Genomic DNA, 749,691 nt, shown 5'->3' with positions numbered 1-749,691 from the left:
TTATTGATAAACCTGCTGTATCGGGCTTCGGCGTAGTCCAGCGAAGTTCGGTGCTGGAGTCATGGTGAAATGAAAAAGCCCCCGCTCCAATGGAGCGGGGGCTTTTTCACATCACAACGACCGATGAGAGATCAGGCCATCTCGATGCGCTGAGCCTCGGGGCCCTTGGCGCCCTGGCGGATGGTGACGCGGACCTGCGCACCGTCGTCCAGGCCGCTGATGCCCGACCGCTCCAGTGCACGGATGTGCACGAAGATGTCCTTGCCGCCGGTGGACGGGGCGATGAAGCCGAAGCCCTTCGACACGTTGAACCACTTCACCGTGCCGTCGACCAGCTCGCCGCTGTCCGAATCGCCGTAGCTGTCGGCGCCGTAGCCGCCGCGGCTGCCGCCGCCGTAGCTGTTGCCGCCGCCGTAGCCGCCGTCGTTGCCCCAGCTGTCACGCTCGCGCGGGGCGCGCGGACGGCTCGGAGCGGCGGTCGAGGTGTCGACCGCGTGGATGGTGGCGACCTGCGGGCCCTTCGGGCCGCGCGACAGATCGCAGGTGATGGTCGCGCCTTCGGGAAGGCTGTCGTGTCCGCAGAACTGCAGAACCGTGGAATGCAGGAAGGCATCGGGCGAACCGTCGTCGGGGGTGACGAAGCCGAAGCCCTTGGTGGCGTTGAACCACTTGACGGTGGCGCGGATGTCGCGCTGGGTGATTTCAGGAGCGCGGAAGGAAGAGCGCTGCGGACGGTCGAACATCAGTATCGTCTCATCTGTCGTGTTAAACCCCATCCCGGTAAGGCACCAAAGAGGGAGACCCGGAACAGGGCCATCGAAGGATGATCGGTTCCGACCCATAATTCAATCGTCATTGCGCGATTCGACCCCACGCGCACAACAAAAGCACCGCCGCCGCCCGTCTGGTGGGCGGGGCGGGGTGATTTCGCCGAAATTGTGCAGGTGCAGCGTGCCGATTCAACCGCGACTCAGGGGCCGACCGTCAGGCGTGCAGGCTCAGGCGCCGTGGCACTTCTTGTACTTCTTGCCGCTGCCGCAGGGGCAGGGGTCGTTGCGGCCGACCTTCGGGCCGCTGCGCGGGCGGGCGCCCAGCTGTCCGTCCACATAGAACCAGCGGCCGTCCTGGTGGGTGAAGCGGCTGGTCTCGTGATGGGTCATCGGCTTGCCGTTCATGCTGAAACGGGCGACGAACTCCACGATGCCTTCGCTGTCGCCGGGCTGGCCGGCCTCGGTGGAGCGGATTTCCACGCCGGTCCAGACGCTGTTCTTGGCCCAGGTCTCGATTTCTTCACGGTTGAAGTCGTCGCGGGTGCTGGGCAGCAGCGTGTCGTGCAGATAGTCGATGTTGCCGGTGGCGAAGGCGGAATAGCGCGAGCGCATCAGCGCTTCGGCCGTCGGGGCGGGCATGCCGGCCAGATAGGGACCGCAGCAGGCGTCCAGCGGCTTGCCGGAGCGGCAGGGGCATTCGGCGGCGGTCTGGGTCGTGTCGGTCATGGCCTGCTCTCGGGTGATGGCGTGGTCCGGCGTCGCGAGCCGCCGTCCTGGAGGGGCGGGTGGGCTTCGCGGGGCGCATCCATAGCGCAGCCGTGCGCCGCTTCTCAAGAGCTTGGTTGACGCAAATGGCCGCGGCCTTGCGCCCGGATTCCGCTGCCGCTATCAAGCGGCCCTATCTCCCCTTCCGGAAGGCTGTCCGCCGATGCCTGCCAAAGCGCCCCGCAAAGCCGCCGTTCCCCGCGCACGTCCGGACCTGTCGCTGGAAGCCGGCTTCGGACCCGGCCGCCGCGTCTGCGGCATCGACGAGGTCGGGCGCGGCCCGCTCTGCGGCCCGGTGGTCGCCGCCGCCGTCGTGCTGCCGCCAGAAGGGCTGCCGCCGGAGATCGCCGCCCAGATCGACGACAGCAAGGCCGTCAGCCGCCGCCTGCGCGAGGAGATCGAGCCGGCGATCCGGGCGCATGCGCTTGCCTTCGCCATTGCCGAAGCGTCGGCGGCGGAGATCGACGAACTGAACATCCACAAGGCGACGCTGCTGGCGATGAAGCGGGCCTATCTGGCGCTGCAGGGCCCGGCCCCCGACGGGGCGCTGGTTGATGGAAAATTCACCCCGGATATCGCGTGCGAGAGGGTGGCGGTCGTCAAGGGCGACAGCCGCAGCCAGTCCATCGCCGCCGCCTCTATTCTCGCCAAAGTGGCGCGCGACAGCGAGATGTTGCGGTTGTCGGCCCAGTATCCACACTATGGATGGGATCGAAATGCCGGCTATCCGACGCCCGAGCATCTGGACGCGCTGGCCCGCCATGGTGTCACGCCGCATCACCGAGTCAGTTTTGCACCAGTGAAACGGCAAAAGGCACTAAGCGGCTGAGCCGTCGTCACTTGGCAAAGAAAGCTGTTGACGGCGACTCGGCCGCGACTCATTGTCCGGCCGAGTCCCAGTTCTTTGCCGGTCGTAAAATGCTCCCTGAAAACCGTATCCTGGTCGGCGATTGCATCGCTCTCATGAACGATCTGCCGCCCGCGTCGGTCGATCTCGTCTTCGCCGATCCGCCCTACAACCTGCAGTTGGGCGGCGAGTTGCTGCGGCCGAACCACACCCGCGTCGCCGGGGTGGATGACGAGTGGGACAAGTTCGATGATTTCGAGACCTACGACCGCTTCACCCGCGACTGGATGACGGCCGCCCGCCGCATCCTGAAGCCGGAAGGCTCGCTGTGGGTGATCGGCAGCTATCACAACATCTTCCGCGTCGGCGCCACGCTGCAGAATCTGGGCTTCTGGATTCTGAACGATATCGTCTGGCGCAAGACCAACCCGATGCCGAACTTCCGCGGCACCCGCTTCGCCAACGCCCATGAGACGATGATCTGGGCGGCCCGCGACAAGGATGCGCGCTATCGCTTCAATTACGACGCGATGAAGAACCTCAACGAGGATCTTCAGATGCGCAGCGACTGGCTGCTGCCGATCTGCAGCGGCGGCGAACGTCTGCGCGACGAGGACGGCAAGAAGACCCATCCGACGCAGAAGCCGGAATCGCTGCTGTACCGGGTGATCCTGTCGTCGTCCCGCCCCGGCGACGTGGTGCTGGATCCCTTCTTCGGCACCGGCACCACCGGCGCGGTCGCCAAGCGGCTCGGCCGCAAATGGATCGGGCTGGAGCGCGACGACACCTATGTGAAGGCGGCCCAGGCCCGCATCGACGCGGTGGAGGAGGCGCCGGAGGCGGCGATTCTCGACACGCCGCCGAAGCGCAGCGCGCCGCGCATCCCCTTCGGCTGGGTGGTGGAACGCGGGCTGCTCCGCCCCGGCTCGACCCTGTTCGACCAGCGCCGCCGCGTCGCCGCCCGCGTGCGCGCCGACGGCACGCTGATCGGCTCCGGCCCGCGCGGGGACCATCGCGGTTCGATCCATCAGGTGGGTGCCGCCATGGCCGGGCTGCCGGCTTGCAACGGCTGGACCTTCTGGCATTACGAGGAGGGCGAGGATCTGCGTCCGATCGACGTGCTGCGCGAGCGCATCCGCTCGGAAATGCACTGAGTCCGCCCCAGACCTGTCCGTCCGGCATGGGCGTTGTCCCGGTCGGCTGCTTGGCAGCGGTGGCGCCGCCGTGTTAGGGCTTTCGTCCATGAACAAGCTCTTCGCCACCGTCACCGCCCCGGTGCCGCGCTCGGCCCCGGCGGCGCTGTCCACCCGTTGTTTCGTGCGCGATCTGGTGATGGACGCGCTGATCGGCGTCTATGCCCATGAACGGGCGAAGCCCCAGCGCATCCGCCTGAACCTGGACCTCGAGGTGATCGCCCCCGGCGTCACCGGCGAGGACATGGCGACCATCGTCAAGGGCGTGGTCACCCAGGGTCACGTCACGCTGGTGGAAACGCTGGCGGAGCGCATCGCCGAGCGCTGCCTCGCCGACGCGCGGGTGACGATGGCCAAGGTGCGGGTGGAGAAGCTGGATGTCTTCCCCGACGCCGCCAGCGTCGGCGTGGAGATCGAGCGCGCCCGCGCCTGACCGTTTTCCAACTCATAAGAGAGGAAGCCGCTCCCCGTGTCTTTGCTCGCCGTGCTCACCGCCGACCAGACCGCCGCCCGTCTTCCTTTCCCGTCCCTGTGCGACGCGGTGGCCGCAGCCGCCCGCGATTACGCCGCCGGCCGCATCACCAGCCCGGAACGGCAGGTGCTGCCGCTGCCGGATGGCGGCGTGCTGCTGTCGATGCCGGCCACGGCGGCGGACATCGCCATCCACAAGCTGGTGAACGTCAATCCCGGCAACGGCGCCAAGGGGCTGCCGACCATCCATGGCGTGGTCAGCGCCTTCGATGCCCTGACCGGCGCGCCGCAGTTGATCCTAGACGGCCCGACCGTCACCGCGCGCCGCACCGCCGCCGTGTCGATGCTGGCGATCCGCACGCTGGCTCCGGCCCCGCGCCATGTGGCGCTGCTCGGCGCCGGCACCCAGTCGGCAGGCCATGTCGCGGCGCTCGCTGCGCTGTTTCCCGGCATCCGCGTCGACGTTCACAGCCGCAGCTTGGACAGCGCCGCCGCCTTCTGCGCCAAGCAGGCCGGACAGGGTGTGGACCTGCGGCCGATGAGCGGCGCGGTCGATCCGGCCGCCGAGGTGGTGATCGCGCTGACCACCAGCCTTGCGCCCATCTATGACGAGACGCCGCGTCCGGACCGCCTGCTGGTCGGTGTCGGTGCCTTCAAGCCGGAGATGGCGGAGTTCGGCCCGACCGCCGTCCATGGCAGCGAGCTGTTCGTCGACGATCCGGCCGGCGCCCGCCACGAGGCCGGCGACTTCATCCAAGCCGGCGTGGACTGGACGACGGTGAAGTCGCTGGTCGATGCGCTGGACGGCCGGGCGACGGATGGACGCCCGCGCCTGTTCAAGAGCGTCGGCTGTGCGGCATGGGATTTGGCCGCCGCGCGTTGCGCGCTGGGGCAGGGGTAAGGGTGCAGGAGACGGGCGTCGGCCTGAGCCGCCGCCCCTCTCGATCACTCCAGCGTCGGCTCCGCCCGCTGTCCCACTCGGCGCTGGGAATCGACTGCGGCGCGCAGGCGGTCACGGGCGGCACCGCGGCTGCCGTTGGTCGTGGCCGGACGCAGGCCGTTGAGAGCCGCCAGGAAATTGGAGCCCGCACGCGCTTTCGGTTCGCGTCCCTTCGGTTCCGGCGCCCGGCGGGTGACGGCCGGGATTTCCTGGGTCATCACATCGCGGTCGATGGTCTTGCCCTTCGCTTCCGCACGGGCCTGCTGCGCCTCCACCCGCGCGCGGGCGACGATGCGGTCGCGCAGATCGGTGTCGAGCGTTCGGAAGACGCGCGATGCTTCGGTCAACTCGCGCTCCCGCCCGCTGTCCAGCGTACGCTTCAGGGCGTTCGCCAGCAGGCGGCATTCCAGGACGCCGGGCACCCGCTCGCGCTCCACCGCGCGGGCAAGGACGCCGACGGCTTCGAGGGTTTCGCGGTCGAGGGTGCCGTGAGGCATGATGCGGCCTGATCCGAAAGGGTTAGGGCCGACACTATCGGCGGGCAAGCGTCCGTATTCAACCCGCTTGTTAACCCTTTTGTGCGACGCACCGCCAGTTGCCGGTTTCTCAACGCCCCGCCGTTGCCTCCGGCCGGTCCTGCTCCACCGCGCCGCGCCGCTGCAGCCATTCGGCGATCATCCAGCAGAAGGCCGCCCAGGCGGCGCCGACGCTCCAGCCGGCCAGCACGTCGGTCGGCCAATGGACGCCCAGATAGACGCGGCTCGACCCGATGACGAGCGTCAGCAGCATCGCCCAGGTCAGCAGATAGGCCTTGGTCCGCCGGCCCTCGACGAATTGGGACATCAGCGCGCCCAGCGTCAGGTAGACCACGGCCGACTGCATGGCGTGGCCGCTGGGGAAGCTGGCGGAGATCACCTGATCGCCGTGCGGCACCAGATCGGGGCGGGCGCGGTCGAACAGCATCTTCAGCAGGGCGCTGAGCGTCCCGCCGCCGCCGATCGACACCAGGACCAGCAGCGCCGCCGCCCGCTTGTGCAGCAGAAGCAGAAAGCCCAGCGTGGCGACGGTGACGATGGTGAGGATGGTGGTGCTGCCGAGCGAGGTGATGTCGCGCGCCACCCGCGCCAGCCACCAGGGGCCGCCGGGCTGTTCGGGGTTCAGCGGGTCGCGCAGGGCCAGAAGCAGGCGCTTGTCGAAGGCGCTGGTTTCGCCCTCCATCACCTCGCCGGCCAGTTCGACGAAACCGAACAGCAGGCCGGCGACCACCGACATGCCGACCAGCATGCCCAGCTGGTGCCGGCCCATCCTTGCCCAGAAGCCGCCCCGGACGCCGTCTCCAACCCTGTCCCGCCAGCTCACCGGTGCCCTCCGCCTCTGTTTCCCGTTCAGGCGGGAGAGAGCAGCCGCACCGGTGAACCGGCCGTCCAGGCCAGGATGTCCTCCAGAGCGTCGCGGTAGAACACCGCGTAATTCTCCCGCGTCACGTAGCCCAGATGGGGCGTCAGCACTGTGTTGGGAAGGTCAAGCCAAAGGCTGTCTTTCGGCAGAGGCTCGATGGGGAAGACGTCGATGCCGGCGCCGCCGATATGGCCGTGGCGCAGCGCATGGGCCAGCGCCGCCTCGTCCACCAGCCCGGCGCGCGACGTGTTGACGAGGAAGGCGGTCGGCTTCATCGCGCCGATCTCCGCCGCACCCACCACGCCGCGGGTGCGCTCGCTCAGCACCAGATGGACGCTGACCACGTCGGAGGTGGCGAACAGCTCGCGCTTTTCGACACGGGTCACGCCGGCCGCGGCGGCACGCTCGTCGGTCAGGTTGGAGCTCCAGGCCACCACCTCCATGCCGAAGGCCTGACCGACCTGGGCGACCTTGCTGCCGAGCTTGCCGAGACCGACGAGGCCCAACCGCTTGCCGGCCAGATCGCCGGTCAGCCCGGTCTGCCAGCGGCCCTCGCGCAGCGCCCGCTCCTCCGCCGGGATGCGCTTGGCCAGCGCCAGGATCAGGCCCCAGGTCAGTTCCGCCGTCGGCGCGCCGACCATGCGGGTGCCGCAGACGGGAATGCCGCGGGCGGCGCAGGCCGCGAGGTCGACGGCGTTGTTGCGGGCGCCGGTGGTGACCAGCAGCTTCAGCTTCGGCAGCCGGCCGATCAGGGATGCGGGGAACGGCGTGCGTTCCCGCATGATCACCAGAACGTCGAAGGGCTCCAGCGCCGCCGCCACCGCCGTCTCATCGCCCAACGGCTTGTCGAAGACCGTCAGGTCGCTCCCCGGCGGCAGCTGCGACCAGTCGGCGAGGTCGCGCGCGACCCCCTGGTAGTCATCGAGGATGGCGACGCGCATGGAGCCCGGCCCCTTACTTGGTGAAGTAGGGTGCCAGGTTGGCGCGGATGCGGTCGAGGATCGGAACGGCGGTGGCCGGCACCTCGAACGGGCGGCCGGTGATGGTCTCGCCGGCCTCGATGTAGACGCGGGCGGCTTCCAGAACCACGTCGGCGGGGATCTCCGGAACGTCCTGGGTGTAGGGATCGCAGCGGGCGACGACCCAGTTGCGGACGAAGTCCTTGTCGAAGCTTTCCGGCTTCTCGCCGGCCTCGAACCGCTCCTGATAGCTGCCGGCGAACCAGTAGCGCGAGCTGTCGGGGGTGTGGATCTCGTCGGCCAGCAGGATGTTGCCGTCCTCGTCGAAGCCGAATTCGTACTTGGTGTCGACCAGGATCAGGCCGCGCTCCGCCGCCATCTTCTGGCCGCGGGCGAACAGGGCCAGCGCCTTGTCCGACACCTCGTCCCACTGGGCGCGGGTCAGCAGGTTGCGCTCCACGATCTCGGTCGCGGTCAGCTCCTCGTCATGGCCGGCGTCGAAAGCCTTGGTGGTCGGCGTGATGATGGGAGTGCCCAGCTTCTGGTTCTGGCGCAGACCGTCGGGGAAGATGTGGCCGTACATCTCGCGCCGACCCTGCTTGTACATCGACCAGATCGAGGTGCCGGTGGTGCCCGCCATGTAGTCGCGGACCACGACCTCGACCGGCATGATCGTCAGCCGCTTCGCCACCACGACGTTGGGGTCCGGGTATTCCAGGACGTGGTTGGCGCAGATGTCCTTCGTCGCCTCGAACCAGAAGCGCGCGGTCTGTGTCAGCACCTGCCCCTTGAAAGGGATGGCGGTCAGGGCGCGGTCGAAGGCCGACAGCCGGTCGGTGGTGATGAGGATCCGCCGCCCATCCGGAAGGTCGTAGTTTTCACGCACCTTGCCGCGGTAATGATTGGGCAGCTCCGGGATGAAGGCGTCGCGAAGAACGTTGGTCAGGTGCGGGGCAAGCAGGGCGGTGTCAACCATGGGATCCTGGTCCGGATGCAGGGGCGGATGCGAGAGGCGCGCATGATACCCGAAACCCCTGCCGGAGCCAGGACGCTAATTTAGGAGGGAGGATCGCTGTCCGATGCATGACGTGAGCATCACCGCACCGGCGTGCGGGCGTGCGGGCGACTATGTCCTGAGGCCCGGAGTCGTCCGCGTCTGGTTCGCCGATCTGGCAGAGCTTTCGGCGCAGAAAGGGGCGATGCGCGCCCTGCTGTCCGCCGACGAGGTGGAGCGTGCCGACCGCTTTCTGATGGAACGGCTGACCGACCGCTTCGTGCTGCGCCGCGGGCTGCTGCGGCTGCTGCTGGGGCGCTGCACGGGGCGCGACCCGGCGGCGCTGGTCTTCGATTACGGCACGCACGGCAAGCCGGCGCTGCCCGGCGGTCCGTCCTTCAACCTCAGCGACAGCGAGGACAGTTTGGCCATCGCCGTGGCGGCGGAGGGGCGGATCGGCGTCGACATCGAACGGCTGCGCCCGATCGAAAGCGCCGACGGCATCGCCGACCGCTTCTTCCACGCGACCGAGCGCGCGTCCCTGCAGGCGCTGCCGCCCGACTGCAGGGACGAGGGCTTCCTGCTGGCCTGGACGCGGAAGGAGGCCTTCATCAAGGCGGCCGGCGTCGGGCTGTCGATGCCGCTCGACAAGTTCGCGGTGGAGGTGACGCCGGGTGCGCCGCCGGCCCTGTTGGAGATCGGCGAGGGGCTGCGGCGGGACGTGGGGGTTCCGGCCGACTGGAGCCTGTTCGACCGCCGGGTGCTGCCGGGCACCGTCGCCGCCATCGCGGCGCATGGGACGGGTTGGACGGTGGAAACGCGGGTGATGGACGGCTCCCTCTCCCCCCCGGGGAGAGGGCCGGGGTGAGGGGGATGCAGAGTGTGGGTTTTTCGGGGAGCGGGAGAGTGCTCGGCTTTTGAAGATCCTCGCCGCGCTTCCCCCTCACCCTAACCCTCTCCCCGGGGGGGAGAGGGGATCTCTACTGCCCTCACTCCCCGCCGGCCAGCGTGCCGGTCAGGCGGTTGCGGATGGCGGAGACGGCGCATTCCAGCGGGCGGTCGTCGTCGGGGCGCGGGGCCTTGTCCATCACGTCGGGGCACATGTCCTGCGCCATCCAGACCTGCGGCTTGGGCGGGGTCGGGGCGTTGGCGTCGCAGGTCGCCGGGTCGGGGTGGGTTTCCTCGGTGCTGCCGTGGGTCGGCTTGACCTCCAGGTTCGGGGACACGCCGAAGCAGTCCACCAGCGCCCCCGACGGGCGGTAGTAGCGGGCGGTGGTCAGGCGGATGCCGGTGTCGACGCTGAGCGAGGAGATCGTCTGCACCGACCCCTTGCCGTAGGAGCGGGAGCCGAACAGCAGCGCGCGGTGATGGTCCTGCAGGGCGCCGGCCACGATCTCCGAAGCCGACGCCGAGCCGCTGTTGATCAGCACCACCACCGGCAGCCCGGCCAGCAGGTCGCCCGAGGTGCCGCGGTAGGAGCGGGATTCCTCCGGGTCACGGCCGCGGACGGAGACGATGTCCACCGTCTCCAGGAAACGGTCGGCCACCTGCACCGCCTGCTCCAGCAGGCCGCCGGGATTGTTGCGCAGGTCGATGACGGCGCCGGTGAGCCGGCCCTTCGCCTGCCGGCGCATGTCCTCCACCGCCGCATCCAGCGCCGAGGAGGTCGACTGGTTGAAGGTGGCGATGCGGACATAGGCGACATTGCCCTCCAGCCGGTAGCGGACGGGCTGGATCTTGACGATGGCGCGGGTCAGCGAGACGCGGGTGTTGGCGTCGGTCGCCGGCGGGCGGCGGATCGACAGGGCGACCGAACTGCCGACGGGGCCGCGCATGCGGGCGACGGCGTCGTGCAGGTTCAGCCCCTTGACCGCCACGTCGTCGATGCGGGCGATGAGGTCGCCGCTGCGCAGGCCGGCGCGGGCGGCGGGCGAGCCGTCGATGGGGGACACGACCTTGATCAGGCCGCTTTCCTCGTCCATCGTCACCTCGATGCCGAGGCCGCCGAACTCGCCCTGCGTCTGTTCGCGCAGGTAGCGGTAGCGTTCGCTGTCGAGGAAGCTGGAATAGGGATCGAGCGAGCCCAGCATGCTGTCCAGCGCCGCTTCGGTCAGCATGCGGTCGCTGGCGCGCGGGTTCTCCGCCTTCTTCTTCTTCAGCCCGTCTTCCGCCTTGTCGACCAGCACCTGCGGATCGAAGGGCTTCACATGCTCCGTCAGGACGCGGCGCATGGCGTCGGAGAAGAGGACATAGTTGCGGTCGGCGGCGGACAGCGAACCGTAGCCGCGGATCTTCGCGAAATCGGTGCGGTATCGGTCGAGCGCCGCAACGGTGTCGGCACGGCTGGTCGGCGCCACGGCGCAGGCGGGCCCGATCGCCACCATCATCAGCAGCAAGGCAGCCAGCAGCTTCGCCATCCTAGGCCCCTCTTGACTGGCCGGTCCGGCCGGCGGTCTTACGCTCATCGTTCACTTATACCAGGGTTTCGCCGGTTGGCCCGACCCTAGCACGTCGTTCCGCCATTCTCAAAGTCCACCCCGGATTCGGCAAGAGTGTCATGCAACGGGGACCGCTGCAGGGCTCCCCTACCGGAAATGGTGTGCGCAAACAGCAATGTCGCGCGCCCCGATGGGACGCGCGACCGGTGTGAAGGGATGAGTGCTTTCGGAGGGTGGGAGGAGGATGGTCAGTAGGCGCCGCTGCCCTTCACCACCACCCGCACGGTGCGCAGCATGATGCCGATGTCGGTCCAGAAGCTCCACCCCACCACATAGGCAGTGTCGAGCTGGACCCGGCGCACGTAATCGACGTCGCTGCGGCCGCTGACCTGCCACAGCCCGGTCAGGCCGGGGCGGCAGCGGGTGTAAAAGGGGAAACAGGCGCGGTAATAGGGGACCTCGTCGTCGATGATCGGGCGGGGGCCGACCAGGCTCATATCACCGCGCAGGACATTGATCAGCTGCGGAAGTTCGTCCAGGCTCGACTTGCGCAGGAAGCGGCCGACCCGGGTGATGCGCGGGTCGTTGCGCAGCTTGCGCGTCGCCAGCCATTCGGTGCGCGCCGTCTCGTCGGTGGCGAGCAGCCGCTCCAGCACCTCGGCGGAGTTCACCACCATCGAGCGGAACTTCAGGCAGGTGAAGGAGCGTCCATCGGCGCCGACGCGCCGGTGGCCGAACACCGCCGGACCGCCGTCGCGCGCCACCATCCAGGCCAGTACCAGCATCAGCGGTCCGAACAGCGCGAGCAGCCCCAGCGAGCCGACGATGTCGAAGGCACGCTTCACCCGGTGCCTGTGCAGGGGAGGGCAACCGGGAAGCCGGTCCATCGCCTGCATCGCCGACCGGGTGCCGGCCATGCGGCCGGGGTCCAGGCGGGGTGCGCCCAAAAGAGCGATGTTGGACAACGCCATAATAATCTCTCGTCGCTGAACGTCTCTGGTCAGAGCATAGGACCATCCGAGAGAGGCAACGGCCAGCGCGCGAAAGGGGTCCTGCCGAAGGGACAGGATTTTTGGAAAGGGTGAGTTAGCCCGCCGGTACGGGTCAGCAGATCCGGGGAAGCTGTTCTCCGGTCAGCCAATCCACGATCCGGCGGCCGCCGAAGCGGGTCTCCATTTGAACGAACCGATGGGGGTCCTCCACCACACATCCGATGCAGGCGGCATCCCGTCCCAGCGGGTGGTCGCGCATGGCGGCGAGCATCCGGTCACGCTCCTCCGCCGCGCAGATCGCGATCAGCTTACCTTCGTTGGCGGCGTAGAGCGGATCCAGCCCCAACAATTCGCAGGCCGCGGTGACCTCCGCCCGAACGGGGATTTCGGCCTCGCGCAGCCGCATGCCGACGCCAGACTGGTGGGCGATCTCGTTCAGCGTCGTCGCCAGACCGCCGCGGGTGGGATCGCGCAGCACATGCACGTCGGGCACCGCCGCCACCATCGCCGCCACCAGACCGTTCAGCGCCGCGCTGTCGGACAGGATCGCCGTCTCGAAGCCCAGATTGTCGCGGGTCGACATGATGGCGACGCCATGGTCGCCCATGGTGCCGCTGACCAGGATGACGTCGCCCGGCCGCGCCCGGTCGCCGGAGGGGGCGACGCCCGGCGGCACCATGCCGATGCCGGTGGTGGTGATGAAGATGCCGTCGCCCTTGCCGCGCTCCACCACCTTGGTGTCGCCGGACACGATGGCGACCCCGGCCTCGCGTGCCGCGGCGGCCATGCTGTCGACCACCCGCTTCAGGTCGGCGAGCGGGAAGCCCTCTTCGATGATGAAGCCCGCGGTCAGGTGCAGCGGCACGGCGCCGGCCATGGCGACGTCGTTCACCGTGCCGTGGACGGCCAGCGAGCCGATGTCCCCGCCGGGGAAGAACAGCGGCGAGACGACGAAGCCGTCGGTCGTCATCACCATGCGCCCGCCCGGCACGTCGAAGGCGGCCTGATCGTTGCCCTGGTCGAGATACGGGTTGGCGAAGGCGGCGGCGAACAGCTCGCGCACCAGCTGCGCCATCGCCTTGCCGCCCGACCCGTGGGTCATGTCCACCGCCCCGCGGGCGATGTCGAGCTTGCGGGTGAAGAGGCGGCGGTCGGTCATGGCGGGTGGTCCGGGTGGTCGGCGGGTGTGTGGGAATGACGTGCGCGGGTCAGGCCGCGGCTTCGGCGCCTTTGGCTTCTGCGTCCGCGACCTCGGCCAAGAGAGCGAGCGTTCGCTCGGCCTCCTCGGCATCCAGGCGGGACAGGGCGTAGCCGACATGGACGATCACGTGATCGCCGACGGCGACGCCTTCCACCAGCTCCAGCGAGCAGGTGGAGGTGACGCCGCCCAAGCTGACGGTGGCGCGGTCGTCGGGCAGCAGGGCGGTGACCAGGGCTGGAACGGCAAGGCACATGGCGGCGGTCCTTCGGGTCAGACGGCGGCGGAAGCGGCGTGGGAGGCGCGGGCTTCCGCCAGACCGTCGGCGATCCAGTCGTACCACTCCTCCAGCCCCTGGCCGGTGGTGGCCGACAGCTGGATGACCGCGAGCGACGGGTTCAGGCGCTGGGCGTAGCCGATCATCCGCTCCACATCGAAGGTCAGATGGGGCAGCAGGTCGATCTTGTTGACGACCAGCAGGTCGGCGCGGACGAACATGTCCGGGTATTTCAGGGGCTTGTCCTCCCCCTCCGTCACCGAGAGGACGACGACGCGGTGGGTCTCGCCCAGGTCGAAGCCGGCGGGACAGACCAGATTGCCGACATTCTCGACGAACAGCACGCCGTCCTCGGCGAATCCGCCCTCCGCGGCCAGCTTGTCGGCGGCCTGCGCCACCATGGAGGCGTCGAGGTGGCAGCCCTTGCCGGTGTTGACCTGCACCGCCGGGGTGCCGGTGGCGCGGATGCGGTCGGCGTCGAAGCTGGTCTGCTGGTCGCCCTCGATCACCGCGACCGGGAAGCGGCCCTTCAGGTCGGTCAGGCTGCGGGTCAGCAGGGTGGTCTTGCCCGAACCGGGGCTGGACATCAGGTTCAGCACGAACACCCCGCGCTCCGCGAAACGGCGGCGGTTGACGGCGGCCAGCCCATCGTTCTTCGCCAGGATGTCGCGTTCGATGGTGATCAGCCGCGGCTGGTTCAGCGCGGCGCCGCCGTCGATGGCGTCGGGGCGGTCGGGACGGTGGTGGTGATGCGCGTGGTCATGGCCATGGTCGTGCCCGTGATCATGATCATGATCATGGTGCCCGTGCCCGGTGTGGCTGTGGCGGAACACCGTGCCGTCGGGGGCGACATGCTCGTGGGTGTCGTCGTGATGGTGGTGGGCATGGCCGTGCCCCCCATCATGGCGGTGTCGGTAGACCTTGCCGTCCGGGCCGATATGCTCATGCTCCGCATCGGTGGCCTTGCCGTCGATCCGGGTTTCGCCTTCTCCGCAACCGCAAACCGTGCACATCACGCGCTCTCCCACTCTTCGATCCGCAAAGCGACCGTTTCATCCGTTCGGCAACCCATCATCGGACGGCCCGGCCGCTTCGGCAAGAGATCGTCATTCGTGTACCTCTATGCCGCAGGCGACGCAGGGGTCGAGCATCGCGACCAGCAGCCGCGCCCGCTCCGCCGCATCGTCGCGGCCGCGAACCTCGGCGCCGGCCAGTCCGCGCGCCAGCGGGCCGTCCGCGGCGAAGTTCCAGTCGGTCGGGGCCACCATGCGGGCATCGGCGATCCGCCCCGCTTCGTCCAGCCGCAGCCAATGGGCCAGCCGCCCGCGCGCCGTCTCCGCCACGCCGCAACCCGTGCCCGGCGCCGAACCTGCCGCCGTCGCCGGATCGGCCGGGCGCAGATCGGCGATGGCCGCCTCCATCCGCCGCGGCAGCTCCGCCAGATCGGCGAGCCGCGCCGCGAACAACCGGGCCAGCCCGTCGCCGAAGCGCTCCGTCACCGAAACCACCAGCGGGTGCGCCGCCTGACGTTCCAGCGGCCCGGTCAGCGCCGGACCGCCTTCATGCTGCGGCCGTGTGGCGAAGGCCGGATCGCCGGACAGCGCCGCGGCGAACCAGTCCGGCCCGCTTTCGCTCAGCAGCGGCACGCCGCCGGCTCCCCAGCCGGCCAGATCAGGGTCCAGCAGCCGGGCGGCCAGACGCGCCGCGTCGCCGGCGCCCTGGCCGGCCCAGCGGGCGAGCTCGTCGGCATCCCGTGGCACCGGTCCGGCGAAGACCTCCTCCTCCAGCCAGCCATTCATCCGGTCCAGCGCGCCCCGCAGCGCAGCCTCATCGGGCCGAAGGACGCCGCCGCCCGGCCGCAGCCCGTCCTTGGCCGGATAGAGCGCCGGCATGACCGCGGACACCGCTTGGCGCAGGGTGCGCAGGGCAGCCGGCCGGGGAGGCGCGCCAAGGCGCGCCGGCCATTCGACGACCGCCTGCCAGCCGTGGCTGTCGAGCGCCTCCGCGTCGGTCAGCAGGCGCCTCGCGGTTTCCTGCGCGCCCGCGTCGATGTTCAGCGCCGCTTCGCAGGCGCGGGCGACGGCAAGCCCCTGCGCGGTTCCGCACAGGCTGAACAGCAGGGGGGCCAGCCGCACCGCCTCCTCCGCCCGGCGGCCGACCAGGGCGGCGACGGCGCGCGGGCGGCGGGCGGCGACCTCTGCCCGGACGATGGTATTGCCGCCCGTATTGCCGTCGAGCCACAGCCGGACGGATACCGATCCCTCTGCGGGAAATGTGGCTGCGGTCATGGCGAAGTCCTGGGGCGGCGGCGGATCCATCCTGACGGAACCGGGGTGCAACTCATTGACCTGCGTCAAAATACGTAGATCCGGCCGGGTCGACCCGGTGTCTCGGGCATGGCCGAGATGACGCTTTCTGCTACACTTCGCCCCAACCGCGCCATGCAGCCCGGCTCCCCATGCGTCGGGCGGGAGGGTCGTGGCGGGCGCGACACGACATCAGAGGATGATTGTCCATGAAACGTTTCCCCCTCGCCTCGGCCGTCCTGCTGGCCGGGCTGGTGCTGCCGGCGGTTGCCGACGCCCACACCTTCGGCGCCCATGATGCGGGTTTCGTCCACGGCTTCCTGCATCCGGTCGGCGGCTGGGATCATCTGTTGGCCATGGTGGCGGTCGGGCTGTGGGCGGCGCAGCGCGGCGGTGCGGCGTTGTGGGCGCTGCCGGCGGCATTCGTCACCGCCATGTTCGGCGGCGGCCTGCTGGGCATGGCCGGCATCGGCCTGCCGGCGGTGGAGCTGGGGATCGCCGGTTCGGTCATCGTCCTGGGCGCCTTGATCGCCGCGCAGTCGCGCCTGTCGCTGCCGGTGTCGCTGGCGGCGGTCGCGCTGTTCGCGCTGTTCCACGGCCATGCCCATGGGGCCGAGATGCCGGAGGCGGCGCAGCCGCTGCTCTACGGCCTGGGCTTCGCGCTCGCCACCGCCCTGCTGCATGGGGCCGGCGTCGCCGTGGCCCTGTCGCTGCGCGGTTTCGCCCGCGAAGGCAAGGGCGGGCTCGTCCTGCGCGGCCTGGGCGCGGCCATCGGGCTGGGTGGCGTGGCGCTGGTCACGCTCGCCTGAGTCCGGCTGGCCCGAGTCCGGCTCGCCCGATCGCGGGCGGCGGATTCGTGTGTTGAAGGACGGGGCCGGGAGGAAGACCTTTCGGCCCTTTTCCTGTGCAGGTCAGGCCGGAACAATCGTCTTCCCCTGGTGTTGCAAGCCGGCAGCCCCCACAGGAGACGTCCGGCATGACCAACCACAACGACGCCATTCCGCCCGCCGCTCCGTCCGCGTCGGTTCCCTCCGACCGCGAGGCCGCTGCCGGGGCCACGACAGCGACGCAGAACCGGCGGCCCGAAGATATCGAGCACGAGATCGAGTCGATCCGCGCCCGCATGGACTCGGTGATCGACGAGATCGAATTCCGCCTGTCGCCCGGCCAGATGTCCGGCGGGGTTGTGCAGGTGGTGCGCGACGTTATCCAGGGCGGCGGCGACGGCATGTCCGGCCGGATCGCCCGCGCCGTCCGCGCAAACCCCATTCCCGTGGCGCTGATGGGCGTCGGCGCCCTCTGGCTCGCCTGGGCGGTCGCCCGCACCCCGGAGGCCACCACCGAATTCGACGATTACGATCCCCGCGGCCGACAGTTGGACCCGCGCAGCCGGCATCTGCTGACCGACCTGATCGCCGCCTGCCGCGACGGCTCTGATGCCTTCCGCCGCGCCGACATGACCATCGCCGACCCGGCCTTGTCCTCCCGCCTGGAAACCCTGGCCGACCAGCTCGACCGCAGCGCCATGGAACTGGACGCCGAACTGCGCAACGGCGGCGGCTGGATCGAGACCGCGGGTGACGGCGGCCGGATCTGGTCGCCCCTGCATGGCCTGGCGGAGGCGAGCGCGCGCAGCGTCGTGGCGGGCGTCGGCGGAACGGCCGGGCGGGGCGACCTGCTGGCCCGGCTGGAAAGCGGGCTGGACGGTACGCTGGCCCTGTTCCGCGATGCCCTGCGCGATGCGCCGGACGATCACCTGCAGGTCGTCATCGGCGCCCAGTTCCATGCCGTGGAAACCGCCCGTCATCGCGTCGGCGCGCTGCGCGAAGCCGTGGTCTGAGGAGGGCGGAGCATGCTGGGGTTGAGCCGCCGCCATTATTACGAGCACCGGAACCGTGCGAACGGGCACCATGCGGCCGGGCGCGCCGCCAATGACCGTCGCGGCGGAGGCCGGGACGGGCGCGGGCGGTCGGCGGAAACCCCGTCCGACATTCCCAAGAAGGGATGGAAGGACATCCTGCTGCGGGTATGGGACGAGCAGAGCAAGGACAATGTTTCGATGCTGGCGGCGGGCGTGGCCTATTACGGGCTGCTCGCGATCTTCCCGGCCATCGCGGCACTGGTCTCCATCTACGGCCTCGTCGCCGACCCGGTGATGATCGAGAACCAGCTGAGCCAGATGGGCAGTCTGCTGCCGCCGGAAGCCCTGTCCATCGTCAGCGACCAGGCGCGCAAGGTGGCGACCGCCCCCTCGCAGGGGCTGGGGGTCGGCCTGATCTTCGGCCTGCTGCTGACCCTGTGGAGCGCGTCGCGCGGCACCAACTCGCTGGTGACGGCGCTCAACATCGCCTATGGCGAGCAGGAGACGCGGAGCTTCATCAAGCTGGCGTTGCTGTCGATGGGCCTGACGGTCGCCGGCCTGCTGTTCGTCATCGTCGCCATGGTGATGATCGTCGCGGTGCCGGCCGCGATCAACATCATCGGGCTGCAGGACACGCCGATCGGCTGGATCGCCAGCCTCGCTCGCTGGCCGATCCTGGCGGTGGCGATCATCCTGGGGCTTGCCGTCTTCTACCGCTATGCCCCCGACCGGCGGGAGCCGCAATGGCGCTGGGTCACCTGGGGGTCGGCGGCGGCGACCCTGGTCTGGCTGCTGGGATCGCTGGGCTTTTCCATCTATGTGTCGAATTTCGGCAGCTACAACGAGACCTACGGGTCGGTCGGCGCGGTCGTGGTGCTGCTGCTGTGGTTCAACCTGACCTCCTACGTCGTGCTGCTGGGGGCCGAGCTGAACGCCGAAATCGAACATCAGACCGCCCGCGACACCACCGACCGGGACGGCCGGCCCGCCCGGCCGCTGGGCCAGCGCGATGCCTATGTCGCCGACACGGTGGGCGAGCGCAAGGCAAGCTGATCGGCGAAAATGCCCCTTGGCAGGGCGGCGGCCGCGCGCTATGGTCGCTGTCATGCAACAGGCGCTTTCCATCGCGTCCTCCGGACGCTCCCGATATTTTGGCCGCTGGTTTCGTCCGGCGGCCTAGGAACGCGCATCTGTCGCTTATTCCCGAAGCCGCCCGGACCGACCCGCGGCGGCTTTCGTGTTTGTGACCTCGGCCCTCGACGGGCTGCACATCCTCAGAATCCGAACACGGGCGATCCGGGCGGCCTCATCATCCGCAAGAGAGGTTGTCATGTTCGATTTCGATGTCGTCACCGGCCCCACCCAGCCGCCGCACTGCCCCCCGGCCAACGAACCCGCCGGACCGGCCGGCTCCGAGTCGGCCCCGCAGCCGGCCGGCCTGACCGCCACACGGTCCGCACCGAACCCGGAAATGGAGGGAAAGCCGCGATCCTGAGCCGGGGTCGGGCCGCCGACCGTGGCGTGCAGGCCCCGCATTCCAGCTTTGGACCAAAAAAATCACGAATCCTGCCTATGTTCCGCCGGCTGTTGTCGTATACTCCCTTAGGGCAGACGTGTCCGGGTGGCGGCTGCAGCCGGCCTCACCCTTATGGGTACTACTCGGCGGCGTTCAAATGCGGGCGTTCAAAATTGGGCATCCGGGTTTGGGCGTGTTGGTCGGATCGGAAGAAGGATGACGGATCATGGCGGATGATGCTCTCTCAAGCGTCAGCTCTATGGTGTCCGGCCTCAACGCGTCGATCAAGAACGCGGTCGAGGCCATCAAGAAGTCGCAGAGCAATCAGGCCGTCGGCGATGTCCAGGAATATTCCAAGACGGTCAAGAAATCGGCGCTGACCACCACGGCCGGCGCCACGGACATCGGCGTGCTCGCCAAGAACGCCACCCGCCTGAACGTCGCCAGCACGCTGACAGCGAACGACAAGGTCGATTTCTACAAGTTCAAGGTCACCACCAAGGGTGAGATGACCATGGGTCAGGTCGGCGACGACGGCGTCCGTGTCCAGCTGATGAACCGGCTGGGCCGGGTATTGGCCGACAGCGACCCGAAGTCCGGCGACAATTACGACTCCTTCAAGAAGCTGCAGGCCGGCAATCTGACGGTCGACAAGGGCGACTACACCCTGCGCGTCACCCGCGACAAGGGCCAGTCGGACAAGGACCCCAAGAACTACGCCATGCAGCTGGTGATGGGGAACTACAGCAAGGACTACGACACCGTGGCCAAGGCGCCGGCCAAGGGAGACACCGGCCTTGCGCTGACCACCGGGCAGCAGGCGACGCTGGATGGGCTGAACAGTGCCATCGGCAGCCTGAATTCGATTCCCACCGGCCAGACCGGAACGCAGAAGCTGATGGGCAGCTTCAACCTCTTCGCCTGAGGCATCGGCACCGGCTGTGCTATGACGGTGCGGAGTTCATCCGCGCCGGAGCCTGACCTTGCCCACCGTCACCCTTCTGAGCCCCGCCGATCACCGCCGCGTTCCCTGGAAGAATGGCGGCGGCGTCACCACCGAACTGGCGGTGGAGCCGACCTCCGGCCCGACTTCCGGCCCAAATTCCGATGGGCGCTTCCTCTGGCGGGTCAGCATCGCCGATGTCGTCGAACCCGGTCCATTCTCAGCCTTTCCCGGCTATGACCGCCTGATTGCCGTGGTGGAGGGCGACGGCATGCGCCTTTCCGTCGACGGCGCCCCGCCGGTCGAACGGCGCCGCCTGGACCCCGCCTTCGCCTTTCCCGGCGAGGCGACGGTGTGGTGCGAGCCGACCGCCGGCCCGATCCGCGACGTGAACCTGATGCTCGACCGCGCGTCGGCCACCGGCACCCTGACCCTGCTGGCGGGTCCGGCCGGCCAAGATGCCGGCGGCGATGTGGTTCTGGTCCACGCCCTTGCCGGAACCGTGACCGTCACCCCCGATGGCGGGGACGCTCTGCCGGTTCCCGAAGGACACAGCCTGCTCCTGCGCGACGGCACCGCGCGGGTGGAGGTGCCGGAGGGGGCGGAGGGCGTGTACGCGGAGGTGCGGCGGCGTTAAGACTTCGCCTTCCGGATCAGCTCCGTGTACCAGCGCGCCGAGTCCTTCGGCGTGCGGGCCAGGGTCTGGAAGTCGACATGGACGATGCCGAAGCGTTGGCCATAGCCGCTGCCCCATTCGAAATTGTCCAGCAGCGACCAGACGAAATAGCCGCGCACGTCGGCGCCCTGGGCCATCGCGTCGCGCATCGCGGCGTTGTAGATGGTCAGGTAGTTGATGCGGTGGGGATCGTGGACGGCGCCGTCGGGGCTGACGGTGTCGCTGCCGCCGCAGCCGTTCTCCGTCACCACGATGGGCAGGCGGTAGCGGCGTTGGATGGTCAGCAGTTCGTCCCGGAAAGCGTCGGGGAAGATGGCCCAGCCGACGCCGTGGGTCGGCGAATCGGGCGGCGCGTCGCCCCAGCCGTAACCCCAGGTCCGGGACGGATCGGCTTTGGCGAAGATCGGGCCGTAATGGTTAAGCCCGAACCAGTCCACCGGCCGGGCGATGCGCGCCATGTCGCCGGCCTGCACGTAAGGCTCGATGGCGGCGGCCGTCTGCGGCGGATAATGGCCGAGGATCTGCGGGTCGCAGAAGACGAGGTTCCAATGCTCGTCCAGCAGCGCCGCCGCGGCACGGTTTTCCGGCGTGTCGGTCTCGGGGATCACGACCTGCCGGTTGTGGATCGCACCGATGGAGGCGCCCGGCACCAGATCGCGCAGCACGTCCACCCCGGCGCCATGGGCGAGGTTGACGTGGTGGATGGCGCGCAGATGCTGCGCCCGGTCGACGATTCCCGGCGCCGCCCACGGAATCGCATAGCCGAACAGGGTGAAGACCGAGAATTCGTTGAAGGTGATCCAGCGCGTCACCCGGTCGCCGTAGCGCCGCGCGCAGAGCGCGGCGTAGTCGGCATACCAGCCGGCGCAGTCGCGGGCCGACCAGCCGCCCAGATCCTGCAGGGCCTGCGGCAGGTCCCAGTGATAGAGGCACAGCCAGGGCTCGATCCCCGCCTCCAGCAGCCGGTCGACCAGCCGGTCGTAGAAGTCCAGCCCCGCCTCGTTCACCGCCCCCTTGCCGCGCGGCAGCACCCGCGGCCAGGACACCGAGAAGCGGTAGGCGTCGACGCCCAACCCCTTCATCAGCGCCACATCCTCCGGCATCCGGTGGTAATGGTCGCACGCGACGTCGCCGGTGTCGCCGTTCACCACCCCGCCCTGGGTGCGGCAGCGGACGTCCCAGATGCTGGCGCCGCGCCCGTCCTCGGCCGCAGCCCCTTCGATCTGATAGGCGGAGGTGGAGACGCCCCAGACGAAATTGCGCGGATAGGGGCCGGGCGGATAGGGAAAGGTCGGGTCGGTCATTTCAGGCGGCAATCTCGTTGATGCTGCGGCAGCGGGTCTCGAAATCGTCGGAGATGAATTCGGGGCGCTTGTAATAGCCTTTGATCCAGCTCGCCAGCAGGCAAAGCTCCTCCAGCTTCACCAGCTCGTCCAGCGTCCCTTCGGGGAAGCGGATGCCGAAGCTTTCGGAGATGTATTCCAGAACCTGCTCGACCTGGTCGATCGACAGCTGGATGTCGGTCTCCAGCGTCGCATTCCGGGTCAACAGAGCTTCGTCCACCCCGTATTCGTCGCGGATCAGCTTCACGATCCAACGGAACATGTGCATCCAGTTGGATACACCCTCGATCGACTTGCTCATCGCGACGCTCTGTTCGGGTTGCGCGAAAGGGGTAGGCGACAGCGACTGTACCCATGGATCGTTAAAGAATATCGCAGCCATCATCGCCGCCTCCACCCGGCGCGGCAAAAAACCGCGCGGGATTTGCCATCTGTACGGGCAGTCTCTACCGCAACATGCCCACCTCTTGTGCAGGCTCGTTTGATGTCCGCCACGCTGGACGCAGCCCAGCGACGCGGCACGGCCCATGCATCGCAATGCCGCACAACAGGACAGCGAGGCTTGCGCCATGACACGCGCCACCGAGACACGCGCCACCGACAAGACAGCCGCCCATCCCGTCGACGAGGTGTTGCCGCCCTTGCGGCTGCTGGCGCTGGGGCTGCAGCATGTGCTGGTGATGTATGCCGGGGCCATCGCGGTGCCGCTGATCATCGGCGGGGCGCTGAAGCTGCCCAAGGACCAGATCGCCATGCTGATCAACGCCGACCTGTTCGCCTGCGGCGTGGTCACGCTGATCCAGGCGGTGGGGTTCTGGCGCTTCGGCATCCGGTTGCCGATCATGATGGGCGTCACCTTCGCCGCGGTCGGGCCGATGGTGGCGATGGCGGCCAACCCGTCGCTGGGGCTCTTGGGGATCTATGGCGCGGTGATCGGGTCCGGCATCTTCGCCATGGTGGCGGCACCGCTGGTCGGCCGGCTGCTGCCGCTGTTCCCGCCGGTGGTGACCGGCAGCGTCATCGCCATCATCGGCATCTCGCTGATGCGGGTCGGGGTGGGCTGGGCCGGCGGCGGGGTGGGCAATCCGCGCTTCGGCGATCCGGCCTTCCTGGGGGTTGCCGCCTTCGTGCTGATGACGATCCTGGCGCTGATGAAGCATGGCCGCGGATTCGTCCGCAACGTCGCGGTTCTGCTGGGGCTGGTGGCCGGCATGGTGCTGGCGATGGCGCTGGGCATGGTCAATTTCAACGGCTTGGCCGAAGCACCGTGGGTGGCGCTGGTCCAGCCCTTCCAATTCGGGCTGCCGGTCTTCGACCCCATCGCCATCCTGACCATGTCGCTGGTGATGATCGTGGTGATGATCGAGTCGACCGGCATGTTCCTGGCCGTCGGCGACATGGTCGGCCGCCCGGTCACGCAGGAGGATCTGGTTCGCGGCCTGCGCACCGACGGGCTGGGCACGCTGATCGGCGGCGTCTTCAACACCTTTCCCTACACCTCCTTCTCGCAGAATGTTGGGCTGGTCGGGGTGACGGGCGTGCGCAGCCGTTGGGTCTGCGCGGCGGGCGGGCTGATCCTGCTTCTGCTGGGGCTGCTGCCGAAGCTGGCCCATGTGGTGGCGTCGGTGCCGGCCTTCGTGCTGGGCGGCGCCGGGCTGGTGATGTTCGGCATGGTGGCGGCGACCGGCGTGCGGATCCTGTCGCAGGTCGATTACGCCAACCGGCGCGAGAACCTGATCGTCGTGGCGGTCAGCGTCGGCGTCGGGCTGATTCCGCTGGTGTCGGACAAGTTCTTCTCGCAGATGCCGTCCTTCCTGTCGCCGCTGCTGCACAGCGGCATCCTGCTGGGCACCCTGACGGCGGTGGCGCTGAACTGGTACTTCAACGGCCTGACGACCGGCGACCGCGCCCGCCACGACGTCGCCGCCGCGGCTCAAGGGGTGGAGGCCTAAGAGGGCTGCTGCCGCAGCAGGTCCTTGCTGGCCAGCAGGGAGCCGCCGGCGATCAGGGCGCAGGACACCCAGATGACGCCCGAATTGGGGGCGAGGCCGAACAGGACCAGCAGAAGGGTCGACAGCAGCGGCGCCAGATAGGACAGCGCGCCCAGCGCCCGGATGTCGCCGTGGCGCACGCCATGGTCCCAGACGAAGAAGGCCGCTCCCACCGGTCCCAGCCCCAGCAGCAGCATCGCCCCCCAGCCGGCGGCGGTCTCCGGCCACACCGTCTGCTCCAGCGCCAAATGGCAGAGCAGCGACAGGAGCGCGGTGGCAAGGCAGAAGGCGCTGACGGCATCGGTCGGCGCCTCGCCGAACTGACCCAGCCGGCGGCGCAGCACCGAATAGCCGGCCCAGGTGACGGCGCTGCCCAGGGCCGCGGCATAGCCCGGCAGATGCGCCGGATCGATGGAGAGGCCGCCCTCCAGGCCGCCGCTTCCGCCGCGGGCGATCAGCAGCGCGGTGCCCGCCAGCCCGGCGACGGCGCCGCCGACATGCCACGCCCGCAGCCGCTCCCCCGGCAGCAATGCCGAGAACAGCACGATCAGCAGCGGCCACAGGTAGTTGATCAGGTTGGCCTCGACCGGCGGGGCCGCCTGCAAGGCCATGAAATAGAGGAAGTGGAAGCCGAACAGCCCGCCCACCCCCAGTGCCCAGGCGGCGGGCGGCTGGCGGAAATAGCGCAAGGGGTTGTCGCCGCGCAGCATCGTCCAGCCGCTTCCGACCAGGAAGGCCAGCAGGAAGGAGGTCGCCACCAGCTGGAACGGCGGCACCATCGAGGCCAGCGTCGCCAGCGGGGCCAGTGTCGCCCACATCAGGATGGCGGTGAAGCCGACCAGCGTGGCGCGGTTGACGGCCCGGCGGTCGGGGAGGGTGGGGCGGGCGGCGGCGGACGGAGCGGGCATGATGGGGATCGGTCGGTTGACGTGAATCGGACGACCATAGCCGGTGATCGGCAGGCTGTCTTGACCGTGGCTCCGGCGGGAATTGACCGGTTCTCCGGCGGAAGGACGCGTACGTGTGCCTGTACGCCTGGAAGCCGACGGCGTAGCATGGCTATTCCAACCCGATCCCCAGGAGTCCGACGGCGTGGCGTCCCCGCATCGGCCGAGCGTCAGCACCCGCAGCTACGACGGGTTCGAGCGGCGGCACGCGCATGATCATCACCAGATCGTCCTGCCCATTGCCGGGACCCTCGACATGGAGGTCGGCGGCACTTGCGGGCGGGTGGGCGACGGGTGCGGCGTGCTGGTGGCGGACGGGGTGACGCACAGCTTCCGCAGCGCCGGGACCAATCGTTTCGTCGTGCTGGACGTGCCGGCCGGCGGGCTGGTGCCGGAAGCCGCAGCGCATGCCGGCGACGCCTTCTTCTCCATCGACACGGCGTTGGATGGCTTGGTGCGTTATCTGGCGGCGGAGGCGGCCGACCGGCCGCTCGACCCGGTGCTGGCGCATCATGCGGCCGGGCTGCTGCTGCGCGCCCTGGAATCGCGCCGTCCTGCGCCTGCCGTGCCGGACGATCCGGTGGCGCGCGCCCTGGCCCTGATGGCGGAGCGCTGCGAGGAGCCGCTGACGGTGGCGGAACTGGCCGCCGCGGTCGGGCTGGCGCCCAGCCGCTTCCACGAACGCTTCCGGGCGCAGACCGGCACCACTCCGGCGCGCAGGCTGGCGGAGTTGCGGCTGGACCGGGCGGAGGCGCTGCTGCGCGCCGGAGAACTGCCGTTGGCGGACGTGGCGTTGGCGGTGGGCTTCTCCGACCAGAGCGCCCTGACCCGCAGCCTGCGCCGCCGCCGCGGCACCACGCCGGGGGCGCTGCGGAACAGAGCCTAGACCGCCGCGCGCGCCGCCTCGACGATCACCGCCGCAACGGCGTCCGGGCGCGACAGGTGGGGGGCGTGGCCGCTCTCGACCTCCACCGTGCGGGCGCCGATGCGCGCGGCGGTGGCGCGCAGGAAGTCCGGCGGCAGCATGCGGTCCTGGGTGGCGACGATGTACCAGGCGGGCTTGGCCTTCCAGGCGGCGGTCGTGACCTTGGTCGCGAAGCAGGCTGCTGCCACCGGCCCCTGGGTCGCGGCCAGCAGGGCGGCCTCCCCCGGTGCCAGATCCTGGGCGAAGTTACGGGCCATGCCCTCCGGCGTCAGGGTCAGGAAACGGCCCTTGTCGACCGAGACGCCGGACAGGCCTGCCGATGGCGGGAAGGGCTTCAGCGTGTCGTTCGGCGATTGTCCGGCATCGGGGGCGAAGGCGGCGACATAGACCAGTCCCGTCACCCGCTCCTGATCGCCGATCTGGGTGATGACGGCCCCGCCCCAGGAATGGCCGACCAGCAGCACCGGCCCCTTCGTCCGGTCGATGGCGCGCTGGACATGGGCGACATCGTCGTCGAGCGAGACCAGCGGGTTCTGCACCGCGACCGCCGCCAGCCCTTCCGCTTGCAGGCGGGGTATCACCCGGCTCCAGCTGGAGCCATCGGCGAAGGCGCCGTGGACGAGGATGACGGTCGGGGTGGAGGTCATGGGCTGATGCTCCCGCTGGCGGTCGGACCAATCAGGGAGAACATGCGGCCGGCGGTGCCGTCCAGCCGGGGCGGGGGAGTTTTCCTCTTGGCGGAATTCCTCTGGGCGGAAACGGAGCCCGCTATTCCGCCGGCTGCTTGGACGTCCGCCGGCCGAAGGTGGCGACCCGGTAGACGTACCAGAGGGCGATGCCCACCACGACGATGTTGGACACCGGGTTCAGCCAGCCGGACACCTGCTGATAGCTGTCCTCCAGCAGATAGCCGGCGGTGGCGAGGAAGGTCGTCCAGATCGCGGTGCCCAGGGTGGTGTAGAGCAGGAAGGGCGCCAGCGCCATTTCCGACACGCCGGCGGGGATTGAAATCAGCGTGCGCACCGCCGGGATCATCCGGCCGATCAGCACCGCTCGTCCGCCATGTTCGCGGAAATGGGAAGCGGCCTCGTCCACTTCGTCGGGGCTGATGGTCAGCCAGCGGCCATGGCGTTCGGCCCAGTGCTTCAGCCGGCGGCAGCCGACCCAGCGGCCGATCGCGTACCAGAACAACGCACCCACCAGGGCGCCGGCCGTGCCCGCGACCACCACCAGGGGCAGGCTCATATCCCCGCGTGCGGCGGTGAAGCCGGCAAGCGGCAGGATCAGTTCCGATGGAATGGGCGGAAACAGGTTCTCCGCGAACATCAGCAGAGCCACGCCGAGATAGCCGGTCTGCTCCACCATCCTGACGATCCAGTCGAACACACCCATCCTCCTGCGTCTGCCCAACCGGAGAACACCGGACGGGCCGATTGGTTGCGCCGGGGGGACTCGCAGTCGCCGCAGACCCGGCATATGTTCCCCTAGATGATGGTTTCTGGCGCGGATTGAAGAGAGACGGAATGGCGACGATCAAGCTCGACCGGCATGAGAAGGGGATCCTGGCGGCCCTGCAGGAGAATGCCCGCCTGACCATGCAGGAGTTGGGCGACACCGTCGGCCTGTCGGCCTCCCCCTGCTGGCGCCGAGTGCGGTCGATGGAGGATATCGGCGTCATCCGCCGCTACACGGTCCAGCTCGACCCGCGCAAGCTGGGGCTCGGCGAATGCGTCTTCGCCCATGTCACGCTGGAACGCCACAAGGAGAACGCGGTCGAACAGTTCGAGAGCGCCATCGCCGGCATGCCGCAGGTGCTGGAATGCTTCGCCGTCACCGGCGACGCCGACTATCTGCTGCGCATCGTCGTGCCGACCACCGAGGATTACGGCCGCTTCCTCAGCGAACGCATCTTCTCCATTCCCGCCGTGTCTCACGTCAAATCGAGCGTGACCCTGAAGGAAGTCAAGTTCGAGACCCGGCTGCCGCTGGATCATCTGGAGTGATGCGACAATCGCCCTCTCCCGGGGCGGGAGAGGGATCCGCCTGCTGCAACTCCGCCACCAAATCCGGCGCCAGATCGCCGCCGCCGACCACCGTCACGCGCTCCAGCCCCAGCCAGCCGGCCAGCCGGCGCAGTTCCGCCGCCAGGGGCGGGGCGACGGCCTCGGGGCTGGCGTGGGGTTCGATGTGGGCGGCCTGGACCAGCAGGGTGCAGGCCTTGCGGTCCGACTTCAGGTCGACGCGGGCGGCGATGCGCTCGTCCATCAGGAAGGGCAGCACGTAATAGCCATGCTCCCGCTTGTGGGCGGGGGTGTAGATCTCCAGCCGGATGCGGGCGCCGAACAGGCGCTCGGTGCGCTGCCGTTCCCAGATCAGCGAATCGAAGGGGGAGAGCAGGGCGCGGGCCGGCGCCTTGCGCGGAACCCGCAGGTCGGGGGTGACGTAGGCGATGCTCTCCCAGCCCTCCACCGCCACCGGCAGCAGCTCGCCGGCCTCCACCAGTTCGGCGATGCGCAGGCGGGCGTCGGCGACCTCCAGCCGGTGATAGTCGCGCAGATCACGTTCGGTCGCCACGCCATGGGCACGGGCGGCGATGCGCAGCAGGGCGCGCTGGGCCTCGGCCTCCTCCGGCGTCGGGGTGTCGAGGATGGCGGCGGGCAGCACCCGCTCCGGCAGGTCGTAGAGCCGCTCGAAACCACGCCGCCCGGCGGTGGTGACGAGGCCGGCCCAGAACAGGTACTCCAGCGCCCGCTTGCCGTCGCTCCAGCCCCACCATCCGCCGGCTCCGCGCCCGGCCTCGCTGAGTTCCGAAGCGCCCATCGGTCCGCGCGCCGCGACCTCCGCCAGGACGGAGTCGATGTAGGGGCGGCGCTCGACGGCGAAGCGGGCCAACTCGCCATAGATGCCCTCGCCGCGTTCGGCCCGCGCCATGCGCCAGCGGAACAGCGGCTGCTGCTCCACCGGGATCAGCGACGCCTCGTGGCCCCAATATTCGAACAGCGCCCGCCGCTTGCCGCCATAGGCCAGCCGGTCGAGCAGCGCCGCCTCGTACGGCCCCAGCCGCGAGAAGAGCGGCAGGTAATGGGAGCGCACCAGCACATTGACGGAGTCGATCTGCACCAGCCCCAGCCGGCCGATCATGCGCCGGGCATGGCGGGGCTCCACCGCGGCGGCGGTTGAAGCGTCTTCGGGGACAATGTTGGCGAAGCCCTGCGCCGCGATGGCGACGCGGCGGGCCTCACGCAGGGACAGGCTGTCGGGACGGGGCATGGACCTGCGGGGAAAAAGGAAAGGGGGACGAGCTTGCGAATGCGTTTGATTTTCGTCAAGGCAGGCACGGGGTTCCGGGCTCACGCTGGCGGTCAATCCTGCACCGCAGCACCCGTTTTGGGGAGTCCCCGTTCATGTCCTCACCCAGTCTTGCCGGCCGCGACGACGGCCCCGCGATCCCGATCCTGTTCCAATATGGTTTCCGCTTCTTCTTCCTGTTCAGCGGCGTGGCCGCCGTCGGGCTGCTGGCCGCTTGGTTGGGCGTGCTGGCGACCGGGGAATGGCCGCAGCATGCCGTCGGCGCCAGCGCCTGGCATGCGCACGAGATGCTGTTCGGCATGGTGGTGGCCGCCGTCGCCGGCTTCCTGCTGACCGCCGTGCCGAGCTGGACCGGCACCAAGGCGGTGGCGGGCGCGCCGCTGATGGCGCTCGCAGCAGTGTGGATGGCCGGCCGCGTCGCCGTCTTCCCCTGGGCCGGCGTGCCCGAACCGGTGGCGGCGGTGATCGACATCGCCTTCCTGCCGGGGCTGGGCGTGGCGCTCGCCCGGCCGCTGGTGGCTGCCGGCAAGTGGCGCAACAGCGCCTTCCTGATCCTGATCGGGCTGCTGACCACCGCCAACCTGCTGATCCATCTGGAATGGCTGGGCCTGCTGGACGGCGGCGTGGAGGCCGGATTCGCGCTCGGCCTCGGCATCGTGCTGATGATGGTGACGGTGATCGGCGGGCGCATCCTGCCGGCCTTCACCCGCAATGGGCTCGGCCGGGCCGGCCTTGGCGTGCGGTCCTGGCCGCTGGTGGAGCGGGCAACTCTCGTCCTGACGCTGGCGCTGATCCCGGCGACGGTGGCGGCGCCGGAGTCGGTGGTCACCGGGCTGATCGCGCTTGCCGCCGCCGTGGCCCATACCGCGCGGCTGGCCGGCTGGCAGGGCTGGAAGGCCTGGCGCTCGCCGATCCTGTGGATCCTGCATGTCGGCTATCTGTGGGTGCCGGTGGCGCTGCTGCTGCGCGGGCTGCACGCGCTTGCCGACGTGCCGGCCGCGGCGGGAACGCATGCGCTGACGGTCGGCGCCTTCGCCACGCTGATCCTGGCGGTGATGAGCCGGGCCTCGCTGGGCCACACCGGGCGGCCGCTGGTGGTGACGCGGGTGACGGTCGCCGCCTATGTGCTGCTGACGGCCGCGGCGGTCGCCCGCACCGTCTCGCCGCTGCTGCCGGTGGACTGGGTTTGGTCGGCGCTGCAATGGTCGGGCTACGGCTGGGTCGCCGCCTTTACCCTGTATCTGGTCGCCTATGCCCCGGTCCTGCTGGCGCCGCGCGCTGACGGTCGCCCTGGGTGATGGTCGCCCAGGTTGAGGCTGATGAACTCAGGCGGCGCCGCGGAAATAGCGGTCGATGGCGTCGTTCATCTCGACCTCGCGGAAGGGCTTGGTCAGGACGGGGCGGTCCTGATGGCCCTTCGGCAGGCCGGCGGCGCCATGGCCGGTGGTGAAGACGAAGGGGATGCCCTGCGCGGAGAGCGCGTCGGCGACGCTGTCGACGCGCTCTCCGCGCAGCGAGACGTCGAGCAGGGCCGCGTCGATCCCCCCCTTGGCGATCAGGTCGAGCGCCTCGGCCACCGTGCCGGCCGGGCCGATGACGCCGACATTCTGGACTTCCAGCGAATCCTCGATGGCCATGGCCACCAGCGGCTCGTCTTCGACGAGCAGGATGCGCAAGGGCTTGGACTGGTCGGCTTCCATGGACATGCGGCTCGCAGCTGGTCTGGGCGATGGTCAGGCCGCACATGGGGACCGAAGTCCCATGCGGCAACAGGCGTGAGCTTTTCCGTTCGGCCGTACGCTTGTCCATCCTGACCTTGGTCATCGCCCATTGGGCCATCCGCAAGCTGCATCCGGACTATCACCCCAGATCATCAAGCGCCTGTTGGAGGGACGGATAGAGGGCTTCCACCACGGACCCGTCCGGCCGAACCGGCGACGGCAGGACATCCGCCCCTTCCAATGCGCGGGACAGCGGCAGGCCGCCGACCTCGACGAAGCCGCCGCGCTCGCCGTACTGGCCGACGATCCAGTCCCTGACCGCCGGGTCGCCGTCGAGCGCGTTGTTGTGCGAGATCAGCGCATGGTTGCCGTCGTCAGAACGCCGATACCAGGCATGGCAGCCGTCGCCCAGATCCATGGGCCGGAAGCCGGCTGCCGTCAGGGGGTCCCGCACCGTCGCGCGCACCTTGTCGGTCCGCAGGCCGGTGGGCCGGTCGAGATCGTCCGCAAGCTCGCTCATGTCGCCTCTCTGGTCGTGGTCCTGGATGGACAACGCCGCAGGAAGGCTTTTGTGCCGTGCATACCTGTCCGAACGTGGGGGGCGGGACTGCCTGTTGGTGCAAGTCCGGCTGCCCGGTTACCCGTTCAGACGCCCCTTCAGGCGTTTTGGGGCCGACGGGTGCGCAGTGCGGCCAGGGAACGGTCGAGCAGGTCGTAGAGCCGGTCCTCCTGCGCCAGGACCGCAGCGGACGGAGCGTGTTCCAGCTCCTTGGCCAGCCGGCCGAGCGCCGCCGCGCCGAGGTTCAGCGAGGTGCCCTTCAGCGTGTGGGCCGTGCGGTTGTGCGGCTCCCCGGTACGGGCCTGGGCGATCATGCCGTCGACGGTCTTGCGGCCGTTGTCGGCGAAACCGTCCAGCGAGGCGCTCCAGTCCTCGGCGGTCAACACCTCCAGCAGAAGGGAGACCTGCTCCTCGTCCAGAAGGCCCATGTCCGGGCCGTCGTCCGGGGCATCTTGCGTGTCGGTCATGGCAGCCTCCGGGGCAGCGGGTCGATGGGTGGGTTGGCGGGCGGAGCCGTGCGGTGGGGCGGCGGGCGCCGCCTTGCCCAGCACCGACGCCATCTCGGCGAAGAGGGCGGCCGGGCGCAAGGGCTTGGTCACGAAACCGTTCATTCCCGCCGAAAGGCATTCCGGCCGCGAGCTGCCGGAAGCGTGGGCGGTCAGCGCCAGGATGGGAACCCGTCCCTTGGGGTCGGCAAGCTCGCGCACCCGGCGGGTGGCGGTCAGCCCGTCCATGCCCGGCATCTGGATGTCCATCAGCACGAGGTCGAAAGGCTGTTCGCGCACCATGCGCACCGCCTCCCCGCCGCCGGCGGCCAGCGCCACGCTGTGGCCGGCACGCTCCAGGATGCCGCGGACGATGTCGCGGTTGACCTCGATGTCGTCGACCGCCAGCACGCGCAACGGCGGCAATGCGGCGACGCGCGCGGCCTCGCCGACGCTCGTCGATTGTGAGGGATCGACCCGGCGCAGGGCCGACGGGTCGCCGGGACGGGCGACGATGGTGAAGCGGAAGACGCTGCCCCGGCCGGGCGCGGTGTCGACCTTGATGCTTCCGCCCATCAGCAGGCACAGGTCGCGGCAGATCGCCAGGCCCAGCCCGGTCCCGCCATAGCGCCGGGTGATGGAACTGTCGGCCTGGGTGAAGCGGTCGAACAGCGTGGGCACCGATTCGGGCGCGATGCCGATGCCGGTGTCTTCCACCTCGAACTCCAGCAGGAAGGAGTCCGGATGGCGGCATTCGATCAGGTCGTCGGGATCGCGGTTCAGCCGGCGCACGCGGACGGCGATGTGGCCCTCCTCGGTGAACTTCACGGCGTTGCCGACCAGATTGAACAGGATCTGGCGCAGGCGGGCCGGATCGGTGACGATCACCTCCGGCACCGAGGGCATCAGCCGGGCCGACAGCTCCAGCCCCTTGTCGGCGGCGTTGGGGCGCAGCACCTCCAGCACGCCGTCGATCAGCTGGGGCAGGGCGCAGTCGGCCTCCTCCAGGTCGATGCGGCGGGCCTCCAGCTTCGACAGGTCGAGGATGTCGTCCAGCAGCCGCAGCAGCGTCTCGGCCGACCGGCGGGCGACGTCGGCCAGCCGCTTCTCCTCCGCCGGCAGATGCCCGTCGGCCAGCAGGGTCAGGTTGCCGAGCACGCCGTTCATCGGGGTGCGCAGCTCATGGCTGACGGTCGCCAGGAATTCGGTCTTCGACCGGCTGGCGGCCTCCGCCTTCTCCTTGGCCTGGAGCAGCTGTTCGGCGGCGCGGCGCGGCTCGGTCACATCGATGCACAGCCACAGCTTGCCGATGGCGACCCCGGCGGCGTTGCGCACGGGTACATTGTGCCAGCTGACGATCCGCCCGTCGGTCAGCGTCATCTCGCGCCGCTCGTCGGCAACCACCGCCGACAGCAGGGCGTGGTCGGTGTCCAGCGGGGCGTTGCCGGCAGTGGCCAGCGTCTCGTCCGGTCGGTGGCCGACCGGCGCGCCGGCGACCGCGAACAGGGCGGAGAAGGCCGGATTGGCATAGGCGATGCGCCCGTCGCCGCCAACGAACAGTACGCCGAAATCCATCGCCGACAGCAGCGCGGACAGGCGGGCGCGTTCCTGCTCCACGTCGCGGGCGAGCGCCTCCTGTTCGTCCAGCGCCACGGTCAGCTGGTCGACGCGCTCCTTGATGGCGTGCGACATGGTGTTGAAGGCGGCGCCCAGCCGGCCGATGTCGTCGTCGCCCTCCGCCAGCTCCGGCGGGCTGTAGTCGCCGGCGGCGACCCGTTCGCTGGCCCGCGCCAGCGCCGCCAGATGCCGGGTCAGCCACAGGCCCAGCAGGGCCAGCAGACCGGCCGACAGCAGGATCTCCGACAGGGCGATGGCGATGCCCTGGATCAGCAGGTCGCGGCGCGCCTGGACGATGTGCAGCAGGTCCAGTCCGAATTGCACAGCTCCCAGCCTTTGCCCGGCCAGCGACACCGGCACCGCCACGTCGTAGCGGGTGACGCCGTCCTTGCCGTCCAGCGACAGGGCCGGATCGGGATCGGGCAGCCTGCGGTCCTGCGGCCAGCCGCTGATCGCCACCAGCTTTCCCTTGCTGTCGCTGACGGCGAGATAAAGCACCCCGCCGGTGGATCGGCTTTCATTGAGGACCGCCTGCAGGGTCGCATAGTCGCGCTGGGCCAGCGGCGCCACCAGCGCGGCGTTCAGCACCGGGGCCACCTGATCGGCATGCAGCCGGGCCTGTTCGGCGAGGCTGCCATAGAGCAGGCGCACGCTGTTGGCGACCAGCAGGGTCAGCATGATCGCCTCGACCGCCATGGCGGCGGCGAGCATGCGCCCGCGCAGGGTCTTCCAGGGGGCCAGACGGGTCAGGATCATTTGCCGGCCTTCAGGACGCGCCTCACCTCGTCGGCCAGCGGCTCCATCGCCTCCAACTCCGCGTCGGTGACCGGACGGTAGCCGCCCAGCTGGTTGGTGTCGAAATAGGTCTTTCCCTCATTCGTCGCGCCGAAGGCGAACAAGGCCTTGCGCAGTGGCTCCAGCAGCGCCGCCTGCTTGCCGTTCAGCATGTAGGCGCGCCCGGTCATGGGCGGGCTTTCGGCGATGGTGGCGAGCTGGGCCTGCACCTCCGGCGCCAGCTTGGCGCGGTTGGCGAGCGACATGAAGCCGGCCGAGGCATCGCCGGCCAGGACCAGTTGGGCCACGCTGTCGGCGGCGCTGACATAGCGGAGCTGAATGTTGGGCAGGGTCCGGTCGGCCAGCCAGCGCTGACCCCACAGCGTCACCAGCGAGGACGGGCTGAGCCCCAGCACGGTGGTTCCGGCCAGAGAGTCCGCGGTCCGGTGGGGGCCATTGGCCGCCGTCACCACCACGGCGCGGAAGTCGGACTTGTAGGTCAGCAGCGGCAGATAGCCGGCGTCCTTGCGCAGGAGTTGCGCCTGATGGCCGGTGGTGACGGCGACGTCGTATTCCTGGTCGACCGCGCGACGGGCGAAGGCGGTGAAATCGGGCGCCGTCACGATCTCCACCGACCGGCCGAGCGCCTCCTCCAGCGCCCGGCGCACCGGCTGATACTGTTCGACGATGACACGGGCGCTGGTGTGCGGAGCGATGCCGATACGCAACGCCGGCTCCTCCGCCCGGACCGGCATGGCCGCCGTCAGGCCGCAGAGGAGGGCGGAACAAAGCCCGAGGAGGCCGGCGGACAGGCGCTTGGTCATGGGGATTCTATCCTTGCGAAGTGCAGGCGCGCAAACGGACGGCTGTGATGACGACGGCGGCCAGACACTGGGCCTAGGCAAAAAGATATAACATTGGATAAATGCAACAGATAGGGACAAGAGCGCGCAGGGCGGTGACATGGGCGCTTGTCACGGGCAGGGTTGCGATTGCCGCCATGCTTTTGAAATTTCTGCTAATTCCACTTGCGCTATTGTTTCGGGCCCGCGCAATTCCGAGACCGCCCGGTGCTGCTGGAACCGGTCCGCGGCCAATAAAGATCACGCTTTGGTTGCGGACCGGTCCGCTATGTGTCGGCGACTTCACCGCCCACCAGGAAAGCCGCCGTGCCGGAACGCGCCGCCAATCAACAATCCGCCATCTACCGCGCCATCCGCCTGCTGCGTGAACACAGCCGCGGCTGCAACAGCATCGAGACCCGGCGTCTCCTGATCCATACCGAACGCTGGCTGGTCTGGATGCTCCGCCGCGAAGAGGGGGAGGAGCTTCCGGTGCCGGCGGAACTGGCAGGGTGACGTTCCGCGGACCGGTCCTTCATCTTTCGCCATTTTTTGAAGCTGTTGGGACAGGAGCGAGGTTTTCCGCACCCGCACACTCGCCGTAGACTCCCACCCGGAGAGTCCAGCCCCGGACCCTGAGTGGCCCGGACACTGACCGGAAGGAGCGCGCGCGTGATGGAGCCCATCCTGTGGGAGTGGATCAACGCCCTGGCGCGGTGGCTGCACGTCATCACCGCCATCGCCTGGATCGGATCGTCCTTCTACTTTATCCATCTCGACGCCTCGCTGCGCAGGCGCGCAGGCGCGCCGTCCGGGACGGCGGGCGATGCGTGGCAGATCCACGGCGGCGGCTTCTACCACATGACCAAATACATGGTCGCCCCGCCGCAGCTGCCGGAGGAGCTGACCTGGTTCAAGTGGGAATCCTACGCGACGTGGCTCAGCGGCTTCTTCCTGATGTGTGTGCTGTATTACCGCGGCGCCGACCTGTTCCTGATCGACCAGGACGTGATGGTGCTGGGCCACTGGCAGGCGGTGGCGATCAGCGTCGCGGTGCTGGTGGTAGGCTGGGTCGCTTATGACCTGATGTGCAAGTCGCCGCTGGGCCGCAACGACGGGGCGCTCGCGGTCGCCGGCTTCGTGCTGCTGGTGGCGACCGCCTGGGGTCTGACGAAGATCTTCAGCGGGCGCGGCGCCATGCTGCAGGTCGGTGCGCTGATGGCAACCATGATGGCCTGCAACGTCTTCATGCTGATCATCCCCAACCAGCGCAAGACGGTGGCCGCCATGCTGCGCGGCGAGACGCCGGACCCGTCGCTGGGAAAGCAGGCGAAGCAGCGGTCGCTGCACAACAACTACCTGACGCTGCCGGTCGTTTTCCTGATGCTGTCCAACCATTATCCGCTGGTCAGCTCCACCCGCTACAACTGGGTGATGGTGGCGCTGGTGCTGGTGGCTGGCACGGCGATCCGCCATTTCTTCAACAGCCGCCATGCCGGCAAGCCAACGCCCTGGTGGACCTGGGGGGTGGCCGCCGCCGGCATGCTGGGCTGCATCTGGCTCAGCACCATGGGGCCTGCCAGCGGCGACACGGCCGCGGCAACGCCGGTGAAGGTCGGCTATGCCCAGGTCGAGGAGATTGTCGCCACCCGCTGCAGCATGTGCCACGCCGCCCAGCCGGTGTGGGACGGCATCGCCACCCCGCCGCGTGGCGTCGTGCTGGAAGGCGACGGCATCCGCCGCCATGCCGAGCAGATCCGCCTGCAGGCCGGTTTCAGCAGCGCCATGCCCCCCGCCAACATCACCGGAATCACGCCACAGGAACGCGCGGTGTTGGCGGCATGGTCCGGGGACATTAAGTAACCCGCTCTCATAGCTTTCTTATCGAACCGGAACCCCATGCCCGACCAGTCCATCGTTTCCCCTGTTTCCGCCGCCATCCGCGGACGCCTGCTCAGCTTCCACCGTGCGCCTGCCGGGCCGGGTGATTTCGATGCCGTGCGCCATCACGAGGACGGGCTGCTGCTGGTCGGGGCCGACGGGCGGATTCTGGAGGTCGGGGACTGGGCCGATCTGCGTGGCCGGGTGCCGGAGGGGGTGGCGGTCGACGACCACGGCGGCAAGCTGGTGCTGCCGGGCTTCATCGACACCCACATCCATTTCCCGCAGACCCAGGTCATCGCCTCATACGGCGCGCAGCTGCTCGACTGGCTGGAGAAATACACCTTCATCGAGGAGCAGCGCTTCGCCGATCCGTCCCATGCCGCCGCCAACGCCGCCTTCTTCATGGACGAGCTTCTGCGCAATGGCACGACCACGGCGGTGGTCTATGGCTCTGTTCATCCGCAATCGGTCGACGCGCTGTTCGCGGAGGCCGAATCGCGCGGCGCCGGGCTGATCGCCGGCAAGGTGATGATGGACCGCCACGCCCCGCCTGCCCTGACCGACACGGCGGAGAGCAGCTATCGCGACGGCAAGGATCTCATCGGCCGCTGGCACGGCAAGGGGCGGCAGCGCTATGCCGTCACCCCGCGCTTCGCCATCACCTCGACCGAGGCGCAGCTGGAGGCGGCGGGCGCGCTGCTGCGCGAGCATCCCGGCGTCCACATGCAGACCCACCTGTCCGAGAACACCGACGAGATCGCCGAGGTGCGCCGCCTGTTCCCCGGTGCCCGCGACTACACTGACGTCTACGACCGTTTCGGGCTGCTGGGACCGACCTCGCTGTTCGGCCACTGCATCCATCTGTCGGAGGCGGAGATGAGCCGGCTGTCGGAAAGCGGGTCGGTCGCCGTCTTCTGCCCGACCAGCAACCTGTTCATCGGCAGCGGCCTGTTCGACCTCGACGCCCTGTCGAAGCCGGAGCGGCCGGTGCGCACCGCCATCGCCACCGATGTCGGCGGCGGCACCAGCTATTCCATGCTGCGCACCGCGGCGGAGGCCTACAAGGTTCTGCAGTTGCGGCGCCGAAACCTGCCGGCGCTGTCGGCCCTGCACTGGATGACCCGCGGCAATGCCGAGGCGTTGGGCATGGCCGACGAGATCGGCAGCCTGGAGCCTGGACGCTGGGCCGACCTCGTCGTGCTCGACCCCGCCGCCACGCCGGCTATGCGACATCGCATGAAGGCGGTCGACGGCGATCTGGAGGAGGAGCTGTTCATTCAGGTGACGCTGGGCGACGACCGCTCGGTGGCCGCCACCTACCTGCGCGGCCGCAATTCGCACCTGCGGCAATCGGGCGCTTGACCCAAGCCCCTAGTCCCTGTAGGACTTCCGCCGTCATTGGGGAGTAGCCACCCGCCGGCATTTGGACCGCGCGGGGTTCGCGTCAACAGACTTGGATGGTTCCGGCCTCCGGCCGTTACCGCCATGGCGCGCACGGCGGCCAGCGGGCCGACCCGGCGAGACCAGTGGATCGGACATCTCCGCGGCCAGCCGGAGTCCGTCCGGTTCCACTGCGTTGTCTGGCCCGGGAATAGCCATGATCGCCACGTCCCTCGCGCTCGCCTTCAGCCTGTCCATGGATTCCTTTGCCGCCGCCCTTGGCCGCGGCGCCTGCTCGCGTCGTGCCGGCCTGCCCGAGGCGGTGCGCGTGGGTGCGGCTTTCGGCGCCTGCCAGTTCGCGATGCCACTGGTCGGCTGGGGCGTCGGCATCGCCTTCGCCAGCCTCGTTGAATCGGTCGATCACTGGATCGCTTTCGGCCTGCTGCTGGCGGTCGGCGGCGCGATGCTGCGCAATGCCATCATGGACGGTGAGGATGAGGGCGACGAGGATTGCGGCCCGGTGCGCAGCGTGCGCGCCGAATGGCTGGCCCTGCTGACCACCGCCGTCGCCACCAGCATCGACGCCGCGGCCGTGGGTGCTGGCTTGGCGCTGGTCGATGTGGACATGGTGACGACATCGGCGCTGATCGGTGCCGTGACCTTCGCGGTGGCCTTCGGCGGGGTGCTGATCGGCCGCGCGGCCGGCGCGCATCTGGGGCGCTGGGCCGAAATGGCCGGCGGCGTGGTGCTGATCGGGCTGGGGGCGAAGATCCTGCTTGAGCACACGATGGGGTGAGGGGGCGCTGAGGCACCCTTCCTCAGCCAGCCAGCGTCATCCCCATTTCCCAGAAATCCGCCTCCAGCCGGCAGGCCTGTCGGAACACCGTCAACAGCCGCGGGAAGCGCGCCTCCGTCATGCCGTCGGCTGCCAGCCGGTCCAAATTCTCCCGCGCCGCCCGCGCCACCTCCTGATAAGCCTCGCCGGCATATTCCGAGATCCAGGCGCGGAAGGGATTGGCGTCGTTCAGCGCGCCGGGCAACCCAGCCAGCCGCCGGCCGATCTCGGCATAGCCGATGACGCAGGGGCTGAGCGCGACATGCAGGTCTAGCAGGTCGCCGCGCAGGCCGGTCTCCAGCACATAGCGGGTGTAGGCCATCGTCGCCTTCGCCTCCGCCGCCTGTTCCAACTCGGTCGCCGACAGGCCCCAGTCGGCGCACAGGCCGACATGCAGGTCCATCTCCACGTCTAGGATCGCCTTCAGCCCGCCCAGCGACGCCCGCATCTCGCGCAGGTCGCGGCCCTTGTAGATGGCGAGCGCATAGGCACGGGCGAAATGGATCAGGAACAGGTAATCCTGCACCAGATAATGGCGGAAACACTCCAGCGGCAGCGTGCCGTCGCCCATCCCGCGCACGAAGGCGTGGTCGACATATGCCGACCAGTCCGGCCGTGCCTCGGCGACGAGCCGGTCGAACAGGTCGGGGCGGGGGGCAGAGGCAGTCATGGCGGCGGTCTCCGGGATCGCTGACGACGGTGGGTATATACTCTACCGATCATTCGCCCGTTTGCAGCAACGCGCCGCGCACCCGCGCCTGCCGGAAGGCGTACAGGAACACCCCCACGCCGGCCGCCATGTAGAGCGCGTTCAGCCCGACCGCCCAGGCCAGATGGTCCCAGCGCAGGACGCCCTCGAACACCAGCGCCCGCATGCCCTCGAACACATGGGCCGACGGCAGGGCCAGCGAGACCGGTTGGAGCCACGCCGGCAGGACCGAAACCGGGTAATAGACGGCGCTGACCGGAGCCAGCATGAAGACGACGATCCAGGCCAGCCCCTCCGCCCCCATGCCGTAGCGCAGGATCAGCGCCACGATCAGCAGCCCCAGCGACCAGCCCAGCACGATCAGGTTGGCGAAGAAGGCGGCGAGCGGCAGGCCGAGCGCGAAGACCGAATAGCCGAAGAAGGGAATCGCCAGCGCCGCCGCCGGCAGAACGCCGATCAGGGTGCGCAGCAGGCTCATGGTCATCAGCGCCGTCACCCATTCGCCGGGGCGGAGCGGGCTGACGAACAGATGGCCCAGGTTGCGCGACCACATCTCTTCCAGGAAGGAGATGGAGACGCCGAGCTGGCCGCGGAACAGCACGTCCCACAGCAGCACGGCGCTGACCAGCACGCCGGCCCCCTGCGCCACCCAGCCGCTGCCGCCGCCGCTGGACGAGGCCATGAACTGGTTGATGTAGCCCCACAGGATCATCTGCATGGTCGGCCAGTAGGCCAGTTCCAGGATGCGCGGCCACGACCCGCGCAGCAGATACCAGTAGCGCAGCACCATGGCGCCGACCCGGCGCAGCGAGAAGTCGGCCCGCGGAACGGGATGGGCAGCGATCGCGTCATTCGGCGGCATCGGCGGCCTCCCCGGTCAGGAGCGTCGAGCCGTCGGACGCGCGGGCGATGTCCAGGAACACCTCCTCCAGCGTCTGGCGGCCATAGCGGGCGAGCAGGGCCGACGGCGCGCCGCGGTCGACGATCCGTCCCTGCCGCATCATCAGCACGCTGTCGCACAGCCGCTCCACCTCCAGCATGTTGTGGGAGGCGAGCAGGATGGTGGCGCCGGTGCGGGCGCGGTACCGCTCAAGATATGTCCGGATCCAGTCGGCGGTGTCGGGGTCGAGCGATGCCGTCGGCTCGTCCAGCAGCAGAAGCTCCGGGTCGTTCAGCAGAGCTTTCGCCAGCGCGACGCGGGTTTTCTGCCCCGCCGACAGCCCGCCGGACGGCCGATCGAGAAAACGCGTCAGGTCAAGATGCTCGGACAATTCTCGGACGCGCTTTTTGACGCATGTCAAACCGTAGAGGTGGGCATAGACGGTAAGGTTCTCCCGCACCGTCAGCCGATGGGGCAGCTCGACGTAGGGGGAGGAGAAGTTCATGCGCGGAAGCACGGCATGCCGATGGCGCGCCATGTCGACGCCCAGGATCTCCACCGTCCCGGCCGTCGGCAGCAAAAGCCCCAGCAGCATCGAGATGGTCGTCGTCTTGCCGGCGCCGTTGCCGCCCAGAAGGCCGGTCACGCTGCCGCGCGGCACGGTGAAGTCGATGGCGTCGACAGCCGTCACCTCCCCGCCGCCGGGCGTGGGAAAGCGCTTGGTCAGCCTGGCCACCCGGATGGCGGGCGGATGCTGTGGGATGGTTCGCTCGGTCATGGGCACAGAATATGGCGGCGGGAGCCGCAACCGCCAGGGGCATGCGGGCGAAGGGCTTGCATGCCGGGGGTATGGATCATGGTGACGCTCGCCAGCGTATTGCCCGCCCAGGTTCCGGCCGCGGCACCGCCGCAATGGGCGCAGCCCGACGGCCGCATCACGTTGCGCACGCTGATCCTGATCCGCTGGGTCGCGGTGATCGGGCAGCTGGCAGCGGTCGGGTTCGTCAGCCTGGGCCTGGGCTTTCCGCTGCCGCTGGGGCCGGTGCTGGCCGCGATCAGCGCGTCGGCGCTGCTGAACGTGGTGGCGATGGCCCAGCAGGGCGGCCGGCTGCGGCTGGCCGACCGCGATGCGGCGCTGTATCTCAGCTACGACATGCTGCAGCTGACGCTGCTGCTCTATCTGACCGGCGGATTGAGCAACCCCTTCGCCATCCTGCTGCTGGCGCCGATGACGGTGGGGGCCGCCATCCTGTCGCGCTACAGCACGGTGCTGCTGACCGGGCTGAACCTGATCTGCCTGACCGCGCTCGCCCTCTGGCACTTCCCGCTGCCGTGGGAGGAGCCGGTGCGTTCCATGGCGCCGCTCTATGCCTTCGGCGTGTGGCTGTCGCTGTCGGTGTCATCGGTCTTCATCGCCGGCTATGTCTTCCGCGTCGCCGCCGAGGCGCGGCGCTTCGCCGATGCGCTCGCCGCCTCGCAGGTGGCGCTTGCCCGCGAACAGCGCCTCGGCGCGCTGGGTGCGCTCGCCGCCGCCGCTGCGCACGAGCTGGGCTCGCCGCTCGGCACCATCGCCGTGGTGGCGAAGGAGTTGGCGCGCGACCTGCCGCCCGACAGCCCCTATGGCGAGGATGTCGAGCTTCTGCAGAGCCAGGTGATGCGCTGCCGCGAGATCCTGGCCGATCTGGCGCGCAAGCCCGAGGCCGACGGCGGCGACCCGTTCGAACGGCTGCCGCTGACTACGCTGATCGAGGCTGCCGCCGCCCCACACCGACTCGGCCACATCGACTTCGTCGTGGAACCGCACCCGGTCGGCGAGGCGGAGGAACCCTTCCTGCGCCGCAGCCCGGAGATCATCCACGGCATCGGCAATTTCATCCAGAACGCCCACCAGTTCGCCCGCCACAAGGTGACGGTCGCCGCCGCCTGGGACGGCCGTGGCGTCACCATCACGGTGATGGACGACGGTCCGGGCTTCCCGCCCCATCTGCTGGGCCGGATCGGCGAGCCGTACCTGTCCGTGCGCGGCGAGCGCTCCGGACACAAGGGGCAGACCGGCGGCGGGCATATGGGGCTGGGCATCTTCATCGCGCAGACGCTGCTGGAAAAGACCGGCGCGACAGTGCGCTACACCAACAATCCGCCGGCCGGCACTCCGCCCGCCGATCAGACCGCCGGCGGGTACTCCAATCAGGGCGGAACGGGTGCGCGGATTTCCGTGCGCTGGAAGACCATCAACGCCAAGAAATGAGGTTTCACGGTGGACACCCTCAAAACAACCGATGACCTGCTGTCGGGCGATGCCGTCAAACTGACATTCACTGGCGACGTCACCCGCAGCCTCCTGATCGTCGACGACGACGCCCCCTTCCGCACGCGGCTGGCCCGCGCCATGGAAAAGCGCGGCTTCAACGTCGTCGCGGTCGATTGCGTGCAACTCGGCATCGAGGTGGCGCAGGAATCCGCTCCCGCCTTCGCGGTGGTCGACCTGCGGCTGGGCGACGGCAACGGGCTGGACGTGGTGTCGGCCCTGCGCGACGCCCGCCCCGACGCCCGCGTCGTCATGCTGACCGGCTATGGCAACATCGCCACCGCGGTCGCGGCCGTGAAGGCCGGCGCGGTCGACTATCTGCCCAAGCCCGCCGATGCCGACGCCGTCGAATCGGCTCTGCTGGCCGACGGCCGTCCGCTGCCCCAGCCGCCGGAAAACCCGATGTCGGCCGACCGCGTGCGGTGGGAGCATATCCAGCGCGTCTTCGAACAGTGCGACCGCAACGTCTCGGAGACCGCGCGCCGTCTGAAGATGCACCGCCGCACCCTGCAGCGCATCCTGAACAAGCACGCCCCGCGCGCCTGAGCGCGGGGATTTCCGGAAGAAAATGCGAACGGCCCGCCACGAAAGGCGGGCCGTTCGCATGTCCGGCGGATGCGCCCATCAGGCGGTGCGGTCTTCCGTGCGGCAGGTCTTGACGCCCAGCAGCGTGTAGGCCGGACAGTAGCCGACGAAGGCCGTCAGCAGCGGCACCAGCCCGACCAGCCCCCACAGGGTCTGCGGCCCGACGACGGTCAGCGAAAGCAGGATCAGCCCGACGATGGCGCGCAGCGCGCGATCCACCGGGCCCATGTTGCGGCAATTCATGGCGGCACCTGTCGTGTATTTGCGGTGATGTCCACCGCTCTACGCCTGGGCCATCCTGCCGTCTGTGATGAAATCACACTTGGAAACGCAGTCCCGGTCGGACCGTGGGCCCGACGGCGTAGCCGAGCCTTCTTCAAGAAACTGAATCATCCGCCGTTCGATCCGCAGCAGCACTTCGCGGGCAGGCAGATTGTGGCATTCGCGGCTGTGGTTGCGGATTTGCCGGATCGCGCAGACGGTGGGGGTATCGTGACGGCACGGCATGGCGTAAACCTCCGTCCAGGAAATGACTAAGTCTATCCTATTTCTCATACTCCTTACAGCTGTAAAGTTCGTATGCGTAGCGTTAAATGTAAAACTTATGTCATATGCTAGGTCCTGCCAGCGCCACGAGCGCTACCGGGTCGAGCACCTGGATCCGGCCGCGCGACAGCGCCACGAACCCGCGGCGTTCGAACTCCTTCAACTGGCGGCTCACCACTTCGCGCGCGGTCCCCAGTTCCACGGCCAGCGCCTGATGCGTGATGTCCAGCCCCCCGGCATCGTCGCGCCGGTCCACCAGGAAGCGGGCGATGCGCAGGTCGACGCGGCCGAAGGCGACCTCCTCGATCAGCATCATCATGCCGGTCAGCCGGTTGCCGAAGGACGCGAAGACGAAGTCGCGGAAGGCGGCGGAGCGGGCCACCAGATCGTGAAAGGGGCCGGCCGCCAGCGCCACCGCGTCGATGTCGGTCTCCGCCACCGCTTCGGCGCTGTAGGGGTTGTCGGTCAGCAGGCAGGCGGTGGTGACGATGCAGGTCTCTCCGCGGGAGACGCGGTACAGCACGATCTCGCGCCCGGTCTCCGACGCCATCTGCACCCGCACCGCGCCGTCCAGCACCATCATGAAGGTGTGACAACGGTCGCCGGCACGGAACAGAACGGTTCCGCGGGGAACGTTCACCCGCCTGCCGGCGTTGCCCAAGCAGGCTGCCGAGTCCGGTTCGAGTCTGGCCAGCGTGGGGAAGAGCGTGGGGATCAGCGCAGCCCAGCCAGTCCGTTCGCCCGCTCGTTCGTTCGTCATGGAACCTGTCCTTCCGAGTAACCCCTATTATCCCCCGTCCCGTCCCTGCGGTCCATACTGCACTGCAACAGGGTCAGGAAGGCTACCCACTGCGCGCCCATTGCTCGCCGCATGCACTGGATGGCCGATGCAACGGCTGGACTAACACTGCGTTTCAGCCAATCGGACGAACCGCCGAGCCTGCCCGCCGGACAGCAGCCACTGTCCGAAACGGCGGATCGGGCTAACGGACGGTCCTATGGCCGCGCATTCGGTCGTTACGCGAGGAGGACCCCCTTGGCCACCCAGGAACTTCAGGAACAACCCCGACGCAATACCCCTGAGTCTCGGCGGGGTCCCGGTTCCGTCTCTCCCGGTATCTCCTACGATCTGTCGGCCAGTGCCGCCAGCGCGGTGCGCCGGACCACCGGGCTGTTGCGGCGGCACAAGCTGCTGATCGGCACGGTGATCGTGGTCGGCACCGGATTGGCGGTCCTCGCCGCGTTCCGGATGACGCCGCTCTACACGGCCGAGACCCTGATCATGGTCGAGCATCGCAAGAACACCGTCCTCAATTTCGAGGGCGTGGTCTCCGACATGACGCCCGACATCAGCTCCCTGCAGAGCGAGGTCGCCATCCTGAAGTCGCCCGCCTTCGCCGAGAAGGTGGTGGCGAAGCTGAAGCTGATGAACGATCCGGAATTCAACGCTTCGCTGCGGCCGCCGCCCCCCGGCTGGGTAGCGGCGCTGAACCCGCGCAATTGGATTCCCGACAGCTGGAAGCAGACCAGCGACGTGCCGCTGTCGCCCGAGGAGATCGAGCGAAACCATCTGACATCGGTGGTCAACGAGGTGCTCGACAACACGTCGGTCCGGCCGCAGGGCCGCTCCTACGTCATCGCCGTCAGCTTCGACAGCGAGGATCCGCGCAAGGCCTCCCTGATCGCCAACACCATGGCCGACCTTTATCTGGTCGACCAGCTCGACGAGAAGTTCAAGGCGTCCAAGCGCGCTACCCAATGGCTGGAAGAGCGGCTGGCAGACCTGCGCCGGGAAGCGCAGACCACCGGCGACGCGGTGGAGAAGTACCGGACACAGCATGGCCTGACCACCTCGTCGGTCAATGAGAGCACCGTGGTCGGCCAGCAGCTGAGCCAGCTGAACGCAGACTATATCCTGGCCCGCACCAAGCGGCAGGAGGCGGAGACCAAGCTGCGCGACGTCACCGCGATGGCCAATTCGCCGCGCGGCGCCTCGGCGGTCGGCGACGTGCTGGGATCTCCGCTGATCCAGGCCCTGCGCGAACGCGAGGTCGATTTGCAGCGGCAGATCGCGGACGCCACCAACCGCTACGGTGCCAAGCACCCGATGCTGCAGGCCCTGCAGAGCCAGCTGCGCGACCTGCAAGGCCAGATCAAGGCCGATGTCGGCAAGATCGTCTCCAACCTCAGCAACGAGGTGGAGCTGGCGAAGGGCCGCGAGCAGTCTCTGAAGACCAGCCTCGATCAGGCCGAGGCCAAGCAGAACGAACAGCAGCAGGCGACCGTCGGCCTGCGCACCCTGGAACGCGACGCCACCACCGCGCAGTCGATGTACGAGGCGCTGCTGACCCGGTCGCAGCAGATCGCGGCGCAGACCGACATGCGCCAGCCCGACGCCCGCGTGGTGTCGGAGGCGTCGATCCCGCTCGACCCGTCGCAGCCCAACCGCAAGCTGATCGTGCTTCTGGCGCTGGTGGCGTCGGGCACGCTGGGCGTGCTTCTGGCCATGCTGCGCGAACGGGCCGACGGCGGTTTCCGCAGCCCGCACCAGTTCGAACTGGCGACCGGCGTGCGCAGCCTGGGCATCGTGCCGCGCATCCCGCGCTTCGGCGGCTCGCCCGCCAGCTATGTGGTCGACAAGCCGGTCTCCGCCTTCGCGGAATCGATGCAGAACCTGCGCACCTCGCTGCTGCTTGCCAACCCCGACGGGCGGCACCGGGTGATCCTGTTCAGCTCGTCGGTTCCGGGCGAGGGCAAGAGCTCCGTCGCCGCGGCCTTCGCCCGCACCTGCGCCAATGCCGGCCAGCGGACGATCCTGGTCGACTGCGACCTGCGGCGGAAGAGCCTGCACGAGATGCTGGGCATGGCCAACAATCGTGGCCTGTCGGAGGTGCTGGCCGGCACCGCGGCGCTGGAGGACGTCATCCAGGTCGATCCGCGCACCGGCCTGCACGTCATCCCCGCCGGTCACGGCCCGTCGCTGCCGCAGGATGCCCTGGGCTCGTCCGGCATGCACCAGCTGCTGTCGCGCCTGTCGGTCAACTACGACCGCGTGGTGCTGGATTCGCCGCCGGTCCTGGCGGTGTCGGAAGGCAAGCTGCTGGCTGCGCTCGCCGACCAGACCGTCTTCATCGTCCGCTGGGGACTGACCAAGCGCGGCACCGCCATGGCCGGCCTGAAGGAGGTGGTCGAGGCCGGCGGCGAGGTGGTGGGCGTCCTGTTCAGTCAGGTCGATACCCGGCGACACGCCCAGTACGAGTTCCCGGACAGCGGCCGATACCACGGCTACCGCCGCTACTACGCGAACTGAGGAAGGCTCCCCCCTCTCCCGCCCCACAGGGCGGGAGAGGGCTTTTTGCCCCTTGATTCAAAAGACGTTTCCACCACTGAAGAGCCTGTGAATGTCCGCTGGCCACCGCATCTTCCGGAACATCCGAGCCCTTGCCGCCGCGAAGGCGGCGACGATGGCGAGCGGGCTGGTCACCGCCGCCTGGACCGCGCGGGTGCTGGGCCCGGACAGCTTCGGCGTTCTGGGGTTCGGCACGTCGCTGATGGCCTATGCGGCCCTGTTCGTGAACATGGGCCTGTCCACCTACGCCATCCGCGAGATCGCGCGCGACCGCGACCAGGCGGCGGAATTGTCGGAACATGTGCTGACCCTGCGCACCGTCCTGGCCCTGCTGGTGGGTGCCATCTATGCGGTCTTCATCCTGTCGCTGGACAAGCCGATGGAGGTGAAGGCGGTTCTTCTGGTACAGGCGGTGCAGCTGCTCGGGAACGCCCTGGTGCTCGACTTTGTTTACCAGGCGACCGAGAAGATGGGGGTGATCGCCACGCGCGAGATCGGAACATCCATCGGCTCCATGCTGCTCGTCTTCCTCCTGGTGCGTGGACCTGAGGACGCCATCACCGCAGCCGCCATCACCGGCGGCTCCATCACCGTCAACGCGCTGATCATGATCGGCCGTTTCCGCCGAGATTTCGGCACGCTGCGCCCGAGGATCGATCTGAAGGTGTGGCGCGAGATCCTGACGGCGGCGACGCCGATGGCGGTCGGCGTCTTCGCCTGGGCGATCTTCACCCATCTGGACGTGGTGATGCTGGGCTTCCTGGCTCCGCATACCGAGGTCGGCTGGTACAGCGCGGCGGTGAAGATCCAGACCCTTGCCAATCTGGTCGGCAACATCGTGATGAACGCCTTCCTGCCGCAATTGGCTGCGTCCTATGGCGAGATCGGACCGATGCGCGACCGGATGCGCGCCTATGCCGGCGTCATGCTGGCGGTCGGCGGGCTGGTCATCGCCGGGGGCTTCGCCTTGGCGCCGGTCATCCTGGGCACGCTGTTCGGCGACGCCTACGCCCCGGCGACGCTGGCGCTGCGGCTGCTGATGCTGGCCTCGGCGGTGGTCTACGCCAACATGATCCTGGGCAACCCGCTGCTCGTCTGGCACCGGCAGACCGGCTACATGATCGCCATGCTTGCGGGTGGCGCGCTGAACGCCCTGCTGAACATCTGGTGGATTCCCCGCTATGGCATCGAGGGCGCCGCCATGGCGACCTTCACTGCGGAGTTGGCTGCCACCGTCGCCATCGCCTGGATCCACCGTCGGGCAGTGGGCGAACTGTATGTCGGGATCACCGCCCGGGCGATGCTGTGTGCCGGCGCGGCGATCGGAGCGGCCTTCGTCCTGGCCCATGTCGGCGCCCCGTTCTTCGACCGCATGCCGGCGCTGGTGCATTTCGTCGCCGGCAGCGCGGCGATGGTCGTGGTCTATGCGCTGGTGGCCGTCCTGACCGGCTTGGTGCGCCCGAAAAGGCTGCGCCGGCTGACCAGCGCCACGGCGTGAAGGAGGTGAAGCATGACAGTCCGGCTGCCTGCTCCAGTGATCGCACCCGACAATTTTGCAATGCCGTCCATCGCCTTTCGGGTGCGGAAACGGAATGTGCCTATTGCACCACTTTCGAACGTCTCTGTTGGTGCCTCCAAGCATTCATTAGGGCGCGGCGAGGGTTAGTACCATTAATACGGCCGTGATCTGCAATCATGGTCTTTCCATCGGACGGCGATATCTGAAACACTTCGCGCTGCACAACGCCGGTAACGAGGTACTTCATCGTCACGGCGAAGTCACAACAAGAAAACAATTTCGAATTTCGAGGTTTCTCCGTCTGCATCCTTGGCGACAGGGCAGGGCAGTCGGGGCGTCTCCAAACTCCAAGGCCCCACCGCCGGTGGCGGGCCTCAGCAAACGGCAGGAGCGACGATGCTTCCCAAGACTTTTTCCGATCGTAACGTCTGCGTCCTCGGGCTCGGCTATGTCGGCCTGACGCTGGCGGTAGCGATGGCGGACGCCGGCTTCCAGGTGCACGGGGTCGAGGTGCGGCAGGACGTGCTCGACAAGCTCGGTCAGGGCAACCCGCACTTCCACGAGCCGGGCCTGACGGAGAAGCTGCGCCACGTCATCGCGCGCGGCCGCTTCACCTTCAGCCGCAACCAGCAGGATTGCAGTAAGGCCAGCGTCTTCATCATCACGGTCGGTACGCCGCTCAGCAAGGACGGCCGGGTCCGCACCGACATGATCGAGGCGGCCACCCGTCAGGTCGCCAGCTGCCTGCATGACGGCGATCTGGTCATCCTGCGCTCCACCGTGAAGCTGGGCACCACCCGAAACGTCGTGGCGCCGATCCTGCGCGCCACCGGCAAGCAGTTCGACATCGCCTTCTGCCCGGAACGCACGCTGGAAGGCCAAGCGCTGCTGGAACTGAACCAGCTGCCGCAGATCATCGGGGCGGAAAGCCTGGACGTCGCCACCCGCGCGGCGCAGATCTTCGGCTTCCTGACCCCGACCACCGTCAAGGTCTCCACCCTGGAGACGGCGGAGCTGATCAAGCTGGTCGACAACACCTACCGGGACGTCACCTTCGCCTTCTCCAACGAGATCGCCAAGCTGTGCAACGCCATGGAGATCTCGGCGGTCGAGGTGGCCCGTGCCGGCAAGCTGGGCTACCCGCGCACCAACCTGCCGCTGCCCGGCCCGGTCGGCGGCCCCTGCCTGGAGAAGGACCCCCACATCCTGATCGAGGCGGCGCGCGAGGTCGGCGTCGAGATGGCGATCACCGCCGCCGGCCGTCTGGTCAACGAAAGCCAGCCGGTCGAGGTCGCCGACTTCCTCGGCAAGCTCGCCCATTCGATGCAGGGCTTCCCGGAGGTGCCGACCATCAGCCTGATGGGCCTCGCCTTCAAAGGCCGGCCGGCGACCGACGACCTGCGCGGCACCATGGCCAAGCCGGTGCTGGAGGAGCTGCGCCAGCGCTTCCCCACCGCCCGCCTGCGCGGTTTCGACGCGGTGGTGCGGCCGGACGACATCCGCTCCTTCGGGCTGGAGCCGGCGGCCAACATGACCGAGGCGGTGTCCGGCGCCAATCTGGCGGTGATCCTGAACAACCATCCGGTCTTCACCTCCATGCCGCTGCCGGATCTGGCACAGCGGATGGACCGGCCGGGCGTGATCTACGACTTCTGGAACAACTTCAACAGCCGCGATGTCGACCTTCCGGACGGCACCGCCTACGTCGCGCTCGGCAGCCATGGCGCCGCCCGCTACGCGCATGTGGCCTGACGCAATCCGGGCCTGCCAAGCGGTTTGGGAAGAGGAATTTGATCGACATGAAACACTATCTCGTCACCGGCGGCAGCGGCTTCATCGGCGCCGCGCTGGTCCAGCGGCTGGTCCGTGACGGCCACCGCGTCCGCGTGCTGGACGACAACTCGCGCGGGCATACCGGGCGACTGGCCGGCGTGCTGGACGACGTGGAGTTCGTCCAGGGCGACATCCGTGACCCGGCCGCGGTGCGCGGGGCGGTGCGCGGCGTCGACGGCGTGCTGCATCTGGCCGCCGTCAACGGCACCAAGCATTTCTACGAGAAGCCGGAAGTGGTCCTGGACGTCGGCGTGCGCGGCATGCTGAACGTGCTGGACGCCTGTCGCGCCGACGGGGTGGGCGATCTCGTCGTCGCCTCCTCGTCGGAGGCCTACCAGACCCCGCCGGTGGTGCCGACGCCGGAGGATGTGCCGCTGGTGGTGCCGGACGTGCTGAACGCCCGCTACAGCTACGGCGGCTCCAAGCTGATCTCGGAGCTGCTGGCGATCAACTGGGGCCGCAGCGGCTTCGACCGCGTGGCGATCTTCCGTCCGCACAACGTCTACGGCCCCGACATGGGCTGGGAGCATGTGGTGCCGGAATTCTCCCGCCGCGCGGTGGAGGCGATCGCCTCCCACCCCAGCGGGCCGGTGCCTTTCCAAATCCAGGGCGACGGCCGCCAGACCCGCGCCTTCGTCCACATCGACGACGCCATCGACGGCATCGTGACGGTGGTCGACAAGGGCGAGCATCTCGGCATCTACCATGTCGGCAACCCGGAGGAGGTCACCATCGCCGACCTCGCCCGGCAGACGGTGTCCTGCCTCGGCCGCGAGGCCCAGGTGATGCCCGGCCCGGCCGCCCCCGGCGGCACCGACCGCCGCAGCCCCGACATCGCCAAGCTGACCGCGCTGGGCTTCACCCCGCGCATCCCGCTCTCCGCCGGCCTGCCCGGCGTGGTCGAGTGGTATGCGGAGCGGGCACGCGCGGATCTGGGGCGCATGGGGCAGGCGGCGGAGTAGGGCGTCGATCGGGGGGGTAGACCCCCACCTAACCTCCCCCGCTGGGCGGGGGAGGGACTGCCGCCACCCTGCCGTATCAGCACTTACTCCCTCCCCCGCCCAGCGGGGGAGGGTCGGGGTGGGGGCAATCGGCGGCAAGTGCTCGCACAAGATCTTAAGGAGACGGCCCGCATGGACCGCAACAGCCGTATCTTCGTCGCCGGCCACCGGGGACTCGTCGGATCCGCCATTCTGCGGCGGCTGACGGAGGCCGGGCACACCGACCTCGTGATCCGCGACCGGTCGCAGCTCGACCTGACCGACCAGGCGGCGGTGCGCGCCTTCTTCGACCGCGAGGGGATCGAGCATGTGATCCTGGCCGCGGCGAAGGTGGGCGGCATCCTCGCCAACGACCGCTTCGGCGGCGACTTCATCCGCGACAACCTGCTGATCCAGAACAACGTCATCGACGCCGCATGGCGCGCCGGCGTGAAGAAACTGCTGTTCCTCGGCTCCTCCTGCCTCTACCCGAAGCATGCCGAGCAGCCGATCAAGGAGGAGGCGCTGCTGTCCGGCCCGATGGAGCCGAGCAACAAGCCCTACGCCGTCGCCAAGATCGCCGGCATCACCATGTGTCAGGCCTACCGGCGCCAGTACGGCTTCAACGCCATCTGCGCCATGCCGTCCAACCTCTACGGCCCCGGCGACCATTTCGATCCGGAGACCTCGCACGCCCTGCCGGGCATGATCCGCCGCTTCCACGACGCCAAGCTGGCGGGCGATCCGACGGTGACGCTGTGGGGCACCGGCACGCCGCGCCGCGAGTTCCTCTATGTCGACGACATGGCGGACGCCTGCCTGCACCTGATGGACCGGTACGACAGCGAGGAGATCATCAATGTTGGCCCCGGCGACGACATCGCCATCGCCGACCTTGCGGCGCTGATCCGCGACACCGTCGGCTACACCGGCACGCTGACCCATGATTTGAGCAAGCCCGACGGCCACCCGCGCAAGCTGATGGACGTGTCGCGCCTGTTCGCCACCGGCTGGCGCCCGAAGGTGTCGCTGGAGGAGGGGCTGCGCCGCACCTACGACTGGTTCCTGGAGAACGCCGCTCCGGACCGTCGCCAAGCTTCCAAGCAGGCAGCGGAGTAAAGCCCGATGCCGGACGATTCCATCCATCTGCGGGAGCCGGTCACCGACCGGCCGTCCAGCTCGCTTTCCCTGTCGGACGTGCCCGTGCCGGAAGAGCTGTTGCTGGTGGCGCAGAGCTATTGGCCGGAGCCGGCCGGCAGCGCGCCGATGATGACCGACCTCGCCACCGCTTTCGCGGCGGCCGGGGCCGAAACGACCGTGCTGACCGCGCGGCCCAACTATCCCGGCAACAAGGTCTATGACGGCTACGCCGACGGGTCGCAGGACAGCAAGACGGTGGACGGGGTGCTGATCGAGCGCCTGCCCACCATCCCCCCGGCCGGCGGCGGCATGAAGGCCCGCCTGATCCATGAGGGCGTGCTGCATGCCGGCTTCGCCGCCGCACTCGCCCGCGGCCGGGTCGGGCGGCACGATGCGGTGCTGTCGCTCTGCCCGTCGATCCTGTCGGTGGCCATCGCCGACCGCCTGACCACGCCGGGCGGCCGCCACGTCGCCATCGTCCACGACATCCAGTCCGGGCTTGCCGGTGCGCTCGGCATGGGCGGCAAGGCGGCGGTCAAGGCGATCCGCGCCATGGAGCGCACGGCGCTGAACCGGGCCGATGCCATCGTCGTCCTGTCGGAGCCGATGCGTGGCGTGCTGGAGGAACTGGGCGTCACCAAGCCGATCCATGTGATCCCGCCCCATGTCGATGCCGACGCGGTCCACCCGCTGCCGCGCCCCGACCAGCCGCCGACCGCGCTCTACAGCGGCGCCTTCGCCCGCAAGCAGGGGCTGGAGCAGGTGCTGGACATGGCGGGGCACCTCGCCGAGCTGATGCCGGAGGCGCGGATCAAGATGCGCGGCCAGGGCGGGCTGGAGGAGGAGTTGAAGTCGCGCGCCCGAGCCATGGGACTCGGCAACGTGATCTTCCAGCCGCTGGCGCCCAAGGACCAGCTGAACGAAGCGATGGCGGAGGGCGACGTCCATCTCGTGCCCCAGCGGCCCGAAGGGGCGGCCTTCGCCATGCCCGGCAAGGCGGTGACGATCCTCGCCGCCGGCCGGCCCTTCGTCAGCACCTGCCTGCCGGGGTCGGCGCTCGCCACGCTGGAAGCGCAGGTCGGCGCCTTCCTGTGCACTCCGCCGGAGGAGCCGCGCGCAATGGCGGAGGCGGTGGCGGCGCTGCTGTCCGACTCCGCCCGCGCAACCGCGATGGGCCGCCGCGGCCGCGCCTGGGTTGAGGCCAATGCCACCCGCGCCGTGGCCCTCGACCGATACGCCCGTCTTCTGTTGGGAGAGGCAGCATGAAGAAGCCCGCGCTGGTCTTCAGTTGGGAGATGTTCGGCCCCTACCATATGGATCGGCTGGAAGCGGTCGGCCGCCGGCTGGGCCATGTCTATGACGTGATCGGGCTGGAAGTCGGGTCGAAATCGCACACCTACGCCTGGGATTCTACCGGAACGGGGCAGAATTTCCGCAAGATCACCCTGTTCCCCGGCCAGTCGAAGGCCGACCTGTCGAAGGCCGCGGTCTACCGCGCCCTGCTGCGCGAATGCCGGCGCGTCGACGCGCGCTTCGTCTTCCTGTGCCATTACGAGGATCCGGACGTCTTCGCGCTTGCCCTGACCATGCGGCTGACGGGGCGCAAGGTCATCAACATGAACGCGTCCAAATACGACGACAAGCCGCGCATCCTGTGGCGGGAGATGGTCAAGAGCGTCTTCTACTCCCCCTATCAGGCGGGGATCGGCGGCAGCCACCGCACGGTGGATTACTTCCGACTGTTGGGACTGCCCAAGGACCGCCTTTATATCGGGTACGACACGCTGTCCCTGGACCGCATCCGGCGCCTGTCCGGGATGGAGCCGGCCCCTGGCGGAGTACCCTTCGCCGACCGCCACTTCACCATCATCGCGCGCTTCGTCCCGAAGAAGAACTTGTTCCGGGCGGTCGAAGCCTACGACATTTACCGGCGGCTGGCCGGTCCGGCCGCCCGTCCGCTCCATCTCTGCGGATCCGGTCCCCTGGAGGCGGATCTGCGGGCGGAGGTGACGCGGCGCGGGCTGGACGGATCGATCATCTTCCGCGGTTTCCTGCAGGAGAAGGGGATCGCCGAAACGTTGGGGTCCACACTGTGCCTGCTGCTGCCGTCCTTGGAGGAGCAGTTCGGTCTGGTGGTGAACGAGGCATTGGCCATGGGGGTTCCGACCATCCTGTCCGATCAGTGCGGCGCCCGCGACGTGCTGATCCGCAGCGGTTTGAACGGCCACATCGTGGAGCCGGACAACCCGGAGGGGCTGGCGCGCTACATGCTGTCGGTCGCGGGGGACGAGGATGAATGGCGCCGTCTGAGCCTGAACGGGCGGCCCTTCCAGGCCTTGGCCGATGCCAGCTTCTTCGCCCAGTCGGTGGAGAAGGCCGTGGTGGCGCTGGGCGGCCCGAAGGCGGAGCGCAGCGCGGACACGGAGTATGCGTCCGACTATTCCGCCGACCCGGAGGGTGGCCAGCATGGCCGGTCCGCCGGAGCGGCCCTGACCGGGAGTTGACGATGGAACGGAACGCGCGCACCCATGTGGTCGTCTCGGGACGGCTGCCGCCGCCGGTGGACGGGATGAGCCGGGTGACCGCTCTGGTGCTGGAGCATCTCCGGGACCGCATGCGGGGGCGCGGCCGTGTCGAGGTGGCCGACCTGTCGCCGGGGTGGAACGGTGGCGGCGCCGCTTACCACCTGCGCAAGATGGCGCGGGTGTTCGGGACCATGGGCCGGCTGGCCGCCGGGGTGGGCAAGCCCGACCGGCGCTTCTACATGCCGGTGGATTCCGGATGGGGAGCGCTCTACACCGCCGCACTCGCCGGCACCGCGCGCCTGTTCGGCTATGAGCGGGTGCTGCACCATCACTCCTTCGCCACCATCAGCAAACCGACCTGGCGGATGCGGCTGCTGACGCGGATCGCCGGGGCCGACTGCACCCATGTGCTGTTGTGCCCGGCGATGCAGATGCGCTTCCAGTCGATCTATCCGGCGGCGCGCAGCTGCATGACCATGTCGAACGCCATCTTCTCCGTTCCCGACGCTGCCCCGCGTCCGCGGCGCGACGGCCCTCTGCGCATCGGCCATCTGTCGAACCTGTGCAGCGAGAAGGGGCTGGACACGATGTTCGCCCTGCTGCGCGCCCTGCAGCTGGATGGGGTGGACGCCAAGCTGGTGCTGGCTGGGCCCGGCCTGAAGCCGAAGGACAATGCGATGATCGCCGCGGGCCTGATGGCCTTCGACGGGGCGGTCGAGTATCACGGCCCGGTCCATGGCGAGGCCAAGGAGGCCTTCTACCGCGACATCGACGTCTTCGTCTTCCCCACCCGCTACCGCAACGAGGCGCAGCCGCTGGTCCTGTTCGAAGCGATGGCGGCCGGCGTGCCGGTCCTGGCCTATGAGCGCGGCTGCATCGGTTCCGACATCCCGGCGGACGGTCTGGTGCCGCAGGATGCCGACTTCGTTAAGGCGGCGCTGCCGATCCTGGCGGCCTGGGCCGATGACCGCGAAGCGCTCGCCGTCGCGTCCGCCCAGACGCTGACCCGCGCACGGGTCGCCTACGAGACCAGCCGCACCGGCCTGGACCTGCTGCTGGACCGCATCGCCGGCCCGCACCCCGCGACCGCCGCGACCGCCGTGTCGGCCAAGCGCAGGGTGGCGGGGTAGGGCGATAGTTCCCTCTCCCCCCGGGGAGAGGGGATTTTTGCTAAGCGCCCCCCAAGGGCAGCGCCGTCTCGAACTTGATCTCCTTCAGGGCGAAGTTGGAGCGGATGCGGACCTGGAAGGGCAGCTGGAAGACGAACTCCTCCAGGAAGCGGTTGTAGTCGGCGATCGCCCGCACCGCGACCCGCAGCAGATAGTCGGCATCGCCCGACACGGCGTAGCATTCCAGCACCTCCGGCCGCTTGCGCACCGCGTCGATGAAGACGGCGGCGGTCTCGGCCGAATGATGGTCGAGCGTCACATGGGCGAACACGCACTCTCCCACCGACGCCGCCTTCGGATCGACCAGCGCCGTGTAACGGCGGATCACCCCCGTCTCCTCCAGCGACCTCAAACGGCGCCAGCAGGAAGAGGGGGAGGTGCCGACCCGGTCGGCCAATTCCTGCACGGTCAGGCGCGAATCCTCCTGCAGGGCGATCAGGATTTTGACGTCGATTTCCGATAGGGCGGCAGGCAACGGCAAATTTCTCCGGTGAGGCGGCGTTCAGCGAAAAATCCTGCCAAAATCATAGGTGCGTCCGCCCCACTTTGAAAGCTATTTCCACGAACAGTCCGGCATACTGATCGCATAACGAACCAAGGGAGAGGCGATCATGGCCGACATGTGGGAAAACCCGATGAAGACCGACGGATTCGAGTTCATCGAATTCACCGCGCCGGACACCGTGGCGCTGGGTCGCCTGTTCGAGCAGCTGGGTTTCTCGGCAATCGCCCGCCACCGGTCCAAGGACGTGACGCTCTACCGCCAGGGCGACGTGAACTTCATCGTCAATGCCGAGCCGTCGGGCTTCCCGCGCAATTTCGCCGCCCAGCACGGCCCGTCGATCTGCGCCATCGCCTTTCGCGTCGCCGACGCCGCCTTCGCCTACCGCCGCGCGGTGGACCTCGGCGCCTGGGGCGTCGAGAACCGGGTCGGCGCGATGGAACTGAACATCCCCGCCATCAAGGGCATCGGCGATTCGCTGATCTATCTCGTCGACCGCTATGGCGAGCGCGGCAGCATCTATGAGGTCGATTTCGTGCCGCTGCCGGGTGTGGACCAGCATCCGAAGGGCGCCGGCCTGACCTACATCGACCATTTGACCCACAACGTCCACACCGGGCGGATGGAGGAGTGGGCCGGCTTCTACACCCGCCTGTTCGGCTTCCGCGAGATTCGCTATTTCGACATCGAAGGCAAGCTGACCGGCCTGCGTTCGAAGGCGATGACCAGCCCCTGCGGCAAGATCCGCATCCCGATCAACGAATCCGCCGACAACAAGTCGCAGATCGTCGAATATCTACGCGACTACAAGGGCGAAGGCATCCAGCACGTCGCGCTGGGTACCAACGACATCGTCCACACGGTGGAGACGATGCGCGGCCTGGGCACTCCGTTCCAGGACACGCCCGACACCTATTACGAGCGCATCGACACCCGCGTGCCCGGCCACAACCAGGATCTGGAACGCCTGCGCGCCAACCGCATCCTGGTCGACGGCGCGCCGACCGAGGGCCAGGGCCTGCTGCTGCAGATCTTCACCCAGAACGTCATCGGCCCGATCTTCTTCGAGATCATCCAGCGCATCGGCAACGAGGGCTTCGGCGAGGGCAACTTCAAGGCCCTGTTCGAGTCCATCGAACTCGACCAGATCCGCCGCGGCGTACTGAGCGAGAACGCCGCCTGATCGTCAGGCGGGTTCCACAGGCAGGGTTCCGAACGCCGTCCGGTCGCAAGACCGGGCGGCGGCGTCCCTCCCTGTACCAAGCCTGCCTTCTGGTCGTCGGTGCAGGTCGTCCACGAAAAATCGGCGATCCTGCCGCTCATGGCACCAGTTCGCAGCGATAGAGCCTGCCGCGCTGCTGGTGCAGGTTGATCACCGCCTCGTCGGACCCGCGAAACACGCCATTGCCATAGCATATGTCGTCGCGGCACAGGAGCATGCCCACCATGTGAATGGTCAGTCCGGTTTCGGCCTCTACATAATCGAGTTGATCGAGATAGGGCTGGAACATCAGGCTCGGCCAGTCGCCGCGTATCAGTCCGGCCCATTCATCGGCACTGCACCGCGACCGCACCAGCGTGCCGATGCCGCGCCCGCCACTGTTCTGCTTGGCGATCCAATCGCCGTCCTGCTCCAGGAATCGCTCCGCCTCGTCGGCCGAACCGATGCAGAAGGACGGGATCAGGTGTGGCTGCAACTCCGCATACAGGTCTCCGGGCATCGCCTCACGCATGATCGACCCATCGGACAACACGGCAAGGACGCGCTTGTCATGCACCAGGATCAGCGTGCGGACATCGTTGAAATAGTCGCCGGACTCCATCAGCCGATCGAGAACGGCGGGCTGGAAGCAAAGCAGTTCGGTGCGGTCCATCTGCAGGATCAGGCGATCCAGCACCGTCCCGCGGGCCGTCAGGCGCCCGTCGCGCAGTTCCATCTCCTCCGGCTTCACGGAAAGGAAATGGACACCGGTGCGCTGCAGATGGTCCGACAGGCAATCGACCTCGCCGCCGGGCTCTTTCCGGTGCACCAGGGCCAGAGTGCTGCCGGGCGTGTAGGGGGCGCACAGATCCGTCCAGAAATCGGTGTGTCCGCTCGACAATGCGCGGCTGACCATCCAGCCGTTCATGGAGTAACGGGCGCCGATCTCGCAGATCCGTGTCGTGCCCTCGCGGTCGAAGATCACGTCAGGCCGGTACCAGCCGACCCGATAGTGCCTCGGCGCAGCCCGGCGCAGGATGTCGTCCAGTTCCGGCGGCAGGGCGTAGATGGCACGGATGCGTTCATCCTCGCCATACCTCCGGACGACCGCTCGCAAGGCCATGTCGAGCAGGACGGTCAGCCTGCGCATGCGGTCGCGATAAGCACCGGATATGGACAGCACCTGATCGGCGCAGTCCTTGGGGTCCAGCAATGCGCGCAGGGCCGCGGGCGCCTCGGCCATCCATCCGCCGCCACCCGTTCCAGCCGTCTCTTCGATCCGCGGCCGGGTTAGGACAGGGAAGAGACCGTTATTCAAGGCTGCCGGAACAAGGGCTTTTTCCATATCGGTTCTCTCAAATGGGTTTTTGGTGAGCCGACCTCGGAAAGTCGGAGGTCTCGAAGGCCGTCCGTGCCTGCGAAGCTCTTGGCCGCAAACCGACAAGGGGCAACCACAAGGCGCGCATAACCAACAAGAATACGCGTGAAAAATAATATAAATTTCCGAATGCGCGCATAAAAAATGTGGCGACCAAACATCTTTCAAACTTAGGATGTAAAAAATTCTAAAATGCACACGCTTTAATGGCTAAGTCTGCTTTTCGCACTATTTTTCATAATGATTGTTATGTGTTTTTCGGTGCGCCCTTGGGGCCGGCGCCCTCCCGCCGGTCCGGGTCACTCCGCTCGCGTGTGGGCGTCGAAGCGTTCGCGGTCGCTCTTGTCGCTCATGAAGATGGCGAAGGGACGCAGCGCGTCGGCATGGTTCAGGGTGATGGCGATCAGGACCGCCATCGGGGCGGCCAGCAGCGCGCCGGCGGCTCCCCATAGCCAGCTCCACAGCAGAAGCGCGATCATCACCACCAGGGGCGAGATCGCCAGCTGCTTGCCCTGCATGTGCGGCGCGACGAAGTTGCCCATCACCTGCTCGATCACCAGAAGGCCGGCGGCGACCGCCGTCGCGGTGCCGGCGTCCTTGGTCGCCACGGTCAGCAGGACCGGGAGCGCCCCGGCCACCACCGATCCCACCACCGGCACATAGTTCAGCAGGAAGGCCAGCAGGCCCCACAGCAGGACCAGATCGACCCCGAACAGCGACAGCCAGCCGATATAGAGCGCACCAGTGATTAGCCCCAGCACGCTGCTGACCACCAGATAGCGGCGGAACTGCTGGGCGATGGCGGCCACCGCCTCCACAGCGGTCTGGCAGCGCTCGCGGCCCAGCGTCATGACGATCTTCTCCCGCCAGACCGGCGCCTCCAGCTGCATCAGCAGGGCGAGGAACACCGTCAGCACCAGAATGGAGGCGGTCTGGCCGGCCGATGACAGGGCCGCCTTGGCGAAGCCGGTGATCGGGTCGACCGGCACCTCGCCGCCGCCCTGCCCGGCCTGCTGGCCGCTCCCCTGCCCGGCTGCCGGCCCCAGATCGGCCTTTGCACCCTGGATCCACTGGTTGACCTTTGCCCACAGCTTGCCCAGCGCCTCGGCATATTGCGGGAAATCCTCGGCCACGCGCTGGGCCACCAGCGCCATGCCGCCGAAGAAGGCGGCGAGGATGCCCAGGATCAGCAGCATCGACGCGGCCAACCCCAGCCAGGACAGGCGTCGCGGCACCCGCTCGCGCACCCAGCGGCTGATCGGGGCGACGGCAACGGCGACGAAGAAGGCCGAGATGACCGGGATCAGGATCGAGGCCGCCGCCTGCAGCACCCACAGAACCGCCACCCCGGCCAGGATGCCGAGCAGCCAGAGGGCGAGGTTGACGCGGTCGATACGCCCCCTGCCCTGCCGTTCCCCCTCATCCCAATGCCCGCCGTCCGTTCCGCTGTCCACGCTCTCCGCCTCCGCATGCCGCATCCTGCGTCGCCGGGACGCTCGTTCTAGACGCAGTTCCGGGCCTTTCGGTTCCATTCGCCCAACACGGTGCCTCCCGCGGATGGCGATCCCATCGTGCCAAGTCTGGCTGCCAAGAACGTGGCGTTTGAGCTTATTCCGCAACGCCTTCATCAAATATAAACAGCCAAGCTCAAGTTACCTGGGAAAAATCTGCCGATCGGTTGCTCCGGATTTTCCCGGAGGGCTGAAGTTTCGTTTTTGGCTGAATCATGACCAAGGAGCGATGCCCGTTTTTTGTCTCATCCATGCCACGGGAAACCGCCTCATTCATAATTTCCTAACCATAAGTGTTAGTACCCGATTAAGGCTAACAGACGAGCCTGCGGAACAAGGCGATACCCAAAAAGCGGAGTTCCAAAATGGCTACCACCAACACCGACGGCACGATCCAGGTCACCTTCGCGGTCAATGCCTGGGGCACAGTGGCCGGCGGGAAATGGCCGCATTTCCAACTGCTTGTCGATGGCAAGGTCATCGGCGACGCCACCGTCGCCTCCGCCTCCCAGTCGCGCTACGTCTTCACCGCCAACGTGCCGGCCGACAAGGCCCACGCCCTCCAACTGATCTACGACAACGACGACACGGTTAACGGCGTCGACCGCAACCTGTTCGTCAAGTCCTTCGAGGTCAACGGCAAGACCATCCTCGCCATCGATCCCTCGGTGAAATACGACACCGGCAAGATCGACGGGCTGAACGTCATCGCCGGGCAGAGCGAGATGTACTGGCCGGGCGCGCTGAACGTCGCGCTGCCCGCCACGCTGTTCTCGACGGCCCCGGTCGACACCGGCCCCGACACTGCGACCATGACCACGACCATCAAGGTGAAGGCCTACGGCATCAGCGCCGGCGGCCAGGCCCCGCACTTCAAGCTGCTGGTCGACGGCGAGGTGGTGGGCGACGCCTGGGTCAACGCGACCTCGGCCACCGACTACACCTTCACCGCCAAGGTGGACCCCAACGAGGCCCACAAGATCCAGGTCTGGTACGACAATGACGCGACCGTGAACGGCGTCGACCGCAACCTGTACGTCAAGTCGATCAACATCGACGGCAAGACCATCGCCGCCACCTCCGAGATGGCCTCCTACGACAAGGGGCCGGTCGACGGCAAGTTCGTGGTCGCCGGCCAGGAGGGCCTGTTCTGGGGCGGCGCCCTGTCCTTCGGCGTGCCTGAGGAGTATTTCGGCGGCGCCTATGTCCCGCCGCCGCCGCCGATCCCGACCAAGCCGGTCGACATCGTCGTCAACGCCTACGGCACCTCGGCCGGCGGACAGGCGGCGCATTTCAAGCTGCTGGTCGACGGGCAGGTGATCGGCGATGCCAAGGCGTCGGCCACCACCACGGGCTACAAGTTCACCGCCGACATCGATCCGACCAAGGCCCACACGGTCCAGGTCTGGTACGACAACGACGCTACGGTGAACGGCGTCGACCGCAACCTGTTCGTCAAGTCGGTGGTCATCAACGGCAAGACCGTCGCCGCCACCGACAGCATCGTCACCTATGACAAGGGTGCGGTCGACGGCAAAGACGTGGTCAAAGGCCAGGAAGGCCTGTACTGGGGCGGCGCCCTCAACATCAAGGCCGGTGCCGAGATGTTCGGCGACACCCCCGTCCCGCAAAACCCTGTCCCGACCCCGCCGACCAAGCCGGCCTTCTACGTCGCGGCCAACGGCAAGGACAGCTGGTCCGGCAAGCTGGCGGCCCCGAACGCCGACGGCACCGACGGTCCCTTCGCGTCGCTGGAAAAGGCGCAGGCCGCCATGCGGGCCAGCTCGACCATCGACACCACTTATGTCCGCGAGGGCACCTATCACCTGACCAAGACGCTGGAGCTGACCTCGCTCGACAACGGCCACAGCTTCCAGAACTATCCCGGCGAAAAGCCGGTGCTGAGCGGCGGCGAGGTGGTGAAGGGCTTCACCAGCGAGGGCAACGGCCTCTATTCGGCCAAGCTCGCCACCGCCAGCAACCTGGACCTGATCGTCGGCGACGTGCGCCAGCATCTGGCCGAGAAGTACGCCTATGACGCCGGCGACGTCACCAGCGGCTGGAAGTTCGCCGATGCGGCGTCGGGCGGCCCCAGCGGCTGGTACATCCGCTCCCACGGGACCGAGGTGACCGCCGCCGACATCCAGCCGGGCACGATGATCCAGGTGATGGACGCCGAACGGCTGGGCGACACGCTGACCAGCATCGACAGCTTCAACGCCGCCACCCGCACCATCAAGCTGAAGAACGGCGCCTCCCTGCCGTTTGCGGAAGGCACCACCTACAAGCTGCTGAACAACGCCTCTTACGTCGATCAGGCGGGCGAGTTCGCCTGGCGCGCGTCGGACGGCAAGCTGCTGTACAAGGCCGCCAGCTCCGGCTTCGCGTCCACCGGCGTGGAGGTGCCGCGGCTCGGCACGCTGATCAAGCTGACCGGCGCCAGCGACGTCACCATCGACGGGCTGACCTTCAAGAACACCACCACCGGCGGCGACGCCCTGCTGCTGAACAATGCCGACGGCAACCACATCAGCGACAACAGCTTCCTGAACGTCGGTACGGCGATCCGGCTCAGCTCGGGCTCGTCGAACAACCAGATCGCCCACAACACGCTGAACCATCTGGCGGAAAACGGCATCGAGATGGACGGCCGCAGCAACGGCAACACCATCTACGCCAACAGCATTAGCAACATCGGCGAAGTGCGCAAGGCGGTGTCCGGCATCTTCGGAACCGGCGTCGACAACAACGTCATCTCCAACAACGACATCGACCACAGCGCCCGCTACGGCATCTCGTTCAAGGATTACGGCGGCAGCACCAACACGGCCAACCACAACAACGTCATCCAGTACAACAACATCTCCTACACCGGGCTGGAGACCGCCGACGGCGGCGCCATCGAGATCCTCGGCCGGTCCAGCACCAACACCGGTCTGATCATCCAGGGCAACCGGATCGAACATGCCAACGGCCTCGCCACCAGCGCCCAGGACGCATGGATGTACGGTCAGAAGGGCTTCGGCATCTATCTGGACGACATGGCCGGCGGCGTCACCGTCAGGGACAACTTCATCAAGGATGCCGACTGGGCCTCGGTGCAGATCCATGGCGGCGACAACAACGTGGTGACCAACAACTTCTCGGTCATCGCCAGCAACAAGGAAGACTTCATCCGCATCGAATGGCAGCCGGTGCACGGCACGGCCGGCGACCCGCACAACAACACGATCACCAAGAACGTGGTGATGGGGACCCTGCCGCTCGACGACTATGTCGAACTGCTGAGCGCCAACGACTTCGTCATCGACCAGAACCTGGTCTACAACGTGCCGAAGTACGGCGACCACGACGTGATCGCCAAGCCGATGTTCACCAACGCCTATTGGGGCGACTACTCGCTGCAGGCATCCTCGCCGGCCTTCGCGATGGGCATCCACGACCTCGCCTGGTCGAAGATGGGCGTCGTCGGCACGACGGCGGCCGGAATGGAACAGTTCTGGGACGGCGTCTGATCGCATGATCCTGGACGGCGGCAGCGGAGATTGATCCCTCGCTGCGCCGATCCCCGTGGTGGGCGGATCCTGCCCTGCCCGACGGTGTCGGGCGGGATGGGCTCCGCCCTTCGGTGTTTCCGGCATGCGCATTGCCCCGGCTTGGCTCCAGCCTTGCCGCGCACCATATGCGGACCGCGCACCCCCGTGCGGAAGAAGGCGGGGCGCGTTCCCGATCGAGACCGGACGGACAGAGACCGTTTTTTGATGACGCAGATGAACAGGACCGCAGGAAAAGCGGGCGGGATGGTGGCGGCGCTGGTGGCCGGCCTCCTGATGTGCGTCGCCGGCACCGCGCCGGCCCGGGCGCAGGAGGACCAGAAGCCGAAGTTTGGCCCCGACGCGGTGCCGATCACCCGCGCCGCCGACCATCTGCGCAGCACTCCGGCGCCGGATTACTGGGCGCTCAGCCCCTATTACGTGCCGCAGACGACCAGCGCCTCCTGTTCGCTGGCCAGCGTGACGATGATGCTGAACGCGCTACGCGGGCTGCCGGCGCAGGCGTCGGAACGGCTGGTGACCGGGCGGCAGTTGCTCGACCGCCTGGACGACGACCATTGGCGCGCCGCCACCGCCGAGGACGGCGAGGGCATCTCCTTCGGCGATCTGGAACGCTATGTCCGCCGCAGCCTCTCCGCCTACGGCATCGACGCGGAGGTGGAGGTCTGGCGCCCGCGCGACGCCTCGCCCGCCACGCTGACGGAGCTGCGCCGCATCCTGACCGAGAACGAACGCAGCGCGGACGACATCATCCTGCTGGCCTTCGACCAGGGGACGCTGACCGGCGACATCGGCCTCGGCCACATTGCGCCGCTGGGGGCCTATGATCCGGCGACGCGGCGCGCGCTGGTGATGGACCCTGACCGCCTGTGGTACGTGCCCTATTGGACCGGCGACGCCCGGCTGCTGGACGCCATGCTGAAGCCGGACCGCGCCGATCCGGAGGGCAGCGGCCTGATCCGCGTCCGCGCCCGCCGGGTCTCGGGGTAGGCGGGTTTCGGGATAGGCGGCGCTACTTCACTTCCTGGCTGGTGAGGTCGGAGGGATTCTGCGAGCGTGTCGGCTCGTTGGGCTGGTCGGGCTCGCTGGCCCACTGGTTCGGGCGCGGGACCGGCGTGCCGTTCAGGTCGGGCGGCGCCCGGCGGACGTCTGCGAGCGCCTGCTGCAGTTCCCCGCTTCCGGTGGCGGCGGAGCTGGTCGGGTTGGGCGGCTTGTTGCCCTGCGCGCTGGGGAGCGGGTCCTGGCTCTGCTGGACATTGCCGTCGCGGGCAAGCGCGTCGCCGGTCGTCTCCTTCGCTCCGGACTCGACCGGCTGGGCCGGTTGCTGCTGAGCCGGTTCATGCTGGGCCGGTTGCTGGGCCGTGGCGGCGAGCGGCAGGCCGGCGAGAAGGCCGGACAGCAGCAGGGCGGCGGCGAACTTGCGCATGGCGCATCCTCAGGTTCGGGGGCATTTGGCGAGCCGGCGGCACCAATCGCCCGCCGGCGCGTTGTAGCGGGGACGGAGTCCGCCTCCAGCCCATCAGGAACACCGACCATGGCCACCGAGTTCCCGTCCTCGTCCGCGTTGCCCGCAACTCACCCGGCCTCCCCGCCCGACCGCGCCGAACGGCGGACGGTCGGCGTCGTGGTGGAGCGGCGGCGCGTCGATAACCCTTGGATCGAAGCGCGCTGGCAACCGGTCCTTCTGGTCCCGCCCGAACCCGACCGGCCGGACTGGAGCGTGGTGGCGGAGGGGCCGGACTGGACTCGCCACTACGCCGGCACCGCCGAGATCGCCCTGTTCCCGACCGAGGCGGAGAACTACAAGCACAACCTCGACGGCGGCAATCCTTGCGCCTACGTCATCCTGCGGCCGGGCGGTCCGGCGCCGGGGATGCGGTTGCTGGCCGTCACCGTGGACCCCGGCGAGATCGACACCCATGCCGAGGCCGGCGACGACGTGATCGAGCCGATGGCCTTGCCGATCCCCCTGTTGCTGTGGATGGACGGCTTCGTCGCCAGGCATTATGTCGAACGCCCCTTCCACAAGCGCAAACGCGACCGCGCCGACACCGAAGCCCTGGCCCGGCACCGCAGGACGGAGCAGCCTCGGCATGGCTGATCCTACAGGCACGGATGAAGGCTTCCTCGGCCGCTGGTCGCGGCTGAAGCGCGAGACGCGGACGGAGGAGGCGCCGGCAGGACCGGAGCAGATGGACGACGCCCCGGCCGCGGTTCCGGCGGAGATCGCGCCCTCCCCTCCGGCGGCGGAGGAGGCGCCGGACCTGTCGGACCTGCCCCCGCTCGACAGCCTGGACGCCGCCAGCGACTACACCGGCTTCCTGCGCCGCGACGTGCCGGGAGAGCTGCGCCGCCAAGCCCTGCGCAAGGCCTGGGCCAGCGACCCAACCATCGCCGGCTTCCGCGGCTTCGCCGAGTATGACTGGGACTACAACGCCCCCGGCTATGGCGCCTTGCGGCCCACCGACGACATCGCCCGCCTGCTCGACGCCGTGCTGCCCGACGAGAAGCGGGAGGAGGTGGTGGTTGAGGAGGAGGTGATGGCGGACGCACCGGCGGCGGAGGAGCAGGCCGACGGCGGGTTGGCGGTCAACGCCACTTGCCCTGACGCCAACCCTCCCCCGCTGAGCGATTGCAGAATACACACACCTCGCGATGCAGCGGTAATCCCCTCTCCCCCCCGGGGAGAGGGTTAGGGTGAGGGGGAAGCACCCCTGGATTTATCAAAAATCACGCCGCGCCTCCCCCTCACCCCGACCCTCACCCCGCTTTCGGCGGATCTTCGATCCGCCTGTCGCGTCAGCGCAAACGAAGTTTGCGCGTGAGCGGGGGAGAGGGGGAGGCTGGGTGGAAACTTCCCTCAGACGCACCGCCCGCCATCGACCTCCAGGCATACGCCGGTCAGGAAGTCCGCCTCGTCGGAACAGAGGTAGAGCGCGGAGTTGGCGATGTCGTCGGGCGTCGACAGCCGGCCGAGCGGGATGCTGCGCAGGAATTGCTCGCGGCGTTCCGGCGTGTCCTGCCCCATGAAGCGGTGGAGCATGCCGGTCTCGCCCGCCACGGGGGCGATGGCGCAGACGCGGATGCGGTCGGGCGCCAGTTCGGCCGCCATCGACTTGGTCAGGGTGATGACCGCCCCCTTGGAGCCGTTGTACCAGGTCAGGTTCGGCCGCGGCCGCAGCCCGGCTGTGGAGGCGATGTTCAGGATGACGCCGCCGCCCTGGGCGCGGAACACCGGCACCGCGTGGATGGCGCCGTGATAGATCGACTTCACGTTGACCGCATAGATGCGGTCGAAGGTGGCCTCGTCCACGTCCAGCATCGAGCCGTAGCGGTGGGTGTAGCCGGCATTGTTGACCAGGATGTCGAGCCGCCCGAACTCGCCGATCGCCGTGGAGATGATCGCCTCGTAATCCTCCCCCACCGCGACGTCGGCGCGCACGGCGAGCGCCGTCTCACCCAGGCTGTCGGCGACGCGGCCGGCCGCCGCCTCGTCCAGGTCCGCGACGATGACGCGGGCGCCTTCGGCGGCGAAGCGTCGGGCGATGCCCTCGCCGAAGCCCGATCCGCCACCGGTGACGACGGCGACTTTCCCTGACAAACGCATGAGCGGTTCCTCCCCGGAAATTCGCGTTCCCATAAGCGCGCGGCCGTTCGGCGCGCGGACTCCGTACAACAGGGAACCGGCGCTTTCGGCCGCATCGTGAACACGGCGAAGAACGCATGATAGCGCGAAGCCGCCCGGTGGGGCAGTCGCCATCATCCGCTACATCGAATTGGAGAGATATAGGAGAGAATGGCGCGAGTGACGGGACTTGAACCCGCGGCCTCCGGCGTGACAGGCCGGCGCTCTAACCAACTGAGCTACACCCGCGCGATGGCTCCCGGTGCTGGACTCGAACCAGCGACAAGCGGATTAACAGTCCGCTGCTCTACCAACTGAGCTAACCGGGAACAGAGGCCGCCTTATAAAAGCGCTGGCGGATCCTGGCAAGCGGAAAAATGCAAAGCTGCGCATTTTTTCCGGAGAAGCCAGGTTTCGCGCCGTCTGACTGTGACAACGCATAACCGGCGCAGCCATCGGTTGCCGCCACCCAGGCTTGCTCTTGACAGTTCGGGCCATCTCGGGCTTTTTCTCGCCCTCACCTCCCCCCACCATTGCCGCAGGCCCCGATGTCCGAGGTCGTTCCCTTCGCCGCCGCCCGCGAGGCGCTGCTCGCGCGCCTGACCGAACAGCTGCCGCCCTCGTCGGAATGGGCGGGCCGGCTGATGCTGATGCCGGAGGGACGACGGGTGGAGCCGATGCCGGCGGCCGACGCGGTGGACTCGCTACGCGCCTTCCGCGCCGGGCTGGGCGAGGCGATCGGCGCCGCCGCCTGCTCGGTCGGCGGCGTCTGGGTCAGCCGGGAAGACTGTCTGGATTGGGACGGGCTGCTGGCGCCGCTGGCGGTCGCCGCCGCCTATGTGGTCGGCCGCACCCAGTCGGCGGGTGGCTTCGCCGCCGAGCTGTTCCGTTGCAAGAACGCGCTGGCCGGCTGGGGCGTGCGCGGACTGCGCGGCGACCCGGCGGTGGCGCGCGCGGCCGGCTATGCGGTGGTGTCGGTCAGCCGCCGCCCGGACGACCTGGAGATCGTGCTGGACCGGGTGATGGACACCTTCGCCTTCGTCATGCGCAGCCAGGGCGAACCCACGGTCACCGCCGCGGACATGGACCGGCGGCTGGTGAAGCGGGCGGTGCCGCTGCGGCGGTAAGGGGCGGGGAGCATCGTCGCCGACGCTCCCCTGAACAATCCTCACCCGGCGGTGGCGAGGGCCGCCGCGCGCTCGGCGTCCTTGGCCCGGCGGGCCTTGCGCTTCAGCCACCACATCAGCGTGCCGGTGACGGCGAACAGCGGCGGCAGGACGCCGGACAGGAAGACCGCCCATTTCCACAGCGGTCCCAGCCCCTCGCCGGCATGCAGCGGACGCTGCCATGCGATCACGGTCTCGCCGGCACTGTAGGTGGCGGGATCGCGGATTTCGGCGACGCTTGCCTTCCAGGGATCGACGAAGACCGTCGCCGCCGGGGCGCCATGCGCCTGTCCCGCCGGGGCAAGCCCGATGCGATAAGCCTGGTCCGGCCGTGCCGGCGGCGAGACGGAACGCAGTTCGGCACCCGGCAGCGCCTCCCGCGCCAGGGCGACCGCGCGGTCGACGTCGATGGGGGTGGAGCCCTTCACCGGCTGGACCGTCACGGCGGCGCGCAGGTCGCGGGCCGGCAGGACCGACGACACCCCCGCTCCCAGACTCTGCGGGAAGGCGAGATAGACGCCGGAGAAGGTGACGACGATGAAGACCACCAGCGACCAGATGCCGACCGCGCCGTGAAGGTCGCGATGCAGGCGGACGCCGCGGGCGCCGGCCTTTACCGTAAAAGCGGCTTTCCAGCGGCCGGGCCGCGGCCACCACAGCACCAGACCGCTGACGCCCAGCACCAGCATCGCCACACCGAGCCAGCCGACGATCTCACGCCCGCTGCGGTCGCGGATCAGCAGATTGCCGTGGAGGATGTGAACCGTGCGCATGAAGCCGCCGGACGCCTGGGCCGGATTGGCATCCCCGACCACCTCCAGCGACACCGGATCGATGCGGAGCATCCCCATCGGCCCCTGCGGAGGACCGCCCTGAGGGGCGCCACTTTGCGGCGACCCTTGCGGCGAACCTTGCGGTGCGCCCGGCTGTCCCCCTTGCTGTCCGCCCCGCTCGCCGCGCGCCGCCACCAGACGGACGACCGCCGGGCGGCCCGGCTCGTCGGGCAGGGTCAGGAAGCCGGGCTGGGTGCCGGCCGGCGCCGCGGCGCGGGCGGCGGCCAGGATCGCCGACACCGGCTGTAGCGGCCCCTCGGCCATCGCCTGTGCGGGCGTGTCGCCCGTTAGTCCACGAAGCTCATCCTCCACCACCAGGATGGATCCGGTGATGCCGAGAAGGACCAGCGGCAGGCAGAGGATCAGGCCGACCCACAGGTGGATGTTCTGAAGCGTGCGATACCACAGGCGCTGGCTGCGCGGCTTGCTGGCGTTGGCCATGGCGACGACCTTGACAGGATGGCTTTGAGGGGTGACGGAGGGACGTGCCCTATCGGATGAAGAACTGGACCGGAACGACCAGCTCGATGCGGTCCTGCGCCATCTCGTCCGGCGGGGCCGGCAGCGGGGAGGCGCGGCGGACCATCTCCACCGTCTCTTCGTCCAGCACGCTATGGCCGGAACTGCGGTCGAGCTGGACCGACAGCACGCGCCCCTCGCGGTCGATGGTGAAGCGGACCTGGGCGACCCCTTCCTGCCGGCGGGCCTGGGCGGAGCGCGGATAGCGCTTGTGCCGTTCCAGATGGCCGAGCACGCGGCCCTGCCAGGTCGGGATCGCGCGGCTGGGTGCGGCCGACGGCGCCGGGGCCGCCGGGACGGGAGCCGCGGCCGGAGCCGGCGGGGCGGCGGCGGGTGCGGGCTGCGCCTGCTGCACCGGCTGGGCCACCGGGCGGGGCGGCGGCTTCGGCCTCTCCGGCTTCGGCTTCGGCGCTTCCTTCTTCACCTCGGGCTTGGGCTTCGGCGGTTCGGGCGGCGGCTTGGGCAGCACCACCTCCGGCTCGACCACGGGCGGCGGTTCCGGCGGCGGGGGCGGTTCCTCGACCACCGGTTCGGGTTCCGGCGGCGGCGGTTCGGGAAGCGGTTCGATGACCGGCTCGGGCATCGGCTCCGGCAGGGGTATGTCGATGGCCGGGGCAGGTTCCGGCGGCGCGACCGGCAGCGGGGCCAATTCCAGCAGAACGGCCGGCGGGTCCGCTTCCGACGGCGTGATCGGCACATGCCACGCCACCATCGCGACGCCGGCCGCGGCATGGACGCCCAGCGCCAGCAACAGGCTGCCGCCCCAGCGGGCCACGCCGCGGGCCGGACGCTCGCTGCCGTCGGCGGACCAGTCCGCCGCACCGTAATCGGACGCCGCACTCATGGGGCGGGGGCCGTTTCCAGGCCGACGAGGCCGATCTTCAGATAGCCGGCGCCGCGCAGGCTGTTCATCACCTCCGTCAGCGCGCCGTAATCCACCGTCTTGTCGGCGCGCAGGAAGACGCGCTGGCTCTTGTCGCCATGGGTGGCGGCGTCGAGCGCCGCACCCAGCGATTCCTTGGTGGTCGGAGTTTCGCCCAGCGACAGGGTCTTGTCGGCCTGGATGGTCAGGAACAGCGGCTTGTCCGGCCGCGGTGTCGGCGTTGCCGTCGAAGCCGGAAGGTCCACCGGCACATCCACCGTGGCCAGCGGTGCGGCCACCATGAAGATGATCAGAAGGACGAGAACGACGTCGATGAAGGGCGTGACGTTGATCTCATGAGTCTCGGTCAGCTCGTCGTCGTTGTTGGAGCCGAGGCGCGCACCCATCGCCGTTACTCCGCCGCGCGGGAATTGCCGTGGCCCTGCGAGGCATGGGCTTGTGCCCGGGGCAGCGCATGGCGGTCGATGTCGCGGCTCAGCAGGCGCAGCACCGCCGCCGAGGCGTCGGTCAGCTGGGCCTTGTGCCCGCCGATGGCGCGGGTGCAGGCGTTGTAGACCACCACCGCCGGGATGGCGGCGACGAGGCCGATGGCGGTCGCCAGCAGCGCCTCGGCGATGCCCGGCGCCACCACGGCGAGGTTGGTGGTCTGCGCCTTCGAGATGCCGATGAAGCTGGTCATGATGCCCCACACCGTGCCGAACAGGCCGATGAAAGGGCCGGTCGAGCCGATGGTGGCGAGGATGCCGGTGCCGCGCGCCATGCGCCGGCCGGCCGCCGCCTCGATCCGCTCCAGCCGCGAGGCGGCGCGGTCCATCAGCCCGTCGCGCGACGGCGCGTCGGCCGACAGATGGGTCTCGGCGATCACCGCGCGGACCAGCGCCGCCGCCGTGCCCTGGCTGAAGCCGACCCGCTCCGCCGCCTGGGACAGCGACCGCGCCTCTTCCAGCATCGCCAGGGCATCGCGCGCCTTGCGCTTGGCCGCGGACAGCTCGACCGCCTTGGCGATGGCGATGGTCCAGGTGACGACGGAGGCAAGCGCCAGACCCACCATCACCGCCTGAACGACAGGGCTGGCGGCGATGAACATGCCCCAGGGCGACAGGTCGTGTGGAAGAGTGGCCAACGCGGCGGCCGCGTCCGCGGCACCCTGGGCGGCGGGAGCCATGCCCTGCGTCACACCCTGCGCCACATCCGGAACCGTACCCTGCACCGCACCTTGTACCGCACCTTGTACCGCACCTTGTACCGCTTCCGGTGCGGCGGCGGGTGCGGCAGCCTGCTGCGCGCGGGCGGCGGCGCCGGCCATCAGCGTCCCGGCGCCGGCAAGGACGGCAGCCAGAACTGGACGGTGGCGAAACGATGTCGGCATGGCGGTCCAACTCCCCTCGACGCGTGTCCGGCACGCGCGATGCAAAAAACCCGATGACACTCCAGAGCAAAGCCCCCACCGCGGTTATAATGCGAATGAGTCGCACTCGCACGGAAAATCGACCTCCGCCGCACGCAATCGGGTCATTTTTTGCGGGAATTTCAAACAGCTCGACTGCCGTTCCGTTTGCCTTGCGAACTGTTCAAGGCTTGAAAACGGTGCGGTCTCGATTCTGCGACTAAGTCTCAGTACCACCAAACCGCTGCCCTGTCGCGGGAAAATCGCGATCTATTCAATCGGTGAGACCGGCTGAAATAGACCGGAACCGCGCAACAATCGGGCGCCGCTCCGGGTTGAACCCTCGGTCGATACCATCCCGAGGAGGAAGCCGATGGACCGCGTTTCGGTTGTGGAGGAAAAGGGCAGCTTCCGGCTGGTCGCCTGCGATGGCCGTTTCGCTGTGGTGGAGGCGCGAGCCGGACAGGTCTTCGGCATGCCGCAGGACCGGGATGGCGGTCGCGATGGTGCCGCCGACAGCCCGGACGGCATCGAATCGGTCGCCCAATGGACCGGCGAGGACGAGGCACGAGCGCTGATGCGCGACCTGTCCCAGCGCGGCGACCAGTTGGCCCGCCGTATCTGGTAGGGCCGATATGGGGTGATCCGCCAAGACCATGGCTGCGTAGGGGGCTGCGGGGAAAGCTGCGGAGCGCATCATGCACGGAGAGGGAAACGGTGAAGAGGCCGATCCGAATGGCGGGAAGCCATTAACCTGGATCACCGGCGCCAGCAGCGGCATCGGCCGGGCTCTGGCGATCCACCTCGCCAACGCAGGAGAGCGGGTGGCGCTGTCCGCCCGCAACGGCGAAGACTTGGCCGCAACCGCCCAAATGTCGGCGGCGCGCATGCGGATCTTCCCTCTGGACGTCACCGACCGCAAGGCGACCGCCGCCACGGTCGCCGCCATCGAACGCTGGCTGGGTCCGATCGACCGCGCGGTGCTGAACGCCGGCACCCACACGCCGATGTCGCTGGAGGATTTCTCCGCCGACACCGCCCGCCGGCTGATGGAGGTCAACTATATGGGCGTCGTCCATGGGCTGGAGGCGCTGCTGCCGCGGATGCGCGCCCGTGGCCGCGGGCATGTGGCGGTGGTGGCTTCCGTCGCCGGATACCGCGGCCTGCCGACCGCCGCGGCCTATGGCCCGACCAAGGCGGCGCTCATCAACCTGTGCGAATCGCTGAAGCCCGACTGCGACCGCGCCGGCATCCGGCTCCAACTGGTCTGCCCCGGCTTCGTCGACACGCCGTTGACCGCCCGCAACGGCTTCGCCATGCCGGACCTGATGCCGGTGGAGGACGCGGCGCGGGAACTGGCCGACGGGCTGGAGCGCGGCGGCTTCGAGATCGCCTTCCCCCGGCGTTTCACCCGCAAGCTGAAGCTGGCGCGCCTGCTGCCCTATCGGGCCTACTTCCCGCTGGTCCGCAAAGTGACGGGGGCATGATGGCGGGGACCATGACGGATGAATTGAAAAGCCGCGGGCTCGACGCCTGGACCGATTTCTTCGAAACGCTGAGCCACGATACGCTCGACCGGCTGACCGCGCTGACGGTGCCGGAGGTGCGTTTCCGCGATCCCTTCAACGACGCCCATGGGCGCGACGCGGTGCGCGCAGCGCTGCTCCACACGCTGAACGGCTGCCGGGACCTGCGCTTCACCGTCACGCATCGGCTGCCCGCCGATGATCTGGCGATCCTGCGCTGGCGGTTCGAGGCGACGGTGACCGGCATCGGCCGGATGGACGTCATCGGCACCAGCGAGGTGCGGCAGGCTCCCGACGGCCGGGTGGCCGAGCATGTCGACCATTGGGATTCCGGCGAGCATGTCTATCTGCGCCTGCCGCTGCTGGGCGCTCCGCTGCGCCTCATTCGGCGGCGGCTGGGGGCGGCACCGCCGCGCTGACGGCGCCCGGCTGGATCATCCGCCCTTCGGGCAGGAAGAACAGGCTGACCGTGCCGATCCACAGCCCCCAGCGATAGACGTTGGCGCGGTTGATCAGCGCGTCGCCCGGCTGCAGCCACATCCAGTCGTCGAACCGCACGCGCCAACGGCCGCCGCCGACCTTCAGCGCCATCTCGTAGGTCCAGTTCAGCGCGTTGCCGGCCGACCGGCCGACCGCCTTGCCGATCACGTCGTCGGCCTGCCCTTCGTACCGCCCCTCCCCGGTCCTGGCGATGCGCCAGACCCGACGGTCGGTCTCGCCGTCGGCATAGTCGAACCGTTCGTCCAGCGTCAGCTCCCGCCCATCCCAATGCCCGTCGATGACAACGGTGAAGCTGCGCCGCAAGGTGCCGAACCGGTCCTCGAACAGACCCCAGGCGTGGGTGCGACCGGCGAAATAGCGCTCGATCCGCAATTCCGGACCCGTCCCGGCAAAATCCTCGACCTTCATGGCAGGAATTCCCCGTTCAGGGTGCGGAGCCGGGCCGGCGGAAGCGCCAGAGCCCGACATCGATGGTGCCGGCGCGGAACCCCGCCTCGCAGTAGGCGAGGTAATAGTCCCACAGGCGGCGGAACCGCGGATCGAATCCCATGGCTGCGATCCGCGGCGCGGCCTCATGGAAGCGGCGGCGCCACTCGGCGCAGGTGCGGGCATAGGAGGCGCCGAAGGTCTCGACATGCTCCACCACCAGCCCGGCCCGCTCCGCTTCGGTTCGCAGGGCAGACGGGCAGGGCAGCAGCCCGCCGGGGAAGATGTGGCGCTGGATGAAATCGCAGTTGCGGCGGTAGTGCGGGAATCGGGCATCGTCGATGGTGATCGCCTGCACCACCGCCGCTCCGCCGGGATGCAGCCGGTCGCGCAGGCTGGCGAAATAGCGCGGCCAATGCTCCTCCCCCACCGCCTCGATCATCTCGATGGAGACGATGCGGTCGAAGCTGCCGCCGGCATCGCGATAATCCATCAGCCGCAGGTCCACCTTGCCGGCCAGTCCGGACTCCGCCATGCGGCGGCGGGCGAAGGACAGCTGTTCCGCCGACAGGGTCAGCCCGACGACGGAGGCGCCGCAGCGGCCGGCCAGATGCTCGGCCATGCCGCCCCAGCCGCAGCCGATCTCCAGCACCCGGGCGCCGGGGCGCAGTTGCAGAAGCTCGGCGACGCGACGGATCTTGGCGTCCTGAGCGTCCTCCAGGCTCTGCCCCTCATCCCCGTACAGGGCGGAGGAATAGGTCATACCGGGGTCGAGCCACAGCCGATAGAACTCGTTGCCGAGGTCGTAATGGAAGGCGATGTTGCGGCGGCTGCCGCGGCGGGAGTTGGCGCGGCTGCGATGGAACAGCCGGTTGATCGCGGACGCCGCCAAGGTCCCCTTCAGCACGCCCTTCAGCGCCGCCTCGTTGCGGATCGCCAGCTTGATCAGCGCCGGCAAATCGCCGCTGTGCCACAGCCCGTCGCCATAGGCCTCCGCCATGCCGATCCCACCGCCCAGCACCAGCCGCCGCGCCGCCGATCCGTCGAGCAGGGCCAGATCGGCGCGGGGACCGGTCGTCCCGTCGCCGAGCCGCATCGTCCGCCCGTCCGGCAGGCGCAAGGTCAATTCGCCGACGCGGATGCGGGCGGCCATCCTCAGCAGCACGCCGGTCCACAAATCCTGTCCGGTCACCAGCCGCAGCCACCGGGAGGGACGGCGAAGCGCGGGCGCAGCGATATCGGTCATACGGGAAAGCCTTCTCGGGAACGGTCAGAAGCGGGTCGAAGCGGGGGTGCCGACGACGACGGTCACCGGATGCGCAGGCGCGGGCGGGCGCGGGCGGATCGCCAGCCCCTTGCGCCAGAGATGCAGCGCCTCCCAATGGATGCCGGCGACCACCTTGGCGGTCATCAGCGGGTGCCGGGCCCAGGCGCGCAGGATGGCGCCGTCGGTCAGCTCCACCCGCCGCAGGGCGAGCGACGCATGCAGGACCGGCCCCGCCGCGTCGGTCTGGCGGATCGAGACGGACAGCGGCTCCCCCTGCTCGCCCGATGGCGGGCGGATGCGGAAGTGATAGGCGGTCTCCATGTCCATGAAGGGCGAGACATAGAACCGCTTGTCGCAGCGCTGGCGCACCAGCCCGTCCGCTCCGCGCTCCGCCGGGATCAGATAGGCGTGGCGCTGGCCGAAGGTGTTGCTGACCTCATGGATGATGGCGGCGAGCGTCCCGTCGGGCCGATGGCAGAACCAGACGCAGAGCGGGTTGAAGACGAAGCCCAGCACCCGCGGAAAGCACAGCAGCCGCACCGGTCCGCCCGCCTCGATCCCGGCCGCCGCGAGCTGCGCCTCGGCCCAGGATTTTAACGCGATGGCGTTCTCGCCCAACGGCCCGAAATCGCGGTCGTGGAAGCTGGTCAGGCCGAAGCGGTTGTGGGCGAACAGCCGCAGCTCACGGTCCAGCCGGGGAAGCTCGTCCAGGTCGGCCAGCAGGCTGAACACGCGGTAGGACAGGCGGTGGCGCACCGGCTTCACCCGATGGTGCATCACCGTGCCGACATAGAGGCCGGAGGCGAAGCGCCGCCCCTCCATCACGCCGCCTCCTTCCCGGCGACGGGCGCGACAGGAGCGGAGTGCGGGCCAAGATGAATGCGGCCGGACTCGTTCGGCACTCTCCAGGGTCGGCGCAGGCCGCCCAGCGCCTCGGCCACCGCCAGTCCCGCCTGCACGCCGTCCTCGTGGAACCCGGCGCCGAAATAGGAGCCGGCGAACCATGTCCGCCGCTGGCCCTGAAGGGTCCACAGCCGCTTCTGCGCCGCAAGCGCCGCCATCCCGAAGATGGGGTGGTCGTAGAGGACGCTGCGCAGGATGCTGCCCTCGCGCGGAGGATGGGACGGGTTCAGCGTGACGAACAGGTCGCGCTCCCGCTGCAGGAAGCCCTGCAGCCGGTTCATCCAATAGGTGACGCAGACGGCGTCCCCATCCTTGCCGCCATCGCTCTGCCGGCTGAGATAGTTCCAGCTCGACCACACGGCCCGGCGTTTCGGCATCAGGGCGGCATCGGTGTGCAGGATCGCGAGATTGCGCTCGTAGCCGAAGGCGCCCAGCAGCCGGCGCTCCTCCTCGCCCGCATCCTCCAGCAGGGCGAGCGCCTGATCGGCGTGGGTGGCGATCACGACATGGTCATGGGCGCGGACGGCGCCGCGGCGGTCGCGCACCAGGACGCGCCCCTCCTCGCGGGCGATCCCCTCGACCGCGCAGTTCAGGCGCAGCGCGCCGGGCATGTCGGCCAGGATGCGGTCGACATAGCTGCGGCTCCCGCCCTCCACCGTGCGCCAGACCGGGCGGCCCTTGATCTTCAGCAGGCCATGGTTGTCGCAGAAGCGGATGAAGGCGGCGGCCGGATGATCGCGCATCGCCTCGGCCGGGCTCGACCAGATGGCGGCGGCCATCGGCAGCAGATGGTCGCGGACGAAGGCGTCGGAGTAGCCGCCGCGGTCCAGGACGTCGCCCAACGTCAGCGTTTCCGCCGCGGTGTCGGTCAGCAAGCCCGGCGCCTCGCGGTAGAAGCGCAGCAGGTCGGCCAGCATCCGCCAGAAACGCGGGCGCAGCAGGTTGCGTTTCTGCGCGAACAGCGTGCCCAGCGAGCTGCCGGCATATTCCACCCGTCCGCCGTCGAGCGAGGCGGCAAAGCTCATGTCCGTGGCGCGGGTCCGCACGCCCAGCCGGTCGAACAGCGCAACAAGGTTGGGATAGCAGGGCTCGTTGTAGACGATGAAGCCGGTATCGACCGGGCCGGCACCATCGGCCTCCACCGTGTTGGCATGGCCGCCCGGCCGGTCCTCCTTCTCGTAGAGCGTGACGCGGTGCGCCTTCGACAGCAGCCAGGCCGCCGACAGCCCGGCGATGCCGGCGCCGATCACGGCGATGTCGAGCGGACCCGATGACGGAAGGGCGGGTTCGGAAAGCGGCATGGCGGACGGCCCTTCTCGGGGTCTTGGGCGTGATCGGGACCGGACCCTAACCGAAATGGGTAGGTCCGGCGCGAATGATCCAGATACGGCGCTCGGCGGCGGTTGGATCATGCCACGCTCGCGCTTTCCGGCGCTCCGGTCGAGTGGACGAAACGCACACCGACAAATGTCTCACGGGCGGTGATCCGAAGCGGCAGCGTTGGCGTATCCTGGCCATGATCGCACCGCTGGCCTCACTGCTGTCGCATGCCACCGGCCCGGACCAGACCAGGACCGGGCCAGCCCGGCCGTTCGCTGCCCAGCCATCGCCAGCCCGGTCTCCAGACGATGCGCTGGCGGCACGGCTGTCGGACGATCTGGTCGCGGTGGCCTCCGGCGACCGGGCGGCCTTCGCCCGGCTGTTCGGCCACTTCGCCCCGCGGGTGAAGGCCTACATGCTGAAGCTGGGCATGCCGGCGCAGCGGGCGGAGGATCTGGCGCAGGACACCATGCTGTCGGTGTGGCGGAAGGCCTCGCTCTACGACCCGGCGAAGGCGGAGGCGGCGACCTGGGTCTTCACCATCGCACGCAACCTGCGCATCGACGCGCTTCGCCGCGAACGCCACCCGGAGGTGTCGGACGACGAGTTGCTGGAGCATGAGGACGACCGCCCCCGCGCCGACGAATTGCTGGACGGCGACCGCCGTGCCCGCCGCCTGCGCGGCGCATTGGCAGAGCTGACGCCGGAACAGGCGGAGGTGGTGCAACTGTCCTTCTTCGCCGACCTCGCCCACCCGGCGATCGCCGAACGGCTGGACGTGCCGCTGGGCACAGTGAAATCGCGCCTGCGTCTGGCCATGGTCAAGATCCGCAAGGCGTTGGGAGACGACGACCGATGACCGTGCCGCAAGCCTTTCTGCCGAATCACCACCCCAGCGACGCCCTGCTGGTGGCCTATGGCGCCGGCAGCCTCGCGGAGGGGCTGTCGCTGGCGGTCGCCGTCCATCTCGCCCACTGCCCCGACTGCCGCGCCGCCCTGGCGGAGGTGGAGGCACTGGGCGGCGCCCTGCTGGAGGAGTTGCCGCCCGCACCGCTCGAAACCCTGTCGCTGTCCGCCACGCTGGCCCGCCTGGATCTGGAGGAGGCCCCTGCCAACCCGTGCAAGGCCGGACGGGCCGGCGCGCTGTGGGGCAGCCGCCGGCCGTCCCGTCCGGGGCCGCGAGACGGCACGGCTCTTCCGGCACCGCTGCGGCCCTATGTGCCCCGGGCGACCGAACTGGACAGGCTGGCATGGCAGCGTCTGGCGCCCGGCGTCCGGCGGGTGGAACTGATGCCGCGCAGCGCGGCGGGCGGTGCCGCCCAGCTTCTGCGCATCGCCCCCGGCACCGCCCTGCCCCACCATGGCCATGGCGGTCTGGAACTGACCGTGGTGCTGAGCGGCCATTTCGCCGATGAACTCGGCCGCTACGGTCCCGGCGACTTGGCCGAGGCGGACGGCGACACCGACCACCAGCCCATCGCCGACAGCCACCGCGACTGCATCTGCCTGATCGCGACCGACGCGCCGCTGCGCTTCACCGGGCTGATGGGACGGCTGATGCAGCCCTTCATCGGACTCTAGCGTCCCGTCACGCCACCGCTTCCAGCGGCGTCAGGCCGTGGGTCAACCGTTCGACATCGCGGTCGAAGGCAGCCTGATCGGCGTCCGACAGGTCGAATTTCACATGCAGGCGGCCCTGCTCGCTGGACTTGATGCGGGCGGCGAGCGGCCGGGCGACGCCGTCGATGCGCAGGACCAGCGGCGCACCGGCCGGCCGGTCGGGAGCGCCGGTCAGCATGGCGCCGCCCGACGACAGGTTGGCGACGGTGGCGCGGACCGGCAGCGCGCCGGCGCTCTCGACCGTGCAGTCGATCGACACGGCGAAGCGCGGGCGCTGGCGGCGGTCGACGTCGGTGGTGGCGGTGCGGACGACGCGGATCAGCACGTTGCGCAGGGCGTCGATGCCGCCGGCCACGTCGACGGCGACGGTCCGCACCTCGCCGGCGCGGTCCTGGGTGGAGCTCGCCTCGGCGGAGACGCGGCCGATGCGCAGCGACACCTCCTTCGCGGCCTCGCTGGTCTGGCCGACGGAGCGGGCGATCTCGTGGGTCGCCGCCGCCTGCTCCTCCACCGCCGCGGCGATGGAGGAGGAGATGCCGGCCACCTCGTCGATGGTCTCCGACACCTCGCCGACCGCGCCGACGGCCGACGCCGTCACCGCCTCCACCTCCGCGATCAGCGAACCGATCTCCTCGGTGGAGCGCGCGGTCTGGCTGGCGAGGTTCTTCACCTCGTTGGCGACGACGGCGAAGCCGCGCCCGGCCTCGCCGGCCCGTGCCGCCTCGATGGTGGCGTTCAGCGCCAGAAGGTTGGTCTGGCTGGCGATGTCGCCGATCAGCCGGGCGACGGCGCCGATGCGCTCCACCGAGGCCGACAGCCGTTCGATGGTGGAGCGGGCGAGACCGGCACGGTCCACCGCCCGGCCGGTGACCTCGGCAGCGGTGGACACCTGCATCCCGATGTCGGCGATGGCGGCCGACAGCTCCTCCGTCGCGGCGGCGACGGCTTCGGCGTTGCTCAGCGCCTGCTGGGCCGCGGCCGCGACGGTCTGGGCATTGCCGCTGACCTGCACCGCCGATTCGGCCATCGCGCCGGCGTTTGTGCTCATGCGGGAGGTGCGCTCCGCCACATGGTCGACGGCGACGCGGGTCTCCTGCTCCACCTTCTCCGCCATCGCCTCCAGCGCATGGCGCCGATCCTCCTCGCCACGGCGGCGGGTCTCCTCCTGCTCGGCGCGCAGCCGGGCGTTCTCCTGCGCGCTCTGCTGGAAGACCCGCACGGTGTCGGCCATGTGGCCGATCTCGTCCCGGCGTTCCGTCAGCCCGATCTCCACATCCAGCGTGCCGCCGGCAAGCGCCACCATGGCGCGCCTCAGCCGCTCCATCGGCCGGATCATCGCCACCTCCAGGAACACCACGCAGGCGGACGCCATCAGCAGGATGGCCACACCGGCGCCGATCAGCGTCAGGCGCAGCCCGTCCGCCGTCGCCCGCACCTCCTCGATGCCGGCGGTCAGTTCCGTCAGCCGGTCGGAACTGACGGCGACCACACTGGCGCCCAGCGCTTCCAGGCTGCCGCCCATCGTCTCGGCAACGCTGTCGAACTGTCCCATCATCGGATTGCCGGCCGCCGGCCCGCCGGCGACATAGGCCTTCGCCATGCGCTGGCCCGTCTCATAGAAGGGACCGAAGGCGGTGCGGGTCTTCTCGATCTCGGCGACCACCTGCGGAAGCTTCAGATCGCGCGCCAGATCGGCGGCCCTGGCGGTGTGCTCCCCGAAACGGCGGGCGAAATCAGCCGCCTTCGCCCCGCCGTCGTCCAGACCGTCCAGACCGCGCGTGGCCGACAGGTCGGTCAGCCATTGCTGTGTCTGCACCACGTCATGCCGGATCTCCGCCACCAGCGACACGAGGGGGATGATCCGGCCGACCACGTCGCCGGTTTCACGCTGCACATCGGACAGATGCTCGGTCTGCCGTCCCATGTCGCGCATGGTGAGGACCGAGGACAAGCCGACCGCGGCGAACACGAACACCGCGACCGCCACAACCTTCGCCCGGATTGAAATGACGTGGAGAATGTTGCCGGCAGCGACCATGATCAGGCACTTCGTACGTTAAGAGTACAAACGATTTGCGCCCTTCGACGCAAAATCACTCTAAACCGTTTCGTCACCTTCGTCACGGCAAACAGTCAAAAACGGGCGAACCCTGTGTTTGACTGCAGCAATTACTCCTGAGTTATTTGATTTTTTCCTTTGAGCAACAAAAAATCTAGCCGCAGAATTTCTGTTGCCTCAAACCACCTCGTTTCGACTTTCAGCGTTTTCCACAGGCTGCAGGCGCGACGTCAGCAGCTCCTTGGTGGCGACCGCGACCTCCCCAAGCGCCTCGTACAGCGGGTCGCCGGGTGGGCAGGTGCCGGACGACTGCAGCCGTTGTTCCATCAGCGAGGCCAGACGGCTCAAGCGCACGGCACCGATGTTGGCTGCCGTGCCCTTCAGCGTGTGGGCGATGCGGGGGAGATGGGCCGGGGAATTGCCGGGCGCATTTCCCGCACCGCCCTGCCCGGCCAGCCGGTTGGCTTCCCGGATCGCGGCGATGCTGTCGTCCACCGTCTGCCGGAAGGCGCTCACCGTCCTCGCCCAGGTCTCTTCGCCGATCACCGCACGCAGGGACTCCGCCTGCCCGGCGTCGAGAAGCGGTGCGGACCGCCACAGTTCGGCATCCGCCGGAGCCGGAGCCGAAGCCGACGATGGGCCCGCCGGCCCGGAGACGGTCTCCCTCGCTTCTGCGTCCGATGAGGGCTGCTGAGGACCGGCGGCGCCCGTGCCGGGTGGCTCCTCCGTCCGGGATTTGGACACGCTGCCCAGTATCTCGAACAGGTCGGCCGATACGATGGGCTTGGTCAGGTAGGCGGTCATGCCGGCGGCGAGATACTCGGCGCGGTGGCCCGGCATGACGTTGCCGGTCAGCGCCACGATGGGCAGGCGGGATGCCGGACCCGGCATGGCACGGATGTGGCGGGTGGCGGTGACACCGTCCATCACCGGCATCTGCACGTCCATCAGGACCAGATCGAACCGATCCTCCTCCACCAGCCGCACGGCCTGCAGCCCGTCCTCCACCGCCGTCACCCGGTGGCCGGCGCGGCGCAGCATGGTGACGACGATGTCGCGGTTGATCTCGTTGTCCTCGGCCACCAGCACGCGCAGGCCGCAGGTTTCCTCCGTCCCCCACCCGCCGGACGGCGTCCCCTGCGGCGCCCCCTGCGGCTCCGGTTCCGGGGCGCAAGGCGCGGTCGGGACGCCGTCGCTCGGGTCGGCGGCGGGTTCGCAGCGCACGGTGAACCAGAAGGTGCTGCCCTTGCCTTCGGAGCTGACGACGCCGATCCGCCCGCCCATCAGCGTCACCAGTTCGCGGCTGATCGCCAGCCCCAGCCCGGTTCCGCCGAAGCGCCGGGTGGTGGAGCTGTCGCCTTGGGTAAAGCGGCGGAAAAGGGTCGGCTGCACGTCCTCCGGAATGCCGATGCCGGTGTCGGCCACCTCGAACCGCAGGAAGAAGGGACGGCCCGGCACGGCCTCCCCCTCCAGCCCGACCCGCACGGCGACGCCGCCGCGTTGGGTGAATTTCAGCGCGTTGCCGACCAGATTGACCAGCACCTGCCGAATGCGCCGCAGATCTGCGCGCACGCGGTCCGGCACCGCCGGAGCCACCTCCCGCGTCAGGATCAGGCCGCGTCCGCCGGCCGTCGGTTCCAGCAGGTCGATGCAGTCGCGCATCACGGCGCGCAGTTCGAAATCCGCCGGCTCCACCTCCGCCTTGCCGGCCTCCAGCTTGGACAGATCGAGGATGTCGTCGATGATCTGCAGCAGCGCCTTGCCCGACCGGTTGGCGACGTCCAGGAGCTGGCGCTGCTCCTCGTCCAGGTTGGGGCCGTCCACCAGGGCGAGCGCGCCCAGAACACCGTTCATCGGCGTGCGAATCTCGTGGCTCATGGTGGCCAGGAACTCGCCCTTGGCCCGGTTGGCCTGATCCGCGGCCTCCTTGGCACGGCGCAGGCTGGCCTCGATCTCGCGCTGGGCGGTGACGTCGCGGAGCGCACCGGTGACATAGCGGCGGTCTCCTTCCCGCCAGCCGGCCAGCGACGCCTCCAACGGGAACTCGCTGCCGTCCTTGCGCCGCCCGGTCAGCTCCTGCACCTCCGACCGCGGGGTGTCGCCGCCGCTGTCGCGATATGTGGCCAGCAGTCCGTCGTGGACCGCGCCGACGGCGGCCGGCATCAGCCGGGTCATCGGCCCCCCCAGCACCTCCGCCGCCCGGTAGCCGAACAGCCGCTCCGCCGCCCGGTTGAAGGCGTCGACGGTGCCGTGTTCGTCGATGGTGACGATCGGCTGGCCGACCGCCTCGAACATGGCGCGGTAGCGCGCCTCGCTCGAGGCAAGCCGGTTGGCGGCCGTCTCCCGCTCGGTGATGTCGGTGGCGGAGCCGCGATAGCCGCGGAAATCGCCGCGCCGGTCGAAGATCGGCCGGCCGCTGACGCTGAAATAACGCGGCCCGGCCGCCGTCATCACCCGGTAGCGGAAGTTCCGGAACGGCTCCCGCCGCTCCACGACGCGGCGATGCTCCTCCCACTTGGCGGCATCCCCCGGCTCGCGCAGGGCGATGTCCTCCCGCCGCAGGCCGATCGGCAGAGTGCCGTTGGCGATGTGCGGGACCAGCGGACCGGCCAGGCCGGAAAAGCGCAGATCGGCATCCATCTCCCAGAACCAGTCGGAAGCCGTCTCCGCCTGATCGCGGAACCGCTCCTCGCTCTGCGCGAGGCGCCGGGCGAGCGCGGTGAGCCGGGCCGTCTGCCGCGTCGCCAGCAGGGCCAGCCCGAACAGCCCCAAGCTGCAGGCCGCCGCTCCCAGCAGGTAGATCCGCTGCCGCCGCCGGGTATCGGCCATGAAGGACGCCTCGTCGAAAGCGGCCGTGACGATCAGCGGATAAGCCGACAGGGTGCGGTAGGATTGCAGGCGCAGAATGCCGTCGATCACGCTGGAGGTGCGCAGGAAGCCGGTGGGCTGGCGGCGCGCCATGGCCAGCGTCGACGAATCGCTCACATCGCGGCCGATGATGCGGTCGTTCATCAGGGAACGGGCGCGCAGGATGCCGTCCGTGCCGATGATCGCCACGGCACCGTTCGGACCGACGTCCAACTCCTCCAGCGAGCGGCTGAAATAGAAGGGATCCATCGACGCGACCAGCACGCCGGCGAAGCTGCCGTCCTTGCGGTCGATGCGGCGTGTCAGCTGGATCGACCATTTGCCGGACGCCCGGCCGAACACCGGCTTTCCGATGAACAGGCCGGCCTTGGGATTGTTGGCGTGGACCCGGAAATGCTCGCGGTCGGCCAGATGGACGCGGGCGGGGGCATCCTCCACGCTGGTGTAGGTAAGGTCGCCATGTTCGTCGATGATCGCGAGCTGGACCAGGATCGCCGACCGTTCCACCGCCTGCCGCAGCATCCGCGACACGCCGTGGCTCCAGACATCGCCATGCTCGCGGAAGTCGTCGATCAGGAACAGAAGGATCTGGTCGGCCTCGGCGATGGTTCTGTTCGCCTGTTCGGCCACGACGCGGGCAAGATTGCCGCCGTCGCGCTCGGCCCGCGCGATGGCCTCCGTATCGTCGTAATGGACGAGCATCAGGGATGCCGCCCATAGGCCGGCTGCGATCACCAGGGTCGCCGCCCAGACGGCGGCGATGAAGCCATGCTGCTGAAGCCGCTCCCCCATCAGCCGCGCTCTCCGCCGGCCGGGGCTCCGTCCCGCCCGCCCGCGGCGAGTGCCGCCACCCCGCGCGCCAGCCGCGGCAGATCCACCGGCGTCGGCAGCACGAGGTCGGCAGGTCCGCACGGGGCTTCCCCGCCGTAGAGCACGCAGGGCAGATCGCCGCGCAATTCCTTGATACGGCCAGCCAGAGCCATGCCTGCGGGCAACGCGCTCAAGCCCGGCCCGATCACCACCGCATCGAAAAAGCCCGGCTCCTCGGCGACCACGTCCAGCGCATCGCGCAGATCGTCGCAGACGGACACCTCGAAGCCCTGCCGTTCCAGACCGGTCTGGAACCGGTCGCCCGACGCCGGGTCGGCCTCCACCACCAGAACCTGGAGCACCGGAGCCTTGCGCTGCCGCAATGGGGGTGCGGGGGCTGCCGGCGCGGGCTCCGGCCGGGGAGGTGAAACGGCGGGAATGTAGAGGCGGATGGCCGTGCCTTCGACAGGATGGGTCAGCAGGCTGAGACCGCCGTCGTGGCGCCGCGCCGTCGACAGGGCCGTGGGCCAGTCGCCATCCTCCCGCGCCGGCTGGCCGCGCCGGTAGCGCGTGCGGACGGACAGCAGCGGGTCGACCAGGGCGAACAGGAGGTCGTCGGCCAGCGGCGCACCGTTGACGCGCAGCTCGAACAGGGTGTGCGGGCCTTCCCGCGGCTGCAGGAGCTGGCGCACATGCCAGCCGGCGCCCGCCGCGTCCTCGCCCTCTCCCGAATCCGGGTCACCACCGGCAGCCTCCCAGCGGGAACCTCCGCAAGGCACGGCGCCGGGAACGCCGCCGGGAACGCCGGAAGAGCCGGCCCGCAGGCAGAACCGCAAATCGGTGCCTGCACCGGTCGCCAGCACGATCTCCGCCGCAAGCCCGGCCAGCGTCCGCGCCAGCATCCCGGCATCGCAGAGGGGGTCGGGCGCGGCGGGGTCGTGCCGGACCGCCAGGCAGGCCGGCATCGCCGACGCGGTGCGCAGAAGGCCTGCGGTCTCGTCCAGCACCTTGCCTGCCCGCTCCTGGACGACGGCGGCCGGCTCCATCCTTGCCGCCGTCACCAGACGGCGGAATTCCGGGCGGGCGCGTTGAACGGCCTTCAGAATTCTCTCGGCATAGTCGGCCTGGGGCGAGTCGGCCGGCAGGTCGGCGGCGAGGAAATCGGCATAACCGGCCACGGCACCCAGCGCGTTGTTGAGGTCATGCACGATGGTGCAGGCCAGTTCGGCACGGGCGTCCATCGCCGCCATCTGCTGGGCGCGCAGTTCGGCCGACATCCGGAGCCGCATCTCGTGCAGCGCCCCCTCCAACGCGGCGATCCGGGCGGCGTCCGCGGCGCTTCTCGCCTGTGCATTCCCTTGCTCGGCCGACGGGGAAGCGGTGGGCGGTGTGGTGGACGCCAGGCGTTGCTGCACCGGTCCCGCCGGCCGGCGGTGCGCCGCCCAGCCACGGAAAAGCGCCAGCCCGGCTGCCGCGCCGGTGACGGCGGCAACCAAGGGAAGCGCCCAGGGGGCAGCACCGCTCAGCGGGTCGAGCACGGGCAGGAGCAGCACCGCCGCACCCGCCAGCGCGGCCAATGCCGGCGCCGCGGCGGCATTGCCGGACGCGTCTCGGCCGGCAGCAGGTGCAGGGGCCGGCGGAACGGCCGGCCGTGGCAGGGAATGGTCGGATGGGCTCATCGACGACTCGGGAGTGCGGCCATTTGCGATTGCGCCCCCGCCTTGTGGCGGACCGGACGGCGAGCGGGGCAGGAGACGCGACCGGATGGAGAGGGACTATACCAGAAGGGTGGCGATAGCGCCGCTGGGATCAGCCCTATGCGTCACCCTGGCCGCCCCGCTCCCAAGGCGGTTCCGCCGGTCAGGGCGATGCCTCGTCCAGGCTGCGCGACAGCAGTCCCGCCTGCTGGGCCCGGCGGACGGCGTCGGTACGGTTGCGGGCACCCAGCTTGCGCAGAATGCGGCGGGTGTGCAGCTTGACCGTCACCTCCTGAAGGCTCAGATGCCGGCCGATCTCCTTGTTGGTCGCCCCGGTGGCGAGCATGGACAGCACCTGCTGTTCCCGGTCGGTCAGGGGGGACGACAGCGCTCCCTCCCCCTCCGCCACGGGATCCTCGGCTTCGTCCGCCTCGTCGATGTCGAGCGACAGGTCGGTCATGTGCATCAGGTCGAGCGCCACGCATTTCGGCACGAAGCTGCCGCCCTCCGCCACCAGCCGGAGGGCCTGCGCCAGGACGCGGCGCGGCGTGGTCTTCGGCAGATAGGCTTCGGCACCGCAGCGCAGCACCTCCAGCGCGGTCACCGGATCCTCCGCCCCGGTCACCACGGCGACCGGCCCCTGAATCCCGGCTTGGCGCAGCACGCTGACCGGGTTGCTTCCCTCGGCACCCGGCATACGCCAGTCCAACACGATCAGGTCGTAGCGGAGAGCCATGGCAGGCGCGCCATCGGGAAGCTGCCGCACCGCCGGCAGTTCCAGCAGCGAACCGATGCAGCCAACCTCGGCCTCCGGCCAAGCCTGCCGGACCGACAGCTCAAGCGCATCCCGGAACAGGGGATGGTCGTCTGCCACCAAGATTTTCATCGAATAGCCTCCGACACCCTCGGCACCCGCCCGACTCTTTATATCAGCATTCCCCCTTATGCCGGTCGAAATCTTAAGTTTTCGTGGCTTCCGTATATTTCACGTCGGTCACATTGGAACATGCTTCGGCGAAGCCACTCCTTACCGCCCGCGGGATAATATCCCCACTATCCTATTTTCTGATCCTGCTATCCCAGACTCAACCTCCACGCGGGGTATCATCCGGTTATGGTGAGCTCAACGATCCTATCCAGCGCAGCCCGCCGGCATCAAGGCGGACGACGGAAGCGGCGACCATGGACATGACCCTTTACGAGCTGCGGGCCACGCCCGGCACACTGGCCGGCACCATCCTGCTGGTCGACGATGATCCCGACTTCCGCGGAATGACCCGCATCGCCTTCACACGCGCCGGCTACACCGTCCACGAGGCCGACAACGGCAACGCCGCCCTGGCGATCCTGGCCGGCCAGACCGTCGATCTGGTCGTGACCGACATCATCATGCCCGAGGCCGACGGATACGAGGTGATCCTGCGGCTGAAGGAACAACCATCGCGCCCGCCATTGATCGCGGTAACCGGCGGCAGCCTGCGGCTGCGCATGGAGTTGCCGGGAATGGCCCGCCTGCTGGGGGCCGACGCGGCGTTCGAAAAGCCGGTCGACCTGTCGGCACTGCTGGCGGAAGCCGGCCGGCTGATCGCCGCCCGCAAGGGGGGTGCCGCCGGATGAACATCCTGATCGTCGACGACGACCGCACCAACCTGTTCATCATGGGCGCCATCGTCCGCCGTCTGGACGATGCGGAGCCCATCGCCATGGAAAACCCGCTCGACGCCATGGAGTGGCTGCGCGGGAACGAGCCCGACCTGATCCTGCTGGACCAGATGATGCCGGACATGGACGGCATGGAGCTGCTGCGCCACATCCGCGATGATTCGCGGCTGGACACTGTTCCGGTGGTGATGATCACAGCCAACACGGCGGTGGACATCCGGGTGCGCGCACTGGACGAGGGCTGCAGCGATTTCCTGACCAAGCCGATCATTGTGCCGGAGGTGCAGGCCCGCCTGCGCAACCTGCTGGCCCTGCGCCAGAGCCGCGCCCTGCTGCGCGACCGCGCCGCCCTGCTGGCCGACGAGGTGGAACGGGTGACCGCCGCCCTCCAGCGGCAGGGGGAGGAACTGGTCAACCGCCTGTCGCGTGCGGCCGAATACCGCGATCCCGAAACCGGCGCCCATATCGAGCGGATGGCGCTCTATTCGCGCCTCATCGCCGAAGCGGCGGGCTGTGGCGGCGCCTATGCCCATGAATTGGAGAAGGCGGCGCCGATGCACGACATCGGCAAGATCGGCATCGCCGATATGATCCTGCTGAAACCGGGGCGGCTGACGCCGGAAGAGATGACGGTGATGCGCCAGCACGCCACCATAGGCCACCGCATCCTGGCCAACAGCGACATCCCGCTGCTGCGGCTGGCGGCGGAGATCGCGCTCAGCCATCATGAGAAGTTCGACGGCAGCGGCTATCCCAACGGCTTGGCCGGCACCGCCATCCCGCTGTCCGGCCGCATCGTCGCCATCGCCGACGTGTTCGACGCCCTCACCTCCACCCGGCCCTACAAGCGGTCGTGGACGCTGGAGGAGGCGCGCAGCTTCATGATCGAGCAGCGCGGCCGCCACTTCGACCCCGCCCTGCTCGACGCCTTCCTGTCGCGCTGGGACGAGGTCTGCACCATTCACCGCGAGAATGCCGACGACCTGCCGGAGATCGTCCCGGAGGATGCGTGACGACCGGCGGCACATTCAGGTGACGATGCGCCCTTAGTTGACGATGCGCCCCTAGTTGACAATACGCCAGGTACCGTCGGGCTGCAGGCAGGCGGTGCCGTAGACCGGCTGCGACCGGCCGCCGACCATGGCGCGGCTCTGGTATTCGCGGCACTGCTGACCACTGCGCGAGTAATAGATCGGGCCGGCCGGATCGACGCCGATGGCGGCGGGAGGCGGGTTGTAATACTGCACCACCGGAGGCGGTGGCGCATAGACCACCGGCGGCGGCGCATAATACTGCACCACCGGCGGAGGCGGCGCGTAGTAGCGGTGGGGCTGGTAATAGCCGTAACCCGGGAAGATCGGCCCGAAGCCGATGCCGACCGACACCGACGTGCGCGCCTGCGCCGGTCCGGGAACCACGGCCACCGCAGCGGCAGCCGCGGTCGCCAGCATCACAGCACCCAGGGCAAGCGCCCTCCGCACCGTCTTCATCATGTGTCTCCCGGTCGCGACCCCCGGCGGCCCCGCCGCCGACATGCCCGACAGGGCATCATACACCGACCCCGCGTCGCATCACAGGGGCTGCGCGCGGGGACGTATGCGGGACGATCGGACTTGTCAGATGTCGAGCGGCAGGTTGTCGGGATCGAAGCCCAGTTGCTCCACGATGGCGCGGGCGAGCGGGATGCTGGTCTCAAACCGCCATTCGGCCGTGCCCGGCCGGTATTCCGACACGTTGGGACGGCCGTTGGCGAAGCGGCGCGGGTGCAGCTCGTACCAATAGATGTCGCCGAGCGCGACGCCCTGTTCCTTCGCATAGGCTTCGGCGATGCCCGGCCAATCGTTCACGGCCGGCTGGGGCGACCCGGCCGCCTTGGCGATGTCGGTCTGTTCCAGGAAGGCGACGATGCGCTTCCCCTCGCGCTCGAAATCGGCGACCCGGATGGTGACGGGCTGCTTTCCCTCACGCTGATAGGTCCACTCGCGGTTCTTTTCGACCAAGGCCTTGTCCACGGCAAATGCTCCGGTTCACTCCTGCAAAGGCTAACCGACCGGCCCGCCTTAAGCCAACTGTTCCGTTGCCTTATCCGAACGAGCCGGAGCCCTCGCGACCCCGTGCCCCCCGGCACGGCGGATCAAAGGTTACCAAAGCACGACGCTTTTTCTTTGTACACGGGAATTGTAACGCCCGGCTTGCGCCGGGCGTCCATTCTGCCGTCCGCAGCCCTCTCGTCAATAACCCAGCGTCATGCCGTCGGGGTTGCGGGGGTCGGAATAGCCGTACAGCCCGTCCTCGCGCAGCTGGATGGTCTGGGTGCGGCCCATCGTCGGCTTCACCGCCACCTTGTGGCCCATCTGTTCCAGCAGGCGGATCGTGTCGGGGCTGAGCCCCTTCTCCACCCGCAGCTCGTCGGGGGTCCACTGGTGATGGACGCGCGGCAGGGCGGCGGCCTCGGCCGGGTTCATGCCGAAGTCGATGTGGTCGATCACCGTTTCCATGGTGGTGGTGATGATGCGGCTGCCACCGGGGCTGCCTGTGACCAGCCAGGGCTTGCCGTCCTTCAGCACGATGGTCGGCGACATGGAGCTGAGCGGCCGCTTGAAGGGCTGGATGGCGTTGGCCTCGCCGCCGATCAGCCCGAAGGCGTTGGGCACGCCCGGCTTGGCCGAGAAATCGTCCATCTCGTTGTTCAGCAGGATGCCGGTGCCGGCGGCAACGATGCCGCTGCCGAAATTGAGGTTCAGCGTGTAGGTGGTGCTGACCACGTTGCCCCGGCTGTCCGCCACCGAATAATGGGTGGTCTGGTCGCTCTCGTAGGGCGCCGGCTTGCCGGGCTTGATGCTGCTGGCCGGGGTCGCCTTTTCCGGATCGATCTTCGCCGCCAGCTCGTCGGCATATTTGCGCGAGGTCAGGCCCTTCACCGGCACCTTGGTGAAGTCGGGATCGCCCAGATATTCGGAGCGGTCGGCATAGGCGAGCTTCATGGACTCAGCCATCAGATGGATCGACCGGGCACTGGCCGGGCCGTACTCTTTCAGCGGCCAGCGCTCCAGCATGTTCAGCATCTGGATGATGTGCGTCCCGCCGGAGCTGGGCGGCGGCATCGACTTCACCGTATAGCCGCGGTAGCTGCCGCTGACCGGCTCGCGCTCCACCACCTTGTAGGCCTTCAAATCCTCCTTGGTGATGTATCCGCCATGTTTGGCCATCTCCGCCGCGATCTTCTCGGCGATTTCCCCCTCGTAGAAGGCCTTCGGCCCCTGACGGGCGATCATCTCCAGCGAGTTGGCGAGGTCGGGGTTGGCAAGCGTCTCCCCGGCGGTCAGCGGGCGGTCGCCCTTGAAGAAGACGGCGCGGGTGGCGTCCCATTTGGCCAGATGGTCGCGTTCGACCTCCAGCAGGCCGGCAAGCTGCGGGGTGACGGTGTAGCCCTCGCGCGCCAGCCTGATCGCCGGGGCCATCACGTCGGCCAGCGGCATCGTGCCGTATTTCTCCAGCGCGTGGGCCAGCCCGGCGACCGTGCCGGGAATGCCCACCGCCAGATGGGTGTAGAGCGAGCGGTCGGGCACGACCTTGCCCTGCGCGTCCAGATACATGTCGCGGAAGGCCTTGGCCGGCGCCATCTCGCGGAAGTCGATGGCGACGTCCTTCCCGCTGGCCGCGTCATGGACGATCATGAATCCGCCGCCGCCGACATTCCCGGCGTTGGGCAGCACCACCGCCAGCGCGAAGCCGACGGCGACCGCCGCGTCGACCGCATTGCCGCCGCGCTGGAGGATGTCGACGCCGATCTCCGTCGCCAGCCGGTGCTCCGAGGCCACCATCCCGTTCTGCGAACGGACGGGATAGAAGATGTCGTAGCCGATGTCGTAGCGGACCGACGGCGGGGCCGAAGTGGTGGTGGGGGCAACTGCCGGAGCCTGTTGGGGCGCCTTCTGGGCAAGGACTGGCGCCGGCAGGACCAGGGGCATGACCAGGGCCGAGCCGACGCAGAGCGCCGCCACCGCCGCGATGGAGGAACGGGACCGTAAAGCGGAAAACCACATGCGGTGAATCTCCTGAGCGGGACGACAGGTCGGGGGCTGCAGCCCGGGTTCCGCAGGATGTCACACCCGCAGCGCCCGGTCTTCACCCCGTAGCTGGTCTGCCCAACAATTCACCATCAGGGTTAATGGCGTCGCTCATCCCCGTGAATGGACTGTGACGGCCGGTGAATGGATTGCGACGCGGTTCAAGGCGCGGCCGTCACTCTGCTCAGTAGGTCTCCGCCATCCGCGACCGGCTCATGCTGTCGGAACCGCCGTCGAAGGAGCCGCGGGAACCGTGATGGCCCAGCGCGTCCTGATGGCCGCCGGACAGGCGCTCCTTGACCGGGCAGTGACCGCTCATGCCGCGGGCGACCAGGGCGGCCCCGACCAGCCCCATGATGGCGCCGGGAATGCTGGCGCCCTTGCGCAGGCCGCCCGCCGCGACGGCGAGGCCGAGGCCGGTCGAGACGATGCGCTCGCCCATGCCCATGTTGGTGTGGCCTTCGAAGACGCTGTCATAGGCATGGCGGATCGAGGATTGGGCGTTCATGGCTGCTCCGGAGGACGATGGGGGTGGGATGCCCATTCCAACGCGGTACATCCCCGTCTGTTCCCTCCCCTTGCCCGGCCTCGACACCAGCGGGCGTTCAGTCCTCGGCCGCCGCCATGTGGCGGATGGAGCGGGCCAGCCGCGACGGTTCCACCGGCTTGGACAGAACGGTCAGCGCCACTTCCTGGGCTGCGGCGGCGGTCGTCAGATCCTGGGCATAGCCGGTGACCATCAGGATCGGCGTGGCATCCTGCCGGGCGCGCAGGGCGCGGGCCATGTCCAGCCCGGTCATTCCCGGCATCATGTGGTCGGTGACGATCACGTCCGGCCGGAAGCCGTGGTCGAGCAGGGACAGCGCCGCCGACGCATCGGCCGCCTCCCGCACCGAGAAGCCGGCCTGCGCCAGATATTCGGCGGTGGCGGTGCGCACCAGTTCCTCGTCATCCACCAGCAGGACGGCGCAGCCGGCCCCGGCACCGACATCGCCCCCGCTACCGATTCCGGTCGCGGCGGTTTCCCCCGCTCCCGTTCCCCCGGCCGGCGCGGCGGCCGGCTCCGTCAGGGCGCGCGGCAGGTAGAGCGTCACCGTGGTGCCACGCCCCGGCCGGCTGTCCAGCTCCACCCCGCCCCCCGACTGGGTCGCCAGCCCGTGCACCATGCTGAGCCCGAGGCCGGTGCCGCGCCCGACCTCCTTGGTGGTGAAGAAGGGTTCGAAGGCGCGGGCGGCGACCTCGGCCGGCATGCCGGTGCCGGTGTCGCACACCCGCAGCGTCACATAGTCCCCGGCAGAGAGGTTGGGCACCGCATCGGCGGCGACCGTCCGGTTGGCGGCCGTGATCCACAGGGTGCCGCCGCCGGGCATGGCGTCGCGAGCGTTCAGCGCGAGGTTCAGCAGGGCCATTTCCAGCTGGGTCGGGTCGATCATCGCCGCCCAGAGGCCGGGGGCGACCTCCACCTCGATCCGCACCGACTGGCCCAGCGTGCGGCCGAGCAGGCGGCTGACCCGCTCCACCAGCCCGGCGACGTCGACCGGGATCGGCCGAAGCTGCTGCCGGCGCGAGAAGGCCAGCAGATGCTGGGTCAGGGTGGCGCCCCGCTCCACCGCCTGCAGCGCCAGCCGGGCCGGGCCGGAGATGCGCTCGTCGTCGCTGCGGCTGTCGATGACGTGCAGGTTGATGCCGATGGCCTGGAGCAGATTGTTGAAATCATGGGCGACCCCGCCGGTCAGCTGGCCGATCGCCTCCATCTTCTGGCTCTGGCGCAGGGCGTGCTCCGCCCGTTCCCGCCCCTCCACCGCGCGGCGGGCGGCGTCCATCGCCTGCGTCGCCGCCTCGTAGGCGCTGAACTGGCGGGCCAGCGCCCATAAGGACAGCAGCAGCGCGGCGACGCCGATGGTGCCGGCGGCCCCGATGGTCCAGGCCTGGATGCGCCACTCGCTCAGCACCGCCTCCAGCTTGCGGGTGACGTTGACGACCAGCGGATAATCGGCCAGCGCCCGAGTCGCCACCAGCCGCGGTCCGTCATTCAGCCCGATGGGAGCGAGATAGACACCCGACCGGGCCTTCTGCAGCACCTCCAGGAACAGGCGCTGGCCCAGCGGACGGCCGATGTCGGGCAGGAACGGATAGCGGGCCAGCAGGATGCCGTCGCGCCGCCACAGGCTGATGCTGCCGTCGCCGTCGGGCTGCAACGCCTTGTACAGCCGTTCGAAATAGCTGAGCTCGATGGCGCCCAGCACGAGGCCGACGAAGCTGCCGTCCGGCCCGCTGATGCGACGGGCCAGATAGATGGTCCAGCTGCCGTTGCCGCGGTTCTGCACCGGTTCGCTGATGAAGGGCTCCGCGGTGTCGTGGTCGCGCAGATAGGCGAAGTAATCGCGGTCGGCCACATTGACCGGCGGAATCGGGTAATAGCGCGAGAAGTTGATCAGGTGCCCGTCGGCCGCGATCATCGTCACCGCGTCCAGCTGCGGCAGGCCGGAGATCCGCGCCCGCAGCATCTGGTGGGTGTCGCGCCCGCCCATCCGGCGGACATAGTCGCCGGGCGTGGCGATCCCCTCCGACTTCATCTGCTCGACGATGGTGGTCAGGACCAGATCGACGCTCTGCATCGCGCGGGTCGTCTGTTCGGCCAGCGACAGGTTCAGGGTCGACAGCTCGCGCTCCGCCCCCTTTATCTCGCGCTCGTGCATGCTGGCGATGTAATGCACCGTCGCCGCCAGAAGAACGGCGACCGACAGCCCGCCGATCAGCAAAAGGAGGCGCAGCGGCCGGCTGGCGCGCAGATGGGCCAGCCACTGCCCGATCGGGGACTTCGGCAGCCCGCCGTCCGGTTGCGCCATCCTGTCGGAAGAGATCAAGGCACGCCTATGGTGTAGTGTCTAACTTATCAACCGGAATGATCCGGACGCCATAGCGTTACGTCAAGACCGTCAAGGCTAATAGGACCTTGACGGCCGCAACCGCCGAGACGCCGGATCAGGCCCGTGCCCGCAAGGCGCCGGGCAGCTTCAGCACCGACAGGGCAAGGCCGGCGAAGACCAGCAGCCCGCCGGCCAGCTTGGCCGCGGTGAAGGTCTCGCCCAGCAGAAGCGCACTGGAACTCATGCCGAAGATGGGCACGAGCAGCGAGAAGGGGGCGACGAGACTGGCCGGATAATGCCGCATCAGGAAGCCCCAGGCGGCGAAGCCGAACAGGGTGGCCGCCGCCGCAATATAGACCAGCGAGCCGACGCCGACGACCGTCAAGGTGGTGAAGGCATGGACGATGCGCTCCGGCCCCTCCAGCGCCAGCGACATCGCCAGCAGCGGCAGCGGCGGGATCAGGCTGACCCAGACCATCAGGCTGAACAGGTCGGGCGCCTTGGCCCGCTTCATCACGATGTTCGACACGCCCCACGCCGCCGCCGCCGCCAGCGTCAGGGCAAGGCCGAGCAGCGAGTCGCCCGCCGGCATCTCCAGCGCGATCAGCCCGACGCCGGCAAAGGCGACGACCATGCCGCCGATCTGCCGCGGCCCCGGCCGGTCGCCGAGCATTAGGGCGGCGAAGATCGCGGTGAAGAAGGCCTGCGCCTGGAGGACCAGCGAGGCGAGCCCCGCCGGCATGCCGACGTCGATTCCCAGGAACAGCAGCGGGAACTTCACCACGCCCAGCATCACGCCGATTCCGATCACGAACCGCCAGGGCACCGGCGGCCCCTTGCCCCAGCCCAGCACCAGGATCGGCAGCGCCGCCAGCGCGAAGCGCAGGCAGGAGAAGAGCAGCGGCGGGAAATCGCGCAATCCGACCTTGATCGCGACGAAGTTGAAGCCCCAGACGGCGGCAACCGCCACCGCGAGCAGAATGTGGGAAGCACGCATGATGCGGAGGCTAAGCGGGCGCCGCCGGGGCGGTCAATCGGTGGTTGGGCATCTCCGCCGCGGGGCTGACCTGCGCGGTCCCGTCAGGGATCGGCATGCAAAATCCGGCATTCGTCCGATGCGTTGATCGCCCACGACGACCCCGACAGCACCATCGCGCCGATATCGCCCAGACCGCTGCTGCGGAAGCTGGCGCGGCGGGCTCGGGCCAGCGGTTCCAGCTCCTCCAGGTAGCTCTTGGTCGGGATGGCGACATAGAGGCTGCCGTTGGGCAGGCCGCGGGCGCTCAGCGACATCCGCGATCCCTGGTCCAGGCTGGCCGTCAGGTCATAGCGCTCGCCGGGCTTCACCGTCGCGCCGCTGTCCGACGGGGTAAAGCCCGACAGGATAAAACCCGATTCGGTAGAGGCGGTGCGGAAGGTCAGGCGCGGAGCGGCGTCCTGGCCGACCGCAATACCGCGCTCCGCAACACAAAAGGCCTTGCCGCCGGGGGGCGTGTGGATGGTGACGGTCCAGCCCTTGCCGGCGCTGAACGGCTTGGCCGGTCCGTCCGGCAGCCCGGCGGCGGGCGGCGGCGGGGCCGGAGGCGGCGGCACCGTCTCGCAGGCGGCAAGCGCCAGCACGAGGCCGGTCAGCAGGGCCAAAGGCGTCGCCGCCCGGACGGCGCGGCGGCTCATGAAGGCCGGCCGCAGTCGGACGACGGGTGCAAGGTGCGGCCGATCCATCGCGGCGTCCTCCCCATCCCTGAACGTGATGCGGCGATCTGCATACCACGTTCGCATGCATCCGGCGACCGTCGCGGCGGCCGCCCCGCCTGTGCTAGAACCAGGGGCCCTGTCGCAGCAAGCCCTTGGTTGCCATGCCCCACGCCGACTTCATCCACCTGCGCGTCCATTCCGCCTATTCGCTGTCGGAAGGTGCGATCAAGGTGAAGGAGCTGGTCAAGCTCTGCCTGAAACAGCAGATGCCGGCCGTCGCGGTCACCGACACCGGCAACCTGTTCGGCGCGCTGGAGTTCGCGCTGGCGGCGTCCGATGCGGGCGTTCAGCCGATCATCGGCACCGTTCTGGGCATCACCCGCGTCGGACCGGCCCAGACCAAGCCCGGCCTGCCCGGCAAGGCGGCGGCGACCCCCGACCAGATCGTCCTGCTCTGCCAGAACGAGGAGGGCTACCGCAACCTGACGGCGCTGGTGTCCAAGGCCTTCCTCGAATCGGACCCGCTGGCCGGCCCGCAGGTGACGCTCGACGCGCTGGAGGGGCGGTCCGCCGGGCTGATCGCGCTGACCGGCGGCCCCGGCGGCTCCATCGGCCGGCTGCTGCACGAGGGGCAGAAGGATCTGGCGCTCGACGTGCTGGAGCGGCTGAAGCGGCTCTTCCCCAACCGCCTCTATGTCGAGCTGCAGCGGCACGAGGGCGGGCGCGGCCATTTCGCCGCCATCGAGAATGCCATCGAGCCGGCGCTGATCGACCTCGCCTATGCCCATGACCTGCCGCTGGTCGCCACCAACGACTGCTATTTCGCCACCGCCGACATGTACGAGGCGCACGATGCGCTGCTCTGCATCGCCGAGGGCGCCTATCTCAGCCAGGAGGACCGCCGCCGCCTGACACCCGACCACCGCTTCAAGTCGGCGGAGGAGATGCGGCTGCTGTTCGCCGACCTGCCGGAGGCGGTGGACAACACGGTGGCCATCGCCCGGCGCTGCTCCTACCTGCTGAAGCCGATCAAGCCGATCCTGCCGCCCTTCGCCTGCGAAGGCGGCCGCACCGAGGATGACGAGCTGCGCGCCCAGTCGCGCGCCGGCCTGGAGATGCGGCTGGAGAAGGTCGTCTTCACGCCCGAGATGACGCCGGAACAGCGGGAGGAGACCCGCAAGACCTATTTCGAGCGGCTGGAGTTCGAGCTGGACGTCATCGTCAAGATGAAGTTCCCCGGCTACTTCCTGATCGTGTCGGACTTCATCAAATGGGCGAAGAACCACGACATCCCCGTCGGGCCGGGCCGCGGTTCGGGCGCCGGCTCCGTCGTCGCCTGGGCGCTGACCATCACCGACCTCGACCCGCTGCGCTTCGGCCTGCTGTTCGAGCGCTTCCTGAACCCCGAACGCGTGTCGATGCCCGACTTCGACATCGACTTCTGCCAGGACCGCCGCGAAGAGGTCATCCGCTACGTCCAGAACAAGTACGGCTACGACCGCGTCGCCCAGATCATCACCTTCGGTAAGCTGCAGGCGCGCGCCGTGCTGCGCGACGTCGGCCGCGTGCTGCAGATGCCCTACGGGCAGGTCGACAAGATCTGCAAGATGGTGCCGAACAACCCGGCCAACCCGGTGACGCTGCAGCAGGCGCTGGACAGCGAGGAGATGCTGCGGCAGGCGCGCGACGGCGACGATACCGTGCGCCATCTGATCGACATCGCGCTGAAGCTGGAGGGCCTCTACCGCCACGCCTCGACCCACGCCGCCGGCGTGGTGATCGGCGACCGGCCCTTGCAGGAGCTGGTGCCGCTGTACCGAGACCCGCGCTCGGACATGCCCGTCACCCAGTTCAACATGAAGTATGTCGAACAGGCCGGTCTGGTGAAGTTCGACTTCCTCGGCCTGAAGACGCTGACCGTGCTGAAGACGGCGGTCGACCTGATCCCCGAGAAGCCGGACCTGACCACCGTCCCGCTCGACGACGAGAAAAGCTACCAGCTTCTCAGCCGCGCCGAGGCGACCGGCGTGTTCCAGCTGGAAAGCTCGGGCATGCGCGACGTGCTGCGCCGGCTGAAGCCGAACCGGCTGGAGGACATCATCGCGCTGGTGTCGCTCTACCGCCCCGGCCCGATGGACAACATCCCGAAATACATCCGGGTGAAGAACGGCGAGGAAAAAGCCGACTACATGCATGACAGCCTGGAAGGCATCCTGAAGGAGACCTTCGGGATCATGATCTACCAGGAACAGGTCATGCAGATCGCCCAGGTGCTGTCCGGCTATTCGCTGGGCGGCGCCGATCTTCTGCGCCGCGCCATGGGCAAGAAGATCAAGGAGGAGATGGACAACCAGCGCAAGATCTTCTGCGACGGCGCAGAGGCGCGCGGCGTGAAGGCGGAGTTGGCCAGCCTGATCTTCGATCAGGTGATGAAGTTTGCCGGCTACGGCTTCAACAAGTCGCACGCCGCCGCCTACGCGCTGGTCGCCTATCACACGGCGTATCTGAAGGCGAACCATCCGGTGGAGTTCATGGCGGCGTCGATGACGCTCGACCTCGGCAACACCGACAAGCTGAACGTCTTCCGCCAGGAACTCGCCCGCCTGCGCGTCAAGCTGCTGACGCCTGACATCAACCGGTCCGACTCCATCTTCGGGGTGGAGCAGCTGCCCGACGGCACCAAGGCGGTGCGTTACGCTCTTGCCGCGGTCAAGGGCGTCGGCCTGCCCGCCATGAAGGCGGTGGTGGAGGAGCGGCGGAAGAACGGCCCCTTCAAAAGCCTGTTCGACTTCGCCCGCCGATTGGATTTGAAGACCATCAACAAGCGCCAGCTCGAAAATCTCGCCTGCGCCGGTGCCTTCGACGGGCTGAACCCCAACCGCGCCCAGGTGCATGCCGCACTCGAGACCATCATCCGCTACGCCCAGGCGGAGGCGGCGGAGCGCGACAGCGGCATCGGCAACCTCTTTGGCGGCGGGGGCGGCGGTCTGCCGGAGCCCGACCTGCCCAAGGTCAAGGATTGGGAACCGCTGGAGAAGCTGAAGCACGAGTTCGGCGCCATCGGCTTCTACCTGTCGGCCCACCCGCTGGACGCCTATTCCGGCCCGCTCGGCCGGATGAAGGTGGTGCGCTCGGCCGAACTCCAGACCGCCATCGCGAAGGGCGGCTCCACCCGCTACAAGATGGCCGGCATCGTCGTCTCGAAGAAGGAGAAGACCGCCAAGTCCGGCAACCGCTTCGCCTTCGTCGAACTGTCGGACGCCACCGGCGGCTATGAGGTGACGCTGTTCTCCGAGGTGCTGGCTGTCAACCGCGACCTGCTGGAGCCCGGCCGCCCGGTGCTGATGACGGTGGACGCCCAGCTGAACGGTGAAGAGGTCCGCCTGACCTGCCAGGAGATCAAGCCGCTGGAGGAGGCCGTCGCCTCGGTCAGCGCCGGTTTGCGCGTGGTGCTGCGCGACCCCACCCCGATCGAGCATCTGCGCGCCACGCTGGACCGGCTGTCGCGCGGCAAGAGCCGGATCAACGTGCTGGTGGAGATCGACCCGCTGAAGGAGGTCGAGATCGAACTGCCCGGCAGCTACACCATCACCGCGCAGAGCCGCTCGGCCCTGAAAGCGGTGCCGGGCGTGGTCGAAGTGGCGGAACTGTAAGGAGTTTCGACGCAGCCGGCGGGACGCTCACCCGCCGGCCGCCTCCTCCTCCGCCTGACGGCGGCGGAAGCCGACCAGAGCGGTTTCGTCCAGCATCGCGGCATCCTTGCGCTTCTGCTTGTCGCGCTCGCGCTTCTGCCGCTCCTCCTCCGCCAGTTCGTAGCGCTTCAGCTCCTGGAAGGCTTCGGCCATCTCGTCGGTGGCGATCTCGATCTGCGCCTCCACCTGGGCCAGCGATTCGCCGAGCTTGCGGCCTCGCTCCAGCGCCGCCTGGGCGAAGTTGGAATAGGTGAAGGAGACGGAGAAATCGTCGCGCACGGTGTCCTGTTCGTGCGCGATCTCCTGCTTCACCTTCTCGATCTCGTTGCGCAGCCGGTCGGCCAGCGTGTGGAGTTCCGCCAGGACGCGACGCTTCTCGTCCAGTTGCAGCTTCTGCAGGCGGATGATCGTCTTCAGGCTCATTGCGGCCACTGCACCCCAAAGATTTCAGCCAGCATGGCGTAGCTGGTCTCCAGATCGGTGGCTTCGCGCTTGCCCTGCTTCAGGAAAGCCTCCAGCGCCGGCTGAAAGTGGATCGCCTCGTCCACCTGCGGGTCGGAGCCGCGGCGATAGGCGCCCAGCCGGATCATCTCGGCCATATTGTCGTAGGACGACAGCAGGCGCCGGGCATGGCCGACCAGCTCGTTCTCGTTCGGCGTGTTGCAGCCGGGCATGGTGCGCGACACGCTGCGCAGGATGTTGATGGCGGGATAGCGCCCGCGCTCGCCGATCTGGCGCTCCAGCACGATATGACCGTCCAGGATGCCGCGCACGGCGTCGGCGATGGGTTCGTTGTGGTCGTCGCCGTCCACCAGCACGGTGAACAGGCCGGTGATGGTGCCCGAGCCGACCAGCCCCGGCCCTGCACGCTCCAGCAGGCGCGGCAATTCGGCGAAAACGGTCGGCGGATAGCCCTTGGTCGTCGGCGGTTCGCCGGCGGACAGGCCGATCTCGCGCTGGGCCATGGCGAAGCGGGTGACGCTGTCCATCATGCACAGGACATTGCGGCCCTCGTCGCGGAAATGCTCGGCCACCGCCAGCGTCATGTAGGCGGCCTGCCGGCGCATCAGCGGCGCCTCGTCCGATGTCGCGCAGACGACGATGCTGCGGGCGAGCCCCTGCTCGCCGAGATCCTCGGTGATGAACTCCTGAAGCTCGCGGCCACGCTCGCCGATCAGCCCGATCACCGCGATTTCGGCACCGGAAAAGCGGGCCAGCATCGACATCACCGAGGATTTGCCGACGCCGGATCCGGCGAAGATGCCCATGCGCTGACCCAGGCAGCAGGTCAGGAAGGCGTTGATGGCGCGGATTCCAAGGTCCAGCTTCTGTCCCACCCGGGCGCGGGCGTGGGCGTTGGGCGGGCTGTTGCGGATCGGCGTGGCGCGCGGCCCCTTGGGCAGCGGTCCCTTGCCGTCCACCGGTTGACCCAGCGCGTTGACCACGCGGCCGAGCCAGGCGTCGGTGGGGAAGATCTGCGCCTGATCGCCCGCCACCAGCGCGCGGCAGCCCAGCCCCACCCCGTCCAGCGCGCCGAAGGGCATGGCCAGCGCCCGGCCCTGGCGGAATCCCACCACTTCGCAGGGGACCTGCCGGCGGTCGCGCGTCTCCACGATGCAGCGGCCGCCGACCGACAGTTCCTTCTCGATCCCGCCGACCTCGACCATCAGGCCGGACACGGCGGTGACGCGGCCGTAACGGCTGCAGTCTGGAATCTGGTCGATGTCGCGGATCAGCTGGTCGAAATCAAACGGCATGGGTCGGATACCGACGCCCCCAAGACGGGACGCGCTCCTATTAAGTGGTAGTTCTGTGGACGGAGGCGACGTTAACCACCATGATCGCATCTTGCGATGGAAGGATTAACGTTGTGTAAGCGCTTGGCACTGGCGTTAAGCTGAATCGTCTGTTAACTTGTGTAAACGGGATGGTTGAAATCGGTCATCAAGGACCGGGGACCATTTCGGGGGTCGGGTAGCGAAAGCGCGCCATCAAACGTCGGGATATCGCCATGAGGGTTCTGCTGGTTGAAGACGATTCCTCCGTCGCCAAAAGCATCGAGCTGATGCTGAACACGGAAGGATTCATCGTCGACTCTACCGACCTGGGTGAGGACGGGCTGGAGATCGGCAAACTCTATGACTACGACATCATCATTCTCGACCTGATGCTGCCGGACATCGACGGGTACGAGGTTCTTCGCCGCCTGCGCGCAGCGCGCGTGACCACCCCGATCCTGATCCTCTCGGGCCTGACCGAGATGGACAACAAGATCAAGGGCCTGGGCTTCGGCGCCGACGATTACCTGACCAAACCGTTCGACAAGCGCGAACTGATCGCCCGCATCCAGGCCATCGTCCGCCGGTCGAAGGGCCATTCGGACAGCATCATCCGCACCGGCCGCCTGACCGTCAACCTCGACACCCGCACGGTGGAGGTCGACCAGTCGCCGCTGCACCTGACCGGCAAGGAATACGGCATCCTGGAGTTGTTGAGCCTGCGCAAGGGCACGACGCTGACCAAGGAAATGTTCCTGAACCATCTCTATGGCGGAATGGACGAGCCGGAACTGAAGATCATCGACGTCTTCGTCTGCAAGCTGCGCAAGAAGCTGGCCGCAGCCACCCAAGGCGACAACTACATCGAAACGGTGTGGGGCCGCGGTTACGTGCTGCGCGACCCGCACGAGGAAATCTCGGAAGCGAATCCCCCGCCGCCGCGCGTTCCGCAGCAGCAGGCGGCCGGCTGACTGCCATCTGAAAACCGGAATCTGAAAAGGTGGAGCGGCATTGTCGCTCTCACAATCGAACGCCCGGACGTCTTTCGCCTTGAAAGTCGGACCGGGCGTTCCCATGTCAGACAGGTCATTCTGCTACGGACTGCGGGACGTTCAAACGCCCCCACGCTCAGCCCCCCTTTTTTCGCCGATGCGAGCATGCCTTTGCGGGCATTCGGGGGCCGCCAATCCCACATCCAGTCTGATGCGCCGCACCGGTGGTGCGGCGCCCTTCGCGTTATGGGAGACAGACATGCCCGTCGGCACCGTCAAATGGTTCAACAGCACCAAGGGCTTCGGTTTCATTCAGCCGGAAAGCGGCGGCCCGGATGTGTTCGTTCACATCTCCGCTGTCGAACGCGCCGGGCTGCGCAGCCTGGTCGATGGCCAGAAGATTTCCTACGAGGAGCAGCGCGATCCCAAGCGCGGCAAGACCTCGGCGGAAAATCTGAAGGCGGTCTGACCGCCTGACCGCCGACCTGCGGACAAAGGGGCATCGGGAAACCGGTGCCCTTTTTCCGTGTTGCACAAGTCCCTGTTGCCCAGACGCAGGGCTCTGCCCAGAGGAGAACCGCTATGGCTTTCAAACCGAACTACAACCAGCAGCGGGCCGAGCGCAACCGGGCCAAGGAACAGAAGAAGCAGGAAAAGCTTCAGCGCCGCGAAGAAGAGGTCGCCGCCCGCCGTGCCGGCACTCAGATCGACGGCGAACAGACCGGGCAGGACGATACGGACGTGCAGGATGACGCCGTTTCGACCGACACCGAGACCAAGACCGATACCAACAATGCTTGACCGTAAGGCCGATCTTACGGCCGACCGCGATTATACGGAGGACAGGCCATGGCCCGTCAGAAGAAACAACCCGTCGAAAACGCCTTTGCACTGTTCGATGTGATCTACCAGGACGGTGCGCGCACCTCGAACCGCAAGGTGCCGACGTCCGACATCGACCAGTTCGACCGCGAGAACTCCATCCGCGCCTTCATCGAGGCGCAGGACCGCAAGATCGCCGAGATGTCCGGCAACCCGCGCGGGCCTATCAAGTCGATCACGCCGTCGGCTTGAAGCTACAGTGATCGAGTGGGGGCGGCTCTCCCGCCCCCGTCGCTCTTCAAAAGGTCCTCACGCCACCTTGGCGCCGGCGGCAGAGAAGCCGCCCAGGCTGTACAGGCCGCGCTGGCCCTCCACCGGCTTGAACTTGTCGGTGATGCCCAGCACCGTTTCCGCACCGCCCAGATACAGGACGCCGTCCTGCGGCATCTGGCGGGAGATGGACTCCAACACCTTCGCCTTCGTCGGCTGGTCGAAATAGATCAGCACGTTGCGGCAGAAGACGATGTCGAACTGGCCCAGCGCCGACAGATCGCCCAGCAGGTTCCATTCACGGAACGACACCATCTGGCGCAGCTGCTGGCTGATCTGCCACTTGTCGCCGTTCTGCTTGAAGTGCTTGACCAGCATGGTGATGGGAAGGCCGCGCTGCACCTCGAACTGGGTGTAGACGCCGGACTTCGCCCGCTCCACCATTTCCGCCGAGATGTCGGTACCGACGATCTCGATGCGCCAGCCGGCCAGCTTCGCCGCCTCGTCGTTGAGGATCATCGACAGCGAATAGGCTTCCTGCCCCGACGAACAGGCGGCCGACCAGATGCGCAGACTGCGCTTGGCCGCCCGCGCCTCCATCAGCTTCGGCAGCACCAGCTGCTTGAACTGGTCGAAAGGCTTCTGGTCGCGGAAGAAGGACGACTCGTTGGTCGTCATCGCCTCCGTGATGTCGCGGAGCAGCGCCTCGTCCTTGCGGGTGCGGACGGTGGTCGCCAGCTCCTCCAGGCCCTTCATGTTCCACTTGCGCGCCACCGGCATCAGCCGGGATTCGAGCAGGTAGGCCTTGTCGCGGGTGAGGACCAGGCCGGAACGCTGCTTGAGCAGCGTGGAGAACATGTCGAAATCTTCGACTCTCATGCTGCCCTCGAAGCGAGCTTGCGGATGTGGGGACCGATTTCCTTGAGCGGCAGGATGGCGCTGCAGATGCCGGCTTGCGCCACGGCACCCGGCATGCCCCAGACCACGCTCGACGCCTCGTCCTGGGCGATCAGCATGCCGCCGCCGTTGACGACGTCGGTGCAGCCCTTCAGCCCGTCCTGCCCCATGCCGGTCAGGATGCAGGCCAGGATCTTGCGGCCGCCGAAGGCCTTAAGGATCGAGCGCATCATCGGGTCGACGGCCGGGCGGCAGAAATTCTCCGGCGGATCCTTGCTGAGCGTGATCACGTTGGCCCCGCCGCGCTGCGCCACCAGCATGTGGAAGTCGCCGGGGGCGATGTAGCAGCGGTTCTGCACGATCGGCTCGCCGTCCTTGGCCTCGCGCGCATCGATCCCGCATTGGCGGGTGATGTGCTCGGCCAGGATGGTGGTGAAGGTCGCCGGCATGTGCTGGGTGATCAGGATCGGCTGGCTGACGCCGGCCTTCAGGTGCGACAGCACTTCGAACAGCGCCTGCGGGCCGCCGGTGGAGCTGCCGATGGCGATCACGTCCGGCTTCACCGCCATGGCGCCGGCCGGGGCCGGTCGGGTGGTGATCGGCCCGACCTCGCGCTTCAGCAGCCCGACCGGAGCCGCCGGGGTCAGCGGGCGGATTTCACCGCGGGTGCGCGACCCGGCACGCTTCGCCGCGGCGCCCAGCGCCTTGACCTTGGCGACCAGCTCGCGCTTGAAGTTCTCCGCCCCGCCGATCTCGCGGGTGGAGGTCGGCTTCGGAATGTAATCGGCCGCACCCGCCGACAGGCAGCGGATGGAGATGTCGGCCCCGCGCAGCGTCAGCGTGGAGGCCATGATGATCTTCACCTGCGGCGCCACCGCAAGCAGCTTCGGGATGGCGGTCAGCCCGTCCATCACCGGCATCTCGATGTCCAGCACGATGACGTCGATCGAATTGCGCTGCAGCGAATTCACCGCCATCTGGCCGTCGCCCACCGAGGTGACGACCCGGATGTCCGGGTCTCCTTCCAGCGCACGGGTCAGCAGGCCGCGGATGACGGCCGAGTCGTCCACCACCATGACCCGGACGGGATCCGGATTGGCCGGTCGCGCGGTGGTGAGGGGGCCTCTGCCAAAACTGTCCGACATATCGGCGATTCGCCTTTCAACTCGACTGGTTCAACGCGGCTCGTCCAGCGTTCAGACAGGGAGCCTGTCCCGACCGGCCCATGAGCCGGCGGCCGTGTGCCGGACGGTCATGTCCGGTACGGGCAGGAGATCACAGCAAGCCGACTTGCACGAACTTGGTCTGGATGATGTCGCTGTCGAAGGGCTTCATGATGTATTCGTTGGCCCCGGCGGACAGCGCCTCCTGGATGTGAGCGAGGTCGTTCTCGGTGGTGCAGAAGACCACCTTGGGCAGTTCGCCCCCGCTCATCTTGCGCAGCCGGCGCAGGAACTCGATGCCGGTCATCACCGGCATGTTCCAGTCCAGCAGGATGGCATCGGGCATCTGTGCCGCGCAGGCCTCCATCGCCTGTTTGCCGTCCTCCGCCTCGGTGCAGGTGAAGTTCAGCTCTTCAAGGATCTTGCGTGCGACCTTGCGGACCACGCGGCTGTCGTCGACCACCAGGCAGGATTTCATTGCGGCAGGGCCTCAGGTCATCTGTTCGTCGGCGAAGAAACCGGCCGGAGGGAACGGCGCCCTCCCCTGGGGATGGCGCCGAAAGCCGTCAGGCCGTCTCGATGGTTGTGAAGTTGAGCAGACGAGGCACGTCCAGCACAACCATCAACTGGCCGTTCAGCCTATAAATTCCGGTGGATACCTCGCGCCAGCGCGGATCCAGCGTCGCCGGGTTCCGCTCGAAGTCCTCCTTGGTCAGGCTCAGCACCTCGCCGACCGAATCGACCATCAGGCTGTACAGTTCGCCGCGCAGGTCGACGACGATCGACATGCCGGGCTTGTCCTTCGGCCGGCCCGTCAGGCCGAGCCGCAGGCGGACGTCGATGGCGGTGACGATGCGGCCGCGCAGGTTCAGCGATCCGGCGACCTCCGGCGGGGCCAGCGGGATGCGGGTGATCCGCTGATGGCCCAGCACGTCCTGCACCTGAAGGACCGGGATGCCGAACATCTGGTCGGCGATCGTCATGGTCACATAGTCCTGGTTGCCGGAGACGACGATGTCGTCGCCCTTCGACTTCCGGACGGTGGACGGCAGCTTGGCGTTGCTCATGCGGCACCTTTCTGGTCGGTCAGCGTCTGCTGCAGCGCGAAGAGCAGCGCGTCACGGTCGAACTTGGCGACATAGTCATTGAAGCCGGCGATCCGGCCGCGGTCGAGGTCACGGGCGCTGGCATGGCTGGACAGTGCCACCATCGGCACGCCCTGCCAGCGGCTGCCGTGGCGAACCGCCTCGGCGAAGTCGAAGCCGCTCATGCCCGGCATCTCAATGTCGGAGACGATGACGTCGAAATCCTCGCCCGCCTCGCAGAGCGCCAACGCGTCGCCGGCATTCTCCACCGCCGTCACGTCGTAGCCGGCGACCGACAGCAGCGGCGTCAGCAGGTTGCGGAAGAAGGGGCTGTCGTCGACCAGCAGCACGCGCTGCAGCTTCTCCTCCTCGAACCCCTCCTGGGCGGAGGAGCCGAACCAGTCCTTGTAGGCCTGGGTCAGGAAGAAGCCGGCGTCGATCACCTCGGTCGCCTTGCCGGCGATGATGGCCGACCCCATCAGGCCGGGACGCTCCGCCGCCAGCTGGACGTTCAGCTTCTCCTCCACGATGTCGACGATCTCGTCGACGATCAGGCCCATCGAGCGGTCGCCGTCGGCGAAGACCAGGACCGGCTGGCGGCCTTCGTTGGCCAGGGAGAAGTTCGGGTCGATCGGCACCAGAGGCATCAGCTTGCCGCGGTACTGGACCACCGGCAGGCCGTTCGACATCTCGACAGTGGCGAGATCGACGTCCTCCAGGCGGGCGACCAGCGACAGCGGCACCGCCTTGGGCGCGCCCTCGCCGGCGCGGAACAGCAGAAGCGCCATCTTGTCCTCCTGGCGCTGGGTCTGGACCGCGGTGGTCTCCTTGCCCGCAGCCTCGCCCATGGCCATCTCGCCGGTGGCCGACGCGATGCCGTTGGGGTCCAGGATCATGATGACCGAGCCGTCGCCCAGGATGGTGTTGCCCGAGAACATCTCGATGTGGCGCAGGATCGGCGCCACCGGCTTCACCACGATTTCCTCGGTGTCGAACACGCGGTCGACCATGATGCCGAAGGTGTAGGTACCGACCTGGGTGACGACGATGAAGGTCTCGTCCGCCGGCTTCTTCGCGTCCTCGCTGTCATCCAGCCGCAGCAGCTGCTGCAGCGAGACCAGCGGCAGCAGGCGGTTGCGCAGGCGCAGCACCGGCGTGCCCTTCAGGCGCTCGATCGTGTGCTCGCTGTCGGCCGCGGCGCGCACCAGCTCGACCACGCTGATCTGCGGGATGGCGAAGCGCTCGCCCGCGCATTCCACGATCAGGGCCGAGACGATGGCCAGCGTCAGCGGGATCTTGATGACGAAGGTCGACCCCTTGCCCTGGGCCGACTTAATCTCGATCGTGCCGCCGATCTTCTCGATGTTGGTCTTCACCACGTCCATGCCGACGCCGCGGCCCGACACGTTGGTCACCTTGGCGGCGGTGGAGAAGCCCGGCTTCATGATGAACTGGATGATCTGCTGGTCGGTCATCGAGGCCAGCTCGATCTCCGACGCCATCCCGTTCTGGATCGCCTTCTGCTTGATCCGGTCGATGGCAAGGCCCTTACCGTCGTCCTGGATCTCGATGATGATGTGGCCGCCTTCGTGATAGGCGTTCAGCGTGATGCGGCCGGTCTCCGACTTGCCGGACTTCAGGCGCTCCGCCGGGATCTCCAAGCCATGGTCGGCGCTGTTGCGCACCATGTGGGTCAACGGGTCCTTGATCAGCTCCAGCACCTGGCGGTCCAGCTCGGTGTCGGCGCCGAGCATCTGGAGGTCGATCTTCTTGTTCAGTTCATGCGCCAGATCGCGCACCAGGCGCGGCAGCTTGGCCCAGGCGTTGCCGATGGGCTGCATGCGCGTCTTCATGACGCCTTCCTGCAGCTCCGACGTCACATGATTCAGGCGCTGCAGCGGGGCGGCGAACTCGCTCTCCTTCTGCGACCGCAGGATCTGCAGCAGCTGGTTGCGGGTCAGCACCAGCTCCGAGACCATGGTCATCAGGTTTTCGAGCAGGTCGACGTTGACACGGATGGTCTGGGCGGCGACCGCCGATTCCTTGGTCGCGGCCTCGGCGCCCGCATCGGCTCCGCCCGCATTGCCGCCGGCCGAACCGCCGGCCATCGGGGCGACCGGCGCCGGCACCTTGGCGGCGGCCGGCTCGGCATCGGGAACGACGAGGTCCTGCGACGGGGCGGGCTCCTCGGCCGGCTCGGGCGCGCGGGTGGCGACCGCGGTGCTCGCCGGAACGGCGGGAGCGGCGGCCGGCGGGTCGTTGGGGCCCGGGATCGAGTTCCACAGCGCCTCCAGCTCGTCCAGCGTCGCCGGCCGGTCGTCCGATGCCGCGACCGCGGGAGCGGTCGGCGGCGGCGGCGGAGCGGCGGCGGCGGCGGCCGGAGATGGCCCGCCCAGCTTGCCCTCGGCGCACAGGTTCAGCCGCTCGATCAGCGGCAGGTCGTCGCCGGGCGGTTCCGCCTCGGTCGCTTCCAGAACCGCCAGCAGGCTCTTGATGGTGTCCAGAGCCTGCAGGATCAGCGAAACCGCTTCCGGATTGATCGTCAGCTCGCCGTCACGGAACTTGCCCAGCACGTTCTCCGACGCGTGCGCCACCTTTTCCAGGCGGGGCAGGCCAAGGAAGCCGCAGGTTCCCTTGATGGTGTGAACGAGGCGGAAGATGTTCGACAGCAGTTCCGGATTGTTGGGATTCTGCTCCAACCGCACCAACTCGACGTCGAGCACCGAGAGGTTTTCGTTGGTCTCCGTCAGAAACTCGGACAGCAGATCATCCATGTCGCATTCCCCAGGCCCAATGTTTATGGTCCGCGCCGGCCTGCGGCTCGAACGGGCAGCATCTAAGGGCCGCCGGTTGCGCTCCAGTCCAGGTAGGGTGGGAGCCTGTCAAACACTGATTAAGAGAACCTTACCTCTTCCGATAGGGAGTCCTCCGGAAGCTTCCACCGGTAGGATAAGGGACCGATTGTCACAGGGAGGATCGATGACCGACGCCCAACTCGCCCAGTCCGTGCGCGACGCCGTGGACAAGCTCAACGCCGCTCTGGCGGAGGCCGCGCGCCACAATCTGGCCGTCACGCTGCGCACCACGTCCCACCAGACCACCGGCGGGGTGGAGCAGGTCGTGGTGGAAACGCGGATTTTCAAACAGCTTTAGGGAATCTCACCACTCCGCGGTGAAGACCAGCCGCTCGCTGCTTTCGGTGGCGGCGGCGATGCGGAAGCCGTCGCTCTCCGCCAGCCGTCCGGCGAGATAGGCGTGGATGGTGCGGGGCGTGAGCGCATCGGACGCCGCCGTGCCGGCCAGGGCCGCGGCGGCGTCCGGGTTCAGTGTGCCGGGGCGACCGGCGGCGGTCACGGTGATGCGGCCGGCCGTCTCGTCGCCGTCGGCCGCGACGGACACGAGTCCGCCATGGGTCAGCGCCTCGTCCGCCAGCAGGATGAGGTTCAGCACCAGCTTCACCACGCCGCGGCGCTGGGCCGTCATGTCGTGCGGCACCCGTTCCGGCCAGTCCAGCCGGGTGCGGCCGCCCTCGAGATAGCCGGCGGCGGCGTTGCGGGCGTCGCCGAATCCCTTCTGGTCGCGCCCGGCCACTCCGTAGGCCAGCCGGAACACCCGCAGCCGGCGGTCCGCCTGACCGGAGGAATGGTCGATCAGCTTCACCGCCTCGCCCAGGAAGCCGCCGGCCAACCCGCCCCCGGCCCCGCCGCCATCCTCGTCCTCCTGCATCTCCTCGATCAGTTCCAGGCCATTGCGGATGGCACCGACCGGGCTAACCAGATCGTGGCACAGCTTCGACGCCAGCAGTTCCAGGACGCGGATGTCGACGCTGACGGGTTGGGAAGGCGATTCGGTCACGAGACGGTCTCCGGTGGAAAAAGGAGCGGCGACGGCGCGGTGCCGGCGATTCTATACTCTCACGGCGCCGCCGCACAGGCGGTCGCATTTCCTATGTACAATAGACTGACGGATGGGACGCGACATGGACGATTCGCTGGTGCCCGGCGCCTGGGTGCGCCACCCGGACCAGCCCGATTGGGGGCTGGGGCAGGTGCAGTCGGCCATCCGCAACCGCATCACCGTGAATTTCGAGCATGCGGGCAAGGTGCTGATCGACAGCGACGTCATCTCGCTCTCGGTGGTGGATCCGGACGAGCTCTGACGGCAGTCCCGATTTCGAGATCCCGACTCCGGGAAAGCGCGGATTGCGCCGCCGGGGCCGCTTTGCTTTTATGCGCCGAATCCAAACATGCCAAATCCAAACACGGGAGACTAGAGATGAAGGCCATGATCCTCGGCTTTGCCGCCGCGGCGGTGATCGCGCTGGGCGCGGCGATGGCGTTGAACTCCATCGGCCATTCGACCGCAGAGCGTTTCTCAAGCACCACCGTCCGGCTTTAAGCGAACAAATCCATAGCCTCTTCCACGAAAAGGCGACTTCCGGCATGGCGGTTCGCGGTGTAGCATCGGTCGATCCATGACCGGACACGGCGGGCCGTCGATTGATATCGCGTCTCAAAGGGGGAATGGGCGCCTTCGGTGTGGCGCTGATCGTCGGCTTCAATGCCATGATCGGCTACGACCTCCTGCATGAGCGCAGCGAGACCGTCACACGGGCACGGGAAGAGAACGGAGCGATGGCGCTGGTGCTGGAGCGCCATGCGACCGACAGCTTTTCCGGCGTATCGAAAATCCTGGCCGGCGTGGCGGAGGTGCTGGCCGTCCGCGGCGACAGCTGGGAGCAGGGCGATGCCGACGTGCATGCCCTGCTGCGCCGTCAGGCCAGCCAGTCGCCGCTGATCCGCGCGATGCTTGTGGTCGCCGCCGACGGCAGGCTGGTCCACGACACCCAGACGCTGACCCCCGCCACCCTAGATCTGTCCGACCGCGATTACCTGATGGCCCACCGCGACGGGCTGGTCGCCGGCGGAGCGGACGCGGTCTTCGTCGGCAATCCGGCACGGGGGCGCACCTCCGGCACCTGGTTCATCGGCATGAGCCGGCGGCTGAACGCCCCGGACGGGCGCTTCGCCGGCGTGGTGGTCGCGGTGTTGGAGCCGACGGCCTTCCGCGGCCTCTACCGGACGCTGGCGCTTCCCGGCGACGCCGTGGTGACGCTCTATCATGCCGACGGGCCGGTGATGGCCCGCTTTCCCGACCATGAGACCTACATCGGCCGGTCGGCCCGCCATCTGCCGCTGTTCGCCCGGCTGCTGAAGGAGGCGCCGGTCGGCACAGAACTGCTGGACAGCCCGGCCGACGGGCCGCGGCGTATCCTCAGCTACCGCGCCTCGGCCGAAATGCCGCTGGTGGTGACGGTGTCGTCGTCGCGCGACGCGGTGCTCGCCCCCTGGCGGTCCAAAGCCGTCATGCTGGCAGCCGCCGGCCTCGCCGGCACGCTGGTGCTCGGGCTGATGATGCTGGCCCTGCTGCGCGAGGCGGGGCGGCGCGAACGGGCGATGGCCGACCTGCAGGGCAGCGAGCGGGCGCTGCGCGACAGCCAGCACAGGCTGATCCAGGACATCGCCGCCCGCCACCGGATCGAGGCGGAACTGATCGCCGCCAAGCAGGTTTCCGACGCCGCCAACCGGGCCAAGACGCAGTTCCTGGCGAACATGAGCCACGAACTGCGCACCCCGCTGAACGCGGTGATCGGCTTCGCGGAGGCGCTGGAAAGCGGCATCTTCGGCGCCATGACGCCCAAGCAGACCGAGTATGTCGGCGACATCCGCCGGTCCGGCCAGCATCTGCTGAGCCTGATCAACGACATCCTCGACACCACCAAGATCGAATCGGGCAAATACGTCCTGCACCAGGAGGAACTGGCGGTGGAGGATCTGATCGGCGAGTGCCTGCGCCAGATGGAGCCGCTGGCGCTCGAAAAGGGCGTGACCCTGACGGCGAATCTGGACGATCCCCTGCCCATCCTGTACGCCGACGCCCGCGCGGTGCGGCAGATCCTGCTGAACCTGCTGTCGAATGCCGTGAAGTTCACGCCGCCCGGCGGCCGGATCGCGGTGGAGGCGGATCGGGCGGCGCGCAGCCTGCGCCTGCGGATCAGCGACACCGGCATCGGCATCCCCACCGTCGAGTTGGAACAGGTGATGGAGCCGTTCCATCAGGTCGACAACTCCCACACCCGGCGCTATGCCGGCACCGGGCTGGGACTGCCGCTGGTCAAATCGCTGGTGGAGATGCAGGACGGGCGATTCGTGCTGTCCAGCGTGCTGGGGCGCGGAACCACCGCCACCGTTCTCTTTCCGCCGGGACGCCTGCGCAGCCGTCCCGCCGACCTCATGGCGCTGGAACGGACGCAGACGGTCGCCGTGTGAGGATGCGGGTTAAACTGCCCTTAAGCCCGCCGCTTTCCGACGATCACCAGCGCGATGCCGCCCAGCACCGCGACGGAGGAGACCGCCAGCGTCGGCGTGATCCGCTCGCCCAGCGCCAGCACCGCGGCCAGCGCGGTGATGACCGGGACGCTCAACTGCACCGAGGCGGCGCGAGCGGCGGTCAGGGCCGGCAGCGCGGCGTACCAGATCGCATAGCCCACTCCCGACGCCAGCGCTCCCGACAGGACGGCGTAGAGAAGGCCGCCCCCATCCCAGCGCAGCCCGCCGCCAAACAATGGCCCGGCCAGCGCCGACAGCAGCGCCAACGCCGCCGCCATCGGAACGGCGCGCAGGAAATTGCCGGCGGTGGTGGCGATCGGATCGCGGCTGGCCCGTCCCAGCAGCGAATAGACGCCCCAGGCCGCACCGGCCGCCACCATCAGCAGCGCCCCCAGCGGGTCGGGCGCCGACAGCCCCGGCGCCAGCAGCAGCGCCAACCCACAGAGCGCCAGAGCCAGACCGCCCCATTGCAGCGCCACCAGCCGCTCGCCACGGTAGAGTCCGACTAGGATCATGGTGGCCTGCACCGCCCCGAACAGCAGAAGCGCCCCGGTTCCCGCGGTCATGCTCAGATAGGCGAAGGAGAAGGCCGCCGCATAGGCCAGCAGGGCCGCCGCACCGCGCCAGCTGCCCGCTCCGGGCTTCGCATGCCCGGTCGCGCGGGCGATCAGCCACAGGCTGGCGGCACCGGCGGCGATCCGCACCAGGGTGAATCCGGCCGGATCGATGGCGGTCCGGGTCAGGGCCAGCCGGCACAGAATGGAGTTGGCGGCGAAGGCCAGCATGGCCAGCAGGGTCAGCAGCGCCGCCCGCCTCAGTCCCGGGGTCATCGCCGGAACCGTCGGTGAGGCAGCGGCCCGCCCCGCCCCCAGCTTATCGCTCGCCGCCATGATTGTTTCCTTTGCAAACACCTGGAGCAGCTAGCCGCAAGGCTGCCGCGCTGTCAAACCCGCAGCAGGCTTCGCCTCGTCCGACTTTGGTCGGAAACGGTTGAGCCTTCAGGAAGACGGCCCATCCAGGGCGAACTGCAGCAGATAGGTGCGTTGGAGCGAGCTGAAATTGTCGTCGGAGATCAGGTAGACCAGCGTTTCCCCCGCCGGTCCGGGACGGGTGGCGATGCCTTCGAAGTTGTCGTTCACCAGGGGCGACTCCAGCCGGGCGAGTTCCTCCCCCTCGATGACGGCGCCGGCCATCAGCTGTTGCGGCGCAACCCGAACCAGACGCGACGACCAGCCGCCCAGAAGCGACACCCGCCGTTCAAGCACCAGAACGCCGCCGTCGGGCAGCGGAGCGATGCCGGTCGGCCGGTAGCGGGGTGCTGCGCGGTAGGTGAGCGGCTGCCAGTCCGCCGCACTGCGCGGCACGGCCATATCGGCAATCCAGGCGCGGCGCTCCTGCCGGCCATCGTCCTCACCCTCCTCCAGGACCAGCAGCCGGCCGTCGGGAAGGCGGGTCAGCGCCTCCAGTCCGCCATTCTCCGGACCGTCCTCCGCCTCCGGCGGCAAGGGGATCGGCGTCGGCGTCCCTTCCGGTCCGTGGTCTCCGGCGGAATAGCGCAGGATGCGATGGTCGCGCTCCAGCGAGACCAGCCAGCTACCGTCGGTCAGACGCGTCAGATCCTCCGCATCGGTGCGGCGCTTGCGGCGGGAAACTCCCTCCTCCACCGGCAGCGGGCGGGCACGGACCTCGGCGACCCCGGCCAAGCGTCCGGCGGCGTCGGTCCACAGCCGGCCGTCCACCACCAGCCCGGTGTCGCCGACGGCGACGAAGCGCTCGCCGGCCGGGTCGATCCACAGGCCAGACAGCCCGCCGACGCGATCGCCGCCAACGATCTCGAGCCCACCCAGGAACCGCAGCGGCCCGACCGCCGCCTTCTCCGGCCGGCCGCGGTCGAGCGGCACCTGCCTGGCGGTGACAATTTCCGGTTCGCGAGCGCCGCCACCGGCCCCGACCACCGCGGCACAGCCGCCCGACAGGGCCGTCAGCAGCAGGCCCCAGGCCAACATCTTTCGCATCGTCATGCGGCCACTCTTGCCAGTGCAACCGAGGGATACAACCTATCTTTCGGCGGGCACCCGCCCGCTCCCATCCGCATGCCCATCCGGGGCCGGCGGGTTGCGGAACGACCGTCATGACGCCTCGGACTTAACGGTTAGGCGCGGCGGGTTACTCCCTCAGAACCGGTGGGGCCTGACGGACAAGCGCTTAGATTGACGAATGTTTTCGACGATGCTTACCTGTGATGACCGAGCCGAGTCCGTTCCCATGCCGATGCTTCCGCGGTCCCAGGCCGCCTACTCTCCTCCGGACCAGCCGGGCGACGGTGTCGCGTCGGGGGCGTCCCCGGCCGACCGGCTGACGGCGCGCATCCAGGAGCTGGAAGCCGAGCTTCGGGAACTCCAGCATCGCGCCAAGAACAGCCTGCAGTTGGTGATCAGCCTGCTGAAGCTGCAGGCCGGCCGCATCCGCGACCCCGACGCCCGCGCCGCCTACGAACAAACCATGGTGCGCATCGAAGCGCTGGCGATCCTCTATCGCCAGTTGCACGAGAGCGGCGCCGGCACCCATGTCGACCTCGGCCGCTACGTCACCGCCCTGTGCGAGGCGGTGCGCGAAGGCACGCCGGGCGCCCTGTCCCGTGTACCGGTGACGGTCGACTCCGACCCGATCCAGATCGGCCTGTACGAGGCGATGCCGCTCGGCCTGATCATCGCGGAGCTGGTGACCAGCTGCCTGCACCACGCCTTCCCCGACGACGGCTGGATCCGCATCACCGTGCGCCAGCAGGGCGACAGCGGCCGCGCCCGCCTGACGGTGGAGGACAACGGCCGCGCCCTGCCCGCCGGCTTCGACACCACCGCCGAGGACGGGCTGATGCTGGCCGAGGCTCTGGCCGGCCAGCTGGGCGACACGCTGTCCACCGACAGCGACGCCGCCGGCACGACTGCCAGCGTCAGCTTCCCGGTGTGATCTTCCTGCCTGCCCGCTTTCAGTGGCGGTGCCCATCACCATCATGATGCTCATGCGGGTGCTCCGGTTCGGGGGCCGGCGCCAGCGTTCCGGCGAACCAACCGCGGATGGCCCGGACCGGATCGGTTTCCGTCGTCGTCACCGGTTCGATGCCGCGGCGTTTCATGTGCGCGACGAATCCGGCGCCGGACGATCCGGTGATGATCACCCGCACAGCGTCGATCGGATGGGGCCGGCCGTCGCCGCAGAGGTGCAGGACCTCCTCCTCCGCCAGTTCGATCCGGCCGGTCTCGACCGGGTCGCCCCCGGCCTCCGCCTCATAGACCAGGAAGCGGCGGGTGCGGCCGCCATGGGTGGCGATGGTCTCGAAGTCCTTGGTGCCGACAGCGATTTTCATGGCGTGCGGTTCCCTCGCGATGGTGCCCGGCGACTGCTCAGTCCTGCCACGCTCCGGCTTGCCCTGCACTGAGGAAGGTCAATCGGCGGCTGCGCCCGGCCCGATACCCGACCGCCAAGCTTGACTTTCAGCACCGATTTTGTACTATATGCCTGCCTGCTCCGCCGGAGAGGCCTGGGCTCGCCATTTCGGGGGCCCTGCATCCGTCATATCGCTTTGCACGAGGATGTGACATGAGCACCGCCATCGCCCTCCGTTCGCCTGATTCCGGCGAATCGCTGTCCCGCTACATCAACGACACGCACCGTTACCCGGTCCTGCCAGCCGAGGACGAGTACATGCTGGCCAAGGCCTGGACCGAGCATGGCGACGTCGATGCGGCGCACAAGCTGGTCACCAGCCATCTCCGTCTCGTCGTCAAGATCGCCGGCGGCTATCGCGGCTACGGCCTGCCGCTGTCCGACCTGATCGCCGAGGGCAATCTCGGCCTGATGACCGCCGTCAAGAAATTCGAGCCGGAACGCGGCTTCCGCCTGTCCACCTACGCGATGTGGTGGATCAAGGCCTCGATCCAGGATTACATCCTGCGGTCCTGGAGCCTCGTGAAGATCGGCACCACCGCCGCGCAGAAGAAGCTGTTCTTCAGCCTGGGCCGCCTGAAGCGGAAGCTGGGCGAATACGGCAACGGCGACCTGCAGCCCGAAAGCGTCACCCGCATCGCCACCGACCTGTCGGTGCCGGAGGATGACGTCGTCGCCATGAACCGCCGCCTGTCGGCGCCCATGGCCTCGCTCAACGCCCCGATGAGCGCCGACGGCGATTCGGCCGAATGGCAGGATCTGCTGACCGACGAGCGTCCGTCGGTGGAGGACTCGCTGGTCGAACGCGGCGAGGCCCGCCAGCGCAGCGCCCTGCTGCACGAGGCGATGGGCGTGCTGAACGACCGCGAGCGCGACATCCTGACCTGCCGCCGCCTGTCGGACAGCCCGCTGACCTTGGAAGACCTGTCGGTCCGCTACGGCGTCAGCCGCGAGCGCATCCGCCAGATCGAGGAACGCGCCTTCGAGAAGGTCGCCCGCCAGACCCGCGTCCTGGCCGCCGCCGCGGCCTGAGGGCGGCGCGAGACGGCCCTGTGAATGGCAGCCGTGCGAACAGCTGTTGCGCGCGGTGCTCCTCGCTCGCCATGATCGGCCCTCCAGCCCGACCGGCCCGATCACGCCCCGAGGAGACCGCGATGCCCAGCTATCCCGCCGCTTACCAAGCCAGCAAAGGGTCTGCGCTCGACGTCGACCGCGCCTTCTACGGGCGCATCGGCTCGCAGACGGAAGGGCGAGAACTGGTGGACCAGTTCGTGGTGCCGATCCGCTCCGGCCGTGCCTGGACGGTGCCGGCGGGCCATGTCTTCCGCATCGTCACCGTCGAGGGGCCGCAGGTCGCCGACCTGAACATCTGGAACCGCCACAACCCTCGCGAACGCTTCTGGGCCTCGCGCACGCGGCAACTCCAGCAGGCGCATGTCAGTACCTTCGACCGGCTGTGGTCGACCCTGCCCTATCTGCGACCGCTGGCGACGATCACCCACGACACGCTGGCCGATTACGGCATCGACGAGTATGGCGGCCGGGTCCACGACCTGCTGGGCACGCGCTGCGACCCTTATGTCAACCGCATGCTGACGGGCGAGGATTTCCACCACCATTGCCATTCCAACCTGACCCGCGCCGTCGCACCCTTCGGCCTGACCGAGTTCGACGTGCATGACGTGCTGAACGTCTTCCAGGTCACCGGGCTGAATGCCGAGGACAAGTATTTCATGAAGGCCTGCCCGGCCAAGAAGGGCGACTTCCTGGAATTCTTCGCCGAGATCGACCTGCTCTGCGCCCTGTCCACCTGCCCCGGCGGCGACCTCAGCGTGCCGCTGTGGGGGCCGGACGCCCGCGACCCGCTGGAGGTCTGCCGCCCGCTGGGCGTCGAGGTCTACCGGCTCGACCCGGCCCTGCTGGCGGGCTGGTCGTCGCCGGAAGTCGCGGCCTATCGCGGCAACCACGGCATGACTCTGCCGACTCCGTCCTGGGAGCGGACGGACCCGGCTTAAGGGAAGTGCCCGATACCGCCGAATCTGCTCACCGCCTTCGGGCCTTTCGGCGGCGAGGCGGTCAACCCGTCCCGGGAGGGGGTGCGGCAACCCGACGGCGGAGGACCGGCACGAGGTGGCCGGTGCATCGGAGCAGGAGGACTCTACTCCACCTCGGTCAGCAGCCAGTCCTTGAAGCGGCGGACGCGGCGCGCCCGCTCCGCCCCCGGCGCATGGGCGATCAGGTAGCAGCCGCGCGGGCGCAGGGTCTCGGGCATCGGCTGGACCAGCCGGCCCGACGCCACATCGTCGCCCACCAGGAAGACCGGCAGCAACGCCACCCCCATGCCGGCCGACGCCGCTTCGATGATCATGAAGAAATGCTCGAAGGCCAGCGAGAGCGCTGCCTCCGGCAGGGTCAGCCCGAAGGCAGAGAGATAGACGCGCCAGGAATCGGGCCGGGTGGTGTGCTGCAGCAGCCGGTGATGCGCCAGATCGGCCGGTCGGCGCAGCGGCGGTCCCTGCTCCAGCAACGAGGGCGCGCAGAAGACGCCCATCGTCTCCGGCATCAGCGTCGCCATCTCCGCCCCCGGCCAGTCCTCCACGCCATAGCGGATGGCGACGTCGATCCGCTCCTTGGCGAAATCGACGCGATGCTCGCCGATGCCGACCTCGACCTGGATGTCGGGATTTTCCGCCTGAAAGCGCTTCAGCCGCGGGATCAGCCAGCGCTGGGTCAGGGTGGGCAGTGCGCTGACCCGCAGCACCCCGCCCTCCTGCGCGCGGGCTGCCCTGGCCGCCGCCGCGATGCGGTCGAGCGCTGCCGACGCCTCGCCATAGAAGGCGGCGCCGGTCGGCGTCAGTTCAATGCCGCGGCCGACGCGGCGGATCAGCTCCACGCCCAGATCGGCCTGAAGGGTTTGCATCATGCGGCTGACGGCGCCCTGGGTCACCGCCAGTTCGTCGGCCGCCTTGGTGAAGCTGAGATGGCGGGCGACCGCGACGAAGCTGCGGACGGCGTTGAGCGACGGCAGGACGCGGTCTGGCATGGGGCGAATCGACTCATGAGTTGAACTCATAAATCTCCGCCCGAGAACTCGTTTGTCAAGTCCGGAGGGATCGGGTCTGCTGGGCGCACCAACAGCCAACTGCCAACCGGTCCCGAAAGGTCACTCCCCCTCATGACGACGCTGACGCCCTTCCACATCGCTTTCCCGGTCGACGATCTGGCCGCCGCCCGCCATTTCTACGGCACCGTGCTCGGTTGCCCGGAAGGGCGCAGCAGCGACGAGTGGATCGACTTCGACCTGTTCGGACACCAGATCGTCGCCCATCTGAAGCCGCGCGATCCCAACGCCGCCCCGGCCCACCGCAATCCGGTGGACGGCCACGACGTGCCGGTGCCGCATTTCGGCGTCGTGCTGCAGCCCGCCGATTGGGACGCGCTGGCCGAAAAGCTGAAAGCGGCCGGGGTGAAGTTCGTGATCGAGCCCTACACCCGCTTCAAGGGGCAGGTGGGCGAACAATCCACCATGTTCTTCCTCGACCCCGCCGGCAATGCGCTGGAGTTCAAGGCCTTCGCCGACATGTCGCAGCTGTTCGCGAAGTAAAAGGCAAAGCAAACGGGAAGAACCCTCCCCCGGGATGGCGGGGGAGGGTCAGGTGAGCGCAATGGACAGGCGGGTTACTGGTTCGCCGCGGCAGCGACCGCGCCGGCCCCGGCCAGTTCGCCGCCGATGCCGTTGTTCAGCGCCCAGATGGCGGCCTGGGTGCGGTTCGATGCGTTGATCTTGCGCAGCAGGCTCTTCAGGTGAACCTTCACGGTGGCTTCCGTGATGTTCAGGTGGTTGGCGATCATCTTGTTGCTGTCGCCGTTCAGCAGGCAGCGCAGGATCTGCACCTCGCGCTGCGACAGGCCCTTGCGCGACACCGGCATCTCGGTGCCGTTGCCGTTGACGCGGCCGGAGATCAGCAGAGCCGCCAGATGGGTCGGGAACACCTTCTCGCCCATCATCACCAGCTTCAGCGACTGGGCGAGAGCGTCGGACGACAGATCCTTCATCAGATAGCCGTCGGCACCGGCCTCCAGCGCATTGGCGAGGCGGCGGGTGCAGAGGTCGCTGGTCAGGATGACCATGCGGGTGTCCGGCAGCAGGGCGCGCAGGCGGCGCATCCCTTCCGCTTCCTCGTCGCCGCCATTCTGCAGGTCGAGGAGAAGGAGCTGCGGCTTCAGGCCGTTTTCGACCGAACCCAGCGCCTCGCGCAGATTGCCCGCCTCCGCCTGGATCTGGAAGGGCGAATCATCAAGGAGGCGCTTCAGCCCCTCGCGAAACAGCTTGTTCGAGTCGATGAGAAAAGCGCGCACTGTGTCCATTGTCCGCTCCCGCAATTTTGAACCGAGCATCATCAGGTGATGGCCGCTGCACGAAGGAAGATCCCGACGCATTGGCGACTGGCCGATTACCCCCAGACAGCTTCGGCAGGCCGTTATTTAGGGGGAGGTTACCCCCGTGTCGCGTCCTACGGTACCACTCTCCGGAGTTAAAAGAAGAACGCATTGGACATATGCGCAAAGCCTCCCCAAGATTTCTGGATCCAAAGATATCACAGCAGCGAACATTGCAGCTCTCAAAGGCATTAACTGTTTTGTTAACCACCACTTATTTGCGTATGACTGCGACTCACAAGCGAGCTATGCCGCATTTTTCTCACACGAAGTTGAAGCCACGGCTTCTGCGGTGGTGATGCGAACAGATAACCCGAATGGAGACCCCCACCATTCGATATAGGGAACAAATCGGCCATGGTCGTACGGCTTGACCGGGACCGGCCACGCGTGCGTTTTTCCATGCCGCCGCCCCGATGGCGGGGATAGGCCTGTTGAGCAAGGTCGAGACTGGAATGGGCTGGCAGATCATCGCCGCCGCGGTGGCGGGCTATCTGGCACTGCTGGGTCGCAGCGCCTGGAAGCAGGGGGAGTTCCGCCAGTTTCTGCGCAGCCTCGCCATCGTCGCCGTCCTCTGCGCCCTGCTGGCCGGCACGGTCGCGGTGGCGATGATGCTGGACAGGACGTAGAGGGCGCGGAGCCCCACTCCCCCCATACAAACGAAAAGGGCGCCGGCGGTCTCCCGCCGACGCCCCTGTTCTTCGCCCGCAGCCGATCAGCTGAGCGGAATCGCCACGAAGCGCAGGTCGCCCTTGCGGTCGACCAGGAGCAGGACGGACTTCTTGCTCTGCTCTTTCGCCTTCTGGACCTTGGCGGTGACGTCCTCCGGCTTGCGGACCTCTTCCTGCCCGACTTCCAGGATGACGTCGCCGGCGCGCAGGCCCTTCTCCGCGGCGGTGGAGTTGCCGGCCACCTCGGTGACGACCACGCCCTTCAGATCGGGCTTGATCTCGAACTGCTGGCGCAGTTCCGGGGTGATGCCGGTCAGCTTCATGCCGAGCGATTCGGTCGGCTTCTGGGCCGGGGCCTTGTCCTTCGGCTGCTGCTTCTCGTCCGGATTGGCGGTGAGCAGGCCCTGCTCCTCCGCGGCTTCCAGTTCGCCGACCTTGACCTGCATGGTCTGGGCCTTGCCCTTGCGCCAGACCTCGACCGGGACGGCCCGATCGATGGAGGTTTCGGCGACGACGCGCGGCAGGCGCCGCATTTCGTCGATTTCCTTGCCGTCGAACTTCGTCACCACGTCACCGGCCTGGATGCCGGCCTTGGCGGCCGGGCCGTCCGGGGTGACGGAGGCGACCAGCGCGCCCTTGTGGCCGGGCAGGCCGAGGCTCTCGGCGATCTCCGGCGTGACCGCCTGGATGCGCACGCCCAGCCAGCCGCGGCGGGTCTTGCCGTATTCCTTCAGCTGCGCCACCACCTGCTTGGCCAGGTTGGACGGGATGGCGAAGCCGATGCCGACCGACCCGCCCGACGGCGAGAAGATGGCGGTGTTGATGCCGATGACCTCGCCGTTCAGGTTGAACATCGGGCCGCCGGAATTGCCACGGTTGATCGAGGCGTCGGTCTGCAGGAAATCGTCGTAGGGACCGGCATCGATGTTGCGCTGGCGCGCCGAGATGATGCCGGCGGTGACCGAACCGCCCAGGCCGAACGGGTTGCCGATCGCCAGCACCCAGTCGCCGACGCGCATGGCGTCGCTGTCGCCGAAGGGCACGGCGACCAGCGGATGGCTGGTCTTGATCTTCAGCAGCGCAAGATCGGTCTTGCTGTCCTTGCCGACCAGCTCCGCCTTGATGTTGGTGTCGTCCTGCAGGATGACGGTGATCTCGTCGGCGTCCTGAACGACGTGGTTGTTGGTGACCACATAGCCGTTCTTGGCGTCGATGACGAAGCCGGAACCCAGCGAAGTCGCCTTGCGCTGCGGCTGGTCCTGCTGCTGCTGACGGTCGAAGAAGTCCCGGAAGAAATCCTCGAAGGGCGAGCCCGGCGGGAATTGCGGGATCTCCGGCCGCGGCCCCTGCGGACGCTGCGGCGCGCTCTGGCTGGTGGAGATGTTGACGACCGCCGGCAGCAGCTTTTCCGCCAGATCGGCGAAGCTGCCGGGCGCGTTGCGGTTGGGCGTCGCCGCCTGGGCCTGGGCCGGCGCGGCACCGGCGAAGCCGCCGATGACGGCGCCGCCGCCGATGACCGACGTCATGCCCCAGACGATGGCGGCGACCAGCGGCCGGACGCCCGCCTTACGCGGCCGGGCCCCGGCCACGGCACCCCGCGCGGCGGGTTCGAATTTGGGTATGCGAATCAACGTGGTCTCCCTACCAGACGTCCGGCCGGTTCCATGGACGGGAGCGGCCGCCCAGTTCTGGGCCATATATGTGTTGGTCCAAGAGTATGGCCGCAAGATGGCGTGCCGGTCCAGTCGGCACCAGCGGAAATCACAGGCCCGCCGATTTCTTTCGACACCTGCCGCGCGCCTTGGACCCGGCAAAGCAACGGCCGGATCGGGGGAAACCCCGATCCGGCCGCTTGCCGTTCGTATGCGGACCTTCGGCCTTACTGCGCCGGAGCGGCGGCAGCGGCAGGCGGAGCCGCCTGGGGAGCCGCCTGGGGAGCCGCTTGCGCGGCGGCCGGAGCGCCCCCCGCCTGCGGACCCGGACCGCTGAAGTAGCGGAAGAACTCGCCGTTCGGCGACAGCACCATCGTGGTGTCGTTGCCGTTCAGCGACTTCCGGTACGCCTCCAGCGAGCGGTAGAAGCCGTAGAAGCCGGGGTCCTGCGACGTCGCCTCGGCGATCAGCTTCAACGCGCTGTTGTCGCCTTCGCCCCGCAGGATCTGCGCGTCGCGCTGGGCCTCGGCGATGATCACCGTGCGTTCGCGTTCGGCGCGCGACTTGATCTGCTGCGACTGCTCCTGGCCCTGGGCGCGCGCCTCGGACGCCTCGCGTTCGCGCTCCGACCGCATGCGGGCGAAGATCGACTGGCTGGTCTCCTCCGGCAGGTCGGCGCGGCGGATGCGCACGTCGACGATCTCGATGCCGAAGCGCTTGGCCTCGTCGTTCACCTGCCCCTTGATGTCGGTCATGATGCGGGCGCGCTCGTCCGACAGGACGGCCAGCACCGTGACGTTGCCGAGCACGCGGCGCAGCGACGAATTGACGATGGAGTTCAGGCGCGTTTCGGCCACCGCCTCGGTCCCGGCGGTCTGGTAGAAGCGCAGCGGGTCCTGGATGCGGTAGCGGGCGAAGGCGTCGACGTCCAGGCGCTTCTGGTCGGCCAGAATCACCTGCTCCACCGGCGGATCGAGGTCGAGCACGCGGCGGTCGAGAAGACGGACTTCCTGGATGAAGGGGATCTTGGCCTGCAGGCCCGGTTCCTGGATCACCCGGCGCGGTTCGCCGAACTGCAGGATCAGCGCCTGCTGGGCCTCGTTGACGGTGAACAGGGACGACGAGGCGATGATGCCGAGGGCGACGATGCCGATGCCGGCGATGGCGAGGGTGCGGTTCATGATGCGATCCTCCTCACTGGCCGGACATCAGCGGGTTCTGCGGCAGCGACGACAGCGGCTGGGGCTGCGTCTGCGTGCCGGGCCGCGGCCCGCCCTGGTTGCCGCCGGAGTTGGCCGGCGGAGCCTGGCGCGGCGCCTGCTGCGGGGCCGGGATGGCGTTCGGGGCCAGCTGGTTCAGCGGCAGGTACGGCACGACGTTCTGCGCCGACCCGTCCACGATGATCTTGTTCCGGCCGCGGAAGATCTCCTCCATCGTCTCCAGATACATGCGCCGGGCGGTGACGTCCTTGTTCAGCGCATAGGCCTCGTACACCTTGCGGAAGCGGTCGGCGTCACCCTGTGCCAGGCTGACCACCTGCTCGCGATAGGCCGACGCCTCCTGCACCAGACGTTCCGCCTCGCCGCGGGCGCGCGGAATGATGTCGTTGCGGTAGGCTTCCGCCTCGTTGCGGGCGCGTTCGCGGTCGGCACGGGCGCGCTGCACGTCGTTGAAGGCGTCGATGACCGGCTGCGGCGGATCGGCCTTCTGCAGCTGGACCTGGGTGATCTCGATGCCCGACTGATATTCGTCCAGCATGGCCTGGAGCAGCTGGCGGGTCGAGGTTTCGATCTGCTGGCGGGCCTCGGTCAGGGCAGGCTGCAGGTCGGTGCGGCCGATGACCTCGCGCATCGCGCTTTCGGCGGCCTTCTTCACCGTCGATTCCGGATCGCGGATCTTGAACAGGAAGTTGCCGGCGTCCTTGATGACCCAGAACACCGTGAAATCGATGTCGACGATGTTCTCGTCGCCGGTCAGCATCAGCGATTCGTCCGGCACGTCGCGGTCGTTGCGCCCGCCGCCGGCCGAGGAGCGGTAGCCGACCTCGATCCGGTTGACGCGCGTCACCTTCGGCAGCAGCACCGTCTCGATCGGCGACGGCAGGCGATACCGCAGGCCGGGCTGTTCGGTGCGCGTCCATTCGCCAAAGCGCAGGACCACGCCCTGCTCGTCCGCCTCGACGCGGTAGATGCCGCTGGCGAGCCAGATCAGCGCGAGCACGCCCACGACCAGGGCCACGCCCCGCCCGCTGCCGAAGCCGCCGGGCATGGCGCGGCGCAGGCGGTCCTGGCTCCGGCGCAGGAGATCCTCAAGGTCGGGAGGCTGCGGGCCGCCGCCGCCGCCGCCGTTTCCTCCGCCCTGGGGACGGCCCCACGGGTTGCCCGGGCCGTTGTTGCCCGGCGGGGGACCCCAGGGACCGCCGCCGCCGCCGCCCCCACCTTGATTGTTCCACGGCATCCGAGTGAGTCCCCCTTACTTTGCGATTCGTCCCATCATGTGGAAGCGCAACGGCATGGCCCCGCGCCTCCCTTTACCGATGTCCTCCGTCGGTCCTATAGTCCCCCATACCCTTCGGCAAGGATTCCACCAACGGATATCCGCCAATATCGGGAAGATAGCGGAGTTTTCAACCATGGCGCAGATCAGCGAAGCTCAAGTCATGCAGGCGCTGAAGACCGTCGTCGACCCGGACCGGGGCGGCGACATCGTCAGCCTGGGCATGTTGTCGGGCCTCGTGGTGCGTGACGGCCATGTCGCCTTCTCCATCGAAGTCGACCCCAAGCGCGGCGCCCAGGCGGAGCCGCTGCGCCACGCCGCCGAGAAGGCTGTGGACGCGCTGCCCGGCGTCCTGTCGGTCACCGCCGTGCTGACCGCCCACCGGGCGGCTCCCCAGGCCGCACCGCAGCAAGGCGGGCACGGGCACTCCCACGGCCACTCCCATGGTCATTCGCACGGAGGGGCGCCGCAGGGGGACCCGCAGAAGCCGCTGGTCCCTGGCGTGAAGGCCATCGTCGCGGTGGCGTCGGGCAAGGGCGGCGTCGGCAAATCGACCACCTCGGCCAACCTCGCGCTGGCGCTGGCCGCCAACGGGCTGAAGGTCGGGCTGCTCGACGCCGACATCTACGGCCCGTCGATGCCGCGCATGATGGGGATCGCCGGCCGCCCCAACAGCCCCGACGGCAAGCGCCTGGAGCCGATGGAGAATTACGGCGTCAAGGTCATGTCCATGGGCTTCCTGGTGGCCGAGGACACTCCGATGATCTGGCGCGGGCCGATGGTGATGAGCGCGCTGCAGCAGATGCTGCGCGACGTCAACTGGGGCACGCTCGACATCCTGGTGGTGGACATGCCGCCGGGCACCGGCGACGCCCAGCTGACCATGGCCCAGCAGGTGCCGCTGGCCGGTGCGGTGATCGTCTCCACCCCGCAGGACATCGCCTTGCTGGACGCCCGCAAGGGGCTTAACATGTTCCGCCGCGTCGATGTGCCGGTGTTGGGCATCATCGAGAACATGAGCTATTTCTGCTGCCCCAACTGCGGCCACCGCACCGACATCTTCAGCCACGGCGGCGCCCGCAAGGAGGCCGACGATCTGGGCATGGAGTTCCTGGGCGAGATCCCGCTGCACCTGTCGATCCGCGAGACCTCCGACCAGGGCCAGCCGATCGTGGTGTCGCAGCCGGAGTCCGAGCACGCCCAGTCCTACCGCCGCATCGCCACCCGCCTGTGGGAGAAGATCGGCGGCGGCACCGGCGGCCGCGCCGCGCCGCGCATCGTGGTGGAGTGAGGAAGGCCTCCTCCCGGTGACGGCGGTGCACGAACCGGCCGGGAGTTGATTGGCGGCCAAGGGGGGACGGTTGCGGAGAGTGCTCCGCTGTTGCCGTGCCCCCGACGCCGCATCCGACATCGTACAAGGCCATAGTTTCCGCCGCAGCAGGCTGCCAAGGGCGCCTTGCCGGACAAGTGAACCGGTTGGCCCATCGCCAAGCCGGTTCGTGCGCCACAATCCTTCAATTCGATGTCTTCCCGGACCGGCTCTCATATGCCGCGGAAATCGTCCACTTATGACTTTGATCAACAGCCATGCCCAACCTTATAAAAGCAATATTCAAAAGCGTCAAATGAAAATACGGAACGGCATTTATTTATAAGTATCACCAATTTTTAAAATGATGACTCGTCGATGTGTACGGATAGTATAATTCTTTTTACGGGCATTCCTTGTCGATAACATAATCTTACGAGTTATAAATCATAATCTGACGCGTGTTTCCTTGACCGGATTGAAATGCTGGTCTTCACTTCCCTTCACTATCCATCTGACAAAGCGCGGGAATAAAACCCTGCTGCAAGGAAATCCCATGTCATGGATTCACTCCATCATCAATCAAGCTCCAGAGATCGCGTTATTTCTTTCGCTGGCCGGCGGCTATTGGATCGGAAAGTTCCAGTTCGGTAAATTCCAGCTCGGCGGAGTTGCCGGTTCTCTGTTGGTCGCCGTCGCGATCAGTCAAATCGGCGTATCGATCGACAATGGCGTCAAATCCGTCCTGTTCGCCTTGTTCATCTATGCGGTCGGCTTCGAAAGCGGGCCGAAGTTCTTTCAATCTCTCGGTCGGAAGTCGATCCGCGAAATCGTCCTGGCGATGATTCTCGCTGCCAGCGGCTTGATCACGGTCATCGTCATGGCCCACCTGACGGGTCTCGACAAAGGCTTGGCTGCGGGCATCGCGTCCGGTGGATTGACCCAGTCGGCCATCATCGGCACCGCCGGCTCGGCCATCGGCAAACTCGGGTTGCCCGCGGAAGAGGTTCAGCGCCTCCAAAGCAACGTCGCGGTCGGCTATGCCGTCACCTACATCTTCGGATCGTTCGGCCCCATCCTGGTCTGCGTCAATCTGCTCCCCTGGCTGATGAAGCGCAGCATCCGCGACGACGCCATCAAGGCGGAAACGGCGATGCTGGCCGGCGCCCATCTTCTGGGGCATGGCGAGGAGTACGCGATGCCGGCCCTGGTGGGACGCCTCTACCGGATCGAACAGGCGGCGGGCCGGACGGTGGCGGAGATCGAAGCGGCGGCAGCCGACAGCCCTGTCAGCGTCGAACGCGTGAAGCGCAACAACACGCTGATCGGCTTGCAGCCCGATCTGCGGCTGCAGGCGGGGGATATCGTTCTGCTGGTGGGAAGGCGTGCCGGGGTGGTCGATCTCGCCGGCACTCTCGGAACGGAGCTTCAGTCCTCGCAGGGCATGGATCTCATCATGCTGGAGCGGGACGTGGCCATCACCAACCCGGCCTACGCTCACCACACCGTCGCGGAGATCCGCAAGGTATCGGCGGACATCCAGCATCATGGCGTCTATGTGACCGGCGTGAAGCGGAGCGGCACGCCCCTGACGCTCGCTCCCGACACCGTGATCGAGGCCGGCGACGTCGCCACGCTCTATGGCTCCGCAGAGGATGTGCAGCGCGTCGCGAAGACGGTGGGAACGGACATCATCCCAAGCGACAAGACGGACTTCGTCTACCACGGTCTCGGGCTGGCGCTCGGCCTGCTCATCGGCTTGGCCGTGATCCGCCTCGGCGACATTCCGCTGACGCTGGGCAGCGGCGGCGGCGCCCTGCTGGCCGGGCTGCTGTTCGGCTGGTATCGCACCCGAAACCTGACCATCGGCAACATGCCCACGCAAGCCTCCACGCTGCTGCGTGACCTGGGACTTGCCGGCTTCGTCGCCGTGGTCGGCCTGCAATCCGGCCGGCAGGCGGTGAGCACGGTCGCCGAGAGCGGCTTGAGCATCTTCCTGGTCGGCGTGGTGGTGACGCTCGTTCCGTTGATCGTCACCCTGCTCGTCGGCCGTTACCTGCTGCGCTACGACAATGTGGCCGTCTTCGCAGGCGCGCTTTCCGGAGCGCGAAGCGCCAACCCCGCCTTCGGCGAGGTGCTCAACAAGGCCGGCAATTCCATTCCGACCGTCCCTTTCGCCATCACCTATGCGCTGGCGAACGTCTTCCTGACCCTGCTGGGCCCGCTGGTCGTGGCCTTCGTATAATCCGGACGAGGAGATTCCCTCATGGGCTCGATCGATTACAGCCGCTACGAGAAGCTCAGCCCCTTCGAACTGAAGGACGAGCTGATCAAGCTTGCTTCCGGCAGCGAGAACCGGCTGATGCTGAATGCGGGCCGCGGCAATCCGAACTTCCTGGCGACCCTGCCGCGCAGGGCTTTCTTCCGGTTGGGCCTGTTCGCCGTCGCGGAAGCCGAGCTGTCCTTTTCCTACATGCCGAACGGTGTCGGCGGCCTGCCGCGGATCGAGGGGATCGAGGGGCGATTCGAACGCTACATCTCGGAACATCGGGATCAGAACGGCGTCGTGTTCCTCGGCCGTGCGCTGAGCTACGTGCGCGACCAGCTCGGCCTGTCAGCCTCCGGTTTCCTGCATGAGATGGTGGAGGGAATCCTGGGGGCGAACTACCCGGTTCCGCCGCGCATGCTGTCGGTCAGCGAGGATATCGTCCGGCACTATGTGGTGAAGGAGATGGTCGGCGGCTTTCTGCCGCCCGGCAGCATCGATCTGTTCGCGGTCGAGGGCGGAACCGCGGCGATGACCTATATCTTCAATACGATGAAGCAGAACGGGCTGATCGAACGGGGGGACAAGGTCGCCATCGGCCTGCCGGTCTTCACCCCTTACATCGAAATCCCCGAACTCGACGAATACGGGCTGCAGGAGGTCGCCATCAACGCCGATCCCGCGCAGGGCTGGCAGTACCCCGATGCCGAGCTGGACAAGTTGAAGGATCCGGCGGTCAAGGTGTTCTTCTGCGTCAACCCCAGCAATCCCCCCTCGGTCAGGATGGACGACCGCAGCCTCGAGCGGATTGCCGGCATCGTGAAGAACGAGCGGAAGGATCTGATCATCCTGACCGACGATGTGTATGGCACCTTCGCCGATGAATTCCGGTCGCTGTTCGCCGTCTGCCCCTTCAACACCATGCTGGTCTATTCCTTCTCGAAGTATTTCGGGGCGACCGGATGGCGGTTGGGCGTGATTGCGACCCATAAGCAGAATGTCTGCGACCAGGAGATCGCCGCTCTGCCGGAGGAGCGGAAGGCCATGCTCGACCGCCGCTACGGTTCGCTGGTGCCGGATGTGCGCAGCCTGCGCTTCCTCGACCGGTTGGTCGCCGACAGCCGCACTGTGGCGCTGAACCATACTGCCGGCCTGTCGACGCCGCAGCAGGTGCAGATGGTGCTGTTCTCCCTCTTCGCCCTGATGGACGAACAGGACGGCTACAAGGCCGAATTGAAGAAGGTGATCCGTCGGCGTGAAGCCGCGTTGTATCGCGAACTGGGCATGCCGACGCAATCGGATCCGAACGAAGTGGCGTACTATACGCTTCTTGACCTGGAGAACATCGCCCTGAAGCTGTACGGTCCCGATTATGCGGCCTGGGTCAAGGCGACCTTCAAGCCGAACGATCTGCTGTTCCGCATCGCGGAGGAAACCGGCATCGTCCTGCTTCCGGGCAAGGGGTTCGGCACCCAACAGCCGGCCGCCCGCGCGTCGCTGGCCAATCTGAACGAATACGAATATGCCGCGATCGGACGCTCGCTGCGCAAGATGGCCGACCAATTCCACGAGGACTTCAAAAGGCAGCAACCCAAGGGCAAGTGACGCCCGGCAGGACGATCCCCCGCGGGGGTAGCCTCGGCCGCCCCCCCGCAGGGGCCGGACCGGCGCCCCTTACCCGTACCGCCGCAACGCCTCCACCGTCAGCCCCAGGCCGACGGAGCCGAAGATGTTGCCTTCCACCACCCGCGCGTCCGGCGCCTCGGCCAGGATCGCTGCGCGCACCTGCGGCAGCAGGGTGGAACCGCCGGTCAGGAACACCGCATCGATGCGGTCGGCGGTGACGCCCGCATCCGCCAGACAGTCGCGGATGCGCGAGCCGATGCGGGCGGCGAGCGAGCCGGTGGCGCGGTTGAGCGCCTCCCGGTCCACCGCCAGGGCCAGATCGCCCTCGCCCCAGTCCAGCGCCAACTCCGCCGCCTCGCGGTCGGACAACGCGATCTTGGTGCGCTCGACCGCCATCGCCAGCGCGTGGCCCTGCCGGTGCTCGACGATGCCGATCAGCCGCTCGATCTTCTCCGGCTCGGCGGAATCGCGCTGCAGGCGTTCCAGCTCGGCCATCGCCTTGGCGGTGTAGAGGAAGTTGATCTTCGACCAGGTCGCCAGATCGAAATAGATGCTGCGCGGCGCCAGCAGCCCGGCGCGCTTCATCGCGCTGCCCAGCCCAAGTTCCGGCATCGCGGTGGCGAGGCTGAGATCGCGGTCGAAGTCGGTGCCGCCGACGCGGATGCCGTCATTGGCCAGGATATCGCCGGCCCGGTCGGCCTTGCCGCGCCGCTCCGGCCCGATGCGCACGACCGAGAAGTCCGACGTGCCGCCGCCGATGTCGGCGATCAGCGCCAGTTCCTCGCCCGCCACCTGCTGCTCGTAGTCGAGCGCGGCGGCGATGGGTTCGAACTGGAAGGAGACGTTGCGGAAACCGGCGGCCCGCGCGATCTGACCCAGAGTCTCCTCCGCCGCGGCGTCGCCGGCCGGGTCGCCGTCGACGAAATGGACCGGGCGCCCGACCACCACGTCGCTCAACTCGCCACCCCCAAGCTCGCTGCCCAGCGCCTGCTCGGCCCGCGCCTTCACCAGATCGAGGAAGGTGCCGATCACCGCGCGGAAGCTGATGCGGCCCTTGCGGAGCGCCGTGTCGGCGTCGATCAGGTCGGTGCCGAGCATCGACTTGATGGAGCGCATCAGCCGCCCTTCCACCCCCGACACATAGGCGTCGATGGCCTCCTGGCCGATGGTGGTCCGGTCATGCTCGAAATCGAAGAACACCGCCGTCGGCAGGGTGGTGCGCGCGCCGTCCAGCGCGAGGAGCCGGAAGCCGCCGGCGTCCTGCACGCCGAGCGTCGTGTTCGAGGTGCCGAAATCGAGTCCGCACGCCGTCATGTCCCGCCTCCTGCCCGGATGACCGCTGCGGCCACCCGCCGCACCGGAAAAGGGGCGAGCGTATAACGGCTCCCGGCCACCGGATCAAGGACATCGGATCAAGCGCGCTGCCCAACGATCGGATGCGGCCTCACCAGACATGCCGCGTCCGCCCGTTGCCCAGCGGCCGGCTGGCAAGCACGACCGGCAGCAGGAACAGGGTCAGGTTGGTCCAGGAGAAGGGGCGGCGCGGCGGCTTCGGTTCGATCCAGCCGCCGCTGGCGCCCTGATATTCGGGCATCGCGGTCATCACGCCGCCCGACGTGGCGGGAGCGGAGCGGTTCTGGAACATGTCCCGCTCGATGGTATGGGCGAGCGCCCGCTCGGTCAGCTGCGGGGCCATGGCGTTGCTGACCGCGGCGATGCGGGCCTCGGTACCGACGAACTGCTCGCGCTGGGGGTTGCGGGCCAGCGCCAGGATGGCGGCGGCGACCTCCTCCGGCGGGTGGATGGGGTTCAGCGGCTTGATGGCCCGGCCGGTGTAGTTGGCGGCATGCTGCCACAGCGGCGTGTCGATGGAAGCCGGCATGACCATGCAGACATGGATGCCGGGCTCGTCCACCAACTCCTGCCGCAGCGATTCGGAGAAGCCGCGCACCGCGAACTTCGCCGCGGTGTAGGGGGTGGCATAGCGCTGGCCGATGTTCGACACCATCGACGCGGTGTTGATGATGACGCCTTCGCCGCGGTCGAGGAAATGGGGCAGCACGGCGCGGCAGCCATGGACGGTGCCGAGGAAATCGGTGCGCACCACCTGCTCGAACACCTCGTCGGGGATGTCCTCGAAGCGGCCGAAGGCGATGACGCCGGCATTGTTCACCCAGATGTCGATGCCGCCGAAGGCCTCGACGGCGCGGTCGGCCAGATGCTGCATGGCGCGCTGGTCGGTGACGTCGGTCGGAACCACCATCGCCCGGCCGCCGGCCTCCACGCATTCCTCGGCCACCTCGTGCAAGGCGGCCATCCGCCGGGCGGCCAGGATCACCGCGGCGCCCTGACGCGCGAACTCCAGCGCGGTCGCCCGGCCGATGCCGCTGGACGCGCCCGTGATGACCACCACCTTGTCGTCAAGACGCTTCGCCATGACCGCAATCCTTTCGTCGAAATCCCGTCGTTGGGCCGTACAACAGCGCGGCTTGAGGAAAATCTCGGGGTCTGGAGAAGCGGGCGCGAACCGGCTACAGTCACAGGCGGAGTAAGGATTTCGTCCTCAACGATCGTGGAGCGGGCGCGGTGCCGGCGAGAGAGCTTGACGTGAAGGGGCTGCATTGCCCATTGCCCATCCTGCGCACCCGGGCGCTGCTCGACCGCATGGAACCGGGGGAGGAGCTGGTGGTCCAGGCGACCGACCCGGCCTCCGTCATCGATTTCAAGCATTTCTGCAACACGACCGACAACGCGCTGCTGTCGCACGAGACCCAGCCGGACGAGGTCCACAACACCGTCTTCGTCTACCGCATCCGCCGGGGCGGCTGAGGCATCCGTTCTTCCCCTCCCCGCCGTACCGCGAAAGGTTCCACCCCGATGCCGCTTCCTCCCGCCTCCCCGCCGCCCCTGCGTCCCGGCGCCGTGATCCACGGCCCCGGTTCGTACGGCGTCGACGCGCTGCTGGACGGCTTCACGGCGGAGCTGAAGCGGCGCGGCTTCCGCGTCGGCGGGCTGATCCAGCGCAACCACGGGCCGGGCGACGACTGCGCGGAGCGGATGGAGCTGGTCGATGTCGCGACCGGTCGCGCCTATGACATCACCCAGCGTTTGGGCCGGGAATCGCAATCCTGCCGCGTCGATCCGACCGGCGTGGCGGAAGCCAGCCAGGCCATCCGCGATGCGGTCGCCTCGAACGTCGACCTGCTGGTGGTCAACAAGTTCGCGGGGCTGGAGTCGCATGGCGACGGCCTGTCGGACGAGATGCTGACGGCCATCGCGGAGGGCATCCCGCTGCTGACCAGCGTCGGCAGCCGTTATCTCAACGAATGGCAGACCGCCACCGGCGGCTTCTGCGACCTGCTGTCGCCGACCGCCGACGCGCTGTGGCGCTGGTGGGGGCCGCAGCGGATGTACCCGGATCTGGTGCAGGGCGTCGCCGATGCCGAGGTCCGCCGCGTCGTCACCGGCGACAAGTGGGTCCTGGTGGAAACCGAGAACGGGCTGGGCGTCGCCGCCCGGCAGGCCCCCGCGGCGGACGACGCTCCAGGGCGCTGGGCCGGCCGGTCCTTGCGCGATCTGGCCGCCATGGCCGCGCAGTCCTGGGATCCGCTGGAGATCGCTGTGGGCGTGGCGGCGCTGAATGCCCATTACAACCGCCCCGACGTGGGTGGCGTCCCCGGCAACGGGCTGGACCTGTTCGCTTCGGTGGAGGGGCGGGTGGTGGTGGTCGGCGGCTTCCCGCAGGTCGCCCGCCGGATGCCGCGCGCCCAGGTGATCGACATGACCCCGCAGGAGGGTGAGCATCCGGAGGCCGCCTGCGACTGGCTTCTGCCGGGCGCGGAGGCGGTGGCCGTCACCGCGTCGGCCTTCGCCAACCGCACCCTGCCGCGCCTGCTGCGGGTGTCGGCCGGGGCGCGGGTGGCGATGATCGGCCCCGGCACGCCGCTGACCCCGCGCCTGTTCGACTACGGCGTCGACGTGCTGGCCGGCTTCGTCGCCACCGACCGCGAGGCGGTGGTCCGCACCATCGCCGGCGGCGGCGGCTCGCGCGATTTTCATCCCCATGGCCGGATGGTCACGCTGCACCGGCCACCCCACTCTTAACAGAACAAGAACACCGGAGGAGTAGAGACCCCATGGCCGATCTGGACCACCAGACCCGCATCGAACTGGAAGCCGCGGCCTTCCGCGGCCTAGTCGAACATCTGCGCAAGCGCACCGACGTGCAGAACATCGACCTGATGAATCTCGCCGGCTTCTGCCGCAACTGCCTGTCCAAATGGTATGCGGCGGCCGCCAAGGAGCGCGGCGTCACTCTGTCCGACGAGGACGCCCGCATCGCCGTCTACGGCATGCCCTATTCCGAATGGAAGCAGAAGCACCAGAAGGACGCCACCCCCGAACAGCAGCAGAAATTCGAGGACACCAAGCCGCTGCACGCGGAAATCAGCGGGCACCGGTAAGGCGCGGCGATCCTGCGAAGGGCTTGGCTTGGATAGCAAGACTCACACGGATTTCACGAATTCAAGCAAGGATTACACGGATTTTTCTATTCAGCGCGCCTGCAATCTGTCGACGCTCCATGAAAAGACATCCGTGAAATCCGTGTCCAAATCCGTGTAATCCGTGGCCCCCTTGCTTCGGACGCCGCAGCCCGCCTAACGGTCAGGCGCTGATCGAAAAGGGCTGCACCACCGCCTGGAACTCCGCCATCGCCTCGCAGGCGTCGGAATGCGCGGCAAGCGCCGGCCAACGGGCACGGTCGAAGACGGCGGCATGCGCTTCGCCGACGAAGCGCAGGGCGCATCCCGCGGCGATGTCGGCATGGCCGATCCGCTCGCCGAACCACCAGGGTCCCGCCGCGGCGGCACGCTCGGCCTCCAGAACGTCGAGGACGGCGCCGATCTGGCCGGTGCAGCGCTCCACCCACACATCCGAGCGTTCCTTGTGCAGGACCCGTTCATAGACGAGGCTGACCGCCTTGTCCGCCAGCCCGGTCGACAGCGCGCAGAGCTTCAGCGCCCGGCGCCGCTCCGCACCCTGGCGGGCGATCAGCGCCCGGTCCGGCCCGGCAGCCTCGTCGAGATGGTCGAGGATGGCGCCGCTCTCGATCAGCACCTCCCCGTCGTCCAGCACCAGCGTCGGCACGCGCTTCAACGGGTTGAAGCGCGCAAGCTCCGCCGCGTCGGAGAAGACCGACCAGGGCCAGTGCTCGTAGGCCATGCCGTAGAGCCGCAGGGCGACGGCGACGCGGCGAACGAAGGGCGAGTCATACTGTCCGATCAGGATCATCGACGATTCCCCAGTGCGATGCTGGACCACGCCACATATCCTAAACCGGATCGTTCCCGGGGACGCATTCTTATGGCGCGGTTCAGTCCCGCGCCACGATGGGGGTCAGCTTGTACCGGGCGGCGATGGTCTCCAGCCGGCCGTCGGCCTTGATGGCAGCGACGAAGGCGTTGACCCGCTCCAGCCACGCGGCGTCGCCCGGCGCCACCGCATAGGCGTAGGGCGTCGGCTGGACCGGCATGTCCGGCACGACCAGCCGCGCCCAGGGATGGAATGCCAGCATGCGCTGACCATAGGGATAGTCGGTCAGGAAGGCGTCAGCGCGGCCGGCCTGCACCTCCTCCTCGCGCTCCTGCGGGCGGGTGACGGCGACGATGCGGGCGGACTTCATCGCGCTGCGGGCGTAGCCGTCCATATAGGTGTCCTTCTGCACCGCCACGACATTGCCGCCGCGGTCCAGATCCTCCCAGCGGCGGATGGTGTCGTTGGTCTGGGTGGTCACCGCATAGATGCCGCTGCGCAGATAGGGCTGGCTGAAGGCCACGCGCTGGGCCCGCGCCGGGGTGGCGCCGATGGCGAACATGCCGATATCGCAGCGGTCGGCCAGCAGATCGTCGATGAAGCGGGGAAAGCTGCTTTCCACCACCGTCAGCTGCACGCCGAGATCGTCGGCGAAGGCCTGAGCCAGTTCGGCGTCCAGCCCCTCCAGCGCGCCGGTCCGCGGATTCCGGAACGAGATCGCGTAGTAATCAGGCCAAGAGCAGACACGAAGTTGCTTCTGCGCCGCAATTTTCTGAAGTCTCCCGTCCTGTGCAGTTGCCGGTGCAGTGTTGCCGGCAACCAGAAGGAACAGAATTGTGCAGCAGACAGCCCAAAGGATCCGCGTCGCCATGTCACACCTTTCGTTAACCACTCGACCCTGTTCTTCATCATCGCCGCGCAACGCCATGCGGCGGGAGCGGCATCTTAGCATCGATCGGTTGCAAACGGCAGTGGGTGCTTGGCGTATGGTCCGCGTAGCTGCTATTGTCGCGAGAGCCAACGTCGGCCAGGCACCGGGCCAGGTGCGGATGACCACGCCTGCCCGACCCAACCCGTTCGACCACACCTGACCGTCCGGAACGCAAGCCCTGTCCTCGCCCCCAGCAAAAGCGGATCTGAAGGGTCTTTTCCAGAAGCGCGGCGGCATCATCGCCTTTGCCCTTCTGGCCGTCTTCGCCCTGCTGGTCAATCAGGGACAGCAATTGATCGCCGCGCGCAAGGCGGCGCTCGACACCGCGGAGATCAATCTCGCCAGCCTCGCCGCCGCGTTGGAGGTGTCGACCACCCGCACGGTACAGTCGGTGGACGTCACGCTGTCGGCGATCGTCGATTCCCTGGCCGACGCCAGCTGGACGGGCGAGGATGGCCGGCCCGGTCCCGATCTGGCGGCGCTTCTGACCGACCGGCTGCGGCGGTCGCCGCACCTGCGGGGACTGACCCTGCTGGACCGCACCGGCCGCATCCTGGCCACGACCGAGGGCGCGCATCCCGGCGACGCCTACCTGACGGAGCTGGACGCCTTCCGCCTGCAGACCGCCGGCCAGGGCCGCACGTTGGTGATCGGCGATCCCCGGCCGGGGCGCGGCCTGCTGGACCGCGCGGCGGGGGGCGAGCGGTCCGGGCGCTGGCTTCTGCCGATGAGCCGCGCGCTCCGCGATGCCGACGGCATGCTTCAGGCAGTGGTCGTCGCCACCGTCAACCCGGACTATTTCCAGGGGCTGTACCGCGCGGTCCAGGGCGGCGACGCGGCCGGAGTGGGCGACCGCATCGCGCTCTACCGCTATGACGGCACGCTGCTGACCGTCCAGCCGCAGGCGGGGGAGGAGATCGGCCGCTCCTTCGCCGCGACGCCGCTGTTCCGCGAGCGCCTGCCGCAAGCCGAATACGGCGTGTTCCGCCATTCCGGCACTGATGTCGGCGCCGGTCCCGACACGCGCATCGTCGCCTACCGGACGACACCGGTCTGGCCGCTGGTGCTGACGGTCAGCGTGCGGCAGGACGCCGTGCTTGTGAACTGGCGCGACAATCTGTGGATGGCGACCCTGCTGTCGGGGGGAATGACCCTGCTGTTGGGGCTGTTCGGCCTGCTGCTGGCGCGGTCGCTGGCCGCCCAGCGCCGCCAGGGCGAGGAGTTGGAGGAGGCGAACGCCCGCCTGTCCGCCATCGTCGACACCGCGGCCGAGGGCATCGTCACCGCCCGGCCCGACGGGGTGATCGAAGCCGCCAATCCGGCCGCCCACGCCATCTTCCGCTGCGCGCCGGGCGGGCTGGTCGGCCGGCCGGTGACGGACCTGCTGCCGGCCGACAAGCGCGAGGCCACCGCCCGCGCCCTGTCGGAGATCGCGCGCGGCCGCCGCCCGATGGACACCGCCATCCGCGGGGAAGCCGTTGCGCTCCGGGCAACGCCGGACGGCGAAGAGAGCTTCCCGCTGGCCTACTCCATGGCGCTGGTGAAGACCGCGGCCGGGCCGCTTTACGCCGCAATCCTGCGCGACCTGACGGAAGAGAAGCGGCTGGAGCACACGCTGCGCGACGCCAAGGAGCGGGCGGAGGACGGGCAGCGCATCAAGATGGAATTCCTCGCGACGATGAGTCACGAGATCCGCACCCCGATGAACGGGGTGATCGGCATGGCGGGGCTGCTGCTCGACACGCCGATGGAGGCGGAGCAGCGCACCTATGCCGAAACCATTCGCGATTCCGCCGAATCGCTGCTGGTCATCATCAACGACATCCTGGATTTCTCGAAGATCGATGCCGGCCGCCTGGATCTGGAGGTCGGCGAGTTCGAACTGGTGCCGATGGTCGAAAGTGTGGCGGAAATCCTGGCGCCACGCGCGGCGGCCAAGGGGCTGGACCTGGCCAGCTTCGTGCCGCCCGGCCTGCGCGGCACCCTGCTGGGCGATGCCGGGCGGTTGCGCCAGATCCTGCTGAACCTCGCCGGCAACGCGGTGAAGTTCACCGACAGCGGCAGCGTCACCATCCTGCTGAGCGAGGAGCCGGCCGATCCCGACCAGCCGGCGGGGGACGGCGTCCGCATCCGGTTCGAAGTGCGCGACACCGGCATCGGCATCCCGGAGGAAGAACGCCCCCGCCTGTTCGCCATGTTCACCCAGGTCGATTCGTCCGCTGCACGGCGTCATGGCGGCACCGGCCTGGGGCTGGCGATCTGCAAGCGGCTGGTGGAGCTGATGGGCGGCCGCATCGGGGTGGAGAGCCAGCCGGGCGCCGGCAGCACCTTCTGGGTGTCGATCCCGCTGAAGCGCGGCGCCGGCAGCGCCCATCCCCCGACTCCCGCCGGCAACTGGGCCGGGCGCCGCCTGCTGCTGGTCGACGACATCGCGGTCAACCGCGACCTGCTGACCCGGCAGTTGGACGGCTTCGGCATCGTGACCGAGACCGCGGAGAACGGCGAGCAGGCGCTGGACCGGCTGGCCGCCGCCGCTCATGCGGGGCGTCCGTTCGACGCCGCGATCCTCGACCACCGCATGCCGGGGCTGACCGGGGTGGAGGTGGCGCAACGCATCCGCGCCAATCCGGCGCTGGCCGGGATCCGTCTGGCGCTGGCGTCTTCCCAAAGGCTGGAGGGGCAGGAACCGGAGCGGGCGCCGGTCGACACCCATCTGCCGAAGCCGATCCGCTTCAGCACGCTCTGCCAGTGCCTCGCCCGCCTGCTGGAGCCGCAATCGGGGCCGGAGGCGAAAGAGGCGAAGCCGGCGCCGGACTGGCCGGCACCCACGCGGACCGGCAATGTCGTCACCCTCCCCACCCGGACTCCGGCCGGTCCGGCGGCTCCGCCCGACGGCAAGCCGCGGGCCCGCGTGCTGGTGGCGGAGGACAATCCGGTCAACCAGCAGCTGACGCTGGCGCTGCTGCGCCGTGCCGGCCACAGCGCGGAGGCGGTGTCGAACGGCGAGGAAGCGGTGGAGGCGGTATCCGCCCGCCCCTATGACCTGGTGCTGATGGACGTCCAGATGCCGGTGATGGACGGGCTGGAAGCGACGCGGCGCATCCGCCGGCTGTCCGGCCCGGCCACGCGCATTCCCATCGTGGCGCTGACCGCCAACGCCATGCAGGGCGACGCCGCCATCTGCCTGGAAGCCGGCATGGACGACTATCTGTCCAAGCCGATCAATGCCCGCAAGCTGCTGGACACCATCGCCCGCTTCGTGAAGCCGGCCAGCGGAGAGGATGGCGAGTCCGCCGCTCCGCCATCGTCTCCGCCGGCCGAGCCGGAACCGGCCACCGCCAACGCGGAGAAGATCGAGGAACTGCGCGACGCCCTGGGCAAGGACGGCTTCGCCCTGCTGCTGGAAACCTTCTTCAGCGACAGCCCCATGCATCTCGACCTGCTGCGCAGCGCCATCGACCGCGGCGACTGCGCCGGCATCGAGCGGGAGGCGCACATCCTGAAGGGCTCCGCCGCCAATGTCGGCTTCGACCGGCTGGCCGCCACCGCCCATCATCTGGTCATCGCCGCCCGCCGCCGGGACCAGGACGCGCTGACCCCCGCCGCCGGGATCCGCGTCGCGGAGGAGTTGAAGGCTGCCCAGCAGGCGGCGGCGTCGCTGGAGGCACCCGTCGGCTGAAACGCGCCTCACACGGATCGCGAATCATGCTGCGGCGCAATGCCGCCGGTGATTGTGCGATAGGCTCGATTTCAGTAAAATGCCGCGGATTTTGTTTCCCTCCCTGTTGCGAACCGCTGGAGCCACGCCGACCATGGCCGATGCCGTCACCGCTCTGGTCGTCGACGACGAGGAAATGACCCGCGCCATCGTCGCCGGATATCTGTCCCGCATCGGTTACCGGACACTGGAGGCGGAGACCATGGCGCAAGCCTGGGAAATCCTGTCGGCCAACGGTGCGGCGATCCATGTGGTGCTGCTCGACCGCCGCCTTTCCGACGGGGACGGGCTTGAGCTGTACGAACGGATGAAGGGCATGCCGGAGTTGGCCGGCATCCCCGTCATCGTGCAGACCATCTCCGACAGCAGCGCGGAGATCGCGGCGGCGATCCGCGCCGGGGTGTTCTATTACCTGATCAAGCCCTATGACGGCGCGCTGCTGCGTTCCGTCGTCCGCGCGGCGGAGGAGACGACCGGCCGGCTGAAGAGCCTGCAAGGCGACCTGCGCTCCCGCTCCGACGCCATCGCGCTGCTGCGCGACGCGCGTTTCCGCTTCCGCACCCCGCAGGAGGCGCAGAACCTCGCCATCGCCCTGTCGTCGGTCGCCTCCACCGGGCACAGTCTGACCTTCGGCCTGTCGGAAATCCTGGTCAACGCGGTGGAGCACGGCAATCTCGGCATCGGGTTCGAGGCGAAAGGCCGACTGAAGGCCAGCGGCATGCTGTCCCGCGAGATCGAAGCGCGGCTGGCCTCGTCCGAGCACCGCGACAAGTACGCCACCCTGCATGTGGAGCGCAGCGACAGCCGCGTCATCTTCACCGTCACCGATATGGGGCCGGGCTTCGACTTCAACCGCTACCTGTCGGTCGATGCCTCCCAATCGCACGCCACCCACGGCCGCGGCATCGCGCTGGCCCGCATGGTCGGGTTCGACCAGCTGACCTTCGTCGGCACCGGCAACCGGGTGGTGGGGATCGTCAATCTGGACCGGGAATAGAAATCGGGCTCGGGCTCCTACATTCCCGGCTCGAACACCGCCACGCGGTTGCGGCCCAGATGCTTTGCACGATAGAGCGCGAGGTCGGCGCGGTGGATCGCCCGCTCCAGCGTGTCGGTGGCGCCCTCCAGCCCGGCGATGCCGATGCTTGCGGTCAGGCGGAAGGTTCCGTCCGGTGCCTCGATCGGCATGCGGGCGAGGTGGCGGCGCACCCGCTCGGCCACCACGCGGCTTTCGTCGGCGGTGGCGCCGGGCAGGACCACCACGAACTCCTCCCCGCCCAGCCGGCCCAGCAGGTCGTATTCCCGCAGGATCGCCTGGCAGCCGGCGGCGACCATGCGCAGCGCATCGTCGCCGGTGGCATGGCCGAAGGTGTCGTTGATCCGTTTGAAATGGTCGACGTCCAGCACGAAGACCGACAGCGGTTCGTGGAAGCGGTGGGCGCGGGCCAGCTGGGAACGGGCCAGTTCCATGAAGGAGCGGCGATTGTAGATGCCGGTCAGCGGATCGCGCGATGCCATGTCGCGCAGCGCCTCTTCCATGCTGCGGCGTTCGGTGTAATCGTAGATCCAGGCCAGATTGACCGGCACGCCCTGGATCACCGCCTGGTTCACGGTGAACAGCGTCCAGAAGGGCGACCCGTCGGCCCGCTTGAACTGGACCTCCATGTTGGTGACCCCGCCGCCGCCGCGCAGACGTTCCAGCACGCGCAGGCGCTGGTGGCTGTCCAGGTAATAGTCGCGGGCGCGGCTGCCGATCAGCTTTTCCCGCGGCAGGCCGATCAGTTCGGCGAAGCGGGTGTTGACGAAGACGATCCGCCCGTCGTCGCGCCGGGAAACGGAGACGCCGATCGGGCTCTGCTCCAGGATCGCTTCCAGCCGCTCCTCGTTCGGTCGGGTTTCCGTCAGTTCGTGGATGGCGCCGACGATGCCCATCGGATTGCCGGCCTGGTCGCGGAAGGCGGCCTTGGTCAGGTTGACCATGCGCATCGCGCCCTCCGCCGTGCGGACCGGCGCCTCGTACTGGACGCTGCCCTCCCGCTCCATCACTGCGCGGTCCTGGCCGACATGCTCCCTCGCCATGTCCGGGCCCGTCAGCGCAAAGGTGGTCCGCCGCAGCATGTCCGCCCTGCTGATACCGGTGAGGCGCGCGAAGGCGTCGTTGACCGCAATGTACTGGCCGTCGGCATCCTTGACGAACAGCGGCACCGGAGCCGCTTCCAGCAGGGCGTCGACCATCGGCATTCCGGCGGGGCCGGGGCGGGAGGGGACGCCGTCGCCGGACACCTTCTCCTGACGGCACAGGGCGTCGACATCCGTCACCGTCAGCATCCGCAGCGCATCCGCACCCTCACCATCGGCGTCCGCGGGAAGGGGCATTTCCGCCACCGCCACCCAGCGGACGGCGCCGTCGGCCAGCCGCGCCGGCCATGCCTGCGGCAGGCTGCGATCCAGATCGAACTCGCACAGGCTCCGCCCCGGCAGCCCGCCCGGTTCGCAGCCGAGCAGCCCGTGCAGCGTCGGGTTGGCGTAGCGAATCATCCCCGATGCCGTGACGATGCAAACCCCGACCGGCAAACGGTCGTAGGCCGACCATGCGGAGCCCCGCATGTCATGCACGCCACGGTCGGAGATCATTGCCATGCTTTCCGAAACCAGCATGGCACACAGTGTCCCATAGAATTTTATTTCCCTGCAATGCCGGCGCGGCCCCAAGGGGTCGAAGTGCTCCGGTCAGACTTCTAAAAACAGTTGAGTATATAAAATTCTCGGCGATTGTTCAAGGCGCTGACCTTTTGCTTGGTTGCACCGTCCCAACCTTGTCCCCGCCTTGCTCCCAGGTCCCATGGCCGTCGAGTGCGACGCTAAGCCGCTGCCAGGACTCCTCCGGCCCAGGCAGCCCGAAGCGCAGCCAATCGGGCCGCCGTTCGAACCGGCGCACGAGGATCCCGGCTTCCCCCAACGCGCGATAGAGGCCAGGCGCCCGCCGATCTTCGACGAGGCAGAACAGCGCAGTGCCGCCGACCACCGCCAGACCGGCACGGGACAGCAGGCGGCGCAGCCGCGCCATCGCGTCGTCCAGCATGCCGCGCGTCCCGGCGATCCAGTCGTGGTCGCCGAGCGCCGCAGTGGCGATGGACAGGCCAGGGCCGGACACCGCCCACGGGCCGACGGCGTCGCGCAACGCCGCCGCCAGCCCGGCCGGCGCCAGCGCGATCCCCAGCCGCAGGCCCGCCAGCCCGAAAAACTTCCCGAAGGAGCGCAGGACCACCAGCCCCGGCCGGCCGGCGAAACGGGCGACGCTCTGCTCCGGCTCCATGTCGGCGAAGGCCTCGTCCACCACCAGCCAGCCGCCGCGCGCCGCCTGCGCCTGCGCCAGCTCCAGCAGCCGCTCCGGCGCCAGGAGTCGGCCATCCGGGTTGTTGGGGTTGACCACGACAAGGACATCCGGGGCATCCGGGATCAGGATGTCCGTGCCCCTCACCCCACGCACCTCATGGCCGGCCAGCGTCCAGCAGCGGGCATGCTCGGCATAGGTCGGCTCCACAACCGCGACCCGGCCGGGCGGCAGCAGGCGCGGCAGCAGCTGGATCAGCGCCTGCGAACCGGACGCGGCAGCCACCAGTTCCGCCGATTGCGCGCCGTAGCAGGCGGCGGCGGCGGCGCGCAACGCCTCCTCCTCCGCCCGGCCGGGCAGCCGGGTCCAGGCCTGCGGCGGCACCGGCGGCAGCGGGTAGGGCCAGGGGTTGATGCCGGTGGACAGGTCGATCCAGGGTTCGGGTGCCCCGGGGAAGGCGGCGCGGGCGCCGTCCAGGTCGCCGCCATGCAGCAGCCTGCCGCTACCGCCCACCACGCGCGGCTTGGTCACCGTGCTGTCTTCGGCCATGATCGCGCCTCCTTCACGCCCACCCTCGCGCGGCCAGCCGGCCGCCCCATCCGCTGGAACGTCCCGCCCGTGCCGCTTCATCCCTTCCTGCTCGCCGCCGCGCTCGTCATCGAGGCGGTGGCCGGCTATCCGGACCCACTCTATACCCGCATCCGCCACCCGGTGGTGTGGATCGGTGCGCTTATCGCGCAGCTTGATGGCGCACTCAATCGCGAGGATGACGGTTTCGGCCGGCGCAAGGCATTCGGCGTGCTGGCGCTGGTGGTGCTGCTGCTGACGGTGGGGGGCGTGGCGGTGGCGGTGGCCTGGGCCTGCCGGCTGCTTCCCTTCGGCTGGCTGATCGAGGCGGCACTCGCCTCCACCCTGCTGGCCCAGCGCAGCCTGCACGATCATGTGGCGGCGGTCGCCGACGGCTTCCGCACAGGCGGGCTGGAGGGCGCGCGCAAGGCGGTGTCGATGATCGTCGGCCGCAACCCCGCCACGCTGGACGAGCCGGCCGTCGCCCGCGCCGCCATCGAAAGCCTTGCGGAGAACTTCTCCGACGGGGTGGTGGCGCCGGCCTTCTGGCTGCTGGTGGGTGGCCTGCCGGGACTGGCGCTCTACAAGGCGATCAACACCGCCGACAGCATGATCGGCCACCGCACGCCGCGGCACGAGGCCTTCGGCTGGGCGGCGGCGCGGCTGGACGATCTGGTCAATTTGCCGGGCTCCCGCCTGACCGCCCTGCTGCTGGTCGGGGCGGCCTGGATGATGGAGGGGGCCGACCCGCGGCAGGCGTGGCGGTCCGTGCGGCAGGACGCCCACCGTCACCGCTCCCCCAACGCCGGCTGGCCGGAAGCGGCGATGGCCGGCGCGCTCGACCTGCGGCTGGGCGGCCCGCGCGTCTATGGCGCCACCCGCATCGAGGATGTCTGGCTCGGCGCCGGCCGCACCGCCGCGACCCCGTCCGACATCGGCCGCGCGCTGGCGCTCTACCGCCGCGCCTGCGTTCTGCTGGTCGGCGGAGCGCTGGTGCTGGCGCTGCTGGGCTGATCCGCCGGGCCGCTGATCCGTCACCGCCCCGCCGCCCGCCGCACCATCAGGGATATCCGGCGCGCGACTCGCCGCAGCCCGCGCAGCAGGCGGCGGGCGGCGCGGGCGGGAGCCGTCTCCTTCAGCCAGGCCAGCCATGCGGTCACCCACCCATAGCCCCGCGCGAACCAGCCGATGGTCAGCAGTTTCGGCTTGGCGATGTGGAACAGCCGCTCCACCAGGGTGATCTTCACCAGCTCCGCCCCGGCAATCACGGCGGCGCCGGACAAGGGCCGGCCGGTAGCGAACAGCCACGCCCCGATGGGCTTCGCCGGCTCCAACAGGGCGAGCGGCACCATGACGAGCACCAGCGACGGGTAAGGCCCCAGTCCGGCGATCCAGGCGCCGATCCGACGGCCGACGCGTGCGAAGACCGGAAGTCGTGCGATCCGGCGCAGGACAGGCCGCACCACCCAGTAGGCCAGCGCATCCAGAAGGAAGTACACCAGCGCCGCCAGCGTCCCCACCGGACGCAGCAGGCGGCCCGCCAACGAGCCCGAACGGGAGCGAGAAGGAGCCGACCGTTCGGGAGAATCAGGGTCATGTGGCTGCCCGGAGGGGGAGCGCCTGTTCATCCGTCATATCCCGCCGGACGGCGTAGGTCGCAGTCTACCACCAAGGCGAGCCTTTCGTTCGTAGGAAGGGACTGGCACTGTCCACCCAATTGTCTCCGCACATATGCAAACGATATCGCTACAAACCCGATCGATCCGCACAACCCACCACGACTCCCGTGCCAGGCCAATACGACCCACTGCTCGTCGCCTTATCCTACGTCATCGCCGTCTTCGGCGGTTACGTCGCCCTGGATTTGGCGAATCATGCCCGTATCGGCGAGGGCAATGTACGGAATGACCGCGGCGACGTGCGGCGGCTGGCCGGTGCGGCGCTGGCGCTGGGCGCCGGGATCTGGTCGATGCACTTCATCGGCATGCTGGCCTACCGCAGCGACGTGCCGATCGGCTACGACGCCGGACTGACCGCGCTGTCCTTCCTGCTGGCGGTGGCCGTATCGGGCGCCGGGCTGTTCGCCGTGGCCCGCAACCGGCCGCACCGCTTCACCCTCGGCGTTGCCGGAACACTCACCGGTCTCGGCATCGTCGGCATGCACTATGTGGGAATGGCGGGCATGCGCATGGACATGGAACTGTCCTACGACCTCCTTCTGGTCGCCGTCTCCGTCGCCGTCGCCATCGTCGCCTCGACCGCGGCCTTGTGGCTGGCCTTCCGCACCCGGCGCCCGCTGCAGCGCGCCGCCGGCGCCGTCCTGCTGGGACTGGGCGTGGTGACGATGCATTATACCGGCATGGCCGCGGCGGGCATGGAGCCGGTGACGGAGCTGAGCGCCGCCGGACCGGCCCTGGCGCCCGCCCATCAGGCAGGACACCAACCGGGGATGACGGCCACGGGCCAGGGAATCGCGTTGTCCTCCACCCTTCTCGCCATCATGACCGGGCTCGGGACGCTGTTGCTGCTGTGCCTCGCCCTGCTGTCCTCCCTGCTCGACCGCCGGCAGCAGGCGGACCGCTCGGCGGAGCAGGAGGCGCGCTACCGCGCCATCGTCGACACCGCGGTCGATCCCATCATCCTGATCGACGACCGCGGCACCGTTCAGTCCTTCAACCATGCCGCGGAGAAGACCTTCGGCTACCGCGCCGACGAGGTGATCGGCCGCAACGTCAAGATGCTGATGCCGGAGCCCTACCGCACCGCCCATGACGGCTATCTCGACCGCTACCACCGCACGGGAGAGCGGCGGATCGTCGGCATCGGCCGCGAGGTGGAAGGGCTGCGCAAGGACGGAACCACCTTCCCGCTCGACCTGTCGGTCGGCGAATGGCATGTCGGCAAGCGGCGCATGTACACCGGGATCATGCGCGACATCACCGCCCGCAAGGCGGCGGAGGAGGCGATCCTGCGCGCCCGCGACGAGGCGGAAGCCGCGCGGATCGAGGCGTTGCGCGCCCGCGACGACGCCCAGCGCGCAGACCGCGCCAAGACGAAGTTCCTGGCCGCCGCCAGCCACGACCTGCGCCAACCGCTGCAGTCGCTGTTCTTCTTCGCCCACGCGTTATCGGACAAGCTGGAGGACCACCCGACCGCCCCGCTGCTGGCCAGCATGACCGAATCGCTGACCGGCCTGCGGGTGATGCTGGACAGCCTGCTGGATGTCTCGCGCCTGGATGCAGGGGTGGTGAAGCCCGGCGTCACCGATTTCGCGCTCGGCCCCCTGCTGGACCGTCTGGCGGAGGAATACCGCATCCGCGCGGCGGAATCGGGTCTGGTGCTGCGCCATGTCCCGACCTCCGCCTGGACCAGCAGCGATCCGGCCCTGCTGGAGCGCATCCTGCGTAACCTGATCGAGAACGCGATCCGCTACACCGAACGCGGCCACATCCTGCTCGGCTGCCTGCATCGCGGCGGCGGGCTGCGGCTGGCGGTGCTGGACCAGGGCATCGGCATTCCCGCCGACAAGACCCAGGACATCTTCCAGGAGTTCACCCAGCTTGCCAACCCGGAGCGCGACCGGCGCAAGGGCCTCGGCCTTGGGCTGGCGATCGTGCGGCGGCTGGCCGGGCTGCTGGAGCACGGGGTGACCGTGCGTTCAACGCCCGAGCGGGGCAGCGGCTTCTTCCTCGACCTGCCGGCGGCGGTGCCGCGCCCGATCCCGAAGCCGGTGCGTCTGCCGGTGGAGCCGGCGCGCGCGAAGGGCCTGATCGTGGTGGTCGACGACGACACCATCATCCTGCTGAGCATGCGCGCGATGCTGGAGGAATGGGGATACGACGTGGTCGCCGCCGTGTCGGCCGACGAGGCGATCGAATCGCTGCTGAACCTGGGCCGGCAGCCGGCGATGATCGTCGCCGATTACCGCCTGCGCGAAGGCCGCACCGGCGTGGAGGCGATCCGCGACATCTACGGCGTCTGCGGCGTGCGCGTTCCCGCCGTGGTGCTGACCGGCGACACCGACCCCGCCCGCATCGCCGAGGTCCAGCGCAGCGGCCACCGCCTGATCCACAAGCCGGTGTCCGCCCCCATGCTGCGGGAAATCCTGACGTCGGCTGCCTGAGGGGCGGCCTGCAGGTTCAGGTCCGAAAAAGCGCTCCACTCCACCCATGCAGCCCTGGACGCACGGGCGGCCGGCAACTAGCATCCGCCACCCGAACGAGCCTCCGGCGGCCCCCGCCCGTCGCCGCCCCATTTTCTCCCACGGACCGTGATGCTGCGCCGTTCCCTGATCCGCGCCGGCGAGACCTGCGCTTTCCACCTCCGCGCCGCCCTGGCGCGGGCGCTGTCCCGCCCCGCTCCTCCGCCTGCCGCGCCTCCCCCCGCCGGCTATCCGCCGCATCAGCCGCAGCAGGGGCCGGTCCCATATCCGGGCGCGCCCTATCCCGGCACCCCCTATCCGCAGGCGCCGCAGCAGCCGGTCGATCCGTCGAACGGCTATCCCCCAGGCGGCTATCCCCCAGGCGGCTACCCACCCGGCAGCTATCCGCCCGCCCCGCCCCCCTATCCGCAGCAGCCCGTGCCGCCGCCCGTGCCGCCCTATGCCGGGCAGCCGGCCTACGGCACGCAGCCTCCCTATGCCGCGCCTCCGCCGAACCGTCCGCGTTTCCGCCTGCCGCGCGGGCGCTGGGGCAAGGTCGCCGCGGTCGCAGGATTGCTGGTGCTGCTGCCGCCGGTGGCTCTGCTCGGCACCTATCTGTGGATGCGGGCGCAGCAGCCGCAGACCAGCGGCACCGTCGCCATCCCCGGCAGCGGCGCCCCGGCGGAGATCGTCCGCGACGACCGGGGCGTCGTCCACATCTTCGCCGCGACGGAGCGCGACGCCTACCGCGCGCTTGGCTATGCCCATGCCCAGGACCGGCTGTGGCAGATGGAGACGATGCGCCGGGCCGGCGCCGGCCGCTTGGCCGAGCTGATCGGCGTCAAGTACGGCGACTTCGCGCTACGCACCGACCGTTTGATGCGCACGCTGGGGGTCCGCCGTTCGGCCGAGGCGATGGCCGCCACCCTGTCGCCCGACGCCCGCGCCGCCTTCGACGCCTATGCCGAGGGCGTGAACGCCTATCTTGAGACGCGCTCCGAAGCGCTGCCGCTCGAATTCCAGCTTCTGCGCCACACGCCGGAGCCCTGGACCGTCGCCGACAGCCTGGTCTGGGCCAAGCTGATGGCGCTGCAGCTGTCCGCCAATTACCGAGACGAGCTGTTCCGCTCCCGCGTGATGGAGCGTCTGTCGCCGCAGCAGATCGACGACCTGTTCCCGTCCGACACCCCCGGTGCCCCTACCACGCTGGCCGGCGAGCTGCGCGGCATGGACATGCGGGAGATGGTGCGCCGCACCCTGGCGGCCTTGCCGCAGATGGGCTTCGACACCGCCTCCAACGAATGGGTGCTGACCGGTGCGCGCACCACCACCGGCAAGCCGATCCTCGCCAACGACCCGCATCTGGGGCTGGAGGCGCCGATCCTCTGGTATCTCGCCCGCATCGTGACGCCGGGCTTCACCAGCGCCGGGGCGACGGTGCCGGGCGTGCCGCTGACCATCCTCGGCCACAACGGCAAGGTCGCCTGGGGCTTCACCACCACCCACAGCGACACCCAGGACCTGTTCGTCGAGAAACCGGATCCGCGGGACCCGAGCCGCTATCTGACCCCCGACGGCAGCGAGCCCTTCGAGACGCGGGCCGAGACCATCGCCGTCGCCGACGAGGCGCCGCAGACGCTGACCGTGCGCGGCACGCGCCACGGACCCGTCATCTCCGACCTAGACGCCCCACCGGCAGACGGCTCCGCCGGCCCGGTTCTGGCGCTGTCCTTCCCAGGCCTTGCCGACGACGACACCAGCGCCGAGGCACTGTACCGCCTGAACCATGCCGCGACGGCGGAAGCCGCGCGCGACGCGTTGCGCCTGCATGTCGCCCCGCAGCAGAATGTCGTCTATGCCGACGTGAGCGGGGAGGTCGGCTTCATCACCCCCGGCCGGGTGCCGATCCGCCGCAAGGGCGACGGGCGCGTGCCGGTTCCGGGCTGGACCGGCGAGTATGACTGGACCGGCTTCCTGCCCTATTACGCGCTGCCACAGGCGGTGAACCCGCCGTCGGGCCAGTTCGTCAACGCCAACAACGCGGTGGTCGGGCGCGACTATCCCTACCGCCTCGCCACCGAATGGCCGGACCCGTCGCGCGCCAGGCGCATCGTCGAGATGCTGGGCGCCGGGCGCCATTCCGTCGAGGATGTGGCGCGCCAGCAGATGGACATCGTTTCGCTGCCCGCCCGCGATTTCCTGCCGGAACTGCTGAAATACCCGACCCCTCCCGGCCTTGCCGGCGATGCGGCGGCGCTGCTGCGCGGCTGGGACGGGCGGATGGACCGCGAGCGGCCGGAGCCGCTGATCTTCACCATGTGGCTGCGGGAACTGGTGCGGGCGGTCTTCGCCGACGAGTTGGGTCCCGACTTCGCCGCCTACTGGGATCTGCGGCCGGAGGCGCTGCGCCGTGTCATTCACGACCGGCCGGACTGGTGCGACGACGTCACCACCCCGCAGAAGGAAAGCTGTGCCGACATGATCGGCCGGTCGCTGGAAAGCGCGATGCCGGCGCTGGCCGAGCGCCACGGCTCCAGCCTGAAGAGCTGGCGCTGGGGCGACGACCACAAGGCCGATCTCTCCCACCGGATGCTGGGCCGCCTGCCGCTGATCGGCGGGATGGCGGATGTGTCGGTGGAGACCGACGGCGACTTTTTCACCGTCAACCGCGGCTCGACGACCATCCGCAGCGCCACGAATCCGTTCCGCCATGTCCATGGCGCCGGGTTCCGCGCGGTCTATGATCTGGCCGACCTGGACAATTCCCGCTTCGTGATCGCCACCGGCCAGTCCGGCAACATCTGGTCCCGCCATTGGGGCGATCTGGTGGAGATGTGGCGCGACGGCGGCGCGTTGCGTCTGGCCGGCGACCGTGGCACGCTGGTCTCGGCAGGGGCGGAGGTGCTGACACTCACACCACGCAACACCGGGACAACCAACAAATGACCATAACTCTGGAGGACGTGCGCGCCGCCGCGGCGCGCATCGCGGGGCATCTGCCCCGGACGCCCACGGTAGAGGCGCCCCGCCTGGGGGACATGGCGGGATGCCGGCTGCACGTGAAGCTGGAGAACCTGCACGCCACGTCGTCCTTCAAGGAGCGCGGCGCGCTGAACAAGCTGCTGTCGCTGGGCGAGGCGGAGCGCCGCGCCGGCGTCATCGCCATGTCCGCCGGCAACCATGCCCAGGCGGTGGCCTGCCACGCCACACGGCTCGGCATCCGCTCCACCATCGTCATGCCCGGCTTCACCCCCTTCACCAAGGTGGAGCGCACCGAGAATCTCGGCGCCACCGTCGAGCTGCATGGTGAGACGCTGAGCGAGGCCGCCGCCTTCGCCCAAGACCTCGCTGCACGCGACGGGCTGACCTTCGTCCATCCCTATGACGACCCTCTGGTGGCCGCCGGCCAGGGCACCGCGGCGCTGGAGCTGCTGGAGGATGTGCCGGACCTCGACGTGCTGGTGATCCCCATCGGCGGCGGCGGGCTGATCGCCGGCATGGCGACGGCGGCCAAGGCGCTGCGGCCGGACCTTGAGATCGTCGGCGTCCAGTGCAGCCTCTACCCCGCCGTGCGGCAGGCGCTGGCTGGACAGCCGATCACCTGCGGCGGCGCCACGGTGGCGGAGGGCATCGCGGTGAAGGCGCCGGGCGCCCTGACCCTGCCGATCATCCGCGCCCTGGTCGACGACGTGGTGGAGGTGGGCGAGGCGCGGCTGGAGGAAGCGGTCTACCGCCTCGCCACCGTGCAGAAGCAGGTCGCCGAGGGGGCCGGCGCCGCGGCGCTGGCCGCCGTGCTGGAGGATCCGGAGCGCTACCGCGGCCGCAAGGTCGGCATCGTGCTGTCGGGCGGCAACATCGACTCCCGCATCATGGCCCAGGTGCTGATGCGCGGGCTGGTCTATGAGGGCCGCATCGTCCGCCTGCGCATCGGCATCACCGACGCCCCCGGCGCGCTCGCCCGCGTCACCCGCCTGCTGGGCGAGGCCGGCGCCAACATCGTCGAGGTCCACCACCAGCGGCTGTTCCACAATGTGCCGGTGAAGATGGCGGAGGTCGACGTGGTCCTGGAAACCCGCAACCAGACCCATGTCGAGACCCTGATCGCCCGCATGAAGGACGCCGGCTACCCGACCACGCTGATGGTCGAGGTGGGGTGAGCACCACACCCTCTCCCGCGACGGGAGAGGGTACTCCTTCCACTGCCTGAAAATTGACCAACGGGACAGGTCCGGCCCGAAAATTGTGCGTCTGCCGGAGCAGCGCCCGGCCCGAACATTGTCCATCCCGTCAGTTCCTGTCCCGGCAGACAGGTTTTCCCGCAGTGAAAACAAAGCGCTGCCCCTTTACACCGCCCCCCTCGCCCCGTGTGGCTCACTTCTTGCTTCCGTTCCCCGCGAGAGACGCCAACGCGAAGGGACGAACGCCGTGCCAGCCGCCCAGCCCGCACCGCTCACTCTGGTTCCGCCGGCCGCCGAACCGGCGCCGCGCACCATCGTCGACATCCGCAACCTGACCCTGACCTATCAGGCCGCCGATCATCCGGTCTACGCGCTGAGCGACGTCAGCCTGTCGATTGCCAAGGGCGACTTCATCTCGCTGATCGGCCCCAGCGGCTGCGGCAAGACCACGCTGATGCGGGTGGTCGCCGACCTGGAACAGCCGACCTCCGGCGAGGTGACGGTCAACGGCATGACGCCGGAACAGGCACGGCTGAAGCGTGCCTACGGCTATGTCTTCCAGGCCCCGGCGCTCTATCCCTGGCGTACGGTAGAGCGCAATGTCACGCTGCCGCTGGAGATCATGGGATTGCCCAAGGCCGAGCGGCAGCAGCGCGCCCGCGAACAACTGGAACTGGTCGGGCTGTCGGGCTTCGAGCGCAAATTCCCCTGGCAGCTGTCCGGCGGCATGCAGCAGCGCGTGTCCATCGCCCGCGCCCTCGCCTTCAACCCCGACCTGCTTCTGATGGACGAGCCGTTCGGCGCGCTGGACGAGATCACCCGCGACCACCTGAACCTGCAGCTCACCCGCCTGTGGCTCGGCACCCGCAAGACCTGCATCTTCGTCACCCATTCCATCGCCGAGGCGGTGTTCCTGTCCACCCGCATCGTGGTGATGAGCCCGCGCCCCGGCCGCATCCTCGACGTCATCGACTGCGACGGCGACCTGCCGCGCGAGCGCACGCTGGACATCCGCGAAAGCCCGGAGTTCCAGCGCATCGCCCACCGCGTCCGCGAAGGGCTGATGGAGGGCCACAGCTATGACGACTAAGGGCTCCTTGCCGGTGGTGGTGATGGCGCTGGCGGTGCTGGCGCTGTGGTACATCGGCGCCGTCTGGCTGAACGCGCCGATGGCGACGGATGCGCTGAACCGCGCCGGCCAAAGCTGGACCACCGCAGACCTGATCCGCGCCACGCTGGCGATGAAGCGGCCGATCCTGCCGACGCCGGATCAGGTGGCGCTGGACCTCTACACCTCCCTGACCGGCCATCCGGTGACCAGCATCCGCAACCTGCTCTACCACACCGGCGTTACTGCCGGGGCGGCGCTCGCCGGCTTCGGCATGGGGGTGGTTCTGGGGGTGGCTTTGGCGGCGGGGATCGTCCAGGCGCGCACCCTGGAATCGAGCCTGCTGCCCTGGGTCATCGCGTCCCAGACCGTGCCGATCCTGGCCATCGCGCCAATGATCGTGGTGATCCTCGGCAACATGGGCTTCACCGGGCTGCTGCCCAAGGCGATCATCGCCATGTATCTGTGCTTCTTTCCGATCACCATCGGCATGGTGAAGGGGTTGCGCTCCGCCGATCCGCTGACGCTGGACCTGATGCGGACCTACAGCGCCGGCACCGCCCAGACCTTCCGGCTGCTGCGCCTGCCGGCCTCCCTGCCCTACCTGTTCACCAGCCTGAAGATCGCGGTCGCCGCCAGCGTCGTCGGCGCCATCGTCGCGGAGCTGCCGACCGGCGGACAGGCTGGGTTGGGCGCGCGGCTGCTGTCCGGCTCCTACTACGGCCAGACCGTGCAGATCTGGAGCGCGCTGGTGATGGCGGCGCTGCTGAGCGTCACGCTGGTCGCCGCCGTGGGCCTCGCCGAGCGGGCGTTGGTGCCGGGCGGCCGGGGAGGTGCGCGATGAAGCGTCCCACCATGGCCCTCCCGCAAATGGCGCACTCAGATATGGCGCCCTGGCCGCTCGTCATGCTGGCCGCCCCGCTGCTGCCCTTCGCCGGCTTGGACGGCACCACCCTGTTCCTGCCACAGCTTCCCATCGCGCTTGCCCTGTTCGCCGTGACCATTGCGACGATCCTCGGCCGCCGCCTGCCGGGCTCCGCCCTGGGGGAGGCCCTGCTCCTGCTGGCCGGGGTCGCCTCCGCCTATGCCGCGCCGCTGGTGCTGCTGAAGGAGGGCTACGGCCTCGCCCAGGCCGGCGGTTTGTGGGTCTATCTGGCCGGCGCCACCCTGCTGCTGTGGCGGGTGCTGGCCCTGCTGGCGATGGTCAGCGGTCCGGCACGGCTGGCCGGTCCCGCCCTGTTCGGGCTGGCGCTGGTGATGCTGTGGGAGATCCTGACCCGCGGTTTCCAGGTGCCGACCATCCTGCTGCCGCCGCCCAGTACGGTGCTGTCCGCCTTCGCCGTTCATGCCGCCGATCTGTGGGACGATTTCAGGCAGACGGTGCTGGTCTCCGTCCTGCGCGGCTATCTGATCGGCTGCGGCGCCGGCTTTCTCGTGGCGATCCTGGCCGACCGGGTGCCCTTCCTGGCGCGCGGGCTGCTGCCGCTCGGCAATCTCGCCAGCGCGGTGCCGGTGGTGGGCATCGCGCCGATCATGGTGATGTGGTTCGGCTTCGACTGGCAGTCCAAGGCCGCCGTCATCGTGGTGATGACCTTCTTCCCCATGCTGATCAACACGCTGGCCGGGCTGCAGAGCGCCGAGCGCATCCAGTTGGACCTGATGCGGTCCTACGGCGCCGGTTACTGGCGCACGCTGGCGATGCTGCGGCTTCCCTGCGCCTTGCCCTTTTTGTTCAACGGACTGAAGATCAACTCAACCTTGGCCCTGATCGGGGCCATCGTCGCCGAGTTCTTCGGGACGCCGGTGGTGGGGATGGGCTTCCGCATCTCCACCCAGGTCGCCCGGATGAATCTGGATGTCGTGTGGGCGACCATCGCCGTCGCGGCACTCACCGGATCGCTGCTCTACGGCGCATTGGCGCTGGCGGAGCGGCGCGTCACCGCTTGGCACCCGTCTTTGCGCAAACGCTGACCGCCTTCCTTCAAGCCGAAACAAACCCCAGCCAGAAGAGGATCGAACGCGATGAAGACCCTTGCCTCCGCCGTCCTGCTCGCCGCCACCGCGCTCACCGGCCTCGCCGGCTGGGGTGCGCCGGCCGCCGCCGCCGATGCGCTGACGCTGCAGCTGAAATGGGTCACCCAGGCCCAGTTCGCCGGCTATTACGTCGCGGCGGCCAAGGGCTTCTACAAGGACGCCGGGCTGGACGTCACCATCAAGGCCGGCGGCCCCGACATCAACCCGACCCAGGTCATCGCCGCCGGCGGCGCCGACGTGATCGTCGATTGGATGCCGTCGGCGCTCGCCAGCCGGGAAAAGGGCGTGCCGCTGGTCAACATCGCCCAGATGTTCCAGAAGTCCGGCATGATGCTGACCTGCCGCAAGGACGCCAACATCAAGGATCCGAAGGACTTCAAGGGCAACACCCTGGGCGTCTGGTTCTCCGGCAACGAATATCCGTTCCTGTCCTGGATGAGCAAGCTGGGCTATTCCACCTCCGGCTCCAACCCCGACGTGAAGGTGCTGAAGCAGGGCTTCAACGTCGATCCGCTGCTGCAGAAGCAGGCGGCCTGCATCTCCACCATGACCTACAACGAGTACTGGCAACTGATCGAGGCCGGCATGAAGGCCGACGAACTGACCGTCTTCAAATACCAGGACCAGGGCGTCGCGACGCTGGAGGATGGGCTCTACGCCACGGAGAAGTCGCTGTCCGATCCCAAGATCGTCGAAAAGCTGGCGAAATTCGTCAAGGCTTCCGCCAAGGGCTGGGAATATGCCGCCAAGAACCAGGCGGAGGCGGTGAAGATCGTGCTGGAGAACGACACCACCGGCGCCCAGACCGAGGAACACCAGACCACAATGATGCAGGAGGTCGCCAAGCTGATCGAGGGCGGCGCCAAGGGAACCGGCTATCTCGACCCGGCCGACTTCAACCGCACGGTGGACATCCTGATGTCGGGCGCCTCGGCGCCGGTGATCTCCAAGAAGCCGGAAGGCGCCTACAGCCACGCAGTGTTCGACGCGGCGGCCAAGCTGTAAGGCTGCCAAAGGCCGGAAAGAAGGGGTGGTCCGCCACCCCTTCTGCTTTTCCGTCCCCGTCTGCACAAGACAGACGTGCATTTCTGCCGGTAAAAGACTTTCCGCATGAGGAGCGCAAGAGATATATTAGTAAGCACGGCGTCACGCCGCTGACATGAACGGATAGAACATGGACTCCAACGCGGGCGATATGAATCTGGCGGACGCGGCCGCACCGGCGCGCCGCCGTCGCCGCCGGCCCGCCAGCGCCACCGCAAGGCCGGCCCATCGCGGCGCCACCGTGTCGGGCACCATCTACCGCGACCTGCGCGACGACATCGTCTCATTGCGCCGCAAGCCGGGCGAACCGCTGATCGAGAAGGAAGTGGCCGATACCTACGGCGTCAGCCGCACGCCCGTGCGCGAGGCGATGCTGAAGCTGGCTGACGAAGGGCTGGTGGAGGTGTTCCCGCAGTCCGGCACCTTCGTCGCCCGCATTCCCTTGAGCGCCTTGCCCGAAGCCATCGCCATCCGCCGCGCGCTGGAAGAGGCGACGGTGCGCTATGCCGCCGAACAGGCGACCGGCAGCCAGGTGGCCCGCCTGCGCGCCAACCTGGAGCTGCAGCGGGAAATGCAGGAGGCCGGCAACTTCGACGGCTTCCACGATGCCGACGAGGATTTCCACGCGCTGCTGGCGGAGATGTCGGGCTATCCCGGCTTCTGGACGTTGACTCAGCAGGTGAAGCGGCAGGTCGACCGCTACCGCCACCTGACGCTTCCGGTCGCCGGCCGGATGGAAAAGGCCCTTGCCGAACACAGCGCCGTCGTCGAGGCGATCGCCGCCCGCGACCCGGACCGTGCCGTCGCCGAGCTGCGCCGCCACCTGACCGACCTTCAGCTGGGCATCGCCGACGTCCAGCGGACCAATCCGCAATATTTCACCAGCTGACGGCGGAGGAGAGGGCGCCCCCTTACACCGTCCGCGTCTCGTAATCCGTGAAGCTCGCCTTGCGCGGGATGTAACCGCTGGCGAAATGGGACGAGGATACGATCATGTCGGCGGTGGCCTCGTTGCAGGCCATCGGGATGTTGTACAGCGTGGCAAGGCGGGTCAGCGCCTTCACGTCCACGTCGTGCGGCTGGGCGGTCATCGGATCGACGAAGAAGACCAGCAGGTCGATCCGCCCCTCCGCGATCATGGCGCCGATCTGCTGGTCGCCGCCGAGCGGGCCGCTCTTCAGCGGGGTCACGTCGAGAGTGGGGTGGGCGGCGCGCACCTTCTGACCGGTGGTGCCGGTCGCCCAATAGGCGTGGCCGTCCAGCACCGCGATGTTGGCACCGATCCAGGCGATGAGATCCGCCTTGCGGGCGTCGTGGGCGACGAGGGCGATGCGCTTGCGGGACTGCTGGACGGTCATGGATTGGATCTCCGGAGAATGCCGCTCTACTGATATATTAGATTGGCCGTAGGCGCAACGCGAGCGCCCCGCAGGACCCGGCCGACACGGCATTCCCGCGATTTTGTCGCGCATTCTCCGTTGGCTGAAATGTCCGGCTTTCCATCATTAGAGCTTGCCCGTTTTACTAGTATATTAGTATGATCGGGGCAGACTTGCCGTATCGCCGGCCCACCCGAAATCGAAGGACCCGATCGACATGAAAATCTCCGTCCGCCACGCCTCCCACCCCGACGCGGTGCGCAGCTTCGATTCAGAGACGCTGCGCGACCACTTCCTGGTTCCGACCCTGTTCGAGGCGGACGAGACCGTCTTCACCTACAGCCACGTCGACCGCTTCGTCGTCGGCGGCGCCATGCCGGTCGCCGGCCCGGTCAAGCTGGTGTCGTCCAAGGAGATCGGCTCGCCCAACTTCCTCGACCGGCGCGAGCTGGGCGTGGTCAATGTCGGCGGTCCCGGCCGCGTCACCGTCGACGGCTCCGTGTTCGAACTGGCGCCGCGCGATGCGCTCTATGTCGCGATGGGCAGCAAGGACGTCACCTTCGAAAGCCTGGACCGCCGCGAGCCGGCCAAGTTCTACCTGAACAGCACGCCGGCCCATGCGCGGTTCGAGACGATGAAGATCTCCATCGGGCAGGCCAAGGCCGTGCATCTGGGCGACCCGGCCCAGTCGAACGAGCGCACCATCTACCAGATGATCCACCCCGACGTGGTCCGCACCGCGCAGTTGGTGCTGGGCATGACCGTGCTGAAGCCGAACAACATGTGGAACACAATGCCGTGCCACACCCATGACCGGCGCTGCGAGGTCTATTTCTACTTCGACCTGCCGGAGGACGCCCGCGTCTTCCACCTGATGGGCGAGCCGGAGCAGACCCGCCACATCGTCGTCGCCAACGAGCAGGCCGTGATCTCCCCGCCCTGGTCGATCCATTCCGGCGTCGGCACCCGCAACTACACCTTCATCTGGGCGATGGGCGGCGACAACCAGGACTTCACCGACATGGACTTCGTCGCCATGGACCGCCTGCGCTGAGGACAGACGCAGCCATGAGCAAGTCCTTCAACCTGTCCGGCCGGACGGCGCTGGTCACCGGTGCCAACACCGGCATCGGTCAGGCCATCGCCGTGGCGCTGGCCGAGGCCGGCGCCGACGTGGCGGTGGCCGGCCGCACCCCGCCGGTGGAAACTCAAGGGATGGTGGAGCGCGCCGGCCGGCGCTTCGTCTCCATCTCCGCCGACTTCACCAGCATCGAACCGGTCCCCCGCATCATGGAGGAGGCGGTCGCAGGTCTCGGCCATGTCGACATCCTGGTCAACAATGCCGGCATCATCCGGCGCGCCGATTCCATCGACTTCACCGAAGCCGACTGGGACGACGTGATGAACGTCAACATCAAGTCGGTGTTCTTCCTCTGCCAGGCGTTCGGACGCCATGTCTTCGCGCGCCGGGCCGCAGGCGAGGATGCCAAGGGCAAGATCATCAACATCGCCTCGATGTTGTCCTTCCAGGGCGGCATCCGGGTGCCGTCCTACACGGCCTCCAAAAGCGGCATCGCCGGCATCACCAAGCTTCTGGCCTGCGAATGGGCGGGCAAGGGCATCAACGTGAACGCCATCGCTCCGGGCTATGTCGAGACCAACAACACCACGGCTCTGCGTGCCGACGAGACGCGCAATGCCGAGATTCTGGCGCGCATCCCGGCCGGGCGCTGGAGCGTGCCATCCGACATGGCCGGCCCGGCGGTGTTTCTGGCCTCCGACGCCTCCGACTATGTCCACGGCATCACCCTACCGGTCGATGGTGGCTGGCTGGCGCGCTGACGGGGAACCAACCCCCGCTGCCGCGCCCGTCCGGGGCGGCGGCGGGACCTCAGGGGAAGAAGGAAGAAGACCAATGACCACCGACGTGTTCGTGACCGCGGACGATATCCCGTGGCAGGATCTCGGCGACGGGGTGCGGCGCAAGATCCTCGGCTACAACGACGCCATGATGATGGTGCGGGTGGAGTTCGAGGCCGGCGCCATCGGCGCGCAGCACCGCCATCCGCATGTCCAGTGCGCCGTGGTGGAGAAGGGGTCCTTCGACGTCACCATCGACGGCCGCACCAAACGGCTGAACACCGGCGACGGTTATATGGTGCCGTCCAACGTGCTGCATGGCGTGGTGGCGCTGGAGCCCGGCGTGCTGCTCGACATCTTCACGCCGATCCGCGAGGACTTCCTGGGCGAGCCGGTGGCTTACGCCGCCGCGGCCGACGCCACCCAGGCTTGAACCGCCATTGGGGAAAGGGGACCGAACTGGCCCCCTCCCTCCCCGGCCCCCTTTGCCATCGGGTCAGGCGAGGTCGCCGGGTGCGGTGAAGTAGCGCGGATAGTCGCGGCGGATGTCGGCGACCGAGATCTGCAGGTCGTCCAGATGCTCGTCCAGCGCCTTGATGGCAGCCGCCGGATCGTTGGCCGCGATGGCGTCGACAATGGCGGTATGCTCGGCGATCACCTCGGCGACGCGGCCGAGCACCGGCAGGGTCAGCAGGCGGTAGCGGTCGATCTGCACCTTGGTCTGCTGGATCAGCGTCCAGAATCCGGGATAGCCGGCGATCTCCGCGACCAGAGCGTGGAACGCCTCGTCGGCCTGATGGAAGCCGGGGAAATCCGCGGCCTCCTGCATCTCCTTCTGCAACTCCAGATTGGCTCGCAGCGCTGCGATCTGGCTGCGCGTGGCACGCGCCGCGGCATAGCGCACCGTCGCCTCTTCCAGCGCCTTGCGGATGGCAAAGGCCTCCGGCAGGCCGTCCAGCGGGATGCGCGCCACGAAGGTGCCGGATTGCGGGAAAATCTCGATCAGCCCCTCGTCGGCCAGCTTCAGCACCGCTTCGCGCACCGGCGTGCGGCTGACGCCGTAGGTCTCGGCGATCTGCTTTTCGGCGATGGCGTCGCCCGGCTTGCGCTTCAGCGAGACGATCTCGCCCCGCAGGTCGCGGTAGATGCGCGACGCCACCGTCGCGGCGCGGCGCGGCGGCCGGACCGTCGCGGCCGGGACCGCGGCGCGGCGGGCGGTTGCAGGGGCCAGGCCGCCTTCATCGTCTGTCGTCGCGACCTTCTTCACCGATGGCTCCATTCCGGCAGGCATGTAACGGGGCGGCAGTCTTCCGCCCCTGGGGCGTTCCTCGTTTCCCGCAATCTACCCGCCCCGCTTCACCAAGGTCAAACCCATCGCCAGCATCACGCCCGGCCTTCTGCACAGATCAGGTGCGGCGACTGGGCGCAGGCCTTGCTGGCATCTACACCCCGCCATGGGAACGATTGGGCTTGCAATCATATCTGATATATTAATATTATACGGCCAGCCGGTAGGGACGGTCCCCCGCACGGACCCCGCCTTCTCCCCACCCTGCTTTTGTCACTCTCTTGCAGCGCAGAGGCTTCCGATGCTTCACCCCGACCGTCTGTTCCCGAGCGACCCGACGCAGCGCTCCATCGCGCGGCGCCTCTACGGCGAAGTCAGCGCCCTGCCGATCATCAGCCCGCACGGCCACACCGATCCGTCCTGGTTCGCGAAGGATGAGGCGTTCCCCGACCCGGCGAGCCTGTTCGTCAAGCCCGACCATTATGCCTTCCGCATGCTGTACAGCCAGGGAATTCCGCTGGAGCAGCTGGGCGTGCCGCGCAAGGACGGCGGGGAGACCTCGTCCGACAATCGCGCCATCTGGCGCCTGCTGGCCTCCAACTGGCACCTGTTCCGCGGCACGCCGACGTCGATGTGGCTGACCCACGCCTTCGAGACCGTGTTCGGCGTCACCGAGCGCCTTAGCGCCGACAGTGCCGACCGCATCTACGACCAGATCGAGGAGTGCCTGGGCAAGCCGGAGTTCCGTCCGCGCGCCCTGTTCGAGCGCTTCAACCTGGAAGTGCTGGCGACCACCGAATCGCCGCTCGACAGGCTGGAGCACCACAAGGCGATCCGCGAGAGCGGCTGGAAGGGCCTGGTCATCACCGCCTTCCGTCCCGACCCGGTCGTCGATCCGGAGTTCGAGGGCTTCCGCGAGAACCTCGCCGAGCTGGCCCGCATCACCGGCAAGGACACCGCGACCTGGGACGGCTATCTCGCCGCGCTGGCCGACCGCCGCCTGTATTTCAAGAGCTTCGGCGCCACTTCGACCGACCACGGCCACCCGACGGCGGCGACCGCCGATCTGGCTCCCGCCGAAGCCGCCAAGCTGTTCGACATCGTCCGCCGCGGCGGCGCCACGGCCGAGGAGGCCGAGCTGTTCCGTGCCCAGATGCTGACCGAAATGGCGCGGATGAGCCTGGAGGACGGTCTGGTCATGCAGATCCACCCCGGTTCCTTCCGCAACCACAACACCCGCCTGTTCGAGCGTTTCGGCCGCGACAAGGGCGCCGACATCCCGGTCGGCACCGAATATGTGCGGGCGCTGAAGCCGCTGCTCGACCGCTTCGGCAACGAGCGCGACCTGACCATCATCCTGTTCACGCTGGACGAGGACAGCTATTCCCGCGAGCTGGCGCCACTGGCCGGCCATTACCCGGCGCTGCGCGTCGGCCCGGCCTGGTGGTTCCACGACAGCCCCGAGGGCATGCGCCGTTACCGCGAGATGATCACGGAGACTGCCGGCTTCTACAACACGGTCGGCTTCAACGACGACACCCGCGCCTTCTGCTCGATCCCGGCCCGCCATGACGTGTCGCGCCGCGTCGATTGCAGCTTCCTCGCCCGTCTGGTCGCGGAGCACCGGATGGACGAAGACGAGGCGGCGGAACTGGCCGTCGACCTCGCCTACCGCCTCGCCAAGAACGCCTACAAGCTGTGATTGGTTGAGCTGTAACGCCGAGATCCCCCTCTCCCCCCCGGGGAGAGGGTCGGGGTGGGGGGGATGCACCGCAGGATTTTCCCAAAGGTCCCGCCACGCTTCCCCCTCACCCTAACCCTCTCCCCGGGGGGGAGAGGGGATCTTAAGTCTCCCGCGCCTTAAGGACATCTTCCCATGGCATCGCTGACCATCCGCCTGCACCCCGCCGACAACGTCGTCGTCGCCGGCGCCGACCTGGAGCCCGGCACCGCCCTGCCCGGCACTGATGTCGCGACCACCGGGCCGGTGCCGGCCGGGCACAAGGTCGCGGTGCGCGCCATCGCACCGGGCGAGCCGGTGCGCAAGTACAATCAGGTCATCGGCTTCGCCACCGCGGCCATCCAGCCGGGCGACCATGTCCACGTCCACAACATGGGCATGGGCAGCGATTTCGAGCGCGATTACGCCTTCGGCGCCGACGTCCATCCGGTGGAAATGATCCCGGAGGCCGAGCGCGCCACCTTCCAGGGCATCGTTCGCGCCGACGGCCGCGTCGCCACCCGCAACTACATCGGCGTGCTGACCTCGGTGAACTGCTCCGCCACCGCGGCGCGGATGATCGCCGACCATTTCCGTGGCTCCGCGCTGGCCGCCTATCCCAACATCGACGGCGTCGTCGCCCTGACCCACGGCTACGGCTGCGGCATGGCCGGCAGCGGCGAGGTGATGGACACGCTGCGCCGGACCATCGCCGGCTATGCCCGCCATCCGAACTTCGCCGCGGTGATCCTGCTGGGCCTCGGCTGCGAGGTGAACCAGATCGACAAGCTGATGGAGGCCACCGGCCTGGAGGCAGGATCCCGCGTCATCCCCATCGGCATCCAGGACATGGGCGGCACCGCCGCGGCGGCCCGCGAAGGCATCCGCCGGATCGAGGCGCTGCTGCCGGAGATCAACGACGTCACCCGCCAGACCCTGCCGGCCAGCCACCTGACGCTGGCTCTGCAGTGCGGCGGCTCCGACGGCTATTCGGGCATCACCGCCAACCCGGCGCTGGGCTATGCCGTCGACCTGCTGGTCCGCAACGGCGGCACTGCGGTGCTGAGCGAGACGCCGGAGGTCTATGGCGCCGAGCATCTGCTGACCCGCCGCGCCGTCCGCCGCGAGGTGGGCGAGGCGCTGGTCGAGCGCATCGGCTGGTGGGAGGAATACACCAGCCGCACCGGCGGCGAGATGAACAACAACCCGTCGCCCGGCAACAAGAAGGGCGGCCTGACCACCATCCTGGAGAAGTCGCTGGGTGCGGTCGCCAAGGGCGGCACCACGCCGATGACCGCCGTCTACCGCTATGCCGAGCCGATCACCGACAAGGGCTTCGTCTTCATGGACACCCCCGGCTACGACCCGGTGTCGGCGACCGGGCAGGTGGCGGGCGGCGCCAACGTGCTGTGCTTCACCACCGGCCGCGGTTCGGTCTTCGGCTGCAAGCCGACGCCCAGCCTGAAGCTGGCGACCAACAGCGAACTGTTCCGCAAGATGCCGGACGACATGGACATCGATTGCGGCGCCATCGCCAGCGGCGACGCCTCCATCGAGGAAATCGGCCGCGCGATCTTCCAACTCGTGCTCGACACCGCGTCGGGCCGCAAGACCAAGAGCGAGGAACTCGGCGTCGGCGCCGATGAATTCGCTCCTTGGCAGATGGGAGCGGTTATGTAAGGGGTCCGCCCCATTTTCCATGACCGATGACGAGCCGGCGCCATGCCCGACAGTTCCATCCCCCGCACCGAAGCCGGTCCCGAGCCGGTGAACGCCCCGCAGACCCCGATCCAGCCGACGGTCAATCCAGCGGCCGGGTCGGGCGCCAAGGGCACGGAGCCGATGCGGGCGATTCTGCTGGTGGTGCTTGGCGTGGCCTGCCTGTCCTGCTCGGACGTCACGGCGAAGTATCTCGCCCGGACCCTGCCGCCGGTCGAGATCGCCTGGATGCGCTATGTCGTCTTCACCGCCCTGGTGATGCCGCTGGCTCTGCGCGGCGGCTCGCTCAGGGTGCTGAAGACGACGCGGCCGGGGCTGCAGGTCGTGCGGGGGCTCGGCATGCTGGGCTCGGCGCTGTTCTTCATCATGGCGATGCAGCATCTGCCGCTGGCCGAGGCCGCGGCGATCAGCTTCGTCTCCCCCGTCTTCGTCACCGCGCTGTCGATCCTGCTGCTGAAGGAGACGGTCGGCATCCGCCGCTGGGTGGCGCTGCTGGTCGGGCTGGCCGGCGTCATCATCGTCATCCGGCCGGGGGCGGACGGTTTCCAGGCCGCCTCGCTGCTGCCGATCCTGACCGCCTTCAGCTGGGCTTTGGGCCTGGTGGCGACGCGCAAGATGACGGTGCAGGAGAACCCGCTGACCACCATGGTGTGGAGCGCGCTCACCGGCCTGATCGTGCTGACCGTGCTGCTTCCCCTGCACGCGGCATGGCCGACGCCATGGGAAATGCTGCTCGGGGCCTTCATCGGGCTGATCTACACCCTGGCACAATGGCTGCTGATCCTGGCCTACCGCCAGGGCGAAGCATCGGTGCTGGCGCCCTTCACCTACGTCCAGCTGATCTGGTCCACCGCGCTGGGATTCCTCGTCTTCGGCGCGGTGCCCGACCATTGGACCTTCGCCGGCACGGGCGTGATCATCGCCAGCGGCCTCTACACCGCGCACCGCGAACGGATGCGGGCGCAACAGCGCCGCGCCGCGGATGCATGACCAAGGTTTCGCCGGGGCGATCCCCGGCTTGTGGAGAATAAACATGACCGACACGCCCAACCGCGTCGCCGCGCTCGGCGAATGCATGATCGAGATGTTCCGGCGGCCGGACGGGTCGCTGACCATGGGTTTCGGCGGCGACACGCTGAACACCGCGGTCTATCTGGCGCGGCTGGGCACGCCGGTCGACTATGTCACTGCTCTCGGCGACGATAGCATCAGCGACGGCATGGTGGCCGCCTGGGCGGCGGAAGGCGTCGGCACGTCCCACGTCCTGCGGGTGCCGAACCGCCTGCCCGGCCTCTACCTGATCGAGACGGACGCCAGCGGCGAGCGCCGCTTCCTCTACTGGCGCGACAAGGCCCCAGCGCGCGAACTGTTCGCCCTGCCCCAGACGCCGGAACTGTCCAAGGCGCTGGAGGGCTACGGCATCGTCTACCTGTCCGGCATCAGCATCGCCATCCTGGGCGAACAGGGCCGCGAGCGGCTGTTCGAGGTGTTGGAGCGGGTGCGGGCGCGCGGCGGCAAGGTCGCCTTCGACACCAACTGGCGCCCGCGCCTGTGGCCGGACATCGAGACCGCCCGCACCGCCTTCGACAGCATGCTGCGGCTGACCGACATCGCCCTGCCCGGCGTCACCGACCTGCGCGACCTCTATGGCGACGCCGATGCCGACGCCGTGCTGGCCCGCGTCCGCGACGCAGGCGTCACCGAGATCGTCCTGAAGCTGGAGCAGCCCGGCTGCGTGGTGATCGAGAACGGCGAAGCCGTCGAGGTTCCGGCGCAGAAGGTCGCCACGGTGGTCGACACCACGGCGGCCGGCGACAGCTTCAGCGCCGGCTATCTTGCCGCCCGCCTGCGCGGCGAAGGCCCGGTCGACGCCGCCCGCGCCGCCCACAGGCTGGCCGCCGCCGTCATCCAGCACCGCGGCGCCATCATCCCGCGCGAGGCGATGCCGGCCTGATCGGCGGTATTCCAGCACGCCAAATCAGCCTTCCGCCGCCAGCTCGCGGCGGAAGGCGCGGCTCGCCATTTCCGCGAAGGCGGTGAGCGCCGCCTCGTCGGCGCCGTCGCGTGCCGCCGCCGACATCCCCTTCATCGCAATCGCCACGAAGTCGGCCAGTTCGCCGGCCCGCTCCGGATTCTCCGTGGCTATGAAGTCCCGGACCGCCGACACTGCGGCCTTCCTCAGCGCCTCGGCCAACGCGCATGCCTCCGGATCGGCGCTGTTGCGCGCGCCGTCGAGCACGAGGCAGCCCGCGACCCCGTTCCGCTCCGGATAGAGCCGCGCGGCCAGCAGCAGCGTGCGCCCGATCACCTCGGCCACACTGCCGCCGCCTTCCTGCGCCCGGGCGAAGATATTCGCCTCCCCCGCCGCATAGCGCTGAAGCGCCCGCTCGAACAGCCCGGCCTTGCTGCCGAAGGCCGCATAGAAGCTCGGCGGCTTGATACCCAGCTCCGCCCCCAACTCGGCCACGCCCACGGCATCGTAGCCGCGCGCATGGAACAGCTTCATCGCGGTCTCGACCGCCTCGTCCACATCGAACGACCGCCGCCGTCCGCGCGGTCCGCATGATCCTGCAGGAGGCGTTTTTGTAGCGGTCACTATAATTTCTCCTTGCGCAAGTCCCCCTGCCCGGATTTATATAGCGATTACTACATTTACTCAAGGAGCACATCATGGGTGAGTTCACCGGCCGCAAGGTCCTGGTCCTCGGCGGCAGCCGCGGCATCGGCAAGGCCATCGTCCGCCGCTTCGCCAAGGCCGGCGGCGAGGTCGCCTTCACCTATGCCGGGTCGAAGGACGCGGCCGAGGCGCTTGCCGCCGAAACCGGCGCGGAGGCCATCCGGACCGACAGCGCCGACCGCGACGCCCTGATCGCCACCGTGGCCGACCGCGGCGCGTTGGACGTGCTGGTCGTCAATGCCGGGACGGCGATCATCGGCGATCCGCTGACCTTCGATCCCGACGCCGTCGACCGGATGATCGACATCAATGTCCGCGCGCCCTATCACGCGTCGGTCGAAGCGGCCCGGCGCATGAACGACGGTGGACGCATCATCGTCATCGGGTCGGTCAACGGCGACCGCGTGCCCTTCGCGGGAGCGGCCGCCTACGGCATGACCAAGTCGGCGGTCCAGAGCATGGTGCGCGGCCTCGCCCGCGATTTCGGCCACCGCGGTATCACGGTGAACGCAATCCAGCCGGGTCCGACCGACAGCGACATGAATCCGGCCGATGGACCGATGGCGCCCGCCATGCGCGAGTTCATGGCGATCAAGCGCTACATCCATGCCGACGAGGTCGCCGAACTGACCGCCTACGTCGCCGGTCCGCATGCCGCGATGATCACCGGCTCGTTCCAGACCATCGACGGCGGGTTCGGCGCCTGACCGTCGGCTCTTGGAAGAACGGGGGACGGTGCGCGTCCCCCGAATCCTAATTTCTGCTGATCCTTATTTCTGCTGATCCTTGCGCGAGGCGCCCATACCGCCGGTGGCGTCCGGCAGCGGCGTGTGACCGGTGTTGCCGGTGCGATGCTGCGGGTCGTCGCCGGCCTGCGGCGTGTTGCCGGGCGACATGGCGTCGACGGCACGCTTGATCCGCTCGCCGCCCTCGCGCGCCTCCTGCACGTGACCCGACAGATCGCCCGCGGCCTTGTCCTTTGCCTGATCGATAGCGTCCCGCATCCGGTCATTGTCACCCGAGGCGCGGTCTTGCCCGCTGCTGTTCCGGTCGCTGGGCTGGTTCCGGTCGTTCTGGTTGCTCATCGGCAATCCCTTCCTTTGGCTTGCGGCATCCGCGGCGATCCAGGCAACTGCCGCTCCACCTTGCGATGCCCCATTCCCTATCAACCGGAAGCCGACGCGAAACTTGCGCTGCGCAAAAGGGGACCTCGCAGACGATGCCGGGCAGCCAGCGCCAGCATCCGCACCGACGGTTCGAAACTTCAGGGTATTTAATTCGCCATCAAAACAGAAACATACAACGGCATATAGATTTCGTATGCACACAATAAAATCCAAATAAACGTAACAGACAAATGAATGCTTTGGGAGTTTTTCTTGTTATCTTCCGGTGCAACAATACGTTTATGTGCATTATTTTTCTGAAAACTTATATTGAATAGAATAATTGCCTGTGCATTATCAGGACACGATACGCAGTTGCCACTCATGTTTCTTAATGAGTGCATATGCATATCGATTATCATTTCAATCTTTCTGAAAATGGGAGCGATAGTTATGTCGACAACTTACAGCGTTGCCGTCACCATGGACCAGAACACTCTTACCACTCTGAAAAACAACGGCTTCATTCTTTATGGATTTAAGGGCATCAGCACGCCGAATGGCTCGTCGGCACAGCCGACCGTTTGGTTTTCTACTAATCAATATCTGACCAGCACCACCATCAGCTGGACCGAAAATTACAAAGCCTATATCAGCTCCCAGCAGATTCAGGCCAACACGACGATCGACGCCAGCAACAACATTTCGGCAGATCTCGGCAATCTCGTGACTGTGGACGGCAACGGCATGCTGACCGTCAGCACCACGGGCGGCACGTCGGGCGCGGTCAGCGTCTATGACAATTCGAGCAACCCCTACACGACGGGCCTCAGCCAGGCCGCCAACGGTGGCCCCGCCACCCCGCTCTGCGCGCTCAGCCTTCTCGGACAGACGACGGACGTGATCGTGCCGATCGAATATGTCCTGCTGATGTTCGCGACCCAGACGGTCGACACCGGCACCGTGCTCTACAACGCCTACACGCAGAGCATCGCCGTCGATCTGACCGGGGCCCCGGCCAACTCCCGCTCGGTCAGCTATGTCGTCAACCAGGGCTGGCAGACGGATGGGGCGACCTGGGCGACGGTTTACCCGCCGAATGCGGCGCTGAAGCCGCTCCTGATCAATCCCATGTGATTTGCCACGGCGTCGTTGTCCGGGTTGCAGAACGCAACCCGGCGGCGGCGCCGCGCCGGCCTCCGTCGATCGGCCGGCAGACGGGCAAGCCCCCGGAGAGCGGTGATGAGCACGACACACGATCTCCTTATCAGTATTGCAATCGAAAGCACAACTTTCAACTCTTTGAAATATTCCGGATATAATTTGTTTGGAATGGTTGGGGTCGTCAGCTCAAACAAAAGCGGAAGGCCCGCGGTCGTCGTCTGTACGAATACATATTTTCAAAACAACACGGTGACGCTTTCAGGTCAGTTGACCGCCTATGACTCGGGTTCCCAGATTTCTGACAATGCAACGATCCATATCGGCAATCAGAGCACCGTGACCACCGGGCAGTTCGCCGTCATCGACGGCAACGGCTCCGTCTCGGTCGCATCGGGGGCTCCGGCCAACACCGTGTATATCGTCAACAACGCTTCCGTCGACTACACGGTCGGCATCGCCCGCAACATGTATGTTTCGAATGTTTCTCCATCGGCGGTGCCGGCCGTAGCCTTCGATGCACAGCCGTCCTCCATGGTGACGACGGCGCCCACCGGGTCCGCCCTGTTCTTCTTCGGAACTCCGACCTATAGTTCCGGCACAATCCTGACGACCTGTTTCGGCTCCGCTGTCGTCATCGATCTGGCGACGGCCCCGGCTGGCGGAGTGACCCTGACTTACGATCAGGCACAGGGCGGCTGGGTGACGAACGGCGCCTCCTACTTGTCCATATTCGCTGCCGGCAGCGACCTCACGCCGATTCTCATCCAGGACCCCGGGCCGAACGTTCCCGCCATGGCAGTCTCGGTGCCGGTCGACTACACAGATATAGCGGAGGACCAACCGCCCATGACCGAACAGGGTTGAGGCAGCCCCCGTATCAGCGGCCGGCGGTGCCCGCCAGCGCACCTTCATGGGCCAGAAGCCAGCGCTTGCGCTCCACCCCGCCGCCATAGCCGGTCAGCGCCCCGCCAGAGCCGATCACGCGATGGCAGGGCACCACGACGCTGATCGGATTGGCGCCATTGGCATGTCCCGCCGCCCGCACCGCCGCCGGACGTCCGGCCAGCGCCGCCAGTTCGCGGTAGCTGACGGTGCCGCCGCAGGGAATCCCGCGGAGTGCCGCCCACACCGCACGCTGGAACGGCGTCCCACCGGTGCACACCGGCAACCGGTCGATCACCGCAAGCTCACCCGCGAAATAGGCATCCATCGCCCGCGTCAGCCCGCCCGGATCGTCCGACGGCCGCAATTCGTACCCGCCGGGATGATGCAGGCGCAGCAGCCGGTGCAGCCGATCCTCATGATCGGTCCAGTCGATGGCACGCAAGGCGCCGTCGGCATCGGCGACCACGATCAGTTCGCCGATGGGCGTGGCGGTGTGGTCGATCAGCAAGCTTGAGATAGCGGACATGGCGACACCCCTATCCCTGATGCATAGGCGCGCTGCCGAAATTGAAGGCATCGCCTTTGCGAAGCAACTCTTTGATACGACGCAATTTCCTATCCCCGGTCCGCGCCGTTCAACGGATTTTCTTGCGTGTCGCCGCCAAAAGAGGCGCCAAAAGGCCGAGTTGCGTGCAATCCGCATGGCTGGCATGATCGAACCATGCCTGTCCATACCGTCAGTTCTTGACCGAACAGTCAGCTTTTCCGCCGCCTCCGTGTCTTGGCAGTGCTGGTTGGTTCTCTTGGCACGCGGGTTGCTGACGCTTCGGTAGACACGCCGCTCTGCGACCGAAGGGAAGCCATCCGCCATGACCCTGATCGCTACGCTTGCCGATACCGAAGACGGTCCGTCCTCGCCCTACGCCGACCTGACCCCGGCGATGACGCCGGTGCAGGCGCTGGCCGAGTCCAACCGCTGCCTGTTCTGCTACGATGCACCCTGCATCAAGGCCTGTCCGACCGGGATCGACATCCCCGCCTTCATCCGCTCGATCGCCACCGGCAACCTGAAGGGGGCCGCGACGACGATCCTGTCGGAGAACATCATGGGCGGCACCTGCGGCCGGGTCTGCCCGACCGAGACTCTGTGCGAACAGTCCTGCGTGCGCAACCGCGCGGAGGATCGCCCCGTCGCCATCGGCCGGCTGCAGCGCCATGCCACTGACCGCCTGATTGACGGCGAACCCGCCCACCCCTTCCCCCGCGCCGCCGCCACCGGCAAGCGCGTCGCGGTGGTCGGTGCCGGCCCGGCCGGCCTGTCCTGCGCCCACCGCCTCGCCACGCTGGGCCACGAGGTGACGGTGTTCGAGGCCAAGGCGAAGTCCGGCGGCCTCAACGAATACGGCCTCGCCCCTTACAAGATGGCCGACGATTACGCCCAGCGCGAGGTCGCCTTCATCCTCGGCGTCGGCGGCATCAATGTGGAGCATGGCCGCAAGCTGGGCGCCGACCTGTCGCTGGACAGCCTGCGCGCCGACTTCGACGCTGTCTTCCTGGGCGTCGGTCTGGGGTCCAACAACCGCCTCGGCATCCCCGGCGAGGAGCGGGCGGGCGTGGAGGACGCCACCGCCTTCATCGAGCGCGTCCGTCAGGCTCCCCCCGGCAATCCGCCCGCGGTGGGGCGCAGCGTCGTGGTGATCGGCGGCGGCAACACCGCCGTGGACGCCGCCATCCAGGCCAAGCGCCTGGGCGCGGAGGACGTCACCCTGGTCTATCGCCGCGGCCGTGCCCAGATGGGCGCCACCGCCTGGGAGCAGGAACTGGCGCAGACCGAGGGCGTCGTGCTGAAGACCTTCGCCGCGCCCAAAGAGATCGGCGAGACCACCATCACCTTCGAGCGCACCCGCCTGACCGACGGCAAGCTGTCCGGTACCGGCGAGACCTTCATCCTCCAGGCGGACATGGTGCTGAAGGCCGTCGGTCAAAAACTGTCGGCCGACGCGCTGGACGGCCTGCAGGTCACCGGCGGCAAGATCGCCATCGACCCGTCCTACCGCACCACGCTCGCCAAGGTCTGGGCCGGCGGCGATTGCGTCGCCACTGGAGAGGATCTGACTGTCCAGTCGGTGCAGGACGGCAAACTCGCCGCGCTCGCCATCCACAGCCACCTGACCGCCTGAGGAAAGGGAGCCACATCATGGCCGATCTCAGCAGCACCATCGCCGGCATCCACTCCCCCAACCCCTTCTGGCTGGCGTCGGCCCCGCCGACCGACAAGGCCTACAACGTCGTCCGCGCCTTCAAGGCGGGCTGGGGCGGCGTCGTGTGGAAGACGCTGGGCGAGGACCCGCCGGTGGTCAACGTCTCCAGCCGCTACGGCGCCCATCTCGACACCGACCGCCGGATGATCGGCTTCAACAACATCGAACTGATCTCCGACAGGCCCTTGGATGTCAACCTGCGCGAGATCATGGAGGTCAAGCGCGACTTCCCCGACCGCGCCATGGTCGTCTCGCTGATGGCGACGATGACGGAGACGGCCTGGGCCGGGCTGGCCCGCCGCATCGCCGAGACCGGGGCGGCCGACGGCCTGGAACTCAATCTCGGCTGTCCGCACGGCATGTGCGAGCGCGGCATGGGCTCCGCCATTGGGCAGGTGCCGGAGATGGTGGAGCAGGTCACCCGCTGGGTGAAGAACGCCGTCAACCTGCCGGTGATCGTCAAGCTGACCCCCAACATCACCAACATCCTGTGGTCGGCGGAGGCGGCCAAGCGCGGCGGCGCCGACGCGATCTCGCTGATCAACACGGTGAACTCCATCGTCGCGGTCGATCTAGACGCCATGGCGCCGACCCCGGTGGTCGACGGCAAGGGCAGCCATGGCGGCTATTGCGGCCCGGCGGTGAAGCCGATCGCGCTCAATATGGTGGCGGAGATCGCCCGCAATCATGAGACCCGCGGCATGCCGGTCAGCGGCATCGGCGGCATCACCACATGGCGCGACGCGGCGGAATTCCTGGCGCTGGGCGCCACCAACGTCCAGGTCTGCACCGCCGCCATGACCTACGGCTTCAAGATCGTGGAGGACATGATCGGCGGCCTGTCCAACTGGATGGACGAGAAGGGATACGGGACCCTTGACGAGCTGAGCGGCCGTGCGGTGCGCAACGTCGTCAACTGGAACGACCTGAACATGAACTTCTCGACCAAGGCGGTGATCGACCCCGCCTTGTGCATCGACTGCGGCCGCTGCCACATCGTCTGCGAGGACACCTCGCACCAGGCGATCCGCATCGATGCGGGCGAGGGCCGCCGCGTCTTCACCGTGGTCAACGAGGAGTGCGTCGGCTGCAACCTGTGCAGCCACATCTGCCCGGTGCCCGACTGCATCACCATGGTGCCGGAGCAGACCGACCTGCCCTACGTCACCTGGCCCAACGACGCCCGCAACCCGATGCGCGTCCCCGAAGCCGCCGAATAACAAGCCGCCTCATAAGAACGACGTTCAGGAGAGAGCAACATGTCCACCCCGCAGAATGTCGCCGTAAACGGCTCGCGCCTGTGGCAGAGCCTGATGGACATGGCGCAGATCGGCGCCACGCCCAAGGGCGGCGTGTGCCGGCTGGCGCTGACCGACCTCGACAAACAGGGCCGCGACCTGTTCGTACGCTGGTGCGAGGAGGCCGGCTGCTCGGTGACGGTCGACAGGATGGGCAACATCTTCGCCCGCCGCCCCGGCCGCGACGACAGCCTGCCCCCGGTCATCATGGGCAGCCATCTCGACAGCCAGCCGACCGGCGGCAAGTATGACGGCGTCTATGGCGTGCTGGCCGGGCTGGAGGTGGTGCGCAGCCTGAACGACATGAACTACGTCACCGAGGCGCCGGTCGAGGTCGCGGTCTGGACCAACGAGGAAGGCTCGCGCTTCGCCCCGGCCATGGTGTCGTCCGGCGTCTTCGCCGGGGTGTTCGATCTGGACTACGGCCTGTCGCGCGCCGACCTCGACGGCAAGACGATGGGCGAGGAGTTGGCCCGCATCGGCTATGCCGGCGATCAAGATGTCGGGGGCCGCAAGGTCGGCGCCTATTTCGAGGCCCACATCGAACAGGGTCCGATCCTGGAGATCGAAGGCAAGACCATCGGCGTCGTCACCGACTGCCAGGGCCAGCGCTGGTACGAGATCACCTTCACCGGCCAGGAGGCCCATGCCGGCCCGACCCCGATGGTCCGCCGCAAGGATGCGCTGCTGGGAGCATCCCGCGTCGTCGATGCGGTCAACCGGATCGGCATGAAGTACGGCCCGCTCGCCTGCGCCACCGTCGGTCTGATGCAGATCCACCCCAACAGCCGCAACGTCATTCCCGGCCGGGTCTTCTTCACCGTCGATTTCCGCCACCCGGACGACGCCATCCTCGCCGCCATGGACGGCGAACTGCGCGCCGAGGTGGAGCGGATCGCCGGAGAGATCGGGCTGGAAAGCGATTTCCAGCAGATCTGGTACTACGCTCCGATCAAGTTCGACGAGAGTTGCGTCGCCGCCGTCCGCAAGGGGGTGGAGCGCACCGGCCATAGTTTCCGCGACATCGTGTCGGGCGCCGGCCACGACGCCTGCTACCTGTCAAAGGTCGCGCCGACCGCCATGGTCTTCATCCCCTGCATCGACGGCATCAGCCACAACGAGGTCGAGGAGACGACCCCGGAATGGTCGACCGCCGGCTGCGAGGTGCTGCTACACGCCGTGCTCGACCGCGCCAACGCCATGGCTGAGCAAACTATCCCTCTCCCTCCCGGGGAGAGGGTTGGGTGAGGCGGACGCGCGGCGAGGATTCTTGGAGAGTCACGCAGCGCATCCCCCTCACCCTGACCCTCTCCCCGCTTTCGGCGGACCAAAGGTCCGCCTGTCGCGTCAGTGCAAACGAAGTTTGCGCGTGAGCGGGGGGGAGAGGGGACCGGTCCCCGTAGAAAGCGAACGATGGCAAAACCGATGGCGCGAACGGCTGCCGACACCACCGACACCACGTCGCCCCAGGGCCGCATCCGGCGTGAGAACGTCGAGCGCATCCTGAAGGCGGCCGAGCGCATCTTCGCCGAGGCCGGATTCGCCGGCGCCACCATGGCCGACATCGCCGAGCGGGCCGGCCTGCCCAAGGCCAACCTGCATTACTATTTCGGCACCAAGGAGGACCTCTACCGCGCGGTGCTGGACAACATCCTGCGCATGTGGCTGGCGCCGATCGCCTCCTTCACCCCCGACGCCGATCCGGCGGAGACGCTGACCGCCTACGTCACCGCCAAGATGGAAGCGTCGCGCACCCGTCCCCACGCCTCCAAGGTCTTCGCCAACGAGATCCTGCATGGCGGGACCCAGGTCGAACGCTTCCTGGCCGAAGACCTGAAATCGCTGGTCGATGCCAAGGCAGGCGTGATCGACGGCTGGGTCGCCGCCGGCCGCATGGCCCCGGTGGATGCCCGCCAGTTCCTGTTCATGATCTGGGCGGTGACCCAGCATTACGCCGACTTCGACATCCAGATCCGCAAGGTGCTGGGCCGCCGGACCCTGACCCGCCAGGACTTCGCCGCCATGACGGCGGAGGTGCTGCGCATGGTCCTGCGCGCCGCCGGCCTGCCTGAACCCGACCTCTCCGAAACGCCCGACCACTCCGTCCCACCAAACCCTTGAGGGAGCGCCCGAGCATGTCCACCATCCTGATCCGCGGCGGCACCGTCGTCACCGCCGAGCACACGCGCCGCGCCGACGTCCTCTGCCAGGACGGCATCATCACCGCGGTGGGCGACACTCTCGATGTGCCGGCAGGGGCGGAGGTGGTCGATGCCGGCGGCTGCTACGTCATGCCGGGCGGCATCGACCCGCACACGCACATGGAACTGCCCTTCATGGGCACGGTGACGACGGAGGACTTCTTCAGCGGCACCGCCGCCGGCTTTGCCGGGGGGACGACGATGATCATCGACTTCGTCATCCCCAACCCGAAGCAGAGCCTGATGGAGGCCTACCGCACCTGGCGCGGCTGGGCGGAGAAGGCGGCCGGCGACTACAGCTTCCACGTCGCTGTGACATGGTGGGACGAGAGCGTTCGGCAGGACATGGGCACGCTGGTGGCCGACCATGGCGTGAACAGCTTCAAGCACTTCATGGCCTACAAGAACGCCATCATGGCCGACGACGAGACGCTGGTGAACAGCTTCCAGCGCTGCCTGGAACTGGGCGCCATCCCCACCGTCCATGCCGAGAACGGCGAACTGGTCTTCCAGCTCCAGAAGAAGCTGCTGGCCCAGGGCCTGACCGGTCCGGAGGCCCATCCCCTGTCCCGTCCGCCGGAGGTGGAGGGCGAGGCCGCCAACCGCGCCATCCAGGTGGCGAAGGTGTTCGGCGTGCCGGTCTACATCGTCCATGTCTCGGCCAAGGAGGCCCTCGAAGCCATCGAGCGCGGCCAGAACGGCGGCCAGCGCGTGTTCGGCGAGGTGCTGGCCGGCCATCTGCTGATCGACGACGGGGTTTACCGCAATTCCGACTGGGACTTCGCCGCCGGCCATGTCATGAGCCCGCCCTTCCGCCCGAAGGAACATCAGGACGCGCTGTGGCGCGGCCTGCAGGCGGGGCATCTGCATACCACCGCCACCGATCATTGCTGCTTCTGCGCGGAGCAGAAGGCGATGGGCCGCAACGACTTCACCAAAATCCCCAACGGCACGGCCGGCATCGAGGACCGCATGACCGCGCTGTGGACCCACGGCGTCAACACCGGCCGGCTGACGATGAACGAGTTCGTCGCCGTGACCTCCGCCAACGCCGCCAAGATCTTCAACCTCTACCCGCGCAAGGGCTCGGTCAGCGTCGGGGCGGATGCCGATCTGGTGGTGTGGGACCCGAAGGCGACCAAGACCATCTCGGCCAAGACCCAGATGCAGAAGGTCGGCTTGAACATCTTCGAGGGCATGACCGTCACCGGCACCCCGGCCTACACGCTGAGCCAGGGCCGCATCGTCCATGCACTGGGCGAGAGCCGCGCGGTGCGCGGTGCCGGCCGCTACGTCAACCGCCCCGCCTTCCCGCCGGTCTACGAAGCGGTGTCGAAGCGCAACGCCCTGAACGTTCCGGTGGCGGTGGAGCGGTAAGCCGGCCTCACCCGGCCTTCGCCAGAAGCGGCCCGACCCAGCGGGCCAGGAAGGCATCCTCCGGCGCTGCCGCCAGCGCCGGCCTTGCCGCCAGCAGCAATTGCAGCAGGGCGGTGTGCAGTTCGGTACAGGCGGACAAATCCACCCGCGGCGCTGCCGCCGTCTCCAGCCATTCGGCGAGCGGCAGCGCCTCTTCCGCCGTGCAGGCGGCTTCGAAACGGGCGAGGTCGGAGTCGAACCGGACCGGCATCACAGCAGCTCCCGCAAATCGAGCACCAGGATCAGGCGGCCGTCGCCCAGAGCGGCCGTGCCGGCATAGCCGCGCAGGCTGCGCAGCACGCCGGTCATCGGGCGCAGCACCACGTCGGCGCGCTCGCCGACATCGTCCACCGCCAGCGCGACCGGGCCGTCGCCCAACTCGGCCAGCACCACGCAGTCGGACTCGCGAACGCGGACGTCCTCCGGCTGGCCCAGCAGGCGGCGCAGCCGGACCAGCGGCACCACCCGGTCGCGCAGCACCACGCTTTCCGCCCGCTTGACCGCGCGTATGGCGGCGCGCGGCACCCGCTGGATGCCGCCGACCAGCGCGACGGGAATGCCGTAGAGGGCGCCCGCCGCTTCCACCACCACCACGCGGGTGATGCTGAGCGTCAGCGGCAGCGACAGCCGCACCCGCGTTCCGGCTCCGGGGGTGGACGCGATCTCCACCCGGCCGCCGGCCCGTTCGACCGCCGCGCGCACCGCATCCATGCCGACGCCGCGGCCCGACAGGTCGGAAACGGCGCCCGCGGTGCTGAAGCCGGGGGCGAAGACCAGCCGCACCGCGTCGGCGTCGGACAGCGCCGCGGCGGCGTCCGGCTCCAGCAATCCCTTGGCGGCGGCGGCTCGGCGCATCGCCGCCGGGTCGATGCCGGCGCCGTCGTCCGAAACCTCCACCACCACCCCGCCCTTGTCCTGGAAGGCGCGGACCCGCAGGGTGCCGCCGGGCGGCTTGCCGGCGGTAATGCGACGGTCCGGCGGCTCGATGCCGTGGTCCAGCGCGTTGCGCACCAGATGCAGCAGCGGCTCGCCCAGCACGTCGAGGATGTCCTTGTCGGCCTCCGTCTCGGCCCCTTCCAGCATCAGCTCCACCGTCTTGTCCAGCCGGCGGGCGGTGTCGCGCACCAGCCGGGGCAGCGGATCGAAGACACGGGCCAGCGGCAGCAGCCGCAGGCGCAGCGCCGCGTGGCGCAGGTCGCCGACCAGCGTGTCCAGACGGGCGGAAAAGCCCTTCAGGTCGCGCCGCAACTCCGTCGCCAGCTCCCCGTCTTCGGCACGGCGCAGCAGCGGTCCCAGCTGTCCCTTCACCACCGACAGCTCGCCGACCAGGGCCATCAGCGCGTCCATCCGCTCCGGCTCGACCCGCAGGGCGCGGCGGGCAGCGGGAATGGCGGTGGGCGGCGATTCGGGTGTAGCAGGACGGGCCGGCCCTTCGGCGAGGAAGCGGTGCAGCGTGACGGCATCGGCACAGGCGGCCTCGATCATGCGCCGATCGGCCGGACGCCCCAGCGACGCCAGGATCGCAGCCACCGCCCGCGCCACCGCAGCGCGGCGAGAGTCGCGTTCCACGGCGCTGCCGGGCAACTCCAGAATCCGCCCCTGCTCCTCCAGCATGCGTGCGGCCAGCGAGTCCGGCGGCGCCACGGCAATGGGAATCACGGCAGGCTTCAAGGCAGGCTTCAGCGTGACGGCGGCGATGTGCACCTGATCCGGCACGCTGCGGAAGGCCGGCCGCACCGCCTCCGCGTCGGCGCCGCTCAGCGCGCGGAAGTGCAGGACGCAACGGTAGGGGTCCATCTCCGCCAGCGCCGGCAACGGTTCGGCCGCCTCGATGCGCAGCAGCCGCAGGTCGGGCACCCGGCGGAACAGCGCAAGCGGATCGTCGCCGGTGAAGAAGCACTCGGGATCGGGCCGGTAGTCGATGGCGGTCAGCCGGCCATCGCCCGCCCCTGCCCTTTCCTCCGCCGTCAGCGCCGCCAGCCAGGGGAAAGCCTCCGCCTCCCCACCGGCCGCGGCCGTGCCCTCTGCCGCCGCGTCTCCGGCAAGCCCGCGGACCAGCGCGTCGGCCGCGGTCGGCGCGTCGTCGGGCAGCGCGCCGGCAGTCTCCAGCGCCGCCACCCAGCGGGCGCACTGGTCGAGCACGCGGAACAACGGATCGGCCAGCTCCGGCGTCAGGGCGCGCCGGCCGTCGCGCAGGAGCGACAGCGTGTCCTCCCCGGCATGGACCAGCCGGGTGAAGGGCGCCATGTCGAACAGTGCGCTCGCCCCCTTCAGCGTGTGGAAGGCGCGGAACAGCTCGTCCACCGATGCGCGGTCGGCCGGGTCGCGCTCCAGCGCCAGCAGCGCGCCGCCCGCGGTCTCCAGCAGGTCCTGCGCCTCGACGATGAACTGGTCGAACAGCTCGCTCATGGCGCCCCCTCCGGTCCAAGCGGACGGCCGGTCAGCAGGCGTGCCACCTCCACCAGCATCTCCGGCCGCGGCGGCTTCACGATGTACCAGTTGGCGCCGGCCAGCAGCGCCTGTTCGCGGTCGCTGTCCTTGGATTCGGTGCTGATCATGATGGCGGGCACGTCGCGCAAGACCGGATCGCGGCGCAGGACGCGCAGCATGGTGTAGCCGTCCATCTTGCGCATGTTGACGTCGACGATCACCAGATCGGGCGGCACGGCCATCGCCCGTTCCAGCCCCTCGATGCCGTTCACCGCCTCGTCCACCACGAAGCCTTCGGCCTCCAGCACGCGGCGGCCGAAGGCGCGGACGGTCACGGCGTCGTCCACCACCAGGATGCGCGGTCCATCCGTCATGGCGCACCTCCGTTCAATGGCTTCTGGTAGAGGATAGCGTCCGGGAAACGGCGCGGGACGAACAGCGAGGACATGCGGCTCATGCTTTCCGAATGGCCGAGGCAGACGAAGCCGCCCGGCGCCAGGGCATCGTGGAACATGCTCGCCGCCTCCCGTCGGCCAAGATCGTCGAAATAGATCAGCAGGTTGCGGCAGAAGATCACGTCGATCCCGCGGAATCCGCGCACCTGCTGCGGGTCGGCGATGTTGACCAGCGAGAAATCGACCGACTCCCGCAAGTCCTCGATGATCTGCCAGCGCGGCCCCCCGGCAGGCGCCGTCCCGCGCAGGGATTGGAAATACTTGGCGCGCAGATGGGCCGGCAGCCCTTGCAGGGCGCGCTCGTCATAGATGCCCTCGCGCGCGCGTTCCAGCACGGCGCTGTCGATGTCCGACGCCAGCAGCTCGATCTCGTAATCGTCCACGCGACGCCAGCTCTCCAGCAGCATGATGGCGATGGAATAGGGCTCCTCCCCCGTGGCGCAGCCGGCCGACCAGATGCGCAGCCGCGAGCCCTTCGGCCTGTCCCGCACCAGCTCGTCGAGGACGGAGTTCACCAAGCAGTCGAACTGGTACTTCTCGCGGAAGAAATAAGTCTCGTTCACCGTCATCAGGTTGACGAGCCGCTGCAGCTCCTCCCCCGACGCTTGGAAGCGCAGCAGGTTCAGGTAGGCGCGCAGGTTTGTCGCGCCTACCGCCTGCATGCGGGCGGCGACGCGGCGGTCGACGAAATAGCGCTTGGCCTCGGTAAAGGACAGGCCGGTGCGTTCCCGCAGGAAATCGCACAGGGTCGCATAGTCCTCCGGCGACAGGCCGTCCGGTTCGGTGTCGGCCACGCGCTCACCCGCCCCGGAAGCTGGAGCGGGCGGCATCGACGGCAAAGGCGACGAAGGGATCGTCGGGGAAGCGCCGGGCCAGGGTTTCCAGGCTGGACAGCGCCTCCGGGCTGCCGGCCTCGGCCAGCGCCTCCACCGCGGCGAGGCCGACATTGACGTCGGCGTCCCGCTCCATCACCGCCGCCAGCCAGTCGGCCCGGCCGGGATGGGCGAGGCCTCCCAGCCCCTGCACCGCGAAGATGCGCAGGTCCGGGTCGGCATGGCCGAGCAGCGGCAGCAGAGCCGGGGCGGCGACCTCCGCCGGCATCTGCTGCAGGCTTTCCAGCACACCGTTGCGCAGTGCCGCGTCCTCGCGGTCGAGGAAGGGGAGCAATGCCGCCGCCGCCTCGCCGGTCGCAATGCGGGCGAGCGCCGTCAGGATCGCCTCCCGCACGCCGGCATCCCCCTCCGCCTCCAGCCGGCGGGCGAGCGCCGCGACGGCCCCCGGAGGCGCTGCATGGCCCAGGCCATGGGCAGCATCGCGGCGGACCGAGGCGTCGGCATCCTCAAGGGCCGCCAGCGGATCGGCCAATGGATCGGCCAATGGATCGGCTTGCGCGTCGGGCGCCGCAGGACCGGATGGCGCGGCGCCGGCCTTCTTCTTCACCAGTCCCATGGCGTCCTCCCTAATGCCCGCCGGCCCGCCGCGGGGCGGGCATCAGCCAGCGGATCAACTGGCCGGCGATGCGGTCCGACGGCAGCACGATGCCGGCACCGCCACGCCGGATCAAATCCTGCGGCATGCCGAAGACGACAGCGCTGTCCTCCGACTCCGCGATGGTCCGTCCGCCGCGGGCGTGCAGCTCCGCCATCGACGCGGCGCCGTCGTTGCCCATGCCGGTCAGCAGCACCCCGACCAGCCGGTCCGCCGGCAGCAGCCGCATGGCGCTGGTCACCAGCCTGTCGGCATTGGGATGCCAGGGCCGGTCGGCTGCCGCGGGCACGCAGACCGCCTGCAGCCGCCCGCCGCGCCGCGCCAGCTCCACATCCGCGCCGCCGCGGGCGATGCAGACCATGCCCGGCTCCAGCACCGTCGCCCGCTCCACCTCCAGCACGCGCAGGGCGCACAGCTCGTCCAGCCGCCGCGCCAGCGTCGCGGTGAAGGCGGCGGGCATATGCTGGGCCACCACCACCGGCCAGGGGAAATCGGCCGGCAGCAGGGGCAGGATGTCCTCCAGCGTGCTGGGTCCACCGGTGGACACGCCGACCAGCACCACCCCGTCCCCCTCCGCGCCCACAGCGGTCCTTCCCACGGGCGGGGCCGGCAGCGGCCCTTCGGGAGCGACGAAATCCTCCCCGGCGATACGGGCGCGGGCCAGCCGCAGCCGCTCGCGCAGGCCATGCACCCGGCGCGGGCGCGACGACGCGGCGGCGCGCACCGTCTCCACCAGCCCCTCGCCGATGCGGCCGATTGCACCGGCGGCCGGCTTCTGCACCGCCTCCACCGCCCCCAGCCGCAGCGCCTCCAGCGTCTCCTCCGCGCCGGCGCCGGTGAGGGCGGAGACCATGACCACCGGCTTGGGATGCTCCACCATGATGCGGGCGAGGCAGGTCAGCCCGTCCATGCCGGGCATGGTCACGTCGAGCGTCACCACGTCCGGATCGACGACCGGCAGGCGCGCCAGGGCCTCCTCCCCCGTCGCGGCGGTCTCCACCCGGAAACCGGCTTCGGTCAGCATCTCCGCGATGCGCCGGCGCATCAACGCGGAATCGTCCACCACCAGAACCGTCAGCACACCGTTCCCCATCGAGCCGTTACTGCTGGGTAACGAGCAGGCCGGCCAGCCGGTCCATGTCGAGCAGGCTTTCTGCATCCATCAGCAGGATCAGGCGCGCTGCGCCGGCCGTCTCCAGCGTCGCCACGCGGCGGATCAGCCGGCGCTGCGCCGCCGACACCGCCGGGGCCGGACCGATCCGCTCCGCCGGGATCGTCAGCAGGCCCGACAGGCCGTCGACCAGCAGCCCGACCCGCGCGGCATCGGCCCCATCCCGGCCAACCACCACAACCCGGCCACGCGCGAGTCCGGGAGCGGTCCCGCCGCCCGCCGCCGGCAGATGCAGCAGCCGGCGCTGGTCGATCAGGGGCAGCACCTCGCCGCGCAGCGTCAGCACGCCACTGACGAAGTCGGGAGCATTGGGCAGGGGCGTGATGCTGTCGGGCCGGCGCAGCACCTCGCGCACGGCGGCGACCGGCAAGCCGTATTCCGCCCCGGCGAGGCTGAAGACGACGAAACGCTCCGCCTTGCCCGCCATGCCGCCCGCATCCGCAGGCCGTGCCGGTTCCATACCGTCCCTCTCCCCATCGACACCTGCTTCGGCACCGATCGCCGCGCCATGCCGGAACAGCCGTCCGGCCGACAGCACGGAGACCAGCCGCCGTCCGCCATCCGCCCGCGCGATGCCGTCCAAATCCTCGAATTCCGGTTCGCGGGCGAGAAAGGGCGGCACCGGGTCGATCTGCGCGGCGTCGAGCCGCAGGATCTCCCGCACCTCGTCCACCAGGACGCCCACCGGGGCCTGCCGCTGACCGGGCCGCACCACGACCACCCGGCGCCCGGCGGCCTGCTCTCCGGCCCCCTGTTCCCGAACGCCTTCCAGCCCGAACAGCGCGCGCAGACCGACCAGCGGCAGCAGCCGGTCGCGCACCGACATCACCCCGAGCAGATGCGCCCTGGACCGCGCCATGCGGGAGATCTCGCGCGGGGCCGGCAGCACTTCGCGCACGCGCTCCACCGGCAGGGCGAATTCCTGACCGGCGACCTCGAAGACCAGCAGCGCCAGCCGGTCGATCACGCCCGCGGCCCTGGCGCCGGCACTGCGGTCACCGCCTGGACCTGCGACCTGTCCGAAACCGCCGACCAGCCCGCCCGCGCCCGCCGTCCGGTCGCTCTCGCCCGGATCGCCGAACTGCCGGTCGATCAGGACGTCCGGCTTCAGGATGGTGGCCGGACCGTCGCGCAGCAGGCCGTCCAGCATGGCAGGGTCGAGCCCGCCATCCTCGGCGGTCACCGGGTCGATGCGGTCGGGGTCGCTGCGCAGGATGCCGGCCATGGCGTCCACCCGCAGGCCGACCGGCTGGCCGCGATGTCCGACCAGCACCACGCGGGTCTCGCGCGTGTCGGGCGTCCCGCCGTCCCGTCCGAGCGCCATTGCAAGGTCCAGAACCGGCACCGCGTCGCCATGCCAATGCGCCAGCCCCTCCAGACCCGGCGGGCCCAGCGGGATGCGCACCAGTTCCGGCGGGCGGATCACCGCATGCACGGACGACATCGGCAGGGCGAGGCGCAGGTCGCCGACCGTCATGGTGACGAAGGCGAGGCTGCCCGCCCCGCGGTCGCCGGCTACCCCTCCGGACGCCTCTTCCGTCGCCACGGCGGTCAAACCGCGCCGAGCAGGCTGTCGGCCATCGCCGCGATCTCCTCGATCGCCGACGCCAGTTCCTCCGCCCCCTTGGCCTGCTCGCGGGCCGCCTTGGCCGCCTCGGTCGCGGCGAGGTTGGCGGCGGCGGCGGCGGTGGCAACCTGTTCCACGCCGGTGCGGGTTTCACGCAAGGCGATGGTGGTCTCCGCGGCGGCGTCCAGGATCTCGCGGCTGCCAGCGGTGACCACCCGCAGTTCCTGCGCGCTGGCGGTCAGGGTGACGCCGAAGGCGCGGTGCCGCGCGGTCTCCGCCACCGCAGTGGCCGAAACGTCGTCGATGTCGCGGCGCACCCGCAGCATCTGGTCCTGGATGTCGCGGACGATGTCCTTGACCCGCTCGGCGCTCTCGGCGCTGTCGCCGGCCAGCTTGCGGATGTCGCCGCTGACCACGGTGAAGCCTCGGCCGAACTCGCCCGCCCGCGCCGCCTCGATGGAGCCGCTGACCGCCAGCATGCCGGTCTGGATGGCGACGGTGGCGATGGCGTCCACCACCTTGTCGATGCGCCGGCCGATCCGCTCCAGCGCGTCCAGCCGCTCGCCGGCCCGGCGGGACGAGTCCACCGCCTCCAGCATGCCGTCGGCCAGCCGGCCGATGGTGTCGCGGGTCTCGCCCAGCAGGGCTTCCATCGAGGAGCAGCGCTCGACCGAATCCTGCGCCCGCCCGGCGGCGAGCGTCGCCGCCGCGTCGATCTCCGCGATTGCGGAGGCGAGCTGGTGGGTGGCGGCACTCTGCGATTGGGCGCCGCCGGAGATCTGGCCGATCGCCGTCATGATCTGGGCGGCGGCCCGGTTGATCTCCTCGATGGCGGCCGACAGCTCCTCCGCGGCCGAGGCCAGTTCATCGGCGGTGGCGGCGAGGTCGGCGGTGCCCTCCAGATCCTCGGCCAGTTCCGACAGCTGCCCCGCGGCGCGCTGGCTCTGGTTCAGGGCGACGGCCTGCTCGCCCGCGGTCTTCAGCGCCTCCTCGGCGGCGGCGGACTGCTCCTCGGCGCTCGCGGCGATGGTTTCCGCTCCGCGCAGGGCTTCGCGCGCAGCCTGGTCGGCCTCGACCGCGGCGCGGATCGTCTCCTGTGCGCCCTGCACCAGCGCGGTCATGTCCGACCTCACGCCTTCCAGCTGCTGCACGATGGTGCGCCCGCGCTCCACCTCCGCCTTGGCGGCATCGGACGAGGCGACGATGCCGGCCGCGATGGAGGCCACCGCCTCCTGGATCTCCCCGACCATCCCCTGGATGTCGTTGGCGCTGCGTTCGGACCGTTCGGCCAGCGCCTGCACCTCGTCGGCGACGACCGCGAAGCCCTTCCCGGCCTCCCCCGCCCGCGCGGCCTCGATGGCGGCGTTCAGCGCCAGCAGGTTGGTCTGGTCGGCGATGGCGGCCACGCTCTGCACGATGGCGCCGATCTCGCTCGCCTGGGCCTCCAGGTCGCGCACCAGCCGGACCGAGGCCTCCTGCCGTTCGGCGGCGCGGACGATGCCGTCGATGGAGGACAGGATCTGGCCGCTGACGTCCTTCAGCGTTCCCTGCAGCGCCTCGACCCGCAGCACCGCCTGCTCGGCCGTGGCCCGCGAGCGGGCCAGCAGTTCCGACGCGCGGCCGATCATGCGCTGCGACTGCTGGGTGGCGCCGGCCGTTTCCTCGGCGCCGGCGGCGATCTGCTCCATCGCCCGGCGCAACTCCTCGGCGGCGGAGGCTGCCTGGGTGACGCCGCTCGCCAACTCGGTGGAGGCGGCGGCGATGCCGCTGGCGGCCTGCCGGCGGCGCGAATCGGCACGTGCCCGGCGGCGCTGCGGAGTGTTCGGCACGGCACCGTCCGGCGAAGCGGCTTTCATGGTCGGGACGGCAGGCGCAGCCGTTTCGGGGGCGGTTTCGACCGCACCCCCATCCGGACCGGCATCGGCACCGCCGTCCTTGTTCCGGGCCGTGCGTGCCGTGTCCATCCTGGTCTTCTTGATGAGTGCCATGGTCCTTCCCCGCCTTTCCAGCTGGTTCTTCTTGATGGTCTCAGGCCACCATCCGCCCGATATAGCGCCCGAGCGTGGCCTGCAGCGCGCCCGCCGAGCCCGAATCGAGCAGCAGAACCACCCGCCCCCCGACTCCGACCCCGTCGCCGCCCGGCAGGTTGGTGTGCAGATCGATGTGGAAGAGCAGCGCGGCAGCCCCCAAACCGGACTGGGCAGCACCGGCCTCCGCCGCGATGGCCGGCGCCACCACGGCGCAGCCGCCCAGGACCTCCGCCCCGCTGCCGCGGATCACCACGGGCAGGCCGGTGTCCACCGGTTCGCCCAGCAGGTTGGCGACCAGCGCCAGCGCGCTGTTCAGCACGACGTTGCCCAATTCCGCCAGGACCTCGTCCTCCAATTCGGGAACGTCGTCCGCCGGAACGTCCGGGGGCAGGGCCGCGCGCACCAGCGGCAGGCTGCCGGCCTGGGGAAACACCAGCAGGGCGCAGCCGGCGAACAGGCCGTCCAGCCTTTCCGACACGCCCACCAGCGGCGGCGTCAATGCCCGGTCCAGCAACCCGGCCACCTCGTCCGGCGGCACCATCTCCACCGACGGCACCGACAGCGTCACCAGACCGCCCAGCATGCGGCCGAGCGCGGTCGATGCCTTGCCGATCCCGATGTTGCCCAGTTCGGCCAGCGCATCGCGCTCCAGCTCGCTCAGCATGGGGGCGGCGGTCACTCCGGTGCGGCCTGGGAGGCGCGGCGCGGTGGCAGGGCGGTGGAGTTCAGGAAGCGGGCGACCTGCTCCTCCTCCAGCGGCTTGGGCATGAAGGCGGCACCGAGCGCGCGGATGCCTGACACCACCGCGTCCTGGGCGTTGGCGGTGATGATGGCGATATGGACGTTCGGATGGCTCTGGCGCAGCTTGGCGGCGGTGTCCACACCGTTGTCGCCGGGCATGTTGTAATCGATGATCGCAACATCGACCGGCGTGACCTGCAACGTCTTGAAGAGTTCGGCACCGTTCGCCGCCTCGACCACCGACCAGTCCGGCTTGTTGCGCAAGACCATAGCCCGCACATGCATGCGCGAAAGCTTGCTGTCGTCGACGATGATTGCAGTCTTACTCAAGATATAAGCCTTTTGGATGGAGCTCGGCCGGCGAAGCCGAATTTCGCGCAAGTATACAGAATGGAAGTTGCCACGCCAGTCCCCTTAATCGTCCCTGGTTTTTTGCGTACGCGCCGGCAGCCCGACTCATGCTATCGAAACGGAACATCCTGTCCCATCCGGCTCCCGCTCCATGCCGCCCTCCGCCGCCTCCGCCAGACTGGCCGCCCTCCTGCGCGAGGCGCTGGCCCACCACCGCGCCGGCGATCTGGACGGGGCCGAGCGTGCCTACCGCGCTATGCTGGCGGCCGACCGCGGCAACCCCGATGCGCTGCACCTGCTGGGCGTGCTGCACCACCAGCGCAGGGAAGATGCCGAAGCGGTCCGGCTGATCGGCCGGGCCATCGCGCGGCGCCCCCGGATGGCGGAGCAGCACGCCAACCTCGGCCTCGCCCTCCACGCGCAAGGCCGGTTGAGCGAGGCCGAGGCCGAATACCGCCGGGCGCTCGCCCTGCGCGAAGCCTATCCGCAGGCGCACAACAGCCTGGGCAGCGCGTTGCAGGAACAGGACCGGCTGGATGATGCCGCCGTCCATTACCGCCGCGCGATCGACCTCGACGCCGGCTATGCCGAGGCCTGGGCCAATCTCGGCACGCTGCTGCGGGCGCGCGACGAGTATGGCGAGGCGGAAACGGCGCTGCGCCACGCCCTGTGGCTCGATCCTGGCCATGCCACCGCCCTGACCAATCTCGGCGTCGTGCTGAAGGAGACCGGCCGCACCGGAGAAGCCGAGGCGGCGCATCTGGAAGCGCTGCGGCTCGCCCCCGAAGATGCTGAAACCATGGTGAACCTCGCCCTGCTGCGCGAGGCGCAGGGCCGTGGCGGGGAGGCGGATGCGCTGTACGGCCAAGCGCTCGCCCTGTCTCCCGGCTTCGCGCTGGCACGCTGGAACCTCGCCCTGCGGCTGCTCGGCCAGGGGCGGCTGGCGGAGGGATGGGACGAGTATGAGGCGCGCTTCGCCTCCCGCCGCGTCTCGTCCGGACGCAGCTTCACGCTGCCGCCCTGGAACGGTGCCGCGGGCGGACGCCTGATGGTCTGGCGCGAACAGGGGCTGGGCGACGAGCTGATGTTCGGCACCGCCCTGCCCGACCTCGCCGCCGCGATCGGACCGGGCAATCTGGTGGTGGAGGTCGATGCCCGGCTGACCGGGCTGGTCGGCCGCGCCCTGCCCGGTGTGACCGTGCGGGCGCAGACCGCCGATCCCACCGACGCCGACGCCCATTTGCCGATGGGATCGCTCCCCCGGCTGCTGCGGCCGACGCTGTCCGCCTTTCCCGGCCGGCTGTCCTGGCTGGCGCCCGACCCGGCCCGGCTGGCGGACTGGCGGGACCGGCTGGCGGCGCTGGGGCCGGGCCTGCGCGTCGGCATCTGCTGGGGCAGCCAGAACACGGCCGGCGAGCGCAAGGCCTCCTACACCACGCTGGCCGACTGGGCGCCGCTGCTGACCCTGCCCGGCCTGATCCCGATCACTCTCCAATATGACGGGCGCGAGGCGGAGATCGCTGCTGTAGAAGTGCGCTTGGGCCTGCGCATCCACCGCTGGCCGGACACCGACCTGAAGAACGACCTGGAAGCGGTGGCGGCGCTGATCGCTGGCCTCGACCTTGTGGTGACGGTGGCGAGTTCGGTGGGTGAGATGGCCGGTGCGCTCGGCGTGCCGGTCTGGCGCTTTGGCCCGGCCGGCGACTGGACGGCGCTGGGCAGCGGAGTGCGGCCCTGGTTCCCGTCGATGCGGCTGTGGAGCGCGCGGCCCGGCGAAGGGCTGACGGACGTGCTGGCTCGCATGGCGGCGGAGTTGCACCGACTGGTGCCCGCCTTGCCCATCGCCGACTGGCTGGCGGAGGCGCAAGACCTCCATGGGTCCGGGCGCTGGCCGGAGGCGGAGAAAGCCTATCAGCGCATCCTCGACCAGGGCGGCGAGGTGCCGGCGGCGCTGGAAGGCTATGGCCTGCTCGGCCATCAGGCCGGCCGTCCCGACATCGCCGTCACCCTGCTGACCCGCGCCATCGCGGCGGAACCGACCGCCGGCCGCCACAAGCGCCGCGCGCTCGCCCACCAGGAGATGGGGGCGATGGCCGAGGCCGAGGCGGACTGGCAGGCCGCCGCGTCCCTCGACCCCGACGATGTGGAGGCGCTCGGCAATCTCGGCGCCCTGCGCCTGACCCGCGGGGCGGGTGGTGAAGCGGCGGAGGCGACCGACTTGGCTCTGCGTCTCGCCCCCTTCCATGCCGGGCTGTGGGCCAATGCCGGGCTCGCCCGGCAGGCGATGGGCGGCGATGGCGTGGCATTCTTCCGGCGGGCGCTCGCCCTCGATCCCGCTCTGGCGGAGGCCTGGACCGCCCTTTCGGCCGACGCCCTGCGCGACGCCGCGCGTGCCGCCGAGGCGGAGCGTGCGGCGGGGCGGGCCTTGCGCCTGCGGCCCGGCGACCCGTCGGCGACCGGTAATCTCGGGCTGTCGGCGTTGGCGCTCGGCCGCCCGGCGGAGGCGGTGGCGCATCTGCGTCTGGCGCTCCAGGGCCATCCGGGCGACCTTGGCAGGATCGGCAACCTTGCGCTGGCGCTGGAACGGGCGGGCGACGGCGCCGCGGCGGGGCTGGCATGGTGGCGGGTGATCCTGCTGGCTCCCGGCGTCGGCGCCGGCTGGGCCGGGCTGGCCGATCTGCGGCAACGCCAGGGCCGGTTGGATGCCGCGCTGAAGGGCTGGGGCCGGGCGCTGGCGCTGGAGCCGCGGCGGGCGGAGTGGCGCTACAATCTGGGCAACGCCCTGCACGCCGCCGGCCGACCGGCCGAGGCCGACGCGGCCTATCGGCAGGCGGTGGAGGACGACCCGAGCCTGACGCTCGCCGCCTTCAACCGCGGCTATGCGGCACTGGCGCGCGGCGATCTCGGCACCGGATGGACCGGGCTGGAGGCCCGCTTCGCCGCCGGACAGGCTCTGCCGGACCGCCGGTTCCGCATCCCCGCCTGGGACGGCGGCGCGTTGACGGGGAAGACCGTGCTGGTCTGGCGCGAGCAGGGGATCGGCGACGAGCTGATGTACAGCGCCTGCTACGCCGACCTGATCTCGCGCGCAGAACGGGTGATCGTGGAGTGCGAGCCGCGGCTGGTCGCACTGTTCGCGCGCTCCTTCCCGCAGGCCGTGGTGCGCGCGGCGACGGTGGATCCGGTGGACGCGGATTGCCACGTCCCGGCGGGGTCGCTGCCGTTGCGTCTGGACTGGGGGTTGGCTGGTTATCCGGCGCGAGGCGGCTGGCTGCGCGCGGACGACGCGGCGGTGGAGCGGTGGCGGGGGTGGTTGGATGGTCTTTCCGGAAACACTTGCCCCCACCCTGACCCTCCCCCGCTGGGCGGGGGAGGGGATAGGAGCTTTGTCGGCGTGCGGCGGCAGTCCCTCCCCCGCCCAGCGGGGGAGGATAGGTGGAGGTCTAACTCCGCCCTCACCATCGGCCTCTGCTGGCGCAGCGGCCTGCGCGGTGCCCTGCGCGACGCCAACTACGCCCCGCTGACCGACTGGGCGCCGATCCTCACCCTGCCCGGCCTGCGCCTGATCAACCTTCAATATGACGACTGCGAAGCCGAACTCATCGAAGCGGAAACGCGCTTCGGCATCGTCATCCACCGCCCGCCACTGGATCTGAAAAACGATCTGGACGGCGCGGCAACCCTGACGGCTGCGCTGGACCTCGTGATCTCCGCCGGAACGTCGGTGGCGGAAATGGCCGGCGCGCTGGGAGTACCGGTCTGGCGGATCGGGCCGGCGGGTGACTGGACGGCGCTCGGCACCGCTTGCCGACCCTGGTATCCGTCCATGCGGCTGGTCTGCCCGAACGCGGGCGAGACGCTCGGCGACGCGCTGGGCGCCGCCGGGCGTGCTCTCAACAGCCTCAGAACGCGGGAACCACGGCGTTCTTGAACTTGGTGAGGATGAACTCCTTCACCTCGGGGCTGTTGTAGGACTTCACCAGCTTGGCAACCCAGGGCTTGTCCTTGTCGGCCTTGCGCACGACGATGACGTTGGCATAGGGGCTGTCGGCGTCCTCGCGGGCGATGGCGTCCTTGACCGGGTCGATGCCGGCTTCCAGCGCGAAGTTGGTGTTGATGGCGGCGGCGGTCACGTCGTCCAGCGAGCGCGGCAGCTGGGCGGCGTCCAGCTCGACGATCTCCAGCTTCTTCGGGTTCTCGACGATGTCGATCGGCGAAGCCTTCAGATTGCCGCCGTCCTTCAGCTTGATCAGGCCCTTGGCCTGCAGCAGCAGCAGGACACGGCCGCCGTTGGTCGGGTCGTTGGGGATGGCGAACTTGGCACCGGCCGGCAGTTCCTCAAGGCTCTTCACCTTCTTGGAATAGATGCCGATCGGATAGACCACCGTCTTGCCGACGCTGACCAGATCGAAACCGCGGTCCTTCACCTGATTGTCCAGATAGGGCTGGTGCTGGAAGCTGTTGGCGTCGAGGTCGCCGCCCGCCAGCGCCTGGTTCGGGATGACGTAGTCGGTGAATTCCAGGATCTGGATGTCCAGCCCGTCCTTGGCGGCGATGGGCTTCACCGCTTCCAGGATCTGGGCATGCGGGCCGGCGGTGACGCCGACCTTGATGGTCTCGGCGCCAGCAGTCTCTATGGACGCACCGAAGGCGATTGCCATGGTGGCGGCGCCGGCCAGCAGGGAAGCCAGCGAACGGAAGCGCAGCATCTCGAACACTCCTCGGATTTTTAGGTCAGGATTTCAGGTTACGCTTGTTGACGCGGCGGGCGATCAGGTCGCCCGTCGATTGAACGATCTGCACCAGCACGATCAGCACGACCACCACCGCCAGCATCACCTCCGGCAGGAAGCGCTGGTAGCCGTAGCGGATGCCGAGGTCGCCCAGGCCGCCGCCGCCGACGGCGCCGACCATGGCGGAATAGCCGATCAGGCTGACCGCCGACAGGGTCAGGCCGGCGACGATGCCCGGCAGCGCTTCCGGCAGCAGCACCTTGCGGATGATCTGGAAGGGCGTGGCGCCCATCGCCTGCGCCGCCTCGACCAGACCGCGGTCGACCTCGCGCACCGCATTCTCCACCACGCGGGCGATGAAGGGGGCGGCGGCGACGGTCAGCGGCACGATGGCGGCGTTGGTGCCGATGGAGGTGCCGGCGATCAGCCGGGTGAAGGGGATGATCGCCACCACCAGGATGATGAAGGGGGTGGAGCGGGTCATGTTCACCACCGCCCCCATCACCTTGTTGAAGGCGAAGTTCTGCAGCAACTCGCCCCGGCCGGTGACGGCCAGCATCACGCCGATGGGCAGCCCGATCAGCGTCCCGATGGCGCCCGACACCGCCACCATGTGCAGCGTGTCGATCAGCCCCTTGATCAGCAGGTCAATGATTTGCGGGGAGAGCATGGCCCAACACCTCGACGCCCAGATTGTTCTCTTTCACCAGCGCGATGGCGGCTTCGACCTTGGCGGTGTCGCCCAGCGCCTCCACCACCAGCGTGCCGAAGGGCGCGCCCTGAATCTCGTCGATCTGGCCGTGCCAGATGTTCAGGTCCAGGTTCAGCTGCCGGCTGATGGCGCTGATGACCGGGGTGGTCGCCTTCTCGCCGGTGAAGGTGATGCGCAGCACCGGGTTGCTCCCCAAGCCGGGCTGGGGCGCCAGCCGGTCGCGCAGGCTGTCGGGAATCCCGCGGTTGATGACGGGATCGACGAAGCTGCGGGTGGTCGGATGCCTGGGATGGGCGAAGATGTCGAAGACCGGTCCCTGCTCGATCACCCGGCCGCCTTCCATCACCGCCACCTTGTGGCAGATCTCCTTGATCACGGCGATCTCGTGGGTAATCAGCACGATGGTCAGGCCGAGCCGGCGGTTGATGTCGCCCAGCAGATGCAGGATCTGCGTCGTCGTCTCCGGGTCGAGCGCCGAGGTCGCCTCGTCCGACAGCAGCACCTTCGGCTTGCTGGCCAGCGCGCGGGCGATGCCGACGCGCTGCTTCTGCCCGCCCGACAGCTCCGCCGGGTAGCGGTTGCGCTTGTCGGCCAGCCCGACGAGGTCGAGCAGCGGCTCCACCGTCCGGCCGATCTCCGCCTTGGCCATGCCGGCCAGTTCCAGCGGCAGCGCCACATTGTCGAAGACGGTGCGCGAGGACAGCAGGTTGAAATGCTGGAAGATCATGCCGATGGAATGGCGGGCCTGCCGCAGTTCCGCCGCCGACAGGGTGGTCATCTCCACCCCGTCGACCGTGACGCTGCCCGAGGTCGGGCTTTCCAGCAAGTTGACCGTCCGCAGCAGGGTGGACTTGCCGGCACCCGACCGGCCGATGATCCCGAAGACCTCGCCGCGTCCGATGGTCAGGTCGATGTCGGCCAGCGCGTGGACCGGAGCCCCGCCGCCGCGGGCGGCGTAAGTCTTGCGAATGTTTGTTAGCGTTATCATCTTTTATTCGGCAAAAGGGGACGTCCAGCGTCCCCCCAGCCCCCTCACCAAGTCGGAATGATGGAACCGTTGAAGCGCGTTTCGATAAACTGCCGCACTTCGGGCGAACGATACAGCGCAATGAAGCGCTTGATCGTCGGGTCTTCCATGCGATCCTTGCGGACCGCCCAGACCAGGTTCCACTTCGACTGGTCATCCTCCAGCACCAGCGCCTTCTTCGGCTCCAGCCCGGCCAGCACGGCATAGTTGAGGGTGATGACCGACGCATCCACGTCGTCGAGCGAACGCGGAAGCTGGGCGGCGTCCAGTTCCACCAGCTTGATGCCCTTCGGATTCACGACATCGGCGATGGTGGTGTTCAGGCCGGCGCCCTCCTTCAGCCCGATCACGCCGGCCTTGGCCAGCAGGAACAGGGCGCGGGCGCCGTTGGTGGGGTCGTTGGGGATCGACACCGACGCGCCCGGCTTCAGGTCGGCCAGCGCCTTCACCTTGCTGCTGTAGACGCCCATCGGCACCACGACGCTCTTGGCGACGGAGACGATGTCGTAGCCGCGCTGCTTCACCTGGTTGTCGAGGAAGGGCTGGTGCTGGAAGTTGTTGGCGTCGATGTCGCCGGCCTGGAGCGCCGCGTTCGGCATGTTCCAGTCGGTGAATTCGATCACCTGGGCCTCGATGCCCTCCTTGGCGGCCAGCTTGGCGGTGAATTCGAGAATTTCACCGTAGGGGCCGGCCGACACGCCCAGCTTCAGCGGAGCGGCGAAGGCGGAGGTCGCGGCGGTCAGCAGGCCGGCGGCGACGGCCACCGACATCAGGATGCGCTTCATCGAGTCTTTCCTCAGGATTTTGGGCGGCAGGTTTCTTGATGCGGGCTCAGCGGCGGCGGGTGTCCGGCAGCCGGCTGTAATGCTGGTGGGCGGCGCGCTGGGCCTGTCCGACATTGCGGAAGACGCGGCGGTCGAGATCGCGGAAAGCCCAATCGGACACGAAGAAGGTGAAGCCGCCGCGCTCGGCGACGACGATTCCGGCGGACCGGCCCTGGACTTCGATGGCGTAGGCGCTGGCGTGGGACATGGCGAGATTCTCCCCTGTCGCGCGGCTGGCCCTCGGCATGGCGGGGCGGCGGCGCGGCTGTGTTCAGGACTGGCGGATGTGCGGAATGGGCTCTGTGTCTTGAGGCTGCGGGATCAGCAGCAACACAGGCCCTGTCGCATCATGCAGGCCGGAAAAGCGGTCCGAAGCACGGATGGGGGTGCGGAAACTCGCGAGGTCATTCCGGTCTCTCCTTCTTGAAGAGGTCCACGACCGGTATCGTGGCGCTTTAGCGTTTGGTGACGCGGCGCAAGCTGCAGAAGTCAAATTGCCGCGGGATGCCCCGGCGGGGCGTCCGATGGATAATCTCTATCCCGTGAATCGGTATTGGGTCAACCCGAATTTTTCACAGATTGTGTAGTTTCCCACATTTCACATTTATTATTGAGAAAATGCGCGGCGACCTTTGGGACCGCCGCGCCTGGACGGTGCCGGTTACTGCGCGATCTGCTTGAAGCCGATCAGGCCGCAGGACTGGTCGAACAGATAGTCGACCTTGCTCAGCCAATGCCGGCCGGTGTTGATGAAGTTGCCGTTGCTCGGCTCGATCCAGGTCGCCTGGGACTGGTCGAGCGGCAGCACCACCTTCGGCGGATTCAGCTGTGCGGTCAGGGTCGGGTTCAGCGTGGTGCCCGCCACGGTCAGTTCCATGGTCAGGCCGGGGGTAACGATGGTCTCGCTCACCGGCTTGGTTCCGCCGCCGGGCTGGGGCACGTTCACGGTGACATTGTCCACGGAGCCTGCCGGCCGGGCGCTGTCGGCAAAGGCCATGAACATGTAGTCCAGGCCGGTATCCACCAGAGTGCTGCCGCAGAGCGGGGCACCCAACGCGGTTCCCTTCGAATCCTTCAGCGTGATGCAGGTGGTTGCCCCGTTCCACACCGTGCCGCCGGTCGTCGGCTGCGGCGACAGCTGGGTCAGCTGAACCGTCTGGAACCCGCTGGTGTTCGCCTGGGTCAGGCCGATGGCGATGCCCTGCTGGGTGAAGACATAGCCGGAATGCGCCGCGGCCGGCACGTTCAGGAAGGGGTTGTTGGCGGTGGTCGGCGACTGGCCGCGGTCGAAGCCGACGCCGATCATGCCGAAGCCGTCGCTGACCTTGGCGCAGTTCGCCAGGCTGGTTCCGGCCTTGCCACCGACCGGGGCAGTGCCTTCATAGCTGGCGCAGTTGTTCGGATCGACCGTGGCGGTGCTGGTCGGCGCGACCGAGGTCACCTGGCAATGGCAGCTGGTGGCGATGATGTCGACCGGCGCGGTGTTGGTATAGCCGCCGCCGCTCAGCGGCAGGGCGATCGCCGCCTTGACGTTCTTGCCGGCGTAGTAATTGCCGGAGCTGGAATAGGCGATCTGGGTCGTCTGGGTGGAGGCGTTCCAGACGCTGGCCGGAACCTTGCCGGACGGCAGGGCAAGGCCGGTGGAGCCGGTGTCGACCATCACCGGCTGGGTGCCGGCCGATGCCGCGTTGTTCGCGTCGAGCACCGCGATGTCGATCATGTACCCGTTCAGAACCGACGATGCGCCCGAACTGAGCGCCAGCGACACCGAACCGCTCTGCGGATAGGTGCAACTGCCGGAGGACGTGGACGAGGCGGCAATGGCGGCCATGGGGGCGGCGGAAAGCGCGAGGGCGAGGGCCGTCAGAATGGCCGGCCGGCCGGCGCCGCGGGAAATGGGATGAAGCGACGCAATCATTGTTCTGATGTTCCTTAAAGTGAATGGACGAAAATTGTATAAGTTCTTCAGATACCCCCATGGATGGATTTTCTGAGTCAAATTGTAACCACACACCGGCAACCTGCCGCCGTCGTGCCGCAGCCGCCGGCGGCTACCGGGCCGCGCTGACGATGCGAGGCGCCACAGCGACAGGTGACGGGCGCGCGGAATGTGCTATCTATCGCGTCGATGGTTCATCCGGGGCCTGCACACTGCCCCGGCGAGCGATGCGAGGAGAGTGTTTTGTCCGCCGATCCCAGCGCCCAAGGGGTGACTGCCGCAGCGATGACGGCCGCACCGGTCGATGACCAACTGGTGCTGGCCCTGCCCAAGGGCCGCATCCTGAAGGAGCTGCGCCCGCTGCTGTCCCATGCCGGCATCCATCCGGAGCCGGCCTTCGACGACGACAAGAGCCGGCTCCTGCGCTTCGCCACCAATGTGCCGAACCTCAGCATCATCCGCGTCCGGTCCTTCGACGTGGCGACCTTCGTCGCCTTCGGCGCCGCCCATCTGGGCGTGGCGGGCAACGACGTGCTGATGGAATTCGACTATCCGGAGATCTACGCGCCGCTCGACCTCGGCATCGGCGCCTGCCGCCTGTCGGTCGCCGAGCCGGTGGAGATGATGGAGGGCGACGATCCGTCGCGGTGGAGCCATGTGCGCGTCGCCACCAAATATCCGGAGGTGACGAAGCGCCATTTCGCCGCCCGCGGCGTCCAGGCCGAATGCGTCAAGCTGAACGGCGCGATGGAACTGGCCCCGACACTGGGCCTGTGCCGCCGCATCGTCGATCTGGTCTCCACCGGGTCGACGCTGAAGGCCAACGGGCTGGTGGAGGTGGAGCATATCGCCGACGTCACCTCGCGCCTGATCGTCAACCGCGCTGCCTTCAAGACGCGGACGGCCGAGATTTCTCAGTGGATCGACAAGTTCCGGGAGGCGGTGAATGCCCGTCAGGCTTGATATTCGCGACGCGGAATTCGCCGCCGGGTTCGAGGCGCTGCTGCACGCCAAGCGCGAGGCAAGCGAGGATGTCCAGACGCTTGTCGCCGGTGTCATCGATCAGGTCCGCACGCGCGGCGACGACGCCCTGATCGACTACACCGCCCGTTGGGACCGCCAGACCCTGACGGCCGACACCCTGCGCATCGGCCAGGACGAGATCGACGCCGCCACGGCCAAATGCTCCGCCGACACGCTGGAGGCGCTGGACCTCGCCGCCGCGCGGATCGAGGAGTTCCACCGCCGCCAGATCCCGGAGGTCACCGACTATCGCGACGCCGCCGGGGTACGGCTGGGCGCGCGCTGGACGCCGGTCGGCGCCGTCGGCCTCTATGTGCCGGGCGGCACCGCCTCCTACCCGTCCTCGGTGCTGATGAACGCCCTGCCGGCCAAGGTGGCGGGTGTCGAGCGCGTCGTCATGGTGGTGCCGACGCCGGACGGGGCGATCAACCCGCTGGTGCTGGCCGCCGCCAAGCGCTGCGGCATCGACGAGATCTACCGCATCGGCGGCGCCCAGGCGGTTGCGGCGCTGGCCCACGGCACGGCGACGATCCGGCCGGTCGACAAGATCGTCGGCCCCGGCAACGCCTTTGTCGCCGCCGCCAAGCGTCAGGTCTACGGCCTCGTCGGCATCGACAGCATCGCCGGCCCGTCGGAAATCCTGGTGGTGGCCGATGGCCGCAACGATCCGGCCTGGATCGCCATGGACCTGCTGTCGCAGGCCGAACACGACACCTCGGCCCAGTCGATCCTGATCACCGACGATGCCGCCTTCGCCGACGCGGTCGCGGCGGCGGTCGACAGGCATCTGGAGACGCTGCCGCGCACGGCAATCGCCGGCGAAAGCTGGCGCGAGCATGGCGCCATCGTCCTGGTCGGCGACCTGACGGCCGACGCGCCGGCCCTGGTCGACCGGCTGGCGCCGGAGCATCTGGAACTGGCCGTCGAGGGTCCGGACGCGCTGGCGGCGAAGATCCGCAATGCCGGCGCCATCTTCCTCGGCCGTTATACGCCGGAGGCCATCGGCGATTATGTCGCAGGCCCCAACCATGTGCTGCCGACGGCGCGCAGCGCCCGCTTCTCCTCCGGCCTCAACGTGCTGGACTTCATGAAGCGGACGACCTTCGTCGCCTGCGACGCCGACAGCCTCAGGGCCATCGGCCCGGCGGCGGTGACGCTGGCGATGGCCGAGGGGCTGGAGGCGCATGCGCGCTCGGTCGCGCAGCGGCTGCCGGGTTACAAAGACTAAAGGCGATAAATCCGGGATTGCGGGGGAGGCGGGGCGTGACGACGGCGAAAAGCAAGCGGCGCATCACCCATGTGACGCTCGACGAGCGGAGTGTCGTCCGCCACAAGCCCGAGGTGGAGCATGAGCGTGCCGTCGCCATCTTCGACCTGCTGGAGGACAACGAGTTCTGTCCCTGCGAGTTCGCGGAGGACGGGCCGTACCATCTGCACCTGTCGATCGAGGACAACCGGCTGGTCTTCGACATCCGGCGCGAGGACAACAGCGAACTCGACCGGCTGATGCTTCCGATCACCGGCTTCCGGTCGATCGTCCGCGATTACTTCCTGATCTGCGAGAGCTACTACGCCGCCATCAAGCGGTCGACGCCCTCGCAGATCGAAGCCATCGACATGGGCCGCCGCGGCCTGCACAACGAGGGGTCCGAGATGCTGCGCGAACGGCTGGCCGGCAAGGTGGAGATGGACCTGCAGACCGCGCGCCGGCTGTTCACGCTGATCTGCGTCCTGCACATTCGCGGCTGACGGGCACGGGCGGCGCAAGGCCATGGCGGCGACCCCGGTCCTCACCCCCCTGCCGGTGACGAGCGTCTTGTTCGCCTGCACCTACAACATGATCCGTTCGCCGATGGCGGCGGCGATGATGCGCCATTACCACGGCACGCGCGTCTATGTGGATTCGGTCGGCGTCCGCGAGGGCGACGAGGTCGATCCCTTCGCCGTCGCGGTGATGGAGGAGATCGGCATCGACCTGTCCAAGCACCGCTGCCGCACCTTCGAGGATCTGGAAGACACCAATTTCGACCTGATCGTCTCGCTGTCACCCGAGGCCCAGCACCGCGCCATCGAGATGACGCGCACCATGGCCTGCGACGTGGAGTTCTGGAACACCTTCGACCCCACCCTGGTCGACGGCACCCGCGACGCCATGCTGGAAGCCTACCGGCAGGTCCGCGACGGACTGCTGGCCAAGGTCAAGCAGCGCTTCCCGCTGACCCGCGGACCGACCGTCTAGCGCCGCGCCGCCACCGGCCGCGGCCGTTTCTTCTGCCGCCAGCGCACCACCCCGGTGACCAGAAGCAGCGCGGGCAGCAGGCCGGCCACCGCCACCAGGATGCGGCAGCACAGGCCGAAGCATTCGCCGTTGTGCAGCGGATGCTGCCAGCCGAAGAAGGCGTCGCCGAAGGTCCAGCGGGTGGGGTCGCGCAGGTCCAGGATCGTGCCGCCGCCGTCCACCCAGACGCTGGTCTTCGGAAAGCGCCAGCCGGGCTCGCCGGCCTGGAACAGGCGGATGTGGTAGGCGCCGCCCGCTTGCGCCGGCACCTCGACCCAGCGCGGCTCGGCCTGCGGGAAGCGGGCGAGCGCCGCGGCCAGGGCGGCGTCCGCCCCCACCTCCGTCCCTGCTTTCACCGGCGCGACGGCGGGCGCCGGGGTCAGCGGCGACAGCCTCTCGACCATCGGCTTCACCCAGTCCGGCTGTTCCATGACCACCCCGGTGACGATCAGCGGCAGCAGGACGACGAGGCCGTAGACGCCCGCCAGCACATGGATGTCGAACACCTGCCGGACGAAGCCGGAGCGGATGCGGGGCAGCAGGGCCCGCCCCCATTTCCCGGTGGCCGGCCACCACAGATAAACCCCGCTGGCCAGGATCAGCAGGCTGGCGATGCCGCCCGCCGCCAGCACCATCCGGCCGCTGTCGCCGGCCAGCAGCAGGTAATGCAGATCGTAGGTCCATGTCATGGCGGTACGCCCCCAGAAGCGGGAGGACAGCACCTCCCCGCTGTAGGGGTTCACCGCCACCATCAGCGGGGCGAAGGACTTCCCCGCCGTCTCCTCCGGCTTCATGTAGCGCGCCATGATCGGATGGTCGGGCCCGTGGGGAAGCTCCAGCCGCCAGCCGCCGGCCCTTTGCGGATGGGCCTCGCGCAACGCCTGAACCACCCGGTCGAGCGGCACCGGGTCCATCCGCCCATCCCTTTGCCCGGCCGGAACCACCAGTTCCGGCGTCAGCATGCGGTCGATGTCGACGTAGAAGACCAGCAGACTGCCCGTCAGCGCGGTCAGGGCCAGCAGCCCTCCGACCACGAGCCCCAGCGACAGGTGCAGGGTCAGCACGATCCGTCGGATCCGCTGTCTTGCCATGCCGGAAGCTCGGCCGGCCGCTCTCGCCGGGGTCATGGCGCAGTCGCTGTGGGTGTGCATCGGGCGGGTCTCCTGACGGATGATCGGCGCAAGGATGAGCGGTGCAGTGGGCGAACCATCCCGGAAGCCCTGCCGGCCGGCCTTGACGGCCGTCAAATGCCGCCGCACGGACACACGGCATGGTCGGTAATAATTTTGGCATTTTGCAACTTTTTGCGTTGGAGCCTGTTCCCATAGCGTCCCGCGCAATGCTATTGAGCTGTGTCATCGCAACGCACTGCGTGCCGGCCTAGGCTCGGGTGTGTCGACGCCCATTCCCGCGGAGAGCCCCTGATCCATGCCCGCCGGTCTGCTGCCCCGCCTTTTCCGCGCCTTCAGTCCGCGCAGCCTGCGCGCACGCCTGATGGGCGTCGTGCTGGCGTCGCTGGCGTTGCCGCTGGCGGGCGCGCTCTACCTGGCAGACCAGCAGCTCGACGACCGCATCGATGCGGCGCGCGAACTGGCCCTGCACCTCGCCGACGACGGGGTGGAGCGCCAGCGCGACCTGATCGGGGAGGCGCGCAACCTGCTCGGCGTGCTGTCGCTGGTTCCGGCGATCCGTGACGCGACGCCGACCGATACCGATGCCTGCGTCGCCACCCTGTCGCCGATGCCGCGCCAGCACCGCTGGACCACCGGCGTCTGGCTGACCGATGCCGACGGCAACATCATCTGCGACACCACCGGCCCCGGTGCCGGCATCTCGCTGCGCGAACGCGAGTATTTCCAGCGCGTCCTCGACACGAAGAACTGGGTGGTCAGCGACTTCATCATCGGCAAGCGCTCGCTGAAGCCGCTGATCATCGTCGCCGGCCCGATCATGGAGAATGGACGGATCGTCCGCGTGATCGGCGTGGCGGTCGACCTCACCTGGCTGACGGATCTGGTGAAGGTGCTGAAGCAGCCGGACGCCCGCGTCATGGTTCTGGACCGTCACGGCGTGATCGTGGCCCGCCAGCCGGACCCGGAAGGCTGGCTGAATCGCAACGTCTTCCACATGCAGCATGTCCAGCACATGCTGCGCGAACGCAACGGCGCCTTCGATTCCGAAAGCGCCGACGGCCGCGGCCGGCTGTGGGCCTTCCGCCATTCCAGCGAGACCGACACCGTCTTCGCCGTCGGTATGCCGACCGCCCCGATCATCGCGGAGGCGCGGCGCGACCTGTGGCAAAGCCTGGGCCTGCTCGCCGTCGCCGGGCTGGTCAGCGTCATCGCGCTGTGGGTGCTGCTGCGCGCCTCCGTCCTGCGTTGGGTGTGGGAACTGGGAAGTGCGGCCACCCGCATCGGCGACGGCGGCGGCGGCACCATGATCGAGGCCGACCGTGCCCCGCACGAATTCCGCGTCGTCTCCCACGCCTTCAACAACATGTCGCGCCGCCTGAAGCAGCGCGAACAGGAACTGCGCTCCGCCATGGAGGAGGCGCGGGCCGGCAGCCGCGCCAAGGAAGAATTCCTCGCCACCATGAGCCACGAGATCCGCACGCCGATGAACGGCGTGATCGGATTCGCGGAAATGTTGCTGGAAACGCCGCTGACGACCGAACAGCGCCGCTATGCCTCGCAGGTGCGCGATGCCGGCCGGTCGCTGCTGACCGTCATCAACGACGTGCTCGACCTGTCGAAGCTGGAGGCCGGGCGGCTCGATCTGGTCAGCGTGCCGTTCCGGCTGGACGATCTGGCCGACCGCTGCGTCGCCATCGTCAGGCTTGCCGCCGAACAGAAGGGGCTGGAGATTCAGACAACCATCTCCGCCACCGCCCGCGGCTTCGTCATGGGCGATCCCGACCGGCTGCGCCAGATCCTGCTGAACCTGCTGGGCAACGCGGTGAAATTCACCGACCGCGGGTCCGTCCGGCTGACGGTGAAGGCGGTGGAGGATGACGGCAGCAGTCTGGGGGGCAGCAGGTCCGGGGGCCGGCCGGGCGGGAACCGCATCTGCACCTTCACCGTCACGGATACCGGGATCGGCATCGCCGCCGACCGCCAGCGCGACCTGTTCCAACGCTTCACCCAGCTGGAGCGCGGGCGCGGCGGCACCGGGCTGGGCCTTGCCATCTGCCGCCGGCTGGTGGAACTGATGGGCGGCGAGATCGGCATGGACAGCAAGGTGGGCGCCGGCAGCACCTTCTGGTTCTCTCTGCCGCTGCTGTCCGCCGGCAGCGCCGCGGTCCAGCCCGACAGCACCGCCGTCTCCAGCATCGAGCCGGGCAGTCCCGGCGTGCGCATCCTGCTGGCCGAGGATCTGGCGATGAACCGCGATCTTGCGATGACCATGCTGACCAAGGCGGGGCATCATGTCGACGCCGTGGTTGACGGCGCCGCCGCCGTCGCCGCCGTGCAGGAACAGACCTACGACATCGTGCTGATGGACGTGCAGATGCCGGTTATGGACGGGTTGGAGGCCACCCGCCGCATCCGCGCCCTGCCCGCTCCGGTCGGCAGGATCCCGATCCTGGCCCTGACCGCCGGCGTGATGCAGGTGGAGGTCGAGCGCTGCCTGCAGGCGGGCATGAACGCGCATCTGGCCAAGCCGCTGGAGAAGTCGAAGCTTCTGGCTGCCGTCGGCCGCTGGGCCCGCCCCGATGACGGCCACAACGACAGCGCCGGCGACAGGGCCGCCGGCACGTCCGGCGGCGGCGATTTCGGCCATGGGCGGGATGGGGACGGTCCCGATGCCCAGCGCCCGCAGTTGATCGCACACAGCTGACGAGTCGGTGTTATAGTGCCTGCACCGTCCCGGCCTCGCTCACGCTCGCGATGCGCGGCCGGGCGGGCCTCGACCCCGGCAGGCTCTGCCGGCCTGCAGCGAAGTGTGTGCCATGAAGGTTGCGCAGACCCCTCTCGCCCCCGTTCCGGAGCGCAAGCCCGACGCCTTTCCGCCGCCGGCCGATGGTGCCGGCGCCGCGCCGTCCTTCCGCGACTCGCTGGTCCAGACCACGCAAGGCCGTTCGGGGAGCGTTCCGGTCGGCCGGTTCGCCAACGGCCATAAGACGCCGCCCCTGCCCCTGGGCAAGCCGGCGGCCCCGGTCGTGCTGGCGGATGGCACCCAGGTTCCCCTTCCTGCGGCGAAGCCGGTGACACCCATCCGGCTGGCCGACGGCACGACCGTGCCGGTGCCTGCCGCCAAGCCCGCGGCCCCCGTCCTGCTGGCCGACACCGCCCCGGCGCCCGAGGCGGCGCCGCCGCGCGCCCCACTGCCGGGACTGAAACCGGCGGTTCCCGCGCCAGTGCCAAGCTCCGCCAAGGTCGCGGACGCCGTGGAGGCGGTGACCTCCGACAATCCGACCGCTGCGCGGGTGCTGGTCGCCTCGCAGCAGGTCGCCGGCCTGTCCGGCCACAGCTTCACCGCCATCCTTGCCCAGGCGACGCAGGAAAGCGGCCTGGACAGCGCGGCGAAGAACAGCCGCAGCTCCGCCGCCGGGCCGTTCCAATTCCTGGACTCCACCTGGCTCGACCTGTTCCGCCGCCATGGCGCCGCCTATGGGCAAGGTGAACTCGCCTCACACATCCAGGTCCGCAACGGCGTGTCCAGCGTCAAGGACCCGGCGATCCGCCGCCAGATCCTGGAGCTGCGCCACGATGTCGACCTGTCGGCCGGCATGGCCGCCCGCTATCTGGCCGAAGGGCGCGACGCGCTGGAGAAGCGGCTGGGCCGCCGGGCCAGCGAATCGGAGAGCCGCATGGCCTATGTTCTGGGCTCCGGCGGGGCGGCGAAGCTGATCCGCGCCGCCGAATCGACTCCCGGCGCCATCGCCGCCGACCTGCTGCCCAGTGCCGCGAAGGCGAATCACAACCTGTTTCACGACCGGTCCAGCGGCCGCGCCCTGACCGCGGCGGAAACCGTGAGCCGCCTGACGCGGCGCATGGAGATCGACCAGCGCGAGATGTTCGCGGCCATAGGCCAAGCGCTGGAACGGCCGCGCCGCCTGGAAGAAGGCAGCGCATCGCCGCTCAACCCCCATCAGTCGGTCTGACCGAAGGGCCAGCGGAAGCGGTGCCGGAGGGCTGCCCGACCCGCAACGCGGGGCTGACCCGCGCGGCTGGGCTGCGGCCGAACGCATCGGCAGTGGGAATCCCACTTGACCCGGCGGCTTTGGAAGGTCAGTTATTGCCGCGAAACTATTAGGACGGACATAAGGGCCTATGGCAAAGGAAGATCTGATCGAGTTTTCCGGGACCGTCGTCGAATTGCTTCCGAACGCGATGTTCCGGGTGAAGCTCGACAACGATCACGAGGTTCTCGCGCACACCTCGGGCAAGATGCGTAAGAACCGGATTCGCGTCCTGGCCGGCGACCGCGTCAATGTGGAAATGACGCCGTACGACCTGACCAAGGGCCGCATCACCTTCCGGTTCAAGTAGCATCCTTGCTGCATCGCGGTTCCCCGTGACGATCCCGTCCAAGGCGCCCCGGCTGGTTCTGGCTTCGGCCTCGCCCCGCCGGCTCGACCTTTTGCGCCAGATCGGCATCGTGCCCGACGCGGTCGATCCCGCCGATCTCGACGAAGCGCCGCTGCGCGACGAACTCCCGCCCCAGCACGCCCTGCGTCTGGCGGCGGAGAAGGCGTCGTGCGTCGCTGCGCGCCACCCCGATTCGTGGATTCTCGCCGCCGACACCGTGGTCGCCTGCGGTCGCCGCATCCTGCCCAAGGCCGAACGGGAGGAGGAGGCGCGGCGCTGCCTGTCCCTGCTGTCCGGCCGGCGGCACCGTGTGCTGGGCGGCATCGTCCTGCTGGTCCCCGACGCAAGCGGAGAGGGCCACCGCAGGATCGACCGGCTGGTCCGCACCGACGTCACCTTCAAGGTGCTCGACCGGACGGAAACCGACGCCTACATCGCGTCCGGCGAATGGAAGGGCAAGGCCGGCGGCTATGCCATCCAGGGCCGGGCGGGTGCGCTGGTGCGCTGGATCGGCGGCTCCTACAGCAATGTCGTCGGGCTATCGCTCCACGAGGTCGCCGGCATGCTGCACGGCGCCGGCTTCCCGCCCGCTCCCCCTGCCCCGCCTGAACAATGAGCCGGCTTGAGCTGCTGGTCGACCGCGACGGTCCGCTGACGCGGGCGGCGGTGCTGGCCGATGGCCGCCTGACCGACCTGCAAATCGACCATGCTGACCGCCCGTCGCTGCTGGGCGCCGTCATCCTCGGACGGGTGGAGCGGATCGCCACCGGCCTGAACGGCGCCTTCATCGATCTTGGCGGTGGCCTGTCCGGCCTGCTGCCGGCCGCCGACGTGCGCCGTCCGGTTCTCGACGACGACTCCTCCCCATCACGCTCCCATCCCCGTCCGGGGTCGAAGCCGTCCGCCATCGGCGCGCTGCTTCGCACCGGCCAGCCGGTGGTGGTGCAGGTGAAGGCAGACGCTGCGGGGGCCAAGGGGCCGTCGCTGACGATGGACATCACCCTGCCCGGCCGCTTCCTGGTGCATGCGCCGCTCGGCCGCGACATCGCGGTGTCGAAGCGCCTGGGCAGCGGCCCGGAGCGCGCGGCGCTCGCCCGCCGCATCGAGGGGCTGGTCACCGGCGCCGGCTGGATCGTCCGCGCCGGGGCCGCCCAGGTGTCCGACGACCTGCTGACCGCCGAATCGGAGGCCCTGCACCTGCAATGGCGCGCCATCCGCGACGACGCCCGCGCCGGTTCCGCTCCCCGCCTGCTTCATCCCGGCCCCGACGCCCCCACCCGCGCCCTGATCGAGCAGGGAGCCGCGGCACCCGACACCATCATTGTCGATGACCCGGCCCCGTCCGGCGGCATCGCCGTCGGTGAAGGGCCACTGCTGTTGGGCTTGCGCGGCTGGTGCGACCGCCACGCCCCCGACCTGCTGCCGCGCCTGACCGCCCACCGGGCCTCCCAGCGCCTGTTCGACCTGCGCGACCTCGACTCTGCGATTGCGGAGCTTTTGGACATCCGGGTGCCGCTGCCGCTCGGCGGTTCGCTGGTGATCGAGCGGACGGAGGCACTGACGGTGGTGGACGTCAATGCCGGGGAGCGCGGCAACCCGGTGGACGTCAACATCGACGCCGCGGCGGAGATCGCCCGCCAGCTTCGCCTGCGCAATGTCGGCGGCATCGTGGTGGTGGATTTCGTCAACATGCGCGGCCGCGGCGATGCCGAGCGCGTGCTGGCCGCCCTGTCGCATGCGGTGGAAAGCGACCCGGTGCAGACCCAAGTGTATGGCATGTCGAAGCTGGGCCTGGTCGAGCTGACCCGTGCCCGCCGCGGCACGCCGCTGGCCGCTCTGCTGCGTCCCTAGCCGCTTACAGTCCGTTACGGAGGCCTCCCCTTGTCCGACTCCCAATTTCCCGGCGCCCAGCAGCGCCCCCATTCCCATGCGCAGCCCCACGCTGGCGCCAAGGCGGGGCCCATCGGCGAGAAAGGCACCCAGTGCCCGATCTGCGGCCGCCCGACCGAACCGGCCACCCGCCCCTTCTGTTCCAAGCGCTGTGCCGACATCGACCTGTCGCGCTGGCTGGGCGAAGGCTACCGGATTCCAGGCCCCGAAGCCCCGGTTCCGACCTGCGATTCCGACCCTGACGACGAGCCGTAAGGGAGCCGAAATTTTTTCGAATTTTTCTCTGGACAGCCCGTCCGAACCTCTCTAAAAAGCGCCCCACACGACGCGCCGCACCGACCGAAACGGTCACTCACCAAGCGGCGCCGAGATGCCCAGGTAGCTCAGTTGGTAGAGCAGGGGACTGAAAATCCCCGTGTCGGCGGTTCGACTCCGTCCCTGGGCACCATCCTCCCTTCGAAGTTCAAGGTCAGGATGGTGTATACCGGTCAAACCAACTGACCGTACTTTTTCCCCTTCGTACCAAAGTCTTCCGCTCGTTTTCAAAGCGCCCCTCAGAGTGGCTTTGAATCGAACCACCCCACCCGCCCAAGTCCCGGCAGTTTCACTGCAAGGTCCAGCGGGTCGACGCCGATGGTCAGGCCCAGCAGGTTGATCTCCAGCCCCTCCTCCAGCGCCAGCAGCAGGCCGGCGACGCCGAACAGGCTGACCTGCCAGCCGGTGCCGCTCGGCGCGCGGGCGATCAGGCCGCGGCCCAGATAATCCTTGCCCAGCGCGGTGGACGGCAGGTCGAGCCGCAGTTCCGGTACGGCACGGCCGACCCAGGCGGCGAAGGTGTTGCTGTTGGGACCGGGCCAGACGCGGTACTCGCCGGCATAGGGATAGCTGGCGGCTGCAGCGGCGATCTTGGGAATCGCGGCTTCGGCGGCGGCGCCTCGCAGTTCCGTCAGCAGCGCGGGCTGGGCGCCGAACCAGCGGCCGTCGGGATCGCGGTTGCTGACGGCCACCACCGGCAGGCCGCGGTAGGCGCGCCAGCCGATCACCTCATAAACGGTGTAGCTGCGGGCGCCGGCCGGCTTCACAGCGAACCAGGGATGCACGCCGAAGGCGCCGCGCCAGGACAGAACGCGCGCGGCATAGACCTGCACCACCGCCTCCGGCGTCGTCGCCGCGTCGGGGGCGAGGCCCACCGGGCTGCGGTCGATGCGGCTCCAGTCGACCACCGTCGATACGGTTCCGGACGCAATCAGAAAGGCCGGTCCGGCGAGCAGCAGGACCAGCGTCAACAGAAATACCAGCAGCACCTTCACGACCCTCACGCCCTGCCCTCGCGCGCGCTCCACGCCCATCTTCCATGTAGTCACCCGGACAACGGATTTCCGGTGACAGCGGAGAGACAGTGCAAAGAACGGGGCATGGAACACGGCCGGCTCGGGCCGCAGGTCGGTCAGATGCTGTAATCGCCTTGCTGCAGGCTCTGGTCCATGGTGAGTGCCGGGGCCGGCTCGTCGCGGCACCAGCCGACGACCCTGGCGGGCACGCCGGCCACGGTGGCGCAGCCGGGCACGTCCTTCAGCACGACGCTGCCGGCGCCGACCTTGGCATGGGCGCCGACGGTGATGTTGCCCAGCACCTTGGCCCCGGCCGACAGCAGCACGCCGTCGCGGACCTTGGGGTGACGGTCGCCATGTTCCTTGCCGGTGCCGCCCAGCGTGACGTTCTGCAGGATCGACACGTCGTTGCCGATCACCGCGGTCTCGCCGATCACCACGCCGGTGCCGTGGTCGATGAAGACGCCGCGCCCGACCGGAACCGCGGGGTGGATGTCGACGGCGAAGGCTTCCGACACGCGGCTCTGCAGGAAATGGGCGAGGTCATGGCGCTGGCGCTTCCACAGCCAGTTGGCGACGCGGTGCCATTGCAGGGCGTGGAAGCCCTTGAAATAGAGGAAGGGTGTCAGGCAACCGTCGGCGGCCGGGTCGCGCGCCAGGATGGCGGCGAGGTCGGCGGCGGCGGCATCGACGATGGCCGGGTCGGACTCCATGGCGTCGCGCACCACGGCGGCAAGCCGGTCTTCCGGCATGGCGCGGTCGGCCAGCTTGCGCACCAGCAGCGCCGCCAGGGCCGGGCCGAAGCCGTCGCGCGCCAGCACCGCGTCATACAGGAAGGGGGCGAGGCCGCTTTCCTCCTCCGCAACGCGGGCGGCATCGGCGCGCAGGCGGCGCCACAGCGACTGTTCGACCGACTCCGCCGCCTCCCGCATCGTCACGTCTAGGTTGTCCATCGCCATCACCCCTTCCCGCAGAGCGTGCCTGGTCGCCCCACCAAATCCGAAGGATGCTACTGTGGTGAGAGGCCCCCGGTCCGGTCAAGGCCGTTGCCGTCAAGGCTGCCTCCCGCTGTGCCGTTGGACCCACCCCCGTCCTTGGCGTGTGCCCGCCGGAAGGCCTGCGGCGACCGCCCCTCGCGCTTGGTGAAGAAGCGGGAGAAATAGGCCGGATCCTCGAAGCCCAGGGCATAGCCGATCTCCGCCATGCCGTGGCTGGTGTAGATCAGCGACCGCCGGGCTTCCAGCATCAGCCGGGCATGGACCAGCTGCAGGGTCGACAGGCCGGTGACGCGACGGCAGGCGGCGTTCAGCCGGCCGGGCGTGACGCCCAGCGCCGCCGCATAGCGCTCCACCGGCCAATGCCGATTGAACCGCTCGTCGATCATCGGCCGCAGCCGGGCGAGCAGCCGGACGTCGGGTGACTGCCCCTGCCCGTCGCGGGCCCCATCGTCGCGCCGGCCGTCCCTCAACCGCGCCACGGCGACCAGCAGCAGCATCACATGGGCGGCAATCGCGCTGGCCCGGCCGACATGGTGGGCGCGGAATTCCCGCCGGATGGCGGCGAAAGCATGGGAGAGCACCGCCGCCTCGTCCGATCCCTCGCTCAAATCCCAGGCCAGCGGCAGGGGCGGGGCGTCGCGCAGCTCCGCCTCCGGCGCGGCGGCAAGCACGCCGGCCAGGAAGCCCTCCGACATGGTCAGCACATGACCGTCGGTACCGGGATCGAAACGGAAGCCGTGCACCACCTGCGCCGGGACGACGATGAGGGCGGGGGCGCGAAAGGCGGTGTCCACCCCATCGGCAGTGAGCCGCCCGCCGCCGCCAGTGACCAGCAGCGCGTGACTCAGCCCGTCGTGGCGATGGGGGCGGACCTCCCAATTGTACAAGCGCATCCGTTCCGGGATCGTCTCGATATGGACGAAGCGCAGCTCCGGGATGGCCGGCGGTTCGCCGTAGAGCCAATAGCGGGGAATGGGTTTGGCGCTGTGGGCATGCTGGGCGGACATCGCACGGGCTCCGGCGGCCTGACGATGAAAAGTACAAGCCTTTCGCCGGTTCGTCCATGTCCGGCCCTCCGCCTCCAAGAATAGCATGAGTGCTAATAATTGGTGCGCACAACAATCTGCAAAAACGCGCCGAACCCGCTTCCCGAAGAGGGCGAGAGACATGCAGACCACCGGATCGACCCGTACACAGGTCGCCATCGTCGGCGCCGGCCCGGCCGGCCTGTTCCTGTCCCATCTGCTGCACCGCCAGGGCATCGAGTCGGTGATCCTGGAGCATCGCAGCCGCGAGGAGATCGAGGGCACCATCCGCGCCGGCGTGCTGGAGCAGTGGGTGGTCGACCTGATGAACGACATGGGCCTGGGCGACCGCATGATGCGCGAGTGCCATTTCCATTCCGGCATCACCCTGCGCTTCGACCGGCAGAGCCACCACATCGACATGGCGGAGCTGACCGGCGGCAAGCGCGTCACCGTCTATGCCCAGCACGAGGTGATCCGCGACCTCGTCGCCGCCCGGCTGGAGGATGGCGGCAGCATCCTGTTCGGCGTGTCCGACGTGCAGTTCCTCCACCTCGACGGCAAGGCGCCGCGCATCCGGTTCCGCCATGGCCCCGACGCCACGGCAGAGGAGCTGCACTGCGATTTCGTCGCCGGCTGCGACGGCTTCCACGGGCCGAGCCGGCAGGCGATCCCCGCCGCCGCGCGCACCGAATACCAGATCGTCTATCCCTTCGGCTGGCTCGGCATCCTGACGGAGGCGCCGCCATCGCACCCCGAGCTGATCTACGCCAACCACGAGCGCGGCTTCGCCCTGCTCAGCACCCGCTCGCCGGAGGTGCAGCGGCTCTACATCCAGGTCGATCCGAAGGACGACATCGCCAACTGGTCCGACGACCGCATCTGGTCGGAACTGCACCGCCGGCTGGAGGACGAGAGCGGCTGGACCCTGACGGAGGGACCGATCTTCCAGAAGGGCATCATCGCCATGCGCAGCTTCGTCTGCGATCCCATGCAGCACGGCCGCCTGTTCATCGCCGGCGACGCCGCCCACATCGTGCCGCCCACCGGCGCCAAGGGCCTGAACTTGGCAGTCGCCGACGTAGCAGTCCTGTCCCGCGCCATGACCGCCTATTACAAGTCCGGCAGCACGGACGCGCTGGACCGCTACAGCGCCACCTGCCTGCGCCGCATCTGGAAGGCGGAGCGCTTCTCCTGGTACATGACCACCATGCTGCACCGGAACGAACACGAGTCGCCCTTCGAGCAGCGCGTGCATCTGGCGGAACTGGACTATCTCGTCCACTCCCGCGCCGCGATGACGGCGCTGGCGGAGAATTACGTGGGGCTGCCGATGGAATGAGAGGGGAGCTGCTGCTGCTCCCTCCCCGACCCTCCTCCGCTCTCGGCCGGCCGAAGGCCGGTCCGGTCGCGGGAGAGGGAGTTGAGCGCCAGCGCGGCGGAGTTCCCTCTCCCGCAAAGCGGGGGAGGGTTAGGGAGGGGGCAAACCCACCCCTTCCACCCCCCGAAAATCCTACCCCCACCCCTGGCCATCCCCACGCCCGCGCGCCATCATCCCCCCTCACCCAACACCGACAGGAAAGCCCGACGCGATGAAGCAGGTGATGTTCGTGGAACTCGGCATGGGGGTGGACCTGCACGGCCAGGACGTGACCAAGGCCGCCGTCCGCGCCGTGCGCAACGCCATAGAGCGCAACTCCATGCCCGGCATGCGCGCCCTGGTGGATGGCGACACCAGCAAAATGCAGGTGCGGGTCCACCTTGCCGTCCCGGCCGACGCCGACCGGCTGAACCACGAAGCGGTGAAGGCCGTCTTCCCCTATGGCGCCGTCACCATCCACGTCACCAGCGGCGGCATGCTGGCGCCCAGCGGCATTTTCCTGGCGGACAAGAACGACCGCAACGAGCAGATCTACGTCGTCAACGCGGCGATCGAGGTCGGCCTCTGAGCGGCCGGCCCCTCCCCGGCCGGGGGTAATTTCCTTCAATACCGGCCCCCGCACGACCCGCGACAGTCCACCGGCCTGACCTTGGTTCAACAAAGGAAAGCCGGACGTGACACGCTGCGCCTTCATCATCGACCGTGCCCTGCCGCCGGGGCTGATCGCCAACACCGCCGCCGCCCTGTCGATGACGCTGGGGAAGGAGCGACCCGAACTGGTGGGCTGCGACCTGCGCGATGCCGACGGCATCGGCCATCCCGGCATCACCACCATCGTCATGCCGATCCTGGTTTCCGATGCCGAGGGCTTGCGCGCCCTGCGCCGGCTGGCGGTGGAACGGGAAGCCGACGGGCTCCGCGCGATCGGCATGACCGACGTCGCCCAGCGCGCCAAGAGCTACGATGACTACAGCCGGCGCCTCGCCGCCACCCGGCAGGAGGAGTTGCGCTATCTCGGCCTCTGCCTGCATGGCCCGGCGGCTCTGGTCCGCTCGCTGACCGGCTCTCTGCCGCTGCTGAAATAGGGCGGGACGATGATGACGCTCTACCTGTCGATGGCCGGCTTTGCGCTGGCCGCGTCGATCTCTCCCGGCCCGGTCAATGTGGTGGCGCTGTCCAGCGGGGTGGCACACGGCCTGCGCGCCACCCTGCCCCACGTCGCCGGGGCAACCCTGGGCTTCGTCCTGCTGCTGCTGTTGGCCGGGCTCGGGCTGGCGGAGTTGCTGCACGGCTGGCCCGCCGCCGTCACGCTCACCCGCTGGGCGGGCATGGCCTTCCTGCTGTGGATGGGCTGGGCGCTGTGGTGGAGCGACGGGAAGGTCGCGGCGGGGGAGCAGCCGCCCGCCCCTTCCCTGCTGCAGGGCGCCGCCATGCAGTGGCTGAACCCGAAAGCCTGGGTTGCCGCGCTGGCCGGCGTCGGCGCCTATGCCGGAGACGATCCGGCCCGGCTCTGGGTTTTCGCCGCGCTGTATTTCATCATCTGCACCCTGTCCGTCGGCAGCTGGGCCTATGCCGGTGCCCGGCTGCGCCATCTGCTGGCAGACGAGCGGCGGATACGGCTGTTCAACCGTGCCATGGCCGTCCTGCTTGCGGCGAGCGCCATCCACATCGGCTTCGCCGCCTGAGCCCGTCAGTCGCGGCGCATGTACTGGCCCGGGGTGGCGGCGACATGCCGCTTGAAGGCGCGCTGGAAATGGGCCTGGTCGGCGAAGCCGGCGTCCAGCGCGACCTCCACGATCGGCCGGCCGCGCTGCAACTCGCGCTTGCCGAACTGGATGCGGCGGTTGATCTGGTAGGCGTGCGGGGTCAGCCCGTAGCGCGCCTTGAAGGACCGCACCAGATAGGACGGCGACAATCCGCAAACCGCGGCGATGTCGGCCAGCCGCAAGGGCTGGGTGCAGTGGGCGGAGATGAAGTCGGCCGCCAGTTCCAGCGCCGCATGCTCGCCGCCGTTCGCCACATCGGCAGGCGTTACGCCCAGCGCCCGCCGCAGACCGGCGAAGAAGGACCGCACCGCCTCCTCGGTCCCGGCGCTGCCGGTGGTCGGATCGAACAGCAGCCCGAACAGCCGACCCAGCCGGCCGGCCAGTTCCGGGTCGTGGCTCACCGCCGGGGCGAAGGGCCGGAACCGCTCCTCCCCCTCCACCGCCGCCAACCATGCCGCATCGGCATACAGCATGCGGTAGGACCAGGACTGCCCGTCGAGCGGATTGCAGACATGCGCCTCGTCCGGGTTCATCAGCACGATGGTGCCGGCGGAAACGCGATGGCAGTCGCTGCCGATGCGGAATTCGCTGACCCCGCCGCTCACCAGCCCGATGGAGAAGCTCGGGTGGCTGTGCCAGCCATAGCAGACCCCGTGCCCGTCCTCGATGCTCCGCGCCTCCAGGTGCGGAAGCGCCGGGTCACGCCAGAAGCGGTGAAGGTTCGTCGATGCGCGCGCCATATCCGGCCTGTCCCGCCCAGGGTCTGTTCCGCTTGGGAAATGTCCTGACGCCGATCTTATGACAGCCGGATCGCGTCCGCCATCGGCAAGGGTCAGGATGCGGAGGCCGGCCGGTCCGGTCAGCCCCGCCCTTCGCGCATCCTCGCCGGCGACACGCCAAACCAGCGGCGGAAGGCCCGGCTGAAGGCGCTGACCTCCGAATAGCCCAGCAGCGCGCCGATGTCGGCGATGGGAACATGGCGCTGGCGGATGTAGACCGCGGCCAGATCGCGCCGCACCCCCTCCACCAGATCGGAGAAGCTCAGCCCCTCGTCGGCCAGCCGGCGCTGAAGGGTCCAGCGGGCGATGCCCAGCCGGTCGGCGATGTCCTCGACATAGGGCGGACCTTCCGGCAGCCGCGCCCGCACCTCCGCCTTCACGCGGTCGAGCAGCGGCGGCGTGCCGGTGCCGCGGGCGATGTCGATCAGCGTGCCGCACAGCCCGGTCAGCCGCGCCATGTCGCCGCCGGGCATGCGGCATTCGAGATGGCGGTCGCGCAGCAGGATGGCATTGGTGCGCTGGCCGAAATGGGCGGGCGCGTCGAACAGCGCCTCATGCTGGCGCCAGCCCTCCGGCTTGGGATGCTCGAAATGCACCTCTTCCGGCATCCACTGCGGGCCGAGGCAGGCGCGCACGACGTTGGCGAACATGCCCATGGTCAGTTCGGCATCCTGCCGCCGCTCGACGATGCAGCCGTCGAGGATGCGGTATTCCAGCCGCAGCAACTCGCCCTCGCGGACGAAGCGGGTCTCGGTCGCCTGCTGGTGGAACGGGAACAGCCGGGCGAGATGGTCCAACGCCGCGCCCAGCGTCGGAGCGGCCAGCGCGATGGAACCGATCAGCCCCAGCATCTCCGGCTGGAACTGACGGCCGAACACCAGGCCGAAATTGTCGTTGCCGGTCTCCGCCGCCGCCACCTCCATCATCGCCACATAGGCACGGAGGTCGAGCGCCAGCGTCGGCTCGCCGAGCGCCCGCTCCTCCACGCCCGCGCGGTGGAACACCCGGTCGGGACAGCCGCCCTGCGCGGCGATGAAGCCGGACACCCCGCAGGCCGCGGCGGCCAGGATGTTGTGCTGCACAGTTCCTGTGCGCCCTCCGCCAAGCTGGTCGGCGGTGTGCCCAAAAGACGGTCGGTGCGGTCCCATGACGCAGCCCCTCGCAGCCGGTTTGCCGCAACGCAGCAAACATCATGCCGACTTCAGGCTGCCAGAGACCGTTCGCATAGGAAATTGTACGATAGACTTACCATCCGGGACCGGGAGCGGCCAATGCCCCCAGCGAGGCACGTGCGAGGGGGCATCCGCCGGCCTGCTCCGGTCAGATGCTGTAATTGTCGGCGATCTCCGACCGCAGCTGCTCCACCTGATCGCGGAACACCGAGCCGTCGCGGCCGGCGCTGTTGCGCACGTCGCGCACCACCCGCGCCGGGGTGCCGCCCAGCACGATGATGCGGTCGGCCAGATGCACCGCCTCTTCGAGGTCGTGGGTGACGAACAGCACGGTCTTGCCGGTCTCCTGATGGATGCGGCGCAACTCGTCCTGAAGGTTGTGGCGGGTGATGGCGTCCAGCGCGCCGAAGGGCTCGTCCATCAGCAGGATGTCCGGGTCCACCGCCATGGCGCGGGCGATGCCGATGCGCTGGCGCTGGCCGCCCGACAACTCGTAGGGCCAGCGGCGGGCATAGCCGTCGAGCCGGACCAGCTTCAGCGCGGCCTCCGCCCGTTGACGCCGCTCGTCGCGGCTGACCGGCAGGCCCTCCAGCCCGAACTCCACATTGCGGATCACCCGGCGCCAGGGCAGCAGACGGGAGTCCTGGAACACCAGCCCGACCGGGCGGTGGCCGGGACGCTTGTCCTGGTGGATGGTGACGCCGCCGCTGCGCGCGGTGTGCAGACCGGCGACGACGCGCAGCAGCGTGGACTTGCCGACGCCCGACGGGCCGACGATGGCGACGAAGCTGCCGCGCTCGACCGACAGGTTGACGTCGACCAGCACCGGCGGCGCGTCGCTGCCGTAACCGATGGACACGTCCTCCAGGTCGATGACCGACGCGGCGGTGGTCTTCGAGAGGGTCACCGCTGCCATGAGAGCACCCGCGACTGAACTTGCATGAACAGGAAATCCGACACGCCGTAGAGCAGCGCGATGGTGACCATGTAGAGCACGACGATGTGGGTCGCCAGCAGTCCCGACGCCTCCATCATCCGCATGCCGAGGCCGGAGATGCCGAACAGCTCGGCCGCGACCACCGTCATCCAGCCCTGCCCCAGCCCGGCGCGCAGGCCCGACAGGATGCCCGGAAGGGCGCCGGGCAGGATAATCTTGAACAGCCGCGGGATCAGCCCGCCCTGGCCGAAGGCATAGCCCAGCTCGATCAGGTCCTTGTCCACCCCGCGCACCGCGGCGTAGCTGGCGTAGTAGTTGATCCAGAACACCGTCAGCGCGATCAGGAAGGACGCCGCCGCCTCACTGACGCCGAACCAGATGATGGCGAAGGGGATCCAGGCGATGGCCGGGATCGGGCGCAGCATGCGCACGACCCAGGCCTGGAAGGCGTCCCACTTGCCCCACAGCGCCGCCGCCGTGCCGAAGGACACGCCGAGGAAGGTGCCCAGCGACAGCCCGACCAGATAATGCGACAGGCTGGCCATCACCATCGCCTGCCAGGTGCCGCTCTTGAACTCGGTCAGAAAGGCGGCGGGCACCGCGCTCGGCGACGGCAGCAGCCGGGCCGGCACCACGCCGCTGCGCGCCACCGCTTCCCACGCCAGCAGGAAGACGACGACGCCCAGCGCCGAGAGGGCGATCTTGTTATAGGTCTTCATCGGCATTCCGATTTTCCCGGGCGCGCCGGCTTACTTGGCGACGGCGTCGTAGAAGCTGAAGTCGAAGGCCTCGGCCACGGGAATGGTCTCGCTGGCCGACCCGATCTCCTTGGTGAAGGCCATCATCTTCTCCACCGCGGGCACGACCGAATGGGGATCGGCGACGAACTTGGAGCCGGGGCCCTTGAAGGCCGCTTCCAGCGTCGCCGGTTCCATCAGGCCCTTGCCGAGATAGTTGTTCACCAGCGTCGCCGAGGCGGCCGGATCCTTGGCGATCATGTCGACGGCGCGGATGTGGGCCTTGACCAACGCCTTGATGGCATCGGGGTTCTTCTTCAGCACCTCCGCGCGGGCGGCGACCACGGTGCCGGGCTGGTCCGGGAACATCTGGGCGCCGGTGGCGAGCAGGGCGACGTTCGGGTCCATCTGCTGGGTGACGGTCACCGTCGGCTCGCGGATGGTGGCGGCGTCGAGCGCGCCGGCCAGCAGGGCCTGCTGCGTCTTCTCGATGCCCATCGGCACCAGTTCGACATCGGCCGGATCGACCTTCACCACCTTGAACAGCCAGTGCTTCAGCACGGTGTCGGGAACCGAGCCCGGCGGCTGGGTGCCGATCTTCGGCTTGCGGCCGGTGTCGGCGGCGAACTTCTTGAAGGACTCGGCGGTCGGATTGGCGCCGATTGCCTTGGCGAAGGGACCGCGCGCGGCCACCACCATCTCCTCCACCGCCGAGTTGGCAATGACCGAGATGTCGGCGCCCTTGGTGCGGGCGACCAGAACCGGGGCGACGCCGGCATAGAGCAGGTCGATCTGGCCGGCGGCCATCGCCTGGATGGCGTGCGGGCCGGATTCGAAGCGGGTCAGCTTCAGCTGGATGCCCGCCTCCTTAGCCCAGCCCTGCCCGTCGACGATGAACAGCGGCGAGGCGGCCAGGATCGGGATGTAGCCGATCTCCAGCTTCACCGGGTCGGCGGCGCGCGCGGTGCCGGGCATGACGGCGACGGCCGATGCGGCGGCCGAGGCGAGGGCGACCAGGGCGGCAAGGGTGGAGCGGCGGGTCAGGCGGAGCATCGGATCATCCTCGACTGGGGTTCCGATGCTATTTAGCACGATTGCGCGTCAGAGGAAGAGTGATTTTCACACATCGATGCACGGGAATTGGCTATAGCACATGGAAACAATGTTGTTTCTGAGTCCGGGTCCGCCGGGGAAGCGCGGGAAACCATCATCAGGCTCGCCACCGCGCTGCGGGTCCAAACGGACGCTGATGGTCCCCGGCGCTTTACAGCCCCTCCACCACGATCATCTTGAAGTCGGCGGCATCGCGCCGGGCCTCGCGCGCCTTGCGGTATTCCGGGCTGTCGTAGAAGGCCTTGGCCGTCGCCATGTCGGGAAATTCCAGGATGACGATGCGATTGGGCTGCCAGTTGCCTTCCAGCACCGCCGTCTCGCCGCCGCGGCTGAGGAAACGCCCGCCATTTTTGGCGATCGCATCGGGGGTCAGCGATTTGTAGACCTCATAGGCGACCGGGTCGGTCACGCGCACGTCGGCGATGATGTAGGCGGCCATGGTTTCCGCATCCTCTCTTGTCTTTTTTCGGCCCAAAGAAAAGGGCGCGGGAAGCTTCGCCCCCGCGCCCTTCATGGTCAACTGGTTCCGGTCAACCGCAGATGGATGCCGATCAGGCTTCCATCGCCTTCACCACCTCTTCGGTGACCTTCTTGGCGTCGCCGAACAGCATCATGGTGTTGGGGCGGAAGAACAGCTCGTTCTCCACGCCGGCATAACCCGCCGCCATGCCGCGCTTGATGAAGAACACCGTCTTGGCCTTCTCCACGTCCAGGATCGGCATGCCGTAGATCGGGCTGGTCGGGTCGGTCTTGGCCGCCGGGTTGGTCACGTCGTTGGCGCCGATGACGAAGGCGACATCCGCCGTGCCGAAGTCGCGGTTGATGTCCTCCAGCTCGAACACCTCGTCGTAGGGCACGTTCGCTTCGGCCAGCAGCACGTTCATGTGGCCGGGCATGCGGCCCGCCACCGGGTGGATGGCGTACTTCACGTCCACGCCTTCATGCTTCAGCGCGTCGGACATCTCGCGCAGGGCATGCTGGGCTTGCGCCACCGCCATGCCGTAGCCGGGCACCACGATCACCGACTGGGCGTTCTTCATGATGTAGGCGGCGTCCTCGGCCGAGCCGGCCTTGACGCTGCCCTGCGGCCCCTTGGCCTCACCGCCGGCAGCGGCACTCTCGCCGCCGAAGCCGCCGAGGATGACGTTGAAGATCGAGCGGTTCATGCCCTTGCACATGATGTAGGACAGGATCGCGCCCGAGGAACCCACCAGCGCACCGGTGATTATCAGCAGGTTGTTCTGCAGGGTGAAGCCGATGCCGCAGGCCGCCCAGCCGGAATAGCTGTTCAGCATCGAGATCACCACCGGCATGTCGGCGCCGCCGATCGGCAGGATCAGCAGGAAGCCGAGAGCCAGCGCCACCAGCACGATCAGCCACATCGCCGCCGAGGAGTTCGACTGCACCAGCCAGATGATCAGGATGACGGTCAGCACGCCCAGCGCCGCGTTCAGCGGATGCTGCATCGGGAAGACCAGCGGCTTGCCGGTGACCAGCCCCTGCAGCTTGGCGAAGGCGACCAGCGAGCCGGTGAAGGTGATGGCGCCGATGGCGGTGCCGAGCGCCATCTCGACCAGCGAGCCCTTGGCGATGGCGCCGGCCACGCCGATGCCGTAGGCCTCCGGCGAGTAGAAGGCGGCGAGCGCCACGAAGACGGCGGCCAAACCGACCAGCGAGTGGAAGGCGGCGACCAGCTGCGGCAGCGCCGTCATCTCGATCTTCTTAGCCACCACATAGCCGATGGCGCCGCCGATGGCGATGCCGAGCACGATCATCCAGTAGGACTGGACGATGGGGGAGGCCAGCGTGGTCAGGATGGCGATGGTCATGCCGACCATGCCGTAGATGTTGCCCTGGCGCGAGGTCTCCGGGCTGGAGAGCCCGCGCAGCGCCATGACGAAGCAGATGGAAGCGACAAGATAGAGAAGGGCCGACAAGGTTTCCATGGTCTTACTTGCCCTTCTTCTTGAACATGGAGAGCATGCGCTGGGTCACGAGGAAGCCGCCGAAGATGTTGACGCTTGCCAGGATGACGGCGAGGAAGCCCAGGACCTTGGAGAAGCCAAAGCCTGCGGGTCCGGCAGCGATCAGCGCGCCGACGATGATGACCGAGGACACGGCGTTGGTGACGGCCATCAGCGGCGAGTGCAGGGCCGGGGTGACGCGCCAGACGACGTAGTAGCCGACGAAGCAGGCCAGCACGAGCACCGTCAGGCCGGTGACGAAGAAGTCGCCGTGGCCGACGGCCTCGGTGACGGGCTGCGCCGTGTGGGCGACCTGGGCGGCCAGCTGGTCGGCCTGCTGGCTCAGCGCCGCGAGGTTCGCCTTGAGCTCGGCAATACGGGCGGACAGTTGGGTCTGGTCCATTGCGATAAGTCTCCTCAGGCGCCCGGTCAGCCGGCGAAGGCGGGGTGGACGACGGCGCCGTCGCGGGTCAGCGCGATGGCCTTGACGATCTCGTCGTCCCAGTTGACGGCCACGCCCGTCTCCTTGCCGTGCAGCGAGGTCAGCAGCGCCAGCAGGTTCTTGGCGTAGAGCAGCGACGCGGACTCGGCGATGCGGCTGGCGTAATTGGCATGGCCGACGATCTTCACGCCGTTGGCCGTGGTCACCACCTCGCCCAGCTTGGCGCCCTCGACGTTGCCGCCCTGCTCCACCGCCAGATCGATGATCACCGAACCCGGCTTCATCGACGCCACATGCTCCGCCGTCACCAGGATCGGCGCCTTGCGGCCGGGGATCAGCGCGGTGGTGATGACGATGTCCTGCTTCTTGATGTGCTCGGCGACCAAGGCTGCCTGCTGGCGCTTGTAGTCGTCGGACATCTCCTTGGCGTAGCCGCCGGCGGTCTCCGCCTGTTTGAACTCCTCGTTCTCGACCGCGACGAAGCTGCCGCCCAGCGACTGCACCTGCTCCTTCACCGCCGGGCGCACGTCGGTCGCCGAGACGATGGCGCCGAGGCGCTTGGCGGTGGCGATGGCCTGCAGGCCGGCGACGCCGACGCCCATGATGAAGGCACGGGCCGGCGGAACGGTGCCGGCAGCGGTCATCATCATCGGGAAGGCGCGGCCGTACTCGCTGGCGGCATCCACCACGGCCTTGTAGCCGGCGAGGTTGGCCTGGGAGGACAGCACGTCCATGACCTGGGCGCGGGTGATGCGCGGCATGAACTCCATGGCGAAGGCGTTCACGCCGGCATCGGCGTAGGCCTTCACATGGTCGCGGCTGTTGTAGGGGTTGAGGATGGCGAACAGCAGCGTGCCCCGGCGCATCAGCGCCAGCTCGTCCTCACCGCCCTCGGCAGCGATCAGCGGCCGCTGCACCTTCAGCACGATGTCGGCGTCGGCCAGCGCGGACGCGGCATCGGCGGCGATGGCGGCCCCCGCCGCCTCATAGGCCGCGTCGGGAAGGCTGGAACCGAGGCCGGCCCCGCTCTCCACCACCACGTCCAGTCCCAAACCCTTCAGTTTCTTCACCGTCTCCGGTGAGGCGGCCACGCGAAGTTCGCCCGCACGTCGCTCCTTTGGAATGGCGACTTTCATTAGATAAGACTCCCCTGCCTCAGATACGCCGATCCCGGCATCCCCCATGGGTCATCGGCCCAGACGACGGGCATACATGCCGCATCCGTGTGACTTTGTGAAGCCGGACCCCTTCGATGGTAATACCAGCCTATACAGTGCATCGCAACAAAGGGAATGGCTACGTGAGCCCATCGTACGATTGTTTCAGATAATAAGATAAACCAGCCACGGGCTGTTCAAATCCGTGCGGTGATACAGGGTGTACGAAGGAACAATCGCGACGTGATGACGCAGGCGCAGCCCCGCCCCGTCCGGGCGGGGCGCATCGTCGGCTTGCCAATCCCCCCTCCCGCCGATATTGTCCCGCCCCTGTTCCAGAACACCCCCATCGTTTGAGGTTTTGCCATGTCCGACGTCGGCGGCATCGCGGCTGATCGCCTGAAGTCCTTCGTCGAGCGCATCGAGCGTCTCGAAGAGGAAAAGCGCGGCCTGCAGGAAGACATCAAGGAAGTCTACGCCGAGGCGAAGGGCACCGGTTTCGACACCAAGATCATCCGTCAGATCATCCGCCTGCGGAAGATGGACAAGGCCGACCGCCAGGAGCAGGAAGCCATCCTGGAACTGTACAAGGAAGCGCTGGGGATGGTGGAGTAACGACCCGGGAGTTGACGGCCGGTCAGTTGCAGCCGGCCATCATCAGCCCCAGCGTCTTCTCGTCCGCCTCGTTCGGCAGAACCTCGCCGACGATGTGGCCGTCGAACATCACGATGATGCGGTCGGCCAGCGCGCGGATCTCGTCCAGTTCCACCGAGACCAGCAGGATGGCCTTGCCCTGGTCGCGCAGGGCCACCAGCCGGCGGTGGATGAACTCGATGGCGCCGATGTCGACGCCGCGGGTGGGTTGCCCGACCAGAAGCAGGTCGGGATTCCGTTCGATCTCGCGCGCCAGCACGATCTTCTGCTGGTTGCCGCCGGAGAAATTGGCCGCCGCCAGCGAGCCGTCGCGCGGCCTGGTGTCGTAATCCTCCATCTGGCGGGCGCAGTTGGCGGCGATGGCGTCGCGGTCCAGCAGCACCCGCCCGTTCCAGGCCGGATCGTCCTGGAATCCCAGGATCGAGCATTCCTCCGCCGAGAATCCGGTGACGAGACCGACCTTCTGCCGGTCCTCCGGCACATGGCCGACGCCGAGTCCGCGCAGCGCGCGGGCGTTGAAGCGGTCGGCATGGCCGGCCAGCTCCTCCCCCCGCAGCCGGACGGAGCCGCCGGCGATCGGCCGCATCCCGGCCAGCGCCTCCAGCAGTTCGGACTGGCCGTTGCCGGATACCCCGGCTATGCCGACGATCTCGCCCGCACGCACCGACAGGCCGACGCCCTTCACCCGCTCCACGCCGGAGGGATCGCGCACCCGCAGTCCCTCGACCCGCAGCACCTCCGCCCCCGGATTGGCCGGCGTCTTGTCGACGCGCAGCAGGACCTTGCGGCCGACCATCAGTTCGGCCAGCTGTTCCCGGCTGGTGTCGCGGGTGGCGACGTTGGCGACCACCTGCCCGCGCCGCATCACCGTGACGTTGTCGGTCAGCTCCATGATTTCCCGGAGCTTGTGGGTGATGATGATGACCGTCTTGCCCTGCTGGCGCAGCGCCCGCAGGATGCGGAACAGATGGTCGGCCTCCTGCGGGGTCAGCACGCCGGTCGGCTCGTCCAGGATCAGGATGTCGGCGCCGCGATAGAGCGCCTTGAGGATTTCCACCCGCTGCTGGGCGCCGACCGGCAGGTCGCCGACCGGGCTGTCGAGATCGACCTCCAGCCCATAGTCGCGGGCCAGCCGGGTCAGTTCGGCCCGGGCGCGGGCGAGGCCGCCCGACAGGGTCACCCCGCCTTCCGCCCCCAGCAGCACGTTCTCCAGCACGCTGAAGGGATCGACCAGCATGAAGTGCTGGTGGACCATGCCGATACCGGCGGCCAGCGCGTCGCGCGGCGTCCGGATGGCGGCAGGATTGCCGTTCACCCGGATCTCCCCGCCGTCGGCGCGCAGATAGCCGTAGACGATGCTCATGATCGTCGACTTGCCGGCGCCGTTCTCGCCGATCACCCCATGGATCGTTCCGGCCGGCACGGACAGCGACACGTCGCGGTTGGCATGGTTGGTGCCGAACCACTTGTTGATCGCCACCGTTTCCAGGGCAATGCCGGAGCGGGCCGGCGACGGATTTTCCTGCATCATCGACGGAGCCGGTCCCGGAGAGTGTATCAGGGCTTGTACGGCTTGACCGCCAGCGAGCCGGCGATGATCTGCTTCTCGGCCTCCTCCAGCTTGGCTTCCATCTCCGGCGTGATCAGTTTGCGGTTGTGCTCGTCCAGCGCATAGCCGACGCCGTCCTCCTTCAGGCCGACGACACGGTGGCCGGCCTTCCAGCTACCCTCCTTCGCCGCCTTCATGCAGTCATAGACGACGACATCGACCCGCTTGACCATGGAGGTCAGCACCTTGCCGGGATGGACGTGGTTCTGGTTGCTGTCGACGCCGATGGCGAGCTTGCCGGCATCGGACGCCGCCTGCATCACGCCCAGTCCGGTGGCGCCCGCCGCGGCGAAGACCACATCAGCGCCGCGGCCGAACTGGCTCTTGGCCAGCTCCGCCCCGCGGCCGGGATCGTTCCAGGCGGCCGGGGTGGTGCCGGTCATGTTGACGAACACCTCGGCGCCGGGCGTGACGTGCTTCACGCCCTGTTCGTAGCCGGTCAGGAAGTTGCGGATCAGCGGGATGTCCATGCCGCCGATGAAGCCGACCTTGCCGGTCTTCGACGCCAGGGCCGCCGCCATGCCGACCAGGAAGGAGCCCTCCTCCTCCTTGAAGGTCACGGACTGGACGTTGGGAGCCTCCAGCTTGTCGTCGATCAGGCAGAACTTGGTGTTGGGCGACTCTTTCGCCACCTTCTCCACCGCCGCGGTCTGCGAGAAGCCGACGGCGACGATCACCGAGGCGCCGCGGCGGACCAGCGTGCGCATGGCCTGTTCGCGCTGCCCCTCGTTCGTGATCTCGAACTCGCGATAGGCGGTGCCGGTCTCCTTCTTGAAGCGCTCGGCGCCGTTGTAGGCGGCTTCGTTGAAGGACTTGTCGAACTTGCCGCCCTGGTCGAACACCACGGCCGGCGAAAAGTCCTGCGCCCGCGCCTGGGGGCCGACCGCGGTGATCGCCGTCATCGCCAGCATGGCGGCAAGGATACGCGTCTTCATGTCCCACCCACTCCGGAAAGCCGAAACTTGACCCAAAGGATAACCGCGCCATCATTCCGCACAACAGGGAAAGCGGACGATACGGTGCAGCGAATCGCGGCGCCCCCGGTTGACGACGGGAACGGGGGCGTTTATCACCCCCGCCGATAGTCGTTGCACCGAACCGGTGGCGGATTGCCGCAGCCGGCCGGCCACGGGAACGACCACGGGAATTGGTGACGGAAGTACGGGGGCGACGCTCGGTGGATGAAGTCTGGGTGCTTTTGCAGGGAATCGTTCTCGGATTCGCCATCGCCGCACCCGTGGGGCCGATCGGTCTGCTGTGCATCCGCCGCACCCTGCAGCACGGCCCCCTGATGGGCTTCTTCACCGGATTCGGCGCCGCGGTGGCTGACACCATCTACGGCGCCATCGCCGCATTCGGCGTGTCGGCGGCGCTCAGTTTCCTGCGCGGGCACGAGACGGCCTTCCAGCTGGTCGGCGGCGTCTTCCTGCTGGTGGTGGCGATCCGCACCTTCCGCCAGCAGCCCGACGCGGAAGAGCGGGAAGCGGCATCCGCCCCCGACACAAAATCCTGGTTCACCGGCTTCATGACCGGGCTGTCGCTGACCCTGACCAACCCGGCGACCATCATGGCCTTCATCGCCATCTTCGCCGGGTTCGGGCTGGGCGGCACGCTGGGCCGGCTGGAGGCCTCGACCCTGGTGCTGGGCGTCTTCATCGGATCGTCGCTGTGGTGGATGACGCTGTCGATGGGCGTCGCCGCCGTCCGCCACCGCATCTCCGACCGCGGGCTGACCATGCTGAACCACTGCACCGGCGTGGCGCTCGGCGTTTTCGGTCTATGGGCGCTGGGCATGGCCGCGACCGGCATCGTCGGCATGGCCTGAGCCCATAAGAAGCCGCCTGTCAGCAGCCTGCGGTTGGCGTGGCGGAAGGGGCGTCCGGCGCCGCGGTTCCCTTGCGCAGCAGATGCAGGTGCTTGGTCAGGCGCCACAGATAGAGCCCGACCAGCACCACCAGCAGCCCGACGGTGAAATAGCCGATCAGCCGGTGGGCGAAGGGCCAAGTGGACAGCATGTAGCCGGTCCAGGCCAGCAGCGCCGTCCACAGGATCGAGCCGATGCCCGAGGCCAGCGAATAGTTCAGGATCGACATCCTGCACGCCCCGGCCGGGATCGAGATCAGGGTCCGCACCCCCGGCACCGGCTGCGAGAACAGCACGGCGATGCCGCCGTGCCTGGCGAACCAGTCGGTGCTCTGCCGCGCCTTCTTCGGGTTGATGGTCAGCCAGGGACCGTATTTCTTCAGGAAGGCCTCCAGCCGGTCGCGGCCCATCATCCGGCTGGGCAGGAACCACACCAGCTGCCCGGCCAGAGAGCCGAGCCCGCCGGCGATGGCGACCCCGACCAGCGTGAACTCGCCGGTCGCCGCCCCGATCCCGGCCAGCGGAATCACCGACTCGGCCGGCAGCGGCGGAAAGATCCGCGCGAGCGCCACCAGAAGGAAGATCCCGATATAGTGGAGGTGGTGCATGGTGTGCACCAGCCAGTCCGTCAATCCGCCATCCATTCCGTTCCGTCCTCCCCCACCGGTCGATATGACCCGCATCGGGAAAACGGCCGGCTGAGGCAGACGGTTCCCGCCCCCCTCACGCCGCCTTCGCCATCCCGCCGCCGGAGCCGCTGTTTTCCTGATGGCAGCGCCGCAGCCGGAAGGCGGTCACCAGCGCCAGCATGCCGAACGCGATCAGATAGGCCGCCACCCCCCAGGCAAGCGCCAGCAGGCCCAGCGCCGGCAGCACCCACATGCTGAGGCCGAACAGGATCGACAGCACGCCGGCCACGCCCCAGGCCCATTTGCCGTGGGTACGGTCCATGCGCCAGGCGCCCATCACCTCGGCGAAGCCGGTGATGACCGACCAGGCGGCGATCAGGAAGACCAGGGCGAACAGGCTGGCGGCCGGCCACAGCGCGGCGACGATGCCGGCGATCAGGCTGACGACGCCCTCCAGGATGAAGGGCAGCGAGCGTTCATGGTGTCGCGAGGCGCGGATTCCGGCCAGGATGGCGAAGACGCCGTCCAGCAGCAGATAGGCGGCGAAGGTCAGCGCCAGTGTGGCCACCGTCACGCCGGGCATCATCAACGCCAGGATCCCCAACAGGATGGCCGCCGCGCCGCGCAGCGCCAGCGCCCACCAGTTGCGCGCCAGCAGCATGTTCACGCTGTGCAGGCGGCCTGCAGGCTCAAGCGGCGCCCGCTGTGCCGGATCGTAGGACATGAAACGCCTCCCGCTGCCCGTCTTGCGAAATGACAACAGGAGGCGAAGGGTTTTGTTGCCGGCCCGGTATTGAGGATGCAGGACCGCTCAGTTGCCGCGGCCGAAGTCCGATCCGCGCGCCGGCTCCTTGAAATAGAACATCTCGCGGTCGAAGGTGACGTCGGTGCGCGGGTTCAGCAGGGCGACCTCGGTGGTCATGCCCTGGGCGTCCAGCACCCGCCACTTGCGCAGCTGGAAGGGACGGTCCTCGAACACCAGGGTCAGGGTGCCCTTGCCGGGGTCCTTGGTCTCCAACAGGCTGACCTCGATCACGCCGGGGGCCTGGAACACCTCGGTGACGGTCACGTCGCCCGACAGGCGGATGTTCTTGCGCAGGATGAAGTCGGCCAGCGTCGACCCGATGGGAGCGCTCGACTGCTGGCGCATCTCGCCGTCCCAATAGAAGACGAAGCTGCCGTCGGCGACGATGAAGTCCTTCAGCGGCCGGTCATACTCCAGCCGCATCCGGCCCGGCCGCCACAGATAGAAGGTGCCGGTCGCCTGCCGCCCGTTGGGCGCCACCTGCAGGAACTTCGACTGCAGGGTGGTGATGCCGTTCAGATACTCCTCCACCTTGGCGACGACGGCTTGGTCCTGCGCCGACAGCGACACGGGCGCGGCCGGCGCGGCGACAGCGGCGGACGGAGCGAGCATGGCCGGCAGCGGAGCCAGGAGGGCGGCGGACAGGAGAGCGCCAGGAAACAGAGAGCGGAAGAGGCGGCGAAGCACGGTCTTCATCCTTGGTCGTAAGAGCCCGTATTCCTTAATCGGGCAGTGAGGCGGACATAAGGCGTCCGCCTCCCGCTGCCAAGGATTAGCGGTGCCGGAAAAATGGCTGCTTCAAAGGGGCTTCCTCAAAGCGGCTGGCCCCGGATCATCCGCGGCAGGTCGCCGACCACGCCCATGGCGTGCTTCATGAAGAAGCGCTTGACCGGCGGCAGACGGTTGATCGCCGCCATGCCCAGGTTGCGCGCCAGCTTCAAGGGCGGGATGCTGTTGGAGAACAGGTGGACCAGCCCGTCGCACACCGCCGCGAGCAGAACGGTGTCGAAGCGGCGCCAGCGCTGGAAGCGGGCCAGCACCTCCGGCCCGCCGACGTCTAGGCCGAGGCGATAGGCGTCGACCACCACCTCGGCCAATGCCGCGACATCGCGCATGCCCAGGTTCAGCCCCTGCCCGGCGATCGGGTGGATGGCGTGCGCCGCCTCCCCCACCAGGGCCAGCCGGTCAGCGACGAAGCGGTCGGCCAGCAGCACCGACAGCGGCCAGGCCTCGCGCTTGGTCAGCAGCGTGATCTCGCCCAGATAGCCGCCGGAGCGCCGCTGCAGTTCGTCGATGAACTGGTCGTCGGGCAGATTGAGATAGGTGTCGACCAGCGACGTCTTCTCGCTCCACACGATGGAACAGCGGTTGTCCGTCATCGGCAGCACGGCGAAGGGGCCGTTGGGCAGGAAATGCTCGACCGCGATGCCCTTGTTCGGCTCGGTGTGGCGGATGGTGCAGATGATGGCACTCTGATCGTAGGACCAGCGCCGCACCCTGATTCCGGCGCTCTCGCGCGCCAGCGACCGCCGCCCGTCGGCGCCGACCAGCAGCCGGCCGCGCACCGTGCGCCCGTCGGCCAGCGTGACCGACACGCCGGACCGCGTGCGCTCCACCGCCGTCGCCATGGCCGGCGCCAGATGGACCAGCCCCGGCAGTTCGGCCGCGCGGGTGAACAGGGCGTGGCGGATGTCCTTGTTGTCCAGGATCCAGCCGAAGGGCTGGTGCTTGCCCTCCATCGCCAGTTCGGTGTGGTCGTAATGGATGAACAGGGGCGAGAACTGATCGGCGATGCGGATGTCCAGCATCGGGCCGGCCTGATCGGCCATGTGGCGCCAGACGCCCGCCGCCTCCAGCACCATCTTGGAGGCGTAGGAGATGGCGGTGGTGCGGATGTCGAAGCCCTGGCCGCCCATCCGTTCCGGGCTGTCCCGGTCGATGCAGACCACCGGCACGCCGGCGCTGGCCAGCGCCGCCGCCATGGTCAGCCCGGCCAGACCCCCGCCCAGCACCACGACCTCGGTGGTGATGTCGCCGCCGACGCCTCCCTGGGGGGGGACGGTCGCGTTGCCCGATTCGGTGCCCGGTACGGCCATGATGCTCGCTGCCCTCTCGCCTTCTTGCGCCTGCACTGCGGTCGACCGGCCGGACGTGAGCCTTGCCGGTGCCGCGCGCGGTGAAACAATTGTCGCACGGGGGCGTCCTGTCCAGTCTCCTGTCCCCGGCCGGCGGTCGCCATGCACCGGACAGATTGACGCTGAGCATTTTATAGGCAGATGCCGCCCTTTTGAGCGCCCAATCAACAGGCATATTCCCATCGTTGCAGCGCATTTCAACCGGCACGATTCTTGTAATCGTTGCTTTTTACGGTCGACGCGAACAGGCTTGGGCCATCGGCGGGAGGACGGAACGGCTGTCGGGCCGGACCGGAACCGCGACGAGGCGGCCACAGCCTTTATCCGCGGCCGGAACAACGCTTTAAGGGGAAGCCACATGAAACTGGTTATGGCCATCATCAAGCCGTTCAAGCTCGACGAAGTGCGCGAGGCGCTGACGTCGCTCGGGATCCAGGGCCTGACCGTCAGCGAGGTCAAGGGCTTCGGCCGCCAGAAGGGCCAGACGGAAATCTACCGCGGCGCCGAATATTCCGTGAGCTTCCTGCCCAAGGTGAAGGTCGAGGTCGCGGTGTCCGACGACCAGTACGAACAGGTGGTCGAGGCGATCCAGAAGGCCGCCAACACCGGCCGTATCGGCGACGGCAAGATCTTCGTGCTGGAGATCGCCCAGGCCGTGCGCATCCGCACCGGCGAGACCAACTCCGAAGCGCTGTAAGGCTGCCGGCCCCCAGGCTGTCGGCCCCAAAGCTGCCGGCAATGACGGGCGCGCGTCTGCGCGCCTGTCCGCTTTCTCAGTCGGCGAACGCATCCGCCGCCAGCGTCCGGACATAGCCCAACTGGTCGGCCGGCCAGTCCGCCGTCAACGCATCGAACCGCGTGCGGTCCGCGGCATAGAGCGCGCGAACCGCCTCTTCATAGCCCGGCCGGTCGCCGGCCAGTTCCAGCATGACGCGATAGGCGGCCTCCTGCGCATGGCGCACGCGGTCCTTAGCCTCGTTGCCCTTGCGCGCCTCGTCCACCAGCTTGCGCAGCGCCACCGACGCCCCGCCCGGCTGGGCGTTCAGCCAGTCCCAATGACGCGGCAGCAACGTCACCTCCCGCGCCACCACCCCCAGCTTCGGCCGGCCCGGCCCCCGCGGCGGGGGAGCGAGACGCCACGCGACCTCCTCATCGCTTCCCCGCAGATCGAGGTCGACCGCCTTTCCGGTGGCATCGTCAAACACCAGCACCGGCGGTCCATCCGGCTCCGCGTCCAGTGCCGCCCGCAACGCCCGCGCGACGCTCAGCGCATCCCCGGCGGCAAGGCGTCGTTCGCCACGGAAAGCGGTGCAGAGGGTCTCGGCAGTGACGGACATGGACGGAACTCCGGTTGTGAGGACAGCGTTTTACCCGGGTGGAATGCAGGAGTCAATATCATCCGGGTATAATGTGGGCGCAGGAAGGGGGACCACCCCCCTGTGACCGTTCGGCCACCTGCCGCGCTCAGCCACAATCAAGGGCTTTGTGCGCTTGTGCCCCCCGTGCCCCGCCGATAGGATCGGTCGCTCGTAAGGCGTGGCCGTCGCCCCTGGCCGGGGTGTGGCACCCAGGGTGGGAAGAGGGTTGCGGTCGTCATGGTCTCTGCCGATTTCAGCGTGAACAGCGGTGCAGTCTTCACCGAGGCGATCGGCAACGATCGGCTCGACCTGCTGACCGACTATCCCTTCACCCGGCTGTCCAACCTGCTGGCACCGATCACCCCGCGCGCCAACGTCGCCCCCATCCTGCTGACGGTGGGCGAGCCGCAGCACACCCCGCCCGCCATCATCGAAGAGACGCTGCGCGCCAACGGCGCCGGCTGGAACAAGTATCCGCCGGTCGGCGGCACGCCGGAGTTCCGCGCCGCGGCCGGCGACTGGCTGACCCGCCGCTACGACCTGCCGGCAGGGCTGCTGCACGCCGACAGTTCCATCCTGCCGCTGTCCGGCACGCGCGAGGCCCTGTTCATGCTGGCCCTGCTGGCGGTGCCGACGCGCAAGGCCGGGCGCCAGCCCGCGGTTCTGATGCCCAACCCCTTCTATGCGCCCTATGAGGGGGCCGCGGTGATGGCGGGGGCGGAGCCGGTGTTCCTGTCGGCGACGCGCGAGACCGGCTTCCTGCCCGACCTCGACGCGCTGACGCCGGAATTGCTGGAGCGCACCGCCCTCTTCTACCTCTGCACCCCCGCCAACCCGCAGGGCGCCGCCGCCACGCCGGCCTATCTGGCCAAAGCCATCGGGCTGGCACGGCAATACGGCTTTGTGCTGGCGGTCGACGAATGCTATGCCGAGATCTGGCTTGACGCCCCACCGGCCGGCGCGCTGCAGGTCGCGACTTCCCTGCCGCACGAGGATGGGAAGCCCTGGGCCAACCTGCTGGTTTTCCATTCGCTGTCCAAGCGGTCGAGCGCCGCCGGCCTGCGCTCCGGCTTCGTCGCCGGCGACCCGGCGCTGATCGGGCGCTTCTCCCGCCTGCGCAGCTACGGCTGTGCCGGTATGCCGCTGCCGATTTTGGCCGCCAGCACTGCGCTGTGGCGCGATGAGGCGCATGTGGAGGAGAACCGCGCCGCCTACCGCGCCAAGTTCGCGGCGGCGGAGGCGGAACTCGGCGGGCGCTACGGCTATCAGCGGCCGGCCGGTGGCTTCTTCCTGTGGCTGGAGGTCGGCAACGGCGAGGAGGCGGCCAAGCGGCTGTGGGCGGAGGGCGCCGTCCGCGTGCTGCCCGGCGCCTACCTGTCGCGCAACAACCCCGGCGAGCCGAACCCCGGCGACGCCTTCATCCGCGTCGCCCTGGTGCAGGACACCGACACCGTCGCCCAGGCCTGCGCCGCCATCGTCCGCATTCTCGGCTGACCGGTTCCGGGCCCTCCCGGCTCCGACCAGCCCGCCTTTTCGGTTTCTACAGCACGAGGTTTCCGCCCCATGGCCCGACCCGCCGGCCCCACCTCCGCGCGCCCCCGGCCCAGCCTGGGACGGACCGCCCCCAGCCCGCGCAAGGGGTCGCCCCGCGACAGCGCCAAGGACCTGGGAGCCAAGGATCCGGGGAAGGACCGCCTGCGCGCCGGCCGCAGCCGGCAGGAAAAGCCGCCCTTCTTCTCCCCGGCCATGCGCGCCTTCGTCGTCGCCCGCGCGCGCGAGGCGATGGGCTTCGTGCTGGGGCTGTTCGGCCTGCTGCTGATGGTGCTGCTGGGCAGCTACGATCCGCGCGACGCCTCGCTGAACTCTGTTCCCGCCACGGCGGGGGACACCCACAACCTGTTCGGTCCTCCCGGCGCCTATGTCGCTGACCTGCTGATCCAGTCGCTGGGCTGGGCCGCCTTCGTCATCGCGCTGGTGCCGATGTTCTGGGGCTGGCGGCTCGGCGCCCAGCGCAAGCTGGGGAATCCGCTGTTCCGCACCGTGCTGGCCCTGTGGGGGGTGATCCTGGTGTCGATCGCGCTGGCCGGCCTGACCCACGCCTCCACCGATCCGCTCGCCCCGCTGCCCGGCGGCAGCATCGGCCAGATCCTGCTGCGCGGCGTCGGCAATCTGTTCGGGGCCGAACCGATGGTGGCGACCGTCGCCGCGGTCGGCGGCGGGCTGGTTCTGTTCCTGGCGGCCGGCCTGACGATCGGCGAATGGATCGCCAGCTTCCGCGCGCTCGGCCGCGGCACCGTGAACGGCGTCCATCTGATCCGCCACGGTGCCCGCAACGGTGTGGACGCACTGCGCCGCCATGGCCGCAACGCGGCGCAGGCCGCGGTGCAGACCGCCTCCATCGCCGTGGACGACGCCTTGCGCGGCGACGGGACTCCCAAGCGCAAAGGTCCCAGCTTCGACGATGCCGTGAGCGTCCCCCCACAGCCGCCCGGCGGCCTGAACGCCGGGCCGGTGCCGCCGTCGGCCACGCCGTCCGCCGCCGACAAGCCGCTGCGCCCGGTACCCATCGTCACCCCACCGAAAACCACCGCGCCGGAGAGCAGGGGCGACAAGGCCGGCACCTTCCAGCACCGCCTGCCGCTGGGCGAGGAAGACGGGCCGCCGGGTTACGAGCTGCCGCCGCTCGACCTGCTGCAGGTGCCGCCCACCGGCATCCGCGGCGAACAGCTGGACGAGGCGGCGCTTCAGCGCAACGCCGGCCAACTGGAAGGCGTGCTGGGCGATTTCGGCGTGCGTGGCGAGATCCAGAAGGTCCATCCCGGTCCGGTCGTCACCCTGTACGAACTGGAACCGGCCCCCGGCACCAAATCGTCCCGCGTCATCGGTCTGGCCGACGACATCGCCCGTTCCATGAGCGCGGTGTCGGTCCGTGTCGCCGTGGTGCCCGGCCGCAATGTCATCGGCGTCGAGCTGCCCAACGCCAAGCGCGAGACGGTGCTGCTGCGCGAGCTGATGGCGGCGGAAGGCTTCGACAAACATGGCGGCAAGCTGGCGCTGGCGCTCGGCAAGGACATCGGCGGCCAGCCGGTGGTCGCCGACCTCGCCCGCTTCCCCCATCTGCTGGTCGCCGGCACCACCGGTTCGGGCAAGTCGGTGGCGATCAACACGATGATCCTGTCGCTGCTCTACCGGCTGCCGCCGGAGCGCTGCCGCTTCATCATGATCGACCCCAAGATGCTGGAACTGTCCGTCTATGAGGGCATCCCCCATCTGCTGACGCCGGTCGTCACCGATCCGAAGAAGGCGGTGGTCGCGCTGAAATGGACGGTGCGGGAGATGGAGGACCGCTACCGCAACATGTCCAAGCTGGGCGTGCGCAACATCGAGGGCTACAACGCCCGCCTGCGCGAGGCTCGCGAGGGCGGCGAGTCGCTGACCCGCCGCGTCCAGACCGGTTTCGACCCCGACACCGGCAAGCCGCTGTTCGAGGAACAGCCGCTCGACCTCACCGAATTGCCCTACATCGTCGTGATCGTCGACGAGATGGCCGACCTGATGCTGGTCGCCGGCAAGGACATCGAGGCGGCGATCCAGCGTCTGGCCCAGATGGCGCGCGCCGCCGGCATCCACCTGATCATGGCGACGCAGCGTCCGTCGGTCGACGTCATCACCGGCACCATCAAGGCCAACTTCCCGACCCGCATCAGCTTCCAGGTCACCAGCAAGATCGACAGCCGCACCATCCTGGGCGAACAGGGCGCCGAACAGCTGCTGGGCCAGGGCGACATGCTCTATATGGCCGGCGGCGGCCGCATCACCCGCGTCCACGGCCCCTTCGTCTCCGACCATGAGGTCGAACAGATCGTCAAGTTCCTGAAGGCGCAGGGCGAACCCAACTATGTCGACGCCATCCTGGAGGACGAGGAGGGCGAGGAGTCCTTCGACGACGGCGCCCTGACCGGCACCGGCGGCGGGTCCGGCGACGACCTCTACGACAAGGCGGTTGCGGTGGTCTGCCGCGAGCGCAAGGCCTCGACCAGCTTCATCCAGCGCCAGCTGCGCATCGGCTACAACTCCGCCGCCCGTCTGATCGAGCGGATGGAGACCGAAGGGGTTGTCAGCAAGCCCAACCACTCCGGCAAGCGCGAAGTCCTGGCCCGCAACATCGACGAATGAGTGTTTTCGGGCTGCCCGTTGACAGCGATGGGATGCCGCACCAATATCGGGGGTAGGCGGACCGGGGACTCCTATTCCCCGATCCGCCCGCCCGATCTTAGTGCATCAGAAGGTCAAGCAACCGCTTGACGATCTCCAGCACCAGGATCAGGAGAGTGAGGAAGCGTTCCATCCTCAAGCCCTCCGTTCGTGCGGCGGCGATGGCGGCCCTTCCGCCATCGCGTCCGCCGGCGGACTATGGCGCAGGCGAACACCTCCGCAAACGGGAAATCCACACGGCCGTATTCTTTTCCTGATTGCGGACGCCGTCCTCAGCGCCGCAGCGGCACCAGCGATCCCAGCAGAAACAGGGCGGCAGCGGCCACCACGACACTCGGCCCGCCCGGCAAATCCCAGTTCAGCGACGCCAGCAGTCCGGCGACCACCGCCAGGACGCCCAGGATCGATGCCAGCGCCGCCATTCCCTCCGGCGTGCGGGCGAAGCGGCGGGCGGCGGCGGCCGGGATGATCAGCAGCGAGGTGATCAGCAGGATGCCGACGATCTTCATGGCGATGGCGATCACAAGCGCGATCAGCAGCATGAAGGCCAGCCGCAGGGCGTCGACCGGCATGCCCTCCACCCGCGCCAGATCCTCGTCCACCGTCACCGCCAGCAGCCGGCGCCACAGCAGCGCCAGCCCGGTCAGCGCCACCGCGCCACCGCCATAGATCGCCATCAGGTCGCCGTCGGTCACCGACAGGATGTCGCCGAACAGATAGGCCATCAGGTCGACGCGCAACGTCTCCAAGAAGGCCAAAGCCACCAGCCCCAGCGACAGCGAGCCATGCGACAGGATGCCGAGAAGCGTGTCCGCCGCAAGGTTGCGCCGCCGCTGCAAGGCCACCAGCGCCAGCGCCAACGCCACGCAGACCGCCATCACCCCGACCATCGGGTTGACGCCCAGCAGAAAGCCCAGCGTCACGCCCAGCAGGGCCGAATGGGCCAGCGTGTCGCCGAAATAGGCCATGCGCCGCCACACCACGAAGGATCCCAGCGGCCCGGCCAGCAGGGCGATGCCGCCGCCGGCGAGCAGGGCGCGGATCACGAAATCATCCATGGCAGCAGCCCCCGTCATGGTCGGGCACGACCTTGCCGTCCTCGGCATGGGCGTGGTCGTGGTGATGGACATAGACGGCGAGGTCGCCGGCATGGCCGCCGAACAGGGCGTGATATTCGGGGTGGCGGCTGACATCCTCCGGCCGGCCTGAACAGCAGACATGGCCGTTCAGGCAGATCACCCGATCGGTGCGCGCCATCACCGTGTGCAGGTCGTGGCTGACCAGCAGCACGCCGCAGCCGCGCCGCTGCCGCACCTGGGCGATGCGGTTGAACAGCTCCGCCTGCCCATGGACGTCCACCGCCTGATCGGGCTCGTCCAGGACCAGCAGGTCGGGGTCGCCCAGCAGGGCGCGGGCCAGCAGCACCCGCTGCATCTCGCCGCCCGAGATGGTCTGCACCGCCGAGTCGGCCAGCCGCGCCACCCCGGCCTCCTCCAGCGCCGCCTCCACCCGGTCGGCGGCCACCGGCCGCCACAGCGCCAGGAAACGCCGCACGGTCAGCGGCAGCGTCTGATCCACCGACAGCTTCTGCGGCATGTAGCCGATGCGCAGGTTCGGGCGCCGCAGCACCCGCCCGCCGTCGGGCGCCACCAGCCCCAGCACCGCGCGCACCAGCGTCGTCTTGCCGGCGCCGTTGGGGCCGATCAGCGTCACCACCTCCCCCGGCTGGACGGCAACGTTGACGCGGTCCAGCACGGTGCGGCGGCCGAAACGGACGGTCAGATCCTCGGTCCAGGCGAGCGGGCCGGCGAAGAGCGCGGAGGTATCCCGGTTTGGGTGAGGTATTGACATGTTACGTTATAACGTGACACCAAAGTGAACGTGGCTTCCCTATGCGCTGAAACCAGCAGCCTGTCCAGCAAGTCGAGAGGATCCCTCCCATGCGCCGATTCGCGCTGTCCGCCACCCTGACCGCAGCCCTTGCCGCAGCCGCCGCGTTGCCGGCCCATGCCGAGGTGCCGAAGGTGGTGGTGTCGATCAAACCGATCCACTCCCTGGTCGCGTCGGTCATGCATGGGGTGGGCGAGCCGGCTCTGCTGGTGCGCGGCGGCGCCTCGCCGCACAGCTACACGATGAAGCCGTCGGACGCGAAGGCACTGTCCGCCGCCGATCTGGTGGTCTGGGTGGGGCCGGAACTGGAGAGCTTCCTGGAAAAGCCGCTGAAGGCCAATGCGCCCAAGGCGACGCTGCTGACGCTGATGGACCTGAAGGGCCTGTCCCTGCTGGAAACCCGCGAGGGCGGCGCCTGGGAGGCGCATGACCATGGCCATAAGGGAGGTCATGATCATAAACACGACCATAAGGGCCACGACCACGCCGAAGAGCACGAGGAACTGAACAGCCACATCTGGCTCGATCCCGCCAACGCCCGCGCCATCGTCAAGGCGGCGGCGGAGGCGCTTGCCGCCAAGGATCCTGCCGATGCGGAGGCCTACCGCACCAATGCCGACCGCACGCTGCAGCAGCTCGACGCGCTGGATGCGGAGCTGAAGGCCGCGCTGGCGCCGGTGAAGGACAAGCCCTTCGTCGTGTTTCACGACGCCTACCAGTATTTCGAGGCGCGCTACGACCTGTCGGCGGTCGGTTCCATCACCGTCAGCCCGGACCGCCGCCCGTCCGCCAAGCGACTGTCGGCGATCCGCGCCAAGATCGGCGGGCTGGGTGCGGCCTGCGTCTTCGCCGAACCACAGTTCGAACCGGCCCTGGTCCAGACGGTGGTGGAGGGCACCAAGGCCAAGACCGGCGTGCTCGACCCCGAGGGCACCGAGTTGCCGGAGGGCGAGGCGCTCTACCCTACCCTGCTGCGCAACCTCGCCGCATCGCTGCGCGGTTGCCTTGGCGCTTAAGCCCCGGCCGGGCCTGTGCTAAACCGCTGAAGGCGGGGAAGCCCAGCCGGAAGAGCTGAACAGGGGATTGGCGTCATGAAGATCGGTGTCGTCGGGTGCGCGGGGCGCATGGGGCAGATGCTGGTGCGCGAGATCGCGGCGACCGCGGGCTGCACGCTGGCCGGCGGGACCGAGCGGGTGGGCGGTCCGGCGCTGGGCAAGGATCTGGGCGTGCTGGCCGGGCTGGACCCGCTGGGCGTGACCGCCATCGATGATCCGGTCGCCCTGTTCGCCGAGGCCGACGCGGTGATCGACTTCACCAGCCCGGAGTCGACGGAGCGTCACGCCGCCCTGGCCGCCCAATCGGAAACCGTGCTGGTCGTCGGCACCACGGGCCTGAACCCGTCGCAGCAGGCGGCCATCGCCACCGCGGCCACCCACACCGCCATCATCCAGTCGCCGAACATGTCGCTGGGCGTCAATCTGCTGCTGGCGCTGGTGGAGCAGGTCGCCCACACGCTGGACGACGACTTCGACATCGACATTCTGGAGATGCACCACCGCCGCAAGGTGGACGCGCCGTCGGGCACCGCGCTGGGCCTCGGCCATGCCGCGGCGGCCGGGCGCGGGGTCAGGCTGGAGGATGTCTGGCAGAAGGTCCGCGACGGCCACACCGGCGCCCGTCCGCGCGGCGAGATCGGCTTCGCCACTCTGCGCGGCGGCGACGTCATCGGCGACCACACGGTGATCTTCGCCAGCGAGGGCGAGCGGATCGAACTGACCCACAAGGCCTCCGGCCGCCAGATCTACGCCAAGGGCGCCGTCCGCGCCGCCCTGTGGGCTCAGGACAAGACGCCGGGCCTCTACAGCATGCGGGACGTGCTGGGCCTCTGACCCTCCTCCCTTTGTGAAGGGGCGGCGGTCCTACACCCCCGCCCCTTCCCGCGTCAGCACGGCCAGGAAAGCGTCGACCACCCGCGGGTCGAAATGGCGGCCCGATTCGGCGCGCAGCAGGTCCAGCACCTCGGCGATGTCCCACGCCTTCTTGTAGGGGCGGCGGTGCAGCAGCGCATCGAAGACGTCGGCGACGGCGACGATGCGGCCGGCCAGCGGAATGGCGTCGCCCACCAACCCACGCGGATAGCCGCTGCCGTCGAACTTCTCGTGATGGCTCTCGGCGATCTCCGCCCCCATCGACAGGTAGCCGCGCCGGTCGCCCCCGCAGGCGTCGCGCAGGATGCTGCCGCCGATGGACGCGTGGTCGCGCATGACCGCCATCTCCGCCTCGTCCAGCCGGCCGGGCTTGCGCAGGATGGCGTCGGGGATGCCGACCTTGCCCACGTCGTGCAGCACGCTGGCCAGCCCGATGGTGTCGCAGAACCAGTCGTCCAGCTCTTGCGGAAAGTCGCCGCGGGCGTGCAGTTCGCGCGCGATTGCCGTCGCCCAGCGGCCGAGCCGCTTCACATGGTCGCCGGTAACCTCGTCCTTGTACTCCGCCAGCTTGCCGAGCGCATGGACGGTGGCGACCTGCGCCTCGTTCAGCCGCTCGTAGAGCCGCAGATTGTCCAGCCCCACCGCTGCCTTGGTGCAGAGCAGCTCCAGCAGCGGCCGGTCGCCCTCGGCAAACGGACCGCCGAGCAGGCAAAGCGCCAGCGGAGCCGCATCGCGGCCGCGCAGGACGGCCACGCCGTGTCGCACCCCCCATCGCACCTGCCCATCGCCCGGTGCGGCGGCCAGCGCGGCGGCGATGTCGGCTACGGCCTCCGCCGGCGGATCGGCCGGCAGCCCGGCTTCGGCGAGGATCGCCACGCCGCCGTTCTCCCCGGCCCCGCACAGCAGGGCGGTGGTGGCGTTGGTCACCAGAGCGGACGCCCGCCCCACCAGACCGGCTAGGAACTGGGACCGCGACCGCAGGCCGGCCAGATGGACGGCGGCCTCCATCACCCGCTCCAACCCCTGCCGGCCGCGTTCGATGGTGGCGATGTGCTGGTAGGAGCGCAGGGCCGCGACGGTCGCGGTGTAGAGCTTCTGCGCCGTCAGTTCGCTCTTGGCCTTGTAGTCGTTGATGTCGTAGGCGGCGATCACCTGCCGCTCCGGCGCCTGCCCCGGCTGGCCGGTGCGCAGGATGATGCGGATCTGCCGGTTGCCCATCTCCTCGCGGATGTGGCGGACCAGCTTCAGCCCGGCATCGTCGGTCTCCATCACCACGTCCAGCAGGATGGCGGCGATCCCCGGATTTTCGGCCAGCAGCGATCGCGCCTGCCGCGCGGTGTAGGCGGACAGGAAGCGGACCGGCCGCTCCTCGAACGTCATTTCACCCAGGACGACGCGGGTGATGGCGTGGACCTCGTGGTCGTCGTCGACGATCAGGATCTGCCAGGGCGGATTTCGTCGAACATCGGCCGCATCGACGGTCTCGGCGGCGAACTCCAACACATCCCCGACGGGCTGCCGCCGAGCCTCTTCCGCCATCCCGCCCCTGTTGCAGCCGTCGACCATCACCGCCCCCGCGGATCGATTCGCTTCCGCCGGTTTCACGAAAGTTACCGGCGCGTGCATCCCCCTAGATTCCGACAATTTTCAGTGAAGTTATCTTGCTTTGTCAACAAATCGCCGGATGCAGGCGTCTCAGGCGGTCCGTTTCCAGGCGACGGTCAGCAGCCCGGCCCCCATCAGCAGCGACCCGCCGACCCGGTTGACCGTGCGCTGCACCGACGGCGTCCGCACCGCGCGCCGCGCCGCCGAGGCCAGCAGGGCGTAACCGGCGGCGTTCAGCGTCGCCAGCACCAGGAAGGTCGCCTCCATCACCACCATCTGTTCGGCCAGCGGCCGGGCGGGGTCGAGGAACTGCGGCAGGAAGGCGACGAAGAAGACGATGCTCTTGGGGTTCAGCGCGGTGACGGCATAGGTGTGCAGCATCATGCGCCAGGGCCGGACCGCCGACTCGTCGGCCACCGTCTCGGCCTCCCGGACCGGCGCCCGCCACAGCTTGATGCCGAGATAGACCAGATAGGCGGCGCCGGCCCATTTCAGCAGGGTGAACAGCGCCGCCGAGGTCGAGAGCAGCACCCCCAGCCCCAGCATCGAGGCGGTCATCGCGGTGAAGTCGCCCAGCGCCACCCCCGCCACCGTTGCCATGGCCGATTTCCGTCCATGGCCCAGCGCATAGGAGACGACGATCAGCACCGTCGGCCCCGGGATCATCAGCATGACGGCGGACGCGGCGGCGAAGGCGAGCCAAAGGTCGGGGGACATGGGACGGGTCTCCGGTTAAGGCCAGGAACCCGTCCATCAATCCACAGCGCTGCGGCCGGCGCAATGGTCCCGGAGCCCGTGCGACCTCAGATCCGCCGCAGTGGACGCCGGGCGCTCCACACCCCGGCCAGGAAGGGCAGCGCCAGCAGGACCTGCAAGGCCGCCCAGCCCAGCGCTTCCCAGTTCGGCTGGGTCCAATCGACCTCGTGCAGGGCCTCCATGAAGGGAAGCTGGCCGTAGATCAGCGATTCGAGCGGGACGAAGCCCTCGGCCACCACGGTCAGCAGCGCACTCAGCAGCAGCCCGAAGCCCAGCAGCGACTCCACCGGCATGCGGCGGACGGCGCCGCACAGCCCGCGCGGCTCCCCATCGTCCACCGGGACCGCCGGGCGGAACAGGCTGGCGATGCCAAGCGCGTTGCGCGTTTCCGTCCCCACCGGGCGGCGGGCGGCGCGGACCAGCCCCAACGCCGGCAGCGCCACCGCCGGGATCAGCAGGTACGGGTTGGGGAAGTCGCGATAGCGGCCGTCGTAGATGATGAGAAGCGACCAGACTAGCGCCACGACGCCCAGCGCCACCGCGCTCCACCGGCCCACCCGCTCGGTGCGGGTCAGGGCCGGGCGGGCGTGGCGCAGGCCGACCAGCGGCTCGCGCGCCAAACCGCCGCTTGCCAGCGCGCGGTGGGCGGTCAGCAGCACCGCCAGCACAAGCGCGGCGGTCAGCGCCAGCATGACCACGGCCAGCGTGGTGTCCTGCCAGTAATGCTTGCCGTGCGCCGCCACGAAGCCGGCGCGGACATAAAGCGTGGACAGCGCCTGCGCCAGCAGGATCAGCACCACCCAGCCGGTGCCCGGCAGATGGCGGCGCAGCAGGGCCAGCCCGCCCAGCATAACCAACGCCAGCCCGCTGGACGCAGCGAACAGCCGGGGCCAGGCCACATTGCCCACCACCGGACCGGCCAGCGAGAATTTCGGCGTGCGGTCGGCATTGTAGAGGCCCCAATGGCCGCCGACGGTGCCCTCCAGCTTCGCCTTCCATTCCTGGTCGAAGGCCTCGATCACGTTGTAGTCGAAGCCCTCCTGCTCGGCCATGCGGACGAAGGCGTTGACGAACTTGGCCTTGTTGACCAGCCCCGGCACGGCGGCCCCGCGCGAGCGGCCTTGCGTCGGCCAGCCGGTCTCGCCGACCAGGATCGGCTTGCCCGGAAAACGCTGGGCGATGGTGCGGTAGCTGTGGCGGATGCGCTCGGTGGCGCCCTCGACGCCGGCCGGCACGTCCTCCCAATAGGGCAGCAGGTGGATGGTCAGGTAATCGACATGATCCGCGATCTGCGGGTATTTCAGCCACCATTCCCAGACATCGGCGTAGGACACCGGCTGCTTCACCGCCGCCTTGACCCGGTCGATGTAGCCGGTCACCTGTTCCGGCGTCAGTTCGCGCCGCAGCAGCACCTCGTTGCCGACGATGACGCGGGTGATGACGTCGGGATAGCGGTTGGCGAGGTCGATCAGCGAGGCGATCTCCGCCTCGTTCTTCTCGGCCTTGGAGGACAGCCACGCCCCCATGGTGACCTGGATGCCGTGCCTGCGCGCCATCTCCGGCACCACCTGGAGCCCTTCCAGCGAGGTGTAGGTGCGGATGCCCGCCACCTGCGGCGCCAATGCCGCGAGGTCCTCCTCGATCTGGGCATTGGTCGGGAAGACCTGGGTCAGCGGGCTCTGGCCGTCGCGGAAGGGGGCGAAGGACACGCTGCGCAGCTTGCCGCCCGGCGGCGGATCGAGCGGCACCGGGCGGTTCGGCAGGGACCAGACGGCGAGATTCGCGAGGCCGGCGACGAGGATCGCGGCGAGGATGAGGATCAGGCGCATGGGCGGGATGTCTACACCAAAGGCTTGACGGTTTGAACGGGGACCGTCGCACCAACAGGCCGGACGGCGATTTTATTCACCGGATCCGGACAGAAAATGGGCGCGCCCCCCGGAGGAGGCACGCCCAGTCGGTCAAGGATTGAGTGACGTGCCTTCGTCACGGATTGGTAAACGTGTGGGAGGGGGAGATTATTCCGAGGCAGGGGCGAAATTTGGCAAGGCTAGACCCCCACCCTAACCCTCCCCCGCCCAGCGGGGGAGGGTTAGGGTGGGGGTCTGACGCAGCCAAAAAGCCCCCATCCTCACCGCTCCACGAACGCCTTCTCGATCACGAACCCGCCCGGCTCGCCGTTGGTGCCCATGACGAAGCCGCGCTTTTCCATCATCGCGGTGGTCTCGGCCAGCATCGCCGGGCTGCCGCAGATCATCACGCGGTCCTTCTCGGCGTCCAGCTCCGGCAGGCCCAGGTCGCTGTACAGCTTGCCGGTCTCCATCAGCGTGGTCAGGCGGCCCTGGTTGCGGAAGGGCTCGCGCGTCACGGTGGGGTAATACAGCAGCTTCTCCTTCACCTGCTCGCCGAAGAACTCGTTCTCCGGCAGGCTGTGGTGGATCAGGTCGTCATAGGCCAGTTCCGCCACGGTGCGGGTGCCGTGGGTCAGGATCACCCGGTCGAACTTCTCGTACATCTCCGGGTCCTTGATGATGCTGAGGAACGGCGCCAGGCCGGTGCCGGTGCTCAGCAGATACAGGTTACGCCCGGGAAGCAGGTTGTCGGTGATCAGCGTGCCGGTCGCCTTGCGGTTCACCAGCAGCGTGTCGCCTTCCTTCAGGTGCTGGAGCCGCGAGGTCAGCGGGCCGTCCTGCACCTTGATGCTGAAGAACTCCAGCGTCTCCTCGTAATGCGCGCTGACGAGGCTGTAGGCGCGCAGCAGGGGCCGGCCGTCGACCTCCAGCCCGATCATGGTGAACTGCCCCGGCAGGAAGCGGAAGGACGGATCGCGCGTGGTGGTGAAGCTGAACAGCGTGTCGGTCCAGTGGTGAACGGTCAGCACGCGCTCTTTGATCAAGTTGCTCATGGGGGCGTTCCAAAACCTGTCGAGGCCAACTCCGTTGGCACTGTTCTAGCCATTGTCCGGGACGCTGCATCAGGTGGCCGGTGCGCAGACACGCAAGCGGAGCTGCCGCGACGCAACGGCCGAAACCTATCAACAAACCCGGTCGAAGGCCACGGATTTATACCAGTCAAATGACGGGCTTTCCGGCAAACAACACAAACACCGCCGTACAACATTGATCCCGGTCAATCGCCGTCTCACTCCGCGCTGGGCGGAGCGAACAGGTAGGGAGAGAGGCCGCGCAGGTTTTCATCGACGATAAGCCGATGATTCAGCGGCGGAAACGCCCGCTGCGAACAGTCCAGCCGCGGGCAGAGCCGGCAATTCACCCCGATCGGCGTGGCGGCATCGGTGTTGGACAGGTCGAATCCGTCCGCATAGGTGACCTGAGCCGCATGCTGGACATCGCAGCCGAGCGCGACGGCAAATTGCTGCGGCGGGCTGCGGTGGCCGCCGCCGGCCTTCACCACCGTGCGGGCGATGGAGAAATAGGCGGTGCCGTCCGGCATCTCCGCCATCTGGCTGTGGATCTTGCCCGGCGTGCGGAAGGCGTCGTAGACGACCCAGCGCGGGCAGCCGCCGCCGAAGCGGGCGAAATGGAAGCCTGCTCCGGAAAAGCGCTTGGACACGTTGCCGGCGCTGTCCACCCGCATGAAGAAGAAGGGCACGCCCTTGGCCCCCGACCGGTGCAGGGTGGTCAGCCGATGGCAGACCTGCTCGAACGACGCGTCGAAGCGCCGCCGCAGGATTTCGATGTCGTAGCGGACCTGGGTCGCCGCCTCGTGGAAGCGGGCGTAGGGCATCAGCACCGCCGCGGCGAAATAGTTGGCCAGCCCGATGCGGGCCAGACGCCGCGCCTCGTCGCCGGACAGGTTGGCGGCGTCGACGATGCCGTTCAGCAGGTCGCGGTGGCGCAGCAGCGCGATCTGGCAGGCGAGCTGGAAGGTACGTCCCGACGGCGCCAGCATCTCCGACAGCAGGATGCGCCGGCTGTGGCGGTCGAAGCGGCGCACGGCATAGCCCATCACCTCCGACGGCAGCAGGCGGACGCGCACGCTGTGCTGGGTGTTCAGCCAGTCGACCAACCCGCGATAAAGGTCGCCGCGCTCCAGCTTGCCGTCCTGCCACAAGCTTTCGGCCGCCGCCTCCAGATCCGGGAAATGGTTGGAATGGATCTGGAACAGGTCGCGCACCTCGTCCTGCGGAAAGCCGGCGCTCTGCACCAGATGCAGCTTCTCGCGGTCGGCCACCCGCTCCGCCAGCGCCTGCAGATCGTCGCGCGCCCCGCGGAAGCCGCGATAGAGCGCCACCACCGCCTGCCCCAGCGTCGGCGCCACCGCCGCCAGTTCGCGGAAATCCTGGTTCTTGATGTCGGAGCCGTCGAACAGCGGATCGGCGAATACCTCGCGCAGGCCCGCCACCAGCCGGCTTTCCTCATCCTCGGCGAAGGCCTGGAGATCGACGCCGAACTGGTGGCCCAATTTCAGCAGCAGAGGCACCGTGACCGGGCGCTGGTTATGCTCGATCAGGTTCAGATAGCTGGGGGAGATGCCCAGCTGCTCCGCCATCTGGGCCTGGGTCAGGCCGTGGTCGCGGCGCAGGCGGCGGACCTTCGGACCCAGCATCGCCTTCTTTTCCATGGTCGCCACCGCGCCTCTCCGATTTACAAGATTTACCGATTTACAGGATTGTGAAAACGGCAGTTTACAAACGGACCTTTTTACAAACAAGGGCTTATTGCAACGCACCCGGGCCGGGTTTAAGTCTTGGTTCACGGCCGCGCTGTAAAGCGCAAGCGGCCCCGAAGACACCGGCGGCAGAGCAAGGGCGGGAGGAAACGCCACTGCGCACAACCGGTTGTCGGGACCGACAAAAGGCCCGCCCCGAGACCCCAGTTCCGCCCCGATCGACCGGGCGCACCGGACAATAAGGAACCTGACCCATGTCGCTCGATGAAAAGACCAAGGCCGCCATCCACGCCGCCCGTTACGAGGGCATCCGCCGCGACTACACCATGGACGACGTCAAGCGTCTGAGCGGCTCGGTCAAGATCGAGTACACGCTGGCCGAGCTGGGCGCCCGCCGGATGTGGGAGCTGCTGAACACCGAGCCCTACATCAACACGCTGGGCGCGCTGACCGGCAACCAGGCGATGCAGGCGGTCAAGGCCGGCCTGAAGGCCATCTACCTGTCGGGCTGGCAGGTCGCCGGCGACGCCAACACCGCAGGCCAGATGTACCCGGACCAGAGCCTGTATCCGGTCAACTCGGTCCCGGCGGTGGTCGAGCGCATCAACAACGCCTTCAAGCGCGCCGACGAGATCCAGACCTCCGAGGGCAAGGGCGACACCTACTGGTTCGCGCCGATCATCGCGGACGCCGAGGCCGGCTTCGGCGGCCCGCTGAACGCCTTCGAGCTGATGAAGTCGATGATCAAGGCCGGTGCGGCCGGCGTGCACTGGGAAGACCAGCTGGCGTCCGAAAAGAAGTGCGGCCATCTCGGCGGCAAGGTCCTGATCCCGACGCAGCAGCACATCCGCACGCTGAACGCCGCCCGTCTGGCCGCCGACGTCTGCGGCACCTCGACCCTGGTGATCGCCCGCACCGACGCGGAGTCGGCGCAGCTCATCACCTCGGACATCGACGAGCGTGACCATCCCTTCATCGATTTCGACGCCGGCCGCACCACCGAGGGCTTCTTCCGCCTGAAGAAGGGCATGGGGGTCGATCACTGCATCGCCCGTGGCCTGTCCTACGCGCCGTATTCGGACCTGATGTGGTGGGAGACCTCCAAGCCGAACCTGGACGAGGCGCGCCGCTTCGCCGAGGCCGTGCACAAGCAGTTCCCGGGCAAGATGCTCGCCTACAACTGCTCGCCGTCCTTCAACTGGAAGGCCAACCTGGACGACGCCACCATCGCCAAGTACCAGCGCGAACTGGGCGCGATGGGCTACAAGTTCCAGTTCGTCACGCTGGCCGGCTTCCACAGCCTGAACTACTCGGCCTTCACGCTCGCCAAGGGTTACGCCGAGCGCGGCATGGCCGCCTACTCCGAACTGCAGCAGGCCGAGTTCGCGGCCGAGAAGGACGGTTACACCGCCACCAAGCACCAGCGCGAAGTCGGCACCGGCTACTTCGACGCGGTCGCCACGGCGATCTCCGGCGGCACCTCCTCGACCACCGCGTACAAGGACTCCACCGAGGCTGACCAGTTCCATTGATCGCAGGTTCCGATCATCGGGATTGGTCCGTGATCCGGTGTGCGAGCCGGATCTTTTCGAACGGCTGATGCTTTGACTTGCCGACGGCCGGGGGCCTTCCCCCCGGCCGCTTTTTTGTGCCCAAACGATTTTGAAGCCGTTCATTCGGGATAAGCCGTCGGCGAAGCCACGCCCCTATGGTATGGCAGACCTGCGCCGCATCAACCGGTGGTACGGCCCGGCTGGGCCGAAAGTCTTGAACGGGGCTGGAAAATACCGCCAAATCCCTTGCCGGAGCGCGGATCGGCAGGCCGGCAGCCTTGGGTGCGGCGCGGAATCCGTTGTTGACTTGGCACCGCATCGGGACCAATTAAGTCCGCATGCTGAAAACAAACCGATCCGGGACGTAAAGGTCCCACACGCCGGCACCCCGATCTCGGGCCACCGGCGGGCGGAACTGGCCGCCGCGCATCCCCTTGCGCGGCGATGACCGTTTCCCGACCGCCCCCCTGCTCCGGCGGGGCCCCAGCGGGTTCTCCATTGGTCGACATGCCATCGGAGATGATCCGGCGTTCTTTGGTGAAACGATGAAAGGACAAGACAGTATGGATCAATCGCTCGCAGGAAAGTCCATCGCCATCCTCGTCTCCAACGGCTTCGAAGAAGCGGAGATGACCGAGCCGCAACGCGCCCTGATCAAGACCGGCGCCACGCTGCGTACCATCTCCACCGAGACGGGTCTGGTCAACGGCTGGCACGGCAAGTCCTGGGGCCATTACTTCCCGGTGGACAAGCATCTGAGCGAGGCGCTGGGCGCCGACTTCGACATGCTGCTGCTGCCGGGTGGTGAGCGCAGCGTGGCGAAGCTGCAGCAGTCGGCCCACACCCGCCGCATCGTCGGCCATTTCCTGGATGCCGGCAAGCCGATCGCCGCCATCGATCAGGGCATCCAGCTGCTCGCCATTCCCGGCAAGCTGCGCGGCCGTCTGCTGGCCGCTCCGGAAGCCTACCGCGCCGACCTGACCGCCGCCGGCGGCCGGATCAGCGACGAGGCTCTGGTCGTCGACGACATCACGGTCTCGGCCTTGGGCCAGGACCAGCTGAACGAGTTCGTCGAAGCCGTGGTGAAGCTGTTCACCGAGCTGGGTTCGGTTCGCAAGGCCGCCTGACCTCCATCCTCAGCCGGTCCCGAAACGGCCGCCGCACCAACCGGGTGCGGCGGCCGTTTCGTTTTCGGGCCGGTTCTTTCCCAGACTGTGACCATTGCCCGACCTCTCCGATTTCCGACGAAATTACTCGCCTTCCGCGTTGATAATTTTAAACGTTCGGATTAGTAAGGTTGAGGGTCGAACAATACCTTCGGGCGGGATGATGTCTTGCCGAAGGCTTGGCGGGGATGCAGGCAAAATGGCTAAAATTCGTGCGTTCGGGCGCCTCACCATCCGCGCCAAGATCATCGTCGCCGTGCTGGGCACCGTGGTGATGGCCGGCGCCTTCGGCCTGTTCACGCTCAGCCGGCTGGAAATCCTAAACAATGCCGCGGAAACCATGCGCAGCCGCTCGCTGCCGGCGACCCAGCTGGCCGGTCAACTGACCTCCGCCGCGCAGAGTCATCGCATCGCCGAAGCCGCCTATGCGCTTGCCACCAACGAGATGCAGGTGAACCAGGCGGAAAAGGGCTGGGCCGACGCGGTGGCCGAGGTCACGGCCCGCAGGCAGGAAGCCGGCACCCGCTTCACCGCCGGGGAAGGGGCGGCGCGGCTGGCGGCGTTCGACGAAGCCTGGACCGCCTATGCCGCCGCCGCCGACCGGGTGCGCGCCCAAGCCCGCGACGGCAATGCCCAATCCGCCGTCAGCGTCTTCAAGCGCCCCAGCGCCGTCGCTTTCGCCCGCGTGCAGGAGACATTGGACGCGCTGGTCGACGGCGCGATGGCCGATGCCGGCGTCGTCGCCGACCAGGGGGCGGAGGTTTACAACAGCGCCCACGGCATGGTGCTGGGCGGGGTAACGCTTTGCACCCTGCTGGCGCTGGGCTTCGGCGTCGTACTGGTGCGCGGCATCTCCCGCCCGATCCTAGACGTGGCGAGCGCCCTGGAGCGGCTGGCCGCCCGCGACTTCTCCGCCAGTTTCGAGGAAGGCCGCCGGGACGAGATCGGCCGCATGGCGACCGCCGCCCGCGTCTTCCGCGACACCATGCTCGACACCGAACGCCTGCAGCAGGAGCAGGAGCGGCTGAAGACCGCCGCCGCCGAAGAACGCCGCCGCGAACTGCGCAATCTCGCCGACGGCTTCGAAGCGACGGTGAAGCGGCTGGTCGAAGCGCTGTCGGCCTCCACCGCCGAGATGGCCGCCGCCTCCACCGCGATGGCGGAGGGTGCGGCCGAGACCGCGCGCCATTCCGACGCGGTGTCGTCCGCCGCCGGTCGCGCCTCGGCCAATGTCGACAGCGTCGCCGCCGCCACCGCCGAGCTGTCGGCCAGCTTCGCTGGCATCGCCCGTCTGGTCGCCGATTCCGCCGGCATCGCCGCCGACGCCACCCGCGATGCCGAACGCAGCACCGCCGTGATGGGCAGCCTCGCCGAAGCGGCGGAGGAGATCGGCAAGGTGGTGGACATGATTTCCGGCATCGCCGGCCAGACCAACCTGCTGGCGCTGAACGCGACCATCGAAGCGGCGCGGGCGGGCGAGGCCGGCAAGGGCTTCGCCGTCGTCGCCAGCGAGGTCAAGCAGCTCGCCGGCCAGACCGCCAAGGCGACCGCCGAAATCCAGGCCCGCATCGCCGAGATCCAGACCGCCTCGGGCACGGCGGTCGACACCATCGGCGCCGTCACCCGCACCATCACCCGGATCAACGAGATCGCCGCCGAGGTCGCCACGGCGGTGGAGCAGCAGTCCGCCGCCGTGGGCGAGATCGCCGCCAACATCCAGGACGCCGCCGACGGGACCCGCACCGTCTCCGACAACATCGCCGCCGTCACCGCCGCCGCCGCATCCGCCGAAGAGGCGAGCGGCGTGATGGTGCGCTCGGTGGATACGGTGACCGGCGATGCGGGGCGGATGCGGCAGGAGGTGGACGGGTTCCTGGGGGCGCTGCGGGCGTCGTAACTGGCAGGAACGAATCCGCCGAGGATTTCCCTCTCCCCCTGGGGAGAGGGTCAGGGTGAGGGGGCAGCACAGGCGCAGCCTTTGCCAGGGGATTGCCAAGGGGCAGTATGCCCCTTGGCGGCGCGCTAAGCGCGCCGGCCCCCTCCCCCTCCCCACCGCTTCGCGGCGGGTCCCCTCCCTCTCCCCGCTATCAGCGGACCGTAGGTCCGCCTGTCGCGTCAGCGCAAACGAAGTTTGCGCGAAAGCGGGGGAGAGAGGGCTTTAAGCCTGCTTCGCGTCGATGATCCCCCGACGAACCGCCCGCGTCTTGGTGAAGTGGTCCTGCAGCTGCTCGCCCTCGCCCCAGCGGATGGAGCGCTGCAGCGCCGTCAAATCCTCGGTGAAGCGCTGCAGAATCTCCAGCACCGCCTCGCGGTTGTTCAGGAAGATGTCGCGCCACATCACGGGGTCGCTGGCGGCGATGCGGGTGAAGTCGCGGAAGCCGCCGGCGGAGAACTTGATGACCTCGGACTTGGTGTCCTCCTCCAGGTCGGACGCGGTGCCGACGATGGTATAGGCGATCAGGTGCGGCAGGTGCGAGGTGATGGCCAGCACGCGGTCATGGTGGTTGGCCTCCATGATCTCCACGGTGGAACCGACGCGGCGCCACATCTCCGTCACCCGCGCCAGCGCATGGCGGTCGGCACCGGTCGCCGGGGTCAGGATGCACCAGCGGCCCTGGAACAGGGTGGCGAAACCGGCCTCCGGACCGGAATGCTCGGTGCCCGCCACCGGATGGCCGGGGATCAGGTGGACGCCGTCCGGCAGATGCGGCCCGATGTCGCGCAGCGTCGCCTGCTTGACCGACCCGACATCGGTGACGATGGTCCCGCGCTTCAGCAACGGCCCGATGGCCTCGCCCACCGCGGCGAAGCTGCCGACCGGAGTCGCCAGCACCACCAGCTCCGCACCCGCCAGCGCCGCCGCCAGATCGGTGGTGGCCTCCGCCACGATGCCCAGTTCCAGCGCCTTGGCGCAGGCATCCGGGTTGCGGTCGGCGCAGACGACCTGCCGCGCGATCCCATACTCCGCCAGCGCCCGCGCCAGGGAGGAGCCGATCAGACCGATGCCGACGATGGCGACGCGGTCGAACAGGGGGCCAGGGACGGAAGCGGTGTCGGTGTCGGTGGTGACCATGACGCGGGGTGTCCCGAAAGCGGGTTGAACGGCAGTGTAGGCAAGGGAAAAACCGTCCCGTTTAAACCACCTCGCACCCTCCGGACCAAGCGATTCTTTCCGGCACGGACCCTCAGCCGTCGTTGCGCGTCATCTCCGCCCGCAGTGCCTCGGCCAGCCGCTGGAAGGTCTCCTTCCGGCCGGAGGTGCGGCGCCAGGCCAACGCGATGCGGCGGCCGGGCCGGTCGCCGGCCAGCGGGCGCACCGCCAGGTCCAGCCCGCGCAGGATGCCCGAATCGACCGCCATCTGCGGCAGCAGCGTCACCCCCAGCCCGTTCGCCACCATCTGCACCAGCGTGTGCAGGCTAGTGCCCTGGAAGGCGGTGTTGTGCGGCGTGGCGTCCAGCGCACAGGCGGCCATGGCGTGGTCGCGCAGGCAATGCCCGTCCTCCAGCAGCAGCAAATCCTCCGACGGAACCGCGACGGGCTGCGCGGGATCGCTGCCGCTCAGCCGGTGGCCGGTGGGGCAGACGAAGGAGAAACGGTCCTCCGCGATGTCCTCCGTCTCCAGATCGCCCATCGGATAGGGCAAGGCCAGCAGGGCCGCGTCGAGCTTGCCGGCGTTCAGCTGGTCCAGCAGGCGGGCGGTCTGGTCCTCGCGCAGATACAGGCGCAGGCGCGGGAAGGCCTCGCGCAAGGCCGGCATCACGCGGGGGATCAGGAAGGGACCGATGGTCGGGATCACCCCCAGATGCAGGGCGCCCGACATCGGGTCGGCGGCGGAGCGGGTGATGTCCACAAGCTCCTCCGCTCCCTTCAGCAGCTGGCGTGCCCGTTCCGCGATCTCGCGGCCGAGCGGTGTCGGCAGAACCGAACGGCGCGTGCGCTCCACCAGCGTTGCGCCCAGCAGGTCTTCCAGTTCCTGCAGGCCGGCGCTGAGCGTGGATTGGCTGACGAGGCAGGCCTCCGCCGCCTGCCCGAAATGGCAGCGGTCGACGACGGCGACGAGATAGCGGAGCTGGCGCAGGGTGGGGAGCGGCTTCATGCCGGGATATGTAATCGGATTTATCGATCAGTTCAATTGGTATTTTCTACTTCTCTTGATCACAGATTTCCCGTATTCCTCCTTGGGTCAACGGGACAACGGAACGACGCCTCACCCCAGCCACCTGATACAGCCCCCCTTGTTCGACCCGGTGCGCCGCACTAAGTCGGGCATGTCACGGCCACCGGCCGGGGATCGAGGCGACAACCATTCATCGCACCCCATCGGAGAACACTAATGTCCTTGATCAACAGCGAGATTAAGCCCTTCAAGGCGACCGCGTACAAGAACGGCAAGTTCATCGACGTGACCGACGCCGACCTGAAGGGCAAGTGGTCGGTCGTGTTCTTCTATCCGGCCGACTTCACCTTCGTCTGCCCGACGGAACTGGAAGACCTGGCCGACAACTACGCCGAATTCCAGAAACTGGGCGTCGAGATCTTCAGCGTCTCGACCGACACCCACTTCTGCCACAAGGCTTGGCACGACACCTCGCCGGCCATCGGCAAGATCGGCTACACCATGATCGGTGACCCGACGCTGGCCATCAGCCGCAACTTCGAGGTTCTGATCGAGGAAGTCGGCCTGGCCGACCGCGGCACCTTCGTCGTCGACCCGGACGGCAAGATCCAGATCGTCGAGATCACCGCCGGCGGCGTCGGCCGCGACGCCAAGGAGCTGCTGCGCAAGGTCAAGGCCGCCCAGTACGTCGCCGCCCACCCGGGCGAGGTCTGCCCGGCCAAGTGGCAGGAAGGCGAGAAGACCCTCGCCCCGTCGCTCGACCTGGTCGGCAAGATCTAAGGGTCCTTCGGGAACCCAAAGGATCGGGGGCCGGTTCCGGCCGGCCCCTACCCTCCGCCTTCCGGCGGGTGTTTATCGCAGTACCCTTGCCGGCCGGAACGGCCGCAGGGCGGTTTCCACGGGCCGGTTCCAAAGCCCTCCCGTGACGGGTTTCGTCGTCGGTTTCCCCATCCCCGCGAAGGCGGGCACCCAGACGCCGCGCTTTTTGTCGCAGTCCTTTCAAAGTCTGGATCCCCGCCTGCGCGGGGAGGACGATGACGTTTCGAACTCTTCACTGTTTCAAAACCGGACCGCCTGCCCGACCGGCTCTTCCGATTCGGGCCACCATTTTCTCCGCCCGGACCGCCGCCATATCAGGCAGGCGATCCGCCCCGGACACGAGACGTTGGGAAAGAGAGCCATGCTGGACGCCAATCTGAAGACGCAGTTGAAGGCTTACCTGGAGCGCATCACCCATCCGATCACGCTGGTCGCGTCGCTGGACGACGGGGCGAAGTCGCAGGAGATGCTCGGCCTGCTGGAAGACATCGCCTCGCTGTCCGACAAGATCACGCTGGACCGCAACGGCGCCGACGCCCGCCGCCCCTCCTTCGCGATCAACCGCAACGGCAGCGACATCGGCGTCACTTTCGCCGGCCTGCCGATGGGGCATGAGTTCAACTCTCTGGTGCTGGCCCTGCTGCAGGTCGGCGGCCACCCGTCGAAGGAGTCGGAGGAGCTGCTGGAGCAGATCCGCAACCTGGACGGCGATTTCCGCTTCGAGACCTATTTCTCGCTGTCCTGCCAGAACTGCCCTGACGTGGTCCAGGCCCTGAACCTGATGAGCGCGCTGAACCCGCGGATCAAGCATGTCGCCATCGACGGCGCGCTGTTCCAGCAGGAGGTCGAGCAGCGTCAAGTGATGGCCGTCCCCACCGTCTTCCTGAACGGCGAGCCCTTCGCCCAGGGCCGCATGGACGTGGCGCAGATCGTCGCCAAGCTGGACACCGGCGCCGTCGCCCGTGCCGCCGAGAAGATCAAGGCCAAGGCCCCCTTCGAGGTGCTGGTGATCGGCGGCGGCCCGGCCGGCGCCGCGGCCGCCATCTACGCCGCCCGCAAGGGCATCCGCACCGGCGTGGCGGCCGAACGGTTCGGCGGTCAGGTGCTCGACACGATGGCGATCGAGAACTTCATCTCCGTCTCCCACACCGAGGGGCCGAAGCTGGCCGCGGCGCTGGAGCAGCACGTCAAGGACTATGAGGTCGACGTGATGAACCTGCAGACCGCCACCGCCCTGGTGCCGGCCACGCAGGAAGGCGGCCTGATCGAGGTGAAGCTGGCCAGCGGCGCGTCGCTGAAGTCCCGCACGGTGGTGCTGTCGACCGGCGCCCGCTGGCGCTCGATGAACGTTCCGGGCGAGGCGGAATACCGCAACAAGGGTGTGGCCTACTGCCCGCACTGCGACGGTCCGCTGTTCAAGGGCAAGCGCGTGGCGGTGATCGGCGGCGGCAACTCCGGCGTCGAGGCGGCGATCGACCTTGCCGGCATCGTCTCGCACGTCACGCTGATCGAGTTCGACAGCCAGCTGCGTGCCGACGCGGTGCTGCAACGCAAGCTGCACAGCCTGCCCAACGTGACCGTCATCGTCTCGGCCCAGACCACCGAGGTGCATGGCGACGGCAACAAGGTCGTCGGCCTGTCCTACAAGGACCGCAGCAGCGGCGAGCTGAAGCGGGTGGAGCTGGAAGGCATCTTCGTGCAGATCGGCCTGGTGCCGAACACCGAATGGCTGAAGGGCACGCTGGCGCTGACCCCGCGCGGCGAGATCGAGGTGGACAACCGCGGCCAGACCTCACTGCCCGGCGTGTTCGCCGCCGGCGACGCGACGACGGTGCCGTTCAAGCAGATCGTCATCGCCATGGGCGAGGGTGCGAAGGCCGCGCTGGCCGCCTTCGACCACCTGATCCGCACAGTGCCTGCCGAGGAAGCCGTGCGGGAGACCGTCGCGGCGGAGTGAGTGAAGTCCCCCTCTCCCCTCCGGGGAGAGGGTCAGGGTGAGGGGGCAGCACAGGCTCCAGCCTGTGCCAGGGGATTGCCAAGGGGCAGTATGCCCCTTGGCGGCGCGCTGTCGCGCGCCGGCCCCCTCACCCTCCCCACCGCTACGCGGCGGGTCCCCTCCCTCTCCCCGGGGGAGAGAGGGCGGTTATCCCTTCTTGACCGCCGCCTTCTCCTTGTCCACCACGTCCAAAATCCGCTGCAGCGCCTCGGTGCTCAGCGGCGACTCCATCGTCAGCCCATCCCCGAACTTGCGCAGCGCGCCGATGGCGCGGCGCCGGGCGATGAAGTCGTCGTCGCCCGGCTCGAACGGCTCGACCACCGGACCCTTGTAATAGCCGCCGCGGAAGCCCCACTGGCGGCGCCCGTCGGCGCGCCATTCGCTGCCGTCGGACAGCACCATGCAGCGCCCGCCTTCGGTGTAGCGTTCCACCGTTGCGGTGGATTGCGGAATGGACTGGCCGCTGCGGATGGTCACGCGGTCGCCGACGCGGAAGCTGGCGGCAGTGAACATGCTGTCTCCCCAATTGGCGCTGGCCCTCTCAACCGGACCGGAGCGCCGCAAAAATTCCGAAGACGCTGTTTTCCACCAGTTGCCCCGGCAAATCCAGCCCTACAACGCGAAACTCGCCACCACCGGCGCATGGTAGCTGACCGGCGAGGGCTCGTCGGCGTGATCGACCTCGTCGGTCAGATCCTCGTTGTGGATGGCGACCTCCTGCAGCCGTTCGGTCAGCCGCGGCGAGGTCATCAGATGGTCCAGAAGCACCGGCGTGCCGGCATGCAGGACGGTGTAGCGCCGCTCGTCGGGGATCGCCTGCTCCAGCGGCTCCAGCACGCGGTTCGCCAGCTCCGGGTTGCCGGTGAAGTCGGGGGCGGCGCGGATGATGCGGACGGCGGTCTGCTCCAGGTCGGCGTTGCAGTCGCCGGCCACCACGATGAGCGCGTCGGGATCGGCGTCGAACAGCTGGTCGACCGCCATGCGTGTTTCCAGCGCCTGCCCCGTCCGCTTGATCGAGGCGAGATAGAAGCCCTCCGCCCAGCCGGACGCCGTCTTCCAGGTCTGGGCATCGGCCTTCTGCCCCGGCACGGGGGCGGCGATCGGGGCGCGCAGATGCAGGTCGAAGACATGCAGGATGCGCCCCTGCGGCATCTCCACCTCGGCATGCAGCACCGGCCGGTCCCAGCCGACCTCCGTCTCCGTGTCCGGCGCCGGGTCGGCGGTGGCGAGGCGAACGCGGGCCGGCGGCACCAGATGGTGGCGCAGCAGCCGCGCCGCCCGGATCGGCCAGCGGCTGACGATCACCGGGTTGTGGCGGTCGGCCGGCGACGGGGCGTCGCCCGCGGTGACGTGGTAATCGGCATAACGCGTGCCCTCCAGCAGGCGGGTCAGCGCGCGCAAGGTCCGCGGTTCGCTCTTCACCGGGTGCTGGGCGTCGACCTCCTGCAGGCAGAGGATGTCGGCCTCCAGCCGCTCCAGCTGGGGGCGCAGGGTGGCGATCCGCGCCTCGAAGGGCGGCTCGTCGGCATCGTCGTCCAGGTTTTCCAGGTTGAAGGTGGCGATCCGGAACAGCGTGTCGGCCATGAAGGGCTCCGCGGAGGGACGGCGGGTGTCGGCGGCGCGCCCATGGATGAGGGCTGTCGACGACCGGTCGAGCTTATCAGAACAGCTCGACGTCGCCTTCGATCCGCGTCCGGCCCAGATGTTCCATGTAGGACGACTCGTTGCGGGCGATGTCGTGCAGGGTCTCGTCGCCGATCAGCCGGCGCTGGCTGCGCCCGCTGGTGGGGAAGAATCGCACGCCGCGGGGGCTGGCGCCGCCGACGTCCCAGCTGACGGTGGGAATGCCTTCCGTCGCCAGATACTCCATCACGAATTCGACGTTGCGCTGGCCGATGTTGGCGGTGCGCAGCGTGGTCAGGTTCACGTTGGCGCCGCCGAACACCTTGGCGCGCAGCCGGTCGCGCCGGCCGGTGACCGCCAGCAGACGGTTGATCAGTTGTTCCATCGCCGTGGCGCCGTAGCGGGACGACAGCGACAACGCGTCCGTGCCGGCATCGGGCAGCAGGAAATGGTTCATGCCGCCGATCTCCGCCACCGGATCGTACAGGCAGGCGGCGACGCAGGAGCCCAGCGTGGTGGTGATGACGACGTTCGGGTCGTCGGTGACGACGCAGCCGCCGACGACGATGTTGACGACCTCCGCCCCCAGCCGCCGGTCGTGATAGCGGTTGGCGGCGACGTCCTGCCGTTCCAGCCTGCGGCGCAGGGCGCTGCGCGCGGTAGAGGTGCTGGAAATGGCTGTCATCATCGGGTCTGGCACTCCCGCTGCAGAGTGGGGACGGACATGGATCGGATGGACGGGCATTCAATCCGCCTGCCGACCGGCCTGCGGACCAATTTGTACCGGATCGACTTTGCCTTGCATTTTACCGGACACGTCATAGTCGAACGTATGACCTATGTCAGTCAATAGGTTAAAACCCACCGCTCCAATAGCCCGCTCTGCAACGCACGGGCGTCCGCGGCCCAGGCACGCGCGTCGGGCGGGATGGCGGTCACCCGGCGATCCAGCGCGGCGTCCATCGCCGCCCGCCGCCGGGCATCGGCGATGAACAGAACGAAGCCGAGCCGCTGGCCGCTGGTTGCCGTCAGCAGCCCGGCCAAGCCCTTAACATAGGCCAGGGTCCCGGATTTGGCCCGGATGCCGGGCGGCAGCGCCTTGCCGTCCTCCTCCCCCGGCAGCAGGTCCCACAGCGCCGGCCCGCCGGCCCGCAGCAGCGCCGCCATCTGCCGTGGCGTGGCGCGCGATCCGGTGCCCAGCCCCGAATGATTGGCCAGCCGCAACCCGCCCCACCCGGCCCCGTCCAGCGGTTGCCGTGCCAGCAGGCCCTGCAGCAGCGCCGCGGAACGCCCGAGCGTCGCCACGGCCGGATCCAGCCGGCGCGCGGCGGCCAGCCCGATCACTTCCGCCGACAGGTTGTTGGAATGGCGCAGAAGCCCGCGGACCAGTTCCGCCAGCGGCAGGCTGTCCAGGGTCGCGATCGGCATCGCGGCGGCCGGCGCCTGTCCCGGCAGGGGCGGCGGCAGGGCGATGCCGGCCTCGGCGGCCAACCGGCGGAACAGCGTGGCGGCGGCCAGGCCAGGCCGGGCCACCGGCACCCAGGCCGCCCCGGCCTCCCCCGTTGCCGGCGGCGTCATGCGCCAGCGGTCCGCCCCGTCCGGCAGCAGCGGAAAGCGGCCGCCCGCCGCCATCGGCAGGACGGTGACGCTGTCCAGCGGCAGCCGTCCGGCATCGGCGACGGTCAGCGCCTCCGGCCCGCCCCGGCCGCCGCGCCCCCAGCTCAGCAGGGCGCGGTTGTAGTTCAGCGACAGCGCCCCGGCGCCCGTGTTGTAGGGAGCGGCCCAGGGCTGGCCGGAATCGATCTCCGCCAGTTCGGGCAGCAGCGTGGCGTCGTAGAGGAAGCGCCCTTCCACCCGGCGAAGCCCGGCGGCACGCGCCTGGTCGAGCAGTTGCAACAGCCCTTCCGTCGCCAGGGCCGGATCGCCGCCGCCCTGCAGGATCAGGTCGCCGCGCAGCACCCCGTCGGTGGACAGCCCACCGCCGGATAGCCCACCGCCGGATAGCCCACCACCGGATAGCCCGCCACCGGATAGCCCGCCGCCGAGCAACCGCGTGGCGAATCGGTGGTCCGGTCCCAGCAGGGCCAGCGCCGCCGAGGCGGTCGGCAGTTTCGCCACAGAGGCCGGGATGAAGGGGGTGTCGGCCGCCCGCGCCTCCACCGCCCGGCCGCTGTCGGGGTCGAACAGGATATAGCCGAGCGCGGTGCCTTCGGATCCCCGACCCTCGTAATCAATGGTTGCAGCATAGGAAGGCCGCGCCACTGCGGGCAGAGCAAGGCAGCCGAGCAGGCCAAGGAACGGACGGCGGCCCAGCGGCATCGCGGGCAGGCGGCGCTTCGAATCGGGACGGTCGGAATCGGGAAGGACTGTCAAGGTTCGGGTCTTTCCGCTTCTGATGCAGGATTTCATAAAGGATTTTCGGGAAAAATCGCTGGAAATCGCGAACAGGGACGCAGCCGGCAGCAGTCCGACAGGGGCAGGCCGAAGGGGGATGGCATGGCGATGTCCAAGCGGCGCGAGGCGCGCTTCGAAGTGGTGGTCGAACAGGGCGGCAAACCCAACATCGACGGCGTCTTCGATGACGAGAAGTCGGCTACGGAGCGCGCGAACTTCCTGCTGCGCCTTGCCAAGTTCCCGGTGGTGCGGGTGGTGAAGGTCACCGGCACCGGCCGGGAAGAGACGATCTTCCAGAAATCCTCCTCCGGCGGCGCCAAGCTGACCACCATCTCTCCGATCGAAGAGGCCAACCTCTGCACCAGCGTGCTGCAGGTCTTTTCCTTCGACAGCCGGATGACCCTGCTGCGGCTGCTGCGCGGTTATTGGGACGACCAGGGCGTCATTCCGTCCGAGCAGCTTCATCGCTACTATCCGTTGCGCTACTTCGAGCGGGAGGCATTGCTGTTCAACCCGTCGGTCAGCCGGCTCGCCGCCATCCAGGCGCCGATGCTGGGGCTGAAGCCGCATGAACGCTACGACCAGATCATCCGCCTGTTCGCCGGGCTGAAGGAACTCGCCCAGGCGTCCGACACGCTGGCCCCCTTCGATCAGGCGCTGATGCGCGGCGGGATTTCCGGCCTGCTGCTGGCCGCCGTCGACCGCCCGGCGGAGGAGCGCGACCGTATCGTCACCCACGCCTTCGGCACGCTGCTGGAGCCGCAGCGCGAGTGGGGAGCCAAGCTGGCGGCCGTCCTGCGCCTGCACCGGGAAGGCGACGGCGAGAACAGCCGGCTGGTGGACGAATTCACGGCGGAGATCGTCGACGGGCGGGAGCCGATTCGCGCGCTGATCGGCTACGCGCCCGACCTGGGATCCGCCATCCTGGCGCTGCTGGCCACCCTGCGCGGCGACCTGGACGACCGCCTGCCCCACACCGAGCCGCTGCTTGCGCTGTCGAACGTGCTTGGGTCCGATGGAACGACAACCGGCTTTCCCCGAACGCGTGAGGCTCTGCTCAACCGCATCCGCGGCGGGTTGGACGGGCTGACGCCGCTGACCCGCACCGGGCTGTCCAGCGACGCCCGCGTCTTCGGCGCGATCGTCGACGGGATGATCGCCTTCGACGGCTTCATGGGCGGTCCGGCCATGGCGGAATCGCTGACCCGCCGCGGCAAGACGGTGTGGGCGGTCGGCGGCAGCGACCTGCCCTTCGAGGAAACGATGATGCGGCTGGCCGGACGCTTCAACACCGCGGCCGGGCGGCTGGGCTACCTGCTGGACCTCGGCACCAGCGCCTACGGCCACCGCAAGATCAGCACCGTCATCCAGCATGTCGCCGACGAGTTCGGCCGGGTGAAATCGGCCGCCGAGCTTGCCGCCCCCGGCGCCTCGCTCCAGGAGGTGCGCGAGGGGCTGGGCCGCCGCCTGCGTGCCGCCGGCATCCCCCGGGTCCTGGCCGACGGTCTGATCGCCAAGATCGCCGCCATCCCCGACGAGCAGCGGATGTCGGTGACCGGCAGCGGCATCCTGGCCGGATCGCGCCTCGCGCCTCTGGTGGCGGGGGTGACGGTCGACCTGCAGGCGCCGCCCGCGCCGCGCCTGACGCTGAGCTTCCAGGGCCGGTCGGTCGCTCTGCCCGACGCCGGCGGCGACATTGTGATCGGCCGCGCAGCCGAATGCGGCATCGTGCTGGACCATGCCTCCGCCTCGCGCCGCCATGCGGTGGTGCGGCTGCGCGACGGCGCCTTCACGCTGGAGGATCTCAGCCGCAACGGCACCCGCCTGGTGCGGCAGAACGGCGAGCAGCGCCTGCTGAAGCTGGGCGACGTGGTGCCGCTGTCCGGCCGGGGGGAGATCGTCATCGGCTCCCTCGACCTCGGCGAACATCCGGCGCGGATCGCCTGGGACGCATCGGGACGTTGAGGGATCAGTCGCCGGCGCAGGCCTCGGCCAGCCGGGCGTCGGCGGCACGGCTGGCACGGTCGTCCAGCATCGCCACCGCCCACACGGCCAGACCGCCCAGCGCCAGCGCCGAACCGACCCAGCCGGTGGAGGTCCAGCCCCAGCCGGCGGCGATCGCCATGCCGCCCAGCCAGGGGCCGAGCGCGTTGGCGGCGTTGAAGGCGCTGTGGTTCAGCGCCGCGGCCAGCGTCTGCGCGTCCTCCGCCACATCCATCAGCCGGGCCTGCAGCGGGGTGCCGAGCCCGCCGCCGCAGCCGATCATGAACACCACGACCGACACGAGCCAGACATTGCCGGCGGCAAAGGGATAGAGCGCCAGCGAGCCGGCGCTCCACAGCAGGAGGAAGGCGACGGTCGGCATCAGGGCGCGGTCGGCGGCCCAGGCGCTGACCAGCGTGCCGACGGTCATGCCGGCGCCGAACACCGCCAGCACCACCGGCACCGCCGACGGCGAAACCTGCGTCAACTCCATCAGGGTCGAGGCGACATAGGTGTAGACGGCGAACATGCCGCCGAAGCCGATGGCGCCGATGCCCAGCGTCAGCCAGACCTGCCGCCGCTTCAGCGCGCCCAGTTCGCGCAGCGGGCTGGCGTCCGGGTGCGGGCGATCGCTGGGGGCGAAGATCCAGACCAGAAGCACGGTCAGCAGGGCCAGCAGCCCGACGACGCCGAAGCCCCAGGGCCAGCCCAGCGCCTGCCCGATCCAGTTCGCCATCGGCACGCCGACGATGGTCGCCACCGTCAGCCCCAGCATGGTCCGCGACACCGCCTGCGCCCGGCGCTGCGGCGGCACCAGAGACGCCGCGACCAGGGCGGCCACACCGAAATAGGCGCCGTGCGGCAGGCCACTCAGGAAACGGAAGACCAGCATCCATCCATAGGACGGCGAAAAGGCGCTGGCCACATTGGCGATGGCGAAGACCGCCATCAGCCCGATCAGCAGGGTTCGCCGCGACAGCCGGGCCGCCAGCACCGCGATCACCGGCGCGCCCACCACCACGCCCAGCGCATAGGCGCTGATGACGTGCCCGGCGGTCGGCTCGTCGATGCCGAGGCCCTGGGCGAAATAGGGCAGCAGGCTCATCGTCGCGAACTCGGTCGTTCCGATGGCGAAACCGCCCATGGCGAGCGCCAGAAGCACCAGCCCGGGATGGGCCGGGGCCGCCTGTGCCCCGGCACGCATGTCGCCGTGATGGCCGGCAGAAGCCATGGTCGTTTCTCCGCTGTCGCCGCTTGATGTAAGGAATTCTGGAACCCGGCGGTCAGGGGACGGAAAACGACCGGGACAGGGTCAGGATATTTGCCCCGCCCGTGCTGAGGCAATCCGCCGCAGGCCGCCAATTTCGCAGATGCGAGATGAGCGACGGGCATGGCTCGGGGGTGGGGGGACAATCCCCTCTCCCCCCTGGGGAGAGGGTCAGGGTGAGGGGGATGCGTGGTGAGGATTCCCGCAAAGGCACGCGGTGCATCCCCCTCACCCTCCCCACGCCTAAGGCGCGGGTCCCCTCCCTCTCCCCGCTATCAGCGGACCGTAGGTCCGCCCGTCGCGTCAGCGCAAACAAAGTTTGCGCGAAAGCGGGGGAGAGAGGGCATTCACGCGCCCCTCGGAAATCCTACAGCAGATCCTTGAACAGCGGCATTTCCGGCGCCTTCGAGCCCTTGCCCTGCTTGCGTGGGGCGGACTTGCGTTTCGGCTTGTCCTCGGCCTTGGCGGGCTGCTCCACCGGCAGTTCGGGGGCCGCCATCGGCATGGGCAGTTCGGCCACCGGTTCCGGCGCCTCCTGCGGCGAAGCGGACTCAGGCTCCGGCGTGGCGGCGACTTCCGGCACCGCTTCTGCCACCGGCTCCGCTGGCGGCACAACCTCCGGGGTCAGCCCCGGCGCAAGCTCGGGCACGGCTTCCGGCGCGGCCTCCGTTTCGGCGGCCGGTTTCGCGGCCTTTTTCCTGGAGGGTCGGCGCGGCGCGACGCCGACGCCTTCCTTGGCCCGCTGCTTGCCCATGTCGCGCGCCTGGGCTTCCGGCGCCTCGGGGTCGTCGGTCAGCCATTTGCGGCGCTTGATGACCTCGTTCACGCGGCCCTGGTTGACGCCCAGTTGGAAGGCGATCTCCTGCTGGGTCATGTTCGTGGTTTCGTGCAGATGCAGGATCTCGGTGGCCAGTTCCGGCGTCATCTTGCGTCCGGTCAGGCGCCGCGCCGGGCGGATGGAGCGCTGGCTGCGGTCGCGCGCCCTCAGGGATTCCAGGATCTCCAGCGCCGCCGTGTTGCCTGCCGCCTTCAGCGCGTCCTCGAATTCCTTCAGCGTCGCCATAAGCTTCCCTCCCCCTGTCACCGGCCCCTGTCGCCGGGCGGTCCCCGCTGCAACCGGCAGGATCACAGATAGTTCGTCCCATGGCGACGGAAAAGCCGCAATGGACATTGGGATAAGCGTTGTTGGCGTGACAAGCGCTGGCGTGACAAGCGCTGGCTCAGGCGGGAAAGCGCAGGTCGATCCGCGTACCGGCGCCGTCGGCGGGGCCGTAGGTTAACTGGCCGGACAGCTGGGCGGCCAGGCTCTGGATGATCTTCCAGCCCAGGCTGGGCAGACGCAATACGTCGACTCCCTCCGGCAAACCGACGCCGTCGTCGGTCACCCGCAGGTGCAGATGGCCGGGATGGTCCGGCACGGCATGCAGTTCGATGGCGACGATCCCGCCCTCGCGGCCGACGAAGGCGTGCTTCAAGGCATTGGTCAACGCCTCCACGATCAGCAGGGCCAGGGCCAGCAGCCGTTCGGGCGACTGCGGCGCCGCCCCGACCAAGACGCGGCAGGTGACGTCGGGCTTGCCGGCGGCCTCCAGCATATCCCGGCACAGCGCTTCGATGTGGCGGCCGAAATCGTCGCCGGACCGGGGGTCGTGCAGGCGCCGGTGCACCCGCGCCATGGTGTCCAGCCGCCGCCCCGCCTCCTCCAGCGCCGCCATCGCCCCTTCCGGCGACCGGCCGACCGACCGCCTCTGCAAGTCGAGGACCGATGAGACGAACTGCATGTTGTTGGCGACCCGGTGCTGAAGCTCGTGGAACATGGTGGTCTGCGCCGCCAGCAGGGACGCGGTGCGGGCACGCTCCTCCTGAAGGCGGGCCAGCGTCACCTGCATGCCGTAGATCAGCGCGATGTCCACCGTGACGATCACCGCATAGAAGGTCAGCGCCAACCCGCTGGAGGCATTCAGCGTGAAGGTTTCGTAGGGCGGAATGAAGAAGTACCAGGCGGCCAGCCCGGAGAGCACCGCCGTCACCACCCCCGGCCCCAGCCCGACGATGAAGGTGGTCAGGATCACCGCCGGGAAGAAGGTGAGATAGGGGAAGCCGGACGGAAGGATGCCGTCGACGGCCCAGCGCAGCAGCAGGGCGATGGCAAAGGTCGTCAGCCCTGCGCCATAGCGCAATGCTGGACCGCGCCGCAGCAGCGAAAAGCGCGCCACCCGCTGCCAGACCGCCCGAACCGACCCCATCGACATCCCGTTCCCGCGATTGCCGACGCTAACATATCACCGGCATCCGGCGCTTGTAGGGTCCGTCTGCCGATAACGCACGAAAATTCTCAGGCCCCGCCCGTGACCAGTATCGGGCGAAGCGCAACCTCTGGCTTCGCCGGGGGAGAGGGGATTTGTCCAAAGCTGTTCACATCTCCGCCACATCCGTTCAAGGACGCGGGGCACTTTGTTCAATCCGCTGAGCGATTGTCGGCCTTGCGCGGCGGCCGGGGACCATGCCCCGCCCCGGCGTCCCTAGAATGAACAAGGCTGAAGGAGCCACGCCCCGTGAAGACCCGTCTGAGCGCGCTCGCCATCGCGGCCACCCTGTCCGTCTCCGCTCTTGCCCTGTCCGGCACCGCCCAGGCCGGCGCCACCTTCGACGGCGTGAAGCAGAAGGGCTACGTCCAGTGCGGCGTCAATCTGGGCCTCTACGGCTTCTCGGCGCCGGACGACAAGGGCAAGTGGTCGGGCCTGGACGTCGACGTCTGCCGCGCCGTCGCCGCCGCCATGTTCGGCGATGCCGAAAAGGTGAAGTACACCCCGCTGTCGGCGCAGCAGCGCCTGCCGGCCCTGCAGTCCGGCGAGATCGACATCCTCGCCCGCAACACCACCCGCACCCTGACCCGCGACACCGCCAACGGCCTGAACTTCGCGCCGACCAACTACTATGACGGCCAGGGCTTCATGGTGTCGGCCAAGCTGGGGCTGAAGAGCGCCAAGCAGCTGAACGGCGCCACCGTCTGCGTCCTGCCGGGCACCACGACCGAGCAGAACGTCGCCGACTTCTTCCGCGCCAACAAGATGACCTTCAAGCCGGTCGTCATCGAGAAGAACGAGGAGCTGCACAAGGCCTTCTTCAGCGGCCGGTGCGACGCCCTGACCTCCGACGCCTCGCAGCTGGCCGCCATCCGTGCCGCCGAGACGCCGAACCCCAACGACTACGTCATCCTGCCGGAGCTGATCTCCAAGGAGCCGCTGTCCCCGGCCATCCGCCAGGGCGACGAGGAATGGGCGAACCTGGTGACCTGGGCCTTCTACGCCATGGTTCAGGCCGAGGAGAAGGGCATCACGTCGGAGAGCGTCGACAGCGCCATGACCTCCCCCGATCCGGACGTGAAGCGCCTGCTGGGCGTCACCGCCGGCAACGGCAAGGCGCTGGGCGTGGAAGAGAACTGGGCGTTCAACGTCATCAAGCAGGTCGGCAACTACGGCCAGAGCTATGAGCGCAACGTCGGCACCGGCTCCAAGCTGAAGATGCCGCGCGGCCAGAACGCGCTCTACACCGAAGGCGGCATGATGTACGCCCCGCCGCTGAAGTAAGGCGGAGTTCCCTCTCCCCCCGCTCACGCGCAAACTTCGTTTGCGCTGACGCGACAGGCGGACCTCCGGTCCGCCGAAAGCGGGGAGAGGGTTAGGGTGAGGGGGATGCGCGGCAGGACCTTCGGGAAAGCCACGCAATGCATCCCCCTCACCCCGCCCCTCTCCCCGGGGGGGAGAGGGAGATCCCCCCGCACGGAGCATCACCATGTCCAACCTGATCCAGGCGCTGAACTCCGCGCGCGTGCGGGGGTGGCTGTACCAGGGGCTGTTCCTGGCCGGCGCCCTCGCCGTCGCCGGGTATCTCGTCTCCAACACTCTGACCAACCTCGCCAACCGCGGCGTCGCCACCGGCTTCGGCTTCCTCGAACGCGAGGCCGGATTCGAGATCGGCGAGAGCCTGATGAGCTACGCCGCGTCGGACACCTATCTGCGGGCGCTGGTCGTCGGCCTCCTGAACACGCTGTCGGTGTCGGCCGCCGCCGTGGTGCTGGCGACCGTGCTGGGCGTCGCCATCGGCGTGGCGCGGCTGTCGTCGAACTGGATGGTCGGCCGCTTCGCCGCCGTCTTCGTCGAGACGGTGCGCAACGTGCCGCTGCTGCTGCAGCTGGTGGTCTGGTACACCATCATGAACCGGCTGCCGAGCCCGCGCGAGGCGCTGGAGGTGGTTCCCCACGTCTTCCTCAGCAACCGCGGCATGAAGTTCCCGGTGCTGGCCGACCATCCCGGCCATGGCTGGGCCTTCCTGGCCCTGCTGGCGGGAATCGCCGCCGCCATCGCCATCGTCCGCTACGGCCGCCGCCGCCGCGAGGCGACCGGGAAGCCCTTCCCCACCCTGCCGGCGGCCATCGCCGCGGTGGTGCTGCCGCCGGTCGCGGTGTTCGTCGCCACCGGCGCGCCGCTGGCCCTGGACGTTCCGGCGCTGGCCGGCTTCAACTTCGAAGGCGGCGGGTCGGTCACTCCCGAATTCACCGCGCTGCTGATCGGCCTGTCGGTCTACACCGCCGGCTTCATCGCCGAGATCGTGCGCTCCGGCATCCTTGCCGTGCCGCACGGCCAGACCGAGGCCGGGCTGGCGCTGGGCCTGTCGCCGGTGCAGATCCTGCGCCTCGTCATCCTGCCGCAGGCGCTGCGGGTGATCGTGCCGCCGCTGACCAGCCAATACCTGAACCTGACCAAGAACAGCTCGCTGGCCGTCGCCATCGGCTATCCCGATCTGGTCAGCGTCACCAACACCTCGGCCAACCAGACCGGCCAGGTGGTGGAGGCGGTGGCGATGATGATGGCGGTCTATCTCGTCATCAGCCTGTGCATCGCCGGCTTCATGAACTGGTACAACCGCCGAGTGGCCCTGGTGACGCGATGAGCAAGGAAGTCCCGACCAACACCACCACCGCCTGGGCCGCCTCCTATGAAGAGGAGCCGTCGCAGGCCTCGGTCCCGCCGCAGGCCAACGGCGTCACCGCGCTGAAGCCGCTGGGCTGGGCGCCGGTCAACTGGGCCAAGGCCAACCTGTTCAACACACCCTTGAACACGGCCCTGACCGTCCTCTGCCTCGCCATCCTGTGGTTCACCGTGCCGCCGATGGTGAACTGGCTGCTGCTGAACGCGGTGTGGAGCGGGTCCTCGGAGGCCTGCCGCGAGGCGGCCGGCGCCTGCTGGTCGATCATCGCGGTCAAGCACCGGCTGATCTTCTTCGGCACCTACCCCTACGAGGAACAGTGGCGCCCCTTCCTGGCCTGCGGCCTGTTCGTGGCGATGCTGGGCATCAGCGGCGTGCGCGCCTTCTGGCGGCCCGCATTGTCCGTTGCCTGGGCGCTGGTTCTGATCGCCATGGGCGTGCTGATGTGGGGCGGCATCCTCGGCCTGACCTATGTCGCCAATGACCGCTGGGGCGGGCTGCCGATCACGCTGATGCTGTCGGTCTTCGCCATCGCTCTCGCCTTCCCGCTGTCGATCCTGCTGGCTCTCGGCCGCCAGTCGTCGCTGCCGGCCATCCGCACCTTCTGCATCGGCTTCATCGAGCTGATGCGCGGCGTGCCGCTGGTCAGCGTGCTGTTCATGGCGTCGGTCATGTTCCCGCTGTTCCTGCCGGAAGGCGTGACGGTGGACAAGCTGCTGCGCGCACTTGCCGGCCTGACCCTGTTCACCGCGGCCTATCTGGCCGAAGCCGTGCGCGGCGGCCTGCAGGCGATCCCCAAGGGCCAGTACGAGGCCGCCGACGCGCTCGGCCTGTCCTACTGGCAGAAGACGCGGCTGATCGTCCTGCCGCAGGCCCTGCGCATCGTCATCCCGCCGATCGTCAACCAGTTCATCAGCTGCTTCAAGGACACCTCGCTGGTCACCATCGTCGGCCTGTACGACCTGCTGACCGCCGCCACCGTGGCGACGACCGACCCCGAATGGCGCCCCTACTTCGCCGAGGTCTATGTCTTCGCCGGCATGATCTTCTGGCTCTTCTGCTTCAGCATGTCCCGCTACAGCCAGTGGCTGGAGCGTCTGGCCAACCGCTACACCCGCCGCTGACCGGCCTTCTGGAGACCGACAAATGACCGAGAACGCCATCATCGAACTCCGCAAGGTCGGCAAGTGGTACAACAGCTACCACGCGCTGCGCGACGTCAGCCTCAGCATCGGCAAGGGCGAGAAGGTCGTCGTCTGCGGCCCCTCGGGCTCCGGCAAGTCGACGATGATCCGCTGCATCAACCGGCTGGAGGCGCACCAGACCGGCCACATCGTCGTCGACGGCATCGAGCTGACCGACGACGTGAAGGCGGTGGAGAAGATCCGCCGCAAGGTCGGCATGGTGTTCCAGAACTTCAACCTGTTCCCGCACCTGACCGTGCTGCAGAACCTGACGCTGGCCCCGATCTGGGTCCGCGGCATGGCGAAGTCCGAGATCGAGGAAATCGCCATGATGTACCTGAAGCGGGTGCGCATCCCCGATCAGGCGCACAAGTTCCCCGGCCAGCTGTCCGGCGGCCAGCAGCAGCGCGTCGCCATCGCCCGCGCCCTGTGCATGCGCCCGGAGATCATGCTGTTCGACGAGCCGACCTCCGCCCTCGACCCCGAGATGGTCAAGGAGGTGCTGGACGTCATGACCGAGCTGGCGGGCGAGGGCATGACCATGGTCTGCGTCACCCACGAAATGGGCTTCGCCCGGCAGGTGGCGGACTCTATTGTCTTCATGGCCGAGGGCTCGATCATCGAGAGCGGGTCGCCGGCCGAATTCTTCGAGAACCCGAAAAGCGAGCGCACCCGCCAGTTCCTGGGCCAGATCCTGGAACACTGAGGCGATAGGGACGCTGGAAAGCGGACGAGACGGCCATGCCGGCGACCATTGCCATCACCGACGACGACGCGGTGACGCGCGAGACGCTGAAGTCCTACCTGACGGATGAGGGCTTCGACGTCCTGCTGGCCCGAAGCGCTGAAGAGCTGAAGGACCTGCTGGCGGCCAGCGCGGTGGATGTCGTGCTGCTCGACATCCGGCTGCCGCGCCAGGACGGGCTGACCCTGACCCGCGAGCTTCGCGCGTCGTCGGAGATCGGCATCATCCTGGTCAGCAGCCGGGCGGAGAAGCTGGACCGCATCATCGGGCTGGAGATGGGGGCCGACGACTACATCGCGAAGCCCTTCGAGCCGCGCGAGATCCTGGCGCGGGTACGGAACCTGCTGCGCCGGCTGAAGGCGCCGGGCGACCAGCGCGACGACCGCCAGCGCAGCTTCTCCGGCTGGACCCTGTGGCTGGACCGCATGCGCCTGACCGACCCGCAGGGCAAGCCGGTGCGGCTGACGGGTGCGGAGTTCGAACTGCTGTCGACCTTCGTCTGCAATCCCGGCCGGGTGATGAACCGCGACTATCTGCTGACGGCGACGACCCGTCGGAAGACGGACGCGACCGACCGTACCATCGACAGCCTGGTCCGCCGTCTGCGCCGCCTGATCGAGACCGACCCCGCCGACCCCCGGCTGATCGTGACCGTCCACGGCACCGGCTACCTGTTCGCCGGCGACGTGACGCAGGACGGCTGACCGGCCACACCCGACCCCGAGCAAATCCTCCCGTCGCGGCATCCTCGCGGCGGCCACGCGCTCGGCAACCTGGGCCACGGAAACCGCGAAGGGAGTTCGCCGGGTTCCGTGGCCCTATCTTCATGCGCCGCTTCGCTGCATAGTCTGCGCGCCCTGACGGGCCTTGCGGCCGGGGCGGTTCGGGAGATGGATTTCGCGATGGGGCTGGTCGGGACCCTCCGGCGTTTCACCGCCGGATTGCTGCTGGCGCTGGCGGCGGCTCTGCCTTGCACGCCGGGCCTCGCCAACGACGGCGAGACGCTGGAGCGCATCCACGGCCGCGGATTCCTGGTCTGCGGGCTGCGCAGCGGGGTCAGCGGCATTTCCTTCTCCGACCCGCAGGGGCATCTGGACGGTTTCCTGGTCGATGTCTGCCGGGTCTTCGCCGCGGCGACGCTGGGCAACGCCCAGGCGATCCGCGTCGTCCGCCTGCCCGAGAAGCCGCAGGAATTCCAGGCGGTGGAGAAGCACGACGTCGACATCGCGCTGACCACCACGACCTGGACCTTCAGCCGCGAGCTGTCGCACGACATCGAGTTCCTGATGCCGCTGCTGCATGACGGACAGGGCTTCGCCATCCATGGCGACGGCACCGCACCGCCGCTCGACCGGCTGGGGCCGCGCACGGTCTGCGTCAAGACCGCGACCACCACCGTCCGCAACCTGGAAGACCATATCCGCAAGTCCGACCTGCCCTGGTCGATCCGCACCTTCCAGACGCTGGACGAGGCGCTGCAGGCCTTCCTCGCCCATGAATGCGACCTGCTGACCACCGACCGCACGGTGCTGGTCACCTCGCTGGCCGGCTACCGCAAGGCGGGGATGGCCATCCACATTTACCCCGACGTGATCTCGCGCGAGCCGCTGACCCCCTATGTCGCGCGGAGCGACCGCAACTGGTACGACATCGCCCGCTGGGTCCTCCACGCCATCGTGCTGGCCGACGCCAGGGGCGTCACCGCCGCCGACGTGCAGGCCGGCCGCATCCCCGACGATCCCGAACTGCACCGCATGCTGGGCCATGCCGGCACCGCCGCCCGCAACCTGGGCCTGCCCGACGACTGGGCCCTGCAGGTGCTGGCGCAGGTCGGGAACTACGGCGAGATTTTCGACCGCAACCTCGGCATCCCCTACGGCATGGACCGCGGGCAGAACAAGCCCTGGACCCAGGGCGGGCTGCTGTATGCGCCGCCGTTCCGGTGAAAAACTCCCTCTCCCGCCCCTGAAGATCCCCTCTCCCCCCCGGGGAGAGGGTTAGGGTGAGGGGGTCGCATAGCGAGGCTTCTCAAGCATCGCGCACTTCCCGCTCCCCACGAAATCGACGCGGTGCATCCCCCTCACCCTGACCCTCTCCCCGGGGGGGAGAGGGGGAAGGCGCCAGCGCCACGCCCAGATGCCGTTCCAGCAGCGCCGCATCGGCCCTTGCCTGTGCGGCCGGTCCGGCATGCACCACCCGGCCGCGGTCGAGGAAGACGACGCGGTCGGCGAACTCCAGCGCGCGGTCGACCTGCTGCTCCACCAGCACGATGGTCATGTCGAGACCAGACAGCGCCGCCATCAGCGTGTCGCAGATCACCGGGGCCAGCCCCTCCAACGGTTCGTCCAGCAGCAGCACCGTCGGCTTGCCGAGCAGCGCGCGGGCGACCGAAAGCATCTGCTGTTCGCCGCCCGACAGCTCGCCGCCGCCGTTGCGCCGCCGCTCGCCGAGCCGCGGGAACAGCTCGTACGCCTCCTCCAGCGCACTGCGCGGACGGCCCTTCAGCCCGGTGACGAGGTTCTCCTCCACCGTCAGCGACTTGAAGATGTCGCGCGTCTGCGGGACATAGCCCAGCCCAGCCGCCGCCCGCGCCGAACTGTTCAAGCCCGCAAGGTCCACGCCGTCCAGCCGGATGCCGCCGCCATGGCGGGTGGTCTGGCCGACCAGCGTCGCCAGCGTCGTCGTCTTGCCCACCCCGTTGCGGCCGAGCAGGGCCAGCCGCCCGCCCGCCGGCACGCCGAAGGAGATGCCGTCGAGGATCAGCGTCTTGCCGTAGCCGGCGCGCAGATCCGTGACCTCGAGCGATCCAGCCGGTTCAGTGGGCATTGGTCCGGCTCCCCAGATAGACCTCGCGCACGCGCGGGTCGGCGGCGATCTGCTTGGCGGTGCCGCTGCACAGCAGCCGCCCCTGCGCCAGCACGATGATCGAACTGGCGAAGCGGAAGACGAGGTCCATGTCGTGCTCGATCATCAGCACCGCCAGATCCTTGGGCAGCCGATCGATGGCATCCAGAATGCGCTGGCTTTCCGAATGGGGCACGCCGGCCGCCGGCTCGTCCAAAATCAGCACCTTCGGCTTCATGGCGAGCGCCAGCGCGATCTCCAGCAGCCGCTGCTGCCCATAGGCGAGCGAGCCGACCGCCGTGTGCGCCACGGGGGTCAGCCCCATGCTGCCCAGAAGCTCCGCCACCTCGTCGGCCAGACCGGCCACCCTGGCGACGTTGGCGAACAGGCGGAAGGTGCGGCGGTCGCGCTGCAGCACGGCCAGTTCCAGATGCTCGCGCACCGTCATCGACTTGAACAGCCGCGCCACCTGGAAGCTGCGGATCAGCCCCAGCCGCACCCGCTCCGCCGCCGACAGCCTCGTCACGTCGCGGCCGTCCAGGCGGATGGTGCCGGCGCTGGGCGGGATCACCCCGGTGACGAGGTTGACGAAGGTGGTCTTCCCCGCCCCGTTCGGCCCGATCAGGGCGCAGCGGTCGCCGGCACTCAGCGTCATGGAGATGTCGGACGCCACCTGCAGGCCGCCGAAATTTTTGCTCAGCCCCTCCACCTCCAGCAGCGCCGTCATGCCCCGCCCTCCTTTCCGCGCCGCAGCCCGCCCAGCCGCTCCACCCCCGACACGATGCCGCCGGGCAGGAACAGGACGATGCCGATCAGGAACAGGCCGATGAAGGCCATCCAGTGATAAGGGTCGTTGGCGGCCAGGATGTGGTGGACGCCCATGAAGGCGGCGGTGCCGATCACCGCGCCATAGAGCCGCCCGGTGCCGCCCAGCACCAGCATGACCAGCGCCTCCGCCGACCAGGAAAAGCCGGTGCTGTCCAGCCCGACGATGCCGCTGGTCACCGCGGTCAGGGCGCCCGCCACCCCGGCGATCACGCCGGCCACCGCATAGAGCACCACCAGATAGGATTTCGGCGAACCGCCGATGGCGGAGATCCGCAGGGGATCCTCACTAACCCCGCGGCAGGCCAGCCCGAAGGGCGAGCGCACGATCCGCCGCGCCACCACCAGCCCGACCACCAGCACCGCCAGCGCAAACAGGTAGGAGGTATGGCCGAACATGTCGAAGCGGAACATCCCCAGCACCGGCGCCGGATCGATGCCCGACAGGCCGTCGCTGCCGCCGGTCCAGTCACGCGCCTTGTTGGCGACCTCCTGCACGATCTGCCCGACCGCGATGGTCAGCATCAGCAGGGTCAGGCCGCGGGCATGCAGGATCAGCGCGCCGGTGACCAGCGCCAGCAGCCCGCCGGCCAGCCCGCCGACCGCCAGCATCGCGAAGGGGTCGTTGTTCCAGTTGACCGCGAGGATGCCGGCGGCATAGGCGCCGGTGCCGAACATCGCCGCCTGCCCCAGCGTGGCGATCCCGCCATAGCCGAGCACGAGGTCGAGCGACAGCACGAACAGAGCCGAGGCGGCGATGCGGGTCAGCAGCGCCAGATCCTCCGGCAGCAGCCAATAGGCGGCCAGCCCGGCCGCCGCGATCAGCGGGATGCCGATCCAGTCCAGGTCGCGGCGTCTGCCAAGCGGAGCAGGTCTGGTCATCCGGCCGGCCTTGCCGTCTCGCTCGGCGACGCTCGTCATGCCGTCCTCCCTTTGAAGAAGCCGTGGGGCCAGCGGAACAGGATCAGGATCAGGGCGACGTAAAAGAAGAACTCGCCGAAATTCGGGATCAGGTATTTGCCGGCGGTGTCGACGATGCCCAGCGCCAGCGCCGCCGCGGCCGAGCCGAAGATGCTGCCCGCCCCGCCGACCGCCACCACCGCCAGGAACAGCACGATGTAGCGGATGGCGTAATAGGGCTCCAGCGGCAGCAGCTCCGCCCCCAGAACGCCGCCCAGCGCCGCCAGCCCGGTGCCGAGCGCGAAGGTCGCCAGATAGAGCCGCTCGGTCCGGATGCCCAGCGCCGCCGCCATCGCCGGATCATCGACCGCCGCGCGCAGCCGGATGCCGAAATCGGTGCGCTCCAGCAGCCACCATAGCCCTAACAGCGTCGCCGCCCCGGCGCCGATCACGAAGGCACGGTGGGTCGGGATCGCCTTCGGCCCCAGCTCCACCGTTCCGGTCAGCAGCTCCGGCAGCGGGATGCGCTTCAGCGTCGGGCCGAACAGATAGTTGATGCCGGCGACGATGACGAAGGTCAGACCGATGGTCAGCAGCACCTGCGCCAGCTCGTTCGCCGAGCCGTAGATGCGGCGGTACAGCAGCCGTTCCAGCGGCAGCGTCGCCAGCACCGTCAGCGCCACCGCCACCACCAGCGCCACCCCATAGGGCAGCCCGGCGGTCTGCGCCGCATAGGACGCGACATAGCCGCCGACCATGGCGAAGGCGCCATGCGCCAGATTGACCACCCGCATCAGCCCAAGCGTCACCGACAGCCCGACGGAGATGATGAAGAGGATCATGCCGTAGGCGACCCCGTCGACGGCGATCCCGAACATGGTTTCCATGAAGTGCGTCCGTCTGCGCTGTTTTGGAGCGTCGCCCGATGCCCCCACCTAACCTCCCCCGCTGGGCGGGGGAGGGACTGCCGCCGCTCTCCCGAACAAGCGCTTGTCCCCTCCCCCGCCCAGCTCTCGCACAAAGCTATGCTTTGTGCTGACGCGGCAGGCGGACCGTAGGTCCGCTGAGAGCGGGGGAGGGTCAGGGTGGGGGTCTAACTCACCACCACTACGCCAGCTTCAAAAGCCTCCCCTCACTTCCCCAACTTGTACCCATAGTCCGGCTGGTTCGGGAACGCCTCCTTCTCGACGTTCTCCAATTTGCCGTCGACCTTCTCGACGGTGCGCAGATAGATCGTCTGGGTGACGTGGCGGCTGTCGGGGTCGATGGTCAGGGGGCCGCGCGGGCTTTCCCAGCTCATGCCCTTCACCGACTCCACCGCCTTGGCTCCGTCGATCTTGCCGCCGCCGTTCTTGATCATCTGATAGATGACATGCACGCCGTCATAGGCGCCGACCGAGGTGAAGGTGACGGTGTCGGTCGACCCGAACATCTCCTTGTGCTTGGCGACGAATGCCTTGTTCTTCGCCGAGTCATGCGCGCGGCTGTAGTTGAAGGTGGTGGTGATGCCCAGCGCAGCGTCGCCCAAGGCCGGCAGGTCCGGTTCCTGGGTGAGGTCGCCGGGACCGAAGAACTTGATGCCGGCCGCCTTCAGTCCGGTGTCGCTGAAGGCCTTGGCGAAAGCGAGCGTCGTCGGGCCGGCGGGCAGGAAGGCATAGACCGCCTCCGCGCCCGAATCCTTGATGCGCTGCATGAAGGGGGCGAAGTCGTTGGACTTCATCGGCATGCGGATGGTGTCCACCACCGTGCCGCCATGTTTTTCGAAGGTGGTCTTGAAGGCGGTCTCGCCGTCGATGCCGGGGCCGTAGTCGCTGACCGCGGATACCGCCTTTTTGATTCCCTGCTTGGCCATGTATTCGGCCAGCGGCACCGTGTTCTGCCACAGGGTGAAGGAGGTGCGGACGTAGCGCGGCGACTTTTCCGTGATGGCGGAGGTCGCGGCGTTGAAGATGACGCAGGGGATGTTCGCCTCGTCGATCAGCGGGGCGACGGCGAGCGCGTCGGGCGTGAAGAAATAGCCGGCGAGGAAGGACACCTTCTCCTTGACGATCAGCTCCTGCGACAGCGCCTTGCTTTGTGCCGGGTTGGCCTGGTCGAGGTCCTTGTAGATGAACTCCACCGTGTCGTTGCCGACGGTCTTGCCATGTTCGGCCTGGTAGATCTCGATGGCTTCCCGGAAGCTCTTGCCGACCACGCCATAGGGTCCGGAGAAAGGCGCGACGACGCCGACCTTGATGGTGGCGGCCCCGGCCGACCCGGCCGTCAGCGCCAGACCGAACGCCGCACCCAGCAGCGCGTTGCGCAGAGTCCTCGTCATCGTCCCTCCCACATGTGACCATATGCCGGTGCCGGAACTCACGGCCCCGATCGTTGACTGTTCCGCTCAGCGTACTGAGGGGCAGCCGAACCGTCAAGTGCGATATTTGAACTTCAGTGCGATTAACGCACGAAACGCACCTTCTACATAAGCCGCTGTTTAAGACCGAAAAAACAAATTCGCCCTGACCTTTTCAGCGCAGTTCTCTCATATTGCGGCGCAATATGTGCGTTTATCGTACATGAAATTCTGTATTCGCCCTTGACAACCGAAACACCCAACGCTCAATCTGTGCGTAAAGATAGGTATTCGTGCGATTTTCGCACATGCGGGAGGTCATATGGCCAAGATCACGCCCCTGCGCGAGGCGGTGGCGAGCCTCGTGCAAGATGGCGACACGGTCGCTCTGGAGGGGTTCACCCATCTGATTCCCCATGCCGCCGGGCATGAGATCATCCGCCAGGGCCGGCGCGGCCTGACTCTGGTGCGCATGACGCCGGACCTGATCTACGACCAGATGATCGGCATGGGCTGTGCGGCGAAGCTGATCTTCTCCTGGGGCGGCAATCCCGGCGTCGGTTCCCTCCACCGTTTCCGCGATGCGGTCGAACAGGGCTGGCCCCACCGGCTGGAGATCGAGGAGCACAGCCACGCCGGCATGGCGAACGCCTATGTCGCCGGCGCCTCCAACCTGCCCTTCGCCCTGCTGCGCGGCTACACCGGCTCCGACCTGCCGAAGGTCAACCCGAACATCCGCTTCGTCGAATGCCCCTTCACGGGGGAGAAGCTGGCCGCCATCCCCTCCGTCCGTCCCGACGTGACGGTGATCCACGCCCAGAAGGCCGACCGCCGCGGCAATGTCCTGATCTGGGGCATCCTCGGCGTCCAGAAGGAAGCCGTGCTGGCTGCCAAGCGCTCCATCGTCACGGTGGAAGAGATCGTCGACGACCTGGAAGCGCCGCCGAACGCCTGCGTGCTGCCGGCCTGGACGCTCTCCGCCGTCTGTCCTGTCCCCGGCGGCGCCTATCCGTCCTACGCGCAGGGCTATTCGGAGCGCGACAACCGCTTCTACAAGGCCTGGGACCCCATCGCCCGCTCGCGCGAGGATTTCCGCGCCTGGATGCAGCGCCATGTCCTGGACACCGACGATTTCGCCGGCTTCCGACGCGTGCTGGCCGAAAGCATGGCCCGGATCATGAATGAGGTCGCGTGATGAGCAACGCCGAAACTCTCGACTTCACCGCGACCGAAATCATGACGGTGGCGGCCAGCCGGCTGCTGAAGGACGGCACCGTCTGCTTCGTCGGCATCGGCCTGCCCTCCACCGCCGCCAACCTCGCCCGGCTCACACATGCGCCGGACGTGGTGCTGATCTATGAATCGGGCCCCATCGGCGCCAAGCCGTCGGTGCTGCCGCTGTCGATCGGCGACGGCGACCTCGCGCTGACCGCCGACACCGTGGTCGGCACGCCGGAGATCTTCCGCTACTGGCTGCAGGGCGGGCGGATCGACGTCGGCTTCCTCGGCGCCGCCCAGGTCGACCGCTTCGCCAACATCAACACCACCGTCATCGGCCCCTATGACGCGCCCAAGGTGCGGCTGCCCGGTGCCGGCGGCGCGCCGGAGATCGCCTCCCAGGCCAAGGAGGTGTTCATCGTGCTGAAGCAGAGCCCGAAGGCCTTCGTTGCCAAGCTGCCCTTCGTCACCTCGGCCGGCCATCTCGACGGGGGCGATGCGCGCGCCAGGGCCGGCATCCCGGGCGCCGGGCCGACCGCAGTCATCACCGACCTCGGCATCCTCTCCCCCGATCCGATGACGAAGGAGCTGACCCTGACCGGCATCCACCCCGGTGTGACGGTGGAGCAGGTGAAGGCGGCCACCGGCTGGGACCTGAAAATCTCGCCCGACCTGAAGACCACCGAAGTCCCGGACGCCGAAACCCTGACGGCCCTCCGCGACCTCCACGCCCGCACCGCCGCAGCCCATGGTATCTCCCAGGGCCTGGCCGGCGGCGGAGAAGGATGAGACCATGCGTGACGCCTATATCTGCGACGCCATTCGCACCCCCATCGGCCGCTATGCAGGATCCCTGTCGTCGGTGCGCGCCGACGATCTCGGCGCCGTGCCGATCCGCGCGCTGATGCTGCGCAACCCGTCAGTCGATTGGGCCGCGGTGGACGACGTCATCTATGGCTGCGCCAATCAGGCCGGCGAGGACAACCGCAACGTCGCCCGCATGGCAGCATTGCTGGCGGGCCTGCCCGACGCGGTGCCGGGCACGACGATGAACCGGCTCTGCGGTTCCGGCCTCGACGCCCTCGCCACCGCCGCCCGCGCCATCAAGGCGGGCGAGGCCGATCTGATGGTCGCCGGAGGGGTGGAAAGCATGAGCCGCGCCCCCTTCGTCATGGGCAAGGCCGACGCCCCCTTCTCGCGACAAGCCGAGATCTTCGACACCACCATCGGCTGGCGCTTCGTCAACCCGGCGATGAAGGCGGCTTACGGCACCAATTCGATGCCGGAGACGGCGGAAAACGTCGCCGACGACTGGAAGATCGCCCGTGCCGACCAGGACGCCTTCGCCCTGCGCAGCCAGGAGCGTGCCGCCCGCGCCATCGCCGACGGCAGCATGGCCCGCGAGATCGCCCCCGTCACCATCCGCACCCGCAAGGGCGAGACGGTGGTGACCACTGACGAGCATCCCCGCGCCACGACGCTGGAAGCGCTGTCGGCCCTGAAGCCCATCGTCCGCCCCGGTGGCACGGTGACCGCCGGCAACGCCTCGGGCGTCAACGACGGTGCCGCCGCCCTGCTGGTGGCATCGGAAGCGGCGGTGAAGCGCTTCGGCCTGACCCCGCGCGCCCGCATCGTCGGCGGTGCGACCGCCGGCGTCCCGCCCCGCGTCATGGGCATCGGCCCGGTCCCCGCAACCCGCAAGCTGCTGGAGCGGCTCGGCCGAACCATCGCCGACATCGACCTGATCGAGTTGAACGAGGCCTTCGCCGCCCAGGCGCTGGCCGTGCTGCGCGAGCTGGGCCTGCCGGACGACGCGGCGCATGTGAACCCGAACGGCGGCGGCATCGCGCTCGGCCATCCGCTCGGCATGAGCGGCGCCCGTCTGGCGACCACCGCGCTGTACCAGCTGGAACGGTCCGGCGGCCGGACGGCGCTGTGTACCATGTGCATCGGCGTCGGCCAGGGCATCGCCGTGATGATCGAGCGGGTGTAGCCGTCAAAGTTAGACCCCCACCTATCCTCCCCCACTGGGTGGGGGAGGGACTGCCGCCGCCCTCCCGAACAAGCACCAATCCCCTCCCCCGCCCAGCGGGGGAGGGTTAGGGTGGGGGTCTCACTTCGCAAGCATCCGGTACCCACCACAACCACCACAGGCGGACCCCCATGCCCTTCATCGAAGCCGCCGGCATCACCCAGCACTACGACCTGACCGGCCCGGCCGACGCTCCGGTGCTGCTGTTCGCCAACTCCATCGGCACCAGCTTCCACATCTGGGACGCCGTGGTGCCGCACCTGTCGGACCGCTACCGTATCCTGCGCTACGACATGCGCGGCCACGGCCTGACCCAGGTGACGCCGGTCAGCGAGGATGCCGGCTACAGCATGGACATCCTCGCCGACGACGCCGCCGGCCTGCTCGACGCGCTCGGCATCGCGCGTGCCCATGTCTGCGGCCTGTCGATCGGCGGCATGATGGCCCAGCGCCTCGCCGTCAAGGCGCCGGCCCGCGTGCATGGCCTGATCCTGTGCGACACCGCCGGGGTGATCGGTCCGCAATCGGTCTGGACCGACCGCATCGCCGCCATCCGCGCCCGCGGCATGACGGCGATTTCCGACGGGGTGATGGCGCGCTGGTTCACGCAAGCCTTCCGCGACAGCCGGCCCGACCAGATCCGCGGCTACACCGCCATGGTCGCCCGCACCACGGAGGACGGCTATGTCGGCTGCGCCATGGCGATCCGCGACGCCGACCTGCGCGTCGCCAACGCCGCCATCGCCGCGCCCACCCTGGTGATCTGCGGCGAGGACGACGTGGCGACCCCGCCCGACCTCGCCCGCGAGCTGGCGGCCGGCATCCCCGGCGCGCGGTTCGAACTGCTGCGCGGCGCCGCCCATATCCCCGGTGTCGAGAAGCCGGCGGAACTGGCCGCCCTGATCGACGGCTTCCTGAGGGCCCTCTGATGGAGAACCCTGACATGAAGGACCGGGATCTCTACGACCGCGGCATGGCGGTGCGCCGTTCGGTCCTCGGCGACGCCCATGTCGACCGCTCGCTGGAGCGCGCCACCGGTTTCGACGCCGATTTCCAAGAGTTCATCACCAAGACCGCCTGGGGCCAGATCTGGACCCGGCCGGGCCTCGACATCCGGACGCGCAGCATGCTGACCATCGGTATGCTGGCGGCGCTGGGCAAGGACGGCGAGCTGAAGCTGCACATCCGCGCCACCCGCAACACCGGCGTGACCCGCGACGAGGTGAAGGAGATCCTGATGCAGGCCGCCGTCTATGCCGGCGTCCCCGCCGGAAACCACGCCATCGCCCTGGCCCGCGCGGTGTACGCGGAGATGGACCAAGAGGACGCCCAACAAGGCTGACACGCAAAGGCTGACCACCATGACCGTCCTCCGCCACGCCGACCCGCTGCTCGATCCGCTCTTCACCACCGATGCGGCAGCCGATGCCTTCTCGCCCACCGCAAGGCTGCAGGGCATGCTGGAGTTCGAGGCGGCGCTGGCACGGGCGGAGGCGGCGGTGGGCGTGATCCCCGCCCATACCGTTCCGGCCATCGAAGCGGCCTGCAAGGCCCATCTCTACGACCTCGACGCGCTGGGGGCGGAGGCGGCGCTGGCCGGCAACACCGCCATCCCGATGGTCAGGCACCTGACCCGCGCCGTGAAGGCCGCCGACGAGGAATCCTCCCGCTACGTCCATTGGGGCGCCACCAGCCAGGACGCGATGGACAGCAGCCTGATGCTGCAGTTGCGCCGCTTCCTAGACGGCCTCGACGCCGACCTGGCCGCGCTCGCCGACGGCTTGGCCGATCTCGCCGACCGCCACCGCGCCACGCCGATGGTCGCCCGCACCTGGTTGCAGCACGCCCTGCCGACGACATTCGGGCTGAAGGCTGCCGGCTGGCTCGACGCGCTGGGCCGCGACCGGCAGCGGATCGCTGCGGCGAGAGGCCGCCTCGCCCTGCAATTCGGCGGCGCCGCCGGCACGCTGGCGGCATTGGGCGACGCCGGCCCGGCGGTGGCGGAGGCGCTGGCGAAAGAGTTGGACCTCCCCCTGCCCGCCCTGCCCTGGCACGCCAGCCGCGACCGCATCACCGAACTCGCCTCCACCCTCGGCATCCTCGCCGGCACGTTGGGGACGCTCGGCCGCGATATCTCGCTGATGATGCAGATGGAGGTCGCCGAAACCTTCGAGCCGAGCGCACCCGGCCGCGGCGGCTCCTCCACCATGCCGCACAAGCGCAACCCGGTGTCCTGCGCCGTGCTGCTCTCCACCGCCATCCGCGCTCCCGCCCTGGTCGGCGGGCTGCTGGCGGCGCAGGTGCAGGAACACGAACGCGGCCTGGGCGGCTGGCATGCCGAGTGGCAGGCGCTGCCCGACCTCTGCCGCCTCGTCGCCGGTGCCGCCCGCCATGCCCGCGAAACCATCGCCGGCCTGACCGTCGATGCGGAGCGCATGCGCGCCAACCTCGACCTCACCCGCGGCCTGATCCTGGCCGAGGCGGTCACCATGGCGCTGGGCGAGCGCATGGGGCGCATGGCCGCCCATTCCCGCGTGGCCGACGCGAGCCGCCTCGCGTCCTCCACCGGCCGTCCCCTGCGCGACGTTCTGGCCGAGGATGCCGAGGTGGTGCAGGCGCTGGGCATGGACGGCCTCGACCGTCTGTTCGACCCGCTGCGCTACACCGGCGCGGCATCCCATTTCATCGACCGCGTTCTGGCACTCCACAGGCAGCAACAGCGTCAGCAGAACTGACCGCCCCCCAGGAGGACACCCGAGATGGACACAGCCGTTCACGAGGCGGAAGGCGACTTTGGCCCCCGAGATTGGGCACAACACCCGCCCTACCTGTCGCCGCTCTACAAATCGACGGTTCTGCGCTCGCCGTCCAAACCGCTGATCCCGATGAAGCAATGCCTGTCGGTCCGCACCGGCCCGATCTTCGGCCATGACAGCGTCGATCCGCTCGACGACGACCTGACGAAGAACGGCCGCGTCAACGGCGAGCCGATCGGCGAGCGCATCATCGTCACCGGCCGCGTGCTGGACGAAAGCGGCCGGCCGGTGCCGCACACGCTGCTGGAGATCTGGCAGGCCAATTCCTGCGGCCGCTACGTTCACCGCTGGGACCAGCATGACGCGCCGCTGGATCCCAACTTCTTCGGCGCCGGCCGCTGCATCACCGACCAGGAAGGCCGCTACCGCTTCACCACGATCAAGCCCGGCGCCTATCCCTGGGGCAACCACCACAACGCCTGGCGTCCGGCGCACATCCATTTCTCGCTGTTCGGACCGTCCTTCCTGACCCGGCTGGTCACCCAGATGTATTTTCCGGGCGATCCGCTGCTGCCGCTCGACCCGATCTACAACGGGGTGCCGGAGGGCGCGCGCGAGCTGCTGATCTCCCGCTTCTCCATCGACGTGACCGAGCCGGTGTGGGCGCTCGGCTATGAGTTCGACATCGTCCTGCGCGGACGCCAGGCCACGCCGATGGAGAGTTGACCGCCATGAGCCAGACGCTGAAACAGACGCCGTCGCAGACCGTCGGCCCCTATTTCGCCTATGCCTGGACGCCGGAACTCTACGGCCGCCGCCCGCTGGCGACCAACCGGCTGGCGACCCGCGACATACCGGGCGAGCACATCCGCATCGAAGGCGTGGTGTATGACGGCGAAGGCGCACCGATCCGCGACTGCGTGGTGGAGATCTGGCAGGCCGGCGCCGACGGCCGCCACGCTCCCGGTGCGGCGGGTTTCGGTCGCTGCGGCACCAATGACGAGGGCTATTACTTCTTCGACACGGTGAAGCCCGGCGTCTGCGACCCCGGCCACGCCCCGCACATCGCGGTGACGGTGTTCGCCCGCGGCATGCTGAGCCACGCCTTCACCCGCCTGCACTTCTCCGACGAAGCCGCGGCGAACGCGGAGGATCCGGTGCTGGCGAGCGTCCCGGCCGACCGCCGCGACACCCTGATCGCGCGGCGCGCCGAGGTGCCGGGCGGGGTGGTATACCGCTTCGATATCCGCGTGCAGGGCGAGGGGGAGACGGTGTTCTTCGATTGTTGAGAGGGCTTAGTCGTCGGCTCCGATTGCCCCCACCTAACCTCCCCCGCTGGGCGGGGGAGGGACTGCCGCTACTTTCCCGATCAAGCACTTAATCCCCTCCCCCGCCCAGCGGGGGAGGGTTAGGGTGGGGGCATCGTCAGCCGACACCCCACCCCACACTCACCCCTCCCGGATCGTCGCCACGAAGCGCTGCACTTCGCTGCGCAGCTGCGCCGACTGGTGCGACAGCGTGTCGGCCGCGGCGCGGGCCTGGGCGGCCATGCTGCCGGTCTCGCCGGCGGCGCGGGTGACGCCGTCGATGTTGGTCGACACCTCGCGGGTGCCGGCGGCGGCCTGCTGGACGTTGCGGCTGATCTCGCGGGTCGCCGCCCCCTGCTCCTCCGCCGCTGCGGCGACAGCGGTGACCGTCTCGCTGATGCCAAGGATGGTGTGGCCGATGGCCTGGATGGCGCCGACGGCGCTGCCGCTGACCGCCTGGATCTCGGCGATCTGGGCGGCGATCTCCTCCGTCGCCTTGGCGGTCTGGCTGGCGAGGTTCTTCACCTCCTGCGCCACGACGGCGAAGCCTTTGCCGGCCTCGCCTGCGCGGGCAGCCTCGATGGTGGCGTTCAGCGCCAGCAAATTGGTCTGGCCGGCGATGGACTGGATGAGGTTCACCACGTCGCCGATCTTCTGCGCCGCCTGGGCCAGACCGGCGACGGTGCCGTTGGTCTTCTCGACCTCCCCCACCGCGTCGTTGGCCATGCGGGACGAGGCGGCGATGCGCTGGTTGATCTCCTCGATGGAGTGGGCCAGCTCCTCCGCGGCGGCAGCCACCGTCTGCACGTTGCTGCTGGCGACGTCGGCGGCGCTGGCGACTGCCGCGGCCTGGGCGTTGGTCTGCTCGGCGATGGCCGACAAGCCTTCGGAGTCGGTGCGGATCAGTTCGGCCTGCTGGGCCACGTTGGCGACCACGCCGCCGACCGTGCCCTCGAACCGGTCGGCCATCCGGGCCAGTTCCTGCTTGCGCTGCTCGGCGGCGCGCTGCTCGTCCAGGCGGCGCTGCTCCTCCATCTCGGCAACGCGGCCGGCATTCTCCTTGAACAGTTGGAGCGCCTGGTTGATGGCGCCGATCTCGTCGGCGCGGTCGCGGTCGGTGACCTCCACGTCGCGCCGGCCGGCGGTCAGCGCCTGGATGGTGGCGATGATCCGGCGCAGCGGCTGGCCGACGACCATGCGGCTGGTCAGCCACAGCGCCAGCAGGAGCCCGGCGGTCAGCAGCACCGCGCCCACGGCGATGAAGGCCCGCAGTTCCTGCTTCGGCACCTCGATCTTGTTGATCGGCAGGTTGACCAGGATCGACCAGGGCGTGCCGGTGCTGCCGATGACGACCGGGCGGAACAGCTGCTTGACGTCGGTCTTCAGGCTGGCCGACACCGAGAAATGGGAGAATGGTTTGCCCTCGCGGATGGCGGGCATGGCATCCTTCAGCCGCTCGTTGGTCTGCAGGATCGGCTTGCCCAGATGGTCGGGGTTGCTGTAGGCCGCCCATGCCCCGCCGTTGGAGATCAGGAAGACCGACCCCGTCTCGAACGGCTTGACCGTCTTCAGCTCGTTCCAGATGTCGTCGGTGGCGATGTCCACGCCGGCGACGCCGATGAACTTGCCGCCGTCCATGATCGGAACCGCCAGAGACACCATCAGCACGCTCTTGCCGGCGACCGTGTAGCTGTAGGGCTCGACGACCACCTCTTTGCCGGTGCGCTTGGCCTGCTGGTAGTAGATGCCGTCCGGTCCAGGATCGTCATAGCCGACCAGCGATTCCAGCTGGACCTTGCCGCCGCCGCGGTTCCAATAGGAGATGAAGCGGCCGCTGGCGTCGCTGCCGGGTTTGTTGGCGAAGGCGGCGTCCTTGCCGTCCAGCGCGTTGGGCTCCATGCCGACCCAGACGCCGATCAGCCCGGTGTTGGCCTCCAGCAGGCTTTTCAGCCAGTCGTTCAGCTTGTCGCGGTCGACGATGCCGCTCCGCTTCAGGCTGAGCAGGGTGGTGCCCATCAGGCGGCTGACGTCTATGGCGTCGTTCAGCCGCCGCTCGACGGTCGCCGCATGGTACTTGCCCAACTCCTCCCCGACCTGGAAGGACAGCTCGTCAGTGTCCGCCCCGCTCTTGACGGAGATCACGAGCGACCCGCCCCCCAGCCCGATCACCAGGACCAACCCGATCGCCAACACCAGCTTCGTCACCAACGGCAGCTTCTTGAACATCGACATTCCCCGCGACACATCCGAATGAAGGCACGACACCCCGCTCCGACTGTCCCGCCGTTCGGTTAAATTCGCGTAAATTGCAGTCTAAGATATTTGTTGGTCCGAAATACATTGAGAGCCGTTCGCAAATTTAGAACAAAGATAATCGAACTCGCATCTTCAAATCATACTTTGGGACCAGCACCACAGATTGTTCGAACACAAACAACTTGCATGCGGTGAAATCTCCATCGCGCCACCCCGAAAGACGAAGGGGGCGGACCGGCTTCCCCGATCCACCCCCATCCGTCCCATCGCCCCGTCACAGGGCGTGTGTGCGCTGCAGCGTTACTTCCGGGCGGCGACGATGGCGGCCTGGATCTCCTTCAGGACCTCCGCACCGCCGTCGGCGGCGTACTTGTCGAAGGCGGGCTTGACCATCTCGCGCATGCGATCCAGTTCGGCCGGGCTCAGCTCGTTGATCTGCATGCCCTTTTCCTTCAGATAGGCCACGCTCTGGGCCGAGGCCTCGCGGCTGTCCTTGCGCTCGAACTCGCGCGAGGCGACGGCGGCCTCGTGAACGATCTTCTTCTCGTCCGCCGACAGGCCTTCGTACCAGCGCTTGCTGGCCAGCACGATCCACGGGCTGTAGACGTGGCGGGAAATGGTCAGGTACTTCTGCACCTCGTAGAACTTGGACGACTGGATGGTCGTGACCGGGTTCTCCTGGCCGTCGACCGTACCGGTCTCCAGCGCGGTGAACAGCTCGGAGAAGGCCAGCGGCACCGCGTTGGCGCCGAAGCGGTTGAACATGTCGATGTAGACCGGGTTCTGCATCACGCGCAGCTTGATGCCGCCCATGTCCTCGAGCTTGGTGATCGGCCGCTTGCTGTTGGTCAGGTTGCGGAAGCCGTTCTCCCAATAGACCAGCCCGATCAGCCCCTTGTCGTTCAGCGACTTCAGAAGCTTCTCGCCGAACGGGCCGTCCAGCACGGCGTCGGCCTCTTTCTCGTTGTTGAACAGGAAGGGCAGGTCGTAGACGCCGAAATCCTTGACGATGCCGACGAGCGTGGCGGTGGAGCCCACCATCATCTCCTGCGCGCCGCCGATCAGGGCGTTCTGCATCTGGATGTCGTTGCCCAGGCTGGCGTCGCCGAAGCCCTTCATCTTGAACTTGCCGCCGCTGCGCTTGGACAGTTCCTCGGCGAAATACTTCACCGCGCGGCCCTGATTGCTGCTTTCCGACAGGCCGTAGCCGAAGCGGATGATGCGGGTCTTCACCTCCTGGGCGGAGGCGCTGGTGGCGGCGGCTACGGGAGCGAGCAGGGCGGCGGCGATGCCGGTGGCGAGAAGCAGTTTGCGGAACATGGTGTCGGTCTTCCTTCCTTGGGCGTTTCGTTGTGGTTGGTGTTCGGGCGTCAGTGGAAGAAATGCAGCGGCGCGGTGACGATCTCCGGCACGGCGATCAGCAGGCCGAGCAGGACGATGTAGGTCAGCAGGAAGGGCCAGATGCCCTTGGTGGCGCTTTCCAGCGAGATGCGGGCGACGCCGCACACCACGTTCAGCACCGTGCAGACCGGCGGATGGATCAGGCCCAGCGTGCCGACCAGGACGAACATCACGCCGAAATAGGCGGGATCGATGCCGGCCTTGATCGCCAGCGGCGTCAGCACCGGGCCCAGCACCAGGATGGTCGGCGTCAGGTCCATCACCGTGCCGACGGCCAGCAACAGGCAGGCGATGGCCAGCATCAGCAGCTTCGGATTGTCCATCAGCGGCGCCAGCAGCTCCGTCATCTGCTGCGGCAGGTCGGCCAGCGTCACCATGTAGGACGACACCAGCGCCGCGGCGCACAGGAACATCACGGTGCTGGTGGTGCGCGCCGCCTGGACCAGCAGCGGCACCAGCTGCGCCAGCGTGACCTGCCGGTAGACGAACAGCGCGACGAACAGCGAATAGACGGCGGCGACCACCGCGGCCTCGGTCGGCGTGAAGATGCCGCCGCGCAGGCCGCCGATGATGATGACCGGCAGGGCCAGCGCCCAGATGCCGTCGCCGAGCGCCTTCAGCCGCTCCCGCCCGCTTGCCTTCGGCTGCAGCTTCACCGTCATGTCGCGGACGACGAACATCCAGGCGCAGACCAGACCGATGCCCATCAGCAGGCCGGGCACGATGCCGGCCATGAACAGCGCGCTGATCGAGGTGTTGGTGGTCACGCCGAAGATGATGAAGGGCATGCTGGGCGGGATGATCGGGGCGATGATGCCGCCCGACGCGATCAGGCCGGCCGAGCGCGGCACCGGATAACCATGGTCGCGCATCATCGGGATCAGCAGCGTGGCGAGCGCCGCGGTGTCGGCGATGGCCGAACCCGACAGGCTGGCCAGCATCACCGAGGCGCCGATGGTGACGTAGCCCAGCCCGCCCTTGATGTGGCCGACGAGGCTGACCGCGAGGTTGATGATGCGCTGGGAAATGCCGCCGGCGTTCATCAGCTCGCCGGCCAGGATGAAGAAGGGCACCGCCATTAGCGGGTAGTTGTCGGCGCCGCTCAGCATGTTCTGGGCGACCAGCTGGGCGTCGAAGAAGTCCAGATGGACCATCAGCGCGACGCCGGTCAGCATCAGCGCGAAGGCGATGGGCATGCCGAGCAGCATCAAGCCGAACAGCGAGCCCAGGAAAATGGTGAGGGTCATGGCGGAAACTCCGTCCGCAGGAGGTCTTCTGGGCTCAGTGCTTGACGACGGCGGCGCTGCCGTGCGGGGCCGGGGGCGCTACGGCGGGGCCGTGCGATTCCGGATGGTCCATCATCGTGTCGGGATCGCCGGGGATGCGGGCGCCGGGCTGGTTGGTGACGATCCGCAGCAGGTTCGCCAGAACGATCAGCGCCATGGCGATGGCCGGGAAGAAGCCCGCCGCAGCGTAGAAGGCCATGGGGAAGCGCAGGACTGTGGAGAAGGTCTCCATACCGATCAGCAGCTGGATCCAGCTGCCCTGCACGAACAGCCACAGGGCATAGAGCATCATCAGGTGCGCGATCACCGCGCAGACGCGGCGGACCTTTGCCGGCAGGCGGCTCTGCACGATCTCCAGGCCCAGGTGCCGCTGGTGCCGCAGCGCCACGGTGGCGCCCAGGAACACCAGCCAGACGAACATCAGCCGCGCGATCTCCTCCGCCGCGACGATGCCGCTGTTGAAGATGTAGCGCAGGACGACGTTGCCGAAGACGAGACCGACCATGATCGCCAGCATCAGCGCCATGATCCATTCGGTGATCCGCTCCAGCAGATCCGCCACGCGTTTCATGCGGTCCTCCCAATAGTCTCTCCGCCGGTCAGGCGGGCGCAGGCGTCGGCGACGATGGCGTCCGCCGGCAGCGTCACCTCATAGGACAGCACCGCCTCGTCGGCGGCAGGCATCTCAAGGTCGGCGAACTGGCTGTCGACCAGGGCGGTGGGCATGAAATGGGCGGTTCGCGCCCCCATGCGAGAGGCGATCAGCGCCTTGTCGCCGTGCAGATGCAGGAAGACGACCCGCTCGCAATCGCCGCGCAGCCGGTCGCGGTAACGCCGCTTCAGCGCCGAACAGGCAACCACCAGCCCGCGCTCTTCACGATGCGCATCGGCGATGAAACCGGCCAGCGTGGCCAGCCAGCCGTCGCGGTCGTCGTCGGTCAGCGGGATGCCCGACGACATCTTCGCGATGTTGGCGGGCGGATGGTGCGCATCGCCTTCGATGAAGGCATGACCCAGCGCTGCGGCAAGGCTCTGGCCGACGCTGGACTTGCCGCAGCCGGCGACGCCCATCACCACGACGACCGGCGGTGCCGCGGACAGGCTGTCCGGCGGGCGGGCGCTGGCGGCGGGAGACGGCGCGATGGAGGGACCGTTCATGAGGCTCGTGTTCCCAATTCCCGGTGTAGGGCGGCATCCGTGCCCTCGCGGGTCACGGCGGCCACGCACTACAAAAACGTGTTAGCGCTATCATGTGCGGACCAAAGGCACATCCGCGGCCCTATGGCCGGAATGCACGGATGACGCCGACACGAGATGACGATACTGTTAGCGCTAACCTTGACGGGCGTAAAGAGTTTTGTTTGAGTTGCGGACGAACCGGTTGGCGGGAGCCGCGGGTTGCAGGTGCCGCTTGCCCGCCATGCTACACAACGGTAATCAGCGATCCAGCGTGGCGCTTCGTCGCGCCGGCCTCTTCATAGAGACGATTGGAAGGATGGAGCCCTGTGACGACACGTGGCGGTGATCGGCCTGCATCCCCGACGGCCAAGACGCGCAAGCCGCGCTCCTCGCGCACCGGCCGGGCGACGATGGCGGACGTGGCGGAGCGGGTCGGCGTCAGCGCCATCACCGTGTCGCGCGCCTTCAAGCGGCCGGAGCTGGTCGGGCCGGAGCTTCGCCAGCGCATCCTCGACACCGCGCAGTCGATGGGCTACGTGCCGAATCAGGCGGCCAGCGCGCTGGCCTCGGCGCGGTCGATGACGGTGGCCGTGCTGATCCCGTCGATGACCAACATGGTCTTCGTCGAGACGCTGGCCGGCATCCACGACATGCTGCTGCCGCGCGGCTACCGCGCCCTGATCGGTGTCACCCACTATTCCCCGGAGGAGGAGGAGCGGTTGATCCGCACCTACCTTCAGTTCCAGCCCGACGGCATCCTGCTGACCGGCACCGACCACACCGACGTCACCCGCACCTACCTGTCGGCACTGAGCAGCCCGACCGTCCACATGATGGAGCTGCTGGACGATCCCGGCAGCCTCAGCGTCGGCTGCTCGCAGGAGGAAGGCGGGCGGCTGATGACCACCCATCTGCTGGAGCGCGGCTACCGCCGCATCGGCTTCGTCGCCGTGCAGCTCGACCCGCGCACGCTCGCCCGCCTGGACGGCTACCGCCATGCGCTGGAGGAGGCCGGGCTGTACGACGAGAAGCGGGTGTGGCGCCTGCCCGACCCGTCCTCCATCCATCTGGGCGCGGCGATGATCGACCGGCTGATGGCCGAGAACACCGACTGCGACGCTGTCTTCTTCTGCAACGACGATCTGGCGCAGGGCGCGCTGTTCCAATGCCAGCGCCGCGGCATCCGGGTGCCGGACCAGCTCGCCATCGCCGGCTTCAACGACCTGCCGGCATCCGCCTGGACCACCCCCACCCTGACCACCATCGCCACGCCCCGCTACGCCATCGGCCGGCATGCCGCCGCCATGTTGCTCGACCTGATGGACGGCAAGGAGCCGCCGCGGCGCCGCGTCGACCTGGGCCTGACCTTCATCGCGCGGGAGAGCACCTGAGCGAAGCTCGCTCAGAGAGCCCCCGCCGCGACAGGCGCCTTACGCCGCCCGCACCGTCGCGATGAAGGTCCCGACCTCCCGGCGCAGCCGTTCCGCCTCGGCGGCCAGTTCCTGCGAGGTGCCGCGGACGCGGCCGGCGGCATCGCCGGTCTCGTGAACGGCGGTGCTGACGCCGGCGATGTTGCTCGACACCTCCTCGGTGCCCTGGGCGGCCTGGGTGACGCTGCTGGCGATCTCCCGCGTGGCGGCGGCCTGTTCCTCGATGGCGGCGGCGATGGCGGTGGTGATCTCGCTCATGCGGCCGATGGTGCGGCCGATGCCGCCGATCGCCTTCTGGGCGCCGCCTGTCGTCTGCTGGATCTCCTGCACCTTGGCCTGGATCTCGTCCGTCGCCTTGGCGGTCTGGGTGGCCAGTTGCTTCACCTCGCTCGCCACGACGGCGAAGCCCTTGCCGGCCTCCCCGGCCCGCGCCGCCTCGATGGTGGCGTTCAGCGCCAGCAGGTTGGTCTGGGCGGCGATGCCGCTGATCAGCTCCACCACCGCGCCGATCTGTTCGGCGGCGGTCACCAGTTCGCGCATGGTGCGGTCGGCGCCATCGGCGTCGGCCACCGCCTGGGTGGCGATGCGGGTGGAGTTCTCCACCTGCTGGCCGATCTCGGCGATGGAGGCCGACAGCTCCTCCGTCGCCGTGGCGACGGTCTGCACGTTGGCAGAGGCCTGTTCCGAGGCGCTGGCGACCAGCAGCGAGCGCTCGCTCGCCTCCTGCGCGGTGGCGGTCAGCGCGGTGGCGGCGTCCCGCATGCCGGTGGCGGCGTTGGCAACTGTGTCGACGATGCCCTTCACCGTGCTTTCGAAGGTGTCGGCCATCTGCATCATGGTTTCGCGGCGGTGCTCGGCGGCCTTGCGCTCGCTCTCCTCCTGCGCCTTGCGCATGCGCTCCATCTCCAACGCATTGGTCTTGAAGACCTGGAGCGAGCGGGCCAGCGCGCCGATCTCGTCCCGGCGCTCGTCGTCGGTGACGGCCACGCCCAGGTCGCCCTGGGCCAGACGCCCCATCGCCCCGGTGATGGCGCCGAGCGGCCGGGTGATGGCGCGCGAGATCGCCCAGGCCAGCAGCAGGCCGGCCAGCAGGGCGACCACGGTCACCGCCGTGCCGCGCGATTCGGCCGCGGCGACCTCGGCGGCGGCGCTGCGTTCCAGCTGCGCCAGGATGTCTGCGGATTGGGTGCGGATCACGCCGATCTTCGCGCCGATCTCCTTGCCCGCCTTGCCCAGTGTCTGGCTGTTCAACGACTGCAGTTCGCCGCTCAGCACCGCGATGCGCTCGATCCCGGTGCGGTAGGCGGGGAGCTTCCCGACGGCCGCGGTCAGCTTGGTCTTGACCGGACCGTCCGCCATCCCGTCGCGCAGCGCCTCCGCCTTCCCGGTCAGGTCGGCCAGGTCCTTGCGGATGCGCTCCAGATCCTCCGCCTTGGTTTCCGCCACGAAACGGGCGACCAGCACGCGGACCAGCAGGTACTGTTCGCTGACCTCGGCCGCGCGCACGGTGCGGTCCAGATTGCCGCCGTCCTTCTCCGCCTTGACGGTATCGCTCAGCGTGCGGCGGATGTCGGCGCCCAGCGTGTTCACCACCGACGCGACGATCTGGTCGCGCTCCGTCCGTGCGGCGACGAGACGGTCGAAACCGCCGGTCAGCGTCTGGCGCAGCGTGGCGATCTCCTGCGCCGCCTGAAGGTCGGATGCACGGGTCATCCGCGCGGTGGCGGCGTCCAGCTTCTGGCGGAACTTCTCCACGTCGCTGCGGAACCGGTCGGCCACCGCGGGGGAGCCGCTGGACACGAACTCCTCCGCCGAACCCAGGGCGTCGGCCATATTGGTGTCCGCCTCCGCCACCGTCATGGCGACGTGCGACTGAACCGCATATTGGCGGAGCGCGTCGTCGCTGGACCGCAAGCCCGTCCAGGACACCGCTCCAAGCCCGACCAGAAGCGCCAGGGTGACGCCGAAGCCGGTGTAGATCTTGGTCGCCGTATGCAGGTTGGCGAAGGTTCCGGCTTTGGCGGGCTGGTTCCGGCTGGTGGCGTTCATGATGGTGACCCCGGCGTCCACTGGCGATGGAGCGGTCTTTGGTTAGGCCGCTGATTGGTCAGTCACGTTACAAGAACAATGCCAAAGGACCATTAACGACCGGGTCGCTTTTCTACCCTACGAAAACTCCGCCGGTTGCCTATGCCTGCGTCGACAGACTTTCGCAAATTGCCAAAACTCCTGATAGTGCTTTGCAATTTGCCAATTTCCGCGGCTCGTAACTGCCAAGCTTCAGCCATTAGTTATAGAACTGTCCTCCATTCACCTCGATCACCTGCCCGGTAATGTAACCGGCAAGCCGTCCGGAGGCGAGGAACAGGTAGGCGCCGACGCAATCCTGCGCCGTGCCCAGCCGCTTCAGCGGGATGCGCGCCGCGGTCTGCGTCAATTTGTCCGGGGTCGAGTAGCGCTGGTGGAAATCGGTGTCGATGGTGCCGGGGGACACGGCGTTGACGCGGATGCCATGCGGCGCAAGTTCCGTCGCCAGCGAGCGGGCGAGGCTGGCCTGGAAGGCCTTGGCGGCGCTGTAGAGCGACGACCCCGCACTGCCCCCGGTCCGGCCGGAGATGGAGCCGGTGTTGACGATGGCCCCCTTCGACGCGATCAGCGCCGGCAGCGCCGTCCGGCTGGCGATGACGGCGGAGGCGGCGTTCAGGTCGAACTGCTGCTGCAGGAATTCGTCGTCGATATCGGCCAGCGCCACCCGGCCCAGCATGGTGCCGGCATTGTTGATCAGCACATCCAGCCCGCCGAGCCGGTCCACCGCGCTTTCCACCACTCGGCGCACCTCCGCCTTGTCGGCGAAGTCGCCGGCCAGCGGGACCACCCCGGCGCCCATTCCCGCCGCTACGGCCTCCAGCGCCGTCACGTCGCGGCCGTGGATGGCGACGCGGGCGCCGAGCTGGGCGAACGCCGCCGCCACCGCGGCACCGATGCCGCGGCTGCTGCCGGTCACCAGAACCCGCTTGCCGCGGAACTCCTGCGCCAGCAGGTCGGCGGGCCAGTCGGCAAAATCGGTCGCGGTCATGAACGCGTGCTCCCCTGATGGCAGGGCGCCCCGTCCTATGTTCGGAATCGAAAGGCGGCCTGATTGTTCGTGTTCCAATCCGATCATAGGGGGCGTCGCTTCCCCCCGTCAATCCAAGGGCTGGCGACAAGGGGTCGATTGTTGTTTCCAGGCGAATAGTGTTGTCGGAACTGCTGGATTTATCCGGCGGGGGCAGACGGTTAACTCTGTGTTCACGGCCGACGCTCCCCGGCGCCGACCGGACGTCAACCTCCAGCCCCGCCCCGCGCCCGGTGACGAATCCCCCGTCGCCGGGCGCATCCCCCGGCAGGGCAGTCTTCGAATAAGGACATCGTCATGTTCACGCAGAAGTTCGCAACCACCGCCGTTGCCGCCGTCCTGTCGCTGTCGGCCCTGACCTTCGCCGCCGGTACTGCCAATGCCGCGCAGGATGCCGGTTTCGACAGCCTGCTGGCCTCCACCTCCGCCGCCGTCGTCCAGGCCGATGCCCTGACCGCCGAGCGTACCGAGCGCGACGCCGCCCGCACTGCCCTGTCGGTCGCCCGCTCACTCGCCGCCCAGGGCGACACCAAGGGCGCCAGCGCCTACCTGAACTTCGCCCGCGCCAAACTCGGCCTCGGCAGCACGGCCCAGGACAGCGTCGTCGGCCTCTCCGCCTCGGGTGACTCCACCATCCGTACCGACGCCGTCCGCGGCAACGCCATCGCCTCGCACAGCTCCTACCGGTAACCTTTACCGGTAACGCGTACCTGACCTTCCCGAACCTGCCGCGGACGTCCGCCGACCGACATGAGCGGCGGCGCCGCGCGGCGATCGGGACCAGTTCCCGCCTCCCCGCCGTTTTGCGAGAATCCTGTCGTAGACGGCCGGCCTTCGGGCTATGTAGGCGGGATGAACACCGACCCAGACCGTACCGGCCAAGATCACGCCGGCCAAGATTTCGAGATTTTCCTGGTGGCCGCCCCCGGCCTGGAATCCGTGCTGTGCGCGGAGGCCGTCGACCGCGGCTTCGCGAACCCCACCGCGGTGAAGGGCGGCGTGACGGTCACCGGCGGCTGGCCGGAGGTCTGGCGGGCCAACCTGGAACTGCGCGGCGCCACCCGCGTGCTGGCGCGCATCGCCTCCTTCCGCGCCTTCCATCTGGCGCAGTTGGACAAGCGGGCGCGCCGTGTTCCCTGGGCGCAAATCCTGCGCGCCGACGTGCCGGTGCGGGTCGAGGCCTCCTGCAAGGGCTCGCGAATCTACCACGCCGGCGCCGCCGCCCAGCGTATCGAACGCGCCATCGCCGAGGAGCTGGGTGCCCCCATCGTCAAGGCCGCGCCCAAGAAGACCGGAAAGTCCGCCGCCAAGGACGCGCCCGAGGAAGACACCCGCGCCGTCCAGATCAAGGCGCGCATCGACGACGACCTCTGCACCATCAGCGTCGACAGCTCCGGCGAGTCCCTGCACAAGCGCGGCCACAAGGAAGCGGTCAACAAGGCGCCGATGCGCGAAACGCTGGCCTCGCTGTTCCTGCGCCAGTGCGGCTTTGACGGGCGCGAGCCGGTTCCCGTTGTGGATCCCATGTGCGGCTCCGGCACCTTCGTCATCGAAGCCGCCGAGATCGCCGCCGGCCTGAAGCCCGGCCGCTCCCGTTCCTTCGCCTTCGAACAGCTCGCCACTTTCGACCGCGCCGTCTGGCAGAGCCTGCGCGGCAGCGGCACGGCCACCGCGCCCACGATCCGCTTCTACGGCAGCGACCGCGACGCCGGCGCCGTCGCCATGAGCCGCGCCAACGCCGAACGCGCCGGCGTCTCCGCCTGGACCGACTTCGCCCACCACGCCATCAGCGACCTGACCCCGCCGGAGGGTCCCGCCGGCCTCGTCATCGTCAACCCGCCCTACGGCGCCCGCATCGGCGAGGGCAAGTCCCTGATCCCGCTCTACCACGCCATGGGCCAGACGCTGAAAACGCGCTTCTCCGGCTGGCGCGTGGGCATCATCACCAACGAAGCCGCCTTGGCGAAGGCGACGGAGTTGCCGTTCGAGGAAGGCGGGGTGTCGGTGTCGAATGGGGGGATCAGGGTGACGCTGTACCGGACGGGGGTGTTGGGGAAATAGATTTGCCCTAAACACTCTCAAGACAGCTCAAGTTCGGCGCCTCAGGTTTCCGGACAAGGAAACCTCGCGCCCACAACTGCACGATCACTATGGCGCAACCCGCCTTATTGATCGTTCAAGCAGCCAGCAGCAAATCACGCATCGCTTCCGGTTGGGAAATTGGAACAATCGTGGCGACTTCTCGAATGCGCCCGATGTCTTCGTCACGGTACAGCAGGCGCCGGTCATCGAGCGCCGCGACACGTTGCCCCTGCCAATCTCTCAGATCATAACAACGGGCAAACACATTCTCGGCACGCGCCTTGGCGACGCTTGCATGACTGCTTTCAGCAGGAAGGGTGAAGATTGCCGTCTCCAAGCCGGAAGACCGAACAAGAAAGTCAACGGGCACGACGACATCGCCTCTGCCAGTTATCTTTGCATTTTTCTCGTAATCCAAAGAAGTGTCTTCAATTATTCTTTCAACTTCCTCTTGGAAACTTCCTTGACTCGCAATTCTATGGGTGAAAATCAGGTCGGCCACGCGAATGCATGCCTGCCCCAACCGGATCACCCCTATCGCCAATTCCCGTGGTGTAACGTTACAGGAAAGCACTCCCTTTGAATGCTCGATGCCGTGCGTCTCCAGAATATCCAACGTCAAGCGTCTGCGCCGAGCTGAACGCAGGGGCCGAATATCCATCTGATCGAGCCAGAGGAACGTATTGCCGAAGTCGGTCAACGTCATCGGCATTATTTTCGACAATGGGCTCGGCCGATCCGCGATGAAGACGTCGACCGATGAGCCATCCGGATAGCGGAATGCCGTCGAAATCCGGACATGCCCTTTTGGAAGCATGTCGATTTCCTCGACAAGCGGGCAGGATTTGAAGCAGTCCTTTACTTCGGTCAACTCCATCAAAGTCCCGACCCTTCTCACAGTCCAGCCAAGTCGGGTGGCAGGATCAACGAGCCATCATGAACTATGTGGGCCATCCGGCAAAAGGCGCCAAACACCTCTTTGAGAGATCGACCATCAAGGTCGCTGCGATCCACAACCTCACGCTTCAGGTTCTCGCGAGGACAATCCGGATGATGCAGAGAGTGCTTGTGGCTTCTGCCTGCCGGCTTGTGGGGGCGGCTATCGACCTCCAGCCTGCAAATCAGGCCGATGCCCGGAATTTTTACGTTCAATGTCTTGGCGCCTGTTTCGGCGACCAATTGCACGTTCAGGCGCGCTTCCACGCCATCGGCATTGATGATCGGAATGTCCCGCGCTTCCCAGGCAACGGAAATCTCGCTGCGTCGCTCCAGGCGGATGTCTCCGATGATCCGCTTTCCACGCATGTCCCGAAGACGCTCGAATTCGCTGCGATCCATGGGAATTCTGTTTCGGCAGACCGCTTCAGAAGCGGAGCATGCCGAAAGGGGTACATCAAAAATGATGTTTGAGCGATGGCTTTATCGCGCTTTTTGACCGCCAAGATATTCGTGAGCCTACTGGGGTTTTGCGAAAGTGGCGTCCCCGACGGGAGTCGAACCCGTGTCGCCGCCGTGAAAGGGCGGTGTCCTAGGCCTCTAGACGACGGGGACGTTGTACCTTCAAAAACACGCTCAACAAACGCATCCAGCGCGTGGATGGCGTCCCCTAGGGGAGTCGAACCCCTGTTACCGCCGTGAGAGGGCGGTGTCCTAGGCCTCTAGACGAAGGGGACGTCTGGTCCCGATGTATGAAGCGGCGGTGGAGGCTGCCACCGGCCGCTCGACCCAACCTTGGAAGGTTGGCGTCCCCTAGGGGAGTCGAACCCCTGTTACCGCCGTGAGAGGGCGGTGTCCTAGGCCTCTAGACGAAGGGGACGTCATCGGCGTGGGCGGGTTTCTAACCAAGCCCGCCCCGCCGATCAAGCCTTTTCTTGCAGGCTGCGCAAAATACCCAGCAAACCGTCCACCGCCGCCGCCGGCGTGTCGAACGCCGTCACGAAGCGCGCGGTGCCGTCGTCCCAGCGGTAGAAGCCGTAGCCGGCCCCCTCAAGCGCCTCGGCGTAAGCCGCCGGCAGGCGGACGAACAGCTCGTTGGCCTCCACCGGGTGGGCCAACTCGACGCCGGGAAGCGCCGTCAGCCCGGCGGCCAGCCGGTCGGCCATCGCGTTGGCGTGGGCGGCGAGGGTCAGCCACAGGCCACCGTCCAGCCAGGCATCGAGCTGCGCCGACAGGAAGCGCATCTTCGACACCAGATGGCCGCCGCGCTTGCGGCCGAAGCCGAAATCCTCGGCCATCGCCGGGTTGAAGAACACCACCGCCTCGGCGGCGAGGCAGCCGCCCTTGGTGCCGCCCAGCGTCAGCACGTCCACACCGGCCCGCCACGTCACGTCCGCCGGGGCGCAGCCCAGCCGGGCGATGGCGTTGGCGAAGCGGGCGCCGTCCATATGCACGGCCATGCCGTTGGAATGGGCGGTCTCGACCAGCGCCTCGACCTCCGCAGGCGTGTAGACGGTGCCGGCCTCCGTCGCCTGGGTCAGGCTGAGGGCGGCGGGCTGGACGCGGTGGACGACGCCGACGCCGGCCTTGGCGATGTGGCGCGACACCGCGTCGGGCGTCAGCTTGCCGTGCTCGCCGGCCAGCGGGACCAGCTTGGCGCCGCCGGTGAAGAACTCCGGCGCGCCGCACTCGTCGATGGAGATGTGCGCCTCGTCATGGCACAGCACGGCGCCATAGGGCGGCACCAGCGCCGACAGGGCCAGCGAATTGGCCGCGGTGCCGGTGGCAACCGGGAAGACCGCGACCTCGGTCTCGAAGATCGCGCACAGCCGCTCGGTCACCCGCGCGGTCCAGGGATCGTTGCCGTAGGGGGAGGCGGTGCCGGAGGAAGCGGCGGCCAGCGCCGTCATCACCTGCGGGGCGGCACCGGCGACGTTGTCGCTGCGGAAGTCATGCATGATCGGGAACCCAGTTCTTCAAGGAGCCGCCCTGCTGGAGACGGGGCCGGCGGTGATGGTGGCGGCGACGGCGCCGGTGCGCGGGTCCATCAGGTACAGGCGGTCCGGCCCCTGCGGCAGGCTCACCTTGAACAGGACGCGGTTGCCGACCACCACGAGTTCGCCGATGCGGGAACCGGCCGGGACGTCCAGCGTCACGTCGACGGCGGTCTCGGCCGGAGCGGGGGCAGGAGCGATGGCGGTCAGGGAGGCGCGGTTGGGGTCCGACATCCGCTTGTACAGCTCCACCCCCAAAAAGGTGAAGCCGGCGATGATCAGAACGCCCATGATGACGACGAGTGCCTTGAGGATCTGCACGGTTTGGGGTCCACTCCCGGACGATTGAAACAGGACGCGACACGCACGCCCGATGGCCGCCAAAACACCCGCCGAAATGCCTGACGACATGTCGGACGACTTCTTCGATCCGGAGGACGGCGGTTCGCCCGCCGGAACCGCCGGGCCGCTGGCCTATACGATTCCCGACGAGGCGGCCGGCCAACGGCTGGACAAGGCGCTGGCCGCCGGTCTGCCGGACCTGTCGCGGTCGCGCGTGCAGGCCCTGCTGGAACAGGGCTGCGTGCGCGGCGACGGGCGGACGATAACGGACCCGTCCCTGAGGGTCAAACCCGGCCAGACCTTCGAGGTGCAGGTGCCGGGGGCGGAGACCGCCGAACCGGTGCCGCAGGACATCCCGATCGACGTGGTGTTCGAGGATGCCGACGTGCTGGTGATCGACAAGCCGGCCGGCCTCGTCGTGCATCCCGCCGCCGGCAACCCCGACGGCACGCTGGTCAACGCCCTGCTGGCCCATTGCGGCGACAGCCTGTCCGGCATCGGCGGGGTGCGGCGGCCGGGCATCGTCCACCGGCTGGACAAGGACACCAGCGGCCTGATGGTGGTCGCCAAGAACGACCGCGCCCACCATGGCCTGTCGGAGCAATTCTCCGACCGCACGCTCAGCCGCACCTATCTGGCGCTGGTCTGGGGCGTGCCCAACCCGACACAGGGCCGGATCGAGGGCAACATCGGCCGCAGCAGCGCCGACCGCAAGAAGATGGCGGTGGTGACCGGCGGCGGAAAACACGCCGCCACCAAGTACCGCGTGGTGAAGAGCTTCGGCATGGCGGCCTCGCTGGTCGAATGCGTGCTGGAAACCGGGCGCACCCACCAGATCCGCGTCCACCTGACCCACATCGGCCATCCGCTGGTCGGCGACCCGCTCTATGGCCGCGGGCGGTCGGGGCGGCCGGGGGGCAAATTCGCCTCGCTGCTGCCGGAACCGGTGCGAGGCAGCCTTGTTGGGTTTCCGCGACAGGCGCTGCATGCCGCGGCGCTGACCTTCCGTCATCCGGTCAGTGGCGAGATCGTGACCTTCCGCTCCCCAATCCCGGCGGATATTCATGAACTAATTGTCACCTTGGAGACGGTTTAAAACGATACACCGGGAAATCTTTCTTGGTTAGACTCCCGGTCAATGGCGAGGTTCCGCCGCCCGCTCATTGAGAGGGGCCTATGGAACCCGCGCTGAAGAACGGCAGTGTGCGCATGAATTCATGTCGGCGCGCACCGGCCGTCATAAAGGGGGTTTTAGAACCATGGCGACGGCGTCCAACCTTCCGGCGATCGGGTCCGAGAGCAATCTGTCCCGCTATCTCCAGGAGATCCGCAAGTTCCCGATGCTGGAACCGGAGCGGGAATACATGCTGGCCAAGCGGTGGCAGCAGCATGAGGATTCCGGCGCCGCTCACCAGCTCGTCACCAGCCACCTGCGGCTGGTCGCCAAGATCGCCATGGGCTACCGCGGCTACGGCCTGCCTTTGTCGGAACTGATCTCCGAAGGCAATGTCGGCATGATGCAGGCGGTCAAGCGCTTCGATCCCGACCGCGGCTTCCGGCTGGCGACCTACGCCATGTGGTGGATTCGCGCGGCGATCCAGGAATACATCCTGCACAGCTGGTCGCTGGTGAAGATGGGCACCACCGCCGCCCAGAAGAAGCTGTTCTTCAACCTGCGCCGGCTGAAGGGCCAGATGCAGGCGATCGAGGAAGGCGACCTGTCGCCCGAGCAGGTCCAGGCCATCGCCACCAAGCTGGACGTGCCGGAACAGGACGTCGTCAACATGAACCGGCGCCTGGCCAGCCCCGACCATTCGTTGAACGCACCCCTGCGGGCGGAGAGCGAGGGCGAATGGCAGGATTTCCTGGTCGACGAGAGCGCCAGCCAGGAAATCACGCTGGCCGACCGCGAGGAGTTGGGCAAGCGCCGCAAGCTGCTGGCGAACGCCATGACCGCGCTGAACGACCGCGAGCGCGACATCCTGACCGAACGCCGCCTGCGCGAGGCGCCGACGACGCTGGAAGACCTGTCGCAGAAATACGGCATCAGCCGCGAGCGCGTCCGCCAGATCGAGGTCCGCGCCTTCGAAAAGCTGCAGAAGGCGATCAAGGCCGCCGCAGTGGAACAGAAGATGGAGACGGAGGCGTAAGGGGCGAACCCGACCGCCGACAGCGTGTTATGACCAGGACCGAGCAGGACGGCGAGGTTACCCTCGCGACCGTCGATCCCGGCGATCTGCCGGCCTTCAAGGCGGTTATGGAGGCGTCCTTCGCGGTCGCCGTCATCGAGGAGTTCGGCTCCCTTCCGGAAGGTTCGATCCCCTCCGGCAGCGATCTCGACGAATCCATGACGGCGCCGGGCACCGAGCTTCTGCATATCCTTTGCGATGGCCAAAGGGTCGGCGGCGCCGTCGTCGTGATCGACGAGGCGACGCAGCGCAATTCGCTGGACCTCTTCTTCCTGTCGCCGGCACAGCATGGCCGGGGACTGGGCTTCAAGGCCTGGACGGCGATCGAGCGGCGCTATCCCGTGACGCGCGTCTGGCAGACCCACACGCCCTATTTCGAGAAGCGCAACATCCACTTCTATGTGAACAAGTGCGGCTTCAGGATCGTCGAGTTCTTCAGCGACCGCCACCCGGATCCGCACCACCCCGGCCCGTCCGGCCTGCCCGGCGGCGGCGAGATGTTCCGCTTCGAGAAGGTGATGTGACACCGGCGGCGGCTGGCCCTTGCCGTCCGCCGCCGGTGTTCGCCCTCACACCAGGATCGAGCCCTCCAGATACAGCACCGCCTGCCCGCCGATCTTCACCCGGTCGCCGGCCAGCTCGCACAGCAGGTCGCCGCCGCGGGCCGAGACCTGACGCGCCGTCAGCACCGTCTTGCCCAGCCGCTCCGCCCAATAGGGAGTCAGCATGCAGTGGGTGGAGCCGGTGACCGGATCCTCCGGAATCCCCTGGGCCGGGGCGAACAGGCGCGAGACGAAATCGACCCCGTCATCCCCGGGTGCAGTGACGCAGACCGCGAACAGGTCGAGCTTCGACAACAGCGCCATGTCCGGCGCCAGCGCCCGCACGGCGTCGGCCGACTCGTACACCACCAGATAATCGCGCCCGCTCAGGATCGCCACCGGCACCGGGCCGCCCAGCGCCGCCAGCAGGTTGGGGTCGGGGCGCTCCGCCGGGCTGGCGGGACGGTTGGGGAAGTCCAGCGTGTAGCGGTCGCCGTCGCGGGTGACCGTCAGCGTGCCGGCCTGCCGGGTGGCGAAGTCCATGCGCTCGCGGCCGGGCTCCAGAATCGTGGCGATGACGAAGGCGGTCGCCAGCGTGGCGTGGCCGCACAGATCGACCTCCACCGCCGGGGTGAACCAGCGCAGTTCATAGCCATCTCCAGCACGGATGAAGAAGGCGGTCTCCGCCAGATTGTTCTCCGCCGCGATGGCCTGCAGCTCCGAATCGGACAGCCAGGAGTCCAGCGGCACGACCGCCGCCGGGTTGCCGGCGAAGACGCGGTCGGTGAAGGCATCGACCTGATAGATGGGCAGGCGCATGGTTTTCCCGGTCATGGGATTGATCCCTTACGTCTTGGGGGAGAGGCGAGTCAGCCCGCCTGCACCAGCGAGGCGAAGCGGGAGAGATCGACGTTGCCGCCGGTAACCACAATGCCGACGCGCTTGCCGCGCACGTCCAGCTTGCCGGACAGCACCGCGGCGGCGGCGAGACAGCCGGTCGGCTCCACCAGCATCTTCATCCGGCTGGCGAAGAAGCGCATGGCGTCGACCAGTTGGTCGTCGGTGACGGTGTCGATGTCGTCGACCAGCCGCTGCATCACCGGGAAGGTCAACTGGCCGACCGCGCGGCTCTGGGCGCCGTCGGCGATGGTCTTGGGCGCGTCGATGCGGACGATGGCGCCGCTGCGCAGGCTCTGCTGGGCGTCGTTGCCGGCCTCCGGCTCGATGCCGATCACGCGGCAGCCGGGGTTCAGCGTCTTCGCTGCCACGGCACAACCTGCCAACAGCCCGCCGCCGCTGGTCGGCACGACCAGCAGGTCCAGCGGTGCCCCGCCTCCCGCCAGAACCTCCTCGATCAGTTCCTTGGCGACGGTGCCCTGGCCGGCCATCACATGCGGGTGGTCGAAGGGCGGGATGTAGGTGCCGCCCCGCTCCTCCAGCACACGGGCGACGGCGGCGTCGGGCGGCTCGGCATAGCGGTCGTACAGCACCACGTCGGCGCCATAGCCGCGCGTCGCCGCCAGCTTGGCCGCCGGGGCGTCCTGCGGCATGACGATGGTCGCCTTCACCCGCAGCATCGACGCCGCCAGCGCGATGGCCTGGGCATGGTTGCCGGACGAATAGGCGACGACGCCGACGGCGCGCTGCACCGGCGTGAAACGGGCGATGGCGTTGTAGGCGCCGCGGATCTTGAAGGCGCCGGTGCGCTGCAAATTCTCGCATTTGAACAGCAGTTCGCCGCCGGTCAGCGTGTCGGCGGTGCGGCTGGTCATCACCGGCGTGCGGTGGGCGACGCCGGCGATCCGCTCCGCCGCGCCCGCCACGTCGGCGTAGGAGATGGCGAGGCCGGCAGTGTCGATGCTGCTGTCGGCCTCGCTTGTGGAGATCATGTCGGGCATGGCGGCGATGCTCCCCTGTCTCATTCCAGGTCGGTGAACAGGAAGGCCTGCTCGTGCCGCTTCAGCCCGGCCTGCTCGTAGAAGCTGATGGCTTTGGGCGCCGACAGCAGCAGGCACATGGTGCCCGGCCCCATCGCGTCGCGGGTGCGGCGCATCAGCTCCTTGCCGATGCCGCGCCCCTGCAGGGCGCGGTCGACGGCGAGGTCGGACAGGTAGCAGCAATAGACGAAGTCGGTGATCGACCGGGCAACGCCGACCAGCCGGCCCTGGTCCCTTGCGGTGATGATCAGGCCGGCGTTGCGCAGCATCGCCTCCACCCGCGGGCGGTCGCCCACGGGCCGGCGTTCGGCCAGCCCGGAGCGTTCCAGAACGTCGATGAAATCGTCCGCAGTCAGGTCCGGTTCGACCGCGTAGTCGATCTGAATGGAACCGCCCTGAATGGATTTGTCGGCCATCGTCTCATCCCCGCCAGAACGGCTTCGACACTTCCTGTTCCACCTCGGCCCGGCTGACGCCGATGTCCTTCAGCAGATGGTCGTCGAGGCCCATCAGTGCATGGCGTTGTTTGCGCCGTTCCAGCGCGGAAAACAACAGGTCGAACAACCGCCAGAGGGGGCGCGAGGCGACACGGGTGACGCGGTCGGCGGCCGGGACGGCGCCCGGGGCTGCCGTGAAAGTGCCGGAACTGCGGGTCACGTCGGTGTGGCGCATCGGATCCTCCATAATCTGGCGCACATTGCTCGAACAATCGAGACAATCAGGATTATGGAGACGTAATCGGCCGGGTCAAACGGAACATTGTCACCATTACATTTCCGAGATCGGATGTATCTTTTCAGCCACAGCAGGTAATCGATGTCCCGGTGGACCGAAGAAACCCTTGAGATACGAAGGATTCCACCGGCCCGGCTGGGATTGGTTCGCACCCGCGGATGGTCTGCATGACAAGCCACGGGCAAACAGCGGGATTGTCATGGTGGCATTGTCCCGGTCATCGGAGCTTCCGAACCGTCGCCTACCGCCGCCGCACCATCCCGACGGCGATGGCGAGCGCCACGGCGATCAACCCGCCCGCGACGGCGAAGGTCGTCCGGGTTCCGGCCGCGACGGCGTCCGGCGCCGCGGCGGCCACCTCCGCCCCCGTCGCCAGCGTGAACACCGCCCCCATCGCCGAGGCGCCGGTGACGAGCCCCAGATTGCGCGAGAGATTGAGCAGCCCCGAAACCACGCCGCGCCGGTCCTTCTCCACATCCGCCATCACCGCCGTGTTGTTGGCGGTCTGGAACAGCGCGTAACCGGCGGTGACCACGGCAATCGGTACACCATACCCGGCCACGCCAAGCGTCGCCGGCAGCAGCGCCAGCAGGATGCAGCCGGCCGCGACGGCAGTCAGCCCCAGAATCGTCATCCTCTCCGCGCCGAATCGGTCGACCAGCCGGCCGGCCGGAACGCCGGTCAGCGCCGCCACCAGCGGTCCCGCCGACATGACGATCCCCACCGCCGCCGCTCCCAGCCCCAGGGCGCGGGCGAGGTGGAACGGCCCCACCACCAGCGTCGCCATCAGCACGGTCGCCACCAGCATGCTCATCGACAGACGGCCGCACAGCCCCCGGTCACGCAGCATGGCGGTCCGCAGCAGCGGCGACGCCGTCCGTGCCTCTACCGCCCTCTCCACCGCCAGGAACAGCCCCGCCCCACCGGCCGCCGTCAGCAGCAGCACGGAGTCGAGCCAGCCGTGCCCGCCCGTCATCGCCAGCGCATAGGCCGCCAGCGTCAGCGCGAGGATCAGCGTGCCGGCGATGTCGAACCTCCCCTGCCCGCTTCCCGTCTCCTCCCGGTCGGCCGGCAGGTGCCGCCGCACCAGCAGGAAGGCCACCACCCCCGGCGGCACGGTGGCGAGGAAGATCGCCGGCCAGCCGAACGCCGCGATCAGCACACCGCCCAGCGACGGGCCGAGTGCGGTGCCGAGCGCCGACATGGTTCCCATCAGCCCCATGGCCCGGCCGATGCGCGCCTTGGGCACCGTGTCGCCGACGAAGGCGGTGGCGAGCGCCATCATCACCGCCGCCCCCAGCCCCTGCACGGCCCTTGCGGCGACCAGCATCCACAGGTTGGACGCCGCACCGGCCACGGCGGACGCCGCTGTGAACAGGGCGATCCCGGCCAGCAGCAGGCGCCGCCGCCCGACCATGTCCCCCAGCCGCCCCACCCCGACGATCAGCGTGGTGATCGACAACAGATAGGCCAGCACCACCCACTGCACCTCGCGGAACGGCACCTCGAACGCCAGCGCCAGCGCCGGCAGACCGACATTGGCGATGCTGGTGCCGAGCGAGGACAGCAACGTCGCCAGCGCCAGACCGGCCAGCCCCCAACGGATCGCCCCGCCTGTTGCGGCGACCTCATCCCTCTGCGCAAGCGCTTGTCTCATGACACCCTCCTTCATCCAGGACAGGCGCAAAGGCTAGGGCGTGGGGTGACATGGCGGAACACGCAGCATCCGCACTGTATTCGTGCATCCGGCGCCATGTCCCGGCAGCGGCGATCGAGACAAGTCGTGATACGATCCGGCGCATGACCGCACCCGACCTGAACATGCTCATCACCCTGGACGCCCTGCTGGCGGAGGGCAGCGTCGCCGGCGCCGCGCGGCGGCTGCGGCTCAGCCCGTCGGCGATGAGCCGGGCGCTGGCGCGGCTGCGCGCGGCGACCGGCGACCCGCTGCTGGTCAGGGCCGGGCGCGGCCTCGTCCCCACGCCGCGCGCGCTCGACCTGCGCGACCGCGTGCACCAGTTGGTGCAGGAGGCGGAGGCGGCGCTGCGGCCGGCCGAGAACCTCGACTTGAACCAGCTCACCCGGACCTTCACCCTGCGGACCAGCGACGGCTTCGTGGAGAGCTACGGCGCCGCGCTGCTCACCCGCGTCGCGCGCGAGGCTCCCGGCGTCCGCATCCGCTTCCTGTCGAAGCCGGACAAGGACAGCGGTCCCTTGCGCGACGGCTCGGTCGATCTGGAAACCGGGGTCGTCGTCAAGGACAGCGGACCGGAGCTGCGCGCCCAGGCACTGTTCCACGACCGCTTCATCGGCGTCGTCCGCCCCAGCCACCTGCTGACCACGGGCGAGATCACCGCCGCTCGCTATGCCGCCGGTCGCCATGTGCTGGTGGCGCGGCGCGGCGACGACCGCGGGCTGGTGGACGAGGCGCTGGACCGGCTGGGACTGCAGCGCCAAGTCGTCGCGACGGTCGGCGGCTTCGCCGCAGCGCTGGCGCTGGTGCGCGGCACCGACCTGATCGTCAGCGTCCCCGAACGGCACACGGCGGGCTTGCGCGCCGGACTCCACAGCTTCGCCCTGCCCTTTCCCGCCCCGGAGGTCACCGTCTCGCTGCTGTGGCACCCGCGGCTGGACGCCGACGCGGCCCATCGCTGGCTGCGCGGCTGCGTGCGCAAGGTCTGCGCCATGCCGTCCGGTCGGCAAGACCGGGAGTGATATGACCCGCCGCGCCATTGCGCGGCGTCCCACCGGCGCCCTATGCTGATATATCACTTGAACTCAACACCGGGAGAACGCCATGCAGCCGCCCTACCTTGCCGCCGACCAGCGCTACGAGGGCATGAGCTATCGCCGCACCGGCCGCAGCGGGCTCGACCTGCCGGCCATTTCGCTGGGGCTTTGGCAGAATTTCGGCGGCACCGACGTGTTCGCCACCGGGCGCGCCGTGCTGCGCCGGGCCTTCGACCGCGGCGTCACCCATTTCGACCTCGCCAACAACTACGGCCCGCCGCCGGGCTCGGCGGAGGAGAATTTCGGCCGCATCCTCGCCACCGATTTCCGTCCCTACCGCGACCAGATGGTGATCTCGACCAAGGCCGGTTACGAGATGTGGCCCGGCCCCTACGGCAACTGGGGCTCCCGCAAGTATCTGGTCTCCAGCCTGGACCAGAGCCTGAAGCGGATGGGCCTCGACTATGTCGACATCTTCTATTCGCACCGCGTCGATCCGCGCACGCCGCTGGAGGAGACGATGGGCGCGCTGGACCATATCGTCCGCCAGGGCAAGGCGCTCTATGTCGGCATCTCCTCCTACTCGCCGGAGATGACGCGGCGGGCGGCGGGCATCCTGAAGGAGTTGGGCACCCCCTGCCTGATCCACCAGCCCTCCTACTCCATGCTGAACCGCTGGATCGAAGGCGGGTTGCTCGACACGCTGGACGATCTCGGCATGGGCTGCATCGCCTTCTCGCCGATGGCGCAGGGCATGCTGACCAACAAGTATCTGGGAGACCGCCCGACCGACGCCCGCGCCGCCAAGGGCGGCACCCTGCGGGCACATTTCCTGTCGCCGGAAAACCTGGAGCGCATTCGCGCGCTCGACGCCATCGCCCAGCGGCGCGGCCAGACGCTGGCGCAGATGGCCGTCGCCTGGGTTCTGCGCGACCCGCGCGTCACCTCCGCCCTGATCGGTGCCCGCAACGTGGAGCAGCTCGACAACTCGCTCGACGCGTTGAACAACCTGTCCTTCTCGCCGGAGGAACTGGCGGAGATCGACACCCACGCGGTCGCCGACGCCGGCATCAATTTGTGGAGCGCCTCCTCCTCGGCCGAGGCGGGCTGAGCATGACGGGCCGGGGGACGGCATCGCCCCCCGGCCCGCGACCCGACGTCAGCCGACCTGCCCGGCCGCCAGACGACCCAGGATCGCCGCGTGGCTGAGGATACCGTTGCGCAGGCATTTCAACTCGAACTTCTCGTTCGGCGAATGGATGCGGTCGTCGTCCAGGCCGAAGCCGACCAGGATGGTATCCAGCCCCAGATATTCGCGGAACCAGCCGACGATGGGGATCGAGCCGCCGCCGCCGATCAGCACGCCGTCGCGCCCTGTCGCCTCCTTCAGCCCGCCGCGCACCGCCTGCATCCACGGCGTGTCCGTCGGCACCTCGATGCCGGGCGACGAGCTGAAGCTGCGGAAGCTGACCGTGCAGTCGGCCGGCAGCCGCTCCTCGAAGAAGCGCTGGACCGACGCCTCGACGGCCGCCGGGTCCTGGCCGGGCACCAGGCGGCAGCTGAGCTTGCACGACGCCTTGGCCGGGATGACCGTCTTCGATCCCTCGCCGGTGTAGCCGCCCCAGATGCCGTTGATGTCGCAGGTCGGCCGGGTCCAGATGCGCTCCAGCAGAGTCCGCCCCGCCTCGCCATGGCTGCGGGTCAGGCCGAGCGCGCCGAGGAACTGCGCCTCGTCCAGCGGCAGGCCGCGGATCTGCGCCAGCAGGTCGTCCGGCAGCTCGCGCACGCCGTCATAGAAGCCGTCGAAGCGCACCCGCCCGTCGGCATCGTGGATCTGGCCGAGGATGCCGGTCAGCACATTGATCGGGTTGGGCACCGCGCCGCCGAACAGGCCGGAATGCAGGTCGTGGCTGGGACCGGTGACGGTGGCCTCCAGATAGAGCAGCCCGCGCAGCCGCGTGGTGATCGCCGGGGTGTCGACGTCCCAGGCGTTGGTGTCGGTGACGAGGCAGAAGTCGGCCTGCAACTCCGCCGCATGCTCCTTCAGGAAGCGCGGCAGCGACGGGCTGCCGGTCTCCTCCTCGCCCTCCAGCAGCACGGTGGCGCGGATGGGGATGGAGCCGTGGACGGCGTGCCAGGCCTCGAAGGCCTCCATGAAGGTCATGGTCTGGCCCTTGTCGTCGGCGGCGCCGCGGGCGACGACGCGGCGCCCCCGCTCAGCCTCGACGATCACCGGCTCGAAGGGCGGGCTGTTCCACAGTTCGACCGGATCGGCGGGCTGGACGTCATAATGGCCGTAATACAGCACATGGGGCGTCTCCACCCCCTGCGGTCCCGGCCCTGGCCCCGGATGATGGGCGACCAGGATGGGATGGCCTGGCGTTTCGTTGATCGTCACCGTGAAGCCCATCGCCGCCAGCCTGTCGGCGCACCATTGGGCGGCGCGGCGGACATCGCCGGCATAGGCGGGGTCGGTGCTGACCGAGGGAATGCGCAGAAGCTCGCAAAGCCGCCCGACCGACTCCTCGAAGGAAGAGTCCACCTTGCGCAGCACGGCATCGACAGGAAGCATGATGGCCTCTTCTTGAACGTGGGGTCCGCCTGTCCCCCTCTCCCCCCGGGGAGAGGGTCGGGGTGAGGGGGATGCACATGTCGGATTATGTGGGGGATCGGGGAGTGCGCAATGCTTGAAAATCCTCGCAGCGCCTCCCCCTCACCCTAACCCTCTCCCCGGGAGGGAGAGGGGATATTCTACCCCCCCAGGCCCGCCAGCAGCTTGCCCAGAACCGGCTGCCCCACGACGGCACCCAACGCGAAGCCGGCAATCAGCCCGATCACCAGACCCACGATGCCGGCCCCCATGCCGCCGCGGCCGGACTGTGCGCGTTCCGCCTGCCGGGCGCCGCTGCCCCCGCCCGACGGCTCGTCCCCCTCGTCGATGGAGGAGGCGCGCCGGGCGCTGTAGGAGGTGTCGGTCGCCTCGTGCCAGGACTGGATGCGCTCCAGCGCCGGCTTCAGTTGCGCGTCGTCGGCCGTCTTGCCGCGGCCGTGGATGATCTCCCAGGCCAAGGCCACGAAACGGGCGGTGGTCCGCCCCTCCGGCGTGAAGATCGACGCCGGCATGCGGCGGTAGGTGGCCTTCACCACGTCCACGTCATAGGGGAAGGCGGTGCGGAACATCAGGTCGGGGAACTCGTTGCGCAGCTGGGTCAGCGATTCGCGCCCGACCTCGTCGTTGGTGATCGACAGCATCAGGATGCCGGCCAGCGACAGGTTGGGGTTCAGCCCGTTCTGGATGTGCTCCACCACCTGCAGGGTGCGACGCAGCCCGTCCAGCGCGTAGCGGCCGGGGAACACCGGCACCACCAGCCGGTCCGACGCCGCCAGCGCGCCGGCGGCCAGATGCCCCAGCGCCGGCGGGCAGTCGATGACGACGTAATCCGGCGGGTTGCGCGAGAAATGCAGCGCCTTGCGCAGGCCGCGCTGCGACCCGCCGCGGCTGTCCAGCGCATGTTCCAGCGAATAGAGCTTGCGCGCGCCGACGATCATCGACAGCCCATCGAAGGCAGTCGGGGTGATGGCGTCCTCGACGAAGGTCTCCTGCCGCAGCAGGTCGTTGATGCCGACCTTCGCCTTGTCGCGCAGCAGGAAATTGCTGGTGGCGCTGCTCTGCGGGTCGAAATCGATCAGGACGACGCTCTTGCCCAGCGCGGCCAGCGACAGCGCGAGATTGACCGAGGTGGTCGTTTTGCCGACGCCGCCCTTCTGGTTGTAGACCGACAGGATGGTCGGCTGCCGTGCCTGCGGCGTGTCGAAGACGTCTTCGTGACTGGTCATGTTTGTTCCGCTTCGCCGTTCTGCGGCAATCCCCCCGCTCCGGACCGAAGGGCCCGGACCGGAAGCGAGGGCGCACTATAAGCGCCGCGGCGCCTCAAGTCTTCCCACACGTTCGGGTGTTCCCCAAGCGGCCCCCCGCGCAAAACCGCGGCCTTCACAGGACCGTCACTTGTCCGCCCTCTATATTTCGACTATCGTCGAATCATGGAAATGAAAGCCGCCACCAACGCCTTCGCCGCTCTCGCCCAGGAAACCCGTCTGGCCGTGTTCCGCCTGCTTATCACGGTGGGGCCGAACGGGCTGACGGCCGGCGACCTCGCCCAGCAGGTGGGGGTCCCCGCCTCCACCCTGTCCCATCATCTGGCGACGCTGGAACGCGCCGGCCTGCTCCGCTCCCGGCGGGTGCAGCGGCAGATCTTCTACGCATCCGACTACGAGGGCACCCGCCGGCTGATCGCCTTCCTGATGGAGGACTGCTGCCAGGGCCGCCCGGAACTCTGCTCCACCGACCTGACCCAGGCGGTTTCTTGCGGTCCGGCCGGATGCGACCACGACGCCTGACACCCCGACCCCAACCGCCGCGACACAAGCGGCCTGGAAAGGCGACACAGCGATGACCGACCGCATCTACAATGTCCTGTTCCTGTGCACCCACAACAGCGCCCGCAGCGTCATGGCGGAATGCCTGCTGAACCGGGAGGGCAAGGGTCGTTTCCGCGCCTTCAGCGCCGGTAGCCAGCCCTCCGGCCGCATCAACCCCTATGTCCACGACCTGCTGGAACGGCTGGGCTTCCCGACCGCCGAGCTCCGCTCCAAGACCTGGGACGAGTTCGCGACGGCGGACGCCCCGCACATGGATTTCGTCTTCACCGTCTGCGACAACGCAGCCGGCGAGGTTTGCCCGGTCTGGCCCGGCCAGCCGATGACCGCCCATTGGGGCTTCCCCGACCCGTCCAGCGCCCAGGGCACCGACGCGGAGAAGGCCGCCTTCACCGCCGCGGTGTTCGGGCAGATCCAGCGCCGCATCCAGGCCTTCGTCAGCCTGCCCATCGCCTCGCTCGACCGTCTGGCGCTGAAGCGCAAGCTGGACGATATGGGACAGACGTCCGCCACCACGGAGGCGGCGCGATGACGCCCGTCACCATCTATCACAACCCGGCCTGCGGCACCTCGCGCAACACGCTGGCGCTGATCCGCAACAGCGGCGTCGAGCCGACGGTGGTCGAGTATCTGAAGACGCCGCCGACCCGCGACGAGCTGGTCGACCTGATCCGCCGCATGGGCGTGCCGGTGCGCGCCGTGCTGCGCGAGAAGGGCACGCCCTTTGCCGAACTCGGGCTCGGCGACCCGGCGCTGAGCGACGACCAGTTGCTCGACGCCATGATGGCCCACCCGATCCTGATCAACCGGCCGATCGTGGTGACGCCGCTCGGCGCGCGGCTGTGCCGCCCGTCCGAGGCGGTTCTCGACATCCTCCCCGATGCCCAGCGCGGCGCCTTCGCCAAGGAAGACGGCGAGCAGGTCGTCGACGCCGCCGGACAGCGCATCGACAAAGCCTCCTGACGGACAACCGATCATGACCACCGACATCCATGCCGCCCCGGCGGTCCGCCCCGCCATGGGGCTTTTCGAGCGCTATCTCAGCGTCTGGGTCGCGCTCTGCATCGTCGCCGGCATCACGCTCGGCCATCTGGTGCCCGGCGTCTTCCAGGCCATCGCCGCGGCGGAGGTCGCCAAGGTCAACCTGCCGGTGGCGGTGCTGATCTGGCTGATGATCGTGCCGATGCTGCTGAAGATCGACCTCGGCGCGCTGGGGCGGGTTCGTGAGCATTGGCGCGGCGTCGGCGTGACGCTGTTCATCAACTGGGCGGTCAAGCCCTTCTCGATGGCGCTGCTCGGCACGCTGTTCATCGGCAACCTGTTCGCACCGCTGCTGCCGCAGGACCAGATTTCCTCCTACATCGCCGGGTTGATCCTGCTGGCCGCCGCCCCCTGCACCGCCATGGTCTTCGTCTGGTCGAACCTCTGCGAGGGCGAGCCGCACTATACGCTGAGCCAGGTGGCACTGAACGACATCATCATGGTCTTCGCCTTCGCGCCGCTGGTCGGGCTTCTGCTGGGCGTCGCGTCGATCACCGTGCCGTGGGACACGCTCCTGCTGTCGGTGCTGCTCTACATCGTCATCCCCGTCGTCGCCGCCCAGCTGTGGCGCCGCAGCCTGCTGGGGACCGGCGGCGAGCCCGCGCTGAAGCGCACGCTGGACCTGATCCAGCCGGTCTCGCTGGTAGCGCTGCTGACCACGCTGGTGCTGCTGTTCGGCTTCCAGGGCGAACAGATCCTGGCCCAGCCGCTGGTCATCCTGCTGCTGGCGGTGCCGATCCTGATCCAGGTCTATTTCAACGCCGGGCTGGCCTACTGGCTGTCGCGCCGCTTCGGCGTGGCGTGGTGCGTGGCGGCGCCGGCGGCGCTGATCGGCGCCTCCAACTTCTTCGAGCTGGCGGTCGCCGCCGCCATCAGCCTGTTCGGTCTCGGCTCGGGCGCCGCGCTCGCCACCGTGGTCGGCGTGCTGGTCGAGGTGCCGGTGATGCTGTCGGTGGTGAAGATCGTCAAGGCGACCAAGCCCTGGTACGAGGGACGCACCCATGCATGATGTCCAACACGTCGAACACGATTCCTTCCCGAGCCTGGACGAGGCCTATTTCGAGGTGCCCGACCTCGGCGGGCTGACACCGGCGTGGCCATCGACCCACCCGCCGCGCATCCTGCTGCTCTACGGCTCGCTGCGGGAGCGCTCCTACAGCCGCTTCCTGGCCGAGGAATCGGCCCGGCTGCTCCGCCGCATGGGGGCGGAGACGCGCATCTTCGACCCCACCGGCCTGCCGCTGCCCGACAGCGTGCCGGCCGACCACCCCAAGGTGGCGGAGCTGCGCGCCCTGTCGCAATGGTCGGAAGGTCAGGTGTGGGTCAGCCCGGAACGCCACGGCACCGTCACCGGCATCCTGAAATGCCAGATCGACTGGCTGCCGCTGGAAAGCGGCGGCGTCCGGCCGACACAGGGGCGGACGCTGGCGGTGATGCAGGTGTCCGGCGGCTCGCAGTCCTTCAACGCGGTCAACGCCATGCGCGTTCTCGGCCGCTGGATGCGGATGGTGACCATCCCCAACCAGTCCTCCGTCGCCAAGGCCTATCAGGAGTTCGACGAGGCCGGGCGGATGAAGCCGTCGCCCTATTACGACCGCGTGGTGGATGTGATGGAGGAGCTGGTCAAGTTCACCCTGCTGGTGCGCGACCGCAGCGACTATCTGACCAGCCGCTACAGCGAACGTCGCGAGGCCGGGCTGAAGGAGGCGAGCGAGGCGCAGGCCCTCGCCGCGGCGGCGATGAGCGGGCAAAAGTCCGGTGGGGGCACGGCAGACTGATCCCCCCGCGCAGCGGTCCCGGCCCCGCCGCCGGGACCCTTGCCGCATTCCTGCACAACCGTTGCGCAAAGTTTCGGGTCGATCCGAAGAGCCGCTCAGGTCCACATGGTGACAAACAATCCCATGGGAGGACAATAGGATGACCACCGAACTTCAGCACCTGATCGGCGGCAAGCTGGTTTCCGGAAAGTCGGGGCGGTTCGCCGACGTCTACTCCCCGATGACCGGCGAGGTGCGCGCCCGCGTGCCGCTGGCGAGCGTGGAGGAGATGCGCGCCGCGGTGGAGAACGCCAAGGAGGCGCAGCGCGGCTGGGCCGCCACCAACCCGCAGCGCCGCGCCCGCGTGCTGATGCGCTTCCTCGACCTCGTCCAGCGCGATTACGACGAACTGGCGCTGCTGCTGTCGCTGGAGCATGGCAAGACCATCGTCGACGCCAAGGGCGACATCCAGCGCGGTCTTGAGGTGGTGGAGTTCGCCTGCGGCATCCCGCACCTGTTGAAGGGCGAGTTCACCGACGGCGCCGGCCCCGGCATCGACATCTATTCGATGCGCCAGCCGCTGGGCGTCGTCGCCGGCATCACGCCGTTCAACTTCCCGGCCATGATCCCGATGTGGAAGTTCGCCCCGGCCATCGCCTGCGGCAACGCCTTCATCCTGAAACCGTCGGAGCGCACCCCCGGCGTGCCGGTCAAGCTGGCCGAGCTGATGCTGGAAGCCGGCCTGCCGGCGGGCGTCCTCAACGTCGTCCACGGCGACAAGGTGGCGGTGGACGCCATCCTCGACGACCGCGACATCAAGGCGGTGGGCTTTGTCGGCTCCACCCCGATCGCCGAATACATCTACAACCGCGGCTGTGCGGCCGGTAAGCGGGTGCAGTGCTTCGGCGGCGCAAAGAACCACGCGCTGGTGATGCCGGACGCCGACCTCGACCAGGCGACCGACGCGCTGATCGGCGCCGGTTACGGTGCGGCGGGCGAGCGCTGCATGGCGATCTCTGTCGTCGTGCCGGTCGGCAAGAAGACCGCCGACGCCCTGATGGAACGGCTGATCCCGCGGGTGGAAAGCCTGAAGGTCGGCCCGTCCACCGACAGCAGCGCCGATTTCGGCCCGCTGGTGACGCGCGAACATCTGGAGCGCGTGAAGTCCTACGTCGATATCGGCGTCAAGGAAGGTGCCAAGCTGGCGGTCGACGGCCGCGAGTTCAGCATGCAGGGCTACGAGAACGGCTTCTACATGGGCGGCTGCCTGTTCGACGAGGTCAAGCCGGACATGCGCATCTACAAGGAGGAGATCTTCGGCCCGGTCCTCTCCGTCGTCCGCGCCGACTCCTATGAAGAGGCGCTGGCCCTGCCGAACGACCACGAATACGGCAACGGCGTCGCCATCTTCACCCGCGACGGCGACGCCGCCCGCGACTTCGCCTCCCGCGTCGATGTCGGCATGGTCGGCATCAACGTTCCGATCCCGGTTCCGCTCGCCTACTACACCTTCGGCGGCTGGAAGCGTTCGGGCTTCGGCGACCTGAACCAGCACGGCCCCGACGCGGTGCGCTTCTACACCAAGACCAAGACCGTCACCTCCCGCTGGCCCTCGGGCGTCAAGGAAGGCGCCAGCTTCGTCATTCCGACCATGGATTGATGGGCGTAACATTCCCCCTCCCGCCTCCGGCGGGAGGGGGGTTACACGAGGTGACGCATGTCCTTTGAACTGACCGAAGACCAGGTCGCCATCCGCGACATGGCGCTGTCCTTCGCCCGCGATGAGCTGGCGCCCAATGCCGTCGAGTGGGACCAGAAGAAGCATTTCCCCGTCGACACCCTGCGCGCCGCCGGCGAACTCGGCATGGGCGGCATCTATGTGTCGGAGGACCATGGCGGCTCGGCGCTGAGCCGCTTCGACGCCGTGGTGATCTTCGAGGCGCTGAGCCAGGGCTGCCCGACCATCGCCTCCTACATCTCCATCCACAACATGGTGGCGGGGATGGTGGACAATTTCGGCAATGACGAGCAGAAGGCCCATTGGCTGCCCAAGCTCTGCACCATGGAATGGCTGGCCAGCTATTGCCTGACCGAGGCCAACGCCGGCTCCGACGCCGCGGCTCTGCGCACCAGGGCGGTGCGCGACGGCGACGGCTACATCCTGAACGGCGCCAAGCAGTTCATTTCCGGCGCCGGCAGCTCCGACCTCTATCTCGTCATGGCCCGCACCGGCGAAGACGGCCCCGGCGGCATCAGCGCCTTCCTGGTGCCCAAGGACACCCCCGGCCTCTCCTTCGGCGCCAACGAGCACAAGATGGGCTGGAACGCCCAGCCGACCCGCGCCGTCATCATGGAGGACGCCCGCGTCCCCGCCTCCGCCCTGCTGGGGCAGGAGGGGATGGGCTTCAAGTTCGCCATGAAGGGGCTGGACGGCGGCCGCATCAACATCGCCGCCTGCTCCATCGGCGGCGCCCAGGCCGCGCTCGACAAGGCGCTGACCTACATGAGCGAGCGCAAGGCCTTCGGCCAGTCGCTCGACCGTTTCCAGGCGCTGCAGTTCCGTATCGCCGACATGGCGACGGAGTTGGAGGCAGCCCGCACCTTCGTCCACCGCGCCGCCTCGGCGCTGGACGCCAAGAGCAAGGACGCCACCCGCCTCTGCGCCATGGCGAAGCGCTTCGCCACCGACACCGGTTTCGAGGTGGCGAACAACGCCCTGCAGCTGTTCGGCGGCTACGGCTATCTGGCGGATTACGGCGTGGAGAAGATCGTCCGCGACCTGCGGGTCCACCAGATCCTGGAAGGCACCAACGAGATCATGCGCCTGATCGTCTCGCGCAGCGAGATCGGGCGGATGGCCTGACCAACACGGAACCTCATCCCCTCTTCCCCCCCGGGGAGAGGGTTAGGGTGAGGGGGGCACGCGGCGGCCCTCCGGCAAAAATCCAGCATGTGCATCCCCCTCACCCCGACCCTCTCCCCGGGGGGGAGAGGGGGAAGCAACCAAAAAACCAAACCAACGGGAGACGCGACGATGGCGGTGATCGGTTTCATCGGATTGGGCAACATGGGCGGCCCGATGGCCGCGAACCTCGTGAAGATGGGGCATCAGGTGGTGGGCTACGACCTGTCCACCGCCGCGATCGACGCGGCCAAGGCGGCCGGCGTCACCATTGGCGAGTCCCCGGCGGCCATCGCCGCCGCGTCGGAGGTGGTCGTCACCATGCTGCCGGGCGGCCGCCATGTTCTGGGCGTCTATGACGGCGACACGGGCATCGTCGCGGTGGTGAAGCCGGGCACTCTGCTGATCGACTGCTCCACCATCGACGTGGACTCCGCCCGCAAGGCCCATGCCCTGGCCGCGGCCAAGGGTGCGGCCTCGCTCGACGCGCCGGTGTCGGGCGGTGTCGGCGGTGCGGCTGCCGGCACGCTGACCTTCATGGCCGGCGGCGAGCCGGACGCCTTCGAACGCGCCCGGCCGATCCTGGAAGCCATGGGCAAGAAGATCGTCCATTGCGGCGGCGCCGGTGCCGGTCAGGCGGCGAAGATCTGCAACAACATGATCCTCGGCATCTCGATGATCGGCGTCTGCGAGGCCTTCGTCCTGGCGGAGAAGCTCGGGCTGTCGCATCAGGCGCTGTTCGACGTGTCGTCCACCTCGTCGGGCCAGTGCTGGTCGCTGACCAGCTATTGCCCGGTCCCCGGCCCGGTCCCCACCAGCCCGGCCAACCGCGATTACCAGCCCGGTTTCGCGGCGGCGCTGATGCTGAAGGACCTGAAGCTGGCCCAGGAAGCGGCGCAGAGCGCCGGCGCCCCCACCCCGCTGGGTGCCGCTGCGGCACAGCTCTACGCCATGATGAACGCGCAAGGCGAGGGCGGCACCGACTTCTCCGGCATCATCCGTATGCTGCGCGGCGAAGGCTGAGCTACATGGCCGGCGGGGGCAGGAACAGCGCCTGCTCCCGCCGGACCAGATCGGCGATGTAGTCTGCGGTCATGGATATCCGCGCCAGCGACCGCAGATCCTCGTGCACGATCAGCCAGAAGGACCGGGTGATCGTCAGTTCTTCCGGCAGGACCGGCACAAGATCGGGCTCAGCGCCGGCGATGAAGGCCGGCAGCATGCACAGGCCGGCGCCGGCCTGCGTCGCCTTCAGCTGGGCGACGAGGCTGCTGCTCTTGATGCGCGGCACCACCTCCCCGATCGTCTCGACATAGTCCAGTTCGGGCGCGAAAATCAGGTCGTCGATGTAGCCGATGAAGGACTGGCCGCGCAGGTCGGCCCGGCTGCGAATCGGTGGCCGGGCGTCCAGATAGGCGGCTGTGCCGTACAGCCCCAGCCGGTAATCGGTGAGCTTCCGGGCATAAAGCCGCCCTTCCTGCGGACGCGACAGGCTGATGGCGATGTCGGCCTCGCGCTTGGACAGGCTGAAGACGCGCGGCATGGCGACCAGCTGCACCTCCAGCTCCGGATGGCGTTCGCACAGGCTCCCGATGCGCGGCGCCAGGAAACAGCTGCCGAAGCCGTCCGGCGCCCCGATGCGCACCGCGCCGGCAAGCGCCAGATCGCCATCGGCCACCATGCCCTGCGCCAGAAGCGCCGCGCTCTCCATCACCTCGGCGGTCTGTTTCAGCCGCTCGCCCTGCGGCGTCAGGGTGAATCCGCTGGGCCGGCGTTCGAACAGGGTGACGCGCAATGCGTCCTCCAGCGCCGAGATGCGGCGGCTGACCGTGGTGTGGTCGGCACGCAGGCGCTGGGCCGCCGTGGTCAATGTACCGGCGCGGGCCACCGCCAGGAAGAATCGCAGGTCGTTCCAATTGAAATCGGCCATGTCCGCCGGCGCCGCCGTCCATTCTCGCTGGTGAAGCTGGGGCCGAACTGTCCCATCAACCCGCCCCTCTGACAAGAGCGCCAAGCCGCCCCTGCGACAACGCCGCACCCGGTGCGAACACAAGCACCGAAAGAGCATGCCCCGAAGGAGTACCGCATCTTTCGGGGTCCGCCCCCATTTCGCGTGGACGAAGCGCCCGCCTGTTGCGTTTATCTGTTGAGGGATGCGGCGTTCCTGACGACTGCGAAGAACGAAAGGACGGGCGATGCCGGGCGAGGGCCGGACGGGGAACTGGAGCGGATCGGCAATGGCGATGCCGACAGCGATGATCGCGGCAGCGACGCTTGCCGTCCTTGTCGCGGCTGCGGCACCACCGGCCTCCGCTGAACCGCTGCTGTCCGCGCCGGAGGCCGATGCCCCCCTGCCCTCCCCCGCTCCGTCAACGCCCGATCCGGCGCCAGTCCCGGTAACGGTTCAGGCCCCGGCCACGCCTCAGACCGACGCCTTCGACTGCTGGCTTCTTGACCCGAACCGGCTGGAGAAGGCCGCCGACCAGGGCCTGTGCGGCGATGCCTTCGCCCGCGCGCCGGAAATCGCCTCCCTGCCCGACGCCCCTCCCCTGCCCGCAGTGACGCCGCCGCGCAAGCCGAAGGCCCCGGAACGGCGGATCCGCACGTCGAACCGGGGTTCCAGCCACAGCCAAACCCATACGACGGGCACGTCGGCGGCCCAGGTGTCCCGTACCGGCGGAGGCGGCGGAGACTTCTTCAGCAACTTCCAACGCGATTTCCGGGCGCTGGGCGACCTGCTGGGCGGTGGATCGTCACCGCGCCGGGGCGACGGCGGCGGCGCGCCCGGTTCCCACACGTCTCACCGAAACTGACGGCACCGGAACCGAGGCGCCTTACGACGCGTCGTCCGGCTCCGTGCCGACATCCTCCGCCCCCATATCCTCGGCCCCCATGTCCTCGGCAACGACGTCGATGGTGACGCCGGTTCGCCCCGGCCGGCCGTGGTCATGCTCCGGGTCGATGCCGTGGTCACGCCGCAACTCGTCGCGAACCTCCGCGATGCGGGCGCGCAGCCGGGCATATTCGGCCAGAAGCTGGCGACGCCGGTCGTTCGGCGTCACGTCCTTCGGCGGGCGCAGCGAGCGCTTGAAGTCGATCAGCTGGCGGCGGGTCACGTCGGGACGGACCAGTCCCTCGGCCTTCGCGCGCTCCAGCTCGTCCGGTGTCATGGTGACGATCTGATAGGCGACGCTTTCCGCCCCCGGCAGCACCTCCAGCGACAGCCGCCCGGTATCCACCGCCTCCGCCACCGCGCGGAAGCGAAAGGCGGTCTCGACCGAAAACGGCATGTCGCTCTCGATCATCGCCTCGAAATCGCCGTGGGGCAGGATTTCCTTGGCGCGGTTCAGATAGCGGCCGATCGACAGGAATTCCTTGCGGCTGCGGTTCCAGTGATAGCGGATTTCCTGCGCGAATTCCTGCCGGGTGTGGCAGGGCACGATGGCGTCGCTGATGTCCGACGCCCGGCGGTCGGCCTTTGACGGCGCCACCGCCGCGGTGTTGCGGGCCGGCACCGTGGGCGCCGCGGGCTGGGCAGCCGGCTGGGGAGCGGCCTTGCCCTGCTCCGCCACCTTCTTCATGAAGGACTTCACGTTGGCCATATTCAAATCCCCCGGGTTCAAATCCCCAACTCGTGCCGGATGAAGTACCAGGCGCCCAGGCATTCGTCGGCGCCGTTCACCGCACCGACATCGACGATGGAGCAGCCGATGTCGTCGACCCGGTGCATGTCCTCGATGTCCGGCACCTCGTGCGGGACCAGCCGCCCGACCCGGCCCAGTTCCAGCTTCGCTTCCCGCAGGCTGACCGACCGGCGCTTGACCCGGTTCAGCAGGAAGGCGGCGGGGCGGCCGTAATCGCGCAGGAACTCCATCCAGGGGATGACGCTCATCTTGTCGAAACGCCCCACGCCGGTCGGCACCAGAACGAGGTCGGCGCGGCGCAGCAGGATCTTGGTCGCTTCGGGATAGAGTTCCACCGACGGCGGCGTGTCGATGAAGATCACGTCGTAGCGGGCAGGGTCGATCTGGGACAGCGCCGCGTCGATCTCCTCCAGCGTGCCTTCATAATGGTCGATGGCGGCGACGTCGTGCGGACGGCGCAGTTCATGCCACTGGCCCAGCGTGCGCTGCGGATCGAAATCCAGCGTCGCGACGCGCATGCCGTCCTTGGCGGCCGCCACCGCGGTGTTCTTGCAGCTGGTGGTCTTTCCGGTGCCGCCCTTCGGCGCGCTGTAAACCACCCAGCGGGCGGGCTTCTGCGCAGTCGTCTGTACCGGATCAACGGCATTCTGCCCCGCCTGCTTGCCGGTCGGTTTACCTGCCGGTTTGCCTGCAGATTTCCGTGTGGCGACGGCGGTCGGATCGGCCATCTGTTCCCCCTGCATCGCGTGCCCGTCTTCTGGATGGCCTTCTTATTAGCGGATCGGCAGTCGGGTCGAAAGGGCAAAGGCGGGACCTGAACCATTGAAATAGAGAGTTTCTGTACCGAAAAGGCATTACCGGTAACGCTTTCCGGGGCAGTTCCGTTACCGGTAACGCTTCCGGCACGACACACGCCCCCTCGCGCATTGCGGCAACGAAACATTCCGTCACCACTTTCGGCATTTCCGCCCCGCGCCTGCGTCGCTAAAATGTTTCGCATTCCAAGAAGCCGGACAGGATATCGCCTTCCCGCGAGCATCGGGGGCTTGGGCTGGGGAGTGGATCGGTGATGCGGGGATCGGGTGTGAAGGACGGATCGGTGGGACAGGCTGTGGACGCCCGAGAGGAACGCATCGGAACCCGACTGAGGCACGCCCTGTGCCGCACCACCGCATTGGCGGGAGCGGCGCGTCTGGCGGTCATCACCGCCGTGGCCGCCCTCGGCCTGCCGGCCCTGCCCGCCTTCGCCAACCCCGAAGGCGGCGTGGTCACCGAAGGCAGCGCCACCATCCAGTCCACAGGACCCGGCCGGCTCGACGTCATCCAATCCACCTCGAAGGCGGTGATCGACTGGCAACGCTTCGGCATCGGGGAGGGCGAGCACACCAACTTCCGGCAGCCCGACGCCGGCTCCATCACGCTGAACCGCGTCACCGGCCCCGATCCCTCCGCCATCATGGGGCGGCTGACCGCCAACGGGCAGGTCTGGCTCGTCAACCCGAACGGCATCCTGTTCGGCCCGAACGCCAGCGTCGATGTCGGCGGGCTGGTCGCCACCACCCACGACATCCGCAACGAAGACTTCATGGCCGGCCGCTACGGCTTCGAAGGCCGCGCCGGCTCCACCGCGACGGTGGAGAATGAGGGCACCATCACAGTGGCACAGGCCGGGCTGGCGGCGCTGGTCGCGCCCGGCGTCGCCAACCGCGGCACCATCCACGCCCGGCTGGGCGAAGTGACCCTGGCCTCCGGCCGGCGCTTCGTCGTCGACCTGTTCGGCGACCAGAAGATCAACATCGCGGTGGACGCCCAATCCGATACGAAGACCGACGCGCGGCCCGTCGGTGCCGACGGCAAGCCGGTGGACGCGCTGGTCAGCAACAGCGGCAAGATCTTCGCCGATGGCGGCCGGGTGCAGATGACGGCGTCGGCCGCCAAGGGGCTGGTCGACCGCGTCGTCAACATGTCCGGCACCGTCCAGGCCCGGCGGGTGGAGCAGCAGGGCGGCGACATCGTCCTGCTCGGCGACGGCGGCGCGGTGGAGGTGTCGGGCACGCTGGATGCCGGCGGCAGCGGCGCCGGCCAGAGTGGCGGCTCCGTCATCGTGTCGGGCAACCGCACGGCGTTGACGGCATCGGCGCGCGTCACCGCGTCGGGCGCCGCCGGGGGAGGGGAGGTGCTGATCGGCGGTGACGTGCAGGGCGGCAAGGCGTCCGCCGCCACGCTGGCCGGCTACGACATCCGCCCGGCGCGCAAGCCGGTGCCGCCGTCGACCGAGACGGTTGTGGCGCAGGGGGCGACCATCGCCGCCGACGCCACCGGGAACGGCAAGGGCGGCAAGGTCGTGGTGTGGGCCGATGGCGGCACCCGCTTCGACGGCGCCGTCTCCGCCCGCGGCGGTGCGGCCGGCGGCAACGGCGGCTTCGTGGAGACGTCCGGCAAGCTGTCGCTGCAGGTGCGCGGCCGGGTCGATGCCGGGGCGCCGGCAGGCAAGGGCGGGTTCTGGCTGCTCGATCCATCCAAGGTCGTCATCGGCACCGACCCGGGCGATGAAAATCCCGACGACCCGGACCCGCCCCGCACGGTCATCGCTTCCTCGACGGTCGCAGCGTCGCTCGACCTCGGCACCAACGTCACCATTCAGACGGAGTCCACCACGGAGGGCAATGGCGACATCATCGTCAATGAAGCGATCAGAAAAGGGGCGGGAGGCGACGCAACCCTGAGGCTGAACGCTTACCGCAACATCTTCATCAGCCACGACATCATATCCAGCGCGGGCGCGCTGAACGTGACTCTAAACGCAGCGACCGGAACCGATGGCGGCATGGTGCGGATAACCGGACGGCCTGCATCTGATCCCAACCCCGGTCCAGTCAGCATTTTTACCAACGGCGGCACCTTCATCGTCGGCGGCGGAGCGAACCCGCGCACAAATCCCGCCATCGGCCCGGTCGGCAAGATCGACGGCATTAACCAGATGGGTCCGCGCACCGGCGTAGCGTTCACGAATGCGATCGTCTCGACCGGCTCCGGTTCCATCCTGATCAACGGCGAGGGGGGCGAGTACAATCTTCCCGGCAATCATGGCATCGCGCTGTACGACAGCCATCTGATAACGGGGACCGGTTCCATCACGCTGAACGGCGTGGGGGGCAGCGGCATGAACTACAGCGGCAATGTCGGCGTGCTGCTGGCGGCCTCTACGCTCCAGACCATGGGAGGTGCGGTCTCCATCACCGGCGTCGAAGGCCGCGGTGAAGGTTCCGACGGCAACGATGCTGTCCGCTTGGAAGCATTGTCCGCCATCACCGTGGCAGGCAATGGGGCGATCGACATCAGGGGAGGTGCCGACTCCGGACGCGACATCGTGCTGAGCGAAGCGACAATCAGCAATGAAGGCGCCCCGATCACCATCGACTCCGCCGGCAATCTTCTGCTCGACAGCAACACCATCCTCGCATCCGAAAGGGCGGTGAGGCTGAATGCCGCCTATGGGGTGTATCTGACGGACAGCCGCATCATAGTGGGCAATGGACCGGCCACGCTGAACAGCAACCGCAGCGGCGACGTGGGCGCCATCCGGCTGACCGCCAGCAGCATCGAGACCACCGGCGGCGCCATCACCCTGGGGGGCGGCAACGATCCGACAAGCGAGGCGGCCCAGGCCGACTCGTCCGACATGGCCGGCGTGCAGATCGACGCCAGTTCGCTGCACTCCAGCGGCGGCGCCATCTCCATTCGCGGGCAGGGCGCCCTTTATTCCAATGGGCCGCCTCCCAGCTATGTGGGGGAGAGCCATGGCGTCTCGATCACCGGGAACTCGGCCATCGGCTCCGGCACCGGGCGGATCACCATCCATGGCAAGGCGGTTTCCCAAGATGAAAGCCGGAATGCCGGCGTTCTGATCGAAGGCGCCACCGACGCGAACCCGACCATCGTCTCCCGTTCCACCGCTGCCGACGCCATCCGCATCGACGGCGACGCCACCGAAGCCGACTCCCTGGAGTCCTGGGGCGTGATGGTCAAAGGGACGGCGGCGATCCATTCGTCCGGCGGGGTCGCCATCACCGGCAAGGCCGGTGCATCGAGGGCCGATCTGGAGGTCGCCGGCATCGGCCTGGATGCCGAAGCCGATGGCAGCATCGAAATCGTGGCGGCCGCCGGAGAGGTATCCCTGCAGGGCACCGCTGGAACCGGCGAGATGCCGTTGGACGTGTACAGAAACGGAAATGTGGTGATCAGCGCTACGCCGGCACCTCCTCCTCCTCCGCCGCCTCCGCCGCCCCCGCCACCTCCGCCGCCTCCGGTATTGCCGCCGGTGACGCCGACGGTGCCGGAGGTTCCAACCACGCCGACCACCCCCACCACGCCAGGGAGCGACGGTAGAGACGGGGGCGGAACCGGCACGCCGTCCACCGACACGTCCGGGACGGATACGTCCGGCACCGATACGTCCGGCACCACCCCGGAAGGAACCGGAACCGGGTCGGCGGGCACCACCCCCTCGGACACATCGTCTTCCAGCGGCCAATCCGCCGCGGCCGGCAACAGCTCCGTACAGACGGTGCTGCAAACGGTGGCACAGATCGCAGCAAACCCGACAACAGCCACAACCGCGGCCACACCCGCGGCCACGACGACCGGCACGGCCGCCAGTACGACCACCAACGGCACCGCGACCACCGGCACGACCACTCCGGCAACCGGGGCCTCGACCACCGCAACCACCCCGCAGACCTTCCTGTCGGCGCTGGAACAGGGCACGGCCACCCAAGGCACGGCCACCCAAGGCACGGCCAGCCAGGGCACGGCCAGCCAGAACACCGCTCCCCAGACCGGGGACGGGCAGGGCACCCAGGCGGCGGGCGGCAGTTCGTCCTCCGGCAGCGGTCCGACCTCTCCGCCGCCGCCACCGCCGCCTCCCGCCGGCCCATCGACGGTGGTGCTGCCGTCCGGCCGCTCCGTCACCTTCACGGCAGAGGCGACGCAGGCCTACGCCTCCGGCGCCACCCTGTCGCAACCGGGCCCGCAGCTTCTCGCCTCGCCTCAGGTCCAGGCGGCGGCCGGCTCCATCATCCAGGCTGCCGGCGGCGGCGGCATGGCGCAGGCGGTGACGACGCTGGCGACCGGCACGCTGTCGCTGCCGGAACAGCGCGCCGTGCTGGCCAGCGTTCCCGTCCCCACCCTGATCGGCGGCCTGACCGCCAGCAGCGATCCGGTGGCGGTGCGCGTCGGCGGCATCCTGCAGAACAGCGCGGCCGGCCAGCCCGGCGGCTATGCCCAGGTGCGCGCCACGGTGACCCAGGCCAACCTGCCGCCCCAGGTCGCCCGCACCTACCTCGCCATGGTGCAGCGGGTGGAGCGCGAACAGCGCACCCAGGCCTTTTCCGGCGCGCTCCGCCAACTGGCGGCGAACCCGGCGGCAGCGGACATGTTCGGCCAGCCGAACGCCTCCTCGGCTCCGCCCAGCCTGCAACAGGCACGCGGCGGCCGCACCCGCGGCGGCAGCATGACCCTGCGCGGCATCGTCGCCGACAGCGCCAATCTGGCCGAAGCGCGGGTGAACGGCCGCTGGGTCTTCATCGACGAGCAGGGGCAGTTCCGCACCAGCATCCCGGTGGAACCGGGGGCGACCGAAGCCACGCTGACCATGACCGACGAGACGGGCAAGACGACCGAGCAGCGCATCGCCATCGATGCCGCCGCCGCCACACCCGACCCGGCCGCTCCGCCGAAGCCGCGCAAGATCGCCCTGATGATCGCGGTCGACAGCTACCGCGATACCGGCATTCCCGCCCTGGCCACGCCGGACGCCGACATCAAGGCGGTGGGCAAGGCGCTGAACGATCATCTCGGCTACGAGACGCGGGTGCTGCGCAACCCGACCAAGGCACAGATCGGCGAGGCGCTGCGCAAGCTCGGCCGCGAGGTGGGCGAGCAGGACCAGGTGATGGTCTATTATGCCGGTCACGGCTATGAGCTGGCGGAAACCGGTGCCGGCTATTGGCTGCCGGCCGATGCGGAGACCACCAGCGCCCGCAACTGGGTGTCGAACAACGACATCGGCCGCTTCCTCAGCCGCATGCCGGCCAAGCATGTGATGCTGGTGTCGGACAGCTGCTATTCCGGCGCCTTCACCAAGGAACAGAAGGTCGATGCCGCCCGCCTCGCCAACGAGCAGGAGATCCGTCAGCGCCGGTCGGTGATGGCGCTATCGTCGGGCGGCGATGAACCCGTGGCCGACGGCGAGGTGAACTCCCCCTTCGCCACGGCACTGAAAAAGCGGGTGCTGGCGCTGCCGAAGGACAGCAACGGCTTCGCGCTGTACCAGCAGGTCCGCGAGGACGTGACCCGCGACGCCCCGCAGACCCCGCAATACGGCGTGATCCGCACCGCCGGCTACGACGAAGGCGGCGACTTCCTGCTGGACCTGCCCGACCGCGCGATGAACTGAGGAAAACACGATGATTGCCCTCTCCCGTCCCGGGAGAGGGAGACCACTCCCCCAATTTCCACTGGCGCATAGTTTCAAAAGAAACTATATGAGCGACAAATGGTCGCGCCCGGCACCACGCCGGCCGTATCCCCCGGATAAGGGAGCAGCCCGCATGACGTCCCCCGCCTTCACCTACCAGTCCGGCTTCGGCAACGAGTTCGCGACGGAGGCGCTGCCGGGCGCGCTGCCCGTCGGCCGCAACTCGCCGCAGCGCCCGCCCTACGGACTCTATGCCGAACAGATCAGCGGAACCGCCTTCACGGCCCCCCGTGCGCACAACCGCCGCTCCTGGCTCTACCGCATTCGCCCGGCGGTGGTGCATGAGCCGTTCCGGCCGATGGAGTCCGGCCGGCTGACCAGCCGCTTCGACGAGGTGCCGGCCCCGCCGACGCAACTGCGCTGGAACCCGCCGCCGATGCCGGACGCGCCGACCGACTTCGTTGCCGGGCTCGTCACCATGGGCGGCAACGGCGGACCGCAGGCGCAGGCGGGCTGCGGCATCCATCTCTACGCCGCCAACCGGTCGATGGAGGGACGCTTCTTCTACGATGCCGACGGCGAGTTGCTGATCGTGCCGCAGCAGGGCCGGCTGCGCCTGTTCACCGAGCTGGGCGTGCTGGAGGTCGAACCGCAGGAGATCGCGCTGATCCCCCGCGGCCTGCGCTTCCGCGTCGAACTGCCGGACGGCACCGCCCGCGGCTATGTCTGCGAGAATTACGGCGCGCCCTTCCGCCTGCCGGACCTTGGCCCCATCGGTTCAAACGGGCTGGCCAACCCGCGCGACTTCCTGACCCCCGGCGCTTGGTACGAGGATGTCGAGGGTGCCTTCGAACTGGTGGCGAAGTTCGACGGCCATCTGTGGAGCGCGCCTATCGGCCATTCGCCGCTGGACGTCGTCGCTTGGCACGGCAACCACGCGCCATGCAAATACGACCTGCGCCGCTTCAACACCATCGGCTCGATCAGCTTCGATCACCCGGATCCGTCGATCTTCCTGGTGCTGCAATCGCCCAGCGACACGCCCGGTGTCGACAGCATCGACTTCGTCATCTTCCCGCCGCGCTGGCTGGTGCAGGAGGACACCTTCCGCCCGCCCTGGTTCCACCGCAACATCGCCAGCGAGTTCATGGGCCTGATCCATGGCGTCTACGACGCCAAGGAGGAAGGGTTCCTGCCCGGCGGGGCAAGCTTGCACAACTGCATGAGCGGCCACGGGCCGGATGCGGAGACCTTCGCCAAGGCCACCGCCGCCGACACCACCCGGCCGCAGCGGGTCGGCGACACCATGGCCTTCATGTTCGAAACGCGCGCCGTCATTCGTCCGACGCGGCACGCACTGGAAACTGCCGAGCTTCAGCACGATTATTACCGCTGCTGGCAGGGGCTGGCGAAGCGCTTCGACCCGCACCGCCCGTAAGCGGGCAGGGCGGAGCACCCGCCGGCCCCGACCATGCGACAATTTGTCTCGACGGCACGCGCGCGGCCTTTCACACTGCGCCTTGCCGATCCGTGAAGCGCAGGGGAGGGGCCGATGGGGGCCGCTATGGGCAAAGAATTGGAATCCAGGTCGCTGCTCGACCGCATGATCGATCGGCTGACCGTGCAACGCGACGCGCTGGCCTGGGCCGAGCGTGCCGTCGCCGGCCGCGACGGCATGGTGCTGGAGGTGGGGCTGGGCAAGGGCCGCACCTTCGACCATCTGCGCCACCTGTTCCCGCCGCGCGACATCCTGGTCTTCGACATGTGGGTCCGGGTGCCGCCGGAACTGACGCCGGACGAGGACCGTCTGTTCGTCGGCGATTTCCAGGAAACCATGCCGGCGGCGGCGGAGCGGTTCGGCCGCTGCGCCCGGCTGGCCCATGCCGATTTCGGCAGCACCGACCGCAGCCACGACGCCCGCCAAGCGGCTTGGCTGGCGCCGCTGATCGACGCGCTGATGCTGCCGGGCGGCGTCGTGCTGTCCGACCGGCCGCTGGAGCGTCCCAACTGGACCCCGCTTCCCCTGCCGGCGGACGAACGCTGGCCCTACCATGCCTGGCGGGTGGAAGGCTGAGCGGTGCGGCGCCCATGCAGGGGGCAGGCATGCCGGGCGAAGGCATAAGGCCGGCAGTGGAAAACGGCCCGGCTGACGCCAATCTTCAGTCCCTTCCGCCCGTAAGGCCTCCGGCACCCATGCCGGGCTCCGCGGGGGCGGACGACGGTCGCGACGCTGAAGGCCTTTGATGGACCGCAATATTTTTCAATTCATTTGGAAGCACAGCGGCCGACAGCAGATCCTGCTCGCCCTGTTGACGATCGCGTCCTTCCCGGTGCTCTACGCATCGCTGGAACTGCCGAAGATCATCATCAACCGGGCCTTGTCCGATCCCCAGCCGGAACGCGAGATCCTGGGCGTCACCATGGGTCCGGTGACCTATCTGCTGGTGCTGTGCTTCACCTTCCTGGCGCTGGTGCTGGCCAACGGCGCCTTCAAGATGCGCATCAACACCTTCAAGGGGGTTGTCGGCGAACGGCAGGTGCGGCGGCTGCGCTTCATGCTGCTGGACCGCATGCTGCGCTTCCCGCTGCCGCATTTCTCCAAGGTCAGCCAGGGAGAGCTGATCTCCACCGTCGCGTCGGAAACCGAACCGCTGGCCGGCTTCATCGGCGATTCCTTCGCCCAGCCGCTCTACCAGGGCGGCACGATGCTGACGATCCTGCTGTTCCTGTTCATCCAGCAGCCGACCATCGGACTGGTGTCGATCGCGCTGATCCCGGTTCAGGCCTACATCATCCCCAAATTGCAGATCAAAGTGAAGCTGCTGGGGAAGGAGCGGGTTCGCAAGGTCCGGCAGCTGTCCGAACGCATCGGCGAAAGCGTGGAGAATGTCCGCGAGGTCCGCGTCAACGGCACCATCCGCTACGTCCTGGCCGAATTCTCCCAATATCTCGGCAGCATCTACTGGATCAGGCTGGAGATCTACAAGCGCAAGTATTTCGTCAAGTTCCTGAACAACTTCATCAACCAGATCACGCCCTTCTTCCTATTCTCCATCGGCGGTTATCTGGTCCTGCAGGGCGACCTGACCATCGGCGCGCTGGTGGCGGCGCTGTCGGCCTTCAAGGACCTGACCGCCCCCTGGAAGGAGCTGCTCGACTATTACCAGAACATGATCGACGCCCAGATCAAGTACGAGCAGATCGCCGACCAGTTCTCTCCGCCCTTCCTGTTCGACTGGAGCCCGTCGACGCCCGCCACGCCCGCCGACCTGAAGGCCCCGCTGCGGCTGGAGGCGGTGACCTGGGCCAATGAATACGGCGACCGCATGCTGCAGCGGCTGTCGCTGGAGGTGCCGCCGGGCGCGCTGGTCGGCATCGCCGGCACCAACGCGCTGGCGCTGCGCCGTCTGGCCGAGGTGCTGGTGCGCCTGTCGCCGCCGACCTCCGGCCGCATCACCATCGGCGACCAGACGCTGGACCAGCTGCCGCTCGACCTGCTTGGGCGCCGCATGGCCTATGCCAGCCCGGAACCGCGCATGTTCACCGGCAGCATGATGCAGAACATCACCTATGGGCTGCGCCATCGCCCGCCGCCCGACGATCCGGAAACCATGAGCCCCGCCCGCCGGCGCGAGATCGTGGAGGCCGAGGCGTCCGGCAACTCCGCCGACAGCATGGAAGGCATCTGGACCGATTTCGCCATGATCGGCGCGACCGACTGGGCCAGCCTGCGGCCCTGGTTCATGCAGTGTCTGGCGGCGACCGGCGGCGAAGGCGCCGTCTACCAGCGCGGCCTGCGCGAGGTGTTCGACCCCGACGACTATCCCTTCGTCGCCCAGCCGCTTCTGCGCGCCCGCCACTGGCTGCGCGACGCCATCGGCGAACGCGGGATGGACAAGCTGCTGGCCCGTTTCGACCGCGACCGCTTCAACCCCTATGCCAGCCTGGCGGAGAACCTGCTGTTCGGCCTGCCGGACGGCAAGCGGCTGACCGTCGCCCGCATGGTCAGCGACCCCACCATCCGCGCCCTGATGGAGGCGCACGGGCTGTGGGACTCCGCGGTGCGTCTGGGCCGGCGTTTCGCCATGCGGGTGGTGAGCGTCTACCGCGACAGCGCCGACGGCGACGTCATGATCATGCGCTACCCGCACATCGACGACTCCCTGTTCGAGGAATTGGTGGAGGCCGTCACCCGCCTCAAGCGCCGGTCCGAACGGCCCCAGCGCCGCCACCAGGAGGCGGACACGCTGCTGTTCGCCACCATGTTCCTGATGATCGTGCCCAAGCGCGACGGCATGGATTTCGCCCCGCCGCCGGAACGCGAGGCAATCATGGCGATCCGCCGCCGCCTGCTGGACGACATGCCGCAGGAGCTGCGCGACAAGGTCGCCGTCTTCGACCCGGATCTCTACCACCCGCGCCTGAACGTGATCGACAACCTGCTGTTCGGCCGCATCACAACGGAGGATCCGCGCGCGATCACGCAGCTGCGGGCATTGGTGGACGAGGCGCTGGAGCGGACCGACGCGCGCGCCTTCGTGCTGATCCTGGTGGCGCTGGGCGAGGTCGGCATCGGCGGCTCCCTGCTGCCGATCAGCGTGCGCCAGCGGGTGCAGCTGATCCGCGGCCTGATGAAGAAGCCCGACATCTTCGTGATCTATCAGGCGCTCAACAGCTACGACCCCGAAGAGCGGCTGCGCATCTTCCTGCGCATGAAGGAACTCCTGCCGACCATGACGATGATCGTGCTGGAGGAACGGATCACCGACAACCCGGCCTTCGATGCGATCTACGACCTGGAGGACGGCCGGCTCGTCCGGCGCGGCCAGAACGGCGGCGACCAGCAGGAGGACAGCATGCCCGGAGACGGGGAGGGCACCGACGAGCCCGCCCTGCGGCTGCTGTCGCGCTCCCCCGTCTTCTCCGACCTGCCGGAAACGGTGCTGCGCCGCATGCTGGCGGCATCGGAATGGCGGGCGGTGTCGGCCGGCGACTTCATCTACCGCAGCGGCGAGCCGTCGGAATTCGTCTTCGTCCTGGCGGAAGGCGAGGCGGAGTTGGTGCGGCTGATGCCCGACAACCAGCCGCCGCTGCACATCGCCTACATCAAGCCGCCGGAGGTGATCGGCGAGGTGGAGTTGCTGGCCGGCGTCCGCCGCTTCTCCACCATCCGGGCGCGCACCGACCTGCGTCTGCTGCGGCTGGACGGTGCGGCGATGCTGCGGCTTCTGCCGTCGGTGCCGGACCTGCCGATGCGGGTGATCCAGCAGATCGGCAAGCGCCTGACCAGCGAGGGACCGGCCGGCTCGGTGCCCACCCCGACGCCAGCAGAAACCAAGGCCGACAGCCGTACTGAAACAGAAGCATGACGAAATGAACGCCATGGGGCAGGGACGCCAAGCATCCCCTCTCCCCCCCGGGGAGAGGGTTAGGGTGAGGGGGGCGCACAGCGAGGATTCTCGGGATGGCCACGCCATGCCTCCCCCTCACCCCGACCCTCTCCCCGCTTTCGGCGGACCTCTGGTCCGCCTGTCGCGTCAGCGCAAACGAAGTTTGCGCGAGAGCGGGGGGGAGAGGGGGATAACGGCGCATTGCGGCTGGCCTCGGAAAATAGGCGGGAGAGCGCCAAGATGCTGAAGGTGGAGGGGCTGACGATCCGTTTCCGCAATGCGCCGGTCGACCGTCCGGTCGTCGACGGCGTCGGCTTCTCGGTCGGGGCGGGGCAGAGCGTGGCGCTGGTCGGCGAATCCGGATCCGGCAAGACGCTGACCTGCCGCAGCATCCTGGACATCCTGCCCCGCGGGGCGGAGGTGGCCGGCGGCTCCATCCTGTTCGGCGGGGGGCCGGAGGCGGTCGACCTGCTGCGCCTGCCGCGGTCGGGCCTGCGCGACATCCGCGGCAGCCGCATCTCGATGATCTTCCAGGAACCGATGAGCGCGCTGTCGCCGCTCCACAGCATCGGCGACCAGACCATGGAGGTGCTGCGGCTGCACGGCCACTGCAACCGCCGGAGCGCCCGCGACCAGTGCCTCGCCATGTTCGAGCGGGTGGGCTTCCCCGATCCGCAGCGCGCCTTCCGCTCCTACCCGTTCCAGCTGTCGGGCGGCCTGCGCCAGCGGGCGATGATCGCCATGGCGATGGTGGCGCGCCCGCAGCTGCTGATCGCCGACGAGCCGACCACGGCGCTGGATGTCACCCTGCAGGCCCAGGTGCTGGCGCTGATCAAGGAGCTGCAGGCGGAGACCGGCATGGCCGTGCTGCTGGTCACCCACGACTTAGGCGTGGTCGCCAACATGGCCGACGCCGTGGTGGTGATGCGCGCCGGCCGGGTGATGGAGTCCGGCTGCTGCGCCGACGTTCTGGGCCGGCCGCTGCACGGCTACACCCGCAAGCTGATGGCCGCCGCCCCCTCCATCCCCGAGATGACCTGCGCGATTCCCGCTTCGGGCGCGGAGGACGCCATCCTGGAGTTCCACGACGTCGCCAAGACCTATGAGCGCGGCTCCACCCGCGTGCGGGCGCTGGACGGGATCGACCTGTCCGTGCGACGGGGGGAGACGCTGGCCATCGTCGGCGAGTCAGGATCAGGCAAGACGACGATGGCGCGGCTTGCGATGCTGGCGGAGCGGCCGGACCCCGGCGGCCGCCTGCTGTTCCGGCCGTCCGCCGGGCAGCCGCCGCTCGACCTTCTTTCCGCCGCGGGGCCGGAGCTGACCGCCTACCGCCGCCGTGCCCAGATGGTGTTCCAGGATCCCTATGCCTCCCTCAGTCCCCGCATGAGCGTCGGCGAGATCATCGCGGAGCCGCTGGCGATCCACGGCGTCTGCGGCCGCGGCGAGGGGCGCGAGCGGGTGCGGGCGCTGATGGCGCAGGTCGGGCTCGACCCCGCCTGGGCCTGCCGCTATCCCCATGCCTTCTCCGGCGGCCAGCGCCAGCGCATCGGCATCGCCCGCGCGCTGGCGCTCGACCCGCAGCTGCTGATCTGCGACGAGCCGACCTCGGCGCTCGACGTGTCGGTGCAGGCGCAGGTGCTCGACCTGCTGGAATCGATCAAGCAACGGCTCGGCCTCAGCCTGATGTTCATCTCGCACGATCTGGCGGTGGTGGCGCGGCTGGCCGACCGCGTCGCGGTGATGCGCGCCGGCCGGGTGATGGAGCAGGCATCGCCCGCCGTCCTGTTCTCCGCCCCGCTGCATCCCTACACCCGCGCGCTGATCGCCGCCTCACCCGAACCGGATGTCAGCCGCCCGATCGACGTCGCCACCGTGGCGCTCGGCGCCGGCGCGCCCGACCTGTGGCCCGAACCCTTCCGCCCCACCCCCGACGGCGCCCCGCCCCCGCTGGTGGAAGCGGCACCCGGCCATTTCGTAAGGGGCCATTTCGCGAGGCGGGCGGCATGAAGACGGTTTTTAGCCCCGCCGGTTCGAATCACCCTCTCCCCCCCGGGGAGAGGGAAGGGGCCCACCGCTCTGCGGTGGGAAGGGTGAGGGGGACGCGCGGCGAGATGCTTGCAAATCTCCTGCGGCGCATCCCCCTCACCCTGACCCTCTCCCCGGGGGGGAGAGGGAAGTGGACCGCAGTAGTCCTCCTCCTCTTCACCACCCCCGCCGCCGCCTTCACCCCGCAGGAACCGGCGCTCCTGCGCGACGAGGTCACCTACGGCCTGCTGCCCCCCGTCCGCCAGCGCATGCCGGAAGAGCCGCTGATCGTCGATCCGACAGCCAAGGGACGCGACCTCGGCCGGTCCGGCGGCTGGATCCGCACCTTCATAACCCAGCGGCGCAACAGCCGCATCGCCGTGCTCTACGGCTATGCCCGGCTGGTCGGCTACGACGAGAAGCGGGAGCTGGTCCCCGACATCCTGAAGGATGTGACGGTCGTCGACGGGCGCGACTTCACCCTGACCCTGCGGGCCGGCCACCGCTGGTCCGACGGCGCCCCCTTCACCAGCGACGACATCCGCTACTGGTGGGAGGACATCGCCAACGATCCGATGCTGTCGCCGTCCGGCCCGCCGCGCTTCATGCTGGTGGACGGCAAGCCGCCGCAGGTCAGCTTTCCCGACGCGGTCACCGCCCGCTTCCGCTGGGAGGAGCCGAACCCCTATTTCCTGCCCACGCTGGCCGCCGCCCGGCCGCCCTTCATCTACCGGCCGGCCCATTACCTGAAGCGCTTCCACGCCCGCTACACCGGCGAGGCGGAGCTGGCGCCGCTGATCGCCAAGTACAAGGTCCGCAACTGGGCGGCCCTGCACAACGCGCGCGACGACATGTTCCGCATGGAGAATCCGGACGAACCGACCCTCCAGCCCTGGATGGCGATGTCGAAGGGCACCGGCAGCCATCTGCTGTTCCAGCGCAACCCCTACTACCACCGCTTCGACACGCGCGGCATGCAGCTGCCCTACACCGACGGGCTGGACGTGACGGTGATGGCAGGCGGGCTGATCCCGGCGCAGGTGGCCACCGGCAAGGCCGACCTCCAGGCCGAAGGGCTGACCTTCTCCCAGGTGCCGGTGCTGGTGGCGGGGGAGGGGGGCGGCAACTACCGCACCCTGCTGTGGCCGGAGGGCAAGGCGGCGGAGATCGCGCTCTATCCCAACCTGAACTACAACGACCCGGTCTGGCGCGGCCTGCTGCGCGATCCCCGCTTCCGCCGCGCCCTGTCGATGGGCATCGACCGGCGCATCATCAACCGCTCGCTCTTCTTCGGGCTGGCGCGCGAAAGCGGCGTGGACGTGCTGCCGGGAAGCCCGCTCTACAAGGCGGAGCGCACCGGCGTGTGGACCGGCTACGACCCCAAACAGGCTGCGGCTCTGCTCGACGAGATCGGGCTGAAGCGCCAGCGCGGCGAGCTGTACCGCGACCTGCCCGATGGCCGCCCGCTGGAGGTGATCGTGGAATCGGCCGGCGAGAAGCCGGAGGTGGCCGACGCGCTGCAGATCATCGCGGAGACCTGGCGCGACATCGGCGTCCGGCTGCTGGTGCGCACGGTGGACCGCGACGTGCTGCGCAACCGCGTCTATGCCGGCCAGACGATGATGGCGGTGTGGGGCGGCTGGGACAACGGCGTTCCCGATCCAGACAGCAGTCCGGAGGAGCTGGCCCCGATGACCCAGGAGAATTTCAGCTGGCCGAAATGGGGGCAGCATTACCAGACCTCCGGCAGTGCGGGGGAGCCCATCGACCTGCCGGTCGCGCAGGAGCTGATGGAGTTCGCCCGCCGCTGGCGCCACACCACCGACGAGACCGAACGGCGCGCCCTGTGGTCGGCGATGCTCGACATCCATGCCGACCAGATCTTCGCCATCGGCGTGGTATCGAAGACGCCGCAGCCGATCGCCGTGGCCAACCGCCTGCGCAACGTGCCGGACAAGGGGCTGTGGCTGTGGGATCCCGGCGCCTATCTCGGCATCTATCGGCCCGACGAGTTCTATTTCGCCGATGCCCGCCCGGCCGATCCCGAGCCGGCCGGCATCCACCGCAGGGGGGAATGACCGCCCATGCTGCGCTTTATCCTGCACCGGCTGCTGGTGATGATCCCGACCCTGATCGTGGTGTCGATCGTGATCTTCATCGTCATCAACCTGCCGCCCGGCGACTATCTGTCCAACCAGATCGCGGAGCTGCGCGCCACCGGCCAGGAAGCCGGTCTGGCAAAGGCGGAGTTCCTGCGCCGTGAATATGCGCTGGACCGGCCGCTGCCCGAGCAATATCTGGTCTGGATCGGCCTGTGGCCGGGGCCGAACGGTTTCAACGGCCTGCTGCAGGGCGACCTCGGCTGGTCGTTCGAGTTCAACAAGCCGGTGGCGGAGGTGGTGGGCGAGACCCTGTGGTTCACCGTCATCCTCAACGTCGCCGCGGTGCTGTTCGTCTATCTGGTCTCCTTCCCGCTGGGGGCGCTGGCGGCCATCCGCGCCAACAGCTGGGTCGATTACCTCGCCGCCACCATCGGCTATATCGGGCTGGCGACGCCCAACTTCCTGCTGGCGCTGATCCTGCTCTATTACGGGCAGAAATGGCTGGGCCTGCCGATCGGCGGGCTGGTGGACGCCCAGTACGAGAACCAGCCGATGAGCTGGGCCAAGCTCGGCTCGATCCTGCAGCACCTGATCGTTCCCACCATCGTCATCGGCCTGTCCGGCACCGCCGCCATGGTCCGCCGCCTGCGCGCCAACCTGCTGGACGAGCTGGGCAAGCCCTATGTCGTCACCGCCAAGGCGAAGGGCGTGCCGCCGCTGCGCCGGCTGACCCGCTATCCGCTGCGCATGGCGCTGAACCCCTTCGTCTCCGACATCGGCTCGCTGCTGCCGTCGCTGGTGTCGGGGTCGGTGCTGATCTCCGTCGTGCTCAGCCTGCCCACCATCGGGCCGGCCCTGCTGGAGGCGCTGCGGGCGCAGGACATCTTCCTGTCGGGCTTCATCCTGATGTTCATCTCGCTGCTGGTGCTGGTCGGCATGCTGATCTCCGACATCGCACTGGCCCTGCTCGATCCCCGCATCCGGCTGGGCAAGGCAAGGAAGGCGCAATCATGAGGGGTGAGGGCAAGAACGGCGGCTGGGACCACTACGTCGACAGCCGGCCCTATCCCGATCCGACCGCATCGGACGCCCCGGCGACCCGCTTCGATCCCGGCGCCTCGACCGGGCGGCTGATGCTGCGGCGATTCCTGCGCCACCGGCTGGCGGTGCTGGGGGCGCTGTTCCTCGGGCTCTCCTACCTCAGCCTGCCCTTCGTCGATTTCCTGGTTCCCTACGGCGCCAACGAACGCGACGTGGAGCATCTCTACGCCCCGCCGCAGGGCATCCACCTGTTCCACGAGGGGCAGTTTATCGGCCCCTTCGTCTACCCGACCACCGGACAGCCCGACCTGAAGGACTATCGCTGGCGCTACGAGGCGGACGAAAGCCGGCCGATGCCGCTGGAATTCTTCTGCCCCGGCAAGCCCTACCGTTTCCTGGGGCTGGTGGAGGCGCAAATGCGGCTGGTCTGCCCGCCGCCGGGGGCGACGCTGCATCTGCTGGGCACCGACCGGCTGGGCCGGGACATGCTGTCGCGTCTCGCCATCGGGGCGCAGCTGTCGCTGACCGTCGGGCTGCTGGGCATCGCCGTGTCCTTCGTCATCGGCATCACGCTGGGCGGCATGGCCGGATATTTCGGCGGCTGGATCGACGCCGGGGTCCAGCGCCTGTCGGAGATCCTGAAATCCCTGCCGGAGCTGCCGCTGTGGCTGGCGCTGTCCGCCGCGGTGCCGGCGCAATGGTCCCCGGTGACGGTGTTCCTCTGCATCTCCGTCATCCTGGGCCTGCTCGACTGGCCGTCGCTGGCCCGCGCCGTGCGCTCCCGCTTCCTGGCGTTGCGGGAGGAGGATTTCGTCATGGCGGCGGAACTGATGGGGGCAAGCCCGGCGCGGATCATTCGCCGCCACCTGCTGCCCAACTTCGCCAGCCACCTGCTGGCCAGCGCCACCCTGTCGATCCCCGCGATGATCCTGGGCGAGACGGCGCTGTCCTTCCTGGGGCTGGGCCTGCGCCCGCCGGCGACCAGCTGGGGGGTGATGCTGAACGACGCCCAGAATTTGATGGCCGTGGAAACCTATCCATGGGTGTCATTGCCGATGCTGCCGGTGATCCTGGTAGTCTTGTCCTTCAACTTCTTCGGCGACGGACTGCGTGACGCCCTGGATCCCTATCATGGCGATTGAGCCCTTTCCCCGGCGGGCACCAAGCCCTGCAAGCATGACCGTCACTCATATATCACACCGCATAGGTGGGTTGTCGCCGCTCGGCCGGAAGTCGGCTTGATGCGCGGCGAAATCCATGTGAGGGGTTCTATCCAGGCTGGAGCGCTGCCGCCGGCACCTGGACCAGACGCGCAACCAACGGGGCCAAGCCGGTCCTCAGACGAGCATAGTGATTTGATCTGCTACGGCTTTTCGGTTCCGACTCCTTGCTGAAGCGGAGTGTCCGAGCATGCACCAGCCCCTCGCCCCCTTTCGGTCCATCCACCCCGACCGGACACCGCCGCGCATCCTGCTCTACAGCCACGACACCTTCGGGCTGGGGCATCTGCGGCGATCGCGGACGATTGCCCAAGCCCTGGTGTCGGCCTTTCCCGATGCCTCCGCGCTGATCCTCACCGGCTCACCCGTCGCCGGCCGCTTCGATTTTCCGGAGCGGGTCGACCATGTGCGCCTGCCGGGCGTGGTGAAGCAGCCGGACGGCGGCTACACCGCCCGCAACCTCGGCCTGCCGATCGAGGAGACCACCGCCATCCGGGCGGAGATCATCCGCGCCACCGCCCGCGCCTTCCGCCCGACGCTGGCCATCGTCGACAAGGAGCCGACCGGCCTGCACGGCGAATTCCTGCCGGCGCTGGAGGAGATGCGGGCCGGCGGCAACACCCGCGTGGTGCTGGGCCTGCGCGACGTGCTGGACGCGCCCGAGGCGCTGCAGCCGGAATGGGAGCGCAAGGAGGCGGTGGCCGCCGTGGAGCGCTATTACGACCAGCTCTGGGTCTATGGCCTGCCGGAGGTCTACCGCCCGCTCGACGGCCTCGACCTGCCGCCGGACGTGGCGGCGCGCGTGCGCTACACCGGCTATCTGCGGCGGGAGCCGTCGGAGGGCGGCGGCGCCGTCCAGGCCGCGGACAGCCTGATGGCGGCGCCCTATGTGCTGGTGACGCCCGGCGGCGGCGGCGACGGGGCGGCCCTGGTCGACTGGACCATCGCCGCCTATGAAAGCGATCCGGATCTCGCCCCCAACGCCCTGATCGTCTACGGCCCCTTCCTGGAGGATGCCCGCCGTCAGGAGTTCGCCGCCCGCATCCGCCGGCTGAAGGGCAGGGTGGAAACCATCAACTTCCATTCCCGCATGGAAGACCTCTATGCCGGCGCCGTCGGCGTGGTGGCGATGGGCGGCTACAACACCTTCTGCGAGATCCTGTCCTTCGACAAGCCGTCGGTGCTGGCCCCGCGCACCCGCCCGCGGCTGGAACAGCGCATCCGGGCGGAGGCGGCGGAGGCGTTGGGCCTGCTGCGCACGCTGGACAGCGACCGCGACGGCGGCGACCCGCGGGCGATGGCCGATGCCATCCGTGCGCTGCCCGCCCAGCCGCTGCCCTCGGCCAGCCCGCTGCCCGGCCTGCTCGGCGGACTTGACCGCATCGTCGAGCTGACGCGCGAGGTGCTGGAAGCGGAGTCGGCGGTCGCCCGCGCCACCCCCGTCACCCCGATCCGGCGCGCGGCGGAACGGCTGTCCCGCGCCATGGCAGGCAAGCGCGCATGACCTTTGGATTGGAGAAGAACGGCAGCGAGCCGTCCCCCATGATTACGAAAGCCGTGCCGATCAAGCTGGCCGTGGTGGTGAAGGGATACCCCCGCCTTTCGGAAACCTTCATCGCGCAGGAGATCCTCGCCCTGCAGGAACGCGGCGTCGATCTGGCGATCTGGTCCCTGCGCCACCCCACCGACGGCCGCCGCCACGCCCTGCATGACCGCATCACCGCACCGGTCCATTACCTGCCGGAATATCTGCGCGACGAGCCGCGGCGGGTGCTGCGCGCGCTCGGCCGGCTGCTCGTCCGCCACCCGGCCGGGCTGGCTCGCACGGCGCTGGGCTGGCTGCGCGACCTGTGGCGCGACCGCACCGCCAACCGGGGCCGCCGCTTCGGTCAGGCGCTGGTGCTGGCGGCGGAGCTGCCGGCGGATGTTCCCTTCGTCTACGTCCATTTCCTGCACACCCCGGCCTCGGTCGGGCGCTATGCCGCGGCGATCCGCGGCATCGGCTGGGGCTTTTCCGCCCACGCCAAGGACATCTGGACCACCCCGGAGTGGGAGAAGCGTGAAAAGCTCGCCGACGCCCGCTTCGGCGTCACCTGCACCGCGGTGGGGGCGGCGCATCTGCGCGGGCTGGCGGCCGATCCCGCGCGCATCGACCTCGTCTATCACGGGCTGGACCTCGGCCGCTTTCCCGCCCCGCCTGACCGCGCGGACGCGCTGAACCGCGACGGCTCCGCCCCTACCCTTGCGGTGGAAATTCTGTCCGTTGGCCGGCTGGTGGAGAAGAAGGGCTACGACCGGCTGCTCGACGCCCTGGCGACACTGCCGGACGGCCTGCACTGGCGGCTGGTCCATATCGGCTCCGGCGATCTGAAGCATGACCTGCGCGCGCAGGCCGACCGTCTGGGGCTGTCGGACCGCATCGATTGGCGCGGCGCGCAGGACCAGGCGACGGTGATCGAGGCGCTGCGCCATGCCGACCTGTTCGTGCTGACCAGCGTGGTGGCGGGCGACGGCGACCGCGACGGCCTGCCCAACGTGCTGATGGAGGCGGCGAGCCAGCGCCTCGCCATCCTGTCCACCGCCGTGTCCGCCATCCCGGAATTCATCACGGACGGCACCCACGGCCTGCTGACCGACGGCACGCCGCCCGCCATCGCCGCGGCGCTGGAACGGCTCGCCACCGACCCGGCGTTGCGCCTGCGGCTGGGCGAGGCCGCCCATGCCCGGCTGCGCGCCGAGTTCGGCATGACCGCCGGCATCGACCGCCTCGTCCGCCGGCTGGAGGAGGCCGCGGCGTGAATGCCCAATCCCTGCCGCGTATCGCCTTCCATGCCCCGCTGAAGCCGGTCGACCATCCGGTGCCGTCCGGCGACCGCCAGATGGCGCGGCTGATCCTCCGCGCGCTGGAGGCGACCGGCCCGGTGGAGGTGGCGAGCAGCCTGCGCGTCTATGACGGCACCGGCGATGCCGCGCTCCAGGCTCGTTTGACAGCCGCCGCCGGCGGCGAGCGCGAGCGCCTGCTGTCCCTCTATGCCGCAGCGCCGGAGCGGCGCCCGTCGCTGTGGCTGAGCTACCATGTCTATTACAAGGCCCCCGACCTGATCGGGCCGCACATCGCCCGCAGCCTTGGCATCCCTTATGTCGTCGTGGAAGCGACCCGCGCCCGCAAGCGCCTGACCGGGCCCTGGTCCGCCTTCGCCGCCGCTGCCGAAGCCGCCATCGAATCGGCCGACCTCGTGCTCTGCGTCAGCGCCCGCGACCGGCAGGCGGTGGAGGCCTACGGCCCGCCCGGCCAGCGCGTGGCGATGCTGCCCCCCTTCCTCGACCTGCCGGCCTCCGTTGAACGCACCGGCCCGGACTCGCCGCCCCGCCTGCTGACCGTCGCCATGATGCGGCCGGGCGACAAGCTGGCCTCCTACCGCCTGTTGGCAGAATCCCTCGGCATCCTTGCCGACCAGCCCTGGACCCTCGACATCGTCGGCGACGGTCCGGCGGCGGCGGAGGTGTCGGCCCTGTTCGCCCCCTTCGGTCCGCGCGTGACACTCCACGGCGCCTGCGCCCCCACGGACCTCGCCGGCCGTTATCGCGCCGCCGACCTGCTGGTCTGGCCCGGCCTGAACGAGGCCTTCGGCATGGTCTATCTGGAGGCGCAGGCCCATGGGCTCCCCGTGCTCGCCGTCGACAATGCCGGCACCGGAACCGTCATCCGCGACGGCGTCGGCGGACGGCTGACCGGCCCGGCGCCGCAGGACTTCGCCGCGGTGCTGGCTGGTCTGCTCGCCGACTCGTCGGCCCTGCGGTCCCTCGGCCGAACCGCCCGCGCTTACGTCGAGGCGCATCACGGCCTGCCCGCTGCGGCGGAGCGTCTGCGCCACCTGCTGACCGCCCTGACCAGGCAGGTGCCGGCATGATTCGCCTCGCTTTCCTGCGCCACGGCATCACCGGCTGGAACCGCGAGGGGCGCATCCAGGGCCGCACCGACATCCCGCTCGACGCGGAAGGGCGCGAGCGCCTGTCCCGCCTGACCCTGCCGGATGACTGGCGCGACGCCACCCTGCACGCCAGCCCGCTGTCCCGCGCCGTGGAGACCGCCCGCCTGCTGGGCAACGGCCGCCCCGTCCACACCGATCTTCGCCTCATCGAAATGGACTGGGGCGCCTGGGAGGGGCTGCGCGGCCTGGACCTGCGCGCCGATCCCGACAGCGGCTACCGCGACATCGAAGACTGGAGCTGGGACTTCCGCCCCCCCGGCGGCGAAAGCCCCGCCGACGTCCGCGACCGCCTGACCGGCTGGCTGCACTCCCTCTCAACACAGCAAGAATCCCCTCTCCCCCCCGGGGGGAGGGTTAGGGTGAGGGGGAGGCACGGCGAGGATTCTCGTGACAGCCACACGATGCATCCCCCTCACCCCGACCCTCTCCCCGGGGGGGAGAGGGGGATGCATCCCCCTCACTTCGTCGTCATCCACCTCGTCGTCACCCATATCGGCGTGATGCGCGTCGCCCTGGCGCTCGCCTGGGGCTGGGACTTCCGCGGACCGCCGCCGGTGCCGGTGAAGCGCGACCGCCTCTATGCCATGACGCTCACCGAAGACGGCACCCTCCGCCCGGCCGGCAACCGCGAGGGAGAGCGCCTGTCGTGAAGCTCATGATCGTCGTCACCCATCTGCTGGGCACCGGCCATCTCAGCCGCGCGCTCGCCCTGGCGGAGGCCTTCGCCGGCCGCGGCTGGAGCGTCGATGTGGTCAGCGGCGGGCGCCCGGCTCCCCATCTCGACACCGGCGGCGCCACCCTGCACCAACTGCCGCCGCTGGCGAGCGACGGCGCCGATTTCGCCACGCTGCTGACCGCCGACGGGCATCCCGCCGATGCAGGGACCTTCGCCGCGCGGCGCGCGATGCTGACCGGCCTGCTCGACAGCCTCCGTCCCGACGTTCTCGTGACCGAACTCTTCCCCTTCGGCCGCCGCGCGCTCGCTGCCGAGTTCGACGACCTGCTGGAGCGCGCCCGCAGCCTGCCGGCCCCGCCGCTGACCCTCGCCTCCGTCCGCGACATCCTGGCCCCGCCGTCCAAGCCGGCGCGGGTGGCGGAGACGGAACGCCGGCTGCTCGGCTTCTATGACGGCGTGCTGGTCCATTCCGACCCCGCCGTGGTGCCGCTGGAGGACAGTTGGCCGCTGACCCCGGCGATGCGTCCGCTGCTGCGCTACACCGGCTTCGTCGTCCCGCCGCCGGCCCTTGGCGACGGCGGCACGGACGGGCAGGGCGAGATCCTGGTCACGGCAGGCGGCGGCCCGGTCGGCCGTCCCGTCTTCGAGGCCGCCGCCCTTTGCGCCGCTTCCGCCGCCATGCCGCAACGCTGGCGCCTGCTGGTGGCGAAGGGCGACGCGGCGCTGGCCGACCGGCTGCGCGCCATGGCCCCATCCGACCGCCTGCTGGTGGAGCCGGTGCGCCCCGACTTCCGCGCCCTGTTGGGCCGTGCTGCGGCCTCGGTCGGGCGCTGCGGCTACAACACGGCGCTCGACTGCCTGACGGCCGGCGTTCCCAGCGTCTTCTGCCCCTTCGAGGACGGCAAGGAGGTCGAGCAGACCATCCGCGCCGCCATCCTGGCCCGCCGCCCCGGCATCGCCATGCTGCGCGAAGCGGCACTGACCCCCGACAGCCTCGCAGGCGCCCTGCAGTCCGTCCTGGCCGTGCGCATCCCGCCGCTCGCCCCGGCATCGCTGGCCGGGGCGGCACGCAGCGTGGAGATCGTCGAGGCCATGCTGGCGGAGAAGACATCATGACGAGCTGGACCGCCGTAAACGAAGAACTCGCCCGTTGGACGGATCTCGGCCTCCGCTGCACTTTCTGGCTGCGCGACGACGACGCGGTCGCCGCCGGCCCGCAGCTCGACCGATTGCTGAATCGCTGCACCCAGGCCGGCATCCCCCTCGGCCTTGCCGTCATCCCGGCGGATACCGAGCGCTCGCTCGCCGACGCGCTGGCGGAGCAGCCGCATGCGACCGTGCTGGTCCATGGCTGGGCCCACGCCGACCATGCCGCCCCCGGCAAGAAGAAGTGCGAGTTCGGCCCCGAACGTCCGCCCGAGCTCCGCCGGGCCGAGGCCGAACGCGGCCTGTCCGTCCTGCGCGCCCTGTTCGGGAACCGCGTTCTGCCGCTGTTCGTCCCACCCTGGAACCGCATGGCCCCCGACATGCCGGCGTGCCTGTCGGCCGCCGGCTATCGCGCCGTCTCCGCCTTCGGCCCATCCCCGGCCCCCCGTGACGGCATCGCCTGGATCAACACCCATCTCGACCTGATCGACTGGCGCGGCAGCCGCTCCGCCGTGCCGCTCGACGCCCTGCTCGACCTGCTGTGCCGCGAACTGCGCGAACGGCGGGAGGGCCAGCGCGACCCGCATGAGCCCATCGGCCTGCTGACCCACCACCGGGCCCATGACGAGGCGATCTGGGACCTGCTCGACCGCCTGCTCGACGGGCTCGCCGGCCATCCGGCGGTGGAGTGGCCGGCTGTCGGCACACTGTGCCGGACCTGAAAACGCAAACCCTGAAAAATGCAAAAGGGGCCGACCCGCGCCTTTGGCGACGCGGATCGGCCCCGTCTTGCAGTGCTGTCCTCGCGGGAGAGCTTACGCCGCGAGATCGGTGATGTAGCCCGTGGCGGCACCGATGCTGGTGTTGCCGTGGGTCAGGTTCAGAAGGAAGTTCTCCGTTCCTTCATTGCCCGAATTGTCGCCGTTGATGTGGACGGTGACGGTCTTGGTGGTCTCGCCCGGCTGGAAGGTCAGGCTGCCGCTGGCGGCGGTGTAGTCCGACCCGGCCTTGGCCGTGCCGTCCTCGGTCGAATAGTCGATGGTGGTTGCGGTGGTGACCGCGTTGGCCAGCTGCACGGTGAAGACCGCCTCGTCGCTGCCCGCCACGGTGCCGGAGCTGCCGGTGCCGGACGCCAGACCCGCCTTGATGATGTTCATCTTGTTCGAGTCGATGGTCTTGTAATCGTCCTGCAGCAGGCCGCCCACGTCGCCCGATTCCGGCGTCCAGGCCCAGTAGGTCCAGTTCATGCCCTGCTGGCCGGCCGGCAGGTCGCTCTTGCCGTCCAGATCCCAGTCGCCGTTCAGATACTTGACGAAGGCGTTGGCCCAGGTCTGCTCGGCGGCGCTGTTCATCTGGCCGCCGAACTCGCCGATCAGCACGGGGGCGATGTTGTTCTTGTAGATGTAGCCCCACATGCCGTCGTACTGGGCCGGCAGGTTGTTGGGGAAGTTCGAGTCCTGCAGCCAGCTGAAGTTGCCGACGCTGTGGCCGTAGGCGTGCGGCGAATAGACCAGCTTGTTCGGCACGTCGAACTCGATGGGGCGGTCCTTCACGCCGGCCAGCGTGCTGCTCCACTCCGTGCCTTCGACCAGCATCAGCCAGTCCTTGTTGACGGACTGGATGGCGTTGCCGATGCGCTCGGCGGCCGAGGCCCAGTCGGTGGCGGGGTTGCCGCCCCAGGTGGCGGACACGCTCGGCTCGTTGTGCAGGTCGGCGCCGACCACCGCCTCGTTGCCGGCATAGTGCTTGGCCAGCATCTTCCAGTTTTCGATGACCTTCGATTCCGGGTTCTTGTCGGTGTACCACAGCCCGTGTTCGTTGGTGCCGGCGCCGCCGTCGTTGCGGTGGTGGTCGAGGATCACCTTCATGCCGACCTTGCCGGCATAATCGATGACCTTGTCATAGACCTCCAGCCGGGTCAGGCCCTTCAGGTCCGGGTTCTTCGAATAGTCGATGCCGTTGGTGACGGCCTCGCTGTCGAACATGTCGTCCGCCCAGGTCAGGCGGATGACGTTGAAGCCCAGGCCCTTCATGCTGTCGATGTGGCCCTGGTAGCTGTCGGCCCACAGGCCGGCGGGCACGTAGTTGTAGCCCTCGCCGCCGAACCAGTTGACGCCGGTCAGGCGGACGTTGTTGCCGCTTTCGTCGACGATCTGGTTGCCCTTGGTGCTCAGGAAGCCGTTGATCGACCCGCTGCTCTGGCTCTCCACCATGCCCGGATCGGCGACGGTGACGTTGCCCACCTTGACCGACGGCGTGCTGCCGTTGCCGGCGGAGCCCCCCGTGGAGCCCCCCGCGCTGCCGCCCTTGCCGCTGTCGGTGCTGCCGCCGTCGGTGGTGCCGCCGTCGGTGGTGCCGGTATCGCCGCCGGCGTCGCCGGTGGAGGCGTTGAAGTGGCTGGCATCCAGCTTCGCGGTCAGCGTAGCGTTCCAATAGAGGTCGGTGGTGGCGCCGAGGTCGGCACCGTCGGCTTCACGCAGGACCGACACGGCATCGTCGGTCGCCGCAACGGCCTTGCCGTCGACGCTGACGCTGTGGACGTACAGGTTGCGGTCGGCACCGTCGACCATGGCGTCGTTGTCGTACTTCACCTCGACCGAATGGGCTGCGCCCTGGGCCAGATCGGCGGTGAACTTGAATTCCTTGGCTTCGGCGCTGTCGGCGATCCCCTTGCCGATCTCCTTGCCGTCGACCAGCACGGTGAAGTGCGCGCCCTCGCCGGCCGCGGCAGTGCCGGCGGCATTCACGGCGATGACGTTCTGCGCGGTGCCGGCGGCCGGGGCGGCCGGGGCGGCGGTCTGGGCCGCGGTGTAGTAGCTGGCGGGGGTGCTGAAGGTCAGCGCGCCGTCCCACCACATGGCTTCCTGGCCGGCCTGGGTCGGCGCCGGGGCAGCATCGTCATAGCGTTCGTAGATGGCATCGGTCGGCTGCAGCGTGTGGCCGTTCACCTCGATCGACTGGACGTAGAGGTCGCGACTTGCGCCGGTCACGGTGTCGTTGTCGTAAACGACCTGGACGCTGTGCGCCGTATTGGCCGCAAGGTCGGCAGTGAAGCTGTAGGCCTTCGACGAGGCGGTCGCCGCATTGGCCGTCCCGACCTCCTGACCATCCACCAGCAGCTTGAAATTCGGCGCGACACCGTCCGCGGACTGGCCGTAGGCGTTGACGACGATCTTGCTCGGCGTGGTGGTCGTGCTCATGACTTCGATCCTATGTCCGTTTCGTTGAAGCCATGCTGGCGTTCCAATGGTTAACGAAACCTTTCCAAATCCGGTTAAGTTTTCTCGAACCTTGTGGCAAATTTGGCTCGGCCGGTCACAGGGGCGGTCAAGGGGGATGGGCTACGTTCGGCAACTATATCCCATCATGGTCACAGGGATCGCCAGACTGCTATCAGTCTTTCCTTCAAAGACACAATATCAGCTTTAGAAGGCAAAAACCTGACAAGACAATCTCGAAAGACATAGATCCATCTACTAGGAAGCTCCACGCGCTTTCGGAATTATAGTTTCACGTGTCCGCCGAACAGCGACCGATAATTGTCAAAAATACTTATTCGTCCGAGTGCACGATTGGCCCTTAACCTAACGCGCTGAGGTACGGCCATGGGGGTAATTCGAAGTCGCAACCGACCTTTCGCGTACGCAAAAAGGTTAAGAATCGTGATCGAGCAAGGCGACCCGGCAGCAACGTTAATGGCTTCTTTAACAGATAATATTCCTATCATTCGCAGACATGAGAGCACCCCGCACGTATGGGCGTACGGGGCGGGGCAGGGATAAGGCAACGATGGAGTGCGGGCGCGCCGGCCGGCACGCCCCGACCATGCCGATGAACCGGGCAAACTCCGGCGTGGATGGCCGATCGAACAGATGGGACGGGCAGGCATCGAACTTGCTGCGCGGCCATGCGCTCGCCGCCAAGCTGATTCCGCTGACCGGCGAGGCGGGACGGCCCGCATCGGCGCCATCGAGGACCTCCACGAACGATTGGAAGAACTCTAACTCCGTGAGCCGCCTTGCTTTCCGGCGGCAATGGCGACACCTTGGTATGGCACGCGAACGGTCGTCAGGCGCCACCCGAACGGTTGCCCGCCCCGGCTGTTGCATTGCGGACCAGTCACCCCGCCGTCCTCCCAAGGTGGCAGCCGCTTGTGCCGGCGCACCGGACGGCCCAGCCAACAGAGGACGGCCCCCGCGGCCGGAACCATATGCGCCGTCATCGCCGCGCCAAGATCGTCGCCACCGTCGGACCGGCCAGCAACTCGCCCGAGATGCTGAAGACCCTGTTCCTGGCCGGCGTCGACACCTTCCGGCTGAACTTCAGCCATGGCACCCACGACGACCACGCCAAGGTCCACCGCGCCATCCGCGAGTTGGAGGCGGAGGTCGGCCGTCCCATCGGCATCCTGCAGGACCTGCAGGGGCCGAAGATCCGCGTCGGCACCATCCGCGACGGCAAGATCGCCGTCGCCACCGGCGAGCGGATCCGCTTCGTCCTGCAGGGCAGCGACGGCGACAAGCGGTCGATTCCGCTGCCGCACCCGGAAATCTTCGCCGCCATCATGCCGGGCCACCATCTGCTGATCGACGACGGCCGCGTCCGCGTCGAGGTGGTCGAACTGGGCGACGACTGGATCGAGGCCCGCGTCGTCGTCGGCGGCACCATCTCCAACCGCAAGGGCGTCAACCTGCCGGGCACCATCCTGGATCTGTCGCCCCTCACTTCCAAGGACCGCGCCGACCTCGCCTTCGGGCTGGAGCTGGGGGTGGACTGGGTCGCCATGTCCTTCGTCCAGAAGCCGGGTGACATCATCGAGGGCCGCGGCCTGATCGGCGACCGCGCCGGCATCATGGCGAAGATCGAGAAGCCGCAGGCGCTGGAGCGGATCGACGACATCATCCGCCTGTCCGACGCGGTGATGGTGGCGCGCGGCGACCTCGGCGTCGAAATCCCGCACGAGGACGTGCCCGGCCGGCAGAAGGAGTTGGTGCGCGCCTGCCGCCTGGCGGTGAAGCCGGTGATCGTCGCCACCCAGATGCTCGATTCGATGGTCTCCGCCCCGACCCCGACGCGGGCCGAGGCGTCGGACGTGGCGACCGCCATCTATGACGGCGCCGACGCGGTGATGCTGTCGGCGGAATCGGCGTCCGGCCAATATCCGGTCGAAGCGGTGACGATGATGGACCGCATCATCCGCTCCACCGAGCAGCACAAGCTCTACCACTCGCTGATCCAGGCGACCCATCCGGGCGAGGAGCACAGCCCGCCCCATGCGGTGGCCGCCGCCGCCGCCGACCTGGCCAACAGCCTGCATTCCTCGGCCATCGTCGCCTTCACCTCCAGCGGCACCACCGCGGCGCGCATCGCCCGCAAGCGGCCGGAGGTGCCGATCCTGGCGATCACCCCCGACACGGCGGTGTCGCGCCGGCTTTGCCTGCTGTGGGGTGCCCACAGCATCCTGTCGGACGACATCCGCACCTACGAGGAGATGGTCGACCGCGCCATCGCCACCGCGCGGGCGGAGGAGTTCGCCGGCAAGACCGGCACCATGGTGGTCGTCGCCGGCATCCCCTTCGCCCAGGCCGGCACCACCAACAACCTGCGCGTCATCCAGATGGAAGCGAAGGCCTGAGGACGAACCGGAGCGGTGGCACTGCCGCCGCTCCGCCGTCTTCTACCGCTCCATCTTCGTCGACAGCACGATCGACGACATCGTCCGCTCCACCCCCGGGAGGCGGCCGATGGTGTCGAGCGCCGCGTCCATCGCGTCATGGGTTTCGGTGCCGACGGTGGCGCACAGGTCGTATTGGCCGCTGATGCTGTGCAGCCGGATCACCTCCGGCATCTTGCGCAGGGCGTGGACGGCGCGGTCGGCCAGTTTGGCGTTCACGCTGATCATCACCAGGGCCGACACGCCGCGGCGCGGCGCCGGGTCGCCCAGCTTCACCGTATAGCCGGCGATCACCCCCTGCCGTTCCAGCCGGGCGATGCGGTCCTGCACAGTGGAGCGCGACAGCCCCAGCGCCCGGCCCAGCGCCGCCGTGCTGGTGCGCGCGTTCACCGTCAACAGGTCGATCAGCCGGCGATCGAGGTCGTCCATGGAGGTCCGTCACAGGGGGTGGGGCACTTGTAAAGCCCTCTCCCGTCCCGGGAGAGGGAGGGCATAATCCCCTCTCCCCCCGGGGAGAGGGTTAGGGTGAGGGGGGCGCGTAGCAGAATTTATCGGGAAAGGCACGCAGTGCATCCCCCTCACCCCGACCCTCTCCCCGGGGGGGAGAGGGAGATACCGCGGGAGAGGGAGGTCAAAGCAACCGCCCCCCTAACCCTCGCAGCCCGCCTGATAGCGTTCCATCGCGGCGCGGATGTCGTCGGGGATCGGCACCGCGGCGAAATCGTCCAGCGAGGTGGTGACCAGCGTCAGGCTGCCCGACAGCCGGACCTGCCCCTCATGCTCGCCGTTGATGCGCAGCTTGACGGAGCTGCGGCCAAGCCGCTCCAACAGGACTCCCAGCGTCAGGGTGTCGCCCATGCGGCTGGGGATCACGAAATCGCATTCCGCATGCACGATCGGCAGACCCAGCCGCCGCTGCAGGATCATCGTCGCATAGTCGATGTCCAGCCCCTGGGTGAACCAGTCCTCCACCGTCCCGTTGAACATGTCGAAATAAACCGGGAAATAGACGATTCCGGCGGGATCGCAGTGGGAAAAGCGAATGGGCCGCTGCATCCGGAAACAGCCCGGCGGCAGAGGCCGGGGGCTGGGGTTCTGTTCAGGGCGGCGCGACCGCTCGCTGTACTCGTGCATCTCTCGATCAATCCTTGTTCCGCACTGGCTCCGGACATATGGGGTGGCCGGGCCGTTGCGGTAGCCGCGTCTCTTCCGGCGGCAAACAGTTGTGTCTATCCCAAACAATCCGGGAAAAGCACCTTTCGTTCAACGGCTTCCTGCAGGAATAGGGGAAAGCCGCAATATTCACTCCGCTTGCTGTTGCGGAAATGCTGCAGTGCAATCACTACGATGCCGGGAATCCGCGCACAGTATCGCCGCCCACAATTTGTCGCAGATTCCGCGGTTTTTAGCGCAAACATCACACAAAGATCCCCCGGGACCTCGCCATCCTCCGCGCACATCCCGGGTTCAGGCCCAAAACGGACATCAGGCCCGCAAACTCCGCAAGGAGCCGTCGGGCCCATCAGGCGAGGACACCGAACCGATGGCCACATCCGCTTCCAAGATCGTCGTGAACGCCCAGGGCAAGGCCGCAGGCGGCGTGAACGCCCATTTCACCCTGCTGGTCGATGGCCAGAAGGTGGGTGAGGGCACCACCGGCACGACGGCCAAGGATTTCGTCTTCACCCCCGTGCTGACGGCCGACGCCGCGCACAAGGTGCAGATCCGCTACGACAACGACGCCGTCATCAACGGCCAGGACCGCAGCCTGACCGTCAACAGCATCAGCATCGGCGGCAAGACGATCGCGCCCACCGCCGGCATCGTCAGCTACGACAAGGGCGCGCTCGACGGCCGGGACGTCGTCGCCGGCCAGTCGAACCTGTGGTGGAACGGCACGCTGGTCGTCAATGCCGACAAGAGCTATTTCCCCGCGGCCGCGGCGCCCGTGGCGACCACCGGGGCCAAGGACACCATCGTGGTGAATGCGTCCGGCACCCCGGCGGGCGGCGTGAACGCCCATTTCAAGGTGCTGGTCGACGGCAAGCAGATCGGCGAGGGGACCGCCGGCACCACCGCGAAGAATTTCACCTTCACCACCGACGCCGCCGACCGGGTGGCGCACAAGGTGCAGATCCAGTACGACAACGACGCGGTGATCAACGGCCAGGACCGCAGCCTGAACGTCAACAGCATCACCATCAACGGCCACAGCTACTCGCCCACCAGCAGCGCCGTCACCTATGACAAGGGCGCGCTGGACGGCAAGGACGTGATCGCCGGCCAGAAGGGGATGTGGTGGAACGGCACGCTGGTGGTGAACGCCCCGGCCTCCGACTTCCCGGCCGGCACGACCACGACCACGCCGACGCCGACCCCCACACCGACCCCGACGCCTACCCCCACCGTGCCGGCGCCGACCGAACCCGGCTTCTACGTCGCCAGGAACGGCAACGACAGCTGGTCGGGCAAGCTGGCCGCCCCCAATGCCGCCGGCACCGACGGTCCCTTCGCCTCGCTGCAGAAGGCGCAGGCCGCGATGCGCGCCGACGCCAATATCGACACCACCTATGTGCGCGGCGGCGACTATTACCTGCAGAACGTGGTCTGGCTGGACTCCAAGGACTCCGGCGTGACCTTCTCCGGCTACGGCAACGAGAAGGCGGTGATCCACGGCAGCGCGCAGGCGTCCGTGTCCTTCGGCCTCGGCGGGGCCAAGAACGTGACCATCGAAGGCCTGACCTTCACCGATGGCGTCGCAAGCGGCCACTATGTCTTCGCCGACAACGCCGCCGGCCTGACCTTCGCCAACAACACGGTGACGGGCGGCGGTTACGGCATCACGGTGCAGAACAGCGCCAACAGCAAGGTCATCGGCAACCAGTTCGACCGCACCGGTGCCGAGGCCGTCTTCGTCAAGGCCGGCTCCAACGCCACCGTCGTCTCCGACAACCTGATCCGGAATCCGAATGCCGCCGACCGCGGCGACGCCGGCATCTGGGTCAACGGCAGCTCCGACGTCAAGATCACCCACAATCAGATCGAGGATTCGCCGGAGAAGGCCATCGCCGTCGGCTCGGTCCAAACGGACGGCAGCGACGCGACCTACCGCGCGACCATCGCCTTCAACAAGGTGATCGACGCCAACCTGGAATCGAATGACGGCGGCGGCATCTACCTGATCAACCGCCAGCAGGACCTGACCGGCCACACCGTGGTCAACAACGACGTGTCCGGCACCACGGCGACCAACCCCTCGGGTCAGGTGGCGAGCTGGGGCATCTATCTCGACGACTGGACCAGCGGCGCCACGGTGAAGGGCAACGTCGTCCATGACAACATCGGAGGCGTGTTCCTGCATGGCGGCTGGAACAACAGCGTCACCGAGAACGTCATCGCCGGCAACAGCGGCGCCCAGATCGGCCTCCAGCAGGATGTCGCCTGGAGCGGCTGGAAGGGCAAGGTGATGAGCGGCAACGACATCTCCGGCAACGTCATCGACGTGCGCGAGGGCACCGCCGTCCACATCTACGGCCCGGCCGGTGTCGGCAACCTCCACAACAACTTCTACAGCAGCCTGAACACCGCCGAGAAGGAGTTCGACGCCTGGCCGCAGGTGATGTCGAGCGGTGCCTGGGGCACCCTGTCGAACTGGCAGGCCGCCGGCTACGACAAAGGCTCGGTGATCCTCAATCCCGGCTTCGTCAATCCGGGTGCCGACGATTTCAGCCTGTCGGCGAACTCGCCGGTCTACGGGCTGGGCTTCGACCACATCGCCTACGGCGACATCGGCCTGCTGGGCTGATCCTCTCGATCCATCCCCGGCCGCGGGTACTAGAACCCGCGGCCGGGGAAGGGTTGGCTGGAACCTTGGGGTAGGCAGGACGTTAAGGCTTTTGAAAAGTCACCCGGCCTGACGCCGGAGGGATCTTGAAGTCAAGACTCACCACCCCAACCTGTCACTTCGTCATGCCGCCCCCGCCTTGAAAAAGGACATCGGGAGCCATCCCGTGAAACACATCGGATGTCTCGTCACCGAACCGTCTTCGACACGGGCGGCATGCCGCAGGCTTGTTCGGCGTTCTGCCGAGGGCCAGCCAATTCAAGAGGAAACCATGGAACGACATGAATCCTGGATGAAGGACCCGGAGCTGAAGGCCGCCTATGAGGCGCTCGGCCCCAATTTCCGCCGCGAGGTGGAACTGGCGCAGCAGCGCCGCGGACAGCGCAACCTGCAGGGCGCCACCATCGCCGCCCGCACCGGCCGCTCCGCCTCCCAGTCCGCTCCCAAGACCCATTCGGTCAGCGTCGTCCGCCGCTGACGGTCTCCCTGCACGGGATTTTTCGCTCCGCGCCCAACCTCGCCCTGCCGCGCCGGCCGGTCCGTGCTAGCAGGCGCTTGCGCGGTCCAGCCGTCCGATGTCCTCGGCATCCAGGCGCAGATGCGCCGCGGCGATCAGGTCGCCCATCTGTTCGGGCTTCGACGCGCTCACGATGGGCGCCGTCAGGCCGGGGCGTGCGATCAGCCAGGCGAGCGCCACCTGCGACGGCGTCGCCCCATGCCGGCCGGCGACCTCGTCCAGCGCCGCCAGGATCGCCCGGCCGCGGTCGTTCAGGTATTTCGACACCACCCCGTTTCCGCGCGCGCTCTTGCCGGCATCCTCGGCCGAGCGGTACTTGCCGGTCAGGAAGCCGGCGGCCAGAGAGTAGTAGTTGATGACACCCAGCCCGTTCTCCCGGCAGATCTCCTCCAGCTCCGCCTCATAGCCCTCGCGGCTGTAGAGGTTGTATTCCGGCTGCAGGGTCTCGTAGCGGGGCAGGCCGGTGCGGGCACTGACCTCCAGCGATTCGCGCAGGCGGGCCGCCGTCAGGTTGGAGGCGCCGATGGCGCGGACCTTGCCCTGGTCGATCAGGTCCTTGTAGGCCCCCAGCGTGTCCTCGAACGGGGTTGCGGGATCGTCCCAGTGGGACTGGTAGAGGTCGATGCGGTCGGTCTGGAGCCGGCGCAGCGAATCCTCCACCGCGCTGCGGATCCAGGCCGGCGACAGGCCCTTCTTCCCCGGCCCCATCTCCGACCCGACCTTGGTCGCCAGGACGATGCGGTCCCGGTTGCCGCGGCTCTTCATCCAGTTGCCGATGATGGTCTCGGACTCGCCGCCGGTGTTGCCGGGCGCCCAGGCCGAATAGACGTCGGCGGTATCGACGAAGTTGAAGCCGGCATCGACGAAGGCGTCGAGAAGCCGGAAGGAGGTCGCCTCGTCGGCGGTCCAGCCGAACACGTTGCCGCCGAAGCAGAGCGGGGACACCGTCAGGCCGCTGCGGCCCAGCGGGCGTTGATCAAGCGGACGTTGATCCATTGCGTCGTCTCCTTTGAAGATCACCGGTCAGGCGGCAGGCCGCCCACGGAATTCGGTCAGGTAGAACAGCAGGCCCAGTGCGGGAAAGGCGAAGCCGATCCAGGTCACCGGCTCCCACCCGCCGACGGCGAAGGCATAGCCGGCCAGCGCCGAGCCCGCAGCGCCGCCCAGGAAGAAGACCGCCATATAGATGGCGTTCATCCGGCTGCGAGTCTCCGCCCCCAGCGAATAGATGGCGCGCTGCCCCAGCACCATGTTCATCTGCACGCCCATGTCGAGCAGCAGCCCGGCCAGCACCAGCAGCGCGATCGATCCCTCCCCCGCTCTCGCCACGAAAAAGGACAGCGCCGCCATCGCCAGCGCGAAGCCGGTCGCCGGCCGGGTCCAGCCGCGGTCTGCGATCCGGCCGGCGACCGGCGCCACCAGCGCTCCCGCCGCTCCCGACAGGGCGAACAGCGCGATCCCCCGCTGGCTCAGATGGAAGGGCGCCCCCATCAACAGCAGCGGGACGGAGGTCCAATAGAGGCTGAAGGAGGCGAACATCATGGTCTGGTACACGGTCCGCCGCTGCAGCACCGGTGTCCGCACCAGAAGCCGTCCGAGCGAGCCGATCAGCGCGCCATAGCTGGATTGCCCAGTGGGCCGCCGCTGCGGCAGCACCCGCCACAGCAGCACGGCAAAACCGACCATCGCCACCGCCGACAGGCCGAACACCGCCCGCCAGCCCAGGCTGTCGGCGATCAGGCTCGACACCGGGCGGGCCAGCAGGATGCCCAGCAGCAGGCCGCTCATCACGTTGCCCACCACCTGCCCGCGCGAGGCCTCCGGCGCCATGTGGGCGGCGAGCGGCACCAGCATCTGCACGGCGACGGAGGTGACGCCGATCAGGAAGGCCGCCGCCAGGAACAGCGAAGCGGTCGGGGCGACGGCCGCCACCAGCAGCGCCGCCACCGTGCTGGACAGCGTCACCACCACCAGCCGGCGGTTCTCCAGCAGGTCGCCCAACGGGACCAGCAGCACCAGCCCGGCGCCATAGCCGACCTGGGTCAGGGTGACGACGAGGCTCGCTGTCTCCGGCGACAGCCCGACCGCCGGGCCGATCAGACCGACCAGCGGCTGGGCATAGTAGATGTTGGCGACCACCACCCCGCAGGCCAGCGCCATCAGCATGACGAGCGAGCGGGACAGGGCGGGATGGGCGGCGTCTTCAGCCGGATGGGGAACAGCGGTGGGCGGCATCGCGCGGTCCTGTAGGGTCATGACTGCCGGGAATGGACACGGGAAAACAGCAGCCACCCTATGTCGGCACCCGCAGGCGACGCATCGGTGAATTGTGCCGCCCGGCCATGCGCCAAAAGGACAAAGGGGGCTCACTCCACCTCGGCACACAGCGCATAGAGCCAGTCACGAAAGGGCGCGAAACCGGCATCCTCCCGGCGGGAGGCGCGATGGACCAGATACCAGGCATGGACCATCGGCACCGCCAGCCCGAACGGCGTGGCAAGGCGCCCGGCGGCGATGTCGTCCAGGATGTAGAGCCGCGGCGCCAGCGCCACCCCGACGCCGTCGATGGCCGCCTGCAGGGTCATGGCATAGCTGCCGAAGGACAGCCCCTTCGAAGACACCTCCGCCACCCCGGCGGCGGCGAGCCAGCGCGGCCAGTCCTCCGCCCAATGGGAGACGTGCAGCAGGGTGGCGCCGGCCAGATCCGCCGGCTTGCGCAGCTTCGCCGCCAGCCGCGGCGCACAGACCGGCTGCAGGCTGGAGGAGAACAGCCGCTCCGCCTCATAGCCCGGCCATTGGCCGTCGCCCAGCAGGACGGCGCAGGTCCAGTCGTCGTTCATCGGCGCGCCTGCCCCGCCGGTGGCGATCCGCACCTCGATCTCCGGGTGACTGATGTGGAAGCCGGACAGACGCGGAATCAGCCAGCGCACCGCCACCGTCGCCCCCATGCCCACCGTCAGCACCGGCCCGGCCCGCATCGAAGATACCTGCTCCACCCGCCGGGCGATGCCGTCGAACGCCTCGGTCAGCGCCGGCTGAAGCGCCCGGCCGCGCTCGGTCAGCACCAGCGCGTTGGCCCGGCGGTCGAACAAGGGAAAGCCCAGCCGCTCCTCCAGCAGCTTGACCATCCGGCTGACGGCGGCCTGCGAGACGTGCAGTTCCGCCGCAGCGGCGGTGAAGCTGCCATGGCGGGCCGCCGCCTCGAACGCGCGCAGGCCGTTCAACGAGGGGAGACGGCGCATCGGTCCATCCTTACTTGACCCCAACTTTTCCTGGGGCTGAGCATCGAACAATGCCGTTTGCCGTGCAACCGCGCGCATGCGAGATTTTCAGCCTGATCTCCGACATTTGGGCTGATTCATGCTGACGCTTCCGCTGATGGTGGGGCTTGGCCTTACCGTTCTCGTGACCTCGTTTCTGTCGGGCCTGTTCGGCATGGCCGGCGGCATGGTGTTGATGGGCCTGCTGCTGATCCTGCTGCCGGTTCCGTCGGCGATGCTGCTGCATGGCGTGACCCAGTTCGCCTCCAACGGCTGGCGGGCATGGCTGTGGCGGCATCATGTGGTCTGGCCGGTCATCCTGCGCTTCGCGCTGGGCGGATCCGGGGCCGGGTTGCTGTTCGCCCTGGCCGGTGCCATTCCCGACCGGGCGGTGTCGCTGCTGATTCTGGGGCTGACGCCCTTCCTTGCGCTGGCGGTGCCCGCGCGCTGGGCGCTGGATGCCCAGAAGCCGCTGCATGGCCTCGTCGGCGGCTTCCTGTGCATGGGGGTGCAGTTGGTCGCCGGCATCTCCGGCCCGCTGCTGGACGTCTTCTTCATCCGCAGCGCCATGACCCGCCAGAGCGTGGTCGCCACCAAGGCCGCGATTCAGTCGGTCGGCCATCTTGTGAAGATCGCTTACTTCGCTCCGCTGGTCGCCGGCGGCGTGGATGGAACGGTGGAATCGACGGTGATCCTGATGTCGGTCGTGATGGCGCTGCTCGGCACGAATCTCTCCCGCCGCGTGCTGGACCGCATGAGCGACGCGCAATTCCGCCTGTGGAGCCGCTATCTGGTGATGGGCACCGCCAGCGTCTATCTGGGTCAGGGGCTGTTCCTGCTGGCCGTCCACTGAGAGAAAATCATTTCACATCAGTTATTTATCATTAACTCCGTTCTCTATCCTTACCGCATGGGGGCTGGATCCCGGCCACCCGTGACCGACCGGCCCGTCTCCCGATCCTTACGGCTTGGGGGGCGGGCTTCCTTACATCCTGGGGGCTCTCAAGCCCTTGTGGATCCTTACATGTCTCTTGGACAGATCCCGCAGATCTCCAGAATCTGCAGATCCTTACCTCTTGGGGGCCTGGATCTGGCCGTGAGTGCCCCCAAGCCGTAAGGATGGCGCTGGTCCATAGACCACCGGACAGCAAAAATGGCCGAACGCCCCCAGGGAGTAAGGATAGAGTACGCTCCATCTGAACGCTTTCCGGAATCGAGTCGGGCCGATTCGGGTGATGTAAGGATGCCGGAGGGGGACTTCGGGTGAGATTCGCACTTGGGAAGCGTTGCCGGATCCGACACTTAGCAGGCGTTTGCGACTCCCTTTCCCTTTTAAGAGGATTCGTCGGCGGGAAAAGCCAGAGGAGTCCGCGAGTCGCAGCGAATCTTCCTTACAGGGTGGGGGAAACAGCCTTACCGGGTGGGGGCGAGTCGCACACCCCCCGGGGCGTAAGGGTTCCGCCCCCAGGATGTAAGGATGATCAGGATTCTGCGGCGCGACCCTTTCCTTACTTGTTTTTGGGGTAAGGATTGATTTAGCCTCACGCGATTCTGGCGGAGGGTTGCGATGGCGGGGACGGGGCGCAGGAAGGCGCGCGGTGCGGTGGCGGAGGAGTCCGTCCCGTCGGACGTGGCTGTGCCCGTCACGGCCGGTTCCGCAAAGGCCGCCCCCGGCCTTGTGGTGCTGGGGCCGGAGGATCTGGCCGGCGGTGCGGTGATCGACGGCGACGGCGCCACCGCCACCCTGCCGTCTGTTGCCGCCGAATCCGCGGCCCCGGTCGCCGGGCTGACCGCCCGCGTCGCCAGCGCCACCTTCGAGCGCGACGGCTACAAGCATCTGATCAAGGCGGCGGAGGCGGTCTACAGCTATCCCGCCAACGGCACGCGCCTGTCGCTGCCGGCGCAGAAGATGCTGAATTTCATGATCCATCTGGCCGGCAGCCAGAACTTCGCCAACAAGCTCTACCGCCTGCCCAAGCGCGTGGTGCGCGGCAACCACAAGGGCAACGAGCGCATCTTCGACGCGCTGAAGGAAATCTTCGACTCCAGCCTGGTGGTCATCGGCCCCTTCCGTGGCCGACGGTCGCGCGCCGAACTGCGCATCCTCTCCAGCTATGTCCGGCCGGAGGAGGAGGAGGACAGCGACGCCGCCGACATCCATTTCCAGTTCACCGACGCCTTCCTGGAAATCCAGCGCTCGTCCCAGCTGTGGGCCAAGCTGTCCGGCCCGGCGATGGTCAAGGTCACCAGCACCTACGCGTTGAAGCTGTACGAGATCGGCATGCAGCGCTACCAGATGGATTATCCGTCGCTGGAACTGGACATCGACACGCTGCGCAAGCTGATGAACGTCCCGGAGGGCGCTTACAAGGATTTTGGCATCCTGCGCACCCGCACCATCGACCGCGCCATCTCCGAGGTGAACCAGCTCGCCCCCTTCCGCGTCAGCATGCCCGAAGACAAGATGAAGCGGAAAGGCCGCAAGATCGAGGCGGTGACCCTCGATTTCAACGCCAAGGACGAGGAGGAGGCGGCCGAGACCTATCTGGAGCGCGAACGCCACAGCGCCGGCCGCCGCGCCCGGCGCATCGGCAAGGTCGACACCGTCGCCCCCGCCGATCCGGTGGAGGCCGGCCTCGCCGACCTCGGCCCGCTGCCCGACGCCGACGACGTGACCGCCCTGTGGGCCGCCGTCCTGCACGCCCTGAAAGGCAAGGTCCCCGCCCCGCTGCTGGCCGAACTGGAGCCGGACCGGGTGGAGGAAGCCCCCCAGGGCGGCCGCCGCCTCGTCCTGAAGGCCAGGAACGCCGCCGTCGCCGACACCGCCCGCATGAACCACTGGCCGAGCCTGAAGTCGGCCTTGTCCTCGCTGACCGCCGGGATGATCGAGGACGTGGCCTTCGAGGTGGCGGCGCGAAAGGCGAAGGTGGCGAAGGCGGCCTCCCCCGAGACGTAAGGATGGGGGCTTTGGGGGCTACATTGCTCAATATGGCGGTCCCGTTTCCGAGCCCGCGTTTCCGAGCCGATGAACACCCAGCTGCACCATGACCGTGGAGGCGCGCGCCCAGCTAGATCGGATCGCGTAAAATCGGAATCGATTTGGAGCGTGAATCCGATCGCCAAACATAAAGCTACAGCATCGTGCGTTTCATATTAAACGCACGATGCTGTAGAACGATGTTTGGCCTGCATCAAACTCCTGTTCGTCGTCTTGCTTGTTGGTTTCGTGCCGTTGTCGGCGGGGTGTGTTTGCGTCCGCCGCCGTCAGGCGGTCGGCGCCTTGGCCGTCCGTGCGGCGAGGTCGTCGAGGAAGGCGGTAAGATCGTCCTGAAGGTCGGACGGATCCTCCAGACCGACGCTGATGCGCAGGATCAGGTCCTCACCGGCCCAGGGGCGGGCGGTGCGGTTGCGCTTGACCGGCATCGGCGCCATCAGGCTGCGGGTTCCGCCCCAGGAGGCGCCGATGGCGAAGGTGCGCAACACGTCGAGGGCATGCTGGACATGCGGCGTCGCCGCGGGCGTGAACACGACGCTGAAGACGCCACTGGCCCCGAGGAAGTCGCGCTTCCACACCGCATGGCTGGGAGATCCGGGGAGTGCCGGATACAGAACCTCCTTCACCAGCGGATGGCCAGCCAGCCGTTCGACCAGCGCCATCGCCCCGTCTGACGCCTGCCGCATCCGCACGCCCAGTGTCTCCATGCCCCGCAGCACCAGCGAGGCGTCATCGGGCGAAACACCGATCCCGTAGCGGCCGAGAGCGCTGCGGATTGGCGTGATCAGGGCCTCGTTGCGCACGGTGAGCGACCCCATGAGCAGATCGGAATGGCCACTGACGTACTTCGTCAGCGCTTCGGTCACCAGATCGGCGCCATGGTCCAGAGGCTTGAAGTTCAGCGGGGTGGCCCAGCTGTTGTCGCAGCCGACCAGGGCGCCATGACGGTGCGCCACCGCCGCGATGGCCGGCAGATCCTGGACCTCCATGGTGGTGGAGCCGGGGGATTCGCACCAGACGACCTTGGTGCGTCCGTCGATCCGCCGTTCCAGGTCAGCGACGGAGGTCGGGTCGTAATAGTCGACCTCGATGCCGAATCTGACCAGATCGTGGTTGGCGAAGTCGCGCATCGGTGGATAGGAGGTGTCGGCGATCAACACCCTGTCACCCGCCTGCAGGAAGGGCAGAACGGCAAAGCTATTGGCTGCCTGTCCTGACGGCAGAAGGAAAGTCCAGGCGCCGTTTTCAAGAGCCGTTAGCTTGGACTCCAGCGTCCGGGTCGTTGGGGTGCCGTAAAGACCGTATGTATATCCGGTGTGCCCGCGTTCGCCACGTTTCGCGTAACCTTCGGCATTGGCGAATAGGATTGTCGATCCACGATAAACGGGCACGCTGAGGCTGTCGAATCCTTCGGCGGCAACCGGAGGATTCACCACGCATTGGGTGAGATCTTTCATGGGGGGCGTCCTTTGACTGACGCCCCCGATATGACGCCTCCAGCCCTATTTCGTCCAATATCGATTTCAAGCTAGTCTATTCTCCCAGGTTATAGGGAGACCATCATGAACCTGCGGCAGGTTGAGGTGTTCCATGCAGTTATGACCAACGGCACTGCATCGCGCGCGGCCGAGGTGCTGCGCATTTCGCAACCCGCCGTCAGTAAGGCAATCCAGGAGTTGGAACGGGAAATTGGCTTTTCGCTGTTCCATCGCGCCAAAGGGCGCATGCTCCCGACGGAGGAGGCGCGGCTGTTCTTCCAGGAAGTAGCCTCGTCCTTTGCGGGCTTGATCCATCTGCGCGCTGCCGCCGCCCGCATCCGTGACTTCGGCTCAGGCGAAATCCGGGTCGCATGCCATTCGGCAGTCAGCACCACCATCCTGCCAAAAGCATTGCGCGCCTTCCAATTGCGGCATCCCGACGTGTCGATCACAGTGCAAGCGCGCATGTCGTCGGTGGTGAAGGATCTGATCGCCTCCGGCCAATTCGATGTTGGACTGGCCGCTGACGAAATCGATGTGACGGGGGTGGATGCGACGCTTTTCATGCGGCAGCGTTTGGTGATTGCCGTTCCAGCCAATCACCCGCTGGCGCAGCGCGACGTTCTCCACCCCGCAGATCTTCAAGGCACGCCCTTCATCGCCCTCGCTCCCGAGGACACCGCGCGCCGCCGGCTGGATGGGGTGCTGGCCGCCCATGGCGTGATGCCGAAAATCGTGCTGGAGACGCCCTACTCGACGACCATATGTGCAATGGTGCAGGCTGGCATCGGGTGCGGTCTGGTCAGTCCGCTGACTGCCGAACCCTATCTCGGGCGAGGCCTGGTAGCCTGCGTGTTCGAACCGGAAATTCGATCGCGCACTCTGCTCCTTCTGCCACCGAACCGTCGTCCATCTCGCATCGTCGCCGACTGCATCGCGGAGTTGATGGCGTTTTCAACGGATTGAGGTCTTCCCTCTCGGGAGAGGCCGAAGGCGCGTTGCGCGCCGCGGATTTTGCATAAAATCCCCATTAGAGGATATTTATCCTATACCATCTCCGCGCCCGGTTCCACCATCCCTTTGCGGAGCGAAGCCATGCCCCTCGACAGCCGTACCCTTGCAAACGACCATTTCCCCTGCTGGGCGGAGGAGCCGCCAGTGCCCGCCGACGGCTCGCTGGTTCCCGGATCGCAATTCCATGAGGAACAATGGATCATGGCCGCCGGCATGCTGGCGCGCGGCAGCAGCTTTCTCTATGTGGCCCGCGCCATGGGATGCAGCCGCACCACCCTGTGGCGGGCCTATTACGGGTCCAAGGATTTCCGTCACAGGGTCTGGTGGGAACGGCAGGCGCTGAAACGGGAAGCCGAGCTGCGCCTCTCCTCGCTGCGCAGTCTGGTTGTCGAGCAGATCGAGCGGCTGGTCTCCTCCGGCGATCCGTCGACCGTGCGCTGGCTGGCCGACCGGCTCGGCCTCCTCGACGGGCTCGGAGACCAATCGGTCCAGCGGCCGGCACAGCGGCCGGCCCGGCAATCGGGAACCCGGCAACCCGCCGACTCCGCCACCCCCCAGCCGCCCCCCTTCGAGGACGTTCCTGCCGTCATCGTCCCCGACCTGGACGACGACATCCCCGGCGCCTTGCGTGAGCGCAGCGCGCCCGATCCGCGCGCCGTCGCCGCCATCCTCGCCCGCCCGGAATCGGAGGGACCGAAGGGCGTCTATCCCTGGACCTTCAATCCCGACGATCCCTATCCCAACCTCGCCTCCGCGCTGGAACGGCAGGGCGGACAGGCCGCCTTCGGCCGTCTGTAAGGCGGACAGGCCAGCGGACGGGCCAGGGGAGGCAATGGAACAGCCGCCGGAAACCGTTCCACGCTGTTCCATCTCCCCCCAGGAGGTAAGGATCGGCGGAGTCTCCCCCACCGATCCCCTCTGATCGTCAGCCCTGCTTGGCCTTCAGCGCCGCCAGACGGTCCGACAGGCTGGTTGCGGTGGCCTTGCCCGACGCTGCGGCCAGCGCTGCGGCGATGTTGGGGTCTTCCTTCTCCGGGGCCGATGGGCGCAGCAGCTTGGCCTTGGCGTTCGCGGCTTCGGCGGCGGCCAGATCCTTGGCTGCCGTGTCCTGCATCGCCTTCAGTGCGACCGACAGGCCGCTGGTGGCGCCGGCAAGGCCGGCGGCCTGGCGGGCGGCTTCGGCCTGACGCTCGGCCATGGCGCGCTGCTGGTCGGCGCGGCCCATGTCGCGCTGGGCGCGGGTCAGGTCGGCGCGGGCGGCCTTCAGCTTGGCGCCGGCCTCGGCATAGTTCTTTTCCAGCATTTCAAGGAACTCGCGGGCATCCACCGCGTCGCGGGCCTCGCGCTCGATCTCCGGGGCCATCTCTTCCAGCATGGCGACGATGGTCTCCAGGCTCTTTTCCAGGCCGGCCTTGCGGGCGGGATCGGTCTCGGTGTCGATCTGGCGTTGCAGATGCTCGGCCGCCGCCATGCGCTGGGTCGACAGAGCCTTGATCTCGTCGGCTTCGCGCTGCTCGCGGTCGTAGATGGCGCGGGCTTCCGCCACCTGCCGTCCCAACTGGTCCAGATGCTGCTCCATGGTCCGCAGCTCCGCCTCGGTCGCGGACTTCGGATCCCAGCGCACCAGCGCCTCCATGGCGCCCTGGACGGCTTGGTCGGTCTTGACACCCATAAGGTTGCGGATGAAGGCAAGCATGGCTGAATCCTGTCGCTGAGGGTTGTTGGAAGCGCCCCGGAAGGCGCCTCGCCTGCACAGATGGGGAGGGGACGATCCGGCGACCAGACCCCTTATCCTTACCTCTCGGGGGCTGGCTTAACCGGCCATGGCCGCCGCGTTGATCAGCGCCACCCCCAGCTGGACCCCGACCAGGGTCGCCGCCGACGCGACGTTGCCGGATTCGATCTGACCGCGCAGGTCGCGGATCAGCAGGGTCGCGACGGCGAAGGCGACCAGCTGCAGGATCACCGCCACCACGCCCCACAGCAGGATGTCCAGCAGGAAGGTGCTGGTCGCCAGCGTCGCTGCCAGCGGAATGGCAAGCGCGACGATGGAGCCGGCCAGCGTCAGGCCGCCGGCGGCATTCCCTTCCGACACCAGCCGGCGTTCGTTGAAGGGGGTGATGCGGGTGTAGACGGCGACGCCGACCGCCAGCAGCGCCAGCGTGACGGCGAGCTGGACCAGCAGCACCGGAAGCCCGGTGCCGAGCGCGGTCAGGATGGAACCGAAGGTGCTTTCCATGGGGCCGGCACTCTTGTCGTGTGGGTTAGGACAGGGAGAGGGAGGCGGGGTTCACGTCGATGCCGGCGGCGATCTCGACAGAGGCGCGGCCGGAGCGCTCCACCGCCTCCACCAGGATGTATTCCGTGGTGGGGGCGGGGGCCGCGGCGCCGGTGGGGGCGCCGTACAGCATGGCCTGGCTGACCACCGTCTCGGTCCCGCGCACGGTCTGGCGCGCCTCGCTGAGGGTGAAGGGCTGGATGCGGCTGGCGCCCGGCTGCCAGACGCGGGGATAGAGCTTGCCGTCCTTGGTCTGGAACTCCGGCCAGCCGATCATCCCCTCGGCATCGTCCAGCCAGAAGCCCCATTCGCTCTCGTCCGACGGCGTCACGCTGTCGATGGGCGTGAAATAGCGGCATTCGTCCGGCTGCCCGTCGGGCCCGAGGTGAATCTGGAAGAAGCCGCCTCCCGGCAGATGCAGCCGGTAGACGGTGGCCGGGCCGGAGGTGACGGTGCCGACCGCCTCGATCGACACCAGCCGGTCGCTGCCGGTGTCCGGCGCCTTCACCTTGGTGGCGCTCTCCGCCAGCAGGAAGGGGGTGGGGTCGATGGTGACCGCCATGCCCAGCCGGAACAGCGACGGGCTGTAGGCCTTGCCGCCGAGCTTCTGGTTCACGTAGTTGCCGAGCGTTCCGAACAGGGGCACGTCCGATCCTCCCTTGGAGACTGGGCCGGTGGAGACAGGGCTGGGTTTCGGGGCATCCATCCGGCGCCGGGCCCGCCACAGCAGGAACAGTACCGCCACGCCGAGCAGCAGGATGCCCCACCACCAGAAGCCGCGGCCGGAGCCCTGGGACGGCGGCGACGCCTGCGCGGCGCTGCTGCTGTCCACCGAACTGGCGGAATCGGCGCGGGCCAGCTCCGCCGGCACGTCGGGCGGCAGTTGTCCCGCCTCGCGCGGGGTGCCGGCCTGGGCGGCGACCGACTGGTCGAGCTGGTCCAGCTTGGCGCGCAGCTCCGCATTGTCGCGAGCCAGCCGGTCGGCCTCCTGCCGCCATTCGCGATAGCCGGGGTCGTCGGCGTTGTTGTGGAAGAAGGCGGCATGGCCCGGCCGGGTCAGCGTGTCGAGCATGAACCACAGGAAAAGCCCGTCCCAGATGCCGAAGCGGCGCGGCGCGCTGTAGGCATAGGGCGGCGGGTTCCAGCCGTAGCGGCCATAGGGGTTGACGGGCGCCGGGCGGGTGGATGGGGTGCGGTAGGACGAACCGCCCGATCCCCAGCCCCAACCCCAGCCCGATCCACTGGAAGTGCTGGAACTGCCGGTGCGGCCCTGGGTGGAGGCAGCGGGCGGCGCGCTCGGCTGGGCCGGCGGCGTGCGGTCGGCCTCCTGGCGGGTGCGGTAGCGGTTCAGCGCGTCGGCCGAGCCCTGCTGGCTGAAGGTCCGGTCACCGGCGGAGGTCGGTGGGGCAGCGACCGAGGGGGCGGTGTTGCCCGGCCGGGCATAGCCGCCGCTGGAACTGGAGGAGCCGCCCGAGAACCAGCCGCCGCCGCTGCTTCCGGTCGAGGGCGTGCGCGGGGCGGACGGTCGGGCATAGCCGCCGCTGCTGCCGACGGACGGGGTGCGCGACGGCCGGGAATAGCCGCCCGAGGACGACGACCGGCTGCTGCGGGAACCGGCGCGGGCCTGGGCCTCGTCCGGGGCGAGCGCCACGGAGACTGCCGTGGCGGCGGCGATGGCGAGCGGAGCGGGTGCCGCCGGGGCGGTCACGATGGCGCCGACGGGGACCGCCAGCGGCTGCGCCGTCATCAGAAGGGCAACGGCGGCGGCGCGCCATCGCTGTTTCCAGAGGTCCAGCGGCCGGGTGGGACACCGGGGCTTCGCGGTCTGCGTCATCCGTCCTCTCGCGCGTCATCCGGAGCCGGTTCAACCGGCCCTCCCGGCGATTCGTTGCGCGAGCGTAGGCAGATACGCGGCGGTGCTCAAGGGATTAACCGCCGCGGTCCGCCGGTTACGGCCGAAGGGTCACGAGACGGCGGTCGCCGCCTGCTTGTTCCGCTCCGGCTCGGCCTGCGGCGGGCGGACGGTGGGCGGTCCGCCGGCAGCGGTGACGAGGCGGTCGCTGGCGGCCTCCAACTGCTCCTCCAGATCGCGCATCGCCTCGGCGCGCGGGCGGCCGGGGAGGATCGGCGGCAGGAACTCCACCACCACGGTGCCGGGTCGCTTCAGGAAGCTGTGGCGCGGCCAATAGAGGCCGGCGTTCAGCGCCATCGGCACGATGGGGATCTTCAGGCTGTCATAGAGCATGCCCACGCCGATCCGGTAGGGGCGGTATGTGCCGGGAGCGACGCGGGTGCCCTGCGGGAAGATCACGATCGGGCGGCCTTCGTCCCGCACCGGGCGGGAATTGCGGATCAGCGACTTGATCGCCGCCCCGCCGGCGCCGCGGTCGACCGGGATCATCTTCGCCTTGGCGGCGTACCAGCCCCAGATCGGGATCCACATCAGTTCGCGCTTCAGGATGATCGCCGGATCCTTCACCAGAAGGTGGAGCTTCATCGTCTCCCAGGCCGACTGGTGCTTGGCGGCCAGCAGGAAGGGACCGTCGGGCAGGTTCTCGCGCCCACGGACCTCGTAGCGGATGCCGACGAGCGTTCGCTCCAGCCAGCCGACGGTGCTGAGATACCATCTCACGACCGCGACCATCTGCGGACGCGGCAGCAGCAGCATCCACAGCAGGGCGAAGCACATCAGCGCGGTCCAGAGGTGGAACGCGATGTTGAAGGCAAGGGACCGGATCCAGATCATGGCCGGCAACTTGTCAGGTCTTCGCCGACTTCTCAAGTATTCAGCGCTGTTGCGGCGATGGTTCCGCGGCGCGGGGCGGGGTGGACTCCGCCCCGCGCCGGGTGCATTGTCCCGGACGTGGAGGGGTGTCGTGGCTGTGGTGGGACTGTGATTCGTTTCGAAAATGTCGGCTTGCGGTACGGCACGGAGGCGGAGGTGCTGCGCGACATCAGCTTCACCCTGCTGCCGGGGTCCTTCCATTTCCTGACCGGTGCCAGCGGGGCGGGCAAGTCGTCGCTGCTGAAGCTGATGTATCTGGCCCACCGGCCGTCGCGCGGGCTGGTCACTCTGTTCGGCCGCGACATGGCGATGGTGACCCGCCGCGACCTGCCGGAGCTGCGCCGCCAGATCGGCGTCGTGTTCCAGGACTTCGCGCTGCTCGACCATCTGTCGGCGCTGGACAATGTGGCGCTGCCGCTGCGCATGTCCGGCACGCCGGAGGCCGACGTGGTCGCCCACTGCACCGAAATCCTGCGCTGGGTGGGGCTGGGCAACCACCTGCACGCCAAACCGTCAACCCTGTCGGGCGGGCAGAAGCAGCGGGTCGCCATCGCGCGCTCGGTCATCAACCGGCCGCGGCTTCTGCTGGCGGACGAGCCGACCGGCAACGTCGACGACGGCATCGGCATGCGCCTGCTCTATCTGTTCGAGGAACTGTACAAGCTGGGAACCACCGTGGTGATCGCCACCCACAACGAGGCGCTGATCCGCCGGTTCGACCACCCGCGCCTCCATCTCGACAATGGCCGGTTGATGGTGCTGCCTGCGCGCGGAAGCCGGGCTCATGATGGACGTACCGGCGACGCGCGCGCCCACGATTCGCGGCGGGAGTAGCGGCATGGCGCTTCGTCCGGTCCGCCCCCGCTCCGACCTGCCGCTGGCGGTCGATCCCTCCTCGCGCTTCCTTGGCTGGATCACCGCGCTGATGGCGTTCCTGGCGGCGCTGGCGCTGGCCGGCGCCATGCTGGTGTCGGACATGGCGCAACGGTGGGACAGCGGCCTTGCCGGCGGGCTGACCGTCCAGGTGGCGCCGATGCCGGGCGCTCCGGTCGCGCCGCTGGACGAGCGGGTGGAGGCGGCGGTGACCGTCCTGCGGGCCTTCCCCGGAATCCGGTCGGCCACCGTGCTGGGCGGGGGCGAGATCGCCCGATTGCTGGAACCCTGGCTGGGGTCGGGGGCGACCGACCCGCTGCTGCCGATGCCGCGGCTGATCGACGTCATCGCCGACGGGCCGGTCGACGTCGCGGCCTTGCGGCTTCGCCTGACGTCGGCGGCGCCGGGGGCGACGCTGGACGACCATGCGGTGTGGCTGGCCGACCTGCGCTCCTTCGCCGGGGCTGTGCGGCTGGCGGCGCTGGGGGTGGTGGTGCTGATCGGGGCGGCGGCGGTGATGACGGTGGTTTTCGCCGTGCGCACCGGCCTGGCCATCCACCGTCCGGTGGTAGAGCTGCTGCACCTGATGGGCGCCACCGACCGCTATGTCTCCCGCCAGTTTGAACGGCATGTGGTGTCCTTGAGCCTGCGCGGCGGTGCCATCGGCCTGCTGTTGGCCGGCGGCACGCTGTACGGGCTGTACCGGGCGTCCCAGGGACTGCGGGCCAGCCTGCTGTCCGACCTGTCGCTGCAGCCCTGGCAGTGGGCGGTGCTGCTTCTGGTGCCGGGGATGCTGGCCCTGCTGGCCTTGGCGACCGCGCGCTGGACCGTGCTGCGCACACTGGAGTCCATGCCGTGAGATGGAGAGCGCGATGAGAACCGTGCACCGGCGGCGCGGCGGGAGGGTGGCGAGGGCGGTGGTCTACCTGCTGGCCGGGTCGCTGGTGGCGGCCGTACTCTGGCTGGGCGGGCTGGTCTGGTATGCCGCCGACGTGCCGCGCGCATCCCCCGCCGGTGCCGATGCCGAACGGCCGACCGACGCCATCGTCGTGCTGACCGGCGGCAGCAACCGGCTGGGGACCGGGCTGGAGCTTCTGGCCGCCGGACGGGCGAAGAAACTGTTCGTGTCCGGCGTCTATGACGGGGTGGATGTGCAGGAACTGCTGAAGCTGTCCCGCCGTTCCCCGACCGAGATGGAATGCTGCATCACGCTCGGCTATTCGGCGGACAGCACCATCGGCAACGCCTATGAGACGGCGGACTGGATGCGCGACCAGGGTTTCCGGTCGCTGCGGCTGGTGACCGCCAACTATCACATGCGCCGCAGCCTGCTGGAACTGACGATGGCGATGCCCGACATGGAGCTGGTGCCCCATCCCGTCGTCGCCCCCACCGTCCATCTGGAGGAGTGGTGGATGTGGCCGGGCACGGCGAACCTGCTTATCAACGAGTACAACAAGCTGCTGGTGGTCGGCCTGCGCTGGATGGTGCATCGGGCGGTCAAGGGCTGACGGCCGGAACCGCGGTTGAGCCGGAATAGCGAATGAGAATGACTTGCAATTGACTTCGGACGGGCGTAGTGTCCGGTTCAGGGTTCACGCCCGGACATCGCCGACCGCAACGTCCGTCCAGCAAGAAAGACACGCCATGCACGACAGCGCCGTCTCCGCTCCCGCCTCCTTCGTCGTCGCGTCCCTGCCGGTGGTCGAATCCGCCCGTTTGATGTCGGGCAGCCGCGAGATCGTGATCCAGCACGCCGGGCAGAGCTATCGCCTGCGCGTGACCCGCGCCAACAAGCTGATCCTCACCAAGTAAAAGACCTTCAAAGAACCTTCCGGGAAAATGCCATCGAGAATGGGCGCCGGCCATATGGCCCGGCGCCCATTCTTTTTGTGGATGGCGCCTCAGGCCCTGCCCTGCACCTCATAGCCGGCATCCTCGATGGCTTGGCGGATGGTCGATTCTTCGGCATCGCCCTCGACGGACACCTGGCCTGCCTTCAAGTCGACAAGAGTCCGCTCGACCGACGGAAGCGCTTCCACCGCCTTGGTCACCGTCTGGGCGCAGTGGCCGCAGGACATTCCGGATACCTTCAACGTCAGCATGGGTTTTCTCCCTTGGCGGTGCGACGGCGCACCCGATTTCCACAGGCTGAGCCTTCCAGCGGTTGGAAGGTCAAGCGGCATTCCACAAGTCGGCTCAACCGCCTTGCGAGACAATCGTTTCGCCTTGCCGCAGATGTCTATAGTTCGAGACTTAGTCTCTATAAATAGACGGCTTCCTCTTGCACAATCTCAATTGTGAGACCTGTAGCGAGTTGAGGAATTTTGTGTGCAATGCACAAAATCAGCCTTATCAAAGGTTTCCGCTGTCACTATCGGTCCACGCAATTCTGGCATGACCCTTGCTCCCATAGTTGCACCTTCCGCCCTCCGGGGCCTGCCTCCATGAGAAAGCGCCCCGATGCCGCTGGTCACCGCAACCTCCCTTCTGCCCGTCCCGGCGCGCTGCGTGTGGCCGCTGGTCCGGTGGAACGGGGCGTTGGGCGACTGGTACCCCGGTGCGGTCTCCATGATCGTGGAGGGGGTGGGGAAAGGCGCGCTCCGGCGTCTGCGACTCTATGATGGGGCGCCAGTCATCCACCGGCTGGAACATGTCAGCCGCGTTGAAGATGCCTACACCTATGCGGTGGTCGAGGGACCGTACCCGGTCACCGACCTGCTGGCGCAAATCCGCCTGCACGCCGATGGGGAACGGCAGACCGCCCTGGATTGGACCGCCACCTTCCATCCGCTTTCCTCCCACCCGAACCAGAGCGCGGAGGCGGAGGCGGAGCGTTTCGTCCGCGACTTCTACGACGCCGGCATGGCCCGGCTTCGCAGTCTGCTTCAGCCGTAAATCCCGAAAACACACCCGTGACGGTCACCGTCCGACAAGAATAACCGAGGGAGCATCGTCCAAATGAGTTTCCTGATCTGCGTGGGAGCGCTCGCGTTCCTGATGCTGGTCGCCTACCGGGGCTTCAGCGTCATCCTCTTCGCGCCCATCGCGGCGATGGGGGCCGTGCTGTTGACCGACCCGTCCGCCGTGCCGCCGATCTTCACCGGCCTGTTCATGGACAAGATGGTCGGCTTCGTGAAGCTGTACTTCCCGGTCTTCCTGCTGGGCGCGGTGTTCGGCAAGGTGATCGAGCTGTCCGGCTTCTCCAAGTCGATCGTCTCGGCCGTCATCAAGCTGGTCGGGCGCGAGCGTGCGGTGACCTCCATCGTGCTGGTCTGCCTGCTGCTGACCTATGGCGGCGTGTCGCTGTTCGTCGTGGTCTTCGCCGTCTATCCCTTCGCGGCGGAGATGTTCCGGCAGAGTGATATCCCCAAGCGCCTGATCCCCGGCGTGATCGCGCTCGGCGCCTTCACCGTCACCATGGACGCGCTGCCGGGCACGCCGCAAATCCAGAACATCATTCCCACCACCTTCTTCAAGACCGATGCCTATGCCGCCCCCTGGCTGGGCCTGATCGGCTCCGTCTTCATCCTGGTGCTGGGGCTGCTCTATCTGGAATGGCGTGTGCGCTCGGCTATCGCGCGGGGCGAAGGCTATGGGAGCGGCCACAGCAACGAACCGGAATCGGTTGTGTCGGAGATGCTGCCGAACCCGATCCTGGCCCTGTCGCCGCTGGTCGCCGTCGGCGTGCTGAACAAGCTGTTCACCATGGCGATCCCTAGCGTGTACGGCGCCACCAGCGAGGTGGCGCTGACCCCAGGCGCCAAGCCGCTGGTGACGCAGGTCTCCTCCGTCGCCGGCATCTGGGCGGTGGAAGGGGCTCTTCTCTGCGGCATCCTGATGGTGCTGGCCTTCGCCTGGAAGCCGGTGTCGCAGCGCTTCGCCGACGGAACCAAGGCCGCCATCGGCGGGTCGCTGCTGGCCGCCATGAACACGGCCTCGGAATACGGCTTCGGCGCGGTGATCGCGGCGCTGCCGGGCTTCCTGATCATCCGCGACGCGCTGTCGGCCATTCCCAACCCGCTGGTGAACGAGGCGGTGACCGTCACCGCGCTGGCCGGCATCACGGGTTCGGCATCGGGCGGCATGAGCATCGCGCTGGCGGCAATGGCCGACCAGTTCATCGCCGCCGCCAACGCCGCCGGCATCCCGATGGAGGTTCTGCACCGGGTCGCCTCCATGGCCAGCGGCGGCATGGATACCTTGCCGCACAACGGTGCCGTCATCACCTTGCTGGGCGTCACCGGACTGACGCACCGGCAGTCTTACGGCGACATCTTCGCCGTCACCTGCATCAAGACGCTGGCGGTCTTCTTCGTGATCGCCGTCTATTACCTGACCGGGATCGTCTGATCATGAAGAACAAACTCGTTTCCCTGGAAGAGGCCGTCGCGCGCATTCCCGACGGCGCTTCCCTGCTGATCGGCGGCTTCATGGCCGTCGGCGGCCCCAACCGGCTGGTGGACGAACTGATCCGCCAGGGCAAGCGCGACCTGACCATCATCGCCAACGACACCGCCCGGCCCAACAACGGCCTGGGCAAGCTGGTGGTGGAGAAGCTGGTGCGTCGCGTCGTCACCAGCCACATCGGCCTGAACCCCGAGACGCAGAAGCAGATGATCGCCGGCGCCATCGAGGTGGAACTGGTGCCGCAGGGCACGCTGGCCGAGCGCATCCGCGCCGGCGGCGTCGGTCTGGGCGGCGTCCTGACCCCCACCGGCGTCGGCACCACGGTGGAGGAGGGCAAGCGCACGGTCGAGGTCGACGGTGTCACCTACCTGCTGGAAATGCCGATCAAGGCCGACTTCGCGTTGGTCTCTGCCAAGCAGGCCGACCTGTACGGCAACCTGACCTACGCGCTGACCGCGCGCAATTTCAACCCGTTGATGGCAATGGCCGGTGCCACGGTGATCGCCGAGGCCGAGGACATCCTGCCGGTCGGCTGCATCCCGCCCGACGCGGTGATGACGCCGTCGATTCTGGTCGACCACATCGTCACCGCGACGCCGCGCTGATCGGGGAGTATTGAGCCATGGATGAAAAGACCCTGATCGCCAAGCGCGTCGCGCTGGAGCTGATGGACGGCGACCTCGTCAACCTGGGCATCGGCCTGCCGACCCTGGTCGCCCGCTACGTCCCCGCCGGACGCCACGTGTTCTTCCAGTCGGAGAACGGCATCGTCGGCATGTCCGGCCCGATCACCGGGGCGGAGAACCACGACCTGACCGATGCCGGCGGTTCGCCCATCTCGGCCCTGCCGGGGGCGGCGTCCTTCGACAGCGCCTTCTCCTTCGGGCTGATCCGCGGCGGGCATCTGGACGTCACCGTGCTCGGCGGCCTGCAGGTGGACCGTGAAGGACGTCTCGCCAACTGGATGGTGCCGGGCAAGATGGTGCCGGGCATGGGCGGGGCGATGGATCTGGTCACCGGCGCCCGCCGGGTGATCGTCGCCATGCAGCACAGCGCCAAGGGCGAACCGAAGATCGTCGAGCGCTGCGCGCTGCCGCTGACCTCGGTCCGCCGGGTCGACCTGGTGGTGACCGACCTCGCCGTCATCGAGCCGACCGACGCCGGCCTCGTCTTGAAGGAAACCGCCCCCGGTGTCACGGTGGAGCAGGTGATCGCCAACACCGGGTGCGAATTGATCGTCGCCCCGGATCTCCGTCCCATGCCGCTCTAAAGGTAAAGAACAATGACCAATCTGAAGGGGAAGGCCGCGCTCGTCACTGGGTCCACCAGCGGGATCGGCCTTGGAATCGCACGGCAGCTCGCGGGCCAGGGCGCCGACCTGATGCTGAACGGCTTCGGCGACGCCGCCTACATCGCCGAGCTGTGCCAGTCGCTGTCGGCGGAGTTCGGCGTGCGCGTCGCCCACAACGGCGCCGACATGTCGAAGCCCGAGGAGATCGAGGCGATGGTCGCCGCCACCGAGGCGGCCTATGGCCGGCTGGACGTGCTGGTCAACAATGCCGGCATCCAGCATGTGGCGCCGGTCGACGCCTTCCCGGTGGAGCGCTGGGACGCGGTGATCGCCATCAACCTGTCGGCCGTCTTCCACGGCACCCGCGCGGCATTGCCGGGCATGAAGGCGCGCGGCTGGGGCCGGGTTATCAACATCGCGTCGGTGCACGGCCTGGTGGCGTCGGTCAACAAGTCGGCCTATGTCGCCGCCAAGCACGGCGTGATCGGCCTGACCAAGGTGACGGCACTGGAGCTGGCGGAGACCAACATCACCTGCAACGCCATCTGCCCGGGCTGGGTGCTGACGCCGCTGGTGCAGAAGCAGATCGACGCTCTGGCCGCCTCGCGCAGCCTGTCGGTGGAGGAGGCCGGACGCGAGCTGCTGAGCGAGAAGCAGCCGTCGAAATCCTTCGTCACTCCGGAGCAGCTGGGTGAACTGGCGGTGTTCCTGTGCTCGGAAGCTGCCGGCAACATGCGCGGGGCCGCGCTGACCATGGATGGCGGCTGGACCGCCCAGTAAGGCGGCCCTTCCAATGCCTCGGGGGGGTGGGCCGAAGTGCCTGCCCCTTCCTGGAAGCCCGGCCCTTCTCAGCTTTCGCTGGTGGCGGGAACCGTATCGAAGGGAGTGGCGATGAACGGACGGCCCTGGCCGTGGCCGGCGCGAGCATGGCCACGTTCGGTCGCAGCCTGCCGGAAATAGCCGACCACGAACACGCGCAGTGCGTTCGCGAGCGATACGCCGGCTTGCGAGGAGCGGCGGCCCTGCTGTTCCATGCGGTCGCGGACATCCCCGCACAGCTCTTCCACCGTCAGGTCTTCCCGCAGGGAGATCTCCTCGAGCCCCTCCCAGTAGGACGGCTCCAGACGGATGGAGACATCGCGCCCGGACAATTTCAGCGTGCGGGCGGCCAGGGAGGCGACACCCGCAAATTGACCAGTGCGAGACCTGTTGTTCCCATCGCTCGACATGCTCTTAAACCCTCGTCCTGCCCGTGCGATTGCCCCCGACGCGCGCTCACTATAACGCGACTACAACCGGCTTTGGGAACAAAACTTTCGGCAGGTAAGGATTCTCCCTAGGGAGCCCGTTCGGGATCCCCGGCCATGTCCTTGAGCAAGGCCAGATCGTTGATAACGATAAAACCTTTGGCATATGTCACTGCGCCGGTTTTGCGCAGGGCGCCGAGACACTTGTTCACCATTTCACGGGTGACGCCCAGCATGTTTGCGAGCGCTTCCTGCGACAGCGGCAAGGTCAGGCGCAAGCCGGCCGGGGTCGGCTGTCCGTAGCTGTCCGACAGCAACAGCAACCTGCGGGCGAGCCGGCGCGGGACGTCGTGGAAGACGGCATCCTCGATGTTCTCGGACACCCAGCGCAGTCGGTCGCACAGGACCACCATCATGCTGGTGCACAGGCGCGGATGGCGTTCCAGGAAAGGAATGAAATCGGCGCGGTCGATGCGGTAAAGCTCGACCGGGCGCAGGGCGACGGCGGCGGCCGTGCGTTCCCGCCCGTCGATCAGGCCGATCTCTCCCAGGACGTCGCCGGCCTCCAGGATGTTCAACAGCATGGTCTTGCCATCCGCCGAGGAGGTCCGGATGGCGATCTGGCCCTTCAGCACGGCGAACAGGCTGTCGCCGGGATCGCCCTTGTCGAAGATGATCTGGTCGGCATCGAAGCGGACGATACGGCCCAGTCCCAGCATTTCCGCCATTTGCCTGGCGTCGAGTTCTCCGAGCAGGCGGTTGCGCCTCAGCACCGCCGCCACATCCATGGGCGCGTTCATCCATCCGTCCCGGCACCGTTTCACGCCAGGGCGGCGACGACCGCCACCCCGGCGCGATCAGTCTACCGAAAACTCACCTACATCGCGAGGGGTGCCGCGTCGCGCAGGGCGCGTTCCCACAGGACGGTTCGTTCGAAATGGAAACGGGCTTCCGGCACCGCATCGTTGCCGGCGGGACGGCCCAGGCGCCGTGCCATGCTGCGCAGCATCGCCTTGGCGTCGTCGCGTTTCTGGTCGAAGCGGCCTTGCGGCAGCCAGCCGCGGAAAGCCGCCAGTTCGTCCGCCGGCAGGCCGATATCGCCGCCCAGCCGCAGCATCCGGCCATAGCCGCGCTCGCGGTAGGGCAATTCCTTGGCGATGGATTCCAGGCGCAGGGAGGTTCCGGCGGTCAGCACCCGGTCGGCCACCGCGTCGGACAGGGTGCGGCGAATGTTGACCATCGCCTCCGACAGGGCCGTGTAGCCGAGCTCGGCCGGGCCGTGAATCACCGCGACCTCGTCGTCGTCCTCCAGCCGGCCGTCGCGGAACGCCTCGAAGATGGCGCCGACGCCGACCATGCCGAAGGGATACAGCTCCGCCGCGCGCAGCGCCCCCATGCTGGAGGCGCCGAACACCGGGATGCCGGCATGGATGGCGTAGAGGATTTCCTTGTGCCAGACCGACGGCACGCTTTCGAAGAAGCCGTCGACGATGCCGATCGCCGCCGGCTTCTCCGCGCACAGCCGCAGCACGTCGCCCTGGGCGACCGGCGGCAGGTATGTGGCGTCCAGCTCCCGCTCCGCATCCTCGCGCGGCAGGGTGGGGCCGAGGAAGACATAGACGCCGCTCATGCCGCCTTCTCCATGGCTTGGGCGCCGAGCACGCGCAGGCCGCGTTCGCCCAGCAGGTAATCGGGGGATTCGTCGGCACCCTCCAGCCCCGGCACGACGACGCGCACGACGGGGATGCCGAATTCGGGCTTGGTAAGGTCGACCGCCACCGCCTCCTCGATTCCGATCGCGCGCAACCGGTCGAGCTGGTGGGCGAGGTCGGCCTCGATGGTGGGGGCGGTGCTGGTCGGGCAGCGATGGAAGGAGCGCCGGCCTACACCATCGACGATCATCGCCTTCCAGCGGGCATGGTGGGCGGGGTCGAGGTGGCGTTCATATTCGGCGCGGGGCATGTCGTCGCGGGCGCCGGCGATGAAGGTCAGGCGGCTTTGCGCCGCCTCGGTCAGGGCGCGGGACAGGGCGATCTCGCGCGCTGCATGGCAGCCCATGCCGGTGGCTGGGCGGATGGACTGCTGGGGCAGCTCCTCGCGCTCGACGATGCGGCAGAGGAAAGCGGGGAGGCCGACGTCGCTGGTGGTCTCCCACACGCCGACGGCGACGCCCGCCGCCTCGAACCGGTCGATCAGCGAGCGGCAGACCGGATCGTCGATGCTGTCCAGGTCGATGCGGGTGGCCGCCTGGGCACCCGCGTCCTGCAGGCGCCACAGGGTGGTCGCGTCGCGCTCCACCAGTTCGGTGACGGCGTGGCTGATCGCCTCCACCTTGTGGTTGCCCGACGCCAGCCCGTTAGAGCCGGCCAGGAAGGCGCCGTGGCCGGGAGCCATCGGCACGGTGAAATTCAGGTGGACCATCTCGAACGGAACCCATTTCGGGCCGCCATTCAGCAGGTCCTGCCCCTCGATCCACAGGATGGGGCTGTTGGGGTTGAAGCTGCCGGTCGACAGCCGGGGCAGGCGGTCGACGTCCACCACCGGGTGGGTCCAGCGCAGCTCCTCGAAGCTGGCGAACTTCAGCGGCAGGGTGATGCGTTCGGCGTGATAGCTCTCGATCGATTCCATGACCCCCGACGCCTTCGCGGCGGCGAGCGTCACCCCCTTGCCCTGCGACACCGAAATGGAGCGCGAGTTCGGCCGCGTCACCATCACCACCGGAATGCCGACGGCATCCAGCCCGGTGACGTTGGCGACCCGGGTGATCCCCATGATCGGCAGGAACGGGGTGACCCGAGCCAGGGTCTGTTCGGGCGCCATGACCCGGTGGGTGCCGACCGTGTGGGCCTTCACAGCATCCGAAACGGAGGCTTTGACATCGAGCAGATCGAAGGGCATCGCGGCTTGTCCGGGGCGGGGGAAAATCGAGAGAGCGCGTCCCGTTCCCGGGTCCGTGGCCGGTCAGCCCCTGAAGCGGTGCTGGTGGCCACGGTCCGAAGAACTGGAACCGGGAACCCGATCAGGCGCCCGGGGTGATGCTGAACCGACCAGCCTCATGATCCGCGGCGTCGAAGGTGCTGCGATCGCCGGAACGGACGAGGTTGCGGACGGTCGAAGCCTGTACCTCGGCGATCTCGGAAACGCCCTGAGCGGACACGGCATACAGACGGCCATCGGCACCGCGGATCATCGACGACTGAGAGATGGAGAGCGACATCTGGATTGACTCCGTTTGACGTTGGTGATGCCGCAAATTCTTCGGATTCGAATGAGTCCGGTCTGTGAAGTTTTTCACTTCGTGTCGTGAGGTGCCGGGGTAATTGGTGCGTCTAAGCAGCAGCGAATGGGATCGGGTGTTTCAAGCGCCACGCCATCGTGAGCAGCAGGTAATTGACTGGAGAATCAAACTATGCTGCAGGCTACCAACAAGAAGCGGGGCAATATCGCGTCCGGTCGCGGTTCTATCGACCTTGAGGCTCTGATGGTATGGCCGCAGCTGTCCGCTCGCGTCGTTCCTAAGAACGGAGTCAGGACCCGGTTACGCCTTGAAAAGGCGGTTTGGGAAGGGCTTGACGCTATCGCCGAGCTCGAAGGAAAACCAACGCAGCAGTTATGTGCGGAGTTGGAGGAAAGCCGCCCAAAGAATGCAGCGCTCAGCACGACCATACGTACATTTGTTTTGGACTATTTCCGCAAGGTTGAATCGGCATAACCTAATAATATCGTTATTTCAAAAATTTCAGCTCAGAATTTCCTGTTTGATTCCGAATCTTCCAAGAAGTTGGACGGCACGTGCTTGGCTCGAAATTTGTGTGATGAGTAACGCGGTCTCCAAAGCAGCGCGTGCCATAGTTACGGCTTCGGGGCGGTTGCCTGCCACTCCCAAGGCATCCGCGTACCAAAGCTGGACTTGGGGCAACCATCCTAAAGGATGCGGCTTGCCCCTCATCGCTCCTTGCTGCTGAAATAGCGCAAAGCTGCTCTCAAACATGGCGAATCCTGACTTATGGTTCCCCGTCAGGACCGACGCATATCCGATGCCCCCCATCACCAATGGCAGCAGCAGTGGGGCATGTATGGCGTGACCGACCGACAACGCGGCCTCAAGTGCGGGAATGCTCTCTTCCAACTGCCCGCAGATGATGTGCGTCCAGCCCAGATGCGTCAGGGCAAACAGCCGTGAGAAAAGATGGTTGCTCTCCTCGGCGATCTCGACCGATTGGCGCCCGGCTTCCACTGCTTCGCCGACCCGGCCCAATTCGGCGAGCCCACGGGCCGCAAGACTGCCCATGTGCACCCGCGCGACAGTCGCGAGGCCATAGCGATCGTAAGGACGGGACGTCGAGAGCATGCGGGAGCCGTGCTCGAATGTCTTCAGCGCCTCGACGAATAGTCCCTTGTCCGTTTGCAGGCCGCCCAGCCTGAACAGCAACTGCACGCGGGTGCGGCGGTCGTCCCGTTCGTCGAGTGCGGAAAGGCCGTCGCGGCAAAGCGCAAGGCCTTGGTCCAGATCGCCGAACGTCCACAGGAACGATGCGAGCATCGAGCAAGCCCGGGCGTAGCGGATGAGGTCGCCCGAATCGCGCGCCATGGCGATGGCCCGTTGCAGATGGTCGTCCACTCCCATCGATCCCCGCGGCAGCAGAGATCGCGGAAGGGCGATCAGAAGATCGATCTGGCGTGCGGTGTTCCGCGGATGGTCGGGCAGCCGGCGTACGGCGGCCAGAGCGTTGGCGTAATGCCGGCTGGAGTCCTCCAGCTTGGAACGGCTTTCCGCCCTTTCGCCGGCGCGGCGGCCGAACAGGTGGGCGACCGGCCAGTTCTCCGCCATGAAGGCGTGGTGGGCCAGCAGGTCCAGGCGGTTCGGCAGGTCGTGGTCGCGGCGGTGGCGCAACGCCTCCAGAACGCGGGCATGCAGCGCCCGGCGGTCGGACTTGGTCAGGGTGGCGTAGGCGACCTCCTGGATCAGCGCGTGCTTGAAGGAATATTCCAGGTTGGGCAGCAGGCGGGTGCGCAGCACGAAGCCGGTGCGCTCCAGATAGGCGAGGCAGTCCGACAGCTTCGTCATCGGCATGCCGGTCAGGGCCTGGAGCAGTCCGACGTCGAACGTCGTGCCGATCACCGCCGCGTTCATCAGCAGCCGGCGCCGTTCCAGCGTCATCAGGTCCATGCGCTCGGCCAGCAGGGCGTGCAGCGTGCGCGGCAGCTTGTGGACCACCAGCGGATCGATCAGCCGGTAGGCCCCCGGCGCGCCTTCGATGGCGTTGGTGGCCTCCAGCGTGCGCAGGACCTCTTCAAGATAGAGCGGAACGCCCTGGCAGCGGGCGGCGACCTGGGCCTTCAGCTCCACCAGCGACCAGTCCGACCCCAGCCAGTGGGCCAGGAAGCTCTGCACCTGCTCCGCCGACAGCATGCCCAGTTCCATGCGCCGGCCGCCCGGCCGGCCGTTCCAGCCCTGCTCCTGCGACTCCGGCCCCAGCGGCGGCGGCCGCCGGGTGGCGAGCAGCAGCAGGCGGGAACCTGAGCCCGGCAGGGCGTCGGCCAGCCGTTCAAGCAGCCGCACCATCACCGGCCTCGCCCAATGGGCATCCTCGACAAGAACCAGCAGCGGCCGGCCGACGACGCCGTCCATCGCCCCGCCGCCGGGGCCGGTACCGTCGCAGGGGCGGAGCGGAGCCGCCAGTTCAAGTGTCGCGCCCACCAGCCCCTCGATCCCCAGCGACAGGTGCTGTGCGGTGTCCAGGCCGGTCCATAGCGGGTCCAGGCTCGGCCGGCCGAACAGGGTGCGCACCGCGTCGCCGGCCAGCGAGCCGGAACGGCGCCCGGCCGCTTCGCAGACCCAGTCGATGCCCTGCTCGCTGGCGCAGCCGGCCACCTGCTCCGCCAGGCTCAGCGCCACCGCCTCCAGATCGTCCGGATCGGCCAGCCGCCGGATCGGCATCTGCGGCCATTGCAGCAGGGTCCAGCGCCGGCTGCGCGGGTCGCGCAGGAATTCGCCCACGAGGCGCGACTTGCCGATCCCGGCCTCTCCCTGCAGCAGGAGCTGGACCGGAGTCCCGCCCTCCACCGTGTCGGCCATGGCGAACAGGGCCGCCACCTCCCGCTCCCGCCCGACGCAGGGGGCGGTGGTGGCGGACAGGAGGTCGGTGGCGGTGCGGCGCACGGCGCGGGCCCCGTCGAGCAGGAAGGCCGGCATCGGCTCCACCTCCTCCGACAAACGGAGGCTTCCCATCGGACGCACCGCGACGCCGACCGGGATCAGGTCCAGCGTGTCGCGGGTGAGCTGGGCGGTGTCGGAGGCGGCGCGCTGCTGCAGCTTGGCCGCCATATGCACGCATTCGCCGACCGCCCGGTAATCCGTCCACAATCCGTTGCTCACCACATGGGCGACCGCGTCGCCGGAACTGATGCCGATGCGGATGTGGAAGAGCGGGCGGCCCTGTTCGTCGCGGGTGGCGCTGAGGATGTCCTGGGCGGCCAGACAGGCGCGCAGTGCGTGGTCCTCCTTGGCGCCGGGAGCGCCGAAGGTCGCCAGGAAACCGTCGCCCAGCATCTGGGTCACCGTGCCTTCGAAGCGCGGTACCGCTTCCGTCACGCGGTTCAGGATCGACAGGAGCAGATCGTCGGCATCTTCCGGATCGCGGCCGGCCACCATGGCGGAGGAGCGGACGATGTCGACGAACATCGCCGTCACCACCTTGCGTTCGCGCGGCTTATCGGCGGACAGGCGCGATGCATCCTGTCCGGGACCGCCGTCGTCGGTCGCTGTGCCCCACATGGCGTCCGCCATGCCCGCCCCCCTCGCGAAAATCGCGTCGGCATATTAGAGCATGCATTTCGAATTTTGCGAACATCCGAGCGATGCATCACTCCAAGAAATTCGCGCAGGCGGAAGCTAGCATATCCCTGTATGTAATTCTGCTCAAAAAGAAAGCGCCGCGACTTGCGCGGCGCCTTGATTGTTACTTGTGGTGAATGTTCGCTGTGCCTGACTCGGAGAAATATGACACGAGCGCAGGCGGACGATCCCCCGTTCAGCGGCGGACGGCGATGTTCTCCACCTGGGTCACATCGCGCACGGCGCCGCGGTCGGCGCTGGTGGTCAGGGCGGCATAGGCGCGGAGCGCCGGGGAGACCACGCGGTCACGGCTGGCCGGCTTCCAGGCATCGACGCCCTTGGCGTTCATCGCGTCGCGGCGGCGTTGCATTTCCTCGTCGTCGACGGCGAGGCGGATGATGCGGTTGGGGATGTCGATCTCGATGCGGTCGCCGTCCTGCACCAGGCCGATGGCACCGCCCTGCGCCGCTTCCGGCGAGACATGGCCGATCGACAGGCCCGAGGTGCCGCCGGAGAAACGGCCGTCGGTGACCAGCGCGCAAGCCTTGCCCAGCCCCTTCGACTTCAGGTAGCTGGTCGGGTACAGCATTTCCTGCATGCCGGGGCCGCCGCGCGGACCCTCGTAGCGGATGACCACCACCTCGCCCGCCTTGACCACGTCGCCCAGGATGCCGGCGACGGCGTCGTCCTGGCTTTCGAAGACGCGGGCCGGGCCGGCGAAGACGAGGTTGGAGGCGTCGACGCCCGCCGTCTTCACGATGCAGCCGTTCTCCGCGATGTTGCCGTACAGCACGGCCAGCCCGCCATCCTGGCTGAAGGCGTTCTCGGCCTTGCGGATCACGCCCTTCTCGCGGTCGAGGTCCAGGTCTGGCCAGCGGCGCTCCTGGCTGAAGGGCACGACGGTCGGGATGCCGCCGGGCGCGGCGCGGTACAGGGTGTGGACGGCGGAGTCCTGGGTGCGCATCACGTCCCAGCGGTCCAGCGCCTCGCCCAGCGTCGGGGCGTGGACAGTCGGCGCCTCGCGGTTCAGCAGGCCGGCGCGGTCCAGTTCGCCCAGGATGCCGAAGATGCCGCCGGCGCGATGCACGTCCTCGATATGGACGTCGGACACCGCCGGGGCGACCTTGCAGACGTTGGGGACGCGGCGCGACAGCCGGTCGATGTCTTCCATGGTGAAATCGATGCCGCCCTCCTGCGCCGCCGCCAGGATGTGCAGGACGGTGTTGGTCGAGCCGCCCATGGCGATGTCCAGCGTCATCGCATTCTCGAACGCTTCCTTGGTGGCGATGCCGCGCGGCAGGGCGGTGGCGTCCTCCTCCTGATACCAGCGGCGGCAGAGATCGACCGCCATCCGGCCGGCGGCGAGGAACAGTTCCTTGCGGTCGGCGTGCGTCGCCAGGATGGTGCCGTTGCCGGGCAGCGACAGGCCCAGCGCCTCGGTCAGGCAGTTCATCGAGTTGGCGGTGAACATGCCGGAGCAGGAGCCGCAGGTCGGGCAGGATCCGCGCTCCATTTCCGCCGCCTCCTCGTCGGAGACGGTCGGGTCGGCGGCGGCGACCATGGCGTCGATCAGGTCGACCGACTTGACCTTGCCGCGCCACTTGACCTTGCCGGCCTCCATCGGGCCGCCGGAGACGAAGACCGCCGGGATGTTCAGCCGCATCGCGGCCATCAGCATGCCGGGGGTGATCTTGTCGCAGTTGGAGATGCAGACCAGCGCGTCGGCGCAATGGGCGTTCGCCATGTATTCGACCGCGTCGGCGATCAGCTCGCGCGAGGGCAGGCTGTACAGCATGCCGCCATGGCCCATCGCGATGCCGTCGTCCACCGCGATGGTGTTGAACTCCTTCGCCACGCCGCCGGCCTTTTCGATCTCGCGCGCCACCAGTTGGCCGAGATCCTTCAGATGGACGTGGCCGGGGACGAACTGCGTGAAGGAGTTGGCGATGGCGATGATCGGTTTGCCGAAATCGCCGTCCTTCATGCCCGTCGCCCGCCACAGGCCGCGCGCGCCCGCCATGTTGCGGCCGTGGGTGGAGGTGCGGGAACGGTAGTGCGGCATGGATCGGTCCTCAGCTGGTCGATTTCGGCGAGTTGGCGAAAGGAATGGAACGAAACGGGTGGGCACCTTAGCAATCTCCTGTCGCCCGCGCCAGAGGCGCGATCCTGTCGCGGACGCCCGAGGCGCGACAACGGCGTTGCCCTGCCATGCACGCCGTGAGGACTGCGGCGGCGGAGCACGCGGAGACATGCTTGGTGTTCGGAGAGCCCGGACCGGCCGGCGTCCGTTACGCGGCCATCCGCGACATCGCCCGGCAGCTTTCGGCGCAGCGGCGGCACATGTCGGCGCAACGCTTCATCATCGGGTCGTCGGCCATGCGGTCGCAATCGTCGGCGCAGGCTGCGCAGATCTCGGCACAGGCACCGCAGGTAAGGTGATGGAAGCGCGAGCCGCGGATCATGAAGTCGGCGCTGGTGCGGCAGATGTCGACGCAGTCCAGCATCAGGCGGATATGCCCGGCCTCCGCATGCGCACCGCCCTTGTTCAGGCAATGCGCGACGGTTTCCAGGCAGATCGTGTGGCAGTCGGTGCAGTTGCGGATGCAGTCGTCCATCGACTGCATGGCCGACATGGTTGGGGCGGACATGATCGGTCCTCCGGGGAAGGTCGCAGGATAGACCTGACAACCGGCCCCGGCACCGCAGGGTTCCGAGATCGAGCGGGTGTTTTGGGTTCAGCCGGCCGAAGCGGTCTTGCCGTTGTCCTTCTTCGCGGTGCGTGGCGGCTTGACGGGAGGAGTCTTGGCAGTCGAAGTCTTGGCAGCCGAAGCCTTGGCGGTGGATTTCGCCGAGGATTTCGCCGCAGGAGCTTGAGAGGGTTGGGGGGCAGGTTCGGGGGCGGCTGCCTCCTCCGGCGGGCTTGCTGCGGCTTTCGACTTGCCGGGCGGCTTGGCGGATCCCTTCGCCTTGGGCGCCGCGGCGGTGTCGGGCTGGGCTTCCGCCGGGGCGTTCGCGACCTCCGACAGGGATTCGGCGGCGGCGCGGGTGCTCTTGCCCGAGGCTTTGGAGGTGCCGGTCTTCTTGCGCGACCCGGCGACCTTTTCGGTCGGCTCCAGTGCGCCGGCACCGCGGATTTCCGCTTCCGCCTGTGCCCAATGGTCGGCATCGCGGCCGTGCGGGTGGCCTTCGCTTTCCCACAGCTCATGGGCACGGCGTCGGATACGCTCCAGAATATCGTCGGTATCGGCCATCGAGTCCCCCATTTGTCTGCCTGGCGGGTCTGCCATACCGTATTCTGTGGCAGCGACCCGCCAACGTTGCAAAGCCACTCGTGCGAGGCACCACGAAAGAGGCGGAGACTCCCGACTCCGCCGTTCCGTGAGGGCAACACCGTGGACTCGGAGTGGTTCCCGAAGTGAGGCGGGAACGGTTCCCAACCGTCGCATTCCATGCCACAAGGCGCCCGCCGACCTGAACCGTGAGCGCAGCAAGCCAATGACGCCCGTTCCCACCACCGCCCGTCCGTCCCTTCTCGACCGCGTCGCGGCGGCGCCCTGGTGGCTGCTGTGCGCCGGGCTGGCCGCGGCGATGGCGCTGTCGATCCTGCTGGTGGGCTTCCGGCTGCCCTACTGGGTGCATTCGGACCAGGATCTGGTGCTGGCCTATCATGGGCTTCTGTTCGGGGACGGCCTGCCGCAGGAGTATTTCGACCATCCCGGCTACGGCTATTTTCTGGTGATCGACGTCTGGTACCGGCTGCTGCATGCGCTTGGCTTCCTTCCGGTCGCCACCCTGTCGGCCCTGCCGCCGGGCAGCGACGTCGCGGCGACGCAGGCCGCGTGGCAATCGCTGGTCCAGGCTGGGCGGGCGCTGTCGATCCTGCTGACCGCCGCCTTCGCCGTCAGCTACACCACCCTGCTGCGCGGGCTGGTGGGAGACCGGCGGGTGGCGCTGCTGGCCGGCATCCTGCTGGCCTTCGGCGTCGGGCTGACGGCGCAGGGGCGGCAGATGCGCACCGACCTGCTGTCGGCCGGCTTCGTCGTGCTGGGGCTGCTGCTGGTCCTGCGGGCGGTGCGGCCGGCGGAGGGCAGGGCGTGCGGCGGCGCGTCGCTGCTGCAACTGGCGCTTGGCGGGCTGCTGGTCGGACTGGCCATGGTGACCAAGGTGCAGGCGGTGTTCCTGGCGATGGGGCTGCCGGTGGCGGCGATCCTGTTCGGGCGGCGGGCGGAGCCTGATGGGACAGTGGGCAAAGCCTGGGGCCTGGCGGCGCTGGTCGGGCTGCTGGCGGCCGCTGCGGCGGTGCCGGCCTTCGGGCTGATCCAGGCGGGGCTGGGCGGCTGGGGGCGGGCGGTCTATCCCTACACGCCCGTCGGCGGCGGGCTGTCGGGCGGCGGCTATCAGAGTATCGTCGCCGGCTGGGTGCTGGTCGGCATCCTGGTCCATGCGGTGGTCCATCGGGTTCCGGTAGCCCGCGCGGTTGCCGGGGCGGCGGCGGTGCTGCTGGGGCTGTCGGTCGGGCTGCTGGCGCTCGACATCCGCTGGAACGAGCAGAACGCCATCGCCGTGGCGAACTTCGTCGAGCACATGTTCGTCTTCTCCTCCTGGCGGCATGGCGCGACGCTGAACGGTCAGGGGAGCGTGGTGGGGGAGGGGACGCTGGCGCTTCTGCTGGCCGGCATCGGCCGCACGCTGGCGATCCGCACCATCGTCCTGCACCCCGACAACATCCCGCAGACCATCATCGTGGAGTGGTTCGCCATCGCCGGGGCGGTGGTGCTGTGGCGGCGCGGGCAGAGGCTGGCCGCCGTGCAGGCGCTGTTCCTGCTGCTGGTGGCCTGGGGGCTGGAGGCGCTGTTCTCGCTGCGCGGGTTCCAGCGCGCCTATGCCGCCTACACCGACCCGCTGGCGATCCTGTCGGCGGCCTGGGTGCTGGCGCGGATGCCGGGGCTGTTGGAGCGGGCGAAATCGCGGCGCTGGATCCTGGGGGGCGTGGCGCTGGTGGTCGCCGCCGCCCATGCCTGGCCGATCATCGAGACCCGCCGCCTGCCCAACCCGGTGACCCATTGCGAGTGGATCCCGATCTACATGCCCAAGGTGGCGCCATTCCCCTTCTGTCGTTAGTTCCCCTCCCCGCGGGCGCGGTCCAGCGCCTCGACCACGCCGGCGCTGTCGATGTCGGCGAAGTCGGGGCGGTGGTGGATCAGCACGCGCGGGCCGGTGCTGTGGATCGGGTTGGAGGCGTCGGAGAAGACGACCACGGTGGGACAGCCGACCGCGGCGATCAGATGAGTCGGGCCGGTGTCGTTGCCGACCGCCCCCCAGGCCCGGCGGGCCAGTCCGCCCAATTCCGGCACGCTGGTGCGGTCGGTCAGGTCGACGGCCTGCGGACAGTATTCTGCAATGGAACGGGCGAGGTCGCGCTCGATGCCCGTGCCGATCACCGCCGGCACGATGCCGCGCTCGGCCAGCGCCGCCGCCACCTCGGCATAGCGGCGGACCGGCCAGCGCTTGTCCGGCCGTCCGGGGGAGGAGCCGGGGACCAGCAGGGCGAAGCGCTCCGGCAGAGCGAATTTGGAAATGTCGGCGTCGAGCCAGGACAGGTCCGGCGTCTCGTCCGGCACGATGCCGAAGGGGGCGAGTTGGCGGACATAGCGCTCGCGCACCGGCACCTTGCGCCGCCCCTCGTAACGGTCGGGATGGCTGGCGCCGCGGGCGGTGCCCGACCATTCCGGCCAGGGACCGGGGAAGAGCAGCCGGTGGTACAAATCGGTGCGCGTCTGCGCCTGGAGGTCGTAGACCCGGTCGAAGCGGTGGGCCCGCAGCGTCTTGCGGATCGCCAGATAGGCCGACAGCGAGCGGTCGCGCGGGTCCTCCAGCACCTCGTCGAACAGGCCGCTCATGCGGGCCAGCGGGGCCAGCGAGGGCAGGGTCAGCAGCGTCACCCGGTCGCCGGCATGGTGGCGACGGATGGCGGCGAAGGCGGTCTGGGCCAGGAAGAAGTCGCCGAAGGCGCCCAGCTTGATGACCAGGATGCGGAGCGGGCGCTTGCTCATCGTGTCTTTTCCCCGATACGGGCAGCCAGCTGCAGCATCAGCGCGGCGGCCAGGAATCCCGACATCCACCAGGGCTGCCAGATGCCGTAGGCGGTGCTGCCCATCGCCAGCGCCGCGGCGAACAGCGCCAATGCGAAGGGTTGGGCGCGGTCGTCGAGCCGGGCGGTGGCGGCCAGCAGCATCAGCAGCACGGCCATCGCCAGCGCCGCCCCCACCGCTCCGGTCTCCAGCCAGACCTGAAGGAAGGCGTTGTGGGGGTGCAGCGGCAGCAGGCTGTCGCCGATCGGCGAGAACTCCGACACCGTTCCTTCCGGCGGCAGGGAGCGCGAGGCGTCGATGCCTTGGCCGAAGACCGGAGTGCGCAGCGTGCGCTCCGCCGCGTGGCCCCAAATCTCCACCCGGTGCTGGGCGGAACGGAACAGCAGGCCGGAATGGTCGAGGTCGAGCGGGCCGGAGAACAGCAGGGCGGCCGGCAGCACCAGCAGGAAGGCGGCGGTCACCGCCGTGGCGAACAGCCGGCGCGTCCAACGGGCGGACACGCGGGCGGCGGCCAGCGTCACCAGCCCGGCGGCGATGCCCAGCATGGCCGACCGGCTGGTCAGCGGCAGGCAAGCCAGCGCATAGCCCACCGGCATCAGCAGGGCCAGAGCCCGGCGCCCGAAGCGGTCCATCGCCAAGGCGGCCGGCCAGACCAGCAGGCAGAGCAGCGCCGCCGTCCGCTTCGGCACATTGCCGTTCAGCAGGTTGGGCAGCTGATCGTCGGGCACGCCGTTCCACCAGCGGTTCAGAGGGAAGTCCAGCGCCGCCTCCACCGCGAACAGCAGCCCGCCGGCCAGCCCGCCGGCCAGGAACAGCCCGGCCAGCCGCCGCACCTCCGGTCCCGGCAGTCCGGCGATCCAGGCGCCGCCGGCCAGCGCGCCGAGCGCGATGTAGCCGATCTCCCCCACCGTCGCGGCCGCGCGGTCGGACGGGCTCCACAGCGAGGAGGCGAGCGCCAGGGCCAGGAAGGCGGCGACCGCCGCGACCGCAGGCGTCAGCCGCAGGATGCGCCCTAAGGCTCCCTGCCGCGCCAGACCGGCCAGCGACAGCGCCAGCACCAGAATCGCCCACACCGGCAGCCCGCGCGGAGCGACCGCGGCCAACGGCCCCAGAAGCAGGGCGGCAGCCCCAGCCAGCGCCCGCAGCACGACATCGATCCCGGCGGCGGGCGCCGAGGTCGGGGCGGAGCGGGGCGTGGCGAGGTCCGGGGAGTTGGCGGGCATGGACTCGGAGGGGATCAGCGGAAACCGGCGGCGACTTAACCGCACTCCCGCCGCGAAAGCAACGGCGCGCGGTCCGTGGCGGAGAGCCGCCGTATGGGACATTTGGAACGTCGTGAAACAGGATGGCGGGTGGCGTTTCACTGTTTCATCCGACGGCGGAGCGGCACGGAAGCGGTGCCGGACTGAACGTTTGAAACGCTGTGAAACAGGATTCCGAGGGGTGTTCCATCGTTTCATCCCGTGGCGGAGCGGCGGCAGGGTGGTGCATGGCGGTCCCTTCCCGCCTGCTTTCGGGATGATATTCCTATCACGGATGCCGGGTGATGGGGAAAGGGTGGGTGAAAAATGCGGGTGACGTCCTCTCGCGCCCTGGGAAAGAGGGATCCTTTCCGTGCCGCAAGCTGACGGTTACGCTGTGTCTCGCAGTGGGCGCCTGTTTGGAGGAGTGGCGGAGATGCAGGGGAACGAAGAGCAGGGGACGGGCGGCTACCGGATTCGCGTGATGAGCCGGGCCGAACTCGATCTGGCCGTCGACTGGGCGCGGGCGGAGGGCTGGAACCCCGGCCTGCACGATGCCGGCGCCTTCCATGCCGTCGATCCGGCGGGCTTTCTGGTCGGGCTGCTCGACGGCCGGCCGGTGGCCTCGCTGTCCGTCGTGCGGTATCCGGCCAACTTCGGCTTCCTCGGCTTCTACATCGTGCGGCCGGAGGCGCGCGGGCAGGGCTATGGCTGGCGGTTGTGGCAGGCGGGGCTGCGCCATCTGGAGGGCTGCACCGTCGGCCTCGACGGCGTGGTCGCCCAGCAGGAGAACTACCGCAAGTCCGGCTTCGCCCTGTCCCACCGCAACATCCGCTTCGGCGGCACGCTGCCGCACGGTGGAGAGGCGCAGACCGCGCTGGTGGACGCCCGGACGGTGCCCTTCGACCGGCTGACGGCGCTGGATGCGGAACTGTTCCCGGCGCCGCGCCCCGGCTTCCTAGCCAACTGGATCGCCCTGCCGGGCGCCACGGCGCTGGCGGCGGTGAACGGTAGCGATTTGACCGGCTTCGGGGTGATCCGCCCCTGCCACAGCGGTTTCAAGATCGGCCCGCTCTATGCCGCCGACGCCGGAGTGGCGCGGGATCTGGTGCTGGCGCTGAGCCGGGCGGCCGGCGAGGGGCCGGTGTTCCTCGACGTGCCGGAGCCGAACGGAGCGGGCGTGCGGATGGCGGAGGAGTTGGGGCTGTCGCCGCAGTTCGAGACGGCACGGATGTATCTGGGCCTGGCGCCGGCGACCGACCTGGCGCGGGTGTTCGGGATCACGAGCTTCGAGTTGGGGTGAGGGGGCGGCGTTACAGGTCAGCTATCGGTCCATGAATTTCACCATCAGAAGCTCGTCGATGTAGATCCCGTCCACCTTCAGCGCCCGCGGTTCCATGCCGTACGCCTCGAAGCCCAGCCGTTCGTACAGGCCGATGGCGCGTTTGTTGGTCGCGGCGACTGAGAGATGGATTTGCTCGACGTGTTCCACGGCATGGGCGAGCAGGGCGGTCATGACCGCATCGGCCAGACCGCTGCCCCGCCTGTTCCCGCGAACATAGACCCCCCAAAGCAGGCCCTTGTGCCGCGACTTGGCCTGGATGGGAACCAGCAGTCCGGCTGTGGCATCAAGCTGTCCGTCGACAAAGCCGCCAGCGATGTATCCACCCGCGATTCTCTCCGCGAAGCTGGAGAGGGGACGGGTGCTTTCCTCGGCATGGCTCGATCCGAATGCTTCCGGATGCCGGTGCAGGGCTTCGAGACGGAGCGAGCGGTACTCCTCCGCATCGTCGGGCAACAGCCGTCTCACCACAGTCATGCGCTTGCCCTTTGTCCGGAAGGCTTCGTTTGCCTCGGATGCGTAGAAACCTTCCTGCCGCCGTCAGTTCAGCCAGTTTTCCACGACTAGTCCCCGAACCCGCTGGAACTCCCGCACATTCGCCGTCACCAGAGTGACGCCGAGCGTCCGGGCATGGGCGGCGATCAGCAGGTCGTTGCCGCCGATGGGATGCCCGGCCGTCTCCAACTCCGCCCGGATACTACCGTATTCGGTGTCGGCCGGCAGTTCGAGCGGAAGCACGGCGACGTCGGCCAACAGGTCTTCGACCCTCTGCGACAGTTTGGCCGACGCCTTCTTCGCTGCGCCATACCGCAACTCCGCAGCGACGACGATGCTGGTGCAGATCGCATCCTCACCGACGCGCCGCACATGCCCGGCCACCGTGCCGGCCGGATTCCGGATCAGGTCGCTCATGGCGTTGGTGTCGAGCATGTAGCGCATCAGAAAATGTCCTTCGGCGCGACCGGCTCATCATCGATGTCGGGAAACTCCTCCTCCAACGGCTCCCAGCTCTCGAGCAGCGCCAGAAGTCCCTTCTTCCGGATGGGTTCGATGATCAACCGGTCCCCGTCGCGGCTGATGAAAACCGAGTCTCCGGGAAGTTCGTATTCGGCGGGAATGCGAATCGCTTGGCTGCGGTTGTTGCGGAATAGGCGGACTTCTTTGCGCCGTGGCGTCGCTGGCTGTGGCATGGCGGGGCCTTTCCTTGCATATGTTTTATGTATATGCCTGGAGTTCCCCGGCGGTCAATCGGCCGTCAGATGGAGGAGGTGGGAGCGCCTCACCCCGCCGCCGTCTTCTCCAGCGAGCGGATGATGTGTTCGGCCAGCAGGTCCACCGCCTTGGGAAGGGGGCCGGGCTGGCGGTAGAGGGCGGTTTCGATGTCGGGAAGATCGGGCAGGTCGTGTTCGGCGTTCACGATGTGGAAGCCGGGGGCCAACATGTCCTTGGGCAGGATGGTGACGCCCAGCCCGGCCGTCACCGCCGCCTTGATACCGGCGAGGCTGGGGCTGGTGTAGGCCATGCGCCAGGGGCGGCCGCGGGCGTCGAGCGCGTCGATGGCGCGCTTGCGGTGGATGTCCGGCGGCGGGGCCAGCACCAGCGGGACCGGGGCGCCCGCATCGAGGATCAGGCGGTCGGATGCCACCCAGAACAGCGGCTCGCGCCAGACCTTCACGCCGCCGGCCGGCCCCTGCGGCTCCCGCTTGCACAGCACGAGGTCGTATTCGCCGCGGGAAAAGCGGTCGAGCAGGTTGATGGTGAAGTCGCACTGCACCTCCAGCGCCACCTGGGGATGGGCGCGGGAGAAGCGCCACAGCACGTCGGGCAGATGGGCGGTGGCGAAATCCTCCGGCGTGCCGAGGCGCACCACGCCGCCCACCTCCGGTTCCATCAGCAGGGCGCAGGCCTCGCCCGCCATGCCCAGCAGGCGGCGGGCGTAGGTCAGCAGAACCTCGCCGTCGGGGGTCAGGTCCAGGCCGCGGCCCTCGCGCAGGAACAGGCGCTTGCCCAAGCCATCCTCCAGCCGCTTGATCTGCAGGCTGATGGTGGATTGGGTGCGGCCCAGCCGCTCCGCCGCCCGGGTGAAGCCGCCGCTGTCCACGATGGTCACGAAGGTGCGCAACAGGTCGAGGTCGAACGGCGGCAGGGGAGCGGGCATGGCGGATGGAGGGGCAGGCGGCGTCATGGTCGTGGTTCCGGCTCGGCCGGTCAGGTCAGCACCGCCCGGCTCACTGCGAGGTAGAGTGGAATACCGACGAGGATGTTGAAAGGAAATGTGATGCCCAGCGACAAGGGAAGCGACAGCCCCGGCTCCGCCGTCGGCAGGGCATGGCGCAGCGCGGCCGGCACCGCGATGTAGGAGGCGCTGGCGCACAGCGTCACCAGCAGGGCGGCATCGCCGAGGCCGAGCCCCAGGGCGACAGCGGCGGCAAGGCCGATGACCGCGCCGATCAGCGGCATGGCGATGCCGAAGGCGATCAGCCGCGGGCTGAGCGAGGCCGCTTCCCGCAGGCGGGAGGTGGCGAGATAGCCCAGTTCCAGCAGGAACAGGCACAGCACGCCGTCCCAGGGGGCGATGAACAGGCCGTGCAGGCTCTGCAGGCCGGGCTTGCCGATCACGAGGCCGACCAGCAGCGACCCCGCCAGCAGCAGGACGGAGCCGTTGAAGGCAGCCTCCCGGATCGCGTCCTTGATCGAGCCGCCCTGGGCCGGCCCGCCGCGGCCCGAGTCGCCGAGTGGAACTGATAGGGTGCCGCCGTTTCCGCCCGCCACGACGCCGGACGCCATGGCGGTGGCGCCCGCCAGCAGCAGGCCGCTGACGATGGCCGGGGCTTCCATGATCGCCAGTGCCGCAACCATGTGGCCGCCGAAGGTGACGCCTTGGCTTTCCAGCAGCCTGGTGGCGGTGACGAAGGTGACGAGGCTGACCGATCCGTAATGGGCGGCGATGGCGGCCGAATTGACCTGATCCAGCCCGACCACCGAGCGCAGAAGGCCGAAGCCCAGGATCGGCATCAGCAGGCTGAGCAGCCCGGCCGTCAGCAGCAGCGGCAGCACGGCCCCCACATCGGCGCCGGCCAGCGCGACGCCGCCCTTCAGGCCGATGGCGACCAGCAGATAGGCGGCAAGCGCCTTGCCGAACCCCTCCGGGAATGGAATGCGCGCCCCGGTCAGCGCGATGGCGGCACCAAGGCCGAAGAACAGGATCGGTGCGGACAGCAACGCGTCCATAATGGATCATCCCTCGTCATCATCGTCAGCGCGGGTCATGCCGCACTGCGGCAACCCCATTGGCCGGACGCTAACGAGGGATGCGTCTCATGGGAAATTGATAGTTTTCTGCGCTTCCATTGATTTTATCAATGGGCGGTGGGCGCCTCACGCCAGAAGGTCGTCCTGCCGGTTGCGGCGCATCCACATGGCGGCGTAGCTGCACAAGGGCACGATCTTCAACCCCTCGGCGCGGGCGGCCTCCATCACGCCTTCCATCAGGCGGCCGGCGGCGCCGGTGCCGCGAAGCGACGGCGGGGCCTCCACATAGGAAATCACCAGGGTCCGGCCGTTGCGGCGGTAGTCGGCGTAGACCGTCTGGTTGCCGACCGCCAGTTCGAACCGGTTCATGGTGTGGTTGTCGGTGACCGCCTGTCCCATCCTGATTGCTCCATCGGTTGCTGGGGCTCTCGCCTTTCAACAGCGGGATGCGGCGAACAGGACGGGAGTCCCCCTTTTGCGCGGAAGCGCCCCTATTCTCCGCCCCTATTCTCCTTGCCAGCCGCAGGCGGACAGCGCATCCCGCATGTGGGCGGGGGCCGGGGCGACGGCGCCGACGGGGGCGTATTCGAAGGCCATGCGGAAGGCGACGGAGCGGGCCAGCAGGTGCAGGTTGCCGGGGGGCAGGCGTTCGGGGCCGTAGAAGGGCTCCCCCACCAGCGGGCAGCCGATGGCGGCGCAATGGACGCGGATCTGGTGGGTTCGGCCGGTGCGCGGGCGAAGCTCCAGCCAGGAGCGGCCATCGGCGCTGGTGCCCAGAACACGATAGTCGGTGACAGCCGGCTGGCCGGCCGGATCGGGCAGGATGGTCCAGGAGGAGCGCGATGCTCCCGGTTCTATTCTCTTCAGCAGGGGCAGGTCGATTGTGCCGGATTCCTCCTCGGGGGTGCCGTCGGCCACCGCCCAATAGGTCTTCTCCACATGGCCGGCGGCGAACATCTGGCCGAAGCGCTTCAGCGCCCAGGGGGTGCGGCCCAGGATCAGGCAGCCGGCGGTGTCGCGGTCCAGCCGGTGGGCAAGCTTCGGCGGCTCCCCGTCGGGTTCGCCGAGGAAGGGCAGGTAAAGCTCCAGATGGTCGGTGATCCGTCCGGCCTTGTGGACGGCCAGACCGGCCGGCTTGTCGATGACGAAGCAAAGCTCGTCCTGATGGAGCACGCGGGCGCGCAGCGAGTCGGGGGTCATGGCCCGCAACATGGCCGCCGCCGTGCCTCTCGCGCAAGGGCCGCGAACCGCATGTCATACGGAAAGCGGGCTGGGTCAGCGATGCAGGAGTGATGGAGCAGTGAGGGCAGCGGCACGGTGTCGCGCCGTTGATTTTCCGTCCTTTTACAAGCGCTACTGCCTATGAGAAAGGTCCGGGGCGGCGTCGGACCTTGCGGATAAAGATCGGCCTGAATGAGGACATTCGGCCGGTTTTCATTTGATTTAGGACGCCGGGACTAGCCTTTTGCCCGGTCTCGGAAGGTTTGTTGCGCAGTGACGGAAGGCGTGGCAGAAAGCCGGAACCACGGTCGTGCTTCCGCAGGCTTCGCTTGCGGTCGGGTGCCGCCGTGGAACCATGGATTTGACTTCGCCTCAACCACAAGAGACGTCCAATGCGGAAACCCGTGCGCAAGGTGGTGTTCCCGGTCGCCGGTCTCGGCACGCGCTTCCTGCCGGCCACCAAGGCCATCCCGAAAGAGATGCTGCCCCTGGTCGACCGCCCCCTGCTGCAGCACGCCGTCGAAGAGGCGCGCGCCGCCGGCATCGAGGATTTCGTTTTCGTCACCGGCCGTTCCAAGCGCGCCATCGAAGACCATTTCGACGCCGACACCGAACTGAACCGCACGCTTGAAGAGCGCGGCAAGATGGACGCGCTGGAGGAGGTCCGCCACAGCGAGATCGCTCCCGGCCGCTGCTTCTACACCCGCCAGCAGGTTCCGCTGGGCCTCGGCCACGCCGTGTGGTGCGCCCGCGCCCTGATCGGCAACGACCCGTTCGCCATCGTGCTGCCCGACGACTTCGTCCAGGGCAAGACCCCCTGCCTGAAGCAGATGGTCGAGGCGTACGAGGAGGTCGGCGGCAACATCGTCGCCGTCGTCGACGTGCCGCGCGAAAAGACCAGCAGCTACGGCATCCTGGACGTCGAGAAGGACGACGGCCGTCTGGCCACCGTCCGCGGCCTGGTGGAAAAGCCGAAGCCGGCCGAGGCGCCGTCGACCCTGTCGATCATCGGCCGCTACATCCTGCAGCCGGAAATCTTCGACCATCTGGAAAAGCAACAGCGCGGCGCCGGCAACGAAATCCAGCTGACCGACGCGATGGCCAACCTGATCGGCAACCAGCCCTTCCACGGCCTGCGCTTCGAAGGCACCCGCTACGACTGCGGCGACAAGGTCGGCTTCATTGAGGCCACGCTCGCCCACGCGCTGAACCGGCCGGACATGGCCGACAAGGTGCGCGAGATGCTGCGTAAATATTGCTGACCGACGGGCAGCATGCATGATGCCGCGCCCGCCCCGTCCCCTGATCCGGACGGCGGCGGGCACGCGCGTTTGCGCTGCGTGACGATAAGAGCCGGCCGCGTCGAATGGCCAGCCATGGGGAACGCCCCTTGAGGGCATCCAGAGATTGACAGCATTCCTTTTGAAGGACATGAGGGGGACGCGATGCGCATAGCGATGATCGGCACGGGCTATGTTGGCCTGGTCTCCGGCGCCTGCTTTTCGGAATTCGGCGTGCACGTCACTTGCGTCGACAAGGACGCCGGCAAGATCGAGCGGCTGAAGCGCGGCGAGATTCCGATCTACGAGCCCGGCCTGGACGATCTGGTCGCCCGCAACGTCGCCGCCGGACGCCTGTCCTTCACCATGGACCTGAAGGAGGCGATGCAGGGCGTCGATGCCGTGTTCATCGCGGTGGGCACCCCGTCGCGCCGAGGCGACGGCCATGCCGACCTGTCCTACGTCTACGGCGCCGCCGAGGAGATCGCCCAGCATCTCGACCACTACACGGTGGTGGTGACGAAATCGACTGTGCCTGTCGGCACCGGCCGCGAGGTCGAGGCGATCATCCGCCGCGTGCGGCCGGACGCCGAGTTCGACATCGCTTCCAACCCGGAATTCCTGCGCGAAGGCTCGGCCATCGGCGATTTCATGCGGCCCGACCGCGTCGTGATCGGCGCCACCTCGGACCGCGCGGGCGACGTGATGCGCCGGCTCTACCGGCCGCTCTACCTGATCGAGACGCCGATCGTGGTGACCTCGCTGGAGACGGCGGAGCTGACCAAATACGCCGCCAACACCTTCCTGGCCGCCAAGATCACCTTCATCAACGAGATCGCCGACCTGTGCGAGAAGGTCGGCGCCAACGTCCATGACGTGGCCCGCGGCATCGGGCTGGACGGCCGCATCGGCAAGAAGTTCCTGCACCCCGGTCCGGGTTACGGCGGCTCCTGCTTCCCGAAGGACACGCTGGCGCTGGTCCGCACCGCCCAGCAGGTGGGCAGCCCGCTGCGCATCATCGAGACGGTGGTGGACATCAACGACAAGCGCAAGAAGCAGATGGCCGAGCGCATCATCGCCGCCTGCGGCGGGGCGGTGGACGGCAAGACCGTCGCGGTGCTGGGCGTCGCCTTCAAGCCGAACACCGACGACATGCGCGACAGCCCGTCGCTGGACATCATCCCGGCGCTGCAGGCGGCCGGCGCCCATGTGCGCGCCTTCGATCCGGCGGCGATGCACGAGGCCGAGAAGCTGCTTCCCGGCGTGGAATGGGCCAAGAACGCCTACGGCACCTTGGAAGGGGCCGATTGCGTCGCTATTCTCACGGAGTGGAACGAATTCCGCGCGCTCGACCTGCGTCGGGTGAAGTCGATGCTGAAGCGGCCGGTGATGATCGACCTGCGCAACATCTACAACCCCGAGGACATGGCGAAGGCCGGCTTCACCTATACCTCCATCGGCCGGCCGTCGCCGGCCGGTGGGATGGACCGCGGCTAAGGTCCAAAGACGGCGTCCAACAGAGGACTAACGAGACGATGAGCGAAGCCCATACCTTCCACCCCACGGTGCTGCGCGAGTACGACATCCGCGGCATCGTCGGCAAGACGCTGACCCCGGCGGACGCCCGCGCGGTCGGCCGCTCCTTCGGCACCGTGGTGGTGCGCAAGGGCGGCAAGACGGTCTGCGTCGGCTATGACGGCCGTCTGTCCTCGCCGGAACTGGAGGAGGCGCTGGTCGAGGGGCTGGTTTCGACCGGCCTGCACGTCCTGCGCATCGGGCTCGGCCCCACGCCGATGCTGTATTTCGCCACCCGCGACCGCGAGGCGGCGGCCGGCATCATGATCACCGGCTCGCACAACCCGCCGGACTACAACGGCATCAAGATGATGCTGGGCAAGGGTCCGGTCTATGGCCAGCAGATCCTGGAACTCGGCACCATGGCGGCCAAGGCCGACTGGGAGCAGGGCCAGGGCTCGTCGGAAAAGATCGACGTCCAGGACGAGTATGTCGCCCGCCTGCTGAAGGACTATGACGGCACGCGCGACCTGAAGATCGCCTGGGACGCCGGCAACGGCGCGTCGGGCGAGATCCTGCGCCGCCTGACCGCCAAGCTGCCGGGCACGCATGTCCTGCTGTTCGACGACATCGACGGCAACTTCCCCAACCACCATCCAGACCCGACGGTCGAGGCCAATCTGGTCGACCTGAAGAAGGCGGTGGCGGAGCATGGCTGCGACATCGGCATCGGCTTCGACGGCGACGGCGACCGCATCGGCGCCATCGACCACAAGGGCCGAGTGGTGTGGGGCGACCAGCTGGTCGCGCTCTACGCCGCCGACGTGCTGAAGAGCCATCCGGGCGCCACCATCATCGCCGACGTCAAGGCCAGCCAGGCCCTGTTCGACGAGATCGCCAAGCATGGCGGCAACCCGCTGATGTGGAAGACCGGCCACTCGCTGCTGAAGGCCAAGATGGCGGAGACCGGTTCGCCGTTGGCCGGCGAGATGTCGGGCCACATCTTCTTCGCCGACAAGTGGTACGGCTTCGACGATGCGCTGTACTGCGGCGTGCGGCTGGTCGGGCTGGTCAGCAAGCTGAACACCACGCTTGCGGATCTGCGCGACGGCCTGCCGGATATGGTCAACACGCCGGAAACCCGCTTCCAGATCGACGAGGAACGCAAGTTCGCCGTGGTCGAGGAGGTCAAGGGCCGCGTCAAGGCGTCGGGCGCCAAGGTCAACGACATCGACGGCGTCCGCGTGACGACCGAGGATGGCTGGTGGCTGCTGCGCGCGTCCAACACCCAGGACGTGCTGGTGGCGCGGGCCGAGTCCTACAGCACGGAAGGGCTGGAGCGGCTGAAGAACGCGCTGATTGAGCAGCTGGTGGCGTCGGGGCTGTCGGCGCCGTCGTTTGAAGGCGGCGGGTCGCACTGAGGGGTGTTTTTGGGGGAGTCGTCGGCTGACGGTGCCCCCACCCTAACCCTCCCCCGCTGGGCGGGGGAGGGGATTAAGCGCTTGTTCGGAAAGGCAGCGGCAGTCCCTCCCCCGCCCAGCGGGGGAGGTTAGGTGGGGGTCTAACGCCCCCTCACCGAAAACTCGCCAGATGTCGCCTGAACCGCGCCAAGCTCCAGGCGAAGAACAGCGCGCCAATCCCCGCGGTGGCCGCAAATCTCGGCCACACCACGTCGAACCCGGCCCCCCGGAACAGGATGGCCTGGGCGAAGGCGACGAAATGGGTCGAGGGTGACAGCTGCATCGCCATCTGCAGCCATTCCGGCTCGCTCTCCAGCGGGGTGAAGCCGCCGGACAGCATGTTCATCGGCAGCACGATCAGGATGAACAGCAAGCCCAACTGCGGCATCGACCGCGCCACGGTGCCGAGGAAGATGCCGAGCGCCGTCGCGAAGAACAAATAGAGCGCCGTCCCCGCCAGGAACAGCGGCACCGATCCGGCCAGCGGCACCGACAAGAGGCCGCGCAGCACCACATAGAGCGCCACCAGCGTCAGCACGAGGATCACCGCGCCGTTGGCCAGCACCTTGGCGGCCATGATCTCGGCCGGCCGCACCGGCATCACCAGCAGATGTTCCAGCGTGCCGTGCTCGCGCTCGCGGATCAGGGCGGCGCCGGCCAGCAGAACCGCCAGCATGGTGACGTTGCTGACCACCGACATGGTGCCGGTGAACCACTTCGTATCCAGCGCCTCGTTGTAGGCGACGCGGAGCTGCAGGCTGACCGGGGCGGCGCTGCCGTCGGCTTCGCGGCGGACGAAGCGGCCGACCTCGTCCTCGACGATGCCCTGGATGGTGCCGGCGCCGATGCCGGCCTGCATCATCGCCGTGGCGTCGATCAGCAGCTGGATCGTCGGGCTGCGGCCGGCCAGCACGTCGGCCTGGAAATCGGGCGGGATGTCGAGGACGAAGGTGTAGCGGGCCGAATCCATCGCCGGATCGACCTCGGCATGGCCGATCATGGCGGGAGTCTGGAACTCGGGTCCATGGAAGCTGGAGGCCAGACGCTGCGACAGGGTCGAGCGGTCCTCGTCGACGATGGCGATGGCGGCGTTGTGCAACTCGTGCGAGATGCCGGTCGCCTGGGAGTAGACGGAGAAGGTGAAGGAATAGACGACGAAGCCCAGCATGAAGACGTCGCGCAACAGGCTGATCCACTCCTTGCGCGCCAATGTCAGGCTGTTGCGGAGGAAGCGCGTCATGGCTCAGCGCTCCTGTTTCGGCAGGAAGGCGACGCCCAGCGCCAGGAACATCGGGACGAAGGCGGCGGTCGCCAGGATGAAGGGGAGAAGTTCGGCCAAACCCAGGCCCTTGGTGAAGGCGCCGACGGAGATTTTGAGGAAATGGGTGGTGGGAAACAGCGTGCCGAACAGCCACGCCCCGCCTTCCAGCGTCGCCACCGGCTGCAGCATGCCGGAGAATTGCGTCGCCGGCAGCATGGTGACGATGGCGGTGCCGAACACCGCCGCCGTCTGGGTCGCGGTGAAGACGGAAATCAGCAGCCCCAGCGCCGTGGTCGCCACCACATAGACCAGCCCGCCCAGCAGCAGCCCGAACAGGCTGCCCTTCACCGGCACGCCGAACAGGGTGACCGCCATCGCCACCATCAGCAGCAGGTTGAAGGTGGCGAGCGCGATGTAGGGCAACTGCTTGCCCAGCAGGAATTCCAGCCGCGTCACCGGGGTGACGTAGAGGTTGGTGATGGAGCCGAGTTCCTTTTCCCGGACCACGCCGAGGGCGGCGAGGATGGCGGGGATGAAGACCAGCAGCAGGCCGATGGTGCTGGGCACCATGGCGTCAAGGCTGCGGAAGGCCTGATTGTAGCGATACCGCATCTCCAGCGTCGCCGGGGAAGCGGGCAGGGTGGCGCCGGCGGCGATGGCGGCATCCTGGATGAAGCGCTGGTGCAGGCCGGAGACGTAGCCCTGGATGGTCTCCGCCCGGAAGGGCATGGCGCCGTCGATGCGCACCGCCACCTCCGGCACCCGGCCACGGCGGAGATCGCGGCCGAAGCCCTCGGGGATCTCGATGGTCAGCGACGCCTCGCCCCTTTGCAGGCGCAGCGCCAGATCGCGGGCGTCCACGGCCGGCGGGGTGGCGCGGAAGCTGCGCGAGCCGTCGAACTGCTCGATATAGGCGCGGCTTTCCGGCGAGCGGTCATGGTCCAGAACGGCGAAGGTCAGGTTCTCCACGTCCATGGTGATGCCGAAGCCGAAGACCAGCATCAGCAGGACGGTGCCAAGCAGGGCGACGGTCAGGCGGACGGGGTCGCGGCGCAGTTCGAGGGTTTCGCGCCATGCGTAGGCGAGCAGACGGCGGCGGGAGAGGGGGGGATTCGCGGTGCTGGATCCCCTCTCCCCCCCAACACAAGCTCTGCTTGTGTTGCCGGCAGGCGAAGCGAAGCTTCGCCGAGAGACGGGGAGAGGGTTAGGGTGAGGGGGTTGCGAAGCGAGGATTCCTGGGGAAGTCACGCTGTGCGTCCCCCTCACCCCGACCCTCTCCCCGGGGGGGAGAGGTAGATTCTCCGCCTGCTCCATGAACCCAATGAAGGCGTCGTCCAGGCTGTCGGCCTGCTGTTGGCGGCGCAGCTCGTCGGGGGGGCCGGCGGCGATGACGCGGCCGGCGTTCATGAAGGCCACCCGGTCGCAGCGCGCCGCCTCGTTCATGAAATGGGTGGAGACGAAGATCGTCACCCCCTGGTCGCGGGACAGGGCAATCAGGTCGCGCCAGAACTGGTCGCGCGCCACCGGATCGACACCGGAGGTCGGCTCGTCGAGGATCAGCAGCTCCGGCCCGTGCAGGATGGCGACGGCCAGCGACAGCCGCTGCCGCACGCCCAGCGGCAGGCGGTCGGCCACCGCGTCGATGTAGGGGGACAGGCCGAAACGCTCGACCAGCGCCGCCAGCCGGGTGTCGGCATCGGGCAGGTCGAACAGGCGGGCGTGCAGGTCCAGGTTCTGGCGCACCGTCAGTTCGCCATAGAGCGAGAAGGCCTGCGCCATGTAGCCGACGCGGCGGCGGCTCTCCAGATCGGTCGCATCGACGGGTTTGCCGAACAGCCGCGCCTCTCCCGCCGTGGCGGGCAAGAGGCCGGTCAGCATCTTCATGGTGGTGGTCTTGCCGCAACCGTTGGAGCCCAGGAAGCCGAAGATCTCGCCGCGGCCGATGCGGAAGCTGATGTCCGACACCGCGGTGAAATCGCCGAAGCGGCGGGTCAGGCCGATCGCCTCGATGGCGGGTTCGGCGCCGACGGGCTCGGGCGGGCGGGGCGGCACGATCAGGCGTTGATGGCCGCGCCGGGCATCCTCCGGCAGCAGGGCGACGAAGGCCTCCTCCAGGTCGGCGGCGCCGGTCTGCGCCTTGACCGCGGCGGGGGTGTCGTGGGCCAGCAGGCGGCCGGCATTCATCATCACGACTCGGTCGAACCGCTCCGCCTCGTCCATGTAGGAGGTGGCGACCAGCACGGTCATGCCGGGGCGGCCGGCGCGGATGCGGTCGATCAGCTCCCAGAACTGGCGGCGGGAGAGCGGATCGACGCCGGTCGTCGGCTCGTCGAGGATCAGCAGGTCGGGGTCGTGCAGCAGGGCGCAGCACAGGCCGAGCTTCTGCTTCATGCCGCCGGACAGCTTGCCTGCCGGCCGATCGGGGAAAGGGGCGAGGCCGGTGGACTCCAGCAGGTCGTCGATGCGGCTCTGGCGCTCCGCGGCGTCGAGGCCGAACAGGCGGCCGAAGAACTGGAGATTCTCGGCGACGCTGAGTTCGGCATAGAGGTTGCGGCCGAGCCCTTGCGGCATATAGGCGATGCGCGGCTGGAGGGCGGCGCGGCCATGGCGGTCGGCGACGTCGGTGCCGAGAACGCGGACGCTGCCCTGCTGGATCTTCTTGGCGGTGGAGATCAGGCCGAGCAGGGTCGATTTGCCGACGCCGTCCGGGCCGATGATCGCGACGCTGACGCCGGCGGGGATGTCGAGGGACGCGTCCTCCAGCGCCACCGTCCCGCCATAGCGGTGCCGCACGCCGGACAGCGAGACGGCTGGTACGGGGGCGGGGGTCATGACCTCGACCCTTGCGAGGGATCCCCTCTCCCCCCCGGGGAGAGGGTTAGGGTGAGGGGGGGGCGTGGGGTAGGTTGGGGGACGATTGAAGCGTGATTGGAGGGTACGGCATTCCCAGCGAAGTCATGCTGTGCGTCCCCCTCACCCCGACCCTCTCCCCGGGGGGGAGAGGGGGATAAAGCGGGGGAAGAGGTCGCTTCCCGCGTCAGTTTCGATTCCAGCCAATCCGGCCAAGCCGCCTTGTCGTCCAGCTTCACATAGGCCATGCCGGTCAGGCCGGTCTTCACCCGCTCGATGTAGCGGGTGACCAGCGCTTCCGGGACGCGGGCCTTGACGCGGAACATCATGCGGTCGCGTTCGGACTTGGTTTCCACCTGCTTGGGCGTGAACTGGGCGCGCGGGGCGACGAAGGTGACGGTGGCGGGAATCGCGGTGTCGGGAACGGCGTCCAGCAGGATGCGGGCGTCGGCGCCCAGCGCCAGGTTTCCCGCGGTGTCGGTCGGCAGGAAGAAGGTCATGTAGACGTTGGACAGGTCCAGCAGCGTCGCCGCCTTGCCGCCGGCCGCCAGCACCTCGCCGGGTTCGGCCAGGCGGTAGAGCACGCGGGACTTGCGCGGGGCCTTCAGCACGCCGTCGGCGACCAGATCGGTCAGCCGGTCGACGTCGCCGGCGGCGGCGGCGATGGCTTCGTCGGCGCTGGCGAGGTGGCTCTTGGCCGCTTCCAGCGCGGCGTCGGCGGTGCGGCGGCTGTTGCGGGCCTGATCGACGCGCTGTTCGGCGACATGTCCCTTGCCGAACAGGATCAGCGCCCGCTCCATCTCCTTGGCGGCGAAATCGGCCTCGCTGGAGCGCTGGTCGACCAGGGCGACGGCTTCCTCGCGGGCGCGGCGGGTCTGGCGCAGCTGGGCTTCGGCGGAGCGGAGCTGTGCTTCCAGGTCGCGGGTGTCGAGCGTGGCGATGACCGCGCCGGCCTCCACCAGATCGCCTTCCTGCACCGGAATGGTCAGGACGCGGGCGGCGTATTTGGTGGCGACGTCGATCTCGTTCGCCTCGATCCGGCCGTTGCCGGAGGCGAAGCCGGCGGGCAGGCGGTTTCCCTGCATCGCCCGCCAGCCATAGGCGGCGCCGGCGCCGAGGATCGCCAGCAGGGCCAGGGCGATGAGAAGGCGTCTGATAGTCATGGCTGCGCTCCCTTGCCCGCTTTGCCGGTGGTGTCGAGCGCGCCCATCACGCCGGCGAGGATGCGTTCCCGCGCCGCGTCGTCGGGCGCGGCATCCAGCGTGCGACGCAGGGTCAACAGCGCTTCGGCATAATGGTTGTGCCAGTCGCGGCCGGCGAGGTCGGCGGGGGCGAGGCGTGGGTGACGGTCTGTCGGTGCCAGCGGACGCGGGGCGGCGAGGTCGACGCGGTCGTCCAGCGCCGGCTGGGCGATGCGGTCCGCCGACCAGCCGGTGTCGATCAGAGCCTGACGGATGGAGGCGCGGGCGGCCTCCTCGCCATGGACCAGGAACAGGCCGTGGCCGACGCCGTGCCGGGCCGCCACCCAATCCAGCAGGGTGGAGCGGTCGGCATGGCCGGAATAGACGTCGATGGAGCGCAGCTTCGCCTTCACCGCGATCTCTTCGCCATGGATGCGGACGCGGGGGGTGCCCTCCTGCAGCAGGCGGCCCAGCGTGCCGGGGGCCTGATAGCCGACAAGCAGCACGGTGTCCTGCGGGCGCCACAGGCGGTTCTTCAGATGGTGGCGGATGCGGCCGGCGTCGCACATGCCGCTGGCCGCCATGATGATGGCGCCGCCGGAGATGCTGTTCAGGCGCTGGCTTTCCGGCACGCTGCGGACATGGTGGAAATTGGCGCGGGTGAAGGGATCGCCGTCGGTCTCCAGATCGTCGAGATGGCGGCGGAAGACGCCGGTCACCGCGTCGGCCAGGGGCGAGTCGAGGAAGACGTCCACCGCCGGCAGCTGGCCGCCGTCGAACAGGCAGTCGAGGTCGTAGAGCAGTTCCTGCGTGCGTTCCACCGCGAAGACCGGGATCAGCAGGACGCCGCCGGCCGCCAGCGCCGCCGTCACCTCCGCGCGCAAAACCGCCTGCCGGCCGGCCTCGTCCAGGTCGGTGCGGTCGCGGTCGCCGTAGGTGGTCTCCAGCACCATCCAGTCCGGCCGCTCCGGCCCGTCGGCGTCGGCGTGGAAGCTCTTGCCGCCGGGACCGAGGTCGCCGGAGAACAGGATGCGGGTGGGGTCGCCGGTGCCATTCGTTGCTTCCACCTCGATGGAGGCGGAGCCCAGGATGTGGCCGGCCTGCCAGAAGCGGGCGCGCAGGCCGGGCAGGATCTCGGTCCAGCGGTCGTACTCGACGCGGCGGAGCCGGCGCAGGCTGCGGATGGCGTCGTCCTGGGTGTAGATCGCCTGCACGGGCGGACGGCCGCGCTGGCGGTTGCGGCGGTTCAGGCGCTCCACCTCGCCTTCCTGGATATAGCCGCTGTCGGGCAGCATGTATTCCAGCAGGTCCACCGTGCCGCCGGTGGCGTAGATGCGGCCGCGGAAGCCCAGCCGGGTCAGCTTGGGCAGCAGGCCGGAATGGTCGATGTGGGCATGGGTCAGCAGGACCGCGGCGATCGAGGACGGATCGAATGGGAAGGGCCTGTAGTTCAGTTCCCGGATCGTCTTGGTGCCCTGGAACATGCCGCAATCGATCAGCACGTCGCCATTTGGCGTGGACAGGCGGAAGCAGGAACCGGTCACCGTTCCGGCGGCGCCATGGAAGGTCAGCGACAGGGACATGGGTCGGCTCCTCGTTGGGTTTCCTTACGCCACCGCCACCCCGCTGTCGTCGGCCGCAAAGGCCTGGGCGAAGGTGAAGTCGGCGTTGGTGCTGGCGTGGATGCGGTAGAGCGGTTCGCCCCGGCGTACAGGGTCGCCCACCTTGCGCAGCAGGTCGATGCCGGCGCCCTTGTCAGTGGGCGCGCCGGCCAGCCGCGCGATGCGGGCGAGGCGGTAGCAGTCGAGCGACGCGACCACCCCGTCGGTGGGCGAGGCGACCTCCGCGACCAGGGAGCCCAGAGTCGCCACGGCGGGCGGCGGGCCCTGCAGGGCGATGATGCGCTCCATGGCGGCGAGCGCAGCGCCCGACTCCAGCAGGTCGCGGGCCCGGCGGTTGCCGCTGCCGCCGCGGACGGCGGGATCGAATTCCAGGATGCGGCCGGCCAGCAGCAGGGCGCGCTCCTTCAGGTCGGCGGGGCTGGCGGGGTCGTTGCGTAGGACGGCCATCACGTCGCGCGCCTCCAGCACCGGGCCGATGCCGCGCCCGACCGGCTGCGAGCCGTCGGTGATCGCCACCTCCAGCGTCAGGCCTAGGCTGTCGCCGACATGCTCGAACAGCTTGCGCAGGCGTACCGCCTCGCCGGCCGTGCGGATCTTGGCGCTGGGGCCGACGGGAATGTCGATCAGCAGATGGGTGGAGCCGGCTGCCACCTTCTTCGACAGGATGGAGGCGACCAGCTGCTCGCGCGTGTCGATGGCCAGCGGGCGCTCGACCGAGATCAGGATGTCGTCGGCCGGCGACAGCCGGACATGGCCGCCCCAGACCAGACAGCCCTTGGCCTCGCGCACCAGGGTCTGCATGCGCTCCATCGGAACGTCGACATTCGCCAGCACCTCCATGGTGTCGGCGGTACCGGCCGGGGAGGTGATGGCGCGCGACGAGGTCTTCGGGATCGGCAGGCCATGGGCGGCGACGATCGGCACCACGATCATCGAGGTGCGGTTGCCGGGGATGCCGCCGATGCAGTGCTTGTCGGCGACGGTGCCCAAATCCTGCCAGTGCAGCCGGGTGCCGGCGGCGATCATGGCGCGGGTCAGGCCCAGCACCTCCGCCGTCGTCATGAAGCTGGCGCAGGCGATCAGGAAGGCGGCGATCTCGATCTTGGAATAGCGCTGGTCGGTGATGTCGCGGATGATCGCGGCCAGCTGGTCGTCGGTCAGCGCCGCACCGCCGACCTTGGCGCGCACCAGCTCGAAGCTCTCGGGCGGGGTGGGGGGCACGAGATGGACGGCGGAGCCCTCGGCCAGTCCCAACTGGCGGAAGGCGGGATCGGACAGGCCGATCTCGTCGGGGCCGACGATGGCGGGGTCGTCGACGATGTTCAGCACGGCCAGCAGGGAGCGGCCGTCGTTCCGCACCTCCACCCGGCCCAGACCGAGGAAATCCTCGACATGGTACCGGGTGCAGTGCCGGTTGAGGAAGGCGACGTTCTCCCGGACGGTGTCTATCGCCAGATGTCGAAGCGTCAGCATGGGAACAGTCTACGACAGACCGCGCCAAATAGAGAGGTACAGCCTGCGCGTCAGCCATACCTGCCCTCATGCCTCGCATTTGATCCCGATCATTGGCAGGGCGTAGCGGGCGTGCTTAAGGGAACGGGGCTATCGCCCCAGGGTCTGCCTGACCCATCCCACCAGCGCCGGCAGCGGCATGGCGCCGGCCGTGCGGGCGATCTCGCGGCCGTGATGGACCAGCACCAGCGACGGGATGCTGCGGATACCGAAACGGGCGGCGAGGTCCGGCGAAGCCTCTGTGTCGATCTTGGCGAGGCGGACCTGGGGTTCCAGCTGTGCAGCCGCCTGGGCGAAGACCGGGGCCATCATGCGGCAGGGACCGCACCATTCTGCCCAGAAATCGATCAGCAGGGGCAGGTCGCCGCGTTCGGCATGGGCGGCGAAGCGGCTGGCGTCGAGCGCCACCGGCTTGCCTTCGAACAGCGCGTTGCCGCAGCGTCCGCACTTGCCGCCGCCCAGCCGGGCCGGAGGCACGCGGTTCAGGGTATCGCAGTGCGGGCAGGCGACGTGCAGGCTGTCGGCGCCTGTGGAGGACTGGGCGGTGGTCGGCATGGCGGGGCTCCTTCCCCTGGCAGCGGTTCCACCGTCGATGTATGGGGCCGGGGCCGTCCGCTCAAGGCGGGCCGCTCAAGGTGGGCCGCCCAAGGCGTGCCGGGCCTACTCCCGCCGGCCCATCAACCCTTCCAGCTTGGCGAAATCCACATATTGCGCCGGCCGGTCCTTCAATAGGTCCGGCGCGGCCTGGGCATTCTCCCGCGCGCATTCGGCGACGTAGCGGGCCAAGAGGTCGCGCATGACCTCGGCCAAAGGCGTCTGCCGCTGGCGTGCGTAATTCTTGGCGACATCTTTGATTCGGCGATCAACGCGCAAAGAGATCGTCGCCTTCTTTGGATGAAACGGATCTCCGATCATGACGATCCTCCACCAATCTTGCCGATCCTCGTTATTTGGATATGCCGGATCGGCGGTGGATACAAGGATCGTCGGGAAGACGGGCGATAAAACTTGGGGATGATAACTTGTGAATTTGTGTGGATAAAATTTCTGCCGGTTTTCTTCTCCACAGAATCTGTGGATAGATGTGTGAGCAATCCCCGAACAGAATCATCCACATCGTTCCCGCCAGCCTGTCCGGCCTGTGGATGACTGGGTTTGCTTATTTTTTAGGCATAGCAGGCATGCCGGGGGAACCCGGTCCGCCGACCAGCCGCAGGCGTCCGGCGGGGGACAGGTCGGGCAGGATGGAGAGGACGGTTTCCTCCGTCAGTTCGCCCATCTGGCGGCGCTTGGCGCGGGCCGCTTCCGTCGCGGCGCGCAGGGAGTCGTAATCGACAGGATCGGCCTGCAGCAGGGCGCGCACCCGCTGTCCGGCCTCGTGGTATTCCCGGGTCAGCGCGTCATAGCGCGGGCGCAGCGGCTCGAAGGCGGCGCGCAGGCGCTGCGCGTCGGCATCGGTGAGGTCGGCGGCCATCCGCTCGACGAAGCGGTCGGGCATCGGCTGGTGAGGGGGCTGATGGGACGGCGGGGAAGGATGGCGGACGGTCGCGACCAGCATCGCGCCTAAGAACAGGTTCAGCGCCAGCGAGGCCAGCGCCAGCGTGCGCAGGCCCGGCCGCCGCAGGAATTGGCGGGGCGCGGCGGAAGCGCTCATCGGGACTCTCCGTCGAACAGCGTGATGACGTCGTCGTGCAGCAGGGCCAGCTCCTGGCCGCGCGGTGCCTGGACGGCGGGTGCCGGCAGCGTCCCAGCGAGCCAGCCGCCGGTGAGCCAGCCCAGCGCCAGCAGGGCGACGCAGAAGCCCGCCACCCTCTGCCGCGGCATCCGCCCCAGCAACAGCAGCACCAGCCCGTCCTGCGGCACGGCGCGGGCGGCGGCACCGGCGGCAGCCAGCAGGCGGCCGATGCGGGCATCCTCCACCGCCGGCGGGCTGCCGGCCAGCAGCCGGTCGAAGGCCAGCGCCTCGTCCGCCGCCGCGCGCAGCGCAGGCGAACGGGCCAGCGCGGCCTCGGCCCCGGCGCGCAACTCGGGCGGCCAGCGTTCCGGGGAGGCGCCGTACTCGTCCAGATGGCGGAGGAACTGGTCGTCGGTCATTGGTTCCTCCTTCATGGACCGTCACCGGCGGAGAGCGCGGTCTTCAGCGTGGAGCGGGCGCGGGCGAGCAGCGAGGCGAAGGCGGTCTCACCCATGCTCAGCACGTCGGCGGCCTGCCGCAGGCTGAGCTCCTCCTGATGGAACAGCACCACCGCGGCGCGCTGGCGGTCGGGCAGGGCCGCCAGCGCCCGGTTGACGCGCTCGGCCGTCTGGCGTTCGGCGATGCGGGTGAGCGCGTCGGGGGACTCGTCGGGCGGATCGCCGGCCTCCTCCAGCGGCGACCAGCCGGGACGGCGGCCGCGGTCGATGGCGAGGTTCATGACGATGCGGTAGAGCCAAGTGGTGAAGGAGGCCCGCCCGCCGTCCCAGCGGCCGGCATGCTGCCAGACCCGCAGGAAGGCCTCCTGCGCGATCTCGTCGGCGTCGGACGGGTTGCCGGTCATCCGCTGGGCCAGCGCCACGGCGCGGCGCATGTGGCGGGCGGCCAGCCGGTCGAAGGCCGCGGCATCGCCGCCGGCCACGCGGGCCATCAACTCGTCGTCAGTGTCGCTGGCCTCGATCACCGGGGTTTTGCTCATGCCGTGGGCGAGAACTATGCCCAAGAGAGCGAAGGGGTGCCAGCTCCCTCTCCCCCCCGGGGAGAGGGTCGGGGTGAGGGGGAGACACAGCGAGGATTCTCGCGAAGGCATGCCATGCGTCCCCCTCACCCTAACCCTCTCCCCGGGGGGGAGAGGGGATCTTGTCCAGTGGAGCAGGATCAGGACACCCATCCTCCGCCCCCCTATTCCGCCGGAGCCGTGATGGCGGCGCGGCGGTTGCGCCGCATCGCCAGCCGTTCCAAGGTCAGATAGACCACCGGCGTGGTGTAGAGCGTCAGCATCTGGCTGACCAGCAGGCCGCCGATGATGGCGACGCCCAGCGGCCGGCGGATCTCGCCGCCGGTGCCGTAGTCGAAGGCCAGCGGCACCGCGCCCAGCAGCGCCGTGACCGTCGTCATCATGATCGGGCGGAAGCGGACCAGCCCGGCCTCGCGGATCGCCTCCAAGGGCGACAGGCCGCGCTCGCGCTCCGCCTCCAGGGCGAAGTCGATCATCATGATGGCGTTCTTCTTGACGATGCCGATCAGCAGGATGATGCCGATCAGCGCCACGATCGACAGGTCGTAGCCGGTCAGGATCAGCGCGATCAGCGCCCCCAGCCCGGCCGAGGGCAGGGTCGACAGGATGGTCAGCGGGTGGATCAGGCTTTCGTACAGCACCCCCAGCACGATGTAGATGGTGATGAGCGCCGCCAGGATCAGCAGCGGCTGGCTGGACGAGGATTGCTGGAAGGCGCGCGCGTCGCCCTGGAAGCCGGCGCGGATGCTGGCCGGCATGCCGATGTCCTCCGCCGCGCGCTGGATCACCTCGGTCGCCTGGGACAGCGAGACGCCGGGCGCGAGGTCGAAGGTCAGGTTGGCGACCGGGAAGCCGCTCTGGTGCTGGATGCTGGACGCCTGGTTGCCGATGACGACGCGCGCCACCGCCGACAAAGGCACCATACCGTCGCGGCCCGGCACATGGATGCGCTTCAGGTCGTCGGGGCCGAGCGCCTCGCGGGGATCGACCTCCAGCACCACCTTGTGCTGGTTCTGCGCCAGATACATGGTGGAGACCTGCCGCTGGCCGAAGGCGTCGTAGAGCGTCGCCTCCAGCGCACTGAGCGACACGCCGAGGCGCGCGGCGGCGTCGCGGTCGACGATCACGTTGGCCTGGATGCCGCCGTTCTGGCGGTCGTTGGCGACGTCCACCAGCTCCGGCAGGGTGCGCATCTTCTCCACCAGCTTCGGCGCCCACTCGTTCAGCGCGCCGATATCGGGGTCCTGCAGGCTGTAGCGGTACTGGCTGCGGCCCTGGAAGCCGCCGGTGCGGATGTCCTGCACCGGCATCAGGAACAGCTGCACCCCCGGCACCCGGCCGGCGCGCATGCGCAGCCGCTGGGTGACGGTCGCCAGATCCTCGCGCTCCGCCTTCGGCTTGAGGGCGATGTAGATCTGGCCTGAATAACTGCCGCCCGGCCCGCCGCCGCCGATGGTGCCGCCGACGCTGGCGACCGCCGGGTCGCCGGCCACCGCCTCCTGCAAGGCGCGCTGCCGCGTGACCATGGCGGTGAAGGAGATGTCCGGCGGCGGGTCGCTGAAGCCCATCAGCAGCCCGGTATCCTGCTGCGGCACCAGGCCCTTCGGCACCTGCCCGTAGAGCCAGACGCTGACGCCGATGATGGCGAAGGTCGTGACCAGCATGGTGCGGCGATGGGCCAGCACCCAGTCCAGCCCGTCGGCATAGAGCCCGAACAGCCAGTCGCCGATCCAGGCGAGCCCGCGGGCGAGCCGTCCGGGGGGCTTGCGCTCCGCTTCCGGCTGCAGCAGGTGGGCGCACATCATCGGGGTCAGGGTCAGCGACACCACCGCCGACACGGCGATGGCGACCGACAGCACCACCGCGAATTCGCGGAAGAGCCGGCCCTGGATGCCGCCCATGAACAGGATGGGGATGAAGACGGCGACCAGCGACAGGCTGATCGACACCACGGTGAAAGCGACCTGCCGGGCGCCCTTCACCGCCGCCTCGAACGGTTTCGCTCCCTTTTCGATATGGCGGACGATGTTCTCGATGACGACGATGGCGTCGTCCACCACGAAGCCGACCGAGATGGTCAGCGCCATCAGCGAGAAATTGTCCAGGCTGTAGCCGACGATCCACATCACCCCGAAGGTGCCGGCCAGCGACAACGGCACGGACGCCGCCGGGATGACCGTGGCCCACAGGCGGCGCAGGAACAGCGCCATCACCATCACCACCAGCGCCACGGTGATCGCCAGCGTCTTCTGCACGTCGTCGATGGAGGCGCGGATGGTCGGCGTGCGGTCGGTGCGCACCGAAAGCTGCACCCCCGGCGGCATCCAGCCGCGCAGAGTCGGCAGCTCGGCGTTCACCCGGTCCACCGTCTCCACCACGTTGGAGCCCGGCTGTTTCTGGATGTTGATCAGCACCGCGCGCTGGCCGTCCTGCCAGGCGGCGGTGCGGCTGTTCTCCGGCGCCTCGATCACCTCGGCGACATCGCCGAGGCGGATGGTGGCGCCGTTCTTCTCGGTTACGATCAGCCGGCGGTAGGCATCCGCGCCGAACAGCTGGTCGCTGGCGCCGATCGACCAGGATTCGTGGCGGCCGTCGAAGCTGCCCTTCGGGCCGTTGGCGTTGGCGCGCGAGATGGCGCTGCGGATCGTCTCCAGGCTGACGCCCATGTTGGCGGCGGCGGTGGCGTTGACGCGCACACGCACCGCCGTCTTCTCCGCCCCGTTGATGGAGACCTGGGCCACCCCCTCGATCTGGCTCAGCCGCTGGCCGATGATGCTGTCGGCGAGATTGTACAGCTCCGACGGCGCCAGCGTGGTGGAGGTCATGGCCAGCGTCATCACCGGCGCGTCGGCCGGGTTGATGCGCCGCATCTTCGGCGGGCTGGGCAGGTCGGCCGGCAGGTCGCCGCCGGCGGCGTTGATCGCCGCCTGCACGTCGCGCGACGCCGCCTCCACCTCGCGGTCCAGGTCGAACTGCACGACGACGGAAGTGCTGCCGAGCCTGCTGTTCGACGTCATCTCGGTGATGCCGGCGATGCGGGACAGCCGCCGTTCCAGCGGGGTGGCGACGGAGGAGGCCATCGTCTCCGGACTGGCGCCGGGAAGCGAGGCGGTGACGACGATGGTCGGGAACTCCACCTGCGGCAGCGGCGCCACCGGCAGGAAGCGGTAGGCGACCATGCCGAGGATCATCAGCCCGATCATTAGCAGCGAGGTGCCGACCGGCCGTGCGATGAAGGGGGCGGAGAGCGACAGCTTGGAGGGAATCATGGCGGTCTACTCCGCCGCCGCGCGGCCGGGCGCCCGGTCGTTGCCCGGCAGCGCCGCCGCCTTGGAGCCCGGCCGCAGCCAGCGCCGCAGGCGGGTGCCCAGCCGGTCCATGTAGAGATAGACCACCGGCGTGGTGTAGAGCGTCAGCACCTGGCTCAGCACCAGCCCGCCGACGATGGCGATGCCCATCGGCTTGCGCAGTTCCGACCCGGTGCCGTTTTCCAGCGCCAGCGGCAGGGCGCCCAGCAGCGCCGCCATGGTGGTCATCATGATCGGGCGGAAGCGCAGGAGGGAGGCCTCGTAGATCGAGCGTTCCGGCGCCATGCCCTGGTGGCGTTCGGCCTCCAGCGCGAAGTCGATCATCATGATGGCGTTCTTCTTGACGATGCCGATCAGCAGAACGATGCCGACCAGCGCGATCAGCGACAGGTCGTGGCCGGTCGCCATCAGCGCCAGGAGCGCGCCGATGCCCGCCGACGGCAGGGTCGACAGGATGGTGACGGGGTGGATCGTGCTCTCGTACAGGATGCCCAGCACGATGTAGACGGCGACCACCGCCGCCAGGATCAGCCAGGGCTGGGTTTCCAGCGAGCTGCGGAACTCGGCGGCCGTGCCGGCGAAGCGGGCGGTCGCGGTGTCGGGCATGCCGATGCTCTCGCGCGCTTCCTGGATCGCCGCCACCGCCGCACCCAGCGAGACGCCGGGCGCCACGTTGAAGGACAGGGTGACGGACGGGAACTGTCCCTGATGGGTGATGACCAGCGGTGCGGTCTTGCGCTCCACCGACACCACCGCCCCTAGAGGAACGACGCCGCCGTTGCCGGACTTCACATAGATCTTGGACAGCGACGCCGGGTCCATCTGGAAGGACGGCTCCACCTCCAGGATCACGCGGTATTGGTTGGTCTGGGTGTAGATGGTCGAGACCTGACGCTGGCCGAAGGCGTCGTACAGCGTGTCGTCGATGGCCTGCGGCAGCACATTCAGGCGGGATGCGGCGTCGCGGTCGATGGTCAGGTAGACCTGAAGCCCGTCCGGCTGCTGGTCGGTCGCCACGTCGGTCAGCTCCGGCCTTGCGCGCAGCGATTCCAGCAGGCGCGGGGTCCAGTTCTCCAACTCCTTCGGGTCGGCGTCCTGCAGGACGTATTGATACTGGGTACGGCTGACGCGGCTGTCGATCTGCACGTCCTGCACCGCCTGCATGAACAGCGAGACGCCTTTCAGGTCGGCGGTGGCGGCGCGCAGGCGGGCGATGATCTCCTCGGCCGAGGAGGTCCGCTCGTCGCGCGGCTTCAGCGCGATGGTCAGGCTGCCGGTGTTGGTGGTGGCGTTCACCGTGCCGGTGCCGACGAAGCTCGCCACCCCGGCGACGTCGGGGTCGCGCCGCACGATGTCGGCGACCTCGCGCTGCCGCTCCGCCATCGCCTTGACCGAGATGGAGGGGGCGGCGTCGGTCACGCCGACGATGACGCCGGTGTCCTGCTGCGGCAGGAAGCCCTTGGGCACCACGCTGTAGAGGTAGAGCGTGGCGGCCAGCGTGGCGATGGTGAAGACAAGCGTCGCCGGCTGGTGGCGCAGCACGACGCGCAGCGAGGCGGCGTAGCCGTTCAGCAACGCGTCGAAGCCGCGTTCGGTCCAGCGGAAGAAGGCGTTGGGCCTGCTTTCCGTCTCGGGCTTCAGCAGGCGGGCGCACATCATCGGCGTCAGCGTCAGCGAGATCACCGCCGACACCAGCACCGCGATGGACAGCGTGATGGCGAACTCGCGGAACAGCCGGCCGACCACGCCGCCCATGAACAGCAGCGGGATGAACACCGCGATCAGCGACAGGGTCAGCGAAACGACGGTGAAGCCGATCTGGCGCGCACCCTTCAACGCCGCCGGCAGCGGCTTCTCCCCCTTCTCGATGTAGCGGACGATGTTCTCGATCATCACGATGGCGTCGTCGACGACGAAGCCCGACGCGATGGTCAGCGCCATCAGCGACAAATTGTCCAGGCTGAAGCCGCACAGAGCCATGACGCCGAAGGTGCCGATCAGCGACAGCGGCAGCGCCGCCGCCGGGATCACCGTCGCCCATGCCTTGCGCAGGAACAGGAAGATCACCATCACCACCAGCCCGGCGGTCAGCACCAGCGTCTTCTGCACGTCCACCACCGAGGCGCGGATGGTCTCCGTCCGGTCGGTCAGCACCGCCATGTGGATCTGCGGCGGCAGCGTGGCCTGGAGCGAGGGCAGCAGGGCGCGGATGCGGTCAACCGTCTCGATGATGTTGGCGCCGGGCTGGCGCAGCACGTTCAGCAGGACCGCCGGCTTGCCGTCATGCCATGCGGCGAGCCGGGTGTTTTCCACCGAATCGACCACGGTGCCGATGTCGGACAGCCGCACCGGGCCGCCGTTCTTGTAGGTGACGATGATCGGGCGGTAGGCAGCGGCGGTCTCGATCTGGTCGTTGACGCCGATGGACCAGGACTGGCGCGGGCCGTCGAAGCTGCCCTTGGGCGCATTGACGTTGGCCTGGGTGATGGTGGTCCGCACATCCTCCAGCGTCAGCCCGAGACCGGCGACGGCGGCGGGGTTGACCTGCACGCGCACGGCGGGGCGCAGGCCGCCCTCGATCCCGACATAGCCGACGCCCTCGACCTGGGACAGCTTCTGCGCCAGCAGCGTGTCGGCGGCGTCGCTGACGGTCTCAAGCCGCAGGGACTCCGAACTCAGCGCCAGCACCATGACCGGCGTGTCGGCCGGGTTGACCTTGTCGTAGACCGGCGGGTTCGGCAGGCCCTTGGGCAGCGTGCCCGACGCGGCGCTGATCGCCGACTGCACGTCCTGCGACGCCGCGTCGATGTCGCGGGACAGGTCGAACTGCAGGGTGATGACCGACAGCCCGAAGGAGCTGGTCGAGATCATCGAGGAGATGCCGGCGATCTGGCCGAGCTGCCGTTCCAGCGGTGCGGTGACGGAGGACGCCATCACGTCGGGGGCCGCCCCCGGCAGCTGGGTGGTGACGCGCACCGTCGGGAAATCCACCGTCGGCAGGGAGGAGATCGGCAGCGAGCTGTAGCCCAGAAGGCCCAGCAGCACGACCGCCAGCATCAGCAGCCCGGTGGCGACCGGCCGCAGGATGAAGGGGGCGGAGATGTTCATGAGGGCTGCCGACCCTCACGTTGCTGCCGGTCGCGCCGCCGTTCCTCCTGCGGCGCCGGGGCGGCGCCCGGCACCGGCGCCGGTGCCGACGCGATGGGGTCGACGATGCGGATCTTGGAGCCGGGTTGCAGGCGGTACTGGCCGTCCACCACCACGCGCTCGCCGGGGGTCAGGCCTTCGTCGATGATGGCCTTGTTCTCCTCCTGGCGGGCGACCTTGATCGGGCGCTGCTCCACCGTCAGGTCGTCCTTGATGACATAGGCGTAGGTGCCCTGCGGTCCGCGCTGCACCACGGTCGACGGCACCGTGGTGGCGTCGCGGCGGATGGCGGACAGCAGGCGGACATTGACGAACTGGCCGGGCCACAGCTTCTGCGGGTCGTTGGGCATCTGCGCCTTCAGGCGGATGGTGCCGGTGCCGCTGTCGATCAGGTTGTCCACCACGGCGAGAGAGCCGGTGTCGAGCACGCGCCGGCCCTCGCGGTCCTGCACCTCCACCTTGACCGGGCCCTGCGCCTGGGCGGCCAGCACGGTGGGGAGCTGTTTCTCCGGCAGGGTGAAGAGCACGGCGATGGGCTGGATCTGGGTGATGGTGGCGATGCCGTTCTGGTCGCTGGCCCGCACCACATTGCCCTGGTCGACGTTGCGCAGGCCGATGCGGCCGCTGATGGGTGCTGTGACGGTGGTGTAGTTCAGCTGGACCCGCACCGCCTCGATCGCCGCCTCGTCGGCGCGGATCTGCGCCTCGTACTGGGCGACCAGCGCGCGCTGGGTGTCGACCGTCTGGCGCGACGCGAACTCCTTCAGGTTCATGTTGCGCTCCAGGTCGCGCCGGGCGTTGGCGAGCAGCGCCTCGTCCTGCGCCTTCTTCGCCTCGGCCTGGGCAAGCTGGGCCTGGAGAGCGCGGGAATCGATGGTCGCCAGCAGGTCGCCGGCCTTCACCAGCTGCCCTTCCTGCAGCGAGACGCGCTGAAGCTCGCCGTCGACGCGGGCGCGCACGGTGACGGTGTTGAAGGCCTGGATCGTGCCGATGCCGTCGAACCAGATCGGCACGTCCTCGCGCGCGACCGTGCCGGCCTGCACCGCCACCACGGCGCTGCGGCCGGCGCCCCCAGGCCCGCCAGGACCGGGAGGGGCGCCGGCGGCGGGCGGTGCCGTGGGAGGCGTCAGCTTCTGCTGAACCGCGTAGCCGATGCCGCCGACCAGACCGGCAAGAACCACACCGGCGACCACCGGCTTCCAACGAATCGTCATGACTGTCCCGACGTTTTCAGGACGGCCGCTGGGCCGCCCCGGTCTTTCCGTGTGTCCTTGATACGGGGCGGCGGGGCGGATTCGTCGGGGCGGATCGAAAAAAATGTCCAAGGTCGGCCCGGATGATTCGCCCGGATGGTTCGCCTTGATCTTCGGTCGAGACGCGGTCATTATGATGCATCATACAACGAACGCCGAAGCATGGGTGAGCGGGCAGACGATGAGCGGATTCGATCTCTCCCTTCTCGAACACGACAATCTTGGCAGCACGATCTATCAGAAGCTGTGCGAGGCCCTGATGAAGGGGGCGTTCAAGCCGAACGACCGTCTGAAGATCCGCGATTTGGCCGAGCGGCTTGGGACGAGCGTCACGCCGGTGCGCGACGCCATCCTGCGGCTGGTGCAGGATCAGGCCCTGGTGCTGCGCTCGCCGCGCGACATCCGCGTTCCGATGCTGACCCGCGCCGCCTATCTGGAGATCCGCGACATCCGCGTCAGCCTGGAGGGGATGGCCGCCGCGCGCGCCGCCGGGAAGGCCACGCCCGACCAGATCGCGGCGCTGGAAAGCCTACTGGCGCGCAACGAGGACGCGATGGCTGCCGGCAATACCGCGCTGGCCACCGAACTCAACCAGATCTTCCACTTCAAGCTGGCGGAGATCGCGGACATGCCGGTGCTCGGCGACATTCTGCGGCGTTTGTGGCTGCAGATGGGACCGCTGATCGCCGACGTTTATGGCGGGGCCGGGCGCGCCATGATCGACCATCACTACCCGCTGATGGATGCCATCCGCCGCCACGACGGCCCGGCCGCTGCCATCGCCATTCAGGCCGACATCCTGCTGGCCAGCGGCCCGATCCTGGAGAGGATCGACGCCGAGGTACCGGACCGGGCGCCTGCAGTGCTCGTCTCCTGATCCCGCCGCCACTTCGCCTGTCTTCACGCCCGGTCCACCGATGAATATGATGCATCAAACACTGAACGCCTCGAACCACAAGGAGACATCGGCCATGACCCCCGGTGATGTTCTGACCACCGTCTCGCCGCCGATCTCCCTGGAAGAGGCCGCCGCCATGATGCAGCGGTGGTTCGGGGTGACCGGCACCGTCCGGACCCTGAGCAGCGAGCGCGACCGCAACTTCCACATCGCCGCCGCTGGAGGGCAGGGCTATGTGCTGAAGTTCACCAACCCGGCGGAACCGCAGCCCGTCACCAGCTTCCAGACCGGGGCGATGCAGCATGTCGCCGCGCGCGACCCGTCCCTGCCGGTGCCGCGGGTGGTGCCGACCCTGGACGGCGAAGCCCAGGCGATTGTCCGCATCGATGGCCAAACCATGGTGCTGCGGCTGCTGACCTATCTGGAGGGCACGCCGCTCCATGCGGCGCCGGCCTCACCGGGACAGATGCGGGCGCTGGGGGCGACGCTGGCCCGGCTGGATCTGGCGCTGGCCGACTACGCGCATCCCGGCTCGGAGCGCGACCTGCTGTGGGACATCACGCGCACCGCCAGCGTCGCCGACCGGCTGCATTACCTGCCCGACGGCCCGCGCCGCCGGATGGTGGAGCGCTTCGTCGCCCGCTTCGCCGAGCAGGTGGCGCCGCGGCTGCCTGCCCTGCGGCATCAGGTGATCCACAACGACCTCAACCCGCACAACGCGGTGGTCGATCCGGTCGGCCACGAGGCGGTCACCGGGATCATCGATTTCGGCGATGCCCTGAAGGCGCCGCTGGTCAACGATCTGGCGACGGCGCTGGCCTACCACGTCACCAGCGGCGAGACGCCCTTCGGCTCCCTGGTCGAGATGACCCGCGCCTACAACGCCGTGCTGCCGCTGACGCCGGAGGAGGTGGAGCTGCTGCCCGATCTGGTGGCGGCCCGGCTGGCGCTGACCATCGGCATCACCGGCTGGCGGGCTGCCGAATATCCAGACAACGCCGCCTACATCCTGCGGAATTCCGAACGCGCCTTCGCCGGGCTGGAAAAGCTGACCGGCGACGAGGCCGCCACCGCGCACCGCCTGCTCCATCTCGCCTGCCAGAGAGTGTGACCCGTCATGACCATGATCAACGCCTACGCGCCCGCCTCCGCCGGATCCCTGCCGGAGCGCGAGCGCGCCCTGATCGCCCGCCGCGAGAGGCTGCTCGGCCCGGCCTACCGGCTGTTCTACGCCGACCCGATCCATGTGGTGCGGGGGGAGGGCTCCTACCTCTATGACGCCGACGGCAACCGCTATCTGGACGCCTACAACAACGTCGCCTCGGTCGGCCATTCCCGGCCGGAGGTGGTGGAGGCGATGGCGAAGCAGGCGGCGGTGCTGAACACCCACACACGCTATCTGACCGACGGCATCATCGACTTCGCCGAAGCCTTCCTGGCGGAATTCCCGGCGCCGCTGTCGCACCTGATGCTGACCTGCACCGGCAGCGAGGCCAACGATCTGGCCCTGCGCGTCGCCCGCGTCCACACCGGCGGGACCGGCGTCGTCATCGCGCACAACGCCTATCACGGCGTCACCTCGGCGCTGGCGGAGATGTCGCCCTCGCTGGGGGCTGCGGTGAAGCTGGGCGACCATGTCCGCGTGGTGCCGGCGCCCGACAGCTACCGCATCCCGGAGGCGGAGGTCGGCGCCGCCTTCGCCCGCTCCGTCGAGGCGGCCATCGCCGACCTGCGCGAGAAGGGCATCGCCCCGGCGGCGCTGCTGGTCGACACCATCTTCTCCAGCAGCGGCGTCTTCACCGATCCGGCCGGCTTCCTCGCCCCGGCGGTGGAGGCGATGCGCAAGGCCGGCGGCATCTTCATCGCCGACGAGGTTCAGCCCGGCTTCGGCCGGCTCGGCACCCATATGTGGGGCTTCGCGCGCCACGGGCTGGTGCCCGACATCGTGACGGTCGGCAAGCCGATGGGCAACGGCCACCCGGTGGCGGGGGCGATCTTCCGGCCGGAGGTGATCGAGGCGTTCGGCAAGAGCCAGCGCTATTTCAACACCTTCGGCGGCAACCCGGTGTCCTGCGCCGTGGCGCATGCCGTGCTGCGCGTCATCAAGACGGACCGGCTGCAGGAGAACGCCCTGACGGTCGGCACCGAGATGATCGACGGCCTGCGCGCGCTCGCCGCCAAGCATGACCTGATCGGCGACGTGCGCGGCAGCGGCCTGTTCATCGGCGTCGAGATGGTCCGCGACCGCAAGTTGAAGACGCCGGCCCCGGAGGAGACGGCCCGCGTGGTCAACGACATGCGTCGGCGCCGGGTGCTGATCAGCGCCACCGGCCAGGAGGGGCACATCCTGAAGATCCGCCCGCCGCTGGTGTTCTCCTCCGACGACGCCAAGCTGTTCCTCGCCACGCTGGACGAGGTGCTGACGGCGCTGTGACACGAGGTTGGCGGCGGGACCGGAACGGGTCCCGTCAGCCAACCAGCCCGGCGGCCAGATTGACGCCCAGCGCCAGCACCGCCGTGTTGAACAGGAAGGACAGCGCGCCGTGCATCAGCACCAGCCGGCGCATGCCGGCGCTGCGGGTGGTGACGTCGGAGACCTGCGCCGTCATGCCGATGGTGAAGCTGAAATAGAGGAACTCCAGATAATCGGGGGCGTCGTTGCCGGGAAAGTCCAGTGGCCGCTCCCCCTGCCGCTCCCCCTGCGGTCCGCCGTTCAGCCAATAATCGTGGGCGTAATGCTGGGCGAAGAAGACGTGCAGGAAGCCCCAGGACAGCAGGACCGTCGCCGCCGCTAGCCCCGCCGACAGCCCTTCATGGGGGGAGCCCTTGGCCGACACCAGCTCCACCACGATGGCGGCCAGCGCTATCAGGGAGGCCAGCACCGCCCCGGTCAGCACGCCCCATTTGCCGGGGTCGAGCAAGCGCGCCCGGCGGCGCATCGAGGCCACGGTCGCCCGGCTCATCAGGAATCCTGCCATCAGAATGTAGACGGTGACGCCCAAATCCCAGCCGGTCAGCAGCGCGGTTGAGGGGCGGAACCACAGGGCCGCTACGGCCCCGGATGTGAGCGCCACCGCCAATGCGCCGGAAAGCGACGGGCGGTTGCGGAGATGGGTGAGGCTGCGGCGCATCGCGCCTCCGTATGGTCCCGGCCGGCTCCTTCCGGCCGACAGATCAGTTGGAGGCGGGATAGAGCGGAAGCAAGGTCTGCTGGCGGCGCTGGTAGCTGATCAGCTCCCAGGCTGTCAGCGGCTTTGCGCCCTGCGCCCGGCAGGCGTCGGCGACCTCGAACATCAGGGCCTGCTGGTGGAACAGGGTGGCGTAGGCGTTGCCCAGCCGGAACTCCGGATCCCACATGTGGATGGCCTCGGCGCCTGCGCCGTTCACCTCGATGATGCGGAAATCCTCGCCCACCGCCAGCCGCTCCACCGAGGCGAAGCGCACGTCGAAACGGCCGAAATGAAAGCCCGGCATCTGGTCGGCGATCTCGTCGAAACGCGCGGTCAGCGTCGCGGTGACATGGCCGCAGGCATCCTTGTAGAGCCCGCCGACCCGGCTGCTGCCGACCAGCGACAGCCGCACCGTCCGGCCCGCCGCCGGCACCTCGTCCAGCCGGTCGGCCAACGCCCCATGGTGGAGATCGGCCTTCCAGGAGGCGCGCGGGTCGGCGGCGATCAACTCGCGCAGGCTGGACCGCCCGTCGCCCACCACATGCGGGTAATAGCGGAAGGTCATGGAGAAGATGCGGCCGTGCCGCTCCCCCGGCTTGCGGACATAGAAGATGCCGGCCTCGCCCGCGTAGTCCACATGCTCCTGCAGGATCACCCGCGCCTCGGCCGGGAAGCCGGCGAGATAGGCGTGCAGGTCGGCGGAATCGCGCACCAGCCGCACGCCGATGCCGCGCCAGCCGATGTCCGGCTTGGCGACCAGCGGGAAGGACAGGCCGGCGCCGGATGCCAGCCGGCCGAGCGCCGCAGGGGTCAGCGCCGGCCGGTTGACCAGCGCGACGGAACGCGCCGCCCAATGCCGTGCCGCCGGGCCGATCAAGTCCATGCAGGCGATCTTCGACTCGCCCAGCAGCCCGCCGGCCTCGATCGACGGATTGGCGGCGGTCGGCAGGCTCAGGCTGCGGTGGCGGATGCCCAGAGCGAACCACTGAACCACCAGCGGGATGTAGAACAGCAGCGGCGGAATGCGCTCCGCCCAGCCTATGGTGGGGGCGCCGGCCGGCACCACCGGCAGGCCGGGCAGGGCGATGGCGCGCGGAGTCGGATTGCAGTGCAGCGCGTCGCGCAGCCCGCGGGGCAGATGCGGCTCGACATTGGCCCGGAGGCGGGCGAACAGCGCGCGGACGATGGACTGCGCCCGCTTGGTGCGCATGACCATCAGCAGGGCTGCGCAGCCGATGCCGATCACCTGCACCTGGACCGCCGCCGCCTCCAGCGACGAGGTCATCAGCGTCAGCAGAAGCCCGACATGCACCCCCGCCGTCACCAGCGTGATGATGATGAAACGCAGGAACGGCACCCGCATCACGCCGCAGGCGAAGTAGGTCGGGAACAGAACGCCGGGCACGATCCGGCAAGTCACCAGCGTCGGCAGCAGGTTCTTCTGCAATGCCGTACGGCAGCGCTCAAGCAATGGCCCTTCGGTCCGCCGCCGGATCCAACTGACCCGCAGAGACAACAGTCCGAGGACATAAATGAAAAGGTCGCCGATAACGATCCCGCACAGCAACGTGACAGCAGTCACGCCGATGCTGACGGTGCCGACGCTGACCAGGCTGGCCCCCACCGCAATTGCAACGTCTTCGTGCAGAAGCGTAAGCAAAGCTAGGCCCAGCAACAGAGGGAAACCGGCAAAGGCGGTTATTGGTTGCAATGCAGCAAACACGGGCAGGGTGTCCAATGGAAGAACGGCGGTCAGGGCGCCATCTGCAAAATTGCATAGGTAATCGTAAGCATCACGTTAAAACTTTTGTGGAACCGGTCCGGTCGCCAACTGTTTCTTTTGAGCCATATCGTATCGTTATGGGAAGGATAGAAAATATGTTTTTGCAGGTATGGCGCCGGCACGGCACAGTGCGGTTCAATCGATGACCGGCCACTCGGCAGCTGGCCGGCAACCGGCGGCGAACCGCCATACGACTTGACCAGGAGACGCACCGTGCAGAGCATCCAGTGGGACGACGCCTTCCTCCTTGAAGCCCAACTGACCGAGGATGAGAAGCTGGTGCGCGACAGCGCCCGCGCCTACTGCCAGGACCGGCTGCAGCCCCGCGTCATCTCCGCCTTCCGCGAGGAGCGGTTCGACCGCGAGATCATGAGCGAGATGGGCGAGCTGGGCCTGCTGGGTCCGACCATCCCGGAGGAGTACGGCGGGCCGGGCGTCAGCCACGTCGCCTACGGCCTGGTCGCCCGCGAGGTGGAGCGGGTGGACAGCGGCTATCGCTCCGCCATGTCGGTGCAGTCCTCGCTGGTCATGCACCCGATCTACGCCTATGGCAGCGAGGAGCAGAAGAAGAAGTGGCTGCCGCGGCTGGCCACCGGCGAGCTGGTCGGCTGCTTCGGCCTGACCGAGCCGGACCACGGTTCCGACCCCGGCGGAATGAAGACCCGCGCCACCAAGGTCGACGGCGGCTATCTGCTGTCGGGCGCCAAGATGTGGATCACCAACTCCCCCATCGCCGACCTCGCCGTCGTCTGGGCGAAGTCGGACGCCCATGACAACAAGATCAAGGGCTTCGTGGTGGAGCGCGGGACCAAGGGCTTCTCCACGCCGAAGATCGAAGGCAAGCTGTCGCTGCGCGCGTCGGTCACCGGCGAGATCGTTCTGGACGAGGCCTTCGTGCCCGACGAGAACCTGCTGCCCAACGTGTCGGGCCTGGGCGGTCCGTTCGGCTGCCTGAACAAGGCGCGCTACGGTATCGCCTGGGGCGTGATGGGTGCGGCGGAGTTCTGCTGGCACGCCGCCCGCCAGTACACGCTGGACCGCAAGCAGTTCGGCCGTCCGCTGGCCCAGACCCAGTTGGTCCAGAAGAAGCTGGCCGACATGATGACGGAGATCACGCTGGGCCTGCAGGCCTGCCTGCGCGTCGGCCGCATGATGGACGACGGCAGCTGGTCGCCGGAGGCGATTTCGCTGATCAAGCGCAACAACTGCGGCAAGGCGCTGGACATCGCCCGCGTCGCCCGCGACATGCACGGCGGCAACGGCATCTCCGAGGAGTTCCAGGTCATCCGCCACATGGTGAACCTGGAGACGGTGAACACCTACGAAGGCACCCACGACGTCCATGCCCTGATCCTGGGCCGGGCGCAGACGGGCCTGCAGGCCTTCTCGTAAGGTTTTAGAAACGCCCTCTCCCGCCCCGGGAGAGGGAGGGACCCGTCGCGGAGCGGCGGGAGGGTGAGGGGTGCTCCGAGGATCGGTGTGGTTGCGGATTGCTCGGAGCGATCCTGTCCTTTCCCGACCGGCAACGCCGGGTCTTCCCTCCTTCTCCCGGGGCGGGAGAGGGCGTTTTTCACGCCGCCTTCACATCCCCCGTCGCCTGCTGGCGCACCTCGGCCAGGAAGCGGTCGACCTCGGCCGCCAGCGCGCGGGTCTGGCCGGACAGGCCGCGGGCGGCGTCCTGAACACCCAGCGCCGTGCTGCCGGCGCTTTCCGCCGTGTGTGCCAGCGCGGCGATGGTCGCCGACACGTCCTGCGTGCCCAGCGCGGCCATCTCCACCGCCCGAGCGATCTCCTTGGTGGCGGCGTTCTGTTCCTGCACCGACTGGGTGATGGTGCCGGCGATGCCGTCGATCTCGGTGATGGTGCTGCCGATGGCGCCGATGGCGTCGGCCGCCTCGCGGGTCACCGACTGCATGGCGTTGACCTGGGCCGCGATCTCGTCGGTCGCCTTGGCGGTCTGGTCGGCCAGCCCCTTCACCTCGGTCGCCACCACGGCGAAGCCCTTGCCGGCCTCCCCGGCGCGGGCGGCCTCGATGGTGGCGTTGAGCGCCAGCAGGTTGGTCTGCTTGGCGATGGCGTGGATCAGCCCGACCACCTGGCCGATGCGCTCGGCATTGGCGATCAGCCCCTGCACGGTTGCGTTGGTGCGGTCGGTGTGTGACACCGCCTCCCCGGCGATGCGGGCGGAATGGCCGACCTGCTCGGAGATGCCGCCGATGGAGCCGGCGAGTTCGGTCGCCGCCGCCGCGGCGGAGCGGACGTTGGATTGGATGTCGTCGGATTCGCGGGCGACGTTGCGGGTCTGGCTCGACGCCTCGCCCACCACCACGGCCATGCGGTCGGCGCTGTCGGCCATGCCCGATGCAGACTCGGCGATGCCCTCCACCAGACGCTTCACCGTGCCTTGGAAACGGTCGGCGAGGTCGAGCAATGCCGCGCGCTTGGCCTCCTCCGCCTTGGCGTCGGCTTCGGCCTGGGCCGCGTGCATGCGCTCGATGGCGCGGGCGTTGTCGCGGAAGACGGTGACCGAGCCGGCCATCGCGCCGATCTCGTCGGAGCGGCCGGTGCCGGGCACCTCCACCGCGGTGTCGCCGCCGGCGAGATTCGCCATCGCCGCCGACATGGCCCGCAGCGGGCGGATGACGATCCGGCCGAGCAGGACGTTCAGCAGGGCGATCTGAACGACCAGCGCGATCAAGCAGATGGCGATCTGGTTGCGCATCTGGGTGGCGATGGCGTCGATCTGCTGGTCCAGGCTCCAGGCGATCTGCAGGGCGCCGACCAGCCGGTTGCTCTTGCCGGTCACCACCGGCACCGTCACCACGATGTGGCCCTTGGCCGAGCGGGTCTGCGCGCCCTTGCCGGCCAGCACCGCCTCGACCAGATCCTGGTCGGCCTGCAGGTCGTATTTGGCGAAGCGCGGGTTGGAGAAATCGGCGAGCGTGCCGGCGGCGGAGGCGGCGCGTAGCGAGGCCAGTTGCACCTCGCTGCTGTCGGCCAGCGGCATGAACTCCGTCTCGATGGAGGCGCCGTCGCCGGCGACGAAGCTGGTCTTGGTGGCGTTCGCCAGCATGTCCGTCTTGACACGGGCGTCGTGCGTGGCCAGCCGCACCGCGTCGTCATACTGCATCTTGGCCTGCAGCCCCATGATGACGATGAAGCCGCCGACGATGGCCGCCACGAAGGCCGCCGTCACCTTGCGTCCGACACTCCAGAACCGACGCGGCCGGGATGCGGCCGCCTTGTCCACTGCCATGCTCTTGCCCCTTCCCATGCCGCCTTCGCTTGCCACAGACCGCCAGCCGCCAAGGCACGACGACGCGCCGCCGGCAGGGCCGGCGTTCTTTGGTAAAGCGTCAACGAATTGCAAAATTTAAATGGTATTGTAACAGGGCGCCAAGGCAGGCGCCATGATGTTCTTCTCTGACTTTCGGAAGATTACGTCCTATACGGGCAATCCCAAAGTCGTGAGATGGTTCGGCCAAAAATAAGACGCCACCGTCGCTTTGACGAAGCGGCGCCTTTCCATGCCGGTACTGCCGGTTGTCCGACCTTAGTTCTTTTGTCGGCCGTTCCTTGTTCTGGAGTGGAGCGGATCTTTACAGGAACCGGTCCACTCCAGGATCGCGCTGTTTCAGCCGCGGGCTGGATGGCGCTCCCGCCAGCCGAACGGCCCGGCAGTCTCGTAGAGCCACGGATACTGGTTGACCATGCGGCGGGCGATGGCGATGCGGTGCGCCGTCAGCGTGATCAGCCCGATCACCACGGTGTGGACGATGAAGCCCCACAGCGACAGCAACTGCTCGCCGAACAGGCCCCAGGCGAGGAAACGGTCGCCCAGCCCCAGCAGAAGCGAATAGGCCAGCACGCTGGACACCGGCTTCCACCCTTCGGCAAGCGTCTGGCCGGTCAGCACGCCGCAGCCGCCGAACACCAGAACCGTCAGGAACACGAACACCGGAACCGATGAGCCGAGGATCGTTTCCATCTCAGTGGCCCCCTTCCAGATAAGCAGCCCGTACCTCCGGGTCGGCCAGAAGCTGCGCCCCCGTCCCCGTCATCGTGATCTTCCCCGTCACCATCACATAGGCCCGGTGTGCCAGCTTCAGCGCGTGGAACGCGTTCTGCTCCACCATGAACACCGTCATCTTCTGTTCCCGGTTGATCTCCTGGATCACCTGGAAGATCTGCTTCACGATCAGCGGCGCCAGACCCAGCGACGGTTCGTCCAGCAGAAGCAGCCGCGGCTGGCTCATCAGCGCACGCCCGATCGCCAGCATCTGCTGCTCGCCGCCCGACATCGTGCCGGCGCGCTGGTTGATGCGCTCCTTCAGACGCGGGAACAGCGTCAGAACCCGCTCCAGCTCGCGCTCGAAGCTGCCGGGCTGGGCGACGATCGAGCCCATCTGCAGGTTCTCCAGCACCGTCATCCGCGGGAAGATGCGACGGCCTTCCGGGCTCTGCGCGATGCCGCGCCGCACGATCTCGTGGGTGGGCAGGTCGGTGATGTCCTCGCCCTCGAAGAACACCCGGCCCTGGCGCGCCCGCGGGCTGCCGCAGATCGTCATCAGCAGCGTCGACTTGCCCGCGCCATTCGCGCCGATCAGCGAGACGATCTCGCCGGCGCCGATCTCGATGTCGATGCCCTTCAGCGCCTCGATGGCGCCGTAGAAGGTGTGGACGCCCGATACCTTCAGCATGGCTCAGGCCCCCTTCTGCGCGCTGGTCTGGCCGGCGCCCGCCTGTCCGGCGGTCGGCGGCATGTTCAGGTCGGCCGCAACCTCCGGCGGCAGCGCCTCGTCCTCGTCCTCGCCCAGATAGGCGCGGATCACCGCCGGGTCGTTCTTCACATGCTCCGGATCGCCGTCGGAAATCTTCCGGCCATAGTCCAGCACCACCACATGGTCGGAAATGCGCATCACCACGCTCATGTCATGCTCGATCAGCAGCACGCCGGTCCGGTGGCCCTGCGGCGTCTGCACATCGCGGATGAAGGTCAGGATCTCGGCCAGCTCCGCCGACTCGCGCGGGTTCAGGCCGGCCGCCGGCTCGTCCAGGCACAGCAGCACCGGCTCGGTGCACATGGCCCGCGCGATCTCCAGGCGGCGCTGGGCGCCATAGGGCAGGTTGCCGGCTTCCCAGTCGGCGAACTCGGTCAGCCGCACCCGCTCCAGCCAGTATTTCGCCAGCTCCACCGCCTCATGCTCGGCCTTGCGGTAGCTGGGGAAGCCCAGCAGCCCGCCGATGGCGAAGGTCGAGGCGCGCATCAGCTTGTTGTGCTGGGCGACGATCAGGTTCTCCAGAACGCTCATGCCGCTGAACAGCCGGATGTTCTGGAAGGTGCGCGCCACCCCGGCCAGTTGGGCGATGCGGTAGCCCGGCATCCGCTCCAGCAGGAACTCCTTGCCGGCGGGGTGGCGCAGCGTCAGCCGCCCCACCGTGGGGGTGTAGAAGCCGGTGACGCAGTTGAACAGCGTCGTCTTGCCGGCGCCGTTCGGGCCGATCAGCGCGGTGATCTCGCCCGCCCGCGCCTCGAACGACACGTCGTTGTTCGCCACCAGACCGCCGAAACGCATGGTCAGGTGCTCGACCGTCAGAAGTGGCTTGTCAGTGCTCATCGGTGCTGCGCTCATTTCGCGGCTCCCGTCGCGGCGGGGTTGCGGCCGCCATGCAGGAGGATGGTCGGGTCGCGGTGGGCCAGCAGGCCGCGCGGACGCCACAGCATGATCACCACCATGCCGGCGCCGAACGCCAGCATGCGGTAGTCGGCCAACTCGCGGAACGCTTCCGGCAGGCCGATCACCAGCAGCGTGGCGACCACCACGCCGATCTGGCTGCCCATGCCGCCCAGCACCACGATGGCCAGGATGATCGCCGACTCGATGAAGGTGAAGCTCTCCGGGCTGATGAAGCCCTGGCGCGTGGCGAAGAAGGAGCCGGCGAAGCCGCCGAACATCGCCGCGATGGCAAAGGCCGCCAGCTTCATGTTGGTGCGGTTGATGCCCAGCGAGGCGCAGGCGATGTCGTCCTCGCGCAGAGCCTCCCACGCCCGGCCCAGCGGCAGCTTGCGCACCCTGAGCGTGAACAGGTTCACCACCAGCGCCAAGGCCAGGATGAGGTAGTAGAGGAAGATGATGCGGTGCAGCGGCGAGAATTCCAGCCCGAACATCTCGTGGAAGGCGGCCATGCCCTCGGCCGGGCTGCGGGAGAAGTCGGCGATGCCGAAGAAGCTCGGCCGCGGAATGCCGGAGATGCCGTTGGGGCCGCCGGTGAACTGGTACCAGTTGACCAGGATGATGCGGATGATCTCGCCGAAGCCCAAGGTCACGATGGCGAAATAGTCGCCGCGCAGCCGCAGCACCGGGAAGCCCAGCAGCACGCCGGAGATGGCGGCCAGCACGCCGGCCAGCGGCAGGCAGACCCAGAAGCTGAGCCCGAAGTAATGGGCCAGCAGCGCGTAGGAATAGGCGCCCACCGCGTAGAAGGCGACATAGCCGAGGTCGAGCAGGCCGGCGAGGCCCACCACGATGTTCAGGCCCCAGCCCAGCATGATGTAGGTCAGCAGCAGGATGCCGATGTCCAGGATCATGCGGTCGGCCAGCGGGGTCAGCGGCAGGACGGCGGCGAAGGCGACGGCGACCGGGCCGATGTAGCGGCTGGCATGCTGGACCTTGGCGGCGATGCGGTCCATGCGCTTGTCGCGGTCGGCCTGGGACAGCTTGGAGCGGCCGGTGGCGACCGTCATGGCGGCGCGGATGGCGATGACGCCGCCGCCCAGCACCAACACCAGGCGCAGCACCTGGGTCGGCATCGGCAGCAGCAGCCCGACGCCGGCGCAGGCCAGCGCCAGGATCAGCACCGGCAGCGCCATGCCCTGGCGGATCAGCCCGAGCCCGAGGCGGCCGAGGAAGACCAGCAGCAGCGAGGCGACGACCTCCTCCGGCCGGGCTTCGATGCCCAGCCCGGTGGGACGGTCCACCGTGCGCAGGCCCACCAGCGGCACGGTCAGCAGCAATGCGACGAAGGCGGCGAGGCCGGCGTCCTTGATCGTGGCGGCCCAGTCGACGCCGCGCGCAGCGCCGCCCGCGGCGGACGAGACGGTGTTGGAGTGCATGGTCATGGCGCTTACACCTTCTCGATCTCGGGCCGGCCGAGCAGGCCGGTGGGCCGGAAGATCAGGACGAGGACGAGGATGGAGAAGGTTGCGACGTCCTTCCATTCGGAGCCGACATAGCCGGACCAGAAGGCCTCGATCAGGCCGATGACCACGCCGCCGAGCATGGCGCCGGGCAGCGAGCCGACCCCGCCGAGCACGGCGGCGGTGAAGCTTTTCACCCCGGCCAGGAAGCCGATGTAGAAGTCGATGACGCCATAGATCAGCAGCACCATCATGCCGGCGACGGCGGCGAGGGCTGCGCCCATGACGAAGGTCAGCGAGATGACGCGGTCGACGTTGACGCCGAGCAGCCCGGCCATCTTCTTGTCCTGCTCGCAGGCGCGCTGGGCGCGTCCCAGCGAGGTGCGGTTGATCAGCATGGTGAAGCCGACCATCAGGACCAGGGTGATGACGATGGTGGCGAGGCGCACGTAGCTGACGGAGACGGCGCCGTCCATCAGGGTGAGGTTGCCGGGCAGGATGGGCTGCAGCGGCTTGGAGCGGGCGCCCTGGAGGAGCTGGATGTAGTTCTGCAGGAAGATCGACATGCCGATGGCGGAGATCAGCGGCGCCAGCCGGGGTGAGGAGCGCAGGGGCCGGTAGGCGATGCGCTCGACCGTCCAGCCATAGACGCTGGTGAACAGCATGGAGGCGAGCAGCATGACCAGCAGGGCCAGAGGCACCCAGGTGATGCCGAGCGCGCCGATGGCCAGGAAGGTGATCAGCGCCACGAAGGAGCCGATCATGTAAATCTCGCCATGGGCGAAGTTGATCATCCCGATGATGCCGTACACCATCGTGTAGCCGATCGCGATCAGGCCGTAAATCGCCCCAAGCGACAAGCCGTTGATCAATTGCTGGAGAAAATAGTCCATGTCCTCACCCCACCTTCAGCACGGCGCAAAGGCAGGGTGCGGCGGCACGGGCACACTCGGCACACCGGTCACGCAACAGCAGCCCCCTGTCTGGTGCAGCCCGTCCATTCACCAAACGGAATGCCGTATCATCCGGAGTTCCGTCTATCGGTCTGACGGACCATGATTTTTCCTGTTCGGAGGATGCGATTCCGACTTGGCCGGGCCGTTCGGCGAGCGCTCCCCCTGACCTTTTCGGTAGTACCAGCCTGACGGATTTTTGCAAGACAGATTTGTGCTGTCCGCATGCGTCGACCGCGACGGGCTTCGATTAGGAGGAGTGGAAAACGCAAAACGCCCCGCCGGCGGATGCCGTGCGGGGCGTTGACAATGTGCGTCCGGAAACCGGACGTTGCAGCGTCAGCGGACGGCGACGGACTGCTTGGCCGGAACGGCGGCAACCTTCTGCTTCGGCTTGGCCGGAGCGGCGGCCTTGGCCGGAGCCTTCGCCTTGGCGGCGGCCGTCTTCGGCGCAGCCGGAGTCGGCGTGGCCTGGGCGACGGCGAAGACGGGGTCCGGATTGCTGACCACCTTCACGTCGCAGAGCGGACGGCTGGCCAGATGCATCAGGCCGGCGTTCTTCTCGTCCGAGGTAAGGGTGCGCAGGTCGTCGGGAGTCAGGTCCTTGGCGGCCACCGACCGGTCGACGAAGTTGGCGCAGTACTGCGGGATACCGATGGTGGCGGCCCGGCGGCTGATCTCGTTCGCCAACTCCGTGCGGAACATGTCGAACTGGCGGGTGGCGTTGCCGCCGCTGCCGGCGCGCTTGTAATAGCTGATCAGCGACGCTTCCGAATTGGACAGCAGGGCGCGGTTCTTGACCGAGAAGTCCTGGTAGAGGTCGAACGGCTTCTTGTCCGGCACCACGGTGCGGCAGGTCAGTCCGACCACCATCATCTCGGTGTGCAGGCGCATCATCTGCTCGGCCGCATGTTCGGCGCGGTTGTAGCAGGCGGGCGCGGCCGGGGTGCTGGCCTTGGTCGGGCGCGCCTTGGCGGCGGCCGTCTTCGCCGACGGCTTCGCAGCCTCCTTGGCGGCGGCAGCGCTGGCGGGCGCAGCAGGCAGGGCGAGCAGCGCGCCGAGGACGGCGGCGCCGGTCAGGGCTTTCAGGGAGAGGCGAAGGGCAGCGCGCTGGCGACTCATCAGGGGCTCCGGTGGCGCGGTACGACAGGACGGGTTGGGGCGGGATAGGCGACCGCCCGACAGTCGGCGACCTTCTACCCGAACGCGGGGGCCGGTCAATGGTATTTGCCGGCCGCTTGCGTTTTGTCCCACGACCGCGGCGGAGTCGACACGGCGAGTCGCGGCCGCGACCTGTTCCTTCGACACATGTCCTTTTTGGCGGTCGCCATCGCTGGACGCCGCGGCGGCGGCGGCGCTATGGATGGGCTTTTCATGGTCAAACGGGTCACACAGCATGGCAGCCACCGGATCAAGTTTTGCGAGCGGGCACCGCATCGGCATCGATCTGGGCGGCACGAAGACGGAGGGCATCCTGCTCGACCGTCAGGGAAACGAACTGGCCCGCCACAGGGTTCCCACGCCGAAGGGCGATTATGACGGGACGGTCGCGACGGTCCGCGATCTGGTCGCAAGGCTGGAAGGAGGGATCCCCGCCGGTGGCAAGGCGACGGTCGGGCTGGGCATTCCGGGCGCCATTTCCCCTGCCACCGGGCTGGTGAAGAATGCCAACTCCACCTGGCTGATCGGGAAGGACTTCACCCGCGACCTCGTCCAGGCGCTCGGCCGGCCGGTGCGGATCGAGAACGACGCCAACTGTCTTGCGGTGTCGGAGGCGACCGACGGCGCCGGGGCCGGCTGCGGCGTGGTGTTCGCGGCGATCCTCGGCACCGGCTGCGGCGCCGGCATCGTCGTTCATGGCCGGCCGCTCGGCGGGCGCAACGCCATCGCCGGCGAGTGGGGGCACAATCCGCTGCCCTGGCCGATGGACGCGGAACGGCCGGGCCCGGCCTGCTACTGCGGCAAGCATGGCTGCCTGGAGACCTTCGTTTCCGGACCGGCGGTGGCGGCGGACCACCTGGCGGCGACCGGCGAGGCGTTGGATGCCGCAACGATTCTTTCACGCGCCGACATCGACCCCGGATGCGCCGCGACGGCCGACCGGCTGGTCGGGCGGCTGGCGCGCGGGCTGGCCGCGGTGGTCAACCTGTTGGACCCGGACGTGATCGTGCTGGGCGGCGGCTTGTCGAACGCGGACCTGCTGTACGATCGGCTGCCGGCGGCAATGGAGCCCTGGGCCTTCTCCGACCGGCTGGACACGCCGGTGCGCCGCGCCCGCCATGGCGATTCAAGCGGCGTGCGCGGTGCGGCGTGGCTGTGGCGGCCCGGCGAGATGCCGGACGCGGATTACTGAGGCTGGGCCGTCCGCGGCGTCGGCGGTGCGTCGGCGCTGCGCGGCGGCGCCATCACCCGCCGGGCGGCGGCCGGGTCGACCGGCGGCGGCGTCAGCGAATGGGTGTTGGAATAATGGCGGTTCGTCCGCTTCACATCGGTGCCGTAGCGCGTCATGCCGGCGCGGTGCTCGCCCGCCTTGGTGGCGCCCCAATGCGACGGCGCCGGGCCGGGGAGCGGCTGGGCCTGATCCATGTTGCGCATGAAGGGACCGGTCGGCACCATCTGGTCGTACACCCAGGGCGCATAATCCTGCTTCTGGGCATTGGCCGGCAGCGACAGCGCCGCCATTCCCAGAAGGGACACGGCGGCAACGGCAGCGGTCCTGACGGCAGCTGTGGCAGCGGAAGCAACGCGGGTCATCGAACAGGCACCTTTCGTCCGGAAAAAAACGGATCCGAAGATGCAGTCGAGCGGAAAGCGCCCGCGCCGTCCAATGCGGAGGCGCGTTACCCATCCCGCGCCTCAATCCCCAAGCGGGGAGGCCCCCTGCCCTTAAGGCGCAGGCAGGCGGTAGAGCGTGAGGTGCAGGCGCTTGCCGGTGTTGTAGTTGAATCCAGCCAATTCCGTAAGCGGCAGCGGCGTGGCCGTGCCCAGGCTGTCGAGGAAGGCGGCGGCCTCCCGGTCCTCCACCAGGGCCAGACCACAGGCGCGGTCGGACAGCAGATGCGTTGCCGCACCGGCGCCATGGACCAGCTTGGTCGGCGTGCCCAGCAGGAAGACGAGGCTCGGTTCGGAATAGCCGGCGGAGGCGACGACGCTGTCCGCGCAGGGCCGGACCTGAGCCACCGCACGGGCGGCCTGCCGGCTGACCCAGACGCCGTCGATGCTCGGCAGCACCGCGGTGTAGGTCCCGGCATAGAGCAGGGCGGCAGCCGCCACGCCGGCCGCGAGGCCGATCTGCCGCTTGACCCCAAGCAGCAGATGCAGGGCGAGCGCGAAAAGCCCGCCCACCGCCGGCACCAGCGACACCGCAACCGGATCGATCCGCTGGCCGACCAGCCAGGGAATCACCGCGACCGCCAGGGTCAGGGCGCCGAAGCCGATTACGCCAAGCGCCACGGCGGCGGCCGTCAGCCAGCGGCGCGGCCGTTCGCGGCTGCGGTCGAAATTGTCGAGCAGGGCCGCCGCGGCCAGGGCGGCGATCGCCGGGAAGACCGGCAGCGTGTAATGCAGCAGCTTGGTCGGCACCGCCTCGAACACCAGCCAGCTCGGGACGATCCAGGCGATGCAGAATCGCACGGTGTCCAGCCGGCGGCGCGCCCAGGTCCAGGGAACCGCCAGCAGGGCCAACAGCGACCAGGGAGCGAAGGTAACCCAGAAGGTGCCGAGATAATAGCCGGGCGGCAGGCCCTTGCCCTCCTGCCCGCCGGACACCTTGCCCAACATGTCGTGGCCGACGGATTCGGCGAAGAAGGCGCCCTTGCTCTTGAAGGCGATGGCGATCAGCCAGGGGGCGGCGATGGCGACGACGATGCCGAGCCCCGCCAGCGGCTTCAGCCGCTTCAGCCAGCCGGCCTCGCGGTCCCACAGGGCCAGAACCAGCGCCGTGCTGCCGGACACCAGCAGGACCATCGGCCCCTTGACCAGCACGCCGATGCCGGCGGCGATCCAGAATACCAGCGGCGCGGTCCAGGCGGACCGTCCGGCAGGCGCCGGATCGCGGCGGTTGAGGTATAGATGCGCCAACACCGCCTGCCCGATCACCACGGTGGCCAGCAGCACGGCGTCGGTCTTGGCCATCCGCGCCTCGACCCCCAGAACGACGCAGGAGGCCATCATCAGCCCGGCGATGAAGCCGGCCGGACCGCCGAACAGCCGCGCCGCCGTCCAGGCGCTGACGAGCACCGCCAGAATTGCGCCCAGGAAGGACGGGATGCGGTAGGTCCAGATCAGCTTTTCGCTGCCCACGGGAACGCCGCGCACCGCTTCGGCTACCGTGGTCGCGGCGGTCTGCAGCCAATAGATGCCGACCGGCTTCTTGTAGCGCGTCTCATCCTGGAAGCGGATGTCGACGAAATTGCCGCTGTCCAGCATCTGGGAGGAGGCTTGGGCAAAGCGCGCCTCGTCCCGGTCGAAGGGCGGCAGCACGGTGAAGCCCGGCAGGAACAGCGCGGCGGCGATCAGCGCCAGCAGCGCATAGGCCCAGATCGGCAGGGCGGCGCGCGGCAGGGTGGATGCGGTCACGATTTGCTCGGCACCGCATCGCCGGAGGCCAGCGACTTCTTGTGGGTCCAGACGAAGTAGACGTTGCGGGCATAGATCACCAAACCCATTCCCTGCCCCAGCATGAAGACCGGGTCGAAGCGGTAGAAGGCATAGGCGAACAGCATCACGCCGCCGCCCAGCGAGAAATACCAGAATAGTTCCGGCACCACGCTGCGCCGCGCCTTTTCGCTGGCGATCCACTGCACGATGAAGCGCATGGTGAACATCAGCTGGGCGAAGAAGCCGATGCCGACCCAGATCAGGTCGGTCGTGCTCTGTTCGTGGAACCAGGCCGCGGCGCGCTCTAGCATCGTAGAAATCCCGTCCCGAAAGGGTCTTGTGGTCGCAAGCGAAGGTCGGTCAGAGGCGTTCGGACACGGGCGACAGCTTCGTCCGCCGCTTCAGCCAATAGACGCCCAGCAGATCGACCACGCCGATCAGCCCGCGCCGCCAGTTGTTGTATTTTGACACGCCGCGCTCGCGCGGGCGATGGTTCACCGGCACATAAGCCACCGGATGGCCGTGGGCGCGGAACAAGGCCGGCAGGAACCGGTGCATCGCCCCGAAGAAGGGGAGGTCGAGGAAGGCGTCGCGGCGGAACAGCTTCAGCCCGCAGCCGCTGTCGGTGCAGCCGTCCTGCAGGAAGGACTGGCGGACGGCGTTGGCGATCTTGGAGGCCCAGCGCTTCGACAGGGTGTCCTGCCGTTTCTTACGCAGGCCGCCGACCAGCACCGGGGCGCCGGCATCCCCCGTCGACACCAGGGCGAAGAGCGCCGGTATGTCGGCCGGGTCGTTCTGCCCGTCGCCATCGAGGGTGACGACGAACTCCCCGCGCGCTGCCTTGACGCCGCTGCGCACCGCGGCGCTCTGACCGGAGCGGCGGACATGGCGCAGCACGCGCAACCGGCCGGCCTCGACCGCCGGGGCAAGCCGCACCTGGGTGTCGTCGTCGGACTGGTCGTCGACGAAGATGATCTCGAAGCCACCGACCGGCGCCAGCGCCCGCTCGATCTCTTCGAGCAGCGGCAGCACGTTGTCGGCCTCGTTGAAGACGGGGACAACGACCGACAGCCGCACCGGCTGGCCGCTCTCCGGATAAATGCTCACGGTTTGCCATCCCATTCGCCAAACGGGCCGCAAATTACTCTCGCGGCGCGGCGAACGGTAGCGGAAAAGGATGAGACCGGAGCGGGGCAGATCCCCGCACCGGTCCTATCTGCCGGGATTTGGTCCGGATTACCCCTTGTTGCCGTCCAGCGGAAGCGGGACATAGCGCAGGTCGCCGCCGCGGCTGACCAGCATCAGCAAGGTTTTGCGTCCCTGTTCCTTGGCCTTGGCGATGCGGCTTTCCAGGTCGGCGGGGGTCGACACCGGCTCCTGCCCGGCTTCGACGATGACGTCGCCAAGGTCGAGCCCGCGTTGGGACGCGACGCTGTCGCCGTCCACCTCGGTCACCACCACGCCGTCGACGTCCTCGCCGATGGAGAAGGTCTCACGCAGGCCGGGCGTCAGCGGGGCGAGCTTGAGGCCGAGCGCCGATTTGCTCTCTTCCGGCTGGGCGGAGCGGGGGGCGCCGCTCGACCCGGACATTGCCAGTTGCTGCGGCTCGTTGCGCAGTTCGCCGAGCGTCACCTGCACCGATTCCTGCTTGCCGCCGCGCAGCACGCTCAACGGCACGTCGCGGCCGATCTCGGTCGAGGCGACGAGGCGCGGCAGTTCGCGCATCTGCTCCAGCGGCTTGCCGTTGAAGGCGGTGATGACGTCACCCTGGCGCAGGCCCGCAGAGGCGGCGGGGCTGTCGGGCGAAACGCTGGTGACCAGCGCGCCGCCGGTGCCGTCCATGCCCAGGCTTTCGGCAATGTCAGGCGTCACCCGCTGGACCTGGACGCCCAGCCAGCCGCGCCGCACCTTGCCGCCGTCCTTCAGCTGATCGATGATCGGCTTGGCCAGTGAGGACGGGATGGCGAAGCCGATGCCCACCGATCCGCCGGTGGGCGAATAGATCGCGGTGTTGATGCCAATCACCGCACCGCCGGCATCATAGAGCGGACCGCCGGAATTGCCGCGGTTGATGGCGGCGTCGGTCTGCAGATACTCGTCGTAGGGCCCCTGCTGGATGTCGCGGGCGCGGGCCGACAGGATGCCGGCGGTCACCGATCCGCCGAGCCCGAACGGGTTGCCGATGGCGACCACCCAATCGCCGACCTCCACCGTCTCGCTGTCGCCCCAATGGGCGGCGGCCAGCGGCTTGTCGCTTTCGACCTTCAAGAGCGCCAGATCGGTCGGCGCATCGGACCCCACCAGCTTGGCCGGCAGCCGGGTGCCGTTATGCAGGGTGACGGAGATCTCCGCCGCGTCGGCGACGACATGGCTGTTGGTGACGATCAGGCCGGAAGGATCGATGATGAAGCCGGAACCGAGCGCCGTGCTGGGCAAGCCGCCTGGGCCACCCCCTGGGCCTCCATTGGGACCTCCGCCCGGCCCACCGTTGGGACCGCTTTCGGGTGTACCGTTGGGCTGGCCGCCGCGCTGGCGGTTGCGGAATTCGCGGAAGAACTCCTCCAGCGGCGAGCCGGGGGGCACGTCCATCCCTTCCGGCAGGCGGCCGCCGCCGGATGCCTGCGGCGCCTGGGTGCTGGAGATGTTGACCACGGTGTCGACCTGCGTCCGGGCCAGGTCGCGGAAGGATGGCGGCGCGTAGGTCCGGCTGGCGTTGGGCGCAGCATTGACGGTGTTCGCGGCGGGCGCCTCCTGCGCGGCGGCGGGACCCGCGGGAAGCGCCGGCGACAGGACGGCACCGGCCAGCAGCGCGCACAGCGCCGCAGCCGGAAGATGGCGGGAGGTGTGGGGCGAACGCCGAAGGGACGCATGCGGCATGGACGGTCTCCGCAAAATCGGTGGGGCAAAACAGTTGGAGCCAACGGCCACCGCCCGCCGAGCCGACAAGTCCCGGTGACGGTCGGAACGTCCCGTTCAGGGAAATTCCTGAAGTCAAAACACGTCACCCCCCGTCCGGGGTCCATCGCACTTTTCAAAAGACGCCACCACCGGCGGTTTCCGGTACGCGCTTTTCATCCGTCAACGGATTTTAAAAGCTCCGCCGTCCACCAATCGTCGTGCCCCGTTGTGACACCGGACACAAAATCACGATTCCTTGCAAAGTTATGCTGGCATTTTTGAGAAGAGTTTCCGATATTCATCCATACCGAAAACATCGCCCGCCAGCGTGAAGCCACGATGCTGCCGACGCACGCGCCCGCGTGGTCCCGCGTCGGAAGCGTGCGGTTCGGGTGGACATGCTGACGAATGACTGAAAATTCACTTTGGCAACCGAGCGATATAATGAACGCAGAAACCGGGAGCGAACCGGAGTCTCCCAAGAAGCGTGGGCGCATTCCGCAGTCGGCGTGGCCCCAAATTCTTGAACGCTACCGCAGCGGTGCAACGCTTTCGGCCATCGCGCGCGAATTCGAATGCACGCCCAGCGCCATCTCCTACATCATCAAGAAGGCGGAGGCCGCAAGCGGCCAGGGCGACGCCGCCCACGGTGATGACGACCAGGGCGATGTCCAGGCGGACGACGGCCAGTCTTCCGTACCGGCGGCACCGGCCGAGGAGACGTCCGCACCGGTGACCGCGGCTCCGGCTGCCCCGGCGGCCGAACCCGCTCCCGCCGCTCCCGCGGAAGCCGAGGCTCCCGCAGAGCCGCGCCGCGCCGGCCGCACGGTCCGCGGCACGCTGACCCGTGCATCGCGGACGGAACCGGCGGCCGATCAGCCCCCGGTCGAAACGCCTGCCGCTTCCCCGGCTTCGGCCCCGGCGGCGACTGCCGCTCCGGCTCCGGCTCCGACGGAAACGCTGCGCCTGAACCGTCAGGAGCCCGCACCGGCTCCGGCCCCGGCCCCGGCGGCGGCTCCGGTCACGGCAGCCCCGGCGACGGCGGATGCTCCGCGGACAGCCGGTCAGCCGACCCCGCCGGTGGATGCGGTCGAAGGCCGCCTGCGCGACACGGCAAAGGCATGCATCTCCGCCTATCGCGGCTGGCGCCAGCAGCCGAGCGAAGCGACGATCCAGTCGCTGTCCGACAGCGTGCACGAACTGCGCAAGGCCCTGGCCCGCGTGGAAATCGACATGTCGGCCAGCCGGCGCGAGGAACAGGCAATTCGCCCGATTCCGATCCCCGCGCACCGGGCGTCGCGTCGACCGAACTGACCGGATTTTGAAAAGCGGGTCGCCAAGCCCTCTTTGAAAGCCGTGTTTAAAAAGCCTCCGTCCCGTACTCGGGGCGGAGGTTTTTTGTTGGAGCAAAAATCCGCGAAAAGGGGCTTGACGCCCCCCCGATCGAAAGGCTAATCCTCTGCGCCCCGATGGAAGGGTGGCCGAGTGGTTAAAGGCAGCAGACTGTAAATCTGCCCGCGTACGCGTACGCTGGTTCGAATCCAGCCCCTTCCACCATCGCACCATGGCGTGCGCCGCAGCAGACCGCCCACGGCAGACGACCACGTCATGGCGGTGCCGCGATCAAGTCCCGGCTTTTCAGCTCCCGAACTTTGAAAAATCTGACCTGCGCCGCTACAGCGGCAGAGGGTCTGCCGGCGTGATGCGCGGGAAACGCAGCGTGAAGGCCGTTCCGGCCCCCGGTGCGCTGTCCAGCCGCAACCGCCCGCGCAGGCTGCGCGTGACCAGCGTGTAGACGATGTTCAACCCCAGCCCGCTGCCGCCGCGGTCGCGGCTGGTGGTGAAGAAGGGCTCGAAAACCCGGCCGTGCAGGTCTGCCGGGATGCCTCGGCCGTCGTCGGCATAGACCAGTTCCACCTCCCCGTCCGACAACGTGACCGTCACGGTCAGCCGACCGCGCACGCCCGGATCGTAGCCGTGCAGGATGGAGTTGATGACGAAGTTGGTCAGGATCTGGCTGATGACGCCGGGATAGCTGTCCAGCATCAGGTCTTCCGGGCAATGGACGGCGACGGCATGCCCGCTGCGGCGGATGCGCATTCCCAGGCTGCGCAGGACCTCGTGAATATAGTGGTTCAGTTCGAAAACGCGGCGTTCCTCGCTGGCCTGATCGACGGCGATCTGTTTGAAGCTCTGGATCAGGCGGGTGGCGCGCTCGACATTCAGCAGCATCAGCTGCGTCGCTTCATCCGCGATGTCGATGAATTCGGCGAAGTCGCCGCGCCGCAGCGAGCCGGCTTCGAACAGGCGGCGCAGGCTACGCGTCTTTTCCGCCAGCAGCGAGGCGCCGGTCAGGGCGATGCCGACCGGCGTGTTGATCTCGTGCGTCACGCCGGCCACGAGGGAGCCGAGTGCGGCCATCTTCTCCGCCTGGATCAGCTGGACCTGCGCCTCCTTCAAATCCTGCAGGGCGCGCTCGGCCTCCTCCTTGGCGGCGCGGACGGCTTCCGCTGCGCGGACGCTCTCGGTGACGTCGGTGTGGGAGCCGACGATGCGGAAAGTCCGGCCGTCGCCGCCCGCCACGGCCAATGCGCGGGTCTCCAGGAAGACCGTCGCGCCCGACCGGTGGCGGAACCGCTGCAGCAACCGGCTTTCGGACCGCCGGCCGGACGCCAGTTCCGCCACCATCTCCAGCGCGGCGGCGCGGTCGTCGGCGTGGATCAGCTCTTCCCAACGGTGGCTGCTGTTCTCCATCTCGGTCTCGCCATAGCCCAGCAGGCCCCACCATTGCGGGGAGAACCACACCTCGCCCGTGCGCAGGTCCCATTGCGAGATGCCCTCCCGCGCCGCGCGGATCGCCAGTTCGAACAGTTCGCGGCTGGCAGCCAGTTCCCGTTCGGCCTGCTTGCGCTGGGTGATGTCGGTGTAGGTGGTGACGAAGCCGCCGTCCGGCAGCGGCAGGGTCACCGTTTCGATGACCACGCCGTCGGGCCGCACCCGCTCGTTGTAGAAGGGCCAGGACGCGTTGCGGATGTAGTCCAGCCGTTGCGCCACCAGATCATCCACGTCGCCGCGGCCATAGCCGCCCTGCTCCGCGATGTGGCGCACCACGGTCTCGTAGGGCTGGGCATAGCGCGGGAAATCCGGGTCGATGAAAAGCAGCTCCAGCACGCGCCGGTTCCACGCGACCAGCCGCAGGTCGTGGTCGAAGGCCATCACGCCTTGGCTGAGACAATCGAGGACCAGGCTGGTCTTCGCCCAGGGTTCCCGCTCCGACGGGAATTCCGTCCGGCCGGCCGTCTCGATGGCCGTCAGCAGGCTTTCCCCCGGCGCGCCCGCACCAAGCGCCAGAGTGACCGTGGCGCCATCGGGGAACGCCCGCGTCACGGCATGGCCGCGGCGCAGGTCGTCGATCCCGGACAGCCCGAGAAGACCGGTGAGAAGCGCGTCGAGCGTCGCATGGAACGGCGCATCGGGCGTTCCAGCGGGAGGCACGGCGAACCGGGCCGCGAAGGCGGCATTGGTCCAGACCAGACGTTCGTCGGCGTCGAAGCGGGCGAACCCGGTTTCCCCCATGCGCGTGCCTTCTCCCACCGCAAATTCGGCCTGCATGCGATGACCATCGCGATAACCGGCGAGCAAAAGCCGCCGGCCGGACACGCGGCGCGGATCGCGGCCCCATTCTTGTCTCTTGACGGTTGCCGGGCAAGGGCCATCACGCAGCCGCACCCGCCGGACGCCGCCGGTGAACCCCTTGATTTTACGTCCGCCCGACGCCTAATCCTGCGCCAGACAGCGAAGCGTAACAGGCAAACCGTTGGTCGGGAAAGGATTTACACGATGTCGGATGTCGCGGCCTACGGCAGTCTGTTCCTTGTGGCGCTGGCGGCCGCGACGATTTTTCCCGCCCAGTCGGAGCTTCTGCTGGCCGGGTTGCATTCCTCGGGCAACTATCACGACGGACTCCTGATTCTGGTGGCGACCACCGGGAACGTGGCGGGATCGACGGTCAACTGGGCTCTCGGCCGTTATCTGATGCACTTCCAGGACCGCCGCTGGTTCCCGGCATCGCGCCGTCTGGTGGAACGGGCCACCGGATGGTACCAGCGCTTCGGCGTCTGGTCGCTTCTGCTGGCCTGGGTTCCCTTCATCGGCGATCCGCTGACCCTGGTCGCCGGCATCCTGCGCGTCGACCTGCGCCTGTTCCTGCTGCTGGTCACGATCGGCAAGCTCGGACGGTACGTTGCACTGATAGTCGCTTTTTAATATAGTATAGTATCAGTATTGTATGTCATGCGCCCATGTTAGACGCAATAATGGGCTTGTCGGCGACGGTGGCTGCACAGTATTAACGGAACCCGGACCGCGGATCCCTCGAACCAGCGGAAGGCCTCAGGAAAACAGGGGCTTTTCAAAATATCGGTGCAGTTTGACAGAGGTCAAACGCGCCGCACTGGTGGTCGACTATGCTCCGCGCCAACGTGGAATCGGAAATCAGGCGCATCGACATGCCAGACGGAAGCATCGTTCAGCAGGGATCAGCCCAACCAGCCAAGGTTCCGCTGTACGAAAGCCACAAGACGATTCATCCCAAATCGGTCAAGGGCCTCTATCGCCGCCTGAAAACCGTGACCTTCTCCGTTCTTCTGGTGCTGTTCTTCATCGCCCCCTGGATCCGGTGGGAACGCGGCCCCGAAGCCCCGGCCCAGGCGGTCCTGTTCGATCTGACGGCGCCGCGCTTCTTCCTGTTCTGGATCGAGATCTGGCCGCAGGAGATCTACTACCTCACCGGCATCCTGATCGTGGCGGCGCTGGGCCTGTTCCTGGCGACGGCGCTGGCCGGGCGCGTCTGGTGCGGCTTCGCCTGTCCGCATACGGTGTGGACCGATCTGTTTGTCTGGATCGAGCGTGTCTTCGAAGGCGACCGGGCGGAACGCATCCGCATGGAAAAGCAGCCCTGGACCATGCGCAAAATCCTGCGCAAGGCGGGCAAGCATGCGGGCTGGATGGCGCTCAGCCTCGTCACCGGTTTCGGCTTCCTCGCCTACTTCACCGATGCCCCGGCCCTGCTGCACGATCTGCTGACCTTCCAGGCCAGCTACGAAGCGACGTCCTTCTTCGCCATCTTCGTCGGCATGACCTACGTCATGGCCGGCTGGACGCGCGAGCAGATGTGCATGTACATGTGCCCCTGGCCGCGCATCCAGACCGCGATGCTGGACGAACATTCGCTGGTGGTCACCTATCAGGCCGACCGCGGCGACAATCGTGGTCCCAAGCGCAAGTCGCAGAGCTGGGACGAGCGGCGCGCCCAGGGCTTCGGCGACTGCATCGACTGCGGCCAGTGCGTCCAGGTCTGCCCGATGGGGATCGACGTGCGCACCGGCGAACAGGCCGACTGCATCAACTGCGGCCTGTGCGTCGACGCCTGCGACACCATCATGATCCAGCAGGGACTGCCCACCCGCCTGATCGCCTTCGATTCGCTGGCGGCGCAGGACACCCGCGCGTCCGGCAAGACCTATCAATGGCGCCTGATCCGTCCGCGCGTGATCGTCTACGCCCTGCTGATGCTGGTCATCGGCGGCGCCATGGCCTGGAGCTTCGCGCTGCGCCCCAGCCTGAACATCACCGTCCTGCGCGACCGCGCGCCCTTGTTCGTGACGCTGTCGGACGGGTCGATCCGCAATGCCTACACCTTCAAGGTCGCCAACAAGACCCGCCAGAACCGGTCCTACACCCTCAGCGTCGTCGGCCTGTCCGCTGCCGACATCAAGGTGATCGGCGAAGCGGAACCGGAGACCGCCGCCCATACCGCCACCATCTCGGCGGAGCCGGACAGCGTCGCCACCTACCGCGTCTATGTGACGGCCCCCCGCGGGGAAGTCACCGCCACCTCGCTGCCGCTGACCTTCCAACTGTCCGACACCGTGACCGCTGAAAAGAACAGCCGTGACAGCGTGTTCATGGGGCCGGCCAACCAGTAGTCCGTCACGGATACTCTCCGTTGGCGCGGAGTCGAAAGGCGGTGGCCGGCGGATCGGCCTACCGCCTTTCGCATTTCTGCGCAAAGGGAGGGCACCCGCATGGGCAGTTTGCGCAAGCCAAGCCGCCACTCACCTGACTCACCAAACGAGGGCGGGGCAATCGGGAAACCGGGCCTGCCTGCCGGCAGCGAGGTGAACAGGCCATGCTTTTCGATTTCGAACCGTCGGGGATCAACGACACCTACCTGCGCCTGACGCGGTGCGGCGTGTCCAGCATCGTCGCCCCGGCGGGCGGTTGGAACGGCCTGCTGCGCGTCAATTACATCGTCGCCGGCGCGCCGGGCGGCGGCGAACCTCACATGATCTTCCGCAGCCTCGACGTCGGCTGGGACGACGGCCGCTTCTGCTGGAAGGGACGTGCCGCGCCGGTGATGACCAGTTCCGCCATGGTGGACATCCTTCTGGAACGCGGGCTGGTGACCGAGGCGGAGGCGGAACGGCTGCTGTTCGGCATCAACACCCCGGCAGCCGGCGCATCCTCCGACGAGGCGCTGATGATTCGCGCGCTGCTCGCCGGCTGCAGCTTCACCCCCGTCTACGAGTCGCAGCCGCTCGGCACCGAACCGCCGGCCGTGGTCGGTTTCGCCATGCGCACGCTGTCCGATCCCGGCGCCTACATGCTGGATGCCCGCGGCGGGCTGCCGGTTCTGGACGGCGAATCGCGCGACGCGCTGCGGCGGCTGGTCGGCGTGGTGGTGTGACCCCCTCCTCCTTTGGTCGAAGATAGGGGCAAAACGGGCGAAAACCCTGCCCTACGGCCTATGGACTAAACCTTCGAGCGATAGAAACTGTCACAGTGCCGCGACATTCTTACTGCAACCGCTCACAGGAGCCTGCCGCTACCCTATCGAACCGCCGATCCCGACATCCCGTGCGAGAAAGCTGACCAGCCATGAACGCCAGACTGTCCCATCGCTGCACCGCCCTGATCGACCGCGCCCGCGCAGCCTGGCTCAGCCGACCACTGGCCCGCAAGCTGAGCGCCCGCAAGACGGCCGGTCGCCCCCGGATGACGATGGAACTGCTGGATCTGGAGCTTTACCGGATCGATATCGGCGGCTGAAGCAGGCCCGACCTCACTTCAGCAGATGCTCGTACCGTGCGTCGGTCAGCGTCTTCATGAAGGCGACCAGCGCCTTGACGCGGCGGGTTTCCAACGCCGGAGCCGATTCCAGTTCCTTTTTCGACAGGTTCGCCGCCACTTCGGGCGGATCCCAGGGCTTGCCGGTCTCCGGGTTGATCGCGGCCTTTTCCGTGCGGTTGTTGTAGTGGTCGTAGAAGCGGACCACCGTCTCCAGATCCTTGAAGACGCCGTTGTGCATGTAGGGCCCGGTCACGGCCACGTTTCGCAGGCTCGGCGTCTTGAATTTCCCCTCGAAAGCAGGTTTGGCCGCTGCGGGGTTGTCGCGCAGGCCGCGGTCGGCGAAGGTCGCCGGCTTGCCCGACGCCTCGCGCAGGGCCGGATTCGCCGGCACGCCGATGTTGTGGTGTTCGTAGTTGGTGAACATTTCCCCGGCCGCTGCCGGCATCGGCTTCAGCTTGTGGCACTGGTTGCAGTTGGTGAACTGGGTGGAGAAGAACAGGGTCATGCCCAAATCCTCTTCAGCCGTCATCTTGTATTCGCCGCGCAGATGGCGGTCGTATTTCGAATCGAAAGGCGCGAACCGGTCGGTCTTCTCGAAGGCGGCGAGGCTGTCGCTCATCGCATCATAGGCGCGCTCCGCATCGTCGAGCACGCCGGCGCCATAGAGCGCCACGAAGGCGCGGGCATAGTCGGGATTCTCGGCCAGCCTCTCGCGCGCCTGCTCCTTGGACGTCAGACCCATCTCGGCCGGATTCAGCGGCGGGCCACCGGCTTGATCCTTCAAGGTCGCGGCGCGGCCGTCCCAGAACTGTCCGCCGACTGCCTTGCCGTCCGCGGTGAAGTGAAAGGCCGGCGTAAAGGCCGCATAGCTCGCCGTCGGCGCATTGCGATCGCCCACCGACTTGCCGTTGTCGCCGACCGATGCCGCCCCGCCTGCGCCGCCGGTGCGCGGATCGGCGAAACCGAAATCGGGATTGTGGCAGTCGGCGCAGGCCTGGGTGCGGTTGGCCGACAAATTGTGGTCGGAAAACAGAGCCTCCCCCAGCTTTTCCTTCGTCGACAGATCCGTCGCGAGCGCGGACCCACCCCCGGCGATTCCGGCCGACAGAAGCACCAGCGCGAGTGCGCGGCGAGACAGGGGGAGGATGGTAACGGACATGACGACGCTCCTGGCAACGGCCGGCCACAGGGAGTTTCCCGGTGGTCGGCGCCAACACTGCGCGTCAAAGGTTAAGCGAGAGTGAGAATTGTTATCAACAAGGCCGCGCAAAGGGAGGGTGGGGCGAAAGGTCGCTGTCTTGCCATCATCGCCCCTGCCCGCCCCTTGCCCCTCTCCCGTCGGACCTATTTCGCCCCCGCCCCGTCCGTCAGCAGACGGCGGATAGCATTGACCAGCGGCTTCATGTGGAAGGTCGATTCCGGGGACACCGCGACGGTTCCGCCCGCCGCCTCCACCGCCTCGGCCACCACCGGGCCGACCGCGGCGATCCGGGTCCTGGCGAAGCCCTGGCGGAAGTCGTCGGCAAGGCCGCAGGCCTCCGCCACCTCGTGCAGGCGCCGCACCTGGGGCGAGGCGGTGAAGGCAACGAAATCGATCCGCCCCGCCGCCATGTCGCGGATGGCGGTCTGCACCGCACCGGTCTCGGAATCATTGGCATAGCGGTAGGGCGTGACCGCCACCGGCGTACCGCCGCGCGCACGCACCGCTTCCAGCAGGGGTTCGTTCGGGTTGTCGGGGTAGAGCTGGATGCCGACGCGGTGACCGTCCAACTCCTCCTCCGACAGCATGGCGATGACGCCGTCCGTGGTCGGAGCGGGGGCGGATTTGAACGGGCTGCAGCCGATCTCCCGCAGCGCCTTGACCGGTTTCGGCCCGCGGACGAAGACGCGCGCCCGGCCGATGGCGGCGACCACGTCGGCCTCGCGCTCCATGGCGCGGGCGACCGTCATCAGCCGCCGCAGCCCTTCACCGGTCAGCAGCACGATGTCGTCGAAGCCTTCGGTCAGCAACCGGTCCAGCCAGTCACGGGCCGGCGCCGGGTCGTCGAGATCGAGGATCTTGACCATCGGGCAGCGGATGGTCTCCGCCCCATGCTGTTCCATCATGCCGGCGAACAGGTCGAGATCCCGGCTCTCCGGCACCAGAATCCGCTTTCCCGCCAAATCTCCGCCCTGTTCGGCCATGGCCCGGCTCCCCTGATCGCCTGTGTGGTCACGGCGAGACTAACAGCAGGCGACGGGGGCGGTCACGCAGGTTGGACCGCCACGGCCACCACCACTTCCGGCGACGCCCTCTACCCCCGCCGGCAATGCAGCAGGCTGAACAGCCCGAAGGGGGGCAGGGTGCGGATGCTCTCCACGGCCAGCCGCGATCCGTTCATCATCGCCTCCAGGGTGAAGTCGGGCCGCCAGCCCAGCTTCTTCGACAAGGGCGACAGCCACCCCTCCACCACGCGGCGGACGCCCGGGCGGGGAGCGGCGAAGTGGTTGACGATCACGATGTCGCCGCCCGGTTTGCAGACGCGCTCCAACTCCGCCATCGTGCCCTGGGGGTCGGGGACGACGGTCATGACATACATGGCGACCACCACGTCGAAGCTGCCGTCGGCGAAGGCCAGCTTGCCGGCATCCATCTCCAGCAGCCCTTCGACATTGTCGAGCTTCTCGCGCTCCACCCGCTCCTGCGCGACCTTCAGCATGTCGGTGGACAGGTCGATGCCGACGACGCGGTTGTCCTTGCGGTAGTCGGAAAGCGACAGGCCGGTGCCGACGCCGACCTCCAGGATCCGCAGGTTCCCGCGCCGGTTCAGCCACTCCACCGCCGCATGCCGGCCGGACGCCAGAAGCACCCCGAACACCTTGTCGTAGAAGCCCGCGTAGCGGCGGTAGGCGGCGCGAATGGAGTCGGCGTCCATGATCCTGTTTCCCCTCTCTCGATCCCGATGCCGGGTACTGTTCAAAGGTCAAGCCCAAGCCGGCAGGGGCGCACCATAGCCGTCTTTGGAGCTTCATGAAAGTGACGCAAACAACAAAAGGCTTCCGATGTCGCAATCCGTCACGCCGTTCATTTGGCCTATCCATTTCGTCGATTGCCTTTACCGTTTTTGATTGAACGTCCATTCAAAGAACGGCGCCCCGTTGTTCGAAGGGATTTTCCGGCTCCCATCGTCCCTTCCGGACGGGAAAAGGCGCTGGACAGCATCACCCCCGCAGTCCCATAGACGGAGCATGGCCGACATCGTCTCCATCCGTCCGCTGCGCCGCCGCAGGCTGGCGTTTCCCGTAGCGGCACTGGCCGCGGTTACCGCCCTGGCCTGCTGGGGCGCCTACCGCTGGGCGGAGGCCGATGCGCGGACTGCCCTGACCCTGAACGGCGACCAGCGGCTGGGGCTGTATGCCAGCAGCATCCGCAACGCGGTCGGCCGCTACGACTATCTGCCCTTCCTGGTCGCCCGCGACCATGAGGTGCTGGGTCTGCTGGACAGGCCGTCGGAGGCATTGCGCGACACCGTCAACCGGCGGCTGGAGACGGCGAATGCGGCGGCCGGCTCGGCGGCGCTCTATGTGGTGGACCGCAGCGGGCTGGCGCTGGCGGCGAGCAACTGGGCCGATCCGGCGCAGAGCTTCGTCGGCCAGATCTACGACTTCCGCCCCTATTTCCGGCAGGCGGTGGAGGCCGGCAGCGGGCGTTATTTCGGCATCGGCGTCACCACCGGCCTGCCCGGCTATTTCCTGTCGCACGCGGTGCATCTGGCGGACCGGCTGATCGGCGTCGCCGTGGTCAAGATCGACCTGGAACCGCTCCAACGCGACTGGGCCGCCGGCGGCGAGCGGGTGCTGGTGACCGACCAGAACGGCATCGTCTTCCTGTCCAGCCACGCCGACTGGAAATACCACGCGCTGCGCCCGCTTCCCGACGCGGTGAAAGCACGGCTGGCGCAGACCCGCCAGTATGATCGCAGCGAGGTGATGCCGCTCGGCCTCCATGACGGTCCGGTGATGGAAAACGGCGCACGGCTGGTCAGCCTGCCCGACTCCGTTCCCGGCGGTTCCCGACGCGCCTATCTGATGCAGGAGCTTGCCCTGCCCGAATTCGGCTGGACCATCCGCTTCCTGTCCGATCTGGAGCCGGTGAAGGCGCAGGCGGCCGGGGCGGCGGTGCTGACCGCCATGGGACTTTTGCTGCTGGTAGCGGCCCTGGCGCTGGGCTGGCAGCGGCGCCACGCCCTGCGGCTGCAGCAGGAGGCGCGGGCGATGCTGGAGCGCCGGGTGGAGGAGCGCACCGCCGAACTGCTGACCGCCAACCGCGTCCTGCGTGAGGCGCAGGAGGAACTGGTGCAGGCCGGCAAGCTGGCGGCGCTCGGCCAGATGTCGGCGGCGTTGGCGCACGAGATCAACCAGCCGCTGGCCGCCATCCGCACTTTCGTCGCCTCCACCCGGCTGCTGGCCGAACGGGGCGAGACGGCGATGGTGCGCGACAACCTCGCCATGATCGGTGATCTGGCGGAACGGATGGCGGTGCTGTCCGGCCATCTGAAGGACTTCGCCCGCAAGGGGCCGGCGCGGGTCGAAGCCGTGCCGGTCGCCCGCACGATGGACCGCGCGCTGGCCCTGCTCGCCCCCCGCCTGCGCGAGGAGGAGGTGCGGGTGGAGCAGGCGATCCCGCCAGAGGCCCATGTGCGCGGCGACGCCGTGCGGCTGGAGCAGGTCTTCGTCAATCTGCTGCGCAACGCCGCCGACGCCATGAACGGCAGCGACGAGCGGCGGCTGATCCTGACCGCTGCCCGCACCGCGGAGGGTTGGGAAATCCGCATTCGCGACAGCGGCACCGGCATCGCCGAGGCCCACCAGTTCCAGCTGTTCGATCCCTTCTTCACTACCAAGGAGGTCGGACAGGGGCTTGGCCTGGGGCTGTCGCTGTCCTATGGCATCGTGCGGGACTTCGGCGGCACGCTGAGGGCGGAGAACAACCCCGACGGCGGCGCCTGCTTCGTCGTCCAATTGCCGGAAGCTCAACCGTCCGACGCAGAGCGAGGACCGCGATGAAGACCGATCCCCTTGCCACCCCCGTGCTGTTCATCGACGACGAATTGGCGATGCGCGTGTCGGTGACGCAATGGCTGCAGTTGGCCGGTTTCGCCGCACAGGGTTTCGAGACGCCGCAGCCGGCGCTGGACCTGCTGTCGCCCGACTTCCCGGGCGTGCTGGTCACCGACGTGCGGATGCCGCGGATGGACGGCATGGCGGTGCTGGAACGCGCACTGGAACGCGACGCCGATCTCCCGGTGATCCTGGTGACCGGCCATGGCGACGTGGCGCTGGCGGTGGAGGCGATGCGGCGCGGCGCCTACGACTTCATCGAAAAGCCATTCGAACCCGACAATCTGGTCGCCGTCATCCGCCGCGCGGCGGAGAAGCGGCGGCTGGTGCTGGAAAACCGCGGCCTGCGCCGCCGGGCGGCCGGCGATGGAATCGAAACGCGGCTGATCGGCACCTCACCCGTCATCGCCGAGTTGCGACGCGAGGTGATCGACCTCGCCGCCACCGGCGCCAGCGTGCTGATCCATGGCGAGACCGGCACCGGCAAGGAACTGGTCGCCCGCTGCCTGCATGATTTCGGCGCCAGGGGTCGGAAAGGCGCCTTCGTCGCCGTCAATTGCGGCGCCATCCCCGACAGCATGGCGGAGAGTGAACTCTTCGGGCACGAGCCCGGCGCCTTCACCGGCGCCACCCAGCGCCGCGCCGGCAAGCTGGAGCATTCCAGCGGCGGCACCCTGTTCCTGGACGAGATCGAAAGCATGCCGATGGCCATCCAGGTCAAGCTGCTGCGCGCCCTGCAGGAACGCACCATCGAACGGCTGGGCTCCAACAAGCAGGTCCCGGTCGACCTGCGTCTGGTGGCGGCGACCAAGATCGACTTGCTCGACCTCAGCGAGGAGGGGCGGTTCCGCGCCGACCTCTATTACCGGTTGAACGTGGCGGAGCTGCACATCCCGCCGCTGCGGGCCAGGGCGGAGGACATCCCTCTGCTGTTCGACTATTTCGCCGCCGAGTTCGCCACCCGCCACAACCGCGAGCCCCGCCCGCTGGAGCCGGCCGACCTCGATGCGCTGCTGGCCCATGACTGGCCCGGCAATGTTCGGGAGCTGCGCAATCTGGCCGAACGCCATGTCCTGTCGGTCGGGCGAAGCGGCGTCGCCGGGCTGCTGCGCCGCCGGCCGATCGGCGGAGAGGCCGCGGCGGTCCCGCGGGCGCTCGCCGATCAGGTCGATGCCTTCGAAAAGCGCGCGATCGAACAGGCGCTGGAGCGCTGCAAGGGCGACATCAAGGCGGTGATGGATTTGCTGGACATCCCGCGCCGGACCCTGAACGAGAAGATGGCCCGCCACGGTCTGGACCGCATGCGCTACCTGCCGCGGAACTGACCGCCCCTTACCACCAGTGGCGCTGCTGGCGGCCGGTGCGCAGGCGGGCGACCTCCACCATTTCGGCCGGGTCCTCCGGCTTACGCAGATCCTTCACCACCGCCAGCAAGGCGCCGCCGCGCTCGACCTCGGCCACTGTCGGGCCGGTCATCAGGGTGTCGCAATCCTCCTGGGTCGGTGCGATGAAGAAGTCGGCACCGGTCCAGTCGGTCACCCAGCGCATGTTGGGCGGCGCCAGCTTTTCGAAGGCCAGCGGTTCGGCGCAGACGGCGACGCTGTAGGTGCGGTGGCGGTGGGTGCGCGCCTCCTCCTCCGCGATCACCTCCGCCAGATCCTCCACGGCTTCGGGCAGGCTGTTGGCCCAGTAATCCACATCGTATTTGCGCACTGCGCCGGCGACGCCGCCGACCAGTTCGTTGAAATAGACGTATTCGTCGGGATGCAGCGATTCCAGGACCATCGCCTCCCGGCCCAGCACCAGCGCCAGCGCAACTCCGGCCAGGGCAGCGGCCGAAAGCCCGCGTCCGGTTCGCTGCGACACGCCGATCCTCCAGGTGCCGGCCCAGCCGACCAGCCGGTCAAGTCCGATGCCGCCCAGCACTGCCAAGGGCGGCAGCACGAACAGGAAATGGCGGATCGCGGTATAGCCGGGGGAATGGGTGACGGTGAACCAGACGATCGGGAACAGTGCCGCCAGTGCGACCAGCCCGCAAGCCACCGCACGCGCCCTGCCCTCCTCCCCCACCGCAAGGTCGGAGCGCATCATGCCGGGCAGCGCCAGCAACCCCAGCGCCGCCCCGGCCAGCATCACCAGCGGCTGCTTGATGGCGAGATACCAGGCCAGATAGCTGCGCGGCACCTCGTACATCCAATATTCGGTGCCGCCAAGCAGGGTGCGGATCGGGTAATGGAAGTGCGAGAAATCGGCCAGCGCCCGCAACGGGTTCGGCGGGTCCAGCACCGCCCAGGGCCAGAAGACCGCCATCACGCCATAGGCGACCGGCAGGGCCGGCAGCAGGCGCAGCGCACCGGAAGCGCCCTGGCGCAGCCGGGCCGCGGAAAGGCCGCCGGCCACCGCCCACCCCACGAGAGCCACCACCACATAGCCGCCCAGCATCAGCGCCCCGACCCGGATCCCCAGCGCCAGCCCGACGATGAGGCCGAACCCCAGCACCGTACCCCAGCGCGGTCGCGGCATCTGTCCGACGATCCGGATCAGCAGCGCCACCGCCGCCATCATCAGCACGGCGAAGGGCACGTCCTTTGTGTGGTTGAACAGGCCGCCGTACCACGGTCCGCACAGCGCCAGGAGCAGCCCGGCGAGCAGCCCCGCCCGTGGACCGGCCAGCCGGCGCCCGACCGCCCAGACCACCGCCACGCCCACCACCCCGATCAGGGCGCACAGCAGGTGCCGTGTCTCGTACGGGTCGAAGGGCAGAAGCGGGGCCAGCGCCACCGCCGCCATGTCGAAAAGCCCGCCATAGAGATAGAGGTTCTTGTATGTGAAGGCCGACGTATCGGTGAAGCCGCTGCGGTACCAGTCGATCAGCTTGGCGCCATAGACATGCTGCACCTCTTCGTCATTGGAGATGCCGTAATGCCGGAAGGTGGCGGCGACCAGCCCCAGAAGGACCAACAGGCCGAACGCCGCGGCAAGGTCCCACGGATCGCCGGACAGCCGGCGGGAAAAGCAGGTTTTCCCCGTCACGCGCCACTCTCTCCATTTTCAAATCGCACCGGGGTGCAATGCATGCCCCATGAGCCGACGGCAGAAAGCATCGGCGGCGGCGGCTTGTCATGTGAAATCTCTGCCATGGGCCACCGGCTGCACCGCTGCTCGCAGCTTGCGCGCAGAGGTGGGAGTTCCCCGAGCGCACATCAGACATTTCTGCAAATTTTTTCAAATATTCGAAAGGACATGGCGCCGGGATGCCATTTCCCCATGCGACACCGTAGCGCGGTCCGTCGGTAAGCATTCCGTTCAATATTCAGGCAACAATTTCCCGAACGACACTCGGCACGCCAAGGCGACTGCAATACGCCGAAAGGTGGTGGTCAATGACCAAATCTTCTCTTTCCATCCGCGCAAAGCTGCTGATGCTGGTGGCAACTGCCAGCCTCGCCTGCATGGCGATCGCGGGCGCCGGACTTTATCTCAGCTACAACCGCATGTATCAGGACCGCGTGGATGCCCTGCGCTTCATGGTCGAGGCGGGACACAGCATGGCGGCCCGCTTCGAAAGCGACGTCGTGGCCGGACGCCTGTCCCGCGACGAGGCGCAGGCCCGCTTCAAGGATGCCTTCCTCGCCATCCGCTACAGCGGGGAGGAGTATCTGTTCGCGCACACCTACGACAATGTCGGATTCGCCCATGTCAACAAGGCGTTGATGGGCAAGGACGTTTCGGGGATCAAGGACGCGGCGGGCGTGCCGGTCATCCCGGCGCTGATCGGCATCATCAAGACCAGGGGCGAAGGGACCTACGCCTATGATTGGCCGCGCACGGTCGGTGGCACCGAGACGGCGGTGAAGCTGGCCTATGTGAAGGGGTTCGAGCCCTGGCGGATCTTCATCGGCACCGGCGTCTTCATCGACGATCTGTGGAGTGAGTTCCTGTCGCAGCTCTGGACCCTGCTCGGCGTCATCGCAGGCTTGGCCTTGCCGGCCATCGTGCTGCTGGCGCTGGTCGGGCACAACATCAGCGCCACCATCCGCTCGCTGGCCGACCGCATGCATGCCATGGCCGACGGCGACCTGACCGTCACCTTCCCCGAAACCAGCCGCGGCGACGAGCTTGGCGACATGAGCCGCGCCACGCAGGTGTTCAAGGAGAACGCGCTGGCCAAGCAGCGGCTCGAAACCGAACAGGCCGAGCTAGCCCGCCGCGCCGAGGAGGACAAGCACCGCACCATCGCCGCCCTGGCCGACCGCTTCGAGCAGGCGGTGGGCGGCGTCATCCATGCGGTGGTCGAGCAGGCCGCGGGGATGGAAAGCCGCGCCAGCGCCGTGACCCAGGCGGCGGATCAGACCGGCAGGTTGGCCAGCGATGTCGCCGTGACGACGGAGCAGACCTCCGCCAATGTCCAGACCGTCGCCGCCGCGACGGAGGAGCTGACCAGTTCGATCGGCGAGATCAGCCGGCAGGTCGGGCAATCCTCGGAAATCGCCCGCGAGGCCGTCGGCATCGCGGAGCGCGCCAACGGCAAGGTCGATGGGCTGGCCCAAGCGGTGCAGCGAATCGGCGCGGTGGTGGAGCTGATCAACTCCATCGCCAGCCAGACGAACCTGCTGGCGCTCAATGCCACCATCGAGGCCGCCCGTGCCGGCGATGCCGGCAAGGGCTTCGCCGTGGTCGCCAGCGAGGTGAAGGCTCTCGCCAACCAGACGGCGAAGGCGACCGATGACATCGCAGTCCAGGTCGCCGAGATTCAATCGATGACCGGCGAGGCGGTGGGAGAGTTGCAGGAGGTGGTCCGCGTCATCGGCCACATCAACGAGGTCGCCACCTCCATCGCGTCGGCCGTCGAGGAACAGGGGGCCGCGACCCGCGAGATCAGCCGCAACATCCAGCAGGCCGCCCAAGGCACGCAGACCGTCTCCGACAGCATCGGCGGCGTCAACCAAGCCGCCAGCCAGAGCGGCAAGGTCGCCTACGAGGTCCTGACCTCCGTCCGCCAGCTGTCCAGCCACACCGACACGCTGAGCCATGAGGTGGACCGCTTCCTGACCCAGGTCCGTGCCGGGTGACGATCTCTCCCGTATAAAGCTCGCTTTAGCTCATTGACGTTGACTTCCCCCTGCGCCCGTGGCGAAATCCGCTGGCGCAGGGGATTGTCAATGTCCGAACGGGATCGGGTTTACGGCGTGACGGAACTGGCGGCGGAGTTCGATCTCACGCCGCAGGCGCTGCGCTTTTACGAGGAAAAAGGGCTGCTGACGCCGCAGCGGGCGGGTGGACGGCGTGTCTTCACCTATCGCGACCGCGCGCGGCTGATCCTGATCCAGAAGTTCCGGCGGGTGGGATTCTCGCTGGAGCAGATCGCCGACTATCTCGCCCATTACCGCTCGGGCCGGCCCAGTGCCGGGCAGTATCGCGACGGGCTGCGGAAGATCCGCGCCCGGCTGGCCGAGCTTGAACGGATGCAGTCGGAAATCGCCGAGGTGATCGTCGAGCTGAAGGCGATGGAGGCCGACGCCGAGCGGCGGCTCGCCACCTGCATGCCTGACGAAGACCCGATGCAGAAGATGCCCACACAGAAGAGAAACGAACCGGGAGTGAAACGATGCTGCGTGGAATGATGATGAACGAGCCGCTGCTGGTGACGTCGATCCTGCGTCATGCAGCGCTCTACCACGCCGACACCGAGATCGTGTCGCGCACCACCGAGGGGCCGATCCACCGCTACACCTATGCCGACGCCTGGGTCCGCGCGCAGAAGCTGGCGAATGCGCTGGCTGCGTTGGGGATGAAGCCGGGCGACCGCATCGGCACACTGGCCTGGAACGGCTACCGCCACCTGGAGTGCTATTACGGCATCGGCGGCTCGGGCATGGTCTGCCACACCATCAACCCGCGCCTGTTCCCGGAACAGATCGCCTACATCGTCAACCACGCCGAAGACCGGCTGCTGTTCACCGACCTGACCTTCGTTCCGCTGCTGGAGGGCATCGCCCATGAGCTGACCGGGCTGAAGGGCATCGTCGTGATGACCGACCGGGCCAACATGCCGGAATCCACCCTGCCCGGCCTGCTGTGCTACGAGGATCTGCTGGCCGACCAGCCCGGCGGCTTCGACTGGCCGGATCTCGACGAGAACACCGCCTGCGGCATGTGCTACACCTCCGGCACCACCGGCAACCCGAAGGGCGTGCTGTACAGCCACCGCTCCTCCTACCTGCACGCGATGGCCGCCTGCATGCCGGACGTGTTCGGCCTGTCGGCGGCGGACGTGGTCCTGCCGGTGGTGCCGATGTTCCACGTCAACGCCTGGGGCGTTCCCTATGCCGCGCCGATGGCCGGCGCCAAGCTGGTCTTCCCCGGCGGCAAGCTGGACGGCGCCAGCCTGTACGAGCTGTTCGAGGCCGAGAAGGTCACCAACACCGCCGGCGTGCCGACGGTGTGGCTGGCTCTGCTGAACTGGCTGGATGCCAATAAGAAGAAGCTGACCAGCATGCGCCGCATCGCCATCGGCGGCTCCGCCTGCCCGCCGGTGATGATCCAGCGCTTCCGCGAGATGGGGATCGAGGTTCTGCATGCCTGGGGCATGACGGAAACCAGCCCGCTCGGCCTCGCCAACATGCCCAAGGGCAAGCATGCGGGGCTGAGTGCCGACGATGCGCTGGCGCTGGCTTCCAAGCAGGGGCGGCCGATCTGCGGCGTGCAGTTCCGCGTCGTCGACGGCTCCGGCAACGATGTGCCGCGCGATGGGACCAGCTTCGGCCGGCTGCTGGTGCGCGGCTCCACCGTCTGCTCCGGCTATTTCGGCGTGACGGAAAGCCCGGCGCACCAGATGGTGCCGGGCTGGTTCGAGACCGGCGACGTGGTGACGATGGACGCCGACGGCTATGTCCAGATCGTCGACCGCACCAAGGACGTCATCAAGTCCGGCGGCGAGTGGATCAGCTCCATCGACCTGGAGAACATCGCCGTCGGCCATCCGGGCGTTCAGGAAGCCGCCGCAGTCGCCGTCGCCGACGAGAAGTGGGGCGAGCGCCCGGTCCTGGTGGTGGTGCGCAAGCCGGACTCGGCCGTCACCCGCGAGGAACTGCTGGCGGTCTTCGAGGGCAAAGTTGCCAAGTGGTGCATCCCCGACGACGTCCGCTTCGTCGACAGCCTGCCCCACACCGCCACCGGCAAGCTGCTGAAGAGCGAGATCCGCCACATGCTGACCGACCCCGAAGGGGTGTGAGCCGCGAAGAAAACGGGCCGGACGGCACGAACCGCCCGGCCCAGTGCCCCGCCGGCCGGCGGGGGGACGCACCCGAGGGAGGAGTGTGCGTCTGTTCCGTGCGTCCTCAGCGATCCGACCGCACCCGCGCCACGGCATCGCGCCAGCCGCCATAGAGGCGGTCGCGCTTGCCCTGTTCCATGCGGGGGTCGAAGCGGCGCTCGCTGCCCCAGGCATCGGAGACCGAGTCCAGCCCGTCGAACACCCCCACCCGCAAGGCCGCGAGGCAGGCGGCGCCGAGCGCCGTGGTCTCGATCACCTTCGGGCGTTCGACCGGCATGTCCAGCAGATCGGCCAGGAACTGGCAGAGCCAGTCGTTGGCCGCCATGCCGCCGTCGACGCGGAGCGCGTTGATGGTGCCGCCCCAGTCGCCGCCCATCGCCTCCATCAGGTCGCGGGTCTGGTAGGCGACCGCCTCCAGCGCCGCGCGGGCGATGTGGGCCGGTCCGACATCCAGCGTCATGCCGAAGATCGCGGCGCGGGCATCCGAATCCCAATGCGGCGCACCCAGCCCGACGAAGGCGGGGACGAAATAGACGCCGTGGCTGTCGGGCACGCGGGTCGCCATGTCGTCGGTCTGGCTGGCATGGGTGATGATGCCGATGCCGTCGCGCAGCCACTTGATCGCCGCGCCCGCCACGAAGATCGAGCCCTCCTGCGCATAGGCCGTCCTGCCGTTCAGCCGGTAGGCGACGGTGGTCAGCAGCCGGTTCTTCGACACCACCGGCGTCTCACCGGTGTTGATCAGCGCAAAGCAGCCGGTGCCGTAGGTTGATTTCGCCATGCCCGGCGTCAGGCATGCCTGCCCGAAGGCCGCCGCCTGCTGGTCGCCCGCCACGCCGGCGATAGGAATCGGCCGGCCGAACAGCTCCGGATCGGTCGCGCCGAAATCGTCGGAGCTGTCGAGCACCCGCGGCAGCATGGCGCGCGGCACACGGAACAGCCTCAGCAACTCGTCGTCCCAATCCTGGGCATGGATGTCGAACAGCATGGTGCGCGAGGCGTTGGTCGCGTCGGTCGCATGCACGCGGCGGCCGGTCAGATGGTAGATCAGGAAACTGTCGATGGTGCCGAAGCACAGCTCGCCCCGCTCGGCCCGCGCGCGGGCGCCCGGCACATGGTCGAGAATCCAGGCGATCTTGGTGGCGGAGAAATAGGCGTCGATCAGCAGGCCGGTCTTGGAGCGCACCAGCTCGGCATGGCCGGCGGCCACCAGATCGTGGCAGAGCGACGCGGTGCGGCGGTCCTGCCAGACGATGGCGCGGTGGATCGGTTCGCCGGTGGCACGGTCCCACACCACGGCGGTCTCGCGCTGGTTGGTGATGCCGATGGCGGCGATGCTGGCGACATCGACTCCGGCCTTCTCCACCGCTCCGCGCGCCACGGCGCGGACGTCGCGCAGGATGTCGGCCGGGTCATGCTCGACCCAGCCGTCGCCGGGGTAATGCTGCGGAAACTCGCGCCGTGCCTCGGCCAGCGGAGTCCCACGGCCGTCGAACAGGATCGCCCGCGACGAGGTGGTGCCCTGATCGATGGCGAGGATATGGCCGGCCTTGCTCATGGAAGCGTTCCCTCGTGATTTCTTGCGCTTGATAAGAAAGGGGCGGCGACAGCCTTTCGAAGGAATGCCACCGCCCCAGGGTCACCTCCGGCTCAACCAGGACGAATGCCGGAGGGGAGAACCCGTCGCCGCAGCCGCCGTTAGCGGGCGCGGCCTTCCTTCCAGGCCTTCAGCAGGTCGTCGTAGGCGATGGTCTCGCCCTTGGGCTTCTCGTTGTCCAGCTTGGCCTTCGGAGCGCCCGGCTTGTCGAACCAGACCTTGGCGTCCTCTTCCTTGTTCAGCTGCGGGGCGCACTCGCCGCCGATCTTGGCGCGCTCCATGCGGGCCAGCACCTGCTCCATCTGGGTGGCGAGGTTGTCCATCGCCTGCTGCGGGGTCCGCTCACCCGTGACCGCCTCGGCGATGTTCTGCCACCACAGCGGGGCCAGCTTCGGGTAGTCCGGCACGTTGGTGCCGGTCGGCGACCACGAAACACGGGCCGGGCTGCGGTAGAACTCGACCAGACCGCCCAGCTTCGGGGCGGCGGCAGTCATCGGCTCCGACTTGATGTCGCTTTCGCGGATCGGGGTCAGGCCGACCAGCGTCTTCTTCAGCGACGCGGTCTTCGACACGGTGAACTGGGCGTAGAGCCAGGCGGCCTTGCGGCGTTCCAGCGGGGTGGACTTCAGCAGCGTCCAGGATCCGACGTCCTGGTAGCCCAGCTTCATGCCCTCTTCCCAATAGGGTCCGTGCGGCGAGGGGGCCATGCGCCACTTCGGCGTGCCGTCGGCGTTGACCACCGGCAGGCCCGGCTTGGTCATGTCGGCGGTAAAGGCGGTGTACCAGAAGATCTGCTGCGCGACGTTGCCCTGGGCCGGCACCGGGCCGGATTCGGAGAAGGTCATGCCCGACGCTTCCGGCGGCGCATACTTCTTCAGCCAGTCGATGTATTTGGTCAGGGCATAGACCGAGGCCGGGCCGTTGGTGTCGCCGCCGCGCTTGACCGAAGCGCCGGCCGGGCGGCAGCCCTCGACGCGGATGCCCCACTCGTCCACCGGCTTGCCGTTCGGCAGGCCCTTGTCGCCGGCGCCGGCCATCGACAGCCACGCGTCGGTGAAGCGCCAGCCGAGCGACGGGTCCTTCTTGCCGTAATCCATATGGCCGTAGACGCGGGTGCCGTCGATTTCCTTCACGTCGTTGGTGAAGAACTCGGCGATGTCCTCATAGGCCGACCAGTTCTGCGGGACGCCCAGCTCGTAGCCGTACTTGGCTTTGAACTTCTCCTTCAGGTCGGGGCGGGCGAACCAGTCGGCGCGGAACCAGTAGAGGTTGGCGAACTGCTGGTCGGGCAGTTGGTAGAGCTTGCCGTCCGGGCCGGTGGTGAAGCTGGTGCCGATGAAGTCCTTGATGTCCAGCGTCGGCAGGGTGACGTCCTTGCCCTCGCCCGTCATGAAGTCGGACAGGGCGACCGCCTGGCCGTAGCGGACATGGGTGCCGATCAGGTCGCTGTCGTTGACGTAGGCGTCGTAGACGTTGCGTCCCGACTGCATCTGCGTCTGCAGCTTCTCGATGACGTCGCCTTCCTGGATCAGGTCGTGCTTCAGCCGGATGCCGGTCAGCTCGCTGAACAGGCGGGCCAGCGTCTTCGATTCATATTCGTGCGTGGTGATGGTTTCGGAGACGACGTTGATCTCCATGCCCTTGAAGGGCTCGGCCGCCTTCACGAACCACTCCAGCTCCTTCATCTGCTCGTCCTTGGACAGCGTGGAGGGCTGGAGTTCCTCGATGATGCGCTTGGCGACGGTTTCCTGTTCCGGCGTCATGGCGGCGGACGGCGCGGCCGATCCCATCGCCAGCAGAACGCCGATGCCGCCGGCCATCACCGCGCCGGTCAGACGGCGCCGCAGAGTCTGGTGCTGAAGCATGGTTCCTCCCACTTGATCGACTTGATGTCGGGTTGACGTTTCGTTTTGCTCTTACCGGCGGGAACACCCGCTCTTCCCGTCATCTGCCGCCTTGGCGGCAGTGACGCATTCCGTTCCCCTCCCTTAACCCTACCATTGCCCCCTCCCCGACCCTCCCCCGCTAAAGCGGGAGAGGGGGCCTTGCGGAAGGGCGGCGGTAGTCCCCTCCACCGCCAGAGGCGGGGGAGGGTTAGGGAGGGGGCGATGTACCGTACCTCCTCCCTCAGCCGAACCGGATCACCAGCGCGATCCACGCGAGCGAGACGGCGAAGGCGCCCCACAGCGACACGTCGGTCGCGGCGAGCCATCCCAGATGGATGAAGGCGCTGCTGAGCAGGCCGATGAACAGCCGGTCTCCGCGGGTGGTCCGCATCGGCAGGAAGCCCTTGGCCTCCACCGTCGGCGACATCACCTCCCACACCGTCATGCCGGCCAGCATCAGGGCGATGCAGACGAAGAAGATCGCGGTCGGCGTGGTCCACGCCATCCATTCCATGTCCATTTTAGATCTCCCTCAGACGCGGCCGGTCAAACACGACCGAGTGCGAAGCCCTTGGCGATGTAGTTGCGGACGAACCAGATCACGAGCGCGCCCGGCAGGATGGTCAGCACGCCGGCGGCGGCCAGCAGCCCCCAGTCCATGCCCGACGCGCTGACGGTGCGGGTCATGGTGGCGGCGATCGGTTTGGCGTCGACCGAGGTCAGCGTGCGGGCCAGCAGAAGCTCGACCCAGCTGAACATGAAGCAGAAGAAGGCGGTGACGCCGACGCCGGCCCGGATCATCGGCAGGAACACCGTGCCGAAGAAGCGCGGGAAGCTGTAGCCGTCGATGTAGGCCATCTCATCGATCTCGCGCGGCACGCCGGACATGAAGCCTTCCAGGATCCAGACCGCCAGCGGCACGTTGAACAGGCAGTGGGCCAGCGCCACCGCGATGTGCGTGTCGAACAGGCCGACCGTCTGGTACAGCTGGAAGAAGGGCAGCAGGAACACGGCCGGCGGCGCCATCTTGTTGGTCAGCAGCCAGAAGAAAACGTGCTTGTCGCCGATGAAGCGGTAGCGCGAGAAGGCATAAGCCGCCGGCAGGGCCACCGTCAGCGAGATGATGGTGTTCAGCGTCACATAATAGATCGAGTTGATGTAACCGCTGTACCAGCTGGGATCGGTGAAGATGACGGCGTAATTGCGCAGCGTCGGGTTGTGCGGGTACAGCGTCAGGCCCGACAGGATCTCCTCGTTCGTCTTGAAGGACATGTTGACCATCCAGTAGATGGGCAGCATGAGGAAGACGATGTAGCAGACGAGAATGATCGTCCTGTTCGACACCCGCGCCGAAGACCGGCGGATGTTTGCCGGTGCACTCAGCGAACCGGGGGCGAGAACCGCGGCCTTGCTCATTTCTTCTCTCCCTCGCCGGTGCGTGTGATGATGGTGTAGAAGATGAAGCTGAACAGCAGAACGATCAGGAAGTAGACGATGGAGAAGGCCGCGGCCTTGCCGATGTCGAACTGACCCACCGCCATCTGCGTCAGATACTGGCTGAGGAAGGTGGTGGAATTGCCGGGACCACCGCCGGTCAGCACGAAGGGCTCGGTGTAGATCATGAAGCTGTCCATGAAGCGCAGCAGGACCGCGATGATCAGGACGCCACGCATCTTCGGCAGCTGGATGTAACGGAACACCGCCCATTTCGACGCGCCGTCGATCTTGGCCGCCTGATAGAAGGCCGGCGGGATCGACTGCAGGCCGGCGTAGCACAGCAGCGCCACCAGGCTGGTCCAGTGCCAGACATCCATGACCAGCACGGTCAGCCAGGCATCCAGCGAGTTGTTGGTGTAGTTGTAGTCGATGCCGATGGCGCGGAAGGTGGCGCCCAGCAGGCCGATGTCGCCGCGGCCGAAGATCTGCCAGATGGTGCCGACGACGTTGAACGGGATCAGCAGCGGCAGTGCCAGCAGCACCAGCGTCAGCGACGTCTTGGCGCTACGACCGCCGGGCATGCCGAGCGCGATCAGGATGCCCAGCGGGATCTCGATTGCCAGTACCGCCAGTGAATAGATGATCTGGCGAATCAGCGCATCGTGCAGCCGCTCGTCGGCCAGCACCACTTCGAACCATTCGGTGCCGACGAAGAAGGTCTGGCCGGGGCCGAAGATCTCCTGCACCGAATAATTGACGACGGTCATCAGCGGGATCACCGCGCTGAAGGCGACGATCAGAAAGACCGGGATGATCAGGAACCAAGCCCGGTTGTCCTGGACCTTATCCATGGCTCTTGGCTCCTTAACCGACCAGATGGCTGTCGCGGTAGAGCTTGGTCCACCGGGTTGGGAAACGGATGGCGGCGTCCAGCGCCGGGATTTCCTGCTCCTCGCTCAGCCGGGCCTTCAGCGTGTGGCTGCCAAGCCGCACCGTCGCCAGCTTGGAGGTGCCGAGATCGTCCACGCCGGTGACCTGCACCGGGATGGATCCTGCGCTGCCGCTGCGCGTCAGCTCCAGGAATTCCGGCCGGATGCCCAGCTCGAACTTGCCGCCGACGGCCGGGACGGCGCGGTCGGGCAGAGGGATGGGGATCCCGTCCACCAGCGCATGGTCGTTGCCCAGCGTGCAGGGCATCAGGTTGATGCCGGGGCTGCCGATGAAATAGCCGACGAAGGTGTGCAGCGGATTCTCGAACAGCTCCTGCGGGGTGCCGAGCTGGACCATCGCGCCTTCGTACATCACCGCGACCTTGTCGGCGAAGGTCAGCGCCTCCACTTGGTCGTGGGTCACGTAGATCATGGTTAGGCGGTATTCCTCATGGATCTGGCGCAGCTTGCGGCGCAGGATCCACTTGGTGTGCGGGTCGATGACGGTCAGCGGCTCGTCGAACAGGATGGCCGCCACGTCGGAGCGCACAAGGCCCCGGCCCATCGAGATCTTCTGCTTGGCGTCCGGCGTCAGGCGCTGGGCGCGCTTCTTCAGGTCGGCGGTCAGGTCCAGCGCCTCCGCCACCTGCCGCACCCGGCGGTCGACATCCGCCTCAGGGACCTTGCGGTTGCGCAGGGGGAAGGCGAGATTCTCATACACCGTCATGGTGTCGTAGATGACCGGGAACTGGAACACCTGGGCGATGTTGCGCTCTTCCGGGGTGCAGCGGGTGACGTCCAGCCCGTCGAACAGCACCCGCCCCTCGCTGGGCACCAGCAGGCCGGAGATGATGTTCAGCAGCGTGGACTTGCCGCAGCCCGACGGCCCCAGCAGCGCATAGGCCTTGCCGTCCTCCCACTCCTGCGACAGCCGGCGCAGCGCGTAGTCCTCAGGCCGGGTGGGGTGCGGGTGATAGGAGTGGCCGAGATTGTCGAATTGGATGGTCGCCATCGCTCCCGCCCCTCACGCGATGTTGCGCAGCGCGCCGCGCCGCCAGTTGGGTGCCGCCACCAGTTGCCCGGCGGTGGAGAAGACGAAGATGCGGTCGGGATCGGCATAGACCTGGATCTCGCTGCCGATGGGGTGGCTGTGCACCCCGTCCTCTCGGGCGATCAGCGTGGTTCCGCCATGGCGCAGATGGACGAATGTCTCCGACCCGCTGATCTCCGACAGCTCCACCCTGCCCTTGATCGGCACCAGCCGTTCGTTCCGGCGCAGGACCGTCAGGTGGTTGGCGCGGATGCCGACCTTGCAGGGGCCGGCCGGCAGGTTGCGGTCATGGGCCGACAGCGGCAGGCTGGTGCCGTCGGACAGCGCCACCCGGTCGTTGGTCAGGATCGCGTCCACCACGTTCATCGGCGGGTCGCTGAACACCGCAGCGCATTCCAGCGAAACGGGCGCGTGGAACACGTCGCTGGTCGGTCCAGTCTGCAGCATCCGACCCTCGTGCAGGACCGTGACGTTGCCGCCGAGGATCAGCGCCTCCTGCGGTTCGGTGGTGGCGTAGACGACGGTGGTCTTGCCGTCCGCGAAGATGTCGCGCAGCTCGGCGCGCAGTTCCTCGCGCAACTTGTAGTCCAGGTTGACCAGCGGCTCGTCCAGCAGAAGCAGGCCGGCCCCCTTCACCAGCGCGCGGGCGATGGCGCAGCGCTGCTGCTGTCCACCCGACAATTCGGCCGGAAGCCGTTCAAGATAGGGGTCGATCCGCAACATGGCGGCGGTGCGGCGCACCTTGGCGTCGATCTCCGCCTTGTCCTTGCCCTGGCGGCGCAGCGGCGAGGCGATGTTCTCGTAGACCGTCATCGCCGGGTAGTTGATGAACTGCTGATAGACCATCGCCACGTCGCGATGGCGCACCGACGCGCCGGTCACGTTCTTGCCATTCTCCAGCACGCGCCCGGCGCTGGGCGCATCCAACCCCGCCATCAGCCGCATCAGCGTCGTCTTGCCGGCCAGCGTCCGCCCCAGCAGGACGTTGAAGCTGCCGGGTTGCAGCTCCAGCGCCAGGGGGTGGAGATGCTGCTCGGCGCCGACGCGCTTCGCCACGCCTTCCAGTGTGAGTGTCACCGCAATCCTCCCATCGACCGCAGGCCGGAGCTTTCCCCCGTGTCCCTGCTGGCCGTAGCTTCGCGGCGCCGGTCGAACCAGCCACCGATGGCGTCCCGGACATTTGCGTCCAGGTGCAGCCCAAGTTTGGAGCGCCGCCACAGGAAGTCGTCGCCGGTCATGGCGAACTCCTCCCGCGCGGCATAGTCGAGTTCGGCCTCGTAGACGCCGCCCCCGAAATCGATGCCCAGGTCGCCAAGACCCTTGGCGTCGCCCAGCAGCCGGTCGACCCGCGTGCCGTAGGCCCGCGCCAGCCGGTAGGCCAGCGCCTCCGGCAGCCACGGCCGGCTCCGCTTCAGACCGGCCAGGAAGCCGGCGAAATCGGCGTCGGCGATGTCGCCGCCGGGAAGCGGCGCGTCGGCCGTCCAGGTGACGCCGTCCTTGCCGAGCGCCCGGCCCAGCTTCTCCGTCGCCTCCTCCGCCAGCCGTCGGAAGGTGGTGATCTTGCCACCGAAGATCGACAACATCGGCGCCTCGCCGGCCGGCTCGTCCATTTCCAGCACATAGTCGCGGGTGACGGCCGAGGCGTTGCCGCTGGCGTCGTCGAACAGCGGCCGAACGCCGCTGTAGGTCCAAACCACATCGCTTTCGCGCACCGGCTTCGCGAAATAGCGCGAGACCGCCCGGCACATGTAGGTGATTTCCTCCGCACTGATCGCCACCGCACCGGGATCGCCCGCATAATCGAGGTCCGTGGTGCCGATTAGGGTGAAGTCGCGCTCGTACGGGATGGCGAAGACGATGCGGCGGTCGTCGTTCTGGAAGATGTAGGCGTGTTCGCCTTCGAACATCTTGCGGACGACGATGTGGCTGCCCTTCACCAGACGCACCGACTTGTCGACGGTGACGCCGGTGCGCTTGGCGATCATCTCGCGCACCCAGGGACCGGCGGCATTGACCAGCGCGCGGGCGCGGACGGTGCGGGTGGCGCCCGTGTTCACATCGACCAGCGTCGCTTCCCAAAAGCCATTGCGGCGTTCGGCCTTGTCGCAGCGGGTGCGGGTCAGGATCTCCGCCCCGCGGGCCTTCGCATCCATCGCGTTCAACACGACCAGCCGGCTGTCCTCCACCCAGCAGTCCGAATACTCGAACGCCTTGGTGAAGCCGCCCGACAGCGGCCCTCCGGCCGGCGAGCTGGTCAGATCGACGCCGTGCGAGCCCGGCAGAAGCTTGCGCTTTCCCAGATGATCGTAAAGGAACAGGCCGATGCGCACCATCCAGGCCGGGCGCATGCTGCTGTCGTGGGGCAGGACGAAGCGCATGGGCCAGATGATGTGCGGAGCGGCGCGCAACAGAACCTCGCGCTCCTGCAGCGCTTCGCGCACCAGACGGAATTCGTAATATTCGAGATAGCGCAAGCCGCCATGGATCAGCTTGGTGCTGGCCGACGAGGTGGCGCCCGCAAGGTCGCCCTGTTCGCACAGCACCACCGACATCCCGCGTCCGACCGCGTCGCGGGCGATGCCCGCCCCGTTCGCGCCGCCGCCGACGATCAGAAGGTCGGTAACTGCGGACTCGTTTGCCATGAGTTCCTCTCCGTACCGCGCCGGTTCCTTGCGAACCCGGCCGCTTTCGTTTCGGAACATATGATGTTCGTTCGCGGTTGAAAAGGAAAATGTTTGTTCAGCGGACCATGCTTTGAGGCTACGCCGGTTTGCTCCCGCTGGCTACGGGGAAATGGAGTGGGCGAAGTGGGCGGGACGATGAGCGCGGCAGGTCGTATGTCTGCCGTTGATTGGCGATGCGCTTTCGTTACCGAATATGCTTGTCTAGCAAACAGTCTTGCTCTTACGGTGAGGCTCGCGCGCTGCGGCGGATCGACCGGCGGCGGCGCAGCCACCCGCTTTTCGCTTTGACCCATTCCGCGCATCTGATTCACTGACGCCCCCACAGCCAGCCCCAAACGACCGGAGACAGCCCCCCGATGGATGCGCGCCTGGACGCCGAACGCCGCCAGCAGGAAATCGTGGCCCTGGTCCATGCCAAGGGCATGGTGCAGATCCAATGGCTGGCCGAGCATTTCGACGTCACGCCGCAGACCATCCGCCGCGATATCGAACATCTGGCCGGCCAGTCCGCCGTGCGGCGTTTCCGCGGCGGCGTCACCGTACCGTCGAGCGTGGAGAACATCGCCTATTCCACCCGCCAGACCCTGATGGCGGAGGAAAAGCGCCGCATCGCCGAACTGGTGGCCCGCCATGTGCCGGAGGACGCCTCGCTGTTCCTCAATATCGGCACGACGACGGAGGCAGTGGCCCAGGCCCTGCTCGGCCACAAGCGGCTGCGTGTGCTGACCAACAACCTGAACGTCGCCACCATCCTGCACAAGAACACCAACTTTGCGCTCTCCATCGCCGGCGGCCTCGTGCGCGAACGCGATGGCGGCATCATCGGCGAGGCGACGGTGGAGTTCATCCGCCGCTACAAGGTCGACATCGGCATCATTGGCATCAGCGGCATCGACTCCGAAGGCGACCTGCTGGATTACGACGAGCAGGAGGTCCGCGTCGCCCGCGCCATCATCGAAAGCTCGCGCCGGGTCTTCCTGGTCACCGACCACACCAAGTTCGGCCGCAACGCCATGATCCGCATGGCCGACGTCAGCGTGCTCGACGCCTTGTTCACCGACCGCCTGCCGCCGCCGGAACTGATGGAGGTGCTGGGCAACGCCGACTGCCAGGTCCACGTCGCCGATGGCAGCGAGCCCACGAACGGCGACGTTGAGGATGCGGAGGACTGAAGCGAATTTACCTGTTTCGGCGAAACAGCTTCAAACGCGGCACCCCCACCGCAGCCCCGATGTCGCTTGCCGAACCGGGGCATCGCCTCCACTCTGTGATGTTGGGCCTTGTGAAAGCGGTTGGCCCGGCAAACAGAGATGAGTAGGTGTGCGGTGATCATCGAAAGCGACCTCAAGCTCGACTTCAAGGATGTGCTGATCCGGCCGAAACGCAGTACGCTGCAGAGCCGCAACGACGTGGACGTCAACCGGACCTTCACCTTCCTGCACACCCAGCGCGACTGGACCGGCTTCCCGCTGATCGCCGCCAACATGGACGTCACCGGCAGCATGGGCATGGCCCGCGCGCTATCGCGCTTCGGCGCCATGACCGCCCTGCACAAGCATTACAAGGCCGATGAACTGGCCGCCTTCTTCCGGGAGGAGGCGGAATCCACCGTCCAGTCCAACGTCTTCTATTCGATGGGCATAGCCGACGCCGACCACGACAAGTTCCAGGCGGTGAAGGCCAAGGCGCCGGTGGGGAAGATCTGCCTGGACGTCGCCAACGGCTATACCGAGCGCTTCGTCGAGGTCATCGCCCGCCTGCGCGAGGAGAACCCGGACACCGTCATCATGGCCGGCAACGTCGTCACCGGCGACATGACGGAGGCGCTGCTTCTGGCCGGCGCCGACATCGTCAAGGTCGGCATCGGGCCGGGATCGGTCTGCACCACCCGCAAGATGACCGGCGTCGGCTATCCCCAACTGTCGGCCATCATCGAATGCGCCGACGCCGCCCATGGGCTGAAGGGGCAGGTCTGCGGCGACGGCGGCTGCACGGTGCCGGGCGACATCTCCAAGGCCTATGGCGCCGGCGCCGATTTCGTGATGCTCGGCGGCATGCTGGCCGGTCATGACGAATGCGAGGGCGAGATCCGCTACGAGGACCGCGACGGCAACCGCGTGCCGGTCGCCATGACCTTCTACGGCATGTCGTCGGACACGGCGATGCACAAATATTCCGGGGGCGTCGCCTCCTACCGTGCCTCGGAAGGCAAGACGGTGGATGTCCCCTACCGCGGCCCGGTGGAGAACACGATGCAGGAGATCATGGGCGGCGTGCGCAGCATGATGACCTACATCGGCGCCACCCGGCTGAAGGAAGTGCCGAAACGCACCACCTTCGTCCGCGTCGGCGCCCAGCTGAACACCGTGTTCGGGGGCTGATCCGCCCTCTCGCCGCATGGCTGATCCCTGCCGGACACGTCGTCCGATTCTTGTCTCTTGGTCCCGTTCCGTTCTACTGATTGGGTGAGTGGCGAATCGGATTATCGCGGGAACGAGAGAGCTTATGGACGGGGTGCCCGGCAGCGGAGCGGACATCATCCGCGCGCAGTTGCCGACCCTGCCGGACACGCCCGGCGTCTATCGGATGCTGGCGGCCGACGGGTCGGTCCTTTACGTCGGCAAGGCGAAGAACCTGAAGCGCCGGGTGGCCAGCTACACCCGGACCGACGGGCTGGCCAACCGCACCCGGCGGATGGTGTCGCTCACCCGCTCCATGGAGTTCGTCACCACCCACACCGAGGCCGAGGCGCTGCTGCTGGAAGCGAACCTGATCCGCAGCCTGCTGCCGCCCTTCAACATCCTGGTGAAGGACGACCGCTCCTTTTCCTATATCGTGATCGGGAAAGGTCACGACTTCCCCCGCCTGATGCAGCATCGCGGCAGCGCCGAGCGCCGCGGCACGACAGGCAAGGGCAACCGCCGGGACTCCGACCTGTTCGGCCCCTACGCCTCGCCGCATCTGGTCGGCATGACCATCGCCGCCCTGCAGCGCGCCTTCCTGCTGCGCACTTGTGACGACGGCGTGTTCGCCTCGCGCACCCGCCCCTGCCTGCAGCACCAGATCAAGCGCTGCTCCGCCCCTTGCGTCGGACGTGTCAGCGAGGAGGAATACGCCGATCAGGTGCAGGGCGTGCGCGACGTGCTGTCAGGCCGCAGCGCCGAGGTGCAGGCGGAATTCGCCCGTCACATGCTCGACAGTTCCGACCGCCTGGAATATGAGGACGCCGCCCGCTGGCGCGACCGCATCCGCGCCCTGACCGCGCTGCAGAGCCGCCAGGACATCAATCTGGAGGACACGCTGGGCGACGCCGACGTGCTGGCCCTGCACCGCGAGGGAGGAGCGGCCTGTGTTCAGGCCTTCTTCTTCCGCGGCGGCCGAAACCAGGGCACCCGCGCCTTCTTCCCCCGCATCGACGCGGAGGAGGAGCCGGGCGACATCCTGGCCGCCTTCGCCGCCCAGCTCTATGCCGATACCCCGCCGCCGGCCCTGCTGCTGCTGAGCGATCCGGTCGAGTCACCTGACCTGCTGAGCGACGCGCTGAGCCTGTCGGCCGGCCACCGCGTTGCCGTGGAATGCCCGAAGCGCGGGCCTAAGCGCCGCGCGGTCGAACATGCGCAGACCAACGCCCGCGACGCTCTCGGCCGCCGGCTGGCCGAGCGGTCCACCCAGGCGACACTGCTGGAGGGGGTGGCGCGCGTCTTCGGCCTGCCCGCCGCCCCGCGCCGCATCGAGATTTACGACACCTCGCACATCCAGGGGTCCTTCCCGGTCGGCGCCATGGTGGTGGCCGGGCCGGAGGGGTTCCAGCGCAACGCCTACCGCCGCTTCTACATCCGCGATCCCGACGCCGCCGGCGACGATTACGCCATGCTGCGCGAGACCTTCACCCGCCGCTTTCACCGCAGCAGCGGGGCTGGCCGGGATTCCGGGCAATGGCCCGACCTCGTGCTGATCGACGGCGGCCTCGGCCAATTGAACGCGGTGAAGGACGAGCTGGCGATGCTGCAGATCACCGATATCCCGCTGGTCGCCATCGCCAAGGGGCCGGACCGCAATGCCGGACGCGAGCGATTCTTCCGCCCCGGCCAGCCGCCGCTGACCCTGGCGCCCAACGACCCGGTGCTGCATTTCCTGCAAAGGCTGCGCGACGAGGCCCACCGAACCGCCATCGACAGCCACCGCGCCCGCCGCATGAAGGCGATGTCGCACACCCGCATCGACGGCATTCCCGGCATCGGCCCGACCCGCAAGAAGGCGTTGCTCCACCATTTCGGCAGCGCCACCGCCGTGGCCTCCGCCGGACTGAAGGATCTGGAAGCCGCCCCGGGCATCAGCGCCGCTATCGCGCGAAAGCTCTACGAGCATTTCCACGGATAGGCGTTACGGAACCGTCTTCCCAGTGAACGGGTTCCAGCCCAGCGCCGCCAGCGCTGCCCAGGCGGTGGCGCCCAGGTGGGGCCTGCGGTAGTAGAGGAAGTCGTCGGTCTTGCTGTCCGGTCCGATGGCAAGCCCGGTCGACAGCAACTGTGGACGGGTGGCGTAGAGATAGCCGCCGGGGCTGATCTCCTTCAGCAATTCGCCGAACAGCCGGTCGGCATCGGCACGGCGGCCAACGACGCGGTAGGCGAGCGCCGCCTGCGCCGTGCCCTCCACCCACATGCCGTCACGGTCATCGTTGAAATCGAAGCCGCCGTCGGCGCCATGGGCGCGCTCGGCATAGGACAGCGCGGCACGCCAGGGCTCCGGCGACTTCGGCAGCAGCAGCGGCCAGAGCTGGGCGTCAAGACCGGAGGTGGAGGCGCTGACCGTCACGCCGTCCGGCCCGGTGCCGATGGGGAAATGGTCGCCACCGGCCGTCCACAGCGTGTCGAGGAAGGCGCGCGCCTCTCGTTCGGGCCCGGCGAAGTCGCCGGAAAGCCAGCCGAACAGGGCAACGAGGTCGGTGTTGTGCTCTGTCGATTTCCAGGTCAGCGGCTGCGGCGCGTCGTCGAAGCCCTGCAAGCCGCCGTTGAAGCCGCCGGGGCCGCGCGGATCGCGGGTGTGCTCGACCACCCAGCGCGCCAACTCCGCCGCACCGTCGCGGAACCGGGTTTCACCGGTCGACTCCGCCAGGGTCAGCAGAGCCAGCCCCGCCCAGGCGACGTTGCCGGTGGCGGTGCCGACCTGATAGGGGTCCTCGCCCCAATGGTTGCCGACGGCATCCCACCAGCCGTTGGGCGGAATCGGCCGCTGCTTCTGCGCCCCCGCCCGGTAGGTGTTGCGCAGCCGCCCCTTCCAGCCGGCGCGGTCGAGCGACACGGCGTCCAGCAGCGCTTCGCCGATGCGCAAGGCACGGTCCTGCCGGCCGCAAGCGGTCAGCGCCATGATTGCCAGCGCGTTGTCATAGGTGAAGGCGGCGTTGGATAGCGCCGGCTCAGAGGTCGGGCCGGGAGCGTAGGAATTGTCGTAGCTGCGCAGGAACAGCGGCCCGCGCCCCGACACCTCATCGACCCGCGACACAAGCGTGGCGCAGGTCTTCTGAGCCAGTTCCTTCGCTGGCGCCGGCACGGCGGGAGCGGCGGAGATCGGACCGGTCATGACGGCGGAAATCCCGAAGACGACCGCCGCCAGCACGGCGCTGCGAAACCGTTCGCCCCCCCGCGGGAGCACTCGCTTGACGCAGATACGCTTTGACATCGACACCGCCGGCCAGTTCCAGAAAGGTCCAGATATGGCCCTTTTACCGACCCGCGGCAACCGAACGGGACGGCGTAAACTCCCCCTTTCCGACCCCCAAGTCCCCTCTCCCCCCCGGGGAGAGGGTTAGGGTGAGGGGTGCCGCGGCGAGGATTCTTGGGATAGCCACGCCGTGCGTCCCCCTCACCCCGACCCTCTCCCCAGGGGGGAGAGGGGGAAATGCACGACCTCAAAGCCCCACCTTACAGCGGCGCCAGCCCCGCCATCATGTGCTTCTTGCGGTCGGCATAGACGCTGCCCAGTTCGGCGGCGCGGGAGTCGTCGAGGACGTCCTTGGCTTCCTCGAACAGCTCCTCCTCCTCCTCGTCCAGGTGGTGGCGGACCAGTTCGCCCAGGACCTGCAGCTTTTCCTTCCAGCCGCTGTCGCTGGTCTTCATCGCGTTCAACTCGTCCAGCAGGCCGTTGATCAGGTGATGCTCGTTCAGCCCCTCGATGGTTTCCGACTTCGCCTCCTTGGCCTTCTTCAGCGAGGCGTAGAACACGCCCTCCTCGACCTTGGAGTGGGCCCACAGCTCGCGCTGCAGCTCCTCGAACACGGCGCGGCCGCTGCCGTTGGCCTTCTCGGTCTGATCGAGAAGGCTGCGGATGGTGTCGTGGTCGGTCTTGATGCGGGCGAAGATGTCGGCCTGGGTACCGGTGGTCTTGCTGGCCATCGTCGGGGTCCTTGGCAATTGTCGGGGGCGGCCGCCGGAGAGCGGTCGCGAAAAAGCTTGCCAATAGAACCCCGCCGCGGCCGGACTGTTCCCAGCGACCGGCACCACCCGCCCGGCCCTGCGGCCCTTTCAGCCCTGCGGATGCGTTTCCACGAATTCCCGCAGGGTGTGCATCAGCTCCACCGCATGGGCGACCTGCCCGTGGGCACAGGCCTCCGCGATGTCGTCGGCGATGATATGGGCGATGCGGTCGGGCCCGCCGGGGCAGTGGGCAAGGCAATGGCCCATTTCCACCGCAACCATTTCCGGCAGATGTTCGTGTTCGGCGATCGCGTCGATCTCGGCTTCGGTGAGATCGCTCAGCGCGATGCAGTCCTTGATCGTCAACATGGCGCGTTCCTCCCAGGAACGGCCGGGCCTCCCTGCGGACAGGGGCGGATCGGTTCGGCTGGAACGCCCGCCTTGAAACGGCCGTCGCCGCAGGGCATCCCCGCCCGATTGGGCGGCGGGGATGCCGCGCGGCCGAAGACCGGCAAAGATCAGTGAGCCATCAGAACCGGCAGCCCGGCGTGGTTCAGCACGTAGCGCGTGACACCGCCCAGGATCATTTCCCGCATCCGGCTGTGGCCATAGCCGCCCATGACAAGCAGGTCGGCGCCCAGCTCCACGGCTTTCTTGGTGACCGTCTCCCCAACGGGTTCCGATCCCGGATGCAATATAGTTAACTCAGGGTTAACGCCCTGCCAAGCGAGATAATCGGTGATGCGGCGTCCTGTCGCGGCCTCCGTTACCGAGGTCTCGGCGGTCAGCACCACCGCGCGCTCGGCGCTGCGCAGGAAGGGCAGTGCCGCGGCGACGGCGCGGGTCGCCTCCGCCTTGCCGTTCCAGGCGACGGCGACGGTGCGGCCGATCTCCGCAGGCAGGTCTTTCGGCACCAGCAGCACCGGCCGGGCGGAGCCCAGCAGCGCAGTTTCCATGGTGGTGTAGCCCTGGGTGTCGGCCTCGATGGAGGTGTGGGCACAGACGATCAGGTCGGACAGGCGGCCTTCGGCCGGCACCACGTCCTCAACCCGCCCGACGGCCTCGCGCCAGGCGGCGGACGGCGCCTCCACCCCGCCGGGGACGTCGCGCAGCTCGATCCCGGATTCGGCGATCACCGTGTCGAAATGCCGGCGCGCGGCGGCGCGATGCTTGTCCGATTCCGACTCCGCCGCGCGCATGATCTCGTCCACCATGGCGCCGGACATGCCCTCGCCCAGCATCGGCACGGCATCGCGCGGGTCGAGGCGCACGAACAGGGCGATCAAATGCGCGTCGTAATCCTTCGCGACCGCGACCGCACCTTTGAGGGCCACCGGATCGTTGTCACTGCCGCACAGCGGCACAAGGATGGTCTTGTAGGTCATGGACTCCTCCCGGACCGATTCGAGCGGCCCTTCCCGGACGGCGCCGGTCCGCCCGCCGGTGCGGCGGGGCATTCACCGTGCCGTCGTTCGCCCCATCATCATAACGGTATGGTCGTAGCGGTCCACGGCCCGGGGCGGAGCCGTCGACTTTCGACATTCGGCCCTTAACATGTTGTCCGTCCTGGAATTAGGCCAAGCTTGCGCGGGCCTCGTCCAGCACATCCGCTGCAACCCTGCCAGCATCCAGGCGCGTCCAATCGATTGTACCCAAATCATAGCTTTCCTGCCGTTCCACCACGTCGGCGGTGGCGTCTGACGCGTCGTTGCGACGATTGGCCACACGCTCCACCCGCGCGGTCAGCGGCGCCTCCAGCCAGATTCCGTCGAATCGCACTCCGGCATCCGCGGCGACCGAGGCGAGGCGGCGGCGCTCCGCCGGCCGGGCGCTGACCGCGTCGACCACCACCGCATGCCCGACCGCCAACACGGCGGCGGCCCGCCGGTACAGTTCGGCATAGACCCGCTCCGTCATGGCCGGGGCATAGCCGTCCTCCGGCAGCCGGTCGGTGTCGGCCACGCCGCACAGCCGCTTGCGCAGCACGTCCGTGCGCAGGACCACCGCACCGGGTGCCGGTCCCAGGCCGGGGGCGAGCCCTTCGGCAAGCCGCGTCTTGCCGGTGCCGGACAGGCCGCCGACAGCGACCAGCCGCGCCGGTGCCGGGTCGAGCGCCGCCAGCGCATGGTCCAGATATCGCCGCGCCTCCTCCGCCAGACCGGAAGCGGCGCCACTCAGCCGCAGTGCTGCGGCCAGCACCTTGGCCCGCACCGCTGCGCGGAGCGACAGGAACAGCGGCAGCGCCGCCAGCCCGCCGTAATCGCCCGTCTCCTCCAGATATCGGTTCAGCACCACAGTGCCGAGCGGCCGCAGCGCCCGGTGGTCGAGGTCCATCAGAAGGAAGGCGAGGTCGTAGAAGACATCGGCGACCGCCAGCGTCTCGTCGAACTCGATGGCGTCGAACAGGGTCGGCTCGCCGTCCAGCAGGACGATGTTGCGCAGATGCAGGTCGCCATGCCCGTACCGGACGAAGCCCGTCCGCCGCCGTTCCTCCAGCAGTGGCGCCAGACGGTCGAGCGTCGCGGTGGTGTGCTCCGCCAGCCGTGCCACCAAGGCTTCGGGGAACAGGTCGGGGGCGGCGCGCAGATCCTCCAGATTGCCGTCGGCGACCGCCCGCATCGCCTCCGCACCGCCGCCATCCGGCCTGGGGTCGGCCTCGCGATGGAAGGCGGCGATCCGTTCGGCCAGCCGGCGCATCAGGTCGGGGGTCAGCCGGTGCCGCTCCGCCATGCGGTCGAGCAGCGCATCGTCCGGGAAGCGCGTCATCGACACCAGCCAATCGACCGCCTCGCCCGCGCCGTCGCCGGCATCCAGGAACAGCCGTCCATCGGCGCCGCGGCGGAGTGCCACCACGTCCCGATAGAGCGCTGGCGCGGTGCGGCGGTTGATCGCCAGTTCCGCAAGACAGGCGGCGTGGCGCTTCTCCACCGTCGAATAGTCCAGATAGGGATAGCGTACCGCGCGCTTCAGCTTCAGCGCGCGGTCACCGGCCAGGAAAACCAGGGCGGCATGGGTGTCGATCCGCTCCACCGCCTGGCCGTCATGGCTGTGCGGATCGCCCAGAAAGGCGATCGCCTCTTCCTGCTGGCCCTCCTGCTGGCTGGGGCCCTGCCGCGGGCTCGGGCGCCGATCGACGGGATGTGCGGTCATGACGTGATGGTAACAGAGCAGCGCCCCGCCCCGCTCCTGCTTTCATGGTTGAAACGCCGATGCCAATCACGACATCCTAGGGGTAGCGCCGATACACCATGGGACGACGGCCACGCCCCATCGTTATAGTGGCCGAGAACGCCTGCTTGGAGCCGACGCGTCACCGGAGGGTGCCCGTGAACCGCCTGTTCAGCCACCTGACGCACAGCACTCCCGCCACGGCGCGGGCCGGCCTGATCGCCGGTGCGCTCGCCGCCATCCTTACGTGCATCCATGCGGGACCGGCAGCGGCACAGACGATCGACGCCGACGGGCGATTCGGCAATTGGGCGCTGGGCGGCCTCGCCTACAGCCTGCAGCCGCCGGCGGACAGCAGCCTCACCGTCCTCAACAGCAAGATGAGGATCGGCGCCTCGTTGATCCCGCAGATCGAAGGCTACGCCAGCGTGCAGCCCTGGATCGGGCCAGGCACGGGAAGCAGCCTGACCCCGCGCGGCGCCGTGACCGGGCTGGCCGGCGGGCTGCCCGGAACGGGAAGCGCAGGTGTTTCCGGCGGGCTGGCCGGCATCATGGGCGGCGTGCTGATCGACGTCCCGCTCGGCTCCTTCGTCTTCACGCCCAGCGTCGGCGCCGGCACCCTGCCCGCCGTGCGGCGGGACGGCGCGCCCACCACCGAATTCCGCTCGCAGCTGGAACTGGGATATCAATTCGACAACAACTCCCGCTTCAGCCTGGGCTACAGCCGCATCGTCAACGATGCCGCCGCAGGGGATCCGGCGGCGGGCACCAACAACGTCTTCGGCTTTTATTACCGTTTGCCTTTCGGCGGCCCCTGAACCCATCCGCGCGACAGGACATCGTGTCGCGGCGTCTGGCAGTGGGAAAGCGCGCGCCGCGGTAGCGTCTTAACTGCATTTTAAACATGGTTGGCTCAAGTGGACCCGGACCGAACGCTCCCCGGGGAACCCACCATGGCCACCAAGCGCAAGACCGCCGCCTCCGCTGCTCCCGCAACCGCTCCTTCCGCTGCCGCACCCGTGTTCGAAGCGCCGGTGGAAAGCTGGGCCGACACCATTCTGCGGACCAACTTCGCGTCGGTGGAGCAGGACAGCATCGTCCTGCTGCAGGCGGCCAGCAGCCTTCTGGAATCGGATTCGCCGGATCCGGACAAGGTCAACATCGCGCTGGACCAGAATCTGAAGCTGTGGATCGCGATCAAGACCGTCCTGCTGAACGACGATTGCCCGGTCGAGCCGGAGGTGAAGGCCAACCTGCGCAATCTGGCGCAGTATGTCGTCTCCACCACCATGCTGGCGACCCAGGGCGCAATCGAGACGAGCAAGCTGGTCTCGCTGGCCCGCCTGAACATGAACATCGCCGAGGGCCTGCTGAGCGGCCAGCGCAACCGGATGATCCAGGAACGCGCCTATCAGATCTGGGAAGAGGAAGGCCGTCCGGAAGGGCGCGAGCAGGAACACTGGCTGCGCGCCGAGGCCGAAGTGTCCGGCCTGTTCAAAGTTTAAGAACATCAATCCCTTATACAGGCGGGTCTGACGGGTTTTCGCAACGCCGCCATACCGCATGGACATGACCGCCCGCGTCGCGACACCGTGACGCGGGCGTTTGCGCTTGGTAGGCTCGGCGCACCGTGACAGTCCCGCCGCAAACCCTCTCCAAGCCGCACAAGCGCATCGACAACACCCCGCTCGGCATCGGTTCGATGCTGGCGTCGGTGCTGTTCTTCTCGCTGATGAACGTCCTGGCGAAGCTCCTGATGGACCGCTTCCCGGTGACCGAAGTGATGTTCTTCCGCAGCCTGTTCGCGCTGATTCCGGTCTGTCTGTCGATCCATCTGGGCAAGGGCTTCGCGTCCACGCTGTACACGCGCCACCCCTGGGGTCATATGGGGCGGTCGCTGATCGGGCTGACCACCATGGTCGCCATGTTCTGGTCGTTCCACCTGCTGCCGCTGGGCGATGCCATTGCGCTGAACTTCGCCGCCCCGCTGTTCCTCACCGCGCTCTCCGTGCCGCTGCTCAGCGAGAAGGTCGGCATCCACCGCTGGAGCGCGGTGCTGGTGGGCTTCGCCGGCGTGCTGATCATCGTGCAGCCCAGCGGCGACGTGCTGAACCTGGGGGCCATCATCGCGCTGGCCGGCGCGCTGACCAATGCGCTGGCGATGATCGCCATCCGTCAGCTGAGCCGGACGGAACCGCCGGACACCATCGTCTTCTATTTCACCCTGCTGACCACCGTCCTGCTGGGGCTGACCCTGCCCTTTTCCTGGGTCACGCCGGAGCCGATGGACTGGCTTCTGCTGGTGGCGACCGGGCTGCTGGGCGGCTGCGGGCAGCTGGCGCTGACGCGGGCCTATTCGCTGGCGCCGGCCGCAGTGGTGGCGCCGCTGAACTACACCTCGCTTTTGCTGGCGGTCGGCTTCGGCTGGCTGATGTGGGGGGAGGTGCCGACCGGCACCATGGTGATCGGGGCCGCGGTGGTGATGGCGAGCGGCCTGTACATCCTGCATCGCGAGACCCGGCGCCGCGCCACCCCGTCCCAGCCGCTGCCGCCCGGCGACGGCGACTGAAGGCTCAACCGCCTGTGTCCGCTTCGGATTTTCGCGCCATAGTTTCGCCGCCATAGTTTCGCCACTGCGCAATGATGGGCTGTACCATCGCGCCGGTGGGCAAAATCCATCGGCGGCGCCTATATGATTGGCGTGCGCAGCAGTATCGGTGGGCGGCGGCGGACCGGCTGCAATTCGGCGCGGAGGGGGCGGCATGAAGCAGAACGAGCGACGCGGCGACTCCGGACTCGGCGACAGCCGGCCTGCCGACGGCATTCGGCAGGGCGATGGCGTGCGGGAACCGCGCTTCCGGCTGGCCCAGGCGCACGCGGCGCTGTTATGGGAACGGCTTGGGCCGGCGCTGTGGGCGCCGCTGTCCGTGCTGGGCGCCTTCCTGGCGCTGGCCCTGCTGAATCTGCTGATCCTGTTGCCGGGCTGGCTGCATGCGCTGGCGCTGCTGGCGCTCGCCGCAGCCTTCCTGCTGTCGCTCGTCGTCGGGGTCCGGCGCTTCCGCGCCCCGGCCGAGGATGAGGCGCGACGGCGACTGGAGCGCGACAGCGGCCTGGACCACCGTCCGCTGCACACCCTTCGCGACCGCCCGGCCGGCAACGACCCGATGGCCCAGGCCCTGTGGCGCCTGCACCAGGAGCGCGCCCGCGCCGCGATGCGCAGCCTCCGCGTCGCCTGGCCGGGGACCGAGGTGCCGTCGCACGACCGCTACGCCTTGCGGGCCCTTGTGATCCTGGCGCTGGTTGTGGCGGGGGCCGCCGCCTGGGGCGACTGGCGCCCGCGGGTGGCCGCCGCCCTGACCCCGCGGTTCGATGGCGGCTCCGCCACGGCCACGGCGACGCTCGATCTCTGGATCAACCCGCCCGAGTATACCGGGCTGCCGCCGGTCTTCCTGAAATCCGGCTCCACCGCCACACCAGCCGGCACGCCCGGCCCTACGCCCCCCGGCCAGCAAGGAGCCAACAAGCAGGCGCCCGGCCAGCAGCCGGCCAACCAGCCGGTCCAGGTTCCGCAGGGCAGCCTCGTGCTGGCCCGCGTCACCGGCGGCAGCGGCACCCCCAGCCTGGAGGCCGGCGACCAGACCGGCCAGTTCGAGGCGGTGGATTCCACCAATTTCCAGGTGCAAAGGCCGGTGACCGGCGGCACCCGCATCTCCGTCACCCAGGGCGGCCGCACGCTCGGCTCCTGGCCGATCGAGGTGGTGCCGGACCGCGCGCCCATCATCGCCCATGCCAGCCCGCCATCGGCTGCGGAGCGCGGCGCCCTGAAGCTGGACTATGCCGCCCGCGACGATTACGGCCTCACCGAGGTGAAGGCGCAAATCCGCCTCGCCCCCACCGTTACGCCGGTGCCCGACGCCTTGAAGACCGACGCCGACAAGAAAGCGGCGCAGGAGAAGGCGGATGGCGCCGAGATGCTGGAGCTTGCGCTGTCACTGCCCGGACTCCGCCCGAAGGAGGCGCACAGCACCGCCTTCCAGGACCTGACCGCCCACCCCTGGGCCGGCATGCCGGTGACCGTGCGCCTGACCGCCACCGACGGTGCCGGCCAGACCGGCCGGTCGGAGGATGCGGCGATCACCCTGCCGGAACGGACCTTCAACCACCCGGTCGCCCGCGCCATCGTGAACCAGCGCAAGATCCTGACCCGCAACCCGCAGGGTTCGCGGGTGCAGGTCGCCCGCGCGCTGGCCGAGATCTCCGCCCGGCCCGGCACCTATGGCGACGACATCGTCGCCTTCCTGTCTATGCGCACCGCCATCGCCCGGCTGATGCTGGATGAGAGCGCCGAGGCCATCCCCCCGCTGCAGCAGCTGATGTGGGAAACCGCGCTACGCATCGAGGACGGCGGCCTGTCGCTGGCCGAGAAGGATCTGCGCGACGCCGAGAAGCGGCTGTCCGAGGCGCTTGACAAGAATGCGTCGGACGAGGAGCTGAACCGCCTGATGGACGAGCTGCAGGCGGCGCTCGACAAGTTCCTGGACGCCATGGAACAGCGGATGATGGAAGCTCTGCAGCGCGGCGAGCAGCTGCCCATGGTCCCGCCGGAGATGGCCGACCAGATGACGGACCGCAACGACCTGCAGCAGATGCTCGACCAGATGCGCGAGATGGCGCAGACGGGATCGCGCGACGCCGCGCGCCAGATGCTGTCCCAGCTGCAGCAGATGCTGGAGAACATGCGCTCCGGCGCCATGGCCCAGATGAACCAGCAGAACGGCCAGCAGCAGAACCAGAACTGGGAGATGATGCAGCAGTTGCAGAAGCTGGCACAGCAGCAGCAGCAGCTTCTGGACCAGAGCTTCCGCCAGTCGCAGGAGTCGATGGACCAGCAACAGCAGGGCCAGCAGGGCGAACAGCCGCGCAACCGCCAGCCCAACCAGCGCCGCAACCAGAACGGCCAGCAGCAGAACGGCCAGCAGCAGAACGGCCAGCAGAACCCCGGTAGCCCGACCCTGCAGAAGCAGGCCGAACAGCAGGAAGCCCTGCGCCGCCAGCTTGGCGAGCTGATGCGCAGGATGGGCGAGCAGCAGGGCGGCGAGATCCCGCAGCCGCTGGGCCGCGCCGAACGCGCCATGCGGGACGCCGCCCAAGCCCTGCAGCGGGGCGCCCCCGGCGCCGCCGTACCGTCGCAGACCGAAGCGATGGAACAGCTTCAGCAGGGGATGCAGGGCATGGCCGAACAGATGGCCCAGCAGATGATGATGGGCCAGGGACCGGCCATGATGGGCCAGCAGGGCCAGATGCCGCGCCAGAACGGCCGTGGCCGCGACCCGTTGGGCCGCCGCCCGTCCGGCTACGGCATGCAGGATTCCAACGACGTGAAGATCCCGGAACAGTCGGAGCTTCAGCGCGCCCGCGAAATCCTCGACGAACTCCGCCGCCGCTCCGGTCAATACGGCCGCCCACAGGAGGAACGCAACTACATCGACCGCCTGCTGAAGCAGTTCTGACCGGGACCTGCAGCCGAGCGACGGCTCCTACCCGCGGAAATGGTCCTTGCGGTGGCGAAGTTCGGTGAAGACGTCCACCGCCTGGGCGCCGGACATGCCGATGGCGGACTGGACGCCGGGGTCGTCGGCACGCAGGAAGGGGTTGGTCCGACGTTCCAGGCCGATGGTGGTCGGGATGGTCGGCTGGTTCCGTTCGCGCAATGCCGCGACTTCCTCCATGCGCTGTTGCAGGGCCGGATTGGCGGGGTCGACGGTCAGGGCGAAGCGGCCGTTGGACTGGGTGTATTCGTGGCCGCAATAGACGCGGGTCGAATCGGTCAGTGACCGCAGACCCTGCAGCGACTCCCACATCTGGGCGGGCGTGCCCTCGAACAGGCGGCCGCAGCCGAGCGAGAACAGGGTATCGCCGCTGAACAGCGTCTCCGCCGCCTCGAACCAGAAGGCGATGTGGCCGCTGGTGTGGCCGGGAACGGCGATGACGCGGGCGGTTTGCTCCCCGAACACCGTGCGGTCGCCGTCGCCCAGCGCCACGTCCAGGTCGGGGATGCGGTGGGCGTCGGCACGGGCGCCGATCACGGTGGCGCGGTGACGGGCCTTCAATTCCGCGACGCCGCCGATATGATCGTTGTGATGGTGGGTCAGGAAGATGTGGGTCAGGACCCAGCCGCGCCGCTCCAGTTCGGCCTGCACCGGGGCGGCGTCGCCGGGATCGACAACGCCGACCTTGCCGGATGCCGCGTCGCGCAGCACATAGATGTAATTGTCGGCGAACGCCGGAACGAGAATGACCTCCACGGCAGCGGACTCCCTGCTGTTGCGATACGAAACCCGTGTTACGCTTGGGATACCATGTACACAGATATCGTCGATCTGAGGGAGTTCTACGAGTCCGGATTGGGCAGGACGGCCCAGCGGATGATCCGCCGCCGCATCCGCACCATCTGGCCGGACGTGCGCGACCAGATCGTGCTCGGCGTCGGCTATACCACTCCGTACCTGCGTCCCTTCATGGGCGAGGCGGACCGGGTGGTCGCCGTGATGCCGGCCAGCCAGGGCGTCAGCTTCTGGCCGGCGGAAGGGCCGGGCATGGTGGCGCTGGGCGACGAGGCCGACCTGCCCTTCGGCGACAACACCATCGACCGCGTCCTGCTGGTGCATGGGCTGGAGGGCACGGAACAGCTGCGGCCGATGATGCGCGAGATCTGGCGCGTGCTGGCCGGCGGCGGCCGGGTGCTGGCGGTGGTGCCGAACCGCCGCGGCCTGTGGGCGCGCGCGGACTGGACGCCCTTCGGCCACGGCTTCCCCTATTCCGCCTCGCAGCTGAAGCAGGTGCTGCGCGACACCATGTTCGTGCCGGAACGCACCCGCCACGCCCTGTTCATCCCGCCGCTGCGCTCGCATTTCCTGCAGAAGACGGCGCCGGCCTGGGAAGAGGTCGGCGTGCGCTGGTTCAAGGCCTTCGCCGGGGTGACGATGATCGAGGCGTCGAAGCAGATCTTCGCCGGCGTGTCGCGCCGGGCGGCGCAGCAGCCGGTCAAGCGCCGGCTGATCGTGCCCCTGCCGGGCGGTGCGGCCCCCGCCGCGCGAAGCGGCAGTGCCCGCATCATCACCGGCCCCGGCGGCGACCCGGTGGACCGGCAACCCTACCCGCGGACCTGACGCAGCGCGTCGGACAGCCGGCTGCCCAGCCCGCTGCCCAGGCTTCCCGCCCGCGCCGCGATGGTCTGGCTCAGCGTCGCCAGTTCGTCAAGCGTGCGCGTCACCCCGCCCAGCGTCTGTTCGGCGTCGCCGATCCGCTGTTCCGCCGCCATGGCGTCCTGGCGAGAGCGGTCGAGCGAACGCGCCACCTCGGCGGTCAGCGACGCCTGCTCGTCGATAGCGGCGGCTACGGTGCCGTTGATCGCCTGGATCGAGCCGATGGTGGAATGGATGCGGCCCAGCGCCTCGTCCACCGCGGCGGTCTCCTTCTGGAGGTTGGCGACCTGATCGGCGATCTGCTTGGTCGCGTCGGCGGTCTGGCGCGACAGGGCCTTCACCTCGTTGGCGACGACGGCGAATCCGCGCCCGGCCTCGCCCGCCCGCGCCGCCTCGATGGTGGCGTTGAGCGCCAAAAGGTTTGTCTGGCTGGCGATGGCGTTGATCAGCTTCACCACGCTGGCGATCTGCTCCGCCGCCGAACGCAGGGAGTTCATGACGGTGGTGGCGCGGTCGCTGTCGGACGCCGCCGCAAGGCTGATTTCCCGCGCCTTGCTGGTATCGCCGGAGATCTGGTCGGAGGTGGAGGCCAGCCGGTCGAGCATGCCGGCGATGGCGCCGACCGACCCGTCGACGGCACGCGCGGCACCGGCGGCATCGGCGGTCTGGCGCAGCCCCTCGGTCCCGGCGGTGCGGACGGAGGCGACCGCAGCGTCCAGCCGGCGCCCGGCATCGGCCAGATCGGCGGCCAGCCCGCCGACCTCGCGTTCCACCCGGTCGGACAGGTCGCGCATCAGGGCGACGCGGCGGGTCTCTGCCGTTTCGGCCCGCAGGGTCGCCACCGCCCAATGGCGGGCGAGGCGGGCGAATCGGCGGGCCTGATCGGCCGGCCCGGCGACGGCCAGCGCCCCCACCCGCTCGCCGTCCAGGTCGATGGCGATGGCGTATCCCTCGCGCATCGTCCCGCCCGACTTGGCCGCCTCCTCCCGGCTGACCGCACGTTCGTCCAGCCGCCGCGCGACGATGTCGGCTGCGGCCGGGTGGCCGGTGCCGATCCGCTCCCGCGCGGTGGAGGCGGCGACGGTGCCGCCCTTGCCGATGAAGGACACGACGGTGTCCAGTTCACGGCCGATTGCATCGCAGAGATCTTGTGCAATGGTAGCGCTGATGTCCAAGGCGCTTCTCCCCTGTCTTCCGTTCGTGCCGTCCGGCTCCGCTCCCGCTTACCTTGTGGAGAACGGCTGCCTCGTTTTTGGTTATGAACCGAGACTACACGCAACATTTACAAACGCAGAGTTGAAAGAATGACGCAGCCGACCGTTCTGGTTCTTCCCGGCCTGGGCAATTCCGGACCGGGGCATTGGCAGACATGGCTGCAAGGCCGGCTGCCGGCGCTGAACCGCGTCGATCTCGGCGACTGGGACGCACCGGAGCCTGAGCGGTGGGTGGCGCGGCTCGACGCGGCGGTCCGCGCCGCAGCCCTCGCCGCACCGGGGCCGGTGGTCTTGGTCGCGCACAGCCTGGCCTGCATCCTGGTCGCGCGCTGGGCGGCGACATCCGACGCCGCGGACAAGGTGGCGGCGGCCCTGCTCGTCGCCCCGCCCGACGTCGAGTCGCCGGATCGCGTGCCGGCGGTCGTCCGCCGCTTCGCGCCGGTGCCGACCGATCCGCTGCCCTTCACAGCCGTGATGGTCGGCAGCCGCAACGATCCCTACTGCTCCGCCGCCCGCGCCTGCGGCTTTGCCGCCCTGTGGGGCGCCGACTTCATCGATGCGGGCGAGGTCGGACACATCAACGACGACAGCGGCCACGGCCCCTGGCCGATGGGCGAGACGCTGCTGAAGGACCTGCTGGCGCAGCTGTGAAGCAACCCCTTGCCGCTGCGGGGGCAAGGGTGCGACACAGGGCGCGTCGTCGCGCGCCCGCCAGCGGATTGGAGCTTATGACCGGCATTCCCATCGTCGAGGCCGCCCCGGCCAAGCTGAACCTGTACCTGCACGTCACCGGCCGGCGCGCCGACGGCTATCACGAGCTGGACAGCCTCGTCGCCTTCGCCGAGTTCGGCGATGTCCTCACCCTGACCGCGGGCGCCGCGCGGGTGGCGTTGCGCGGTGCCGACCTGCCGCCGGCCGGGCCACGGCTGGCCATCGCCGGCCCCTTCGGCCCGGTGCTGATGGGCGAGAACCCGGCCGACAATCTGGTGATCCGCGCCGCCCATGCGCTGGCCGCCCGGCTGGGACGCCAGGCCGACGTGATGATCGCGCTGACCAAGGCGCTGCCGGTCGCGTCCGGCATCGGCGGCGGGTCGGCCGACGCCGCCGCCTGCCTGCGGGCGCTGGCCCGCCTGTGGGGGGTGCCGGCCGATGATCCGGCGCTGTTCGCGGTGGCCGCCGGGCTGGGCGCCGACGTGCCGGTCTGCGTCGCCGGGCGCAGCTGTTATTTCGGCGGCATCGGCAACGTGCTGGACGAGGCGCCGGAGTTGCCGGAAACCCATGTGGTTCTGGTAAACTCGAACCTGCCGGTGCCGACGCCGGCGGTGTTCAAGGCGATGGCCGCCGCGAGGACGCAGAGCGGCGCCCCATTCTCCGCCCCCGCCCGCTTCACCCGCAAACCGGCGGATGCGGCCGATCTCGCCGCACTGCTGCTGGAGCGGACCAACGACCTCACCGCCCCGGCCCTGACGGTCGCCCCGGTGATCGCCGACGTGTTGGCGGCGCTGGAGCGCAGCGCCGGCTGCCTGCTGCCCCGCCTGTCGGGAAGCGGCGCCACCTGCTTCGGCCTCTATGGCACGGCACAGCAGGCGGAGGCCGCGGCGAAGGCCATCGCAGCGGCGGAGCCGGGTTGGTGGGTCAAGCCGACCCGCCTGCTCTCCACCCCGCCCGGCGCCCCCGCCCTGCCGCGCGGCATCGTCGCCGATCCCGCCGCCGCAGTCCCGCCGCCGGCCGTTCCCTTCCCCGACACCGGCGGCTGGGGCGTGGGCTGATCGGGCACTGTGCGGGCTTCAGGCCCGCATGTAGCCCCATCCCTCCGCCTGCGCCTCGGCGATGTCGAGGACGCCGGCGGGGACCACCGTCAGCCCCTCCGCCGACCGACCGGTCTTCGCCAGCGTGTTGCCGCAGACGCGCAGAAGCCGGTCGGTCTCCGCATCCGGGCCGTCCAGCGCCGCCGCGACCGCACCGGCATTCACCACGATACGGACTTCGGCGTCCGGCCGCGCCTTCAGCAGGTTGCGGGCATTGTTCCGCGCCCGCTCCAGCGCCGCCGGGGTGGGGGCGTGGATGACCAGACGCAGGGGGCCGTTCGGGTGCGGGGTCATGGCCGTCATTTCCCCACGGCGGCGTCGTGGAAGGACAGGTCGAACAGCGCGTCCACGTCGACGGGCTCGGTGATCTGGCCCAGGGTCTGCTGAAACGCCTGCATCCGCTTGGTGGAGTCCAGAATCACCCTGGGGTCGTCGACGAAGGTCGTCGCGTCGGAGGTCAGCGCCGCCCGCATCACGTCGCGCTCCACCAGCCCCTTGCCGATGATCTCCGTCACCAGCTCCGCCGTGCGGTCGGGATTGGACTTGGCGAATGCGGTGGCGCGGATGTGCAGCTTGACCAGATCGGCGACGGCGGCGCGGTTGTTGGCGATGGCGTCCTCCGTCACCGCCAGAACCGCACCCGGCTGCTTGGGGAACATGGTGCCGGCCTTGGCGATGATGGCGGCATCCTGCAGGCGCGACTGCACCAGCGTCAGGATCGGCTCCAGGATCGAGGCGCCGTCGATGGCGCCTGTCAGCAGCGCCTGCTGCAGGGGCTGTTCGCCCATGCCGACGATCTCGACCTCGTCCGCGCCGATATGGGCGACTTCCGCCATCCAATAGCGCAGCACCGTGTCGGGCACCGAACCGGCCGGCAGCGAGCCGATCTTGGGCAGCCGGCCGTGGGCTGCGCGGAAGGCCTTGATCCCCTCCGCCGGGCTGGCAGCGCCGGCCATCGCCTTGGCCAGCGGACCGCCGCCGATCAGCGCCACCTGATCGATGACGTTGGCGGCGACGACCTTCAGCTTCACCCCCTTCGACCGCGCGATCATCGCCGGGCCGATGCCGACATAGGCGACGTCCAGTGTCCCCGACGCCAGCGCCTGGATCATCGCCGGACCCGACTGGAAGCCGGTGGTCTGCAGGGTCAGCCCGGCATCCTTCGCCCATCCCTCCCCCGTCAGCACATAGAGCTGGGTCATGGGGATGATCGGGATATAGCCGACACGCAAAGTGGTCGCGGCGAAGGCCGGCAGCGGCAGCGCCATCGCGGCACCGGCGGCGACGGCGCCCAATGCGGCAGCGCCGGCCAGGAGTTGGCGGCGGGCGATGGGAAGGGTGGTGATGGAACGGCAGGTCGTCGGCATTGTGGTCTCCCTCTGCCGGGCAAAGCTAGCCCGCCCGGCCGGGAAACTCAATTCACAACATCCCCAAATGACACATTCCGGTATTCAACAAAGATATCTTGTCTTACTGTTCGCCATGCTGACGGCGACGGACGGGCCGGATCAGCCACAGGTTCAGCGCAAGGCTGACCACCGCCGCGCCGCCGATCACCGCCGCCATCGGCAAGGCGGTGCCGTTGGCCATCAGCCCGACCGCCCAGCCCGACGCCGCGCCGATGCTGAACTGCAGCATGCCCGCGAGCGCCGACGCGGTGCCGGCCATCTGCGGGAAGGACTGCAGCGCCCCGGCCATGGAGTTGGCGAAACAGAACCCGGTCAGCGACATGAACAGGAACAGGCAGCCGACCAGCCCCCACAAGCCCCCCCAGCCGCTCGCCACGACGACGACCAGCAGGATGCCGCTTGCCGCCGACAGCCAGACGCCGGTCCGCAGCATCACGTCGGACCCGAAGCGCATCACGGCGCGGCTGTTCAGCGTGTTGACGATGATCATGCCGACGATGTTCAGTCCGAACAGGAAACCGTAATTCTCCGGCTGCACCCCGAACAGCTCGATATAGACGAAGGGCGAGCCGGAGATGAAGGCGAACATCCCCGCATAGATGAAGGACGATCCCACCGCATAGCCGAGATAGCGGCGGTTGGTCAGCAGCGTGCGGTAGGACTCCGCCAGCACCATCGGGCGCAGGCTGGTGCGCCGCGTCTCGGGGTGGGTTTCCGGCAGGGTGGCGAGCGCCAGCATGGCGATGACGCCGAAAGCCGCCTGGGCCCAGAAGATCCAGCGCCAGTTCGCCCAGATCAGGATCTGCCCGCCGATCAGCGGGGCGATGATCGGGGCGGCACCCATCACCAGCATCATCATCGACAGCACGCTGGCGGCGCGGTCGCGCTCGAACACGTCGCGGATCATCGCACGGACCAGCACAGGCCCGGCGCAGGCCCCCACCGCCTGCACGAAGCGCCAAGCCGCCAGATGGCCGACATCGGTGGTCAGCGAACAGCCGACGCAGCCCACGGCATAGAGCAGGATGCCGGTCGCCACCGGAATCCGCCGGCCGAACCGGTCACTCAACGCCCCCCACAGCAACTGCCCGACGCCGAAGCCCAGGAAGAAGGCCGACAGCGTCCATTGCACCTGATCCTGAGGCGCATGCAGGTCGCGCCCGATTTGCGGCATGCCGGGCAGATACATGTCGGTGCCCATCGGGCCGAACGACATCAGCACGCCCAGCGCCGCGATGAAGAAGGGGCTTTCGGCAGGCAAACGGGAACGGACGGCGGCAAGGCGCGCGAGCATCAGGAAATCCGAATAAGAAGGGGTGGGGAGCCGGCCGGACGGAGTCCGCAGCCTTTAAGCTGATCCGTCACCCGCCTTGCGCAAAGTCCCGTCTCGTCATGGCTGCCCTGATCGGCGTGCGATGAGCCGGACCCGCGACAATCCAGGCTTCCGCCGGTTTGCAGAGCAACAAAATTCTGGTTCCGGCGGCGGGCCCGTGTCTAAAATTGAGGCTGTATACCGGATTTTCCACCCAGCCGGAGGCAGCGTCATGCCGCACCCCAACCGCCGGTCGGTCCTGTCCTGCGTCGCCGCCGGGGCCACCCTGGTCCTGCTGCCGCAGCGATCTCAGGCGGCCGCCATCCGGCCGGGGCTGGTCTATGCGGCGGGCCAGAAGTTCGACAAGAGCTTCAACGAAGGCGCCTTCGCCGGCGCGGAGCGGTTCAAGGCGGCCAGCGGAATTCCGTTCGTCGAATACCTGCCGTCCAATCCGGCCCAGTTCGACCAAGGGGTTGCGTCCCTGATTCGGCGGGGTGTGACCGATCTGGTCGCCATCGGCTTCTACTATGCGACGCCGCTGGCCCGGCTGGCCCCGGCGCACCCGGCCGTGCGCTTCACCCTGGTCGATGCGGTGGCGGAGGCGCCGAACATCCGCTGCGTCACCTTCAAGGAGCAGGAGGGCGCCTTCCTGGTCGGCGTGCTGGCGGCGCTGGCGTCGAAGAGCGGGACCGTCGGCTTCATCGGCGCGCTGGACATCCCACTGATCCGCAAATTCATCGCCGGCTTCGAACAAGGTGCGCGCCATGCCCGCGGCGACATCCGGGTGGTGGTGAACTTCGTCGGCACCACGCCAGCTGCCTTCAACGACCCCACCGCCGGAGCGGAAGTGGCGCGCAGCCAGTTCCAGCGCGGGGCCGACGTGGTCTTCGCCGGGGCCGGCGTGTCGAATTTCGGCATCTTCGCCGCGGCGAGCGAGGCGCGCCGGCTGGCCATCGGCGTCGACAGCAACCAGAACTACCTGTATCCCGGCTCCATCCTCACCTCCATGCTGAAGCGGGTGGATCTGGCGGTGGACTCGACCTTCCAGGCGGCGCTCCAGGGGCGGTGGAGCGCCGGCACGGTGGCGCTGGGGCTGGCGGAGGGCGCCGTCGATTACGCGGTGGACGAAAACAACCGGGAGCTTCTGACCCCCGCCATGCTGGACGCGGTGGAGGCGGCCCGCCGCGCCATCGTCGCCGGGCGCATTCCCGTGGCGGATGGCAGTTGAACCGGAAGTCGATCTGAAATCGTGGATGCGTCAGGCCGGCGCCTCGCAAGGATGCCATCCAAGGGCGGCGGACAGGTCGGCGCCCTTAAGCGTGGCAAAACTGGTCTTGATCGCCGTCAGGTCGGTGCCGCGCAGCACCACCCCGGCAAGGCTGGCGTCGCGCAGGTCGGCGCCGGTCAGCCGCGCCTTGGCGAAGCTGGTCGGCCACAGGCGGCTGCCGTCGCCGCTGAGATCCACCTTGCGGAACTTGGCCCGCCACAGCTTGGCGCCGGCCAGATTGGCGCCTTCCAAATTGCAGCCGGACAGGTCGGCGCTGGTGAAGTCGGCGTCACGCAGATCGCTGTAGGACAGGTCGGCCATCATCAGCTTGGCGCCGGAGAAATCAGCCCCGCGCAGACCGCTGAAGCGCATCACCGCCCCGCACAGCAGCTGGTTGGCGAAATTGTAGCCGCGCAGGTCGATACGCTGCAGTTGGATGCGCTCGCCGCCCTTCCCCAGCTTCTCCACCCAGATCTGATGCTCGGCGATCAGGTCGGTCATCCGCGCCGCGGTGGTGGTCAGGCCGGTGCCGTCCACATCGACGCCATGCCGCTCCAGTGCCACCCGCAATTCCTCGTGCAGGCGGGCGCCGCACATCAGCACGCCGTCCAGCGTCGCCTTGCGCATGGTGGCCCCGGTCAGATCCGCCCCGATCAGGATGGCGCCGCTGAGGTCGCTGCCGCTGAAATCGGCACCGGACAGGTCGCTGCCGCTGAAATCGCACTGCGCCATCCGGCAATCGGTCAGGATCGCCTTGGTCAGGCTGCAGCCGACGAAGGTCGTGGTGCCGTCGCTGTTGCCGGCCGCCCGGAACTCGCCCGCGTCCAGCACCATGCCGCGGCGCAGGTCGGCGCCCTGCAGGTTGGCGTTCTGCAGCTTCGCGCCGTCGACCCTGGCCCCACGCAGATCGGCGCCCTGCAACTGCGCGCCGGTCAAATCGGCCTTCGACAGGTCGGCGCCGTAGAGATCGGCCTTCGACAGCACGGTGCCGACCATCCGCGCCCGCGCCAGACTGGCGCCCGTCAGCTTGGCGCCCGACAAGTTGACGCGGTTGAGGCCCAGCCCGGCCAGATCGTAAAAGCTGAGATTGGCGCGGCGCCCCCGGCCGGCCGGGTCGCGCAGCAGCCATTGCTGGTGCCGCACCAGCGCGTCGCGAACCGCCCGAAGGTAGCGTTCATCCGTCATGCGGCGCGTCGATGCCCCGGCACTGCCGTCCCGGACACGCTGTCCCGGACTGTTGGCAACCGGGATGTTACCGAAACCGATTCATTTTCGGAAGGCATGTCCCCTCGAACCTTCGCCAGACCGGCAAGATTCTTTTGTCGCAGCCTCAGATCCGGTCCGGCCCGTTCCGCCGATCCTGTCCGGCATAGGACCGCCGCCATCACAGCCGCGTGATCGCCCTCCCGACCCGCTTGGGCCGGCGGCAAGTCCGACCAATATAGTGGGTCTGGAACACCGACCACCACCAGCGGAGACCGGCGGCATGCCCGAATCGGACAAGAACAATACGGCCCAGAACACCACGGACAAGAGCGAACAGGACTGGAAGCAGGAATTGTCGCCCAATCAGTTCAAGGTTCTGCGCGAACACGCGACCGAGTATCCCGGCACCAGCCCGCTCAACGACGAGAAGCGCCGGGGCGTCTACCGCTGCGCCGGCTGCGGGCAGCCCCTCTATGCCAGCGACACCAAATACGAAAGCGGGTCGGGTTGGCCCAGCTTCTGGGAGCCGATTCCCGGAGCGGTGGAGACCTCCACCGACTACAAGCTGGCCTATCCGCGGACCGAGGTTCATTGCGCCAGCTGCAAAGGCCATCTCGGCCATGTCTTCGATGACGGGCCGCAGCCGACAGGGAAGCGCTACTGCATGAACGGTGTCGCCATGACTTTCGTGCCCTCGGAAAAGTCCGGCTGACCCGCAGAACTATGACCGGGCGCCGCAGTCCTTTGCCTGATCGGCGTCTGGTCATAAACCCTCCCAAAAAAGGCGGGTTTACCCCTATTTGAGCTAAAAATGGCAACCTTGGCGCAGAGCGCGATGGTATGATCCGCCCCTGTGCGGCGGGTTGTCGCGATGGCATCGCGACCCTCCGCCGTCCATGGCACCATGCGTCGTCGAAGCGGCGCGGGCATTCGGTGCGGCTGGCGGAGGGCGAATGGTCATTTCGGCCGAGTTCCTGGGGATGCTGCTTCTGATCACCAGCGCCGCCGCGCTTGGTCTGTCGATCGTGGTCGATGTCGGCCGAGTCAGCGCCGAAAAGGCGCGCGAGGCGATGAACCAGAGACAGTACGACAAGAAGCGCGCCGCGCTGGCCGAATGGCGCCAGAAGACGGAGCGCAAGCGCGTCGACGTCACCACCCTGCAAGCCCGCCTGACCGAATTCAACGGCCGCCGCCAGAAGGCGCTGACGGAGTTGCGGGCGCTGGAATTCTCCAAGATCGAACTGGTGCACGAACTTGGCGACCAGGACTCCGACGGCGATGTCTACTGGGCGCAGTTGGCGGTCAGCCCGAATTTCAACGAGCTGGATCGCAAGGATATCGTCTTCTCGCGCCAGATCTGGGAATACCGCAACGTCGCGCACATCACGGCGCCGTCGGCCGAACAGGCGCACGGCACCGTGCGGACCAGCTTTTCCCAGCGCAACGGCCTGATCAGTTCGCCGGTGGTGCCGCTGGCGCTGGCTCCCGATCCCGAGGTGGAGGCGACCGCAGCATGAAGAGAGCGGCATGATGGGAACGGCTCGATGACCGGCATGATGCTGTATTTCGCGCTTGGCCTGATGGTGCTGACCGTCCTGTCCAACCGCTACTGGCGCCGCCAGCTGACCCTGACCCGGGTCGCCATGTCCAAGCTGAAGGAGAAGGTGGACGACGTGACCAAGGAGGTCGCGGACGTCGCCTCCGACTATGCCCAGCTGGCCCACCACCATGCGGACATGGAAAAGCGCGTCCAGAAGGCGGAAATCGACATGCAGGCCGCCATCCTGGAACTGGACCAGAAGAAGGGTGCCGCCATGCAGCGCTACTTCGTCTTTGACCGGAACGAGCCGCGCCCCGGGCGCTTCTGGGAGGTCGCCGTGCGCTTCCACCCGACCGCGGTCAGCTTCGCCGACCAACGCGGCCATCGCGGCTGGTCCGGCATCCGCCGCTTCCTGCTGATCGCCGACGGCGAACGTGACGCGCGCGAGCGGGTGGCCGCCCGTTACCCGCGCAAGGCCGGCTTCGAGATCCTGGAGGTTGCCGGCTGCCGCCTGAACGGGCTGACGGTCAACCGCATTTCCGAACTCAGCACCTTCCGCAAGCCCGGCAAGCCGGAGGAGGAGGCCGCCGCGGCGGCCCGTCCGCAGCGCCGGACCTCGCCCGCCCAATCCTGACTTGAGCGTGATGGACGCGATCAGTCCACCACAGCCTGGAACATGTACCCCATGCCGTGGACGGTGACGATGCGGGTCGGTTCGGCGGGGTCGGGCTCCACCACCCGGCGCAGGCGGCGGACCAGCCGGTCGATGGAGCGGTCGAAGGGCACCGAGTCTCCGCGCAGCGTCAGGTCCAGCAGATCATCGCGGCTCAGCACCCGCCCCGGATTCTCGACGAAGGCGGCCAGCAGTTCGAATTCGGCCGAGGTCAGACGGGCATCCTCGCCGCCGGGGTCGCGCAGGCGGCGCTTGTCCAGATGCAGTTCCCACCCGTCGAACCGCTTCACCCGTCCGCCCGCCGGCCGGGTCGGCTTGGCGATGCGGCGCAGGAGGCTGCGGGTGCGGGCCAGGATCTCGCGCGGTTCGAACGGCTTGGTGATGTAGTCGTCGGCACCCAGCTCCAGCCCGATCAGCCGGTCCATCCGGTCGGAGCGGCCGGTGATCAGGATGATGCCGATGTTGGAGGTGGCCCGCAGCTCCCGCGTCACCGCCAGCCCGTCCTTGCCGGGAAGCCGGATGTCCAGCAGCAGAAGGTCGATCCGCCCGCGCGCCAGCAGCGCCGACAGCTGATCGCCGTCGCGCGCCAGCATCACCCGATACCCCTCGCCTTCCAGATAGGCCTTCAGGGTCTCGCGGGTGATGGGATCGTCGTCGACCACCGCGATGGTGTTCATTGTCCCCCGTGACGGAGTCCTATGGTCGGCGGATTGTCTGCCGGCCCCTCATACCAAAGCTATCGGTTCCGCCAACCGGATACAAGGTGGAGCATACGGGTCCTCCCAAGCGGCATCCGCTGATTGTGCGGCGCACCGGGAGCGGGCGAATGGAGACAATTGCGCCGAACTTGCCAGATGGAGGGGACAATGCCACATTTGTACTCATGACAAATTGGACCCCGAACCTGGAGGGCCGCGCCGGCCCGCTGTACCGCGTCATCGCCGACGCGCTGGCCGACGACATCGCGGAGGGCGCGCTGGCGGTCGGCACCCGCCTGCCCACCCACCGCGACCTCGCCTTCCGCCTCGGCGTCACAGTGGGAACGGTGACGCGCGCTTATACAGAGGCGGAAAAACGCGGCCTGATCGGCGGCGAGGTCGGACGCGGGACCTTCGTGCAGGGCCAGCGCCCGCCGGCGACACCCCTGCCGCTCGGCTGGCCGCCGGCCGGGGAAACGTCCGCGGGGGAGACAGGGGCCGGCTCCGCCATCGTCAACATGACGACGGTCCACCCAGAACATGCCGTCGCGGTGCAGGCCTTCGGCCAGACGCTTGCCGCCATCGGCACCTCGGGCCGCGCGGCCGCGCTGATCGGCTACGGCCCGCATGCCGGGCTGCCCGACCATCGCGCCGCCGCCGCCGCCTGGCTGGAGCGCCAGCACCGGGTGCAGGCGAGCGCCGACTCGGTGCTGCTGACCACCGGGGCGCAGAACGCGCTGGCGGTGGCGCTGGCCGCCGTCGCCCGCCCCGGCGACGTCATCCTGGCGGAACGGCTGACCAACATCGGCACCAAGGCGCTGGCGGCCACCCAGGGCTATCATCTGGAAGGGGTTGCCATCGACGAGCATGGGCTGGTGCCCGACGCCTTCGACAGCGCCTGCCGCCGGCTGGGACCGAAGGCGGTCTATCTGGTGCCGACCCTGCAGAATCCGACAGCGGTGGTGATGCCCGCCGCCCGCCGCCGCGAAATCGCCGAGATCGCACGCCGTTACGGCGTGATCCTGATCGAGGACGACGTGTTCGGCTTCATGGTGCCGGACGCCCGGCCGATCCAGACCATCGCCCCCGACATCACCCTGTATGTGTCGAGCGTGTCCAAGAGCCTTGCCGCCGGGCTGCGGCTGGGCTTCGTCGTCGCCCCGGCGGAATTGCGGTCCCGCGTCGAGACCGCCATCCGCGCCCTGCAATATTCCGCCCCCGCCCTGCCGGCGGAGGTGGTGGCGCGCTGGATTCAGGACGGCACCGCCGACCGCATCGTCGCTACCCAGCGGGAGGAGGATCTGGCCCGCCAGCGGCTTGCCCGCTCCATCCTGCCGGCCGGCACCGTCTACGGCAGTTCGGCGGCACAGCATCTGTGGCTGGTCCTGCCGGAGCCCTGGCGGCGCGAGGATTTCGTCGGCGAGGCACGCCGCCGCGGCGTGATCGTCACCGGCGCCGATGCCTTCGCCGTGGGCCGCGCCAGCGCCCCCCATGCGGTGCGCGTGGGGCTGTGCATGCCGCGCAGCCGCGACGAGACTGCGCGCGGCCTGCGTGCGCTGGCCGATACGCTGGACGCACCGGCGGCGGCGATGCTGTCGATTGTGTAGGGACCGGCAGTTTACGCCCCCTGCAGCATCCCCTGCACCGCATCCATTGCCGCAAGCCCGCGGCCGAACACCGATTCCGCGGTCGCGGCAAGTTCCTGGGCCTCGACACGGCGGCCTTCGCGCATGCCGTCCTCCACCGCGCGCATCAGGCCGACGAAGCGGGTCAGGCCGAAATGGCTGGCGGCCCCGGCCAGACGGTGGGCGATGTCCTCGATCTCGTCGTCGGGCGTATCGGCGGCGGTCAGGCGGGGCAGCCCCTCCTGCGCGGAGTCCAGCAGCAGCCCGCGGATGGTGGCGAAGCGCGCCGGGCCGAGAGAGCGGATATAGCGTTCCAGGATCTCGTCGCTCACGTCCTCCTCCACGACCAGCGGGCGGGAAGGGATCGCGACGGCGGTCTCGGCGCCGCCTGTGTCTTCGCCATCGCCGCCATCCCCGCGTGACGCGACGGCGTTGGACAGCAAATGCATCAGCCGTTCCGGGAAAATCGGCTTTTCGATCACCGCGTCGATCCCAGCGGTGAGATAGCGGGCGCGGTCGGCGGCGAAGACGTTGGCGGTTACCGCGACGATCGGCACCGCCGCCCGGTCGGCATCCGCGAAGGCCCGGATGCGGCGCGCCACCTCCGGCCCGTCGATGTCGGGCAGGCGGATGTCCAGCAGCACGGCGTCAAAGCGCCGGCGGGCCGCCAGTTCCAGCGCCTTCTCCCCCGTCTCGGCGACGGTGATGCGGTGGCCGGCGTCGGACAGCAGTCCCAGCGCCACCTCCCGGTTGATCGCGTCGTCCTCCACCAGCAGCAGGGCCAGCGACCGCACCCGGCTGATCGGCAGGAGCCGGCCGGGCCGCCGCGCCGGCAGGGCGGTTTCCTCCACCCGCTGCAGGGGGATGGTGACGGTGAAGACGCTGCCCAGCCCGACCGCGCTGTCGACCCGGATGCTGCCCTGCATGGCGTCCAGCAGATGCCGCACGATGGCGAGCCCCAACCCGCTGCCGCCGAAGCGCCGCGCGATGGTCGGATCGGCCTGTTCCAGCTTCTCGAAGATGGCGGCCCGGCGTTCCGGCGGCACGCCGATGCCGGTGTCGCGCACGGCCAGTCGCAGCATTTCGCCGGTCTCTCCGCCCCCGGAACGTTCCGAAGCCGGTTCGATGTCGACGCGCAGATCGACCCCGCCGCGTTCCGTGAACTTCACCGCATTGCCGACGAGGTTCACCAGGATCTGGCGCAGCCGCTGGCGGTCGACCACAACCAGTTCCGGCACCTCCGGCGCGATGTCGAGGTCGAGGTCGATGCCCTTCTCGTTCGCCAGTCCTTCCACCGTCGCAACGACCTCTTCCAGCACCGGCAGCAGGGCACAGGGAGCGGGATCGAGGTCGAGCTTGCCGTCCTCGATCTTGCGCAGATCGAGGATGTCGTTGACCTGATCGAGCAGCCCATGGCCGCAGCGCATGATCGACATGGCATAGCGCCGCTCGCCCGCATGCAGCTGCCCGGTCAGCAACAGCCGGCACAGCCCGAGGATGCCGTTCAGCGGCGTGCGCATCTCGTGGCTGACGGTGGCGAGGAATTCGGTTTTGGCGGCGTCGGCGCGCTCCGCCCGTTCCTTGGCCTGCCGCAGCTCCTCGCGCGCCCGGCGCGAGGCGGTGATGTCGTTGGCGACGCAGATGATGCGGCAGCGGCCGTCGCCCGACCATTCGAAGGGATGGCGCTGCAGGGCGAAGACCGCGGTCTCGCCGTTGCGGGCCAACGCCAGCTCTTCAACGCCCAGCGACCGCATGGATCCGGGATCGCCGCCGGCCAGCGCCCGTCCGGTCTCCGGACCCAGCACCTCGGCCAGGGTGCGGTCCTCGATGTCGGCGCGGCGGGTGCCGAAGCAATCCTCCGCCGCCCGGTTCCACAGCACGACCCGGCCGGTATCGCCCTCCAGCACGTAGAGCACGCTCGGCACATTGTCGATCACGGCGTCCAGGAAGGCCTGGGTCCGGCGCAGCAGCTCCTCCGCCTCGCGGCGGCGGGTGATGTCGACGACCGAACTCAGCAGCACCTCCTCCCCCTGGAATTCGAAGGCGATGCCGGACAGCAGGCCCCACAGCCGGCGGCCGGTACGGGTCACCAGTTCCGTTTCGACATCCAGCGCCAGCCCGCTGGCGAAGACGTCGCGGACGAACTCCTCGCGCACCGCCGGCACGTACCAGACGGTGGCGGCCGGCCGGCCCAACAGTTCTCCGGCATCGGCGGCCTCGAACAAATCGGCGGCACGGCGGTTGACGAAGCGGATCTGGCCATCGGCACGGCCGGAGATCACCAGCGGGACCGGCGCCGCCTCCAGCACCGTGCGCAGCCACTGCTCGTTGCGGCGCAGCGCCTCGCTCTTGTCCTCCGTCTCCTGGATGTAGAAGCGCAGCGCGCGGGCCAGCTCGCCGATTTCGTCGGCGCCGGTCGCCGGCACCTCCGCCCTGCCGCCCCCGGTGCGGTCGCGGATCGCCTCGCTGACCGCCCACAGACGGGCCAGCACCTTGCGCCGGACATACAGCACCGACAGCACCATTCCCAGCACCACCACCCCGACGGAGGCGAAGAACAGGCGGGTGTAGGTGGTCGATACCTCGATCACCTGCTGACGGCTTTCCTCCGCCGCCTTGGTCTGCTCGACGAAGATCCCGGTGTTGAGGCCGGTGTTGACCAGCGACACCTGATTGGCGCGGTCGACCAGCCCGTTCAGCGCCTCCGACGCCTGCAGTTCCGCCTGCCGTTGGCGGAAGACGGAACGGTCGCCCTCCACCACCGCGCGCATGCCCTCGGCCAGCCGGGTCAGCCGGTCCGATACGCCATCGACAGCCCCCCCCGGTACCGATGCGGCGAGACTCTCCAACTGCGCCGCCGCGCCATCGGCCAGCCGGGCCAGGGCAAAGCTGTTCTCCGCCTGATGGACCGACGCGATCAGGAACAGAAGCCGCTCGGCCATCGCCAGCCAGCGCTGAACGCCCACGTCCTCGACCCCGCGCAGTCCCGGTTCCGCCAGGGCATCGGCCATCCGCCGCACGTCGCGGGTGCGGTCGGCCAAGGCCCGGCGGGCGGCGACGCGGGCGGTCACGCCGCGGTCGATGGCGTCGCGCAGCCGCAGGATCTCGTCGCGCTGCTGCTTCAGCCCGGCGATCCGCCTTGCCTGGGGGGCATTGGACGAGTCCATCTCCGCCAGCAGCCGGTCATAGCCGTCCAGTTGGTCCGCCAACCCCTGCTTGATCGTTTCACGACCGAAATTGTCGTCCGACAGAGCCAGCTGTTCCAGGGTCCGCATGATCCGCTGATGCTGGCGCTCCAGCTTGGCGGAGGCGACGACGGCCGGAAACTGCTCCGACGTCACCTTGGTGATTCCGGCATGCAGGCCGTCGAAGGCGATATAGGCGCCAAGCCCGATCAGGAAGGCGACCAGACCATTGAAGGCGAGAGCGCCGAACAGACGCGCGCCGACGCCGATCCTCACCACGCCCGCCTTTCCGGCTTCGGACCTGCCGGTCTCCGACTCGCTGCCGCCCGCCATTCCCAATCCCGCCAGTCCCGTCCAGACGCCCAGCCCCAACACCTACACCGACACCCCCAATCGTTTGCGCGGTGCCGTGGGCAGCGTATCATAGCGGCGCCGTAGGATAAGGGGAGAAGGATGGGGCTGAAGCCTGTTGCCGCCGCGCTGGGACTGATTATGGCGCTCGTCCCGGCGGTTGGCGGAACCGCCGCCGGGGCGCAGCCGGACGCGCAGCCCGTACCCAACGGGGACCGCCCCGTCCTGGCGGAGATCGAGAGGCGGGGGGTGGTTCGCTGCGGCGTGTCCTTCAATCCCGGCTTCGCCGCCAACGACGACAACGGACGGCCGGTCGGCTTCATGGTCGATCTGTGCCGGGCGCTGGCCGCCGCCGTCCTGGGCAAGGCCGACGCCGTGGAAATCCGCCGCCTGTCCAAGCCGCAGGAATTCGACGCCGTCGCCGCCGGCGAGGTCGACGTGTCCTTCGCCCAGACCTCCTGGACGCTGAGCCGCGACGCGACCTACGCCGTCGATTTCGGCCCGCCGGTCTTCCACGACGTGCAGGGGATCGCCGCATGGCGCCTGCCCGACGGCCGGTCGGCGTTGGACGGAACCGAACTGACGGTCTGCGTCCCAGCCGGAACCACCACCCAGGCCGAGCTGGAGGCGCTGGTTGTCGGTGGCAAGCGGCCCTGGAAGCTGCGCAGCTTCCCCGGCTGGCCCGATACGCTGGAGGCCTTCCTCAGCCGCGACTGCACGGCGCTCAGCGCCGATCGGGCACTGCTGACCACCGCGCTGCATATGCTGGAGTCGCCCAGGGAAGCGCTGGAGATCGCCGACGCCCCTCTGCCGTCACGCGAGCCGCTGGCGCCGCTGACGCCGAACACCGACCGCATGTGGATGGCGGCGGTGCGCTGGACCATCTATGCGCTGTTTCTGGCCGAGGATGCCGGCGTTACCGGCGCCAACGCCAATTTCCAGCGGATCACCGGCGGCAGCGAGATGCGGCGCCTGCTGTCCGGCCTGCCGGAGGTCGCGGCGAAGGCGGGCCTGCGCCCGGACTGGGCCTATCAGGCGGTGGTGCAGGTCGGGAATTACGGCGAGATCTTCGAGCGCAACCTGGGCGCCCGCTCCCCCTTCAAGCTGGAACGCGGACCGAACCGGCCCTGGACACAGGGCGGGCTGCTCTACGCCCCGGTGTTCCAGTAGGCGTTGCCGTTCAGGCGGAGGACACCGCACCTGTCCAAAAGATCACTGTAGCCCAATACCGCAACGGCTGATACCCCCGACCATGGTAGGGGGTGACGCGGATAATTTGGTAAGCACACTATCAGTCAGAAAACCAAGGAGCGGGCTCGGTCATCAGTTCATATGACTGCAATGCACCGCTCGCTAAAAACCAACCGGATTACATGACCATTCACTTGGGAGGGTGAAGACCATGGCCTATGCGGCTTCGTCGGGCGATGCCGTCCGACCGATGACGGGCGAGGAGAAGAAAGTCATCTTCGCGTCCTCGCTCGGGACCGTTTTCGAGTGGTACGACTTCTATCTCTACGGTTCGCTCAGCGCGGTCATCGCCGCGCAGTTCTTTTCCGGGGTCAACCCGACCGCGGCCTTCATCTTCGCGCTGATGGCCTTTGCCGCCGGCTTCGCCGTCCGGCCCTTCGGCGCCCTGGTCTTCGGCCGTCTCGGCGACATGATCGGCCGCAAATACACCTTCCTGGTCACCATCCTGATCATGGGCGTGTCGACCTTCATCGTCGGCATCCTGCCTAACTACGCATCCATCGGCATCGCCGCCCCGATCATCCTGATCATCCTGCGCCTGCTGCAAGGCCTCGCGCTGGGCGGTGAATATGGCGGTGCCGCGACCTATGTCGCCGAACATGCGCCGCACGGCCGCCGCGGCAACTACACCTCCTGGATCCAGACCACCGCGACTCTCGGCCTGTTCCTGTCGCTGCTGGTCATCCTGGGCTGCCGCGTGTCGATGTCGCCGGAGGATTTCAACGCCTGGGGCTGGCGCATCCCGTTCCTGATCTCCATCGTGCTGCTCGGCATCTCGGTGTGGATCCGCCTGATGCTGAACGAATCGCCCGCCTTCAAGAAAATGAAGGACGAGGGAAAGCACTCCAAGGCGCCGCTGACCGAATCCTTCGGTGAATGGAAGAACCTGAAGATCGTGCTGCTCGCCCTGTTCGGCCTCGTCGCCGGTCAGGCCGTGGTGTGGTACACGGGCCAGTTCTACGCCCTGTTCTTCCTGACCCAGACGCTGAAGGTCGATGCCCAGGCGGCCAACCTGATGATCGCGGCGGCCCTGCTGATCGGCACGCCCTTCTTCGTGATCTTCGGCACGCTGGCGGACAAGATCGGACGCAAGCCGATCATCATGGCCGGCCTGCTTCTGGCCTGCCTGACCTACTTCCCGCTGTTCAAGGGCATCACCCACTACGCCAACCCGGCGCTGGAGGAAGCCATCGCGACCTCGCCGGTCGTCGTGGTGGCCGATCCGAACGAATGCTCGTTCCAGTTCAACCCGGTCGGCACCAGCCAGTTCACCAGCTCCTGCGACATCGCCAAGAGCGCGCTGGTCCGGCGCGGCATCCCCTACACCAACGAAGTGGCCCCGGCGGGCACCGTCGCCTCGATCAAGGTCGGCAGCACGGTCATCCCCAGCTACACCGCAGCCCCGCAGGCCAGCACGACCGTGTCGCTCAGCCACGGCCCGACCGCCTCGCACGCGCCGACCGACGCCAAGGCCGCCGGCGCCGCCTTCGACAAGGGCCTGGGCGATGCGCTGAAGACCGCCAACTATCCGCCGAAGGCCGATCCGGCCCGCATTGACACGGTGATGGTCGTCGCCCTGCTCACCGTCCTGGTCATCTACGTGACGATGGTTTACGGCCCGATCGCCGCGATGCTGGTGGAGATGTTCCCGACCCGCATCCGCTACACCTCGATGTCGCTGCCCTACCACATCGGCAACGGCTGGTTCGGCGGCTTCCTGCCGACCACCTCCTTCGCCATCGTGGCAGCGACCGGCGACATCTACTCGGGCCTCTGGTACCCGATCATCATCGCCGCCGCGACCCTGGTGATCGGCCTGCTGTTCGTCCGCGAAACCAAGGACGTGGACATCTACCAGCACGACTGAGGCGAATTTGACCGGACAGCGAATTTGACCGTGCCATAATTCGGCAAAAGGAAACGGGCGGAGGGGATGACCCTCCGCCCGCTTGCCGTCCGCAATCCGCCGTCAGGCGATCGACAGCGTCGCCTGCTGCTGCAGAGCATCGGCCGACGCAAAGGCGGTGCCGGTGCTGGTGCCGAGCGGAGCGGCGCTGCGGCCCTCCTCATAGCCCTGGGCGACGTAATGGGCGGTCGCCGCCTGCAGGTCGCCGCCGAAGGCCGCCTGCAGGTCGGGATAGCGGGCCAGATAGGCGGAGGCATTGAAGTCCAGGCTCCGCCCCTCGTTCCGGCCGTAGGTCGCGTAATGCAGCGCCGCCGCCGTCGGATCGTTGCCGAAGGCCTGGATCAGATCCGGATTGGCCGCCAGATAGCTGGTGGCGTCGAAGTCGGCCTGACGGTTCTCGTTGCGGCCGACCTCGATGTAATGGCGGGTCGCCTCGGCCGTGTCGGTGCCGAAGGCCGCGGCAAGATCGGGGTTGTCGGCCAGATAGCCGGCGGCGTTGAAGGTCAGGGCGCGCCCTTCGCTCCAGCCGAAGGTCCGGTAATGATCGAAGGCGGCGTCGCTTTCGGTGTTGTAGACGGCGGCGAGGTCCGGGTTGGCCGCGAGGTAGGACAAGGCGTCGAACACCGGGGCGGTGGCGCTGGCAACCGTCTGGTCGGTGTACTGGATGAACTCGACATTGGTCAGCCGGTCGTAGCCGCCGGCGTCGATCACGTAGATCTCGCCGTTGTGCTTGACCGCGCCGCTGTCGGCCAGCGACGCGCTGCGGGCGACCGTGTCGATCCCGTCGCTGCCGTCGATGATGTTCACGCCGCTGCCGCCATCGAGCAGATCGTCGCCCATGCCGCCGTTGATGGTGTCGTCGCCGGCATAGGCGCGGATCGTGTCGTTGAAATCGGATCCGGTGAAGGTGTCGTTGCCGCCCAGCAGCGCCGCGCGGATCGCTCCGGGATCGGTGCCGGCGGCCTCCCAGCCCAGCGCCGTCGCGACCGGCAGGTTCAGCTGCGATACCGACAGGCCGGGGATGCCGTTCGTCGAGTTGGTGACGCTGGAGATGGTGCCTCCGGTCAGGGTCTGACCAGCGGCGTCATAGGTGAAATTGCCGCGGAAATCGGTGGAGCGGCCGTCGGCATAGTTGATGACGAGCTGGTTGGGTGTTGCCACGGCAACCGTGCCGCCCCGGATGCCCGTAACCCCGAGATCGTCGGTGTTGATGCTGGTCTGGGAACCGGCGCTGACCGATACCATTCGGACTCTCCTTAACCTTGCGTGTTCGACCAAAGGCTTCACAGCCCGGCAGAAAGAACAACGGAAGGCCGATTCTGTCCCGACCTCTCCGGGCGTGCGGTCGTACGGCCCCCTTTGCCCCCTCCGGCGGCGACGACACTCTTTTGCGTGCGGCCGAAGGTGGAGTCCCAACGTGGGCGCGGCGCCGGCACGCGCTCTGTGATAGGCTGTCGCTCGCAGGGAGAGAGAATCAAAAGCGGGATGCGAAAAGCCCCATGGAAAGCTGGTTCATCCTGGCCGCATCGATGGCCTATCTGCTGTCGCTGTTCGCCATCGCGTGGTACGGCGACCGGACCGGCGACCAGGGCGCCGAGCGGCGCACGCCCTGGCTCTACGCGCTGAGCTTCGGCGTCTACTGCACCTCCTGGACCTTCTACGGCGCGGTGGGGCGGGCGGCCACCGGGGGTTTCTATTTCCTGCCGATCTATATCGGGCCGATCCTGATGATCGGATTGGGCTGGCCGGTGCTGGCCCGCATCGTGCGGGTGGCGAAGTCGGAGAACGTCGTCTCCATCTCCGACTTCCTGTCGGCCCGCTACGGCAAGAGCCGCAGCCTGGCGGCACTCGTCACAGTCGCCGCTGTGATCGGGCTGCTGCCCTACATCGCCCTGCAATTGAAGGCGATAAGCGTCAGCTTCGAGATTCTGGCCGGGGCGTCGCTGGGGACCGACCTGAACCAGATGCCGGGTGGCACCGCGCTGATGGCGGCATTGCTGATGGCGGCCTTCGCCATCCTGTTCGGCGTGCGCAGCGTGTCGGCCAACGAACACCACCGCGGCCTGATGATGGCCATCGCCGCGGAATCGGTGGTGAAGCTGGCGGCGGCGCTGGCGGTGGGCGGCGCCATCGCCTATTCGGTCTTCGGCGATCCGGCCACCTTCTTCGAAGCGGCGGCGAACCATCCCGGCTTCCTCGACCTGATCCGGCTGGACAGCATCGGCGCCGACTGGTGGGTGGCCTGCCTGCTGTCGGCGCTGGCGATCCTGTGCCTGCCGCGCCAGTTCCATGTCGCGGTGGTGGAGAACACCCATGGCGGCGACGTGCGGTCGTCGGCCAAGCTGTTCCCCGCCTATCTGGTCGCCATCAACCTGTTCGTGCTGCCGGTGGCGCTGGCCGGGCTGATGCTGTTCCCGGACGGCACGACCAATGCCGACACCTTCATGGTCTCCATCCCCTTGAGCCAGGGCTGGCCGTGGCTGGCGCTGGCCGCCTTCATCGGCGGCCTGTCGGCGGCCACCAGCATGATCCTGGTGGAGATGGTGGCGCTCAGCACCATGATCTGCAACGACGTCGCCGTGCCGCTGCTGATGGCACTGCGCCCCGACGACCGGCGGCTGCGCGACGACCCGGCGGGCATCCTGCTGTTGATCCGCCGGTCGGCGGTGATCGTGCTGGTTCTGCTGTCCTACGGCTGCTACCGGCTGATCGGCCCGGCCTTCCCGCTGGCGACCATCGGCATGATGAGCTTCACCGCGGTGGCGCAGTTCGCCCCCGCCCTGCTCGGCGGCCTGATCTGGAGCCGCGCCAGCCGCGCCGGCGCCTTCGCCGGCATCTGCGCCGGCTTCCTCGGCTGGGCCTACACCATGCTGCTGCCGTCCTTCGCCGATGCGGGATGGCTGGCTTCCAGCGCCTTGCGGGAGGGGCCGTTCGGCCTGACCGGCCTCAGCCCGGTGGCACTGGCCGGCATCGCCGGCATCGACCCGCTGACCAATGCCGCGCTGTGGAGCCTGGGGCCGAACATCCTGCTGTTCGTGCTGGTCTCTCTGCTGACCCGGCCGTCGACGCTGGAGCGCCAGCAGGCCGCGCGCTTCATCAGCCTGCGCCGCTCCGCCGACGGAGAGGCCACCGGGCCGCGCGGTGCCACGCTGGCCGACCTGCACGATCTCGCCGTCCGCTATGTCGGGCAGGCCCGCGCCGACGCCGCCTTCTGCCGCTTCACCGGGGTGGAGGACGGCGATCTTCGCACCGCGTTGCTGACCCGCACCGACGGCGAGGCGATCCAGCTGACCGAGCGGCTGCTCGCCGGCGCCGTCGGCTCCGCCTCGGCCCGCGTGGTGGTGGCCGGCCTGCTGTCCGACCGCCGGCTGTCGCGCACCGACGCGCGGTCCATCATCGACGAGGCGTCGCGCGCCATCCTGAAACAGCATGAGCTGCTGCGCGCCACGGTGGAGAACGTGCCGCAGGGCATCGCCGTGTTCGACGAGGATTGGCGCGTCGCCACCTGGAACAACCAGTTCCTGGTCCTGCTGGACCTGCCCGACGGCTTCGTGCAGGTCGGCACCTCGCTGCAGGAGATCGTCGGGCTGATCGCGCGGCGCGGCGAATATGGCCGCAACGGCGAGATCGAAACCCTGCTGGAGCGCCGTTCCGACCCGCGCCGCCGCAACAAGCCGGACGTCTACGAGCGGGTGCGTCCCGACGGCACGGTGCTGGAGATCGCCACCAACCCGATGCCGGGTCCGAAGCCCGGCGGCGGCGGCTTCGTCGCCGTCTACACCGACGTCACCGAACGCCACCGTGCCGCCGCCGCCCTGCGCGAAGCCAACGAGACCTTGGAACGCCGTATCGAGGAGCGCACCCACGCCCTGTCCGAAGCAAAGGCGGAGGCCGAGCGCGCCAACCGCGGCAAGACCCGCTTCCTCGCCGCCGCCAGCCACGACCTGCTGCAGCCGCTGCACGCCGCCCGCCTGTTCCTGTCCGCCCTGGCCGAACGCAACGGCGACAGCGCCATCCGCCAGATCGACACCTCCTTGCGGTCGGTGGAGCAGATCCTGGGCGACCTGCTGGACGTCTCCAAGATCGACAGCGGCGTGGTGAAGCCGAACCCGGTGCCGATGCGCATCGAGGAGCTGCTGAAGCCGCTGGGTGAGGAGTTCACCGTCCTGGCGAGCCGCCACGGGCTGGGGCTGCGGGTGGTCGACTGCTCCGCCATCGTGCACAGCGACCCGACGCTGCTGCGGCGCATCCTGCAGAACTACCTCGCCAACGCCGTGCGCTACACCCGCACCGGCCGCATCCTGCTGGGCTGCCGCCGCCGCGGGGATTTCCTGTCAATCGAGGTGTGGGACACCGGTCCCGGCATTCCCGAGCACAAGGTTCCGGAAATCTTCATGGAGTTCCGCCAGCTCGACAACGACGCCGATGACCGTGGCAAGGGTCTGGGGCTCGGCCTCGCCATCGTCGAGCGATTGGCCGGCATCCTCGGCCACACGGTGCAGGTGCGCTCCAGGGTCGGGCGGGGCAGCGCCTTTTCCGTCCTGGTGCCGCTGACCGACGAGCCGGTCGCCGCCCGCGCCGTGGTGGTCCGCCCGCGCGGCCGCGACCTGAGCGGCGTCCTGGTGCTCTGCCTGGAAAACGAGCCCGCCATCGCCCGCGCCACCGAGGATCTGCTGTCGAGCTGGTCCTGCCGCGTCGTGACCGCGGCGGCGCCCGACCTCGCCCTGGCGAAGCTGGGTGGACGCACGCCCGACGTGATCCTGACCGACTACCACCTAGACCGCAGCCTGACGGGAGTGGAGGCCTTGGCGACCCTGCGCGCCGCGCTGGGCAGCGACCTGCCCGCCGCCGTGGTCACCGCCGACCGCGACGCCGCCGTGCGCGAGGACATCGAAGCGGCGGGCTGCCGCCTGCTCTACAAGCCGGTACGTCCGGGCGCGCTCAGGGCGTTGCTGGGGCAGTTGCTGGCGGAGGGGCAGCGGATGGCAGGGTGAGGGTTATGCCCCCTCCCTAACCCTCCCCCACCTTCGGTGGGAGAGGGGACTGCCGCCGCACGCCGACAAAGCTCCTGTCCCCTCTCCCGCGATCGGACCGGCCTTTGGCCGGCCGAGGGCGGGGGAGGGATAGGGAGGGGGCTACGCCTCCCTCACTCCACCGGGGGCGGCGGCGCGGACGACAATGCCAGCTGGCTCGCCAGCACCGCGGCCTGCGTCCTCGTCAGCACGCCCAGCTTGCGCAGGATCGTCGTGACGTGGGCCTTCACCGTGGTCTCGGCGACGTTCATCTCGTAGGCGATCTGCTTGTTCAGCTTGCCCTCGGCGATGCCGGCCAGGACGCGGAGTTGCTGCGGGGTCAGGGTGGCGGCGCGCTGGGCTGGGTCGGGGGCGTCGGTCTCGGGGCCGCCGTTGATCTCCGGCAGCCACAGCTCGCCGTCCAGCACGGCATGGATCGCCTCGACGATCTGGGTGTTGGGGGCGGATTTCGGCACGAAGCCGGAAGCGCCATAGTCGATGGCGCGCTGGATCGTCACCGGATCCTCAGACGCCGACACCACGATCACCGGGATCGCCGGATGTTCGGAGCGCAGCATCATCAGCCCGATCAGGCCGCTCATGCCGGGCATGTGCAGGTCGAGCAGGATGATGTCCGGCGGTTCCCCGGTGTCCAGCAGCGGCTTGATCTGCTCGAATCGCGACGCCTCCAGGATCACGGCGCCGGGGATCGCCTGCCCGATGGTCTGGGTCAGGGCGGTGCGCATCAGCGGGTGGTCGTCGGCGATCAGAATGCGGTGCGACATCGGCCTTCTTGGACTTTCCGGGTATGGACATTCCGGGTTTAAAACCGTTCCAGCAGTATCCGCTTGCAGCCGCCCGTTGACAACTGCGCCCAATGCCGCGCGTCGACGTTTCCGAGAGATTTTATCCTTATCCGTCCGCGGACGGAATGGCCCCGGCGCTGGTGCGTTCGTGGATGGCCTGTCGCCGGAAGCGGTACAACTCCGCCGGCCGGCCACCGGTCTGGCTTTCATACCGTCCGGTGGGCTCGACGAAGCCGCCGGAGATCATCAGACGCCGGAAATTCTGCTTGTGCACCCGCTCGCCAGACAACGCCTCCACCACCAACTGCAGCTGGTGCAGGGTGAAGGTCGGCGGCAGCAGTTCAAAGACGATGGGGCGATAGCGCAGCTTGCCGCGCAGCCGTTCCAGCGCGGTGGCCAGGATGCGCCGGCCGTCGCGCGCCATCGGACGACCCAGCGCCCGCGGCATCGGCCCGCCGGCCTGTACCGACGCATCGACCCGCGCGGCGAGATCGCGGTCGCGGAAGGACTCCACCACCAGCCCGGCCTCGTAAAGCAGTTCGAAGCGCTCCAGGACCCGCTCCATGTCCCACTCGGCCCCGTCCAAGCCGAAAGCCATCTGGGCGCGCTCGGCCCGGCGCAGGCGGGTCTCCTCGTCGGGGGCCGAGGCGATCCAGCCGCCGAGCGTCGGGACGATCACGCCGTCCAGCAGCGGCGGGCGCTGGTCGCGCCAATCCTCCCACGGGAAATGGTCGTAGAGGTCGCGCCATTCCGCCGAGGCATCGCCGCCCAGCGGGCCGTCGCGGACCAGGGCCAGATAGCCGACCACGACCGAGCGCGGACCGCCGAACAGTTCGTGCGGATCGCGGTAACGGTCGCCGAAGGTGTAGAGCTGCTCGACATAGCGCAGCGCGAGACCCGACAGCCCTTCCGCCACCGCGCGCACGCCCTCCTGCAGGGTGCGGAAACGGTCGGGCTCGAAGGGCGCGCCGGGCAGGGCGTCGCGATGCGGCAACGGCTCGTCGCCGCGCCGGTGGTCTTCCGGCACGGAAAAGCCGCTGCGCACCGTCACGACGCGCGGCGTCCCGCCGGCCACCGCGACGATGGCGACCGACAGGCCGAGTTGGAGGGGCTGGGTCACGGGGTGTACGCGCTTCTCCCTCTCCCCCCCGGGGAGAGGGGACTCAATGAGAGGTAGGTTCAGTCCGTTCAACGCTTGTCCAGCGGCACGAAGGGACGGGCGGCGTTGCCGGTAAAGAGCTGACGGGGGCGGCCGATCTTCTGGGCCGGATCCTCGATCATCTCCTTCCACTGGCTGATCCAGCCGACGGTGCGGGCGAGCGCGAACAGCACGGTGAACATGCTGGTCGGGAAGCCCATCGCCTTCAGGATGATGCCCGAATAGAAATCGACGTTCGGATAGAGCTTCTTCTCGATGAAATACTCGTCCGACAGGGCGATCTTCTCCAGCTCCATGGCGATTGCCAGATGCGGCTCGTCATGGATGCCCAGGCGGTCGAGAACCTGATAGCAGGTCTCGCGCATGATCTTGGCGCGCGGGTCATAGTTCTTGTAGACCCGGTGGCCGAAGCCCATCAGGCGGAAGCTGTCGTTCTTGTCCTTGGCGCGGCGGACGAATTCGGGAATGCGGTCGACAGAGCCGATCTCCTCCAGCATCTTCAGCACGGCCTCGTTGGCGCCGCCATGGGCCGGACCCCACAGCGCCGCGATGCCCGACGCGATGCAGGCGAACGGGTTGGCGTGGGACGAGCCGGCGAGGCGGACGGTGGAGGTCGAGGCGTTCTGCTCGTGGTCGGCATGCAGGATGAAGATCTTGTCCATCGCCTCGGACAGGACCGGATCGACCGTCCATTCCTCGCAGGGCGTGCCGAAGGTCATGTAGAGGAAGTTTTCCGCGTAGGTCAGGTCGTTGCGCGGATACATGAACGGTTCGCCGACCGTGTACTTGTGGGCCATGGCGGCGAGTGTCGGCATCTTGGCGATGAGGCGGTGCGCGGCGATCTTGCGCTGCACCGGATCGAAGATGTCGGTGGAATCGTGATAGAAGGCCGACAGCGCGCCGACGACGCCGCACATGATCGCCATCGGGTGGGCATCGCGGCGGAAGCCGCTGTAGAACTTGGTCAGCTGTTCGTGCACCATCGTGTGGTAGGTGATGGTGCGCTCGAAATCGGCCTTCTGCTGCGGGTTCGGCAGTTCGCCGTTCAGCAGCAGGTGGCAGACCTCCAGGAAGTCGCAGTTCTCGGCCAGATCGGCGATGGCATAGCCACGGTGCAGCAGGACGCCCTCGTCGCCGTCGATGTAGGTGATGGCCGAATCGCAGGCGGCGGTGGAGGTAAAGCCGGGATCGTAGGTGAAATAGCCGGTCTCGGCATAGAGCTTGCGGATGTCGATCACGTGGGGACCGGTGGACCCGCCCAGCAGCGGCAGCTTCAGCGTCTTTCCGGTGGCGTCATCGGTCAGCGTGACGGTGCCGACCTGGGTCACATCGCCGTGCGGCGTATGCTTGCTCGATTCCATGACCTTATCACACTCCTTGCTGTCCGGCCGCGCGGCGCCTTCCGGTCTCCGCCGCCGGACCATGGTGGTTGGCCCGTTCTTCGCGCGCTTTGGCACCTCGCGGCGCCGCGCCGTCTTCTCCCGGTCTCCGAAGGATCGGTCAGGATCGGAACCCGCACCCGTCCACTGTCGTTGACTCCTCCGGAAGATAGCAGAGGACATCATGACCGACACGCCTCAAACGCGCATCCCCTCCGAAGGAATGCCCCACCCAAACAAATCCGCATCGGACAAACCCGCATCGGGCAAATCCGGTTCCGATACCCACGACCAGACGCCGGCGGGCGAACGCTCCCCGCGCGAGGACATGAGCAAGACGCCCGGCGACGGCACCCTGCAGGACGCCACCCCGGCCGGCATGTCGTCGAAGGAACTGCGGGAACGGGCCGAAGACACCGACGGCTCGACCCAGCCCGGCACCGGCTGACGACATTCCGGCAGGCTGGATTCCGGGAGAGGCTCAGGCCGCCGGCCGCTCCACGCCGGTGCGCTCGCGCAAGGAACGCTCCAGACGGGCGGCCTCGCGCAGCAGCACCGGCAGAAGCTGGGCGGCCTGCGCCGTGTCGCCGTTGCGGCAGATCACCTCCATCCGCCAGGCGAGGTGCATGACCGCCATCCCGCCGAAACTGCCGGCGAGGCTGGACAGGTCGTGCGCCTCCCCGGCCAGCGCCCGCATGTCGAGGTCGCCGGCCGGGACCGACCGCGCCATCGCCGAAAGCCTTTCCAGCCGGCGGGACACGTCGTCGAGGAAGCTGTCGACGATCAGGGCAAGATTGTCGGCACCCACCGTCTCGACCAGATCGGCCAGCACCGCTTCGTCCAGAACTTCGCCGGGATCGCCGTCGCCGCTGCCATTGCCGCTGCCATTTCCGCCGCCGACACTGCCATCTGCCGCCGCATGTTCGCTCCCGGCCTCGGTCATCCAGCGGTCCAGCGCCGCCAGCAGTCCGGCGCGGCTGATCGGCTTGGTCAGGTAATCGCTCATGCCCGCGCGCAGGCACAGCTCGCGCGTGCCCGGCATGGCGTCCGCGGTGAGGGCAATGATCGGCAGGCCGGCGAGCCGCCCGCCGCGCGCGCGGATCGCCTGCGCGGCCTCCAGCCCGTCCATGCCCGGCATCTGCACGTCCATCAGCACCAGGTCGATGCCGCCGCGGCAGGCCGCCGCCACCGCCTGCTCCCCATCCTCCGCCACCTCGACCGTGTAGCCCAGCTTGCGCAGCAGGGTGGTGGCGAACAGCTGGTTGGTGCGGTTGTCCTCCGCCAGCAGGATGCTGCCGCTGCGCGCCGGCTCCTCGCCGCGGTCGGCAGGCTGTCCCTCGGCGGGCTGCCTGTCCGCCGAAGAGGGCGGTACGGCTGCCTGGAACAGTCCGGTCAGGCAGCCGGCCAGCGCACTCTGGCGCAGCGGACGGTTGAGGATGGCGTGGGCCAGCCCCTGGACCGGTCCGCAGTCGGCCCGTGCCGCGGGTCCCAGCCCGGCAATCAGCACGCGGCGGGTGCCGCCCAGCATCGGATTGCCGGCAATGGCCGCCAGCAGGGAGTCGCCGCCCATGCCCGGCATGGTCTGGTCCACCAGCACCACGTCGAAGTGCCGGCCGCCGGCCGCCGCGCGCGTCAGCGCCTCCAGCGCATCGGGGCCATTGTCCACCGTCGTCGGCCGGGCGCCCAGGCTGTCGAGCATCGCCGCCAGCACCCGGCGGTTCACCGCCAGATCGTCCACCACCAAAGCACGGCGCCCGGCCAGCGGCTGTTCGGCCGGCTGCGGCGCCTCGTCGAGCAGGGCCAGCGGCAGATCGACCAGGAAGCGGCTGCCGGCACCCAGGCTGCTCTCCACCGCGATGCTGCCGCCCATCAGTTCCGACAGCTGGCGGCAGATCGCCAGCCCCAGCCCGGTTCCGCCGAACTTCCGGGTGATCGACCCGTCCACCTGCTGGAACTTGTTGAACAGGGTGGGCAGCGCCTCCGCCGGAATGCCGATGCCGGTATCGGTCACGGTCATGCGCAAAACCAGATGGGCCTCGGTGGCGTCCAGCGCCTCCAGTTCCACCGCGACCGACCCCTGATCGGTGAATTTCACCGCATTGCCGACCAGATTGACCAGGATCTGCCGGATGCGTGTCGGATCGCCCAGCAGGGTGCGGCGCAGGAACGGGTCGATGTAGAAGCCGATCTCGATCCCCTTCTCGTGGGCGCGGGGGGTCAGCAGTTCCACCACCCCCTCCACCAGATCGGCGGGGTCGAAGGGCAGCGTTTCGATGGTGACGCGGCCGGCCTCCAGCTTCGAGATGTCGAGGATGTCGTTGATGATGGTCAGCAGCGCGTTGGAGGAGCTGCGGATAGCCTGGGCGAACTGGTGCTGCTCTGCCGTCAGGGGCGTGTCGAACAGCAGTTCCGTCATGCCCATGATGCCGTTCATCGGCGTGCGGATCTCGTGGCTCATCGCCGCCAGGAATTCCGATTTCGCCTGGGTCGCCGCCTCGGCGCGGGCCCGCAGGGCGTCGGCCTCCTCGCGGGCGGCGTCCAGACCTTCGGCCAGCGCGCACATGTCGGCCGCCTGACGCTGCAGTTCCGCCTCGAAGCGCTTGCGTTCGGTGATGTCGGTGCGGGTGCACACCAGCGCCCCGCTGCTGGTGCGGTTCTCCGCCACCAGGATCCAGCGGCCGTCGGGCAGTTCCCGCTCGAAAGGCGGGCCGGGATTGCGGTGCTGCGCCAGTTCCGCCTGGATCCACGCCTCGTTGTTCGGGCCGTCCGGATTGGCCGCGAATTCGCCGTTGGCGATCGCCGCGCGCAGGATCTCCTCGAAGGGGCGGCCGGGCGTCAGCAGCGGGGCGGTCAGCGGATGCGCCTCCCGGTAGCGCTGGTTGCACAGGATCAGCCGGTCGTCGGAATCGAAATAGGCCAGACCTTCCGGCACCGCTTCGATGGCGTCGTCCAGTGTCTGCTTGGCGAGCCGGAGTTCCTCCTCCGTCATCTTGTCGCGCGTGATGTCGGTATGGGCGCCGACCATGCGCACCACCCGCCCCTCGGCATCGCGGATGTGGATGGCGCGGCTCAGGATGTAGACGGTGTGGCCCTGCTTGTGGCGGAAGCGCTGCACCGCCTCGAATTTCGGGATCAGGCCGGCATTGTAGGCCCGCACCATCTCCAGGGCGGCGATGCGATCCTCCTCGAAGATCAGGCCCGCCCACATGTCCAGACTGTTCGCCAGCTCGTCGTCGCGGTAGCCCAGCTGCTCCTTCCAGGTGGGGGAGAACCAGATGGCGCCGGTGTCCAGCGCCCAATCCCAGATGCCGTCCCGCGTCGCCTGGACGGTGAGATCCAGCAGTTCGCGGTTCGACCGCAGTTCCGCCTCTTCCCGCTTGGCGTCGGTGATGTCCTGGACGACGCCCAGCAGCCCGATCGGCCGGCCGGCCGGCCCCCATTCGGCCATGCCGCGGATGAAGACGTGGCGCAGCGTGCCGTCCGGACGGATGATCCGCGCCTCGACGGAGAACCCCTCGCCGGTCGCCCGCGCCCGCTCGACCAGCGGGGCGATCTTCGGCAGATCGTCGGGATGGTAGGCGCCGCGCGACATGTCGACGGTCGGCGGGCCGTCCTGCGGGCTCAGGCCCATGATGCGGTAGACCTCGTCCGACCAGCGGCGGGTGTCGGTGACGAAGTCGATGTACCAGTGCCCGAACTGGCCGATCTCCTCGGCCAGGTTCAACAGCCGGGAGCGGTCGCGCAATTCGGCTTCCGCCTGCTGGCGCCGGGTCACCTCGCGGCGAAGCTCCAGCTCGTCCACCACCAGCCGGGCGAGCTGGGTCAGGGTTTCCGCCTCCCGCGCGTCAAACCCGCCGCGGGGGGCGTCGTCGATTACGCAGAGCGTGCCCAGCTTGTGGCCGTCCGCCACCAGCGGCGCGCCGGCATAGAAGCGGATGTTGGGTTCCCCGGTGACCAGCGGATTGCCGGCGAAGCGTGGGTCCTTCGTCGCGTCCGGCACCACCAGGACGCCGTCGTCGAGGATGGCATGGGCGCAGAAGGCGAGGTCGCGGTGCGTCTCCTCCACGCCCAACCCGATGCGGCTCTTGAACCACTGGCGGTTCCGGTCGATCAGCGAGACCAGCGCGATGCGCGTGCCGAAGAAATGCCGGGCGAGCCGTGTGATGTTGTCGAAGCCGGACTCCGCCGGGGTGTCGAGGACGCAATAGGACTCCAGAACCGCCAGCCGCCGCTCCTCGTCCGGGGGCAGCGCCGCAGGAACCGCACCGGCCGCGTCCCCGCTCAAGTGGCGTTCCCCTGGGTGGCATTCCCTTGGGTGGCAGCCCCGTCCGCGGCGCGCCACTGCTGCAGCTTGCGGTAGATGGTGGACGGGCTGATCTCCAGCATCAGGGCGGCGCGCGGCACGTCGTCGCCACTGAGCCGCAGGGCCTTGAGGATCATCTCCTTCTCCACCTGCCACAGCGGAAGGACGGCACCGTCCTCCGCCGGCTCGCCGCCTGCCGGGTTGCCGGCACCGGCGTCCATGCCGATCCCGCCGGCCCCGGTCAGGGGCGGCAGCATCTCCAGCACCACCTGCGGTCCGTCGTTCAGCACGACGACGTTGCGCAGCACGTTCTGAAGCTGCCGCACGTTGCCCGGCCAATCATGGGCGCGCAGCCGCGCCTCCACCTCCGGAGCGAAGGCCACCAGGGATTTCCCCTCCTCCCGCGCATAGTCGATCAGCAAGGAGCGGGCGATCTCGATCACGTCGTCGCCGCGGTCGCGCAGCGGCGGCAGGGCGAGCGGAATGACGTGCAGCCGGTAATAGAGATCCTCGCGGAAACGGCCGGCCTGCACCTCGGCCAGCGGATCGCGGTTGGTGGCGGCGACGAATCGCACGTCCACCCGCTCCTCCCGCCCGCTGCCCACCGGACTGACGGTGCCGGTCTGGACGAAGCGCAGCAGCTTGCTCTGCAGTTCCACCGGCATTTCGCAGATCTCGTCCAGGAACAGCGTGCCGCCGTCGGCCAGTAGCGCCGCACCCGGCCGGTCGCCCGCCGCCCCGGTGAAGGCGCCCTTCACATGGCCGAAAATCTCCGATTCCAGCAGTTCCTTCGGAATGGCGGCGCAGTTCAGCGCGATGAAGGCGCGGTCGCGCCGCGGGCTGGCGCGGTGGATGGCCTGGGCAGCCACCTCCTTGCCGGTCCCGCTCTCTCCCGTGATGAAGACGTTGGCGCGGCTGGCCGCCACGCTTTCGATGGTGCGGTAGACCGCCTGCATCTCGGGCGAACTGCCGATGAAACCATGGAAGCGCCCACGGTCGAGATCCTTGCGGTATCCCTCCACCATGCGCGCCAGCGTCCGCCGTTCCAGCGCATTGCGCAAGGTCAGGTTCAGGCGGTCGGCATTGAAGGGCTTCACGATGAAGTCGAAGGCGCCCAGCTTCATCGCCTCCACCGCCAGATCGATGGAGCCGTGGGCGGTGATGATGACCACCGATACGCTCGGGTCGCGGGCGTGCAGAGCCTGCAGCACCTCCAGCCCGTCCATGTCCGGCAGCTTAAGGTCCAGGATCACCGCGTCGAGCGGCGATGCCGCCGCGGCGTCCAGCGCCTCGCGCCCGCGGGTGCAATGCACGACCTCATGGGCGTCCGCGCGCAGGAACTCAATATACAGCTTGGCGAGCGGGACCGTATCCTCGATCAGCAGGATGCGGTGCTTCTTGGCGGAGGACACGGGCGCGACACTCGGACAGTCGGTGGCGGAGGAAAATTCGTCCACAGTGTAACCCGGCCAATGCCCCGCCGCCAGTCGGGGCGAGCCCTCCGACATATGACCTTCGACGGAGACTGCCTGCCTCGGCGGCTCCCGCCCCCTTACGCTCCGCTGTCGATCAGGTCGGTCCGCCCGATCCGCCGCAGCGAGACCTGGACACGGGCATTGTGCTCCCGGATCTCTCGTAAGGTCTGCAGCGTGAACTTCACATGGGCGTCGGCCGCAGCGCTCGCAGCATCCGCGTCGCCGGCCAGCACCGCGTCGGCGATGGCCAGATGCTGCCGCAGCAGAAGCTCGCGCACCCCCGGCCGGGAATAGAGGTCGGCGCGGTTGTAGAACACGTCGTTGCGCAGCAGGTCGGACAGGGTCCGCATGATGTGCAGCATGACGACATTGTGCGCCGCCTCATAGATCGCCAGATGCAGGTCGGCGTCGGAATCCGCCTCCTCCGAGCTGTCGTCCTTGCCGTGGGCGGCCTGCATGCGGGCGATGATGGCGCGGATGCCGTCGCGGTCGACATCCGTCGCCCGCTGCGCCGCCAGTCCGGCCGCCGCCGCCTCGATGGAGCGGCGGAACTCCAGATAGTCGAAGGACGCGTCCGGCTTGTTGCGCATCAGCGTCATCAGCGGGTCGGCGATCTGCGACAGGAAGGTGGCGACATGGGTGCCGCCGCGCCCGGTGACCAGCAGGCCGCGCTCCTCCAGCTTGGCGATGGCATCGCGCAGCGATGGGCGCGACACGTCCAGCTTCACCGCCAACTCGCGTTCGGCCAGCAGCTTTTCCCCCGGACGGAGCGCGCCTTCCAGGATCAGCCGTTCCAGATGCTCGGCAATGGCGTCGGCCAGCTTGGCCGGTTTGATCGTCCCCTGCATTGGATCGGCGGCCCCTCCCTGCACCTCTTGGTCCTCTTCAATACCGGTGGACGGAACATGCGTCCAGAGGGGCGGCTGTCCGCCAGCGTCGCACCCCCTACCAAAGTGGGTTGTCCGGCAAACGATTCAGCCATTGCACAGTCTGGTAAAATCTTTTATCCAACTTGCACCGTATGGATAAGAGATGTCCACCGCAGTCCGTCTGGCAAGGGAGATTTCCCGAAACGGCCGGGCTGGAAAGGGCATCCACACGTACCGGGACAGGACGGACCAACCCCGCCAAGGGGCGCATCCGCACCGCCGCCGCGCGCCGAAGGGCGATGGCGGCGGTGAACGCCGCTGCATTGCCGATCGCCGGCCCTCCTCCGCGCCGCCATCCCGGCGCGGGAAGGCGGAGCCATGCCGACAGGCCGTGGAAAGCCGTCCCGGGACACCGTTCGGACCGACATCACGTCCCCCGAGAAGGAGGTCCCCGAGGATGAGCTGGTCGCAAGTCTACGACCCGATGAACAACATGTGGCTGTCGACGTTCTTCGCGTCGCTGCCGGTCCTGGTGATGCTGGGCGGTCTCGGCATCTTCCACATGAAGGCGCACCGCGCCGCCCTGCTGGGTCTGGCGGCGGCGCTGCTGGTGGCCGTCGCCGTGTTCGGCATGCCGATGGAGATGGCGGGAAAGACCGCGTTGCTGGGTGCGGCTTACGGCCTGCTGCCGATCGGCTGGATCGTCGTCAACATCATCTTCCTCTATCACCTGACCGAGCAGCGCGGCCAGTTCAAGATCCTGCAGGAAAGCATCACCGGCATCACGAACGACCGCCGGCTTCAGCTTCTGTTGATCGCCTTCTGCTTCGGCGCCTTCTTCGAGGGCGCGGCGGGATTCGGCACGCCGGTCGCCGTGACCGGCGCCATGCTGATCGGGCTGGGCTTCACCCCGCTGGCGGCCTCGGGCCTGTCGTTGATCGCCAACACCGCCCCGGTCGCCTATGGCGCGCTGGGCACGCCGGTGCTGGCGCTGGCCGCCGTCACCGGCCTGCCGCTGCTGGATCTGTCGGCGATGATCGGCCGGCAGCTTCCCTTCTTCTCGGTGCTGGTGCCCTTCTGGCTGATCGTGGCCTTCGCCGGCTGGCGCGGCATGGTCCAGATCTGGCCGGCCATTCTGGTCGCCGGCGTGTCCTTCGCCGTTCCGCAGTTCCTGGTGTCCAACTACCATGGCCCCTGGCTGGTGGACGTCGCCGCCGCCATCGTGTCGCTGGTCTGCGTCACGCTGTTCCTGAAGGTCTGGCACCCGAAGGCGATCTGGCACACCGCCGGCGGGGCATCCGCCCTGACGCAGGGTGTCGGCGCCGCCGTGGTCCAGGGCGAGGCGCGCCGCAGCCACGGCTATACCGCCGCCGAGGTCCGCCGCGCCTGGACGCCCTGGGCGATCCTCAGCGTCGTCGTCTTCCTGTGGGGCATCCCCGAGGTCAAGGCCTTCCTCGACGGCATCTCGATTTTCAAGTTCCCGATCGAGGGCCTGCACAACATGATCATGCGCGTTCCCCCGGTGGTGCCCAAGGCCCATCCGGAGGCCGCCGTCTACACCCTGAACTGGCTGTCGGCCACCGGCACCGGCATCTTCATCGCCGCCGTCATCTCCGGCTTCGTGATGGGCTACTCGCCGGCCGCGATGGTCAAGACCTACGGCCACACGCTCTACGCCATCCGCAATTCGCTGCTGACCATCTCCGCCATGCTGGCGCTGGGCTACACCACCCGCTACTCGGGGCTGGACACCACGCTGGGCCTCGCCTTCGCCAATTCCGGCTTCCTCTACCCGTTCTTCGGCACCTTCCTGGGCTGGCTGGGCGTGGCGTTGACCGGGTCGGACACGGCGTCCAACGTGCTGTTTGGCAGCCTGCAGAAGGTGTCGTCGGAACAGCTCGGCCTGCCGCCGACGCTGATGGCCGCCGCCAACAGCTCGGGCGGCGTGATGGGCAAGATGATCGACGCCCAGAGCATCGTCGTCGCCGCCGTCGCCACCAAGTGGCATGGTCATGAGGGCAAGATCCTGCGCTACGTCATCTGGCACTCGCTGGCGCTGACCGCGCTGGTCGGCCTGCTGGTGATGGCCCAGGCCTATCTGTGGCCCTTCACCGCAATGGTCATCGGCCGCTAAGGCGGCCTTCCCCCCACCGGCAGGAGCCGCCGCCGATGCTGCCTTCTCCTTACGACCATGTCCTGGCCGAGCTTCAGGCCGTCATCCCGCAGGCCCGGCTGGTCACCGACCCGCTGCGCACGCTGGCCTACGGCACCGACGCCAGCTTCTACCGCCTGATCCCGAAGATCGTGGCGCTGGTGGAGACGGAGGAGGAGGTGGTGCGGCTGCTGCGCATCACCCGCGACTACAAGGTGCCGGTGACCTTCCGCGCCGCCGGCACCAGCCTGTCGGGCCAGGCGGTCAGCGACAGCGTGCTGGTGGTGCTGGGCGACGGCTGGCGGGGCTGCAGCATCGGCGCCGCCGCCGCGACCGTCACGCTGCAGCCCGGTGTGATCGGGGCGGAGGCGAACCGGCGCCTCGCCCCGCTGGGACGCAAGATCGGTCCCGACCCGGCTTCCATTGCCACCGCCAAGATCGGCGGCATCGCCGCCAACAACGCCAGCGGTATGTGCTGCGGCACCGCGCAGAACAGCTATCGCACGCTGGAGTCGATGCGGCTGGTGCTGGCCGACGGCACGGTTCTGGACACCGCCGATCCGGCCAGCCGCAGCCGGTTCCGCGACAGCCACGGCGCGCTGCTCGACCGGCTGGCGGATCTGGGATCCCGCACCCGCGCCGACGCGGCGCTGGCGGGCCGCATCCGCGACAAGTTCCGCATCAAGAACACCACCGGCTACAGCCTGAACGCGCTGGTCGACTATGAGGACCCGGTCGACATCCTCCAGCACCTGATGATCGGGTCGGAGGGGACGCTGGGCTTCATCTCCGCCATCACGCTGCGCACGGTGCCGGAGCATCCGCACAAGGCCAGCGCGCTCCTGTTCTTCCCCGACATCGGCGAAGCCTGCCACGCCGTATCCCTGCTGAAGGCCGCTCCGGTCGATGCGGCGGAGCTGATGGACCGCGCCTCGCTCCGCTCCATCCAGGACAAGACGGGCATGCCGCCGCAGATCCGCGGCTTCGGCCCCGAGGCGGCCGCGGTGCTGGTGGAAACCCGCGCCGAGAGTGCCGCGGCGCTGGAGGCCAATGTGGCGGAGATCGCCGCGGTGCTGGCCGACTGCGTCACCATCGGCGACACCCGTTTCACCACCGACGCCAAGGCCTGCGAGGGCTTCTGGAAGATCCGCAAGGGCCTGTTCCCGGCGGTCGGCGCCATCCGCCAGACCGGCACCACCGTCATCATCGAGGATGTCGCCTTCCCCCTGCCCCGTCTGGCCGAAGCGACGCGCGAGCTGCAGGCGCTGTTCCTCCGTCACGGCTATCACGAGGCGATCATCTTCGGCCACGCGCTGGAAGGAAACCTGCACTTCGTCTTCACCCAGGCCTTCGATACGCAGGAGGAGATCGACCGCTACCGCCGTTTCATGGACGATGTCGCCGTGCTGGTGGTCACCCGCTATGACGGCTCGCTGAAGGCGGAGCACGGCACCGGCCGCAACATGGCCCCCTTCGTCGAGATGGAATGGGGACCGCAGGCCTATGGGCTGATGAAGGAGATCAAGGACCTCTTCGATCCCGACGGGCTGCTGAACCCCGGCGTCATCCTGAACGGCGACCCCGAGGCCCACCTGAAGAACCTGAAACCGCTGCCCCCCGCCGACCCGCTGGTCGACACCTGCATCGAATGCGGCTTCTGCGAGCCGACCTGCCCGTCCCACCGCCTGACCCTGTCTCCACGCCAGCGCATCGTCGGCCGGCGCGAGATGGCACGGCTGGTGGCCGCCGGCGACGACGCTCCTCGTCTGGCCGAGATCAGCGCCGCCTATGAGTATCAGGGCATCGACACCTGTGCCGCCTGCGGCCTCTGCGCCACCGCCTGCCCAGTGGGGATCGAGACCGGGCTGCTGATCAAATCCATGCGGGGTGGGCGGCGCGGCGCCATGGCACGCAAGGCGGGGGCGCTGGTTGCCGACCATATGAAGGGCACGCTGGGCCTCGCCCGCACCGGGCTGCGGTTGGCCGACCTCGCCCGCCGCACGGTGGGCCATGGCGCCACCCAGGCAGCGGCGCGCGTCCTGACCGGCGGCAGCCTGCCGGCTTTGCCGCGCAGCATGCCGACCGCCGCAACCTTTACCGCACATTCGAACATCCCCAGCGACGACCTGCCGACGGTGGTCTACGCCCCCAGCTGCGTCAGCCGGACCATGGGTCCCGCCGCCAGCGACCCGCAGCAGCGCCCGCTGCCCGAGGTCGTCGAATCGGTGATGCGCAAAGCCGGCTTCCGCATCCTCTATCCGGAGGCGGCGGACGGCCAGTGCTGCGGCATGCCGCTGGAGAGCAAGGGCCTGATCGAGGCCGCCGACGCCAAGGCCGACGCCATGCTGGCGGCGCTGTCGCAGGCGAGCCGGGGCGGCCGTTTCCCGGTGGTGATGGACACCAGCCCCTGCGCCCTGCGTCTCAGGAAGCGCTTGACCGACGCCGGTCTGCGCATCCTCGACGTGGCGGAGTTCCTGAGCGAATTCGCCCTGCCGCGCCTGGAGATCGCAAAGACGGCGGAGCCGGTGATGCTGCACCTGACCTGCTCCACCCGCCGGATGGGCCTGGATGGCGCGCTCACCGCGGTGGCGAAGGCCTGTGCCGAGACGGTGGTGGTCCCGCCCGACGTCGGCTGCTGCGGCTTCGCCGGCGACAAGGGCTTTACCACGCCGGAACTGAACGCACATGCATTGCGCCACCTGCCGGCCGCGGTGCCGGAAGGCTGCGCGTCCGGCTACTCCACCAGCCGCACCTGCGAGATCGGCCTGTCCGACAAGGCGGGCGTGCCCTACCGGTCGATTGTCTACTTGGTCGATGCCTGCGCGACGGCGAAGGTGGGTGCGACGGCGGTGCCGGTGGCGGAGCCGGCTTTTTGAGCGATGATTTGTGAAAGCTTCGACGCCCAGCCATAAAAAAAGACGCCGCTGAGGAAACGCCCATGGACCACCAGCCCCCCAAACCCACCCGCGTCTATTATTTCGGCACCTGCCTCGTCGACCTGTTCTTCCCCGATGCCGGCATGGCGGGGATCGAGCTACTGCAGTCCCAAGGCCTGACCGTCGTCTTCCCCCAAGGCCAAAGCTGCTGCGGCCAGCCTGCCTACAATTCCGGCTACCGCGCCGACGCCTTGAAGGTCGCCCGCGCGCAGCTGGACCTGTTCCCCGGCGACGACCCCATCGTCGTGCCGTCGGGCTCCTGCGCCGGCATGATGAAGAAGCACTGGCCCGACCTGTTCCGCGGCGAGCCGGACGAGGCCAAGGCGGTACAGGTGGCGGCCCGCGTCTGGGAACTGACGCAGTTCCTGGTCCATGTCCTGGACGTCCGCCTCACCGATCAAGGCGAGCCGGTGCGCGTCACTTGGCACGCCTCCTGCCATGCCCAGCGCGAGATGGGCGTGGTCGAGGAACCCAAGGCACTGCTGCGCCAGCTCGCCAATGTCGAATTGGTCGAACTGAAGCGGGAGAAGGAATGCTGCGGCTTCGGCGGCACCTTCGCCATCCGCCATCCGGAGATCTCCGCCGCGATGGTCGGCGACAAGGTGGCGGACATCGAGGGCACCGGCGCTGCCCGCGTGGTGTCGGGCGACTGCGGCTGCCTGCTGAACATCACCGGCGCGCTGGAGGCCGGGGCCAAGGCCGCCCGCGGTCAGCACATTGCCCAGTTCCTGAAGGAGCGCATTCATGGACGGTAACGCACCGGATTTCGCCGCCGCGTCGCGCGCGGCGCTGGCCGACCCGCAGCTGCGCGGCAATTTCCGCCGCGCCATGGACGGGTTGATGAGCAAGCGTGCCGCCCAGTTCGCCGATGCGGGCGAATGGCATGCTGTGCGGGCGCTCGCCGCCTCGGTCCGGCTGCGCGCCCTGTCGAAGCTGCCGGAACTGCTGGAGAAGCTGGAGGAAAACTGCACCCGCAACGGCATCACCGTCCATTGGGCCGCCACGACAGAGGAGGCCAACGGCATCGCGCTGGACATCCTGCACCGGGTCGACGCCCGGCTGGTGGTCAAGGGCAAGTCGATGGTGACGGAGGAGATGCACCTGAACGCCGTTCTGGAAAAGAATGGCATCGAGGTGCTGGAAAGCGACCTCGGCGAATACATCGTGCAGCTGGACGGCACCATGCCGTCGCACATCATCATGCCGGCAATCCACCTGAACACGAAGCAGATCGCCCATCTGTTCAAGCGCAAGATCAAGGACGCCGAGAGCCGCGAGGACGCCGCCTATCTGACCGACCTCGCCCGCCGGGTGCTGCGCGCCAAGTTCCAGGCCGCCGATGTCGGAATGTCCGGCGTCAACGCCGCGGTGGCGGAGACCGGCACCCTCTGCCTGATCGAGAATGAGGGCAACGGCCGCATGTGCACCACCGTGCCGCCGGTCCACATCGCCTTCATGGGGCTGGAGAAGGTGGTGGAAAAGCTGGAGGACGTGCCGCCGGTCATCAGCCTGCTGCCGCGCTCCGCCACCGGCCAGCCGATCACCACCTACGTCAACATGATCTCCGGCCCCCGCAAGGACGGCGAGAAGGATGGGCCGCGCGAGGTGCATCTCATCATCCTCGACAATGGCCGGTCCAGCATCTACGCCGACCCGGAACTGCGCGACACCCTGCGCTGCATCCGCTGCGGCGCCTGCATGAACCATTGCCCGGTCTACACCAAGGTCGGCGGCCATGCCTATGAGGCGCCCTATCCCGGCCCCATCGGCAAGATCCTGGTGCCGCAGATCGAGGGGTTGGACAAGCGCGGAGCCATGCCCCACGCCTGCACCATGTGCAACGCCTGCGTCGAGATCTGCCCGGTGAAGATCCCCATCGTCGAGATCATGGGCCGGCTGCGGGTCGAAGCGGTGAAGCCCGGCGGCGCGGTGAAGGACGGCGGCGCCAAGGCGAGCCGGGCGGAAGCGATGGTGTGGAGCGGCTGGGCGGCGATGAACGCCTCCCCCACCGCCTACCGCGTCGCGACGCTGGCGATGAGCAAACTCGGCAATGCGGCACCGTCGTCACTGCCCATGCTGAAGGAGTGGACGAACGTCCGCACCAAGCCGCGCTTCGCCGGCCGCACCCTGCACGACCTCGCCCGCGCCAAGGGGGTTCCCGATGTCTGACGCCCGCAACTCGATCCTGACGAAGCTGCGCACCACCCGCGACGCCCACCCGCTGACCCCGCCCGCGTCGGACTTCGCGCCGATCGAGGCGAAAGTCTGGCCGCCGGAGGAGCGCCTGCCCCGCATCCGCCGGCTGATGGAGGCGGTGCATACGGAGTTCATCGACGCAGCCGAGGCCGACTGGCCGGCGGTGCTGCGCGAGTTCCTGGCGCGCGAAGGGGTGGAGTCGCTGCTCTACGCGCCGGAAACGGAGGCGGGGAAGCGGTTGGTCGAGGGGTGGGGGACCGTTTCTCCCTCTCCCCCCCGGGGAGAGGGGCGGGGTGAGGGGGAAGCATCGCATGATTCCCCCGAAGGTTCCGCAATGTATCCCCCTCACCCTAACCCTCTCCCCGGGGGGGAGAGGGAATTTGAAGGGATGGGAGAGGGCCCCACCCTGATCCCCTACGACCGTCCGCTCGAAGACCTCAAGCCCCAGCTGTTCGAGTCCATCGAAGCCGGCTTCACCACCACCCGCGGCGCCATCGCCGAGACCGGCAGCCTGATCCTGTGGCCGACGGCCGAGGAACCGCGCACCCTCTCGCTGGTCCCGCATATCCACATCGCGCTGCTGCGCGCCGACGCCCTCTACGACACCTTCCTGCAGGCCATGCGCGAGCAGCGCTGGGCGGACGGCATGCCGACCAACGCGCTGCTGGTGTCCGGTCCCAGCAAGACCGCCGACATCGAACAGACGCTGGCCTATGGTGTCCATGGCCCGAAGCGGCTGGTCGTCCTGGTGGTGCACCCGTGACAACGCGACCGACGGCCGAGCCGGCGACCCGACTCTACGAGGCGATCCTGCATCTCAGGCGCCTCGGCCACCGGGTGGAGAAATGCGAAGGGCGGCGCGGGCGACATCGGCTGGATGGAGCCGAAATCGCCGACGCCGCCCTGCTCGAGCTGGCGATGACCCGCGTCCGCCGCGCGGCGCGGGTCCCCTTGTCCGGTCAGGCCGGACGCACCGCCGCCGGGCGCGACACCGCCACCGACGGCTTGCGGCCGTAGCGCTCGACGCCGAGGCCCTCCATGTCGATCTCGGTCTGACGGCCGCTGACCACGTCGGCCAGCACGCGGGCCGAGCCGGCCGACATCGTCCAGCCCAGCGTGCCGTGCCCGGTGTTGAGATACAGGTTGCGGATGTCGGTCGATCCCAGGATCGGCGTGCCGTCCGGCGTGTTCGGGCGCAGGCCGGTCCAGAACTCCGCCTTCGACAGGTCGCCGCCCTTCGGGAACAGGTCGCTGACCACATGATCCAGCGGGCCGCGGCGCTTCTCGCGCAGGGTCAGGTCGAAACCGGACAACTCCGCCGTGCCGCCGACGCGGATGCGGTCGCCGAGCCGGGTGACGGCGATCTTGTGCGTCTCGTCCATCACGGTCGATTCCGGCGCGTGGGCGGCGTCGGTGATCGGCAGGGTCAGCGAATAGCCCTTCACCGGATAGACCGGCAGGTCGATGCCCAGCGGCTTCACCAGCTTGGGCGAATAGCTGCCCATGGCGACGATGTAGCTGTCGGCGGTCAGCGTACCCTGGTCGGTCAGCACGCCGGTGATCTTGCGACCGTCACTCTCCAGCCCGCGGATGGAGACGCCATAGCGGAACTCCACCCCGCGCTTGGCGGCATAGGCGGCCAGCTTGTTGGTGAACTGGAAGCAATCGCCGGTCTCGTCGCCCGGCAGGTGCAGCGCGCCGACCAGCTTGTCCTTCACATGGGCCAAAGCCGGCTCGACCGAGGTCAGGCCGTCGCGGTCGAACAGGCTGAAGGGAACGCCGTAGCGCTCCAGCACCGCCATGTCGTAGCCGGCGGCGTCCATCTGCTTCTGGGTACGGAAGACCTGCAGCGTGCCCTGGGTGCGCTCGTCATAGGTGATGCCGGTCTCGGCGCGCAGAGCCTTCAGGCAGTCGCGGCTGTATTCGGCGACGCGGACCATGCGGCTCTTGTTCAGCTGGTAGCTCGCCTCGTTGGCATTCGCCAGCAGCTTCAGGCACCAGGACCACATGGCCGGATCCAGCTTCGGCCGGATCACCAGCGGCGAATGCTTCATCATCATCCACTTGGCGGCCTTCAGCATCAGCCCCGGCGCCGCCCAGGGAGCGGAATAGCCCGGCGACACCTCACCCGCATTGGCATAGCTGGTCTCCAGCGCCGGGCCGGCCTGACGATCCAGCACGGTCACCTCATGCCCGGCGCGCGCCAGATAATAGGCGGTGGTGACACCGATGACGCCGCTGCCCAGAACGATCACGCGCATGAGACTGGCTCCCAAGGGGATGGATGACTTCGCTTAGGGGAGGAGTTCGCAAAGGGCGTGCCAGAGGCGGAAATGGCGGATTTGCTGTGGTACGGGGGGAGTGGTGGGGCGTGGGGTGTATGCGGATGTTTACAGGGGAAGGGGAATAGGGGGTTAGTGTGTTGAGACTCAATGGATCGGGGCGGTGTAAAGATTTTGGTACGGCGTAAATTATTGTGTACAGTGGTCGTTGGATGCCCCCACCCTAACCCTCCCCCGCTGGGCGGAGGAGGGGACTGCCGCCGCTCTCCCGCCTAAGCACTCACTCCCTCCCCCGCCCAACTCTCGCACAACGCTTCGCTTTGTGCTGACGCGGCAGGCGGACCATAGGTCCGCTGAGAGCGGGGGAGGGTTGGGGTGGGGGCAAGTGTCTGCCATTCCAGAAGCCCCAACCCCCATGCGCATCGAAGTCACCTTCACCGACCGCGTCGGCATCGCCCATGAGATCCTCGCCGTGCTGGCGCTGCGCCGGCTCAACGTCGTCGGCGTCGAGGTCGATCCGCCGCTGATCCACATCGACGCGCCCGGCCTCGATCCCGCCGCACTCCCCGCCCTGTCGGACGCGCTGCGCGCCATCGCCGGCGTCCAGTCGGTGGCGGCCATCGACATGCTGCCGGGCACGCGGCGGCGGCTGCATCTGGATGCGCTGCTCGCCGCCCTGCCCGACCCGGTGCTGGCGGTCGACCGCGCGGGCAGCGTCGTGGTGGCGAGCGCCGCCGCCGCCCAGGTCGCCGGACTGCCGGAATCGCGCCTAGCCGGCCTCGACCTCGGCGAGCTGTTCGGCGAACCCGGCCTGACGCGCGAGCTGGCCGACGGCGGCTTCCGCATGTCCGGCCGCGAGGTGACGCTGAACGGCCAGCCCTTCCTGCTGGAGGTGACGCCCATCGTCGATGTCGAGGCGGCGGGCGCCGTCATCACCCTGTTCACCCCGTCGCGCCTGGGCGAGCGCCTGAATGCGATCCAGAATTTCGATGAGGGCGGCTTCGACCGCATCCTCGGCGAATCGCCGCCGGTACGGGCGCTGAAGGCGCGTGCCGCACGGGTCGCCGCGATGGAGGCGCCGCTGCTGATCCTGGGCGAGACCGGCACCGGCAAGGAGCTGATCGCCCATGCCTGCCACCGCGCCAGTCCACGCCGCGACAAGCCCTTCCTGGCGCTGAACTGCGCCGCCGTGCCGGAAAATCTGGCGGAGAGCGAACTGTTCGGCTACGCCCCCGGTTCCTTCACCGGGGCGCAGCGCGGCGGCAAGCCGGGCCTGCTGGAGCTGGCCCATGGCGGCACCGTCTTCCTCGACGAGATCGGCGAGATGTCGGCCTATCTCCAGGCCAAGCTGCTGCGCTTCCTCAACGACGGCAGCTTCCGCCGGGTCGGCGGCGAGCGCGAGCAGAAGGTGGACGTCCGCGTCATCAGCGCCACCCACCGCTCGCTGGAGGCGATGGTCGCCGACCACAGCTTCCGCGAGGATCTGTTCTACCGCCTGAACGTGCTGACGTTGAGCGTGCCGCCGTTGCGCGAGCGCGGGCATGACATCCTGCTGCTGGCCCGCCATTTCATCGCCCGCGCCGCGGCGCAGGCCCGGCGTCCGCCCGGCCGGCTGACACCGGCGGCGGCGGCGGCCCTGCTCGCCAACCGCTGGCCGGGCAATGTGCGCCAGTTGGAGAACGTCATCTTCCGCGCCGTGACCATGAGCGACGGCGGCACGCTGGATGCCGCGGACCTGGAACTGGCCGGGGCCGGCATGCAGTCCGCCGAGGTGCCGGCGGAGGATGCCGAAAGCTGGGAGGACGCGGTGGACGGCTTCGAACGGTCGCTGCTGCGCCGGCTCTACCCGCGCTTCCCCTCCAGCCGCAAGCTGGCGGCGCGGCTGAACACCTCGCACACCATGATCGCCAACAAGCTGCGGAAGCACGGCATTCCGGAGCGGTGACGCGGCCGGTCAGTGACCGGAGGGCTTGGCCGGAGCGGCGGCCTTTGCTGCGGCCGGCTTCTCCGGAGCTTTCTCGGTCGGCTTTTCGGCGGCCGTCGCATCCAGTCCCGGCGGCGGACCGCCGAAGGTGATGGTCACCTCGGTCACCGGGCCGGGATCCGGCTGGCTGTGATGGAAGCTCACCACCGCACCCGGCAGCAGCACGGGCACAGACGGTTCGATGGTCCAGCTCTGCAGCGGTTTGTGCTCGGCGCCGAAGGTGATGGCGCGCAGCGGCGGCAGCGCGCGCTCGACATCGGTGGTGTTGGCGATCTCGCCGTCCAACAGCAGGACGGTCTTGCCGCCTTCCATCTTCTGTTCGGAGCGGATGTTGCGCAGTTCCAGCCCGAAGCCCGGCGGCTCGGCCTGTATCCCGATGGTCTCATAGAAGAGGGCTGCGGGCGGCCAGCCGCGGACGATGGCATCGCGGCCGAAATAGCCGCCGGCAACGGTCCCCGCGACGAGCACCCCCAGCAGGGCGAAGCCGATCACCGTGCTGCGCGCCGGCTTGGCGCGCGGAGCCTTCGGCTGCTTGACCTTTGTCTTGGCGGCCGGCTTTGCCGCTTTCGCCGGACGGATTTCCGTCGGTGCGTCTGCGACCACCGGCTCGGGATCCGCCCGCTCCGGCATCTGCCACCATGTGTGGCCGCAGCGGGCACAACGCACCTTACGGCCGTCGGTGCCGAGCGACTCGTCGGACAGGGTGTAGCGCGTTGAACAGGTCGGACAGGAAACGATCATCGCGCCGTCGCAGAGAGGTTACCGCTTGCGTTATAGATAGGAGTGGCCGGCGGCGCAACCGACACCCGACGGGCGGCAGCCTGCCCCCTCCCTCCCACGCTTGTGCGTGGGTCCCTCCCTCCCCCGCCTACGGCGGTGGAGGGGAAGAAAGCGGCAGTTCCCTCTCCCTCGAAGAGGGGGAGGGTTAGGGAGGGGGCAAGCGCTCCATCCCTTACATCCCGCCCGGATAGTTCGGCCCCCCGCCGCCTTCCGGCACGACCCAGTTGATGTTCTGGGTGGGATCCTTGATGTCGCAGGTCTTGCAGTGGACGCAGTTCTGCGCGTTGATCTGCAGCCGCGGATCGCTGCCGTCGTCGTTGCGGACGATCTCATAGACGCCGGCCGGGCAATAGCGCTGCTCCGGCGCGTCGTAGAGCGCCAGATTGACGCTGATCGGGACCGACTTGTCCTTCAGCGTCAGGTGCGGCGGCTGGTCTTCCTCATGGTTGGTGTTGGAGAGGTAGACCGAGGACAGGCGGTCGAAGCTGACCTTGCCGTCCGGCTTGGGGTAGGCGATCTTCGGCGCCTCGCTGGCCTTCACCAGGGTGGTGTGGTCGGCGTGGTGCTTCAGCGTCCAGGGCGACTTGCCCTTCAGCGCCGTCTCGTACGCGGCGTTCGCCAGACCGGCCCACAGACCCTTCTGGAAGCCCGGACGGATGTTGCGGACGGCGTGGAGTTCCGGCCACACCCAGGACTGCTTCAGCCGCTCCGGATAGGCGATGACCTCAGGACCATTGTCGGCGCCGCCGGTCAGGTGGTCGAACACCGCCTCGGCCGCGACCATGCCCGACTTCATGGCGGTGTGGTTGCCCTTGATCTTCGGCACGTTCAGGAAGCCGGCGCCGTCGCCGATGAGGAGGCCGCCGGGGAAGGTCAGCTTCGGGATCGACTGGAAACCGCCTTCCGACAGCGCGCGGGCGCCGTAGGACAGACGCCGGCCGCCCTCGAAGGTCGGACGGATCGCCGGGTGGGTCTTGTAGCGCTGGAATTCCTCGAACGGGCTCATGTGCGGGTTCCAGTAGTCGAGGCCGACGACGAAGCCGACCGACACCAGGTTCCCTTCCATGTGATACAGCCACGACCCGCCATAGGTCTTTGGGTCCATCGGCCAGCCGATGGTGTGGACGATCAGGCCTGGCTTAGACTGGGACGGATCGACCTCCCACAGCTCCTTGATGCCGATTCCGTAGGTCTGCGGCTGGCAGTCTCGGCGCAGGTCGAAGCGCTCGAACAGGGTCTTGGTCAGCGAACCGCGGCAGCCCTCGGCGAAGATGGTCTGCTTGGCGTGCAGCTCCATGCCGGGCGTGTAGTTGCCGGTCTTCTCGCCATCCTTGCCGATGCCCATGTCGCCGGTGGCGACGCCCTTCACCGCACCGTTGTCGTCATACAGCACCTCGGCCGCGGCGAAGCCGGGGTAGATCTCCACCCCCAGCTCCTCGGCCTGGGTCGCCATCCAGCGGGCCAGATTGCCCAAGCTGATGATGTAGTTGCCGTGGTTGTTCATCTGCGGCGGGGCGAAGGGCGACTTGTAGGCCTTCGTTTCCGTCAGATAGAGGAAATGGTCCTCGCGCGCCGGGGTGGTCAGCGGCGCGCCCTTTTCCTTCCAGTCCGGGATCAGCTCGTCCAGCGCATGCGGCTCGAAGACGGCGCCGGACAGCAGGTGGGCGCCGACCTCCGACCCCTTCTCGATCACGCAGACGCTGAGTTCCTGCCCGGTCTCGACCGCGCGCTGCCGCAGGCGGATCGCCGCACTCAGGCCCGACGGGCCGGCGCCGACGACCAGAACATCGTATTCCATGACCTCGCGCGGTTCGCGTTCCATCACCACACTCCCCCACCGTCTTGTTTTGGTACTGTTTCCCTCGGGACGCCCTATGGTGTTTTGCGGGCGCGTGCTTGTAGCACGCTTTGCACCGCACCCAAATTGGGTATCTGGACATGTAAGACCACACGATCTGTGGTAAGGTCAAACGATGATTGACGTATGCGACATCCTCGACGCGCTGCGCTGGCATGCCGATATCGGCTGCGACGAGGCCATCGGTGACGAGCCGATCGACTGGGCCGCCTTCTCCGCCCGGCCGGCGGCGCGCGCCATGCCCGCGGGCGCCGGTGCGGCGCCAAATGCCGGTATGGCGCGCAGCCCGGCACCGACTCGGGTACCCACCCCCGCCGCGCCGCGGCCTGCCGCACTCTTCCCCTCGCCCGACCAGCCGCTGGGCGCCAGCGAAGCCGGCATCCAGGCCCGTGCCCGCGCGCATGAGGCGCAGACCCTGGAAGCGCTTGAAGCGGCATTGCGCAGCTTCGACGGCTGTCCTTTGAAGGCCACCGCGATGAACACCGTCTTCGCCGACGGCAATCCGCAGGCTCCGATCATGCTGATCGGCGAGGCGCCGGGCGAGGACGAGGACCGGCAGGGCAAGCCCTTCGTCGGGGTCAGCGGCAAGCTGCTGGACCGCATGCTGGCGCAGATCGGCCTGGATCGTGGCAAGGTCTACATCACCAACATCCTGCCCTGGCGCCCCCCCGGCAACCGCAGCCCGACCCAGGCCGAGATCGCCGCCTGCCTGCCCTTCCTGGAACGGCATGTGGAACTGGTGCGGCCGAAGCTGCTGGTGGCGCTGGGCGGCGTGTCGGCCAAGACCCTGCTGAACCGGGCGGAGGGAATCACCCGCCTGCGTGGGCAATGGCGGTCCTACGAGGGAACCGGCGCACCGGTGCCGCTGATGCCGATGCTCCATCCGGCGTACCTCTTGCGCAACCCTATCGCAAAGCGGGAAGCGTGGCGGGACATGCTTGCGCTGCGGCAAAAGATCGACGAAGACGGTATCAAGTATTCGTAAGCAAAAAATCGACACCGGAGCTTCGCCCAAATCGTTTGTGTGACTACGCCGACTGCATGACACAAATGTAATGCCGCCATGCCGAAAGGCACCTTCCCAACGGGCTAAGGCCATTTTCCCACCCCCCTTAACCCGTTGTAGAGACTGGCGAATACCGGCGATGACACATTCCGCGCAAATCCGTTGCTTGCGGTTCGCGAGCGCCTGCGCTATTTCGGAACAATGCTCCGGATATTTTGCAGTGCAGCATACCGGGCCGCGAACGCGGTCCCGCTGCGGCGGAACCTTCTGGGGGTGCTGGGTCTCGCGGTGGCTTACACCCTGGGACCCGACGGTTCGGTCGGGTTCCGGCCCGCTTGCGCCGCCCTCATCATCCACGCGCCGGACGGTCACGCCGTCGTCCCGCCCGGCCCGGATTCCGTGCCTGACCCCGATACCCCCGATTTCGGCGAGCCGACTGGCAACCCGGTCATTGGCGACCCGGTCATGGGGCTGCCCGACCCGGCCATTCCCGGCGACCCGTCTTTCGGCGCGCCGGCGGCCGATGCGTCCACCGGCCCGACCGGTTCCCCGCTGCTGCTCGCCAGCGACGACGAGGCCCGCGCCGTCCAGCTGGACGAGGAGGATGCCGACCGCTACCGCCGCATCTTCGCGCTGCAGGACCGGGCGGACTGGGACGCCGCCGACGCCGAGATGGCGAAGCTGAAGGACCGCCGGCTGATCGGCTATGTCCTGCGCCAGCGCTATCTCCACCCCGACCGCCGCGCCGGCTACGAGGAACTCGCCCGCTGGATGCAGGATTACGGCGACCTCGCCGGGGCGGAGCGGGTGCACAGCCTGGCGCAGAAGCGCCAGCCCGCCGGCCAGCGCGCGCCGAAGCCCCCGCGGGGGGAGGAGCGCGTGCGCCTCGTCGGCTCGCTGGAACGGCTGGGCGGCTTGCGCACCGTCGCCGCGAATGAGGACGACGAGGAGGACGGCGTCACCGTCGCCCCGCGCAGCCGCACCGTGTCGCGCGCCCGCAGCGACCGCGCCGCCGTGGCGCGGGTGGAGGAGCTGCTGCGCTCCGGCCGCGCCAGCAACGCCCTGGCTCTGCTGAACCAGGACGAGTTCGGCGGCAAGCTCGACACCGTGCAGTACGACGCCGCCCGCGCTCGCATCGCGACATCGCTCTATTATTCGGGCGAGACGGCACAGGCGCTGACGCTTGCCTCCGCCAGCGCCGCCCGGTCGGGCGACATGCTTCCGGAAGCGCATTGGATCGCCGGGCTGTCCGCATGGCGGCTGAAGCAGACCGACCGTGCCGCCCGTCATTTCCAGGGCATGGCCGCCGCCGGTCCGCGCTCCCCCTGGAAGGCGGCGGCCGCCGACTACTGGGCGGCCCGCGCGCTGTCCCGCAAGCCCGGCAAGGAGAAGGAGGCGGCGGAGCATCTGGCCGCCGCGGCCCGCTATCCCCACACCTTCTATGGCCTGATCGCGCTCCGCACACTGGGCACGCTGCACGACGTGCGCTGGCAGGCGCCGGAGCTGAGCGGGCGGAGTCTGGCGGCGATGGCGGCGAAGCCGGCAGGCTCCCGTGCCATAGCCCTGCTGCAGGTGGGACAGCGCGAACTGGCGGGCATGGAGCTGCAACGCATCCATCCCCAGGGCGACCCGCTGGTCGAACAGGCGATGGTGGCGCTGGCCGACCGCGCCGGAGTGGCGACCCTCTCGCTGCGGCTGGGCAACGCGGTGGCCGGGCCGGACGGCGCGCCCTATGCCGCCGCCCTCTACCCGCTGCCGCACTGGACGCCGCGCGACGGCTTCGCCGTGGACCGGGCGCTGGTCTTCGCGGTGATGCGCCAGGAATCGCGCTTCGACCCGCGTCTGGTCAGCTCCGCCGGGGCGACCGGGCTGATGCAGATCCTGCCCAGCACCGCCCAGCATGTGCGCGAGCGCCACGCCGACATCGGCAGCGAGGACGCCAACCGCGACGCCCTGTTCGATCCCTCCCGCAACATGGAGCTGGGCCAGCGTTACCTGACAGAACTGCTGGGCATGCCGGAGATCGACGGCAACCTGTTCCTGGCCACCGCCGCCTACAATGCCGGGCCGGGCACGCTGGCCCGCTGGCGGCGGGAGCTGAGCGACATCACCGATCCCCTGCTGTTCATCGAAAGCCTTTCCTTCGGCGAGACGCGCGACTATGTGGAGAAGGTGATGGCGAACTTCTGGATCTACCAGCTTCGGCTGGGCCAGGAGACCGCCTCGCTCGACGCCGTCGCCGATGGGAAATGGCCGTCCTACATCCCGGTGGAGGCGTCCGCGACCCAGGTCGCGGCCCAGCCCGACCCGCTGCCGGCGGCGAAGCCGGCGGTCCCGGCCGCGGTGACCGCCGCCGAGAAGCCGACGGCGGAAGCTCCGGCGGCCGAGCCTTCCGCCGCGGATGCTCCGGCCGTTCCGGCCCGGGTGGAGACGGTGGCGGAGCGGGGGGAGGCCAGCCCGATACCCTGACCGCCGGTGCGCCCTTGCCGGGCTCCGGCCCGACTTGAGGACACGCCTGCCGCCATGCCGAAGATCGACGAGAGCCGCCCCTTCCTTCCCGTGAACATCGCGGTGATCACGGTGTCCGACACCCGCAGCGCCGCGGACGACCGCTCCGGCGATGCGCTGGCGGAGCGGATCGCCGGGGCCGGCCACCGGCTCGCCGCCCGAACCATCGTTCGCGACGACATCGCGGCGATCCGCGCCCAGGTGCAGGCGTACATCGCCGATCCGCAGATCGACGTGGTGCTGACCACCGGCGGCACCGGGGTTACCGGCCGCGACGTGACGCCGGAAGCGGTCGAAGCGCTCTATGAAAAGGCGATCCCCGGCTTCGGCGAGCTGTTCCGTTACCTGAGCTATGCCAAGGTCGGCACCTCCACCATTCAGAGCCGTGCGACCGGCGGCGTCGCCAACGGCACCTACATCTTCGCCCTGCCGGGTTCGCCCAGCGCCTGCCGCGACGCCTGGGACGATATCCTGGTCTGGCAGCTCGACAACCGCCACCGCCCCTGCAATCTGGTGGAGCTGATGCCCCGCCTGCGCGAGCACATGGCGTGAGCGGTGTTGGTGTGAGCGAACCGACTGGTTTTTCGACGGAGGCCCTGCACGCCGCCCTGACCCGGCTGCCGCGCCTTGCCGACCTCTCCCCCGACGCGCTGGAGCCGATGCCGCTGAAGGGCGTCGCCCACGACCATGTGCGCCTGCGCGGCCGCCGCTTGGTCGCCCGCATTCCGCGCTGGAGCCAGCTGGGCCTCGATGCCTGGACGGCGCTGGACCGGCAGGCCGCCGCCTTCCGCCGGGCGGAAATGTCGGGCCACACCCCGCGCTTCGCCGGCATGCTGCCGCCGGGCGAGGGGCTGCCGCTGGGCGCGCTGGTGGTCGGCGAGGTGGAGGGCCGCACCCCCGTCCTGCCGGACGACATGCCGGCTATCGCCCGCGCGCTGGCGGCGATCCACCGCATGGCCCCGCCGGACTTCTACGAGCCGCTGCCTGCCCCGCCCGATCCGGTCGCTGCATTGCTGGCCCAGGTGGAACGGCAGGCGGAGTGGTTCGACCGTGCCGCGCTGGACGCCGGCGCCCGCGCCCTGATCGCGGACGAGCTTGCCGCCGCCCGCAGCGGCGACCTCGCCCCGCCGCCGGAGACGCCGATGCCGCTGACCGCGGTGGGGGTGGACGTGCATCCCGGCAATTTCCTGATCGACGGCCATGGCAAAGCCTGGTTCACCGATCTGGAGAAGCTGCAATACGGCCACCCGGCGAGCGACCTCGCCCATGCCAGCCTCTACACCTCCACCAAATGGGACCCGGCGGTGAATGCGGAACTTGCGCCGTCCGACGTCGATGCCTTCGTGGAGGCCTGGGCGATGGCGGTTCCCGGCGACCTCGCCGACGAGGTGCGGCCCTGGCTGAAGCCGTTGCGCCGGCTGACTTGGCTGCGCACCCTGTCCTGGATGGCCCGCTGGTCGGTGGAAGGCGCCATGCTGTCGCCGGGCATGCCGGAAGGCTTGCGCGCCCATATGGACGCCCACGCCACCGACATCCTGCGTGCCGAACGGATCGAACAGGTGCGCCGGGATTGGACCCCAGTCCCCTCTCGCCCCCCGGGGAGAGGGTTAGGGTGAGGGGGAACCACATATGGGGATGTTTCGGCTGCGCCGACCCCCCTCATCCCGACCTTCTCCCCAGGGGGGAGAAGGAGAGTGGGCACGAAAGTCTCTTGCCCGCGCCCTGCCGAAAGTGATGGGATACCGACTCGGAAAACGAGGTGACGAGAGCATGACGAGTTTCCGACGCCGGTTGCTGCCGACCGCCCTGGCCGCCCTGCTGACCGAGGCCATATTGGCGCCGGCTTTCGCCGCCGGCCCGCCCGGCGAGACCGCCGGCTCCGCCACCGGCAGCTATCTGGCCGGCCGCTACGCCCAGCACCAGGACGACTGGACGGCGGCGGCGCGCTTCACCGCCCAGGCACTGGCCGCCGATCCCGACGACCAGGCCCTGCTGCGTCGCACCTTCCTGCTGCGGCTGGGCGAGGGGCAGGTCGACACCGCCATCGGCTATGCCACCCGCCTGCTGGGCGAGCAGGGCGAGCCGCAGATGGCGCTGACCCTGCTGGCCGCCGATGCGCTCGCCAAGGGCAAGCTGGACGAGGCCGACGGCTATGCCGCGCGCCTGCCGGCAGATGGGCTGGGCCGCTTCATCACCCCGCTGACCCGCGCCTGGCTGGCGACATCCCGCGGCAAGACGGACGAGGCGCTGGCCGCGCTGGAGCCGTTGGCGGCCGTCCAGGGCTTCGGCGCGCTCTACAACCTGCATGCCGCCCTGATCCTCGACCTCGCCGGCCGCAGCGAGGATGCCGCCGCCCATTATGTCAAGGTGACGGACACCGAGGCGCCGCTGCGGGTGGTGCAGATCGTCGGCAACTTCATGATGCGCACCGGCAAGAAGGACGAGGCGCGCAAGCTCTACGAGACCTTCCAGATCAACAACCCCGACGGGCTGCTGGTGGAGCCGGCGCTGGACGCCATGGCGAAAGCGCCGTCCGACACCCGCCCGGTGCCCGATGCCCGTTCGGGTCTGGCGGAAGCGCTGTTCGACCTCGGCAGCGCCCTGCATCACGAGAATGCCGACGAGCCGGCGCTGCTGTTCGGTCGCATCGCGCTGCACCTGCGCGGGGATCTGGCGCTGGCCCATCTGCTGATCGGCGACATCGTGGCCTCCCGCGACCATCACGAGGAGGCGCTGACCGCCTACCGGCTGCTGGCGAAGGACCCGCTGCTGGGCTGGACCGCCCGCATGCGCGAAGCCGACAGCCTCGCCCGCATGAACCGCAACGACGACGCCATCGCGGTCCTCAAGGCCCTGTCGGCCGAACGGCCGGAGCGGACCGACGCGGTGACCCGGCTGGGCGACATCTACCGCTACGCCAAGCGGTACGACGAGGCGATCCCCGCCTACACGACCGCTCTGGAGCGGATCGGCGCGCCGCAGGAGCGCCATTGGCCGCTGCTGTACGCCCGCGCCATGAGCTACGAGAAGACCAAGCAGTGGCCGCAGGCGGAGGCCGACCTGCAAACCGCGCTGACGCTACGGCCGGACGAAGCGTCGCTGCTGAACTTCCTCGGCTACAGCTGGATCGACCGGGGCGAGCATCTGGACAAGGCCAGGGCGATGGTGGAGCGCGCGGTGGAACTGCGCCCGCGCGACGGCTACATCGTCGACAGCCTGGGCTGGGCTCTCTACAAGCTGGGCGACTTCGAGGGCGCGGTCGCGAAGCTGGAGCGCGCCGTGGAGTTGAAGCCGGGCGATCCCACCATCAACGACCATCTCGGCGACGCCTACTGGCGCGCCGGCCGCCGCAACGAGGCCCGGTTCCAGTGGATGCGCGCACTGCGCAATGCCGACGAGGACACCGACAAGGCCGGCATCCAGGCCAAGCTGGACGAGGGATTGGCCGACCGGAAGGCCGCCGCGAAGTAGCGAAGTATCCCCTCTCCCCCCTGGGGAGAGGGTTAGGGTGAGGGGGTTGCACGGCTAGGATTGGCGAGAAGCGGAAACTGCTGTGCGCTGATCTGCGCCACGCTGTGCATCCCCCTCACCCCGACCGTCTCCCCGGGGGGGAGAGGGGGGACACCCCCACATAGGGTTTGTACTGGCTGTCCGTCTGCTGGATGTGCTCCACGAACCAGTCCTTCAGCAGAAGGATCAGGTCGACCCGCAGCATGGTGGGGTTGCCGCCGTCGAAGTCGCGGGCCAGCTTGTCCACCTCGTCGGCGAAATAGCGGTGGGCGGCGAGGTGGCCGTTCAGTTCGGGATAGCCGCAACGCTCCATCATCGCCTCCTCCCGCGCGAAATGGACGGCGACGTAGTCCTTGAGGCTGGCGAGCAGGCTGGACAGCTCCTCCCGGTTGGCGGGGGTGATGCCGCTTTCCAGCAGGCCATTGAACAGGTCGAGGAGCCGACGATGCTCTTCGTCGAGCACGGGCACGCCGACGCTCATGGATTCGTCCCAGGCGACATAGGTCATCGCAGCGACCTCCCCCCTCGCATCCCGCGAAATCAAGCGCCTTCCGCCCTTTTCAAGCGGTTGCGGCCGGCCATGGCTGGGTTGTGGACATCTTGACAGGGATCCTAAAACCGGCAACCGTGCCCGTCCAAGCGGCAAATCCCCGCAGGGGGCGCGGCATGATGCGCCAGCCCCCTCCTGACCGCCCCTCCCCGCCACCAGCCCCAGAGTGACCGATGGCCCTGCTCGACGAGATCGCGGAGAAGAAACGGGCGCTGGACGCGGCCCGCCCCCTGCCGCAGGAGGTCGTGCACGGCATCGCCGACCGCTTCGAACTGGACCTCACCGTCGCCGCCGCCGCGCTGGAGGAGGTGCCGGTCAAGCCCGCCGACGTCAAGGCGATCCTGGAGCGCGGCAGCATCCTGCGCCACCGCCCGGTGGAGGAGCAGCGCTTCGTGCTGAACCATCGCGCGGCGCTGGAACTGATGGCGCGGCTGTCCTTCGATCCGACGGGCGCGGTGACCGAACGCACGGTCTCCGCCTTCCACAGCGTTCTCTATCGCGGGATCGAGGACGAGGCCGGGAAATACCGCAACGGCGCGCCGAAGGACGATCCGGCGGAGACCGCGCCCGATCCGGCCAAGCTGCGCGTGTCGATGTCGGCGTTGTCGACCTGGATGCGCAAATCGGACGCCAGTCCCGACGCCGCCTTCGAAGCGCATCACAAGCTGAGCGCCATCCGCCCCTTCCACACCGGCAACCGGGCCACGGCGCTGCTGCTGTGCAACCTGATCCTGAACCGCGCCGGCTACCCGCCGGTGGTGGTCCTGGCGGAGGATCGCGGTCTCTATCTCGACCTCGTCGAACGGGCCTGGGCTGTCGGCGACAAGACGCCGTTCCGCGACCTGATGATGCGCTTCCTGTCGCAGAGCCTGGATTTCTGCCTGGAGGCGGCGGGCAAGGCCGACGCGGACGAGCCCGGCGATCTTCCCTGACGCTTTTCAGACCGGCAGGCGCAGGCGCGACGGCCGGTCCGGACCGCTGTGGATCAGCAGCGTGATCGGCAGCGCATCGACCCGGCGGGTTTCGCCCGGCTCGGCCCCGGTGCCGGGATTGACCGGATAGGCCGGGAAGCAGGAGCCGGCGAGGCTGAGGCGCAACGCCGATCCCGGCGCCAGCGTCGCGCAGGCCGCCCGCATGGCGATGGTCAGCGGCCGGGTCGGATCGCCCGGCTCCACCCGTGCGTGGCCCTGGGTCAGCGGCAGCACCTGCCCGTCGGGGCGCACCACCGACAGCACGGCGCTGACGTCGAAGGACGGGGCGTCGGCCTCCACCCACAGATCCAGTGCGACCCTCCCGGCCAGCATCAGCGGCTCCTCCAGCGGCAGGCTGGTGTAGGTCGCCACATCCGGCCGGCGGTCGACGGCGGCGCGGTCGAAACGGCCGGCGGCGGCCGGCACCGCATGGCCGCCGACCGTCGGCACCGGACTGCGCGGATCGTGCACCACCACGTCGAGTGCCTCGAAATCGGGCATTTCCGGCCCCAGCCGGCCACCCTGCCGGTTGGCGAGGCCGTCGCTGGCCAGATGCAGCACCGCCTCCGCCGCAGGCAGGGTGGGCAGGTCGTGCCAGCGCCCGGTCTCCACGTCATGCAGGCGCACCGCGCCGCCGCGGTCAGCCCCCTGCCCTTTCAGCACCCGCTCCCACCAGGCGAGTTGCAGCGTGTCCAGCGTGGGCGCCTCCCCCGGCGCCGCGGCGGGACCTTCGGCGTCCCAGGGACCGACCACCAGCCGCACCGACGCCCGCCCCCGCGCAGCAAGCAGGTCGTGGGCGTCCAGCGTGCCGGCCAGCCGGGGATCGTACCAGCCGCCGAATTGCAGCACCGCGACGTCGGCCGGCATGTCCGCCAGCATCGCCTTGGGCGACAGCGCGGTCCAGGCCGGGCCGGGCACCGGGTTGGTCAGCCAGTCGTCGTAATGGGAATAGCGGGCGTAATCGCGCAGGGCCTGCGGCCGCGACGGGATCTCGTCGTCGATCGGCAGGCTGCGCGCCGCATCGGACAGGATGCGGTGGCCGGTGCCGTCCTCCACCCGCCGCGCCGCCTCGGCGGCGGTGCGCAGAGCCCAGCCCATGGCGTCGGCCAGCCGGAAGGCGCCGCCCTCGTAAGCCCAGTCGGAAAAGACGTCCCAGCCGGCGAAGGCCGGCGCAACGGCACGCAGGGCCGCCGGCCGCTCCGCCAGCGCCAGCCACTGCGCCATCCCGGCATAGCCGCAGCCATACATCGCCACCACGCCCGACGACCCCGGCAGCGAGGCCGCCCAGGCCACGGCGTCGGCCCCGTCCTCCCGCTCCGCCTCGAAGGGGCGGAAACGGCCGTCCGACGTGCCGCAGCCGCGCACATCCTGCACCACCACGACATAGCCCCGCGCGGTGTACCAGCGCGGATGGGCGTAATGGCTGGTCAGCGCGGTGCGCCGCCCACAGGCCACGCGCAGCAGCAGCACCGGCCACGTGCCGGCGGCGTCCGGCCGGTAGAGGTCCGCATCCAGCCTCACGCCGTCCCGCGTCCGCATCGACACGGTTTCCGGCGGCCGGACCGGCAGCAGGTCATGCGACTGGTGGATCATCGGGGCCAGATGGGTCATGGCGTGTCGGGCTCGCTCGATGACGAACAACGATTAATGTGTTGTCGTGGCAAAGCCCGTGCCAGAGGGTCGGGAGCAGTTTGCTTAAATCCCGATGCTGCCCCACCCGCTGCTTGAAGCCCCTCCCCCCTTGCGGGAGAGGGGTTGAGGTGAGGGGGGCGACGATCTGAAGGCCGATGAAATTCTTGAGTTTCCGCCCCCTCACCCTAACCCTCTCCCACAAGGGGGGAGGGGATTTGTCCAGCACTCAGGCGCCCTATTTTCGGGCGGTCGGAGTCCGCTCACTTTCCAGCCCCCTGCCTCTTTCCCAGGCAGACCGCCCGTTCAGGCGGCAATCAGCTCGAAGCGGTCGACATCGACCATGCCGCGGTCGGTGATCTTCAGGTGCGGGATGACCGGCAGCGGCAGAAAGGCCAGCTGCAGGAAGGGCTCGGCCAGCGGGCAGCCCATGGCGCGGACGGCGGCGCGCAGGGTGCGCAGCTTCACCTCCACCGTCTCGAACGGCTCCAGGCTCATCAGACCGGCCAGCGGCAGGGCCAACTCGCCCACCACCTTGCCGTCGCGCACGGCGACGAAACCGCCCTGCAGCTCGATCAGGCGATTGACGGCGATCCGCATGTCGGCGTCGCTCGCCCCCACCACGCAGATGTTGTGACTGTCATGCCCAACCGACGACGCCAACGCCCCCTCGGCGAAGCCGAAGCCCTGGACGAAGCCGCGGCCGATGTTGCGGTTGCTGCCATGGCGGGCGAAGACGCAGATCTTCAGCAGGTCGCGCGACGGATCGGCCACCATCCGGCCACCCGCCACCGGCACTTCGATCCGCCGGTGTTCGGTCAGGATCTTCCCCGGCTCCAGCCCGATCACCGACTGCACCGACCCGCCGGCCGGCACGGCGAAATCCTCCTCCGCCACAGGCTCCAGCTTCACCGAATCCAGCCCCACCGGCGTCACCGCCGGCCGGCCGTCGAAGCTGTGCGGGCCGACGACCTTGCCGTTGCGGATGACGCGGTTGACCGCGCAGTCCTCCAGATCGTCGAGCAGGACCAGATCGGCGCGATGCCCCGGCGCCACCAGCCCGCGGTCATACAGGCGGAAGCCGCGGGCGGCCGACCAGGTGGCGGCACGGTAGACATGGGCGACCGGCGCGCCGAGGCGGATGGCGCTGCGGATCAGGTGATCCATGTGCCCCTCCTCCGCAATGTCCAGCGGGTTGCGGTCGTCGGTGCAGAATCCCAGGAAAGGCGAGGTCTCGGGGCTGATGACTTCGGCCAGGGCATGGACGTCCTTCGACACCGAACCGTCGCGGATCAGCACCTGCATGCCCTTGCGCAGCTTCTCCATCGCTTCTGCGGCGCTGGTGGTCTCATGGCAGTTGCGGATGCCGCAGGAGAGATAGGCGTTCAGCTCCTTGCCCGACACCAGCGGGGCGTGACCGTCGATGTGGCGCCCGTCGAAAGCGGCCAGCTTGTCCAGCACCCCGTCCACCTTGTGGAAGACGCCGGGGAAGTTCATGAACTCCGCCAGGCCCAGGACCCGGGGATGGTCCATGTGGCGGATCAGGTCCGGCGCCTCCAGCCGCGCGCCCGACGTCTCCAGTTCCGTCGCCGGCACGCAGGAGGACAGCTGCACGAACAGGTCGAGCGTCGTCCCGCCGGCGCTGTCGAGGAAATAGCGGAGGCCCCGCTCGCCCAGTACGTTGCAGATCTCATGCGGGTCGCAAATGGCGGTGGTAGTGCCGCGCGGCAGCACGCAGCGGTCGAACTCCTGCGGGGTGACGCAGGTGGATTCGCAATGGACGTGGGTGTCGATGAAGCCCGGAACCACGGTCAGCCCGCGCCCGTCGATCTCCTCCACCCCGTCATAGGATTCGTAGGTGCCGACGATGACCTCGCCGCAGACAGCGATGTCGCCCTCGGCGATCTCGCCGGTCACGACATTGAGGAAGCGCGTGTTCTTGATGACCAGATCGGCCTTCGCCTCGCCCAGCGCCTGCCCGATGCGCGTCTTCAGATCATCCCGGCTCACCGCCATAACCCACCCCGCCTGTCGTCTATTCAAGCAGGCAAGGTGGCCCGCGCCGTCGCGACGTGCAAGCGGCTATCGTCCCCGATTGCGATCACTCGCCGTCATAGGGCGGCGCCACCGGCAGGCGCACGCTGACCGTCGTGCCCTCGCCCTCGCGGCTGCGGATGTCCAGCGTGCCGTTCAGCAGATCAACGAAGGAACGGACCAGCGGCAGGCCCAGCCCGGTGCCGCCGGAGCGGCGGGACAGCTGGCTGTCGACCTGACCGAAGGGTTGCAGGGCCACGGCGATGCCTTCGGCGTTCATGCCGATGCCGGTGTCGGCGATCTCGATCAGGATGCGGCCGCCGTCCGGGCGGACGCGCAGCGCAATGCTGCCGCCGGCGGGGGTGAACTTGACGGCGTTGGACAGCAGGTTCAGCAGGATCTGCTTCACCCGCACCGGGTCGCCCAGCAGGTGCGGGGTATCGGGGGCGATGTCCTGGTTCAGCGTCAGGCCGCTTTCCTCCGCCCGTTCGGCGATCAGCAGCAGCGAGCTTTCCACCGCGTCCCGGACGTCCATCGGCTGCGGATGCATCTCCAGCTTCCCCGCCTCGATCTTCGCGACGTCCAGGATGTCGCTGATGACGGCCAGCAGATGCTGCCCCGACTTGCCGATCACCTTGGCATAATCGAGGTATTTGGGGTGGCCCAGCGGCCCGACGATCTCGCTTTCCATCATCGAGGAAAAGCCGATGATGGCGTTCAGCGGCGTGCGCAGCTCGTGGCTCATGTTGGCCAGGAACTCGCTCTTGGCACGGTTGGCGAGTTCGGCCTGCTCCTTGGCTTGGATCAGCGCCTGTTCGGCGCGGCGGCGTTCCTGGATTTCCTGCATCAGCGCACGGGTGCGCTCGGCGACACGCATCTCCAGCTCGTCGCGGGCCTGCCGCAGCGCCAGTTCGGCCCGCTTGCGCCGGGTGATGTCCTGGCCGACGCACAGGATGCCCGGCGGCACCCCGTCCGCCTCCGGCAGGCGGTTCAGGTTCCACAGGAACACCCGCTCGCTCATACAGTCCTGCTCGCGCAGCGCCTGTTCGAAGTTGCGGATCTCCGTGCCCTGGACGGCGATGGCGATCTGGGCGGCGAAGGCGCCGGTCGGGCGCTCCCCCATCACCTCCGTCCAGTGGCGGCCGATGGCGCCGCCGCTGCTGCTGCCCATGCCGAAGGCGCGTTCGGCTTCCCGGTTGGCCTCCTGCACGCGGCCGTCCTCTCCCAGGACCAGGATGATGCTGGCCGCGGTTTGCACCAGGGAGCGGAAACGCGCTTCTCCCGCCCGCGCCTCGCTCTGCCGCAGGGCGGCCTCCAGCTCGGCCACACGGGCTTCGAGGCGGCTGACGGTCTCCGCCGGCCCGGCAGAGCTTACATCCATGAAAAACGTCCGGTCGATCACGCCGCGGCGTTTTCCGGCTGCATGATGTCGCCCAGCTTCGCCAGCAGGAATTCCAGATCCTCGGGCGCCAGATCCTCGTATTGCGTCAGGATGCGCTCGATCACGCGGCGGCGGTGGCGCTCGCGGTCGCCGGGTTCGCCGTCATAGGGCGTCTCCTTCAGCACGTCGATGGCGATGCGGCAGGCCGGCAGCAGGGCCGGCGGCAGCTTCGCCTTGTCGTACAGCGACTTCAGCCCCAGACGGCCGGCATCGTGGATCAGCAGGCGGGCGTTGGTCAGCGGAACGTTCGCCATGCGCGACATGGCCATCTCGAAGAAGGCGATGTCGCCGGTGCACAGCGAGCGCAGCAGCAGCGAGGGCGTCAGGCGGCCGGTACGGGCGAGCTGGCCCACCAGCCGGTCCAGGGCGCCTTCGTCGCTCTCACCGGTGAACAGCGCCACGGTCGCCCGTTCGCGGCTTTGCAGGATCAACTCCGACGCGACCTTGGCCGGCAGTTCGTGGTGGGCGACGAGATGCTGGCGCAGCCGCTCCGACACCACGGCGACCAGCCGTTCGGCAATGGTGATCGGCAGCTTGGAGCGGTGGACCAGCGGGTCCTGCACCGCTTCACTGGCACCGAAGCGGTCGATGACGCGGCCCAGGCTCTGCTCGCCCAGTTCCGCCCCCTCGTTGGCGACCAGGGCGGCGACGGCGCGTTCGGACCCGCTTTCGATCAGCGCGTCGGCGACCACCGCCGGCACGGTCGGGCGCTGGGCGATGGCGGTGCTCTTCGCCTCGGCCCCCGACCGCACGATCTCGACCAGATCGGCCGGGGTCAGCACGGTGGACACGCTGAGGAGCGGGATCGCCACCGCCTCCACGTCGCGGGCCAGGGTCAGGGCGACGTCGCGCGGCAGGGACGGGCTGGACTTCAGGTTCTCGGCCAGGGTCTGGCGGACGCGCAGGACCGTGTCGTTGACCATCAGGCGGATGATATCCTCCGCCAGCTTGTGCTCGGCCTGCGACAGCTCGGGGCTGTCGAACTGCTGGGCCAACTTGGCGGCCAGATCGGTCCGGCTGTTCGGCGACGGGTCGGCCAGCAGCCGCACCACGTCCTCCTGGGTCAGATGACCCGACTTCATACCGTCACTCATGGGTCCGGGACCCTTCCTGCCCTGGTCCGTCTCCATATCTGTCGCGAAGAGGCGATACCCGCGCGGATGTGGGCGGAGACTTGTCCACACCGTCAAGGATCTTCCGAAACGGTTGAACCTTCATTAACGCCGGCGGGTCATAGATCGTAGGACGGGGTTCGAATTGGGATCAGGGCAGCTCGACGAAACTGGGCGGTTCCGGCAGGATCGGGCGGCGGCGCCGCGCACCGCGCAGGTGGATGGCGACCTCGGCGATCTGTTCCTCCACCGAGATAAGGCACTGCGAGGCGACCTCCAGCCCGCGGTCCTCGTAGACGTAGGCGTCGGGATGGGTGTCGGCCCAGCGCCGGATGGCGGTGTCCCGCTCGCGCAGCAGGCCGATGATGGTTGGTCGGAACAGCCGCATCATCGCGGTGATCCAGCGGTTTGCCGGCCAGGACGGGCGGGCATGGTCGATCTCGAAGGCGTCGAGCATGGCGATCACGTCGTCGGCGGCGTACCAGGTCTCCCCCGTCACCCAGCGGTTGGTGGTGAACAGGCGCACCGGCTGGCCGGCGACGTCCATGGCGATGCCGATCAGGTGCGACAGCGCGTCGTTGTCGTTCTCCGGCGGCTGGAAGTCGGGCAGCGGCGCCGGCCGCAGGCCGGACGGCATGCCGTGGGGCCGCAGGAAAGTGTGGAAATGCCCATGCTCCCCATCGGGCCGCTCGCCTTCGGGGTGGCAGTGGTAATAGTACTGGGCGTGGAATTCGGCATCGTATACGTCGCCCGGCGGATAGTGCTTCCACTCGTAAAGCGTGCCGTGCCCGCGCAGAAGCTCGCCCACCACCGTGTCGCCGGTCTTGGCCAGGACGCGCTGGCACAGCCGGACCTCGCGCCCCGCCTCGGCCATCGCCTCCAACTCTTCCCGGGACACGTCCGACAAATCCGTCATCGCCCGATCCTGCGCTGCGCGAACATCCCTATTACGTACGCGGCTATGCGGGCGTGGCAAGGTCTTTTCGGACTTCGCACCTGAGGTTGCAGCCGGGCCTGCGCTTGGCCGGTCAGCTGCCGGAGGGGCGGAAATGCTGCGACAGCGACCAGGTCACCAGTTCGCCGGTGACGCGGCCCAGCGCCTCGTCGAAGGCGGCGACGATGTCGGTGAAGGACCGGCCGCGCACGGGGGCCGACGCCTCGAAGGTCTCGCCCGCCTCAATGGTCCGGCGCGGCATGGCGACCAGCTTGGCCGACAGGCGCACATGCACCCGGTCCGGCAGGGCCGCCCCGGGCGTCGCATATTCCGCCTGGAAGTCGCGCAGTTCCGATTTCAGCACATAGTCGGAGCGCAAGCCCACCGTGTCGCGCCCGACCGAGACGATCCGCCCGCTGTCCTCGAAGGTCTGGACGATCAGCCCCTGCACCATGTTGGGCGCCCGGTCGGCCCAGGACACGTCGGCGTAATAGTCGAGCGAGGTCGGCGTGCGGGCCAGCGCGATGCGCGGCGTGTCGATCCCGGCGGCGGCGGCCGGCGTCTCGACCAACAGCTGCCAGTCGACCTTGGGACCGTCGGCGACGCTGGCGCGCGGGGTCAGGGTGTAGAGCTGCGGCGCCGTCGGGTTCAGCGTGGAGCAGGCGGCAAGCCCCAGCAGCAGGACGGCCCCCGTCACCGCACCCAGCACCGACCGCGCCGCCCCTTTGCCCGTCCCCTTCCGCAAGATCGCCGTCCCCGTCATTTCCCACGCACCTCCACACCCTGCCGCGTCCCGCCGAAGAGGAAGTTCGACGGATCGTTCTCGATCCGCGTGATCACCCGCGACAGCTGCCCGGACAGGTCGCGCAGTTGGGAGATCAGCAACGTCAGATCATACAGTCCGGTGGCGGTAAAGTCCCGCACCGGCTCGCGATTTTCGGCCATCAGGCTGTTCAGCGTGTCGGAGGTGCGCTTCAGCGAGCGCATCAGCTCGCGCGTTTCCCCCGTCAGCTGCTTGGCGCTGCCGTCCACCGTCGCCAGCGTTTCCCGTGCCTGGGCCAGGGTGCGGTCCAACTGCGGCCCGACCGCCTCGAAGCCGTCCAGCGTCTGCCGCGCCTGGGCCATCGTCTCCTCCAGGCCGGAGCCGGCGCGGGCAAGCTCGCCGCTGAGGGTGCGGGCATTGGCCAGGATCTCGCCGATGGCCTTCTGGTTCTCGCCGTTCAGCAGCTCGCCCAGCCTGGTGATGACCTCCAGCGCGCGGTTGACCAGCTGCGGCGCGCTGTCCACCACCGCGGTCAGCGAGCTTGGCCGCGACGGGATGGTCAGCACGCCATCGGCATCGGTGGCGGTCAGTCGCTTGCCCTCCACCGTCCCGCCGGAGATCTGGACATAGGCGCCGCCGGTGATGCCCTGCACCTCCAGCGAAGCGATGGAATCGGCCATGATCGGCGTGCCGTTCTGCACCTGGACCGTCACCCGCACCCGCGTGACGTTGTCGGGGTCGAGCCGGATGTCCGACACCGTGCCCACCGGCACGCCGCGGTAGCGCACCGGGCTTCCCTGCTGCAGGCCGGTGACCGAGCCGCTGAAGTAGATGCGGTAGGTCTCACGCGATTCGTCCAGCTGGACCTTGGCGATCCAGGCGGTGAAGACCAGCAGGCCGGCGACCAGCGCCAGCACGAAGCTGCCGACCAGAATATAGCTGGCGCGGGTTTCCATGGCGTGCCCCTACCCTTTCGCAAGCTGTCGAGCTTGATTGCGTTCCTTGGCGTCCAGCGCCGCGCGGCCGCGCGGTCCGTGGAAGTAATCGCGGATCCAGGGATGCGGATCGGCCAGATGCTGGGCCAAGGTTCCCACCCGGATCTTGCGGTCCACCAGCACCGCGATGCGGTCGCAGATGGAGGTCAGGCTGTCCAGGTCGTGGGTGACCATGAAGACGGTCAGCCCCAGGCTGCGCTGCAGCCCCTGGATCAGCGTGTCGAAGGCGGCGGCGCCGATGGGATCGAGACCGGCGGTCGGCTCGTCCAGGAACAGGATGTCGGGGTCGAGCGCCAGGGCACGGGCCAGACCGGCACGCTTGATCATGCCGCCCGACAGCTGGGCCGGATGCTTGGTCCCGGCATCGGGCGGCAGGCCGGCCATGGCGATCTTCACCCGCGCCACCTCGGCGATCAGCGCCGGCGGCAGATCGGTGTGCTCCTTCAGCGGCAGCATCACATTCTCCGCCACCGTCATGGAGCTGAACAGCGCGCCGTTCTGGAACAGCACCCCGGTGCGGGCCTGCAGCGCCGTGCGCTCCGCCCGGCCGAGTTCGGCGGTGTCGTGGCCCAGCAGCTCGATCCGGCCGGCGGACGGCGCGATCAGGCCCAGGATTTCCTTCAGAAGCACCGACTTGCCGGTGCCGGACCCGCCGACGACGCCCAGCACCTCCCCGCGCTCGACATCAAGGTCGAGCCCGTCATGGACGGTCTGCGGGCCGAAGCGGGTGACCAGCCCCCGCACCCGGATGACGGGGGACGTGTCCATCACACCCCCAGCATGGAGAAGACGACGGAGAACACCGCGTCGATGACGATCACCAGGAAGATCCCCTCCACCACCGCCTTGGTGGTCATGATGCCGACGCTTTCGGCGCTGCCGGAGACCTTCAGCCCCTCGTAACAGCCGACCATGGCGATGACCAGGGCGAAGACCGGCGCCTTGATCAGCCCGGCGATCACCGTGTTGATGCCGACGGCGGTGTGAAGCTGGCGAATGAACTGCCCGAAGGTGATGTCCAGCGTGGCATAGGCCATCACCGCCCCGCCGAACAGTCCCATCACGTCGGCGTAGAAGGCCAGCAGCGGCAGCGAGATCATCAGCGCCAGCGCCCGCGGCACCACCAGCAGTTCGATCGGGTCGAGCCCCATGGTGCCGATGGCGTCGACCTCCTGGTTCACCTTCATGGTGCCGATCTGCGCGGTGAAGGCGGAGCCGGATCGGCCGGCGACGATGATCGCCGTCATCAGGATGCCGATCTCGCGCAGGACGGAGATGCCCAGCAGGTTGACGACATAAAGCTCCGCCCCGAAGCGCTTCAGCTGGTCCGCCCCCTGGAAGGCCAGCACCACGCCGATCAGGAAGGACAGCAGCCCCAGGATCGGCAGGGCGTTCAGGCCGGTCTGCTCGATATGGAACAGGACGGAGGTCAGGCGCAGGCGCGACGGGCGCAGGATCAGGCGGCCGAAGGTGACGGTGACGAGGCCGAGGAAGCCGACGAGATCCAGCAGTTCCTTGCCGGCGTTCACCGTCGTCTGCCCGGTGCGGACGACCATGTCCAGGATGGGGTGATGGTCGCGCTCGATCGCATGGGGCGGCGCCTTGCCGGCATCGCGCACCGCGCCGAACAGGGCGGCATGCTCCGGCCGCACCCCGACCACCTCCACCGCGTGCCCTTCCGCCCCCAGCCGGTCGGCGAGACGGTTCAGCAGATAGGCGCCGACGGTGTCGAGCGCCTCCACCCGCGACAGATCGAGCCGCACGGCGGCACCGTCCTCTGGCTTCTGCGCCCGGTCTAGCGCGTCCGAGGCCGACCCGGCCGCGTGCAGCGTCCAGCGCCCGGCGGCACCGATCCGCCAGCCGCCGTCCTCCGGCCCGGCATCGATCCGGGCCAACTCCGCCGCCGTTCCGTCCTTCGCCAAAGTTCCAGCCACAGGCTCCGCCGCACGCAACCGCACTCCGCCCGGTGCGTCTGGCCGACCGGTGCTTCTGGAACGTGGCGGAGCACCGCCGAATGGTCAACCCCATGCGGCATAGCCGCGCAGCACGGCGGCCATGCCCGGCGCCGAACACGGCGTCTGGGGCCACGGCCAATCGCGTCTTTTCGCGCAGACAGGCAGCCGCTAGAGTGCGGGCCGGCGGCCCCGGCCTTCCATGCCGGCACCAGACCCTTTACGGACACGATCTCCGATGAACCTGAAAGACCACATCCGCGGCATTCCGGATTTCCCGAAGCCCGGCATCCTGTTCTACGACGTCTCGCCGCTGCTGGCGAACGGCGCCTCCTGGAAGGCCGCCATCGACGAGTTGGCCGACGCCGTGCGCCCGCACAAGCCGGATCTTCTGGTCGGAATCGAGTCGCGCGGCTTCCTGGTCGCCGCCCCTCTGGCTCTGGCGCTGGGCATCGGGTTCATCATGGTGCGCAAGCACGGCAAGCTGCCGGGCGACAAGATCGCCCATTCCTACAATCTGGAATACGGCACCGACACCATCGAGGTGCAGGCGGACGCGGTGAAGCCCGGCCAGCGCGTGGTTGTGCTGGACGACCTGCTGGCGACCGGCGGCACCATGGTCGCCGCCATCAACCTGCTGCGCCAGGTCGGCGCCGATGTCCGCGCCGCCGCCTTCCTGGTGGAGCTGACCTTCCTCAACGGCCGGGACCGCATCGACGTGCCCAGCGTCTCGCTGATGGCATACGATGAGTGAGATCGGCTCCTGAGATCAGCGCCGGGCGCGCCAGCCGTCGACGCTGAAGCGCCCGGCCCCCGCCGCGGTCAGCGCCAGATAGCCGCCGATGATGGCGAGGTTCTTCATGAACTGCGTCTGCTGCATCTTCATGGCCTCCGGCGGAACGTCCCAATAGCGGTGGGCGATCAGGGTCGCGGCGACGGTGAAGGCCGCGACCAGCAGCGCCGCCAGCCGGGTCCAGGCGCCCAGCACCACGGCCAGCCCGCCGAACGCCTCGACCAGCGCGCCGATGGTGCCCATCACCGCCGCCATCGGCACGCCCTGGCTTTCCAGCCCGGCGATGAAGCCGCCGAGCGCCATCAGCTTGCCGAAGCCGCTCTGCACGAAAATGGCGCCCAACAGGACGCGTGCCGCCAGAAGCAGCGCATCCTGTCCGGCGGTGGCGGTTCCCGCACCGGTGGCGAAGCCGCCCGGCGTCGTCGCATGGTTGGTCATCGCACTGGTCCCTTATTCCGGTTTCACTTGGAACAGGTGACGATGGCGGAAAGCCCATTATTCCGCCGACGGTCGAAAGAACGGCCTCAGGCGGTCTTCCACAGCGTGATGATCATGACGCCGGCCACCGTCAGGGCCGCACCGGCCAATTGCAGCATGCCCATCGGCTCCGCCAGCACCAGATAGCCGAAGACGGCGGCGGCCACCGGGCCGATGGCGCCGCTCAGCGCCACCAGATTGGGGCCGACCCTCCGCAGCGCCTCCGCCGTCATCAGAACGGGCAGCACGGTGCAGACCACCGCCATCACCGCCGACAGCCCGTAGACCGGCAGCGGCAGGTCCAGCGCCGACAGGGGCCGCAGCACAATGAATTGAAGGATGCAGCACAGGCAGGCCGCCGTCATCGCATAGGCGGTGAAGCGCATGGAGCCGATCCGCTGCACCACCCGGCTGCTGCCGACCAGATAGACCGAATAGAGGAAGGCCCCCATGAAGACCAGTCCGGCCCCGGCCATGAAGTTGGGGTGGCCGGTCCCGACCTCCGACCACACCACCAATGCGACGCCGGCATAGGAGACGACCAGCGCCACCACCTCGCGCAGGCCGATCCGCTTGCCGAGGAACATGGCGGACAGAATCACCACGATGGTCGGGTAGAGAAACAGCAGCAGCCGCCCCATCCCGGCGGAGACGTATCGCAGCCCCAGGAAATCGCAGAAGCTGGCGGCGTAATAGCCGGTGATGCCGAGCCCGATGGTCAGGGCGAGGTCGCGGCCGGCGATCGGCGCGCGATCTCCTTTTCCGGCCCCCTTCCGGGCACCCGACCACAGCGCCATGCCGAGGAAGAAGGGCAGCGCGAAGACCATGCGCAGCATGATCAGCGTGACCGGATCGACATTGTAGCGGTAGGCCAGCTTGATGATGACCGGCCGCAGGGAAAAGGCCACCACCCCCGCCACGGCGAGCCCGAGCCCGGTCAGAAGCTGGACCGGCGGCAGGACGGACGCCGCGGCGATGCCGTCGGACGGCAGGCTGGCCTGGGATGCGCTGGTTTGGGACAAGGTGTTGGATCCGGCGACGGAAGAGGGAACGCCATTCAAGCATCCCCGCATCCGTTTGGCTCGCCCGAAGGCGGCGGACGGCCATGCCCTCCGCCCCACCCTGGATTGCACGATCCGCGACGCTGATGGTGGAGCCTCTCGACCTTCAGGCGGCAGGCGTCGCCGCGACGGCGGTGCCGCTCATCGGGGCAAGGCCGGTGAAGGCGATCCGCGCCTGCTGGCCGATGGCGATGGAATGCACGCCGGTCAGGGCGCCGGTGGACACCCACTGCCCCGCCTTCAGCGGCCGGCCGAGCCGGACCGCCATGCTCAGCGCCACGGCGACCGCGGCCGCGATGCCGCCCGGCAGCTTGGCGGCGCTGCCGACCCCGACGCTCTGCCCGTCGATCAGCACCTCGGCCCTGAGCGCATCGGCGCTTTCGAGCCCGCCGACAATCTCCTCGCCGATGATCAGGCCGGTGTTGTTGCCGAAGACGGCGGTCGAGGCGGTCGGCCCCAGTTCGTTGACCGGAGCCAGCGGGCCGCCCGCCACCTCGACGGCGGCATGGACGGCGGCGATGAAGGCCGCGGCCTCCGCCGGGCTGTAGTCCAGCTTGTCGGCGGGAGCGTCGGCGGCGATGCGCACCGCGAACTCCGCCTCCACCGCGCCGAAACCGCCGGGAATCACTGGAAAGCTCAGCGCTCCCCCGTCGGCTGTCGCCACCGTGCCGGCGAAGACCGGACCGATGTAGCGCATGGCGCCCAGCGCCTCCTCCAGGGCCGGGGGCACCCGCGCCACCTTCCAGCCGGCGACCTCGTCGGGCCAGGCCGCGGTCGCCGTCGCCTGGATGGCGTAGGCGGTGGCGAGATCCGCCGGCAGCGGGCCGGGGAACTCGGCGAGACCGGTCGCGCTGCGGCGGGCGGCGACGAAGCGGGCGGCGGTCTCGGCGATCACCGGGTCGGCCAGGGTCGGGGCGCTCAGCCCGATGGGGTGCGTGACGGTCATGACAGGGACTCTCCGCTGAGGGGTGCGGCGACTGTAGCCGCCCCGGCCGGTCCGGGAAAGTGCGCTGCACAAAACACAACCCGCCAACGCCACCCGGCGCGCTTCCCGAAAGGCGGGGTGGACGGACCATCCGCTTGAGGCGACACTGATGCCGTCCTTGCCGCGGGAGAGGCCATGCGCTCCGACACCGACGCCGCAACCAGCCAGCTGTTCCGCCGTATCGAGGCGAGGCGCGACGATCTGGTCGCACTGACCCAGGCCTTGATCCGTATCCCGACCGTCAACCCGCCCGGCGACGTCTATACCGACTGTGCCGAACTGATCGGCCGCCGTCTGGCGGCACGGGGCTTCTCGGTTGAGTATGTGCGGGCGGAAGGGGCGGCCGGCGACAGCGACCGCTATCCGCGCACCAACGTCGTCGCCCGCATCGAGGCGCCGCGGCCGGGGCCTTGCGTCCACTTCAACGGCCATATCGACGTGGTGCCGGCCGGCCAGGGCTGGACCGTCGATCCCTTCGGCGGGGTGGTGAAGGACGGCCGGGTCTATGGCCGCGGCGCCTGCGACATGAAGGGCGGCATCGCCGCCTCGATCATCGCCGTCGAATCGCTGCTGGAGGAAGGGCTGCTGACCGCCGGCGCCCTGGAGATCTCCGGCACGGTGGACGAGGAATCGGGCGGTTACGGCGGCGTCGGCCATCTGGCGAAGCTCGGCTATTTCTCCCGGCCCCGCGTCGACCACGTCATCATTCCGGAGCCGCTGAACGTCGACCGTGTCTGCATCGGCCACCGCGGCGTCTGGTGGGCGGAGATCGAGACCAAGGGCCGCGTCGCCCATGGCTCCATGCCCTTCCTCGGCAACTGCGCGGTGCGCCACATGGGTGCGGTGCTGCACCGGATCGAGACGGAGCTGATCCCCCGCCTCGCCGCCAAGCGCACCGACATGCCGGTGGTGCCGGAAGGGGCGCGCCAGTCCACCATCAACATCAACGCCATCCATGGCGGCCAACGCGAGGACCATGACGGCCTGCCGAGCCCAATGGTGCCCGACCGCTGCCGCATGGTCATCGACCGCCGCTACCTGATCGAGGAGGACCCCGAGGCGGTCCGCGGCGAGATCGTCGCCATCCTGGAGGATCTGCGCCGCAGCCGCCCAGGCTTCGAGTATGAGCTGCGCGAGGTGCTGGCCTTCCTGCCCACCATGACCGACGCCGACGCCCCCGTGGTGCGGGCGGTCGCCGCCGCCATCGAAACCGTGCTGGGCCGCCCGGCGCAGCATGTCGTCTCCCCCGGCACCTACGATCAGAAACACGTCGTGCGCGTCGGCCAGTTGAAGGACTGCATCGCCTACGGCCCCGGCATCCTCGACCTCGCGCACCAGCCTGATGAATGGGTCGGCATCGACGACATGGTGCAGTCGGCCCAGGTGATGGCGCTGGCGACGCTGGGGCTGATGAACGGTAACGACGGTCCGCGGTTCTGAACGCATATCCGGGAACGGACGAATCCGAAGCACACTGCGGACGCCCTCTTCTCCGTTCTCCTCATTCAATCGCCTGACCCACAGATCCAGCGTCGCTCCAAGAACGTATTCATGTCGTCCGGCTTGGAAGAGCCGCGCGGGCGGCGCTCTCCAACTGTATTTGGACATTTGGCTTATAACGCGGTGATCAGATCATGCGGACGCCGCCGAGAGAATGCGAATCTACATGCCTAGAGACGAAAAAATCGATCAATATCAGAACGAATCAAAATAATGGAACAGGTGTCATTCAGATAAGTCATTCACTGTTACTTCACCATTACGCATACCAACATGGACAATCAGGCGAGGGAACCTTGATTCGCGATGCTTTGACCGACATGACCATTCTGATCGTCGAAGACGAGCCTTTGATTGCGATGAGCTTGGAAGATGTGCTGTGCGACCAGGGCGCCATTTGCCTTGGTCCCGTCGGCTCGATCGACAGCGCTCTGGAAATCATCGCAGCAAACCGCTTCGACATCGCTTTGCTCGACATCAACCTGCGAGGCCAGAAGATCGATCCGGTTGCGGACCGTCTGGCTGAAGTGGGCATTCCATTCATTTTCACCACCGGCCATGGCGAGGATGGGCTGCCCAAGTCGCACCGCCACCGTCCGGTGATCGCAAAGCCCTACAGCGACACAACCGTGATCGACACGCTGCTGCAGTGCCGAACCCACAGCGACCCGCCTTCCGCGGACTTCCCTGGATGACAGGTTTCCGCTCCTGGCCGCATCGGTCTCACCGGTGGGCCGCCTCGATGGCGCATCCGATCGCCGCCGTCACTCCACCGCCACCGGCTGGGCGGCACCCTGCCTGGCCAGCAGCCGTTCCACCTCGTCGGCCGGGACGGGGCGGCTGAACAGGAAGCCCTGGTAGCTTTCGCAGGCCAGATCGCGCAGAAGCTGCAGTTGCTCCTGCGTCTCCACCCCCTCGGCGATCACCGACAGACCCAGGCTGCGGCCCAGCCCGACGATGGCGCGCGGGACGGAGGCGTCGCTGGCGCCGGTCGACAGGTCGTGGATGAAGGAGCGGTCGATCTTCAGCTTGTCGATCGGCAAACGGTGCAAATAGCTGAGGCTGGAATAGCCGGTGCCGAAATCGTCCAGCGCGATCAGAACGCCGCGCTGCTTCAACGCCCCCAGCGTCGCCGCCGCCGATTCGACATCGTCGATCAGGGTGCTTTCGGTCACCTCGACCTCCAGCTCCGGGCCGCTCAGGCCGTTGGCATCCAGCGCGCGGGCGACCTTGGCCGGCAGCTGGCCGTCGCGGAACTGGGCGCCGGAAACGTTGACCGCCACCGGGATCGACAGGTCGAGGCGCGAGCGCCAGCGCCGGATCTGGGCGCAGGCCTCGAACAGCACCCAGTCGCCCATCGCCAGCACAAGCCCGGTCTCCTCCGCCACCGGCAGGAAGCGGCCGGGCAGGATCAGTCCCTCCTCCGGGTGGCGCCAGCGGATCAGCGCCTCCAGCCCGACGATGCGGCCGGTCAGGGTATCGACCTGCGGCTGATACACCAGGAACAGCTGCCCCTCGCGAATGGCGTCGCGCAGACTTCCTTCCAAATCCATGCGCTCGCGCGATCTGGCGCCCATCTCCTTGGTGACGAAGCGGAAGCCGTTCCGGCCATTTTCCTTGGCGTGGTACATGGCGATGTCGGCGCAGCGGATCAGCCCTTCCGGGTCATCGGCGTCGTCGGGATACAGGCTGATGCCGATGCTGGGCGTCACCACGAAATTCTGGCCGCCGACGGTGAAGGGGCTGGCCAGATGCGCCACCACTTTCTCGGCCACGCGCGCCGCATCCTCCGGTTCGGTCACGCGGCGCAGCACGATCAGGAACTCGTCGCCGCCCAGCCGCCCGACCGTGTCGGATTCGCGCAATCCCGACTGCAGCCGCCGAGCCACCGACCGCAGCACCTCGTCGCCGAAGCTGTGGCCCAGGCTGTCGTTGATCACCTTGAAGCGGTCGAGGTCGATGAACAGCACCGCCACCTTGCTGCCCTCGCGCCGCGCCTCGCGCAGGGCCTGGGCGATGCGGTCGAACAGCAGGACGCGGTTGGGCAGGCCGGTCAGCGCATCGAAATGCGCCAGATACTGGATATGCTGCTCCGCCCGGCGCTTATCACCGATGTCCTCGGCGAAGGCCAGGACGAATTTCAGCTCTTCGGTCAGGGTGACGGGCTGGAAATGCAGGCTGAAATGGCTGCGCCGCCCGCCCAGCACCAGCGGCTGGTCGGATTCCAGCTTGCCGCTTTCGCCCTGCAGCGCCGCTTCCAGTGCGAAGACGGAGGCCTGGTCGCCAAAGCGCAGCCGCAAGTCGGTTCCCAGCAGTTCCTCCCGCACCAGCCCGGCGGCCGCGGCGAAGGCCGGGTTGCAGTCGGTCAGGAGGCCGTTCGTGCCGACCAGCGCGATCCCCAGCGGCGCCTGGGTGAACAACTGCTGCCGTTCCGCCTCCTGCAGGCGGAGCGAGGCCGTCATTTCCCCCGCCAGTTCGACCGCACGGGAATGGGTCGCCAGCATCATGCGCAGGATCAGCGACAGCGCGATGCTCAACGCGATCCCGCCGGCAAGCAGAGCCCCCGGCACCCATTCATGGGCGGTCAGCACCCCGTCGGGCAGGCTGTCGTAGCGTATGGTCCAGACCCGGCCGCCCACCGGCAGTTCCCGCATCAGGCTGATGGCGGCCGTGGTTTCCAGCGGACGCCGGCTGCGGTAGAGCGGGAATTCCGCCTCGGCCGGCGGCACGTCGTAGATCTCGATGCCGGTGTCCGGCTGCTTTTCGTCAACCAGCCCGTCCACCAGCGGACCGATCCGCACCGGGACCAGCACCACGCCGGTGAATGAGGCCTGCCGCGCTTCCAGCGACGGCGGCAACGGATCGCCGCGATAGGTCGCCTGATAAAGGATGAAGGCAGGCTTCGCCCCCGCCGCCTCGTCGATCTTCAGCGTGATCGCGCGGGTGGCGGCCGGCTCGCCGCTGTCGCGCGCCCGCTCGATGGCGGAGCGCCGCGTCGCTTCCGACATCATGTCGAAGCCGATCGCCCGCACATTCGCCTCGTCGACCGGGGCGGTGAAGATGTTGACCACCCGCTCCGCCCCCGCACTCTCGGGCCAGATGCGGAAATTCGTCAGGCCGGCCGCCCGCATCGCAGCCACCAGATCGCCGGAACGGGTGGCCGGCACGGCGCGGGCATAGGCGACGGAAATGATGCCGGGATAGCGCCGCGGCATGTCCAGCGCCTCGACGAATTGGCTCCACTGCGTCCAATGCAGATCGGGGAAGGTCATCACCAGCGACGCGGCACTGCGGGCGACCTGCTGGTAGACCTGCAGCCGGTCGGCCAGCTGGCCGTGAATCTCCTCTGCCCGCGTGGCGAAGCGGTGCTCCTCCTCGCGGGTCAGCAGGCGGTCGGATTGGAGCATCGCCAGCACGGACAGGCCGCAACCGGCAATCAAAGCCAGAACGGGCATGAGGGCCGGCAATGGCAGATTGCGCAGGAAGCGACGGAAGGAGGGTTCCGGGCGGGAGGCCGGCGGGCGGTCCGCAGGTTGATCGACTGCGGGATCTGCTGCCGGTTCCGCCATCAGAACTCCTCTAGGATCTTGGGACTGGTCAGCAGCAGCGTTTCGATCATGCCCAGGATCTGCTCGATCTTGCTGCGGGTCGCATCGAGTTCGTCGGCGGTCTTGTCGTCGATGCCCGCTTCCATCAGCATCGTGTCGAAGGTGTGCAGGGTTTCGTTGAAGGCCTTCTGCTCCGCCACCAGCACGTCGAAGGCGCCCAGCGAGGACGTCAGCGCCAGCGGCGGGTCGCTGACGAAGGAATGGCTGATGTCGGTGAAGATGGCGATGGCGCTCAGCTTCTGCCGGAGAACCCATTGCGGGAAATTCGGCGGCAGCTCCTTCCCGGCAGCCTCAAGCCTTTCCTGGATCGAAAAGATCAGCCCCTGGATGTCCAGATAGGCCGCGCGGATCTCGCGGAAGCGCGGAAAGGTCTTCGGCTTTCCCGCTGCGCGCAGCCGGCCCAGGGCGGCGATGTCTTCCGTCAGCTTCCGGGACATCCGAAGCACGACGTCCGTCACCTTCGACATCACACCTCTCCGCTCAACGGCCTGCCCTCGCACATCCTTGCCGGGCCTCCTCTGCTCGCCCCGCCTATGTCGGCCAGCCTACACCAGAACCTGCCCCGATCGTTAGTGTTACCGGCCGGTCGGAAGCCGCCTTCAGAATCCGACCGCGGCGGCCGGCGTCGGGCCGGTCTCCAGCCCGGCCTTGTCGAGCGTGTCGAGCAGGTCGATGACGTCCTTGGACGCACGCTCGACCTCCGCCACCTCGGCAAGCGCACGGTCGATGTCGCCGGCCACGAAGGCGCGGGCGGCCGCCTTGCCGTGGTCGTGAACCTTCCGGTGCGGAGCCTCCAGCCGGACGAAGGCGGAATGGGTGCGGTAGCCCATCGAGGACGGACCGTAATACCATTTGCCGAGCCGGCAGGCCTCGTGGCTCGCCAGTTCGTCGGGGCGCAGGGTCTCCAGCCCGACCAGCATGTCGGCCAGCCGCTTCTTCCACATGACGTGGTCGACCTTGGCGATCTTCACGATCTTGCCGGGGATGTCCTGTTCCATCAGCTGGGTCAGCTGGTTGCCCAGCAGGGTCTCCACGCCGCGCGTCGCCTGGACGCTGCGCAGGATGGCGGCGCTGTTGGACGCGCTGCTTTCGGCGATGCGCGCGGTTCCGGAGGCCACCTGATTGGCGGCGGCGGACTGCTGGGTCAGGATGCTGGCGATATCGGACATGCGCTGTTCGGTGCGGCCGATATGGTCGCCGATGTCGGCCATGCGTTCGCTGACCTCGCGGATCGCCTGCTGGCCGGCAGAGACGGCGCGGGTGCCGTCCTCCATCGATGCGACGATGGCGCCCATTTCCGCCTTCAGCGCGTCGATGCGCAGGCGGATGTCCTCCGTGGCGCGGGCGGTCTGGTTGGACAGGTTCTTCACTTCGCTCGCCACCACGGCGAAGCCCTTGCCGGCCTCTCCCGCCCGCGCCGCCTCGATGGTCGCGTTCAGGGCCAGAAGGTTGGTCTGCTTGGCGATCGCCTCGATGGTGGAGACGATCTCCGCGATGCGTTCCGAGGCGACCGACAACTCGCCGACCCGCGTTGCCGCCCCTTCGACCGCCGTGGCGATCTGTTCCATGCGGGCGACCGCCTGCTGAACGGTGTGTCCGCCGTCGGCGGTCACCGACCGCGCCTCCCCGGCCAACGCCGCGACGTCGCGGCTGCGCGCCCAGATCTCCTGGATGCCGGTCACCGTCTCCTCGGTCGCGGCGGCGATGCCCTGGGATTCGTGATCGACCGCGCGCAGTTGCCCGACCATCTGGGCGTTGGCGACCGCCGCGTCGTTGATGGCCATCGCCACATCGATGGTGCGGTCCATCAAAGTCGCGGCGAAGCCGCCCGGCGACCGCCCGCTTTCGGCGCCACCGGCGGTACCGGCAGCCGACAGGCCGTAGCCCGCCAAGGTCCGGTCCATGTCGAACGACACCGCGCGGGCTACCGCCGCCACCGCCCGCCGCGCCGTGGCCGGACGCCAGCGCAACGCGCCCTGCACCAGGGCCAGCAGGTCGCTCAGCACAACGCCATAGGCGCCGATGTACCAGGACGGTTCCAGCCCGATGCGCAGGTGCGCCTCCCCGGCCGCCCGGCAGCGGGCCTCATGCGCCGGCGAACCGGCCTCCTGGAACATCAGACGCCAGTGATCGGCCTGCAGCCGCTTCAGCCGGGGCAGGTCGCCGTGGGCGTCCAGCAGCTTGCGGGTCTCCGGCCATCGCGAGAGGTGGGCATAGAAACGCTCGGACAGGTCGGGCAGGCTGCGGTCGATCAGCCGCCCCATGCTCGCCAGCAGTCCGCGTTCCTCCGCCTCAAGCCCGAAGAAGCCCGCGTCCGCCCGAAGTGCCCGCCCATCAGCCGCCATGTCGCCCATCCACACCATTGATGCGACATACGCACAATCAGCGCGAAGCCGCGATGCATCCGGCGACAGTTATATGACAATTATCGTAAATGGCAACCTTGGGCCGGCCGTAATGGATCAAAGGATCGGCAAAGGGCCGTGCATAATGGTCGCACCTGCCTCCTCATCAGGCGTCTCTGCAACGCCGGAGCGTCTACAGAGGCCGCATTCCGGGAGCAATCATTTGTCTACGAATGATTGAACGGCTTCTGCGATCAAGCCGCTGAGGGACAGGGCGTTGGACGGGTGCGGCACGCCATCGCAGGACAGCGGGCGGCCGAGCCCTTCCGCCGCGAAGCGCCCGGCGACGGTGTCGTTGAACAGGGCATGGACGCCGTACACCCGCACCGTGTCGGCCCCCAGCACCCGCGCGGCCCGCGCACAGGAGAAAATCGTCTCGCCGGAGCTGATGACATCGTCGACGATCACCACCGGGCGGCCATGGATCGGCGCATCGGGCGGCAGCGCCACCGTCACGTCGCGGTCGCCGCGCCGTTCCTTGCGCCCGACCACGCCGGTCAGGCCGAGCGGACCGGCCACCGCCTCCACCAGCGGGGCGGACTCCTCGTCGGGGCCGACGATCACCGTGCCGGGCGCCACGCCGGCGGCGCGCAGATGGTCGGCGATCGGCGCGGCCCCGCTCAGCGCGATGGAGGGGCGGCCGACGAACACCTCGTCCAGCGTGTGGGTGCGGTGCAGGTGCGGCTCGACGCAGACGAACCGGTCGAAACAGCGGCCGAGCCACTCCCCGACCACCGTCTGGCTGACCGGCTCGCCCGGCCTGAAGACGGCGTCCTGGCGCATGTAGGCCATGTAGGGCGCCACCAGACAGAGGTCGGTCGCCCCCTGGCGCCGCAGCACGGAGGAGGCGAGCGTCAGTTCCACCAGTTTGTCGTTCGGGCGGTCGAGCGAGCGGTAGACGATGGCGCGCTCGACCGGTTCGGGCAGGCGGACGAGGCTCTCGCCGTCGGGAAAGCGGTGCAGCTCGGCGATGTGGCAGGGAATGTCCAGCGCCTGGGCCAGCCGGCGCGCCGCGTCCGCCGACTCCGGGAACCCGTAGACGGCCGTGTAGTTGCCCGTGTTGGGGGGCATGCCCCATCTCCCTCTACCACCTTGGATGCGGGCAAGCTTGGCGCAGGCGGCAGGGACGGGTCAATGATGGCAAAAGGCGGACGCTGCGGCCCCTTGCCCCGTCTTGTCGGCCTATGCCTTGGCGATGCCGTCCTCTTCCTCCCGCTTGTCGTCCTCCGCCTCGTCCGCTTCCGACACGGCGGGATCGACATAGATGCTTTCCGCCTTGCGCGCCAACCATTGGAAGGCACCCAGCCCGACCACCAGCAGCGTGACCACCCCCAGCAGCATCACCGGATAGACGATGGCGGAGATCTCGCTGGTGCGCGCCTCGAACACCAGGACAAGGCCCTCCAGACTGGCGGCGATGATGATGGTGGTCAGGAACTTGGTCAGGGTGCGGCGAGCCTCGTCGGCGCGGCGCAGTTCGCGTTCACGGACGATCTCCTCCTCGTAGAGGTATTTGGCGATCTCGAAGACGGCGATGGCCAGCACGATCATCCCGACCCCTTCCAGCATGGCCGAGGTCAGCGCGTGGCTGTCCAGCGCCACCATCCCCTCCACGACGGTCAGGGCCGACAGGCCGATGAACAGCAGGGCGAACAGGCTGAGCGTCACCGCCGCCAGAAGATACATCCCGCGCGCCGCCGATTGGAACATCGTGCTTCCCCTTCCCGATCCGAAACTGGTCCTTGGCAGTGACAACGCGCGGAACGCCCGGTCCGCCCGGTCGGCACCATCGGAGTCGTCGACGCTGCCGGAGAACCTCTTTAGAGTGCCGCCACTCCGCCGTCCGCTGTCCGGTTTTCCGAACCATGACCTTGCCGCCCTCGCCCGTTCCCACCCACAACCCCGTGATGGCCAGCGCCGCCTATTGCGACGGCCGGCGCATCGCCGACGTGCCGGTCGCGGAGGCGGGATCCTGGGCGGCGAAGGACGGCCACTTCGTCTGGATCGGCCTGTGGGAACCGGACGAGGCGCTGCTGATGGAGGTGAAACGCCAGTTCGGCCTGCATGAGCTGGCGGTGGAGGACGCCCTGCACGCCCACCAGCGCCCGAAGGTGGAGGTCTATGGCGACAGCTTGTTCATTGTCCTGCGCACCGCCCGTCTGGAACAGGGGGAACTGGTGCTGGGCGAAACCCATGTCTTCGCCGGGCGCGGCTATGTCGTCACCGTGCGGCATGGCGCATCGAGCAGCTATTCGCCGGTGCGCGCGCGGGCCGAAAGCGCGCCGCATCTTCTGAAGCATGGCGAGGACTTCGTCGTCTACACCGTGATGGACTATGTGGTGGACTGCTATGCTCCCGTCCTCGACCAGATGGCGGCGATGGTGGAGGAGCTGGACGCCCAGCTGATCGCCCGCCCGCCCGGCACGGCGGAGATCGAGCGCATCCACCAGCTGCGGCGCGACCTGGAGCGGCTGCGCCGCAACGCCTCGCCCCTGCTGGAGGTCTGTTCGCGGCTGGATCGCTTCGACCTGCCGATGATCGACCCGGCGATCCGCCCCTATTACCGCGACGTGCAGGACCATGTGATCCGCGTCAACGATCAGATCGCCTCGCTGCGTGAGGTGCTGTCCTTCGCCTTCGAAACCAGTATGATCCTGGCCGCCGCACGGCAGAACGACGTGACGCGCAAGCTGGCCGCCTGGGCCGCCATCCTCGCCGTGCCGACGGCCATCGCCGGCCTGTACGGCATGAACTTCGAGCATATGCCGGAGCTTCACTGGCGGTACGGCTACCCGGCGGTGCTCGCCGTGATCGCCGCCGTCTGCGCCGGCTTGTACATCCGCTTCCGGCGGACGGGCTGGCTTTGACGCTGCCGCGGCGGGGTGACTTCCCGGCCAAGCTGCCCTTTAGGGATATTTGAACCATGAGCGACGCAAAGAACACGCTGCATACCCTGCTGGACGCCTATCTGCGCTGCCCGGTGGACGCCGCACGGAGCGAGCTGGAACAGGCGCTCCGCAGCTATCAGACCGACTGGATCCGCGCCCATGCCGGGGCCGACGCCCCGCCTCTGCCGGCGACAGGGGCGGAGGCACCGGCGACCGCCAAGAAGGCGATCGTGCCCAAACCGCGCTTCCCCATCGCGTCGGCCGACCTGGAGGTGCTGAAGCGGCTTGCCGACGGCTGGCCCGGCACCACGGCCGAGGTGGCGCGCTGGGCCTGGTTCGAGAATCGGGAACTGGTGGCGCTGGAGACCAACCCGGCCGGCGAGGGTCCGGAGATGCTGCGCCTGACCCCGCTGGGCTGGGCCGCCATCGGCCGACTGCCGCCGGACTGAACCGGCGGTCCCCGGTCGGTTCGCCAATCAGTTCACAGATCAATTCACCTGCGGCAGCGAGAAGATCTGGCCGGGATAGATCAGGTCCGGGTCGCGGATCTGCTCGCGGTTGGCGGTGTAGATGGTGGTGTAGAGCATGCCGTCGCCATAGGTGCGGCGGGCCAGCCGCCACAGGCTGTTGCCGGGCTGCACGACGATGCTGCGTCCGTCGGTGGCCCCGGTGGGCATGGCGGAGACCTGGACCGGCAGTTCGGCCCGCGCCACCACCTTGCCGGACTGGGTGACCTGATCGGCGCGCAGGGTGTAGACGCCGGGATCGATCAGTTTTTCGGGGATCAGGCGCCAGCCGCCCTTGGGGTCGCTGTGGGCGCTGCCGACCAGGATGTTGTCGAGATAGAGCTGGACCGGGCTGTTGGGCGCCGCCCGCCCGCCCAGCGCCACACGGCCGGCGGGATCATAGTCCATCGTCTCCACCGACACGCCGCCCGGCGGCGGAGGCGCGCCGTTGGCGGGAACCGGGGGTGCCTGCAGAACCGAGCTGCCGCCCATGGATGCCGGCGCACCGGCCAGCCCGTCGCGCGGAACCGCAACAGCGACGGCCGTGCCCTGTGACGCCGAGTCGGTCGCGGTGCCCTGGGTCGAAGTGATCTGTTCGGCCGTGGGCTTGGCCGCCGGATCGGGCACCATCACCACGACCACCTTGTCGGCCGGCACCGGCGTGTCGGACCCGGGACGGGCCTCGCTCAGGTTCAGTTCGCGCGTGCCGGGGGCCAGCGGTTTCTCGGGCAGCATCACCCATTCGCCTCGCTGGTCGGCCTTGGCGGTGGCGACCGGGGTGCCGCCGTCGGTGACCGTCACCTGCGAACCGGGGGCCGCGCGGCCGGCCATCACCGTCGCCCCGTCGGGCGCCACCCGCACCACGTCGAAGCTGGGCGCCGCGGGTGCTGCGGGAGCCGGTGCCGCCGCAGCTTTCGCGGGTGCCGCCGGCTGTGTCGTCACCGGCGAGGCGGTGGCAGTAGCAGCGGGAGCCGACGCCGCCGGAACTGGTGCCTGCACAGGGGTTCCGGCCGGCCACAGGACGACCGCCGCCGCCCCACCCGTCAGAGCCACGCCCAAAGCTGCGAACAACGCGTTTCGTTTCACTGAGCACCCATCCGGCGGCCCGCCACCACGGCAGGATGGGCAACTATAGCAGAAGGACAGGTGCCAAAAGAATGGCGCCGTTGGAGCATTTCCATCGGCCAATCGGCATCGATTGCTCCATAAGATCACGATTCGGCCGAGGCTCGGGTAAAGTCAGTCCTTCGCCGGCACCGTCCTCAGATAGGCGGCGATGGCGGCGCGGTCGTCGGCCGTCAGTTTGGAGGTGCTGTTGCGCACCACCTCGCCCATGGCGCCGCCGACGACGTCGCCTTCCGGGGTCAATCCGGTCTCCAGCAGCAGGGTCAGGTCGCCATCGGACCAGTCGCCGATCCCCTTGCTCTCGGCGCCGGTGATCCCAGGCACCTTGTCGCCGTCCGGGCCGTCCGGATTGCCGGCCAGATAGCGGCCGGCGTCCATGCCGCCCATCAGGGTGCGCGGGCTGTGGCATTCGCCGCAATGGCCGAGCGCATCGACCAGATAGCGCCCGCGGTTCCAGGCCGGCGGCTTTGCCGGATCGTCGGGCACCGGGCCGGGGGTCAGATACATCCATTGCCAGACCGGCAGCAGGAAGCGCCAGGAGAAGGGCGGCGTCAGGTCGTGCGGCTTGTTCGGAGCAGCCACCGCCGGCTGGCTGAACAGATAGGCCTTCAGGTCCAGCAGGTCGCGGTCGGTCATCCGCGTGTAGCTGGCATAGGGGAAGGCGGGAAACAGCGCGGCGCCGTCGGGCCGCAAGCCCTCGCGGAAGGCGCGGATGAAGTCGGCGTCGCTCCAGCGGCCGATGCCGGTTTCCGGATCGGGCGTGATGTTGGGGGTGTGGAAGGTGCCGAAGGGAGTCGCGAGCGCCCGCCCGCCGGCCAGCGGCGCCCCGCCCTCCTTCTCGTTGCTGTGGCAGCCGAGGCAGCCGGCGGCCTGGAAGATATAGGCGCCACGGCTCACGGGATCGCCCGCCGGTGCCATGTCCGCGGCCAGCGCACCGCCGGCCGCACCGCCGCCTGCAACGGCGAGCGGCAGCAGCCATGCGGCGACAGCGGCGGCGGTCGGGACGCGCCGCATCGGTCAGTTCTTCTTGACGCGGAAGTCCTCGTGGCAGCTTCCGCAGGCCTTGGAGGTTGCGCCCAGCGCCTGGGCGATCTGGGTGCGGTCACCGCTCTTCACCGCGGCGTCCAGCTTCTCGGCCACCGGCTGCAGTCCGCTCCAGTAGCGCTGCGCCTCCGCCCAGTTCTTCCACAGCTCCGGCTTGGCGGCGCTGTCGGTCACCCCCACCGCGGTGCCTTCGGGGAAGATCATTTTCGGGTCGACTTTCGTGACAGCCAGCACGGCCTCCGCCCCCTTGGCCGCATCCTCCAGGGTAGCGCCCTCGTTCTTCACAAACTTCGCGACGGCACCCATGCCGCCGCCGAGCTTCTTCATTGTCTGTTGCCGGTCCTTCACCTGCTCGGCCGGATCGGCGGCGCCGGCATTGCCCGCCGACATGCCGAACAGCGCGAACATCAGACCGGCGACGGATGCCGCTGCAAGGACATTGACGACGCGGTTGCTCATGTGGTCCCTCCCGATGATGCCCTGGCTTAACGGTGCTTGTGCCGCAGTTGACGCGCCGCCCTCTCCCGATATTCCATGGCTTTCACCGGATTGTTTACGCCCCGCCCGGGTGGGCGGTGGTGGCGAGAAAGGTTGACCCGCGATGAAGAGCCTGTCCTCCGTCTGCGTCTATTGCGGTGCATCCAGCCGCGTCGCCGATGTCTACAAGGAAGCCGCCCATGCGCTGGGCGACGGGCTGGCCCGCCGCGGCATCCGCATGGTCTATGGCGGCGGCCGGGTCGGGCTGATGGGCATCGCCGCCGATGCCGCAATCGCCGCAGGCGGCGAGGTGGTCGGCATCATCCCCGAACACATCCAGTCGGCGGAGATCGAGCATACCGGCCTGACCGAGTTGCATGTCGTCGACAGCATGCACACCCGCAAGCGCATGATGGTGGAGCGCTCCGACGCCTTCGTCATCCTGCCGGGCGGACTCGGCACGCTGGACGAGGCCTTCGAGATCCTGACCTGGAAGCAGCTTCAGCTGCACGACAAGCCGATCGTCATCGCCGATGTCGACGGCTATTGGCGCCCGCTGCTCGGCCTGATCGACCACATGGTCGCCCAGGGCTTCGCCCGCATCGACCGCTCCGCCCTCTACAGCGTCGCCGACCATGTCGATGCGGTGTTCGAGGCGTTGGAGGTGGCGCCCGTCCCCGCCCATCCGGCCCAGCCGAAGAAGCTCTGAGGCAGGGTCAACCCTTCCCGCGGTTATCCCCAGACTTCCCAGCCTGTGGATAACTTCTGTGCACAGCTTTTGTGGAGGGTTCCCCGCCCTTCGCAGAGCGTTCCCGTTCTGTTTCTGCTATTGTGTCCTTCATGAGCAACCAGACCTCATCGCTGTTCGATCCCCGCCCCTCCGCCGCGGTCAAGCCGACGGCCGAGTACCGCACGCCCCCAAACAACGAGGAGGCGGAGCAGGCGCTGCTGGGCGCGATCCTGGTCAACAACAAGGCCTATGAGAAGGTCGGCGAGTTCCTGCGGCCGGAGCATTTCTACGACCCGGCCCACCAGCGCATCTTCGCCGCCATCACCAAGATGATCGATCGCGGCCAGATCGCGAACCCGGTCACCTTGAAGTCCCTGTTCGACAATGATCCCGAACTGGCGGTGGAAGGCGGCAGCGCCTATCTGGCGGAGCTGGCGGCCAACGTCGTCACCGTGGTCAACGCCGGCGATTACGGCAAGACCATCCACGACCTGTTCATCCGCCGGCAGCTGATCGAGGTCGGCACCGACATGGTGAACGAGGCGTACCGCCACGACCTCGACATCACCGCGCTGGACCAGATCGGCGAGGCGGAGAAGCAGCTGTTCGACCTCGCCTCGACCGGTGACGTGCAGGGTGGCTTCGTCGCCTTCGGCGAGTCGGTCAAGCACGCCATCACGACGGCGGAGGCGGCCTTCCGCCGCTCCAGCCACGTCACCGGCGTCACCACCGGCCTGATCGACATCGACCGCAAGCTGGGCGGCCTGCACCCGTCGGACCTGATCATCCTCGCCGGACGCCCCTCCATGGGCAAGACGGCGCTGGCCACCAACATCGCCTTCAACGCCGCCAAGGCGCACATGCGCTCCTCAGGCCAGGAAGGCGGCGTGGTCGGCTTCTTCTCGCTCGAAATGTCGGCGGAACAGCTGGCCACCCGTATCCTCGCCGACGAGGTGCAGGTGCCCGGCGACAAGATCCGCCGCGGCGAGATCCGCGACACCGACTTCCCGAAATTCGTCCAGGCCAGCCAGGATCTGGCGCGCTGCCCCTTCTATGTCGACGACACGCCGGCCCTGTCGGTCGCCGCGGTGCGCACGCGCTGCCGCCGGCTGAAGCGGACCTCGGGCCTCAGCATGGTGGTGGTCGACTATCTCCAGCTGCTGCGCGGCTCGTCCTCGCGCGGGTCGGAGAACCGGGTGCAGGAGATCTCGGAGATCACCCGCGGCCTGAAGGCCATCGCCAAGGAGTTGGACGTGCCGGTGGTGGCGCTGTCGCAGCTGAGTCGCGCGGTGGAGCTTCGCGAGGACAAGCGCCCGCAGCTGGCCGACCTTCGCGAGTCGGGCTCGATCGAGCAGGACGCCGACGTCGTGATGTTCGTTTTCCGCGAACAGTATTACCTTGAGCGCGCCGAGCCCTCGCGCCGGCCCGACGAGAGCGACGACAAGTTCAACGACCGCTATCAGCGCTGGCAGCAGCGCCTGGGCGAGGTGCACAACACCGCCGAGGTGATCATCGCCAAGCAGCGTCACGGTCCGATCGGCACCGTCCGTCTCTACTTCGACGGCCAGTTCACCAAGTTCGGCGATCTCGACCAGCACCACCAGACCGACGAGTGACCAAAGTGACGAGCGACCTGAACCCGCGCGCCGGAGCCATCCTCACCGTGGATCTCGGCGCCGTCGTCGCCAACTGGACCCAGCTGCGCGACCGCGTCGCCCCGGCGGAATGCTCCGCCGTGGTCAAGGCCGATGCCTATGGGCTGGGCGTGGCGCGCGTCGTGCCGGCCCTGGGCGCCGCCGGCTGTCGGACCTTCGTCGTCGCCCAGTTCGACGAGGCGCTGGCCGTCCGCCGCGCGCTGGAGCCGGTCGCCCCGGAAGCACAGGTGTTTTCGCTGGGCGGCCTGCCGATGGGGTGCGAGGGGGAATTCATCGCCAACCGCATCCTGCCGGTTCTGAACCATCTGGGGGAGATCGCGGCGTGGCAGGCCTTCGCCCAGTCGCGGGGGGAGGCTCTGCCGGCGGTGATCCACATCGACACCGGCATGAACCGCTTGGGTCTCGGCCCCGACGAACTGGACGATCTCGCCGGCCATCCGGAACGGCTTGAGGGGATCGACGTCCGCTATTGGATGACCCATCTCGCCTGCGCCGACGAGTTCGACAGCCCGATGACCGGGGAGCAGCTCGACCGCTTCCGCGCGGCGCTGGCCCGGCTGCCGAAGGCAAAGGCGAGCTTCGCCAACTCGTCCGGCATCTTCCACGGCAAGGACCATCATTTCGACCTCGCCCGGCCGGGCTGCGCGCTCTACGGCGTCAACCCGACGCCGCATCTGCCCAATCCGATGCTGGGTACGGTGCGTCTCGACGCCCGTCTGCTGCAGGTCCGCAACTGCGCGGTGCCGATGACGGTCGGCTATGGTGCGGCCCACAAGGTCACGGGTCCGGCGCGGATCGCGACCATCGGCGTCGGCTATGCCGACGGCTATCTGCGCTCTCTCAGCGGCAAGGGGCACATCTACGTCGACGGCGTCGCCGCCCCCATCGTCGGCCGCATCTCCATGGACCTGATCACCATCGACGTCACCGGGCTACCGGAATCGGTGGCGCATGCCGGCCGCATGGTCGAGCTGATCGGACCGAAACGCCCGGTCGATCAGGTCGCGGCGGAGGGCGGGACCATCGGCTACGAGATCCTCACCTCGCTCGGCCGGCGCTATCACCGGGTTTATGTGGATGGAGAGTAGATAAGCTGTGGAGTGTTGTCGGAGCGCAGCTTCGTCTGGCAAGATCTACACGGATGTCACGGATTTAGACACGGATTACACAGATTTTTATTTCACTTGGGCAAGTGACTGCTTTGCCCGAAAAGACACGACTGGCCGAAGCGACATCCGTGTAATCCGTGTTTTAATCCGTGACATCCGTGTCGTCGTTGCCCGACACAGCCGAACTTCCTCCCGGCGGCGACCACCAACTCGTCCCACCATTGCAAAGTCCAAGGATGACCTAGGCGCGCATCGGTGCTATGACCGCAGCGCCCAAACGAGTCTCAAACCAAGGATGCGGGCCGACTGATGGGTTTCCTCGCCGCCACCGGCCGGGCCTTCCTGATCTTCCTGGAAGCGACCGGACGCCTTGCCCTGTTCACCGGGTCCGCCCTGTCGCACTGTGTGCGCCCGCCGCTCTATCCGCGGCAGATCCTGCGCCAGATGATCGACATCGGCTATTATTCGCTGCCGGTGGTCGGGCTGACGGCGCTGTTCACGGGCATGGTTCTGGCCCTGCAGAGCTACAGCGGCTTCTCCCGCTTCCAGGCCGAGGGCGCCATCGCCACGGTGGTGGTGCTGTCGATCACGCGCGAGCTCGGGCCGGTTCTGGCCGGCCTGATGGTCGCCGGCCGCATCGGCGCCGCCATGGCGGCGGAGATCGGCACCATGCGGGTCACCGAACAGATCGACGCCCTGTCGACCCTGTCGACCAATCCGTACAAGTATCTGGTGGCTCCGCGCCTGATCGCCGGCCTGACCATGGTGCCGCTGCTGGTGATCGTCGCCGACATCATCGGCGTGTTCGGCGGCTTCCTGGTCGGCGTCTACCGGCTGGATTTCAACGCCGCCAGCTACATCAACCGCACCTGGGAATTCCTGGAACCGCTGGACGTCATCTCCGGTCTGGTGAAGGCGGCGATCTTCGGCTTCCTGATCGCGCTGATGGGCTGCTACCACGGTTACCACTCCAAGGGCGGCGCCCAGGGCGTCGGCGCGGCCACCACCAACGCGGTGGTGTCGGCCTCCATCATGATCCTGGTGTGGAATTATCTGATCACCGGCCTCTTCTTCTCGACCAAGTGAGCGCCATCCAATGACCACCGTCCCGAAGATCGCGCTCAAGGGCGTCACCAAGCATTTTGGCCCGAAGAAGGTCTTGAACGGCATCGACCTAGAGGTGGCGAAGGGCGAGTCGCTGGTGGTTATCGGCGGATCGGGAACCGGCAAGTCGGTGATGCTGAAGAGCATCCTCGGCCTGCTGACGCCGGATTCCGGCACGATCCAGGTCGACGGCGTCGAGACGACCCGCCTGCGCTCGCGCGAGCGGGAGAAGATGCTGCACAAGTTCGGCATGCTGTTCCAGGGCGCCGCCCTGTTCGACAGCCTGAAAGTCTGGGAAAACGTCGCCTTCGGCCTGATCCAGGGCGCCCATATGCCGCGTGCCCAGGCCAAGGAGATCGCCGTCGCCAAGCTGGGCGCCGTCGGCCTCACCCCCGACGTGGCGGAGCTGTCGCCGTCGGAGCTGTCCGGCGGCATGCAGAAGCGCGTCGGCCTTGCCCGCGCCATCGCCGATGAACCGGAAATCATCTTCTTCGACGAGCCGACGACCGGCCTCGACCCGATCATGGCCGACGTCATCAACGAGCTGATCGTGCAGTGCGTGAAGGACCTCGGCGCTACCGCGGTCACCATCACCCACGACATGGCGTCGGCCCGCAAGATCGCCGACCGCGTCGCCATGATCTATCAGGGCCGCCTCATCTGGACCGGCCACGCCCGCGACATCGACAGCTCGGGCAACGCCTATGTCGACCAGTTCGTCCATGGCCGGGCGGACGGACCGATCAAGATGCAGATCAAGGCGCTCTAGAGGGAACAATTGCGGGGACTTGCCGGTTGTCGAACCGGGTGCCGTTGCAGCCCGTTCCCCGGAGGTGGTCTCCCCGTGAGTTTGCAGTCCGCGACCTCCCAGGCCTTCGATATCGACGAGGCTTTCCGCCGCCTGCGGATCGCGGTCGCCCCCTACCCCAAGGCGGCGATGTTCGACCTGCGCGACCGCGGCTATGCAACCCCTTTCCAGCAGCTGGTCGCCAGCCTGATTTCCGCCCGCACGCGGGACGAAACGAGTCTGGTGGTCGCCGAACGGCTGTTCGCCGTCGCAGACACTCCGGCCGCCATGGCCGCCCTGCCGGAGGAGCGGCTGGTGGAGCTTCTGCAAGGCGCCACCTTCCCGGAACCCAAGGCGCGCGACATCCGCGACCTGTCGCGCCGCATCGTCGAGGAGCATGGCGGCGAGGTGCCGGACACGCCCGACACGCTGATGCGCTTCCGCGGCGTGGGGCCGAAGATCGCGGCGCTGACGCTGGCGGTCGGTTTCGACATTCCGGCGCTGGCGGTCGACATCCATGTCCACCGCATCACCAACCGTTGGGGCTATGTGTCGGCGCGCACCCCGGAAAAGACCATGGCGGCGCTGCTGACGGTGCTTCCCAAACGCTATTGGGTGGAAATCAACGAGCGGCTGGTGCCCTTCGGCAAATGGATCTGCACCGGCGACCGGCCGCGCTGCTCCACCTGCCCGCTCTTGTCGATGTGCGCGCGGGTGGGCGTCACCGAATCGCGTTGAGGCCCGGCGATTGATGCAGATCCTGGCAGGGCGGCGGAGGCTTGGCTAGAAGAGCGGCAGAGATTCCGCTTTTCGAGGCTTTGCGATGATCGTCTACGCCCTGCACTGCGCCTGCGGCCATGATTTCGACCAGTGGTTCGACAACATGGCCGATTACGACGCCAAGAAGGCCGCCGGCATCCCCTGCCCCTCCTGCGGCGGCACCGAGGTCGCCAAGGCCATCATGGCCCCGCGCGTGGCCAAGTCCCAGCCGGCGCCGATGCCCGCCTGCGCAACCGGCGGCTGTGGCGGAGGCGGCTGTCCGATGATGATGTGAGGGGGGAGCGGAAAGGGTTGCCCCCACCCTCCCACGGCTCCGCCGCGGGTCCCTCCCTCCCCCTCTTCGAGGGAGAGGGATAGATTTGCAATGTGGCGGCAGTCCCCTCTCCCTCGAAGAGGGGGAGGGTTAGGGAGGGGGCAGCGCTCAGCGCCGCCGCGCCTCTGCCGTCAGCCGCGGCTCGATGGTCAGTTCTTCCCGGCGGCGCGGGCTGCCGAAGCTCGGCTCGACTCGCGACTCGCGCGGCCGGTCGTCGCCGGCTGGCGCCCGGCTGAGCGGATCGACGCCCCGCCCGCTGCGCCACCAGGCAAAGCCGACTCCGCCCAGCGTCACCGCAAGCAGCCCGGCCACACCGGCGCGCGCGGCGTTCGACTGCCACACCGACGTGCCGCCGCCGACCGCCACCGGTTCCTCCACCGGAACCGGCTTGCCGTCCGGGGTGGTCGCCGACACCGCCCCACGCGGGGCCGCCTGCGGAGCAGGTCCTTCGGACGCGCTGGCCGACGGACGCGGAGCACTCTGAGACGCTGCACTGGACGTGACCGCACTGGAAGCCGCCGTCGGCGCCGAGGGGCGCGGAGCCGCGGCCGGCGTGCTGTGGCTGGCGGACGAGGAGGACGATGGAGAGGACGGCGCCGAAACCGGCGCGCCGCCGAACTGGGCCATGCCGCCGACGCTCTCGTTGCCGGATTCGACTCGGCCGGTCGGGGCGGCGCGCGGTGCCACCTCCTTGTCCTGGCGGGTCTGGCCGACCTGGCTCTTGGACAGGCTGCCCATTGTGGGGGCGGCCTTCTTCTCGCGCTCTCCCATCATCTTGTTGATGGTGGCCTGATCGAGGTTGCCGGTAGCCGGCAGGCCGACCGACTTCTGATAGGCGCTGAGCGAGGAACGCGTTTCCGGCGTCATCTGGCCCTTGGCCCGGCCGCCAATGTTGTAGCCCTTGTCCTTCAGGAAGGTCTGCGCCCACTGGATATCGGCCGTCGATGCCTCCGCCCATGCGGAACCCGGCGTTCCGAGCGCAAGACCCGACACCACCACTGCAACAGCCGCCACCGCGGCGCCACCACGCACCCGCCGCGAAATCCCAGACATCGCCTTATCCCTCCGTCCGTGACGCCAGACCGATTTCAGAGCCACGACACTCCCCCGCGAATCGGGGGCCTGGATCGTGTTACCAGATTGTGCCGCTTTTCCGGCGGCGATTTTTGTGCGTCTGCCTTGTCCGCCACGCAGCGTTGCCGAAAAGGCGCGTTCCCGGAAATGGTGTGCGAAAATGGATCGGAAAAGGCCGGATGTGGTAGCGTCAATTCGGGGGCATCACATGGAATGCAGGGGCGCCATGACCGGATTGGAAAGCGCATCTCCGTGGATCGGACTGAAGGCTGCTGCCCTCCTGTCCGCCATGTTCCTGCTGTCGGGCTGCAGCAGCCCGCCGGCCTACCGCGAGTGGACCGCCAGCCCCGACGTGCCGACCATTGCCTATGACGAATGCAACGAGCAGGTGGACCACACCATGCGCCTGCGCGGCTACCCCCTGCGCCCGCTGCCGGAAACGCCGCAATACGGCTACCGCAAGGAGATCTTCGCGCTGTGCATGCGCCGCAAGGGTTACGCGACGGAGTGACCCTTTGCCGTCCGCCTCTTCATCTGCCACCGGCGAAATGCAGGTAGGCCAGGGCACCGGCAAACGTGCCGATCAGGATCACCGCCAGATAGACCCGCAACGGCAATGCCACGGGTTCCGCCGCCTTGCGCTTGCGATCCGGTTTCGCGGCCGGCGCCGGCTTCGCTGCGGGGCGGACGCGCCTTCCCTTTGCCGGCCCCTTGGTGGGGTCGTACAGCTCGATCAGCGTCCAGTTGAACTCCATGCCCTCATAGGCGGAGTCGGCGTTGTAATCGAGCTGGATCAGCCGGAAATAAGCCCGCGGGTTGATGCCCACCATCTGGTCGAAACGTGCCTTGGTGTGGGCAAGCTCCTCCCCCACCTCCAGCGTCTTCCACCCCTTGCCGCGCGCCTTCTGAATGGCGAATCGGGTCGGCTGGGGCGGGCGCGGGGTCGGCATGGCCCGCAGTCTATCGCCACACTCAGCGCAGCGGAACCGCGTTGTTGCGGATGACCGAGGCGTACCAGTCGTAGCTGGCCTTCGGCTTGCGCTCCATCGTCTTGCGGTCGACCTGGACCAGTCCGAACTTGCGGCGGTAGCCCTCCGCCCATTCGAAATTGTCCAGCAGCGTCCAGGCCATATAGCCCTTGAGGTTGCAGCCCTCGTCGATCGCCTTGGCCGCGGCCAGCAGATGGTCGCGCAGATAGGCGATGCGGTCGCGGTCCTCCACCCGGCCGCTCGGGCCGACCGTATCCGGATAGTCGGCGCCGTTCTCCGCCACATAGACCGGCGGGTTGCCGTATTTCTCCTGCAGTTCGGCCAGGATTTCTGTCAGACCGTCCGGCTCCACCGGCCATTCCATGCCGGTCTTGCGCGTGCCTTCGGGCGCCGAGCCGTAGCCGGTGCCGAACAGCCCCTGCGGATCGGGCTGCTGGTGCATGCGGCTGTAATAATTGATGCCGAGGAAGTCGACCGGCTGCTTGATGCGCTCCAGGTCGCCGGGCTTGGCGATGCGGGTGAACTCGGCCTCCAACTGCGCCGGGAAGCGGCCCTTGAACAGCGGGTCCAGGCAGGAGCGGTTCCACACCGCATCCCACATCAACGACGCCGGATAATTCGAGTCGAGTCCCCCCACCGGCCAGGACGGCTGCAGCGACAGAACTGTGCCGAGCTGCCAGTTTTTTCCCCCCACCTGCCGCAGCGCGGCCAGCGCCGTGCCCTGGGCGAGGTTCTGGTGATGGATGGCCTTCAGGCAATTGTCGCGGCCGGTCATCCCCGGCGCATGGCCGCCGGTGCCGTGGCCGAAGATGGCGACCACCGACGGCTCGTTCAGCATCACCCAGTTCTTGGCACGGTCGCCCAGCCGGGCAGTGACCGCCAGCGCATAGTCGGTGAACCAGCCGGCAATGTCGCGGTTGGTCCAACCGCCACGGTCCTGCAGGGCCTGGGGCAAATCCCAGTGAAAGAGGCAGGGCCAGGGCTGGATGCCCTTCGCCAGCAGCGCGTCGGTCAGCCGGTCGTAGAAATCGAGCCCCTTGGCATTCACGGCGCCCGTGCCCTGCGGCATCACCCGTGGCCAGGCGATGGAGAAGCGGTAGGCCTTCATACCGGCCCGCGCCATCAGTTCCACATCCTCGGCATAGCGGTGATAGTGGTCGCAGGCGACGTCGCCGGTGTCGCCGTTCGCAATCCGCCCGAAGGAGTGGCTATAGGTGTCCCAGACGCTGGGCGCGCGCCCATCCTCCGCCACCGCCCCTTCGATCTGGTAGCTGGAGGTGGAGACTCCCCACAGGAACCCGTCGGGGAAGGCGACCATACGGGGGGCCGAGTCGGGGGCCGCCTGCACGCCTTCGCGGGTCAGTGCCGTCATCGCGCCGCCGCCGGCCGCCGCGGCCGCCGTCACCTTCAGGGCCGTCTTCAGGAAACTCCGCCGCCGCATCGCCCGCCTCTCCGCTCCGCCGCCCAACCGGGCTGTGGCCGTCCGTCGCCGCGCACTGTATGCGGTCCAACGGCTTTGGCAACCGGGTGATTACCCGGATCGGCGATTCTTCCGGGGCACCGCCCCCACGACATCATGGCGACGAGCGGCCATAGGCGCGGCGGCCAACGCGGTCTATATTGGCGCCATGCACGATCTTTTCCCCATCCTGATGGTCCTGGCGATGCTGGCCGTGGTCGGCTCGCTGTTTGTCGGCCTCTTCTTCATGGCACGCGGGGGCAGGGGCGACCCACGTCGCTCCAACAAGGCGATGCGCCTGCGCGTGATCCTGCAGGGCGCGGCACTGCTGCTGTTCGTCATCGCCATCCTGATCAAAGGCTGACGGTTCCCATGGTAAAGCTGACCAAGATCTACACGCGCGGCGGCGATGCCGGCGAAACCTCGCTTGGCGACGGCAGCCGGGTGCCGAAGCACGACCGCCGCGTCGCCGCCTATGGCACGGTGGACGAGGCGAACGCCGTCATCGGCATGGCCCGCCTTCACACCAATGACTGGCCGGAGGCTGACGCGATGCTCGGCCGCATCCAGAACGACCTGTTCGACCTGGGCGCCGACCTCTGCACGCCGGAGGAGGAGGAGCCGAAATACCCGCCGCTGCGCATCGTCCAGGCCCAGGTCGACCGGCTGGAGGCGGAGATCGACGCGATGAACGCCGGTCTGGCGCCGCTGACCTCCTTCATCCTGCCCGGCGGCTCGCCTGCTGCGGCCCACCTGCATCTGGCGCGCACCGTGGTGCGGCGGGCGGAACGGCTGATGACCGATCTGGCGCGCCACGAACCGGTGACTCCGGCAGCGCTGAAATACGTCAACCGGCTGTCGGACCACCTGTTCGTCCTGAGCCGGGTGGTGAACCGGAACGGGGCGGACGACGTCCTATGGGTTCCCGGCGCCAACCGGTAAGAGTTGGCAACGGAAACCGGCATGGACCGCCGGTCACGCTTCCGGCGCGTCATTGACAGTGGTAATGCCAGATCCTATGGTCCGTTCGCAACCACAGCAATTTTCGCGGTGTTCGCCGTAATGGGCGCGCGCTCAGCAGCCAGGGTGAGTTATGAAAGTCCTCGTCCCCGTTAAGCGAGTGGTCGACTACAACGTGAAGATCCGCGTCAAGGCGGATGGCAGCGGCGTCGAGACCGCCAACGTGAAGATGAGCATGAACCCCTTCGACGAGATCGCCGTCGAAGAGGCCGTCCGCCTGAAGGAGGCCGGCAAGGCGACCGAGATCGTCGTCGTGTCCGTCGGCCCGACCCAGGCGCAGGAGACGCTGCGCACCGCTCTCGCCATGGGTGCCGACCGCGCCATCCTGGTGCAGACCGACGTGACCACCGAGCCACTCGCCGTCGCCAAGGTCCTCAAGTCCCTGGTCGAGAAGGAGGCCCCCGGCCTCGTCATCCTCGGCAAGCAGGCGATCGACGACGACTGCAACCAGACCGGCCAGATGCTGGCGGCGCTGCTCGGCTGGGGCCAGGGCACCTTCGCCTCGAAGGTCGTTGCCGGCGACGGCACGGTCGCGGTAACGCGCGAGATCGACGGCGGCCTGGAGACGGTGGAGTTGAAGCTGCCGGCGGTGGTCACCGCCGACCTGCGCCTCAACGAGCCGCGTTATGCCTCGCTGCCGAACATCATGAAGGCGAAGAAGAAGCCGCTGGAGACCATCACCCCGGATAGCCTGGGCGTCGACGTGGCTCCGCGCCTGACCACGCTGAAGGTCACCGAGCCGGCGAAGCGTCAGGCCGGCATCAAGGTGCCGGACGTCGCCACGCTGGTCGACAAGCTCAAGAACGATGCGCGCGTGATCTGAGGGGGATGAACTGACCATGGCCAACATTCTCGTCATCGCGGAACACGACAACGCGTCGCTGAAGCCCGCCACGCTGAACGCCGTCACCGCCGCCGCCCATATCTCCAAGGGGATCGGTGGCGACATCCATGTCCTGGTTGCCGGCAAGGGCGCCCAGGCTGCCGCCGACGCAGCATCCAAGGTGGCCGGCGTCGCCAAGGTGCTGCTGGCCGATGACGGCTCTTACGAGCACCAGCTGCCGGAAGACGTCGCACCGCTGGTGGTCGCCACCGCCAAGAGCGGATACGGCCATGTCCTGGCCGGCGCCACTTCGGTCGGCAAGAACCTCCTGCCGCGCGTGGCCGCCCTGCTGGACGTCGCCGCCATCTCCGACATCACCGCTGTGCTGTCGGCCGATACGTTCGAGCGGCCGATCTACGCCGGCAACGCGATCGCCACCGTGCAGTCGGCCGATTCGGTGAAGGTCATCACCGTCCGCACCACCGCCTTCGAGACCGCAGCATCCGAAGGCGGTTCGGCCCCGGTCGAGGCTGTGTCGGGCGCCGGTGCCGCCGGCCTGTCGAGCTTCGTCTCGGCCGAGCTGACCAAGTCGGAGCGTCCGGAACTGACCGCCGCCCGCGTGGTGGTGTCGGGTGGCCGCGGCATGCAGTCGGGCGAGAATTTCCCAATGCTGGAGGCTCTGGCCGACAAGCTGGGTGCCGCGGTGGGCGCCAGCCGCGCCGCTGTGGACGCGGGCTTCGTGCCGAACGATTATCAGGTCGGGCAAACCGGCAAGATCGTGGCGCCCGAGCTGTACATCGCCGTCGGCATCTCCGGTGCGATCCAGCACCTTGCCGGCATGAAGGACAGCAAGGTGATCGTCGCGATCAACAAGGATGAGGAAGCGCCCATCTTCCAGGTTGCCGATTACGGCCTCGTCGCGGACCTGTTCAAGGCCGTGCCGGAGCTGACGGACAAACTTGGATAAGGCGCGCTGATCCGGGTCGCCGCGGCGGGCGCAACCGGTCTCCGTCACGGCGAACCATCTTACCCACATCCTTCGCGGGACAGCCCCCCATGACCACGATCAAGAAGATTGGCATCATCGGCGCCGGCCAGATGGGCAGCGGTATCGCCCAGGTCTGCGCCCAGGCCGGCTACGATGTCGTCCTGTCCGACATCAGCGACGCGGTCCTGGAAAAGGCGCTCGCCAACATCGGCCGGAACTACGACCGCCAGATCCAGAAGGGCAAGCTGGAGGAGGCGGAGAAGACCGCCGCTCTCGGCCGCATCACCACCGGCACCGACCTGTCGGTGTTCGGCGAGTCCGATCTGGTGATCGAGGCCGCGACCGAGAACGAGGCGCTGAAGCGCGACCTGCTGAAGAAGCTGGTCCCGCATCTGAAGCCGGAGGCGCTGATCGCGACGAACACCTCGTCGATCTCGATCACCCGTCTGGCTGCGGCGACCGACCGTCCGGCCAAGTTCATGGGCATGCACTTCATGAACCCGGTGCCGGTGATGCAGCTGGTCGAGCTGATCCGCGGCATCGCGACCGACGAGCCGACCTTCAACGCCATCAAGGAACTGACGCTGGCCATCGGCAAGACCGCCGCGGTGGCCGAGGATTTCCCGGCCTTCATCGTCAACCGCATCCTGCTGCCGATGATTAACGAGGCCGTCTACACCCTCTATGAGGGCGTCGGCGGCGTCGAGGCCATCGACACCGCGCTGAAGCTGGGCGCCAACCACCCGATGGGGCCGCTGGAACTGGCCGACTTCATCGGCCTGGACACCTGTCTGGCGGTGATGCAGGTGCTGTACGAAGGTCTTGCCGACAGCAAGTACCGCCCCTGCCCGCTGCTGGTGAAGTATGTCGAGGCTGGCTGGATCGGCAAGAAATACGGCCGTGGCTTCTACGACTACTCGCAGACTCCGCCGGTGCCGACGCGCTGAGGATTTGCGGGGGTCTGCTTGGAAAGAGCCCGCTCCGGGAGACCGGAGCAGGCTCTTTCAGTATCGAAGCCGGCGAACCGTCACTGGAAATAGCGGCCGCCCTTGGCGAGGGCGCGCTGCCACGCCGGACGGGCGTGCATGGCGTCGACGAAGGCGGCCAGCTTCGGCCACCGGCCGCGGTTTCCTTTCAGCATCGCCAGTTCAATCGGGAAGCTGAGCATGATGTCGGCACCGGTCAGCCCGTCACCGACGAAGTGGCCGGAGGGGCGAAGCTCGGATTCCAGATACTCGAAATGGCTGGCCAGCTGCTCCTGGATGCGGGGGTGCAGCGGCGCACCGGCTTCGCCGAGCCTGCCGACGTAGAGATCGAGCAGGATCGGCGTCATCACCGATCCCTCGGCGAAATGCATCAACTGCAGGTGGCGCAACGCATCGTCCGAGCCGGCCGGCGGCAGGAAACGGTCAGCGGCGAAGGTTTCGCACAGATGCTGGACAATGGCGCCGGACTCCATGACGATCCGTCCGTCGATCTCCAACAGCGGGGATTTCCCCAGCGGGTGCACCGCCTTCAGTTCCGGCGGGGCCAGATTGGTCACCTTGTCGCGCTGGTAGAACCGGAGCTCGTAAGGCAGCTCCAGCTCCTCCAGGAGCCAGAGGATCCGCTGCGACCGGCTGTTGTTGAGATGATGGACGATGATGGTCATTGACTGGTTTCCCGCAATCGTTTGCACCATGGAGGGTGGTGATCCTACACCACCCTCAACGGACGAGCTTCACTTCGGCAGCGCATAGGCGATCACCGAATCGCCCCCCTTGGTCCCCAGCGAGCCGTGCCCGCCGGCGACCACCAGCACATATTGCCGGCCGTCCTCGCCCTGGTAGGTCATCGGCGTGGCCTGACCGCCGGCAGGTAGGCGGCTTTCCCACAACTGCTTCCCGTTGGACACGTCATACGCCCGCACATAATAGTCGATGGTGCCGGACAGGAAGGCCACGCCGCCCGCCGTCATGATCGGGCCGCCCAGATTGGGCACGCCCATGCGGAAGGGCAGCGGGATCGGTGAGGCGTCGCGGGTCGTGCCGTTCTTGTGCTTCCACACGACCTTGCCGGTCGTCAGGTCGGCTGCGGCGACATAGCCCCAGGGCGGCGCTTGGCAGGGCAGCCCCAAAACCGAAACGAAGGGGCCGAGCTTCACCGCATAGGGCGCGCCGAAATTCTCGTTCAGGGCCGGCAGGCTGAATTCCGGCCGTTCCCCGCCCTGGACATACAGATCCGTGTCGTTCTGGCGCGGCACCATCTGGGAGACGAAGGCGAGATAAGCCGGCGTGGTGAAGGCGATCTGGCGCTCAGGATCGACCGCGACGCCGCCCCAGTTGAAGACGCCGAAGTTGCCGGGATAGACCAGCGACCCCTGCAGCGACGGCGGCGTGTAGCGCCCTTCGTACCGCAGCCGCTTCAAGGCGATGCGGCAGGCGAGCTGGTCGAACATCGTCACCCCCCACATGTCCGCTCCGCCCAGCGGCGGCGGGTCGAACGACAGGGCGGAGACGGGCTGGGTCGGGGCGGTGTGGTCGCCCTCCACGGCACCCTGCGGCGCCGGCTTCTCGGTCACCGGCAACACCGGCTGGCCGGTGCGTCGGTCCAGCACGAACAGCTCGCCCTGCTTGGTCGGCTGAACCAAAGCCGGCACGGTCTGTCCGTTCACCATGAGGTCGATCAGGCTGGGCTGGGCGGGCACGTCATAGTCCCACAGATCGTGATGCACGGTCTGGAAGACCCAGCGCACCTGCCCCGTCGCCAGATCGAGGGCTACGACCGAGGAGGAGAAGCGCTCCACCTCCGGGCTGCGGTTGCCGCCGAACTGGTCGGGCGGCTGGTTGCCCAGCGGGAGGTAGACCATGCCAAGCGCCTCGTCCACGCTGGCGATCGACCAGCTGTTGGGCGAATTGACGGTGTAGGTCTGACCCTCCGCGATCGGAGCGGTCTGGTCGGGCTTGGCCGAGTCCCAATTCCACACCAGATGGCCGTCATTCACGTCGAAGGCACGGATGACGCCCGACTGCTCCTTGGTCGAGACATTGTCCAGCACCGTGCCGCCGACGATGATCAGACTGGCCGTCACCACCGGTGGCGAGGTCGAGTAATAGGCACCGGGCCGCACATTCGGCATGTTGGCCCACAGGTTGATCTCGCCGTTCTGCCCGAAACCGGTGCAGGTCGACCCGTCCTCCGGGTTCAGCGCCACCAGACGTCCGTCGGCGGTCGGCATGAACAGCTTGGCGGCGCACGCGCCCCCGGCAGCATTGGCGGCCGCTTGCGGAGCCGGATGGTAGGACAGGCCGCGGCAGGTCAGGTGCTGCAACGCCAGTTGCTTGGGATCGATCTGAAGGTCGCGGCGCCACACCTCCTTGCCCGTGGTCGCGTCCAGCGCGATGACGAGCTGGTGCGGGGAGCACAGGAACAGGCGGTTGCCGATCTTCAGCGGCGTCACCTCGAAGGTGGTTTCCTTCGGATCGCCGGGCCGGCCGCGCAGGTCGCCGGTGTTGTAGGTCCAGGCGACCTCCAGCCTGTCGGCATTCTCGGGCGTGATGGCGGTCAGCGGCGAATAGCGCTGGCCGTAGCCGGTGCGGCCATAGGCGTGCCATTCCCCGTCCGGAATCGTCGGGCCGGGGCCGGCACCCGGAGTCCCGGCCGATGCGGTCTGCTGCCGTGCCGGAACGGTTCCGTCGATGCGGTGCGGGTCGGTGAACCAGGACGCGACGGCGACCAGCAGAACGATCGCCAGCGAGGCGGCCAGCAGAATGCCGGTACCGCGGAAGGCACCCACCGGATAGGCGCCGGGCGCCGGCACGCCGGCCATCGGCTGCCGTTCGCCCAGACGGCGGGTGATCCAGGGCATCAGCAGCAGGAACCCGACCACCGCGATCACGTCGCCGCGTGCCGCCAGCGGCCACCAGTCCAGCCCCGCTTCCCACAAGGCCCAGGCCAGCGTTCCGATCACCAGAAGCGCGTAGACCGTCAACGCCGCGGGCGACCGCTTCACCAGCAGAAGGGCCGTGACCAGGAACAGGATCCCGGCGACGGCATAGTACCAGGACCCGCCCAGCAGGATCAGCCACAGGCCGCCGCCCAGCGAACCGAGCCCCAATATTGCCAGCAGAATTGTCATCGCCCACAGGGCGACGCTTCGCTCGGATTTTTTCATGGCACGTCCTCGACCAAAACCCTTTCCGATCCCAACGAACGGGGGCGGAGTTGGTTGCGACATGTTTGGGCGATGGGTGCCATTCGCTGCGTATCGCTGCCCATCCGGTAAAGCTTCGGAACGCGGAGCGCGCCACTTTTGTTGAACGGCGAAAGATCCTGGAAGCTGCTAACGGAGGCCGCCATGCGCATGCACCGCCATCCCTGGAGCGAGGAGTTCGCCAAGATGAGCCCGGAGGCGCGGTACCGCGGCGTCGGCCCGCGCAACTACCGCCGGTCCGACGAACGCATCCTGGAAGACATCAACGAACGCCTGACCGACGATCACCACATCGACGCCTTCGACGTCGGGGTGAAGGTGGAGAGCGGTGAGGTGACGCTGTCCGGCACCGTCACCGACCGCGCCGCCCGCCGCCGGGCGGAAGACATCGCGGAAAGCGTGTCGGGCGTCGGCCATGTGCAGAACGACCTGCGCGTCACCAGCCGGAATGCCCCGGGCCAGACCACGGCCGTCGGTCTCGGAGAGCGGGTCGAGCCGGCCGCCCCGCAGGGAGAGGGCAGCGTCACCGGCCCCGGCGCCCCGGCACGGGACGCCATGGTGGCGGCGCTCGACAACAGTTCCATGGTGCTGGGCAAGCAGCCGCTGCCGGAGGACGACACGCTACGCCGCAACGACGCGATGGCCGGTACCGCCGGGCGGGACCGCCGCTGAGCCATGACCGGATCAGGGTGGGCGGTTCCGCCCCCCTGCACCGGATGCGCTGCTGCCCTGCGCGGGCATTCGGAGGACCTGAGAGGGTGCTTAACACTCGATTAACCGGCGGGGATCATTGTCCCGCAGCAAATCGAGTATCCCCTCTCAAGCCTTCCTGAAACAGAGCAGCTGCCATCATGGGCAACAAGACCATCAAGCTTTCCGACAAGGGCGGTTACCGCGACGTCGCCCTGGAACAACTGCCGCGCAACGTCCGCGCCGCGGTGACCGACCTGTCGACCAAGAATCCGGTCGCCGACATCATCGTCGACCAGTCCGGCATGCTGTACCGCATCCACCTGTCGGCCCCGGCCAACATGTATGTGGACGTGCTGGCCGTCGCCTGAGGCACCGCCGCAATCCAGTTTTCGGCCAGTTTTTTTGGCCAGTTCTTCCGGAAGGGCGGCCTGCAGCTATTGCAGCCGCCCTTCGTCGTTCCGGCCCTCCAGCCGTGCCAGCGCGCGGTTCAGCAGCCGGGGCGGCAGCATGGCCACCGCGCCGTCGCGCACCGCGCGCACATCCTCCGGATCAAGCCCGGTGACGGCGGCCAGTTGCCGGTCGTCCAGCCCGCGGTCTTCCGCCAGCAGCGTGATCCATCCCGCCAGCGTGCGGGCCTGGGCCAATCCCGCCCGGTCGTTGAACCACAGGGCACCGCCCGGGCGACCAATCGGCGTTGCGTTTTCGAAAGGCATATCGGGATCGAACGACGTCATGGACGCACCTCCCCTCGGCAGTTTCTTTCGCAGTCGCAGCAAACCCTGCCGCTTCGCAGCAGATTTTGTTTCCCTTCATTTATGAATTCTGCGGATCACTTCCAGAGGGTGGTAGGCAGTATTCGGCACCACCAACGCTCTTTCCCTTGTCTTTTTGCGTTGCAGTATGACCGGAAGTCGGTGACGGATCGCCTTTCCGGGATTCTTTGAAACTGTCTTCGCCGGCCGGGGGCTAGGGCGGGGTGGCGGCTTCGGCGTATAACCGTTGCCATCGTCCCGAACCCTCCCGTTCAGACCGGAATCGCCGATGCCCGACTCCCCGTCCTCCCTGTCGCCGCTTTTCGGGCCGGCCCTTCTGGAGCGCATCGACGCGCTGGCGGCGATCAGCGCGGAGGAGGGATGCCTGTCGCGTCTCTACCTGACGCCGGAACACCGCCGCGCCAACGACCTCGTCGCGCAGTGGATGCGCGCCGCCGGGATGGCGGTGCGGGAGGATGCCGTCGGCAACATCATCGGCCGTTACGAGGGCGACCGGCCGGGCCTGCCGGCGCTGCTGATCGGCTCGCACCTCGACACCGTGCGCGATGCCGGGCGCTATGACGGCATGCTGGGCGTGCTGAGCGGCATCGCCGTGGTGGCGGACCTGAACGCCCGCGGCCGCCGCCTGCCCTTCGCCGTCGAGGTGATCGGCTTCGGCGACGAGGAGGGCACGCGCTTCCAGTCCACCCTGATCGGCAGCCGTGCCATCGCCGGAACCTTCGACCCGGCGGTGCTGGAGACTCGCGACGCCACCGGAACTCGGCTGGCCGATGCGATGACCGCCTTCGGGCTCGTTCCCGCCGCCTGGGCCACCGCCGCCTACGAGCCGCAAGCCGTCCTGGCCTATGTGGAATTGCACATCGAACAGGGGCCGGTGCTGGAGGCTCTGGGGCGCCCGGTCGGCGTGGTCACCGCCATTGCCGGCGCCACCCGTCTGGCGGTGACGGTGGAGGGGATGGCCGGGCATGCCGGCACCGTGCCGATGACCCTGCGCCGCGATGCGCTGGCGGCTTCGGCCGAGATGATCCTGGCGGTGGAACAGCTCTGCTCGGGACAGGAGCGGCTGGTCGGCACCGTCGGCCGGATCGAGGCGTCGCCCGGCGCCACCAACGTCATTCCCGGCAAGGTCCGCTTCACCATCGACCTGCGCGCCGACCGCGATGCCCTGCGGCTGGAACGGGTCGGCGCCGTCCGCGCCCGGCTGGAGGCCATCGCCGATGCCCGCGGCGTCGCAATCGGCTTCGAGACTCTGCATGAAAGCCCCGCCGTCGCCTGCCATCCGGGCCTGATGGCACAGTTCGCCGCCGCGGCCGCCGCCGAAGGGCTGGACGCGCCGGAACTGCCGAGCGGCGCCGGCCACGACGCCATGGCGGTGGCGGCGCTGACCGACATCGCCATGCTGTTCGTGCGCTGCGAACGCGGCATTTCGCACAACCCGGCCGAACGCATCACCGCCGCCGATGCCGAGGCCGGCGCCCGCGTGCTCGCCCGCTTCGTCGAAAACTTCCAGCCCGCAACCTCCCTTCCGTGACGGACCGCCTGCCATGACCGACCTGTCCCCCTCCCTCGCCGCCACTCTCGACGAGGCGGTGAATGCCCGCTTCGACGAGGAGGTCCGTTTCCTGGCGGAGTTGGTGAAGGTGCCGTCCGACAACCCGCCCGGTGACTGCGCCCCCCACGCCGTCCGCGCCGCCGAGCTGCTGGAGGCGATGGGCTTCACGGTGGAGCGGCACCCGGTGCCGGCCGATCTGGTGCGGGCGAACGGCATGATCAGCGCCACCAACCTGGTGAGCCGCCACCGCTTCGGCGAAGGCCCGACGGTGGCCCTGAACGCCCATGGCGACGTGGTGCCGCCGGGCGAGGGCTGGTCGAGCGATCCCTATGGCGCGGAAATCCGCGACGGCGTGATGTATGGCCGCGGCGTGGCGGTGTCGAAGTCGGACTTCGCCACCTATGCCTTCGCGCTTCGGGCGCTGATGGCCTCGCAGGCCGCGCTGAAGGGCACGGTCGAGCTGCACCTGACCTATGACGAGGAGGCCGGTGGCGAGATCGGGCCGAAATGGCTGCTCGACCAGGGCATTTCCAAGCCTGACTATGCGGTGTCGGCCAGCTTCGCATATTCGGTGGTGACCGGCCACAATGGCTGCCTGCATCTGGAGGTGCAGGTCGACGGCAAGTCCGCCCATGCGGCCCGCCCCGACACCGGCCATGACGCGCTGGAGGCGGCAACCGGCATCCTGGCCGCCCTCTACGCCCACCGGCCGGAGCTCGCGACCCGCCGCTCCAACGTCACCGGCATCACCCATCCGTCGCTCACCGTCGGGCTGATCCAGGGCGGCATCAACACCAACGTGGTTCCCGACCGCGTCACCTTCCGCCTCGACCGCCGCATGATCCCGGAGGAAAACCCGGCTGAGGTCGAGGCCGAACTGCGTGCCCTGATCGAAGGGGCCGTCACGGGCCACGAGGGCATCCGCGTCACCATCCGCCGCATCCTGCTGGCCCGGCCCTTCCGCTCGGTCGGCGATGCGCCGCGTCTGGCCGCGCTGTTCGCCCGCCATGCACAGGAGGTGTTGGGCGTTCCGGTCGGCCAGAACGGCATCCCGCTCTACACCGACGCCCGCCATTATTCCGAAGCCGGCATCCCCACCATCCTCTACGGCGCCGGCCCGCGCGACCTGCTGGAAGCCAACGGCCACCGCGCCGACGAGAAGCTGGTGCTGGAGGATCTGCGCAAGGCGACCCAGGTGGTGGCGCGGTCGCTGGCGGAACTGCTGGGATAATCCCTCGGCAAATCTACCCCACCCGTTCCCCCGACGGCAGCCCGAGATCCCAATCGGATGAACCGGATGTGGCTGGATCGGTGGTGGCGGTGTCCAGCGCAGCCAGATGGCGGTCGATCAGCAGGTTCAGCCGGTCGCGCGCCTCCCACACCGTCAGGCTGTGGTCGGCGCGGTCGAGATAGACCAGTTCGATGCCGGTCAGGCCGTCCAGCGCGCGTCCGCCTTCGCCCAGATGCAGATAGAACTCGGCCAAGGTCATGTCGCCGCTGCTGTAGACCAGCAACACCCGGCGGCCTTCCGCGGACAGGCGGCGGAACATGCGCAGCGCGTGGCGGGTCAGGCCGGTGCGGATCAGCACCTTGCGGACGAAGCGGCCGGCCAGCCGCTTGGTCAGCCCCATCACCCGGGCGCGGTTGCGGAAGCTGGCGCGCAGACGGGCCGGCTTCAGCGCCTCCAGCAGATATTCGGTGGTGGAACGGAAGGCGACCGTCCGCATCAGCTCCGACACGGCGGTGCCGTCGCCCAACTCGAACCGTCCGGGATTGAGCGCGATCTGCCCGACCACCCGGTTGTCGCCCAGCCCGGCATGCAGGGCGGGCGTCCCGCCGGCACACAGGCCGATGACGACGACCCGCGCGTGCCCCTGGGCTTCGAGCCAGTCCAGAGCCGCCCGCAGGTCGCGGGTGACATCCCGGTGGTAGAGCAGGTTGTCGGCAACGCCCGTCCGGTCGGGGCTGTCGCCGATCCCGGCGGCGTCGATCCTGAGCGAGCAGTAGCCGCGCGCCGCCAGACGGCGGGCCTGCACCACGGTCGCGCGTCCGGACCCGACATGGTGGGTCGCACCGCTGTTCAGGAACAGGATGGCCGGCCGGTTGCCGGCCGGGTCGGCCAGGACCGGCGTGCAATAGATGCCGAACAGCTCCGGATCCTTGCCGAAGAAGACCGGACGCTCCACCGCGGTCGTGGTCATCAGCCCGGCCGGGCGGTCCGGCGGCGGGGTCGCCCCCGTGGCGAACGGCCCGGCGGCGATCCAGCGCAGGACCGGGTCGAACGCCGTGGCGGCCTGGGCGCGCTGCGGCTGCTGGACCATCTCCAGCATGCCGCTGATGCCCATCGGCTCCGCCACCGCGCCCATCGCGCGCCAGCGGGCCGCCAGCTTCACCGGCGTCTTCGCGTCCGGCCGGTCGGCGATCAGGATGCGTGGAGCCGGCAGCTTCGGTTGGTCGCAGGGGGCAAGGCCGCTCAGCGCCAGTGCGGTCTCCGGCGTCAGCGGCATGCCGATCACGTTCAGCCAGGAGGCACGCTCCGGCGGTTCCGGGTTGCAGACCGGGCGCAGCACCATGGTGGCCAGCGTCTGCAACTCCCGCACCGCCTTGCGGCCGGAGGTGATCGGCGCCAGCAGCGCCAGCGCATCTACCCCCTGCCCGTCCTCGGCCAGTTCCAGCGCCGCCGCGGTGGCGAGAAGCGAGCCCAGGCGGAAGCCGACGAGGACCAGTTCGGTGACGCCGGTGTCCTCGCGCAGGCGGCGCACCGCCGCCTTGACGCCGTCCAGCCACGCGCGCACCCGGTCCGGCTCGCTGTCGTCCCCGGCGGAATCGCCGGAACCCGGATAGTCGAACCGCAAGGTCGGCAGGCCCGCGGCGGCCAACCTCTCCGCGAAGGTCTTCCAGGCGCGGTGTACGCAGAGTTCCTCATGTCCGTAGGGACCGCACAGCACCACCCCGCGCAGCCCCGGCGCCGGGTGCAGCCATCCGAAACAACCCTCGAACACCACCGGTGTCGGCTTCATGCGTTCCCCCTGTAACGGACGGACGCCAGCGCGTTCAGCGCATGGACCTCCCCATCCGGCACCCCATCGCCCTCGCCGGCACGCGGCCGCAGGCGGACCACCCGCTCGACGCCGGGGGACAGATGGAACCAGGCATCCTCCGCCCGGAACCGTTCGTCCTCCACATGCACCGAACAGGCAAGCCGCCGGGTCGCAAGCCGCAACACCCAGTCGTCGCCCTGCCGCTCCACCACCGCTGTCAGGCCGAGATCGGCGCGCGGCAGCAAACGGCCCTTCGGGAAATAATGTGACTCATCGATTGGTTCCGCTTCCCTATCGGCCGGCAGCAATTGCGCCGACACCACATCGTGTAGGATCGGTCCAAACCTGTAAGCATAGGTCGTGTCAAAAAAGCGGTCGGTCATCCTGGCAGCCGGCAGGGTGACCGCTGCCCGCGCCGGCAGCGTCACCGGCCGCTCCGCCTTCAGCACCGGGACCGAACCGTCGCGCCAAGCGGTCAACCGCATCAGCGCCTCCACCGGCCGGGGGGTGTCGTTGACCAGATGCACGGCCAGCCCGTTCACCCCCTCGTCGGTCAGGATGACGCGCAGCGGACGGAAGGCGCGTTTCAGCGCATGCCAGGCCGGCTTCGGCGTGCCGTCGGCGGCAACCACGCCCCAGCCGGCTCCCAGCCAGGGGTCGCGCCATTGCCAGACCAGCCCGCCGGCACAGCCGGACCCGGCACGCCGCCACTCGTCGAACACCGCCTGCATCACCTCCCCCGTCGCCGCGCGGGACAGGCGGCGGTAGCGGTCGGGCTCCTCGTGGCGCAGGCGCCGCGGATCGACGCCGTAGAGCGCCTCCAGATAATGCTCCCGCACATCCTCGAAGTCCCAGGAGGCGCCGGGATCGCGCGGAACCCGCTCCTTCCAGCGGGGATGATGGAGCGCCGGAACGCCGAGCGGGTCGTCCTCCGGCAGGTTCGAGAAGGCGAGGCATTCGGCAGCGAAGCGCACGTCGGCCCGGCGGGCATCCTCCAGCGGCCTCATATAAGCGCCGACGCCGTAGTAATGGGTCACTCCGGCATTGGCCACGAAGGGCAGCGGCCCGCCGATGGGAGAGTTGGACAATTGGATCAGGTCGGGCCGCCGCGCCGTCCCCTCCTCCGCTATCGCTGCCTTCAGCGCTTCTTGCGTCCAGGAGGCGCGGGGCAGGCCGAGCATGGCTGCCTGCTGCTCCATCTCGCTGCCGCCGCACAGCACCGCCAGGGACGGGGAAGCCTGGGTACGGTCGAGAAGCTGCGCGATCTCCGCCCGCACGCTCTCAAGAAAGGCCGGATCGCTGGGGTAGTCGAAATTGGCGAACATGGCGTCCTGCCAGACCAGGATCCCCAGCTCGTCGCACAGCTCGAAGAATGCGTCGCCCTCATACAGCATGGTGCCGCCGACGCGGACCATGTTGGCCCCGGCATCGCGCATCCGTCGCAGTTCGGGCTCGTAGACGGCGCGCTCCGCCGACAGGCCGACCGGATCGACCGGCACCCAGCAGCCGCCGCGGCAGAACACCCGCTCGCCATTCACCAGCAGAGCGAAGCCGTTGCCGTCGGCTCCCCGGTCCACCGCCAGCGAACGGAAGCCGATGCGCCCCAGATCGACCTCCACCACGCCCCCCGACGCACCGATCCGGGCGACCACGTCGTGCAGCACCGGTTCGCCATGGGTGTGCGGCCACCAGGGCTCCACCCCCGGCAAGGTCATGTCGGCGTGGAAGGCGTCGATGCCGTCGAACCGGAGCGGAGCCACCTGCCCGGCCACCTCGACCGAGCCGGCCATGCCCGCCCCATCCGCCTGCTGGGTGCCGTCCACCGTCAGGCGCAGCGACAGCCGACCGTCGCGCCCGTCATAGGCGCTGCGCAGGTCGACGCCCAGCAGGCGGATGGGGCCGGTCTCCTCCACCAACTCCACCGGGCGGTAGGGACCGACCGCGTGGACCGGCGGGCACCAGCCCGGCATATGGCCCAGCAGGGTCGTGCGGATGAAGCGCAGCCCCGCCGGCTCGGCCAGCTTCGTCCGCCAGCGGGCGCGGCCCTTCTTTGCCGCCAGCACCGGGTGCAGGGCATGGAAGCGGATGGACAGCTCCGCCTCCCCGTTCAGCGTCACCGGCACCTCATGGGCAAGGAACATGCTGTCGGAGGTCAGGATGCGCTCCCCGTCCAGCCACACCTCCGCGATGGTGGCGAGACCGTGGAAGCACAAGCTGCGCGGACCATGGCCGGTCAGCCGGGTCCGGTAGACGATATCCTTGTCATGCAACGGAATCGGATCGTCCAGCGACCACAGCCCGCCCGCCTGCAGGGCCTGCGCCGCCGTTCCCGGCACTGCGGCAGCCATTGGGGCAGCCACGCCCTCCCCCACGCCGCCGGGCGGCAGCAGGGTCAAGCTCCAGCCCTCCGTCAGCGCGGTGATCCGCCGTCCCGTGACCGATCGGATGCGCGCCATCGCCGGTCACCCGTAACGCCGGGCCAGCGCGCCCAGGGCGGTGTCGTAGGCCCGCTCCATCCGGTCGAAGCCCTCGCTCAGGTCGGGTGCCTTGCGCCGGGCAACCGTGCGGGCCAGCTGGAACTGCATCGCCTTGGCGCCCTCGGCGATGGTCCGGCAGGCCTCCTCCGCCTCTGACGGCCCGTCGAGCCAGCGGACATGGGCGCCCAGCAGCTCGAAATTGGCGCCGAGCTGGCGCAGCAGGTTGAAGGCGTAGAGGTGGAAATACTCCATCGGCCGGGACAGCAGCCGGTCCAGATGCTCCGGGAAGACGGCGCGGTAGGCCGCGATCGGGTTCTCCGCCGGCCGGCGCGCGAGGTGGCGGCGCAGAAGCGTCAGCGATGCGTCCATCAGCGCCCGGCCTTCCAGCGCCGGCTGCGCCGGCTTCACGAACTCCACATAGGGGAACAGCGGCCCGGCCGCCGCCGCCGCGACGCCCTCGTAATCGGCGCCCTCCAGCCGGTGAAAGCCGGCATTGTGGAAGTAATCCATGGACCGCGCCGCCGGGTCGATGCGGACGATGCCGACCGTGGTCTTGACATGCGTGGTGCCATAGGAGGTGCCGCGGGTGTCCGGCAGGTGGAAACCGTCGACCTCGACCAGCACCAGCCCACCCTCTGGACTGCGCGCCAGTTGCTCCACCACATGGGTTTCGACGCTGTCGTAGATCGCCAGCTCCTGCACGCGCAGGCCGTACAGCGTCTCCAGATCCTCCAGCGGCACCTTGAAGAAGGTGAACTGGTCGCCCTCGAAATCCTGGGTGACGGTGAAGCCCAGCATCGCCAGCGGGTCGAGCCCGCGGGCATGCAGCGCCTCGATCCACAGATCGACGTAGCAGTTGGTCTCCAGCCAGATCCGCTCGCCCTGGTGCAGGGGATGGCGGTCGTGGCCGTCGGGCTGGTGCCGCGTCCACATGGCGCCCGTCACCCCCACAGCACCTTGCGGACCGCCGCCGGCCAGCCGGCCGGGTCGAAGCCGTGGTGGCGGAACAGCGCCAGCGCCACCCGCTCCATCCCGAAGCCGACGCAAGCCGTGTGGGCGACGCCGCCGTCGGCGGTCCGGATGTCCCAGATATGGCCGAAATGGTCCTGGTGATAGTTGAAGCTGAGGCAGGCGGTCGGCTTCTCCGTGCTGGTGACTGGGATCAGCAGTTCGAACTTCAGCTTCTGCTCGCGCTGGCTGCTCGACAGCATGGCGCCGGCCCGGCCGAAGAAGGGATCGTTGGCGACGTCGATCTCCAGCGGCACCTCCAGCGAGGCCATCATCTCGCGCCCGCGCTCCAGCCATGTCTCGCGGAACGCCACCACCTGCTCCGGCGTGCCGATGCGGATGTATTCGCGCATGCGGAACAGCTGCATGCGGGCGGGGTCGATCGACGGCTCGTGCCGGAAACAGTAGGAGAAGACGTCGATCAGCCCGCCCTCGCCGGGCAGCGCCCCGCGCCGGGCGATGGTCGGATAGACGGGATAGCAGGCGGCCGGCGTCATCACCACGTCGGTCGCGGCCTGCTCCTCGGTCCAGTCCTGCCCCTCCTCCAAGCGGCGCAGCAGGGTGCGATGCGCCTTCTCGTCGCCGGCGAAGCTGTGGATGGTGCCGGCCAGATGGGGGAAGCTCTTCAGATACTCGCTTTCCTCGAAGTATTGGCGGTTCAGGGCCGGGGGAAAGCGCATCACCTCCGCCCCGTCGGCGCCGCCCCAGCGGGTGACCAGCGCGTCGAAACGCTCCACCACCTCCTCGAACAGGCCGCTGCGGCCATAGAGGCCGTCCACGCCGGTGGGGATCAGCAGGCCGGCCGCCACCAGCTCGTCGCGATAGGCCGCCTGTGCCGCCCCGATGTCGACCATGTTCATTCGAATGGCCCCGACCCGTCCCGCTGGACGAGAAGCTGAGTGGCGATGTGCGACATGATGCGGTCGTTGCCGATCATGAGCGCGGCGGAATGGGCATCGCGCAGGTGGCGGCCCAGGCTGTAGGGCGTATCGTTGCGGTAGCCGGCCAGCCCGCAGGTGCGGATCGCCGCCTCCACCACCTCGCGCACCAGTTCGGACGTGGTGACCTTCAGCGTTCCCATCGCGGTGGCGAAGGACAGGGTGGTGAGCAGTTCCGGCGAACCGCAGGCCAGCTCGTACTGGCGGATGGCGGTCAGGATGACGGTCTTCATCTGCTGCAGCTTCGCCGTCGCCTCGGCCAGCCGCACCGCGCAGGCCGGGGTGGTGCCGGGCTTGCGCCTGGCCTCAGACCGGACGAAGGCGCGGGCGCGGCTGACCGCGTCGGCGGCGATGCCGAGCCATGTGCTGCTCCACAGGATATGGGTCACCGGCAGCATGGTCTGGGCCGACAGGTCGGCGTAAGCCAGCGGCAGGATCTGGTCGGTGACGCCCGCCGCCTCCAGTCGGTAGCCGTCGGAGCAGGTGCCGCGCATCCCCATCGCGTCCCACAGCGTCGTCTTCTCCAGCCGGTAATCGTCCCGGGTCAGCACCACCAGCACCTGATCCGACGAGGGCGCGTCGGGATTGCGGCGGGCGGTGACCAGGATCACGTCCGACTGGTCGCCGTAGGAGATGACGGAGGCGTTCTTCGCCAGGGTGAAACGGCCCTCCCCGGTTCCCTGATCCGCCTCGACGGCGCAGACGCTGTTGCGAATGTCGCCGCCGGTCTCCGCCTCCGTCGTGGCGGAGCCGAGAAGCAGCTGTTCGGCCGCCATGCGCGCCATCAGCTCGCGGTGCCAGCCGTTGCTGCCATGATTGACCAGACAGGCGACCTGGATCTGGTGCATGGCATAGATCATGCCGGTGGAGGCGCAGCCGCGGGCCAGCGCATGGCAGGCCGCCGCCACCTCGAACAGCGAGGCGCCGCCGCCGCCGAGTTCCGTCGGCACCATGGCGCCCAGCAGGCGTTCCCGGCGCAGGGCGTCGAAGGCCTCGGTGGGGAAGCGGCTCTCCCGGTCCACCGCCTCGGCATGACGGGCGGCGATGTCCGCCCCGATGGCGCGCGCGCGGGCCGAGAGGCTCGGAGCCGCGCCGGCCGGGGCGGCGTTCACGCCTCGCCCCCGTCGATCAAGCCACGCACCGCGTCGCGGATCGCTGCAATGCTCTCGAAGGTGCGGCGGTTCAGAAGCTTTTCCGGAAACTCGACGTCGAACTGCTCCTCCAGCCCCAGCATCAGGCCGACACAACCATGAGAGGTAAGACCGGCGGCATAGAGATCATCATCGACGGCGAGCCTGCCGGCATCGACCGCCAGTCCGCCACATTCGGCCAGGACCGAACGGATACCGGCGATCATCCCGTCATCGGCACCGCCACCGGCGGTGGGGGGTAGCCCGGCACTCCCGGCCGCTTGGAGCGACGGGTTGGGAAATGGCGGGCTGGCGTCCTGCGGCATTCTTTAAATCCCTCGGAAACTTGCTGATCCCAAGCTAGCCACGCCACCCCGGTGCTTCCACTCGGCATCGGTATGGCCGTCGGGCTATCCAAGTGATCGCTTTTTCTCCGGTGGGGGTAAGCACAGGGATAACATTGGTCGATGGCCCGGATGCCTTTGGTATTGCCAGTTCGGACCATGACCCACCGGCCTAGGCCTGGGCTTGGCCGGTGCGGGTTTTGTGCGGCCGACACCATCCCGGTGGTGGCCGCCGAGTCCGAATGGATATATGACCCACGGGCAATACACTTTCTCGCCTGCGAAATTTTTCCGCTCCGGCGGCGCAAACATTCCATATGATGGAACGTCCTGTAATCTCTTTTCCTGTGAGTGGAAATTTGATTGACGGGAAATTCCCCAGTCGAAAACCATGCAAGAGCCGGTGTGACCGATCGCCGCAAGAACCTCTTGGTACTTGCAGAACCAAGATTGCAGACAATGCAGACTTGCGGCCGATGGGAGCCGCCGGCACCCGGGTGGAGCGCAGCCGCCGCCTCCGGGTGACAGCGATCACACCCGCCCCGAGGGGACCCGACGCCATGTCCACCGCCGCACCTGCCCTCCCACAGCATGTTTCAGGACCGTCCGGCAGCAATCCAATTCCGGGCAACCGGCGCCGTCTCGGCGTGCGGGCGAAGCTTCTGCTGGCCTTCGCCGGCATGGCGGCGATGACGGTGGCGGCCAGCGCCGTCGGGCTGATGTCCTTTTCCGCCGTCGAACAGCCGATGAAGCAGCTCGCCGACACCAGCCTGCCGGAGATGGAACTGGCGACCCGGCTGGCCGGCGAAAGCAGCCGCATCGCCACCGCCGCCCCGACCCTGGACGGTGCCGGAAGCCAGGAGGAACGCGAGCGCATCCAGGCCGAAACGCGCGAACGCTCCCGCGCCTTCCTGGCGCTGGTCGACGAACTGGCCGCCCGCCGCCCGCAGGACCCGCTGCTGTCGGAGGTGCGGGACACCGGCAACGCCCTGATCGCGACGCTGGACCGCGTCAATGACGGGGTCGCCGCCCGCCTGTCGCTGCGCGACCGGCGCGAGGCTGCGTCGGCCAAGCTGGCCCAGGCCTATGACGGCTTCCTCAAGACGCTGGCGCCGCTGGTGGAGGGCGCCGGACAATCCCTGCAGGACAAGGGCATGGCGCTGGACGGCGGAACCGACCGCGACATGGGGGAGCTGTCGGATGCGGTGCGGTCGATGATCGCGCTCTACGACCTGCGCGGCGGCATCGCGTCGGCGCTCGACGCCATGAACCGGTCCGGCACCGCGCCGGACGGCAAGACCATCGGCGAGCTGCAGCAGGCCTATCTGGAAGCCTCTTCCCAGGTGACGGGCACGCTCGGCACGCTGGGCGACCGGCTGCCGGCGGACATGGCGGGGAAGATCGACACGCTGTTCCTCTTCGGATACGGCAAGGACAATGTCTTCGAACTGCGCCGGGCGGCGCTGGACGGCACCGGAAACAGCGGCGAGAACAGCGGCGGGGCGGTCGACCGGCGGCTGGCGGAAAGGCTGGGCGCGGCACGGGCGCAGGCGGCCGGCTTGCTCGACGGGCTGAAGGCGCCGCTGCGCAAGGTGCAGAGCGACATCAAGCGCACCAGTTTCGACGTCCGCTCCCGCATCCAGGAGGCGACGCAGGACCTGCTGGGCCCCGGCCTGGACCGCTTCCGCACCCATCTGGAACTGTCGACCCACGGCACCGCCCTGGCCGGTGCGCTGAACGAAGCGGCGCAGGCCGCCGACGCCGCCCGGCTGGCTCTGCTGGAAAAGCGCTTCATCACCGAGGCCATCGCGCTCGACCAGCGCATCGTCAAGCTGGCGGATACCGATAAGGGCGAAGGCGCCGAGGATGCCGCCGGCAACGCGGTGATCACCGCCCTGGCCAAGGCGCTGGCCGCCTTCGGCCGGGGGGAGGACGGCATCGTCGCCCTGCGCCGGGCCGAACTGGCGGCCGTGGCCGACACCGGCCGGGTCCTGGCGGAGAACCGCCTGCTGTCCCAGAGCTTCGCCGCCACCGTCGACCGCCAGATCGCCGCCATGCGGGACGAGGCCAAGGCCGCCGTCGCCGGCACCGACGGCACCATCGCCGCCGGCCGAAACATGCTGATCCTGTTCGCCGTCGGCAGTCTGGTCGGCGCGGTGGCGCTGGCCTGGCTGGTGGTGGGGCGCCACATCGTCGCCCGCCTCAGCGCGCTGTCCGATGCCATGCGGGCCATCGCCGCCGGCGACCTGAACGCTTCCATCCCCGCCGCCGGCACCGACGAGATCGGCGACATGACCCGCGCGCTGATGGTCTTCCGCGACACCGCCAACGCCGCCCGCGAAGCCAACGCCCGCGCCGAGGCCGAACGCGGCCGTGCCGCCGGCGAGCGCCGCCGCGCCATGGTCGAGATGGCGGAGAATTTCGAGACCAGCGTTCGCGGCGTGCTGGATCGCGTGGCCCAGGCCGCCGGCGAGATGCAGGACATGGCCGAACGCATGACCCGCAGCGCCGACCTGACCGCCGGGGAGGCGACGACCGCCGCCGGCAGTTCCCAGCAGGCCGAAGGCAACGTCAAGGCGGTCGCCGCCGCGACGGAGGAGCTGTCGGCCTCTATCCAGGAGATCGGCACCCAGGTCCACGCCTCCAGCCAGATCGCCCGCAAGGCGGCGGAGGAGGCGGAGCGGACCGACCGCACGGTGGAAGGGCTGGCCCAGACCGCCGGCCGCATCGGCGAGGTGGTCGGGCTGATCCAGTCCATCGCCGGCCAAACCAACCTGCTGGCGCTCAACGCCACCATCGAAGCGGCCCGCGCCGGGGAGGCCGGCAAGGGCTTCGCCGTGGTCGCCAGCGAGGTGAAGGGGCTCGCCACCCAGACCGCCAAGGCGACGGAGGACATCTCCGCCCAGATCGCCGCGATGCAGTCGGTGACGCAGGAGGCGGTGGACGCCATCCGCTCCATCGCCGGCACCATCCGCGAGGTGAACGAGATCGCCGCCACCATCGCCGCCGCGGTGGAGCAGCAGAGTGCCGCCACCCGCGAGATCGCCCGCAATGTCGGCGAGGCGGCGGACAGCACCCAGCATGTCCGCGGCAACATCGACTCCGTCGCCGACGCCGCGCGGGAATCGGGCGAATCCGCCAACCGCGTTCTGTCGGCCTCCTCCACCGTGCAGGGCCAGTTGCGGACCCTGTCCGGTCAGGTCGATGCGCTGGTCGGAGAGATGCGGGCGGCCTGACGCCGCCGGTTCGGAGGCCGGGGGGTGGAGGGCGGGCTACGGCCCGTCCGCCAGGTCCCGCAGGGCGTCCACATTGCAGTGGAAGCGGTTAGGCCGCATCTCGTTCAGCAGACCCTGCCGCTTCAGTTCGGCGACGACGCGGCTGGCGGTCTCGGTGGTGATGCCCAGCACGGCGCCGACATCCTCCCGCCCGAAAAAGTCGCATTCACCGTGGTCGTCCACCAGGGTCAGGAACAGCCGGGCGACCCGCGCCCGCGCGCTGCCGGTGCCGAGTTCCACCAGAAAGGCGTCGGCGCGTTCCACCGCCTGATGCCAGCGCCGCATCAACTGCTGGTGCAGGTGCTGCGTCTCCTCCGACAGGCGCTGGATCACGGCACGGGGGATGCGGCAGGTCAGGACCGGATGAATGGCGATGGCGGTGTGGCGATAGGGTTCGCCCAGCGCCGCCTCCAGCCCGGCGGTATCCCCGGTGCGCAGGAGCCGGACGATGCGCTGGCCGCCGTTGGGCAGATACTGCACCAGCTTCACCAGCCCGCCGCGCACGGTGAAGAGGGCCGTCGGCTCGTCGCCGACATGGTAGAGCGCCGCCCCCGGCGCCACCGTCATTTCGTCGATGGGCAGGTGGATCAGGTTGAAATCGGATTCGGTCAGATCGGCGAAAAGCGCGGATTCCCTGATGCCGCACCCCCGGCAGTTCGCCAGCCCCCGCCACGCCGCGTTGATGCTGGTCTTCTTCACGCTCATGTCCATGGTTTTGCGGGGCGACGATGCTGTGGGTACGAACGGTGGTCGCCGGGCAGTGTGGCAGCTTTTTGGATACGTTCCAAGGATGCGGCGATCAACGCCCGCATGGGGGAACGATCACGCCACGCTCTCCGTCACCGGCTGGGTTTCGCGCGCCTCCTCGCGCAGGGTGACGGCGCCGTTGGTGCGTTCCAGGATCAGCTTGCGGCTGTGATGGGCGTCGAGCCCCACATGGTGGCCGATGGTCAGCAGGGTCGCGTTCGGCAACTCCCGCTCCATCAGCGTCAGCAACTCCTCCTCCGCCGGGGGATCGAGGCTGTCGGTGGCGTCCTCCAGGAAAATCCAGTCGGGACGGCGGATCAGCAGCCGGGCGAAGCCCAGCCGCTGGCGCTCGGGCACCGACAGCACCTCGTCCCAGCGGTCGGTGCTGTCCAGCCGGTCGACCAGATCGGGCAACCCGACGCTGACCAGCGCCTCGGCCGCCCGGTCGTCCGCCACCGACGAGGCCGGGCCGGGATATGCCAGCACCGCGCGCAGGCTGTCATGCGGCAGATAGGGGCGTTCCGGCATGAAGAAGACGCGGGTGTGGGCCGGCAGGGTGATGCGCCCGCTGCCCCACGGCCAGACGCCCGCCACGGCACGGAACAGGCGGATGGTCGCCGTCGCATCGCCGCCGATCAGCACCCGGTCGCCTGGGCGGACCTCCAGGTCGAAGGCATGGACGACGGCCGTGCCGTTCGGTTCGTCGATGGCGACGCCGCTGAAGGTCAGCGTGTGGTGCTCTTCGGAGCGCACGACCTGGATGTGGCCGTCCGGCACGTCGCAGACATCGCGGTCCAGCCGCACCAGCGCGTCGTGCAGGTTCAGCACGCGCTCCACCGACGCGCGCCATTCGGCGACGCGCGGCAGGTTGTCGATCGGCCAGGACAGCGCACCGACCGTCTGCTGGAAGGCCTGCGCCGTCTGCATCAGCACGCCCAGCGAGATGGTCCCGGCGATGTAGCGCGGGGCGGCGACCAGGATCGGGAAGGCGGCCGACAGCACCGAATAGCTGGCGCTGAACACCATCATGTGGCTGAGCGCGCGGGTCTGCCCGGTCCAGCCGCGCACCACCCCGCCGAACAGCGAGGCGAGATGCCCTCGCTCGGCCGATTCCCCATGCAGCAGTGCGATGGTCTGGCCGTTCTCGCGGATGCGGGCAAGCGCGAAGCGGAAATCCGCCTCATAACCCTGGCGCCGGTTGACTGCAGTGACCAGCGGCTGGCCGATCAGCATGGCGATGGTCGTGCCCATGGCGGCATAGAGCAGCGCCACGAACAGCAGATGGCCCGGCACCGACAGCTCGGTTCCGAACAGGGTGACGGACAGCGTGCCCGACAGCATCCACAGGATGTTGGTGAAGCTGATCAGAAGCAGAGCGCAGTAGGTCAGCGAATGGCCCAGGTCGATCGCCATTTCCGCGGTGATGCGGATGTCCTCGGCGATGCGGCCGTCGGGGTTGTCGTGTTCGCCCGGCATATAGGCGATCTGGTGGTGGCGGCCGCGGCGCAGCCAGTCCTCCAGCAGCTTGCGCGTCAGCCAGTCGCGCCAGCCCATCTGCAGCCGGCGCTTCACCCGCAGATGCAGCACGACGATGACGATGTTGTAGACGATGATCAGCCCGACCAGACCGATCATCGTCAGGAAACGGTCCATGGAGCGCTGTTCGAGCGCATCGAACAGCCGCTCGCTCCATAGATTGATCAGGACCGGGACCGACACCTGTCCGATCGTCAGCACGAACAGCGCCACGGTCAGCGCCCAGACGGTCACCCGCGACCGCCCATGCCAGTAACCGCCCGCCAGCCGGAGGAAGCGGCGGGCGAAGCCGGGTGCCCCGTCACCGATTTTGGTGTCACCGGTTTTGGTGTCGCCGGTTTTGGCGCCTCTATCGTCGGTCATGTCGGCCATCCCGGGCCTCCGCCCTCAATCCCTCACCGTCCGTATTACTAACGAATAGGACGCGCTCGGACAAAAGTACAGGGGCAGGGGCGAAGAAAGGCTTAAAGCCTCCCGGTTCTCACAACCTCGGCGAGGAAGCGGTAGCTGTCCTTCGGCGTGCGTTTCAGCGTGTCGTAATCGACGCGCACGATGCCGAACCGCTTCGACAGGCCGAAGGCCCATTCGAAATTGTCCAGCAGGCTCCAGCACAGATAGCCCTTGACGTTGCAGCCGTCGGCCAGCGCCTGCGCCACCGATTCCAGATGCTCGCGGTAGAACAGCACCCGCTCCGCATCGTGGATCTGGCCGTCCGGCGTCACCACGTCGTCATAGGCGCAGCCGTTCTCCGCGATGTAGACGGCGGGATTGCCGTAATCGGTGCGGAGCTCGGTCAGCAGGTCGTACAGCCCCTCCGGCTGCACCGGCCAGGCCATGCCGGTCCAGCGCCGGCACTGCGCCTCGCCCCAGCCGACGTCGAAGGGCCGCCCCTCCTCATGCTTCATCGTCATGCGGGAGTAGTAGTTGATCCCCAGCAGGTCGATTGGATAACGGATCGCCTCCTCGTCGCCGGGCTGCACGAAATCCGCCATCTTGTCGGCCAGCAGCGCCGGGATCTGCCCCCGCATCAGCCCGTCCAGCGCGACCCGGTTCCACACGGCGTCCCAGCGGGCGGCGGCGGCGGCATCCTCCGGCCGGTCGCTGTCGGGAACCGCGGGCTGCAGGTTCAGGACGGTGCCCAGCGTCAGGCCGGAATGCTCGGCCGCGATGGCGCGCAACGCCGCTCCCTGCGCCAGATTCTGGTGGTGCAGAGCCCGCAGGATGCCCTGTTCGCCCAGCTTGTGGCCGGGGGCATGCTCCCCTACGCCATAGCCGAAGATGGCGACCACGTTCGGCTCGTTCAGCATCATCCAGGTCTTGACCCGGTCGGCCAGCCGCGCGGTGACGATACGGGCATAATCGGCGAAGGGTCCGACGATCTCCCGCCCCTGCCAGCCGCCGGCATCCTCCAGCGGCTGCGGCAGGTCCCAATGATAGAGGCAGGCCATCGGCGTGATCCCCGCCTCCAGCAGCGCATCGACCAGCCGGTCGTAGAAATCGAGGCCGCGCGTCTCCACCGCCCCGGTTCCCGTCGGCAGGATGCGCGGCCAAGCGATGGAAAAGCGGTAGCTGTCGAAGCCCGCCGCCTTCATCAGCGCGATGTCTTCCGGAAAGCGGTGGTAATGGTCGCAGGCGACGGCGGCGCTGCTGCCGTCCATGATGCGTCCATCAGCGGTGAAGGTATCCCACACGCAAGGGCCGCGCCCGTCCTCCGCCACCGCCCCTTCGATCTGGTAGGATGCGGTGGACGCACCCCAGCGGAAATCCGGCGGAAAACTCAGCGGCTTGGCATCGGCGGCCTGGGACACGGGCTGGCTGAAGCTGTCCATTCTTATTCCTCCCACAGGGATGGTCCGTTTTCCCAAGCATGCCCCAGCCGGCCGCCCTTCGCCATGGGACAAGCACGCGATCAGGCATGGCGCGACGCGGTGGCGCAGCCGCGGGCGATTGCACGCAAGCACTGTGCGGACCTGTCCGAAGGGCGTAGCCTGTTCCCACAAGACGGCGCCCAGCCGCTCCGAATACGGAGGAAAACCACCATGCCCAACACCACCAAGATCGTCTTCATCGGAGCCGGCAGCGCCGCCTTCGGGCTCAGCCTGTTCCAGGATCTGTTCTCCACCACCGAACTGGCCGGCAGCACCCTGACGCTGGTCGACACCAACGTGGAAGCGCTCGACCGCATGGCGGCTCTGGCCGAGGTGATGAACCGCCATGGGGACGCCGGCATCACCATCGAGAAGACCACCGACCGCAAGGCGGCACTGCAGGGCGCCGGCTTCGTGCTGTGCGCCATCGCCATCGACCGCAACCGGCTGTGGAAGCTGGATTTCGAGGTGCCGAAGAAGCACGGCATCCGCCACACGCTGGGCGAGAACGGCGGTCCCGGCGGGCTGTTCTTCACGCTGCGCACCCTGCCGCTGATCGTCGACATCGTCCGCGACGTCGAGGCGATCTGCCCGGACGCCCTGTTCATCAACCTGTCGAACCCGGAAAGCCGCATCGTGCTGGGCCTGTCGCGCTGCACAACCGTGCGGACGCTGGGGCTCTGCCACGGCATCTTCCTGGCGCGCTGGTTCATCTGCCAGATCCTGGGCATGGCCGAGAAGGAGGTGGATGTCTGGGGCGCCGGGCTGAACCATTTCCAATGGCTGACCGCCATTCGCGAAAAGGCGACGGGGCGCGACCTCTACCCCCTGCTGCGCGAGAGGGAGGCGACGCACGACCCGTCCTTCACCCCGCTGGCGCGGCGCCTGTTCCATGCCTTCGGCCTCTGGGTCACGCCCAGCGACGACCACACCGGCGAGTTCCTGCCCTATGGCTGGGAGGCCGGCGAGCACGGTTTCGACTTCAAACACGACGAGGAAGGCCGCGTCATCCTGCGCGACCTGATGGACGGCGTCATCGACGGCAGCAAGCCGATCCCCGACGACTGGACCAAGCCGTCCTGGGGCGAGCGGGCGGTGGCGGTGATCGCCGGCCAACTGCACAACCAGAAGCGCTTCATCGAGAGCGGCATCGTCATCAACCGCGGCGTCATCCCCGGCCTGCCCGACGAGCTGGCGGTGGAGGTTCCGCTGGTGGCAGACGCCGCCGGCATCCACCCGATCTCGCTCGGCCGACTGCCCGACGGCATCGTCAAGCTGCTGTCGGTCCAGGCCAACGTGCAGCAATTGTCGGTGGAGGCGGCGCTGCACGGGTCGAAGGAACTGGCGCTGCAGGCCCTGCTGATCGACCCCGTCATCAACTCCAGCACCGCCGCCGTCGCCATCCTGGACGAGCTGTGGGAGGCGAACCGGCCCTATATCCGGGCGTGCCTCTGACTACACCCGCCCGCACCGGATCAGCCGGGCCGAGGCGAAGCCCAGCCCGGCGGTCAGCGCGCCGACGCCGAGGAACAGCGGCCCGAAGCCGGTGTGGGTGGAAATGAAGCCGTAAAGAACCGGCCCGATCCCCTGGCCGATGAAGAAGCTCGACGCGAACAGGGCCAGCGCCGACCCGCGGGCGGTCGGCGCCAGCTCCGTCGCCTGGGTCTGCATGGTGTTGTGCAGCATGTAGAAGCCGAAGCCGGCGACCAGGAAGGCGAGGCTCACCACCGGCCAGGGCACCGGGAAGGCGATGACCAGATAGGCCAGCCCCGCCGCCAGACCGCCGGCCTTCATCATGCCCCATTGGCCGAGCGAGGCGATCATTCGCCGCACCACCGCGCTGTAGATGACACCGCCGATGGCGAAGGCGGCGAGGGTCAGCCCGGCCTCGAAGGCGCCGGCCGCGCCATGTTCGATCAGCACCGGCGCCACGAAGGGGAAGACGCCGAAGATCAGCAGCCCTTCCGCCGCCACCGTGGCGAAGACGATCAGCGAGGCCGGGTTGGTCAGCACGGTGGCGTAGCGCCGCTGCGCATCCGCGACCGACAGAGGGGAGCGCGTCTCAACCTCGCGCGCGAGCCCGATCAGGGCGGCGACGCAGACCAGCGCGGTCAGGCCGGTCGACAGGCCGAACACCATGCGCCAGCCGAAGGCCTCGGCCAGCGCACCCGACACGGCGGACCCCGACATCTGCCCAAGGATCACCGCCAGCAGAAAGCGGCTGATGGCGATCTGGCGCTCCTCATAGGGCACGCGGTCGCCGATCAGCGCCATCGAGACCGGAACGACGCCTCCGGCGAACGCCCCGGCCAGGATGCGCCCGGCCATCACCGTGCCGTAGGTCGGCGCGATGGTGGACAGCGCCAGCCCGACCGTCAGCAGGGCCAGCGCCAGCCGCACCAGCCGTGACTTGCCGATGGCGTCGCCGACCGGTCCCAGCACGATCTGCATCAGCGCAAAGGGCAGCGTGTAGGCCGACGCCAGCAGCGCCGCCTGCCGCACCGTCACTCCGAGGTCGTCGGCAATCAGCGTCAGCATCGGATCGGTGGTGCGCAGGGAAAAGGCGCTGGCGAACCCGGCGAGGCCGAGCAGGAAGATGAGACGCATGGATGGCCCCCGAACGGCGGCGATGAAGGTTCAAGACCTTAACCGGATCGGCCGCAGGCGTACCGCAGTGCGACCGTGATGGCAGGCATGCGTGCGCCACGGGATCATTCGTGTACGACATTACCTGGCACGTAATCGATTCAGGTCCCCCGGCCGGGCGATCCTGGGTTCGCCGGGACAATCCGGCGGATCGACAAGGGAGCAAGGAAATCATGGGCTTCATTCGGACCGACGACGGCGTGCGCCTGTTCTATCGCGATTGGGGCGGCGAAGAAGGTGCCCGCCCCATCCTGTTCGTGTCGAGCTGGTCGCTGACCTCTGACGCCTGGGCCTATCAGATGGCCCCGCTGTCCGAGCAGGGATGCCGCTGCATCGCCTTCGACCGCCGCGGCCATGGCCGGTCGGACGAGTCGCGGTCCGGCTACGGCTTCGACCGGCTGGCCGACGACATCGCCGCCCTGATGGACGGGCTGGATTTGCGGGACGTGACGCTGGTCGGCCATTCGATGGCGACGGGCGAGATCGTGCGCTACCTGACCCGCCACGGCGCCGGGCGGGTAAAGGGCGTGGTGATGGTGGGCACCATCACGCCGCTGATGGCGAAAACCGACGACAATCCCGACGGCGTAGACCCGGCATCGTTCGAAACCTTCCGGTCGGAACAGCTGCTGCGCGACTTCCCCAAATGGCTCGGCGACAACATCGATCCATTCGTGAACGAAGAAACAACGGCGGAGATGAAGGGATGGGTCACCGGGATGGCGCTGCAATCCTCGCTGAAGGCCTTGCTGGAGTGCCACCGCGCCATCACCTCGGCCGATTTCCGAGAGGAGTTGCCGGCCATCGCCGTGCCCACCCTGGTCGTGAATGGCGACCGCGACGTGACCACCCCGCTGTCACTCGCCCGGCGCACGGTGGCGCTGATGCCGAATGCCGCCCTGTCGCTCTATGAGGGGGCTCCGCACGGCCTGTTCCTCACCAATCGCGACCGATTCAACGCGGAACTGCTGGCCTTCGCCCGCGGATGACGGCAACGATAGCCGTCAATATGGGTTCGGAGCCAAGTCCCATGCCCCGTGACACTCCTCAGACCACCGCGCGCAACGGCAGGGCTCCGGCCCCGCCGCCGATCGGCGCCCTGCTGCGGTCCTGGCGCCAGCGCCGCGGCCTCAGCCAGCTCGACCTCGCCTGCGAGGCCGACATTTCCACCCGGCATGTGAGCTTTCTTGAGACCGGCCGCTCGCAGCCGAGCCGCGGCATGCTGATCCATCTGGCCGAACGGCTGGACGTGCCGCTGCGGGACCGTAACGCGCTGCTGGTCGCCGCCGGTTTCGCCCCGGTCTACAGCGAACACAGCCTGGACAACCCGGCGATGGAGGCGGCGCGCAAGGCGGTCGACCTCGTGCTGACGGGGCACGAACCCTTCCCGGCGCTGGCGGTGGACCGGCATTGGCACCTTCTTGCAGCAAACCGGGCGGTGGCGCCGCTGCTGGAAGGGGTTTCGGCCGAACTGCTGACCCCGCCGGTCAACGTCCTGCGCCTCAGCCTGCATCCCGACGGGCTGGCCGGCCGCATCGGCAACTGGGCGCAATGGCACGAGCATGTGCTGTGCCGCCTGACCCGTCAGATCGAGGCGAGCGCCGATGCGACGCTGGTGGCCTTGCGCAACGAGTTGCAGGGCTATTCAGCCCCGCCCTCCGCCGCTCGTGCTGACGGCGGCGTGGAAGGGCACCATCCCGACGTGGTTGTGCCCTTGCGCCTGCACACGTCCTTCGGTTTGCTGAGCCTGTTCAGCACGACCACGGTCTTCGGAACGGCGGTCGACGTAACCCTGTCGGAACTGGCGATCGAGGCGTTCTTTCCGGCCGATGCCGAAACGGCGGACAGGCTGCGGCGGGCGCTTGCTGAGATCCCCTCTCCCCCCGGGGAGAGGGTTAGGGTGAGGGGGAGAGCGCGGCGAGGATTTTCGGGATAGCCACGCTGTGCATCCCCCCTCACCCCGACCCTCTCCCCGGGGGGGAGAGGGGGATTTCCCCCTACAAACCCTCAGCTCATCGCCACGAGGCTGGCGTTGCCGCCGGCCGCGGTGGTGTTGGTGCTGAGCGAGCGCTCGTTCATCAGCCAGGCGATCTCCACCCCTTCGCCGCCGGGCGGCATGCCCTGGGTCAGGATGATGGGGCCGGGCAGTTCGGCGATACGGCGGCTGGCGGCCAGCAGGCGGGCGGAATCGCCCTCCACCAGCGCACCGGCCAAGGCGCCGAAGGACAGCCAGTTCGCGCTCACCCGAACACGTGCGGCAAGCTCCGCCGGCAGAGTCTTCAAGCCGGCGGTGACGGCGCCGTCGCCATCCACCACCACCTCGTTGCCGGTGGCGAGCGCCGCCCCCAGCAGGCGGTACAGCCCGTCCTCCGTCTGCGGCAGCAGCAGGATGCGGCCGCGCGGGATCAGGCTGTAGACGTTGCTTTCACCCACCGGGCCGGCCAGTTCGACGCTGCCGCCGACAGGGGAGCGCTTCGCCAGTGTCCGCACGTCGGTGGCGATGTCCGCCTTGCCCTGGTCGGACAGCCAGTCTGCAAGGAGGTGAGCCGCCGCACGTACGGCGTCGCTGCCGCGCAAGCCCAGGTCGAGACACGGACGTACGGACAGCAGACGCGACAGGTACAGCGGACCGCCGGCCTTCGGGCCGGTACCGGACAGGCCGTGGCCGCCGAAGGGCTGTACGCCCACCACTGCACCGATGGTGTTGCGGTTGACGTACAGGTTGCCGGCCTCGATCCGGCTGGTCACCCGGTCGATGGTGGCGTCGATGCGGGTGTGCAGGCCGAAGGTCAGGCCATAGCCGGTGCCGTTGATGGCATCGACCAGCCGGTCGAGATCGTCGCGGCGGAAGCGCAGGACATGCAGGACCGGGCCGAACACTTCGCGCTCCAGGTCGGCAATGCCATTGATCTCGATGATCGTCGGCGCCACGAAGGTGCCGTTGGCGGTCTCCGCCGGCAGCGGCAGCGACTCCACCCGGCGGCCCTTGGCCCGCATCGCCTCGATGTGGCGGGCGATGCCGTCACGCGCTTCCGCGGTGATGACCGGGCCAACGTCGATGGCCAGACGGTCCGGGCTGCCGATGCGCAGCTCCCGCATCGCGCCCTTCAGCATGGTCAGCGTGCGGTCCGCCACATCCTCCTGCAGGCAGAGGATGCGCAGGGCCGAGCAGCGCTGCCCGGCGCTGTCGAAGGCCGACGCGACGACGTCGCCGACCACCTGCTCGGCCAGGGCGGAGCTGTCGACGATCATGGCATTCTGGCCGCCGGTCTCGGCGATCAGCGGGATCGGTGCGCCGTCCGGCGACAGCCGTTCGGCCAGCTGGCGCTGGATCAGGCGGGCCACCTCGGTGGAGCCGGTGAACATCACCGCGCGGGTGCCGGCATGGCCGACCAGCGCCGCGCCGACCTGACCGGCACCGGGCACCAGTTGCACCGCACCGGCGGGCACGCCGGCGGCGCGCAGGATGCGAACCGCTTCCGCCGCAACCAGCGGGGTTTCCTCTGCCGGCTTGGCCAGCACCGGGTTGCCGGCGGCCAGCGCCGCGGCGACCTGACCGGAGAAGATGGCGAGCGGGAAGTTCCACGGGCTGATGCAGACCACCGGCCCCAGCGGCAGATGGGTGTCGTTGCCGAAGCCGTCGCGGACCCGGGCGCCGTAATAGCGCAGGAAGTCGATGGCCTCGCGCACCTCGGCGATGGCGTTGGCGGTGGATTTGCCGGCCTCGCGGATGATGAGGCCGAGCAGGGTCGGCATGCGCGCCTGCATCTCGTCGGCGGCACGGAACAGGCAGGCGGCGCGCTGGGCCGGCGGGGTGGCCGCCCAGACCGGTGCCGCCGCCTCGGCAAACAGGAAAGCGTCGGCAATGTCGGCCGGAGTGGCTTCGACGCATTGCCCAACGACGTCCCGATGGTCGGCCGGGTTCAGCACCGGCTCGGCTTTACCCCGGCGCTCGCCATCCGCCAGCAGCGGAGCGGCGGTCCAGGCGATGGCGGCGCTGTCGCGCAGCGCGGCGGACAGGTCGGCCAGCGTGGTTTCGTTTGACAGGTCGAGGCCGGCGGAGTTCGCCCGCTCCGCCCCAAAGAGATCCTTGGGCAGGGCGATCAGAGGATTCTTCTCGCCCACCGGCAGGGCGGCGCGGGCCTGCGCCACCGGGTCGGCGACCAGATCGTCGATCGACACGCTCTTGTCGGCGATGCGGTTGACGAAGGAGCTGTTGGCGCCGTTTTCCAGCAGGCGGCGGACCAGATAGGCCAGCAGGGTCTCGTGCGTGCCGACCGGGGCATAGACGCGGCAGGGCCGCTTCAGCGGACCGACCACCTCCTTGTACAGCGGCTCGCCCATGCCGTGCAGGCACTGGAACTCGTACTGGCCGACCTTGAACTCGCCGTTCAGGTGCGCGGCCATCCGGTAGATGGTCGCCAGCGTCTGGGCATTGTGGGTGGCGAACTGCGGGAACACCGCGTCGGGCGCCGACAGCAGCCGGCGGGCGCAGGCTGCATAGGACACGTCGGTGTGCAGCTTGCGGGTATAGACTGGGAAGTCCTCCAGACCATCGACCTGGGCGCGCTTGATCTCGCTGTCCCAATAGGCGCCCTTCACCAGACGCACCATCAGCCGGTGGCCGCTGCGCCGGGCCAGATCGACGACGAAGTCGATGACATAGGGGCAGCGCTTGCCATAGGCCTGCACGACGAAGCCAATGCCGTTCCAGCCCTTCAGATCCGGGTCGAAGCACAGCGATTCCAGCAGGTCGAGCGACAGCTCCAGCCGGTCGGCCTCCTCGGCGTCGATGTTCAGGCCGATGTCGTAGCGGCGGGCCAGCCGGGCCAGCTCGGTGACGCGCGGCAGCAGCTCCGCCATCACCCGGTCCGCCTGGGCACGGGAATAGCGCGGGTGCAGGGCCGACAGCTTGATCGAGATGCCGGGGCCGTCATAGATGCCACGCCCGGCCGAAGCCTTGCCGATGGCGTGGATCGCCTTCTCATAGTCGGCGTAATAGCGGTCGGCGTCGGCGGCGGTCGTCGCCGCCTCCCCCAGCATGTCATAGGAATAGCGGAAACCCTCGGCCTCCATCTTGCGGCTGTTGGACAGCGCCTCGTCGATGGTCTGGCCGGTAACGAACTGCTCGCCCATCATCCGCATGGCCATATCGACGCCGCGGCGGATCAGCGGTTCGCCGCCGCGCAGGATCAGCTTGGTCAGCGCGGAGGACAGGGCCTGCTCGCCGCCGAAGCCGTCGCCCAACACACCCGTGACCTTGCCCGTGACCAGCAGCCCCCAGGTGGCGGCGTTGACGAACAGCGACGGGCTGTTGCCGAGATGGGCGCGCCAGTCGCCGCCGGCGATCTTGTCGCGGATCAGCGCGTCGCGGGTGGCGCGGTCGGGGATGCGCAGCAGCGCCTCCGCCAGGCACATCAGCGCCACGCCTTCCTGGCTGGACAGGCTGTATTCGTGGATCAGCCCCTCCACCCCGCGCCCCTGCGGCTTGGCGCGCAGCGCCGCGATCAGCGACCGCGCGGTCTGGGCCGCAGCCGCGGTCACCTCGGCCGGCAGCGTCGCCTGTTCCACCAACCACGCCACGCAGTCCGGCTCCGGCCGGCGGTAGGCGGCGGTGATCGCCTGACGCAGCGGACCGGCCGGACGAACGACGGGGGCGAAGGCGGCGAAGGGGCCGGTTCCGCTGGAGAGGGTCGGCTCGGTGGCGGGGGCAACGCTCGGGTCGGTCATCTGGTTCATCGCGTAGCTGGCTCTGGTCGGGGGGGCGTGGAGCGGCGGCTTCGGAAAGCCCATGTCCGGCGGGTTGCGGAGGTCGATCCGATGCCTGTCAGGCTAACCGATTTTCCGACATCCTTTCCAACTGGTATTTGCGCCATCTTACCGATTTAAATTCTGAATATGCGCGATCATTCGGAACAAACTGTGAGCATGACACCGAAATTCCAGAACATCTGGCCTGTTCTCGAGACCTCCCAGCCTGCGCATTCGTTTTTGCCGAACAAATGTCGGCGATACAGCCCTGTCGCCGACGCCTCAGCGGAAGCGATAGCCTTGATTCCGCAGATTCGTCGGGATGAGGGGCAGAGCGCCCGAACGGCCGGGATTCAGCCCTTCAGCGGCTTAGGCCGGCTGTTTTCCGGCGGCTTGCGCACAGGGACCGGCGGCGCGGCCTTCTCCATGCCGCTCTCCCCCAGATAGGTCTGCGCCGCGGCGACGACGGACCGCCAGGGACGTTCCAGCGGGAATTGCGGCCAGCCGCCGGCGAACAGGCCGGAGATCATCCAGCCCGCCATCAGCGTCACCGCCAACTGTTCGGAAAATCCGCCCGTCTTCAGCACCGGCAGGGCGAAGTTGCGCCGCCGCTTAATCGGCCACAGCAGCGGCAGCCCGGCCGGCGTCAGCAGGTCGCCGGCCAGATGGGTGAGATAGCCGACGATGAAGGGGATCAGCAGGTGCTGATAGGCCGCGTGCTCATGCAGAACCCACAGGCATCCGCCGATGGCAAGGGCCGAATGGGTGACGCCGCGATGTCCGAAGATGTTGGAGACCGCCGTGGACAGCGGCTTCACCATCTGTCCCAGAGTCGATTTCGGATGATCGATGTCCGGCGCCAGCGCCCCCAGAATCGCCGCGCCGAAGGCGACCGGGTCGAAGGTCATCCCGTACCGGTTCGACAGGTAGAACCAGGTGGCGCCACCGACGATTATGTGAGAGGACGCCATCACCGTCGGTCACCGGGGGCCTTAAGCTGGTCTCTGTCGGAACGTGGTCTGCGCCAAGCCCGAATTGGGGGTAGCATGACTTTAGGATATTCTTCGCCTCCAGAACAATATCGCAAGCAGGACCGAGGGATTCCCTAAACGCATAACCTCCATGCGTTCGGCAACGGTGGGTTGCCGGATGGCGCCGCTCCGGCGGTCATTTGCGCTTGTTCTCCGATTGAGTCGCCTCGATCTCGTCCAGCACGGCATCGGGGGCGACATCCTGGCGAATGACATCCAGTTCCGCGTCGACCTCCGTCTTCACCCCCAGATGGTCGGCGATGGAGGCGGCCAGCGTCACCAGCCGGGTCAGTTCATGCTCGGCCAGCAGGCTGATCTGCAGGTCGAGATCGGCGCGCTTGTCCGACACCGAGGCCATGCGGTTCTGGCTGATGAGGACGAAGGTGGACAGGAAGATCGCCTCCACCGACGCGATCATCGCCAGCACGACGAAGGACGGGTCCCACGGCTTGACGATCGGGATCCAACCCAGATTGATCAGGATCCAGCCGCCGAACAGCACCAGATGCAGGTAGACGAAGCGCATGCTGCCGGTGAAGCGGGTGATCGCATCGGCGATACGGTCCTGAAGCGTGGCCTCCACCTCCTCCCGCTTGCGGCGGGCCTGAAGCGCCTGGATGTTGCGCTCCAGCACGGCACTGAGACCGGGGGTCTGCGGCGGCGGGTATGTCGGTGGGCCGCCGCTGCGCCCGGCGCCGGCGGCGGTCTGCGAGAAATCTGCCATCGTTGGATCTCCATGCTCCGCGGCGGCCGTCCGGGCGCTGCCGCCCACCGCCGCCAACCGACAACCGCGGCCCCTGACGACCGTTCCGGCCCCTCGCCGTCCGACCATGTCCGGAACTCCCGACCGGACGGCATGTTGGCCGAAGGGCGAACACCAACCGGGAGGTCAGCATGAACAAGGACCAGGACCAGGATCAGGATCGCGACCGGCAGGTCTCCAACGCCGACAGCCCCAATCCGGGCGCACAGGGTGGCGGGCCGGTCACCCCCGGCCGGGCCGGCCAGGGCATGGGTGTCGGAACCGGCAGTGCGGACGACCTGCCGCACACCGTCGGCGGCGGACCGTCGACCACCGTCACCATCGGCGAGGGCACCGGACAGCGCCGCGACCTGCCGGACCAGCACGCCGCCCCGCCGACCCCGAAGGACAATGCCGGCAAGCGTCCGCGCAACCGGGAGGAAGGCAAGCCGGGTTGACCGTCGTTTGATACCGGCGAGCGCTTCAGCGCACCCGTTCAGGCCCTCGCCGGAATCCGGCACTTGCCCGGGGCATCGGTCGAACCGTGACCTAATGATGGCTCCGGCGCACGGAAATGTTTCGTCCACACAATGGCATTAATCCTGCCTACAACCGGTGGGACATGTTCCAAAAGCCAGCTTACTAACCTAGCCTTCCGCTCCGAACGTCGAGCGCTGCGAAGCGTCGATGAGCAGACGATCAAAGATCGGATGTGCCGGCCGTCTCGTCATCGGCCCTTGCCACCGTCAATCGTCAATAATATTCGGGATTGGGAGGGGCGAGCATGGATGCTGGCGGGCAACAGGACTTTGGCAGGGCAATTGGCACGAATCGGCTGACGTCGGCAGTCGCAATCACGTCGGCGTTCCTGCTTTTCATCATCGTACTGTTCGATCTCGTTCTCAAACCGTTTCTGGACTCCACCAGCCTGACGGAGAGTTCGATCTCCGATGTCCTCCAGTTGATTTTCGTCGGATCGCCAGCCCGGCTTCCCCTGGATTCCTGGGAACCGATGATGAAGGCCTTCGACTGGCTGCATCGGCATCTCGGGGAGAATGTCTATGAGGCGATCTTCTTCGTCGAACATGTGAAGTTCCAATATCCGCTGACCTCCCTTCTTCCGATGGAGGTGATGGCGTCGGTCGGTCTGCTGCACCTTCGGGTCTACATCTTGGTCAACCTCATCCTCACCTGCGCCACCGCGCTCGGCATGGGCATTCTCATGCTGGACCTGGCAGCTCGGCTGGGACTGTCCGGCCCGTCCGATACGCTGTCCTCGCGTCTGAAGCTGGCCAGCCTCGGCGTGCTCGCGACGCTCGGCTTCTTCCCGGTGGCGAAGGCATTCTCGGTCGGCCAGATCCAGGTCTGGCTGAACGCGGCGTTCGTCCTGTCGACGATCCTCTACAGCCGCAACCGCCGCTGGGCGGTCGGCATGCTGCTGGGCCTGTCGACGCTGATCAAGCCGCAGATGTCGCTGTTCCTGCTGTGGGCGCTGCTGCGCAAGGAGTGGCGGATCGCCGGGGGCTGGGCGGCCATCGTGGCGGTCGGCACCGCGGTGACGGCGATGCTGTACGGGGTGAAGCCGATGCTGACCTATCTGGACGTCCTGTCCTTCATCGGCGCGCATGGCGAGGGATATTACTCCAACCAGACGCTGAACGGGCTTCTGAACCGGCTGCTCCACAACGGCAACAATGTGCAATGGCTGGGCGACGCCTTCGCCCCGCACCATCCGCTGGTCTATTGGGCAACCATGTCGTCCGGCCTGCTGTTCATCGGATTCGGCCTGCTCTGGCGCCGGCATGACGACGGTGACGGCGGGCTCCTGTCCTTCGCGATGGCCGGCATATGCTTCACGGTCGGATCGCCGGTCGCCTGGATTCATCATTTCGGCATTCTGCTGCCCGCCTTCGCCATCGCCTTCCTCGCCGTCGCCAGAACCGCGGCGGAAAATCCACAAGGGGCGACCCGCAATTTCCAACTCCTTGGCGTCGCGTTCCTTCTCACCGCAGTCGACGCCTTCAAGCCGGCGAACGCCTTGGCGGACACGCCCTTCAACATCCTGCAATCCTACATGTTCTTCGGCACGCTGATCCTCATGACGGTGCTGTGGCGGGTGGCGGCACCGGTTCGCCAGGACCGGCCGCTGTCCTTCCCTCGGGCGGCGCTGCCGGGCTGACGCGCGGTTCGCGCCGCCTGCCTCCCGGCCGCACACCGGAACGCCGGGGCTTCCGCACCTGTTGGTGGGCCAGATGACCCAACCGGCAGGAAGGAGCCCAGTCATGCCACGCTACACGCCACGCTATCCGGAAGCAGGCCATTCCCATGAGGACGGCACGGGCTGGATGTCGGCCCGCGGGCTGGCGATGATGGCCGGCGGTGCGGCCCTGGCGCTGGTGGCGAGCCGGCTGCTGCCGCCGGTGGTGGCGCAGCTCGCCGGATCGGCCCGCGCGTCGGCGGGCCGCGACGGTTTCGACGCGCTGATCGACGACCACCGCCACATCCAGGCGCTGCTGGTGGAGATGGTGCAGACGCCCATCGACGCGCCCGGCCGCCGCACCCAATTGCTGCTGCGCCTGAAGCGCCGGCTGGCCGCCCACGCCATGGCGGAGGAGGACGTCGTCTATCCCATGCTGCACGACCAGGCGCGGAAGGAGGAGGACGCCAAGCATCTCTACGGCGAGCATGCCGAAATGAAGATGCATCTCTTCACGCTGGAACAGACGCCGAAGGACGATCCGCACTGGCTGGCCGTGGCGCTCGACCTGAAGCGCATCATCGACGGCCATATCCGGCAGGAAGAGGAGATCGACTTTCCCGCCCTGCGCAACAGCCTGGACGAAAGCCAGACCGCCACCATGTCCGGCGGCGTCGCCCGCGAAAAGGCGCTGATCCTCTGATCATCGCCTTTCGGTAAGGGGCCGGCACCGGAACGCTCCGCCCACCGGTCCTGTTGCTGAACGCAACCGTAACGAAGGCGAAAGTTGGGGAGAGATCGATGAGAGCACTGGTCTGGCACGGCGCCAACGACATCCGCTGCGACACGGTCCCGGATCCGGAGATCGAGCATCCGCGCGATGCCATCGTCAAGGTGACGACCTGCGCCATCTGCGGGTCCGACCTCCACCTGCACGACAATGTCATGCCGGGCATGGAGAAGGGCGACATCGTCGGCCATGAGTTCATGGGCGAGGTGATGGAGGTGGGTTCAGAGGCCAAAAGCGCGCTGAAGGTCGGCGAGCGGGTGGTGGTTCCCTTCACCATCTGGTGCGGCGAGTGCGACCAGTGCAAGCGCGGCAACTACTCGGTCTGCGAGCGCTCCAACCGCAACAAGGCGCTGGCCGACAAGGTCTTCGGCCACACCACCGCCGGCCTGTTCGGCTACACCCACCTGACCGGCGGCTATGCCGGCGGGCAGGCCGAGTATGTGCGGGTGCCGATGGCCGACCGCACCCACATCAAAATTCCCAGCGGGCTGACCGACGAGCAGGTGCTGTTCCTGGGCGACATCTTCCCCACCGGCTGGCAGGCCGCCGCCCAGTGCGACATCCAGCCGGACGACACGGTGGCGATCTGGGGCTGCGGCCCGGTCGGTCAGATGACGATCCGCAGCGCCATCCTGCTCGGCGCCAAGCAGGTCATCGCCATCGATTGCGTGCCGGAACGGCTGGCGATGGCCAAGGCCGGCGGCGCCATCACCATCGATTTCCAAGAGGAAAGCGTCGTCGAGCGGCTGAACGAGCTGACCGGCGGCAAGGGTCCGGAGAAATGCATCGACGCCGTCGGCATGGAGGCGCACGCCACCGCCACGCTGGATTCGATGTACGACCGCGCCAAGCAGGCGCTGATGCTGGAATCGGACCGCGCCCATGTGCTGCGCGAGATGATCTATGTCTGCCGCCCGGCCGGCACGCTGTCGATCCCCGGCGTCTATGGCGGGCTGATCGACAAGCTGCCCTTCGGCATGTCGATGAACAAGGGCCTGACCTGGCGCATGGGCCAGACCCACGTCAACCGCTGGACCGACGACCTGCTGAACCGCATCCAGGAAGGACAGATCGACCCGTCCTTCGTCATCACCCACACCGTTCCGCTCGACCAGGGCCCCGAGATGTACAAGACCTTCCGCGACAAGCGGGACGGCTGCATCAAGGTGGTCCTCAAGCCCTGAGGTGACGTCATGGCCTATTACAACCGCTCCTCCACCGGAGACAACCTCGCCCGCGGGCTCGGCTGGTTCAGCATCGGCCTCGGCGTCGCCGAACTGATGGCCGGCCGGACCATCGCCCGCTGGATGGGGATGGAGGACAAGACCAACCTGATCCGCGCCTATGGCGTGCGGGAGATCACCGCGGGCGTCGGCCTGCTGGCTCTCGGCGATCCCAAGCCCTGGATCTGGAGCCGCATCGCCGGCGACGCCGTCGACATGGCAACGCTGGTGGCGGGCATGGAGGACAATCCGCGCGCCGGCAACGCCCGCATCGCCTTTGGCGCGGTGGTGGCGGCGACGGCGCTGGACGTGGTCTGCGCCCAGAAGCTGCACCAGGAGGAGGCCTATTACCGCAGCCTGCCGGTGCCGGACTACAGCGACCGCAGCGGCTTCCCCCGTTCGGTCTCCGCCATGCGCGGCGCCGCCAGCGACGCCCCCATCGGCGAGGACATGCGGACGCCAAGGATCCTGCAGTTCCAGCCGGCGCAAGGCCAGACTGCCCAGAGTCAGACGGCTACCTCCTGACCCAGATGCACCCGGCAGACCTGTTCATGGCGCTGTGGCGCCCGCTGGAGGAACGGCGCGACGAGGTCCGCGCCCTGGCCCGAGGGCTGGAGGCGGACCACGCGCGGGCCGGCCGGCTGGCCATGGACGCGGCGGCGCAGTTGCAGAGGGGCGCCGCGGTTCTGGAGAGGTGGGTCGGGGACGGAATGGACCTCGACCGGGTTCTCGCGGCGGCGCAGGCCATCGACGGGTGGTTCTCACCGATGGCCTCCCGCTTCGATGTCCAAGCGGCCGACGACCCGCTCCCCGCCGAACGGCTGGAGGCGCGCCGCCGCCTGACCCGCGACGGCCGCTTCAACGCCGACCCGGCGGACGGACATCTGATCCTGCGTCCCGGCCTGCTGGCGCGCGCCATGAACATCCGGGAGACGGCGCCGCCGGGCGCCGATCCCGACGCTTTCGATCCGGTCGACCTGTTCTCCGCCCTGCTGGTCGTGCCGCCCGGCCTGACGATGGAGGCCGAGCGCGATGGCGACCCGGACCGCCGCATCGCCGTCCGATATCGCCGCATCGCCGCGGTGTCCGATCAGGATCCGGCCGACCCTGCCTGGACGCCGGTCATCGGCGTCGTCCCGCTGGCGGAGGCGGAGGACGACCTCGCCATCCGCCAATTCCGCCGCGACGGCGAGGACTGGTACGACCCCACCCCACGCGACTTCAGCCGCCGTGCCGCCGACGCCATCGCCGGACTGGCGGAGCAGGGCGCCACCTTCGTGCTGTTCCCCGAGGTGTCGGTCGGGACCGGCACGCTGGACGCGATCCGGGGGGCGCTGCGTGCCCAGGCGGTGGACGGCCCGATCCGCTACGCCCTGGTCGGCGTGAAGGAGGAGGCGGAAGACGGTGGACGGCCGCACAACCGGGCGCTGCTGCTCGACCGCTGCGGCACAGTGATCGGCAGCCAGACCAAGCTGCATTGCTGGGACCTGGACAGCAACCAGTGCCGATCCTACGACCTGCGCGACCGCAACGGCCGGCTGCTGGACTGCGCGCGCGAGGACATCGAGACCGGCGATTGCTTCACCCTGTTCGAACTGCCCGACCTCGGCCGGCTCGCCATCGCCATCTGCGAGGATCTGGGGCGCTCTGAGCCCAGCGCCTGGATCGCGTCGGGCATGATGGTGGACTGGCTGGTCACCCCCGTGATGGACAGCGGCCTGACCACCGAGCGCTGGCAGGCGAAGGAAGGCGGGGCTTCGTCGCGCGCCGGCTATTGCCGGGTGATCGTCGCCAACAGCATGGCGCTGTCGCACCGCTTCAACCGCTACTGCCGCGCCAATGGTGAAGAGGACAAGCTCATCGGGGACTGCGGCGTCGCCCTGCTGTTCCAGCCCCGCGCCAGCCAGGCCGGCGCGCCCCGCATCGCCTGCCTGACCCTGCCACTGGCCGACCCGTCCCCCGGCTATGTCTGCTCCCGCTGGACACCCGCCCGCTGGCCCGCCCTCCCCAATCCCGAACCGGCCGATCCCGAACAGGAGGAGAGCAGCGAATGAGCGCATTGGAGCCGGCGCTGCGGTCTCTGACCGACGCGCTTCTGGAGGCCGTCGGCCGACAGGACTGGGCCGTCGCGGACGCCGAACTGGAAACACTGGCGCAGGAGACCGTCGCCGCCATGGTGGCGAATCGGACCGAGGACCTCGCCACGCTCGCCCGGCTGGTCGCGCGCTGCCACACGGCGCTGTCGCTGACGGAAGGGCTGGGCAGCGAGGCGATGCACCGCCTGGGACAGTTGCGGGCGCTGGCGCTGACCATCGCCGCCGCCCGCGGCCGCACCCCGCCCCGTTCGGCCGATGCCCTCCGCGCCCCCGGCACGCCGGCCGCCGCGGTCCTCTCGGCATTGGGCTCCGGCCCGCAGACCTGCCCCGCCCTTGTCGAAGCCACCGGTCTGTCGGCGGAGGAGGTGGGAAGCGCCCTGCCGGAGCTGCGCGCCACCGGCCTCGTCCGCTCCTGGCCAGCGGGGCGGCTGACGGTCAACGCGCTTCGGACCGGCTGACGGTCGGCGTCGGTCCATCTGTCCTCATTCCACTTGGAACGTGTTCCGCAGCGTCCCGTCGGCATTGACCATCTGGTAGCGGCCGTCGGGCAGCCGGTAGATCTCCATGCATTGCTGGCGGGGATCCGCGTCCAGCGTCAGGCAATAGCGGTCGCCGTTGACCGTCCAGCGCCCGTATTCGTTGCCCTTGGCGCCGGAGATGACGATGGACCCATCTTTGGAAAAGCGGTTGATGTAGGACTTGCCGCGCGGGTTGACGATGCTCAACGTATGGCCGCCCAGCAGCGTGGAGACCTCCGGCCCGGTCAGGCGCTGGGCACCCGGCTTGCGGAAGTCGGGTTCGATCCCGGCGCAGGCGGACAGGCCCGCCAGAAGGGCCAGCGCGGCGAGCGGCAGCCGCTTGCGCATCGGCGCCGGGGTGGTCGCGCGGGATGGGACTTGCATCGGTCTGGTCGCCTTTTCCGGTTGTCTCACCCTGCAAGATTGGCGGCGGACCCTCTCCGGGCAAGCGTTGCCTCATGGGTCGCCCCCCGAACCAAATCCCGGCCGGCATGTTCTTAAGCCCGTAAGAACCGGGGCGCCGCGCGCTCTCGTCTCATCGATCAGCAGGAACCGGATCAGCAGGAACCGATGGAATTTCCGATCTCCTCCACGGTCGCCGCCTTCCTGGCGCCGGTCGTCGCCGTGGCCATTGCGATCGCCGTCCACGAGGTGGTGTGGCGGGTGTTGCAACGGCTGTTCCGTCCGACCAACGCACCGGTGCTGAGCCGGGTCGTCATGGCCGGCCGTACCGCCACCCGCTTCGCCATGGTGTTCGCGGCCCTTCTCGCCTCGGTGCCGGCGCTGCCGCTGCCGCCCACCGCCATGGAGATGCTGGCGCGCGCCGTCGGCATCGGCTTCATCGGCGCGCTGGGCTGGGCCATCGCCGCCAAGGTCGGGGCGGTGTTCGACGCTTATCTCGACCGCAGTGGCCCGAACGAGCGCGGATTCGAATGGCGGCGGCGGCGAACCAAGCTGACGGTGTTCCGGCGGCTGGCCCTGCTGACCGTCCTGGGCATCACCGCCGGCTTCATGCTGATGACCGTGCCGCTGGTGCGGACCATCGGCATCAGCCTGTTCGCCTCGGCCGGCGTCGCCGGCATCGTGCTGGGCATCGCCGCCCGGCCGACCATCGCCAACCTGATCGCCGGCATCCAGATCGCGCTGACCCAGCCGATCCGAATCGGCGACTCGGTGGTGGTCGAGGGCGAGTGGGGCAATGTCGACGAGATCACCTCGACCTATGTCGTCGTGCGCATCTGGGACGACCGGAGGCTGATCGTTCCGCTGGGGTATTTCCTGGAGAAGCCCTTCCAGAACTGGACCCGCGACGCGCCGAACATCCTGGGCTCGGTGATGCTGTATGTCGATTACTCGGTGCCGATCCCGGCCCTGCGCGACCATCTGCGCAAGGTGCTGGACAGCACCAGCCTGTGGGACAAGCGGGTTTGGAACCTGCAGGTCACCGACCTGAAGGAACACACGATGGAGCTTCGCGCCCTGGTCAGCGCCCCTGATGCCGGCACGGCCTGGGACCTGCGCTGCCTCGTGCGCGAGGAGATGATCGGCTTCCTGACGGAGCGGTATCCGGGATCGCTGCCGCGCGAACGGCTGGATCTGGCGCGTTCCGCTTCGAGTGCCGCCGGCGAACGGCGGGCACCCATGGAGGTCCGAGTGGGAACCGACGGGCGGGCCTGAGCCCGCCCGTTGGACAGGACCGTCACGAAGACAGGGTCTTGTTGACCCGCAGCGCCACCAGCGTGCAGACCGCACCCGACAGCAGATAGAGGCCGGACGCGACCAGCCCGAATTGGGCGGACAGGTACAGCGCGACGAAGGGCGCGAAGCCCGCCCCGAACAGCCAGGCCAGATCGGAGGTCATGGCCGAACCGGTGTAGCGGTATTGCTGGCTGAAGCCCGACGCCACCGACCCCGACGACTGGCCGAAGGACAGGCCGAGGATGACGAAGCCCACCACCATGAACACCGCCTCGCCCGTCTGGCCGCCGTCGAGCAGCAGCGGGGCGAAGCCGCTGAACACCGCGATGGCGGCGGCGCAACTGCCCAGCAACGTCCTCCGCCCGACCCGGTCGGCGATATAGCCGGACGCGACGATGGCGGCGATCCCGAAGGCGGCGGCGATCACCTCGATCACCAGAAACGCCCCGGTTTCATGCTGCGCGTTCAGGAAGATCCAGGACAGCGGGAAGACGGTGACCATGTGGAACAGGGCGAAGCTGGCCAGCGGCGCGAAGGCGCCGATCACCACGCGCTTGCCCTCCATCTGCAGCGTCTCCACCACCGGAGCGGGCTGCAGTTCGCGGTTCGTGAACAGCCGCTCGAACTCCGGCGTCTGGACCAGACGCAGGCGGGCGAACAGCGCCACCACGTTGATGGCGAAGGCGACGAAGAAGGGATAGCGCCAGCCCCAGGCGAAGAAATCCTCCGCCGACAGGCTGTTGACCATGTAGGCGAACAGACCGCTCGCCACGATCAGGCCGATGGGCGCGCCCAGCTGCGGGATCATCGCATACCAGCCACGCTTGTTCTGCGGCGCGTTCATCGCCAGGAGCGAGGCGAGCCCGTCCCAGGTGCCGCCCAGCGCCACGCCCTGCCCGACGCGGGACAGCGCCAGCAACCAGGCGGATGCGACGCCGATCGCCTCATATCCCGGCAGGAAGGCGAGCGCCACCGTCGACCCGCCCAGCAGGAACAAGGCGATGGTCAGCTTGGCGCTACGCCCGTAATTGTCGTCGATGGCCATGAAGATGAAGGTGCCGATCGGCCGCGCGACGAAGGCCAGCGCGAAGATGGCGAAAGACCAAAGGGTGCCCGTCAGCGGATCGACATAGGGAAACACCAGCTTTGGAAAGACGATCACGGAAGCAATGGCGTAAACGAAGAAGTCGAAAAACTCGGATGTTCGGCCGATGATCACGCCGATGGCAATTTCTCCGGGATTCACCCCGTGATGCCGCGCGTTCACCAGCCTCGCATCCCGTTCGACCGCCGCAATCGATGGATTCATCATGTCGGCCCCGGCTGCGTTATTTCGCTTGCGATGATCCGTAGATCATACAATATGTCACCGCAACATTCGGTGGCCTGTCAAGCGCGCAGGAGTCGGGGCATTGGACAAATTGTCCAATGTCGCCGCTGGGGCATGGACGCTAGCTGTCTCCCCAAAGCAAACCTTTGATACAGGTCCTGCCTTGAGCCGTTATCGCGCAATCGCCCTGCTGCCAGTGATGGCGGCGTTGAGTGGCTGCAACCTGGTCGTGCTGAACCCGGCCGGCGACGTTGCCAGCCAGCAGGGAGACCTTGTGGTCATCTCCACCCTGCTGATGCTGCTGATCATTGTCCCGGTCATGGCGCTTACCGTGCTGTTCGCCTGGCGTTACCGTCAGTCGAATAACACAGCCCGCTACGAACCGGACTGGGACCATTCGACGCAGCTCGAACTGGTGATCTGGGCAGCCCCGCTGCTGATCATCATCTGCCTGGGGGCCATCACCTGGGTCACCACCCACAAGCTCGACCCCTACCGTCCGCTCGACCGCATCGCGGCCGACAAGCCGCTGCCGGCCGGCGTGAAGCCGCTGGACGTGCAGGTGGTGGCGCTCGACTGGAAATGGCTGTTCGTCTATCCCGAATACGGCATCGCGTCCGTGAACGAGATGGCGGCGCCGGTGGACCGGCCGATCCGCTTCAGCCTCACCGCGTCGACGGTGATGAACTCCTTCTACGTTCCGGCGCTGGCGGGCATGATCTACGCCATGCCGGGCATGGAGACGAAGCTCCACGCCGTGATCAACGAGCCGGGGACCTACAAGGGTTTCTCGTCCAACTACAGCGGCGCCGGCTTCTCGCACATGCGCTTCGCCTTCCTCGGCCTGTCGGACCAGGATTTCGACGGCTGGGTGTCCAAGGTGAAGACCGCGGGCGGTTCGCTCGACCGCAATGCCTACATCGCGCTTGAAAAGCCGAGCGAGGCGGTTCCGGTCCAGCATTTCGGCACCGTCGATCCGAAGCTGTTCAACGCCGTCGTGAACCTGTGCGTGCGCCCCGGCACCATGTGCATGAGCGACATGGCCGCCATCGACCGTGCGGGCGGGCTGAACGCCGGCGGCATGGCCGCGGCCAACGGGATCCTGCGGGCCAACACGCTGGCCGGCTTCCCGGACACGCAGCCGACCGGCCTGTGCACCGTCGCCGAGGCGGTCGAAGCCGCCGCAAACTCGGGCGCCGTGCAGCGCCCCACCGTCACGCCGATCAGCGCGTCCGCCTCCCAGGCCGGGCCGCAGCGGCTGGCCAATCCCTGATTGGGCACACCGGCATGCTTGAGACACTGACGACCTTCCTCTTCGGGCGCCTGAGCCTGGAGTCCTTCCCCTATCACGAGCCGATCCTGGTCGCGACCTTCTTCGCGGTCATGCTCGGCGGCATCGCGCTGGTGGCGGCCCTCAGCTACTTCAAGCTGTGGGGCTACCTGTGGAAAGAGTGGTTCACCACCGTCGACCACAAGCGCATCGGCATCATGTACATGATCCTGGGCCTGATCATGCTGCTGCGCGGCTTCGCCGACGCCATCATGATGCGCGCCCAGCAGGCCATCGCCTTCAACGGCAGCGAGGGCTACCTCAACGCTCACCACTACGATCAGGTCTTCACCGCCCACGGTGTGATCATGATCTTCTTCGTCGCCATGCCGCTGGTGACGGGGCTGATGAACTATGTCGTGCCGCTGCAGATCGGCGCGCGCGACGTGTCCTTCCCGTTCCTGAACAATTTCAGCTTCTGGATGACCGTCGGCGGCGCCGTGCTGATCATGGCCTCGCTGTTCGTGGGCGAGTTCGCGCGCACCGGCTGGCTGGCCTATCCGCCGCTGTCGGGTCTGGAGGCCAGCCCGGACGTCGGCGTCGACTATTACATCTGGGCCTTGCAGGTGGCGGGCGTCGGAACGACGCTGTCGGGCATCAACCTGATCTGCACGATCGTGAAGATGCGCGCCCCCGGCATGACCATGATGAAGATGCCGGTCTTCACCTGGACTTCGCTCTGCACCAACGTCCTGATCGTCGCCTCCTTCCCGGTCCTGACCGCCGTTCTGGTCCTGCTGTCGCTGGACCGCTATGTCGGCACCCACTTCTTCACGAGCGACATGGGCGGCAACCCCATGATGTACGTGAACCTGATCTGGATCTGGGGCCACCCGGAAGTCTACATCCTGATCCTGCCCTGCTTCGGCATCTTCTCGGAGGTAACCTCCACCTTCTGCGGCAAGAAGCTGTTCGGCTACACCTCGATGGTCTACGCGACCGTCGTCATCACCATCCTGTCCTACCTGGTGTGGCTGCACCACTTCTTCACCATGGGGTCGGGCGCCAGCGTGAACTCGTTCTTCGGCATCACGACGATGATCATCTCGATCCCGACGGGTGCGAAGATCTTCAACTGGCTGTTCACCATGTACCGCGGCCGCATCCGGTTCGAGCTGCCGATGATGTGGACGATCGCCTTCATGCTGACCTTCGTGATCGGCGGCATGACCGGCGTGCTGCTGGCGGTTCCGCCGGCCGACTTCGTCCTGCACAACAGCCTGTTCCTGATCGCCCACTTCCACAACGTCATCATCGGCGGCGTGCTGTTCGGCCTGTTCGCCGGCATCTACTACTGGTGGCCCAAGGCCTTCGGCTTCCGCCTGGATCCGTTCTGGGGCAAGGTGTCCTTCTGGTTCTGGGTGATCGGCTTCTACGTCGCCTTCATGCCGCTCTACGTCCTGGGCCTGATGGGCGTCACCCGCCGCCTGCGCGTGTTCGAGGACCCGTCGCTGCAGATCTGGTTCCAGATCGCCGCCGTCGGCGCCGTCCTGATCGCCATCGGCATCGGTGCCTTCCTGGTCCAGATCGCCGTCAGCGTCCTGAAGCGCAACCAGTATGTCGACGTCACCGGCGATCCGTGGGACGGCCGCACCCTGGAATGGGCGACCTCCTCGCCGCCCCCGGGCTACAACTTCGCCTTCACGCCCGTGATCCACGACAATGACGCGTGGTGGGACATGAAGAAGCGCGGCTATGCCCGTCCGCTGGAAGGCTACCGCCCGATCCACATGCCCGCCAACACCGGCACCGGCGTGATCCTGGCCGGCATCAGCACCGCGCTCGGCTTCGCCCTGGTCTGGCACATCTGGTGGCTGGCGGCGCTGAGCTTCATCGGCCTGCTGGTGGTCGCCATCAGCCATACCTTCAACTACAACCGCGACTTCCACATCCCGGTGGAGGAGGTCGTGGCGACCGAGAACGAGCGGACCCGTCTGCTCGCGGGACAGGTGTAAAGCATGACGACGACCGTTGAAGCCATGCATGGCGGCCACGCGGGGCACGATGCCCCGCGCGACGCCACCCCGCCCGTCTTCTATGTAAGAGACGAGCACGCCCACGAAGCCGCCAGCACCGCGCTCGGCTTCTGGATCTACCTGATGAGCGACTGCCTCATCTTCGCGGTGCTGTTCGCGACCTACGGCGTGCTGGGCACCAGCTACGCCGCCGGTCCGACGCCGAAGGAACTGTTCGACCTGCCGCTGGTGGCGCTGAACACGGCCATGCTGCTGTTCTCCTCCATCACCTACGGCTTCGCCATGCTGGCGATGGAGAAGGGTCGCACCGCCCAGACCCAGGGCTGGCTGGCGGTGACGCTGCTGTTCGGCCTCGCCTTCCTCGGCATCGAGCTGTACGAGTTCGCCCACCTGATCCATGAGGGGGCCGGCCCCGGCCGCAGCGCCTTCCTGTCGGCCTTCTTCACGCTGGTCGGCACCCACGGGCTGCACGTCACCTTCGGCAGCGTGTGGCTGGTGACGCTGATGGTCCAGGTCGCCCGCCGCGGCCTGATCCCGGCCAACCGCCGGCGCCTGATGTGCCTCAGCATGTTCTGGCACTTCCTGGACGTGATCTGGATCGGCGTCTTCACCTATGTCTATCTGATGGGGATGCTGCGATGAGCACTCACGCGCACGGCGACCACCACGCCCATCAGGGCCACGGTCACGGCCACGACGACCACGGCCACGTCGAAGGCGCCCACGGCACCTTCGGCAGCTACATGACCGGCTTCGTCCTGTCGGTGATCCTGACGGTCATTCCGTTCTGGCTGGTCATGACCGGCACGCTGGACAACACGACCACCACGGCCGTGATCCTGGGGCTGGCCGTGGTCCAGATCCTCGTCCACATGGTGTATTTCCTGCACATGAACGGCCGCGTCGAGGGCGGCTGGTCGATGTTGGCGATGATCTTCACGATCATCGTCGTGGTCATCATGTTCGCCGGTTCGCTGTGGGTCATGTACCACATGAACCACAACATGATGCCCGGCATGACCACCCCCGACATGAGTAAGCTGCCGTGACCGGACAGCCGTCCGCGCCCCACGCGGGCGGCACGGCCAAGGGGGCCCGCCCGGTTTGGGCGCTGGCCCTCTTCGGCCTTCTGGCGCTGGCCGGCATCGCCGGCCTGACCGCGCTCGGCGTCTGGCAGCTCGAACGGCGCGTCTGGAAGCTCGACCTGATCGAGCGGGTGGAGGCGCGCATCCATGCCTCCCCCGTCCCCGCTCCGGGGCCGGAGTCCTGGCCCGCCGTCTCCGCCGCGTCGGACGAATACCGCCGGGTTTCCGTCACCGGCCATTTCCTGCACGACCGCGAAACCCTGGTGCAGGCGGTTTCCGACCTGGGCGGCGGGTTCTGGGTGCTGACGCCGCTTGTCACCGACCGCGGCTTCACCGTGCTGGTCAACCGCGGCTTCGTGCCCCCGGAAAAGCGTGATCCCGCGACCCGCGCCGAAGGACAGCCGCAGGGCACGGTGACCGTCGCCGGCCTTCTGCGCCTCACCGAACCGAAGGGCGGTTTCCTGCGCAGCAACGACCCGGCCGCCGGCCGCTGGTATTCCCGCGACGTCGCCGCCATCGCTGCGGCCAAGGGAGTGGCCGAAGTCGCCCCCTATTTCGCCCCTTACTTCATCGATGCCGATTCCACCCGCAATCCCGGCGGCTGGCCGGTCGGCGGCCTGACCGTCGTCAGCTTCCCCAACAGCCATCTCGGCTATGCGCTGACCTGGTTCGCGCTGGACCTGATGCTGATCGCCGCCGTCCTGTTCGTGATCCGCAGCGAGTTGCGGCGCAGACGGGCGTAACGCTGACCTTATTGGGTACGCGGCCTCAGAAACGGGGTTCCCCCCGGTGCCGGGGCCGCAACCTTGTCCAGCGGCAGCAGGCGCTGAAGGGCTGCGATGTAGCCGTGCAGCGCCTCCCGCCCGACGGGGGTGAGGGCGTAGCTCGATTGCGGCCGACCCTCCCCGGTGTCCTTGCGGACCGACACGTATCCTGCCGCGATCAGCTTCTTCAGATGCGAGTCGAGGTTGCCGTCCGACACCTCCAACCGCTGCTTCAGCTCGGTGAAGGTCGCCTCGCCGGCACCGGCCAGAAAGGCGGCGACCTGCGTGCGCAGCGGTTGGTGCAGCAAAGGATCGAGCGTATCCACAATGGGTCCATTTAGGGTTTGAGGTCGAAGCGCGCCGACATCGTGCCGGGCGCCTTGCTGTCGGCCTCGCCGGGCAGCGTGATGGCGAACTCGCCGCCGACCGCCCGGGTCGCGGACATCCAGTTCTTTCCGTCGAAGCTCAGCCAGCTCTTGTAGAGATAGACGTCACGGTTGGTGGCGACCTCCATCCGCGCAAGGCCCGGCTTGGACAGCAGCGAACCGGAAACCGACGCCACCACCGGCAGCGGCGCGCCGGCCGGGTAGAGCAGCACGTAATCGCCGCCGGCCGACGGTGCCTCACCATAGCGGACAACCGGAATTTTCGCCATCTCGTCGGCACCCGGCGGCGGCATCAAGCCCGCGCAGCCGGCAAGCGTCGCCGTGGCGGCCAGCAGGGCCGCGGTCAAAATCCGGGGCATGTCATTCTCCTGAGGGTATGGATAGGAAAAGGGAAGGGAAAAGGCCGGTCAGCGCTGCGGATCGGCCATGGAGTTGGCGTTCACCGGGGCACGGATCACCGGCCCGCGGTCCGGCGTGAGATCGCCCTCCAACTTGGGGACATGGAGCCAGAGGCCGGCCGTGCCGCGCATCCAGGGCTCGCCGTCGAAACGGGCGTCTCCGGTCGGCACGCCGTTCTCCAGCACCAGTTGCACCGGCTTGGCGAGGGTCAGGGGCAGAATGGTGGCCGGATCGTTGCGGAAGATGTTGCCGTTCACGCGGATCTCCACCGGAACCGGCGTGCCCGCCGGCAGGGTGAGGATATGGCGCCCCACGGCACCTTCCCCCTTGCGGAAGGCGTCGAAGGTCAGGGCCGGCGCATCCGCCGGGGCGCCGAAATCGCCGTGGTGCCGCAAGGCGAGCGGCACGCCGAGCACCACCAGCATCCAGGCGGCGGATTGCGCCATGCGGTGCCAGGACGGCCGCGTCCGGCCGCGGTCGAGCATCAGCGCCAGAAGCGGCAGCCCCAGCCCGAACACCGACGCCGCGATCAGCCGGATAATGCCGTAATCAAGCCGGTAGACGAGGCTGGCGATGCCCGTGAGGATGGCGAGCACGCCGATCCACTCCAGCAGCTCCTCGGAAAACAGGCCGTGCACATAGAGGCCAAGGCCGATCAGCACCACCCAGGCCGCGCACACCATGTATCCGCCGCCGAAGAAGAAGGTGGCGAAGGTCATCAGGATGCCCAGTGCCACCAGCAGCCACCAGACCTTCAGCACCTGCCGGTGGATGAAGGACCATGCCTCGTCCCTATGCCGCTTGACCCGCCGCGTGAGCTGCCAGTCCAGCACGGCCACCCCGCCCAACGACAAGGTGAGCAGCAGCAACCACGCCACGGCCTGCTGCGTCACGTCCGTGAACTGCGCCGGGGTGAAGATGTGGTCGCTGAGAAGAAGCAGCGCCGCTCCCGTCACCCCCCACAGGATCAGGGTATGCCGCTCGATCCGCAGATTGCGGTGCCCGGCCGAAAGCATGGAGTGAATGGCGTCCAGGCGCTGGGACAGGCTGTCGGACATCGGGTTTCCGTTGGCTTTCTGGCGGCGTCACTCTGTAATGCAGAGTAACTATACTCTGAAACGCAGAGTGTCAACGGCCAAGCCCTCGCCTGCGTCGATATGGGCCAACGCCTTTTGGCTTACCGGAAATAGCCCACAAAGCTCCCCTCCCGCCGGTAACTCTCTATATAAGTCGGTGGGCTGATGAACCGGGTGAGGAACAGGACATCTTTCGTGCGCGACACCACCGACCGCAAAAACCTGTTCCTGCTCGTCCAGCTGCGTTGGCTCGCCGTCGTCGGGCAGATCGTGACGATCCTGATCGTCCATCTGCAGATGGGCATCCGGCTGCCGCTGCTGCCGATGGCGGCGGTGATCTTCGTCCTGGTCGCGCTGAACATCGCCAGCCTGATCCACATCCGCCGCAGTTCGGCGGTTTCCAACACACAGCTTTTCCTGGAGCTGCTGATCGACGTCTGGGCGCTGACCCTGCAGCTCTATCTCAGCGGTGGCGCCTCCAACCCCTTCATCTCGCTTTATCTTCTTCAGGTGGCGCTGGGTGCCGTGCTGCTGGAGGCATGGTCGGCCTGGGCGCTGGTGCTGGTGGCGACCGCCGGCTTCACCTGGCTGACCGGCACCTACCAGCCGCTTCCCCTGCCCCATTCCCATGAGGGCGAGCTGTTCAGCCTGCACATCCAGGGGATGTTCATCTGCTTCGTGCTGGCGGCCAGCCTGTTGGTCCCCTTCCTCACCCAGATCAACCGCAACCTGCGCGCCCGCGACGCCTATCTGGCCGAACTGCGCCAGCGCTCCATGGAAGAGGCGCACATCGTCCGCATGGGCCTGCTCGCGTCGGGCGCGGCGCACGAGCTGGGGACGCCGCTCGCCACCCTGTCGGTGATCCTCAACGACTGGCGCCGCATGCCGTCGCTGAAATCCGACCCCGACCTTGCGGACGAGATGGCGGAGATGCAGAACCAGATCGACCGCTGCAAGGCCATCGTGTCGGGCATCCTGCTGTCGTCGGGCGAGGCGCGCGGCGAGGGAACGGTGCGCACCACGGTGAAGGGCTTCCTCGACGATCTGGTGCAGGATTGGCTGTCCAGCCGCTCTCCCGGCCGCTTCGAGTACGACAACACCGTCGGCCCGCAGGAGCGGATGATCGCCGACCTCGCCCTGAAGCAGGTGCTGTTCAACGTGCTGGACAATGCGATGGAGGCGTCGCCGGGCTGGATCGGCGTCGCCGCCCTGCGGCAGGGCGACAATCTGGTGGTGGCGGTCAACGATTCCGGCCCCGGCTTCGATCCCGCCATCCTGGAGGAGCTGGGCAAGCCCTACCGCTCCACCAAGAAGCGGCCGGGCAGCGGGCTCGGCCTGTTCCTGGTGGTGAATGTCCTGCGCAAGCTGGGCGGCACCGTTTCGGCCAAGAACCGCGTCGGCGGAGGCGCCACCGTCACGCTGACCCTGCCGCTGGCCGCCCTGTCGCCGGGAGGCTCCGATGGAGACGACTGAGCTGGAGACGACCGAATTTGAAGGCGGCGACCGCACCCTGCTGATCGTCGAGGACGACGCCGCCTTCGCCCGCGCGCTGCGCCGGTCCTTCGAACGCCGCGGCTACGAGGTGCATGCCTGCGCCGGGCTGGAGGAGATGCGGGAGCTTCTGCAGACGGTGGATCCCGACTACGCGGTGATCGACCTGAAGCTCGCCACCGGCTCCGGCCTGGAATGCGTGAAGGAGCTGCACGAGGCGGATGAGGAAACCCGCATCGTCGTGCTGACCGGCTTCGCCAGCATCGCCACGGCGGTGGAGGCGATCAAGCTCGGCGCCTGCCACTATCTGGCCAAGCCCTCCAACACCGACGACATCGAGGCGGCATTCGACCGCACCGAAGGCGACACCTCCATCGCCCCCTCCGCCCGCAGCACCTCGATCAAGAACCTGGAGTGGGAACGCATCCACGAAACGCTGGTGGAGACCAACTTCAACATCTCGGAGACGGCAAGGCGGCTGGGCATGCATCGCCGCACGCTGGCCCGCAAGCTGGAGAAGAAGCGGGTGCCTTGAGGGGTTGATTTGCCCCCACCTAACCTCCCCCGCTGGGCGGGGGAGGGACTGCCGCCGCTCTCCAAATCAGGCGCCTGCTCCCTCCCCCGCCCAGCGGGGGAGGGGTGGGGTGGGGGCAAGCCCCCGCTCCATCGCCGCGACCAACTCCGTCTCCAGCGTCTCCGCCCGATGCGCCGCCGTATGCGCCGCCAGGATCCGCCGACGCGCCTGCTCGCCAATCTCGCCCTCTGCCGCCGGACGTCTCAGCACGTCCAGCACCTCGTCGGCCGTCTCGGCCAGGATGATCTCCCGCCCCGGCTCCAGAAGCGTGTCGATGCCGTCCCAGATGTCGGAGATGATCGGCGTGGCACAAGCCGCCGCCTCGAACAGGCGGACGCTGGGGCTGTAGCCGGCGCGGATCATGTCCTCTCGCGTCACGTTCAGGGTGAAGCGGCTCGCCGCGTAGAAGGCCGGATGGTCGGCCGGAGGCACATGGTGCAGCCGCTCCACATTCGCGGGCCAGACGATGTCGTCCGGGTATTGCGGCCCGGCGACGACGAAGCGCAGTTCCGGCGCCCGGCGGGCGGGTTCCAGCAGCAGCCGATCCAGCGTCGGCTGGCGGTCGATGCTGTAGGTGCCGAGATAGCTGAGATCCCAGCGCTTGGGTAAAGGCAGCGGCGCATAGGCCTCCGCATCCACCGAGCAGTAGAGCGCGCGGGCCGCCGGCGAGGCGTACTGTTCCATCAGCCGGTCGAGGGTCGGCCCGCCGGTGAAAGAGAAATATACGTCATAGCGGGAGATGATCTCCGGGGCGAGATACTCGTAATCGCCGCGCTCCAGCTTCGCCAAAGTCACCGGCGTGTCGATGTCGTAGAAGGCCACCACACCGTGCGCTGTCTCCTGCGCCCAGCGCCCGACCGCTACACCCTCCGGCACATAGGATCCGACCAGCACCGCGTCCGCCCCGGCGACGGCGGCGGTGAAGCGCTTCAGATCCTCGAGGTCGCTGTAGAAGGCCAGTTTGCACCAGCCCGGATTCGGCAGGTCGCGGTTGTTCGCGTACCAGGGAACGTCCCGCTCCAGGAACAGGATCTCGTGCCCGCGCGCCGCGAAGGACTTCAGCAACGCGCGGAAGGTGGTGGCATGCCCGTTGCCCCAGGAGGAGGACAGGCTGAGCCCCAAAACGACCAGCTTCATGCCGCGCTCCGTTCCCGGCGGGCAGCCAGCGCGCCGCGCAACAGCTGGTCCACCTCGACCGCCCGGCGGGCATAGGTGTGGCCGGCCAGGATGCGGCGACGCGCCGCCTCGCCGATGGCGCGGGAGCGTTCCGGCGTCAGCGCCCGCAGATGCTCGGTCACGTCCTGCCCGTCGCGGGCGACCAAGACTTCCTCGTCGGGGGCCAGGAACAGCTCCACCCCCTCCCAGGCGTCGGTGATCAGGCAGGCGCCGGCGCCTGCCGCCTCGAACACGCGGGTGGCGGGGGAGAATCCCACCTCCGCCATGCTGTCGCGGGCGATGTTCAGCACCGCCTTGGCCGAGGTGTTGAAGGCGTTATGGTCGGCGGTGCCGACATGGCCGATATGGGTGACGTTGCCCGGCAGACCCTTGGTCTCCCAGCCGCTGCCGCCGATGATGTAGCGGGCGTCCGGATTGCGCGCCGCCGGCTCCAGGAAGAAGCGCTCCACCCGCGCCTCGCGGTCGGGCAGGCGATTGCCGAGGAAGTTCAGGTCGGCGCGGAAGCGGTCCTGCGGCGGAACCGGGTGGTGGGTCGACGGGTCCAGCGCGTTGTAGACCGGCCGGCAGACCGGCGCCCCCATCGCCTCATAGGCCGACACCACCGGCGGCCCGCCGCCATAGGTCAGCACGAAGTCCAGTTCGGGCAGGCGGCGGCGCAGCACATGGTCCGGCGCCTGCCGCAGCTCCGCCAGGGTCGCCGGGGCGTCCACGTCCCAATAGATGCGCAACGCCTGCGGGTTGGCGACATCCATCACGCCGTCCAGCAATTCGTCATCGAAGACGCCGACGCCGTTGGCCTTCACCACCACATCGGCCTTCACGGCTTCGGCGATCACCGCGCGGCAGGCCTCGGGCGTGGCGTCATAGACGACGACCTTGGCATAGTCCGGCGGCTCGATGTCGCGGTGCTTCTGACGGTCGAAGGCGTCCGGCTCATAGAAGGTGATGTCCCAGCCATGCCTGGCCAGTTCGCTCAGCATGCCGCGGTAATAGGTGGCGGCGCCGTTCCAGTAGGAGGACAGCAGGCTCGACCCGTAAAAGGCCATCTTCATCGGGCGGACTCCTCGAGAACCGGTTCTTTTTGATTGCCGCGCAGGCTGCCGACGATGGACAGCAACTCGTCGACGCGATGGGCGCAGGTGTGGCGGGCACGGATCGTCTCCAGCCCGCTGCGGACCAGTTCGGCGCGCAGCCCCTCGTCCTCGTCGATGGCGCGCAGATGGTGGGCCATCTCCTCGCCATTTCGGGCGAACAGGAAGTCACTGCCGGGGCGGAACAACCCTTCCGCATCGCTCCACGGTGCGCTGACCAGCGGGATGCCGCATGCCAGCGCCTCGAACACGCGGATGGTCGGGATGCCCGGCAGCAGATCGACATAGAAGCGGCGCGGCACATGGACGGTGACACTGTGGCGGGCGAAGATCTCCGGTGCCCTCGCATTCGGCAGCCAGCCCTTGTAGGCGATGCCGTAACGCTTCAGCGTCGCCAGCGCGTCCTTCGGGTAGCGCACGCCGTAGATCTCCAGCGGCAGCCCGGCGCCCCTGGCCGGCGCGAAGAGGAAATGCTCAAGCTCCTCCGTCCGCTCGCCATCGCCCCAATTGCCGATCCACACCGCGCCCTCACGCGGACCTTCCTCGACGGGCGGATGGAACAGCCGGATGTCGGCCGCCTCGTGCCAGACGAAGACGCGGCCTTCCCAGCCCCAACGACGGTAGACCGCCGCCAGCGTCTCGCCGAAAGCCAGCACGCCGTCATAGCCGGACAGATCAAAGGCGTTGATCGCCTTCGGGTCGCTGACCGCGCGATGGTGGGTGTCGTGGAACAGCAGGGTGAAACGCCCGCCGCGCTTGCGGGCATCACCAACGGCTGCGACCAGCGCCGGATCGTTCCATTCATGGACGATCACCAGATCGGCGCCATCACAGGCGGCCTCCACCTCGAAGCCCTTCGGCATCGTTTGCGACGACAGCTCCGGATAAGCGCTGCGATAAGCGTCCAGCCCAGACTCGCCATGATCGGCCAGCAGGCTCTGCAGGCTCCAGGCGCCATCCGGTTCCAACACCCGCACGTCGTGGCCGCGGGCGATCAGGTCGCGCAGCACCCCGCGCAGGAAATGGGCGTTGCCGTGGTTCCAGCAGGAGGCCAGCGAATGGGTGAAATAGACGATCCTCACGCGATCACCTCCGAACGCACCGGGTGCGTCACCGACCGGTAGACGTCGAGCATCCCGGCGGTGAGACGGTCCATGTCATAGCGGGCAGAGCGGCGGCGGGCGGCGGTGCCGAGCCGGCGCGCCTCCAGCGGGTCGTCGAGCAGCCGGCGCAGGGTCGCTGCCAGTGCCGCGGCATTGCCCGGATCGGCGAAGATGGCGGCGCCGTCCCATAACTCGCGGAAGCTGGCGATGTCCGACAGCACCAGCGCGCAGCCGGCCTGCGCCGCCTCCAGCACCGTCAGCCCGAACGGCTCGTACAAAGGCAGGGAGGCGAAGACCGGCGCCCGCGCCATCCATCCGGCGACCGACGCGCCGTCCAGCCGCCCCAATGCCTTCGCATGGGTCAGTCCGACACGGTGCCCGGTCGGGCTTTCCAGCGGCCCGGCGGCGAACACCGGCACGTCCAGCAGCTTCGCCGCAGCGTCCAGCAACTCGACGTTCTTGCCCGAATCCCACAGCCGCCCGGCGGTGAAGACGAAGCGTTCCCGCCCCATCGCGGCCCGCCGCGGACCGGCCTTGCGGGCATAGCGGCCGTTGCGCACCACCACCGGCGGCGCCACGCCATAGAGCGCCGCGGTGGCGTCGGCGAAGGCGGCGCTGGGCGCCACCAGCACGTCGCAGGCATGATAGCCCCGGCGCAGCAGCTCCGTCCGCCAGCGGAAATCCTCCGGCATCCCGCCGCCGCGCACCGCCGCCCACCAGCTGGCCATGCAGGAATGGCAGACGCCGACGACCGGCATGGTGAAGCCGGCGTCGGCGGCCAAGGCCGGGCTGTTGAGATGAACCACGTCGGGGCCGAGCCGGGCCGCCAGATCGCCCAGCGCCTCCGCCGTGCGGCGCACCGCGGCCTCGTCGGGGGCGGTCCAGTCCAACGGCAGACCGGTGTCGATCAGCTCCAGCCCGTCCACCGCCGCCGCTGCGGCGACCTGATCCGGGTGGGGCGACGGCCCCAGCACGGCGAGCGTCACCCGCGTCCCCTGCCCCGCCAGTTCGCGGGCCAGATCCAGCGCATAGGTCCACACCCCGCCGACGCTGTCGGCCGTCATCAGCACGTATGGGGGTTCTGCGGTTGGCGGCTTTCTTTGGGCACTCGTCAGCGGCAGGAGCATGCCGCCTCCAGTTCCGACAGCGGCAAGGGCTCGTCCTCCTGGATGTCGCTCAGGCGATCGAACTGGGCAAGGTAATGCTCGTGCGCCCGCTCCCACGCCCGGTCGTCCGGCTCACCCCACAGTCGGCGGTAATCGGGCGAGGCCGGATAGGGGTAGAGCGGCACCGGGTCGTTGGCCCACACTCCGGCGGCCAGCAGTTTCTCCCGCCAAGCCTTCACCATATCGGCATCGTCGCCCGCCATCGCGATCAGATTGGCCTGGACGAAGGGCACGCTGCGCCGGGCGTGGATCAGCCGGTCGGCCAGATCGTCGGTGCTCATCCGGCATTTCTTGTCGAGCGAGGCGCGCCCTTCCTCGGTCAGGCTTTCCACCCCGGCCTCGATCGACACGCAGCCGGCCGCCCCCAGCAGGTCGAGCATCTCCGGCTTCCACAGATCGATGCGCGTCTGCACGCCGAACTCGATCGGCCGCTCGACCAGCGCTTCCAGCAGGTCGCGCCTGGGCAGGAAGATCTCGTCGATGAAATAGACGTAGCGCACACCGGCGGCGATCAGCCCGTCGATCTCCTGCAGGATGATGGCGGTGTCGCGCCGCCGGTACTGGTCGCGGAAGTCGATCTTGGCGCAGAAGCTGCAGTTGTAGGGGCAGCCGCGCGACGCCTCCACCTCCGCCCCCGGCCCGACCGGTTCGGTGCCGTAGCGGTGATGGTGGTGCGGATGGCGCTGCAGCCACTCCACCGGCCAGGACAGCGCCGGCAGGTCGGTGAAGCGCGCCGCATGCGGCCCGCCGGTCACCACCAGATCGCCGTCCCGGTAAAAGGCCAGCGCCGGAATTTCTTCCAGCGCCGCAGCTTCCGCCAGTTTCGCGACGATCTCCTCGCACTCGCCACGCACCACCAGATCGACGCCGAGCTTGCTCAAGGTCGGCGCCGGGGTGGTGGAGCCGTGCGGACCGACGGCGACGGTTCGCCCGCCACGCCCGTCCAGCGCCGCCAGGAACTCGCGCGGCACGCGCAGCTCCGGCTGGGCGCAGCGCCAGAACAGGTAGGTCGGCGCGGTGGTCAGCACGGTCATGTCGGCCGCGAAGGCAGCGACCCGCTCCGCCATCTCCGCGTTCGACAGGCCGTCCAGCGCGCCGTCCAGCAGCAGCACCTCGTGCCCGGCCCGCTCCAGCAGCACCTTGCTGTACCCCAGCTCCAGCGGCAGATGCGCCTCGCGGCATCCGAAATAGATGCTGTGATCGAAGCTCCAGGCCGGGTTGACCAGCGCAACCCTCATCAGGCGGCCTCCACCGTGGGCGACGGCACGGGGGCGGGCACGCCGCCCTTCTCCACCCGCAGCCAATCGGCCAGCAGGGCCACGCCACGCTTCCAATCGGTCGGCTCAGCCAGTCCCAGCGCATCGCGCGCCGCGCGGGTGTCCGACACGTAATAGCGCTGGTCGCCGGCCCGCCAGTCGCCGAAACCGACCTCCACCTTGCGGCCCATCAGGTGTTCGATATGGGCGATCAGCTGGCGCAGGCTGATGGCGTTGGCCGCCCCGCCGCCCAGGTTGAAGGCGCGGCCCTTCACCTGCTCGATCCGTTCCCAGGCGGAGACATAGGCCTGCACCGCATCGGCGGCGAACAGCACGTCGCGCACCTGCCGGCCGTCGCCGTAGATGGTGATGGGCTCGCCGTTCAGGGCGCGGATCAGGAAATGGGCGACCCAGCCCTGATCCTCCGTTCCCATCTGGCGCGGGCCATAGATGCAGCTCATCCGCAGCACCGCGGTCGGCAGGTCGAAGCTGCGGGCGTAATCCAGCACATACTGGTCCGCCGCCCCCTTGGAGCAGCCATAGGGGGTGTGGAAGTCGAGCGGCCGAGCCTCCGACACGCCATGCGCGCGCATCGCCGGATCGGCCGGCGCATAGGCGTCGTCCACCAGTTCCAGGGCCACGTCGGCGAGGTCGCCATAGACCTTGTTGGTGCTGGCGAAGATCACCGGCGTCCGCCTGCCGTGGCGGCGCACCGCTTCAAGCAGGGACAGGGTGCCGCGGATGTTCACCTCGAAATCGTCGATGGGATCGACCATGCTGGTGGTCACCGCGACCTGGGCGGCCAGATGGAAAACCGCCTTGGCATCCTTGGCCGCGTCGGCCAGCGCCTGCTCGTCCCGCAGGTCGGCGGTGACGGCGCTGATGCGCGACGGGTGGCGGGCCTGCAGCCAGCGCAGGTTCCGCTCCACCCCCGGGCGGCGCAGCGCGTCATAGATCAGCACGTCATGCCCGTCCGACGCCAGCCGGTCGGCAAGGTTCGATCCGATGAAACCGGCGCCGCCGGTGATCAGGACCGGGTTCTTGGTTGCACTCATGCCACCAGACCCCGCTCTTCCAGCTCGCGGCGGGCGTCGGCGACGCGGTCCTGCGCCTCCTGCCGGGCGACCCACTCCGCCAGTTCGGCCAGACCTTCGGAGAAGCTCTCCTGCCGCTCATAGCCCAGCACGGTGCGGGCCTTGGTCAGGTCGGGGATGTTGTGGCGGATGTCGCCAGCGCGCGCCTTGCCGGTGATCTCCGGCGACAGGTCGGCGCGGCCCATCGAGGCGGCCTGCATCAGCGCCACCTCCTCCACCGTCCGCTCCTCGCCGGAGCCGATGTTGAACACCTCGCCGTTGGCAGCCGGGTTGTCCAGCGCCAGCAGGAAGGCACGGGCGACGTCGCGGACATGCACGAAGTCGCGGCGCTGCTGCCCGTCCTCGAAGATCATCGGGCGCTGGCCGTTGGCGATGCGCGAGGCGAAGATCGCCAGCACGCCGGTGTAGGGGTTCGACAGCGCCTGCCCCGGCCCATAGGCGTTCCACAGGCGAAGGGCCGAACCCTCCATCCCATACTGCGCAGTCAGCGTCAGGGTCAGCCGTTCCTGCACGTACTTGCCGATGGCGTAGACCGACTTCAGCGCCGGGCGTTTGCTTTCCGGGGTGCGGACGGGAACCAGCGGCCGGCCCTGCTGGTCGAGCGGATCCCAGCTGCCGTCCGAATTGCGGGCGCCGCGGACGACGTCCTCCATCAGCGTGCCGTCGGCGGTGCGGTACAGCCCTTCGCCATAGATGCTCATGGACGAGGCGACCACGACGCGGCGCACCGGCTTGTCGATCAGGCGCTGGAACAGCACGGCGGTGCCGTAGTCGTTCACCGAGGTGTAGCGGTCGACCGCATACATGCTCTGGCCGACGCCGACTTCTGCCGCGAGGTGGATGACCGAATCGACCCCCTCCAGCGCACGGGCGACCATGTCGTCGTCACGCACATCGCCGACCAGCAGTTCCACGTCGGCGTCCAGTTCGTCGGGTCGCTGCCGTGTCGGGTGCACCTGTTCGATCAGACTGTCGAGCACCCGGACGCGGTCGCCGCGGGCAAGCAGGGCCTTGGCGACATGGCGGCCGATGAAGCCGGCTCCGCCAGTGACGAGAACGGTCTCTCCCACAAGTCCCTCCGAGGAATTTGATACGATTCTTGACGTTGACATGCGGAAACAAGGGGCAGGGCCTGCGGACATCGACACCGCGAGCCCCCCGCTCGTTTCCGCAAGTTGCCCAGGGCACCCTGTGCGGTTTTATTTCGCAGACGATTTGCAACTCTCTAGAGGAGCTGCAGCAGCATCACTGTCGACGTTAACACCGCCTCCAAAAATTGCGCACCTCGTCCAAAAGGCTTGCTACCAACGACCGATCTTCCGATGATTCCTTTTCACGTCTACAAATATCCATGCTCCGTGAAGATACGTACATTTAAGGATGGGAGAGCTTCGTGACTGGGAAAAAGCTCCGGGTAGCAATCGCGGGCGTCGGAAATTGTGCATCATCTTTTGTGCAAGGGATATGCTATTATGCCGACGCCAAAGCCAATGAGCCGCCCCCGGGGCTTATGACTGTTGATCTCGGCGGCTATCACGTTGGAGACATCGAGATTTCTACTGCCTTCGATGTTGCAGCATCGAAAGTGGGGTTCGATGTCGGAGAGGCTATTTTCGCGCCTCCTAATAATACTTTTCGCTTCGCCAAGCCCCCGAACTTCGGCGTGCAGGTGGAGCGCGGTCCGACGCTGGACGGCATCGGCAAATACCTTGCAGGAGACATCACCGAATCGGAGCAGCGGCCGGTGAACGTGGCGGAAACGCTGCGCCGCACCGGCACCGACATCCTGGTCTCCTACCTGCCTGTCGGCTCGCAGCAGGCCACCGAATTCTACGCCGAGCAGGCGCTGGAGGCCGGCTGCGCCTTCGTCAATTGCATCCCGGTCTTCATCGCCTCCAATCCCGTTTGGGCGCGGCGCTTCGCCGAACGCGGCCTGCCGATCATCGGCGACGACATCAAGAGTCAGGTCGGCGCCACCATCGTCCACCGCATGCTGGCCAACCTGTTCCGCGAGCGCGGCGTGCGGCTGGATCGCACCTATCAGCTGAATTTCGGCGGCAATACCGACTTCAAGAACATGCTGGAGCGCGAGCGCCTGGAATCGAAGAAGATTTCCAAGACCCAGGCGGTCACCAGCCAACTCGACGTGCCGCTCGATCCGGACGACGTGCATGTCGGCCCCAGCGACCATGTGCCGTGGCTGACCGACCGCAAATGGGCGCATATCCGGCTGGAAGGCACCACCTTCGGCGGCGTGCCGCTGAATGTAGAATTGAAGCTGGAGGTCTGGGACAGCCCCAACTCCGCCGGCATCGTCATCGACGCGGTGCGCTGCGCCAAGCTGGCGCTCGACCGCGGCATCGCCGGCCCGCTGGTCGGTCCGTCCAGCTACTTCATGAAGTCGCCGCCCGAGCAGTTCACCGACAATGAAGCGCGGGAACGCACGTTGCGCTTCATCGCCGGGGAGCCTCTTGAGGCCAAGCCGACCCGCCTGATGTGAACTGCGGCATGGAGACCATCTTCATCCTGGTGCGCCACGGCTCGCACGACCGGCTGGGCTCGGTCCTGTGCGGCCGCATGGCGGGAGTGACGCTGAGCGCCCAGGGCCGGGCGGAGGCCGATGCGCTGGCCGACCGCCTGTCATCACAGCGCCTGACCGCCGTGCTGTCCAGCCCGCTGGAACGCGCCGTCGAGACTGCCACCCCCATCGCCGAGCGGCAGGGCATTGCCCTGACCATCGAACCGGCGCTGAACGAACTCGACCTCGGCGCCTGGAGCGGCAAGCGGTTCGAGGATCTGCACGGCGACCCCGCCTGGGACCTGTGGAACCGGGCGCGCAGCCATGCCCGCCCCACCCCCGGTGAAACTCCAGGAGAGGCGATGGCGGAGGCGCAAACCCGGATCGCAGCATTGCTCGACCGGCTGCGCCGCGCCCATCCCGGCGGCACGCTGGCGCTGGTCAGCCATGGCGACATCATCAAGGCGGCGCTGGCCCACGCCATGGGCCTGCCGCTCGACTTCTACGGACGATTCGAAATCAGCCCGGCCTCCCGCAGCGTTCTGATCGCCGGCGATTGGGGGCTGAAGGTCCACAGCATCAACGAGGGTGCGGCATGACGAGCCTGACGGCCGACCAGATCCGCGAACGCGTCGCAGAACTCGGCGACTGGTTCCACAACATCGACCTCAACGGCGTGCGCACGGCGCCCGACCATTTCCTCAACGACTACCCGAACGTGAAGTGGAAGCGCTTCGAGCATGCGGTGCCGAAGGATCTGACCGGCCGCACCGTGCTCGACATCGGCTGCAACGGCGGCTTCTACTCCATCGAGATGAAGCGCCGCGGCGCCGACCGGGTGGTCGCCATCGACTTCGACGACCGCTATCTGGCCCAGGCCAAGTTCGCCGCCGAGGTGACCGGACAGGACATCGAATTCCATAAGATGTCGGTCTACGACGTCGCCAAGCTCGGCGAGAGCTTCGACGTCGTGCTGTTCATGGGCGTGCTCTACCACCTGCGCCACCCGCTGCTGGCGTTGGACCTGATCCACGACCATGTCGCCAAGGATCTGATGATCTTCCAGTCGATGCAGCGCGGTTCGGCCGAGGTGGCGCCGGTGCGCGCCGACTACGACTTCTTCGAACAGGATCACTTCGACGATCCCGGTTATCCGAAGCTGCATTTCATCGAACACGACTACGCCCGCGACTGGACCAACTGGTGGGCGCCGAACGCGGCTTGCGCCGAGGCGATGCTGCGCAGCGCCGGCTTCGCCATCACCGAGCATCCGGAACGCGAGGTCTATGTCTGCCGCCGGGTCGACCGCCCGACCGAGGCCGGGGCGGTCTATCCCGCCCAGCCGAAAGAAGACGCCGTGAAGAAAGGGACCGAGGGATGATCGAAGCCGCCAAGATCTGGAACGAGCCGAACAACAAGTCGCACTGGGATCCCAACCTCGACCCCGAATGGGACCTGTTCGCCCGCATGACAATCCTGGCCGGTCAGGCGATCCGGGCGGAGAATTCCACCATCACCCGCGTGCTGGGCGGCATGTCGCCCATTGATCCGTCCTTCGTCCGCCGGCTCGACGAACGCGGCGTGCTGGACGAGGTGGATGTCGTGGCGGTCCACGGCTTCCCACTCGACTGGAATCTCTGGCAGATCCACGAGTGGCCGAACAAAATCGACGAGATCCGCGCGGTCACGGACAAGCCGATCTGGGTGACCGAGGCCGGCGTCTCCTCCTTCGGCGCCGAGGAGGTCCAGGCCTGGGGCGTCAAGCGCACTGCGGAGCTGCTGATCGGTAAGGTGCCGCGCATCCACTGGTACAGCCTCTACGACCTGCCCAGCCATTGGGAGGCCACCACCCGCCACAAGGAGGCGGAAGGGTCGTCCTACTACCGCCACTTCCACATGGGCCTGCTGCGGTCCGACGGCACGCCGAAACCGGCGGTGGAGGCCTTCGCCCCCTATGCCGGCCAGATGGGCATCTGCCAGTGGTTCCATTACGAGGACCACCGGCTTGACGAGGCGGTGGCCTGGCTGAAGCGGCTGGGCGTGCGGCACCTGCGCACCGGCCTGTCCTGGGCCGACAGCTTCCGCCCCAACGCGCTGGACTGGTTCGACCGCCAGATGGAGGCGCTGGCCGATTTCGAGGTCACCGTCACCTTCTGCTTCACCCCCGAACACCGCGGCGTCGAACCCCACCACACCAGCCCGCCCCAGGTGGCGGAGGAGTTCGCCGAGTTCTGCGCCGCCATGATCCGCCGCTACGGCACCACGCGGACGGCCGACACGGCGGCGTCGATGGCGACGGTGGGGTAAGGGGTCCGTTCCAATCCACGGGGTGAGCAACGGACGGTCGATGGACAAACCGGCGGAACGGAGACTTCAGGACAGGCGCCGGGCGAAGCCTTCCCTGCGCAAGGGAAAGCTGCTCCATGTCCGGTCCGGCCTGTCGGCGGAAAAGACGCTGCTGGTGCGCATCGGCATCGTCATCGTGCTGCTCACGCTGGTCATCGCGGTGTTCTGGTTCGACCGTGACGGGCTGAGGGACAATCTCGACGATCACATCAGCTTTCCCGACATCCTCTATTTCGCCATGATCACGGTGACCACCGTCGGCTATGGCGACATCGTACCGGTCAGCCACACCGCCCGCCTGATCGACGCCTTCGCCGTCACGCCGATCCGCATCTTCATCTGGTTCATCTTTCTCGGCACCGCTTACGAGCTGGTGGTGCAGAGGATCGTGGAGGAATTCCGCTTGAGCCGCATTCAGAAGCAGTTGCAGGGCCACGTCGTGCTGTGCGGCTTCGGGCACAGCGGGTTCATCGCCGCACAGGAGACGGTCTCGAAGGGCCATCCCGCCGACCACATCGTCGTCATCGACGAATCGGAAGACCGCATCCAGCTGGCGGCCGAGTGCGGCTTCGTCGGCCTGCTGGGCGACGGCACCAGCGAGGATACGCTGACCAAGGCCTGCGTCGGCCGGGCGAAAGCGGTGATCGTCAGCACCGGGCGCGACGACACCACCATCCTGGTGGTCCTGACGGTGCGCCACCTGTCCGCCGCCACGAAGATCGTCGCCAGCATCAAGCAGGAGGAGAACATCAAGCTCGCCAACCTCAGCGGTGCCGATCTGGTGGTGTCGCCGCCCAAGATCGGCGGCTATTTGATGGCCGACGCGGTGGAGACGCGCCATGCCACCCCTTTCCTGTGCGACCTGATGTCGGCCGGCGGGCAGATGGTGCTGAGCGAGCGGCGGGCAGAACCGGACGAGGTCGGCAAGACCATGGCGGAGGTCACCGGCGGCATGGTGGTGCAGGTCCACAGCCATGGCCGCAACATCCCCTTCACCGAGCGCAACCGTTACATCATCCAGTCCCAGGACACGCTGCTGATCATCAGCCCGCCGGGGGAGGGAAAGATCCCCTCTCCCCCCCGGGGGAGAGGGTTAGGGTGAGGGGGGAGCGTGGCGAGGATTCTTGGGATGGCCACGCACTGCATCCCCCTCACCCCGGCCCTCTCCCGCTCAACCCCTGTAATGCCGGCCGAAGCGGTTGTTCAGGAAGGCGTCCAGCGGCACCTGTTCCTGCCGGATGAAGCCGGCCTGCGGGATGGAGCCCTCGCGCAGCAGGTCCAGCACGGCGCAGATGCCGGCGGCGGTGGTCACCTGGATGGCGCTCCAGCTGCGGCCGGCGATGGGCTTGCTGTAGATCTTGGTGGCGAAGGTCTCCTGCCGCAGCTCGCCCTCCTGCATGCCGGTGGCGGTCGCCAGCACCAGCACCACGTCCTGCAGGGTCAGCGGCACCGCGGTTTCCAGCACGTCCTTCAGCAGGTGGCGCCGCTCGCCCAGCCGCAGGTCGCGGATCAGCAGGCGGACGATGTCGCGGTGGCCGGGATAGCGCACCGTCTTGTAATCGAGGTTCCGCACCTTGCCGGCAAGCGTCTCGCACAGCGACCCCAGTCCGCCCGAGGTGTTGAACGCCTCATAATCGACGCCGTCCAACGCAAAGCGCTCGTCGCCCTCCAGCGGCATCACCTCGTGCGGGCGGCCGTCGATGATCGCCTCGCACGGATTGCAGTATTCGTTGATCAGCCCGTCGGTGCTCCAGGTCAGATTGTATTTCAGGGCGTTGGTCGGATATTGCGGCAAGGCGCCGACGCGCAGATGCAGGTTGTGCAGCTCGTCGAAGCGGCGGGCGAGGTCATGCCCGACGATGGAGATGAAGCCGGGCGCCAGACCGCATTGCGGGATCAGCGCGGTGGTGGCGGTCTCCGCCAGCATCTTCACCTTGCGGGTGGCGGCGACATCCTCGGTCAGGTCGAGGTAATGGGCACCGGCCGCGACGGCGGCGGTCGCAATGGCCGGGGTCAGCGTGAAGGGGCAGGCGCTCAACACCGCATGCTGGCCTTCCATCGCGGCACGCAGCGAAGACGGATCCTCCACATCGACGCGCGTCACCCGCAGCCCGGCATGCTCGGCGCGGTACAGCAGCGCCTCGTCCCGGTCGCCGACGGTGACGGCGAAATCGTCGGTCTCGGACAGCAGCGTGCCGATCATCGACCCGATCTTGCCGGCACCCAGAACCAGAACCTTCATCGTTGCCATCTCTCCCGCTCCTCTGTTCTGCCTTGTGTGTTGGCGATTTGGCTCGCACACAAAAGGTGTCGGCGGATGCGGCCGGGCAGAACCGGGCAATGCGCCGGGCGCGGTCGAGATTTCCGGCGGAATGACGGAATGGCCGTTGAAATGACGGATGCGCTTTATCCCTCGCGCCACCTCGGCAGCGGCGTTAAGGTCACAGCCGGTTTTCCCATATCCGGCCCACACCCATGACCATCCGCCAACTGACCGCCCCGCACGCCGTCCTGCTGGAGGAGCCGCAAAACGGCGTCCCCCAGACCAGCGAGATGATCCGCGGCGAGCGCTTCCGCATTCTGGAGGAGCGTGACGGCTGGCTGCGGGCGGAGAACGCCTTCGACAGCCATGTCGGCTGGTTGCCCCCCGCCACCCCGCATCGGGAGCCGGTCGCCCCCACCCACCGCGTGCGGGCCCTGCGCGCCGACCTGCACCCGGCGCCGACGCACAAGGCGCCGCCGGTGGCCACCCTCAGCTTCGGGTCGCCGGTCACGCTGGACGGCCGTGCGGAGAATGGCTGGGTCGGCACCGACGACGGGCTGTGGCTGTTCGCGGGATGGCTGGAGCCGGTGGACGCCGCCCAGGCAGCCGACCACATCGCCACCGCCCTGCGCTTTCTGGAGACGCCCTATGTCTGGGGCGGGCGCAGCAGCTTCGGCATCGACTGTTCCGGGCTGGTGCTGACCGCCATGGCGGCGGCCGGTGTCGTCTCCCACCATAGCAGCGGGATGCAACGCAAGGATGACCGGCTGGGGACGTGGGTGTCCGAGGACGGTCGCGGCGTCGAGTATCGGCGCGGCGACATCGTCTTCTTCCCCGGCCATGTCGGGCTGATGGTGGACGGGACGAACCTGCTGCACGCCACCGTCTTCACCATGTCAGTCGTGATCGAGCCGCTGGCCGAGGTCGCCAAACGCGCGGAGATCAATGGGGTCCGCCGTCCCGGCTAGGGCGTCCGCCGTCCCGATTTGACGCGGGCGTAGCGCCTCCCCCACCAGCAGCAGGGTCGGCCCCTTGCCGGCGGCCACTCCCTGCTCCGCCATCTCGCCGAGCGTCGTCCAATAACGCCGCTCGTCGGGCCGGCAACCATTCTCCACCGCCAGCACCGGCGTGTCGGCCGGCAGCCCGGCTCCGGTCAGCCCCTGCCCGACCGCACGGGCCTGCTCGCGGCCCATATAGATCGCCAGCGTGCCCTGCGGATCGGCCAGCCGCGCCCAGTCGGGTTCGAACCGCTCGCCGTCGCGACCATGGGCGGTGACGAAGGTGACGGCGCGCGACACCCCACGCTTGGTCAGCGACAGGCCGGTGGAGGCGGCGCAGCCGAGCGCCGCAGTGATGCCGGGGATGACGCGAACCGGGATGCCGAGGCTGTCGAGATGCTCGATCTCCTCGCCGGCCCGGCCGAACACCATCGGGTCGCCGCCCTTCAGGCGGACGACGCGCTTGCCGCGCTGCGCATGAAAGGCGATCAGCGCGTTGATCTCCCCCTGCGGCAGCGAATGCCGGCCGGACCGCTTGCCGACGCAGATGCGCTCCGCCCCAGGGTGGGCGAGGTCGAGGATGCCGTCGCCAACGAGCGCGTCATAGAGCACGATTTCGGCGGCGGCGAGCGCCTTCACCGCGGCAACGGTGAGAAGGTCGGGGTCGCCAGGGCCGGCGCCGACGAGGGTGACGGTGCCGATACCGCTTTGCCCCCACCTAACCTCCCCCGCTGGGCGGGGGAGGGACTGCCGCCACTCCGCCGTACAAGCGCTTATTCCCTCCCCCGCCCAGCGGGGGAGGGTCAGGGTGGGGGCACCGCCGCCGCCCGCGAACCGCGGGACCAGGAGGCGCGCCAACGCCGCGAGACCATCACGCCACTTCGCGCTGGTGAGCATGACGAAGCACCTCCTTGAGTTCTGGCACGCAGGAACCACAATTCGTGCCGGCCTTCAACGCCGCACCGATCTCCGCCACGCTGGTCAGCCGCCGGTCGCGGATGGCGCCGACCAGCCGGTTGATCCCGACGCTGAAGCAGGCGCAAACGATCCGTCCCTCGTCCGCCACCGCACCCGGCGCCCGCCCGGCGAGCAGCCCGGCCCGCGCGCCGTCGTCCAACCCATCCGCCTCCAGCAGACCGGCGAGCCAGCCGCGCGGCGGCAGACGCCCGTCGGCGGCGACGAACAGGCAGGCCTCCAGCCGGTCGCCGTCCATCCAGGCCATGCGCAGGCCGCCGCGCGCCGGGTCGCGGAACTCCACCGCCGCCCCGACAGGGTCGAGGCCGGGCAGCCACGCCGCAAGATCGGGAATCGCCCCCGTCCCCGCCATCTCCACCAGATGCCCGCCGGTCACCGCGCGACGCGCCCAATAGCCGCCATGGGCGGGCTCGACCGCCCGGCGGGCCAGCAGGAAGGCGGTCCAGTCCGGCCGCCATGGTTCGACCGTCGCCGGCATCCGCTTCAGATCCGGCTGGCCGGAGAAGGGGTCCACCGCCCCGTCGTCGATCAGCCGGCCGATGACGCAGGCGCCGGTGAAGCGGTCGGTCCAATGCATCGGCAGGAAGACGGTGCCTTTGCTTTGGGCATCGGTGACGCGCACCCGCGCCAGCGCCTCCCCCGCCGCGGTGGCGATGCGGGCCAATCCGCCATCGACCAGCCCCCGCGCCGCCGCATCCGCCGGGTTGATGTCCAGCCGAGGTTCCGGCGCATGCGCCGACAGACGCGCCGACAGACTGGTGCGGGTCATCGTGTGCCACTGGTCGCGCAGCCGGCCCGTGTTCAGCAGCAGCGCCCCGTCCGGCACCGCGCGCGGCAGCGGCTTCGCCGTCACCGCCAGCATCTTGGCGCGCCCGTCCGCGGTGAAGAAGCGGCCATCGCCGAACAGCCGCTTCTGAGGCTCGCCGCCAGCGCGCCAGGGCCAGGGGAAGGGAGCCAGCGCCTCGTACCCGGCATCGTCCAGCCCACTCAGCGCCCCGATGTCGAAGGCGCGCGACCCGCCATTCTCGAAAGCCGACAGCGCGGCATGCTCGCGGAACACCGCGGCGGCGCTTTCATACGGAAAAGCGTCGCCGAAGCCCATCCGCCGCGCGACCTGGGTCATGATCCACCAGTCCGCCCGCGCTTCCCCAGCCTCCGCCTTGAAAGCGCGCTGGCGCGAGATGGTGCGGTCGGAATTGGTGACGGTGCCGTCCTTCTCGCTCCAGCCCTTGGCCGGCAGGCGGATATGGGCGAAGCGGCCGGTGTCGGTGTCGCGGATGCAGTCGGAGACCACCACCGTCTCGCACCGCTCCAGCGCCCGGCTGACGCGGCCGGCGTCGGGCATGCTGACGGCGGGGTTGGTCGCCATGATCCACACCGCCTTGACCGTGCCGGCCTCAATGGCGCGGAACAGGTCCACCGCCTTCAGCCCCGGCTTGTCCGCCATGCGCGGCGCGGTCCAGAAGCGGCCGACCCGGTCCACCTCCGCCGTCGTGAAGCCCATATGGGCGGCCAGCTGGTTCGCCAGCCCGCCGACCTCGCGCCCGCCCATGGCGTTCGGCTGCCCGGTGACGGAGAAGGGACCGCAGCCCGGCCGGCCGATGCGCCCTGTCAGGAAATGCACGTTCAGGATGGTGTTGACGGTGTCGCTGCCCTGGGACGACTGGTTGACGCCTTGCGAATAGACCGTCACCACCCGCCCGGTCGCCGCGAATTCGGCATAGAAGGCAGCGATTTCCGCCTCGTCCAGCCCGCAGCGCCGCGCCACCGTCGCCACATCCGGCGCATCGGAGCGGGCGGCGGCCAGCGCCTCCTCCACCCCCTCGGCATGGGCGGCGGTGAAGCCGGCGTCGCGATGCCCACGGCTGTCCAGATAGGTCAGCAGCCCGTTGAACAGCACCGCGTCGGTGCCGGCCTTCAGCGCCAGATGACGGTCGGCGGCATCGACGCAGTCGGTCCGCCGCGGATCGACCACGACAATGCGCGTGCCCCGTTCCGCCCGCGCCGCCAGCAGCCGCTGGTGCAAAACCGGATGACACCAGGCGAGGTTCGACCCCACCAGCACCACCAGATCGGCGCACTCGAAATCCTCGTAGGTCCCCGGCACCGCGTCGGCACCGAAGCCCCGCTTGTGCCCGACCACCGACGACGCCATGCACAGGCGGGAGTTGGTGTCGATGTTCGCCGACCCGATGAAGCCTTTCATCAGCTTGTTGGCGACGTAGTAATCCTCCGTCAGCAGTTGGCCGGAGACGTAGAAGGCCACCGAATCCGGCCCATGCGTCGCGATGGCGTCGGAAAAGCGCCGGGCCACCTCGTCCAGCGCCTCGTCCCACGACACGCGCCGGCCATCGATCTCCGGATGGAGCAGACGCCCGTCCGGCACCAGCGTGTCGGCCAGCGCCGATCCCTTGGAGCAGAGCCGTCCCCGGTTCGCCGGGTGGTCGGCATCGCCGCGCACGGTCACGGCGCCATCGGCCGAAACGCGCGCAATCACCCCGCACCCGACCCCGCAATAGGGACAGGTGGTCTTCACCTCCCGCTTCGGCCCGGAGGACGGCTCCGCTCCGTCAAACATGGCCGCAGGCCTTGCGGCAGCCGCCGCGCGACAACTTGGCCTCGCCCAGCGCGATGGCGACGTTGCGCCCTTCCACCCGCACCGGAACATGGCCGGTGCGGCCCTCGTCGGGGGCGACGGCTTCGCCGGTCGCCAGTTCGATCACCCAATTGTGCAGCGGGCAGGTGACGCGGCGGCCATGGACGATGCCCTGGGACAGCGGCCCCTGTTTGTGCGGGCAGGCATCCTCCAGCGCGAAGACCTCGTCGGCCGCCGTGCGGAACAGCGCGATATCGCCGTCGGGGGTGCGGACGACGCGCGAGCCCAGCACGGGGATGTCGTCGATGCTGCCGACCTGGGTCCAGATGGTTTCCATAACGATGCTGTCCATGATCCGTTACCCCACTTCGGCGAGCAGATTGAATTCGTGACGGTCGACGCCCTTGGCGGCACGCTCCGCCCACGGGTCGTCCTGCGAGAAGGTCTGCGAGAACAGGAAACGCGCGTTCAGCGCCCGCCGCCGCTCCGGATCATCGACCAGCGCCGCCTTGATGTGGTCGAGGCCGACCCGCTCCACCCAGGGCGCGGTGCGTTCCAGATAGCGGGCCTCCTCGCGGTACAGCTGCATGAAGGCGCCGGTGTATTCCAGCACCTCCTCCTCCGTCGCGACGCGGACCAGCAGGTCGCAGGCCCGGACATGCAGCCCGCCATTGCCGCCGACATGCAGTTCGTACCCGCTGTCGATGCACACCACGCCCAGGTCCTTGATGGTCGCCTCGGCACAGTTGCGCGGGCAGCCGGACACCGCCAGCTTGACCTTGTGCGGGGTCCAGGTGCCCCAGGTCATCCGCTCCAGCTTCACGCCCAACCCGGTCGAATCCTGCGTGCCGAAGCGGCACCATTCCGACCCGACGCAGGTCTTCACCGTGCGCAGCCCCTTGGCATAGGCATGGCCCGACACCATCCCGGCGGCGTTCAGGTCGGCCCAGACCGCCGGCAGATCCTCCTTCTTCACGCCGAACAGGTCGATGCGCTGGCCGCCGGTGACCTTCACGGTGGGGATGGCGAACTTGTCCACCACGTCGGCGATGGCGCGCAGCTCCGCAGCACTGGTCAGGCCGCCCCACATGCGCGGCACGACCGAATAGGTGCCGTCCTTCTGGATGTTGGCGTGGGCGCGCTCGTTGATGTAGCGCGACTGGTAGTCGTCCCGGTACTCGCCCGGCCAGGCGCACAGCAGGTAATAGTTCAGCGCCGGCCGGCACGACGCGCAGCCGTCGGGCGTCGTCCATTCCATCGCCTGGAACACGTCGGCCATGGTCTTCAGCCCGCGGTCGACGATGGCTGCCCGCACCGCGTCATGGGTGTGGTGGGTGCATTTGCACATCGGCTTGACCTTCGGCGCCGCGGTGAAGCCATCGCCCAGCGTCACCGCCAGCAGCCGCTCCACCGTGCCGGAGCAGCCGCCGCAGGAGGCGGACGCCTTGGTGTGCGCCTTCACCTCGTCCAGGCTGGTCAGGCCCTTTTCGGTGATCGCCTTGACGATGGTGCCCTTGCACACGCCGTTGCAGCCGCAGATCTCGGCAGAGTCAGGCAATGCCGCGATGGCGGCGTTCGGATCACCGGCATCGGCGCTGCCGAAGCCCTGGCCGAAAATCATGGTGTCGCGTTCGGCCGAGATGTCCGCCCCGTCCTTCAGCAGCGAGAAGTACCAGGCGCCGTCCTTGGTGTCGCCATACAGCACGGCGCCCAGCAGCTTGCCGTCCTTCAGCACCAGCCGCTTGTAGACGCCACGGGCGGCATCGCGGAACACGATGTCCTCCGTCCCCTCCCCGCCCGAAAAATCACCGGCGGAGAACACGTCGACGCCAGTGACCTTCAGCTTGGTCGAGGTGACGGAGCCGGTATAGGCGGCGCCCTCCCCACCCGCGAGGTCGTGGGCCAGCACCTTCGCCATCTCGAACAGCGGGGCGACGAGACCCCAGGTGACGCCGCGATGCTCGACGCATTCGCCGACCGCGTAGATCGACGGGTCGCTGGTGCGCATCTGGTCATCCACCCGGATGCCGCGCCCGCAATCCAGCCCGGCCGCCTTGCCCAAAGCCATGTTGGGGCGGATGCCCACCGCCATGACGACGATGTCGGCCGGCAGCTCGCGCCCGTCCTTCAGCCGCACCGCGCCGACCCGGTCCTCACCGACGATCTCGGCAGTGTCGGCGCCGGTCAGCACCTCGATGCCGCGGCGCTCCAGCTCCCGTTGCAGCAGCATGCCGGCCGACGGGTCGAGCTGGCGCTCCATCAGCGTCGGCATCAAATGGACGACGGTGACGTCCATGCCTTTGACCCGCAGGCCGTTCGCTGCCTCCAGCCCGAGCAGGCCGCCGCCGATCACCACGGCGCGACCGCCCTTCTCCGCCGCCGCCAGCATGGCGTCCACGTCGGCCAGATCGCGGAAGCCGATGACGCCCGGCAGGGTCGATCCCGGCACCGGGATGATAAAGGGCATCGAGCCGGTGGCAATCAGCAGCTTGTCATAGGGAACGACGCGGCCGGACTGCGAGACGACCGTCTTGCCCTCGCGGTCGATGCCCTCCACCGGCTCGCCGGTCAGTAGGGTGATGCCGTTGGCGTCGTACCATTCGCGGCTGTTCAGCACGATCTGGTCGAAGGTCTTCTCCCCCGCCAGCACCGGCGACAGCATGATGCGGTTGTAGTTGGGATGCGGTTCGGCCCCGAAGACGGTGATGTCGAAGCGGCCGGGCGCCTTGGCCAGCAGTTCCTCCACCGTCTTCATGCCGGCCATGCCGTTGCCGACCACCACCAGCCGTTCCCTGGCCGGTCCGGCGTTGCGCAGTTCAGCCTCGTTAGCTTCGACGGCGGGCCCGTTGTTCGATGAGAGATGCATGTCCATGGCGCGTCTGCCTCGTCTATCGTGTCCGGCCTGCTGCAAGTCAGGCACGGGGCCAAAAAGAAAGGCGTCCGAACGGGCCTGCGTCCCTGCCCCGCGAGTGGATCGCGAAGGCGGATGCACACCTGTTCGGACGCCGTTGTCCGGGCGGTTCGTCGTCGAACCAGAGCCAAATCCGCGCGTCGTCGCGTGGGTTTCGGCGGTGTCGCGGGCACTGGCGACGTTGCTGGCGCCCGCTGTAGTCTCGCCATTCCCTTCGCAAGCCGCGTGCCAATCCATTCGCAAGCCGACGGTATCGGGAAAAACTCAGAGATTCCGCGGCTTCCCGCGCCCTTCCGCACCCGATACCTAGGTGCCTGTTTTTGGATCATCCTTAGGTCTTGCACAAAGGATGACCAAGCAGGTCTGTGTGCGCCGCAAAAATCAGCAGACGGTGCGGTCACCCCGCCGGGTGCTTCATACCTTCCGCCGGGTCATAGCCAGATGAATCAATCGCTCCGACCCATTTTTCGGCAAAACCCATCCTTTGGCATGAGCCTTGCGAAGAGGGAGGCCAGAGACGCGCCAACGACGGTGCGTGCATCCCAAGCGTCCAATGATGGGCCAGCCCCGGCAGTGTTGCCGACCCCGGTATCGACGGGCCTTGCAACAAGGCTTTTCCGGTCGATCCCGCTGGACGCTTTCGATGGCCATACTGCCCGAAAAACAGCCAGTCCGGGACTTGCCCAGAAAATCGACACCGGTGTCGCCCCACCCGACCGCTGGTCCGGATTTCAGAGATGGAGCAACCGACGTGGCCCAGTCCCCTCCCACCCTCCGCCGCCTTCTCGCATCCGCCGCTGCGGTCATCGCCCTGACGGCGGGCGTCTCTGCCATCGCCGCGCCGCTCGACGTCGAGAAGGACCAGCTGAAGCTCGGCTTCATCAAGCTGACCGACATGGCGCCGCTCGCCATCGCCGCCGAAAAGGGCTTCTTCGAGGATGAAGGCCTGTCGGTAACGCTGGAGCCGCAGGCGAACTGGAAGGTCCTGCTCGACCGCGTGATCTCCGGCGAGTTGGACGGCGCCCACATGCTGGCCGGCCAGCCGCTGGGCGCGACCATCGGCTTCGGCACCAAGGCGCACATCGTCACCGCCTTCTCGATGGACTTGAACGGCAACGGCATCACGCTGTCGAACGACGTCTGGCAAAAGATGAAGGTCAACGTGCCGAAGGGCGCCGACGGCAAGCCGGTCCACCCGATCAAGGCCGACGCGCTGAAGCCGGTGATCGCCCAGTACAAGGCCGAGGGCAAGCCCTTCAACATGGGCATGGTCTTTCCGGTCTCGACCCACAATTACGAGCTGCGCTATTGGCTGGCGTCGGGCGGGATCAACCCCGGCTTCTACAGCCCGACCGACGTGTCGGGCCAGATCGGTGCCGACGCGCTGCTGTCCGTCACCCCGCCGCCGCAGATGCCGGCGACGCTGGAGGCCGGCACCATCTACGGCTACAGCGTCGGCGAGCCGTGGAACCAGCAGGCGGTGATCAAGGGCATCGGCGTCCCCGTCATCACCGACACCGAGATTTGGAAAAACAACCCCGAGAAGGTCTTCGGCGTCACCGACGATTGGGCTGCCAAGAACCCCAAGACCCATCTGGCCGTCGTCAAGGCGCTGATCCGCGCCGCCCAGTGGCTGGACGAGAACAACAACGCCAACCGCGCCGAGGCCGTGAAGATCCTGGCAAAGCCCGAATATGTCGGCGCCGACGCCAAGGTGATCGCCAACTCGATGACCGGCACCTTCGAATATGAGAAGGGCGACAAGCGCGACGTTCCCGACTTCAACGTCTTCTTCCGCTACAACGCCACATATCCCTTCTATTCCGACGCCGTCTGGTACCTGACCCAGATGCGCCGCTGGGGCCAGATCGCCGAGGCCAAGCCGGACGCCTGGTACGACGAGACCGCGCGCAAGGTCTACAAGCCCGACGTCTATCTCCAGGCCGCCAAGCTGCTGGTCGAGGAAGGCAAGTCGAAGGAAGCCGACTTCCCCTGGAAGAGCGACGGCTACAAGCCGGTCGACAACGGCTTCATCGATGGCATCGCCTATGACGGCCGCAAGCCGAACGACTACCTCGCCAAGCAGCCCATCGGCCTGAAGGGCGACCAGAAGGTCGAAGGCGGTCAGGTGGTGGGGGGCTGAGCTGCATTGCCCCCACCTGCCCAATCCTCCCTCTCCCCCCCGGGGAGAGGGTCGGGGTGAGGGGGATCCGTTTCGAGGATCTCTTCGGCTGCGCCGAACCCCCTCATCCTAACCTTCTCCCCAGGGGGGAGAAGGGACCTTTCCGAAGGGACACCCCGCCATGACCAGCCTGACCGACACCTCCGCCGACCTCGCCCGCGCCCAGCGCAAGGCCCGCCGCACCCACACCCTCAACCGCATCGCCTCCGCCCTGACCACGATCGGCCTCGGCTGGCTGGCGCCGCTGCTGCGGCTGGCATCCGGCGAGAATCCGCGCCAGCAGGGTATCGAGCTTTGGCGCCAGATGGGCATCCCACTGACCGCCATCCTGCTGTTCCTCGCCGCCTGGGGCTGGGCCGCCCCGCAGGTGCAGACCAGCCTGGGCGCCATCCCCGGCCCGGCCCAGGTGTGGGAGCAGGCGACGAACCTCTACGCCGACCACAAGGCCGAACGCGCCAAGGAAGCCGCCTTCTACGACCGGCAGGCCAAGCGCAACGCCGAGATCCTGGCGAAGGACCCGGCGGCCGAGGTGAAGACCCGCCCCTATGCCGGCAAGCCGACCTACATCGACCAGATCTTCACCAGCCTGAAGACGGTCTTCACCGGCTTCCTGCTGGGCGCCCTGGTGGCGGTGCCGCTGGGTGTGGCGAGCGGCCTGTCGCCGACCGTCAACGCCGCGATCAACCCGCTGATCCAGATCTTCAAGCCGGTGTCGCCGCTGGCCTGGCTGCCGCTGGTCACCATGGTGGTCAGCGCCACCGTGTCGGGCAGCGACCCGCTGTTCGAGAAGTCCTTCCTGACCTCCGCCATCACCGTCACGCTGTGCTCGCTGTGGCCGACGCTGATCAACACGGCGGTCGGCGTGTCCTCCATCGACCGCGACCTGATGAATGTCGGCAAGGTGCTGCAGCTGTCCGGCTTCACCATGGTCCGCCGCCTCGTGCTGCCGTCGGCACTGCCCTACATCTTCACCGGCCTGCGGCTGTCGCTGGGCGTGGGCTGGATGGTGCTGATCGCTGCGGAGATGCTGGCCCAGAACCCCGGCCTCGGAAAATTCGTCTGGGATGAGTTCCAGAACGGCTCCTCCAGCTCGCTCGCCAAGATCATGGTGGCGGTCTTCACCATCGGCCTGATCGGCTTCCTGCTCGACCGCGTGATGCTGGCGCTCCAGTCCGCCGTCAGCCACAGCCCCGCCCGCTAAGCCCTTCTACACACGGAGACGACGACCATGGCGATCCTGGACCTGAAGGGTGTGTCGAAGTCCTACGGCGGCACCACCGTGCTGCGCGACATCGACCTGTCGATCGAAGAGGGCGAGTTCGTCGCCATCGTCGGCTTCTCCGGCTCCGGCAAGTCGACGCTGATCAATCTGATCGCCGGGCTGGCGATGCCGGACGCCGGCGAGGTGCTCTATCGCGACAAGCCGGTGACCGGCCCCGGCCCGGAGCGCGGCCTCGTCTTCCAGTCCTATTCCCTGATGCCCTGGCTCAGCGTGAAGGAAAACGTCGCGCTCGCCGTCGATGCCGTCCACAAGGCCAAGCCGTCGGCCGAGCGCGGCGTGCTGACCCGCCGGGCGGTGGAGACGGTCGGCCTCGGCCACGCCACCGACCGCCGGCCGAAGGAACTGTCGGGCGGCATGCGCCAGCGCGTCGGCTTCGCCCGCGCACTCGCCATGAGCCCGGAGATGCTGCTTCTGGACGAGCCGCTGTCGGCGCTCGACGCGCTGACCCGTGCCAAGCTGCAGGACGAGATCGAGGCGATCTGGCGCAAGGACCGCAAGACCGTCATCCTCATCACCAACGATGTGGACGAGGCGATCCTGCTGGCCGACCGCATCATCCCGCTGACGCCCGGCCCGAACGCCACGCTCGGCCCCGCCTTCACCGTCGATCTGCCGCGCCCGCGCGACCGCACCGCCGTCAACCATGACGAGGATTTCAAGCGCCTGCGCGCCGAGGTCACCGCCTATCTGATGGAGGTCGGCGTCGCCCGCGGCACCGGCGGCGATGACGGGCTGGTCCTGCCCGACGTGAAGCCGATCACCGCCTCGCCCCCGCCCAAGGCCTATATCGAGGCGATGGGCGGGCGCGGGATGGAGGACCGCTATCTGGAATTCACCCGCCTGACCAAGACCTTCGCCACGCCGAAGGGGCCGCTGACCGTGGTGGACGGCTTCGACCTGAAGATGCGCAAGGGGGAGTTCGTCTCGCTGATCGGCCATTCCGGCTGCGGCAAGTCCACCGTGCTGTCGATGGTCGCCGGCCTTGCGGACGTGACCAGCGGCGGCATCGTGCTGGACGGCAAGGAGGTGGACGGCGCCGGCCCCGACCGCGCCGTGGTGTTCCAGGCCCCCAGCCTGTTCCCCTGGCTGACCGCTTACGAGAACGTCATGCTCGGCGTCGACCGCGTATTTCCCCATGCGAACAAGGGCGAGCGCGCCGACATCGCCCGCTATTACCTCGCCCGCGTCGGGCTTGGCGACAGCATGGACCGGAAGGCGTCGGAGCTTTCCAACGGCATGAAGCAGCGCGTCGGCATCGCCCGCGCCTTCGCCCTGTCGCCCAAGCTCCTGCTGCTCGACGAGCCCTTCGGCATGCTCGACAGCCTGACCCGTTGGGAGTTGCAGGAGGTGCTGATGGAGGTGTGGGCGCGCACCAAGGTGACGGCGGTCTGCGTCACCCACGACGTGGACGAGGCGCTGTTGCTGGCCGACCGGGTGGTGATGATGACCAACGGCCCGAACGCCAAGATCGGCCATGTCCTGACCGTCGACATCCCCCACCCGCGCACCCGGCAGGCCCTGCTGGAACACCCGCGCTATTACGACTACCGCGAGGAGTTGCTGAACTTCCTGGAAGGCGGCCATGCCGGAGCACCGAAGAAGGCCGCCTGAGCCGCTTCCATCTTCCGGAAATCCCACCGAATAGGCATTGGACAAGCTGGCTCCGCAGGGCCAGCTTGTTGTTTTTCGGGATGACGGACGAGGGACCAGAGATGAAGCGCGTGACCCTGCCGGACGGCACCGACGTTCCGGCTCTCGGCCAGGGCACCTGGATGATGGCGGAGGGGCGCGGCGACCGTGCCGCGGAGATCGCCGCCATCCGGGCCGGCATCGACCACGGCATGACCCTGATCGACACCGCCGAAATGTATGGCGACGGCGCATCGGAGGAACTGGTGGGCGAGGCGATCGCCGGCCGGCGCGACGGCCTGTTCATCGTCACCAAGGTCCTGCCCAGCAACGCGTCTCGCATCGGCACGGTGAAGGCCTGCGACCGCAGCCTCAAGCGGCTGAAGATCGACCGCATCGACCTCTACCTGCTGCATTGGCGTGGCGGCGTGCCGCTGGAGGAGACGGTCGAGGCGTTCGAGCTGCTGCGCGAGGCCGGCAAGATCGCCCGCTGGGGCGTCTCCAACTTCGACGTGGACGATCTGGAGGAGTTGGGGGAGGTCACCGACCTGCACGGCTGCGCCGCCAATCAGGTGCTCTACAACCCCGAACACCGGGGCATCGAATACGATTTGCTGCCCTTCCAGCACACCGCGCGCATGCCGGTGATGGCCTATTCCCCCATCGGCCAGGGCGGCCGCCTGCTGCGCTCCCCAGCATTGCTGGCGGTGGCGAAGCGGCACAAAGCCACTCCGGCACAGGTGGCGCTGGCCTGGGCGCTGCGCCAGCAGGGCGTGATCGCGATCCCCAAGGCGGGCTCCATGGCGCACGCCATCGAGAATGCCGGGGCCGTGAAGCTGACCTTGACCGGCGAGGACATCGCGGAGATCGACAAGGCCTTCCCGCCGCCGAAGCGCAAGCAGCCGCTGGCGATGATTTGAGGACCGCCGGCCCGAGAATGGCGAAGGCCGCCAACCCGTTCCGGTTGGCGGCCTTCAGAATGGTGGTCCCGACTGGGATTGAACCAGTGACCCCTACGATGTCAACGTAGTGCTCTCCCGCTGAGCTACGAGACCACGGGAACCCAAAACTGTCGCTCCAGTAATGGAGCGGGCGAAGGGATTCGAACCCTCGACCCCAACCTTGGCAAGGTTGTGCTCTACCCCTGAGCTACGCCCGCAAAGTGGCGCGAGTGACGGGACTTGAACCCGCGGCCTCCGGCGTGACAGGCCGGCGCTCTAACCAACTGAGCTACACCCGCGCTGAGGAGCGGCGTCTTTTACAAGACATCACCCCGACAGACAAGACTTAAACTTACCAAACCCTTCAGAAGTGGTGGAGCCAAGGAGGATCGAACTCCTGACCTCTACAATGCCATTGTAGCGCTCTCCCAGCTGAGCTATGGCCCCACTATACTTCTGCTACCCATCACCAACACTGGAAGTGTTGGTGCGCTTGGAGGGACTCGAACCCCCACGGCCTTTCAGCCACTAGGACCTGAACCTAGCGCGTCTACCAATTCCGCCACAAGCGCTTTCCCCGCACCGCGTTGGGCGCCGCGGGGAGCGCCTATGTAGCGGGATGGACCGTGGCCCGCAAGCACAGAATTCACTCTCCGCGAAAATTTTTCCCAAGCCCCTTCCGGCCGGCCCAGACGGCAAGCCCGAGCCCGATCGCGGCACCCGCGGCAACCCCGGCGGCGATGCGCAGCGTGGTGCGGTTCACGTCGCCGAACACCGTCGCGCCGCGCATGACGATCTTCGCCATCGGCTCCGGCCGGTCGGGATCGAGCAGCCGCTCGTCGACCAGCGCCACCTCCGCCTCGCTCAACCGTTCCGGCTCCAGCGGACGGAGCGAGCGGCCGGCGGGGCGAATCAGCCGGTCGACGGTGGCGACCAGCGAACCGGTTCCCTCCTCCGTCCGCTCGACCTCCTCCACCGCCACACCCAGATGTTCCGCCATCAGCTGCGTGCGGACGGAGCGGATGGCGCGGCAGTTCTCCGAATCCTCCTCGTGCTCGCCGGGCGGACAGTCGATGGCGAGGTCGCATTCGGTGTCCAGCCCCAGGGACCGGTTGTTGATGTTGGACGATCCCACCCGCAGGAACCGGTCATCCACCACCAGCACCTTGGCATGGACATAGATGCCCTGTCCGCCCTCGGTCACCGGGGCCAGGATGCGGAAGCGCCCATGGGGATCGGCCTCTCGCGTGCGCTGGACGAGCAGCGAGCGGGCGCTGCCCATCGCCTCCTCCTCCACCCAGCCGGGGGTGCGTTCCGGGTTGACGACCACCACCTCGGGCCCGTCCGGCTCCGACAGACGGGCGGCGATGGCGGCGACGATCCGTTGCGAGGCGAAATACTGGCTTTCCAGATAGATGAACCGCCGTGCCGCGGCGATGGCGGCCAGATACAGCGCCTCGATCTCGCGCACGCCGCGCTTGCCGGTCTTCTGCCGGTCCTCATCATCCGCCATCGGGTCGGTGCGGGCGATGGCGACGGGGATGTCGCGGAAGTCGGGCTCCAGGTCCTCCGGCCAATGGGCTTCGGTCAGCGGCGGCGGGAGCAGCGCGTCGCCGGTCGCCCGGCGCCAACGCTCCCGCGCCAGCTCGCCCAGCGCCCGCGCCGCCTCGCCGTCGACGGCCGTGGTCACATCGTGGAAGGGGCCATAGGCTATGCCGCTGGGCCGCACCCGGCGGGGATCGTCGTCGCGGTGCTCGGGAGTGTCCCAACGGTCGGTGGTCATGTCGATGCCGCCGCAAAACGCCAGCGCATCGTCGATGATGGCGATCTTCTGGTGGTGGCAGGCGCCGGGCGGATGGGCGGAATCCAGGCGGAAGCGCAGGCGCCGGCTGCTCATCCAGTCCAGCAGGACCAGCGGTGTCCGGCCACGGAACGGCATCTTCAGGACCGCCAGATCCCATTTCAGCACGTTGATGGTCAGTTCCGGCCGCACCCGGACGATCCAGGACAGGAAGTCGCCCAGCTCGTTGGGCACGCCCGGCATCGGGTCTTCCGGCTCCAGCTTGATCCGGGTGTCGAAATCCCAGCCGATCAGCATCACCGTGTGGCGGGCATTGAGGATGGCCTCCTTGATCCTGGCGAAATAGGCGGCGGCGTCGATGATGACGGCCATCCGGTCCGCCTTCGCCACGCGCCAGCAGGTCCGGCCGGGGACCAGGATCGGCCCCGCCGGAATTTGGCCGGTCGGATAAACGGGGCTTGGGCGGGCGGCGTCCGGCGTCGCGGCCATGTCGACCTTTCCTTCCGGCATGATGGGGTTTGGCAATGGCAGCAGCGGAACCGCTGCCGTGCCTTCGATGAACCCCGCAAACCGGTGGACGGTTCCCCGCTTTCCGCTCAGCCCGCCCGGAATCGCAGCTGCATGAGGTGCCGGTATGTCCCGCCGGGGTCCAGCCGCGCCGAAGGGAAATGGCCGATGTTCGGGCTGCCGGGAAAACGCTGGCTTTCCAGCGCCAGCCCGGCGAAGCGGCGATAGCGCTGTCCGCCCTTGCCCACCACCTGCTCGGTGAGATAACCGCCAGTATAGACCTGCAAGCCCGGCTGGTCGGTCGCCAGTTCCATCCGCCGGCCCGATGCCGGGTGCTCCAGAACCGCCACCGGGCGCAGCTCCCCCGCCGGCCCCTCCAGGCACCAGTTGTGGTCGAAGCCGAGGCCGCCGACCGCCTCCAGAGCCTCGCCGAGCGCCACGCCTTCGCGCAGGTCGAAGGGGGTGCCGTCCACAGGCCGCACCTCCCCCGTCGGGATCAGGTCGGCGCCGACCGGCGTGGTGAAGCCGCCGCGCACCGCCAGCCGGTGGTCGCGCAGGTCGCCGGAAGCATGCCCTCCAAGATTCCAATAGCTGTGATGGACGAGGTTGACGATGGTCTGCCGGTCGGTCGTCGCTGTCATGCGGATGTCCAGCACGCCGTCGTCGGTCAGCCGGTAACGCGTCGTCGCCGTCAGCGTGCCGGGATAGCCCTGGTCGCCGTCCGGCGATTGATGCGTGAAGGTGACGGCGTTCTCCGCCTCATCAACTGTCGCATCCCAGATCCGCCGGTCGAAGCCCTCCGGCCCGCCATGCAGCTGGTTCGGCGGCTCGTTGACGGCCAGTTCGTGGCGCACGCCGTCCAGCGTGAAGGCCGCCCCGCCGATGCGATTGCCGTAGCGGCCGCAGGTGGCACCGAAATAGGCGTCGCTCGCCAGATAGTCGGCCAGCCGGTCGAAGCCCAGCACCACGTCGGCGGGCGTTCCATCACGGTCGGGCACCGTCATCCGCACCAGTCGGGCGCCATGGGCGACCAGCGTCGCCTCCAGCCCTCCGGCGGAGAGGGTGAAGCCCTCCACCGGACGGCCATCCACCGTATCGAACAGGAAACTCTCGATGGGCATCACGCCTCCGCCGGTTCGCCGCCGCGGCCGGCCCAGACCGTCAGCAGACCCTTCTGCAACAGGATGAAGACGAACAACAGCACGCCGATGGCGATCTTGGTCCACCAGCTGCTGAGCGTGCCGTCGAAGGTGATGTAGGTCTGGATCAGCCCCTGGATCAGCACGCCGACGAAGGTGCCGACGACATATCCGTAGCCGCCGGTCAGCTGGGTGCCGCCGATCACCACCGCGGTGATGGTGTCCAGCTCCACCCCCGTCGCCGCCAGCGAATAGCCGGCGCCGGTGTAGAGCGAGAAGACGATCCCCGCCAGCCCGGCCAGCAGACCCGACAGCCCATAGACGGCCACCGTCGTCCGCCCCACCGGCACGCCCATCAGCTCCGCCGACTGCCGGTTGCCGCCCAGCGCATAGAGGTTGGCGCCGAAGCGCGTCCAATGCGCCAGCACCACGGCGGCCAGCACCACCCCCAGCATCAGCAGTGCCGGCAGGCTCAGCTTCAGCCCGAAGTCGAAGCGCAGCGCCATGTCGTTCAGCTCGCCGTAGAGCGGGTGGTTGATCGGGATCGAGTCGGTGGTCAGGACGAAGCCCAGGCCGCGGGCGATGAACATGCCGGCCAGCGTGACGATGAAGGGCGGCATCCGGAAGACATGGATCACCCCGCCCATCGCCGCCCCGAAGGCACCGGCGACAACCAGCGCGACGGCGAAGGCAGGGACGGGGTGCCAGCCGCCATGCTCGATCAGCACGGCCAGCAGCACGGTGGTGAAGCCGATCACCGCCCCCACCGACAGGTCGATCCCGCCCGACAGGATGACGAAGGTCATGCCGACCGCGGTGATGCCGAGAAAGGCGTTGTCGGTCAGCAGGTTGCCCACCACCCGCCAGGAGGCGAAGTTGGGGAACTGCGCCGCGCAGATCAGGAATCCGACCACCAGCACGGCGGTGGTGACGATCAGCGGAAGGAACCGCTGGAGTGCTCCGGTCATGGTTTCGCCCCTCCGCTCTTCGGCGCAACAGGCGGCGGCGCAACCGGCGGCTTGACCGCGCCCATCGGCCGCGCACCCTTCGGGCGCGGCAGGAACAGGGTCAGCGTCGGCGATTGCAGCAGCAGGACGACCATCAGGACGCCCGCCTTGACGATCAGGTTGAATTCCGGCTTGAAGCCGCTCAGCAGGATGCCGGTGTTCATCGCCTGGATGATCAGCGCCCCCACCACCGACAGCACCAGCCCGAAGCGCCCGCCCAGCAGCGAGGTGCCGCCGACCACCACCGCCAGGATGGCGTCCAACTCCAGCCACAGCCCGGCATTGTTGGCGTCGGCGCCGCGGATGTCGGCGGTGACGATCAGCCCGGCCACCGCCGCGCACAGCCCGCACCAGACATAGACGGCGACCAGCACCACCGGTGTGTTGACGCCGGCCCCCGCGCTGGACAGCCGGTTGATGCCGACCGCCTCGATCATCAGCCCCAATGCGGTCGCCCGCACCAGCAGAGCCGTCACCGCCAGAACAAGGATGGTGAGCACCACCGGCATCGGCACGGTCAGGAAGGACCCGCCACCGATGAAGGCCAAAGCCGGGCTGGTGAAGGTGACGATCTGCCCCTCGGTGATCAGCTGGGCGATGCCGCGGCCGGCGACCATCAGGATCAGGGTGGCGATGATCGGCTGGATGCGCAGAACCGCCACCAGCAGCCCGTTCCACAGCCCGCACAGCAGCCCGGCGGCCAGCGACGCCGCCAGCACCGCCGGCAGGCCCCAGCCGGCTCCGGTCATGGTGGCGGCGACCGCGCCGGAAATCGCCATGACGGCGCCGACCGACAAGTCGACGCCGCGGGTGGCGATGACCATCGTCATGCCGATGGCAAGCAGCGCCACCGGCGCGCCGCGGTTCAGCACGTCGATCAGGCTGCCGAACAGCCGGCCGTCCTGCAGGCGGATTGCGAAGAAGTCGGGGAACAGCAGCCAGTTGGCCAACAGCACGACGAGCAGCGCGCCATACTGCGGCAGGTTGCGCGATGGACCGGGAGCGGACAGCATCATTGCCGCACCTCCGTATTCGGCGTCTCCGATGCGATGGCGGCGACGATGCGCTCCACGCTGACCTCCCCTCCCCTCAGTTCCGCCACATGGCGGCGGTCGCGCAGCACGACGACGCGGCGGCTGTAGGCGACGATCTCCTCCAACTCCGACGACACCACCAGCAGCGCCATGCCGTCGGCGCACAGCCGCTCGATCAGCCGGATGATCTCGGCATGGGCGCCGACATCGATGCCGCGCGTCGGCTCGTCGAGGATCAGCAGGCGCGGTTCGGTCGCAAGCCAGCGCGCCAGCAACGCCTTCTGCTGGTTGCCGCCGGACAGCAGCTGGATCGGCCGTTCGGCGTCCGGCGTGCGGATGTCGAGCAGGCGGATGAAGCGGTCGGCGATCTCCTCCTGCCGGCGGCGCGGGATCGGCTTCAGCCAGCCCTGCCGCGCCTGGAGCGCCAGGATGATGTTCTCGCGCACCGACAGCTCGCCGACGATCCCTTCCTTCTTGCGGTCCTCCGGACAGAAGCCGAAGCCGAGCCGCACGGCGTCGCGCGGCCCCTTCAGCCGCACCGGACGGCCGTCCACCGTCGCCTCGCCCTGGTCGGCGCGGTCCATGCCGAAGACGAGCCGCACCGTCTCGGTCCGGCCGGAGCCCAGCAATCCTGCCAGCGCCACCACTTCACCGGGGCGGATTTCGAGGTCGAAGGGCGCGACGCTGCGCGACTTGCCGAATCCCTTGAAGCTGGCCAGCGGCGGGCGGCTGTCCACCTCCGCCGGGCCGATGTCGATGCGGTGCGCCGCCGCCTCCAACTCCCGCCCCAGCATCATGGCGACAAGGTCGAAGCGCGGCAGCTCGTCCGTGCGCCGCTCGCCCACCAGCCGGCCGTTGCGCAGCACGGTGATGCTGTCGCAGACCTCATAGACCTGATCGAGGAAATGGGTGACGAAGACGATGCCGATCCCGCGCGACCGCAGGGTGCGCATCACCTTGAACAGCACCGCCACCTCCTGCGCGTCGAGGCTGGCGGTCGGCTCGTCGAGGATCAGCACCTTGGCCGACATGTCCACCGCGCGGGCGATGGCGACGATCTGCTGCGTCGCGACCGAGAAGCGCCCCAGCGGGGCCGTGACGTCGATCGACAGGCCGTAGGGCATCAGAATGGCACGCGCCCGCCGCCGCATGGCGCCGCGGTCGACCAGCCCCCAGCGCATCGGCTGGCGCCCCAGGAACAGGTTCTCCGCCACCGACAGGTTGGGCAGCAGGTTCACCTCCTGATAGACGGTGCCGATGTGCAGGCGCTGCGCCTCTTCCACCCCGCGGGGCGCGATCTCCCGCCCCTCCAGCGCCACGGTGCCGCCGTCGCGCTGGTAGACGCCGGTCAGCGTCTTGATGAGGGTCGATTTGCCGGCGCCGTTCTCGCCGAGCAGGGCGTGGATCTCGCCATGGCGCAGGGTGAAATCGACGCCGTCGAGCGCCTGGACGCCGAGGAAAGCCTTCGACAGGCCGCGGATCGCCAGCAACGGCGCGGAGGGGGGAGTGGTTGACGCCGTCATGACGGACCTCGGCGGATGCACGATGGAACACTGTGGGGCGTATTCCCTCTCCCCCCTGGGGAGAGGGTTAGGGTGAGGGGGGACGCGCGGCGAGGATTCTCGGGCTGGGCACGCAATGCATCCCCCTCACCCCGACCCTCTCCCCGGGGGGGAGAGGGGGATTTCTGCGCCCCCCCCAAACTCCCGATCAGTAGGCGTCCTTGCGGCGCTCATACTCGGCCTTGGCGGTCTCGGGCGTGAACAGGGCCGATTCCGTCTGGATCCACTTCGGCGGCGCCTTGCCGTCCTTCTTGAAGGCGATCAGCGCGTCATAGGCAGGACCGGCCATGTTCGGCGTCAGCTCCACCGTGGCGTTCGCCTCGCCCTCGGCCATCGCCTTGAAGATGTCGGGCACGCCGTCGATGGAGACGACGAGGATGTCCTTGCCCGGCTTCAGCCCGGCCTCCTTGATCGCCTGGATGGCGCCGACGGCCATGTCGTCGTTGTGGGCGTAGACGGCGCAGATGCCCTTGCCGCCGTTTTCCGCCTTGATGAAGCTCTCCATCACCTCCTTGCCCTTGGCGCGAGTGAAATCGCCGGATTGGGTGCGGACGATCTTCATCCCCGGATTCTTGGCGACGATCTCGTCGAAGCCCTTCTTGCGGTTGATGGCGGGGGACGAGCCGACGGTGCCCTGCAGTTCCACCACCGCGCATTTGCCGCCGGTCTGCTTGGCCAACCACTCGCCGGCCACCCGGCCCTCATGCACGGTGTCGGAGGTGACGGCGGTCATGTAGAGGCTGGGGTCCTTGGTCTCGATCTGGCGGTCCAGCAGCACGACCGGGATCTTCGCCTCCTTGGCCTCCTTCAGCACCGAATCCCAGCCCGTCGCCACCACCGGCGCGATGAAGATCGCGTCCACGCCCTGGGCGACGAAGGAGCGCACGGCCTTGATCTGGTTCTCCTGCTTCTGCTGGGCGTCGGAGATCTTCAGGTCGATGCCGCGCTTCTCGGCTTCCGCCTTGGCGGTCTTGGTCTCCGCCGCGCGCCAGCCCGATTCCGATCCGATCTGCGAGAAGCCGACCACCAGCTTCTTGTCGGCGGCCTGCACCGCGCCAAGCCCGATGAAGAGCGCCGCAGCGGCGGTGGCGGCGGAGATCACCCATTTCCTGGACATCTGTTTCACTCCCTGAGGTTTTGTGGCGAGGTTCATGTGCGCCGGTCAGTCCCGGCCAAGCGTCCCGTCGACGCGGCGCCACAGCCCCAGCGGGTTGCCGTCGCGCACCGCCTCCGGCAGCAGGTCGGCGGGGATGTCCTGGTAGCAGACCGGGCGCAGGAAACGGCGGATCGCCAGGGTGCCGACCGAGGTGCTGCGGGCGTCCGAGGTCGCCGGGAAGGGTCCGCCATGCACTATCGCGTGGCAAACCTCCACCCCGGTCGGCCAGCCGTTCGCCAGGATGCGGCCGGCCTTGCGCTCCAGGGTCGGGATCAGCACGGCCACCGCGGCCTTGTCCGCCGCGTCCATCTGGACCGTCGCGGTCAGCTGCCCTTCCAGACGTTCGGCGACGACCTTCATCGTGACGACATCCGGGCAGCGGATCAGCAGCGACGCCGCGCCGAACACCTCCTCCTGCAACTCCGTGTCGGCCAGGAAGGCGTCCGCGGTGGTGGTGAAGAAGGCCGCCTGCGCCTGGTTCGGCCCGTTGCAGGCCATGCCGCGCGCCAGAATCGTCACCTCGCCACTGCCGGCCAGCTTGGCGACGCCGGAATCATAGGCGGCGTGGATGCCCGGCGTCAGCATGGTGGACGCCGCACTGCCGCCGATGGCCTCCACCGCCGCCGCGACGAATCGGTCGAGGTCCGGCCCCTCCACGCCCAGCAGGATGCCGGGGTTGGTGCAGAACTGCCCCGCCCCCATGGTCAGCGAGGCGACGAAGCCCTTGCCCAGCGCGTCGGCCCTTGCGGCCAGCGCCGCCGGCATCAGGAAGACCGGGTTGATGCTGCTCATCTCGGCATAGACCGGGATCGGCTCCGCCCGCCTGGACGCCACCTCCATCAGAGCCAGCCCGCCACGGCGGGAGCCGGTGAACCCCACCGCCTTGATGCGCGGATCGGCGACCAGCGCCGTACCGATCTCGTTGCCGGTGCCGAACAGCAGGGAGAACACCCCCTCGGGCAGGCCGCAGGAGGCGACCGCCGCCCGGATGGCGCGGCCGACCAGCTCCGAGGTGCCGGGATGGGCGCCATGGCCCTTGACCACCACCGGACAGCCGGCGGCGAAGGCCGAGGCGGTGTCGCCGCCGGCGACCGAGAAGGCGAGCGGGAAGTTCGACGCGCCGAACACCGCGACCGGTCCCAGCGGGATGTGGCGCTGGCGGATGTCGGGGCGGGGCAGCGGCAGGCGCGCGGGCATGGCCGGGTCGATGCGCGCCTCGATCCAGCTTCCCTCGCGCACCACCTGGGCGAACAGGCGAAGCTGTCCGACGGTGCGGCCGCGCTCGCCCTCCAGCCGGGCACGCGGCAGGCCGCTTTCGGCCATGGCGCGGGTGATCAGGTCGTCGCCGATGTCGAGGATGTTCTGGGCGACCGTTTCCAGGAAGGCCGCGCGCTGGTCCAGGCCGGTCTCGCGGAAGGCGTCGAAGGCGGACCAGGCGAGGGCACAGGCGCGGTCGACGTCCGCCGCGCTGCCACCGCCGAAGGCGGGTTCCAGCGCCTCGCCGCTGGCGGGGTCGACGGCGCGGAATTCGCCCTCGTCACCGCGGTGGGCTTGCGCGCCGATCAGCATCTCGCCGGTGATGGTCATGGTGGGTCTCCGTTGTGGGGGCGTTTTTGCCCCCTCCCTAACCCTCCCCCGCTTCGCGGGAGAGGGAACTGCCGCCGCTTCGGTATTTAAGCCACGCCACCAAGCATCCCGCCCCCTCTCCCGCGAAGCGGGGGAGGGATGGGGAGGGGGCAATCGGCGGCCTGAACTCTCCCGCTACTCACCGCCCCCAACTCAGCACCAGCGGATCGAGCCGCCGCGCCGCATCGAGCAACCCCTCGCGGCTCATCGGGTGCGGGCTGGCCATCGGGTGGCGCATGGCGTCGGATTTGATGACGCCGCCCTCCTTCATCAGGATCTTCGCGGTGGCGATGCCGCACTGCCGGTTCTCGTGGTTGATCAGCGGCAGCCAGCGCCCATAGGCCATCACAGCCGCCTCGCGGTCTCCCGCCAGATACGGATCGATGATCTGCCGGATGCCGTCGGGATAGCCGCCGCCGGTCATCGCCCCCGTCGCCCCGGCGTCGAGGTCGGCCAGCAGCGTGATCGCCTCCTCGCCGTCCCACGGCCCTTCGATGGCGTCGCCGCCCAGTTCGATCAGCGTGCGCAGCTTGGCCGCCGCCTGCGGCACCTCGATCTTGAAGTAGGAGACCTGCGCGATCTCCCGCGCCATCCGCGCCAGCAGCGGGGCCGGCAGCGGGGTGCCGCTGACCGGCGCGTCCTGGATCATGATCGGGATGTCGATGGCGTCCGACACGCGCTGGAAGAACTCGACGATGCCGGCTTCCGGCACACGGATGGTGGCGCCGTGGTAGGGCGGCATCACCATCACCATCGCCGCCCCCAGATCCTGGGCGCGGCGGCTGCGCTCGGCGCAGGCGCGGGTGCTGAAATGGGTGGTGGTGACGATCACCGGCACGCGGCCGGCGACATGGGCCAGCATCGTTTCCATCAGCACCGCGCGCTCGTCGTCGGTCAGCACGAACTGTTCGGAGAAGTTGGCGAGGATGCACAGGCCGGTGGAGCCGGCATCGATCATGAAATCGACGCAGCGCTTCTGGCCGTCGAGGTCCAGCTCCCCCGTTTCGGTGAAAATGGTGGGGACGACGGGGAAGACGCCGCGATAGGGACGGGCGCTGGGCGGCATGGCGGTGAAATCCTTCATCGATATCTTCGAGGCTCAGCGCGACGGGGAACCGAACCGTCCGGGCGGCAGGCCGCGGACGCCGGGGTCGCACTCGAACAGCGCCCCGGCCAGCGGCTCCTCGTGCCGGCCGTGCGCGGCGGTGGTGACGAACAGCCGGTCGAGGTCCGGACCGGCGAAGACGCAGGAGGTGACGCGGGACACCGGCAGCGCGATGGCGCGGTCCAGCGTGCCGTCCGGGTGGAAGCGGCTGACGCGCGCACCATCCCAATGGGCGATCCACAGCCCGCCCTCGGCATCGCAGGTCATGCCGTCGGGATAGCCATCCGCGTCGCCGAAGCGAATGTGGACGCACTTGCCGGACAGGCTGCCGCCCCTGCCGACTTCGAAGGCATAAACCGTCCGCGCCGCGCTGTCGGTGTGGTAGATCGTCCGCCCGTCCGGCGACAGCGCCGGCCCGTTGGTGACGGTGTAGCCCTCGTCCACCCTGATGACTGCGCCGTCGGGATCGATGCGGTAGAAGCTGCCGGCCGGCGCCTCCTCCGCATCGTCCATGCTGCCGACCCACAGTCGGCCCTGGGCATCGGCCTTGCCGTCGTTCAGCCGGTTGCCCGGCCGGTCCGGCTCGATCCGCGCCAATTCCTCGGCGATCACCGCCTGCCCCGGCTCCAGCAGCAGGCGGACCACGCGGCGGGAGCGCAGCCCGGCTATGAGGCCGTTGCCGTCGGCGCTCTCCACCAGCCAGCAGGCGGCGTCGTCAAGCTCCCACCCCGCCTGCGCCCCATCGGACAGGCCGTGGTGCAGGATGCGGGAGCCGCGGATGTCGACGAAGTAGACGGCATCCTGCCGCGGGGACCAGAGCGGACCCTCCCCCAGCAGCGCACGGGCCTGCCAGACGCAACGCGCTTCCTGCGCCATGCCGCTTCACTCCTCCTCGCACCCCGAGGCTGTCGCTGCCGGCAGCCATTTGAAAATTTGTTGACGACCCGAACGATAAGAGGCCTTTTGATAATCGTCCAATACGAAGATGGGCATCTGCGATATCAATTGTCGTATACCGGCATCCCGCAACCCGGCGCCGGCGCCCGACCGGAGGCAACCACCCGTGACCCCGCAACGCTTCCCCCCGAACTGGTTCCAGAAGGCCCGGCTGAAGCTGCGCCATCTCCAGCTGTTCGCGGCGCTCGACGAACACCGCAACCTGCACCGCGCTGCCGCCAGCCTGAACATGTCGCAGCCGGCGGCCTCCAAGCTGCTGGGCGACCTGGAGGAAACGCTGGGGATCGAGCTGTTCGACCGCCATGGCCGCGGGATCGAGCCGAACTGGTACGGCAGCCTGATGATCCGCCACGCCCGGATGATCCTCAGCGAGTTGCAGGAAACGGGGGAGGAGCTGAACGCGCTGCTGGCCGGGCACAGCGGCCGGGTGTCGGTCGGCACGGTGATGGCTCCGGCGGTGGAGCTGGTGGTTCCCGTCATCAGCAGCCTGACCCGCGAGCATCCCAACCTGAAGATCGCCGTGGCGGTGGAGACCAGCGACGTGCTGGCCGAACGGGTGCATCAGGGGGTGATGGATTTCGCCATCGGCCGCCTGCCCGGCCATCTCGACCCCACCGCCTTCGAATACCAGGAGATCAGCAGCGAGGAGCTGTGCTTCGTCTGCCGCGCAGGCAATCCGCTGCTGCAGCTCGGCCGCCCGCTGACCGCCGCAGACCTGTCGGACGCCACCTGGATCCTGCAGCCCGTCGGCACGCTGCTGCGCGACCGGGTGGAGGCGCTGTTCCGCGCCGAGGGCGCCCGGCTGCCGCACCGGGTGATCGAAAGCGCGTCGCCGGTCATCTCGATGGCGATGGTGGCGGAGACCGAGTCGATCACCGTCTTCGCCCGCGCGCTCGCCCAGGTGTTCACGCCCGGCGGCTGCTACACGATCATGCCTTTCAACAAGCGCTTCAGCGTGGAGCCCTACGGCATCTTCTGGCTGAAGGACCGGCCGCTGTCTCCCGGCGCCCACACCGTTCTGTCGGCGGTGCGCGCCGCCTCGGAACGCAAGATGCGCCAGCTGTCGGGATCACCTGCCGATACTCAAATGCATATCGCTTTGCCGAATAATCATATTTGACAGTTATGGGGAAACGGAGGATTGCTAGGGACACAAACCATCGCGCCCCATGCCGTCCGCGATACAGAACGTGGGGGCTGCGAAGCGCGTGCCGTAGAAATGGGGAGGATTTCGGTCCATGTCGTCTCCTAAGCGTTCTTCCTTCACCTCTAAACTTGCCGGACTCACCGTCGGCCTGCTGATCGCCACCGGCACCGCAGCCGCCCCGGCGATGGCGCAGGACAAGCCGACCATCGGCATCGCCATGCCGACCAAGTCGTCGGCGCGCTGGATCGACGACGGCAACAACATGGTCAAGTATTTCCAGGAAAAGGGATACAAGACCGACCTGCAATATGCCGAGGACGACATCCCCAACCAGCTCGCCCAGATCGAGAACATGGTCACCAAGAACGACAAGGTTCTGGTGATCGCCGCCATCGACGGGACGACGCTGACCGACGTTCTGCAGAAGGCGGCCGAACAGGGCGTGAAGGTCATCGCCTACGACCGGCTGATCCGCGGGTCCGCCAATGTCGATTACTACGCCACCTTCGACAATTTCCAGGTCGGCGTGCTCCAGGCCGCCTATATCGAGAAGGCTCTCGGCCTGAAGGACGGCAAGGGCCCCTTCAACATCGAACTGTTCGGCGGCTCCCCCGACGACAACAACGCCTATTTCTTCTACAACGGCGCCATGTCGGTGCTGCAGCCCTACATCGACAGCGGCAAGCTGAAGGTGCAGAGCGGCCAGGTCGGCATGGACAAGGTGTCCACCCTGCGCTGGGACGGCGCGGTCGCCCAGTCCCGCATGGACAACCTGCTGAGCGCCTATTACGGCAACAAGACGCTGGACGCCGTGCTGTCGCCCTATGACGGCATCAGCATCGGCATCATCTCCTCGCTGAAGGGCGTGGGCTACGGCTCGCCCTCGCAGCCGATGCCGGTCGTCACCGGCCAGGACGCCGAAATCCCGTCGGTCAAGTCGATCCTGGCGGGCGAGCAGCGCTCCACCGTCTTCAAGGATACCCGCGAACTGGCGAAAGTGACGGTCGGCATGGTCGACGATCTGCTGGCCGGCCGCACCCCGCAGGTCAACGACACCAAGACCTACGACAACGGCAAGAAGGTCGTTCCCTCCTATCTGCTGAAGCCGGTCAGCGTCGACTCCACGAACTGGAAACAGGTCCTGGTCGACGGCGGCTACTACAAGGAATCACAGATCAAGTGAGCGGGTGGCGCGGGGGGCGGGGCCATCCGGCGCCCTCCACCGTGCTCCGCCGGACCATGCAGGCGGGCGATCAGGGGGTTCCATGGACAGCATTCTTGAGATGCGCCGCATCACCAAGACGTTTCCGGGCGTCAAGGCGCTCGATGACGTCAACCTCTTCGTCCGCGAGGGGGAGATCCACGCGCTGATCGGCGAGAACGGCGCCGGCAAATCGACGCTGATGAAGGTGCTGAGCGGCGTCTATCCGCACGGGACCTATGACGGCGAAATCCGCTTTCGCGGTCAGCCCGTCGCCTTCCGCGGCATCGCCGACAGCGAAAAGCTGGGCATCATCATCATCCACCAGGAACTGGCGCTGGTCCCGCTTCTGTCGATCACCGAGAACCTGTTCCTCGGCAACGAGCAGGCCCCCAGTGGATTTTTGGGGCGGGGCCGGATCGACTGGGTGGCCGCCACCGCCCGCGCCCGTGACCTGCTGCGCATGGTCGGGCTGACGGATTCGCCCGAGACGCTGATCACCGACATCGGCGTCGGCAAGCAGCAGCTGGTGGAGATCGCCAAGGCGCTGTCCAAGCAGGTCAAGCTGCTGATCCTGGACGAGCCGACCGCCAGCCTGAACGAGAGCGACAGCGACGCGCTTCTAACCCTGCTGCTGCGCTTCAAGGAACAGGGCATCTCCTCCATCCTGATCTCGCACAAGCTGAACGAGATCGCCAAGGTCGCCGACCGCGTCACCATCCTGCGCGACGGCACCACGGTGGAGACGCTGGACTGCCATGACGGCCCCATCAGCCAGGACCGCATCATCAAGGGCATGGTCGGCCGCGACCTTGCCGACCGCTATCCGCGCCGCACCAGCAACCCCGGCGACATCCTGTTCGAGGTGAAGGGCTGGAGCGCCGACCACCCCATCCATCCCGGCCGCCGCGTGGTGAAGGACATCGACCTGCATGTCCGCCGGGGCGAGGTGGTGGGCATCGCCGGCCTGATGGGCGCCGGCCGCACCGAATTCGCCATGAGCCTGTTCGGCCGGTCCTATGGCCGCAACATCCGCGGGCAAGCTTTCCTTGGCGGGCGCGAGATCGACGTGTCGACCATCGCCAAGGCGATGAACAACGGCCTCGCCTATGCCACCGAGGACCGCAAGCATTACGGCCTCGTGCTGGACAACGACATCCGCCACAACGTGACGCTGGCCAATCTGGACGGCGTCGCCAAGCGCGGCGTCATCCACCACGAACGCGAGATCGAGGTCGCCAACGACTTCCGCCGCCGCCTGCGCATCCGCTGCTCCGACGTGTTCCAGCAGACGGTGAACTTGTCCGGCGGCAACCAGCAGAAGGTCGTGCTCAGCAAATGGCTGTTCGCCGGCCCGCAGGTGCTGATCCTGGACGAGCCGACCCGCGGCATCGACGTCGGCGCCAAATATGAAATCTACACCATCGTCAACCAGCTGGTGGCCGAAGGCCGCGGCGTCATCCTGATCTCGTCGGAACTGCCGGAGCTTCTGGGCGTCGCCGACCGCATCTACGTGATGAACGAAGGCGCGCTGGTCGCCGAGATGCCGGCGGCCGAGGCCAGCCAGGAAAAGATCATGCACGCCATCATGTCCTCCGCCTCGAAATCCTCGGCGGCCCGCGCCGCCGTCGCGGCAGCCGCTTTGAACGATGGTGTCCGGGAGCCCCTGCAATGAGCGCCGAACTGAATCTTCCGGCCGCCCCGCCGCGTCAGGCCTCCATGGCCAGGTTCCTGAAGAGCCACATGCGCGATTACGGCATGCTGATCTCGCTGCTGGCGATCGTGGCCTTCTTCCAATACATGACCAACGGCACGCTTCTGCAGCCGCTGAACCTCACCAACCTCGTCCTGCAGAACAGCTACATCGTCATCATGGCGCTGGGCATGCTGCTGGTGATCGTCGCCGGGCACATCGATCTGTCGGTGGGCTCCATCGTCGGCTTCATCGGCGCGCTGGCCGCCATCCTGATGGTGCAGTTCCACCTGCATTTCATCCCCACCGCCATCCTCTGCCTGCTGGCCGGCGCCGCCATCGGCGCGGCGCAGGGGTACTGGGTCGCCTATTTCCGCATTCCCTCCTTCATCGTGACGCTGGCGGGCATGCTGGTCTTCCGCGGCCTCAGCCTCGCCCTTCTCGCCGGCCAGTCGGTCGGCCCCTTCCCGGTGGAGTTCCAGCGCCTCAGCTCCGGCTTCATCCCGGATGTCTTCGGCACGGCCGGCTTCCACACCACCACGCTTCTGCTGTGCCTGGTGACGCCGGCGGTCATCATCGGCCTCAGCGTCGCCGCCCGCATCCGCCGCCACCGCTTCGCCATCGAACAGGAGCCGCTGCCGCTGTTCCTGCTGAAGAGCGCCGGGCTGTTCGCGGTGGTCGCCTATATCGGCATGCTGCTGGCCTCCTACAAAGGGCTGCCGAACGTCCTGATCATCATGGCGCTGCTGATCGGCATCTATGCCTTCGTCACCCGCGACACCACCATCGGCCGGCGCATCTACGCGCTGGGCGGCAACGAGAAGGCCGCCAAGCTGTCGGGCATCGACACCCGCCGCCTGTCCTTCTACACCTTCGTCAACATGGGCGTGCTGGCAGCACTGGCCGGCCTGATCTTCGCCGCTCGGCTCAACACCGCGACGCCGAAGGCCGGCGTCTCGTTCGAACTCGACGTGATCGCCGCCTGCTTCATCGGTGGGGCCTCGGCGTCGGGCGGCGTCGGGCGGGTGACCGGTGCGGTGATCGGCGCCTTCATCATGGGCGTGATGAACAACGGCATGTCGATCCTCGGCATCGGCATCGATTGGCAGCAGGTCATCAAGGGTCTGGTGCTGCTCGCCGCCGTCTGCTTCGACGTCTACAACAAGGGCAAGGCCTGAGGCCTTCCGCCCCGACCGGACAATCGCCATGACGCTCCCCACCCTCGGCCTCGTCGGTCTGGGAAAGATCGCCCGCGACCAGCACATCCCGGCAATCGCCGTCACCGGCCTGTTCGAACTGGCCGCCGTGGTCAGCCCGGACGGCGCCGGCACGGATGGCGTGCCGACCTTCCGCTCCCAGGCTTCGATGCTGGCGGCGCTGCCCGGCCTGGACGCCGTGGCGCTCTGCACCCCGCCCGCCGTCCGCCACGGCCTGACGGTGGAGGCGCTCCGCGCCGGCAAGCATGTGCTGATCGAGAAGCCGCCCGCCGCCACCCTGTCGGAGCTTCACGATCTGGTGGCGGAGGCGGAAGCCGCGCAGCGTACCCTGTTCACCGCCTGGCATTCGCAGTTCAACCCGGCGGTGGAGGAGACACGTCGCCGGCTTTCCGACACCGAGATCCGCAGCGTCGCCATCACTTGGAAGGAGGATGTCCGGCGCTGGCATCCGGGCCAGGACTGGATCTTCGCGGCCGGCGGCTTCGGCGTCTTCGATCCCAGCATCAACGCCCTGTCGATCCTGACCGACATCCTGCCGGCCCCGGTCTTCGTCCGCGCCGCCGACCTGCATGTGCCCGCCAACCGCAACACCCCAATCGCCGCGACGCTGGAGATGAGTGCGGCCCCCGGTTCCCGCATCGGCCGCGTCACCGCCGACTTCGACTTCCTCCAGCAGGGCGAGCAGACTTGGTCCATCGTGATCGAGACCGATGGCGGGCGCCTCGACCTCACCCATGGCGGCACCCGCCTGATGGTGGACGGTGGGCCGGTGCTGGCCGAGCCCGACACCGAATACCAGCGCATCTATCGCCACTTCCACCGGTTGATAGGCGACGGGGCGAGCGACGTCGACGCCCGCCCGCTGTCCTTGGTCGCCGACGCCTGCATGGTCGGGCGCTGGCACCGCACCGACGCCTTCGACTGGTAACGCCGCCGCAGCGACGCACCCCCAACTCCGGCGCCGCCGATCCGGCCCGCGCCCCAACCTGAAACCGGTGCCGACATGACCGATACGAAGCCGCCCTTCCCCGCCACCTCCTCCGGTTCAGAGCGTCGGCTGCGGTCGCGCGCGTGGTTCGACAACCCCGCCAACCCCGACATGACCGCGCTCTACCTGGAGCGCTACCTGAATTTCGGCCTGACGCGGGAGGAGCTGCAGTCCGGCGCGCCCATCATCGGCATCGCCCAGACCGGATCCGACCTCAGCCCCTGCAACCGCCACCATCTGGTCCTGGCCGAACGGCTGCGCGAGGGCATCCGCACCGCCGGCGGCATCGCCATCGAGTTCCCCGTCCACCCGATCCAGGAGACCGGCAAGCGGCCGACCGCCTCCATCGACCGCAACCTCGCCTATCTCGGCCTCGTCGAGGTGCTGCACGGCTATCCGCTGGACGGCGTGGTGCTGACCATCGGCTGCGACAAGACCACCCCGGCCTGCCTGATGGCCGCCGCCACCGTCAACATCCCGGCCATCGCCCTGTCGGTCGGCCCGATGCTGAACGGCTGGTTCCGCGGCGAGCGCACCGGTTCCGGCACCATCGTGTGGAAGGCGCGCCAGATGATGGCGGCCGGCGAGATCGACTATCAGGGCTTCATCGAGCTGGTGGCCTCGTCCGCCCCCTCGACCGGCTACTGCAACACCATGGGCACCGCCTCGACCATGAATTCTCTGGCGGAGGTGCTGGGCATGCAGCTTCCGGGCTCCGCCGCGATCCCCGCCCCCTACCGCGAGCGCCAGCAGGCCGCCTACGAGACCGGCAAGCGCATCGTCGAGATGGTGCGCCAGGACATCAAGCCGTCGGACATCCTGACCCGCGACGCCTTCCTCAACGCCATCGTCGTCAACTCCGCCATCGGCGGTTCGACCAACGCGCCGATCCACATCAACGCCATCGCCAAGCACATCGGCGTGCCGCTGACGGTGGACGATTGGCAGACCCACGGGCTGGGCGTGCCGCTGCTGGTCAACCTGCAGCCGGCCGGCGAGTATCTGGGCGAGGACTTCCACCGCGCCGGCGGCGTGCCGGCGGTGGTGTCGCAGCTGATGCGCCAGGGCCTGATCCGCGAGGATGCGCCCAACGTCAACGGCCGGACCATCGGCGAGAACTGCCGCAACACCGAGATCCTCGATACCCGCGTCATCCACCCGATCGACGACCCGCTGAAGATCAATGCCGGCTTCGTCGTGCTGCGCGGCAACCTGTTCAACGCCGCCATCATGAAGACCAGCGTCATCTCCGACGAGTTCCGGGAGCGCTACCTGTCCAACCCCAGCGATCCGGAAGCGTTCGAAGGCAAGGTCGTCGTCTTCGACGGGCCGGAGGACTACCATCACCGCATCGACGACCCCGACCTGGGCATCGACGCCTACACCATCCTGGTCATCCGCGGCGCCGGCCCCATCGGCTACCCGGGTGCTGCGGAGGTGGTGAACATGCGTCCGCCCGCGAACCTCATCAAGCAGGGCGTCCATTCCCTGCCCTGCATCGGCGACGGGCGGCAGTCCGGCACGTCGGGCTCCCCCTCCATCCTCAACGCCTCGCCGGAGGCGGCGGCCGGCGGCAACCTCGGCCTTCTGCGCAGCGGCGACCGCGTGCGCATCGACCTGCGCCGCGGCAGCGCCGACATCCTGATCTCCGAAGCGGAGTTGGCCGACCGCAAGGCATCCCTGGAAGCAGCCGGCGGCTACCCCGCCCCGCCGTCCCAGACCCCCTGGCAGGAAATCCAGCGCGGCATCGTCGACCAACTCGACGAGGGCATGGTCCTGAAGCCGGCGGTCAAATACCAGCGCGTGGCGCAGACGATGGGGATCCCGCGCGACAATCATTGACAGACGGCGGACTGAAAGTTCCCCGGCAAGCGGATACCGACGATCTTTGTCTTGGTCGTCGGTATCAGCACCGGCTCGCACTAAAGCGCATTCCTCATGGCGCTGCAGAAAGATTGGCTTCGGGGGTGTCGATCAGAAAAAGAGGTTCCCCTGATCGTCTGGTTTCGTCGCGCAGAAGAAATGGCTTGGCCGCATCACGTCATCGTCAAACGGATGGGCGCCACATTTTTGTTGAAATTCAACCGAGGGATGATCCATCCTTAACCAGGAACATATAACGGGTTCTGGGGGAAAAATGTCATCTGATGGTAGTAAGTTCGCTCCGGATTATAGCGAAGGCAGTTTCTGGGATAAGATCAAGAATTATGCTTCGTCCGCCGGCCGCGACGCGATTTTGATGGCGCTGAAGCTATACTACTGCCTGCAATCCCCGAAGACGCCCGCCTGGGCCAAATCGGTGGTGATCGGAGCTTTGGGATATTTCATTTCACCCATTGACGCTATCCCTGATCTTCTTCCTGTCATTGGCTATAGCGACGATATTGGTGTCCTTGCTGCTGCCATAGCGGCGGTTGCCGCACACATCGACGACGAAATCGTCGCCAAGGCAGAAGAACAGTTGCGCCGGTGGTTTGGCTGACAGTTGGCGCGATCTCGTCCGATAACGTAGTTTATGATAAAGCGATCTCTAATGTACTCTGAGGCGATGAGCCTGATGCTGGGTGATATCGCTGAAGCCATCGCGGCAAATGTCCGTCACGCTCCCACTCAGCGAGGCAGGCCGGCACATCGTCCATGAACTGGATATACCGGCCAGCCCGACCTTGGCGCCGCGTCCGCCCACACGCGCAGGAGTGTGACGATGGAGCATGCAACACCACTTCCTCCTGATCCCGACCAGAGAATTCGGCGAGCCGCCCGATGGCTGATCATTTGCAGCGCTTTTGCTTTTGCAGGATTATTCCTCGCTGGCGCTGCCGCAAGCATGCTTTTTGAGCCGTGGACGCTTGAGCTTGCAAAGCAGCAGTTTCCCGCTGTTGTGGGACTCCCGATGGCCGCTTTGGCTGCGCTCTGCCTTGTCGTTCTCCTCGAAATTCAGGCAGGAAACGTTGAGTTGAAAGCGTTTGGATTTGAATTCAAGGGAGCTGCCGGCCCGATCGTCATGTGGGTCATCTGCTTCTTCGCAATTTCCGCAGCCATAAAGATGCTTTGGAAATAGAACGTTTTCATCGGAACCACCGCCCGCGCATCCCAGCAATGCCCCACCATTTCGTGTGACTTTTTACGCGCGCCCTTGACGTACGCCGCGGTTTGCCCACATAAGCCCTCACGAAACATTCGCACCCCAGTCGTCCGATGGCCGCCGCATGGCGCCTCCGGCCGGGTCCTTCCACCCCCGAGATCCGCATCGACGAGCGATGCACGCCCGTCCGGCAGCGTCGAATGCCGGCTTATGTGAGACGTACGACAGAGGCATGACGTTTGATTCAAGGCGGCGCCGGATGGCGCCGAACAACCGCGCACGCAACCAACGTCCGCGTGATGACTTCGATGGCTCCCGCCCGACGGCCAACACGGTCCATGGCGGCGGCCCTACCGGCCCGGTTCCGGGCAAGGACGAGATCCTGTTCCTTCCGCTGGGCGGCTGCTCCCGCATCGGCATGAACATGGCGCTCTATGGCCACGCCGGCAAATGGCTGATCGTGGACGCAGGCGTCGCCTTCGTCGGCGACGAGTTGCCCGGCGTCGACAGCCTGATGGCCGATCCGACCTTCATCGAAGAGCGGATGCAGGACGTCGTCGGGCTGGTGGTGACCCACGCGCACGAGGACCATATCGGCGCGATCCACCATCTGTGGCCGCGCCTGCGCTGCCCGATCTATGCCAGCCCCTTCGCCTCGCACATCATCCGCGATCGGCTGAAGGAAAAGGGCGCACATCGGGCCGCCAAGGTGCAGACCTTCGACATCGGCGACACGCTGACCATCGGTCCTTTCCGGATCGAGACCATCGCCGTCACCCATTCGATCCCCGAACCGATGTCGCTGGCGATCCGCACGGCGGCCGGCACGGTGCTGCACACCGGCGACTGGAAGTTCGATCCCGATCCGCTGATCGGCCGGACCACCGATGTCGCCGCGCTGAAGCGCCTGGGCGACGAGGGGCTGCTCGCCATGATGTGCGACAGCACCAACGCCGACGTGCCCGGTGCGACGGGATCGGAGGCCGACGCCCGCGCCGGCCTGATCGGTGCCTTCGCCAACCGTCCGGGCGCCATCGCGGTGACCGGCTTCGCCTCCAACGTCGCCCGCATGACAGCGGTGGCGGAAGCGGCGGCGGCGGTCGGGCGCAAGGTGGTGCTGGTCGGCCGTTCCATGCTGCGCATGGAAAAGGCGGCGCAGGCCTGCGGCTATCTCGACCATGTGCCGGACTTCATGGATGTCCGCGAGGCCTCCTGGACTCCGCGCGAGAATCTGGTGTTCCTGTGCACCGGCAGCCAGGGTGAGGAACGGGCGGCGCTCAGCCGACTGGCCCGCAACGAGCACCGCGAGCTGTGGCTGGAAGAGGGCGACACCGTCATCTTCTCCGCCCGCACCATCCCCGGCAACGAAGAGGCGCTGGCGGAAATCCACGAGCATCTGCGTGGCATGGGGGTGGAGATCGTCACCCCGGCCGATGCGCCGGTCCACGTCTCCGGCCACCCTAAGCGCGACGACCTCGCCCGCATGTACGGGCTGGTCCGCCCGCGCTTCGCGGTTCCGGTCCACGGCACAATCGAGCATATGGAAGCCCACGCCCGCCTCGCCCGCGCCTGCGGCGTCGAGCGCGCCCTGGTTCCGGAGGATGGCGACATCCTGCGCATCGCCAAGGAAGGCACCCGGGTGATCGGCCGCATCGAGCCCAGGCGCCTCGCCAACACCGGCCGGGAATTGATCCCCTGGATCCCGCCGGTGGCGGTGGACGCAGAGGAAGAGCGCGTCGCGGCCTGACCGCCTGCAGAGATCGGAAAAACGCCCTGCACCGCCCGGTGCGGGGCGTTTTCCGTTTCTGTACGAATGAAAACGGACGGGCATGGCTCGGGCATTGCATACTCCCGTGCGTCTTTTGTCCCACGGAGTGAAAGTTCGATGTCGTTGCTCTCCTGCTGCCGCAGCGCCGCCCTGTCGGCCCTGCTCCTGTTCGGGCTGAACGGATCCCTCCAGGCCGCGGAGCCGGTCAAGGTCAAGGTGTTCGTCGGGTCGATGTTCGAGATCGGCAAGAACACCGGCGACCGGGCGGGCGAGTTCCAGCACTGGTACGAGCGCTATTGGCAGACTGCCGAGCCGATCACGGTGAAGGGCGCGCTGAACCCGGTCTACTGCAATGCCGACGGCGTGTGCGGGTCGGTGCTGGGCATGGGCAAGGTCAGTTCCTCCGCGTCGATGCAGGCGATCCTGCTGAACCCGCAGCTCGACCTGTCGCAAGCCTATTTCCTGGTCACCGGCGTGGCCGGGACCCCGCCGTCGCGCGGCACCATCGGCGAGGTCAGCTGGGCGACCTGGGTGGTCGACTACGACCTGGGCCACCGCTGGGCGCCGGAGGAAGGCAAGCCGGGCGAGCCGACCTTCATGCCGCGCAAGGGCTATGAAGCGGTGCGCCTGTTCCCGATGAACCCGGCGCTGGTCTCCTGGGCGATGCGGCTGACCGCCGACACGCCGCTGAAGGACAGCGAGTCCGCCCGTGCCTATCGCAAGCGTTATCCGCAGGAAGCCGCGCAACGTGCTCCTTTCGTGGGCACCGGCACGCACATGACCGGCGACACCTTCTTCCACGGCCCCGGCATGTCGGAGCAGGCGCAGTACATCGCCAAGCTCTATGGCGCAGACGACTACGTCATTACGGAGATGGAAGCCGCGGCGATCACGCTGGTGATCAAGCGGCTGCAGGGCTCCGACCGGGTGATGAGCCTGCGCGGCGCCGTCAATTTCGACCAGGGCAACCCGAACGAGACCACCCTGCAGCATCTCGACCCGAAGCCGGGCGAGACCGCCGGCGGCTTCGCCGAGACGGTGGAGAATGTGGAACTGGTCGGCTCCCGCATGGTCGACCACATCGTCGGCCACTGGGACCAGTGGAAGGACGGCGTCCCGGCGCTGCCGGCCCAATAAAGCCTGAAACCTACAGGTCGCGTCCCTTCCGACACCGCATCGCCCACAAGCTACCCCACCTTTCGTGGGACGTCCCACGATCGAAGGGGTGGGCGGATTGAACGGATGGGGCGGACCTGTTCCACGATGTTCCATCCTGCTGGATAAGAAAAAGCGCCGGGTCCGCGAGGAGCCCGGCGCTTTTTCATTTCAACGGCGGAAGCCTGCCCGCTCAGTCCCCTGCCGCCGGCTGCGGCATGGCGCCGTGGCCGGGGCGCCGGCGGACGAACAGGCGGTAGACCGCGACGAAGAAGACCGGCACGAACAGGATCGCCAGCACGGTGGCGGAGATCATGCCGCCCATCACGCCGACGCCGATGGCGTTCTGGCTCTCCGACCCCGCGCCGGTTGCGATCGCCAGCGGCAGCACGCCGAGGACGAAGGCCAGGGACGTCATGATGATCGGCCGCAGACGCTGGCGGCAGGCCTCGATTGCGGCGTCCTTGAGCTCCATGCCCTCGTCGTAGAGCGACTTGGCGAACTCCACGATCAGGATGGCGTTCTTCGCCGACAGACCGATGGTGGTCAGCAGGCCGACCTGGAAATAGACATCGCTCGGCAGGCCGCGCAGCGTCGCCGCGATGACCGCGCCGATGACGCCCAGCGGCACCACCATGATCACCGACACCGGCACCGACCAGCTTTCATAGAGCGCCGCCAGGCAGAGGAAGACGATGATCATCGACAGGGCGTAGAGCGCCGGCGCCTGCGAGCCGCTGAGCCGTTCCTCGTAGGACAGGCCGGTCCACTCGTAGCCGATGCCCTGGGGCAGCTTCCGCATCATTGCCTCCATCTCGGCCATCGCCTCGCCCGAGCTGATGCCCGGTGCAGCCGACCCCTGGATGTTCAGCGAGGAGGCGCCGTTGTAGCGCTCCAGCTTTGGCGAGCCGTAGATCCACTGTGCCGTCGTGAAGGCGGAGAAGGGGACCATCTGCCCGGCGGCATTGCGCACGTACCAGCGGTCGATGTCGCTCGGCTGCATGCGGTAGGGCGCGTCGGCCTGCAGATAGACCTTCTTCACCCGGCCCTGGTCGATGAAGTCGTTGACGTAGGACGAACCCCAGGCCACCGACAGCGTCGTGTTGATGTCGCTCAGCGCAAGGCCGAGCGCGCTCGCCTTCTCGCGGTCGACATCCAGCTTGAACTGCGGCGTGTCCTCCAGGCCGTTGGGGCGGACGCCAACCAGCTTCGGGTTCTGCGCCGCCATGCCCAGCAGCTGGTTGCGCGCCTGCATCAGCCGGTCATGGCCCAGCCCGCCGCGGTCGACCAGCTGCAGGTCGAAGCCGGTGGCGTTGCCGAGGCCGGGAACCGACGGCGGTAGGAAGGCGAAGACCACCGCATCCTTCAGCTGCGACAGCGCCCCCATCGCCCGCCCCGCGATGGCCTGCGGCTTCAGCGCCGGGGATTGGCGCTCGCTCCAGTCCTTCAGCCGGACGAAGGCCATGCCGGCATTCTGGCCGCGGCCGGAGAAGTTGAAACCGACGATGGTGAACAGGCCCTCGACGCTGTCCTTCTCCTTTTCAAGGAAATGGGTGGTGACGGCCTTGGCGGTCTCGGCCGTGCGCTCGGCGCTGGCGTTCGGCGGGGCCGACCACAGCACGAACAGCTGGCCGCGGTCCTCCGTCGGCAGGAAGGAGGACGGCATCTGCAGGAACAGGTAGCCCAGCCCGCCGAGGATCAGCAGATAGGCGATGAAATAGCGGCCCAGACGGTTCACCGCACCGCGCACGCCGCGGACATAGACCCGGCTGCTGGCGTCGAAGCCGCGGTTGAACAGACCGAAGAAGCCCCGTTTCGGATGACCGTGATTGGCAGCGACAGGCTTCAGGATGGTGGCGCAGAGCGCCGGCGTCAGCACCAGGGCGACCACCACCGACAGCGCCATCGCCGACACGATGGTCAGCGAGAACTGGCGGTAGATGGCGCCGGCCGACCCGCCGAAGAAGGCCATCGGCACGAACACCGCCGACAGCACCAGCGCGATGCCGACCAGCGCGCCGGTGATCTGGTCCATCGACTTGCGCGTCGCCTCGCGCGGGAGCAGGCCCTCCTCGCTCATCACGCGCTCGACGTTTTCGACCACGACGATGGCGTCGTCCACCAGCAGGCCGATCGCCAGCACCATGCCGAACATCGTCAGCACGTTGACCGAGAAGCCGAAGGCCGACAGCACCCCGAAAGTACCGAGCAGCACCACCGGCACCGCGATGGTCGGGATCAGCGTCGCGCGGAAATTCTGCAGGAACAGGTACATCACGACGAAGACGAGGACGATGGCCTCGAACAGCGTCTTGATCACCTCATGGATCGACAGCTCGACGAAGGGCGTCGTGTCGTAGGGGTAGATGACCTCGATGCCCGAGGGGAAGAAGGGCTGCAGTTCCGCCACCCGCGCCTTGACCGCGGCGGCGGTGTCCAGCGCGTTGGCGCCGGTCGCCAGCTTGATGCCGACGCCCGCCGCCGGCTTGCCGTTGTAGGCGGCGCTGATCTCGTAGGTCTCGGACCCGATCTCGATCCGCGCCACGTCGCGCAGCCGCACCTGGGATCCGTCGGGGTTCACGCGCAGCAGAATGGCGCCGAACTGTTCCGGCGTCTGCAGGCGAGACTGGGCGGTGATGGTGGCGTTGATCTGCTGGCCCGCGACGGCCGGCGCGCCGCCGAGCTGGCCGGCGGAGACCTGCGCGTTCTGGGTCTTGACCGCGTTGGAGACGTCGGTGGTGGTCAGCGCGAAGTTGTTCAGCGCATCGGGGTCGAGCCAGATGCGCATGGCATGCTGCGGGCCGAAGACGGTGACGTCGCCGACGCCCTCCACGCGGCTCAGCGTGTCCTGCAGGTTGGAGGTGACGTAGTCGGCGATGTCGCCCTGGCTGAGGCGCCCGTCGCTCGATACGAAGCCCACCACCAGCAGGAAGTCGTTGCCGGCCTTCGACACCTGCAGGCCGCGCTGCTGGACCTCCTGCGGCAGCAGGGGAACCGCCAGCTGCAGCTTGTTCTGCACCTGGACCTGGGCGATGTCGGGGTTGGCCTCCGGCTCGAAGGTCAGCGTGATGGTCACGTTGCCGGAGGAGTCGCTGTTGGAGGACATGTAGCGGAAATGGTCGAGCCCGGTCATCTTCTGTTCGATGACCTGGGTGACCGTGTCCTCCAGCGTCTTGGCCGAGGCGCCGGGATAGCTGGCGGAGATCGACACCGTCGGCGGCGCGATCTTCGGATATTGCTCGACGGGCAGGCGCAGGATCGCCAGGGCGCCGGCCATCATGATGACGATGGCGATGACCCAGGCGAAGACCGGCCGGTCGATGAAGAATTTTGACATGGGAACGGTATCCTGGATCAGCGGGCCGAAGCGGCCTTTTCAGGCAGCGCAGCGAGGGCATTCTGGGCCGGCACCGGCTTCACCTCGGCCCCCGGCTTGACCTTCTGCAGGCCTTCGACGACCACCCGCTCGCCGGCGGCCAGCCCGTCCGACACCAGCCAGACATTGCCCACCGCGCGTTCGGTCTTGATGGTGCGCTGGGCCGCCTTGTTGTCGGCGCCCACCACCCAGACGCGGGCGCTGCCGTCCGGTCCGCGGCTGACCGCCGCCTGCGGGACGGTGATGGCGTTCTCGGCGACGCCCTGCTCCACGCGGGCACGGACGAACAGGCCGGGCAGCAGGTCCTTGTTCGGGTTGGGGAAGACCGCACGAAGCTGGACCGAGCTGGTGCCGGCATCCACCGTCACGTCGGAGAACTGGAGTTCGCCCTTCGCCGGATAGGGAGTGTCGTCGCCGTTGCTGTTCAGGAACAGCGTCACCGGGATCTTGCCGGGCTCGGCCGGGCGGATGCGGCCGGTCGCCATGTCCTCGCGCAGCTTCATCAACTGCGAGGCGGTCTGCGTCACGTCGACATAGATCGGGTCGAACTGCTGGATGGTCGCCAGCGCCGTCGCCTGACTGGCGGTGACCAGCGCGCCTTCGGTGACCGCCGACTTGCCGATGCGGCCGGAGATCGGTGCGAACACCTTGGTGTAGTTCAGGTTGATGCTGGCGAGGTTGTAGGCGGCCTTGGCCGCGGCCACCTGTGCCTCGTTCTGCTTCAGCGTGGCCTGGACGTCGTCGAAATCCTGCTTGCTGACCACGCTGTTCTTCACGAGGTCGCCATAGCGCGCCGCCTTGTTGCGCGCGGCCTGCAGGTTCGCCTCCGCCTTCTGCACGTCGGCCTGGGCGCTGGCCAGCGACGCCTCGTAGGTGGCGGGATCGATCTGGTAGAGCTGGTCGCCGGCCTTGACGTCGCTGCCTTCGCGGAACAGGCGCTTCAGCACGATGCCGCTGACCTGCGGGCGGATTTCAGCCACCCGGTAGGCGGCAGTACGGCCCGGCAGCTCGGTCGTTACGGTCAGGCGCTGCGGCCCGATTGTGATGACCGACACCTCCGGCGGGCCGCCGGCCTGGGGCTGACCGGCCGCCTGCTTCTGCTGGTTGCAGCCGGCGAGCACCGCGATCAGCGCAGCCGCCGCGGCCAGCGTCATGAATGAGTTGGATCTGAACATCTCTTTCCTCGTCTCGGCGCCGCGCGTCTGCGGTCCCGTCTCCCTGCTACGGCCGGGCTTTGGGCCGACCTTCGGTCCGGGCTGCGGGTGGACCGGCACATCCCCGTTGCTTAGTACTGTCTCATACAGTACACTGTACCAGACGATACATTCAGAATGCTGCAGCGCGCAAGGGGGTTCCGCAATGCCCGATACGGGGCTGGATGCAAGGGGGGTGGACTACGGCGCCGGGACGGGCACCCGCGGCCATGCGCGCTGCCGGGCCCTGCTGGATGCCGCGGCGGCGCTGTTCGTCGAGAAGGGTTATGCCGGAACGTCGCTCAGTGACGTGCTGCGGCTTGCCGGCGGGTCGCGCACGACGCTTTATACCCATTTTGGCGACAAGGACGGCCTGTTCCGCGCCATGATGGAGGAACATTGCGCCCGAGTGCTGGACGGCATGGCACCGGACGCCCTCGCCCTGGATGCCCCCGCCGGCAGCGTTTCGGAGCAGGCTGCCGATCCGGAAGAGCGGCTGGTTCGCATCGCGCTCCACATCATGCATGCGCTGACGCAACCGCAAACGACGGCGATCCTGCGCACGCTGATCTCCGAAGGCGCCCGCATTCCCGATCTCGTCGAGACCTTCTTCCGCGTCGGGCCGGAGCGCACGCGCGAGCGGATGGTCGGCTGCCTGCGCGAACTGGCCGAGGCAGGACGGATCCGCGTCGCCGACGCCGAGGTGGCGGCGCAGGCCTTCTGCGGCATGGTGACCGGCAACCTCCTGATGGAGCGGCTGATCCTGCCCGACCGGCCTGTCGACATGCCGGCGGTGGAGGCCTATGTGCGCGCCTGCGTCCGTCTGTTCCTCCGCGGAACCACCCCGTCCCCGTCGGCCTCCTGACGGCACTCCGACCCAATCACGCCCCCAACGAACCGCCAAGCAAGAGGCCCGAGAAATGAGCCCCGGAATGCCGAAGGACATCGTCGTTTTCATCGAGGCGGACGAGGAGCGGGCCGGCCGGCTTGCTTATGCCGCCGCGCTGGCACAAAGCTGGCAGGCGCACCTGATCGCCACATTCGTCGTCAACCGGCTGGAACTGACCCCCGGCAGCGGCTTCGCCCGCGGCGGCGGGCTGGAAGCCATGCTGCGCCAGCATCATACCGCCGCCCGCAATGCAGCGGCGGAGGCGCGGACGCTGTTCGACCGCATCGTCGCCGACACCGGCATCAGCGGCGAATGGCGCCTGTCCGACCATGAGGATGGCGAGGCGCTGATGCTCCACGCCCGCCATGCCAGCCTCGCCATCGTCGGCCCGCCGCTGCGGCCGACCCGGCCGGCGCGGATGCTCAGCCTGTCGGAGGATGTGATCTTCGCCTCCGGCCGCCCCACCCTGCTTCTGCCGGCGGGCTGGCCGTCGCACCGCATCGGCCGGCGGATCGTCGTCGGCTGGAACGGCAGCCGCGAGGCGGCGACCGCCATCGCGCTCGCCATGCCCCTGCTGAGCGCGGCGGACATCGTGCATTTGGTCGTGGTGCCCGAAGCGCGCCCGAACGGCCTGCTCGGCGGCGATCCGGGGGCCGACATGTCCCGCCATCTGGCGCGCAATGGGGTAGAGGTGGTGCTGGAACAGCGCCCCGGCACCGATGCCGGTACCGTGCTGCTGGACCATGCGCGCACGGTGGATGCCGACCTGCTGGTGATGGGTGCCTATGGCCGGCCGCGGATCAGCGAATTCGTCTTCGGCGGGACGACCCGCACGGTTCTGGCAAAGGCGAACACCCCGATCCTGCTGTCGCGATGACACTGCCGGAGGGGGATCCCTGCGTCTTTTTTACCGCTCGCGCCGGTCCCCCTTCCCGGTGCAGACGTTCTACAGTGGCGCACGCGCATCGGCGTGGAACGGATACTCAGACCGGACGCGGGCGCCGCCGCGCCGGAGGAAAGCGCATCATGACGAGCAGCAGCCACAAGGCCGATATGGCCGCCGGAGCCACTGCCGGACCGGCACCGGCGGGCCCCGCCACCTGCGGACCGCGGGGACTGGCGCGCCGGCAGGCGATCCTGACCGCCGCCCGGCGGCTGTTCATCGAAAAAGGGTTCGAGAAGACGACGCTCAGTGACATCATCGCCGTGGCCGGCGGCTCCCGCGCCACGCTGTACGAGCATTTCGGCGACAAGGAGGGCCTGTTCCGCGCGATCATGGAGGAGGACAACGCCATGATCCTCTCCGGTCTCGCCCCGGCCCAGGCCGACGACCGCGTCACGCCGGAAGCGGGGCTGACCGCCTTCGCCCTTCATCTGGTCAAGGCCCTGTTGAACGAGGAGACGACCGGCACCGTCCGCATCCTGATCTCCGAAGGCGACCGCGTGCCGGACATCGCCGAGGCCTTCTTCCGCATCGGCCCGGAAAACGCCATCCGCCGCCTTGCCGAATATCTCCAACGCCTGTCGGACAACGGCACCTTGAAGATCGAGGATCCGGCCGTGGCCGCCCAGGCCTTCCTGGGCATGGTCACCGGCAACCTGCTGGTGCGCCGCCTGATCCTGCCGCAGAGCGCGCCGGCCATCCCCGACCTCGACCGCTATGTCCGGCAGGCGGTGCGGCTGTTCCTGAGCGGCGCTCGCCCATCCGGAACCGCCATTCCCGGATGAGACCCGGCGGCGGTCAGATCGTTTCCGCCGCCTCCTCCCCCACCCCGCGGTCACGGTCGGCCTTGGTCAGTGGTTCGGCGATCTCCTCCAGCCCCTTGCCTTCGGCATCGACGCCGTAGATCAGGGCGACCACGCCACCGAACATCATCACCACCGACCCCAGCACATAGCCCCAGAACAGCGGCTCGCGCTCCGTTCCCTCTCCCACCAGCCAGCCGAACAGCAGCGGACCGGTGGAGCCCACCACCTGGGCGATGGCGAAGAAATAGGAGATGGCCTGTGCCCGCACCTCCAGCGGGAAGATCTCGCTGACCGTCAGGTAGGCCGACGACGCGCCCGCGGAGGCGAAGAAGAAGGACACGCACCAGAACACGGTGTGCGTGTCCGCCGTCAGCACGCCCTGCCGGAACAGGATGGCCGAGGCCAGCAGCACGGTTCCCGCCAGCAGATAGGTGCCGAAGATCATCCGACGTCGCCCCACCGTGTCGAACAGCGGCCCCAGCAGCAGCGGCCCGATCAGGTTTCCGGCGGCGAAGGGAAAGAAATAGAGTGCCGTCTGCGATGGGTCGAGGTGATAGAAATTCTGCAGGACCAGGGCATAGGTGAAGAAGATCGCATTGTAGAGAAAGGACTGCGTGACCATCATCGTCACGCCCAGGAAGGTGCGTGACGGGTATTGCCGGAAGAAGACGTCCACCAACTGGGCGTAGGAGACCGAATCTTCGGGAATGATCGACATGGCCCTCCGCGGATCGACGGGCGGCAACGGCTTGCCCTGGTCGCGAACACTGGCCTCGATGCCGTCGACGATGCGCTCGGCCTCCTCCTCCATTCCGTGGGTGACCATCCAGCGCGGGCTTTCCGGGATGAAGCGGCGCAGATAGATGATGGCCAGCCCCAGGATCGGGCCGATGAAGAAGGCGATGCGCCAGCCGAGTTCCTCCGGAACCAGGGAATGGTCGAGAAGGAAGACGCTGCCGACGGCGCCGATCATCGCGCCGCCCCAATAGGTGCCGTTGATGGCGATATCGACCCGTCCGCGGTAGCGGGCGGGGATCAGCTCGTCGATGGCGGAATTGATGGCAGCATATTCGCCGCCGATCCCCATCCCGGCGACGAAGCGCCAGAGATAGAGGAACCACGGCGTCCAGGCGAATCCGGCGATGCCGGAGGCGATCAGGTAGATCGCCAGCGTGGTGATGAACAGCCGCTTGCGCCCCCAGCGGTCGGTCAGCCGCCCGAAGACGAGCGCGCCGACCACCTGCCCCATCAGATAGATGGTGCCGGCAAGCCCGACCTCCGCGCTCGACATGCCCAGGCTTTCCTTGTAGCCGGAGGCCGAGATCAGCTGGATTTCGATTCCGTCCAGGATCCAACTGACGCCCAGCCCCACCACGACCATCCAATGAAAGCGGGCCCAGGGCAGCCGGTCCATCCGGGCGGGCACGAGGCTGCTGACCGCGGCATTCCGCGGAGCAGATCCCGGAGCGGCGCTTTGTCTGGCGGTCATGGCGGGCGGCACTCCTCGTGCTGATGGACGGACCGGGTGAGGCGTTCCGGCTGCGGATGAAACGTCCCGTCGCAATGGAAGGTTTCGCCGGCGCCTCATCCGAGCACCCGCCAAATGTCTGGCACACGAATTGTCACGACTCTCCTCATTTTCCGTTGCGTATTTGGATCGATCCAATTAGCCTGTCCAAAGACTGAGGGGCACCGGGACGGCGACTGCGAAGCCGCCACAGCCTGGGCAATGGCTCCCGGGGGACGACCCCGGATGGATGCCCGACGGACAAAGGCGACCCGTGCGACGCCGGCTCTTGGAAAAGCCGGTGCGACGCGGGTGCGGAGGAACGCCCATGACCTACGACTTTCAATTCGACGCGGTGTTCGCGTCGTGGGACATGCTGCTGGGCGGGGCCTGGCTGACGATCAAGCTGTCGTTCGGCGCCATGGCCATCGGGCTGGTGGTCGCCATCCTCTGCGCGCTGGGCAAGACCTCCGGTCCGAAGCCGGTGCGCTGGCTGATCAACGCCTATATCGAGGTCATCCGCAACACGCCCTTCCTGGTCCAGATCTTCCTGATCTTCTTCGGCCTGCCGAGCGTCGGGCTGCGGCTGTCTCCGGATGTGGCGGCGCTGATCGCGATGGTCGTCAATGTCGGCGCCTATGCCACCGAGATCATCCGCGCCGGCATCGAATCCATCCACAAGGGCCAGATCGAAGCCGGGTTGGCGCTGGGGCTGCGCCCGCTGCAGGTCTTCCGCTACATCGTGCTGAAGCCGGCGCTGCGCACGGTCTATCCGGCGCTGACCAGCCAGTTCATCCTGCTGATGCTGAGCTCCAGCATCGTGTCCGCCATCTCCGCGGACGAGCTGACGTCGGTCGCCAACAACATCCAGTCGCAGACCTTCCGCAGCTTCGAAATCTACATCGTCGTGACCGGCATCTATCTGGTGCTGGCGCTGATGTTCTCGGCCCTGTTCGCCGGCATCTACCGGCTGGCCTTCGCCTATTCCGTCGACCGGCGCTGAAGGAGGCCGCAAGATGATCCGCGCCTTCGGATACAACGAATTCCTGTTCCTGTTGAGCGCCGTGCAGTGGACGCTGCTGCTGTCGGCCATCGCCTTCATCGGCGGCGGCATCGTCGGCCTGTTCGTGGCGCTCGGCCGCACGTCGGACGTGAAGCCGCTGCGCTGGCTGGCGACCGGCTACATCCAGGTCTTCCAGGGCACGCCGCTGCTGATGCAGCTGTTCCTGGTCTTCTTCGGCGCCACCGTGATGGGCATCGACATGAGCCCGTGGGTGGCCGCAGCACTCGGCCTGACGCTGAACACCAGCGCCTTCCTGGGCGAGATCTGGCGCGGCTGCATCCAGTCGGTGCCGCGTGGGCAATGGGAGGCAGCGTCGGCGCTCGGCCTGCGTTATCCCGGCCTGATGCGCTACGTGATCCTGCCGCAGGCGGTGAAGGTCGCCGTGCCGCCCACCGTCGGCTATCTGGTCCAGGTCATCAAGGGCACCTCGCTCGCCGCCATCATCGGCTTCGTCGAGCTGACCCGCGCCGGCCAGATCGTCAACAACGCCACCTTCCAGCCCTTCCTGGTCTTCGGCATCGTCGCCGCGATCTATTTCGCGCTGTGCTGGCCGCTGTCGCTGTTGAGTCAGCGTCTGGAAGCCCGCTACGCCGCCCCAACGCGTTGAAACCCTAAAAATCACTCGGAGGAAACAACCATGGCCTTCACCGTCACCCGCCGCCTGATCGTCGCCGGCGCCCTGATGACCGCCGCAATCGGCCTCACTGCCACGGCGAACGCCCAGAGCGTCGAGGACATCAAGGGCAAGGGCAAACTGACCGTCGGCATGCTGGTCGACTTCCCGCCCTTCGGCATCACCAGCGCCGACGGGAAGCCGGACGGCTACGATGCCGACGTCGCCAAGCTGATGGCGAAGCACATGGGCGTGCCGGTGGACATCGTGCCTGTCACCGGGCCGAACCGCATCCCCTACCTGCTGACCGGCAAGGTGGACGTGCTGGTCGCCTCGCTCGGCATCACGCCGGAACGGGCCAAGCAGGTCGCCTTCTCCGACCCCTATGCTGCCATCGAGATCGGGCTGCTCGCCCCGCAGAAGTCGCCGATCGCCAAGGCGGAGGATCTGTCGGGCAAGAGCGCCGGCGTCGCCCGCGCCAGCACCCAGGACCAGTCGCTGACCGCGGCGGCGCCGAAGGATGCCCGCATCATGCGCTTCGACGACGACGCCAGCGCCGTGCAGGCCCTGCTGTCCGGTCAGGTCGATGCGCTGGGCGTCAGCAACGTGGTGGCGCAGCAGATCAAGACGATGGCGCCCCAGGCCAATTACGAGATGAAGTTCGTGCTGAAGAGCCAGGTGCAGGGCGTCGCCATGCGCCAGGGCCAGGACAAGCTCCAGAGCTGGGTCAATGGCTTCCTCGACACGGTGAAGAAGAACGGGGAGCTGAACGCCATCCATCAGAAGTGGCTGGGCACCGACCTGCCGGCGGCGGTCACGTCCGGCAAGTCCTGAGCTTAAAGTAACCGCATTTCCCCGGTGGAGGGTAAGACCATGGCAGTGATGTCCGAACCGATGAGCGCGGATGTCGTCATCCGCATGGAAGGCGTCCAGAAATGGTACGATCACTTCCAGGTGCTGAAGGACATCGACCTGGAGGTCCACCGGGGCGAGCGGATCGTCATCTGCGGCCCGTCCGGATCGGGGAAATCGACCCTGATCCGCTGCATCAACCAGCTGGAGCGCCACCAGAAGGGCCGCATCACCGTCAACGGCGTCGAACTCGGCCCCCATCACCGCCAGCTCGACACCGTGCGGCGGGAGGTCGGCATGGTGTTCCAGAGCTTCAACCTGTTCCCGCACCTGACCGTGCTGGAGAACTGCATGCTGGCGCCGCTGAAGGTGCGCGGCGTGACGAAGGACGAGGCGAAGGCCACCGCCATCCGCTATCTGGAGCGGGTGCGCATCCCCGAACAGGCCGACAAGTATCCCGGCCAGCTGTCGGGCGGCCAGCAGCAGCGCGTCGCCATCGCGCGGTCGCTGTGCATGAACCCGAAGGTGATGCTGTTCGACGAGCCGACATCGGCCCTCGACCCCGAAATGGTCAAGGAGGTGCTGGACACCATGATCGGTTTGGCCGAAGACGGCATGACCATGCTGTGCGTGACGCACGAGATGGGGTTCGCCAAGTCGGTCGCCCACCGCGTGATCTTCATGGACCGCGGCGAGATCGTCGAGCAGAACACGCCGGAGGAGTTCTTCACCGCCCCGAAATCGGAGCGGACGCGGAGCTTCCTCGGCCAGATTCTGGCCCATTGAGGACCTTTCGTTCCACCAAGGACAGTCGTGATGAAGCCCGAAATCCTCCTCGTCGAACCCATGATGCCCGCCATCGAGCAGGCGCTGGACGCGGCCTACACCGTCCACCGCCTGTCCGCGGCCCCCGACCGCGACCGGCTGGTCGCCGAGCTGGCCGACCGGGTGCGCGCCGTCGTCACCGGCGGCGGGACCGGCGTGAAGAACGCGGTGGTCGACGCCCTGCCCAAGCTGGGGATCGTCGCCATCAACGGCGTCGGCACCGACGCGGTCGACCTGGAGCATTGCCGCGGCCGCGGCGTGCGCGTCACCAACACGCCGGACGTGCTGACCGACGACGTGGCGGACCTCGCCATCGGGCTGCTGATCGCCGCCTCGCGCCGGATGATGGTGGGCGACCGCTTCGTCCGGGCCGGGCAGTGGCCGACGGGCAAGCTGCCGCTCGCCCGCAAGGTCAGCGGCAAGCGGCTGGGCGTGCTGGGGCTGGGCCGCATCGGCGAGGCCATCGCCAAGCGCGCCGAGGCCTTCGGCATGACCATCGCCTACACCAACCGCAAGCCGCGCGAGGGCGTGCCGTACCGCTTCGTCGCCTCGCCGGTCGATCTGGCGCGGGAGAGCGACATCCTGGTGGTCGCGGCGTCGGCCGGGCCGGACTCGCGCAACATGGTGGGCCGCGAGCTGCTGGACGCGCTGGGTCCCGACGGCCTGCTGGTCAATGTCGCCCGCGGCAGCGTGGTGGACGAGCCGGAGCTGCTGGCGGCATTGACCGAAGGCCGGATCGGCGGGGCCGGGCTGGACGTCTTCGCCGACGAGCCGAATGTGCCGGAGGGGTTCTACGGCCTCGACAACGTCGTCCTGCAGCCGCATCAGGCCAGCGCCACGGTGGAGACGCGCACGGCGATGGGCCAGCTGGTGCTGGACAATCTGGAGGCCTTCTTCGCCGGCCGTCCGCTGCCGACCGCCGTGGTGTGAGGCTCCGCCATCGTGACCCAGCCGCCGGATAGCAGCAGACCGGGGAACGACCGCATCACCCTGACGGAGGTCGCCGGCCATGCCGGGGTGTCGCGGTCGACGGTGTCGCTGGTGCTGCGCGGCAGCCCGCTGGTGGCGGCGGAGACGCGGGAACGGGTCCAGGCCGCCATGGCGGCGCTGGGCTACATCTACAACCGCGGCGCCGCCACCCTGCGCGCCGCCCGCACCCAGACCGTCGGGCTGCTGGTCTGCGAGCTGAACAACCCCTTCTATGCCGAGCTGACGGCGGGGATGGACGACGTGCTGGACGCCGAAGGCTTCGTCGCCTTCATCGCCAACACCGCCGAGCAGCCGGAGCGGCAGGAGCGCTTCCTGCAACGGATGCGGGAACACAATGTCGACGGGGTGATCCTTTGCCCCGCCGCCGGAACGCAAGGTGAGCTGCTGGACCGGCTGGACCGCTGGCGGCTGCCCTGCGTGCAGGCCCTGCGCTTCGTCTCGGACCGGGGCCGCGACTATGCCGGGGTGGATTACCAGGCGGGTGTGGAGACGGTCGTCGACCATCTGGTCTCCCTCGGGCACAGCCGGATCGCCTTCGTCGGCGGCACGCTGGACCATTCCGCCTATGCGGCGCGCCATGCCGGGTTCACCGCGGCGATGCGGCGGCATGGGCTGGCGGACGATCTGGTCCTGCGCTGTCCGTTGACCCGGCGATCGGGTGCCGAGGTGGCGGACGATCTGCTCCATCGGCCGCAGGCCCCGACGGCGGCCCTGTGCTACAACGACGTGGTGGCGCTGGGACTGATGCTGGGGCTGGAGGCGCGCGGCCTCAGGGCCGGGCGCGATCTGGCCGTCACCGGCTTCGACGACGTGCCGGAGGCGGCGCTCAGCCGCCCGGCGCTCACCACCGTCGCCACCTCCGCAAGGCAGATCGGGCAGGAAGCCGCCCGCCTGCTTCTGCGCCGCATTGCCGACCCGCAGGGCCCGCCCGAGCGGATCATCCTGCCGAGCCGGCTGGTCGTCCGCCAATCCTGCGGCGCTCCCATTCATTCCACCCACCATAGAGACCTGTCATGACCGATACCGTCGAGGCCCTGATCGCGGCACGCGAGACCCGCAAGTGGCTGACCGGGCTGGAAAGCCGCCCCGCCGACGAGGCGGAGGCCTATGCGATCCAGGACGCCGTCGCCCGCCGCCTGGGCCCCGTCACCGCCTGGAAGGTCGGCGCAGCCACGCCCGACGCCGAACCCTTCCGCGCGCCGATCAACGCCGCCACCGTCTTCGAGGGCACGGACCATCTGCCGGCCAACCTGTTCCAGGTCATCGGGGTGGAGGCGGAGATCGCCTACCGCTTCGGCCGTGACCTGCCGGCGCGCGAGCAGCCCTATACGCGCGACGAGGTTCTGGACGCCGTGGCTTCGGTCCATCCGGCCTGGGAGATCGTCGACACCCGCTTCACCGGCTTCGGCAGCCAGGACCGGCTGAGCCACATGGCGGACCAGTTCAACCATGGCGCGCTGATCGTCGGGCCGGCCATCGCCGACTGGCGCGCCCTTGATCCGCTCACGGAGTCGGTGACGCTGGAGGTCGATGGCGAGACCAAGGTGGAGACGGTCGGCGGCAACAGCGCCGGCGATCCGGTGCGGCTGCTGGTGTGGATGGCCAATGTCGGCGCCTGCAGCTTCGGCGGCCTGCATGCGGGCGAGGTGGTGACCACCGGCTCCTGCACCGGCACCGTCTTCGTCCAGCCGGGAAGCCGCTCGGTCGCCCGCTACGGCACCATGGGCACGCTGACCCTGACCGTCGACTGACGACCATAGGCAGCGCCGGGCCGCGATCCTCAGGACGGATCCAGCAGGCGCGGCCCGGCGCCGCCATCCCCCAGCTCGTCCCACGGATTGCGCAGCGGGCAGTCGCGAATCGACAGGCAGCCGCAGCCGATGCAGCCGTCGAGATTGTCGCGCAGCTTCGTCAGCTTCGTGATCCGCTCGTCCAGCTCCTGCCGCCAGCGCTCCGACATCCTTTGCCAGTCGGCGGTGGTCGGCGTGCGGTCCTCCGGCAGGGCGTTCAGCGCGTCGGCGATGGAGGCGAGCGAGATGCCCAGCCGCTGCGCCACCTTGATCACCGCCACCCGCCGCAGAACGTCGCGGGTAAAGCGGCGCTGGTTGCCGGCATTGCGCCAGCTGCGGATCAGCCCCTGCGCCTCGTAGAAATGGATGGTCGAGACCGCGACGCCGGACCGGCGCGCCACCTCGCCCACCGTCAGGTCCTTGTCGTAGTCCTCCGGCGACAGCATCCCGGCCCCCCTCCCCGTTTCCGCAACCCACCGTCCCGCCAGTCTGGCGCCATTTCCGCTTGACCTCAAGTTCTGTTGAGGTTTTAGCCTGCCCCGACTTTGCCGATGAAACAGGCAGTCTGCCGAGTGCGTAATCAGGGGAATGGGGACCGAATGACGAGGGGAAAGCTTGCCGCCCTGCGCGAGCGTCTGGCGGGATGGGGGGAGCTTGTGTTCCGGCCGATCCTGCCCGGTGCCACGCTGCGCGACCGCATGATCGCCTGCTGCGGCGCCCTGCTGGGCATCGCCGCAACCGGGCTGCTCTGCCGCAACATGCTGGACGTCATGTCCAGCGCGCCCGTGCTGGTTGCGCCGATGGGGGCGTCGGCGGTGCTGCTGTTCGCCGTGCCGGCCAGCCCGCTGGCGCAGCCCTGGTCGATCGTCGGCGGCAACACGCTGTCCGCCGTCGTCGGCGTGCTGGTCGCCGCCGTCATCCCGGACCCGATGCTGGCCGGAGCCGCCGCGGTGGCGCTGGCCATCGCCACCATGTCGCTGACCCGCTGCCTCCACCCGCCGGGCGGGGCCGCCGCCCTGACTGCGGTGCTGGGCGGGCCGGCGGTGACGGAGATGGGCATCAAGTTCGCCTTCTTCCCCGTGGCGGTGAACTCCATCCTGCTGCTGACCGCCGGGCTGATGTTCCACCGGCTGTCCGGCCACCGCTATCCGCACAAGGCGGTCAACACCCACCGCACCAGCGATCCGCCGCCGCAGCTGCGCCCCGGCCTGACCCAGGGCGACGTGGACGTGGCACTGCGCACGCTGGCCGAGACTCTGGACGTCAGCCGCGAGGATCTCGGCGCCCTGCTGGTCAATGCCGAGCTTCATGCGCTGGAACGCCTGCATGCCGACATCAGCTGCCGGGACATCATGTCCCGCGATGTCGTCTCGGTCACGCTGGACACCCATCCGCAGGTGGCCCGCGCCCGCCTGCTGGAACATGGGTTCCGCACCCTGCCGGTGGTGGATGCCCAGAATGCCGTAGTCGGCATCGTCGGACACGAGCAGCTGTCGCATGGAGACACCGGCCGCAGTGGCGCCCGCGTCGCCAGCGTCATGGCCCCGGCGACGGTCGAACTGCCGGATACCCCGGTCTTCCGCCTGCTGGGCCGCCTGTCGGACGGGCGCACCCATGACGTGGTGATCGTCGACCAGAACCGCCGCGTCCTCGGCATGGTCACCCAGACCGACCTGCTGGTGGTGCTGGCCCGCACCGCGCTTGCCCGTGCGGTGCAGACCGGCATCGACGGGCTGAGTGGCGGGCTGAACGGGACGCTGCCGCGCAACCCTCTGCGAGATGTTTCCGGCGGCCGGGCGTAGCGGCCGGATCCCGCGCCGCTTCCCCTTTGTCGGCCTTGGGACGGAGGGGGAGTGGAACATTTGAAACAGTATGAAACAGGAATTCAGGCCTGTTCCATTGTTCAACTCGCAGCCGGCAGGATCTTGCGACGTTAGGAGCGGCGAAGATGGCACCCGGCTGCACACGCTCTTTCTCCCGCACTCCGTGATAGGCTATTTTTCCTATCACAAATCGTCCCGAGGGATAAGCGTGGGCTCGAAATCGGTAATGCTCGCTTCTTCGCGATTGGGCTGCGAATACCTGACTGTTGGTGTGCTGAACTCTGGTGACGGGCACCTTGGAGACCAAGGCGTCACCAGAGTTCAAGGCCGTAATCGCCCACCGTCACCAAAGTTCAGTGGGTCCTCACGCGATGCGCGCCATCACCCGCTCGTTGATCGGCGGGCGCGAGGGGTAGAGGATCAGCCCTTCGGACGCTTCCTCGACGCGGGCGTCGGGATAGGCGGCCATGGCGTATTTCAGATTCGGGATGAACTTGGTCTTGAACTGGCGGACCAGGGCGTAACCGGCGCCGAATTGGCCATGCAGCGCCGCCCAGGTGATCGGCGTCGGCTTTTCCAGTGAATGCAGGCGGTAGGCGAGCCAGATATAGACGTCGAGCGCCATCGACTTGCCGCTGATCGCCTTCAGCGCCTCTTCCGCCACCGGAACCGGATGTTCGCGCAGTGCCTTGAAGAAGCTGTCGCTGAGCCGCACCGTCTCGGTGAACAGGGTTCCCTGGCGGTCGTCGGGCCGGCGCAGCTGGATGGCGTCGGCGACGATCGATTCCTTGCTCTGCCGCCGGCCGCCGTCGGCGTCGGTGAAGAAGGTGAGATGGCAGGCGGAAAGGCGTGCGGCCTGATCCTCCACATCGCGATAGGCTTTGCCGCAGATCGGAATGTCCATCCGCTTCAGCCAGTCATGCATCGAGCCGCCCAGTTCCACTTCCGGATTCCCAGTCTGGATGGCGCGGGTCTGGAGATAGAGCAGGATCATCCGCGCCCGGCTGCCATAGGGCACGCCGATTCGGCGGGTGACGCCGTTGCGATCCTCGATCACGCCGGGCTGGATCACCAGTTTGACCTTGTGGCCCGGCCGTTCCCAATGCTGGTCGTCGGGAAGCTGGCGGTGGGGCAGCGCCGTCTGGCAGAATCCGGCATAGGTGATGCCGAGCTTGCCGTTCTCCGCGGCCTGGACCGCGGCGGCGATGTCGATCAGCGGCCGTTCCTCGTCCGAAACGAGGGCCAGCGCACCGTCACGGCCGTGTGTCTCGATCAACCGATGAATGCTGCCCATGCCGCTCTCCCGTTCCTGGTCACCCGCTCTTGGCCTCCATGACCGTCCTGTGACCGCCGGATGACCGAACCTGCCAGATACAACACCCCGGATCGCGCCGAAGGCAATTTGAACCTTGGTGACGCAGGCTAATTGGAAGCTATTTGGAACCTGCTATTAGATTCGTCACCAAGGTTCAGGGGATAAGTCCGAGTCGCGTCACCACAGTTCAAGGATGGCGTCACCAGAGTTCATGGGGAAAACCGGAGTCCCTGTGGACGAATCGCGCTGCCGGGAGCCCTGCGGGTTTGAACCTTGGTGACGCCCGGGCAGGCGAGTCGCTGTGAATCGTGCGGGCGCGAGTCGTGGCGGGCGTCACCAAAGTTCAAGGATTCCAGCGGCCAAGTGAGGCGCGTTGGCGGGGGTATGGCTGCCGGCCATTGGATGGTTGGCTGTTCGCCCTTCATCGGCGCAGTGTTTGAATTCAATGGCTTACCCGTCATCCCCGCGGAGGCGGTCATTCGGGGAGCGCCGCATGGTAACCGGCCGGGTCGGCTGGAGTCCCGCCTTCGCGGGAATGACGCACAGAGGAGCGGGTGTGGGCTTTCCGGGGTTTGCGGCCGTTCATCGCCCCCTTTCCCGCCGATGCGTCACCAAAGTTCAAACGCCCGGTCGAGTCGATTTGGGACTGTCGGCGTCACCAAAGTTCAAACCATCGCGCCGGACATTTATGGCAGGGCGTCACCAAAGTTCAGGAGTCATGCCGAGTCGCTCCGGATGGGAGCGTCACCAAAGTTCAAACTCCGGAGGCTTGCCACTCCATTGCAGACCATCGGGGCGTCACCAAGGTTCAGGTCCTCCGGTTCCGCGGAACCGTGCGGCAGCGGCGGAGTTGTTTGCCCACGGGGCTGAACGGGCGGGGGAACATGGCGCAGGATGCGATGGCCACTTCGGTGGGAGGTTCGGCGGCGGAGTCCGGCAAGGTGGTTCTTGCTGCCATTGCCGCCAATCTGGCGGTCACCGTCACCAAATTCGTGGCGGCGTTCCTGACCGGCAGTTCGTCGATGCTGAGCGAGGCGGTGCATTCCCTGGTCGATAGCGGGAACGAGGCGCTGATGCTGGTCGGGCTGAAGCGGTCGCGGAAGCCGCCGGACGACAGCCACCCCTTCGGCTACGCGCGCGAGCTGTATTTCTGGACCTTCGTCGTGGCGCTGGTGATCTTCGCCGGCGGCGCCGTGGTGTCGATCTATGAAGGGGTGGAGAAGATCCTGCACCCGCAGCCGGTCGAATCGCCCTGGATCAACTTCGTGGTGCTGGGCATCGCCGTGGTGATGGAGGGGATCAGCTGGCTGGTGGCGCTGCGCGCCTTCAATGCCCGGCGCGGCGACGCCGGCGTGCTCGAGACCGTCCACGCCAGCAAGGATCCCACCATCTTCGTGGTGCTGTTCGAGGACAGCGCCGCCCTGGTCGGCCTGATCATCGCCGCCGCCTGCCTGTCCGCCGACCTGCTGCTGGACCAACCGGTGTTCGACGGCATCGGGTCGGTGCTGATCGGGCTGGTGCTGGCGGCCACCGCCGGCTTCCTCGTCTATGAGACGAAGAGCCTGCTGATCGGCGAATCGGCCCGTCCCGATCTGGTGCGCGGGGTGCGCGTCCTGCTGCGGGAGGAGCCCGCCATCGAGCGCGTCAACGAGGTGCTGACCACCCATCTCGGCCCCGAGGTGGTGATCGTCAATCTCAGCCTCGATCTGCGGGACGAGGTGAGCGCGGGCGAGGTGGAGAAGGCGCTGGCCCGCATCGACCGGCAGGTGAAGGAACGCTTTCCGGAGATCCGCCGCGTCTTCACCGAACTGCGGGCGGGGGCGACCCTGCCGAGGTGATTGTTGTGGCAACTCGCCGTGCCCTCCATTGACAAAGTTCCGGCAACTTGCTCAGACTCCGCCCGCCGATGTGGCCGTCCACACCGGGACCGGAGTCGAGGGGGAATGGCGGGAATGCTGCCGATGAAGAGCGGGGGCGGGGGCGACGAGATGCGCCAGCTGCGCGAGCGTCGCGGGGAGAACCAGACGCAGTTCGCCGAATGGCTGAACGCGCAGCTTGGCCGCAGCTATACCAAGGCGCGGATCAGCCGCTGGGAAAGCGGGGCGGAGCGGATCCCGCAGCAACTGGTCGATTTCCTGACCCGCCACAAGGCGGACGAGCGTCCCCGCGTCGCCACATATCTGGCCGTCGCCAACCAGAAGGGCGGCGTCGGCAAGACCGCCACCGCCGTCAATCTCGCCTATGCCCTGACGGAAGGGGGCGCGCGGGTCCTGCTGATCGACTGCGATTCGCAGAGCAACGCCACCGTCCATGTCGGCATCGGCAATGCCGCCATCGTCGCTTTGGAGCAGCAGCGCAAGACCCTCTACTACGTGCTGCGGTCGGAAGAGCCGCTGACCTCGGTCATCATGCCGACGGCGGAGCGCGGGCTGGATCTGGCGCCGGCCGGGCTGTCGCTGGCCGACGCCGACGTTGAACTGGCGGCGGATTCCACCGGCGGGCTGATCCTGCGGGAGAAGCTGGACGAGGTGCGCCACTCCTATGATTTCGTGGTGATGGACTGCGCGCCGAACCTGGGTCTGGTGACCGCCAACGCCCTGTCGGCGGCGGAGCTGGTGGTGGTGCCGGTGCAGACGGAGGCGCTGGCTCTGCTGGGCGTCAAGCGGCTGATCGACACCATCGGCCGCATCCGCCGCCGGGTGAACCCGACCCTGCGCATCGCCGGCATCATCCCGACCATGTACAACGACCGGCTGACCCAGGACCGCGCCACGCTGCAGGAGCTGCACGAATCCTACGCCGGTCAGGTGCCGGTCTTCGACCCCATCCCGCGCGCCACCGTCTATGGCAAGGCGGCGGCGGCCGGCATGATCACGCTGGCGGGCGATCCCAAGGCGCCGGGGGCCGAGACCTTCCGCGAGGTGGCGCGCCAGATCCGCGCCTATGCCCAGAACCGGGAGTTGCCGCATGTCGCGTAAGTTCGAACGCAAGACCCGCGAGCTTCTGGGCGGCGCCGGCGAGCCGGGCGGCGTGACGGGGGGCGGCATGACGGGCGGGCTGACGGTGGGCAGCGACCGGCTGTTCGGCACCTCGGCCGGTTTCCCGCATGTGGTGGAGCTGGACCTCGCCCGCGTCCACCGCAACCCCGACCAGCCGCGCCGCCATTTCGACGAGGCGGAGCTGCGCGGCCTGGCATCCTCCATCGAGCGGCACGGGCTGCAGAACCCGATCCTGGTCCGCCCGCTGCCCCAGGGCGAGTATCTGCTGATCGGCGGCGAGCGCCGGGTGCGTGCGCACGAGATGCTGGGCCGCAAGACGGTTTTCGCCATCCTGACCTCCGGCGATCCGGACGAGATCGGGCTGATCGACAATGTCCAGCGCGTCGATTTGAACGCGGTGGAGTATGCGGCGGCGCTGGCCCGGCTGATCGACAAGCACGGCTACACCCATGACGAGCTGGCCGCCGTGGTCGGGCGCGACCGCACCGACGTGACCAAGCTGCTGGCGATCATGAGCCTGCCGGCGGAGATGCGGGAGGAGTACGCGACCGCCTTCGCCCATGTCTCGCGCTCCGTCATGATCGAGATCGCCGCCGCCCCGGCTGACCTGCGGGCCGAGCTGTGGGAGCGCGCCAAGGAGGGGGCGAGCGTCAAGGCGGTGCGGCAGGCCAAGCGGGACCATGCCCAAGGGACTATTGCGGGGGCCGCTTCGGAAGCCACTCCGCCGGAGCCCGGCCCGAAGGAGGCGATGCGCTCGCTGCAGGCCAGCGTGAAGCGGATCATGCGCGACGTCGCCGTGGTGCGCGAGCAGCGCCGCCACCTCGATCCGGACAACCGCGAGCGGCTGATGCGGCTGCGGGCGGAAATCGACGCCATCCTGGAAGGGGTGGATGGCGGAGCGGATGACGGGGTGGAAAACGGGGCCTGACCGCTCAGGCCGCCAGCCGGCGGCGCCAGAAGGGGCGATCCCGCCAGCGGCGCTCCAGCCCGTACCAGGCGTGCAGATGGGCGCGGTAGGCGTCGCGGATCGGCGTCAGGCCGGCGGCATAACCGGAGAGTGCGTTCGCATCGCCGGACAGATGGCGGTCGGCGGCCTCCGCCGCGGCGAGGCCGGTGTAGAGCGCGTTGAAGATGCCCTGCGACGACAGCGGGTCGAACCCGAGGGCGGCGTCGCCGACCGCCAGCCAGCCCTCGCCCGAGGCGGGTGACAGGGTGCTGCTGTGGGCGGCGCAGAAGCCGCCTCTCCCCTCCCCCTGCCCTTCCGGCGTGAAGCCGCAGGCGCGCAACGAGTCCGAAAGCACGGGACAGCCGGGCAGCCGACGCAGCAGCGATGCGGCGTCGCGGGCATCGGCAGCGGCGGGCAGGTCGGCGTCGGTGTGGAAGGCGACGACCCGGCGGCCCTCGGGCAGCGGGGCGCTGTACCACCAGCCGTCCGGTTCGGCTTCGATCCAGGTCAGGCCGGACTGGCGGCCGGGGGCGTCCCTGCCATGGACCCAGCCGCAGACCAGCCGGTCCGACACCGTCCGCCGGGCGCCGAACCGCTTCGCCAGCGGCGAGCCGCGCCCGCCGGCATCGACCAGCAGCCGGGTACGCACGGGAAGGCGGCGGCCGGCGGTTTCCACCTCCAGCAGCCAGCCCTCCCCTGCCCTGTTCACCGACAAGGGCTGGGCAGGGACCAGCAGGGCGGCACCGCGCGACACTGCGACCCGGCGCAGCCAGCCGTCGAAACGGCCACGGTCGAGGTGCCAGCCCGGCCCGTCGAGGTCGCGCAGATTGTCGGCCTCGACCGGCTGCGGACCGCCCCAGACCGACCGGCCGCCATGGCAGGGGGAATGGCCTTCCGCCAGGAAAGCCTCCCACAGCCCCATGTCGGTCAGCAGGCGGCGGGCGGCCGGGGCCAGCGATTCGCCGATGCGGACGGCAGGGCCGTCCCGCCGGTCCAGCACCAGCACCCGGTGCAGCGGCGCGAGGTTGAGGGCGAAGGCGGCGCCGGCGGGACCTGCCCCCACCACGACCACGTCGGCCACGACCGCATCCGCCTCGATCGCGCCTGTCCGGATCACCGCAGCCCGCGCGGGAAGCGGCGGACCTTGTCGATCCGGCTGAGGTCGACCGGCTGGGTCGCCCGCAGCCCGGCACCGCCGCCCGACGGGGCCGGCGCCTTGGTGGACAGGGTGCGGTGGGCAGTGCGGACCGCCTTGGTGTCCACCGTGTCGTCCACGTCGGGGATGGGGATGTGCTGGTCCTCCACCTCGATCAGCGGCGGGAACAGCTTGGCGCCTTCCGGATCGGTCGGGCCGGGATTGACCTCCACCACGCCGAGATGGTCGAAGTGATGGATCATGTTGTTGATCTGGTCGGTGTAGCTGGTGGTGCCCAGCGGCGCCACCCAGGCGGCGCGGTTGGCGAAGGCGGCCAGACGCACCTGGGCCGGCTGGGCGGCGTCCATCACGATCCGGTAGTTCTCGCGGGTCAGCACCTCGTTCGGCACGCGGGCCGGCCAGAAGGTGGGAACGTTGGGGTCGTAGCCGGGATCGTAGCCGGAGCGGCAGCTGCCGGTGTCGGTCTGCCACGGCACCGCCATCCAGCGGGTGATGCCGCCGGGAAGCTGGCCATAGAGCGGGCCGTTGGGGATGGTCACCGTGTCGCTGGACAGGATGGCGCCCATGCCCGGCTCCACCCAGCCCTTCGGCGCATGGGCGAAACGGAACGGCTCCATATACATGGTGGAGGCGCGGACCGGCCAGGTCATTTCGCAGCCGGGATGGAAGGCGTCGGCCAGGCAGAAGTCCAGCGCCGCACGGGTCAGCACGTCGCCCTGTTCGTCGAGCGGCACCTGATCGAACTCGGTGTAGACCGGGACCTTGCCCCAGTCGTCGTCGAAATCGCCGGCGACCCACTGGTCGAGGAACTCCAGCTGGGTCTTTGTCAGCGAGGTGTATTGGCGCGGCGTCTGGGCCGGCGGGATGTTCATTGCGTCGCCATAGACCCAGGGCCAGGGCATCGGCGACCAGCTGTCGACATCGTCATGCCGGAAGGAGTTCTTCAGCACCCGCCGGGTTTCCTGGTTGGCGAGGCTGCGGTCGTTCAGCCGCGCGATCCATTCCGGCTTGGTGAAGTCGTTGGCGGAGTTCCAGCCGAACCCGGCGGCGAACCCGGCATTGACCCATTGCAGCCCGGTCATCCGCTCGAAAACCGGGTAGATGTCGTGGGTGAAGGAGGGACGGGTGGGCTTCGGCAGCGTGCCGGCCTGGATCGCCACGTCGCGCATCAGGTCCCACATGGTGCGGACGGACTTGCGCTGCGGCCCATAGTTCGGCGGGGCGACGACGATCCAGGCGGGGGTGACCGGCAGCTCCATGCCGTTCAGCGTGACCACCGCATCGACCGGCCCGTCCGAGGTGTCGTCGTGCCAGCCCTCGTTGTTGCCGAAGGTGATCGCCTTGGTGCCGTTGTAGGAGGAGGAGAAGCCGCGGCCGCCGGTGACCAGCAGGCGATGGTCGCCCTCCTCGCACCACATTCGGCCGAGATAGACCGGCTCGCCCTGGTGCATGAACTTGCCGGCGACCAGCTTGCGGCTCTGCTTGCCGTGGCCGGCGTGGATCTTGTGCTCGCCGGCATCCAGCACCAGCGCCTCGCGGTCGGTGACAGTCGGGTTGCGCAGGGTCGTCGGATCGGCGGAGGCCGCTTCGGGAATGTCGAGCGCCAGCTGGAAGCCGTACCAGGCCGACTTCTTGTTGGCGAGATGGACCTTCCAGGTGATGTCGGCGCCGCTGTCGGCGGCGGTCAGCTCGCGGACGATCCGGCCCATGGCATTGACGCCATAGATGCGGAAGCGCGCGGCCTGCGGCAGTAGCCGGCCTTCGGCGTCACGATAGGGGTTTTGCGCCGGGTCGTCGCCGGCCATCAGCGGCTTCGGGTTGGGCACCTCGGGACCGACGACATAGCCCTCCGGCGCGTTGCCGATGCGGGTGATGCCGATGGGCGGGTAGATCACCGCCTTGACGATGCAGTCGTCTTTGGGGAGCGGCGGCGCTTGGGTGCGCGGCTGCGTCGGCTGTTCCAGCGGCTGGCCGTTGGCCTGATGGCGGACATCGGCGCCGTGGTTGTAGACCACCTTGCGCACCGCGGCGATGCTGCCCTGCGGCGCCTGCTCCACCGGCGTGCGCCAGATGTTGAAGGCCAGCTCCTGCCCATAGTCGCCCTGGCCGCGGGCGCAAACATCCTGCTTCGGCAGGATCAGCGTCGCCACCGGCTGGTAGGGATACCGGTCGGTCGGCCATTCCTCCGTCGCCTTGTCCAGCGGATAGCCGGCGCTTTTGGGAACCACCTGCACCATGAAGGTGAAGCGGTATTCGTCCTCCAGCAGCCGGTTGGCGAGGTCGGTGGCGAGATAGTTCTTGTCGTCGGTCGGCACGTTGACCGCCGGATGCCCCGGCGGCGGCGCTTCCGGCACCAGCGAGTATTTGGCGTAATGGTCGGGGCCGAAATCGAAGGGCAGAATCGCCCAATATTGGGTGGTCAGCACGCTGCCGTCCACCTGCGCCGACATGGCGTTCAGGATGCCGTCGGTCTTCGGGTGCTTCTTGAGATATCCGGGATAATCCTTCAGGACCGTGCCGGCATAGGTGAACTCGCACATCTCCTCCGCGTTATCGACGAAGAAGACGGGAAAGTTCTGCATGATGAAGTCGGCGACGTCGCCCGTCTCGCCCAGCGCGTTGACTCCATCGACGCCCCAAACCTTCAGCCCGATGCCGAGCGTCGATCCCAGATCCGGCGAGGTCGGGCTGGTGTCGCTGGAAAAGCGCATCCAGGCCGGCAGCTCGTCCCTGGCGAAGACGCCGACGCGCAAGCACTCCGGCCGGTTCGGGTCCATCACCAGTCGGCCATGGGCGGCGCCGTGCAGCTTGCGGAACACCGCGCGTTCCGCCGGCGTCTGGCCCAGCGCGATGCGCTTCATCTGACCCATGGCGATGAACATCTCGTCCAGCCGCTGGGTGGCGTTGGTCGCGCAGTCGAAGCACGGGGGAATCGTGGAGGAATCTTTGGCCGTCATACGCTCCGTCTCCTGAATCATCCGGCGGGGGTGTCGGGAAGGGTGGATACGCGGATAGAAAAGTTGTTTTGATGAATGGAATTTCCCGTTACGTGAGTCGTGCTTACGCGAGCATTCCAAGAGTTTCCACTGGAAATAATCTGTCACGCCCACATTTTTACCGTATCGGAGAGCGAACGGTGATGGTCGCCGTTTAAGTTGAGAGAAATCGTCGGTATGCGTCTCGCCGATCCGGAGACGCCGATGTGGGGCGTCCCACATTCATGCATTGCGTCGGTGTGGCTCCCTCTGCCCTGCTCTCCCCGGACGGAGAGGGGATCCCGCCTTCCCCGCGCCGGTGTATGATGGGCGCGCCATTCCGCAGGGGCCGACCGAGAATGACCGATAATTTCTTCGACATCGCCGCCGCACGCTTCCCCGCCGATGCCGACGCCCCGTTCATCGAGCTTGAGTCCGGACGACGCTACAGCTATCGCGACTTGAGGGAGATCAGCGGCCGCTATGCCCGGCTGCTGACGGAGTTGGGTGTCGCCAAGGGCGACCGGGTGGCGGTGCAGGTGGAGAAGTCGGCGGAGGCGGTCTTCCTCTATCTCGCCTGCCTGCGCGCCGGGGCGGCCTATCTGCCGCTGAACACCGCCTACACCAAGGCCGAGGTCGGCTATTTCCTGGGCGATGCGGAGCCGAAGGTTTTCGTCTGCACGCCGGGAAACGCGGCGGCGCTCGCCGGCACCGCGGCGGCGGCCGGGGTGGGCACGGTGCTGACGTTGGGCACCGATGGTGGCGGAAGCTTGGCCGAGCGGGCTGTGGGGCTGGATGCGGACTTCGGCACCGTGGCCTGCGGGGCGGACGATCTGGCGGCGATCCTCTACACCTCCGGCACCACCGGGCGGTCGAAGGGGGCGATGATGAGCCACCGCAACCTGTCCTCCAACGCCGCCACCCTGCACCGCATCTGGGGGTTCAGGCCGGACGACGTGCTGCTGCACGCCCTGCCGATCTTCCACACCCACGGCCTGTTCGTCGCCACCAACTGCGTGCTGATGAACGGGACCGGCATGCTGTTCCTGTCGAAATTCGATGCCGACGCCGTTTTCCGCCTGCTGCCGCGCGCGACCGTGATGATGGGGGTGCCGACCTTCTACACCCGCCTGCTGACCGACCCGCGCCTGACGCCCGAGGCGGCGGCCCATATGCGGCTGTTCATCAGCGGCTCCGCCCCGCTGCTGGCCGACACACACCGGGAGTTCCGCGAGCGCACCGGCCACGCCATCCTGGAGCGCTATGGCATGACCGAGACCGGGATGCTCACCTCCAACCCGCTGGACGGCGAGCGCATCCCCGGCACCGTCGGTTTTCCCCTGCCCGAGGTGTCGGTGCGGGTGGTGGACGAGAAGACGGGGGAGCCGGTCGCCGACGGCGGGATCGGCGTGCTGGAGGTGAAGGGGCCGAACGTCTTTTCCGGCTATTGGCGCATGCCGGAGAAGACGGCGCAGGAGTTCCGCCCCGGCGGCTGGTTCATCACCGGCGATGTCGGACGCATCGACGAACGCGGTTATGTCCACATCATCGGCCGCGCCAAGGATCTGGTGATCTCCGGCGGCTTCAACGTCTACCCCAAGGAGGTGGAGACGGCGATCGACGCCATCGGCGGCGTGGTGGAATCGGCGGTGATCGGCGTTCCGCACCCGGATTTCGGCGAGGCGGTGGTGGCGGTGGTGCTGCGCCGGTCGGGTGCCGAAGCCATTGACGAGGCGGCGGTGATCGGCGCCTGCAGGGAGCAGCTCGCCAACTTCAAGGTGCCGAAGGCGGTGGCCTTCGTGGATGAGTTGCCGCGCAACGCCATGGGCAAGGTGCAGAAGAACCTGCTGCGGGAGACGTACAAGGGTCTGTTCGGGTGAGTGCCGGGGGGCTGGTCCGGCCCCCAAGAAATCGCTTGTCCATCGTGGCCGCTGGGAGCAAAGCTCGCGCACCAAGCCCGCCCTACCCCTTTATATGGAGTAGAGGGGCGCCGACCTTCCGCTGCGTGCCTCGCAATGATGACCCTTCTCCACCGCGCCGTCCTTCTGCTGGGGCTGGTGGCGGCCCTGCCTGTCTCCACTTTGCCCGCCTCCGCCATGGCCGGAGAACGCAGCTATGCCGCCACCCATGGCGCCGCTCCCTTCGTGACGGAGCATCTGATCCCGGGGTCGGACCTCGACCTCGACCGGGTGGATCTGACGCTGCCGGTGACCAATGTGGTGGCGCTGACCATCGACGACGGGCCGGACGCCAACGACCCGCGCATCCTCGACATCCTGCGGGCTCATGAGGCGAAGGCGACCTTCTTCTACATCGGTGCCAAGATCCCGGCCCATCAGGACATCGCCCGGCTGGTCGCGGCATCGGGCAACGAGGTCGGCAGCCACACCCAGACCCACCCGATGACCACCGACCTCAAGCCGGCCCAGCGCGAGTGGAATCTGGCGCAGGCGGAAGCGGCGCTGGCCTCCGTCGGGGTGACGGCGACTTGGTTCCGGCCGCCCTATGGCGACGTCGACGACGCGTTGGCGCATCTGGCGCGCAGGCATGGCATGAAGACGGTGCTGTGGACTGCCGACAGCCAGGACTGGAAGGACACCGGTCCCGACATCATCCGCCGCCGCGTGGTCGAACGGCTGGCGCCGGGGGCGGTCGTGCTGATGCACAGCACGAAGGCCGCCACGGTCGCGGCATTGCCGGCGATTCTGGAAGAGGGAGAGCGACGGGGATACCGCTTCGTCACCATGACGGAGTGGGAGGCCACGATGCGCGATGCGGTCACGCCCTCGTTGGCGCTTTTGCATCCGGCTCCGCATCGGCGGTGACGCCGCTGCCCGCTCCCCGCTGCCAGAGATGCAAGGATGTCCCATCGGCGGGGATGGCATGCTGATGTAGGATGGCGGCGGAGCAGCGCCCGATGTCCGCGGCGGCTGCCGGGAATGCCGCCATGCCTGTCGAACCCTTCACCCTGATCCTCTCCCTGCTTCAGCAGATGTGCGTCTATCTGGTGATCGCCTATCTGCTGAGCCGGACGCCGCTGTTCCTGCCGCTGACCCATGTGACGGTGCGCTGGCCGCACAAGCTGGCCTGCTACGTGATCTTCTCGATCTTCTGCATCATGGGCACCTATTTCGGCCTGCACATCGACGACAGCATCGCCAACACCCGCGCCATCGGCGCGGTTCTGGGCGGCATCTTCGGCGGGCCGTCGGTGGGGCTGGCGGTCGGGCTGACCGGCGGCATGCACCGCTATTCGCTGGGCGGCATGTCGGCGCTGGCCTGCGCCATCTCCACCATGGCGGAGGGGCTGATCGGCGGGCTGGTCCATCGCCATATGGTGCGCCAAGGCCGGATCGAGCCGCTGTTCAACCCGCTGCGCGTCGGCGCCGTCACCTTCGTGGCGGAGGTGGTGCAGATGCTGATCATCCTGGCGGTGGCCCGGCCCTTCGAGGCGGCGGTCCATCTGGTCGAGGTGGTGGCGGCCCCGATGATCGTCGCCAACACGCTGGGGGCGGCGCTGTTCATGCGCATCCTGCTGGAGAGGCGCGTCCTGGACGAGAAGCAGTCCAGCGCCTTCTCCGCCAAGGCGCTGAAGATCGCCGCGCGCTGCGATGGCGTGCTGCGCGGCGGCTTCAACAGCGAGAACAGCACCCGCGTCGCCCGCATCATCTATGAGGAGACCGGCGTCGGCGCCGTCGCCATCACCGACCGCGAGAAGCTGCTGGCCTTCATCGGCATCGGTGACGACCATCACCTGCCCGGCACGCCCATCAGCTCGCGCCAGACGCACCAGGCCATCGCCAACAACCAGGTGATCTATGCGGACGGTAACGAGGTGGCCTATCGCTGTTCCATCAGCCCGACCTGCCGGCTGGGGGCGGCGCTGGTGATCCCACTGGTCGGCGAGGATGGCGGGGTGATCGGCACCATCAAGCTGTACGAGCCGAAGACGAAGATCTTCTCCACCATCAACCGGACGCTGGGAGAGGGCGTGGCCCGGCTGCTGTCCAACCAGATCCTCGCCGGCCGCTACGAGCAGCAGAAGGCCCTGCTGGCGCAGTCGGAGATCAAGCTGCTGCATGCGCAGGTGAACCCGCATTTCCTGTTCAACGCGCTGAACACCATCTCCGCCGTCATCCGCAACGATCCGGAGCGGGCGCGCCAGCTGGTGCAGAACCTGTCGACCTTCTTCCGCAAGAACCTGAAACGCCCCAGCGAGACGGCGACGCTGGCCGACGAGGTCGAGCATGTCAGCGCCTATCTGCAGATCGAATTGGCGCGCTTCACCGGCCGGCTGGCGGTGGAGATCGACGTGCCGGACGATTTGCGCAATGCGGCACTGCCGGCCTTCTCGCTCCAGCCGCTGGTGGAGAATGCGATCAAGCACGGCACGGCGCAGCTTCTCGGCGACGGCCATGTCCGCATCGCCGCGAGGCGGGATGGCGGCGACCTGCTGCTGTCGGTGGAGGACAATGCCGGGCTTTACGAGTCCAAGCCGGGCGGCGACGGGCTGGGCATGACCATCGTCGACCGTCGCATCCGCAACCGCTACGGTGAGGCGTATGGCGTGTCCATCGCCTGCGACCCCGATGTCTTCACCCGCGTTACCCTGCGCCTGCCGCTGCCCGTCGAAGAGACCGTCCCCGTATGATGGCCCGCCCATGATGAACATCCTGATCGTCGACGACGAGCCGCTGGCGCGGGAGGAACTGCGCCGGATGCTGGAGGAGGCCGCCGATATCCGCGTCGTCGGCGAATGCGCCAACGCCATCGAGGCGATCGGCGCCATCAACCGGCAGTCGCCCGACGTGGTGTTCCTCGACATCCAGATGCCGCGGGTCAGCGGGCTGGAAATGCTGAGCATGCTCGACCCCGATCGCATGCCGCGGATCGTCTTCCTGACCGCCCATGACGAGTATGCCGTCAAGGCATTCGAGGAGCATGCCTTCGACTATCTGCTGAAGCCGGCCGACCCGGCGCGGCTGGCGAAGACCCTGCAGCGCCTGCGCCGGCAGCATGCCCCGCAGGAAGTCGGCGTCCTGCCGGGAGCGGCCGAGCTGCGCCACATCCCCTGCACCGGGGTCAACCGGATCACCCTGATGAAGCTGGCGGATGTGGAGTATGTCGTCTCCCGCCCGGCCGGCGTCTATGTGGTGGGAGAGGACGGGCAGGAGCGCTTCACCGAACTGACGCTCCATACCATCCAGGAAAAGAGCCAGCTGTTCCGCTGCCACCGCCAATTCCTGGTCAATCCGGAGCGCATCCGCGAGATTCACTTCGTCGACGGCGGTCTGGCGGAGATCCTGACCACCGGCGGCCACACCGTGCCGGTCAGCCGGCGCTTCCTGGGGCCGCTGAAGGAACGGCTGGGGATGGGGTGAGGCTGCGGCTGGTCTCGGAAACCCTTCTCCCCTTACGGGGCGGGATGAGGGGTGCTGCCGGCTGGAAGCCGGAAGGAAATTCAGGTTTGCACCCCCTCACCCCAACCCCTCTCCCGCAAGGAGAGAGGGGCTTTGTCAGATGGACAAGCGCAGCGGGCCGGTGTACAAACCGCCCGACTGAGGTGAGTGTGCGCTCACTTCCCTAATGCACCCAGTTTTTGAAAGACAGCAGCCCATGGCTCCACGCCTGGACAGCCGCGCCCGGCGGCGGGCCATCGTCGATGCCGCCTTGCCGGTTTTCGCGCGCAAGGGCTTCGCCGCGACCACCACGAAGGAGATCGCACAGGCCGCCGGTGTGTCCGAAGGCCTGATCTTCAAGCATTTCCCGTCCAAGGCCTCGCTCTACGAGGCGATCTTCCTCAGCTGCATCGACGGCGATCCGGAATATGAGCGGCTGATCGCCCTGCCGCCCGGCACCGCGACGCTGGTGCAGATGATCCAGGGGCTGGTCGGCTATTTCGTCATGGAGGTCCCGGCCGACCCCAACGAACGGGCGCGCCAGCGCCTGTCGGTCATCAGCCTGCTGGAAGACGGGGAGTTCATGCGGCAGGTCTATGAGGGAATCCGCAGCCGGTTCCTGCCCTGCTTCACCGCCTCCATCGATGCCGCCATCGCCGACGGCGATCTGGTGCCCGGCCCGATCGATGCGGAGAGCGGGCTCTGGCTTGCCGAGCATCTGTGCGAGATGATGGCGACCGTCTGCCTGTCCGGCGGCACGGTGGTTCCCTACAGCTGCGGCCGTCCTGAGCTTGCGCGGCGGACCGCATGGTTCATCCTGCGCGGGCTCGGCCTGCGCGACGAGGCCATCGCGGCGCAGGAGCGCAGCGGGCATCTGGTCTTCGTGCCTCCCCCACCGCCGCCGGAAGGCGGACCAAGAAATGACGAATCCACACCCGAGAGAGCGGAGTAGCCGATCGTGACCCTGGATCATTCGCCAAAGACCGAGACGTCGTTCGGGCATCCGGCGTCGGAGCCGGGCCACGGCACGCCGCCGTCCCCGCCCCGCCCCCCGCGCAAGCCCGTCACGCGCGGGCGGCTGACCGTGCGCATCATCATCATGCTGGTGGTGCTGGGGCTGCTGGGGGCGGCGCTGTACGGCTTCAACACCTTCCGCGCCAAGGCCATCGCCGACTTCTTCGCCAACAACAAGCCGCCGCCTACCCCGGTGGCCTTGGCGGAGGCGACGGTGCAGACCGTGCCGAAATACCTGTCCGCCATCGGCACGCTGCAGGCGGCGCGTCAGGTGACGGTGGCGCCCGAGGTCGCGGGTCGGGTGGACCGCATCCCCTTCGAATCGGGCGCCCGCGTCAAGGCCGGCGACCCGCTGGTGCAGCTGAACGACGCCACCGAGCAGGCCGACCTGCTGGCCCAGCGCGCCCAGGCGCGGCTGGCGGAGCTGAACCTGGAACGCTACCGCGACCTGCGCCGCAGCCAGGCCACGCCCCAGAGCAACGTCGACCAGTATCAGGCGCAGCTCGACGAGATCAACGCCAACATGAAGCGCACCAGCGCCCTGATCGGCCAGAAGCTGATCAAGGCGCCGTTCAACGGCGACCTGGGCATCCGGCAGGTGAATGTCGGCGATTACGTCAATCCCGGCGCCACCATCGTCACGCTGACCGACCTGTCGCAGCTCTACATCAACTTCACCCTGCCGGAGCAGGCCTTCCCCAGGCTGTCGGTCGGCCAGGACGTGCTGATCAACGTCGACGCCCTGCCCGGCCGCGATTTCGGGGCGAAGATCACGACCATCGAGCCGCAGGTCAGCGCGGAAACCCGCGCGGTCAAGGTGCAGGCGACCATGGACAACCGCGAGCGCCTGCTGCGGCCGGGCATGTTCGCCAATGTCCGCGTCGTCCTGCCGCCGCAGCCCAACACCCTGACCGTGCCGGAAACCGCGGTGGACTACACCGTCTACGGCGATTCCGTCTTCGTCGCGACCCAGCAGAAGGGCGAGGACGGCAAGGAGCAGCTGGTGGTGGAACGCAAGGCGGTGAAGACCGGCGACCGTCTGGCCAACCGGGTGGAGATCCGCAGCGGCATCAACCCCGGCGACCGCGTCGTGGTGTCGGGCCAGCTGAAGCTCGCCAACGGCGCCGCCGTCGTCCCGGCCGAGAGCAACCCGCTGACCCCGCCGCAGTCCCTGCCGCAGAACTGAGGCCGACGCCATGGGCAATTTCACCGACATCTTCATCCGCCGGCCCATTCTGTCCGTCGTGGTCAGCCTGCTGATCCTGCTGGTCGGGGCCCGCGCGATGCTGGAGCTGCCGATCCGGCAGTATCCGCAGTTGCAGAACACGGTCATCACCGTGACCACCAGCTATCCCGGCGCCTCGCCCGAACTGATGCAGGGCTTCATCGCCACGCCGATCGAACAGGCGGTGTCCTCGGCCGAGGGGCTCGACTACCTGACCTCCTCCTCCACCCAGGGGCAGAGCGTCGTCACCGCCTATGTCCGGCTGAACTTCGATCCCAACGTCGCGATGACCGACGTGATGGCGAAGGTACAGCAGGTGAAATACCAGCTCCCGCGCGAGGCCAACGACCCGGTCATCCTGAAATCGACCGGCGAGACGACCTCGATCCTCTATATGGGCTTCTCCAGTCCCGACCTGTCGGGGGCGGCGATCTCCGACTATCTGACCCGCGTCGTGCAGCCGGTGCTGTCCACGGTGGACGGCGTGGCGCGCGCCCAGATCCTGGGCGGCCAGACCTTCGCCATGCGCCTGTGGCTGGACCCGGTCAAGATGGCGGCGCGCGGCATCTCGCCCGCCGACGTGTCGGCCGCGGTCACCGCCAACAACTACCAGTCGGCGCCCGGCCAGACCAAGGGCGTCTTCGTCATCTCCAACGTCACCGCCAACACCGGCCTGACCGACGTCGAGCAGTTCCGCGACATGGTGGTGAAGGCCAAGGACGGGGCGCTGGTGCGCATGCGCGACATCGCCACGGTCGAGCTCAGCTCCCGCAGCTTCGACGCCAGCGTGGCGATGAACGGGCAGCAGGCGATCTTCATCGGCGTCGACGCCACCCCCACCGGCAACCCGCTGAACATCGTCGCCGACATCCGCAAGATGGAACCGGACCTGCGGCGCAACCTGCCGCCGGACATGAAGATGGAGATCGTCTATGACAGCACCCGCTTCATCCAGGCGTCCATCGACGAGGTGGTGAAGACGCTGCTCGAGGCGGTCGCCATCGTCATCGTCGTCATCTTCCTGTTCCTGGGGTCCTTCCGGTCGGTGTTGATCCCGATCGTCACCATTCCGCTGTCGATCATCGGCGCCGCCACCTTCATGCTGGCGATGGGATTCTCGCTGAACCTGCTGACGCTGCTGGCGATGGTGCTCGCCATCGGCCTCGTGGTGGACGACGCCATTGTGGTGGTGGAGAACATCCACCGGCATATCGAGCACGGAAAATCGGCGGTCGCCGCATCGCTGATCGGCGCGCGCGAGATCGTCGGGCCGGTCGTCTCCATGACGATCACGCTGGCGGCGGTCTATGCGCCCATCGGCCTGCTGGGCGGCCTGACCGGCGCGCTGTTCCGCGAGTTCGCCTTCACGCTCGCCGCGGCGGTGATCGTGTCGGGTGTGGTGGCGCTGACGCTGTCGCCGATGATGTGCTCTGTCATCCTCAAGGAGGGCGGGTCCCAGGGCCGTTTCGCCGCCTTCCTCGACCGCCGGTTCGAGAAGCTGGCGGATTGGTACGAGCGGCGGCTGCACGGCACGCTGGACTATCGGGCGGCCACGCTGCTGTTCGCGGTCGGCATCCTGGCCAGCGTCGGCTACCTGTTCGCCAATACCATGTCGGAACTGGCGCCGGAAGAGGACCAGGGCATCCTGTTCGGCATCTCCAAGGCGCCGCAATACGCCAACCTCGACTACATCGACAGCTTCGGGAAGCAGATCGACGAGACCTTCGCCAGCTTCCCCGAGACCGACACCCGCTTCGTCCTGACCGGCATGCCCACCCTGAACCAGGGCTTCGCCGGCATGATCCTGAAGCCCTGGGACGAGCGCGAACGGTCGGCCAAGGAACTGCAGCCGCTGGCCCAGGCGGAGCTGAGCAAGGTGACCGGCATCAACGTGTTCCTGGTGTCGCCCCCTGCCCTGCCCGGCTCCACCGGCGGCCTTCCGGTGCAGATGGTGATCTCCAGCCCCGGCGATTACCGGACGATCTACGACGCCATCGAGCGGATCAAGGACGCCGCCACCAAGAGCGGCATGTTCATCATCACCGACAGCGACCTGCAATATGACAGCCCGGTCGTCCGGCTGAAGATCGACCGCGCCAAGGCGGCCGACCTCGGCCTGACCATGCAGTCAGTGTCGAGCACGCTGTCGGTGCTGGTCGGCGGCAACTACGTCAACCGCTTCAACCTGAACGGCCGCTCCTACGAGGTCATCCCGCAGGTGCCGCGGGCCGACCGCCTGACGCCGGAATCGCTGACCGGCTATTACGTCACCTCAGGTTCCGGCGCCCAGATCCCGCTGTCCACCGTGGTGTCGGTGGAAACGGCGGTGGAGCCCAACGCGCTGAACAAGTACAACCAGCTCCCCTCGGCCACCTTCTCCGCCGTGCCGATGCCGGGTGTCTCCATGGGGCAGGTCGTCGACTTCCTGGAGGAGCAGGCGCGCATCAACCTGCCGGCCGGCTTCAACCACGCCTATTTGTCGGAATCGCGGCAGTTCGTGACCGAGGGCAGCCAGCTGATGGTCACCTTCGCCTTCGCGCTGGTCGTCATCTATCTGGTGCTGGCGGCGCAGTTCGAATCGCTGCGCGACCCGCTGGTGATCCTGGTGTCGGTGCCGATGTCGATCTGCGGCGCGCTGCTGCCGCTGTTCTTCGGTCTCGCCACCATGAACATCTACACCCAGGTGGGTCTGGTGACGCTGATCGGCCTGATCTCCAAGCACGGCATCCTGCTGGTGGAGTTCGCCCGCGAGATGCAGCTGAACGAAGGCGTGGACCGCCGCACGGCGATCGAGCACGCGGCCCGCGTCCGCCTGCGCCCGATCCTGATGACCACCGCAGCGATGGTGGTCGGCCTGCTGCCGCTGCTGACCGCGGCGGGTGCCGGTGCGGCCAGCCGCTTCTCCATCGGCCTCGTCATCGTGGCCGGCATGCTGATCGGCACGCTGTTCACGCTGTTCGTTCTGCCGGCGGTCTACACTCTGCTGGCCAAGGACCACTACGCCGCCTCGCGCTCCACCCGCGCGGAGGAGCTGCGCAGCATGACCTGACGCACCGTCGGTCTGCAGTGCGGGCAAAAGAAAGGCCCCTCCCCGACCGGGAGGGGCCTTTTTCCTTTTGCCGTCCAGTTGATCCGGAGCGCGAAAACGGCCTACTGGACGCTAAGTAGAAGATCATCAGAGAACATCGGCAAGAATCGTAAGGGGTAACTATAAGACTGTTGCGGAAATGATCGTCTATTGTGTTTAATAAACTTTCGTATGTATTTGCCATTGATCTCAGGAATGTAACAGAATTTACCACCTATTCGATGAATCCAGGAAAAATGCCTCACCAATGCCCCAGCCGTCCGACCATCGTGGCGCCGCATCGCAACCGCTAAGGATACGGATCAATGGCCACGACCTCCGGGAACTCGACCATCATCGTGACCGCCGAAGGCACCGAACAGGCGCACTTCAACCTGCTGGTGGACGGCAAGAAGATCGGTGATGGCACCACGGGTGCCACGGCCAAGGACTTCGTCTTCAAGACGGATCTCGCAGAGGACCAGGCCCACAAGGTGCAGGTCCAGTACGACAACGACGGATATGTGAACGGCAAGGACCGCAACCTGATCGTCAACGAGATCACGATCAACGGCAAGTCGGTCCTGCCGACCGACGACATCGTCACCTACGACAAGGGCGCGCTGGACGGCCGCGACGTGGTCGATGGGCAGGATGGCCTGTGGTGGAACGGCGCGTTGGTCGTGAACGCCGGCAAGACCTATTTCGCCGGGGACGAGGTGGCGGCGCCCGCCGACCCCACGCCGGTGGAGCCGGCGCCCGTTCAGCCCGCACCCGCCCAGCCGACGCCCGCCCAGCCGACGCCCACTGAGCCGACGCCGACCGAGCCCACGCCCAGCGTGCCGAAGCCGAGCGGTCCCGGCTTCTACGTCGCCAAGAACGGCAACGACAGCTGGTCGGGCAAGCTGGCCGCCCCCAATGCCGACGGCACCGACGGCCCCTTCGCCTCGCTGCAGAAGGCGCAATCCGCAATGCGGTCGAGCGATATCGACACGACCTATGTGCGCGGTGGTGACTATTATCCGAACAATCCGATCTGGCTGGACGGCCAGGATTCGGGCGTGACCTTCACCGGCTACGGCAACGAGAAGGCGGTGATCCACGGCAGCGCGCAGGCGTCCGTGTCGTTCGGCCTCGGCGGCGCCAAGGACGTGACCATCGAAGGCCTGACCTTCACCGGGGGCGTCGCCAACGGCCACTATGTCTTCGCCGACAACGCCGCCGGCCTGACCTTCGCCAACAACACCGTGTCGGGCGGCGGCTATGGCATCACGGTGCAGAACAGCGCCAATAGCCAGGTCGTCGGCAACCAGTTCGACCGCACCGGTGCCGAGGCCATCTTCGTCAAGGCCGGTTCCGACGCCACGGTGGTGTCCGACAATCTGATCAAGCATCCGAACGCTGCCGACCGCGGCGACGCCGGGATCTGGGTCAACGGCAGCTCCGACGTCAAGATCACCCACAACCAGATCGAGAGTTCGCCGGAGAAGGCCATCGCCGTCGGCTCGGTCCAGACGGACGGCAGCGACGCGACCTACCGCGCGACCATCGCCTTCAACAAGGTGATCGACGCCAACCTGGAATCGAACGACGGCGGCGGCATCTACTTGATCAACCGCCAGCAGGATCTGACCGATCACACCGTCGTCAACAACGACGTGTCCGGCACCACGGCCACCAACCCCTCGGGCAGCGTTGCGAGCTGGGGCATCTATCTCGACGACTGGACCAGCGGCGCCACGGTGAAGGGCAACGTCGTCCACGACAACATCGGCGGCGTGTTCCTGCATGGCGGATGGGAAAACACGGTCACCGAGAACATCATCGCCGGCAACAGCGGTGCCCAGATCGGCCTGCAGCAGCCCGTCGCCTGGGGCGGCTGGAAGGGCAAGGAGATGAGCGGCAACGACATCTCCGGTAATGTCGTCGACGTCAGCGAGGGCATGGCCGTCCACATCTACGGTCCGGCCGGTGTCGGCAACATCCACAACAACTTCTACAGCAACCTCGACGCGTCCAAGGATCTCTTCGACGTCTGGCCGCAGGTGATGGCCGGCGGCGGCAAGGGCAATCTGGCGGAGTGGCACGCCGCCGGGTACGACAAGGGCTCCGTCACGCTGAACCCGGGCTTCGTCAATCCGGGTGCGGACGACTTCAGCCTGGCGGCGAACTCGCCCGTCTATGGGCAGGGCTTCGACCACATCCCGTACGACGACATCGGATTGCTGGGCTGATCGGCCCATCCGCTCGAACCACCTGACTTGAAAGCGGGCCGCCCGGCGTCGGGCGGCCCGTTCTTGTTCGTGGCGACCGCCCGCAGCCCCTGCCCACGCCCCTCCGCCGTAACCGAAATGCCGCCGCCGGTGTTACCTGACCGGTGACGCGGGAATTGGGGGGCGGTGATGGAGCATCTGCGGCGGTGGTGGGCGATTGTCGTCGACGCGGCCTATGGCTGGATCAATGACGATGCGATGAGCATGGCCGCGTCCATCGCCTTCTACACCATCTTCTCACTGGCGCCGCTGGCGATCCTGGTGATCGCGCTGGCCGGGCTGGTCTTCGGCGACGAGGCGGCACGGGGGGCGCTGGTCGACCAACTGTCGGCCCTGGTCGGGCGGGAGGCCGGCCAGACCCTGCAGGACCTGATCGCGCGGGCCGGCGCGCGGGAAACCGGCTTGGTCGCGAGCATCATCGGCATCGGCACCATCATCGTCGGCGCCACCACCGTCTTCGTCGAGCTGCAGACCGCGCTGAACCGCATCTGGAAAGTGGCGGCACCGCAGGAATCGACCATCACATGGCTGGTGCGGGTACGGCTGAAAGCGCTGGCGCTGATCGGGGCGATCGGGTTCCTGCTGATCGTCTCGCTGGTGGTCAGCGCCGCCCTGGCGGCGGTCGGCACCTGGGCTACCGGGTGGGCCGCCGGCTATCTGCCGGCGATGCCGTCGCTGTTGTGGCTGTTCGACATGGTGGTCTCCTGGACGGTGCTGACCGGGCTGTTCGCGATGATCTACCGGATCCTGCCGGACACGCGCATCCGCTGGACCGACGTGTGGCTGGGGGCTGCGGTCAACGCCTTCCTGTTTGCGGTGGGCAAGTTCCTGATCGGTTTCTACATCGCCACGAGCGGGGTGGTAACGGTCTATGGCGCGGCCGGATCCTTCGTGCTGATCCTGCTGTGGGTCTATTACTCGGCCGTCATCTTCCTGTTCGGAGCGGAACTGACACGCGCCTATTCGGAGCGCAAGGGCAGCCGGTCGCATCATCCGCCTTCAATCGACCGCCCCGCTACCGAAGGTTCCTCTACCGGCCGCAGCAGCCCCGCCCCAGCGTCATCAGGATCTGCCGTGCCTTGAAGGCTTGGCGGTCGAGCGGCGGCTCGTCCGGGGCGAAGCGGGCCTGGGCCTCGCGGTAGCGCTCGTAGGAATCATCGTTGAACAGCCGGCGCAGGTTGGCCAGCGCCTTGCGCAGCGGCGTGGGGCAGGGGGCGGATTGGGTGGACATGGCTGGGTCTCCGGGATGCTGTCCGGCACTGTGGGACGTCCCACACTAGCGCGGCGCCGTTGCGCAATGGGCCGATTCCCGGCGAACGGCGGCATCCTGGCGCCGAGCGGCGCTATGGCGACTTGAGCGGCGCCGCTCGCCCCCTGCCGGCTGCCGCTCGGCACGTCCTGACTGCCGCTCGCGGCATTCCACCCCACGGGTTCGAGGTGGCGGCGTAGACCGATGGCACGTCCTTTTCAGGAGAGCCGTCATGGATCACGCACTAACCTTTGTGATCGCGACACTCTGCATCCTTACGCTCTGCTACCGCTTCTACGGCGTGTTCTTCGTGCGCAAGGTTCTTCGTGCCGACGATTCTGAAGTCACCCCGTCCCACATCCTGGCCGACGGCAAGAACTATGTGCCCACCAAGAAGTGGGTGAATGCCGGCCAGCATTTCGCCGCCATCGCCGCCGCCGGCCCGCTGGTCGGTCCGGTGCTGGCCGCCCAGTTCGGTTATCTGCCGAGCTTCCTGTGGCTGCTGATCGGCTGCGTCATCGGCGGCGCGGTGCACGACACGGTCGTGCTGTTCGCCTCGATGAAGCACAAGGGCCAGTCACTGTCCGAAGTCGCCAAGGCCGAACTTGGCCCGGTGGCCGGCTGGTGCACCGGTCTGGCAATGCTGTTCATCATCACCATCACCATGGCCGGCCTGTCGATGGTCGTGGTCCATGCGCTGGAGCGCAACGCCTGGGGCGCCTTCGCGGTGTTCATGACGATCCCGATCGCCATCGCGCTGGGCCTGTATGAGAAGGTCACCGGCTCGTCCAAGGGCGCGACCCAGGTCGGCATCGCCGCCATCGCCGCCTCGGTCTTCGCCGGCCCCTACATCCAGGGCACGCTGCTGGGCGAGTGGCTGACGCTGCATGCCGAGACCGTTGCCATCATCCTGCCCATCTATGCCTTCTTCGCCACCGCCCTGCCCGTGTGGCTGCTGCTGACGCCGCGCGGCTATCTGTCCAGCTTCATGAAGGTCGGTGTGTTCGGCGCGCTGGTCGTCGGCGTCGTCTTCATCAATCCGGAAATCCGCTTCCCCGCCCTGACCGACTTCATCCATGGCGGCGGCCCGGTGCTGAACGGCCCGGTCTGGCCCTTCATCTCCATCACCATCGCCTGCGGCGCCATCTCCGGCTTCCATGCCTTCATCGGGTCGGGCACCACGCCCAAGCTGATCGACAAGTGGAGCGACATCCGTCCGGTGGCCTTCGGCGGCATGCTGGCGGAATGCCTGGTCGGCGTCATGGCGCTGATCGCCGCGACCGCGCTGCATCCGGCCGATTACTTCGCCATCAACTCTTCGCCGGCCGCCTTCAAGGCCCTGGGCATGACCGTCGTCGACCTGCCGCGACTGAGCCAGGAAATCGGCCTCGACCTCTACGGTCGCACCGGCGGCGCGGTAACGCTGGCGGTCGGCATGACCGAGATCTTCACCCGCGTTCCGTGGTTCAACAGCCTCGCCTCCTACTTCTTCCAGTTCGTCGTGATGTTCGAGGCGGTGTTCATTCTGACCGCCGTGGACAGCGGCACCCGCGTCGCCCGTTACCTGATCCAGGACCTTCTGGGCGACGTCTATGCCCCGATGAAGCGGCTGGACTGGGTCCCCGGTTCGATCATCGCCAGCGTCATCGCCTGCGTGGCCTGGGGGTATCTGCTGACCTCGGGTGACATCAACTCGGTCTGGGCCCTGTTCGGCGTGTCGAACCAGCTGATGGCCTCGGTCGGCCTCATCATCGGCGCCACCATCATCCTGCGGCTGGCGCAGAAGCGGATCTACATGCTGACCTGCCTGGTTCCGCTGGCCTACCTGTTCGTCACGGTGAACGTCGCCGGCTACTGGATGATCGCCAACGTCTACCTGAACAAGGCTGCCAAGGGCTACAACCCCTTCAACGCCGGCATCTCCATCATCATGCTGACGCTGGGCTTCGTGATCCTGATCGCCGCCCTGAAGAAGTGGAAGGAACTGTTCCAGGCCCGCGCCCTGGAGGTCCCGATGGTCGCCACCCCGGCCGAATGAGGATACTCTCCTGACAAACGAAACGGGCCATGTGGGACGTCCCACATGGCCCGTTTCGTTTTCGGTGTTCCGCGACGATGTGGGACGTCTCACGTCCCACCGGCTTCCCGGTCAGGCGGCGGCGCGCACCTGGGCGAGGGGAGCGATGCGGGCCAGGACCGCCGGCTCGATCGCCACCTGCAGATGGGCGTGGCTGTCGTCGTCGCGGCGGCCGATCACCTCGCCATGGGCGTAGAGCCAGGCGATGGTCGCCCCGTCGCCATGCTCCACATCCAGCTCCACCAGCTCGCGGCCGGCGGTCATCCGGTCGTCGAGGATGCGGAACAGCGTGTCCAGCCGGTCCCCCGTCGCCGCCGAAACGGCGCAGGCGTTGCCGGAGCGTTCGGCGCGGGCGAGCACGGCGTCGAGTTCAGCCCCGTCCAGCAGGTCGATCTTGTTGGAAACCTCCACCACCCGGGGGTCACGCTCCGGATCGATGCCGAGATCGGTCAGGATCGCCTCCACGTCGGCCTTCTGGGCCTCGGTATCGGGATGGGCGATGTCGCGGACATGCAGAATGATGTCGGCCGACTGCACCTCTTCCAGTGTGGCGCGGAAGGCCGCGACCAGATGGGTCGGCAGGTCGGAGATGAAACCGACCGTGTCGGACAGGATCACCTTGCGGCCCGACGGCAGCACCACCTGACGCATGGTCGGATCGAGCGTTGCGAACAGCAGGTTCTTGGCGAACACGTCGGCACCGGCCATCCGGTTGAACAGGGTGGACTTGCCGGCGTTGGTGTAGCCGACCAGCGCCACCACGGGGTAGGGCACCTTGGCGCGCGCCTTGCGGTGCAGGCCGCGGGTGCGGCGGACATCGTCCAGTTCCCGCTTGATCCTGACGATGCGGTTGCCGATCAGGCGCCGGTCGATTTCCAACTGCGAGTCACCGGGACCACCGAGGAAGCCGAAGCCGCCGCGCTGGCGTTCAAGGTGGGTCCAGGACCGCACGAGCCGGGACTTCTGGTAGGTCAGCGATGCCAGTTCGACCTGAAGCTGGCCTTCGTAGGTGCGGGCGCGGGCACCGAAGATCTCCAGGATCAGGCCGGTGCGGTCGATCACCTTGGTCCCGAACGCCTTTTCCAGATTGCGTTGCTGCACCGGGGTCAGCGCATGGTCGACGATGACGAGGTCGATGCCCTCGCCCGCCACCCGCGCGTCGTCCAGCAGCTTGGCATACTGCTCGATGGCGCCCCCGCCCAGCAGGGTGGCCGGGCGCGGCTGGTTGACCTTGACGACGGCGGCCTGCGCCACCTCAAGCTCGATGGCCGCCGCCAATCCCACCGCCTCTTCGAGCGAGGCTTCGGGGCTGCGGTCGGTCTCGGTCCCGCGGAGGACCGGATGGAGGACAAGAGCGCGGCCCAGGCTGGACCGCGGGGTTTCGAGGGTATTTGTGTCGGTGTGCGGATTCGTACCCATAGGGTTCCTTCGTCGGCCCGGCGCCGGATGCGCGGGCAGGCTGCAAAAATCCGGTATTCGACGCTGCCGGAGTGCGTGCATCGCCACAGGATGCAGATAGGAGAGGCCCTCTCCGACCCGGCCGGCGGCGCCCGATCGGGGGGGAGTCTGGCAGCCTGCTCTTCATCAGGCCGGAGAGGAAGGCGTCGGCATGCCCGAACAGGGGGGCGCCGAACTGGAGAACTTAGATCAAGGAGATCACCACAGTTGCCGTGGAGCCCGGGAATGGGATCGACACGGGGTATCCGACCAGGGTTGCGGGCCAGGATTTTGGGGAGGCTCGGCGTCACAGCCGACATCGCTCAAAATGAGGATTCTGTCGCTTGAAACAAGGGTGCCCGACCGATTTTTTCTGATCGCTCCGCAAGCTGGGCCGGTGCAGGCGCTTGCTCTGCCACAGCTTCGAATACAACTTTTACGGCGTGGGGTTCGACTGGCATGACGGCCTGCCGGGTCGGACCTTGATCGCCGTCACAGGAATCGCCGTCGCCGTGCCGTCGCTCACCGGTGTTTGGCTCTGATGGGCGAAACGGCGGGCGCGCAGCCGGGGGCGGCACCTTCGGCCATTGTGCTCCCGACCGTTCGGACAGGTCGAGCACAGCCATTCGTTGCCGATTCCGCACGGAGAGCTAGTCGGCTTTTTTGAGCCGTGACATTGTTCGCGGTTGGAATAATTTCAAGGTGTCACGTCAGTGTCCGAATAGTTTAGACCTCTCCGCTGGAGACGCGAGCATGCTGCAGGTTGTCTTCCGAAGTCAATTGACGACGCTGCTTTCCTACCTCGACATCCAGCGGTTATGCCTTGCGGCGGCGAGGAACAACAGGAAAGCCTCTATCACCGGTTTCATGGTCGAATGCGGAGGCGTGTTCCTTCAGTCGCTCGAAGGACAGGTCTGCGATGTCAGCGAAACACTTGACCGCATCTACAGGGACTCGCGTCACGATCACATCGAGATCGTTTATTCCGAGCAGGATGTTCCCCGGCGGCGGTTCGGAGTCTGGGCCATGAATGTGATGTTCTTGGACGACGACATATTCTGGACGAAGGTGTTCGGATCGGGATACTCCTGCGACGAGATGCTGTCCCAACCCATGGAACCCGCTTTTGCCATTGGGGTTCTTGCAATGGCTTACCGCCATGCCTGCTCGGTAGTCGGCATGGACCCGGCAGCCACCGGAAACAGGCTGGGCCGGATCCCGCGGATCCGTCACATGATCAGGCGGTAAGCCGGAACCTACACCAAGCTCCAGGCCTTGCCCCCGGCCACCAGAACGACGACGGCCAGCAGCGACAGGATCGTCGCCAGCCCGATCGGCAGGGCGCGGCGGTAGATGGCGCCTTCCGCCTGCTGCAGCCCGACAAGGCCGGCGGCGAGCACGATGCGGCCGGGGGTCAGCATGGTGCAGATGCTCCCAGAAACGGTCTGGATCGCCGCGGTCAGCATCGGCGGCAGGCCGCTTTCGGCGGCGAGGCTCAATTGGATGTGCATCATCAGGGCGTTGGACGCGGTGTTGGAGCCGGTCAGCATGCCGGCGGCACCGCCGAAAACCGGGGTCGCCAGCACGGCGAAGCGCCCGGCGACCTCGCGCCACGCCTGTCCGAACATCGCCGCACCGCCGGACGCGGCCATGAAGGCGGCGAATTCGACGAAGACCAGCGTGGCGGCCATCGGCACCAATGCCGCGCGAAGGGAGCCGCGGACCACCTCGCCAGCTTTGGAAGCCGGCAGTCCGGCCAGCAGGATGGCGGCGATCACCACCAGCCATGTCGCGGGATGGCGCAGCAGGGCCAGCGGGGCCAGCCCGCCGAACGGGTCGAGCACCAGCCAGCGGCCTGTCCAATCCGACAGCGGCGGCAGCAGCCGCGTCGCCATCAGCGCGGCGATCAGCAGCACATAGGGCCACAACCGCTCCATCAGCCCCGCCATCGCCACTCGGGGCCCGGCGTCGCTGCGCAGCAGGCGCGGTCCCTCCACCAGCACCAAGAGGACGCCCGTCGCCAGCCCGCCGCCGAGTTCCGGGGCGACGAAGCGGTTGGTCAGCCAGATCAGCCCGGCCAGACAGAGCAGGAGGGCCACATCGGTCGTCCGGTCGCGCAGGGTGGAGCGCAGGCCGCAGCCGTGGATCAGTCCCCAGAATACCGGCAGCAGGCAGGGCAGCACGACCGCCATCAGCAGGGCGCTGGCCGTCCCGAGTTCGGTGAAGGTCACGCCGATCAACTCGGCGCCGACCCGCGTGCCGACTCCCATGGCGCCCCAGGCCGCCAGCACCTGACTGAACAGGCCGAGGGCGGCGGCCTGCACCGGCGGCAGCCCCATATGGCGCAGCATGGCGAGGGCCACAACCAGACCGACGCCGAATCCCGTCACCGACTCCGCAAAGGGGCCGACCAGGAAGCAGGCGACGAAGACGGCGCGCCGGCGATTCTCCTGCGCGATTGCGGCGGCGGGGATTCCGCGGGCTTCGTAAGCGCGGTGGAACAGCAGGCCGGCGGCGATGATCGACATGGCATGCCACGCCAGCCATGCCCCTTCGCCCGCCTTGACCGCCGCCATGGTCAGCGCCTCCATATTCAGCACGGACATGTCCGGCATCCCGGCGAGCGGCGCCTGCGCCACGATCATCGTCACGAACGCCAGCGTCATGCCGGCCAGCCCGGCCGTCAGCAGGCTGACGCGGCGGGAGGCGAGGAGCAGGATCGTGCCGAGGAGCGGCATCATGTGGAAGGCCAGGGTCATGATCGGACGGGAGGGTTCCGGAAGGGGAGGGCCGGCACTGACGGCGGCTGTCACCTCGGGATACTAGTATATTGCTTAAGCTGCAACCTTGCCGGGCCTCGGCGGGCAGGGGGGATGGTATGCGCAGAGGTATGGGTGCCGGGAGCGGCTTACCCTCTCGAAAGCCGCTTCTCCAGCTCCACCAGCAGGAACAGCAGGGCTCCGGCGGCGATCATGGCTGCCCAGGCGGCGGCGTCGATGGGGGCGGTGCCGAACAGGGATTGCAGCGGCGGGGCGTAGGTGAAGGCCAACTGCAGGACGGTCATCAGCGCGATGGACAGCCAGACGGGCCGGCTGCCTGCGATGCCCGCCAGCAGGCCGGCGTGGCTGTGCAGGCCGCGGGCGTTCAGCAGGAAGAAGATCTCTCCCACCACCAGGGCGTTGACGGCCATGGTGCGCGCCACTTCGATCCCGCCGCCCTGCATCCGCTGGACATAGAAGAAGCCGAAACTGGCGGCCACCAGCAGGACCAGCGCCACCAGCATCCGGCGGATCAGCAGGCCGGACAGGATCGGCTCGTCGCGCGGGCGGGGAGGGCGGGCCATGACTCCCGGCTCCGGCGCTTCGAAGGCCAACGCCAGCCCCAGCGTCACCGCCGTCACCATGTTGACCCACAGGATCTGCACCGGCGTGATCGGCAGGATGGTGCCGGACAGAACAGCCGCCAGGATCACCGCCGCCTGGGCTCCGTTGGTCGGCAGCATGAACAGGATCGTCTTGCGCAGATTGTCGTAGACGGTGCGCCCCTCCTCCACCGCGTGGACGATGGAGGCGAAGTTGTCGTCGGCCAGCACCATCGCCGCCGCCTCCTTCGCCGCCTCGGTGCCGTTGCGGCCCATGGCGACGCCGACGTCTGCGCGCTTCAGCGCCGGGGCGTCGTTGACGCCGTCGCCGGTCATGGCGATTGTCCCGCCGTCTGCCTGGAGCGCCGCGATCAGGCGCAGCTTGTGCTCCGGCGTGGTGCGGGCGAAGACGCTGTTGGCGCGGGCGGCGGCGGCAAAGCCGGCCTCGTCCATGCGGTCCAGCTCCGGCCCGCTGGTGACGCCGTCCGGCAGGCCGAAGGTCCGGCCGATGGCGGCGGCGGTGGCGGCATGGTCGCCGGTGATCATCTTCACCACGATCCCGGCCTGACGGCAGGCGGCGACGGCTGCCAAGGCCTCCGCCCGCGGCGGGTCGATCAGGCCGCACAGCCCCAGCAGTTCCAGACCCTCGTCCGCGAGATCGTCGACGATCAGTTCCGAAAGGTCGATGGAGGTGCGGCGCATCGCCAGCGCCAGAACACGCTGCCCCTGGCCGGCAAGATCGGCGGTCAGCGCGGACCAGAGCGCCCGGTCCAGCGGAACGCTGCCGCCGGCCCGCCGCTCGCGTTCGCACAGCGCCAGCACGCGTTCCGGCGCGCCCTTGACCACCAGGATGCCGTGGCCGGCATGGTCGTGATGCAGGGTCGCCATGAACTGGCGTTCGGATTCGAAGGGAATGGCGTCGCGACGCGGGCATCGGCCCAGTTCGCCGCCCGGCTCCAGCCCCGTCTTCATCGCCAGCGCCAGCAGCGCGCCGTCGGTCGGGTCACCAGCCAGCAGCCAGTCGCCGCCGGCATTGCGGTGCAGGTCGGCGTCGTTGCACAGCAGGGCGGCGCGGGCCAGATCCAGCAGCACCGGCTCGCGGGCCGGGTCGGCGAGCCGGCCATCGCGGCTGAATTCCCCCTCCGGCGCATAGCCGCTGCCGCCGACGCGATAGGTGCCGTCGGCCGTCACCACCCATTGCACCAGCAACTCGTTGCGGGTCAGGGTGCCGGTCTTGTCGGTGCAGATGGTGCCGACGGAGCCGAGAGTCTCCACCGCCGGCAGATGGCGGATGATGGCGTTGCGCTTGGCCATGCGGGTTACGCCCACCGCCAGCGTGATGGTCATCACCGCCGGCAGCCCTTCCGGGATCGCCGCCACCGCCAGCCCGACCGCCGCCAGCACCATGTCCTGCCACGGCTCGCCATGCACCAGCCGGCCGAAGGCGAAGGTGATCGCCGCCAGCATCAGGATTCCGCCGGTCAGCCAGCGGCCGAACCGCGCCATCTGCAGCAGCAGCGGGGTTTCCACCGACGCGACCGACGCCAGCAGATGGCCGATGCGTCCGATTTCCGTCCCGTCGCCGGTCGCCACCACGATGCCGGTGCCCTGGCCCTGGACCACCATCGTGCCGGCATAGGCCATGCCGAGGCGGTCGCCCAGAGCCGCATCGGCGGCAACGGGGAGGGAAGCCTTGGCGGCGGGGACGGACTCGCCCGTGAGCGCCGCCTCCTGCACCAGCAGCCCCTTCGTGCGCTCCAGCCGCAGGTCGGCCGGCACCCGGTCGCCCGAGGCGAGGAACACCCGGTCGCCCGGCACCAGTTCCTCCGCTGCCAGTGTCACGGCGTGGCCGTCGCGCATCACCACCGCCTGGGGCGACAGCATGTTGCGGATCGCCTCCAGCGCCTGTTCGGCCTTGCCCTCCTGGATATAGCCGATCAGCGCGTTGACCAGCACGACGCCGAAGATCACGCCTGCATCCGTCCAGTGCCGCATCAGCAGCGCCACCGCACCGGAGGCGAGCAGGACATAGATCAGCAGGTTGTGGAACTGCGCCAGGAAGCGTATCCAGGCCGTCCGCCGTTTCGGCGGGGTCAGCCGGTTGGGACCGAAGCGTTCCAGCCGTGCCGCGGCCTCCGCGCTGCTCAGCCCCTCGTCCGGGCTGCCGAGCCGGCCGGCGGCGTCGGCTGCGTCGAGCGCATGCCACGGGGTGTTGGCCGGCATTTGGGTGGGCGTTTGGGCGGTGGTGCCTGAATCGGCCAGCGGTGCCATGAAATGCCTCCCTGGTTGACTCCGTCATTAGAGCACCAAGCCGGGGAGGCGTCTTTAATCTGGCTCAATCATCGAACGGTCCGGTGTCTTAACTAAAGCCTGGGCCTGGCCGGCTCCCTTCGGCCAGTACCGTATCCAGCACGCCGACCAGATGTTCGATGCGGTAGGGCTTGGGCAGAACCATCACGCCGGTGGCGCGGGCCACCTCCTCGCTGTAGCCGGTCGCCAGCACCACCGGAAGGCCGGGGTAGAGGCGCTGCACGGTGCGCGCCAGATCGACGCCGCTCATGGTGCCGGGCATCACCACGTCGCTGAACAGCAGGTCGAACCGGCCAGCCGCGAGCAGCGGCAAGGCTTCGTCCGCGGTGGCGGCACGGGTGATGGTGAAGCCGGCATCCTCCAGCGCCGTGGCGACGGTCAGGGCGACGATCGGGTCATCCTCCACCACCAGCACATGGCCGCCGACGCGGGTGGCGCCGGCCGCCTTGGCCGCCGGCTCTGCCTCCGCCTGCGGGGCGGTGCCGGAGCGGCGGATCAGCAGGCCGATGGTGGTGCCGCGCCCCTCTTCGCTCTCGATCCATGCGGTGCCGCCGGAATGGCGGGCGAAGCCGTAGACCTGCGACAGGCCGAGCCCGCTGCCCTTGCCGATCTCTTTGGTGGTGAAGAAGGGATCGAAGGCGCGCGCCCTCACCTCGGCCGGCATGCCGGTGCCGGTGTCGCTGACCGTCAGCCGCACGAATTCGCCGGACAGCCCGTCGGGCGCCTGCGGGTCTCCCGGCTCCAGCGTCGCATTGTCCGCACGGATGGCCAGCACCCCGCCCTCCGGCATCGCATCGCGCGCATTGACCACGAGGTTCAGCAGGGCCAGTTCCAACTGCGTCGCATCGACCTCCACCGGCCACAACCCAGTGGTGAAGTCGATCTCCAGCCGGATGTCGGCGCGCAACGCCCGGTTCAACAGTTCCGACATGCCGAGCACGCGGTCGCGCAGATCGACCGTTTCCGGCCGCAGGGCCTGGCGGCGGGCGAAGGCCATCAGCTGCTGCACCAGCTTGGCGCCGCGGTCCACCGCCTGCCGGCCGGCATCGACCAGCGGCTGGATGCGCGTCCCCTCCGCCCGCTTCTCGATCATGTGCAGGCAGCCGGACAGGGCCTGGAGCAGGTTGTTGAAGTCATGGGCGACGCCACCGGTCATCTGGCCCAGCGCCTCGGTCTTCTGGGTCTGCAGCAGCGCCACCTGCACGCGCTCACGCTCGGCCACCTCCTCGGCGACGCGGGCCTCCAGCGTGGCATTGAGCTGCTGCAGCTCCTCCTCCGCCCGCTTGGCCTCGGTGACGTCGCTGCCCTCCACGAACAGGCCGGTGACCCGTCCCGCCTTGTCCTTGATCGGCTGGTAGACGAAGGTGAGATAACGTTCCTCCAGCGGTCCGTCCGGACGGCGCTGGAAGCGGATCGGCATGTTCCGCCCGACGAAGGTCTCGCCGGAGTTGTAGACGCGGTCGAGCAGTTCGAAGAAGCCCTGCCCCTCCACCTCCGGCAGGACCTCGCGGGCGGGGCGATCCACCACATCGCGCTTGCCGACGAGCTGAAGGTAGGTGTCGTTCGCCAATTCGAAGATATGCGTCGGCCCGCGCAGCACGCACATGAAGCCGGGCGCCTGCCGGAACAGGGTGCGCAGTCGCTCCCCCTCCGCCGCCAGCCGGGCGTTGGCCGCCTCCACCGCCGCACGTTCGCGCATCAGGGCCTGGTTGGCGGCGCGCAGAGCCGCTTCGGCCAGCGCGCGCTCCACCGCCGCCCAGGTCCGCTCCGCCACATCCTCCGCCAGGGCGGCGTCGGCCTGGGTCCAATGGCGCGGTTTTGCTTCGTGCAGATAGAGGATGGCGGTCAGCTGCCCGGCCTTCAGCAGCGGCACCACCAGAAGCGACCGCACCCCGATGCCGGCGAAGGCAGCCGCCGGTCCGCTTCCGGCGGTGCGCCGGTCGGTCGTCACATCGTCGACGCGCAGTGTGTATCCCGCCCGCAGTTCGGCCATCACGGCGGGGCCGAAGCTGTCGAGCGGCCGGGTCTCCCCGGACAGGCTGGCCATTCCGCTGTCGCTCCAGCCGCGCTCCACCAAGACCATGGTACCGGTGGGATCGATGCGGCCGTAGCCGGCCCGCGCCACCCCCAGATGGCGGCCGATCGCCTCCGCGGCGGCGGCGGTGACGCCGACCGGGTCGTTCAGCCCGCGCAGCCGCTCCGCCAGATCGAGCTGGAAGGTCAGCCGCCGTTCCGCCAGCACCCGCGCGGTGTTTTCGGTGCAGGCGCAGAACATGCCGGCGACGCGGTCGGTCTCGTCGCGCACCGGGCTGTAGGAGAAGGTGAAATAGGTCTCCTCCCGATAGCCGTGGCGTTCCATCACCAGCAGCCGGTCTTCGTGGTAGGTCGCCTCGCCGGCGAGGGCCCGCACCACCAGCGGGGACAGATCCTCCCAGATGTCGGCCCACACCTCGGCGAAGGGGCGGCCCAGCGCCTCCGGCTTGTCGCCCAGGATCGGCCGGTAGCTGTCGTTGTAGAGAAAGGTCAACTCCGGTCCCCAGACCGCGAACATCGGGAAGCAGGAGGTCAGCATCAGGTTGACGAGGGTGCGCAGCGACTGCGGCCAATCCTCGGCCCGGCCGAGCGGGGTGGCGGACCAGTCCATCGCCCGCATCCGCGCGCCCATCTCGCCGCCGCCGGTGAAGATGTCCGGCATGCCCCCCGGCATGCTCTGGTTCCCGATGCCTGCGCCGTCCATATCGCGGCTGGCGGCGTGGCGAAGCCGGGCCGCATCCGCCCAGACCCGATCGGCCATCATGCGCCGGACACCCCGGAGACGGTCACGGAGACGGTCATCCACAAGCCATTCACATCGGCCTGAGCCGGCCCCGGGCGCCGATGCCGAATGCTCCGACCAAAAATGTGGGATTTGTTCAGAATCATGGCGCGAGAATATTCAATCGTCCGAGGAGTGGCAATCCAGGTCCTCTAGCCATTTGGGAGTAGGTTTCTTGACTCGTCATGTCAGCGTGACATCAAGCCACCTGCCGATGTTGTCGAGATCATTGCAACTTCCATCGGTTTCTTGTGCTGTTCCGGCCATGTCGAGACGCAAGATCCCGATCCGGCTGCCTGATCCGGGGTGTCGAAGCGCGCTTCTCACTCGGCCGGGCGGCCGTTCCCTGCCATTTCGCCAGCCATCTCGTTTCTTCGGAGAAAGCCCTTGGGTCCGTTCGACCTCTCCGCGATCCTGCTGACCCTGGCAGCCGCCTTCGGCTTCATCAACTACCGCTGGCTGAAGCTGCCCAGCACCATCGCGCTGTTCCTCGAAGGGCTGGTCCTGGCCCTGCTGGTCAGCGGCGCCGACAGCGTGGCGGCATCATTCGGCATCGGCAACTGGCTGCGTCACCTGATCGGGCAGATCAGCCTGCCGGACATCCTGCTCGACGGCATCCTCAGCCTGCTGCTCTACGCCGCGGCGGTGAACGAGGATCTCTGCGCCCTGCTGAAGCGGAAATGGACGGTGCTGGCGCTGGCGACGCTCGGCGTTCTGATCTTCACCGCCCTGATGGGGGCCGGGCTGCACGTCATCTTCGGGCTGGTCGGCGTCGGCGTGCCGCTGATCTGGTGTCTGGTGCTGGGTGCGGCCATCGCGCCGACCGACCCGGTGGCGGTGCACGGCATCCTGGGACGGTTGCCGGTTCCCGAGACGCTTCGGTCGGTAATCTCGGGCGAAAGCCTGTTCAACGACGGCGTCGGAGTGGTGGTGTTCGCGACGCTGCTGCATCTCGCGACCGGCAGCGAACAGGATCTGACCGCGGGCGAGGTGGCCTTCGACTTTCTGAAAGAGGCGTTCGGTGGTGCGGCCCTCGGCTTTGCCGGCGGCTGGGTCGCGTATCAGGCGAAGCGGCGGGTCGATGAGAGCACGGTGGAACTGACGATCTCGCTGGCCCTGGCGCTGGGGACCTATTCGCTGGCCGGCCAGCTGGGCGTATCGGGCCCCATCGCGGTGGTGGTGGCGGGACTGCTGATCGGCTACACGAGCGCACGCCATGTCAGCAGCGACGAGAGCCGCCGCGACCTGCGCGTGGTGTGGGAGATGATCGACGCCGTGCTGAACGCCCTTCTGTTTCTTCTGGTGGGGCTGGAGGCGACCATGGGCATCTCCTGGACGGTGCCGGCCCTCCTGGCCGCGCTGTTGGCGATCCCGCTGTCCCTGGCGCGCGGCTGTTCAGCCTGACGCCCGCCCTGCTGATGCATATGGGGCGCACCGGCAAGACGAGTGCGCTGGTCATCCTGACCTGGGCGGGTCTGCGCGGCGGCATCGCGGTGGCGCTGGTGCTGTCCCTGCCGGAAGGCCCCTACCGCGATCCCATCCTGGCGGTCTGCTATGCCGCCGTCGCCTTCAGCATCCTGGTGCAGGGGCTGACGCTGGAGCCGATCGGTCGGCGGCTTTATGGCGGCAAAGGGGAAGGGGCGGAGCGGACGGGCGCCGGTTGATGCAAGGCAGCCGCGCGGGCATCGGCGTGGAACTCACCGCGTGACGACCATACCTTGGTTGTTAACCATTGGCCGCCCGGCGGTCTCCCATTACGGCCGCCCCTTACTACGGCCCACAGCATGGATTGCGCCATGATCCCCTTTTCCGTCCTCGACCTCAGCCCGATCGTGCAGGGGGCGACCGCCGCCGACAGCTTCCGCAACACGCTGGACCTTGCCCGTCATGCGGAGCGGTGGGGCTACAAGCGCTATTGGCTGGCCGAGCATCACAACATGCCGGGCATCGCCAGTGCCGCCACCGCCGTCGTCATCGCCCATGTCGCCGCCGGCACCTCGACCATCCGCGTGGGCTCGGGCGGGGTGATGCTGCCCAACCATGCGCCGCTGGTGGTGGCGGAGCAGTTCGGCACGCTGGAATCGCTCTACCCCGGCCGCATCGACCTCGGGCTCGGCCGCGCGCCGGGGACCGACATGATGACGGCCCGCGCGCTGCGCCGCGACATGACCGACAGCGGCGACCGCTTCCCGCAGGATGTGGTCGAGCTGCAGATGTATTTCGAGGAGCCGGAACCGAACCAGCGCATCTGTGCCGTGCCTGGGGCGGGGCTGAAGGTGCCGCTGTGGCTGCTGGGCTCCAGCCTGTTCAGTGCGCAGCTGGCGGCGATGCTGGGGTTGCCCTTCGCCTTCGCCTCGCACTTCGCGCCCGACATGCTGATGGAGGCGCTGGCGATCTACCGCGCCCGCTTCGAGCCGTCGGCGACGCTGGACAAGCCCTATGCCATGGTCGCCGTCAACCTGTTCGCCGCCGATACGGAGGCCGAGGCGCGGCGCATCTACTCCTCCGCCCAGCAGCAGTTCGCCAGCCTGCGCCGCGGCACGCCGGGCCAGCTGCCGCCGCCGGTGGACGACATCGAGGCATGGTGGAGCAGCCCGGCCGAGAAGATGATGGTGGAGCGCGCGCTCGGCACCATGGCCGCGGTCGGCACGCCGGATCAGGTGGCGGCCAAGCTGTCGGAGGTCATCCGCGCCACCCAGGCCGACGAGTTGATCCTGGCCGGCCAGATCTATGACCACGCCGCCCGTCTGCGCTCCTTCCAGATCGGATCGGAACTGCGCGAGCGGCTCGGCTGAAAAATCGACGGGGGTCGGAAAAAAGCGCTTGCGCCGGGTCGGTCGGTCGGCCTATACACCGCCTCCCGCGACGCGGCACGGTCGGCAAGACAGTGTTGCTTCAAGGGAAACAGAGGTCAGACCAAGTAACTGCCGAGCGCCTCGAAAAAAAGAGGTTGACAGTGAAAGTAAAGCCCTCTAGATAAAGCGAACAAGACGCGGCGCTGCGAACTGCAGGCGCCGCGGAATGGTTCGGGCGGCGCCGCCGAGGCGCTGCGGGTTCTTTGACAAGTTTATACCGTGTTGTGAGAAGGGATGCGCAGGCGGCGGCAGTTGGTAGCCGTTGCGGCCTTGGGGTGCTGGTTCTTACGGGGATCGGCACAATGAGGATCGTCTGTGCATCTTTTGAGCAGAGAAACTGTATCAGTATCGACGTTTCAGGAGAT

648 protein-coding genes, 12 tRNA genes and 1 riboswitch are annotated in these 749,691 nt (G+C 68.3%); of the genes, 321 read left to right on the top strand and 339 right to left on the bottom strand.

Going from position 1 to position 749,691, the window contains the following annotated elements:
* Positions 1 to 131 precede the first annotated feature (131 nt).
* Complete coding sequence (locus FZ983_RS35025) at positions 132 to 743, bottom strand: cold-shock protein (RefSeq protein ID WP_149223038.1); 612 nt, start codon at positions 741 to 743, stop codon at positions 132 to 134.
* Positions 744 to 998: 255 nt separating this feature from the next.
* Complete coding sequence (locus tag FZ983_RS08190; protein WP_014189567.1) at positions 999 to 1,496, bottom strand: YchJ family protein; 498 nt, start codon at positions 1,494 to 1,496, stop codon at positions 999 to 1,001.
* A gap of 202 nt (positions 1,497 to 1,698) precedes the next feature.
* Between FZ983_RS08190 and FZ983_RS08185 the strand changes: the two genes are divergently transcribed.
* The 4 genes from FZ983_RS08185 (at position 1,699) to lhpI (ending at position 4,947) form a co-directional block, all read left to right on the top strand.
* Positions 1,699 to 2,364 carry a ribonuclease HII gene (locus FZ983_RS08185; RefSeq protein ID WP_149223037.1) on the top strand — a complete coding sequence of 222 codons (666 nt, stop codon included), beginning with the start codon at positions 1,699 to 1,701 and terminating at the stop codon, positions 2,362 to 2,364.
* Between the two features lie 89 nt (positions 2,365 to 2,453).
* Positions 2,454 to 3,536, top strand: a complete 1,083-nt coding sequence (locus FZ983_RS08180) for a DNA methyltransferase (RefSeq protein WP_149223036.1) — start codon at positions 2,454 to 2,456, stop codon at positions 3,534 to 3,536.
* A gap of 88 nt (positions 3,537 to 3,624) precedes the next feature.
* A complete protein-coding gene (locus FZ983_RS08175; RefSeq protein WP_014189570.1) occupies positions 3,625 to 4,008 on the top strand; it encodes a dihydroneopterin aldolase in 384 nt (127 codons plus the stop codon).
* A gap of 36 nt (positions 4,009 to 4,044) precedes the next feature.
* Positions 4,045 to 4,947, top strand: a complete 903-nt coding sequence (gene lhpI / locus FZ983_RS08170) for a bifunctional Delta(1)-pyrroline-2-carboxylate/Delta(1)-piperideine-2-carboxylate reductase (protein WP_149223035.1) — start codon at positions 4,045 to 4,047, stop codon at positions 4,945 to 4,947.
* Between the two features lie 44 nt (positions 4,948 to 4,991).
* On the opposite strand, the gene FZ983_RS08165 is transcribed toward lhpI, so the two are convergent.
* From FZ983_RS08165 to FZ983_RS08150, 4 genes are all read right to left on the bottom strand, one after another.
* Complete coding sequence (locus tag FZ983_RS08165) at positions 4,992 to 5,483, bottom strand: hypothetical protein (RefSeq protein ID WP_149223034.1); 492 nt, start codon at positions 5,481 to 5,483, stop codon at positions 4,992 to 4,994.
* A 109-nt stretch (positions 5,484 to 5,592) separates the two neighbouring features.
* A complete protein-coding gene (locus FZ983_RS08160) occupies positions 5,593 to 6,345 on the bottom strand; it encodes a phosphatase PAP2 family protein (RefSeq protein ID WP_149223033.1) in 753 nt (250 codons plus the stop codon).
* A gap of 26 nt (positions 6,346 to 6,371) precedes the next feature.
* On the bottom strand, positions 6,372 to 7,325 hold the full coding sequence (locus FZ983_RS08155; protein WP_149223032.1) for a D-2-hydroxyacid dehydrogenase family protein: 954 nt from the start codon (positions 7,323 to 7,325) through the stop codon (positions 6,372 to 6,374).
* Positions 7,326 to 7,338: 13 nt separating this feature from the next.
* A complete protein-coding gene (locus FZ983_RS08150) occupies positions 7,339 to 8,319 on the bottom strand; it encodes a phosphoribosylaminoimidazolesuccinocarboxamide synthase (protein WP_149223031.1) in 981 nt (326 codons plus the stop codon).
* Between the two features lie 103 nt (positions 8,320 to 8,422).
* Between FZ983_RS08150 and FZ983_RS08145 the strand changes: the two genes are divergently transcribed.
* The gene (locus FZ983_RS08145; RefSeq protein WP_149223030.1) at positions 8,423 to 9,205 is read left to right on the top strand and encodes a 4'-phosphopantetheinyl transferase superfamily protein; all 783 of its coding nucleotides are present in this window, start codon (positions 8,423 to 8,425) and stop codon (positions 9,203 to 9,205) included.
* A gap of 121 nt (positions 9,206 to 9,326) precedes the next feature.
* On the opposite strand, the gene FZ983_RS08135 is transcribed toward FZ983_RS08145, so the two are convergent.
* From FZ983_RS08135 to FZ983_RS08110, 6 genes are all read right to left on the bottom strand, one after another.
* Positions 9,327 to 10,754, bottom strand: coding sequence for a S41 family peptidase (locus FZ983_RS08135; RefSeq protein ID WP_149223029.1), 1,428 nt, complete (start codon positions 10,752 to 10,754; stop codon positions 9,327 to 9,329).
* A gap of 269 nt (positions 10,755 to 11,023) precedes the next feature.
* The gene (locus FZ983_RS08130; RefSeq protein WP_247883660.1) at positions 11,024 to 11,746 is read right to left on the bottom strand and encodes a sugar transferase; all 723 of its coding nucleotides are present in this window, start codon (positions 11,744 to 11,746) and stop codon (positions 11,024 to 11,026) included.
* A 133-nt stretch (positions 11,747 to 11,879) separates the two neighbouring features.
* Complete coding sequence (gene hypE, locus FZ983_RS08125) at positions 11,880 to 12,926, bottom strand: hydrogenase expression/formation protein HypE (protein WP_149223028.1); 1,047 nt, start codon at positions 12,924 to 12,926, stop codon at positions 11,880 to 11,882.
* A 49-nt stretch (positions 12,927 to 12,975) separates the two neighbouring features.
* Positions 12,976 to 13,221: a HypC/HybG/HupF family hydrogenase formation chaperone gene (locus FZ983_RS08120; RefSeq protein WP_149223027.1), complete on the bottom strand. Its 246-nt coding sequence runs from the start codon at positions 13,219 to 13,221 to the stop codon at positions 12,976 to 12,978.
* Positions 13,222 to 13,238: 17 nt separating this feature from the next.
* Positions 13,239 to 14,255, bottom strand: a complete 1,017-nt coding sequence (gene hypB, locus FZ983_RS08115; protein ID WP_149223026.1) for a hydrogenase nickel incorporation protein HypB — start codon at positions 14,253 to 14,255, stop codon at positions 13,239 to 13,241.
* A gap of 93 nt (positions 14,256 to 14,348) precedes the next feature.
* On the bottom strand, positions 14,349 to 15,530 hold the full coding sequence (locus FZ983_RS08110) for a nickel-dependent hydrogenase large subunit (protein ID WP_247883659.1): 1,182 nt from the start codon (positions 15,528 to 15,530) through the stop codon (positions 14,349 to 14,351).
* 227 nt (positions 15,531 to 15,757) lie between these two features.
* Here FZ983_RS08110 and FZ983_RS08105 point away from each other — a divergent pair, with 227 nt between their 5' ends.
* From FZ983_RS08105 to FZ983_RS08085, 6 genes are all read left to right on the top strand, one after another.
* Complete coding sequence (locus tag FZ983_RS08105; protein WP_149223025.1) at positions 15,758 to 16,357, top strand: HupE/UreJ family protein; 600 nt, start codon at positions 15,758 to 15,760, stop codon at positions 16,355 to 16,357.
* A 167-nt stretch (positions 16,358 to 16,524) separates the two neighbouring features.
* On the top strand, positions 16,525 to 17,388 hold the full coding sequence (locus FZ983_RS08100) for a DUF3618 domain-containing protein (protein ID WP_149223024.1): 864 nt from the start codon (positions 16,525 to 16,527) through the stop codon (positions 17,386 to 17,388).
* 12 nt (positions 17,389 to 17,400) lie between these two features.
* The gene (locus FZ983_RS08095) at positions 17,401 to 18,462 is read left to right on the top strand and encodes a YihY/virulence factor BrkB family protein (protein ID WP_149223023.1); all 1,062 of its coding nucleotides are present in this window, start codon (positions 17,401 to 17,403) and stop codon (positions 18,460 to 18,462) included.
* Between the two features lie 277 nt (positions 18,463 to 18,739).
* On the top strand, positions 18,740 to 18,904 hold the full coding sequence (locus tag FZ983_RS34000) for a hypothetical protein (protein ID WP_188092263.1): 165 nt from the start codon (positions 18,740 to 18,742) through the stop codon (positions 18,902 to 18,904).
* Positions 18,905 to 19,151: 247 nt separating this feature from the next.
* Complete coding sequence (locus tag FZ983_RS08090) at positions 19,152 to 19,850, top strand: hypothetical protein (protein ID WP_247883658.1); 699 nt, start codon at positions 19,152 to 19,154, stop codon at positions 19,848 to 19,850.
* A 58-nt stretch (positions 19,851 to 19,908) separates the two neighbouring features.
* Complete coding sequence (locus tag FZ983_RS08085; RefSeq protein WP_149223022.1) at positions 19,909 to 20,505, top strand: HutD family protein; 597 nt, start codon at positions 19,909 to 19,911, stop codon at positions 20,503 to 20,505.
* Here FZ983_RS08085 and FZ983_RS08080 read toward each other — a convergent pair.
* Entirely contained in the window at positions 20,502 to 21,848 is a 1,347-nt protein-coding gene (locus tag FZ983_RS08080) for a GH1 family beta-glucosidase (protein ID WP_149223021.1), read from the bottom strand. The genes FZ983_RS08085 and FZ983_RS08080 overlap by 4 nt on opposite strands.
* Before the next feature lies 1 nt (position 21,849).
* Positions 21,850 to 22,188, bottom strand: coding sequence for an acyl carrier protein (locus tag FZ983_RS08075; RefSeq protein WP_149223020.1), 339 nt, complete (start codon positions 22,186 to 22,188; stop codon positions 21,850 to 21,852).
* A 268-nt stretch (positions 22,189 to 22,456) separates the two neighbouring features.
* Here FZ983_RS08075 and FZ983_RS08070 point away from each other — a divergent pair, with 268 nt between their 5' ends.
* Positions 22,457 to 23,839 carry a nucleobase:cation symporter-2 family protein gene (locus FZ983_RS08070; protein ID WP_247883657.1) on the top strand — a complete coding sequence of 461 codons (1,383 nt, stop codon included), beginning with the start codon at positions 22,457 to 22,459 and terminating at the stop codon, positions 23,837 to 23,839.
* Here the strand turns inward: FZ983_RS08070 and FZ983_RS08065 are convergent.
* On the bottom strand, positions 23,836 to 24,786 hold the full coding sequence (locus FZ983_RS08065; RefSeq protein WP_149223018.1) for an EamA family transporter: 951 nt from the start codon (positions 24,784 to 24,786) through the stop codon (positions 23,836 to 23,838). The genes FZ983_RS08070 and FZ983_RS08065 overlap by 4 nt on opposite strands.
* Before the next feature lie 184 nt (positions 24,787 to 24,970).
* On the opposite strand from FZ983_RS08065, the gene FZ983_RS08060 reads away from it, so the two are divergent.
* Entirely contained in the window at positions 24,971 to 25,711 is a 741-nt protein-coding gene (locus FZ983_RS08060; protein ID WP_247883656.1) for an AraC family transcriptional regulator, read from the top strand.
* Here FZ983_RS08060 and FZ983_RS08055 read toward each other — a convergent pair.
* Positions 25,708 to 26,397, bottom strand: a complete 690-nt coding sequence (locus tag FZ983_RS08055; protein ID WP_149223016.1) for an alpha/beta hydrolase — start codon at positions 26,395 to 26,397, stop codon at positions 25,708 to 25,710. The genes FZ983_RS08060 and FZ983_RS08055 overlap by 4 nt on opposite strands.
* Before the next feature lie 121 nt (positions 26,398 to 26,518).
* Complete coding sequence (locus tag FZ983_RS08050) at positions 26,519 to 27,142, bottom strand: DedA family protein (protein ID WP_149223015.1); 624 nt, start codon at positions 27,140 to 27,142, stop codon at positions 26,519 to 26,521.
* Between the two features lie 131 nt (positions 27,143 to 27,273).
* Between FZ983_RS08050 and FZ983_RS08045 the strand changes: the two genes are divergently transcribed.
* Positions 27,274 to 27,753: an Lrp/AsnC family transcriptional regulator gene (locus FZ983_RS08045; RefSeq protein WP_149223014.1), complete on the top strand. Its 480-nt coding sequence runs from the start codon at positions 27,274 to 27,276 to the stop codon at positions 27,751 to 27,753.
* Here the strand turns inward: FZ983_RS08045 and FZ983_RS08040 are convergent.
* The gene (locus FZ983_RS08040; protein WP_149223013.1) at positions 27,713 to 29,020 is read right to left on the bottom strand and encodes a winged helix-turn-helix domain-containing protein; all 1,308 of its coding nucleotides are present in this window, start codon (positions 29,018 to 29,020) and stop codon (positions 27,713 to 27,715) included. The genes FZ983_RS08045 and FZ983_RS08040 overlap by 41 nt on opposite strands.
* Positions 29,021 to 29,154: 134 nt before the next feature.
* On the opposite strand from FZ983_RS08040, the gene FZ983_RS08035 reads away from it, so the two are divergent.
* Entirely contained in the window at positions 29,155 to 30,357 is a 1,203-nt protein-coding gene (locus FZ983_RS08035; protein ID WP_149223012.1) for an NnrS family protein, read from the top strand.
* Between the two features lie 27 nt (positions 30,358 to 30,384).
* On the opposite strand, the gene FZ983_RS08030 is transcribed toward FZ983_RS08035, so the two are convergent.
* From FZ983_RS08030 to FZ983_RS08015, 4 genes are all read right to left on the bottom strand, one after another.
* Positions 30,385 to 30,765: a response regulator gene (locus tag FZ983_RS08030; protein WP_247883655.1), complete on the bottom strand. Its 381-nt coding sequence runs from the start codon at positions 30,763 to 30,765 to the stop codon at positions 30,385 to 30,387.
* Between the two features lie 154 nt (positions 30,766 to 30,919).
* Complete coding sequence (locus FZ983_RS08025; RefSeq protein ID WP_149223011.1) at positions 30,920 to 31,300, bottom strand: hypothetical protein; 381 nt, start codon at positions 31,298 to 31,300, stop codon at positions 30,920 to 30,922.
* 137 nt (positions 31,301 to 31,437) lie between these two features.
* Complete coding sequence (locus tag FZ983_RS08020) at positions 31,438 to 34,197, bottom strand: ATP-binding protein (protein ID WP_149223010.1); 2,760 nt, start codon at positions 34,195 to 34,197, stop codon at positions 31,438 to 31,440.
* A complete protein-coding gene (locus tag FZ983_RS08015; protein WP_149223009.1) occupies positions 34,194 to 35,039 on the bottom strand; it encodes a phosphate/phosphite/phosphonate ABC transporter substrate-binding protein in 846 nt (281 codons plus the stop codon). The genes FZ983_RS08020 and FZ983_RS08015 overlap by 4 nt, the downstream gene beginning before the upstream one ends.
* Before the next feature lie 345 nt (positions 35,040 to 35,384).
* On the opposite strand from FZ983_RS08015, the gene FZ983_RS08010 reads away from it, so the two are divergent.
* From FZ983_RS08010 to FZ983_RS07995, 4 genes are all read left to right on the top strand, one after another.
* Positions 35,385 to 35,573, top strand: coding sequence for a hypothetical protein (locus FZ983_RS08010; RefSeq protein WP_149223008.1), 189 nt, complete (start codon positions 35,385 to 35,387; stop codon positions 35,571 to 35,573).
* Positions 35,574 to 35,732: 159 nt separating this feature from the next.
* Positions 35,733 to 36,920: a urate hydroxylase PuuD gene (locus FZ983_RS08005; RefSeq protein WP_149223091.1), complete on the top strand. Its 1,188-nt coding sequence runs from the start codon at positions 35,733 to 35,735 to the stop codon at positions 36,918 to 36,920.
* A 36-nt stretch (positions 36,921 to 36,956) separates the two neighbouring features.
* A complete protein-coding gene (gene guaD, locus FZ983_RS08000) occupies positions 36,957 to 38,303 on the top strand; it encodes a guanine deaminase (protein ID WP_149223007.1) in 1,347 nt (448 codons plus the stop codon).
* A gap of 26 nt (positions 38,304 to 38,329) precedes the next feature.
* A riboswitch (yybP-ykoY riboswitch) is annotated at positions 38,330 to 38,455 on the top strand.
* 83 nt (positions 38,456 to 38,538) lie between these two features.
* Positions 38,539 to 39,117, top strand: coding sequence for a manganese efflux pump MntP family protein (locus FZ983_RS07995; protein WP_149223006.1), 579 nt, complete (start codon positions 38,539 to 38,541; stop codon positions 39,115 to 39,117).
* A gap of 22 nt (positions 39,118 to 39,139) precedes the next feature.
* Here the strand turns inward: FZ983_RS07995 and tenA are convergent, their stop codons facing one another.
* From tenA to FZ983_RS07980, 3 genes are read right to left on the bottom strand one after another with little or no spacing between them, the layout of a single operon-like run.
* Complete coding sequence (gene tenA, locus FZ983_RS07990) at positions 39,140 to 39,826, bottom strand: thiaminase II (RefSeq protein ID WP_149223005.1); 687 nt, start codon at positions 39,824 to 39,826, stop codon at positions 39,140 to 39,142.
* 49 nt (positions 39,827 to 39,875) lie between these two features.
* On the bottom strand, positions 39,876 to 40,727 hold the full coding sequence (locus FZ983_RS07985; protein WP_149223004.1) for an ABC transporter permease: 852 nt from the start codon (positions 40,725 to 40,727) through the stop codon (positions 39,876 to 39,878).
* On the bottom strand, positions 40,714 to 41,523 hold the full coding sequence (locus FZ983_RS07980; RefSeq protein ID WP_149223003.1) for an ABC transporter ATP-binding protein: 810 nt from the start codon (positions 41,521 to 41,523) through the stop codon (positions 40,714 to 40,716). The genes FZ983_RS07985 and FZ983_RS07980 overlap by 14 nt, the downstream gene beginning before the upstream one ends.
* Before the next feature lie 60 nt (positions 41,524 to 41,583).
* On the opposite strand from FZ983_RS07980, the gene FZ983_RS07975 reads away from it, so the two are divergent.
* Positions 41,584 to 42,993: an ActS/PrrB/RegB family redox-sensitive histidine kinase gene (locus FZ983_RS07975; protein WP_247883654.1), complete on the top strand. Its 1,410-nt coding sequence runs from the start codon at positions 41,584 to 41,586 to the stop codon at positions 42,991 to 42,993.
* 36 nt (positions 42,994 to 43,029) lie between these two features.
* Complete coding sequence (locus FZ983_RS07970; protein WP_044553362.1) at positions 43,030 to 43,599, top strand: ActR/PrrA/RegA family redox response regulator transcription factor; 570 nt, start codon at positions 43,030 to 43,032, stop codon at positions 43,597 to 43,599.
* A gap of 78 nt (positions 43,600 to 43,677) precedes the next feature.
* On the opposite strand, the gene FZ983_RS07965 is transcribed toward FZ983_RS07970, so the two are convergent.
* The 3 genes from FZ983_RS07965 to FZ983_RS07955 all read right to left on the bottom strand — a co-directional run bounded on the left by FZ983_RS07965 (position 43,678) and on the right by FZ983_RS07955 (position 44,944).
* Positions 43,678 to 43,881, bottom strand: coding sequence for a DUF2892 domain-containing protein (locus tag FZ983_RS07965; protein WP_188092261.1), 204 nt, complete (start codon positions 43,879 to 43,881; stop codon positions 43,678 to 43,680).
* A gap of 39 nt (positions 43,882 to 43,920) precedes the next feature.
* Positions 43,921 to 44,145 (bottom strand): hypothetical protein, encoded by a 225-nt coding sequence (locus FZ983_RS07960; protein ID WP_149223002.1) that lies wholly within the window; start codon positions 44,143 to 44,145, stop codon positions 43,921 to 43,923.
* A 100-nt stretch (positions 44,146 to 44,245) separates the two neighbouring features.
* Positions 44,246 to 44,944, bottom strand: coding sequence for a Crp/Fnr family transcriptional regulator (locus FZ983_RS07955; RefSeq protein WP_149223001.1), 699 nt, complete (start codon positions 44,942 to 44,944; stop codon positions 44,246 to 44,248).
* A gap of 276 nt (positions 44,945 to 45,220) precedes the next feature.
* Here FZ983_RS07955 and FZ983_RS07950 point away from each other — a divergent pair, with 276 nt between their 5' ends.
* The 8 genes from FZ983_RS07950 to FZ983_RS07915 all read left to right on the top strand — a co-directional run bounded on the left by FZ983_RS07950 (position 45,221) and on the right by FZ983_RS07915 (position 56,660).
* On the top strand, positions 45,221 to 47,494 hold the full coding sequence (locus tag FZ983_RS07950; protein WP_149223000.1) for a polysaccharide biosynthesis tyrosine autokinase: 2,274 nt from the start codon (positions 45,221 to 45,223) through the stop codon (positions 47,492 to 47,494).
* Between the two features lie 91 nt (positions 47,495 to 47,585).
* Positions 47,586 to 49,031, top strand: a complete 1,446-nt coding sequence (locus FZ983_RS07945) for a flippase (protein ID WP_149222999.1) — start codon at positions 47,586 to 47,588, stop codon at positions 49,029 to 49,031.
* A gap of 417 nt (positions 49,032 to 49,448) precedes the next feature.
* A complete protein-coding gene (locus FZ983_RS07940) occupies positions 49,449 to 50,804 on the top strand; it encodes a nucleotide sugar dehydrogenase (RefSeq protein ID WP_149222998.1) in 1,356 nt (451 codons plus the stop codon).
* Positions 50,805 to 50,851: 47 nt separating this feature from the next.
* On the top strand, positions 50,852 to 51,847 hold the full coding sequence (locus FZ983_RS07935) for an SDR family NAD(P)-dependent oxidoreductase (RefSeq protein WP_149222997.1): 996 nt from the start codon (positions 50,852 to 50,854) through the stop codon (positions 51,845 to 51,847).
* Positions 51,848 to 52,018: 171 nt separating this feature from the next.
* The gene (locus FZ983_RS07930; RefSeq protein WP_149222996.1) at positions 52,019 to 52,984 is read left to right on the top strand and encodes a GDP-L-fucose synthase; all 966 of its coding nucleotides are present in this window, start codon (positions 52,019 to 52,021) and stop codon (positions 52,982 to 52,984) included.
* A gap of 6 nt (positions 52,985 to 52,990) precedes the next feature.
* A complete protein-coding gene (locus FZ983_RS07925) occupies positions 52,991 to 54,271 on the top strand; it encodes a glycosyltransferase family 4 protein (RefSeq protein WP_149222995.1) in 1,281 nt (426 codons plus the stop codon).
* On the top strand, positions 54,268 to 55,509 hold the full coding sequence (locus FZ983_RS07920) for a glycosyltransferase family 4 protein (protein ID WP_149222994.1): 1,242 nt from the start codon (positions 54,268 to 54,270) through the stop codon (positions 55,507 to 55,509). The genes FZ983_RS07925 and FZ983_RS07920 overlap by 4 nt, the downstream gene beginning before the upstream one ends.
* 2 nt (positions 55,510 to 55,511) lie before the next feature.
* A complete protein-coding gene (locus FZ983_RS07915) occupies positions 55,512 to 56,660 on the top strand; it encodes a glycosyltransferase family 4 protein (RefSeq protein WP_149222993.1) in 1,149 nt (382 codons plus the stop codon).
* A 40-nt stretch (positions 56,661 to 56,700) separates the two neighbouring features.
* Here the strand turns inward: FZ983_RS07915 and FZ983_RS07910 are convergent, their stop codons facing one another.
* A complete protein-coding gene (locus FZ983_RS07910; protein ID WP_149222992.1) occupies positions 56,701 to 57,174 on the bottom strand; it encodes an Lrp/AsnC family transcriptional regulator in 474 nt (157 codons plus the stop codon).
* A gap of 136 nt (positions 57,175 to 57,310) precedes the next feature.
* Between FZ983_RS07910 and hppD the strand changes: the two genes are divergently transcribed.
* Positions 57,311 to 58,384, top strand: a complete 1,074-nt coding sequence (gene hppD / locus FZ983_RS07905; protein ID WP_149222991.1) for a 4-hydroxyphenylpyruvate dioxygenase — start codon at positions 57,311 to 57,313, stop codon at positions 58,382 to 58,384.
* A gap of 136 nt (positions 58,385 to 58,520) precedes the next feature.
* Here the strand turns inward: hppD and FZ983_RS07900 are convergent, their stop codons facing one another.
* Both FZ983_RS07900 and FZ983_RS07895 read right to left on the bottom strand, forming a co-directional pair.
* A complete protein-coding gene (locus FZ983_RS07900; RefSeq protein ID WP_149222990.1) occupies positions 58,521 to 59,645 on the bottom strand; it encodes a hypothetical protein in 1,125 nt (374 codons plus the stop codon).
* Between the two features lie 434 nt (positions 59,646 to 60,079).
* Positions 60,080 to 61,234: an AI-2E family transporter gene (locus FZ983_RS07895; protein ID WP_247883653.1), complete on the bottom strand. Its 1,155-nt coding sequence runs from the start codon at positions 61,232 to 61,234 to the stop codon at positions 60,080 to 60,082.
* A gap of 422 nt (positions 61,235 to 61,656) precedes the next feature.
* On the opposite strand from FZ983_RS07895, the gene FZ983_RS07890 reads away from it, so the two are divergent.
* Together FZ983_RS07890 and FZ983_RS07885 are read left to right on the top strand one after the other, a co-directional pair.
* Positions 61,657 to 64,806, top strand: a complete 3,150-nt coding sequence (locus FZ983_RS07890; protein ID WP_149222988.1) for a carbohydrate-binding domain-containing protein — start codon at positions 61,657 to 61,659, stop codon at positions 64,804 to 64,806.
* A 255-nt stretch (positions 64,807 to 65,061) separates the two neighbouring features.
* The gene (locus tag FZ983_RS07885) at positions 65,062 to 65,835 is read left to right on the top strand and encodes a phytochelatin synthase family protein (RefSeq protein ID WP_247883652.1); all 774 of its coding nucleotides are present in this window, start codon (positions 65,062 to 65,064) and stop codon (positions 65,833 to 65,835) included.
* 22 nt (positions 65,836 to 65,857) lie between these two features.
* On the opposite strand, the gene FZ983_RS07880 is transcribed toward FZ983_RS07885, so the two are convergent.
* Positions 65,858 to 66,271, bottom strand: coding sequence for a hypothetical protein (locus FZ983_RS07880; RefSeq protein WP_149222987.1), 414 nt, complete (start codon positions 66,269 to 66,271; stop codon positions 65,858 to 65,860).
* Between the two features lie 108 nt (positions 66,272 to 66,379).
* Between FZ983_RS07880 and FZ983_RS07875 the strand changes: the two genes are divergently transcribed.
* Positions 66,380 to 66,946, top strand: a complete 567-nt coding sequence (locus FZ983_RS07875) for a DUF3305 domain-containing protein (RefSeq protein WP_149222986.1) — start codon at positions 66,380 to 66,382, stop codon at positions 66,944 to 66,946.
* A complete protein-coding gene (locus FZ983_RS07870) occupies positions 66,939 to 67,541 on the top strand; it encodes a DUF3306 domain-containing protein (protein WP_149222985.1) in 603 nt (200 codons plus the stop codon). The genes FZ983_RS07875 and FZ983_RS07870 overlap by 8 nt, the downstream gene beginning before the upstream one ends.
* Positions 67,542 to 67,705: 164 nt before the next feature.
* Here the strand turns inward: FZ983_RS07870 and FZ983_RS07860 are convergent, their stop codons facing one another.
* The 3 genes from FZ983_RS07860 to FZ983_RS07850 form a co-directional block, all read right to left on the bottom strand.
* Positions 67,706 to 68,452 carry an SDR family oxidoreductase gene (locus FZ983_RS07860; protein WP_149222984.1) on the bottom strand — a complete coding sequence of 249 codons (747 nt, stop codon included), beginning with the start codon at positions 68,450 to 68,452 and terminating at the stop codon, positions 67,706 to 67,708.
* 190 nt (positions 68,453 to 68,642) lie between these two features.
* Positions 68,643 to 68,719, bottom strand: a tRNA-Asp gene (locus tag FZ983_RS07855).
* Positions 68,720 to 68,723: 4 nt separating this feature from the next.
* Positions 68,724 to 68,799, bottom strand: a tRNA-Asn gene (locus FZ983_RS07850).
* A 219-nt stretch (positions 68,800 to 69,018) separates the two neighbouring features.
* On the opposite strand from FZ983_RS07850, the gene FZ983_RS07845 reads away from it, so the two are divergent.
* On the top strand, positions 69,019 to 69,597 hold the full coding sequence (locus FZ983_RS07845; RefSeq protein WP_247883651.1) for a hypothetical protein: 579 nt from the start codon (positions 69,019 to 69,021) through the stop codon (positions 69,595 to 69,597).
* 41 nt (positions 69,598 to 69,638) lie between these two features.
* Here the strand turns inward: FZ983_RS07845 and FZ983_RS07840 are convergent, their stop codons facing one another.
* The 4 genes from FZ983_RS07840 to exbB are packed head-to-tail and all read right to left on the bottom strand — an operon-like array spanning position 69,639 to position 73,240.
* The gene (locus FZ983_RS07840; RefSeq protein ID WP_149222983.1) at positions 69,639 to 70,910 is read right to left on the bottom strand and encodes a PepSY-associated TM helix domain-containing protein; all 1,272 of its coding nucleotides are present in this window, start codon (positions 70,908 to 70,910) and stop codon (positions 69,639 to 69,641) included.
* Between the two features lie 49 nt (positions 70,911 to 70,959).
* Positions 70,960 to 71,832, bottom strand: coding sequence for an energy transducer TonB (locus FZ983_RS07835; RefSeq protein WP_149222982.1), 873 nt, complete (start codon positions 71,830 to 71,832; stop codon positions 70,960 to 70,962).
* Complete coding sequence (gene exbD, locus FZ983_RS07830; RefSeq protein ID WP_149222981.1) at positions 71,829 to 72,257, bottom strand: TonB system transport protein ExbD; 429 nt, start codon at positions 72,255 to 72,257, stop codon at positions 71,829 to 71,831. The genes FZ983_RS07835 and exbD overlap by 4 nt, the downstream gene beginning before the upstream one ends.
* Positions 72,258 to 72,262: 5 nt before the next feature.
* Positions 72,263 to 73,240 carry a tonB-system energizer ExbB gene (gene exbB, locus FZ983_RS07825; RefSeq protein WP_247883650.1) on the bottom strand — a complete coding sequence of 326 codons (978 nt, stop codon included), beginning with the start codon at positions 73,238 to 73,240 and terminating at the stop codon, positions 72,263 to 72,265.
* A gap of 391 nt (positions 73,241 to 73,631) precedes the next feature.
* Between exbB and FZ983_RS07820 the strand changes: the two genes are divergently transcribed.
* The 3 genes from FZ983_RS07820 to FZ983_RS07810 all read left to right on the top strand — a co-directional run bounded on the left by FZ983_RS07820 (position 73,632) and on the right by FZ983_RS07810 (position 75,203).
* Positions 73,632 to 73,886, top strand: coding sequence for a hypothetical protein (locus tag FZ983_RS07820; RefSeq protein WP_149222980.1), 255 nt, complete (start codon positions 73,632 to 73,634; stop codon positions 73,884 to 73,886).
* 70 nt (positions 73,887 to 73,956) lie between these two features.
* Positions 73,957 to 74,745: an SDR family NAD(P)-dependent oxidoreductase gene (locus FZ983_RS07815; protein WP_149222979.1), complete on the top strand. Its 789-nt coding sequence runs from the start codon at positions 73,957 to 73,959 to the stop codon at positions 74,743 to 74,745.
* An 11-nt stretch (positions 74,746 to 74,756) separates the two neighbouring features.
* Positions 74,757 to 75,203 (top strand): nuclear transport factor 2 family protein, encoded by a 447-nt coding sequence (locus FZ983_RS07810; protein WP_149222978.1) that lies wholly within the window; start codon positions 74,757 to 74,759, stop codon positions 75,201 to 75,203.
* Here FZ983_RS07810 and FZ983_RS07805 read toward each other — a convergent pair.
* From FZ983_RS07805 to FZ983_RS07790, 4 genes are read right to left on the bottom strand one after another with little or no spacing between them, the layout of a single operon-like run.
* Positions 75,166 to 75,693 carry a DUF3833 domain-containing protein gene (locus tag FZ983_RS07805; protein WP_149222977.1) on the bottom strand — a complete coding sequence of 176 codons (528 nt, stop codon included), beginning with the start codon at positions 75,691 to 75,693 and terminating at the stop codon, positions 75,166 to 75,168. The genes FZ983_RS07810 and FZ983_RS07805 overlap by 38 nt on opposite strands.
* 16 nt (positions 75,694 to 75,709) lie before the next feature.
* Entirely contained in the window at positions 75,710 to 76,957 is a 1,248-nt protein-coding gene (locus FZ983_RS07800) for a cyclopropane-fatty-acyl-phospholipid synthase family protein (RefSeq protein ID WP_149222976.1), read from the bottom strand.
* 24 nt (positions 76,958 to 76,981) lie between these two features.
* Complete coding sequence (locus tag FZ983_RS07795) at positions 76,982 to 77,800, bottom strand: DUF1365 domain-containing protein (protein WP_149222975.1); 819 nt, start codon at positions 77,798 to 77,800, stop codon at positions 76,982 to 76,984.
* Positions 77,800 to 79,182, bottom strand: a complete 1,383-nt coding sequence (locus FZ983_RS07790; protein ID WP_149222974.1) for an FAD-dependent oxidoreductase — start codon at positions 79,180 to 79,182, stop codon at positions 77,800 to 77,802. Before FZ983_RS07790 ends, FZ983_RS07795 begins: the two co-directional genes overlap by 1 nt.
* A gap of 215 nt (positions 79,183 to 79,397) precedes the next feature.
* Here FZ983_RS07790 and FZ983_RS07785 point away from each other — a divergent pair, with 215 nt between their 5' ends.
* Positions 79,398 to 80,060, top strand: coding sequence for a sigma-70 family RNA polymerase sigma factor (locus FZ983_RS07785; protein ID WP_149222973.1), 663 nt, complete (start codon positions 79,398 to 79,400; stop codon positions 80,058 to 80,060).
* Entirely contained in the window at positions 80,057 to 80,782 is a 726-nt protein-coding gene (locus FZ983_RS07780; protein ID WP_149222972.1) for a ChrR family anti-sigma-E factor, read from the top strand. Before FZ983_RS07785 ends, FZ983_RS07780 begins: the two co-directional genes overlap by 4 nt.
* Before the next feature lie 7 nt (positions 80,783 to 80,789).
* On the opposite strand, the gene FZ983_RS07775 is transcribed toward FZ983_RS07780, so the two are convergent.
* The 4 genes from FZ983_RS07775 to FZ983_RS07760 form a co-directional block, all read right to left on the bottom strand.
* On the bottom strand, positions 80,790 to 82,859 hold the full coding sequence (locus FZ983_RS07775) for a methyl-accepting chemotaxis protein (protein ID WP_247883649.1): 2,070 nt from the start codon (positions 82,857 to 82,859) through the stop codon (positions 80,790 to 80,792).
* 198 nt (positions 82,860 to 83,057) lie between these two features.
* Positions 83,058 to 86,540 (bottom strand): PAS domain S-box protein, encoded by a 3,483-nt coding sequence (locus tag FZ983_RS07770; protein ID WP_149222971.1) that lies wholly within the window; start codon positions 86,538 to 86,540, stop codon positions 83,058 to 83,060.
* Positions 86,540 to 88,237, bottom strand: a complete 1,698-nt coding sequence (locus tag FZ983_RS07765; RefSeq protein ID WP_149222970.1) for a histidine kinase dimerization/phospho-acceptor domain-containing protein — start codon at positions 88,235 to 88,237, stop codon at positions 86,540 to 86,542. The genes FZ983_RS07770 and FZ983_RS07765 overlap by 1 nt, the downstream gene beginning before the upstream one ends.
* Positions 88,238 to 88,418: 181 nt before the next feature.
* Positions 88,419 to 89,141 (bottom strand): response regulator transcription factor, encoded by a 723-nt coding sequence (locus tag FZ983_RS07760; protein WP_149222969.1) that lies wholly within the window; start codon positions 89,139 to 89,141, stop codon positions 88,419 to 88,421.
* A gap of 296 nt (positions 89,142 to 89,437) precedes the next feature.
* Between FZ983_RS07760 and FZ983_RS07755 the strand changes: the two genes are divergently transcribed.
* The gene (locus tag FZ983_RS07755) at positions 89,438 to 89,872 is read left to right on the top strand and encodes a response regulator (RefSeq protein WP_149222968.1); all 435 of its coding nucleotides are present in this window, start codon (positions 89,438 to 89,440) and stop codon (positions 89,870 to 89,872) included.
* Positions 89,869 to 90,930, top strand: coding sequence for an HD domain-containing phosphohydrolase (locus FZ983_RS07750; protein ID WP_149222967.1), 1,062 nt, complete (start codon positions 89,869 to 89,871; stop codon positions 90,928 to 90,930). The genes FZ983_RS07755 and FZ983_RS07750 overlap by 4 nt, the downstream gene beginning before the upstream one ends.
* Before the next feature lie 51 nt (positions 90,931 to 90,981).
* Here the strand turns inward: FZ983_RS07750 and FZ983_RS07745 are convergent, their stop codons facing one another.
* From FZ983_RS07745 to FZ983_RS07715, 7 genes are all read right to left on the bottom strand, one after another.
* Positions 90,982 to 91,407, bottom strand: coding sequence for a hypothetical protein (locus FZ983_RS07745; protein ID WP_149223085.1), 426 nt, complete (start codon positions 91,405 to 91,407; stop codon positions 90,982 to 90,984).
* A 126-nt stretch (positions 91,408 to 91,533) separates the two neighbouring features.
* A complete protein-coding gene (locus FZ983_RS07740) occupies positions 91,534 to 91,929 on the bottom strand; it encodes a hypothetical protein (RefSeq protein ID WP_149222966.1) in 396 nt (131 codons plus the stop codon).
* Positions 91,930 to 92,148: 219 nt separating this feature from the next.
* Positions 92,149 to 93,963 (bottom strand): gamma-glutamyltransferase, encoded by a 1,815-nt coding sequence (gene ggt / locus FZ983_RS07735; RefSeq protein ID WP_149222965.1) that lies wholly within the window; start codon positions 93,961 to 93,963, stop codon positions 92,149 to 92,151.
* A gap of 208 nt (positions 93,964 to 94,171) precedes the next feature.
* Positions 94,172 to 94,495, bottom strand: a complete 324-nt coding sequence (locus FZ983_RS07730; RefSeq protein ID WP_149222964.1) for a DUF2892 domain-containing protein — start codon at positions 94,493 to 94,495, stop codon at positions 94,172 to 94,174.
* Between the two features lie 97 nt (positions 94,496 to 94,592).
* Positions 94,593 to 96,836 (bottom strand): hybrid sensor histidine kinase/response regulator, encoded by a 2,244-nt coding sequence (locus tag FZ983_RS07725; RefSeq protein ID WP_149222963.1) that lies wholly within the window; start codon positions 96,834 to 96,836, stop codon positions 94,593 to 94,595.
* Positions 96,837 to 96,972: 136 nt separating this feature from the next.
* Complete coding sequence (locus FZ983_RS07720; RefSeq protein ID WP_149222962.1) at positions 96,973 to 97,854, bottom strand: EamA family transporter; 882 nt, start codon at positions 97,852 to 97,854, stop codon at positions 96,973 to 96,975.
* Between the two features lie 83 nt (positions 97,855 to 97,937).
* Positions 97,938 to 98,579 (bottom strand): hypothetical protein, encoded by a 642-nt coding sequence (locus FZ983_RS07715; protein WP_149222961.1) that lies wholly within the window; start codon positions 98,577 to 98,579, stop codon positions 97,938 to 97,940.
* 134 nt (positions 98,580 to 98,713) lie between these two features.
* Between FZ983_RS07715 and dnaE the strand changes: the two genes are divergently transcribed.
* A complete protein-coding gene (dnaE, locus tag FZ983_RS07710; protein ID WP_149222960.1) occupies positions 98,714 to 102,205 on the top strand; it encodes a DNA polymerase III subunit alpha in 3,492 nt (1,163 codons plus the stop codon).
* Positions 102,206 to 102,232: 27 nt separating this feature from the next.
* Here the strand turns inward: dnaE and FZ983_RS07705 are convergent, their stop codons facing one another.
* Complete coding sequence (locus FZ983_RS07705) at positions 102,233 to 102,667, bottom strand: flagellar export protein FliJ (RefSeq protein ID WP_149222959.1); 435 nt, start codon at positions 102,665 to 102,667, stop codon at positions 102,233 to 102,235.
* Entirely contained in the window at positions 102,664 to 104,001 is a 1,338-nt protein-coding gene (fliI, locus tag FZ983_RS07700) for a flagellar protein export ATPase FliI (RefSeq protein ID WP_149222958.1), read from the bottom strand. The genes FZ983_RS07705 and fliI overlap by 4 nt, the downstream gene beginning before the upstream one ends.
* Positions 104,002 to 104,255: 254 nt before the next feature.
* Here fliI and FZ983_RS07695 point away from each other — a divergent pair, with 254 nt between their 5' ends.
* The 4 genes from FZ983_RS07695 to FZ983_RS07680 all read left to right on the top strand — a co-directional run bounded on the left by FZ983_RS07695 (position 104,256) and on the right by FZ983_RS07680 (position 106,088).
* Positions 104,256 to 104,993, top strand: coding sequence for a response regulator transcription factor CtrA (locus tag FZ983_RS07695; RefSeq protein WP_149222957.1), 738 nt, complete (start codon positions 104,256 to 104,258; stop codon positions 104,991 to 104,993).
* A 280-nt stretch (positions 104,994 to 105,273) separates the two neighbouring features.
* Positions 105,274 to 105,483 (top strand): cold-shock protein, encoded by a 210-nt coding sequence (locus FZ983_RS07690; protein ID WP_012977930.1) that lies wholly within the window; start codon positions 105,274 to 105,276, stop codon positions 105,481 to 105,483.
* 113 nt (positions 105,484 to 105,596) lie between these two features.
* Positions 105,597 to 105,815 (top strand): hypothetical protein, encoded by a 219-nt coding sequence (locus tag FZ983_RS07685; RefSeq protein WP_149222956.1) that lies wholly within the window; start codon positions 105,597 to 105,599, stop codon positions 105,813 to 105,815.
* 48 nt (positions 105,816 to 105,863) lie between these two features.
* A complete protein-coding gene (locus FZ983_RS07680; RefSeq protein ID WP_014189667.1) occupies positions 105,864 to 106,088 on the top strand; it encodes a hypothetical protein in 225 nt (74 codons plus the stop codon).
* A gap of 57 nt (positions 106,089 to 106,145) precedes the next feature.
* Here FZ983_RS07680 and FZ983_RS07675 read toward each other — a convergent pair whose 3' ends face one another.
* The 5 genes from FZ983_RS07675 to FZ983_RS07655 all read right to left on the bottom strand — a co-directional run bounded on the left by FZ983_RS07675 (position 106,146) and on the right by FZ983_RS07655 (position 112,025).
* Positions 106,146 to 106,985: a protein-glutamate O-methyltransferase gene (locus tag FZ983_RS07675; RefSeq protein WP_149222955.1), complete on the bottom strand. Its 840-nt coding sequence runs from the start codon at positions 106,983 to 106,985 to the stop codon at positions 106,146 to 106,148.
* Positions 106,982 to 108,148: a chemotaxis response regulator protein-glutamate methylesterase gene (locus tag FZ983_RS07670; protein WP_149222954.1), complete on the bottom strand. Its 1,167-nt coding sequence runs from the start codon at positions 108,146 to 108,148 to the stop codon at positions 106,982 to 106,984. Before FZ983_RS07670 ends, FZ983_RS07675 begins: the two co-directional genes overlap by 4 nt.
* A gap of 130 nt (positions 108,149 to 108,278) precedes the next feature.
* A complete protein-coding gene (locus FZ983_RS07665) occupies positions 108,279 to 108,644 on the bottom strand; it encodes a response regulator (RefSeq protein WP_149222953.1) in 366 nt (121 codons plus the stop codon).
* Between the two features lie 88 nt (positions 108,645 to 108,732).
* Positions 108,733 to 109,233, bottom strand: coding sequence for a chemotaxis protein CheW (locus tag FZ983_RS07660; protein WP_111070250.1), 501 nt, complete (start codon positions 109,231 to 109,233; stop codon positions 108,733 to 108,735).
* Complete coding sequence (locus FZ983_RS07655; RefSeq protein WP_149222952.1) at positions 109,230 to 112,025, bottom strand: chemotaxis protein CheW; 2,796 nt, start codon at positions 112,023 to 112,025, stop codon at positions 109,230 to 109,232. The genes FZ983_RS07660 and FZ983_RS07655 overlap by 4 nt, the downstream gene beginning before the upstream one ends.
* 205 nt (positions 112,026 to 112,230) lie before the next feature.
* Here FZ983_RS07655 and FZ983_RS33995 point away from each other — a divergent pair, with 205 nt between their 5' ends.
* Positions 112,231 to 112,404 carry a hypothetical protein gene (locus FZ983_RS33995; protein WP_188092260.1) on the top strand — a complete coding sequence of 58 codons (174 nt, stop codon included), beginning with the start codon at positions 112,231 to 112,233 and terminating at the stop codon, positions 112,402 to 112,404.
* Positions 112,405 to 112,410: 6 nt separating this feature from the next.
* Here the strand turns inward: FZ983_RS33995 and FZ983_RS07650 are convergent, their stop codons facing one another.
* The gene (locus tag FZ983_RS07650) at positions 112,411 to 113,106 is read right to left on the bottom strand and encodes a histidine phosphotransferase family protein (protein WP_149222951.1); all 696 of its coding nucleotides are present in this window, start codon (positions 113,104 to 113,106) and stop codon (positions 112,411 to 112,413) included.
* A gap of 124 nt (positions 113,107 to 113,230) precedes the next feature.
* Here FZ983_RS07650 and FZ983_RS07645 point away from each other — a divergent pair, with 124 nt between their 5' ends.
* The 3 genes from FZ983_RS07645 to FZ983_RS07640 all read left to right on the top strand — a co-directional run bounded on the left by FZ983_RS07645 (position 113,231) and on the right by FZ983_RS07640 (position 115,580).
* Complete coding sequence (locus tag FZ983_RS07645; RefSeq protein WP_149222950.1) at positions 113,231 to 113,410, top strand: DUF3553 domain-containing protein; 180 nt, start codon at positions 113,231 to 113,233, stop codon at positions 113,408 to 113,410.
* Positions 113,411 to 113,526: 116 nt separating this feature from the next.
* Positions 113,527 to 113,649, top strand: a complete 123-nt coding sequence (locus FZ983_RS35020) for a hypothetical protein (RefSeq protein WP_282186993.1) — start codon at positions 113,527 to 113,529, stop codon at positions 113,647 to 113,649.
* 125 nt (positions 113,650 to 113,774) lie between these two features.
* Positions 113,775 to 115,580, top strand: coding sequence for an ATP-binding protein (locus FZ983_RS07640; protein WP_149222949.1), 1,806 nt, complete (start codon positions 113,775 to 113,777; stop codon positions 115,578 to 115,580).
* Positions 115,581 to 115,600: 20 nt separating this feature from the next.
* Here the strand turns inward: FZ983_RS07640 and FZ983_RS07635 are convergent, their stop codons facing one another.
* Together FZ983_RS07635 and FZ983_RS07630 are read right to left on the bottom strand one after the other, a co-directional pair.
* Complete coding sequence (locus FZ983_RS07635) at positions 115,601 to 116,530, bottom strand: DMT family transporter (RefSeq protein WP_211102875.1); 930 nt, start codon at positions 116,528 to 116,530, stop codon at positions 115,601 to 115,603.
* A gap of 108 nt (positions 116,531 to 116,638) precedes the next feature.
* Positions 116,639 to 117,661 (bottom strand): esterase-like activity of phytase family protein, encoded by a 1,023-nt coding sequence (locus FZ983_RS07630; protein ID WP_149222948.1) that lies wholly within the window; start codon positions 117,659 to 117,661, stop codon positions 116,639 to 116,641.
* 244 nt (positions 117,662 to 117,905) lie between these two features.
* On the opposite strand from FZ983_RS07630, the gene FZ983_RS07625 reads away from it, so the two are divergent.
* On the top strand, positions 117,906 to 118,610 hold the full coding sequence (locus tag FZ983_RS07625) for a histidine kinase dimerization/phosphoacceptor domain -containing protein (RefSeq protein ID WP_149222947.1): 705 nt from the start codon (positions 117,906 to 117,908) through the stop codon (positions 118,608 to 118,610).
* Between the two features lie 19 nt (positions 118,611 to 118,629).
* Here the strand turns inward: FZ983_RS07625 and FZ983_RS07620 are convergent, their stop codons facing one another.
* Positions 118,630 to 119,007 (bottom strand): NifB/NifX family molybdenum-iron cluster-binding protein, encoded by a 378-nt coding sequence (locus FZ983_RS07620; RefSeq protein WP_149222946.1) that lies wholly within the window; start codon positions 119,005 to 119,007, stop codon positions 118,630 to 118,632.
* Positions 119,008 to 119,240: 233 nt separating this feature from the next.
* Here FZ983_RS07620 and rpoH (FZ983_RS07615) point away from each other — a divergent pair, with 233 nt between their 5' ends.
* Positions 119,241 to 120,119 (top strand): RNA polymerase sigma factor RpoH, encoded by an 879-nt coding sequence (gene rpoH / locus FZ983_RS07615; protein WP_149222945.1) that lies wholly within the window; start codon positions 119,241 to 119,243, stop codon positions 120,117 to 120,119.
* 122 nt (positions 120,120 to 120,241) lie between these two features.
* Positions 120,242 to 121,102 carry a DUF1989 domain-containing protein gene (locus FZ983_RS07610; RefSeq protein WP_149222944.1) on the top strand — a complete coding sequence of 287 codons (861 nt, stop codon included), beginning with the start codon at positions 120,242 to 120,244 and terminating at the stop codon, positions 121,100 to 121,102.
* A gap of 143 nt (positions 121,103 to 121,245) precedes the next feature.
* On the opposite strand, the gene FZ983_RS07600 is transcribed toward FZ983_RS07610, so the two are convergent.
* Positions 121,246 to 122,130: a LysR substrate-binding domain-containing protein gene (locus FZ983_RS07600; protein WP_149222943.1), complete on the bottom strand. Its 885-nt coding sequence runs from the start codon at positions 122,128 to 122,130 to the stop codon at positions 121,246 to 121,248.
* 132 nt (positions 122,131 to 122,262) lie between these two features.
* On the opposite strand from FZ983_RS07600, the gene FZ983_RS07595 reads away from it, so the two are divergent.
* Positions 122,263 to 122,691, top strand: coding sequence for a VOC family protein (locus FZ983_RS07595; protein ID WP_111070237.1), 429 nt, complete (start codon positions 122,263 to 122,265; stop codon positions 122,689 to 122,691).
* Between the two features lie 74 nt (positions 122,692 to 122,765).
* On the opposite strand, the gene FZ983_RS07590 is transcribed toward FZ983_RS07595, so the two are convergent.
* Entirely contained in the window at positions 122,766 to 123,455 is a 690-nt protein-coding gene (locus tag FZ983_RS07590; protein WP_149222942.1) for a response regulator transcription factor, read from the bottom strand.
* Between the two features lie 506 nt (positions 123,456 to 123,961).
* On the opposite strand from FZ983_RS07590, the gene FZ983_RS07585 reads away from it, so the two are divergent.
* Positions 123,962 to 124,156, top strand: a complete 195-nt coding sequence (locus FZ983_RS07585) for a hypothetical protein (RefSeq protein ID WP_149222941.1) — start codon at positions 123,962 to 123,964, stop codon at positions 124,154 to 124,156.
* Positions 124,157 to 124,242: 86 nt separating this feature from the next.
* Here the strand turns inward: FZ983_RS07585 and FZ983_RS07580 are convergent, their stop codons facing one another.
* The 3 genes from FZ983_RS07580 to hflK all read right to left on the bottom strand — a co-directional run bounded on the left by FZ983_RS07580 (position 124,243) and on the right by hflK (position 128,307).
* Complete coding sequence (locus tag FZ983_RS07580; protein WP_247883648.1) at positions 124,243 to 125,895, bottom strand: DegQ family serine endoprotease; 1,653 nt, start codon at positions 125,893 to 125,895, stop codon at positions 124,243 to 124,245.
* A gap of 182 nt (positions 125,896 to 126,077) precedes the next feature.
* A complete protein-coding gene (gene hflC / locus FZ983_RS07575) occupies positions 126,078 to 127,031 on the bottom strand; it encodes a protease modulator HflC (protein ID WP_149222940.1) in 954 nt (317 codons plus the stop codon).
* Positions 127,032 to 127,044: 13 nt separating this feature from the next.
* Positions 127,045 to 128,307: an FtsH protease activity modulator HflK gene (gene hflK / locus FZ983_RS07570; protein WP_149222939.1), complete on the bottom strand. Its 1,263-nt coding sequence runs from the start codon at positions 128,305 to 128,307 to the stop codon at positions 127,045 to 127,047.
* Between the two features lie 175 nt (positions 128,308 to 128,482).
* Between hflK and apbC the strand changes: the two genes are divergently transcribed.
* From apbC to FZ983_RS07555, 3 genes are all read left to right on the top strand, one after another.
* Positions 128,483 to 129,637, top strand: coding sequence for an iron-sulfur cluster carrier protein ApbC (apbC, locus tag FZ983_RS07565; RefSeq protein WP_149222938.1), 1,155 nt, complete (start codon positions 128,483 to 128,485; stop codon positions 129,635 to 129,637).
* A gap of 574 nt (positions 129,638 to 130,211) precedes the next feature.
* Positions 130,212 to 131,900, top strand: a complete 1,689-nt coding sequence (gene aspT, locus FZ983_RS07560) for an aspartate-alanine antiporter (RefSeq protein ID WP_149222937.1) — start codon at positions 130,212 to 130,214, stop codon at positions 131,898 to 131,900.
* 21 nt (positions 131,901 to 131,921) lie between these two features.
* Positions 131,922 to 133,526: a bifunctional aspartate transaminase/aspartate 4-decarboxylase gene (locus FZ983_RS07555; protein ID WP_149222936.1), complete on the top strand. Its 1,605-nt coding sequence runs from the start codon at positions 131,922 to 131,924 to the stop codon at positions 133,524 to 133,526.
* A 69-nt stretch (positions 133,527 to 133,595) separates the two neighbouring features.
* Here FZ983_RS07555 and FZ983_RS07550 read toward each other — a convergent pair whose 3' ends face one another.
* Together FZ983_RS07550 and FZ983_RS07545 are read right to left on the bottom strand one after the other, a co-directional pair.
* Complete coding sequence (locus tag FZ983_RS07550) at positions 133,596 to 134,861, bottom strand: Hsp70 family protein (protein ID WP_149222935.1); 1,266 nt, start codon at positions 134,859 to 134,861, stop codon at positions 133,596 to 133,598.
* 130 nt (positions 134,862 to 134,991) lie between these two features.
* Complete coding sequence (locus FZ983_RS07545) at positions 134,992 to 135,984, bottom strand: SDR family oxidoreductase (protein ID WP_149222934.1); 993 nt, start codon at positions 135,982 to 135,984, stop codon at positions 134,992 to 134,994.
* 170 nt (positions 135,985 to 136,154) lie between these two features.
* Here FZ983_RS07545 and FZ983_RS07540 point away from each other — a divergent pair, with 170 nt between their 5' ends.
* Genes FZ983_RS07540 through FZ983_RS07530 form a run of 3 tightly spaced genes read left to right on the top strand, consistent with a single transcriptional unit; the run spans position 136,155 to position 138,010 of the window.
* Complete coding sequence (locus FZ983_RS07540) at positions 136,155 to 136,376, top strand: sulfurtransferase TusA family protein (protein WP_247883647.1); 222 nt, start codon at positions 136,155 to 136,157, stop codon at positions 136,374 to 136,376.
* Between the two features lie 48 nt (positions 136,377 to 136,424).
* Positions 136,425 to 137,651 carry a DUF2478 domain-containing protein gene (locus tag FZ983_RS07535; RefSeq protein ID WP_149222932.1) on the top strand — a complete coding sequence of 409 codons (1,227 nt, stop codon included), beginning with the start codon at positions 136,425 to 136,427 and terminating at the stop codon, positions 137,649 to 137,651.
* Positions 137,652 to 137,683: 32 nt separating this feature from the next.
* Complete coding sequence (locus FZ983_RS07530) at positions 137,684 to 138,010, top strand: DUF1244 domain-containing protein (RefSeq protein WP_149222931.1); 327 nt, start codon at positions 137,684 to 137,686, stop codon at positions 138,008 to 138,010.
* A gap of 202 nt (positions 138,011 to 138,212) precedes the next feature.
* Here the strand turns inward: FZ983_RS07530 and FZ983_RS07525 are convergent, their stop codons facing one another.
* Both FZ983_RS07525 and FZ983_RS07520 read right to left on the bottom strand, forming a co-directional pair.
* Positions 138,213 to 138,839: a glutathione S-transferase family protein gene (locus tag FZ983_RS07525; RefSeq protein ID WP_149222930.1), complete on the bottom strand. Its 627-nt coding sequence runs from the start codon at positions 138,837 to 138,839 to the stop codon at positions 138,213 to 138,215.
* 82 nt (positions 138,840 to 138,921) lie between these two features.
* Positions 138,922 to 139,731, bottom strand: a complete 810-nt coding sequence (locus FZ983_RS07520; protein ID WP_149222929.1) for an ABC transporter substrate-binding protein — start codon at positions 139,729 to 139,731, stop codon at positions 138,922 to 138,924.
* A 352-nt stretch (positions 139,732 to 140,083) separates the two neighbouring features.
* Between FZ983_RS07520 and FZ983_RS07510 the strand changes: the two genes are divergently transcribed.
* On the top strand, positions 140,084 to 143,470 hold the full coding sequence (locus FZ983_RS07510; protein ID WP_247883646.1) for a response regulator: 3,387 nt from the start codon (positions 140,084 to 140,086) through the stop codon (positions 143,468 to 143,470).
* Positions 143,471 to 143,603: 133 nt separating this feature from the next.
* Positions 143,604 to 144,506 carry a response regulator gene (locus FZ983_RS07505; protein WP_149222927.1) on the top strand — a complete coding sequence of 301 codons (903 nt, stop codon included), beginning with the start codon at positions 143,604 to 143,606 and terminating at the stop codon, positions 144,504 to 144,506.
* A 17-nt stretch (positions 144,507 to 144,523) separates the two neighbouring features.
* On the opposite strand, the gene FZ983_RS07500 is transcribed toward FZ983_RS07505, so the two are convergent.
* Together FZ983_RS07500 and cobD are read right to left on the bottom strand one after the other, a co-directional pair.
* Positions 144,524 to 146,149, bottom strand: coding sequence for a diguanylate cyclase (locus FZ983_RS07500; RefSeq protein ID WP_247883645.1), 1,626 nt, complete (start codon positions 146,147 to 146,149; stop codon positions 144,524 to 144,526).
* Positions 146,150 to 146,285: 136 nt separating this feature from the next.
* Positions 146,286 to 147,392, bottom strand: coding sequence for a threonine-phosphate decarboxylase CobD (gene cobD / locus FZ983_RS07495; RefSeq protein ID WP_149222925.1), 1,107 nt, complete (start codon positions 147,390 to 147,392; stop codon positions 146,286 to 146,288).
* Positions 147,393 to 147,461: 69 nt separating this feature from the next.
* Here cobD and cbiB point away from each other — a divergent pair, with 69 nt between their 5' ends.
* Positions 147,462 to 148,424, top strand: coding sequence for an adenosylcobinamide-phosphate synthase CbiB (gene cbiB / locus FZ983_RS07490; protein WP_149222924.1), 963 nt, complete (start codon positions 147,462 to 147,464; stop codon positions 148,422 to 148,424).
* Positions 148,425 to 148,444: 20 nt separating this feature from the next.
* Here the strand turns inward: cbiB and FZ983_RS07485 are convergent, their stop codons facing one another.
* Complete coding sequence (locus tag FZ983_RS07485; protein WP_247883644.1) at positions 148,445 to 148,954, bottom strand: hypothetical protein; 510 nt, start codon at positions 148,952 to 148,954, stop codon at positions 148,445 to 148,447.
* 242 nt (positions 148,955 to 149,196) lie between these two features.
* On the opposite strand from FZ983_RS07485, the gene FZ983_RS07480 reads away from it, so the two are divergent.
* From FZ983_RS07480 to FZ983_RS07445, 8 genes are all read left to right on the top strand, one after another.
* The gene (locus FZ983_RS07480; RefSeq protein WP_149222922.1) at positions 149,197 to 151,533 is read left to right on the top strand and encodes an MHYT domain-containing protein; all 2,337 of its coding nucleotides are present in this window, start codon (positions 149,197 to 149,199) and stop codon (positions 151,531 to 151,533) included.
* 150 nt (positions 151,534 to 151,683) lie between these two features.
* Positions 151,684 to 154,497: a penicillin acylase family protein gene (locus FZ983_RS07475; RefSeq protein WP_149222921.1), complete on the top strand. Its 2,814-nt coding sequence runs from the start codon at positions 151,684 to 151,686 to the stop codon at positions 154,495 to 154,497.
* Positions 154,494 to 155,708, top strand: coding sequence for a threonine ammonia-lyase (locus FZ983_RS07470; RefSeq protein ID WP_149222920.1), 1,215 nt, complete (start codon positions 154,494 to 154,496; stop codon positions 155,706 to 155,708). Before FZ983_RS07475 ends, FZ983_RS07470 begins: the two co-directional genes overlap by 4 nt.
* 268 nt (positions 155,709 to 155,976) lie before the next feature.
* A complete protein-coding gene (locus tag FZ983_RS07465; protein ID WP_149222919.1) occupies positions 155,977 to 156,819 on the top strand; it encodes an ABC transporter ATP-binding protein in 843 nt (280 codons plus the stop codon).
* Positions 156,809 to 157,681, top strand: coding sequence for an ABC transporter permease (locus FZ983_RS07460; RefSeq protein WP_149222918.1), 873 nt, complete (start codon positions 156,809 to 156,811; stop codon positions 157,679 to 157,681). Before FZ983_RS07465 ends, FZ983_RS07460 begins: the two co-directional genes overlap by 11 nt.
* On the top strand, positions 157,678 to 158,808 hold the full coding sequence (locus FZ983_RS07455) for an ABC transporter permease (RefSeq protein WP_149222917.1): 1,131 nt from the start codon (positions 157,678 to 157,680) through the stop codon (positions 158,806 to 158,808). The genes FZ983_RS07460 and FZ983_RS07455 overlap by 4 nt, the downstream gene beginning before the upstream one ends.
* Positions 158,809 to 158,859: 51 nt before the next feature.
* The gene (locus FZ983_RS07450) at positions 158,860 to 159,876 is read left to right on the top strand and encodes an ABC transporter substrate-binding protein (protein WP_149222916.1); all 1,017 of its coding nucleotides are present in this window, start codon (positions 158,860 to 158,862) and stop codon (positions 159,874 to 159,876) included.
* Positions 159,877 to 160,045: 169 nt separating this feature from the next.
* Positions 160,046 to 160,804 carry a GntR family transcriptional regulator gene (locus FZ983_RS07445; RefSeq protein WP_149222915.1) on the top strand — a complete coding sequence of 253 codons (759 nt, stop codon included), beginning with the start codon at positions 160,046 to 160,048 and terminating at the stop codon, positions 160,802 to 160,804.
* A gap of 22 nt (positions 160,805 to 160,826) precedes the next feature.
* Here the strand turns inward: FZ983_RS07445 and FZ983_RS07440 are convergent, their stop codons facing one another.
* The gene (locus tag FZ983_RS07440; RefSeq protein WP_149222914.1) at positions 160,827 to 161,273 is read right to left on the bottom strand and encodes a methylglyoxal synthase; all 447 of its coding nucleotides are present in this window, start codon (positions 161,271 to 161,273) and stop codon (positions 160,827 to 160,829) included.
* A gap of 238 nt (positions 161,274 to 161,511) precedes the next feature.
* On the opposite strand from FZ983_RS07440, the gene kduI reads away from it, so the two are divergent.
* The 3 genes from kduI to FZ983_RS07425 all read left to right on the top strand — a co-directional run bounded on the left by kduI (position 161,512) and on the right by FZ983_RS07425 (position 163,587).
* Positions 161,512 to 162,348 (top strand): 5-dehydro-4-deoxy-D-glucuronate isomerase, encoded by an 837-nt coding sequence (kduI, locus tag FZ983_RS07435; protein WP_149222913.1) that lies wholly within the window; start codon positions 161,512 to 161,514, stop codon positions 162,346 to 162,348.
* Positions 162,349 to 162,362: 14 nt separating this feature from the next.
* Positions 162,363 to 163,136, top strand: coding sequence for a 2-dehydro-3-deoxy-D-gluconate 5-dehydrogenase KduD (kduD, locus tag FZ983_RS07430; RefSeq protein ID WP_149222912.1), 774 nt, complete (start codon positions 162,363 to 162,365; stop codon positions 163,134 to 163,136).
* Positions 163,137 to 163,209: 73 nt separating this feature from the next.
* Complete coding sequence (locus FZ983_RS07425; protein ID WP_149222911.1) at positions 163,210 to 163,587, top strand: cupin domain-containing protein; 378 nt, start codon at positions 163,210 to 163,212, stop codon at positions 163,585 to 163,587.
* Positions 163,588 to 163,650: 63 nt separating this feature from the next.
* Here FZ983_RS07425 and FZ983_RS07420 read toward each other — a convergent pair whose 3' ends face one another.
* On the bottom strand, positions 163,651 to 164,433 hold the full coding sequence (locus FZ983_RS07420; RefSeq protein WP_149223081.1) for a GntR family transcriptional regulator: 783 nt from the start codon (positions 164,431 to 164,433) through the stop codon (positions 163,651 to 163,653).
* A 310-nt stretch (positions 164,434 to 164,743) separates the two neighbouring features.
* Here FZ983_RS07420 and uxaC point away from each other — a divergent pair, with 310 nt between their 5' ends.
* The 4 genes from uxaC (at position 164,744) to FZ983_RS07400 (ending at position 169,835) form a co-directional block, all read left to right on the top strand.
* On the top strand, positions 164,744 to 166,144 hold the full coding sequence (gene uxaC / locus FZ983_RS07415) for a glucuronate isomerase (protein ID WP_149222910.1): 1,401 nt from the start codon (positions 164,744 to 164,746) through the stop codon (positions 166,142 to 166,144).
* 174 nt (positions 166,145 to 166,318) lie between these two features.
* On the top strand, positions 166,319 to 167,842 hold the full coding sequence (locus tag FZ983_RS07410) for an altronate dehydratase family protein (RefSeq protein WP_149222909.1): 1,524 nt from the start codon (positions 166,319 to 166,321) through the stop codon (positions 167,840 to 167,842).
* Positions 167,843 to 167,884: 42 nt separating this feature from the next.
* Positions 167,885 to 168,871, top strand: coding sequence for a DMT family transporter (locus FZ983_RS07405; RefSeq protein ID WP_149222908.1), 987 nt, complete (start codon positions 167,885 to 167,887; stop codon positions 168,869 to 168,871).
* A gap of 43 nt (positions 168,872 to 168,914) precedes the next feature.
* Positions 168,915 to 169,835: a sugar kinase gene (locus tag FZ983_RS07400; protein ID WP_149222907.1), complete on the top strand. Its 921-nt coding sequence runs from the start codon at positions 168,915 to 168,917 to the stop codon at positions 169,833 to 169,835.
* 24 nt (positions 169,836 to 169,859) lie between these two features.
* On the opposite strand, the gene FZ983_RS07395 is transcribed toward FZ983_RS07400, so the two are convergent.
* Positions 169,860 to 170,477 carry a TetR/AcrR family transcriptional regulator gene (locus FZ983_RS07395; RefSeq protein ID WP_247883643.1) on the bottom strand — a complete coding sequence of 206 codons (618 nt, stop codon included), beginning with the start codon at positions 170,475 to 170,477 and terminating at the stop codon, positions 169,860 to 169,862.
* Between the two features lie 74 nt (positions 170,478 to 170,551).
* Here FZ983_RS07395 and bdcA point away from each other — a divergent pair, with 74 nt between their 5' ends.
* The gene (gene bdcA, locus FZ983_RS07390) at positions 170,552 to 171,265 is read left to right on the top strand and encodes an SDR family oxidoreductase (RefSeq protein ID WP_149222906.1); all 714 of its coding nucleotides are present in this window, start codon (positions 170,552 to 170,554) and stop codon (positions 171,263 to 171,265) included.
* Between the two features lie 63 nt (positions 171,266 to 171,328).
* On the opposite strand, the gene FZ983_RS07385 is transcribed toward bdcA, so the two are convergent.
* Complete coding sequence (locus FZ983_RS07385; protein WP_149222905.1) at positions 171,329 to 171,643, bottom strand: hypothetical protein; 315 nt, start codon at positions 171,641 to 171,643, stop codon at positions 171,329 to 171,331.
* Between the two features lie 474 nt (positions 171,644 to 172,117).
* Here FZ983_RS07385 and FZ983_RS07380 point away from each other — a divergent pair, with 474 nt between their 5' ends.
* Together FZ983_RS07380 and FZ983_RS07375 are read left to right on the top strand one after the other, a co-directional pair.
* Positions 172,118 to 172,801 (top strand): hypothetical protein, encoded by a 684-nt coding sequence (locus tag FZ983_RS07380; protein ID WP_149222904.1) that lies wholly within the window; start codon positions 172,118 to 172,120, stop codon positions 172,799 to 172,801.
* 105 nt (positions 172,802 to 172,906) lie between these two features.
* Positions 172,907 to 173,692: a hypothetical protein gene (locus FZ983_RS07375; protein WP_149222903.1), complete on the top strand. Its 786-nt coding sequence runs from the start codon at positions 172,907 to 172,909 to the stop codon at positions 173,690 to 173,692.
* A gap of 13 nt (positions 173,693 to 173,705) precedes the next feature.
* Here FZ983_RS07375 and ogt read toward each other — a convergent pair whose 3' ends face one another.
* Complete coding sequence (ogt, locus tag FZ983_RS07370; RefSeq protein ID WP_149222902.1) at positions 173,706 to 174,239, bottom strand: methylated-DNA--[protein]-cysteine S-methyltransferase; 534 nt, start codon at positions 174,237 to 174,239, stop codon at positions 173,706 to 173,708.
* Between the two features lie 343 nt (positions 174,240 to 174,582).
* Here ogt and FZ983_RS35015 point away from each other — a divergent pair, with 343 nt between their 5' ends.
* The 5 genes from FZ983_RS35015 (at position 174,583) to hydA (ending at position 180,850) form a co-directional block, all read left to right on the top strand.
* Entirely contained in the window at positions 174,583 to 175,893 is a 1,311-nt protein-coding gene (locus tag FZ983_RS35015; RefSeq protein ID WP_149222901.1) for an NAD(P)-dependent oxidoreductase, read from the top strand.
* Between the two features lie 17 nt (positions 175,894 to 175,910).
* On the top strand, positions 175,911 to 177,194 hold the full coding sequence (gene preA, locus FZ983_RS07360; protein WP_149222900.1) for an NAD-dependent dihydropyrimidine dehydrogenase subunit PreA: 1,284 nt from the start codon (positions 175,911 to 175,913) through the stop codon (positions 177,192 to 177,194).
* Between the two features lie 39 nt (positions 177,195 to 177,233).
* Entirely contained in the window at positions 177,234 to 178,520 is a 1,287-nt protein-coding gene (locus FZ983_RS07355; RefSeq protein WP_149222899.1) for a Zn-dependent hydrolase, read from the top strand.
* A 177-nt stretch (positions 178,521 to 178,697) separates the two neighbouring features.
* Entirely contained in the window at positions 178,698 to 179,393 is a 696-nt protein-coding gene (locus tag FZ983_RS07345; RefSeq protein ID WP_247883642.1) for a TetR/AcrR family transcriptional regulator, read from the top strand.
* A 14-nt stretch (positions 179,394 to 179,407) separates the two neighbouring features.
* A complete protein-coding gene (hydA, locus tag FZ983_RS07340) occupies positions 179,408 to 180,850 on the top strand; it encodes a dihydropyrimidinase (RefSeq protein ID WP_149222896.1) in 1,443 nt (480 codons plus the stop codon).
* Positions 180,851 to 180,857: 7 nt separating this feature from the next.
* On the opposite strand, the gene FZ983_RS07335 is transcribed toward hydA, so the two are convergent.
* The 10 genes from FZ983_RS07335 to FZ983_RS07290 are packed head-to-tail and all read right to left on the bottom strand — an operon-like array spanning position 180,858 to position 191,101.
* Entirely contained in the window at positions 180,858 to 181,100 is a 243-nt protein-coding gene (locus tag FZ983_RS07335) for a hypothetical protein (protein ID WP_149222895.1), read from the bottom strand.
* Positions 181,100 to 183,298: a chemotaxis protein CheA gene (locus FZ983_RS07330; protein ID WP_149222894.1), complete on the bottom strand. Its 2,199-nt coding sequence runs from the start codon at positions 183,296 to 183,298 to the stop codon at positions 181,100 to 181,102. Before FZ983_RS07330 ends, FZ983_RS07335 begins: the two co-directional genes overlap by 1 nt.
* Positions 183,295 to 183,693, bottom strand: coding sequence for a response regulator (locus tag FZ983_RS07325; protein WP_149222893.1), 399 nt, complete (start codon positions 183,691 to 183,693; stop codon positions 183,295 to 183,297). Before FZ983_RS07325 ends, FZ983_RS07330 begins: the two co-directional genes overlap by 4 nt.
* Positions 183,690 to 184,568, bottom strand: a complete 879-nt coding sequence (locus tag FZ983_RS07320) for a protein-glutamate O-methyltransferase CheR (protein WP_247883641.1) — start codon at positions 184,566 to 184,568, stop codon at positions 183,690 to 183,692. The genes FZ983_RS07325 and FZ983_RS07320 overlap by 4 nt, the downstream gene beginning before the upstream one ends.
* 4 nt (positions 184,569 to 184,572) lie before the next feature.
* Positions 184,573 to 185,223, bottom strand: coding sequence for a HEAT repeat domain-containing protein (locus tag FZ983_RS07315; RefSeq protein WP_149222891.1), 651 nt, complete (start codon positions 185,221 to 185,223; stop codon positions 184,573 to 184,575).
* A 10-nt stretch (positions 185,224 to 185,233) separates the two neighbouring features.
* On the bottom strand, positions 185,234 to 186,343 hold the full coding sequence (gene cheB, locus FZ983_RS07310) for a chemotaxis-specific protein-glutamate methyltransferase CheB (RefSeq protein ID WP_188092270.1): 1,110 nt from the start codon (positions 186,341 to 186,343) through the stop codon (positions 185,234 to 185,236).
* A 19-nt stretch (positions 186,344 to 186,362) separates the two neighbouring features.
* Entirely contained in the window at positions 186,363 to 187,979 is a 1,617-nt protein-coding gene (locus tag FZ983_RS07305; protein ID WP_247883640.1) for a chemotaxis protein CheW, read from the bottom strand.
* A 5-nt stretch (positions 187,980 to 187,984) separates the two neighbouring features.
* The gene (locus tag FZ983_RS07300) at positions 187,985 to 189,988 is read right to left on the bottom strand and encodes a methyl-accepting chemotaxis protein (RefSeq protein ID WP_149222888.1); all 2,004 of its coding nucleotides are present in this window, start codon (positions 189,986 to 189,988) and stop codon (positions 187,985 to 187,987) included.
* Between the two features lie 40 nt (positions 189,989 to 190,028).
* Positions 190,029 to 190,709, bottom strand: coding sequence for a chemotaxis protein CheC (locus tag FZ983_RS07295; RefSeq protein WP_149222887.1), 681 nt, complete (start codon positions 190,707 to 190,709; stop codon positions 190,029 to 190,031).
* Complete coding sequence (locus FZ983_RS07290) at positions 190,706 to 191,101, bottom strand: response regulator (protein ID WP_149222886.1); 396 nt, start codon at positions 191,099 to 191,101, stop codon at positions 190,706 to 190,708. The genes FZ983_RS07295 and FZ983_RS07290 overlap by 4 nt, the downstream gene beginning before the upstream one ends.
* A gap of 172 nt (positions 191,102 to 191,273) precedes the next feature.
* Here FZ983_RS07290 and FZ983_RS07285 point away from each other — a divergent pair, with 172 nt between their 5' ends.
* On the top strand, positions 191,274 to 195,053 hold the full coding sequence (locus FZ983_RS07285; RefSeq protein WP_149222885.1) for a tetratricopeptide repeat protein: 3,780 nt from the start codon (positions 191,274 to 191,276) through the stop codon (positions 195,051 to 195,053).
* Here FZ983_RS07285 and FZ983_RS07280 read toward each other — a convergent pair.
* The 6 genes from FZ983_RS07280 to FZ983_RS07255 all read right to left on the bottom strand — a co-directional run bounded on the left by FZ983_RS07280 (position 195,025) and on the right by FZ983_RS07255 (position 200,336).
* Positions 195,025 to 195,831, bottom strand: coding sequence for a MetQ/NlpA family ABC transporter substrate-binding protein (locus FZ983_RS07280; RefSeq protein ID WP_149222884.1), 807 nt, complete (start codon positions 195,829 to 195,831; stop codon positions 195,025 to 195,027). The two genes, FZ983_RS07285 and FZ983_RS07280, sit on opposite strands and share 29 nt — an antisense overlap.
* A 25-nt stretch (positions 195,832 to 195,856) precedes the next feature.
* On the bottom strand, positions 195,857 to 196,525 hold the full coding sequence (locus tag FZ983_RS07275; protein ID WP_149222883.1) for a methionine ABC transporter permease: 669 nt from the start codon (positions 196,523 to 196,525) through the stop codon (positions 195,857 to 195,859).
* Positions 196,503 to 197,555: a methionine ABC transporter ATP-binding protein gene (locus FZ983_RS07270; protein ID WP_149222882.1), complete on the bottom strand. Its 1,053-nt coding sequence runs from the start codon at positions 197,553 to 197,555 to the stop codon at positions 196,503 to 196,505. Before FZ983_RS07270 ends, FZ983_RS07275 begins: the two co-directional genes overlap by 23 nt.
* A 44-nt stretch (positions 197,556 to 197,599) precedes the next feature.
* Entirely contained in the window at positions 197,600 to 198,379 is a 780-nt protein-coding gene (locus FZ983_RS07265) for a MetQ/NlpA family ABC transporter substrate-binding protein (RefSeq protein ID WP_098736073.1), read from the bottom strand.
* Positions 198,380 to 198,425: 46 nt separating this feature from the next.
* Positions 198,426 to 198,626, bottom strand: coding sequence for a hypothetical protein (locus FZ983_RS07260; RefSeq protein WP_149222881.1), 201 nt, complete (start codon positions 198,624 to 198,626; stop codon positions 198,426 to 198,428).
* A gap of 453 nt (positions 198,627 to 199,079) precedes the next feature.
* The gene (locus tag FZ983_RS07255; RefSeq protein WP_149222880.1) at positions 199,080 to 200,336 is read right to left on the bottom strand and encodes a hypothetical protein; all 1,257 of its coding nucleotides are present in this window, start codon (positions 200,334 to 200,336) and stop codon (positions 199,080 to 199,082) included.
* Between the two features lie 306 nt (positions 200,337 to 200,642).
* On the opposite strand from FZ983_RS07255, the gene hisG reads away from it, so the two are divergent.
* From hisG to FZ983_RS07235, 4 genes are read left to right on the top strand one after another with little or no spacing between them, the layout of a single operon-like run.
* The gene (gene hisG / locus FZ983_RS07250; protein WP_149223079.1) at positions 200,643 to 201,320 is read left to right on the top strand and encodes an ATP phosphoribosyltransferase; all 678 of its coding nucleotides are present in this window, start codon (positions 200,643 to 200,645) and stop codon (positions 201,318 to 201,320) included.
* Complete coding sequence (gene hisD, locus FZ983_RS07245) at positions 201,304 to 202,608, top strand: histidinol dehydrogenase (RefSeq protein WP_149222879.1); 1,305 nt, start codon at positions 201,304 to 201,306, stop codon at positions 202,606 to 202,608. Before hisG ends, hisD begins: the two co-directional genes overlap by 17 nt.
* A gap of 35 nt (positions 202,609 to 202,643) precedes the next feature.
* Positions 202,644 to 203,129 carry a UPF0262 family protein gene (locus FZ983_RS07240; RefSeq protein WP_149222878.1) on the top strand — a complete coding sequence of 162 codons (486 nt, stop codon included), beginning with the start codon at positions 202,644 to 202,646 and terminating at the stop codon, positions 203,127 to 203,129.
* Positions 203,130 to 203,151: 22 nt separating this feature from the next.
* Positions 203,152 to 203,619, top strand: coding sequence for a low molecular weight phosphatase family protein (locus FZ983_RS07235; RefSeq protein ID WP_149222877.1), 468 nt, complete (start codon positions 203,152 to 203,154; stop codon positions 203,617 to 203,619).
* On the opposite strand, the gene FZ983_RS07230 is transcribed toward FZ983_RS07235, so the two are convergent.
* The gene (locus FZ983_RS07230; RefSeq protein WP_247883639.1) at positions 203,616 to 204,809 is read right to left on the bottom strand and encodes a PepSY-associated TM helix domain-containing protein; all 1,194 of its coding nucleotides are present in this window, start codon (positions 204,807 to 204,809) and stop codon (positions 203,616 to 203,618) included. The genes FZ983_RS07235 and FZ983_RS07230 overlap by 4 nt on opposite strands.
* Before the next feature lie 277 nt (positions 204,810 to 205,086).
* Between FZ983_RS07230 and FZ983_RS07225 the strand changes: the two genes are divergently transcribed.
* The 7 genes from FZ983_RS07225 to FZ983_RS07195 all read left to right on the top strand — a co-directional run bounded on the left by FZ983_RS07225 (position 205,087) and on the right by FZ983_RS07195 (position 211,527).
* Positions 205,087 to 207,495 carry a hybrid sensor histidine kinase/response regulator gene (locus FZ983_RS07225; protein ID WP_149222876.1) on the top strand — a complete coding sequence of 803 codons (2,409 nt, stop codon included), beginning with the start codon at positions 205,087 to 205,089 and terminating at the stop codon, positions 207,493 to 207,495.
* A 112-nt stretch (positions 207,496 to 207,607) separates the two neighbouring features.
* Positions 207,608 to 208,762 carry a lytic transglycosylase domain-containing protein gene (locus FZ983_RS07220; RefSeq protein ID WP_149222875.1) on the top strand — a complete coding sequence of 385 codons (1,155 nt, stop codon included), beginning with the start codon at positions 207,608 to 207,610 and terminating at the stop codon, positions 208,760 to 208,762.
* 169 nt (positions 208,763 to 208,931) lie between these two features.
* A complete protein-coding gene (gene infA / locus FZ983_RS07215; RefSeq protein WP_012977999.1) occupies positions 208,932 to 209,150 on the top strand; it encodes a translation initiation factor IF-1 in 219 nt (72 codons plus the stop codon).
* 25 nt (positions 209,151 to 209,175) lie between these two features.
* The gene (locus FZ983_RS07210; protein ID WP_149222874.1) at positions 209,176 to 209,805 is read left to right on the top strand and encodes a Maf family nucleotide pyrophosphatase; all 630 of its coding nucleotides are present in this window, start codon (positions 209,176 to 209,178) and stop codon (positions 209,803 to 209,805) included.
* Positions 209,802 to 211,040 (top strand): ribonuclease E/G, encoded by a 1,239-nt coding sequence (locus tag FZ983_RS07205; RefSeq protein WP_149222873.1) that lies wholly within the window; start codon positions 209,802 to 209,804, stop codon positions 211,038 to 211,040. Before FZ983_RS07210 ends, FZ983_RS07205 begins: the two co-directional genes overlap by 4 nt.
* Before the next feature lie 111 nt (positions 211,041 to 211,151).
* The gene (yacG, locus tag FZ983_RS07200; RefSeq protein ID WP_247883667.1) at positions 211,152 to 211,334 is read left to right on the top strand and encodes a DNA gyrase inhibitor YacG; all 183 of its coding nucleotides are present in this window, start codon (positions 211,152 to 211,154) and stop codon (positions 211,332 to 211,334) included.
* 117 nt (positions 211,335 to 211,451) lie between these two features.
* A tRNA-Phe gene (locus tag FZ983_RS07195) sits at positions 211,452 to 211,527 on the top strand.
* 106 nt (positions 211,528 to 211,633) lie between these two features.
* Here the strand turns inward: FZ983_RS07195 and FZ983_RS07190 are convergent.
* The 3 genes from FZ983_RS07190 to FZ983_RS07180 form a co-directional block, all read right to left on the bottom strand.
* The gene (locus FZ983_RS07190) at positions 211,634 to 212,422 is read right to left on the bottom strand and encodes a DUF3750 domain-containing protein (RefSeq protein WP_247883638.1); all 789 of its coding nucleotides are present in this window, start codon (positions 212,420 to 212,422) and stop codon (positions 211,634 to 211,636) included.
* 104 nt (positions 212,423 to 212,526) lie between these two features.
* Positions 212,527 to 213,363, bottom strand: a complete 837-nt coding sequence (cysE, locus tag FZ983_RS07185; RefSeq protein WP_348771041.1) for a serine O-acetyltransferase — start codon at positions 213,361 to 213,363, stop codon at positions 212,527 to 212,529.
* Positions 213,364 to 213,419: 56 nt separating this feature from the next.
* Positions 213,420 to 214,415 (bottom strand): helix-turn-helix domain-containing protein, encoded by a 996-nt coding sequence (locus tag FZ983_RS07180; protein ID WP_149222870.1) that lies wholly within the window; start codon positions 214,413 to 214,415, stop codon positions 213,420 to 213,422.
* A 160-nt stretch (positions 214,416 to 214,575) separates the two neighbouring features.
* Here FZ983_RS07180 and pobA point away from each other — a divergent pair, with 160 nt between their 5' ends.
* The 4 genes from pobA (at position 214,576) to FZ983_RS07160 (ending at position 217,499) form a co-directional block, all read left to right on the top strand.
* The gene (pobA, locus tag FZ983_RS07175; RefSeq protein WP_149222869.1) at positions 214,576 to 215,775 is read left to right on the top strand and encodes a 4-hydroxybenzoate 3-monooxygenase; all 1,200 of its coding nucleotides are present in this window, start codon (positions 214,576 to 214,578) and stop codon (positions 215,773 to 215,775) included.
* Positions 215,776 to 216,025: 250 nt separating this feature from the next.
* Complete coding sequence (locus FZ983_RS07170; protein ID WP_149222868.1) at positions 216,026 to 216,382, top strand: Lin0512 family protein; 357 nt, start codon at positions 216,026 to 216,028, stop codon at positions 216,380 to 216,382.
* Positions 216,383 to 216,488: 106 nt separating this feature from the next.
* On the top strand, positions 216,489 to 216,899 hold the full coding sequence (locus FZ983_RS07165) for a DUF2000 domain-containing protein (RefSeq protein ID WP_149222867.1): 411 nt from the start codon (positions 216,489 to 216,491) through the stop codon (positions 216,897 to 216,899).
* A 9-nt stretch (positions 216,900 to 216,908) separates the two neighbouring features.
* Entirely contained in the window at positions 216,909 to 217,499 is a 591-nt protein-coding gene (locus FZ983_RS07160) for a LysE family translocator (RefSeq protein WP_211102874.1), read from the top strand.
* Positions 217,500 to 217,504: 5 nt separating this feature from the next.
* Here FZ983_RS07160 and FZ983_RS07155 read toward each other — a convergent pair whose 3' ends face one another.
* The 9 genes from FZ983_RS07155 to FZ983_RS07115 all read right to left on the bottom strand — a co-directional run bounded on the left by FZ983_RS07155 (position 217,505) and on the right by FZ983_RS07115 (position 225,860).
* Positions 217,505 to 218,320: an AraC family transcriptional regulator gene (locus FZ983_RS07155; RefSeq protein WP_149222866.1), complete on the bottom strand. Its 816-nt coding sequence runs from the start codon at positions 218,318 to 218,320 to the stop codon at positions 217,505 to 217,507.
* A gap of 119 nt (positions 218,321 to 218,439) precedes the next feature.
* Positions 218,440 to 219,441, bottom strand: coding sequence for an AraC family transcriptional regulator (locus FZ983_RS07150; RefSeq protein ID WP_149222865.1), 1,002 nt, complete (start codon positions 219,439 to 219,441; stop codon positions 218,440 to 218,442).
* Positions 219,442 to 219,679: 238 nt separating this feature from the next.
* On the bottom strand, positions 219,680 to 220,447 hold the full coding sequence (locus FZ983_RS07145; protein WP_149222864.1) for an ABC transporter ATP-binding protein: 768 nt from the start codon (positions 220,445 to 220,447) through the stop codon (positions 219,680 to 219,682).
* Positions 220,435 to 221,187, bottom strand: coding sequence for an ABC transporter permease (locus FZ983_RS07140; protein ID WP_149223075.1), 753 nt, complete (start codon positions 221,185 to 221,187; stop codon positions 220,435 to 220,437). The genes FZ983_RS07145 and FZ983_RS07140 overlap by 13 nt, the downstream gene beginning before the upstream one ends.
* A gap of 30 nt (positions 221,188 to 221,217) precedes the next feature.
* Positions 221,218 to 222,258, bottom strand: coding sequence for an ABC transporter substrate-binding protein (locus tag FZ983_RS07135; protein WP_149222863.1), 1,041 nt, complete (start codon positions 222,256 to 222,258; stop codon positions 221,218 to 221,220).
* Positions 222,259 to 222,469: 211 nt separating this feature from the next.
* Complete coding sequence (locus tag FZ983_RS07130; protein ID WP_149222862.1) at positions 222,470 to 222,757, bottom strand: DUF1330 domain-containing protein; 288 nt, start codon at positions 222,755 to 222,757, stop codon at positions 222,470 to 222,472.
* A gap of 112 nt (positions 222,758 to 222,869) precedes the next feature.
* On the bottom strand, positions 222,870 to 224,264 hold the full coding sequence (locus FZ983_RS07125; RefSeq protein ID WP_149222861.1) for an NAD(P)(+) transhydrogenase (Re/Si-specific) subunit beta: 1,395 nt from the start codon (positions 224,262 to 224,264) through the stop codon (positions 222,870 to 222,872).
* 4 nt (positions 224,265 to 224,268) lie between these two features.
* The gene (locus FZ983_RS07120; RefSeq protein ID WP_149222860.1) at positions 224,269 to 224,685 is read right to left on the bottom strand and encodes an NAD(P) transhydrogenase subunit alpha; all 417 of its coding nucleotides are present in this window, start codon (positions 224,683 to 224,685) and stop codon (positions 224,269 to 224,271) included.
* Between the two features lie 26 nt (positions 224,686 to 224,711).
* Positions 224,712 to 225,860: a Re/Si-specific NAD(P)(+) transhydrogenase subunit alpha gene (locus tag FZ983_RS07115; RefSeq protein WP_149222859.1), complete on the bottom strand. Its 1,149-nt coding sequence runs from the start codon at positions 225,858 to 225,860 to the stop codon at positions 224,712 to 224,714.
* Positions 225,861 to 226,247: 387 nt separating this feature from the next.
* On the opposite strand from FZ983_RS07115, the gene FZ983_RS07110 reads away from it, so the two are divergent.
* Positions 226,248 to 226,496, top strand: a complete 249-nt coding sequence (locus FZ983_RS07110) for a DUF2312 domain-containing protein (RefSeq protein WP_012973951.1) — start codon at positions 226,248 to 226,250, stop codon at positions 226,494 to 226,496.
* Positions 226,497 to 226,518: 22 nt separating this feature from the next.
* On the opposite strand, the gene FZ983_RS07105 is transcribed toward FZ983_RS07110, so the two are convergent.
* Together FZ983_RS07105 and FZ983_RS07100 are read right to left on the bottom strand one after the other, a co-directional pair.
* The gene (locus FZ983_RS07105) at positions 226,519 to 228,066 is read right to left on the bottom strand and encodes an ABC transporter ATP-binding protein (RefSeq protein ID WP_149222858.1); all 1,548 of its coding nucleotides are present in this window, start codon (positions 228,064 to 228,066) and stop codon (positions 226,519 to 226,521) included.
* A gap of 26 nt (positions 228,067 to 228,092) precedes the next feature.
* On the bottom strand, positions 228,093 to 229,079 hold the full coding sequence (locus FZ983_RS07100) for a BMP family ABC transporter substrate-binding protein (RefSeq protein ID WP_149222857.1): 987 nt from the start codon (positions 229,077 to 229,079) through the stop codon (positions 228,093 to 228,095).
* Positions 229,080 to 229,336: 257 nt separating this feature from the next.
* Here FZ983_RS07100 and FZ983_RS07095 point away from each other — a divergent pair, with 257 nt between their 5' ends.
* Positions 229,337 to 229,969: a LysE family transporter gene (locus FZ983_RS07095; protein WP_247883637.1), complete on the top strand. Its 633-nt coding sequence runs from the start codon at positions 229,337 to 229,339 to the stop codon at positions 229,967 to 229,969.
* Between the two features lie 19 nt (positions 229,970 to 229,988).
* Here the strand turns inward: FZ983_RS07095 and FZ983_RS07090 are convergent, their stop codons facing one another.
* The 4 genes from FZ983_RS07090 to FZ983_RS07075 form a co-directional block, all read right to left on the bottom strand.
* Positions 229,989 to 230,651 (bottom strand): DedA family protein, encoded by a 663-nt coding sequence (locus tag FZ983_RS07090; RefSeq protein ID WP_149222855.1) that lies wholly within the window; start codon positions 230,649 to 230,651, stop codon positions 229,989 to 229,991.
* 79 nt (positions 230,652 to 230,730) lie between these two features.
* Positions 230,731 to 231,360 (bottom strand): HdeD family acid-resistance protein, encoded by a 630-nt coding sequence (locus FZ983_RS07085; RefSeq protein WP_149222854.1) that lies wholly within the window; start codon positions 231,358 to 231,360, stop codon positions 230,731 to 230,733.
* 87 nt (positions 231,361 to 231,447) lie between these two features.
* The gene (locus FZ983_RS07080; RefSeq protein WP_149222853.1) at positions 231,448 to 232,137 is read right to left on the bottom strand and encodes an outer membrane lipoprotein carrier protein LolA; all 690 of its coding nucleotides are present in this window, start codon (positions 232,135 to 232,137) and stop codon (positions 231,448 to 231,450) included.
* Between the two features lie 116 nt (positions 232,138 to 232,253).
* A complete protein-coding gene (locus FZ983_RS07075) occupies positions 232,254 to 233,537 on the bottom strand; it encodes a UbiH/UbiF/VisC/COQ6 family ubiquinone biosynthesis hydroxylase (protein WP_149222852.1) in 1,284 nt (427 codons plus the stop codon).
* A gap of 397 nt (positions 233,538 to 233,934) precedes the next feature.
* On the opposite strand from FZ983_RS07075, the gene glnK reads away from it, so the two are divergent.
* Entirely contained in the window at positions 233,935 to 234,273 is a 339-nt protein-coding gene (gene glnK, locus FZ983_RS07070; protein ID WP_014189833.1) for a P-II family nitrogen regulator, read from the top strand.
* A 76-nt stretch (positions 234,274 to 234,349) separates the two neighbouring features.
* Here the strand turns inward: glnK and FZ983_RS07065 are convergent, their stop codons facing one another.
* Positions 234,350 to 234,913 carry a DUF2239 family protein gene (locus FZ983_RS07065; protein ID WP_149222851.1) on the bottom strand — a complete coding sequence of 188 codons (564 nt, stop codon included), beginning with the start codon at positions 234,911 to 234,913 and terminating at the stop codon, positions 234,350 to 234,352.
* A gap of 258 nt (positions 234,914 to 235,171) precedes the next feature.
* Between FZ983_RS07065 and FZ983_RS07060 the strand changes: the two genes are divergently transcribed.
* On the top strand, positions 235,172 to 236,428 hold the full coding sequence (locus tag FZ983_RS07060) for an aminotransferase class I/II-fold pyridoxal phosphate-dependent enzyme (RefSeq protein ID WP_149222850.1): 1,257 nt from the start codon (positions 235,172 to 235,174) through the stop codon (positions 236,426 to 236,428).
* A gap of 69 nt (positions 236,429 to 236,497) precedes the next feature.
* Entirely contained in the window at positions 236,498 to 239,110 is a 2,613-nt protein-coding gene (locus FZ983_RS07055; protein WP_149222849.1) for a DNA translocase FtsK, read from the top strand.
* A 311-nt stretch (positions 239,111 to 239,421) separates the two neighbouring features.
* Here FZ983_RS07055 and znuB read toward each other — a convergent pair whose 3' ends face one another.
* Both znuB and znuC read right to left on the bottom strand, forming a co-directional pair.
* Entirely contained in the window at positions 239,422 to 240,207 is a 786-nt protein-coding gene (gene znuB, locus FZ983_RS07050; protein WP_149222848.1) for a zinc ABC transporter permease subunit ZnuB, read from the bottom strand.
* Positions 240,200 to 241,000 (bottom strand): zinc ABC transporter ATP-binding protein ZnuC, encoded by an 801-nt coding sequence (znuC, locus tag FZ983_RS07045; RefSeq protein WP_211102873.1) that lies wholly within the window; start codon positions 240,998 to 241,000, stop codon positions 240,200 to 240,202. The genes znuB and znuC overlap by 8 nt, the downstream gene beginning before the upstream one ends.
* A gap of 89 nt (positions 241,001 to 241,089) precedes the next feature.
* On the opposite strand from znuC, the gene znuA reads away from it, so the two are divergent.
* Both znuA and dapB read left to right on the top strand, forming a co-directional pair.
* Positions 241,090 to 242,055 carry a zinc ABC transporter substrate-binding protein ZnuA gene (gene znuA, locus FZ983_RS07040; RefSeq protein ID WP_149222847.1) on the top strand — a complete coding sequence of 322 codons (966 nt, stop codon included), beginning with the start codon at positions 241,090 to 241,092 and terminating at the stop codon, positions 242,053 to 242,055.
* Between the two features lie 75 nt (positions 242,056 to 242,130).
* Positions 242,131 to 242,928 (top strand): 4-hydroxy-tetrahydrodipicolinate reductase, encoded by a 798-nt coding sequence (gene dapB, locus FZ983_RS07035; RefSeq protein ID WP_149222846.1) that lies wholly within the window; start codon positions 242,131 to 242,133, stop codon positions 242,926 to 242,928.
* Positions 242,929 to 242,958: 30 nt separating this feature from the next.
* Here the strand turns inward: dapB and FZ983_RS07030 are convergent, their stop codons facing one another.
* The 5 genes from FZ983_RS07030 to FZ983_RS07010 all read right to left on the bottom strand — a co-directional run bounded on the left by FZ983_RS07030 (position 242,959) and on the right by FZ983_RS07010 (position 249,912).
* Positions 242,959 to 244,533 (bottom strand): response regulator, encoded by a 1,575-nt coding sequence (locus FZ983_RS07030; protein ID WP_149222845.1) that lies wholly within the window; start codon positions 244,531 to 244,533, stop codon positions 242,959 to 242,961.
* Between the two features lie 129 nt (positions 244,534 to 244,662).
* Positions 244,663 to 245,289: a LysE family translocator gene (locus FZ983_RS07025; protein WP_149222844.1), complete on the bottom strand. Its 627-nt coding sequence runs from the start codon at positions 245,287 to 245,289 to the stop codon at positions 244,663 to 244,665.
* A gap of 86 nt (positions 245,290 to 245,375) precedes the next feature.
* Positions 245,376 to 247,157, bottom strand: coding sequence for a glycosyl hydrolase family 17 protein (locus FZ983_RS07020; RefSeq protein WP_149222843.1), 1,782 nt, complete (start codon positions 247,155 to 247,157; stop codon positions 245,376 to 245,378).
* A gap of 302 nt (positions 247,158 to 247,459) precedes the next feature.
* Positions 247,460 to 248,233 carry a ferredoxin--NADP reductase gene (locus FZ983_RS07015; protein ID WP_014189844.1) on the bottom strand — a complete coding sequence of 258 codons (774 nt, stop codon included), beginning with the start codon at positions 248,231 to 248,233 and terminating at the stop codon, positions 247,460 to 247,462.
* Positions 248,234 to 248,469: 236 nt separating this feature from the next.
* The gene (locus FZ983_RS07010) at positions 248,470 to 249,912 is read right to left on the bottom strand and encodes a short-chain fatty acyl-CoA regulator family protein (protein WP_149223073.1); all 1,443 of its coding nucleotides are present in this window, start codon (positions 249,910 to 249,912) and stop codon (positions 248,470 to 248,472) included.
* Between the two features lie 302 nt (positions 249,913 to 250,214).
* Here FZ983_RS07010 and aceA point away from each other — a divergent pair, with 302 nt between their 5' ends.
* From aceA to FZ983_RS06995, 3 genes are all read left to right on the top strand, one after another.
* Positions 250,215 to 251,492, top strand: a complete 1,278-nt coding sequence (gene aceA, locus FZ983_RS07005; RefSeq protein ID WP_014189846.1) for an isocitrate lyase — start codon at positions 250,215 to 250,217, stop codon at positions 251,490 to 251,492.
* 584 nt (positions 251,493 to 252,076) lie between these two features.
* On the top strand, positions 252,077 to 252,640 hold the full coding sequence (locus tag FZ983_RS07000) for a DJ-1/PfpI family protein (RefSeq protein WP_042697580.1): 564 nt from the start codon (positions 252,077 to 252,079) through the stop codon (positions 252,638 to 252,640).
* Positions 252,641 to 252,878: 238 nt separating this feature from the next.
* Entirely contained in the window at positions 252,879 to 254,576 is a 1,698-nt protein-coding gene (locus tag FZ983_RS06995; protein ID WP_149222842.1) for a methyl-accepting chemotaxis protein, read from the top strand.
* A gap of 261 nt (positions 254,577 to 254,837) precedes the next feature.
* Here the strand turns inward: FZ983_RS06995 and FZ983_RS06990 are convergent, their stop codons facing one another.
* Positions 254,838 to 255,752, bottom strand: a complete 915-nt coding sequence (locus tag FZ983_RS06990) for a prephenate/arogenate dehydrogenase family protein (RefSeq protein WP_149222841.1) — start codon at positions 255,750 to 255,752, stop codon at positions 254,838 to 254,840.
* A 112-nt stretch (positions 255,753 to 255,864) separates the two neighbouring features.
* Positions 255,865 to 256,776 carry a hydrogen peroxide-inducible genes activator gene (locus tag FZ983_RS06985; protein WP_149222840.1) on the bottom strand — a complete coding sequence of 304 codons (912 nt, stop codon included), beginning with the start codon at positions 256,774 to 256,776 and terminating at the stop codon, positions 255,865 to 255,867.
* 237 nt (positions 256,777 to 257,013) lie between these two features.
* Here FZ983_RS06985 and ahpC point away from each other — a divergent pair, with 237 nt between their 5' ends.
* Positions 257,014 to 257,577: an alkyl hydroperoxide reductase subunit C gene (gene ahpC / locus FZ983_RS06980; RefSeq protein ID WP_149222839.1), complete on the top strand. Its 564-nt coding sequence runs from the start codon at positions 257,014 to 257,016 to the stop codon at positions 257,575 to 257,577.
* A 400-nt stretch (positions 257,578 to 257,977) separates the two neighbouring features.
* Positions 257,978 to 259,573: an alkyl hydroperoxide reductase subunit F gene (gene ahpF, locus FZ983_RS06975; protein WP_149222838.1), complete on the top strand. Its 1,596-nt coding sequence runs from the start codon at positions 257,978 to 257,980 to the stop codon at positions 259,571 to 259,573.
* 186 nt (positions 259,574 to 259,759) lie between these two features.
* On the opposite strand, the gene FZ983_RS06970 is transcribed toward ahpF, so the two are convergent.
* From FZ983_RS06970 to FZ983_RS06955, 4 genes are all read right to left on the bottom strand, one after another.
* Positions 259,760 to 260,125 (bottom strand): hypothetical protein, encoded by a 366-nt coding sequence (locus FZ983_RS06970; protein ID WP_149222837.1) that lies wholly within the window; start codon positions 260,123 to 260,125, stop codon positions 259,760 to 259,762.
* Positions 260,126 to 260,224: 99 nt separating this feature from the next.
* A complete protein-coding gene (locus tag FZ983_RS06965; RefSeq protein WP_149222836.1) occupies positions 260,225 to 261,196 on the bottom strand; it encodes an endonuclease/exonuclease/phosphatase family protein in 972 nt (323 codons plus the stop codon).
* A 76-nt stretch (positions 261,197 to 261,272) separates the two neighbouring features.
* The gene (locus FZ983_RS06960; protein WP_149222835.1) at positions 261,273 to 261,923 is read right to left on the bottom strand and encodes a chemotaxis protein; all 651 of its coding nucleotides are present in this window, start codon (positions 261,921 to 261,923) and stop codon (positions 261,273 to 261,275) included.
* A 158-nt stretch (positions 261,924 to 262,081) separates the two neighbouring features.
* Positions 262,082 to 263,608, bottom strand: coding sequence for a D-alanyl-D-alanine carboxypeptidase (locus tag FZ983_RS06955; RefSeq protein WP_247883636.1), 1,527 nt, complete (start codon positions 263,606 to 263,608; stop codon positions 262,082 to 262,084).
* Between the two features lie 123 nt (positions 263,609 to 263,731).
* Here FZ983_RS06955 and FZ983_RS06950 point away from each other — a divergent pair, with 123 nt between their 5' ends.
* Positions 263,732 to 265,594 carry an FHA domain-containing protein gene (locus tag FZ983_RS06950; RefSeq protein ID WP_149222833.1) on the top strand — a complete coding sequence of 621 codons (1,863 nt, stop codon included), beginning with the start codon at positions 263,732 to 263,734 and terminating at the stop codon, positions 265,592 to 265,594.
* 4 nt (positions 265,595 to 265,598) lie between these two features.
* Here FZ983_RS06950 and FZ983_RS06945 read toward each other — a convergent pair whose 3' ends face one another.
* The 3 genes from FZ983_RS06945 to FZ983_RS06930 form a co-directional block, all read right to left on the bottom strand.
* Positions 265,599 to 266,843, bottom strand: a complete 1,245-nt coding sequence (locus FZ983_RS06945) for an MFS transporter (RefSeq protein ID WP_188092259.1) — start codon at positions 266,841 to 266,843, stop codon at positions 265,599 to 265,601.
* Positions 266,844 to 267,246: 403 nt separating this feature from the next.
* Positions 267,247 to 267,942, bottom strand: coding sequence for a hypothetical protein (locus tag FZ983_RS06935; protein WP_149222832.1), 696 nt, complete (start codon positions 267,940 to 267,942; stop codon positions 267,247 to 267,249).
* 157 nt (positions 267,943 to 268,099) lie between these two features.
* On the bottom strand, positions 268,100 to 269,131 hold the full coding sequence (locus tag FZ983_RS06930) for a DUF4118 domain-containing protein (RefSeq protein WP_247883635.1): 1,032 nt from the start codon (positions 269,129 to 269,131) through the stop codon (positions 268,100 to 268,102).
* 303 nt (positions 269,132 to 269,434) lie between these two features.
* On the opposite strand from FZ983_RS06930, the gene FZ983_RS06925 reads away from it, so the two are divergent.
* The 6 genes from FZ983_RS06925 (at position 269,435) to FZ983_RS06895 (ending at position 275,743) form a co-directional block, all read left to right on the top strand.
* Positions 269,435 to 270,469, top strand: coding sequence for an amino acid ABC transporter substrate-binding protein (locus FZ983_RS06925; RefSeq protein WP_149222830.1), 1,035 nt, complete (start codon positions 269,435 to 269,437; stop codon positions 270,467 to 270,469).
* A gap of 205 nt (positions 270,470 to 270,674) precedes the next feature.
* Positions 270,675 to 271,832 carry an ABC transporter permease subunit gene (locus FZ983_RS06915; RefSeq protein ID WP_149222829.1) on the top strand — a complete coding sequence of 386 codons (1,158 nt, stop codon included), beginning with the start codon at positions 270,675 to 270,677 and terminating at the stop codon, positions 271,830 to 271,832.
* Positions 271,829 to 272,992, top strand: a complete 1,164-nt coding sequence (locus tag FZ983_RS06910; protein WP_149222828.1) for an amino acid ABC transporter permease — start codon at positions 271,829 to 271,831, stop codon at positions 272,990 to 272,992. Before FZ983_RS06915 ends, FZ983_RS06910 begins: the two co-directional genes overlap by 4 nt.
* Positions 272,993 to 273,014: 22 nt before the next feature.
* Positions 273,015 to 273,758, top strand: a complete 744-nt coding sequence (locus FZ983_RS06905) for an amino acid ABC transporter ATP-binding protein (protein WP_282186992.1) — start codon at positions 273,015 to 273,017, stop codon at positions 273,756 to 273,758.
* Positions 273,759 to 273,793: 35 nt separating this feature from the next.
* A complete protein-coding gene (locus FZ983_RS06900; protein WP_149222827.1) occupies positions 273,794 to 274,501 on the top strand; it encodes a response regulator in 708 nt (235 codons plus the stop codon).
* A gap of 186 nt (positions 274,502 to 274,687) precedes the next feature.
* A complete protein-coding gene (locus FZ983_RS06895) occupies positions 274,688 to 275,743 on the top strand; it encodes an amino acid ABC transporter substrate-binding protein (RefSeq protein ID WP_247883634.1) in 1,056 nt (351 codons plus the stop codon).
* Positions 275,744 to 275,825: 82 nt separating this feature from the next.
* Here the strand turns inward: FZ983_RS06895 and FZ983_RS06890 are convergent, their stop codons facing one another.
* The 5 genes from FZ983_RS06890 to FZ983_RS06870 all read right to left on the bottom strand — a co-directional run bounded on the left by FZ983_RS06890 (position 275,826) and on the right by FZ983_RS06870 (position 280,683).
* The gene (locus FZ983_RS06890) at positions 275,826 to 276,623 is read right to left on the bottom strand and encodes an ABC transporter ATP-binding protein (RefSeq protein ID WP_247883633.1); all 798 of its coding nucleotides are present in this window, start codon (positions 276,621 to 276,623) and stop codon (positions 275,826 to 275,828) included.
* On the bottom strand, positions 276,613 to 277,368 hold the full coding sequence (locus FZ983_RS06885; protein WP_149222826.1) for an ABC transporter ATP-binding protein: 756 nt from the start codon (positions 277,366 to 277,368) through the stop codon (positions 276,613 to 276,615). The genes FZ983_RS06890 and FZ983_RS06885 overlap by 11 nt, the downstream gene beginning before the upstream one ends.
* Positions 277,365 to 278,387 carry a branched-chain amino acid ABC transporter permease gene (locus tag FZ983_RS06880; RefSeq protein WP_149222825.1) on the bottom strand — a complete coding sequence of 341 codons (1,023 nt, stop codon included), beginning with the start codon at positions 278,385 to 278,387 and terminating at the stop codon, positions 277,365 to 277,367. The genes FZ983_RS06885 and FZ983_RS06880 overlap by 4 nt, the downstream gene beginning before the upstream one ends.
* Positions 278,384 to 279,253 carry a branched-chain amino acid ABC transporter permease gene (locus FZ983_RS06875; protein ID WP_149222824.1) on the bottom strand — a complete coding sequence of 290 codons (870 nt, stop codon included), beginning with the start codon at positions 279,251 to 279,253 and terminating at the stop codon, positions 278,384 to 278,386. Before FZ983_RS06875 ends, FZ983_RS06880 begins: the two co-directional genes overlap by 4 nt.
* 245 nt (positions 279,254 to 279,498) lie before the next feature.
* Positions 279,499 to 280,683 carry an ABC transporter substrate-binding protein gene (locus FZ983_RS06870; RefSeq protein WP_149222823.1) on the bottom strand — a complete coding sequence of 395 codons (1,185 nt, stop codon included), beginning with the start codon at positions 280,681 to 280,683 and terminating at the stop codon, positions 279,499 to 279,501.
* Between the two features lie 340 nt (positions 280,684 to 281,023).
* Between FZ983_RS06870 and FZ983_RS06865 the strand changes: the two genes are divergently transcribed.
* From FZ983_RS06865 to pcaG, 8 genes are all read left to right on the top strand, one after another.
* On the top strand, positions 281,024 to 281,896 hold the full coding sequence (locus FZ983_RS06865) for a CoA transferase subunit A (RefSeq protein WP_149222822.1): 873 nt from the start codon (positions 281,024 to 281,026) through the stop codon (positions 281,894 to 281,896).
* Positions 281,896 to 282,708, top strand: coding sequence for a CoA-transferase subunit beta (locus FZ983_RS06860; RefSeq protein WP_149222821.1), 813 nt, complete (start codon positions 281,896 to 281,898; stop codon positions 282,706 to 282,708). Before FZ983_RS06865 ends, FZ983_RS06860 begins: the two co-directional genes overlap by 1 nt.
* A 4-nt stretch (positions 282,709 to 282,712) precedes the next feature.
* The gene (pcaF, locus tag FZ983_RS06855; protein WP_149222820.1) at positions 282,713 to 283,912 is read left to right on the top strand and encodes a 3-oxoadipyl-CoA thiolase; all 1,200 of its coding nucleotides are present in this window, start codon (positions 282,713 to 282,715) and stop codon (positions 283,910 to 283,912) included.
* A gap of 170 nt (positions 283,913 to 284,082) precedes the next feature.
* Positions 284,083 to 284,880 carry a 3-oxoadipate enol-lactonase gene (gene pcaD / locus FZ983_RS06845; protein WP_149222819.1) on the top strand — a complete coding sequence of 266 codons (798 nt, stop codon included), beginning with the start codon at positions 284,083 to 284,085 and terminating at the stop codon, positions 284,878 to 284,880.
* A gap of 14 nt (positions 284,881 to 284,894) precedes the next feature.
* Positions 284,895 to 285,293 (top strand): 4-carboxymuconolactone decarboxylase, encoded by a 399-nt coding sequence (gene pcaC / locus FZ983_RS06840; RefSeq protein WP_149222818.1) that lies wholly within the window; start codon positions 284,895 to 284,897, stop codon positions 285,291 to 285,293.
* Positions 285,294 to 285,312: 19 nt separating this feature from the next.
* On the top strand, positions 285,313 to 286,686 hold the full coding sequence (locus FZ983_RS06835; protein ID WP_149222817.1) for a 3-carboxy-cis,cis-muconate cycloisomerase: 1,374 nt from the start codon (positions 285,313 to 285,315) through the stop codon (positions 286,684 to 286,686).
* Positions 286,687 to 286,710: 24 nt separating this feature from the next.
* Positions 286,711 to 287,433: a protocatechuate 3,4-dioxygenase subunit beta gene (gene pcaH, locus FZ983_RS06830; protein ID WP_149222816.1), complete on the top strand. Its 723-nt coding sequence runs from the start codon at positions 286,711 to 286,713 to the stop codon at positions 287,431 to 287,433.
* Between the two features lie 5 nt (positions 287,434 to 287,438).
* A complete protein-coding gene (gene pcaG / locus FZ983_RS06825) occupies positions 287,439 to 287,996 on the top strand; it encodes a protocatechuate 3,4-dioxygenase subunit alpha (RefSeq protein WP_149222815.1) in 558 nt (185 codons plus the stop codon).
* 159 nt (positions 287,997 to 288,155) lie between these two features.
* Here pcaG and FZ983_RS06820 read toward each other — a convergent pair whose 3' ends face one another.
* From FZ983_RS06820 to FZ983_RS06800, 5 genes are all read right to left on the bottom strand, one after another.
* Positions 288,156 to 290,240, bottom strand: a complete 2,085-nt coding sequence (locus FZ983_RS06820; RefSeq protein ID WP_149223069.1) for a methyl-accepting chemotaxis protein — start codon at positions 290,238 to 290,240, stop codon at positions 288,156 to 288,158.
* Between the two features lie 330 nt (positions 290,241 to 290,570).
* On the bottom strand, positions 290,571 to 291,590 hold the full coding sequence (locus FZ983_RS06815) for a TRAP transporter substrate-binding protein (protein ID WP_149222814.1): 1,020 nt from the start codon (positions 291,588 to 291,590) through the stop codon (positions 290,571 to 290,573).
* 50 nt (positions 291,591 to 291,640) lie between these two features.
* Positions 291,641 to 292,918 carry a TRAP transporter large permease subunit gene (locus FZ983_RS06810; protein WP_149222813.1) on the bottom strand — a complete coding sequence of 426 codons (1,278 nt, stop codon included), beginning with the start codon at positions 292,916 to 292,918 and terminating at the stop codon, positions 291,641 to 291,643.
* A gap of 34 nt (positions 292,919 to 292,952) precedes the next feature.
* Positions 292,953 to 293,528, bottom strand: coding sequence for a TRAP transporter small permease (locus FZ983_RS06805; protein ID WP_149222812.1), 576 nt, complete (start codon positions 293,526 to 293,528; stop codon positions 292,953 to 292,955).
* Entirely contained in the window at positions 293,525 to 294,115 is a 591-nt protein-coding gene (locus FZ983_RS06800) for a gluconokinase (protein WP_149222811.1), read from the bottom strand. The genes FZ983_RS06805 and FZ983_RS06800 overlap by 4 nt, the downstream gene beginning before the upstream one ends.
* 347 nt (positions 294,116 to 294,462) lie before the next feature.
* On the opposite strand from FZ983_RS06800, the gene FZ983_RS06795 reads away from it, so the two are divergent.
* A complete protein-coding gene (locus FZ983_RS06795) occupies positions 294,463 to 295,527 on the top strand; it encodes a LacI family DNA-binding transcriptional regulator (protein WP_149222810.1) in 1,065 nt (354 codons plus the stop codon).
* Positions 295,528 to 295,566: 39 nt separating this feature from the next.
* On the opposite strand, the gene FZ983_RS06790 is transcribed toward FZ983_RS06795, so the two are convergent.
* Together FZ983_RS06790 and FZ983_RS06785 are read right to left on the bottom strand one after the other, a co-directional pair.
* Positions 295,567 to 297,615: a HAMP domain-containing methyl-accepting chemotaxis protein gene (locus tag FZ983_RS06790; protein ID WP_247883632.1), complete on the bottom strand. Its 2,049-nt coding sequence runs from the start codon at positions 297,613 to 297,615 to the stop codon at positions 295,567 to 295,569.
* Positions 297,616 to 297,853: 238 nt separating this feature from the next.
* The gene (locus FZ983_RS06785) at positions 297,854 to 298,642 is read right to left on the bottom strand and encodes an SDR family NAD(P)-dependent oxidoreductase (RefSeq protein WP_149222809.1); all 789 of its coding nucleotides are present in this window, start codon (positions 298,640 to 298,642) and stop codon (positions 297,854 to 297,856) included.
* Between the two features lie 336 nt (positions 298,643 to 298,978).
* Here FZ983_RS06785 and FZ983_RS06780 point away from each other — a divergent pair, with 336 nt between their 5' ends.
* Positions 298,979 to 299,371: a hypothetical protein gene (locus FZ983_RS06780; protein ID WP_149222808.1), complete on the top strand. Its 393-nt coding sequence runs from the start codon at positions 298,979 to 298,981 to the stop codon at positions 299,369 to 299,371.
* Between the two features lie 162 nt (positions 299,372 to 299,533).
* Positions 299,534 to 300,742, top strand: a complete 1,209-nt coding sequence (locus tag FZ983_RS06775) for a class I SAM-dependent RNA methyltransferase (protein ID WP_149222807.1) — start codon at positions 299,534 to 299,536, stop codon at positions 300,740 to 300,742.
* Between the two features lie 115 nt (positions 300,743 to 300,857).
* On the opposite strand, the gene FZ983_RS06770 is transcribed toward FZ983_RS06775, so the two are convergent.
* The 7 genes from FZ983_RS06770 to FZ983_RS06740 form a co-directional block, all read right to left on the bottom strand.
* Positions 300,858 to 301,640, bottom strand: a complete 783-nt coding sequence (locus tag FZ983_RS06770; protein ID WP_149222806.1) for a DUF1828 domain-containing protein — start codon at positions 301,638 to 301,640, stop codon at positions 300,858 to 300,860.
* A gap of 17 nt (positions 301,641 to 301,657) precedes the next feature.
* A complete protein-coding gene (locus tag FZ983_RS06765; RefSeq protein WP_149222805.1) occupies positions 301,658 to 302,101 on the bottom strand; it encodes a hypothetical protein in 444 nt (147 codons plus the stop codon).
* Positions 302,102 to 302,238: 137 nt separating this feature from the next.
* A tRNA-Glu gene (locus FZ983_RS06760) sits at positions 302,239 to 302,314 on the bottom strand.
* Positions 302,315 to 302,360: 46 nt separating this feature from the next.
* A tRNA-Glu gene (locus tag FZ983_RS06755) sits at positions 302,361 to 302,436 on the bottom strand.
* 67 nt (positions 302,437 to 302,503) lie between these two features.
* Positions 302,504 to 302,579 (bottom strand) — tRNA-Glu (locus tag FZ983_RS06750).
* Positions 302,580 to 302,622: 43 nt separating this feature from the next.
* Positions 302,623 to 303,657, bottom strand: a complete 1,035-nt coding sequence (locus tag FZ983_RS06745) for a low specificity L-threonine aldolase (protein WP_149222804.1) — start codon at positions 303,655 to 303,657, stop codon at positions 302,623 to 302,625.
* 18 nt (positions 303,658 to 303,675) lie between these two features.
* Positions 303,676 to 304,014 carry a hypothetical protein gene (locus FZ983_RS06740; RefSeq protein ID WP_149222803.1) on the bottom strand — a complete coding sequence of 113 codons (339 nt, stop codon included), beginning with the start codon at positions 304,012 to 304,014 and terminating at the stop codon, positions 303,676 to 303,678.
* 76 nt (positions 304,015 to 304,090) lie between these two features.
* Between FZ983_RS06740 and FZ983_RS06735 the strand changes: the two genes are divergently transcribed.
* The 3 genes from FZ983_RS06735 to FZ983_RS06725 all read left to right on the top strand — a co-directional run bounded on the left by FZ983_RS06735 (position 304,091) and on the right by FZ983_RS06725 (position 306,748).
* On the top strand, positions 304,091 to 305,131 hold the full coding sequence (locus FZ983_RS06735; RefSeq protein WP_247883631.1) for an RluA family pseudouridine synthase: 1,041 nt from the start codon (positions 304,091 to 304,093) through the stop codon (positions 305,129 to 305,131).
* Positions 305,132 to 305,294: 163 nt separating this feature from the next.
* Positions 305,295 to 306,185 carry an RNA polymerase sigma factor RpoH gene (rpoH, locus tag FZ983_RS06730; protein ID WP_149222802.1) on the top strand — a complete coding sequence of 297 codons (891 nt, stop codon included), beginning with the start codon at positions 305,295 to 305,297 and terminating at the stop codon, positions 306,183 to 306,185.
* 29 nt (positions 306,186 to 306,214) lie between these two features.
* Positions 306,215 to 306,748, top strand: a complete 534-nt coding sequence (locus FZ983_RS06725; RefSeq protein WP_149222801.1) for a GNAT family N-acetyltransferase — start codon at positions 306,215 to 306,217, stop codon at positions 306,746 to 306,748.
* A gap of 45 nt (positions 306,749 to 306,793) precedes the next feature.
* Here FZ983_RS06725 and FZ983_RS06720 read toward each other — a convergent pair whose 3' ends face one another.
* The 5 genes from FZ983_RS06720 to FZ983_RS06700 all read right to left on the bottom strand — a co-directional run bounded on the left by FZ983_RS06720 (position 306,794) and on the right by FZ983_RS06700 (position 311,095).
* Positions 306,794 to 307,600 carry a PhzF family phenazine biosynthesis protein gene (locus FZ983_RS06720; RefSeq protein ID WP_247883630.1) on the bottom strand — a complete coding sequence of 269 codons (807 nt, stop codon included), beginning with the start codon at positions 307,598 to 307,600 and terminating at the stop codon, positions 306,794 to 306,796.
* 35 nt (positions 307,601 to 307,635) lie between these two features.
* Positions 307,636 to 308,664, bottom strand: coding sequence for a threo-3-hydroxy-L-aspartate ammonia-lyase (locus FZ983_RS06715; RefSeq protein WP_149222800.1), 1,029 nt, complete (start codon positions 308,662 to 308,664; stop codon positions 307,636 to 307,638).
* Between the two features lie 20 nt (positions 308,665 to 308,684).
* Positions 308,685 to 309,119 (bottom strand): GNAT family N-acetyltransferase, encoded by a 435-nt coding sequence (locus FZ983_RS06710; protein WP_149222799.1) that lies wholly within the window; start codon positions 309,117 to 309,119, stop codon positions 308,685 to 308,687.
* 4 nt (positions 309,120 to 309,123) lie between these two features.
* On the bottom strand, positions 309,124 to 309,375 hold the full coding sequence (locus FZ983_RS06705; protein WP_247883629.1) for a DUF1127 domain-containing protein: 252 nt from the start codon (positions 309,373 to 309,375) through the stop codon (positions 309,124 to 309,126).
* A gap of 304 nt (positions 309,376 to 309,679) precedes the next feature.
* Positions 309,680 to 311,095 (bottom strand): MFS transporter, encoded by a 1,416-nt coding sequence (locus FZ983_RS06700; RefSeq protein ID WP_149222797.1) that lies wholly within the window; start codon positions 311,093 to 311,095, stop codon positions 309,680 to 309,682.
* A gap of 143 nt (positions 311,096 to 311,238) precedes the next feature.
* On the opposite strand from FZ983_RS06700, the gene FZ983_RS06695 reads away from it, so the two are divergent.
* Together FZ983_RS06695 and mgrA are read left to right on the top strand one after the other, a co-directional pair.
* Positions 311,239 to 312,153 (top strand): LysR family transcriptional regulator, encoded by a 915-nt coding sequence (locus FZ983_RS06695; protein ID WP_149222796.1) that lies wholly within the window; start codon positions 311,239 to 311,241, stop codon positions 312,151 to 312,153.
* An 82-nt stretch (positions 312,154 to 312,235) separates the two neighbouring features.
* Positions 312,236 to 313,279, top strand: a complete 1,044-nt coding sequence (gene mgrA, locus FZ983_RS06690) for an L-glyceraldehyde 3-phosphate reductase (RefSeq protein ID WP_149222795.1) — start codon at positions 312,236 to 312,238, stop codon at positions 313,277 to 313,279.
* A gap of 48 nt (positions 313,280 to 313,327) precedes the next feature.
* Here mgrA and FZ983_RS06685 read toward each other — a convergent pair whose 3' ends face one another.
* Positions 313,328 to 314,740, bottom strand: coding sequence for a M20/M25/M40 family metallo-hydrolase (locus FZ983_RS06685; RefSeq protein WP_149222794.1), 1,413 nt, complete (start codon positions 314,738 to 314,740; stop codon positions 313,328 to 313,330).
* Positions 314,741 to 314,919: 179 nt separating this feature from the next.
* Positions 314,920 to 316,005, bottom strand: coding sequence for an AAA family ATPase (locus tag FZ983_RS06680; RefSeq protein ID WP_149222793.1), 1,086 nt, complete (start codon positions 316,003 to 316,005; stop codon positions 314,920 to 314,922).
* Between the two features lie 204 nt (positions 316,006 to 316,209).
* Between FZ983_RS06680 and FZ983_RS06675 the strand changes: the two genes are divergently transcribed.
* The 8 genes from FZ983_RS06675 (at position 316,210) to mmsB (FZ983_RS06640) (ending at position 323,328) form a co-directional block, all read left to right on the top strand.
* Positions 316,210 to 316,566: a metalloregulator ArsR/SmtB family transcription factor gene (locus FZ983_RS06675; protein WP_149222792.1), complete on the top strand. Its 357-nt coding sequence runs from the start codon at positions 316,210 to 316,212 to the stop codon at positions 316,564 to 316,566.
* A gap of 52 nt (positions 316,567 to 316,618) precedes the next feature.
* Positions 316,619 to 317,137: an arsenate reductase ArsC gene (locus FZ983_RS06670; protein WP_149222791.1), complete on the top strand. Its 519-nt coding sequence runs from the start codon at positions 316,619 to 316,621 to the stop codon at positions 317,135 to 317,137.
* On the top strand, positions 317,134 to 317,568 hold the full coding sequence (arsC, locus tag FZ983_RS06665) for an arsenate reductase (glutaredoxin) (RefSeq protein WP_149222790.1): 435 nt from the start codon (positions 317,134 to 317,136) through the stop codon (positions 317,566 to 317,568). The genes FZ983_RS06670 and arsC overlap by 4 nt, the downstream gene beginning before the upstream one ends.
* A gap of 55 nt (positions 317,569 to 317,623) precedes the next feature.
* Positions 317,624 to 318,655 (top strand): ACR3 family arsenite efflux transporter, encoded by a 1,032-nt coding sequence (gene arsB / locus FZ983_RS06660; protein ID WP_149223065.1) that lies wholly within the window; start codon positions 317,624 to 317,626, stop codon positions 318,653 to 318,655.
* Positions 318,648 to 319,424 (top strand): arsenical resistance protein ArsH, encoded by a 777-nt coding sequence (gene arsH / locus FZ983_RS06655; RefSeq protein WP_149222789.1) that lies wholly within the window; start codon positions 318,648 to 318,650, stop codon positions 319,422 to 319,424. Before arsB ends, arsH begins: the two co-directional genes overlap by 8 nt.
* Before the next feature lie 139 nt (positions 319,425 to 319,563).
* Positions 319,564 to 321,063, top strand: a complete 1,500-nt coding sequence (locus FZ983_RS06650; RefSeq protein ID WP_149222788.1) for a CoA-acylating methylmalonate-semialdehyde dehydrogenase — start codon at positions 319,564 to 319,566, stop codon at positions 321,061 to 321,063.
* Between the two features lie 57 nt (positions 321,064 to 321,120).
* Positions 321,121 to 322,266, top strand: coding sequence for an isobutyryl-CoA dehydrogenase (locus FZ983_RS06645; protein ID WP_149222787.1), 1,146 nt, complete (start codon positions 321,121 to 321,123; stop codon positions 322,264 to 322,266).
* 87 nt (positions 322,267 to 322,353) lie between these two features.
* Positions 322,354 to 323,328 (top strand): 3-hydroxyisobutyrate dehydrogenase, encoded by a 975-nt coding sequence (mmsB, locus tag FZ983_RS06640; protein ID WP_348771040.1) that lies wholly within the window; start codon positions 322,354 to 322,356, stop codon positions 323,326 to 323,328.
* A gap of 1 nt (position 323,329) precedes the next feature.
* Here mmsB (FZ983_RS06640) and FZ983_RS06635 read toward each other — a convergent pair whose 3' ends face one another.
* Entirely contained in the window at positions 323,330 to 324,235 is a 906-nt protein-coding gene (locus tag FZ983_RS06635) for a LysR family transcriptional regulator (protein WP_149222785.1), read from the bottom strand.
* A 307-nt stretch (positions 324,236 to 324,542) separates the two neighbouring features.
* Between FZ983_RS06635 and FZ983_RS06630 the strand changes: the two genes are divergently transcribed.
* Positions 324,543 to 325,118 carry a hypothetical protein gene (locus tag FZ983_RS06630; protein ID WP_247883628.1) on the top strand — a complete coding sequence of 192 codons (576 nt, stop codon included), beginning with the start codon at positions 324,543 to 324,545 and terminating at the stop codon, positions 325,116 to 325,118.
* A 21-nt stretch (positions 325,119 to 325,139) separates the two neighbouring features.
* On the opposite strand, the gene FZ983_RS06625 is transcribed toward FZ983_RS06630, so the two are convergent.
* Together FZ983_RS06625 and FZ983_RS06620 are read right to left on the bottom strand one after the other, a co-directional pair.
* Positions 325,140 to 325,907: a DUF3102 domain-containing protein gene (locus FZ983_RS06625; protein ID WP_247883627.1), complete on the bottom strand. Its 768-nt coding sequence runs from the start codon at positions 325,905 to 325,907 to the stop codon at positions 325,140 to 325,142.
* Positions 325,908 to 325,924: 17 nt separating this feature from the next.
* The gene (locus FZ983_RS06620; RefSeq protein WP_247883626.1) at positions 325,925 to 326,677 is read right to left on the bottom strand and encodes a ParA family protein; all 753 of its coding nucleotides are present in this window, start codon (positions 326,675 to 326,677) and stop codon (positions 325,925 to 325,927) included.
* A gap of 341 nt (positions 326,678 to 327,018) precedes the next feature.
* On the opposite strand from FZ983_RS06620, the gene FZ983_RS06615 reads away from it, so the two are divergent.
* From FZ983_RS06615 to FZ983_RS06545, 14 genes are all read left to right on the top strand, one after another.
* Positions 327,019 to 332,406, top strand: a complete 5,388-nt coding sequence (locus tag FZ983_RS06615) for a filamentous hemagglutinin N-terminal domain-containing protein (RefSeq protein WP_247883625.1) — start codon at positions 327,019 to 327,021, stop codon at positions 332,404 to 332,406.
* Positions 332,407 to 332,560: 154 nt separating this feature from the next.
* Complete coding sequence (gene hmgA / locus FZ983_RS06610) at positions 332,561 to 333,865, top strand: homogentisate 1,2-dioxygenase (RefSeq protein ID WP_149222782.1); 1,305 nt, start codon at positions 332,561 to 332,563, stop codon at positions 333,863 to 333,865.
* Between the two features lie 126 nt (positions 333,866 to 333,991).
* Complete coding sequence (locus FZ983_RS06605; protein ID WP_247883624.1) at positions 333,992 to 334,501, top strand: class I SAM-dependent methyltransferase; 510 nt, start codon at positions 333,992 to 333,994, stop codon at positions 334,499 to 334,501.
* Between the two features lie 169 nt (positions 334,502 to 334,670).
* Positions 334,671 to 337,796, top strand: a complete 3,126-nt coding sequence (locus FZ983_RS06600; protein WP_149222780.1) for an ABC transporter transmembrane domain-containing protein — start codon at positions 334,671 to 334,673, stop codon at positions 337,794 to 337,796.
* 261 nt (positions 337,797 to 338,057) lie between these two features.
* Positions 338,058 to 339,827: an ABC transporter ATP-binding protein gene (locus FZ983_RS06590; protein ID WP_149222778.1), complete on the top strand. Its 1,770-nt coding sequence runs from the start codon at positions 338,058 to 338,060 to the stop codon at positions 339,825 to 339,827.
* Between the two features lie 104 nt (positions 339,828 to 339,931).
* Positions 339,932 to 341,923: an ABC transporter substrate-binding protein gene (locus FZ983_RS06585; RefSeq protein ID WP_149222777.1), complete on the top strand. Its 1,992-nt coding sequence runs from the start codon at positions 339,932 to 339,934 to the stop codon at positions 341,921 to 341,923.
* A gap of 6 nt (positions 341,924 to 341,929) precedes the next feature.
* Positions 341,930 to 342,961, top strand: a complete 1,032-nt coding sequence (locus FZ983_RS06580; RefSeq protein WP_149222776.1) for an ABC transporter permease — start codon at positions 341,930 to 341,932, stop codon at positions 342,959 to 342,961.
* Positions 342,958 to 344,130 carry an ABC transporter permease gene (locus tag FZ983_RS06575; RefSeq protein ID WP_149222775.1) on the top strand — a complete coding sequence of 391 codons (1,173 nt, stop codon included), beginning with the start codon at positions 342,958 to 342,960 and terminating at the stop codon, positions 344,128 to 344,130. The genes FZ983_RS06580 and FZ983_RS06575 overlap by 4 nt, the downstream gene beginning before the upstream one ends.
* Before the next feature lie 268 nt (positions 344,131 to 344,398).
* Entirely contained in the window at positions 344,399 to 345,712 is a 1,314-nt protein-coding gene (locus FZ983_RS06570; RefSeq protein ID WP_149222774.1) for a hypothetical protein, read from the top strand.
* A gap of 38 nt (positions 345,713 to 345,750) precedes the next feature.
* The gene (locus tag FZ983_RS06565) at positions 345,751 to 347,007 is read left to right on the top strand and encodes a glycosyltransferase family 4 protein (protein WP_149222773.1); all 1,257 of its coding nucleotides are present in this window, start codon (positions 345,751 to 345,753) and stop codon (positions 347,005 to 347,007) included.
* Positions 347,004 to 348,119: a glycosyltransferase family 4 protein gene (locus tag FZ983_RS06560; RefSeq protein WP_149222772.1), complete on the top strand. Its 1,116-nt coding sequence runs from the start codon at positions 347,004 to 347,006 to the stop codon at positions 348,117 to 348,119. The genes FZ983_RS06565 and FZ983_RS06560 overlap by 4 nt, the downstream gene beginning before the upstream one ends.
* Positions 348,116 to 348,850 (top strand): histidine phosphatase family protein, encoded by a 735-nt coding sequence (locus FZ983_RS06555; protein ID WP_149222771.1) that lies wholly within the window; start codon positions 348,116 to 348,118, stop codon positions 348,848 to 348,850. Before FZ983_RS06560 ends, FZ983_RS06555 begins: the two co-directional genes overlap by 4 nt.
* Before the next feature lie 5 nt (positions 348,851 to 348,855).
* Positions 348,856 to 349,992 (top strand): glycosyltransferase, encoded by a 1,137-nt coding sequence (locus tag FZ983_RS06550; protein ID WP_247883666.1) that lies wholly within the window; start codon positions 348,856 to 348,858, stop codon positions 349,990 to 349,992.
* Entirely contained in the window at positions 349,989 to 350,744 is a 756-nt protein-coding gene (locus tag FZ983_RS06545) for a polysaccharide deacetylase family protein (RefSeq protein WP_149222769.1), read from the top strand. The genes FZ983_RS06550 and FZ983_RS06545 overlap by 4 nt, the downstream gene beginning before the upstream one ends.
* Before the next feature lie 93 nt (positions 350,745 to 350,837).
* Here the strand turns inward: FZ983_RS06545 and FZ983_RS06540 are convergent, their stop codons facing one another.
* Entirely contained in the window at positions 350,838 to 353,222 is a 2,385-nt protein-coding gene (locus tag FZ983_RS06540) for a carbohydrate-binding domain-containing protein (RefSeq protein ID WP_149222768.1), read from the bottom strand.
* Between the two features lie 1,010 nt (positions 353,223 to 354,232).
* Between FZ983_RS06540 and pyk the strand changes: the two genes are divergently transcribed.
* Positions 354,233 to 355,657 (top strand): pyruvate kinase, encoded by a 1,425-nt coding sequence (pyk, locus tag FZ983_RS06535; protein WP_149222767.1) that lies wholly within the window; start codon positions 354,233 to 354,235, stop codon positions 355,655 to 355,657.
* A 42-nt stretch (positions 355,658 to 355,699) separates the two neighbouring features.
* On the opposite strand, the gene FZ983_RS06530 is transcribed toward pyk, so the two are convergent.
* The gene (locus tag FZ983_RS06530) at positions 355,700 to 356,125 is read right to left on the bottom strand and encodes an Lrp/AsnC family transcriptional regulator (protein ID WP_149222766.1); all 426 of its coding nucleotides are present in this window, start codon (positions 356,123 to 356,125) and stop codon (positions 355,700 to 355,702) included.
* A gap of 219 nt (positions 356,126 to 356,344) precedes the next feature.
* A complete protein-coding gene (locus FZ983_RS06525; RefSeq protein ID WP_149222765.1) occupies positions 356,345 to 356,830 on the bottom strand; it encodes a thioesterase family protein in 486 nt (161 codons plus the stop codon).
* A 409-nt stretch (positions 356,831 to 357,239) separates the two neighbouring features.
* On the opposite strand from FZ983_RS06525, the gene FZ983_RS06520 reads away from it, so the two are divergent.
* Both FZ983_RS06520 and FZ983_RS06515 read left to right on the top strand, forming a co-directional pair.
* Entirely contained in the window at positions 357,240 to 359,501 is a 2,262-nt protein-coding gene (locus FZ983_RS06520; RefSeq protein WP_149222764.1) for a carbohydrate-binding domain-containing protein, read from the top strand.
* Positions 359,502 to 359,811: 310 nt separating this feature from the next.
* Complete coding sequence (locus tag FZ983_RS06515) at positions 359,812 to 360,018, top strand: hypothetical protein (RefSeq protein WP_247883623.1); 207 nt, start codon at positions 359,812 to 359,814, stop codon at positions 360,016 to 360,018.
* 66 nt (positions 360,019 to 360,084) lie between these two features.
* Here the strand turns inward: FZ983_RS06515 and FZ983_RS06510 are convergent, their stop codons facing one another.
* From FZ983_RS06510 to gcvA, 3 genes are all read right to left on the bottom strand, one after another.
* The gene (locus FZ983_RS06510; protein WP_149222762.1) at positions 360,085 to 361,053 is read right to left on the bottom strand and encodes an aldo/keto reductase; all 969 of its coding nucleotides are present in this window, start codon (positions 361,051 to 361,053) and stop codon (positions 360,085 to 360,087) included.
* A gap of 27 nt (positions 361,054 to 361,080) precedes the next feature.
* Positions 361,081 to 362,292 carry an MFS transporter gene (locus FZ983_RS06505; RefSeq protein ID WP_149222761.1) on the bottom strand — a complete coding sequence of 404 codons (1,212 nt, stop codon included), beginning with the start codon at positions 362,290 to 362,292 and terminating at the stop codon, positions 361,081 to 361,083.
* Between the two features lie 131 nt (positions 362,293 to 362,423).
* Positions 362,424 to 363,299 (bottom strand): transcriptional regulator GcvA, encoded by an 876-nt coding sequence (gene gcvA, locus FZ983_RS06500; RefSeq protein WP_149222760.1) that lies wholly within the window; start codon positions 363,297 to 363,299, stop codon positions 362,424 to 362,426.
* A 118-nt stretch (positions 363,300 to 363,417) separates the two neighbouring features.
* Here gcvA and FZ983_RS06495 point away from each other — a divergent pair, with 118 nt between their 5' ends.
* Positions 363,418 to 364,170 carry a TSUP family transporter gene (locus FZ983_RS06495; protein WP_149222759.1) on the top strand — a complete coding sequence of 251 codons (753 nt, stop codon included), beginning with the start codon at positions 363,418 to 363,420 and terminating at the stop codon, positions 364,168 to 364,170.
* 714 nt (positions 364,171 to 364,884) lie between these two features.
* Complete coding sequence (locus tag FZ983_RS06490; protein ID WP_149222758.1) at positions 364,885 to 366,273, top strand: replication initiation protein; 1,389 nt, start codon at positions 364,885 to 364,887, stop codon at positions 366,271 to 366,273.
* Between the two features lie 308 nt (positions 366,274 to 366,581).
* Here FZ983_RS06490 and FZ983_RS06485 read toward each other — a convergent pair whose 3' ends face one another.
* A complete protein-coding gene (locus FZ983_RS06485; protein ID WP_149222757.1) occupies positions 366,582 to 367,769 on the bottom strand; it encodes an aminotransferase class I/II-fold pyridoxal phosphate-dependent enzyme in 1,188 nt (395 codons plus the stop codon).
* A 105-nt stretch (positions 367,770 to 367,874) separates the two neighbouring features.
* Here FZ983_RS06485 and FZ983_RS06480 point away from each other — a divergent pair, with 105 nt between their 5' ends.
* Both FZ983_RS06480 and FZ983_RS06475 read left to right on the top strand, forming a co-directional pair.
* Entirely contained in the window at positions 367,875 to 368,756 is an 882-nt protein-coding gene (locus FZ983_RS06480) for a LysR substrate-binding domain-containing protein (RefSeq protein ID WP_149222756.1), read from the top strand.
* Positions 368,757 to 368,885: 129 nt separating this feature from the next.
* Positions 368,886 to 369,602, top strand: coding sequence for a hypothetical protein (locus FZ983_RS06475; protein WP_149222755.1), 717 nt, complete (start codon positions 368,886 to 368,888; stop codon positions 369,600 to 369,602).
* Positions 369,603 to 369,729: 127 nt separating this feature from the next.
* On the opposite strand, the gene FZ983_RS06470 is transcribed toward FZ983_RS06475, so the two are convergent.
* The 4 genes from FZ983_RS06470 to FZ983_RS06455 all read right to left on the bottom strand — a co-directional run bounded on the left by FZ983_RS06470 (position 369,730) and on the right by FZ983_RS06455 (position 373,828).
* Positions 369,730 to 370,500, bottom strand: coding sequence for a hypothetical protein (locus FZ983_RS06470; protein WP_149222754.1), 771 nt, complete (start codon positions 370,498 to 370,500; stop codon positions 369,730 to 369,732).
* A 117-nt stretch (positions 370,501 to 370,617) separates the two neighbouring features.
* Positions 370,618 to 371,043: a DUF350 domain-containing protein gene (locus FZ983_RS06465; protein ID WP_149222753.1), complete on the bottom strand. Its 426-nt coding sequence runs from the start codon at positions 371,041 to 371,043 to the stop codon at positions 370,618 to 370,620.
* 25 nt (positions 371,044 to 371,068) lie between these two features.
* Positions 371,069 to 372,916: a DUF2491 family protein gene (locus tag FZ983_RS06460; protein WP_149222752.1), complete on the bottom strand. Its 1,848-nt coding sequence runs from the start codon at positions 372,914 to 372,916 to the stop codon at positions 371,069 to 371,071.
* 129 nt (positions 372,917 to 373,045) lie between these two features.
* Positions 373,046 to 373,828: a lysophospholipid acyltransferase family protein gene (locus FZ983_RS06455; RefSeq protein WP_149222751.1), complete on the bottom strand. Its 783-nt coding sequence runs from the start codon at positions 373,826 to 373,828 to the stop codon at positions 373,046 to 373,048.
* A gap of 147 nt (positions 373,829 to 373,975) precedes the next feature.
* Here FZ983_RS06455 and ftsE point away from each other — a divergent pair, with 147 nt between their 5' ends.
* The 4 genes from ftsE to FZ983_RS06435 all read left to right on the top strand — a co-directional run bounded on the left by ftsE (position 373,976) and on the right by FZ983_RS06435 (position 376,555).
* Entirely contained in the window at positions 373,976 to 374,701 is a 726-nt protein-coding gene (ftsE, locus tag FZ983_RS06450; protein ID WP_149222750.1) for a cell division ATP-binding protein FtsE, read from the top strand.
* A 4-nt stretch (positions 374,702 to 374,705) separates the two neighbouring features.
* Positions 374,706 to 375,599 (top strand): hypothetical protein, encoded by an 894-nt coding sequence (locus FZ983_RS06445; protein WP_149222749.1) that lies wholly within the window; start codon positions 374,706 to 374,708, stop codon positions 375,597 to 375,599.
* Positions 375,600 to 375,612: 13 nt separating this feature from the next.
* Positions 375,613 to 376,251: a YdcF family protein gene (locus tag FZ983_RS06440; protein WP_247883622.1), complete on the top strand. Its 639-nt coding sequence runs from the start codon at positions 375,613 to 375,615 to the stop codon at positions 376,249 to 376,251.
* A 136-nt stretch (positions 376,252 to 376,387) separates the two neighbouring features.
* The gene (locus tag FZ983_RS06435) at positions 376,388 to 376,555 is read left to right on the top strand and encodes a hemin uptake protein HemP (protein WP_149222747.1); all 168 of its coding nucleotides are present in this window, start codon (positions 376,388 to 376,390) and stop codon (positions 376,553 to 376,555) included.
* An 89-nt stretch (positions 376,556 to 376,644) separates the two neighbouring features.
* Here FZ983_RS06435 and FZ983_RS06430 read toward each other — a convergent pair whose 3' ends face one another.
* Positions 376,645 to 376,845, bottom strand: coding sequence for a cation transporter (locus tag FZ983_RS06430; protein ID WP_149222746.1), 201 nt, complete (start codon positions 376,843 to 376,845; stop codon positions 376,645 to 376,647).
* A gap of 358 nt (positions 376,846 to 377,203) precedes the next feature.
* On the opposite strand from FZ983_RS06430, the gene FZ983_RS06425 reads away from it, so the two are divergent.
* From FZ983_RS06425 to FZ983_RS06405, 5 genes are all read left to right on the top strand, one after another.
* Positions 377,204 to 377,638 (top strand): SRPBCC family protein, encoded by a 435-nt coding sequence (locus tag FZ983_RS06425; protein WP_149222745.1) that lies wholly within the window; start codon positions 377,204 to 377,206, stop codon positions 377,636 to 377,638.
* A gap of 63 nt (positions 377,639 to 377,701) precedes the next feature.
* Positions 377,702 to 379,093, top strand: a complete 1,392-nt coding sequence (locus FZ983_RS06420) for a GntP family permease (protein WP_149222744.1) — start codon at positions 377,702 to 377,704, stop codon at positions 379,091 to 379,093.
* Positions 379,094 to 379,095: 2 nt separating this feature from the next.
* A complete protein-coding gene (locus tag FZ983_RS06415) occupies positions 379,096 to 379,755 on the top strand; it encodes a 3-oxoacid CoA-transferase subunit A (RefSeq protein WP_149222743.1) in 660 nt (219 codons plus the stop codon).
* A gap of 17 nt (positions 379,756 to 379,772) precedes the next feature.
* A complete protein-coding gene (locus FZ983_RS06410) occupies positions 379,773 to 380,420 on the top strand; it encodes a 3-oxoacid CoA-transferase subunit B (RefSeq protein ID WP_014189390.1) in 648 nt (215 codons plus the stop codon).
* 12 nt (positions 380,421 to 380,432) lie between these two features.
* Complete coding sequence (locus FZ983_RS06405; protein WP_149222742.1) at positions 380,433 to 381,221, top strand: 3-hydroxybutyrate dehydrogenase; 789 nt, start codon at positions 380,433 to 380,435, stop codon at positions 381,219 to 381,221.
* A 68-nt stretch (positions 381,222 to 381,289) separates the two neighbouring features.
* On the opposite strand, the gene FZ983_RS06400 is transcribed toward FZ983_RS06405, so the two are convergent.
* The 5 genes from FZ983_RS06400 to FZ983_RS06380 all read right to left on the bottom strand — a co-directional run bounded on the left by FZ983_RS06400 (position 381,290) and on the right by FZ983_RS06380 (position 384,905).
* Positions 381,290 to 381,670 (bottom strand): ribbon-helix-helix domain-containing protein, encoded by a 381-nt coding sequence (locus FZ983_RS06400; RefSeq protein WP_247883621.1) that lies wholly within the window; start codon positions 381,668 to 381,670, stop codon positions 381,290 to 381,292.
* Between the two features lie 107 nt (positions 381,671 to 381,777).
* A complete protein-coding gene (locus FZ983_RS06395; protein WP_188092257.1) occupies positions 381,778 to 382,488 on the bottom strand; it encodes a Crp/Fnr family transcriptional regulator in 711 nt (236 codons plus the stop codon).
* A 77-nt stretch (positions 382,489 to 382,565) separates the two neighbouring features.
* Positions 382,566 to 383,318, bottom strand: coding sequence for a TfuA-like protein (locus FZ983_RS06390; RefSeq protein ID WP_149222741.1), 753 nt, complete (start codon positions 383,316 to 383,318; stop codon positions 382,566 to 382,568).
* Positions 383,315 to 384,586: a YcaO-like family protein gene (locus tag FZ983_RS06385; protein ID WP_149222740.1), complete on the bottom strand. Its 1,272-nt coding sequence runs from the start codon at positions 384,584 to 384,586 to the stop codon at positions 383,315 to 383,317. The genes FZ983_RS06390 and FZ983_RS06385 overlap by 4 nt, the downstream gene beginning before the upstream one ends.
* 121 nt (positions 384,587 to 384,707) lie before the next feature.
* Positions 384,708 to 384,905, bottom strand: a complete 198-nt coding sequence (locus FZ983_RS06380; protein ID WP_149222739.1) for a hypothetical protein — start codon at positions 384,903 to 384,905, stop codon at positions 384,708 to 384,710.
* Positions 384,906 to 385,097: 192 nt separating this feature from the next.
* Between FZ983_RS06380 and FZ983_RS06375 the strand changes: the two genes are divergently transcribed.
* Positions 385,098 to 385,400, top strand: a complete 303-nt coding sequence (locus tag FZ983_RS06375) for a ribbon-helix-helix domain-containing protein (protein ID WP_149222738.1) — start codon at positions 385,098 to 385,100, stop codon at positions 385,398 to 385,400.
* Between the two features lie 27 nt (positions 385,401 to 385,427).
* On the opposite strand, the gene FZ983_RS06370 is transcribed toward FZ983_RS06375, so the two are convergent.
* The 4 genes from FZ983_RS06370 to FZ983_RS06355 all read right to left on the bottom strand — a co-directional run bounded on the left by FZ983_RS06370 (position 385,428) and on the right by FZ983_RS06355 (position 391,777).
* Complete coding sequence (locus FZ983_RS06370) at positions 385,428 to 388,478, bottom strand: adenylate/guanylate cyclase domain-containing protein (protein ID WP_188092256.1); 3,051 nt, start codon at positions 388,476 to 388,478, stop codon at positions 385,428 to 385,430.
* A gap of 244 nt (positions 388,479 to 388,722) precedes the next feature.
* Positions 388,723 to 390,588 (bottom strand): dihydroxy-acid dehydratase, encoded by a 1,866-nt coding sequence (gene ilvD, locus FZ983_RS06365; protein ID WP_149222737.1) that lies wholly within the window; start codon positions 390,586 to 390,588, stop codon positions 388,723 to 388,725.
* Between the two features lie 226 nt (positions 390,589 to 390,814).
* Positions 390,815 to 391,174: a four-helix bundle copper-binding protein gene (locus FZ983_RS06360; RefSeq protein ID WP_247883620.1), complete on the bottom strand. Its 360-nt coding sequence runs from the start codon at positions 391,172 to 391,174 to the stop codon at positions 390,815 to 390,817.
* 87 nt (positions 391,175 to 391,261) lie between these two features.
* Positions 391,262 to 391,777, bottom strand: a complete 516-nt coding sequence (locus tag FZ983_RS06355) for a DUF2934 domain-containing protein (RefSeq protein ID WP_247883619.1) — start codon at positions 391,775 to 391,777, stop codon at positions 391,262 to 391,264.
* Between the two features lie 244 nt (positions 391,778 to 392,021).
* Here FZ983_RS06355 and FZ983_RS06350 point away from each other — a divergent pair, with 244 nt between their 5' ends.
* Positions 392,022 to 393,647 carry a glycosyltransferase family 39 protein gene (locus tag FZ983_RS06350; protein WP_149222735.1) on the top strand — a complete coding sequence of 542 codons (1,626 nt, stop codon included), beginning with the start codon at positions 392,022 to 392,024 and terminating at the stop codon, positions 393,645 to 393,647.
* On the opposite strand, the gene FZ983_RS06345 is transcribed toward FZ983_RS06350, so the two are convergent.
* Entirely contained in the window at positions 393,644 to 394,579 is a 936-nt protein-coding gene (locus FZ983_RS06345) for a glycosyltransferase family 9 protein (RefSeq protein ID WP_149222734.1), read from the bottom strand. The genes FZ983_RS06350 and FZ983_RS06345 overlap by 4 nt on opposite strands.
* On the bottom strand, positions 394,576 to 395,841 hold the full coding sequence (locus FZ983_RS06340; protein ID WP_247883618.1) for an O-antigen ligase family protein: 1,266 nt from the start codon (positions 395,839 to 395,841) through the stop codon (positions 394,576 to 394,578). The genes FZ983_RS06345 and FZ983_RS06340 overlap by 4 nt, the downstream gene beginning before the upstream one ends.
* A 454-nt stretch (positions 395,842 to 396,295) precedes the next feature.
* Here FZ983_RS06340 and FZ983_RS06335 point away from each other — a divergent pair, with 454 nt between their 5' ends.
* Positions 396,296 to 397,162: a GNAT family N-acetyltransferase gene (locus FZ983_RS06335; RefSeq protein WP_149222733.1), complete on the top strand. Its 867-nt coding sequence runs from the start codon at positions 396,296 to 396,298 to the stop codon at positions 397,160 to 397,162.
* 21 nt (positions 397,163 to 397,183) lie between these two features.
* On the opposite strand, the gene FZ983_RS06330 is transcribed toward FZ983_RS06335, so the two are convergent.
* The 7 genes from FZ983_RS06330 to FZ983_RS06300 form a co-directional block, all read right to left on the bottom strand.
* Positions 397,184 to 397,657 carry a GNAT family N-acetyltransferase gene (locus FZ983_RS06330; protein WP_247883617.1) on the bottom strand — a complete coding sequence of 158 codons (474 nt, stop codon included), beginning with the start codon at positions 397,655 to 397,657 and terminating at the stop codon, positions 397,184 to 397,186.
* Positions 397,658 to 397,741: 84 nt separating this feature from the next.
* Positions 397,742 to 398,140, bottom strand: coding sequence for a type II toxin-antitoxin system VapC family toxin (locus FZ983_RS06325; protein WP_149222731.1), 399 nt, complete (start codon positions 398,138 to 398,140; stop codon positions 397,742 to 397,744).
* On the bottom strand, positions 398,140 to 398,391 hold the full coding sequence (locus tag FZ983_RS06320; protein WP_149222730.1) for an AbrB/MazE/SpoVT family DNA-binding domain-containing protein: 252 nt from the start codon (positions 398,389 to 398,391) through the stop codon (positions 398,140 to 398,142). The genes FZ983_RS06325 and FZ983_RS06320 overlap by 1 nt, the downstream gene beginning before the upstream one ends.
* Positions 398,392 to 398,480: 89 nt before the next feature.
* A complete protein-coding gene (locus FZ983_RS06315; RefSeq protein WP_149222729.1) occupies positions 398,481 to 399,386 on the bottom strand; it encodes a LysR substrate-binding domain-containing protein in 906 nt (301 codons plus the stop codon).
* 23 nt (positions 399,387 to 399,409) lie between these two features.
* Positions 399,410 to 400,432: a sodium-dependent bicarbonate transport family permease gene (locus FZ983_RS06310; protein ID WP_149222728.1), complete on the bottom strand. Its 1,023-nt coding sequence runs from the start codon at positions 400,430 to 400,432 to the stop codon at positions 399,410 to 399,412.
* A 147-nt stretch (positions 400,433 to 400,579) separates the two neighbouring features.
* Positions 400,580 to 400,852: a GNAT family N-acetyltransferase gene (locus FZ983_RS06305; protein ID WP_149222727.1), complete on the bottom strand. Its 273-nt coding sequence runs from the start codon at positions 400,850 to 400,852 to the stop codon at positions 400,580 to 400,582.
* 105 nt (positions 400,853 to 400,957) lie between these two features.
* Positions 400,958 to 401,653 (bottom strand): RluA family pseudouridine synthase, encoded by a 696-nt coding sequence (locus FZ983_RS06300; protein WP_247883616.1) that lies wholly within the window; start codon positions 401,651 to 401,653, stop codon positions 400,958 to 400,960.
* 413 nt (positions 401,654 to 402,066) lie between these two features.
* On the opposite strand from FZ983_RS06300, the gene galU reads away from it, so the two are divergent.
* From galU to FZ983_RS06285, 3 genes are all read left to right on the top strand, one after another.
* Positions 402,067 to 402,936, top strand: coding sequence for a UTP--glucose-1-phosphate uridylyltransferase GalU (gene galU, locus FZ983_RS06295; protein ID WP_149222725.1), 870 nt, complete (start codon positions 402,067 to 402,069; stop codon positions 402,934 to 402,936).
* 183 nt (positions 402,937 to 403,119) lie between these two features.
* A complete protein-coding gene (locus FZ983_RS06290; protein ID WP_149222724.1) occupies positions 403,120 to 404,451 on the top strand; it encodes a UDP-glucose/GDP-mannose dehydrogenase family protein in 1,332 nt (443 codons plus the stop codon).
* Between the two features lie 38 nt (positions 404,452 to 404,489).
* Positions 404,490 to 405,890, top strand: a complete 1,401-nt coding sequence (locus tag FZ983_RS06285; protein ID WP_149222723.1) for a phosphomannomutase/phosphoglucomutase — start codon at positions 404,490 to 404,492, stop codon at positions 405,888 to 405,890.
* Positions 405,891 to 406,041: 151 nt separating this feature from the next.
* Here the strand turns inward: FZ983_RS06285 and FZ983_RS06280 are convergent, their stop codons facing one another.
* The 13 genes from FZ983_RS06280 to FZ983_RS06215 all read right to left on the bottom strand — a co-directional run bounded on the left by FZ983_RS06280 (position 406,042) and on the right by FZ983_RS06215 (position 424,735).
* Positions 406,042 to 407,169: an ABC transporter permease gene (locus FZ983_RS06280; protein ID WP_149222722.1), complete on the bottom strand. Its 1,128-nt coding sequence runs from the start codon at positions 407,167 to 407,169 to the stop codon at positions 406,042 to 406,044.
* A 3-nt stretch (positions 407,170 to 407,172) separates the two neighbouring features.
* Positions 407,173 to 410,022, bottom strand: coding sequence for a ribosome-associated ATPase/putative transporter RbbA (gene rbbA / locus FZ983_RS06275; protein ID WP_149222721.1), 2,850 nt, complete (start codon positions 410,020 to 410,022; stop codon positions 407,173 to 407,175).
* Positions 410,019 to 411,203: an HlyD family efflux transporter periplasmic adaptor subunit gene (locus FZ983_RS06270; RefSeq protein ID WP_149222720.1), complete on the bottom strand. Its 1,185-nt coding sequence runs from the start codon at positions 411,201 to 411,203 to the stop codon at positions 410,019 to 410,021. The genes rbbA and FZ983_RS06270 overlap by 4 nt, the downstream gene beginning before the upstream one ends.
* On the bottom strand, positions 411,200 to 412,804 hold the full coding sequence (locus FZ983_RS06265) for an MBL fold metallo-hydrolase (RefSeq protein WP_149222719.1): 1,605 nt from the start codon (positions 412,802 to 412,804) through the stop codon (positions 411,200 to 411,202). The genes FZ983_RS06270 and FZ983_RS06265 overlap by 4 nt, the downstream gene beginning before the upstream one ends.
* Positions 412,805 to 412,828: 24 nt before the next feature.
* Positions 412,829 to 414,316: a thymidine phosphorylase family protein gene (locus FZ983_RS06260; protein ID WP_149222718.1), complete on the bottom strand. Its 1,488-nt coding sequence runs from the start codon at positions 414,314 to 414,316 to the stop codon at positions 412,829 to 412,831.
* A 129-nt stretch (positions 414,317 to 414,445) separates the two neighbouring features.
* On the bottom strand, positions 414,446 to 414,910 hold the full coding sequence (trxC, locus tag FZ983_RS06255; protein WP_149222717.1) for a thioredoxin TrxC: 465 nt from the start codon (positions 414,908 to 414,910) through the stop codon (positions 414,446 to 414,448).
* 105 nt (positions 414,911 to 415,015) lie between these two features.
* Positions 415,016 to 415,270 (bottom strand): hypothetical protein, encoded by a 255-nt coding sequence (locus FZ983_RS06250; RefSeq protein ID WP_081506015.1) that lies wholly within the window; start codon positions 415,268 to 415,270, stop codon positions 415,016 to 415,018.
* Positions 415,271 to 415,514: 244 nt separating this feature from the next.
* Positions 415,515 to 416,009, bottom strand: a complete 495-nt coding sequence (locus FZ983_RS06245; protein ID WP_149222716.1) for a periplasmic heavy metal sensor — start codon at positions 416,007 to 416,009, stop codon at positions 415,515 to 415,517.
* Complete coding sequence (locus tag FZ983_RS06240; RefSeq protein ID WP_247883615.1) at positions 416,006 to 416,449, bottom strand: hypothetical protein; 444 nt, start codon at positions 416,447 to 416,449, stop codon at positions 416,006 to 416,008. Before FZ983_RS06240 ends, FZ983_RS06245 begins: the two co-directional genes overlap by 4 nt.
* A gap of 11 nt (positions 416,450 to 416,460) precedes the next feature.
* Positions 416,461 to 417,027: an RNA polymerase sigma factor gene (locus tag FZ983_RS06235; protein WP_247883614.1), complete on the bottom strand. Its 567-nt coding sequence runs from the start codon at positions 417,025 to 417,027 to the stop codon at positions 416,461 to 416,463.
* A gap of 203 nt (positions 417,028 to 417,230) precedes the next feature.
* Positions 417,231 to 420,335: an efflux RND transporter permease subunit gene (locus FZ983_RS06225; protein ID WP_149222713.1), complete on the bottom strand. Its 3,105-nt coding sequence runs from the start codon at positions 420,333 to 420,335 to the stop codon at positions 417,231 to 417,233.
* 6 nt (positions 420,336 to 420,341) lie between these two features.
* The gene (locus FZ983_RS06220) at positions 420,342 to 423,482 is read right to left on the bottom strand and encodes a multidrug efflux RND transporter permease subunit (RefSeq protein ID WP_149222712.1); all 3,141 of its coding nucleotides are present in this window, start codon (positions 423,480 to 423,482) and stop codon (positions 420,342 to 420,344) included.
* On the bottom strand, positions 423,479 to 424,735 hold the full coding sequence (locus FZ983_RS06215) for an efflux RND transporter periplasmic adaptor subunit (protein ID WP_149222711.1): 1,257 nt from the start codon (positions 424,733 to 424,735) through the stop codon (positions 423,479 to 423,481). The genes FZ983_RS06220 and FZ983_RS06215 overlap by 4 nt, the downstream gene beginning before the upstream one ends.
* A gap of 103 nt (positions 424,736 to 424,838) precedes the next feature.
* On the opposite strand from FZ983_RS06215, the gene FZ983_RS06210 reads away from it, so the two are divergent.
* From FZ983_RS06210 to FZ983_RS06200, 3 genes are all read left to right on the top strand, one after another.
* Positions 424,839 to 425,651: a GntR family transcriptional regulator gene (locus FZ983_RS06210; protein WP_247883613.1), complete on the top strand. Its 813-nt coding sequence runs from the start codon at positions 424,839 to 424,841 to the stop codon at positions 425,649 to 425,651.
* Between the two features lie 94 nt (positions 425,652 to 425,745).
* Entirely contained in the window at positions 425,746 to 426,783 is a 1,038-nt protein-coding gene (locus FZ983_RS06205) for a phosphotransferase (protein ID WP_149222709.1), read from the top strand.
* Positions 426,784 to 426,789: 6 nt separating this feature from the next.
* Positions 426,790 to 428,106, top strand: coding sequence for an aminotransferase class III-fold pyridoxal phosphate-dependent enzyme (locus FZ983_RS06200; RefSeq protein ID WP_149222708.1), 1,317 nt, complete (start codon positions 426,790 to 426,792; stop codon positions 428,104 to 428,106).
* Between the two features lie 34 nt (positions 428,107 to 428,140).
* Here FZ983_RS06200 and FZ983_RS06195 read toward each other — a convergent pair whose 3' ends face one another.
* Positions 428,141 to 428,803, bottom strand: a complete 663-nt coding sequence (locus tag FZ983_RS06195; protein WP_149222707.1) for a DUF1345 domain-containing protein — start codon at positions 428,801 to 428,803, stop codon at positions 428,141 to 428,143.
* A 43-nt stretch (positions 428,804 to 428,846) separates the two neighbouring features.
* Positions 428,847 to 430,502, bottom strand: coding sequence for a VTT domain-containing protein (locus FZ983_RS06190; RefSeq protein WP_247883612.1), 1,656 nt, complete (start codon positions 430,500 to 430,502; stop codon positions 428,847 to 428,849).
* A gap of 336 nt (positions 430,503 to 430,838) precedes the next feature.
* Between FZ983_RS06190 and FZ983_RS06180 the strand changes: the two genes are divergently transcribed.
* Positions 430,839 to 432,017: an acyl-CoA dehydrogenase gene (locus FZ983_RS06180; protein WP_149222704.1), complete on the top strand. Its 1,179-nt coding sequence runs from the start codon at positions 430,839 to 430,841 to the stop codon at positions 432,015 to 432,017.
* Between the two features lie 178 nt (positions 432,018 to 432,195).
* Here the strand turns inward: FZ983_RS06180 and FZ983_RS06175 are convergent, their stop codons facing one another.
* From FZ983_RS06175 to FZ983_RS06145, 7 genes are all read right to left on the bottom strand, one after another.
* On the bottom strand, positions 432,196 to 433,881 hold the full coding sequence (locus FZ983_RS06175) for a HAMP domain-containing methyl-accepting chemotaxis protein (protein WP_247883611.1): 1,686 nt from the start codon (positions 433,879 to 433,881) through the stop codon (positions 432,196 to 432,198).
* 378 nt (positions 433,882 to 434,259) lie between these two features.
* Positions 434,260 to 434,613 carry a DUF6867 family protein gene (locus FZ983_RS06170; RefSeq protein ID WP_149222702.1) on the bottom strand — a complete coding sequence of 118 codons (354 nt, stop codon included), beginning with the start codon at positions 434,611 to 434,613 and terminating at the stop codon, positions 434,260 to 434,262.
* 1 nt (position 434,614) lies between these two features.
* Entirely contained in the window at positions 434,615 to 435,325 is a 711-nt protein-coding gene (locus FZ983_RS06165) for an ABC transporter ATP-binding protein (protein ID WP_014189439.1), read from the bottom strand.
* Positions 435,326 to 435,328: 3 nt separating this feature from the next.
* The gene (locus tag FZ983_RS06160; protein WP_149222701.1) at positions 435,329 to 436,243 is read right to left on the bottom strand and encodes an ABC transporter ATP-binding protein; all 915 of its coding nucleotides are present in this window, start codon (positions 436,241 to 436,243) and stop codon (positions 435,329 to 435,331) included.
* 11 nt (positions 436,244 to 436,254) lie between these two features.
* Positions 436,255 to 437,745 carry a high-affinity branched-chain amino acid ABC transporter permease LivM gene (livM, locus tag FZ983_RS06155; RefSeq protein ID WP_149222700.1) on the bottom strand — a complete coding sequence of 497 codons (1,491 nt, stop codon included), beginning with the start codon at positions 437,743 to 437,745 and terminating at the stop codon, positions 436,255 to 436,257.
* Between the two features lie 5 nt (positions 437,746 to 437,750).
* Entirely contained in the window at positions 437,751 to 438,656 is a 906-nt protein-coding gene (locus FZ983_RS06150) for a branched-chain amino acid ABC transporter permease LivH (RefSeq protein WP_063635815.1), read from the bottom strand.
* 399 nt (positions 438,657 to 439,055) lie between these two features.
* A complete protein-coding gene (locus FZ983_RS06145) occupies positions 439,056 to 439,838 on the bottom strand; it encodes a hypothetical protein (protein WP_247883610.1) in 783 nt (260 codons plus the stop codon).
* A gap of 274 nt (positions 439,839 to 440,112) precedes the next feature.
* Here FZ983_RS06145 and FZ983_RS06140 point away from each other — a divergent pair, with 274 nt between their 5' ends.
* Positions 440,113 to 441,069 carry an ROK family protein gene (locus FZ983_RS06140; protein ID WP_149222698.1) on the top strand — a complete coding sequence of 319 codons (957 nt, stop codon included), beginning with the start codon at positions 440,113 to 440,115 and terminating at the stop codon, positions 441,067 to 441,069.
* Here FZ983_RS06140 and FZ983_RS06135 read toward each other — a convergent pair.
* The 5 genes from FZ983_RS06135 to FZ983_RS06115 form a co-directional block, all read right to left on the bottom strand.
* On the bottom strand, positions 441,063 to 441,470 hold the full coding sequence (locus tag FZ983_RS06135; protein WP_149222697.1) for a hypothetical protein: 408 nt from the start codon (positions 441,468 to 441,470) through the stop codon (positions 441,063 to 441,065). The genes FZ983_RS06140 and FZ983_RS06135 overlap by 7 nt on opposite strands.
* Positions 441,471 to 441,602: 132 nt before the next feature.
* The gene (locus FZ983_RS06130) at positions 441,603 to 443,294 is read right to left on the bottom strand and encodes a glycosyltransferase family 39 protein (RefSeq protein WP_149222696.1); all 1,692 of its coding nucleotides are present in this window, start codon (positions 443,292 to 443,294) and stop codon (positions 441,603 to 441,605) included.
* On the bottom strand, positions 443,291 to 443,626 hold the full coding sequence (locus FZ983_RS06125) for a lipid-A-disaccharide synthase N-terminal domain-containing protein (protein ID WP_149222695.1): 336 nt from the start codon (positions 443,624 to 443,626) through the stop codon (positions 443,291 to 443,293). The genes FZ983_RS06130 and FZ983_RS06125 overlap by 4 nt, the downstream gene beginning before the upstream one ends.
* A gap of 49 nt (positions 443,627 to 443,675) precedes the next feature.
* Positions 443,676 to 444,437, bottom strand: coding sequence for a glycosyltransferase family 2 protein (locus tag FZ983_RS06120; RefSeq protein ID WP_149222694.1), 762 nt, complete (start codon positions 444,435 to 444,437; stop codon positions 443,676 to 443,678).
* A gap of 114 nt (positions 444,438 to 444,551) precedes the next feature.
* Positions 444,552 to 446,192, bottom strand: coding sequence for a DegQ family serine endoprotease (locus tag FZ983_RS06115; RefSeq protein WP_149222693.1), 1,641 nt, complete (start codon positions 446,190 to 446,192; stop codon positions 444,552 to 444,554).
* Between the two features lie 465 nt (positions 446,193 to 446,657).
* Between FZ983_RS06115 and FZ983_RS06110 the strand changes: the two genes are divergently transcribed.
* Positions 446,658 to 447,527 (top strand): hypothetical protein, encoded by an 870-nt coding sequence (locus FZ983_RS06110; RefSeq protein WP_149222692.1) that lies wholly within the window; start codon positions 446,658 to 446,660, stop codon positions 447,525 to 447,527.
* A gap of 157 nt (positions 447,528 to 447,684) precedes the next feature.
* Positions 447,685 to 447,770 (top strand) — tRNA-Tyr (locus FZ983_RS06105).
* 117 nt (positions 447,771 to 447,887) lie between these two features.
* Here the strand turns inward: FZ983_RS06105 and FZ983_RS06100 are convergent.
* Entirely contained in the window at positions 447,888 to 449,825 is a 1,938-nt protein-coding gene (locus FZ983_RS06100) for a PAS-domain containing protein (protein ID WP_247883609.1), read from the bottom strand.
* 228 nt (positions 449,826 to 450,053) lie between these two features.
* On the opposite strand from FZ983_RS06100, the gene FZ983_RS06095 reads away from it, so the two are divergent.
* The 4 genes from FZ983_RS06095 (at position 450,054) to FZ983_RS33990 (ending at position 453,323) form a co-directional block, all read left to right on the top strand.
* Positions 450,054 to 450,479: a YqaA family protein gene (locus FZ983_RS06095; RefSeq protein WP_149222691.1), complete on the top strand. Its 426-nt coding sequence runs from the start codon at positions 450,054 to 450,056 to the stop codon at positions 450,477 to 450,479.
* Between the two features lie 242 nt (positions 450,480 to 450,721).
* Positions 450,722 to 452,200 carry a cytochrome c oxidase accessory protein CcoG gene (gene ccoG, locus FZ983_RS06090; protein ID WP_247883608.1) on the top strand — a complete coding sequence of 493 codons (1,479 nt, stop codon included), beginning with the start codon at positions 450,722 to 450,724 and terminating at the stop codon, positions 452,198 to 452,200.
* A 203-nt stretch (positions 452,201 to 452,403) separates the two neighbouring features.
* Complete coding sequence (locus FZ983_RS06085) at positions 452,404 to 452,961, top strand: hypothetical protein (protein WP_149222689.1); 558 nt, start codon at positions 452,404 to 452,406, stop codon at positions 452,959 to 452,961.
* A 191-nt stretch (positions 452,962 to 453,152) separates the two neighbouring features.
* A complete protein-coding gene (locus FZ983_RS33990) occupies positions 453,153 to 453,323 on the top strand; it encodes a hypothetical protein (RefSeq protein WP_188092255.1) in 171 nt (56 codons plus the stop codon).
* 13 nt (positions 453,324 to 453,336) lie between these two features.
* Here FZ983_RS33990 and FZ983_RS06080 read toward each other — a convergent pair whose 3' ends face one another.
* The 3 genes from FZ983_RS06080 to FZ983_RS06070 form a co-directional block, all read right to left on the bottom strand.
* Entirely contained in the window at positions 453,337 to 454,503 is a 1,167-nt protein-coding gene (locus tag FZ983_RS06080; RefSeq protein ID WP_149222688.1) for a cytochrome c peroxidase, read from the bottom strand.
* Between the two features lie 185 nt (positions 454,504 to 454,688).
* A complete protein-coding gene (locus FZ983_RS06075) occupies positions 454,689 to 455,528 on the bottom strand; it encodes a uroporphyrinogen-III synthase (protein ID WP_149222687.1) in 840 nt (279 codons plus the stop codon).
* Between the two features lie 110 nt (positions 455,529 to 455,638).
* Positions 455,639 to 456,259 carry a class I SAM-dependent methyltransferase gene (locus FZ983_RS06070; protein WP_149222686.1) on the bottom strand — a complete coding sequence of 207 codons (621 nt, stop codon included), beginning with the start codon at positions 456,257 to 456,259 and terminating at the stop codon, positions 455,639 to 455,641.
* 313 nt (positions 456,260 to 456,572) lie between these two features.
* Between FZ983_RS06070 and FZ983_RS06065 the strand changes: the two genes are divergently transcribed.
* Positions 456,573 to 458,390 (top strand): ATP-binding protein, encoded by a 1,818-nt coding sequence (locus tag FZ983_RS06065; RefSeq protein WP_149222685.1) that lies wholly within the window; start codon positions 456,573 to 456,575, stop codon positions 458,388 to 458,390.
* Positions 458,387 to 459,769: a sigma-54 dependent transcriptional regulator gene (locus FZ983_RS06060; RefSeq protein ID WP_149222684.1), complete on the top strand. Its 1,383-nt coding sequence runs from the start codon at positions 458,387 to 458,389 to the stop codon at positions 459,767 to 459,769. The genes FZ983_RS06065 and FZ983_RS06060 overlap by 4 nt, the downstream gene beginning before the upstream one ends.
* Before the next feature lie 7 nt (positions 459,770 to 459,776).
* Here FZ983_RS06060 and FZ983_RS06055 read toward each other — a convergent pair whose 3' ends face one another.
* Positions 459,777 to 461,477, bottom strand: a complete 1,701-nt coding sequence (locus FZ983_RS06055; protein ID WP_149222683.1) for a glycosyltransferase family 39 protein — start codon at positions 461,475 to 461,477, stop codon at positions 459,777 to 459,779.
* A gap of 350 nt (positions 461,478 to 461,827) precedes the next feature.
* On the opposite strand from FZ983_RS06055, the gene FZ983_RS06050 reads away from it, so the two are divergent.
* From FZ983_RS06050 to FZ983_RS06040, 3 genes are all read left to right on the top strand, one after another.
* A complete protein-coding gene (locus FZ983_RS06050) occupies positions 461,828 to 463,516 on the top strand; it encodes a methyl-accepting chemotaxis protein (RefSeq protein ID WP_149222682.1) in 1,689 nt (562 codons plus the stop codon).
* A 90-nt stretch (positions 463,517 to 463,606) separates the two neighbouring features.
* On the top strand, positions 463,607 to 464,068 hold the full coding sequence (locus FZ983_RS06045; RefSeq protein WP_149222681.1) for a MerR family DNA-binding transcriptional regulator: 462 nt from the start codon (positions 463,607 to 463,609) through the stop codon (positions 464,066 to 464,068).
* Positions 464,053 to 465,678 (top strand): 3-(methylthio)propionyl-CoA ligase, encoded by a 1,626-nt coding sequence (locus tag FZ983_RS06040; protein WP_149222680.1) that lies wholly within the window; start codon positions 464,053 to 464,055, stop codon positions 465,676 to 465,678. Before FZ983_RS06045 ends, FZ983_RS06040 begins: the two co-directional genes overlap by 16 nt.
* A gap of 106 nt (positions 465,679 to 465,784) precedes the next feature.
* Here the strand turns inward: FZ983_RS06040 and glpK are convergent, their stop codons facing one another.
* From glpK to glpD, 8 genes are all read right to left on the bottom strand, one after another.
* Positions 465,785 to 467,278: a glycerol kinase GlpK gene (gene glpK, locus FZ983_RS06035; RefSeq protein WP_149222679.1), complete on the bottom strand. Its 1,494-nt coding sequence runs from the start codon at positions 467,276 to 467,278 to the stop codon at positions 465,785 to 465,787.
* Positions 467,279 to 467,418: 140 nt separating this feature from the next.
* Complete coding sequence (locus FZ983_RS06030) at positions 467,419 to 469,182, bottom strand: ABC transporter substrate-binding protein (RefSeq protein WP_149222678.1); 1,764 nt, start codon at positions 469,180 to 469,182, stop codon at positions 467,419 to 467,421.
* A gap of 262 nt (positions 469,183 to 469,444) precedes the next feature.
* Positions 469,445 to 469,723 carry a DUF2160 domain-containing protein gene (locus tag FZ983_RS06025; protein WP_247883607.1) on the bottom strand — a complete coding sequence of 93 codons (279 nt, stop codon included), beginning with the start codon at positions 469,721 to 469,723 and terminating at the stop codon, positions 469,445 to 469,447.
* A 26-nt stretch (positions 469,724 to 469,749) separates the two neighbouring features.
* Positions 469,750 to 470,547 (bottom strand): carbohydrate ABC transporter permease, encoded by a 798-nt coding sequence (locus FZ983_RS06020; protein ID WP_149223055.1) that lies wholly within the window; start codon positions 470,545 to 470,547, stop codon positions 469,750 to 469,752.
* Between the two features lie 68 nt (positions 470,548 to 470,615).
* On the bottom strand, positions 470,616 to 471,491 hold the full coding sequence (locus tag FZ983_RS06015; RefSeq protein WP_149222677.1) for a sugar ABC transporter permease: 876 nt from the start codon (positions 471,489 to 471,491) through the stop codon (positions 470,616 to 470,618).
* A 13-nt stretch (positions 471,492 to 471,504) separates the two neighbouring features.
* A complete protein-coding gene (locus tag FZ983_RS06010; protein ID WP_149222676.1) occupies positions 471,505 to 472,581 on the bottom strand; it encodes an ABC transporter ATP-binding protein in 1,077 nt (358 codons plus the stop codon).
* A gap of 12 nt (positions 472,582 to 472,593) precedes the next feature.
* Positions 472,594 to 473,697 (bottom strand): ABC transporter ATP-binding protein, encoded by a 1,104-nt coding sequence (locus FZ983_RS06005; protein ID WP_149222675.1) that lies wholly within the window; start codon positions 473,695 to 473,697, stop codon positions 472,594 to 472,596.
* Positions 473,694 to 475,262: a glycerol-3-phosphate dehydrogenase gene (gene glpD, locus FZ983_RS06000; protein WP_149222674.1), complete on the bottom strand. Its 1,569-nt coding sequence runs from the start codon at positions 475,260 to 475,262 to the stop codon at positions 473,694 to 473,696. The genes FZ983_RS06005 and glpD overlap by 4 nt, the downstream gene beginning before the upstream one ends.
* Positions 475,263 to 475,672: 410 nt before the next feature.
* Here glpD and FZ983_RS05995 point away from each other — a divergent pair, with 410 nt between their 5' ends.
* The 3 genes from FZ983_RS05995 to uvrC all read left to right on the top strand — a co-directional run bounded on the left by FZ983_RS05995 (position 475,673) and on the right by uvrC (position 479,684).
* Entirely contained in the window at positions 475,673 to 476,476 is an 804-nt protein-coding gene (locus FZ983_RS05995) for a DeoR family transcriptional regulator (protein WP_247883664.1), read from the top strand.
* 153 nt (positions 476,477 to 476,629) lie between these two features.
* The gene (locus tag FZ983_RS05990) at positions 476,630 to 477,685 is read left to right on the top strand and encodes a GMP reductase (RefSeq protein WP_149222672.1); all 1,056 of its coding nucleotides are present in this window, start codon (positions 476,630 to 476,632) and stop codon (positions 477,683 to 477,685) included.
* 124 nt (positions 477,686 to 477,809) lie between these two features.
* Positions 477,810 to 479,684, top strand: coding sequence for an excinuclease ABC subunit UvrC (gene uvrC, locus FZ983_RS05985; protein ID WP_149222671.1), 1,875 nt, complete (start codon positions 477,810 to 477,812; stop codon positions 479,682 to 479,684).
* Positions 479,685 to 479,687: 3 nt separating this feature from the next.
* Here the strand turns inward: uvrC and FZ983_RS05980 are convergent, their stop codons facing one another.
* The 5 genes from FZ983_RS05980 to FZ983_RS05960 form a co-directional block, all read right to left on the bottom strand.
* A complete protein-coding gene (locus FZ983_RS05980; RefSeq protein ID WP_247883606.1) occupies positions 479,688 to 480,884 on the bottom strand; it encodes a hypothetical protein in 1,197 nt (398 codons plus the stop codon).
* Between the two features lie 341 nt (positions 480,885 to 481,225).
* Entirely contained in the window at positions 481,226 to 481,696 is a 471-nt protein-coding gene (locus FZ983_RS05975) for a hemerythrin domain-containing protein (RefSeq protein WP_149222669.1), read from the bottom strand.
* 129 nt (positions 481,697 to 481,825) lie between these two features.
* Positions 481,826 to 482,086 (bottom strand): hypothetical protein, encoded by a 261-nt coding sequence (locus tag FZ983_RS05970; protein WP_149222668.1) that lies wholly within the window; start codon positions 482,084 to 482,086, stop codon positions 481,826 to 481,828.
* 149 nt (positions 482,087 to 482,235) lie between these two features.
* Positions 482,236 to 483,102: a universal stress protein gene (locus FZ983_RS05965; RefSeq protein ID WP_188092254.1), complete on the bottom strand. Its 867-nt coding sequence runs from the start codon at positions 483,100 to 483,102 to the stop codon at positions 482,236 to 482,238.
* A gap of 187 nt (positions 483,103 to 483,289) precedes the next feature.
* Entirely contained in the window at positions 483,290 to 484,867 is a 1,578-nt protein-coding gene (locus FZ983_RS05960) for a bifunctional aminoglycoside phosphotransferase/ATP-binding protein (protein ID WP_149222666.1), read from the bottom strand.
* Positions 484,868 to 485,043: 176 nt separating this feature from the next.
* Between FZ983_RS05960 and FZ983_RS05955 the strand changes: the two genes are divergently transcribed.
* From FZ983_RS05955 to FZ983_RS05940, 4 genes are all read left to right on the top strand, one after another.
* On the top strand, positions 485,044 to 485,703 hold the full coding sequence (locus tag FZ983_RS05955) for a hypothetical protein (RefSeq protein WP_149222665.1): 660 nt from the start codon (positions 485,044 to 485,046) through the stop codon (positions 485,701 to 485,703).
* A gap of 135 nt (positions 485,704 to 485,838) precedes the next feature.
* A complete protein-coding gene (locus FZ983_RS05950; protein ID WP_149222664.1) occupies positions 485,839 to 486,390 on the top strand; it encodes a DUF2934 domain-containing protein in 552 nt (183 codons plus the stop codon).
* 125 nt (positions 486,391 to 486,515) lie between these two features.
* Positions 486,516 to 487,454, top strand: a complete 939-nt coding sequence (locus tag FZ983_RS05945) for a DMT family transporter (protein WP_188092253.1) — start codon at positions 486,516 to 486,518, stop codon at positions 487,452 to 487,454.
* 193 nt (positions 487,455 to 487,647) lie between these two features.
* Positions 487,648 to 490,395, top strand: coding sequence for a TIGR02302 family protein (locus tag FZ983_RS05940; RefSeq protein ID WP_149222663.1), 2,748 nt, complete (start codon positions 487,648 to 487,650; stop codon positions 490,393 to 490,395).
* A gap of 27 nt (positions 490,396 to 490,422) precedes the next feature.
* Here FZ983_RS05940 and gloB read toward each other — a convergent pair whose 3' ends face one another.
* Entirely contained in the window at positions 490,423 to 491,190 is a 768-nt protein-coding gene (gloB, locus tag FZ983_RS05935) for a hydroxyacylglutathione hydrolase (protein ID WP_149222662.1), read from the bottom strand.
* A gap of 54 nt (positions 491,191 to 491,244) precedes the next feature.
* Between gloB and FZ983_RS05930 the strand changes: the two genes are divergently transcribed.
* The gene (locus tag FZ983_RS05930; protein ID WP_149222661.1) at positions 491,245 to 492,054 is read left to right on the top strand and encodes a methyltransferase domain-containing protein; all 810 of its coding nucleotides are present in this window, start codon (positions 491,245 to 491,247) and stop codon (positions 492,052 to 492,054) included.
* Here FZ983_RS05930 and FZ983_RS05925 read toward each other — a convergent pair.
* Positions 492,039 to 493,265 carry a methyl-accepting chemotaxis protein gene (locus FZ983_RS05925; protein WP_149222660.1) on the bottom strand — a complete coding sequence of 409 codons (1,227 nt, stop codon included), beginning with the start codon at positions 493,263 to 493,265 and terminating at the stop codon, positions 492,039 to 492,041. The two genes, FZ983_RS05930 and FZ983_RS05925, sit on opposite strands and share 16 nt — an antisense overlap.
* 129 nt (positions 493,266 to 493,394) lie before the next feature.
* On the opposite strand from FZ983_RS05925, the gene FZ983_RS05920 reads away from it, so the two are divergent.
* Both FZ983_RS05920 and FZ983_RS05915 read left to right on the top strand, forming a co-directional pair.
* The gene (locus FZ983_RS05920; RefSeq protein WP_149222659.1) at positions 493,395 to 493,955 is read left to right on the top strand and encodes an alpha/beta hydrolase; all 561 of its coding nucleotides are present in this window, start codon (positions 493,395 to 493,397) and stop codon (positions 493,953 to 493,955) included.
* Positions 493,956 to 494,032: 77 nt separating this feature from the next.
* Positions 494,033 to 495,073 carry a 4-(cytidine 5'-diphospho)-2-C-methyl-D-erythritol kinase gene (locus FZ983_RS05915; protein ID WP_149222658.1) on the top strand — a complete coding sequence of 347 codons (1,041 nt, stop codon included), beginning with the start codon at positions 494,033 to 494,035 and terminating at the stop codon, positions 495,071 to 495,073.
* 18 nt (positions 495,074 to 495,091) lie between these two features.
* On the opposite strand, the gene FZ983_RS05910 is transcribed toward FZ983_RS05915, so the two are convergent.
* The 3 genes from FZ983_RS05910 to FZ983_RS05900 form a co-directional block, all read right to left on the bottom strand.
* Positions 495,092 to 495,406 (bottom strand): hypothetical protein, encoded by a 315-nt coding sequence (locus FZ983_RS05910; protein ID WP_247883605.1) that lies wholly within the window; start codon positions 495,404 to 495,406, stop codon positions 495,092 to 495,094.
* 5 nt (positions 495,407 to 495,411) lie between these two features.
* Positions 495,412 to 496,479 carry an ABC transporter substrate-binding protein gene (locus tag FZ983_RS05905; protein WP_149222656.1) on the bottom strand — a complete coding sequence of 356 codons (1,068 nt, stop codon included), beginning with the start codon at positions 496,477 to 496,479 and terminating at the stop codon, positions 495,412 to 495,414.
* Positions 496,480 to 496,582: 103 nt separating this feature from the next.
* Positions 496,583 to 497,815, bottom strand: a complete 1,233-nt coding sequence (locus FZ983_RS05900; protein WP_149222655.1) for a Bcr/CflA family multidrug efflux MFS transporter — start codon at positions 497,813 to 497,815, stop codon at positions 496,583 to 496,585.
* A 250-nt stretch (positions 497,816 to 498,065) separates the two neighbouring features.
* Between FZ983_RS05900 and FZ983_RS05895 the strand changes: the two genes are divergently transcribed.
* Positions 498,066 to 499,061, top strand: a complete 996-nt coding sequence (locus FZ983_RS05895) for a BMP family ABC transporter substrate-binding protein (protein WP_149222654.1) — start codon at positions 498,066 to 498,068, stop codon at positions 499,059 to 499,061.
* Between the two features lie 30 nt (positions 499,062 to 499,091).
* Here the strand turns inward: FZ983_RS05895 and FZ983_RS05890 are convergent, their stop codons facing one another.
* Complete coding sequence (locus FZ983_RS05890; protein WP_149222653.1) at positions 499,092 to 500,285, bottom strand: pentapeptide repeat-containing protein; 1,194 nt, start codon at positions 500,283 to 500,285, stop codon at positions 499,092 to 499,094.
* A gap of 301 nt (positions 500,286 to 500,586) precedes the next feature.
* On the opposite strand from FZ983_RS05890, the gene msrB reads away from it, so the two are divergent.
* The 3 genes from msrB to FZ983_RS05875 all read left to right on the top strand — a co-directional run bounded on the left by msrB (position 500,587) and on the right by FZ983_RS05875 (position 502,480).
* Complete coding sequence (gene msrB / locus FZ983_RS05885) at positions 500,587 to 501,018, top strand: peptide-methionine (R)-S-oxide reductase MsrB (protein ID WP_149222652.1); 432 nt, start codon at positions 500,587 to 500,589, stop codon at positions 501,016 to 501,018.
* A gap of 241 nt (positions 501,019 to 501,259) precedes the next feature.
* Positions 501,260 to 501,823 carry a hypothetical protein gene (locus FZ983_RS05880; RefSeq protein WP_149222651.1) on the top strand — a complete coding sequence of 188 codons (564 nt, stop codon included), beginning with the start codon at positions 501,260 to 501,262 and terminating at the stop codon, positions 501,821 to 501,823.
* A gap of 27 nt (positions 501,824 to 501,850) precedes the next feature.
* Complete coding sequence (locus tag FZ983_RS05875; RefSeq protein WP_149222650.1) at positions 501,851 to 502,480, top strand: hypothetical protein; 630 nt, start codon at positions 501,851 to 501,853, stop codon at positions 502,478 to 502,480.
* A gap of 20 nt (positions 502,481 to 502,500) precedes the next feature.
* On the opposite strand, the gene FZ983_RS05870 is transcribed toward FZ983_RS05875, so the two are convergent.
* A complete protein-coding gene (locus tag FZ983_RS05870; protein WP_149222649.1) occupies positions 502,501 to 503,196 on the bottom strand; it encodes a response regulator in 696 nt (231 codons plus the stop codon).
* Between the two features lie 206 nt (positions 503,197 to 503,402).
* Between FZ983_RS05870 and FZ983_RS05865 the strand changes: the two genes are divergently transcribed.
* Entirely contained in the window at positions 503,403 to 504,824 is a 1,422-nt protein-coding gene (locus FZ983_RS05865; RefSeq protein ID WP_149222648.1) for a PLP-dependent aminotransferase family protein, read from the top strand.
* 11 nt (positions 504,825 to 504,835) lie between these two features.
* Here FZ983_RS05865 and FZ983_RS05860 read toward each other — a convergent pair whose 3' ends face one another.
* Positions 504,836 to 508,360 (bottom strand): ATP-binding protein, encoded by a 3,525-nt coding sequence (locus FZ983_RS05860; protein ID WP_149223053.1) that lies wholly within the window; start codon positions 508,358 to 508,360, stop codon positions 504,836 to 504,838.
* A gap of 120 nt (positions 508,361 to 508,480) precedes the next feature.
* On the opposite strand from FZ983_RS05860, the gene FZ983_RS05855 reads away from it, so the two are divergent.
* Positions 508,481 to 509,548 (top strand): amino acid ABC transporter substrate-binding protein, encoded by a 1,068-nt coding sequence (locus FZ983_RS05855; protein WP_149222647.1) that lies wholly within the window; start codon positions 508,481 to 508,483, stop codon positions 509,546 to 509,548.
* A gap of 232 nt (positions 509,549 to 509,780) precedes the next feature.
* Positions 509,781 to 511,496: an MFS transporter gene (locus FZ983_RS05850; RefSeq protein WP_149222646.1), complete on the top strand. Its 1,716-nt coding sequence runs from the start codon at positions 509,781 to 509,783 to the stop codon at positions 511,494 to 511,496.
* A gap of 102 nt (positions 511,497 to 511,598) precedes the next feature.
* On the opposite strand, the gene FZ983_RS34485 is transcribed toward FZ983_RS05850, so the two are convergent.
* Complete coding sequence (locus FZ983_RS34485) at positions 511,599 to 512,780, bottom strand: hypothetical protein (RefSeq protein WP_149222645.1); 1,182 nt, start codon at positions 512,778 to 512,780, stop codon at positions 511,599 to 511,601.
* Positions 512,781 to 513,034: 254 nt separating this feature from the next.
* On the opposite strand from FZ983_RS34485, the gene FZ983_RS05840 reads away from it, so the two are divergent.
* The gene (locus FZ983_RS05840) at positions 513,035 to 516,529 is read left to right on the top strand and encodes a PAS domain-containing hybrid sensor histidine kinase/response regulator (RefSeq protein ID WP_149222644.1); all 3,495 of its coding nucleotides are present in this window, start codon (positions 513,035 to 513,037) and stop codon (positions 516,527 to 516,529) included.
* Between the two features lie 152 nt (positions 516,530 to 516,681).
* Here FZ983_RS05840 and FZ983_RS05835 read toward each other — a convergent pair whose 3' ends face one another.
* From FZ983_RS05835 to gltA, 3 genes are all read right to left on the bottom strand, one after another.
* Positions 516,682 to 517,332 carry a response regulator transcription factor gene (locus tag FZ983_RS05835; RefSeq protein ID WP_149222643.1) on the bottom strand — a complete coding sequence of 217 codons (651 nt, stop codon included), beginning with the start codon at positions 517,330 to 517,332 and terminating at the stop codon, positions 516,682 to 516,684.
* 127 nt (positions 517,333 to 517,459) lie between these two features.
* A complete protein-coding gene (locus tag FZ983_RS05830) occupies positions 517,460 to 518,473 on the bottom strand; it encodes a hypothetical protein (RefSeq protein WP_149222642.1) in 1,014 nt (337 codons plus the stop codon).
* Positions 518,474 to 518,541: 68 nt separating this feature from the next.
* A complete protein-coding gene (gene gltA / locus FZ983_RS05825; protein ID WP_149222641.1) occupies positions 518,542 to 519,873 on the bottom strand; it encodes a citrate synthase in 1,332 nt (443 codons plus the stop codon).
* Between the two features lie 202 nt (positions 519,874 to 520,075).
* Between gltA and FZ983_RS05820 the strand changes: the two genes are divergently transcribed.
* Entirely contained in the window at positions 520,076 to 520,339 is a 264-nt protein-coding gene (locus tag FZ983_RS05820; RefSeq protein ID WP_149222640.1) for a hypothetical protein, read from the top strand.
* A 33-nt stretch (positions 520,340 to 520,372) separates the two neighbouring features.
* Here FZ983_RS05820 and FZ983_RS05815 read toward each other — a convergent pair whose 3' ends face one another.
* From FZ983_RS05815 to FZ983_RS05805, 3 genes are all read right to left on the bottom strand, one after another.
* Positions 520,373 to 524,176 (bottom strand): response regulator, encoded by a 3,804-nt coding sequence (locus FZ983_RS05815; RefSeq protein ID WP_149222639.1) that lies wholly within the window; start codon positions 524,174 to 524,176, stop codon positions 520,373 to 520,375.
* Positions 524,173 to 525,606 carry a sigma-54 dependent transcriptional regulator gene (locus FZ983_RS05810; protein ID WP_149222638.1) on the bottom strand — a complete coding sequence of 478 codons (1,434 nt, stop codon included), beginning with the start codon at positions 525,604 to 525,606 and terminating at the stop codon, positions 524,173 to 524,175. Before FZ983_RS05810 ends, FZ983_RS05815 begins: the two co-directional genes overlap by 4 nt.
* A gap of 140 nt (positions 525,607 to 525,746) precedes the next feature.
* Positions 525,747 to 526,517, bottom strand: a complete 771-nt coding sequence (locus FZ983_RS05805) for an FCD domain-containing protein (protein ID WP_149222637.1) — start codon at positions 526,515 to 526,517, stop codon at positions 525,747 to 525,749.
* Positions 526,518 to 526,995: 478 nt separating this feature from the next.
* On the opposite strand from FZ983_RS05805, the gene FZ983_RS05800 reads away from it, so the two are divergent.
* The 6 genes from FZ983_RS05800 (at position 526,996) to FZ983_RS05775 (ending at position 534,839) form a co-directional block, all read left to right on the top strand.
* The gene (locus FZ983_RS05800; RefSeq protein ID WP_149222636.1) at positions 526,996 to 528,672 is read left to right on the top strand and encodes an L-lactate permease; all 1,677 of its coding nucleotides are present in this window, start codon (positions 526,996 to 526,998) and stop codon (positions 528,670 to 528,672) included.
* Between the two features lie 35 nt (positions 528,673 to 528,707).
* Positions 528,708 to 531,566: an FAD-binding and (Fe-S)-binding domain-containing protein gene (locus FZ983_RS05795; RefSeq protein ID WP_149222635.1), complete on the top strand. Its 2,859-nt coding sequence runs from the start codon at positions 528,708 to 528,710 to the stop codon at positions 531,564 to 531,566.
* A gap of 62 nt (positions 531,567 to 531,628) precedes the next feature.
* Entirely contained in the window at positions 531,629 to 532,381 is a 753-nt protein-coding gene (locus FZ983_RS05790) for a (Fe-S)-binding protein (RefSeq protein ID WP_149222634.1), read from the top strand.
* Positions 532,371 to 533,795 (top strand): LutB/LldF family L-lactate oxidation iron-sulfur protein, encoded by a 1,425-nt coding sequence (locus tag FZ983_RS05785; RefSeq protein WP_149222633.1) that lies wholly within the window; start codon positions 532,371 to 532,373, stop codon positions 533,793 to 533,795. Before FZ983_RS05790 ends, FZ983_RS05785 begins: the two co-directional genes overlap by 11 nt.
* Complete coding sequence (locus tag FZ983_RS05780) at positions 533,788 to 534,585, top strand: lactate utilization protein (RefSeq protein WP_149222632.1); 798 nt, start codon at positions 533,788 to 533,790, stop codon at positions 534,583 to 534,585. The genes FZ983_RS05785 and FZ983_RS05780 overlap by 8 nt, the downstream gene beginning before the upstream one ends.
* Positions 534,582 to 534,839 carry a hypothetical protein gene (locus FZ983_RS05775; protein ID WP_149222631.1) on the top strand — a complete coding sequence of 86 codons (258 nt, stop codon included), beginning with the start codon at positions 534,582 to 534,584 and terminating at the stop codon, positions 534,837 to 534,839. The genes FZ983_RS05780 and FZ983_RS05775 overlap by 4 nt, the downstream gene beginning before the upstream one ends.
* Here FZ983_RS05775 and FZ983_RS05770 read toward each other — a convergent pair.
* Positions 534,782 to 536,083, bottom strand: a complete 1,302-nt coding sequence (locus tag FZ983_RS05770) for a D-amino acid dehydrogenase (protein WP_149222630.1) — start codon at positions 536,081 to 536,083, stop codon at positions 534,782 to 534,784. The genes FZ983_RS05775 and FZ983_RS05770 overlap by 58 nt on opposite strands.
* 436 nt (positions 536,084 to 536,519) lie before the next feature.
* Between FZ983_RS05770 and FZ983_RS05765 the strand changes: the two genes are divergently transcribed.
* On the top strand, positions 536,520 to 538,049 hold the full coding sequence (locus tag FZ983_RS05765; protein WP_149222629.1) for a sigma 54-interacting transcriptional regulator: 1,530 nt from the start codon (positions 536,520 to 536,522) through the stop codon (positions 538,047 to 538,049).
* Positions 538,050 to 538,058: 9 nt separating this feature from the next.
* Here the strand turns inward: FZ983_RS05765 and FZ983_RS05760 are convergent, their stop codons facing one another.
* Both FZ983_RS05760 and FZ983_RS05755 read right to left on the bottom strand, forming a co-directional pair.
* Positions 538,059 to 538,829: an MJ0042-type zinc finger domain-containing protein gene (locus FZ983_RS05760; RefSeq protein ID WP_149222628.1), complete on the bottom strand. Its 771-nt coding sequence runs from the start codon at positions 538,827 to 538,829 to the stop codon at positions 538,059 to 538,061.
* A 211-nt stretch (positions 538,830 to 539,040) separates the two neighbouring features.
* Positions 539,041 to 540,690, bottom strand: coding sequence for an electron transfer flavoprotein-ubiquinone oxidoreductase (locus tag FZ983_RS05755; RefSeq protein ID WP_149222627.1), 1,650 nt, complete (start codon positions 540,688 to 540,690; stop codon positions 539,041 to 539,043).
* 151 nt (positions 540,691 to 540,841) lie between these two features.
* Here FZ983_RS05755 and FZ983_RS05750 point away from each other — a divergent pair, with 151 nt between their 5' ends.
* The 5 genes from FZ983_RS05750 (at position 540,842) to FZ983_RS05730 (ending at position 547,711) form a co-directional block, all read left to right on the top strand.
* A complete protein-coding gene (locus tag FZ983_RS05750; protein WP_149222626.1) occupies positions 540,842 to 541,711 on the top strand; it encodes a uracil-DNA glycosylase in 870 nt (289 codons plus the stop codon).
* Between the two features lie 420 nt (positions 541,712 to 542,131).
* Complete coding sequence (locus tag FZ983_RS05745) at positions 542,132 to 544,201, top strand: lytic transglycosylase domain-containing protein (RefSeq protein ID WP_247883604.1); 2,070 nt, start codon at positions 542,132 to 542,134, stop codon at positions 544,199 to 544,201.
* Between the two features lie 54 nt (positions 544,202 to 544,255).
* Positions 544,256 to 544,792: a molybdenum cofactor biosynthesis protein B gene (moaB, locus tag FZ983_RS05740; RefSeq protein ID WP_149222624.1), complete on the top strand. Its 537-nt coding sequence runs from the start codon at positions 544,256 to 544,258 to the stop codon at positions 544,790 to 544,792.
* Between the two features lie 11 nt (positions 544,793 to 544,803).
* A complete protein-coding gene (locus FZ983_RS05735; protein ID WP_149222623.1) occupies positions 544,804 to 545,856 on the top strand; it encodes an aminoglycoside phosphotransferase family protein in 1,053 nt (350 codons plus the stop codon).
* Between the two features lie 154 nt (positions 545,857 to 546,010).
* Entirely contained in the window at positions 546,011 to 547,711 is a 1,701-nt protein-coding gene (locus FZ983_RS05730) for a tetratricopeptide repeat protein (protein ID WP_149222622.1), read from the top strand.
* A gap of 115 nt (positions 547,712 to 547,826) precedes the next feature.
* Here FZ983_RS05730 and FZ983_RS05725 read toward each other — a convergent pair whose 3' ends face one another.
* Entirely contained in the window at positions 547,827 to 548,258 is a 432-nt protein-coding gene (locus tag FZ983_RS05725) for a bacteriohemerythrin (RefSeq protein WP_149222621.1), read from the bottom strand.
* A 215-nt stretch (positions 548,259 to 548,473) separates the two neighbouring features.
* On the opposite strand from FZ983_RS05725, the gene FZ983_RS05720 reads away from it, so the two are divergent.
* Positions 548,474 to 549,232, top strand: a complete 759-nt coding sequence (locus tag FZ983_RS05720; RefSeq protein ID WP_149222620.1) for a Fic family protein — start codon at positions 548,474 to 548,476, stop codon at positions 549,230 to 549,232.
* Between the two features lie 6 nt (positions 549,233 to 549,238).
* Here the strand turns inward: FZ983_RS05720 and FZ983_RS05715 are convergent, their stop codons facing one another.
* From FZ983_RS05715 to FZ983_RS05675, 9 genes are all read right to left on the bottom strand, one after another.
* The gene (locus tag FZ983_RS05715; RefSeq protein WP_149222619.1) at positions 549,239 to 550,882 is read right to left on the bottom strand and encodes a CocE/NonD family hydrolase; all 1,644 of its coding nucleotides are present in this window, start codon (positions 550,880 to 550,882) and stop codon (positions 549,239 to 549,241) included.
* A 324-nt stretch (positions 550,883 to 551,206) separates the two neighbouring features.
* Entirely contained in the window at positions 551,207 to 552,916 is a 1,710-nt protein-coding gene (gene ade / locus FZ983_RS05710) for an adenine deaminase (RefSeq protein ID WP_149222618.1), read from the bottom strand.
* 85 nt (positions 552,917 to 553,001) lie between these two features.
* Positions 553,002 to 554,315, bottom strand: a complete 1,314-nt coding sequence (locus FZ983_RS05705; protein WP_149222617.1) for an ATP-binding protein — start codon at positions 554,313 to 554,315, stop codon at positions 553,002 to 553,004.
* A gap of 17 nt (positions 554,316 to 554,332) precedes the next feature.
* Positions 554,333 to 555,469, bottom strand: a complete 1,137-nt coding sequence (locus FZ983_RS05700; protein WP_247883603.1) for a DUF2336 domain-containing protein — start codon at positions 555,467 to 555,469, stop codon at positions 554,333 to 554,335.
* 169 nt (positions 555,470 to 555,638) lie between these two features.
* Positions 555,639 to 556,403: a hypothetical protein gene (locus FZ983_RS05695; protein WP_149222616.1), complete on the bottom strand. Its 765-nt coding sequence runs from the start codon at positions 556,401 to 556,403 to the stop codon at positions 555,639 to 555,641.
* A 112-nt stretch (positions 556,404 to 556,515) separates the two neighbouring features.
* Positions 556,516 to 557,166: an ABC-type transport auxiliary lipoprotein family protein gene (locus FZ983_RS05690; protein WP_247883602.1), complete on the bottom strand. Its 651-nt coding sequence runs from the start codon at positions 557,164 to 557,166 to the stop codon at positions 556,516 to 556,518.
* Between the two features lie 14 nt (positions 557,167 to 557,180).
* Positions 557,181 to 558,140 carry an MlaD family protein gene (locus FZ983_RS05685; protein WP_149222615.1) on the bottom strand — a complete coding sequence of 320 codons (960 nt, stop codon included), beginning with the start codon at positions 558,138 to 558,140 and terminating at the stop codon, positions 557,181 to 557,183.
* A 9-nt stretch (positions 558,141 to 558,149) separates the two neighbouring features.
* Positions 558,150 to 558,947 (bottom strand): ABC transporter ATP-binding protein, encoded by a 798-nt coding sequence (locus tag FZ983_RS05680; RefSeq protein ID WP_149222614.1) that lies wholly within the window; start codon positions 558,945 to 558,947, stop codon positions 558,150 to 558,152.
* The gene (locus FZ983_RS05675; RefSeq protein ID WP_247883601.1) at positions 558,947 to 560,113 is read right to left on the bottom strand and encodes an MlaE family lipid ABC transporter permease subunit; all 1,167 of its coding nucleotides are present in this window, start codon (positions 560,111 to 560,113) and stop codon (positions 558,947 to 558,949) included. The genes FZ983_RS05680 and FZ983_RS05675 overlap by 1 nt, the downstream gene beginning before the upstream one ends.
* A gap of 256 nt (positions 560,114 to 560,369) precedes the next feature.
* Here FZ983_RS05675 and FZ983_RS05670 point away from each other — a divergent pair, with 256 nt between their 5' ends.
* Positions 560,370 to 560,885: an adenine phosphoribosyltransferase gene (locus tag FZ983_RS05670; RefSeq protein WP_149222612.1), complete on the top strand. Its 516-nt coding sequence runs from the start codon at positions 560,370 to 560,372 to the stop codon at positions 560,883 to 560,885.
* Positions 560,886 to 560,900: 15 nt separating this feature from the next.
* Here FZ983_RS05670 and FZ983_RS05665 read toward each other — a convergent pair whose 3' ends face one another.
* The 3 genes from FZ983_RS05665 to FZ983_RS05655 all read right to left on the bottom strand — a co-directional run bounded on the left by FZ983_RS05665 (position 560,901) and on the right by FZ983_RS05655 (position 563,408).
* Complete coding sequence (locus FZ983_RS05665; RefSeq protein WP_149222611.1) at positions 560,901 to 561,362, bottom strand: DoxX family protein; 462 nt, start codon at positions 561,360 to 561,362, stop codon at positions 560,901 to 560,903.
* Positions 561,363 to 561,448: 86 nt separating this feature from the next.
* A complete protein-coding gene (locus FZ983_RS05660) occupies positions 561,449 to 562,423 on the bottom strand; it encodes a DMT family transporter (protein WP_247883600.1) in 975 nt (324 codons plus the stop codon).
* A gap of 145 nt (positions 562,424 to 562,568) precedes the next feature.
* Complete coding sequence (locus tag FZ983_RS05655; protein WP_149222609.1) at positions 562,569 to 563,408, bottom strand: 2-keto-4-pentenoate hydratase; 840 nt, start codon at positions 563,406 to 563,408, stop codon at positions 562,569 to 562,571.
* 174 nt (positions 563,409 to 563,582) lie between these two features.
* Here FZ983_RS05655 and FZ983_RS05650 point away from each other — a divergent pair, with 174 nt between their 5' ends.
* Both FZ983_RS05650 and FZ983_RS05645 read left to right on the top strand, forming a co-directional pair.
* Positions 563,583 to 564,887: an acetylornithine deacetylase/succinyl-diaminopimelate desuccinylase family protein gene (locus tag FZ983_RS05650; RefSeq protein WP_149222608.1), complete on the top strand. Its 1,305-nt coding sequence runs from the start codon at positions 563,583 to 563,585 to the stop codon at positions 564,885 to 564,887.
* A 380-nt stretch (positions 564,888 to 565,267) separates the two neighbouring features.
* Positions 565,268 to 565,642 carry a response regulator gene (locus FZ983_RS05645; protein ID WP_149222607.1) on the top strand — a complete coding sequence of 125 codons (375 nt, stop codon included), beginning with the start codon at positions 565,268 to 565,270 and terminating at the stop codon, positions 565,640 to 565,642.
* Positions 565,643 to 565,711: 69 nt separating this feature from the next.
* Here FZ983_RS05645 and FZ983_RS05640 read toward each other — a convergent pair whose 3' ends face one another.
* From FZ983_RS05640 to FZ983_RS05620, 5 genes are all read right to left on the bottom strand, one after another.
* Positions 565,712 to 568,516 carry an EAL domain-containing protein gene (locus tag FZ983_RS05640; RefSeq protein WP_149222606.1) on the bottom strand — a complete coding sequence of 935 codons (2,805 nt, stop codon included), beginning with the start codon at positions 568,514 to 568,516 and terminating at the stop codon, positions 565,712 to 565,714.
* Complete coding sequence (locus tag FZ983_RS05635) at positions 568,516 to 569,022, bottom strand: hypothetical protein (protein ID WP_149222605.1); 507 nt, start codon at positions 569,020 to 569,022, stop codon at positions 568,516 to 568,518. The genes FZ983_RS05640 and FZ983_RS05635 overlap by 1 nt, the downstream gene beginning before the upstream one ends.
* Before the next feature lie 132 nt (positions 569,023 to 569,154).
* A complete protein-coding gene (locus FZ983_RS05630) occupies positions 569,155 to 570,900 on the bottom strand; it encodes a methyl-accepting chemotaxis protein (protein WP_247883599.1) in 1,746 nt (581 codons plus the stop codon).
* A gap of 219 nt (positions 570,901 to 571,119) precedes the next feature.
* A complete protein-coding gene (prs, locus tag FZ983_RS05625) occupies positions 571,120 to 572,031 on the bottom strand; it encodes a ribose-phosphate diphosphokinase (RefSeq protein ID WP_149222603.1) in 912 nt (303 codons plus the stop codon).
* A gap of 111 nt (positions 572,032 to 572,142) precedes the next feature.
* Positions 572,143 to 572,670, bottom strand: coding sequence for a hypothetical protein (locus FZ983_RS05620; protein WP_149222602.1), 528 nt, complete (start codon positions 572,668 to 572,670; stop codon positions 572,143 to 572,145).
* Between the two features lie 155 nt (positions 572,671 to 572,825).
* Between FZ983_RS05620 and corA the strand changes: the two genes are divergently transcribed.
* The gene (corA, locus tag FZ983_RS05615; protein ID WP_149222601.1) at positions 572,826 to 573,827 is read left to right on the top strand and encodes a magnesium/cobalt transporter CorA; all 1,002 of its coding nucleotides are present in this window, start codon (positions 572,826 to 572,828) and stop codon (positions 573,825 to 573,827) included.
* 56 nt (positions 573,828 to 573,883) lie between these two features.
* On the top strand, positions 573,884 to 574,297 hold the full coding sequence (locus FZ983_RS05610; RefSeq protein WP_149222600.1) for a hypothetical protein: 414 nt from the start codon (positions 573,884 to 573,886) through the stop codon (positions 574,295 to 574,297).
* Positions 574,298 to 574,336: 39 nt separating this feature from the next.
* Here FZ983_RS05610 and FZ983_RS05605 read toward each other — a convergent pair whose 3' ends face one another.
* From FZ983_RS05605 to FZ983_RS05595, 3 genes are all read right to left on the bottom strand, one after another.
* The gene (locus FZ983_RS05605) at positions 574,337 to 575,407 is read right to left on the bottom strand and encodes a LysM peptidoglycan-binding domain-containing protein (RefSeq protein WP_149222599.1); all 1,071 of its coding nucleotides are present in this window, start codon (positions 575,405 to 575,407) and stop codon (positions 574,337 to 574,339) included.
* Positions 575,408 to 575,593: 186 nt separating this feature from the next.
* Positions 575,594 to 576,493, bottom strand: a complete 900-nt coding sequence (locus tag FZ983_RS05600; RefSeq protein ID WP_149222598.1) for a cytochrome c — start codon at positions 576,491 to 576,493, stop codon at positions 575,594 to 575,596.
* Positions 576,494 to 576,496: 3 nt separating this feature from the next.
* Complete coding sequence (locus tag FZ983_RS05595) at positions 576,497 to 576,982, bottom strand: cytochrome c (protein WP_149222597.1); 486 nt, start codon at positions 576,980 to 576,982, stop codon at positions 576,497 to 576,499.
* 142 nt (positions 576,983 to 577,124) lie between these two features.
* Here FZ983_RS05595 and FZ983_RS05590 point away from each other — a divergent pair, with 142 nt between their 5' ends.
* The 7 genes from FZ983_RS05590 (at position 577,125) to FZ983_RS05560 (ending at position 583,439) form a co-directional block, all read left to right on the top strand.
* Complete coding sequence (locus tag FZ983_RS05590) at positions 577,125 to 577,709, top strand: TIGR00730 family Rossman fold protein (protein WP_149222596.1); 585 nt, start codon at positions 577,125 to 577,127, stop codon at positions 577,707 to 577,709.
* A gap of 131 nt (positions 577,710 to 577,840) precedes the next feature.
* Positions 577,841 to 579,346, top strand: a complete 1,506-nt coding sequence (locus tag FZ983_RS05585; protein ID WP_149222595.1) for a replicative DNA helicase — start codon at positions 577,841 to 577,843, stop codon at positions 579,344 to 579,346.
* Positions 579,343 to 580,473 carry an alanine racemase gene (gene alr, locus FZ983_RS05580; RefSeq protein WP_188092252.1) on the top strand — a complete coding sequence of 377 codons (1,131 nt, stop codon included), beginning with the start codon at positions 579,343 to 579,345 and terminating at the stop codon, positions 580,471 to 580,473. Before FZ983_RS05585 ends, alr begins: the two co-directional genes overlap by 4 nt.
* A 330-nt stretch (positions 580,474 to 580,803) precedes the next feature.
* Positions 580,804 to 581,580: an ABC transporter permease gene (locus FZ983_RS05575; protein WP_014250103.1), complete on the top strand. Its 777-nt coding sequence runs from the start codon at positions 580,804 to 580,806 to the stop codon at positions 581,578 to 581,580.
* Between the two features lie 10 nt (positions 581,581 to 581,590).
* The gene (locus FZ983_RS05570; protein WP_149222594.1) at positions 581,591 to 582,367 is read left to right on the top strand and encodes an ATP-binding cassette domain-containing protein; all 777 of its coding nucleotides are present in this window, start codon (positions 581,591 to 581,593) and stop codon (positions 582,365 to 582,367) included.
* A 75-nt stretch (positions 582,368 to 582,442) separates the two neighbouring features.
* Positions 582,443 to 583,123: an endonuclease III gene (gene nth, locus FZ983_RS05565; protein ID WP_247883598.1), complete on the top strand. Its 681-nt coding sequence runs from the start codon at positions 582,443 to 582,445 to the stop codon at positions 583,121 to 583,123.
* An 85-nt stretch (positions 583,124 to 583,208) separates the two neighbouring features.
* Positions 583,209 to 583,439: a DUF1178 family protein gene (locus FZ983_RS05560; RefSeq protein ID WP_149222593.1), complete on the top strand. Its 231-nt coding sequence runs from the start codon at positions 583,209 to 583,211 to the stop codon at positions 583,437 to 583,439.
* A gap of 147 nt (positions 583,440 to 583,586) precedes the next feature.
* Here the strand turns inward: FZ983_RS05560 and FZ983_RS05555 are convergent, their stop codons facing one another.
* Positions 583,587 to 584,531, bottom strand: coding sequence for a peptidoglycan-binding domain-containing protein (locus tag FZ983_RS05555; protein ID WP_149222592.1), 945 nt, complete (start codon positions 584,529 to 584,531; stop codon positions 583,587 to 583,589).
* A 247-nt stretch (positions 584,532 to 584,778) separates the two neighbouring features.
* On the opposite strand from FZ983_RS05555, the gene FZ983_RS05550 reads away from it, so the two are divergent.
* Positions 584,779 to 585,063 carry a hypothetical protein gene (locus tag FZ983_RS05550; RefSeq protein ID WP_149222591.1) on the top strand — a complete coding sequence of 95 codons (285 nt, stop codon included), beginning with the start codon at positions 584,779 to 584,781 and terminating at the stop codon, positions 585,061 to 585,063.
* Between the two features lie 19 nt (positions 585,064 to 585,082).
* Here the strand turns inward: FZ983_RS05550 and FZ983_RS05545 are convergent, their stop codons facing one another.
* Complete coding sequence (locus FZ983_RS05545; RefSeq protein ID WP_149222590.1) at positions 585,083 to 585,502, bottom strand: hypothetical protein; 420 nt, start codon at positions 585,500 to 585,502, stop codon at positions 585,083 to 585,085.
* A 22-nt stretch (positions 585,503 to 585,524) separates the two neighbouring features.
* A complete protein-coding gene (locus tag FZ983_RS05540; RefSeq protein WP_149222589.1) occupies positions 585,525 to 586,982 on the bottom strand; it encodes a GH1 family beta-glucosidase in 1,458 nt (485 codons plus the stop codon).
* A 187-nt stretch (positions 586,983 to 587,169) separates the two neighbouring features.
* On the opposite strand from FZ983_RS05540, the gene FZ983_RS05535 reads away from it, so the two are divergent.
* From FZ983_RS05535 to FZ983_RS05515, 5 genes are all read left to right on the top strand, one after another.
* Complete coding sequence (locus FZ983_RS05535; RefSeq protein ID WP_149222588.1) at positions 587,170 to 587,364, top strand: twin transmembrane helix small protein; 195 nt, start codon at positions 587,170 to 587,172, stop codon at positions 587,362 to 587,364.
* Positions 587,365 to 587,372: 8 nt separating this feature from the next.
* Positions 587,373 to 587,942, top strand: coding sequence for a cob(I)yrinic acid a,c-diamide adenosyltransferase (locus tag FZ983_RS05530; RefSeq protein WP_149222587.1), 570 nt, complete (start codon positions 587,373 to 587,375; stop codon positions 587,940 to 587,942).
* Positions 587,943 to 588,093: 151 nt separating this feature from the next.
* Positions 588,094 to 588,843, top strand: a complete 750-nt coding sequence (locus FZ983_RS05525) for an electron transfer flavoprotein subunit beta/FixA family protein (RefSeq protein WP_149222586.1) — start codon at positions 588,094 to 588,096, stop codon at positions 588,841 to 588,843.
* 16 nt (positions 588,844 to 588,859) lie between these two features.
* The gene (locus FZ983_RS05520) at positions 588,860 to 589,810 is read left to right on the top strand and encodes an FAD-binding protein (protein ID WP_149222585.1); all 951 of its coding nucleotides are present in this window, start codon (positions 588,860 to 588,862) and stop codon (positions 589,808 to 589,810) included.
* 89 nt (positions 589,811 to 589,899) lie between these two features.
* On the top strand, positions 589,900 to 590,778 hold the full coding sequence (locus FZ983_RS05515) for a 3-hydroxybutyryl-CoA dehydrogenase (protein WP_014250117.1): 879 nt from the start codon (positions 589,900 to 589,902) through the stop codon (positions 590,776 to 590,778).
* 80 nt (positions 590,779 to 590,858) lie between these two features.
* Here FZ983_RS05515 and FZ983_RS05510 read toward each other — a convergent pair whose 3' ends face one another.
* Both FZ983_RS05510 and FZ983_RS05505 read right to left on the bottom strand, forming a co-directional pair.
* Positions 590,859 to 591,482 (bottom strand): glutathione S-transferase, encoded by a 624-nt coding sequence (locus tag FZ983_RS05510; protein WP_149222584.1) that lies wholly within the window; start codon positions 591,480 to 591,482, stop codon positions 590,859 to 590,861.
* A 69-nt stretch (positions 591,483 to 591,551) separates the two neighbouring features.
* On the bottom strand, positions 591,552 to 593,984 hold the full coding sequence (locus tag FZ983_RS05505; RefSeq protein ID WP_149222583.1) for a glucose/quinate/shikimate family membrane-bound PQQ-dependent dehydrogenase: 2,433 nt from the start codon (positions 593,982 to 593,984) through the stop codon (positions 591,552 to 591,554).
* A gap of 183 nt (positions 593,985 to 594,167) precedes the next feature.
* Here FZ983_RS05505 and FZ983_RS05500 point away from each other — a divergent pair, with 183 nt between their 5' ends.
* Together FZ983_RS05500 and FZ983_RS05495 are read left to right on the top strand one after the other, a co-directional pair.
* Positions 594,168 to 594,695, top strand: a complete 528-nt coding sequence (locus FZ983_RS05500; protein WP_149222582.1) for a BON domain-containing protein — start codon at positions 594,168 to 594,170, stop codon at positions 594,693 to 594,695.
* A gap of 179 nt (positions 594,696 to 594,874) precedes the next feature.
* Positions 594,875 to 595,084, top strand: a complete 210-nt coding sequence (locus tag FZ983_RS05495) for a hypothetical protein (protein ID WP_014250120.1) — start codon at positions 594,875 to 594,877, stop codon at positions 595,082 to 595,084.
* Positions 595,085 to 595,150: 66 nt separating this feature from the next.
* Here FZ983_RS05495 and FZ983_RS05490 read toward each other — a convergent pair whose 3' ends face one another.
* Complete coding sequence (locus tag FZ983_RS05490; protein ID WP_149222581.1) at positions 595,151 to 595,450, bottom strand: hypothetical protein; 300 nt, start codon at positions 595,448 to 595,450, stop codon at positions 595,151 to 595,153.
* Between the two features lie 307 nt (positions 595,451 to 595,757).
* Between FZ983_RS05490 and FZ983_RS05485 the strand changes: the two genes are divergently transcribed.
* Both FZ983_RS05485 and FZ983_RS05480 read left to right on the top strand, forming a co-directional pair.
* On the top strand, positions 595,758 to 597,020 hold the full coding sequence (locus FZ983_RS05485) for an allantoate amidohydrolase (RefSeq protein WP_149222580.1): 1,263 nt from the start codon (positions 595,758 to 595,760) through the stop codon (positions 597,018 to 597,020).
* A 13-nt stretch (positions 597,021 to 597,033) separates the two neighbouring features.
* Positions 597,034 to 598,272, top strand: coding sequence for an ArgE/DapE family deacylase (locus FZ983_RS05480; RefSeq protein WP_149222579.1), 1,239 nt, complete (start codon positions 597,034 to 597,036; stop codon positions 598,270 to 598,272).
* Between the two features lie 13 nt (positions 598,273 to 598,285).
* Here the strand turns inward: FZ983_RS05480 and FZ983_RS05475 are convergent, their stop codons facing one another.
* From FZ983_RS05475 to FZ983_RS05450, 6 genes are read right to left on the bottom strand one after another with little or no spacing between them, the layout of a single operon-like run.
* Entirely contained in the window at positions 598,286 to 600,061 is a 1,776-nt protein-coding gene (locus tag FZ983_RS05475; RefSeq protein ID WP_149222578.1) for an alpha/beta fold hydrolase, read from the bottom strand.
* Positions 600,058 to 602,538: a glycoside hydrolase family 2 protein gene (locus tag FZ983_RS05470; RefSeq protein ID WP_149222577.1), complete on the bottom strand. Its 2,481-nt coding sequence runs from the start codon at positions 602,536 to 602,538 to the stop codon at positions 600,058 to 600,060. The genes FZ983_RS05475 and FZ983_RS05470 overlap by 4 nt, the downstream gene beginning before the upstream one ends.
* A gap of 6 nt (positions 602,539 to 602,544) precedes the next feature.
* Positions 602,545 to 603,504: a DUF1839 family protein gene (locus tag FZ983_RS05465; RefSeq protein WP_247883597.1), complete on the bottom strand. Its 960-nt coding sequence runs from the start codon at positions 603,502 to 603,504 to the stop codon at positions 602,545 to 602,547.
* A complete protein-coding gene (locus tag FZ983_RS05460) occupies positions 603,501 to 604,427 on the bottom strand; it encodes an amino acid--[acyl-carrier-protein] ligase (RefSeq protein ID WP_149222575.1) in 927 nt (308 codons plus the stop codon). The genes FZ983_RS05465 and FZ983_RS05460 overlap by 4 nt, the downstream gene beginning before the upstream one ends.
* Positions 604,424 to 605,617: an acyl-CoA dehydrogenase family protein gene (locus tag FZ983_RS05455; RefSeq protein WP_149222574.1), complete on the bottom strand. Its 1,194-nt coding sequence runs from the start codon at positions 605,615 to 605,617 to the stop codon at positions 604,424 to 604,426. The genes FZ983_RS05460 and FZ983_RS05455 overlap by 4 nt, the downstream gene beginning before the upstream one ends.
* On the bottom strand, positions 605,614 to 605,961 hold the full coding sequence (locus tag FZ983_RS05450) for an acyl carrier protein (RefSeq protein ID WP_282186991.1): 348 nt from the start codon (positions 605,959 to 605,961) through the stop codon (positions 605,614 to 605,616). The genes FZ983_RS05455 and FZ983_RS05450 overlap by 4 nt, the downstream gene beginning before the upstream one ends.
* A 578-nt stretch (positions 605,962 to 606,539) precedes the next feature.
* On the opposite strand from FZ983_RS05450, the gene FZ983_RS05445 reads away from it, so the two are divergent.
* Complete coding sequence (locus FZ983_RS05445; RefSeq protein ID WP_247883596.1) at positions 606,540 to 609,215, top strand: methyl-accepting chemotaxis protein; 2,676 nt, start codon at positions 606,540 to 606,542, stop codon at positions 609,213 to 609,215.
* A 36-nt stretch (positions 609,216 to 609,251) separates the two neighbouring features.
* Here the strand turns inward: FZ983_RS05445 and FZ983_RS05440 are convergent, their stop codons facing one another.
* The 3 genes from FZ983_RS05440 to FZ983_RS05430 all read right to left on the bottom strand — a co-directional run bounded on the left by FZ983_RS05440 (position 609,252) and on the right by FZ983_RS05430 (position 613,366).
* Positions 609,252 to 609,959 (bottom strand): Crp/Fnr family transcriptional regulator, encoded by a 708-nt coding sequence (locus tag FZ983_RS05440; protein ID WP_343206336.1) that lies wholly within the window; start codon positions 609,957 to 609,959, stop codon positions 609,252 to 609,254.
* A 117-nt stretch (positions 609,960 to 610,076) separates the two neighbouring features.
* Entirely contained in the window at positions 610,077 to 611,900 is a 1,824-nt protein-coding gene (locus tag FZ983_RS05435; RefSeq protein ID WP_247883595.1) for an ABC transporter ATP-binding protein/permease, read from the bottom strand.
* A 101-nt stretch (positions 611,901 to 612,001) separates the two neighbouring features.
* On the bottom strand, positions 612,002 to 613,366 hold the full coding sequence (locus FZ983_RS05430) for a GH1 family beta-glucosidase (protein ID WP_149222570.1): 1,365 nt from the start codon (positions 613,364 to 613,366) through the stop codon (positions 612,002 to 612,004).
* Between the two features lie 210 nt (positions 613,367 to 613,576).
* Between FZ983_RS05430 and FZ983_RS05425 the strand changes: the two genes are divergently transcribed.
* Entirely contained in the window at positions 613,577 to 614,860 is a 1,284-nt protein-coding gene (locus tag FZ983_RS05425; RefSeq protein ID WP_149222569.1) for an alpha-glucosidase/alpha-galactosidase, read from the top strand.
* Here FZ983_RS05425 and FZ983_RS05420 read toward each other — a convergent pair whose 3' ends face one another.
* Positions 614,861 to 616,012 (bottom strand): MFS transporter, encoded by a 1,152-nt coding sequence (locus FZ983_RS05420; RefSeq protein WP_149222568.1) that lies wholly within the window; start codon positions 616,010 to 616,012, stop codon positions 614,861 to 614,863. It lies immediately after the preceding gene.
* Between the two features lie 212 nt (positions 616,013 to 616,224).
* Here FZ983_RS05420 and FZ983_RS05415 point away from each other — a divergent pair, with 212 nt between their 5' ends.
* Entirely contained in the window at positions 616,225 to 617,040 is an 816-nt protein-coding gene (locus tag FZ983_RS05415; RefSeq protein ID WP_149222567.1) for an alpha/beta hydrolase, read from the top strand.
* Positions 617,041 to 617,081: 41 nt separating this feature from the next.
* A complete protein-coding gene (locus FZ983_RS05410; protein WP_149222566.1) occupies positions 617,082 to 617,987 on the top strand; it encodes a helix-turn-helix transcriptional regulator in 906 nt (301 codons plus the stop codon).
* Positions 617,988 to 618,058: 71 nt separating this feature from the next.
* Here FZ983_RS05410 and putA read toward each other — a convergent pair whose 3' ends face one another.
* The 3 genes from putA to FZ983_RS05395 all read right to left on the bottom strand — a co-directional run bounded on the left by putA (position 618,059) and on the right by FZ983_RS05395 (position 623,557).
* The gene (gene putA / locus FZ983_RS05405; RefSeq protein WP_149222565.1) at positions 618,059 to 621,781 is read right to left on the bottom strand and encodes a trifunctional transcriptional regulator/proline dehydrogenase/L-glutamate gamma-semialdehyde dehydrogenase; all 3,723 of its coding nucleotides are present in this window, start codon (positions 621,779 to 621,781) and stop codon (positions 618,059 to 618,061) included.
* Positions 621,782 to 622,155: 374 nt separating this feature from the next.
* Entirely contained in the window at positions 622,156 to 622,773 is a 618-nt protein-coding gene (locus tag FZ983_RS05400; RefSeq protein WP_149222564.1) for a metal-dependent hydrolase, read from the bottom strand.
* A gap of 196 nt (positions 622,774 to 622,969) precedes the next feature.
* Positions 622,970 to 623,557 (bottom strand): DUF1003 domain-containing protein, encoded by a 588-nt coding sequence (locus FZ983_RS05395; RefSeq protein WP_149222563.1) that lies wholly within the window; start codon positions 623,555 to 623,557, stop codon positions 622,970 to 622,972.
* Between the two features lie 170 nt (positions 623,558 to 623,727).
* On the opposite strand from FZ983_RS05395, the gene FZ983_RS05390 reads away from it, so the two are divergent.
* The 7 genes from FZ983_RS05390 to FZ983_RS05360 all read left to right on the top strand — a co-directional run bounded on the left by FZ983_RS05390 (position 623,728) and on the right by FZ983_RS05360 (position 630,339).
* Entirely contained in the window at positions 623,728 to 624,033 is a 306-nt protein-coding gene (locus FZ983_RS05390) for a hypothetical protein (RefSeq protein ID WP_149222562.1), read from the top strand.
* A 557-nt stretch (positions 624,034 to 624,590) separates the two neighbouring features.
* The gene (locus tag FZ983_RS05385) at positions 624,591 to 625,754 is read left to right on the top strand and encodes a glycosyltransferase family 87 protein (RefSeq protein ID WP_211102869.1); all 1,164 of its coding nucleotides are present in this window, start codon (positions 624,591 to 624,593) and stop codon (positions 625,752 to 625,754) included.
* A gap of 103 nt (positions 625,755 to 625,857) precedes the next feature.
* Positions 625,858 to 626,475 (top strand): hemerythrin domain-containing protein, encoded by a 618-nt coding sequence (locus tag FZ983_RS05380; protein WP_149222560.1) that lies wholly within the window; start codon positions 625,858 to 625,860, stop codon positions 626,473 to 626,475.
* 98 nt (positions 626,476 to 626,573) lie between these two features.
* Positions 626,574 to 627,746: a zinc-dependent alcohol dehydrogenase gene (locus FZ983_RS05375; RefSeq protein WP_149222559.1), complete on the top strand. Its 1,173-nt coding sequence runs from the start codon at positions 626,574 to 626,576 to the stop codon at positions 627,744 to 627,746.
* 9 nt (positions 627,747 to 627,755) lie between these two features.
* Positions 627,756 to 628,310, top strand: coding sequence for a cyclase dehydrase (locus FZ983_RS05370; RefSeq protein ID WP_149222558.1), 555 nt, complete (start codon positions 627,756 to 627,758; stop codon positions 628,308 to 628,310).
* Positions 628,311 to 628,336: 26 nt separating this feature from the next.
* The gene (locus FZ983_RS05365; RefSeq protein ID WP_247883594.1) at positions 628,337 to 629,839 is read left to right on the top strand and encodes a nitrilase-related carbon-nitrogen hydrolase; all 1,503 of its coding nucleotides are present in this window, start codon (positions 628,337 to 628,339) and stop codon (positions 629,837 to 629,839) included.
* Positions 629,836 to 630,339, top strand: coding sequence for a hypothetical protein (locus FZ983_RS05360; protein WP_149222556.1), 504 nt, complete (start codon positions 629,836 to 629,838; stop codon positions 630,337 to 630,339). The genes FZ983_RS05365 and FZ983_RS05360 overlap by 4 nt, the downstream gene beginning before the upstream one ends.
* Before the next feature lie 24 nt (positions 630,340 to 630,363).
* On the opposite strand, the gene FZ983_RS05355 is transcribed toward FZ983_RS05360, so the two are convergent.
* Positions 630,364 to 630,783 carry a hypothetical protein gene (locus FZ983_RS05355; RefSeq protein WP_149222555.1) on the bottom strand — a complete coding sequence of 140 codons (420 nt, stop codon included), beginning with the start codon at positions 630,781 to 630,783 and terminating at the stop codon, positions 630,364 to 630,366.
* A 186-nt stretch (positions 630,784 to 630,969) separates the two neighbouring features.
* Here FZ983_RS05355 and FZ983_RS05350 point away from each other — a divergent pair, with 186 nt between their 5' ends.
* Positions 630,970 to 632,076, top strand: a complete 1,107-nt coding sequence (locus FZ983_RS05350; RefSeq protein ID WP_149222554.1) for a mechanosensitive ion channel domain-containing protein — start codon at positions 630,970 to 630,972, stop codon at positions 632,074 to 632,076.
* Between the two features lie 22 nt (positions 632,077 to 632,098).
* On the opposite strand, the gene FZ983_RS05345 is transcribed toward FZ983_RS05350, so the two are convergent.
* Positions 632,099 to 633,409 (bottom strand): MFS transporter, encoded by a 1,311-nt coding sequence (locus FZ983_RS05345; protein WP_188092250.1) that lies wholly within the window; start codon positions 633,407 to 633,409, stop codon positions 632,099 to 632,101.
* Positions 633,410 to 633,590: 181 nt separating this feature from the next.
* Here FZ983_RS05345 and cyoA point away from each other — a divergent pair, with 181 nt between their 5' ends.
* The 5 genes from cyoA to FZ983_RS05320 are packed head-to-tail and all read left to right on the top strand — an operon-like array spanning position 633,591 to position 638,561.
* Positions 633,591 to 634,700: a ubiquinol oxidase subunit II gene (gene cyoA / locus FZ983_RS05340; RefSeq protein ID WP_188092249.1), complete on the top strand. Its 1,110-nt coding sequence runs from the start codon at positions 633,591 to 633,593 to the stop codon at positions 634,698 to 634,700.
* Between the two features lie 14 nt (positions 634,701 to 634,714).
* The gene (gene cyoB / locus FZ983_RS05335; protein ID WP_149222553.1) at positions 634,715 to 636,712 is read left to right on the top strand and encodes a cytochrome o ubiquinol oxidase subunit I; all 1,998 of its coding nucleotides are present in this window, start codon (positions 634,715 to 634,717) and stop codon (positions 636,710 to 636,712) included.
* 24 nt (positions 636,713 to 636,736) lie between these two features.
* Positions 636,737 to 637,375, top strand: a complete 639-nt coding sequence (gene cyoC, locus FZ983_RS05330) for a cytochrome o ubiquinol oxidase subunit III (protein WP_149223046.1) — start codon at positions 636,737 to 636,739, stop codon at positions 637,373 to 637,375.
* Complete coding sequence (cyoD, locus tag FZ983_RS05325) at positions 637,372 to 637,782, top strand: cytochrome o ubiquinol oxidase subunit IV (RefSeq protein ID WP_149222552.1); 411 nt, start codon at positions 637,372 to 637,374, stop codon at positions 637,780 to 637,782. The genes cyoC and cyoD overlap by 4 nt, the downstream gene beginning before the upstream one ends.
* Entirely contained in the window at positions 637,779 to 638,561 is a 783-nt protein-coding gene (locus FZ983_RS05320; protein ID WP_149222551.1) for an SURF1 family protein, read from the top strand. The genes cyoD and FZ983_RS05320 overlap by 4 nt, the downstream gene beginning before the upstream one ends.
* Before the next feature lie 8 nt (positions 638,562 to 638,569).
* Here the strand turns inward: FZ983_RS05320 and FZ983_RS05315 are convergent, their stop codons facing one another.
* The 3 genes from FZ983_RS05315 to FZ983_RS05305 are packed head-to-tail and all read right to left on the bottom strand — an operon-like array spanning position 638,570 to position 640,425.
* Positions 638,570 to 638,908, bottom strand: a complete 339-nt coding sequence (locus FZ983_RS05315; protein WP_211102868.1) for a transcriptional regulator — start codon at positions 638,906 to 638,908, stop codon at positions 638,570 to 638,572.
* An 11-nt stretch (positions 638,909 to 638,919) separates the two neighbouring features.
* Positions 638,920 to 639,327 carry a hypothetical protein gene (locus FZ983_RS05310; RefSeq protein WP_149222549.1) on the bottom strand — a complete coding sequence of 136 codons (408 nt, stop codon included), beginning with the start codon at positions 639,325 to 639,327 and terminating at the stop codon, positions 638,920 to 638,922.
* 48 nt (positions 639,328 to 639,375) lie between these two features.
* Complete coding sequence (locus tag FZ983_RS05305; RefSeq protein WP_149222548.1) at positions 639,376 to 640,425, bottom strand: MFS transporter permease; 1,050 nt, start codon at positions 640,423 to 640,425, stop codon at positions 639,376 to 639,378.
* Between the two features lie 213 nt (positions 640,426 to 640,638).
* On the opposite strand from FZ983_RS05305, the gene FZ983_RS05300 reads away from it, so the two are divergent.
* Both FZ983_RS05300 and FZ983_RS05295 read left to right on the top strand, forming a co-directional pair.
* Complete coding sequence (locus tag FZ983_RS05300; protein ID WP_247883593.1) at positions 640,639 to 641,916, top strand: ATP-binding protein; 1,278 nt, start codon at positions 640,639 to 640,641, stop codon at positions 641,914 to 641,916.
* A complete protein-coding gene (locus FZ983_RS05295; RefSeq protein WP_149222546.1) occupies positions 641,903 to 642,469 on the top strand; it encodes a response regulator transcription factor in 567 nt (188 codons plus the stop codon). Before FZ983_RS05300 ends, FZ983_RS05295 begins: the two co-directional genes overlap by 14 nt.
* Before the next feature lie 66 nt (positions 642,470 to 642,535).
* Here the strand turns inward: FZ983_RS05295 and FZ983_RS05290 are convergent, their stop codons facing one another.
* From FZ983_RS05290 to FZ983_RS05260, 7 genes are read right to left on the bottom strand one after another with little or no spacing between them, the layout of a single operon-like run.
* The gene (locus FZ983_RS05290) at positions 642,536 to 643,645 is read right to left on the bottom strand and encodes a glycosyltransferase (protein ID WP_149222545.1); all 1,110 of its coding nucleotides are present in this window, start codon (positions 643,643 to 643,645) and stop codon (positions 642,536 to 642,538) included.
* Positions 643,642 to 644,736: a glycosyltransferase gene (locus FZ983_RS05285; RefSeq protein WP_149222544.1), complete on the bottom strand. Its 1,095-nt coding sequence runs from the start codon at positions 644,734 to 644,736 to the stop codon at positions 643,642 to 643,644. Before FZ983_RS05285 ends, FZ983_RS05290 begins: the two co-directional genes overlap by 4 nt.
* Complete coding sequence (locus FZ983_RS05280; protein ID WP_149222543.1) at positions 644,733 to 645,857, bottom strand: glycosyltransferase; 1,125 nt, start codon at positions 645,855 to 645,857, stop codon at positions 644,733 to 644,735. Before FZ983_RS05280 ends, FZ983_RS05285 begins: the two co-directional genes overlap by 4 nt.
* Entirely contained in the window at positions 645,854 to 646,942 is a 1,089-nt protein-coding gene (locus FZ983_RS05275) for a glycosyltransferase family 4 protein (RefSeq protein WP_247883663.1), read from the bottom strand. The genes FZ983_RS05280 and FZ983_RS05275 overlap by 4 nt, the downstream gene beginning before the upstream one ends.
* Before the next feature lie 47 nt (positions 646,943 to 646,989).
* Positions 646,990 to 648,282 (bottom strand): TIGR04295 family B12-binding domain-containing radical SAM protein, encoded by a 1,293-nt coding sequence (locus FZ983_RS05270; RefSeq protein WP_149222541.1) that lies wholly within the window; start codon positions 648,280 to 648,282, stop codon positions 646,990 to 646,992.
* The gene (locus FZ983_RS05265) at positions 648,282 to 649,355 is read right to left on the bottom strand and encodes an SDR family NAD(P)-dependent oxidoreductase (protein ID WP_149222540.1); all 1,074 of its coding nucleotides are present in this window, start codon (positions 649,353 to 649,355) and stop codon (positions 648,282 to 648,284) included. The genes FZ983_RS05270 and FZ983_RS05265 overlap by 1 nt, the downstream gene beginning before the upstream one ends.
* Positions 649,352 to 650,464: an SDR family NAD(P)-dependent oxidoreductase gene (locus FZ983_RS05260; protein ID WP_188092248.1), complete on the bottom strand. Its 1,113-nt coding sequence runs from the start codon at positions 650,462 to 650,464 to the stop codon at positions 649,352 to 649,354. The genes FZ983_RS05265 and FZ983_RS05260 overlap by 4 nt, the downstream gene beginning before the upstream one ends.
* A 440-nt stretch (positions 650,465 to 650,904) precedes the next feature.
* Here FZ983_RS05260 and FZ983_RS05255 point away from each other — a divergent pair, with 440 nt between their 5' ends.
* The 5 genes from FZ983_RS05255 to FZ983_RS05235 are packed head-to-tail and all read left to right on the top strand — an operon-like array spanning position 650,905 to position 655,360.
* Entirely contained in the window at positions 650,905 to 651,894 is a 990-nt protein-coding gene (locus FZ983_RS05255; protein WP_247883592.1) for a myo-inositol-1-phosphate synthase, read from the top strand.
* A gap of 8 nt (positions 651,895 to 651,902) precedes the next feature.
* On the top strand, positions 651,903 to 652,511 hold the full coding sequence (locus tag FZ983_RS05250; RefSeq protein ID WP_149222537.1) for a histidine phosphatase family protein: 609 nt from the start codon (positions 651,903 to 651,905) through the stop codon (positions 652,509 to 652,511).
* Positions 652,508 to 653,293, top strand: coding sequence for a TIGR04290 family methyltransferase (locus tag FZ983_RS05245; protein WP_149222536.1), 786 nt, complete (start codon positions 652,508 to 652,510; stop codon positions 653,291 to 653,293). The genes FZ983_RS05250 and FZ983_RS05245 overlap by 4 nt, the downstream gene beginning before the upstream one ends.
* Positions 653,290 to 654,219, top strand: a complete 930-nt coding sequence (locus tag FZ983_RS05240; protein WP_149222535.1) for a beta-xylosidase — start codon at positions 653,290 to 653,292, stop codon at positions 654,217 to 654,219. Before FZ983_RS05245 ends, FZ983_RS05240 begins: the two co-directional genes overlap by 4 nt.
* 40 nt (positions 654,220 to 654,259) lie before the next feature.
* On the top strand, positions 654,260 to 655,360 hold the full coding sequence (locus FZ983_RS05235; protein ID WP_149222534.1) for a potassium channel family protein: 1,101 nt from the start codon (positions 654,260 to 654,262) through the stop codon (positions 655,358 to 655,360).
* A 69-nt stretch (positions 655,361 to 655,429) separates the two neighbouring features.
* Here FZ983_RS05235 and FZ983_RS05230 read toward each other — a convergent pair whose 3' ends face one another.
* Complete coding sequence (locus FZ983_RS05230) at positions 655,430 to 656,509, bottom strand: saccharopine dehydrogenase NADP-binding domain-containing protein (protein WP_149222533.1); 1,080 nt, start codon at positions 656,507 to 656,509, stop codon at positions 655,430 to 655,432.
* A 224-nt stretch (positions 656,510 to 656,733) separates the two neighbouring features.
* Between FZ983_RS05230 and FZ983_RS05225 the strand changes: the two genes are divergently transcribed.
* A complete protein-coding gene (locus FZ983_RS05225; protein WP_149222532.1) occupies positions 656,734 to 657,489 on the top strand; it encodes an NlpC/P60 family protein in 756 nt (251 codons plus the stop codon).
* Here the strand turns inward: FZ983_RS05225 and cobA are convergent.
* Genes cobA through nirB form a run of 4 tightly spaced genes read right to left on the bottom strand, consistent with a single transcriptional unit; the run spans position 657,418 to position 663,956 of the window.
* Positions 657,418 to 658,416: a uroporphyrinogen-III C-methyltransferase gene (gene cobA / locus FZ983_RS05220; protein WP_247883591.1), complete on the bottom strand. Its 999-nt coding sequence runs from the start codon at positions 658,414 to 658,416 to the stop codon at positions 657,418 to 657,420. The genes FZ983_RS05225 and cobA overlap by 72 nt on opposite strands.
* Complete coding sequence (locus tag FZ983_RS05210; RefSeq protein ID WP_149222531.1) at positions 658,391 to 661,072, bottom strand: nitrate reductase; 2,682 nt, start codon at positions 661,070 to 661,072, stop codon at positions 658,391 to 658,393. Before FZ983_RS05210 ends, cobA begins: the two co-directional genes overlap by 26 nt.
* A complete protein-coding gene (nirD, locus tag FZ983_RS05205) occupies positions 661,065 to 661,442 on the bottom strand; it encodes a nitrite reductase small subunit NirD (protein ID WP_149222530.1) in 378 nt (125 codons plus the stop codon). The genes FZ983_RS05210 and nirD overlap by 8 nt, the downstream gene beginning before the upstream one ends.
* 6 nt (positions 661,443 to 661,448) lie before the next feature.
* Complete coding sequence (nirB, locus tag FZ983_RS05200; protein WP_211102877.1) at positions 661,449 to 663,956, bottom strand: nitrite reductase large subunit NirB; 2,508 nt, start codon at positions 663,954 to 663,956, stop codon at positions 661,449 to 661,451.
* A gap of 796 nt (positions 663,957 to 664,752) precedes the next feature.
* Here nirB and FZ983_RS05195 point away from each other — a divergent pair.
* The 4 genes from FZ983_RS05195 (at position 664,753) to FZ983_RS05180 (ending at position 670,014) form a co-directional block, all read left to right on the top strand.
* Entirely contained in the window at positions 664,753 to 666,144 is a 1,392-nt protein-coding gene (locus FZ983_RS05195) for a CmpA/NrtA family ABC transporter substrate-binding protein (protein WP_149222528.1), read from the top strand.
* Positions 666,145 to 666,304: 160 nt separating this feature from the next.
* Entirely contained in the window at positions 666,305 to 667,384 is a 1,080-nt protein-coding gene (locus FZ983_RS05190; protein ID WP_149222527.1) for an ABC transporter permease, read from the top strand.
* Between the two features lie 27 nt (positions 667,385 to 667,411).
* Positions 667,412 to 669,076 (top strand): nitrate ABC transporter ATP-binding protein, encoded by a 1,665-nt coding sequence (locus FZ983_RS05185; protein WP_149222526.1) that lies wholly within the window; start codon positions 667,412 to 667,414, stop codon positions 669,074 to 669,076.
* Positions 669,077 to 669,177: 101 nt separating this feature from the next.
* Entirely contained in the window at positions 669,178 to 670,014 is an 837-nt protein-coding gene (locus FZ983_RS05180) for an aldo/keto reductase (protein WP_149222525.1), read from the top strand.
* 60 nt (positions 670,015 to 670,074) lie between these two features.
* Here the strand turns inward: FZ983_RS05180 and FZ983_RS05175 are convergent.
* The 14 genes from FZ983_RS05175 to FZ983_RS05105 form a co-directional block, all read right to left on the bottom strand.
* Positions 670,075 to 670,149 (bottom strand) — tRNA-Val (locus FZ983_RS05175).
* 29 nt (positions 670,150 to 670,178) lie between these two features.
* Positions 670,179 to 670,253: transfer RNA gene (locus FZ983_RS05170), tRNA-Gly, on the bottom strand.
* Positions 670,254 to 670,257: 4 nt separating this feature from the next.
* Positions 670,258 to 670,334, bottom strand: a tRNA-Asp gene (locus tag FZ983_RS05165).
* 72 nt (positions 670,335 to 670,406) lie between these two features.
* Positions 670,407 to 670,482 (bottom strand) — tRNA-Ala (locus FZ983_RS05160).
* 38 nt (positions 670,483 to 670,520) lie between these two features.
* Positions 670,521 to 670,607: transfer RNA gene (locus FZ983_RS05155), tRNA-Leu, on the bottom strand.
* A gap of 74 nt (positions 670,608 to 670,681) precedes the next feature.
* Positions 670,682 to 672,325, bottom strand: a complete 1,644-nt coding sequence (locus FZ983_RS05150; protein ID WP_149222524.1) for a phospholipase D-like domain-containing protein — start codon at positions 672,323 to 672,325, stop codon at positions 670,682 to 670,684.
* A 107-nt stretch (positions 672,326 to 672,432) separates the two neighbouring features.
* A complete protein-coding gene (locus FZ983_RS05145) occupies positions 672,433 to 673,464 on the bottom strand; it encodes an aldose epimerase family protein (RefSeq protein WP_149222523.1) in 1,032 nt (343 codons plus the stop codon).
* Positions 673,464 to 674,450 (bottom strand): galactofuranose ABC transporter, permease protein YjfF, encoded by a 987-nt coding sequence (gene yjfF / locus FZ983_RS05140; RefSeq protein ID WP_149222522.1) that lies wholly within the window; start codon positions 674,448 to 674,450, stop codon positions 673,464 to 673,466. Before yjfF ends, FZ983_RS05145 begins: the two co-directional genes overlap by 1 nt.
* Positions 674,447 to 675,505 carry an ABC transporter permease gene (locus tag FZ983_RS05135; protein WP_149222521.1) on the bottom strand — a complete coding sequence of 353 codons (1,059 nt, stop codon included), beginning with the start codon at positions 675,503 to 675,505 and terminating at the stop codon, positions 674,447 to 674,449. Before FZ983_RS05135 ends, yjfF begins: the two co-directional genes overlap by 4 nt.
* Positions 675,502 to 677,046 (bottom strand): galactofuranose ABC transporter, ATP-binding protein YtfR, encoded by a 1,545-nt coding sequence (gene ytfR, locus FZ983_RS05130; protein ID WP_149222520.1) that lies wholly within the window; start codon positions 677,044 to 677,046, stop codon positions 675,502 to 675,504. The genes FZ983_RS05135 and ytfR overlap by 4 nt, the downstream gene beginning before the upstream one ends.
* Positions 677,047 to 677,233: 187 nt before the next feature.
* Positions 677,234 to 678,202 carry a galactofuranose ABC transporter, galactofuranose-binding protein YtfQ gene (gene ytfQ / locus FZ983_RS05120; RefSeq protein WP_149222518.1) on the bottom strand — a complete coding sequence of 323 codons (969 nt, stop codon included), beginning with the start codon at positions 678,200 to 678,202 and terminating at the stop codon, positions 677,234 to 677,236.
* A gap of 45 nt (positions 678,203 to 678,247) precedes the next feature.
* Positions 678,248 to 679,828 (bottom strand): aldehyde dehydrogenase (NADP(+)), encoded by a 1,581-nt coding sequence (locus tag FZ983_RS05115; protein ID WP_149222517.1) that lies wholly within the window; start codon positions 679,826 to 679,828, stop codon positions 678,248 to 678,250.
* Between the two features lie 178 nt (positions 679,829 to 680,006).
* A complete protein-coding gene (locus FZ983_RS05110; RefSeq protein ID WP_247883590.1) occupies positions 680,007 to 680,951 on the bottom strand; it encodes a dihydrodipicolinate synthase family protein in 945 nt (314 codons plus the stop codon).
* A gap of 15 nt (positions 680,952 to 680,966) precedes the next feature.
* Positions 680,967 to 681,848 (bottom strand): SMP-30/gluconolactonase/LRE family protein, encoded by an 882-nt coding sequence (locus FZ983_RS05105; RefSeq protein WP_149222516.1) that lies wholly within the window; start codon positions 681,846 to 681,848, stop codon positions 680,967 to 680,969.
* A 187-nt stretch (positions 681,849 to 682,035) separates the two neighbouring features.
* Between FZ983_RS05105 and FZ983_RS05100 the strand changes: the two genes are divergently transcribed.
* From FZ983_RS05100 to FZ983_RS05055, 10 genes are all read left to right on the top strand, one after another.
* Complete coding sequence (locus FZ983_RS05100; RefSeq protein WP_149222515.1) at positions 682,036 to 683,049, top strand: LysR family transcriptional regulator; 1,014 nt, start codon at positions 682,036 to 682,038, stop codon at positions 683,047 to 683,049.
* A 118-nt stretch (positions 683,050 to 683,167) separates the two neighbouring features.
* Positions 683,168 to 684,259 carry a multiple monosaccharide ABC transporter substrate-binding protein gene (gene chvE / locus FZ983_RS05095; RefSeq protein ID WP_149222514.1) on the top strand — a complete coding sequence of 364 codons (1,092 nt, stop codon included), beginning with the start codon at positions 683,168 to 683,170 and terminating at the stop codon, positions 684,257 to 684,259.
* An 82-nt stretch (positions 684,260 to 684,341) separates the two neighbouring features.
* On the top strand, positions 684,342 to 685,952 hold the full coding sequence (gene mmsA / locus FZ983_RS05090) for a multiple monosaccharide ABC transporter ATP-binding protein (protein WP_149222513.1): 1,611 nt from the start codon (positions 684,342 to 684,344) through the stop codon (positions 685,950 to 685,952).
* Entirely contained in the window at positions 685,949 to 687,148 is a 1,200-nt protein-coding gene (gene mmsB, locus FZ983_RS05085; protein WP_149222512.1) for a multiple monosaccharide ABC transporter permease, read from the top strand. The genes mmsA and mmsB (FZ983_RS05085) overlap by 4 nt, the downstream gene beginning before the upstream one ends.
* Before the next feature lie 28 nt (positions 687,149 to 687,176).
* Positions 687,177 to 688,115, top strand: coding sequence for a Gfo/Idh/MocA family oxidoreductase (locus tag FZ983_RS05080; protein ID WP_149222511.1), 939 nt, complete (start codon positions 687,177 to 687,179; stop codon positions 688,113 to 688,115).
* A 75-nt stretch (positions 688,116 to 688,190) separates the two neighbouring features.
* Positions 688,191 to 690,017 (top strand): IlvD/Edd family dehydratase, encoded by a 1,827-nt coding sequence (locus FZ983_RS05075; RefSeq protein WP_149222510.1) that lies wholly within the window; start codon positions 688,191 to 688,193, stop codon positions 690,015 to 690,017.
* A 295-nt stretch (positions 690,018 to 690,312) separates the two neighbouring features.
* Entirely contained in the window at positions 690,313 to 690,657 is a 345-nt protein-coding gene (locus tag FZ983_RS05070) for a YkvA family protein (protein ID WP_149222509.1), read from the top strand.
* A 222-nt stretch (positions 690,658 to 690,879) separates the two neighbouring features.
* Positions 690,880 to 691,236, top strand: a complete 357-nt coding sequence (locus FZ983_RS05065) for a hypothetical protein (protein ID WP_149222508.1) — start codon at positions 690,880 to 690,882, stop codon at positions 691,234 to 691,236.
* Between the two features lie 283 nt (positions 691,237 to 691,519).
* On the top strand, positions 691,520 to 693,007 hold the full coding sequence (locus FZ983_RS05060; RefSeq protein ID WP_149223043.1) for a ribonuclease J: 1,488 nt from the start codon (positions 691,520 to 691,522) through the stop codon (positions 693,005 to 693,007).
* Between the two features lie 138 nt (positions 693,008 to 693,145).
* On the top strand, positions 693,146 to 694,165 hold the full coding sequence (locus tag FZ983_RS05055) for a purine nucleoside permease (protein WP_149222507.1): 1,020 nt from the start codon (positions 693,146 to 693,148) through the stop codon (positions 694,163 to 694,165).
* A 211-nt stretch (positions 694,166 to 694,376) separates the two neighbouring features.
* Here FZ983_RS05055 and FZ983_RS05050 read toward each other — a convergent pair whose 3' ends face one another.
* Together FZ983_RS05050 and FZ983_RS05045 are read right to left on the bottom strand one after the other, a co-directional pair.
* Positions 694,377 to 697,520 carry an efflux RND transporter permease subunit gene (locus FZ983_RS05050; RefSeq protein WP_149222506.1) on the bottom strand — a complete coding sequence of 1,048 codons (3,144 nt, stop codon included), beginning with the start codon at positions 697,518 to 697,520 and terminating at the stop codon, positions 694,377 to 694,379.
* A 17-nt stretch (positions 697,521 to 697,537) separates the two neighbouring features.
* Entirely contained in the window at positions 697,538 to 698,734 is a 1,197-nt protein-coding gene (locus tag FZ983_RS05045; protein ID WP_149222505.1) for an efflux RND transporter periplasmic adaptor subunit, read from the bottom strand.
* Between the two features lie 184 nt (positions 698,735 to 698,918).
* Between FZ983_RS05045 and FZ983_RS05040 the strand changes: the two genes are divergently transcribed.
* From FZ983_RS05040 to FZ983_RS05030, 3 genes are all read left to right on the top strand, one after another.
* Positions 698,919 to 699,617 (top strand): TetR/AcrR family transcriptional regulator, encoded by a 699-nt coding sequence (locus tag FZ983_RS05040; RefSeq protein ID WP_149222504.1) that lies wholly within the window; start codon positions 698,919 to 698,921, stop codon positions 699,615 to 699,617.
* 67 nt (positions 699,618 to 699,684) lie between these two features.
* The gene (locus FZ983_RS05035; protein WP_149223042.1) at positions 699,685 to 700,518 is read left to right on the top strand and encodes a universal stress protein; all 834 of its coding nucleotides are present in this window, start codon (positions 699,685 to 699,687) and stop codon (positions 700,516 to 700,518) included.
* A 149-nt stretch (positions 700,519 to 700,667) separates the two neighbouring features.
* A complete protein-coding gene (locus tag FZ983_RS05030; protein ID WP_149222503.1) occupies positions 700,668 to 701,369 on the top strand; it encodes a TetR/AcrR family transcriptional regulator in 702 nt (233 codons plus the stop codon).
* Between the two features lie 13 nt (positions 701,370 to 701,382).
* Here FZ983_RS05030 and FZ983_RS05025 read toward each other — a convergent pair whose 3' ends face one another.
* Positions 701,383 to 702,879 carry an MFS transporter gene (locus tag FZ983_RS05025; RefSeq protein WP_149222502.1) on the bottom strand — a complete coding sequence of 499 codons (1,497 nt, stop codon included), beginning with the start codon at positions 702,877 to 702,879 and terminating at the stop codon, positions 701,383 to 701,385.
* A 346-nt stretch (positions 702,880 to 703,225) separates the two neighbouring features.
* On the opposite strand from FZ983_RS05025, the gene FZ983_RS05015 reads away from it, so the two are divergent.
* The 7 genes from FZ983_RS05015 to FZ983_RS04985 are packed head-to-tail and all read left to right on the top strand — an operon-like array spanning position 703,226 to position 708,991.
* Positions 703,226 to 703,900 carry an amino acid ABC transporter permease gene (locus FZ983_RS05015; protein WP_149222500.1) on the top strand — a complete coding sequence of 225 codons (675 nt, stop codon included), beginning with the start codon at positions 703,226 to 703,228 and terminating at the stop codon, positions 703,898 to 703,900.
* Between the two features lie 13 nt (positions 703,901 to 703,913).
* Positions 703,914 to 704,567, top strand: coding sequence for an amino acid ABC transporter permease (locus FZ983_RS05010; protein WP_149222499.1), 654 nt, complete (start codon positions 703,914 to 703,916; stop codon positions 704,565 to 704,567).
* A 30-nt stretch (positions 704,568 to 704,597) separates the two neighbouring features.
* Entirely contained in the window at positions 704,598 to 705,407 is an 810-nt protein-coding gene (locus FZ983_RS05005; RefSeq protein ID WP_149222498.1) for a transporter substrate-binding domain-containing protein, read from the top strand.
* 39 nt (positions 705,408 to 705,446) lie between these two features.
* The gene (locus tag FZ983_RS05000) at positions 705,447 to 706,211 is read left to right on the top strand and encodes an amino acid ABC transporter ATP-binding protein (protein WP_282186990.1); all 765 of its coding nucleotides are present in this window, start codon (positions 705,447 to 705,449) and stop codon (positions 706,209 to 706,211) included.
* A gap of 30 nt (positions 706,212 to 706,241) precedes the next feature.
* A complete protein-coding gene (locus tag FZ983_RS04995; protein ID WP_149222497.1) occupies positions 706,242 to 707,180 on the top strand; it encodes a 2-hydroxyacid dehydrogenase in 939 nt (312 codons plus the stop codon).
* Between the two features lie 12 nt (positions 707,181 to 707,192).
* Complete coding sequence (locus tag FZ983_RS04990; protein ID WP_149222496.1) at positions 707,193 to 708,257, top strand: LacI family DNA-binding transcriptional regulator; 1,065 nt, start codon at positions 707,193 to 707,195, stop codon at positions 708,255 to 708,257.
* Complete coding sequence (locus tag FZ983_RS04985) at positions 708,254 to 708,991, top strand: fumarylacetoacetate hydrolase family protein (protein ID WP_149222495.1); 738 nt, start codon at positions 708,254 to 708,256, stop codon at positions 708,989 to 708,991. The genes FZ983_RS04990 and FZ983_RS04985 overlap by 4 nt, the downstream gene beginning before the upstream one ends.
* 29 nt (positions 708,992 to 709,020) lie before the next feature.
* On the opposite strand, the gene soxR is transcribed toward FZ983_RS04985, so the two are convergent.
* Entirely contained in the window at positions 709,021 to 709,476 is a 456-nt protein-coding gene (gene soxR / locus FZ983_RS04980; protein ID WP_149222494.1) for a redox-sensitive transcriptional activator SoxR, read from the bottom strand.
* A gap of 153 nt (positions 709,477 to 709,629) precedes the next feature.
* On the opposite strand from soxR, the gene FZ983_RS04975 reads away from it, so the two are divergent.
* On the top strand, positions 709,630 to 710,832 hold the full coding sequence (locus tag FZ983_RS04975; RefSeq protein WP_149222493.1) for an HPP family protein: 1,203 nt from the start codon (positions 709,630 to 709,632) through the stop codon (positions 710,830 to 710,832).
* A 385-nt stretch (positions 710,833 to 711,217) separates the two neighbouring features.
* On the opposite strand, the gene FZ983_RS04970 is transcribed toward FZ983_RS04975, so the two are convergent.
* The gene (locus tag FZ983_RS04970; protein ID WP_149222492.1) at positions 711,218 to 712,147 is read right to left on the bottom strand and encodes a replication protein RepA; all 930 of its coding nucleotides are present in this window, start codon (positions 712,145 to 712,147) and stop codon (positions 711,218 to 711,220) included.
* 905 nt (positions 712,148 to 713,052) lie between these two features.
* Between FZ983_RS04970 and FZ983_RS04960 the strand changes: the two genes are divergently transcribed.
* The 3 genes from FZ983_RS04960 (at position 713,053) to FZ983_RS04950 (ending at position 716,095) form a co-directional block, all read left to right on the top strand.
* The gene (locus FZ983_RS04960; RefSeq protein WP_149222490.1) at positions 713,053 to 714,006 is read left to right on the top strand and encodes a cation diffusion facilitator family transporter; all 954 of its coding nucleotides are present in this window, start codon (positions 713,053 to 713,055) and stop codon (positions 714,004 to 714,006) included.
* A gap of 105 nt (positions 714,007 to 714,111) precedes the next feature.
* Positions 714,112 to 715,146 carry an AAA family ATPase gene (locus FZ983_RS04955; protein ID WP_149222489.1) on the top strand — a complete coding sequence of 345 codons (1,035 nt, stop codon included), beginning with the start codon at positions 714,112 to 714,114 and terminating at the stop codon, positions 715,144 to 715,146.
* The gene (locus FZ983_RS04950; protein ID WP_149222488.1) at positions 715,136 to 716,095 is read left to right on the top strand and encodes a ParB/RepB/Spo0J family partition protein; all 960 of its coding nucleotides are present in this window, start codon (positions 715,136 to 715,138) and stop codon (positions 716,093 to 716,095) included. The genes FZ983_RS04955 and FZ983_RS04950 overlap by 11 nt, the downstream gene beginning before the upstream one ends.
* Before the next feature lie 4 nt (positions 716,096 to 716,099).
* On the opposite strand, the gene FZ983_RS04945 is transcribed toward FZ983_RS04950, so the two are convergent.
* Positions 716,100 to 717,194, bottom strand: a complete 1,095-nt coding sequence (locus FZ983_RS04945; RefSeq protein ID WP_247883589.1) for a tryptophan 7-halogenase — start codon at positions 717,192 to 717,194, stop codon at positions 716,100 to 716,102.
* Positions 717,195 to 717,226: 32 nt separating this feature from the next.
* Positions 717,227 to 720,226 (bottom strand): LodA/GoxA family CTQ-dependent oxidase, encoded by a 3,000-nt coding sequence (locus FZ983_RS04940; protein WP_149222486.1) that lies wholly within the window; start codon positions 720,224 to 720,226, stop codon positions 717,227 to 717,229.
* Positions 720,227 to 720,603: 377 nt separating this feature from the next.
* Here FZ983_RS04940 and FZ983_RS04935 point away from each other — a divergent pair, with 377 nt between their 5' ends.
* The 9 genes from FZ983_RS04935 to FZ983_RS04895 all read left to right on the top strand — a co-directional run bounded on the left by FZ983_RS04935 (position 720,604) and on the right by FZ983_RS04895 (position 734,305).
* Positions 720,604 to 722,124: a malonyl-CoA synthase gene (locus FZ983_RS04935; protein WP_149222485.1), complete on the top strand. Its 1,521-nt coding sequence runs from the start codon at positions 720,604 to 720,606 to the stop codon at positions 722,122 to 722,124.
* Positions 722,125 to 722,259: 135 nt separating this feature from the next.
* Positions 722,260 to 723,069 carry a polysaccharide deacetylase family protein gene (locus FZ983_RS04930; protein WP_149222484.1) on the top strand — a complete coding sequence of 270 codons (810 nt, stop codon included), beginning with the start codon at positions 722,260 to 722,262 and terminating at the stop codon, positions 723,067 to 723,069.
* Positions 723,070 to 723,191: 122 nt separating this feature from the next.
* On the top strand, positions 723,192 to 724,895 hold the full coding sequence (locus tag FZ983_RS04925) for a sensor histidine kinase (protein WP_149222483.1): 1,704 nt from the start codon (positions 723,192 to 723,194) through the stop codon (positions 724,893 to 724,895).
* A gap of 10 nt (positions 724,896 to 724,905) precedes the next feature.
* Complete coding sequence (gene btsR, locus FZ983_RS04920) at positions 724,906 to 725,625, top strand: two-component system response regulator BtsR (protein WP_108546677.1); 720 nt, start codon at positions 724,906 to 724,908, stop codon at positions 725,623 to 725,625.
* A gap of 235 nt (positions 725,626 to 725,860) precedes the next feature.
* Positions 725,861 to 726,595 (top strand): TetR/AcrR family transcriptional regulator, encoded by a 735-nt coding sequence (locus FZ983_RS04915; RefSeq protein WP_149222482.1) that lies wholly within the window; start codon positions 725,861 to 725,863, stop codon positions 726,593 to 726,595.
* Between the two features lie 6 nt (positions 726,596 to 726,601).
* A complete protein-coding gene (locus FZ983_RS04910) occupies positions 726,602 to 727,843 on the top strand; it encodes an efflux RND transporter periplasmic adaptor subunit (RefSeq protein ID WP_247883588.1) in 1,242 nt (413 codons plus the stop codon).
* Between the two features lie 10 nt (positions 727,844 to 727,853).
* Positions 727,854 to 730,931: a multidrug efflux RND transporter permease subunit gene (locus FZ983_RS04905; protein WP_149222481.1), complete on the top strand. Its 3,078-nt coding sequence runs from the start codon at positions 727,854 to 727,856 to the stop codon at positions 730,929 to 730,931.
* Positions 730,932 to 731,275: 344 nt separating this feature from the next.
* Entirely contained in the window at positions 731,276 to 733,183 is a 1,908-nt protein-coding gene (locus tag FZ983_RS04900; protein WP_149222480.1) for a carbohydrate-binding domain-containing protein, read from the top strand.
* Positions 733,184 to 733,351: 168 nt separating this feature from the next.
* Positions 733,352 to 734,305: a YihY/virulence factor BrkB family protein gene (locus FZ983_RS04895; RefSeq protein WP_149223039.1), complete on the top strand. Its 954-nt coding sequence runs from the start codon at positions 733,352 to 733,354 to the stop codon at positions 734,303 to 734,305.
* On the opposite strand, the gene FZ983_RS04890 is transcribed toward FZ983_RS04895, so the two are convergent.
* A complete protein-coding gene (locus tag FZ983_RS04890) occupies positions 734,253 to 734,453 on the bottom strand; it encodes a hypothetical protein (protein WP_014250238.1) in 201 nt (66 codons plus the stop codon). The two genes, FZ983_RS04895 and FZ983_RS04890, sit on opposite strands and share 53 nt — an antisense overlap.
* A gap of 250 nt (positions 734,454 to 734,703) precedes the next feature.
* Here FZ983_RS04890 and FZ983_RS04885 point away from each other — a divergent pair, with 250 nt between their 5' ends.
* Complete coding sequence (locus tag FZ983_RS04885) at positions 734,704 to 736,509, top strand: carbon starvation protein A (RefSeq protein WP_149222479.1); 1,806 nt, start codon at positions 734,704 to 734,706, stop codon at positions 736,507 to 736,509.
* A gap of 111 nt (positions 736,510 to 736,620) precedes the next feature.
* Here the strand turns inward: FZ983_RS04885 and hflX are convergent, their stop codons facing one another.
* On the bottom strand, positions 736,621 to 737,967 hold the full coding sequence (gene hflX / locus FZ983_RS04880; RefSeq protein WP_149222478.1) for a GTPase HflX: 1,347 nt from the start codon (positions 737,965 to 737,967) through the stop codon (positions 736,621 to 736,623).
* A 771-nt stretch (positions 737,968 to 738,738) separates the two neighbouring features.
* On the opposite strand from hflX, the gene FZ983_RS04875 reads away from it, so the two are divergent.
* On the top strand, positions 738,739 to 739,233 hold the full coding sequence (locus FZ983_RS04875; RefSeq protein WP_149222477.1) for a BLUF domain-containing protein: 495 nt from the start codon (positions 738,739 to 738,741) through the stop codon (positions 739,231 to 739,233).
* 8 nt (positions 739,234 to 739,241) lie between these two features.
* On the opposite strand, the gene FZ983_RS04870 is transcribed toward FZ983_RS04875, so the two are convergent.
* The 3 genes from FZ983_RS04870 to FZ983_RS35010 all read right to left on the bottom strand — a co-directional run bounded on the left by FZ983_RS04870 (position 739,242) and on the right by FZ983_RS35010 (position 746,453).
* Entirely contained in the window at positions 739,242 to 740,744 is a 1,503-nt protein-coding gene (locus FZ983_RS04870; RefSeq protein WP_149222476.1) for an L-lactate permease, read from the bottom strand.
* 149 nt (positions 740,745 to 740,893) lie between these two features.
* On the bottom strand, positions 740,894 to 743,617 hold the full coding sequence (locus FZ983_RS04865; RefSeq protein WP_149222475.1) for an HAD-IC family P-type ATPase: 2,724 nt from the start codon (positions 743,615 to 743,617) through the stop codon (positions 740,894 to 740,896).
* A gap of 88 nt (positions 743,618 to 743,705) precedes the next feature.
* Positions 743,706 to 746,453, bottom strand: coding sequence for an ATP-binding protein (locus FZ983_RS35010; RefSeq protein WP_149222474.1), 2,748 nt, complete (start codon positions 746,451 to 746,453; stop codon positions 743,706 to 743,708).
* A gap of 405 nt (positions 746,454 to 746,858) precedes the next feature.
* Here FZ983_RS35010 and FZ983_RS04855 point away from each other — a divergent pair, with 405 nt between their 5' ends.
* From FZ983_RS04855 to FZ983_RS04850, 3 genes are all read left to right on the top strand, one after another.
* Positions 746,859 to 747,875: a cation:proton antiporter gene (locus FZ983_RS04855; RefSeq protein WP_247883587.1), complete on the top strand. Its 1,017-nt coding sequence runs from the start codon at positions 746,859 to 746,861 to the stop codon at positions 747,873 to 747,875.
* 14 nt (positions 747,876 to 747,889) lie between these two features.
* Positions 747,890 to 748,135 carry a hypothetical protein gene (locus FZ983_RS34630; RefSeq protein WP_247883586.1) on the top strand — a complete coding sequence of 82 codons (246 nt, stop codon included), beginning with the start codon at positions 747,890 to 747,892 and terminating at the stop codon, positions 748,133 to 748,135.
* Positions 748,136 to 748,267: 132 nt separating this feature from the next.
* Positions 748,268 to 749,266: an LLM class flavin-dependent oxidoreductase gene (locus FZ983_RS04850; RefSeq protein ID WP_149222473.1), complete on the top strand. Its 999-nt coding sequence runs from the start codon at positions 748,268 to 748,270 to the stop codon at positions 749,264 to 749,266.
* Positions 749,267 to 749,691: the final 425 nt, after the last annotated feature.

It is taken from the genome of Azospirillum sp. B21, assembly GCF_008364825.1.
Lineage (GTDB): Bacteria > Pseudomonadota > Alphaproteobacteria > Azospirillales > Azospirillaceae > Azospirillum.
This window is presented reverse-complemented; position numbering and strand designations above follow the sequence as displayed.

Bases quoted from the DNA above. Each gene is read 5' to 3' on its own strand.
- FZ983_RS06635 (WP_149222785.1), bottom strand. From the start codon at position 324,235: ATGGCCGATTTCAATTGGAACGACCTGCGATTCTTCCTGGCGGTGGCC.
- FZ983_RS06780 (WP_149222808.1), top strand. From the start codon at position 298,979: ATGTTCACGCAGAAGTTCGCAACCACCGCCGTTGCCGCCGTCCTGTCG.
- dapB (WP_149222846.1), top strand. From the start codon at position 242,131: ATGAAGATCGGTGTCGTCGGGTGCGCGGGGCGCATGGGGCAGATGCTG.
- FZ983_RS04940 (WP_149222486.1), bottom strand. From the start codon at position 720,226: ATGACGGCCAAAGATTCCTCCACGATTCCCCCGTGCTTCGACTGCGCG.
- FZ983_RS07655 (WP_149222952.1), bottom strand. From the start codon at position 112,025: ATGGATGATCTGCTGTCCGAGTTTCTGACGGAGACCAACGAAAACCTC.
- FZ983_RS06415 (WP_149222743.1), top strand. From the start codon at position 379,096: ATGAAGAACAAACTCGTTTCCCTGGAAGAGGCCGTCGCGCGCATTCCC.
- FZ983_RS06270 (WP_149222720.1), bottom strand. From the start codon at position 411,203: ATGACTATCAGACGCCTTCTCATCGCCCTGGCCCTGCTGGCGATCCTC.
- FZ983_RS05820 (WP_149222640.1), top strand. From the start codon at position 520,076: ATGACCGACACGCCTCAAACGCGCATCCCCTCCGAAGGAATGCCCCAC.
- FZ983_RS06570 (WP_149222774.1), top strand. From the start codon at position 344,399: ATGCACCAGCCCCTCGCCCCCTTTCGGTCCATCCACCCCGACCGGACA.
- msrB (WP_149222652.1), top strand. From the start codon at position 500,587: ATGCCCGAATCGGACAAGAACAATACGGCCCAGAACACCACGGACAAG.
- FZ983_RS06625 (WP_247883627.1), bottom strand. From the start codon at position 325,907: ATGGCCAACGTGAAGTCCTTCATGAAGAAGGTGGCGGAGCAGGGCAAG.
- mmsB (WP_348771040.1), top strand. From the start codon at position 322,354: ATGTGCATCCCCCTCACCCCGACCCTCTCCCCGGGGGGGAGAGGGGGA.
- mmsB (WP_149222512.1), top strand. From the start codon at position 685,949: ATGAGCGCCGAACTGAATCTTCCGGCCGCCCCGCCGCGTCAGGCCTCC.
- FZ983_RS33995 (WP_188092260.1), top strand. From the start codon at position 112,231: ATGACCGACGCCCAACTCGCCCAGTCCGTGCGCGACGCCGTGGACAAG.
- FZ983_RS06970 (WP_149222837.1), bottom strand. From the start codon at position 260,125: ATGTTCACTGCCGCCAGCTTCCGCGTCGGCGACCGCGTGACCATCCGC.
- FZ983_RS06545 (WP_149222769.1), top strand. From the start codon at position 349,989: ATGACGAGCTGGACCGCCGTAAACGAAGAACTCGCCCGTTGGACGGAT.
- mmsA (WP_149222513.1), top strand. From the start codon at position 684,342: ATGGACAGCATTCTTGAGATGCGCCGCATCACCAAGACGTTTCCGGGC.
- FZ983_RS05180 (WP_149222525.1), top strand. From the start codon at position 669,178: ATGAAGCGCGTGACCCTGCCGGACGGCACCGACGTTCCGGCTCTCGGC.
- FZ983_RS05145 (WP_149222523.1), bottom strand. From the start codon at position 673,464: ATGCCCATCGAGAGTTTCCTGTTCGATACGGTGGATGGCCGTCCGGTG.
- FZ983_RS05630 (WP_247883599.1), bottom strand. From the start codon at position 570,900: ATGGCGGCTGATGGGCGGGCACTTCGGGCGGACGCGGGCTTCTTCGGG.
- FZ983_RS05550 (WP_149222591.1), top strand. From the start codon at position 584,779: ATGACCGGATTGGAAAGCGCATCTCCGTGGATCGGACTGAAGGCTGCT.
- apbC (WP_149222938.1), top strand. From the start codon at position 128,483: ATGGCGCAGATCAGCGAAGCTCAAGTCATGCAGGCGCTGAAGACCGTC.
- aceA (WP_014189846.1), top strand. From the start codon at position 250,215: ATGTCGCTCGATGAAAAGACCAAGGCCGCCATCCACGCCGCCCGTTAC.
- FZ983_RS05790 (WP_149222634.1), top strand. From the start codon at position 531,629: ATGGACCACCAGCCCCCCAAACCCACCCGCGTCTATTATTTCGGCACC.
- FZ983_RS07880 (WP_149222987.1), bottom strand. From the start codon at position 66,271: ATGCGCAAGTTCGCCGCCGCCCTGCTGCTGTCCGGCCTTCTCGCCGGC.
- FZ983_RS06935 (WP_149222832.1), bottom strand. From the start codon at position 267,942: ATGGCGACGCTGAAGGAATTCGAGGACGCGCTGAAGGCGGCAGGCAAC.
- FZ983_RS07235 (WP_149222877.1), top strand. From the start codon at position 203,152: ATGGCGGCGACCCCGGTCCTCACCCCCCTGCCGGTGACGAGCGTCTTG.
- FZ983_RS07935 (WP_149222997.1), top strand. From the start codon at position 50,852: ATGAAACACTATCTCGTCACCGGCGGCAGCGGCTTCATCGGCGCCGCG.
- FZ983_RS05420 (WP_149222568.1), bottom strand. From the start codon at position 616,012: ATGCGTCTCATCTTCCTGCTCGGCCTCGCCGGGTTCGCCAGCGCCTTT.
- kduD (WP_149222912.1), top strand. From the start codon at position 162,363: ATGAGCAAGTCCTTCAACCTGTCCGGCCGGACGGCGCTGGTCACCGGT.
- FZ983_RS06505 (WP_149222761.1), bottom strand. From the start codon at position 362,292: ATGCCGCCCACCGCTGTTCCCCATCCGGCTGAAGACGCCGCCCATCCC.
- FZ983_RS07975 (WP_247883654.1), top strand. From the start codon at position 41,584: ATGCCGGGGGTATGGATCATGGTGACGCTCGCCAGCGTATTGCCCGCC.
- FZ983_RS06305 (WP_149222727.1), bottom strand. From the start codon at position 400,852: ATGGGACAGGCGGTCACCGACAACCACACCATGAACCGGTTCGAACTG.
- FZ983_RS05370 (WP_149222558.1), top strand. From the start codon at position 627,756: ATGGCCTATTACAACCGCTCCTCCACCGGAGACAACCTCGCCCGCGGG.
- FZ983_RS05460 (WP_149222575.1), bottom strand. From the start codon at position 604,427: ATGAACATGGTCGACATCGGGGCGGCACAGGCGGCCTATCGCGACGAG.
- FZ983_RS05915 (WP_149222658.1), top strand. From the start codon at position 494,033: ATGACCGGCATTCCCATCGTCGAGGCCGCCCCGGCCAAGCTGAACCTG.
- FZ983_RS05045 (WP_149222505.1), bottom strand. From the start codon at position 698,734: ATGTTCAGATCCAACTCATTCATGACGCTGGCCGCGGCGGCTGCGCTG.
- corA (WP_149222601.1), top strand. From the start codon at position 572,826: ATGACCTTGCCGCCCTCGCCCGTTCCCACCCACAACCCCGTGATGGCC.
- FZ983_RS06430 (WP_149222746.1), bottom strand. From the start codon at position 376,845: ATGCTGACGTTGAAGGTATCCGGAATGTCCTGCGGCCACTGCGCCCAG.
- FZ983_RS05730 (WP_149222622.1), top strand. From the start codon at position 546,011: ATGACGAGTTTCCGACGCCGGTTGCTGCCGACCGCCCTGGCCGCCCTG.
- FZ983_RS08120 (WP_149223027.1), bottom strand. From the start codon at position 13,221: ATGTGCCTTGCCGTTCCAGCCCTGGTCACCGCCCTGCTGCCCGACGAC.
- FZ983_RS06315 (WP_149222729.1), bottom strand. From the start codon at position 399,386: ATGACGCCGCCTGCCCCTCCATCCGCCATGCCCGCTCCCCTGCCGCCG.
- FZ983_RS05965 (WP_188092254.1), bottom strand. From the start codon at position 483,102: ATGACCTACAAGACCATCCTTGTGCCGCTGTGCGGCAGTGACAACGAT.
- FZ983_RS06990 (WP_149222841.1), bottom strand. From the start codon at position 255,752: ATGGTCACCACCGACACCGACACCGCTTCCGTCCCTGGCCCCCTGTTC.
- FZ983_RS06465 (WP_149222753.1), bottom strand. From the start codon at position 371,043: ATGGAAAGCACCTTCGGTTCCATCCTGACCGCGCTCGGCACCGGGCTT.
- FZ983_RS05880 (WP_149222651.1), top strand. From the start codon at position 501,260: ATGGTCATTTCGGCCGAGTTCCTGGGGATGCTGCTTCTGATCACCAGC.
- FZ983_RS06310 (WP_149222728.1), bottom strand. From the start codon at position 400,432: ATGGACGCGTTGCTGTCCGCACCGATCCTGTTCTTCGGCCTTGGTGCC.
- FZ983_RS05040 (WP_149222504.1), top strand. From the start codon at position 698,919: ATGCCCGATACGGGGCTGGATGCAAGGGGGGTGGACTACGGCGCCGGG.
- FZ983_RS05720 (WP_149222620.1), top strand. From the start codon at position 548,474: ATGGCCCTGCTCGACGAGATCGCGGAGAAGAAACGGGCGCTGGACGCG.
- rpoH (WP_149222802.1), top strand. From the start codon at position 305,295: ATGGCGACGGCGTCCAACCTTCCGGCGATCGGGTCCGAGAGCAATCTG.
- FZ983_RS05490 (WP_149222581.1), bottom strand. From the start codon at position 595,450: ATGACGTCGTTCGATCCCGATATGCCTTTCGAAAACGCAACGCCGATT.
- FZ983_RS06245 (WP_149222716.1), bottom strand. From the start codon at position 416,009: ATGAGCGCTTCCGCCGCGCCCCGCCAATTCCTGCGGCGGCCGGGCCTG.
- FZ983_RS06300 (WP_247883616.1), bottom strand. From the start codon at position 401,653: ATGACCCCCGACTCGCTGCGCGCCCGCGTGCTCCATCAGGACGAGCTT.
- FZ983_RS05850 (WP_149222646.1), top strand. From the start codon at position 509,781: ATGGCCTATGCGGCTTCGTCGGGCGATGCCGTCCGACCGATGACGGGC.
- FZ983_RS07775 (WP_247883649.1), bottom strand. From the start codon at position 82,859: ATGGTCGCTGCCGGCAACATTCTCCACGTCATTTCAATCCGGGCGAAG.
- FZ983_RS06200 (WP_149222708.1), top strand. From the start codon at position 426,790: ATGACCATGATCAACGCCTACGCGCCCGCCTCCGCCGGATCCCTGCCG.
- kduI (WP_149222913.1), top strand. From the start codon at position 161,512: ATGAAAATCTCCGTCCGCCACGCCTCCCACCCCGACGCGGTGCGCAGC.
- FZ983_RS08090 (WP_247883658.1), top strand. From the start codon at position 19,152: ATGGCGGATGATGCTCTCTCAAGCGTCAGCTCTATGGTGTCCGGCCTC.
- FZ983_RS07675 (WP_149222955.1), bottom strand. From the start codon at position 106,985: ATGAGAGTCGAAGATTTCGACATGTTCTCCACGCTGCTCAAGCAGCGT.
- FZ983_RS05685 (WP_149222615.1), bottom strand. From the start codon at position 558,140: ATGGAAACCCGCGCCAGCTATATTCTGGTCGGCAGCTTCGTGCTGGCG.
- pcaF (WP_149222820.1), top strand. From the start codon at position 282,713: ATGCGTGACGCCTATATCTGCGACGCCATTCGCACCCCCATCGGCCGC.
- FZ983_RS07835 (WP_149222982.1), bottom strand. From the start codon at position 71,832: ATGAGTGCGGCGTCCGATTACGGTGCGGCGGACTGGTCCGCCGACGGC.
- FZ983_RS05400 (WP_149222564.1), bottom strand. From the start codon at position 622,773: ATGGCGTCCTCTCACATAATCGTCGGTGGCGCCACCTGGTTCTACCTG.
- FZ983_RS05470 (WP_149222577.1), bottom strand. From the start codon at position 602,538: ATGGCGCGCATCCGATCGGTCACGGGACGGCGGATCACCGCGCTGACG.
- FZ983_RS04875 (WP_149222477.1), top strand. From the start codon at position 738,739: ATGCTGCAGGTTGTCTTCCGAAGTCAATTGACGACGCTGCTTTCCTAC.
- FZ983_RS08110 (WP_247883659.1), bottom strand. From the start codon at position 15,530: ATGACCGCAGCCACATTTCCCGCAGAGGGATCGGTATCCGTCCGGCTG.
- hisG (WP_149223079.1), top strand. From the start codon at position 200,643: ATGACGGCCGCACCGGTCGATGACCAACTGGTGCTGGCCCTGCCCAAG.
- FZ983_RS07110 (WP_012973951.1), top strand. From the start codon at position 226,248: ATGTCCGACGTCGGCGGCATCGCGGCTGATCGCCTGAAGTCCTTCGTC.
- FZ983_RS06900 (WP_149222827.1), top strand. From the start codon at position 273,794: ATGCCGGCGACCATTGCCATCACCGACGACGACGCGGTGACGCGCGAG.
- FZ983_RS05645 (WP_149222607.1), top strand. From the start codon at position 565,268: ATGACCATTCTGATCGTCGAAGACGAGCCTTTGATTGCGATGAGCTTG.
- ade (WP_149222618.1), bottom strand. From the start codon at position 552,916: ATGGCGGTGAGCCGGGATGATCTGAAGACGCGCATCGGGCAGGCGCTG.
- FZ983_RS06080 (WP_149222688.1), bottom strand. From the start codon at position 454,503: ATGTCCGTTACCATCCTCCCCCTGTCTCGCCGCGCACTCGCGCTGGTG.
- FZ983_RS06265 (WP_149222719.1), bottom strand. From the start codon at position 412,804: ATGTCCCTGTCGCTGACCTTCCATGGCGCCGCCGGAACGGTGACCGGT.
- FZ983_RS06985 (WP_149222840.1), bottom strand. From the start codon at position 256,776: ATGAAGCCGCTCCCCACCCTGCGCCAGCTCCGCTATCTCGTCGCCGTC.
- FZ983_RS07840 (WP_149222983.1), bottom strand. From the start codon at position 70,910: ATGGCCAACGCCAGCAAGCCGCGCAGCCAGCGCCTGTGGTATCGCACG.
- FZ983_RS06685 (WP_149222794.1), bottom strand. From the start codon at position 314,740: ATGCTTCCTGTCGATGCCGTGCTGCGCAAGGTGGACTCTTCCTTCGAG.
- FZ983_RS06515 (WP_247883623.1), top strand. From the start codon at position 359,812: ATGGAACGACATGAATCCTGGATGAAGGACCCGGAGCTGAAGGCCGCC.
- FZ983_RS06040 (WP_149222680.1), top strand. From the start codon at position 464,053: ATGCTGCGTGGAATGATGATGAACGAGCCGCTGCTGGTGACGTCGATC.
- FZ983_RS06675 (WP_149222792.1), top strand. From the start codon at position 316,210: ATGGAAATGAAAGCCGCCACCAACGCCTTCGCCGCTCTCGCCCAGGAA.
- FZ983_RS07665 (WP_149222953.1), bottom strand. From the start codon at position 108,644: ATGAAATCCTGCCTGGTGGTCGACGACAGCCGCGTGGTCCGCAAGGTC.
- FZ983_RS07220 (WP_149222875.1), top strand. From the start codon at position 207,608: ATGAAGGTTGCGCAGACCCCTCTCGCCCCCGTTCCGGAGCGCAAGCCC.
- FZ983_RS05345 (WP_188092250.1), bottom strand. From the start codon at position 633,409: ATGATGAATCCATCGATTGCGGCGGTCGAACGGGATGCGAGGCTGGTG.
- FZ983_RS05295 (WP_149222546.1), top strand. From the start codon at position 641,903: ATGGAGACGACTGAGCTGGAGACGACCGAATTTGAAGGCGGCGACCGC.
- FZ983_RS05975 (WP_149222669.1), bottom strand. From the start codon at position 481,696: ATGGCCAGCAAGACCACCGGTACCCAGGCCGACATCTTCGCCCGCATC.
- FZ983_RS05905 (WP_149222656.1), bottom strand. From the start codon at position 496,479: ATGCCGACGACCTGCCGTTCCATCACCACCCTTCCCATCGCCCGCCGC.
- FZ983_RS05560 (WP_149222593.1), top strand. From the start codon at position 583,209: ATGATCGTCTACGCCCTGCACTGCGCCTGCGGCCATGATTTCGACCAG.
- FZ983_RS05115 (WP_149222517.1), bottom strand. From the start codon at position 679,828: ATGACCATCACCGGCGAGATGCTGATCGGCGCGCAAGCCCACCGCGGT.
- FZ983_RS07315 (WP_149222891.1), bottom strand. From the start codon at position 185,223: ATGGGACTGGTGAAGAAGAAGGCCGGCGCCGCGCCATCCGGTCCTGCG.
- FZ983_RS04970 (WP_149222492.1), bottom strand. From the start codon at position 712,147: ATGGGCAGCATTCATCGGTTGATCGAGACACACGGCCGTGACGGTGCG.
- FZ983_RS07085 (WP_149222854.1), bottom strand. From the start codon at position 231,360: ATGTCCTACGATCCGGCACAGCGGGCGCCGCTTGAGCCTGCAGGCCGC.
- FZ983_RS04975 (WP_149222493.1), top strand. From the start codon at position 709,630: ATGACGAGGGGAAAGCTTGCCGCCCTGCGCGAGCGTCTGGCGGGATGG.
- arsB (WP_149223065.1), top strand. From the start codon at position 317,624: ATGGGGCTTTTCGAGCGCTATCTCAGCGTCTGGGTCGCGCTCTGCATC.
- FZ983_RS06810 (WP_149222813.1), bottom strand. From the start codon at position 292,918: ATGACCCTCACCATTTTCCTGGGCTCGCTGTTCGGCTTGATGCTGCTC.
- FZ983_RS06815 (WP_149222814.1), bottom strand. From the start codon at position 291,590: ATGTTCCGCAAACTGCTTCTCGCCACCGGCATCGCCGCCGCCCTGCTC.
- FZ983_RS06340 (WP_247883618.1), bottom strand. From the start codon at position 395,841: ATGCCCGCCAACTCCCCGGACCTCGCCACGCCCCGCTCCGCCCCGACC.
- FZ983_RS07255 (WP_149222880.1), bottom strand. From the start codon at position 200,336: ATGATTGCGTCGCTTCATCCCATTTCCCGCGGCGCCGGCCGGCCGGCC.
- FZ983_RS06650 (WP_149222788.1), top strand. From the start codon at position 319,564: ATGACCACCGAACTTCAGCACCTGATCGGCGGCAAGCTGGTTTCCGGA.
- FZ983_RS06050 (WP_149222682.1), top strand. From the start codon at position 461,828: ATGACCAAATCTTCTCTTTCCATCCGCGCAAAGCTGCTGATGCTGGTG.
- preA (WP_149222900.1), top strand. From the start codon at position 175,911: ATGGCCGATCTCAGCAGCACCATCGCCGGCATCCACTCCCCCAACCCC.
- FZ983_RS07385 (WP_149222905.1), bottom strand. From the start codon at position 171,643: ATGAGCAACCAGAACGACCGGAACCAGCCCAGCGACCGGAACAGCAGC.
- FZ983_RS05475 (WP_149222578.1), bottom strand. From the start codon at position 600,061: ATGAAGCCGACACCGGTGGTGTTCGAGGGTTGTTTCGGATGGCTGCAC.
- FZ983_RS06495 (WP_149222759.1), top strand. From the start codon at position 363,418: ATGCTGACGCTTCCGCTGATGGTGGGGCTTGGCCTTACCGTTCTCGTG.
- hflX (WP_149222478.1), bottom strand. From the start codon at position 737,967: ATGGGTACGAATCCGCACACCGACACAAATACCCTCGAAACCCCGCGG.
- FZ983_RS06380 (WP_149222739.1), bottom strand. From the start codon at position 384,905: ATGTCGCTCTCCATCTCTCAGTCGTCGATGATCCGCGGTGCCGATGGC.
- FZ983_RS05135 (WP_149222521.1), bottom strand. From the start codon at position 675,505: ATGATGCTGTCCGCTCCCGGTCCATCGCGCAACCTGCCGCAGTATGGC.
- FZ983_RS05150 (WP_149222524.1), bottom strand. From the start codon at position 672,325: ATGGCCGCGACGCCGGACGCCGCCCGCCCAAGCCCCGTTTATCCGACC.
- FZ983_RS07425 (WP_149222911.1), top strand. From the start codon at position 163,210: ATGACCACCGACGTGTTCGTGACCGCGGACGATATCCCGTGGCAGGAT.
- chvE (WP_149222514.1), top strand. From the start codon at position 683,168: ATGTCGTCTCCTAAGCGTTCTTCCTTCACCTCTAAACTTGCCGGACTC.
- FZ983_RS06075 (WP_149222687.1), bottom strand. From the start codon at position 455,528: ATGGCCGAACAGGGCGGAGATTTGGCGGGAAAGCGGATTCTGGTGCCG.
- FZ983_RS07930 (WP_149222996.1), top strand. From the start codon at position 52,019: ATGGACCGCAACAGCCGTATCTTCGTCGCCGGCCACCGGGGACTCGTC.
- FZ983_RS07705 (WP_149222959.1), bottom strand. From the start codon at position 102,667: ATGAGCCTGAAGACGATCATCCGCCTGCAGAAGCTGCAACTGGACGAG.
- FZ983_RS05060 (WP_149223043.1), top strand. From the start codon at position 691,520: ATGGCGCCGAACAACCGCGCACGCAACCAACGTCCGCGTGATGACTTC.
- FZ983_RS06585 (WP_149222777.1), top strand. From the start codon at position 339,932: ATGCTTGCAAATCTCCTGCGGCGCATCCCCCTCACCCTGACCCTCTCC.
- FZ983_RS07500 (WP_247883645.1), bottom strand. From the start codon at position 146,149: ATGGCAATGATCTCCGACCGTGGCGTGCATGACATGCGGGGCTCCGCA.
- FZ983_RS05910 (WP_247883605.1), bottom strand. From the start codon at position 495,406: ATGACCCCGCACCCGAACGGCCCCCTGCGTCTGGTCATCCACGCCCCC.
- trxC (WP_149222717.1), bottom strand. From the start codon at position 414,910: ATGCCGACCACCGCCCAGTCCTCCACAGGCGCCGACAGCCTGCACGTC.
- FZ983_RS06510 (WP_149222762.1), bottom strand. From the start codon at position 361,053: ATGGATCAACGTCCGCTTGATCAACGCCCGCTGGGCCGCAGCGGCCTG.
- FZ983_RS07980 (WP_149223003.1), bottom strand. From the start codon at position 41,523: ATGACCGAGCGAACCATCCCACAGCATCCGCCCGCCATCCGGGTGGCC.
- FZ983_RS07715 (WP_149222961.1), bottom strand. From the start codon at position 98,579: ATGGATCGGCCGCACCTTGCACCCGTCGTCCGACTGCGGCCGGCCTTC.
- FZ983_RS05980 (WP_247883606.1), bottom strand. From the start codon at position 480,884: ATGACCGGTCCGATCTCCGCCGCTCCCGCCGTGCCGGCGCCAGCGAAG.
- FZ983_RS08135 (WP_149223029.1), bottom strand. From the start codon at position 10,754: ATGGCGAAGCTGCTGGCTGCCTTGCTGCTGATGATGGTGGCGATCGGG.
- FZ983_RS06670 (WP_149222791.1), top strand. From the start codon at position 316,619: ATGACCGACCGCATCTACAATGTCCTGTTCCTGTGCACCCACAACAGC.
- FZ983_RS07160 (WP_211102874.1), top strand. From the start codon at position 216,909: ATGATGACGCTCTACCTGTCGATGGCCGGCTTTGCGCTGGCCGCGTCG.
- FZ983_RS06175 (WP_247883611.1), bottom strand. From the start codon at position 433,881: ATGGCAGTGGACAAGGCGGCCGCATCCCGGCCGCGTCGGTTCTGGAGT.
- FZ983_RS06950 (WP_149222833.1), top strand. From the start codon at position 263,732: ATGGCGATGTCCAAGCGGCGCGAGGCGCGCTTCGAAGTGGTGGTCGAA.
- FZ983_RS07170 (WP_149222868.1), top strand. From the start codon at position 216,026: ATGAAGCAGGTGATGTTCGTGGAACTCGGCATGGGGGTGGACCTGCAC.
- FZ983_RS05360 (WP_149222556.1), top strand. From the start codon at position 629,836: ATGAGCGCATTGGAGCCGGCGCTGCGGTCTCTGACCGACGCGCTTCTG.
- FZ983_RS05070 (WP_149222509.1), top strand. From the start codon at position 690,313: ATGTCATCTGATGGTAGTAAGTTCGCTCCGGATTATAGCGAAGGCAGT.
- FZ983_RS05715 (WP_149222619.1), bottom strand. From the start codon at position 550,882: ATGACCCATCTGGCCCCGATGATCCACCAGTCGCATGACCTGCTGCCG.
- ahpC (WP_149222839.1), top strand. From the start codon at position 257,014: ATGTCCTTGATCAACAGCGAGATTAAGCCCTTCAAGGCGACCGCGTAC.
- FZ983_RS08130 (WP_247883660.1), bottom strand. From the start codon at position 11,746: ATGGCGTTGTCCAACATCGCTCTTTTGGGCGCACCCCGCCTGGACCCC.
- FZ983_RS05110 (WP_247883590.1), bottom strand. From the start codon at position 680,951: ATGAAGGATTTCACCGCCATGCCGCCCAGCGCCCGTCCCTATCGCGGC.
- FZ983_RS07765 (WP_149222970.1), bottom strand. From the start codon at position 88,237: ATGAGCCCATCCGACCATTCCCTGCCACGGCCGGCCGTTCCGCCGGCC.
- FZ983_RS05640 (WP_149222606.1), bottom strand. From the start codon at position 568,516: ATGGCGGAACCGGCAGCAGATCCCGCAGTCGATCAACCTGCGGACCGC.
- FZ983_RS04935 (WP_149222485.1), top strand. From the start codon at position 720,604: ATGACCGATAATTTCTTCGACATCGCCGCCGCACGCTTCCCCGCCGAT.
- FZ983_RS07475 (WP_149222921.1), top strand. From the start codon at position 151,684: ATGCTGCGCCGTTCCCTGATCCGCGCCGGCGAGACCTGCGCTTTCCAC.
- FZ983_RS07810 (WP_149222978.1), top strand. From the start codon at position 74,757: ATGACGGATGAATTGAAAAGCCGCGGGCTCGACGCCTGGACCGATTTC.
- FZ983_RS06135 (WP_149222697.1), bottom strand. From the start codon at position 441,470: ATGACCCGCGTTGCTTCCGCTGCCACAGCTGCCGTCAGGACCGCTGCC.
- FZ983_RS05840 (WP_149222644.1), top strand. From the start codon at position 513,035: ATGGAAAGCTGGTTCATCCTGGCCGCATCGATGGCCTATCTGCTGTCG.
- FZ983_RS05415 (WP_149222567.1), top strand. From the start codon at position 616,225: ATGGGCTTCATTCGGACCGACGACGGCGTGCGCCTGTTCTATCGCGAT.
- FZ983_RS05900 (WP_149222655.1), bottom strand. From the start codon at position 497,815: ATGCTCGCGCGCCTTGCCGCCGTCCGTTCCCGTTTGCCTGCCGAAAGC.
- FZ983_RS05185 (WP_149222526.1), top strand. From the start codon at position 667,412: ATGGCGATCCTGGACCTGAAGGGTGTGTCGAAGTCCTACGGCGGCACC.
- exbB (WP_247883650.1), bottom strand. From the start codon at position 73,240: ATGCCGACATCGTTTCGCCACCGTCCAGTTCTGGCTGCCGTCCTTGCC.
- FZ983_RS07995 (WP_149223006.1), top strand. From the start codon at position 38,539: ATGATCGCCACGTCCCTCGCGCTCGCCTTCAGCCTGTCCATGGATTCC.
- FZ983_RS06620 (WP_247883626.1), bottom strand. From the start codon at position 326,677: ATGGCCGATCCGACCGCCGTCGCCACACGGAAATCTGCAGGCAAACCG.
- FZ983_RS05805 (WP_149222637.1), bottom strand. From the start codon at position 526,517: ATGCAGGGGACGATCAAACCGGCCAAGCTGGCCGACGCCATTGCCGAG.
- FZ983_RS07065 (WP_149222851.1), bottom strand. From the start codon at position 234,913: ATGTCCGTCACTGCCGAGACCCTCTGCACCGCTTTCCGTGGCGAACGA.
- FZ983_RS05445 (WP_247883596.1), top strand. From the start codon at position 606,540: ATGTCCACCGCCGCACCTGCCCTCCCACAGCATGTTTCAGGACCGTCC.
- FZ983_RS06910 (WP_149222828.1), top strand. From the start codon at position 271,829: ATGAGCAAGGAAGTCCCGACCAACACCACCACCGCCTGGGCCGCCTCC.
- FZ983_RS05520 (WP_149222585.1), top strand. From the start codon at position 588,860: ATGGCCAACATTCTCGTCATCGCGGAACACGACAACGCGTCGCTGAAG.
- FZ983_RS05525 (WP_149222586.1), top strand. From the start codon at position 588,094: ATGAAAGTCCTCGTCCCCGTTAAGCGAGTGGTCGACTACAACGTGAAG.
- FZ983_RS06490 (WP_149222758.1), top strand. From the start codon at position 364,885: ATGGCGGGGACGGGGCGCAGGAAGGCGCGCGGTGCGGTGGCGGAGGAG.
- FZ983_RS06680 (WP_149222793.1), bottom strand. From the start codon at position 316,005: ATGACCAGTCACGAAGACGTCTTCGACACGCCGCAGGCACGGCAGCCG.
- FZ983_RS05705 (WP_149222617.1), bottom strand. From the start codon at position 554,315: ATGGATGTAAGCTCTGCCGGGCCGGCGGAGACCGTCAGCCGCCTCGAA.
- FZ983_RS08150 (WP_149223031.1), bottom strand. From the start codon at position 8,319: ATGGTTGACACCGCCCTGCTTGCCCCGCACCTGACCAACGTTCTTCGC.
- FZ983_RS06350 (WP_149222735.1), top strand. From the start codon at position 392,022: ATGACGCCCGTTCCCACCACCGCCCGTCCGTCCCTTCTCGACCGCGTC.
- FZ983_RS06395 (WP_188092257.1), bottom strand. From the start codon at position 382,488: ATGAACGCGCCCATGGATGTGGCGGCGGTGCTGAGGCGCAACCGCCTG.
- FZ983_RS06355 (WP_247883619.1), bottom strand. From the start codon at position 391,777: ATGGCCGATACCGACGATATTCTGGAGCGTATCCGACGCCGTGCCCAT.
- FZ983_RS05385 (WP_211102869.1), top strand. From the start codon at position 624,591: ATGAAGGCCTTCGACTGGCTGCATCGGCATCTCGGGGAGAATGTCTAT.
- FZ983_RS07270 (WP_149222882.1), bottom strand. From the start codon at position 197,555: ATGATAACGCTAACAAACATTCGCAAGACTTACGCCGCCCGCGGCGGC.
- FZ983_RS06170 (WP_149222702.1), bottom strand. From the start codon at position 434,613: ATGGAAACGATCCTCGGCTCATCGGTTCCGGTGTTCGTGTTCCTGACG.
- FZ983_RS06605 (WP_247883624.1), top strand. From the start codon at position 333,992: ATGGGCAAAGAATTGGAATCCAGGTCGCTGCTCGACCGCATGATCGAT.
- FZ983_RS05610 (WP_149222600.1), top strand. From the start codon at position 573,884: ATGAGCGACGCAAAGAACACGCTGCATACCCTGCTGGACGCCTATCTG.
- FZ983_RS05785 (WP_149222633.1), top strand. From the start codon at position 532,371: ATGGACGGTAACGCACCGGATTTCGCCGCCGCGTCGCGCGCGGCGCTG.
- FZ983_RS08145 (WP_149223030.1), top strand. From the start codon at position 8,423: ATGCATGACGTGAGCATCACCGCACCGGCGTGCGGGCGTGCGGGCGAC.
- FZ983_RS07635 (WP_211102875.1), bottom strand. From the start codon at position 116,530: ATGGCGGCGAGCGATAAGCTGGGGGCGGGGCGGGCCGCTGCCTCACCG.
- FZ983_RS06085 (WP_149222689.1), top strand. From the start codon at position 452,404: ATGCTTTTCGATTTCGAACCGTCGGGGATCAACGACACCTACCTGCGC.
- glpK (WP_149222679.1), bottom strand. From the start codon at position 467,278: ATGAGCAAGGCCGGCCATATCCTCGCCATCGATCAGGGCACCACCTCG.
- FZ983_RS06580 (WP_149222776.1), top strand. From the start codon at position 341,930: ATGCTGCGCTTTATCCTGCACCGGCTGCTGGTGATGATCCCGACCCTG.
- FZ983_RS06025 (WP_247883607.1), bottom strand. From the start codon at position 469,723: ATGGACATGGAATGGATGGCGTGGACCACGCCGACCGCGATCTTCTTC.
- FZ983_RS06960 (WP_149222835.1), bottom strand. From the start codon at position 261,923: ATGATGACAGCCATTTCCAGCACCTCTACCGCGCGCAGCGCCCTGCGC.
- FZ983_RS05055 (WP_149222507.1), top strand. From the start codon at position 693,146: ATGTCGTTGCTCTCCTGCTGCCGCAGCGCCGCCCTGTCGGCCCTGCTC.
- pcaD (WP_149222819.1), top strand. From the start codon at position 284,083: ATGCCCTTCATCGAAGCCGCCGGCATCACCCAGCACTACGACCTGACC.
- FZ983_RS04995 (WP_149222497.1), top strand. From the start codon at position 706,242: ATGAAGCCCGAAATCCTCCTCGTCGAACCCATGATGCCCGCCATCGAG.
- FZ983_RS05755 (WP_149222627.1), bottom strand. From the start codon at position 540,690: ATGGAACGCGAACCGCGCGAGGTCATGGAATACGATGTTCTGGTCGTC.
- FZ983_RS07450 (WP_149222916.1), top strand. From the start codon at position 158,860: ATGAAGACCCTTGCCTCCGCCGTCCTGCTCGCCGCCACCGCGCTCACC.
- FZ983_RS05375 (WP_149222559.1), top strand. From the start codon at position 626,574: ATGAGAGCACTGGTCTGGCACGGCGCCAACGACATCCGCTGCGACACG.
- FZ983_RS05505 (WP_149222583.1), bottom strand. From the start codon at position 593,984: ATGAAAAAATCCGAGCGAAGCGTCGCCCTGTGGGCGATGACAATTCTG.
- arsC (WP_149222790.1), top strand. From the start codon at position 317,134: ATGACGCCCGTCACCATCTATCACAACCCGGCCTGCGGCACCTCGCGC.
- FZ983_RS07695 (WP_149222957.1), top strand. From the start codon at position 104,256: ATGAGGGTTCTGCTGGTTGAAGACGATTCCTCCGTCGCCAAAAGCATC.
- FZ983_RS35010 (WP_149222474.1), bottom strand. From the start codon at position 746,453: ATGATGGCCGATCGGGTCTGGGCGGATGCGGCCCGGCTTCGCCACGCC.
- FZ983_RS06590 (WP_149222778.1), top strand. From the start codon at position 338,058: ATGCTGAAGGTGGAGGGGCTGACGATCCGTTTCCGCAATGCGCCGGTC.
- FZ983_RS07015 (WP_014189844.1), bottom strand. From the start codon at position 248,233: ATGAGCAACTTGATCAAAGAGCGCGTGCTGACCGTTCACCACTGGACC.
- rpoH (WP_149222945.1), top strand. From the start codon at position 119,241: ATGAGCACCGCCATCGCCCTCCGTTCGCCTGATTCCGGCGAATCGCTG.
- FZ983_RS07380 (WP_149222904.1), top strand. From the start codon at position 172,118: ATGTCGACAACTTACAGCGTTGCCGTCACCATGGACCAGAACACTCTT.
- FZ983_RS07885 (WP_247883652.1), top strand. From the start codon at position 65,062: ATGAACAGGACCGCAGGAAAAGCGGGCGGGATGGTGGCGGCGCTGGTG.
- nirB (WP_211102877.1), bottom strand. From the start codon at position 663,956: ATGCATCTCTCATCGAACAACGGGCCCGCCGTCGAAGCTAACGAGGCT.
- FZ983_RS06710 (WP_149222799.1), bottom strand. From the start codon at position 309,119: ATGGCCGACAAATCCATTCAGGGCGGTTCCATTCAGATCGACTACGCG.
- hflC (WP_149222940.1), bottom strand. From the start codon at position 127,031: ATGAACCGCACCCTCGCCATCGCCGGCATCGGCATCGTCGCCCTCGGC.
- FZ983_RS05590 (WP_149222596.1), top strand. From the start codon at position 577,125: ATGAAGAGCCTGTCCTCCGTCTGCGTCTATTGCGGTGCATCCAGCCGC.
- FZ983_RS04950 (WP_149222488.1), top strand. From the start codon at position 715,136: ATGTCGCGTAAGTTCGAACGCAAGACCCGCGAGCTTCTGGGCGGCGCC.
- FZ983_RS06875 (WP_149222824.1), bottom strand. From the start codon at position 279,253: ATGGAAACCATGTTCGGGATCGCCGTCGACGGGGTCGCCTACGGCATG.
- FZ983_RS07420 (WP_149223081.1), bottom strand. From the start codon at position 164,433: ATGGAGCCATCGGTGAAGAAGGTCGCGACGACAGACGATGAAGGCGGC.
- FZ983_RS06260 (WP_149222718.1), bottom strand. From the start codon at position 414,316: ATGCTGACGCTTCGACATCTGGCGATAGACACCGTCCGGGAGAACGTC.
- FZ983_RS06525 (WP_149222765.1), bottom strand. From the start codon at position 356,830: ATGCACGAGTACAGCGAGCGGTCGCGCCGCCCTGAACAGAACCCCAGC.
- FZ983_RS05235 (WP_149222534.1), top strand. From the start codon at position 654,260: ATGGACAAACCGGCGGAACGGAGACTTCAGGACAGGCGCCGGGCGAAG.
- FZ983_RS08045 (WP_149223014.1), top strand. From the start codon at position 27,274: ATGGCGACGATCAAGCTCGACCGGCATGAGAAGGGGATCCTGGCGGCC.
- FZ983_RS06720 (WP_247883630.1), bottom strand. From the start codon at position 307,600: ATGACCGGGAAAACCATGCGCCTGCCCATCTATCAGGTCGATGCCTTC.
- FZ983_RS06725 (WP_149222801.1), top strand. From the start codon at position 306,215: ATGACCAGGACCGAGCAGGACGGCGAGGTTACCCTCGCGACCGTCGAT.
- FZ983_RS06615 (WP_247883625.1), top strand. From the start codon at position 327,019: ATGCGGGGATCGGGTGTGAAGGACGGATCGGTGGGACAGGCTGTGGAC.
- FZ983_RS06565 (WP_149222773.1), top strand. From the start codon at position 345,751: ATGATTACGAAAGCCGTGCCGATCAAGCTGGCCGTGGTGGTGAAGGGA.
- FZ983_RS04905 (WP_149222481.1), top strand. From the start codon at position 727,854: ATGGGCAATTTCACCGACATCTTCATCCGCCGGCCCATTCTGTCCGTC.
- FZ983_RS06390 (WP_149222741.1), bottom strand. From the start codon at position 383,318: ATGAGCGGCGTCTATGTCTTCCTCGGCCCCACCCTGCCGCGCGAGGAT.
- FZ983_RS07690 (WP_012977930.1), top strand. From the start codon at position 105,274: ATGCCCGTCGGCACCGTCAAATGGTTCAACAGCACCAAGGGCTTCGGT.
- FZ983_RS06290 (WP_149222724.1), top strand. From the start codon at position 403,120: ATGCGCATAGCGATGATCGGCACGGGCTATGTTGGCCTGGTCTCCGGC.
- FZ983_RS05765 (WP_149222629.1), top strand. From the start codon at position 536,520: ATGCGCATCGAAGTCACCTTCACCGACCGCGTCGGCATCGCCCATGAG.
- pcaH (WP_149222816.1), top strand. From the start codon at position 286,711: ATGGACACAGCCGTTCACGAGGCGGAAGGCGACTTTGGCCCCCGAGAT.
- FZ983_RS06125 (WP_149222695.1), bottom strand. From the start codon at position 443,626: ATGCTAGAGCGCGCCGCGGCCTGGTTCCACGAACAGAGCACGACCGAC.
- FZ983_RS07780 (WP_149222972.1), top strand. From the start codon at position 80,057: ATGACCGTGCCGCAAGCCTTTCTGCCGAATCACCACCCCAGCGACGCC.
- FZ983_RS08080 (WP_149223021.1), bottom strand. From the start codon at position 21,848: ATGACCGACCCGACCTTTCCCTATCCGCCCGGCCCCTATCCGCGCAAT.
- FZ983_RS07105 (WP_149222858.1), bottom strand. From the start codon at position 228,066: ATGATGCAGGAAAATCCGTCGCCGGCCCGCTCCGGCATTGCCCTGGAA.
- FZ983_RS04925 (WP_149222483.1), top strand. From the start codon at position 723,192: ATGCCTGTCGAACCCTTCACCCTGATCCTCTCCCTGCTTCAGCAGATG.
- FZ983_RS07330 (WP_149222894.1), bottom strand. From the start codon at position 183,298: ATGAGCGAGCTGTTCGACCAGTTCATCGTCGAGGCGCAGGACCTGCTG.
- FZ983_RS07745 (WP_149223085.1), bottom strand. From the start codon at position 91,407: ATGAAGACGGTGCGGAGGGCGCTTGCCCTGGGTGCTGTGATGCTGGCG.
- FZ983_RS06705 (WP_247883629.1), bottom strand. From the start codon at position 309,375: ATGCGCCACACCGACGTGACCCGCAGTTCCGGCACTTTCACGGCAGCC.
- FZ983_RS07760 (WP_149222969.1), bottom strand. From the start codon at position 89,141: ATGAAAATCTTGGTGGCAGACGACCATCCCCTGTTCCGGGATGCGCTT.
- FZ983_RS08100 (WP_149223024.1), top strand. From the start codon at position 16,525: ATGACCAACCACAACGACGCCATTCCGCCCGCCGCTCCGTCCGCGTCG.
- FZ983_RS05700 (WP_247883603.1), bottom strand. From the start codon at position 555,469: ATGAGTGACGGTATGAAGTCGGGTCATCTGACCCAGGAGGACGTGGTG.
- FZ983_RS07820 (WP_149222980.1), top strand. From the start codon at position 73,632: ATGGACCGCGTTTCGGTTGTGGAGGAAAAGGGCAGCTTCCGGCTGGTC.
- FZ983_RS05210 (WP_149222531.1), bottom strand. From the start codon at position 661,072: ATGTTTGACGGAGCGGAGCCGTCCTCCGGGCCGAAGCGGGAGGTGAAG.
- rbbA (WP_149222721.1), bottom strand. From the start codon at position 410,022: ATGACCCCCGCCCCCGTACCAGCCGTCTCGCTGTCCGGCGTGCGGCAC.
- FZ983_RS07300 (WP_149222888.1), bottom strand. From the start codon at position 189,988: ATGGCACTCATCAAGAAGACCAGGATGGACACGGCACGCACGGCCCGG.
- FZ983_RS07525 (WP_149222930.1), bottom strand. From the start codon at position 138,839: ATGATCCTGATCGGACAGTATGACTCGCCCTTCGTTCGCCGCGTCGCC.
- FZ983_RS05035 (WP_149223042.1), top strand. From the start codon at position 699,685: ATGCCGAAGGACATCGTCGTTTTCATCGAGGCGGACGAGGAGCGGGCC.
- FZ983_RS07845 (WP_247883651.1), top strand. From the start codon at position 69,019: ATGTCCGAGGTCGTTCCCTTCGCCGCCGCCCGCGAGGCGCTGCTCGCG.
- FZ983_RS06915 (WP_149222829.1), top strand. From the start codon at position 270,675: ATGTCCAACCTGATCCAGGCGCTGAACTCCGCGCGCGTGCGGGGGTGG.
- FZ983_RS06775 (WP_149222807.1), top strand. From the start codon at position 299,534: ATGAACACCGACCCAGACCGTACCGGCCAAGATCACGCCGGCCAAGAT.
- FZ983_RS06065 (WP_149222685.1), top strand. From the start codon at position 456,573: ATGGCCGACATCGTCTCCATCCGTCCGCTGCGCCGCCGCAGGCTGGCG.
- FZ983_RS07230 (WP_247883639.1), bottom strand. From the start codon at position 204,809: ATGCACACCCACAGCGACTGCGCCATGACCCCGGCGAGAGCGGCCGGC.
- FZ983_RS07120 (WP_149222860.1), bottom strand. From the start codon at position 224,685: ATGGACCAGACCCAACTGTCCGCCCGTATTGCCGAGCTCAAGGCGAAC.
- FZ983_RS05270 (WP_149222541.1), bottom strand. From the start codon at position 648,282: ATGAGGGTTGCGCTGGTCAACCCGGCCTGGAGCTTCGATCACAGCATC.
- FZ983_RS08175 (WP_014189570.1), top strand. From the start codon at position 3,625: ATGAACAAGCTCTTCGCCACCGTCACCGCCCCGGTGCCGCGCTCGGCC.
- FZ983_RS06385 (WP_149222740.1), bottom strand. From the start codon at position 384,586: ATGCCCTTCGATCTGCTCGATGTCAAAGCCTCCGTTTCGGATGCTGTG.
- FZ983_RS07915 (WP_149222993.1), top strand. From the start codon at position 55,512: ATGGAACGGAACGCGCGCACCCATGTGGTCGTCTCGGGACGGCTGCCG.
- FZ983_RS04930 (WP_149222484.1), top strand. From the start codon at position 722,260: ATGATGACCCTTCTCCACCGCGCCGTCCTTCTGCTGGGGCTGGTGGCG.
- FZ983_RS07020 (WP_149222843.1), bottom strand. From the start codon at position 247,157: ATGCGCCTGATCCTCATCCTCGCCGCGATCCTCGTCGCCGGCCTCGCG.
- FZ983_RS05920 (WP_149222659.1), top strand. From the start codon at position 493,395: ATGACGCAGCCGACCGTTCTGGTTCTTCCCGGCCTGGGCAATTCCGGA.
- FZ983_RS05310 (WP_149222549.1), bottom strand. From the start codon at position 639,327: ATGCCCCGGATTTTGACCGCGGCCCTGCTGGCCGCCACGGCGACGCTT.
- FZ983_RS07410 (WP_149222909.1), top strand. From the start codon at position 166,319: ATGGCATCGCTGACCATCCGCCTGCACCCCGCCGACAACGTCGTCGTC.
- FZ983_RS04960 (WP_149222490.1), top strand. From the start codon at position 713,053: ATGGCGCAGGATGCGATGGCCACTTCGGTGGGAGGTTCGGCGGCGGAG.
- znuB (WP_149222848.1), bottom strand. From the start codon at position 240,207: ATGGATGATTTCGTGATCCGCGCCCTGCTCGCCGGCGGCGGCATCGCC.
- FZ983_RS05635 (WP_149222605.1), bottom strand. From the start codon at position 569,022: ATGTCGAAGGTGACGGACGTCGTGCTTCGGATGTCCCGGAAGCTGACG.
- FZ983_RS06410 (WP_014189390.1), top strand. From the start codon at position 379,773: ATGGATGAAAAGACCCTGATCGCCAAGCGCGTCGCGCTGGAGCTGATG.
- FZ983_RS05760 (WP_149222628.1), bottom strand. From the start codon at position 538,829: ATGATCGTTTCCTGTCCGACCTGTTCAACGCGCTACACCCTGTCCGAC.
- FZ983_RS06575 (WP_149222775.1), top strand. From the start codon at position 342,958: ATGAGGGGTGAGGGCAAGAACGGCGGCTGGGACCACTACGTCGACAGC.
- FZ983_RS07455 (WP_149222917.1), top strand. From the start codon at position 157,678: ATGAAGCGTCCCACCATGGCCCTCCCGCAAATGGCGCACTCAGATATG.
- FZ983_RS05555 (WP_149222592.1), bottom strand. From the start codon at position 584,531: ATGTCTGGGATTTCGCGGCGGGTGCGTGGTGGCGCCGCGGTGGCGGCT.
- FZ983_RS05890 (WP_149222653.1), bottom strand. From the start codon at position 500,285: ATGACGGATGAACGCTACCTTCGGGCGGTTCGCGACGCGCTGGTGCGG.
- uvrC (WP_149222671.1), top strand. From the start codon at position 477,810: ATGGACGGGGTGCCCGGCAGCGGAGCGGACATCATCCGCGCGCAGTTG.
- FZ983_RS07890 (WP_149222988.1), top strand. From the start codon at position 61,657: ATGGCTACCACCAACACCGACGGCACGATCCAGGTCACCTTCGCGGTC.
- FZ983_RS07945 (WP_149222999.1), top strand. From the start codon at position 47,586: ATGTCCGCTGGCCACCGCATCTTCCGGAACATCCGAGCCCTTGCCGCC.
- FZ983_RS06150 (WP_063635815.1), bottom strand. From the start codon at position 438,656: ATGGACTATTTTCTCCAGCAATTGATCAACGGCTTGTCGCTTGGGGCG.
- FZ983_RS06360 (WP_247883620.1), bottom strand. From the start codon at position 391,174: ATGTCCGCCCCAACCATGTCGGCCATGCAGTCGATGGACGACTGCATC.
- pcaC (WP_149222818.1), top strand. From the start codon at position 284,895: ATGAAGGACCGGGATCTCTACGACCGCGGCATGGCGGTGCGCCGTTCG.
- FZ983_RS05970 (WP_149222668.1), bottom strand. From the start codon at position 482,086: ATGTTGACGATCAAGGACTGCATCGCGCTGAGCGATCTCACCGAAGCC.
- cyoC (WP_149223046.1), top strand. From the start codon at position 636,737: ATGCATGGCGGCCACGCGGGGCACGATGCCCCGCGCGACGCCACCCCG.
- FZ983_RS05285 (WP_149222544.1), bottom strand. From the start codon at position 644,736: ATGAAGATGGCCTTTTACGGGTCGAGCCTGCTGTCCTCCTACTGGAAC.
- FZ983_RS06785 (WP_149222809.1), bottom strand. From the start codon at position 298,642: ATGACCGCGACCGATTTTGCCGACTGGCCCGCCGACCTGCTGGCGCAG.
- FZ983_RS06400 (WP_247883621.1), bottom strand. From the start codon at position 381,670: ATGTCGAGCGATGGGAACAACAGGTCTCGCACTGGTCAATTTGCGGGT.
- FZ983_RS07900 (WP_149222990.1), bottom strand. From the start codon at position 59,645: ATGGCCGAGGCGCCCGCGGCCCTGCGCGCATTGCTGGACCCCAAGGAC.
- FZ983_RS04885 (WP_149222479.1), top strand. From the start codon at position 734,704: ATGGATCACGCACTAACCTTTGTGATCGCGACACTCTGCATCCTTACG.
- FZ983_RS08070 (WP_247883657.1), top strand. From the start codon at position 22,457: ATGACACGCGCCACCGAGACACGCGCCACCGACAAGACAGCCGCCCAT.
- FZ983_RS05835 (WP_149222643.1), bottom strand. From the start codon at position 517,332: ATGTCGCACCGCATTCTGATCGCCGACGACCACCCGCTGATGCGCACC.
- pyk (WP_149222767.1), top strand. From the start codon at position 354,233: ATGCGCCGTCATCGCCGCGCCAAGATCGTCGCCACCGTCGGACCGGCC.
- FZ983_RS07355 (WP_149222899.1), top strand. From the start codon at position 177,234: ATGTCCACCCCGCAGAATGTCGCCGTAAACGGCTCGCGCCTGTGGCAG.
- FZ983_RS05395 (WP_149222563.1), bottom strand. From the start codon at position 623,557: ATGGCAGATTTCTCGCAGACCGCCGCCGGCGCCGGGCGCAGCGGCGGC.
- FZ983_RS06345 (WP_149222734.1), bottom strand. From the start codon at position 394,579: ATGAGCAAGCGCCCGCTCCGCATCCTGGTCATCAAGCTGGGCGCCTTC.
- FZ983_RS05655 (WP_149222609.1), bottom strand. From the start codon at position 563,408: ATGACCGTCACGCACCCCATCGGGCTGAGCGCCCCGACCCTGGCCGAC.
- FZ983_RS05250 (WP_149222537.1), top strand. From the start codon at position 651,903: ATGGAGACCATCTTCATCCTGGTGCGCCACGGCTCGCACGACCGGCTG.
- FZ983_RS05545 (WP_149222590.1), bottom strand. From the start codon at position 585,502: ATGCCGACCCCGCGCCCGCCCCAGCCGACCCGATTCGCCATTCAGAAG.
- gltA (WP_149222641.1), bottom strand. From the start codon at position 519,873: ATGGAATCGAGCAAGCATACGCCGCACGGCGATGTGACCCAGGTCGGC.
- nirD (WP_149222530.1), bottom strand. From the start codon at position 661,442: ATGGACAGCATCGTTATGGAAACCATCTGGACCCAGGTCGGCAGCATC.
- FZ983_RS08065 (WP_149223018.1), bottom strand. From the start codon at position 24,786: ATGCCCGCTCCGTCCGCCGCCGCCCGCCCCACCCTCCCCGACCGCCGG.
- FZ983_RS08035 (WP_149223012.1), top strand. From the start codon at position 29,155: ATGTCCTCACCCAGTCTTGCCGGCCGCGACGACGGCCCCGCGATCCCG.
- btsR (WP_108546677.1), top strand. From the start codon at position 724,906: ATGATGAACATCCTGATCGTCGACGACGAGCCGCTGGCGCGGGAGGAA.
- FZ983_RS05855 (WP_149222647.1), top strand. From the start codon at position 508,481: ATGGGGCTGAAGCCTGTTGCCGCCGCGCTGGGACTGATTATGGCGCTC.
- FZ983_RS07145 (WP_149222864.1), bottom strand. From the start codon at position 220,447: ATGGCAGCGGTGACCCTCTCGAAGACCACCGCCGCGTCGGTCATCGAC.
- znuC (WP_211102873.1), bottom strand. From the start codon at position 241,000: ATGTCAATACCTCACCCAAACCGGGATACCTCCGCGCTCTTCGCCGGC.
- FZ983_RS07630 (WP_149222948.1), bottom strand. From the start codon at position 117,661: ATGACGATGCGAAAGATGTTGGCCTGGGGCCTGCTGCTGACGGCCCTG.
- FZ983_RS08005 (WP_149223091.1), top strand. From the start codon at position 35,733: ATGGAGCCCATCCTGTGGGAGTGGATCAACGCCCTGGCGCGGTGGCTG.
- FZ983_RS07790 (WP_149222974.1), bottom strand. From the start codon at position 79,182: ATGCCGCTTTCCGAACCCGCCCTTCCGTCATCGGGTCCGCTCGACATC.
- FZ983_RS06745 (WP_149222804.1), bottom strand. From the start codon at position 303,657: ATGCATGACTTCCGCAGCGACAACGTCGCCGGTGCCGCCCCGCAGGTG.
- arsH (WP_149222789.1), top strand. From the start codon at position 318,648: ATGCATGATGTCCAACACGTCGAACACGATTCCTTCCCGAGCCTGGAC.
- FZ983_RS04895 (WP_149223039.1), top strand. From the start codon at position 733,352: ATGGAGCATCTGCGGCGGTGGTGGGCGATTGTCGTCGACGCGGCCTAT.
- cyoD (WP_149222552.1), top strand. From the start codon at position 637,372: ATGAGCACTCACGCGCACGGCGACCACCACGCCCATCAGGGCCACGGT.
- FZ983_RS06480 (WP_149222756.1), top strand. From the start codon at position 367,875: ATGAACCTGCGGCAGGTTGAGGTGTTCCATGCAGTTATGACCAACGGC.
- FZ983_RS07140 (WP_149223075.1), bottom strand. From the start codon at position 221,187: ATGAAGACCTATAACAAGATCGCCCTCTCGGCGCTGGGCGTCGTCGTC.
- infA (WP_012977999.1), top strand. From the start codon at position 208,932: ATGGCAAAGGAAGATCTGATCGAGTTTTCCGGGACCGTCGTCGAATTG.
- FZ983_RS05355 (WP_149222555.1), bottom strand. From the start codon at position 630,783: ATGCAAGTCCCATCCCGCGCGACCACCCCGGCGCCGATGCGCAAGCGG.
- FZ983_RS06455 (WP_149222751.1), bottom strand. From the start codon at position 373,828: ATGATCTGGATCCGGTCCCTTGCCTTCAACATCGCGTTCCACCTCTGG.
- FZ983_RS07025 (WP_149222844.1), bottom strand. From the start codon at position 245,289: ATGTCCCCCGACCTTTGGCTCGCCTTCGCCGCCGCGTCCGCCGTCATG.
- FZ983_RS08155 (WP_149223032.1), bottom strand. From the start codon at position 7,325: ATGCGCGTCGCCATCCTCGATGACTACCAGGGGGTCGCGCGCGACCTC.
- FZ983_RS06015 (WP_149222677.1), bottom strand. From the start codon at position 471,491: ATGGATAAGGTCCAGGACAACCGGGCTTGGTTCCTGATCATCCCGGTC.
- FZ983_RS06070 (WP_149222686.1), bottom strand. From the start codon at position 456,259: ATGGACGCCGACTCCATTCGCGCCGCCTACCGCCGCTACGCGGGCTTC.
- FZ983_RS07010 (WP_149223073.1), bottom strand. From the start codon at position 249,912: ATGGAAAAGAAGGCGATGCTGGGTCCGAAGGTCCGCCGCCTGCGCCGC.
- FZ983_RS05585 (WP_149222595.1), top strand. From the start codon at position 577,841: ATGAGCAACCAGACCTCATCGCTGTTCGATCCCCGCCCCTCCGCCGCG.
- FZ983_RS05450 (WP_282186991.1), bottom strand. From the start codon at position 605,961: ATGCCGCAGGACGCCAGCCCGCCATTTCCCAACCCGTCGCTCCAAGCG.
- FZ983_RS07460 (WP_149222918.1), top strand. From the start codon at position 156,809: ATGACGACTAAGGGCTCCTTGCCGGTGGTGGTGATGGCGCTGGCGGTG.
- hmgA (WP_149222782.1), top strand. From the start codon at position 332,561: ATGACGTCCCCCGCCTTCACCTACCAGTCCGGCTTCGGCAACGAGTTC.
- FZ983_RS05725 (WP_149222621.1), bottom strand. From the start codon at position 548,258: ATGACCTATGTCGCCTGGGACGAATCCATGAGCGTCGGCGTGCCCGTG.
- FZ983_RS05870 (WP_149222649.1), bottom strand. From the start codon at position 503,196: ATGAACACCATCGCGGTGGTCGACGACGATCCCATCACCCGCGAGACC.
- FZ983_RS05275 (WP_247883663.1), bottom strand. From the start codon at position 646,942: ATGACGGCCGACAGCGTCGGCGGGGTGTGGACCTATGCGCTGGATCTG.
- prs (WP_149222603.1), bottom strand. From the start codon at position 572,031: ATGCCCCCCAACACGGGCAACTACACGGCCGTCTACGGGTTCCCGGAG.
- FZ983_RS06120 (WP_149222694.1), bottom strand. From the start codon at position 444,437: ATGGGATGGCAAACCGTGAGCATTTATCCGGAGAGCGGCCAGCCGGTG.
- FZ983_RS07440 (WP_149222914.1), bottom strand. From the start codon at position 161,273: ATGACCGTCCAGCAGTCCCGCAAGCGCATCGCCCTCGTCGCCCACGAC.
- FZ983_RS08185 (WP_149223037.1), top strand. From the start codon at position 1,699: ATGCCTGCCAAAGCGCCCCGCAAAGCCGCCGTTCCCCGCGCACGTCCG.
- FZ983_RS06645 (WP_149222787.1), top strand. From the start codon at position 321,121: ATGTCCTTTGAACTGACCGAAGACCAGGTCGCCATCCGCGACATGGCG.
- FZ983_RS08030 (WP_247883655.1), bottom strand. From the start codon at position 30,765: ATGTCCATGGAAGCCGACCAGTCCAAGCCCTTGCGCATCCTGCTCGTC.
- FZ983_RS05410 (WP_149222566.1), top strand. From the start codon at position 617,082: ATGCCCCGTGACACTCCTCAGACCACCGCGCGCAACGGCAGGGCTCCG.
- FZ983_RS06370 (WP_188092256.1), bottom strand. From the start codon at position 388,478: ATGGCGGACGCCATGTGGGGCACAGCGACCGACGACGGCGGTCCCGGA.
- aspT (WP_149222937.1), top strand. From the start codon at position 130,212: ATGTCATGGATTCACTCCATCATCAATCAAGCTCCAGAGATCGCGTTA.
- FZ983_RS05540 (WP_149222589.1), bottom strand. From the start codon at position 586,982: ATGCGGCGGCGGAGTTTCCTGAAGACGGCCCTGAAGGTGACGGCGGCC.
- FZ983_RS06860 (WP_149222821.1), top strand. From the start codon at position 281,896: ATGAGCAACGCCGAAACTCTCGACTTCACCGCGACCGAAATCATGACG.
- FZ983_RS07505 (WP_149222927.1), top strand. From the start codon at position 143,604: ATGGCCGATGCCGTCACCGCTCTGGTCGTCGACGACGAGGAAATGACC.
- FZ983_RS07755 (WP_149222968.1), top strand. From the start codon at position 89,438: ATGGACATGACCCTTTACGAGCTGCGGGCCACGCCCGGCACACTGGCC.
- FZ983_RS06095 (WP_149222691.1), top strand. From the start codon at position 450,054: ATGTCGGATGTCGCGGCCTACGGCAGTCTGTTCCTTGTGGCGCTGGCG.
- FZ983_RS06895 (WP_247883634.1), top strand. From the start codon at position 274,688: ATGGATTTCGCGATGGGGCTGGTCGGGACCCTCCGGCGTTTCACCGCC.
- FZ983_RS07265 (WP_098736073.1), bottom strand. From the start codon at position 198,379: ATGAAGCGCATCCTGATGTCGGTGGCCGTCGCCGCCGGCCTGCTGACC.
- FZ983_RS05305 (WP_149222548.1), bottom strand. From the start codon at position 640,425: ATGTCCGACAGCCTGTCCCAGCGCCTGGACGCCATTCACTCCATGCTT.
- FZ983_RS07075 (WP_149222852.1), bottom strand. From the start codon at position 233,537: ATGGCCGTACCGGGCACCGAATCGGGCAACGCGACCGTCCCCCCCCAG.
- FZ983_RS05025 (WP_149222502.1), bottom strand. From the start codon at position 702,879: ATGACCGCCAGACAAAGCGCCGCTCCGGGATCTGCTCCGCGGAATGCC.
- FZ983_RS05530 (WP_149222587.1), top strand. From the start codon at position 587,373: ATGGTAAAGCTGACCAAGATCTACACGCGCGGCGGCGATGCCGGCGAA.
- FZ983_RS04865 (WP_149222475.1), bottom strand. From the start codon at position 743,617: ATGGCACCGCTGGCCGATTCAGGCACCACCGCCCAAACGCCCACCCAA.
- FZ983_RS05380 (WP_149222560.1), top strand. From the start codon at position 625,858: ATGCCACGCTACACGCCACGCTATCCGGAAGCAGGCCATTCCCATGAG.
- FZ983_RS08025 (WP_149223011.1), bottom strand. From the start codon at position 31,300: ATGAGCGAGCTTGCGGACGATCTCGACCGGCCCACCGGCCTGCGGACC.
- FZ983_RS05075 (WP_149222510.1), top strand. From the start codon at position 688,191: ATGACCGATACGAAGCCGCCCTTCCCCGCCACCTCCTCCGGTTCAGAG.
- dnaE (WP_149222960.1), top strand. From the start codon at position 98,714: ATGCCCCACGCCGACTTCATCCACCTGCGCGTCCATTCCGCCTATTCG.
- FZ983_RS06110 (WP_149222692.1), top strand. From the start codon at position 446,658: ATGAACGCAGAAACCGGGAGCGAACCGGAGTCTCCCAAGAAGCGTGGG.
- FZ983_RS06930 (WP_247883635.1), bottom strand. From the start codon at position 269,131: ATGTCGATGGGGTCGGTTCGGGCGGTCTGGCAGCGGGTGGCGCGCTTT.
- FZ983_RS06440 (WP_247883622.1), top strand. From the start codon at position 375,613: ATGAGAACCGTGCACCGGCGGCGCGGCGGGAGGGTGGCGAGGGCGGTG.
- FZ983_RS05030 (WP_149222503.1), top strand. From the start codon at position 700,668: ATGACGAGCAGCAGCCACAAGGCCGATATGGCCGCCGGAGCCACTGCC.
- FZ983_RS05780 (WP_149222632.1), top strand. From the start codon at position 533,788: ATGTCTGACGCCCGCAACTCGATCCTGACGAAGCTGCGCACCACCCGC.
- FZ983_RS06195 (WP_149222707.1), bottom strand. From the start codon at position 428,803: ATGCGCCGCAGCCTCACCCATCTCCGCAACCGCCCGTCGCTTTCCGGC.
- FZ983_RS05650 (WP_149222608.1), top strand. From the start codon at position 563,583: ATGCGCTCCGACACCGACGCCGCAACCAGCCAGCTGTTCCGCCGTATC.
- FZ983_RS07685 (WP_149222956.1), top strand. From the start codon at position 105,597: ATGGCTTTCAAACCGAACTACAACCAGCAGCGGGCCGAGCGCAACCGG.
- FZ983_RS05245 (WP_149222536.1), top strand. From the start codon at position 652,508: ATGACGAGCCTGACGGCCGACCAGATCCGCGAACGCGTCGCAGAACTC.
- FZ983_RS07640 (WP_149222949.1), top strand. From the start codon at position 113,775: ATGGGCGCCTTCGGTGTGGCGCTGATCGTCGGCTTCAATGCCATGATC.
- FZ983_RS06770 (WP_149222806.1), bottom strand. From the start codon at position 301,640: ATGGAGTTGACCGAAGTAAAGGACTGCTTCAAATCCTGCCCGCTTGTC.
- FZ983_RS04915 (WP_149222482.1), top strand. From the start codon at position 725,861: ATGGCTCCACGCCTGGACAGCCGCGCCCGGCGGCGGGCCATCGTCGAT.
- FZ983_RS04985 (WP_149222495.1), top strand. From the start codon at position 708,254: ATGACCGATACCGTCGAGGCCCTGATCGCGGCACGCGAGACCCGCAAG.
- bdcA (WP_149222906.1), top strand. From the start codon at position 170,552: ATGGGTGAGTTCACCGGCCGCAAGGTCCTGGTCCTCGGCGGCAGCCGC.
- FZ983_RS05800 (WP_149222636.1), top strand. From the start codon at position 526,996: ATGAGCTGGTCGCAAGTCTACGACCCGATGAACAACATGTGGCTGTCG.
- FZ983_RS07130 (WP_149222862.1), bottom strand. From the start codon at position 222,757: ATGGCCGCCTACATCATCGCCGACGTGCGCGTGACCGACCCGGTCGCC.
- ahpF (WP_149222838.1), top strand. From the start codon at position 257,978: ATGCTGGACGCCAATCTGAAGACGCAGTTGAAGGCTTACCTGGAGCGC.
- FZ983_RS05430 (WP_149222570.1), bottom strand. From the start codon at position 613,366: ATGGACAGCTTCAGCCAGCCCGTGTCCCAGGCCGCCGATGCCAAGCCG.
- FZ983_RS07670 (WP_149222954.1), bottom strand. From the start codon at position 108,148: ATGTCGGACAGTTTTGGCAGAGGCCCCCTCACCACCGCGCGACCGGCC.
- FZ983_RS06115 (WP_149222693.1), bottom strand. From the start codon at position 446,192: ATGCCGCATGCGTCCCTTCGGCGTTCGCCCCACACCTCCCGCCATCTT.
- tenA (WP_149223005.1), bottom strand. From the start codon at position 39,826: ATGACTGCCTCTGCCCCCCGCCCCGACCTGTTCGACCGGCTCGTCGCC.
- FZ983_RS07660 (WP_111070250.1), bottom strand. From the start codon at position 109,233: ATGAGCAACGCCAAGCTGCCGTCCACCGTCCGGAAGTCGAAGGGCGAC.
- FZ983_RS06160 (WP_149222701.1), bottom strand. From the start codon at position 436,243: ATGAGCACTGACAAGCCACTTCTGACGGTCGAGCACCTGACCATGCGT.
- FZ983_RS06210 (WP_247883613.1), top strand. From the start codon at position 424,839: ATGTCCAAGGTCGGCCCGGATGATTCGCCCGGATGGTTCGCCTTGATC.
- FZ983_RS07920 (WP_149222994.1), top strand. From the start codon at position 54,268: ATGAAGAAGCCCGCGCTGGTCTTCAGTTGGGAGATGTTCGGCCCCTAC.
- FZ983_RS05390 (WP_149222562.1), top strand. From the start codon at position 623,728: ATGAACAAGGACCAGGACCAGGATCAGGATCGCGACCGGCAGGTCTCC.
- FZ983_RS05290 (WP_149222545.1), bottom strand. From the start codon at position 643,645: ATGAAGCTGGTCGTTTTGGGGCTCAGCCTGTCCTCCTCCTGGGGCAAC.
- FZ983_RS07405 (WP_149222908.1), top strand. From the start codon at position 167,885: ATGCCCGACAGTTCCATCCCCCGCACCGAAGCCGGTCCCGAGCCGGTG.
- FZ983_RS05865 (WP_149222648.1), top strand. From the start codon at position 503,403: ATGACAAATTGGACCCCGAACCTGGAGGGCCGCGCCGGCCCGCTGTAC.
- FZ983_RS05065 (WP_149222508.1), top strand. From the start codon at position 690,880: ATGGAGCATGCAACACCACTTCCTCCTGATCCCGACCAGAGAATTCGG.
- glnK (WP_014189833.1), top strand. From the start codon at position 233,935: ATGAAACTGGTTATGGCCATCATCAAGCCGTTCAAGCTCGACGAAGTG.
- FZ983_RS07590 (WP_149222942.1), bottom strand. From the start codon at position 123,455: ATGGACACAGTGCGCGCTTTTCTCATCGACTCGAACAAGCTGTTTCGC.
- FZ983_RS07545 (WP_149222934.1), bottom strand. From the start codon at position 135,984: ATGGCGAAGCGTCTTGACGACAAGGTGGTGGTCATCACGGGCGCGTCC.
- FZ983_RS07725 (WP_149222963.1), bottom strand. From the start codon at position 96,836: ATGGCGCAACCGGACGGCGGGCTGCCGAAGTCCCCGATCGGGCAGTGG.
- FZ983_RS05535 (WP_149222588.1), top strand. From the start codon at position 587,170: ATGCACGATCTTTTCCCCATCCTGATGGTCCTGGCGATGCTGGCCGTG.
- FZ983_RS07000 (WP_042697580.1), top strand. From the start codon at position 252,077: ATGGATCAATCGCTCGCAGGAAAGTCCATCGCCATCCTCGTCTCCAAC.
- FZ983_RS08095 (WP_149223023.1), top strand. From the start codon at position 17,401: ATGCTGGGGTTGAGCCGCCGCCATTATTACGAGCACCGGAACCGTGCG.
- ytfR (WP_149222520.1), bottom strand. From the start codon at position 677,046: ATGACGGCGTCAACCACTCCCCCCTCCGCGCCGTTGCTGGCGATCCGC.
- FZ983_RS07875 (WP_149222986.1), top strand. From the start codon at position 66,380: ATGGCCACCGAGTTCCCGTCCTCGTCCGCGTTGCCCGCAACTCACCCG.
- cobA (WP_247883591.1), bottom strand. From the start codon at position 658,416: ATGCTCACCAGCGCGAAGTGGCGTGATGGTCTCGCGGCGTTGGCGCGC.
- ogt (WP_149222902.1), bottom strand. From the start codon at position 174,239: ATGTCCGCTATCTCAAGCTTGCTGATCGACCACACCGCCACGCCCATC.
- FZ983_RS35020 (WP_282186993.1), top strand. From the start codon at position 113,527: ATGAAGGCCATGATCCTCGGCTTTGCCGCCGCGGCGGTGATCGCGCTG.
- FZ983_RS07555 (WP_149222936.1), top strand. From the start codon at position 131,922: ATGGGCTCGATCGATTACAGCCGCTACGAGAAGCTCAGCCCCTTCGAA.
- FZ983_RS05240 (WP_149222535.1), top strand. From the start codon at position 653,290: ATGATCGAAGCCGCCAAGATCTGGAACGAGCCGAACAACAAGTCGCAC.
- FZ983_RS07520 (WP_149222929.1), bottom strand. From the start codon at position 139,731: ATGGCGACGCGGATCCTTTGGGCTGTCTGCTGCACAATTCTGTTCCTT.
- FZ983_RS08055 (WP_149223016.1), bottom strand. From the start codon at position 26,397: ATGACCTCCACCCCGACCGTCATCCTCGTCCACGGCGCCTTCGCCGAT.
- FZ983_RS05860 (WP_149223053.1), bottom strand. From the start codon at position 508,360: ATGGCGGGCGGCAGCGAGTCGGAGACCGGCAGGTCCGAAGCCGGAAAG.
- FZ983_RS34485 (WP_149222645.1), bottom strand. From the start codon at position 512,780: ATGGTATCGGTCAGCGCCGGTTCCCAGACCAGCATCAACACCGACGAT.
- hppD (WP_149222991.1), top strand. From the start codon at position 57,311: ATGGCCGACATGTGGGAAAACCCGATGAAGACCGACGGATTCGAGTTC.
- FZ983_RS06475 (WP_149222755.1), top strand. From the start codon at position 368,886: ATGCCCCTCGACAGCCGTACCCTTGCAAACGACCATTTCCCCTGCTGG.
- FZ983_RS06905 (WP_282186992.1), top strand. From the start codon at position 273,015: ATGACCGAGAACGCCATCATCGAACTCCGCAAGGTCGGCAAGTGGTAC.
- FZ983_RS07795 (WP_149222975.1), bottom strand. From the start codon at position 77,800: ATGGAGGGGCGGCGCTTCGCCTCCGGCCTCTATGTCGGCACGGTGATG.
- putA (WP_149222565.1), bottom strand. From the start codon at position 621,781: ATGACCGACCCGAGCGTTGCCCCCGCCACCGAGCCGACCCTCTCCAGC.
- ytfQ (WP_149222518.1), bottom strand. From the start codon at position 678,202: ATGTCCAGGAAATGGGTGATCTCCGCCGCCACCGCCGCTGCGGCGCTC.
- FZ983_RS06630 (WP_247883628.1), top strand. From the start codon at position 324,543: ATGGCGATGCCGACAGCGATGATCGCGGCAGCGACGCTTGCCGTCCTT.
- ccoG (WP_247883608.1), top strand. From the start codon at position 450,722: ATGCCAGACGGAAGCATCGTTCAGCAGGGATCAGCCCAACCAGCCAAG.
- hflK (WP_149222939.1), bottom strand. From the start codon at position 128,307: ATGCCGTGGAACAATCAAGGTGGGGGCGGCGGCGGCGGCGGTCCCTGG.
- FZ983_RS06890 (WP_247883633.1), bottom strand. From the start codon at position 276,623: ATGCCCACTGAACCGGCTGGATCGCTCGAGGTCACGGATCTGCGCGCC.
- FZ983_RS07530 (WP_149222931.1), top strand. From the start codon at position 137,684: ATGGCCGATCTGGACCACCAGACCCGCATCGAACTGGAAGCCGCGGCC.
- FZ983_RS07785 (WP_149222973.1), top strand. From the start codon at position 79,398: ATGATCGCACCGCTGGCCTCACTGCTGTCGCATGCCACCGGCCCGGAC.
- FZ983_RS08040 (WP_149223013.1), bottom strand. From the start codon at position 29,020: ATGCCCCGTCCCGACAGCCTGTCCCTGCGTGAGGCCCGCCGCGTCGCC.
- pcaG (WP_149222815.1), top strand. From the start codon at position 287,439: ATGAGCCAGACGCTGAAACAGACGCCGTCGCAGACCGTCGGCCCCTAT.
- cyoB (WP_149222553.1), top strand. From the start codon at position 634,715: ATGCTTGAGACACTGACGACCTTCCTCTTCGGGCGCCTGAGCCTGGAG.
- FZ983_RS07155 (WP_149222866.1), bottom strand. From the start codon at position 218,320: ATGGCGCGCGCATCGACGAACCTTCACCGCTTCTGGCGTGACCCGGCG.
- uxaC (WP_149222910.1), top strand. From the start codon at position 164,744: ATGCTTCACCCCGACCGTCTGTTCCCGAGCGACCCGACGCAGCGCTCC.
- FZ983_RS07610 (WP_149222944.1), top strand. From the start codon at position 120,242: ATGCCCAGCTATCCCGCCGCTTACCAAGCCAGCAAAGGGTCTGCGCTC.
- FZ983_RS07955 (WP_149223001.1), bottom strand. From the start codon at position 44,944: ATGACGAACGAACGAGCGGGCGAACGGACTGGCTGGGCTGCGCTGATC.
- FZ983_RS06995 (WP_149222842.1), top strand. From the start codon at position 252,879: ATGGCTAAAATTCGTGCGTTCGGGCGCCTCACCATCCGCGCCAAGATC.
- FZ983_RS04900 (WP_149222480.1), top strand. From the start codon at position 731,276: ATGGCCACGACCTCCGGGAACTCGACCATCATCGTGACCGCCGAAGGC.
- FZ983_RS06790 (WP_247883632.1), bottom strand. From the start codon at position 297,615: ATGAACGCCACCAGCCGGAACCAGCCCGCCAAAGCCGGAACCTTCGCC.
- FZ983_RS06695 (WP_149222796.1), top strand. From the start codon at position 311,239: ATGACCGCACCCGACCTGAACATGCTCATCACCCTGGACGCCCTGCTG.
- moaB (WP_149222624.1), top strand. From the start codon at position 544,256: ATGCCGAAGATCGACGAGAGCCGCCCCTTCCTTCCCGTGAACATCGCG.
- FZ983_RS05665 (WP_149222611.1), bottom strand. From the start codon at position 561,362: ATGACCAACCATGCGACGACGCCGGGCGGCTTCGCCACCGGTGCGGGA.
- FZ983_RS06030 (WP_149222678.1), bottom strand. From the start codon at position 469,182: ATGCTTCAGCACCAGACTCTGCGGCGCCGTCTGACCGGCGCGGTGATG.
- hypE (WP_149223028.1), bottom strand. From the start codon at position 12,926: ATGACCGACCGCCGCCTCTTCACCCGCAAGCTCGACATCGCCCGCGGG.
- FZ983_RS06335 (WP_149222733.1), top strand. From the start codon at position 396,296: ATGCAGGGGAACGAAGAGCAGGGGACGGGCGGCTACCGGATTCGCGTG.
- FZ983_RS07180 (WP_149222870.1), bottom strand. From the start codon at position 214,415: ATGTCCGCCCAGCATGCCCACAGCGCCAAACCCATTCCCCGCTATTGG.
- FZ983_RS05495 (WP_014250120.1), top strand. From the start codon at position 594,875: ATGGGCAACAAGACCATCAAGCTTTCCGACAAGGGCGGTTACCGCGAC.
- ggt (WP_149222965.1), bottom strand. From the start codon at position 93,963: ATGTGGTTTTCCGCTTTACGGTCCCGTTCCTCCATCGCGGCGGTGGCG.
- FZ983_RS07280 (WP_149222884.1), bottom strand. From the start codon at position 195,831: ATGCTGCGCTTCCGTTCGCTGGCTTCCCTGCTGGCCGGCGCCGCCACC.
- FZ983_RS07090 (WP_149222855.1), bottom strand. From the start codon at position 230,651: ATGGATGGCGGATTGACGGACTGGCTGGTGCACACCATGCACCACCTC.
- FZ983_RS05680 (WP_149222614.1), bottom strand. From the start codon at position 558,947: ATGGACACGTCCCCCGTCATCCGGGTGCGGGGGCTGGTCACCCGCTTC.
- FZ983_RS06220 (WP_149222712.1), bottom strand. From the start codon at position 423,482: ATGAACATCTCCGCCCCCTTCATCCTGCGGCCGGTCGCCACCGGGCTG.
- FZ983_RS05225 (WP_149222532.1), top strand. From the start codon at position 656,734: ATGACCATCCGCCAACTGACCGCCCCGCACGCCGTCCTGCTGGAGGAG.
- znuA (WP_149222847.1), top strand. From the start codon at position 241,090: ATGCGCCGATTCGCGCTGTCCGCCACCCTGACCGCAGCCCTTGCCGCA.
- pobA (WP_149222869.1), top strand. From the start codon at position 214,576: ATGCAGACCACCGGATCGACCCGTACACAGGTCGCCATCGTCGGCGCC.
- FZ983_RS08015 (WP_149223009.1), bottom strand. From the start codon at position 35,039: ATGACCAAGCGCCTGTCCGCCGGCCTCCTCGGGCTTTGTTCCGCCCTC.
- FZ983_RS08105 (WP_149223025.1), top strand. From the start codon at position 15,758: ATGAAACGTTTCCCCCTCGCCTCGGCCGTCCTGCTGGCCGGGCTGGTG.
- FZ983_RS07080 (WP_149222853.1), bottom strand. From the start codon at position 232,137: ATGAAGACCGTGCTTCGCCGCCTCTTCCGCTCTCTGTTTCCTGGCGCT.
- FZ983_RS07115 (WP_149222859.1), bottom strand. From the start codon at position 225,860: ATGAAAGTCGCCATTCCAAAGGAGCGACGTGCGGGCGAACTTCGCGTG.
- FZ983_RS05575 (WP_014250103.1), top strand. From the start codon at position 580,804: ATGGGTTTCCTCGCCGCCACCGGCCGGGCCTTCCTGATCTTCCTGGAA.
- FZ983_RS07925 (WP_149222995.1), top strand. From the start codon at position 52,991: ATGCCGGACGATTCCATCCATCTGCGGGAGCCGGTCACCGACCGGCCG.
- FZ983_RS06870 (WP_149222823.1), bottom strand. From the start codon at position 280,683: ATGACGAGGACTCTGCGCAACGCGCTGCTGGGTGCGGCGTTCGGTCTG.
- FZ983_RS05265 (WP_149222540.1), bottom strand. From the start codon at position 649,355: ATGAGTGCAACCAAGAACCCGGTCCTGATCACCGGCGGCGCCGGTTTC.
- FZ983_RS05595 (WP_149222597.1), bottom strand. From the start codon at position 576,982: ATGAGCAACCGCGTCGTCAATGTCCTTGCAGCGGCATCCGTCGCCGGT.
- FZ983_RS05670 (WP_149222612.1), top strand. From the start codon at position 560,370: ATGAACCTGAAAGACCACATCCGCGGCATTCCGGATTTCCCGAAGCCC.
- FZ983_RS07580 (WP_247883648.1), bottom strand. From the start codon at position 125,895: ATGGCCCAGAACTGGGCGGCCGCTCCCGTCCATGGAACCGGCCGGACG.
- FZ983_RS05950 (WP_149222664.1), top strand. From the start codon at position 485,839: ATGGCCACCAAGCGCAAGACCGCCGCCTCCGCTGCTCCCGCAACCGCT.
- FZ983_RS06445 (WP_149222749.1), top strand. From the start codon at position 374,706: ATGGCGCTTCGTCCGGTCCGCCCCCGCTCCGACCTGCCGCTGGCGGTC.
- FZ983_RS34630 (WP_247883586.1), top strand. From the start codon at position 747,890: ATGCATATGGGGCGCACCGGCAAGACGAGTGCGCTGGTCATCCTGACC.
- FZ983_RS07860 (WP_149222984.1), bottom strand. From the start codon at position 68,452: ATGCGTTTGTCAGGGAAAGTCGCCGTCGTCACCGGTGGCGGATCGGGC.
- FZ983_RS05515 (WP_014250117.1), top strand. From the start codon at position 589,900: ATGACCACGATCAAGAAGATTGGCATCATCGGCGCCGGCCAGATGGGC.
- FZ983_RS06735 (WP_247883631.1), top strand. From the start codon at position 304,091: ATGCCTGACGACATGTCGGACGACTTCTTCGATCCGGAGGACGGCGGT.
- FZ983_RS07600 (WP_149222943.1), bottom strand. From the start codon at position 122,130: ATGCCAGACCGCGTCCTGCCGTCGCTCAACGCCGTCCGCAGCTTCGTC.
- FZ983_RS06765 (WP_149222805.1), bottom strand. From the start codon at position 302,101: ATGGATCGCAGCGAATTCGAGCGTCTTCGGGACATGCGTGGAAAGCGG.
- FZ983_RS07805 (WP_149222977.1), bottom strand. From the start codon at position 75,693: ATGAAGGTCGAGGATTTTGCCGGGACGGGTCCGGAATTGCGGATCGAG.
- FZ983_RS06540 (WP_149222768.1), bottom strand. From the start codon at position 353,222: ATGAGCACGACCACCACGCCGAGCAAGATCGTCGTCAACGCCTACGGC.
- FZ983_RS07205 (WP_149222873.1), top strand. From the start codon at position 209,802: ATGAGCCGGCTTGAGCTGCTGGTCGACCGCGACGGTCCGCTGACGCGG.
- FZ983_RS05080 (WP_149222511.1), top strand. From the start codon at position 687,177: ATGACGCTCCCCACCCTCGGCCTCGTCGGTCTGGGAAAGATCGCCCGC.
- FZ983_RS08020 (WP_149223010.1), bottom strand. From the start codon at position 34,197: ATGATCCTGACCCGTCTGGCCCCCTGGAAGACCCTGCGCGGGCGCATG.
- FZ983_RS07940 (WP_149222998.1), top strand. From the start codon at position 49,449: ATGCTTCCCAAGACTTTTTCCGATCGTAACGTCTGCGTCCTCGGGCTC.
- FZ983_RS07870 (WP_149222985.1), top strand. From the start codon at position 66,939: ATGGCTGATCCTACAGGCACGGATGAAGGCTTCCTCGGCCGCTGGTCG.
- FZ983_RS07055 (WP_149222849.1), top strand. From the start codon at position 236,498: ATGGCCCGACCCGCCGGCCCCACCTCCGCGCGCCCCCGGCCCAGCCTG.
- FZ983_RS05600 (WP_149222598.1), bottom strand. From the start codon at position 576,493: ATGCGGCGCGTCCCGACCGCCGCCGCTGTCGCCGCATGGCTGCTGCCG.
- yjfF (WP_149222522.1), bottom strand. From the start codon at position 674,450: ATGACCGGAGCACTCCAGCGGTTCCTTCCGCTGATCGTCACCACCGCC.
- FZ983_RS05750 (WP_149222626.1), top strand. From the start codon at position 540,842: ATGATTGACGTATGCGACATCCTCGACGCGCTGCGCTGGCATGCCGAT.
- FZ983_RS05480 (WP_149222579.1), top strand. From the start codon at position 597,034: ATGACCGACCTGTCCCCCTCCCTCGCCGCCACTCTCGACGAGGCGGTG.
- FZ983_RS07060 (WP_149222850.1), top strand. From the start codon at position 235,172: ATGGTCTCTGCCGATTTCAGCGTGAACAGCGGTGCAGTCTTCACCGAG.
- FZ983_RS07645 (WP_149222950.1), top strand. From the start codon at position 113,231: ATGGACGATTCGCTGGTGCCCGGCGCCTGGGTGCGCCACCCGGACCAG.
- FZ983_RS06045 (WP_149222681.1), top strand. From the start codon at position 463,607: ATGTCCGAACGGGATCGGGTTTACGGCGTGACGGAACTGGCGGCGGAG.
- FZ983_RS07625 (WP_149222947.1), top strand. From the start codon at position 117,906: ATGCCGATGCTTCCGCGGTCCCAGGCCGCCTACTCTCCTCCGGACCAG.
- FZ983_RS05620 (WP_149222602.1), bottom strand. From the start codon at position 572,670: ATGTTCCAATCGGCGGCGCGCGGGATGTATCTTCTGGCGGCGGTGACG.
- FZ983_RS08075 (WP_149223020.1), bottom strand. From the start codon at position 22,188: ATGAGCAAGTCGATCGAGGGTGTATCCAACTGGATGCACATGTTCCGT.
- FZ983_RS05485 (WP_149222580.1), top strand. From the start codon at position 595,758: ATGCCCGACTCCCCGTCCTCCCTGTCGCCGCTTTTCGGGCCGGCCCTT.
- FZ983_RS06140 (WP_149222698.1), top strand. From the start codon at position 440,113: ATGGCAGCCACCGGATCAAGTTTTGCGAGCGGGCACCGCATCGGCATC.
- FZ983_RS05440 (WP_343206336.1), bottom strand. From the start codon at position 609,959: ATGAGCGTGAAGAAGACCAGCATCAACGCGGCGTGGCGGGGGCTGGCG.
- FZ983_RS07135 (WP_149222863.1), bottom strand. From the start codon at position 222,258: ATGCTCCGCCTGACCCGCCGCTCCACCCTTGCCGCCCTGGTCGCCCTC.
- FZ983_RS07720 (WP_149222962.1), bottom strand. From the start codon at position 97,854: ATGCGTGCTTCCCACATTCTGCTCGCGGTGGCGGTTGCCGCCGTCTGG.
- guaD (WP_149223007.1), top strand. From the start codon at position 36,957: ATGCCCGACCAGTCCATCGTTTCCCCTGTTTCCGCCGCCATCCGCGGA.
- FZ983_RS08190 (WP_014189567.1), bottom strand. From the start codon at position 1,496: ATGACCGACACGACCCAGACCGCCGCCGAATGCCCCTGCCGCTCCGGC.
- FZ983_RS06485 (WP_149222757.1), bottom strand. From the start codon at position 367,769: ATGAAAGATCTCACCCAATGCGTGGTGAATCCTCCGGTTGCCGCCGAA.
- cysE (WP_348771041.1), bottom strand. From the start codon at position 213,363: ATGGACAACCTAGACGTGACGATGCGGGAGGCGGCGGAGTCGGTCGAA.
- mgrA (WP_149222795.1), top strand. From the start codon at position 312,236: ATGCAGCCGCCCTACCTTGCCGCCGACCAGCGCTACGAGGGCATGAGC.
- FZ983_RS05930 (WP_149222661.1), top strand. From the start codon at position 491,245: ATGTACACAGATATCGTCGATCTGAGGGAGTTCTACGAGTCCGGATTG.
- FZ983_RS05940 (WP_149222663.1), top strand. From the start codon at position 487,648: ATGAAGCAGAACGAGCGACGCGGCGACTCCGGACTCGGCGACAGCCGG.
- FZ983_RS07125 (WP_149222861.1), bottom strand. From the start codon at position 224,264: ATGGAAACCTTGTCGGCCCTTCTCTATCTTGTCGCTTCCATCTGCTTC.
- FZ983_RS05795 (WP_149222635.1), top strand. From the start codon at position 528,708: ATGCTGCCTTCTCCTTACGACCATGTCCTGGCCGAGCTTCAGGCCGTC.
- FZ983_RS07770 (WP_149222971.1), bottom strand. From the start codon at position 86,540: ATGGGGGAGCGGCTTCAGCAGCATGGCTTCATCGCCGCCGTCTGGGCG.
- FZ983_RS07965 (WP_188092261.1), bottom strand. From the start codon at position 43,881: ATGAATTGCCGCAACATGGGCCCGGTGGATCGCGCGCTGCGCGCCATC.
- FZ983_RS35025 (WP_149223038.1), bottom strand. From the start codon at position 743: ATGTTCGACCGTCCGCAGCGCTCTTCCTTCCGCGCTCCTGAAATCACC.
- FZ983_RS05005 (WP_149222498.1), top strand. From the start codon at position 704,598: ATGGCCTTCACCGTCACCCGCCGCCTGATCGTCGCCGGCGCCCTGATG.
- FZ983_RS06215 (WP_149222711.1), bottom strand. From the start codon at position 424,735: ATGACGATTCGTTGGAAGCCGGTGGTCGCCGGTGTGGTTCTTGCCGGT.
- FZ983_RS07985 (WP_149223004.1), bottom strand. From the start codon at position 40,727: ATGCCGCCGAATGACGCGATCGCTGCCCATCCCGTTCCGCGGGCCGAC.
- cobD (WP_149222925.1), bottom strand. From the start codon at position 147,392: ATGGCCGAAGACAGCACGGTGACCAAGCCGCGCGTGGTGGGCGGTAGC.
- FZ983_RS06835 (WP_149222817.1), top strand. From the start codon at position 285,313: ATGACCGTCCTCCGCCACGCCGACCCGCTGCTCGATCCGCTCTTCACC.
- FZ983_RS07680 (WP_014189667.1), top strand. From the start codon at position 105,864: ATGGCCCGTCAGAAGAAACAACCCGTCGAAAACGCCTTTGCACTGTTC.
- FZ983_RS05050 (WP_149222506.1), bottom strand. From the start codon at position 697,520: ATGTCAAAATTCTTCATCGACCGGCCGGTCTTCGCCTGGGTCATCGCC.
- FZ983_RS07550 (WP_149222935.1), bottom strand. From the start codon at position 134,861: ATGACGGCGTGCGGACTCGATTTCGGCACCTCGAACACGACGCTCGGC.
- FZ983_RS05350 (WP_149222554.1), top strand. From the start codon at position 630,970: ATGGAATTTCCGATCTCCTCCACGGTCGCCGCCTTCCTGGCGCCGGTC.
- FZ983_RS06205 (WP_149222709.1), top strand. From the start codon at position 425,746: ATGACCCCCGGTGATGTTCTGACCACCGTCTCGCCGCCGATCTCCCTG.
- glpD (WP_149222674.1), bottom strand. From the start codon at position 475,262: ATGGCAAACGAGTCCGCAGTTACCGACCTTCTGATCGTCGGCGGCGGC.
- FZ983_RS06010 (WP_149222676.1), bottom strand. From the start codon at position 472,581: ATGGCGACCATCCAATTCGACAATCTCGGCCACTCCTATCACCCGCAC.
- FZ983_RS06530 (WP_149222766.1), bottom strand. From the start codon at position 356,125: ATGGACGACCTCGATCGCCGGCTGATCGACCTGTTGACGGTGAACGCG.
- FZ983_RS06405 (WP_149222742.1), top strand. From the start codon at position 380,433: ATGACCAATCTGAAGGGGAAGGCCGCGCTCGTCACTGGGTCCACCAGC.
- FZ983_RS07800 (WP_149222976.1), bottom strand. From the start codon at position 76,957: ATGACCGATATCGCTGCGCCCGCGCTTCGCCGTCCCTCCCGGTGGCTG.
- FZ983_RS07335 (WP_149222895.1), bottom strand. From the start codon at position 181,100: ATGCCGGTCCGGTTCGACTCCGACCTCGCCCGTTTCGAAGCCGCCTGC.
- FZ983_RS06320 (WP_149222730.1), bottom strand. From the start codon at position 398,391: ATGCCACAGCCAGCGACGCCACGGCGCAAAGAAGTCCGCCTATTCCGC.
- FZ983_RS05695 (WP_149222616.1), bottom strand. From the start codon at position 556,403: ATGACGGATTTGTCGGACGTGTCCCGGGAAGAGTTGGAGGCGATGGCC.
- FZ983_RS07030 (WP_149222845.1), bottom strand. From the start codon at position 244,533: ATGGTCGACGGCTGCAACAGGGGCGGGATGGCGGAAGAGGCTCGGCGG.
- gcvA (WP_149222760.1), bottom strand. From the start codon at position 363,299: ATGCGCCGTCTCCCCTCGTTGAACGGCCTGCGCGCGTTCGAGGCGGCG.
- FZ983_RS07960 (WP_149223002.1), bottom strand. From the start codon at position 44,145: ATGCCGTGCCGTCACGATACCCCCACCGTCTGCGCGATCCGGCAAATC.
- FZ983_RS06600 (WP_149222780.1), top strand. From the start codon at position 334,671: ATGGACCGCAATATTTTTCAATTCATTTGGAAGCACAGCGGCCGACAG.
- FZ983_RS06865 (WP_149222822.1), top strand. From the start codon at position 281,024: ATGGCCAAGATCACGCCCCTGCGCGAGGCGGTGGCGAGCCTCGTGCAA.
- ilvD (WP_149222737.1), bottom strand. From the start codon at position 390,588: ATGCCGCACTACCGTTCCCGCACCTCCACCCACGGCCGCAACATGGCG.
- FZ983_RS06060 (WP_149222684.1), top strand. From the start codon at position 458,387: ATGAAGACCGATCCCCTTGCCACCCCCGTGCTGTTCATCGACGACGAA.
- FZ983_RS06965 (WP_149222836.1), bottom strand. From the start codon at position 261,196: ATGGCCGACACGCTGTTCCGGATCGCCACCTTCAACCTGGAAAACCTG.
- FZ983_RS06165 (WP_014189439.1), bottom strand. From the start codon at position 435,325: ATGCTGAAGGTATCGGGCGTCCACACCTTCTACGGCGCCATCGAGGCG.
- FZ983_RS06555 (WP_149222771.1), top strand. From the start codon at position 348,116: ATGATTCGCCTCGCTTTCCTGCGCCACGGCATCACCGGCTGGAACCGC.
- FZ983_RS07400 (WP_149222907.1), top strand. From the start codon at position 168,915: ATGACCGACACGCCCAACCGCGTCGCCGCGCTCGGCGAATGCATGATC.
- FZ983_RS07815 (WP_149222979.1), top strand. From the start codon at position 73,957: ATGCACGGAGAGGGAAACGGTGAAGAGGCCGATCCGAATGGCGGGAAG.
- FZ983_RS06885 (WP_149222826.1), bottom strand. From the start codon at position 277,368: ATGACGGCGCTGCTGGAGGTGGAGGGGCTGAGCAAAAATTTCGGCGGC.
- FZ983_RS04870 (WP_149222476.1), bottom strand. From the start codon at position 740,744: ATGACCCTGGCCTTCCACATGATGCCGCTCCTCGGCACGATCCTGCTC.
- FZ983_RS08165 (WP_149223034.1), bottom strand. From the start codon at position 5,483: ATGCCTCACGGCACCCTCGACCGCGAAACCCTCGAAGCCGTCGGCGTC.
- galU (WP_149222725.1), top strand. From the start codon at position 402,067: ATGCGGAAACCCGTGCGCAAGGTGGTGTTCCCGGTCGCCGGTCTCGGC.
- FZ983_RS07750 (WP_149222967.1), top strand. From the start codon at position 89,869: ATGAACATCCTGATCGTCGACGACGACCGCACCAACCTGTTCATCATG.
- FZ983_RS07535 (WP_149222932.1), top strand. From the start codon at position 136,425: ATGCCGCTTCCTCCCGCCTCCCCGCCGCCCCTGCGTCCCGGCGCCGTG.
- FZ983_RS04955 (WP_149222489.1), top strand. From the start codon at position 714,112: ATGGCGGGAATGCTGCCGATGAAGAGCGGGGGCGGGGGCGACGAGATG.
- FZ983_RS05015 (WP_149222500.1), top strand. From the start codon at position 703,226: ATGACCTACGACTTTCAATTCGACGCGGTGTTCGCGTCGTGGGACATG.
- FZ983_RS06250 (WP_081506015.1), bottom strand. From the start codon at position 415,270: ATGATCGGAGATCCGTTTCATCCAAAGAAGGCGACGATCTCTTTGCGC.
- FZ983_RS07445 (WP_149222915.1), top strand. From the start codon at position 160,046: ATGGACTCCAACGCGGGCGATATGAATCTGGCGGACGCGGCCGCACCG.
- FZ983_RS06820 (WP_149223069.1), bottom strand. From the start codon at position 290,240: ATGTTCAAGAAGCTGCCGTTGGTGACGAAGCTGGTGTTGGCGATCGGG.
- FZ983_RS06435 (WP_149222747.1), top strand. From the start codon at position 376,388: ATGCACGACAGCGCCGTCTCCGCTCCCGCCTCCTTCGTCGTCGCGTCC.
- FZ983_RS05500 (WP_149222582.1), top strand. From the start codon at position 594,168: ATGCGCATGCACCGCCATCCCTGGAGCGAGGAGTTCGCCAAGATGAGC.
- FZ983_RS33990 (WP_188092255.1), top strand. From the start codon at position 453,153: ATGAACGCCAGACTGTCCCATCGCTGCACCGCCCTGATCGACCGCGCC.
- FZ983_RS07260 (WP_149222881.1), bottom strand. From the start codon at position 198,626: ATGTCCCACGCCAGCGCCTACGCCATCGAAGTCCAGGGCCGGTCCGCC.
- hypB (WP_149223026.1), bottom strand. From the start codon at position 14,255: ATGTGCACGGTTTGCGGTTGCGGAGAAGGCGAAACCCGGATCGACGGC.
- FZ983_RS06375 (WP_149222738.1), top strand. From the start codon at position 385,098: ATGCTGCAGGCTACCAACAAGAAGCGGGGCAATATCGCGTCCGGTCGC.
- FZ983_RS04850 (WP_149222473.1), top strand. From the start codon at position 748,268: ATGATCCCCTTTTCCGTCCTCGACCTCAGCCCGATCGTGCAGGGGGCG.
- FZ983_RS05010 (WP_149222499.1), top strand. From the start codon at position 703,914: ATGATCCGCGCCTTCGGATACAACGAATTCCTGTTCCTGTTGAGCGCC.
- FZ983_RS05255 (WP_247883592.1), top strand. From the start codon at position 650,905: ATGACTGTTGATCTCGGCGGCTATCACGTTGGAGACATCGAGATTTCT.
- FZ983_RS07620 (WP_149222946.1), bottom strand. From the start codon at position 119,007: ATGAAAATCGCTGTCGGCACCAAGGACTTCGAGACCATCGCCACCCAT.
- FZ983_RS07345 (WP_247883642.1), top strand. From the start codon at position 178,698: ATGGCGCGAACGGCTGCCGACACCACCGACACCACGTCGCCCCAGGGC.
- FZ983_RS05230 (WP_149222533.1), bottom strand. From the start codon at position 656,509: ATGGCAACGATGAAGGTTCTGGTTCTGGGTGCCGGCAAGATCGGGTCG.
- FZ983_RS06700 (WP_149222797.1), bottom strand. From the start codon at position 311,095: ATGAGACAAGCGCTTGCGCAGAGGGATGAGGTCGCCGCAACAGGCGGG.
- FZ983_RS07285 (WP_149222885.1), top strand. From the start codon at position 191,274: ATGCCGCCCTCCGCCGCCTCCGCCAGACTGGCCGCCCTCCTGCGCGAG.
- FZ983_RS06550 (WP_247883666.1), top strand. From the start codon at position 348,856: ATGATCGTCGTCACCCATCTGCTGGGCACCGGCCATCTCAGCCGCGCG.
- FZ983_RS05000 (WP_282186990.1), top strand. From the start codon at position 705,447: ATGGCAGTGATGTCCGAACCGATGAGCGCGGATGTCGTCATCCGCATG.
- FZ983_RS05425 (WP_149222569.1), top strand. From the start codon at position 613,577: ATGCCCAACACCACCAAGATCGTCTTCATCGGAGCCGGCAGCGCCGCC.
- FZ983_RS06800 (WP_149222811.1), bottom strand. From the start codon at position 294,115: ATGAACGGTCCCTCCATCGCGCCGTCTCCCGCCGCCAGCGCCCGCCCG.
- FZ983_RS08050 (WP_149223015.1), bottom strand. From the start codon at position 27,142: ATGGGTGTGTTCGACTGGATCGTCAGGATGGTGGAGCAGACCGGCTAT.
- FZ983_RS05570 (WP_149222594.1), top strand. From the start codon at position 581,591: ATGACCACCGTCCCGAAGATCGCGCTCAAGGGCGTCACCAAGCATTTT.
- FZ983_RS06945 (WP_188092259.1), bottom strand. From the start codon at position 266,843: ATGGCTTCTGCCGGCCATCACGGCGACATGCGTGCCGGGGCACAGGCG.
- livM (WP_149222700.1), bottom strand. From the start codon at position 437,745: ATGACCATGCACTCCAACACCGTCTCGTCCGCCGCGGGCGGCGCTGCG.
- FZ983_RS06520 (WP_149222764.1), top strand. From the start codon at position 357,240: ATGGCCACATCCGCTTCCAAGATCGTCGTGAACGCCCAGGGCAAGGCC.
- soxR (WP_149222494.1), bottom strand. From the start codon at position 709,476: ATGCTGTCGCCGGAGGACTACGACAAGGACCTGACGGTGGGCGAGGTG.
- FZ983_RS06145 (WP_247883610.1), bottom strand. From the start codon at position 439,838: ATGAGTCGCCAGCGCGCTGCCCTTCGCCTCTCCCTGAAAGCCCTGACC.
- FZ983_RS07275 (WP_149222883.1), bottom strand. From the start codon at position 196,525: ATGCTCTCCCCGCAAATCATTGACCTGCTGATCAAGGGGCTGATCGAC.
- FZ983_RS06225 (WP_149222713.1), bottom strand. From the start codon at position 420,335: ATGATTCCCTCCAAGCTGTCGCTCTCCGCCCCCTTCATCGCACGGCCG.
- FZ983_RS06100 (WP_247883609.1), bottom strand. From the start codon at position 449,825: ATGCAGGCCGAATTTGCGGTGGGAGAAGGCACGCGCATGGGGGAAACC.
- FZ983_RS05190 (WP_149222527.1), top strand. From the start codon at position 666,305: ATGACCAGCCTGACCGACACCTCCGCCGACCTCGCCCGCGCCCAGCGC.
- fliI (WP_149222958.1), bottom strand. From the start codon at position 104,001: ATGCCGTTTGATTTCGACCAGCTGATCCGCGACATCGACCAGATTCCA.
- hydA (WP_149222896.1), top strand. From the start codon at position 179,408: ATGTCCACCATCCTGATCCGCGGCGGCACCGTCGTCACCGCCGAGCAC.
- FZ983_RS05770 (WP_149222630.1), bottom strand. From the start codon at position 536,083: ATGCGCGTGATCGTTCTGGGCAGCGGCGTCATCGGTGTCACCACCGCC.
- FZ983_RS06420 (WP_149222744.1), top strand. From the start codon at position 377,702: ATGAGTTTCCTGATCTGCGTGGGAGCGCTCGCGTTCCTGATGCTGGTC.
- FZ983_RS06425 (WP_149222745.1), top strand. From the start codon at position 377,204: ATGCCGCTGGTCACCGCAACCTCCCTTCTGCCCGTCCCGGCGCGCTGC.
- FZ983_RS07470 (WP_149222920.1), top strand. From the start codon at position 154,494: ATGACCATAACTCTGGAGGACGTGCGCGCCGCCGCGGCGCGCATCGCG.
- FZ983_RS05895 (WP_149222654.1), top strand. From the start codon at position 498,066: ATGCCGCACCCCAACCGCCGGTCGGTCCTGTCCTGCGTCGCCGCCGGG.
- FZ983_RS05435 (WP_247883595.1), bottom strand. From the start codon at position 611,900: ATGACCGACGATAGAGGCGCCAAAACCGGCGACACCAAAACCGGTGAC.
- FZ983_RS06280 (WP_149222722.1), bottom strand. From the start codon at position 407,169: ATGACGCGCTTCCTCCGCAACAGCCTGACATTGGCGCGCAAGGAGTGG.
- FZ983_RS05875 (WP_149222650.1), top strand. From the start codon at position 501,851: ATGACCGGCATGATGCTGTATTTCGCGCTTGGCCTGATGGTGCTGACC.
- FZ983_RS35015 (WP_149222901.1), top strand. From the start codon at position 174,583: ATGACCCTGATCGCTACGCTTGCCGATACCGAAGACGGTCCGTCCTCG.
- FZ983_RS04890 (WP_014250238.1), bottom strand. From the start codon at position 734,453: ATGTCCACCCAATCCGCCCCCTGCCCCACGCCGCTGCGCAAGGCGCTG.
- FZ983_RS07730 (WP_149222964.1), bottom strand. From the start codon at position 94,495: ATGAACGCCCAATCCTCGATCCGCCATGCCTATGACAGCGTCTTCGAA.
- FZ983_RS07375 (WP_149222903.1), top strand. From the start codon at position 172,907: ATGAGCACGACACACGATCTCCTTATCAGTATTGCAATCGAAAGCACA.
- FZ983_RS07595 (WP_111070237.1), top strand. From the start codon at position 122,263: ATGACGACGCTGACGCCCTTCCACATCGCTTTCCCGGTCGACGATCTG.
- FZ983_RS06460 (WP_149222752.1), bottom strand. From the start codon at position 372,916: ATGACGCAGACCGCGAAGCCCCGGTGTCCCACCCGGCCGCTGGACCTC.
- FZ983_RS06715 (WP_149222800.1), bottom strand. From the start codon at position 308,664: ATGCCCGACATGATCTCCACAAGCGAGGCCGACAGCAGCATCGACACT.
- FZ983_RS07325 (WP_149222893.1), bottom strand. From the start codon at position 183,693: ATGACGGATGGACCGCGCATCCTGGTGGTGGACGACGCCGTGACCGTC.
- FZ983_RS06880 (WP_149222825.1), bottom strand. From the start codon at position 278,387: ATGACGAGCGTCGCCGAGCGAGACGGCAAGGCCGGCCGGATGACCAGA.
- FZ983_RS06235 (WP_247883614.1), bottom strand. From the start codon at position 417,027: ATGAGCAAAACCCCGGTGATCGAGGCCAGCGACACTGACGACGAGTTG.
- FZ983_RS07225 (WP_149222876.1), top strand. From the start codon at position 205,087: ATGCCCGCCGGTCTGCTGCCCCGCCTTTTCCGCGCCTTCAGTCCGCGC.
- hisD (WP_149222879.1), top strand. From the start codon at position 201,304: ATGCCCGTCAGGCTTGATATTCGCGACGCGGAATTCGCCGCCGGGTTC.
- FZ983_RS05105 (WP_149222516.1), bottom strand. From the start codon at position 681,848: ATGGCGCAGGAAGCGCGTTGCGTCTGGCAGGCCCGTGCGCTGCTGGGG.
- FZ983_RS06285 (WP_149222723.1), top strand. From the start codon at position 404,490: ATGAGCGAAGCCCATACCTTCCACCCCACGGTGCTGCGCGAGTACGAC.
- FZ983_RS06240 (WP_247883615.1), bottom strand. From the start codon at position 416,449: ATGACCGACGACCAGTTCCTCCGCCATCTGGACGAGTACGGCGCCTCC.
- FZ983_RS06325 (WP_149222731.1), bottom strand. From the start codon at position 398,140: ATGCGCTACATGCTCGACACCAACGCCATGAGCGACCTGATCCGGAAT.
- FZ983_RS34000 (WP_188092263.1), top strand. From the start codon at position 18,740: ATGTTCGATTTCGATGTCGTCACCGGCCCCACCCAGCCGCCGCACTGC.
- FZ983_RS07100 (WP_149222857.1), bottom strand. From the start codon at position 229,079: ATGAAGACGCGTATCCTTGCCGCCATGCTGGCGATGACGGCGATCACC.
- FZ983_RS06470 (WP_149222754.1), bottom strand. From the start codon at position 370,500: ATGCTTGCCTTCATCCGCAACCTTATGGGTGTCAAGACCGACCAAGCC.
- FZ983_RS05365 (WP_247883594.1), top strand. From the start codon at position 628,337: ATGGCGCTGTGGCGCCCGCTGGAGGAACGGCGCGACGAGGTCCGCGCC.
- FZ983_RS05960 (WP_149222666.1), bottom strand. From the start codon at position 484,867: ATGACCGCACATCCCGTCGATCGGCGCCCGAGCCCGCGGCAGGGCCCC.
- FZ983_RS08180 (WP_149223036.1), top strand. From the start codon at position 2,454: ATGCTCCCTGAAAACCGTATCCTGGTCGGCGATTGCATCGCTCTCATG.
- exbD (WP_149222981.1), bottom strand. From the start codon at position 72,257: ATGGGTGCGCGCCTCGGCTCCAACAACGACGACGAGCTGACCGAGACT.
- FZ983_RS06805 (WP_149222812.1), bottom strand. From the start codon at position 293,528: ATGAAACGCGTGGCGGATCTGCTGGAGCGGATCACCGAATGGATCATG.
- FZ983_RS05510 (WP_149222584.1), bottom strand. From the start codon at position 591,482: ATGACCATCATCGTCCATCATCTCAACAACAGCCGGTCGCAGCGGATC.